The 892,113-nt window shown below is 67.4% G+C and carries 853 protein-coding genes, 8 tRNA genes, 2 other RNA genes, 18 pseudogenes, 3 riboswitches and 3 other annotated features; of the genes and pseudogenes, 430 read left to right on the top strand and 451 right to left on the bottom strand.

What is annotated here, in order from left to right; all coding sequences use genetic code 11:
* Positions 1-55 precede the first annotated feature (55 nt).
* From ALIDE2_RS13515 to ALIDE2_RS13485, 9 genes are all read right to left on the bottom strand, one after another.
* On the bottom strand, positions 56-1,318 hold the full coding sequence (locus ALIDE2_RS13515) for a hypothetical protein (RefSeq protein ID WP_005794599.1): 1,263 nt from the start codon (positions 1,316-1,318) through the stop codon (positions 56-58).
* A 105-nt stretch (positions 1,319-1,423) separates the two neighbouring features.
* Complete coding sequence (locus ALIDE2_RS13510; RefSeq protein ID WP_011805852.1) at positions 1,424-3,844, bottom strand: phosphoketolase family protein; 2,421 nt, start codon at positions 3,842-3,844, stop codon at positions 1,424-1,426.
* Between the two features lie 106 nt (positions 3,845-3,950).
* On the bottom strand, positions 3,951-4,349 hold the full coding sequence (locus ALIDE2_RS13505) for a hypothetical protein (RefSeq protein WP_013722286.1): 399 nt from the start codon (positions 4,347-4,349) through the stop codon (positions 3,951-3,953).
* Between the two features lie 239 nt (positions 4,350-4,588).
* Entirely contained in the window at positions 4,589-5,944 is a 1,356-nt protein-coding gene (locus ALIDE2_RS13500; protein WP_005794605.1) for an SAM-dependent methyltransferase, read from the bottom strand.
* Between the two features lie 152 nt (positions 5,945-6,096).
* Positions 6,097-6,549 (bottom strand): MerR family transcriptional regulator, encoded by a 453-nt coding sequence (locus ALIDE2_RS24475; protein ID WP_005794607.1) that lies wholly within the window; start codon positions 6,547-6,549, stop codon positions 6,097-6,099.
* Positions 6,550-6,762: 213 nt separating this feature from the next.
* Positions 6,763-7,908, bottom strand: a complete 1,146-nt coding sequence (locus ALIDE2_RS13490; protein ID WP_193353126.1) for an acetate/propionate family kinase — start codon at positions 7,906-7,908, stop codon at positions 6,763-6,765.
* 13 nt (positions 7,909-7,921) lie between these two features.
* The gene (locus tag ALIDE2_RS25225) at positions 7,922-8,170 is read right to left on the bottom strand and encodes a hypothetical protein (RefSeq protein ID WP_162470486.1); all 249 of its coding nucleotides are present in this window, start codon (positions 8,168-8,170) and stop codon (positions 7,922-7,924) included.
* A gap of 33 nt (positions 8,171-8,203) precedes the next feature.
* Positions 8,204-8,512, bottom strand: a complete 309-nt coding sequence (gene fliE / locus ALIDE2_RS24470; RefSeq protein ID WP_013722284.1) for a flagellar hook-basal body complex protein FliE — start codon at positions 8,510-8,512, stop codon at positions 8,204-8,206.
* A 256-nt stretch (positions 8,513-8,768) separates the two neighbouring features.
* On the bottom strand, positions 8,769-9,077 hold the full coding sequence (locus ALIDE2_RS13485; RefSeq protein WP_013722283.1) for a hypothetical protein: 309 nt from the start codon (positions 9,075-9,077) through the stop codon (positions 8,769-8,771).
* Between the two features lie 183 nt (positions 9,078-9,260).
* Between ALIDE2_RS13485 and ALIDE2_RS13480 the strand changes: the two genes are divergently transcribed.
* From ALIDE2_RS13480 to ALIDE2_RS13455, 6 genes are all read left to right on the top strand, one after another.
* On the top strand, positions 9,261-9,587 hold the full coding sequence (locus ALIDE2_RS13480; protein WP_013722282.1) for a hypothetical protein: 327 nt from the start codon (positions 9,261-9,263) through the stop codon (positions 9,585-9,587).
* Positions 9,584-11,014: a TolC family protein gene (locus ALIDE2_RS13475; RefSeq protein ID WP_013722281.1), complete on the top strand. Its 1,431-nt coding sequence runs from the start codon at positions 9,584-9,586 to the stop codon at positions 11,012-11,014. Before ALIDE2_RS13480 ends, ALIDE2_RS13475 begins: the two co-directional genes overlap by 4 nt.
* Positions 11,015-11,030: 16 nt before the next feature.
* Entirely contained in the window at positions 11,031-12,443 is a 1,413-nt protein-coding gene (locus tag ALIDE2_RS13470; RefSeq protein ID WP_005794621.1) for a multicopper oxidase family protein, read from the top strand.
* Positions 12,444-12,476: 33 nt separating this feature from the next.
* Positions 12,477-12,968, top strand: coding sequence for a cupredoxin domain-containing protein (locus ALIDE2_RS13465; RefSeq protein ID WP_005794622.1), 492 nt, complete (start codon positions 12,477-12,479; stop codon positions 12,966-12,968).
* Between the two features lie 79 nt (positions 12,969-13,047).
* Positions 13,048-13,395, top strand: coding sequence for a copper-binding protein (locus tag ALIDE2_RS13460; RefSeq protein WP_005794624.1), 348 nt, complete (start codon positions 13,048-13,050; stop codon positions 13,393-13,395).
* Positions 13,396-14,195: 800 nt separating this feature from the next.
* On the top strand, positions 14,196-14,816 hold the full coding sequence (locus ALIDE2_RS13455) for a class I SAM-dependent methyltransferase (RefSeq protein ID WP_013722280.1): 621 nt from the start codon (positions 14,196-14,198) through the stop codon (positions 14,814-14,816).
* Between the two features lie 77 nt (positions 14,817-14,893).
* On the opposite strand, the pseudogene ALIDE2_RS13450 reads toward ALIDE2_RS13455, so the two are convergent.
* Positions 14,894-15,136: pseudogene (locus tag ALIDE2_RS13450) on the bottom strand (efflux RND transporter permease subunit); the annotation flags it as partial.
* A gap of 715 nt (positions 15,137-15,851) precedes the next feature.
* Positions 15,852-16,981, bottom strand: a protein-coding gene (locus ALIDE2_RS13445) for an IS3 family transposase (protein WP_376738321.1) whose coding sequence is annotated in 2 segments (ribosomal slippage) — positions 15,852-16,726 and positions 16,726-16,981 — 1,131 coding nt in all. Because the reading frame shifts where the segments join, the coding sequence is not laid out codon by codon here.
* Between the two features lie 63 nt (positions 16,982-17,044).
* On the opposite strand from ALIDE2_RS13445, the pseudogene ALIDE2_RS25455 reads away from it, so the two are divergent.
* The 11 genes and pseudogenes from ALIDE2_RS25455 to ALIDE2_RS13395 all read left to right on the top strand — a co-directional run.
* Positions 17,045-17,224 (top strand): annotated as a pseudogene (locus tag ALIDE2_RS25455) (DNA/RNA non-specific endonuclease); the annotation flags it as partial.
* Between the two features lie 70 nt (positions 17,225-17,294).
* Positions 17,295-17,507: an HU family DNA-binding protein gene (locus tag ALIDE2_RS25775; protein WP_013722277.1), complete on the top strand. Its 213-nt coding sequence runs from the start codon at positions 17,295-17,297 to the stop codon at positions 17,505-17,507.
* Entirely contained in the window at positions 17,504-19,528 is a 2,025-nt protein-coding gene (locus tag ALIDE2_RS13435) for an ATP-dependent nuclease (RefSeq protein WP_013722276.1), read from the top strand. Before ALIDE2_RS25775 ends, ALIDE2_RS13435 begins: the two co-directional genes overlap by 4 nt.
* Positions 19,510-21,267 (top strand): UvrD-helicase domain-containing protein, encoded by a 1,758-nt coding sequence (locus ALIDE2_RS13430; protein ID WP_013722275.1) that lies wholly within the window; start codon positions 19,510-19,512, stop codon positions 21,265-21,267. Before ALIDE2_RS13435 ends, ALIDE2_RS13430 begins: the two co-directional genes overlap by 19 nt.
* Positions 21,268-21,830: 563 nt before the next feature.
* On the top strand, positions 21,831-22,064 hold the full coding sequence (locus tag ALIDE2_RS24455; RefSeq protein WP_013722274.1) for a helix-turn-helix transcriptional regulator: 234 nt from the start codon (positions 21,831-21,833) through the stop codon (positions 22,062-22,064).
* A gap of 24 nt (positions 22,065-22,088) precedes the next feature.
* A complete protein-coding gene (locus ALIDE2_RS25290) occupies positions 22,089-22,301 on the top strand; it encodes a hypothetical protein (protein WP_131798445.1) in 213 nt (70 codons plus the stop codon).
* 190 nt (positions 22,302-22,491) lie between these two features.
* Positions 22,492-23,988, top strand: a complete 1,497-nt coding sequence (locus tag ALIDE2_RS13415) for a PDDEXK family nuclease (protein WP_013722273.1) — start codon at positions 22,492-22,494, stop codon at positions 23,986-23,988.
* Positions 23,989-24,108: 120 nt separating this feature from the next.
* Positions 24,109-24,546, top strand: a complete 438-nt coding sequence (locus tag ALIDE2_RS13410) for a hypothetical protein (RefSeq protein WP_013722272.1) — start codon at positions 24,109-24,111, stop codon at positions 24,544-24,546.
* 134 nt (positions 24,547-24,680) lie between these two features.
* Positions 24,681-25,061: a hypothetical protein gene (locus ALIDE2_RS24995; RefSeq protein WP_131798444.1), complete on the top strand. Its 381-nt coding sequence runs from the start codon at positions 24,681-24,683 to the stop codon at positions 25,059-25,061.
* A gap of 8 nt (positions 25,062-25,069) precedes the next feature.
* Positions 25,070-26,053 (top strand): MvdC/MvdD family ATP grasp protein, encoded by a 984-nt coding sequence (locus ALIDE2_RS13400; protein WP_013722270.1) that lies wholly within the window; start codon positions 25,070-25,072, stop codon positions 26,051-26,053.
* Positions 26,016-26,786, top strand: coding sequence for a hypothetical protein (locus tag ALIDE2_RS13395; protein ID WP_227468462.1), 771 nt, complete (start codon positions 26,016-26,018; stop codon positions 26,784-26,786). Before ALIDE2_RS13400 ends, ALIDE2_RS13395 begins: the two co-directional genes overlap by 38 nt.
* A gap of 248 nt (positions 26,787-27,034) precedes the next feature.
* Here ALIDE2_RS13395 and ALIDE2_RS13390 read toward each other — a convergent pair whose 3' ends face one another.
* Positions 27,035-28,537, bottom strand: coding sequence for a tyrosine-type recombinase/integrase (locus ALIDE2_RS13390; protein WP_013722268.1), 1,503 nt, complete (start codon positions 28,535-28,537; stop codon positions 27,035-27,037).
* A 305-nt stretch (positions 28,538-28,842) separates the two neighbouring features.
* On the opposite strand from ALIDE2_RS13390, the gene ALIDE2_RS24990 reads away from it, so the two are divergent.
* On the top strand, positions 28,843-30,216 hold the full coding sequence (locus ALIDE2_RS24990; protein ID WP_013722267.1) for a hypothetical protein: 1,374 nt from the start codon (positions 28,843-28,845) through the stop codon (positions 30,214-30,216).
* Positions 30,217-30,250: 34 nt separating this feature from the next.
* Here ALIDE2_RS24990 and ALIDE2_RS13385 read toward each other — a convergent pair.
* The 3 genes and pseudogenes from ALIDE2_RS13385 to ALIDE2_RS13375 form a co-directional block, all read right to left on the bottom strand.
* Positions 30,251-31,486: pseudogene (locus ALIDE2_RS13385) on the bottom strand (IS3 family transposase).
* Positions 31,092-31,208: a sequence feature (AL1L pseudoknot), on the bottom strand. (Overlaps the previous pseudogene by 117 nt.)
* A 136-nt stretch (positions 31,487-31,622) precedes the next feature.
* Positions 31,623-31,868, bottom strand: coding sequence for a helix-turn-helix transcriptional regulator (locus ALIDE2_RS24985; protein WP_013722266.1), 246 nt, complete (start codon positions 31,866-31,868; stop codon positions 31,623-31,625).
* A 205-nt stretch (positions 31,869-32,073) separates the two neighbouring features.
* Complete coding sequence (locus ALIDE2_RS13375) at positions 32,074-33,495, bottom strand: tyrosine-type recombinase/integrase (RefSeq protein WP_013722265.1); 1,422 nt, start codon at positions 33,493-33,495, stop codon at positions 32,074-32,076.
* 499 nt (positions 33,496-33,994) lie between these two features.
* Here ALIDE2_RS13375 and carA point away from each other — a divergent pair, with 499 nt between their 5' ends.
* The 4 genes from carA to ALIDE2_RS13355 all read left to right on the top strand — a co-directional run bounded on the left by carA (position 33,995) and on the right by ALIDE2_RS13355 (position 39,437).
* A complete protein-coding gene (carA, locus tag ALIDE2_RS13370) occupies positions 33,995-35,173 on the top strand; it encodes a glutamine-hydrolyzing carbamoyl-phosphate synthase small subunit (protein ID WP_013722264.1) in 1,179 nt (392 codons plus the stop codon).
* Positions 35,173-38,424 (top strand): carbamoyl-phosphate synthase large subunit, encoded by a 3,252-nt coding sequence (carB, locus tag ALIDE2_RS13365; protein WP_013519328.1) that lies wholly within the window; start codon positions 35,173-35,175, stop codon positions 38,422-38,424. The genes carA and carB overlap by 1 nt, the downstream gene beginning before the upstream one ends.
* A gap of 126 nt (positions 38,425-38,550) precedes the next feature.
* Positions 38,551-39,027 carry a transcription elongation factor GreA gene (gene greA / locus ALIDE2_RS13360; RefSeq protein ID WP_013519327.1) on the top strand — a complete coding sequence of 159 codons (477 nt, stop codon included), beginning with the start codon at positions 38,551-38,553 and terminating at the stop codon, positions 39,025-39,027.
* A 2-nt stretch (positions 39,028-39,029) separates the two neighbouring features.
* Positions 39,030-39,437, top strand: coding sequence for a DUF4149 domain-containing protein (locus tag ALIDE2_RS13355; protein WP_013519326.1), 408 nt, complete (start codon positions 39,030-39,032; stop codon positions 39,435-39,437).
* Here the strand turns inward: ALIDE2_RS13355 and ALIDE2_RS13350 are convergent, their stop codons facing one another.
* Both ALIDE2_RS13350 and ALIDE2_RS13345 read right to left on the bottom strand, forming a co-directional pair.
* Positions 39,438-40,181: a hypothetical protein gene (locus tag ALIDE2_RS13350; protein WP_013519325.1), complete on the bottom strand. Its 744-nt coding sequence runs from the start codon at positions 40,179-40,181 to the stop codon at positions 39,438-39,440. It lies immediately after the preceding gene.
* Positions 40,181-40,651, bottom strand: a complete 471-nt coding sequence (locus ALIDE2_RS13345) for a YhbY family RNA-binding protein (protein WP_013519324.1) — start codon at positions 40,649-40,651, stop codon at positions 40,181-40,183. The genes ALIDE2_RS13350 and ALIDE2_RS13345 overlap by 1 nt, the downstream gene beginning before the upstream one ends.
* Positions 40,652-40,671: 20 nt before the next feature.
* On the opposite strand from ALIDE2_RS13345, the gene ALIDE2_RS13340 reads away from it, so the two are divergent.
* The 4 genes from ALIDE2_RS13340 to glmM all read left to right on the top strand — a co-directional run bounded on the left by ALIDE2_RS13340 (position 40,672) and on the right by glmM (position 45,682).
* Positions 40,672-41,334, top strand: coding sequence for an RlmE family RNA methyltransferase (locus tag ALIDE2_RS13340; protein ID WP_013519323.1), 663 nt, complete (start codon positions 40,672-40,674; stop codon positions 41,332-41,334).
* A 133-nt stretch (positions 41,335-41,467) separates the two neighbouring features.
* On the top strand, positions 41,468-43,393 hold the full coding sequence (gene ftsH, locus ALIDE2_RS13335) for an ATP-dependent zinc metalloprotease FtsH (protein WP_041701512.1): 1,926 nt from the start codon (positions 41,468-41,470) through the stop codon (positions 43,391-43,393).
* Positions 43,394-43,461: 68 nt separating this feature from the next.
* The gene (gene folP / locus ALIDE2_RS13330) at positions 43,462-44,358 is read left to right on the top strand and encodes a dihydropteroate synthase (RefSeq protein ID WP_013519321.1); all 897 of its coding nucleotides are present in this window, start codon (positions 43,462-43,464) and stop codon (positions 44,356-44,358) included.
* Positions 44,348-45,682, top strand: a complete 1,335-nt coding sequence (gene glmM, locus ALIDE2_RS13325; RefSeq protein ID WP_013519320.1) for a phosphoglucosamine mutase — start codon at positions 44,348-44,350, stop codon at positions 45,680-45,682. The genes folP and glmM overlap by 11 nt, the downstream gene beginning before the upstream one ends.
* A 91-nt stretch (positions 45,683-45,773) precedes the next feature.
* Here the strand turns inward: glmM and ALIDE2_RS13320 are convergent, their stop codons facing one another.
* The gene (locus tag ALIDE2_RS13320; RefSeq protein ID WP_013519319.1) at positions 45,774-47,567 is read right to left on the bottom strand and encodes a putative bifunctional diguanylate cyclase/phosphodiesterase; all 1,794 of its coding nucleotides are present in this window, start codon (positions 47,565-47,567) and stop codon (positions 45,774-45,776) included.
* 239 nt (positions 47,568-47,806) lie between these two features.
* On the opposite strand from ALIDE2_RS13320, the gene ALIDE2_RS13315 reads away from it, so the two are divergent.
* The 3 genes from ALIDE2_RS13315 to ALIDE2_RS13305 all read left to right on the top strand — a co-directional run bounded on the left by ALIDE2_RS13315 (position 47,807) and on the right by ALIDE2_RS13305 (position 51,523).
* Positions 47,807-48,625 (top strand): GNAT family N-acetyltransferase, encoded by an 819-nt coding sequence (locus tag ALIDE2_RS13315; protein ID WP_013722263.1) that lies wholly within the window; start codon positions 47,807-47,809, stop codon positions 48,623-48,625.
* Between the two features lie 262 nt (positions 48,626-48,887).
* A complete protein-coding gene (gene ppk1 / locus ALIDE2_RS13310) occupies positions 48,888-51,062 on the top strand; it encodes a polyphosphate kinase 1 (RefSeq protein WP_013722262.1) in 2,175 nt (724 codons plus the stop codon).
* Positions 51,062-51,523 (top strand): SixA phosphatase family protein, encoded by a 462-nt coding sequence (locus ALIDE2_RS13305; RefSeq protein WP_013519316.1) that lies wholly within the window; start codon positions 51,062-51,064, stop codon positions 51,521-51,523. Before ppk1 ends, ALIDE2_RS13305 begins: the two co-directional genes overlap by 1 nt.
* A 76-nt stretch (positions 51,524-51,599) precedes the next feature.
* Here the strand turns inward: ALIDE2_RS13305 and ALIDE2_RS13300 are convergent, their stop codons facing one another.
* Complete coding sequence (locus ALIDE2_RS13300; protein ID WP_013519315.1) at positions 51,600-53,081, bottom strand: Ppx/GppA phosphatase family protein; 1,482 nt, start codon at positions 53,079-53,081, stop codon at positions 51,600-51,602.
* 259 nt (positions 53,082-53,340) lie between these two features.
* On the opposite strand from ALIDE2_RS13300, the gene pstS reads away from it, so the two are divergent.
* The 7 genes from pstS to phoR all read left to right on the top strand — a co-directional run bounded on the left by pstS (position 53,341) and on the right by phoR (position 60,004).
* Positions 53,341-54,381, top strand: a complete 1,041-nt coding sequence (gene pstS / locus ALIDE2_RS13295) for a phosphate ABC transporter substrate-binding protein PstS (protein ID WP_013722261.1) — start codon at positions 53,341-53,343, stop codon at positions 54,379-54,381.
* 147 nt (positions 54,382-54,528) lie between these two features.
* Entirely contained in the window at positions 54,529-55,467 is a 939-nt protein-coding gene (gene pstC, locus ALIDE2_RS13290) for a phosphate ABC transporter permease PstC (RefSeq protein WP_041701508.1), read from the top strand.
* Positions 55,464-56,345 (top strand): phosphate ABC transporter permease PstA, encoded by an 882-nt coding sequence (gene pstA, locus ALIDE2_RS13285; RefSeq protein ID WP_013519312.1) that lies wholly within the window; start codon positions 55,464-55,466, stop codon positions 56,343-56,345. The genes pstC and pstA overlap by 4 nt, the downstream gene beginning before the upstream one ends.
* Before the next feature lie 30 nt (positions 56,346-56,375).
* Positions 56,376-57,164 (top strand): phosphate ABC transporter ATP-binding protein PstB, encoded by a 789-nt coding sequence (gene pstB / locus ALIDE2_RS13280; RefSeq protein WP_013519311.1) that lies wholly within the window; start codon positions 56,376-56,378, stop codon positions 57,162-57,164.
* Positions 57,161-57,862, top strand: a complete 702-nt coding sequence (phoU, locus tag ALIDE2_RS13275) for a phosphate signaling complex protein PhoU (RefSeq protein ID WP_013519310.1) — start codon at positions 57,161-57,163, stop codon at positions 57,860-57,862. The genes pstB and phoU overlap by 4 nt, the downstream gene beginning before the upstream one ends.
* Positions 57,859-58,560 carry a phosphate regulon transcriptional regulator PhoB gene (gene phoB, locus ALIDE2_RS13270; protein WP_013519309.1) on the top strand — a complete coding sequence of 234 codons (702 nt, stop codon included), beginning with the start codon at positions 57,859-57,861 and terminating at the stop codon, positions 58,558-58,560. The genes phoU and phoB overlap by 4 nt, the downstream gene beginning before the upstream one ends.
* Positions 58,561-58,627: 67 nt before the next feature.
* Positions 58,628-60,004 carry a phosphate regulon sensor histidine kinase PhoR gene (phoR, locus tag ALIDE2_RS13265; protein ID WP_013519308.1) on the top strand — a complete coding sequence of 459 codons (1,377 nt, stop codon included), beginning with the start codon at positions 58,628-58,630 and terminating at the stop codon, positions 60,002-60,004.
* On the opposite strand, the gene ALIDE2_RS13260 is transcribed toward phoR, so the two are convergent.
* The 5 genes from ALIDE2_RS13260 to trxA form a co-directional block, all read right to left on the bottom strand.
* On the bottom strand, positions 59,967-61,325 hold the full coding sequence (locus tag ALIDE2_RS13260; protein WP_013519307.1) for an MATE family efflux transporter: 1,359 nt from the start codon (positions 61,323-61,325) through the stop codon (positions 59,967-59,969). The genes phoR and ALIDE2_RS13260 overlap by 38 nt on opposite strands.
* Entirely contained in the window at positions 61,325-63,019 is a 1,695-nt protein-coding gene (locus ALIDE2_RS13255; protein ID WP_013519306.1) for a hypothetical protein, read from the bottom strand. Before ALIDE2_RS13255 ends, ALIDE2_RS13260 begins: the two co-directional genes overlap by 1 nt.
* 138 nt (positions 63,020-63,157) lie before the next feature.
* On the bottom strand, positions 63,158-63,412 hold the full coding sequence (locus ALIDE2_RS13250) for a type B 50S ribosomal protein L31 (RefSeq protein WP_013519305.1): 255 nt from the start codon (positions 63,410-63,412) through the stop codon (positions 63,158-63,160).
* 86 nt (positions 63,413-63,498) lie between these two features.
* Complete coding sequence (rho, locus tag ALIDE2_RS13245; RefSeq protein ID WP_013519304.1) at positions 63,499-64,761, bottom strand: transcription termination factor Rho; 1,263 nt, start codon at positions 64,759-64,761, stop codon at positions 63,499-63,501.
* A gap of 226 nt (positions 64,762-64,987) precedes the next feature.
* Positions 64,988-65,320: a thioredoxin TrxA gene (gene trxA, locus ALIDE2_RS13240; RefSeq protein WP_013519303.1), complete on the bottom strand. Its 333-nt coding sequence runs from the start codon at positions 65,318-65,320 to the stop codon at positions 64,988-64,990.
* A 102-nt stretch (positions 65,321-65,422) separates the two neighbouring features.
* Between trxA and ALIDE2_RS13235 the strand changes: the two genes are divergently transcribed.
* Together ALIDE2_RS13235 and ALIDE2_RS13230 are read left to right on the top strand one after the other, a co-directional pair.
* On the top strand, positions 65,423-67,990 hold the full coding sequence (locus tag ALIDE2_RS13235) for a PD-(D/E)XK nuclease family protein (RefSeq protein WP_013722259.1): 2,568 nt from the start codon (positions 65,423-65,425) through the stop codon (positions 67,988-67,990).
* A complete protein-coding gene (locus ALIDE2_RS13230; RefSeq protein ID WP_013722258.1) occupies positions 67,983-71,270 on the top strand; it encodes a UvrD-helicase domain-containing protein in 3,288 nt (1,095 codons plus the stop codon). The genes ALIDE2_RS13235 and ALIDE2_RS13230 overlap by 8 nt, the downstream gene beginning before the upstream one ends.
* Positions 71,271-71,276: 6 nt before the next feature.
* On the opposite strand, the gene ALIDE2_RS13225 is transcribed toward ALIDE2_RS13230, so the two are convergent.
* A complete protein-coding gene (locus ALIDE2_RS13225; RefSeq protein ID WP_013722257.1) occupies positions 71,277-72,158 on the bottom strand; it encodes a pirin family protein in 882 nt (293 codons plus the stop codon).
* 85 nt (positions 72,159-72,243) lie between these two features.
* Positions 72,244-73,128, bottom strand: coding sequence for a pirin family protein (locus tag ALIDE2_RS13220; protein WP_013519299.1), 885 nt, complete (start codon positions 73,126-73,128; stop codon positions 72,244-72,246).
* A 240-nt stretch (positions 73,129-73,368) separates the two neighbouring features.
* On the opposite strand from ALIDE2_RS13220, the gene ALIDE2_RS13215 reads away from it, so the two are divergent.
* Positions 73,369-74,745, top strand: a complete 1,377-nt coding sequence (locus tag ALIDE2_RS13215) for a TIGR03862 family flavoprotein (RefSeq protein WP_013722256.1) — start codon at positions 73,369-73,371, stop codon at positions 74,743-74,745.
* Here ALIDE2_RS13215 and ALIDE2_RS13210 read toward each other — a convergent pair.
* A complete protein-coding gene (locus ALIDE2_RS13210; protein ID WP_013722255.1) occupies positions 74,727-75,317 on the bottom strand; it encodes a hypothetical protein in 591 nt (196 codons plus the stop codon). The genes ALIDE2_RS13215 and ALIDE2_RS13210 overlap by 19 nt on opposite strands.
* A 288-nt stretch (positions 75,318-75,605) precedes the next feature.
* Here ALIDE2_RS13210 and ALIDE2_RS13205 point away from each other — a divergent pair, with 288 nt between their 5' ends.
* From ALIDE2_RS13205 to ALIDE2_RS13155, 11 genes are all read left to right on the top strand, one after another.
* Positions 75,606-77,585: a TonB-dependent receptor plug domain-containing protein gene (locus ALIDE2_RS13205; RefSeq protein WP_013722254.1), complete on the top strand. Its 1,980-nt coding sequence runs from the start codon at positions 75,606-75,608 to the stop codon at positions 77,583-77,585.
* 79 nt (positions 77,586-77,664) lie between these two features.
* The gene (locus ALIDE2_RS13200) at positions 77,665-78,204 is read left to right on the top strand and encodes a DUF2478 domain-containing protein (protein WP_013519295.1); all 540 of its coding nucleotides are present in this window, start codon (positions 77,665-77,667) and stop codon (positions 78,202-78,204) included.
* Positions 78,201-79,235 carry an ABC transporter substrate-binding protein gene (locus ALIDE2_RS13195; protein ID WP_013722253.1) on the top strand — a complete coding sequence of 345 codons (1,035 nt, stop codon included), beginning with the start codon at positions 78,201-78,203 and terminating at the stop codon, positions 79,233-79,235. Before ALIDE2_RS13200 ends, ALIDE2_RS13195 begins: the two co-directional genes overlap by 4 nt.
* 58 nt (positions 79,236-79,293) lie before the next feature.
* Entirely contained in the window at positions 79,294-80,292 is a 999-nt protein-coding gene (locus tag ALIDE2_RS13190; RefSeq protein WP_013722252.1) for a FecCD family ABC transporter permease, read from the top strand.
* Positions 80,289-81,050, top strand: a complete 762-nt coding sequence (locus ALIDE2_RS13185) for an ABC transporter ATP-binding protein (protein WP_013519292.1) — start codon at positions 80,289-80,291, stop codon at positions 81,048-81,050. The genes ALIDE2_RS13190 and ALIDE2_RS13185 overlap by 4 nt, the downstream gene beginning before the upstream one ends.
* The gene (locus tag ALIDE2_RS13180) at positions 81,047-81,841 is read left to right on the top strand and encodes a class I SAM-dependent methyltransferase (RefSeq protein WP_013519291.1); all 795 of its coding nucleotides are present in this window, start codon (positions 81,047-81,049) and stop codon (positions 81,839-81,841) included. The genes ALIDE2_RS13185 and ALIDE2_RS13180 overlap by 4 nt, the downstream gene beginning before the upstream one ends.
* Entirely contained in the window at positions 81,835-82,638 is an 804-nt protein-coding gene (locus ALIDE2_RS13175; protein WP_013722251.1) for a DUF364 domain-containing protein, read from the top strand. The genes ALIDE2_RS13180 and ALIDE2_RS13175 overlap by 7 nt, the downstream gene beginning before the upstream one ends.
* Positions 82,639-82,649: 11 nt before the next feature.
* A complete protein-coding gene (modA, locus tag ALIDE2_RS24865; protein WP_013519290.1) occupies positions 82,650-83,366 on the top strand; it encodes a molybdate ABC transporter substrate-binding protein in 717 nt (238 codons plus the stop codon).
* Complete coding sequence (gene modB, locus ALIDE2_RS24860; protein ID WP_013519289.1) at positions 83,367-84,029, top strand: molybdate ABC transporter permease subunit; 663 nt, start codon at positions 83,367-83,369, stop codon at positions 84,027-84,029.
* Positions 84,026-84,877: a ModD protein gene (gene modD, locus ALIDE2_RS13160; RefSeq protein WP_013519288.1), complete on the top strand. Its 852-nt coding sequence runs from the start codon at positions 84,026-84,028 to the stop codon at positions 84,875-84,877. The genes modB and modD overlap by 4 nt, the downstream gene beginning before the upstream one ends.
* 36 nt (positions 84,878-84,913) lie before the next feature.
* A complete protein-coding gene (locus ALIDE2_RS13155) occupies positions 84,914-85,741 on the top strand; it encodes a TOBE domain-containing protein (RefSeq protein WP_013519287.1) in 828 nt (275 codons plus the stop codon).
* A 24-nt stretch (positions 85,742-85,765) separates the two neighbouring features.
* Here ALIDE2_RS13155 and ffs read toward each other — a convergent pair.
* Positions 85,766-85,862, bottom strand: an RNA gene (ffs, locus tag ALIDE2_RS24445) — signal recognition particle sRNA small type.
* A 61-nt stretch (positions 85,863-85,923) separates the two neighbouring features.
* Between ffs and dnaX the strand changes: the two genes are divergently transcribed.
* The 8 genes from dnaX (at position 85,924) to ALIDE2_RS13115 (ending at position 92,520) form a co-directional block, all read left to right on the top strand.
* Entirely contained in the window at positions 85,924-87,780 is a 1,857-nt protein-coding gene (gene dnaX, locus ALIDE2_RS13150; RefSeq protein ID WP_013519286.1) for a DNA polymerase III subunit gamma/tau, read from the top strand.
* A 31-nt stretch (positions 87,781-87,811) separates the two neighbouring features.
* Positions 87,812-88,144, top strand: coding sequence for a YbaB/EbfC family nucleoid-associated protein (locus tag ALIDE2_RS13145; protein WP_013519285.1), 333 nt, complete (start codon positions 87,812-87,814; stop codon positions 88,142-88,144).
* Positions 88,145-88,163: 19 nt separating this feature from the next.
* A complete protein-coding gene (gene recR, locus ALIDE2_RS13140; protein ID WP_013519284.1) occupies positions 88,164-88,754 on the top strand; it encodes a recombination mediator RecR in 591 nt (196 codons plus the stop codon).
* Between the two features lie 10 nt (positions 88,755-88,764).
* The gene (locus tag ALIDE2_RS13135) at positions 88,765-89,154 is read left to right on the top strand and encodes an MAPEG family protein (protein WP_013519283.1); all 390 of its coding nucleotides are present in this window, start codon (positions 88,765-88,767) and stop codon (positions 89,152-89,154) included.
* A gap of 108 nt (positions 89,155-89,262) precedes the next feature.
* Positions 89,263-90,306 carry a methionine ABC transporter ATP-binding protein gene (locus ALIDE2_RS13130; protein WP_013519282.1) on the top strand — a complete coding sequence of 348 codons (1,044 nt, stop codon included), beginning with the start codon at positions 89,263-89,265 and terminating at the stop codon, positions 90,304-90,306.
* On the top strand, positions 90,306-90,971 hold the full coding sequence (locus ALIDE2_RS13125; protein WP_013519281.1) for a methionine ABC transporter permease: 666 nt from the start codon (positions 90,306-90,308) through the stop codon (positions 90,969-90,971). The genes ALIDE2_RS13130 and ALIDE2_RS13125 overlap by 1 nt, the downstream gene beginning before the upstream one ends.
* Before the next feature lie 105 nt (positions 90,972-91,076).
* A complete protein-coding gene (locus ALIDE2_RS13120; RefSeq protein ID WP_013519280.1) occupies positions 91,077-91,877 on the top strand; it encodes a MetQ/NlpA family ABC transporter substrate-binding protein in 801 nt (266 codons plus the stop codon).
* 91 nt (positions 91,878-91,968) lie between these two features.
* Positions 91,969-92,520: an NADPH-dependent FMN reductase gene (locus ALIDE2_RS13115; RefSeq protein ID WP_041701507.1), complete on the top strand. Its 552-nt coding sequence runs from the start codon at positions 91,969-91,971 to the stop codon at positions 92,518-92,520.
* Between the two features lie 57 nt (positions 92,521-92,577).
* Here the strand turns inward: ALIDE2_RS13115 and ALIDE2_RS13110 are convergent, their stop codons facing one another.
* Positions 92,578-93,228: an FMN-dependent NADH-azoreductase gene (locus ALIDE2_RS13110; RefSeq protein ID WP_013519278.1), complete on the bottom strand. Its 651-nt coding sequence runs from the start codon at positions 93,226-93,228 to the stop codon at positions 92,578-92,580.
* Positions 93,229-93,355: 127 nt separating this feature from the next.
* Here ALIDE2_RS13110 and ALIDE2_RS13105 point away from each other — a divergent pair, with 127 nt between their 5' ends.
* From ALIDE2_RS13105 to ALIDE2_RS13070, 8 genes are all read left to right on the top strand, one after another.
* Positions 93,356-94,273, top strand: a complete 918-nt coding sequence (locus tag ALIDE2_RS13105) for a LysR family transcriptional regulator (RefSeq protein ID WP_013519277.1) — start codon at positions 93,356-93,358, stop codon at positions 94,271-94,273.
* Between the two features lie 87 nt (positions 94,274-94,360).
* Positions 94,361-94,951 carry an RBBP9/YdeN family alpha/beta hydrolase gene (locus ALIDE2_RS13100; RefSeq protein WP_013519276.1) on the top strand — a complete coding sequence of 197 codons (591 nt, stop codon included), beginning with the start codon at positions 94,361-94,363 and terminating at the stop codon, positions 94,949-94,951.
* Between the two features lie 108 nt (positions 94,952-95,059).
* Positions 95,060-96,061: a sulfate ABC transporter substrate-binding protein gene (locus ALIDE2_RS13095; protein ID WP_013519275.1), complete on the top strand. Its 1,002-nt coding sequence runs from the start codon at positions 95,060-95,062 to the stop codon at positions 96,059-96,061.
* Positions 96,062-96,065: 4 nt separating this feature from the next.
* Positions 96,066-96,932, top strand: coding sequence for a sulfate ABC transporter permease subunit CysT (gene cysT / locus ALIDE2_RS13090; RefSeq protein ID WP_013519274.1), 867 nt, complete (start codon positions 96,066-96,068; stop codon positions 96,930-96,932).
* Positions 96,929-97,822 (top strand): sulfate ABC transporter permease subunit CysW, encoded by an 894-nt coding sequence (gene cysW / locus ALIDE2_RS13085; RefSeq protein ID WP_013519273.1) that lies wholly within the window; start codon positions 96,929-96,931, stop codon positions 97,820-97,822. The genes cysT and cysW overlap by 4 nt, the downstream gene beginning before the upstream one ends.
* A 34-nt stretch (positions 97,823-97,856) precedes the next feature.
* On the top strand, positions 97,857-98,984 hold the full coding sequence (locus tag ALIDE2_RS13080; RefSeq protein WP_013519272.1) for a sulfate/molybdate ABC transporter ATP-binding protein: 1,128 nt from the start codon (positions 97,857-97,859) through the stop codon (positions 98,982-98,984).
* A gap of 61 nt (positions 98,985-99,045) precedes the next feature.
* Complete coding sequence (locus tag ALIDE2_RS13075) at positions 99,046-99,555, top strand: disulfide bond formation protein B (RefSeq protein WP_013722250.1); 510 nt, start codon at positions 99,046-99,048, stop codon at positions 99,553-99,555.
* A gap of 115 nt (positions 99,556-99,670) precedes the next feature.
* The gene (locus tag ALIDE2_RS13070) at positions 99,671-101,296 is read left to right on the top strand and encodes an HD family phosphohydrolase (RefSeq protein WP_013519270.1); all 1,626 of its coding nucleotides are present in this window, start codon (positions 99,671-99,673) and stop codon (positions 101,294-101,296) included.
* A gap of 27 nt (positions 101,297-101,323) precedes the next feature.
* Here the strand turns inward: ALIDE2_RS13070 and ALIDE2_RS13065 are convergent, their stop codons facing one another.
* Positions 101,324-102,067, bottom strand: a complete 744-nt coding sequence (locus ALIDE2_RS13065; protein WP_238530013.1) for a GntR family transcriptional regulator — start codon at positions 102,065-102,067, stop codon at positions 101,324-101,326.
* A 255-nt stretch (positions 102,068-102,322) separates the two neighbouring features.
* Between ALIDE2_RS13065 and ALIDE2_RS13060 the strand changes: the two genes are divergently transcribed.
* Positions 102,323-105,769: an indolepyruvate ferredoxin oxidoreductase family protein gene (locus ALIDE2_RS13060; protein WP_013722249.1), complete on the top strand. Its 3,447-nt coding sequence runs from the start codon at positions 102,323-102,325 to the stop codon at positions 105,767-105,769.
* A 118-nt stretch (positions 105,770-105,887) separates the two neighbouring features.
* Positions 105,888-106,796, top strand: coding sequence for a 4-hydroxy-tetrahydrodipicolinate synthase (gene dapA, locus ALIDE2_RS13055; protein WP_013519267.1), 909 nt, complete (start codon positions 105,888-105,890; stop codon positions 106,794-106,796).
* Positions 106,797-106,860: 64 nt separating this feature from the next.
* On the opposite strand, the gene ALIDE2_RS13050 is transcribed toward dapA, so the two are convergent.
* The 12 genes from ALIDE2_RS13050 to ALIDE2_RS12995 all read right to left on the bottom strand — a co-directional run bounded on the left by ALIDE2_RS13050 (position 106,861) and on the right by ALIDE2_RS12995 (position 118,894).
* Positions 106,861-107,982 carry an ABC transporter substrate-binding protein gene (locus tag ALIDE2_RS13050; protein ID WP_013722248.1) on the bottom strand — a complete coding sequence of 374 codons (1,122 nt, stop codon included), beginning with the start codon at positions 107,980-107,982 and terminating at the stop codon, positions 106,861-106,863.
* A 23-nt stretch (positions 107,983-108,005) separates the two neighbouring features.
* On the bottom strand, positions 108,006-108,725 hold the full coding sequence (locus ALIDE2_RS13045; RefSeq protein ID WP_013519265.1) for an ABC transporter ATP-binding protein: 720 nt from the start codon (positions 108,723-108,725) through the stop codon (positions 108,006-108,008).
* A complete protein-coding gene (locus ALIDE2_RS13040) occupies positions 108,725-109,507 on the bottom strand; it encodes an ABC transporter ATP-binding protein (protein WP_013519264.1) in 783 nt (260 codons plus the stop codon). The genes ALIDE2_RS13045 and ALIDE2_RS13040 overlap by 1 nt, the downstream gene beginning before the upstream one ends.
* Positions 109,504-110,391, bottom strand: a complete 888-nt coding sequence (locus ALIDE2_RS13035; RefSeq protein WP_013519263.1) for a branched-chain amino acid ABC transporter permease — start codon at positions 110,389-110,391, stop codon at positions 109,504-109,506. The genes ALIDE2_RS13040 and ALIDE2_RS13035 overlap by 4 nt, the downstream gene beginning before the upstream one ends.
* The gene (locus ALIDE2_RS13030; protein WP_013722247.1) at positions 110,384-111,277 is read right to left on the bottom strand and encodes a branched-chain amino acid ABC transporter permease; all 894 of its coding nucleotides are present in this window, start codon (positions 111,275-111,277) and stop codon (positions 110,384-110,386) included. Before ALIDE2_RS13030 ends, ALIDE2_RS13035 begins: the two co-directional genes overlap by 8 nt.
* Before the next feature lie 55 nt (positions 111,278-111,332).
* A complete protein-coding gene (locus tag ALIDE2_RS13025) occupies positions 111,333-112,466 on the bottom strand; it encodes an ABC transporter substrate-binding protein (protein ID WP_013519261.1) in 1,134 nt (377 codons plus the stop codon).
* A gap of 61 nt (positions 112,467-112,527) precedes the next feature.
* Positions 112,528-113,304 carry a maleate cis-trans isomerase family protein gene (locus ALIDE2_RS13020; RefSeq protein ID WP_013722246.1) on the bottom strand — a complete coding sequence of 259 codons (777 nt, stop codon included), beginning with the start codon at positions 113,302-113,304 and terminating at the stop codon, positions 112,528-112,530.
* Positions 113,301-114,545 (bottom strand): D-amino acid dehydrogenase, encoded by a 1,245-nt coding sequence (locus ALIDE2_RS13015; RefSeq protein WP_013519259.1) that lies wholly within the window; start codon positions 114,543-114,545, stop codon positions 113,301-113,303. Before ALIDE2_RS13015 ends, ALIDE2_RS13020 begins: the two co-directional genes overlap by 4 nt.
* A 26-nt stretch (positions 114,546-114,571) precedes the next feature.
* Positions 114,572-114,919, bottom strand: a complete 348-nt coding sequence (locus ALIDE2_RS13010; protein WP_013519258.1) for a RidA family protein — start codon at positions 114,917-114,919, stop codon at positions 114,572-114,574.
* A gap of 477 nt (positions 114,920-115,396) precedes the next feature.
* Positions 115,397-116,743 carry an amino-acid N-acetyltransferase gene (gene argA / locus ALIDE2_RS13005; RefSeq protein ID WP_013519257.1) on the bottom strand — a complete coding sequence of 449 codons (1,347 nt, stop codon included), beginning with the start codon at positions 116,741-116,743 and terminating at the stop codon, positions 115,397-115,399.
* A 226-nt stretch (positions 116,744-116,969) separates the two neighbouring features.
* Positions 116,970-118,211, bottom strand: coding sequence for an acyltransferase family protein (locus ALIDE2_RS13000; RefSeq protein ID WP_013519256.1), 1,242 nt, complete (start codon positions 118,209-118,211; stop codon positions 116,970-116,972).
* Between the two features lie 137 nt (positions 118,212-118,348).
* Positions 118,349-118,894 (bottom strand): PAS and helix-turn-helix domain-containing protein, encoded by a 546-nt coding sequence (locus ALIDE2_RS12995; protein WP_013519255.1) that lies wholly within the window; start codon positions 118,892-118,894, stop codon positions 118,349-118,351.
* An 83-nt stretch (positions 118,895-118,977) separates the two neighbouring features.
* Between ALIDE2_RS12995 and ALIDE2_RS12990 the strand changes: the two genes are divergently transcribed.
* The 3 genes from ALIDE2_RS12990 to ALIDE2_RS12980 all read left to right on the top strand — a co-directional run bounded on the left by ALIDE2_RS12990 (position 118,978) and on the right by ALIDE2_RS12980 (position 121,869).
* The gene (locus ALIDE2_RS12990; RefSeq protein ID WP_013519254.1) at positions 118,978-119,685 is read left to right on the top strand and encodes a CoA transferase subunit A; all 708 of its coding nucleotides are present in this window, start codon (positions 118,978-118,980) and stop codon (positions 119,683-119,685) included.
* Between the two features lie 3 nt (positions 119,686-119,688).
* Positions 119,689-120,327, top strand: a complete 639-nt coding sequence (locus ALIDE2_RS12985) for a CoA transferase subunit B (RefSeq protein WP_013519253.1) — start codon at positions 119,689-119,691, stop codon at positions 120,325-120,327.
* 150 nt (positions 120,328-120,477) lie between these two features.
* Positions 120,478-121,869: an HD-GYP domain-containing protein gene (locus ALIDE2_RS12980; RefSeq protein ID WP_013519252.1), complete on the top strand. Its 1,392-nt coding sequence runs from the start codon at positions 120,478-120,480 to the stop codon at positions 121,867-121,869.
* A 13-nt stretch (positions 121,870-121,882) separates the two neighbouring features.
* Here the strand turns inward: ALIDE2_RS12980 and ALIDE2_RS12975 are convergent, their stop codons facing one another.
* On the bottom strand, positions 121,883-122,329 hold the full coding sequence (locus tag ALIDE2_RS12975; RefSeq protein ID WP_013519251.1) for a GatB/YqeY domain-containing protein: 447 nt from the start codon (positions 122,327-122,329) through the stop codon (positions 121,883-121,885).
* A gap of 85 nt (positions 122,330-122,414) precedes the next feature.
* Complete coding sequence (gene rpsU / locus ALIDE2_RS12970; RefSeq protein ID WP_007833691.1) at positions 122,415-122,627, bottom strand: 30S ribosomal protein S21; 213 nt, start codon at positions 122,625-122,627, stop codon at positions 122,415-122,417.
* Between the two features lie 278 nt (positions 122,628-122,905).
* Here rpsU and sufB point away from each other — a divergent pair, with 278 nt between their 5' ends.
* The 6 genes from sufB (at position 122,906) to sufT (ending at position 128,777) form a co-directional block, all read left to right on the top strand.
* Complete coding sequence (gene sufB / locus ALIDE2_RS12965) at positions 122,906-124,408, top strand: Fe-S cluster assembly protein SufB (protein ID WP_013519250.1); 1,503 nt, start codon at positions 122,906-122,908, stop codon at positions 124,406-124,408.
* A 70-nt stretch (positions 124,409-124,478) separates the two neighbouring features.
* Entirely contained in the window at positions 124,479-125,252 is a 774-nt protein-coding gene (gene sufC / locus ALIDE2_RS12960; protein ID WP_013722245.1) for a Fe-S cluster assembly ATPase SufC, read from the top strand.
* Between the two features lie 4 nt (positions 125,253-125,256).
* The gene (locus tag ALIDE2_RS12955) at positions 125,257-126,492 is read left to right on the top strand and encodes a SufD family Fe-S cluster assembly protein (protein WP_013722244.1); all 1,236 of its coding nucleotides are present in this window, start codon (positions 125,257-125,259) and stop codon (positions 126,490-126,492) included.
* Positions 126,485-127,765 carry an aminotransferase class V-fold PLP-dependent enzyme gene (locus ALIDE2_RS12950; RefSeq protein WP_013722243.1) on the top strand — a complete coding sequence of 427 codons (1,281 nt, stop codon included), beginning with the start codon at positions 126,485-126,487 and terminating at the stop codon, positions 127,763-127,765. Before ALIDE2_RS12955 ends, ALIDE2_RS12950 begins: the two co-directional genes overlap by 8 nt.
* Positions 127,762-128,226: a Fe-S cluster assembly sulfur transfer protein SufU gene (gene sufU, locus ALIDE2_RS12945; protein WP_013519246.1), complete on the top strand. Its 465-nt coding sequence runs from the start codon at positions 127,762-127,764 to the stop codon at positions 128,224-128,226. Before ALIDE2_RS12950 ends, sufU begins: the two co-directional genes overlap by 4 nt.
* A complete protein-coding gene (gene sufT, locus ALIDE2_RS12940; protein ID WP_013722242.1) occupies positions 128,223-128,777 on the top strand; it encodes a putative Fe-S cluster assembly protein SufT in 555 nt (184 codons plus the stop codon). Before sufU ends, sufT begins: the two co-directional genes overlap by 4 nt.
* Positions 128,778-128,846: 69 nt before the next feature.
* Here the strand turns inward: sufT and ALIDE2_RS12935 are convergent, their stop codons facing one another.
* The 3 genes from ALIDE2_RS12935 to ALIDE2_RS12925 all read right to left on the bottom strand — a co-directional run bounded on the left by ALIDE2_RS12935 (position 128,847) and on the right by ALIDE2_RS12925 (position 131,747).
* Positions 128,847-129,131: a DUF2249 domain-containing protein gene (locus tag ALIDE2_RS12935; RefSeq protein WP_013722241.1), complete on the bottom strand. Its 285-nt coding sequence runs from the start codon at positions 129,129-129,131 to the stop codon at positions 128,847-128,849.
* A gap of 52 nt (positions 129,132-129,183) precedes the next feature.
* Positions 129,184-130,395, bottom strand: a complete 1,212-nt coding sequence (locus ALIDE2_RS12930; RefSeq protein ID WP_013722240.1) for an NnrS family protein — start codon at positions 130,393-130,395, stop codon at positions 129,184-129,186.
* A 110-nt stretch (positions 130,396-130,505) separates the two neighbouring features.
* The gene (locus ALIDE2_RS12925) at positions 130,506-131,747 is read right to left on the bottom strand and encodes a BaiN/RdsA family NAD(P)/FAD-dependent oxidoreductase (protein WP_013722239.1); all 1,242 of its coding nucleotides are present in this window, start codon (positions 131,745-131,747) and stop codon (positions 130,506-130,508) included.
* Positions 131,748-131,820: 73 nt separating this feature from the next.
* Here ALIDE2_RS12925 and ALIDE2_RS12920 point away from each other — a divergent pair, with 73 nt between their 5' ends.
* Complete coding sequence (locus tag ALIDE2_RS12920; RefSeq protein ID WP_041700883.1) at positions 131,821-132,321, top strand: acyl-CoA thioesterase; 501 nt, start codon at positions 131,821-131,823, stop codon at positions 132,319-132,321.
* Here the strand turns inward: ALIDE2_RS12920 and cobA (ALIDE2_RS12915) are convergent, their stop codons facing one another.
* Complete coding sequence (gene cobA, locus ALIDE2_RS12915) at positions 132,322-133,083, bottom strand: uroporphyrinogen-III C-methyltransferase (protein ID WP_013722237.1); 762 nt, start codon at positions 133,081-133,083, stop codon at positions 132,322-132,324.
* The gene (gene ybiB / locus ALIDE2_RS12910) at positions 133,080-134,009 is read right to left on the bottom strand and encodes a DNA-binding protein YbiB (RefSeq protein ID WP_041701502.1); all 930 of its coding nucleotides are present in this window, start codon (positions 134,007-134,009) and stop codon (positions 133,080-133,082) included. The genes cobA (ALIDE2_RS12915) and ybiB overlap by 4 nt, the downstream gene beginning before the upstream one ends.
* Positions 134,010-134,168: 159 nt before the next feature.
* On the opposite strand from ybiB, the gene ALIDE2_RS12905 reads away from it, so the two are divergent.
* Positions 134,169-134,759: a DedA family protein gene (locus ALIDE2_RS12905; RefSeq protein ID WP_238530012.1), complete on the top strand. Its 591-nt coding sequence runs from the start codon at positions 134,169-134,171 to the stop codon at positions 134,757-134,759.
* Between the two features lie 39 nt (positions 134,760-134,798).
* Here ALIDE2_RS12905 and ALIDE2_RS12900 read toward each other — a convergent pair whose 3' ends face one another.
* The 7 genes from ALIDE2_RS12900 to ALIDE2_RS12870 all read right to left on the bottom strand — a co-directional run bounded on the left by ALIDE2_RS12900 (position 134,799) and on the right by ALIDE2_RS12870 (position 147,912).
* Positions 134,799-136,022: a nitrate/nitrite transporter gene (locus ALIDE2_RS12900; protein ID WP_013519221.1), complete on the bottom strand. Its 1,224-nt coding sequence runs from the start codon at positions 136,020-136,022 to the stop codon at positions 134,799-134,801.
* Between the two features lie 50 nt (positions 136,023-136,072).
* A complete protein-coding gene (locus tag ALIDE2_RS12895) occupies positions 136,073-138,865 on the bottom strand; it encodes a nitrate reductase (protein WP_013722235.1) in 2,793 nt (930 codons plus the stop codon).
* A complete protein-coding gene (nirD, locus tag ALIDE2_RS12890) occupies positions 138,862-139,239 on the bottom strand; it encodes a nitrite reductase small subunit NirD (protein ID WP_013519219.1) in 378 nt (125 codons plus the stop codon). The genes ALIDE2_RS12895 and nirD overlap by 4 nt, the downstream gene beginning before the upstream one ends.
* A gap of 72 nt (positions 139,240-139,311) precedes the next feature.
* On the bottom strand, positions 139,312-141,762 hold the full coding sequence (gene nirB / locus ALIDE2_RS12885; protein ID WP_013722234.1) for a nitrite reductase large subunit NirB: 2,451 nt from the start codon (positions 141,760-141,762) through the stop codon (positions 139,312-139,314).
* Between the two features lie 253 nt (positions 141,763-142,015).
* Positions 142,016-143,524, bottom strand: coding sequence for an efflux transporter outer membrane subunit (locus tag ALIDE2_RS12880; RefSeq protein WP_013519217.1), 1,509 nt, complete (start codon positions 143,522-143,524; stop codon positions 142,016-142,018).
* Positions 143,521-146,664, bottom strand: a complete 3,144-nt coding sequence (locus tag ALIDE2_RS12875) for an efflux RND transporter permease subunit (protein ID WP_013722233.1) — start codon at positions 146,662-146,664, stop codon at positions 143,521-143,523. Before ALIDE2_RS12875 ends, ALIDE2_RS12880 begins: the two co-directional genes overlap by 4 nt.
* Before the next feature lie 9 nt (positions 146,665-146,673).
* The gene (locus tag ALIDE2_RS12870; RefSeq protein ID WP_013722232.1) at positions 146,674-147,912 is read right to left on the bottom strand and encodes an efflux RND transporter periplasmic adaptor subunit; all 1,239 of its coding nucleotides are present in this window, start codon (positions 147,910-147,912) and stop codon (positions 146,674-146,676) included.
* A gap of 402 nt (positions 147,913-148,314) precedes the next feature.
* Here ALIDE2_RS12870 and ALIDE2_RS12865 point away from each other — a divergent pair, with 402 nt between their 5' ends.
* From ALIDE2_RS12865 to ALIDE2_RS12825, 9 genes are all read left to right on the top strand, one after another.
* Positions 148,315-148,956, top strand: a complete 642-nt coding sequence (locus tag ALIDE2_RS12865; protein WP_013722231.1) for a DUF937 domain-containing protein — start codon at positions 148,315-148,317, stop codon at positions 148,954-148,956.
* An 84-nt stretch (positions 148,957-149,040) separates the two neighbouring features.
* Positions 149,041-149,478 carry a CBS domain-containing protein gene (locus ALIDE2_RS12860; protein WP_013519213.1) on the top strand — a complete coding sequence of 146 codons (438 nt, stop codon included), beginning with the start codon at positions 149,041-149,043 and terminating at the stop codon, positions 149,476-149,478.
* Positions 149,479-149,500: 22 nt separating this feature from the next.
* The gene (tsaD, locus tag ALIDE2_RS12855) at positions 149,501-150,544 is read left to right on the top strand and encodes a tRNA (adenosine(37)-N6)-threonylcarbamoyltransferase complex transferase subunit TsaD (RefSeq protein WP_013519212.1); all 1,044 of its coding nucleotides are present in this window, start codon (positions 149,501-149,503) and stop codon (positions 150,542-150,544) included.
* A gap of 122 nt (positions 150,545-150,666) precedes the next feature.
* On the top strand, positions 150,667-152,073 hold the full coding sequence (locus ALIDE2_RS12850) for an efflux transporter outer membrane subunit (protein ID WP_013722230.1): 1,407 nt from the start codon (positions 150,667-150,669) through the stop codon (positions 152,071-152,073).
* Positions 152,070-153,419 (top strand): efflux RND transporter periplasmic adaptor subunit, encoded by a 1,350-nt coding sequence (locus ALIDE2_RS12845; protein ID WP_013722229.1) that lies wholly within the window; start codon positions 152,070-152,072, stop codon positions 153,417-153,419. The genes ALIDE2_RS12850 and ALIDE2_RS12845 overlap by 4 nt, the downstream gene beginning before the upstream one ends.
* Entirely contained in the window at positions 153,416-154,171 is a 756-nt protein-coding gene (locus ALIDE2_RS12840) for an ABC transporter ATP-binding protein (protein ID WP_013519209.1), read from the top strand. The genes ALIDE2_RS12845 and ALIDE2_RS12840 overlap by 4 nt, the downstream gene beginning before the upstream one ends.
* Positions 154,171-155,379: an ABC transporter permease gene (locus ALIDE2_RS12835; RefSeq protein ID WP_174764549.1), complete on the top strand. Its 1,209-nt coding sequence runs from the start codon at positions 154,171-154,173 to the stop codon at positions 155,377-155,379. Before ALIDE2_RS12840 ends, ALIDE2_RS12835 begins: the two co-directional genes overlap by 1 nt.
* Before the next feature lie 118 nt (positions 155,380-155,497).
* Positions 155,498-156,310: a DUF2242 domain-containing protein gene (locus ALIDE2_RS12830; RefSeq protein WP_013722228.1), complete on the top strand. Its 813-nt coding sequence runs from the start codon at positions 155,498-155,500 to the stop codon at positions 156,308-156,310.
* Positions 156,311-156,342: 32 nt separating this feature from the next.
* A complete protein-coding gene (locus ALIDE2_RS12825; RefSeq protein ID WP_013722227.1) occupies positions 156,343-157,620 on the top strand; it encodes a branched-chain amino acid ABC transporter substrate-binding protein in 1,278 nt (425 codons plus the stop codon).
* A gap of 1 nt (position 157,621) precedes the next feature.
* On the opposite strand, the gene ALIDE2_RS12820 is transcribed toward ALIDE2_RS12825, so the two are convergent.
* Positions 157,622-158,713 (bottom strand): YeiH family protein, encoded by a 1,092-nt coding sequence (locus tag ALIDE2_RS12820; RefSeq protein WP_013722226.1) that lies wholly within the window; start codon positions 158,711-158,713, stop codon positions 157,622-157,624.
* A 114-nt stretch (positions 158,714-158,827) separates the two neighbouring features.
* Here ALIDE2_RS12820 and ALIDE2_RS12815 point away from each other — a divergent pair, with 114 nt between their 5' ends.
* Positions 158,828-159,742: a LysR family transcriptional regulator gene (locus tag ALIDE2_RS12815; protein WP_013519204.1), complete on the top strand. Its 915-nt coding sequence runs from the start codon at positions 158,828-158,830 to the stop codon at positions 159,740-159,742.
* Between the two features lie 19 nt (positions 159,743-159,761).
* Here ALIDE2_RS12815 and ALIDE2_RS12810 read toward each other — a convergent pair whose 3' ends face one another.
* From ALIDE2_RS12810 to ALIDE2_RS12800, 3 genes are all read right to left on the bottom strand, one after another.
* The gene (locus ALIDE2_RS12810) at positions 159,762-160,724 is read right to left on the bottom strand and encodes a D-2-hydroxyacid dehydrogenase (protein ID WP_013722225.1); all 963 of its coding nucleotides are present in this window, start codon (positions 160,722-160,724) and stop codon (positions 159,762-159,764) included.
* A 14-nt stretch (positions 160,725-160,738) separates the two neighbouring features.
* Positions 160,739-162,721 carry a transketolase gene (tkt, locus tag ALIDE2_RS12805; RefSeq protein WP_013722224.1) on the bottom strand — a complete coding sequence of 661 codons (1,983 nt, stop codon included), beginning with the start codon at positions 162,719-162,721 and terminating at the stop codon, positions 160,739-160,741.
* A gap of 152 nt (positions 162,722-162,873) precedes the next feature.
* A complete protein-coding gene (locus ALIDE2_RS12800; protein WP_013519201.1) occupies positions 162,874-163,752 on the bottom strand; it encodes a LysR substrate-binding domain-containing protein in 879 nt (292 codons plus the stop codon).
* A 140-nt stretch (positions 163,753-163,892) separates the two neighbouring features.
* On the opposite strand from ALIDE2_RS12800, the gene ALIDE2_RS12795 reads away from it, so the two are divergent.
* The 6 genes from ALIDE2_RS12795 to ALIDE2_RS12770 are packed head-to-tail and all read left to right on the top strand — an operon-like array spanning position 163,893 to position 169,342.
* Complete coding sequence (locus tag ALIDE2_RS12795) at positions 163,893-164,642, top strand: SDR family NAD(P)-dependent oxidoreductase (RefSeq protein ID WP_013722223.1); 750 nt, start codon at positions 163,893-163,895, stop codon at positions 164,640-164,642.
* Positions 164,643-164,678: 36 nt separating this feature from the next.
* Positions 164,679-165,662, top strand: coding sequence for a TRAP transporter substrate-binding protein (locus ALIDE2_RS12790; protein WP_013722222.1), 984 nt, complete (start codon positions 164,679-164,681; stop codon positions 165,660-165,662).
* Between the two features lie 54 nt (positions 165,663-165,716).
* On the top strand, positions 165,717-166,217 hold the full coding sequence (locus ALIDE2_RS12785) for a TRAP transporter small permease (RefSeq protein ID WP_013519198.1): 501 nt from the start codon (positions 165,717-165,719) through the stop codon (positions 166,215-166,217).
* On the top strand, positions 166,214-167,473 hold the full coding sequence (locus tag ALIDE2_RS12780) for a TRAP transporter large permease (RefSeq protein ID WP_013722221.1): 1,260 nt from the start codon (positions 166,214-166,216) through the stop codon (positions 167,471-167,473). The genes ALIDE2_RS12785 and ALIDE2_RS12780 overlap by 4 nt, the downstream gene beginning before the upstream one ends.
* Positions 167,474-167,495: 22 nt before the next feature.
* The gene (locus ALIDE2_RS12775; protein ID WP_013519196.1) at positions 167,496-168,323 is read left to right on the top strand and encodes a transketolase; all 828 of its coding nucleotides are present in this window, start codon (positions 167,496-167,498) and stop codon (positions 168,321-168,323) included.
* A 14-nt stretch (positions 168,324-168,337) separates the two neighbouring features.
* Complete coding sequence (locus ALIDE2_RS12770) at positions 168,338-169,342, top strand: transketolase family protein (RefSeq protein WP_013519195.1); 1,005 nt, start codon at positions 168,338-168,340, stop codon at positions 169,340-169,342.
* Between the two features lie 9 nt (positions 169,343-169,351).
* On the opposite strand, the gene mltB is transcribed toward ALIDE2_RS12770, so the two are convergent.
* From mltB to ALIDE2_RS12750, 4 genes and pseudogenes are all read right to left on the bottom strand, one after another.
* Positions 169,352-170,422 carry a lytic murein transglycosylase B gene (gene mltB / locus ALIDE2_RS12765; protein WP_013722220.1) on the bottom strand — a complete coding sequence of 357 codons (1,071 nt, stop codon included), beginning with the start codon at positions 170,420-170,422 and terminating at the stop codon, positions 169,352-169,354.
* A pseudogene (locus ALIDE2_RS12760) lies at positions 170,419-172,523 on the bottom strand (transglutaminase TgpA family protein). Before ALIDE2_RS12760 ends, mltB begins: the two are co-directional and overlap by 4 nt.
* A 32-nt stretch (positions 172,524-172,555) precedes the next feature.
* Positions 172,556-173,574 (bottom strand): annotated as a pseudogene (locus ALIDE2_RS12755) (DUF58 domain-containing protein).
* Positions 173,574-174,494 carry an AAA family ATPase gene (locus ALIDE2_RS12750; RefSeq protein ID WP_013519191.1) on the bottom strand — a complete coding sequence of 307 codons (921 nt, stop codon included), beginning with the start codon at positions 174,492-174,494 and terminating at the stop codon, positions 173,574-173,576. The pseudogene ALIDE2_RS12755 and the gene ALIDE2_RS12750 overlap by 1 nt, the downstream one beginning before the upstream one ends.
* A 38-nt stretch (positions 174,495-174,532) precedes the next feature.
* On the opposite strand from ALIDE2_RS12750, the gene ALIDE2_RS12745 reads away from it, so the two are divergent.
* From ALIDE2_RS12745 to ALIDE2_RS12715, 7 genes are all read left to right on the top strand, one after another.
* A complete protein-coding gene (locus ALIDE2_RS12745) occupies positions 174,533-175,492 on the top strand; it encodes a histone deacetylase family protein (RefSeq protein ID WP_013519190.1) in 960 nt (319 codons plus the stop codon).
* Between the two features lie 14 nt (positions 175,493-175,506).
* Positions 175,507-176,286: an enoyl-CoA hydratase gene (locus ALIDE2_RS12740; RefSeq protein ID WP_013722219.1), complete on the top strand. Its 780-nt coding sequence runs from the start codon at positions 175,507-175,509 to the stop codon at positions 176,284-176,286.
* Positions 176,287-176,457: 171 nt separating this feature from the next.
* A complete protein-coding gene (locus tag ALIDE2_RS12735; protein WP_013519188.1) occupies positions 176,458-177,207 on the top strand; it encodes an electron transfer flavoprotein subunit beta/FixA family protein in 750 nt (249 codons plus the stop codon).
* 17 nt (positions 177,208-177,224) lie between these two features.
* Complete coding sequence (locus tag ALIDE2_RS12730) at positions 177,225-178,157, top strand: electron transfer flavoprotein subunit alpha/FixB family protein (protein ID WP_013722218.1); 933 nt, start codon at positions 177,225-177,227, stop codon at positions 178,155-178,157.
* Positions 178,158-178,240: 83 nt separating this feature from the next.
* The gene (locus ALIDE2_RS12725; RefSeq protein ID WP_013519186.1) at positions 178,241-180,031 is read left to right on the top strand and encodes an acyl-CoA dehydrogenase; all 1,791 of its coding nucleotides are present in this window, start codon (positions 178,241-178,243) and stop codon (positions 180,029-180,031) included.
* A 78-nt stretch (positions 180,032-180,109) separates the two neighbouring features.
* Positions 180,110-181,066 carry an NAD(P)H-dependent flavin oxidoreductase gene (locus ALIDE2_RS12720; RefSeq protein ID WP_013519185.1) on the top strand — a complete coding sequence of 319 codons (957 nt, stop codon included), beginning with the start codon at positions 180,110-180,112 and terminating at the stop codon, positions 181,064-181,066.
* 66 nt (positions 181,067-181,132) lie between these two features.
* Complete coding sequence (locus ALIDE2_RS12715; RefSeq protein ID WP_013722217.1) at positions 181,133-182,290, top strand: acyltransferase family protein; 1,158 nt, start codon at positions 181,133-181,135, stop codon at positions 182,288-182,290.
* A 46-nt stretch (positions 182,291-182,336) separates the two neighbouring features.
* On the opposite strand, the gene rnk is transcribed toward ALIDE2_RS12715, so the two are convergent.
* A complete protein-coding gene (gene rnk / locus ALIDE2_RS12710; protein WP_013519183.1) occupies positions 182,337-182,744 on the bottom strand; it encodes a nucleoside diphosphate kinase regulator in 408 nt (135 codons plus the stop codon).
* A 275-nt stretch (positions 182,745-183,019) separates the two neighbouring features.
* Between rnk and ALIDE2_RS12705 the strand changes: the two genes are divergently transcribed.
* The gene (locus ALIDE2_RS12705) at positions 183,020-184,138 is read left to right on the top strand and encodes a PA0069 family radical SAM protein (RefSeq protein ID WP_013519182.1); all 1,119 of its coding nucleotides are present in this window, start codon (positions 183,020-183,022) and stop codon (positions 184,136-184,138) included.
* Here ALIDE2_RS12705 and ALIDE2_RS12700 read toward each other — a convergent pair.
* The gene (locus ALIDE2_RS12700) at positions 184,135-185,022 is read right to left on the bottom strand and encodes a LysR family transcriptional regulator (RefSeq protein ID WP_013722216.1); all 888 of its coding nucleotides are present in this window, start codon (positions 185,020-185,022) and stop codon (positions 184,135-184,137) included. The genes ALIDE2_RS12705 and ALIDE2_RS12700 overlap by 4 nt on opposite strands.
* A 73-nt stretch (positions 185,023-185,095) precedes the next feature.
* Between ALIDE2_RS12700 and ALIDE2_RS12695 the strand changes: the two genes are divergently transcribed.
* The gene (locus ALIDE2_RS12695; RefSeq protein ID WP_013519180.1) at positions 185,096-185,275 is read left to right on the top strand and encodes a hypothetical protein; all 180 of its coding nucleotides are present in this window, start codon (positions 185,096-185,098) and stop codon (positions 185,273-185,275) included.
* Between the two features lie 10 nt (positions 185,276-185,285).
* On the opposite strand, the gene fghA is transcribed toward ALIDE2_RS12695, so the two are convergent.
* From fghA to gcvT, 6 genes are all read right to left on the bottom strand, one after another.
* Positions 185,286-186,146, bottom strand: coding sequence for an S-formylglutathione hydrolase (gene fghA, locus ALIDE2_RS12690; protein ID WP_013722215.1), 861 nt, complete (start codon positions 186,144-186,146; stop codon positions 185,286-185,288).
* 109 nt (positions 186,147-186,255) lie between these two features.
* A complete protein-coding gene (locus ALIDE2_RS12685) occupies positions 186,256-187,371 on the bottom strand; it encodes an S-(hydroxymethyl)glutathione dehydrogenase/class III alcohol dehydrogenase (RefSeq protein WP_013519178.1) in 1,116 nt (371 codons plus the stop codon).
* 23 nt (positions 187,372-187,394) lie between these two features.
* Entirely contained in the window at positions 187,395-187,655 is a 261-nt protein-coding gene (locus ALIDE2_RS12680) for a metal/formaldehyde-sensitive transcriptional repressor (RefSeq protein WP_013519177.1), read from the bottom strand.
* A 158-nt stretch (positions 187,656-187,813) separates the two neighbouring features.
* Positions 187,814-190,702, bottom strand: coding sequence for an aminomethyl-transferring glycine dehydrogenase (gcvP, locus tag ALIDE2_RS12675; protein WP_013722214.1), 2,889 nt, complete (start codon positions 190,700-190,702; stop codon positions 187,814-187,816).
* A 128-nt stretch (positions 190,703-190,830) separates the two neighbouring features.
* Positions 190,831-191,205, bottom strand: coding sequence for a glycine cleavage system protein GcvH (gene gcvH, locus ALIDE2_RS12670; RefSeq protein ID WP_013519175.1), 375 nt, complete (start codon positions 191,203-191,205; stop codon positions 190,831-190,833).
* A gap of 86 nt (positions 191,206-191,291) precedes the next feature.
* On the bottom strand, positions 191,292-192,455 hold the full coding sequence (gcvT, locus tag ALIDE2_RS12665) for a glycine cleavage system aminomethyltransferase GcvT (protein WP_013722213.1): 1,164 nt from the start codon (positions 192,453-192,455) through the stop codon (positions 191,292-191,294).
* 15 nt (positions 192,456-192,470) lie between these two features.
* Positions 192,471-192,573, bottom strand: a riboswitch (glycine riboswitch).
* A gap of 14 nt (positions 192,574-192,587) precedes the next feature.
* Positions 192,588-192,684: riboswitch (glycine riboswitch) on the bottom strand.
* 71 nt (positions 192,685-192,755) lie between these two features.
* Between gcvT and ALIDE2_RS12660 the strand changes: the two genes are divergently transcribed.
* Complete coding sequence (locus ALIDE2_RS12660; protein ID WP_013722212.1) at positions 192,756-193,823, top strand: MBL fold metallo-hydrolase; 1,068 nt, start codon at positions 192,756-192,758, stop codon at positions 193,821-193,823.
* 18 nt (positions 193,824-193,841) lie between these two features.
* On the opposite strand, the gene ALIDE2_RS12655 is transcribed toward ALIDE2_RS12660, so the two are convergent.
* The 3 genes from ALIDE2_RS12655 to ALIDE2_RS12645 form a co-directional block, all read right to left on the bottom strand.
* A complete protein-coding gene (locus ALIDE2_RS12655; RefSeq protein ID WP_013519172.1) occupies positions 193,842-195,119 on the bottom strand; it encodes a TRAP transporter large permease in 1,278 nt (425 codons plus the stop codon).
* A complete protein-coding gene (locus ALIDE2_RS12650; RefSeq protein ID WP_013519171.1) occupies positions 195,116-195,610 on the bottom strand; it encodes a TRAP transporter small permease in 495 nt (164 codons plus the stop codon). The genes ALIDE2_RS12655 and ALIDE2_RS12650 overlap by 4 nt, the downstream gene beginning before the upstream one ends.
* 75 nt (positions 195,611-195,685) lie before the next feature.
* On the bottom strand, positions 195,686-196,657 hold the full coding sequence (locus ALIDE2_RS12645; protein ID WP_013519170.1) for a TRAP transporter substrate-binding protein: 972 nt from the start codon (positions 196,655-196,657) through the stop codon (positions 195,686-195,688).
* 285 nt (positions 196,658-196,942) lie between these two features.
* Here ALIDE2_RS12645 and ALIDE2_RS12640 point away from each other — a divergent pair, with 285 nt between their 5' ends.
* The 10 genes from ALIDE2_RS12640 (at position 196,943) to ALIDE2_RS12595 (ending at position 206,649) form a co-directional block, all read left to right on the top strand.
* Positions 196,943-197,404 carry an Lrp/AsnC family transcriptional regulator gene (locus tag ALIDE2_RS12640; protein ID WP_013519169.1) on the top strand — a complete coding sequence of 154 codons (462 nt, stop codon included), beginning with the start codon at positions 196,943-196,945 and terminating at the stop codon, positions 197,402-197,404.
* 335 nt (positions 197,405-197,739) lie between these two features.
* The gene (locus ALIDE2_RS12635; RefSeq protein ID WP_013519168.1) at positions 197,740-198,747 is read left to right on the top strand and encodes a thiamine pyrophosphate-dependent dehydrogenase E1 component subunit alpha; all 1,008 of its coding nucleotides are present in this window, start codon (positions 197,740-197,742) and stop codon (positions 198,745-198,747) included.
* A 25-nt stretch (positions 198,748-198,772) separates the two neighbouring features.
* Positions 198,773-199,810: an alpha-ketoacid dehydrogenase subunit beta gene (locus tag ALIDE2_RS12630; protein WP_013519167.1), complete on the top strand. Its 1,038-nt coding sequence runs from the start codon at positions 198,773-198,775 to the stop codon at positions 199,808-199,810.
* The gene (locus ALIDE2_RS12625; protein ID WP_013519166.1) at positions 199,807-200,052 is read left to right on the top strand and encodes a biotin/lipoyl-containing protein; all 246 of its coding nucleotides are present in this window, start codon (positions 199,807-199,809) and stop codon (positions 200,050-200,052) included. Before ALIDE2_RS12630 ends, ALIDE2_RS12625 begins: the two co-directional genes overlap by 4 nt.
* Complete coding sequence (locus ALIDE2_RS12620) at positions 200,049-200,762, top strand: 2-oxo acid dehydrogenase subunit E2 (RefSeq protein ID WP_013519165.1); 714 nt, start codon at positions 200,049-200,051, stop codon at positions 200,760-200,762. Before ALIDE2_RS12625 ends, ALIDE2_RS12620 begins: the two co-directional genes overlap by 4 nt.
* Complete coding sequence (locus ALIDE2_RS12615) at positions 200,759-201,472, top strand: lipoate--protein ligase family protein (RefSeq protein ID WP_013519164.1); 714 nt, start codon at positions 200,759-200,761, stop codon at positions 201,470-201,472. The genes ALIDE2_RS12620 and ALIDE2_RS12615 overlap by 4 nt, the downstream gene beginning before the upstream one ends.
* Positions 201,473-201,528: 56 nt before the next feature.
* Positions 201,529-202,110 (top strand): hypothetical protein, encoded by a 582-nt coding sequence (locus tag ALIDE2_RS12610; protein WP_013722211.1) that lies wholly within the window; start codon positions 201,529-201,531, stop codon positions 202,108-202,110.
* A gap of 32 nt (positions 202,111-202,142) precedes the next feature.
* The gene (locus ALIDE2_RS12605; protein ID WP_013519162.1) at positions 202,143-203,723 is read left to right on the top strand and encodes a GMC family oxidoreductase; all 1,581 of its coding nucleotides are present in this window, start codon (positions 202,143-202,145) and stop codon (positions 203,721-203,723) included.
* Positions 203,724-203,736: 13 nt separating this feature from the next.
* Positions 203,737-204,612 carry an alpha/beta fold hydrolase gene (locus ALIDE2_RS12600; RefSeq protein ID WP_013519161.1) on the top strand — a complete coding sequence of 292 codons (876 nt, stop codon included), beginning with the start codon at positions 203,737-203,739 and terminating at the stop codon, positions 204,610-204,612.
* Positions 204,613-204,723: 111 nt separating this feature from the next.
* Positions 204,724-206,649, top strand: a complete 1,926-nt coding sequence (locus ALIDE2_RS12595) for a sigma-54-dependent Fis family transcriptional regulator (protein WP_013519160.1) — start codon at positions 204,724-204,726, stop codon at positions 206,647-206,649.
* A gap of 174 nt (positions 206,650-206,823) precedes the next feature.
* On the opposite strand, the gene ALIDE2_RS12590 is transcribed toward ALIDE2_RS12595, so the two are convergent.
* The 8 genes from ALIDE2_RS12590 to ALIDE2_RS12555 form a co-directional block, all read right to left on the bottom strand.
* Positions 206,824-207,618: an ABC transporter ATP-binding protein gene (locus tag ALIDE2_RS12590; protein WP_013519159.1), complete on the bottom strand. Its 795-nt coding sequence runs from the start codon at positions 207,616-207,618 to the stop codon at positions 206,824-206,826.
* Between the two features lie 12 nt (positions 207,619-207,630).
* Entirely contained in the window at positions 207,631-208,518 is an 888-nt protein-coding gene (locus tag ALIDE2_RS12585) for an ABC transporter permease (protein ID WP_013519158.1), read from the bottom strand.
* 81 nt (positions 208,519-208,599) lie between these two features.
* Entirely contained in the window at positions 208,600-209,568 is a 969-nt protein-coding gene (locus ALIDE2_RS12580; RefSeq protein WP_013519157.1) for an ABC transporter substrate-binding protein, read from the bottom strand.
* A 238-nt stretch (positions 209,569-209,806) separates the two neighbouring features.
* Positions 209,807-211,522: an electron transfer flavoprotein-ubiquinone oxidoreductase gene (locus ALIDE2_RS12575; protein WP_013722210.1), complete on the bottom strand. Its 1,716-nt coding sequence runs from the start codon at positions 211,520-211,522 to the stop codon at positions 209,807-209,809.
* 149 nt (positions 211,523-211,671) lie between these two features.
* Positions 211,672-212,313, bottom strand: coding sequence for a TetR/AcrR family transcriptional regulator (locus tag ALIDE2_RS12570; RefSeq protein WP_013519155.1), 642 nt, complete (start codon positions 212,311-212,313; stop codon positions 211,672-211,674).
* Positions 212,314-212,464: 151 nt separating this feature from the next.
* The gene (locus tag ALIDE2_RS12565) at positions 212,465-213,601 is read right to left on the bottom strand and encodes a CaiB/BaiF CoA transferase family protein (protein WP_013722209.1); all 1,137 of its coding nucleotides are present in this window, start codon (positions 213,599-213,601) and stop codon (positions 212,465-212,467) included.
* 17 nt (positions 213,602-213,618) lie between these two features.
* Positions 213,619-214,674, bottom strand: coding sequence for a hypothetical protein (locus ALIDE2_RS12560; RefSeq protein WP_013519153.1), 1,056 nt, complete (start codon positions 214,672-214,674; stop codon positions 213,619-213,621).
* 16 nt (positions 214,675-214,690) lie between these two features.
* The gene (locus ALIDE2_RS12555) at positions 214,691-215,860 is read right to left on the bottom strand and encodes an acyl-CoA dehydrogenase family protein (RefSeq protein ID WP_013519152.1); all 1,170 of its coding nucleotides are present in this window, start codon (positions 215,858-215,860) and stop codon (positions 214,691-214,693) included.
* Positions 215,861-215,997: 137 nt separating this feature from the next.
* On the opposite strand from ALIDE2_RS12555, the gene ALIDE2_RS12550 reads away from it, so the two are divergent.
* The 4 genes from ALIDE2_RS12550 to ALIDE2_RS12535 are packed head-to-tail and all read left to right on the top strand — an operon-like array spanning position 215,998 to position 220,001.
* Positions 215,998-217,215, top strand: coding sequence for a CaiB/BaiF CoA transferase family protein (locus ALIDE2_RS12550; protein ID WP_013519151.1), 1,218 nt, complete (start codon positions 215,998-216,000; stop codon positions 217,213-217,215).
* Positions 217,215-218,222, top strand: coding sequence for an NADPH:quinone oxidoreductase family protein (locus ALIDE2_RS12545; RefSeq protein WP_013519150.1), 1,008 nt, complete (start codon positions 217,215-217,217; stop codon positions 218,220-218,222). Before ALIDE2_RS12550 ends, ALIDE2_RS12545 begins: the two co-directional genes overlap by 1 nt.
* Before the next feature lie 41 nt (positions 218,223-218,263).
* The gene (locus tag ALIDE2_RS12540) at positions 218,264-219,226 is read left to right on the top strand and encodes a Bug family tripartite tricarboxylate transporter substrate binding protein (protein ID WP_013519149.1); all 963 of its coding nucleotides are present in this window, start codon (positions 218,264-218,266) and stop codon (positions 219,224-219,226) included.
* Between the two features lie 4 nt (positions 219,227-219,230).
* Positions 219,231-220,001, top strand: coding sequence for an enoyl-CoA hydratase/isomerase family protein (locus ALIDE2_RS12535; protein WP_013519148.1), 771 nt, complete (start codon positions 219,231-219,233; stop codon positions 219,999-220,001).
* 15 nt (positions 220,002-220,016) lie between these two features.
* Here ALIDE2_RS12535 and ALIDE2_RS12530 read toward each other — a convergent pair whose 3' ends face one another.
* Together ALIDE2_RS12530 and ALIDE2_RS12525 are read right to left on the bottom strand one after the other, a co-directional pair.
* Complete coding sequence (locus tag ALIDE2_RS12530) at positions 220,017-221,384, bottom strand: sensor histidine kinase (protein ID WP_013519147.1); 1,368 nt, start codon at positions 221,382-221,384, stop codon at positions 220,017-220,019.
* Between the two features lie 3 nt (positions 221,385-221,387).
* Positions 221,388-222,062, bottom strand: coding sequence for a response regulator (locus ALIDE2_RS12525; protein WP_013519146.1), 675 nt, complete (start codon positions 222,060-222,062; stop codon positions 221,388-221,390).
* Positions 222,063-222,195: 133 nt separating this feature from the next.
* Here ALIDE2_RS12525 and ALIDE2_RS12520 point away from each other — a divergent pair, with 133 nt between their 5' ends.
* Positions 222,196-222,924 carry a phosphatase PAP2 family protein gene (locus ALIDE2_RS12520; RefSeq protein WP_013519145.1) on the top strand — a complete coding sequence of 243 codons (729 nt, stop codon included), beginning with the start codon at positions 222,196-222,198 and terminating at the stop codon, positions 222,922-222,924.
* 4 nt (positions 222,925-222,928) lie between these two features.
* Entirely contained in the window at positions 222,929-224,665 is a 1,737-nt protein-coding gene (locus ALIDE2_RS12515; RefSeq protein WP_013722208.1) for a phosphoethanolamine transferase, read from the top strand.
* Positions 224,666-224,729: 64 nt separating this feature from the next.
* Here ALIDE2_RS12515 and ALIDE2_RS12510 read toward each other — a convergent pair whose 3' ends face one another.
* Genes ALIDE2_RS12510 through ALIDE2_RS12500 form a run of 3 tightly spaced genes read right to left on the bottom strand, consistent with a single transcriptional unit; the run spans position 224,730 to position 226,612 of the window.
* A complete protein-coding gene (locus ALIDE2_RS12510) occupies positions 224,730-225,311 on the bottom strand; it encodes a peroxidase-related enzyme (RefSeq protein WP_013519143.1) in 582 nt (193 codons plus the stop codon).
* A 16-nt stretch (positions 225,312-225,327) separates the two neighbouring features.
* Entirely contained in the window at positions 225,328-225,996 is a 669-nt protein-coding gene (locus ALIDE2_RS12505) for a tRNA-uridine aminocarboxypropyltransferase (RefSeq protein WP_013722207.1), read from the bottom strand.
* Between the two features lie 10 nt (positions 225,997-226,006).
* Positions 226,007-226,612: a class I SAM-dependent methyltransferase gene (locus ALIDE2_RS12500; RefSeq protein ID WP_013519141.1), complete on the bottom strand. Its 606-nt coding sequence runs from the start codon at positions 226,610-226,612 to the stop codon at positions 226,007-226,009.
* A 226-nt stretch (positions 226,613-226,838) separates the two neighbouring features.
* Here ALIDE2_RS12500 and hisD point away from each other — a divergent pair, with 226 nt between their 5' ends.
* Genes hisD through ALIDE2_RS12465 form a run of 7 tightly spaced genes read left to right on the top strand, consistent with a single transcriptional unit; the run spans position 226,839 to position 233,536 of the window.
* Positions 226,839-228,158, top strand: a complete 1,320-nt coding sequence (gene hisD / locus ALIDE2_RS12495; RefSeq protein ID WP_013722206.1) for a histidinol dehydrogenase — start codon at positions 226,839-226,841, stop codon at positions 228,156-228,158.
* 2 nt (positions 228,159-228,160) lie between these two features.
* Positions 228,161-228,922: an SDR family NAD(P)-dependent oxidoreductase gene (locus ALIDE2_RS12490; protein ID WP_013722205.1), complete on the top strand. Its 762-nt coding sequence runs from the start codon at positions 228,161-228,163 to the stop codon at positions 228,920-228,922.
* Entirely contained in the window at positions 228,919-229,959 is a 1,041-nt protein-coding gene (locus tag ALIDE2_RS12485) for a LacI family DNA-binding transcriptional regulator (RefSeq protein WP_013519138.1), read from the top strand. Before ALIDE2_RS12490 ends, ALIDE2_RS12485 begins: the two co-directional genes overlap by 4 nt.
* A 14-nt stretch (positions 229,960-229,973) precedes the next feature.
* A complete protein-coding gene (locus ALIDE2_RS12480) occupies positions 229,974-230,966 on the top strand; it encodes a Bug family tripartite tricarboxylate transporter substrate binding protein (protein WP_013519137.1) in 993 nt (330 codons plus the stop codon).
* Positions 230,967-230,990: 24 nt separating this feature from the next.
* Positions 230,991-232,007 (top strand): Bug family tripartite tricarboxylate transporter substrate binding protein, encoded by a 1,017-nt coding sequence (locus tag ALIDE2_RS12475; protein WP_013519136.1) that lies wholly within the window; start codon positions 230,991-230,993, stop codon positions 232,005-232,007.
* Between the two features lie 9 nt (positions 232,008-232,016).
* Positions 232,017-232,715, top strand: a complete 699-nt coding sequence (locus tag ALIDE2_RS12470) for an RraA family protein (protein ID WP_013519135.1) — start codon at positions 232,017-232,019, stop codon at positions 232,713-232,715.
* Positions 232,716-232,750: 35 nt separating this feature from the next.
* Positions 232,751-233,536 carry an HpcH/HpaI aldolase family protein gene (locus ALIDE2_RS12465; RefSeq protein ID WP_013519134.1) on the top strand — a complete coding sequence of 262 codons (786 nt, stop codon included), beginning with the start codon at positions 232,751-232,753 and terminating at the stop codon, positions 233,534-233,536.
* Between the two features lie 401 nt (positions 233,537-233,937).
* Here ALIDE2_RS12465 and ALIDE2_RS12455 read toward each other — a convergent pair whose 3' ends face one another.
* Positions 233,938-234,276 (bottom strand): ArsR/SmtB family transcription factor, encoded by a 339-nt coding sequence (locus tag ALIDE2_RS12455; RefSeq protein ID WP_013519133.1) that lies wholly within the window; start codon positions 234,274-234,276, stop codon positions 233,938-233,940.
* Positions 234,277-234,375: 99 nt separating this feature from the next.
* Between ALIDE2_RS12455 and ALIDE2_RS12450 the strand changes: the two genes are divergently transcribed.
* From ALIDE2_RS12450 to ALIDE2_RS12415, 8 genes are all read left to right on the top strand, one after another.
* A complete protein-coding gene (locus tag ALIDE2_RS12450) occupies positions 234,376-235,416 on the top strand; it encodes an efflux RND transporter periplasmic adaptor subunit (protein ID WP_013722204.1) in 1,041 nt (346 codons plus the stop codon).
* 1 nt (position 235,417) lies between these two features.
* Positions 235,418-238,651, top strand: a complete 3,234-nt coding sequence (locus ALIDE2_RS12445) for an efflux RND transporter permease subunit (protein WP_013519131.1) — start codon at positions 235,418-235,420, stop codon at positions 238,649-238,651.
* 53 nt (positions 238,652-238,704) lie between these two features.
* Positions 238,705-240,069 (top strand): TolC family protein, encoded by a 1,365-nt coding sequence (locus ALIDE2_RS12440; RefSeq protein WP_308411486.1) that lies wholly within the window; start codon positions 238,705-238,707, stop codon positions 240,067-240,069.
* 42 nt (positions 240,070-240,111) lie between these two features.
* A complete protein-coding gene (locus ALIDE2_RS12435) occupies positions 240,112-241,404 on the top strand; it encodes an NAD(P)/FAD-dependent oxidoreductase (RefSeq protein ID WP_013722203.1) in 1,293 nt (430 codons plus the stop codon).
* Positions 241,401-242,537 (top strand): NAD(P)/FAD-dependent oxidoreductase, encoded by a 1,137-nt coding sequence (locus tag ALIDE2_RS12430; RefSeq protein ID WP_013722202.1) that lies wholly within the window; start codon positions 241,401-241,403, stop codon positions 242,535-242,537. Before ALIDE2_RS12435 ends, ALIDE2_RS12430 begins: the two co-directional genes overlap by 4 nt.
* 33 nt (positions 242,538-242,570) lie before the next feature.
* Positions 242,571-242,780: a YgaP family membrane protein gene (locus tag ALIDE2_RS12425; protein ID WP_013722201.1), complete on the top strand. Its 210-nt coding sequence runs from the start codon at positions 242,571-242,573 to the stop codon at positions 242,778-242,780.
* 97 nt (positions 242,781-242,877) lie between these two features.
* A complete protein-coding gene (locus tag ALIDE2_RS12420) occupies positions 242,878-243,171 on the top strand; it encodes a rhodanese-like domain-containing protein (protein ID WP_013722200.1) in 294 nt (97 codons plus the stop codon).
* Positions 243,168-243,614, top strand: coding sequence for an OsmC family protein (locus ALIDE2_RS12415; RefSeq protein WP_013722199.1), 447 nt, complete (start codon positions 243,168-243,170; stop codon positions 243,612-243,614). Before ALIDE2_RS12420 ends, ALIDE2_RS12415 begins: the two co-directional genes overlap by 4 nt.
* A gap of 3 nt (positions 243,615-243,617) precedes the next feature.
* On the opposite strand, the gene ALIDE2_RS12410 is transcribed toward ALIDE2_RS12415, so the two are convergent.
* From ALIDE2_RS12410 to ALIDE2_RS12400, 3 genes are read right to left on the bottom strand one after another with little or no spacing between them, the layout of a single operon-like run.
* Positions 243,618-244,589, bottom strand: a complete 972-nt coding sequence (locus tag ALIDE2_RS12410) for a tripartite tricarboxylate transporter substrate binding protein (RefSeq protein ID WP_013519124.1) — start codon at positions 244,587-244,589, stop codon at positions 243,618-243,620.
* Positions 244,586-245,974 (bottom strand): sensor histidine kinase, encoded by a 1,389-nt coding sequence (locus ALIDE2_RS12405; RefSeq protein ID WP_013519123.1) that lies wholly within the window; start codon positions 245,972-245,974, stop codon positions 244,586-244,588. The genes ALIDE2_RS12410 and ALIDE2_RS12405 overlap by 4 nt, the downstream gene beginning before the upstream one ends.
* Positions 245,940-246,620, bottom strand: a complete 681-nt coding sequence (locus ALIDE2_RS12400; RefSeq protein WP_013519122.1) for a response regulator — start codon at positions 246,618-246,620, stop codon at positions 245,940-245,942. Before ALIDE2_RS12400 ends, ALIDE2_RS12405 begins: the two co-directional genes overlap by 35 nt.
* Positions 246,621-246,741: 121 nt before the next feature.
* On the opposite strand from ALIDE2_RS12400, the gene ALIDE2_RS12395 reads away from it, so the two are divergent.
* Entirely contained in the window at positions 246,742-247,749 is a 1,008-nt protein-coding gene (locus ALIDE2_RS12395; protein ID WP_013722198.1) for a Bug family tripartite tricarboxylate transporter substrate binding protein, read from the top strand.
* An 83-nt stretch (positions 247,750-247,832) separates the two neighbouring features.
* Here the strand turns inward: ALIDE2_RS12395 and bioB are convergent, their stop codons facing one another.
* The 6 genes from bioB to scpA all read right to left on the bottom strand — a co-directional run bounded on the left by bioB (position 247,833) and on the right by scpA (position 256,753).
* Complete coding sequence (gene bioB, locus ALIDE2_RS12390) at positions 247,833-248,906, bottom strand: biotin synthase BioB (RefSeq protein WP_013722197.1); 1,074 nt, start codon at positions 248,904-248,906, stop codon at positions 247,833-247,835.
* A 366-nt stretch (positions 248,907-249,272) separates the two neighbouring features.
* Complete coding sequence (locus ALIDE2_RS12385; RefSeq protein WP_013519119.1) at positions 249,273-249,734, bottom strand: VOC family protein; 462 nt, start codon at positions 249,732-249,734, stop codon at positions 249,273-249,275.
* 58 nt (positions 249,735-249,792) lie between these two features.
* On the bottom strand, positions 249,793-251,841 hold the full coding sequence (locus tag ALIDE2_RS12380; RefSeq protein WP_013722196.1) for an acetyl-CoA carboxylase biotin carboxylase subunit: 2,049 nt from the start codon (positions 251,839-251,841) through the stop codon (positions 249,793-249,795).
* A 157-nt stretch (positions 251,842-251,998) separates the two neighbouring features.
* The gene (locus ALIDE2_RS12375) at positions 251,999-253,531 is read right to left on the bottom strand and encodes an acyl-CoA carboxylase subunit beta (protein ID WP_013519117.1); all 1,533 of its coding nucleotides are present in this window, start codon (positions 253,529-253,531) and stop codon (positions 251,999-252,001) included.
* Positions 253,532-253,587: 56 nt separating this feature from the next.
* Positions 253,588-254,595 carry a methylmalonyl Co-A mutase-associated GTPase MeaB gene (gene meaB, locus ALIDE2_RS12370; protein ID WP_013519116.1) on the bottom strand — a complete coding sequence of 336 codons (1,008 nt, stop codon included), beginning with the start codon at positions 254,593-254,595 and terminating at the stop codon, positions 253,588-253,590.
* Positions 254,596-254,611: 16 nt separating this feature from the next.
* Positions 254,612-256,753: a methylmalonyl-CoA mutase gene (gene scpA / locus ALIDE2_RS12365; RefSeq protein ID WP_013519115.1), complete on the bottom strand. Its 2,142-nt coding sequence runs from the start codon at positions 256,751-256,753 to the stop codon at positions 254,612-254,614.
* Positions 256,754-256,868: 115 nt separating this feature from the next.
* Between scpA and ALIDE2_RS12360 the strand changes: the two genes are divergently transcribed.
* The 6 genes from ALIDE2_RS12360 (at position 256,869) to ALIDE2_RS12335 (ending at position 264,196) form a co-directional block, all read left to right on the top strand.
* A complete protein-coding gene (locus ALIDE2_RS12360) occupies positions 256,869-258,320 on the top strand; it encodes a short-chain fatty acyl-CoA regulator family protein (RefSeq protein WP_041700867.1) in 1,452 nt (483 codons plus the stop codon).
* A gap of 103 nt (positions 258,321-258,423) precedes the next feature.
* Entirely contained in the window at positions 258,424-259,647 is a 1,224-nt protein-coding gene (locus tag ALIDE2_RS12355) for a CaiB/BaiF CoA transferase family protein (RefSeq protein WP_013722195.1), read from the top strand.
* Between the two features lie 37 nt (positions 259,648-259,684).
* On the top strand, positions 259,685-260,650 hold the full coding sequence (locus ALIDE2_RS12350) for a Bug family tripartite tricarboxylate transporter substrate binding protein (RefSeq protein WP_013722194.1): 966 nt from the start codon (positions 259,685-259,687) through the stop codon (positions 260,648-260,650).
* A gap of 2 nt (positions 260,651-260,652) precedes the next feature.
* The gene (locus ALIDE2_RS12345) at positions 260,653-261,585 is read left to right on the top strand and encodes a hydroxymethylglutaryl-CoA lyase (RefSeq protein ID WP_013519111.1); all 933 of its coding nucleotides are present in this window, start codon (positions 260,653-260,655) and stop codon (positions 261,583-261,585) included.
* A gap of 13 nt (positions 261,586-261,598) precedes the next feature.
* Positions 261,599-262,234, top strand: a complete 636-nt coding sequence (locus ALIDE2_RS12340) for a GntR family transcriptional regulator (RefSeq protein WP_013519110.1) — start codon at positions 261,599-261,601, stop codon at positions 262,232-262,234.
* 135 nt (positions 262,235-262,369) lie between these two features.
* Positions 262,370-264,196, top strand: coding sequence for an AMP-dependent synthetase/ligase (locus ALIDE2_RS12335; RefSeq protein ID WP_420796261.1), 1,827 nt, complete (start codon positions 262,370-262,372; stop codon positions 264,194-264,196).
* Here the strand turns inward: ALIDE2_RS12335 and ALIDE2_RS12330 are convergent.
* The 3 genes from ALIDE2_RS12330 to ALIDE2_RS12320 form a co-directional block, all read right to left on the bottom strand.
* Complete coding sequence (locus tag ALIDE2_RS12330; RefSeq protein WP_013519108.1) at positions 264,193-265,317, bottom strand: saccharopine dehydrogenase family protein; 1,125 nt, start codon at positions 265,315-265,317, stop codon at positions 264,193-264,195. The genes ALIDE2_RS12335 and ALIDE2_RS12330 overlap by 4 nt on opposite strands.
* 188 nt (positions 265,318-265,505) lie before the next feature.
* Positions 265,506-266,114 (bottom strand): TetR/AcrR family transcriptional regulator, encoded by a 609-nt coding sequence (locus tag ALIDE2_RS12325; protein WP_013519107.1) that lies wholly within the window; start codon positions 266,112-266,114, stop codon positions 265,506-265,508.
* A 3-nt stretch (positions 266,115-266,117) separates the two neighbouring features.
* Entirely contained in the window at positions 266,118-266,579 is a 462-nt protein-coding gene (locus ALIDE2_RS12320; RefSeq protein ID WP_013519106.1) for a MaoC family dehydratase, read from the bottom strand.
* A 233-nt stretch (positions 266,580-266,812) separates the two neighbouring features.
* Between ALIDE2_RS12320 and dusA the strand changes: the two genes are divergently transcribed.
* The 14 genes from dusA (at position 266,813) to ALIDE2_RS12250 (ending at position 283,554) form a co-directional block, all read left to right on the top strand.
* Positions 266,813-267,814 carry a tRNA dihydrouridine(20/20a) synthase DusA gene (dusA, locus tag ALIDE2_RS12315; RefSeq protein WP_081471086.1) on the top strand — a complete coding sequence of 334 codons (1,002 nt, stop codon included), beginning with the start codon at positions 266,813-266,815 and terminating at the stop codon, positions 267,812-267,814.
* Positions 267,815-267,880: 66 nt separating this feature from the next.
* The gene (locus ALIDE2_RS12310; protein WP_013519104.1) at positions 267,881-268,939 is read left to right on the top strand and encodes a GTP pyrophosphokinase; all 1,059 of its coding nucleotides are present in this window, start codon (positions 267,881-267,883) and stop codon (positions 268,937-268,939) included.
* Between the two features lie 175 nt (positions 268,940-269,114).
* Complete coding sequence (locus tag ALIDE2_RS12305) at positions 269,115-270,431, top strand: polyhydroxyalkanoate depolymerase (protein WP_013519103.1); 1,317 nt, start codon at positions 269,115-269,117, stop codon at positions 270,429-270,431.
* Positions 270,432-270,446: 15 nt separating this feature from the next.
* Positions 270,447-271,130, top strand: coding sequence for an electron transport complex subunit RsxB (gene rsxB, locus ALIDE2_RS12300; RefSeq protein WP_013519102.1), 684 nt, complete (start codon positions 270,447-270,449; stop codon positions 271,128-271,130).
* 91 nt (positions 271,131-271,221) lie between these two features.
* Complete coding sequence (gene dapC / locus ALIDE2_RS12295; RefSeq protein ID WP_013722191.1) at positions 271,222-272,424, top strand: succinyldiaminopimelate transaminase; 1,203 nt, start codon at positions 271,222-271,224, stop codon at positions 272,422-272,424.
* Between the two features lie 7 nt (positions 272,425-272,431).
* Complete coding sequence (gene dapD, locus ALIDE2_RS12290; RefSeq protein ID WP_013519100.1) at positions 272,432-273,256, top strand: 2,3,4,5-tetrahydropyridine-2,6-dicarboxylate N-succinyltransferase; 825 nt, start codon at positions 272,432-272,434, stop codon at positions 273,254-273,256.
* A gap of 62 nt (positions 273,257-273,318) precedes the next feature.
* Complete coding sequence (locus ALIDE2_RS12285) at positions 273,319-274,482, top strand: PilT/PilU family type 4a pilus ATPase (protein WP_013519099.1); 1,164 nt, start codon at positions 273,319-273,321, stop codon at positions 274,480-274,482.
* Positions 274,483-274,505: 23 nt separating this feature from the next.
* Complete coding sequence (gene dapE, locus ALIDE2_RS12280; protein ID WP_013519098.1) at positions 274,506-275,684, top strand: succinyl-diaminopimelate desuccinylase; 1,179 nt, start codon at positions 274,506-274,508, stop codon at positions 275,682-275,684.
* Positions 275,681-276,604 (top strand): 50S ribosomal protein L3 N(5)-glutamine methyltransferase, encoded by a 924-nt coding sequence (gene prmB / locus ALIDE2_RS12275; RefSeq protein WP_013519097.1) that lies wholly within the window; start codon positions 275,681-275,683, stop codon positions 276,602-276,604. Before dapE ends, prmB begins: the two co-directional genes overlap by 4 nt.
* A gap of 1 nt (position 276,605) precedes the next feature.
* Positions 276,606-277,610, top strand: coding sequence for a LysR family transcriptional regulator (locus ALIDE2_RS12270; protein WP_013519096.1), 1,005 nt, complete (start codon positions 276,606-276,608; stop codon positions 277,608-277,610).
* 104 nt (positions 277,611-277,714) lie between these two features.
* The gene (locus ALIDE2_RS12265; protein WP_013722190.1) at positions 277,715-279,295 is read left to right on the top strand and encodes an AMP-binding protein; all 1,581 of its coding nucleotides are present in this window, start codon (positions 277,715-277,717) and stop codon (positions 279,293-279,295) included.
* A gap of 1 nt (position 279,296) precedes the next feature.
* Positions 279,297-280,526 (top strand): acyl-CoA dehydrogenase family protein, encoded by a 1,230-nt coding sequence (locus tag ALIDE2_RS12260; protein WP_013519094.1) that lies wholly within the window; start codon positions 279,297-279,299, stop codon positions 280,524-280,526.
* 57 nt (positions 280,527-280,583) lie between these two features.
* Positions 280,584-281,570, top strand: coding sequence for a Bug family tripartite tricarboxylate transporter substrate binding protein (locus ALIDE2_RS12255; protein ID WP_013722189.1), 987 nt, complete (start codon positions 280,584-280,586; stop codon positions 281,568-281,570).
* 55 nt (positions 281,571-281,625) lie between these two features.
* Positions 281,626-283,554: an ABC-F family ATP-binding cassette domain-containing protein gene (locus tag ALIDE2_RS12250; RefSeq protein WP_013722188.1), complete on the top strand. Its 1,929-nt coding sequence runs from the start codon at positions 281,626-281,628 to the stop codon at positions 283,552-283,554.
* A gap of 428 nt (positions 283,555-283,982) precedes the next feature.
* Here the strand turns inward: ALIDE2_RS12250 and phbB are convergent, their stop codons facing one another.
* The 3 genes from phbB to ALIDE2_RS12235 form a co-directional block, all read right to left on the bottom strand.
* Positions 283,983-284,720, bottom strand: a complete 738-nt coding sequence (gene phbB / locus ALIDE2_RS12245) for an acetoacetyl-CoA reductase (protein WP_013519091.1) — start codon at positions 284,718-284,720, stop codon at positions 283,983-283,985.
* 159 nt (positions 284,721-284,879) lie between these two features.
* Entirely contained in the window at positions 284,880-286,058 is a 1,179-nt protein-coding gene (locus ALIDE2_RS12240) for an acetyl-CoA C-acetyltransferase (protein ID WP_013722187.1), read from the bottom strand.
* 79 nt (positions 286,059-286,137) lie between these two features.
* On the bottom strand, positions 286,138-287,847 hold the full coding sequence (locus tag ALIDE2_RS12235) for a PHA/PHB synthase family protein (protein ID WP_013722186.1): 1,710 nt from the start codon (positions 287,845-287,847) through the stop codon (positions 286,138-286,140).
* Positions 287,848-287,997: 150 nt separating this feature from the next.
* Between ALIDE2_RS12235 and ALIDE2_RS12230 the strand changes: the two genes are divergently transcribed.
* On the top strand, positions 287,998-288,288 hold the full coding sequence (locus ALIDE2_RS12230; protein WP_013519088.1) for a hypothetical protein: 291 nt from the start codon (positions 287,998-288,000) through the stop codon (positions 288,286-288,288).
* Here the strand turns inward: ALIDE2_RS12230 and pgeF are convergent.
* Positions 288,208-289,056 (bottom strand): peptidoglycan editing factor PgeF, encoded by an 849-nt coding sequence (pgeF, locus tag ALIDE2_RS12225; RefSeq protein ID WP_013519087.1) that lies wholly within the window; start codon positions 289,054-289,056, stop codon positions 288,208-288,210. The two genes, ALIDE2_RS12230 and pgeF, sit on opposite strands and share 81 nt — an antisense overlap.
* Positions 289,049-289,714, bottom strand: a complete 666-nt coding sequence (gene maiA, locus ALIDE2_RS12220; RefSeq protein WP_013722185.1) for a maleylacetoacetate isomerase — start codon at positions 289,712-289,714, stop codon at positions 289,049-289,051. Before maiA ends, pgeF begins: the two co-directional genes overlap by 8 nt.
* 113 nt (positions 289,715-289,827) lie before the next feature.
* Here maiA and ALIDE2_RS12215 point away from each other — a divergent pair, with 113 nt between their 5' ends.
* Together ALIDE2_RS12215 and ALIDE2_RS12210 are read left to right on the top strand one after the other, a co-directional pair.
* Positions 289,828-290,523, top strand: coding sequence for a fumarylacetoacetate hydrolase family protein (locus ALIDE2_RS12215; RefSeq protein ID WP_013519085.1), 696 nt, complete (start codon positions 289,828-289,830; stop codon positions 290,521-290,523).
* Positions 290,524-290,590: 67 nt separating this feature from the next.
* Positions 290,591-291,139: an NUDIX hydrolase gene (locus ALIDE2_RS12210; RefSeq protein WP_013519084.1), complete on the top strand. Its 549-nt coding sequence runs from the start codon at positions 290,591-290,593 to the stop codon at positions 291,137-291,139.
* Here ALIDE2_RS12210 and ALIDE2_RS12205 read toward each other — a convergent pair.
* The 6 genes from ALIDE2_RS12205 to smc all read right to left on the bottom strand — a co-directional run bounded on the left by ALIDE2_RS12205 (position 291,132) and on the right by smc (position 302,743).
* Entirely contained in the window at positions 291,132-292,328 is a 1,197-nt protein-coding gene (locus ALIDE2_RS12205) for an MFS transporter (protein WP_013519083.1), read from the bottom strand. The genes ALIDE2_RS12210 and ALIDE2_RS12205 overlap by 8 nt on opposite strands.
* A 10-nt stretch (positions 292,329-292,338) precedes the next feature.
* Positions 292,339-294,822 (bottom strand): penicillin-binding protein 1A, encoded by a 2,484-nt coding sequence (locus ALIDE2_RS12200; protein WP_013722184.1) that lies wholly within the window; start codon positions 294,820-294,822, stop codon positions 292,339-292,341.
* Between the two features lie 187 nt (positions 294,823-295,009).
* Positions 295,010-295,945 (bottom strand): patatin-like phospholipase family protein, encoded by a 936-nt coding sequence (locus ALIDE2_RS12195; RefSeq protein ID WP_013519081.1) that lies wholly within the window; start codon positions 295,943-295,945, stop codon positions 295,010-295,012.
* A 3-nt stretch (positions 295,946-295,948) separates the two neighbouring features.
* Entirely contained in the window at positions 295,949-298,102 is a 2,154-nt protein-coding gene (gene ligA / locus ALIDE2_RS12190) for an NAD-dependent DNA ligase LigA (protein WP_013519080.1), read from the bottom strand.
* A gap of 11 nt (positions 298,103-298,113) precedes the next feature.
* Positions 298,114-299,208 carry a cell division protein FtsZ gene (locus ALIDE2_RS12185; protein WP_013519079.1) on the bottom strand — a complete coding sequence of 365 codons (1,095 nt, stop codon included), beginning with the start codon at positions 299,206-299,208 and terminating at the stop codon, positions 298,114-298,116.
* 10 nt (positions 299,209-299,218) lie between these two features.
* A complete protein-coding gene (smc, locus tag ALIDE2_RS12180; RefSeq protein ID WP_013519078.1) occupies positions 299,219-302,743 on the bottom strand; it encodes a chromosome segregation protein SMC in 3,525 nt (1,174 codons plus the stop codon).
* Positions 302,744-303,011: 268 nt separating this feature from the next.
* On the opposite strand from smc, the gene ALIDE2_RS12175 reads away from it, so the two are divergent.
* On the top strand, positions 303,012-303,671 hold the full coding sequence (locus ALIDE2_RS12175) for a cistern family PEP-CTERM protein (protein ID WP_013722183.1): 660 nt from the start codon (positions 303,012-303,014) through the stop codon (positions 303,669-303,671).
* Between the two features lie 154 nt (positions 303,672-303,825).
* Here ALIDE2_RS12175 and ALIDE2_RS12170 read toward each other — a convergent pair whose 3' ends face one another.
* From ALIDE2_RS12170 to cycA, 4 genes are all read right to left on the bottom strand, one after another.
* Positions 303,826-304,155 (bottom strand): YnfA family protein, encoded by a 330-nt coding sequence (locus ALIDE2_RS12170; RefSeq protein WP_013519076.1) that lies wholly within the window; start codon positions 304,153-304,155, stop codon positions 303,826-303,828.
* A 14-nt stretch (positions 304,156-304,169) separates the two neighbouring features.
* Positions 304,170-307,334, bottom strand: coding sequence for a bifunctional diguanylate cyclase/phosphodiesterase (locus tag ALIDE2_RS12165; protein ID WP_013722182.1), 3,165 nt, complete (start codon positions 307,332-307,334; stop codon positions 304,170-304,172).
* Positions 307,335-307,530: 196 nt separating this feature from the next.
* Complete coding sequence (gene mdtD, locus ALIDE2_RS12160; RefSeq protein WP_013519074.1) at positions 307,531-308,949, bottom strand: multidrug transporter subunit MdtD; 1,419 nt, start codon at positions 308,947-308,949, stop codon at positions 307,531-307,533.
* A 100-nt stretch (positions 308,950-309,049) separates the two neighbouring features.
* Complete coding sequence (gene cycA, locus ALIDE2_RS12155) at positions 309,050-310,474, bottom strand: D-serine/D-alanine/glycine transporter (RefSeq protein WP_013722181.1); 1,425 nt, start codon at positions 310,472-310,474, stop codon at positions 309,050-309,052.
* 313 nt (positions 310,475-310,787) lie between these two features.
* Between cycA and ALIDE2_RS12150 the strand changes: the two genes are divergently transcribed.
* The 4 genes from ALIDE2_RS12150 to ALIDE2_RS24980 all read left to right on the top strand — a co-directional run bounded on the left by ALIDE2_RS12150 (position 310,788) and on the right by ALIDE2_RS24980 (position 312,966).
* A complete protein-coding gene (locus ALIDE2_RS12150) occupies positions 310,788-311,342 on the top strand; it encodes a C40 family peptidase (protein ID WP_013519071.1) in 555 nt (184 codons plus the stop codon).
* A 175-nt stretch (positions 311,343-311,517) separates the two neighbouring features.
* Positions 311,518-311,769: a GlsB/YeaQ/YmgE family stress response membrane protein gene (locus ALIDE2_RS12145; protein WP_013519070.1), complete on the top strand. Its 252-nt coding sequence runs from the start codon at positions 311,518-311,520 to the stop codon at positions 311,767-311,769.
* Positions 311,766-312,272 carry an EVE domain-containing protein gene (locus ALIDE2_RS12140; RefSeq protein ID WP_013722179.1) on the top strand — a complete coding sequence of 169 codons (507 nt, stop codon included), beginning with the start codon at positions 311,766-311,768 and terminating at the stop codon, positions 312,270-312,272. The genes ALIDE2_RS12145 and ALIDE2_RS12140 overlap by 4 nt, the downstream gene beginning before the upstream one ends.
* Positions 312,273-312,582: 310 nt before the next feature.
* Complete coding sequence (locus ALIDE2_RS24980; RefSeq protein ID WP_041700863.1) at positions 312,583-312,966, top strand: hypothetical protein; 384 nt, start codon at positions 312,583-312,585, stop codon at positions 312,964-312,966.
* Here the strand turns inward: ALIDE2_RS24980 and ALIDE2_RS12130 are convergent.
* Positions 312,963-313,847, bottom strand: coding sequence for an NAD(P)-dependent oxidoreductase (locus ALIDE2_RS12130; protein WP_013519067.1), 885 nt, complete (start codon positions 313,845-313,847; stop codon positions 312,963-312,965). The genes ALIDE2_RS24980 and ALIDE2_RS12130 overlap by 4 nt on opposite strands.
* Positions 313,848-313,871: 24 nt before the next feature.
* Here ALIDE2_RS12130 and ALIDE2_RS12125 point away from each other — a divergent pair.
* Positions 313,872-314,479, top strand: a pseudogene (locus ALIDE2_RS12125) (hypothetical protein); the annotation flags it as partial.
* Positions 314,480-314,506: 27 nt separating this feature from the next.
* Here ALIDE2_RS12125 and ALIDE2_RS12120 read toward each other — a convergent pair.
* The 3 genes from ALIDE2_RS12120 to ALIDE2_RS25215 all read right to left on the bottom strand — a co-directional run bounded on the left by ALIDE2_RS12120 (position 314,507) and on the right by ALIDE2_RS25215 (position 316,947).
* Positions 314,507-315,448 (bottom strand): class I SAM-dependent methyltransferase, encoded by a 942-nt coding sequence (locus ALIDE2_RS12120; RefSeq protein WP_013519066.1) that lies wholly within the window; start codon positions 315,446-315,448, stop codon positions 314,507-314,509.
* Positions 315,449-315,565: 117 nt separating this feature from the next.
* Positions 315,566-316,543: a tripartite tricarboxylate transporter substrate-binding protein gene (locus ALIDE2_RS12115; RefSeq protein WP_238530005.1), complete on the bottom strand. Its 978-nt coding sequence runs from the start codon at positions 316,541-316,543 to the stop codon at positions 315,566-315,568.
* Positions 316,544-316,572: 29 nt separating this feature from the next.
* Complete coding sequence (locus ALIDE2_RS25215; RefSeq protein ID WP_162470485.1) at positions 316,573-316,947, bottom strand: MmgE/PrpD family protein; 375 nt, start codon at positions 316,945-316,947, stop codon at positions 316,573-316,575.
* Here ALIDE2_RS25215 and ALIDE2_RS12110 point away from each other — a divergent pair.
* Both ALIDE2_RS12110 and ALIDE2_RS24975 read left to right on the top strand, forming a co-directional pair.
* Positions 316,912-317,121, top strand: coding sequence for a transposase (locus ALIDE2_RS12110; RefSeq protein WP_238530151.1), 210 nt, complete (start codon positions 316,912-316,914; stop codon positions 317,119-317,121). The genes ALIDE2_RS25215 and ALIDE2_RS12110 overlap by 36 nt on opposite strands.
* A gap of 50 nt (positions 317,122-317,171) precedes the next feature.
* Positions 317,172-317,669, top strand: coding sequence for a hypothetical protein (locus tag ALIDE2_RS24975; protein ID WP_158307693.1), 498 nt, complete (start codon positions 317,172-317,174; stop codon positions 317,667-317,669).
* On the opposite strand, the gene tnpC is transcribed toward ALIDE2_RS24975, so the two are convergent.
* The 3 genes from tnpC to ALIDE2_RS12095 all read right to left on the bottom strand — a co-directional run bounded on the left by tnpC (position 317,581) and on the right by ALIDE2_RS12095 (position 319,934).
* On the bottom strand, positions 317,581-319,095 hold the full coding sequence (tnpC, locus tag ALIDE2_RS12105) for an IS66 family transposase (protein ID WP_013516299.1): 1,515 nt from the start codon (positions 319,093-319,095) through the stop codon (positions 317,581-317,583). The genes ALIDE2_RS24975 and tnpC overlap by 89 nt on opposite strands.
* A complete protein-coding gene (gene tnpB / locus ALIDE2_RS12100; protein WP_013722176.1) occupies positions 319,089-319,511 on the bottom strand; it encodes an IS66 family insertion sequence element accessory protein TnpB in 423 nt (140 codons plus the stop codon). Before tnpB ends, tnpC begins: the two co-directional genes overlap by 7 nt.
* Positions 319,512-319,646: 135 nt before the next feature.
* The gene (locus tag ALIDE2_RS12095; protein WP_148262966.1) at positions 319,647-319,934 is read right to left on the bottom strand and encodes a transposase; all 288 of its coding nucleotides are present in this window, start codon (positions 319,932-319,934) and stop codon (positions 319,647-319,649) included.
* Positions 319,935-320,007: 73 nt separating this feature from the next.
* On the opposite strand from ALIDE2_RS12095, the pseudogene ALIDE2_RS12090 reads away from it, so the two are divergent.
* Positions 320,008-320,445, top strand: a pseudogene (locus ALIDE2_RS12090) (integrase core domain-containing protein); the annotation flags it as partial.
* A gap of 5 nt (positions 320,446-320,450) precedes the next feature.
* Here ALIDE2_RS12090 and ALIDE2_RS24970 read toward each other — a convergent pair.
* The 9 genes from ALIDE2_RS24970 to aceE all read right to left on the bottom strand — a co-directional run bounded on the left by ALIDE2_RS24970 (position 320,451) and on the right by aceE (position 331,397).
* Complete coding sequence (locus ALIDE2_RS24970) at positions 320,451-320,630, bottom strand: hypothetical protein (RefSeq protein WP_013722175.1); 180 nt, start codon at positions 320,628-320,630, stop codon at positions 320,451-320,453.
* 39 nt (positions 320,631-320,669) lie between these two features.
* Positions 320,670-321,368, bottom strand: coding sequence for a LysR family transcriptional regulator (locus tag ALIDE2_RS12085; RefSeq protein ID WP_013722174.1), 699 nt, complete (start codon positions 321,366-321,368; stop codon positions 320,670-320,672).
* Between the two features lie 58 nt (positions 321,369-321,426).
* Positions 321,427-322,857, bottom strand: a complete 1,431-nt coding sequence (locus tag ALIDE2_RS12080; protein WP_013722173.1) for a Fic family protein — start codon at positions 322,855-322,857, stop codon at positions 321,427-321,429.
* A gap of 66 nt (positions 322,858-322,923) precedes the next feature.
* Positions 322,924-323,892, bottom strand: a complete 969-nt coding sequence (locus ALIDE2_RS12075) for a Bug family tripartite tricarboxylate transporter substrate binding protein (protein WP_013519060.1) — start codon at positions 323,890-323,892, stop codon at positions 322,924-322,926.
* Between the two features lie 500 nt (positions 323,893-324,392).
* The gene (locus ALIDE2_RS12065; protein WP_013519059.1) at positions 324,393-324,767 is read right to left on the bottom strand and encodes a hypothetical protein; all 375 of its coding nucleotides are present in this window, start codon (positions 324,765-324,767) and stop codon (positions 324,393-324,395) included.
* Positions 324,757-325,038 (bottom strand): hypothetical protein, encoded by a 282-nt coding sequence (locus ALIDE2_RS12060; RefSeq protein WP_013519058.1) that lies wholly within the window; start codon positions 325,036-325,038, stop codon positions 324,757-324,759. The genes ALIDE2_RS12065 and ALIDE2_RS12060 overlap by 11 nt, the downstream gene beginning before the upstream one ends.
* A gap of 151 nt (positions 325,039-325,189) precedes the next feature.
* Entirely contained in the window at positions 325,190-327,019 is a 1,830-nt protein-coding gene (gene lpdA / locus ALIDE2_RS12055; RefSeq protein ID WP_013722172.1) for a dihydrolipoyl dehydrogenase, read from the bottom strand.
* A gap of 13 nt (positions 327,020-327,032) precedes the next feature.
* Positions 327,033-328,682: a dihydrolipoyllysine-residue acetyltransferase gene (gene aceF, locus ALIDE2_RS12050; protein WP_013722171.1), complete on the bottom strand. Its 1,650-nt coding sequence runs from the start codon at positions 328,680-328,682 to the stop codon at positions 327,033-327,035.
* A gap of 18 nt (positions 328,683-328,700) precedes the next feature.
* A complete protein-coding gene (gene aceE / locus ALIDE2_RS12045; protein ID WP_013519055.1) occupies positions 328,701-331,397 on the bottom strand; it encodes a pyruvate dehydrogenase (acetyl-transferring), homodimeric type in 2,697 nt (898 codons plus the stop codon).
* Between the two features lie 196 nt (positions 331,398-331,593).
* Between aceE and ALIDE2_RS12040 the strand changes: the two genes are divergently transcribed.
* From ALIDE2_RS12040 to ALIDE2_RS12020, 5 genes are all read left to right on the top strand, one after another.
* Positions 331,594-334,146: a PAS domain S-box protein gene (locus ALIDE2_RS12040; protein WP_013722170.1), complete on the top strand. Its 2,553-nt coding sequence runs from the start codon at positions 331,594-331,596 to the stop codon at positions 334,144-334,146.
* Positions 334,143-334,769 carry a response regulator transcription factor gene (locus tag ALIDE2_RS12035; RefSeq protein ID WP_013519053.1) on the top strand — a complete coding sequence of 209 codons (627 nt, stop codon included), beginning with the start codon at positions 334,143-334,145 and terminating at the stop codon, positions 334,767-334,769. The genes ALIDE2_RS12040 and ALIDE2_RS12035 overlap by 4 nt, the downstream gene beginning before the upstream one ends.
* 82 nt (positions 334,770-334,851) lie before the next feature.
* Positions 334,852-335,700, top strand: coding sequence for a bifunctional methylenetetrahydrofolate dehydrogenase/methenyltetrahydrofolate cyclohydrolase FolD (gene folD / locus ALIDE2_RS12030; RefSeq protein ID WP_013519052.1), 849 nt, complete (start codon positions 334,852-334,854; stop codon positions 335,698-335,700).
* A 37-nt stretch (positions 335,701-335,737) separates the two neighbouring features.
* The gene (locus ALIDE2_RS12025) at positions 335,738-337,771 is read left to right on the top strand and encodes a M3 family metallopeptidase (RefSeq protein ID WP_013722169.1); all 2,034 of its coding nucleotides are present in this window, start codon (positions 335,738-335,740) and stop codon (positions 337,769-337,771) included.
* Positions 337,772-337,892: 121 nt separating this feature from the next.
* Entirely contained in the window at positions 337,893-338,534 is a 642-nt protein-coding gene (locus ALIDE2_RS12020; protein ID WP_013519050.1) for a glutaredoxin family protein, read from the top strand.
* On the opposite strand, the gene rpiA is transcribed toward ALIDE2_RS12020, so the two are convergent.
* Complete coding sequence (gene rpiA, locus ALIDE2_RS12015; protein WP_013519049.1) at positions 338,531-339,220, bottom strand: ribose-5-phosphate isomerase RpiA; 690 nt, start codon at positions 339,218-339,220, stop codon at positions 338,531-338,533. The two genes, ALIDE2_RS12020 and rpiA, sit on opposite strands and share 4 nt — an antisense overlap.
* Before the next feature lie 35 nt (positions 339,221-339,255).
* On the opposite strand from rpiA, the gene ALIDE2_RS12010 reads away from it, so the two are divergent.
* Positions 339,256-340,302 (top strand): quinone-dependent dihydroorotate dehydrogenase, encoded by a 1,047-nt coding sequence (locus ALIDE2_RS12010; protein WP_013519048.1) that lies wholly within the window; start codon positions 339,256-339,258, stop codon positions 340,300-340,302.
* Positions 340,303-340,354: 52 nt separating this feature from the next.
* On the opposite strand, the gene ALIDE2_RS12005 is transcribed toward ALIDE2_RS12010, so the two are convergent.
* The 15 genes from ALIDE2_RS12005 to uvrB all read right to left on the bottom strand — a co-directional run bounded on the left by ALIDE2_RS12005 (position 340,355) and on the right by uvrB (position 351,440).
* Complete coding sequence (locus ALIDE2_RS12005; protein ID WP_013519047.1) at positions 340,355-340,654, bottom strand: hypothetical protein; 300 nt, start codon at positions 340,652-340,654, stop codon at positions 340,355-340,357.
* Position 340,655: 1 nt separating this feature from the next.
* Positions 340,656-341,051 carry a phage holin family protein gene (locus tag ALIDE2_RS12000; protein ID WP_041701490.1) on the bottom strand — a complete coding sequence of 132 codons (396 nt, stop codon included), beginning with the start codon at positions 341,049-341,051 and terminating at the stop codon, positions 340,656-340,658.
* Between the two features lie 33 nt (positions 341,052-341,084).
* Entirely contained in the window at positions 341,085-341,393 is a 309-nt protein-coding gene (locus ALIDE2_RS11995; RefSeq protein ID WP_013519045.1) for an ElaB/YgaM/YqjD family protein, read from the bottom strand.
* Between the two features lie 132 nt (positions 341,394-341,525).
* Entirely contained in the window at positions 341,526-342,638 is a 1,113-nt protein-coding gene (locus tag ALIDE2_RS11990) for an NAD(P)/FAD-dependent oxidoreductase (protein WP_013519044.1), read from the bottom strand.
* Positions 342,639-342,721: 83 nt separating this feature from the next.
* Positions 342,722-342,796: transfer RNA gene (locus ALIDE2_RS11985), tRNA-Val, on the bottom strand.
* 34 nt (positions 342,797-342,830) lie between these two features.
* Positions 342,831-342,905: transfer RNA gene (locus ALIDE2_RS11980), tRNA-Val, on the bottom strand.
* A 26-nt stretch (positions 342,906-342,931) separates the two neighbouring features.
* Positions 342,932-343,660 (bottom strand): DNA polymerase III subunit epsilon, encoded by a 729-nt coding sequence (gene dnaQ, locus ALIDE2_RS11975; protein ID WP_013519043.1) that lies wholly within the window; start codon positions 343,658-343,660, stop codon positions 342,932-342,934.
* On the bottom strand, positions 343,660-343,998 hold the full coding sequence (fdx, locus tag ALIDE2_RS11970) for an ISC system 2Fe-2S type ferredoxin (protein WP_013519042.1): 339 nt from the start codon (positions 343,996-343,998) through the stop codon (positions 343,660-343,662). The genes dnaQ and fdx overlap by 1 nt, the downstream gene beginning before the upstream one ends.
* A gap of 35 nt (positions 343,999-344,033) precedes the next feature.
* Complete coding sequence (hscA, locus tag ALIDE2_RS11965; protein WP_013519041.1) at positions 344,034-345,902, bottom strand: Fe-S protein assembly chaperone HscA; 1,869 nt, start codon at positions 345,900-345,902, stop codon at positions 344,034-344,036.
* Between the two features lie 36 nt (positions 345,903-345,938).
* A complete protein-coding gene (hscB, locus tag ALIDE2_RS11960) occupies positions 345,939-346,457 on the bottom strand; it encodes a Fe-S protein assembly co-chaperone HscB (RefSeq protein WP_013519040.1) in 519 nt (172 codons plus the stop codon).
* Positions 346,458-346,514: 57 nt separating this feature from the next.
* Positions 346,515-346,838 (bottom strand): iron-sulfur cluster assembly protein IscA, encoded by a 324-nt coding sequence (iscA, locus tag ALIDE2_RS11955; RefSeq protein ID WP_013519039.1) that lies wholly within the window; start codon positions 346,836-346,838, stop codon positions 346,515-346,517.
* Positions 346,839-346,845: 7 nt separating this feature from the next.
* On the bottom strand, positions 346,846-347,247 hold the full coding sequence (gene iscU, locus ALIDE2_RS11950; RefSeq protein WP_013519038.1) for a Fe-S cluster assembly scaffold IscU: 402 nt from the start codon (positions 347,245-347,247) through the stop codon (positions 346,846-346,848).
* A gap of 22 nt (positions 347,248-347,269) precedes the next feature.
* On the bottom strand, positions 347,270-348,490 hold the full coding sequence (locus tag ALIDE2_RS11945; protein ID WP_013519037.1) for an IscS subfamily cysteine desulfurase: 1,221 nt from the start codon (positions 348,488-348,490) through the stop codon (positions 347,270-347,272).
* A 75-nt stretch (positions 348,491-348,565) separates the two neighbouring features.
* Positions 348,566-349,102 carry a Fe-S cluster assembly transcriptional regulator IscR gene (gene iscR / locus ALIDE2_RS11940; RefSeq protein ID WP_013519036.1) on the bottom strand — a complete coding sequence of 179 codons (537 nt, stop codon included), beginning with the start codon at positions 349,100-349,102 and terminating at the stop codon, positions 348,566-348,568.
* Positions 349,103-349,352: 250 nt separating this feature from the next.
* Positions 349,353-351,440, bottom strand: a complete 2,088-nt coding sequence (uvrB, locus tag ALIDE2_RS11935; RefSeq protein WP_013519035.1) for an excinuclease ABC subunit UvrB — start codon at positions 351,438-351,440, stop codon at positions 349,353-349,355.
* A gap of 115 nt (positions 351,441-351,555) precedes the next feature.
* On the opposite strand from uvrB, the gene ALIDE2_RS11930 reads away from it, so the two are divergent.
* The gene (locus tag ALIDE2_RS11930; RefSeq protein WP_013519034.1) at positions 351,556-352,752 is read left to right on the top strand and encodes an amino acid aminotransferase; all 1,197 of its coding nucleotides are present in this window, start codon (positions 351,556-351,558) and stop codon (positions 352,750-352,752) included.
* Positions 352,753-352,861: 109 nt separating this feature from the next.
* Here ALIDE2_RS11930 and ALIDE2_RS11925 read toward each other — a convergent pair whose 3' ends face one another.
* Both ALIDE2_RS11925 and azu read right to left on the bottom strand, forming a co-directional pair.
* Positions 352,862-355,288, bottom strand: coding sequence for a YgiQ family radical SAM protein (locus tag ALIDE2_RS11925; RefSeq protein WP_013722168.1), 2,427 nt, complete (start codon positions 355,286-355,288; stop codon positions 352,862-352,864).
* A gap of 76 nt (positions 355,289-355,364) precedes the next feature.
* Positions 355,365-355,823 carry an azurin gene (azu, locus tag ALIDE2_RS11920; protein ID WP_013722167.1) on the bottom strand — a complete coding sequence of 153 codons (459 nt, stop codon included), beginning with the start codon at positions 355,821-355,823 and terminating at the stop codon, positions 355,365-355,367.
* A gap of 181 nt (positions 355,824-356,004) precedes the next feature.
* Between azu and ALIDE2_RS11915 the strand changes: the two genes are divergently transcribed.
* Entirely contained in the window at positions 356,005-356,595 is a 591-nt protein-coding gene (locus ALIDE2_RS11915; RefSeq protein WP_013519031.1) for an IMPACT family protein, read from the top strand.
* A gap of 15 nt (positions 356,596-356,610) precedes the next feature.
* On the opposite strand, the gene ALIDE2_RS11910 is transcribed toward ALIDE2_RS11915, so the two are convergent.
* From ALIDE2_RS11910 to ALIDE2_RS11900, 3 genes are read right to left on the bottom strand one after another with little or no spacing between them, the layout of a single operon-like run.
* A complete protein-coding gene (locus ALIDE2_RS11910) occupies positions 356,611-357,954 on the bottom strand; it encodes a D-serine ammonia-lyase (RefSeq protein WP_013722166.1) in 1,344 nt (447 codons plus the stop codon).
* Between the two features lie 11 nt (positions 357,955-357,965).
* Positions 357,966-359,417 (bottom strand): 23S rRNA (uracil(1939)-C(5))-methyltransferase RlmD, encoded by a 1,452-nt coding sequence (rlmD, locus tag ALIDE2_RS11905; protein WP_013722165.1) that lies wholly within the window; start codon positions 359,415-359,417, stop codon positions 357,966-357,968.
* 51 nt (positions 359,418-359,468) lie between these two features.
* Positions 359,469-359,789 (bottom strand): hypothetical protein, encoded by a 321-nt coding sequence (locus ALIDE2_RS11900; RefSeq protein WP_013519028.1) that lies wholly within the window; start codon positions 359,787-359,789, stop codon positions 359,469-359,471.
* Between the two features lie 102 nt (positions 359,790-359,891).
* Between ALIDE2_RS11900 and ALIDE2_RS11895 the strand changes: the two genes are divergently transcribed.
* From ALIDE2_RS11895 to ALIDE2_RS11880, 4 genes are all read left to right on the top strand, one after another.
* Positions 359,892-360,446 (top strand): sigma-70 family RNA polymerase sigma factor, encoded by a 555-nt coding sequence (locus ALIDE2_RS11895; protein WP_013519027.1) that lies wholly within the window; start codon positions 359,892-359,894, stop codon positions 360,444-360,446.
* Positions 360,447-360,461: 15 nt separating this feature from the next.
* Positions 360,462-360,905 (top strand): anti-sigma factor family protein, encoded by a 444-nt coding sequence (locus ALIDE2_RS11890; RefSeq protein ID WP_013519026.1) that lies wholly within the window; start codon positions 360,462-360,464, stop codon positions 360,903-360,905.
* Entirely contained in the window at positions 360,902-361,372 is a 471-nt protein-coding gene (locus tag ALIDE2_RS11885) for a Spy/CpxP family protein refolding chaperone (protein ID WP_013722164.1), read from the top strand. Before ALIDE2_RS11890 ends, ALIDE2_RS11885 begins: the two co-directional genes overlap by 4 nt.
* A 126-nt stretch (positions 361,373-361,498) precedes the next feature.
* A complete protein-coding gene (locus tag ALIDE2_RS11880) occupies positions 361,499-361,978 on the top strand; it encodes a hypothetical protein (RefSeq protein WP_013519024.1) in 480 nt (159 codons plus the stop codon).
* A 74-nt stretch (positions 361,979-362,052) separates the two neighbouring features.
* Here ALIDE2_RS11880 and ALIDE2_RS11875 read toward each other — a convergent pair whose 3' ends face one another.
* Entirely contained in the window at positions 362,053-362,676 is a 624-nt protein-coding gene (locus tag ALIDE2_RS11875; protein ID WP_013519023.1) for a 2'-5' RNA ligase family protein, read from the bottom strand.
* 226 nt (positions 362,677-362,902) lie between these two features.
* Here ALIDE2_RS11875 and ALIDE2_RS11870 point away from each other — a divergent pair, with 226 nt between their 5' ends.
* On the top strand, positions 362,903-363,733 hold the full coding sequence (locus ALIDE2_RS11870) for a TlpA family protein disulfide reductase (RefSeq protein ID WP_013519022.1): 831 nt from the start codon (positions 362,903-362,905) through the stop codon (positions 363,731-363,733).
* 7 nt (positions 363,734-363,740) lie between these two features.
* Here the strand turns inward: ALIDE2_RS11870 and ALIDE2_RS11865 are convergent, their stop codons facing one another.
* From ALIDE2_RS11865 to ALIDE2_RS11855, 3 genes are all read right to left on the bottom strand, one after another.
* Positions 363,741-364,328: a hypothetical protein gene (locus ALIDE2_RS11865; protein ID WP_013519021.1), complete on the bottom strand. Its 588-nt coding sequence runs from the start codon at positions 364,326-364,328 to the stop codon at positions 363,741-363,743.
* Between the two features lie 91 nt (positions 364,329-364,419).
* Positions 364,420-365,199 carry a sensor histidine kinase gene (locus tag ALIDE2_RS11860; protein WP_238530128.1) on the bottom strand — a complete coding sequence of 260 codons (780 nt, stop codon included), beginning with the start codon at positions 365,197-365,199 and terminating at the stop codon, positions 364,420-364,422.
* 118 nt (positions 365,200-365,317) lie between these two features.
* On the bottom strand, positions 365,318-366,010 hold the full coding sequence (locus tag ALIDE2_RS11855; protein WP_238530148.1) for a LuxR C-terminal-related transcriptional regulator: 693 nt from the start codon (positions 366,008-366,010) through the stop codon (positions 365,318-365,320).
* Between the two features lie 381 nt (positions 366,011-366,391).
* Between ALIDE2_RS11855 and ALIDE2_RS11850 the strand changes: the two genes are divergently transcribed.
* The 7 genes from ALIDE2_RS11850 to ALIDE2_RS11820 all read left to right on the top strand — a co-directional run bounded on the left by ALIDE2_RS11850 (position 366,392) and on the right by ALIDE2_RS11820 (position 373,511).
* Positions 366,392-366,790, top strand: coding sequence for an FKBP-type peptidyl-prolyl cis-trans isomerase (locus ALIDE2_RS11850; protein WP_013722163.1), 399 nt, complete (start codon positions 366,392-366,394; stop codon positions 366,788-366,790).
* A gap of 45 nt (positions 366,791-366,835) precedes the next feature.
* Entirely contained in the window at positions 366,836-369,004 is a 2,169-nt protein-coding gene (locus ALIDE2_RS11845) for a PAS domain-containing hybrid sensor histidine kinase/response regulator (protein WP_013722162.1), read from the top strand.
* Positions 368,994-369,671 (top strand): RluA family pseudouridine synthase, encoded by a 678-nt coding sequence (locus ALIDE2_RS11840; RefSeq protein ID WP_013519016.1) that lies wholly within the window; start codon positions 368,994-368,996, stop codon positions 369,669-369,671. Before ALIDE2_RS11845 ends, ALIDE2_RS11840 begins: the two co-directional genes overlap by 11 nt.
* Before the next feature lie 33 nt (positions 369,672-369,704).
* Entirely contained in the window at positions 369,705-370,475 is a 771-nt protein-coding gene (locus tag ALIDE2_RS11835; RefSeq protein ID WP_013722161.1) for an SDR family NAD(P)-dependent oxidoreductase, read from the top strand.
* Between the two features lie 108 nt (positions 370,476-370,583).
* A complete protein-coding gene (gene bktB, locus ALIDE2_RS11830) occupies positions 370,584-371,768 on the top strand; it encodes a beta-ketothiolase BktB (RefSeq protein ID WP_013519014.1) in 1,185 nt (394 codons plus the stop codon).
* A gap of 140 nt (positions 371,769-371,908) precedes the next feature.
* A complete protein-coding gene (locus tag ALIDE2_RS11825; protein ID WP_013519013.1) occupies positions 371,909-372,886 on the top strand; it encodes a Bug family tripartite tricarboxylate transporter substrate binding protein in 978 nt (325 codons plus the stop codon).
* A gap of 112 nt (positions 372,887-372,998) precedes the next feature.
* Positions 372,999-373,511: a bacteriohemerythrin gene (locus tag ALIDE2_RS11820; RefSeq protein WP_013722160.1), complete on the top strand. Its 513-nt coding sequence runs from the start codon at positions 372,999-373,001 to the stop codon at positions 373,509-373,511.
* 61 nt (positions 373,512-373,572) lie between these two features.
* Here the strand turns inward: ALIDE2_RS11820 and ALIDE2_RS11815 are convergent, their stop codons facing one another.
* The 3 genes from ALIDE2_RS11815 to ALIDE2_RS11805 all read right to left on the bottom strand — a co-directional run bounded on the left by ALIDE2_RS11815 (position 373,573) and on the right by ALIDE2_RS11805 (position 375,340).
* Complete coding sequence (locus ALIDE2_RS11815) at positions 373,573-374,013, bottom strand: universal stress protein (RefSeq protein WP_013519011.1); 441 nt, start codon at positions 374,011-374,013, stop codon at positions 373,573-373,575.
* 94 nt (positions 374,014-374,107) lie between these two features.
* Positions 374,108-374,857 carry a 2OG-Fe dioxygenase family protein gene (locus tag ALIDE2_RS11810; protein WP_013722159.1) on the bottom strand — a complete coding sequence of 250 codons (750 nt, stop codon included), beginning with the start codon at positions 374,855-374,857 and terminating at the stop codon, positions 374,108-374,110.
* A 24-nt stretch (positions 374,858-374,881) separates the two neighbouring features.
* Positions 374,882-375,340, bottom strand: a complete 459-nt coding sequence (locus ALIDE2_RS11805; RefSeq protein ID WP_013519009.1) for a hypothetical protein — start codon at positions 375,338-375,340, stop codon at positions 374,882-374,884.
* A 192-nt stretch (positions 375,341-375,532) separates the two neighbouring features.
* On the opposite strand from ALIDE2_RS11805, the gene ALIDE2_RS11800 reads away from it, so the two are divergent.
* The 4 genes and pseudogenes from ALIDE2_RS11800 to ALIDE2_RS25770 form a co-directional block, all read left to right on the top strand.
* On the top strand, positions 375,533-375,766 hold the full coding sequence (locus ALIDE2_RS11800; RefSeq protein WP_041700856.1) for a hypothetical protein: 234 nt from the start codon (positions 375,533-375,535) through the stop codon (positions 375,764-375,766).
* Positions 375,767-375,777: 11 nt separating this feature from the next.
* Positions 375,778-376,026 carry a M20/M25/M40 family metallo-hydrolase gene (locus ALIDE2_RS11795; RefSeq protein ID WP_041700855.1) on the top strand — a complete coding sequence of 83 codons (249 nt, stop codon included), beginning with the start codon at positions 375,778-375,780 and terminating at the stop codon, positions 376,024-376,026.
* An 87-nt stretch (positions 376,027-376,113) separates the two neighbouring features.
* Positions 376,114-376,449, top strand: coding sequence for a Bug family tripartite tricarboxylate transporter substrate binding protein (locus tag ALIDE2_RS24435; RefSeq protein WP_081471083.1), 336 nt, complete (start codon positions 376,114-376,116; stop codon positions 376,447-376,449).
* A 135-nt stretch (positions 376,450-376,584) separates the two neighbouring features.
* Positions 376,585-376,857: pseudogene (locus ALIDE2_RS25770) on the top strand (tripartite tricarboxylate transporter substrate-binding protein); the annotation flags it as partial.
* A 28-nt stretch (positions 376,858-376,885) separates the two neighbouring features.
* Here the strand turns inward: ALIDE2_RS25770 and ALIDE2_RS25765 are convergent.
* Positions 376,886-377,596, bottom strand: coding sequence for an integrase arm-type DNA-binding domain-containing protein (locus ALIDE2_RS25765; RefSeq protein ID WP_081471082.1), 711 nt, complete (start codon positions 377,594-377,596; stop codon positions 376,886-376,888).
* Positions 377,597-377,827: 231 nt separating this feature from the next.
* Between ALIDE2_RS25765 and ALIDE2_RS11785 the strand changes: the two genes are divergently transcribed.
* Complete coding sequence (locus ALIDE2_RS11785; RefSeq protein ID WP_013519007.1) at positions 377,828-378,835, top strand: D-2-hydroxyacid dehydrogenase family protein; 1,008 nt, start codon at positions 377,828-377,830, stop codon at positions 378,833-378,835.
* A 90-nt stretch (positions 378,836-378,925) separates the two neighbouring features.
* Here ALIDE2_RS11785 and ALIDE2_RS11780 read toward each other — a convergent pair whose 3' ends face one another.
* The 4 genes from ALIDE2_RS11780 to ALIDE2_RS11765 all read right to left on the bottom strand — a co-directional run bounded on the left by ALIDE2_RS11780 (position 378,926) and on the right by ALIDE2_RS11765 (position 382,546).
* Positions 378,926-380,059, bottom strand: a complete 1,134-nt coding sequence (locus tag ALIDE2_RS11780) for a branched-chain amino acid ABC transporter substrate-binding protein (RefSeq protein ID WP_013519006.1) — start codon at positions 380,057-380,059, stop codon at positions 378,926-378,928.
* A gap of 128 nt (positions 380,060-380,187) precedes the next feature.
* Positions 380,188-380,589, bottom strand: a complete 402-nt coding sequence (locus ALIDE2_RS11775; protein ID WP_013519005.1) for a hypothetical protein — start codon at positions 380,587-380,589, stop codon at positions 380,188-380,190.
* Positions 380,589-381,053, bottom strand: coding sequence for a DNA polymerase III subunit chi (locus ALIDE2_RS11770; protein WP_013722157.1), 465 nt, complete (start codon positions 381,051-381,053; stop codon positions 380,589-380,591). Before ALIDE2_RS11770 ends, ALIDE2_RS11775 begins: the two co-directional genes overlap by 1 nt.
* Positions 381,053-382,546, bottom strand: coding sequence for a leucyl aminopeptidase (locus tag ALIDE2_RS11765; protein WP_013519003.1), 1,494 nt, complete (start codon positions 382,544-382,546; stop codon positions 381,053-381,055). The genes ALIDE2_RS11770 and ALIDE2_RS11765 overlap by 1 nt, the downstream gene beginning before the upstream one ends.
* Positions 382,547-382,569: 23 nt before the next feature.
* Between ALIDE2_RS11765 and lptF the strand changes: the two genes are divergently transcribed.
* The 6 genes from lptF (at position 382,570) to ALIDE2_RS11735 (ending at position 388,295) form a co-directional block, all read left to right on the top strand.
* Positions 382,570-383,664 carry an LPS export ABC transporter permease LptF gene (lptF, locus tag ALIDE2_RS11760; protein WP_013519002.1) on the top strand — a complete coding sequence of 365 codons (1,095 nt, stop codon included), beginning with the start codon at positions 382,570-382,572 and terminating at the stop codon, positions 383,662-383,664.
* Complete coding sequence (lptG, locus tag ALIDE2_RS11755) at positions 383,661-384,761, top strand: LPS export ABC transporter permease LptG (RefSeq protein WP_013722156.1); 1,101 nt, start codon at positions 383,661-383,663, stop codon at positions 384,759-384,761. The genes lptF and lptG overlap by 4 nt, the downstream gene beginning before the upstream one ends.
* A 33-nt stretch (positions 384,762-384,794) precedes the next feature.
* Complete coding sequence (locus ALIDE2_RS11750) at positions 384,795-385,175, top strand: sirohydrochlorin chelatase (protein WP_013519000.1); 381 nt, start codon at positions 384,795-384,797, stop codon at positions 385,173-385,175.
* Positions 385,176-385,218: 43 nt separating this feature from the next.
* Positions 385,219-386,160 carry a CysB family HTH-type transcriptional regulator gene (locus ALIDE2_RS11745; RefSeq protein WP_013518999.1) on the top strand — a complete coding sequence of 314 codons (942 nt, stop codon included), beginning with the start codon at positions 385,219-385,221 and terminating at the stop codon, positions 386,158-386,160.
* A gap of 141 nt (positions 386,161-386,301) precedes the next feature.
* Entirely contained in the window at positions 386,302-387,453 is a 1,152-nt protein-coding gene (locus tag ALIDE2_RS11740) for a pyridoxal phosphate-dependent aminotransferase (RefSeq protein ID WP_013518998.1), read from the top strand.
* A 68-nt stretch (positions 387,454-387,521) separates the two neighbouring features.
* On the top strand, positions 387,522-388,295 hold the full coding sequence (locus ALIDE2_RS11735) for a LysR substrate-binding domain-containing protein (protein WP_013722155.1): 774 nt from the start codon (positions 387,522-387,524) through the stop codon (positions 388,293-388,295).
* On the opposite strand, the gene ALIDE2_RS11730 is transcribed toward ALIDE2_RS11735, so the two are convergent.
* From ALIDE2_RS11730 to cobA (ALIDE2_RS11720), 3 genes are all read right to left on the bottom strand, one after another.
* Complete coding sequence (locus tag ALIDE2_RS11730) at positions 388,229-389,914, bottom strand: sensor domain-containing diguanylate cyclase (protein ID WP_013722154.1); 1,686 nt, start codon at positions 389,912-389,914, stop codon at positions 388,229-388,231. The genes ALIDE2_RS11735 and ALIDE2_RS11730 overlap by 67 nt on opposite strands.
* A 175-nt stretch (positions 389,915-390,089) precedes the next feature.
* Complete coding sequence (rng, locus tag ALIDE2_RS11725) at positions 390,090-391,577, bottom strand: ribonuclease G (RefSeq protein ID WP_013518996.1); 1,488 nt, start codon at positions 391,575-391,577, stop codon at positions 390,090-390,092.
* An 81-nt stretch (positions 391,578-391,658) separates the two neighbouring features.
* Positions 391,659-392,486, bottom strand: coding sequence for a uroporphyrinogen-III C-methyltransferase (cobA, locus tag ALIDE2_RS11720; protein ID WP_013518995.1), 828 nt, complete (start codon positions 392,484-392,486; stop codon positions 391,659-391,661).
* Between the two features lie 211 nt (positions 392,487-392,697).
* Here cobA (ALIDE2_RS11720) and ALIDE2_RS11715 point away from each other — a divergent pair, with 211 nt between their 5' ends.
* The 9 genes and pseudogenes from ALIDE2_RS11715 (at position 392,698) to ALIDE2_RS11680 (ending at position 401,706) form a co-directional block, all read left to right on the top strand.
* On the top strand, positions 392,698-394,422 hold the full coding sequence (locus tag ALIDE2_RS11715; RefSeq protein WP_013518994.1) for a nitrite reductase: 1,725 nt from the start codon (positions 392,698-392,700) through the stop codon (positions 394,420-394,422).
* A gap of 22 nt (positions 394,423-394,444) precedes the next feature.
* The gene (locus tag ALIDE2_RS11710; protein ID WP_013518993.1) at positions 394,445-394,798 is read left to right on the top strand and encodes a c-type cytochrome; all 354 of its coding nucleotides are present in this window, start codon (positions 394,445-394,447) and stop codon (positions 394,796-394,798) included.
* Positions 394,795-396,003 (top strand): cytochrome D1 domain-containing protein, encoded by a 1,209-nt coding sequence (locus ALIDE2_RS11705; RefSeq protein ID WP_013722153.1) that lies wholly within the window; start codon positions 394,795-394,797, stop codon positions 396,001-396,003. Before ALIDE2_RS11710 ends, ALIDE2_RS11705 begins: the two co-directional genes overlap by 4 nt.
* Positions 396,004-396,006: 3 nt before the next feature.
* Positions 396,007-396,906, top strand: a pseudogene (ahbB, locus tag ALIDE2_RS25445) (siroheme decarboxylase subunit beta); the annotation flags it as partial.
* A gap of 117 nt (positions 396,907-397,023) precedes the next feature.
* Positions 397,024-397,509, top strand: a complete 486-nt coding sequence (locus tag ALIDE2_RS25440) for an Lrp/AsnC family transcriptional regulator (protein WP_238530146.1) — start codon at positions 397,024-397,026, stop codon at positions 397,507-397,509.
* A complete protein-coding gene (gene ahbB, locus ALIDE2_RS11695; protein WP_013518990.1) occupies positions 397,490-397,969 on the top strand; it encodes a siroheme decarboxylase subunit beta in 480 nt (159 codons plus the stop codon). The genes ALIDE2_RS25440 and ahbB (ALIDE2_RS11695) overlap by 20 nt, the downstream gene beginning before the upstream one ends.
* Before the next feature lie 2 nt (positions 397,970-397,971).
* Positions 397,972-399,192, top strand: a complete 1,221-nt coding sequence (nirJ, locus tag ALIDE2_RS11690; protein ID WP_013518989.1) for a heme d1 biosynthesis radical SAM protein NirJ — start codon at positions 397,972-397,974, stop codon at positions 399,190-399,192.
* Positions 399,185-400,780 (top strand): nitrite reductase, encoded by a 1,596-nt coding sequence (locus ALIDE2_RS11685; RefSeq protein WP_013722151.1) that lies wholly within the window; start codon positions 399,185-399,187, stop codon positions 400,778-400,780. The genes nirJ and ALIDE2_RS11685 overlap by 8 nt, the downstream gene beginning before the upstream one ends.
* A gap of 206 nt (positions 400,781-400,986) precedes the next feature.
* Positions 400,987-401,706, top strand: coding sequence for a Crp/Fnr family transcriptional regulator (locus ALIDE2_RS11680; RefSeq protein WP_013518987.1), 720 nt, complete (start codon positions 400,987-400,989; stop codon positions 401,704-401,706).
* A gap of 5 nt (positions 401,707-401,711) precedes the next feature.
* Here ALIDE2_RS11680 and ALIDE2_RS11675 read toward each other — a convergent pair whose 3' ends face one another.
* From ALIDE2_RS11675 to ALIDE2_RS11650, 6 genes are all read right to left on the bottom strand, one after another.
* On the bottom strand, positions 401,712-402,317 hold the full coding sequence (locus tag ALIDE2_RS11675; protein WP_013518986.1) for a Maf family protein: 606 nt from the start codon (positions 402,315-402,317) through the stop codon (positions 401,712-401,714).
* Between the two features lie 67 nt (positions 402,318-402,384).
* Positions 402,385-402,852 (bottom strand): 23S rRNA (pseudouridine(1915)-N(3))-methyltransferase RlmH, encoded by a 468-nt coding sequence (gene rlmH / locus ALIDE2_RS11670; protein WP_013722150.1) that lies wholly within the window; start codon positions 402,850-402,852, stop codon positions 402,385-402,387.
* Positions 402,852-403,532 carry a ribosome silencing factor gene (rsfS, locus tag ALIDE2_RS11665; RefSeq protein WP_013722149.1) on the bottom strand — a complete coding sequence of 227 codons (681 nt, stop codon included), beginning with the start codon at positions 403,530-403,532 and terminating at the stop codon, positions 402,852-402,854. Before rsfS ends, rlmH begins: the two co-directional genes overlap by 1 nt.
* An 83-nt stretch (positions 403,533-403,615) precedes the next feature.
* Complete coding sequence (gene hemF / locus ALIDE2_RS11660) at positions 403,616-404,542, bottom strand: oxygen-dependent coproporphyrinogen oxidase (protein ID WP_013722148.1); 927 nt, start codon at positions 404,540-404,542, stop codon at positions 403,616-403,618.
* Positions 404,542-405,828, bottom strand: coding sequence for a phosphoribosylamine--glycine ligase (gene purD, locus ALIDE2_RS11655; RefSeq protein WP_013518982.1), 1,287 nt, complete (start codon positions 405,826-405,828; stop codon positions 404,542-404,544). Before purD ends, hemF begins: the two co-directional genes overlap by 1 nt.
* A complete protein-coding gene (locus ALIDE2_RS11650; RefSeq protein ID WP_013518981.1) occupies positions 405,825-406,544 on the bottom strand; it encodes a YebC/PmpR family DNA-binding transcriptional regulator in 720 nt (239 codons plus the stop codon). The genes purD and ALIDE2_RS11650 overlap by 4 nt, the downstream gene beginning before the upstream one ends.
* 72 nt (positions 406,545-406,616) lie before the next feature.
* On the opposite strand from ALIDE2_RS11650, the gene ALIDE2_RS11645 reads away from it, so the two are divergent.
* Both ALIDE2_RS11645 and ALIDE2_RS11640 read left to right on the top strand, forming a co-directional pair.
* The gene (locus tag ALIDE2_RS11645; protein WP_013518980.1) at positions 406,617-408,122 is read left to right on the top strand and encodes a helicase HerA-like domain-containing protein; all 1,506 of its coding nucleotides are present in this window, start codon (positions 406,617-406,619) and stop codon (positions 408,120-408,122) included.
* 70 nt (positions 408,123-408,192) lie between these two features.
* Positions 408,193-408,894, top strand: coding sequence for a glutathione binding-like protein (locus ALIDE2_RS11640; protein ID WP_013518979.1), 702 nt, complete (start codon positions 408,193-408,195; stop codon positions 408,892-408,894).
* An 88-nt stretch (positions 408,895-408,982) separates the two neighbouring features.
* On the opposite strand, the gene ALIDE2_RS11635 is transcribed toward ALIDE2_RS11640, so the two are convergent.
* Entirely contained in the window at positions 408,983-410,410 is a 1,428-nt protein-coding gene (locus ALIDE2_RS11635) for an aminotransferase-like domain-containing protein (RefSeq protein WP_013518978.1), read from the bottom strand.
* 208 nt (positions 410,411-410,618) lie between these two features.
* Between ALIDE2_RS11635 and ALIDE2_RS11630 the strand changes: the two genes are divergently transcribed.
* The 3 genes from ALIDE2_RS11630 to ALIDE2_RS11620 are packed head-to-tail and all read left to right on the top strand — an operon-like array spanning position 410,619 to position 412,068.
* Positions 410,619-411,020 (top strand): CidA/LrgA family protein, encoded by a 402-nt coding sequence (locus tag ALIDE2_RS11630; RefSeq protein WP_013722147.1) that lies wholly within the window; start codon positions 410,619-410,621, stop codon positions 411,018-411,020.
* Positions 411,017-411,712, top strand: coding sequence for an LrgB family protein (locus ALIDE2_RS11625; protein ID WP_013722146.1), 696 nt, complete (start codon positions 411,017-411,019; stop codon positions 411,710-411,712). Before ALIDE2_RS11630 ends, ALIDE2_RS11625 begins: the two co-directional genes overlap by 4 nt.
* 8 nt (positions 411,713-411,720) lie before the next feature.
* Positions 411,721-412,068: a hypothetical protein gene (locus tag ALIDE2_RS11620; RefSeq protein WP_041700849.1), complete on the top strand. Its 348-nt coding sequence runs from the start codon at positions 411,721-411,723 to the stop codon at positions 412,066-412,068.
* A 58-nt stretch (positions 412,069-412,126) separates the two neighbouring features.
* On the opposite strand, the gene ALIDE2_RS24420 is transcribed toward ALIDE2_RS11620, so the two are convergent.
* The 6 genes from ALIDE2_RS24420 to ALIDE2_RS11595 all read right to left on the bottom strand — a co-directional run bounded on the left by ALIDE2_RS24420 (position 412,127) and on the right by ALIDE2_RS11595 (position 417,524).
* Positions 412,127-412,273 carry a DUF2474 domain-containing protein gene (locus ALIDE2_RS24420; protein WP_013518975.1) on the bottom strand — a complete coding sequence of 49 codons (147 nt, stop codon included), beginning with the start codon at positions 412,271-412,273 and terminating at the stop codon, positions 412,127-412,129.
* Positions 412,273-413,283, bottom strand: coding sequence for a cytochrome d ubiquinol oxidase subunit II (gene cydB, locus ALIDE2_RS11615; RefSeq protein ID WP_013518974.1), 1,011 nt, complete (start codon positions 413,281-413,283; stop codon positions 412,273-412,275). The genes ALIDE2_RS24420 and cydB overlap by 1 nt, the downstream gene beginning before the upstream one ends.
* A 3-nt stretch (positions 413,284-413,286) precedes the next feature.
* Positions 413,287-414,705: a cytochrome ubiquinol oxidase subunit I gene (locus ALIDE2_RS11610; protein WP_013722145.1), complete on the bottom strand. Its 1,419-nt coding sequence runs from the start codon at positions 414,703-414,705 to the stop codon at positions 413,287-413,289.
* Positions 414,706-414,731: 26 nt separating this feature from the next.
* Complete coding sequence (ccoG, locus tag ALIDE2_RS11605) at positions 414,732-416,144, bottom strand: cytochrome c oxidase accessory protein CcoG (protein WP_041700848.1); 1,413 nt, start codon at positions 416,142-416,144, stop codon at positions 414,732-414,734.
* Between the two features lie 326 nt (positions 416,145-416,470).
* On the bottom strand, positions 416,471-416,677 hold the full coding sequence (locus ALIDE2_RS25280) for a hypothetical protein (protein ID WP_041700847.1): 207 nt from the start codon (positions 416,675-416,677) through the stop codon (positions 416,471-416,473).
* Positions 416,678-416,819: 142 nt separating this feature from the next.
* A complete protein-coding gene (locus ALIDE2_RS11595; RefSeq protein WP_013518971.1) occupies positions 416,820-417,524 on the bottom strand; it encodes a YebC/PmpR family DNA-binding transcriptional regulator in 705 nt (234 codons plus the stop codon).
* A 250-nt stretch (positions 417,525-417,774) separates the two neighbouring features.
* Here ALIDE2_RS11595 and ALIDE2_RS11590 point away from each other — a divergent pair, with 250 nt between their 5' ends.
* The 3 genes from ALIDE2_RS11590 to ALIDE2_RS11580 all read left to right on the top strand — a co-directional run bounded on the left by ALIDE2_RS11590 (position 417,775) and on the right by ALIDE2_RS11580 (position 420,045).
* The gene (locus ALIDE2_RS11590) at positions 417,775-418,761 is read left to right on the top strand and encodes a threo-3-hydroxy-L-aspartate ammonia-lyase (protein WP_013518970.1); all 987 of its coding nucleotides are present in this window, start codon (positions 417,775-417,777) and stop codon (positions 418,759-418,761) included.
* 88 nt (positions 418,762-418,849) lie between these two features.
* A complete protein-coding gene (upp, locus tag ALIDE2_RS11585; RefSeq protein WP_013518969.1) occupies positions 418,850-419,479 on the top strand; it encodes a uracil phosphoribosyltransferase in 630 nt (209 codons plus the stop codon).
* Positions 419,476-420,045: a GNAT family N-acetyltransferase gene (locus tag ALIDE2_RS11580; protein ID WP_013722143.1), complete on the top strand. Its 570-nt coding sequence runs from the start codon at positions 419,476-419,478 to the stop codon at positions 420,043-420,045. The genes upp and ALIDE2_RS11580 overlap by 4 nt, the downstream gene beginning before the upstream one ends.
* Here the strand turns inward: ALIDE2_RS11580 and ALIDE2_RS11575 are convergent.
* The 3 genes from ALIDE2_RS11575 to sbcB form a co-directional block, all read right to left on the bottom strand.
* Positions 420,027-422,390 (bottom strand): AI-2E family transporter, encoded by a 2,364-nt coding sequence (locus tag ALIDE2_RS11575; RefSeq protein WP_013518967.1) that lies wholly within the window; start codon positions 422,388-422,390, stop codon positions 420,027-420,029. The genes ALIDE2_RS11580 and ALIDE2_RS11575 overlap by 19 nt on opposite strands.
* Positions 422,391-422,522: 132 nt before the next feature.
* Entirely contained in the window at positions 422,523-423,371 is an 849-nt protein-coding gene (locus ALIDE2_RS11570) for an NAD-dependent protein deacetylase (protein WP_013518966.1), read from the bottom strand.
* Positions 423,343-424,779 carry an exodeoxyribonuclease I gene (sbcB, locus tag ALIDE2_RS11565; RefSeq protein ID WP_013518965.1) on the bottom strand — a complete coding sequence of 479 codons (1,437 nt, stop codon included), beginning with the start codon at positions 424,777-424,779 and terminating at the stop codon, positions 423,343-423,345. The genes ALIDE2_RS11570 and sbcB overlap by 29 nt, the downstream gene beginning before the upstream one ends.
* 73 nt (positions 424,780-424,852) lie before the next feature.
* Between sbcB and ALIDE2_RS11560 the strand changes: the two genes are divergently transcribed.
* Positions 424,853-426,154: a lytic murein transglycosylase gene (locus ALIDE2_RS11560; protein WP_420796274.1), complete on the top strand. Its 1,302-nt coding sequence runs from the start codon at positions 424,853-424,855 to the stop codon at positions 426,152-426,154.
* A 70-nt stretch (positions 426,155-426,224) separates the two neighbouring features.
* Here ALIDE2_RS11560 and ALIDE2_RS11555 read toward each other — a convergent pair whose 3' ends face one another.
* The 5 genes from ALIDE2_RS11555 to ALIDE2_RS11535 form a co-directional block, all read right to left on the bottom strand.
* A complete protein-coding gene (locus ALIDE2_RS11555) occupies positions 426,225-426,935 on the bottom strand; it encodes an ABC transporter ATP-binding protein (protein WP_013518963.1) in 711 nt (236 codons plus the stop codon).
* A gap of 4 nt (positions 426,936-426,939) precedes the next feature.
* Entirely contained in the window at positions 426,940-428,139 is a 1,200-nt protein-coding gene (locus tag ALIDE2_RS11550) for an ABC transporter permease (RefSeq protein ID WP_013518962.1), read from the bottom strand.
* Entirely contained in the window at positions 428,136-429,287 is a 1,152-nt protein-coding gene (locus tag ALIDE2_RS11545) for an efflux RND transporter periplasmic adaptor subunit (protein WP_013518961.1), read from the bottom strand. The genes ALIDE2_RS11550 and ALIDE2_RS11545 overlap by 4 nt, the downstream gene beginning before the upstream one ends.
* Positions 429,284-429,892, bottom strand: a complete 609-nt coding sequence (locus ALIDE2_RS11540; RefSeq protein WP_013722141.1) for a TetR/AcrR family transcriptional regulator — start codon at positions 429,890-429,892, stop codon at positions 429,284-429,286. Before ALIDE2_RS11540 ends, ALIDE2_RS11545 begins: the two co-directional genes overlap by 4 nt.
* A gap of 282 nt (positions 429,893-430,174) precedes the next feature.
* Positions 430,175-430,267: transfer RNA gene (locus tag ALIDE2_RS11535), tRNA-Ser, on the bottom strand.
* Between the two features lie 75 nt (positions 430,268-430,342).
* On the opposite strand from ALIDE2_RS11535, the gene ALIDE2_RS11530 reads away from it, so the two are divergent.
* On the top strand, positions 430,343-431,698 hold the full coding sequence (locus ALIDE2_RS11530) for a chloride channel protein (protein WP_013722140.1): 1,356 nt from the start codon (positions 430,343-430,345) through the stop codon (positions 431,696-431,698).
* Positions 431,699-431,744: 46 nt separating this feature from the next.
* Here ALIDE2_RS11530 and ALIDE2_RS11525 read toward each other — a convergent pair whose 3' ends face one another.
* The 5 genes from ALIDE2_RS11525 to cysS all read right to left on the bottom strand — a co-directional run bounded on the left by ALIDE2_RS11525 (position 431,745) and on the right by cysS (position 437,226).
* Complete coding sequence (locus ALIDE2_RS11525) at positions 431,745-433,016, bottom strand: aspartate kinase (protein WP_013518959.1); 1,272 nt, start codon at positions 433,014-433,016, stop codon at positions 431,745-431,747.
* Positions 433,017-433,052: 36 nt separating this feature from the next.
* Positions 433,053-434,060: a tRNA lysidine(34) synthetase TilS gene (tilS, locus tag ALIDE2_RS11520; RefSeq protein ID WP_013518958.1), complete on the bottom strand. Its 1,008-nt coding sequence runs from the start codon at positions 434,058-434,060 to the stop codon at positions 433,053-433,055.
* A gap of 67 nt (positions 434,061-434,127) precedes the next feature.
* The gene (locus ALIDE2_RS11515; RefSeq protein ID WP_013518957.1) at positions 434,128-435,105 is read right to left on the bottom strand and encodes an acetyl-CoA carboxylase carboxyltransferase subunit alpha; all 978 of its coding nucleotides are present in this window, start codon (positions 435,103-435,105) and stop codon (positions 434,128-434,130) included.
* 51 nt (positions 435,106-435,156) lie between these two features.
* Positions 435,157-435,804, bottom strand: coding sequence for a DNA-3-methyladenine glycosylase family protein (locus ALIDE2_RS11510; protein WP_013518956.1), 648 nt, complete (start codon positions 435,802-435,804; stop codon positions 435,157-435,159).
* Between the two features lie 45 nt (positions 435,805-435,849).
* Positions 435,850-437,226, bottom strand: a complete 1,377-nt coding sequence (cysS, locus tag ALIDE2_RS11505; protein ID WP_013518955.1) for a cysteine--tRNA ligase — start codon at positions 437,224-437,226, stop codon at positions 435,850-435,852.
* 223 nt (positions 437,227-437,449) lie between these two features.
* Between cysS and ALIDE2_RS11500 the strand changes: the two genes are divergently transcribed.
* The 6 genes from ALIDE2_RS11500 to ALIDE2_RS11475 all read left to right on the top strand — a co-directional run bounded on the left by ALIDE2_RS11500 (position 437,450) and on the right by ALIDE2_RS11475 (position 442,727).
* A complete protein-coding gene (locus ALIDE2_RS11500; protein WP_013722139.1) occupies positions 437,450-438,520 on the top strand; it encodes a L,D-transpeptidase Cds6 family protein in 1,071 nt (356 codons plus the stop codon).
* A gap of 78 nt (positions 438,521-438,598) precedes the next feature.
* Positions 438,599-439,969 (top strand): L,D-transpeptidase family protein, encoded by a 1,371-nt coding sequence (locus ALIDE2_RS11495; RefSeq protein WP_013518953.1) that lies wholly within the window; start codon positions 438,599-438,601, stop codon positions 439,967-439,969.
* Positions 439,966-440,553, top strand: coding sequence for a peptidylprolyl isomerase (locus tag ALIDE2_RS11490; RefSeq protein ID WP_013518952.1), 588 nt, complete (start codon positions 439,966-439,968; stop codon positions 440,551-440,553). The genes ALIDE2_RS11495 and ALIDE2_RS11490 overlap by 4 nt, the downstream gene beginning before the upstream one ends.
* Positions 440,554-440,574: 21 nt before the next feature.
* The gene (locus ALIDE2_RS11485; RefSeq protein WP_013518951.1) at positions 440,575-441,102 is read left to right on the top strand and encodes a peptidylprolyl isomerase; all 528 of its coding nucleotides are present in this window, start codon (positions 440,575-440,577) and stop codon (positions 441,100-441,102) included.
* 4 nt (positions 441,103-441,106) lie between these two features.
* Positions 441,107-441,889, top strand: coding sequence for a UDP-2,3-diacylglucosamine diphosphatase (locus ALIDE2_RS11480; RefSeq protein ID WP_013722138.1), 783 nt, complete (start codon positions 441,107-441,109; stop codon positions 441,887-441,889).
* Between the two features lie 4 nt (positions 441,890-441,893).
* The gene (locus ALIDE2_RS11475) at positions 441,894-442,727 is read left to right on the top strand and encodes a M90 family metallopeptidase (protein WP_013518949.1); all 834 of its coding nucleotides are present in this window, start codon (positions 441,894-441,896) and stop codon (positions 442,725-442,727) included.
* 41 nt (positions 442,728-442,768) lie between these two features.
* On the opposite strand, the gene otnI is transcribed toward ALIDE2_RS11475, so the two are convergent.
* From otnI to ALIDE2_RS11445, 6 genes are all read right to left on the bottom strand, one after another.
* Positions 442,769-443,578, bottom strand: coding sequence for a 2-oxo-tetronate isomerase (gene otnI, locus ALIDE2_RS11470; RefSeq protein ID WP_013518948.1), 810 nt, complete (start codon positions 443,576-443,578; stop codon positions 442,769-442,771).
* Positions 443,579-443,587: 9 nt separating this feature from the next.
* Positions 443,588-444,253, bottom strand: coding sequence for a class II aldolase/adducin family protein (locus tag ALIDE2_RS11465; RefSeq protein WP_013518947.1), 666 nt, complete (start codon positions 444,251-444,253; stop codon positions 443,588-443,590).
* A complete protein-coding gene (gene otnK / locus ALIDE2_RS11460; protein ID WP_013518946.1) occupies positions 444,250-445,512 on the bottom strand; it encodes a 3-oxo-tetronate kinase in 1,263 nt (420 codons plus the stop codon). The genes ALIDE2_RS11465 and otnK overlap by 4 nt, the downstream gene beginning before the upstream one ends.
* 3 nt (positions 445,513-445,515) lie before the next feature.
* Positions 445,516-446,529, bottom strand: coding sequence for a D-erythronate dehydrogenase (denD, locus tag ALIDE2_RS11455; protein ID WP_013518945.1), 1,014 nt, complete (start codon positions 446,527-446,529; stop codon positions 445,516-445,518).
* Between the two features lie 70 nt (positions 446,530-446,599).
* Positions 446,600-447,490, bottom strand: a complete 891-nt coding sequence (ltnD, locus tag ALIDE2_RS11450; RefSeq protein ID WP_013518944.1) for an L-threonate dehydrogenase — start codon at positions 447,488-447,490, stop codon at positions 446,600-446,602.
* Positions 447,491-447,501: 11 nt separating this feature from the next.
* Complete coding sequence (locus tag ALIDE2_RS11445) at positions 447,502-448,824, bottom strand: MFS transporter (protein ID WP_013722137.1); 1,323 nt, start codon at positions 448,822-448,824, stop codon at positions 447,502-447,504.
* Between ALIDE2_RS11445 and ALIDE2_RS25175 the strand changes: the two genes are divergently transcribed.
* Entirely contained in the window at positions 448,823-448,960 is a 138-nt protein-coding gene (locus ALIDE2_RS25175; protein WP_158307692.1) for a hypothetical protein, read from the top strand. The genes ALIDE2_RS11445 and ALIDE2_RS25175 overlap by 2 nt on opposite strands.
* A gap of 16 nt (positions 448,961-448,976) precedes the next feature.
* Here ALIDE2_RS25175 and ALIDE2_RS11440 read toward each other — a convergent pair whose 3' ends face one another.
* Both ALIDE2_RS11440 and ALIDE2_RS11435 read right to left on the bottom strand, forming a co-directional pair.
* Positions 448,977-449,756 carry a FadR/GntR family transcriptional regulator gene (locus ALIDE2_RS11440; protein WP_013518942.1) on the bottom strand — a complete coding sequence of 260 codons (780 nt, stop codon included), beginning with the start codon at positions 449,754-449,756 and terminating at the stop codon, positions 448,977-448,979.
* A 34-nt stretch (positions 449,757-449,790) separates the two neighbouring features.
* Positions 449,791-450,708 (bottom strand): LysR family transcriptional regulator, encoded by a 918-nt coding sequence (locus ALIDE2_RS11435; protein WP_013518941.1) that lies wholly within the window; start codon positions 450,706-450,708, stop codon positions 449,791-449,793.
* A 110-nt stretch (positions 450,709-450,818) separates the two neighbouring features.
* On the opposite strand from ALIDE2_RS11435, the gene ALIDE2_RS11430 reads away from it, so the two are divergent.
* Together ALIDE2_RS11430 and ALIDE2_RS11425 are read left to right on the top strand one after the other, a co-directional pair.
* Positions 450,819-451,811: a Bug family tripartite tricarboxylate transporter substrate binding protein gene (locus tag ALIDE2_RS11430; protein WP_013722136.1), complete on the top strand. Its 993-nt coding sequence runs from the start codon at positions 450,819-450,821 to the stop codon at positions 451,809-451,811.
* 8 nt (positions 451,812-451,819) lie between these two features.
* Entirely contained in the window at positions 451,820-453,103 is a 1,284-nt protein-coding gene (locus ALIDE2_RS11425; RefSeq protein WP_013722135.1) for an amidase, read from the top strand.
* Positions 453,104-453,119: 16 nt separating this feature from the next.
* Here ALIDE2_RS11425 and mdeB read toward each other — a convergent pair whose 3' ends face one another.
* Complete coding sequence (mdeB, locus tag ALIDE2_RS11420; RefSeq protein WP_013722134.1) at positions 453,120-455,747, bottom strand: alpha-ketoglutarate dehydrogenase; 2,628 nt, start codon at positions 455,745-455,747, stop codon at positions 453,120-453,122.
* Between the two features lie 103 nt (positions 455,748-455,850).
* On the opposite strand from mdeB, the gene ALIDE2_RS11415 reads away from it, so the two are divergent.
* Entirely contained in the window at positions 455,851-456,321 is a 471-nt protein-coding gene (locus ALIDE2_RS11415) for an Lrp/AsnC family transcriptional regulator (protein WP_013518877.1), read from the top strand.
* Between the two features lie 18 nt (positions 456,322-456,339).
* Here ALIDE2_RS11415 and ALIDE2_RS11410 read toward each other — a convergent pair whose 3' ends face one another.
* The 7 genes from ALIDE2_RS11410 to ALIDE2_RS11380 form a co-directional block, all read right to left on the bottom strand.
* Positions 456,340-457,218, bottom strand: coding sequence for a DUF3014 domain-containing protein (locus ALIDE2_RS11410; RefSeq protein WP_013722133.1), 879 nt, complete (start codon positions 457,216-457,218; stop codon positions 456,340-456,342).
* Positions 457,219-457,398: 180 nt separating this feature from the next.
* Positions 457,399-458,061, bottom strand: coding sequence for an alpha/beta hydrolase (locus ALIDE2_RS11405; protein ID WP_041700841.1), 663 nt, complete (start codon positions 458,059-458,061; stop codon positions 457,399-457,401).
* Positions 458,062-458,090: 29 nt separating this feature from the next.
* On the bottom strand, positions 458,091-458,927 hold the full coding sequence (locus tag ALIDE2_RS11400; protein WP_013518874.1) for a DODA-type extradiol aromatic ring-opening family dioxygenase: 837 nt from the start codon (positions 458,925-458,927) through the stop codon (positions 458,091-458,093).
* Positions 458,928-459,028: 101 nt separating this feature from the next.
* The gene (arfB, locus tag ALIDE2_RS11395) at positions 459,029-459,454 is read right to left on the bottom strand and encodes an alternative ribosome rescue aminoacyl-tRNA hydrolase ArfB (RefSeq protein ID WP_013518873.1); all 426 of its coding nucleotides are present in this window, start codon (positions 459,452-459,454) and stop codon (positions 459,029-459,031) included.
* Positions 459,451-460,344, bottom strand: coding sequence for an alpha/beta fold hydrolase (locus ALIDE2_RS11390; protein WP_013518872.1), 894 nt, complete (start codon positions 460,342-460,344; stop codon positions 459,451-459,453). Before ALIDE2_RS11390 ends, arfB begins: the two co-directional genes overlap by 4 nt.
* Positions 460,338-460,787 (bottom strand): type II 3-dehydroquinate dehydratase, encoded by a 450-nt coding sequence (gene aroQ, locus ALIDE2_RS11385; RefSeq protein WP_013518871.1) that lies wholly within the window; start codon positions 460,785-460,787, stop codon positions 460,338-460,340. Before aroQ ends, ALIDE2_RS11390 begins: the two co-directional genes overlap by 7 nt.
* Before the next feature lie 108 nt (positions 460,788-460,895).
* The gene (locus tag ALIDE2_RS11380) at positions 460,896-461,234 is read right to left on the bottom strand and encodes a hypothetical protein (RefSeq protein WP_013518870.1); all 339 of its coding nucleotides are present in this window, start codon (positions 461,232-461,234) and stop codon (positions 460,896-460,898) included.
* 139 nt (positions 461,235-461,373) lie between these two features.
* On the opposite strand from ALIDE2_RS11380, the gene ALIDE2_RS11375 reads away from it, so the two are divergent.
* The 3 genes from ALIDE2_RS11375 to ALIDE2_RS11365 all read left to right on the top strand — a co-directional run bounded on the left by ALIDE2_RS11375 (position 461,374) and on the right by ALIDE2_RS11365 (position 464,614).
* On the top strand, positions 461,374-463,185 hold the full coding sequence (locus tag ALIDE2_RS11375; RefSeq protein WP_013518869.1) for a glutamine--tRNA ligase/YqeY domain fusion protein: 1,812 nt from the start codon (positions 461,374-461,376) through the stop codon (positions 463,183-463,185).
* 17 nt (positions 463,186-463,202) lie between these two features.
* Entirely contained in the window at positions 463,203-463,742 is a 540-nt protein-coding gene (locus tag ALIDE2_RS11370; protein WP_013518868.1) for a DUF924 family protein, read from the top strand.
* 65 nt (positions 463,743-463,807) lie between these two features.
* Positions 463,808-464,614 carry an META and DUF4377 domain-containing protein gene (locus tag ALIDE2_RS11365; RefSeq protein ID WP_013518867.1) on the top strand — a complete coding sequence of 269 codons (807 nt, stop codon included), beginning with the start codon at positions 463,808-463,810 and terminating at the stop codon, positions 464,612-464,614.
* Between the two features lie 72 nt (positions 464,615-464,686).
* On the opposite strand, the gene ALIDE2_RS11360 is transcribed toward ALIDE2_RS11365, so the two are convergent.
* Positions 464,687-466,090, bottom strand: coding sequence for an aspartate ammonia-lyase (locus ALIDE2_RS11360; protein WP_013518866.1), 1,404 nt, complete (start codon positions 466,088-466,090; stop codon positions 464,687-464,689).
* A 206-nt stretch (positions 466,091-466,296) separates the two neighbouring features.
* On the opposite strand from ALIDE2_RS11360, the gene ALIDE2_RS11355 reads away from it, so the two are divergent.
* The gene (locus ALIDE2_RS11355; RefSeq protein WP_476489888.1) at positions 466,297-467,193 is read left to right on the top strand and encodes a peptidoglycan DD-metalloendopeptidase family protein; all 897 of its coding nucleotides are present in this window, start codon (positions 466,297-466,299) and stop codon (positions 467,191-467,193) included.
* The gene (locus ALIDE2_RS11350) at positions 467,190-467,756 is read left to right on the top strand and encodes a pseudouridine synthase (protein WP_013722131.1); all 567 of its coding nucleotides are present in this window, start codon (positions 467,190-467,192) and stop codon (positions 467,754-467,756) included. Before ALIDE2_RS11355 ends, ALIDE2_RS11350 begins: the two co-directional genes overlap by 4 nt.
* A 33-nt stretch (positions 467,757-467,789) precedes the next feature.
* On the opposite strand, the gene rarD is transcribed toward ALIDE2_RS11350, so the two are convergent.
* Complete coding sequence (rarD, locus tag ALIDE2_RS11345) at positions 467,790-468,665, bottom strand: EamA family transporter RarD (RefSeq protein WP_013722130.1); 876 nt, start codon at positions 468,663-468,665, stop codon at positions 467,790-467,792.
* A 98-nt stretch (positions 468,666-468,763) separates the two neighbouring features.
* On the opposite strand from rarD, the gene ALIDE2_RS11340 reads away from it, so the two are divergent.
* Both ALIDE2_RS11340 and ALIDE2_RS11335 read left to right on the top strand, forming a co-directional pair.
* Positions 468,764-469,189: a thermonuclease family protein gene (locus ALIDE2_RS11340; protein ID WP_013518862.1), complete on the top strand. Its 426-nt coding sequence runs from the start codon at positions 468,764-468,766 to the stop codon at positions 469,187-469,189.
* A gap of 41 nt (positions 469,190-469,230) precedes the next feature.
* Positions 469,231-470,466 (top strand): MFS transporter, encoded by a 1,236-nt coding sequence (locus ALIDE2_RS11335; RefSeq protein WP_013518861.1) that lies wholly within the window; start codon positions 469,231-469,233, stop codon positions 470,464-470,466.
* 50 nt (positions 470,467-470,516) lie between these two features.
* On the opposite strand, the gene ALIDE2_RS11330 is transcribed toward ALIDE2_RS11335, so the two are convergent.
* Positions 470,517-471,443 carry a DHH family phosphoesterase gene (locus tag ALIDE2_RS11330; RefSeq protein ID WP_013518860.1) on the bottom strand — a complete coding sequence of 309 codons (927 nt, stop codon included), beginning with the start codon at positions 471,441-471,443 and terminating at the stop codon, positions 470,517-470,519.
* Positions 471,444-471,546: 103 nt separating this feature from the next.
* Between ALIDE2_RS11330 and ALIDE2_RS11325 the strand changes: the two genes are divergently transcribed.
* Genes ALIDE2_RS11325 through ALIDE2_RS11315 form a run of 3 tightly spaced genes read left to right on the top strand, consistent with a single transcriptional unit; the run spans position 471,547 to position 474,483 of the window.
* Entirely contained in the window at positions 471,547-471,840 is a 294-nt protein-coding gene (locus tag ALIDE2_RS11325; RefSeq protein WP_013518859.1) for a hypothetical protein, read from the top strand.
* A 47-nt stretch (positions 471,841-471,887) separates the two neighbouring features.
* Positions 471,888-472,607 carry a pseudouridine synthase gene (locus ALIDE2_RS11320; RefSeq protein ID WP_174764512.1) on the top strand — a complete coding sequence of 240 codons (720 nt, stop codon included), beginning with the start codon at positions 471,888-471,890 and terminating at the stop codon, positions 472,605-472,607.
* Positions 472,608-472,653: 46 nt separating this feature from the next.
* Positions 472,654-474,483 (top strand): hypothetical protein, encoded by a 1,830-nt coding sequence (locus tag ALIDE2_RS11315; protein ID WP_013518857.1) that lies wholly within the window; start codon positions 472,654-472,656, stop codon positions 474,481-474,483.
* 81 nt (positions 474,484-474,564) lie between these two features.
* Here the strand turns inward: ALIDE2_RS11315 and ylqF are convergent, their stop codons facing one another.
* Positions 474,565-475,524, bottom strand: coding sequence for a ribosome biogenesis GTPase YlqF (gene ylqF / locus ALIDE2_RS11310; protein WP_013518856.1), 960 nt, complete (start codon positions 475,522-475,524; stop codon positions 474,565-474,567).
* A gap of 172 nt (positions 475,525-475,696) precedes the next feature.
* Between ylqF and ALIDE2_RS11305 the strand changes: the two genes are divergently transcribed.
* The 7 genes from ALIDE2_RS11305 to ALIDE2_RS11275 all read left to right on the top strand — a co-directional run bounded on the left by ALIDE2_RS11305 (position 475,697) and on the right by ALIDE2_RS11275 (position 481,293).
* The gene (locus tag ALIDE2_RS11305; RefSeq protein ID WP_013518855.1) at positions 475,697-476,620 is read left to right on the top strand and encodes a LysR family transcriptional regulator; all 924 of its coding nucleotides are present in this window, start codon (positions 475,697-475,699) and stop codon (positions 476,618-476,620) included.
* Between the two features lie 74 nt (positions 476,621-476,694).
* Complete coding sequence (locus tag ALIDE2_RS11300; protein WP_013518854.1) at positions 476,695-477,678, top strand: Bug family tripartite tricarboxylate transporter substrate binding protein; 984 nt, start codon at positions 476,695-476,697, stop codon at positions 477,676-477,678.
* Positions 477,679-477,722: 44 nt separating this feature from the next.
* Entirely contained in the window at positions 477,723-478,859 is a 1,137-nt protein-coding gene (locus tag ALIDE2_RS11295; protein ID WP_013518853.1) for an NAD(P)/FAD-dependent oxidoreductase, read from the top strand.
* On the top strand, positions 478,849-479,193 hold the full coding sequence (locus tag ALIDE2_RS11290; RefSeq protein ID WP_013518852.1) for a (2Fe-2S)-binding protein: 345 nt from the start codon (positions 478,849-478,851) through the stop codon (positions 479,191-479,193). Before ALIDE2_RS11295 ends, ALIDE2_RS11290 begins: the two co-directional genes overlap by 11 nt.
* A gap of 1 nt (position 479,194) precedes the next feature.
* Positions 479,195-480,583 carry an NAD(P)/FAD-dependent oxidoreductase gene (locus ALIDE2_RS11285; RefSeq protein WP_013722128.1) on the top strand — a complete coding sequence of 463 codons (1,389 nt, stop codon included), beginning with the start codon at positions 479,195-479,197 and terminating at the stop codon, positions 480,581-480,583.
* 34 nt (positions 480,584-480,617) lie between these two features.
* Positions 480,618-480,983: a RidA family protein gene (locus ALIDE2_RS11280; RefSeq protein WP_013722127.1), complete on the top strand. Its 366-nt coding sequence runs from the start codon at positions 480,618-480,620 to the stop codon at positions 480,981-480,983.
* A 97-nt stretch (positions 480,984-481,080) separates the two neighbouring features.
* Positions 481,081-481,293 carry a hypothetical protein gene (locus tag ALIDE2_RS11275; protein WP_013518849.1) on the top strand — a complete coding sequence of 71 codons (213 nt, stop codon included), beginning with the start codon at positions 481,081-481,083 and terminating at the stop codon, positions 481,291-481,293.
* Here the strand turns inward: ALIDE2_RS11275 and ALIDE2_RS11270 are convergent.
* The 3 genes from ALIDE2_RS11270 to ALIDE2_RS11260 form a co-directional block, all read right to left on the bottom strand.
* The gene (locus ALIDE2_RS11270) at positions 481,290-483,473 is read right to left on the bottom strand and encodes an FUSC family protein (protein WP_013722126.1); all 2,184 of its coding nucleotides are present in this window, start codon (positions 483,471-483,473) and stop codon (positions 481,290-481,292) included. The genes ALIDE2_RS11275 and ALIDE2_RS11270 overlap by 4 nt on opposite strands.
* Before the next feature lie 42 nt (positions 483,474-483,515).
* A complete protein-coding gene (gene gshA, locus ALIDE2_RS11265; protein ID WP_013722125.1) occupies positions 483,516-485,048 on the bottom strand; it encodes a glutamate--cysteine ligase in 1,533 nt (510 codons plus the stop codon).
* Between the two features lie 107 nt (positions 485,049-485,155).
* The gene (locus ALIDE2_RS11260) at positions 485,156-486,064 is read right to left on the bottom strand and encodes an SDR family NAD(P)-dependent oxidoreductase (RefSeq protein ID WP_013518846.1); all 909 of its coding nucleotides are present in this window, start codon (positions 486,062-486,064) and stop codon (positions 485,156-485,158) included.
* Positions 486,065-486,194: 130 nt separating this feature from the next.
* Here ALIDE2_RS11260 and ALIDE2_RS11255 point away from each other — a divergent pair, with 130 nt between their 5' ends.
* The 10 genes from ALIDE2_RS11255 (at position 486,195) to tolA (ending at position 493,792) form a co-directional block, all read left to right on the top strand.
* Positions 486,195-487,076, top strand: coding sequence for an NUDIX hydrolase (locus ALIDE2_RS11255; protein ID WP_013722124.1), 882 nt, complete (start codon positions 486,195-486,197; stop codon positions 487,074-487,076).
* 357 nt (positions 487,077-487,433) lie between these two features.
* The gene (locus tag ALIDE2_RS11250; RefSeq protein ID WP_013518844.1) at positions 487,434-487,721 is read left to right on the top strand and encodes a 2Fe-2S iron-sulfur cluster-binding protein; all 288 of its coding nucleotides are present in this window, start codon (positions 487,434-487,436) and stop codon (positions 487,719-487,721) included.
* A gap of 137 nt (positions 487,722-487,858) precedes the next feature.
* Positions 487,859-488,980 (top strand): bifunctional 3,4-dihydroxy-2-butanone-4-phosphate synthase/GTP cyclohydrolase II, encoded by a 1,122-nt coding sequence (gene ribBA, locus ALIDE2_RS11245; RefSeq protein ID WP_013518843.1) that lies wholly within the window; start codon positions 487,859-487,861, stop codon positions 488,978-488,980.
* Between the two features lie 3 nt (positions 488,981-488,983).
* Entirely contained in the window at positions 488,984-489,448 is a 465-nt protein-coding gene (ribH, locus tag ALIDE2_RS11240; protein ID WP_013518842.1) for a 6,7-dimethyl-8-ribityllumazine synthase, read from the top strand.
* 26 nt (positions 489,449-489,474) lie between these two features.
* Positions 489,475-489,990 carry a transcription antitermination factor NusB gene (nusB, locus tag ALIDE2_RS11235; RefSeq protein ID WP_193353143.1) on the top strand — a complete coding sequence of 172 codons (516 nt, stop codon included), beginning with the start codon at positions 489,475-489,477 and terminating at the stop codon, positions 489,988-489,990.
* 71 nt (positions 489,991-490,061) lie between these two features.
* Positions 490,062-491,246 (top strand): pyridoxal phosphate-dependent aminotransferase, encoded by a 1,185-nt coding sequence (locus ALIDE2_RS11230; RefSeq protein ID WP_013722122.1) that lies wholly within the window; start codon positions 490,062-490,064, stop codon positions 491,244-491,246.
* A 2-nt stretch (positions 491,247-491,248) separates the two neighbouring features.
* Positions 491,249-491,671 (top strand): YbgC/FadM family acyl-CoA thioesterase, encoded by a 423-nt coding sequence (locus ALIDE2_RS11225; RefSeq protein ID WP_013722121.1) that lies wholly within the window; start codon positions 491,249-491,251, stop codon positions 491,669-491,671.
* Positions 491,668-492,369: a protein TolQ gene (gene tolQ, locus ALIDE2_RS11220; protein ID WP_013518838.1), complete on the top strand. Its 702-nt coding sequence runs from the start codon at positions 491,668-491,670 to the stop codon at positions 492,367-492,369. The genes ALIDE2_RS11225 and tolQ overlap by 4 nt, the downstream gene beginning before the upstream one ends.
* A 13-nt stretch (positions 492,370-492,382) precedes the next feature.
* Positions 492,383-492,808, top strand: a complete 426-nt coding sequence (locus tag ALIDE2_RS11215) for an ExbD/TolR family protein (protein WP_013722120.1) — start codon at positions 492,383-492,385, stop codon at positions 492,806-492,808.
* Positions 492,809-492,829: 21 nt separating this feature from the next.
* A complete protein-coding gene (gene tolA, locus ALIDE2_RS11210; RefSeq protein WP_013722119.1) occupies positions 492,830-493,792 on the top strand; it encodes a cell envelope integrity protein TolA in 963 nt (320 codons plus the stop codon).
* Positions 493,793-493,900: 108 nt separating this feature from the next.
* Here tolA and ALIDE2_RS11205 read toward each other — a convergent pair whose 3' ends face one another.
* Positions 493,901-495,232, bottom strand: a complete 1,332-nt coding sequence (locus ALIDE2_RS11205; RefSeq protein WP_013722118.1) for an MFS transporter — start codon at positions 495,230-495,232, stop codon at positions 493,901-493,903.
* Between the two features lie 301 nt (positions 495,233-495,533).
* Between ALIDE2_RS11205 and cyoA the strand changes: the two genes are divergently transcribed.
* Genes cyoA through ALIDE2_RS11170 form a run of 7 tightly spaced genes read left to right on the top strand, consistent with a single transcriptional unit; the run spans position 495,534 to position 502,207 of the window.
* Positions 495,534-496,523 carry a ubiquinol oxidase subunit II gene (gene cyoA, locus ALIDE2_RS11200; protein WP_013722117.1) on the top strand — a complete coding sequence of 330 codons (990 nt, stop codon included), beginning with the start codon at positions 495,534-495,536 and terminating at the stop codon, positions 496,521-496,523.
* Between the two features lie 24 nt (positions 496,524-496,547).
* Entirely contained in the window at positions 496,548-498,554 is a 2,007-nt protein-coding gene (gene cyoB / locus ALIDE2_RS11195; protein WP_013518833.1) for a cytochrome o ubiquinol oxidase subunit I, read from the top strand.
* Positions 498,547-499,179, top strand: a complete 633-nt coding sequence (cyoC, locus tag ALIDE2_RS11190; RefSeq protein WP_013722116.1) for a cytochrome o ubiquinol oxidase subunit III — start codon at positions 498,547-498,549, stop codon at positions 499,177-499,179. Before cyoB ends, cyoC begins: the two co-directional genes overlap by 8 nt.
* The gene (gene cyoD / locus ALIDE2_RS11185; RefSeq protein ID WP_013518831.1) at positions 499,180-499,554 is read left to right on the top strand and encodes a cytochrome o ubiquinol oxidase subunit IV; all 375 of its coding nucleotides are present in this window, start codon (positions 499,180-499,182) and stop codon (positions 499,552-499,554) included.
* Positions 499,551-500,360, top strand: a complete 810-nt coding sequence (locus ALIDE2_RS11180; RefSeq protein WP_013518830.1) for an SURF1 family protein — start codon at positions 499,551-499,553, stop codon at positions 500,358-500,360. The genes cyoD and ALIDE2_RS11180 overlap by 4 nt, the downstream gene beginning before the upstream one ends.
* Entirely contained in the window at positions 500,357-501,673 is a 1,317-nt protein-coding gene (locus tag ALIDE2_RS11175; RefSeq protein ID WP_013722115.1) for an ATP-binding protein, read from the top strand. The genes ALIDE2_RS11180 and ALIDE2_RS11175 overlap by 4 nt, the downstream gene beginning before the upstream one ends.
* Positions 501,674-502,207, top strand: coding sequence for a response regulator transcription factor (locus tag ALIDE2_RS11170; RefSeq protein ID WP_013722114.1), 534 nt, complete (start codon positions 501,674-501,676; stop codon positions 502,205-502,207). It begins immediately after the preceding gene.
* Between the two features lie 19 nt (positions 502,208-502,226).
* On the opposite strand, the gene ALIDE2_RS11165 is transcribed toward ALIDE2_RS11170, so the two are convergent.
* Positions 502,227-502,514: a TSUP family transporter gene (locus ALIDE2_RS11165; protein ID WP_238530127.1), complete on the bottom strand. Its 288-nt coding sequence runs from the start codon at positions 502,512-502,514 to the stop codon at positions 502,227-502,229.
* Positions 502,515-502,623: 109 nt separating this feature from the next.
* On the opposite strand from ALIDE2_RS11165, the gene ALIDE2_RS11160 reads away from it, so the two are divergent.
* The gene (locus ALIDE2_RS11160) at positions 502,624-503,979 is read left to right on the top strand and encodes an IS5 family transposase (protein ID WP_013722113.1); all 1,356 of its coding nucleotides are present in this window, start codon (positions 502,624-502,626) and stop codon (positions 503,977-503,979) included.
* A gap of 23 nt (positions 503,980-504,002) precedes the next feature.
* On the opposite strand, the pseudogene ALIDE2_RS11155 reads toward ALIDE2_RS11160, so the two are convergent.
* Positions 504,003-504,449 (bottom strand): annotated as a pseudogene (locus tag ALIDE2_RS11155) (TSUP family transporter); the annotation flags it as partial.
* A 143-nt stretch (positions 504,450-504,592) separates the two neighbouring features.
* Here ALIDE2_RS11155 and ALIDE2_RS11150 point away from each other — a divergent pair.
* The 8 genes from ALIDE2_RS11150 (at position 504,593) to ALIDE2_RS11115 (ending at position 514,722) form a co-directional block, all read left to right on the top strand.
* Positions 504,593-505,474, top strand: a complete 882-nt coding sequence (locus tag ALIDE2_RS11150) for a LysR family transcriptional regulator (protein WP_013518826.1) — start codon at positions 504,593-504,595, stop codon at positions 505,472-505,474.
* Positions 505,475-505,501: 27 nt separating this feature from the next.
* A complete protein-coding gene (locus ALIDE2_RS11145; RefSeq protein WP_013722112.1) occupies positions 505,502-506,872 on the top strand; it encodes a hypothetical protein in 1,371 nt (456 codons plus the stop codon).
* 48 nt (positions 506,873-506,920) lie between these two features.
* Complete coding sequence (trhP, locus tag ALIDE2_RS11140; RefSeq protein ID WP_013518824.1) at positions 506,921-508,294, top strand: prephenate-dependent tRNA uridine(34) hydroxylase TrhP; 1,374 nt, start codon at positions 506,921-506,923, stop codon at positions 508,292-508,294.
* Positions 508,295-508,392: 98 nt separating this feature from the next.
* Positions 508,393-509,406: a glycosyltransferase family 2 protein gene (locus tag ALIDE2_RS11135; RefSeq protein WP_013722111.1), complete on the top strand. Its 1,014-nt coding sequence runs from the start codon at positions 508,393-508,395 to the stop codon at positions 509,404-509,406.
* Entirely contained in the window at positions 509,403-510,368 is a 966-nt protein-coding gene (locus ALIDE2_RS11130) for a lysylphosphatidylglycerol synthase transmembrane domain-containing protein (RefSeq protein ID WP_013518822.1), read from the top strand. Before ALIDE2_RS11135 ends, ALIDE2_RS11130 begins: the two co-directional genes overlap by 4 nt.
* A gap of 5 nt (positions 510,369-510,373) precedes the next feature.
* Positions 510,374-511,705, top strand: a complete 1,332-nt coding sequence (locus ALIDE2_RS11125; protein ID WP_013722110.1) for an NAD(P)/FAD-dependent oxidoreductase — start codon at positions 510,374-510,376, stop codon at positions 511,703-511,705.
* A 14-nt stretch (positions 511,706-511,719) separates the two neighbouring features.
* Positions 511,720-513,744: a hypothetical protein gene (locus ALIDE2_RS11120; protein ID WP_013518820.1), complete on the top strand. Its 2,025-nt coding sequence runs from the start codon at positions 511,720-511,722 to the stop codon at positions 513,742-513,744.
* Positions 513,745-513,846: 102 nt separating this feature from the next.
* The gene (locus ALIDE2_RS11115) at positions 513,847-514,722 is read left to right on the top strand and encodes a hypothetical protein (RefSeq protein ID WP_013518819.1); all 876 of its coding nucleotides are present in this window, start codon (positions 513,847-513,849) and stop codon (positions 514,720-514,722) included.
* A 7-nt stretch (positions 514,723-514,729) separates the two neighbouring features.
* Here ALIDE2_RS11115 and ALIDE2_RS11110 read toward each other — a convergent pair whose 3' ends face one another.
* The 8 genes from ALIDE2_RS11110 to ALIDE2_RS11075 all read right to left on the bottom strand — a co-directional run bounded on the left by ALIDE2_RS11110 (position 514,730) and on the right by ALIDE2_RS11075 (position 522,958).
* Positions 514,730-515,377: a nucleotidyltransferase family protein gene (locus tag ALIDE2_RS11110; protein ID WP_013518818.1), complete on the bottom strand. Its 648-nt coding sequence runs from the start codon at positions 515,375-515,377 to the stop codon at positions 514,730-514,732.
* Positions 515,377-516,417, bottom strand: coding sequence for an XdhC family protein (locus ALIDE2_RS11105; protein ID WP_013518817.1), 1,041 nt, complete (start codon positions 516,415-516,417; stop codon positions 515,377-515,379). The genes ALIDE2_RS11110 and ALIDE2_RS11105 overlap by 1 nt, the downstream gene beginning before the upstream one ends.
* 9 nt (positions 516,418-516,426) lie before the next feature.
* Positions 516,427-516,978: an SRPBCC family protein gene (locus ALIDE2_RS11100; protein ID WP_013518816.1), complete on the bottom strand. Its 552-nt coding sequence runs from the start codon at positions 516,976-516,978 to the stop codon at positions 516,427-516,429.
* 13 nt (positions 516,979-516,991) lie between these two features.
* Complete coding sequence (locus tag ALIDE2_RS11095) at positions 516,992-518,233, bottom strand: vWA domain-containing protein (RefSeq protein WP_013518815.1); 1,242 nt, start codon at positions 518,231-518,233, stop codon at positions 516,992-516,994.
* Positions 518,234-518,235: 2 nt separating this feature from the next.
* A complete protein-coding gene (locus tag ALIDE2_RS11090) occupies positions 518,236-519,150 on the bottom strand; it encodes an AAA family ATPase (protein ID WP_013518814.1) in 915 nt (304 codons plus the stop codon).
* 129 nt (positions 519,151-519,279) lie between these two features.
* Entirely contained in the window at positions 519,280-520,071 is a 792-nt protein-coding gene (locus ALIDE2_RS11085; protein ID WP_013518813.1) for an FAD binding domain-containing protein, read from the bottom strand.
* Between the two features lie 13 nt (positions 520,072-520,084).
* Complete coding sequence (locus tag ALIDE2_RS11080; protein WP_013518812.1) at positions 520,085-522,457, bottom strand: xanthine dehydrogenase family protein molybdopterin-binding subunit; 2,373 nt, start codon at positions 522,455-522,457, stop codon at positions 520,085-520,087.
* A 33-nt stretch (positions 522,458-522,490) separates the two neighbouring features.
* Positions 522,491-522,958, bottom strand: a complete 468-nt coding sequence (locus ALIDE2_RS11075) for a (2Fe-2S)-binding protein (RefSeq protein ID WP_013518811.1) — start codon at positions 522,956-522,958, stop codon at positions 522,491-522,493.
* Between the two features lie 167 nt (positions 522,959-523,125).
* On the opposite strand from ALIDE2_RS11075, the gene gorA reads away from it, so the two are divergent.
* The gene (gorA, locus tag ALIDE2_RS11070) at positions 523,126-524,475 is read left to right on the top strand and encodes a glutathione-disulfide reductase (protein WP_013722109.1); all 1,350 of its coding nucleotides are present in this window, start codon (positions 523,126-523,128) and stop codon (positions 524,473-524,475) included.
* Between the two features lie 10 nt (positions 524,476-524,485).
* On the opposite strand, the gene ALIDE2_RS11065 is transcribed toward gorA, so the two are convergent.
* From ALIDE2_RS11065 to ALIDE2_RS11055, 3 genes are all read right to left on the bottom strand, one after another.
* Positions 524,486-525,646, bottom strand: coding sequence for a CaiB/BaiF CoA transferase family protein (locus ALIDE2_RS11065; RefSeq protein ID WP_013518809.1), 1,161 nt, complete (start codon positions 525,644-525,646; stop codon positions 524,486-524,488).
* Between the two features lie 6 nt (positions 525,647-525,652).
* Entirely contained in the window at positions 525,653-526,645 is a 993-nt protein-coding gene (locus ALIDE2_RS11060) for a Bug family tripartite tricarboxylate transporter substrate binding protein (RefSeq protein WP_013518808.1), read from the bottom strand.
* A gap of 106 nt (positions 526,646-526,751) precedes the next feature.
* Positions 526,752-528,458: an acyl-CoA dehydrogenase family protein gene (locus tag ALIDE2_RS11055; RefSeq protein ID WP_013518807.1), complete on the bottom strand. Its 1,707-nt coding sequence runs from the start codon at positions 528,456-528,458 to the stop codon at positions 526,752-526,754.
* Positions 528,459-528,564: 106 nt separating this feature from the next.
* Here ALIDE2_RS11055 and ALIDE2_RS11050 point away from each other — a divergent pair, with 106 nt between their 5' ends.
* Positions 528,565-529,458: a LysR family transcriptional regulator gene (locus tag ALIDE2_RS11050; protein WP_013518806.1), complete on the top strand. Its 894-nt coding sequence runs from the start codon at positions 528,565-528,567 to the stop codon at positions 529,456-529,458.
* Positions 529,459-529,496: 38 nt separating this feature from the next.
* On the opposite strand, the gene ALIDE2_RS11045 is transcribed toward ALIDE2_RS11050, so the two are convergent.
* From ALIDE2_RS11045 to ALIDE2_RS11025, 6 genes are all read right to left on the bottom strand, one after another.
* Positions 529,497-529,572 (bottom strand) — tRNA-Ala (locus ALIDE2_RS11045).
* Between the two features lie 105 nt (positions 529,573-529,677).
* A complete protein-coding gene (gene acnB, locus ALIDE2_RS11040; RefSeq protein ID WP_013518805.1) occupies positions 529,678-532,269 on the bottom strand; it encodes a bifunctional aconitate hydratase 2/2-methylisocitrate dehydratase in 2,592 nt (863 codons plus the stop codon).
* Between the two features lie 117 nt (positions 532,270-532,386).
* Positions 532,387-533,031 carry a hypothetical protein gene (locus tag ALIDE2_RS11035; RefSeq protein ID WP_013518804.1) on the bottom strand — a complete coding sequence of 215 codons (645 nt, stop codon included), beginning with the start codon at positions 533,029-533,031 and terminating at the stop codon, positions 532,387-532,389.
* A gap of 55 nt (positions 533,032-533,086) precedes the next feature.
* Positions 533,087-533,242 (bottom strand): hypothetical protein, encoded by a 156-nt coding sequence (locus tag ALIDE2_RS25170; protein ID WP_158306331.1) that lies wholly within the window; start codon positions 533,240-533,242, stop codon positions 533,087-533,089.
* Positions 533,239-534,030, bottom strand: a complete 792-nt coding sequence (tam, locus tag ALIDE2_RS11030) for a trans-aconitate 2-methyltransferase (RefSeq protein WP_013518803.1) — start codon at positions 534,028-534,030, stop codon at positions 533,239-533,241. The genes ALIDE2_RS25170 and tam overlap by 4 nt, the downstream gene beginning before the upstream one ends.
* 12 nt (positions 534,031-534,042) lie before the next feature.
* Complete coding sequence (locus ALIDE2_RS11025; RefSeq protein ID WP_013518802.1) at positions 534,043-535,029, bottom strand: malate dehydrogenase; 987 nt, start codon at positions 535,027-535,029, stop codon at positions 534,043-534,045.
* 182 nt (positions 535,030-535,211) lie between these two features.
* Between ALIDE2_RS11025 and ALIDE2_RS11020 the strand changes: the two genes are divergently transcribed.
* From ALIDE2_RS11020 to gltA, 7 genes are all read left to right on the top strand, one after another.
* Positions 535,212-536,003: a GntR family transcriptional regulator gene (locus ALIDE2_RS11020; RefSeq protein ID WP_013518801.1), complete on the top strand. Its 792-nt coding sequence runs from the start codon at positions 535,212-535,214 to the stop codon at positions 536,001-536,003.
* Positions 536,004-536,153: 150 nt separating this feature from the next.
* Positions 536,154-536,585: a succinate dehydrogenase, cytochrome b556 subunit gene (gene sdhC / locus ALIDE2_RS11015; protein WP_013518800.1), complete on the top strand. Its 432-nt coding sequence runs from the start codon at positions 536,154-536,156 to the stop codon at positions 536,583-536,585.
* Positions 536,586-536,609: 24 nt separating this feature from the next.
* A complete protein-coding gene (gene sdhD, locus ALIDE2_RS11010) occupies positions 536,610-536,975 on the top strand; it encodes a succinate dehydrogenase, hydrophobic membrane anchor protein (RefSeq protein ID WP_013518799.1) in 366 nt (121 codons plus the stop codon).
* Positions 536,976-537,025: 50 nt separating this feature from the next.
* Complete coding sequence (sdhA, locus tag ALIDE2_RS11005) at positions 537,026-538,831, top strand: succinate dehydrogenase flavoprotein subunit (RefSeq protein WP_013518798.1); 1,806 nt, start codon at positions 537,026-537,028, stop codon at positions 538,829-538,831.
* Positions 538,832-538,859: 28 nt separating this feature from the next.
* Entirely contained in the window at positions 538,860-539,564 is a 705-nt protein-coding gene (locus ALIDE2_RS11000) for a succinate dehydrogenase iron-sulfur subunit (protein ID WP_013722108.1), read from the top strand.
* Between the two features lie 20 nt (positions 539,565-539,584).
* Positions 539,585-539,857, top strand: coding sequence for an FAD assembly factor SdhE (locus tag ALIDE2_RS10995; protein WP_013518796.1), 273 nt, complete (start codon positions 539,585-539,587; stop codon positions 539,855-539,857).
* Positions 539,858-539,903: 46 nt separating this feature from the next.
* Positions 539,904-541,199, top strand: a complete 1,296-nt coding sequence (gene gltA / locus ALIDE2_RS10990; RefSeq protein ID WP_013518795.1) for a citrate synthase — start codon at positions 539,904-539,906, stop codon at positions 541,197-541,199.
* Between the two features lie 136 nt (positions 541,200-541,335).
* Here the strand turns inward: gltA and ALIDE2_RS10985 are convergent.
* Positions 541,336-542,190: pseudogene (locus ALIDE2_RS10985) on the bottom strand (tyrosine-type recombinase/integrase); the annotation flags it as partial.
* Positions 542,191-542,647: 457 nt separating this feature from the next.
* Positions 542,648-543,007, bottom strand: a complete 360-nt coding sequence (locus ALIDE2_RS10980; RefSeq protein WP_238530126.1) for a hypothetical protein — start codon at positions 543,005-543,007, stop codon at positions 542,648-542,650.
* Between the two features lie 95 nt (positions 543,008-543,102).
* On the opposite strand from ALIDE2_RS10980, the gene istA (ALIDE2_RS10975) reads away from it, so the two are divergent.
* A complete protein-coding gene (gene istA / locus ALIDE2_RS10975) occupies positions 543,103-544,629 on the top strand; it encodes an IS21 family transposase (RefSeq protein WP_013721393.1) in 1,527 nt (508 codons plus the stop codon).
* Positions 544,619-545,422, top strand: coding sequence for an IS21-like element ISThsp10 family helper ATPase IstB (gene istB, locus ALIDE2_RS10970; RefSeq protein ID WP_005800888.1), 804 nt, complete (start codon positions 544,619-544,621; stop codon positions 545,420-545,422). Before istA (ALIDE2_RS10975) ends, istB (ALIDE2_RS10970) begins: the two co-directional genes overlap by 11 nt.
* Positions 545,423-545,488: 66 nt before the next feature.
* Here istB (ALIDE2_RS10970) and ALIDE2_RS10965 read toward each other — a convergent pair.
* The 17 genes and pseudogenes from ALIDE2_RS10965 to ALIDE2_RS10890 form a co-directional block, all read right to left on the bottom strand.
* Positions 545,489-546,040: pseudogene (locus ALIDE2_RS10965) on the bottom strand (LysR family transcriptional regulator); the annotation flags it as partial.
* A gap of 25 nt (positions 546,041-546,065) precedes the next feature.
* Positions 546,066-549,185 (bottom strand): efflux RND transporter permease subunit, encoded by a 3,120-nt coding sequence (locus tag ALIDE2_RS10960; RefSeq protein WP_013722107.1) that lies wholly within the window; start codon positions 549,183-549,185, stop codon positions 546,066-546,068.
* Positions 549,182-550,696, bottom strand: coding sequence for an efflux RND transporter periplasmic adaptor subunit (locus ALIDE2_RS10955; RefSeq protein WP_013722106.1), 1,515 nt, complete (start codon positions 550,694-550,696; stop codon positions 549,182-549,184). The genes ALIDE2_RS10960 and ALIDE2_RS10955 overlap by 4 nt, the downstream gene beginning before the upstream one ends.
* Before the next feature lie 14 nt (positions 550,697-550,710).
* Positions 550,711-552,027, bottom strand: a complete 1,317-nt coding sequence (locus ALIDE2_RS10950; protein ID WP_013722105.1) for a TolC family protein — start codon at positions 552,025-552,027, stop codon at positions 550,711-550,713.
* Positions 552,028-552,102: 75 nt separating this feature from the next.
* Positions 552,103-552,561, bottom strand: a complete 459-nt coding sequence (locus ALIDE2_RS10945; RefSeq protein ID WP_013722104.1) for a hypothetical protein — start codon at positions 552,559-552,561, stop codon at positions 552,103-552,105.
* Between the two features lie 19 nt (positions 552,562-552,580).
* A complete protein-coding gene (locus ALIDE2_RS10940; protein ID WP_013722103.1) occupies positions 552,581-552,820 on the bottom strand; it encodes a hypothetical protein in 240 nt (79 codons plus the stop codon).
* Positions 552,817-555,285, bottom strand: a complete 2,469-nt coding sequence (locus tag ALIDE2_RS10935) for a copper-transporting P-type ATPase (RefSeq protein WP_013722102.1) — start codon at positions 555,283-555,285, stop codon at positions 552,817-552,819. The genes ALIDE2_RS10940 and ALIDE2_RS10935 overlap by 4 nt, the downstream gene beginning before the upstream one ends.
* A 117-nt stretch (positions 555,286-555,402) precedes the next feature.
* On the bottom strand, positions 555,403-555,906 hold the full coding sequence (locus ALIDE2_RS10930; RefSeq protein WP_013722101.1) for a c-type cytochrome: 504 nt from the start codon (positions 555,904-555,906) through the stop codon (positions 555,403-555,405).
* Between the two features lie 8 nt (positions 555,907-555,914).
* Entirely contained in the window at positions 555,915-557,579 is a 1,665-nt protein-coding gene (locus tag ALIDE2_RS10925) for a DUF3141 domain-containing protein (protein ID WP_013722100.1), read from the bottom strand.
* Between the two features lie 9 nt (positions 557,580-557,588).
* Positions 557,589-557,867 (bottom strand): heavy-metal-associated domain-containing protein, encoded by a 279-nt coding sequence (locus ALIDE2_RS24415; RefSeq protein WP_013722099.1) that lies wholly within the window; start codon positions 557,865-557,867, stop codon positions 557,589-557,591.
* Between the two features lie 255 nt (positions 557,868-558,122).
* A complete protein-coding gene (locus ALIDE2_RS10920; protein WP_013722097.1) occupies positions 558,123-558,764 on the bottom strand; it encodes a methyltransferase family protein in 642 nt (213 codons plus the stop codon).
* Positions 558,765-558,768: 4 nt separating this feature from the next.
* Positions 558,769-559,047 carry a DUF2933 domain-containing protein gene (locus ALIDE2_RS10915; RefSeq protein ID WP_013722096.1) on the bottom strand — a complete coding sequence of 93 codons (279 nt, stop codon included), beginning with the start codon at positions 559,045-559,047 and terminating at the stop codon, positions 558,769-558,771.
* A 10-nt stretch (positions 559,048-559,057) separates the two neighbouring features.
* Positions 559,058-559,537 (bottom strand): hypothetical protein, encoded by a 480-nt coding sequence (locus ALIDE2_RS10910; RefSeq protein ID WP_013722095.1) that lies wholly within the window; start codon positions 559,535-559,537, stop codon positions 559,058-559,060.
* A gap of 74 nt (positions 559,538-559,611) precedes the next feature.
* Positions 559,612-559,953 carry a copper-binding protein gene (locus tag ALIDE2_RS10905; RefSeq protein WP_013722094.1) on the bottom strand — a complete coding sequence of 114 codons (342 nt, stop codon included), beginning with the start codon at positions 559,951-559,953 and terminating at the stop codon, positions 559,612-559,614.
* Between the two features lie 54 nt (positions 559,954-560,007).
* Positions 560,008-560,514 (bottom strand): cupredoxin domain-containing protein, encoded by a 507-nt coding sequence (locus ALIDE2_RS10900; RefSeq protein WP_013722093.1) that lies wholly within the window; start codon positions 560,512-560,514, stop codon positions 560,008-560,010.
* 22 nt (positions 560,515-560,536) lie between these two features.
* Entirely contained in the window at positions 560,537-561,535 is a 999-nt protein-coding gene (locus tag ALIDE2_RS10895; RefSeq protein WP_013722092.1) for a copper resistance protein B, read from the bottom strand.
* 206 nt (positions 561,536-561,741) lie between these two features.
* A complete protein-coding gene (locus tag ALIDE2_RS10890) occupies positions 561,742-563,562 on the bottom strand; it encodes a copper resistance system multicopper oxidase (RefSeq protein ID WP_013722091.1) in 1,821 nt (606 codons plus the stop codon).
* Between the two features lie 124 nt (positions 563,563-563,686).
* On the opposite strand from ALIDE2_RS10890, the gene ALIDE2_RS10885 reads away from it, so the two are divergent.
* The 4 genes from ALIDE2_RS10885 to ALIDE2_RS10870 all read left to right on the top strand — a co-directional run bounded on the left by ALIDE2_RS10885 (position 563,687) and on the right by ALIDE2_RS10870 (position 568,376).
* Positions 563,687-564,370 (top strand): heavy metal response regulator transcription factor, encoded by a 684-nt coding sequence (locus ALIDE2_RS10885; RefSeq protein WP_013722090.1) that lies wholly within the window; start codon positions 563,687-563,689, stop codon positions 564,368-564,370.
* The gene (locus tag ALIDE2_RS10880; protein ID WP_013722089.1) at positions 564,371-565,780 is read left to right on the top strand and encodes a heavy metal sensor histidine kinase; all 1,410 of its coding nucleotides are present in this window, start codon (positions 564,371-564,373) and stop codon (positions 565,778-565,780) included. It begins immediately after the preceding gene.
* 125 nt (positions 565,781-565,905) lie between these two features.
* On the top strand, positions 565,906-566,253 hold the full coding sequence (locus tag ALIDE2_RS10875) for a DUF4148 domain-containing protein (RefSeq protein WP_013722088.1): 348 nt from the start codon (positions 565,906-565,908) through the stop codon (positions 566,251-566,253).
* Between the two features lie 443 nt (positions 566,254-566,696).
* Complete coding sequence (locus ALIDE2_RS10870; RefSeq protein WP_013722086.1) at positions 566,697-568,376, top strand: multicopper oxidase family protein; 1,680 nt, start codon at positions 566,697-566,699, stop codon at positions 568,374-568,376.
* A gap of 194 nt (positions 568,377-568,570) precedes the next feature.
* On the opposite strand, the gene ALIDE2_RS10865 is transcribed toward ALIDE2_RS10870, so the two are convergent.
* The 10 genes from ALIDE2_RS10865 to ALIDE2_RS10815 form a co-directional block, all read right to left on the bottom strand.
* Positions 568,571-570,568 carry a relaxase/mobilization nuclease and DUF3363 domain-containing protein gene (locus ALIDE2_RS10865; RefSeq protein ID WP_013722085.1) on the bottom strand — a complete coding sequence of 666 codons (1,998 nt, stop codon included), beginning with the start codon at positions 570,566-570,568 and terminating at the stop codon, positions 568,571-568,573.
* Positions 570,569-571,016: 448 nt separating this feature from the next.
* Positions 571,017-571,604, bottom strand: coding sequence for a S26 family signal peptidase (locus ALIDE2_RS10860; protein WP_013722084.1), 588 nt, complete (start codon positions 571,602-571,604; stop codon positions 571,017-571,019).
* Positions 571,601-572,146 (bottom strand): DUF2840 domain-containing protein, encoded by a 546-nt coding sequence (locus ALIDE2_RS10855; RefSeq protein ID WP_013721767.1) that lies wholly within the window; start codon positions 572,144-572,146, stop codon positions 571,601-571,603. The genes ALIDE2_RS10860 and ALIDE2_RS10855 overlap by 4 nt, the downstream gene beginning before the upstream one ends.
* Positions 572,143-572,427 (bottom strand): hypothetical protein, encoded by a 285-nt coding sequence (locus ALIDE2_RS10850; protein WP_013721768.1) that lies wholly within the window; start codon positions 572,425-572,427, stop codon positions 572,143-572,145. The genes ALIDE2_RS10855 and ALIDE2_RS10850 overlap by 4 nt, the downstream gene beginning before the upstream one ends.
* Positions 572,424-573,062 carry a ParA family partition ATPase gene (gene parA / locus ALIDE2_RS10845; protein ID WP_013722083.1) on the bottom strand — a complete coding sequence of 213 codons (639 nt, stop codon included), beginning with the start codon at positions 573,060-573,062 and terminating at the stop codon, positions 572,424-572,426. The genes ALIDE2_RS10850 and parA overlap by 4 nt, the downstream gene beginning before the upstream one ends.
* A 253-nt stretch (positions 573,063-573,315) precedes the next feature.
* Positions 573,316-574,089, bottom strand: a complete 774-nt coding sequence (locus ALIDE2_RS10840; RefSeq protein ID WP_476489889.1) for a replication initiator protein A — start codon at positions 574,087-574,089, stop codon at positions 573,316-573,318.
* An 86-nt stretch (positions 574,090-574,175) separates the two neighbouring features.
* Positions 574,176-574,457, bottom strand: coding sequence for a helix-turn-helix domain-containing protein (locus tag ALIDE2_RS10835; protein WP_013722081.1), 282 nt, complete (start codon positions 574,455-574,457; stop codon positions 574,176-574,178).
* A gap of 83 nt (positions 574,458-574,540) precedes the next feature.
* Positions 574,541-575,293: a DUF2285 domain-containing protein gene (locus ALIDE2_RS10830; RefSeq protein WP_013722080.1), complete on the bottom strand. Its 753-nt coding sequence runs from the start codon at positions 575,291-575,293 to the stop codon at positions 574,541-574,543.
* Between the two features lie 171 nt (positions 575,294-575,464).
* A protein-coding gene (locus tag ALIDE2_RS10825; protein ID WP_085945337.1) for an IS3 family transposase occupies positions 575,465-576,699 on the bottom strand; the annotation gives its coding sequence in 2 pieces (ribosomal slippage) (positions 575,465-576,411 and positions 576,411-576,699; 1,236 coding nt in all).
* Positions 576,305-576,421 (bottom strand) — a sequence feature (AL1L pseudoknot). (Overlaps the previous gene by 117 nt.)
* A gap of 256 nt (positions 576,700-576,955) precedes the next feature.
* Positions 576,956-577,303 carry a DUF2958 domain-containing protein gene (locus ALIDE2_RS10815; RefSeq protein ID WP_013722079.1) on the bottom strand — a complete coding sequence of 116 codons (348 nt, stop codon included), beginning with the start codon at positions 577,301-577,303 and terminating at the stop codon, positions 576,956-576,958.
* 225 nt (positions 577,304-577,528) lie between these two features.
* Here ALIDE2_RS10815 and ALIDE2_RS10810 point away from each other — a divergent pair, with 225 nt between their 5' ends.
* On the top strand, positions 577,529-577,822 hold the full coding sequence (locus tag ALIDE2_RS10810) for a helix-turn-helix domain-containing protein (RefSeq protein WP_013722078.1): 294 nt from the start codon (positions 577,529-577,531) through the stop codon (positions 577,820-577,822).
* Between the two features lie 155 nt (positions 577,823-577,977).
* On the opposite strand, the gene ALIDE2_RS10805 is transcribed toward ALIDE2_RS10810, so the two are convergent.
* Positions 577,978-578,292 (bottom strand): DUF736 domain-containing protein, encoded by a 315-nt coding sequence (locus ALIDE2_RS10805; RefSeq protein ID WP_013722077.1) that lies wholly within the window; start codon positions 578,290-578,292, stop codon positions 577,978-577,980.
* 879 nt (positions 578,293-579,171) lie between these two features.
* On the opposite strand from ALIDE2_RS10805, the gene ALIDE2_RS10800 reads away from it, so the two are divergent.
* Positions 579,172-580,221, top strand: coding sequence for a DMT family transporter (locus tag ALIDE2_RS10800; RefSeq protein WP_013722075.1), 1,050 nt, complete (start codon positions 579,172-579,174; stop codon positions 580,219-580,221).
* 261 nt (positions 580,222-580,482) lie between these two features.
* Here ALIDE2_RS10800 and merR (ALIDE2_RS10795) read toward each other — a convergent pair whose 3' ends face one another.
* Entirely contained in the window at positions 580,483-580,878 is a 396-nt protein-coding gene (gene merR, locus ALIDE2_RS10795; protein ID WP_013722074.1) for an Hg(II)-responsive transcriptional regulator, read from the bottom strand.
* Between the two features lie 73 nt (positions 580,879-580,951).
* Here merR (ALIDE2_RS10795) and ALIDE2_RS10790 point away from each other — a divergent pair, with 73 nt between their 5' ends.
* The 3 genes from ALIDE2_RS10790 to ALIDE2_RS25435 are packed head-to-tail and all read left to right on the top strand — an operon-like array spanning position 580,952 to position 581,812.
* A complete protein-coding gene (locus ALIDE2_RS10790; protein ID WP_013722073.1) occupies positions 580,952-581,299 on the top strand; it encodes a mercuric transporter MerT family protein in 348 nt (115 codons plus the stop codon).
* 10 nt (positions 581,300-581,309) lie between these two features.
* Entirely contained in the window at positions 581,310-581,588 is a 279-nt protein-coding gene (gene merP, locus ALIDE2_RS10785; protein WP_013722072.1) for a mercury resistance system periplasmic binding protein MerP, read from the top strand.
* The gene (locus ALIDE2_RS25435; RefSeq protein ID WP_013722071.1) at positions 581,585-581,812 is read left to right on the top strand and encodes a GDCCVxC domain-containing (seleno)protein; all 228 of its coding nucleotides are present in this window, start codon (positions 581,585-581,587) and stop codon (positions 581,810-581,812) included. The genes merP (ALIDE2_RS10785) and ALIDE2_RS25435 overlap by 4 nt, the downstream gene beginning before the upstream one ends.
* 204 nt (positions 581,813-582,016) lie before the next feature.
* On the opposite strand, the gene ALIDE2_RS10775 is transcribed toward ALIDE2_RS25435, so the two are convergent.
* The 5 genes and pseudogenes from ALIDE2_RS10775 to ALIDE2_RS24395 all read right to left on the bottom strand — a co-directional run.
* Entirely contained in the window at positions 582,017-582,226 is a 210-nt protein-coding gene (locus ALIDE2_RS10775; protein ID WP_013722070.1) for a hypothetical protein, read from the bottom strand.
* 62 nt (positions 582,227-582,288) lie between these two features.
* Entirely contained in the window at positions 582,289-584,355 is a 2,067-nt protein-coding gene (locus ALIDE2_RS10770; RefSeq protein WP_013722069.1) for a ParB/RepB/Spo0J family partition protein, read from the bottom strand.
* 80 nt (positions 584,356-584,435) lie between these two features.
* A complete protein-coding gene (locus tag ALIDE2_RS10765; protein ID WP_013722068.1) occupies positions 584,436-585,266 on the bottom strand; it encodes a DUF932 domain-containing protein in 831 nt (276 codons plus the stop codon).
* A 748-nt stretch (positions 585,267-586,014) separates the two neighbouring features.
* On the bottom strand, positions 586,015-586,365 hold the full coding sequence (locus ALIDE2_RS10760; protein WP_013722067.1) for a DUF2958 domain-containing protein: 351 nt from the start codon (positions 586,363-586,365) through the stop codon (positions 586,015-586,017).
* 282 nt (positions 586,366-586,647) lie between these two features.
* Positions 586,648-586,809, bottom strand: a pseudogene (locus ALIDE2_RS24395) (JAB domain-containing protein); the annotation flags it as partial.
* A gap of 139 nt (positions 586,810-586,948) precedes the next feature.
* Here ALIDE2_RS24395 and ALIDE2_RS10755 point away from each other — a divergent pair.
* Positions 586,949-588,208: a tyrosine-type recombinase/integrase gene (locus ALIDE2_RS10755; protein WP_013722066.1), complete on the top strand. Its 1,260-nt coding sequence runs from the start codon at positions 586,949-586,951 to the stop codon at positions 588,206-588,208.
* The gene (locus ALIDE2_RS10750; RefSeq protein WP_013722065.1) at positions 588,205-588,993 is read left to right on the top strand and encodes a tyrosine-type recombinase/integrase; all 789 of its coding nucleotides are present in this window, start codon (positions 588,205-588,207) and stop codon (positions 588,991-588,993) included. The genes ALIDE2_RS10755 and ALIDE2_RS10750 overlap by 4 nt, the downstream gene beginning before the upstream one ends.
* Before the next feature lie 50 nt (positions 588,994-589,043).
* Here ALIDE2_RS10750 and istB (ALIDE2_RS10745) read toward each other — a convergent pair whose 3' ends face one another.
* From istB (ALIDE2_RS10745) to guaB, 4 genes are all read right to left on the bottom strand, one after another.
* Complete coding sequence (gene istB / locus ALIDE2_RS10745) at positions 589,044-589,847, bottom strand: IS21-like element ISThsp10 family helper ATPase IstB (protein ID WP_005800888.1); 804 nt, start codon at positions 589,845-589,847, stop codon at positions 589,044-589,046.
* On the bottom strand, positions 589,837-591,363 hold the full coding sequence (gene istA, locus ALIDE2_RS10740) for an IS21 family transposase (RefSeq protein WP_013721393.1): 1,527 nt from the start codon (positions 591,361-591,363) through the stop codon (positions 589,837-589,839). Before istA (ALIDE2_RS10740) ends, istB (ALIDE2_RS10745) begins: the two co-directional genes overlap by 11 nt.
* Before the next feature lie 388 nt (positions 591,364-591,751).
* Positions 591,752-593,368 (bottom strand): glutamine-hydrolyzing GMP synthase, encoded by a 1,617-nt coding sequence (guaA, locus tag ALIDE2_RS10735; protein WP_013518793.1) that lies wholly within the window; start codon positions 593,366-593,368, stop codon positions 591,752-591,754.
* A gap of 73 nt (positions 593,369-593,441) precedes the next feature.
* Entirely contained in the window at positions 593,442-594,917 is a 1,476-nt protein-coding gene (guaB, locus tag ALIDE2_RS10730; protein ID WP_013722064.1) for an IMP dehydrogenase, read from the bottom strand.
* A gap of 93 nt (positions 594,918-595,010) precedes the next feature.
* Between guaB and ALIDE2_RS10725 the strand changes: the two genes are divergently transcribed.
* Positions 595,011-595,514 (top strand): DUF4124 domain-containing protein, encoded by a 504-nt coding sequence (locus ALIDE2_RS10725; protein ID WP_013518791.1) that lies wholly within the window; start codon positions 595,011-595,013, stop codon positions 595,512-595,514.
* 8 nt (positions 595,515-595,522) lie between these two features.
* Here ALIDE2_RS10725 and ALIDE2_RS10720 read toward each other — a convergent pair whose 3' ends face one another.
* On the bottom strand, positions 595,523-595,849 hold the full coding sequence (locus tag ALIDE2_RS10720) for an RnfH family protein (protein ID WP_013518790.1): 327 nt from the start codon (positions 595,847-595,849) through the stop codon (positions 595,523-595,525).
* A gap of 9 nt (positions 595,850-595,858) precedes the next feature.
* Positions 595,859-596,299: a type II toxin-antitoxin system RatA family toxin gene (locus ALIDE2_RS10715; RefSeq protein WP_013518789.1), complete on the bottom strand. Its 441-nt coding sequence runs from the start codon at positions 596,297-596,299 to the stop codon at positions 595,859-595,861.
* Positions 596,300-596,445: 146 nt separating this feature from the next.
* Between ALIDE2_RS10715 and smpB the strand changes: the two genes are divergently transcribed.
* The 4 genes from smpB to ALIDE2_RS10695 all read left to right on the top strand — a co-directional run bounded on the left by smpB (position 596,446) and on the right by ALIDE2_RS10695 (position 598,792).
* The gene (gene smpB / locus ALIDE2_RS10710; protein ID WP_013518788.1) at positions 596,446-596,919 is read left to right on the top strand and encodes an SsrA-binding protein SmpB; all 474 of its coding nucleotides are present in this window, start codon (positions 596,446-596,448) and stop codon (positions 596,917-596,919) included.
* A gap of 99 nt (positions 596,920-597,018) precedes the next feature.
* Positions 597,019-597,384, top strand: coding sequence for a COG4315 family predicted lipoprotein (locus tag ALIDE2_RS10705; protein WP_013722063.1), 366 nt, complete (start codon positions 597,019-597,021; stop codon positions 597,382-597,384).
* Between the two features lie 16 nt (positions 597,385-597,400).
* On the top strand, positions 597,401-597,925 hold the full coding sequence (locus ALIDE2_RS10700; protein ID WP_013518786.1) for an RNA polymerase sigma factor: 525 nt from the start codon (positions 597,401-597,403) through the stop codon (positions 597,923-597,925).
* Between the two features lie 24 nt (positions 597,926-597,949).
* Positions 597,950-598,792, top strand: a complete 843-nt coding sequence (locus ALIDE2_RS10695; RefSeq protein WP_013518785.1) for an anti-sigma factor family protein — start codon at positions 597,950-597,952, stop codon at positions 598,790-598,792.
* Here the strand turns inward: ALIDE2_RS10695 and ALIDE2_RS10690 are convergent.
* Positions 598,743-599,834 (bottom strand): enoyl-CoA hydratase/isomerase family protein, encoded by a 1,092-nt coding sequence (locus ALIDE2_RS10690; protein ID WP_013518784.1) that lies wholly within the window; start codon positions 599,832-599,834, stop codon positions 598,743-598,745. The two genes, ALIDE2_RS10695 and ALIDE2_RS10690, sit on opposite strands and share 50 nt — an antisense overlap.
* Positions 599,835-600,167: 333 nt before the next feature.
* Between ALIDE2_RS10690 and ALIDE2_RS10685 the strand changes: the two genes are divergently transcribed.
* Positions 600,168-601,046, top strand: a complete 879-nt coding sequence (locus ALIDE2_RS10685) for a class I SAM-dependent methyltransferase (protein WP_013722062.1) — start codon at positions 600,168-600,170, stop codon at positions 601,044-601,046.
* 67 nt (positions 601,047-601,113) lie between these two features.
* Here the strand turns inward: ALIDE2_RS10685 and typA are convergent, their stop codons facing one another.
* The 11 genes from typA to rnr all read right to left on the bottom strand — a co-directional run bounded on the left by typA (position 601,114) and on the right by rnr (position 615,021).
* Positions 601,114-602,943 carry a translational GTPase TypA gene (gene typA, locus ALIDE2_RS10680; RefSeq protein WP_013518782.1) on the bottom strand — a complete coding sequence of 610 codons (1,830 nt, stop codon included), beginning with the start codon at positions 602,941-602,943 and terminating at the stop codon, positions 601,114-601,116.
* On the bottom strand, positions 602,940-603,944 hold the full coding sequence (gene truB, locus ALIDE2_RS10675) for a tRNA pseudouridine(55) synthase TruB (RefSeq protein ID WP_013722061.1): 1,005 nt from the start codon (positions 603,942-603,944) through the stop codon (positions 602,940-602,942). The genes typA and truB overlap by 4 nt, the downstream gene beginning before the upstream one ends.
* A complete protein-coding gene (rbfA, locus tag ALIDE2_RS10670; RefSeq protein ID WP_013518780.1) occupies positions 603,937-604,317 on the bottom strand; it encodes a 30S ribosome-binding factor RbfA in 381 nt (126 codons plus the stop codon). Before rbfA ends, truB begins: the two co-directional genes overlap by 8 nt.
* Positions 604,318-604,320: 3 nt before the next feature.
* A complete protein-coding gene (gene infB / locus ALIDE2_RS10665) occupies positions 604,321-607,152 on the bottom strand; it encodes a translation initiation factor IF-2 (RefSeq protein ID WP_013518779.1) in 2,832 nt (943 codons plus the stop codon).
* Positions 607,153-607,176: 24 nt separating this feature from the next.
* A complete protein-coding gene (nusA, locus tag ALIDE2_RS10660; protein WP_013518778.1) occupies positions 607,177-608,661 on the bottom strand; it encodes a transcription termination factor NusA in 1,485 nt (494 codons plus the stop codon).
* Between the two features lie 68 nt (positions 608,662-608,729).
* Entirely contained in the window at positions 608,730-609,320 is a 591-nt protein-coding gene (rimP, locus tag ALIDE2_RS10655; RefSeq protein ID WP_013518777.1) for a ribosome maturation factor RimP, read from the bottom strand.
* A 200-nt stretch (positions 609,321-609,520) separates the two neighbouring features.
* Positions 609,521-609,904 (bottom strand): thioredoxin family protein, encoded by a 384-nt coding sequence (locus tag ALIDE2_RS10650; RefSeq protein WP_013518776.1) that lies wholly within the window; start codon positions 609,902-609,904, stop codon positions 609,521-609,523.
* A 20-nt stretch (positions 609,905-609,924) separates the two neighbouring features.
* Entirely contained in the window at positions 609,925-611,214 is a 1,290-nt protein-coding gene (locus tag ALIDE2_RS10645) for a cytochrome c (protein ID WP_013518775.1), read from the bottom strand.
* Positions 611,211-611,861, bottom strand: a complete 651-nt coding sequence (locus ALIDE2_RS10640; protein ID WP_013722060.1) for a c-type cytochrome — start codon at positions 611,859-611,861, stop codon at positions 611,211-611,213. Before ALIDE2_RS10640 ends, ALIDE2_RS10645 begins: the two co-directional genes overlap by 4 nt.
* Positions 611,862-611,951: 90 nt before the next feature.
* Positions 611,952-612,707 (bottom strand): SDR family oxidoreductase, encoded by a 756-nt coding sequence (locus ALIDE2_RS10635; RefSeq protein WP_013722059.1) that lies wholly within the window; start codon positions 612,705-612,707, stop codon positions 611,952-611,954.
* Positions 612,708-612,729: 22 nt separating this feature from the next.
* Positions 612,730-615,021: a ribonuclease R gene (rnr, locus tag ALIDE2_RS10630; RefSeq protein ID WP_013722058.1), complete on the bottom strand. Its 2,292-nt coding sequence runs from the start codon at positions 615,019-615,021 to the stop codon at positions 612,730-612,732.
* 19 nt (positions 615,022-615,040) lie between these two features.
* On the opposite strand from rnr, the gene ALIDE2_RS10625 reads away from it, so the two are divergent.
* Both ALIDE2_RS10625 and ALIDE2_RS10620 read left to right on the top strand, forming a co-directional pair.
* A tRNA-Leu gene (locus ALIDE2_RS10625) sits at positions 615,041-615,125 on the top strand.
* Between the two features lie 176 nt (positions 615,126-615,301).
* Positions 615,302-615,386, top strand: a tRNA-Leu gene (locus ALIDE2_RS10620).
* 112 nt (positions 615,387-615,498) lie between these two features.
* Here ALIDE2_RS10620 and ALIDE2_RS10615 read toward each other — a convergent pair.
* Both ALIDE2_RS10615 and ALIDE2_RS10610 read right to left on the bottom strand, forming a co-directional pair.
* Positions 615,499-618,096: a DUF349 domain-containing protein gene (locus ALIDE2_RS10615; RefSeq protein ID WP_013518771.1), complete on the bottom strand. Its 2,598-nt coding sequence runs from the start codon at positions 618,094-618,096 to the stop codon at positions 615,499-615,501.
* A 223-nt stretch (positions 618,097-618,319) separates the two neighbouring features.
* A complete protein-coding gene (locus ALIDE2_RS10610; protein ID WP_013518770.1) occupies positions 618,320-622,078 on the bottom strand; it encodes a DUF748 domain-containing protein in 3,759 nt (1,252 codons plus the stop codon).
* Between the two features lie 717 nt (positions 622,079-622,795).
* On the opposite strand from ALIDE2_RS10610, the gene ALIDE2_RS10605 reads away from it, so the two are divergent.
* From ALIDE2_RS10605 to nrdR, 3 genes are all read left to right on the top strand, one after another.
* Positions 622,796-623,608 carry a lytic transglycosylase domain-containing protein gene (locus ALIDE2_RS10605; protein ID WP_013722057.1) on the top strand — a complete coding sequence of 271 codons (813 nt, stop codon included), beginning with the start codon at positions 622,796-622,798 and terminating at the stop codon, positions 623,606-623,608.
* Positions 623,609-623,651: 43 nt separating this feature from the next.
* A riboswitch (ZMP/ZTP riboswitch) is annotated at positions 623,652-623,813 on the top strand.
* A 36-nt stretch (positions 623,814-623,849) separates the two neighbouring features.
* Positions 623,850-625,094, top strand: coding sequence for a serine hydroxymethyltransferase (glyA, locus tag ALIDE2_RS10600; protein WP_013518768.1), 1,245 nt, complete (start codon positions 623,850-623,852; stop codon positions 625,092-625,094).
* Positions 625,095-625,119: 25 nt separating this feature from the next.
* Complete coding sequence (gene nrdR / locus ALIDE2_RS10595; RefSeq protein ID WP_013518767.1) at positions 625,120-625,569, top strand: transcriptional regulator NrdR; 450 nt, start codon at positions 625,120-625,122, stop codon at positions 625,567-625,569.
* Positions 625,570-625,630: 61 nt separating this feature from the next.
* Here the strand turns inward: nrdR and aroC are convergent, their stop codons facing one another.
* Positions 625,631-626,725 carry a chorismate synthase gene (aroC, locus tag ALIDE2_RS10590; RefSeq protein ID WP_013518766.1) on the bottom strand — a complete coding sequence of 365 codons (1,095 nt, stop codon included), beginning with the start codon at positions 626,723-626,725 and terminating at the stop codon, positions 625,631-625,633.
* Between the two features lie 93 nt (positions 626,726-626,818).
* Positions 626,819-627,274 carry a CBS domain-containing protein gene (locus tag ALIDE2_RS10585; RefSeq protein ID WP_013518765.1) on the bottom strand — a complete coding sequence of 152 codons (456 nt, stop codon included), beginning with the start codon at positions 627,272-627,274 and terminating at the stop codon, positions 626,819-626,821.
* Between the two features lie 115 nt (positions 627,275-627,389).
* Between ALIDE2_RS10585 and ALIDE2_RS10580 the strand changes: the two genes are divergently transcribed.
* The 3 genes from ALIDE2_RS10580 (at position 627,390) to ALIDE2_RS10570 (ending at position 632,432) form a co-directional block, all read left to right on the top strand.
* Positions 627,390-628,691: an O-acetylhomoserine aminocarboxypropyltransferase gene (locus tag ALIDE2_RS10580; RefSeq protein ID WP_013518764.1), complete on the top strand. Its 1,302-nt coding sequence runs from the start codon at positions 627,390-627,392 to the stop codon at positions 628,689-628,691.
* Positions 628,691-629,497, top strand: coding sequence for an alpha/beta fold hydrolase (locus tag ALIDE2_RS10575; RefSeq protein ID WP_013518763.1), 807 nt, complete (start codon positions 628,691-628,693; stop codon positions 629,495-629,497). Before ALIDE2_RS10580 ends, ALIDE2_RS10575 begins: the two co-directional genes overlap by 1 nt.
* Positions 629,498-629,675: 178 nt before the next feature.
* The gene (locus ALIDE2_RS10570; protein ID WP_013722056.1) at positions 629,676-632,432 is read left to right on the top strand and encodes a cation-transporting P-type ATPase; all 2,757 of its coding nucleotides are present in this window, start codon (positions 629,676-629,678) and stop codon (positions 632,430-632,432) included.
* On the opposite strand, the gene ALIDE2_RS10565 is transcribed toward ALIDE2_RS10570, so the two are convergent.
* Positions 632,404-633,129: an HAD family hydrolase gene (locus tag ALIDE2_RS10565; RefSeq protein ID WP_013518761.1), complete on the bottom strand. Its 726-nt coding sequence runs from the start codon at positions 633,127-633,129 to the stop codon at positions 632,404-632,406. The two genes, ALIDE2_RS10570 and ALIDE2_RS10565, sit on opposite strands and share 29 nt — an antisense overlap.
* Before the next feature lie 18 nt (positions 633,130-633,147).
* Between ALIDE2_RS10565 and hemH the strand changes: the two genes are divergently transcribed.
* The 5 genes from hemH to ALIDE2_RS10545 all read left to right on the top strand — a co-directional run bounded on the left by hemH (position 633,148) and on the right by ALIDE2_RS10545 (position 637,347).
* Positions 633,148-634,143: a ferrochelatase gene (gene hemH / locus ALIDE2_RS10560; protein WP_013518760.1), complete on the top strand. Its 996-nt coding sequence runs from the start codon at positions 633,148-633,150 to the stop codon at positions 634,141-634,143.
* Positions 634,144-634,257: 114 nt separating this feature from the next.
* Positions 634,258-635,202: a sulfurtransferase gene (locus tag ALIDE2_RS10555; RefSeq protein ID WP_013518759.1), complete on the top strand. Its 945-nt coding sequence runs from the start codon at positions 634,258-634,260 to the stop codon at positions 635,200-635,202.
* 94 nt (positions 635,203-635,296) lie between these two features.
* Entirely contained in the window at positions 635,297-636,394 is a 1,098-nt protein-coding gene (locus ALIDE2_RS10550) for a YeeE/YedE thiosulfate transporter family protein (RefSeq protein WP_013518758.1), read from the top strand.
* Between the two features lie 13 nt (positions 636,395-636,407).
* The gene (locus ALIDE2_RS25275; protein ID WP_013518757.1) at positions 636,408-636,575 is read left to right on the top strand and encodes a hypothetical protein; all 168 of its coding nucleotides are present in this window, start codon (positions 636,408-636,410) and stop codon (positions 636,573-636,575) included.
* 184 nt (positions 636,576-636,759) lie between these two features.
* The gene (locus ALIDE2_RS10545; RefSeq protein WP_013518756.1) at positions 636,760-637,347 is read left to right on the top strand and encodes a BPSL1445 family SYLF domain-containing lipoprotein; all 588 of its coding nucleotides are present in this window, start codon (positions 636,760-636,762) and stop codon (positions 637,345-637,347) included.
* A 317-nt stretch (positions 637,348-637,664) separates the two neighbouring features.
* Here ALIDE2_RS10545 and ALIDE2_RS10540 read toward each other — a convergent pair whose 3' ends face one another.
* The 4 genes from ALIDE2_RS10540 to ALIDE2_RS10525 all read right to left on the bottom strand — a co-directional run bounded on the left by ALIDE2_RS10540 (position 637,665) and on the right by ALIDE2_RS10525 (position 643,099).
* Complete coding sequence (locus ALIDE2_RS10540; protein ID WP_013518755.1) at positions 637,665-639,854, bottom strand: 3-hydroxybutyrate oligomer hydrolase family protein; 2,190 nt, start codon at positions 639,852-639,854, stop codon at positions 637,665-637,667.
* A gap of 65 nt (positions 639,855-639,919) precedes the next feature.
* Entirely contained in the window at positions 639,920-641,449 is a 1,530-nt protein-coding gene (locus ALIDE2_RS10535) for a tripartite tricarboxylate transporter permease (RefSeq protein WP_013722055.1), read from the bottom strand.
* Positions 641,449-642,003 (bottom strand): tripartite tricarboxylate transporter TctB family protein, encoded by a 555-nt coding sequence (locus tag ALIDE2_RS10530; protein ID WP_013518753.1) that lies wholly within the window; start codon positions 642,001-642,003, stop codon positions 641,449-641,451. Before ALIDE2_RS10530 ends, ALIDE2_RS10535 begins: the two co-directional genes overlap by 1 nt.
* A gap of 136 nt (positions 642,004-642,139) precedes the next feature.
* Positions 642,140-643,099 carry a Bug family tripartite tricarboxylate transporter substrate binding protein gene (locus tag ALIDE2_RS10525; protein ID WP_013518752.1) on the bottom strand — a complete coding sequence of 320 codons (960 nt, stop codon included), beginning with the start codon at positions 643,097-643,099 and terminating at the stop codon, positions 642,140-642,142.
* Positions 643,100-643,241: 142 nt separating this feature from the next.
* Between ALIDE2_RS10525 and ALIDE2_RS10520 the strand changes: the two genes are divergently transcribed.
* Genes ALIDE2_RS10520 through ALIDE2_RS10510 form a run of 3 tightly spaced genes read left to right on the top strand, consistent with a single transcriptional unit; the run spans position 643,242 to position 645,794 of the window.
* A complete protein-coding gene (locus ALIDE2_RS10520; protein ID WP_013518751.1) occupies positions 643,242-643,925 on the top strand; it encodes a response regulator in 684 nt (227 codons plus the stop codon).
* The gene (locus tag ALIDE2_RS10515; RefSeq protein ID WP_013722054.1) at positions 643,922-645,325 is read left to right on the top strand and encodes a sensor histidine kinase; all 1,404 of its coding nucleotides are present in this window, start codon (positions 643,922-643,924) and stop codon (positions 645,323-645,325) included. Before ALIDE2_RS10520 ends, ALIDE2_RS10515 begins: the two co-directional genes overlap by 4 nt.
* Positions 645,326-645,347: 22 nt before the next feature.
* The gene (locus tag ALIDE2_RS10510) at positions 645,348-645,794 is read left to right on the top strand and encodes an RNA-binding S4 domain-containing protein (protein ID WP_013518749.1); all 447 of its coding nucleotides are present in this window, start codon (positions 645,348-645,350) and stop codon (positions 645,792-645,794) included.
* A gap of 6 nt (positions 645,795-645,800) precedes the next feature.
* Here ALIDE2_RS10510 and ALIDE2_RS10505 read toward each other — a convergent pair whose 3' ends face one another.
* Together ALIDE2_RS10505 and ALIDE2_RS10500 are read right to left on the bottom strand one after the other, a co-directional pair.
* Positions 645,801-646,868: an alpha/beta hydrolase gene (locus tag ALIDE2_RS10505; RefSeq protein WP_013722053.1), complete on the bottom strand. Its 1,068-nt coding sequence runs from the start codon at positions 646,866-646,868 to the stop codon at positions 645,801-645,803.
* A gap of 49 nt (positions 646,869-646,917) precedes the next feature.
* Positions 646,918-647,301: a VOC family protein gene (locus ALIDE2_RS10500; protein ID WP_013518747.1), complete on the bottom strand. Its 384-nt coding sequence runs from the start codon at positions 647,299-647,301 to the stop codon at positions 646,918-646,920.
* 129 nt (positions 647,302-647,430) lie between these two features.
* Here ALIDE2_RS10500 and ALIDE2_RS10495 point away from each other — a divergent pair, with 129 nt between their 5' ends.
* Positions 647,431-648,339 carry a LysR substrate-binding domain-containing protein gene (locus ALIDE2_RS10495; protein ID WP_013722052.1) on the top strand — a complete coding sequence of 303 codons (909 nt, stop codon included), beginning with the start codon at positions 647,431-647,433 and terminating at the stop codon, positions 648,337-648,339.
* Between the two features lie 111 nt (positions 648,340-648,450).
* Here the strand turns inward: ALIDE2_RS10495 and ALIDE2_RS10490 are convergent, their stop codons facing one another.
* Positions 648,451-649,911 carry a short-chain fatty acyl-CoA regulator family protein gene (locus ALIDE2_RS10490; protein WP_013518745.1) on the bottom strand — a complete coding sequence of 487 codons (1,461 nt, stop codon included), beginning with the start codon at positions 649,909-649,911 and terminating at the stop codon, positions 648,451-648,453.
* A 102-nt stretch (positions 649,912-650,013) separates the two neighbouring features.
* On the opposite strand from ALIDE2_RS10490, the gene ALIDE2_RS10485 reads away from it, so the two are divergent.
* The 6 genes from ALIDE2_RS10485 to ALIDE2_RS10460 all read left to right on the top strand — a co-directional run bounded on the left by ALIDE2_RS10485 (position 650,014) and on the right by ALIDE2_RS10460 (position 657,030).
* On the top strand, positions 650,014-650,409 hold the full coding sequence (locus tag ALIDE2_RS10485; protein WP_013518744.1) for an acyl-CoA thioesterase: 396 nt from the start codon (positions 650,014-650,016) through the stop codon (positions 650,407-650,409).
* Positions 650,406-651,566, top strand: a complete 1,161-nt coding sequence (gene prpC / locus ALIDE2_RS10480; protein ID WP_013518743.1) for a bifunctional 2-methylcitrate synthase/citrate synthase — start codon at positions 650,406-650,408, stop codon at positions 651,564-651,566. The genes ALIDE2_RS10485 and prpC overlap by 4 nt, the downstream gene beginning before the upstream one ends.
* 19 nt (positions 651,567-651,585) lie before the next feature.
* Positions 651,586-654,189: a Fe/S-dependent 2-methylisocitrate dehydratase AcnD gene (gene acnD, locus ALIDE2_RS10475; protein WP_013722051.1), complete on the top strand. Its 2,604-nt coding sequence runs from the start codon at positions 651,586-651,588 to the stop codon at positions 654,187-654,189.
* Positions 654,190-654,216: 27 nt separating this feature from the next.
* Positions 654,217-655,380, top strand: a complete 1,164-nt coding sequence (gene prpF, locus ALIDE2_RS10470) for a 2-methylaconitate cis-trans isomerase PrpF (RefSeq protein WP_013722050.1) — start codon at positions 654,217-654,219, stop codon at positions 655,378-655,380.
* Between the two features lie 161 nt (positions 655,381-655,541).
* On the top strand, positions 655,542-656,402 hold the full coding sequence (locus tag ALIDE2_RS10465; protein WP_013518740.1) for an isocitrate lyase/PEP mutase family protein: 861 nt from the start codon (positions 655,542-655,544) through the stop codon (positions 656,400-656,402).
* 106 nt (positions 656,403-656,508) lie between these two features.
* The gene (locus tag ALIDE2_RS10460; RefSeq protein ID WP_013518739.1) at positions 656,509-657,030 is read left to right on the top strand and encodes a DUF3016 domain-containing protein; all 522 of its coding nucleotides are present in this window, start codon (positions 656,509-656,511) and stop codon (positions 657,028-657,030) included.
* An 18-nt stretch (positions 657,031-657,048) separates the two neighbouring features.
* Here the strand turns inward: ALIDE2_RS10460 and ALIDE2_RS10455 are convergent, their stop codons facing one another.
* The 4 genes from ALIDE2_RS10455 to ALIDE2_RS10445 form a co-directional block, all read right to left on the bottom strand.
* Positions 657,049-657,375, bottom strand: coding sequence for a DUF3325 family protein (locus ALIDE2_RS10455; protein ID WP_013722049.1), 327 nt, complete (start codon positions 657,373-657,375; stop codon positions 657,049-657,051).
* Positions 657,368-658,912: a PepSY-associated TM helix domain-containing protein gene (locus ALIDE2_RS10450; RefSeq protein ID WP_158307701.1), complete on the bottom strand. Its 1,545-nt coding sequence runs from the start codon at positions 658,910-658,912 to the stop codon at positions 657,368-657,370. The genes ALIDE2_RS10455 and ALIDE2_RS10450 overlap by 8 nt, the downstream gene beginning before the upstream one ends.
* Before the next feature lie 141 nt (positions 658,913-659,053).
* Positions 659,054-659,221: a hypothetical protein gene (locus tag ALIDE2_RS25270; RefSeq protein ID WP_013722048.1), complete on the bottom strand. Its 168-nt coding sequence runs from the start codon at positions 659,219-659,221 to the stop codon at positions 659,054-659,056.
* Between the two features lie 115 nt (positions 659,222-659,336).
* On the bottom strand, positions 659,337-660,263 hold the full coding sequence (locus ALIDE2_RS10445; RefSeq protein WP_013722047.1) for a LysR family transcriptional regulator: 927 nt from the start codon (positions 660,261-660,263) through the stop codon (positions 659,337-659,339).
* 108 nt (positions 660,264-660,371) lie between these two features.
* Here ALIDE2_RS10445 and metE point away from each other — a divergent pair, with 108 nt between their 5' ends.
* Positions 660,372-662,732 carry a 5-methyltetrahydropteroyltriglutamate--homocysteine S-methyltransferase gene (gene metE / locus ALIDE2_RS10440; RefSeq protein ID WP_013722046.1) on the top strand — a complete coding sequence of 787 codons (2,361 nt, stop codon included), beginning with the start codon at positions 660,372-660,374 and terminating at the stop codon, positions 662,730-662,732.
* Positions 662,733-662,814: 82 nt separating this feature from the next.
* Complete coding sequence (locus tag ALIDE2_RS10435) at positions 662,815-663,273, top strand: CopD family protein (RefSeq protein WP_041700821.1); 459 nt, start codon at positions 662,815-662,817, stop codon at positions 663,271-663,273.
* Positions 663,274-663,277: 4 nt separating this feature from the next.
* Here the strand turns inward: ALIDE2_RS10435 and ALIDE2_RS10430 are convergent, their stop codons facing one another.
* Positions 663,278-664,753, bottom strand: coding sequence for a cryptochrome/photolyase family protein (locus ALIDE2_RS10430; RefSeq protein ID WP_013722044.1), 1,476 nt, complete (start codon positions 664,751-664,753; stop codon positions 663,278-663,280).
* Positions 664,753-666,087, bottom strand: a complete 1,335-nt coding sequence (locus tag ALIDE2_RS10425) for an MFS transporter (protein ID WP_238530142.1) — start codon at positions 666,085-666,087, stop codon at positions 664,753-664,755. Before ALIDE2_RS10425 ends, ALIDE2_RS10430 begins: the two co-directional genes overlap by 1 nt.
* Before the next feature lie 557 nt (positions 666,088-666,644).
* Here ALIDE2_RS10425 and ALIDE2_RS10420 point away from each other — a divergent pair.
* The gene (locus ALIDE2_RS10420) at positions 666,645-667,238 is read left to right on the top strand and encodes an Lcl C-terminal domain-containing protein (RefSeq protein ID WP_013518732.1); all 594 of its coding nucleotides are present in this window, start codon (positions 666,645-666,647) and stop codon (positions 667,236-667,238) included.
* A gap of 79 nt (positions 667,239-667,317) precedes the next feature.
* On the opposite strand, the gene ALIDE2_RS10415 is transcribed toward ALIDE2_RS10420, so the two are convergent.
* From ALIDE2_RS10415 to ALIDE2_RS10400, 4 genes are all read right to left on the bottom strand, one after another.
* On the bottom strand, positions 667,318-668,241 hold the full coding sequence (locus tag ALIDE2_RS10415; protein ID WP_013722043.1) for a glutathione S-transferase family protein: 924 nt from the start codon (positions 668,239-668,241) through the stop codon (positions 667,318-667,320).
* A gap of 76 nt (positions 668,242-668,317) precedes the next feature.
* A complete protein-coding gene (locus tag ALIDE2_RS10410; RefSeq protein ID WP_013722042.1) occupies positions 668,318-669,334 on the bottom strand; it encodes an NADP-dependent oxidoreductase in 1,017 nt (338 codons plus the stop codon).
* Between the two features lie 93 nt (positions 669,335-669,427).
* On the bottom strand, positions 669,428-669,853 hold the full coding sequence (locus tag ALIDE2_RS10405; RefSeq protein WP_013518729.1) for a PaaI family thioesterase: 426 nt from the start codon (positions 669,851-669,853) through the stop codon (positions 669,428-669,430).
* A gap of 63 nt (positions 669,854-669,916) precedes the next feature.
* Positions 669,917-670,708, bottom strand: a complete 792-nt coding sequence (locus ALIDE2_RS10400) for an SDR family oxidoreductase (protein WP_013518728.1) — start codon at positions 670,706-670,708, stop codon at positions 669,917-669,919.
* A gap of 183 nt (positions 670,709-670,891) precedes the next feature.
* Here ALIDE2_RS10400 and ALIDE2_RS10395 point away from each other — a divergent pair, with 183 nt between their 5' ends.
* The 3 genes from ALIDE2_RS10395 (at position 670,892) to ALIDE2_RS24390 (ending at position 673,136) form a co-directional block, all read left to right on the top strand.
* Positions 670,892-672,148 (top strand): MFS transporter, encoded by a 1,257-nt coding sequence (locus ALIDE2_RS10395; RefSeq protein WP_013518727.1) that lies wholly within the window; start codon positions 670,892-670,894, stop codon positions 672,146-672,148.
* A 230-nt stretch (positions 672,149-672,378) separates the two neighbouring features.
* The gene (locus tag ALIDE2_RS10390; protein WP_013518726.1) at positions 672,379-672,645 is read left to right on the top strand and encodes a type II toxin-antitoxin system TacA family antitoxin; all 267 of its coding nucleotides are present in this window, start codon (positions 672,379-672,381) and stop codon (positions 672,643-672,645) included.
* Entirely contained in the window at positions 672,642-673,136 is a 495-nt protein-coding gene (locus tag ALIDE2_RS24390; RefSeq protein ID WP_013518725.1) for a GNAT family N-acetyltransferase, read from the top strand. Before ALIDE2_RS10390 ends, ALIDE2_RS24390 begins: the two co-directional genes overlap by 4 nt.
* Here ALIDE2_RS24390 and ALIDE2_RS25760 read toward each other — a convergent pair.
* Positions 673,067-673,657, bottom strand: coding sequence for a hypothetical protein (locus ALIDE2_RS25760; protein ID WP_420796273.1), 591 nt, complete (start codon positions 673,655-673,657; stop codon positions 673,067-673,069). The two genes, ALIDE2_RS24390 and ALIDE2_RS25760, sit on opposite strands and share 70 nt — an antisense overlap.
* 140 nt (positions 673,658-673,797) lie before the next feature.
* Between ALIDE2_RS25760 and ALIDE2_RS24950 the strand changes: the two are divergent.
* Positions 673,798-674,007 (top strand): annotated as a pseudogene (locus ALIDE2_RS24950) (IS1595-like element ISAte2 family transposase); the annotation flags it as partial.
* Between the two features lie 129 nt (positions 674,008-674,136).
* Here ALIDE2_RS24950 and ALIDE2_RS10375 read toward each other — a convergent pair.
* Positions 674,137-675,039: a LysR family transcriptional regulator gene (locus ALIDE2_RS10375; RefSeq protein WP_013518723.1), complete on the bottom strand. Its 903-nt coding sequence runs from the start codon at positions 675,037-675,039 to the stop codon at positions 674,137-674,139.
* 126 nt (positions 675,040-675,165) lie between these two features.
* Between ALIDE2_RS10375 and ALIDE2_RS10370 the strand changes: the two genes are divergently transcribed.
* The 3 genes from ALIDE2_RS10370 to ALIDE2_RS10360 are packed head-to-tail and all read left to right on the top strand — an operon-like array spanning position 675,166 to position 678,661.
* Positions 675,166-676,506, top strand: a complete 1,341-nt coding sequence (locus ALIDE2_RS10370; protein WP_013518722.1) for an MFS transporter — start codon at positions 675,166-675,168, stop codon at positions 676,504-676,506.
* A 37-nt stretch (positions 676,507-676,543) separates the two neighbouring features.
* Positions 676,544-677,731, top strand: coding sequence for a M20 aminoacylase family protein (locus ALIDE2_RS10365; RefSeq protein WP_013518721.1), 1,188 nt, complete (start codon positions 676,544-676,546; stop codon positions 677,729-677,731).
* Positions 677,732-677,734: 3 nt separating this feature from the next.
* The gene (locus ALIDE2_RS10360) at positions 677,735-678,661 is read left to right on the top strand and encodes a glutaminase (protein ID WP_013722040.1); all 927 of its coding nucleotides are present in this window, start codon (positions 677,735-677,737) and stop codon (positions 678,659-678,661) included.
* Between the two features lie 62 nt (positions 678,662-678,723).
* On the opposite strand, the gene ALIDE2_RS10355 is transcribed toward ALIDE2_RS10360, so the two are convergent.
* Positions 678,724-679,958 (bottom strand): IS3 family transposase gene (locus tag ALIDE2_RS10355; RefSeq protein WP_085945337.1). Its coding sequence is split into 2 segments (ribosomal slippage): positions 678,724-679,670 and positions 679,670-679,958, totalling 1,236 coding nucleotides; the frame shifts between segments, so codons are not numbered across the junction.
* Positions 679,564-679,680, bottom strand: a sequence feature (AL1L pseudoknot). It overlaps the preceding gene by 117 nt.
* 52 nt (positions 679,959-680,010) lie before the next feature.
* Here ALIDE2_RS10355 and ALIDE2_RS25355 point away from each other — a divergent pair.
* Positions 680,011-680,121 (top strand): annotated as a pseudogene (locus ALIDE2_RS25355) (ATP-binding protein); the annotation flags it as partial.
* 9 nt (positions 680,122-680,130) lie between these two features.
* Here ALIDE2_RS25355 and ALIDE2_RS10345 read toward each other — a convergent pair.
* Together ALIDE2_RS10345 and ALIDE2_RS10340 are read right to left on the bottom strand one after the other, a co-directional pair.
* Complete coding sequence (locus tag ALIDE2_RS10345; protein WP_013518715.1) at positions 680,131-680,394, bottom strand: hypothetical protein; 264 nt, start codon at positions 680,392-680,394, stop codon at positions 680,131-680,133.
* On the bottom strand, positions 680,395-680,673 hold the full coding sequence (locus ALIDE2_RS10340; protein WP_013518714.1) for a helix-turn-helix domain-containing protein: 279 nt from the start codon (positions 680,671-680,673) through the stop codon (positions 680,395-680,397).
* 179 nt (positions 680,674-680,852) lie between these two features.
* On the opposite strand from ALIDE2_RS10340, the gene ALIDE2_RS10335 reads away from it, so the two are divergent.
* Genes ALIDE2_RS10335 through ALIDE2_RS10315 form a run of 5 tightly spaced genes read left to right on the top strand, consistent with a single transcriptional unit; the run spans position 680,853 to position 683,713 of the window.
* The gene (locus tag ALIDE2_RS10335) at positions 680,853-681,047 is read left to right on the top strand and encodes a hypothetical protein (protein WP_013518713.1); all 195 of its coding nucleotides are present in this window, start codon (positions 680,853-680,855) and stop codon (positions 681,045-681,047) included.
* Positions 681,044-681,490: a DUF2924 domain-containing protein gene (locus ALIDE2_RS10330; protein ID WP_013518712.1), complete on the top strand. Its 447-nt coding sequence runs from the start codon at positions 681,044-681,046 to the stop codon at positions 681,488-681,490. Before ALIDE2_RS10335 ends, ALIDE2_RS10330 begins: the two co-directional genes overlap by 4 nt.
* Complete coding sequence (locus tag ALIDE2_RS10325) at positions 681,490-682,869, top strand: recombinase family protein (RefSeq protein WP_013518711.1); 1,380 nt, start codon at positions 681,490-681,492, stop codon at positions 682,867-682,869. The genes ALIDE2_RS10330 and ALIDE2_RS10325 overlap by 1 nt, the downstream gene beginning before the upstream one ends.
* A gap of 29 nt (positions 682,870-682,898) precedes the next feature.
* On the top strand, positions 682,899-683,252 hold the full coding sequence (locus tag ALIDE2_RS10320; protein ID WP_041701437.1) for a hypothetical protein: 354 nt from the start codon (positions 682,899-682,901) through the stop codon (positions 683,250-683,252).
* Positions 683,249-683,713, top strand: coding sequence for a hypothetical protein (locus ALIDE2_RS10315; protein ID WP_013518709.1), 465 nt, complete (start codon positions 683,249-683,251; stop codon positions 683,711-683,713). Before ALIDE2_RS10320 ends, ALIDE2_RS10315 begins: the two co-directional genes overlap by 4 nt.
* Here the strand turns inward: ALIDE2_RS10315 and ALIDE2_RS10310 are convergent.
* Together ALIDE2_RS10310 and ALIDE2_RS10305 are read right to left on the bottom strand one after the other, a co-directional pair.
* A complete protein-coding gene (locus tag ALIDE2_RS10310; protein ID WP_013518708.1) occupies positions 683,710-684,996 on the bottom strand; it encodes a Y-family DNA polymerase in 1,287 nt (428 codons plus the stop codon). The two genes, ALIDE2_RS10315 and ALIDE2_RS10310, sit on opposite strands and share 4 nt — an antisense overlap.
* Positions 684,996-685,481 carry a LexA family protein gene (locus ALIDE2_RS10305; RefSeq protein WP_013518707.1) on the bottom strand — a complete coding sequence of 162 codons (486 nt, stop codon included), beginning with the start codon at positions 685,479-685,481 and terminating at the stop codon, positions 684,996-684,998. Before ALIDE2_RS10305 ends, ALIDE2_RS10310 begins: the two co-directional genes overlap by 1 nt.
* 55 nt (positions 685,482-685,536) lie before the next feature.
* Here ALIDE2_RS10305 and ALIDE2_RS10300 point away from each other — a divergent pair, with 55 nt between their 5' ends.
* The 10 genes from ALIDE2_RS10300 to ALIDE2_RS10255 all read left to right on the top strand — a co-directional run bounded on the left by ALIDE2_RS10300 (position 685,537) and on the right by ALIDE2_RS10255 (position 697,267).
* The gene (locus ALIDE2_RS10300; RefSeq protein WP_013518706.1) at positions 685,537-686,208 is read left to right on the top strand and encodes an SOS response-associated peptidase; all 672 of its coding nucleotides are present in this window, start codon (positions 685,537-685,539) and stop codon (positions 686,206-686,208) included.
* 739 nt (positions 686,209-686,947) lie between these two features.
* Positions 686,948-687,229, top strand: coding sequence for a methylation-associated defense system helix-turn-helix domain-containing protein MAD1 (gene mads1, locus ALIDE2_RS10295; RefSeq protein ID WP_003454941.1), 282 nt, complete (start codon positions 686,948-686,950; stop codon positions 687,227-687,229).
* 32 nt (positions 687,230-687,261) lie between these two features.
* Positions 687,262-687,831 carry an Hsp20/alpha crystallin family protein gene (locus ALIDE2_RS10290; RefSeq protein ID WP_009238725.1) on the top strand — a complete coding sequence of 190 codons (570 nt, stop codon included), beginning with the start codon at positions 687,262-687,264 and terminating at the stop codon, positions 687,829-687,831.
* Positions 687,832-687,924: 93 nt separating this feature from the next.
* On the top strand, positions 687,925-690,774 hold the full coding sequence (clpK, locus tag ALIDE2_RS10285) for a heat shock survival AAA family ATPase ClpK (protein ID WP_009238724.1): 2,850 nt from the start codon (positions 687,925-687,927) through the stop codon (positions 690,772-690,774).
* 17 nt (positions 690,775-690,791) lie between these two features.
* Positions 690,792-692,222, top strand: a complete 1,431-nt coding sequence (gene cls, locus ALIDE2_RS10280) for a cardiolipin synthase (protein WP_009238723.1) — start codon at positions 690,792-690,794, stop codon at positions 692,220-692,222.
* Between the two features lie 27 nt (positions 692,223-692,249).
* Positions 692,250-694,133, top strand: coding sequence for an ATP-dependent zinc metalloprotease FtsH (gene ftsH, locus ALIDE2_RS10275; RefSeq protein WP_009238722.1), 1,884 nt, complete (start codon positions 692,250-692,252; stop codon positions 694,131-694,133).
* Positions 694,130-694,570, top strand: a complete 441-nt coding sequence (trxC, locus tag ALIDE2_RS10270; protein ID WP_009238721.1) for a thioredoxin TrxC — start codon at positions 694,130-694,132, stop codon at positions 694,568-694,570. The genes ftsH (ALIDE2_RS10275) and trxC overlap by 4 nt, the downstream gene beginning before the upstream one ends.
* 75 nt (positions 694,571-694,645) lie before the next feature.
* Entirely contained in the window at positions 694,646-695,116 is a 471-nt protein-coding gene (locus ALIDE2_RS10265) for a phosphate-starvation-inducible PsiE family protein (protein WP_009238720.1), read from the top strand.
* Between the two features lie 7 nt (positions 695,117-695,123).
* Positions 695,124-696,089 carry a zinc metalloprotease HtpX gene (locus tag ALIDE2_RS10260; protein ID WP_009238719.1) on the top strand — a complete coding sequence of 322 codons (966 nt, stop codon included), beginning with the start codon at positions 695,124-695,126 and terminating at the stop codon, positions 696,087-696,089.
* A gap of 23 nt (positions 696,090-696,112) precedes the next feature.
* Entirely contained in the window at positions 696,113-697,267 is a 1,155-nt protein-coding gene (locus tag ALIDE2_RS10255) for a S1C family serine protease (RefSeq protein WP_009238718.1), read from the top strand.
* Between the two features lie 81 nt (positions 697,268-697,348).
* On the opposite strand, the gene ALIDE2_RS10250 is transcribed toward ALIDE2_RS10255, so the two are convergent.
* Entirely contained in the window at positions 697,349-697,753 is a 405-nt protein-coding gene (locus ALIDE2_RS10250; protein ID WP_009238717.1) for a lysozyme, read from the bottom strand.
* A gap of 208 nt (positions 697,754-697,961) precedes the next feature.
* Here ALIDE2_RS10250 and ALIDE2_RS10245 point away from each other — a divergent pair, with 208 nt between their 5' ends.
* The 8 genes from ALIDE2_RS10245 to ALIDE2_RS10215 are packed head-to-tail and all read left to right on the top strand — an operon-like array spanning position 697,962 to position 709,761.
* Positions 697,962-698,861: a WYL domain-containing transcriptional regulator gene (locus ALIDE2_RS10245; protein ID WP_009238716.1), complete on the top strand. Its 900-nt coding sequence runs from the start codon at positions 697,962-697,964 to the stop codon at positions 698,859-698,861.
* Between the two features lie 15 nt (positions 698,862-698,876).
* Positions 698,877-700,595 (top strand): DUF262 domain-containing protein, encoded by a 1,719-nt coding sequence (locus tag ALIDE2_RS10240; RefSeq protein ID WP_009238715.1) that lies wholly within the window; start codon positions 698,877-698,879, stop codon positions 700,593-700,595.
* Positions 700,596-700,606: 11 nt separating this feature from the next.
* Complete coding sequence (locus tag ALIDE2_RS10235; protein WP_009238714.1) at positions 700,607-702,991, top strand: type I restriction-modification system subunit M; 2,385 nt, start codon at positions 700,607-700,609, stop codon at positions 702,989-702,991.
* Positions 702,991-704,415, top strand: a complete 1,425-nt coding sequence (locus ALIDE2_RS10230) for a restriction endonuclease subunit S domain-containing protein (protein ID WP_009238713.1) — start codon at positions 702,991-702,993, stop codon at positions 704,413-704,415. Before ALIDE2_RS10235 ends, ALIDE2_RS10230 begins: the two co-directional genes overlap by 1 nt.
* Positions 704,402-707,473, top strand: coding sequence for a type I restriction endonuclease subunit R (locus ALIDE2_RS10225; protein WP_009238712.1), 3,072 nt, complete (start codon positions 704,402-704,404; stop codon positions 707,471-707,473). The genes ALIDE2_RS10230 and ALIDE2_RS10225 overlap by 14 nt, the downstream gene beginning before the upstream one ends.
* 25 nt (positions 707,474-707,498) lie before the next feature.
* On the top strand, positions 707,499-708,020 hold the full coding sequence (locus ALIDE2_RS24370) for an SLATT domain-containing protein (protein ID WP_009238711.1): 522 nt from the start codon (positions 707,499-707,501) through the stop codon (positions 708,018-708,020).
* Positions 708,021-708,024: 4 nt separating this feature from the next.
* Positions 708,025-708,801 carry an SMODS domain-containing nucleotidyltransferase gene (locus ALIDE2_RS10220; protein WP_009238710.1) on the top strand — a complete coding sequence of 259 codons (777 nt, stop codon included), beginning with the start codon at positions 708,025-708,027 and terminating at the stop codon, positions 708,799-708,801.
* Positions 708,802-708,813: 12 nt separating this feature from the next.
* Positions 708,814-709,761 (top strand): COG2958 family protein, encoded by a 948-nt coding sequence (locus ALIDE2_RS10215; protein ID WP_009238709.1) that lies wholly within the window; start codon positions 708,814-708,816, stop codon positions 709,759-709,761.
* A 4-nt stretch (positions 709,762-709,765) separates the two neighbouring features.
* Here ALIDE2_RS10215 and ALIDE2_RS10210 read toward each other — a convergent pair whose 3' ends face one another.
* The 29 genes from ALIDE2_RS10210 to ALIDE2_RS10070 form a co-directional block, all read right to left on the bottom strand.
* Positions 709,766-710,056 carry a hypothetical protein gene (locus tag ALIDE2_RS10210; protein WP_009238708.1) on the bottom strand — a complete coding sequence of 97 codons (291 nt, stop codon included), beginning with the start codon at positions 710,054-710,056 and terminating at the stop codon, positions 709,766-709,768.
* Positions 710,057-710,164: 108 nt separating this feature from the next.
* Complete coding sequence (locus ALIDE2_RS10205; protein WP_009238707.1) at positions 710,165-710,662, bottom strand: hypothetical protein; 498 nt, start codon at positions 710,660-710,662, stop codon at positions 710,165-710,167.
* Positions 710,659-711,159, bottom strand: coding sequence for a lysozyme (locus tag ALIDE2_RS10200; protein ID WP_009238706.1), 501 nt, complete (start codon positions 711,157-711,159; stop codon positions 710,659-710,661). The genes ALIDE2_RS10205 and ALIDE2_RS10200 overlap by 4 nt, the downstream gene beginning before the upstream one ends.
* A complete protein-coding gene (locus ALIDE2_RS10195) occupies positions 711,156-711,383 on the bottom strand; it encodes a DUF7940 domain-containing protein (protein ID WP_009238705.1) in 228 nt (75 codons plus the stop codon). Before ALIDE2_RS10195 ends, ALIDE2_RS10200 begins: the two co-directional genes overlap by 4 nt.
* Positions 711,380-711,685, bottom strand: a complete 306-nt coding sequence (locus tag ALIDE2_RS10190) for a DUF6127 family protein (protein WP_009238704.1) — start codon at positions 711,683-711,685, stop codon at positions 711,380-711,382. Before ALIDE2_RS10190 ends, ALIDE2_RS10195 begins: the two co-directional genes overlap by 4 nt.
* Positions 711,686-711,751: 66 nt before the next feature.
* Positions 711,752-711,973 carry a hypothetical protein gene (locus ALIDE2_RS10185; protein ID WP_009238703.1) on the bottom strand — a complete coding sequence of 74 codons (222 nt, stop codon included), beginning with the start codon at positions 711,971-711,973 and terminating at the stop codon, positions 711,752-711,754.
* Positions 711,966-713,984, bottom strand: coding sequence for a hypothetical protein (locus ALIDE2_RS10180; protein WP_009277334.1), 2,019 nt, complete (start codon positions 713,982-713,984; stop codon positions 711,966-711,968). Before ALIDE2_RS10180 ends, ALIDE2_RS10185 begins: the two co-directional genes overlap by 8 nt.
* Before the next feature lie 12 nt (positions 713,985-713,996).
* Positions 713,997-714,392: a hypothetical protein gene (locus ALIDE2_RS10175; protein ID WP_009238701.1), complete on the bottom strand. Its 396-nt coding sequence runs from the start codon at positions 714,390-714,392 to the stop codon at positions 713,997-713,999.
* Positions 714,389-715,474 carry a hypothetical protein gene (locus tag ALIDE2_RS10170; protein WP_009238700.1) on the bottom strand — a complete coding sequence of 362 codons (1,086 nt, stop codon included), beginning with the start codon at positions 715,472-715,474 and terminating at the stop codon, positions 714,389-714,391. The genes ALIDE2_RS10175 and ALIDE2_RS10170 overlap by 4 nt, the downstream gene beginning before the upstream one ends.
* A 3-nt stretch (positions 715,475-715,477) precedes the next feature.
* Positions 715,478-716,743 (bottom strand): hypothetical protein, encoded by a 1,266-nt coding sequence (locus tag ALIDE2_RS10165; RefSeq protein ID WP_009238699.1) that lies wholly within the window; start codon positions 716,741-716,743, stop codon positions 715,478-715,480.
* Between the two features lie 47 nt (positions 716,744-716,790).
* A complete protein-coding gene (locus ALIDE2_RS10160; RefSeq protein ID WP_009238698.1) occupies positions 716,791-720,399 on the bottom strand; it encodes a hypothetical protein in 3,609 nt (1,202 codons plus the stop codon).
* On the bottom strand, positions 720,399-720,809 hold the full coding sequence (locus ALIDE2_RS10155) for a hypothetical protein (protein WP_009238697.1): 411 nt from the start codon (positions 720,807-720,809) through the stop codon (positions 720,399-720,401). Before ALIDE2_RS10155 ends, ALIDE2_RS10160 begins: the two co-directional genes overlap by 1 nt.
* A 36-nt stretch (positions 720,810-720,845) precedes the next feature.
* Positions 720,846-724,883, bottom strand: a complete 4,038-nt coding sequence (locus ALIDE2_RS10150) for a tape measure protein (RefSeq protein WP_009238696.1) — start codon at positions 724,881-724,883, stop codon at positions 720,846-720,848.
* A 1-nt stretch (position 724,884) separates the two neighbouring features.
* Positions 724,885-725,529, bottom strand: a complete 645-nt coding sequence (locus ALIDE2_RS10145; protein WP_004629303.1) for a DUF6441 family protein — start codon at positions 725,527-725,529, stop codon at positions 724,885-724,887.
* On the bottom strand, positions 725,504-725,713 hold the full coding sequence (locus tag ALIDE2_RS10140; RefSeq protein WP_013722038.1) for a hypothetical protein: 210 nt from the start codon (positions 725,711-725,713) through the stop codon (positions 725,504-725,506). The genes ALIDE2_RS10145 and ALIDE2_RS10140 overlap by 26 nt, the downstream gene beginning before the upstream one ends.
* Positions 725,710-726,108 carry a hypothetical protein gene (locus ALIDE2_RS10135; RefSeq protein WP_009238695.1) on the bottom strand — a complete coding sequence of 133 codons (399 nt, stop codon included), beginning with the start codon at positions 726,106-726,108 and terminating at the stop codon, positions 725,710-725,712. Before ALIDE2_RS10135 ends, ALIDE2_RS10140 begins: the two co-directional genes overlap by 4 nt.
* Before the next feature lie 11 nt (positions 726,109-726,119).
* A complete protein-coding gene (locus ALIDE2_RS10130) occupies positions 726,120-726,872 on the bottom strand; it encodes a phage tail tube protein (RefSeq protein WP_004629300.1) in 753 nt (250 codons plus the stop codon).
* Entirely contained in the window at positions 726,869-727,090 is a 222-nt protein-coding gene (locus tag ALIDE2_RS10125) for a DUF7210 family protein (RefSeq protein ID WP_004629298.1), read from the bottom strand. The genes ALIDE2_RS10130 and ALIDE2_RS10125 overlap by 4 nt, the downstream gene beginning before the upstream one ends.
* Before the next feature lie 5 nt (positions 727,091-727,095).
* Positions 727,096-727,542 (bottom strand): hypothetical protein, encoded by a 447-nt coding sequence (locus ALIDE2_RS10120; protein WP_004629296.1) that lies wholly within the window; start codon positions 727,540-727,542, stop codon positions 727,096-727,098.
* 4 nt (positions 727,543-727,546) lie between these two features.
* Positions 727,547-727,849 (bottom strand): head-tail joining protein, encoded by a 303-nt coding sequence (locus ALIDE2_RS10115; protein WP_004629294.1) that lies wholly within the window; start codon positions 727,847-727,849, stop codon positions 727,547-727,549.
* The gene (locus ALIDE2_RS10110) at positions 727,849-728,853 is read right to left on the bottom strand and encodes a major capsid protein (protein ID WP_004629292.1); all 1,005 of its coding nucleotides are present in this window, start codon (positions 728,851-728,853) and stop codon (positions 727,849-727,851) included. The genes ALIDE2_RS10115 and ALIDE2_RS10110 overlap by 1 nt, the downstream gene beginning before the upstream one ends.
* Positions 728,854-728,855: 2 nt before the next feature.
* Positions 728,856-729,233, bottom strand: coding sequence for a head decoration protein (locus ALIDE2_RS10105; RefSeq protein WP_004629291.1), 378 nt, complete (start codon positions 729,231-729,233; stop codon positions 728,856-728,858).
* Between the two features lies 1 nt (position 729,234).
* The gene (locus tag ALIDE2_RS10100; RefSeq protein WP_009238694.1) at positions 729,235-730,476 is read right to left on the bottom strand and encodes a S49 family peptidase; all 1,242 of its coding nucleotides are present in this window, start codon (positions 730,474-730,476) and stop codon (positions 729,235-729,237) included.
* Positions 730,477-730,509: 33 nt separating this feature from the next.
* Positions 730,510-732,024, bottom strand: coding sequence for a phage portal protein (locus tag ALIDE2_RS10095; protein ID WP_004629287.1), 1,515 nt, complete (start codon positions 732,022-732,024; stop codon positions 730,510-730,512).
* A gap of 1 nt (position 732,025) precedes the next feature.
* Complete coding sequence (locus tag ALIDE2_RS10090; protein ID WP_004629285.1) at positions 732,026-732,247, bottom strand: phage head-tail joining protein; 222 nt, start codon at positions 732,245-732,247, stop codon at positions 732,026-732,028.
* Positions 732,247-732,639: a hypothetical protein gene (locus ALIDE2_RS10085; protein ID WP_004629284.1), complete on the bottom strand. Its 393-nt coding sequence runs from the start codon at positions 732,637-732,639 to the stop codon at positions 732,247-732,249. The genes ALIDE2_RS10090 and ALIDE2_RS10085 overlap by 1 nt, the downstream gene beginning before the upstream one ends.
* Positions 732,639-733,130 carry a hypothetical protein gene (locus ALIDE2_RS10080; RefSeq protein ID WP_004629282.1) on the bottom strand — a complete coding sequence of 164 codons (492 nt, stop codon included), beginning with the start codon at positions 733,128-733,130 and terminating at the stop codon, positions 732,639-732,641. Before ALIDE2_RS10080 ends, ALIDE2_RS10085 begins: the two co-directional genes overlap by 1 nt.
* Positions 733,131-733,159: 29 nt before the next feature.
* Positions 733,160-735,118: a phage terminase large subunit family protein gene (locus ALIDE2_RS10075; RefSeq protein ID WP_004629280.1), complete on the bottom strand. Its 1,959-nt coding sequence runs from the start codon at positions 735,116-735,118 to the stop codon at positions 733,160-733,162.
* Entirely contained in the window at positions 735,118-735,663 is a 546-nt protein-coding gene (locus ALIDE2_RS10070) for a hypothetical protein (RefSeq protein WP_004629278.1), read from the bottom strand. The genes ALIDE2_RS10075 and ALIDE2_RS10070 overlap by 1 nt, the downstream gene beginning before the upstream one ends.
* A 106-nt stretch (positions 735,664-735,769) precedes the next feature.
* Here ALIDE2_RS10070 and ALIDE2_RS10065 point away from each other — a divergent pair, with 106 nt between their 5' ends.
* From ALIDE2_RS10065 to ALIDE2_RS10055, 3 genes are all read left to right on the top strand, one after another.
* Positions 735,770-735,976, top strand: a complete 207-nt coding sequence (locus tag ALIDE2_RS10065; protein ID WP_004629275.1) for a DUF6900 domain-containing protein — start codon at positions 735,770-735,772, stop codon at positions 735,974-735,976.
* 95 nt (positions 735,977-736,071) lie between these two features.
* Positions 736,072-736,593: a DUF3489 domain-containing protein gene (locus tag ALIDE2_RS10060; RefSeq protein WP_004629273.1), complete on the top strand. Its 522-nt coding sequence runs from the start codon at positions 736,072-736,074 to the stop codon at positions 736,591-736,593.
* A 97-nt stretch (positions 736,594-736,690) separates the two neighbouring features.
* Complete coding sequence (locus tag ALIDE2_RS10055) at positions 736,691-737,059, top strand: hypothetical protein (protein ID WP_009238693.1); 369 nt, start codon at positions 736,691-736,693, stop codon at positions 737,057-737,059.
* Here ALIDE2_RS10055 and ALIDE2_RS10050 read toward each other — a convergent pair.
* The 18 genes from ALIDE2_RS10050 to ALIDE2_RS09965 all read right to left on the bottom strand — a co-directional run bounded on the left by ALIDE2_RS10050 (position 737,023) and on the right by ALIDE2_RS09965 (position 751,785).
* Positions 737,023-738,285 carry a site-specific DNA-methyltransferase gene (locus ALIDE2_RS10050; RefSeq protein ID WP_009238692.1) on the bottom strand — a complete coding sequence of 421 codons (1,263 nt, stop codon included), beginning with the start codon at positions 738,283-738,285 and terminating at the stop codon, positions 737,023-737,025. The two genes, ALIDE2_RS10055 and ALIDE2_RS10050, sit on opposite strands and share 37 nt — an antisense overlap.
* On the bottom strand, positions 738,282-739,697 hold the full coding sequence (locus ALIDE2_RS10045; RefSeq protein ID WP_009238691.1) for a site-specific DNA-methyltransferase: 1,416 nt from the start codon (positions 739,695-739,697) through the stop codon (positions 738,282-738,284). The genes ALIDE2_RS10050 and ALIDE2_RS10045 overlap by 4 nt, the downstream gene beginning before the upstream one ends.
* Before the next feature lie 345 nt (positions 739,698-740,042).
* A complete protein-coding gene (locus ALIDE2_RS10040) occupies positions 740,043-740,459 on the bottom strand; it encodes a DUF6362 family protein (protein WP_009238690.1) in 417 nt (138 codons plus the stop codon).
* Positions 740,452-740,655 carry a hypothetical protein gene (locus ALIDE2_RS10035; protein WP_009238689.1) on the bottom strand — a complete coding sequence of 68 codons (204 nt, stop codon included), beginning with the start codon at positions 740,653-740,655 and terminating at the stop codon, positions 740,452-740,454. Before ALIDE2_RS10035 ends, ALIDE2_RS10040 begins: the two co-directional genes overlap by 8 nt.
* A 1-nt stretch (position 740,656) precedes the next feature.
* Positions 740,657-741,133, bottom strand: coding sequence for a crossover junction endodeoxyribonuclease RuvC (locus ALIDE2_RS10030; RefSeq protein WP_009238688.1), 477 nt, complete (start codon positions 741,131-741,133; stop codon positions 740,657-740,659).
* A gap of 141 nt (positions 741,134-741,274) precedes the next feature.
* Positions 741,275-743,575, bottom strand: a complete 2,301-nt coding sequence (locus ALIDE2_RS10025; protein ID WP_009238687.1) for a phage/plasmid primase, P4 family — start codon at positions 743,573-743,575, stop codon at positions 741,275-741,277.
* A complete protein-coding gene (locus ALIDE2_RS10020) occupies positions 743,572-743,817 on the bottom strand; it encodes a hypothetical protein (protein WP_009238686.1) in 246 nt (81 codons plus the stop codon). Before ALIDE2_RS10020 ends, ALIDE2_RS10025 begins: the two co-directional genes overlap by 4 nt.
* A complete protein-coding gene (locus ALIDE2_RS10015; protein ID WP_009277338.1) occupies positions 743,814-744,548 on the bottom strand; it encodes a hypothetical protein in 735 nt (244 codons plus the stop codon). Before ALIDE2_RS10015 ends, ALIDE2_RS10020 begins: the two co-directional genes overlap by 4 nt.
* Positions 744,545-745,045 carry a DUF6511 domain-containing protein gene (locus ALIDE2_RS10010; RefSeq protein ID WP_009238684.1) on the bottom strand — a complete coding sequence of 167 codons (501 nt, stop codon included), beginning with the start codon at positions 745,043-745,045 and terminating at the stop codon, positions 744,545-744,547. Before ALIDE2_RS10010 ends, ALIDE2_RS10015 begins: the two co-directional genes overlap by 4 nt.
* Positions 745,042-745,896 carry a P63C domain-containing protein gene (locus tag ALIDE2_RS10005; protein WP_009238683.1) on the bottom strand — a complete coding sequence of 285 codons (855 nt, stop codon included), beginning with the start codon at positions 745,894-745,896 and terminating at the stop codon, positions 745,042-745,044. The genes ALIDE2_RS10010 and ALIDE2_RS10005 overlap by 4 nt, the downstream gene beginning before the upstream one ends.
* An 11-nt stretch (positions 745,897-745,907) precedes the next feature.
* Entirely contained in the window at positions 745,908-746,531 is a 624-nt protein-coding gene (locus ALIDE2_RS10000; RefSeq protein ID WP_009238682.1) for a hypothetical protein, read from the bottom strand.
* 5 nt (positions 746,532-746,536) lie between these two features.
* Entirely contained in the window at positions 746,537-747,385 is an 849-nt protein-coding gene (locus ALIDE2_RS09995) for an ATP-binding protein (protein WP_009238681.1), read from the bottom strand.
* Entirely contained in the window at positions 747,382-747,864 is a 483-nt protein-coding gene (locus tag ALIDE2_RS09990; RefSeq protein ID WP_009238680.1) for a hypothetical protein, read from the bottom strand. Before ALIDE2_RS09990 ends, ALIDE2_RS09995 begins: the two co-directional genes overlap by 4 nt.
* 11 nt (positions 747,865-747,875) lie before the next feature.
* Positions 747,876-748,133, bottom strand: a complete 258-nt coding sequence (locus tag ALIDE2_RS09985; protein ID WP_009238679.1) for a helix-turn-helix transcriptional regulator — start codon at positions 748,131-748,133, stop codon at positions 747,876-747,878.
* Positions 748,134-748,218: 85 nt separating this feature from the next.
* Entirely contained in the window at positions 748,219-749,157 is a 939-nt protein-coding gene (locus tag ALIDE2_RS09980; RefSeq protein WP_009238678.1) for a hypothetical protein, read from the bottom strand.
* An 11-nt stretch (positions 749,158-749,168) separates the two neighbouring features.
* Complete coding sequence (locus ALIDE2_RS09975) at positions 749,169-750,593, bottom strand: hypothetical protein (protein ID WP_009238677.1); 1,425 nt, start codon at positions 750,591-750,593, stop codon at positions 749,169-749,171.
* Positions 750,594-750,693: 100 nt separating this feature from the next.
* Positions 750,694-751,506 (bottom strand): hypothetical protein, encoded by an 813-nt coding sequence (locus ALIDE2_RS09970; RefSeq protein WP_009238676.1) that lies wholly within the window; start codon positions 751,504-751,506, stop codon positions 750,694-750,696.
* Positions 751,507-751,785, bottom strand: a complete 279-nt coding sequence (locus tag ALIDE2_RS09965) for a helix-turn-helix domain-containing protein (protein WP_009238675.1) — start codon at positions 751,783-751,785, stop codon at positions 751,507-751,509.
* A 180-nt stretch (positions 751,786-751,965) separates the two neighbouring features.
* On the opposite strand from ALIDE2_RS09965, the gene ALIDE2_RS09960 reads away from it, so the two are divergent.
* From ALIDE2_RS09960 to ALIDE2_RS09940, 5 genes are read left to right on the top strand one after another with little or no spacing between them, the layout of a single operon-like run.
* Positions 751,966-752,157, top strand: a complete 192-nt coding sequence (locus ALIDE2_RS09960) for a hypothetical protein (protein WP_009238674.1) — start codon at positions 751,966-751,968, stop codon at positions 752,155-752,157.
* Positions 752,157-752,606, top strand: a complete 450-nt coding sequence (locus ALIDE2_RS09955; protein WP_009238673.1) for a DUF2924 domain-containing protein — start codon at positions 752,157-752,159, stop codon at positions 752,604-752,606. Before ALIDE2_RS09960 ends, ALIDE2_RS09955 begins: the two co-directional genes overlap by 1 nt.
* Entirely contained in the window at positions 752,603-753,982 is a 1,380-nt protein-coding gene (locus ALIDE2_RS09950) for a recombinase family protein (RefSeq protein WP_009238672.1), read from the top strand. The genes ALIDE2_RS09955 and ALIDE2_RS09950 overlap by 4 nt, the downstream gene beginning before the upstream one ends.
* A complete protein-coding gene (locus tag ALIDE2_RS09945; RefSeq protein WP_004629235.1) occupies positions 753,982-754,353 on the top strand; it encodes a hypothetical protein in 372 nt (123 codons plus the stop codon). The genes ALIDE2_RS09950 and ALIDE2_RS09945 overlap by 1 nt, the downstream gene beginning before the upstream one ends.
* Positions 754,350-754,829 (top strand): hypothetical protein, encoded by a 480-nt coding sequence (locus ALIDE2_RS09940; RefSeq protein WP_004629233.1) that lies wholly within the window; start codon positions 754,350-754,352, stop codon positions 754,827-754,829. The genes ALIDE2_RS09945 and ALIDE2_RS09940 overlap by 4 nt, the downstream gene beginning before the upstream one ends.
* Positions 754,830-754,926: 97 nt before the next feature.
* Here the strand turns inward: ALIDE2_RS09940 and ALIDE2_RS09935 are convergent, their stop codons facing one another.
* Complete coding sequence (locus ALIDE2_RS09935) at positions 754,927-755,646, bottom strand: NYN domain-containing protein (RefSeq protein WP_009238671.1); 720 nt, start codon at positions 755,644-755,646, stop codon at positions 754,927-754,929.
* A 253-nt stretch (positions 755,647-755,899) separates the two neighbouring features.
* On the opposite strand from ALIDE2_RS09935, the gene phnC reads away from it, so the two are divergent.
* The 5 genes from phnC to ALIDE2_RS24360 are packed head-to-tail and all read left to right on the top strand — an operon-like array spanning position 755,900 to position 760,307.
* Positions 755,900-756,697: a phosphonate ABC transporter ATP-binding protein gene (gene phnC / locus ALIDE2_RS24365; RefSeq protein WP_013722037.1), complete on the top strand. Its 798-nt coding sequence runs from the start codon at positions 755,900-755,902 to the stop codon at positions 756,695-756,697.
* Between the two features lie 23 nt (positions 756,698-756,720).
* Positions 756,721-757,581, top strand: a complete 861-nt coding sequence (gene phnD, locus ALIDE2_RS09930; protein ID WP_013722036.1) for a phosphate/phosphite/phosphonate ABC transporter substrate-binding protein — start codon at positions 756,721-756,723, stop codon at positions 757,579-757,581.
* A 12-nt stretch (positions 757,582-757,593) separates the two neighbouring features.
* A complete protein-coding gene (gene phnE, locus ALIDE2_RS09925; RefSeq protein WP_009238668.1) occupies positions 757,594-758,391 on the top strand; it encodes a phosphonate ABC transporter, permease protein PhnE in 798 nt (265 codons plus the stop codon).
* Positions 758,392-758,415: 24 nt separating this feature from the next.
* The gene (locus ALIDE2_RS09920; protein ID WP_009238667.1) at positions 758,416-759,426 is read left to right on the top strand and encodes a phosphonate dehydrogenase; all 1,011 of its coding nucleotides are present in this window, start codon (positions 758,416-758,418) and stop codon (positions 759,424-759,426) included.
* The gene (locus ALIDE2_RS24360) at positions 759,423-760,307 is read left to right on the top strand and encodes a LysR family transcriptional regulator (protein WP_004629222.1); all 885 of its coding nucleotides are present in this window, start codon (positions 759,423-759,425) and stop codon (positions 760,305-760,307) included. Before ALIDE2_RS09920 ends, ALIDE2_RS24360 begins: the two co-directional genes overlap by 4 nt.
* A 309-nt stretch (positions 760,308-760,616) precedes the next feature.
* On the opposite strand, the gene ssrA is transcribed toward ALIDE2_RS24360, so the two are convergent.
* The 4 genes from ssrA to ompA all read right to left on the bottom strand — a co-directional run bounded on the left by ssrA (position 760,617) and on the right by ompA (position 763,133).
* Positions 760,617-760,994: a transfer-messenger RNA gene (ssrA, locus tag ALIDE2_RS24355) on the bottom strand.
* Between the two features lie 12 nt (positions 760,995-761,006).
* On the bottom strand, positions 761,007-761,684 hold the full coding sequence (locus tag ALIDE2_RS09915) for an HAD family hydrolase (RefSeq protein WP_013518705.1): 678 nt from the start codon (positions 761,682-761,684) through the stop codon (positions 761,007-761,009).
* Positions 761,681-762,394, bottom strand: a complete 714-nt coding sequence (gene ubiG / locus ALIDE2_RS09910) for a bifunctional 2-polyprenyl-6-hydroxyphenol methylase/3-demethylubiquinol 3-O-methyltransferase UbiG (RefSeq protein WP_013518704.1) — start codon at positions 762,392-762,394, stop codon at positions 761,681-761,683. The genes ALIDE2_RS09915 and ubiG overlap by 4 nt, the downstream gene beginning before the upstream one ends.
* A gap of 79 nt (positions 762,395-762,473) precedes the next feature.
* Positions 762,474-763,133 carry an outer membrane protein OmpA gene (ompA, locus tag ALIDE2_RS09905; protein WP_013722035.1) on the bottom strand — a complete coding sequence of 220 codons (660 nt, stop codon included), beginning with the start codon at positions 763,131-763,133 and terminating at the stop codon, positions 762,474-762,476.
* A gap of 227 nt (positions 763,134-763,360) precedes the next feature.
* Between ompA and gyrA the strand changes: the two genes are divergently transcribed.
* The 7 genes from gyrA (at position 763,361) to ALIDE2_RS09870 (ending at position 773,602) form a co-directional block, all read left to right on the top strand.
* The gene (gyrA, locus tag ALIDE2_RS09900; RefSeq protein ID WP_180987922.1) at positions 763,361-766,000 is read left to right on the top strand and encodes a DNA gyrase subunit A; all 2,640 of its coding nucleotides are present in this window, start codon (positions 763,361-763,363) and stop codon (positions 765,998-766,000) included.
* Positions 766,001-766,066: 66 nt separating this feature from the next.
* The gene (serC, locus tag ALIDE2_RS09895) at positions 766,067-767,176 is read left to right on the top strand and encodes a 3-phosphoserine/phosphohydroxythreonine transaminase (RefSeq protein WP_013722034.1); all 1,110 of its coding nucleotides are present in this window, start codon (positions 766,067-766,069) and stop codon (positions 767,174-767,176) included.
* A 118-nt stretch (positions 767,177-767,294) separates the two neighbouring features.
* Positions 767,295-768,395: a prephenate dehydratase gene (gene pheA, locus ALIDE2_RS09890; protein WP_013722033.1), complete on the top strand. Its 1,101-nt coding sequence runs from the start codon at positions 767,295-767,297 to the stop codon at positions 768,393-768,395.
* Between the two features lie 10 nt (positions 768,396-768,405).
* Positions 768,406-769,290, top strand: a complete 885-nt coding sequence (locus tag ALIDE2_RS09885; protein WP_013518699.1) for a prephenate dehydrogenase — start codon at positions 768,406-768,408, stop codon at positions 769,288-769,290.
* Positions 769,290-771,314: a bifunctional 3-phosphoshikimate 1-carboxyvinyltransferase/cytidylate kinase gene (locus ALIDE2_RS09880; protein ID WP_013722032.1), complete on the top strand. Its 2,025-nt coding sequence runs from the start codon at positions 769,290-769,292 to the stop codon at positions 771,312-771,314. Before ALIDE2_RS09885 ends, ALIDE2_RS09880 begins: the two co-directional genes overlap by 1 nt.
* A gap of 135 nt (positions 771,315-771,449) precedes the next feature.
* Positions 771,450-773,180, top strand: a complete 1,731-nt coding sequence (gene rpsA / locus ALIDE2_RS09875; RefSeq protein ID WP_373279467.1) for a 30S ribosomal protein S1 — start codon at positions 771,450-771,452, stop codon at positions 773,178-773,180.
* 119 nt (positions 773,181-773,299) lie between these two features.
* Positions 773,300-773,602, top strand: a complete 303-nt coding sequence (locus ALIDE2_RS09870) for an integration host factor subunit beta (protein WP_013518696.1) — start codon at positions 773,300-773,302, stop codon at positions 773,600-773,602.
* A gap of 11 nt (positions 773,603-773,613) precedes the next feature.
* On the opposite strand, the gene ALIDE2_RS09865 is transcribed toward ALIDE2_RS09870, so the two are convergent.
* The 5 genes from ALIDE2_RS09865 to ALIDE2_RS09845 form a co-directional block, all read right to left on the bottom strand.
* Positions 773,614-774,387: a heparan-alpha-glucosaminide N-acetyltransferase gene (locus ALIDE2_RS09865; protein WP_013722031.1), complete on the bottom strand. Its 774-nt coding sequence runs from the start codon at positions 774,385-774,387 to the stop codon at positions 773,614-773,616.
* A gap of 5 nt (positions 774,388-774,392) precedes the next feature.
* Positions 774,393-775,535 carry a GGDEF domain-containing protein gene (locus tag ALIDE2_RS09860; protein ID WP_238530124.1) on the bottom strand — a complete coding sequence of 381 codons (1,143 nt, stop codon included), beginning with the start codon at positions 775,533-775,535 and terminating at the stop codon, positions 774,393-774,395.
* 137 nt (positions 775,536-775,672) lie between these two features.
* A tRNA-Pro gene (locus tag ALIDE2_RS09855) sits at positions 775,673-775,749 on the bottom strand.
* A 63-nt stretch (positions 775,750-775,812) separates the two neighbouring features.
* Positions 775,813-776,073 carry a translation initiation factor IF-1 gene (infA, locus tag ALIDE2_RS09850; protein ID WP_013518693.1) on the bottom strand — a complete coding sequence of 87 codons (261 nt, stop codon included), beginning with the start codon at positions 776,071-776,073 and terminating at the stop codon, positions 775,813-775,815.
* A 247-nt stretch (positions 776,074-776,320) separates the two neighbouring features.
* Positions 776,321-777,505 (bottom strand): HPP family protein, encoded by a 1,185-nt coding sequence (locus ALIDE2_RS09845; protein WP_041700812.1) that lies wholly within the window; start codon positions 777,503-777,505, stop codon positions 776,321-776,323.
* Between the two features lie 201 nt (positions 777,506-777,706).
* Between ALIDE2_RS09845 and asd the strand changes: the two genes are divergently transcribed.
* Positions 777,707-778,582, top strand: coding sequence for an archaetidylserine decarboxylase (asd, locus tag ALIDE2_RS09840; RefSeq protein WP_013518691.1), 876 nt, complete (start codon positions 777,707-777,709; stop codon positions 778,580-778,582).
* Between the two features lie 11 nt (positions 778,583-778,593).
* On the opposite strand, the gene ALIDE2_RS09835 is transcribed toward asd, so the two are convergent.
* On the bottom strand, positions 778,594-778,854 hold the full coding sequence (locus ALIDE2_RS09835) for a hypothetical protein (protein WP_013518690.1): 261 nt from the start codon (positions 778,852-778,854) through the stop codon (positions 778,594-778,596).
* Between ALIDE2_RS09835 and ALIDE2_RS09830 the strand changes: the two genes are divergently transcribed.
* From ALIDE2_RS09830 to ALIDE2_RS09820, 3 genes are all read left to right on the top strand, one after another.
* Positions 778,853-779,311 (top strand): hypothetical protein, encoded by a 459-nt coding sequence (locus ALIDE2_RS09830; protein WP_049787086.1) that lies wholly within the window; start codon positions 778,853-778,855, stop codon positions 779,309-779,311. The two genes, ALIDE2_RS09835 and ALIDE2_RS09830, sit on opposite strands and share 2 nt — an antisense overlap.
* A 161-nt stretch (positions 779,312-779,472) precedes the next feature.
* Positions 779,473-780,015, top strand: a complete 543-nt coding sequence (locus ALIDE2_RS09825; RefSeq protein WP_013518688.1) for an Rrf2 family transcriptional regulator — start codon at positions 779,473-779,475, stop codon at positions 780,013-780,015.
* 116 nt (positions 780,016-780,131) lie between these two features.
* Positions 780,132-780,205 (top strand) — tRNA-Gly (locus tag ALIDE2_RS09820).
* Here the strand turns inward: ALIDE2_RS09820 and ALIDE2_RS24945 are convergent.
* On the bottom strand, positions 780,171-780,413 hold the full coding sequence (locus ALIDE2_RS24945; RefSeq protein ID WP_148262964.1) for a hypothetical protein: 243 nt from the start codon (positions 780,411-780,413) through the stop codon (positions 780,171-780,173). The genes ALIDE2_RS09820 and ALIDE2_RS24945 overlap by 35 nt on opposite strands.
* Positions 780,414-780,444: 31 nt before the next feature.
* On the opposite strand from ALIDE2_RS24945, the gene ALIDE2_RS09815 reads away from it, so the two are divergent.
* The gene (locus ALIDE2_RS09815) at positions 780,445-782,367 is read left to right on the top strand and encodes a tyrosine-type recombinase/integrase (RefSeq protein ID WP_013722028.1); all 1,923 of its coding nucleotides are present in this window, start codon (positions 780,445-780,447) and stop codon (positions 782,365-782,367) included.
* A gap of 12 nt (positions 782,368-782,379) precedes the next feature.
* On the opposite strand, the gene ALIDE2_RS09810 is transcribed toward ALIDE2_RS09815, so the two are convergent.
* On the bottom strand, positions 782,380-783,000 hold the full coding sequence (locus ALIDE2_RS09810; protein ID WP_013722027.1) for a substrate-binding domain-containing protein: 621 nt from the start codon (positions 782,998-783,000) through the stop codon (positions 782,380-782,382).
* Between the two features lie 118 nt (positions 783,001-783,118).
* Between ALIDE2_RS09810 and ALIDE2_RS09805 the strand changes: the two genes are divergently transcribed.
* Positions 783,119-783,424, top strand: a complete 306-nt coding sequence (locus ALIDE2_RS09805; RefSeq protein WP_009521874.1) for a helix-turn-helix domain-containing protein — start codon at positions 783,119-783,121, stop codon at positions 783,422-783,424.
* Positions 783,425-783,450: 26 nt separating this feature from the next.
* Here the strand turns inward: ALIDE2_RS09805 and mobH are convergent, their stop codons facing one another.
* Positions 783,451-785,316, bottom strand: coding sequence for a MobH family relaxase (gene mobH, locus ALIDE2_RS09800; RefSeq protein WP_013722026.1), 1,866 nt, complete (start codon positions 785,314-785,316; stop codon positions 783,451-783,453).
* A 313-nt stretch (positions 785,317-785,629) separates the two neighbouring features.
* On the opposite strand from mobH, the gene ALIDE2_RS09795 reads away from it, so the two are divergent.
* From ALIDE2_RS09795 to ALIDE2_RS09785, 3 genes are all read left to right on the top strand, one after another.
* Entirely contained in the window at positions 785,630-785,947 is a 318-nt protein-coding gene (locus ALIDE2_RS09795; protein ID WP_013722025.1) for a type II toxin-antitoxin system PrlF family antitoxin, read from the top strand.
* Positions 785,947-786,411, top strand: a complete 465-nt coding sequence (locus ALIDE2_RS09790; RefSeq protein WP_013722024.1) for a type II toxin-antitoxin system YhaV family toxin — start codon at positions 785,947-785,949, stop codon at positions 786,409-786,411. The genes ALIDE2_RS09795 and ALIDE2_RS09790 overlap by 1 nt, the downstream gene beginning before the upstream one ends.
* A 122-nt stretch (positions 786,412-786,533) precedes the next feature.
* Positions 786,534-786,905: a DUF3742 family protein gene (locus ALIDE2_RS09785; RefSeq protein WP_013722023.1), complete on the top strand. Its 372-nt coding sequence runs from the start codon at positions 786,534-786,536 to the stop codon at positions 786,903-786,905.
* Here the strand turns inward: ALIDE2_RS09785 and ALIDE2_RS09780 are convergent, their stop codons facing one another.
* The 8 genes and pseudogenes from ALIDE2_RS09780 to merR (ALIDE2_RS09745) all read right to left on the bottom strand — a co-directional run bounded on the left by ALIDE2_RS09780 (position 786,906) and on the right by merR (ALIDE2_RS09745) (position 795,741).
* Positions 786,906-788,423: a conjugal transfer protein TraG N-terminal domain-containing protein gene (locus tag ALIDE2_RS09780; RefSeq protein WP_013722022.1), complete on the bottom strand. Its 1,518-nt coding sequence runs from the start codon at positions 788,421-788,423 to the stop codon at positions 786,906-786,908. It lies immediately after the preceding gene.
* 23 nt (positions 788,424-788,446) lie between these two features.
* Positions 788,447-788,806 (bottom strand): hypothetical protein, encoded by a 360-nt coding sequence (locus ALIDE2_RS09775; protein ID WP_013722021.1) that lies wholly within the window; start codon positions 788,804-788,806, stop codon positions 788,447-788,449.
* Positions 788,806-790,206 carry an integrating conjugative element protein gene (locus ALIDE2_RS09770; RefSeq protein ID WP_013722020.1) on the bottom strand — a complete coding sequence of 467 codons (1,401 nt, stop codon included), beginning with the start codon at positions 790,204-790,206 and terminating at the stop codon, positions 788,806-788,808. The genes ALIDE2_RS09775 and ALIDE2_RS09770 overlap by 1 nt, the downstream gene beginning before the upstream one ends.
* A 10-nt stretch (positions 790,207-790,216) precedes the next feature.
* Positions 790,217-791,167 (bottom strand): TIGR03756 family integrating conjugative element protein, encoded by a 951-nt coding sequence (locus tag ALIDE2_RS09765; RefSeq protein ID WP_013722019.1) that lies wholly within the window; start codon positions 791,165-791,167, stop codon positions 790,217-790,219.
* A complete protein-coding gene (locus ALIDE2_RS09760) occupies positions 791,164-791,610 on the bottom strand; it encodes a TIGR03757 family integrating conjugative element protein (RefSeq protein ID WP_013722018.1) in 447 nt (148 codons plus the stop codon). Before ALIDE2_RS09760 ends, ALIDE2_RS09765 begins: the two co-directional genes overlap by 4 nt.
* A 147-nt stretch (positions 791,611-791,757) precedes the next feature.
* Positions 791,758-794,731, bottom strand: a pseudogene (locus ALIDE2_RS09755) (Tn3 family transposase).
* A 2-nt stretch (positions 794,732-794,733) separates the two neighbouring features.
* Positions 794,734-795,213, bottom strand: a complete 480-nt coding sequence (locus tag ALIDE2_RS09750) for a recombinase family protein (protein ID WP_041700810.1) — start codon at positions 795,211-795,213, stop codon at positions 794,734-794,736.
* A 93-nt stretch (positions 795,214-795,306) separates the two neighbouring features.
* Positions 795,307-795,741 (bottom strand): Hg(II)-responsive transcriptional regulator, encoded by a 435-nt coding sequence (merR, locus tag ALIDE2_RS09745; protein ID WP_005798840.1) that lies wholly within the window; start codon positions 795,739-795,741, stop codon positions 795,307-795,309.
* A gap of 71 nt (positions 795,742-795,812) precedes the next feature.
* Here merR (ALIDE2_RS09745) and merT point away from each other — a divergent pair, with 71 nt between their 5' ends.
* From merT to ALIDE2_RS25350, 7 genes are all read left to right on the top strand, one after another.
* Positions 795,813-796,163, top strand: a complete 351-nt coding sequence (gene merT, locus ALIDE2_RS09740; RefSeq protein WP_005798838.1) for a mercuric ion transporter MerT — start codon at positions 795,813-795,815, stop codon at positions 796,161-796,163.
* A gap of 13 nt (positions 796,164-796,176) precedes the next feature.
* Positions 796,177-796,452 carry a mercury resistance system periplasmic binding protein MerP gene (gene merP, locus ALIDE2_RS24850; RefSeq protein WP_004178136.1) on the top strand — a complete coding sequence of 92 codons (276 nt, stop codon included), beginning with the start codon at positions 796,177-796,179 and terminating at the stop codon, positions 796,450-796,452.
* 27 nt (positions 796,453-796,479) lie between these two features.
* Positions 796,480-796,905: an organomercurial transporter MerC gene (gene merC / locus ALIDE2_RS24845; protein ID WP_000522996.1), complete on the top strand. Its 426-nt coding sequence runs from the start codon at positions 796,480-796,482 to the stop codon at positions 796,903-796,905.
* A 38-nt stretch (positions 796,906-796,943) separates the two neighbouring features.
* Positions 796,944-798,629, top strand: a complete 1,686-nt coding sequence (merA, locus tag ALIDE2_RS09725) for a mercury(II) reductase (protein WP_005798829.1) — start codon at positions 796,944-796,946, stop codon at positions 798,627-798,629.
* A 17-nt stretch (positions 798,630-798,646) separates the two neighbouring features.
* Entirely contained in the window at positions 798,647-799,012 is a 366-nt protein-coding gene (merD, locus tag ALIDE2_RS09720; protein WP_005798827.1) for a mercury resistance co-regulator MerD, read from the top strand.
* On the top strand, positions 799,009-799,245 hold the full coding sequence (merE, locus tag ALIDE2_RS09715) for a broad-spectrum mercury transporter MerE (protein ID WP_005413392.1): 237 nt from the start codon (positions 799,009-799,011) through the stop codon (positions 799,243-799,245). Before merD ends, merE begins: the two co-directional genes overlap by 4 nt.
* Positions 799,246-799,377: 132 nt before the next feature.
* On the top strand, positions 799,378-799,581 hold the full coding sequence (locus ALIDE2_RS25350) for a DUF3330 domain-containing protein (RefSeq protein ID WP_005413391.1): 204 nt from the start codon (positions 799,378-799,380) through the stop codon (positions 799,579-799,581).
* A gap of 38 nt (positions 799,582-799,619) precedes the next feature.
* Here the strand turns inward: ALIDE2_RS25350 and ALIDE2_RS09705 are convergent, their stop codons facing one another.
* Positions 799,620-800,213: a recombinase family protein gene (locus ALIDE2_RS09705; protein WP_013722017.1), complete on the bottom strand. Its 594-nt coding sequence runs from the start codon at positions 800,211-800,213 to the stop codon at positions 799,620-799,622.
* Positions 800,214-801,374: 1,161 nt separating this feature from the next.
* On the opposite strand from ALIDE2_RS09705, the gene ALIDE2_RS09700 reads away from it, so the two are divergent.
* The 10 genes from ALIDE2_RS09700 (at position 801,375) to ALIDE2_RS09655 (ending at position 811,580) form a co-directional block, all read left to right on the top strand.
* On the top strand, positions 801,375-802,337 hold the full coding sequence (locus ALIDE2_RS09700) for a chromate resistance protein ChrB domain-containing protein (RefSeq protein WP_005797799.1): 963 nt from the start codon (positions 801,375-801,377) through the stop codon (positions 802,335-802,337).
* A gap of 56 nt (positions 802,338-802,393) precedes the next feature.
* Positions 802,394-803,590 (top strand): chromate transporter, encoded by a 1,197-nt coding sequence (locus ALIDE2_RS09695; RefSeq protein ID WP_013722016.1) that lies wholly within the window; start codon positions 802,394-802,396, stop codon positions 803,588-803,590.
* 61 nt (positions 803,591-803,651) lie between these two features.
* Positions 803,652-804,560 carry a Fe-Mn family superoxide dismutase gene (locus ALIDE2_RS09690; RefSeq protein ID WP_013722015.1) on the top strand — a complete coding sequence of 303 codons (909 nt, stop codon included), beginning with the start codon at positions 803,652-803,654 and terminating at the stop codon, positions 804,558-804,560.
* 4 nt (positions 804,561-804,564) lie between these two features.
* Positions 804,565-805,023, top strand: a complete 459-nt coding sequence (locus ALIDE2_RS09685) for a chromate resistance protein ChrB domain-containing protein (RefSeq protein ID WP_005797792.1) — start codon at positions 804,565-804,567, stop codon at positions 805,021-805,023.
* 24 nt (positions 805,024-805,047) lie between these two features.
* Positions 805,048-805,428: a hypothetical protein gene (locus ALIDE2_RS09680; RefSeq protein ID WP_013722014.1), complete on the top strand. Its 381-nt coding sequence runs from the start codon at positions 805,048-805,050 to the stop codon at positions 805,426-805,428.
* A 72-nt stretch (positions 805,429-805,500) separates the two neighbouring features.
* Entirely contained in the window at positions 805,501-806,403 is a 903-nt protein-coding gene (locus ALIDE2_RS09675) for a DUF1259 domain-containing protein (RefSeq protein ID WP_013722013.1), read from the top strand.
* A gap of 59 nt (positions 806,404-806,462) precedes the next feature.
* The gene (locus ALIDE2_RS09670) at positions 806,463-806,822 is read left to right on the top strand and encodes a hypothetical protein (protein WP_013722012.1); all 360 of its coding nucleotides are present in this window, start codon (positions 806,463-806,465) and stop codon (positions 806,820-806,822) included.
* A gap of 46 nt (positions 806,823-806,868) precedes the next feature.
* A complete protein-coding gene (locus ALIDE2_RS09665; protein WP_013722011.1) occupies positions 806,869-808,695 on the top strand; it encodes an ABC transporter ATP-binding protein in 1,827 nt (608 codons plus the stop codon).
* Positions 808,692-810,494 (top strand): ABC transporter ATP-binding protein, encoded by a 1,803-nt coding sequence (locus tag ALIDE2_RS09660; protein ID WP_013722010.1) that lies wholly within the window; start codon positions 808,692-808,694, stop codon positions 810,492-810,494. The genes ALIDE2_RS09665 and ALIDE2_RS09660 overlap by 4 nt, the downstream gene beginning before the upstream one ends.
* 15 nt (positions 810,495-810,509) lie before the next feature.
* Entirely contained in the window at positions 810,510-811,580 is a 1,071-nt protein-coding gene (locus ALIDE2_RS09655; protein ID WP_013722009.1) for a phosphotransferase family protein, read from the top strand.
* On the opposite strand, the gene ALIDE2_RS09650 is transcribed toward ALIDE2_RS09655, so the two are convergent.
* From ALIDE2_RS09650 to ALIDE2_RS09435, 45 genes are all read right to left on the bottom strand, one after another.
* Entirely contained in the window at positions 811,524-811,973 is a 450-nt protein-coding gene (locus tag ALIDE2_RS09650; RefSeq protein WP_013722008.1) for a TIGR02391 family protein, read from the bottom strand. The two genes, ALIDE2_RS09655 and ALIDE2_RS09650, sit on opposite strands and share 57 nt — an antisense overlap.
* Positions 811,940-812,131: a recombinase family protein gene (locus ALIDE2_RS24335; RefSeq protein WP_456152310.1), complete on the bottom strand. Its 192-nt coding sequence runs from the start codon at positions 812,129-812,131 to the stop codon at positions 811,940-811,942. The genes ALIDE2_RS09650 and ALIDE2_RS24335 overlap by 34 nt, the downstream gene beginning before the upstream one ends.
* 75 nt (positions 812,132-812,206) lie before the next feature.
* Positions 812,207-813,424, bottom strand: a complete 1,218-nt coding sequence (locus ALIDE2_RS09645) for a TniQ family protein (protein WP_013722007.1) — start codon at positions 813,422-813,424, stop codon at positions 812,207-812,209.
* Positions 813,421-814,329, bottom strand: coding sequence for a TniB family NTP-binding protein (locus tag ALIDE2_RS09640; RefSeq protein WP_013722006.1), 909 nt, complete (start codon positions 814,327-814,329; stop codon positions 813,421-813,423). Before ALIDE2_RS09640 ends, ALIDE2_RS09645 begins: the two co-directional genes overlap by 4 nt.
* A gap of 2 nt (positions 814,330-814,331) precedes the next feature.
* The gene (locus ALIDE2_RS09635) at positions 814,332-816,050 is read right to left on the bottom strand and encodes a Mu transposase C-terminal domain-containing protein (protein ID WP_041700799.1); all 1,719 of its coding nucleotides are present in this window, start codon (positions 816,048-816,050) and stop codon (positions 814,332-814,334) included.
* Positions 816,051-816,173: 123 nt separating this feature from the next.
* Positions 816,174-817,661, bottom strand: a complete 1,488-nt coding sequence (locus ALIDE2_RS09630; RefSeq protein ID WP_013722004.1) for an efflux transporter outer membrane subunit — start codon at positions 817,659-817,661, stop codon at positions 816,174-816,176.
* Positions 817,648-818,121: a cytochrome c gene (locus tag ALIDE2_RS09625; protein ID WP_013722003.1), complete on the bottom strand. Its 474-nt coding sequence runs from the start codon at positions 818,119-818,121 to the stop codon at positions 817,648-817,650. The genes ALIDE2_RS09630 and ALIDE2_RS09625 overlap by 14 nt, the downstream gene beginning before the upstream one ends.
* A 28-nt stretch (positions 818,122-818,149) precedes the next feature.
* Positions 818,150-818,860 (bottom strand): ABC transporter ATP-binding protein, encoded by a 711-nt coding sequence (locus tag ALIDE2_RS09620; protein WP_011733938.1) that lies wholly within the window; start codon positions 818,858-818,860, stop codon positions 818,150-818,152.
* A gap of 1 nt (position 818,861) precedes the next feature.
* Positions 818,862-820,067 (bottom strand): ABC transporter permease, encoded by a 1,206-nt coding sequence (locus ALIDE2_RS09615; protein WP_011733939.1) that lies wholly within the window; start codon positions 820,065-820,067, stop codon positions 818,862-818,864.
* Positions 820,064-821,215 carry an efflux RND transporter periplasmic adaptor subunit gene (locus ALIDE2_RS09610; protein ID WP_013722002.1) on the bottom strand — a complete coding sequence of 384 codons (1,152 nt, stop codon included), beginning with the start codon at positions 821,213-821,215 and terminating at the stop codon, positions 820,064-820,066. The genes ALIDE2_RS09615 and ALIDE2_RS09610 overlap by 4 nt, the downstream gene beginning before the upstream one ends.
* Positions 821,212-821,820, bottom strand: a complete 609-nt coding sequence (locus ALIDE2_RS09605) for a TetR/AcrR family transcriptional regulator (RefSeq protein WP_004393990.1) — start codon at positions 821,818-821,820, stop codon at positions 821,212-821,214. The genes ALIDE2_RS09610 and ALIDE2_RS09605 overlap by 4 nt, the downstream gene beginning before the upstream one ends.
* Positions 821,821-821,994: 174 nt before the next feature.
* Entirely contained in the window at positions 821,995-822,582 is a 588-nt protein-coding gene (locus ALIDE2_RS09600; protein WP_013722001.1) for a hypothetical protein, read from the bottom strand.
* A 193-nt stretch (positions 822,583-822,775) separates the two neighbouring features.
* Positions 822,776-823,531, bottom strand: a complete 756-nt coding sequence (locus ALIDE2_RS09595) for a DsbA family protein (protein ID WP_013722000.1) — start codon at positions 823,529-823,531, stop codon at positions 822,776-822,778.
* Positions 823,532-823,541: 10 nt separating this feature from the next.
* Positions 823,542-826,424 (bottom strand): conjugative transfer ATPase, encoded by a 2,883-nt coding sequence (locus ALIDE2_RS09590; RefSeq protein ID WP_013721999.1) that lies wholly within the window; start codon positions 826,422-826,424, stop codon positions 823,542-823,544.
* Positions 826,424-826,858, bottom strand: a complete 435-nt coding sequence (locus ALIDE2_RS09585; protein WP_013721998.1) for a TIGR03751 family conjugal transfer lipoprotein — start codon at positions 826,856-826,858, stop codon at positions 826,424-826,426. The genes ALIDE2_RS09590 and ALIDE2_RS09585 overlap by 1 nt, the downstream gene beginning before the upstream one ends.
* On the bottom strand, positions 826,839-828,308 hold the full coding sequence (locus ALIDE2_RS09580; RefSeq protein ID WP_013721997.1) for a TIGR03752 family integrating conjugative element protein: 1,470 nt from the start codon (positions 828,306-828,308) through the stop codon (positions 826,839-826,841). Before ALIDE2_RS09580 ends, ALIDE2_RS09585 begins: the two co-directional genes overlap by 20 nt.
* Entirely contained in the window at positions 828,298-829,227 is a 930-nt protein-coding gene (locus tag ALIDE2_RS09575; RefSeq protein ID WP_013721996.1) for a TIGR03749 family integrating conjugative element protein, read from the bottom strand. The genes ALIDE2_RS09580 and ALIDE2_RS09575 overlap by 11 nt, the downstream gene beginning before the upstream one ends.
* Positions 829,224-829,916 (bottom strand): PFL_4703 family integrating conjugative element protein, encoded by a 693-nt coding sequence (locus ALIDE2_RS09570; RefSeq protein WP_013721995.1) that lies wholly within the window; start codon positions 829,914-829,916, stop codon positions 829,224-829,226. Before ALIDE2_RS09570 ends, ALIDE2_RS09575 begins: the two co-directional genes overlap by 4 nt.
* The gene (locus ALIDE2_RS09565; protein ID WP_013721994.1) at positions 829,913-830,341 is read right to left on the bottom strand and encodes a TIGR03750 family conjugal transfer protein; all 429 of its coding nucleotides are present in this window, start codon (positions 830,339-830,341) and stop codon (positions 829,913-829,915) included. The genes ALIDE2_RS09570 and ALIDE2_RS09565 overlap by 4 nt, the downstream gene beginning before the upstream one ends.
* Positions 830,342-830,353: 12 nt before the next feature.
* Positions 830,354-830,731, bottom strand: a complete 378-nt coding sequence (locus ALIDE2_RS09560) for a TIGR03745 family integrating conjugative element membrane protein (protein WP_013721993.1) — start codon at positions 830,729-830,731, stop codon at positions 830,354-830,356.
* Positions 830,732-830,752: 21 nt separating this feature from the next.
* Positions 830,753-830,992, bottom strand: a complete 240-nt coding sequence (locus tag ALIDE2_RS09555) for a TIGR03758 family integrating conjugative element protein (RefSeq protein WP_013721992.1) — start codon at positions 830,990-830,992, stop codon at positions 830,753-830,755.
* Entirely contained in the window at positions 830,989-831,396 is a 408-nt protein-coding gene (locus ALIDE2_RS09550; protein WP_013721991.1) for an integrative conjugative element protein, RAQPRD family, read from the bottom strand. Before ALIDE2_RS09550 ends, ALIDE2_RS09555 begins: the two co-directional genes overlap by 4 nt.
* Positions 831,397-831,509: 113 nt before the next feature.
* Entirely contained in the window at positions 831,510-832,259 is a 750-nt protein-coding gene (locus ALIDE2_RS09545; protein ID WP_013721990.1) for a TIGR03747 family integrating conjugative element membrane protein, read from the bottom strand.
* Positions 832,256-834,415 carry a type IV conjugative transfer system coupling protein TraD gene (traD, locus tag ALIDE2_RS09540; RefSeq protein WP_013721989.1) on the bottom strand — a complete coding sequence of 720 codons (2,160 nt, stop codon included), beginning with the start codon at positions 834,413-834,415 and terminating at the stop codon, positions 832,256-832,258. Before traD ends, ALIDE2_RS09545 begins: the two co-directional genes overlap by 4 nt.
* 20 nt (positions 834,416-834,435) lie before the next feature.
* Positions 834,436-835,002: an integrating conjugative element protein gene (locus tag ALIDE2_RS09535; protein WP_013721988.1), complete on the bottom strand. Its 567-nt coding sequence runs from the start codon at positions 835,000-835,002 to the stop codon at positions 834,436-834,438.
* Positions 834,999-835,598 (bottom strand): lysozyme family protein, encoded by a 600-nt coding sequence (locus ALIDE2_RS09530; protein WP_013721987.1) that lies wholly within the window; start codon positions 835,596-835,598, stop codon positions 834,999-835,001. The genes ALIDE2_RS09535 and ALIDE2_RS09530 overlap by 4 nt, the downstream gene beginning before the upstream one ends.
* On the bottom strand, positions 835,583-836,314 hold the full coding sequence (locus ALIDE2_RS09525; RefSeq protein ID WP_013721986.1) for a TIGR03759 family integrating conjugative element protein: 732 nt from the start codon (positions 836,312-836,314) through the stop codon (positions 835,583-835,585). The genes ALIDE2_RS09530 and ALIDE2_RS09525 overlap by 16 nt, the downstream gene beginning before the upstream one ends.
* Before the next feature lie 9 nt (positions 836,315-836,323).
* Complete coding sequence (locus ALIDE2_RS09520; RefSeq protein ID WP_013721985.1) at positions 836,324-836,968, bottom strand: hypothetical protein; 645 nt, start codon at positions 836,966-836,968, stop codon at positions 836,324-836,326.
* Positions 836,965-837,576 (bottom strand): PFGI-1 class ICE element type IV pilus protein PilL2, encoded by a 612-nt coding sequence (gene pilL2 / locus ALIDE2_RS09515; RefSeq protein ID WP_013721984.1) that lies wholly within the window; start codon positions 837,574-837,576, stop codon positions 836,965-836,967. Before pilL2 ends, ALIDE2_RS09520 begins: the two co-directional genes overlap by 4 nt.
* A 159-nt stretch (positions 837,577-837,735) precedes the next feature.
* On the bottom strand, positions 837,736-840,018 hold the full coding sequence (locus ALIDE2_RS09510; RefSeq protein ID WP_013721983.1) for a helicase-related protein: 2,283 nt from the start codon (positions 840,016-840,018) through the stop codon (positions 837,736-837,738).
* Between the two features lie 102 nt (positions 840,019-840,120).
* On the bottom strand, positions 840,121-840,426 hold the full coding sequence (locus ALIDE2_RS09505) for a hypothetical protein (protein ID WP_013721982.1): 306 nt from the start codon (positions 840,424-840,426) through the stop codon (positions 840,121-840,123).
* A 111-nt stretch (positions 840,427-840,537) separates the two neighbouring features.
* Entirely contained in the window at positions 840,538-841,653 is a 1,116-nt protein-coding gene (locus ALIDE2_RS09500; protein WP_013721981.1) for a DUF6094 domain-containing protein, read from the bottom strand.
* A gap of 67 nt (positions 841,654-841,720) precedes the next feature.
* Positions 841,721-842,377 carry a hypothetical protein gene (locus ALIDE2_RS09495; RefSeq protein ID WP_004265557.1) on the bottom strand — a complete coding sequence of 219 codons (657 nt, stop codon included), beginning with the start codon at positions 842,375-842,377 and terminating at the stop codon, positions 841,721-841,723.
* 500 nt (positions 842,378-842,877) lie between these two features.
* On the bottom strand, positions 842,878-843,705 hold the full coding sequence (locus tag ALIDE2_RS09490) for a DUF932 domain-containing protein (protein WP_004265548.1): 828 nt from the start codon (positions 843,703-843,705) through the stop codon (positions 842,878-842,880).
* A gap of 137 nt (positions 843,706-843,842) precedes the next feature.
* Positions 843,843-844,112, bottom strand: coding sequence for a hypothetical protein (locus ALIDE2_RS09485; protein WP_013721980.1), 270 nt, complete (start codon positions 844,110-844,112; stop codon positions 843,843-843,845).
* 7 nt (positions 844,113-844,119) lie between these two features.
* Positions 844,120-844,512 (bottom strand): hypothetical protein, encoded by a 393-nt coding sequence (locus ALIDE2_RS09480; protein ID WP_013721979.1) that lies wholly within the window; start codon positions 844,510-844,512, stop codon positions 844,120-844,122.
* 101 nt (positions 844,513-844,613) lie between these two features.
* The gene (locus ALIDE2_RS09475) at positions 844,614-845,243 is read right to left on the bottom strand and encodes a DUF3275 family protein (protein ID WP_013721978.1); all 630 of its coding nucleotides are present in this window, start codon (positions 845,241-845,243) and stop codon (positions 844,614-844,616) included.
* Between the two features lie 120 nt (positions 845,244-845,363).
* Complete coding sequence (locus ALIDE2_RS09470; protein WP_013721977.1) at positions 845,364-845,918, bottom strand: STY4534 family ICE replication protein; 555 nt, start codon at positions 845,916-845,918, stop codon at positions 845,364-845,366.
* 318 nt (positions 845,919-846,236) lie between these two features.
* Entirely contained in the window at positions 846,237-847,079 is an 843-nt protein-coding gene (locus ALIDE2_RS09465; RefSeq protein WP_013721976.1) for a phosphoadenosine phosphosulfate reductase domain-containing protein, read from the bottom strand.
* Positions 847,080-847,221: 142 nt separating this feature from the next.
* On the bottom strand, positions 847,222-847,587 hold the full coding sequence (locus ALIDE2_RS09460; protein WP_013721975.1) for a DUF3085 domain-containing protein: 366 nt from the start codon (positions 847,585-847,587) through the stop codon (positions 847,222-847,224).
* A 74-nt stretch (positions 847,588-847,661) separates the two neighbouring features.
* Complete coding sequence (locus ALIDE2_RS09455) at positions 847,662-848,459, bottom strand: hypothetical protein (protein WP_013721974.1); 798 nt, start codon at positions 848,457-848,459, stop codon at positions 847,662-847,664.
* Between the two features lie 293 nt (positions 848,460-848,752).
* Positions 848,753-849,469 carry a DUF5983 family protein gene (locus ALIDE2_RS09450; RefSeq protein WP_013721973.1) on the bottom strand — a complete coding sequence of 239 codons (717 nt, stop codon included), beginning with the start codon at positions 849,467-849,469 and terminating at the stop codon, positions 848,753-848,755.
* 80 nt (positions 849,470-849,549) lie between these two features.
* Complete coding sequence (locus ALIDE2_RS09445; protein ID WP_013721972.1) at positions 849,550-850,014, bottom strand: hypothetical protein; 465 nt, start codon at positions 850,012-850,014, stop codon at positions 849,550-849,552.
* A 101-nt stretch (positions 850,015-850,115) separates the two neighbouring features.
* Positions 850,116-850,508, bottom strand: a complete 393-nt coding sequence (locus ALIDE2_RS09440; protein WP_013721971.1) for a hypothetical protein — start codon at positions 850,506-850,508, stop codon at positions 850,116-850,118.
* A gap of 25 nt (positions 850,509-850,533) precedes the next feature.
* Positions 850,534-850,785: a hypothetical protein gene (locus tag ALIDE2_RS09435; RefSeq protein ID WP_041701432.1), complete on the bottom strand. Its 252-nt coding sequence runs from the start codon at positions 850,783-850,785 to the stop codon at positions 850,534-850,536.
* A 326-nt stretch (positions 850,786-851,111) separates the two neighbouring features.
* Between ALIDE2_RS09435 and ALIDE2_RS09430 the strand changes: the two genes are divergently transcribed.
* From ALIDE2_RS09430 to arsN2, 5 genes are read left to right on the top strand one after another with little or no spacing between them, the layout of a single operon-like run.
* Entirely contained in the window at positions 851,112-851,441 is a 330-nt protein-coding gene (locus ALIDE2_RS09430; protein ID WP_013721969.1) for an ArsR/SmtB family transcription factor, read from the top strand.
* A gap of 12 nt (positions 851,442-851,453) precedes the next feature.
* Positions 851,454-851,918, top strand: a complete 465-nt coding sequence (locus tag ALIDE2_RS09425; RefSeq protein ID WP_013721968.1) for an ArsI/CadI family heavy metal resistance metalloenzyme — start codon at positions 851,454-851,456, stop codon at positions 851,916-851,918.
* 12 nt (positions 851,919-851,930) lie between these two features.
* The gene (locus ALIDE2_RS09420) at positions 851,931-852,428 is read left to right on the top strand and encodes an arsenate reductase ArsC (RefSeq protein ID WP_013721967.1); all 498 of its coding nucleotides are present in this window, start codon (positions 851,931-851,933) and stop codon (positions 852,426-852,428) included.
* 9 nt (positions 852,429-852,437) lie between these two features.
* Positions 852,438-853,529 (top strand): ACR3 family arsenite efflux transporter, encoded by a 1,092-nt coding sequence (gene arsB / locus ALIDE2_RS09415; protein ID WP_013721966.1) that lies wholly within the window; start codon positions 852,438-852,440, stop codon positions 853,527-853,529.
* Complete coding sequence (gene arsN2, locus ALIDE2_RS24330) at positions 853,526-854,356, top strand: arsenic resistance N-acetyltransferase ArsN2 (RefSeq protein WP_013721965.1); 831 nt, start codon at positions 853,526-853,528, stop codon at positions 854,354-854,356. Before arsB ends, arsN2 begins: the two co-directional genes overlap by 4 nt.
* A gap of 525 nt (positions 854,357-854,881) precedes the next feature.
* On the opposite strand, the gene ALIDE2_RS09405 is transcribed toward arsN2, so the two are convergent.
* The 4 genes and pseudogenes from ALIDE2_RS09405 to ALIDE2_RS24325 all read right to left on the bottom strand — a co-directional run.
* Complete coding sequence (locus ALIDE2_RS09405; protein ID WP_013721964.1) at positions 854,882-856,912, bottom strand: DNA topoisomerase III; 2,031 nt, start codon at positions 856,910-856,912, stop codon at positions 854,882-854,884.
* 294 nt (positions 856,913-857,206) lie between these two features.
* A complete protein-coding gene (locus ALIDE2_RS09400; RefSeq protein ID WP_013721963.1) occupies positions 857,207-857,590 on the bottom strand; it encodes a single-stranded DNA-binding protein in 384 nt (127 codons plus the stop codon).
* Positions 857,587-858,126 carry a DUF3158 family protein gene (locus tag ALIDE2_RS09395; RefSeq protein ID WP_013721962.1) on the bottom strand — a complete coding sequence of 180 codons (540 nt, stop codon included), beginning with the start codon at positions 858,124-858,126 and terminating at the stop codon, positions 857,587-857,589. Before ALIDE2_RS09395 ends, ALIDE2_RS09400 begins: the two co-directional genes overlap by 4 nt.
* Positions 858,123-858,359 (bottom strand): annotated as a pseudogene (locus ALIDE2_RS24325) (AcaB family transcriptional regulator); the annotation flags it as partial. The gene ALIDE2_RS09395 and the pseudogene ALIDE2_RS24325, both read right to left, overlap by 4 nt.
* Positions 858,360-858,470: 111 nt before the next feature.
* Here ALIDE2_RS24325 and istA (ALIDE2_RS09390) point away from each other — a divergent pair.
* Together istA (ALIDE2_RS09390) and istB (ALIDE2_RS09385) are read left to right on the top strand one after the other, a co-directional pair.
* Positions 858,471-859,997 (top strand): IS21 family transposase, encoded by a 1,527-nt coding sequence (gene istA / locus ALIDE2_RS09390; protein WP_013721961.1) that lies wholly within the window; start codon positions 858,471-858,473, stop codon positions 859,995-859,997.
* Complete coding sequence (gene istB / locus ALIDE2_RS09385; RefSeq protein WP_005800888.1) at positions 859,987-860,790, top strand: IS21-like element ISThsp10 family helper ATPase IstB; 804 nt, start codon at positions 859,987-859,989, stop codon at positions 860,788-860,790. The genes istA (ALIDE2_RS09390) and istB (ALIDE2_RS09385) overlap by 11 nt, the downstream gene beginning before the upstream one ends.
* A gap of 50 nt (positions 860,791-860,840) precedes the next feature.
* On the opposite strand, the gene ALIDE2_RS09380 is transcribed toward istB (ALIDE2_RS09385), so the two are convergent.
* On the bottom strand, positions 860,841-861,398 hold the full coding sequence (locus ALIDE2_RS09380) for a Bug family tripartite tricarboxylate transporter substrate binding protein (RefSeq protein ID WP_049791327.1): 558 nt from the start codon (positions 861,396-861,398) through the stop codon (positions 860,841-860,843).
* 47 nt (positions 861,399-861,445) lie between these two features.
* Between ALIDE2_RS09380 and ALIDE2_RS09375 the strand changes: the two are divergent.
* A pseudogene (locus ALIDE2_RS09375) lies at positions 861,446-862,177 on the top strand (acyl-CoA dehydrogenase family protein); the annotation flags it as partial.
* A gap of 29 nt (positions 862,178-862,206) precedes the next feature.
* Here the strand turns inward: ALIDE2_RS09375 and ALIDE2_RS09370 are convergent.
* Entirely contained in the window at positions 862,207-862,593 is a 387-nt protein-coding gene (locus ALIDE2_RS09370) for a PaaI family thioesterase (protein ID WP_013721960.1), read from the bottom strand.
* Positions 862,594-862,766: 173 nt separating this feature from the next.
* Between ALIDE2_RS09370 and ALIDE2_RS09365 the strand changes: the two genes are divergently transcribed.
* The 6 genes from ALIDE2_RS09365 to ALIDE2_RS09340 are packed head-to-tail and all read left to right on the top strand — an operon-like array spanning position 862,767 to position 869,703.
* On the top strand, positions 862,767-864,143 hold the full coding sequence (locus tag ALIDE2_RS09365; protein ID WP_013721959.1) for an acyclic terpene utilization AtuA family protein: 1,377 nt from the start codon (positions 862,767-862,769) through the stop codon (positions 864,141-864,143).
* Between the two features lie 10 nt (positions 864,144-864,153).
* The gene (locus ALIDE2_RS09360) at positions 864,154-864,465 is read left to right on the top strand and encodes an AtuA-related protein (RefSeq protein WP_013721958.1); all 312 of its coding nucleotides are present in this window, start codon (positions 864,154-864,156) and stop codon (positions 864,463-864,465) included.
* Positions 864,466-864,467: 2 nt separating this feature from the next.
* On the top strand, positions 864,468-866,072 hold the full coding sequence (locus tag ALIDE2_RS09355; protein WP_013721957.1) for a carboxyl transferase domain-containing protein: 1,605 nt from the start codon (positions 864,468-864,470) through the stop codon (positions 866,070-866,072).
* A gap of 2 nt (positions 866,073-866,074) precedes the next feature.
* The gene (locus ALIDE2_RS09350; protein WP_013721956.1) at positions 866,075-868,018 is read left to right on the top strand and encodes an acetyl/propionyl/methylcrotonyl-CoA carboxylase subunit alpha; all 1,944 of its coding nucleotides are present in this window, start codon (positions 866,075-866,077) and stop codon (positions 868,016-868,018) included.
* A 51-nt stretch (positions 868,019-868,069) separates the two neighbouring features.
* Positions 868,070-868,891, top strand: a complete 822-nt coding sequence (locus tag ALIDE2_RS09345; protein ID WP_013721955.1) for an IclR family transcriptional regulator — start codon at positions 868,070-868,072, stop codon at positions 868,889-868,891.
* Positions 868,891-869,703: an IclR family transcriptional regulator gene (locus ALIDE2_RS09340; protein ID WP_013721954.1), complete on the top strand. Its 813-nt coding sequence runs from the start codon at positions 868,891-868,893 to the stop codon at positions 869,701-869,703. The genes ALIDE2_RS09345 and ALIDE2_RS09340 overlap by 1 nt, the downstream gene beginning before the upstream one ends.
* On the opposite strand, the gene ALIDE2_RS09335 is transcribed toward ALIDE2_RS09340, so the two are convergent.
* From ALIDE2_RS09335 to ALIDE2_RS09320, 4 genes are read right to left on the bottom strand one after another with little or no spacing between them, the layout of a single operon-like run.
* Positions 869,700-870,536: an enoyl-CoA hydratase-related protein gene (locus tag ALIDE2_RS09335; RefSeq protein ID WP_013721953.1), complete on the bottom strand. Its 837-nt coding sequence runs from the start codon at positions 870,534-870,536 to the stop codon at positions 869,700-869,702. The genes ALIDE2_RS09340 and ALIDE2_RS09335 overlap by 4 nt on opposite strands.
* Entirely contained in the window at positions 870,533-871,351 is an 819-nt protein-coding gene (locus ALIDE2_RS09330) for an enoyl-CoA hydratase/isomerase family protein (protein ID WP_013721952.1), read from the bottom strand. Before ALIDE2_RS09330 ends, ALIDE2_RS09335 begins: the two co-directional genes overlap by 4 nt.
* A complete protein-coding gene (locus ALIDE2_RS09325; protein ID WP_013721951.1) occupies positions 871,348-872,319 on the bottom strand; it encodes a Bug family tripartite tricarboxylate transporter substrate binding protein in 972 nt (323 codons plus the stop codon). The genes ALIDE2_RS09330 and ALIDE2_RS09325 overlap by 4 nt, the downstream gene beginning before the upstream one ends.
* A 41-nt stretch (positions 872,320-872,360) precedes the next feature.
* Positions 872,361-872,855 (bottom strand): FAS1-like dehydratase domain-containing protein, encoded by a 495-nt coding sequence (locus ALIDE2_RS09320; RefSeq protein WP_013721950.1) that lies wholly within the window; start codon positions 872,853-872,855, stop codon positions 872,361-872,363.
* A 193-nt stretch (positions 872,856-873,048) separates the two neighbouring features.
* On the opposite strand from ALIDE2_RS09320, the gene ALIDE2_RS09315 reads away from it, so the two are divergent.
* From ALIDE2_RS09315 to ALIDE2_RS09280, 8 genes are all read left to right on the top strand, one after another.
* On the top strand, positions 873,049-873,495 hold the full coding sequence (locus ALIDE2_RS09315; RefSeq protein WP_013721949.1) for a MaoC/PaaZ C-terminal domain-containing protein: 447 nt from the start codon (positions 873,049-873,051) through the stop codon (positions 873,493-873,495).
* Between the two features lie 27 nt (positions 873,496-873,522).
* Entirely contained in the window at positions 873,523-874,662 is a 1,140-nt protein-coding gene (locus ALIDE2_RS09310; RefSeq protein WP_013721948.1) for an acyl-CoA dehydrogenase family protein, read from the top strand.
* Complete coding sequence (locus tag ALIDE2_RS09305; protein ID WP_013721947.1) at positions 874,659-875,924, top strand: CaiB/BaiF CoA transferase family protein; 1,266 nt, start codon at positions 874,659-874,661, stop codon at positions 875,922-875,924. Before ALIDE2_RS09310 ends, ALIDE2_RS09305 begins: the two co-directional genes overlap by 4 nt.
* A 70-nt stretch (positions 875,925-875,994) precedes the next feature.
* Positions 875,995-876,969 (top strand): Bug family tripartite tricarboxylate transporter substrate binding protein, encoded by a 975-nt coding sequence (locus tag ALIDE2_RS09300; RefSeq protein ID WP_013721946.1) that lies wholly within the window; start codon positions 875,995-875,997, stop codon positions 876,967-876,969.
* A 35-nt stretch (positions 876,970-877,004) separates the two neighbouring features.
* Complete coding sequence (locus tag ALIDE2_RS09295) at positions 877,005-878,459, top strand: MmgE/PrpD family protein (RefSeq protein WP_013721945.1); 1,455 nt, start codon at positions 877,005-877,007, stop codon at positions 878,457-878,459.
* Between the two features lie 22 nt (positions 878,460-878,481).
* Positions 878,482-879,777, top strand: coding sequence for an acetyl-CoA hydrolase/transferase family protein (locus tag ALIDE2_RS09290; RefSeq protein ID WP_013721944.1), 1,296 nt, complete (start codon positions 878,482-878,484; stop codon positions 879,775-879,777).
* Positions 879,768-880,940 (top strand): CaiB/BaiF CoA transferase family protein, encoded by a 1,173-nt coding sequence (locus tag ALIDE2_RS09285; RefSeq protein ID WP_013721943.1) that lies wholly within the window; start codon positions 879,768-879,770, stop codon positions 880,938-880,940. Before ALIDE2_RS09290 ends, ALIDE2_RS09285 begins: the two co-directional genes overlap by 10 nt.
* Before the next feature lie 22 nt (positions 880,941-880,962).
* Positions 880,963-881,865, top strand: a complete 903-nt coding sequence (locus ALIDE2_RS09280; protein WP_013721942.1) for an alpha/beta fold hydrolase — start codon at positions 880,963-880,965, stop codon at positions 881,863-881,865.
* Between the two features lie 123 nt (positions 881,866-881,988).
* Here ALIDE2_RS09280 and ALIDE2_RS09275 read toward each other — a convergent pair whose 3' ends face one another.
* The 5 genes from ALIDE2_RS09275 to ALIDE2_RS09255 form a co-directional block, all read right to left on the bottom strand.
* Positions 881,989-882,966, bottom strand: a complete 978-nt coding sequence (locus ALIDE2_RS09275; RefSeq protein WP_013721941.1) for a Bug family tripartite tricarboxylate transporter substrate binding protein — start codon at positions 882,964-882,966, stop codon at positions 881,989-881,991.
* Between the two features lie 135 nt (positions 882,967-883,101).
* Entirely contained in the window at positions 883,102-884,061 is a 960-nt protein-coding gene (locus ALIDE2_RS09270; protein ID WP_013721940.1) for an NAD(P)H-dependent flavin oxidoreductase, read from the bottom strand.
* Between the two features lie 119 nt (positions 884,062-884,180).
* Positions 884,181-884,951 (bottom strand): enoyl-CoA hydratase/isomerase family protein, encoded by a 771-nt coding sequence (locus tag ALIDE2_RS09265; RefSeq protein WP_013721939.1) that lies wholly within the window; start codon positions 884,949-884,951, stop codon positions 884,181-884,183.
* A 34-nt stretch (positions 884,952-884,985) separates the two neighbouring features.
* A complete protein-coding gene (locus ALIDE2_RS09260) occupies positions 884,986-885,927 on the bottom strand; it encodes an electron transfer flavoprotein subunit alpha/FixB family protein (RefSeq protein WP_013721938.1) in 942 nt (313 codons plus the stop codon).
* A complete protein-coding gene (locus ALIDE2_RS09255; protein ID WP_013721937.1) occupies positions 885,924-886,676 on the bottom strand; it encodes an electron transfer flavoprotein subunit beta/FixA family protein in 753 nt (250 codons plus the stop codon). Before ALIDE2_RS09255 ends, ALIDE2_RS09260 begins: the two co-directional genes overlap by 4 nt.
* 397 nt (positions 886,677-887,073) lie before the next feature.
* Between ALIDE2_RS09255 and ALIDE2_RS09250 the strand changes: the two genes are divergently transcribed.
* From ALIDE2_RS09250 to ALIDE2_RS09225, 5 genes are all read left to right on the top strand, one after another.
* Positions 887,074-887,499 carry a helix-turn-helix domain-containing protein gene (locus ALIDE2_RS09250; RefSeq protein ID WP_013721936.1) on the top strand — a complete coding sequence of 142 codons (426 nt, stop codon included), beginning with the start codon at positions 887,074-887,076 and terminating at the stop codon, positions 887,497-887,499.
* A 211-nt stretch (positions 887,500-887,710) separates the two neighbouring features.
* Complete coding sequence (locus ALIDE2_RS24060) at positions 887,711-888,568, top strand: MmgE/PrpD family protein (protein ID WP_013721935.1); 858 nt, start codon at positions 887,711-887,713, stop codon at positions 888,566-888,568.
* Positions 888,569-888,956: 388 nt separating this feature from the next.
* Positions 888,957-889,814 carry a MaoC/PaaZ C-terminal domain-containing protein gene (locus tag ALIDE2_RS09235; protein WP_013721933.1) on the top strand — a complete coding sequence of 286 codons (858 nt, stop codon included), beginning with the start codon at positions 888,957-888,959 and terminating at the stop codon, positions 889,812-889,814.
* A 197-nt stretch (positions 889,815-890,011) separates the two neighbouring features.
* Positions 890,012-890,986 (top strand): Bug family tripartite tricarboxylate transporter substrate binding protein, encoded by a 975-nt coding sequence (locus tag ALIDE2_RS09230; RefSeq protein ID WP_013721932.1) that lies wholly within the window; start codon positions 890,012-890,014, stop codon positions 890,984-890,986.
* Between the two features lie 44 nt (positions 890,987-891,030).
* Positions 891,031-892,002 carry a Bug family tripartite tricarboxylate transporter substrate binding protein gene (locus tag ALIDE2_RS09225; RefSeq protein WP_013721931.1) on the top strand — a complete coding sequence of 324 codons (972 nt, stop codon included), beginning with the start codon at positions 891,031-891,033 and terminating at the stop codon, positions 892,000-892,002.
* Positions 892,003-892,113: the final 111 nt, after the last annotated feature.

The raw sequence follows: 892,113 nt of genomic DNA, 5'->3' as shown, positions 1-892,113 counted from the left end.
ACGCTTGGGCGGTACATTCTGCCGCTGGTGCCGCTGGTGCCTCGACGACCGTGCATCACAGCAGGTGCGATATCTCGTTCAACGGCTTTAGGCCTGAGCCGAATCTGCCGATCGCATCGCGATGCGCGCCAAGCTCGCTGTAGGGGAGGTAGCGAATTCCCAGCTCCGCCACCCGCGTGAATGCCGGCCGACGCAACTGGCTGCGGACATCCTCGCGGCGAGCGTCCGGCGCCACCAGGAACATCGATACGCCCGCTCCCAGTTCCGTTCCCAAGGCCAGGTCGAGCATGCGCACGATGCCGGAATAGATCGAGGTCGAGTGCTCGACCTCGAAGGCAGCGGCGACCTTCGAGCCGTCGGCCTCCACCCAAATGACGTCGATCAGGCGAACAGAGTCCAGACCGGCCCGGGCCTGCGCGGGGAGCTGCGTCAGACAGCCGTCTCCAAGGCGACCTCCCTGATAACTGCGCCCCTGATCGTTGGACGCAATCCAGACACCGTAGCCGAGCGACTTGCCCAGGTCGCGCAGCCATCCCTGAATTTCGGTGTGGGTCGCGTCGCTCTCGCGCTCCGCGGCCCAGCGTTTGTGGGCCGCGGCCGATTCCTCGCGCACCTTTTCGAGATCGGCCTCCCAGCCCTGGAGGGCGGCCGCATCGTCATCGCGCGGTGGCGCCGCGTACCGGCCCGAGCCGATGTCGAACAGCAGCCCAGCCAGTGCCCCCATGTCGTTCGACAACGCGTTGCGGTGCTGGGCATTGAGGCGAAGGCCGCCTTCGCGCATCGAGAGGTAGTGCTCCCACTTGCCGAGCTTGACGCTGCTGCCCGTGACCGCGTTGTAGCCCTTCACGATCGCGGTGTTGAACGGCATCACGATCGTGGGGTGAACGAAGTACAGGAGATTCGCCACGGCGGGGCCCAGACCCTTGATCTGACGAGCGTCGATCCGCCGTATTGCTTCGATCACTTCCTCTGCGCTGTTGCAGCAGTCGCAGGTGTGCAACAACCGGGCAAAGGCCTGTTGGTTGGTCGCGTTCTCGTAGATGTCGGGAATGCGCAGCTTGGGCTTCCACAGGAATGCATGGTCTGCCCCCTTGAAGATCTGGCGCTGCTCTGCCACCGAGCCGACCACCGTTTCGAGCGAGGAACCGCGGAATGCGCTACCGAAGGTGCCCGCATCGATGTCCTTGACCACCTGCGCCAGGCCGCGGCGAATCGAGCGGAAGTTCTTCAGCCGTTCTTCCCAAAGGAACCAGGTGTTGTAGGTGCTCAGCGGATCGGCTTTCCAGTGACCGATGAGAGTTTCAAGCGCGTGGGACATGGTCTCGATAAATGGGCGGGCACAGGGTTCCAATTGGACCACGGCCTCGTACCGATCGGCGCCGGAAACGACGTTATTCTTGTCCCTATGGGGAGAACAGGGGAATCATGCCGAGACCATCACCGCCCGCGGGTCGCCGTGGCCTCCCACCGCGGCCAACTCCTCGGCGGTCAATATGCTCGCGGGATCGACGCCGAGCGCCTGCGCTGCCTCGGTCGCGACGTGCGCCCACGTGCAGCGGTTCGCGAACAGCATGCCGGCAACGTCGAGCGTCCCACCGCGCGCCTGGTAGCCCAGTGCACGGGTCTGCCGAGGCCCTGTATCGATGCGGCGCAACAGGCCCAGCGTCGGCTCCGGCCGCATGTGCGAGACGATGACGCGCACCGCAGCGGTGTCCGGGAACAGCGAGCGCAATGCCGCGTCGCCCGCCACGAAAGCCCGCTCGCGCTCGTCGCGTGGCAGCCGGAAGCGGCCCGGCTCGATGACGCAGGTGACTGCCGTCCGATGCCCGGCGTCGTCCAGCCGCCGCGCCGCGAGCAGCGCCTGCTGTAGCTGGTACGCACCGATGGCGACCAGCAAGACATCGGGTGCGTCGCAGGGCTTCACCACGCAGGCACCCTCATCGGCCAGACGCTGGGCCTGTTCGCCGCTCAGTTGGCTGGCCATGGCCCGCTTTGGAACGACCAGTGTCCAGAACTGGCCATGCGAGGTGTAGGCGGCTCGCAGCGCCGCGACGGCACTGTTGGCATCCACCGGGAACAACACACGTGCGGTGTCGGACATCTCGCCCAGCAGCGCTTCGGCCAGTGTCGGGTCCTGATGGGACTGCTCGTTTTTGCCGTTCTCCCAGGTGTGGGATGTCGCCACCGTCACTACCGACAGCCAGCCCGGAGGCATGCCGGCCTCCGCCTGGTGGCGCGCGAACAGGATTTCCTGCCGCAGTGCACCCAGCATCTTCACGGCAAAGGCCTCGTAAGAAACAACGAGGTTGATGCCGCCCTTGTTACCCAGCGCCGCACTGACCACAGCCTCTTCGTTGAGGGCCGTGATCACGGCACCATCCACGGCTTCAGCCAAGCCCGGTTCGGGCGTGAAGACGCGGTGTTTGAGCAGGTCCAAGGTCTGGCCCATGCGGTTGCTGCGCAGCTCGTCGGGATTGCCGACGCGCGGGCGCAGTTGAGTATTGGCCTTGATGATTGCGGCGAAGGCCCCGTCGAGCGCGCCCATCGGCGAGACATCGTTGTCGTGCCACTGCGGCTCCGGAAGCCTCGGCGCTGCGACCTGGCGATGCGCTAGGGCATGGTCCCGCTCAAGGGGACGGCGCTGCACCTCATGCCTGCAGAGCAGGGCCACCGCTTGGTCGATTTCACCCGGCGGTACAAACAACGCGCGCGCGCCCTCGTTGAACTGCTGCCGTGCTGACGGGTCGAGACGGGGATTGCCCGCCAGCGGCAGGTTGTGCGCGGCGTTGGTTCCGGCACCGGGAAAACCGAATCCTTTGGGCGCTTCGGCGATGGTGTAGTGAAGTGGCACCGGGTACTGAACGGTTCCACGCGAAACCCCCGTAGCGCAGGCCGCCAGCCGTTCCTCCATCGCGTGGATGGCCCAGGCGAATGCGGCGGGGTCGGTGCCGTCGATCTCCATAGGGTCGAAGCCGTTCAGGCGCAGATGCTGCTGGAACCATTCGAGGCCGCCCTGCTGCTGCATGGTGCTGCGCTGCTCAATGCGACGGCCGTTGAGGATCATGAACGGAGCCACGAATCCACTGTCCTCGGCGCGCCACCAGCGCGGCGCCCAGTCGCTGCCGCGCTGCTCCTCGAATGCACCGTCGCTGAGGAACACCACCAGCCGTTCGCCGGGCAGGGGCATGTGCACGTACTGCAGTTCGGCAAAGCCGAGATAGCCCCCCTCGGACAGGCCGCCTGCCGTGTTCGGGCCGACGTGGCTGCCCAGCGGCGAGGCCGGGCGCCCCTGCGCGTCGATCGCGTAGCTGTAGAAGTCCCGAGCGAAGCGCGTAAGGCCGTTCTCGCTTCGGTCGTACCGCTCGGCGTGGCGCGGCGTCATGTTGCCAACAAGCAGGTTGCAGGCGTCGATGCCCGCCACGCAATGGCCTTGACCCATCAGCCAGCCGCGTGTCAGGCCGCTGAGCGCGTTCGCGGCAAGGTAGCCGACATAGGCCGGCACGATGTTCAGTGATCCGCCGGTGTGGCCTTCAGGCGTCTCCTTGAAGTCCTCGGCCGCCATTTCCCGGCCGTCGGTATAGACCCGATCGGCATAGGTCATGTGAACCGTTAGCCACATCCCGGCCACGGCCAATCGGTCTGCGGCCCACAGCGTGCGGTAGATCGCGGATGTGTCGCTCGCCTTGCCTTCGGCGACCAGCACCTGTGCGAGGTCGTGGATTCGCAGCTGCGTGAGGTCGTTGTGGGCGATGGGGCCATGCCCGCGCGCCCAGCGCGCGAACTCGGGATCGAATTCGCGGAACAGTCGCACCCGCTCGGCGACCCAGGGGAGGTTGTGATTCATTTTGAAGGTCCTTGGAACCGACCCGCAATGACGAGCGTCGGTGGGGTTGGGAACGCCGGCGTCTCGGATCGCCGGCGCAGAAACGAATGGCATGGCGCTGGGCACGTCAGACCTGCCTCGCATATAGCACCGCGGCCACGGCCCACAGCAAGGCAGGCAGCAATAGCACCCAGCGGAAGTCCGAGTGGAGGACGAAGTCCATCGCACTCATCAGCCCGACCGTCACAAGCCCGGAGAACGCGACGGCCCAGCCGGTACCGCCTTGCCGCTCGCGCATGGCCATGCGCGCCAGGTGGACGATCAGTACGCACGCGCCCGTCATGAAGCCGCCCATCACCGTGAACACGATTCGCCGCCATGCCTCCAGACCGGGTGCCAATCCACGAAGCCGATCCAGCGGCACGCTGATGAAGCGCGGATCCTCGGGCAGCAGCGCCGGCCGCAGGAACACGAAGTAGGCGCCCAGCCCGACGAGCCAGACGCCGCAGGCCATGAACAGCGACATGGAGGTGCGCGGCGCCTGCGTGCGCAGAGGCGCCACGGCGCTGTGTCGGCGGGCGTCTCGGCGTGCTTGTCGGCGGCTCACGGCGTACCATCGCTGCGGCGACCGCTTCACTGCGACCACGCGAAGCCGAACTGCGGATAGGGCGAACGCGGGTCTGCTGACCGTCCACCTCCACGCCCTCACATTGACCTGCATCGGACAGAAGAATACAACTCGCGCAACCCGGTCAGCGGGCCTGCTCATTTTTCGCGCACCGTCATTGGCTTTGATGGGGTAGTACCCGAGTAAAGATCGCGGCGCGTCAAAGGAACGGGCCATCTTCCGTCGTCTCGTTTGGACGCTACGATCTGGTAGATCCCTGTGCCGCCCGCCTCGAATTCCAGCGCGCAAGCCGCCATGTACAGGCGCCAGACGCGGAAGGTCACCTCATCGACTTCCTGCAGGGCCTCCTCTCGGCGCGCTTCGAGTCGCTGAACCCAATGACGCAACGTCAGCGCGTAGTGTGATCGAAGACCTTCGACATCATGGATTTCGAAGCCGGACCGCTCCATCCCGAGCTGGATGTTGCTGACGCAGTCCAATTCGCCGTCAGGGAAGACATAGCGGTTGATGAAATCGGTCGCGACAGTTCGGTTCCAGCCCTCTTCGTCATGGGTGATTCCATGGTTGAGAAAGAGCCCGCCCGGCCGCAAAACACGCTGCACCACGGCGTAGTAGGCCGGCAGATGAGCGAGGCCCACATGCTCGAACATGCCGATGCTGGACACCTTGTCGAATACGGCAGTGCCATCGAGGTCGCGGTAGTCGCGCAGCTCAACCGTGACGAGGTCCTGCAAGCCTTCTGATCGGATGCGCTCGCGCGCGTATTCGAGCTGCTGCTGGCTGAGAGTGATGCCGTACGCGCGCACGCCATGTTCTCGTGCCGCCCAGCACACGAGTGCGCCCCAGCCGCAGCCGATGTCGAGCAGACGTTCGCCCGGCTGCAGCCGCAGCTTGCGGCAGATGTGCTCCAGCTTGTTGCGCTGCGCCTGGTCCAGCGTGTCGTCCGGCGTCTCGAAGTAGGCGCAGGAATAGACTCTCTCGGCATCGAGCCAGAGACCATAGAACACGTTTGAAACGTCGTAGTGGAATGAAATTGCTGCTCGGTCGGTTTGGCGCGAATGTCGATGGGAGAAGCGGCGCGCAACGCGCGAGGCCAGACTACGCGATGGTTTCAAACCATCCTGGTCAGACACGCGCAGTATCAGAGCGTCGCGCAACAGGGCCAGCTTGTCGCGCCAGGAGAGCGAGAACTTCTCGAAGTGCGCCTTGAGCCCAAGCGCGGTGTACAGGTCCCCTTCGATGTCGATGGTGCCGCGGAAGTAGGCCTCCGCCAGCAGCAGAGGATCCGGCCGCAGGACAAGGCGTCGAAGCAGACCCGGGTCGCGGATGATCAGGGTGTACTCTGGATGCGCCTCGAACTCGTGCAGGAGCACATCGCCCAGACGCAACGCCGGCTGGCGCTCGATGCCGGCCAGCAACCGGCGCAGGATGCGCAGCGCGGCGGCATTCATGTCTGGTGACGGGGATTGCGCAAGTGTCTTGGAATGGTTCATCTGGGGCACCTCAGTTGCTCGCGTGCAGCGCAAGCTGCGATGTAGCAGACGACTCTTTTTCGCGCCGGCACGATCGACATGACCAACGCCACTTTTTTGCATGTCCGTAGAGCCTCATGATGTCTGGGACTATCAAAATCGATCAAAGTCGGTCATGCGCGTACACGACTAGACTTCGCTCGCACAGATTTGCGCTGAACGTCCGCTGCCGCTCCTTCGATCAGACTGCAGACGGAATGGCCATCCGGTACTCCGTCAGGGAGTCGCGTCCAGTCGCGGTCTGCCTGCTGCATGCGCAGATGCAGCTCCGTCGCTTCCTTCAGTCGTCGAGCCTGTTCGTCAAGCCGCTCGCTCAGCAGCGCCCGAGCGCGCGGACAAGGAGATGTTCCGCGTTGACTCATCTCAACGAACTCCGCGGCGTCCTTGAGCGTGAAGCCGAGCGCCAATGCGTTGCGGATGAACCGCACCCGCGCCACGCTGCGCTCGGAGAACGCGCGATAGCCGTTCGCGCCGCGACCATCCGGCACCAGGAGGCCAACCCGCAGGTAATGGCGCAGCGTGTCTGGGGTCACACCTGCCTCCCGGGCGCATTCAATGAGTTGCATCACCGTTCTCCAGCGGGGTAGTCTCGCGTCGAAACGCATGGCAAGAGTTTGAACCCAGGTGCCGCACATAGGTCAAGAGCGTGGGTGTTTGAGCGGCTGTGATCCCATTGTCCGTGCGCTTTCGGAAGTACAACCGGCAGAACACGGTGACAGGGGTTGACCGGCTTGTGGGCGACGCTGAGAGCGGGGCTGTTGCTGACCACGGTGCTCTCCCTATTCATCGATTTCGTGTTCGGCACTTAGCGCACCATTCAAAACCCTGGCAGTCTCGTGCGCGATCACCCACTGTTCGCGCGCACGCACGGCCAGCACCGCGACCGAGGACCGTGACGCCTGAAGCTGGGCGACTTCGGATGCCGGACTGAAGGCACGATTGCGCTCCTCGTCCAGATGCAGGCCAAGGAATTCCAGGCCGTCCAGAATGCGGCAACGCAGCGTCGGGGAGTTTTCCCCAGCTCCGCCCGTGAAAGCCACAGCATCGCATCCGCCCATCGCCGCGGCGTAGGCACCGATGTACTTGCGCACGCGGTAGGCATGGACCTGCAACGCCATTTGGGCAGCAGCATGACCATCCCGCGCGCGACTCTCGATCTCGCGCAGGTCCGAGCCCAAACCCGACAACGCCTTCAGTCCACTGTCGCTGTAAAGCGCCGCTTCGATTTGCACCAGTGACAAGCCCAGGGTACGCGCGACATAGCCTGGCACGCCGGGGTCGAGGTCCCCGCTGCGTGTGCCCATCACCAGACCTTCCAGGGCCGTCATCCCCATCGAGGTGTCGACAGAGCGGCCACGGTCGATCGCGCAGACACTTGCCCCATTGCCGATGTGGCAGCTCACGATGCGCAGTTCGGATGGAGGCCGCATCAACGCGGAACTGACAGCCGCCAGCACGCTCTGGTGCGACAGGCCATGAAACCCGTATCGCCGCACCCCAACTGCGCGCCATGACTGCGGAACGGCATAGCATGAGGCGTGTTCTGGCATGCCGGCATGAAAAGCGGTGTCGAAGACCGCCACCTGGCGCACGCCTGGCCAACGCTCGCGCGCGATGCGGATGCCGGCCAGTGCAACGGGGTTGTGCTGCGGCGCCAGCGCAGCAGCCTGGTCGATCTCGTGCTCGACTTTCGCGTCCACGAAAGCCGCCTCGCGCAAGAAGGGGCCACCGTGTGCGACACGGTGGCCGATGGCATTGAGCGACGTCACGCCGGAACTTCGTACTTGCTGCTTGATCTCGTCAAACGCCGCGGCATCAACTGCGGGATGGTCGATCGTCGACTCGATCACGGGCATGGCCGATGCCGGGTCGAAAACCCCGAACTTGAGGGTCGCACTGCCGGCGTTGATGGCTAGGATGTGCATGTCTTGGTCGCCGTCAGTGCACATCGACGTCGCGACTTCCGGCCTCGGCAGTATGAGCCAGCCAGTACAACAGGACAACACACAGTGCGAGCAGCGCATGGAGCCACCAGCCCAGTTCATGGGCTCGGTGCTCCAACACCCCGGTACTAAAACGGCTCTTCAGGCGGTCAGCAGTTAAAGCTGGAGGGGCCTTTGTCAAAAAGGCTCCAACTCCAGCTTGTTCGCCACGTGAGCCGGCGATTTCAGCAGCGAGTGCGCTCATTACCTGCATTTTTACTGCTTCGCCTTCGGCGCATCAGACCTGCATGTTCATTACATCGGTGTAAGCCTGAACAATTCGGTTTCGGCTCTGCAGCGTGGCCTGAAATGCAATGTTCGACTTGACTCCTGCAAGCATCGTTTCTTCAAGACTGACAGTAGGGTTGCCGAACGTGACCTCGCGGCTCAGGCGCCCAGATTCACTTTGCAATTGGCTCGTGGTCGCTAACGCTTGCTTCATCGCGTCCAAAAATCCACCGTCCTGAACTATGGGTGCTTTGGACACCAACTTGCCCACCGGAATGACTGGCAGTAGTGCGCCAAGCGGGTTTGTGATGACGTTCATGGTGTGTCCATTGTCGAACTGACGGAGGTTATGAGGGGCCCTTTTTTGCGGGAGAAATAGACCAGCGATCGATACGAAATAGTAAGTTTCGCCAGCCGATCAAGAAGCCCTGCAACTGGTGCGTAAGCCGTTCAATTGCACGGCTATGGATAACAGAAACGTCATCTTGCCGACATTGCCGTGAGTTGCCGGTACGCGCAGTGGTGTGCACCGCAAAGCATGAAGGTTGGCAGGAACCACGCAAAGGGAGCGTGGTCTACGGCAGTTGCGAAATCTCGAACACCAGTTTGGTGCTGGAGCCATAGCGGCTCATGGACGCGTGGTTCTGCTCCAGTTGGCTGTCGGGCAGATAACGGATCGGCAGCTCTGACAACCGGGAGCGCAGTGGAAGCGGCCACGGACGCGAGAAGCGCAGATGCGACGCTACGGGCTTGATGCCCTGCGCGCATGGCGCTCCAGCGTCAACTGGCGCGGCCCCTTGTTGAACCTCGGCGCCAGGCACATGGTCGCCGCACTGCCGCCCAAATACTTCACAGGCGTGGGGCTTGTATCGGTAGTTGACCATCCACCAACACCTCCAGCGTTTCACTTGAACCGCCGTAGGCGGAACCGCACGTACGGTGGTGTAAGAGGGGTGAGGGGTTACCCCTCACCCCGCTCGATCATGACAAAGATGTAATGAAGCCGTTATGCCTTTGACAGCTAGTCGTTTGCACAATGACATAAGTCAAAAATGCATCACAAATCCATGAACAATCTCTGGCTTTCACGACCTACCTCAAGCCTCTGGCTGGGCGCCGCACTAATGGTGCCATCCCTGGCATTTGCACAGATGCCAGAGGTCGAAACCGCGAAGGTGGGCTACCTGCTCTCGTACCGATCAGCCCTCTCGGGTTACGAGGCCTACAAGGAGCAGTCCGTCCAGCCCTGGAAGGCGGCGAACGACAAGGTGGGTGAAATCGGCGGCTGGCGCGCCTATGCGAAAGAAATCAAGTCCGGCGAGCCCGGGTCCGCCAAGGACGCTGCTCCCGTCAGCGATCCGCATTCTGGCCATCACGGGGGAGAAAAACCATGATGCGTTTGCGTGCCACTCACGCCAAACTCGCTCTATCTGCACTCGGACTGGCGGTGCTGACCGGCTGTGCCAGCGTCAGCCTGGAGCAGAACATCGGCCGTGTCAACGAAGAAGCTGGTAGCTTCACCGATGGGAAACTCGCCCTGGCTCGTACCCAGGAGGAGCGCGACCAGCGAGCGCAGGCCGCTCAAACCTTGCTGGCGGAGACCCTAAATCAGAAAGATGCCGTCCAGTTGGCCTTGGTGAACAGTCCGTCCCTGCAGACCCTGCTGGCACAGGGTTGGGGAGAGTCAGCGGACGCCGCGCAGGTAGGCCGGATTGCCAATCCCATCTTCAGTTTTGAGCGCATGACGGCCGGCACCGAGCTGGACTTGGGGCGTGCGCTCTCCTTTGGCCTGTTGGATCTGCTGACCTTGCCGTCCCGCTACGGCGTTGCCACCCGGAGAATCGAGCAGTCTCAGCTGCGTTTGACCAGCGACGTGGTGGACCAGGTCACGCGCGTGCGCCAGGCCTGGGTGCGCGCCGTGGCGGCGCAGCAATCGCTCCAGTATGCCAAGCAGGTCTATGACAGTGCAGAGGCCGGAGCCGAACTGGCCAAACGCATGCAGAGCGTGGGGAACTTCAACCGCATCACCCGCGCACGCGAGCAGGCTTTTTATGCCGATGCCGCCACCCGCCTGAGCACGGCCCAGCACCAGGTCACGGCCAGCCGGGAAGAACTGGTACGTTTGCTGGGGCTGGATGAAAGCCAGGCGCAGGCGCTCAAGCTTCCGGAACGTCTACCCGATCTCCCCAAGCAAGCACTGGATCCGCAGGCGGTTGGCTCGCTCGCTACCAAGGCACGCCTGGACATCCGCCTGGCGCAGACCGCGCTGGATGGCGCGGCCAAGGCCCAAGGCCTGAACATGGTGAGCAGCTTCACCGATATCGAGCTCACTGGGCGTCGCAACACGACATTTGACAATGCCGAGGGCACCCGCTCCACCGCACGCGGCTGGGAAATCGATGTGCGCCTACCCCTCTTTGACTGGGGCGGAATGCAGCGCGATGCGATGAACGCTCGAACGCTGGCGGCCGCCAACCAGCTTGAAGGCACGGTGCGTTCCGCGGGCTCCAGCCTGCGCGAAAGCTATTCGGCCTATCGAACGGCCTACGACGTGGCGCGGCACTACCGCGACGAAGTGGTTCCGGTGCGCAAGGTGATCGCGGAGGAGAACCAGCTTCGCTACAACGGCATGCTGATCAGCGCGTTCGAACTGCTGGCCGATGCGCGCGACCAGGTCGGTGCCGTCACGGCGGCCTTGGACTCACAGCAGCAGTTCTGGCTGGCCGATGCCGCATTGCAGGCATCCGTAATCGGACGCCCCACCAACACCACCTTGTCGGTCACCACCAGCGCTTCCAGCGACGCGGGTGCCGGTCACTGATCCAGAGACGATTGCCATGACATCCAGAAGAGATTTTTTCAAGTTCGCCGGTATTGCTGGCGGCGCCGTTGCGGCCGGCGCGGTGAGCCGTGTCGCCATGGCGGCCTTGCCCGAGCCCGTCATTCAGACCAGCCCGAACACCATGGCCCCGCTGATGCCCAATTCGGGACGACCGTACAACCCAGTGGTGACGCTCAACGGCTGGACGCTGCCCTGGCGCATGAATCAGGGCATCAAGGAGTTCCACCTGGTCGCCGAACCGGTGGTTCGCGAAGTGGCACCAGGGATGAAGGCCCACCTGTGGGGCTACAACGGACAGAGCCCCGGCCCGACCATCGAGGTCGTCGAGGGCGACCGTGTGCGCATCTTCGTGACCAATAGGCTGCCCGAGCACACCAGTGTTCACTGGCACGGCCAGCGCCTGCCCAGCGGCATGGATGGAGTGACCGGTCTGACGCAGCCGGCGATTCCGTCCGGCAAGACCTTTGTCTACGAGTTCGTGGCGCGCCGCCCGGGCACCTTCATGTACCACCCGCACGGCGACGAGATGGTGCAAATGGCCATGGGCATGATGGGCTTCTGGGTCACGCACCCGAAAGCTAGGCACCCGCTGATCGACGAGGTGCAACGGGACTTTTGCTTCCTGCTCAGTGCATATGACATTGAGCCCGGGGCCGCTACACCCAAGGTCGCGGAGATGACGAACTTCAACCTGTGGACCTGGAACAGCCGTGTCTTTCCTGGTATCGACTCTCTGAACGTGCGTCTCAACGACAAGGTGCGCATCCGCATGGGCAACCTCACCATGACCAATCACCCGATGCACGTGCATGGCCACGAATTCGTGGTCACTGGCACCGATGGCGGCCCGACGCCCAAAAGCACGCGCTGGCATGAAGTAACCACCGACGTGGCCGTGGGGCAAATGCGCCAGATCGAATTCGTCGCCGACGAGGAGGGCGACTGGGCCTTCCACTGCCACAAGAGCCACCACACCATGAACGCAATGGGGCACGACATTCCCACCATGATTGGCGTGGATCACAGCGGCCTTGCCAAGAAAGTCAACAAGCTGATCCCGGACTACATGGTCATGGGCGAGCGCGGCATGGCCGACATGACGGAGATGGAAATGCCGATTCCCGACAACACCATCCCGATGATGACCGGGCAGGGGCCGTTCGGCTCGGTGGAGATGGGTGGCATGTTCAGCGTGCTCAAGGTGCGCCGCGACCAGAAGCCGGGCGACTACAAGGATCCGGGCTGGTACAAGCATCCCGCAGGCACGGTGGCGCATGAGTACACCGGCCCCATGGCCGAGCCCGCACGCTTCAGCGCCGAGGGCGGCCAGTCCATGCCGCGTGTGCGCAAGCCAGCAACGCCGACCGAAGTCAAGGTGCGCAAGCCCACTTCGCATGGCGAGCATTGAGGTTTCCCTTCAGTTATCAACGAGAGTCCATCCATGAAATTCACGCGATCCACTATTTCTCAATTCTTCGCTATGGCTGCACTGGCCACGTCGGGGGTAGCCTTCGCTAGCGGCACCCATGCAGGTGGTCACGGTGACGGGGGTGAAACAGCCATTGGCAAACCCGGCGTTGACGCCAAGGCCGGTCGCATCGTTACCATCGAAATGAGCGACAACATGCGTTACACGCCGTCGAACATTCAGGTCAAACAGGGCGAAACCGTGCGCTTCGTTGTCAAGAACGTCGGCCAGGTCAAGCACGAACTCAGCCTGGGCACCGAGAAGGAATTGCTCGAGCATCTGGAGCAGATGAAGAAGTTCCCGGACATGGAGCACGACGAACCCGGCAAGGTCACGCTCGCACCGGGCAAGCAGGGTGAAATCGTCTGGCAGTTCACCAAGGCGGGCGCCGTGAACTTTGCCTGCCTGATGCCTGGCCACTATGAGGCCGGCATGAAGGGCGCCATCCAGGTAGGCCGCAAGTGATGGTCTGAAGCGCCCACCACAGCTGGCCGAGCCATGGCCGGGCCTGACCATAGATCCATCCATTTACCCAGAGGTCACCATGAACACCATCCAACGTCTGCTCACCATCTCCGCTCTGGCCATGGGCGCTGCCCTGCCGCTGGCGGGCCATGCCCAGGTCAGTCCCAATTCAGGCCAGACTTCGGCGCCCGCGCCCGCACCCGCATCCATGACCGATGGCGAGGTCAAGAAGGTAGATCTGGACAACGGCAAGATCACCCTCAAGCATGGGGACATCAAGAACCTGGACATGCCCGGAATGACTATGGTCTTTGCCGTCCGCGACAAGGGCCAACTCACCAACCTCAAGCCCGGCGACAAGGTGCAATTCATGGTCGTCCAGGAAGGCGGGAAGATGATCGTCACCGACATCCAGCCCGTGCGCTGAGAAAATTCACAACCGCGGCATCTCGTCGGGCGCGGCAGCCCTAGTCAGCCCCTCCACCAAAAGGAGGATGCATCATGTTTCACATTCGCCATACCCTGATCGGCCTCTGTGTCGCCGCCGCCTCCGTGGGCGTGCTGGCGCACGGTTCCGACGAGCACAAGGACCAGGCTTGCTGAAACCGAAAGGGGTCACCACGCCAAGCTCCTGGAAGCCAATGCCGCCCAGACACGGTTGGCGGCGGAGCGGGACAGCGCACGCGCCGCTATGGCCGAAAGCGCCAGGGTCAACCAGGCGCAACGTGTTGAGCTGCAGCAAGCCCTTCAGGCGGTTGCGCAGCACAAGGCTGAAGCGGAAACTCTGCGCACGTTGATCGCGCAGTTCAGGCCACCGCAGAAGTCCGCTCGCCGAAAGCGGGCCAACGAGGCATCAGAAGGTCAATGAATAGCGCCAAGCCAGTGACAGTTGATGACGCTACGCAGGTCTTGGCGCTTAGCGTCATTCTGAAATTAAGGAATTATTCTTAATAAGAAAAGGCTTATGAATCAAGACTGGCCGTATCCTGGTTTGTCCTCTGGAGGGAAAAATTCTTCATTACCAAGTGATTTCGTGCGAAGTTTGACCACGCCTTTTTGACAACCCCGGTGGCGGACTTCACAGATTGCTCGCACGCCTGCGAGAGAAAAGTATCGACATCCCAAGGCATGCAAGCTTTTCTCGCCTCGCGAGGTAAGCTTCGCCTCCTGACCCATGGCAATCAATGCCGTTCGTAGTTTCACTACCTTGTCGGAGAGCAGCCCATCATGAGCACTCAAACCCATTGGGAATCGGTCTACGAAACCAAATCGCCGGAAACGGTGAGTTGGTACGCACCGCATCTCCTGCAGTCCCTGCAGTATGTCCGCACGGCTGCGGGCTCCAAGCAGGCGTCCATCATCGACGTGGGCGGAGGCGAGTCCACGCTGGTCGATGACCTCCTGGCCGATGGCTACGAGGACATCACGGTGCTGGATCTGTCCCACACGGCGCTGGAGGTCACGCAACAACGCCTGGGGCCCAAGGCCGCCGATGTAGCTTGGCTGGTGGCGGACATTCTGGAGGTGGAGTTGCCTGCGGCTTCGGTGGATGTGTGGCACGACCGTGCGGTGTTCCACTTTCTGACCACTGACGAGCAGCGTGAGCGCTACATGGCGCAGGTGGTTCATGCCCTGAGGCCTGGTGGCTTTGCCATTGTCGGCACCTTCGGGCCACAGGGGCCTGAAAAGTGTAGCGGCCTGGCCGTTTCCCGTTATGCGCCCGAGGAACTGCACGGCAAGTTCGGAGCACCATTCGAGCTGATCGAAAGCCATACCGAGATCCACACCACCCCTTGGGGCGCACCGCAGCAGTTTGTCTACTGCTTTTGCCGCCACCACGCGCAGTAGGCGCCATCAGGCCCTGAGATCGTCACGCATCCCGCGCCCCATTTGATCGTCCTCATGTCACTTGATATTGCCCCGGATATCAGGTATTGCTCGCCACTGCGCTCGATATAGCCTGCGCCCACGTTGGCGTTGTTGCGCTCCAATGCAGTGACCAGGTCTGCGATCGTCAGTCCGTGAGCCACCAGCTTGTCTGGCCACGGTGCCACCTGGAACTCCTTGGCATACCCGCCGATGGTGTTGATTTCGGTGACACCCGGAACGGTGCGCAGTTGCGGTTTGATGATCCAGTCCTGGATCTCCCTCAGATCCATGGGGGTGTATTTGCGAAAACCAGATGCACTTGACCACCGAGTCCACTGCAACGTGACCACACGCGCCACATCTACATGACCGACCGGACCAGGGCCCCGTGCCAATCTGAGTTGCTCGGCGTAGGAGCGACTCCCCCGCCGACAAACATCAGATCCCCACAAAGCTACCTTGCAGAACAGAAGTGCGCTAGGTCGCATGCTGTTCGTACTGCCATCTTCAGGTGGTAGGGGGCTTGGCTGATCATTGAGCCCGGCAAACTTGCCACAAATCCGTTCAATTGCCTATGAGATTGGGCGCACTCGACTGGCACGTATCAGGCAGGCATGTAGGGGGCTGCCATGCATTGGTTCTACCCGAGTCAAGTCAAAGCCCGAATCAGGCTGGTTACAGTCAATCGCCGGAATGAACAGCGTGGCAGCTTTGCCCGTGAAGCCGCCGCTTGCCGGATACCAAAATTCCTACGCACTCTTGAACAAGACATGCGACGGAAAACTGAGGCAACGTTCAATGCCTCAGTTATTCAAAACCATCTAGATTTCTATCCAGCATTCACGCGTTTGGCGTCTCCTCAGGATGTTCTCACTGCAGCGGAAATCGATTGATATCGAAGCTGCCCGAGCGGTGTTTTCTTTTCAAACATGCGGTGCCGCACGTTGGCGCCAACGTGACCTGCCCCCAATACCCGTACCAGTCGTTTTGAGAAAATCCGCTGGTTAAAGGAGATTACTCCTGGGTTTGAAGCGGCGCCGTTACGGCGCCGCCAGTTGATTGTCGATGTCGCGCTGCGAACTTTGCTGGGGGAATCCGGCCGCAGCTGCTGTGCGGTCTGATCTCGTTGTAGTCAGCCCGCCAGCGCGCAATCTCGGCACGGGCCTGTTTCAGGCTCTGGAACCAGTGCTCGTTCAGACACTCGTCGCGGAACTTGCCGTTGAAGCTCTCGATGTAGGCATTCTGCGTGGGCTTGCCGGGCTGGTTGAGGATATGGCGCACGCCCCTGGCCTGCGCCCACGCCATGAAGGCTCGGCTGGTGAATTCGGGCCCCTGGTCTGTGCGCACGGCCTGCGGGTAACCGCGAAACCGCGCCACCTGCTCCAGCACGCGCACTACGTACTCGCCGCCGATGCCGTGGTCGACGGCGATATCCACGCACTCGTGGCTGAAGTCATCGGTGATGGTCAGGCACTTGATGCGCCGGCCACTGGCCAAGCTGTCGCTGACGAAATCCATGCTCCAGACCTCGTTGACGCTCTGGCATTGGTGCAGCGGCACGCGTTCGAGCTTCAGGCGCTGCTTGCCGCGGCGCTTGCGCACCGACAGCTCAGCCAGCCTGTAGAGCCTATAGACGCGTTTGTCGTTGACCTTCGTGCCTTCAGCCCGCAGCAGGTCGGCAATGCGCCGGTAGCCGAAGCGACGCCGCTCGTGCGCGAGCTCGACGATGCGCTGACTCGTGGCCTGGTCGTGCTGTGCGCGCTGGGGCGGGTGCCGCCAGCTGTCGCGCGACAGTCCCACCAAAGCGCAGGCGCGCCGTTCACTGATCGAGGTCTCTTCCAACATCTTGCCCACCGCGCGTCGCTTCGCCGGTGGGCTCAGCGCTTTACGCCGAAGGCCACCTTCAGCGCCTCGTTGTCCAACACCGCTTCGGCCAGTAGCTTCTTGAGCCGGTTGTTCTCGGCTTCGAGGTCGCGCAGCCGTTTGGCGTCGCTGGCTTCCATGCCGCCGAACTTGGCTCGCCACTTGTAGAACGTGGCCGAGCTGAAACCCTCTCGGCGGCACAGGTCCGCAACGCTCATGCCAGCGTCGGCCTGCTTGATGAACCCAATGATCTGTTCGTCCGTGTACCTGCTCTTGCGCATCGCGCTTCCTCTCGGTTGCGCGGATTCTCTATTGCCTTGGTACGGGTGGCGGGTTGCAGGTCAAACGGGGTAAAGGTACCGACCTATCTGTACGAGCTCGTGCACGACGCGACCACTCAAAGAGCTTGGGCGCATTGGCAAGAGAACCGCGAGGGGGAGACGGTGGGTCGGCCGATCAGCTACCAGGAACTGGTCGAACGCACGGGAGTGGAGTTTTCGCCAGCAAGTGCACTGCAGCATTGAGTCGCAGCAAGGGCCGTGTCAGCGGCGGGGTTATAAATCGGCCCTTTCCAACGTCAACACGTGAGCATCCATGAACCGCGCAGAACTTGTTGAAATCCTAGCTTCCAGGAATGACCTGTCCAAGACTGCAGCCAATGCGGTGCTGGAAACGCTGATCGACACCATCAAGACCGCCGTCAAGAAGGGCGATGCCAAGCGTACGGCGCGCACCCGCCAATCAAGGCTTACTCGTGCAGGGGGGCGCAGCGCCCGCGACGATCAGAGAAAGCGAGAACGGACATGAAGCTGTGCGAGATAGGCATCAAAAACTTCCGTCTGCTGCAGGACGCGCGCATGCGGCTGGACACGACGGGCATCACGACGATCCTGGTGGGCCCCAACAACAGCGGCAAGACCTCGACCATCGAGGCCATGCTGGCGTTCCTACAAAGGCCGATAAAGCAGCTGTCGATCAACGACTTCTCCCTTGGCTGCCGTGACGCCTTCAAGAAGTTCGAGACACACGTCCTGACGCCACCAGCAGCGGCAGCCGCGGGTGCTCCAGCGACTGAGCCGCCGCCATTGCCTGCGCTGCCGGTCCTGTCGCTGCAACTGAAGTTCGACTACGACGACACCGGTCCGGATCTGGCACTCGCAGGCGAACTGCTGATGGACCTGGAGGATGCGTCCACGACCGTCACCGTCGAGATCCGATTCGGGCCTGCAAACCCCCAGCAACTGGCGGAGGCGTACATGAAAGATCGTGACGATGACCAGTCCTTCGCCGACTACCTTGCCGTCACGCTGCACGACCACTACAAGCTCGATCAGTTCAAGCTGAGCCCGGACGGCACCCAAGCCGAGAGGCTGCCCGACCGCGGCATCCTGCAGCGGCTGATTCGAATCGATGTCGTCAGTGCACAGCGCCACATTGACGATCGTGAGGAGGGCAGTAAGGCCACGCGGTTGTCTACGCTGCTCCACGCCCACTACGAGCGTCGGTACAAGGTCGACGCGCCCAGCGACTTCAAGGCGCTTGAGAAGACGCTGCGAGAGCAGTCCACAGCGCTCGGTCCCCAGTACGTCAAGGCCTTTGATGGCCTCATGAAGGGCCTCGCGAAGTTCGGCCACCCCGAGTCCCCCAAACTGACGGTCCGCGCCGAGCTCAGCGCCGATGGGCTCTTCAAGGACACGACGCGCGTCTACTACGCCGCCATCGCCGCTGCGGGATTGCCGGCCGACGGTGCCGCGGCGGCGATCGATCAAGCCTTCGAGCTGCCTGAACGCTACAACGGTCTCGGGTTCAAGAACCTGATCTACATCGTCCTGTGTTTGAAGTCGTTCCGTGAGGACGTCGAGTCAGACCCTGAGCACCGTCCGCGCGTGCACCTGGTGGTCGTCGAGGAGCCGGAAGTCCACATGCATCCCCAGATGCAGGCGGTGTTCGTCCAGAAGGTCAGCGAGTTCCTTGCACCCGCGGCCGGCGAGACTGGCGTGCAGCTGCTGCTCACCACGCACTCGTCGCACATGGCGGCCAACTGCGGCTTCGCGCCGATTCGCTACTTCCGGCGCAATAAGGGCACGGTCGAGATCAAGGACTTGCTGTCCTTCGAGGCTTCGGCGAAGACTGACCCTGAGAAGACCGCGATGGAGTTCCTTCGGAAGTACCTCACGACGACGCGATGCGACATGTTCTTTGCCGACAAGCTCGTGTTCATCGAAGGACAGGTCGAGCGCATGCTCTTGCCTCGGCTGATCGCGGCACTAGAAGCCGCACTTCGCGACAAGCTCACTTCGACCTATGTCTGTACGGTGGAGGTGGGTGGCGCGTATGCGCATCTCTTCCGAAAGCTGATCGAGTTCCTGCAGCTGCCAGCGCTCGTGATCACCGATCTGGACTCGATCGACGGCACCACCAAGAAGAAGACACCTGTCGCCAGCGGCCACGCGAGCAGCAATGCGACCCTGTCGAAGTGGCTGCCGGGCAGTGCCGACCTGCCCAAGCTGATGGCAGCTGGTGAAGCAGAGAAGACCTCCGGCCGCGTTCGAGTCGCCTACCAAGTCGCGGAGGCCGCTGGTCAACCTTGTGCACGGAGCTTCGAGGAAGCCTTCGTGTATGCGAATTCGGCATGGCTGCTCGCTAACAAGGCCAAGCTGCTCGCCACCGGCGACACCTTCACCCATGCGGACGCCGCGGCTCTGACCGCTGACGCCTATGCGATCAGCCTGCCGAAGGTCGACTTCGCGCTTGATCTTCTGGCCAACAGCGGCTGGGCAACACCTAAGTACATCCGAGAGGGGCTCGAATGGTTGGCGAAGCAGTAACCGCGGCACAGCCGGAGAAGACGGCGGACGAGCGCATCGCCGATTGCCTCACCAACGGCCGAAGCTTCGTGCTGGACGCCGGTGCTGGGGCGGGCAAGACTTACTCTCTGGTCGAGGGCCTCAAGAAGCTGTGCGCACCACCCATCGCGGACAGGCTGAAACGGGACGGGCAGCAGATCGCCTGCATCACCTATACCAACGTAGCCAAGGACCAAGTGATCGAGCGGATTCAAGGCAACAGCCTGGTGCGGGTCTCGACCATCCACGACTTCCTCTGGAGCACGCTGCAGCCCCATCAGCAGGCACTCCGACAAGCGCTGCTCGATTTCAACGGGGCGCTACCGCCGGCAAGCGCGCGTCGAGTCGATCAGGCTGAACTGCGGGCGAAGGTGGATGGCCGGCTCGAGGTGAAGTATTCGGACCGAGGCTCCAAGTTCCTCGACGGTCGGATCTTTCATGACGACCTGCTGTCGATCGCCTGTATTGCCTATGCCAGGTACGACAAGTTGGTGCGGATCGTGGCGAGCCGCTACCCCTACATCTTCGTCGATGAGTACCAGGACACCAGCGCGGCGGTTGTCGACATCCTGCTTCGCCGAATCCTGCCCTTGGTCGGTGGCAAGGTCGTGCTGGGATTCTTCGGCGACAAGATGCAGAACATTTATCACCACGGTGAGCACAAGGGGATCGGCACCTTGCCGGCGGATCTCGCCGCGCCGCTGGAAGTGATCGTCAAGCGTGAGAACCGCCGCTGCTCCCTCAGCGTCATCAACGTACTGAACAAGATCCGGACCGACATCACACAGATCCCGGGCAACATGAACGTACAAGGCGATGCCGCGTACATCCGAGTCGGGGGTGCGGCGGATGAAGCTGGCCTTCAGCGCGCACGAGAGCTGCTGACTGGCACCTTGGCCTGGAACCTGGTTGGCCACGGCAAGCGTGAGCTCTACCTCACCCACAGGCTGATTGCCCGCAAGGCCGGTTTCGCTGACCTTTTGCAGGCTTTTGCGGATCGAGGCGGCTTCGCCAAAGATGCCCTCACCGATGGTTCCGATCGGCGGATCGCCTTCTTTCTGGAGAAGGTGGAGCCGCTGGCGCAGGCTTGGGAGAAGGGACAAATCGGCGAGACGCTCGGCAGGCTTCATGGCGCGGGTCACCGGCTTGCCAGTCGCGCCGCGAAGTCAGGCGTCCGCGACGCGCTGAACACGCTGATCGACAAGCGCGGCGCGGGCACTGTCAGGGAGGTGCTGGAGACGATTCGAGATCGTCAGCTCTTCCCGCTGACCGATGACCTGAGCATCCGCCTCGAGAACAACCAACCCATCCTCACCGCGGAGATGGATGAAGCCGCGCAAGAGCGAGAGCAGGCGGACGCGAAGCTGTACGCGGCACTCTTGGCGCTTCCCTACGCGCAGGTCGCTGCATTCGCTCGGTTCTTCATGACCAACACGCCTTTCGCAACGAAGCATGGGGTGAAGGGTGACGAGTTCGAGACCGTGTTGGTGGTGCTGGACGATTCCGGCGCTGCGTGGAACTTCTACTCATTCGACAAGTACCTGTCCGGAGCCGACGACGCGGCGAACCCAGAACGTGCGAACCGCTCTCGCAATGTCTTCTACGTCTGCTGCTCTAGGGCGAGACAGAGGCTCGCTGTGATCGACATGGGCAAAGCATCCGCGGCGAAAACTGCGCGGATGCAGGCGCTGTTCGGCGCTGATCGTTGCTTTGAGGTGTAGCCTTCGGCGGTTGAATCTTCGACCCGTGACCCGATGACTGCTTCAGGTCCCAGTGCGTGAATCCGGCTTCAAGACGCGGAGGGCAGCAATCGCTGCGTTGCGGACTTGCAAGCAGGCCAATCGTGGGACGGCTTCGGGTCGATTCCAGCCGATCACGATGTCGGCTTAGGTGGTCACTTGAATGCCACCGAAATCTACCGGTAGACGCCTCCCTTTTCCGCGGGAGCGCTTTCGGTTGCGGATGCGGCAGGGGGAACTACCTGTTAGTCTTCCAATGTGCTGCCAGTCCCAAGGCGCATGTCATGTTTCCACCGATTATCGGTGGCGTCGCGGTCGTTACCCGCCTGTATAACTGAAGTGGTTCGGTTGCCCTGGCAATGATCTGGCCGGACAGGACATGCGGTGTAGCCGTCCGACTGTGACGGTGCTCGGCACCATCGCGCCAAATTCTTGCGGCGCAGATTACCTCCCCACGCTGGCATAGAGTCCAGCCCCCTCTCCAGTTCAGCCCATGCACACGCGTGAGCCAACTGGCCCTTCACATCTTCAGCACCGAGGTTCTTATGGAGCAACAGTTCTCCTCTTTTACATTGCTACGTCTGCCAAACGTCATGCGACTTACCGGTCTTGCCCGCTCGACGATCTACAAGCTCATTGCGGCTGGTGAGTTCCCTGCACCTAGAAAATTAACCCGCCGCGCCGTTGCCTGGCCGGCTTCTGAGGTCGAACAATGGGTGGTGGCCAGGGTACGAACGCTATCGGGCAGTTCCCATCGGTCGCACCAAAGCAAGAGATAAAAAGTTTCCTCAAGGACCAACCCATTGCGTGATCGACCTTCTCCGGAGGGCGTGCTGGATATCAAATCAAAGCAGCGTGAATCCCATAGCGGTATTCACCGATTCTTTTACAGCATCGAGCGCCGCATTGATTGCCGCCTGCCGCGCACGATCAAGACCGACAACGGCAGCGAGTTCATCTCCAAGGTGATGGACAAATGGGCCTATGAGCGCGGTGTCCCTCCCACGATGAAGTAAATGGTGTTGCCTGTGGCGTTTCGTTCGATTATGGGGCGGCCCATTCAGCAGCCGTGCGTATCGCTGGAACGACGGCCGACCGCACTGGCATCATGCGTATGCTCGCTGGCAAGGTCGGCGCAGCGTTCGGGCCATCGCGGGCCAGCGGCAGCGGGTCCGTCTCGTCCAACAACATGGGAGGCAGAGGTCTATGGCTAAACCACACATCACGCGAACGGTCGGACCGATTCACTTCGAAGACCTTGATCCTCACCGGTTCGAGGACCTAGTCCGCCAGTTGGCCTATGACTTCCGGCCGTGGAAGTCCATCGAGTCCACGGGGCGCGGCGGCGCCGACGACGGTTTCGATGTCCGCGCTTTCGAGGAGGCGAGGGTGCCGGCGACCGTGATGGACGACGAGGCGGACGCCGAGGACATCCCGCACCCGATGGAGGGCAACCTCTGGATGATCCAGTGCAAGCGCGAGAAGGAGGTCGGGCCCAAGAAGGTGGCCACCATCATTTCGGATGGGGTGGCGGCGCAGGCGCCGCCCTACGGCTACATCCTGGCGGCGCCAGTGCATTTCTCCAAGGCCGCGCACGACCGCTTCCGCGAGGAGCTCAGGTCCCGCGGAGTCATGGAGTTCTATCTGTGGGGCGCCGGCGAGCTGGAGGACATGCTCTTTCAGCCCAAGAACGACCACATCCTGTTCGCCTTTTTCGGCCTGTCACTGGCGACCAGGCGGCGGTCCCGGGCCGCCTCCGTTCGTTCCACGGTGCTGGCCAAGAACAAGCTGATGCGGGTGTTGGGCGACCGCCCTGTCCAGCGCGTGCTGGTCCGCGATCTGGACGACGAAAGCTATCCCTACGAGGGCGACTACCCGGACTTCGACAAAAATCCCCGGTGGAAAGAGTACAAAGCGCACTCCTTCGATCCATGTGGCCTGGTCGTGACGGAGGCCAGGCACTTCGCCTACCTCGACCGCGAAGGCGGCGAATGGGACAGCACGGAGTTGGTGGACGAAGACGTGTCCCTCGGAGACCAGCAGGAGGAACAGCAACAAGCGCAATGCCTCGCGGTCAAGGGCTTCTGGGAACTGCTACCCAGGGCCCGCCGCGCGATCTTGGTGCGCCGTGCGCTGCTTCGCTTTGACGCGATCGCGTACATCGATGACAAGGGCGACAGCGTGTTCGATATGCCCCATCTCTATGTGCCGTACGAGGCGAAGCACGGCCCCTTCGCCGGTTTCCACGAATACCTGGAAATCAATGAGCACACGCAGGTCCCGCTGGAGGGGCTGACCCGCAAGGCCGTCTTTCCCGACAGATTTTCCGCGCCCAGTTTTGGCACGGTCCACAGTGGCCCTGCCCTTACCCTTGATGCGGCCACGCATGCGCGGCTTCAGCACGGACGCCGGGAGGTCACGCTGTATGGGCTTGGCAGCCAGTATGGGCAACTGAAGCCGACTGATGTAGTGCCAGTGAGTCTACATGGCTCGCGGGCTGCGGAGAAGTTCTTCATCAAGGTCACAAACATCGGCGTGGTGAAAGGCGGGGTTCTGCTCAAGCAGGCCGAGCACAGCCTAGCCATGCAGCACGACATCGGGAGCCAGTTGGGGGGCACGTTAAAGGCTTCGGACAAGGTCCGGGTCGTCGAGGCGGCCGGGATCTATGAATGGCAGATCGATCAGAACCGTCCAGTGATCTAGCCCTGCGGCCGAGCCGTGGGGCCGCGCCGCTGGATGGAATGATCGGAATCCGCAAACCACGAAGGAAACGCTGTGGGCTGGAACATGCCATGGTCGCGCCGATCTGCAAAGCTAGATCCCATGCTGGACGACGACGTGATAAGGCAAGCGTTGGAGCACCGGTTTGTCCGATACGCCTGCCTCTATCAGCAGCACGAGGGAATCGGGTTACTGCAGAGCGCCAGAGCTTCCACCCCGGATCTGTACATAAGGATCAACGGGAGGCAGGGTGCCTATGTTCATCAGTGGCGCTTGCGCGACAGCAAGACCGCAGTGGTGGAGCACTTCGCGGTTGAAACCGAATTTGTGGGGAAGGGTTTTGGTCTTGCAATTGCGCGCGGCCTCGCAAGTGCCCTGAGGGATGAGTTTGAAACCGAGACCATTGTGTTCAGCGAGCGCGCGTACTCCGAGGCGCATGAACGCTTTTTCAAGCGCCTTGGCGCGGTGCCTAGCGACAGCAGCCAGTATCCTGGGAAGCCGGATTGGGCCTGGTCCCTGGCGACCGCAGCAGCGGACTGAGCGTTGCCACTGTCCGCGCGTAGCACCCGTGCGGCAGGAGTGGATGGCATCGCATAAGTGACCGCCCGATGGGCGTGGGAGACAGAGGAAACGATCCGGTCGATGTTTCTCCCTGCTACGAATAAGATAGAGGCTTGAGCCTTTTGCTGCATCGTTTCCGGGAAGAAAACATGACAGAGCCCCAATTGCAACCGCCGCCAAGGGGGCGGATTAGCCCGCTGCTCACCGCAGCGTCCATTGAGCGCACCGGTAACGCCCAGTTGCCGGGGGCCTATTGTGGACAACGGCATGTATGGCTTATGGAGGGGGCGCCAATCGTCGAAGCGCTGGCGAATTTGGCTGAGCTGACCACGAAAACCGAGGCACAGTTGGAGCGGGACGACAGTTCCGAGCCCTCCTTGCTGGAACTGCAAACTAAAACAAAGGCCGAGGCGGAGCAGGATGACCAGGACTGGAATGCGCACCTGCTGGGGCTCACTACGAAGACGTTTGCCAACATGGAACGCGACGACTGAATTAGGCCATGATTCTCATCGTCACCAGCCAAAGGGACCTAACGAGCGATTTCATCGTACTTGAGCTTCAACGCAAGGGGCTCGCCTACCTGAGGCTCAATACGGAAGAACTCCCGAAAGGTGCCTTCTACTGTCGGCCAGAAGTAGACGATGCTTGGCATTTCGATCTCCAAGGGGTGTCTTTCGACCTGTCTCGTGTCAAGGCTGCGTACTTTCGGAGGCCAGGCACCCCCGAGCCGCTTTCGGACATTCACGAGGCCGAACAGGCTTACGCTGCCGTAGAGTGGCAAGCGACATTGCAATCGCTCTATTGGGCGGTCGGGGATCGCTGGCTCAATGCCCCTCACGCGATAGCGCTTGCTGAGGACAAGATCAGGCAGTTAACTGTTGCCCGGAGGCTCGGGTTTCTGATACCCGAGACGCTGATCGGCAATTCTCCGGTTGCTGCACAGGCGTTTGCCGCGGAAAGAAGGGTTGTCGGCAAACCGCTGAGAAACGCTGTCGTGAAGGGGCAACGTACCGACAGGGTCGTCTTCACCTCCCGCGTCCACATCGATGCGCAAACCGACCCTCTCTCCATCAGGGTCTGCCCACTGATACTTCAACGGGAAATCAAGAAACGATATGACGTGCGCGCCACGGTTGTTGGGGATCGGGTGTTTGCCGTAACTATTGACTCCCAAGGCCACCCTGAAACGGAGGTGGACTGGCGCAAGACTTCGGCGCCGGACCTGGCGCACTCCGTTTACGTCCTTCCGTCCGAGATCGCCCGGAAATGCATAGCTATGACGCGTAGCCTGGGCCTGCGCTTCGGAGCGCTGGATTTCGTCTTGGACCCTGAAGGGCAGTTGTGGTTTCTTGAGATCAATCCGAATGGCCAGTGGGCATGGATAGAGACCCGGACGGGGCATCCCATCGCCGCCGCCATCGTGGCCGAGCTGGCGCAGATCGCGAATGAACAAGCTACTGCAGGCGATTTGGCCACGGCCTGAAATGTGCTCTCCTGCGGAGCTCGCTAAGCTTCAGCAGGACGGCCGCGAACTGGATGCGCGTATCCAGGACCTGCAGGGCATAGGTGACGCCGAGGCCTCCTTGTATCTCGAGGCGGCGAGGCGCATCACGGATGAAGAAGACAAACGAAAAGCTGGAGCCGAAGCCCGGGCGACGACCTACCTTGCTGCCGTCGCCGCGTTGATTCCATTGATGACATGGGCTATCGGCAACGCCGGGCCCTCGTTGACTTGTTCTCCGGGTTGGGGATGTTTCGCGTGGACAGGCATCTTTATCCTGGCGGTCATCTACTTCATTACCGCGGCCCACTGGGCCCTCAAAACCCTCGCAGTCGCCAATTATCACGTCATAGGCGTGGAGGACATTGTCCAAGTCAAGGAGCAGAAAAAGAACCTTCAAAAGATTCTGATCCAACAGTCGCTACTGCAAGGCAGGCGCAACCGCGACACCATTAACCTGAAGCTCACCTTCATCAAGGTGGCGCAGCGGCGCTTTTTCAATGGTCTTGTGATCCTGGGGTTGTTGCTGATGTTTGATCCTGCATCAAGGCTTGGCCTGATCGACGCGGCAAAAAGTCAGCTCGCTGCGGGGGCGAGCTACTTGAAAGTGGTGTCCAGCGTTCGTGCAAACAATTCCCAAGTGGGCAAGACTGAACCGAAAGATGAAACCTCTGAGCTTCTCTTGCGAATGACTCTGCAGTTACCGGCCCAATAGTTTCCCAAATACAAATACCCGCCGAGCAGCAAGCAGCGGCAACGCCGTCGCGCGCATCTCCTTGTCCAACATGCGTACCAGGTTATTGAGGTAGTGGTCAGGGCGCTTTGCGGGCTCGATGCCGGGCTGCTGCCGGGGCAGCTTGCGCGGGACATGAAGCGATCCTGCCGATTGCTCGCCGGACCTGCTGTGCTCACGTTCCAGGATTGACTGATCGGCATCGCCGGAATACGCACATTTTTAAGAGATCATGCCGGGGCCTCAAGAGCCGCCTCTTCTTTCAGCGATTGGATGAAAAGCGCCTCGATGTCGACTTCAGGCGCGCGGGTCGATTCATCCTCGTCCTTTCCTTCGAAGATTGCCGTGAGCCTTTCTCCAAGGAGCCGCCACGCTTCGCGCTTTTCCTTGCTGTATTTGTAGTGCAGATAGTGCCGTCGCACTTTGCTTCCCGCCAGCACATGGTTCTGGCATTGGTCGATGACCTCTGGTGTCACTTCCAGATGCTGCATCATCGTTGCGGCTGTCCTTCGCATGTCGTGAGGTGTCCACTTGCCGTTTTCACCCCCGGACAGGACCAGCGTATCGTCGTGAACCCGGTTCTTCAACGGCTTGCGGTCCTTGAAGCGGCACTGCCGGTCGCCCACTTGCTTGCTGACTGTCTTTTCGTTCACGTGGTTTTCCCCGTCGGCACACGGGAAGCACCATTTGGAGGCCTTCGTCAGCTCGTGGAGTGCCTTGAACTGCTTCAGCGCAAAAGCGGAGAGATAGACAACCTGGTCCTGCTTCTTGCCGCGCTTCCCTTTGGCATTCTTTTTGGGGATGAACCACGCCCCGATCTCCAAGTTCACGTGCTTCCATTCGGCCATGAGCAGTTCGCCGATGCGGCAGGCCGTGGACAGGCTGATCCAGAGGGCCAACTGCGTCTCCTTCAAGACAGGCCGCTTGGCCCGGCGCTTGTCGGGAGCCGCTTCGTAGGCCTGGTGCATGGCAGCGAAGATGTCACGCAGCTCCCTGATTTCCTTCGGAGAAAGGGTTCTGGTGCCCTCGTTGGAAAGATCGTAGTCGGCATCCACAAGGTTCTCGACTGCCACAAGGGCTGTCGGATTCCCTTCCTGCAGCAGGCGCCGCCATGGCTGCCGCTCCTCCGCCCAGACGAACATCTGCTTGAGATCATGGGAGGCGATGACGGCGAGCCGATTGACTCCTCGATCGACCATCGCTCGAAGCAGAGCCCGAATGTGGTGCTCCGTCACATCCTTCACAGGTAGGGTGCCGATGGCGGGCAGAACGTCCTTGTTGAAAGAACGCTTGATTTCCGCGTTGTTGTCCTCGCGCTTGACGCCATCGGTTACCCAGGCGTCGAACAGGGACTGCACAGTAATGTTGTCGGCGTCCCGTTTTTTCTGCTCTGCGATAACCCGTTCTACTTGAAGGCGGTTCTCGATGCGAACAGCTTTCCGCTGGTCATTGGGATTGATGCCGTCCCGTACAGCTTTCCGTGCGTTGTCTCGATTCGTCCGGATCTCGTCCAGCGTCGCGGTCGGCCACGCACCGCAGTAGTGCCATGTTTTCTTGCCATCCCATTTGAACCCGTAGCGGAACTTGATGGAAACGCTGCCGTCAGCGGCGGCCAGCACTTGGCCGCTGAGGCCGTCACCGTCGCTCAGGACCTCGCCCTTCCAGGATGGACCAATGGCTTTCAGCTCGATGACCGTCCACTTCCGGCCAATGCCAGATTTTGGGTAGCGCATAGTTTCTCCAGCTTCCAGGGGTCCACCCAGGGGTCCACCAGAAATGGGATGGTAGGGGATTTGTTGGGACTCCTTTTCTTTAATTTTATCGCTTAACCTATTGTTTTTAAAGGATTTTATTGATCCACGGAAATCCACCAAAATCTACCCAAAAATGAATGGGGTGCAAGGGGTAGCGAGTTCGAATCCCGCCACGCCGACCATTTATATCAAGGACTTAGCTTCGCAAGGGGCTAAGTCCTTTTTCTTTTCTGTGGAAATAGCCCAACAAATAGCCCAACAGTTTGATTTGCTAGGAGGGGATCATGAAGAGGTTCGTACGCTGGTTGCGATACGTGGGTCTCTGGGTGCGTAGGATGCCAGTCGCGCCGTACTACTGGTGGGCCGTTGCCGTGGTAGTGGTGTCCGTCGTCACCACATGGTTGTGTGGGTGGTCGGAGAGGGCTTTCCGTCTGACTGGGATGCTCCTGCAACTCGGTGGTGTGTTGACCGTGGTGTGGGGCATCCTGAAGACGCGGGCTGACTTTGGACAGCCGACCGTGAGGTCGCAGTTCCAACGATGGATCAAGGAGTTCCCCTCGTATCATCCGCGCGTCATCGAGGCTTCCATGAATGGGATGTTCCCCAGCATGGTTGGCGAGGCATACGGATACTCAACTCATGGCCCATCGGCTGATCAAACGGTTGAAGGTCGTTTGAAGCACTTGGAAAAGATCATCAAAGAGTTGGAGGAAGCCCAAGGGAAGACACACATTGCGGTTCTTCAAGCTGAGAAGAAGGCACAAAAAGCGCTGGATGTGCAGGCTAGACAGTTCGCCGGACTGCTTGCCGATGTCTCAAAGAAGATCGAGACAACCGCTACAGGTGGTGTCCATATATCCGCCGTAGGCGTTGTCCTGCTCTTTGTCGGCACTATATTTGGTGGTGCTGCACCTGAGCTTAGCGGCCTTCAGATACCATTTCCGATGACGCCTTTATGGAAGGGGTTATTAGTGCCCGTCGATGTGAATAAATATCTGACTGATTTTTTAGCACCGGCTTCCGCTGCGCTGGCTGCTTTAGTTGCTTATGTGGCTGTATACAAAAATTCTCAGCCGCAGATTGTTGCGTACTATCAGCCAAGTGAACGGCAACAATCAATCATAGAGCTGGTCATAGAAAATGTAGGCACAGGCAATGCCACCGACATAAAGTTCTCTAAACCGATACCTATCGGCTGGTATGGTATTGAAGCTCCATCTGGGCATGGAAGCTACATACCGACTTCAGGCATTCCTTTGCTTGCGCCGGGTCAACGTCTAGTATTTCATGGTGGGCAGTTTGGCGGTCTTGCAAAGGAACTCGGTGCAGGGGGGCTTCCGCTGGACATCACTTACAAGTTCAATCCCCCTATGTGGCGGAAGAAAACTGTAGTTGACACCTGTGTTCTATCTATCGAGCATTTCAGGGGTATGGCAACTATGAAAAGCATGGAACAAGCAGTAGTCGATGCCATAGAGGGGCGCAATTCGACCACGATCAAAGATATTCGTGGTTCGCTTCAGAAGATCGAACAACATCTAGCAGCAATTAGCAAAGCCAAACAGTTGCCTACGGTTCAGGATGAACCAAATGAGAGGGTCAACGAACCTTCAACTTGGTCAGTATTGCGCTGGATACGCAACATGCTGATTCGGTAGTGAACCGCCCCGGCTTTCAAGGAGGCCGATTGGTTTAAGTTGACACCTCTGTCGAGGTGTCGCTGACGGCGAGTTGCCTCCAGTAGTTTGCCTCAGCTTCTGCCGGAGGGATGCCCCCAATCGGCGTGAGCAGTCGGACGTGATTGAACCAGTGCACCCACTGCAGGGTGGCCAGCTCCACGGATTCCCTGGTCTTCCAGGGTCCCCGGCGGTGAATCAGCTCGGCCTTGTACAGCCCGTTGATGGTCTCGGCCAGTGCGTTGTCGTAGCTGTCACCCCGGCTGCCCACTGATGGCTGGATACCCGCCTGGTCCAAGCGTTCGGTGTAGCGTATGGAAACGTATTGACTGCCCCTGTCGGAATGGTGCGTCAAGGCATGGGCTGCTGGCTGGCGGTCATACAGCGCCTGCTCCAGCGCATCCAGCACGAAGTCCGTTTGCATGCTGCGGCTGACCCGCCAGCCCACGATGCGCCGGGCGTACACGTCCACCACGAAGGCCACGTACAACCAGCCCTGCCAGGTGGAGACGTAGGTGAAGTCCGACACCCACAGCTCGTTGGGCCGGCTGGCCTTGAATTGCCGGTTGACGTGGTCCAGCGGGCACGGTGCCGATGTGTCCGGCGTGGTGGTGCGCACTGTCTTGCCACGGCGTGCTCCTTGCAAGCCCATGGCACGCATCGAGGCGCTCGACCGTGCAGCGCGCCACTGCGATGCCCTCGCGGTTCATCTGCAGCCAGACCTTATCGGCCCCGTAGACCTGCCAGTTGGCGTGCCACACGCGCTGGATGTCGGCTTTCAAACCCTCGTCACGCTGGACGCGTTGACTGCGCAGTTGCGGGTTGCGTTGCCGGGCTGCGTGGCGCCAGTAACACGACGGGGCCATCTGCAGCACCCGGCAGATGGGCTCGACCCCGTAGTCATCACGGTGGCGGTCGATGTAGTTCTTCAAGACTTCAATCGGCGGTCGAGCTCCGCCTGCGCGAAAAACGCGCTGGCCGTCTTCAGGATGTCGTTGGCCCGGCGCAGCTCTTTGACCTCACGCTCCAGTTCCTTGATGCGCTGGGCGTCTGCCGTGGTGGTGCCGGGGCGCTGGCCGCTGTCGACCTCGGCCTTCTTGACCCAGTCATTCAAGGTCTGCGGCACGCAGCCAATCTTGGGCGCAATCGATTCAATGGCTGCCCACAGCGACGGGTAGTCGGCTCGGTGCTCCTGCACCATGCGAACGGCGCGCTCGCGGACTTCCGGGGAGAACTTCGGTGACTTGTTCATGGCTCCATCTTCTCAAGAGTTGGTGCCTCCTCGAAATCCGGGGCTGTTCAACTCGCCGTCAGCGACACCTCGACAGAGGTGTCAACTTAAACCAATCGGCCTCCTTGAAAGCCGGGGCGGTTCAGTTCGCCATGGGTCACCCCTTCGCCTGGGTGGCCTGGGTGCCCTTCGAGTCAATCCACGCCTGAACGGTGGACTTCTTCCACCTGGGCTTGCATCCTGCAATCAGGTCGTGCTTTGGAAACTGCCCCATCTTGATCCAGCGGTAAAAGCTGGGGCGGCTCGTTTTGAGCCAGCCTTGAATCTCTTTTGGGGATAGAAGTTCGTCAACACCAGCGGGAGGCGCTGGGGGTGCAGATTTTGATTTGACGGTGATCGCCATTTTCGTTGTCCTGAGCGCGGAAACAAAAAAGCCGTTGGAAGGTACGCTAGCCAGTCCAAAGACTTGTTGCTTGCGTCACTTCCAACGGCTTCTTTTGAAGTCGTCGCTGTACTCGGTATACAGCTTAGCGGCCCATGACTTGCCGACCAATGGGACAGGTCGGATGCCGTCATTATCTCATGTGCGGCGCTTACGGATCAACGTGTTATGCACTCAATTTCTGAGGGAGCGCCACCACGTTGGACTGCTTGCCGCTCAGCACCCAATCCAGATGCTGACCCAGCTTGTCCCATGCGACTTGCTGCTCTTGGAAGCGGCTGGCAGTCTGGTAAACGGCAATCAACGAGTTCGCCGGGGTGTGATTCAGTGCCTTCTCAATGATGTCCACCGACACGCCAAGATGGGCCATGATCGTGGCACCAGTGCGGCGGAGGTCGTGCGGTGTCCATTTACCACCGGGTAGGGCGAGGGTGCCAGTCGCCTTGGTGCGGCCACTCATGGGCGTGTCACGTTCTTGTCGGTCGCCAAACTGCTTCGCCAGGGACTTCGGGCATACGTGATCGGCTGGCGTGCCGTCCTTGCGTGTGTTCCTGCCAGGAAGAACCCATTGGCTGCTGCCGGTCAGTGTGTGGAGTTCACGGAAGTGTCGGAGTGCGAAGGCGCTCAGGTGGATGTGGTGCGCCTTGCCGTTTTTGGTCTCGGGCAGGAACCACACGCCCTTGGTCAAGTCCACATCCTTCCACTGTGCCTTGGCGATTTCGCCCACGCGGGCCATGGTGGACAACAGAATCCAAATGGTGAGTTCGCTTTCTCGTTGCAGGCGTGCAGATGGCAGTCGGGAGTGGAGTTCCTGTAGCTCGGCTTCTGGCTGGGTGGTGGTGGGCGACACGTCCCAAAGAACGCGGTCGCGTGGAGTCGCCTTGCCGCCCACATGCTTGCGGCGCACGTCCTCCAATGGGCTGGTGGTGATGTAGCCCATGACGCGGCACCAGTTGAAGAACTGGGTCAGGTCGTTCAGCAAGCGGTTTGCCATGCGGAGGGCTCCGCGTTCCTTGACGCTGTTCAGGATGTGGAGGCAGTCGGTTTTGGTGACGGCTTGCACTGGCTTGGAGCCGATGGCGGGAAACACGTCTTTGGTGAAGCTGCGGATCAACTCCACGCCGTTATCAAAGCGCCCCGTTTCTTGTTCGCCAGACACGCGCTTCGTCAACTCCACCGACTGCCACTTGAGGGCGAGGGCTTCCACGGTCTCCTTCTCATGGATGCGGATTTGCTCGGCCTGGGTCTGGGCTTCCTGCACCTTCGACAGTTGCCGGGTGGCGTTGGGGTTGCGGCCTGCCTTGACTTCGGACTGTGCCCACTCATGGGCTTGTCGGATGGTTGCCAGGGAGTCACCCGGCCAGGAGCCCGCTGTGAAGTCAACCAGCTTGCCACCGTGACGGAAGCGCCAGCGGAACCACACGGACGCGGAACCGTCCTTGAGGCGCTTCACCACGCCATACAGTCCACCGGCTTCGGTCACTCGGGTGATCGCCGGGCTCTTCAGGGTGGACTCCAACTCCTTGTGTTGCCAGCGGTCGCCTTTGGGCTTCGCCGTGGCGGTGGTGGGTTGGGTGGTGTCGGTCATTGTTCGCCCCTTGTGCGGCCTTCTGGTGGCCTTGCTGTACCTTGTTGGGCTGAGGCTATCGAAAAATAGCCCAACAAATAGCCCAACACCTTCATGAGCTACAGCGTAACACTTTGGCTAGTCAATGAGACACTTGAAGCGCCTAAGTATTTGACAAACCTAGTAAATTTGGTGGTCTGCCGTGCTCGGCTCATGGTGATGAAATTGTACTATCACCTAGATGGGGTGCAAGGGGTAGCGAGTTCGAATCCCGCCACGCCGACCATTCATGAGAAAAAGGGCCATCGCATCGCGGTGGCCCTTTTTGCTTTTTGGGCGATTGCGGCGGCCCTGCGGCAAAGGCCGAATGCGCCGGCAGGGTCGGGCTCTCGCACTATAATAAGAGGCTTTCCCGCAAAAACGTCGCCCGGCCGCATCCAAAGCAAATCCCCAACCAAGCAGCAGTCCGCAGAACGTTTTTTGCGGATTCCGGGCGACCCGACTCATTTCGGAGAACCCAGTGCTTTCGTCTCTCAAGGCAGCTTTCCCGCCAGCCATCCTGGCGCTCGCAGACGGCACGGTCTTTATTGGCAATTCCATCGGTAGCATCGGCACCACCGTCGGCGAAGTGGTGTTCAACACCGCCATGACCGGCTACCAGGAAATCCTCACAGACCCCAGCTACTGCCAGCAAATCGTCACCCTGACCTATCCGCACATTGGCAACTACGGTGTCAATGACGAGGACATGGAGTCCGCCAAGGTGCAGGCCGCCGGCCTGGTCATCCGCGACCTGCCGCTGGTGGCCAGCAATTTCCGCGCGCAGCAGACCCTGCCCGAGTTCCTGAACGCTCAGGGCACGGTGGCCATCGCCAACGTCGATACCCGCAAGCTCACGCGCCTGCTGCGCGAGAAGGGCGCGCAAAACGGCGCCATCGTCGGCCTGGCTGCCGGCGAGTCTGTCACGCCCGAGCGCATCGCGGCGGCCGTGGCTGCCGCGCAGAAGGCGCCCAGCATGAGCGGGCTGGACTTGGCCAAGGTGGTCAGCACCCCGAAGTCCTATGACTGGGACCAGACCGAGTGGGCGCTGGGCAAGGGCTTCGGCCGCGCCGAGGCGCCGCGCTTTCATGTCGTGGCCTACGACTTTGGCGTCAAGCGCAACATCCTGCGCATGCTGGCCGAGCGCGGCTGCAAGCTGACCGTGGTGCCCGCGCAGACCACGGCGCAGGAGGCGCTGGCGCTCAAGCCCGACGGCATCTTCCTGTCCAACGGCCCCGGCGACCCGGAGCCCTGCACCTACGCTATCGAGGCCACGCGCGCCTTCCTGGCGGCCGGCATTCCGCTCTTCGGCATCTGCCTGGGCCACCAGATCATGGCGCTGGCCCTGGGCGCGCAGACCTTCAAGATGCCCCATGGCCACCATGGCGGCAACCACCCCGTGAAGACCCTGGCCAGCGGCCACGTGTGCATCACCAGCCAGAACCACGGCTTCGCCGTCGAGGCGGCCACGCTGCCGGCCAGCGTGCGCGCCACCCACGTCAGCCTGTTCGACGGCACGCTGCAGGGCCTGGAGTGCACCGACAAACCCGCCTTCAGCTTCCAGGGCCACCCCGAGGCTGCCCCCGGCCCGAACGACATAGGCCACCTGTTCGACCGCTTCATCGCCTCCATGGCGGCAGCAGGCCAGGAGAAGAAATAATGCCCAAGCGCACAGACATCCAAAGCATCCTCATCATCGGCGCCGGCCCCATCATCATCGGCCAGGCCTGCGAATTCGACTACTCCGGCGTGCAGGCCTGCAAGGCTCTGCGCGAGGAGGGCTACCGCGTCATCCTGATCAACAGCAACCCCGCGACGATCATGACCGACCCGGCCACGGCCGACGTGACCTACATCGAGCCCATCACCTGGCAGACGGTCGAGAAGATCATCGCCAAGGAGCGGCCCGACGCCATCCTGCCCACCATGGGCGGCCAGACGGCGCTCAACTGCGCGCTGGACTTGTGGCGCAACGGCGTGCTGAACAAATACCGCGTCGAGCTCATCGGCGCCAAGCCCGAGGCCATCGACAAGGCAGAGGACCGCCTGAAGTTCAAGGATGCGATGACGCGCATCGGCCTCGAATCCGCGCGTTCGGGCATTGCCCACAGCATGGACGAGGCCTGGGCCGTGCAGAAGCACGTGGGCTTTCCCACGGTGATCCGCCCGAGCTTCACGCTCGGCGGCACGGGCGGCGGCATCGCCTACAACCCCGAGGAGTTCGAGACCATCTGCAAGCGCGGTCTGGAGGCATCGCCCACCAACGAGCTGCTGATCGAGGAGTCGCTGCTGGGCTGGAAAGAGTACGAGATGGAGGTGGTGCGCGACAAGGCGGACAACTGCATCATCGTCTGCTCGATCGAGAACCTCGACCCCATGGGCGTGCACACGGGCGACTCCATCACCGTGGCTCCGGCGCAGACGCTGACCGACCGCGAGTACCAGATCCTGCGCGACGCCAGCATCGCCGTGCTGCGCGAGATCGGGGTGGACACCGGCGGCTCCAATGTGCAGTTCTCGGTCAACCCCAAGGACGGGCGCATGATCGTGATCGAGATGAACCCGCGCGTGTCGCGCTCCTCGGCGCTGGCCTCCAAGGCCACGGGCTTCCCGATCGCCAAGGTGGCGGCCAAGCTGGCCGTGGGCTACACGCTCGACGAGCTGCGCAACGACATCACGGGCGGCGCTACGCCGGCCTCGTTCGAGCCCACCATCGACTACGTGGTCACCAAGATCCCGCGCTTCGCGTTCGAGAAATTCCCCACCGCCGACAGCCGCCTGACCACGCAGATGAAAAGCGTGGGCGAGGTCATGGCCATGGGCCGCACCTTCCAGGAATCCTTCCAGAAGGCGCTGCGCGGCCTGGAAGTGGGCGTGGACGGCATGAACGAGAAGACCCAGGATCGCGAGCTCCTGGAGAAGGAGCTCGGCGAGCCCGGCCCCGAGCGCATCTGGTACGTGGGCGATGCCTTCGCCCAGGGCATGTCGGTCGACGAGGTGTTCGAGCTCACGAAGATCGACCGCTGGTTCCTGGTGCAGATCGAGCAGATCGTGAAGATCGAGCTCGACCTGGACAAGCTCTACGCCGACAAGGGCGACGCCGCGCTGGCCGCGCTCGATGCCGCGACGCTGCGCGCGCTCAAGCAGAAGGGCTTTTCCGACCGGCGCCTGGCCAAGCTGCTGCACACCAGCGAGAAGGCAGTACGCGACGCGCGACGCGCGTTGAACGTGCGCCCGGTCTACAAGCGCGTGGACACCTGCGCGGCAGAGTTCCCGACCAACACCGCCTACATGTATTCCACCTACGATGAGGAATGCGAGGCGGCTCCCACCGACAAGAAGAAGATCATGGTGCTGGGCGGCGGCCCGAACCGCATCGGCCAGGGTATCGAGTTCGACTACTGCTGCGTGCATGCGGCCCTCGCCATGCGCGAGGACGGCTACGAGACCATCATGGTCAACTGCAACCCCGAGACCGTGTCCACCGACTACGACACGTCCGACCGCCTGTACTTCGAGCCGCTCACGCTCGAAGACGTGCTGGAGATTGTGGACAAGGAAAAGCCCGAGGGCGTGATCGTGCAGTACGGCGGCCAGACGCCGCTCAAGCTGGCCCTGGGCCTGGAGCGCGAGGGCGTGCCCATCATCGGCACCACGCCCGACATGATCGACGCGGCCGAGGACCGCGAGCGCTTCCAGAAGCTGCTGGGCGACCTGGGCCTGCGCCAGCCGCCCAACGCCACGGCCCGCACCGAGGCCGAGGCCATGGAGAAGGCGTCCGCCCTGGGCTACCCGCTGGTCGTGCGCCCGAGCTACGTGCTCGGCGGCCGCGCCATGGAGATCGTGCACGAGCAGCGCGACCTGGAGCGCTACATGCGCGAGGCCGTGAAGGTGAGCAACGAATCGCCCGTGCTGCTGGACCGCTTCCTCTCCAACGCCATCGAGTGCGACGTGGACTGCGTGCGCGACGCCACGGGCGCGGTGTTCATCGGCGGCGTGATGGAGCACATCGAGCAGGCTGGCGTGCATTCGGGCGACTCGGCCTGTTCGCTGCCGCCGTACTACCTCAAGGCCGAGACGGTGGCCGAGATCAAGCGCCAGACCACTGCCATGGCCCATGGGCTGAACGTCGTCGGCCTGATGAACGTGCAGTTCGCGATCCAGGAGACCGATGCGGGCGACGTGATCTACGTGCTCGAGGTGAACCCGCGCGCCAGCCGCACCGTGCCCTTCGTGAGCAAGGCCACGGGCATCCAACTGGCCAAGGTCGCGGCGCGTTGCATGGCCGGCCAGAGCCTGGTGAGCCAGGGCGTGACCCGCGAGGTCACGCCGCCGTACTTCAGTGTGAAGGAGGCCGTGTTCCCGTTCGTGAAGTTCCCCGGTGTGGACACCATCCTCGGCCCCGAGATGAAGTCCACCGGCGAGGTCATGGGCGTGGGCACGACCTTCGGCGAGGCCTTCGTCAAGAGCCAGCTCGGCGCCGGCACGCGCCTGCCGCGCTCGGGCAAGGTGTTTCTGACCGTGAAGAACGCGGACAAGCCGCGCGCCGTATCCATCGCCCGCGACCTGGCGGCCATGGGCTTCGAGCTGCTGGCCACCAAGGGCACGGCCGCCGCGATCGCCGAGGCCGGCGTGTCTGTGCAGGTGGTCAACAAGGTCACCGAGGGCCGGCCGCACATCGTGGACATGATCAAGAACGACGAGATCGCCATGGTCATCAACACTGTGGAGGAGCGCCGCAACGCGATTGCCGACTCGCGCGCCATCCGCACCAGCTCGCTGGCTGCGCGCGTGACCACGTTCACGACCATCTTCGGCGCCGAGGCGGCCGTCGAGGGCATGAAGCACCTCGACACGCTCGACGTGTACTCGGTGCAGGAACTGCACGCGCGTCTTACCGCCGCGGCCTGAGCCCCACGCCGGATTGCGATGGATGATTGCCGCGGCAAACGCGGCATAATCCATCCATCACTGAATACCGCCGCGCGGCAACGCGCGGCGGTTTGCTTTTTGCTTCTGGAATCCGGAGACTGACCCATGGCCACCATTCCCATCACCAAGCGCGGCGCCGAACAACTCAAGCAGGAGCTGCACCGGCTCAAGACCGTCGAACGGCCCGCCGTGATCAACGCCATCGCCGAGGCGCGCGCCCAGGGCGACCTGAGCGAGAACGCCGAGTACGAGGCCGCCAAGGATCGCCAGGGCTTCATCGAAGGCCGCATCCTCGAAATCGAGGGCAAGCTGTCGGCGGCCCAGATCATCGATCCCTCTGAGCTCGACGCCGGCGGCCGCGTGGTCTTCGGCGCCACCGTGGAGCTGGAGGACGAGGACTCGGGCGAGGCCGTCAGGTACCAGATCGTGGGCGAGGACGAGGCCGACCTCAAGCACGGCCTGATCAACGTGTCCAGCCCCATCGCCCGTGCCCTGATCGGCAAGGAGGAGGGCGATACCGCCGAGGTGCAGGCCCCGGGCGGCGTGCGCCGCTATGAAGTCGTGTCGGTGAGCTACGTCTGATCATGGGCGCGCGCTTGCCGGTCCTCGCGGCTGCGCTGTGGTGGGGCAGTCTGTCGGCCATTGGCTTCGTGGCCGTGCCGCTGCTGTTCGCCCACCTGCCCACGTCGGCGATGGCGGGGAACGTGGCGGCGCGCCTGTTCGAGGCGCAGACTTACATTTCCATAGCGTGCTGCGCGCTGCTGCTGGTCGTTTCCAAGAAAAAACATGCTGAAAAGCCCGAGGAGTGGGCGCAGGCAGCTATGGTTTTCGTGATCGCAGGCCTGCTGCTGGCCCTGCTGGTGCAGTATGGCGTGGCGCCGCGCATCGTCGCCCGCCAGAACCTGCGCCTGTGGCATGGCGCGGGCAGCGCCATGTATGCGCTGCAGTGGCTGTGCGCGCTGCGCGTGCTGTGGAGCACCGCGCGCTCCTAGTCATTCACGCCAGTGCTCGGCCACCCAGGTGGCGGGCTCGATGTGGCGAAAGCGCCGGTTGCGTCGGCCGGCCAGGGCGTCGGGCGGATTGCATTCCCCGTGGAAAATCACGACGCGCGCGCCCTGGGGCACGAAGGGCTGCTTCCAGTAGTTCGTGGGCCAGCGCGGGATGCAGTGGTACTTGAAGCTGGGGCACCAGTCCTGGGGCCAGTAGGCGAGCTTGCCCTGCCTGTGCAGCATGTCGGACAGGTAGGCCTGCTCGTTGCGGAACCGGTGGCGGATCTCCTCGAAGTGGCCGCGGAAGTACTCCAGCACGTCCGGGTGCGCCCCCAGTTCGAAGCGGTACACCGAGGAATTGCCGGTGATGCGCCAGGGCCGCTTGTAGTCGTGGATGATGAGGAACTCGCCGGGCTGGGTGAAGAAATCGTCGAGCGGCCCCACCACCACCACGTCCACGTCCAGGAACAGGGCCGTGCCCTTGAGGCCGTACAGGTCGGCGGCAAAGGTGGCCAGCTTGTTCCAGCCGCGCTCGGGAATGCCGGAGGGCAGCTTCAGCGGCGGAATCGGCAGGCACTGCACCTCGTTCCTGATGTCCATGGTGTCGTCCGTCAGGCAGACGAAGTTGAAGTCGCCGCAGAGGTGGCGGCGCACCATGGCATAGAGCCGGTTGACGTACTCGGGGCCGTACTTCGTGCCCCACTTCATGCAGATCACATGGCGCTGCGGCGCGGCGGGGGCTGCCATCAGTCCGCCTGGCCCTTCTTGACCGATTTCTGCTTGGGCTTGGCGCGCTTGACCTGCCCGCCGCTGGTCAGGCGCTGGTTGCCCAGCACGCGCAGCTGCTTGACCTCGGGGCGCTGGCCGGGGCGGCCGAACTTGAGCACCTTCACGTCGCGCGGGCCGGGCTTGCGGTCCTCGTCCGCGGCCTTCTGCTTCTGCGCGACGGGGCGCCACAGCACCAGCAGCTTGCCGATGTGCTGGATGGGCGCCGCGCCCAGGTCGTGGGCCAGCTGCTGGTACATCGCCTCGCGCGCCGCGCGGTCATCGTTGAACACGCGCACCTTGATCAGGCCATGGGCGGCGAGCGCGGCATCGACCTCCTTTTGCACGGCGGGCGTGAGGCCGTCCCCCCCGATCAGGACCACGGGGTCCAGGTGGTGGGCATTGGCGCGGTGTTCCCGGCGCTCGGCCGGGGTCAGTTGGATTTGGGGCATGGCCGTATTATCTCAACCGCATGAAAGTCAAGACAAAAAGCAAGAAGGTGAACAAGGCGTGGCTCAACGACCATGTCAACGACACCTACGTGAAGCTCGCCCAGAAGGAGGGCTATCGCGCCCGCGCGGCCTACAAGCTCAAGGAGATCGACGAGCAGTTCGGGCTCATCAAGCCGGGCCACGTGGTGGTGGACCTGGGGTCGTCCCCGGGCGCATGGAGCCAGTACGTCCGCAGGCGCTTGTCGCCGGGGGGCGCCGCCATGGGGCAGCTGGACGGCACCATCATCTCGCTGGACATCCTGCCCATGGAGCCCATCGAGGGCGTGACCTTCCTGCAGGGGGACTTCCGCGACGAAGAGGTGCTCGCGCGCCTGCAACAGGCGGTGCAGGGCCGCCCGGTGGACGTGGTGGTGTCGGACATGGCGCCCAATCTCTCGGGCGTGGAGTCGGTCGATGCGGTGCGCATCGCCCACCTGATCGAGCTGGCCGTCGATTTCGCGGTGCACCACCTCAAGCCCGACGGCGCGCTGGTCGTCAAGCTGTTCCACGGCAGCGGTTACACCCAGCTGGTGCAGCTGTTCAAGGACACCTTCCGCGTGGTCAAGCCGGTCAAGCCCAAGGCGTCGCGCGACAAGTCGTCGGAGACCTTCCTGGTGGGGATCGGGCTCAAGCATCCCGCGTAGAGCCCGGGTTGACCATGGGCTATTCCGGGGTTAATGGGGCCTGGGCCAGGGTTGAAACGCCTAAAATGAACCCCAGATGCGCCAGGACGTCCCCGTCATGGCCGTTCACCTCTTTCTGAATCTGGAGCCCCGCTTGAACAATCAGTGGTTTTCAAAAGTCGCCGTCTGGCTGGTCATAGCCATGGTGCTCTTTACGGTGTTCAAACAGTTCGACACCCGGGTGGGCGCTGGCGCGGGAGCCATAGGCTATTCCGACTTCCTGGAGGACGTGCGCAGCCACCGCATCAAGAGCGTCACGATCCAGGAAGGGCCTGGTGGCGCCACCGAGATCCTGGCCACGACCAACGATGACCGGCGCATCCGCACCACGGCCACCTACCTGGACCGCGGCCTCGTGGGCGACCTGATCAACAACAACGTCAAGTTCGACGTCAAGCCACGCGAGGAGGGCTCGCTCCTCATGACCCTGCTGGTCAGCTGGGGCCCCATGCTGCTGCTCATCGGGGTGTGGGTGTACTTCATGCGCCAGATGCAGGGCGGCGGCAAGGGCGGCGCGTTCAGCTTCGGCAAATCGAAGGCGCGCATGCTCGACGAGAACAACAACACCGTCACCTTCGCCGACGTTGCGGGCTGCGACGAGGCCAAGGAGGAGGTGAAGGAAGTCGTAGACTTCCTCAAGGATCCGCAGAAGTTCCAGAAGCTCGGCGGCCGCATTCCGCGCGGCCTGCTGCTGGTCGGCCCTCCGGGCACCGGCAAGACACTGCTCGCCAAGTCCATCGCGGGCGAGGCCAAGGTGCCGTTCTTCTCGATCTCGGGCTCCGACTTCGTCGAGATGTTCGTCGGCGTGGGCGCGGCGCGCGTGCGCGACATGTTCGAGAACGCCAAGAAGAACGCCCCCTGCATCATCTTCATCGACGAAATCGACGCCGTGGGCCGCCAGCGTGGCGCGGGCCTGGGCGGCGGCAACGACGAGCGCGAGCAGACGCTGAACCAGATGCTCGTGGAGATGGACGGTTTCGAGACCAACCTTGGCGTGATCGTGGTGGCCGCCACCAACCGCCCTGACATCCTCGACGCCGCCCTGCTGCGCCCCGGCCGCTTCGACCGCCAGGTCTACGTGACGCTGCCCGACATCCGCGGCCGCGAGCAGATCCTGAACGTGCATATGCGCAAGATCCCCGTGGGCCAGGACGTGAACCCGGCCATCATCGCGCGCGGCACGCCCGGCATGAGCGGCGCCGACCTGGCCAACCTGTGCAACGAGGCCGCCCTGATGGCCGCGCGCCGCAACGCGCGCACCGTGGAGATGCAGGACTTCGAGAAGGCCAAGGACAAGATCATCATGGGCCCCGAGAGGAAGAGCATGGTCATGCCCGAGGAGGAGCGGCGCAACACCGCCTACCACGAGGCCGGCCACGCCCTCATCGGCAAGCTGCTGCCCAAGTGCGACCCGGTGCACAAGGTCACCATCATCCCGCGTGGCCGCGCGCTGGGCGTGACCATGAGCCTGCCCGAGAAGGACCGCTACTCCTACGACAAGGAGTACATGCTGAACCAGATCGCCATGCTCTTCGGCGGCCGCATCGCCGAGGAAGTGTTCATGCACCAGATGACCACGGGTGCGAGCAACGACTTCGAGCGCGCCACCAACTTGGCGCGCGACATGGTCATGAAGTACGGCATGAGCGAGGCGCTGGGCCCCATGGTGTACGCCGAGAACGAGGGCGAGGTGTTCCTGGGCCGCTCGGTCACCAAGACCACCAACATCAGCGAAGAGACCATGCAGAAGGTGGACGCCGAGGTGCGCCGCATCATCGACGAGCAATACGCCCTGGCCCGCAAGCTGATCGAGGACAACCAGGACAAGATGCACGCCATGGCCAAGGCCATGCTCGAGTGGGAGACCATCGACGCCGAGCAGCTCGACGACATCATGGCCGGCCGCGCGCCCCGTCCCCCGAAGGACTGGACGCCGCGCACGCCCTCGTCGGGCGGCGATGGTTCCGCCGGCGGCGGCACTCCCGCGGTCAAGCCCGATCCCGCGCCGTCGGCGGCCTGACCGCCGCGCCTGCGTCCAACGGGGCCTTGTGCCCCGTTTTGCCGTCTACCGGCCTGCCTTTCCCCACCATGCTCTGGCAAACCTCCCGCTTCGACCTGGACCTGACGCGCCCGCGGGTCATGGGGATCGTCAACGTCACGCCCGACTCCTTCTCAGACGGCGGCCGGCACGCCGGCACGCAGGCCGCGCTGCGCCACTGCGAGCGGTTGCTGGAGGAGGGGGCCGACATCCTCGACATCGGCGGCGAGTCCACCCGCCCCGGCAGCCCGGCCGTGCCCCTGGCCGAGGAGCTCGAGCGCGTCGTGCCGCTGGTGCGCGAGGCCGTGCGCCTGGGGGCCCCCATTTCCGTCGATACTTACAAGCCCGAGGTCATGCAGGCCGTGCTGGACCTGGGGGCCGACATCGTCAACGACATCTGGGCCCTGCGCCAGCCCGGGGCGGCGCAGGTCGTCGCGCGCCATGCGCGCTGCGGCGTGTGCCTGATGCACATGCACCGCGACCCGCAGACCATGCAAAGCGCGCCCATGGAGGGCGACGTGGTGCTCCAAGTGTTCTCGTTCCTGGAGCGCGCGGCGCTGGACCTGCGGACCCTGGGGGTCGAAAAGTCCCGCATCGTGCTGGACTGCGGCATCGGCTTCGGCAAGACCGTGGAGCAGAACTTCACCCTGCTCGCGCGCCAGCAGGAACTGCTGGCACTGGGTCATCCGCTGCTGGCCGGCTGGTCGCGCAAGTCGTCGCTGGGCAGCGTCACGGGCCTGCCTGTGCAGGAGCGCCTGGTGCCTAGCGTCGCGGCCGCGGTGCTGGCCGTGGAGCGGGGGGCGCGCATCGTGCGCGTGCACGACGTGCGCGAGACCGTCGCGGCCCTGGCCGTCTGGCAGGCGGTGCGATCGCAGAGCCATGGCGCAGCCCCTGCGGATGCGCGACCAACACCCATCGACAAGGAAGAACCAGGCCATGACGCGTAAATATTTCGGCACCGACGGCATCCGCGGCACCGTGGGGCAGGCCCCCATCACTCCCGACTTCGTGCTGCGCCTGGCGCATGCCGTGGGGCGCGTGCTGCGCCGCTCCGAGGCGCGCCCCACGGTGCTGATCGGCAAGGACACGCGTATCTCGGGCTACATGCTCGAAGCGGCGCTGGAATCGGGCTTCAACTCGGCCGGGGTGGACGTGATCCTGCTCGGGCCGCTGCCCACGCCCGGCGTGGCTTACCTCACGCGCGCGCAGCGCGCCAGCCTGGGGGTGGTCATCAGCGCCAGCCACAACCCGTATCCCGACAACGGCATCAAGTTCTTCAGCGCCCAGGGCACGAAGCTGCCCGACGCATGGGAGCAGGAGGTGGAGGCCGCGCTGGACGAGCCGCCCATGTGGGCCGATTCTGCGACGCTCGGCAAGACGCGCAGGCTCGACGACGCGGCGGGTCGCTACATCGAGTTCTGCAAGAGCACCTTCGCGCACGACCTCACGCTGCGCGGCCTGAAGATCGTGGTGGACGCCGCCCATGGCGCGGCCTACCACATCGCGCCCAAGGTGTTCCATGAGCTGGGCGCCGACGTCGTCGCCATCGGCTGCGCGCCCGACGGCCTGAACATCAACCACGAGGTGGGCGCCACGCACCCGGACGCGCTGGTGCGCGCTGTGCGCGCCAACCGCGCGGACTTCGGCATCGGGCTCGATGGCGACGCCGACCGCCTGCAGATGGTGGACGCCGACGGGCGCCTGTACAACGGCGACGAGCTGCTCTACCTCATGGCTGCCGACCGGCTGGCCCGCGACGAGCATGTGCCCGGCGTGGTGGGCACGCTGATGACCAACATGGCCGTGGAGCAGGCCCTGGTGCGCCGCGGCGTGAAGTTCGTGCGCGCCAAGGTCGGCGACCGCTACGTGCTGGAGGAACTGCAGCGCCAGCACTGGCTGCTGGGCGGCGAGGGTTCGGGGCACCTGCTGGTGCTGGACCGCCACACTACGGGCGACGGCCTGGTCAGCGCGCTGCAGGTGCTGCAGACTTGCGTGCGCAGCCAGAGGACGCTGGCGCAGCTGCTGGCCGACGTGCCGCTGTTCCCGCAAGTGCTGCTCAACGTGCGGCTCAATACGGGGCAGGACTGGACGGTCAACGAGGCCCTGGAGCGCACGACCCGCGAGGTGCAGGCCGAGCTGGGCGACAACGGCCGCCTGCTGGTGCGCGCCAGCGGCACTGAGCCCCTGCTGCGCGTGATGGTCGAGGCGCGCGACGCGGAGCAGGCCAGCCGCTGCGCCCAGCGCCTGGCGGATGCGGCCCGCGCGGGATGAGGCCGGCCGCTGCGGCGGTGAAGGGATGGTTTTGCTCTTGAAATGAGAGCTTGTGGCGCTTGCTCCATGGGCGCTTAGGGCACTTTTTATCTCAGGCCGCCTGGCAGCCCAGCCGATGCCGCTCCAGCTCCGCGGCGGGCAGGGGGCGGCTGAAGTAGTAGCCCTGGGCCTCGTCGCAGCCCTGTTCGCGCAGAAAGGCCAGCTGGTCCGCCGTCTCCACGCCTTCGGCCGTTGTGCGCATGCCCAGGGCCTGGGCCATGCGGATGATGGCGCTGACGATGGCGCGGTCGTTGCCGTCGTGGTCCAGGTCGCGCACGAACGACTGGTCGATCTTCAGCCGGTAGATCTGGAAGCGCTTGAGCTGGCTGAGCGACGAATAGCCCGTGCCGAAGTCGTCCATGGACAGCCGCACCCCCATGGTGTGCAGCTGCTCCATGCTGGCGATGGCCGTGTGGGGGTCGTCCACGGCCACGTTCTCGGTCAGCTCCAGCTCCAGCATGTGCGCGGCGATGCGGTGCTCGTGGAGCAGGTGCTCCACCATCTGCGGCAGTTGCGGCTGGCGCAGCTGCGTGGCCGACAGGTTCACGGCCATGGTCAGCCGCGGCAGCCCCGCCGCATGCCAGGCCTGCAGCTGGGCGAGGGCTGTGCGCAGCACCCACTCGCCGATGGGCAGGATCAGGCCGCTGTCCTCGGCCACGGGGATGAATTCCGCCGGCGACACCGAGCCCAGCTCGGGATGGTTCCAGCGCAGCAGCGCCTCCACGCCGTGCACCCTGCCCGTGGGCAGCGCGACCTGCGGCTGGTAGTGCAGCGAGAGCTGGTTGCGCTCCAGCGCGCGGCGCAGGGCGTTGGTCAGCTGCAGGGCGCGCGCCGACTGCTCCTGCATCTGCGGCGTGAAGAAGCAATAGTTGTTGCGCCCGCCGGCCTTGGCGCGGTACATGGCCGTATCGGCGCACTGGATCAGCGTCTCGAAGTCGCTGCCGTGCTCGGGGAACAGGGCGATGCCCATGGACAGGGCGAGCGACAGCTCGTGGTGGCCCACCTGCACGGGCTGCATGGCGGCCTCCTGCATCTTGGCCGCCACGCGCTCAGCGCCCTGGGCGTTCGCGCGCGGCAGCAGCAGCACGAACTCGTCGCCGCCCAGGCGCGCCACGGTGTCGCGCTCGCGCACGGTGCCCTGCAGGCGCCGGGCGATCTCCACCAGCAGGGCATCGCCCACGCGGTGGCCCAGCGAATCGTTGACATGCTTGAAGTTGTCCAGGTCGAGGAACATCACGGCCAGCGGCGTGCCGTTCTCCTGCGCCAGGCGGATGGCCTCCTCGCCCCGTTCGGCCAGCAGCACGCGGTTGGGCAGCTGCGTCAGGGCGTCGTAGTGCGCCATGCGGTAGATGCGCTCCTGGTCGCTGCGGCGGTCCTCGATCTCGCGCTGCAGCCGGCTCACCATGGCGCTGTCGAGCAGGGCCCGGGCATGCCTTTGCGCGTCGATGTCGTCGATGATCCAGAGCGAGCCTTCGCCGCTGTCGTGCGGGTTGATCAGCCGCCCCGTCAGGTGCGCCCAGAATAGGCGGCCGTCGCTGCGCCTGAGCTGGCGCTTGGTGCGGTAGGCCAGCCCCCGGGAGAGGTCCGGAAACGCCGCGCGCCCGAGTTCGCGGAAAGCGTCGCGGCTGGGGTGCAGGCCTTCGCTGCTGCGCCCTACGACCTCTTCGGGCGAGGCCAGGCCGAAGATGTTGGCGCAGTGCTGGTTGCAGCGCAGCACCGTGCGGTTGCGGATGAAGGCGATGCCCACCCCGGCGCTGTCCAGCAGCGCCTGCTGCTCGCGCAGGATGCGTTGAAGCGCCGTGGAAGAGGCCAGCCCGGGCGCGAGGGCGGCGAGGGGGTGGGACATGGACGAGAGTCCAGAGGGTTGAGGGAGGTAAACCGCTATTTGTACCAAATTGTATAGAGTTCCGCCCCTATTCCTTCCAGCCTGAAAGGAATAGAGGCATCGGCGAAGCCGGCCGACACGGCGCCGACATGCGCTCGACACCGCGGTGTCACATGCGGCGGGCACAGTGGCATGCACAGGAGCGCACCGGGCCCTGACGGTCGGGGCCAGTCCGCTCCTTGAGCAACCAGGAGTGTCCGATGAGCGATTCGCCGAACCCCGCCATGCCCCTGAGCCTTGGGGCGCCGCTTCATCGCCCATCACAAACCGCGGGCGCCGGTGCGCCGGCACGCGGCGGGGTGGAGGTGGCGTGGGCGCGACATCTCGACGAGGTCCGCGAAGCGCAACGGCTGAGGTTCGAGGTCTTCGCGTCCGAAATGGGCGCGCGCCTGCAGACCGTGGTGCCCGGGCACGACGTGGACCTGTTCGACGACTACTGCGAGCACCTGCTGGTGCGGGACGCCGCGACCCGGCAGGTGGTGGGCACCTACCGCGTGCTCACGCCGGCCCAGGCCAGGCGCACGGGCGGCACCTACAGCGACACCGAGTTCGACCTGGAGCGTCTGCACGGCCTGCGCGAGCGCATGGTGGAGCTGGGCCGCAGCTGCGTGCACCCGGAGCACCGCCACGGCGGCGTGATCCTGGCCCTGTGGGGCGCGCTGGCTGGCTTCATGGCACGCAACCGGCTCGACACCATGATCGGCTGCGCCAGTATTCCCATGCAGCATGGCGGCATCGTGACCGGCGACGTGGCGGCTAGCATCTGGCACCAACTGCGCCGGACGCACCTGGCCCTGCCCGAATACCGCGTGCTGCCGCGCCTGGCCCTGCCATTGGAGCACCTGGACGGCAGCCTGGACGTGGAGCCGCCGGCCCTGATCCGGGGGTACCTGCGCCTGGGCACGAAAGTCCTCGGGGCGCCGGCCTGGGACCCGGACTTCAACACCGCGGACCTGCCCATGCTCATGCGCCTGGCCGACCTGCCGCCGCGCTACCGCAGGCACTTCCTGGGGGAGTAAACCTAGAAACGGCGGTTGGATGCACCCGCCAGCACCACTCTCGACGCACCATGCGGCGTTGCTTCTCCTTGCGGGCACGAGCCCGCCGCGTCGTTGCGCCTTGCCTGACACGCCAATAGCGGCACCGGCGGGCGCATCCAACTGCCGTCTCTAGGTTGAAAAGAACAGACATTGCCGATGTGACGGGGGCAGGGCCGCTGTCACGCGCCTGTCACCTGCAAGGCAAATACTGGACGGCAACGTTCGTTACCTGCTTGAAGCCATGCCTCCTTTCCAGTCTTCGCCCGCCCCAGTCGAATCCGTGGAGGAGCGGGACGCAGAAGAGGCGGCCGGACGCGCCGCGGACGAGGCGCCGGCGCCCGCGCACTCGTTCCATCCGCTCGACCGTGACCACAGCATCCTGGCGTTCAACGAGCGCGTGCTGGACTGGGCCGTCCGCGAGGACGTGCCGCTGCTCGAGCGCCTGCGCTACCTGTGCATCGTCTCGTCCAACCTCGACGAGTTCTTCGAGGTGCGGGCAGCGGCCCATTTGGCGGCGGCCGAGGGCGGGGACGCCAAGGAGGGCTACAGCCTGCACTCCTTCGAGATCCTGGCCATCAAGGCCCACGACCTGGTGGCGCGGCAGTATGCGCTGTACAACGGCTCGCTGATCCCCGCCTTCGCGGCACACGGCATACGCATCGTCTCGCATGGCGAGCGCACGGGCGCGCAGCGGCGCTGGGTGCGCGAGTACTTCCGGCGCGACGTGCGGCCGCTGCTGATCCCCGTGGGGCTGGACCCGGCCCATCCGTTTCCGCAGGTGGCGAACAAGTCGCTGAACTTCATCGTCCGCCTGCGCGGGAGCGACGCCTTCGGGCGCGAGAACGAGATCGCCATCGTCAAGGTACCGCGCGCGCTGCCGCGCATCATGCGCCTGCCGCAGCAGGTGGCCCCGACTGGCGTGCAGTTCGTCAGCCTCTCCAGCATCATCCGCACGCACCTGGCGGACCTGTTCCCGGGCCGGGAGGTGTGCGAGTTCTCGCAGTTCCGCGTGACGCGCCATTCGGACCTGGCGGTGGACGAGGAAGACGTGCGCAGCCTGCGCACCGTGCTGCGCCAGGGCCTGCAGCACCGCCACTTTGGGCAGGCCGTGCGGCTGGAGGTGTCGTCCGGCTGCTCGGGCTTCCTCTCGGACTTCCTGCAGTCGCAGTTCGGGCTGCCCGCCGCGGCCCTGTACCGGGTGCAGGGGCCGGTCAACCTGGTGCGGCTGGTGCAGATGGTGGACCTCGTCAACGACCCCGCGCTGCTGTTCCCGCCCTGGCGCCCGGCGTGGCCGGCGCGGCTGCCGCGGTCCGCGTCGATCATGGCCGAGATGCGCCGGCGCGACCTGCTCATCCACCAGCCGTTCGAGAGCTTCGAGGGCGTGGTGGCCTTTCTGCGCGAGGCGGTGAACGATCCCCAGGTGCTGGCGATCAAGCAGACCATCTACCGCACGGGCGCGGACTCCGAGCTCATGGAGCTGCTGCGCGAGGCGGTACGCCGCGGCAAGGAGGTGACGGCCGTGGTGGAGCTCAAGGCGCGCTTCGACGAAGAGGCCAACATCAACTGGGCCGAGGCCCTGGAGTCGATCGGCGCGCAGGTGGTCTACGGCGTCGTGGGCCTCAAGACCCACGCCAAGATGCTGCTGGTGACGCGGCGCGAAGGCAGCCGCCTGCGGCGCTACGGCCACCTGTCCACCGGCAACTACAACCCGCGCACCGCGCGCCTGTACACCGACATCAGCTATCTGACGGCCAACGCGGAACTCACGGCGGACATGGACGCGGTCTTCGACCACCTGGCCAACCAGAACCGCCTGCCCAGGCTGCGGCAGCTCGTGATCGCGCCGTTCGCGCTGCACGGCTTCCTGACCGGCATGATCGACGCCGTGGGCCTTGCCGCCGAGCGTGGCGAGGGCGGCCGCATCGTGGCCAAGATGAATGCGCTGACGGACGCCGCCCTGATGCAGGCGCTCATGCGCGCCGCGCAGCGCGGCGCGCGCGTGGACCTCATCGTGCGCGGCGCCTGCATGCTGCCCGCGGGCGTGCCCGGGGTGACCGACAACATACGCGTGCGCTCGGTCATAGGGCGGTTCCTGGAGCACACACGCGTGTTCTATTTCCGCGGCGGCGCGAAGGAGGACCTGTACCTGTCCAGCGCGGACTGGATGAACCGCAACATGCTGCGCCGCGTGGAACTGGCCTGGCCCGTGACCGACAGGAAGCTGCGCCAACGCATCATCGACGAGTGCCTGGTGGCCTATTTGCACGACGACCGGGACGCATGGCGCCTGGAGCCCGACGGCAGCTACCGCCGCGCGCCCCGCGCGCTGGACGGCCAGGGCGCCCAGAACGCGCTCATGGCGCGCTACGCGCCCATGGCGGCGGGCGCCGCCGCACACGGGAAGGGGGGTGCGTGATGGACCTCATACTCTGGCGCCACGCCGAGGCGGAAAGTCTTTCCGAACACGGGGATGACCCGGAGCGGCCCCTGACGCCGCGCGGCGAGAAGCAGGCGGCACGCATGGCCGTCTGGCTGGACCGCCAGCTGCCCGACGGCCTGCGCGTGCTGGCCAGCCCGGCGCGCCGCACCGAGCAGACGGTCCGCGCGCTGGGCCGCAAGTACAAGCTGCGGGCCGAGCTGCTGCCCGGCGGCAGCCCCGACGACCTACTGGAACTGGTCCAGTGGCCCCGCACGCGCGGCGCGGTGCTCGTCGTGGGCCACCAGCCCATGCTGGGCCAGGTGGTGGCGCGGCTGCTGGGCATGCAGACGCAGGAATGCTCCATGCGCAAGGGGGCGGTGTGGTGGCTGAGGCGCCGGCAGCGGCAGGAGAGTGTCGAAACCATCCTGCTCGCGGTGCAGTCGCCGGATCATCTCTAAGGCATTAGATATTTGGATGAAATTTGGCTTTGGCGCTTGCCAGACAAGCCTTAGAGCCAAATTCAGTCCAAAAGAATCACGAAAGATCAGCCACGAACTCCCAGGGCGTCTTCTGCCACGCGCAGCCCTCCTCGCGCAGCAGGTGCGCGGACTGGGGATAGCTGGCGGACCAGCCCTGGCGCGACCGCACGATGCAGCGGCGGCCCTCCAGGCGCAGGGTGATGCCTTGCACGTCGGGCGCGCGGCGCGCGTGGCACAGGGCCACGGCGGTGCGAAGGCACATGAGCTGCAGCGCGAACACCGGGTCGTCGAGGTCGGCGGCCTGCAGCTTGCGCAGCTTGCCACGGTGCCCCAGCACCAGCAGGCTCAGGCGGTGGAGCTCGGGCAGCGCGAACCCGGCCGCATCGGCATGGTCGAGGATGTAGGCGCCGTGGTGATGGTAGTCGCTGTGCGAGATGCGGCGGCCGATCTCGTGCAGGCGCGCGGCCCAGCCGAGCTTGCGCGCGGCGCGCTCGCTGCCGGGCGGGGCGGCATCCAGGAAGAGGCGGCAGGCCAGCTGCGCGACGCGCTCGGCGTGTCCGTTGTCCACGGCGAAGCGCTGCATGAGCGCGCGCACGCTGTCCGAGCGCAGGTCGGTCTCCGGCTGCTCGCGGTCGAGCAGGTCGTAGAGGGCTCCCTGGCGCAGCGCGCCCTGGGCCACGGCCATCTGGTCTATGTCGAGCAGCTCGAAGACGGCTCGCACGATGCTTACGCCGCCGCCGATCACGGGGCGGCGGTCGTCCTTGAGCCCGTCCAGGCGCAGGCGGTCGACATGGCGCGCGCGCAGCAGCTGCTCCCGCAGCCAGTCCAGGCCGTCGCGCCGTATCACTCCCTTCTCTCCCCCCGCGGCCGCGAGGATGGCGCCCACCGCGCCCACGGTCCCCGAGGCGCCGTAGGCCACGTCCCAGGCGCCGCGCTGGTAGCTGCCGATGGCCTCGTCCAGCACGGCTTTGGCCGCGGTCTCCGCGGATTCGAAGGCCTGCCGCGTGAGCGCGCCGTCGGTGAAATGGCGCGCCGACCAGGCGACGCTGCCCACGCGGCAGGACGCCACCGTGCTGGGGGTGAACTGCCGCCCCAGGATCAGCTCGGTCGAGCGCCCGCCGATGTCCACCACCAGCCGCCTTTCGTCCGATTGCGGCAGCAGCCGGGCGACGCCCTGGTAGATGAGCCGCGCCTCCTCGGGGCCGGAGACGATGTTGATGGGAAAGCCCAGGATCTTGCTGCCGCGCGTGATGAAGTCCTCGCGGTTGCGCGCCTCCCGCAGGGTCTGCGTGGCCACCGCGCGCACGTGGTGGCGCGGGAACCCGGCCAGGCGCTCAGCGAAGCGGGCAAGGCAGTCCCAGCCCCGCTGCATGGCGGCGGGCGTCAGGTTGCGGTCTTCGTCGAGGCCGCCGCCCTGGCGCACCGTTTCCTTGAGGTATTCGACGCGGTGGATCTGCCGATGGTCGAGGCGGCCGATTTCGAGACGAAAGCTGTTGGAGCCCAGGTCCACGGCCGCGAGCAATGTTCCGTCCTGCATGAGATGCGTGCTGTGCGCGGGTTTTCAAGCACCGCAGCATAGCGCCCCGCGGGGCGTGGGGGCGAGGGGCAGGGCGGCTTGGAGGGGCATGGTGGAGTGGGTGTTTCGTGACCGGCGGCGGGAGAGTACGCGGCGTTTGCGACAGCCGCGTGACATTCCCGTGGCAGGGCTCCGGCGATGGCGGACGGGTGTCACGGCGATGTCACAAACGACACCTAGAGTGGCGGCATCGAGTTTTTTCAACCAAGAGGTCTGTTTCATGAAACTCTCCGCGATTCGGGTTCTGGCGTCTGGTGTGGTGGCCATGGGTGCCTTCTCCAGCGCCTGGGCGCAGCAGGAAGCAACGGGCGCGGGCGCCAGCTTTCCCGCGCCGCTGTATGCCAAGTGGGCGGCCGACTACCACAAGGCGACCGGCGTGAAGATCAACTACCAGTCCGTGGGCTCGGGCGCCGGGCTGCGCCAGATCGAGGCCAAGACGGTGGATTTCGGCGCGTCCGACGCGCCGCTGAAGGACGACGAGCTCGCGAAGAAGGGCCTGGTGCAGTTCCCCACCGTGATCGGCGGCATCGTGCCCGTGGTCAACATCAAGGGCATGCAGCCCGGCCAGCTCAAGCTCAGCGGCCAGGTGCTCGGCGACATCTACCTGGGCAAGATCACCAAGTGGAACGACGAGGCCATCAAGGCCCTGAACCCCGGGCTGAATCTGCCCGACGCGACCATAGCCCCGGTGCGCCGCGCGGACGGCTCGGGCACCACCTTCGGCTTCACGAACTACCTGTCCAAGGTGAACGCCGAGTGGAAGGACAAGGTGGGCGAGGGCACGGCCGTGAACTGGCCCCTGGGCGCCGGCGGCAAGGGCAACGAGGGCGTGGCCGCCTTCGTGGGCCGTCTGCCCAACTCCATCGGCTACGTGGAGTACGCCTACGTCAAGCAGAACAGGCTGACGTTTGCGCAGCTGCAGAACAGTGCCGGCCAGTTCGTGTCCCCCGACGAGGCCACGTTCAAGGCGGCTGCCGCGGGCGCGGACTGGAGTAAGAGCTTCTACCAGATCCTCACGAACCAGCCCGGCAGGCAGGCCTGGCCCATCACCTCGGCCACCTTCATCCTGATGCACAAGGCGCAGGACAAGCCGGCGCAGGCCGCCACGGCGCTGAAGTTCTTCGCGTGGGCGTACAAAGAGGGCGACAAGACCGCCGCCGACCTGGACTACGTGAGCATGCCCGAGAGCGTCAAGGCCGTGATCATGAAGTCCTGGGCCGATATCAAGGACGGCGCGGGCCAGCCCATCGTCCTGAAGTAATCTGGCGGGCATTGCGGCCCCTCCGGGGGGCCGCCCTGCGCATCCTTTGACGAGGCAACCACCGTGTCCACTACGCTGACCACCCGCCAGGCGCCGCCGCAGGCGGCCGCCGACGCCTTCGGCGGCTCCCTGCCGCCGCGCGCCGGCATGTTCGCCGGCGCCCTGGCCGACCGCATCTTCGCCGCCCTGGCGCGCGGCGCGGCGCTGCTCACGCTGGCGCTGCTGCTGGGCATCCTGGCCTCGCTGGTGCATGGCGCCTGGCCGGCCATCGAGCGCTACGGCCTGGACTTCCTGGTGCGCAGCCAGTGGGACCCGGCGGGCAACGAATACGGCGGCCTGGTGATGATCTACGGCACGCTGGCCACGTCCTTCATCGCGCTGCTGATCGCCGTGCCGGTGAGCTTCGGCATCGCGCTGTTTCTCACCGAGCTCTCGCCCACCTGGCTCAAGCGCCCGCTGGGCACGGCCATCGAGCTGCTGGCGGCCGTGCCCTCCATCGTCTACGGCATGTGGGGCCTGATGGTGTTCGGCCCCATCCTCGCCACCTGGGTGCAGCAGCCGCTGCAGGCGCTGCTCTCCGGCGTGCCGTACCTGGGGGCGCTGGTGTCGGGGCCGCCCGTGGGCATAGGCATCCTGTCGGCGGGCATCATTCTGGCCATCATGATCATTCCCTTCATCGCCTCGGTGATGCGCGACGTGTTCGAGGTCACGCCGGCCCTGCTCAGGGAGTCGGCCTACGGCCTGGGCGCCACCACCTGGGAGGTGGTGTGGAAAGTGGTGCTGCCCTACACCAAGACCGGCGTGCTGGGCGGCATCATGCTCGGCCTGGGCCGCGCGCTGGGCGAGACCATGGCCGTCACCTTCGTGATCGGCAACATGAACCAGCTCAATTCGCTGTCGATGTTCGAGGCCGCCAACAGCATCACCTCGGCCCTGGCCAACGAGTTCGCCGAGGCCGGCGAGGGCCTGCACCAGGCGTCCCTCATCTACCTGGGGCTGGTGCTGTTCTTCATCACCTTCGTGGTGCTGTCCCTGTCCAAGCTGCTGCTGGCACGCCTGAAGAAGAACGAAGGAGCGCGCGCATGAGCACCTCGCGGAAGCTGATCGCAGGCGCCGACCTGGCGCAGGCGCGCCAGGCCCGCTACGCGGCGCGCAAGCGCATGAACCAGGTGGCGCTGGCCCTGTCGCTGCTGGCCATGGCGTTCGGCGTGTTCTGGCTCGTGTGGATACTGTGGGAGACCATGCGCCTGGGCCTGGGGGGGCTGAGCGCGTCCCTGTTCACGCAGACGACCCCGCCGCCCAACGAGGCGGGCGGGCTGGCCAACGCCATCTTCGGCTCCTTCGTCATGGTGCTGCTGGCCACCTTCGTGGGAACGCCCATAGGCATCATGGCTGGCGTGTACCTGGCCGAGTACGACCCGCGCGGCTGGCTCGCGGCCACCACGCGCTTCGTCAACGACATCCTGCTGTCCGCGCCCAGCATCGTCATCGGCCTGTTCGTGTACGCCGTGGTCGTGGCCCGCTTCAAGAGCTTCTCGGCCTGGGCGGGCATCATGGCGCTGGCGCTGATCGTGATTCCGGTGGTGATACGCACCACCGAGAACATGCTGGTGCTGGTGCCCGCCAGCCTGCGCGAGGCCGCCTACGCGCTGGGCGCGCCCAAGTGGAAGGTGATCCTCAAGGTGACGCTGCGCGCCGCCCGCGCAGGCGTCATCACGGGCGTGCTGCTGGCCGTGGCGCGCATCTCGGGCGAGACCGCGCCGCTGCTGTTCACGGCGCTCAACAACCAGTTCTGGAACTCGGACCTCTCCAAGCCCATGGCCAGCCTGCCGGTCACCATCTTCAAGTTCGCCATGAGCCCGTACGAGAACTGGCAGCAGCTGGCCTGGGCCGCGGTGTTCCTCATCACGCTGGCGGTGCTCGGGCTGAACATACTGGCCCGCGTGCTCACGCGCCAAAAGTAAAGAAGCAGATCGCTCCCCGGAAAGACGCACATGCCTTCCACCAAGAACACCGCCGCCGCCGCCGCGCGGCCCAAGCTCACGGTCCGCGACCTGAACTTCTACTACGGCAGGTTCCATGCCTTGAAGGGCATCAACCTCGACATTCCCGAGAACAAGGTCACGGCCTTCATCGGGCCATCGGGCTGCGGCAAGTCGACGCTGCTGCGCACCTTCAACCGCATGTTCGAGCTCTACCCCGAGCAGCGCGCCGAGGGGCAGATCCTGCTCGACGGCGACGACCTGCTCGCCAGCCGCCAGGACGTGGCGCTGATCCGCGCCAAGGTGGGCATGGTGTTCCAGAAGCCCACGCCGTTTCCCATGTCGATCCACGACAACATCGCCTTCGGCGTGAAGCTGTTCGAGAGCCTGAGCGCCAGCGACATGGACGAGCGCGTGGAATGGGCGCTGAGGAAGGCCGCGCTGTGGAACGAAGTAAAGGACAAGCTGCACCAGAGCGGCGCGGGCCTGTCGGGCGGGCAGCAGCAGCGCCTGTGCATCGCGCGCGGCATCGCCATCAAGCCCGAGGTGCTGCTGCTCGACGAGCCCTGCTCGGCGCTGGACCCCATCTCCACGGCCAAGATCGAGGAACTGATCGCCGAACTGAAGGACGAATACACGGTGGTCATCGTCACGCACAACATGCAGCAGGCTGCGCGCTGCAGCGACTACACGGCCTACATGTACCTGGGCGAGCTGATGGAGTTCGGCGCCACCGAGCAGATGTTCTTCAAGCCCCGGCGCAAGGAGACGGAAGACTACATCACAGGGAGATTCGGATGACCGACAAGCACCTTTCCTCGCAGTTCGACAGTGAGCTCAACCAGGTCTCGGGCCGCGTCATGGAGCTCGGCGGCCTGGTCGAGTCGCAGATCCGCCAGGCCATCGCCGCGCTGTCGCAGTTCAGCCTGGAGGCGGCCGCGCAGGTCGAGACGCTGGAGCAGCGCGTCAACCAGATGGAGGTGGAGATCGACCACGAGCTCACCACCATCATCGCGCGGCGCCAGCCCACGGCGCGCGACCTGCGCCTGCTGATGGCGTTCTCCAAGGCCACGGCCAACCTGGAGCGCATGGGCGACGAGGCCACGCGCATGGCGCGCATGGTGCGCTCCATCATCGAGAGCGGCGCGGCGCGCTCGCTGCCCAGCAGCGACTTGCGCGTGGCGGCCGACCTGGCTGCGGGCCTGCTGCGCAAGGCGCTGGACGCCTTCGCGCGCCTGGACACGCGCATGGCGCTGGCCATCCTCAAGGAGGACGACCTGATCGACCGCGAGTTCGACGGCTTCGTGCGCAAGCTCATCACCTACATGATGGAAGACCCGCGCACCATCTCGGCGAGCCTGGACCTGCTGTTCCTGGCCAAGGCCATCGAGCGCATCGGCGACCACTCCAAGAACGTGGCCGAGCTCATCATCTACCTGGTGGAGGGCAAGGACGTGCGCCACACCGCCCTGGAAGAAATCGAATCGGTCGTGCAATGAAACCCTTTCCCCATGTCCTCGTCGTCGAGGACGAGGCAGCCATCGCCGAACTCATCGCCGTGAACCTGCGCCACAACGGCTTCACGCCCATCTGGGCCGAGGACGCCGAGGCCGCCCAGCGCGAGCTGGACGCCGTGCTGCCCGACGTGATCCTGCTGGACTGGATGCTGCCCGGCATGAGCGGCCTGCAGCTGGCGCGCAAGTGGCGCTCCGCCGCGCGCACCAAGGGCGTGCCCATCCTGATGCTGACGGCGCGTGGCGACGAGCCCGACAAGGTGGCGGGGCTCGATGCCGGCGCCGACGACTACATCACCAAGCCCTTCTCCACCCAGGAGCTGCTCGCGCGCATACGCGCCGTGCTGCGCCGCCGGGCGCCGGAGCAGGTGGCCGACAGCGTCGCCATCGGCGCCCTGAGCCTGGACGCCGCTACGCACCGCGCGAGCTTCCAGGGTCAGCCCCTGAAGCTCGGACCGACGGAATTCAAGCTGCTGCACTACCTCATGAAGCACGCCGAGCGTGTGCACAGCCGCGCCCAACTGCTCGACAAGATCTGGGGCGACCACGTCTACATCGAGGAGCGCACGGTGGACGTGCACGTCAAGCGCCTGCGCGAGGCGCTGGGCGAGGCCAGCGCCATGTTGGAGACCGTGCGCGGCGCGGGCTACCGCCTCACGGCGCAGGGTGCGTTAGAAAAATGATAGCTGCAAGCGCTTGATGGTTCTGCGTTAGATCCATATTTCATTCAAACCTATCGGTAAATGCGGCATGCCTTGGCGCTTTGCGATCTTTCTGTGCGCCCAGGCGCTGGGCGCGGCGGCGGGCGGCTGGGCCGCCGGCCCCTGGGGGCTGGCCGCGGGCGTGGCGCTGGCGTCCTGGCTGTGCTGGGGCTGGGAGTCCTGGCAGGGCCTGCGCGTGCTGCGCTGGCTGCGCCAGGACGGCGAGCCGGCCCGGGCCCCGGCGCTGCGCGGCCCGTGGGGTGAAGCTTGCGACCGCATGCGCCGCCTGCTGCGCCAGCGCGAGCAGCGGGCGGCCGCCAGCGACGCGCGCCTGCAGGAATTCCTCGCGGCCCTGCAGGCCTCGCCCAACGGCGTCATCCTGCTCGACGCCCAGGGCCGCATCGAATGGTGCAACCAGACGGCGGCCCAGCATTTCGGCCTGCAGGCCGAGCGGGACCTCATGCAGTCCGTGGGCAACCTGTTGCGCGACCCCGCCTTCAGCAACTACCTGGCCGCGGGTGACTATGCCCAGGGCGTGCTGCTGCCGGGGCGCGAGAGCAGCGCCGCCCACCCCGTCACGCTGTCGGTGCAACTGCACCCCTATGGCGACGGGCGCCGCCTCATGCTATCGCGCGACGTCACCGCGCTGGAGCAGGCCGAGGCCATGCGGCGCGACTTCGTGGCCAACGTCTCGCACGAGATCCGCACGCCGCTCACGGTGCTGGTCGGCTTCGTCGAGACCCTGCAGACCCTGCCGCTGCAGGAGGACGAGCGCGCGCGCTACCTGGGCCTGATGGCGCAGCAGGCCGCGCGCATGCAGCACCTGGTGCAGGATCTGCTGACGCTGTCGCGCCTGGAGGGCAGCCCCCCGCCGGGCATGGCCGAGTGGGTGCCGGTCTGCGCACTGCTGCGCCACTGCGAGGACGAGGCGCGCGCTCTCTCGGCCACGCTCGCGCGCACGCCGGCGCAGCAGCACAGGTTCGTCTTTCCCACCCCCGGGCAGGCGCAGGCGGCAGGCCAGGTGGCGGGCATCGCCGCGGAACTGCAAAGTGCCCTGGCCAATCTGGTCAACAACGCCGTGCGCTACACGCCCGCGGGCGGCAGCATCACCGTGGCGTGGGAGCCGCTGGCCGACGGCGGCGCGCGCTTCACGGTGCGCGACACGGGCCCGGGCCTGGCGCCCGAGCACCTGCCGCGCATCACCGAGCGCTTCTACCGCGTGGACCGCAGCCGCTCGCGCGACACGGGCGGCACGGGCCTGGGCCTGGCCATCGTCAAGCACGTGGTGCAGCGCCATGGAGCCGCGCTGGAGATCTCCAGCGTGCTGGGGCAGGGCTCGGTGTTCGGCGTGCGCTTTCCGGCGGCGCGCGTGCGTGCGCAGGCCGGCGTCAGTCCCGCTGCGCGGAGTGGTGCCGCTGCAGGCTGAGCACGCCCAGCAGCAGCGCGCTGAAGACTAGCGCCGTCACGCCCAGGGCCGCGGCGCTGGCGGCCCAGAACGGGGCGGGGGAGTGCAGCGGCCCCCAGCCGGCCAGGCCGTGGTAGGCCAGCCGGTAGCCGCCATACAGGCCCACGCCCCACAGCAGCACGCCGTAGACCAGCAGCGGCGCGAGGGTGATGCGGTAGCTGCGCAGCACGAAGATGCACAGCGTCTGCAGCGCATCGGCCACGTGGTAGGCCGCCACCCACAGCAGCAGCGAAGTGGCCAGCGCCACCACCTCGGCGTTGGTTGAATACAGGCTGGCGATGGGTTGTCGTGCTATTGAAAGCGTAGCTGCAAGGGCGCACCCCATGAGCGCTGAAAGCCAAAAACCCTTCAAGGCCGTCGCGCCGGCGCGCTGCTCGTCGCCGGCCCCGCGCCAGTAGCTCACGCGCGCGCTGGTGGCGATGGCCAGTGACAGCGGCACCATGTAGAGCACGGCGGCCAGGTTGGATGCGATCTGGTGCGCGGCCGAGGCCAGCGCGCCCTGGCGCGCGATGAACAGCGCCATGAGCGTGAACGAGGTGACCTCCACCAGGATCGACAGCCCGGCTGGAAGCCCCAGGCGCATGAAGCGCCCCAGCTGCGCCCCGTCGGGCCGCTCCATGGGGTGCCACAGCGCGAGCGGCGCGTACATGGGGTGGCCGCGCAGCATCTTCCAGCCCACCAGCAGCAGGCCGTAGTTCACCGCCAGCGTGGCCCAGGCGCAGCCCGCCGCGCCCTGGGGGGCGAGCCCCGCGCCGCCGAAGGTGAACCAGATCGACAGCGGCACCTTGAGCGCCAGCGACCCCACCTGCAGCCAGGTCACGAGCTGCGGGTGGCCCAGGGCCTGGTTTAGCGTGCTGTAGATGCGAAACAGCAGCGCCGGCGGCAGGCCGAAGGCCAGGATCGCGAGGTAGGCGCGCACCTCGGCGCGCAGCTGCGGCGGCACCTCGGTCCATTGCAGGATGGGGCCGGGCGAGAGCAGCACCGCCATGCCCAGCACGCAGGCCACGGCCCACAGGTACAGCGACTGGCGCACGCTCGCGCCTATGGCGCCCTGCGCGCCCGCGCCGCGCTGCTCGGCCCAGACGGGCAGCAGCGCCTGCAGCACGCCCATCAGCGCCACGTACACGCTGATGAACACGGCCGAGCCTATGGACAGCGCGGCCAGCGACTCCTGCGCATGCCGGCCGGCGACGATGGTGTCGGTCACGCCGAAGGCCATCACGGCCAGCTGCCCGGCCAGCACGGTGAACGCGTGGCGCGAGATGATGGACAGCTCGGACATCAGCGCTCCACGCGGTGCAGCACCAGTATCCTGTCGTTGCGGTCCGTGGGGCGGCCGATGCTGGCCACCGCGTGCCACTCAGCGGGCGGCAGCAGCGTCGCCACGGCCGGGCCCATGGCTGCGTCGGCCACGGCCCAGTTGCACAGCGGCAACTCGGAGACCGGCTCCACGCGCAACTGGCCGTGGTACACGAGGGCCGCGATCTGGGCACGGTTCAGACCATAGCTGGCCACGCAGCCCTGCCTGTCGGTGATGGCGGCGGCCACGCCCGCCACCTGCGCCTCCATGCTGCGGCCATAGTTCAGTAGCGGCAGCCACAGCGTCATCATCAGCAGCCAGCCCAGCGTGGCGCCGCTGGCGGGCAGCACCAGGCTCTTCCAGATGGCCGGGCGGTTGCGCGCCGTGCGCCAGGCCACCAGCGCGCACCAGGCGGCCGTGGCCGCCAGGGCCACGCCGAAGGCCAGGGCCGAGAACGCGGGCTCGTAGCCCGGCGCCAGCCTGGCCACGTTGGCCGCGGGCTTGGCGGGCACGCCGGTCTGCACCGACAGCCAGATGACCCAGATGGCGATGGCCGACGCACTGAAGAACAGCAGCGTGAACCAGTCGATCAGCGCCGAGATGCTGCGGCGCAGCGTGGGCAGGGCAAAGGCCGCCAGCGTCGCCAGCGCCGGCAGGCCCAGCAGCAGCGCGCGGTCAGAGGGCCGCGTGGTCAGCGTGGCGCCCACGGCCACCAGCACAAACCACAGCGGCAGCAGCAGGTGGCGGTGCCATTGCCGGCTGGCGATCAGATGGCGCCAGCGCCACAGCGTCCATAGGGCCAGCGGCCAGGCCGGCCAGCTGAACCAGATGAACAGGCGCAGCAGGCTGTACCACCACTCCTTGCCGTCGTCGAAGCCCTCGATGCGCCAGGCCCACAGGCCCAGCTGCCAGGCCAGCAGGGCGGCACCCAGCGTCGATGCCAGCAGCACCGCCGACGCGGCGCCGCGCCTGGGCATGGGCGCCTCCTTGCCGCACCACACCAGCCAGGCGCAGCCCAGCCCCAGCAGCACGGACAGCGTCGGCGCGCCGCTGAGCACCAGGCCCAGCAGGCCGGCCACGGCGGCGGCCACCGGCCATGCCATGCGCCAGGGCATGGCGGCGCCGGCGGCGAACAGCAGCGCCGTGCCGCACAACTGGGTCAGGTAGCCGGTGGTTTCGTGCGACAGCTGGGCCAGCCCCAGGCTCGCGATGAGGGCCAGGAGGCCGGCATCGGCGATGGCGCGGGCGTAGTCGGCGGGCTTGGCCTCGCCGCCGAAGGCAAAGGCCACGGGCTGAGCGCCGGGGCCGCGCGCCAGGTAGTACACGCCGTACCAAGTGGCGGACAGGGTCAGGAGCAGTAGCGCGATGAACGGCAGCCGGGCCGCCATCGCGGGCGACAGCCACCCTTGCAGCGCGTCGATGGCCCATGCGCCCAGCCAGTAGGGCAGCAGGCCATCCCCATCGGGCGGCATGCCGGCCAGCAAGGGGTTCATCCAGTCCGTGCGGCCCAGGGCCAGCTCGTGCATGTAGCCGAACGAGGCCACGTCGGCATAGCGCCAGGGCGCGCGCCCGACGAAGCCGGGTATGGCATAGGCCAGGCACAGCAGCAGCAGAGCCCAGCGGGGCAGGGGCCGCACGGCACTCTGGGCAACGATGGCGGGCGTGGGATGGATCACTCGGGCTGCGCGGCGTTGTGGTTGGACGGGACGGGCGGGGCAGCATACCCGCCAAGAAAAAAGGCAGCGCGGTGAAGCCGGGCTGCCTTGGGGCGTGCTGCAACGGGCCCACGCGCCGGTGGGCGGGGGCTGCGTTGCTTACTTCGCTGCGGTCTTGCCGAAGCGGTTGCGGAAGCGTTCCACGCGGCCGCCCATGTTGTCCACGGATTTTTGCGTGCCGGTGTAGAAGGGGTGGGATTCGGACGAGGTATCCAGCTTGAACAGCGGGTATTCCTTGCCTTCGAAGGTATCGGTTTCTTTCGTGTTCACGCACGAGCGGGTCACGAACTTGAAGCCGTTGGACAGGTCCACGAACAGCACTTCGCGGTAGTTGGGGTGAATGCCTTCTTTCATGATTTCTCTTTCAAGTCAGCGGGAGCCGCGCCAGCCAGCCTGACGTACTTTCCGCAAAAAGCTCTTGATTATGGCATAGGCCGGGCTCAGCCGCCCCGGCGCATCATGTCGAAGAAGTCCACGTTGGTCTTGGTGGCCTTCATGTTCTTGATCATGAGCTCCATCGCCTCGATCTCGTCCATGTTGTACATGAACTGGCGCAGGATGCGGGTCTTCTGCAGGATCTCGGGCGCGAGCAGCAGTTCCTCGCGGCGCGTGCCGCTCTTGTTGAGCTCGATGGCGGGGAACACGCGCTTCTCGTACAGGCGCCGGCTCAGATGGATTTCGCAGTTGCCCGTGCCCTTGAACTCTTCGAAGATCACCTCGTCCATGCGGCTGCCGGTATCGACCAGGGCCGTGGCGATGATGGTCAGGCTTCCACCTTCCTCGACCTTGCGCGCCGCGCCGAAGAAGCGTTTGGGGCGCTGCAGCGCGTTGGAGTCCACGCCGCCCGAGAGCACCTTGCCCGACGAGGGCACGACGTTGTTGTAGGCGCGCGCCAGGCGGGTGATGGAGTCGAGCAGGATCACCACGTCCTTCTTCAGCTCCACGAGGCGCTTGGCGCGCTCGATCACCATCTCGGCCACGTGCACGTGGCGCGCGGCGGGCTCGTCGAAGGTGGAGGCGATGATCTCGCCCTTGACCGAGCGCTGCATCTCGGTCACTTCCTCGGGGCGCTCGTCCACGAGCAGCACCATGAGGTGCACGTCGGGGTGGTTGGCCGTGATGGCGTGGGCGATGTGCTGCATCATCATCGTCTTGCCGCTCTTTGGGGGCGCGACGATGAGCGCGCGCTGGCCGCGGCCGATGGGGGCGATGATGTCGATGATGCGGCCGGTGATGTTCTCGTCGCTCTTGATGTCGCGCTCCAGCCGCATCTGCTCCTTGGGGAACAGCGGCGTGAGGTTCTCGAACATCACCTTGTGCTTGTTCTGCTCGGGCGGGCCGCCGTTGACGGAGTCGAGCTTGGTCAGCGCGAAGTAGCGCTCGCCGTCCTTGGGCGTGCGCACCTCGCCCTCGATCATGTCGCCGGTGTGCAGGTTGAAGCGCCGCACCTGGCTGGGGCTGATGTAGATGTCGTCGGTGCTGGCGGTGTAGCTGGAATCGGGACTGCGCAGGAAGCCGAATCCATCGGGCAGGATCTCGAGCACGCCGTCGGCAAACACCTGCTCGCCGGCCTTGGCGCGCTTCTTGATGATGGCGAACATGAGCTCCTGCTTGCGCATGCGGCCGCCGTTTTCGATCTCAAGCGCTTCGGCCTGCTTGAGGACTTCAGACACGTGCAGTGCCTTGAGTTCATTAAGGTGCATGAAATGACTCCTGCGGCGGAGTAGGTATTTCTTGTGACTGGAGAGGAGGTGGCTGCATGCCGGGCGGGACTTGTAGAGTGCCCTGGCGAGCCTGTGATCTGGAGCCGGCCGCTGAAGATGTGTGCTGACCGTGGGGGATCGGCGCGAATTATGACAGGAAAATTCCCGCGCGCCCTCGGGATGCGCGCTGCCGGCCTCGCGCTGGGCCGGCCGGCGCGCGGGGCCTTCAGCCCAGTTGCTGGTCGATGAAGGCGGTGAGCTGCGCCTTGCTCATGGCGCCGACCTTGGTGGCGGCCAGCTGGCCGTCCTTGAACAGCATCAGCGTGGGAATGCCGCGGATGCCGAACTTGGCCGGGATCTCGCGGTTGTCGTCCACGTTCATCTTGGCCACCTGCAGCTTGCCCTGGTAGGCGCTGGCCACTTCGTCGAGGATGGGGGCGATCATCTTGCAGGGGCCGCACCACTCGGCCCAGTAGTCCACCAGCACGGGCGTGGAGGACTTGAGCACGTCGGCTTCGAAGCTGGCGTCAGACAGTTGCTTGATGAGGTCGCTTGCCATGGGGTGTTCCTTGGATTTGGCGGGTGGGACAGAGGTTAAATTCGAATCATTGTGACAGAAACCAATCCCCCATCCGACGGTATGCCCGGCCCGCCAGACGCTATGACAGTCATAGCGAAAAGCGATGCCCGCGCCGCCGCGCCCATGTGGCGCAGCGCCCTGCAGGCAGTGCAGGAGCACGTCCGTTGCCGCGGCGTGCACCCGGCGCGCGCCGTGGTGCTCGTGCCCTATGCCCAGCTCATGGCCGAGGCGCAGCGCCAGTGGACGCGCTGGCAGGGCGACGGCTTCGCGCCGCGCTTCGAGACCACGCGCAACTGGGCGCGGCAGCTGGCGGGCTTCGTGCCCCAGGGCCTGGACTTCGCGCACGACGTGGCGCGCGACCGCTTCACCGGCGCCGCGCTGCTGGAGCGCGCGGGCCTCGCCGCGCAGCGCGAGATGCTGCTCGCCCCGCTGCTGGAGGCGGCCGGCCAGCTCGCCCCCGTGGCCGCCGCCGTGGCGCCGGGGAGGCGCGCCGAGTGGCTTGAGCGCCAGCGCGGCGTGCTGGGCCTGGCGGGCGAGGGCAGCGCCCTGCGCTACGAGGCCGCCGTGGCGCGCGTGGCGCTGGAATGGGTGGCCGCCTCGCGCCATGCGACCGACGTGCTGTTCGAGCCCGGCGTGCGCACCGCCGTGGATGCGCTGGTGCTGCTGCAGGGCTTTCAGCCCGACGCGCTGGCCCAGGCCTTGTGCGCGGCCTGGGGCGACAGTGCCCTGGCCCTGCCGCTGTGGCAGGCGCCCACGGGCCAGGGGCGGATCCGCCTGCGCCGCGCGCTGGACGCCGAGGACGAGGCCCAGCGCGCCGCCGCCTGCGCCATTGCCCACGTGCAGGCCGGCCGCGTGCCCGTGGCCCTGGCCGGCACCGACCGCGCGCTGGTGCGGCGCATCACCGCGCTGCTACAGGGCGCGGGGCTCGCGGCCAGGGACGAGAACGGCTGGACCCTGTCCACCACCCGCGCCGCCGCCCAGGTTATGGCGGCGCTGCGCGCCTGCGCCTGGGACGCGGGTAGCGATGCGGTACTCGACTGGCTCAAGGCCGTGCCCGTGATCGAGGAACCGGCCCTGCGCGCCCTGGAGCAATGGCTGCGCCGCAACGCCGTGCGCCGTTGGAGCGGCGCCCCGGGCCGCGCCCAGGGCCGGCCCGCCATTGCCGCCACCATCGCGCAGGTTGAAGCCCTGCGCGCGCCGATGCGCGCCGCGCGCCCCCTGGCCGAGTGGCTGCGCGGCCTGCGCCAGCTTTTGCAGGCCAGCGGCCAGTGGGATGCATTGCAGCAGGACGACGCGGGCGAGCGCGTGCTGCTGGAACTGCACCTGGCCGAGGGCCTGGAGGGCAGCCTGGCGGATGCCGAAGGGGCGGGGCGCAGGCTCTCGCCGGGCGACTTCGGCCACTGGGCCGACCAGGTGCTCGAAGCCACCCGCTTCAAGCCCGACTGGGAGCAGGACGCGGCCGCCGACCTCGTGGTGCTGCCCCTGCCGCAGCTGCTGGCCCGCCCCTTCGCCGCGCTGGTGCTGGCCGGCTGCGACGAAAAGCGCCTGCAGGCCGCCCCAGAGCCTCCCGGGCCATGGACCCAGGCCCAGCGCCAGGCCCTGGGCCTGCCCACGCGCGAGGCGCTGGAGGCCGCCCAGCGCGCCGCCTGGGCCGACGCCCTGCAGATTCCCTGGGTAGACGTGCTGTGGCGCGCCAGCGAGGGCGGCGAGCCGCTGCTGGCCAGCCCCCTGGTGCTGGCGCTGCCGCCCGCCCTGCATGCGCAGGCGCCGCAGGACACCCGCCTGCCGCGCGCCGTTGCGCCCGGCGCCACGCCGCGCCCCTGGCCCGTGGGCGCGCGCCTGCCCGTGGCGCAGCTGTCGGCATCAGCTTATGCCGACCTGCGTCACTGCCCCTATCGCTTCTATGCGCTGCGCCAGCTCGGCCTGCAGGAGCAGGACGAGCTGGAGGCCGAGCTGGACAAGCGCGACTTCGGCACCTGGCTGCACGCGGTGCTGCAGCGTTTCCACGAAGGCCTGCGCGACGCGCCCACGCGGGACGCGGCCGAGCGCAGCGCGCGCCTGGACGCCGCGGCCAGCCAGGCGCGCGAGCAGCTGGGCCTGGCCGGCAGCGACTTTCTGCCCTATGCGAGCGGCTGGCCGCAGCTGTGCGACGGCTACCTGCGCTGGCTGGACGAGCACGAGGCCGCAGGCGCGCGATTCGCCCGGGCCGAGGTCGAGGCACAGCGGCACCTGGCGCTGAAAGGAGGCAGCCTGGAGCTGGTGGGCAAGCTCGACCGCATCGACGAGGCCAAAGACGCAGAAGGCCGCGCCGGCACCTTGGTCATCGACTACAAGACCGAAGGCAGCCAGACCACCAGGGCGCGCGTGCAGGCGGGCACCGAAGACACCCAGCTCGCCTTCTACGCCGCCCTCATGCCCGAAGGGCGCGGCCCCCTGCGCGCCGCCTACGTGAACGTGGGCGAGCGCGGCGAGACCAGGACCTTCGAGGCGCCCGACGTGGAGCAGCTGCGCGACGCGCTGCTGGCCGGCATACGCGACGACTTCGACCGCATCGCGCAGGGCGCGGGCCTGCCCGCGCTGGGCGAGGGCAGCGTGTGCGACTGGTGCGCCGCGCGCGGCCTGTGCCGCAAGGATTTCTGGAATGAATAGAGCTGCCTACGAACACAACGGCCGGCCGGTCTCGCGCGAAGCCTTCTACGCCATCGCCTGCGATCCCGCGCGCAGCGTGGCGGTGGAGGCCTGCGCCGGCGCGGGCAAGACCTGGATGCTGGTCTCGCGCATGCTGCGCGCGCTGCTCGACGGCAGCGCGCCGCACGAGATCCTGGCCATCACCTTCACCAAGAAGGCCGCCGGCGAGATGCGCCAGCGCCTGCAGGAATGGCTGGAGCAGTTCGCCCACGCCGCGCCCGAGGATCTCGAAAAGGAGTTGATTGCACGCGGAATCGGCCTCGAAGCCGCGCGGGGAAAGCGCGAGCAGCTACGAAATTTGTACCAGCAGCTGTTGGCCAGCGGCCGCCCGCTGCAGATCCGCACCTTCCACAGCTGGTTTGCCGCGCTGCTTTCCACGGCCCCGCTGGCGCTGCTGCAGGAGCGGGGCCTGCCCACGCACTACGAGCTGCTCGAAGACGACGCGCAGGCCAAGGCCGAGGTTTGGCGGCCATTCCTGGAGGCCGTGGCCGGCGACGACGCGCTGCGCGCCGACTACGAGGCCATCGTCGCCGTGCATGGCCGCTCGCAGACGCACAAGGCGCTGGAGGCGGCGCTGGACAAGCGCGTGGAGTTCCTGCTGTCGGACGAGGCGGGCATCGTCGATACGTCGGTGCCGCCGTTCGGCGAGGTCTATGAACGCCTGGCCGGCGTGGAGCACCCGGGCGACTGGCTGCTGCGCCGCGCCGCCGGGCGGGCCATGCTCGAAGACGCGGCGCGCGCGCTCATGCCCCTCGCGCCGAGCTTCGCGGCCAAGGGAGAGGAGCTGATGGCGGCCCTGCAGGCCGGCGACTGGCAAGGCGTGCTGGCCGCGCTGTTCACCAAGGACGGCGAGGGCACGCCGCGCGCCTTCGGCAAATCGTGCCCCCAGGCCGTCACCGTCGCGCAGGACGAGGCGCAGACGCTGCGCGACGCCTGCCGCCAGCACGCCGCATGGCTGCACCAGCAGCGCATGGCGCGCCTGTCGCGCCGCCTGATCGAATGCTTCGGGGCCGTCAAGCGCGAGCATGGCTGGGTGGACATGAACGACGTGGAGCGCACCGCGCTCACGCTGCTGTCCGACCCCGTGCTCTCCGGCTGGGTGCAGGAGCGGCTGGACGCGCGCGTGCGCCACCTGCTCGTGGACGAGTTCCAGGACACCAACCCGCTGCAGTGGCAGGCGCTGCACGCCTGGCTGGCGGGCTATGCGGGCGCGGGCGGGGGGCAGCACCCGCCCAGCGTGTTCATCGTGGGCGACCCCAAGCAGAGCATCTACCGCTTTCGCCGCGCAGAGCCCCAGGTGTTCAAGGCCGCGCAGGCCTTCGTGCGCGAGGCGCTCGGCGGCGACCTGCTGGCCTGCGACCACACCCGGCGCAATGCGCAGGGCGTGATCGGCGTGGTCAACGCTGCCATGCAGGCCGCGCAGGCGCAGCAGGAATACGAAGGCTTTCGCGCGCACACGACCGAATCGCAGGACGCGGGCCGGCTGCTGCGCCTGCCGCCTATCGCCCGGACGGACGCGCGGGTCGGGGGGGGCGGCGCGGCCGACCCGCTCGCCTGGCGCGACAGCCTGAACGAGCCGCGCCACGAGGCCGAGGAAACCCTGCGCATGGCCGAGAGCGCCCAGGCCGCGCAATGGGTGGCGGCGCAGCTGGCCGCCGGCCTGCCCGCCAGCGAGATCATGGTGCTGGCGCGACAGCGCGAACGCCTGGCGCGCATGGAAGAGGCGCTGCGCGCCCTGCACATCCCCTGCGTGCAGCCCGAGAAGGCCGACCTGGCCCAGGCTCCCGAAGTGCAGGACCTCGTCGCGCTGCTGGACGCGCTGGTCTCGCCCGCGCACGACCTGTCGCTGGCGCGCGTGCTCAAGTCGCCGCTGTTCGGCGCCGACGACGCGCTGCTCACCGAACTGGCCCTGCTGCGCCGCCAGGAACGGCACGTGCACCTGAGCTGGTTCGATCTGCTGCAAAAACAAGAGCTGCTGGCGCTTGACTGCAGGGCGATAGCGGCCAATTTGTCTCTATACAAGGAGTGGGTGGACAGCCTCCCCCCGCACGACGCGCTGCAGGCCATCTACGCGCATGGCGACGTGCTCGCGCGCTTTGCCGCCAGCGCGCCCGCGCCGCAGCGTGCCGGCGTGCTGGCCAACCTGCGCGCGCTGCTGGGCGCCGCGCTGCAGCAGGACGGCGGGCGCTACCTCACGCCCTACGCCTTCGTGCGTGCGCTCAGGAAGGGCGGCATCGCGGCGCCCGCGCGCGCCGACGCCCAGGCCGTGCGCCTGCTCACCGTGCACGGCGCCAAGGGGCTCGAAGCCCACAGCGTGCTGCTGCTGGACACCGACGCGCGCCCCAAGAGCGCCGAGACCATGGCCGTGCTCGTCGACTGGCCTGGCGAGGAGCCGCTGCCCCGGCGCTTCATCTTCCTGGCCAGCGAATCGAGCCCGCCGCCCAGCGCCGAGGGCGCCATGGCGGCGGAACGGGCCGAGCGCCAGCGCGAGGCGCTGAACACCCTGTACGTCGCCGTCACGCGCGCCAAGCGGTGCCTGGCGCTGTCCTGCGTGCAATCGGGCAGCGCCAACCCCGGCAGCTGGTGGGCGCGCCTGGCGCCGCTCATGCAGCAGGACGCGGACCCGCAGGCCGGCGCCATGGGCGCGCAGGATGCGGGCGACGGCGCCTTCACCCTGCTGGAGCTGCCGCGCCTGCCCGCGGCGCCCGGCCTGCCCGTGGCTGCGCCACGGCAGCCGGCGCAGGACAGCCTGGCATCCCGCCAGGGCCAGGCCATGCACGCGCTGCTGGAGCAGGTCGGCGTGGCCGGCCTGCCGCTGGCCGAGGCCCGCGCCCGGGGCTGGGGCCAGGAGCGCCTGGCGCAGCTTGCGCGCGAATTCGCCCTGCCGCTGCCCGCCGCCCGGGCCGCCGCCCGCATGGCCCAGGCCATCCTCAACGGCGCGGGCGCCTGGGCCTGGGACGAGGCGCAGCTGGAGCTGGCCGTGAACGAGGCTCCGCTCACCCACCAGGGTCAGGGCCTGCGTCTGGATCGCCTGGTCTGCCTGCGCGAGCGGCGCGGCGGCGCGCGCTGGTGGGTGCTGGACTACAAGAGCGCCGCGCAGCCCGAGCGCCAGGGCGATCTCGTCGCCCAGCTCCAGCGCTACCGCGAGGCCGTGCGGGCGCAGGTGCCCGGCGAAGCGGTAGGCGCCGCGTTCCTGAGCGGGGACGGGCGCCTGGTGGAACTGGGGCTGGAGGAGGGCTGATTCGTCCTATGGCGCCCAGGGCACGGGCGGCGCTTCGATGCGCGGGCCGTCGAAGCCGCGCACTTCGCCGAAGCGTTCGCTGTGCGCCTGCCAGTCGCGCTGTGCCTGCGTGATGTAGGGCTTGCCGTGGCCGACGAAGTTCCACCAGATGGTGATGTCCTCGCCGAATGGGGCGCCGCCGATGAGCAGCGCGCGCGTGCCGGCGGGCAGCTCCAGGCGCAGCGTATCGGCGCCGGGCGGCAGGTACAGCAGCTCGTCGGCCGCCAGGGCCTGCCCCTGCGCGGAGGCGGAGCCGGTGAGCGGCACCAGGCCGTATTCGAACGCGGGGTCGAGCGCCAGCGTGAGCGCCGCGTCCCGCGGCGCATGCCAGTCCACGCCCACCAGCGGCGTGTGCACCAGCACGGGCGATTGCCGGCCCATGAACGCGCCGGCCAGCAGCACGGCCTCGGCGCCGCCCTCGTTCCAGCGCGGCAGGTCGGGGTAATGGTCGAAGCGCGGCGCCATGTCGGCCACGCGCGCGGGCAGCGCGATCCACAGCTGCGCCGTGTGCAGCCGCGTCTCGCCGGCCACCGACTCCTCGGTGTGCGCGATGCCGCGGCCGGCGGTCATCAGGTTGACCTGGTCGGCGCGTATGACCTGCTCGTTGCCCAGGCTGTCGCGGTGCAGCACCTCGCCCTCCAGCATCCAGGTGAAGGTCTGCAGCCCGGTGTGGGGGTGCGGGCCTACGCGCAGGCCCTGTCCCGCCGCGAAGCGGGCCGGCCCGGCGTGGTCGAGGAAGCACCAGGCGCCGATGGTGCGCCTGTGCCGCGAGGGCAGCATACGCGCCACCGGCACGCCGCCGCCGATCTCGGCGGTGCGGGCGGGGATGCGGGTGAAGGTGTCGGTCATGGGGGTCTCCGTTCGATGGGGTATTTCACAGCACGGCGCCTTGCGCCGGCAAGAGGGGGTGGGAGCAGCGCCGCGCCCCCGCCCGCTATCGGCCCATGCTGCCGAAGCGCCCGCTGTTGAAGTCGTTGACCGCCTGGACGATCTCCTGCCGGCTGTTCATCACGAACGGGCCGTAGCCGACCACCGGTTCGGCGATGGGCTCGCCGGCCAGCACGAGCAGCTTGGCATCGTCCCGGGCCTCGATGGTCACGCCCGTGCCGGCGTTCGACAGCGTGGCCATCTCGGCGGCGTGCAGCGCGGTGGCGCCATTGACCGCCACCGTGCCGTCCAGCACCACGACCAGCGTGCTCCAGCCCTCGGGCTGGCGCAGGTCGGCCAAGTTGCCGGCGGCCAGGCGCACGTCCCATACGTTCAGGGGCGAGTAGGTCCGTGCCGGGCCCTGCGCCCCCCCGAACGCGCCGGCGATCACGCGCACGCTGCCCGCATCGCCGGGCAGGGCGACGGACGGGATCTGCGCGTCCGTGATGCCCTGGTAGTGCGCTGGCGTCATCTTGTCCTTGGCGGGCAGGTTGACCCACAGCTGCACCATCTCGAACGGGCCGCCACTGCGGCTGTAGGCCTGCGAATGGAATTCCTCGTGGAGGATGCCGCCGCCCGCGGTCATCCACTGCACGTCGCCCTTGCCGATGACGCCGCCGGCGCCGGTGGAGTCGCGATGCTCCACTTCGCCGTCGTAGACGATGGTCACGGTCTCGAAGCCGCGGTGCGGGTGCTGGCCCACGCCGCGCCGGTAGCCGGTGTTGGGGCCGAACCGGGTGGGCGCCGCGTAGTCCAGCAGCAGGAAGGGGCTGCGCTCGGCCACGCCCTCGCCGTCGTAGCCGAACATGCCGTGGACCGGAAAACCGTCGCCCACCCAGTGGCGGTCGGGCGCACTGCGGGTGGACAGGACTTGCTTGAGGGGGATGCTCATGGTCTCTCCAGGCTTGCGTGGCGCGCCGGCCCTGTGCCGGCGCATGATTGAATGGTATGGGCGCGCCAATCGGAAATAAATAGCCTGTTTTTCACCAGATCGTCCTGGAAATGGAGCGATTTGCTGAATTTGAAGTGAAATTGGCCTGCAGGCCAGTCTGGGTAATCGCTGGCAGCTATCAAATGAAAAGCAACTGGGGCTTTCCGGCGGAAGGCCCGGACGATCTGGGATGATCGGCGCATGTCTTCCGTTCCGGCCGATTCCTCCGATCCTTCCCCCCGCGCGCCGCACTGCGATGTCGCCATCGTCGGCGCCGGCCCGGCCGGCCTGATGGCCGCCGAGGCCGTGGCCGCCGCGGGCCTGCGCGCGCATGTGTTCGACGCCATGCCCTCCGTGGGGCGCAAGTTCCTGCTGGCGGGCAAGGGCGGGCTGAACCTCACGCACTCCGAACCCCTGGAGCAGTTCCTGTCGCGCTACGGCGCGCGCCAGGCGCAGCTCGCGCCCTGGCTGCGGGCCTTCGGCCCGGAGCAGCTGCGCGCCTGGGCCGATGCGCTGGGGGCGCAGACCTTCGTCGGCACCTCGGGCCGCGTGTTCCCGCGGGACATGAAGGCCGCGCCGCTGCTGCGCGCCTGGCTGCACCGCCTGCGCGGCCAGGGCGTGCAGCTGCACATGCGCCACCGCTGGCTGGGCTGGGCCGATGGCGCTGCCGACGATGGCGTGCAGCGGCTGCGTTTCGCCACGCCCGCGGGCGTGGCGCTGGCAGATGCGCGTGCCGTGGTGCTGGCGCTGGGCGGCGCCAGCTGGCCGCGCCTGGGCTCCGACGCGGCCTGGGTGCCGTTGCTGGAGCAGCGTGGCGTGGCCATAGCGCCGCTGCGCCCGGCCAACTGCGGCTTCGACGTGCCGCGCGTGGATGCGCCCGCGGGCGAGACGCGGCGCGACTTCCTGCGCGAGCTGGTCGGGCGCGGCCCCACGCCCGCCGTGGGCTGGACGCCGTTCTTCGCCGAGCGCTTCGCGGGCCAGCCGTTCAAGTCGGTGGCGCTGTCGTTCACCGACAGCCAGGGCCGCCGGTTCGAGCGCCGCGGCGAGTTCGTGGCCACGGCCACGGGCGTGGAGGGCAGCCTGGTCTACGCGGTATCCAGCCTGCTGCGCGACGAGATCGCGGCGCACGGCCACGCCACTTTCCACCTGGACCTGCTGCCCGACCATACGCCCGGGCGCGTGCTGGCCGAGGTGCGCCACCCGCGTGGCTCGCGCAGCCTGCCGAGCCACCTCAAGGGCCGCCTGGGGCTGGACGGCATCAAGACCGCCATCCTCTACGAGCAGCTGGGCAAGGCCGGCATGGCCGACCCGGCGGCGCTGGCGCGCGCCATCAAGGCCCTGCCCATCACCGTGGTGGCCGCGCGCCCGCTGCAGGAGACCATCAGCACCGCCGGCGGCGTGCCCTTCGAGGCGCTGGATGCGCACCTGATGCTGCGCGCCGTGCCCGGCGTGTTCTGCGCGGGCGAGATGCTGGACTGGGAGGCGCCCACGGGCGGCTACCTGCTCACCGCCTGCTGGGCCACGGGCCGCGCGGCGGGCGAGGGCGCGGCGCATTTGCTTCAGAACCTGGTGCGGTAGTACAGCATGGGCCCGCCGCGCTTGGCGCGCAGCAGCAGGCGCGAGTCGCCCTGCAGCTGCACGCCGATGGCGCCGAACTCGGGCACCAGGCCGCGGGTGCGCGAGCTGGTCCACTGCACCTCCAGCCGCGTGCCGTAGCTGCCTTGCTCGCGGTGCCAGATCATGCCCATGGCGTCGGCCTCCTGGCCGGATCGGGCCGTGCGGGCCCAGACGGCCATGTCCAGGTGGTGGCCGCTGCCCAGCGGCGCGCGCCAGCGCAGCCCCACGTCGCTGCTCCACGGGGCCACGGCCGTGGTGTACGGCCGCAGGTCGGCCTGGGTGGGCAGCATCAGGCCGAGCGAGAACCCGAGGCTGCCGGCGCGCCCGGGCGGCATCCAGCGCGTGACGTCCAGACGCAGGGATTCGCCCCGCGTATCCAGGGGGGCGCTGCTCCCGGAGATTTCGACGGGCGCCATGGCGGGGGAAGGGGGGACGAAGCTGGTCTGGCCCATCGCCGGGCACACGGGGCTGCCGGCCAGCAGCCACGCCAACAGGCGGCAAGTGCGTGTCCGTGCTGTCGCAAGCGATGGCATGGCGTCACTCCAAGCGTGAAGGGCGATCGTCGGACTCCAGTATGGGAGCGCGCGTCTTCCGCGCAGCTCCGCAAGGGCGCTTTGCCGTGTAGGACGAGGTCTCGCGGCAGCCGTCTCCCCCGGATGGACGGCCGGGATTGATCCATCTCAGAGTTGCTGGCATGGATCGTTGAGATTCGCTATATATAAATATATATTGCGGTGCAGAAATCACGTGGCGCCACAGCATGGCGCTTGTTTTTGTCTAGCGCTATATAAAAATTTCTATAGCGAATCGAGGAAGTGGGAATGGCAGCGAGGGAATCGGCGAAACGGGGGCGCAGGCGGAGCGGGGCCGGCCCGGTGCTGCTGGCGCTGGGACTTTCCGCGGGGGCGGTGCAGGCGGCGGACGGGGTCTTCGAGCTGGGCACGGTGACCGTGGTGGGCGCGCCGGTGAAGAGCCAGGCGGCCGGCGAGGCCGTGCTGGGCCAGGAGGAGATCGCGCGCTACAACGCCGACACCGTGTCCGATGCGGCGCGGCTGCTGCCCGGCGTGAGCATTTCGCGCGTTGGCGCCCGCAATGAGGAGATGATCTACGTGCGCGGCTTCGACTCGCGCCAGGTGCCAGTGTTCGTCGATGGCGTACCGCTGTACGTGCCCTACGACGGCTACGTGGACTTCGGCCGCTTCACCACGTTCGACCTGGCCGAGATTCGCGTCGCCAAGGCCGATGCCTCGCTGCTCTACGGCCCCAACACGCTGGGCGGGGCGATCAACCTCGTCACGCGCAAGCCGGTCAAGTCGTTCGAGGGCGATGCGCGCCTGGGCTTTGGTTCGGGGCAGACGCGCAAGGCAGCGGTCAACCTGGGCGGCAACCAGGACAGTTGGTACTACCAGATCGGCGCCTCGTATCTGGACGCCGACAGCTTTCCGCTGCCCAGCGGGTTCAAGGACTACAAGAAACAGCCCACCGACACCGGCAGCAGCCGCGAGAACGCCTACCGCACCGACAAGCGCCTGTCGTTCAAGCTCGGCCTCACGCCCAATGCCACCGATGAATACGCGCTGGGCTACGTGCGCCAGGAGGGCGGGAAGGGCAACCCGGTCTACACCGGCACCTCCACGCAGAAGAGCGCCGTGCGCTACTGGCGCTGGCCGTACTGGGACAAGGACAGCCTGTACTTCCTGAGCAGCACGCGCATCGGCAGCGACAGCGTGCTCAAGGCCCGGCTGTACCACGACACCTACAAGAACGGCCTGGACATGTACAAGGACGCGAGCTTCACCCAGCACGATCCGACCAGCGCCTACAAGGACACGAGCAAGGGCGCCACCATTGAGTGGGCCAACTACGGCCTGGCCGGGCATGAGCTGCGCTTTGCTGCGCACTACAAGGTGGACGAGCACGACGACACCGGCAAGTTCTACCGCGACGTGACCACCTCGCTGGTGGCCGAGGACACCATCGCCCTGTCCGACCGCTGGCGCCTGACCCTGGGCGCGAGCCGCGAGAAGCGCGACGCCAAGGAGGTCTACCACTGGCCCAAGGGCTCGACCAACGCCACCAACGGCCTGGCCCGGCTGGGCTACGCGCTCACGCAGCAGGGCGACGAGGTGTACGCCGTGCTCTCGCACAAGACGCGCTTTCCCACCATCAAGGACCGCTACTCCGCGCGCATGGGCCGGGCGCTGCCCAACCCCGACCTCAGGCCCGAGGCCGCCAACCACTTCGAGCTGGGCGTGAGCGGCCAGCCCTGGGCGGGCGGCAAGGGCCAGGCGGCCGTGTTCCACAGCCGCGTCAGCGACCAGATCCAGACCGTGGTGGTGCCCTCGGGCGCCTGCGGCGGCACCACCTGCGGCCAGGCGCAGAACGTGGGCCGCACGCGCAACCAGGGGCTGGAGCTGTCGCTGGCGCAGCAGTTCTCGGCCCGGTGGAGCGCGAACGCCAGCTACACCTACCTGCAGCGTACCAACCTGAGCAACCCCAGCGTGACGCTGGTCGACACGCCGCGCCACCGCCTGTTCGCGGCCGTGCGCTGGCTGCCCGGCGCGCAGTGGGAACTGCATGCCACGCTGGAGGCCGAGCAGGGCCGCCGCGTGAACTTCGACGGCGCCTACCGGCAGCTCGGCGGTTTCGGCACCGCCGGGGTCAAGGCGATCTACAAGCCCGCGAAGGATTTCGCGCTCGACTTCGGCGTGGACAACCTGGGCGACAAGTGGTACGAACTGGCCGACGGCCACCCCATGCCCGGGCGGTTCTGGTACGTCAATGGAACCTATCGATTCTGACCGTCTCCCCGAGCGGCGGGACGGCCCTTGCGCGTCGGCGGCCGGCCCGGGCCGCGCCGGTTGCGTGCGGAGAGCGGACATGGCGACACATCCTTTGGCGGCCCTGGTGTATGGCGGCGACATGGACGGCGGCGACGCGGCCGACGCGCTGGTGCTGGAGTTCTGCCAGGACCTGCAGCGCGCGGGCTGGCGCGTGGGCGGCCTGGCGCAGCAGTGCGTGCCGGCCGAGGGCGGCGGCAAGCCGCGCCTGCAGCTCGTGGACATGCGCACGGGTCGGGTGTTCTCCATCTCGCAGGACCTCGGGCCGCTCTCGCGCGCGTGCTGCCTCGACCCGGACGGCGTCGCGCAGGCCGGCGGCGTGCTGCGCCAGGCACTGGCCGACCGGGTGCACCTGGCCGTCGGCAACCGCTTCGGCGCGCTGGAGGCCACGGGCGGCGGCCATGCGGCCGAGCTGGCGGCGCTGGTGGGCGAGGACATTCCCGTGCTCACCGTGGTCGCGGCCAAGCACCTCGATGCCTGGCGCCGGTTCACGGGCGGCATGGGCGAGGAGCTGCCCCCGCGCATGGCCGCGCTGCGGTCCTGGTTCACGCTGGCCGTGGGCCGCAGGGTGCCGGCATGATGCGCCGGCGCCTGCTGCTGCAACTGCCGCTGGCGCTCACGGCCGCGCGCGTCCGTGCACAGAGTGCGGAGGGCGTGGTCGTGGCGCGCTTCGGCACGCCGCCCGGGCACGTGCGCAAGGTGTTCGCGGCGGGCCCGCCCGCGGGCGTGCTGGTGGCGGCGCTCGCGCCCGAGAAGCTCATCGGCTGGCCGCTCACGCTCGGCGACGAGGCGCGCGCGCTGCTCGGCCCGCAGCTGCGCGCGCTGCCGCACACGGGGCGCCTGTCGGGGCGCGGCAGCACGGTGCCGCTCGAATCGCTGCTGCTGCTGGCGCCCGACCTGGTGCTGGACGCGGGCACGGCGGACGCCACCTACGTCTCCGGCGTGCGCCGCGTGAGCGAGCAGACGGGCCTGCCCACGGTGCTGGTGCAGGGGCGCATCGCCGACCACGCCGCGCAGCTGCGCGCGGTGGGCCGCCTGCTGGGCGCGGCCGAACGCGGCGAGCGGCTGGCCCTGGAAGCCGAAGCCGCAATCGCCCTGGCCGCTCGGGTGCGCGCCAGCGTGCCGCCGGCCGGGCGCCCGCGCGTGTACTACGGGCGCGGCGCGGACGGGCTGGAGACGGGACGCGCCGGCTCCATCAACGTGGAGCTGCTGGATTTCTGCGCCGGCCGCAACGTGGCGGCCGAGGCGGGCCAGGGCGCGCTCACGCGCGTGTCGCTGGAGCAACTGCTGCAGTGGGACCCCGAGGTCATCGTCACGCAGGACGCGGCCTTCGCGCGCCGCGTGCTCGCCGACCCGCAGTGGCGCGGCATCGCCGCCGTGCGCGCGGGGCGGGTGCACTGCGCGCCCGCGCTGCCCTTCGGCTGGCTGGACGGGCCGCCCGGCGTGAACCGCCTGATCGGCGTGCGCTGGCTGCTCGAGCGCCTGCACCCCGGCCACCCGGCGCTGCGCGCGCTGGAGCCGCTGCCTGAGGCGGTGCGGCGCTTCTACCAGTCGTTCTACGGCGCCGCGCTGTCGGCGCAGGACGTGCAAAGGCTGCTGGATGGAATATGAGTCGAATCGGGCTTCAGCGCCCATCCATCAAGCGCTAGAAGCTCCTGTATCAATAGCAATGCCGCTGCGCTGGCTGCTGGCCGTGGCGCTGCTCGCGGCCGTGGTGCTGGCGGCCTTCGCCTCGGGCAAGTTCTCCGTCGCGCCGGGCGACCTGTGGCGCGCCGTGGCCGCGCGCCTCACGGGCGCGGAGTCGGGCCTGCCGGCTGCCGTGGAGACGGTGGTGTGGAGCATCCGCCTGCCGCGCGTGGCCGCCGGGCTGCTCGTGGGCATGGCGCTGGCGGCGGCGGGCGCGGCCTACCAGGGCATGTTCCGCAACCCGCTGGTCTCGCCCGACATCCTGGGCGTGTCGGCCGGCGCGGGGTTGGGCGCGGTGGCGGCCATCTACCTGGGCCTGCCGATCGCGGCGGTGCAGGCGCTGGCCTTCGCGGGCGGGCTGCTGGCCGTGGGGGCGGTGCTCGCGGTGGCGGGCCTGGTGCGGCGGCACGACCCGGTGCTGGTGCTGGTGCTCGCGGGCGTGGCCGTGGGCGCGCTGCTGGGCGCGGGCATCGCGCTCGTGAAGATTCTGGCCGACCCCGCCACGCAGTTGCCCACCATCACCTTCTGGCTGCTGGGCGGGCTGAACGCGGTCACGCCCGCGGACCTGAAAGCCACCGCGCCCGCGCTGCTCGCGGGCCTGGTGCCGCTGGCGCTGCTGCGCTGGCGCATCAACCTGCTGTCCCTGCCCGACGAGGAGGCGCAGGCGCTGGGCGTGGCCGTGCGGCGCCTGCGCCTGGCGCTGGTGGCCGCGGCCACGCTGGCCACGGCGGCGGCGGTGTCGCTCGCGGGCATCGTGGGCTGGGTGGGCCTGGTGGTGCCGCACGTGGCGCGGCTACTGGTGGGGCCGGAGTTCTCGCGGCTGCTGCCCGCGTCGCTGCTGCTGGGCGGGGGCTTCCTGGTGGCGGCGGACACGCTGGCGCGCACCGCGGCGCCGATCGAGCTGCCGCTGGGCATCCTCACCGCGCTGGTGGGCGCGCCGTTCTTCCTGCTCCTGCTGGCCCGCTCGGGAGGGCGCGAATGAGCGTGGTGCTGCAGGCGCAGAGCCTGTCCATCGGCCACGGCCGGCGCTGCGTGGCGCAGGGGCTGGCCTTCGCGCTTGCGCCCGGCGAGGTGCTGTGCCTGCTGGGCGCCAACGGCAGCGGCAAGACCACGCTTTTGCGCACGCTGCTCGGCCTGCTGCCGCCGCTGGCGGGCGAGGTGCGCTGCCGCGGCCAGAACGTGGTCGCATGGCCGCGCGCGGCCTTCGCGCGCCACGTGGGCTACGTGCCGCAGGCGCACGCGGGCCTGTTCCCCTTCACCGTGGAGGACGTGGTGCTCATGGGCCGCGCGGCGCGCGTGGGACGCTTCTCCGCGCCGGGCGCGGCGGACCGGCAGGTGGCGCGGCACTGCCTGGAGCTGCTCGGCATCGCCCGCCTGCGCGCGAGTGTCTACACGGCCATCAGCGGCGGCGAGCGCCAGCTCGCGCTCATCGCCCGCGCCCTGGCGCAGGAACCCTCGCTGTTGGTGATGGACGAGCCCACGGCGAGCCTGGACTTCGGCAACCAGATCCGCGTGCTGGAGCACATCGGGCGCCTGCGCGCAGGTGGCATGGCCGTGCTCATGAGCACGCACCAGCCCGAGCACGCGCTGCGCATCGCTGACCGCGTCGCGCTGCTGGGCGGCGGGCGGCTGCAAGCCATCGGCGCGCCGCGCGCCACCGCCACCCCGGCGGCACTCGCCGCGCTCTACGGTGTGAGCGAAAGCGCCGTCGCCGCCTCCTTGAACTGGACCACCGCATGACCATAGACGCCATCGACTTCGGCCGCCTGTACCGCGACCACCTCGCCATCGCCGCGCGCACGCGCAAGACCGCCAGCGCCTGGGACTCCCGCGCCGCGGGCATGGCCGCCAAGGCACTGCGCAGCGGCTACACGCGGGACTTCGTGGCGCGCATGGACCTCGCGGGCGCCGAATCGCTGCTCGACGTGGGCTGCGGCCCCGGCACCATTGCGCTGGCCGTGGCGCCCCGCTTGCGGCGCGTGGTGGGGCTGGACTACAGCGCCGCCATGCTGGACGCCCTGCGCGCGCTGGCCGCAGAGCAGGGCCTCCAGCACGTCGAGACGCTGCACCGCGCTTGGGAGGACGACTGGAGCGACGTGCCCGTGTGCGACGTCGCCGTCGCCTCGCGCGCCACGCTGGTGGACGACATCGCCGCCGCGCTCGCCAAGCTGGACGCCAAGGCGCGGCGGCGCGTGTACCTCACGCACCCCGCGGGCGGGCATTTCATCGACCCGGCCATCCAGCGCGTGATCGGCCGCAGCGTGCCCACCGTGCCGGACTACATCTACCTCGTCAACATCCTGCACCGCATGGGCATCCACCCCTGCCTGTCCTACCTTACGCAGGAAAGCCGCCTGGCCGACGCGCAGGACTTCGACGACTACGCGCGCCGCGTGGCCTGGTCGCTGGGCGAGCTGAGCGTGGCGGAAACCACGCGCCTGTGCGCCTGGTACGGGCAGGCAACGCCCGCCGAGCGCGCGGGCCCGCCCATGCGCTGGGCCTTCATCTCCTGGGAGAAACCACGATGCTGAACGCCGCAACCGACGGCCTGCTGGCCGAACTGCATGCCGACGTGGCGGGCGCCCTGGGCGCGCAGGCCCTGGAGCGCCTGCGCATCGCGCGCGCCGTGCTGGGCATCTTCTTCACGGGCGTGCAGCTCGACAACGGCGTGGGCGGCCTGTGCGCCACGCCCGTCAAGAGCGTGCCCGAGGCCGTGTGCTGCCCCAGCTCCGCGCTGGCCATGCCCGTGCCGGGCCGCATCGCCGGGCGCAGCGCGGCCGAAGTGCTGCAGGATCTGTACCGCCCGCAGGACCTGCGCCGCGCGCTCGCCATCGCCACGCTTAACGCGCTGGCCGAGACGCTGTGGCAGCGGGACGGCCCGCCGCCCGGCGCGCGCGTGGAGGAGGGCGATGCGTTCGACGCGCTCGCCATCGCGCCCGGCCAGCGCGCGCTGCGGCGCAGCGGCCAGCCCTTTCACGTGCTCGAACTCGGCCCCTCCACGCTCAAGCCCGAGGAGCTGCCGTTCTACGCACCCGCCGAGCGCGCCCCGGAGATCGTGGGCGGGGCCGACGTGCTCATCACCACCGGCACCACCCTGGTCAACGGCACGCTGGACGACCTGCTGCGCCACCTGCGCCCCGGCGCGCAGGCCGCCGTGGTGGGGCCCACGGCCACGCTGCGCGCGGCGCCGTTCGCGCGCCGGGGCGCCACCGTGGTGGGCGGCACGCGCGTGCGCGCGCCCGCCGAACTGCTCGACCTGCTCGCCGAAGGGGGCTCGGGCTACCACTTCTTCGGCAAGTCGGTGGAACGCATTTGTCTTTGCCTGTGAAAGGAGTTTTCATGCAACGTTTCTTCCTGGCCTGCGCGGCCTTCCTCCTGGCCGCGAACGCCTGGGCCGCCGATGCGCTGCTGGTCGCCGCGGGCGCCGGCTACCGCAAGCCCGTCATGGAATTGCTGGAGGACTTCTCGAAGTCCAGCGGCATGCGCACCGAGGCGAGCTTCGGCAACATGAGGCAGGTGGAAACGCAGGCCAGGCAGAACCCCGACATCGCGCTGATGATCGGCGACCGCGCTTTCCTGGAGCCCATGGGGCTGGCCGAGCGCTTCCAGCCCCTGGGCACGGGCAGGCTGGTGCTGGTGACGGCGCGCGGGCAGGCCATCGCCTCCCTGGCCGACCTGCGCGAGCCGCGCTTTAGGCGCATCGCGCTGCCCGACCGCGCCAAGGCGGTCTATGGCAACGCGGCAGCCACCTGCCTGGCGCGCCTGGGCCTGGCGCAGCCGCTGGCCGGGCGGCTCGTGGAGGTCGCCACCGTGCCCCAGGTGAGCGCCTATGTCGCCACGGGCGAGGTGGATGCGGGCTTCCTCAACCGCACCGAGGCGCTGGCGCTGCAGGGGCGCGCGGGAGCGGCCATCGACGCGCCGCAGGACTGCTACGACCCCATCGAGCTGAGCGTGGGCGTGCTCAAGGGGCGCGCCGGCGGGGCCGCCGCGCGGGCCTTCCTCAACTACCTGGCATCGCCCGCCGCGCGGCAGGTGCTCGAACGCCACGGCATGTAAATGCTGGACGGCTGTCCGGGTGCGCCCCTGCTGCTGACCTTCGGCGTGGTGGCGTGGAGCATGGGCCTGCAGCTCGTGCTGGGCACGGCGCTGGCGTGGCTGCTCGCGCGCAGGCGCTTCGCGGGGCGTGGGCTGCTCGACGCGCTCGTCACGCTGCCGCTGGTGTTTCCGCCCATCGTGCTGGGCTACGGCCTGCTGTTGCTGCTCGGGCGCCAGGGCTGGCTCACGCAGTGGCTGCCGCCGCCGCTGCGGCCCGAGATCGTGTTCACGCAGACGGGGTTGGTGATCGCGGCCTTCGTCGCCGGGCTGCCGCTCATGGTCAAGCCCGCGCAGGCGGCATTCGCGGGCATACCGCCGCGCCTGCGCGAGGCCGCGGCCTTGCTCGGGCACCGGCCCTGGAGCGTGTTCTGGCGCATCGACGTGCCGCTGGCGCGCCGGGGCGTGGCGGCAGGGCTGGTGCTGGCCGGCGGGCGCGCTCTGGGCGAGGTGGGGCTGTCGCTCATGCTGGGCGGCAACATCGCCGGGCGCACCGAGACGCTGTCGCTGGCCATCTACAACCACGTCATGGACGGCAACCTGGCCTGCGCCAACACGCTGTCGCTGCTGCTGGCGGGCATCGCCGCGCTGGCTTTCTTCGTACTACGCCGATGGGGAGCGCTATGAATTCCGTGTTTTTCGACCACGCCACGATCGACGCCTGGATCGCCGAGGACGCGCCGCTCGTGGACCTGACCACCCACCTGCTCGCCGTGGGCGGCCAGCCCGCGCGCATGCGCTTCACGGTGCGCGGCGAATCGGTGGCCGCCTGCACCGAGGAGGCCGCGCGCATCGTGCGGCACTGCGGCGGGCGCGTAGAGGATCTGCTGGCGAGCGGCACGCCCGTGGCCGCGGGCGACGTGCTGCTGGCCGCCACCGGCGACGCGGCCGGCCTGCTGCGCGCCTGGAAGGTGGCGCAGAACCTGCTGGAGTACGCCTGCGGCGTGGCCGGCGCCACCGCGCGCATGGTGCGCGCCGTGCAGGCCGCCGCGCCCGGCGTGGCCGTGCTCACCACGCGCAAGCATGCGCCGGGGCTGCGCCGCATCGCGCTCAAGGCCACCTTGAGCGGCGGCGCGTTCCCGCATCGGCTGGGCGTGGGCGAGACGGTGCTGGTCTTCCCCCAGCACCGCGCGCTGCTCGGCGGCTGGGACGGCGTGGCCGAGCGCCTGGCCGCCGTGGCGCACGCGCTGGCCGAGAAGAAATGCGTGATCGAGGCGCATTCGCTCGACGAGGCGCTGCGCGCGGCCGCCGCAGGCGCGGACGTGGTGCAGTTCGACAAGGCCGCGCCGCAGGACCTGCGCGCCTGGTGCCCGCCGCTGCGCGCGCGCCACCCGCGGCTGCGGCTGCTGGCCGCCGGCGGCATCAACGCCGGCAACGCGGCGGATTACGCGGCCAGCGGCGTGGATGCGCTGGTCACCAGCAGCCTGCACTACGCCCCGCCCGCCGACGTGGGCGTGAGCGTGGCGCCGCTGTAGCCTCTCTACACTGGCGCCTTCAATGAAAGGACGGCCATGACGGCAGCAGCGCAGCAGGACGGCGCGCGCATCGAATTGCGCGGATCGGTGTGGATGACGGTGGGCGGCCGCAGCCTGGGCGGGCCGGGCCGGGTGGAGCTGCTGGCGTACATCGCCACGCATGGCTCCATCAGCCAGGCGGCCAAGGCCATGGGCATGAGCTACAAGGCGGCGTGGGACGCCATCGACGCCATGAACCAGCTCGCGGGCGAGCCGCTCGTGGAGCGGCTCGTGGGCGGCAAAGGCGGCGGGGGCACGAAGCTCACTGAAAGAGGGATGCGCCTGGTGCGCAGTTTCGGCGTCATCGAGCGCGCGCACCGCCGGTTCGTGGACCAGCTCAGCACGCAGGCGCAGGGCGTGGCCGATGACTTCCTTTTGATACGGAGAATGGGCATGAGAACGAGTGCACGCAACCAATTCTTCGGCACGGTGACCCGCGTGACGCCCGGGGCCGTGAACGACGAGATCGAACTGGACGTGCCCGGCATGGGCCAGAAGCTCGTCGCCATCGTCACGCACGAGAGCGCCCAGAGCCTGGGCCTCGTTCTGGGGGCCGAGGCGTTCGCGCTGGTCAAGGCCTCGTCGGTCATCGTGGTGACGGACGACCAGGGCGCCAGGTTCTCGGCGCGCAACCGCCTGCGGGGCACCGTGTCGCGCGTACAGAAGGGCGCCGTGAACACCGAGGTGGTGATCGGCCTGCCCGGAGGCGCGGCGGTGGCCGCCATCATCACCAACGAGAGCTGCGACGCGCTGGGCCTGGCGCCGGGCACGGCGGCATCGGCGCTGTTCAAGGCGTCGAGCGTGATCGTGGGGGTTCCCGCGTAAGGCGAGGGGAAAAAGAGAGGGGAGGGTGACGAGCCTTACCCCCGGCACTGGCTCCACAGTTAGGGCTGCTTGGTTCCCCACCTGACCCGGTTGGCCGCTTCACCATGCGGGGAGGCCCGTCAAGGCGAGATTGTACGCCGGGAAACCGGGGCGAGCGGCCACGCACCATAGAATCACGCCCCATGTCCTATCTCGTGCTCGCCCGCAAATACCGTCCCAAGACCTTCTCGGAGATGGTGGGCCAGGAGCACGTGGTGCAGGCCTTGACGAACGCGCTCACGCAGCAGCGCCTGCACCATGCCTACCTGTTCACCGGCACGCGCGGCGTGGGCAAGACCACGGTCTCGCGCATCCTGGCCAAGTCGCTCAACTGCCAGGGGCCAGACGGCCAGGGCGGCATCACGGCCACGCCCTGCGGCGTGTGCCCGGCCTGCCAGGACATCGACAGAGGGCGCTTTCCCGACTACACCGAGCTCGACGCCGCCTCCAACCGCGGCGTGGACGAGGTGCAGGGCCTGCTGGAGCAGGCCGTCTACAAGCCGGTGCAGGGGCGCTTCAAGGTCTTCATGATCGACGAAGTGCACATGCTCACGAACACGGCGTTCAACGCCATGCTCAAGACGCTGGAGGAGCCCCCGGAATACCTCAAGTTCGTGCTCGCCACGACCGACCCGCAGAAAGTGCCGGTCACGGTGCTCAGCCGCTGCCTGCAGTTCAACCTGCGGCCCATGGCGCCCGAGACGGTGCTCGAGCACCTCGCGCGCGTGCTGGCGCAGGAGGGCGTGGCCGCCGAGCCCCAGGCGCTGCGCCTGCTCGCGCGCGCGGCGCGCGGCTCCATGCGCGACGCGCTGAGCCTGACCGACCAGGCCATTGCCTTCGGCAGTGGCCAGCTGCAGGAAGCCGCCGTGCGCCAGATGCTGGGCAGCGTGGACCGCGGCCATGTGTTCCGCCTGATCGATGCGCTGGCGCAGGGCGACGGCCGGACCGTGGTGGAGACGGCGGACACCTTGCGCACCCATGGCCTGTCGGCCGCAAGCACGCTGGAGGAGATGAGCGCCGTGCTGCAGCGCATGGCCGTGCTGCAGGCCGTGCCGCAGATGGCTGCCGCCGTGGACGCGACCGACCCCGAGGCCGCCGAGATCGCCCGCCTGGCCGCGCTGATGCCGGCCGACGAGACACAGCTGCTCTACAGCATCTGCCTGCACGGCCGCACCGAGCTGGGCCTGGCGCCCGACGAATACGCCGCCCTGACCATGGTGCTGCTGCGCCTGCTGGCCTTCAAGCCCGCTCCGGCCGATGCGGCCATGGCGGAAAAAAAAACTCTGACGCGGCCTGAACCCGCCGCCGCGCCGCCCGCGCGGGCCCATGAGGCGCCGCCGCAGCCCACGCCGGACGATGTGAACCGGGCGGTGCACGAGGCGATCGGCGCGGCGGAGCCCTCGGCGCCAAGTGGCCCGGCCCCAGCGCCCGCCGTGCGCCTGCCCGTGCGGGCGCCCGAGGAATTCCGACAAAATAAGCCTCAACCGCCCGCCAGCCAAGCGCAGACAGCTCCTGAAACGGTAGCAATACCTGTGCGCACCGTGCCCGAGCCCGGCGCGCGCCTGCAGCCCATGGCACCGGGCGGCGCCGCGCCCGCGCCGGCGCGGCTCGTGCCCACGGAGGAGGGCGACGCCTGGTACGCCGTGGTGCAGCAGCTCATCGCGCAGGAGACTATCACTGCCCTGGTGCGCGAGCTCGCACTGCAGTCGCAGCTCGTGGCGCGCGACGAAGGCCACTGGCTGCTGCGCGTGGAGCGCGAGTCGCTGAACCAGCCCACGGCGCGCGAACGCCTGCGCGCGGCCCTTGAGGCCGCGGGCCACGCGCGCCAGATCAGCGTGGAGGTGGGCGTGGTCATCGACAGCCCCGCGCGCCGCAACGCCCAGGCCGCGGCCGAGCGCCAGCGCGCGGCCGAGGACATCGTCCACAACGACCCCTACGTGCAGCAGCTGATGCGCGAGTTCGGCGCGAAAATCGTGCCCGGCAGCATCAAGCCCGCATAAGCATCTTTTTTATAAGCAAAGGAAACCACCCATGTTCAACAAGGGACAGCTCGCCGGCCTCATGAAGCAGGCCCAGGCCATGCAGGACAACCTCAAGAAGGCCCAGGAAGAGCTTGCCAGCATCGAGGTCGAGGGCGAATCCGGCGCCGGCCTGGTCAAGGTGCTGATGACCTGCAAGCACGACGTCAAGCGCGTGACCATCGACCCCAGCCTGCTGGCGGACGACAAGGACATGCTGGAGGACCTGGTGGCCGCAGCCTTCAACGCCGCCGTGCGCAAGGCCGAAGAGACCTCGCAGGAAAAGATGGGCAAGATCACGGCCGGCATGCCGGGCTTGCCCGGCGGGATGAAGTTCCCGTTCTGACGGCGCCGCCGCCCCGCGCATGTCCGACACCGGCTCCCTCGACGCGCTGATCCAGGCCCTGCGGCGCCTGCCGGGCGTGGGCGTGAAGTCGGCCCAGCGCATGGCCTTCCACCTGCTGCAGCACGACCGCGGCGGGGCGCAGCAGCTGTCGCAGGCGCTGGCCCGGGCGTGCGAGCAGGTGCGCCACTGCGAGCGCTGCCACACCTTCACCGAGGGCGCGGTGTGCGACACCTGCCTGGACCCGGCGCGCGATGCCACGCGCCTGTGCGTGGTGGAGACGCCGGCCGATCAGTCCGCCCTGGAGCGCACGGCCGCCTTCAAGGGCCTGTACTTCGTGCTCATGGGCCGGCTGTCGCCGCTGGACGGCGTGGGGCCGCGCGACATCGGCGTGCACAAGCTGCTGGAGCGCGCCGGCGACGGCGTGGTGCAGGAGGTGATCCTGGCCACCAGCTTCACCGCCGAGGGCGAGGCCACGGCCCACGCCATCGCCGAGGCGCTCAAGCGCCGCGGCATCCACGTCACGCGGCTGGCGCGCGGCGTGCCCGTGGGCAGCGAGCTGGAGTACGTGGACTTGGGCACCATCGCCCACGCGCTTGCGGACCGGCGTTGAGGCACCCAAAATGACCCGCTTCACCGTGGCCTACTGGTGCGTGCTGGCCGCGGCGCTGCTGCCCATACTGTGCGCGCTGCTGGCCAAGCGCGGGAGCTTCCGCGGCGCCGACAACCACGACCCGCGCGCCTGGCTGGCGCGCCAGAGCGGCTGGCGCGCACGCGCCAACGCGGCCCAGGCCAACAGCTTCGAGGCGCTGCCGTTCTTCATCGGCGCGGTCGTCATCGCGCACCAGATCGGCGCGCCGCAGGCGGCGCTAGACCTGCTGGCTTGCGTGTTCATCCTGCTGCGTGTGTCCTACATCGCGCTGTACGTGGGGGACAGTCCCACGGCGCGCAGCGTGGTCTGGGGGCTGGCCTTCCTGGTGAACATCGCCATCCTGCTGCTGGGTTGGCGCTGAACGGTAAAATGGGCGCCTTCGGCCTGCCCATTCAGCGCAGGCCGCTGCTTTTTTCATAGCTTCGCGGGCGTGCCCTGGCTGGCCCGCGCGGCGTTTCTCTTTGTTTCCATGATCGATCTTCGGGGCATCACCCAGATTTACCAGGGCCCGCAGGGCCCGGTCGAGGCCTTGCGCGGCATTGACCTGCACGTCACCCCGGGCGAGGTGTTCGGCATCATCGGGCGGTCGGGCGCGGGCAAGAGCTCGCTGGTGCGCGTGATCAACCTGCTCAACCGCCCAACGAAGGGGCAGGTGATCGTGGACGGGCGCGACCTCACCCGGCTCAAGGACGCCGAGCTGCGCGCCGCGCGGCGCGAGATCGGCATGGTGTTCCAGCACTTCAACCTGCTGTCCTCGCGCACGGTGTGGGACAACGTCGCGCTGCCGCTGGAGCTGGCGGGCATGGACAAGGCCGAGATCCACGCGCGCGTGCAGCCCTTGCTGGATCTCGTGGGCCTGTCGCACCTGGCCGACCGCTACCCGGCGCAGATCTCGGGCGGGCAGAAGCAGCGCGTGGGTATCGCCCGGGCGCTGGCCAGCCGGCCCAAGGTGCTGCTGTCCGACGAGGCCACGAGCGCGCTCGACCCCGAGACCACGCGCTCCATCCTGGACCTGCTGCGCCAGGTGAACCGCGAGCTCGGCGTGACGGTGGTCCTGATCACGCACCAGATGCAAGTCATCAAGCAGATCGCCGACCGCGTGGCCGTGATCGAGGCCGGGCGCATCGTGGAAATGGGCCCGGTGATCGAGGTGTTCACGCGCCCGCGCGAGGACATCACCAAGAGCCTGATCGACGAGATCGTGCCGCAGGAGCTGCCCGCGGGCGTGCTCGCGCGCGTGCGCAGCCTGGCGGCGCGCCTGGCGCCGCAGGCCAGCGGCCAGCTGCTGCGCCTGTCGTACGCGGGCGAGCAGGCCTACGAGCCCATCCTGTCGCACCTGATCCGCGAGCTGGGGTTGGACCTGTCCATCCTGCACGGGCAGATCGACGAGATCCAGGAGCAGACCTTCGGCTCGCTGGCCGTGTACGCCAGTGGTCCCATGGCGCGCATAGGCGCGGCCATCGATTACCTGCGCGCGCAGGGCGTCGTGGTCAAGACGGTTGAGGTGAACTGATGTTCGAGAATTTTTCCGAAATGATGCTGGAGCTTTTCGCCACCTCGCTGTGGGAGACGGTGATCATGGTCGGCGTCTCCGGCGTCGTGGGCGGCCTGGTGGGCATTCCGCTCGGGGTGTTCCTGCGCCTGACCGACAAGGGCGGCATCCTGCAGAACGCGCCGCTCAACACCGTGGTGGGCGGCATCGTCAACGCCGTGCGCTCCACGCCCTTCATCATCCTGCTGGTGGCTATCATCCCGTTCACGCGCCTGGTCACGGGCACGTCCATCGGCACCTGGGCCGCCGTGGTGCCGCTCACGCTGGCGGCCGCGCCCTTCATCGCGCGCCTGGTGGAGACCGCGCTGCGCGAGGTGGACTCCGGCCTGGTCGAGGCCGCGCAGTCCATGGGCGCGACCACCTGGCAGATCGTCTGGAAGGTGCTGCTGCCCGAGGCGCTGCCGGGCATCGTCGCCGGGCTGACCATCAGCTTCGTGAGCCTCACGGGTTACTCGGCCATGGCCGGCGCCGTGGGCGGCGGCGGCCTGGGCGACCTGGGCATCCGCTACGGCTACCAGCGCTTCCTGCCGGACGTGATGCTGGCCGTGGTGCTGATCCTCATCGTCTTCGTGCAGGCCATTCAGAGCCTGGGCGACTGGGCCGTGCGCCGCATGTCGCACCGCTGAGATGCCATCCGGTTGTTTGGATATGGCAAACAATTCGTTCTGACGGCGCCGCGGCGGGCCTACGATAGCGGGCTGTTTCCACACTATCCGCAAAAAGGCTCCAACATGCTTTCCAAGCGCTCCCTGATCCGATCCACCCTGGCCCTGGCGCTTGCCGTCGGCTTTGCCGGCGCCGCGCCGGCGCAGGACAAGCCGCTCAAGATCGGCGTCACGGCCGGCCCGCACGCGCAGATCATGGAGCAGGTCAAGAAGGTGGCCGAGCAGCAGGGCCTGAAGATCCAGGTGGTGGAGTTCAGCGACTACGTGCAGCCCAACGCGGCCCTGGCCGCGGGCGACCTGGACGCCAACAGCTACCAGCACAAGCCCTATCTGGATGCGCAGATCAAGGACCGCGGCTACGCGTTCGCCGTGGCGGCCAATACGGTCAACTTCCCCATCGGCATCTATTCCAAGAAGATCAGGAAGCTGGCTGATCTCAAGGAGGGTGCGCGCTTCGGCATTCCCAACGACCCCACGAACGGCGGCCGCGTGCTGCTGCTCCTGCAGGCCCAGGGGCTGATCAAGCTCAAGGACGGCGCGGGCCTGAAGGCCACGCCGCTGGACGTGGTGGGCAACCCCAAGAAACTCAAGTTCGTGGAGCTCGACGCCGCGCAGCTGCCGCGCTCGCTCGACGACCTGGACGCATCGGCCATCAACACCAACTTCGCCATCTCGGCCGGGCTCAACCCCAAGACCGACGCCATCGCCCAGGAAAACCCCGACGGTCCCTACGTGAACATCCTCGTGGTGCGCGCGGCCGACAAGGACAAGCCCTGGGTGGCCAGGCTCGTGAAGGCCTACCACAGCGAAGAGATACGCCGCTTCATCGACACGCAGTTCAAGGGCTCGGTGCTGGCCGGCTGGTGATCGACAGCCTCTCGTCCGACAGCCCCGCGCATGGGGCTGCCGTACGATGCAGCGGCCGCGCCCCGGCGGCTTCTTCCAGAAAGGCTTCCGTATGAGCAAGTACCGCATCGCTGTCGTCGTGGGCAGCCTCCGCAAGGATTCCTTCAACCGCAAGCTCGCGAACGCGCTGGCGCGCCTGGCGCCGCCGGACTTCGAGTTCGAACAGGTGCGCATCGACGACCTGCCGCTGTACAACCAGGACGACGACGGCCACCAGGCCGCGCCGGTGCTGCGGCTCAAGAAAGAGATCGCTGCAGCGCAGGGCGTGCTGTTCGTGACGGCGGAGTACAACCGCTCCATCCCCGGCGTGCTCAAGAACGCCATCGACAACGCCTCGCGCCCCTACGGCCAGAGCGCCTGGGCGGGCAAGCCGGCGGGGGTGATCGGCATCTCCATCGGCACCATCGGCACGGCCATGGCGCAGCAGCACCTGCGCAACGTGCTGGCCTACCTGGACATGCCCACGCTGGGCCAGCCCGAGGCCTTCCTGCAGGCCAAGGAGGGCCTGTTCGACGCCGACGGCAACATAGGCGAGGCCAGCCGCGCTTTTTTGCAGGGGTGGGTGGACAAATACGTGGCGTGGGTCAAGCGGCACAACGCCTGAAGTAAACCATGCGCCCGAGCCCCTCCCTGGCGAGGGAGGGATTGGGGAGAGGGGGCGTCAGGCGGCCTGCGAGATGCGCTCCTGGTTGGCGGCGCCGGCCTGCACATGGGCCTCGATGGCCTGGTTGGCGGCGGCCAGGGCCTGTGTCTTGGCCTCCTCGCCCAGGGCCATGCCCTCGGCGCGCACGAAGCGCACGTCGGTCACGCCGAAGAAGCCCAGCACGGTCTGCAGGTAGCTTTCCTGGTGCTCCATGGCGCGGCCGGCCTCGCTGGTGGAATACACGCCGCCGCGGCTGGAGGCCACGATCACCGTCTTGCCCTTGGCCAGGCCTTCCGGGCCGTTCGCCGTGTAGCGGAAGGTGCGGCCCGGCTGGGCGATGCGGTCGATCCAGGCCTTGAGCTGGGTAGGAATGGCGAAGTTGTAGAACGGCGCACCGATCACCACCACGTCGGCCGCGAGAAACTGGCGCACCAGGCGCTCGGATACGGCGTTCTCGCGCTGCTGCGCCTCGCTCAGCCCTTCGGTCTGGCCCGTGCGCGGGGCCATGGCCTCCATGGTGAAGTGTGCGGGGGCCTCGGCCACCAGGTCCAGGTAGCTGACCTGGGTGGCGGGGTGGCTGGCCTGCCACGCCTGGACGATGCGGGCCGTGAGCTGGCGCGAGACGGACTGGTCGCCGGTGATGGCGGAATCGATGTGCAGCAGTTGCATGGAGTTTCCTGTCTAAGTGCAAACCCTAGGTGTGGGCGATAGGCAAATTGTAGTTTTGCGATCAATCTTTGATTAGGTGGCGGAATTACGATAAATTGTCCTGAATTCGTCATCAATCCACGCTGCCATGCAAGACCTGAACGACATGCTGTATTTCGCCGAGGTGGCCGAGCGCGGCGGCTTTGCCGCTGCCGGGCGGGCGCTGGGCATTCCGAAGTCTCGCCTGTCGCGGCGCGTGGCCGAGCTGGAGGCGCACCTGGGCGTGCGCCTGCTGCAGCGCACCACGCGCACGCTGTCGCTGACCGAGGTGGGCGAGGCGTACCTGCGCCACTGCTTGACGATGCGCGAGTCGGCCCAGGCCGCGGCGGATGCGGTGGCCCAGGTGCGTTCCGAGCCGCGTGGCACCGTGCGCGTGACCTGCCCGGTGACGCTGGCGCAGACGGTGCTGGCCGAGCTGATGCCGCAGTTCCTCGAACGCCACCCGCTGGTGCGCATGGAGATGCAGGTGACGAACCGCGTGGTCAACGTGGTGGAGGAGGGCGTGGACGTGGCCCTGCGCGTGCGCGCCACGCTGGACGAGAGCGGCAGCATGGTGGTCAAGCGCCTGGGCGAGGGCTGCCAGCTGCTGGTGGCCAGCCCCGCGCAGATCGCGCGCCAGGGCATGCCCGGCACGCTGCGGGATCTGGCGCGCATGGACACGCTCGCCATGTCCGCGTCCGAGGGGCGGGCCAGCCTGCGCCTGATCGGGCCGGATGGCCGCGAGGAAACGGTGCAGTTCACCCCGCGCTACGTGGCCGACGACCTGCTCACCCTCAAGCACGCGGCGCTCGCGGGCACGGGCCTGTGCTGGCTGCCCGACTACCTGTGCCTCGCAGAGCTGGAGGCCGGGCAGTTCGTGCGCGTGCTGCCCCAGTGGTCGCAGCCCAAGGGCATCGTGCACGCGGTGTTCGCCTCGCGCCGGGGGCTGTCGCCCGCGGTGCGCGGCTTCCTTGACTTCCTGGGCGAGACCATGCCCGGCAACATGCGGGCGGGCGTCGATAGATGATTTCCGTATAAAGTCAGAAGAATCTATTCGTTGGGGTTTGAAGCCGGGGGCGCAAGAATCCGCCCCATTATGCAAAGGAGCAATGGCATGCCCCCGGTGGCTCTACCCGAAACGCACGCAGGCGCGCGCGCCGTGGTCATCGTGCCGGGCTGGCGCGATTCCGGCCCCGGCCACTGGCAGAGCTTGTGGGCCGAGCGCGTGCCTGGCGCGCGGCGCGTGCTGCAGGCGGACTGGTTCTCGCCCGAGCGCGAGGCCTGGGTGGGCGCGCTGGAGCAGGTCGTGCTGGCCGCGCCGCAGCCGGTGGTGCTCGTCGCGCACAGCCTGGGCTGCATCGCCGCCGTGCACATGCGCCCCGAGGCCGCCGCGCGCGTGAGCGGCGCCCTGCTGGTGGCGCCCGCCGATCCCGAGCGGCGCGCGGTGCTCAGCGATTTCGCGCCCGTGCCCTATGCGCGGCTACCGTACCGCAACATCCTCGTCGCCAGCGACAACGACCCGTACTGCCCCATCCGCCTGGCGGGCGCCTATGCGCGTGCCTGGGGCAGCGAGTTCGTGCGCCTGCCGCAGGCGGGCCATATCAACGTGGAGTCGGGCCACGGGGAATGGCCGCTGGGCTGGGCGCTCCTGCGGTCGCTGCTGCAGGACGCCCTGGCGACGGCCCCTTGCCTGGCTGCGGCCTGATCCTTTCTTTATTCCTCAATCAGATTAATTTAAAAGAATATATTCTTTTGAGTTTTAAGTCGTCCTCTCCACAATCCGTTCACATCTCGCAACGTGGAGAACAACGCAATGAACACTCGGATCAAGACCCTCATCGCTTCCCTGGCCCTGGCGGCCAGCGGGCTCGCATCGGCGCAGGCCAATTCGCTGCTCAACGTCTCCTACGACGTGGCGCGCGAGTTCTACAAGGACTACAACCAGGCCTTCATCGCCCATTACAAGAAGACCAAGGGCGTTGACGTGAAGGTGGACCAGGCCCATGGCGGCTCCAGCGCCCAGGCGCGCGCCGTGAACGATGGCCTGGCTGCCGATGTGGTGACCTTCAACACCACGACCGACGTGCAGTTCCTGGCCGACAACGGCGTGGTGGCCAAGGATTGGGCCAAGAAGTTTCCGAACGACGCATCGCCTACCACGTCCACCATGCTGTTCCTGGTGCGCCACGGCAATCCCAAGAACATCAAGGACTGGAACGATCTGACCCGCCCCGATGTGAAGGTCATCGTGGTTAATCCCAAGACCGGTGGCAACGGCCGCTACGCCTACCTGGGCGCCTGGGGGTCGGTGCGCGAGAAGGGCGGCACCGACGCGCAGGCGGCAGAGTTCGTCGCCAAGCTCTACAAGAACGTGCCCGTGCTGGCCAAGGGCGGGCGCGATGCTACGGCCACCTTCCTGCAGCGCAACATCGGCGACGTGCTGATCACCTTCGAGTCGGAGGTGGTGTCGGTGGAGCGCGAGTTCGGAAAGGGCAAGGTCGATGCGGTCTACCCCTCGGTGAGCATCACGGCCGAGAACCCGGTGGCCGTGGTCGAGCGCACCGTGGCCAAGAAGGGCACGGCGGAACTCGCCAAGGCCTACCTGGACTACCTGTACTCGGACGAGGCGCAGGAGATCGCGGCGCGGCACGCCATCCGCCCGCGCTCCGAGGCGGTGCTCAAAAGGCATGCCGACCAGTTCAAGCCCATCCAGCAGTTCACCGTGGCCAAGTACTTCGGCTCCCTGAGCGATGCGCAGAAGGTGCACTTCAACGACGGCGGCCAGTTCGACAAGCTTTACCAGAGCGGCAAGTAATTTCATGACCACGCTAGCGCTGGGCGCCGCCCAGCCCCGAAAGCGCGCGCCCAGGCGCGTGCTGCCCGGCTTCGGGCTCACGCTGGGCTACACGCTGTTCTACCTGAGCCTCATCGTGCTGATCCCGCTGCTGGCCCTGCTGTTCAAGAGCTTTTCCATGACCTGGCCGCAGTTCTGGGAGGCCGTGGCCGCGCCGCGCGTGCTGGCCTCGTACCGGCTCACGTTCGGCGCCTCGTTCATCGCCGCCTGCGTGAATCTGGTGTTCGGCCTGCTGATCGCCTGGGTGCTGGTGCGCTACCAGTTCCCGGGCAAGAAGGTCGTGGACGCGCTGGTGGATCTGCCGTTCGCCCTGCCCACGGCCGTGGCTGGCATCTCGCTCACCGCGCTGCTGGCGGGCAACGGCTGGGTGGGCCAGTATTTCGAGCCGCTGGGCATACAGCTGGCGTTCAACCCCAATGGCGTGGTGATCGCGCTGATCTTCATCGGCCTGCCCTTCGTGGTGCGCACGGTGCAGCCGGTGCTGGAGGACAGTGAGAAGGAACTGGAGGAGGCCGCGACCAGCCTGGGCGCGACGCGCTGGCAGATCTTCCGCCACGTGATCCTGCCGGGCATCATGCCGGCGCTGCTCACGGGCTTCGCCATGGCCTTCGCGCGCGCCATCGGCGAGTACGGCTCGGTCATCTTCATCGCGGGCAACATGCCCATGGTGTCGGAGATCACGCCGCTCATCATCATCGGCAAGCTGGAGCAGTACGACTACGCGGGCGCCACGGCCGTGGCCGTGGTGATGCTGCTGATCTCCTTCGTCATGCTGCTGGTCATCAACGCGCTGCAGGCCTGGCAGCGGCGCCACGCGGGGATGCCGGCATGAGCGCCGCCGCCCGTACCGCCCCGCGCGCTCGCGCGGGTACGACCGAGGCGCCGTGGGTCCGGTGGCTGCTCACCGGTATCGCCATGGCGTTCCTGCTGCTGTTCCTGGTGCTGCCGCTGGCGGCCGTGTTCACCGAGGCGCTGCGCAAGGGCGTCGATGCCTACCTGGCGGGACTGTCGGAGCCCGATGCCTGGTCCGCCATCCGGCTGACCCTGCTGACCGCGGCCATCGCCGTGCCCCTGAACCTGGTGTTCGGCGTGGCGGGAGCCTGGTGCATCGCCAAGTACGAGTTCAAGGGCAAGGCCTTCCTGACTACGCTGATCGATCTGCCGTTCTCCATCTCGCCCGTGGTGGCGGGCCTGATGTACGTGCTGGTGTTCGGAGCCAACGGCTGGTTCGGCCCCTGGCTGGCCGCGCACGACATCAAGATCATCTTCGCCGTGCCCGGCATCGTGCTGGCCACCGTGTTCGTCACCTTCCCCTTCATCGCGCGCGAGCTGATCCCGCTGATGCAGGCCCAGGGCAACGATGAGGAGCAGGCCGCCATCGTGCTGGGCGCGAGCGGCTGGCAGACCTTCTGGCACGTGACGCTGCCCAACATCAAGTGGGGACTGCTGTACGGCGTGATCCTGTGCAACGCGCGCGCCATGGGCGAGTTCGGCGCGGTGTCGGTGGTCTCGGGCCACATCCGCGGCCAGACCAACACCATCCCGCTGCACGTGGAGATCCTCTACAACGAATACCAGTCGGTCGCGGCGTTCGCCGCTGCCTCGCTGCTGGCGCTGCTGGCCCTGGTCACGCTGGTGATCAAGACGGTGGCCGAGTGGCAGAACGAGCAGCAGCGCAAGGCCGCCACGGAATTGCCGCCTGAGCGTCCGGCTGGCCGCTAAGGCGCATGGGTAAAGCGCAAAAAGCTATTGATTTATGAGCATAGAAATCCGCAACGTCAGCAAGCAGTTCGGCAGCTTCCAGGCCTTGCGCGACGTGAGCCTGGACATCCAGTCGGGCGAGCTGATCGCGCTGCTCGGCCCCTCGGGCTGCGGCAAGACCACGCTCCTGCGCATCATCGCCGGGCTGGAGACGCCCGACACGGGCAGCATCCACTTCAGCGGCGAGAACCAGACCGACGTGCACGTGCGCGAGCGCGGCGTGGGTTTCGTGTTCCAGCACTACGCGCTGTTCCGCCACATGACGGTGCTCGACAACGTGGCCTTCGGCCTGCGCATGAAGCCGCGCAGGGAGCGGCCCAGCGAAGCGCAGATCCGCCAGAAGGTCATGGACCTGCTCAAGCTGGTGCAGCTCGACTGGATCGCCGACCGCTACCCCTCGCAGCTCTCGGGCGGTCAGCGCCAGCGCATCGCCCTGGCGCGCGCGCTGGCGGTGGAGCCCAAGGTGCTGCTGCTCGACGAGCCCTTCGGCGCGCTGGACGCCAAGGTGCGCAAGGAACTGCGCCGCTGGCTGCGCCGCCTGCACGACGAACTGCACGTCACGTCGATCTTCGTGACGCACGACCAGGAGGAGGCGCTGGAGGTGGCCGACCGCGTGGTCGTCATCAACCAGGGCCGCATCGAGCAGCAGGGCACGCCCCAGCAGGTGTGGGACAACCCGGCCAGCCCCTTCGTCTACGGGTTCCTGGGCGACGTGAACCTGTTCAAGGGCCGCGCCAACGACGGCCGCATCCACCTGGACGAGGGCATGCAGCTCGACAGCCCCGAGGCCCGGCATGCCGACGGCGCTCCGGCCTTCGCCTACGTGCGCCCGCACGATCTGGACGTGGAGCGCTACTCCCCGGGCCAGGCGCTCGACGCGCACGGCCGCCCGCGCGGCATCGTGGTGCAGCTGGTGCGCTCCATCGTCGTGGGGCCGATCGCGCGGCTGGAACTAATTCCCGAAGGCAGCACCCAATCGGCGGACAATGCGGCCCCGGATATGCTGATCGAGGCGCAGATCCCGGCGCAGCAGTTCCACGACATGGGGCTGCGCGACGGCGAGATGCTGGTGGTCACGCCACGGCGCGCCAAGGTGTTTCTGGACGAAGCCGCCGGCATCTGAGCCCCGCCTGCTCCTGTGGAGCGGCGCGGCGCCCGGGCCGGCTCTATAGGAAAAAAGAAAAGTGTTGCTGAACTGGATAACGATCGCCCCGCGCCGCACCCTGGCGCTGATAAGCGCCGCCTGCCTGGGGCTGCTGGCCTTTGGCATGTACCTGCAGCATGTGGTGGGCCTGGAGCCATGCCCCATGTGCATCGTGCAGCGCTATGCTCTCATTAGCATAGCTGTCTTCGCAGGCTTGGCAAGCCTTAATGGCAAAAAAGCCTGGTGGATGGGCTGGAGCGTGGCGGCCCTGGCGATGGCGGGCTTCGGCGCCTTCACAGCCGCGCGCCAGAGCTGGCTGCAGTGGTACCCGCCCGAGGTGGCGGTCTGCGGGCGCGACTTCTACGGCATGATCGAGAACTACCCCATCAGCCGCGCGGTCCCGATGATCTTCCGCGGCTCGGGCGACTGCTCGGCGGTGGACTGGACATTCCTGGGCGGCTCCATCGCCAACTGGTCCTTCGTCTGCTTCGTGGTGTTCGCCATGCTGCTGCTGGTGCTGCTGGGCAGCCCGCGGGCCCGGCGCGCATAGCGCCTTGCGCCACCAGCCAGGCAAATACAATTGACAATTGGTGTTCAGGTTGCGCCGGTGCGGCGTGATCCACCGTCACATTGATTCATGGCTTGGCCGAAGGGGGAGCGCCTGCATGCCCGATGCATTGCAGAAATTGCTGGGGCGTCTGCAGGAGCTCAACGAAGTGGGCGCGGCCCTGTCGCGCGAGCGGGACATCGACCTCCTGCTCGAACGCATCCTGGATGCGGCGCAGATGCTCACCCATGCCGACGCCGGCACTCTGTACCGCGTGACCGATGACGGCAGCGCGCTGCGCTTCGCGCTCGTGCGCACCCATTCGCTGGGGCTGCACCAGGGCGGAAGGTCGGGGCAGGCGGTCGATTTCCCGGATTTGCCGCTCTACCTGCCCGACGGGCGAGCGAACGATTCGCTGGTGGCCGTGCACGCCGCCGTGCACGACTGCACGGTGAGCATTGCCGACGCCTGTGGCAGTGCGGACTTCGACTTCGCCGGCTCGCGGGCCTTCGACCAGCGTACGGGCTACCGCTCGTGCTCCTTCCTCACGGTGCCCTTGCGGAACCACGACCACGAGCTGGTCGGCGTGCTGCAGCTCATCAACGCCATCGACCCGGCCACGGGCGCGGTGCAGGCGTTCTCGCAGGAGGACTGCAGCATTGCCGAGTCGCTGGCCTCGCAGGCTGCGATCGCGGTGACGAACCGCCTGCTCATCACGCAGCACGAGCGCCTGTTCGAATCCTTCGTGAGCCTCATCAACCTGGCGATCGACGAGAAGTCGCCCTACACGGGCGGGCACTGCCAGCGCGTTCCGGCCCTGACCATGATGCTGGCCGAGGCCGCCGACGCCACCACCGAGGGGCCGCTTGCGGCGTTCACCATGACCGAGCGCGACCGCTACGAGCTCAAGATGGCGGGCCTGCTGCACGACTGCGGCAAGATCACCACGCCGGTGCACGTGGTGGACAAGGCGACCAAGCTGCAGACCCTCTACGACCGCATCGGCCTCGTGGACACGCGCTTCGAGGTGCTTAAGCGCGACGCCGAGATCGACATGCTGCGCCGCCAGCTCGCGCTGCGCCCGCAGGCCGATGCCGCGGCGGAGGAGCAGCTGCAGCGCGGCCTGCAGTGCCAGCTGCAGGAGCTCGACGGCGAGCGCGCCTTCCTGCGCCACTGCAACCTGGGCAGCGAGGCCATGCTCCCCCACGAGCAGCAGCGGGTGCGCGACATAGGCACGGGGCGCGGCTGGCGCGATCCGCAGGGGCGGCAGGCGAACTTCCTCACGCCGGACGAAATCGAGAACCTGAGCATCCGCTCGGGAACGCTCACGCTGGCCGAGCGCAGCATCGTCAACCACCACATCGTGGCCACGATCAGGATGCTCGAAAGCCTGCCCTGGCCCAAGCACCTGCGCAACGTGCCGGAATACGCGGGCGGCCACCACGAGCGCATGGACGGCAAGGGCTACCCGCGCGGGCTCGTGCGCGAGCAGCTGTCATGGCAGGCGCGCATGCTGGGCCTGGCCGACATCTTCGAGGCGCTCACCGCAGCCGACCGGCCCTACAAGCGGCCCATGACGCTGCCGCAGGCGCTGACCATCATGCGCAAGATGCGCGACAACGGCCACATCGACCCCGACCTGTTCGACGTCTTCGTGCGCGAACGCGTCTACCTGCGCTACGCCCGGCAGTTCCTGGAGCCAGAGCAGGTCGACCTGGACGCGGTGCACGCGCCGGCGCCGTAGCGCCCCGCGGCCAGGGCTTCCCGGCCATCACCTGGCTTTTGCGGTCCCGTTTGGGCCGGAGGACTCCGCGGCTGCCTGCCCGGATGACCAGGTCTGGTCTTGCAGAAAGAACTTGGCGACCATTTCCTTGGTGATCTGCACGGCGCGCTTGAGGCTCAGGTCGATGTGCTCGCTCAGCGCCAGCAGCGCGGGTTCGAGCTTGCGGGCCTGCAGCAGGTCCAGCAGTTGCGCGTGGGCATTGAAGGCGCGCGCGTTCCAGTCGGATTGCTCCAAGTCGATGTGCCGCGCCACGTGGATGCGGCGGGTCACCTGCTCCAGGAACTGGCTCAGCTCCTTGTTGTGCGACATGGCGGTGAGGCGGCGGTGGAATTCCTCGTCGGCCAGCAGCAGGTCGCCAATGGACATGCCGGACGCATGGGCCATCACGCCGTCCCAGTAGGCGCGCAGGCTCTCGATCTCCGCGTCGGTGGCGTTCTGCACCGCCAGGAACAGCGCGCGGCGCTCCAGCGCGATGCGGACCTGGTAGAGGTTGTAGAGCTCCTCCACGCTGATGGCCTTGCGGAAGAACCCCTTGTTCATCACGAAGTCGAGGAAGCCTTCGGCCACCAGGCGGTTCAGGGCTTCGCGCAGCGGCGGGCGGCTCACGCCGAACTCCCGGCCCAGCGCCTGCTCGTTGATGCGCGCGCCGGGACGGAAGTCGTAGCGCATGGCGCGTTCGCGCAGTTCGAGGTACAGGCGCTCGACACTGCTGGCATCGCGTGTCTGTGGCACGTGCGCGCTTTCCTTGTTGGATTTTTTTTTGACAGGCATGGTGCTCTATGGCGATGGGTGACAGCAAGCATTTTAGGCCTGGCGCCCGCCGGACCGGCCGCCCCGGGAGCCGCGCACCATGGGGGATTCCCTATTTTATTGACTTATGTCTTCATAAGTGTCTACACTTTATTGAGAGACTGGTTCTAATGCATTGAAACACCCTCTGGTGGCACATGGATCCAGGCCGGCAAACAGAGACAGGGGAAACTGGGGATGAGCGATCTGAGCGTTGGCAGCCGCCTGCGGGCCGTGGGCCTGGACGACAAGTACACGGCCACCGAGGGCACGGTCTACCTGACCGGCGTGCAGGCCCTGGTGCGCCTGCCCATGATGCAAAAGCGCCGCGACCGCGCGGCGGGCCTGGACACGGCAGGCTACATCACGGGCTACCGGGGCTCGCCCCTGGGCACGTTCGACGACCAACTCGTGAAGGCGCGCAAGCACCTGCAGGCGCACGACGTGGTCTTCGTGCCCGGCGTGAACGAGGACCTGGCCGCCACGGCGGTCTGGGGCAGCCAGATGGCCGAGATTGGCGGGGAAGGGCGCTTCGACGGCGTGTTTTCCATCTGGTACGGCAAGGGGCCGGGCGTGGACCGCTCGGGCGACGCCTTCCGCCACGGCAACCTGGCGGGCAGCTCGAAGAACGGCGGCGTGCTGGTGCTCATGGGCGACGACCACACCTGCGAGTCGTCCACCACCTGCCACCAGAGCGAGTTCGCGCTGGTGGACGCGCAGATGCCCATCCTCTCGCCCGCGGGCGTGCCGGAGCTGATCGAATACGGGCTCTACGGCTGGGCGCTGTCGCGCTACTCGGGCTGCTGGGTGGGCATGAAGTGCATCAAGGACACGGCCGATGCCTCGGGCTCGGTGGAAGTGCACGAGGCCGGCTCGTCCTTCACGTGCCCCGAGCTGCCGGACATGCCGCCGGACGGCCTCAACATCCGCCTGCCGGACACGCCGCACGCGCAGGAATACCGGCTGGTCAACCACAAGCTCGATGCCGTGCGCGCCTTCGCGCGCGCCAACCGCATCGACCGCGTGGCCTTCGGGCGGCGCGAGGGCGCGCGCATCGGCATCGTCACCTCGGGCAAGAGCTGGCTCGACCTGCGCCAGGCGCTGGCCGATCTGGGCATCGACGAGGTGCGCGCGCAGGCGCTGGGCCTGGCGGTCTACAAGGCCGGCCTGGTCTGGCCGCTGGAGCCCGAGGGCATCGCCGAATTCGCGCTGGGGCTGGACAAGGTCATCGTCATCGAGGAAAAGCGCGCGCTGCTGGAGGCGCAGCTCAAGGACATCCTCTACGGCCGCCCTGGCGCGCCGCAGGTCATCGGCAAGAAGGACGAGCGCGGCGCCAAGCTGTTCCGCACCGAACTGGCGCTGGATGCCGCGATGATCGCCCAGGTGCTGGGCCACCGCCTGGCCGAGATCGACCCGGCGCTGCTGGAGGCGACCCACGCGCTCGCGCGCCGCAAGCCCGTGCTGGGCGCGGTGGACGTGATGGCGCGCAGTTTTTACTTCTGCGCGGGCTGCCCGCACAACACCTCCACGCGCATTCCCGAGGGCAGCCGCGGCTACGCGGGCATCGGTTGCTCGTGGATGGCGCAGAGCATGGACCGCGGCACGCTGGGCTACACGCAGATGGGCGCCGAGGGCATGGCCTGGGTGGGCGAGGCGCCGTTCTCCAGGCGCACGCACATGTTCCAGAACATGGGCGACGGCACCTATTTCCACTCGGGCCTGCTCGCCATCCGGGCTGCCGTGGCGGCCAGGACCAACATCACCTTCAAGCTGCTCTACAACGACGCCGTCGCCATGACCGGCGGCCAGCGCCACGACGGCCCGCTGGACCCCGTGCGCATGACCCAGCAGGTGCATGCCGAGGGCGTGGCGCGCATTGCCGTGGTGGTGGACGACCCCGGCAAATACGGCGGCGTGACCGGCTGGGCGCCGGGCGTGACTATCCACCACCGCGATGAGCTGGACGCCGTGCAGCGCGCGCTGCGCGAGGTGCCCGGCACCAGCGTGCTGGTCTACGACCAGACCTGCGCGGCCGAGAAGCGCCGCCGCCGCAAGCGCGGCGAGTTCCCCGATCCCGACATGCGCCTGGTCATCAACGAGGCCGTGTGCGAGGGCTGCGGCGACTGCGGCGCGCAATCCAACTGCGTGGCCGTGGTGCCGGTGGAAACCGAGTTCGGCCGCAAGCGCGCCATCGACCAGTCGGCCTGCAACAAGGACTTCTCGTGCCTCAAGGGCTTTTGCCCCAGCTTTGTCACCGTGCGCGGCGGCAAGCTGAGGAAGGGCAGCGGCACGGGGAGCGACAGTCTCGCATCACCCCTGCCCGAGCCGGCGCTGCCCGACCTGGCGCAGGGCGTCTACAGCCTCGTCATCACCGGCGTGGGCGGCACGGGCGTGGTTACCATCGGCGCGCTGCTGGGCATGGCCGCGCACCTGGAAGGCAAGGGCGTGGGCGTGCTCGACATGGCGGGCCTGGCGCAAAAGGGTGGCTCGGTGTGGACGCACATGCGCTTCGGCGCCAGCCCCCAGGCGATCGCCGCCGTGCGCGTGGCGCCGGGCGGGGCCGACGCGCTGATCGGCTGCGACCTCGTCGTGGCCGCCGCGGGCAACACGCTGACCATGACGCGCAAGGGCGCCACGCGCGCCATCGTCAACACGCAGGAGGTGATGCCCGGCGCCTTCACGCAGAACCCGGACATGCAGTTCCCCGCCAACCCGCTGGTCAAGACCATCGCGCGCGCCATCGGCGAGGGCAACCTGGAGCTGGTGGACGCGGGGCGCCTCGCGCTGGCCCTCTGCGGCGACGCCATCGCCACCAACCTGTTCATGCTCGGCGCCGCGTACCAGCGCGGCCTGGTGCCGGTGAGCGCGCAAGCCATCGAGCGCGCCATCGAACTCAACGGCGCCGCCGTGAAGATGAACCTCGCCGCCTTCCGCTGGGGCCGCCGCCACGCGGTGGATCCGCAAGCCGTGGCGGCCAGCGCGGGCGCCGTGCAGCGCAAGCAGGCCCCCAGCCTGGATGAGGCCGTGCAGCGCCGTGTGGAGTTCCTCACCGGCTACCAGAACGCGGCCTACGCCGCGCGCTTCAAGGCGCTGGTGGATGCGGTGCGCGCGCACGAGTCGCGCGTGTGGCCCGGCCAGGAGCAGTTGACCAGTGCCGTGGCGCAGAGCTTCTTCAAGCTCATGGCCTACAAGGATGAGTACGAGGTGGCGCGCCTCTATGCCGCGCCCGCGTTCCGCGCGCAGATCGATGCGCAGTTCGAGGGCGCGCCGCGCCTGGCCTTCAACCTTGCGCCGCCGCTGCTGGGCCAGAAGAAGCGCGAGTTCGGCGCCTGGATGCTGCCCGCCTTTGGAGTGCTGGCGCGCCTGAAGTTTCTGCGCGGTACGGCGCTCGACCCCTTCGGCCGCACCGAGGAGCGCCGCCACGAGCGCGCCATGATCGACCAGTTCGAAGCCCTGGTGCAGCGCCTGCTGAAGGAGGCGCGGCCCGACCAGCACGAGCTGGCCGTGCAGATCGCCCAGGCGCCCATGAAGGTGCGCGGCTACGGCCATGTGAAGGAAGCCGCCCGCCAGGCCTACGAGGCCGAGCTGGCGCAACTGCTGCAGCGCTGGCAGGAGCCCCAGGTGGTACGCCGCCGCGCCGCGTGATTCTCAAATTTCATAGCTGCCGGCGCTTGCCATGCAATGGTTTCAAGTGATTTTTCATTCAAATCATTGCGCAGCAAGCGCTGGCAGCTCCTGTTTTCATAGTTCCGTGGATTCCCCCATGCCCTCATCGCCCGCTTCCCGCGCGCCCGCCCGCCTGCCTCGCGGCAGCCTGGTGGCGCTGCTCACGCCGTTCACCGACGACCTGCGCATCGACCTGCCGGCGCTGCGCCGCCTGATCGACTGGCACATCGACTCGGGCACGGCGGGCATCGTCATCGCCGGCACCACGGGCGAATGCGCCACGCTCTCGCACACCGAGCACCGCGACCTGCTCGCCGCCGCCGTGGAGCATGCGGCGGGCCGCACGCACGTCATGGCCGGCGTGGGCGCCAATTCCACCGTCGAGGCCGTGGCGCTGGCGCGCTTCGCCGAGGAATGCGGCGCGGATTCGCTGCTCAGCGTGGTGCCGTACTACAACAAGCCCACGCAGCGGGGCCTGGTGGCGCACTTCAGCGCGCAGGCCGACGCCACCGCGCTGCCGCTGGTGCTCTACAACGTGCCGGGCCGCACGGTGGTCGACCTGCAGGTGGCCACCGTGGCCGAACTGGCACGCCACCCTCGCATCGCGGGCATCAAGGATGCGACGGGCGACATGGCCCGCGCGGCCGACATCGCGCTGGCCGTGCCGCCGGGCTTCGCGCAGTACAGCGGCGACGACTTCACCAGCCTGCCCTACCTCGCGCTGGGCGGGCAGGGTGTGATCTCGGTGGTCGCCAACATACTGCCCGCCGAGGTGGCCGCCCTGTGCCGCGCTATGGACGAGGGCGATTGGGCCGGCGCGCGGGCGCGGTTCCTGCGGCTGATGCCGCTCACCTGCGCGCTGTTCGCCGAAAGCAGCCCCGGCCCGGCCAAGCTCGCGGCGCAACTGCGCGGGCTGTGTGCTGGCGCGTTGCGGCTGCCGATGTGCGAGGTGTCGCCCGCCACGGTGGCGGCCGTGCGCACGGCGCTGGAGGCGTGGCCGGCCTGAACGTCAAAAAAGAGAGCTGCCAGCGCTTTATGGACAAGCGCTGACAGCCGTTTTTACTTGAAATTCAGCGCGGCTGCACCCGGCCGCGGTACACCGTCTTCTGGTAGGGCTGGTCGGCGCGCTGCCCGTCCGCCGCGAAGGTGAGCGTGCCCGTCGCGCCCTCGTAGCCGTTGGCGATGGAGCGCAGGGCCTGCTTCACCGCGTCGGGCCGGGTCGTGCCCGCCTGCTGCACCGCGGCGGCCAGCAGGCGCACGCTGTCGTAGGCATAGCCGGTGTACGACGACTTGAAGGGGTGGCCGTACTTCGCCTCGTAGGCCGCCTTGAAGCCCTGGCCCTGCGGGCCCACCGAGCGCACGTCGATGCCGCGCTGGCCCGCTACATGCTCGGGCGCGCTGTCGGTCGTGCACATGGTGTGGTAGATCGCGTACCAGGGCTGGCCCTGGTGCAGGCCCAGCTCGAAGGCCTCACGGTTGATGACGGCGGCCTCCTGGCCGTAGGCGCTGTATACGTAGACGTCGGGCTTGGCGCGCTCCATCTGCTGCAGCTCGCGCCGGTAGGTGGACTGGCCGGCCGTATAGAGCACCTGCGACGCGACCGTGCCGCCCAGCTTTTCGAAGTTCTTCCTGAACTCCGCCGCCACGCCCTGGCCGTAGGCATTGTTGGGGGCGATGAAGGCCACCTTGCGGTGGCCCAGCTCCCACAGGTCCTGCGCGGAAAAGCGCGCCGAGGCGTCGTCCAGCCCGATCACGCTGAAGGCGCCCTCGCCGATGGTGCGCACCGCCGGGCTGGAGCTGCCGTGGTTGACGAAGGGCAGTCCCTCGCGCACCACGTACTGGCCCACGGGAATGGTCAGGCTGGAGGAGTATTCGCCCAGCACCGCCGCCACCTTGTCCACCGACACGAGCTTCTTGGCCGCGTCCAGCGCGGAGACGGCGCGCCCGCCCGTGTCCTCGATCACGAGCTGCAGGGGCTGGCCCAGCACGCCGCCGCGCGCATTGATTTCCTCCAGCGCGATCAGCATGCCGCGGCGCTGGTCCTCGCCGACGCTGGCGCTGGCGCCGGTGAGCGACAGCGTGGCACCGAACTTCACGGGGGCCTGGGCCGTCTGCGCGTGGCTGGCGGCGGGCAGGGCGAGCAGCGCGCAGGTGGCCAGGGCCACGGCGCGGCGGGTCGTGCGATGGGTCATCGGGGGTTCTCCTTGGGGTTGAATCAGGCGGCCCGGCCGCCCATGTAGAGCTCGCGCACCTGCGGGTCGTGCAGCAGCTTGCGCGTGGTGCCGGTGAGCGCGACGGTGCCCATCGAGAGGATGTAGGCGCGGTCGGACATGCGCATGGCCTCCATGGCGTTCTGCTCCACCATGAGGATGGACACGCGCTCCTTGTCGCGCACCTCCACGATGGCGGCGAACACCTCCTGCAGCACCTTGGGCGAGAGGCCGGCCGAGGGCTCGTCCAGCAGCAGCAGGCTGGGGCTGGGCATGAGCGCGCGCGCCAACGCCAGGATCTGCCGCTCGCCGCCCGAGAGCGACGCCGCACGCGCCTCGATCTTGCGACCCAGCACGGGGTACAGATCGCACAGCTGGTCCATGCGCCGCTGGCACGCATCGGGTGGCAGGTAGTGCCCGCCCACCTGCATGTTCTCGCGCACGGTGAGGTTGGCGAACACGTTTTCGGTCTGCGGCACGAAGCCCAGGCTGCAGTGGCGGATCTTGCGGTGCACAGGCATCTGCGAGCGGTCCTGCCCCTCCAGCGTGACGGTGCCGCTGCGCGGCAGCAGCACGCCGGCGATGGTCTTGAGCAGCGTGCTCTTGCCGCAGCCGTTGGGGCCGAGCAGGGTCACGATCTCGGCGCGGTCCACGTGCAGCGAGATGCCCTTGAGGATGTCCACCTCGGGCGTGTAGCCCGCGACGATGTTGTCGATCCTGATCATCAGAGGGTTTCCTCCACGGCTTTCGGTTCCACGCTTCCCAGGTAGGCCCGCACCACGTGCTCGTTCGATGCCAGTTCGTCGGGCCGGCAGCTGGCCACGATGCGGCCGCGGTCCAGCACGATGCAGCGCGTGCACACCTCGCGGATGAAATGCATGTCGTGCTCCACGATCACCAGCGTCATTCCTTGCGCATTGAGGCGCTGCAGCGCGGCCACGATGTCGCGGCGCAGGTTGGGGTGCACGCCGGCCGTGGGCTCGTCGAGCATCAGCAGGCGCGGGTCGCCCATCAGCGCGCAGACGATGCCCAGCAGCTTCTTCTGCCCGCCCGAGAGGGCCGCAGCGGGCAGGTCGCGCACGTGGGTGAGCAGCAGCTGCTCCAGCAGCGCCGTGGCCTTGGCGTGCGCCGCGGCCTCGGCCTGGCGGCTCGCTGCGGTGCCCAGCAGCGTGCCCCACACGCCGTGGTGCGCGGTGGAGGCGGCCATGGCCACCTCCATGACCGACATCTTGCGCGGCATGGAGGGCAGCTGGAACGTGCGCCCCACGCCGGCGGCGACGATGCGGTGCGCGGGCATTTGGTCGATGCGCCGGCCCTCGAACGCGATCTGGCCGCGGTCTATGGCCTCGAAGCCCGTGATGGTGTTGAGCAGCGTGCTCTTGCCCGAGCCGTTGGGCCCCAGCAGGCCGACGATCTCGCCGGGGGCGATGTCGAACTCCACGCCGTGGAGCACCTGGTTGCCGCCGAATGCCTTGGCGACGTCATTGACGCGAAGCAGGGGGGTCATGGGATCTTCCGCAGTTTTTCAGGAACCAGGCCCTCGCTGCGCCACAGCAGGCAGGCCAGCAGGATGGCGCCGATCAGCCCCAGGCGCAGCGCGCCGGCCACGTCGGAGTCGAAGCCGATCCAGTCCTTGGCGAAGGGCACGAGCACGTGAGCGGCCTGCACGGTGGCCACGCCCACCAGCACGCCCAGCGTGTTGCCCAGGCCGCCGATCATCACCATGGTCCACAGCAGGAAGGTCTCGGAGGCGAGCATGTACTCGGGCCCCGCGAAGCTCATGTAGTGCGCGTAGAGAAAGCCGCCCAGCGCGGTGACGGCGGCGCTGGCCATGATGGCGCGGGTCTTGAGCGTGCGCAGGTTGTAGCCCAGGCAGGTGGCCAGCTGCGGCTCCTCGCGCATCAGCCGCAGCGCGCGGCCGAAGCGGCCGTTGCCCAGGCGCGCGCACAGCCACGCGGCGGCGGCCAGCACGGCCAGCACCAGCGCCAGGAAGGCCACGGCGTTCCAGGGGCGCGGCAGGCTGTCGAACAGCGCGGGGATGGCGCTGATGCCGTTGGCCCCGCCGGTGAGCCAGCCCTCGTTGGTGGCGATGGTGCGCAGGATCTCGGCGATGGCCAGCGTGGCGATGCCCCAGTAATCGGAGGCCAGCTTGCGCCCCAGGCCCGCCATGAAGGCGCCCAGCAGCATGGCCAGGCCCACGCCCAGCGCCAGGCTGGGCAGCGGCGCCCAGCCCAGGCCGAAGCCGATGCCCGCCGCGTAGGCGCCCAGGCCCGCGAAGGCGATGTGGCCGAAGTTCAGCAGGCCCGCGTAGCCCGCCTGCAGGTTCAGGCCCAGGGCCATCAGCGCGTAGATGCCCGCGATGGTGGCGGTGGAGACGGCGAAGTCAAACACGGCGGACCTCCCGGTCGAACAGCCCGTAGGGCTTGAAGAGCAGCGCCAGCAGCAGGATCAGGAAGGAGCCGGCCGAGATGTAGCCCACGGGCATGAACGCCAGTTCGCGCCCGAGCAAGGGGCCGAAGTTGAGGTTGGTGACAGCGGTCTCGGTCAGCGCGATCAGCAGCGCGCCGAACACCGCGCCGATGGGGTTGCCCAGCCCGCCGAGGATGGCCGCCGCGAACACGGGCAGCAGCAGGTCGTTGCCCAGATTGATGTGCGCGCCGGTGGACAGGGCCAGCATGCTGCCCCCCAGCCCGGCGATGGCGCCGCTGGCGAAGCTCACGAAGTAGGTGATGCGCTCGGCATTGAGCCCCGACGCGTTGGCGAGCATGGGGTTGCTCGACAGTGCGCGCATCGAGCGCCCCAGCCGCGTGCGGAACAGCACCAGCATGAAGAGCACGAGCAGCACGATGGTGGTGCCCATCAGGTAGAGCTGCGTCCAGGCGATGCGGGCGCCGCCGATCACCAGCGGCTCCACGCGCGGCAGGTTGAACATGCGCGGGAACGACCCGGCCAGCCCCTGCATGATGGCGATGACCAGCATGGCCACGGCCAGCGAGCCGATCATGGCGATGGCCGGCCCGCCGCGCAGCAGCCGCTGGAACACGAGCACCTGCAGCCCCAGCGTGAGCAGTCCGGCCGCCACGCTGCCGGCCAGCAGCGCGACGACCAGCGGAAAGCCGCCGGACTGCAGGGCGTAGGTCACGTAGGCGCCGAACATGGCGTACTGCATGTGCGCCACGTTGGGGAACTTCACCAGTCCGTAGAGCATGCTCAGGCCCAGCGCGATGAGCGCCAGGTCGGAGGCACGCAGGACCGTGTCGACGACGAATTGAAACATCTCGGGATCTCGGAAAAAAGCACAGGCCCTGCGGCCTGCGCGACAGGGACGGGCGTCAGCGCGGTACGAGCTGGCCGCCTTCGAACTTGTGCTTGTCGTAGGGCGGATCGATGCGCTGGCGGTCCTGGTCGAAGCGGATCGTGCCCGTCGCGCCGATGTAGCCCGCGCCGCTGCCCAGTTCCTTGAGCGCGGCCTGGATGGCGGCGGGCGTGGTGGCCTTGGCCTTCTCGATGGCCGCGGCGGAGATGAGCACGCCGTCGTAGCCGTAGCCGGTGTAGGAGGTCTTGAAGCCTTCCTTGTACTTGGCCTTGAACGCATCGGCATAGGCTTTGCCCGCCGCGCCCTGCACGGAGCCCAGTTCCATGCCGAGCTGGCCGTTGGCGATGGCGGGCGGCGTGTCCGACAGGCTCATGGTCATCAGGATGGCGTACCACGGCACCTTGCGCAGGCCCAGTTCTTCGGCCTCGCGGTTGATCACCGCGGACTCCTGCCCGTAGGCGGTGTAGACGTAGGCGTCGGGATTGCTGCGCGCCATCTGCTGCAGCTCGCGGCGGTAGGTGGACTGGCCCGCGGTGTAGAGCACCTCGGTCACCACCTTGCCGCCGAGCTTCTCGAATTCGGCCTTGTACCCTTCGAACACGCCCTGGCCGTAGGCGTTGTTGGGCGCGATCATGGCCACGCGGCGAAAACCCAGCGCGTAGGTGTCGGCGGCGGCGAACTTGTTGCTGAAGTTCTCCAGGCCCACCAGGCTGAACGAGGTGGCGCCCAATTGGCGGATCTTGGTGCTGCTGCTGTTGATGTTCAGGTGCGTCACGCCTTCCTTGACCAGGTATTGCGCCATGGGCAGCGTGATGCCGGAAGAATATTCGCCCATCACCACGGGCACCTTGTCCACGGTGGCCAGCTTGCGCGCGGCGTTGAGCGCCGTGGTGGGGTTGCCGCCCGAGTCCTCGACGATGACGTTGATTTTCTTGCCCAGCACGCCGCCCTTGGCGTTGACGTGCTCCACGCCCAGCATGATCCCGCGGCGCACGTCTTCGCCTACGGTGGCGTTGGCTCCGGTGAGCGACAGCACGGCGCCGATGTTGATGCTGTCCTGGGCCCAGGCGGCGGTGGCGCCGCCCAGGGCGAGCAGAGACGCGGCAGCCACATTGCGCAAGCGGCGGCCCGAGGGAAAGTTGGAACGCATGGTGGTATCTCCTGTAGTGGTTGTGGTGAGGGAACGGAAACAGGGGCGTATGCGGCAGGCTTCAGATCTCGAACAGGCGGCCGAATTGCGGTAGCGCGTCGTGCACGCCCGCCAGGCGCAGCGCGTGCCAGGCCATGGCGGAATTGCTGGCGATGACGGGCTTGCCCAGCTCCTGCTCCACGCCGCGGATCAGCGTGGCCATGCGCAGGCTGGTGCACGAGACGAAGACGGCATCCACGTCGCCATGGCCGCCCGTGGCCAGGATGGCGGCGCGCAGCGAGGCGGCGTCGATGCGCGCCACCTCGTTGTCGTTGGCATGGTTGAAAGTGCCTACGCGGCTGACCTGCAGGCCGCAGGCCTGCAGGTGCGTCTGGAAGAGCTGGTTCACGCTCTGCACGTAGGGGGTGATCAGGGCCACGCGCTGCGCGCCCAGCGCCTTGAGGCCCGCCACGGCGCCCGTGATGGGCGTGGTGACGGCTGCGCCGGGGCGTGCCTCGCGGATGCGCCGGGCCACCTGCTCCTCACCGATCACGATGGAGCCCGAGGTGCAGCCGAAGGCCACGACCTGCAGCGGCACGTCGGGCACGATCAGCTCCACTGCGGCCGTGATGTCCTTCTCCATCTCCGCCAGGTTGGCGGGCGTGATGTCGGGTGAGTTGTACAGGCGCGCCTCGAAGAAGGCCACGCCGGGCAGGTCGATGATCTGGCGCCACTCGTGCTCCAGCGTCTGGTCGGTGGCCAGCACCACCAAGCCTATGGCGGCGCGGGCCATCACGCCCTCGTCCATGGTGAAGGTCAGCACCGTGTAGGCGCCCTCGGGGGTTGCGGTGTCGTTCATGCGAGGGTCATTCCGGTGATGTCGATGGCCGGCTTGCGGCCGTTCATGAGGTCGGCCAGGATCTGCGCCGTGCCGCAGGCCATGGTCCAGCCCATGTGGCCGTGGCCCGTGTTCAGGAACAGGTTGCCGTGCCGGCTCGCGCCCAGGATGGGCGTGTTCTCGGGCGTCATCGGCCGCAGCCCGGCCCAGTGGTCCGGCTGGCTCCAGTCCGCGCCGTTCGGGAACAGCTGGCGTGCCGCGCGCAGCATGGGCTCGAAGTCGCGCGGGCTGTGGCGCGTGTCGTAGCCGCTGAACTCGGCCGTGGCCGTGAAGCGCAGCCGGTCGCCGAAGCGCGCCCAGGCGACGAGGTTGTTCTCGTCCACGCCCGCGAGCGTGGGCGGCTGGTGCCCATCGCCGATGGGGAAGGTGACCGAGTAGCCCTTGACCGGGTAGATGGGCAGGCTGTAGCCCAGCGGCCGCGCCAGGATGGGCGAGTAGCTGCCCAGCGACAGCACATATTCGTCTGCCGTGACGGGGCCCGCGCTGGTGTGCACCGCGGCGATGCGGTCGCCCCGGGCCTCGATGCGGTCGATGGACGTGTCCATCAGGAAGCGCACGCCCGCCGCACGGCAGCGCTCGGCCAGCGCGCGGGTGAACATGCGCGCGTCGCCGCTCTCGTCGCTGGGGCAGTAGATCGCGCCGGCGATGTGCTCGCGGGCCGAGGCCAGCGCGGGTTCGCGGGTGATCACGCCGTCGGCGTCCAGCACGTCGAGCCGCATGCCGCCGTCCGAGAGGATACGCATGTTTGCCTGGCCGCGCTGGAACGATGCGGCGTCGCGGTACATGTACAGCGCACCCTGGCTGATGCGCTCGTATTCCAGGCCCAGGGTCGCCGTCAGCTCCTGCAGCCGCTCCTGCGAATAGCGGCACAGCACCAGCTTGCGGCTGGTGTTGATGCGCGAGCGCTCGGCCGTGCAGTTCTGCAGGAACTTCCACAGCCAGACCCACATGTACGGGTCGGCGTTGAGCTTCAGGCGCAGCGCCTGGGTGCTGTCGCGCAGCGAGCGCCACAGGATGCCGGGCGCGCGCGGCGACGCCCAGGTGTACGAATGGCCCGGCGCGACCATGCCGGCATTGGCGTAGCTGGTCTCGGAGGCGGCCAGCGGCTGCCGGTCGATCACCGTCACCTGGCGGCCTTGCGAGGCCAGATACCAGGCGGAGGTGATGCCCGCGACGCCGGCACCCAGAACGACGGTATGCATGGATGGGGCTCCCTTGCGGCCGCGTGTCAGAGGGCGGCCACCACGCCGATTTCCACCGTGTAGGGCGGGAAGGCCAGGGCCGACTCCACGCAGGCGCGCGCCGGCGCGTGGCCCGGGGGCACCCAGGCGTCCCACACCTCGTTCATCTCGGCGAAGGTCTTGTGGTCCGCGAGCCAGATGGTGGCCTGCACGATCCTGGCCTTGTCGCAGCCCGTCTCGGCCAGCAGCGTGTCGATCTTGTCCAGGATCTGGCGGGTCTGGCCGGCCACGCTGGCCGAGGTGTCGTCCGCCACCTGGCCCGCCAGGAAAACGAAGCCGTTGGCCACCACGGCCTGGCTCATGCGGTTGTTGGTCTTGAAGCGCTGGATCGTCATGCGAATCTCCGGGTCGATGAAAAAAGGCTGCTCCCCGGGTGGAGGGAAGACAGGCATGGAGTCACTGGTATCCATCCCGTGCAACTGGCTGGCGGAAAAGGGAAAATTTCCAATCCCGGGACCATAGCTGCGTACGGAAAGCTGAAATACTGGCGATGAACATCAGTGTCTAATCAAGTGTAGACACTTGTGACTTTTGCAGTCAATGAAGTGGACTAGTGGTTTTCACCGACACGGTGCGGACGCGGTGCGCGCAGGGGCAGGCCTGCCCTGCGATGGGGGGCATGCATGGGGGAGAGTCCGTCGCGCCGCCATGCTTCGTGGCCAGGACGGGCGAGGAACCGAAGGCAGTTCAACGAATCAGGGTGGTCCCGAGGCGCGCCTGGACCGCATCGGGCCCGCGCTCCACGGCGTGCCGCCCGGCACGGCACTGCCACGCCGCAGCAGGCCCTCGTGCCGGGCGAGGGGGCGCGCGGCCTAGAGCTTCTTGACCAGCACCTGGCTCTTGCGGTCCCAGTTGTACTTGCGCTTGCGCGCCTCGGGCAGCCAGTCGGGGTCCACGGGCGAAAAGCCCCGCTTGATGAACCAGTGCATGGTGCGCGTGGTCAGCACGAAGATGCTCGTGAGGCCCAGCATGCGCGCGCGCTGCTCTATGCGCTTGAGCAGCTTCTCGCCGTCGCCCGTGCCCTGGCTGTTGGGCGAGACGGTCACCGCGGCCATCTCGGCCGTGCCGGCCTCGGGGTAGGGGTAGAGCGCGGCGCAGCCGAAGATCACGCCGTCGTGCTCGATCACGGTGTAGGCGGCGATGTCGCGCTCGATCTCGGTGCGGTCGCGCTTGACCAGGGTGCCGTCCTTCTCGAAGGGCTCGATGAGCTGCAGGATGCCGCCCACGTCGTCGGCCGTGGCCTCGCGCAGCTCTTCGAGCTTCTCGTCGACCACCATGGTGCCGATGCCGTCGTGCACGTAGATCTCCAGCAGCAGCGCGCCGTCCACGGCGAAGGGGATGATGTGGCTGCGCTCCACGCCATGTTCGCAGGCGCGCACGCAGTGCTGCAGGTAGAAGGCCGCGTCCGTGGGGCGCTGGGCCGCGGGCAGCCTGGACAGCAGCTGGCGCGCCTGGGCCAGCGGCAGCTCGGTGTCGATGGGGTTGTCCTCGCCCGCGGGGTCGTCGGGGCGCGTGCGTATGCCGGGCACTTCCGACAGGAACAGCAGCTTGTCGGCCTTGAGCTCGCTGGCCACGCGCGTGGCCACTTCCTCCATGGCCAGGTTGAAGGCCTCGCCCGTGGGCGAGAAGCCGAAGGGCGAGATGAGCACCATCGCTTCCGATTCGAGCGAGCGGCGTATGCCCGCCACGTCCACCTTGCGCACCAGGCCCGTGTGCTGGAAATCCACGCCGTCGACGATGCCCACGGGCCGCGCCGTGAGGAAGTTGCCCGAGATCACGCGCACGCGCGCGCCGGCCATGGGCGTGTTGGGCAGGCCCTGGCTGAAGGCGGCCTCGATCTCGTAGCGCAGCTGGCCGGCGGCCTCCTGCGCGCAGTCCAGCGCCACCGGGTCGGTGATGCGCATGCCGTGCGAGTACCTGGCGGCATGCCCCTTGGCCGCGAGCTGCTCGTTCACCTGCGGGCGAAAGCCGTGCACCAGCACGATCTTCACGCCCATGGCCTGGATCATGGCCAGGTCCTGCACGATGCTCTGCAGCTTGCCCGCGGCGATGGCCTCGCCCGTCAGCCCCACCACGAAGGTCTGGTGCCGGAACTTGTGGATGTACGGCGCCACGGAGCGGAACCAGGGGACGAAGGTGAAGTTGAAGACCGTGGACATGGGCGGTTATGGACGGAGGGCGGGCGAAGAAAAAACGCCTGCGGCCCCATGCCACCGGCGGCGGTGGCAGCGGCGCCTGCAAGCGCAGAGCGCAGTGTAGCGGCTGCAGGCCCGTGCGTGCTGGCGAGGGGCCTTGCTTTCAATCCGATAGCTGCCAGCGCTTGCCAGTCGCGGAGAATCAATGGATTTCCATCTGAAAGTACCTTGAGTCAAGCGCTGGCAGCTATCACTGCGATAGCGGCCGTTGCATGCCCTCGGCGCCCGCGGGGCGCGGCCTCGCTGCCCTGGGCGCGGGCCGCGCGTCGCGCCTGCGCAGCGCCCAGCGCTCGATGGTGTAGTACGACAGGGCAGCCAGCGCCGCCGAGATGGCCAGCCCCAGCAGCACCACGGCGGGCCAGGGCAGGTCGGCGCGCAGGTAGCGCACGACCGGGTAGTGCCACAGGTAGATGCCGTAGGACAGCCTGCCCGTCATGGTCAGCACCGGGGCGCTCAGCATCTCGTAGACCGCGCCGCGGCGCTGCAGTATGGCCAGCAGCACGACCACGGCCGCGCATTCGACCACCGTCATGCCCCAGACCATGGCGTTCATGTCGTCCCAGGCCTGGGCCATGAGCAGCGGCACGGCCAGCACCACCCACATGAAGTGGGTCAGCCGCTGGCGCAGCGCCTCGAACCAGGCCGGCTGCTCCAGCACCAGCGCCGCCAGCAGGCTGCCGGCCAGCAGGCCCGTGGCGCGGGTGTCGAAGCGGAAGAAGATTTCGTAGAACTGCTGGCCCTGCGCCACCCACGCCACGCGCCAGGCCCAGGCCAGCAGCAGCAGGCCCGCTATCCGGCGCCACAGCCCGCCGCGCGGCGCGGTGCGCGCCAGCACCGCGAGCAGCGGCGGCCAGACGAGGTAGAAATGCTCCTCCACCGACAGCGACCACATGTGCAGCAGCGTGCCCGGGCTGTCGAAGAAGGCGATGCCGTAGTCCGCCAGGTACAGCAGCGACACCAGGGCGTCGGAATACACGTCCGTGAGATCGGGCCACAGCATGGGCGCGAACACGCAGTAGGCCAGCAGCAGCAACGCCAGCGCCGGCATCAGCCGCCAGAGGCGCCGGCGGTAGAAGCGCCAGTAGTCCAGGCGCCCGTTGCGCTGCAGCTCCTGCAGCAAGAGCGTGGTGATCAGGAAGCCGCTGAGCACGAAGAACAGGTCCACCCCGTAGAACGCCCCGTCGAACAGCGGCGCATGCGCGTGCGAGAGGATGACGAGGAGGATGGCCACGCCGCGCAATCCGTCCAGGGCGGGGTTGTAGGCCAGGGCGAAGGGGTGGCTGCTTTGGGTGGTGGCGCCGTTGCGCCGGGTGTCGTGGATCTTGTGGGGCAAAACGGGAGAGCGGGTGGCGCGTGCCACCGCAGAATCAGTGTCCGGTGCGGAAAATTCTAGGAAGCGGGGGTGGTGCAAGACGTAGTCAAATGTCAGCATTCATCAGGAATGATGACTTTCATGCGGCCGTTTGGTTCCAGGGGGCCACTCGGGGGCCGGCCCGGGCGGCTAGGTGTCGCACTGTTACATTTCGGGGCCGCGGCCATTGCGCGCCAAGCGCCGGCTGCTCACTTTTCTCAAGCGGCCAGGAGCTTTTGCACCAGGTCGGCCGCCGTGGACGCGCCGTACTTGCGCATCAGCCGCGCGCGGTAGATCTCCACCGTGCGGTGGCTGATGTCGAGCGCGCGGCCGATCTCCTTGGAGGTCATGCCGTCGAGCACGCGCGCCGCCACCTCGCGCTCGCGCGCCGTGAGCTCGGCCCGCACGGGCCGCTGGGCGGACAGGTCCTCGAAGCTCCAGATGCCCGAGGCGTGCGGGTCTTCGCGGTTCAGGGCGCGGCCCGACACATGGCACCAGAACGTCTCGCCGCAGGCGCGCTTCATGATGCGGTTGTCTGCGTAGTAGCCCCGGGCGTTGAGGATGGGCTCCATGCGCCTGCCCAGGCGCTCATACTCGTCGGCGCTGGGGTAGAGCACCCGGAAGGACTGGCCGATGAGCAGCTCGCGCGAGGCGCCGAACATCTCGCACACGTGGCGGTTGCAGTCCACCATGGTGCGGTTGCGCGAGATCACCAGGCCCACGGGCGCCATCTCGAATGCCAGGCGGTAGTCGGCGACGTCCATGGTGGTGCAAGTCTTTAGGGAATACTACTTAATTAGATACGTAGTATCGTAGCGCATCGACCCAGCACATCAGGAGACCAATAGTGAAAAAGCTTTACCCCTCTGCGGCCGAGGCGCTCAAGGGCGTCGTGGCGGACGGCCAGTTGCTGGCCGTCGGCGGTTTTGGCCTGTGCGGCATCCCCGAGGCGCTGATCGACGCGCTGCGCGATTCGGGCGTGAAGAACCTGACGGCGATTTCCAACAACGCGGGCGTGGACGGCTTCGGCCTGGGCAAGCTGCTGGAGACGCGCCAGATCAAGAAGATGATCAGCTCCTACGTGGGCGAGAACAAGGAGTTCGAGCGCCAGTACCTCGCGGGCGAGCTGGAGCTCGAGTTCACGCCCCAGGGCACGCTGGCCGAGAAGCTGCGCGCCGGCGGCGCAGGCATCCCCGCCTTCTTCACCAAGACCGGTGTGGGCACCATGGTGGCCGAGGGCAAGGAGCTGCGCGAGTTCGATGGCGAGACCTACGTGATGGAGCGCTCGCTGGTGCCCGACGTGTCGCTGGTCAAGGCGCACCGCGCCGACAAGAGCGGCAACCTGCAGTTCCGCCTGACGGCGCGCAACTTCAACCCGGCAGCGGCCATGGCCGGCAAGATCTGCATCGTGGAGGTGGAGGAAATCGTGGAGACGGGCGCCATGGACCCCGACCAGATTCACCTGCCGGGCATCTACGTGCACCGCATCGTGCACAACCCCCATCCCGAAAAGCGCATCGAGAAGCGCACCATCACAGAGAAAACAGGAGATTGAGCCATGCCGTGGACCCAAGACCAGATGGCCGCCCGAGCGGCGCAGGAACTCGAGGACGGCTTCTACGTGAACCTCGGCATCGGCATCCCCACGCTGGTGGCCAACTACACCGGTGACAAGGAAGTGTGGCTGCAGTCCGAGAACGGCATGCTGGGCATCGGCCCGTTCCCGACCGAGGATAAGGTCGATGCCGACCTGATCAACGCGGGCAAGCAGACGGTGACGACCATCCCCGGCTCGTCCATCTTCGGCAGCCACGAGAGCTTCGCCATGATCCGCGGCGGCAAGATCAACCTGTCCATCCTGGGGGCCATGCAGGTGTCCGAAAAGGGCGACCTGGCCAACTGGATGATCCCCGGCAAGATGGTCAAGGGCATGGGCGGCGCCATGGACCTGGTGGCTGGCGTCAAGCGCGTGATCGTGCTCATGGAGCACGTGGCCAGGAAGAAGGACGGTACGACCGACCTGAAGATTCTGCCCCAGTGCACGCTGCCGCTGACCGGCGTGGGCGTGGTCAACCGCATCATCACCGACCTGGGCGTGATGGACGTCACGCCCGAGGGGCTGAAGCTGGTGGAACTGGCCCCGGGCGTGAGCTTCGAGGACATCCAGTCCAAGACGGGCGTGACGCTGTTGCGCTGATCCGCCGAAGGCCGGCTCCGCCATGCGCAGCGGAGCCCGCCCATACGCCAGGCCGGGATGCATTCCCGGCTTTTCTTTTGTTCATGTGCACGGGAGCAAAGCGCCGTATAGTCGCCGTTGACATTTTGTGAACATTTCCAGCTCCACCGCATGAATGCACCCGACACAAGCCCGGTAGCGGCTGCCGATGCAGCGGGCGACAACCGCCACTACCTGCGCGCCCTCACCGACATGGCCGACCGCCGCAACGTGGTCACGCAGGAGGCCCTCTACACCGAGCGGGGCATGAAGCTGCTGGACAAGGGCGTGCGCGTGGACAGCCGGCTCTACGACCGGCTCGTCATGCACAAGCTGCGCGGCAAGATCGAGGAGCACCTGGCCATGGAGGACATGGTCAGCGTGCATTCCCTGGTGCAGGTGGCCAGCGCGCAATGCGAAAGCGACACCCTGGCCTACCTGCTGGTCCATACGCTGGAGGGCATGACCGCCGACAGGCTGCTCGCGCCCCTGCGCTCCGTGCTGCTGCCGTCCGCGGTCGCCTTCAAGCTCACGGTGATGCGCGAGCAGCATCCGGCACTGTTCGCGCACAGCGTGCGCATGATGCTGGTGGCCGTGTACCTGGCCACCAAGAGCGGGTGGACCGAGCGCGAATGCGTGCCCCTGGCCACGGCGGCACTGCTGCACGACGTGGGCGTCATGCATATGGACCCCGTCTGGCACGATCCGGCCAACAGGGTGACCGGGGCGGGGCGCAAGCAGCTCCTGGTGCACCCGGTCATGGCCATGCTGATCACTCGGGAGCAGAGCATCTACCCCCGCTCGGTGGAGCAGGCGGTGCTTGAACACCATGAATGCATGGACGGCAGCGGCTACCCGCGGGGCCTGCGGGGCGAGGAGATTTCGCCCATGGGCCAGGTGCTGCTGCTCTCCGAGGTGGTGGCCGCGTTCTTCGAGAAATACGCCAAGGAAGCGGCCGCCCAGCGCCTGACATTGATGCTGAAGCTGAACCACCGCAAGTTCCCCGCGGAACTGGTGGCCCACATCCTGCCGGTACTGCAGATCCGGACCTTGCAGTCCGACGTGCCGGTCACGCAGGAGGATGTGGAGCGCACCGTCGAGCTGTTGTCCAGTGCGTTCGGCGATTGGGAGAGGCATTGCGCCGACCTGCCGCCGCAGGCGCTGCAGCATCCGTCCGAGCAAGCCTCTGCCCTCGTGGCGCAGCGGCTGGCGGCATTGCAGAAAACGCTGTTCGAGGCCGGTTCGCACCCCCTGCAGCTGGCCGAGGTGCTGCAGCATCTGCAGGGCGACGAGGAAGGCATGGTGGAAGTGGCCCTGCTGGGGCGCGAGGCGCTGTGGCAGCTGCAGAGCATCGTGGACTTCATCCATGGGCGCTGGCCGCAGCTGCAGGACGGCACGGACGCCGGCGACGTCGCCGTCGCGCAGTGGCGCGATGCCTGCGCGGCGCGGCTCGAGGCCATTTCCTCGTCCTGCGGCCACATCGTCGCGGGGCCGGGCCTGGAGGACGCAGCCGTCCTGGAGTGATGCGCGGGGGCGCTCAGCCCGCGAGCGCGGACTTGACCGCCGCCGACACCTGGCCCATGTCGGCCTTGCCGGCCAGGCGGGTCTTGACCACGCCCATCACCTTGCCCATGTCGCCGGGCCCCTTGGCGCCCACCTCGGCCACGATGGCCTGCACGGCCTGGGTGATCTCGGCCTCGGACATGCGCGCGGGCAGGTAGGCCTGCAGCACCGCCATCTCGGCCTTTTCCTTGTCGGCCAGGTCCTGGCGGCCGGCGCCCTCGAACGCGGCGATGCTGTCCTTGCGCTGCTTGATGAGCTTGTCCACGATGGCGATGACGGCCGCGTCGTCCAGCGTGACGCGCTCGTCCACCTCCTTCTGCTTCATGGCGGCCTGCAGCAGGCGGATCGTGCCCAGGCGCCCGGCATCTTTGGCGCGCATGGCGTTCTTCATGTCTTCGGTGATCTGTTCCTTCAGGCTCATGGTGTGCTTCCCCGGCAAAAAACAAAAACCCGCGCTTGGCGTCCCTAGCGCGGGTTGGGCAGGCGTCAGGCTACGCTGGCCGTGCTCAGTACAGCTTCTTGGGCAGTTGCATGCTGCGCACGCGCTTGTAGTGGCGCTTGACGGCGGCGGCCTTCTTGCGCTTGCGCTCAGCGGTGGGCTTCTCGTAGAACTCGCGGGCGCGCAGGTCGGTCAGCAGGCCCAGCTTCTCGATGGTGCGCTTGAAGCGGCGCAGGGCCACGTCGAAGGGTTCGTTCTCTTTTACACGGATGGTCGTCATTAGCTAATGTGTTCCAAATGTGCCCGCAGAGGGTTTGCCAGGAAGATCGGGCCCGGCAAGCCGTGCGTGGCGGGTTCGCCCGTCTGTAACTAGTATCCGGCCGACGGGGCATTGCCAGCAAAGCCAAGTATTATAGCCATGCGGATAGCCGTGGCAAGGATCCCGGCGTTCGCGGAAGGCGCGGGGATACCCCTGGCACGAATGCAGGGACAGAGGGCGCGTTTGCTGAAAACACAAAAGATTCATACCATATGAATATTTAAACCGGTGCTTCAGCCATGTCCTCACAACCCGTCAACTTCGGCGCACCAGTGGCCAGCCAGGATGCGCCGCCCGTCCAGCAGGCGCCCGCCCTGGAGCAGGCGCTCGCGCGTCCCTACCAGCATGGCTTCGTCACCGATATCGAGTCCGACAGCCTGCCGCCGGGGCTGGACGAGGACGTCATACGCGCGATCTCGCGCAAGAAAAAAGAGCCTGAGTTCCTGCTGAACTGGCGCCTGGCGGCCTTCGAGCGCTGGCGCGCGATGGAACTGCCCGACTGGGCGCACCTGAGGATCGAGCCCATCGACTTCCAGGCCCTGTCGTACTACTCGGCGCCGAAGTCGCTGAAGAACGCGCCCAAGAGCCTGGACGAGGTCGATCCCAAGCTGCTGGAGACCTACGAAAAGCTCGGCGTGCCGCTGCACGAGCGTGCGCGCCTGGCGGGGGTGGCGGTGGACGCGGTGTTCGACTCGGTCTCGGTGGGCACGACGTTCCGCAAGCAGCTCGCCGACGTGGGCGTGATCTTCTGCTCCTTCTCGCACGCGGTGCAGAACCACCCGGAGCTGGTCGAGCGCTACCTGGGCAGCGTCGTGCCCCAGGGCGACAACTTCTACGCGGCGCTCAATTCAGCGGTGTTCTCCGACGGTTCGTTCGTCTACATCCCCAAGGGCGTCAAGTGCCCGATGGAGTTGTCGTCCTACTTCCGCATCAACGCGCAGAACACCGGCCAGTTCGAGCGCACGCTCATCATCGCCGAGGAGGGCAGCTCGGTGAGCTACCTGGAGGGCTGCACCGCGCCGCAGCGCGACGAGAACCAGCTGCACGCCGCCGTGGTCGAGCTCATCGCCCACGACGACGCCTTCATCAAGTATTCGACGGTGCAGAACTGGTACCCGGGCGACGAGAACGGCGTGGGCGGCATCTACAACTTCGTCACCAAGCGGGGCCTGGCGGCGGGCAGGCGCTCGCGCATCGCCTGGACGCAGATCGAGACCGGCTCGGCCATCACCTGGAAGTACCCGAGCGTGGTGCTGCGCGGCGAGGAATCGAACGGCGAGTTCCACTCGATCGCCGTGTCCAACCACTTCCAGCAGGCGGACACCGGCACCAAGATGATCCACCTGGGCAAGAACACCACCAGCCGCATCGTCTCCAAGGGCATCAGCGCGGGCCATGCGCAGAACAGCTACCGCGGGCTGGTGCGGGTCAATGCCGGAGCGGCAGGCGCGCGCAACCATACGCAGTGCGACTCGCTGCTCATAGGCTCCGATTGCGGCGCCCACACCTTCCCCTACGTAGACACCGCGCGCGGCGACGCCGTGGTGGAGCACGAGGCGACGACCACGCGCATCTCCGAGGAGCGGCTGTTTTACTGCCAGCAGCGCGGTATCGACCCGCAGGAGGCCACGGCCCTCATCGTCGGCGGCTTCTGCCAGGCCGTGCTGGAGGAGCTGCCCATGGAGTTCGCCCTGGAGGCCAAGGCGCTGCTGGCCGTGTCGCTCGAAGGCGCCGTAGGCTGATATTCATAGAAAACACGCTCTAACGCTTATCTGTAAAGCGCTTATAGCTATCAAAACAATAGGAACCCACATGAACCACACCCCACCCCTGCTGCAAGTGCGCGACCTGCGCGTTCAAGTTGGCGAGCGCACCGTCCTGCGCTCCGTCTCGCTGGACGTGCCCGCCGGCCACCTCGTGGTGCTGATGGGCGCCAACGGCAGCGGCAAGAGCACGCTGGGCATGGCGCTGGCCGGGCATCCCAGCTATGCCGTGCAGGGTGGGCAGGCGCTGCTGGACGGGCAGGACCTGCTGCAGATGCCCGCGCACGAGCGCGCCCGCGCAGGGCTCTTCGTCTCCTTCCAGTCGCCGCCCGACGTACCGGGGGTGAAGAACAATCTCTTCATCCGCACGGCCCTGAACGCCATGCACGAGGCGCGCGGCCAGGAGCCGCTGGATGCGTTCGACTTTCTCGCGAGCGCCAAGAAGGCCGCCAAGGAGCTGGGCCTGCCCGAGGCCATGCTGGGCCGCCCGGTGAACGAGGGCTTTTCCGGCGGCGAGCGCAAGCGCAATGAGCTTTTGCAGCTGTCGCTGCTCAGGCCGCGCCTGGCGCTGCTCGACGAGATCGACTCCGGCATGGACGTGGACGGCGTGCGCGCCGTCGTGGCCCTGGTGCAGAAGCTGCGGCGAGAGGGCACGGCCTTCATCGTCGTATCGCACTACCTGCAAATGATCGAGCAGCTCGAACCCGACGCCGTGCTGCGCCTGGACCAGGGCTGCATCGCCGAGACGGGCGACCTGGAGCTGGCGCGCGGCATCGCCCGCACCGGATTCGCGCGCACTCGTGCCCAAGCGGTGGAGGCCTGAGGCCATGGACAGCGCAAGAGCCGACATCCTCGCCGCGCGCGCCCACTTGCAGCAGCAGGGCTGGGTCGCGCGGCACAGCGAAGCCTTCCACCACCTGCCGCCGCCGCAACTGGCGCACTGGCTGGGCAGCGCCCAGGAGGACGCCTGCGCGGCGCCCGTCCTGGGCGGGTCGGGCTGGACGCTGCACCCGCTCGGAAGCCACGCGGCCAGCGGCATCCAGGCGCGCTGGCTCGACGCCCAGGACGCCGCCGAGCGCGCGGAGCTCTTCGCGGGCCTGCCCCAGCCCGGCGACGGGGAGGCCGCGCCCTTTGCCTGGGCGCACCGCGCGCTGTGCCGCCTGGGGCTGCGCCTGCGCATAGGCGCCACGCCCGGCAAGGAGCGCGAACCCGTCTGGCTGGAGCTGCGCCACCAGCCGCGCGCGCAGGCCGAGGCGCCCCTGCTGGTGCTGGACGTGGACCCCGGCGTGCGCTGCGTGCTCATCGAGACCCACGAGCGCGCCGAGGGCGACTGCCTGCACCCCGTGGCGCAGAACCTGCAGGCCCACGTGCTCCTGGGCGCGGGTGCGCAGTTGCAGCACCTGCGCATCGTCAGCCCCGGCGCCGCCGACAGCGTGGCGCACCATATCCACGCCAGCCTGGCCGCGGGCGCGCAGTACGCGCAGGCCCTGGTGGCTACCTGCGGCAGCTACCACCTGCAGCGCAACAGCATCGCGCTGCAGGGCCAGGGCGCGCAGGCGCACAGCGCCGCCCTGGCCCTGGCGGGCTCGCAGCAGATCGACCTGCAGACCTACACCCAGGTGCAGGCCGCGCACACCGTCAGCCAGGCCGAGGCCCTGGTGCTGGCTCAGGGCAGGGCGCACGCCGTGGCCAACGCGCACACGCGCATCGCGCCCGGCTGCGACGAGGCCGGCGTGCGCCAGCGTCTCATGGGCGTGCCGCTGGCGGGCAGCCCTCGCCTGATCCTGCGCCCGCACCTGGAGATCCTGCACGACAACGTGCAGGCGGCGCACGGCGCCACCTGGGGCGCGCTGCCCGAGGACGCGCTGTTCTACGCGCGCCAGCGCGGGCTCGACGAGGCCAGCGCCCGCGCCCTCATCATCGAGGGCATGGCGCGCGCGCTGCTCGAACGCTGCCTGGGCAGCGAGGAGGAGGGCCTTCTTGCGCAATGGCTGCAGGGCGGCTGGCTTTCGCGCACCATCGGCACGCAACTGCAAGCAAGCGCGGAGGTGCAGCATGGGTGACAAATTGCCTGAACATGTGCTGGCGGGCGCCGCCGGCAGCGGCCTGCCCGTGCAGGAGCTGCGCGCGCAGTTCCCCGTGCTGCACCAGAAGGTCCACGGCCATCCGCTGGCCTACCTGGACAACGCCGCGACCACGCAGACGCCGCTGGCCGTGCAGCAGGCCGTGCAGCGCTTCGAGCAGCACGACCGCGCCAACATCCACCGCGGCGTGCACAGCCTGAGCCAGCGCGCCACCGACGCCTTCGAGGCGGCGCGCGCCACGCTCAAGCGCTTCATCGGCGCGGGCGCGGAGCATGAACTGGTGTTCACCAGCGGCACCACCGAGGCGCTCAACCTCGTCGCCCAGGGCCTGTGGGCCGCCGGTCCGGCCAAGGCCTGGCTGCGCGCGGGCGACCGCATCGTCGTGAGCGGCCTGGAGCACCACGCCAACCTCGTGCCCTGGCAGCACGCCGCGCGCATGAGCGGGGCGGAGCTCGCCATCCTGCGGCCCGATGCGCAGGGCCGCGTGCACGTGGACGACCTGCGCGCACTGCTCACGCCGCGCACCCGCGTCCTGGCGCTCACCGCCGGGGCCAACGCCACGGGCGAGCGCCCGCCCTACGAGGAGATGCTGGCCATGGCGCGCGCGGCCGGGGCGCTCACGGTGCTCGATGCCGCCCAGGCCGTGGGCCATGCCATGCCCGGCCTGGCGCAGCTCGAATGCGACTTCATGGCCTTCTCGGGCCACAAGATGTACGGCCCCATGGGCACGGGCGCGCTGGCGGGCCGGCGCGCGGCGCTGGAGTTGCTCCATCCCCTGCGCCTGGGCGGCGACATGGTGGAATGGGTCAGCTACGAATCGGCCGGCTGGGCCGCTCTGCCCGCGCGCCTGGAGGGCGGCACGCCCAACGTGGCCGGGGCCGTGGGCCTGGCGGCGGCGGCGCGGTTCATCGACGGCGTTGGGCGCGGCGCCATCGACCGGCACCTGCACGCCCTGCGCGCGCAGGCGGTGGCGGGGCTCTCGGCCATCCCGGGCGTGACCGTGCTCGCGCCGCATGCCACGCAGGCATCGCTGGTGTCCTTCGTGGCCAGGGACGTGCATCCGCACGACATCGGCACCCTGCTCGACGAGCGCGGCATTGCCGTGCGCACCGGCCACCACTGCGCCCAGCCGCTGCTCGACCACCTGGGCCTGGGGCCGACCACGCGCGCCTCGTTCGCCTTGTACAACACCAGCGAGGAGGTGGACCGTCTCGTCGCCGCAGTGGCCCGCGCCATCGAGGTCTTCCAATGAGCAACGCGGAAAACGACCTCTACCAGGAAGTGGTGCTGGAGCACAAGCGCGCGCCGCGCAACTTCGGCCACCTGCAGCAGCCCACGCACCAGGCGCAGGGCACCAACCCGTCGTGCGGCGACCGCATTGCCGTCGAGCTGCAGCTGGCGGGCGACAAGGTGCAGGACATACGCTTCACGGGCCAGGGCTGCGCCATCTGCATGGCCTCCACGTCCATGATGACCGAGGCCGTCAAGGGCCGCGACCTGGCCCATGCCCAGGCGCTGCAGCAGCATTTCCGCGCCGTGCTCACGGGCGAGGAAGACCCGGAGGAAGCCCCCCTGGGCAAGCTCGTGAGCCTGGCGGGCGTGCGCCAGTACCCGAGCCGCATCAAGTGCGCGCTGCTGGGCTGGCATGCCCTCATGCACGCGATCGCGGGCAGCGGCAGCGACCCGGTATCGACCGAGGAGGGCCGGCCATGATGCACCGCCGCCACCGCGAAGACGTGCTGGTGCGCCGCAACGTGATGGTGGAGACCATCCCCAGCGGCCACCCCGTGGAACTGGAGGCCGGGATGCTCGCGCAGATCACCCAGGCGCTGGGCTCGTCCTTCACGCTCCTGGTCGAAGGCCAGCTCATGCGCCTGAAGGGCGCGGACGCCGATGCCATCGGCAAGCAGCCGCCCGAGGCCATCGCCGTGCCCGAGGACCTGCACATCGACGACCTGGAACCCCTGATCTGGGAGACCCTTCGCACCTGCTACGACCCCGAGATCCCGGTCAACATCGTCGACCTGGGCCTGGTCTACCGCCTGGACTTCGAGCCGCACGACGAGCCCGACAAGGTGCGCGTGGTCATCGACATGACCCTCACCGCCCCCGGTTGCGGCATGGGCGAGGCGATCGCCAACGAGGTCTGCGACAAGGTACTGGCCCTGCCGCGCGTGGGCGACATCACGGTGAACCTGGTGTTCGACCCGCAATGGGACCGGTCCATGATGAGCGAGGAGGCGCAGCTGGCGCTGGGCCTGTAGCCTGGGCGGACCCAAAGCAAAAGGGGCAGGTGAAAACCTGCCCCTTGCCGTTTGGCCTGGCGTCCGGGGTCAGCCGCAGCAGGCGCCGCCGGAGCAGCAGGAGTCTTCCGCCTGCGCGGTGGCCTTCTTGGTGATCTCGATCTGCCACAGGTCGGGGCCCGACCGCAGGTAGGTCCATTGGAACTGGCCGGGCGCGCGGCCCTCGAGCTGCATGTGCAGCGGCACGGGGTCGTGGTCGTTGACGATCTGCAGGGACTGGCCGGCGGCGAGCGCGTCCAGTTGGCCGAAGATGCGTGCGTGGCGCTCGAAGGGGGCGATGGTGCGCACGTCGATCACGGAAGCTGCGTTACTCATGGGGTTCAACCTTTCAAGGGGGTAGGGGAAAAACGGGGGGAGCAGGGGGTGTTCAGCCGTCCTTGCCGTCCAGGCGCGTGCGCGTGAGCCAGGGGGTGTAAATGAACAGGTAGATGGCGAAGGCGACGGCCCACAGACAGGCCGCGCCCTCCAGGGCGTAGGCGTACCAGCCCGGCTGCACGGCAGGCACCAGCACGCGCAGCACGGCGGCCAGCATCACCAGGGCGTAGGCCGCGACCTCGCCGCGCGAGGCCTGCAGCGGCCGGCCGGTGTGGCCGCGCGCCGTGCGCGTGACCATGCCGATGATCAGGCCGCCGATCACGCCCACGGCGAGGGCATGCACCGCCAGCGACGGGTTGGCCCAGCCCAGCTGCGCGAGCGCCAGCAGGGCGAAGCCGACCGGCAGCCAGGCGTAGGAGGCATGCAGGATCCACAGGATGGGCCGCTTGAGCGTGACCCGCGGGTGCCACATCCACAGCCGCGCGGCGTGCAGCACGGCGGCGGCCAGGCTGGCCACCAGCACCAGGGGCGCGGGCGTGGGCAGCACCCACAGCGCCAGGGCGATGGCCGTGACGGCCAGCAGCGTGAGCTCGAACTTGCGCGGCACGTTGATCACCAGGCCGGGCGTCACGTTCTTGGTGAACATGGGCACGACGCGGCCGGTCATCACGCACACCACCATGATGATGAGCGCCAGCTCGGCATGCAGGGCCGCGACGGCGGGCACGGCGATGGCGCCCAGCACCGACAGGTGGAACACCAGGTTGGCGGCCGCCATGAGCACCAGCAGCGAGATCAGCGGGATGTTGCGCTTGTTGCCGGCCTTGAGCAGCACGCGCAGCAGGATGGCCGCCGCCGCCGGCAGCAAGGCCATGTCCAGCGCCGCGAAGACGGGGTAGGGCGCCACGAGCGCCGCCACGCGCGCCGCCAGCCAGAGCAGGATCAGAGAGCCCAGCAGCGGGCCGCGCGCGGTCTCCAACCCCGTCCAGGCCTTGACGGCCGTGAGCAGGAAGCCCACCACCACGCCCGCGGCGAAGCCGAACAGCATCTCATGGCCGTGCCACAGCAGCGGCGGCATTTCCAGCTGCATCTGGATGCGGCCCAGGAAGATGGCGATCCACAGCGGCACCGACAGGCAGGCCAGCAGGGCCGTGCCCAGGTAGAAGGGCCGGAAGCCCAGGCGCAATAGCGGCCAGCCCTTGAGCGGGGCAGCGGGCTGGGCCTTGTCGGAGATGGACATGAGCGGGGGCAGTGGCTGGGGCATGGCCTTTGGATTCGAGTGGGGCGCATCGCCCGATAAGATTCATTTTATATGAACATTATTGCGAAGGCAGCAGCACTCCGGCCGAAAGGCAGGTTTTTCGCCTGTATCGATCAATCCATCGGCAGGGCCTGGGCGCACGCATGGGCGCTGGACCAGGCCCACTGGAAGTTGTAGCCGCCGAGCCAGCCGGTGATGTCCACAACCTCGCCGATGAAGTACAGGCCCGGCTGGGCTCTGCACTCCATGGTCTGCTGCGACAGGGCGTGCGTGTCCACGCCGCCCAGCGTGACCTCGGCCTTCCGGTAGCCCTCGGTGCCGGTGGGCGTGAGCCGCCAGCGCGCGAGCTGCGCGGCCAGGCGCGCCAGGGCCTTGTCGCTGGCCTCGTTGATGGGGCGCTGCCAGTCGGCGTCGGTGCCGGCCCAGGCGTCGGCCAGGCGGGCGGGCACCAGGGTGGCGAGTTCGTTGGCGACGCGCTTCCTGGAGCGCGCCTTGGCCTGCGCCAGCGCGGCGGGCAGGTCGATGCCCGGCGCCAGGTCGATGTCCAGCGGCGCGCCGTCTTGCCAGTAGCTCGATATCTGCAGCACCGCCGGCCCCGACAGGCCACGGTGGGTGAACAGCAGGTCTTCGTGGAAGACCATGCGCTCCTTCCCGGCGCCGGTGCCTATCTCCACCGGCAGGGCCAGGCCCGCCAGCCGCGCGTAGGGTGCCCAGTCCGCGCCGTCGAAGGTCAGCGGCACCAGGCCGGGGCGCTGCTGCACCAGCGGCAGGCCGAACTGTCGGGCGATCCGGTAGCCGAAGTCGCTCGCGCCGATCTTGGGGATGGACAGCCCGCCCGTGGCGACGACCAGGCTGCGCGCCTGCGCGGGGCCGCGATCGGTATCGATTTGATAGCTACTGGAGCCTGTCCCTTGGGCGTCAGGTGCCGAAAAGACTATCTTTTTCACGCCGCAGGGCTGCCAGCGCTGCACTCGGCCGTCGGCGCATTCGGCCAGCAGCATGGAGATGATGCCCTCGGCAGAGCGGTCGGCGAACAGCTGGCCCTTGTGCTTCTCATGGAACGCGATGCCGTGCCGCTGCACCAGCGCGATGAAGTCCTGCGGGGTGTAGCGCGACAGGGCGGAGCGGCAGAACTGCGGGTTCTGCCCCAGGAAGTGGCGCTGCGGCGCGCGCGGGTCCAGGTCGCGGTTGGTGAAGTTGCAGCGCCCGCCGCCCGAGATGCGGATCTTCTCGGCCACCTTCTCCGCATGGTCGACGAGCAGCACCTTGAGCCCGCGTTGGCCCGCCTGCGCGGCGCAGAACAGGCCGGCGGCGCCGGCGCCGATGATGACGGCGTCAAAGAACGGTGTGGACACGGGGCGGCTATCCTGGCGGGCAAAGCCTGCGATTGTCGCGCAGCCGCGGGCGCGGCTTTCTACAATGCCGCGCATGAACCTGCCCGCCCACCAGCTCAGCATGACCGTGCTCATGTCGCCCGACATGGCCAACTTCTCCGGCAACGTCCACGGCGGCGCCATCCTCAAGCTGCTCGACCAGGTGGCGTATGCCTGCGCCAGCCGCTATTCGGGCCGCTACGTGGTCACGCTCAGCGTGGACCAGGTGACGTTCCTGCAGCCCATCCACGTGGGCGAGCTCGTGACCTTCCTGGCCAGCGTCAACCACACGGGCAAGTCGTCGATGGAGATCGGCATCAAGGTGGTGGCCGAGGACATACGCACCCAGGTCGTGCGGCACGTGAACAGCTGCTTCTTCTCGATGGTGGCGGTGGACGATGCGGGCAAGCCCACGCCCGTGCCGCCGCTTACGCCCACGGGCCACGACGGGCGCCGCCGCTGGGAGGCCGCGCTGCTGCGCAAGGCGCTGCGCCGGGAGCAGGCCCAGCGCTTCGAGGAGATCCGCCAGGCGGGGCAGGCCGGCGCGGGCGGCTGATCAGGCCCCGGCGCGCACGGCGTGGATGCCGCGCACCACGTCGCCGATCACGATCACCGAGGGACTCGCGAGCCCCTCGCGCGCTATCGTTTCCTGCAGCGCGCCCAGCGTGGTGACCGCGTGGCGCTGCTGCGGCAGGCTCACGTGCTGGATCACGGCCGCCGGCGTGTGCGCGGGCAGGGCGTCGAGCAGCTCGCGCTGGATGCGGGCGCAGCTGGCGATGCCCATGTAGATCACGAGCGTGAGGCGCGCATCGCGCGCCGTGGCGCCGAGCCGGCGCCAGTCGGTGCCGGCTTCTCCGGGATGGTTGTGGCCGGTGATGAAGACCACGCCATGAGCGTGTCGGCGGTGCGTGAGCGGCGCGCCCAGCAGCGTCATGCCGGCCAGGCCCGCCGTGATGCCGTTGACCACCTGCACGGCGATGCCCGCGCCGGCCAGGTGCTGCACCTCCTCGCCGCCGCGGCCGAAGATGAAGGGGTCGCCCCCCTTGAGGCGCACCACGGTCTCGCCCTCGCGCACGGCCGCGACCATGAGCGCCTCGATGTGCGCCTGGGGCGTGCTCTTGCAGCCGCCGCGCTTGCCCACGTACACGATGCGCGCGCCGGGCGGGGCCAGAGCCAGGATGGCGTCGCTCACCAGGTCGTCCACCAGCAGCACGGTGGCCGCCTGGATGGCCTTGAGCGCCTTGAGGGTGAGCAGCTCCGGGTCGCCCGGGCCGGCGCCCACCAGGGTGCAGCTGCCGTTTGCGGACGGGGCCGTCATGGGCGGCCCCGCGCCGTGATCTGGCAGGCGAGGTGCACGATGTGCCGCACCTGCTGCTGCAGCGGCGCCGGCACGGGCGCCTGGCCCGCGAGCACGCGGCGCGTGTAGGCCGCGGTGCTGGCCACGTCGATCTCGGCCGGAAGGCCCGGCACCTCGTCGGCCGTGCCGGGCTGCTGCTCCTGCAGCAGCTGGTGCGTGCCGGCCACGAAGGCGTCGTAGCGCGGCTGGCGGCGCGGGTCGGCCGCCACCTCGCCTTCCAGTCCGCGCGAGAGCAGCGCATGCGCGCCCAGCGCGCCGAAGGTGGCGCCCAGCAGCTCGAAATACTCCGGGTGGGTGTAGCTGGCCACCACCAGCGCCGGGCCCGCGCAGGGGGCGACCAGCTTGGCCACGCTGTGGGCGGGGGTGCGCAGGCCGATCGCCTCGCGCACCGACAAAAGGCGCGCCAGGCCCGGCAGCAGCGCCGCGGTGGATATGTGCGCCACGCTGCCGGGTGCTATTTCTTCGGGAGCTGCCAGCGCAGGTATGTCGAGCGCTTCGAGCACATCGGACGCCAGAACCCGGCGCGCCTCGGTGCGCATGCCGTGCAGCAGCACGCTCTGGCCCTCGCGCGCCAGCAGCAGGGCCAGCAGCGGCGTGAGCACGGGCAGCCTGCGCGCCCCGTTGTAGCTGGGCAGCACGATGAGCGGCTGCCCATCCGCGCAGGCGGGGAAGGCGGCGATGCGCGTGTGCACCGCATCCAGGAAGCCGCACATCTCGTCCACGGTCTCGCCCTTAATGCGCATGGCCACGCAGAAGGCGCCGACCTCCAGATCGGTCACCCGGCCGTCGAGCACCTGGCCGAACAGGTCGGCGGCCTGGGTGCGGTCCAGGGCCTTGGCGCCGCGCGCGCCGCGGCCTATTTCCTTGATGTAGTGGCTGATGCCCATGGTGGTGTGTGCAGGAACGATGCGCATATTCTCCGGCATGCAAGACAACTGGCTGCTATATGCACCGATGGCTTGCCGCTGGCTCCGAGTCGCTATAGTGCTTCGGCGGTGCCGGTCGTCTTCATCGCCGGCTCCATTGTGCTGCGACGGCAGCTGACCATGAGCAACGCATATATGACGGTTGTCGAGCTGATCCAGTCCTATGGCTACCTGGCCGTGGCCGCCGGCACTTTTCTGGAGGGCGAGACCGTGCTTCTTGTGGCCGGTGCCGCGGCGAGCCGCGGCCATTTGTGGCTGCCCGCCGTGGTGGCCGTGGCGGCCCTGGCGGGTTTTGCCGGCGACCAGCTGTACTTCTTTCTGGGGCGCCGCCATGGCGCGCGGCTGCTGGAGCGCTTTCCTTCCCTGCAGGCACGCACGGCGCACGCACGCGCCCTGCTGGAGCGCCACGACCTTCCGGTGATTCTGTCCATTCGCTTTCTGTACGGCCTGCGCATTGCAGGACCTTTGGCCATGGGCATGAGCGGCGTGCCGTGGCTGCGCTTCTTCCTGCTCAACGGGGCCGGGGCACTGGTCTGGGCGCTGGCCGTGGCGAGCGTCGGCTATGGCTTTGGCCACGCCCTGGCACATTGGCTCGCGGCCATCGACGCCGACGAATTGTGGGCGCTGGCAGCAGCGCTGCTGCTCGGGCTGGCGTGGTGGCTTGTCACACGCCGCAGGCATGGCGCCATCGCATCCAGGCAGAGGGATTGAGGGCCATGCGCGCATTGCCGGGCAAAGGGGTCGCAGGGCTCAGGCGGCCGGGACGGGTGCCGGGGCGCGCCCGCCGGGGCGGCTCCAGGTGCGGGTCCAGCGCGGCTGCATGAGGCGCAGCACGGCCAGCATGGCCAGGGCCAGCAGGGCCAGGGCGATGAAGCCCCACAGGTAGCTGCCCAGGTACTGCCTGGACAGGCCCATGGCGTTGGGCACCAGGCCGCCGCCCAGGGCGCCGATCTCGCCGATCATGGAGCCGGCCACGGCGGTGGTCAGCGGCCAGCGCAGCGGCACGAGCTGGAACAGCGCGCCGTTGCCCGCCCCCAGGGCGGCGAAGCACAGCATGAACAGCAGCGTGGTGGCCGTCAGCTGGCCCTCGGCCAGGCCGCAGGCCACGAGCGTGGCGGCCACCAGGATCAGCACGCCCGTGAGGGTGTGGATGCCGCCCAGGCGGTCGGCCAGGTAGCCGCCCGCCACGCGCAGGCCCGAGCCCATGACCGCGGCCAGCATGGTCAGCTGCCCGGCCTGCACCTTGCTCACGCCGAACTGGTCGTGGAAGTAGGTGGGCAGGAAGCTCGCCAGGCCGATGAAGCCGCCGAAGGTCACCACGTACAGCAGGCTGAAGGTCCAGCCGTCCTTCTCGAACAGGCAGGCGACATGCTGGCGCAGGCTTTGCTTCTCATGGTCCGGCGGCTCCTTGGCGAACACGGCCATCACCGTGAAGGGCAGCAGCATGCACAGCCCGGCCAGGCCGTACACCGTCTGCCAGCCGTAGGCCTGGGCCAGCGGAGGGGCCAGCAGCACGGCGAGCACCGTGCCCGAGTTGCCGGCGCCCGCGATGCCCATGGCCAGGCCCTTGTGCTGGGGCGGGTACCAGCCGCTGCCCAGGCTCAGCGCCACGCCGAAGCTGGCCCCGGCGATGCCCAGCAGCACGCCCATGGCGATCACGTGGTCGTAGCCGCGGATGAAGAAGAAGCCCAGGGCCAGCGCGGCCATGATGAGCCCCATCTCGACCATGGCGGCGTTCTTGCGGCCTATGTACTGGGCCAGCACGCCCAGCGGAAAGCGCATGAGCGCCCCGGCCAGTATGGGCACCGAGATCATGAAGCCCTTTTGCGCGGCGCTGAGCTGGTAGGCCTCGGAGATGAAGGGGGCCATGGCGCCGTTGAGCACCCAGACCGCGAAGCAGAAGTCGAAGTACAGGAAGGAGGCCAGCAGCGTGGGCAGGTGGCCGGACTTGAGGAAGGAGCGCGGTGGCGCCATGGTGCTTCTCCTGGTGGGATGGTGGATGGATGGGGGGAGGTGCTTCGGGTTCATGCCAGGCTGGCCTGCACCATGCGCTGCAGCTGCGGCACGCAGGAGCCGCATTGCGTGCCGCAGCGCAGCTCGTTCTTGAGCCGCTGCAGGCGCTGGGCGGCGTCGCCCGTGCAGGAGCGCAGCAGGTCGGCGATGGCGTTCTCGGCCACGCCCTCGCAGGCGCAGACGGTGGCGCCGCGCGTGGCCAGGGCCTGCGGGGCTTTGGCGCCGGGCTGCAGCAGGGCGCGGCGCAGCGGCTGGGCGTCGTGGCGCTCTTGCAGCAGGGGGGCGATCCAGGCCTGGGCGCTCGCGTCGCCGGCCAGCAGCACGGCCTGCAGCCGCTGCGCGCCGTCCGCGTCCTGCAGGCGGGCGCGGCGCCATTGCCCGCGGCGCGCGTCGCGGTAGCTGAGCAGGCCCGCGCCCTGCAGGTCCAGCAGGCCGGCGATGCGCTCGACGAGCGCCTCGTCCGGCGCGTGGTGCGCGCCCGCGCGCAGCTGCAGCCCCGTGCCGGTGCCGGGGCGGCCGAACAGGCTGCAGCTGGCGAAGGGGAAGGCGTCCATGAGCGACTGGAGTGCCTCGCGCGCGCGGTGCACCTGCGCGAGCGGCAGCCAAGCCTGGGCCCACAGGCTCCAGGGCAGCTCGGCCTTGAGCACCTTGATGGCCGCGTGCTTGAGCTCGGGCTGCAGCGACTGCGGGCAGCGCGCCGCCGTGGTCAGCGCGTTCACCCCCGCCAGGCGCCGGCCCGTGCTGCTGGCGCCGCCCAGCACCTCGTCGCCCCAGTGCATGGGCAGGAACACCTGGCCGCTCGCCAGCTCGTCGCTGGCCCGCGCGGGGGCGACGATGCTGCCGCGGCGGCTGGTGAGGTAGGCCAGGTCACCGTCCCGCAGGCCCAGGCGCGCCATGTCGGCAGCGTGCATCTGCGCCACGGGCTCGCCGGCGTGGGCCCACAGGCTCTCCACCGTGCCGCTGCGGCTCATGCCGTGCCACTGGTCGCGCAGGCGGCCGGTGAGCAGGGCCAGCGGGTAGCGCGCGTCGGTGGGCTCGGCCACGCCGCCGGGCTGCTGGGGCACGAAGCGCGCGCGCGCGTCCGCCGTGGCGAAGCGGCCGTCGGCGTACAGGCGGGCCGTGCCTTCGGCCTGGCCCGTGGGGCAGGGCCATTGGCGCGGCGCGGCCTCCAGCAGCGCCCAGTCCAGGCCGGTGATGTCCAGGTCGCGCCCGCGCGTGCTCTCGCGGTGCTCGTTCCAGATGGCCTCGGGGCCTTCGTAGGGGAACAGGCCGGGCAGGGCGGCGCGCTGGGGCAGCAGCGGCTGCAGGCGCCGCGCCACCTGCGTGACGATGCGCCAGTCGGCCCAGGCCTGGCCCGGCGCGGGCACGGCGGCGCGCACGCGGCTGATGCGCCGCTCGCTGTTGGTGACCGTACCTTCCTTCTCGCCCCAGGTGGCGGCGGGCAGCAGCAGGTCGGCGAAGCGGGCCGTGGCCACGCCGGCGTAGGCGTCCTGCACCACCACGAATTCGGCGCGCTGCAGGGCGCGGCGCACCAGGGCCTGGTCGGGCAGGCTGTGCGCGGGGTTGGTGCAGGCGATCCACAGGAGCTTGATGTGCCCCTCGGCGGCGGCCTCGAACATCTCGACGGCGGCCTTGCCCGGCGCGGCCGGCACCTCGGGCACGCCCCACAGGGCGGCGACCTCGGCGCGGTGCCGCGGGTCGGCCAGGTTGCGGTGCGCGCTCAGCTGGTTGGCCAGCGCACCCACCTCGCGCCCGCCCATGGCGTTGGGCTGGCCGGTGAGCGAGAACGGCCCCGCGCCGGGCTTGCCGATCTGGCCGCAGGCCAGGTGCAGGTGGATCAGGGCGGCGTTGTTGTCGGTACCGCGCGCCGACTGGTTCAGGCCCTGGCAATACAGGCTGAGCGTGGGGCGGCGCGGGTCGCTGCCGCTCTCCACCCCGGCGAACCAGCGCGCGGCCTGCAGCAGGTCGGCGGGGGCGATGCCGCAGTGCTGCCACACGGCTTCGGGCGTAGCCTGCGCCACCTGGGCCTGCAGCGCGGTCCAGCCGCTGGTGTGGGCAGCGATGTAGGCCGGGTCGGTCCAGCCCTGCTCCACCATGCAGCGCAGCATGCCATGCAGCAGCCACAGGTCGGAGCCGGGGCGCAGCGCCAGGTGCAGGTCGGCCAGGGCGGCGCTGTCGGTGCGCCGGGGGTCGCAGACGATGATCTTCAGCGCCGGGTTGGCGCGCCTGGCGTCCTCGATGCGCCTGAACAGGATGGGGTGCGCCCAGGCCGGGTTGGCCCCGGCGATGAACAGGGTGGATGCCTGGGCGATATCCTCGTAGCAGGCGGGCGGGGCGTCCGCGCCCAGCGTGGCCTTGTAGCCGGCCACGGCGCTGCTCATGCACAGGCGTGAGTTGGTGTCGATGTTGTTCGTGCCCAGCAGGCCCTTGGCGAACTTGTTGAAGGCGTAGTAGTCCTCGGTCAGCAGCTGGCCCGAGACGTACAGGCCCACGGCGTCGGGGCCGTGCTGGCGTACGGTGGCGGCGATGCGCTGCGCCAGGGTGTCCAGCGCCGTGTCCCAGGCTATGGGCTGGGCCGCTGCGCCGCGCGCAGCGCGGCGCAGCGGCTGCAGCAGGCGCACCTGCTCCTGCACCTCGGGGCGGGCGGTGAGGTGCAGGGTGGCGCCCTTGGAGCACAGGCGCCCGAGGTTGGCCGGGTGCGCGGGATCGCCGCGCACGCCGGTGATGCGGCCGGCCTCGCTTTCGATCAGCACGCCGCAGCCAACGCCGCAGTAGGGGCAGGTGGAGCGGGTGTGTTGTGTCATGCGCAGTGCAGTGCGGGGCCGGCCAGCGGGCGGGTTTCGTGCAGGGCGCGGCCTGCCAGCTCATCGGCGTCCAGGAACACCGCGCCGCCCTCCACCTTCACCTGGAAGGCGGGCGTGCAGCCCTCGTCGGGCGCGGCGGCCTGGCCGTTGCACAGGCCTATCGTCCAGTTGTGCAGCGGGCAGGCCACGCTCTTGCCGAACACCGTGCCCTGGCTCAGGGGGCCGCCCTTGTGCGGGCAGCGGTCGAGCAGGGCGAACACCTCGTCTCCGGCGGTGCGAAACAGCGCCACCTCCAGCCCCCGGGGCCGCGCCACGCGGCGCGCACCCTGGCGCGGGATGTCCTGCACCTGGCAGATGTATTTCCAGTTCGTCATTACTATTCCTTTAATAGCTGCTGGCGCTTGTTGGATAAGCGCTGGATGCGGTTTTTTCTTGGAATTCGGGAATCAGGCGACGGCGATAGGGATGAACTGGCGCGCGTCCACGCGGGCCTTCCCGCCCTCGAACCAGGGGTCGGGCTCGCCCTCCAGGGCGGACTGCAGCCGCGTCCACAGGGCCTGGCGGCCGGCCGCGTCGTCGAGCACCCTTTTCTTCACGTAGTCCAGGCCCACCCGGCCGACGTAGTGCACTGTGCGCTCCAGGTACCAGCCTTCCTCGCGGTACAGCTGCAGGAAGGCGCCGCTGACTTCGAGCACTTCCCCGGCCGTCTTCACCTTGGTGAAGAACTGCGCCACCTCGGTCTTGATGCCGCCGTTGCCGGCCACGTAGATCTCCCAGCCCGAGTCGACGCCGATGACCCCCACGTCCTTGATGCCGCTCTCGGCGCAGTTGCGCGGGCAGCCGCTGACGGCGAGCTTGACCTTGTGCGGCGCGTACATGCGCCACAGCGCGCGCTCCAGGTCGCGCCCCAGGGCGCTGCTGTCCTGCGTGCCGAAACGGCACCATTCGCTGCCCACGCAGGTCTTCACGGTGCGCAGGCTCTTGCCGTAGGCGTGGCCGCAGGGCATGCCTATGTCGCGCCACACGGCCTGCAGGTCTTCCTTCTTCACGCCCAGCAGGTCGATGCGCTGGCCGCCCGTGACCTTGACGGTGGGGATCCCGTACTTGTCCACCACGTCGGCGATGCGGCGCAGCTCGGCGGCAGAGGTCTCGCCGCCCCACATGCGCGGCACCACGCTGTAGGTGCCGTCCTTCTGGATGTTGGCGTGGCTGCGCTCGTTGATGGCGCGGCTCTGCGGGTCGTCCAGCGCCTCCTTGGGCCAGGTGCTGATCAGGTAGTAGTTGACGGCCGGGCGGCAGCTCGGGCAGCCGTCGGGCGTCTTCCACTCCATGAAGGCGAAGACCTCCTCCTTGCTCAGCAGATGATTGGTGCGGATCGCGTCGCGCACGGCCTGGTGGCCGTGCTCGGTGCAGGCGCACAGGGGCTTCGTCTTCGGCGTGGCGGAGTAGTCGCCGCCTGCGGTGGCCATGAGGATCTGCTCCACCAGGCCGGTGCACGAGCCGCAGCTGGCGCTGGCCTTGGTGTGCTTGCGCACCTCGTCCAGGGTGAACAGGCCCTTTTCCTTGATGGCCTTGCAGATGGCGCCCTTGGTCACGCCGTTGCAGCCGCAGACCTCGGCCTCGTCGGGCATGGCGGCGGCCTGGCTCTGGCCGGCGTGGCCGCCCTCGCCGATGTTGCTCTCGCCGAACATGAGCCTGTCGCGGATGTCGGCCACGGCCCGGCCGTCGCGCAGCAGCTTGAAGTACCAGCCGCCGTCCACGGTGTTGCCGTACAGGCAGGCGCCCACCAGCCTGTCGTCCTTGAGCACCAGCTTCTTATAGTGCCCGGCGCCGGGGTCGCTCATGACGATCTCCTCGGTGCCTTCGCCGCCCTGGAAGTTGCCCGCCGAGAACAGGTCGATGCCCGTGACCTTGAGCTTGGTCGAGGTCTGCGAGCCCAGGTAGCGGCCGATGCCGAATTCCGCCAGGTGGTTGGCCAGCACTTTCGCCTGCTCGAACAGCGGCGCCACCAGGCCGTAGGCCACGCCCCGGTGCGCGGCGCATTCGCCCACGGCGTAGATGCGCGCGTCGGTGGTGGTCTGCAGCGTGTCGTGGACCACGATGCCGCGCTCCACGTGCAGGCGCATGGACTCGGCCAGCGCGGTGTTGGGGCGTATGCCCACGGCCATCACCACCAGGTCGGCGGGCGCTTCGCTGCCGTCCTTGAAGCGCACGGCGCGCACCCGTCCGTCGCCGTCGCCCAGCAGCTCCTGCGTCTGGGCCTGCATGAGAAAGCGCATGCCGCGCTCCTGCAGCGCCTTCTGCAGCATGCGCCCGGCCACGGGGTCGAGCTGGCGCTCCATCAGCCATTCGCCGGCGTGCACCACGGTTACCTGCATGCCGCGCTTCATCAGGCCGTTGGCCGCCTCCAGCCCCAGCAGGCCGCCGCCGATGACCACCGCGCTGCGGTATTTCGCGGCGGCGTCGATCATGGCCTGGGTGTCGGCGATGTCGCGGTAGGCCAGCACGCCTGCCAGGTCCTTGCCGGGGATCGGCAGCATGAAGGGGTTGGAGCCGGTGGCCAGGATCAGCCGGTCATAGGGCGCGCTGACCGCCTCGCCGCCGGGGCCGCGCGCATGCACCAGGCGGCGCGCGCGGTCGACGGCGGTCACGGTATGGCCCGCGTGCAGCGCGATGCCGTGCTCCTGATACCAGGACCAGTCGTTGAGGACGATTTCGTCCACCGTCTGCTCACCCGCCAGCACGGGCGAGAGCAGGATGCGGTTGTAGTTCGGGTGCGGCTCGGCGCCGAACACCGTGATGTCGTACAGATCGGGGGCGATCTTGAGCAGCTCTTCCAGCGTGCGCACGCCCGCCATTCCATTGCCCACCATCACCAGTCTGGATTGCTTCACCATCGTCTCCCTGGGGCCATGCCCCGCATCGGCAACAACGCGGCCCACAGCGGCCGCATGAGGGTCAATGCAATAGGTGTGCCAGCCCGCAGGTCGGCGATGGTTCTTGTCAGGAGTGGCCTGAGAGGCGCATCAGGTAAGCGCAATAAGCTATTTATTTAATAGCATTTGGGCGTGGCGGGCATGCCGCTGGCGTATGGTGGTGCGCGCAGGTGGCCGCCATGCCCCGCCGTGGTGCGGCGGGTGCAGGCGGGGCTCAGGAGCTGTCAGGAGGCGCGGCGTCGCCCGCCCACTGCCCGCCCAGCACCTTGTAGAGCGTGACGCGGTTGACCTGCTCGGCCAGCTGCAGCGCGATCTGCGCCTGCTGCGCCGCGTACAGCGAGCGCTGCGCGTCGAGCACCGCGAGGTAGTTGTCGGCCCCGAGGCGAAAGCGCGCGTCGGACAGTTCCAGCGCGCGCTGGCTGGCCTGCACCAGCGAGCGCTGGGCATCCAGGCGCTCGTCCAGCGTGGCGCGTTCGGCCAGCGTGTCGGCAACCTCGCGGAAGGCCGTCTGTATGGCCTTCTCGTACTGGGCCAGCGCGGTGTCGCGCGCGACCTCGGCCACGCGCAGGTTGGCCTGGTTGCGCCCGGCGTCGAAGATCGGCAGGCGGATCTGGGGCGCGAACGTCCAGGTGCCGTTGCCCGCGCCGAACAGGCCCGACAGCGCGTTGCTGGCCGTGCCCACCGATGCCGTGAGCGTGATGGACGGGAAGAAAGCCGCGCGCGCCGCGCCGATGCTGGCGTAGCTGCCGCGCAGCGCATGCTCGGCCGCGCGCAGGTCCGGGCGGTGCAGCAGCACGCTGGAGGGCAGGTCTGCCGCGACGCCCAGCAGCGCCGTGGCAGGCGCCGGGGGCGGGAGCAGCTCGGGGACCTTGCCCGCGCCGGGCAGGACGGACGCCACGCTGGCGGGCAGCAGCGCATCGGGCACGCTCGTGCCCGCCAGCAGCGCGAGAACGTTGCGGTCGCGCGCGACCTGCGATGCGAAGGCGGCCGCGTCCACGCGCGCGGTATCGGCGCTCGTCTGGGCCTGCGCCAGGGCCAGGGCCGACGTGGCGCCCAGCTCGAAGCTGCGGCGCGTGAGGTCCAGCGCCTGCTGGCGCGTGCGCAGGGTCTCGCGCGCCAGCTGCAGGCGGCGGGCGTCGGCATCGAGCATGAGCCAGGCGTTCATGACCTCGGCCACCAGGCTCAGCTGCACGCTGCGGCGGTTCTCGGCCACGCGGAAGAACTCCTGCAGCGCGGCGTCGTTCAGGCTGCGCACGCGCCCGAAGAAGTCGAGCTCGTAGCTGCTGAAGCCGAGCTGGGCGCTGTACTGGCCCGTGGTGTTGGGGCGCCCGGCGGTGGTCAGGTCGTCGGCCGTGCGGCTGCGGGCGCCGGCGCCCGTGGCGTTCACGGCGGGAAAGAGGGCGGAGCGCTCTATGCCGTACTGCGCGCGCGCGCGCTCGATGGCCAGCGCCGCCATGCGCAGGTCGCGGTTGTGGGCCAGCGCGAGGGCCACCACCTCGCGCAGGCGCGGCTCCTGCACGAAGTCGCTCCAGGGCAGGGGCCCGGCCTCGGTCACGTGCAGCGTGGCTTCGTGCGCCGGGTCCGGCGCCTGTGCGGCAATCGGCGGCTGCGCGGCGCCCATGGTGGGCGGCACGGGCAGGGCGGGGGCCTGGTAGTCGGGCGCGAGCGAGGTGCAGGCCGCCAGCGCCAGCGGCGCGGCCAGCAGGGCGCGGCGGGGGATCATGGCGCGGCCTCCGGCTGGGGGGTGTGCGCGGGCGCGCCGCGCGAGGTGAACAGGCGCCGCACGATCAGGAAGAACACGGGCACGAAGAAGATGCCCAGCAGCGTGGAAAACACCATGCCGCCGAGCACGGCGGTGCCGATGGCCCGGCGCCCGCCCGCACCGGCGCCGGTGCCGATGGCCAGCGGCAGCACGCCGAAGCCGAAGGCCAGCGAGGTCATGAGGATGGGCCGCAGGCGCAGGCGCACGGCCTCGACGGTGGCGTCGATCAGGCTGCGCCCGCGCTCCTGCAGCTGCACGGCGAACTCCACGATCAGGATGGCGTTCTTCGAGGCCAGGCCCACGGTGGTCAGCAGCCCGACCTGGAAGTACACGTCGTTGGCCAGGCCGCGCCCGTAGGTGGCGGCCAGCGCCCCGATCACGCCCAGCGGTACGGCCAGCATGACCGAGAAGGGTACGCTCCAGCTCTCGTACAGCGCGGCCAGGCACAGGAACACGAACAGGATGGAGACGGCGTACAGCATGGGCGCCTGCGAGCCCGACTGGCGCTCCTGCAGCGAGGCGCCCGTCCACTCGAAGCCGATGCCGGGCGGCATGGTGGCCATGATGCGCTCCACGGCGGCCATGGCGTCGCCCGAGCTCGCGCCGGGCGGCGTGTTGGCCTGCATCTCCAGCGCCGGGCTGCCGTTGTAGCGCATGAGCTGCGGCGAGCCGTTGCCCCAGCTGGTGGTGGCGAAGGCCGAGAAGCGCACCATCTGCCCGTCGCGGTTGCGCACCGACCATTGGGCGATGTCCTGCGGCAGCATGCGCGAGGGCGCGTCGCCCTGGATGTAGACGCGCTTGACGCGGCCGTAGTGCACGAAGTCGTTCACGTAGGTGCCGCCCAGCGCGCTGGAGAGCACGCCGTTGATGTCGGCCACCGACACGCCGAGCGCGGCGGCCTTGCGGTCGTCGATCTCCACCTTCAGCTCGGACGTGTCGTCGAAGCCCGTGGTGCGCATGTTGATGATGGCTGGCTCCTTGCGCGAGGCGGCGATCACGTCGTTCATGGCCTTCATCAGCGCATCGTGGCCCAGGCCGTTCAGGTCCTTGAGCACGAAGTTGATGCCCGCGCTGGACCCCAGGCCGCGCACGGCCGGCGGCAGCGTGACGAAGACGCGCGCGTCGCGGATGCTGGCCAGATCCTTGGTGGCCTGGTTGGCGATGGCCTCGGCCGACTGGCTGGGCAGCGGCCGCTTGTCCCAGGGCGTGAGGCGTATCCACATGTTGCCCGAGCTCTGGTTGCCGTTGTTGCCCAGGATGGCATTGGTGCTGAAGACCTCGGGCTTGTCCTTGAAGTACAGGCGTATCTGGTCCATCACCTCCATCAGTCGCGCGTCGGTCGCGCCCGAGGGCAGCGTGACGGTGGCCCCGACGAAGCCCTGGTCCTCGTTGGGCAGGAACGAGGTGGGCAGGCGGTGGAACATGAAGGCCACCGCCGCCAGCACCGCGCCGAACAGCACCATCATGCGGCCCGTGCGGCGCAGCAGCCGCGCCACCGTGCCCTGGTAGCGCGTGGCGCTGCGGTCGAAGTGGTGGTTGAACCAGATGAAGAAGCGGTCGACCCAGCCCAGCGGGCCGCGCCGCACCGTGCGCTCGTGCGCCATGGGCTTGAGCAGCGACGCGCACAGCGCGGGCGTGAGCGTGAGCGCCACGAACACCGACAGCCCCATGGCAGCGACGATGGTGATCGAGAACTGCCGGTAGATCACGCCCACCGAGCCCGCGAAGAACGCCATGGGCACGAACACGGCCGACAGCGTGAGGCCGATGCCCACGAGCGCGGGCGTGATCTCCTTCATGGACTTGCGCGTGGCCTCCTTCGGGGGCAGGCCCTGCTCGCTCATCACGCGCTCGACGTTCTCGACCACCACGATGGCGTCGTCCACCAGCAGGCCGATGGCCAGCACCAGCGCGAACATGGTCAGCATGTTGATGGAGTAGCCCATGGCCGAGAGCACGCCCAGCGTGCCCAGCAGTACCACGGGCACGGCGATCGCCGGGATCAGCGTGGCGCGGAAGTTCTGCAGGAAGAGGAACATCACCAGCGTCACGAGCACCATGGCCTCGCCCAGCGTCTTGATCACCTCCTTGATCGAGGCGCGCACGAAGGGCGTGGTGTCCGAGCTCACGAAGCCCGTGATGCCGTCAGGGAAGTAGGGTGCGAGCTCGGCGATCTTCCTGGCCACCGCGTCGGCCACCTGCATGGCGTTGGCGCCATCGGCCAGCACGATGCCGAGGCCCGCGCCGGGCTGGCCGTTGAGGATGGAGCGCACCGTGAGCGAGTCGGCCGCGAGCTCCACGCGCGCCACGTCGGCCATGGTGACCACCGAACCGTCGGGCGCGGACTTGAGCACGATGTCCTTGAACTCCTGCACGCTCGTGAGCTTGGAGCGCGCGGTGACCGTGGCGTTGAGCATCTGCCCCGGCACCGCGGGCAATGTCCCAAGCTGCCCGGCCGAGACCTGCGCGTTCTGCGCGTTGAGCGCGTTCACGAGGTCGGACGGCATGAGCGCGTACTTCTCCATGAGCGCAGGGTTCATCCAGATGCGCATGGCGTAGTTGGTGCCGAACACGGTCACGTCGCCCACGCCGTCCACGCGCGCGATCACGTCCACCACGTTGCTGGTCAGGTAGTCGCCTATGGTCACCTGCGACACGTTCGGGTCGGGCGAGGTGAACACGTAGGTCACGAGGTAGTCCTGCCCGCCCTTGTTCACGAAAACGCCGCGGCTCTTCACGGCGTCGGGCAGGCGGTTCATCGCGCCCTGCAGCTTGTTCTGCGCCTGCACCTGGGCCACGTCGATGTTGGCGCCGGGCGCGAAGGTGAGCGTGGTGCGCGAGCGGCCCGCCGAGTCGCTCGTGGAGCTCATGTAGAGCAGCCTGTCCAGGCCCTTGAGCTGCTGCTCGATCACCTGGGTGACGGAGTTCTCCACCGTCTCGGCCGAGGCGCCGGTGTAGGTGGTGTTGAGGGTCACGCGCGGCGGCGCGATCTCGGGGTACATCTCCAGCGGCAGCGTGAAGATGGACAGCCCGCCCGCGAGCATGATGACGATGGACAGCACCCACGCGAAGACGGGGCGGTTGATGAAGAACTGCGCCATGGCCGTTCCTCAGGGCTGGGGAGCGGGCTGGGAGGCCTGGGCCGACGTGCCCTGCCGCGCCTTGGGCGCCCAGGGCACGGGGCGCACCGTGTCGCCGGGGCGCGCGCGCTGTGCGCCATCCACCAGGACCCGCTCGCCAGCGGCCAGGCCCGAGAGCACCTCCCAGCGGTTGCCCACGGCCGCGCCGGTCGCGATGCGGCGGCGCTCGACCTTGTTCTCGGGCGTGACGACCAGCACGCTCGGGTTGCCCGCGGGGTCGCGCGTCACGGCCTGCTGCGGCGCGAGCAGGGTCTGCTCGTTCACTCCCGCCTCCAGCACGGCGCGCACGTACATGCCGGGCATCAGCAGCCCGTTGGGGTTGGGCACCACGGCGCGCAGCGTGATCGCGCCCGTGGCGGGGTTCACCTGTACGCCGCTGAAGCGCAGCACGGCCTCCTGCGCGTAGGTGCTGCCGTCGTCGAGCTTGATGGCCACGCGCGCGTCGCCCTTGCCCTCGCGCTTGAAGCGGCCGGCGGCCAGATCGCCCTTGAGGCGCAGCACCTCGCTGCTCGACTGTGTCACGTCCACGTAGAGCGGATCGATCTGCGACACCGTGGTCAGCGCCGCCGCCTGGTTGGCCGTGACCAGCGCGCCCGGCGTGACCGCCGACGTGGTGGTCAGCCCCGCGATGGGCGACTTGATGCGCGTGTAGCCCAGGTTGATGCGCGCCGCCTCCACGGCGGCGGCGGCCACGCCCGCGTCGGCTTGCGCCTGCGCCACCGCGGCCTGGCTGTCGTCGTACACCTGCCGGCTGACGGCGTCGATCTTCACCAGCTCGGCATTGCGCCGGGCGTTGGTCCGGGCCGTGTTCAGCGTGGCGCGAGCCCGGGCGAGCTGCGCCTCGGCACTGGCCAGCGCCACCTCGTAGGGCGCAGGATCGAGCTGGTAGAGCACCTGGCCGGCCGCCACGCGCGCGCCTTCGGTGAAGAGGCGCTTTTGCACAATGCCGCCGACCTGAGGGCGGATCTCGGCCGAGAGGAAAGCCGTGGTGCGGCCCGGCAGCTCGGTGGTCACCACCCGGCGCTCGGGCTGCAGCGTGACCACGCCGACCTCGGGCGGCTGCTCTGCGGCGGCGGGTTTGGCGTTCTTGTCGCCGCAGGCGGCGAGCAGCAGGGACAGCGCCAGGATGCAGGCCAGGCCGGGAAAGGGAACGGTGCGCGGAGGGGAGGCGGGGACCAGTGCAGGGCTGTCGCAGATCGCGGAGGTCATGGGTGCGGAACGCAGTGGGTCTCGGTGAGGCCGACGGGGGCGGAACGTCGAGCGGGCCGGGGGCAGGCCCCGGCCGAACACAGAATGTCGCACATCGGTGCCAGGACTGCTCCCCGGGAGGTATCTCTTCATTTTTCTTTACATTCTCCAGGGTATGCGCCTCAGGCCGCAGGGGTGCGCCGCGCCATGCAAGGCTGCGCGCGGTACGCGCCGGAAATTTAAAGGGAAAATGCGCGTAGTGCTTATGGGGTAAGCGCTAATAGCTATCAAAGTTGAAGAATAGCCGACCGCGATTGTCAACTTCGGTCGCGGGCGGCGGCATGTCCCGCACGGCCGGCGCGGGCCGGCATACCATGTGGGCGTGCGGCCCGTGCGCGCCGCTTCTATGGAAGGAACGCCACCATGAATACCCCCGACTCCACGCCGCTGCTGGCCGAACAGCTGATGCAGCAACTGCAGGGTGCGCCCCTGCAGGACATCTCCCGGCAACTGGGCACCGGCCACGCTGAAACGCAAAGCGCCGTGGCCATGGCGCTGCCGATGCTGCTGGGCGCCCTGGGCCGCAACGCGCAGGATGCGCAGGGCGCCGAATCCCTGTTCGGTGCGCTGCAGCGCGACCACATGCCCGCCGCGCCCCAGCCGGCCATGGACCTGGGCGGGCTGCTGGGCTCCCTGCTCGGCGGCGGCGGCGCGGCCCTGGGCGGCGATGCCGGCGCGGCCATCCTGGGCCATATCTTCGGCGGCAGCCGCGAGCGGGCCGAGTCCGCCCTGGGCCAGAGCACGGGCCAGGGGGTGGATGCCGGCCGGCTGCTGCAGATGCTGGCGCCCATCGTCATGTCCTTCCTCGCGCAGCGCGTGAGCTCCAGCGGCATGGATGCGGGCGGCCTCGGGCAGATGCTCGGCCAGGAGCGCGCCCGCGCCCAGCGCACGGGCACGCCGGGCGGCGACCTGCTGGGCAGCCTGCTGGACCAGGACGGCGACGGCCAGGTGGGTCTGGGGGATTTGGTCAAGATCGGTGCCAACCTGCTGGGCGGGCGGCGCTGAGCGGTATCCGTTTGCATCTCGGCATCGGTTCGGCGGGCACTTTCGGCTAAGCTTTCGCTTCACTTCACAGCCTGGGAGGCCGCCATGACAACCGTTGCAGAAATTCTCAAGTCCAAGCCCGACGCGCAGGTGCACTGCGTCGCGCCATCGGACACTGTGCTCGCCGCCCTGCGGCTCATGGCCGAGAAGCACATCGGCGCGCTGCTGGTCATGGAGGGCGAGCAGATCGCGGGCATCTTTACCGAGCGCGACTACGCCCGCAAGGTGGTGCTGCTCGGCCGCGCCTCGGTCGACACGCCCGTGCGCGAGGTCATGACGCGCGCGGTGCGCTTCGTGCACCCCTCGCACAGCGCCGAGCAATGCATGGCCCTGATGACGGAAAACCGCCTGCGTCACCTGCCCGTGGTGGACGAGGGGCGCGTGGTGGGGCTGGTGTCCATCGGCGACCTGGTCAAGAGCGTGATCTCCGAGCAGCAGTTCATCATCACCGAGATGGAGCGCTACATCACGGGTGCACGCTGAGCCCCGGACTACACTCGCAGGCATGAGTCTGCTGATCCTGGGCATCGAATCCTCCTGCGACGAAACCGGCGTGGCCCTTGTGCGTGGGCGGGGCGGCGATGCCGTTCCCACGCTGCTCGCGCATGCGCTGCACAGCCAGATAGCGATGCACCAGGACTACGGCGGCGTGGTGCCCGAGCTGGCCAGCCGCGACCACATCCGTCGCGTGCTGCCGCTGACCGAAGCGGTCCTGGCAGAGGCGGGCCAGCGCCTGGCCGACGTGGACGTTGTGGCCTACACGCGCGGGCCGGGCCTGGCGGGCGCGCTGCTGGTGGGCGCGGGCGTGGCCTGCGCCCTGGGAGCCGCGCTCGACAGGCCCGTGTTGGGCGTGCATCACCTCGAAGGGCATCTGCTGTCGCCGTTCCTGAGCAGCGATCCGCCCGAGTTCCCCTTCGTCGCGCTGCTGGTCTCGGGCGGGCACACCCAACTCATGCGCGTGGACGGCGTGGGCCGTTATGAGATCCTGGGCGAGACCATAGACGACGCGGCCGGCGAGGCCTTCGACAAGTCGGCCAAGCTCCTGGGCCTGGGCTACCCCGGCGGGCCGGCGCTGTCGCGCCTGGCAGAGCAGGGCGACGCCAAGGCCTTCAAGCTGCCGCGGCCGCTGCTGCACAGCGGCGACCTGGATTTCTCCTTCGCCGGGCTCAAGACCGCCGTGCTCACGCAGGCGAAGAAGCTGGGCGATGAACTGGCGGCGCGCAAGGCCGACCTGGCCGCGAGCACGCAGGCCGCCATCGTCGAGGTGCTGGTCAGGAAGACCCTGGCGGCCATCGACCAGACCGGCATGCGGCGCGTGGTGGTGGCCGGCGGCGTGGGCGCCAACCGGCTGCTGCGCGAGCAACTCGACGCCGCCTGCGCGGCGCGCCGGGTGCGCGTGCACTACCCCGAGCTGCACCTGTGCACCGACAACGGCGCCATGATCGCCATGGCCGCGGCCATGCGGCTGCAGTCGGGCCAGCAGCAGGCCAATCGCAACTACGCATTCGACGTGAAGCCGCGCTGGCCGCTGGACGCGATCGCGTCCTGACCTTTACAAAAGTTCATCCCGCGCTGGCGGGGGCTACAAACTGTGTTGTAACAATGCGCAGCATGCTGCCTGCCCCGCCTTCCGATCCTTCCGACTCTTCCCGCCCATGGCCCGCGCCGCGCATGTGCGCGCCGCTGCTCGCGGCCCTGGTGCTGGCCGGCTGCGCCACGCGCCTGCCGCCGGCGCCGGACGGCAGCGTGCCGGTACCCGGCGCCTGGGCCGGCCAGGGCGCGGTGCAGGCGCCTGCCGCGCGGCCCGCGGACGACCTCACCCAATGGTGGCAGCAGCTGGGCGATGCGCAGCTCACGGGCCTGGTCACCCAGGCGCTGCAGGCCCACACCAGCGTGCGCAGCGCCCGTGCGGCCGTGGAGCAGACACGCGCCCAGCGCGACGTGCAGGCGGCGGGGATGCTGCCGTCGCTGGACGCCTCGGGCTCGGCGCAGCGCAGCCGCAGCAACGGCGCCACGGGCAACAGCTTCCAGCTGGGGCTGGACGCGAGCTGGGAGCCCGACCTGTTCGGCCGCATCGCGAGCGGCGTGCGCGCCGGCGAAGCCGACCTGCTGGCGGCCGAGGCGGGCGTGGCCGCCGCCCAGGTGGCGCTGGCGGCCGAGGTGGCCGTGAATTACATCAGCCTGCGCAGCCAGCAGCAGCGCCTGCAGATCGCCGAGAGCAACCTGGCGGCGCAGCGTGAGACGGCGCAGATCACCGGGTGGCGCGTGCAGGCAGGCCTGGCCAGCGCGGTGGCCGAGCAGCAGGCGCGCACTATCGTCGAGCAGACGGCTGCCCAGCTGCCCGCGCTGCAGGCGGGTATGGCCCAGGCGCGCCATGCGCTGGCGGTGCTCACCGGCCAGCCGCCCGCGGCGCTGGACCAGGCCCTGGCCGCCAGCGCGCCCGTGCCGCAGGCCCCCGCCGAACTGGCGCTGGCCTTCCCCGCCGACACGCTGCGCCAGCGCCCCGACGTGCGTCAGGCAGAGCTGGGCGTGCGCGCCGCCTGGGAACGCGTGGCCCAGGCCGAGGCCCAGCGCCTGCCCAGCCTGCGCCTGGGCGGAACGCTGGGCCTGAAGGCGCTTTCGCTGGGCGCGCTCACGGGCGGCGGCGCTACGGCGGCCTCGCTGCTGGCCAGCGTGTCGCTGCCGGTGTTCGACGGCGGCGCGCTGCGCGCCCAGGTGCGCGCGCAGGAGGCGGCGCTGGAGCAGGCGCGCGTGGGCTACGAGGCCGCGGTGCTGGGTGCGCTCAAGGACGTGGAGGACGCCCTGGTGGCGCTGCAGGGTGACCGCGAGCGGCTCGCGCGCCTGGAGGCCGCCGCCGAGGCGGCGGGCAACGCGGCGCTGCTGGCGCAGCACCAGTACGCCAGCGGCCTGGTGGATTTCCAGACGGTGCTGGACACGCAGCGCACGCTGCTGACGGCGCAGGACGGCGTGGCCGGCACGGTGGCCAGCGCGAGCACCAACCACGTGCGCCTGTACAAGGCGCTGGGCGGCGGCTGGCAGGCCCCCAGGGAGGCAGGGCCCCAAGGACAGGAACCATGACAGAGAAACGAACGACCAACCCCGCCGCGCCCGCCGCGCAGGACCTGCAGTCCCTCCTGGGCGACGGCCTGGGCCGGCGCTGGTGGCAGAGCATCACCCTCTGGCTCGCCGTGCTGGCGCTGGCGGCCGCGGCCGGCGGCTGGTGGTACTGGCAGGCCGGCAAGCGCGCCAAGGCCGCGCCGCGCTACGTCACGCAGCCGGTGCAGCGCGGCCAGGTCAAGCTGACCGTGGCCGCCAACGGCACGCTGCAGCCCACGCGCTCGGTGAACATCGGCAGCGAGCTCTCGGGTACGGTGCGCCGCGTGCTGGTGGACGTGAACGACGCCGTCAAGAAGGGCCAGGTGCTGGTGGAGCTGGACACCACCAAGCTCGAAGCGCAGGTGCTGCGCTCGCGCGCCTCCGTGGCGTCGGCGCAGGCGCGGCTGGCGCAGGCCGCGGCCACCGTCAAGGAGGCGCGCGCGAGCCTCGCGCGGCTCGAAGAGGTGGCGCGCCTGTCGGGCGGCAAGGTGCCTTCGGCCGCGGAGCTCGACACAGGCCGTGCCGCCTACGACCGCGCCTTGGCCGACGAGGCCGCCGCGCACGCCAGCGTGCAGGACGCCAGGGCCGCCCTGGCCACCGACGAGACCAACGTCACCAAGGCCTCGATCCGCTCGCCCATCGATGGCGTGGTGCTGTCGCGCGCGGTGGAGCCGGGCAACGCCGTGGCCGCGTCGCTGCAGGCGGTGACGCTGCTCACGCTGGCCGAGGACCTGTCCCGGCTGCGCCTGGAGGTGAGCGTGGACGAGGCCGACGTGGGCGCCGTGCAACCGGGCCAGCAGGCCAGCTTCACCGTCAGCGCCTACCCTTCGCGGCCCTATCCGGCGCGCACCACGCGCGTGGCCTTCGGCTCCATCAAGACCGACAACGTGGTGACCTATATCACCTACCTGGAGGTGGACAACGCCGACCTGAGCCTGCGCCCCGGCATGACGGCCGCGGCCACCATCACCTCCACCGAGAGGAACGACGTGCTCACCGTGCCCAACACGGCCCTGCGCTTCACGCCCGTGGCCGCGGTCGGCGCCGCCGTGCCGGGGCCGGCGGCCAGCGGCGACAAGGCCGGCGGCGGCATCATGGGCCAGCTCATGCCGCGCATGCCGCGCTCGGCGGGCCAGCGCAGAGGGGAGGGCGGCGCCAAGGGCGGCGCCGCGCTGCGCCAGATCTGGGTGCTGGAGGACGGCGCGCCCAGGGCCATCCACGTCAAGGTGGGCATCAGCGACGGGCGCGTGACCGAGGTCGAGAGCGACGCGCTGCAGCCGGGCATGCAGGTCATCACCGACCAGCTCGCCGCGGGGGCGCGCTCATGAATGCGCCCATGGGTGCGCTGGCCGATGCGCAGCCGCTGATCCGCCTGCGTGGCATCACCAAGGTCTATGGCGAGGGCGCGCTGGCCTTCCAGGCGCTCAAGGGCGTGGACCTGGACATCGCCGGCGGCGAGTTCGTGGCCATCATGGGCCCGAGCGGCTCGGGCAAGTCCACGGCCATGAACGTGATCGGCTGCCTGGACCGGCCCAGCGTGGGCAGCTACCTGTTCCGCGGCGTGCCCGTGCAGTCGCTGTCGCGCGACGACCGCGCGCGGCTGCGCCGGCGCTTCATGGGCTTCGTGTTCCAGGGCTTCAACCTGCTGGCGCGCACCTCGGCGCAGGAGAACGTGGAGCTGCCGCTGCTCTACCGCGGCGAGAGCGCGGCGGCGCGCCATGCGGCCGCTGCGCGCGCGCTGGAGTCGGTGGGCCTCAAGGGCTGGGAGCACCACACGCCCGCCGAGCTGTCGGGCGGGCAGCAGCAGCGCGTGGCGATCGCGCGCGCCATCGTCAGCGAGCCCGCCGTGCTGCTGGCCGACGAGCCCACGGGCAACCTGGATACGCAGCGCAGCCGCGAGATCATGGAACTGCTATGGCGCCTCAATGCCGAGCAGGGCATCACCGTGCTCATGGTCACGCACGAACCGGAGATGGCGCAGTACGCGAGGCGCATCGTGCGCTTCGTCGATGGCCGCATCGACAGCGACACGCGCAACCCGCGCCCCTATGCGCTGGCGCAGGAGGCGATGGCGCCATGATGCTGCTCAACTCCCTGCTGCTCGCGCTGCGCTCCATAAGGCGCAACCTGATGCGCTCCTTCCTCACCGTGCTGGGCATCGTGATCGGCGTGAGCGCGGTGATCACCATGGTCACGCTGGGCAACGGCGCCACGCTGGCCGTGCAGGCCCAGATCGCCAGCCTGGGCACCAACCTGCTGCAGGTGCGCCCGGGCCAGCGCATGGGGCCGGGCGGCGGCAGCGGCGCGCCCGCGTTCAAGGACGTGGATGCCGACGCCATCGCGCAGCAGATTGGCGGCATCCTGGCCGTCGCGCCCGAGGCGCGCACCAGCGCCACCGCCGTGGCGGGCGGGCGCAACTGGACCACCAGCGTGCTGGGCAGCACCAACGCCTGGCTGCAGACGGGCAGCTGGACGCTCGCGAGCGGGCGCGAATTCACCAGCGACGAGCAGCGCGTGGGCGCGGCCGTGTGCCTCATAGGCCAGACAGTGCGCCGCGAGCTGTTCGGCGCCGGCGCCGACGTGCTGGGCGAGCGCGTGCGCGTGCGCCAGTTCTCGTGCGAGGTGGTGGGCGTGCTCGCTTCCAAGGGGCAGGGCGCGTTCGGCAACGATCAGGACGACCTGGTGCTGCTGCCGCTCAAGACGCTGCAGCGCCGCGTGATCGGCAGCACGCGCGTGCCCACGCTGCTGGTGTCGATGCAGGACGGCAGCGACCCCGAGCGCGTGAAGTCCAGCCTGACCGAGCTGCTGCGCGAGCGGCGCAAGCTCTCGGAGTCCGACGACGACAACTTCAACGTGCTCGACACCAAGCAGCTGGCCGACACCTTCTCGGGCACCACGCGCGTCATGACCACGCTGCTGGGCGCCGTGGCCGCCGTGAGCCTGCTGGTGGGCGGCATAGGCATCATGAACATCATGCTGGTGAGCGTGACCGAGCGCACGCGCGAGATCGGCCTGCGCCTGGCCATAGGCGCGCTCGAGCGCGAGGTGCTCATGCAGTTCCTCATCGAGGCCGTGGTACTGGCGGCGCTGGGCGGGCTCATCGGCATCGTGCTGGCCGCGGGGGCGTCCGTGGCGCTGTCCAAGGCCATGGGCATACCCTACGTGTTCCACCCGGGCGTGAACCTGCTGTCCTTCGTGTTCTCGGCGGGCATAGGCGTGCTGTTCGGCTTCTTCCCCGCGCGGCGCGCGGCGCGGCTCGATCCCATCGAGGCACTGCGCCATGAATAGGGTTATTCGTAAAATATGCCCTCTGCGCTTTGTGGAAAAGCGCTTCTAGCTCATTATTCGATAGTAAAAAAGAGGCTGTCCGGGCGCTTGCCCGGCGCCTGTGCGACGGGCATTCACAATGCGGCCCTGCTGCGGATTTTTTTGCTTGGCTCCCGTGATTCGATTCCTGCCCCTTCCTTCCACGCCCCTGGGCCGGCGCCCGGGCCTGCTGGCCTGCGCCCTTCTACTGGCGGGCTGCGCGCGGCTGCCCGAGGCCATGCCTGGGCTGGAGCGCAACCTGCAATTCACCCCCAACGACTTCGACAGTACCAGCATGCACACGCGCCATGTCCTGGCCTCGCAGGCGCGCACCTGCGAGGCCGCGCGCCGCGCGTTGCTGAGCCAGGGCTACCTGGTGAACACGGCCAGCGCCGAGATGGTGGCCGGGCGCAAGTACTACCAGCCCCAGGCCGACGTGCACTACGAGGTGGAAATGCGCGTGGTCTGCGCCCCCGAGGGGCAGGGGGACGTGCGCACCTCGGCCTTCGCCAGCGCGCTGCAGGATCGCTACGTGATCAAGAAGGTCAACAACTCGGCCTCGCTGGGCGTGGGCGGCATAGGCTCGGTGTCGCTGCCCGTCTCCGCCACTGACGACACCCTGGTCAAGGTGGGCAGCGAGACCATCACCGACGTGCAATTCTACGAACGCTTCTTCCAGCTCTTCGAGCGCTACGTGCCCATGGCGCCCGCCGGCACCGCCAGCGTACAGTTGCCGGTGCCAGTGGCCACTGCCCCCGCGCCGGCGCCGGCGCCGGCGCCGGCCACCACGGCCGCCGTGCCGGAGCCCGCCGCCAGCGCCAGCCAGTTGCCCCAGCAGGAGCGCGCGGCGGCGGCCGATGCGCCAGCGGAGCAGCCGGCGCCGCAGTCCATCGAGCAGCTCATGGCCCAGTAGTGGGCCTCCTTTTCTTCTCCTTGAGTCTTCCCATGCCCCTTCCGTCACGCCGCCAGGCCATCCGCGCCTGTGCTCTGGCGCTGCTGCCCCTGGCTGTCGGCGCCCAGCCCCGGTCCGCCACCGGCGCGCCCATCAGGGTCGCGCTCATCGAAAGCCTGTCCGGCAGCTTTGCCAACACTGGCGAGGCGGTATTCCGCAACATCGTCTGGGCCATGGAGCGCGTGAACGCGCGCGGCGGCGTGCCGCTGCCGGGCGGCGCCAAGCCGCTGCAGCTGGCGCGCTACGACAGCAAGGGCACGAACGAGGAGGCGCTGTCGGCCCTGCGCGCGGCCATTGACGATGGGGCGCACTTCGTGCTGCAGGGCAATTCCTCGGCCACGGCCGCCGCGCTCATCGAGGCCATCAACAAGCACAACCAGCGCGAGCCGGGCAGGCGCGTGGTGTTCCTCAACTACTCGGCGGTCGATCCCGCGCTCACGAACGACAAGTGCAGCTTCTGGCACTTCCGCTTCGACGCCCATGCCGACATGCGAATGGCCGCGCTCATGGACGTGATGCGCGAGGACCGGGCGCTCAAGAGCGTCTACCTGATCGGCCAGGACTACAGCTTCGGCCAGGCCGTGCTGCGCGAGGCCCGCCGGCAGCTGGCCGCCCAGCGCCCCGACGTCGCGGTCGTCGGCGACGAACTACACCCTGTGGGCCGCGTGAAGGACTTCGCGCCCTATGCCGTCAAGATCAAGGCCAGCGGCGCGCAGGCCGTTATCACCGGCAACTGGGGCAACGACCTCACGCTGCTCGTCAAGGCCGCGCGCGAGGTGGGCTACGACGGCATGTTCTACACCTTCTACGGCAACGCCCTGGGCGCGCCCGCCGCCCTGGGCGACGCCGGCGTTGGCAAGGTGGTGGCCGTGGCCGACTGGCTGCCCAACCTGCCCACGAAGGGCAGCGAGGACTTCTACCGGGCCTTCCGCGCACGCTTCCCGCAGCCGCAGGACGACTACGTGCACATGCGCATGCAGCTCATGGTCGAGGCCCTGGCCCAGGCCATGCAGCAGGCCGGCAGCACCGACGCGCTGCCAGTGGCGCGCGCGCTGGAGCACGCCAGCGTGACCCTGTACGGCCAGGCGGGCCGCATGCGCGCGCAGGACCACCAGTTCCAGCAACCCCTCGTCGTGGGCGTGATGGACCGGCTGGATGCGCCGGGCGTGAAGTTCGACGTGGAGGGCTCGGGCTACGGCTTCCGCGTGGTGCGGCAGATCCCGGCGGACAAGGCGCAGATGCCCAGCACCTGCCGCATGCAGCGGCCCTGATTCAAGGCCACTGCGGCAGGTAACGGCTCAGCAGCAGCCCCGCCCCCAGCAGCCAGGCAAACAGCGCGGCGGCCAGTAGCAGCGGCCTGAGTCCCGCGGCGCGCACTGCGCGCACATGGGTGGTGAGGCCCAGGGCCGCCATGGCCATGGCCAGCAGCAGGTCGTCCAGGCGCACGCCGGCCCGCACCACCGCATCGGGCAGCATGTCCAGCGAGTTCACGCCGGCCATGGCCACGAAGCCCAGGGCAAACCAGGGAATGGTGATGGCCCGGCTGCCGCCTGCATCCTTCTGGCCTGCAGCCGCGCCGTGCCGTGCGCGCGCCAGGAAGAAGGACAGGACGAGCAGGAAGGGCGCCAGCATCATCACGCGCGTCATCTTGGCGATCACGGCGGTGGCGGCGGCTTCGGGGCCGATGGCTGCGCCCGCGGCCACCACCTGCGCTACCTCGTGTACCGTGGCGCCCACGTAGAGGCCGTATTGCTGCGCATTCATGTCTATCCAGTCCCAGGAGGCGTTCCAGTGGTACAGCGCGGGATACAGGAACATGCCCAGCGTGCCGAACACCACCACGGTGGCCACGGCGACGGCCACATCCTGGGCGCGTCCCTTGACCACGGGCGCCGTCGCCAGCACGGCGGCCGCGCCGCAGATGGAGCTGCCCGCGCCGACGAGCAGCGTGGTGCGCCGGTCCAGCCCCAGGACGCGCTGGCCCAGCCAACTGGCCAGCCCGAAGGTGCTGGCCAGCACCAGGGCGTCCACGGCGACGCCGCCCCAGCCCATGACGGCGATGTCCTGGAAGGTCAAGCGCAGGCCATACAGCACGATGCCCGCGCGCAGCAACTGCTGCTTGGCCAGGCCCACGCCGGGGCCGCAGGCCTGGTCCAGGCGCGGGTACACGGTATTGCCCAGTAGAAGGCCGAGCACGATGGCCAGCGTCAGCATGCCCAGGCCATGCCGGGCGAAGAAGGGCTGCCCTGCCAGCCACAGCGCGGCGGCCGCCATGGCGCCGATCAGCAGCAGCCCCGGCAGCCAGCGTACCGGACTGCCGGTTAAGGAGGCAAGGGTGGAGGAGGGGTGTGAGGCAAGGGTCATGGTGGCAGCCGCGGCGCAATGGGCCGGTACGGCTGGTGCCGACTCTAGAAAAAATAGTTATATTTGTATAACTAATAATTTATGTAAAACCTACCTGTAAAACCGGTTGATACCATGCTCCATCTAAGCTTGCGCCAGATCGAGATCTTCAACGCCGTGGCGCAAAGCGGCTCCACGGTGGCCGCGGCCCAGGTGGTGGCCTTGTCGCAGTCGGCCACGAGCGCGGCGCTGCAGCAGCTGGAGCAGTGCCTGGGCGCGCCCCTGTTCGAGCGCGTGGGCCGCGGCCTGGTGCTCAACGACGCCGGGCGTGCGCTGCTGCCCCAGGCGCTGGCGCTGCTGGAGCAGGCGCGCGCCATCGAGCAAGCCTTTGGCGCGCAGGGCGCGGGCCTGTCGGTGCGCCTGCGCGTGGCGGCCAGCACCACCATCGGCAGCTATGTGCTGCCGCATGTGCTGGCGGCATTTGCGCGCAGCCACCCGCAGGTGAGCGTAGACCTGCAGATCGGCAACACGCGCGAGGTGGCCCAGGCCGTTCAGGCGCTCGATGCCGACCTGGGACTGATCGAGGGCGCCAGCCACTGGCAGGGGCTGCAGGTGCGGCCCTGGCGGCGCGACGAACTGGTCATCGTCGCGGCGCCGCACGATCCGCTGGCGCAGGCTGCGCGGGCCCGGCCGCTGGGGCCGGCCGCATTGCGCGGCGCGCGCTGGCTGCTGCGCGAGCAGGGATCGGGCACGCGCGAGATGGTCGAGCATGCGCTGCTGCCGCGCCTGCACCAGCTGCCCTCGGCCGCCACGCTGGGCAGCTCCGAGGCCATCGCGCGCTGCGTGGCCCAGGGCCTGGGCATCAGCTGCCTGTCGCGCGTGTTGGTGCAGCCGCTGCTCGACGCTGGCGAACTGGTGCTGCTGCCCACGCTGCTGCCGCGCATATGGCGTCATTTTTCGCTGCTGCAGCGCATGGGGCAGCAGCATTCGCCCGCGCTGGCGGCATTCGTGCAGGCCTGCCAGACGCACGCACAGGGCGAACCCGCTTGATCCGGGCAGCAGGCCAATGTCAGGCCCTGGGCTCCACCACGTTCGTCGGCCTGCTGGCGACGAACGCCTCGATGTTGTCGATCAACTGATCTGCGAGTGCCTGGATGGCCTCGGCGCTGGCCCAGGCCACGTGGGGCGTCAGGATGAAGTTGGGGCGGTCCAGCAGTGCCATGAACGGGTGGTCGGCCGGCGGAGGCTCCACGCTGGTCACGTCGAACGCTGCGCCGGAGATCTGCCCGGCATCCAGCGCGGGGCCCACGGCCGATTCGTCCACCAGCCCGCCGCGCGCCGTGTTGACCAGCAGGGGGCTGCGCTCCATCTGCGCGAACTCGGGCGCCGCGATCATGTTGCGCGTGCGATCGTTCAGCGGGCAGTGCAGCGTGAGGACGTCGGCCTGCCGCAGCGTCTCCTCGAACGGGGTGTAGAGCCGGCCCTGGCCGGTGCGGCCCTTGTGGCCCGAGATCAGCACGCGCATGCCCAGCGCCCGGCCCATGGCGGCCACCGATTGGCCCAGCGCGCCATCGCCGACAACGCCCAGCGTGGAGCCCGCCAGGTCGCGGATCGGGTGGTCGAAGAAGCAGAACTGATCCGCCTGCTGCCAGCGGCCCGCGCGCACGGCGTCGCGGTAGGCGCAGATGCTGCGCCGCAGCGCGAAGATCAGCGCGAACGTGTGCTCCGGCACCGTGTGCGTGGCGTAGCCGCGGATGTTGCTGACCACGATGCCCCGGGCCTGGCAGGCGGCCAGGTCGATGTTGTCGGTGCCCGTCGCGGCCACGGCGATCAGGCGCAGGCGCGGTGCCTGGGCGAGCACGTCCGCCGTCAGCCTGACCTTGTTGACGATGGCTACGTCGGCGTCGCGCAGGCGCTCGGCCGCCTCGGCGGGGCCGGTGCGGGGGTATTCCACCCACTCGTGGTCGAACGCGGGTCGGCGCACGTGGGTCCGGGGGGAAATGGTTTCGCGGTCGAGGAAGACGATCTTCATGGCGGGGCCTTCTTTCAAGCGGCCAGCAGGCGGCGCGCCTCGCGGGCGACGGCTTCGGGCGTGATGTCGAAAAGCTTGTATAGCGCATCCGCCGGGCCCGAGGCGCCGAAGCCCGTCATGCCCACGAACCCGCCCCTGTCTCCCAGGTAGGCGTCCCAGCCGAGGCGGCAGGCCGCCTCGACGCCGACGCGCACGCCGCTGCCCAGTACCTCGCGGCGGTAGGCGGCGTCCTGCTGGTCGAACAGTTCCCAGCAGGGCAGGGAGACGACGGCCGTGGCGATGCCGGCCTGCTCCAGCGCCTCGCGCGCGGCCAGCGCCAGGGTCACTTCGGAGCCCGTGGCCAGCAGCGTGACCTGCCGCGCGCCGCACGCCGCCTCGCGCAGCACGTAGCCGCCGCGCGCGCTGAGGTTTTCGGGCGCATGGGCCGTGCGCACCAGGGGCAGGTTCTGCCGCGCGAAGACCAGGCTCACGGGGCCGGTGGCGTGGGCCATGGCGGCTTCCCAGCACTCGGCTGCCTCGACCGCATCGGCGGGGCGCATCACCAGCATGTTGGGCATGGCGCGCAGCGAGGCCAGGATCTCCACGGGCTGGTGCGTGGGGCCGTTCTTGCCGATGCCGATGGAGTCGTGGCTGAACACGAACTTGACTGGCAGCCCCATGAGCGCGGCCATGCGCATGGCGGGGCGCTCGTAGTCCGAGAACGCGAGGTAGGTCACGGTCAGCGGCACGATGCCGCCGTGCGCGGCCATGCCGTTGGCCATGGCGCCCATGACATGCTCGCGCACGCCGCAGTGCACGTAGGCGCCCGAGCGGTCCGTGGCGGTGAACGCGGCCAGGCTGCGCTTGTGGCTCGTCGGCGCCTCCAGGTCGGCGCAGCCGACCATGCGCTCGGGGATCACGGGCGCGAGCAGTTCGTTGATCTCGGCCGAGATGAGGATGCCGCCGGTCTCCTGGGGCGCTGCCACGGCGCGCTGCTTGTAGTCCCGCAGCACCTGCTGCCAGCCCGCGGGCAGTTCGCCGTTCATGACGCGGCAGAACTCCCGGCGCTCGGCATCGGGCAGGGCATCCAGGCGCTGCCGCCATGCGACACGCGCCCCGGCGCCGCGCCGTCCGGCCGCGCGCCAGGCGTCGAGCACGGGGGCGGGTACCTCGAACGGGCCGTGGGGCCAGCCGAGCAGCGCGCGGGCCTCCTGGGCGTCCTGCTCGTAGAGGCGGGCGCTGTGCCCGCCGCGCTGGCCTTCCAGGCGCGGAATGCCCTTGGCGATGGTGGTGCGGCAGGCGATGAAGGAGGGGCGTTCGTCCTTGCGCGCCAACGCCAGCGCCGCGGACACCGCGTCGATGTCGTGGCCGTCCACCTCGGCGACATGCCAGCCGGCGACCCGGAACCGGGCGGCCACGTCCTCGCTGATGGACAGCTGCGTGCTGCCGTCATCGGTGATGCGGTTGTCGTCCCACAGCAGGACGAGCTTGCCCAGGCGCAGGTGGCCGGCCAGGGAGATCATCTCCTGGCCCACGCCTTCCTGCAGGCAGCCGTCGCCGACGAAGGCGTAGGTGAAGTGGTCCACCAGGCCGCTGCCGAAGCGGGCGCTCAGGTAGGCCTCGGCCACCGCCATGCCGAAGGCGTTGGCGATGCCCTGGCCCAGCGGCCCCGTGGTCACCTCGATGCCGTGGGCCGGATTGCGCTCGGGGTGGCCCTCGCAGCGCGAGCCCAGCTCGCGAAAGCGCTGTATCTGGTCGAGCCCGATCTGCTCGTAGCCGGTCAGGTGGAGCAGGGCGTACAGCAGCATCGAGCCGTGGCCGTTGGAGAGCACCACGCGGTCGCGGTCCCACCACGCCGGGTCGGCAGGGTCGAACTTCAGGTGCCCGGTGTAGAGGGCGGTCGCGATCTCGGCCATGCCCAGCGGCACGCCCTGGTGCCCCTCGGCGGCGCGCACGATGGCGTCGATGGAAAGAAAGCGGATGGCATGCGCCAAGGGCTGCAGCGGATGTGCGCTCATGGTGGCGGCGCGCCGCCCGTGGCGGGCGGGCGCCTGTCTCCTGTGGGTTGAAAGAACAGGCGCGATTCTTTGGTGCCCACAGGTTGAATACAAGCGATGAATATTCAGCGGTGGATGAACGCCATTCATCCACACCGACCCCTTCCGCAGTGTCAACAGGCCCTGGCTTCCTCGCGGATCCAGTCGAGGAACATCCTCACCTCCGGCCGCGCGGCATGGCGCGCCGGGTACACGAGGAAATGGGCCTGCACCTCCAGGCTCATCTCGTCGCCGAACACGGGCTGCAGCCGGCCGCTGGCGATGTGTGCCTGTCCCAGGCAGGCGCTCTCCAGCGCTACGCCCAGCGACTGGACGGCCGCGTCCAGGCTCATCATGGCCCGGTCGAACTTCAGGGCGATGCGCTCCGGCCGGTGCGCGGGCTCGAAGCGGGCGAACCATTCCGGCCATTGCGCGACGTTGATCATGGACTGGATCAGCGGCACCTGCAGCAGGTCCTGCGGCGTGTGCAGGGCGTGGCGGCGGATGAACTCGGGGCTCGCGAGCGGCAGCACCTTCTCGGAGAAGATGGGCTCGACCTCCAGGTGCGGCCAGGTGGGCAGCCCGTAGCGGATGTCCAGGTCCACGAGGCCGAGCTGGAAGTCCGAATGCACGTGCGAGGCCGACAGCACCAGCGAGATCCCCGGGTTGCGCTGAGCGAAGCGCGCGATGCGCGGCATGAGCCACAGGCTCGCGAAACTCGGGCTGCAGTGCAGGTACAGCGAGTCCTGCACGCCGTGCCGCAGAGCGTCGGTCGCCGTGCTGATGGCCCCCAGCGCATTGCCCACGCGCTGCAGGTAGCTGTGGCCCGCGGGCGTCAGGTCCACGCCCCGCGACGAGCGCTCGAACAGCCGCACGCCGAGCAGGTTTTCCAGCTTGGCCAGCTGGTGGCTGATGGCCGAGGGGGTCAGGTGCAGTTCGGTGGCCGCCAGGGAAAAGCTGCGGCGGCGGGCGACGGCCTCGAAGGCCTGGAGGGCGCTGAGCGGTGGGATCACGATGGATGAGGCACGTTCATTTATTGCGCTGCAACATGAACGAAATTGAATCGACCATGAGTTTATATCGTTTGTGCTCAAGGGAGGCCCCACCCAGAATCCGCCCACTCGCAACGCAGTTCACGCACAAGGAGACACGCATGCTGCTCAAGGACAAAGTGGCCGTCATTACCGGCGGCGCAGGGATCAATGGACTGGGCTTCGCCACCGCCCGCATGATGGGGGAGCAGGGCGCCAGGGTGGCCATCCTCGACCTGGCCGCGGCCGACCCGCAGGCCGCCGCCGCGCGCCTGGGCGAAGGCCACATGGGCGTGGTGGCCAACGTGACCGACAAGGCCTCGTGCGAGGCCGCCGCGGCCGCCGTCCAGGCCCGCTATGGCCGCATCGACATCCTGGTGAACAACGCGGGCGTGACCCAGCCGGCCAAATTCCTCGACATCACGGGCGCTGACTACGACCGCATCCTGGACGTGAGCCTGCGCGGCACGCTGTATGCGTCGCAGGCCGTGCTGCCCGCCATGCTGGCACAGCAGAGCGGCGCCATCGTCTGCATCTCGTCCGTCTCGGCCCAGCGTGGCGGCGGCATCCTGGGCGGGCCGCACTACTCGGCGGCCAAGGCCGGCGTGCTCGGCCTGGCGCGCGCCATGGCGCGCGAATACGGGGGCAGCAACATCCGCGTCAACTGCGTGACGCCGGGCCTCATCGCCACGGACATCAACAAGGGAAAGATCCCCGACGACAAGCGCCAGGGCATCCTGGACGGCATACCGCTGGCGCGCATCGGCGAGCCCGCCGATGTGGCCGGCTGCGTCGTGTTTCTGGCGAGCGATCTGGCCAAGTACTGCACGGGCGTCACGCTGGACGTGAACGGCGGCATGCTGATCCATTGAACGAATCCATACATAGCAACGACAAGGAGACAAACCATGCAACGCACCCCCCTTCTTCGCCGCACCCTGCTGGCCGCCATTCTCGCGGCCGGCGCGCCGCTGGCCTCGGCCCAGGCCGTCAAGCTCACGCTGGCGCACGGCAACCCGCCGGACAACCCGCGCCACGTGGCGGCCGTGAAGTTCGCCGAGGCGGTGAAGGCCAAGACCCAGGGCCGCATCGAGATCCAGGTGGCCCACTCCGCGCAGCTCGGCGACGATGCGGCTATGGTGACGGCATTGCGCTCGGGCACGCTGGACTTCTCGGCCAACAGCCAGGGAGCCGTGGCCGCCGTGGTGCCCGAGTACGCCGCGCTGGGCATGCCCTTCCTCTTCGCCGACGTGCAGAAGGCCTGGAGCGTGATGGACGGCCCCATCGGCAAGGAGCTGGCGGACAAGTCGGCCGCCAAGGGCATGGTGCTGCTGGGCCTGTGGGACAACGGCGTGCGCCAGATGTCCAACAGCAAGCGGCCGATCAAGGCGCCCGCCGACATGAAGGGCCTGAAGATGCGCACGCCGCCCGATGCTGTGACCGTGGACATCATGCATGCCATGGGGGCCGATGCGCAGCAGATCAAATTCTCCGAACTGTACGTGGCGCTGCAGCAAGGCGTGGTCGACGGGCAGGAGAACCCGCTGACCAACATCGTTTCGGCCAAGCTCTACGAAGTGCAGAAATACATCTCGCTCACGGGGCACAAGTACGAGAGCACGCCCTTCCTGATGAGCAAGCGCACCTGGGACCGCATGGCGCCGGCCGACAGGCAGGCCGTCACGGAGGCCGCCGCCGAGGCGACGCAGTTGCAGCGCCAGCTCAACAAGGAGATCGACGACAAGCTGGTCGCCGAGCTCAAGGCCAAGGGCGTGCAGGTCGATGCGGTGGACCGCGCGGCCTTCGTGGAGGCCACCAAGCCGGTCTACACGAAGTGGCTGGCAAGCCCCATCGGCGCCTTTGTGGGCCGTGTGCAGCAGGCCAGCCGCTGATCCCCCTCGTAGCGTGCCGGGCGCGCCAGCCGGCGCTCCCGCAAGGAGACCCTTATGAACTCTCTTCTGAGAGCGGTGGACGCCGTCATCGCCTGGTGGTGCCACGCCGTGCTGTACGTGACCATGTCGGTGGTGTTCGTGATCCTGAGCGTCAACGTCGTGCTGCGCTACGTGGCCGGCACCAGCCTGGCCTGGGCTTCGGAGCTGCCGGAGCTGATGTTCCCCTGGATGATCATGGCCGGCGTGGTGCTGGCGGCGCAGCACGGCTCGCACATCGCCGTCGTGCTGCTCACGCAGAGGCTGGGCGCTGCGCGCCGCTGGGTGCTCACGGCCGGTGCCCTGGTGGTGGTGGCGCTGTACCTGGGCCTGTCCTGGGCGGCGTGGCCGGTGTTCGAGATCGCGGCCGACGAGCTCACCCCCATCATGCAGGTGCCGGGCTCCGTCAGCGTGGGCTGCCTGCTGCTGGGCTTCGTGATGCTGACCATCGTGACGCTGTGCCGGCTGCCCCAGATCTGGAGCGGCCAGGCGCATGACGAGATAGGAGCCGACGCATGACCATCCTCATCATCGGTCTGTTCGTCGTGGCCGCGCTGGCCTCGATACCCATCGCGCATGCGCTCGTTCTGGCCTCGGTCGGCGGCCTGCTCATCATCGACCGCGTGCCCGTGCACCTGGCGGTGGAGCAGATGATCACGCAGACGCAGAGCTTCCCGCTGATCGCGATCCCGTTCTTCATGATGACGGGTGCGCTGATGGTCAGCGGCCGCCTGGGCCAGAGCCTGGTCAACCTGCTCTCCATGATGATCGGCCGCGTGCACGGCGGCCCGGCCCAGGTGGGCGTGCTGTCGTCCACCATCTTTGGCGGCGTGTCCGGCTCGGCCGTGGCCGATGCCTCGGCCATCGGCTCCATGCTGATCCCGTGGCTCAAGAGGCTGGGCTACCCCGCGCCGTTCGCGGCGGGCACGCTGGCGGCGGCGGCCACCATCGACATCCTGATCCCGCCGTCGATCCCGATGATCGTCTACGCGCTGGTGTCGGGCGCGTCGATCGGCGCGCTGTTCGTCGCGGGCATCCTGCCGGGCCTGCTGATGTGCGGCGGCTTCATGGCCGTGTGCTACGTGCAGGGGCGCCGCCGCGGCTTCCCGCGCGACACCACGCCGTTCGTATGGCCCGCCTTCCGGCAGCAACTGCTGCATGCGGGCCCGGCCCTGGCGATGCCGGTGCTGATCGTCATCTTCCTGCGCTTCGGCATCGCCACGCCGACCGAGGTGAGCGTGATGTCCACGCTGTATGCGCTGGTGGTGTCGGGTCTCGTCTACCGCGACCTGACGGTGGCCAAGCTCAAGGCCGCGGCCGTGGAGGCCGGCATCTCCACCGGCGTGGTGCTGCTCATCATCATGGCCTCCAGCGTCGTGGGCTGGATCGTGACCTACGAGCAGCTGCCCGCCGCCTTCACGCAGTACGCCAAGGAGACGCTGCAGTCGCCCTGGCTGATCATCCTGGCAATGAACCTGATCATGCTCGCCACGGGCATGTTCATCGACCTGCCCGCGGCCGTGCTGCTGCTCACACCCATGTTCGTGCCGCTGGCCTCGGCCGTGGGCATGGACACCGTGCAGCTCGGGATCATGATGATCGTGAACCTGTCCATCGGGCTGTACCACCCGCCCATAGGCACCACCTTGTTCATCACGAGCTCGATCGCCAAGGTGCGCATCGGCGACGTGGTCAAGGAGCTGATTCCCTTCTACGTGGTCGCGCTGGCGCTGCTGCTGGGCTTTGCCTACCTGCCGTGGCTGACCCTGCATTGACCCCTCCAACCGGAGACATTCCATGAGCAACCTCCAACACATTGCCCAGGCCGCGTGGCGGATCCGCCGCCATGCCGTCCGCATGGGCGAAGTCCAGGGGCAGGGCTACGTCGGCCAGGCCCTGGGCTATGCCGACGTGCTGGCCACGGCCTATGCGCACGCCCTCGACTTCCGGCCCGACGACCCCGAGTGGGACGGGCGCGACCGCTTCCTGCTCTCGCACGGCCACTACGCCATCGCCCATTACGCCGCGCTGATCGAGGCCGGGATCATTGCCGAGTCCGAGCTGGAGACCTACGGCAGCGACGACAGCCGCCTGCCCATGTCGGGCATGGCCAGCTACACGCCGGGCATGGAGATGTCGGGCGGCTCGCTGGGCCAGGGGCTGCCGATCGCCGTGGGCATGGCGCTGGGGCTGCGCCACCGGGGCAACCCGGCGTTCGTCTACAACTCCATGTCCGACGGCGAGCTGGACGAGGGCTCGACCTGGGAGGCCGCCCTGTCCGCCGCCCACCATGGGCTGGGCAACCTGGTCTGCATCGTGGACATCAACAACCAGCAGGCCGACGGCCCTTCCTCCAGGGTGATGGGCTTCGAGCCGCTGGCGGACAAGTGGGCGGCCTTCGGCTGGCACGTGCAGCGCGTGGACGGCAACCACCTGCCCGCCGTGGTGCGCGCCTTCGACACCGCGCGCAACCTGGCCGAATCCAGGCCGCGCGTCATCCTCTGCGACACGCTGATGGGCAAGGGCGTGCCCTTCCTGGAGGCGCGCGACAAGAACCACTTCATCCGCGTGGAACCCTCCGAATGGCAGCAGGCGCTCGACGCGCTGGACGCTAACCGCCCCTGAGACCGGGAGAGAGCATGAACACCGCAACGCAAAAGAAGCCGCGCCTGACCACCTCGGCCATGATCGCCTCCATCGCCGACGAGGGCCAGCGCGTCAAGGCCGCGCCCTTCGGCAAGGCGCTGGTGGAATACGCGGCCACGCGGCCCGAGGTCGTCGGCATGACCGCCGATCTGGCCAAGTACACCGACCTGCACCTGTTCGCCCAGGCCTACCCCGAGCGCTTCTTCCAGATGGGCATGGCCGAGCAGCTCCTGATGGGGGCGGCCGGCGGCATGGCCAAGACGGGCCTGGTGCCGTTCGCCACCACCTATGCCGTGTTCGGCACGCGGCGCGCCTACGACTTCATCCACCAGGTGATCGCCGAGGAGAACCTCAACGTCAAGATCTGCTGCGCGCTGCCCGGCCTCACCACGGGCTACGGCCCGAGCCACCAGGCCACCGAGGACCTGGCCATGATGCGCGCCATTCCCGGCCTGACCGTGGTCGATCCCTGCGACGCGCTGGACATCGAGCAGGCCGTGCCCCAGATCGCAGAGCATGCCGGCCCCGTCTACATGCGCCTGCTGCGCGGCAACGTGCCCCTGGTGCTGGACGAGTACGACTACCGCTTCGAGCTCGGCAAGGCCAAGCTGCTGCGCGACGGCGCGGACGTGCTCGTGATCTCCAGCGGCCTGCTGACCATGCGCGCGCTGGAGGCGGCCCGGCAGCTTGCCGGCGACAAGGTCGGCGTGGCGGTGCTGCACTGCCCCACGATCAAGCCGCTGGATGCCGCGACCATCCTGGCCGAGGCGCGGCGCCCGGGGCGCCTCGTGGTGGTGGCGGAGAACCACTCCGCCGTGGGCGGCCTGGGCGAGGCCGTGGCCAGCCTGCTCCTGCAGGAAGGCGTGACGCCCGCGCGCTTTCGCATGCTGGCGCTGCCGGACACCTTCCTCGATGCGGGCGCTCTGCCCACGCTGCACGACCGTTACGGCATCTCCACCGCGAAGGTGGCGGAATCGCTCAAGGCCTGGCTGGCCTGAACTGATGCATCAGGGAACCGCCCGCTGCGCCGCCACGGCCCGCCCCAGCTCGATTACCGCCATGGCGTAGTAGCTCGACCAGTTGTAGCGCGTGACGGCGTAGAAGTTCTCGGTGCCGGCCACGTAGCTGGGTGCGTCGGCGCCGTTCTGCAGCTCCACCAGGGCCAGGGGGCCGGCGTGGTGCGCGCCTTCGCCCTGCACCTGAGCGCCCTTGGCCGCCATGCCGGCGGCGCTGAAGGTGGGCAGGATGTCGGGGGCGAGCAGTTCGTCCAGCTGCAGGCCGGCGGTGTCGAACCGCACGGCGTAGTGCGTGGGCATGCCGGCCGTCCAGCCATGGCCCACGAAGTAGTTGGCCACCGAGCCTATGGCGTCCTGCGCGCTGCGCCACAGGTCGATGCGGCCGTCGCCGTCGAAGTCCACGGCCCAGCGCGTCCAGCTCGACGGCATGAACTGGCCCATGCCCATGGCGCCGGCGTAGCTGCCGCGCGGGTCGTGCGGGTCGATGCCGGTGCGGTCCATGAGGGTCAGGAACTGCTCCAGCTCGCGCTGGAAGAAGGCGCGCCGCTCGGCCGCGCGCGGGTGGGCGTCGGGGAAGTCGAAGCTCAGCGTGGCCAGCGCGTCGATCACGCGGTAGCCGCCCATGTGCTGGCCGTAGAGGGTCTCCACGCCGATGATGCCGACGATGATCTCGGCCGGCACACCATATTCGCGCTCGGCCCGCGCCAAGGCCTCGGCGTTGTCCTGCCAGAAGCGCAGGCCGGCGCGTATGCGCACAGGCTCGACGAAGCGCGCGCGGTAGGCGGCCCAGTTCTTCGGCACGCCCCTGGGCGGCGGCAGCACCAGGCGCGGCACCTCGCGCAGCAGCCGGGCCTGGCCTATGGCCTGGCGCACCCATTCGCGGTCCAGGCCGCGGCGCTCGGCCAGGTCGTCGGCGAACCGCATGGCCTCCGCGCGCTGGGCATAGTGCTGGGCGGGCGCCGCCTTGGCGACGTGTTTCTTGTGGTCGTTTTTGGCTGTAGCGCTCACTGATAAAGCGCTTGTAGCTATCAAAAAAATAGTTTTTACGATCAGGGATGTCATGGCGTGTCTGTGCCGCGCGATTGTGCCGCGGGCCAGCGCAGGCGGGCGAGTTCGCGCCGCAGCCGGGGCAGGGCGGCGGCGGGGCGCGGGGCGTAGCGGGCCTGCTCCAGGCGCAGCAGCCACTGCGCGGCGTCCTCGGCGCTCGGACCCAGCCGGGCGCGCGCCTGCGCGGCCATGCTGCGCGGCGGCAGGTGGGGCGGTAGAGGCAGGCCGGCGCGCGCAAGGCGTTGGCGCGCCTGCTGCAGCAGGCGCTGCCAGGGGTCCTGGCGGCGGCGTTCCCACAGCGCCCAGCCCAGGCCGATGACGGCGGCCGCGCAGACCAGCAGGCCCATCAGGCGCACCAGGTCCTGCCAGCCGGGCGACTGCAGGCCCAGCGACCTGAGCAGGTCGAGCTGGCGCCCCTGGGTGTAGTTGAGCACCCATTGGTTCCAGCCATTGTTCACCGCCTCCCAGACGGCGCGCAGGTCCTGCAGCAGCATGGGGCTGACGACCGCGCCCACGGCCGTGCCGAACACGCCGCGCCGTGCCTGCAGGCGCTGCAGCTGGCCGATGCGGCCCGGGGAGACGGCGCCCGTGGGGTCCACGCGCACCCAGCCGCGGCCTTCCATCCAGACTTCGGTCCAGGCGTGGGCGTCGCTCTGGCGCACCGTCCAGTAGCCGTCGATGGCGTTGAGCTCGCCCCCCTGGTAGCCGGTGACGATGCGCGCAGGCACGTCCATGGCGCGCATCAGCACCACGAAGGCCGAGGCGATGTGCTCGCAGAAGCCCTCCTTGCGGTCGAACCAGAACTCGTCGGCCGTGTGCTCGTCCCCGTACACGCCGGGATCCAGCGTGTAGTGGTAGCCGCCGCTGCGCAGCCGCTGCAGGGCGGCGTCCACGAGGGCCTGGGTGCCGCCGCCGGCCAGCTGCCGGTCGGCCTGCATCTGCCGCGCCAGGGCCAGGGTGCGCGGGTTCAGGCCTGCTGGCAGCTGCACGTAGGCGCGCATCTCGGGCGTGCGCCGCAGCGGGCCGTGGGTGAAGCGCAGGTGGCTCTCGGCGCGGTAGCGCAGCACGCCGGTGACGGGGCGGCTGGCGTTCCACTGCAGCTCGGGCGACATCTGGGCCCACTGGCCCGGCGGCAGCGCGGGCGCGGCCTTGGCCGCGTCCAGCGTGAGCAGCCAGGGGCGCTGGTGCGGCTCCAGCGTGAGTTCGTAGCGCAGCGGCGGGCCCTGCACGCGCAGCTGGGCCGGGCTGGGCCGGGCCCAGGTGATGGCCTGCGCCTCGGGCTGGGAGAGGGCGAACCAGTCGCGCCCGTCGAAGGCCGTGAGCACCGGGCCGCGGAAGTACAGCTGGCCCGGCGGCGGGGGCTCGCCCCCGGGCGTGTCGAAGCGCACGCGCAGGGCCACGGAATCGTCCAGCACCAGCGATGCCATGCTGCCGATGCGCATCTGCCCCGACAGGCCGCTGCGCGCGCCGGGCTTGTCCGCGGGCATGCCCCACAGCGGCGCCATGCGCGGGAACAGCACGAACAGCAGCACCATGATGGGCGCGCCCAGCAGCGCCATACGCCCGGCCGTGCGCATGGCGAGGGCGAGCGGCGGCCGGCCCACGGGCATGTGGGCGTTGACCAGGGCGGTGAGCAGCCCCAGCAGCGCCACCAGCATGGCGGCGGCCGTGGGCAGGGACTGCGAGAAGAAGAAGTTGGCCAGTAGCGTGAAGAAGCCCAGGAAGAACACCACCATGGCGTCGCGCCGCGCACGCAGCTCCAGCGTCTTGAGCGCCAGCAGCATGACGATGAGCGTCACGCCCGCGTCGCGCCCCACGATGGTCCGGTGCGACACCAGCGTGAGCAGCACTGCCAGCACCAGCAGCACGGCCATGATCCAGCGTGCGGGCAGGGGCCGCCCGCTGCCGGCCAGCCAGCCGCGCCAGGCCAGCAGCGTGGCCGCCATGGCGCTGGCCCAGGGCGGTATGTGGGCGGCCAGCGGCGCGATGCAGCAGGCTACGACGGCCAGCAGGAACAGCGTGTCGCGCGCCTCGCGCGGCAGGCGGGCGAGGCGGCCTGCCAGGTTCATGGCTGGCCCCCGCTATTCGATATGTAGCTGCTGGCGCTTGCTGGCATTGGGCTTGAGGCCTATTTGGTTGAAAAACGGGTCAGCACAGCGCCAGTGCTTCCAGGCAGCGGCGCCGGTGCGCGGCCCCGCTGTCCGGTGCGATCTGCCGGCCGGGCAGGCGCAGGCCGTAGGCCACGCCCAGGCGGTCGGCCTGCAGCACCCAGGCGGTCAGGCGCGACAGGCGCGTCTCGGGCGCGGCGAGCCCGGTGGCGCTCCAGTCCAGCCACAGCGCGGGCGCCGCGCCTCCTGGGTGTCGCGGCTGACCAGGCCGTGCGTGCCCGTGGCCATCGACCGGGCGGCTTTCTTCCAGAGCACGAGCCTGAGCGGGTCGCCGCGCCGGTAGGCGCGCGCGCCGTCGTATTCGCCCATGCCATGCGCCGGGGCCTGGCCCGCGCCCGCGAGCGGCTCGCCGGGCGGCAGCGGCGGCGCGGGGGTCTCGGGCCGGGGGTAGACCAGCACCTGGGCCGCGGGCCGCCACAGCGCCCAGACGCGGAAGGTGCCCAGCGGGTAGCGCGTTTCCAGCATCAGCGTGGGCACGCCATGCAGGCCGCGCCGCTCGGGCCGGAAGGCCACCTGCACCGTGGCGCTGCCCTGGGCCGGCACGTCGGTCCAGGCCCATTCCCGGGCGCCCGCGCGCACGGCCACGCCTATGCCGTAGCGCGTCGTGCGCGCGCCGCTGTTCAGCTGCACCTGCAGCGGCGCCGCCGCGCCGAGGAACTGCGGCTCGGGGGCGAGCAGGCGCAGCGTCAGGCCGCGCAGCGTGGCGTGGCACAGGTGCACGCCGACCACGGCGCTGCCGGCCAGCAGGAAGGTCAGCAGGTAGCCCAGGTTGAGCTGGAAGTTGATGGAGGCCACCAGCAGCACGAACAGCGTGAGCGCCAGCATCCAGCCCGCGGCCGTGGGCAGGATGTAGATGTTGCGCTGGGTCAGCGCGAGCGTGTCGGTGCGCGGCAGGCGCGCGCTCCACCAGCGCCGCCAGCGCTCCTTCGCCCCCGCCCAGGGCGCTGGCTGCCGCGCGTGGGCCGCAGGGGATGCGGCCTGGTCGAATGTGGAACGCATCAGGGCAGGGGGATGGACTCGACCATGGCTCGCACCTGCTCCACGCTGCCGCGCCCGGCCTCGCCCACGGGTTGCAGGCGGTGGGCGATGGTCTGCGGCAGGACGGCCTGCACATCGTCGGGCGCCACGTAGTCGCGCCCCTCGATGAGCGCCTGGGCCTTGGCCGCGCGCACCAGGGCGATGCCCGCGCGCGGCGACAGGCCCTGCGCGAACCAGCGGCCCGAGCGCGTGGCGGCCACCAGGTCCTGCACGTAGTCCAGCAGCGGCCCGGCCGTGTGCACGGCCAGCACCTGCTGCTGCAGCGCGGCCAGCTCGTCCGCCGACAGCAGCGGCGGCAGGGCCGCCAGCATGTCGCGGCGGTCGCCGCCGGCCAGCAGCAGGCGCTCGGAGGCGCGGTCGGGGTAGCCCAGCGAGATGCGCATCAGGAAGCGGTCGAGCTGGCTCTCGGGCAGCAGGAAGGTGCCCAACTGGTCGTACGGGTTCTGCGTGGCGATGACGAAGAAGGGCTGGGGCAGGGGGCGCGTGGCGCCCTCCACCGAGACCTGCTTTTCCTCCATGGCCTCGAGCAGCGCGCTCTGCGTCTTGGGGCTGGCGCGGTTGATCTCGTCGGCCAGCAGCACCTGGGTGAACACGGGGCCGGGGTGGAAGCGGAAGTCCTCCGTGCCGCGCTCGTACACCGACACGCCCGTGAGGTCGCTGGGCATCAGGTCGGACGTGAACTGCACGCGCGTGAACGACAGCCCGAAGGTGCGCGCCAGCGCATGGGCCAGAGTGGTCTTGCCCACGCCGGGAACGTCCTCGATGAGCAGGTGGCCACCCGCGAGCAGGCAGGTCACGCAGTCCTGGATTTGTAAGCTTTTCCCGGTGATCACCGTGTTAAGCTGGTCTAAGAGCGACCGGATCTTGTGCTGTGCGTGCATGGCCTGACGTTATCCGAAAACAAACGAGACACAGGGGAATGACTGTGAGCAAGACGGGCTATTACACCCATCGCGATTGCCGCAAGCACGAAATGGGGCCGGGGCACCCCGAGTGCCCGGCGCGGCTGGACGCCATCGAGGACCGTCTGCTGGTGAGCGGCGTTGCCGACGCGCTCGAACACCGCGAAGCCCCGCTGGCCTCGCTGGCCGACATAGAGTTGGCCCACGACCGCATGCACATAGCCGCGCTGCGCGGCCTGTCCGACATGCTCATCGAGGAGGAGGACGCCGGCGGCTCCCCCCTCACGCAGCTCGATACCGACACCGCCATGAACCGCTACACCTGGACGGCGGCCCTGCGCGCCGCCGGCGCGGCCCTGGAGGCCACCGACGCGGTGCTGGCCGGCGAGCTGGAGAACGCCTTCTGCTGCGTGCGCCCGCCGGGCCACCACGCCACGCGCTCCAAGGCCATGGGCTTCTGCTTCTTCAACAACGTGGCCATCGCCGCCAAGTACGCGCTGCAGCGCCACAACCTCAAGCGCGTGGCCGTGGTGGACTTCGACGTGCACCACGGCAACGGCACGGAGGACATCCTGGCGGGCGACCCGCGCGCGCTCATGGTCAGTATCTTCCAGCACCCGTTCTACCCGTACTGCGGCGACCAGGATCCCGCGCCCAACATGCTCAACGTGCCCGTGCCCGCCTACACCAAGGGCATGGACGTGCGCGACATCGTCGAGATGATGTGGATCCCGCGCCTGGAGGAGTTCAAGCCCGAGATGATCTTCATCAGCGCGGGCTTCGACGCGCACCGCGAGGACGACATGGGCCAGCTGGGCCTGACCGAGCAGGACTACGCTTGGATCACCATGCGCATCAAGGACGTGGCGCGGCGCTTTTCCAGCAAGCGCATCGTCTCCTGCCTGGAGGGCGGCTACGTGATGGGGCCGCTGGCGCGCAGCGTGGAGGCGCACGTGCGCGTGCTCGCGGACCTGTGATGGAGGAATCTGCCATGTCGGATCTGTTGCACGTGGCGCGCGACGCGCGCGGCGTGGTCACGCTCACGCTCAATGATCCCGCGCGCTTCAACGCGCTGGGCCACGAAATGCTCGCCGCCCTGCACCAGGCGCTCGACGAGGTGGCGCGGGACGAGCGCGCGCGCGTGGTGGTGCTGGCCGCCGCCGGCAAGGCCTTCTGCGCGGGCCATAACCTCAAGGACATGGCGCAGCACCCCGACCTGGCCTGGTACCAGGACCTGTTCGCTCGCTGCAGCCGCGTGATGCTCGCGATCCACAAGCTGCCCGTGCCGGTCATCGCGCGCGTGCACGGCATGGCCACGGCGGCAGGCTGCCAGCTCGTGGCGCAGTGCGATCTGGCCGTGGCCAGCGAGGCGGCCAGCTTCGCCACCAGCGGCATCCACTACGGCCTGTTCTGCGCCACGCCCAGCGTGCCGCTGGTGCGCAACGTGCCAGCCAAGCGGGCTATGGAGATGCTGCTCACGGGCGACTTCATCGACGCGCGCACCGCCCTCGCCGAGGGGCTGGTCAACCGCGTGGCGCCGCCCGAGGCGCTGGACGCCGAGGTGCAAGCGCTGGTGCGCTCCATCCTGCAGAAGCCCCGCACGGCCGTGGCCATGGGCAAGGCCCTGGTGTACCAGCAGCGCGAGCTGGGCATCGACGCCGCCTACCAGATCGCCGGGCAGGCCATGGCCACCAACATGATGGACGAGGCCGCGCAGGAGGGCGCCCGCGCATTCGCCGAAAAGCGCCAGCCGGCCTGGAAGCAGTCCTGACCAGTGGGCCCGGACCCATGGGCATGCTGGCATAATCGCTAAAAAGCACGATCGTTCGTTTCTGGCTTCCTGCGCCGCGGGCACCGCGAATGCCCGGCATGCTGCGGCGCGCAATAGAATCGGCCGGTTTACGTACACGTCAATCAATCAACCATCAAAGGAGCCGCAGCAATGAAGGTCTTGGTCCCCGTCAAACGCGTGGTGGACTACAACGTGAAAGTCCGGGTGAAATCGGACGGCACGGGCGTAGACATCGCCAACGTGAAGATGAGCATGAACCCGTTCGACGAAATCGCCGTCGAGGAAGCCGTACGCCTGAAGGAAAAAGGCGCGGCCACCGAAGTCATCGCCGTCAGCTGCGGCGTGGCGCAATGCCAGGAAACCCTGCGCACCGCCATGGCCATCGGCGCCGACCGCGCCATCCTCGTGGAAACCGACGCCGAACTGCAGCCGCTGGCCGTGGCCAAGCTCCTGAAGGCCCTGGTGGACAAGGAACAGCCCGGCCTCATCATCCTGGGCAAACAGGCCATCGACGACGACGCCAACCAGACCGGCCAGATGCTCGCCGCCCTGGCCGACCTGCCCCAGGCCACCTTCGCCAGCAAAGTCGAAATCGCCGGCGACAAAGCCAACGTCACGCGCGAAATCGACGGCGGCCTCGAAACCCTGGCGCTCAGCTTGCCCGCCGTGGTGACCACCGACCTGCGCCTCAATGAACCGCGCTACGTCACCCTGCCCAACATCATGAAGGCCAAGAAAAAGCCGCTGGAGAGCGTCAAGCCCGAAGACCTGGGCGTTCAAGTTGCCCCGCGCCTGAAAACCCTCAAAGTGGCCGAACCCCCGAAACGCGGCGCCGGCATCAAAGTCCCCGACGTCGCCACCCTCGTGGCCAAACTCCGGAACGAAGCCAAAGTGATCTGAGGCAAAGGAAACAGACCATGACCGCACTCGTCATCGCAGAACACGACAACGCGACCATCAAGGCCGCCACCCTCAACACCGTCACCGCAGCGGCCGCCTGCGGCGCCGACGTGCACGTACTCGTTGCCGGAGAAAACGCCCAGGCCGCGGCCCAGGCAGCAGCCCAGATCGCCGGCGTCGCCAAAGTCATCCACGCCGACGGCGCCAGCCTCAAGGACGGCCTGGCCGAGAACCTCGCCGCCCAGGTACTGCAGATCGCCGGCAACTACAGCCACATCCTGTTCCCGGCCACCGCCGGCGGCAAGAACGTGGCCCCGCGCGTGGCCGCCAAGCTCGACGTCGCGCAAATCAGCGACATCACCAAAGTCATCTCCGCCGACACCTACGAGCGCCCCATCTACGCGGGCAACGCCATTGCCACCGTGCAAAGCGGCGACAGCGTCAAAGTCATCACCGTGCGCACCACGGGCTTCGACGCAGCGCCCGCCACGGGCGGCGCGGCACAGGTCGAAACCGCGGCCGCCGTGGCCGACAGCGGCAAAAGCCGCTTCGTGGGCAGCGAAATCGCCAAGAGCGACCGACCCGAACTCACCGCCGCCAAGATCATCGTCAGCGGCGGCCGCGCCCTGGGCAGCGCCGAGAAATTCAACGAAGTCATCACCCCGCTGGCCGACAAGCTGGGCGCGGCCATCGGCGCGAGCCGCGCGGCCGTGGACGCGGGCTACGCGCCCAACGACCTGCAGGTGGGGCAGACGGGCAAGATCGTGGCGCCGCAGCTGTACATCGCGTGCGGCATCTCGGGGGCCATCCAGCACCTGGCGGGCATGAAGGACAGCAAGGTCATCGTGGCCATCAACAAGGACCCCGAGGCGCCGATCTTCAGCGTGGCCGACTACGGGCTGGAGGCGGACTTGTTCCAGGCCGTGCCGGAACTGGTCAAGGCGCTGTAGGCCGCCATGCCGGCATGAGGGCATCGCTTGCGATGCCCTTTTTTTCACCCCGTTAGTACCGTATTCGAGTTGGAGTCGATCCTATGAGCTACACCGCCCCCGTCAAGGACATGCTGTTCGCCATCGAGCACCTGGCGCGCATCGACCAGGTTGCGCAGATCCCTGGCTTCGAGGACGCCGGCCTGGAAACGGCCGCCGCCGTGCTGGAGGAATGCGCGAAGTTCAACGAGGGCGTGGTGGCGCCCTTGAGCGTGGCGGGCGACCGCGATCCGTCGTCCTTCAAGGACGGCGTCGTCACCACCACGCTGGGCTTCAAGGAAGCCTTCCGCCAGTTCGCCGAGGGCGGCTGGCAGGGCCTGCAGCACCCGGCCGACTTCGGCGGCCAGGGCCTGCCCAAGACCATAGGCGCGGCCTGCGGCGAAATGCTCAACAGCGCCAACCTGAGCTTCGCGCTGTGCCCGCTGCTCACCGACGGCGCCATCGAGGCGCTGCTCACCGCAGGCAGCGACGCGCTCAAGGCCACCTACCTGGAAAAGCTCATCAGCGGCCAGTGGACCGGCACCATGAACCTCACCGAGCCCCAGGCGGGCTCGGACCTGGCCCTGGTGCGCACCAGGGCCGAACCCCAGGCGGACGGCACGTACAAGCTCTTCGGCACCAAGATCTTCATCACCTACGGCGAGCACGACATGGCCGAGAACATCGTGCACCTGGTGCTCGCGCGCGTGGCGGGCGCGCCCGAGGGGGTGAAGGGCATCAGCCTGTTCGTGGTGCCCAAGTTCATGGTGCATGCCGACGGCAGCCTGGGCGCGCGCAACGACGTGCACTGCGTGAGCATCGAGCACAAGCTCGGCATCAAGGCATCGCCCACGGCGGTGCTGCAGTTCGGCGACCATGGCGGCGCCGTCGGCTACCTGGTGGGCGAGGAGAACCGCGGCCTCGAATACATGTTCATCATGATGAACGCCGCGCGCTACGCCGTGGGCGTGCAGGGCATCGCGGTGGCCGAGCGCGCCTACCAGAAGGCCGTGCAGTACGCCAAGGACCGCGTGCAGAGCCGGCCGGTGGATGGCAGCGTCGCGGGCAGCGCGGCCATCATCCACCACCCCGACGTGCGCCGCATGCTCATGACCATGCGCGCCTATACCGAGGGCTGCCGCGGCATGGCGAGCGTGGCCGCCGCAGCCTACGATGCCGCGCACCACCACCCCGACGCACAGGTTCGCAAGGACAACGCCGCGTTCTACGAATTCATGGTGCCGCTCGTGAAGGGCTACAGCACCGAGATGAGCCTGGAGGTCACGTCGCTCGGCGTGCAGGTGCATGGCGGCATGGGTTTCATCGAGGAAACCGGCGCCGCCCAGTACTACCGCGACGCGCGTATCCTGACCATCTACGAGGGCACGACCGCCATCCAGGCCAACGACCTGGTGGGCCGCAAGACCGCGCGCGACGGTGGCCAGATGGCCAGGGCCGTCGCCGCGCAGATCGAGAAGACGGAAGGCGAACTGATCGCTAGCGGCACGGCCGACGCCCAGGCCGTGGCGCGGCGCCTGGGCGCGGCGCGCCAGGCGTTCCTCGATGCGGTGGACTTCATCGCCGGTGGCGCCAAGGCGCACCCCAACGACGTGTACGCGGGCAGCGTGCCCTACCTGATGCTGGCAGGCAACCTAGTGGCCGGCTGGCAACTGGCGCGCGCGCTGCTGGTGGCGCAGGATCTGTCGTCCAAGGGACAGGACGCGGCCTTCATGCAGGCCAAGATCGCCACCGCGCGTTTCTATGCCGAGCACATCCTGGTGAAGGCGCCAGGACAGCGCGACGCCATCGTCGAGGGCGCGGCCAGCGTCATGGCGCTGCCCCTGGATACGTTCTAACAATTCACATTTCGATAGCTGCCAGCGCTTGATGCACAAGTACTGGAGGCCGATTCATTACTCAAGGAGACCATCCGTATGTCCAAGCTGCCGCTGGCGTTGCAAAAGCTCTCGCTGCCCGTGATCGGCTCGCCCCTGTTCATCATCAGCAACCCCCGGCTCGTGATCGAGCAGTGCAAGGCCGGTATCGTGGGCTCCATGCCGGCGCTGAATGCGCGCCCGGCGGCGCAGCTCGAAGACTGGCTCGCGGAAATCACCGAAACCCTGGCCGCCTGGGACCGGGCGCATCCAGACCAGCCCTCGGCGCCGTTCGCCATCAACCAGATCGTGCACAAGAGCAACGACCGGCTGGAGCACGACATGCAGGTGTGCGCCAAGTACAAGGTGCCCATCGTTATCACCAGCCTGGGCGCGCGCGAGGACGTGAACCAGGCCGTGCACGGCTGGGGCGGCATCGTGCTGCACGACATCATCAACAACAAGTTCGCGCGCAAGGCCATCGAGAAGGGCGCCGACGGCCTGATCGCCGTGGCCGCTGGCGCCGGCGGCCACGCGGGCGTGAAGAGCCCGTTTGCGCTGGTGCAGGAGATTCGCCAATGGTTCGACGGCCCGCTCGCGCTGTCGGGCTCCATCGCCTCGGGCGGCGCCATCCTGGCGGCGCAGGCGGCAGGGGCGGACTTCGCCTACATCGGCTCGGCCTTCATCGCCACGCACGAGGCGCGCGCGGTGGACGCCTACAAGCAGGCCATCGTCGAGGGCACCAGCGACGACATCGTCTACAGCAACTTGTTCACGGGCGTGCACGGCAATTACCTCGCCCCTTCGATCCGCGCGGCGGGGCTGGATCCGGACAAGCTGCCCGAGTCCGACCCGAGCAAGATGAACTTCGGTGGCGACGCCAAGAAGGCCTGGAAGGACATCTGGGGCTGCGGGCAGGGCATCGGCAGCATCACCGCGGTGGTGCCGGCGGCCGAGCTCATCGCGCGCCTGCGCCGCGAATACCAGGAGGCGCGTCAACGCCTGGCGCTGGGCTGACGTTGACTATGGAGGGCCGGGCATCGCCGGCCCCGCATTCCGATTGCATCGGACCCCCACCGCCCCATGACCCAGGTTCACCGCAGCGCCCTGATCGATTGCACCAAGGGGCTGGCCTGCGCCGCCATCGTCTGGCACCACCTGGCGTTCTACGGCCCCATGTCCGACGTGGCGCGCCAAGCCATGCCGGAGGTGATCGACTGGCTCGGCGAATACGCGCGCATGGCCGTGCAGGTGTTCCTGGTGCTCGGCGGCTTCCTGGCTGCGGCCAGCCTGGCGCCCCGGGGGCATGCGCGCTTCGATGACCCCTGGCCCCGCAACGCGCGGCGCTTCGTGCGCCTCGTGGTGCCCTACACCGTGGCGCTGGTGGTGGCCATCGTGGTGCAGGCGGCCGTGCGGCCGTGGTTCGACCATCCATCGGTCTCGGAAGACCCCACCCTGTGGCAGCTGCTGGCCCATGCCCTGCTGCTGCACGGCGTGCTCGGCGAGGAGTCGCTCTCGGCCGGCGTGTGGTACGTCGCCATCGACTTCCAGCTGTTCGCGTTGACCACCCTGCTGCTGGCCGGCGTGACCAGGCTGGCCGCGACGCTGCGCATGCGCTGGGGCGGCCGCGCGTTGGCGCGCTGCTGGCCCTGGGCGATGAGCGGTGGGCAGGCCCTGGTGCTGGCCGGCGTGGCGGCGTCGCTGCTGCACTTCAACCTGGACGCGCAGTGGGACGTGTGGGCCGTGTACTTCTTCGGCGCCTACGGGCTCGGCATGCTGGCCTGCTGGGCCGTGCAATCGCCCCGGGCCGTGGGCGCCTGGAGCTGGGCAATGCTCATGGCGGCCCTGGTGCTGGCGGCGCTCACGCTGGAATGGCGGCCGCGCATAGCCCTGGCCGGCGCCACGGCGCTGGCGTTGGTGGCGACCATGCGCACGCCCGCCCTGGCGCGCTGGACGGGCTGGGCGCCGCTCAACCGGCTGGGGCGGATCTCGTACTCGGTCTTCCTCGTGCACTTCTCGGTGTGCCTGCTCGTCAACGCCGTGGAAAGCCATTTCTGGCCGCAGTCCATTGCAGCGGCCGAGGCGGGCATGGTGCTGGCGTTCGCCCTGTCCATTGCCGCGGGCCATCTGCTGTATGAGCGCGTGGAGCGCCATGTGCCCACCTGGCAGGCGGCGCTGCGCTGGCAGGCAGGGCTCGTGGGCACGGGCCTGCTGGCGGCCCTGCTGGCCGGCCTCAAGTAAAAAGGCAGCCGCGCGGGCTGCCTTGGCGGCCGGGTGGGAGTGTTGCTCAGCGGTGCAGTTCGCCCGCGTTCTCGGGCTGGAATTCGATGCCGTCCACGCGCACCGTGACCTGCCCCGTGGGGCTGGGCATCTGGAACTCGTCGCCCACGGCGAGGCCCAGCAGCGCGATACCCACCGGCGCGAAGATCGACACCTTGTCGCCGGAGCCGTCCATCTCCTTGGGGTAGACCAGCGTCAGCGTATTGGTCTTGCCGGACTCCAGCATGGTGAAGCGCACGGTGGAGTTCATGGTCACCACGTTGGGCGGCATGTCTTTGGGGTCGAACACGTCGGCGCGGTCGAGCTCCGCCTCCAGCGCGTCGCGGCCGGGAAACGGCGCCGTCTGCTTCTCCAGCAGGGCTTCTATGCGCTCCATGTCCAGGGACGACAGGATGATGTGGGGTTTGCGCTGCATGGTAGGACTCCCTTGGCTAGGTGGTGGCCGCCTGCGGTGCGGCGGCGATGCTCAAACGGACAAAAGCCCGGGCAACGGGGTTGTCCGGGCCAAGGCATGTTTCTGGAGCACCATCTTGGTGCGATGCAGCATTGTGCGGCGCGGACCAGGCTTTGCCAAGTGATCTCGCACGCGACCGGTGTGAATTACGCGGCATTTGCCAGAAGGGCGGAAATCGCTTAGGGCCTATTCTTGCAAATATAGCTGTATAGCTGTATATTTGTACAGTTATCAACATGCATGAAGACGGCATCCTTACGCTTCCCCTGCAGGCCATCAAGGGGCGCGGCGCGGCGAGCCGCATGGTGCACCGGTTCGCCCGCGACGCGCGTGATGCCTTCGACGACGGCTGGGATGCCCAGGCCGACGGCGCCGGGCCCGCGGCCGCGCCGCGCACACAGGTGATCTGGGAGGACGCGCGCAGCGCCCTGTGCTCCAACGACTCGCCCGACATCTTCTTCGAGCAGTCCGTGAACCCCTACCGCGGCTGCGAGCATGGCTGCGTGTACTGCTATGCGCGGCCCACGCACAGCTATCTCGGCCTCTCGCCGGGGCTGGACTTCGAGACCCGCATCATCGCCAAGCGCAACATTGCCGCGCTGCTGCGCGCCGAGCTGGCGCGTGCGGGCCACCGGCCGTCCGTCGTCAACATCGGCTCGGCCACCGACTGCTACCAGCCCGTGGAGCGCGAGCTGCTTCTGACGCGCGCGGTGATCGAGGTGATGCGCGATGCGCGCCACCCGTTCGCGCTGGTCACCAAGAGCAGCGGCGTGGAGCGCGACCTGGACCTGCTGGCCCCGCTGGCGCGCGAGCGGCTCGCCATGGCCTGCGTGACCATCACCACGCTGGACGCGGCCCTGGCGCGCGTGCTGGAGCCGCGCGCCGCCGCGCCGCACCGGCGGCTGCGCACCATACGGACCCTGGCCGAAGCCGGCGTGCCCGTGGGCGTGAGCGTGGCGCCGCAGATCCCGTTCATCACCGAGGACATGGAGCAGGTGCTGGCTGCCGCGCGCGACGCGGGCGCCACCTCGGCCTTCTACACCGTGATTCGCCTGCCGTGGGAGCTCAACCCGCTGATGCGCGAATGGCTGCAACTGCACTACCCACAGCGCGCCGAGCGCGTGCTGGCGCGCATACAGGATCTGCACGGCATCGCCGAGGCCGACCGGCGCGCCGGCAAGGCCTACGACAGCCGCCGCGGCACCCGCATGAAAGGCACGGGCCTGTGGGCCGACCTGCTGCGCCAGCGCTTCGAGAAGGCCTGCGCGCGCCTGGGCCTGAACCGCCAGCGCACCGCGCTGGACCTGTCGCAGTACCGCCCGGCGCTGGCGCGCGGCCAGGGCGTGCTGTTCTAGCCGGCGAAGTCGGCCAGCACCTGCAGCACGCTGGATACGGCCCGGCCGGGTTCCGGCGAATACCGGTGCGCCACGGCCATGGGCCGCATCAGCGGGGGGTGCAGATGGCGTATCTGCACGTCTGGCGAGTGCTGCTCGTCCTTGACCTCCTCCAGCGGCAGGATGGCGGCGCTCTGGCTGGCCGCGGCCAGGCTCTTGAGCGCGCCGGGGTAGCTCAGGGCCAGATAGGGGCGCGGATTGAACCCGGCCTGGCCGAACCACGCGGCGATGAGGCCGTGCATCTGCGTCGCGGGGGCGAAGGACGCCCAGCGGCGCCCCGCAAGCCATTCGGGCGTCACCAGTTCCGGCGCGCCCCAGGACGCGGGGAGGAGCGCAACCATCAAGTCGTTGCGCCAGGGTGTCAGGCGGATTCCCGCGACCGCCGGCTGGGGGCTGGCGACGATGCCGATGTCGAGCGTGTCGGCTTTCAGGCGCAGCATGGCGTCGGCCGATCCCACAGCCTCCAGCCTGACCTCCACCCCCGGGCTTTGCCGGCTCAGCGCTTCGAGCATCATGGGTAGCAGCCGGGTGCTGACGCCGGCCGAGACGCCCACCTTCACGAGGCCATCGAGCCCCGTGGCGCGGCGCCGGACCAGCTCGACCAGATCGTCGCTGGCCGCCAGCAGCTTGCGTCCTTCCTCCACCAGCGCCTTACCGGCCTGCGTCAGTTCAGCCTGCCGCCTGCCGCGCACGACGAGATCTGCCTGCAGGCGCGACTCCAGCTCCTTGATGTGCAGGCTGACGGTGGGCGGCGCGAGGTGCAGCGCCTGCGCGGCGGCGGCGAAGGTGCCCAGGTCCGCGATGGCGATCAGCGTCTGCAACTGGTCGAGGTTGAGGTTGCGCATCAGGATTTATGAATCCTCAATTCATTCAATTCAACTTTACAGATGGTACGGCAGGCGTGAGCATCGCCCTGCCATGCCTGATGAAACCAAGCCCACGACGACACAGGACGGCCCGCCGCAGGGCGTGCCCGCAGCAGCGCGCTCGCGGGAGGGCGGCCGGATCCGGCAATGGCTGGAGAGAGTGGGCCTGGCCCTGGAGCGGGCCGAGAAGCGCATCATGGACGGCTTCAGGGTGCCGCCCCATGGCGGGTGAAGGCGAAGCTCTACGCCGCCAGCTGCCGGGCGTGGTGGCGCAGGTGGTCGTCCACGAAGCTCTGGATGAAGTAGTAGCCGTGGTCGTAGCCCGCGTGGCGGCGCAGCGTGAGCGGCTGGCCCACGGACGCGCAGGCGGCCTCGAACAGGTGCGGGTGCAGCTGCTCGGCCAGGAATTTGTCGGCCAGGCCCTGGTCGATGAGGATGCCCGCGGGGTAGGGTGCGGCGGCCTGGCTGTGCATGAGCGCGGTGGCGTCGTGCGCGGCCCAGGCCGCGCGGTCGGCGCCCAGGTAGCCGCCGAAGGCCTTCTCGCCCCAGGGGCAGCGCGTGGGCGCGCAGATGGGGGCGAAGGCCGACAGGCTCCTGAATCGGCCCGGGTGGCGTAGCGCCAGCGTGAGCGCGCCGTGGCCACCCATGCTGTGGCCGAAGATGCCCAGCCGCACGGCGTCCACGGGCAGGGTGGCGGCAACGAGCGGCAGCAGCTCCCGCAGCAGCCAGCTTTCCATGCGCCAGTGCGCGGCCCAGGGGGCCTGCGTGGCGTCCAGGTAGAAGCCCGCGCCCTCGCCGAAGTCCCAGGCGTCGGCCTCGCCCGCCACGCCCGCGCCGCGCGGGCTGGTGTCGGGCGCGATCAGCGCCAGGCCCAGCTCGGCCGCCAGGCGCTGGGCGCCGGCCTTGACCATGAAGGTTTCCTCGGTGCAGGTCAGGCCTGCCAGGTAGAGCAGGGCGGGCGCGGCGTCGCCCGCCAGGGCGCGGGGCGGCAGGTAGACGGAGAACTGCATGGGCAGGCCGATCTCGCGCGACGCGTGGCGGTAGAAGCGCTGCTCGCCGCCGAAGCAGGCGTGGCTCGACAGCAGTTCGATGGCAGTGGACATGGGGTTCAAGCTCCTGTTTCGATAGTTGCCGACGCAATATGGCAAACGGCTTCAGGCAGGAAAGTGCCTGGAGCCATTGGCTGGCAAGCGCCGGGCGCTCCTGTTTTCGTCAGTCCGCGTAGTGGACCACCGAGCGGATGGACTTGCCCTCGTGCATCAGGTCAAAGGCTAGGTTGATGTCCGTGAGGCCCATGGTGTGCGTCACGAAGGGCTTGAGCTGGATCTTGCCGGCCATGGCGTCCTCGACCATGTCGGGCAACTCGCTGCGGCCCTTGACGCCGCCGAAGGCCGTGCCCAGCCAGCGACGGCCGGTGACGAGCTGGAACGGGCGGGTACTGATCTCCTGGCCCGCGCCGGCCACGCCGATGATGACGCTCTGGCCCCAGCCGCGGTGCGCGCATTCGAGCGCCGCGCGCATGACCTGGACGTTGCCTATGCACTCGAAGCTGTGGTCCACGCCCCAGCCGGTCATCTCCACGATCACCTGCTGGATGGGCTTGTCGAAGTCCTTGGGGTTCACGCAATCGGTGGCGCCGAAGGTGCGCGCAAGGTCGAACTTGGCCCGATTGGTGTCGACGGCGATGATGCGCCCGGCCTTGGCCAGCTTCGCGCCCTGGATCACGGCCAGGCCTATGCCGCCCAGGCCGAAGACGGCCACGGTGTCGCCCTCCTGCACCTTGGCGGTGTTCTTCACGGCGCCCAGGCCCGTGGTCACGCCGCAGCCCAGCAGGCACACCTGCTCGGGGTTGGCCTGGGGGTTGACCTTGGCGAGCGACACCTCGGCTACCACGGTGTATTCGCTGAAGGTGCTGCAGCCCATGTAGTGGTAGACGGGCTGGCCGTTGTACGAGAAGCGCGTGGTGCCGTCGGGCATCACGCCCTTGCCCTGGGTGGCGCGCACGGCCACGCACAGGTTGGTCTTGCCGCTCTTGCAGAACAGACATTCGCCGCACTCGGCGGTGTACAGCGGGATCACGTGGTCGCCGGGCTTCACGCTGGTCACGCCTTCGCCGCACTCGACGACGATGCCGGCGCCCTCATGGCCCAGCACGGCGGGGAAGATGCCTTCGGGGTCGTCGCCGCTCAGGGTGAAGGCGTCGGTGTGGCACACGCCCGTGTGGGTGATCCGGATGAGCACCTCGCCCTTCTTCGGCGGGGCGACGTCGATCTCGACGATCGTGAGGGGTTCTCCGGCTTTGAAGGCAACGGCGGCGCGGGATTTCATGGCAGGGCTCCTTTGGGGACGGGTTATTTCAGGTACGAGCGCAGCAGGGCCCGCATCTCCTCGACGGCCTGGGGCGAGGGCTGCTGCGCCAGCGTCTCGCGCACGTGGCTGTCGAGCAGGTCGGCCATCAGCCCGTGCACGGCGCCGCGCATGGCGGCCAGCTGCTGCAGGATGGGCGCACAGTCGCTGCCCGCCTCCACGGCGCGCTCCAGCGCCTCGGCCTGGCCGCGGATGCGGCGCAGGCGGGTGATGGCGCGCTGCTTGTCTTCGGCGGTGTGGGGCATACGGGATGTGACTTGGTGTACTGGGGGCTAGTATAAAAGCACAGCCCCCAATATAACTGCGGTGGACTGCATAAAAATCATTCTACTGGGGGGTAGTATATTGCTCGCCCGAAAAAAAGGCCCGTTTCCGGGCCTTCGTCGCGGGGTGCGCGCGGTGTTCAGGCCGGCTCGCCCACGGGCACGCAGCTGCAGAACAGGTTGCGGTCGCCGTACACGTTATCCACGCGGCCCACGGGGGCCCAGTACTTGCCCTGGCGCAGACTGGCCACGGGGTAGGCGGCGGCTTCGCGCGCGTAGGGGTGGGGCCAATCGGCCTTGAGCAGGCTCTCGGCCGTGTGCGGGGCGTTCTTGAGCGGGTTGTCGTCCTGCGGCCAGGTGCCGTTCTCGACGTGGCGGATCTCCTCGCGGATGGCGATCATCGCGTCGATGAAGCGGTCGATCTCGGCCAGGGTCTCGCTCTCGGTGGGCTCGACCATGAGTGTGTTGGCCACGGGGAAGGACAGCGTGGGCGCGTGAAAGCCGTAGTCGATCAGGCGCTTGGCCACGTCCTCGGCCATCACGCCGCTGGTTTCCTTGAGCTGGCGCAGGTCCAGGATGCACTCGTGCGCCACGTGGCCGTTGGCCGACGCGTACAGCGTGGGGTAGTGGTCCTTCAGGCGCGCGCTGATGTAGTTGGCGCTCAGGATCGCGGCCTCGGTCGCGGCCGTCAGGCCCTCGGCGCCCATCATGCGGATGTACATCCAGCTGATGGGCAGCACGGCCGCGTTGCCCAGGGGCGCCGCGCTGACCGCGCCCGTCCCGCCGGCGATGCCCGCGGTGGCGTGGCCGGGCAGGTAGGGTGCGAGATCCTCCACCACGCACACCGGGCCCACGCCGGGGCCGCCGCCGCCGTGCGGGATGCAGAAGGTCTTGTGCAGGTTCAGGTGGCTTACGTCGCCGCCGAACTCGCCGGGCGCCGCCACGCCGACCAGGGCGTTCATGTTGGCGCCGTCCACGTACACGCGGCCGCCGTGCTGGTGCACGATCTGGCACAGCTCCTTGACCTGCGTCTCGAACACGCCGTGCGTGCTCGGGTAGGTGATCATCACGCAGGCCAGGTCCTGACTGTGCTGCTCGCACTTGGCGCGCAGGTCCGCCATGTCCACGTTGCCGCTCTCGTCGCACTTGGTCACCACCACCTGCATGCCTACCATCTGCGCGCTGGCGGGGTTGGTGCCGTGGGCGCTGGACGGGATCAAGCAGACGTTGCGATGCGCGTGGCCCTGGGCCTCGTGGTAGGCCTTGATGGCTAGCAAGCCCGCGTATTCGCCCTGGCTGCCCGCGTTGGGCTGCAGGCTCACGCCGGCGTAGCCGGTGGCCTGGCACAGCCAGCGCCGCAGCAGGGCGTCGAGCTCGGCATAGCCCGCGAGCTGGTCGGCCGGGGCGAAGGGGTGCACGTCGGCGAACTCGGGCCAGGTGATGGGGATCATCTCGCTGGTGGCGTTGAGCTTCATGGTGCAGGAGCCCAGCGGGATCATGGTGCGGTCCAGCGCAAGGTCCTTGTCGGACAGCTGGCGGATGTAGCGCAGCATGCCCGTCTCGCTGTGGTGCGTGTTGAACACCGGGTGCGTGAGGAAGGCGCTGGTGCGCCGCAGGCCCTCGGGGATGAGCGACGGCGCGCCGTCGTCCATGGACTCGATGGTGGGGAGCTGCTGGCCGTCCTTGGCGAAGATCTTCCACAGCAGCTCGATGTCGGCGCGGGTGGTGGTCTCGTCCAGCGAGATGCACAGATAGTCTTTCCAGGCTTTTCGCAGGTTGGCGCCCATGGATACTGCCCTGGCAGCTATCGCATCGGTAGCGTCTCCGGTTTTCAGGCACAGCGTGTCGAAGGCCGTGCCGTGGTGGCGCGCGGTGTAGCCCAGCCGATCCAGGCCGCGGCTCAGGATGGCCGTGAAGCGCGCCACGCGCCGCGCGATGCGCGTCAGGCCCTCGGGGCCGTGGTACACGGCGTACATGCTGGCGATGACGGCGGGCAGCACCTGCGCGGTGCAGATGTTGGAGGTGGCCTTCTCGCGGCGGATGTGCTGCTCGCGCGTCTGCAGCGCGAGGCGGTAGGCCGGCCGGCCGTGCGCGTCCACGCTCACGCCGACGAGGCGCCCGGGCATGGAGCGCTTGAACTCGTCGCGGCAGGCCATGTAGGCGGCGTGCGGGCCGCCCGCGCCCATGGGCATGCCGAAGCGCTGCGTGGTACCGACGACGATGTCGGCGCCCATCTCGCCCGGTGCCTTGAGCAGCGTGAGCGCGAGCAGGTCGGCGGCCAGGATCAGCGCGGCGTTCTTCGCGTGGATGGCCTCGGCGCTTTGCGTCCAGTCGGCCAGCCAGCCGCTGCTGGCGGGGTACTGGTTGAGCGCGGCGAAGTAGTCGTCACCGTTGATGGCGGCGACCCATTCCTCGGCGGAGCGGACGATCCTGACCGCGAGGCCCAGCGGCGCGGCGCGGGTCTGGATCACCTCGATGGTCTGCGGGTGGCAGTCGCCCGAGACGATGAACACGTTGCCCTTGGCCTTGACCGAGCGCCTCGCCAGCGTCATCGCCTCGGCCGCTGCCGTGGCCTCGTCGAGCATCGAGGCATTGGCGATCGGCATCGCAGTCAGGTCGCATACCATGGTCTGGAAGTTGACCAGCGCCTCCATGCGGCCCTGGCTGATCTCGGCCTGGTAGGGCGTGTAGGCCGTGTACCAGGCGGGGTTCTCCAGGATGTTGCGCAGGATCACGCCCGGCGTGTGCGTGCCGTAGTAGCCCTGGCCGATGAAGCTCTTGAGCAGCCGGTTCCTGCCGGCGATGGTCTTGAGTTCGGCCAGCGCGTCGGCCTCGGTGCAGGGCGCGGGCAGATCCATGGCGGCCGCGCGGGCGATGGAGCGCGGCACGATGGAATCGACCAGCGCGCGGCGCGAGGCCTCGCCGATGGCGGACAGCATGTGCGCCTCGTCCTGCGCGTCGATGCCGATGTGGCGGGGCAGGAATTCGGTGGCGTTTTCGAGTGCGGACAGGGGCAGGGCGGCAGTCATGGGGCCAATCTCGGGAGTGCTATTAAAAATTAAGCTGCTGGCGCCTGTTGGTAATGGGTTTCAGTTTTTTCGTTCCTGAAACCCATGTGCAGCAAGCGCTAGCAGCTATGGTTTTTGTGGCGAACTGATCAGGCGCTGGCGGCAAAGGCGCCGTAGGCGGTCTCGTCCATCAGGCCGTCGAGCTCGCCGGGGTTGCTGATCTTGACCTTGAAGAACCAGCCCGCGGCCAGCGGGTCGCTGTTGGCCAGCGACGGGTCGGCGCGCAGGGCCTCGTTGACCTCCACGATCTCGCCCGAGACGGGCATGTACACGTCGGCCGCGGCCTTCACCGACTCGACCACGCCGGCCACGTCGCCCTGAGCGAGGGTGGCGCCGACTTCGGGCAGGTCGACGAAAACCACGTCGCCCAGCGCGTCCTGCGCGTGCACGGTGATGCCGACCACGGCGGCGTTGGCGTCTGCGGCGTCGACCCATTCATGGTCTTTGGAGAATTTGAGGCTCATGGAAGGCTCCGGAAAAAGAAAAGGGGTTTGCGAGAAGGCCCAGGGCGCAATGTATCCGCCCCGGGGCCGGCAGGAATCGGGGGAAATCAGCCCCGGTGGTAGCGCGGCGGCAGGAAGGGCGTGGACGCCACCACCATGGGCACGGGCTTGCCGCGCACCATGGCGAACAGCTCGGTGCCTGCTTCAGCGTAGTCGGGCTGCACGTAGGCCAGGGCGATGGGCTGGTTGAGCGAGGGGCTCAGCAGCCCGCTGGTGACCTGGCCGATGTGCTGGCCGTCCAGGTTCTCCAGCGTCGCCGGCTCGCGCACGGGCACGCGCTCCTTGGCGATCAGGCCCACGCGCTTGCGCGCGAGGCTGGCCGGGTCGTCGATCTGCGCCAGCACCTTGTCCGCGCCGGGAAAGCCGCCCGCGCGCGCGCCGCCCGTGCGGCGCACCTTCTGGATGGCCCAGTTCAGCGCTGCCTCGGGCGGGGTGGTTGTGGCGTCGATGTCGTTGCCGTACAGGCACAGGCCCGCTTCCAGGCGCAGCGAATTGCGCGCGCCCAGGCCGATGGGCTTGACCTCGGGCTGCGCGAGCAGCGCGCGGGCGAACTGCTCGGCCTGCGCGCCGGGCACGGAGATCTCGAAGCCGTCCTCTCCGGTGTAGCCGCTGCGGGTGATGAACAGCGACGCGCCGTTCCAGTCGAAGCCGCCGCCGCTCATGAACACCAGCTGGCTGGCGCCGGGCACCAGCCGCTCCAGCGCCGCGGCCGCCTGCGGCCCCTGCAGCGCCAGCAGGCCCTGGTCGGGCATGGTCACCACCTGGCAGCGCTGGCCGATGCGCGCCTGGATGTGGGCGATGTCGCCCGCCTTGCACGCGCCGTTGACGATCAGGAACAGGGTGTCGTCGCCCTGGTTGAAGAACATCAGGTCGTCGATGACCCCGCCCTCGTCGTTCAGCAGCAGGCCGTAGCGCTGCTTGCCCACGGGCAGGCCGATCACGTCCACGGGCATGAGCGACTCCAGCGCCGCCGCCGCAGCGGGGCCGACGAGCTTGAGCTGACCCATGTGCGACACGTCGAACAGGCCCGCCTTCTCGCGCGTGTGCAGGTGCTCGGCCATCAGGCCCGTGGGGTACTGCACGGGCATGGAGTAGCCCGCGAAGGGCACCATGCGGGCGCCGAGCTCTAGGTGCAGGGCGTTGAGCGGGGTGGTGAGCAGGGCGTCGGCAGAGGCGGTCACGGTGGTTTCTCCAGGGCAAATGCGGGCCATGGCCGAGGCCACGGAATCTGCCCTGCTGTCCTCTTTACCTGAGAGATTCGCCCTGCCGCGGCGGCGGGGGTTGCTCCTTCGGTGGGCGCCGGCGGCGCCTCTCTCCAGCAAGGAAACGCCCGCATCGCTGCGGGCGTGCCGTCAGTCCTTTTGCCTGAGCGTTAAGGCTTTGCGCCTGCGCCTTCGGCGGCCCGCGCATGGCGCGCGGGCTCTCTCCTGACAGCCGTGGATTCTAACCGCAGAGAGCGGCGAAAGGCGCGCTCCGTTAAGCTGCGGTTTTGGCAAAGAAGAAGGACGACGATGGAAAAGAACACCGAGGATACAGTGGTCGACAAACACGGCTTGGTTCTTCCCTGCGGCCCGGTGCCGCAGGGGGGAGGCGCCAAGGAGATAGCCCCGGGCGTGTGGTGGATACGCATGTCCCTGCCTTTCTCGCTCGACCACATCAACCTGTGGGCCATCCGCGACGGCGAAGGCTGGGCGCTGGTGGATACCGGCATCTGGTCCACCGAGACGGCGGCCGCGTGGCGCCAGTTGTTCGCCACGGTGCTGCCGCAAGGGGTGACGCGCGTCTTCGTCACCCACATGCACCCGGACCACATCGGCATGGCCGGCTGGCTCACGCGCAAGTTTGGCTGCCGCCTGTGGATCAGCCGGCTGGAGTATCTGAGCTGCCGCGCCCTGGGCGCCGACACCGGCCGCGAGGCGCCCGATGACGCGATCCGCTTCCTGCAGCGCGCGGGCTGGGGCGAGGAGGCCATAGAGACCTACCGAACCCGCTTCGGCAGCTTCGGCAAGATGGTCTACGCGCTGCCCGACAGCTACCGGCGTCTGCAGGGCGGCGAGGAGATCACGATAGGCGGGCAGGCCTGGCGCGTGGTGGTGGGCTCCGGCCACTCGCCCGAGCATGTCTGCCTGTACTGCCCCGAGCGCAAGCTGTTCATTTCCGGCGACCAGGTGCTGCCGGGCATCTCGTCCAACGTATCGGTGTTCCCCACCGAGCCCGACGCCAACCCGCTGGCCGACTGGCTGGCCTCGCTGGACAAGATCGAGCGCGAGGTGCCGGACGACGTGCTGGTGCTGCCGGCGCACAACCAGCCGTTTTGCGGGCTGCATCGCCGCATCGCCGCGCTCAGGGACAGCCAGCACCGCGCGCTCGACCGCCTGCGCGAGGCGCTGCAGGAGCCTCGGCGCGCCGTCGACGTCTATGGCGCGCTGTTTTCCCGCCCCGTCACTGCCGACAACATGCAGATGAGCCTGGCCACGGGCGAGAGCCTGGCCCACCTGAACTACCTGGTGGCGCGCGCCGAAGCCACGGTGACGCTGGGGGAGGATGGCTGCGCCTGGTACCAGAAGGTGCCGGGCTGAGCGGCACCTGCCCGGTCGCTACCTGGCGTACACCAGGTCGCGCAGGAACAGCGACAGCGACGGCACGTAGGTGATGACCATCAGGCACGCCAGGATCACGCACACGAAGGGCAGCAGGTGGCCGACGATGCGGTCCAGCGAGATGCGCGCCACCGTGCAGGCCGCGAACAGGTTCACGCCGAAGGGCGGCGTGATCATGCCCAGCGCCAAGTTCACCACCATGATCAGGCCGAAGTGCACCGGGTCGATGCCGAAATGCGTCGCCACGGGCGCCAGGATGGGGCCGAGCACGATGATGGCGGCGCTGGTCTCGATGAACATGCCGATCACGAACAGTGCCGCGTTCACGCCCAGCAGGAAGTACGCCGGGGACTTGAGCACCTCCTGCAGCCAGTGCCCGATCGCGTCGGGCACGCCCGCGCGCGTGATGAGGAAGGCGAACAGCCCTGCGTTGGCGATGATGAACATGATCACCGCCGACGATAGCGCCGACTTGCGCAGCACGGCGTACAGGTCCTTGAGGCCGATCTCGCGGTAGATCAGCATGCCCACGACGAGCGCGTAGAACACGGCCACGGCCGAGGCCTCGGTGGGCGTGAAGATGCCGCCGTAGATGCCGCCCAGGATGATCACCGGCATGAGCAGCGCCCAGCCCGCCTTCAGCAGCGCGCGGCCGAAAGGCATGCGGCCGTCGCCGTCGTGCTTGCCCCAGCCCTTGTACTTGCAATAGGCCCACACGAAGAGCATCAGCGCGCCGCTGATCAGGATGCCCGGGCCGAAGCCGGCGATGAACAGCTCGCCGATCGACACCTCGGCGGAGACGCCGTAGAGGATCATGGGGATGGACGGCGGGATGATCACGCCCAGCTCGGCGCTCGTGGCCTGCAGCGCGGCGGCGTAGCTCGTGGGGTAGCCGTGCTTGATCAGCGCCGGGATCAGGATAGAGCCGATGGCGAACGTGGTGGCCACCGACGAGCCCGACACGGCGGCGAAGATCATGCAGGTGAGCACGCAGGTCATGGGCAGGCCGCCCTGCACGCCGCCCACGATGCTCTTGGCGAAGTCGACCAGGCGGCGCGATATGCCGCCCGTCTCCATCAGGTTGCCCGCCAGGATGAAGAAGGGGATGGCGGCCAGCGGAAACTTGTTGATGGCGCCGAACATCTCCTTCACGGAGATCAGCATGTTGGCGTTGGACGCCTGTATGCCCAGCACCGAGGCCAGCCCGATGGACACGGCCACGGAAATGGTGAGTGCGAAGCACAGCACCATGGTGGAGATCATCACGGCGGTCATTGTGCGGTCTCCAGTTCATGGCGCTGCGGGTCGATCAGGTTGCCCACGATGCCCAGCACGCTGAACAGCCCGCCCACGGGCATGGCCAGGTAGGCCCAGAACATGGACACCGACTCCAGTCCCGCCATGCTCTGCACGCCGCCGCGGCGCGCATAGTCCCAGCCCCACCAGACGATGATCGCGATGAGCGCCAGGGCCGCCAGGCACACCACCCAGTCGAGCACGCGGCGCAGCCGCGGCGGGCTCCAGCGGTAGAGCACGTCCACGCTGACCATGGCGCCCTGGCGGAACGCCATGGGAATGGCCAGGAACACCATCCAGATCAGGCTGAAGCGGATCAGCACCTCGGTCCACTCGGCCGGCTCCTCGAAGACGAAGCGCATCAGGATCTGGAACATGCCGAGCGTCGCGGCCAGGGCCAGCATGGCGCAGGCGCCGCCCATGGCGATGGCGCTGCTCCAGCGCTCGCAGGTAAGGAAAAGGGATTTCATGCGTCAGGCAAAAAAGGATCAAAAAAGCCCGCAGCGCATGATCTGCGGGCACTAGCAGCTATCAAGACGAGAGCATTACTTGTAGTTGCGGATCCTGTCCAGATTGGCCTTGCCGAACTCCTTCTCGAACTGCGCATTCACCGGGGTGAGCGCGGCGACGAACTTGGACTTGTCCACGTTGTCGATCACCGTCATGCCCTTGGCGCGCAGGTCGGCCACGCCCTTGGCGTCGTCCTCGTCGACGCGGGCGCGGTTGACTTTGGCGCCCTCCTTGGCGGCGTCGAGAAAAGCCTGCTTGTCGGCCGACGAGAGCTTGTCGAACGCGGCCTTGTTCATCAGGAAAATGCAGGGCGAGTACACGTGACCGGTGAGCGAGAGATGCTTCTGCACCTGGTCGAACTTGGCCGAGATGATGACAGGCAGCGGGTTCTCCTGCCCGTCCACCGTGCCCTGCTGCAGCGCGGTGAACACCTCGGGGAAGGCCATGGGCGTGGTGATGATGCCGAAGGCCTTGTAGGCGGCGATGTGCACCGGGTTCTCCATGGTGCGCATCTTCAGGCCCTTGAGGTCGTCGGGCGAGCGCACGTCGCGCTTGCTGTTGGTCATGTGGCGAAAGCCGTTCTCGGCCCAGGCCAGGGCCTTGAAGCCCTTGGCGTCGAACTTGCCGAGCAGCTCCTGGCCGATCGGGCCGTCGAGCACGGCGCGCGCATGCGCCTTGTCGCGGAACAGGAAGGGCACGTCGAGGATCTTGGCCTCGGGCACGAAGTTGGGCACGGGGCCGGTGGAGCTGAACGCCAGCTCCTGCGTGCCGAGCTGCACGGCCTCGATGGACTCGCGCTCGCCGCCCAGTGCGCCGTTGTAGAAGGTCTGGATCTTGTAGCGCCCGCCCGTGCGCTTCTCGACCTCCTTGGCGAAGGTGTCGATCGCCACGCCCTGGTGCGAGTTCTGCGCCACCGAGATGCTGATGCGCATCGTCGTCTGTGCAAACGCCGTTGCGGTGATGCCCAGTGCCAAGCCCAGGCCCAGCGCAAGTTTGGTCAGTTGCATGTCGTCTCCTGTAGTGTCTGCGGTTATGCCACTGGAAAATTATGGCAACGCAGCATAACCCGGGGCATCGGGGTTTTCGGGGAGAGCAGGGGATTCGTTCTTGCCAAGCCCCCGCCCGGCGGTAACCAGGCGGGGCCTCGTCAGTTTCATGCGCTCCGGTAAGAGCGCCTTGATGGGATGAAGTATGCGCGCCATGCGCCGGATGGATTTGCTGAATTTCTCTTTATTTCGGTAGTTTGCAGAAAATTATTCTGTACATTTTTGATTTATTGAATAATTGGCCGAATGGATCGCCTCGACAGAAAAATTCTCTCCGTGCTGCAGGCCAATGCGCGCGCCAGCCTGCAGGAAATCGGTGCCGCCGTGGGCCTGAGCCCATCGCCGTGCTGGGGCCGCATCAAGAAAATGGAAGAGGCCGGCGTGATCGAGGGCTACACCGTGCGCCTCAATCCCCAGGCGCTCGACCTTGCCGACACGGTGCTCGTGCAGGTGACGCTGGACAGCCACTCCGACAACACGCTGGAGAAGTTCGGCGAGGTGCTGGCCAGCATCCCCGAGGTGGTGGAGGCGCACCTCGTCTCGGGCGATTACGACTACCTGCTGCGCGTGGTGGTCAGAGACACGCGCGACTACGAGCGCCTGCTGCGCGAGAAGCTCTACAAGATCAAGGGCATACGCCACAGCCGCTCCAGCTTCGTGCTGCGCACGCTCAAGAAGGCCGACCTGCCGCTGCTCGTGGATAGGTAGGCCCTGCGGCAAGGTACCGAAGCCCGCTGAAAACCGCCCTGCGACATCTGTCGCCGCGTGGACATGCCGATGCGACGACTGTCGCATCCGGTTGCTGCACCTGTCGCATGCGCCGCGGCGCGGCAACCCCGGCCTGCGGGCCGCGCGGAAGGCCGCGCCTCTGGAATCCGGGCTTGCATGCCGGTATTTCCTGGGATTTACCCGTATTCGTTGGAGTTCGAGCGCCGGCTGGCACACCGCTTGCGCTGAGACAGGCGTGAGCGCGGTCGCGTTCATCCATGGCCTGGCCGGCGCATCCGGCGGGCAGGTACCCAACGACAGACGGAGACATCACCATGAATCCAAGCACCGAGCGCAAGCTGTGGATGTACGAGAAGATGATCGAGATCCGGGAATACGAAGAGACCATGGCCCGGGTCTACATGGAAGGCAAGCTGCCGCCGCATATCCAGAAAGGCCTGGCCTTCGACATCGGCTCCGGCCCCGTGCCGGGCGAGATGCACCTGGCGGCCGGGCAGGAGCCCGTGGCAGTCGGCGTGTGCGCCCATCTGCACGACGACGACACCGTGGTCGGCTCGCACCGCCCGCACCACTTCGCCATCGCCAAGGGCGTGCCGCTCAATTCCATGACGGCCGAGATGTTCGGCAAGGACACGGGCCTGGGCCGCGGCAAGGGCGGGCACATGCATTTGTTCGACCCGGCGCACAAGTTCAGCTGCAGCGGCATCATCGGCGCCAGCATGCCGCCGGCCTGCGGCGCCGCGCTGGCTGCCAAGAAGCGCGGCAAGGACTGGGTGGCCGTGGCCTTCTTCGGCGAGGGGGCGACCAACCAGGGCGCTTTCCACGAGTCGATGAACCTCGCGGCGCTGTGGAAGCTGCCCGTGCTCTTCGTCTGCGAGGACAACAAGTACGCGATCTCGGTGGAGAAGAGCGAGTCCACCTCGGTGGCCTGGAACGCCGACCGCGCCGCCGCCTACGGCATGCCCGGCGTGCTGGTGGACCAGAACGATGCGCTCGCGGTCTACGAGGCTGCCGGCGTGGCCGTCGAGCGCGCGCGGCGCGGCGAGGGGCCGACGCTGATCGAGGTCAAGACCGACCGCTACCTGGGCCACTTCCAGGGCGACCCGGAGACCTACCGCCCCAAGGGCGAGGCGGCCGAGCTGCGCAAGAACGACCCGATACCGCGCCTCGCCGAGCACCTGCGCCGCTCCGGCCTGCTCGACGACGCGGCAGATCAGGCGCTGCGCCAGCGCGTCAGCGCCCGCATCGCCGAGGCCTATGAGTACGGCCGCAGCAGCCCGTACCCCAAGCCCGAGGACGCGCTGCTGCACGTCTTCTGCTAACGCCCCCAGAACTTCGGAGACCAGCATGACAACCCGCAAATTGACCATGGCCCAGGCCGTGTCGGAAGCCATCGGCCAGGAAATCGAACGCAATCCCGATGTATTCGTGATGGGCGAGGACATCGGCAAGTACGGCGGCATCTTCGGCGCCACCGGCGGCCTGCTGGCCAGGCACGGCAAGGACCGCATCATGGACACGCCGATCTCGGAGACTGCCTTCATCGGCACGGCCATAGGCGCGGCGGCCGAGGGCATGCGGCCCATCGCGGAGCTGATGTTCGTGGACTTCTTCGGCGTGTGCATGGACATGATCTACAACCACATGGCCAAGAACATCTACATGGCCGGCGGCAACATCAAGCTGCCCATGGTGCTGATGTCGGCCATCGGCGGCGGCTACAACGACGCGGCCCAGCACTCGCAGTGCCTGTACGCGACCTTCGCCCACATGCCGGGCATGAAGGTGGTGGTGCCGTCCAACGCCTACGACGCCAAGGGCCTGATGACCCAGGCCATCCGCGACGACAACCCCGTGGTCTTCCTCTATCACAAGGGCATCATGGGCCTGCCGTGGATGTCGTACTTCGAGGGCAGCACCAACGAGGTGCCCGAGGAGCAGTACGCCATCCCCTTCGGCCAGGCCAAGGTGGTGCGCGAGGGCGGCGACGTGACCATCGTCACGCTGAGCCAGATGGTGCAGAAGTCGCTGCTCGCGGCCGAACAACTGGCCCAGGCCGGCATCCAGGCCGAGGTGATCGACCTGCGCACCATCGTGCCGCTGGACCGCGAGGCGGTGCTCAAGTCCGTGCGCAAGACCGGCCGCCTGCTGGTGGCCGACGAGGATTACCTGAGCTTCGGCCTGTCGGGCGAAATTGCCGCGCTGGTGGCCGAGAACCTCGACAGCGTGCGCCTCAAGGCCCCGGTCAGGCGCCTGGCCGTGCCCGACGTGCCCATTCCCTACAGCCGCCCGCTGGAGCAGTTCGTCATTCCCCAGGTCGATGCCATCGCCGCCGCCGCGCGGCAGCTGGTGGCCGCGCCGCAGCTCGAAGGAGCCCTCGCATGAGCACCGACATCATCCTTTCGCAAGACGCCTGGCAGGACGTGGAGCCCGGCACCGAGGCCCTGGTCGAGGACTGGCTGGTGAAGGTGGGCGACAGCGTCAAGGCCGGGCAGCCGGTGGCCAGCGTGGTGGTGGTCAAGTCCAGCCACGAGGTGCTGGCGCCCGCCGACGGCGTGATCGAGGCCATCCTGGTGCCGGCCGAAGGCACCTTCAAGCCCGGCCAGAGCCTGGGCACGCTGGCATGAGCGCCGCCGTGGCAGAGGCGGGCGCCGGCAGCGCCAGCATTGCCCTCAAGGGCCTGCGCGGCGCCATCGCGCGCAACATGGCCCTGGGCTGGCAGGCGCCGCGCGTGGCCATGGGCGCCGAGGCCGATGTCTCGGCCTGCCGGGCCTGGCTACGTGCGCAGTCCGTGGGGGAGGGCGATGCGAAGCCCACCATCACTGCCTGCGTGCTGCGCGCCACGGCGCTGGCGCTGGCAGCGCACCCGCGCATGAACGCGCTGCTCAAGGACAACGTGGTCGAGTGCCAGGGCGCCGTGCACCTGGGCCTGGCCGTGGCGCTGGACGAGGGGCTGATGGTGCCGGTGATCCGCGATGCCGAAACCAAGCCGGTGGCGCAGCTGGCACAGGAAACGCGCGCGCTGGCGGCCGGCACCCGCGCCGGCCAGCTGCCGCCCAAGGCCTACCAGGGCGCGACCTTCACGGTCACCAACCTGGGCATGACGGGCATCGACTGGTTCACGCCGGTGCTGAACCCGCCGCAGGTGGGGATCCTGGGCGTGAGCAGCGTGCGTGAATGTGCCGTGGTGCGGGACGGCCAGGTGCGTGTGGCCGCGATGACGACGCTGACCCTGGTGTTCGACCACCGGGCCATCGACGGCTATCCGGCCGCGCAGTTCCTGCAGGCCGTCAAGGCCCACCTCGAAGCCCCCGATTCGCTGTCGGGCAGGCCATGACTGCGGCGCTTCCATCGTTGACGCCGCCCGAGGCCGTGCGCGAACAGCTGTGGAACGAGCAGCAGCTTGCGCAGCCGGTGGCTGTGCCCGGTTTCCGGCTCTGGCGCTACGAGGCGCCGGCCATCGTGCTCGGCTGCTCGCAGCGCCGGCTACTGGCGCAGGCCGATGGCGAGGTGCCGGTGCTGCTGCGCCAGTCCGGCGGCGGCGCGGTGCTGGCCGGGCCGTGGATGCTGGGCCTGTCGGTGGCGCTGCCGGCCGGCCATCCGCTGGCCCGCCAGGGCCTGGTGGCCAGCTACCGCTGGCTGGGCGAGGCCATTGCCCGGGTGCTGCAGCAGGGCGGCGTGGACGCGCAGGCCTTGGCCCCGGAGGCGCTGCGGGCCCTGCCGGCGGCGCAGCGCACGGCGGTGGACTGGGCCTGCTTTGGCGGCCTGTCGCCCTGGGAGGTGCTGGCCCAGGGCCGCAAGATCGCTGGCCTGGCCCAGGTGCGCCGCGCCAGCGGCGTGCTCTTGGTTGGCGGCGTGCTGCTGCAGCCGTCGCCGTGGCAGCTGATGTGCGATGCCCTGGGTCGCGGTGGGGCCGATGCCCGGACCCTGGCCGCCACCACCGTCAGCGCTGCCGAACTGGCTGCGCACTTCGATGGCCAGGCATGCGCGCAGCGGTTGGGGCTTGCGCTGCAGGCCGCGCTGGAACAGGAGGCCTGCCCCATGTGAGCCGCTGAACGCCCCGACTGAGATTTCACAACCCATAAAGCGACGGAGACACGACGATGAAAAACCTGAACGACAACCTTGCCCCCGGCACCATGCGGATGCTGGACAGACGGTCCACGCTGCAGCGCCGCAGCTTTCTGCGCGGCGGCGGCCTCGGGGCCATCGGCATCGCGGTCATTCCCGCGGCCGGCATCGCGGCCGCCAAGGATGTGGCGGCCCAGCAGAGCTTTCGCCACCTGGGCGCAGCCACCGGCAAGACCCTGCTGCGCATGGCGCGCGACCTCTATCCGCACGACAAGCTGGCCGAGAGCTTCTACGTCGAGGCCGTGGCGCCGTACGACGCCGCGGCCGCGAAGGACAAGGGCGTGAAGACGCTGCTGACCGAGGGCGTCAAGGACCTGGACCAGCGCGCCAGGCAGCGCTACGGCGTGCCCTATGCCGAGGTGAAGACCGAGGACGAGCGCGTGGCGCTTCTGAAGGACATCGAGGCCACGCCGTTCTTCAGGAAGGTGCAGGGCGGCCTGGTCACCGGCCTCTACAACAACAAGAAGCTGTGGCCGCTGTTCGGCTACGAGGGCTCGTCGTGGCAGAAGGGCGGCTATGTGAACCGCGGTTTCGACGACATCGACTGGCTGTGAAGGCTCAGGCAGCAGCGAAGGAGACATCCATCATGGCAGACCAAACCCAATTCTCCCTCCATGACGACAGCGTCGTCGTGATCGTCGGCTCGGGCGCCGGCGGCGGCACGCTGGCCAACGAACTGGCGCAGCGCGGCGTCAAGTGCGTGGTGCTGGAGGCCGGCAAGCACTACACGCCCGATGACTTCGAGAACGACGAGTGGGCGATGTTCAACAAGATCTCGTGGCTGGACAAGCGCATCTCGGCCGGCGGCTGGCACCACACCCAGACCTATCCGAACCTGCCGGCCTGGATCGTCAAGGGCGTGGGCGGCTCCACGGTGCACTGGTCCGGCGTGGCCCTGCGCTTCCAGGAGCACGACTTCCGCACCAGGACGACCTACGGCGCCATCGAAGGCGCCAATGTGCTCGACTGGCCGATCACGCTGGCCGAGCTGGAGCCGTACTACGACCTGGCCGAGAAGAAGATGGGCGTGGCGGGCTCCAAGGCCAGCGGCCTGCCGCCCATGCCGCCCAACAACCATTACAAGGTGATCGAGGCCGGCGCGCGGAAGGTGGGCTACAGAAATATCGTGCGGCCCGCCGCGTCCAACAGCAAGGTCTACGACGGGCGGCCCGCCTGCCAGCAGATCGGCTTTTGCATGCAGGGCTGCAAGATCGGCGCCAAGTGGTCCACGCTCTACACCGAGGTGCCGCGCGCCCAGGCCACCGGCCATGTCGAGCTGCGGCCCGAGTCCATGGTGCTGCAGATCCAGCACGACAAGGACGGCCGCGCCAACGGCGTGCTCTATGTGGACGGCAAGGGCCGCAGGCAGCTGCAGAAGGCGCGCGTGGTCTGCGTGGCGGGCAACTCCATCGAGTCGCCGCGGCTGCTGCTGAACTCGGCCTCGGGCCTGTTCCCGAACGGCCTGGCCAACTCCTCGGGCCAGGTGGGCAGGAACTACATGAACCACGCCACGGCGGCGGCAGTGTCCATCCACAAGGGGCCTGTCTACATGTACCGGGGCTTCGACATCGCGGCCGTGGTGGCCGACGAGGTGCCGCTCGATACCAGGCGCGGCTTCGTCGGCGGCTACTACCTCGAGGGCTTGGCCCTGCACCTGCCGTATACGGCGGCGTTCATGAAGCCCGGCGGCTGGGGGCGCGACTTCGCCTCGGCCCTGGAGATGTACGACCACATGAGCTGCGTCTGGGTCTGCGGCGAGGACCTGGCGCGCGAGCAGAACTCCATCACGCTGCACCCCACGGAAAAGGACCAGTACGGCCTGCCCGTGCCCATCGTGACCAAGACCTACCACGAGAACGACGACAGGATCACCGCCCACGGCCTGGTGCAGTGGCGCAAGCTGTCGGAGGCCGTGGGGGCTACGCGCGTGATCGACATGCCAGCCTATCCGGCCAGCCACAACATGGGCACCAACCGCATGAGCGCCAAGGCCGGCGACGGCGTGGTCAACAAGTGGGGCCAGGCGCACGACGTGAAGAACCTGTTCATCTCGGACGGCAGCCAGTTCACCTCCAGCGCCGCGGCCAATCCCACGCTGACCATCGTGGCGCTGGCGATCCGGCAGGCGGAGCACATCGCAGGGGCCATGCAGCGGCGCGAGCTGTGAAGGAGGACAGGGCGTGAAGCTGTCCTGCCGCGACTACCCCGGCGGCGGAGACGCCGGGGCGCCGCTGGTGCTGCTGCACGGCCTGTTCGGCAGCGCCGCGCAGTGGCACCACATCGCGGCGCCGCTGTCGGCACGCGCACGCGTGCTGGCGGTGGACCTGCGCAACCACGGCCTGTCGCCGCATGCCGATGCCATGGACTACTCCGAAATGGCGGAGGACCTGCGCGAGCTGCTCGACGCCCAGGGCATCGCGCGCGCCCGCATCGCCGGCCACAGCATGGGCGGCAAGGTGGCCATGGCATTCGCGCTGCTGCACCCGCGGCGCACCGAGGCGCTGGCCGTGCTCGACATGGCGCCGGCAACCTACCACGACCATTTCTCGGCGCTGGTCTGCGCCGCGCTGCGGCTGGACCTGGCCGCAGCCCGTTCGCGGGAGGACGCCGGCCGGCAGCTCGAACGCTTCGTGCCTTCGGCCCGGCTGCGGGCCATGCTGCTGCAGAACCTGGCCTGGCGGGACGGGCATCTGGCCTGGCGCATTCACTGGCTGGGCATAGGCGGCTCCATGCCGCAGCTGCTGGGCTTTGCGCCCGGGGTGCTGCGGTCGTCGAGTGCCGTGGAGGCCTTGTTCGTGCGCGGCGGGACTTCGAACTATGTGCTGCCGCGGCATGAAAACACGATACGAAGGCTGTTTCCGCGCTCGCGCATCGTGGAGCTGGCGCAAGCCGGCCACTGGCTGCATGCGGACCAGCCCGCCGCGCTGGTGCAGCTGCTGGCCGAGTGGATGGAGGGGCCGGCAACGGGCGTGCCGCCTGCCTGCCTTGTCTCTTCAATCCCCGGACCGGCACAGGCAGCCTCCGGGTCGATGTTTGAACCCCGTGCGGGCGCCTGAGGTCTATCATGTGCGGGCGTGAAACGGGTGCCGTGGCCAGCCTGCGGCAGCCGTCTCACCCCATGCAGGTCCGACCTCGGCCGATGAGCGCGAGGCGAATGGAGACAGACGATGCCATGGAACACCTCGAAGCCTTCTGACAGCGTCCCGGCCGACGTCGCGCTGATCGAACGCTCGCTGCTGCGCTCTTTCGAGCTGCACCGGCTGGATCCGGGGCGCGGCGAACCTCCGCGCGTGCTGACCACCACCGCGCTCAAGGACCATCGCGAACCCATGGAGCGCTTCATGCGCATCGCCCGCGGCGGCATGGAGGCGCTGTTCGGCCAGGTCCGCGACGCGGGCTATGTGGTGTTGCTGGCCGACACGCATGGCGTGGCGGTGGATTTCATCGGCAATCCGCTGTTCGACCAGGACTGGCGGCGCGCCGGGCTGTGGCTGGGCAGCTGCTGGACCGAGGAGAAGGAGGGCACCTGCGCAGTGGCGCTGGCGAACCTGGAACAGCGGGCCATCACCGTGCACCATGCGGAGCATTTCCGCGCGCCCAACAAGACGCTGACCTGCAGCGCCGTGCCCATCTTCGCGCCCGACGGGCGGCCGCTGGCGGTGCTCGATGCCTCGGCGATGGAGTCGCCCGACGACCGGCGCAGCCAGCACCTGGTGCTGCAGATGGTGCAGTCCGCGGCCCGCATGGCCGAGGATGCGAACTTCCTGCACGAGTTCGAGCACCACCATGTGCTCAAGCTCGCGCGGCGGCGCGATTTTCTCGAAGTCTCGGCCGACGGCATGGTCGTGCTCGACGAAACGGGGCGGATTGTGGCGATCAGCCAGTCGCTGCGCGAGCAGGGCGCGCTGGTCGCGGCCCTGGGCCGCAGCGTCGAAGAGGTGTTCGACTACCGTTTCGAGCAGGTGGCCGACGCGGCGCGGCAGGGCGGCTATCCGCTGGCGATGCGCCACCTGCCGACCGGAACGCAGTGCTTTGCGCTCGTGCGGCCACCGCGCCGGCGGCCGTCCGCGGCACCGGCGCAGGCATCGTCCGCCATGGCGGGCGCGGATGCTCTGCAGGCCATTGCCGGCCACGACCCGCAGATGCAGACCAATGTGCGGCAGGCGCTGCGCGTGCTCGACAAGGGGCTGGCGATCCTGCTGCATGGCGAATCCGGCTCGGGCAAGGAGGCTTTTGCCAAGGCCATGCACGAGGCCAGCGCGCGCAGGGCCCGGCCCTTCGTGGCGGTCAACTGCGCGGCGATTCCCGAGACCCTGATCGAGAGCGAATTGTTCGGCTACCGCGAGGGCGCGTTCACCGGTGCCCGGACCAAGGGCGCGCGCGGCAAGATCGCGCAGGCCCATGGCGGCACGCTCTTCCTCGACGAGATCGGCGACATGCCGCAGGCCATGCAGACGAGGCTGCTGCGCGTGCTGGCCGAGCGCGAGGTGACGCCGCTGGGCGCGGAGCAGCCCGTCGCCGTCGACGTGCAGCTGATCTGCGCCACGCACCGCGACCTGCGCGGGATGGTGGCCCAGGGGCAGTTCCGGCTGGACTTGTACTACCGCCTCAACAGTGTGACGCTGGAGCTGCCGGCGCTGCGCGATCGCGCCGACAAGGGGCTGCTCATCGAGCGCCTGCTGCGCGAGGACGGCCAGCAGCTCTACGGCCGCGCCGTGGCCATCACCGAGGCCGCGCGCCAGCTGCTGCTGCGCCACGACTGGCCGGGCAATATCCGGCAGCTGAAGAACGTGCTGCGCACGGCGATGGCGCTGAGCGGCGGCGAGGCCGTGGGCCCGGAGCATCTGCCGGCCGAAATCCGGGGCGGCCAGCCGGCCATGCTGCCGCCCGAGCGGATGCTGTCGCTGGGCGGGGTGGATGCGGAGACCGCCGTCCCGGGGGCGCCGGGCGGGCGCGACGCGCTGCTGCAGGCGCTGAAGGCCCACCAGTGGAACGTGACCGAGACGGCGCGCAGCCTGGGGCTATGCCGCGCCACGGTGTACCGGCACATGCAGAGGTGGGAGATCGTCAGCCCCAACCGGCTGGGGCATTGAGGCGCGGCGTCTGTTGGAAGCTGTCAATTTCGATAGCTGCTCGCGCTTGGTTTATCTTGCTTTCCAGAGTGAAAACGCTTGAAATCAAGGACTGGCGCGCGCCAGCTGCTATCAAAAAAGAAAGTCCGCCAGTGGCAGACTTCCTGCGGGGTGAAAACGGCGGGCTGCCTGGCCTCAGCCCAGCAGCAGCGCGTCGTCCGCCAGCTTCTCGCCGCGCACCTTCTCGAACATCTTCAGCAGGTCGGGCACGTCCAGGCGCGCGCGTTCCTCGCCGGACACGTCCAGCACCACCTGGCCCTGGTGCAGCATCACCGTGCGCTCGCCCACGTCGAGCGCCTGGCGCATGCTGTGCGTGACCATCATGGTGGTGAGCTTGTTCTCCTGCACGATGCGCGCCGTGAGTTGCAGCACGAAGTCGGCCGTGCGCGGGTCGAGCGCCGCGGTGTGCTCGTCCAGCAGCAGGATGCGCGATGGCTGCAGCGCCGCCATGAGCAGGCTCACGGCCTGGCGCTGGCCGCCCGAGAGCAGGCCGATGCGGTCGGTGAGGCGGTTCTCCAGTCCCAGGCCCAGCGTGGACAGGCGCTCGCGGTACATGGCGCGCTCGGCCTGCTTGACGGCGCCGCGCAGGCCGCGGCGCGTGCCACGCTGCTGGGCCAGGGCCATGTTCTCCTCGATGGTCAGGTCCTCGCAGGTGCCCGCCATGGGGTCCTGGAACACGCGCGAGACGCGCTCGGCGCGCTCCCACACGGGGCTGCGCGTCACGTCCAGGCCGTCGATGGCGATGCGGCCGGTGTCCACGCCGATGTCGCCCGAGATCGCGTTGAGGAAGGTGGACTTGCCCGCGCCGTTGGAGCCGATGACGGTGACGAACTGCCCTGCCGGGATCTCCAGCGACATGCCGCGCAGCGCGCGCGTCTCTATGGGCGTGCCCGGGTTGAAGGTAATGAAAAGGTCTTGTGCGCTCAGCATGGCGTTCTCTCCTTAGGCCTTGCGGCTGCCGAGCTTGCGCTTGAGCTGCGGAATCACCAGCGCCACGGTGACCAGCACGGCGGTGACCAGGTTCAGGTCCTGCGCCTTGAGGCCGATGAAGTCGCTGTTGAGCGCCGCAGCGATGAAGAAGCGGTAGACGATGGCGCCCACGACGACGGCCAGCGTCGCGTAGACGATGCGCCGCGACGGCAGGATGGACTCGCCCACGATCACCGCGGCCAGGCCGATGACGATGGTGCCTATGCCCATGGAAATGTCGGAGCCGCCCTGCGTCTGCGCGAACAGCGCGCCCGCCAGGCCCACCAGCGCGTTGGAGATGGCCATGCCCAGCAGCACCATGGCCCCGGTGTTGATGCCCTGGGCGCGCGCCATGCGGGCGTTGGAGCCGGTGGCGCGGATCGCCAGGCCACGCTCCGTGGCGAAGAACCAGTCGAGCGCCACCTTGGCGAGCACCACGATCACGAACAGGACCATGGGGCGCGCCACGTAGTCGGGGATGCTTTCGGGTTGCAGCAGAGTGAAGAGGGTGGTGTCGTTGATCAGCGGCACGTTGGGCCCGCCCATGATGCGCAGGTTCACCGAGTACAGGGCGATCATCATCAGGATGCTGGCCAGCAGGTCCATGATCTTGAGCCTGACGTTGAGCCAGCCCGTGAGCAGCCCCGCCACCGCGCCGGCCGCCGTGGCCGCGAGCGTCGCGAGCCAGGGATTGGTGCCCGTGGAGATCAGGATGGCGCAGACCGCGCCGCCCAGCGGAAAGCTGCCGTCCACCGTGAGGTCAGGAAAGCGCAGCAGCCGGAAGGAGATGTAGACCCCCAGCGCCACCAGGCTGAAAATCAGGCCGATTTCAACGGCGCCGAGCAGGGAAAAGAGGGACATGGGGCGGGGCTTGGGGCTTGGGGCAAAAACAAAGCAGGAGCCCGGAGGGGCTCCTGCGCGCGAGGGCCGAACGGCCTGTCGTTACTGAACGACCTGCGCGGCCGACTTGATCAGCGCGTCGGAGAGCTTCACGCCCTGCTTCTCGGCCGCGCCGGGGTTCACGAACAGCTCCATCTTGGTGCTCAGCTCGGGCCTGATGTCGCCGGGCTTCTCGCCCTTGAGGATGCGCACCACCATGCGGCCGGTCTGCTCGCCCAGGTCGCGGTAGTTGATGCCCAGGGCGGCGATGGCGCCGCGCTTGACGCTGTCGGTGTCCGATGCCACGAGCGGGATCTTGGCGTCCTGGCCCACCTTGACCAGCGACTCGTAGGCCGAGACCACGTTGTTGTCGGTGTTGGTGTAGATCACGTCCACCTTGCCGATGAGGCTGCGCGCGGCGCTGCTCACGTCCACCGAGCGGGGGGCCGCGGCCTCGACCAGGGTCATGCCGAGCTTGGGCAGGAGCTTTTCGAGCTCCTTGACAACGACCACCGAGTTGGCCTCGCCGGGGTTGTAGACCATGCCCACGCGCTTGGCATTGGGCACCACCTGCTTGACCAGGTCCATCTGCTTGTCCAGCGCCAGCAGGTCGGACACGCCGGTCACGTTGGTCTTGCTGGGCTCCCAGTTGGGCACGAGCTTGGCGGCCACGGGGTCGGTCACGGCGGAGAACACCACGGGCACGGTCTTGGTGGCGGCCACCACGGCCTGTGCCGAGGGCGTGGCGATGGCGACGATGGCGTCGGGCTTGTCGCCCACGAACTTGCGCGCGATCTGGGCGGCCGTGCCGGTGTTGCCCTGGGCGCTCTGGTACTGCCACTTGAGGTTCTTGCCCGATTCGTAGCCCGCTTCCTTGAGCGCCGCCTGCACGCCGTCGCGCACCGAGTCGAGGGCAGGGTGCTCCACGATGGCCGTGACGGCCACGGACTTCTGCTGGGCGTGGGCCACGGGGGCGAGGGCGGCCATGGCCAGGGCGAATGCGCCCAGGGGCGCCCAAGACAAGCTCTTCATACGGTTCACTCTCCAATTGAACGTGCGGTGTTTCCTGCGCTCTTCTTCGTGGCCGGGCCGCCGCAGGAACGACGTGCGGCCCGGGGCAGCAAGTCTAGCGCCTGCGCCGCGCCGATGCGCGGGCGAAAGCGCTGGAACATGCGCATGGCGCGATGCCCGGAAATTCCATTAAAACAGCCTGAAATACTTGATGGACAAGCGCTTCAAGCTATCAAAAACATAGGGGATGGCGATCTACTTACATACCCGAATAGTTGGGCCCGCCGCCGCCCTCGGGCGTGACCCAGACGATGTTCTGCGTCGGGTCCTTGATGTCGCAGGTCTTGCAGTGCACGCAGTTCTGCGCGTTGATCTGCAGCCGCTGCTGGCCCGCATGGGCCTCGTCGGGAACGAACTCGTACACCCCGGCCGGGCAGTAGCGCGCCTCGGGCCCCGCGTATGTGGCCAGGTTCACGTTCACGGGCACCGAGGCGTCCTTGAGCGTGAGGTGCGCGGGCTGGTTCTCTTCGTGGTTGGTGTTGCTGATGAAGACGCTGGAGAGCCGGTCGAAGGTGAGCTTGCCGTCGGGCTTGGGGTAGACGATGGGCTTGCACTCGGCCGCGGGCTTGAGGTACGCGTGGTCGGGCTTTTCGCGGTGCAGCGTCCAGGGGATGTGTCCGCGCAGCACGAATTGTTCGAAGCCGTTCATCAGCGTGGCGGTGGCCAGGCCGTACTTGAACCAGTTCTTGAAGTTGCGGTCTTTGTTGAGTTCGGTGTAGAGCCAGCTTGCCTCGAAGGCCTTGGGGTAGGCCGTGAGTTCGTCGTGCTGGCGGCCCGCTTGGATGGCCTCGTAGGCGGCCTCGGCCGCGAGCATGCCGGTCTTGATGGCCGAGTGGCTGCCCTTGATGCGGCTGACGTTCAGGTAGCCCGCGTCGCAGCCCACGAGCGCGCCGCCGGGGAAGATGGTCTTGGGCAGGGAGTTGATGCCGCTGGCGTTGATGGCGCGCGCGCCGTATGAGAGGCGCTTGGCGGTGATTTCGCCTTTGTCGTTCTCGAAGTACCAGCGCACGTTGGGGTGGGTCTTCCAGCGCTGGAATTCCTCGAAGGGGCTCAGGTACGGGTTGGTGTAGCCCAGGCCGGTGACGAAGCCCAGGGCCACCTTGTTGTCTTCCAGGTGGTACAGGAAGGCGCCGCCGTAGGTCTTGCTGTCCATGGGCCAGCCGGCGGTGTGCATGACGAAGCCGGGCTGGTGTTTCTTGGGGTCGATTTCCCACAGTTCCTTGACGCCGATGCCGAAGCTTTGCGGGTCGCGGTTGTCGTCGAGCTTGTAGCGGGCGATGAGCTGCTTGCCCAGGTGGCCGCGCGCGCCTTCGGCGAAGATGGTGTACTTGCCCAGCAGTTCCATGCCGAGCTGGAAGTTCTCGGTGGGTTCGCCGTCCTTGCCCAGCCCCATGTTGCCGGTGGCCACGCCCCGTACCGCAGGTACGCCCCCATTCTCGGAGCCGTCCGTGTAGAGCACTTCGGCGGCGGGGAAGCCGGGGAAGATTTCCACGCCCAGGCTTTCGGCCTGTTCGGCCAGCCATTTGGTCACGTCGCCCAGGCGCACGATGTAGTTGCCGTGGTTGTGCGCGAACGGCGGCAGGAAGGCGTTGGGCACGCGTAAGGCCGAGGTTTCGGACAGGAAGATGTAGGCGTCGTCGGTGACGGGCTGGTTCAGGGGCGCGCCGCGTTCCTTCCAGTCGGGGATGAGTTCGGTGAGCGCGCGCGGGTCCATGATGGCGCCCGAGAGGATGTGCGCGCCGGGCTCGGAGCCTTTTTCCAGCACGACGACGGAGACGTCCGTGCCGCGCTCGGCCGCCAGTTGTTTCAGGCGGATGGCCGTGGACAGGCCCGCCGGGCCTCCGCCGACGATCACCACGTCGTATTCCATGGCTTCGCGCGGGCCGTATGCGCTGAGGATTTCTTCGTTCGTCATCGTGCGGTCTCTTCGTATTGGATCGTTGGAAAATGGCCGAGCGGCGCAGCCATGGGCTGGGCTCTACTGGCGGCGATTGTATTCACGCCGGCGCAGTGCAATCGCACGGTCGTGCGAAAGCGGATGCAGGCAGGGCGATGCGTGCCCGTTCACGCGGGCAGACGGGCCGCGGCGGTGGGGACCCTGGACCTGGATTTCGCCGCGACGATGCCGCAGACGGCTTGCAGGGCCAATTGATCCGCGATCCGGAGTTTGGCCGCTGCCGACTCGCCCTCGCGCGGCCGGTACCAGACGGTCGTCCAGTTGAGCGAACCCAGGATGCTCTTCGATGCGATCGAAGGGTCGAGCGCAGCGAACACGCCTTCGGACATCCCCTGCTCGAGCACATGCTCGAACAGCTCTTCGTAGGCGTCGCGCATGGCGACCACTTCCTGCAGGGCTTCCCGCTCCAGCGGCGTGGTGCTGATGGACTGGTGGAGCTCCACGCCTTGCACCGTGACGCGCTGGTAGTAGAGGGAATCCATCATGGCCATCGCATGCCGGTGGCACATGTTGAAGAGCTTCTCGATGGTGCTCAAGGATTTGTCCTGGAGCACCGGCATCTGGACCCTGAGGTTGATCACCATGGCACGCTTGTGCACGGCGAAGAACAATTCGGACTTGCTGCGGTAGTGGTAGTAGACGCTGCCTTTGGTGGCGCCTATCTGGCTTGCGATCACATCGATGGACGCTGCGGCAAAACCGAAGATCGTGAACGCTTTGGCCGCGGCGTCGAGAAGCGCCAGCTGCATGGGCGGCATCGCTTCATAGTCGGTATTGATCCACGCTTGAATTTCCTGGGTCCTGATCACGATGGCAGATGAGCGGGTGGCCGAAAGCCGATACTTTACATACTACCTGGCACCTCCTCGGTTGTCCTGCGGTTTGATCGGCAACCGGCCCTCACGCCCGGGCGTCGTCAGGAGAAAGGTTTCCAAGCACCGGCGGCGGCCGGCGGATGCTCGCGGGCGTGTCCGAGAGCTTGATGGGGATGCCTGGCCCGACGTAGCCATCCTGGCGCACGACCATTTGCCGGAACTTCGCATGCTCCGAGCTGGCGACGGCCTTGATGTCCAGGATGGGGGCCGCGGGTACGCCGTCCGCCAGCAGCCGCTCGCCAAGCGCCTCGCCTTCGAGCCGCGCAAAAACCTCGCAGAGGCGGACTTCCAGGGCATCCCGGTTCTCGACCCGTGCCCGGTTCGTCGCGAATCGCGGGTCCCTGGGGAGGTCCGGGGCGCCGAGGTGGCCGCACAGCTTGCCGAACAGCCGGTCATTGGCCACGGCGATGAACAGAGGCACCGTGGCCGTGTTGTATACGTTGTACGGAACGATGTTCGCATGGCGGTTCCCCGTCGGCCTCGGCACCTTGCCGGAGTGCAGGAAGTTCGTGAGGAAGGGGTGCGCCACCGACACCGCGCTGTCGTACAGGCTCACGTCCGCCAACTGTCCGCGGCCGGTCCTGGTGCGCGCCTGCAGCGCCAGCAGCGCCGCCATCGCGGCGTTCATCCCCGTGGTGAGGTCCACCACCGGGACCCCCAGCCGGACAGGCTCGCCATCGGCGTCGCCGTTGAAGGACAGGAGGCCTGCCATGGCCTGCACCGCGGCGTCGTACCCCGGCAGACCGCCATAGGGGCCTTCGTCGCCGTACCCCGTGATCCGGCAGTGGACCAGGCGAGGGAAGGTCTGCGTGAACCATCTCGCATCCGGAATGCCCCAGGACTGCAGCGTGCTGAGCTTGAAGTTCTCGATCAGCACGTCTGCCGTCGCCAGCAGGTCCATCAGGCGCTGGCGCTCTTGCTCCTTCCCCAGGTCGAGCACGACGCTTTGCTTGTTGCGGTTCACCGCGTTGAAATAGGCGGAGCTGCCGTTCACGAACGGGGGGCCGAACCCGCGGCATTCATCGCCCTCGGGGCTTTCGATCTTGATGACGTCCGCCCCGTGGTCGCCCAGGATCTGGCCTGCGAACGGACCGGCAAGCACGCGGGACGCGTCCACCACCTTGATGCCCTCGAGCGCTCCGGGCCGAAGTTCTGTGCTCATCGACATGGTCCTCGATTTCAGTTGTCGCGAATGGTCCAGGACAGTTCGAGCCTGCCGGAGCCGCTGCCGTCCACGAATTGCATGCCGAGCCGCCGGTTGTGCGCCTGAAGCGCGCCTTCGAGCAATCCATTCCAGGCCTGCGACAGCAGGGGAGACCACTCGTCCAGGCCCTCCCTGAAGGCCCATCCTTCCTGGCGCACCTCGAATGCGCCGCCTGCCTCCACGACGGAGGTCCTGTCGCCATGCGCGGCGCCGAGGTCCGCCAGGAACCCTGCGAACCCGCGTGCGTCGGGGGCGTAGTTGCCTCTCAGGCCTCTCGCGGTCTCGTGATAGAACTGCATCCCCACCATGCGGCCCGCCATCCGCAGCCTGTGCGCGGCTTCGTCGGGCCCCCACAGCTGGAGAGCTGTGGGAAAAGCCGAACGCACGTATTCCATCGCGTAGTTGCGGTGCGCCTTGGCGAGCCGCGCCGCGGGCCAGGTATCGATGGGCAGCTTCGGCGCCTTGGCGGCGTCGAAATCGGGCGCGTCCTCCTGGCGGGCGAAGCGAAGCCGCTCGTGCGGCTGCAGGTCGCGGTCGTACTCGCAGTAATAGCCTTCGAGACCGGATTGCCCGTCGACCGTCTGCTTGGTGCAGACGAAGCCCAGGCGCGGATTCCCGAGCATCGTGCCGTTCTGCGCGTGCCAGCCGAGCAGCATCGCGCGGGAGACCTCAGGGGGGATGCCACACAGCGCAGTCCCGGCCCAGATCCAGCGGGGCGCGGCATACCGGATCCACGCCTTGCGCTCGGACTCGTACATGTACTCGACGGAAACCCCACCGATGTGGTTCGACAGGTAGTGGTACTGCGCCGCAGCCACGGCGGGGGGCAGGGTGTCGATGCCCAGCTTCTTGAGGCCGCACAGGAAGCGCTCGCGGCGCTGGCGGCAGAAGATTTCGTAGACCAGTTCCTCGGCCTTTGCCGGCCCCATTCTGGAAACGGTGTACAGCACGATGCCGGTGAAGTACGCGTGGTACCACTCGGCAACGGCCTTCCATGCGCCGACGGGCTCGTTCTTGATGTCTGTGTTCACGGTGTCGTCTCTCAAATCAGTGGTTCAGAGGGCGTGCCGCCGAGCGCTTCACCGCGCGCGCGATGACGAGGCGCTGGATCTCCGAGGTCCCCTCGTAGATTTCGGTGATGCGCTGGTCCCGGTAGCAGCGCTCCACGGCGCTGGGCTTGACGTAGCCACGGCCGCCGAGGATCTGCATGGCGTCGTCGCAGACCTTGTGGGCCGCTTCGCTGGCGAACAGCTTGGCCATGGCACCGAGCGTGCTGACGTCGCGCCCCTCGTCGTAGGCTTTTGCCGCCTCGTAGACCATCATCCGCGCGGCGGAAAGGCTGGTGGCCGCATCGGCGAGCATGAAGCCGACGCCCTGGTGGTCGATGATGGCCTGCCCGAATGTCTGGCGCTGCGTGGCGAATTCCGCCGCCGCGCGATAGCTGCACAGCGCGATGCCCAGGGCCTGGGCGGCAACGACGATGCGCCCAATGTTGAGCGTCGACAGGGCCAGCTTCAGGCCATGCCCTTCGCTTCCGACCATGCTCGACCGGGGCACCCACACGTCCACCTTGAAGTTGGTGGTCGTGGTGCCGCGGATGCCCATCTTGTCTTCGTAGAAGTCCACGGCTGCGCCGGGCGTGGACCGGGGGACCCAGAAGGCGCTGATGTTGTTCCTGGCGCCAGGCTCGCCCGTCAAGGCGAAGACGATGAAATGCTCCGAGTGGCCGCCGTTGCCCAGCCAGCATTTCTCGCCGCGGATCCGCCATCCGTCGCCCTCGCGAACCGCCGTGGCGGTGATGGCGGCGGCATCCGAGCCCGCTCCGCGCTCGCTCAGCGCGAAGTTCACGGCCTCGCCCCGGCGCGCGAGCCCTCCCAGCAAGGCCTGCTTCTGCTCTTCATTGCCGCCCAGGAGAACGGGGAACGCGCCAAGGGACAGCGCGGCCATGATGGCCGCCGTGGAGCCGCATCCGGCGGCAATTGTCTCCACCACGGTGGCAAGCGCGACCAGCGAAGCGCCGCCGCCGCCATAGGCCTTCGGCAGGAACATCCCGGAAATGCCGGATTCGAGCAGCGGCCGGAGATGCTCGACGGGGTAGCGCTGCTCCCGGTCAATGGCGTCGGCCAATGGCGCGAAGTTGCTTTCCGTCAACCTGGCTGCCAGCTCCTGCCATCTCCTTGCCTCGGCGTCCAGCGGCATCTCCCAAAGTGCATCCATACGAATCTCCAGTGAAAACGAGTGTGCTTAAAAAATACTACTTGGTATCCTAGCTTCGGCAGGAACCGATGGCAACTGGGGTAAGCAAGGCTTGTGTTGAAAAAAATACTTGGTAGTATTTATACCAAGTAGTATGTATGGAGGTCTGCTTGAGCAATCCATCGAACGGCGGCCCCCTCTCCGGGGTACGCGTACTCGACATCACCGCGGCCCTGTCCGGGCCCGTCGCGACACAAATCCTCGGGGACATGGGCGCGGACGTCATCAAGGTGGAGCCGCCGGAAGGCGACAGCATCCGCGGCATGGGGCCGGCCCGCCACCACGGCATGGGGGCCATGTTCCTGCACACGAACCGGAGCAAGCGCAGCGTGGTGCTGGACCTCAAGCTCGAAAGCGCCCGCGAAGCCTTCAGACGGCTCGCAAGGACGGCCGACGTGCTGATCTGCAACACGCGGCCCAAGGCAATGGCGCGCCTCGGCCTGGACTACGCGCGGCTCGCCCCGGCGAATCCCGGGCTCGTCTACGTCAACATCGTCGGCTACGGCAGCGGCGGGATGGCTGCGGACAAGCCCGCCTATGACGACTTGATCCAGGCGGCGGCCGGCATTCCATCGCTTTGCCCGAGCGGCGGGCCCGCGCGGTACGCACCCATTGCGGTCGCCGATCGGGTCACCGGCATCTGCGCGGCGAACGCGGCGTTGGGCGCGCTGTTCCACAGGGCCAGGACCGGCGAGGGGCAGCACGTGGAGGTGCCCATGATGGAAACCATCGCGGCTCTGGTGCTGGCCGACCACATGGCGGGTCTCACGTTCGAGCCGCCCATCGGCCCCCCCGTGTACCAGCGCTACGTATCCATCCGCCGCCCGCTCCCGACGCTGGACGGGCATCTGAGCATGATGGTGCTGACCGACAGGCAGTGGCGGACCTTCTTCGATGCAGTCGGCCACCCCGAGGTCATGGACGACCCGCGGTTCCAGGCGATGGCGCAACGCACCCAGAACCTGGAGGCCTTGTACGCCAGGGTCGAAAGCATTCTGAAGACCAGGACCACGGCCGAGTGGGTGGAGTGCCTGGAGGCCGCCGACATCCCGGTCGCGAGCATCGAGACCATGGAGTCGCTGATCACGAACGGGCACCTTGCGGGCTCGGGCTTCTATCAGCAGATCGACCACCCGTCGGAGGGACTGATCCGGGCCATAGCCAAGACGAGCAACTGGTCGAGAACCCAGCCGCGGCCCACCCGCCCGACGCCCCGGCTTGGCGAGCACAGCGCGGAGGTATTGGCCGAGGCTGGTTATTCCGCGCCGGAGATCGCGCAGATGTTCGCCAGCGGCGCATCGAAGGGAGAGGACTGATGAAAGCGGTTGTATGCAGGGAATACGGCGGACTGGACATCGCCCGCCTGGAGGACGTGGCGCCGCCGCCGATGCGGCCGGGATGCGTGCGGGTGCGTGTCGAAGCCGCAAGCGCGAGCTTCGCCAGTCTTTTGGTGATGGCCGGGAAGCACCAGAACAAGGCACCTCTGCCCTTGATTCCGGGGACGGAGGTGGCCGGCGTCGTCACCGAGGTCGCGGGCGACGTCTCGCGGTTCAGGCCCGGCGACCGCGTCATCGCCGGCGTGCAATCCGGCGGCTATGCGCAGGAAGTCGTCGCGCCGCAGCAGACGGTGTTCGATCTTCCCGATTCCGTCGGCTTCGAGGATGGCGCCCAGTTCCCCACCATCTATGGAACGGCATACGGTGCACTGAAATGGCGCGCGCAGCTTGCCCCGTCTGAATTCGTGCTGGTGCATGGCGCCGGCGGCGGAAGCGGGCTGGCGGCCGTTGAGGTGGCCAAGGCGCTGGGAGGGCGGGTGATTGCGACCGCAGGCTCGGATGAGAAGCTCGAAATCGCTCGCAGCCGCGGGGCGGAGCACGCCATCAACTACCGGGAGCAGGACTGGCGCGAAGCCGTGCTGGAAATCACGCGGAAGCGCGGCGCCGACGTGGTCTACGACCCGGTGGGCGGCTTGACCTTCGACACGTCGCTGCGCTGCATCGCGCCCGAGGGCCGGATCATCCCCATGGGATTCGCCGGGGGGACCATTCCGACCGTGCCGGCCAATATCGTGCTGGTCAAGAACATCACCGTCCTGGGCATCTACTGGGGCTACTACTTCGGCTGGGGCCGCCAGCCGGTGCTCCCCTCCAACGACGCGCGGATGCGCGCTGCCTATGCGGAGCTTTTCGAGTGGGTGATCCAGGGAAAGCTCAAGCCGTTTGTCCACGCAGTCCTGCCTCTTTCCGACTTCCGCACGGCCCTCGAAATGATCGCCTCTCGCGCGGTCGTCGGCCGGGTGATCTTGCGGCCGCAGGCCGGCTAGCGGCCACTGCCCTCATTTTTTCAACCCCCAAGGAGACACCCATGCTCACTCGCCGAATCGCACTTGCCGCCTCTCTCGCGGCGCTCGCGGTCCCGTCCTTCGCCCAGGACAAATACCCGTCGCGGCCTATCACGCTGATTTCGCCGTACCAGGCGGGCGGCACCACGGAGACTTTCGCCCGTCTCCTGTCGGAGGAGTTCTCGTCCATTTTGGGTCAGCCGCTGGTCATCGAGCAGAAGCCCGGCGCATCCGGAACGATCGGCGCGAAATTCGTCGCCGGCGCCAAGCCCGATGGCTATACCTTGCTCGCCAACACGTCCCAGCACGTGATGTACGACGGCATGTACCAGAAGTTGCCCTTCGACTCGATGAAGGATTTCAAGCCGGTCGGCATCCTGGGGTCCGCGCCGATCCTGGTCGTCGTCGCCGAGAACTCTCCCTATCGGAGCTTCAAGGAAGTCCTGGAGGCCGCGAAGACCAAGAACCTCACGTTTGCTTCCGGGGCGCAGGGGTCGCTTCCCCACCTGACGGGCGAGCGTGTGGCCATGCAGGCCAAGGTCAAGATGACCCACATCGCCTTCAGCGGCACGGCGCCTGCGCTCACCAACGTGCTGGGCGGGCACGTGGACCTGCTGTATTCCACCGCGGCAAGCGTGATGGCGCAGATCAAGGGAGGGCGGCTGCGCGCGTTGGCGGTGTCGACCAAGGACCGCATGCCGGAGCTGCCCGATGTACCCACCATCGCCGAGTCGGGCATGCCCGGCTTCGACGTCACCGCCTGGTACGGCGTCTGGGCTCCCAAGGGTACCAGCCCTTCCGTGGTGAAGATCCTGAACGACGCGCTGCGCGCCGCGTCCGACAAGCCGGCAGTGCGCAAGCGCATGGCGGACAACAGCGTGACGCCCAGCCACCTGACGGCCGAGCAGTTTGCCGCCTTCGCCGAGCAGGAGCGCCAGGTCTGGCTCGGCGTGATGAAGAATGCAGGCCTGCAGCCGGAGAACTGAGCCCATGAGCGGCGGCGGAGTGACAACCGAAGTCAGGGGCCATGTCGGCTGGGTGACCATCGACCGTCCCGACCGCATGAACGCGCTGGCGAAGGCGACGTTCGCGGCGCTGGTCGATGCGTCTCTCGAACTGGATGCGAATCCCGAGGTTCGGGTCGTGGTCTACACGGGTGCCGGCGAGCGCGCGTTCTCGGCAGGCGTGGACCTCAAGGAGCTCGACGCCTCGGGCCCGATGATCCACCCGATGGGCGGCGCGGGGCGCAACCCCAACGAGGTGATCCTGGAGCTGGGCAAGCCGACCATCGCGGCAATCAACGGCGTTGCCGCGGGTGGAGGCTGCGAGCTCGCGCTGGCGTGCGATATCCGGGTGGCGTCATCCACCGCGCGGCTGGGCCTGCCCGAGGCGCGCGTCGGGATGGGGGCGAACTTCGGCAGCGTCGTGCTGCCCCAGCTGATTCCCAGAGGCCTCGCGCTGGAGCTGCTCTACACGGGCGACCTCATCGACATGGCGGCTGCCAGCCGGCTGGGCCTCGTCAACCATGTGGTGGAGCCATCCGAGCTGCTGCGATTCACGGAGCACCTCGCCGCCAGGATCGCCGGCAACGCGCCTCTTTCCGTGCAGCGTATGAAGGCCGTAGCGCTCAAGAGCGCCGGCCTGCCGACGGCCGCCGCGTTGCGCCTGAACACCGGCCCAAATCCGTACACGAGCGAGGACCGCATCGAAGGCAATCGTGCTTTCGTCGAGAAGCGCAAACCGCAATTCCGCGGCCGCTGAAGACTTCCCGCGTCGTCAGGCCGGCGTGAATTCCAGCCGGGCCTCGAAGCCACCGCGCTCGCCCGCCAGCGGCGAGCACAGCGTGAACCGCGCATCGTGCTTCTCGGCAATGGTGGCCACGATGGACAGGCCCAGCCCGTAGCCCGTGCGCTCCGCGCTGTGGCGCACGTGGCGCCGCTTCAGGGCCTGCAGGCGGTCGCCGCTCACGCCGGGGCCATGGTCGCGCACGGCCAGTGCGCAGCCCGGTCCGACGATGAGTTCCACGGGGCTGTCGCCGGCATAGGCAAGCGCGTTCTCCACCAGGTTGCGCAGCGCGATGGCGAGGGCGTCGAAGTCGCCCAGCGCCACGGGGGCGGGCCCTTCGTAGGCCTGCACCAGATCGAGACGGTCCACCGCGTGCTCTTCCTGCCAGAACTCCTGGGCCACGGTGGTGGCCAGTTGCTCCAGGTCCACGGGATGGCGGGTGAAGGGGGCGCTGGATTCAGCGCGCGAGAGCTGCAGCAGTTTTTCGGTGCGCTGGCTCAGCGTCTGCAGCGCGGTGACGGCCGCCTGCACGTCGGCGGGGCTCAGGCCGTGTTCCAGCGCGGTCTGCAGCCGCAGGCGGGCCGCGGTGAGCGGTGTGCGCAATTCGTGCGCGGCGTTGGCCGCCAGGGCACGCTCCACGTCGAGCGCCAGCGCCAGGCGCTCCAGCAGGCGGTTCACGTGGTCTTCCACGCTGCGCAGCTCGCGCGGCAGGCCGGGCAGGTCGATGGGGGTCAGCAGCAGCTCGTTGCGCAGGCTGATTTCGTGCTTGAGCGTGTCCAGCACCCGCAGCTCACGGCGGGCGATGCGCTGCAGCAGCAGTGCCAGCAGCGGCAGCATGGCCACCATGGCGATGATGAGTCCGAACAGGGTGCGGTTCACGGCCTCGCGGCGTTCCCGAAGGGGATCGGCGACCTGCATGTAGATCGGGCGGGTGGGGTGGCGCAGGGTGTATACGCGCCAGGCGTGGGTGCTTTCGAAGCCCGGGGCCAGCGGCACGTCGAACTGCTCGGCACTGGCCTCGGCGGAGCGGGCCAGCACGCGATGGGTGTCGGGCTCGACGAGCTGGTAGAGCAGGTCGGCGTCGGCGAAGGAGCCCGGCGCGGGCAGGATCAGCGGGCCATCGGCGTCGCCGCGCGGCCCCTCCGCGTCCAGATGCTCCAGCGCGATGTCGAACATGCGGTGCGAGACTTCGACCAGTTCGTCATCGAAGTTGAAATTGATCTCCCTGTCGGTGTACCAGGTCACGCCCAGCGCGCACAGCAGCCACACGCCCCCGACCCAGAGGATGAGGGCGCGGGTAAGCCGCACGGCCAGGCTTTGCGCGCGCTCGGAGGGCAGCGGCGGGGCTGGTGCGCTCATGTCCTATGCGCTTGGCGCGGAGCTGCGCACCAGCCGGTAGCCCAGGCCGCGCAGCGTTTCGATGTGCTCGCGCCCCAGCTTGCGGCGCAGGCGGCTGACGAAGACCTCCAGCGTGTTGCTGTCGGTCTCGTCGTCGAAGCCGTACAGCGCGTCCTGCAGGCTCTCGCGAGTGTGTAGGCGCTCGGGGTGCGTCGCCATGACGCGCAGCAGCGCCCATTCCTTCTGGGTCAGTGCTATGGGAACGCCGGCGCGGCGCACCTGCTCGCGCGACAGGTCTATCTGCAGGTCGCCCAGGGCCAGCACCGGCACGTGGGCGGCGTTGCGTCGCCGCTCCACGGCGCGCAGGCGGGCGAGCAGCTCGCCGGGGTCGTACGGCTTGACGAGGTAGTCGTCCGCGCCGGCATCCAGGCCGTGGATGCGGTCGCTGACCTGGTCGCGCGCGGTGAGCACGATGACGATGGGCCGCTGTTTGAGCGAGCGCACCTGCGGCAGCAGGCCGAGCCCGTCGCCGTCGGGCAGGTGCAGGTCCAGCAGCACGGCGGCGTACTGGGCGGCGTGCAGCGCGGCGCTCGCCTGGGCTAGGCTGGGCACGGCGTCCACCACGAAGGCCTTGGCGCGCAGGTAGCCGCACACGGCCTCGGACAGGGCCGCATCATCTTCCACCAGTAGCACTCGCATGCATTTCCCCGATTGCTTGTCAGGAGGGAAAGTGTAGGTCCGCGCCGTCGTTCATGAAACGTTCAGGCCGGTGGGCTAATCTACGCCTCCGTTTTTGTAATCTCCGTGGCTCGCACGCCTTTCTCTTGCCTCCATGCTTGTCTGGACTCGGCACCGTCTGTGGGTGCTGACGCTGTTTCTGTTTTCACTGCTTGTCCTGTGGGATGCCATGGGGTTCGATTTGCCGCTGGCGCGCCTGTTCGGCTCGGCCCAGGGCTTCGCCTGGCGCAACCAGCACACCGTCGTACTGCTGATGCATGAGTTGCCGCGCTACGCCAGCGGCATGCTGCTCGCGCTGCTGGTGCTTGGCGTATTCAGGCCCTGGGGTTTTCTGCGTCGCATGGTGGTCGCGCAGCGCTGGCAGCTGGTGCTGTCCATCGCAGCGGGGCTGCTGGCGGTTTCTGCGCTCAAGCGCCTGAGCGCCACCAGCTGCCCCTGGAGCCTGGCCGAGTTCGGCGGCGTTGCGCAGTACGTTTCACATTGGGCGTGGGGCATGCACGACCAGGGGCCTGGGCACTGCTTTCCCGCAGGCCACGCATCATCGGCGTTTGCCTATGTGGCGGGCTGGTTCGTGCTGCGCCGCGCGGCGCCCGGCGTGGCGGGGGCGTGGCTGGCGACGGCGTTGCTGATCGGTACGGTGCTGGGCGTGGTGCAGCAGGTGCGCGGTGCGCACTACATGAGCCATACACTGTGGACGGCCTGGGTCTGCTGGGCCGTGGGCCTGGCGGCGGACATGCTGGCGCATGCGCGGCACTATTCTCTGGCCGCAGACACAAAGCTGAGCGAAGCCTTCCGTTTTTCCCAGAACCGCAGACCACGATAACCCCATGCTCCAGACACCCTCCAGCGCTTGCACTTCGCCACTGTCTCCCGGGCCCTTGCGCCGCATCCTGCGACAGGTGGACGGCTGGTTTTCCACGCCCCTGTCAGCCCAGCAGGTGGTGCTGCGCCTGTCGGTCTATCTGGTGCTTGCGGCCAACTGGCCGCTGTGGCTGCAGCTCGCGCGCATCGGCGGAGCGCCCAGCCTGTACATGCGCTCGGTGGCGGCGCTGGCGGTTCTGATCGCCTGCGGCATGGTGGCCATCTTCGCGTTCCTTGCCTGGACGCGTGGCATGAAGCTGCTGTGGTGGCTGGTGGTGCTGGTGGCAGCGCTGTCGCAGTACTACATGCTCACCTACAGCGTGGTCATGGACCCCGGTATGGCCGCCAACGTGCTGCAGACCGATGCGCACGAGGTGGCCGACCTGCTGAGCCTGCGTATGTTGCTGGCCGTGCTGGCCGTGCTGCTGCTCCCCACGTGGTGGCTGCTGCGCGTGCGCATCCCCGCCATGCGGCCGCTGCGTCAGGTGTGGCGCAATCTGGCCATGCTGGCGCTGGCATTGGGCGTGGCCGCGGGCACGGTGGCCGCCACTTCGCGCGACCTGGCGCCGCTCATGCGCAACCATTCGCAGTTGCGCTACCTGATGAACCCGCTGGCGAGCCTGTACTCGACCACCGTGTCCGCCATGCAGCCGGTATTCGCGCGCAGCCGTACGCTGGTGCCCATGACGCAGGGGGCCGCGCTGGGCGATTCCTATGCCGCGGCGGCCAGGCCCCTGCTTTTCGTCCTGGTGGTGGGCGAGACGGCTCGGGCCGACCATTTCGGCATCAACGGCTATGGCCGGGATACCACGCCGGAACTGGCCAGGCGGGGCGTGATGAGCTGGCGCAATGTGCACTCATGCGGCACGAGCACGCTGGCCTCGCTGCCGTGCATGTTCTCGCCGCTGGGCAAGAGCGGGTTCGAGTCGCGCGACGCCGAGTATGAAAACCTGCTCGACGTGGTGCAGGCCGCAGGCCTGGCCGTGCTGTGGCTCGACAACCAGTCAGGCTGCAAGGGCGTGTGCGACCGGGTACCGCACGCCGTGGCCTCCGAGGGGCTGGACGAACGGGCGCGCGCGGGCCTGTGCGACGGTGGCGAATGCCGTGACGAGGCCATGCTGCATGGCCTGGATGCGCGGCTGGCCGCCATGCCCGCGGCGCAGCGCGAGCGCGGCGTGCTGCTGGTGCTGCACCAGATGGGCAGCCATGGACCGGCGTACTACAAGCGCTCGGCCGGCGCGGCCAAGCGCTTCATGCCCGAATGCCGCACCGAGGTGCTGGCCGACTGCGCCCACGGCGAGCTGGTGAACGCATACGACAACTCCATCGTCGCGACGGACATCTTCCTGGGAAAAACCATCGACTGGCTGCGCGAGAAGGGCGCCAGGTACGACACGGGCATGCTGTACCTGAGCGACCATGGCGAGTCGCTGGGCGAGTACGGCCTGTTCCTGCACGGCATGCCCTACGGCATGGCGCCCGACGTGCAGAAGCACGTGCCCATGGTGGCGTGGCTGGACGACGCCCTGCTGCGCCGCGAGCGCCTGTCAGCCGCCTGCCTGCGCGCCGGCGCAGACGCCCGGCTCACGCACGACAACCTGTACCACACCATGCTGGGCCTGCTGGACGTGCGCTCGCCCTCGTACCGGCACCCGCTAGACGCCTTCGACGGTTGCCGCGACACGGCGCTGGCTTTCAAATGAAAGGTGCCTGAAAGGCTTGATTGGCAAGCGCAATCAGCTATTTATTCAATAGCGCTTGATCGGCTCAGGCCTTCTTCTCGCGCGGCATCCGGCCCATCAGGTAGAACTCAGGATTGGGCTGCATGCCGGCGAAATTGGCCATGCGGTTGGACAGGCCGAAGAAGGCCGTGATGGCGGCGATGTCCCAGATGTCCTCGTCGTCGAAGCCATGGGGGTAGAGCGCCTCGAAGTCGGCCTCCTCGATCTCGTGCGCGCGCTGGCTGACCTTCATGGCGAAGTCCAGCATGGCGCGCTGGCGCGGGCTGATGGCGGCCTTGCGGTGGTTCACGGCCACCTGGTCGGCCATCAGGGGGTTCTTTTCGTAGATGCGCAGGATGGCGCCATGGGCCACCACGCAGTACAGGCACTGGTTGGCGGCGCTCGTGGCAGTGACGATCATTTCGCGCTCGCCCTTGGTCAGGCTGCCGTCCTCCTTGAGCATGAGCGCGTCGTGGTAGGCGAAGAAGGCGCGCCACTCGGCCGGCCGGCGCGCGAAGGCCAGGAACACGTTGGGGATGAAGCCCGCCTTGTCCTGCACCTCCAGGATGCGCGCGCGGATGTCCTCGGGCAGGGCGTTCAGGTCGGGGAAGGGATAGCGCTGGGCCACAGGGGTCTCCTCGGATTCATGGATCGGGCGGGTCGAGCATAGCCGAGCGCGCGGCGGGCCAGTGCACCCGCTGTTGGGCGATGAAGGCCTCCATGGCGGCGCCCAACGCGGCGATGTCCGGGTTGGAGGGCTCCAGCTGCAGCAGCGCCTGCTGCGCGGCCTCCAGCGTGGACCGCTGGTGCGGCGCATGCGCCTTGCGGATGGCGTAGCGCGAGGCAGGCGGCGCGTGCAGCGCCAGTCGTGGCAGGGCCTGCAGCAGGGGATTGCCCCACAGCATCCTGCGGCTTTTGCGCCAGGTGCCGTCCAGCAGCACCAGCCGCAGCAGATCGGGCGCGTCCAGCCAATGCGGCGGCGGCGCCTGCATGGGGTGCTGCGGGTCGGGAGGCGAGGGCGGGTACAGCAGCACGGCCCGGCGGGGCGCCAGGCGGTCCGCATCGCTCCACGGCGCCGCCAGCGCCTGAGCCAGCGCATCGGGGTCGAACGTCTCCCCCACGACCACGCGGCTGTGCTGCAGGCACAGGTGCAGCAGCCGTGCCGTGCCCTTGGCCTGGTGCAGCTCCAGCGGGTGCATGAGGATCAGCACCTGCACCCGGTGCGACACGGGCCGCACGGCGGCGCACAGGCAGGCCGCGCCGGGGCGCATGCAGCGCGCGCAGGTGCTGCGGCGGAAAGGGGGCGCGGCCATGGGCTTGGCGCTACTGGCCCGGAGACTCCAGCGCGAACAGCGGCACCTGCGCCTGCCGGCTCAGCCACAGGCCGCCGCCCATGTCGATGAAATGCGGCTCCAGGCCCCGGCGGTACAGCGTCGCGCGGTGGCGGTACAGGCGCGGGTCGGTCAGGTCCTCGTCGATGATGTCGCGCTCGTAGTCCTCGCGCGCCACGGCCTCTAGGTACAGCGCGCCGCGGCACAGCCGGCCCAGGTTGTCGAGCGCACGCCGCAGGTCCTGCGTGCCCAGGTAGGGCAGCACGCCCTGGCAGATCACGAAGTCGAAGGGCTCGCCGGCCTGGTAGTCCACCACCGAGCCGCGCTCCCAGCCGAAGCGCTCGCACAGATAGGCGCTGTACTCCACGCCGTGATAGCGGGCACCTGGCAGATGCCGCGCCACCATGTCCCGCCACAGGCCGATGCCGCAGCCCATGTCCAGTACCCGCGTCACGGGCACCCGCAGGTAGTGCAGGTAGCTGCAGACGAAGGCCCCCAGCCGCTCGGCATGGGCCGGGTCCACCACGCTGGTTTTCTTGTCGAAGTAGTAGCGCTGGTAATACGCCTCGTCAAACCACAGCTCGCTCGCCGATTGCACGCATGCTCCTGGGAAACAGGCGCCGGGATGGCGCCGCGAGCGGGGAGTATGGCGCACGCGGGTTTGCGGCGGCGGGCGGCGATCGCAGGCTTCCCCGTCGAGTGGATTGCCGGACTCGCCCGGTGCGCTGGTCGCACTCCTGGGGAAAACCCCTATTTGCATACGATTGCAACACCTCAAAAGTACGTTGCATTCGTATGCAACTCAACCCCTGGAAGAGATCCACATGATCAGATATCTCAAGCGTGGCAAGGCCATGCAAGTCCGTGCAGAAGAAGATGCCAAGGTGCGCGCAACGGTGGAATGCATCATCAAGGACATCGAGCTCCGCGGCGACGAGGCCGTGCGGGAATACAGCCGCAAGTTCGATCAATGGGATCCTGCGGACTTTCGTTTGTCCCAGGCTGAAATCGACGCGGCGCGCAAGAGCCTGTCCGCGCGGGAGATCGAGGACATCGCATTCGCCCAGAAGCAGGTGCGCAACTTCGCGCAGATCCAGCGCGACTCGATGAAGGACGTGGAGGTGCAGACGCACCCGGGCGTCATCCTCGGCCACAAGCACCTTCCGGTGAATGCCGTCGGGTGCTACATCCCCGGCGGCAAGTATCCCTTGCTCGCGTCGGCGCACATGAGCGTGCTGACGGCCAAGGTGGCGGGTGTCAGGCGCGTGGTATCCACCGCTCCGCCGTTCCAGGGCAAGCCTCATCCGGCCATCGTCACGGCCATGCACATGGCGGGGGCGGACGAGATCCTCGTGCTCGGCGGCGTGCAGGCGGTCGTGGCGATGGCGGTGGGAACGCAGAGCATTGCGCCGGTGGACATGCTGGTCGGACCGGGCAACATGTTCGTCGCCGAAGCCAAGCGGCAGTTGTTCGGCCGCGTCGGCATCGACCTGTTCGCGGGGCCTACGGAGACGCTGGTGATCGCGGACGAATCGGTGGATGCCGAGATGTGCGCCGTGGACCTGCTGGGCCAGGCGGAGCATGGGCCGACCTCGCCCGCCGTGCTGCTGACGACCAGTGAGAAACTCGCCAAGGAGACCATGGCCGAGGTGGAGCGCCAGCTCAGGATCTTGCCGACGGCCGCGATCGCGGCGCAGAGCTGGGCGGAATATGGCGAGGTGATCGTCTGCGACAGCGACGCGGAAATGCTCGAAAAGGCCGACGCGTTGGCGTCCGAGCACGTCCAGGTGATGACGCGCGATCCGGACTATTTCCTCAACCGCCTGAGCAACTACGGGGCGCTGTTCCTCGGGCCGCGCACGAACGTCAGCTTCGGGGACAAGGTCATCGGCACCAACCACACCCTTCCCACGAACAAGGCGGCCCGCTATACGGGCGGCCTGTGGGTGGGCAAGTTCCTCAAGACCTGCACATACCAGAAAGTGCTGACGGACGAGGCCAGCGCGCTGATGGGCGAATACTGCTCGCGCCTGTGCCACATGGAGAACTTCGTGGGGCATGGCGAGCAGGCCAACCTGCGCGTGCGCCGCTATGGCACACGGGCCGACGTGCCCTGGTACCGGCCCGTGCCGGCCGAGGCCTGAGCATGCTGCCGCGCACTCCCAGTTTCAGGCTGGACGGCAAGCGCGCCCTGGTCACAGGCGCGGGCCGCGGCATTGGCCTGGCGGCAGCAGCGGCTCTGGCGCAGGCGGGGGCCGCCGTCACCCTGGCCGCGCGCTCGGAAAACGAACTGCGCGATGCCTGCGGCCGCCTGCGCGGCGAAGGCGGCCAGTGCGACTACATGGTCCTGGACGTGACCGATTCGCGGGCCGTGGATGAACAGCTGGCGGGGCAGGGGGCGTTCCACGTCCTGGTCAACAACGCGGGCATGAACCGGCCCAAGCCCTTGGCGCAGTTGCAAGACGAGGACATCGACGCGGTGCTCGACCTCAACGTGAAGGCCGCGTTCTACGTCACGCGCGCGGTGACGCGGCGCATGGCCGCCGAGGGCATCCGCGGCAGCGTGATCAACGTGTCTTCGCAGATGGGGCATGTGGGCAGCCTGCGGCGCACCCTGTACTGCGCGAGCAAGCATGCCGTCGAGGGCATGAGCAAGGCGCTGGCGTGGGAGCTTGGCGCGGCGGGCATCCGCGTGAACACGGTGTGCCCGACGTTCATCGAGACCGACATGACCGCCGCCATGTTCCAGGAGCCGGGGTTCCGCCAATGGGTCACGGAGCGTATCGCGCTGGGGCGCCTGGGGCGCATGGAGGAACTGATGGGGGCCTTCGTCTTCCTCGCCAGCGATGCCTCCAGCCTGATGACCGGCAGCGCGCTGCTGCTCGATGGCGGCTGGACCGCAGCATGAAGCTCAACGTCACGGCGCAGGATGTCGCGCGCCTCGCGCGGGTTTCGCAGTCGGCGGTCAGCCGCACGTTCACGCCCGGCGCCAGCGTTTCGGAGGAAACGCGCAACAAGGTCATGCTGGCGGCCCAGACCCTGGGGTACCGGCCGAACGCGCTGGCGCGCAGCCTCATCACCCGGCGCAGCCGGATCATCGCACTCGTGATGAGCTACCTCGAAAACCAGTTCTACCCACTGGTGATCGAGAAACTGTCTCAGAAACTGCAGAAGCAGGGCTATCACGTCCTCATGTTCATCAGCGACCTCGACGAAGCGGATGCCGTGCTCACCGAGATCCTGCAATACCAGGTGGACGGCATCGTGATGGCGTCCACCACGCTATCGACCGCATTGGCGAAAACCTGTGCCGATGCCGGCGTGCCCGTGGTGTTGTTCAACCGCGTGCCGGATACGAGCGCGCTGGCTCGCCATAGCACCAGTTCCGTGACGTCGAACAATTATCTCGGCGGCCGCATGGTCGCCGAGCTATTGCTGGAGCGGGGATACCGGCGCCTGGCTTTCCTGGCGGGCCTGGAGAACTCCTCGACGAACCAGGAGCGTGAACGAGGCTTCAACGATGTGCTGGAGGAGGCGGGCCTTGCGCCGTACCGCCGGGAAGTTGGCCACTACAGCTTTTCCGGTGCGCAGGAAGCCACGCGCAAATTGTTCTGCAGCGGCCCATACCCCGATGCTGTGTTCGTGGCCAACGACCACATGGCCATCGCCGCCATGGACGTGCTGCGGCTGGAGTTGGGTCTACGGGTTCCCGAGGATGTCGGGGTGGTCGGTTTTGACGACGTGCCCCAGGCAGCGTGGGGTTCCTATCGTCTTACTACCGTGGTCCAAAGCGTAGAGGACATGGTTTCCGCCACGGTGGACCTGCTGCATGAACAGATGCAGGGCGAAGTGAATTCCCGCAACGTGATCGTTCCTTGCCGGATTGTCGAACGCGATTCGGTCCGACTCCACCCATCTCCCGATACCGCGAAATCCCATCAATGAAAGGAATTACTTCCGTGTCTATCAATCAACTGCGCCGCCGCTCCATTGGCCTGGCCCTGGCAATGGTTTCCACGATCGGATGGCAGTCTGCCTCGGCGCAGACGGAGGCCTGGCCGAGCAAGCCCGTCAGGTACATCGTGCCTTTTTCCACGGGTGGGGTTTCGGACGGCGTCGCGCGCCTGATCGCGCAGAAGCTGGGCGAACGCCTGGGGCAGCCGGTCGTGGTCGAGAACCGTCCGGGAGTCTCGGGCATCGTCGGCACGCAGGCGGCCGCGCGTTCTCCGGCCGACGGCTACACCATCATGGGCGGCACCATCACCACGCATGCGGTCAACCCGTTCTTCAACGAGAACCTGGGCTATGACCCGGTCAAGGATTTCGCGCCCGTCAATCTGGTCGGCATGGTCAGCAATGTCCTGGTCGTGCCCGCCGGCAGCCGCTTCAATTCGGTAGCGGAAATCACGGCGGAGCTCAAGGCCAGGCCGGAAAGCCTGACCTATGGGACTGCCGGCGCCGGAACTTCCCAGCATCTCTCCGGGCAGCTCTACCAGAGCCTCACGGGGACCAAGTTGCGTCAGATCTCCTACAAGGGGGGATCGCAGGCCATGGTCGATCTCGTAGGCGGGCAGATCGACATGGTGTTCGAAACCGTGGCCGCCGCCAGGCCCATGATCGACGGCAAGCGCGTCAAGGTGCTGGGCGTCACATCGAAGAAAGCGCTGCGCAGCCTGCCGGGCGTGCCTTCCCTTGACGAGGCCGGGGTCACGGGCTTCGAGATGCAGTCCTGGCAGGGCGTGTTCGCCCCGGCGGGCACGCCCAAACCGATCGTGGAACGCCTTGGCAAGGAAATAGCCGCCATCGTCGCCAGCCCGGACATGCAGGAGAGACTGCGCAACCTGGGGGTCGAGCCCGACGGGCGCACCGCCGAGCCGTTCGCCGCCTTTCAGCGCTCCGAGATCGCCAAGTGGGAAAAGGTCATCCGCGACGCGCGGATCAAGGCCGAGTAAACCGCAACCCTGAAGGAGACATCCATGTTCGATTCGTTCAAGTTCAAGCGCCGCCGCGTGCTGTCGGCCTTGAAGGCCGCCGTGCTGGGCGCATCCCTGGGCAGTGTGGCTGCTTTTGCGCAGACCGCCGGCCCGCAGGGCTATCCCCATACGGGCCGTGTCGTGATCGTGGTCCCGTTCGCTCCCGGCGGCGCTACCGACATCATCGGCCGGCTCATCGCGGATGAACTCGGCAAGCGCTGGGGAACCGCCGTGGTGGTCGAAAACAAGGCAGGAGCGGGCGGTGGTATCGGTACCGAATATGTCGCGCGCGCCAAGCCCGACGGCTATACCTTGTTGCTGGGCACGCAGACTGCCCTGGCGGTGAATCCTCATCTGCTCAAGAAAATCAGTTACGACGTCGAGAAGGACTTCGCCCCGATCACCGAATTGGCCGACACCCCCCTGGTGCTGCTGGCAAGCAAAAAGTCCGGCGCGCGCAATGTGCAGGAACTGGTTGCCGCCATCAAGGCCAAGCCGGATGCGGTTTCCTATGGCACCAGCGGCAACGGCACCTCGCAGCACCTGACCACGTTGATGATGCTGGAGCGCATCGGCGCAAAGGCCGTGCACGTGCCATACAAGGGCAGCAGCCAATCGCTGGTCGATCTGGCAGGCAACCAGATCGACATGCAGTTCGACAACATGGCTACGGCGCTGGCATTCGCGAAGAACGGGCAGGCGACAGCGCTGGCCGTGACCAGCCGCAAGCGAACGCCCCTCCAGCCTGACCTGCCCACCCTGGACGAAGCCGGTGTGCCAGGGTTTGAGGCCGTCACGTGGCTGGGCTTGCTGGCACCGGCGGGTACTCCGGCACCCGTCGTTTCCTTCCTCAACAAGGAAGTGGTCGCGGTTCTGAAGAGCGAAGGGGTGAAGGAGCGCATGGCCGCGCAGGGTTTCTCGCCACGGCCCATGACGGCGGATGCCTTCCGCCAATTCATCCGCGAGGAGACGGTCAAGTTTTCGAACCTGATCAAGGCCAACAACCTTGCCATCGATTGAGGCATCCGCATGCTGACGCCCGAACTCATCCAGACACTGCGTGCGGTGGATACGCCGACCATCTGCAACGCCCTCGAAATCGCGATGGGAAGCCGCGTGGCGCATGGCTTCACCTACGGCGCCCTCGTTGCCGCGCCGAAGCCGCTGCCGGCTATGGTGGGCATCGCCCGGACGGCCCGCATCCGCGCCAGCACGCCGTCCCAGCTTGACGCCGCCACGATGCGTGGCACGCGCCTGGCGTACTACCGGCATGTGGCGAGCCATCCGCAGGGGCCCGTCATCGTCGTCATGCAGGACATGGACGATCGGCCAGGAACGGGTTCGTTCTGGGGCGAGGTCAATTCCGCCGTGCACGAGGGGCTGGGCGTCGGCGGCGTCCTGACCAATGGCTCCGTGCGCGACATCGGGGACCTTTCGCCCACCTTCCCGATCCTTGCCGGCAGCGTGGGGCCGTCGCACGCGCACGTGCACATCGTCGATTTCGGGCAACCCGTGGAGGTGTTCGGTCTCCAGGTGAACGATGGCGACCTGATTCATGCCGATCGGCATGGCGCCGTGATCATCGCGCCTCGGTACCTGAAGCAGATGCCGGAGTGCATCGACCTGGTCAAGCGCAAGGAGGCGCCCTTGCTGGAGGCCGCACGCAGCGGCAAGTTCGACCTGGGCATGCTCGAAGAAGCGATGCTTCATGCCGATGAAATCCACTGACCTCCTTTATCTATTCCTTCATACCTGTTGAGCCCATGGAAATCCGTCATCCCTTGGATACCCGTCTGTCCGGATTGCTGCGCGGTAATAGCCGTTTAAGGGGGGTCTTCAGTGGCCTGCCCAGTCCTGCCATCGTCGAAATGTGCGCCTACGCCGGATTCGAATTCATCATCATCGACAACGAGCATGGATGCGCAGACCTCGAAACCACCGAGAACATGCTCAGGGCGGCAAGGGCCAGCGGAATCATTGCCGTAGTCCGCTGCCTGCCCCATGATCTATCGCGTGTGCTCGACATGGGAGCGGGGGCGGTGCAAATCCCCATGGTCAGCACGGCCACGCAAGCACGCGAACTTGTCGAACAGGTGCGCTATCCGAGGGTGGGGCGTCGTGGCAGCGCCTTCAGTTCGCGTGCCGCGGGATATGGCGCTTTTGGCGGAATGGAGCACACCACCCGCAGCAACGAAGGCATAGCGCTCATCCCCATGATCGAGACGCCCGAGGGTGTAGAGAACGCCCAGGTCATCGCCTCCGTGGAGGGCGTTGACGCGGTATTCGTTGGCCCGAACGATCTTGCGCATGCGATGGGATACGACAACAACTGGACTTCGCAACCGGTGGAGGCAGCCATAGAAAAGGCGCTGCGTGCGATCGCCTCGACCGGTAAGTGCGCCGGGACGGTTGCTCTGACACCCGAGGCCGAAGACAAGTACGCCGCCTGGGGGGCACGCTACTTTGCCAACGTGGCGACCAGCATCATCACCCAGGCCCTGCGTAAAGCCGCTAGTCGTGGACAGGATGGCATCTCCATCCAGTATTGATGCAGCCCGGCGCCCTTGAACAGGGGGGCGCATGACATGGCACCCGAGCTGCAGACGTTATATTTACTATATACGATGTATATTATGTTAAATTAAATTAGCTGGACGAGTCCGCCGCTCTTGCGACTGCCGAGTACACAAGTGAGATAGCCCCCTGAATCTCCGGACACGGTCCATCGCGTATCTACCGGGTCATGGCGCGGCATCAACTGCTGCTGCCCAAGGCGCCCAAGCGTCGGCATTCGAGCCGGGTTCACGACGGCAAGGTCACTGTGACCGTCGCTGGGGCTCAAGCCGATCAACACACCGGTGTGCAGCCCGCAGAGCAACGGCCTGGCCGAGAGCTTCGTCAACACCTTCAAGCGCGACTACATGAGCCGCGAGGATCTGCGTCTCCTGCTTCACAGCCTCGCCCGGAAGGCGCTGTTCGTCTCCGAGGCCTGTTCCAGCCGCCGCGCGATGTTGCCGCAGACAAGGTCGCACAGGGCATCGACCGATTCGTCCGTGAGGCGGTAGTAGACGCTGGTGCCGCGCCCCTCGCGGGCGACGATGCCCTGCTTGGTCATCAGTGACAGGTGCCGAGAGATATTGGCCGCCGTGTAGCCGCAGGCCTGGGCCAGCTCGCCCACGTTGTGTTCGCCCTGGCGCAGCAGGTTGAGGATACGCAGGCGCGTGGGCTCGGCCAGCACCTGGAAATAGGCGGCGACCTGCTCCAGAGCTTCGGGGGGCAATTCCTTCATCACGTGCTCCAAGTGTTCGGTGCTTGCCCATCATGATACATTATTGACTAATTAGCTGATTGATTAAATAATTAACGAAACATTGCAGGAGAGGATTTCATGCGCCACCGCCTTTGGCTGCTTCCCGTGCTTGCCGCTCTCTCGGGGCTGCCGTTCGTGCAGGCCACCGAGCCCGCCCCGCTGACCTATCACGCGGTCCAGCCGACCCAGGCCGGCTGGCTCAGCAGCGACGCCAAGGTGGAGGCCGTGCGCGACACCCTGCTGTCGGCGCAGGTGGCGGGGGCGGTCATCGCCCTGCATGTCAAGGCCGGCGACCGGGTGCGGGCGGGCCAGGAGTTGCTGCGCATCGACGCGCGCATGGCCAGCCAGGGCGCGGCCGCCAGCCAGGCGCAGGTGGCGGCGGCGCAGGCGAGCCTGCAGGTCGCGGGCAAGGAATACGAGCGCCAGAAGCAGCTGTTCGCCAAGCGCTACATCAGCCAGGCGGCGCTCGATGCCGCCGAGGCGCAGTGGCGGGCGGCCCAGGCGCAGGTGCAGGCGCTGCAGGCGCAGGCCGGCGTGGCGGCGACCCAGTCGGGCCTGCACGTGCTTAGGGCGCCCTATGCCGGCGTGGTGGCCGGCGTGCCCGTTGCGCTGGGCGACATGGCCATGCCGGGCAGACCGCTGGTGTCGGTGTACGACCCCGCGCTGCTTCGCGTGACGGCGTCCCTCGCACAGGAGCAGGCCCAGCGCCTGCGTTCCGGCGGCGGCGTGCAGGTGGAGCTTCCCGGCCTGATGGACAAGCGCCTGGATATTGCTGCCGCACAGGTTCAGGTCCTGCCCACGGCCGACCCGCTGAGCCACACCGTGCCGGTGCGCGTGCAACTGCCTGCCGACCTGCCGGGCGCCCTGCCCGGCTCGTTCGCGCGCCTGTGGTGGCAGGGCGGCGAGGCGGATGCCGGCGCGCGCGTGCTGGTGCCCGCCAAGGCGGTGGTGCGCCGCGCCGAGATGACGGGCGTGTACGTGCGCGGCGGCAACGGGCAGCCGCAGCTGCGCCAGGTGCGCCTGGGCTTGCCCCAGGGCGAGATGGTGGAGGTCCTGAGCGGGTTGCGTGCGGGCGACCAGGTGGCGCTCGAGCCCCAGGCTGCGGCGAAGGTGCGCTGACATGGACGACCGCAAGCATTCCCTGGGGATCTCGGGCCGCATCGCCCAGGCCTTCCAGGCGGCGCAGATCACGCCGCTGCTGGCGTTGCTGGCGCTGCTGCTGGGCCTGTTCGCCGTGCTGGTCACGCCGCGCGAGGAGGAGCCGCAGATCGACGTGACCATGGCCAATGTCATCGTGCCCTTCCCCGGCGCGTCGGTGGCGGACGTGGAGCAGATGATCGCCACGCCGGCCGAGCAGGTGCTGTCGCAGATGCTGGGCGTGGAGCACGTGACCTCGGTCTCGCGTCCCGGCGTGGCGGTGCTCACGGTGCAGTTCAAGGTGGGCGTGCACCGCAACGACGCGCTGGTGCGCCTGCACGACACGCTGCGCAGCAACGCCGACTGGTTGCCGCGCGGCCTAGGCGCGATGGAGCCCATCATCCGCCCCAAGGGCATCGATGACGTGCCCGTGGTCACGCTGACGCTGTACAGCCACGACCAGGACACGGGCGCCTTTGCGCTGGAACGCGTGGCGCACAGCATGGAGGCCGAGCTGATGCGCGTGCCCGGCACGCGCACTGTGGCGACCGTGGGCGGCCCCGGCCGCGCCGTGCGCGTGGAGCTGGACGCGGCGCGCATGGCCGGCAGCGGCGTGACCGTGGACGCGCTGCGCCAGGCCCTGCAGTCGGCCAACCAGGGGCTGCCCGTGGGCGAGCTGCTCTCGGGCGACCGGTCGGTGTCCATCGAGGCCGGGCCCTTCCTCGCGCACGCGCAGGAGGTGGCCGACATCGTCGTCGGCAACCGCGGCGGCAAGCCGGTGTTCCTGAAGGACGTGGCCCGGGTGGAGGACGGCCCGCTGCCCGCGACGCGCTACGTCTGGCATGCGCAGGTCGAGGACGGCAAGGCCAGCGAATACCCGGCGGTGACGCTGGCGGTCACCAAGAAGGCGGGCGCCAACGCGATCGACGTGGCGCGCGCGGTGATGCAGCGCGCGGCCGAGCTGCGCGGCACGGTCATCCCCGCCGACGTGCAGGTGGCCGAGACGCGCGACTACGGCGCCACGGCCAACGACAAGGCGCAAAAGCTCATCCAGAAGTTGCTGTTCGCCACCGCCTCCGTGGTCGCGCTGGTGTTCGTCGCCCTGGGCCGGCGCGAGGCGCTGATCGTCGGCGTGGCCGTGGGCCTGACGCTGACGGCCACGCTGTTCGCCTCCTGGGCCTGGGGCTTCACGCTCAACCGCGTGTCGCTGTTCGCGCTGATCTTCTCCATCGGCATCCTGGTGGACGACGCCATCGTGGTGGTCGAGAACATCCACCGCCACCAGGCGCTGCACCCCGAGAAGACGCTGCTGCAGCTCATACCCGGCGCGGTGGACGAGGTCGGCGGGCCGACCATCCTGGCCACCTTTACCGTGATCGCGGCGCTGCTGCCCATGGCCTTCGTCACCGGGCTCATGGGGCCGTACATGGCGCCCATCCCCATCAACGCCAGCATGGGCATGCTGCTGTCGCTGGCCGTGGCCTTCACCGTCACGCCCTGGCTGGCGCGGCTGTGGATGAAAGGCCATGGCGGCCAGGCGCAGGCGCACACGGGATTGGCCGCCAGGCTCGCGCCGGTGTTCACGCGCATCTTCCGCCCGCTGCTGGACGACCGGCACGGCCGGCGCAACCGCAGCCTGCTGGGCTTGGCAGTGGCGGGGCTGATCGCCGTATCGCTGGTGCTGCCCGTGCTGGGCTGGGTGCAGCTCAAGATGCTGCCGTTCGACAACAAGAGCGAGTTCCAGGTCATCGTGGACATGCCCGCGGGCACGCCGCCCGAGAGGACCGCCGCCGTGCTGCACGAGCTGGGCGCCTATCTCGCCACCGTGCCCGAGGTGACCGACTACCAGGCCTACGCGGGCACGGCCGGCCCCATCAACTTCAACGGCCTGGTGCGCCAGTACGACCTGAGGAGCGGCGGCGAGGTGGGCGACCTGCAGGTCAACCTGCTGGACAAGCACGAGCGCAAGGACCAGAGCCACGCGATCGCCATGCGCGTGCGCCCTGCCCTGCAGGACATCGGCCGCAGGCTGGGCGCCAATGTGAAGGTGGTGGAAGTGCCGCCCGGCCCGCCCGTGCTCTCCCCCATCGTTGCCGAAATCTACGGCCCCGACGCCGCAGGCCGCCGCCAGGTGGCCAAAGAAGTGCGAGCAGTGCTGCAAGAAACCGGGGGCATCGTGGATCTGGACGACAGCGCCATCGCCGATGCGCCAAGGAAGCTCGTGCTGGTGGACCGGCGCAAGGCCGCGCTGATGGGCGTGCCGCAGGGATCGATAGTCTCCGCCCTGCACGCGGGCCTGGCCGGAGAAAGCGTGACCTGGCTGCGCGATGCGAGCAAGTACCCCACGCCCGTGGTGCTGCGGCTGCCCGCCGAGCAGCAGGGCAGCCTGGACCAGCTGCTGCAGCTGCCCGTACGCACCAGCCAGGGAGGCACGGTGCCGATCCGCGAGCTGGTCACCGTCACCGACACCCTGCGCGAGCAGCCCGTCTACCACAAGGACCTGCTGCCGGTGAACCTGGTGGTCGCCGACATGGCGGGCAAGGTGGACAGCCCGCTCTACGGCATGTTCGCCGCGCGCGCGGCGATCGCGGACATCACCGCGCCCGACGGCGGCAGGATCGAGGAGTATTTCATCAGCCTGCCCAGCGACCCCTACCGCGGCTACGGCCTCAAGTGGGACGGCGAATGGCAGATCACCTACGAGACCTTCCGCGACATGGGCGCGGCCTATGGCGTGGGGCTGATCCTGATCTACCTGCTGGTGGTGGCGCACTTCGGCTCCTACCTCACGCCGCTGATCATCATGGCGCCGATTCCGCTCACCATCATCGGCGTCATGCCCGGCCACGCCCTGCTGGGCGCGCAGTACACCGCCACCAGCATGATCGGCATGATCGCCCTGGCCGGCATCATCGTGCGCAACTCCATCCTGCTGGTGGACTTCATACGCCTGCAGGTGCGCTCCGGCATGGAGTTCAAGCAAGCCATCGTGCAGTCGGCCATCACGCGCGCCCAGCCCATCATGCTCACCGGGCTGGCGGCCATGCTGGGGGCCTTCTTCATCCTCGACGACCCCATCTTCAACGGCCTGGCGATCTCGCTGATCTTCGGCATCGCCGTCTCCACCGTGCTCACGCTGGTGGTCATCCCCATCCTGTATTTCATGGCCTACCGCCACCACGTGGACCGGGTGCGCGGCCAGGGAGCGGCGCAATGATGACTATCAAAAAAATAGCTGCTAGCGCTTGGCACAAGGGCGCAAGAGCCCATTTGGGGTTATATGTCGCCCTGGGCTTGTGCATCGCCCCCGCCGCCCGGGCGACCGACCTGATCGAGGCCTGGCAGGCCGCCTGGCAGAACGACCGCGAGCTGGCCGTGGCGCGCGCCGCCCACGGCGCGGCCCAGCCCCGGCGCGACCAGGCCGCCGCGCTGTGGCGTCCCGGCGTGGCCATGACGGCATCGGCCGGCGTGGCCAGCAGCGACACCGAAATGCGCGGCGCGCAGTTCTCCGCGCCCGGCATGGGGCAGAGCAACGGCGTGGACTTCGGCACCTCGGTGCACGGCGGCACGGCCACGCGCATCGCGCTGCAGGCCAGCCAGCCGCTCTACAACCCCGAGCGCCGCGCCCAGCAGCAGCAGCTCGCGCTGCAGGCCGACATGGACGACTGGCAGTGGCGGGCCGCGCAGCAGGCCGCCATGCTGCGCACCGCGCAGCGCTACCTCGACCTGGCCGTGGCGCAGGAAGCGCTGCGCGTGCTCGACGGGCAGCTCGACGCCGTACAGAAGGCCGCCACCGAGGCGCAGGACCGCTTCGACATGGGCGCCGCCCCCATCACCGCGGTGCACGAGGCGCGCGCGCAGCGCGCGAACCTGGAGGCCCAGCGCCTGGCCGCGCAGGCCGACCTGGACGTCAAGCGCCGCCAGCTCGCCGACGCCACGGGCCTGCCCGCGGCCAGCCTGGATGCCCGCCTGCCCGCCGCCGCATGGGCAGGCGCCGCGCAGGCGCTGGCCGTCTGGCAGGAACAGGCCGATGCCGGCAACCCCGGCATACGCCTGCAGCAGCTCGCCGCCGACGTCGCCCGCGCCGAGGCCGACAAACACCGCGCCGCCGCCAGCGCCCGGGTGGAACTGGTCGCGCAGGCCGCGCAGGACCGCCTCTCGGGTAGTGGCGACTTCGGCGGCGGCGCGCGCAACAAGGACACACGCGCCATGCTGGGCGTGCAGCTCACCGTGCCGCTGTACACCGGCGGATACCGCTCGGCCAAGGAAGAGGAAAGCCTGGCGCAGTGGAACCAGGCCCAGGCGCAGCTGGACGCCACGCGCGAGCAGGTAGGCCGCCAGGTGCACGCCGCCTGGCTGGGCCTGCAGGCCGGTGCCCAGCGCGTGCAGGCGCTGCAGGAGGCGCTGGCCGCCTCACTGGCGCGCCAGGACGCCACGCGCACCGGCTACGAAGTGGGCCACCGCACGCTGCTCGACGTGCTGCACGCCGACAACGACACCGCCGCCACGCGCCTGGCGCTGGCCCAGGCGCGCAGCGCGCTGCTGCTGCACAGGCTGCAACTGGCGCAGCTGGCCGGGCAGCTCGACGAAGCCGTGCTGCGCCAGGCCAGCCAGGCGCTGGCCGGCGCGCCTTGAGGCGCACTACCGATTCACCACCCCCGAGACGAGGAGACAACCATGGCCCATATCGTGATTCTTGGCGCAGGCACCGGCGGCATGCCCGCCGCCTACGAGCTGCGCGCGACGCTGGGCGCGTCGCACCGCATCACCGTGGTGAACGCGGTGGAGTACTTCCAGTTCGTGCCCTCCAACCCCTGGGTGGCGGTGGGCTGGCGCGAGCGCAAGGACACCACCCTGCCCATCGCCCCCAGCCTGGAGAAAAAGGGCATAGCCTTCATCGCCCAGCGGGTCGAGCGCATCGACGCCGCGGGCAACGCGCTGGAGCTGGCGAACGGCGAGCGCCTGGCCTACGACTACCTCGTCATCACCACCGGCCCTAAGCTGGCCTTCGACGAAGTGCCCGGCGCCGGCCCCGTGGACGGGCACACGCAGTCCATCTGCACCGTGGACCACGCCGAAAAGGCCTGGGCCGACTACCAGGCGTTCCTGCAGGACCCGGGCCCCGCCGTCATCGGCGCCATGCCGGGCGCGTCGTGCTTCGGGCCGGCGTACGAATTCGCCTTCATCTTCAACAAGGACCTGCAGCGCCGCAAGCTGCGCCACAAGGTGCCGCTGACCTTCGTCACCAGCGAGCCCTACATCGGCCACATGGGCCTGGGCGGCGTGGGCGACTCCAAGAGCCTGCTGGAGAGCGAGCTGCGCGGCTTCGACATCAAGTGGATCACCAACGCCAAGACCACGCGCGTGGAGGCCGGCAAGATGTTCGTCACCGAGATGGACGAGGCCGGCCAGCCGAAGAAGGAGCACGAGCTGCCCTTCAAGTTCAGCATGATGCTGCCGGCCTTCAAGGGCGTGGACGCGGTGGCCGCCGTGGAGGGCCTGTGCAACCCGCGCGGCTTCGTGCTCATCGACGAATACCAGCGCAGCAAGAAGTACCGCAACATCTTCTCGGCCGGCGTGTGCGTGGCCATTCCGCCGGTGGAGGCCACGCCCGTGCCCACGGGCGCGCCCAAGACCGGCTACATGATCGAGACCATGGTCTCGGCCATCGTGCACAACATCGCCGCCGAGCTCGCCGGCAAGCCCGAGCAGGCCACGGCCCGCGCCACCTGGAACGCCATCTGCCTGGCCGACATGGGCGACACCGGCGCGGCCTTCGTCGCCCTGCCGCAGATCCCGCCGCGCAACGTCAACTGGTTCAAGAAGGGCAAGTGGGTGCACCTGGCCAAGGTCGGCTTCGAGAAGTACTTCATGTACAAGATGAAGCACGGCACGGCCGAGCCGATCTACGAAAAGCACGTCCTCAAAGCCCTGGGCATCGAGCGCCTGGAAAAGCACACGCACCCATGACCGGCCCGGCGCGCATCACCATCCTGGGGGCCGGCTTCGGCGCCCTGTCCTGCGTGCGCGAGCTGCGCCGGCGCGACGCCCGGGCGCAGATCACCGTGGTCGCGCCGCGTGCCGAGCTGCACTACCTGCCCAGCATCATCTGGATACCCGGCGGCCTGCGCCGGCGCGAAGACCTGATCGTGCCGCTGGCGCCGTTCTTCGAGCGCATGCGCGTGCGCCACGTGGCCGCCGAGGTGACGGGGCTGGACGACGGCGGCCGCACCGTGCACACCACCGGCGGCGCGGTCGAGAACGACGCGCTGGTGATCGCCACCGGCGGGCGCTTCATCAAGAAGCTGCCGGGCATCGAGCACGCCATCACGCCCTGCGAGGGCATCGCCGCGGCGGAGCAAATCCGCGACCGCCTGCGCGCCATGCAGGGCGGCACCATCGCCGTCGGCTTTGCCGCCAACCCGCAGGAGCAGCAGGCGGTGCGCGGCGGGCCGATGTTCGAGTTCCTGTTCGGCATCGACGCACAGCTGCGCCGCGAGGGCCGGCGCGAGCGCTTCGAGCTGGTGTTCTTCAACCCCAGCCGGGAGCCCGGCGCGCGCCTGGGCGCCAAGACCGTGCAGGGCCTGCTGGCCGAGATGGCACGCCGCGGCATCACCACCCACCTGGGCCACAAGATGGTGCGCCTGGAGGCCGGCAAGGTCGTCACCGAGGGCGGCGAGATCCGCGCCGACCTGATCCTGTTCATGCCCGGCATGACCGGCAACGCCTGGTTCGACGCCACCACCCTGCCCCGCTCCCCCGGCGGCCTGGTGCGCGCCGACGCGCAATGCCGCGTCGAGGGCTGGCAGCACTGCTACGTGGTCGGCGACTCGGGCAGCTTTCCCGGCCCCGACTGGGCGCCCAAGCAGGCGCACATGGCCGACCTGCACGCGCGCGCCGCGGCGCAGAACCTGCTCGACGGCCTGGCCGGCCGGCCGCAGCAGGCCGGCTTCGTGCCCGAGCTGGCCTGCATCATCGACACCGGCACCCACGGCACCCTGGTGCTGCGCAACCCGCAGCGCACCCTGGTGCTGCCGCCGCTGCGCCTGATGCACTGGGCCAAACGGGCCTTCGAACGGCGCTACCTGCGCCAGTACCGCTGATTCCGCTTTACCACCTCGATTAGGAGAACCACCATGACCTCTTGGCGCGTCGTACGCATCTTTGCCGGCACCTTCATCCTGCTGTCCCTGGCGCTGGGCATTCCCGGCAGCCCCATCTTCGTCAGCCAGTGGTGGCTGGCCTTCACCGCCTTCATTGGCGTCAACCTGCTGCAAAGCGGCCTGACCAAGTGGTGCATGCTGGAGACCATGCTGCGCAAGCTGGGCATTCAGCCCGGCTGCTGAAATTCAAGTAAAAACAGGCTCCAGTGCTTGTGTGACAAGCGCCGGAAGCTATTTATTCAAGAGCAACCATGCCGCACCCGCGGTGCGTACACCTTCCATGACCACGCCCTCCGCCCGCCCCCTCGTGGTGGACGTCCGCTCGCCCGGCGAATTCGCCGCAGGCCATGTGGCCGGCTCCATCAACCTGCCCCTGGACACGCTGCCCGCCGCCGCCAGCCGGCTGCTGCCCGAGCGCGATGCGCCCATCGTCCTGTGCTGCGTCTCGGGCGCGCGCTCGGACGTGGCCGCGCAGTGGCTGCGCGCCCAGGGCTACACCCAGGTGAGCAACGGCGGCAGCGTCGGGGCCGTGGCCCTGCGGCTGGGAAACGTCATTCACAAGGAAAACGCATGAGCAACGAACTCGTCACCGTGGAACTGGCCCAGGTGGCCGACTACCGCTATGAGAACCGCTTCGGCGGCAACGTGCCGGCGCTGTTCTCCGACGAGCCCGCGCCGCTGGGCTCGGGCCAGGGGCCGTCGCCGGTGCAGCTGCTGTGCGCGGCCGTGGGCAACTGCCTGAGCGACTCGCTGCTGTTCGCGCTGCGCAAGTTCAAGCAGCAGCCCGAGCCCCTGCACACCACCGTGCAGGCCGAGGTGGGCCGCAACGCCGAGGGCCGCCTGCGCATCCTGCAGATGACCGCCACGCTGCGCCTGGGCGTGCCGGCGCAGCAGCTGCAGCACCTGGACCGGGTGCTGGGCCAGTTCGAGTCCTTCTGCACCGTCACGCAAAGCGTGGGCCAGGGTATCCCCATTGCCGTGAAGGTGGTGGATGCCGAGGGCAGCGTGCTCAAGTAGGCTTCAACGCATCACGCCGAAGTCGCGCGCCATGCGTCGGTAGCCATCCATCTGGCTGCGCACTGCGGCATCCAGCGCCGCGCCCGTGAGCGCCACGGGCTGCAGGCCGAACTGCTCCAGCTCCCGCGCCGCCGCGGGATGCTGCATGGCCCGCTCCAGCACGCCCGCCCAGTGGCGGAAGGCCTGCTCGCTCACGCCGGGCCCCAGGTACACGCCGCGCAGGATGGGCCATTCGATGTCCAGGCCTTGTTCCCTGGCCGTGGGCGTGCGCGCCCAGCGGCCTGGCAGGCGCTGCGCGGCCAGCACCGCCAGGATGCGGATGGGTGCGCCCTGCTCCACCAGCCGCGCCACCTCGGCCGCGTCGCCCGGCACCACCTGCACATGGCCACCGATGAGGGCCGTGAAGGCCTCGCCGCCGCCCTCGAAGGCGACGAAGCGCATGACCTTGTGGCTCACGCCGGCCGCGCGCGCCAGCAGCGCGGCCTTCATCCAGTCCTGGCTGCCTATGGAGCCGCCTGCGCCGAACACCACGCGAGCGGGCTGCGCGCGCAGCGCCTCCACCAAGGCGGGCAGCGTGCGGTAGGGCGCGTCCTGGCGCACGGCGATCACGCCGTAGTCCATGCCCATGCCGGCCAGCCAGCGCACGCTGCGCTCGTCGTAGGGGCCGAAGCGCCCCTGCGCCAGGTTGAGCAGCGAGCCCGACGAGAACGCCACCAGCGCCCCGCCATCGCCCGGCCGCTGGGTGACGCTGCTCTTGAATGCCAGCGCGCCGATGCCGCCGGGCTGGTAGACCGTGGGCAGCGGCTGCGCGAGCTGGCCCGAGGCGTGCAGCAGCCGGCCCAGCGCCTGGCAGGTCAGGTCGAACCCGCCGCCGGGCTTGGCCGGCGCGATGCAGCGCGGGCCGGTCTGCGCCGCGGCGCCGCAGGCCAGCAGCAGCCAGGCCAGCAGCGCCCGCAGCAGCAGCCCGGCCTTCATGCGAGCGGCCACCATAAAGTGACGCAGGCGCCCTGCCCGAGCGGCGCCGTCTCCAGGCGCAGCGTGCCGCCGTGGCGCCCGATGACCGAGCGCGCGATGGCCAGGCCCAGGCCCGAGCCGCGGCTCTCGCGCCCCTTGGCGAAGCGCTGGCCAGCCCTGCCCGCCAGCTCGGGCGGCATGCCGGGCCCGTCGTCCACCACGCACAGCCAGTAGCCCTGCGCGTCGGCGCCGGCCGTGAGGGTCACCACGCCATGCCCGCGCCCGTGCTCGATGGCGTTGTGGGTGATGTTGAGCAGCGCCTGGCGCAGCAGCTCGCGGTCGCCCCGGGCCCAGGCCTGGCCGGCGTCGCCTTCCACGCCCAGGTCCACGCCGCGCGTGCGCGCCAGGGGCAGCAGCTCCACGGCCACGTCGCGCGCGAGTTGCGCCAGGTCCACGGGCTCCAGCAGTGCCTGGGCCGTGTCGCTGCGCGCCAGCGCCAGCAGCTGGTTGGCGGCGCGGATGGCATCGGACAGCGCCGCCGACAGCGCCTGCAGCGCGAGCCGCTGGCGCCCCGCGTCGGGCTCGCGCAGGGCGTAGTCGAGCTGCGCGCGCAGCGTGGCCAGGGGCGTGCGCAGCTGGTGCGAGGCGTCGTCCACGAAGCTCTGGCGCGCGTCCATGAGCTGGCGCGTGCGCTCCATCTGCTGGTTCACGGCGGCCACCAGGGGTTGGATATCGCGCGGCAGGCCGTCGGCCTCGATGGGGCGCAGATCGTCGGGCGCGCGCGAGCGGGTCTGGGCGGCCAGCCGCGTGATGGGCCGCAGCGCCACACCCAGCACGGCCACCACGCTGGCCAGCAGCACGGCCAGCAGCGCCCCGTCGCGCAGCGCGGCGCGGCGCACGAAGCCGGCGGTGAACTGCTCGCGCGAGGCCGTGCCCTCGGCCACCTGGATCACGAGGTAGCGGCTGTCGCTGCCCTCGGGCGCATCGTCGAGCGCGCGCATGAACGCGCCCACGCGCACGTTCTCGCCGAAGTAGCTCGCGTCGTAGAACACCGGGCGGCCCGGCTGCAGCGCCGTGGGGGGCGCGGGCAGGTCGGGGTTGCCCAGCTCCACCAGCCCGTCGGCCGTGGCCACGCGGAAGTACACGCTGCCCTTGGCGGTGAGCTGGAAGAACTCGAACAGCCGGTAGGGCAGCTCCACCGCGAGGCCGCCCGAGGCGGTGGACACGTTCAGGTCCAGCGCCCTGATGGCGCCGAGCAGCGAGCGGTCGTAGGCCGCGTTGGTGGAGGCGATGGCGTCCTCGCGCGTGAACCACAGGCCCACGGCGGCCATGAGCGTCATGGCCGGCAGCAGCAGCGCGAGCAGGCGCTGCCTAGTGCTGGCCTGGCGTATCCAGCTCCAGGACATAGCCGAGCCCCCGGTAGGTGTGGATGCGCACGCCGCTGCCCTCCAGGCGCTTGCGCAGGCGGTGCAGCAGCACGTCGATCACCGATGGCTGCACGTCCTCGTCGTCGCCGAACACGCGGTCCATGGCCTGCTGGCGCGTGAGCGGCTCGCCGCTGCGCTGCACCAGCGCCTTGAGCAGCGCATGCTCGCGCGGCGACAGCTGCAGCGGCTCGGCCGAGAGTGTGAACTGGCGGGTCACCGTGTCGAACTGCAGCGGGCCGCAGGCCAGGCGCGGGTGCTCGCTGCCACGCGCGCGGCGCACCAGGGCGGTCAGGCGCGCTTCCAGCTCGGCCAGCTCGAAGGGCTTGGCCAGGAAGTCGTCCGCGCCCTCGTTGAGGCTGCGCACCCGCTCGCCCAGCGTGTCGCGCGCGGTCAGCACCAGCACGGGGATGCGCTCGTCGCGCGCGCGCAGCCGGCGCAGGATGGTGCCGCCGTCGCGCCCGGGCAGGCCCAGGTCGAGCACCAGCGCGTCGTAGTCGCGCTCGGCCAGCGCGCGCTCCACCAGGCGGCCGTCGTCGCACCAGTCCACGCGGCAGCCGCCCTGTTCGAGGGCCTTGGCCAGCCACTCGCCCAGGGGCCGCTCGTCTTCGGCCAACAGGATGCGCATGGCGCGGATTATCTGCGGCGGCCGCCGGCACCCCTGAAAGGCAATTGATAGGTTGCCCCGTGCACCATCCGCGGCGTGCCCGGGCGACCGGCGCCGGGCCCCACCCACAGGAGACACGTACATGCCCCATTCCTCGACGACCTTCCTCAACCGCCGCCAGCTGCTCGCGGGCGGCGCGGCGGCAGCCACCGCGCCGTGGCTGCCCCAGGCGCGCGCCCAGGCCGCCTGGCCCACCAAGCCGCTGCGCCTGGTGGTGCCGTTCGCGCCCGGCGGTAGCTCGGAAATCGTGGCCCGCGCCGCGGCGGCCGAGATCTCCAAGACCATCGGCCAGAACATGTTCGTGGACAACAAGCCCGGCGCGGCCGGCAACATCGCCATGCAGGAGGTGGCGAACAGCACCGACGAGCACACGCTGATCCTGGGCCACATCGGCACGCTGGCCGTCAACCCCTTCATCTTCCCCAGGCTGCCCTACGACGCCAACCGCGACTTCGCGCCGATCACGCTGCTGTCCAAGGTGCCCAGCCTCTACGTGGTGCACCCGGACCTGCCGGTGAAGAACCTCAAGGATTTCATCGCCTACGTGAAGGGCAAGCCCGGCCAGCTCAACTACGGCAGCGCGGGCAACGGCAGCGCGGGGCACCTGGCGTTCGAGTACCTCAAGATGGCCAGCGGCATCTTCATGCTGCACGTGCCCTACCGCGGCACGGGCCCCATGCTCACCGACCTGATGGCGGGCCGCCTGCAGGCCGCCGCGGTGGGCGCACCCGCGCTGCTGCCCTTCATCAAGGCCGGCAAGCTGCGCTGCATTGCCACCGGCACGGCGCAGCGCCTGGCCCAGATGCCCGACGTGCCCACGGTGGCTGAGCAGGGCTTCAAGGGCTTCGAGATGACGCAGTGGTACGGCCTGATCGCCCCGAGCAAGTGGCCCAAGGCGCACCTGGCCAGGCTGGAGGCCGAGGCCGTCAAGGCCGCGCGCAGCACCCTGGTCAAGGAAAAGCTGGCGCAGGAGACGGCCCTGGCCGTGGGCAACAGCAGCGCCGAGTTCGACGCCTTCATCAAGGCCGAGCAGGCGCGCTGGAAGCCGGTGATCGAGCGCGCGCAGATCAAGCCCGAGGGCATGGGCTGATCAAGACCTTGAACACGCTCTAAGTCCAATCGACATCCAGCGCCCGTCCGGCAAGCGCTTGCAGCTATGAATCAGATAGCGTCTCAGCAGGCACCCTCCTGCGCGCCCTGCGCGCGCGTGCCGCGCAGGCCCAGCCGGGCCAGCAGCCTGTTGTCGGCCTCCACATCGGGGTTGCCCGTCACGAGCAGCTTGTCGCCGTAGAAGATGGAGTTGGCACCGGCCAGGAAGCACAGCGCCTGCACCGCGTCGCCCAGCTGCTGGCGCCCGGCGGACAGGCGCACGCGCGCCCTGGGCATGGTGATGCGCGCCACGGCGATCACGCGCACGAAGTCCAGCGGGTCCACGGGCGCGCTGTCCGCCAGCGGCGTGCCGGGCACGCGCACCAGGCTGTTGATGGGCACGGACTCGGGGTACGGGTCCAGGTTCGCCAGCTGCGCGATCAGCCCCGCGCGGTGCACCGGCGCCTCGCCCATGCCTACGATGCCGCCGCAGCACACGCCGATGCCCGCCGTGCGCACATGGCGCAGCGTGTCCAGCCGCTCCTGGTACTGGCGCGTGCTGACCACGTCCTGGTAGTACTCGGGCGCGGTGTCCAGGTTGTGGTTGTAGTAGTCCAGCCCGGCATCGCGCAACGCCCGGGCCTGGTGCTGCTGCAGCATGCCCAGCGTGGCGCAGGTCTGCAGGCCCAGGCCTTTCACGGCAGCGATCAGCGCGGCCATCTTCTCGATGTCGCGGTCCTTGGGCGCGCGCCAGGCCGCGCCCATGCAAAAGCGCGTGGCGCCCGCGTCCTTGGCGGCTTGGGCGGCGCGCACGACCTCCTCCGCCTCCATGAGCTTTTGCCCCTTCACACCGGTGTCAAACGCGGCCGACTGCGGGCAGTAGCCGCAGTTTTCGGGGCAGCCGCCGGTCTTGACCGACAGCAGTGTGGCCAGCTCCACGTCGCCCTCGGGCCAGTGCGCGCGGTGCGCGGCCTGGGCGCGCCACAGCAGCTCCATGAACGGCAGATCGAGCAGGTCCTGCACGGCCTGCACGCTCCAGCCCTGCCCTTCGGCCGCCATGGCCGAGGGCGCGGGCCCGCGCGGGTGGAAGTGCAGCGGCTGGTTTGCGCCCGCGTCTTGGGCACAGGCGGTGGGGGCGGTCGTCGTGGCAAGGGTCATCGCGTTTCTCTCCAGGGTGGCCGCGGCACTCGGCTGCCGCAAGGCCGGCCGATTGTGCGAGGAGCCGCCGGGCCTGTGAAGCGGGCATGGTGCAAAAAACCGGAAGAAAAAAGATGCCCCCAAAAGAGGCAAATTTCGTCCATTTTTGAATACAGATGATGATTTTTTGGCGCTTTTTTGGACGAGAGGACGCACGCCGGGATGGGTCCCCGCATCGAATGCCGTATGAGCGCCAAAATCACTCAACTGCCGCTAAATCCGGGCGCGCCGATCCGGGGATGCGCGCATTTCGCACGAACCGGCGGGCAACGAAAAAGGCCCTGGTCTTTCGACCAGGGCCTTGGCGGATGGATGGATCGAGGGCTTTCAGCCCAGGGCCGCGATCACCTCGGGCGGCGCCTGCACCAGCTCGATCAGCACGCCCTCGCCCGCGATCGGGAACTCGTCGTTGCCCTTGGGGTGCAGGAAGGTGATGTCATAGCCCGCGGCGCCCTTGCGGATGCCGCCCGGCGCGAAGCGCACGCCCTTGGCCGTGAGCCATTCGACGGCGCGCGGCAGGTCGTCGATCCACAGGCCGATGTGGTTGAGCGGCGTGGCGTGCACCGCCGGCTTCTTGTCGATGTCCAGCGGCTGCATGATGTCCACCTCCACCTTGTAGGGCCCCTGGCCCATGGCGAGGATGTCCTCGTCCACGTTCTCGCGCTCGCTCTGGAAGGTGCCGGTCTGGGCCAGGCCCAGCATGTCCACCCACAGGGTTTTCATGCGCGCCTTATCGGTGCCACCTATGGCCACCTGCTGGATGCCCAGGACTTTGAACGGACGGGTCATTGGATGCTCCTTTTTCAATAGCTCATGGCGCTTGCATGGCAAGCGCCATGGCCGGTTTTCATGCGAATTCCAGGATCACCTGGTCCACCGCCAGGGATTCGCCCTTGCCCGCAACGATCTTGCTCACCACCCCGTCCTGCGCGGCGAAGAGGATGTTCTCCATCTTCATGGCCTCGATGACGGCGAGCTTTTCGCCCGCCTGCACCTTCTGGCCCGGCTGCACGGCCACGTCCACCAGCAGGCCCGGCATGGGCGAGAGCAGGAACCTGGACAGGTCCGGCGGCGCCTTGTAGGGCATGAGCTTGAGCAGCTCGGCTCGGCGCGGCGTGAGCACGATGGCGTCGATCTGCGCGCCGTTGTGCACGATGCGCAGGCCCAGCGGGTTCTTGGGCCGGTTGCGCTCGATCTGCGCCGTGAAGCCCTGGCCGTTGCACGCGCCCTGGATGCGGATGCTGCCCAGGTGCGCGGTGCTGCTGATGCGGTAGTCCTTGCCGCGGATGTGCACCACGCTGGAGCCCGAGTCGTTCTCGAAGTCGGTCACGCTCACGTCGTGGTACTGGTTCTTGCCCTCCGTGCCCAGGACGACGACGACGAACTCCTCGCCCACCTGCACCTCGTGGCCCGCCAGCTGTCCGCTGATGCCGCTGGCGCGTGCGCGGGAGCGGCGGTACATGTAGGCGGCCAGGGCGACGAGGAAGTCCGGGTCTTCGTGCTGCACGTCCTCGGCCACGAAGCCGTGGGCATAGTGCTCGGCGATGAAGCCGGTGTTGAACTGGCCCGCGACGAACTTCGGGTGCGCCAGCAGCGCGGCCTGGAAGGGGATGTTGCTGTTGATGCCGCGGATGGCGAAGCCGTTGAGCGCGGCGCGCATCTTGGCGATGGCGTCGTCGCGGTCGGTGCCGTGCACGATGAGCTTGGCGATCATCGAGTCGTAGTACATGGGGATCTCGCCGCCCTCGTACACGCCGGTATCCACGCGCACGCCGTACTTCCTGCCGGTGTCGGCCTGGAACATGGTCTCCTGCGGCGGCGTGAAGCGCACCAGGCGGCCGGTGGAGGGCAGGAAGTTGCGGAACGGGTCCTCGGCGTTGATGCGGCACTCGATGGCCCAGCCGTCGCGCTTCACGTCGGCCTGGGTCAGGGGCAGCTTTTCGCCCGCGGCGACGCGGATCATGAGCTCCACCAGGTCCAGGCCGGTGATGCATTCCGTCACCGGGTGCTCCACCTGCAGGCGCGTGTTCATCTCCAGGAAGTAGAAGTCCTGGTCCTTGCCGACCACGAACTCCACCGTGCCCGCGCTCTGGTACTTCACGGCCTTGGCCAGGGCCACGGCCTGCTCGCCCATGGCCTTGCGCGTGGCATCGCTGATGAAGGGCGACGGCGCTTCCTCGATGACCTTCTGGTGGCGGCGCTGGATGGAGCATTCGCGCTCGTTCAGGTAGACCACGTTGCCGTGGGCGTCGCCCAGCACCTGGATTTCGATGTGGCGCGGCTCCTGCACGAACTTTTCCATGAACACGCGGTCGTCGCCGAAGCTGTTGCGCGCCTCGTTGCGGCAGGAGGTGAAGCCCTCGAAGCATTCCTTGTCGTTGAACGCCACGCGCAGGCCCTTGCCGCCGCCGCCCGCACTGGCCTTGATCATCACGGGGTAGCCGATCTTCTGGGCGATCTGCACCGCCTCCTCGGGCGACTCGATGGGCTCGTTGTGGCCGGGGATGGTGCTGACCTTGGCCTCGCCCGCGAGCTTCTTGGACGCGATCTTGTCGCCCATGGCGGCGATGGAGTAGTGCTTGGGACCGATGAAGACGATGCCCTCTTCCTCCACGCGCCGGGCGAAGTCCTCGTTCTCGCTCAGGAAGCCGTAGCCCGGGTGCACGGCCTGCGCGCCGGTCTGCTTGGCCGCGGCGATGATCTTGTCGGCCTGCAGGTAGGACTCGCGGCTGGGCGCGGCGCCGATGTGCACGGCCTCGTCGGCGAGCTTGACGTGGCGCGCCTCCTTGTCGGCGTCGGAGTAGACGGCGACGGTGGCGATGCCCATTTTCTTTGCCGTGGCAATCACCCTACACGCAATCTCGCCCCGGTTCGCGATCAGGATTTTGGTAAACATTCTCTGGCTCCTTAAGCGATGGGGTGGCGTGTAGTAGCCCGCTGCGCGGGCTGCGGCAGGCAATCTGTCGAAACGTCCGCTGCGCGGCCGTTTTCGCCCCGGTTGGCAATCAGAATTTTCGTAAACATGGTGTTCTTTTCTCCTTGGGCGGCAGCCATCACAGCGGAATGTTTCCGTGCTTGCGCCACGGGTTCTCGAGCTTCTTCTCGCGCAGCATGACCAGCGAACGGCAGATGCGCTTCCTGGTCTCGTGCGGCAGGATCACGTCGTCGATAAAGCCGCGCGCGCCCGCCACGAAGGGGTTGGCGAAGCGCTCCTTGTATTCGGCCTCGCGCGCGGCGAGCTTCACGGGGTCGTTCTTGTCCTCGCGGAAGATGATCTCCACCGCGCCCTTGGCGCCCATCACAGCGATCTCGGCGTTGGGCCAGGCCAGGTTCACGTCGCCGCGCAGGTGCTTGGAGGCCATCACGTCGTAGGCGCCGCCGTAGGCCTTGCGCGTGATGACGGTGACCTTGGGCACCGTGCACTCGGCGTAGGCGAACAGCAGCTTGGCGCCGTGCTTGATGATGCCGCCGTACTCCTGCGCCGTGCCGGGCATGAAGCCGGGCACGTCCACGAAGGTGATCACGGGGATGTTGAACGCGTCGCAGAAGCGCACGAAGCGCGCGGCCTTGATGCTCGACTTGATGTCCAGGCAGCCCGCCAGCACGAGAGGCTGGTTGGCCACGATGCCCACGGTCTGCCCCTCCATGCGCGCGAAACCGATGATGATGTTCTTGGCGTACTCGGGCTGCAGCTCGAAGAAGTCGCCGTCGTCCACGGTCTTGAGGATCAGCTCCTTCATGTCGTAGGGCTGGTTGGGGTTGGCCGGCACCAGGGTGTCCAGGCTGCGGTCCATGCGGTCGGCCGGGTCCTTGCTCGGGCGCACCGGGGGCTTCTCGCGGTTGTTGAGCGGCAGGTAGTTGTACAGGCGGCGCAGCATCAGCAGCGCCTCGACGTCGTTCTCGAACGCCATGTCGGCCACGCCGCTCTTGGTGGTGTGGGTGAGCGCGCCGCCCAGCTCCTCGGAGGTGACCTCCTCGTGCGTCACGGTCTTGACCACCTCGGGGCCGGTCACGAACATGTAGCTCGAATCCTTGACCATGAAGATGAAGTCGGTCATGGCGGGCGAGTACACCGCGCCGCCCGCGCAGGGGCCCATGATCATGCTGATCTGCGGCACCACGCCGCTGGCCATGACGTTGCGCTGAAACACGTCGGCATAGCCGCCGAGCGACGCCACGCCTTCCTGGATGCGCGCGCCGCCCGAATCGTTGAGGCCGATCACGGGCGCGCCCACCTTCATGGCCTGGTCCATGACCTTGCAGATCTTCTCGGCGTGCGCCTCCGACAGCGCGCCGCCGAACACCGTGAAGTCCTGGCTGAAGACGAACACCAGGCGGCCGTTGATCATGCCGTAGCCCGTGACCACGCCGTCGCCGGGGATCTTGTTGTCCTGCATGCCGAAGTCGGCGCAGCGGTGCTCGACGAACATGTCCCACTCTTCGAAGGTGCCTTCGTCGAGCAGCAGCTCGATGCGCTCGCGCGCCGTGAGCTTGCCCTTGCCGTGCTGCGCGTCGATGCGCTTCTGCCCCCCGCCCAGGCGGGCGAGTTCGCGCTTCTTCTCCAATTGGTCGAGGATGGTTTGCATGAGGTTCGTTCCTTCGTTGGTATCCAGTTTGCTCTTTGTTCGATAGCTTCAAGCGCTTATCCAGACTGCGCTGCAAGCAGATTTCTTGCCGCAGTGCTGGCGGCTATGCGGCCCGCGGCCACGTCGGCCTGCATCTGCGGCAGCAGCGCGCGCACCTGCGGGTGGGCGCGGAACGCCTGCTTGAGGCCGAAGTCGATGCGCTCCCACATCCAGGCCAGGGCCTGCTTCTCGCGCCGCGCCGCCAGGCGGCCGTTGGCGGTCTGCATCTGGCGGAATTCGCACACCACGGCCCAGAAGTCTTCCATGCCCTGGTGCTGCAGGGCGCTGGTTTGGATGACCCTGGGGCGCCACTGCGCGGCGTTGTGCGGATCATGCTCCGGATTGCCGTGAAAGCCCAGCAGGCGCAGGCTCGACGTGATCTGCGCCTGGGCGCGCGTGGCCGCCGCCGCGTCGATGTCAGCCTTGTTGATGACCACCAGATCGGCCAGCTCCATCACGCCCTTCTTGATGGCCTGCAGGTCGTCGCCCGCGTTGGGCAGCTGCAGCACGCAGAACATGTCGGTCATGCCGTGCACGGCCGTCTCGCTCTGGCCCACGCCCACGGTCTCCACGATCACCACGTCGTAGCCCGCGGCCTCGCAGACCAGCAGGCTCTCGCGCGTCTTCTCGGCCACGCCGCCCAGCGTGCCGCCGCTGGGGCTGGGGCGGATGTAGGCGTTCTCCTGCATGGAAAGCCGCTCCATGCGCGTCTTGTCGCCCAGGATGGAGCCGCCCGAAACGGAGGAAGACGGGTCGATGGCCAGCACCGCGACCTTCAGGCCCTGGCCTATCAAGTAGATGCCCAGCGCCTCGATGAAGGTGGACTTGCCCACGCCGGGCACGCCGCTGATCCCCAGGCGCAATGCCCGGCCCGTGTGCGGCAGCAGTTCGGTGAGGAGCGCGTCGGCCTGGGCGCGGTGGTCGGGGCGCGTCGATTCCAGCAGCGTGATGGCCTTGGCCATGGCGCGGCGGCGAACCAGGGGCGCGCCGCGGGTGATGGCTTCGAGCAGGGGATGGGATGTCATCCTGGAGCGTCGGGCTTCAGGCAATAGCCTTCTTGATCTGCTCCAGCACGTCCTTGGCGCTGGCCGGGACCGGCGTGCCGGGGCCGTAGATGCCCTTGACGCCCGCGTTGTACAGGTATTCGTAGTCCTGCTGCGGGATCACGCCGCCCACGAAGACGATGATGTCGTCCGCGCCCTGCTCCTTGAGCGCCTGGATGATGGCGGGCACAAGCGTCTTGTGGCCCGCAGCCAGCGTGGAGACGCCCACGGCGTGCACGTCGTTCTCAATGGCCTGGCGCGCGCATTCCTCGGGCGTCTGGAACAGCGGGCCGATGTCCACGTCGAATCCTAAGTCTGCGAACGCCGTGGACACCACCTTTGCGCCGCGGTCGTGGCCGTCCTGGCCCAGCTTGGCGATCATCACGCGCGGGCGGCGGCCTTGGCTTTCGGCGAAGGCGTCTATCTCGCCCTTGAGTTTTTCCCAGCCCTCGGCTGAGTCGTAAGCGGCAGCGTACACACCGGTCACCTTTTGCGTATCGGCGCGGTGGCGCCCGAAAGACTTTTCGAGCGCATCCGACACCTCGCCCACCGTGGCGCGCAGGCGGATGGCCTTGATCGACAGATCGAGCAGGTTGCCTTGGCCGGACTCTGCTGCGGAAGTGAGAGCGGCCAGCGCTTGATCCACGGCGCTCTGGTCGCGTTTTGCCTTGATGGCGTTCAGGCGCGCGATCTGGCTCTCGCGCACCTTCACGTTGTCCACCTCCAGGATGTCCACGGGGTCTTCCTTGGCGAGCTTGTACTTGTTCACGCCGACGATGACCTCCTTGCCCGAGTCGATGCGCGCCTGCTTCTCGGCGGCGGCGGCCTCGATCTTGAGCTTGGCCCAGCCGCTGTCCACGGCTGCGGTCATGCCGCCCATGGCCTCGACCTCCTCGATGATCTTCCAGGCGGCGTCCGCCATGTCCTGGGTCAGCTTCTCCATCATGTAGCTGCCGGCCCAGGGGTCGATCACGTTGGTGATGTGGGTTTCCTCCTGGATGATGAGCTGCGTGTTGCGCGCGATGCGGGCGCTGAACTCGGTGGGCAGCGCGATGGCTTCGTCCAGCGCGTTGGTGTGCAGCGACTGCGTGCCGCCGAACACGGCCGCCATGGCCTCGATGGTGGTGCGCACCACGTTGTTGTACGGGTCCTGCTCGGTCAGGCTCCAGCCGCTGGTCTGGCAGTGCGTGCGCAGCATCAGGCTCTTGGGGTTCCTGGCGTCGAAGCCCTTCATGATGCGGCACCACAAGAGGCGCGCGGCGCGCATCTTGGCGATCTCCAGGTAGAAGTTCATGCCGATCGCCCAGAAGAACGACAGGCGCCCGGCGAACTCGTCCACGTCCATGCCCTTGGCGATGGCCGTCTTCACGTACTCCTTGCCGTCGGCCAGCGTGAAGGCCAGCTCCAGCGCCTGGTTCGCGCCGGCTTCCTGCATGTGGTAGCCCGAGATCGAGATCGAGTTGAACTTGGGCATGTTCTTGCTCGTGTACTCGATGATGTCGCCGATGATGCGCATCGACGGCTTCGGGGGGTAGATGTAGGTGTTGCGCACCATGAACTCTTTCAGAATGTCGTTCTGAATGGTTCCGGAGAGCTTGTCCTGCGACACGCCCTGCTCCTCCGCCGCCACCACGTAGCCCGCCAGCACCGGCAGCACCGCGCCGTTCATGGTCATGGACACGCTCACTTTGTCGAGCGGGATCTGGTCGAAGAGGATCTTCATGTCCTCCACGCTGTCGATGGCCACGCCCGCCTTGCCCACGTCGCCCGTCACGCGCGGGTGGTCGCTGTCGTAGCCGCGGTGCGTAGCCAGGTCGAACGCCACGGAAACGCCCTGCCCGCCCGCGGCCAGGGCCTTGCGGTAGAAGGCGTTCGATTCTTCTGCGGTGGAGAAGCCCGCGTACTGGCGGATCGTCCAGGGCCGCACCGCGTACATGGTGGCCTGGGGGCCGCGCAGGTAGGGCTCGAAGCCCGGCAGCGTGTTGGTGTAGGGCAAGCCCTCCAGATCGGCCGCGGTGTACAGCGGCTTGACGGTGATGCCGTCGGGCGTGGTCCAGTTCAAGTTCTCCGCATCGCCCTGAGGGGCCGACTTGCTGGCCGCCTTGTTCCAGCGCTGCAGATCTCCAAAATCGAAAACCATGGTGGTGTCCTTGTAATATCTATATTTACAATCTTCGCAAAAAGAGCGAGGATTAGCAATAATTAGGAGAACAATTTATGCGAATTGCGAATGTAAATTTGCGATGTTTGCAAACATGAGCAAGGCTTTCATGGGGGCGCACCTGAAGACGCTGCGCGAGCAGCGCGGCTTGACCCAGGCGGCGCTGGCGCAGGCGCTGAAGGTGTCGCCCAGCTATCTGAACCAGATCGAGAACAACCAGCGGCCGCTCACCGTGAACGTGCTGCTGCGGCTGCAGGCGGCCTTCGGCATCGACCTGCAACAGTTCTCGGAGGACTCGCAGGCGCGGCAGCTGGGCCAGCTGCGCAGCGCCCTGGCCGACATGCCGGGCGGCGACCAGGTGCCGCTGGCGGAAACCCGCATCCTGGCCGAGCAATTGCCGGCGGCCACGCGCGTGCTGCTGGGCTTGCACAAGCGCATCCGCGCGGCGGAGGAGCGACTGTCAGTGATCGCGGAAAACACGGACAGCGGCCACGCCGCGCATGCCACCTCCGCCCCCGTGCAGCCGTACGAGGAGGTGCGCGAGTTCTTCTACGCGGGCCATCAGCACCTGGCCCTGCTGGACGAGCAGGCCGAGCAGCTCTACCTGCAACTGCACCCCGAGAACACTGACCCCCATGCGCCGCACGCGGCCCGGCTCGTGGCGGCGCTGGAGCAGCGTCTGCGCAGCCTCCACGGCATCACCGTGCTGCGCGCGGCGGGCTCGCCCGCGGTCGAGCAACCGGTGCGCATGCTGGAGCGCGCCAGCCACCAGCTGCGGCTGGGGGCTGGCCTGAGCGCCGGCCAGCAGGCATTCCAATTGGGCATACAGCTCGCGTTGCTGGAATCGGGGCCGACGATCGACGGATTCACCAACGCGGCCAACTTCGGCAGCGACGAGGCGCGCGCCCTGGCCCGCATCGGCTTCGCCAACCATTTCGCGGCGGCGCTGCTGCTGCCCAACCGGCTGTTCCAGAAGACCGCCGACGAATTGCGCTACGACATCGATCTGCTCGGCGAGCGCTTCGGCGTGGGCTTCGAGACGGTGGGCCACCGCCTCTCGACGATGCGCCACGCCTCGCCGCACAGCATCCCGTTCTTCTTCGTGCGCGTGGACCGGGCGGGCAACATGTCCAAGCGCCAGTCGTCGGTCGACTTCCACTTCTCGCGCACCGGCGGCACCTGCCCGCTCTGGAACGTGTACGACGCGTTCTCGCAGCCGGGCAAAATCCTCACGCAACTGGCCCGCATGCCCGACGAGCGCACCTACCTGTGGATTGCCCGCACGGTGGAGCACCGGCGCGGCGGTTACGGCACGCCCGGGCGCATCTTTTCGGTGGCGCTGGGCTGCGATGCGCGCCACGCCCATCGGCTGGTCTACGGCGACGGGCTGGGGTTGGACGCGCCCGAGCGCGCCGTGCCGATCGGCTCGGGCTGCAAGGTGTGCGACCGCGAGAGCTGCGTGCAGCGCGCCTTCCCCGCGCTGGGGCGGCCGCTCTCCATCGACCCGAACGCGCGGCGGTTCGCGCCCTACGCGCCCGCGTCCTGAAGGTCCTAGGGTTTCATCGGATGCGGAGCGCCCGTGAAGTGCGCCAAGATCGCGCGCCAAGTTATTTGTAATTATTAATTCAGAATAATTAATTCTGCCCAGCATGACCAGTCCATCTGCTTCCGCGCCTTCTCCCTACCTCGCCCCTGACGACCTGCCGCTCAAGGGCGTGCGCGTGCTGGAGATCTCGCACATGATCATGGGCCCCGCCACCGGCATGACGCTGGCCGACCTGGGCGCCGAGGTGATCAAGGTGGAGCCCGTGGAGGGCGACCGCACGCGCCGCCTCAAGAGCGCCGGCATTGGCTACTTCCCCGTGTTCAACCGCAACAAGCAAAGCTTCGCGGTCGATCTGAAGTCGGCGGAGGGCCGCAAGCTCGTCCAGGACCTGGCCGACAAGGCCGACATCGTGCTGGAGAACTTCCGCGACGACAGCCTGCTGCAGTACGGGCTGGACCACGCATCGGTGCGCGCGCGCAACCCGCGCGCCATCTACGTCTCGCTCAAGGGCTTCCTGAGCGGCCCCTACCAGGAGCGCACGGCCCTGGACGAGGTCGTCCAGATGATGGGCGGCATGGCCTACATCAACGGCAGCGACGACCGCCCGCAGCGCGCCGCGCCTTCCGTCAACGACATCCTGGGCGGCCAGTTCGGCGTGATCGGCGCCCTGAGCGCGCTGCACGAGCGCGAGCGCACGGGCGTGGGCAAGTACGTGCGCGCGGGCCTGTTCGAGACCAACCTGCTGCTGGTGGCGCAATTCATCACGCAGTTCGAGCTGACCGGCACTCCCGCCCTGCCCTTCGGCAGCAAGCGCGAGCCGCCCTGGGGGGTCTACGACCTGTTCACGACCAAGGACGGCGCGCGCGTCTTTGTCGCCGTGGTCAGCGACGCCCAATGGCGCACTTTCGCCGCCACCTTCATGCCCGCGGGCTGGGCCGAGGACGCGCGCCTGTTCTCCGCCATCGACCGCGAGGCCGCGCGCCCGTGGGTCGTGCCCGCCGTGGCCGAAGTGCTCAAGAACTGGAACAGCGCCGACCTGTGCGAGGCCCTCGAAAAGGCCAAGCTGTCGTACGCGCCGGTGAACCAGCCCCATGATCTGCTGAAAGACCCGCACCTCACGCAGGGCGGCGCCTTGATGCCGACGCTGCTCCCGACCGGGGAGCATGTTTCCACGCCCGCCCTGCCCCTCGAATTCGATGGACTCAAGGTGGGCAAGCGCGCCGACCCGCCCCAGGTGGGCGAGCACACCGTGGCGATCCTGAAAGACCTCGGCCTGGACGACGAGGCCATCGCGCTGCTGCGCCAGCACGGAAAGATCGGCGGCTGACATCCGCCACACCCCATTCCCCGGAGACATCCTCACCATGCAACGACGAATCCTCATCGCGGGGCTGATGGCCACTGCGGCCTTTGCCCACGCCCAGCCCCCCGCCCCCTTCCCCGCGAAGCCGATCCGCGTGATCATCCCTTCCACGCCCGGCGGCGGCACCGACTTCATCGGCCGCAACCTGGCCACCCACCTGGCCGAAGCCAAGGGCTGGGTGATGGTGCCCGACAACCGCCCCGGCGCCGGCACGGCGCTGGGCCTGGCCGAGCTGGCACGCGCGGCGCCCACGGGCTACGACATCGTGATCGGCCAATCGGACAACGTGTCGCTGATCCCGCTCTTGATGAAGACGTCCTACGACCCGATCAAGGACCTGCAGCCGGTCTCGCTGCTCGCCACCACGCCCATGGTGCTGCTGGTCACCGCCGATTCGCCCTACAAGACCCTGGCGCAGCTCATCGACGCCGCGCGCAAGGAGCCCGGCAAGATCAGCTACGGCACCTCCGGCACGGGCGGCTCGGTGCACATTTCTGTGGAAATGCTGCAGGCGGCGGCCGGCTTCAAGATGCAGCACGTGCCGTACAAGGGGTCGAGCCCGGCGCTAGCGGACCTGATGGGCGGCCACCTGCAGGTCGCCGGCGCCTCGATCTCGTCGGCCACCAACATCATCCAGAGCGGCAAGGTGCGCGCGCTGGCCGTCACCTCCGCCGCGCGCAACGCATCCCTGCCCGACGTGCCGACCGTGGCCGAGTCGGGCTACAAGGACTACAGCTTCGTCACCTACTACGGTGTCTTCGCGCCCGCCGGCACGCCTGCCGACGTGGTGAAAACCTTGAACGACGCCGTGGTGCAGGTCATGGCGCGCCCCGACGTGCGCGCCGCCTATGCCAAGCAGGGCCTGGAGGCCAGCTCCACCACGCCGCAGGAATTCTCCCGGCTCATCGAGAAGGACATCGCCAAGGCGAAGGCGACGATCCAGGCGGCGCACATCCAGGTGCAATAGGCATGCTCAGGAGTGTCACCGTCACCGAAGTCGGTCCCCGCGACGGGCTGCAGCTGATCGCCAAGCCCGTCTCCACTGAGGCGAAGATCGCCTGGATCAAGGCGCTGCACGCGGCCGGCCTGCGGGACATCGAGGTGGGCAGCTTCGTCTCGCCGCGCCTCGTGCCGCAGATGGCCGACTCCGCGGCGGTGGTGGCGCAGGCGCTGCGGATCGAAGGGCTGAAGGTCTACGCCCTCGCCGCCAACCTCAAGGGCGCCATGGCCGCCTACGAGGCGGGCGCGCACATCATCGTGATTCCGCTCTCGGCCAGTGACCGGCACAGCCGCGCCAACGTGAACAAGGGCACGCTGGAGCACATCGCCGCCATCGGCGACATCATCGAATGGCTGCGCGCGCAGCCGCGGCCTGTGCGCATCGATTGCGTGACCGCCTCGGCATTCGGCTGCTCGGTGGCCGGCACCGTGCCATTGGGCGACGTGGTGGCCGCCGCCAAGGCGCTGGCGCTGGCCGGCGCCGACCGCATCACCCTGGCCGACACGGTGGGCCATGCCCATCCGGCCCTGGTGCGCGATACCGTGCGCGCCGTGCAGGACGCGGTCGGCCCGCTGCTGCAAAAGCTGCACCTGCACGACACCATGGGCCTAGGGCTTGCCAACGCGCTGATGGGCCTGCAGGAGGGCATCCGCGAGTTCGACGCGTGCATGGGCGGGCTGGGCGGCTGCCCCTTCGCGCCCGGCGCGTCGGGCAACATCGTCACCGAGGACCTGGTCTTCATGCTGGAGAGCATGGGCTTCGCCACGCACGTCGACCTCCCGGCGCTCCTGGCGGCCCGCGCCGCCATCGCGCCGCACCTGCCCGCACAGGCGCTGCGCGGCGGCGTTCCCGTGGCGGGCATCCCGTCCACGTACCAGCCGGCCAGCGGTTGCATGCACTGATATTCTCGGGCGCATGAAGACCGTCCCGCTGCCCCGCCAAGCCCTGTACGAAGAAGTGGCCGAACTGCTGCGCCAGCGCATCTTCCGCCAGGAGCTGGAGCCAGGCAGCTGGATCGACGAGCTGAAGATCGCCGAGGAAATCGGCATCAGCCGCACGCCGCTGCGCGAGGCGCTGAAGGTGCTCGCGGCCGAAGGCCTTGTCACGATGAAGGTGCGGCGCGGTGCCTACGTGACGGAGATGTCGGAGAAGGACCTGCGCGACGTCTACCACCTGCTCGCGCTGCTGGAGAGCGACGCGGCCGGCGTGGTGGCGGCCGCGGCCACGCCGCAGCAGCTGGGCGAGCTGGAGGCGCTGCACGCCGAGCTGGGCGCCGCCGCGGGCGACCGCGAGCGCTTCTTCACCCTCAACGAGCGCTTCCACCTGCGCCTGCTGGAGCTGGCCGACAACCGCTGGCGCGGGCAGATGGTGGCCGATCTGCGCAAGGTCATGAAGCTCAGCCGCCACCACTCCCTGTTCAAGCAGGGGCGCATCGAGGATTCGCTGGCCGAGCACGAGGCCCTCATGGCGGCGCTGCGCGCGCGCGACGCGCAAGGCGCCGCGCAGGCCATGCGCGCGCATTTCGCCCACGGGCTGGAAGCCGCAGGCTGATGCGCTGGCTGCGATAATCCGCAGCACGGTCGTGCGGAAATTTGCACGAAATCCGCTTCAAAGCCTCGCCAGACAAGCGCTGGCAGCTCCTGTTTTGGACGTTTTCAAGGCCGGGACAGCCGGCCGATGGCGCGCATGACCTCCACCCTTCCCGACCTGCACGCCGTGCAGACCCTGCCCGAGCTGCTGGCTTTTCGCGCAGCCCTCACCCCCGACCGCGAGGCCTACCGCCAATGCGACTCCGCCACCGGCCACTGGACCAGCCTGAGCTGGTCTCAGGCGCAGGAGCGCGTGCGGCAGTGGAGCCGCGCCATAGCCGCCTCGGGCCTGCCGCAGGGCGCGCGTATCGCCGTGCTGCTGCCCAACGGGCTGGACGCCATGAGCATCGACCAGGCCGCCATGGCCACGGGCTGCGTGCCCGTGCCGCTGCACGCCATCGACAACCCGGGCAGCATCGCCTACATCCTGCAGGATGCGGAAGTCTCGCTGCTCGTCGTACAGGATGCCGCGCAGTGGGAGCGCGTGCGCGGCGTGGGCCTGCCGCTGCCGCACCTGATGGGCGTGGTGGCGACGGCCAAGGCGCCGGCGCAGGACGCCGGACCGGACGCAGTTCCCGTCGCGCCCCTGTCCGCTTGGCTGCAGCATGCCGCGGCGGACACCCCGCTGCCCCCGCCGCCCGGCCCCGAGGACCTGGCGGCCATCGTCTACACCAGCGGCACCACGGGCAAGCCCAAGGGCGTGATGCTCACGCACGCCAACGTGATCGCCGACGTGAAGGCCGTGCTCCAGCGCATCGTCCCCACGCCGGACGACGTGTTCCTGTCCTTCCTGCCGCTGTCGCACACCTTCGAGCGCACGGGCGGCTACTACCTGCCCGTGGCCTCGGGCAGCTGCGTGGCCTATGCGCGCTCGGTGGCGCAGCTGGCCGACGACATGCTGACCGTGCGCCCGACGGTACTGGTGTCGGTGCCGCGCATCTACGAGCGCGTGCACGCCAAGCTGATCGAGACCCTCTCGTCCTCGCCGTGGAAGATGCAGCTGTTCCAGGCTGCGCAGGCCGTGGGCTGGAGGCGCTTTTGCGCCGCCCAGCGTCTGCCCGCGCCGCAGGACGACGGCGCCGGCAGCTGGATGCGCGCCCTGCCCTGGCCACTGCTGCGCGCCCTGGTCGCCAGGCCGCTGCTGGCCCGTTTCGGCGGCCGCGTGCGCGTTGCGGTGAGCGGCGGCGCGCCGCTGCCGCCCGCCATCGCGCAGTGCTTCCTGGGCCTGGGCCTGCCGCTAGTGCAGGGCTATGGCATGACCGAGACCACGCCCGTGGTCAGCGTGAACGCGCTGGACGACAACGACCCGTCCACCGTGGGCCGCGCCCTGCCCGGGGTGGAGGTGCGCATCGGCGAGAACCGCGAGCTGCAGGTGCGCGGCCCCATCGTCATGAAGGGCTACTGGAAGCGCCCCGAGGACACGGCCCGCGCCATCGGCGAGGGCGGCTGGCTGGGCACGGGCGACCAGGCCGAGATCGTCGATGGCCGCATCCGCATCCTGGGCCGCATCAAGGAGATCATCGTCACCTCCACCGGCGAGAAGGTGCCGCCGGCCGACCTGGAGCTGGCCATCACGGCCGATCCGCTGTTCGAGCAGGCCTTCGTCGTGGGCGAGCAGCGTCCCTTCATCGCCTGCGTGGCCGCGGTGCAGGCCGAGGAATGGCGCCAACTCGCCGGCCAGTTGGGGCTGGACCCCGACGACCCGGCCAGCCTGGCACACCCCAGCGCCACGCGTGCGGCGCTGGCGCGCATCGAGAAGCTCGCCGCGGGCTTCCCGCGCTATGCCGTGCCGCGCGCCGTGCACCTGGTGCGCGAGCCCTGGACCATAGAAAACGCCCTCATGACGCCCACGCTCAAGCTCAAGCGCAACAGCCTCATGGCGCACTACGCGGACGCCATCGAGGCCATGTACCAGCGGCGCTAGGCCTGCGTGCCCTCCACGTCGTAGACGCTGCCGAAGCGGTTCGCCAGGAAGTCTGCCAGCGCGATCTGCTCCTGCCGCACGAAGCCCGCCTGCGGCAGCCGCCCGCTGCTCACCAGGTCCAGCGCGGCGCAGATGGCCGCGGCCGTGGTGTGCTGGATGGCACTGAGCGCCTGCCCGCGCAGCCGCCGGCCCAGGATGCGGGCCGCGTAGCTCTCCTGCACCAGCCGCCCGCCGCGCAGGCCGCTGGCAACGGCCAGGATCACGACTACGTCCTGCCGCGTCGCGGCAATGGCGCCCTCCAGCAGCTCGCGCAGCAGCTCGCGCCGCTCGCGCAGGCGCAGCTCGTGCAGCAGCAGCCGCACGGCGGCGTGGTGGCCGGGGTAGCGGATGGTCTTGTAGTCGAGCTGCTGCAGCCGTCCCTCCCAAGTCCGGGTCAGCGTGCCCAGGCCGCCCGAGGTGCTGAAGGCCTCGTACTCCACGCCGTCGATGAGCAGCGTCTCCAGGCCGTCCAGCGCCGGCACGCTGGTGCGCTGGCCGTCCACGATGGCCTCGCAGGGGTTGCAGTACTCGTTGATCAAGCCCTCGGTGCTCCAGGTCAGGCTGTAGCGCAATGCCCCCTGCGGGTAGCGCGGCAGCGCCCCCACGCGCAGGCGCAGCGCCTGCGCGCCGCCGTCCAGGCGCCCGGCCAGGTCGTTGCCCACGATGCCGATGAAACCCGGCGCCAGCCCGCACTGCGGCATGAGCACGCTGCGCGCGCCGGCCGCCAGCGCGCGGATCGCCCGGGTGCTGGCCACGTCCTCGGTCAGGTCGAAGTAATGCACGCCGTGCCGGGCGCACAGCGTGGCCACGGCCGCCGCCTGGTGGAACGGCAGGGCGTTGAGCACCGCATGGCAGCCGGCGACGGCCGCCTCCAGCGCCGCCGCATCGGGCACGTGCACGGTGGCCACGCCCGCCAGAGCCTGCACCCGCTGCAGCGAGGAGAGGTTGCGGTCGGCCACCTGCAGCGCGTAGCCACCGGCGTCGGACAGCAGCAGCGCGATGGCATGGCCGATATGGCCTGCCCCCAGGACCAGCACGGAGCGGCCCCCTGTCGGGGCGGCATGGGGTTGAGGTGTGGCCATGGCGCGCCTCCTTCCAAGCGACCTGTGTGATAGGCCATGCTAGTACACCGCCACGGAGATGCGCCAGGCGTATTTGCCGGCAGTGCGCAGTTCCGGCCGGCGCGACGCGCGTCCCTGGTTGCTCATGTATCAATAGCTGCCAGCGATCTCCCCGTAAGCGTTAGAGGGCAAAAATACCTCAAAGGGGCCTAAGGTTTCTCGTTCTTCGGGGAGAGTGAAGCCGCCGCGGCAATGACCGCGTCTTCGATATCGCGGACCCAGCCTGCATTGCCCGCCGCCTGGTTCAGGACCCGCGCGCCAACCATGGCAGCAAAAAGCGCCATGGCTTCGCGGGACGCGGCAGGCACGGGGGGCTCTCCCTCCGTGCCCGCCCCTTCGACGAACTTTTCGAAGAGCTCATGGATGCCGGCCTGGTAGGCACGGACGGCCGGTCCGGCCGCATCGCCGGTCGCGACGTGGGGAGCGAACGCCAGAATGGGGCATCGGCGTTCTGGAGACCGGTTGTTGATGTAGCGGCGCACCAACTCCAGATTCCGTTCTCTGGCATTTGTGTCCGCATTCTCGTAGACCTCGTCCCAGGCCTTCAGCGCCTGCGTGAACGCGAGGCCGCAGGCCTGCGCGACCAGCGCATCCTTGGAATCAAAATGCTTGTAGAAGCCGCCCACGGTCATTCCGCAGGCGCCCATCACGTCCGACACGGACACGTTGTCGACGCCGCGCTGGCGAAACAGCGCATTGGCGCGGTCCACGATCCTTGCGCGGTTCTCCAGGGCCTTCTCCTGCGTCGAGCGTCCCATGGACTACGCCGTCCTTTTGAAGGCAACGACCTTGCTGACCAGCTTCTGCAGAGGAGCACCGTGCTGGTTGGAGGTCACGCTTTCGAGCACCACGATGGCCCGGTCGGGCTTTGATCGAGAAGGCGCAATGTCCTTGATGGTGCTGGTCACGCGAAGTACGTCACCCGGCCGCGTGGGCTGCGACCAGCTGAGTTCGGCTCCAGCGCCAATCACGCCCCTGGCCAGAGGAAAGCTCTGCACCAGCAAGCGCATGGTGATCGCCACGGTATGCCATCCGCTCGCGGCCAGCCCCTCGAAGAACGAGCCCTTGGCAGCCTGCTCATCGAGGTGGAACGGCTGCGGGTCAAACTGGGACGCGAATTCGACGATCTGCTGTGCGTCGAGCGCATGCGGAGGGCTCACGAACACATCCCCCACCGCCAAATCCTCCAGGTACAGCGGCTTGGCCGCTTGCGCGTCTTTCATCGGTCGTACTCCAAGTGTTTATCGTCGCCGCCGTAAGGTAACGGAAAATAGATTACGATAATAATCTTATTTACTCAACGGGCATCTTCCCGACGTTTGGGCCTGAAGCCCATCGGCGTGGCGCGGCTCAGGGAAAATCACGGCCCCGCCTTGCTTGATGCAGACCTGCACCAGGAATTTTTCACCCCCTGCCAATCCGCCCACACGCAACGACGTGACGCGGCGCGAAATCCATGGAAACCGAAGAGAACCAACAACTTGGCTCAGGACTGAGCCCCTGGCGCATGAGCGTGGCGCCGATGATGGACTGGACCGACAGGCACTGCCGCCACCTGCACCGCCTGCTGTCGCGCCACGCCCTGCTCTACACCGAAATGGTGACCACCGGCGCGTTGCTGCATGGCGATGTGCCACGCCACCTGCGCTTCGGCGAGGCCGAGCACCCCGTGGCGCTGCAGCTGGGCGGCAGCGAACCTGCCGACTTGGCGCACAGCGCCCGCCTGGGCGCGCAGTGGGGCTACGACGAGATCAACCTCAACTGCGGCTGCCCCAGCGAGCGCGTGCAGCGCGGCGCCTTCGGCGCCTGCCTGATGAACGAGCCGCGGCTGGTAGCCGACTGCGTGAAGGCCATGGTGGACGTGGTCGACATGCCCGTCACCGTCAAGCACCGCATCGGCATCGACCAGACGGAGGACTACGGCTTCGTGCGCGACTTCGTGGGCACGGTGGCCGACGCGGGCTGCCGCGTGTTCATCGTGCATGCGCGCAATGCCTGGCTCAAGGGACTCTCGCCCAAGGAGAACCGCGAGATTCCGCCGCTGCGCTACGAGGTGGCGGCGCGGCTGAAATCGGACTTCCCGCAGCTGACCATCGCCATCAACGGGAGCTTGCAGACCGACGCGGCCGTGCTGGAACAGCTGGCGCTGGTCGATGGCGTGATGGTGGGCCGCGAGGCCTACCACAACCCCTGGTGGCTGACGCGCTGGGACGAGCTGTTCTTCGGCGCCAAGCCCGGCACGCTCACGCGCGAGCAGGTCGAGGAGGAGATGGTGGCCTACATGGAGCGCGAGGCCGCCGCGCACGGCACGCACTGGTACGCCGTGGCGCGCCACATGCTGGGCCTGCGCAACGGACTGCCCGGCGCGCGCCGCTGGCGCCAGGTGTGGAGCGACCACCGCCTGAAGCACCTGCCCGCGCGCGAGGTGATGGCGCTGGCGCGCATCAGGCCAGCCTAGGATTGACGGGGGGCTCCGGCCCGTCCTGCCCTACCATTGCCAAGCTCTCCTTCCCCCCGCCGCCCCATGTCTTCCGCGATCCAGCCCGCACACGAGGAATCCGTCTTCCACGCCTTCTACGCGCGGGAGCTGCCGGCGCTGCAGCAGGCCTGCGCGTTCTTCATGGCGCTGCTGCAGTCCATCCTGTCCCAGGCCCGCCACATCGACATCGCCAAGATCGAGGGCCGCGTGAAGGACCGCGACGAGTGCCTGCGCAAGTTCTCGCGCAAGTACCGCACGGCGCTGGAGGAAAGCGGCACGCCCTACGAGATCCACCACTACATCACCGACCTGATTGGCGTGCGCGTGGTCTGCCTCTACGAGGACGAGCTGGAAAAGGTGGCGCAGATCGTGCAGTCGCACTTCGACGTGATCGACGTGACCGACAAAGTCAGCGCCATGGAGGGCACCGAGGCCTCGTTCGGCTACAAGGGCCTGCACCTGGACTTGCGGCTCAATGCCGAGCAGGCGGCGCTGCCCCAGAACGCGGCCTACGCCAACCAGCCGTTCGAGCTGCAGGTGCGCACCATCATCCAGGACGCCTGGAGCGTGCTGGACCACAAGATCAAGTACAAGAAATCGATCCCCGCGCAGCTCAAGCGCCGCATCAACGTGCTGTCGGCGCTGTTCGAGCTGGCCGACCGCGAGTTCCGCCAGATCCGCGACGCCACCGCCGCCGAGCTGCAGCGCGCGTCCGACGAAACCGCCGAGCCTGAACCCGGCACCGCGCGGGCGCCGGCGCCCGGCAGCGAGCTCGATGCCTTCACCTTCCTGAAGATCGCCAACCATTTCTTCAAGGACGCCGAGTTCGACGCCCGGAAGGTGGACCAGTTCGTGGACGACATCCGGGCCTGGTCGCCGGGCATCACCCGCTCGCGCTTCAATGCGCTGATGCGCGAGACCCTGGCCACGGTCAAGCGCTACAAGCAGTTCTACGAGGAACACAACCCCGAGGGCAGCTTCACCCCCTTCACCGTGATCCGCCACTGCCTGTACCTGGGCGACAAGCAGCTGTTCCGGCGTGCTTTACGCAACAGTTCGCGCGAGGCCTTCGAGGCATGGTTGCAGGGAGCTCCGTACGTCTAGATACAGGTCAAAAACGGCGGAAATGCCCACCGGCAAAGCGACATTCGCTATCATAAAATTGTGAAGACAAGTTGAAAACTTGTCGCGCGCGAGACGTTGGCCAAGTGTTTTCCCCTACGCGCCGGGCTGTGCAAGGACTAACATATTGCACTGCAACATAAAATGCGCAAGCCCCATGCTGTACACCCTCTACGAAACCCAGCGTACCCTGATGGAGCCCTTCGCCGACCTGGCGCAAGCGGCTGCCAAGTTCTACAGCAACCCGCTGTCTCCCTTCAGTGAAACCCAGCTGGCGCACCGCATGTCGGCCGGCTACGAGCTGCTGTTCCGGCTGGGCAAGGACTACGAGAAGCCCCAGTTCGGCATCCGCACCGTCGACGTGGACGGCGTGAGCTGCGCCATCCACGAGCGCGTGGAAATCGACAAGCCGTTCTGCGAGCTGCGCCGCTTCAAGCGCTTCTCCGACGACCCCGACACCTTGCTCAAGCTCAAGGAACAACCCGTGGTGCTCGTCGTCGCGCCCCTGTCCGGGCACTACGCCACGCTGCTGCGCGACACCGTGCGCTCCATGCTCGCAGACCACAAGGTCTACATCACCGACTGGAAGAACGCGCGCCTCGTGCCTCTGTCCGAGGGGGACTTCCACCTCGACGACTACGTCAACTACGTGCAGGAATTCATCCGCCACCTGCAGCAGAAGTACGGCAACTGCCATGTGATGAGCGTGTGCCAGCCCACGGTGCCCGTGCTGGCCGCCGTCTCGCTCATGGCCAGCCGCGGCGAGACCACGCCGCTGTCCATGACCATGATGGGCGGCCCCATCGACGCGCGCCGCTCGCCCACGGCGGTCAACAACCTCGCCACGCAGCGCAGCTTCAAGTGGTTCGAGACCAACGTCATCTACCGCGTGCCCAGCAACTTCCCCGGCGCAGGGCGCCGCGTCTACCCGGGCTTCATGCAGCACATGGGCTTCGTGGCCATGAACCCTGACCGCCACGCAACCAGCCACTACGACTATTTCAAGAACCTGATCCAGGGCGACGACGCGAGCGCCGAGGCCCACCGCAAGTTCTACGACGAGTACAACGCCGTGCTCGACATGGACGCCAACTATTACCTCGAAACCATCAAGACCGTGTTCCAGGACTACAGCCTGGTCAACGGCACCTGGGACGTGCGCTCGCCCGACGGCAAGCTCGAACGCGTGCGCCCGCAGGACATCGCCGACACGGCCCTGCTGACCATCGAGGGCGAGCTCGACGACATCTCCGGCAGCGGCCAGACGGAGGCCGCCCAGGGCCTGTGCTCCGGCATCGCGCCCGAGCGCCGCATGCACTACGAGGTCAAGGGCGCGGGCCACTATGGCATCTTCAGCGGCCGCCGCTGGCGCAAGCATGTGTATGCCAAGGTGCGCGACTTCATCCGTGCCAACCAGCCCGGGCAGCCGGCCGGGGCCGTGCGCGTGCGCCGCGTGCGCACCGCCGCCGCCTGAACGGAGCGCACAGCCATGGCCCTGGCGCAGGCCTCGTCGTTACCGGCTGCAGCACTGCAGGCCCTGGCCGAGCGCATCGACGCTGCCCTGCCCCAGACCCAGTGCACACGCTGCGGCTACCCCGACTGCGCGGCCTACGCGCACGCGGTGGCCAGCGGCGAGGCCGGCATCAACCAGTGCCCCCCGGGCGGAGCCCAGGGCGTGGCGCGCCTGGCGGCGATCACCGGCCGGCCCGAACTGCCGCTGAGCGCGGCCCATGGCCAGGAGACGCCGCGTGCCGTGGCCGTCATTGACGAAAACTGGTGCATTGGCTGCACGCTGTGCATCAAGGCCTGCCCCACGGATGCCATCCTGGGCCTGAACAAGCGCATGCACACCGTGATCGCTCCGCATTGCACGGGCTGCGAGTTGTGCCTGCCCGCCTGCCCCGTGGACTGCATCCGCATGGAGAACGCCAGCGGCCAGGCCACCGGCTGGGCCGCTTGGTCCGCGCCGCAGGCCGAGCAGGCGCGCACGCGCTACAGGGCGCGGCGGGAGCGCCTGGAGCGCGAAGAGCAGCAGGCGCTAGTGGCGCCCCCGGCAGCTGGCGCCATGCCGCGCGCCGATCGGCCCGACGCGAAGGCACCCGCCGACCCCAAGCATGCGGCGATCGCCGCCGCGCTGGCACGGGCCCGCGCGCAGCGCGCCGTGCACGGCTGACCGTCCAAGGCGGAGCGCCCAGCAGGCGCAGCAGGCGGGATTCGATGGCGCCAAGCAGCCCGGTGCCTCCTTCCCCGATAATCCTCCCCCTATGAATCCCCTGCTCTCCTTATTGCAGCCCTACCCGTTCGAGCGGCTGCGACAGCTTTTCGCGGGGGTCACGCCCTCGGCCGAACACAGTCCCATCAGCCTGGGCATAGGCGAGCCGCGCCACGCCACGCCGCAGTTCATCAAGGATGCGCTGGCCGAAGGGTTGGCGGGCCTGGCGAGCTACCCGTCCACCCTGGGCGAGCCGCGCCTGCGCGAGGCCTGCGCGGGCTGGATGCAGCGGCGCTACGGCGTCGTCGTAGACCCGGCCACGCAGGTGCTGCCCGTCAACGGCTCGCGCGAGGCGCTGTTCGCCTTCGCCCAGACGGTGGTGGATGCGTCCCGCCCCGGCGCGACCGTGGTTTGCCCCAACCCCTTCTACCAGATCTACGAGGGCGCCACGCTGCTGGCGGGCGCCACGCCCCACTACGCGCCCAGCGACCCGGCGCGCAACTTCGCCGTGGACTGGGACAGCGTGCCCGAGGACGTGTGGCAGCGCACGCAGCTGCTGTTCACCTGCTCGCCGGGCAACCCCACGGGCGCCGTGATGCCGCTCACGGAGTGGGAAAAGCTGTTCGCGCTGAGCGACCGCTACGGCTTCGTGATCGCCTCGGACGAGTGCTACAGCGAGATCTATTTCCGCGACGAGCCCCCGCTCGGCGGCCTGGAGGCCGCGCACCGCCTGGGCCGCACGGACTACCGCAACCTGCTCGCCTTCACCAGCCTGTCCAAGCGCAGCAACGTGCCGGGCCTGCGCAGCGGCTTCGTGGCCGGCGATGCCGCGCTCGTCAAGGCCTTCCTGCTCTACCGCACCTACCACGGCAGCGCCATGGGGCCGGCCGTGCAGGCCGCGAGCATCGCCGCCTGGAACGACGAGACGCACGTGCAGGAAAACCGCGCGCTGTACCGCCGCAAGTTCGCCCAGGTCACGCCCATGCTGGCACAGGTCATGCAGGTGGGCCTCCCCGACGCGGGCTTCTACCTCTGGGCCAGGGTGCCGGACGCCCTGGGCATGAGCGACACCGAGTTCGCCCGGGCGCTGCTGACTCAATACAATGTGACGGTACTGCCGGGCAGTTATCTGGCGCGCGACGTGAACGGCGCCAACCCCGGCGCCCAGCGTGTGCGCATGGCCCTTGTAGCCGAGGCCGAGGAATGCGAGCAGGCCGCCCGGCGCATCGTGCAATTCATCCAATCCCGTATCTGAGCTCACCATGAGTCAACAACTGCAGACCCTGATCGACAACGCCTGGGACAACCGCGCAAGCCTTTCCCCCGCCTCCGCACCGAAGGAGGTCGTGGACGCCGTGGAACACGTAATCTCCGAGCTCAACAATGGCCAGCTGCGCGTAGCCACGCGCGAAGGCGTGGGCCGCTGGACCGTGCACCAGTGGATCAAGAAGGCCGTGCTGCTGTCCTTCCGCCTGAAGGACAACGCCATCATGAAGGCCGGCGACCTGGCCTTCTTCGACAAGGTGCCGACGAAGTTCTCCCACCTCACGCCCGACGAGATGGCCGCCACCGGCGTGCGCGTGGTGCCTCCGGCCGTGGCCCGCCGCGGCAGCTTCATCGCCAAGGGCGCGATCCTGATGCCGAGCTACGTGAACATCGGCGCCTATGTGGACGAGGGCACCATGGTCGATACCTGGGCCACCGTCGGCTCGTGCGCCCAGGTGGGCAAGAACGTGCACCTGTCGGGCGGCGTGGGCCTGGGCGGAGTGCTGGAGCCGCTGCAGGCCGGCCCCACCATCATCGAGGACAACTGCTTCATCGGCGCGCGCTCCGAGATCGTCGAGGGCGTGGTCGTCGAGGAGAACTCCGTCATCTCCATGGGCGTGTACATCGGCCAGAGCACCCCCATCTACGACCGCGCCACGGGCGAGACGATCTACGGCCGCGTGCCCGCGGGCTCTGTGGTGGTCAGCGGCAACCTGCCCAAGGACGGCGGCCGCTACAGCATGTACGCCGCCATCATCGTCAAGAAGGTGGACGCCAAGACGCGCTCCACCACCAGCCTCAACGACCTGCTGCGCGACTGACGCGCACCGGCCGGCCGATCGGCGCCCGCGCAACGACAACGACCACGAGAGAGGGAGCGAGCATGAGCACGATGGAGCGGATCTTGCGCCTCATGGGTGAGAAAAAGGCCTCCGACGTCTACCTGTCGGCCAACGCGCCGGCGCTGATCAAGATCAACGGCGAGTGCGTGCCCATCAACAGCCAGATCCTGCCGCCCGACGCGCCCAGGAACCTGCTGGCCGAAATCGTGCCGCCCGAGCGTATCGAGGAGCTGGAGGAGACGGGCGAGCTCAACATGGGCGTGCCGCTCACGGGCGTGGGGCGCTTCCGTATCAGCGCCATGCGCCAGCGCGGCACCTACGCGGTGGTGATCCGCTTCATCGCGCAGGAGATCCCGAAGCTGTCCACGCTGAACCTGCCCCCGGTTCTCGGCGCACTCATCATGGAAAAGCGCGGCCTGATCCTGGTCGTGGGCGCCACGGGCTCGGGCAAGAGCACGACGCTCGCCGCCATGCTCGATGAGCGCAACGAGGCCATGACCGGCCACATCCTCACCGTGGAGGACCCGGTCGAGTACCAGTTCAAAAACAAGCGCTCCATCGTCAACCAACGCGAGATCGGCGGCGACACGCAGTCGCTGCAGACGGCGCTGAAGAACGCGCTGCGCCAGGCGCCCGACGTGATCCTGATTGGCGAGATCCGCGACCGCGAGACCATGTCGGCCGCCATCGCCTACGCCCAGTCGGGCCACCTGTGCCTGGCCACGCTGCACGGCAACAACAGCTACCACGCGCTCAACCGCATCCTGTCGTTCTACCCCGTGGAGGTGCGCCCCACCATGCTGGGCGACCTGGCCTCGGCGCTCAAGGCCATCGTTTCGCAGCGCCTGGTGCGCACCAAGGCGGGCGAGCGCCTGCCGGCCGTAGAGGTCATGCTCAACACCAAGCTGGTGGCCGACCTGGTCGAGCAGGGCAACTTCTCCGGCGTGCGCGACGCCATGGAAAAATCCATGGCCGAAGGCTCGCAGACCTTCGAGGAGGCCCTGGCGCACCTGATCCTCAGCGACAGGATCGACCGCAAGGAAGGCCTGGCCTACGCCGACTCGCCCACCAACCTCATGTGGCGCCTGCAGAACGACTTCTCCATCGCCGCCAAGGCCGCGCAGGCCCAGCAGGAGGAGAGCCAGCCGCCCGAAGACGACGAACCCTCGTTCACCGAGATCGTGCTGGACGTCAAGCCCGTTTGAAGCGCCACCCATTTGCCTGCCCGATGCCCTCTCCTACCCTGCTGCTGACCGAACAGCTCATCGCCCGCCCCTCCGTCACGCCCGAAGACGCCGGCTGCCTCGACCTGCTGGCCGAGCGCCTTGCGCCCCTGGGCTTCGCCTGCGAGCGGCTGGACAGCGGCCCGTCCTCCTTCCGCGTCTGCAACCTATGGGCAAAAAGGGCTGCAACGCCCACCAGTCAATCGCAGGCAGCTATCAAAACAGTAGTATTCGCCGGCCACACCGACGTCGTGCCCACGGGCCCCGTGGAGCAGTGGAGCAGCGCGCCGTTCACGCCCACGCAGCGCGACGGCCGCCTGTACGGGCGCGGCGCCAGCGACATGAAGACCTCCATCGCCGCCTTCGTCGTGGCCGTGGAGGAGTTCCTAGCCGCCACGCCCGCGCCGGCCATCGCCATCGCCTTCCTGCTCACCAGCGACGAGGAAGGCCCGTCGGTAGACGGCACCAAGGTGGTCGTCGAGCAGCTGCGCGCGCGCGGCGAGCGCCTGGACTGGTGCATCGTGGGCGAGCCCACCTCCGTGCAGAGCACGGGCGACATGATCAAGAACGGCCGCCGCGGCACGCTGTCGGGCAGGCTCACCGTACGCGGCGTGCAGGGCCACATCGCCTACCCGCATCTCGCGCGCAACCCCATCCACCAGGCCGTGCCCGCGCTGGCCGAGCTGGCCGCCACCGTCTGGGACCGAGGCAACGACTTCTTCCCGCCGACCAGCTGGCAGATGAGCAACATCCACGGCGGCACGGGCGCGACCAACGTGATCCCGGGCGAGGTGGCCATCGACTTCAACTTCCGCTTCTGCACCGAATCCACGGCCGAGAGCCTGAAGGAGCGCGTGCATGCGGTGCTGGACCACCACGGCCTCGAATACGACCTGGCCTGGACGCTGGGCGGCCAACCCTTCCTGACCACGCCGGGCGAGCTGGTCGGCGCCGTGCAGCAGGCCATCCATGCCGAGACGGGCCTGACGACCGAGCTGTCCACCACCGGCGGCACCAGCGACGGGCGCTTCATCGCGCAGATCTGCCCGCAGGTGGTCGAGCTCGGCCCGCCCAACGACAGCATCCACAAGATCGACGAGAACATCCGCCTGACGGACATCGAGCCGCTCAAGAACATCTACCGCCGCACGCTCGAAAACCTCAACGCGCAGGCCGCGGCATGACGCCGGCCGTACACGGCGCCACCGTGGGCGCGCTGATCGCCAGCGGCGCGCAGCAGCTGGCCCGGGCCGGCGTGGCCTTCGGCCACGGCACCGCCAATGCGCGCGACGAGGCCGTCTGGCTGGTGCTGTGGCGCCTGGGCCTGCCACTCGACAGCGTGCTCGACGAGGACGCGCCGGATTCAGTGGCGAATCAGCCCGTAACGCCCGCCAGCCAAGCGCTGGTAGCTACGCTTTTCGAAGAACGCATCGCCACGCGCAAGCCCGCCGCCTACCTCACGCGAGAGGCCTGGCTGGTGGGCGTGCCGTTCTACGTGGACGAGCGCGCCATCGTGCCGCGCAGCTTCATCGCCGAGATCCTGGCCAACGGCAGCATCGACGACTGGCTCACCGACCGCACGACGAACGTGCTGGACCTGTGCACCGGCAACGGCAGTCTGGCCGTGCTCGCGGCGATGGCCTGGCCCGAGGTGCGGGTCACGGGCGCCGACCTCTCGCCCGACGCGCTCGCCGTGGCACGCATCAACGTCGAGCGGCACGGCCTGCAGGAACGCATCCGCCTCGTGCAATCCGACGGCCTGGCCGCCGTGCCCGGCCCCTGGGACCTGATCCTGTGCAACCCGCCCTACGTGAACGCGCAGAGCATGTCCGAGCTGCCCGCCGAATACCGCGCCGAGCCCGAGCTGGCGCTGGCCGGCGGCGGCGACGGCATGGACTTCATCCACCGCCTGCTGCGCGAGGCCCCCGCCTGCATGACGGAGGACGCCGTGCTGGTGCTGGAGATCGGCAACGAGCGCGCGCACTTCGAAGCCGCCTTTCCGCAACTGCCCGTGTTCTGGCTGCAGACCAGCGCCGGCGAGGACCAGGTGCTGCTGGTCACGCGCGCCGCGCTGCTGGCCGCAGGCACCGCGGCCCCGGGCTGAAATGGACCTGCGGGCGCTGCGCTACTTCATCGCCGTCGTCGAGGTCGGCAGCCTCTCGCGCGCAGCGCATTCACTGTATGTGGCCCAGCCGGCGCTGACGGCGCAGATCAAGAAGCTGGAGGCCGAACTGGGCGCCCAGCTGCTCGAACGCAGCCACGCCGGCGTGACGCCGACGCCGGCCGGCACCCAGCTGTACCAGGACGCCCGCCGCCTGCTCAGCGACGCCGAGGCCATGGGTGAGCGCATCCGGCGCCTGCCCCAGGGCCCGGAGGGCTCGGTCACGATCGCCGTGCCCTTCCTGCTGACCACGTTGCTGCTCGGGCCGGTCATCGCGCAGCTGTCGCAAACGCACCCGCGCATCCGCGTCTTCGTGCTCGACGGCCTGAGCCTGACGGTGCAAAAGGCCGTACTGGAGCGCCGCGCCGACATCGGCATCGTCGTCGACACCCCGGCGCTGCCCGGCCTGGACTGCCAGCCCATGGCGCAGGAGGACATCTTGCTGACGGGCCTGGACCGCGGCGCCGCAGTGGTGCCGCTGCTGCAAAGCGACCCCGGCGGCGGCCTGCCCAGCCTGGCCTTCGCCCACGCCAGCCGGCTGCCCCTGGTGCTGCAGTCGCGGCGCTTCGCCATCCGCCAGAGCGTAGAGGCGGCGGCCGAGCAGCGCGGGCTGCGCCTGAACATCGTGCACGAGCACGACTCGGCGCGCGTCATCCGCTCGCTCTACCACTGCGGCGCCGGCTTCACCTTCTCACCCGCCTGCACCCTGGCCGAGGTGTCGCTGGCCCAGCGTCAGCAGTCCGCCGCTCCGGGGCACTGGATCGTCGCCCGCGTCACCGATCCGGCATTGCAGCGGCGCTACTTCGTGACCACCCAGGCCAGCCGCGCGGACGACGCCGCCACCGCCGTGGTGCGCGAGTGCCTGCTGGCCCATGCGCGCAGCCTGATCGACGGCGGCCAGTGGCAGGCCTGCTGGCTGCTGGACGCGTCGCCGCAGGCCATCAATTAAATCGATGGCATCGAATCAATAAACAGTATTTCCTCTAACCCGCCCGGTTCTGGGACAGTCCCTGCAACGCCGCGCAAGCCGCGCGGCGCTTCGCAAGGACCGCCATGACCAGCACTTCCACTCCTCCACCGGGCTCCCCCATCCCCAACGTCGGCGCACTGGTGGCGCGCAGCTGCCGGGCCCATGCCCGCCTGCCCGCAGTCACCAGCGCGGCGCGCAGCATCACCTATGGCGAGCTGGAGCAGCGCTCCAGCCGCCTGGCCAACGCGCTGCTGTCCGGCGGCCTCGCGCGCGGCGACCGCGTGGGCATCTACCTGCACAACTGCGTCGAGATCGTCGAGATCGAAATCGCCTGCTACAAGGCCGGTCTGGTCAAGGCGCCGTTCAACGCCCGCCTGTCGCCGCGCGAGGTGGGCGAGATCGCCGCCAACAGCGAGGCGCGGATCATCGTCACCACGGCCGCGCGCGCCGAGGCCTTCCGCCCCCACCTGGGCGACCCCGGCGTACAGCTGCTGCTGCTCGACGGCCCCGCGGGCAGCGACTACGAGAGCCGCCTGGCCCGGGCCAGCGCGCATTTCGAGCCGGTGGCCGTGCGCGAGCACGAGCTGGCCGTGCTGCACTACACCTCGGGCTCGTCGGGCGTGCTCAAGGCGGCGATGCAGACCTTCGGCAACCGCCTGGCCCAGCTGCGCAAGTTCCTGATGCGCGGCGAGGGCATGCAGGCGGGCCACGTGCTGGGCCTGGTCGGCCCCATCACCCACGCCTCGGGCATGCAACTGGTGCCCGCGCTGTGCACCGGGGCCTGCATCCACCTGTTCGCGCAGTTCGAGCCCGCCGGCTTCATCGCCGAGATGCAGCAGCGGCGCGTGACCCACACCTTCATGGTGCCGACCATGATCAACATGCTGCTGGCCGAGGTGCAGGGCCGCTACCGCCCGCTGCCCGACCTGCTGCGCCTGGGCTATGGCGCGGCCCCGATGGCGCCGACGCGCATTCTGCAAGCCATGGACGTGTTCGGCCCTGTCCTCAGCCAGGGCTATGGCGCGGGCGAGACCACCTCGGGCGTGTGCGGCCTGTCGGCGCTGGACCACCTCCAGGCGCGCGCCGCGCGGCCCGAGCGGCTGGCCTCGTGCGGGCGCCCCTTCCTGGAGTCCATCGTCGAGGTGGTCGATGGCGACGGCAACCCGCTGCCCCAGGGCGAGGTGGGCGAGATCGTCGTGAGCGGCCCCGACGTGTTCGCCGGCTACTGGCGCGCGCCCGACCTCACGGCCGAGGTGCTCAGGAACGGCCGCTACCACACGGGCGACCTGGCGCGCATGGACGAGGAAGGCTTCGTCTACATCGTGGACCGCAAGAAGGACATGGTCATCAGCGGCGGCTTCAACGTCTACCCGTCGGAGGTGGAGGCCGTGCTCTACCGCCACCAGGCGGTGCAGGACGCCTGCGTGTTCGCCATTCCCGACGACAAATGGGGAGAGGCCGTCGCGGCGCACATCGTGCTCAAGCCCGGCGCGCAGCCCGACCCCGGCGCGCTGGACCGGTTCTGCGCCGAGCACCTGGGCGGCTTCAAGCGCCCGCGCCACATCGAGTTCGTGGAGCAGCTGCCCAAGAACCCCAACGGCAAGGTGATGCGCAAGACCGTACAGGCGCCGTACTGGAGCAACCTCAGCCGCAAGGTGAACTGACATGAACGCCAGCACTCCTACCACACGGCTGGCCGCCGCCGGCCCCGCACTGCCCGAAATGCCCTTCGAAGGCTCGCCCCTGGCGGCGCAGCTGATCGCGGCGCTGCGGGACTTCCTGCACGGCGAGCTGGTCGACCTGGCCCGCAGCCACGGCATAGACCACGAGCATTCGCCCGACAAGGCCCTGCTGCGCCAGGTCTGGCGGCGCTCGCACGCGCTCGGCTTCTACGGCATGTCCCTGCCACCGTCCATGGGCGGCAAGGAGCTTTCGGTGCTCGACCAAGTGCTGATCAAGGAAGCCATCTACGCTACCGGCTCGCCCTTCGCGCCCCACGTGCTGGGCGAGCTGAGCGGCCCGCCGCGCATCGGCGCGCTGGTGCGCAAGGCCACGCCGTGGCAGATGGAGCAGTTCATCGCACCGGTGGCGCGCGCCGACAAGGCCATCTGCTTCGCGCTGACCGAGGCCGGCGCGGGCTCCGACGCCGGCGCGCTGCAGACCCGCGCCACGCAGGACGGCGACCACTACGTGCTCCATGGCCGCAAGCGCTTCATCTCGGGCTCGCCCTTCGCCGACTGCGCCGTGCTGCTGGCCTCGACCGCCCCCGAGGGCGCCGCCGAGCGCGAGATCAGCGCCTTCTTCGTCGACCTGCACGCGCCGGGCGTCGAGGTGGTTAGCGGCTACAAGACCATGGCCGGCCAGTCCCACACCGGCGACATCGTGCTGGACGGCGCCCGCGTCCCAGCGGCCCAGCTGATCGGCGAGCGCGGCCGCGGCTTGGCGCTGGCGCTGGGGCGCATCACCGTCAACCGGCTGATGCACTGCCCCGCCATGCTTGGCCTGGCACAGGTGGCGCTGCGCGACGCGCGCGACTATGCGCTGGAGCGCCGGCAGTTCGGCCGCAGCATCGCCCAGTTCCAGGCCATACAGCACATGCTGGCCGACATGGCCACGCAATGGGCCGCCGCCCGCGCCCTGATGGTGCAGACGGCGCGCGCCATCGACGCCGGCATCGACGCCCGCGCCCAGGCGTCAATGAGCAAGCTGTTCTGCTCCGAGGCTGCCTTCGGCATCGCCGACCGCGCGGTGCAGATCCACGGCGGCGAGGGCATCGTCCAGGGCCGGCGCGTGGAATTCCTGTTCCGCATGCTGCGCATGTACCGCGTGCTGACCGGCACCAGCGAGATCCAGCGCAACACCATCGCCAGGGAACTGCTCGCCACGCCCGCATAGGCGGCGTGAGGCGGCAGCTCCCACATCGCACACAGCTATAGAAGCAAGGAGACGAACATGACCCCTCTGTCACGCCGCCGGATGCTGGCCCATGCGCTTGGCGCGGCCCTGCTCCCCCTGGCGGGCATGCCGGCCCGGGCCCAGGGCCGCTATCCCAGCCGCCCCGTCAAATGGCTGGTGCCCTACCTGCCGGCCACGGGGCCCGACATGGTGGCGCGCATCCTGGCCGAGGCCGTGGGCCCCTTCCTGGGCCAACCCATCGTCATCGAGAACCGTCCGGGCGCCGCGGGGAACATCGGCACGCGCGCCGTGGCCAAGTCGCCGGCCGATGGCTACACCCTGCTCTACACGGGCTCGCCGCTGGCCGCCAACATGCACATCTACAAGAACCCCGGCTACGACGCGCTCAAGGACTTCCGGCACGTCATGCGCCTGAGCAGCTCCACCGTGGGGCTGGTAGTGAACGCGGACTCCGACATCCACAGCCTGGACGACCTGCTGGCCCGGCTCAAGGCCCGCCCCGGCCAGGTGGACTACGCCTCCGGGGGCGTCGGCACGCCCTCCCACCTGGGCGTGGAGCTGTTCCTGAGCGTCACGCGCACCAAGGCCATGCACGTGCCCTACAAGGGCGCCTCCGAGCTCGTGAATGCGCTGCTGGGCAACCAAGTGACCTTCGGGATGCCGATCTTCTCGGCGGCCAACCCCATGATCAAGGCCGGCAAGCTGCGCGCGCTCGCCATCGCCGGGGCCAGGCGCAACCCGGTCGAGCCGCAGGTACCCACGCTCGCGGAGCTCGGCATCCCAGGCGTGGAGCTGACCTCGTTCGGCGGCATCTCCGTCCCCGCGGGAACGCCGGATGCGGTGGTGGAGACCATCTACAAGGCCTTCTCCGAAGCGCTCAGGCAGCCCAAGGTGGTCGCCGCGCTGCAGGAAAACGGGGGCCAGGTGGACGTGCGCGACGGAGCGGCCTTCGTGCAGAACATCCAGCAGGAAATGCAGCTGACCGCGGCCATGATGAAGCAGCTGGGGCTGAAGCCCGTCTGACCACGGCCCGCCGAGGGGCAGGCCGCGGGCTTTCGCTGGGATAATCCGCGGCCTCATGATCAGCCTCCGCAACCTCACCCTGCGCCGCGGCACGCGCGTGCTGCTCGACAGTGCTTCCGTTTCCATCAATCCCGGCGAGAAAGTCGGCCTGGTGGGGCGCAACGGCGCCGGCAAGTCCACCCTCTTCGCGCTCCTCAACGGCACGTTGCACGAGGACGGCGGCGACTTCCTCATGCCCCCGCAGTGGCGCATGGCGCAGGTGGCGCAGCACATGCCCGAGACCGCCCAGCCAGCCACGGATTTCGTGCTCGATGGCGATACGCGCTTGTCTCACCTGCGCGAGCAGCTACGAAAAGCAGAGCAATTGGGCGACGGCATGGCCATTGCCCAGGCGCACGCCGACCTGGCGGACGCCGGCGCGCACGATGCGCCGGCGCGCGCCCAGGCGCTGATCCTGGGCCTGGGCTTCCAGGTGGCCGAGCTCGACAGACCCGTCAACAGCTTCTCCGGCGGCTGGCGCATGCGCCTGCAGCTGGCGCGCGCGCTCATGTGCCCCAGCGACCTGCTGCTGCTCGACGAGCCCACCAACCACCTGGACCTGGACGCGCTGGTCTGGCTCGAAGCCTGGCTCAAGCGCTACGAGGGCACGCTCATCGTCATCAGCCACGACCGCGAATTCCTCGACGCCGTGACCCAGGTCACGCTGCACATCGACAACGCCCAGCTCACACGCTACGGCGGCAACTACAGCCAGTTCGAGGAACTGCGCGCGCAGCAGCTCACGCTGCAGCAGGCCGCGTTCGAGCGCCAGCAGGCCAAGATCGCCCACCTGCAAAAGTTCATCGACCGCTTCAAGGCCAAGGCCACCAAGGCGCGCCAGGCGCAAAGCCGCGTGAAGGCGCTGGAGCGCATGGAAAGAATCGCCCCCGTGCTGGCGAGCGCCGAATTCACCTTCGAATTCCAGGAGCCCGCCAACCTGCCCAATCCCATGCTGGCGCTGACCGACGCCTCCTTCGGCTACCGCGCCGAGGACGGCAGCGAGAAAGCCGTCCTGAGCGGCGTCAGCCGCACCGTGCTGGCGGGCCAGCGCATAGGCATCCTGGGCGCCAACGGCCAGGGCAAGTCCACCCTGGTCAAGACCATCGCCCGCACCATGGCACCCCTGGGCGGCAAGGTCACCGAGGGCAAGGGCCTCGCCATTGGCTACTTCGCCCAGCAGGAGCTGGACGTGCTGCGCCCGGACGACCACCCGCTCGCGCACATGGTGCGCCTGGCGCGCGAGCTGGGCGTGGACGCGCGTGAGCAGGACCTGCGCAACTTCCTGGGCAGCTTCAACTTCAGCGGCGACATGGTGCTGCAGAGCGTGGGCAGCATGAGCGGCGGCGAGAAGGCGCGCCTGGTGCTGGCCATGATCGTCTGGCAGCGCCCCAACCTGCTGCTGCTCGACGAGCCCACCAACCACCTGGACTTGGCCACGCGCGAGGCGCTGGCCATGGCGCTCAACGAATTCGAGGGCACCGTAATGCTGGTCAGCCACGACCGCGCCCTGCTGCGCTCCGTGTGCGACGAATTCTGGCTCGTGGGCCGCGGGCAGGTCGGGCCGTTCGACGGCGACCTGGACGACTACCAGCGCTACCTGCTCGACGAATCCAGGCGCCTGCGCGAGCAGGCCCGCGCCGCCGCCCCGGCGCCCGCGGCCGTGCCCGCCCCCGACGCGCGCGAACAGCGCCGCCTGGAGGCCCAGGCGCGGCAGCAACTGGCCGAAAAGACCCGCCCCCTGAAGCGCGAGCTGGAGACCATAGACCAGCGTCTAGCGCTGCTGGCCCAGGAGAAGGCGCAGCTGGAAGAGCGTCTGATGCAGGAGCTGCCCCCCGCCGAGATCGCGGAATCCGGCCGGCGCCTGAAAACCTGCACCGAAGAGGTCGAACGGCTCGAGGAAAAGTGGCTGGATGTGTCCGCCGCGCTGGAAGAACTGGGGCGGTGAACAGTCTGCGCGCCTTTTGATATCAGGCAAAACCGCCTATAAGGCTTGACCATAATGCGCTTGCAGCTCTCATATCAGGAGCATTTTCATCCATCCTCCAGGGGTTGCATTTTTTTGCGAGCGGCATGTCAACGTTGCACCGGGAGGCTGCGTTGTGAATACATCTAAGGAGTTATCCCTATGACCATGACCGCAATGCTCTCTGCCTGGCCCGAAGACGAACGCGACCGCAAGCGCGCCCCGAGCTGCCTGTAAGGGCGTGGGCAAGGCCCGCCGGCGGGCTTATTCGACTTCCCTTCTTCGATAGGTATCATTCAAGACCCCGAACCAGCGCCCCACGCCTCGGTTCTCCATAAAAAAAGGAACGTGCCGGCACGTTCCTTTTTGCTTTTCGACATGCCCGCCAAAGCAGCGGACATGTCGGGCCGTCAGCGCATGTGCAGGCCGCCGTTGACAGAGAAGTCGGCGCCGGTGGCATAGCCGCCCTCCTCCGAGGCCAGCCAGGCGACGATGGAGGCGATCTCGCTGGGCTCCCCGAGGCGCTTGACGGGCACGGTGTTGACGATCTTCTCCAGCACGTCGGGGCGGATGGCCTTGACCATATCCGTGCCGATGTAGCCCGGGCTCACGGTGTTCACCGTCACGCCCTTGGTGGCGAGCTCCTGCGCCAGCGCCATGGAGAAGCCGTGCATGCCGGCCTTGGCGGCCGAGTAATTGGTCTGGCCGGCCTGGCCCTTTTCGCCGTTCACGCTGCTGATGTTGATGATGCGGCCCCAGCCCTTTTCCACCATGTCGGCCACGACCTGCTTGGTCACGTTGAACATGCTGTTGAGGTTGGTCTCGATGACGGCGTCCCAGTCTTCCCGCGTCATCTTCACGAACATGCGGTCGCGCGTGATGCCGGCGTTGTTGACCAGCACGTCGATGGTGCCGTGTTCGGCCTTGGCGTTGGCGAAGGCCTGCACCGTGGAGTCCCAGTCGCCCACGTTGCCGACCGAAGCGTAGAAGGTGTAGCCCAGCGCCTTTTGTTCGTTCAGCCACTTTTCATAGTCGCGAGTGGGGCCGCAGCCCGCGATGACCTTCATCCCTTCCCGGTGCAGGCGTTGACAAATGGCAGTGCCAATTCCACCCATGCCTCCCGTGACGTATGCGACTTTCTGACTCATTGCGTGCTCCTGTTTTGTGGATGAAACGGTTACCACTCTACCCAAAAAACAAACCGGTTCCTAAAAGGAAAACACGCACGGCGGAATTGCCACCGGAGCCCAAGGATCGGGCATGATGTGTGGCTTGGCGCGGGCCGCGCGCCAAGCCACTGCGGGTGCTCAACGCTCCAGAGCCATGGAGACGCCCATGCCGCCGCCGATGCACAGCGCGGCCAGCCCCTTGGCCGCGCTGCGGCGCTGCATCTCGTGCAGCAGGGTGACCAGCACGCGGCAACCCGAGGCCCCGATGGGGTGGCCGATGGCGATCGCGCCGCCGTTGACGTTGACGCGCGCCGGGTCGATCGCCAGTTCCTTGTTCACCGCGCATGCCTGGGCGGCAAAGGCCTCGTTGAGCTCGAACAGGTCCACGTCGGCCGCGTTCCAGCCGGCGCGCTGCAGGGCCTTGCGCGACGCGGGCACGGGCCCCATGCCCATGGTGGCGGGGTCCAGGCCCGCCGTGCCGTAGGCGGCGATGCGCGCCAGCGGCTTGAGGCCCAGGGCCGCGGCCTTCTTGGCGCTCATCACCACCACGGCAGCGGCGCCGTCGTTGATGCCCGAGGCGTTGCCCGCCGTGACCGAGCCGGCCTTGTCGAATGCCGGGCGCAGGCCCGCCAGCGCCTCGGCGTTGGTCTTGCGGTTCAGGTACTCGTCGGCGTTGAACAGGACGGGATCGCCCTTTTTCTGCGGCAGCGAGACGCCGACGATCTCGTCGGCGAAGCGGCCGGCATCCTGGGCGGCCGCGGCCTTCTGCTGGCTGGCCAGGGCCAGCGCGTCCTGCATCTCGCGCGTGATCCCGTAGGCCTTGGCCACGTTCTCGGCCGTGATGCCCATGTGGTACTGGTTGTAGACGTCCCACAGGCCGTCCACGATCATGGTGTCGGTCAGCTTCCAGTCGCCCATGCGCTGGCCCTCGCGCGAGCCATTGAGCACGTGGGGCGCCAGGCTCATGTTCTCCTGGCCGCCGGCCACCACGATCTCGCTGTCGCCCGTGGCGACGGCCTGCGCGGCGAGCATGACAGCCTTCAGGCCCGAGCCGCACACGGCGTTGATCGTGAGCGCGGGGGTTTCCTTGGCCACGCCGGCCTTCATCATGGCCTGGCGCGCGGGGTTCTGGCCACAGCCGGCTGCGAGCACCTGGCCCATGATGACCTCGCCCACCTGGTCCGGCGCGACGCGCGCGCGCGCCAGGGCCTCGCGGATCACAAGGGCGCCCAGGTCCGTGGCCGGGGTCTTGGCGAGTGCGCCGCCAAACTTGCCCACGGGCGTGCGCACGGCGGAAACGATGACGATGTCTTCCATGGTGAATCCTCTTTGCTGTGATGCCTGCCGGCGCCATGCCGCAGGCGAATGAATCTTATCGGAGTGGGGGGAGCCGCCTTCAGGCCTTCTGCTTGACGTAGCGCCCCGGCGCCGGCTCTATGTCCTTGAAGTGCGGCGCCTTGCCGTAGCTCTTGGGCGCGGCGACCTGCTTGCCCGCGTGGCCCGCGAGCCAGGCGCACCAATCGTCCCACCAGCTGCCGGGCAACTCGGTCGCGCCGGCCAGCCATTCGTCCAGCGTGGGGGGCAGCTTGCCGTCCTCGCGCACCCAGTGGCTGCGCTTTTTCTTCGCCGGCGGGTTGATCACGCCCGCGATGTGGCCCGAGGCGCCCATGACGAAGCGTTTCTTGCCGGGCAGCACCTGGGTCGAAGCGTAGGCCGCGGCGGCGGGCACGATGTGGTCTTCGCGCGAGCCGTAGATGTACACGGGCAGCTTGACCTTGGAGAGGTCCAGCTTCTCGCCGCACACGGTGAGGGCGCCCGGCTCGATGAGCCTGTTCTCCAGGTAGAAGTTGCGCAGGTACCAGGCGTAGTACGGCCCGGGCAGGTTGGTGCTGTCGCTGTTCCAGTACAGCAGGTCGAAGGGCGGCGGCGTCTGGCCCTTGAGGTAGTTGTCCACCACGTAGTTCCACACCAGCTCGTTGGGGCGCAGGAAGCTGAAGGTGGAGGCGAGGTCCTGCCCCTTCATGAGCCCGCCCTGCCCCATCTGCATCTCGCGCAGGCGCACGAAGGACTCGTCGATGAACACGTCGAGGATGCCGGTGTCGCCGAAGTCGATGAGTGTGGTGAGGAAGGTGGCGCTGGCGACGCTGTCCTGCCCGCGCGCGGCCAGCACCGCCAGCGCATTGGCCAGCATGGTGCCGCCCACGCAGAAGCCCAGGGCGTTGATCTGCTTGGTCCCGGCGATCTTCTGCACGGTGGCGACGGCGGTGAGCACGGCGTCCTCGATGTAGTCGTCCCAGGTCTTGTGCGCGAGCGACGCGTCGGGGTTGCGCCAGCTCACCACGAAGGTGCGGTGGCCCTGGGCCACGGCGTGGCGGATCAGCGAGTTCTCGGGCTGCAGGTCGAGGATGTAGTACTTGTTGATGCACGGCGGCACCATGAGGAAGGGCCGCTCGTATACCTTGGGCGTGAGCGGCTTGTATTCGAGGAGCTGGAACAGCTCGTTCTCGAACACCACCGCGCCTTCGGTGGTGGCCACGTTGCGGCCCACCTCGAAGCGGCTCTCGTCGGTCATGGAGATGTGGCCCTGGCGCATGTCGTGCAGCAGGTTGGCCACGCCCTTGGCAATGCTCTCGCCGTGGGTTTCCAGCGCTTTCTTCTGCGCCTCGGCATTGAGGGCCAGGAAGTTGCTGGGCGCCATGGCGGCCAGCCACTGCTCCACGCTGAAGCGGATGCGCGCGCGGGTCTTCTCGTCGGCCTCCACGGCATCGGCCAGCCCCATGAGGGCGCGGGCCTGCAGCTGGTAGGCTGCCACGGAGAAGGCCGACAGCGGGTTGTTCGCCCAGCTCTCGCCGGCAAAGCGCCGGTCGCCGGTCTTCGACGCCTGGGCATGCAGGCCCTGGCCCCACAGCGCGCGCGCATCCTCCATGTATTGCTGCTGTAGCGCGGCGAGCTTGTCGGGCGCGAAGCTCAGCGGGGCGGAGGGCGGCATGGACATGGCCTTGCCCAGTTCCCCTGGCTGCAGCATCTGCAGCGCCTTGCCCCAGCTCTCGCCGAGTATCTGCTGGAACTGCCGAGCGCTTTCGGTCCAGTCTGTCGTCTCATCCATACTGCCTCCATGAATAGGCCCGATGCGGGCAAGGCTCTCGATTGTTGCCGAGCCGGCATCGGCTCGGCAATCCACGGCGCAGCCGCGGGGCTTTTGGTTCACGGCGCGGCCGCCTGCCGGCCACAATCCATGTTTTATCGGGATCCGAACATGTACCTGGTGCTTATCGGGTGGTTGTACGTGACGGTGCTGATGGCCCTGGCCGAAGGCCTGTCCGAGCAGGGCACGGTGCTGGGCGCCATCATCACCTTCGTGCTCTACGGGCTGCTGCCCATGTCCATCGTGCTCTACATTCTGGGCACGCCGGCGCGCAAGCGCGCCATCCGGGCGCGCGAGCGGGCCGAGGCCGAGGCGGCCGCGTCAGGTCAGCCAGACGCAGGCGGCCATGCGCCCGCTGGTGCCGAGCACGGGGCTGTCGCGCCGGTGCGAAAAGAACCGTGAAGGGTTGCCCACGGTGCACCAGGCGGGCGAGCCGTCGTTGCCGTAGAGCGCCGTCACGCCCCGCTCACGCAGGCGCTGGCGCGCCAGTCCCGCCAGGTCGGCCAGCAGCTTGCCCGCGCCGCCGTGGGGCCTGAAATGCCGGGCGGCCTGCGGGTCCTGCGCGCAGAAGGCATCGCGCACCTCGGGGCCGACCTCGAAGGCCTGCGGGCCTATGCAGGGGCCCAGCCAGGCGATCACGTCGCCGGGCGATCGCGGCGCTTCATCTTCGATAGCTGCCGGCGCTTGCCTCGCATGGCCTGGAGCCAGAAATTGCTTCAATGTCTCTTCCAGCACCCCCGTGGCCAGGCCGCGCCAGCCCGCATGGGCGGCCGCCACGCGCGTGCCCGCGCGGTCGGTGAAGAGCACGGGCAGGCAGTCCGCCGCCATGACGACGCAGGCCACGCCCCGCGCCCGGGTGGTGCAGGCGTCGGCGTCGGCGCCCTCGGGCGTGTCCTTGTCGAGCGGCAGAACGTCCGTGCCGTGCACCTGGCGCAGGTACACCGGCCGCACGGGCCGCCCCCCGGCACCCAGGGCCGCCTGCAGCGCGGCCCAGTTGGCCTGCACGGCCTCGGGGGCGTCGCCCACGTAGCGGCCCAGGTTGAAGCTGTCGTACGGCGGCGTGCTCACGCCGCCGTTGCGCGTGGTGCACAGCGCGCGCACGTGGGCGGGGGCCGGCCAGTCGGGCTGCAGCCAGTCGTGGGGAACGGGGTGCGCCACGGGCTCACTCATGGTCCGGGCAGGCGCTGGGCTGGGCGCGCTGGAAGGCCGGCAGCTGCATGCAGGCCTCGAACGCGGCCATGGTGCGCGACAGGCCGCCCAGGTCCACGCCGAAGCGCTGGCCGTTGAAGATCTGCGGCACCAGGCAGCAGTCGGCCAGCGTGGGCGCGTCGCCCCAGCACAGGCGCGAGGGCGCCAGGCCCGCGGCGGCGCGCTCCCGGTCCAGCAGCGCCAGCTGGCGCTCGAAGGCCTCCAGGCCCTGGCGCACCCAGTGGTGGTACCAGTCGTCCTTGGCCGCGTCCGGCACCTTCAGCTGGTGCTTGAGGTACTTGAGCACGCGCAGGTTGTTCAGCGGGTGGATCTCGCAGGCCACCATCTGCGCCAGCGCCCGCACGTGGGCACGCGCCAGGGCACCGCCGGGCAGCAGCGGCGGCTCGGGGTGGGTTTCGTCCAGGTATTCGATGATGGCCATGGACTGCGCGAGCAGGTGCCCGTCATCGGTCTGCAGCGCCGGCACCAGCGCGTCGCCCAGGCGGCTGGCATAGGCCGGGGCCCGCTGCTCGCCCTTCTGCAGGTGCACGGGCACATAGTCATAGGGCAGGCCCTTGAGCTCCAGCGCGATGCGCACGCGAAACGATGCCGAGGAGCGGAAGTAGTTGTAGAGCTTCATGCTGCCGCAGCATAAGCCAGCAGGGCGAAATGCGCCCAGCCGCCCATGGGAAGGCCCGCGCCGTGGCACACTGCATCCGTCCTCCACCCGTCCCTAAAAAGCGTCAAAAAACCATGAGCTATGTGATTCCCGCCCCCGTCCAGGCCAGCGTTCCCGTGCTGGGATCGGCCGATCGCTTTCCCGTGCACCGCATCTACTGCGTGGGCCGCAACTACGCCGAGCATGCCAAGGAGATGGGCTTCACCGGCCGCGAGCCGCCCTTCTTCTTCATGAAGCCGGCCGACGCCGTGCTGCCCGTGAGCGCGGGCGAGACGGGCAGCATGCCCTACCCCTCGCTCACCAAGGACCTGCACCACGAGATCGAGCTGGTGGTGGCCATCGGCAAGGGCGGCAGGAACATCGCGGCGGCCGATGCGCGCCAACACATCTGGGGCTACGCCGTGGGCCTGGACATGACGCGCCGCGACCTGCAGGGCGAGATGAAGAAGCAGGGCCGCCCCTGGTGCATCGGCAAGGGCTTCGATGCCGGCGCGCCCATCGGCCCCATCACGCCCGCCGCGCAGGCAGGCGACGTGGAGCGCGCCGCGATCTGGCTGCAGGTCAACGGCGCCGACCGCCAGCGCAGCACGGTCGATCAGCTGATCTGGAACATTGCCGAGACCATCGAGCACCTGTCGGCCGCCTGGGAGCTGCAGCCCGGCGACCTGATCTTCACGGGCACACCCGAGGGCGTGGGCGCCGTGGTGCGCGGCGACGTGCTGGAGGGCGGCATCGATGGCCTGGGCCGGCTGCGCGTGGCGCTGGTCTGATTCAACAAGAATAGCTGCAGGCGCTTGTCACACAAGCGCTTGGAGGCATTTTGATCATAGAAATCCAATGATTTTCCGCCGCCCCATCAAGCACTGCCGCGAATGCGGCGCGGCCGTGGCCTACCGCCTGCCCGGCGACGGCGACACGCGCGAGCGCGCCGTCTGCCCGGTCTGCGGCACCATCCACTACGAGAACCCGCTGATGGTGGTGGGCACGGTGCCGGTGCTGGGCGAGCGCGTGCTGCTGTGCAAGCGCAACATCGAGCCGCGCTGGGGCAAGTGGACGCTGCCCGCCGGCTTCATGGAGCTCGACGAGACCACGGAGCAAGGCGCAGCGCGCGAGACCGACGAGGAGGCCGGCGCCCAGATCGAGCTGGGCCCGCTGTTCTCGCTGCTGAACGTGCCGCAGGTGGGCCAGGTCCACATCTTCTACCTGGCCACGCTGTTGAGCGACCGATTCGACCCCGGCCACGAGACCATCGAGGCGCGCCTGTTCACCGAGGACGAGATCCCCTGGGACGAGATCTCGTTCCGCACGGTCAAGAAGACGCTGGAGCGCTTCTTCGCCGACCGCCGCGCGGGGCGCTTCGGCGTGCACTGCGTGGACATCACCTGAGAGCGCCGCTGCCGCGCCGGCGGCCCAGCCCGGCCAGGCACAGCGCCGCGAACGCGCCGCCGGCCCAGAAGGTCGCAGCCGGCCCCACCGTCTCCCACAGCAGTCCGGCGATCACGCTGGCCGCCAGCATGGCCAGGCCGCTGGCCAGGTTGAACACGCCATAGGCCGTGCCGCGCAGGTCCGCCGGCGCCGCGTTCGCCACCATGGTGGCCAGCAGGCCCTGCGTCATGCCCATGTGGATGCCCCACACCGCCACGCCCACGATCACCATGCTCCAATGCTGGGCCGTGGCCAGAAGCGCGTCCGCCGCGATCAGTACGACCAGGCCCCAGGCCAGCAGGCGCGTGTGGCCGACGCGGTCCGACAGCCAGCCGAACGGATAGGCCGCGGCCGCGTAGACCAGGTTCATGGCCGCCATCACCAGCGGCACCAGCGCCATGGCAATGCCGGCCTGCTGCGCACGCAGCACCAGAAAGGCCTCGCTGAACCGCGCCAGCGTGAACAGGGCCCCCACGGCCACCACCCACCAATAGGCGGGCCCCAGACGGCGCATGTTCTCGCGCCGTATCGGGTTGGTGCGGCGCGCGCCCTCGTGCCGTTCGGGCTCGCGCACGCCCAGCGCCAGCACGGCCACCGCCAGCAGGCCCGGCACCACCGCCACCCAGAACACGGCGCGGAAGTCGTCCGCCCACAGCAGCATCAGGCCGGCGGCCAGCAGCGGGCCGACGAAGGCGCCCACCGTGTCCAGCGACTGGCGCAGGCCAAAGGCCGCGCCGCGGATCTCGGGCGGCGTGATGTCGGCCACCAGCGCGTCGCGCGGCGCGCCGCGCACGCCCTTGCCTACGCGGTCGATCAGGCGCGCGGCCAGGATCAGGCCCGCGCCCGAGGCCATGGCGAACAGCGGCTTGGTGAAGGCGCCCAGGGCGTAGCCCAGCAGCGCCAGGCTCTTGCGTCGTCCGAAATAGTCGCTGAGCGCGCCCGAGAACACCTTGACCATCAGCGCCGTGGCCTCTGCCAGGCCCTCGACGAGGCCGACCGCGAGGGCAGACATGCCAAGCGTGCCCACCATGAACATGGGCAACAGGCTGTGGATCATCTCGGAGGAGATGTCCATCAGCATGCTGACCAGGCCCAGCGCCCACACGGCGGCGGGGATGCGTGCGCGCGGGGCTTGCCGTGGTGGCTGCATGGGCAAAGGCTCAGCGTGTTTCGGCGAGGAGCGGCGCCGCGCCCTGCGGCCGCGGCACCACCGGCACGATAACCACGCCGGGCGCTGCCGAGGGGGCGGCCGGCTGCGGCGCCTCGGGCGCGGGCTGCTCCACCCATACGGGCGGTTCGGCCGGCGCGTTGGCGCGCGGAGCGACTTCCTGCAGCGGAATGAGCGGCGCTTCGATGATCTCGGGGCGCTCCTCCTGCGGCGGGGCGCTGGCCGCGGGCGCAGGTGCGCGCGGCAGGTCGGGCTGCGGCGCGGGCGGCGCCCCTGCCGGGCCAGCCTGCTCGCCCGTGGGCCGGCCGAACAGGTCGTAGACCCAGTTGCGCAGCGTGCCCGTGGCCGTGGCGATCCAGGAGCTTTCCTCCTCGTCGATGAAGCGCTCGCGCGCGTCGATGATCTTGGCGCGCAGGGCCTGGCGGAACACGTCGCCCACGATGGGCAGCGCACTGTGCGCGCCCTGCCCCCAATAGTCGCTGCGCAGGGTGATGCGCCCGTCGTTGAAGCCGGCCCAAGCGCCGGCCACGAGCTGCGGGTGCATGAGGATGAACCAGCCGTCGGTGTTGTCCTGCGTGGTGCCGGTCTTGCCGGCCACGTCGGCCGTGATGCCGTAGCGGCTGCGTATCGCCACGCCCGTGCCCTTGTCCACCACGCCGCGCATGGCGTCGCGCAGTTCCTGCGCGGCGGCGAGGCCCAGGGCACGTTCGGGCGATGCGGGCTTGAACGCTTCGAGCAGCCTGCCGTTCTTGTCCTCGATGCGCGTGATCACCTGGGGCGCCATGTAGCGCCCGCCATTGGCGATGGTGCCGTAGGCGGCCACCATTTCCTTGAGGGTGACCGAGCTCGTGCCCAGCGCCAGCGCGGGCACGGCCTCCAGCTTGGATTCGCGCACGCCCATGGCGCGCGCGAGCTGCGCCACGCGCTCGGGCCCCACCTGCTGCATGAGCTGGGCGGTGATGGTGTTCTTGGAGTACGCGAGGCCGTCGCGCAGCTGCATGGGTTCCTCGCTGGGCGGCGTGCGGCCGTCCGTGGGGCGCCAGACCCGCTTGCCGCCGAGGGGGATTTCCACGGTCGTGTCCATGAGCTCGTCCGTGGGCAGCATGCCCTTGGCGAAGGCCGCGCCATAGACGAAGGGCTTGAAGGTGGAGCCGGGCTGGCGCCTAGCGGCCTGCACGTGGTCGAACGGGTCCACGCCGTAGTCGCGGCTGCCCACCCAGGCCAGCACCGCGCCGTTCCTGGGGTCCAGCGCCATGAAGCCGGCCTGCACGCGGGTCTTGGCCTGGCGCAGGCTGCGCAGGAAGCCGGCGTCGTCGAGCAGGCGCTTGGCCGCCTCCTCGGGCGCGGTGCCGGCGGCCACGGCCTTTTCGTACTGGGGCGATTCGCGCACCAGCTGCTGCACCAGGGGGCTCTTGGCGCCCCATGCGCTGCGCGGCGCCCAGGCGGCGTCGGCCACGCCCTGCAGCTGCCGGCCCTGGCGCTGCACGGCCTGGTTGGCGATCTCCTGCAGGCGGCCGTCGATGATGGTGTGGATCACCAGCCCGTCGGAATACAGGCTGTAGCCATTGCGGTCCGCCCAGTCGATGAGCTGGCGCCGCAGCTGCTGCGCCAAATGCGGCGCCAGGCCCGCCACCTCGTTCTGGCGCTCGAAGCGGATGCGCAGCGGGCGCTTGACCAGCTTGTCGTACTCTGCCGCGGAGAGCTTGCCGCGCTTCTTCATCTGCGCGAGCACCGTGTTGCGCCGGGCCTGGGCGCGCTCGGGGTTGAGCACGGGGTTGTAGTAGGCCGTGCCCTTGAGCATGCCGATGAGCGTGGCGCTCTCCAGCACCGTGAGCTTGTCGGCGGATTTGTTGAAGTAGGTGCGCGCCGCCATCTCGATGCCGTAGGCGTTGTAGAGGAAGGGCACGGTGTTCAGGTAGGTCTCCAGGATCTCGTCCTTGGAGTACAGCCACTCGATCTTGAGCGCGGTGATCGCCTCCTTGATCTTGCGCGTGAGCGTGGGCGCGCGGCCGATGTCCTCGGGGTAGAGGTTGCGCGCGAGCTGCTGGGTGATGGTGGAGCCGCCCTGCTTGTCGCCGCCCAGCGTGCGCACCAGCGCCGACGCCGTGCGCCGCCAGTCCAGGCCGAAGTGGTCGTAGAAGCGGTGGTCCTCGGTGGCGATCAGGGCATCGACCACCGGCCTGGCGATCGTGTCGAGCGGCACCCACTCGCGGTTCACCCAGCGGTATTCGGCCAGCAGGCGCCCGTCGGCGGACAGCAGCTGCGCGGGCTGGTCGCTCTTGGCCTTGCGGATGTCGCTGATGGCGGGCGTGAACGGGATCAGCGCCAGCACGTACAGGAAGACGGCCAGCGCCAGCGCGGCCAGCAGCCACAGCAGGCCATGCGCGGATGCCCAGCGCTCGGGCCGGCGCGCCAGGCGTGCCAGGCGCGGCCACAGCAGGGCCCAGCGCGCGCGCAGGGAGGCGGGAAACGTCATGAATTTTTACAATAAAAATGGCCTTCAGCGCTTGTGCAGCAAGCGCTGGCAGCTATGGAATTGGAAGCTTTCATCCCTTGAGGCCGGACGGCATGGGCCATGGGCGGCGCCAGGGGCCGGGCGGAGGAAAGGCCTGCTTTATACCGCCAATCATTTGAAATCAATGGCTTACCGGTTTTTCCAGGCTTCAGCCCATGAACTGCCGCAGCTGCGGCAGGCTGGCATGGGCGGCGCGGCGGCCCTCTTCGATGGCCTCTTTGGCGCGGTGGAAGTCCAGCTGGCCCAGGTGGGCCAGGCGCGGCGCGACCACCACCTCGGGCGGATCACCCGCCATGCGGCTGCGCGTGATGCGCATCTGCATGATGTTCACGCTGGTCATCATCACGTCCAGCATGGAGGGCTGCCTGGGCGCGGGCGCCTTGCCGTCTGCCCAGAACTTCAGGCGGCGCATCCAGTCGCCGTTGCGCGCCGGCTCGGGTTCGGGCGGCGCCACGCCGTCCTCCGGCGCATCGGCATCGGGTGCGCGCACCACGGCCAGCGGGTGCATGTGGCGGTGCAGTATGTCGGCGTTCAGGTCCACGCCGATGACGATGTCGGCCCCCATGGCGCGCGCGAGCGACGCAGGCACGGGATTGACGAGGCCGCCATCGACCAGCAGCCGGCCGCCTTCGCGCACCACGGGCGTGAACAGGCCCGGCAGCGCGATGGAGGCGCGCACCGCGTCGGCGATCGAGCCCTCGCGCAGCCAGACCTCGGCGCCCGAGTGCAGGTCGGTGGCCACGGCGCCGAAGGGCAGCGGAGAGTCCTCGATGGTGAAGTCGGCGAAGTTGCGGCGCCAGAAGGCGATGAGCTTCTCGCCCTTGAGCATGCCGCCCGCGAGGTTGAAGTCCATGAAGCCGAACACGTCGCGCATGCCCAGGCCCAGCACCCATTCGCCGAAGCGCTCCAGCTCGCCCGCCGCGTAGGCCGCGCCCACGAGCGCGCCGATGGAGGAGCCGCACACCACGTCGGGCCGGATGCCCTCCTCCTGCAGCACCTGCAGCACGCCGATGTGCGCCCAGCCGCGCGCCGAGCCGCTGCCCAGCGCCAAGCCGAGGCGGGGTGCGCGGCGCGCCAGTGCCATGCCTCAGCCCTCGCCCCGCAGCAGCGCGCGCAGGCCGTCTTCGTCGAGCACGGGGATGCCCAGCGCCTGGGCCTTCTCCAGCTTGCTGCCCGCCTCGGCCCCGGCGACCACGTAGTGGGTCTTTTTGCTGACCGAGCCCGCCACCTTGGCGCCTGCGGCTTCGAGCATGTCCTTGGCCTCGTCGCGGCTCAGCGTGGGGAGCGTGCCGGTCAGCACGATGGTCTTGCCCGCCAGCGGCAGCGTGGCGCCCGCCGTGGGCTCGCCCTCTTCCCAGGCGACGCCGCATTCGCGCAGCTGCCCGACCACCTCGCGGTTGTGCGGCTGGGCGAAAAAGGTGTGGATGCTTTCCGCCACCACGGGGCCCACGTCGTTGACCTGCAGCAGCTGATCGACGCCCGCGTCCATGATGGCGTCGAGCGCGCCGAAGTGCCGCGCGAGGTCCTTGGCCGTGGCCTCGCCCACGTGGCGTATCCCCAAGCCGAACAGGAAGCGCGGCAGCGTGGTCTGCTTCGACTTCTGTAGCGCGTCGAGCACGTTCTGCGCGGACTTTTCGGCCATGCGGTCCAGACCCGCCAGGGTGGGCAGGTCCAGCCGGAACAGGTCGGGCAGCGTGCGGATCACGTGGCCGTCGACGAGCTGGTCCACGAGCTTCTCGCCCAGGCCCTCGATGTCCATCGCGCGGCGCTGGGCGAAGTGCAGCACGGCCTGCTTGCGCTGCGCGGGGCAGAACAGGCCGCCCGAGCAGCGGTGGTTGACCTCGCCCGGCTCGCGCACCACGGTGCTTGCGCAGATCGGGCACTGGCGCGGCATGCGGAAGTTGGGCACGTAGGATGCACGCGGCGCGGGCACCACGCCCACCACCTCGGGAATCACGTCGCCCGCGCGGCGCACGATGACCTGGTCGCCCACGCGCACGCGCTTGCGGCGCAGCTCGAACAGGTTGTGCAGCGTGGCGTTGGTGACGGTGACGCCGCCCACGAACACGGGCGCCAGGCGCGCCACGGGCGTGAGCTTGCCCGTGCGGCCCACCTGCACGTCGATGCCCTCCACGCGCGTCATCATCTCCTGCGCCGGGTACTTGTGCGCCACGGCCCAGCGCGGCTCGCGCGTCACGAAGCCGAGCTGCCTTTGCAGCGCCAGGCTGTTGACCTTGTAGACCACGCCGTCGATGTCGTAGGGCAGCTGGTCGCGCTCTGCGCCGATCTGCTGGTGGAATGCGATGAGTCCGGGAGCGCCCAGCGCGATCCGCACCTGCGCCGCGACCGGAAAACCCCATGCCTTCAGGCGCTGCAGCAGCGCGTAGTGCGTGGCGAACTCGGGCCCGCCCTCCACCTCGCCCAGGCCGTAGGCGAAGAACGAGAGCGGGCGCTGCGCGGCGATGCCCGAATCGAGCTGGCGCACGGCGCCGGCCGCGGCGTTGCGCGGGTTCACGAAGGTCTTGTCGCCCTTCTCGCGCTGGCGCTCGTTGAGCTGCTCGAAGTCCGCGCGGCGCATGTAGACCTCGCCGCGCACCTCCAGCACGGGCGGCGCGGTTTCGCCGCCGGGCCGCCCCAAGGCGAAACGCGCCCCCTCGGGGGGCAGTGAGGACGCGTCAGCGCCGAGCGTGGGGGCGCTCAACTGCAGCGTGAGGGGGATCTGGCGGATGGTGCGGATGTTGTGCGTCACGTCCTCGCCCACCTCGCCGTCGCCGCGCGTGGCGGCCTGCACGAGGCGGCCGTGTTCGTAGCGCAGGCTCATCGCCAGGCCGTCGAACTTGGGCTCGGCCACGTATTCGACGGGCGGGTCCTCGGGGGCGAGCTTGAGCTCGCGGCGGATGCGCGCGTCGAACGCCTCGGCGCCGCTGGCCTCGGTGTCGGTCTCGGTGCGGATCGAGAGCATGGCCACGCGGTGCCGCACGGGCGCGAGGCCGTTCATCACCGCGCCGATCACGCGCTGCGTGGGCGAGTCGGGCGTGACGAGGGCGGGGTACGCGCCCTCCAGCGCCTGCAGCTGCTGGAACACGCGGTCGTACTCGGCATCGGGCACGCTGGGCTCGTCCAGCACGTAGTACTCGTGCGCCCACTGGTTGAGTTGGGCGCGCAGTGCTTCTACTTTGCTAGCTACCAGCGCAGGCACAGCGGGCGCTGGAGCCGAAAAAAGCTCGGATTTTTCCGTCATGCGGCTAGGGCCTAACTGAACAGGCGCCGCGCGAGCGCCGAGCCGGCCGAGAGCTCGCGGCTGTCGAGCTTGTCGTAGAGCAGTTCCAGGTCGGCGGCGATGGGCTCCATGGTCATGGCGGGCAGCGGCGTGCCGTTCTGGTCGCACAGCACGCCGTCCATGGCCTGGCACAGCGCGGCGGCGACCTCGCGCAGGCGCTTGAAGGGCTGCTCGCCGCGGTGCACCTGGGCCACGTCCAGGCTCAGCAGGATGTCGCGCACGGCGGACTGCTCGGGGTCGTCGGACATGGCGGCCTGCGCGTCGTAGGTCAGCGTCAGCATGGGCGGCAGCCCGGCGCCGCTGGCCGGCAGCACCAGGCGCCCCGGTATGGCGCCGGCCACCAGCCCCAGGCGCGCGGCGTTTTGCTGCACGTAGCCGGGGCTCCATGCCGCCTGGCGCGCGCGCAGCATGAAGGCGAGCTGCGCGTCATGGTCGCTGGCGAACTGGTCGAGCTCGCGCGCGCGCGCCACCTCCTGCAGCATGTCGGGGAAGTCGGGCGTGGCGTTGATGGCGTCCGCGAAGCCCTGGGTCTTCATCACGAACTCGGAAAACTCGATCTCGTTGAGCGCGCCCAGGCGGTTGGCCAGCTGCACCCCGGCCTGGAAGTGCAGGTAGCGCTGGCCCGGCTGGGGCGTTTCCCACTGCTGGGCGGCCTCGCTGAAGCCCTCGATGGCGAAGGGCTTGCTGCCGGCGCGGCGCGTGGGCGGCATGGCGGCGAGGGCCGCGTCACCCGAGACCTGCTGCTCGGCCACGATGGGGGCGATGGCGTCGATCAGCGGGTCCAGCCCGCTGCGGCGCTCGGCGGGCGGCACGGGCAGGTCGATCGCGTCGCCCGGGTCCACGGCATGGCCTTCGAAATGGGGCTCGGGGCCGGCCGTGGCGGGGTTGCCCAGGCCCGCGCCGTCGAATGCGGGCTCCTGGCGCACCGCAGGCTCCTGCGCGCCTTCGCCCTCGGGCGGGCGGGCGCGCTTGGGCGCGTTGCGGTAGGTGGTCCAGGCGTTGTAGGCGACGACGGCGGCGAGTACCAGCGCGCCGGCGAGGATGAGTCCGAGTTGGAAGTTGCTCATGATGGGATTTTCAAGCCTCTGCCATCGACAGGGCGGACTCCATGTCCACCGCCACGATGCGCGAGACGCCCTGCTCCTGCATGGTCACGCCGATCAGTTGCTCGGCCATTTCCATGGCGATCTTGTTGTGGCTGATGAACAGGAACTGGGTGCCCTTGGACATGCTGGTGACCAGCTTGGCGTAGCGCTCGGTGTTGGCGTCGTCCAGCGGCGCGTCCACCTCATCGAGCAGGCAGAACGGCGCGGGGTTGAGCTGGAAGATGGCGAACACGAGGGCGATGGCCGTGAGCGCCTTCTCGCCGCCCGACAGCAGGTGGATGGTCTGGTTCTTCTTGCCCGGCGGCTGGGCCATGACCTGCACGCCGGAGTCGAGGATCTCGTCGCCCGTCATGATCAGGCGCGCCTGGCCGCCGCCGAACAGCTCGGGGAACATGCGCCCGAAATGGCCGTTGACGGTCTCGAAGGTGCCCGACAGCAGGGTGCGTGTCTCGCCGTCGATCTTGCGGATAGCGTCCTCCAGCGTGGTCATGGCGAGCTGCAGGTCCTCGGTCTGCGCGTCGAGGAAGGTCTTGCGCTCGCGCGCGAGGGTCAGCTCGTCGAGCGCGGCCAGGTTCACGGCGCCCAGGGCGGCGATCTCGCGGTGCAGGCGGTCGATCTCGCCCGAGAGGCCCGCGGCGCGCACGCCGCCCTCCTCGATCGAGCGGGCCACCGCCGCGAGGTCGGCCTGTGCGTCTTGCAGCAGCTGGCTGTACTGCTCCAGCCCCAGGCGCGCGGCCTGCTCCTTGAGCTGGAATTCCGTGATGCGCGCGCGCAGCGGATCGAGCTGGCGTTCGTGCTGCATGCGCCGCTCGTCGCTGGCGCGCAGCCGGGCCGTGAGCTCGTCGTACTGGCTGCGCTGCGCCGCGAGCTGCTTCTCGCGCTCCATCTTCAGCTCCAGCGCCTGCTGCAGCCCGCCCTGCGCGGCGGCGTCGGACAGGCGGGCGAGCTCGTCCTGCGCGCGCTGGCGCTCGTCGTGCAGCGTGCGGGCCTGCGTGGCCGCCGTGTCCACGGTGCGCGCGAGCTCGGCGCGGCGCGCCTGCAGGCTGCGGTGGGAGAACTGGGCCTCCTGCACGCGCCGCTCCAGCTGGCGCTGCTGCTCGCGGCACTCGGCCAGGCGCCGCTCGGCCTCGATCACGCGGTCGCCCAGCTGGGCGTGGCGCTCCTGGCTGTCGGCGAGCTGCATGTCCAGCTCCTCGAAGCGCGCCTCGGATGCCGCACGGCGCTCCTGCAGGTCGGCGAGCTGCGCCTCGACCTCGGCCAGGTCGGCGCCGATCTGCTCGCTGCGCGCGCGGGTCTGCTCGGCCAGTTGGGTCAGGCGCAGCGTCTCCACCTGCAGCTCGTGCGCGCGGCCCTGAGCCTCGGTGGCCTCGCGGCGCGCGGCGACGAGGCGCTGCGAGGCGTCGGCGTACGCGGCCTCGGCGCGCACCAGGGCCGTACGCGCCTCCTCGGCGATCAGGGCCTGGGCGCGCAGCTCTTTCTCCAGGTGCTCGATCTCCTGCGCGCGCGCGAGCAACCCCGACTGCTCCGAGTCCTGCGCGTAGAAGCTCAGGCTGTGTGCGCCCACGGCGTGGCCGCTGGCCACGTAGAAGGCCTCGCCCGGCTGCAGCTGCGCGCGCTGGGCCAGCGCCTCGTCAAGCGACGGCGCGGTGTAGCAGCCCTGCAGCCAGTCCACGAGCACGGCGCGCAGGCCCGCGTCGTGCACGCGCAGCAGGTCGGACAGGCGCGGCTGGCGCGTGCTCGCGTCGGGCGCGGGAGCGGCCGGCGCGCTGTAGAAGGCCAGGCGCGCGGGCGGCGCGTCCTGCCCGCCCGCGCCGAGGAAGCCGCGCACCATGTCCAGCCGGCCCACGGGCAGCGCGGACAGGCGCTCGCGCAGCGCGGCCTCCAGCGCGTTCTCCCAGCCGGGCTCGATGTGGATGCGGCTCCACAGGCCCTGCAGCCCGTCCAGCCCATGCCTGGCGAGCCAGGGCTGGAGCTTGGCCGAAACCTTCACTTTGTCCTGCAGCGCCTTGAGCGCCTCCAGGCGCGCCGACAGGTCGGCCTGGCGCGCAGTCTCCTGGTTCACGGCCTGCTGGCGCGCGCGGCGCTCCTCGTCGAGCTGGGGCACGCTGTCCTGCAGCTCGGCCAGGCGCGCCTCGGCCATCTCGGCCGCTTCCTGCGCCTCGTCCAGTTGCTGGCGCATCTGGGCCAGGCGCGCCTCGTCGGGCGCGGCCAGGGCGCTCCTGTCGGCGCGCAGGCGCTCGAAGCGCGCGTCGAGCTGGCGGCTTTGCTCATCCAGGCTGCGCTGCTCGGCGGCCAGCACCTGGATCTGCTGCTGGATCTGCACCACGGCGGCGCGCTGCTCCTCGCTGCGCTGCTGGCTCTGGCGCAGGGCGTCCTCCAGCTCAGGGATCTGGGCGGCCTGCTCCTCCACCTGGGCGGCAAGCAGCTCGGCCTGCTCCTCGGCGTCCATGCCCGCGCCTTCGAGAGTCTCCAGCTCGGCCTCGGCCTCCTCCTTGCGCGCGGACCAGTCCTGGATCTGCGCGGCCAGCTGCACCAGGCGCTGCTCCACGCGCTGGCGGCCCTCGACCACGTAGCGGATCTCGGCCTCCAGCTTGCCGACCTCGGCCGTGGCCTCGTACAGCTTGCCCTGGGCCTGGTTGACCTGATCGCCGGCTTCGTAGTGCGCCTGGCGTATGGCCTCCAGGTCCGCCTCCACGCTGCGCAGGTCGGCCATGCGCGATTCCAGGTCGTTCACGGCCTGCAGGCCCTCGGTGCGCACGCGGGCCTGCTCGGCCTCGGCGTCGGCGCGCTTCAGGTACCACAGCTGATGCTGCTTGAGCGTCACGTCCTGCTGCAGGGCGTTGTATTTGGCCGCCACCTCGGCCTGCTTCTCCAGCTTCTCGAGGTTGGCGTTGAGCTCGCGCAGTATGTCCTCCACGCGCGTGAGGTTCTCGCGCGTGTCGGCCAGGCGGTTCTCGGTCTCGCGCCGACGCTCCTTGTACTTGGAAACGCCCGCGGCTTCCTCCAGGAACAGGCGCAGCTCCTCGGGGCGGCTCTCGATGATGCGGCTGATCGTGCCCTGGCCGATGATGGCGTAGGCGCGCGGGCCCAGGCCCGTGCCGAGGAACACGTCCTGCACGTCGCGCCGGCGCACGGGCTGGTTGTTGATGTAGTAGCTGCTCGTGCCGTCGCGCGTGAGCACGCGCTTGACGGCGATCTCGGTGAACTGGTTCCACTGGCCGCCGGCGCGGTGGTCGGCGTTGTCGAAGATCAGCTCCACGCTGGCGCGACTGGCGGGCTTGCGGCTCGTGGTGCCGTTGAAGATCACGTCCTGCATGGACTCGCCGCGCAGCTCGCTGGCCTTGGACTCGCCCAGCACCCAGCGCACGGCGTCCATGATGTTGGACTTGCCGCAGCCGTTGGGGCCCACCACGCCCACCAGCTGGCCCGGGAGCTGGAAGTTGGTGGGCTCGGCGAACGACTTGAAGCCGGCGAGTTTGATCGAGTTGAGACGCACGAATTACCTGTAACACCGCGCCGCTGGCGTACCCGGCGGTTCAAAGGGTGGATGTTAACTGAGCCGATGGCGCCGCTGCGCCGCATGCGCATGCCTGCCCGGCCGTTCCCCGCGGCGATCCTGCCCATGACTGTCGGTTTTCTTTACACCACGGCGGCCATCACGCTTGCCACCCGGGCCAAGCCATTGAATCGAATACGGTTTTTTATTTTGGCATGGATCATGCTTATAACTGCATATACATACATGAATCTCGGAGGGCCCCACCATGAAACTCAAGAAAACTCTGCAAGCCATCGCGCTGTGCTGTGGCTTGGCGGGAGTCGGCAGCGCCAATGCTTCGGTCATGCTTTTCGACGATGCAGGGGATGTCAGCTCCATCCTGTATTCGGCGACCTACCAGGGCGCCACGCTGTCCGCGACGGTGCAGTTCACGCTCAACTCGCTGACCGCCACGCAAGCGGTCTTCGGGGTGCAGATCTCGAACGACTCCACCGGCCCGGGGAATAACCGGCTGACGTCGTTCGGGATCGATATCGTGAGCCCCACGTTGATATCCGCCGTGTCCAACGGAGGCTGGGGGGCTTCGCGGAACGTCAACTTCCCATCCTTCAATTCCGTGGACCTTTGCCTCTGGGATGGGAACAACTGCTCCGGTGGTGGCAACCAGGGCGTTGGCGAGGGGATGACCGAATCCTTCACCCTGACGCTGGGCACCTCGGGGAACTTCCTCACGAACGGGCTCGAGTTCACGAGCCCCTACAGCGTGAAGTTCCAAAGCGTCGGCAGCGGCGGCGGGTCGCTTGAATTCGCGGGCTGCATCGTGGGCACGGCCGGCTGCGGTTCGCAGGTTCCCGAGCCCGCCTCGCTCGCGCTGGTGGGCCTGGGCCTGCTCGGCGCCGGGCTGGCACGCCGCCGCAAGGCCTGAAACAGCGGGCGATTCGCTCGCCCTGCCCCCTCCTGCAAGAAGCGCCCGCCAAGCGCTTCTTCGTTTTTGGGCAGTCCGCCGTGCATTCATAAAAGAAATGCCTCCAGCACCCGTCCAGCAAGCGGGAACAGCTATGGATTGAAGAGCGCGTCGCTCAGCTGCGCGGCGCGAACGCGATGATGGCCATGCCGCACAGCGTGACGGCCACGCCCAGCCAGTCCCAGGGTCCGGGGCGTATGCCGTCCACGGCCCACAGCCAGAGCAGCGCCACGGCCACGTAGACGCCGCCGTAGGCCGCGTACACGCGGCCCGCCGCCGCCGGGTGCAGCGTGAGCAGCCAGGCGAACAGCGCCAGGCTGGCGGCGGCCGGCAGCAGCAGCCAGGCGCTGCGCCCCTGGCGCAGCCACAGCCAGGGCAGGTAGCAGCCGACGATTTCCGCCAGGGCCGTGGCAAGGAAAAGGCCGAGGGTCGCGAGCGCCTGCATGTGCCAGGGGGTATTCAGGCCGTGGCGCCGGCGCTGGCGGCATGTTCGAGCACCAGGTCCTCGAAGGCCAGCCCGGGCAGAGGCCGGCTCAGCAGATAGCCCTGCCAGGCGTGGCAGCCGCTGCGCTCCAGGAAGACGCGCTGGGCCTCGGTCTCTACGCCCTCGGCCACGACCTGCAGGCCCAGGCTGGTGCCCAGCGCGACGATGGTGCGCGCGATGGCGGCGTCGTTGGGATCGGTGAGCACGTCGCGCACGAAGCTCTGGTCGATCTTGAGTTCATGCAGCGGCAGGCGCTTCAAATAGGCCAGCGAGGAATAGCCCGTGCCGAAGTCGTCCAGCGAGAAGCCCACGCCGTAGCCGCGCAGTTGCACCATCTTGGCGACGGTGTCCTCCACGTCCTGCAGCAGCAGGCCCTCGGTCAGCTCCAGCCGCAGCCGGCGCGCGTCGGCACCGGTGCCGGCCAGCGCCTCCAGCACCTCGGGCACGAAGCCCGCCTCGTGGAACTGGCGCGGGCTCACGTTGACGGCCACCGACAGCTGGCCCAGCACCGGATGGCTGCTCCACAGGGCCAGCCGCTCGCAGGCCGTGCGCAGCACCCATTGCCCCATGCGCAGAATGAGCCCGGACTGCTCGGCCAGGGGTATGAATTCCGACGGCGGGATGTAGCCCTTGACCGGATGCTTCCAGCGCAGCAGGGCCTCGGCGCCCGTGATGCGCCCGTGGACCATCTTGGGCTGGTAGAAGAGCTCGAACTCGCCGGCCTCCAGGCCGGAGCGCATGTCCGCCTCCAGCGCCACGCGCGCCGTCATCTGGGCCTGCACCTGCGGGTCGAAGAAGCGCAGGGCGTCGCGGCCTGCGGCCTTGGCCTCGTACATGGCCATGTCGCTGCGCTTGAGCAGTTCGTCAGCGGACTCGTGCAGGCCCTGGAAGATGACGATACCCACGCTCAGCGTGGTGTGGCGCGGCTCGCCGCCGCCGAGCGCGAAGGGCTCGCGCATGGCGTCCAGGATCTGCAGGCCCATGGCCTCGGCGCGGGTCGCGGCCTCCTGCGGGCTGGCCCCCAGATCCTTGAGCACGACGACGAACTCGTCGCCGCCATGGCGCGCCAGCGTGTCGTCCTCGGGTATGCAGGCGCGCAGCCGCAGGGCCACGGCGTGCAGTAGGCGGTCGCCCATGTCGTGGCCCTGGGTCTCGTTGATGTGCTTGAAGTTGTCCAGGTCCAGCATCAGCACCGCGCCGCACAGCTGGTGGCGCGCGCTCATCGCCAGGGCCTGCTGCAGGCGGTCGAGCAGCAGGCGCCGGTTGGGCAGGCCGGTGAGCGGGTCGTTGTAGGCCAGGTAGCGCACCTCTTCCTCGGCCTGCCTGCGCTGGCTCTGGTCCACCATGGTCACGATGTGGCTGTCTTCGAGCATCACGCCCGATATCTCCACGGTGCGCAGCAGCCCCGCCTTGGAGGTGATGTGGCACTCCACCGGGCGGATGGCGCCGTCCGCGGCATGCCGCGCCGCCATGCAGGCGGCCTTCCATGCCTCGCGCGCCTGGTGGCGCTCGGCGGCGTCGGGCATGACCAGGCGCCACCAGCTGTCCACATCGGGCGCCTCCTGCTCGCCATAGCCGCAGATCTGCACGTGGCGGTCGTTGCGGAACGCGATGGCCCTGCCCCGCACCAGGTTCACCCCCACGGGCATGTGGTTCAGGATGCCGAGCAAGTGCTGCTCGCTGTCGCTCAGGGCCTGCTCCATCTGCTTGCGCTCGCCGATGTCCTGCACCACGGCCAGGTGGCTTTCGGGCCTGCCCTCCAGGCACAGGCGCGAGACCATGAGCTCCGCCCACACGATCTCCCCGTCCTTGCGGCAGTAGCGCTTTTCCATGCGGAATTCACTGATCTTGCCCGAGCGCATACGCTCCATGAAGGCCAGGTCCGCGTCCAGGTCGCGCGGGTCGCTGATGTCCTGGAAGCGCAGCTGCTGCAGCTCTGCCTCGGTGTAGCCCAGCAGGTCGCAGAGCTTGCGGTTCACGCGCACCATGCGGTCGCTGTGCAGGTCGACCTGCGCCATGCCCACGGCGGCCTGGCTGAACACGGCGCGAAAACGCTCCTCGCTCTCGCGCAGCGCCACGCCCGCCTGCTGCACGTCGCCGAGGGCCCGGACACGGCGCAGCACCAGCATGCTGACCATGGCCGTGAGCAGCGCCGTGATCAGCATGCCGCCCAGGCCCAGCAGCCCGGGCAGGCGCGCCTCCTGGGCCGACAGGAAGGTGCCTGCCGATTGGAACTGCAAGCGCCAGCGCCGCCCGCCCACCTGCACTTCCTGCACGCGCTCCATGTCGGCGGCTTGGGCGGGCTTGGACGTGGAGTCGAACAGCAGGGCGGCGGAGCCCGTCTCCGCGCCAGACGGGCCGATGTCGGACATGACCAGCGTCAGCCCCTTGAGGTAGCCTTCGGCGCGCAGCATCTGAATGACATCGTCTATGCGAATGCTCACGCCCACGGCGCCCAGGAAACGCGCGGCCTCGCGCTGGCCCGGCGGCGTGCCATGGGCAAACACCGGGATGCGGATGATGATGCCGGTTCGGCGCTCGGTCTCCTGGTGCAGGTCGAAGGGCGCCGACGCCACCAGTTCGCCACCGGCGCGCGTGCGCATCATGGCCTCCAGGTTGTCTGGCTGCGAATGGATTTCCAGTCCCTGGACGTCGGCATTGCCCTCCCGTGGCCAGAGGAAATCGACGACGAAATATTCCGGCCGCTCCTGCTCGGGGTGAATGGCGAAGTCCCTGGGCAGGCTGCCGTCCATGTGGGCGTCGCCGCGGGCCTGCGCCTCGAAGGCGGTGCGCTGCGCCCCGGGCACGTAGCGGGTGAAGTTGATGTTCTTCACGCCGGGGTGGCTGCGCTCCAGCGCCAGTTCGCTGGCCACGCGCTCGAACTCGGCGCGCCGCAGCTGCGGGTCCACGGTGAGCAGGCCGCGCATGCCCTGCAGCAGATCGGTATGCGACTCCATGCGCCGCTGCAGCGCACCGGCGAACAGGCGCGTCTCCTGCTCGAAGCGCAGGTGCGCGATGGCGTCCATGGACGTCTGCTGCTGCCGCCACAGCGCATAGCTCGCTACGCAGCCTGCGAGTGCCACTGCCATGCCCGGTAGCCAGAGCCGGGGCGAAAAGCGCACAGCGGTGAAGAAGGACATGGTCAAGGCAGACAATGGTGGCAGCACGCGGGCCGCGCATGCGCCGGGCAGCATAGCGGCATTTGTCGGCGATTTTTGCTGGCGAGGTTCCACGGCGCGCAAAATCCCGGCGCGGCCCATGCCCCGCGGCAGCAAAGCAACATCCGGGAAAGCACGGTTTGACTCGTGACCAAAATCAAGGTTTTACAAGGCAATGTCAGACCTGCTCCTCCGGCACCGGGGGATGCGCGCGCGGCGGTTCGTGGGCCGGCAGCTGCAGGAACAGCGCCGTGGCCGCGAGCGTCAGCAGCCCCATGCAGGCGAAGGTGGCGCGGAAGGCGTTGAGCGCATGCTGGGCCTGGCCGAAGTAGCCCTCGAAGCTCGCCAGCACCGCGCCCGCCGCCGCCACGCCCATGCCCAGTGCCAGCATCTGCACCATGGACAGCAGGCTGTTGCCGCTGCTCGCGTCCTGCCCTTCCAGATCCTTGAGCGTGACCGTGTTCATGGCAGAGAACTGCATGGAATTCACCGCGCCGAACAAGGCCAGCTGCACGAGCAGCAGCGCGAACGGCGGGCTGGGCGACAGCAGGGAGAAGCTGGCGATCAGCAGCGCTAGCGCGCAGGTGTTGGTCACCAGCACCTCGCGGTAGCCCCAGCGCCGCACGATGTGGGTGACCAGGGGCTTGGCGGCCATGCTGCCCAGCACCGTGGGCAGCATCATCATGCCGGCCTGCATGGGGGTGTAGCCCAGGCTGACCTGCAGCACCAGCGGAATCATGAAGGGCATGCAGGAGCTGCCCAGGCGCGAGAACAAATTGCCCAGCAGGCCCACGCGCAGCGTGCGCACCTCAAACAGTCCGGGCACGAACAGCGGGTTCGGGCTGCGCAGCGCATGCAGCCAATAGGCAGCCAGGCTGGCCAGGCCGAAGACCATCATCACCAGCGCCGACGCGCCGCGCACGCCGCCGCCGGCCATCCCCTCCACCGCCAGCGAAACGGCTGCCATGCCGAAAGCCAGCAGGCCGTAGCCCACGGCGTCGAACTCCCGGCTGGACTGCGCCTCCCCGCCCGCCATGAAGCGCCGAGCGGCCACCAGGCCCACCAGGCCTACGGGCACGTTGACCCAGAAGATCCAGTGCCACGAGGCGTACTCCACGATCCAGCCGCCCAGCGTGGGCCCGATCAGCGGCCCCACCAGGCCGGGAATGGCCACCAAGCTCATGGCGCTGATGAACTCCTCGCGCGGGAAGGCGCGCAGCACCGCCAGCCTTCCCACGGGCAGCAGCAACGCGCCGCCCAGGCCCTGCACCACGCGCGCGAGCGACAGCATGGCCAGCGTGGGCGCCAGCGCGCACAGCACCGAGCCCGCCACGAACAGCGCGATGGCCGACATGAACACGCGCCGCGTGCCGAAGCGGTCCGCCAGCCAGCCCGAGGCGGGAATCAGGACCGCCATGGCCAGCGAATACGCCACGATCACCGAGTGCATCTGCAGCGGGCTCTCGTTCAGGTCGCGCGCCATGGCCGGCAGGGCCGTGTTGACGATGGTGGCGTCCAGCGTCTGCATGAAAAAGCCCAATGCCACCAGCCACAGCAGGGCCGGACGCGAGGCAGAGGCGACGGGGGCAGGCATCATGGATTGCGGGGTGTGCAGGAGTTGAAGGCGTCAGAGTGTGCCACCGGCCCGTTCGCGGGCCGGGCGGGCGCGGAGCCTCCGGTCAAGGCGAAGAAGGGCATCAGGTTTGCGCCGGGACCGTACCCGCCGCCCCACCCTGCCGGCGCAGCATGGCCCGGTACGCCAGACCCAGCAGCACGAACCACAGCGGCGTGACGGCGAGCGCCTGGCGCGTATCCGACTCCAGGCACAGCAGGACCAGGATGGCGGCGAAGAACGCCAGGCAGGCCCAGCACATGGCCACGCCGCCCGGCATCCGGTACCTGGAGGCCACGTGCAGCCCCGGGCGCCGGCGCCGGTAGGCGATGTAGGACAGCAGGATCAGCGACCACACGAACATGAACAAGATAGCCGACACCGTGGTCACCAGCGTGAAGGCCTGCACCAGGTCGGGAACGACCCACATCAGGAACGCGCCGGCGAGCAGGCACGAGCAGGAGAACAGCAGGCCGCGCGCAGGCACGCCGGCGCGCGACAGCCGGTGGAATGCCCGCGGCGCGTCGCCCTTGAGCGCCAGCCCGTAGAGCATGCGGCTGGTGGAGAACACGCCGCCGTTGGCCGACGACGCGGCCGACGTCAGCACCACGAAGTTGACCACCCCGGCCGCGGCGGGCAGGCCTGCCAGCACGAACAGCTCGACGAAGGGGCTCTTGCCCGGCACCACGTCGCGCCAGGGCGTCACGGCCATGATCGCGATCAGCGCGCAGACGTAGAACACGATGATGCGCACCGGGATCGAGTTGATCGCGCGCGGCAGCGTGCGCTCGGGGTCCTCGGCCTCGGCCGCCGTGGTGCCCACCAGCTCTATGCCCACAAAGGCGAAGACCGCGATCTGGAAGCCCGCGAAGAAGCCCATGGCCCCGTGCGGGAACATGCCGCCGTCGTTCCACAGGTTGGCCAGGCTGGCGGCGCGCCCTGCGGGCGAGACGAAGCCGCCGGCCACCATGGCCAGGCCCGTGCCCACCAGCGCGACGATGGCCACGATCTTGATCATGGCGAACCAGAACTCGATCTCGCCGAACAGCTTCACCGTCAGCAGGTTCAGGCCCAGCAGCAGGCCCACGCACATCAGGGCCGGCGCCCATTGCGGCAGGCCGGGTAGCCAGAACTGGGCATAGGACGAGATGGCGATCACGTCGGCGATGCCGGTGACGATCCAGCAGAACCAGTAGGTCCACCCCGTGAAGAAGCCGGCCCAGGGCCCCAGCAGGTCGGACGCGAAGTCGATGAACGACTTGTAGCGCAGGTTGGACAGCAGCAGTTCCCCCATCGCGCGCATCACGAAGAACAGCATCGTGCCGATGATCGCGTACACGAACACGATGGACGGCCCCGCCAGGCTGATCGTCTTGCCCGAGCCCATGAACAGGCCCGTGCCTATGGCGCCGCCAATGGCGATGAGCTGGATGTGGCGATGGGTGAGACTGCGCTGCAGGCCATCGTGGCCGTGCTGGTCCTGGCCTGATGGTGGGGGCTCGTGGTTCATTGGGAAGCAGTTCCGCGGCGGGGGCGCAAGACGCATGGAAAACAACCATGCGCACGACACTCCAGCACATTTCATTTATTGCCGTGAAATCGTAAAAACAGCAATTAAACACCGATATAGGCTACCAAAAGGAGAAGGCACTCCATCGCCAGGAAACGCCTTCCACGCCACCTGCGGCCGTTTCACCACGATCCGGCAGCGCCCGTAGGCAATGCCTATGGCGTGACGCATTTCATTGAAATTCAAACAAATCAACGATTTGCGACATTCCGGGGGGGTGCCGCCGGCCATTCCCGTGGTACCCTCGCGCTCCATGTTCCGCCGGTTCTTCTTTTTGTTACTGTTTTGTGCGAATGCTTACGCAGCTCCCGCAGACGAAATGGAACGCATGCTGGCCGAACGCGGCCTGATCGTGCAGCTGCAGGAAATGCGCCACAGCGTCGCCGACCGCACATCCGACCTGATCTCCACCGCCATGGGCTTCATCGGCGTGCCCTACCGCCGTGGCGGCAGCAGCGCGGAAACGGGGTTCGACTGCAGCGGCTTCGTGCGCACCATCTTCGAGCAGGCTAAGGGCATGGTGCTGCCGCGCCGCGCCAACGAGCAGGCCGCGGCCACCGAGGTCATCGATAAGAAGGACCTGCAGCCGGGCGACCTGGTGTTCTTCAACACCATGCGCCGGGCCTTCAGCCACGTCGGCATCTACGTGGGCGACGGCAAGTTCATCCATGCCCCGCGCTCGGGCGCCAAGGTGCGCGTGGAGGACATGGGGGCGTCCTACTGGCAGCGCCGCTTCAATGGCGCCCGCCGGGTCACGCAGGACGATGTCGACACGGCTGCCGCCATCACGGCCTCGGTGCCGCGCTGACGGGCGGCAAGCATCCCCCAGCCACCGGCCGCCCTTTCGCGGCCGGTTTGCATTGGAGGACTCCATCCAGACGTCCGCTTGTCCGACATGCAGGCGCCGCGGCCGGGCCTAGAGTGGGGCCTTCCGCCGCCCCTGCCAGGGTTTGCCCATTCCTCCTGCGAAAGCCTCTACCACCATGATGAGTTTTCTCGGCATCGTGCTGATCGGACTGGTCGTCGGCCTGCTGGCCCGCGCCATCAAGCCTGGCGACGACAAGCTCGGCTGGCTCACGACCATACTGCTGGGCATCGCCGGCTCCTTCGTCGCCACCTACGTGGGCGTCGCCATGCACTGGTACCAGCAGGGCGAGACCGCCGGCTGGATCGCCTCCGTCGTCGGCGCGATCGTGCTGCTGGTGCTCTACGACCTGCTGCGCCGCAAACCATGACGTTGCCCGAACGGCCGGCCCGCTACTGGCTCATGAAGTCCGAGCCCGACGAGTGCTCCATCGACGACGCCCTGGCCGCCCCCGGCGCCACCGTGCCCTGGACCGGCGTGCGCAACTACCAGGCGCGCAACTTCATGCGCGACGAGATGCGGATCGGCGACGGCGTGCTGTTCTACCACTCGGGCTGCCCCGAGCCCGGCATCGCCGGCATCGCGCGCGTGGCCTCGGGGGTGCGCGCGGACCCTGCGCAGTTCGACCCCGCATCGCACTACTACGACCCCAAGGCCACGCCCGACAAGCCGCGCTGGCTGCTGCTGGACGTGCAGGCGATCCGCAAGACGCGGCTCGTCAGGCTGGCCGAGCTGCGCGCGCACCCGGCGCTCGCGGAAATGCGCGTGCTGCAGCGCGGCAACCGCCTGTCGATCACGCCGGTGCAGGAGCAGGAATGGGCGGCGATCCTGCGCGACTGCCTCGGCGGGAAGGCGGCGGGCCAATCCAACTGAAGACGCGAGCAACGCCGGCGGCCTATGGTGGCGGTGCAGGAGCAGCACCGTGCGCCCCCTCCGCCCGGCGGCGCCCGTACCGGGAGCGCGGCCATGACGATGGTCGATCCGGTCAGCCTTGCCAATGAGCCGCTGCTGGCGGCCATCGCCTGGAGCTACTTGGCGATAAATTCCACGCGCATCGTCACCTACGTGCCGCAGATCGTGGCCGGCCGCCTGGCGCTGCACCGACGGCGCGCGAGCGATCTCGCTGCTGACCTGGGGCTCCTGGGCGGTTTCGCACTTCAGCGGCCTGGCCTACGGCACGCTGGTGCTGCACGACGCGTTCTTCGTCGCGATCACGACGATCAGCCTGCTGGGCTGCTGCAGCGTCACCGCCATCGTGGCCGCGCACCGCTGGCGCCTGCGCCGCCGCCAGCCAGTTGCGCAGACGGCCCCGGCCGGGCGCAGCACGCCGCGCCATCCGCCCGCCTGGACGGGCACGGCACGCCTGCTCGTGACGGCCCGCGCGGGCGCGCTGGGAGCCCGCCCCCGCCAAGGCCACGACCGCGCCGCCGATGGCCTCGCTGTCGACGGCCGCCCTGCTCCCGCCGGATGCGCTGCGCGCCGACGCGACCCTGGGCCTGCCCTACACCAGCCCGAGGTGCTGCGCTCGGGCCTGATCCAGCACCAGCGCTTTCTGGATAAGCGCTAGAGCGTGTTTTTACCCAGAATCGCAACCAGCTCGGGCACCAGCCGCTGCGGCCCGCCCTCGGCCACGGCGCTGGCGAAGGTGTCGTGCACGGCCTGGGCGATGCCATGCGCGGCGGCGCCGTCCTGCGCCATGGTGGTGTAGTAGCCCATGTCCTTGAGCGCGTTGGACATGAAGAAGCGCAGCCCGGACGGGTCCTGCTGCAGCAGGTAGGGCCGCAGGCGCTCCAGCGCCACGCCGCCGCCGCCGCCCTTGGCGAGCACGTCCACGAACACCTGCGGCGAGACCTGCGCGGCCAGCGCGCAGGCGGCGGCCTCGGCGATCAGCGCCACGCTGCCCAGCGACACGTAGTTGTGCAGCAGCTTCATGCGGTGGCCGCTGCCCACGGCGCCAGTGTGGGTGATGTTCTCGGCAAAGCACTGCAGCAGGGGCAGGCATTCCTGCAGCAGCTGAGCGTCGCCGCCCACGAGCAGGTTCAGGCGGCCCTCGGCGGCCTCCCGGGGCGTGCGCGTCATGGGCGCATCCAGGAAGCGCCCCCCAGCCGCCGTCACGGCCCTGGCCACCGATTCGGTGGACGCGGGAATGGCCGTGGAGCAGTCGATCACCACCGTGCCCGGCTGCAGCGTGGCCAGCGCGCCCTGCTCTCCCAGCAGCACTGCCTCGACCTGCGGCGAGCCGGTCACGCACAGGATCAGCACCTGCACCTGCCGCGCAAGGTCCTGCACCGTTGCGGCGCTGGCCACGCCCAGGGCGCGCAGCTCGTCCAGCGGCTGGTTGCCGGGGTGCTCCAGCACCGTCAGGGCATGGCCCTTGCGCGCGATGTTCAGTGCGATGCCGTGGCCCATCAGGCCCACGCCGACCAGGCCGATGCGGGGAGTGTTCATGTGTTGCTCTCTCGAGGACAGGGAATGCCCGATTGTGGCCCGGCCGGCCCATGGCGCGCCGCCACCCTGCTCGGGCTGCTGCTGGCCACGCTGCTGATGGTGGGCATCCGGCAGCTGTTCATGCAGACCATGCAAAAGCGCCGCGAGCGCGAGAACCGGCAGATCAACGAGCGCCTGAAGACGCTGATCGCGGCCTACAAGACGCTGGGCGGCTCGTTCACCGGGTCGCTGCACGTGCGCCCCACGCACCTGCGCGAGCTGCGGCAGGCCGGGCCCGAAGAGGCCGCCGCCAGCTCCGGGCGCCAGCGCCGCACGCGCGACGCGGTGAAGGCCGCTCTGTCCGACGTGATCCTTCTGGGCACGCCCGAGCAGGTGGCGCTGGCCGCCACCGCCGCGCGCGGCCTGGCGGCGGGCCGCAGCATGGAGACGGCAGCGCTCGTCGTGTCGCTGCGCCAATTCATCCGCGAGGCGCCGGACCTGGAGCCCATCGCACCGGCACCGAGATTCCCCCGCAAGGCCCGCTGCGCCCCGGCTCCGGCCAGGGCGGCGGGGAAGAAGGCGGCGGCGCGGGCATGGGCGGCATGGCCGTGGGCGCCGGCCTGCACCGGGCCACGAGCGGGCGACCCGGACGATCCCGCCGCATCCGCCCGAGAGCGTGTTCAGGCCCTGAACACCAGCACCTTCAGCGCGCGCCCCCCGTCCACGTCGGCGAACGCGGCCGGGTTCGGCACGCGCCCCGCGAAAGCCAGCGGCGGCGCCAGGTCGTCCACCAGGCCGCGCACGAAACCCTCGCCCAGCTCGGGCGCGTTCAGGCACAGCAGCGCATGGCCGCCGGGCGCCAGCAGGCCGGGCAGGCGGCGCACCACGCGCGCATAGTCCTTGGCGGCGACGAAGCTGCCCTTCTGGTAGCTGGGCGGGTCGGCGATCACCAGGTCGTAAGGCCCGCCGCGCGCGATCCTGCCCCACGACGCGAAGATGTCGTGCGCCAGGAAGCTCGCGCCGTCCAGGCCGTTGAGCCGGTGGTTCTGCTGCCCCGTGGCGATCGCACCGCGCCCCATGTCCACGTTCACCACCTGGGCCGCGCCGCCCGCCAGCGCGGCGACCGAAAAGGCGCAGGTGTAGGCGAACAGGTTGAGCACGCGCGCGCCCCGCCCTTCGCGCGCCTTGAAGTCAGTGGCCCATTCGCGCACCCAGCGGCGCCCCTCGGCCATATCGAGGAACAGCCCGTGGTTCTGCCCACTCAGCACGTGCACGCGAAAGCGCAGCCCGCCCTCGGTGACGACGTGCGGGTCGGGCACGCCGCCCGCCATCAGCCGCGTATCGCTGCGCCCCTGCAGGCGCAGCGCCTCGCCCCGATGCTGGAACACCCAGTGAAGCAGCTCGCCCGGCGCCAGCTGCGCCCAGCGCGCCCGCAGCGCATCGCCGACCGCAGCCAGCTGCCCTTCGTCCACCGGCGCGAAGCTGGTGAGCACGAAGACGGGCGGGTAGGCGTCGAGCGTCCACTGCTCGCAGCCCGGGTGGAGCCCGCCCCGGCCGTGGAAGATGCGCCGCGCATCGCCCGGCGGGGGCATGGCGGCAATGGCGTCGAGCAGGGCTTGCATGGGAGGCGGGAAGTTGAATGCGGCCCGATTCTGGCATGCGCCAGGCCGCCGGACGATCCCGCATGAAAATGGCCTCCGACGCTTTGCCGGCAAGTGCCTGCAGCTATCGAATCAGGATCAGAGAGCGATGCCCGTCTCGCGGATCACCTTGTCCCAGGTGGCCACTTCCCTGGCGATGCGCTCGCGCGCATGGTCGGCGCTTTCGGTGACCACTTCCACGCCCAGGCCCGAGAACCGGGCGTTCACCTCCGGCTCGCGCAGCACGGCGTTCAGGTCGGCGTTGAGCTTTTCGACCATTGGCGCGGGCGTGGCCGCCGGCGCGGCGATGCCGAAGATGGACACCACGTCGTTGCTCATCTTCACGCCCTGCTCGGCCAGCGTGGGCACGCCGGGCAGCGCCGCCACGCGGCTGGGGCCGGCGATGGCCAGCGCCTTGATGCGGCCGGTCTTGAGGTTGTTGATGGCCGTGGTGGTGTTGACGAACATAGCCTGGATCTGCCCGCCGATCAGGTCCGTCACGCCGGGCGTGGAGCCCTTGTAGGGCACGGCCAGCATGTCGGTGCCGGTGGCGCGCTTGAACATCTCGCCGGCGATGTGCTCCAGCGAACCGTTGCCGGTGGTGGCGATGGAGAGGCCGCCCGGCCTGGCCTTGGCCGCCTTGATGAAGTCCTGCAGGGTGTTCACGCCCAGGACGGTCGGCACGATGAGCACGTTGGGCAGATAGCCCACGATGGCCACGTGCTGGAAGTCCTTGAGCAGGTCGTAGCCCATGCTGGGGCCCATCAGCTTCTGGTTGATGGCGTAGGTGGTCAGCGCCGTCATCAGCAGCGTGCTGCCGTCGGGCCTGGACTTGGCCACGAACTGCGCGCCGATGTTGCCCGAGAAGCCCGGCTTGTTGTCCACGATGACGGGCTGGCCGCGCAGCGCGCCCAGGCGCTGCGCGAGCACGCGGGCCATGGCGTCCAGCGAGCCGCCGGGCGGGTAGCCGACGATGATGGTCGTCTCCTTGCCCTGCGCCTGCGCAAGGCCGGCATGGGCAGCCAGGGGCGCCGCCGCGGCGGCGAGCAGGAGCCGGCGGCGGGAAATGGAAGGCATGGCGGAAAACATGGCAGCGGTTCCTTTCTTCAAGCGCAGGGAAGGGCAAGTGCTCGCGCCAGTTCGCGCGCCGAGCAGGGTTGGGGTGAGTGAAGCGCCTGCAGCAGGCGCCGCGCCTTCGCGGTGCCGAGCACCGGCGCGGCGCAGGCCATGAACTTGGCCTCGTGCTGCGCGGGCGACAGCGGCATGCTGGGGTGGCCGCAGGGCTTGGCCTGGCGCCGGCGCAGGACTTCCCGCCCGTCCCGCAGTGAAGTCCCCTCGAAAACCTGAACCACCCGGAAGTAGAGAATTCCCCCGGCAGGAGTCTCTACGTGAAAAAATCCAGATTCAGCGAAGCCCAGATAGTGGGCATCCTCAAAGAAGTCGAGATGGGTGCCAAGGTCGGTGAGACGTGCAGAAAGCACGGCATCAGCGAGCCGACGTACTACAAGTGGAAGAGTCAGTTCTCGGGCATGACGGTCTCTCACCTGGCGCAGCTTCGCCAACTGCAGGACGAGAACGCCAAGCTCAAGCGTATGTACGCCGACCTGGCGCTGATGCACCACGCGCTCAAGGATGTCGTTGATCGAAAGCTCTGACCCCGGAGCGTCGCAAGATGGTCGTTCAAACCCTCGTGGACGAGCACGGCATGAGCGAGCGACGTGCCTGCCAGGCCAGCGGCATCGCCCGCTCCACCCTGCGCTACCGAGCCGTTGCGCGCGACGACTCCGGGGTCATCGCCTTCATCCAGACGCACATGGCGCTCAACCCGCGTCACGGCTTTGGCCTGCTGTACGACAGTGCCCGTCACCAAGGCAAGCCCTGGGGCAAGACGGTGCTCTGGCGTGTGTACTGCGAACTGCGGCTGAACCTGCCACGGCGCGGCAAGAAGCGGCTGCCCGCGCGCATCAAACAGCCACTACAGGCCGCTGGCCAACCCAACCAGGGCTGGAGCTGCGACTTCATGGCCGATGCGCTGTGGTCCGGCAGGCGGTTTAGGACCTTCGTAAGCGCACGGCAAACCCATGTTGACCGCCGCTGGCGGCCATGGCTGATGATCAGATATCGATGGGTTGCCAGCGATGCGGCAGCAGTTCTTCAATCCGGCTGGCCTTGTGCGTGGGCAGCCGGGTCAGCACATCCTTGAGATAGGCATATGGGTCGTGCCCGTTCATGCGCGCTGACTGGATCAGGCTCATCACGGCGGCCGCCCGCTGGCCCGCGCGCAAGCTGCCGGCGAACAACCAGTTCGAGCGCCCCAGGGCCACAGGCCTGATCTGGTTTTCGATCCAATTGTTGTCCGGCGGCAGCTGCGGGTCATCGACGAAGCGCGTGAGCGCTGCCCAGCGCTTGAGGCTGTAGTCCAGCGCCTTGGCCGTCGCCGAGTTGCCCGCCACCTGCTGGCGTTGCAGCACCATCCACTGGTGCAACGCGTCCAGAATGGGCCGACTGTGCTGCTGGCGCACCTGCAACCGCTCTGGTGCCGCCAGGGGCTGAACTTGCCGTTCGATCTCATAGACCCGGGCGAACTGCATCAGGGCCAATTCGGCGATCTGGCTCTTGCCCGCTGCGTGCAGGTCGAAGAACTTGCGCCGGGCGTGTGCCAGGCAACCGGCTTCGGTCACGCCCTGGCTAAAGCTGGCCTTGTAGCCGGCATAGTCGTCACAGATCAGGCTGCCGCGCCAGTCCCCCAGAAAGGCGCGGGCGTGTTCTCCGGCGCGGGACTCGCAGAAGTCATAGACCACGGCCCGCGTGGCTTCAAACGCTCCCGGGGCATAGGCCCACAGGTAGGCCCGGTGCGTTTTACCGCTGCCCGGCTTGAGCATGGCCACCGGGGTCTCATCACCGTGCAACACCCGGTGGCCGAGCACCTCGGCCTTCAGGGCATCGACCAGCGGTTGCAGCCGCGCACCGCAGGTGCCTACCCACTGCGCCAGGGTGGATCTTGGAATCGCCAGGCCGGCGCGACCAAAGATGTTCTCCTGCCGGTACAAGGGCTGGTGATCCTGGTACTTGGCCACCAGCACTTGGGCCAGCAGGCCGGCAGTCGGGATGCCTTTATCGATCACATGGGCCTCGACCGGCGCCTGGGTGATAGTTTCGCACTGGGTGCACGCCCACTTGCCACGGATGTAGCGCTCCACGGTAAACACGCCGGGCACGTAGTCCAGCTTCTCGGCCACGTCTTCGCCGATGCGCTGCATCCGGCAGCCACAGGCGCAGGTGGTCGACTCAGGCTCGTGGCGGATTTCGCGGCGCGGCAGGTGGGCCGGCAGCGGCTGGCGTTTGGGCTGTTGCTTGGCTTCGGGCGCAGCCGCAGGCGGCTGGAGTTGCTCAATCTCGACAGCGACCGCCGCCAGGTCGGCATCGATCTCGTCTTCCAGCAGGCTCTTCTGATCGGCGCTGTGCCGCTCGGATTGGGCGGCGAACTTCAGCCGCTTGAGCAGCGCGCACTCATAGGTGAGCTTCTCGTTGAGCGCGCGCTGGTGACGCAGTTCGGCCAGCAGGCGCTGGGTCACTTCGCGCAGTTGCTCTGCGTCCAGTTCGCTCAGGGCTTGCTCGTCGATCACCATGGCTGGCAGTGTGCCCGCTCACCCTGGGTCCAGCCATTGACGCATCTCCCGATTGCCACGGCCACGCCCTTGCGCCGACGATTCAGACCACGCTGATGGCACCTTGCGAGCCCACACGCTGCCAGGGCAGGCCCAGGCACCAGGGCGTTGAGCTGGGCGTGTTCCAACGCCACGTTCGGACTGCCCGCAGGTGCCCAGACAAACTTGCCCTGGTGCAGCCGGCGCGCGGCCAGCCACAGCCCCACACCGTCATGTACCAGGACCTTCAGGCGATTGGCTCTCTGGTTGGCGAAGACGTAGGCATGGTGCGGGTGGGCCGCGCCGAAGGTGGCGATCACCCGCGCCAGGGCCGTGTCCGTGCCCGCGCGCATGTCCAGCGGGGTGGTGGCCAGCCAGGCCTCATCGATACGGATCACCGCAACAACTCCCGCAGCATCTGGGCGCACTCGGCGGCGCCAGACAAGGGCCAGTGCACGGTCACGGACATGCCGGGGCGCTGGCATTCGATGCGGATGCCGTCCGCTGGCGTTGGCAAGGACGCGGATGGCAGCTCACCAGCAGACGCCGGCGGTACTGCGCTCAGGTCGATGGGGATAAAGGCCGGGGTGGGAAGCAACGACTGCAGTGCTGACGCCAGCTTCAAGACGGTGAAATCCCTGCGCCCATTCCTTGAGCCAGCGGTGTAGCACGTTGGCGTTCATGCCATGTTGCAGGGCCACCGCCGCGACCGATGCGCCTGGCTGTCGGCAGGCAGCCACCAGCTCGGCCTTGAATTGCGGGGTGTAGGTGCGGTGCGTGCGCCGCTGCGCATAGCGCGGGGTCTGAGGGTCTTTGAGCATCGTGTCCACGCCAATGTTGCGTGCACACGATCTTGCTCAGCCTTACCACCTCATTCAAGATGGGTTCGCCAGCCGCATACGGACCTTCAACGTCATCGACGAGTTCAACCGCGAAGGCTTGCGCATCGAGGTCGACACCAGCCTGCCGGCTGCTCGCGTCATCCGGGCCTTGAACGAACTGGTGGAAGTACGCGGTGCACCGCTGTCGATTCGCTTGGACAACGGCCCGGAGTTCATCGCCCATGCTTTAGCGCAATGGGCGCAGAGCAAGGGCATTGCTCTCAATCACATCCAGCCCGGAAAGCCCACGCAGAACGCCTATGTCGAACGATTCAACAAGACCTACCGTACCGAGGTGCTCGATTGCTACGTCTTCGACAGCCTGCAGGAGGTGCGTGACATGACGGCCGACTGGCTGCACCGATACAACCACCATCGACCCCACGAAGCCCTCGGCCGAATCCCACCGGTCGAATACCGTGTCAAACTGTTCCCCAACCTCTACTTCTGATTGGCTCAGAAATTCGAGGGGACTTCAAGGACGGCCAGCCCCAAGTGATAGCGCTTGTCATAGTTGCTATCACGAATCTCCTTGACCAGCCGGTCAGGTAGGCGGCAGTGCAGTTGCACGTCATCAGCGTTCAGGCCCGAAGGAAGTTTCTCGTAGCCGACGAATCTGTACCGGTAGCTCGACATCAGCGTCCTCCCCAATGCAGAAGACACTATAAAACGCTGCTAAGTTGTTGTCGCTAAGGAGTTTTTTGACTCAGGATTCCGATTTTGCAACGAAACCGAGATCACCCCGGCCTGCACGTGGGCGAACCAGTCCTGCCACGCGGAGGGGCGGGTGAACTGCTGCAGGAGCGTGGCGCGCGCAAGGTCGGCGGGCGTGCGCAGGTCCAGCAGGCGCCGGTAGTGCGCGCTGCACACGGGGCGCATGTCCTCCTCGAACAGAGGCGTGCACACGGCGCCGGGCCACGAAGGCTCACCGTAGTGGATGGCGGCGTCGAACGGCTCCGCGTCGAAGTTGAACGGCGCGCTGCGCGACACGAGGTTCAGGCTGACATGCCCGTGCGCCGCGAAGAACCCGGGCAGGCGCGGCACCAGCCACTTCACCGCGAAGGTGGGCACGGCGGCGAGGTTGAGCAGTTCCTTGTCGCCGCTGGCCATGGCCTGGTGCGTCACCTCGCCCAGCTCGCGCAGGATGCGGCGCACCTCGCGCAGGTAGCGCTCGCCCGCGCTGGTCAGCAGCACGCGCTGGCGCACGCGTGCGAACAGGGCCACGCCAAGCTGCGCCTCCAGCAGGCGCACCTGCTGGCTCACGGCGCCCTGCGTCAGGTGCAGCTCGTCGGCCGCGCGGCGGAAGTTCAGGTGCCGCGCGGCGCACTCGAAGGCCGCGAGCGTGGCGGTGGATGGCAGGCGGGTGCGTTTCATCGTCTTTTATATGAAAATGCCTCCAGCACCCATAAAAAAAGCGCTTGAAGCTACCAAATCAATAGCATCCCTGCGCCGCGATCCAATCCCGCCACTGCCCGGGCCGCAGGCGGTAGCGGGCCAGCACGCCTTCGTGCAGGCGGCGCAGCTCGTCGAGGATGAGGGCCTGCACAGCGGCGCGCTCGGGCCCGGGCACGTGGGCGGCCACGGCCTGCTTCACCAACCCCACGGCGTCGGCGCCGGGCCGGGTGACGACGGCGTGCACCGTGTCCTTGATGAGCTGGCGCCACGCCAGGCGCAGCGGGTCGGGCTCGGCCAGGGTCTGGCGGATGGCGACGTATTCCTGCGTGCTGCGCTCGTAGGCCCAGACGAGCAGGTCGCGCAGCAGCTCCACCCGGCCCATCTCGCACACGCCCAGCATGGCGCGCGCGTAGAGCTCGGGCGGCACGTCCACGAAGGTCAGCGGGCACAGGTTGGCGCGGAACAGCGGCAGATTGGCCGCCAGGCGCGAGGTGCGCTTGTTGATGTCGGCGAAGGGCTGCAGGTACGGCAGGTGCACCATCATGAAGAACGCCTGCTCGAACGGGTCGGCGATGGCGTTGGCCTTGGCGATGAGCACGTCGACCAGTTCGTCGAGCACCTGCGGCGCGTCGAGCGGGCGGAACACGCTCTGGCCGATGTCTACCGCATGCTGGCGCACCCTGCCCTCGTCGGCCGGGTTGGGCAGCAGGTTCTCGGCCAGGGTGGCGTGCAGGTTCATCAGCAGGTAGCGGCTGAACGGCGGGCCGGGCTGGGCCGATGCGTCCACCAGCAGCTCGATCGCGGCCTTGTGGTTCAGGATCATCTGCGTCTCGATGCGCGCCTTGCCCTCGGCCGCAGTGCCATGGCGGATCAGCTCGCGCGTGTCCAGGCGCGAATAGGTGTTGCCCTCCAGGTGGCTCGACGCCCAGGACAGGTCGATCAGCAGCCGGTCGAGGACCGCGCGGCTGTACGTGCCCGCAGGGGCCTGCTCGTCGGGCGTGCGCCCCATGGCGTGCAGCTGGCGCCGCACGGGCTCGGGCAGGTAGAAGATGCGCCCGGGCACGTAGCCGTCGATCCAGTCGCGCTGGTAGCCCACGGGCGCGCGGGCCGTGAGCGGCTGGCTCACGTAGGCCCAGACCTCGCGCCCCTCGGGCGAGAGCGCGAGGCCGCTGGGCAGGTCGTCGGTGCTCCAGGAAGACTCGGCACTCTCGCGCACCTGGTGCACGGCGGCGGGCGGCGGCATGGCGCGCACGGCCACGTAGCGCCGCCCCCGCCCCGCCCCGATGGCGCGGGCCTGCCCCGCCTCCACGCATTGCGCCAGCCAGCGCTGGGCCGTGCGGCGCGGTACGCCGGGTAATTGCGCCAATAATTGCGCCACGGAGGCACCCTGCGGACCCGCGCCGCGCAATGCCCGCAGCAGGAGATGCGGCGAAGCAGGCGGATTGGCGGTATCAGCGGGAGGACTCATGATGGCGCGATTATGGCGCAATTACAGAAATGCGCCACGACCCGCCATGTCCCAGAAGATTCGCGCTCAGTCCACCGAAGCCCCGGACTGCTTCACCGCCTTGCCCCACTCCGCGATCTCGCTGGCGACGAACTGGTCCATCTCCTGCGGCGTGGTGGGCGTGGGCTCGGAGCCGCGGTCACGGATGAACTTCTGCATCTCCGCGCTGCGCAGAATGCCCACCGCCTCGCGGTTGAGGGTGTCGATGATGGCCTGCGGCGTGCCCTTGGGCGCCATCAGGCCCAGCCAGCCGACGGCCTCGAAGCCCTTGAACTCGGGCAAGCCCGATTCGGCGATGGTGGGCACGTCAGGCAGCTGGGACGAGCGCGTGCTGGAGGTGACGCCCAGCGGCACGGCCTTGCCCGCCTGGATGTTGGCGAGCCCCGCCGTGACCGAATCCACCATCAGTGGCACCTGCCCGCCGATGAAATCGGCCTGCGCCGGGCCGCTGCCTTTGTAGGGAATGTGTTCGATCTCGATCTTCGCGCGGGCCTTAACCATCTCGGCGCTCAGGTGCTGCGTGCCGCCGATGCCGGCGCTCGCGTAGCTCAGCTTGCCGGGTTCGGCGCGGGCCCTGGCCACAAGGTCGCGCATGGATTTGATGCCGCTGCCCGGATGTGCCAGGAACACCAGCGGCACCTTGGCGACGAGCGTGATGCCCTGCAGGTCCTTGCGCGGATCGAAGTTCACCTTGCGGTAGAGCGTCTGGTTCACCGCCATGGCGCTGCCGGCCACCAGCAGCGTGTAGCCGTCCGGCTTGGCGCGCACCACCTGCTCGGAGCCGATGTTGCTGCCCGCGCCCGCCTTGTTCTCCACCACGATGGCCTGCCCCAGCCGGGGCCCCAGCCTTTCCGCCAGCGCGCGGGCGAAGATGTCCGTGGCCTGCCCCGGAGGGAACGGCACGACGAGCGTGACGGGCCGCTCGGGCCATGCCGCGAACGCGGCGCCCGAAAAAGCCAGAGCGGCGGTCATCGCCACGGCGATCTTCTTGAACATGGGTCCATCTCCTTGTGTTTTTTAGATAAAAAGCCGCACAGCCCTTTCTGAAACTGCGTGGGGTGCTATTGATTTGACAGCGCCGCCAAGATTGTAGACCCGCTCCGCCTGCCTGAAATGGGTAGGGAGTTAGTCACTTGGAACAAGCCCTGCTTCCCGCATGACTCGCTGCTCGTCGTCATGCGAGATCCAGAATGCCGCCTTTGGCCCGTCCCCCGGGTCATAGAGGAAATACGTTATGAAGAACTTGAAGTCGAGTGGATGGCCAGCCTGCTTCTCGAATGTCATATGCCGATGGACTTTGGCCATGGTGTATTTGTCGTCGAGGGGCGTTGCCTCCACATGCAGATACGCCGTTAGGGTCGCCGGCCATGAACTCGGCCGTATATAGCGAGGACATAAGGTCTGGATCAAAGGAATCCGCCCCTTCCTCATAACGGGCAAAGAACTCATCGACATTCACCATTGCCGTCCTTTGAGGCGGGGCCGCAGCGATGAATTCAGACCTTGGTGCTTCCCGACCCACTCGGCTTGGCATCCTTTCCCAATAGATAACCTGCAATGGCGCCAAAAAGACCCACTATTGGCGTGAGCTGTTCGTTGCTGAAGCCGGTTATCAATAGCAAGGCCGAAAGCCCTACGATACTCAGGATTCCGAATATCCTCAGGATTTCCGACGCCTCCGCATTTCGCCTCCACAGCAAGGTGGTGCAAAGAATCAGCGAGATCATCATAAAACCCAGCACCGATATCGAAAGGTATTTCACCAAGGACTCGGACCAAGGCTGGACTGACGATCCAGATGCCGATGCAACGGTCTGGTTGAAGGCGTTCTGGGCCTTGTCCATTGCGGCTAGCGCGTCTTCAATGGCCATTTGATGCCCCCTTGTCTTCCAGTTTCTTGACTCTCTGCTCGAGCAGCTTCAATTGCTGCGCCAGTTCCTTGATGGCGTCTGTCTGGCTGTTTATCAGCAACCTCTGCTGCATGAGTGCCTCTTGGTCCGACCCGGGATTTCTGGGAATATCGGGTCTTTGTGCGCTAGGGCCAGGGTCTCTGGGAAGCCCTCCCGGTATCGCGGGCACCTGCTGCGCATTGCACAAGGCGGGCAGGCCCGCCAGCAGAATCAGTGCAAGGTTTGATTTCATCGAGCCTGCCTCCTTGGTTTTCAATGTTTAGACAATGAATCGCACGCAAACTGCTGAAATCAACGGCAGTTTAAACCTGTAGGCAGGAATGGAATAAAAAAGCCGCGCAGCCCTTGCGGAGCCTGCGCGGCCAGCTACGAGAAAAGTAGCGTTACTTGCGCTGCGGCGGCACGTCCGTGCAGCTGCCGTGGGCGATCTCGGCGGCCATGCCCATGCTCTCACCCAGCGTGGGGTGCGGGTGGATGGTCTTGCCGATGTCCACGGCGTCCGCGCCCATCTCGATCGCCAGGGCGATCTCGCCGATCATGTCGCCCGCATGCGTGCCGACGATGCCGCCGCCAAGGATGCGGCCGTGGCCATGCGCCTCGGGGCTGTCGTCGAACAGCAGCTTGGTGTAGCCCTCGTCGCGGCCGTTGGCAATCGCGCGGCCCGAAGCCGTCCAGGGGAACAGGCCCTTCTTCACCTTGATGCCCTGGGCCTTGGCCTGGTCTTCGGTCAGGCCCACCCAGGCGACCTCGGGGTCGGTGTAGGCCACGCTCGGGATCACGCGGGCGTTGAACGCGGCGGATGCCAGCGCCTTGTCGCCCTGCAGCTCGCCGGCGATGACCTCCGCCGCCACATGCGCCTCGTGCACCGCCTTGTGCGCCAGCATGGGCTGGCCCACGATGTCGCCGATGGCGAAGATGTGCGGCACGTTGGTGCGCATCTGGATGTCCACGTTGATGAAGCCGCGGTCCGTCACCGCCACGCCGGCCTTCTCGGCGCCTATCTTCCTGCCGTTGGGCGTGCGGCCCACGGCCTGCAACACGAGGTCGTAGGTCTGCGGCTCGGGGGCGGTACCGCCCTCCTCGGCCGGGGCGAACGTGACCTTGATGCCCTCGGGCGTGGCCTCGGCGCCCACGGTCTTCGTCTTCAACATGATGTTGTCGAAGCGGTGGGCATTCATCTTCTGCCAGACCTTGACGAGGTCGCGGTCGGCGCCCTGCATCAGGCCATCCAGCATCTCCACCACGTCCAGACGCGCGCCCAGCGTGGAGTACACCGTGCCCATCTCCAGGCCGATGATGCCGCCGCCGAGGATGAGCATTCGCTTCGGCACGCCCGCCAGCGCGAGCGCGCCGGTGGAATCGACCACGCGCGGGTCGTCGGGCATGAAGGGCAGGCGCACGGCTTGCGAGCCCGCGGCGATGATGGCGCGCTGGAAGGCCACGACCTTCTTGCCGCCGGTCTTGTCCTGACCACCGCCGGTAGTTTCTTCCACCTCCACATGGTTCGCGCCGACGAAGCTGCCGTAGCCGCGCACCACGGTCACCTTGCGCATCTTGGCCATGGCGGCCAGGCCGCCGGTCAACTTGCCAATGACTTTTTCCTTGTGGCCGCGCAAGCTGTCCACGTTGACCTGCGGCGCGCCGAAGTCGATGCCAGCGCTCTTCAGGTGGCTCACCTCGTCCATCACGGCCGCGACGTGCAGCAGCGCCTTGGACGGGATGCAGCCCACGTTGAGGCACACGCCGCCCAGCGTGGCGTAGCGTTCCACGATCACGACCTTCAGGCCCAGGTCGGCCGCGCGGAACGCGGCGGAGTAGCCGCCGGGGCCGCCGCCCAGGACGAGCACGTCGCACTCCACGTCCGCCGTTCCGCCGAAGCTGCTTGCTATCGCGACAGGAGCTGCCGGCGCTTGGCTGGCCGGCGCTGGAGCCGGTTTTTCCTGTACAGGTGCAGCCGCGGGCGCGGCCGCGCCCTCGGCCACCTCCAGCGTCAGCAGCACCGAGCCCTCGGCCACCTTGTCGCCCAGCTTGACCTTGAGCTCCTTGACCACCCCGGCATGGCTGCTGGGGATTTCCATGGAGGCCTTGTCGCTCTCCACCGTGACCAGGCTTTGCTCGGCCTTGATGGTGTCGCCCACCTGCACCAGCACTTCGATCACGCCGACCTCGGCAAAGTCGCCGATGTCCGGCACCTTGATGTCAATCACTGCCATGACGATGTCTCCTTCACAGCAGGATGCGGCGGTAGTCCGCCAGCACTTGGCCGAGGTAGGCGTTGAAGCGCGCGGCCGCAGCGCCGTCGATCACGCGGTGGTCGTACGACAGCGACAGCGGCAGCGTGAGGCGCGGCACGAACTGCTTGCCGTCCCACACGGGCTTCATCTGGCCCTTGGACAGGCCCAGGATCGCCACCTCGGGCGCGTTGATGATGGGCGTGAAGTGCGTGCCGCCGATGCCGCCGAGCGACGAGATGGACATGCATCCGCCCTGCATGTCGGCCGCGCCCAGCTTGCCGTCGCGCGCCTTCTTGGCCAGTTCGCTCATCTCCTGGCTGATTTGCAGGATGCCCTTCTTGTCGGCGTCCTTGAGCACGGGAACCACCAGGCCGTTGGGCGTGTCGGCCGCGAAGCCGATGTGGTAGTAGCTCTTGTAGACCAGGGTGTCGCCGTCCAGGCTGGTGTTGAACTCGGGGAATTTCTTGAGCGCGGCGACGACGGCCTTGATGACGAACGCCAGCATGGTGACCTTGACGCCGCTCTTCTCGTTCTCCTTGTTGGTGGAGACGCGGAAGGCTTCGAGCTCGGTGATGTCGGCCTCGTCGTTGTTGGTGACGTGCGGGATCATCACCCAGTTGCGGTGCAGGTTGGCGCCGCTGATCTTCTTGATGCGCGAAAGATCCTTGCGCTCGATCACGCCGAACTTGCTGAAGTCCACCTTGGGCCAGGGCAGCAGGTCCATGCCCACCCCGCTGCCGCCGCCGGCCGGGGCCTTGGCGGCCTGGGCCTGGGTCTGCACGGCGCCGCTCATGACGGCGCGGGTGAAGGACTGCACGTCCTCTGCCGTGATGCGGCCCTTGGGGCCCGTGCCCTTGAGCTCGGCCAGCGGCACGCCCAGTTCGCGGGCGAACTTGCGCACCGAGGGGCTGGCGTGCGGCAGCCGGCCCGATGGCGTCGCCGTGGGGTCGTGCGCGGGCGCGGACTGCGCGGACGCCGGTGCTGCAGCCGCGGCAGCCACGGGCGCGGCCGGTGCCGCCGCGGGGGCGGGGGCAGGCGCCGGCGCGGCGGGCGCTGCCGGGGCGGCGCCTTCGAGCACCGCCACCAAGTCCCCGATGTTGACCTTGTCGCCCAGCTGGACCTTGAGCTCCTTGAGCACGCCGGCCGCGGGCGACGGGATCTCCATCGAGGCCTTGTCGGATTCGACGGTGAACAGCGACTGCTCGACGCGGATGTTGTCGCCGGGCTTGACCAGCAGCTCGATCACGGCCACATCCTTGAAGTCGCCGATGTCGGGCACGCGCACCTCGATGCGGCCGCCTGCCGCGGGCGCTGCGGGCGCCGCCGCGGGCGCTATGGATTCCGCAGCTGCCAGCGCTTGGCTGGCGGGCGCCGGAGCCGGTTTTGGCTCAGAAGCCGCCGCGTCGGCCGTTTCCAGCTCGGCGATCACGCTGCCCTGCTTGACCTTGTCGCCCAGCTTCACTGTGAGCGCCTTCACGACGCCCGCGTGGCTGGACGGGATCTCCATCGAAGCCTTGTCGGACTCGACGGTGATCAGCGACTGCTCGGCCGCGACCTGATCGCCGGGCTTGACCAGCAGCTCGATCACGCCCACCTCGTCAAAGTCCCCGATGTCGGGTACCTGGATCTGAATCAATGCCATGGTTCTCTCCCTCGGTCCTCAAGCGTGCAGCGGGTTGATCTTGTCGGCGTCGATGCCGTACTTGGCAATGGCCTCGGCCACCTTGGCGGCGGGCAGCCGGCCCTCGTCGGCCAGCGACTTCAGCGCGGCCACGGCGATGTAGTGGCGGTTGACCTCGAAATGCTCGCGCAGGCGATAGCGGAAGTCCGAGCGGCCGAAGCCGTCCGTGCCCAGCACGGTGTAGGAGCGGCCGGCCGGGATGAAGGCGCGGATCTGCTCGGCGAAGGCCTTCATGTAGTCGGTCGATGCGACGACCGGGCCGCCGTGGTCCGCGAGCTGCTGGGACACGAAGGACGGGCGCGGAGCCTCCAGCGGGTGCAGCAGGTTCCAGCGCGCCGTGTCCTGGCCCTCGCGGGCGAGTTCGGTGAAGCTCGTGCAGCTCCACACGTCGGCCTGCACGCCCCAGTCGGTGGCCAGGAGCTTCTGCGCCTCCAGCGACTCGCGCAGGATGGAGCCCGAGCCCAGCAGCTGCACGCGCAGCTCGCCCTGCGCGCCGGCCTTGCACAGGTACATGCCCTTGAGGATCTGCTCCTCGGTGCCGGCGGCGAGGCCCGGCATGGGATAGTTCTCGTTGAGCAGCGTGATGTAGTAGAAGACGTTCTCCTGCTTCTCCACCATGCGCTTGAGGCCATGCTGCATGATCACCCCCACCTCGTGCGCGAAGGTCGGGTCGTAGCTCACGCAGTTGGGAATGGTGGACGACAGGATGTGGCTGTGCCCGTCCTCGTGCTGCAGGCCCTCGCCGTTGAGCGTGGTGCGCCCGCTGGTGCCGCCCAGGATGAAGCCGCGCGCCTGCATGTCGCCCGCGGCCCAGGCGAAGTCGCCGAAGCGCTGGAAGCCGAACATCGAGTAGTACACGAAGAACGGGATCATGATGCGGTTGTTCGTCGAGTACGACGTGGCCGCCGCGATCCACGAGCACATGCCGCCCGCCTCGTTGATGCCTTCCTGCAGGATCTGGCCGGCAACGTCTTCCTTGTAGTACATCACCTGGTCGCGGTCCACCGGGGTGTAGCGCTGACCCAGGGGGTTGTAGATGCCAATCTGGCGGAACAGCCCTTCCATGCCGAAGGTGCGCGCCTCGTCCACCAGGATGGGCACGACGCGTGGCCCCAGCGCCTTGTCGCGCAAGAGCTGCGTGAGGAAGCGCACGTAGGCCTGCGTGGTGCTGATCTCGCGGCCCTCGGCCGTGGGCTCCAGGATGGCCTTGAAGGTGTCGAGCGCGGGCACCGTGAAGCTCTCGTCCGCATGGGTGCGGCGGTGCGGCAGGTAGCCGCCCAGGGCCTGGCGGCGCTCGTGCAGGTACTTCATCTCCGGCGTGTCGTCGGCCGGCTTGTAGTAGGGCAGCTTGTCGAGCTCGCTGTCGGGGATCGGGATGTTGAAGCGGTCGCGGATGTAGCGGATGTCCTCGTCGTCCAGCTTCTTGGTCTGGTGCACCGTGTTCTTGGCCTCGCCGGCCTTGCCCATGCCATAGCCCTTCACGGTCTTGACCAGCAGCACCGTGGGCTGGCCCTGGTGCGCGTTGGCGGCGTGGAAGGCGGCGTACACCTTCTCGGGCTCATGCCCGCCGCGGCGCAGCTCCCAGATCTCGTCGTCGGACAGGTGCTCTACGAGCTTGAGCGTCTCAGGGTACTTGCCGAAGAAATGCTTGCGGATGTAGGCGCCGTCCATGGCGCGGTAGGTCTGGTAGTCGCCGTCGAGCGTCTCCATCATCACCTGCTTGAGCTTGCCGCTCTTGTCGCGCGCCAGCAGCTCGTCCCAGCCCTTGCCCCACAGCAGCTTGATCACGTGCCAGCCCGCGCCGCGGAAGTCGCCCTCGAGCTCCTGGATGATCTTGCCGTTGCCGCGCACCGGGCCGTCCAGGCGCTGCAGGTTGCAGTTGATGACGAAGATCAGGTTGTCCAGGTTCTCGCGCGCGGCCAGGCTGATCGCGCCCTTGCTCTCGGGCTCGTCCATCTCGCCGTCGCCCAGGAACACCCAGACCTTGCGGTTGTCCGTCTTGGCGATGCCGCGCGCGTGCAGGTACTTGAGGAAGCGCGCCTGGTAGATCGCCATCATCGGGCCCAGGCCCATGCTCACGGTGGGGAACTGCCAGAAGCCCGGCATGAGCTTGGGGTGGGGGTAGCTCGACAGGCCCTTGCCGCCGACTTCCTGGCGGAAGTTCTCCAGCTGCTCCTCGGTGATGCGTCCCTCCAGGTAGGCGCGCGCGTAGATGCCCGGCGCGCTGTGGCCCTGGAAGTAGATGCAGTCGCCGCCGTGACCCTCGCTCTCGGCGTGCCAGAAATGGTTGAAGCCCGCGCCCCACATGGAAGCGAGCGATGCGAACGATCCGATGTGCCCCCCCAGGTCGCCACCGTCGTGCGGGTGCAGACGGTTGGCGCGCACCACCATGGCCATGGCGTTCCAGCGCATGTAGGCGCGCAGGCGCTTCTCGATGGCGATGTTGCCGGGGCAACGCGCCTCCTGGTCCGGCTCGATAGTGTTCACGTAGCCCGTGTTGGCCGAAAACGGCAGGTCGATGCTGCTCTGGCGCGCCTGTTCGAGCAGCTGCTCCAGCAGGAAGTGGGCGCGCTCCGGCCCCTCTTTCTCGATCACCGCAGAGAGCGCTTCCAGCCACTCGCGTGTTTCTTGTTGGTCGATGTCGCTTGCGCCTAGGCCTTTGGTTGGGTCGGACATAGCCGGTGTCTCCTTGTCAAATCGGTGGTGATGGGAGGGATAGTGCCCGAAGTTTCGCACAGTTTTTTAAAATTTCAAATGGTGCTCGTTGATTTCTTAATATGAAATATTGCTGCGAACGCACATTATTTCTTCAGATGAAATGGCACCCGGCCCAGCCCGCGAAAATACGGGGCTCGCTCTAAACTCGACTCCCATGGACCCCGCCGAAACATCTGCCCCCCCCGCCGCCGCCGCCGTGAAAGCGCCGGCCCGCTGGTGGCGTTCCTGGTGGCGCAGCCTCTCGCCCGGGCGCCAGGACCGTTTCGCCGCGCTGGCGCCGCTGGCGTCCGTGCTGATGTTCATGGCCGCCATCGCGGTGTCCTTCTGGTATTTGCGCACGGAAGAGATCGAGCGCGAGAAAGAGGCCCTCAAACGCGACGTGGAATATGCCCAGCAGCGCGTGCGCCTGCGCCTGCTCGAACGCCAGGAGCAGGTCATGCGCATCGCGCGCGACCTCTCCAACGGGGACCTCACGCGCAGCGACTTCGTGGGCCGCGCCGAGGCGCTCATCAGCCAGTACCCCGAGCTGCAGGCCATCACCTGGATCGACGAACGCCGGCGCATCCGCGCGAGCCACGCCGCCCCCACGGTGACGAGCAACCAGCTGCGCGTGAGCGGCGAAGTGCTCAAGACGGGCGAGGCGGCAGACCTCTTCAGGCTCGCGCGCGACATGCAGCAGCCGGTGTACTCCCAGCCCGAGGCTGGCAGCGACGACGCCGCGCCCCTGCTGCAGTTGCAGGTGCCGCTGTCGCCGCAGGGCAAGTTCGGCGGCGTGGTGCTGGCGGAATACTCGATCGACAGCCTGCTGCGCTACGCCACCCCCACGGAGGTGCTGGCGCGCTACGCCGTCACGCTCATCGACGGCCAGGGGCGCACACTGGCCGGCACGCCGCTGGCGCCCCGGCACAACGCCCTGCTGCCCTGGACCACCAGGGCCAACGAGTACGAGATCCCGGTCTCCCCCGTGGGCAACGGTCTGGTGCTGCGCGCCCAGGCCTACCGCACCTCGCTGGGCATGGTGGGCAGCGGCCTGTTCTGGCTCGTAGGCACGCTGAGCGCCATGACCACGTGGATGCTGATCGCCACCTGGCGCCATACGCGCCGGCGCATGCAGGCCCAGCAGGCGCTGGTGGCGGAGACCAATTTCCGCCGCGCCATGGAAAACTCCATCCTCACCGGCATGCGCGCGCTGGACCTGGAGGGCCGCATCACCTACGTGAACGCCGCCTTCTGCCAGATGACAGGGTGGACCCAGGAAGAGCTGATCGGCCAGACCCCGCCCTACAGCTACTGGCCCGAGGCCGAGTACGAGAAGCTGCACGCCAACCTGCGCGAGGAACTCTCGGGCAAGACCGTGCCCGGGGGGTTCCAGGTGCGCGTGCGGCGCAAGAGCGGCACGCTGTTCGACGCGCGCCTGTACGTCTCGCCGCTGATCGACGCCCGCGGCCAGCAGACGGGCTGGATGACGTCGATGACCGACATCACCGAGCCCAACCGCGTGCGCGAGCAGCTCACGGCCTCGCACGAGCGCTTCACCATCGTGCTCGAGGCGCTGGACGCCTCGGTGTCCGTCGCACCGCTGGGCAGCCAGGAGCTGCTGTTCGCCAACCGCCTGTACCGCCAGTGGTTCGGCTCGCAGACCAGCGGCCACCTGGAGATGGTCGCGCAGGCGGGCGTGCTGCCCGCGCACGGCGGCGGCGTGGACGGGCACGAGGACGACAGCCTCATGGGCCTGCTGGCCTCCGATCCCCTGGCCCATGCCCACTCGGAGAACGCCGAGATCTACCGGCCCGACCTGGGCAAGTGGCTGGAGGTGCGCTCGCGCTACCTGAACTGGGTGGACGGGCGCCTGGCGCAAATGGTGATCGCCACCGACATCACGCCGCGCCGCCAGGCCGAGGAACTGGCCGCGCGCCAGGCCGAGCGCGCCGAGTCGGTGAGCCGCCTCATTACCATGGGCGAGATGGCCTCGAGCGTGGCGCACGAGCTCAACCAGCCGCTCACCGCCATCAGCAACTACTGCAGCGGCATGGTCTCGCGCATCCAGGGCGGCCAGCTCAGCGAAGAGGCCCTGCTCGCCGCGCTGAAGAAGACCGCCCACCAGGCCCAGCGCGCGGGCCAGATCATCCAGCGCATCCGCGCCTTCGTGAAGAAGAGCGAGCCCAACCGCACGCTGGCCGACGTGCACGAGATGGTCAGCGAGGCGCTGGAGCTGGCCAGCATCGAACTGCGCCGCCACAACGTGCGCCTGACGCATTACGTGGCGGCCCGCCTGCCCCAAGTCATGGCCGACACCATTCTGATCGAGCAAGTGCTGATCAACCTGATGAAGAACGGCGCCGAATCTATCGCCCAGGCCCAGCGCCCGCCGGCGCTGCGCAGCGTGGAGCTGCGCGTGGTGCCGCGCCAGGTGGACGGCTGCGACGTGATCGAGTTCTCGGTGCAGGACACCGGCAGGGGTTTGGCGCCCGAGGTACTGGCCCATCTGTTCGAGGCCTTCTTCTCCACCAAGAGCGAGGGCATGGGCATCGGCCTGAACCTGTGCCGCAGCATCGTCGAATCGCACCACGGACGCATGCACGCCGAGAACCTCTACAATGCCGACGAGGTCACCGGTTGCCGGTTCTCTTTCTGGCTGCCGCTCGCCAACACGGCCGAGACCACTATCAATTCCGCAGCAACGTCAACCCCTGGGACTATTGCATGAGCTTGATTCCGAAAAAAGGCACCGTCTATGTCGTCGATGACGACGAAGCCGTCCGCGATTCACTTCAGTGGCTGCTCGAAGGCAAGGACTACCGCGTACGCTGCTTTGATTCGGCCGAGTCCTTTCTCACCCGCTACGACCCGCGCGAGGTGGCCTGCCTGATCGTGGATATCCGCATGGGCGGCATGACCGGCCTGGAGCTGCAGGACCGGCTGGTGGAGCGCAAGTCGCCCCTGCCCATCGTGTTCATTACCGGCCATGGCGACGTGCCCATGGCCGTCAACACCATGAAGAAGGGCGCGCTCGACTTCATCCAGAAACCCTTCGACGAGGAAGAACTGCTCGGCCTGGTCGAGCGCATGCTGGACCGCGCCCGCGAGGCTTTCGCCGGCCACCAGCAGGCCGCCAGCCGAGACGCGCTGCTGTCCAAGCTCACCGGCCGCGAGGCCCAGGTGCTCGAGCGCATCGTCGCCGGCCGCCTGAACAAGCAGATCGCCGACGACCTGGGGATCAGCATCAAGACCGTTGAGGCGCACCGCGCCAACATCATGGAAAAGCTCAACGCCAACACCGTGGCGGACCTGCTCAAGATCGCCCTGGGGCAGCAAGCAGCCAAGGCCTGAACGCTATCATTTCCGCAGCTGCCGGCGCATACCTGTCAAGCGCTAGGCAGCTTTTTCATTTGTATCTCTCGAAAATCCAGACATGACTGCCCAACTGATTGACGGCAACGCCCTCTCGCGCCAGCTGCGCGCGCAAGTCGCCCAGCGCACCCAAGCACTGAAGGCGCGCGGCATCACCCCGGGCCTGGCCGTCGTGCTGGTGGGCGACAACCCGGCCAGCCAGGTCTACGTGCGCAACAAGGTCAAGGCCTGCGAGGACGTGGGCTTCCACTCGGTGCTGGAGAAGTACGACGCCAGCATGACCGAGGCCGAGCTGTTGGCGCGCGTCGAGGCGCTGAACAACGACCCGGCCATCCACGGCATCCTGGTGCAGTTGCCATTGCCCAAGCACATAGACGACCACAAGGTCATCGAGGCCATCTCGCCCCTGAAGGACGTGGACGGCTTCCACGTCGCGAGCGCCGGCGCGCTCATGGTGGGCGAGGTCGGCTTCAAGGCCTGCACGCCCTATGGCTGCATGAAGATGCTCGAATCCATCGGCATGAAGGACCTGCGCGGCAAGCACGCGGTCGTCATCGGCCGCAGCAACATCGTCGGCAAGCCCATGGCCATGATGCTGCTGGCGGCCAACGCCACGGTCACCATCTGCCACAGCGGCACGGCGGATCTCGCCGCCATGACACGCCAGGCCGACATCGTGGTCGCCGCCGTGGGCAAGCGGGGCGTGCTCACGGCCGACATGGTCAAGCCCGGCGCCGTGGTCATCGACGTGGGCATGAACCGCAACGACGAGGGCAAGCTCTGTGGCGACGTGGATTTCGACGGCGTGAAGGAAGTGGCTGGCTACATCACCCCCGTGCCCGGCGGCGTCGGCCCCATGACCATCACCATGCTGCTGGTCAACACGCTCGAAGCGGCGGAGCGCCTCTGAGCTTGAACCCCTGTACGGCGACGCCATCTAAACCCGCATGAACAACCCCCTCCTCGACTTCTCCGGCCACATCCCGTTCGATCGCATCACGCCGGCCGACGTGGCTCCGGCCGTGGACCGGCTGCTCGAACGCGCCAACGCCGCGCTGGAAACCGTCACCCAGCCGGACTTCCCGGCGCGCTGGGACTCGATAGCCCGCGTGCTCGACGTGGCCACCGAGGAACTGGGCCGCTCCTTCGGCGCCGTGAGCCACCTGAGCAGCGTGGCCGACACACCCGAGCTGCGCGCCGCCTACAACGCCGCCCTGCCCCGGGTCACCGAGTTCTGGACCCGCCTGGGCGCCGACGAGCGCCTGTACGCCAAGTACAAGGCCATCGACCCTGCCACGCTCAACGCCGAGCAGCGCCAGGCCCTCGGCAACGCCATGCGCAACTTCCGCCTCTCGGGCGCCGAGCTGCAGGGCGCGGCCAAGCAGCGCTTCGCGGCCATCCAGGAACGCCAGGCCGAGCTGCAGCAGAAATTCAGCGAGAACGTGCTCGACGCCACCGACGCCTTCGCCTACTACGCGAGCGCCGATGAGCTCGAAGGCGTGCCCGCCGACGTCGTCCAGGCCGCGCGCGCCGCGGCTGAAGGAGAGGGCAAGGAGGGCTACAAGCTCACGCTGAAGATGCCCTGCTACCTGCCGGTGATGCAGTTCGCCAGGAGCAGCGCGCTGCGCGAGACGCTCTACCACGCCTACGTCACGCGCGCCTCCGACCAGGCCGCGGGCGACGCCGTGCGCTTCGACAACAGCGCCGTCATGGCCGAGATCCTGGCGCTGCGCCAGGAAGAGGCGCGGCTGCTGGGCTACGACAACTTCGGCCAGGTATCGCTGGTGCCCAAGATGGCCCACACGCCGGAGCAGGTCACGCACTTCCTGCGCGACCTCGCGCGCCGCGCGCGCCCCTTCGCGGAGAAGGACGTGGCCGACTTGCGCGCCTTCGCCGCCGAACAGCTGAACCTGCCCGACCCGCAGCCCTGGGACTGGCCCTACGTCTCCGAAAAGCTCAAGGAGGCGCGCTATGCCTTCAGCGAACAAGAGGTCAAGCAGTACTTCCCGGCGCCCAAGGTGTTGGCCGGGCTGTTCAAGATCGTCGAGACGCTGTTCGAGGTCGCCATTCGCCCCGACCAGGCCCCCGTGTGGAACCCCGCCGTGGAGTTCTACCGCATCGAGCGCGGCGGCCAGCTCGTCGGCCAGTTCTACCTGGACCAGCCCGCCCGCAACGCCAAGCGCGGCGGCGCCTGGATGGACGACGCCCGCGCGCGCTGGCTGCGCCCCGACACGGGCCAGCTGCAGACCCCCGTGGCGCACCTCGTGTGCAACTTCGCCGAGGGCGTGCAGGGCCGCCCGCCGCTGCTCACGCACGACGACGTGATCACCCTGTTCCACGAGTTCGGCCACGGCCTGCACCACATGCTCACGCAGGTGAACGAACGCGACGTCTCGGGCATCAGCGGCGTGGAATGGGATGCCGTGGAGCTGCCCAGCCAGTTCATGGAGAACTTCTGCTGGGAGTGGGAGGTGCTCAGGCACATGACCGCCCACGTGGAGACGGGCGAGCCCCTGCCGCGCGCGCTCTACGACAAGATGATCGCGGCCAAGAACTTCCAGGCCGGCATGCAGACGCTGCGCCAGATCGAGTTCGCGCTGTTCGACATGCTGCTGCACACCGGGCACGACCCGAAGGACGACCCGCTGCCCCTGCTCGAGAGCGTGCGCGACGAGGTCGCGGTGCTCAGGCCCCCGGCCTTCAGCCGCACGCCCCACAGCTTCAGCCACATCTTCGCGGGCGGCTACGCGGCCGGCTACTACAGCTACAAGTGGGCCGAGGTGCTCTCGGCCGACGCCTACGCCGCCTTCGAGGAAACCGCCGGCGAGGACGGCATGCCCGACATCGGGACCGGCCGGCGCTACCGCCAGAGCATCCTGGAGGCCGGCGGCAGCCGCCCCGCGATGGAGTCCTTCAAGGCCTTCCGTGGCCGCGAGCCCACGCTGGACGCGCTGCTGCGCCACCAGGGCATGGCATCATGAAAAAATGAGCTGCCAGCGCTTGCCAGCCAATGGATTCAGGCTAATTTCTACCTGAAAACCTTGTATACCAAGCGCCAGCAGCTATGATTTTTAAATCAGGCAAGACATGAGGAGCACCTGCATGACCTTCATCCGCCATGCCGCCGCGGCGGCGGCCTGCACGCTGCTGGCCCTGGCCGCGCAGGCCCAGCAGGTCTACCGCATCGTGGGGCCGGATGGCAGGGTCACGTTCTCCGACCGACCGCCCGCCGCCGGCGCCGAAGCTGCGCCGGTCGGCGCCGGAGCGCAAGGCAGCGGCGGCAGCGAAGCCCTGCCCTACCAGCTGCGCCAGATCGCCGCGCGCTTTCCCGTGACGCTGTACACCGGCAGCGACTGCGCGCCCTGCGACAGTGCGCGCAACCTGCTCGTCAGCCGCGGCGTCCCGTTCACGGAGCGCACCGTGGGCAGCAACGAGGACATCGAGGCGCTCAGGCGGCTCAGCGGCGAATCCAGCCTGCCGTTCGGCACCATAGGCGGGCAGCAGCTCAAGGGCTTTTCCGACAGCGAGTGGAGCCAGTACCTGGACGCGGCCGGCTATCCCCGCCAGTCGCAGCTGCCCCCCGGCTACCGCCGCCCCCCGGCAACCCCGCTCGTCGCCGTGCAGGCCAGGCCTGCGGTACCGGAGGCAGAGAGCGCGCCTGCGGCCCCCGCAGCACGCCCCGCGGCGCCCGCCACGCCACCCACCGGCCGCACGCCCGCCAACCCGGCGGGCATCGTCTTTTAGAACTTCAGCGTGCGCACGCCCTGCGCCGTGCCCAGCAGGCACACATGGGCCTTCTGGCGCGCGAACACGCCCACGGTGACCACGCCGGGCCACTGGTTCACCTCGCTCTCGAACGCCAGCGGGTCGCCGATCGCCAGGCCCCGAACGTCAAGGATGTGCTGGCCGTTGTCGGTCACGAGCGGCCGGCCGTCCCTGAGGCGCAGCGTGGCCTGCCCACCCAGCGACTCGAAACGCCGCGCGATCTGCGACGCGGCCATGGGAATCACCTCGACCGGCAGCGGGAAAGCGCCCAGCACGCTGACCAGCTTGGACTCGTCCGCGATGCAGACGAAGCGCTGCGCCAGCGCCGCCACGATCTTCTCGCGCGTGAGCGCCGCGCCGCCGCCCTTGACCATGTAGCCGCGGCCGTCGATCTCGTCGGCGCCGTCGATGTAGACCGACAGCGAGGCCACCTCGTTGGCGTCGAGCACCGGGATGCCCAGCGCCTTGAGCCGCGCGGTGCTGGCCTCCGAGCTCGATACCGCGCCGCCGATGCGCTCCTTGACCGTCGCCAGCGCATCGATGAACTTGTTGACCGTGGAGCCCGTGCCCACGCCCACGATCTCGCCGGGCACCACGTAGTCCAGCGCGGCCCGGCCGACCAGGGTCTTGAGTTCGTCTTGGGAGAGGGATGTGGGTGCAGTCATGGGGGAAAATCGCGAGTGAATCCGCAATTATCCCCATGTCCCTACTTCCCTACGCCTTCGCCCGCCCTTTTCTCTTCGGCATGGACGCCGAAGCCGCCCACGAACTGACCATGGACATGCTGGCGCGCGGCCAGCGCACGCCCCTGCAATGGGCCTGGTGCAATGAAACGGTGAGTGATCCCGTGCAGCTGGCCGGGCTGACCTTTCCCAACCGCGTGGGCCTGGCCGCGGGGCTGGACAAGAACGCGCGCTGCATCGACGCCCTGGCCGCCATGGGCTTCGGCTTCGTCGAGGTGGGCACGGTCACCCCAAAGGCGCAGCCCGGCAACCCCAAGCCGCGCATGTTCCGCCTGCCCGAGGCGCGCGCGCTCATCAACCGTCTGGGCTTCAACAACGAGGGGCTGGACGCCTTCATCGCCAACGTGCGCCGCTCGCAGGTGCGCGCCCAGGGCAAGCCCCTGCTGCTGGGCCTGAACATCGGCAAGAACGCCGCCACGCCCATCGAGCAGGCCACGGGCGACTACCTAGCCTGCCTGGAGGGCGTGTACCCCCACGCGGACTACGTGACGGTGAACATCAGCTCGCCCAACACCCAGAACCTGCGCGCACTGCAGAGCGACGAGGCGCTGGACGCGCTGCTGGGCGCGATTGCCGACCACCGCGAGAAGCTGGCCGCCGCCCAGGGCCGGCGCGTGCCCATCTTCGTGAAGATCGCCCCCGACCTGAACGAGGCGCAGGTCGCCGTGATCGCCGCCACGCTCACGCGCCACGGCATGGACGGCGTGGTCGCCACCAACACCACCATCGCCCGTGACGCCGTACAGGGCCTGCCCCACGCGGGCGAGGCCGGCGGCCTGAGCGGCGCGCCCGTGCGCGAAGCCAGCAACGCCGTCATCCGCCAGCTGCGCGCCGCGCTGGGCCCGGCCTTCCCCATCGTCGGCGTGGGCGGCGTCATGAGCGCCGAAGACGCCGTCGGCAAGATCCGCGCGGGCGCCGACGTGGTACAGATCTACACCGGCCTGATCTACGAGGGCCCCGCCCTCGTGAGCCGCGCCGCGCGCGCCATCCGGGCCATGCGCTGAAGCCAAAGGCAAGGGCCGCGCATGGCGGCCCTTGGCGATGGATGGGCAGCTGTCAGCCGCGCCGCATGCGCAGGATGGCGGGCAACACCACGCCCGCCCAGCGCACCACGCGGCCGGGACCCGCCAGCGCGGCAACGCCCAGCACGGCCGCGACCGCCAGGGGATGCAGGCGGGCAAAGCTGACGAACCGCGCGATCAGCGGGTCCCCGGGGTTCACGCGCCCCTGCGGGGCCGCCGCGGCGCGCGCCTGGCGCATGGCGTCGCGGCGCGCGCGCAGGCGCTCGCGCTGCGCCAGGATGCGGTCGAGCACCTGTTGCTGCTCGGGCGTAGGTTGGCGTGGAGACATCGGCATATCAGAGCTGCTCCTTGATCACGTGCCAATCCTGCGCCAGCTCCCGGCGCGTGAGCGCGAAGGCGTTGCGGGAGCGGCGCGCCAGCGACACCAGGGCCACCAGCACGCCGCCGCAGGCCGCGCACCACACGCCCGCCAGAATCCAGGCCACCAGCGCACGCTGGGGCGTATCCCAGAATTGCACCAGCACAGCCGCCGACAGGAGCAGCAAAGCCACCACGGCCAGCGTACCGAAGACGACCAGCAGCAGCGCCAGCAGCGCCATGCGGCGTCTGTGCTCGGCCCACTCCAGGCGCGCAAGCTCCATGCGGTCTTCCACCGCGGTCGCACCCTCGGAAATGGCGGTGCGCCAGCGCGCCGCCAGGCCCTGCAGGTTCAGCAGCGAGATCCAGTTCATGCGCCCCATCGGTCGACTGCCGGCAGGTAGCGCTCAGCGGCGCGCCAGCAGAAAGCCCACCAGCGCGCCCACGGCCAGCGCCGCGCTGGCCACGCGCCAGGGCTCGTCGTGGGCGTAGCGGTCTGCCGCACGGGCGGCGTCCTTGGCCTGGTCGGCAGCCTGCTGGGCGGCGCGCACGGCGGCATCGCGCACGGTCTGGACGCCATCGTCGAGGCGCTGGCGCAGCTGCTTGATCTCAGGAATCCCGTCCAGATCCCTGTTGGCCAGCAGGCCGCGCAGGTCGCCGACCAGCTTCTCGAGCTCGCCCTGGGTCGTGGAGATGGTTTCGGATACGGAGGTCATAGACAAGCCTTTCATAGCAGGAAACAACGGCAAGACGCCATCCATGGCAAACATGTAGGCGGATGCTTCATCTTAGCCCAGCCAGCCCGTTTCAAGAATGGCACATCGCCAGGGCGTGCTTTTCGACAGGAATCAAGCGCTTCGATCAGAGAACATGTCCGACACATATGCGCCGATGGCCAGCGCGCTGGTCAGCCCCGGCGACTCGATGCCGAACAGGTTGACCAGCCCGGCCACGCCATGCTGGCGCGGCCCCTGGATCACGAAATCGGCTGCGGGCTCCTGCGGCTCGTGGATCTTCGGGCGGATGCCCGCATAGCCCGCAGCCAGCGCCCCATCGCGCAGGCCCGGCCAGTACTTGCGCACCTCGGCATAGAAGCCCTGTGCGCGGCCGGCGTCCACCACCAGGTCGTCCGGGCCGTCCACCCACTGCACGTCGGGCCCGAACTTGGCCTGACCGCCCAGGTCCAGCGTCAGGTGCACGCCCAGCCCGGCGGCCTCGGGCACCGGGTAGATCAGTCGACTGAACGGCGCGCGGCCCGACAGCGTGAAGTAGTTGCCCTTGGCATACGCCGCCCGCGGCACGTGGGCGGGATCGAGCCCCGCGAAGCGGCGCGCCAGGTCCGGCGCATGCAGGCCGGCCGCGTTCACCACCGTGCGCGCACTGATGCGGGTGCCGTCCCTTGCTTCTAGATGAATAGCATCTGGCGAACACTGGGCGCGCTCGAGAGGCGAGTTCAATGCCAGAAGACCGCCGGCGTTCTCCAAGTCGCCGAGCAGCGCCAGCATGAGCGCGTGGCTGTCAACGATACCCGTGCTGGGCGACAGCAGCGCGGCCACGCATTCGAGCTCGGGCTCCAGCGCCCTGGCCTCGTCGCGCGTGAGCCACTGCAGGTCATCCACGCCATTGGCGGCCGCGCGCTGCCTGATGCCATCGAGCTGCGCCTGCTGCTGGGGCGAGGTGGCCACGATGAGCTTGCCGCAGCGGCGATGCGGCAGGCCGCGCTGCGCGCAGTAGTCGTACAGCATGGCCTTGCCCTGCACGCACAGCCGCGCCTTGAGCGAGCCCTGGGGGTAGTAGATGCCGGCGTGTATCACCTCGCTGTTGCGCGAGCTGGTTTCCGTGCCGATGGCGTTGGCCGCCTCCAGCACCATCACCTCACGCCCGGCCAGGGCCAGCGCACGCGCCACGGCCAGTCCCACCACTCCCGCGCCGACGACGACGCAATCCACCCTATCGCTCATTGCTTATCTCCTTCGAGGCTTTATACGGGCTGGCGATCGAAAAAGAAAACCCCTTGAAGGCATGCTTTGCAAGGGGTTTGATGTGGTGGGCGATACATGGATCGAACATGTGACCCCTGCCGTGTGAAGGCAGTGCTCTACCGCTGAGCTAATCGCCCAAGGCTTCGGCCCGATGGGCCGGAGCTTGAAAACTGGTGGGTGATACATGGATCGAACATGTGACCCCTGCCGTGTGAAGGCAGTGCTCTACCGCTGAGCTAATCACCCGTTGCCGCTGTGGCGACAGCCAACAATTATGGCATAGCTTTTTGCGCCTCGGCGCGAGTACGCCAAATTGTTTTGCCTGCGCTCGACTTGTCGATCTGCGCGAGCAGGTCCTCGTGCTCGGCCAGTTCCTGGTCGCTGGCGAGCAGCACCGGCAGCACCAGGCGGCTCAGGTCGACGGCCGCCACCTTCACGCCGCCCTCGCCATTGGCCGTCTCGTCCATGATCAGCAGCGCATCCTGGCCGCGGGTCATGTTGATGTAGACGTCGGCCAGCAGTTCGGCGTCGAGCAATGCGCCGTGCAGCGTGCGGCCCGAGTTGTCCACCTCCAGGCGGTCGCACAGCGCGTCCAGCGAATTGCGCTTGCCCGGGAACATCTCCTTGGCCATGGCCAGGGTGTCGATGACGCCGTCCACGTGCGCGGCCAGCGGCGGCAGGCCTGCGAGCTCCAGTTCCTTGTCCAGGAAGCCGACGTCGAAGCTCGCGTTGTGGATGATGAGCTCGGCGCCCCGCAGGTATTCCAGGATGTCGTGCACCACCTCGGCGAACTTGGGCTTGTCGCGCAGGAACTCGTTGCTGATGCCGTGCACCTTCAGCGCATCCTCGTGGCTGTCGCGCTCGGGGTTCAGGTACAGGTGCAGGTTGTTGCCCGTGAGCTTGCGGCTCAGCAGCTCCACGCAGCCCAGTTCGATGATGCGGTCGCCGTTCTCGGCGGACAGGCCGGTGGTTTCCGTGTCCAGGACGATCTGCCGCGGCATCAGTGGTTCTCCTTGGCGTGGTTGATGGAGTACTTGGGAATCTCCACCGTCACGTCGCTCTGCGCGAGGATGGCCTGGCACGACAGGCGCGACTGCGGCTCCAGGCCCCAGGCGCGGTCGAGCAGGTCTTCCTCCTCCTCCTCGGCATCGTTGAGCGACTCGTAGCCCTGGCGCACGATGACGTGGCAGGTGGTGCAGGCGCAGCTCATGTCGCAGGCATGCTCGATCTTGATGTTGTTGTCCAGCAGCGCCTCGCAGATCGAGGTGCCGGCGGGCGCGGTGATCTCGGCCCCCTCGGGGCAGTATTCGTGGTGGGGCAGGATTCTGATGACGGGCATGGCAGCCTAGGTTCCGGTGTCGATGATGGGGTGCGTCAAAGCGTGTCCACGTTCCTGCCGGCCAGCGCCTCGCGGATGCCGCGGTTCATGCGCCGGGCCGCGAAGGCCTCGGTGCCCTTGGCCAGGGCGCTCGTCGCGGCCTCGATGGCGGCCGCATCCCGGCCCGCCTCCAGCGCCGTGCGCAGCGCCTGCATCAAGGCATCGATGGCCTCGCGCTCGTCGGGCGCGAGCATGTCGCCGTCGGCGTCCAGGGCGCTTTGCGTGGCAACCAGCAGGCGGTCGGCATCGACGCGCGCCTCGACCAGGGCGCGCGCCCGCATGTCCTGCTGCGCCGTGGCGAAGCCGTCCTGCAGCATGCGGGCGATCTGCTCGTCGGAGAGGCCGTACGAGGGCTTGACGTCGATGCGCGCCTCCACGCCGCTGGTCTGCTCGCGCGCGCTCACGCTGAGCAGGCCGTCGGCATCGACGGTGAAGGTCACGCGTATGCGCGCCGCGCCGGCAGCCATGGGCGGGATGCCGCGCAGCTCGAAGCGCGCGAGGCTGCGGCAGTCCTGCACCAGGTCGCGCTCGCCCTGCACCACGTGGAGCGCGAGCGCGGTCTGGCCGTCCTTGTAGGTGGTGAAGTCCTGCGCCTTGGCCGTGGGGATGGTCTCGTTGCGGTTCACGATGCGCTCGACCAGGCCGCCCATGGTCTCCAGCCCCAGGGACAGGGGGATCACGTCGAGCAGCAGCAGGTCGCCCGCGGCGTCGTTGCCGGCGAGCTGGTTGGCCTGGATGGCCGCGCCTATGGCGACCACCTCGTCGGGGTTGAGGTTGGTCAGCGGCTCGCGGCCGAAGAACCCGGCCACTGCCTCGCGCACCTGCGGCATGCGGGTGGAGCCACCCACCAGCACCACGCCCTGCACGTCATCCCGCCCGATCTGCGCGTCGCGCAGCGCGCGGCGCACGGCCGCGAGCGAACGCTGGGTGAGCGCGGCGGTGACCGCATCAAAATCCGAACGCTTTACGTCAAAATGGACCCTCTGGCCCGCCACGTCTGCGCTGAACGCTGCGGTTTCGGTAGCAGTGAGAGCCTCCTTGCAGGCCCGCGCCGCCAGGCGCACGGCGGCCTTGTCCTCGGGCGTGCGCGCCCGCAGGCCCAGCCGCTGCAGCACCCAGTCGGCGAGGAACGCGTCGTAGTCGTCGCCCCCCAGGGCCGAGTCGCCCCCCGTGGCGATGACCTCGAACACGCCCTTGGTGAGGCGTAGTACGGAGATGTCGAAGGTGCCGCCGCCCAGGTCGTACACGGCATAGACACCCTCTGCGGCATTGTCCAGGCCGTAGGCGATGGCGGCCGCCGTGGGTTCGTTGATCAGGCGCAGCAGGTTCAAGCCGGCCAGGCGCGCCGCGTCCTTGGTGGCCTGGCGCTGCGCGTCGTCGAAGTAAGCCGGCACGGTGATCACGGCGCCGTAGATGTCGCTGTCGAAGCTGTCCTCGGCGCGAAAGCGCAGCGTGGCCAGGATCTCGGCACTGACCTCGACGGGCGACTTCATGCCCGCGGCCGTGGACAGGCGCAGCATGCCGCCCGCGTCTTGCGAGGAAACGAAGTCGTAGGGCAGTGCCTCGTGCCCGGCGATGTCGGCGAGGCCCCGCCCCATGAAGCGCTTGACGGACGCCACCGTGTTCGACGGGTCCAGGGTCTGCGCCGCGGCGGCCTCATGCCCGATGTGGCGGGCGCCGCCCGCCAGGTAGCGCACGACCGAGGGCAGCAGCACCCTGCCTTGCGCGTCCGGCAGGCATTCGGCCACGCCGCTCTTCATCGCGGCCACCAGCGAATGCGTGGTGCCCAGGTCTATGCCTATGGCGATGCGGCGCTGGTGCGGGTCGGGGGACTGGCCGGGTTCGGATATCTGCAGAAGCGCCATGGAGTGAGTCGAAGGCAAAGGTGTGGAGGCAACCCGCTATTGTCCCAGTTGCTCGCGCCGCGAATCGATGTCCTGCGCAAATCGCGCAATGAACATGAGGGCTCTGACCTCGCGCGCCGCGCCGGCGTAGTCCTGCCGCGCGTCGATCAGCTCGCCGCAGCGCGCGATGGCGGCGCCGCGCGCGGCCTGGGTCTCGTCATCGAGGGCGTCGAGCTCGGCCATGCTGGCGGCCTCTTCGAGCGCCTCGCGCCACTGCATCTGCTGCATCAGGAAGGCCGCGGGCATGGCCGTGTTGTCCTCGGCGCGTATCGGCGCGCCGTGGAGCTCGCACAGGTAGGCGGCGCGCCTGAGCGGATCCTTCAGGCGCTGGTAGGCCTCGTTGATGCGCACCGACCACTGCATGGCCACGCGCTGCGCGGCCGCCCCCTGCGCGGCGAAGCGGTCGGGATGGGCCTCGCGCTGCAGGTCCTTCCAGCGGGCATCGAGCGTGGCCCGCTCCTGCGCGAAGCTGCGCGGCACGCCGAAGAGTTCGAAATCGTCGGATTGAAGATTCATAAAAAAAACCGCCAGCGCAGCGGGCGATGGCGGTTGCGGCGCTGACTCACGGCACGGTCACACGCGGAAGCTCTCTCCGCAGCCGCAGCGATCGCGCTCGTTGGGGTTGATGAAGCGAAAACCCTCGTTGAGGCCCTCGCGCACGAAGTCGAGCTCCGTCCCGTCGATATAGGCCAGGCTCTTGGGGTCGATCAGCACCTTGACGCCATGGTTTTCGAAAACGATGTCCTCTGGAGCCTGCTCGTCCACGTATTCGAGCTTGTAGGCCAGGCCCGAGCAGCCCGTGGTCTTGACGCCAAGACGCACGCCAAGCCCTTTGCCCCTGCGGGCAAGGTAGCGGGTCACATGCCGGGCAGCGGCTTCGGTCAACGTGATGGCCATGGTCGTATCAGGCGGCTTCCACGGCCGCTTCGTGCTTGGCCTTGTAGTCGTTCACGGCCGCCTTGATCGCGTCCTCGGCCAGGATGGAGCAGTGGATCTTCACGGGCGGCAGCGCCAGTTCCTCGGCGATCTGGCTGTTCTTGAGCGCAGCCGCCTCGTCCAGCGTCTTGCCCTTGACCCATTCGGTCACCAGCGACGACGACGCGATGGCCGAGCCGCAGCCGTAAGTCTTGAAGCGCGCGTCCTCGATCACGCCGGTCTCGGGGTTCACCTTGATCTGCAGCTTCATCACGTCGCCGCAGGCGGGCGCGCCCACCATGCCGGTGCCCACGGTGTCGTCGCCCTTGTCGAACGAACCGACGTTGCGGGGGTTTTCGTAATGGTCGATCACTTTGTCGGAATAAGCCATGGTGTGTGTTCCTCCTAGTCTGTCAGTGGGCCGCCCACTGGATGGTGCTCAGGTCGACGCCATCCTGGTACATCTCCCACAGGGGGCTCAGTTCGCGCAGCTTGGCCACGTTGTGGCGGATGGTGCTGATCGCGTAGTCGATTTCTTCCTCGGTCGTGAAGCGGCCGATGGTCATGCGCAGGCTGCTGTGCGCCAGCTCGTCGCTGCGCCCCAGCGCGCGCAGCACGTAGCTGGGCTCCAGGCTGGCCGAGGTGCAGGCCGAACCGCTCGACACCGCCAGGCCCTTGATGCCCATGATCAGCGATTCACCCTCCACGTAGTTGAAGCTTATGTTCAGGTTGTGGGGCACGCGCTGCCGCAGGTCGCCGTTGATGAACACCTGCTCGATGTCCTTCAGGCCATTGAGCAGGCGCTCGTGCAGCGCGCGCACCTTGGCCAGGTCCTGCACCATCTCCAGCCTGGCGAGGCGGAAGGCCTCGCCCATGCCCACGATCTGGTGCGTGGGCAGCGTGCCCGAGCGCATGCCGCGCTCGTGGCCGCCGCCGTGCATCTGCGCCTCGATGCGCACGCGCGGCTTGCGGCGCACGTACAGCGCGCCTATGCCCTTGGGGCCGTAGGTCTTGTGCGATGCCAGACTCATCAGGTCCACGGGCAGCCGGCCCAGGTCGATCTCGACCTTGCCGGTGGCCTGGGCGGCGTCCACATGGAAAATCACGCCCTTCTCGCGGCACAGGGCGCCGATGGCCGGGATGTCCTGGACCACGCCGATCTCGTTGTTCACGAACATGACGCTGGCGAGGATGGTGTCGGGGCGCAGCGCGGCCTTGAACTTCTCGATGTCGAGCAGGCCGTTCTCCTGCACGTCGAGGTAGGTGACCTCGAAGCCCTGGCGTTCAAGCTCGCGCATCACGTCCAGCACGGCCTTGTGCTCGGTCTTGACGGTGATGAGGTGCTTGCCCTTGCCCTTGTAGAAATGGGCCGCGCCCTTGATGGCGAGGTTGTTCGACTCGGTCGCGCCGCTGGTCCAGACGATCTCGCGCGGGTCGGCGCCGATGAGATCGGCCACATGGCCGCGGGCCTTCTCCACGGCCTCTTCCGCCTCCCAGCCCCAGGCATGGCTGCGCGACGCCGGATTGCCGAAGTGCTCGCGCAGCCAGGGAATCATCGCGTCGACGACCCGGCCGTCCACGGGAGTCGTGGCGCCGTAGTCAAGGTAAATGGGGAAATGCGGAGTCATGTCCATGGCTGGCTCGAATGGAAGGCGCTGGCTGGCGAAAGTCTGGAATCAAACGAATGGTGCGGCATCGGCCTGCAAGGCTCAGGACTTGGCGAAGGCGTTGCCCAGGGCGAACACCGAGTTGGGCGCATTCACGCGGATGGGCTTGACCACCGGCGTGGTCGAGATGGCGCGGCGCGTGACGGGCTTGTCCTCGATCTGCACGCCCTTGGCGAGCTGGTCGTCCACCAGTTTCTGCAGCGTCACGGAATCGAGGAACTCCACCATACGCTGGTTCAGCGTGGCCCAGAGGTCGTGCGTCATGCAGCGGCCCGCCTCGCCCAGGCAGTTCTCCTTGCCGCCGCATTGCGTGGCGTCGATGGGCTCGTCCACGGAGACGATGATGTCGGCTACGGTAATATCGCCCGCCTTGCGGGCCAGCGTGTAGCCGCCGCCGGGGCCACGCGTGGACTCCACCAGTTCGTGACGACGCAGCTTGCCGAACAGCTGCTCCAGGTAGGACAGCGAAATCTGCTGGCGCTGGCTGATGGCCGCCAGGGTGACGGGGCCATTGTTCTGGCGCAGGGCCAGGTCGATCATGGCGGTGACCGCAAAACGGCCTTTGGTAGTGAGACGCATCGCAAGCTCCTTTGTCTAGGCTTGATCGTTATCAAAACGCCCGGACATGGCTTGATCCACGCCCTGGCACCGTCTCCGCCCTTTCCACGGAGCTGGCAGCCCGTAACCGCTGCCCCGAGGCCCTTGTCTTCGCTAGGCTCTATTAGTTGAGTAGTTGGTGGGAGTATAGCACAAACCCTATCAATTTTGTCGGGTAACTAGACTGCACAGTCGCATTTCCCCCCGCCCGGTCACACACCCGGTGCCGCGCTCAGGCCGGGACATGGTCGCCGCCATGGGCGCCAAAGACCCGGTCCTTCAGGCGGGCTAGCTCGTCGCGCACACGCGCGGCCTGTTCGAATTCCAGGTTGCGCGCATGTTCCAGCATGCGTTTCTCCAACCGCTTGATCTCGCGCGCGATGTCCTTTTCGGACATCTCCTCGAGCTCGGCGTGGCGCGCCGCCTCCTGCTCCAGGCGCAACGCCTCCTGGCCGGCCTTTTCGCTGTAGACGCCGTCAATCAGGTCTCTTACCTGCTTGACAATGCTGCGCGGCGTGATCCCCAGCGCCTCGTTGTGTGCGATCTGTTTGGCACGCCGGCGTTCCGTCTCGCCGATGGCTTTTTTCATCGAGTCGGTCACACGGTCGGCGTACAAAATGGCCTTGCCGTTGACGTTGCGCGCCGCGCGGCCAATGGTCTGGATCAGGCTGCGCTCGGCACGCAGAAAGCCTTCTTTGTCGGCGTCCAGAATGGCGACCAGCGACACCTCGGGGATGTCCAAACCCTCGCGCAGCAGGTTGATGCCCACCAGCACGTCGAAGGCGCCCAGGCGCAGGTCGCGGATGATTTCCACGCGCTCCACGGTGTCCACGTCGGAGTGCAGGTAGCGCACCTTCACGCCGTTGTCGGCGAGGTAGTCGGTCAGCTGCTCGGCCATGCGCTTGGTCAGCGTGGTGATGAGCACGCGCTCGTTCTTCTCCACGCGCAGGCGGATTTCCTGCAGCACGTCGTCGACCTGGGTGCTGGCCGGGCGCACCTCCACCTCGGGATCGACCAGGCCCGTGGGGCGCACCACCTGGTCCACGATCTGGCCCGAGTGCTCCTTCTCGTAGTCCGCCGGCGTGGCCGAGACGAAGACCACCTGGCGCATGCGCTGCTCGAACTCCTCGAACTTGAGCGGGCGGTTGTCCAGCGCCGAAGGCAGGCGAAAGCCGTATTCGACCAGCGTGGTCTTGCGCGAGCGGTCGCCGTTGTACATGGCGTTGAGCTGGCCGATCATCTGGTGGCTCTCGTCGAGGAACATCAGCGCATCGGGCGGCAGGTAGTCGGTGAGCGTGCTCGGCGGCTCGCCCGGGGCGGCGCCCGAGAGGTGGCGCGTGTAGTTCTCGATGCCCTTGCAGTGCCCCACCTCGGACAGCATCTCCAGGTCGAAGCGCGTGCGCTGCTCCAGGCGCTGGGCCTCGACCAGCTTGCCCTCCCTGGCGAAGAACTCCAGGCGCTCGCGCAGTTCCTCCTTGATGGTCTCCACGGCGCCCAGCACCACGTCGCGCGGCGTCACGTAGTGGCTGCTGGGGTAGACGGTGAAGCGCGGGATTTTCTGCTGCACGCGCCCGGTGAGCGGGTCGAACAGCTGCAGGCTCTCGACCTCGTCGTCGAAGAGCTCGATGCGCACCGCGAGCTCGGAATGCTCGGCCGGGAACACGTCGATGGTGTCGCCGCGCACGCGGAACTTGCCGCGCGAGAAGTCCTGGTCGTTGCGCTGGTACTGCATGCGGATCAGCTGGGCGATCACCTCGCGCTGGCCCATCCTGTCGCCGGCGCGCAGCGTCATCACCATGCGGTGGTAGCTCTCGGGGTTGCCGATGCCGTAGATGGCCGACACGGTGGCGACGATGACCACATCACGGCGCTCCAGCAGGCTCTTGGTGCAAGACAGGCGCATCTGCTCGATGTGCTCGTTGATGGCGCTGTCCTTCTCGATGAACAGGTCGCGCTGCGGCACGTAGGCCTCGGGCTGGTAGTAGTCGTAGTAGCTGACGAAATACTCCACCGCGTTCTTGGGGAAGAACTCGCGGAACTCGCTGTAGAGCTGCGCCGCCAGCGTCTTGTTGGGCGCGAACACGATGGCCGGACGGCCCAGGCGGGCGATCACGTTGGCCATGGTGAAGGTCTTGCCCGAACCCGTCACGCCCAGCAGGGTCTGGAACACCTCGCCGTCGCGCACGCCCTCCACCAGCTTGGCGATGGCCTCGGGCTGGTCGCCCGCCGGCGGATAGGGCTGGAACAGCTCGAACGGCGAGTCGGGAAAGTGGACGAACTGCCCGGCGGGTGCGGGCGCGGCAGTGGCGGCTGGTTGCATGGCGGCGGTCAACGACACCCGGACGCGCGTCGTTCATTAAAATTGCGGGCTGACCCGAAAGCCTACTGCACCTGGGGTCACGCGCGAGAAATTCCACCCCCCTCAAGGATTCTTCATGTCTCTGTTTTCTGCCGTCGAAATGGCACCCCGCGACCCCATCCTGGGTCTGAACGAACAATTCGCCGCCGACACCAACCCCGCCAAGGTCAACCTGGGCGTGGGCGTGTACTTCGACGACAACGGCAAGCTGCCCCTGCTGCAGTGTGTGCAGGCGGCCGAAAAGGCCATGATGGACAAGCCCACGGCGCGCGGCTATCTGCCGATCGACGGCATCGCCGCCTACGACAACGCCGTCAAGGCGCTGGTGTTCGGCGCCGACTCCGACGTGGTCAAGTCCGGCCGCGTGGCCACGGTGCAGGCCATCGGCGGCACGGGCGGCCTGAAGATCGGCGCCGACTTCCTGAAAAAGGTCAGCCCGGATGCCAAGGTGCTGATCTCCGACCCGAGCTGGGAGAACCACCGCGCCATCTTCACCAACGCGGGCTTCGAGGTGGGCAGCTACCGCTACTACGACGCCGCCACGCGCTCGGTGGACTTCGACGGCATGCTGGCCGACCTGCAGGCCGCCGCGCCCGGCACCATCGCCGTGCTGCACGCCTGCTGCCACAACCCCACGGGCTACGACATCACGCCCGCGCAGTGGGACAAGGTGATCGAGGTGGTCAAGGCCAAGGGCCTCGTGGCCTTCCTCGACATGGCCTACCAGGGCTTCGGCCACGGCATCGCCGAGGACGGCGCCGTCATCGGCAAGTTCGTCGCCGCGGGCCTGAACATCTTCGTCTCCACGTCCTTCAGCAAGAGCTTCAGCCTGTACGGCGAGCGCGTGGGCGCGCTGTCGGTGGTGGCCAACGACAAGGACGAGGCCGCGCGCGTGCTCAGCCAGCTCAAGATCGTCATCCGCACCAACTACAGCAACCCGCCCACGCACGGCGGCGCCGTGGTGGCCGCGGTGCTGAACGACCCCGCGCTGCGCGCCCTGTGGGAAAAGGAACTGGGCGAGATGCGCGTGCGCATCAAGGCCATGCGCCAGAAGCTGGTGGACGGCCTGAAAGCCGCCGGCGTGAAGCAGGACATGGGCTTCATCACCACGCAGATCGGCATGTTCAGCTACTCGGGCCTGTCCAAGGACCAGATGGTGCGCCTGAGGAGCGAGTTCGGCGTCTACGGCACCGACACGGGCCGCATGTGCGTGGCCGCGCTCAACAGCAAGAATATCGACTACGTATGCCAGTCGATCGCCAAGGTGATCTGAGCCTCTTCGGCCACCCGCCAATGAGAAACCGCCCTCGGGCGGTTTTTTCATGGTCTTTTTGGGCTTTAGCACCTACCTAGCAAGCGCTTGCAGCTATCGATATAGGAGCTTAGCGCCGCTTGCGCGGCGGCAGGCCCGTGTGCTGGGACAGCATCTGCCCCGGCCGGGGCTGGGCCGTGCGGAAGCGCACGTCGCCCTGGGGCTCCTGCTGCTCCTGCGGGCGGCGGCGCAGCGCGACGGCCTTGCCGTCCTTGTTGATGGCGTAGCCCACGCCGGGCGCGCCGCCCTTGGGCGCGGTGCTGTTCTTCCTGCGCGCGCTCTGGTAGCCGCCATCGACCAGCGGCTGGAACGTGGGGATCAGGTGGTGCTTGCCGTTGCCGATCAGGTCGGCGCGGCCCATGCTCTTCAGGGCCTCGCGCAGCAGCGGCCAGTTGTTCGGGTCGTGGTAGCGCAGGAAGGCCTTGTGCAGGCGGCGGCGCTTCTCGCCGCGCACGGTGTCCACCTGCTCCTCGGCGGCGTCGCGCATCTGGCGGCGCACGCGGGTCAGGGTGTTGCGGCCCGTGTGGTACATGGCCGTGGCGCTGGCCATGGGGCTGGGGTAGAAGGCCTGCACCTGGTCGGCGCGAAAGCCGTTCTTCTTGAGCCAGAGGGCCAGGTTCAGCATGTCCTCGTCGGTGGTGCCGGGGTGGGCGGCGATGAAGTACGGGATCAGGTACTGCTTCTTGCCCGCCTCGGCCGTGTACTGCTCGAACATCTGCTTGAAGCGGTCGTAGTTGCCTATGCCGGGCTTCATCATCTTCGACAGCGGCCCTGCCTCGGTGTGCTCGGGCGCGATCTTGAGGTACCCGCCCACGTGGTGCTGCACCAGTTCCTTCACGTACTCGGGCGACTGCACCGCCAGGTCGTAGCGCAGGCCCGAGCCGATCAGGATCTTCTTGATGCCCGGCAACCTGCGCGCGCGGCGGTAGATGTTGATGAGCGGGCCGTGGTCGGTGTGCAGGTTCTGGCAGATGCCGGGGAACACGCAGCTGGGCTTGCGGCAGGCGGCCTCGATCTCGGGGCTGCGGCAGCCCAGGCGGTACATGTTGGCCGTGGGGCCGCCCAGGTCGGAGATGGTGCCGGTGAAGCCCTTGACCTTGTCGCGAATGTCTTCCACCTCGGCAAGGATGGAGTCCTCGGAGCGGCTCTGGATGATGCGCCCCTCGTGCTCGGTGATGGAGCAGAAGGTGCAGCCGCCGAAGCAGCCGCGCATGATGTTGATGGAGGCGCGGATCATCTCCCACGCGGGGATCTTGGTGGCCCCCTCGAAGCCGCCCTTCTCGTCGGCATAGCCCGGGTGGGGGTTGCGCGCATAGGGCAAGCCGAAGATCCAGTCCATCTCGGCCGTGGTCAGGGGGATGGGCGGCGGGTTCAGCCACACGTCGCGCGCCGCCCTGCCCTCGCCATGCGCCTGCACCAGCGCGCGGGCGTTGCCGGGGTTGGTCTCCAGGTGCAGCACGCGGTTGGCGTGGGCGTAGAGCACGGGGTCGGCCTTGACCTGCTCGTAGCCGGGCAGGCGGATCACCGTCCTGCCGCGCGGCGGCAGGGCGCGGCCGCTGCGCCCCCGGGCCGGCAGCGCCGGGTTGGGGATGAATTGCACGGGCTTCAGGTCTTTTTTGCCTCCAGCGCTTTCCTGGCAAGCGCTTGCAGCTATGGAAGAAGGAGCATCCTCCTGCGCGCAAGCCTGGCCCTGGGCCGCGGCCTGCTCGCTCGTGGTCATGTAGGGGTTGATGAGCTCGTCGACGCGGCCGGGCTCGTCCACCTCGGTGGAGTCGATCTCGAACCAGCCGGGCTCCGACGCGCGGCGCACGAAGGCCGTGCCGCGCACGTCGGTGATGCTCTCCACCGGCTGGCGCTGGGCGATGCGGTGCGCCACCTCGACCAGGGCGCGCTCGGCGTTGCCGAACAGCAGGATGTCGCACTTGCTGTCCACCACGATGGAGCGGCGCACCTTGTCGCTCCAGTAGTCGTAGTGGGCGATGCGGCGCAGGCTCCCCTCGATGCCGCCGAGCACGATGGGCACGTCCTTGTACGCCTCGCGGCAGCGCTGGCTGTAGACGACGGCCGCGCGGTCGGGGCGCTTGCCGCCCACGTCGCCGGGGGTGTAGGCGTCGTCGCTGCGGATCTTGCGGTCCGCCGTGTAGCGGTTGATCATGGAATCCATGTTGCCCGCCGTCACGCCCCAAAACAGGTTGGGCTTGCCCAGCGCCTTGAAGGCGTCGGCGCTGTGCCAGTCGGGCTGGGCGATGATGCCCACGCGAAAGCCCTGCGCCTCCAGCACGCGGCCGATCACGGCCATGCCGAAGCTCGGGTGGTCCACGTAGGCGTCGCCCGTCACCAGCACGACGTCGCAGCTGTCCCAGCCGAGCCGCTCCATCTCGGCGCGGCTCATCGGCAGATAGGGCGCCGGGCCGAAGCGCTTGGCCCAGTACGGGCGGTAGCTGGTCAGGGGCTTGGCGTGGCGCGGAAAGAAGGAGACATCGATAGGGGCGTTCATCGGCGGGCCTGCGGGACGGGGCCGGGCATTTTAGGTGCCGCGTGCCGTTTCCGCCATGGCCCGCCCACCCCCACCCTCACTTGGCCAGCGCCAGCGAGCCCTTCATGACGACCGAATGCCCCGGGAACGAGCAGAAATAGCTGTACGGCCCGCCGGCCTTGAGCGCGCTGGTGGCAAAGGTCACCGCGTCGGACTCGCCGCCGCCCACGACCTTGGTGTGGGCCAGCACGCGCGTGTCGCCGTCCTTGACGTAGTTCTTGCCCAGGCCGGCCGCCACGCCGTCGGCCACCACGCCCTGCATGTCGGCCGTCTTGGCCAGCACCCAGTTGTGGCCCATGGTCGCCTTGGGCAGCTTGCCCGTGTGCTTGAGCGTGACGGTGAACTGCTTGCAGCTGGCGGGCACGCTGATGCTCGTCTTGTCGTACTGCATGGCGTCATTGCCATTGATCTCGGTGGCGCAGTCGGCGGCCCATGCCGCGTGCGCGCCGGCGCCGACCACGAGGGCCATCGCCAGGGGCTTCCAGAGTGTGTGCATGCTGATTCCTCCTTGATGCAAGCCACGCCCGGCTGGCCGGATGCATCGGGCAGACATGTGCCCTGGCCGGCCGCAGGCGGGACGTGGCATTCCTGCATTTCGCAGCGGCGGCCGGGGAAATCAAGCCTGCGAAATGTCACGAAATGGCAGAAAACGTGGCTGGGGTAAGCTCGCGGCCCCCATGCCATACACCCTGAGCGCCCCCGTCCACAGCGAACTCGTCATCAAGAAGAGCCGCTTCATCGGCTGCGTGCAGCCCATGGCGGACCGCGCCGGCGCCCAGGCGGTGGTGGACGGGCTGTGGCGCCAGCACCCGGGCGCGGCCCATGTCTGCTGGGCGCTGCTGGCGGGCGGCCAGTCGGCCGCGGTGGACGACGGCGAGCCCGGCGGCACGGCCGGCCGGCCCATGCTGGACGTGCTGCGCCACCAGGACCTGGAGGGCGTCCTGGCCACCGTGGTGCGCTACTTCGGCGGCGTGAAGCTGGGCGCGGGCGGCCTGGTGCGGGCCTACACCGACACCGTGGCCCAGGCCCTGCTGCAGGCCGAGAAGACACCGCTGCAGCGCATGAGCACCCTGCGGTGCAGCGTGCCCTATGCGCTGGAGGGGCTGCTGCGCCGCGAGGTCGAGGCCGCCGGCGCCGAGCTGCTGGACGTGGCCCACGGCTCGCAGGTGCTGCTGCGGCTGCGCCTGCCCCAGGCCCGGGCCGAGGCCTTCATGGAGCGCATGGGCGACCTGGGGCACGGCCGCGTGGCCTGGCTGGCGCCCGAGTGACGCCCCGCGCCGGCTTCAGCCCGCCGCCCGCCCGCGCTCCACGAAGCGCGCGTAGGCCTCGGGGGGCACGAATAGCCCGCCCGTGGTCCACACCAGGTGCGTGGCCTGCGGCAGGTGGGGCAGCAGGCCCTGCGCGGCCAGCCAGGCTCGGCCGCCATCCGTGCCCGCCAGCAGCCCGGGGCCGCCCAGCCCCGCGGCGGCCGATGGCTCGATGCGCTCGCCCGTGGCGTCCAGCACCTGCACCAGCTGGCGGAAAAGCGTCTCGTCGCGCACCGTGAAGCAGCCCGAGAGCAGCGGCGCCATGAGCTCGGCCGCGGGCAGCGAGGCGCGCGGCACGGCCAGGCCGTCGGCCTCGGTTTTGTTGGTCAGGCCCCAGTCGTACACCGAGGGGTGGGCGCCCTGCCCGGCCATCATCTGCACCATGAAGCAGGGCGACTGCACCGGCTCCGCGAAGAAACAGTGCACATGCGGCCCCAGCACCTGCCGCAGGCCGAAGGTGATGCCCGCTGGCGCGCCGCCCACGCCGCAGGGCAGGTACACGAACAGCGGGTGCCGCGCATCCACGGCGATGCCCGCGTCCCGCAGCTGCCGGCGCAGGTACGGCGCGGCGGCGCTGTAGCCCAGCAGCAGGGACAGCGAGCGCTCGTCGTCCACGAAATGGCTGAACGGGTCCTGCGCGGCCTGCGCGCGCCCCGCGGCCACGGCGCCCTCGTAGTCGCCCGCGTGCTCCACCACCTGCACGCCGCGCAGGCGCAGGCGCTCTTTCTTCCATTCCTTGGCGTCGGCCGACATGTGCACCACCGCGCGAAAGCCCAGCGCCGATGCGGCCACGCCGATGCCCAGCCCCAGGTTGCCCGTGGAGCCCACGGCCACGGTGTGGCGCGCGAACACGGCGCGCGCGGCCGGGCCGGCCAGGGCGCGGTAGTCGCCGGGGCCGGATTGCGGGGTGAGCAGGCCGTGCCGCAGGGCCAGGCGCTCGGCCAGCTCCAGCACCTCGTGGATGCCGCCGCGGGCCTTGACCGAGCCGGCCACGGGCAGCCCATGGTCGGCCTTGATCCACAAGGCGCCCTGCCCCGGCGCCAGGCCGGCGGCCGGGTGCAGGCCCGGCGCCCGCAGCAGGGGCGATTCGATCACGCCGCCCACGGCCCGCAGCTCGGGGAACACCTGCGCGAGCAGCGGCGCGCAGCGCGCGAAGCGGGCGGCGGCGGCCTCCATGTCATCCAGGCCGATCTGCGTGCCGGCCACGGGCAGCCGCGCCGCCGTGTCCCGGCGCCGCGGGTTGAACCACAGGCAGGGCTCGGCCCGGCGCAGCCGCGCGGCCACCGGGTCTTCGTGCGAGGGCGGAGGGGAAGAGCGCATGGAGGGCAATTTCAAGCCGCCCGCTCGAACACCGCCATGCTCTCCACATGGGCCGTGTGCGGGAACATGTTGACCACGCCCGCCGCCGCGCAGCGGTAGCCCGCCTGGTGCACCAGCAGGCCCGCGTCGCGCGCCAGCGTGGCGGGGTTGCAGCTCACGTAGACGATGCGCCGGGGCGGCTGCCAGCGCTCGTGCCCCGCGGGCAGCGGCGGCGCCTCCGCGGCGCCCAGGCGCGCCTGGTGGATGTCGGCCAGCGCCTTGGACAGGGCGAATGCGCCCTCGCGCGGCGGATCGACCAGCCATTTGTCGGCCGCGCCGTCGGCGATCAGCACCTCGGGCGTCATCTCGAACAGGTTGCGCGCAACAAAATTGGTAGCTGCCAGCGCTTTACCAGCCTGCCTTTGGGCCTGATTCTTCTGATAATTCTCGCGCGAGCGGGCGACCAGAGCCTCGCTGCCCTCCACGCCCAGCACCTCGCGCGAGCGGGTGGCGATGGGCAGCGTGAAGTTGCCCAGGCCGCAGAACCAGTCGATCACGCGCTCGTCCTCGCGCGCATCCAGCAGACGCAGCGCGCGCGTGACCAGCACGCGGTTGATGTGCGGGTTGACCTGGGTGAAGTCCGTGGGCTTGAAGGGCATGGTGATGCCGAAGTCCGGCAGCCCGTAGGCGAGCTGCTCGCCGCCCTCGTCGAGCAGGTGCACGGTGTCCGGCCCCTTGGGCTGCAGCCACCATTGCACGCCATGCTCGGCCGCGAAGGCGCGCAGCCTGTCCTTGTCGGCGTCCGACAGCGGCTCCAGGTGGCGCAGCACCAGGGCCGTGACCGCGTCGCCGCAGGCCAGCTCGATCTGCGGGCAGGTGTCGCGCGCCTGCATGCCGGCGATCAGGGCGCGCAGCGGCATGAGCATGGCGTCCACGTGCGGCGGCAGGATCTTGCAGGTCTGCATGTCGGCGATGTAGCGGCTCTTGCGCTCGTGAAAGCCCACCAGCACCGTGCCCTTCTTGGGCACGTAGCGCACCGACAGGCGCGCGCGGTAGCGGTAGCCCCAGGCCGGCCCCTCGATGGGGCGCAGGATGGTCTCGGCCTTCACCTTGGCCAGGTGCCAGAGGTTGTCCTCCAGCACGCGCTGCTTCATGGCCACCTGCGCGCCGGCATCCAGGTGCTGCATCTTGCAGCCGCCGCAGGCGCCCGCGTGCAGGCCGAAGTGCGGGCAGCCGGGCCGCACGCGCAGGCTGGATTCGCGGTGGATCTCGGTGAGGCTGGCCTGCTCCCAGTTGTTCTTCTTGCGATGGGTGTTGGCGCTGACCAGTTCGGTGGGCAGGGCGCCGTCGATGAACACGACCTTGCCGTCGCTCTTGCGCGCCACGCCCTGGGCGTCCATGTCCATGGACGTGACTTCGAGCCAGCCGGGCGGCAGAGGGTGCTGGGGTTCGGGTGGTAGATGGGTTGCAGTGGGGTCGCTCATGGCCCCGATTGTCTCAGGCCGCCGCCGCCCCGGCGGGCCATGGACGCCGTTTCAGCGCCGCTCGGCAGGCGGCACGCGCGCGGGGGGCGCGGCGTCCGCGGCGCCGGAGCGGGGGGCGCCCACGCTGGGCAGGTGGTTGATCTCGAGCTCGCAGCCGTGGTTGTCCAGCGAGAACACCAGCGTGCCGCCCGGGGCGATCTGCGCCACGGTCTCGTGCAGGGGGCGCGACAGGTCCACCGGCGGCGTCTGCGAGCGGTAGATGAGCTGCTTGTCTGCCCCATAGACCACGTAGCACGCGGCGCTGGCGCTCTGCGCAAGCAGGCCGGCAGACAAGGCGGCCGCGCAGGCAGCGGCAAGGCGAATGGCGGACATGGTTCCCTTCCTCCTGATGATGTGGATGCGCGGCATTATTGCGTGGCGCCAGGGTCCGCACGGCGATGGAACTTTTGCCGGCCCCGTGCGTTGATACCTGCCATGCGCCCCTTGAGCCCGCTTGACGAGACCGACCGCATCGCCCGTGCCCGGCGCGGGGAGATTGCGGCGTTCTCGGAGCTGGTGGCGCACTACCAGGACCGCATCTACCGCTTCCTGGTGCGCATGACCCGGTCACAGGAGGATGCGCGCGAATTGACCCAGGAAACCTTTCTGAGCGCCTACGAGGCACTGCCCCGCTGGCGCCCGGATGCGCGCCTGTCCACCTGGTTGTTCCGCATCGCGCGCAACCAGGCGGTGGACCGGCTGCGCCGCGCGCAGCGCGTGGAGTTCGTGGCGCTGGACGAGGCGCTGCACGAGCAGGTGCCGGCGGACACGCCCACGCCCGAAGCCGCGTTGCAGGCGCGCCAGCGCATCGCGGCGCTGGAGCGCGCGCTGGCGCGGCTGCCGGTGGAGCACCGCGAGATCCTGCTGCTGCGCGACATCGAGGACATGCCCTACGAAGACATTGCCGAGGTGCTGGGCATAAGCCTGGGCACCGTCAAATCCCGCATCGCCCGCGCGCGCGCCGGGCTGCTGCGCCACATGCCACGCTGACCGCAAGGAGCCGCCATGACCTGCCCTCGCACCGAAGACCTTTCCGCCTTTGCCGACCAGGCCCTGCCTGCGCGCCGGCAAGCCGCGCTGCGGCGGCATCTGCTGGCCTGCCCGGTGTGCCGCCAGCAGCTGGATGCGCTGCAAGCGCTGCGCCGGCAACTGCACGCCCTGCCCTCGCCCACGCTGGGCTTCGATCTGGCGGCGCAGCTGCAGGACCGGCTGCCGCGGCGCGCCCCAAGGCCCCGGCGTGCCGGCTGGAGCCTGCCGGGCTGGATGCCCACGGGCCTGGCGGCCGGCGCGGCTCTGGTCTGCGGCCTGTGGCTGGGCGGGCTGCTGCTGGGCACGGGCGCGTCCATACCGGCTGCCAGCCCTGCCATGGCGCGCGTCTTCGATCCCGTGCCGCCCGGCGGGCTCTGCGCCGCCGCCGAGATTTGCCGACTGCCGAGGACCCTGCAATGAAATACCCCGCCTGGACCCGCGCCCTGCTGGCCGTCTCGCTGGCGCTCAACCTGGGCGTTATCGCGGCGCTGGTACTGCGCCCCGCCCTCGTGGCCCCTCCCCAAGGCACGGCGGCGCCGGCCGTGCACCTGCCCGACTATCTTGCGCTCACGCCCGAGCAGCGCGCGCGCTGGGACGGGCTGGAGGCGCCCTTCCTGCACGACCTGTCGGCCAACTGGGGTGACATACGCCGCCACCGCGAGGCCCTGGTGCGCCACATCTTCGCGGCCACGCCGGACCGCGCGGCCATCGACGCCGAGCAGGCCGCCATTGCCCACCTGCAGGCCGCGCAGCAGCAGCGCGTGATCGCCCAGCTGCTGGCCGAGCGCGCGCTGCTTCATGAGGAGCAGCGCGAGCGGCTGCTGCAGCTGCTGCTGGGCCGCTACGCCGGGGAGGCGACCGAGGAGGAACTGCTGCACCGCAAATGAGGTGCCCGCACCGAAGATGCGAAGCAGACGGAACATTTCTGCGCGCCCTTCGTTGAAGACTGCAAGGCAGCCACGCCACCCGCGCACGGCCGCCTTGCATGGTTCGATCTTCAACGGAGCTTTCTCGTGAACACCTTCACCGCACTGCTGCTGGCCGCCGCCCTGGCCTCTCCCCTGGCCGCCACGGCCGCCACCGCGCACGACCACGGCGGCGGCGCCGAGACCCACCAATTGCAGCTCAATGCCGGCAGGAAATGGGGCACCGACGCGCCGCTGCGCAAGGCCATGACGGCCATTCACGGATCGGTCACGCAGATCCTGCCCGCGGCCCACGCGGGCAAGGCCACGCAGGCCGACTACGACGCCTTCGTCAACGCCATCAACCAGCAGGTCGCCTACATGGTGGAAAACTGCAAGCTGCCCCCCGAAGCCGACGCCCAGCTGCACATCATCGTGGCCGACCTGATGGCCGGCGCCGAGGCAGCCCAGGGCAAGCAGGGCGAGAACAAGCGTGCCGCGGGCGTGGTTCAAGTGGCCAAGGCCTCCAACGCCTACGGCAGGTACTTCGACCACAGCGGCTGGAAGGCCGTCAAGCTGCCCCACTGACGGGCATGGCCGCAGGCGCGGCGCGAAATTCTCATCAAAATGGGCTCAACCGCCCATGCATGAAGCGTTGGCAGCTATGTTTCAAATAGCGTCGTCGGGCCCAGGGGCCACTCGCCCAGCACCTCGTAAGGCCCACTCGATCCGCGTACGTTGTGCAGCAGCACGAAGCGGTCCACCGTCCAGGCCAGGGGCGGCACGGCCTGCTCGGGCACGGCCTGGCGGCTGTAGCACAGCGTCATGTGCGGCGTGATGCGCGGCGCCTGCGGCACGCCCTGCAGCCCCGGCACCTGGGACCACAGCTGCGCGTGCAGCGCCTCGTACAGGTGCAGGAAGCCCGGGTGCCCATCGGCAGGCCCGCACAGCACGCAGGGGCGCTTGGCCCGCGGCGCACGCGCAAAGCTCAGCACGCGGTCGAAGCGCAGCTGGAACGACGGCGCCCGCACCCGCGCCGCCGCGGCGCGCGCCCATGCCAGGTGGCGCTCGGACAGTGCGGCCTCCCAGCCCAGCGACAGCAGAGTGGCGTGCAGGCGCTGCGCCCGCACCTGCGCCTGCAGGTCGTGGCGCGCGATGAGCGACTGCGCCAGATCGGCCGCCGCGTGCGCCGCCGCGGCGTCGGGCAGCACGGCGAAGAACAGATGGTGCTGAAGGAGGGGCGCCGCAGGCTCCACGCCTGCGGGCGACTGTTGCGGTGCTTGCATACGCTCCACTGTAGCGCCTCGGTTTCGCCCTGCCGGCAACAGTCCTTATCCATGCCGCGCATGGCCCGCTTGCCCTGGAAGCTCCCCATATGCCACGGCAGGGGCCGGATTCTTAGAATCGGCCGTTTCAATTGACGCCCATGCACATCCTCATCGCAAAAGGCAACGCCCTGGCGGCCAGCGCTGGCGCAAGTGCGTCGGCGCAGCCGGCCCCCGGTTGATGCCCATGGAACGCATGCTGCAGCTCGGCCCCCTGGCGCTGCCCTGGACGCTGCTCATCCTGCTGGCCGCCTGGCAGCTGGGCAACCTGGTGCATGAGCGCCTGTCGGCGCGCAGCGGACTTGCACCCGGCCCGCATGGCTGGCGGCTCACGCTGGCCGCGCTGCTGGCCGCGCGCCTGGGCTTCGTGCTGGGCTACCCGGCCGAATATGCCGCGGCCCCCTGGTCGGTGCCCGACATCCGCGACGGCGGCTGGCAGCCCTGGGCCGGCCTGGGGGCCGCCCTGCTCTACGTGGCCGTTCTGTGGCTGTGGCGCAGCCCCTGGCGCCGGCCGCTGGCGTCGGGCCTGGCCATGTTCGTTGCGGCATGGCTCACGGGCCTGGCACTGCTGCGAGCCACGGCCGCGCCCGGCGCGGCAGACCTGCCCACCTGGCGCGGCGTGGCGCTGGACGCGGGCAGCGTCGCACCGGCAGACCTGCGCGGGCAACCCGTGGTCGTCAACCTCTGGGCCAGCTGGTGCCCGCCGTGCCGGCGCGAAATGCCGGTGCTGCTGCAGGCCCGCCAGGCGCACGGGCAGGTGCGCTTCCTGTGGGTCAACCAGGGGGAGCCGCCCGAAACCGTGGCGCGCTTTGCTGCGCGGCAGGGCCTGCCCGCCGCCGATGTGCTGCTGGACACGCCCGCGCAGCTGGGCCGGACGCTGGGATACAAGGCCCTGCCCACCACGCTGTTCTATGACGGCCGGGGCCGGCTGGTCGCCGTGCGCGCGGGCGAGCTGTCGGCCGCCACGCTGGCCCACCACCTGGCGCAGATCACCGGCCCGGCACGCCCCGCCCCATGACCGGGGCCTACTTGTTGCCCCCGCCCAGGCGCTCCAGCAGGCCGCCGCGGTTGCCTTCGACGTCGATCGCCTTGCCGCTGGCGGACTCCACGGCGGCGAGGAAGTAGCTCATCGCCTCCACGGCCCTGCCGCGTTGATCGCCGCTGTTGAGCGTCTCGTCCACGCTGCGCCCGTCGGCCGTGTGCACGCGCACCCAGCTGCGCGGCGCATAGGCGATCTGGCCGATCAGGCCCAGGGGCACGTCGAAAGCGGTGGCGGGAAAGCCCAGGGCCGGGGCATCGGCACGCGAGCGCGAGCGCACGTGCACCGTCTGGCTGCCGCCGAAGTGGAAGTCCGCTCCCGTCACCTCGGCCTTCTGGTAGGGCAGACCCACGGTCAGCACCGCCTGGCCGGCCTTGGCGCTGGTCCATGCGGCCGCCAGCACGGGGCACTGCGGCCGCGAGCAGGCCACGCTTTCGGATGCCACCGTCACCGTCTTGGCCCCGCCTTCCGCCTGCCCCTGCTCGACCTTGGGAACCAGCCGTTGCGAGCCCGCGCAACCCGCAAGAACCGCTGCGAGCAGCGCGCCCGAGAGCCACAAGAATCTCATCTGCATCCCTTCATTCCGTCTTCGATGGACCGCCACCGGCGGATCCAGCGGGCCGCAGGCCCGCCTGGGCAGCAATTTTCCTACACGCCGCACCGGCTCAACGGCGCACGGGCAGCGTGACCTGCACGCACAGGCCCTGCTCGGCGGAAGGCAGTAGTTCCAGCACCCCCCCGGCCCTGGATGCGCGCAGCCGCATGCCCGCGATGCCATGGCCCGCCTCATGCCCCGTGGGCTCGGGGGTCGCAAGGCCCTTGCCGTTGTCCGCGACCCGCAGCCGCCAGGCATCGCCCTCGGCCGTCCGGACAGGCTCCAGGCTGATCGACACGGCCGTGGCCGACGCATGCTGCAGCACGTTGCTCAGCGCCTCCTGGACGATGGCGGTGAGCTCCCGCGCGGGCAGGCCCACGGGCATGGGCACCTCGCCGGCCGGCATCACGTTCCAATCGAGCGCGATGCCGCGGTGGTCCAGCACCGGCTGGATGCGGTGGCGCAGGCGTGCCAGACGGTCGGACAGCGCGTCGTCGTCGCCATCCATGGAATCGACCAGCAGCCGCAGGTCCAGCAGGCAATGCTCCAGCGCCTGCAGCAGCGGCCGCATGGCCGGCGAGCCGCCGTCCACCAGGGCCATGGCATGCACGAGCTGCGAGCCGACCTGGTCGTGCAGGTCGCGCGCGATGCGCTGGCGCTCTATCTTGAGCTCGCGGCTCGGGCGGATGCTGCGCCGCGGGCGCCACTGCAGCGCCCGCGGCACCTGCAGCAGGATCAAGACCCCCAGCACGAAAGTGATGGCCAGGCTGAAGATCTGCCAGCGCAGGGCGGTCTCGGGCACGAACCGGCCGGCATAGGCCACCAGCAGCACATTCACCACCAGTTGCATGAGACACAGGGCTGCACAGGCCAATGCATACGCCGGTGGACGCGTGCGAAACATGGTTTCCTTTTTTGTTATCCGCGGCATGCAGGGCCTCCCGCCCTGCGCGCTCCAGAGATTCCGGTCAGAACAGGCCCCGCAGCGACGCGAAGCGCACCGCCTGGGCGCGCGTGCGCACCTGGAGCTTGCGGTAGATGTTCTTGATGTGCGTATTCACCGTGAGGCTGCTAATGAGCAGGCGGGTGCCGATCTCGGCGCTGGTGTAGCCGCTGGCGACCATGCGCAGCACCTCCTTCTCGCGCTGCGACAGTCGCTCCGTCTCCCGTTCGTCCTGCTGTTGCTCATGGGTGGCCGGGGCCGCGGCGCGGTCGAACCGCTGCAGCAGCCGCCGGGCCAGATGGGGCGTGATGGACGCGCCGCCGTTGGCCACCTGCAACACGGCCTGCGGATAGCTGCCGAACCAGGAGTTCTTGACGAGGTAACCCGTCGCGCCCAGCTCGAATGCATGCAGCACCTGATCGTCGTTCTCCATGATGGAGATGATCACGGCTTCGGCCGCGGGCCGGATGGACTTCATGTAGTCGATGAGCTGAAAGCCCTCTCCATCGCCCAGGTTCAGGTCCACCAGCATGACGTCGAACTCGTGCTGCTTGATCGCCTTGCGGCCCTCGCGCACGCTCGCGGCCTGCGCCACCAGCAGGGTGCGCTGGTCCGCCATCAGTTCCTGGGCGATCACGCGGCGCATGTGCGCGTCGTCATCCACGAGCAGCACGCGCACCGGCTTCTCGACCTGCCCGGTCATGAAGTCCGGCCACATGGATGGCGGGTTCTGGAGCACCGCGAACTGCCCCGAGACCGGTGGCGGATCACCTTCCGGGGCCGAAGGGCTGGTGCCGTTGGCTTCTTTCGAATTCAGCATGCGGACCTCCTTCAGACTGTCGTGTGTGCTGGCACACATTCAAAAACGTAAGGTCCGTAAAGACCTGCCATACACGGTAAGCAAATTACACCGGAACGCCCGAATGCAGCATAGTGGACCCCTCCGTGTTACCGAGCTGACTTTTGGAAACTACCACAAATAAGAGGCGAAATCCACGAAGCTCCGCAGCCTCGGCGCCTGGAACATGAGCCGTGCTTCCCCGGGAGCCGGCCCCGAAGGCCCTACCATCGTGCCCTCGTTCCATTTGCAGAGCCTCCCATGCGCTTTCTCTTCCCCGTGCTCGCCAGCCTCGCCCTGGCCCCCGCTGCCTTTGCCCAGGCAGCCCCGGTCACCACCAGCAGCGGCCTCATCTACGAATCACTCAAGGAAGGCAGCGGCACGGCGCCCAAGGCCACCGACACGGTCAGGGTGCACTACCGCGGCACGTTCGCCGACGGCAAGGAGTTCGACAGTTCGTACAAGCGCGGCCAAGCCACGGAGTTTCCACTGAACCGCGTGATCCCCTGCTGGACCGAGGGGCTGCAGCGCATGAAGCCCGGCGGCAAGGCGCGCCTGACCTGCCCCGCCTCCATCGCCTATGGCGAGCGCGGCGCAGGCGGCGTGATCCCGCCCAACGCGACCCTGCATTTCGAGGTGGAGCTGCTCTCGGTGCGCTGACCGTACACTGGCAGGCGGCCTGCCGTCCACTCCATCACCGCCGTCATGAGCCACCCCGACCTGTCCTTCCTCCTGCGCGACGAACAGCCGGCATCCGACCCGTCGCCGGCTCCCGCGGAGCCGTCCGAGCGCCGCGGCCCTGGACGCGCCAGCGGCGCCATTGCCGAGCTCATCGCCGAGCTGCGCGCCTCGCAGGCCGAGCTGGAGGCGCAGAACAAGGTTCTGCGCTACAGCCAGGCGGCGGCCGAAAGCGCTTCTGAGCGCTTCGAGGCGCTGTTCTCCAACGTGCCGCTGTCGCTCATGGTGCTCGACGAGCACGACGTGGTGGTGCAGGCCAACTCCATGGCGCAGCGCTCGTTCCAGCCCAGCGAGCGCGACCGGCCGCTGACCGCACTGATGCCCTTCGTCAGCCCCAGGCACGCGGCGCGCGTGCGCGCCACGTTCGCGGCGGCGCTGGAGAGCGGCACGGCCGAGGCCAACGAGGTCGTCTTCGAGATCGACGAGCACAGGCACATCACCGGCGACCTGCATATCGCCCGCATCGAGGCACACACCGACGACGAGACGCCGCTCACGCAGTTTCTCTGCGCCGTGATCGACCAGGGTCCGCTGCTGGCCGAGCGCCAGGCCCTGCAGCGCAGCGCCCAGGAGCTGCAGGAGCGCAACGCGCAGCTGCACGCGAGCGAGCGCCGGCTGGAGGCCGTGATCAACTCGGCGCTCGACGCCATCATCTGCGTGGACCAGCGCGAGCGCATCACCGTCTTCAACCCCACGGCCGCCATGCTGTTCCAGTGCGCCACGAGCGACGCCCTGGGCAGCCCCCTGAGCCGCTTTCTGCCCCAGGCCCAGCAGGTCATGGCATTCGCCCAGCTCACCACCCAGGCGGCGCTCGGGGAGATGACGGCGCTCACGGCCTCGGGGCGCGAACTGGCGGTGGAGATCAGCGTCTCCTTCGAGCGCCATGCCGAAGGCGAGACCACCACCGTGTTCGCGCGCGACCTCACGGGCAGGAAGCGAGAGGAGGCGCGCCGCAGCGCGCTGGAGGCGCAACTGCGCGAATCCCACAAGATGCAGGCCGTGGGTACCATGGCCGGCGGCATCGCGCACGACTTCAACAACATCCTGCATGCCATCCTGGGCAACGTGGAGCTGGCCAAGGCCGACGGCACGCCCGGCACGCCGCTGCACGAAAGCCTGCTGGAGATCGACAAGGCCGGGCGCCGCGCGCGCGACCTGGTGCGCCAGATCCTCACCTTCAGCCGCAACGAGGCGCCCCAGCGCTCGGCCGTCGCGCTGGCCGAGGTGGCGCACGACACGGAGCGCCTGCTGCGCGTCACGCTGCCGCCGGAGATCGAGCTGAGCATGCATCTGCCCCAGGACCTGCCGCCGCTCCTGGCCGACCCCACGCAGGTGGAGCAAGCACTGCTGAACCTGTGCACCAATGCCATGCACGCCATAGGCAGCGCGCGCGGACGCATCCAGGTGGATGCGGCCCTGGTGCAGCCCGAGCAGCGCCTGCGCGAGAGCCTGGGCATAGCCGCGGGCGACTATGTCGCGCTGCGCGTACAGGACAACGGCCCCGGCATGGACGAGGCCACGCTGTCGCGCATCTTCGAGCCCTTCTTCACCACCAAGCCCGTGGGCCAGGGCACGGGGCTGGGCCTGGCCGTCGTGCACGGCGTGATGCGCACCCACGGCGGCGGCGTCGACGTGCACAGCACGCCGGGCCAGGGCAGCCGCTTCACGCTGTACTTCCCCGTGGCGACCCAGGCGGCGCATGCGCCCCCGGCGGCGGCCGCGCCCAGGACCGCCCCCAAGGCGCCGGCACCGTCCGCGGGCGACCGCCAGCGGCATGTCATGTACGTGGACGACGACGCGGCCCTGGTCTTCCTGGTGCAGCGCCTGCTGCGCCGCAGGGGCTACGAGGTCAGCGGCTTCACCGACCCGCACGAGGCTACGGACGCGCTGCGCGCCGCGCCCGGGCGCTACGACCTGCTGGTCACCGACTACAACATGCCCGGCTACTCGGGCCTGGACCTGGTGCGCGCCGCGCGCGCCATCCGGCCCGACCTGCCCGTGGCCCTGGCCTCGGGCTATGTCACCGCGGAGATCGAGCAGGCGGCCCTCGCCGAAGGCGCGCGCGCCCTGATCCACAAGCCCAACGATGTGGAGGAGCTGTGCGCCACCGTGGACCGCCTGGCCCATGAGCGCTGACCCGCCCCGCGCCGCGCACGCCGGCGTCGATCATGTGCATGCCGACGACACGCTGCTGGTGCTGGACAAGCCGGCCGGCCTGCTGTGCGTGCCCGGGCGCGGGCCGGACAAGCAGGACTCCTTAAGCACGCGCGCGCAGGCCCTGTGGCCCGACGCGCTCATCGTGCACCGGCTGGACCAGCCCACCTCGGGCCTGGTGCTCATGGCCCGGGGCGGCGCGATGCAGCGCGCGCTCAGCCATGCCTTCGCACAGCGCCTCGTGCACAAGCGCTACCAAGCCGTGGTGGCGGGCCTGCTGCGCCCCGCCCGCGGCAGCGCCGGCGAATGGAGCGAAATTGCCCTGCCCATCGCCGCCGACTGGGAGCGCCGCCCGCTGCGCGTGGTAGACGCCGGACGCGGCCAGGCCAGCCTCACGCGCTGGCGCGTGCTGGCGCACGACGAGGCCGGCGGCACGACGCGCGTGGAGCTCGAACCCGTGACCGGCCGCACGCATCAGTTGCGCGTGCACCTGGCGGCCCTGGGCCATCCGATACTGGGAGACGCGCTGTACGCCGACGCGGCCACCCAGGCCCGCGCGCCGCGCCTGCTGCTGCATGCCTGCGCGCTCGGGTTTGGGCATCCGCTGCACGGCGGCTGGTGCGCCTTCGCCTCGCAGCCGCCGTTTTGAAAGTCGGCCGCCCCGGGCGGCTACCATGGCGCCATGACGCAACAGCTTTACATCCTCACCGGTGCCTCGCGCGGCATGGGCTTGGCTATGGCCCGGCAACTGCTGCAGCCGGGCCACACCCTGGTCTGCATGGCGCGCCACACCCAGCCGGAACTGACCACCGGCGCACCCGCTGGTGCCGTGCTGGAGCAATGGACGGTGGACCTGTCGCAGGCGACGCAGGCAGCGCAGCAGCTGCATGCTTGGCTGGCCGCGCAGCCCGCCGGGCGCTATGCCGGCGCCACGCTGATCAACAACGCGGGCGTGATTCCGCGCATCGCGCCGCTGTCTGCCTGCACCAGCGCGCAGGACATGGCCGGCCTGGCCAACGCCCTGCGCGTGGGGCTGGAGGCGCCGATGCTGCTCACGGCCGCCTTCCTGGGCGCGACCGAGGCCTGGGGCGCCATCCCGCGCAAGGTGCTCAACATTTCCTCGGGCCTGGGCCGGCGCGCCATGGCCTCGCAGGCCAGCTACTGCGCGGCCAAGGCGGGCATGGACCACTTCACGCGCTGCCTGGCGCTGGACGAGGCCTCCAAGCCCCATGGCGCCAAGGTATGCTCGCTGGCACCCGGTGTGATCGACACCGACATGCAGGTCCAGCTGCGCGGCGCCAACCCGGCCGACTTTCCGGACGTGCAGAACTTTGCCTCCCTCAAGACGGGCGGCATGCTCACCGCGCCGGCCGCTGCCGCAGCCCGCGTGCTCGCATGGCTGCAGCGCCCGGACTTCGGCAGCAACCCCGTGGCCGACGTGCGCGATGCCTGAGCCGCAGGGCCATCGACGCATTCACTATCCATTTAATAGCTGTCAGCGCTTACCCATAGGGCGTTAGAGCCCGATTTCACTTCAAACCAACCACCGCAGGAGAAAACCATGTCCCGAGAAGTCGTCGTCGTCAGCGCCGTGCGCACCGCCATCGGCACCTTTGGTGGCAGCCTCAAGGATGTCCCCCCCACCGAACTCGGCGCCACCGTGGTGCGCGAATCGCTGGCTCGCGCCAGCGTGCAGGGCCAGGACGTGGGCCACGTGGTCTTCGGCCATGTGGTAAACACCGAGCCCAAGGACATGTACCTCTCGCGCGTTGCTGCCATCAACGGCGGCTGCGCAGAGGGCACGCCCGCCTTCAATGTGAACCGCCTGTGCGGCTCGGGCCTGCAGGCCATCGTCAGCGCTAGCCAGTCCATCCTGCTGGGCGACGCAGACATCGCCATCGGCGCGGGCGCTGAGAACATGAGCCGCGCGCCCTACGCCAGCCTTGCCACGCGCTTTGGCGCGCGCATGGGCGACACCAAGATGGTCGACATGATGGTCGGCGCCTTGCACGATCCCTTCCACATCGTTCACATGGGCGTGACGGCCGAGAACATCGCGGCCAAGTGGGGCATCACGCGCGAGGAGCAGGACCGCCTGGCAGTGGAGAGCCACAACCGTGCCGAGCGTGCCATCCAGGCGGGCTACTTCAAGGACCAGATCGTTCCCGTGATGCTCAAAAGCCGCAAGGGCGAGGTGGCCTACGCCACGGACGAGCATTTCCGCGCGGGCGCCACCATGGAGGACATGGCCAAGCTCAAACCCGTGTTCGTGAAGGAAAATGGCACGGTGACAGCGGGCAACGCCTCGGGCATCAACGACGCGGCAGCGGCCGTGGTGCTGATGGAGGCCAAGACCGCCCAGGCGCGCGGCGCCAAGCCCATGGCGCGCCTGGTGGCCTACGCCCACGCGGGCGTGGACCCGAAGTACATGGGCATCGGCCCCGTGCCCGCCACGCAGCTGGCGCTCAAGAAGGCGGGCCTCACGGTGAAGGACCTGGACGTGATCGAGGCCAACGAGGCCTTCGCGGCCCAGGCCTGCGCCGTCACGCGCGACCTGGGCCTGGACCCGGCCAAGGTCAACCCCAACGGTTCGGGCATCTCGCTGGGCCACCCCATCGGCGCCACGGGCGCGCTGATCACCGTGAAGGCCCTGCACGAGTTGCAGCGCATCCAGGGCCGCTACGCGCTCGTGACCATGTGCATCGGCGGCGGCCAGGGCATCGCCGCCATCTTCGAGCGCATGTAATTCTCTGCGCCATCATCGCCATCGCCATCGCCATCGCCATCGGCGATGGCCTCGCCATGCTTGGGTATGGGCGCACCAGCCCATGGCTGGGCCATCATCGGCGCCTTGTTTTTCGATACAACCCTCAGGAGAGTTTTCTGATGCTTCTTCGCCGCCACATCCTCTCGCTCGCCGCCCTCACCTGCGCACTGGGCGCGCCTGCGGTCCAGGCCCAGGGCGCCTACCCCTCCAAGCCCATCCGCATGATCGTTCCCTTCCCGCCCGGGGGCGGCACCGACATCCTGGCACGGCTGGTGTCCTCCAAGCTCACCGAGGTCAACAAATGGACCGTCGTGGCCGACAACAAGCCCGGCGCCGGCGGCACCATCGGCATCACGGAGGCCGTGAAGGCCGCGCCCACGGGCTATGACCTCGTCATGGGCCAGAAGGACAACCTGGTCATCGGCCCCTGGCTGTACAAGAACCTGCCCTGGGATCCGACCAAGGACCTGACCGCGGTGGCCCACGTGGCCTACACGCCCGTGGTGATCGCCACCAGCGCCAGCTCCAGATTCAAGACCCTGGCGGACGTGGTGGCCGCCGCCAAGGCTGCGCCCGGCACCATCACCTATGGCTCGCCGGGCAACGGCACCTCCATCCACCTCGCGGGCGACCTGTTCGAAAAGGCCGCGGGCGTCAAACTCAGCCACGTTCCCTACAAGGGCTCGAACCCGGCGCTCATGGACGCGCTGGCCGGCAACGTCGACCTGCTGGTATCGTCCCTGCCATCGGCCATGGGGCAGATCAAGGCCGGTAAGCTGCACCCGCTGGCCGTCACGTCCGCCAAGCGCAGCTCCTCGCTGCCCGACGTGCCCACGGTGGCCGAATCCGGCTTTAAGGGCTTCGACGTGAGCACCTGGTACGGCGTCTTCGCCCCGGCCGGCACGCCCGCGGCCGTGGTCAAGACACTGAACACCGAAGTCAACAAGCTGCTGGCCATGGCCGAGGTGAAGGCCGCCATCAATGCCCAGGGCGCAGAGCCCCAGGCCATGACGCCGGAGCAGTTCTCCACACTGCTGAAGACTGAGTACCAGCAGTGGAAGGGCATCGTCGAGGCATCCGGCGCCAAGATCGAGTAAGTGCGCCCCGCGTGCCGGCGCATGCCGCCGGCACGTGCGCATGACTTGTATCAAGGAGTAATTTCCTTGATTCATTGATACTGCAACGCAGCAATCTGGACTGGAGAGTGTCATGGCGTTGTTGGTGTGGGTCCCCGAACTGGATACTGGTATCCCCGAAATCGACCGGCAGCACCGCCGCATCGTCGACTACATCAACAGGCTCTACGAGCTGCGCTCCACGCACGACCGCGAGGCCCTGGGCGACGTGATCGGCGAGATGGTGGACTACACCCTCTCGCACTTCGTCTTCGAGGAGAGCCTGATGGAAAGCTCGGGCTATCTGTTCTCCGGCCCGCACAAGAAGGTGCACGAATTGTTCACCCGCAAGGTGGCCGAGATGCAGTCGCGCTTCGACGCCGGCGAGGACGTGACCGACGAGCTGCACGGCATGCTGTCGCGCTGGCTGTTCAACCACATCCGCAACGAGGACCACGGCTACGTGGACACGGCCAAGGCCTACCTGCGCATGGCGCAGCAGGGCGGCCCGGCTGCCGAGAAGGAGCGGCTCAAGGCCGAGCTGCTGCAGGAGCTGGAGCAGCGCCAGAAGAAAAAAGGCCTGCTGGCCCGCCTGTTCGGCGGCTGACGGCGCGCCAATGAAAACGGCTCCCGCGGGAGCCGTTTTCATTGTTACTTCTCAGGTGCCATCACTCGCGCACCACCAGCACAGGCACGCGAGACACGCCCAGCACCTTCTGGGTGACACTGCCCAGCACGAGCTTTTCGAGGCCGCGCCGGCCATGCGAGCCGATGACGATGAGGTCGGCCCCCGTGCTCTCGACCGCACGCTGGATGCCGTCATGCACGGCATGGCCCTCGCCCACCATGGTGTTCACCGCGGTCACGCCGGCCTGGGTGACGGCGGACTTCGCCGCATCGAGCGCGGCATTGGCCTCGGCCGTGGCGGCGCTCAGGTATTGCGCCTGGCCATATGCGAAATCGGCGCCGACCCCCGTGAACGGGTACGGATCGATCACGTACAGCGCCGTCACCGCGCTGCCAAAGGCCTTGGCCAGCCCCGACGCCTTGGCAACCGCCTTCATGGATGTTTCCGAGCCATCCACGGGAACCAGAATATGTTTGAACATGGAACCTCCTGCTGAGTTACTGCCTGGCCTTCTGTCAGGGAGCGAGGCAAGTGTGGCACCAGGCTGCACCACAATGCTTGATGCTTATCAATTATTAATTCTGCTCTGCCTGGAAGCCACCCCGGCGGCAGGTCAGCACCAGAGTGTCGCGCCAGCCGCCCTCGCCCTCCGGCTGGATGGGCGTGGTTTCATGGATCATGCGCGCGTCATCCAGCAGCATCACGGACCAGGGCTCGCTCAGCGTGAAGCGCTGCCCATTGGGGCCGGCGGCCTCGAAGATGCGGGTCTCGCCGCCCTTCACGCCCTCGCGGCCCACCAGGAAGACGGCCACGAGGTCCACGCCGTCGCGATGCGCTCCTTCGGGCGTGGGACGCCCGATGCCGCCTGCGGTGTCGATGCGGAACTGGTGCGCCTCGATGAACCAGCGCACGGGCCGCGTGGCCAGCGCCGCCTGTGCGAGGGTCGCCACGCTACGCATCAGCCGCCCCCACACGGGCACCGCCACGGTCGCATCGCGCATGGGCGCAAACCAGCGCTCCATGCCGCCGTGCAGGGCGTTGTACTCCACGGGCTGCCAGTGCGCGCGGTGCGGCGTCTGGCTTACCGCCATGCCGTCCACGATGAAACAGGAATGCCGCCTGCGCCGGTAGCGGCCCCCGTCCTTCAGGAACTCGTCGGGAGGCAGGTCTGCCCAGTCCGAAGACAGGGCCTTCAGATCGGCCAGCTCGCAGCCCAGCCAGTCCGCCGTATCGCGCGGCTGGAGCACGGCATACCCCCGGTCGCGCAATTGCTGCACGATCTGGCCTGGCGGGACATAGGGAGGAGAGAAACTGACGTGCGCCATGAGTTTCAAGCCAGGCGGCGCCGATCAGCGATCATGGCGGCCATGCCCGCGGTGGCCATGGTCCCTGCGGTCATCGTCACGACGATGGCCGCGCCAATGGTCGCGCCCGTCATGGCGGTCGCGATAGCCATGGAAGTGGCCGGGGCGCCGTGGCGGCTCCTTCACGAAGTACACCGGCTGGCCGCAGGCCGCATAGCGCGCGCAGTGCTTGGACCAGTGCCTGGCATGGCCCGGCGGCACGTACATGTAGATCGGCGACCGCGGCACGTAGACGGCCGGGGGCGCAACCACCACGGGCTGCGGGAACAGCAGCACGGGCGCCGGCCCATTGCCGATATCGACCCTGCCATAGACACCGGGTGCAATCTGCCCACTCACCGTGGCGTTCACGTAAGCCTGCGCATGGGCCTGGCCGCCTACCATGGCAGCGGCCAGGCCAAGGCCCGCCACGAAAAAATGACGAAGAAAGTTCCAAGCAGTCATGCGCGGCATTCTAAAAGTGCGTTGTCGCGGAAGGATCCGACCCAGGAATGATGGCGCCGCCAGCAGGTTCATGAAAGTGACATCCCCGCAAAGTTGTCACTGGCATCGCATCTAACACCTTGACCACGTGCCGCTCCGACCACAGGATACCAGGCAGTATTTTCGATTGAACTGATCGATCAGGAGATTTCGATGTCGTTGACGAGGCGCATCGCCGTAGATGCAGAAGCGCTGCGCGGGCAGCGCATGGCTTCGCGGCTGATATCGATCGGTGGTGCGCTTGTGCTTCGCTGGCGACTGATCGGAGGCAGCGCCATGCGCGTGACCTGCGACGTCAGCACCACGCGGCGGCTCGGGATCGTTGTTCGTCAGGCCCGGATGGGAAATGCCCCCCGAAGGAACCTGATCCCGTCACGGCTTGCCTAACCACCCTACCCATGCCACTGGTCAACACACCCCGGGAAACACAGTTCGCGCGCGAGACGGCGCTGGCACTGCTCGGCCCCGACGAGGTGATCAAACAGGAGGCGGGCCGGGCCGGCAGCGAGGACTTCGCCTACATGCTCGAGGAATGCCCAGGCTGCTATCTGTTCATCGGCAACGGCACAGGCAACAACACCCCGATGCTGCACAACCCGCGCTATGACTTCAACAATGAGGTGCTGGTGCGTGGTGCGGCTTACTGAGCCTGCCTGACCGAGCGATTCCTGGCCTGAATACAGCCGCCCCTCCCCCTTTTCGATTCGCAGATTCTGGAACTCAGAAGGACCCTTATGCTGCGCCTCTACAAACCCAAGCATCTCCTTTGTTGCATGTCCGGTTCGACCTTGGCCTGTGCAGCGTTCGGAGCCGATACGTATCCGAGCAAACCTGTGACGATACTGGTGCCCTACCCGGCAGGGGGGCTCTCCGACGTTGTGGCGCGAATCGTAGCCAAGCCCCTGGGCGACCGACTGGGGCAACCGGTGGTGGTGGAGAACAGCGGCGGGGCCGCAGGCGCCATTGGCGTGCAGAAAGTGCTGGCCTCGCCAGCGGACGGCTACTGCGTGCTGCGGGGCTCGCCGAGCTCGCTGGTGCGTCAATCCGGCAATCAAGTACAAGAGCGATGACCTGCGCATGCTGCAGGTTGTCGTTGAGTCGGACTTCCTGCTCGTCGCGCTCCAGGACCTGCCCGTCACGACGGCGGACGATCTCGCTGCACTGGCACGCGCCAACGGGGGAAGCAGCCACTCAGCTACGGCAGCATCGGGACGGGCTCGTTCCATCACCTGATCGGCAACTGCTTCTCCAAGGTCATCGACGCCCAGACGGTTCACGTGCCCTACAAGGGCATCACGCCGCTCATGCAGGATTTGATCGGCCAGCGCGTGGACTTTGCCATGCTGCCGGACAGCAAGAGCCTGGCAGAGTTCGCGGCGCAGCGGCAGGTGAAGATTCTCGGGTCCCTGTCCAAGGAGCGCATCCCGGCGCTACAGCCGATCCCAAGCGTCAGCGAAGGAAAGGTCCTCAAGGATTTCAACTTCTCGATCTGGAGCGCCTGCTTCGTCAGGAAGAACACGCCGGAGCCGGTCGTGAAAAACTCCATCTGGCGATCTCCGAAGCCCTGCATGCGCCCAGCGCCCGTGAAAACCTCGAGGCGCAGGGACGGGACAGAAGGTGCCCAGGCTGCTGTCGAGTGCGGAGGCCGAAAAGTTCTACCAAGAGAGTTTTGTGCAGTTCCGTGCGTTGGCCAAGGAAATTGCGCTGAAGGAATAGGTCCGGCCCAGACTGCAGGGCCTTCCCGCGGCCGTTCAACAACGCCATGGCCGGCAACCGAGCCCGGCCAAGAACGCCTCGGATGAGCGCGCCCCACGGATGAAGCACACCAAGAAGGGCAACAAGCACCCCGCTGCCAAGGAGGGCGTGCGCTCGACGCGCTGTCCAACCTGTGGGTGGCGCGAGAGCATTGGATGCAACAGGCATGAGTGCGCCTGCAAACGGCCAAAGGGCCGGGAAACCGGCCCGCAACGGCTGAATGCCGCTGTACAGCGGGTCGGCCGACGGTGCAGCCGCTGACCCCGCCCGTTTCAGCTTCCTTGCCAGCGCCGGATCGCCTCCCTTCTGGCAGTCATCGATCAACTGCTGCCATTGGTTGCATGCCTCGCGCTCGCTGACGGCCGACCAGCGCCCCTGCCTGACCTGCCGAACCTTTTGGCCGATCGGGCTACGATACCGATAAATCCAAGTCTTGGTCTGTGCCGAGGCTGTGAGGCGCAGCCCTGGGCAGTGGCCTTAACGGCCCTTGGATCAAGTACAGATCTCAACCTGATGACCGCAGCAACCTTCCGTACCGCTGAAAAACTACACTAAAACCTGTACCAGCCACGAGGTGCAGATAAAGGCAGATAAGAAGTTCCGCCTTCCAGGCCAGCCTGGAAATTCTAGTGAAATCAATAGCTTGCAAAAAATACACCACAAAATCAACGGCTTAGACGCGGAGCTGAACCAATGAACATAGTGATTCTCGACGATTACCAGGATGCGGTGCGCAAGCTCCACTGCGCGGAGCGGCTCGACCCCTACTCCGCAAAGGTCTACACCAACACCGTCAAAGGCCTGGGGCAACTGTCGGTGCGCCTGCGAGATGCGGACGTCATCGTCCTGATCCGCGACCGCACGCAGATCACGCGGCAGTTGGTGGAGAAGCTGCCGCGGCTCAAGCTCATCGCGCAGACGGGGCGGGTAGGCTCGCACATCGACCTCGCCGCCTGCACCGAGCACGGCATCGCCGTGGCCGAGGGCGTGAGCTCGCCCGTGGCGCCCGCGGAGCTGACCTGGGCGCTCATCATGGCCGCCATGCGCCGCCTGCCCCAGTACATCTCCAACCTCAAGCATGGCGCCTGGCAGCAATCGGGACTGCGCACCGCCTCGATGCCGCCCAACTTCGGGCTGGGCTGCATACTGCGCGGTAAGACCCTGGGCATCTGGGGCTATGGCCGCATCGGGCAGATCGTCGCCGGATACGGCCGCGCGTTCGGCATGAACGTCCGCGTCTGGGGCCGGGAGGCGTCGCGTGCACAGGCGCTCAGCGACGGGCTGCAGGTGGCCGCGACGCGGGCGGAGTTCTTTTCGCAATGCGACGTGGTGTCGCTGCACATCCGGCTCACGGACGAGACGCGCGGCCTCGTGACGCTCGACGACCTGTCGTGTATGAAGCCGACGGCGCTGCTCGTGAACACCTCGCGCGCGGAGCTCATAGAACCCGACGCGCTGATCGCCGGGCTCAACCGCGGGCGCCCCGGCATGGCCGCCGTGGATGTCTTCGAGAGCGAGCCCATCCTGCAAGGGCACGCCCTCCTGCGGCTGGAAAACTGCATCTGCACCCCCCATATCGGCTATGTGGAGCAGGACAGCTACGAGCTTTATTTCGGTTCCGCCTTCGACAATGTCGTGAATTACATTAAGGGAACGCCCACCAACATCGTCAATCCGGGAGCCCTGCAGGTACGCCGCTGAAAGCGTGCGTGCAGGCATGCAAAAGGGGCTTCATCGAAGCCCCTTTTGCATCCAGGCAGCACCGCATGTGCCGCCTGGCGGATACGCCGGTCAGTTCAGCGGCGCCTTCTTGCCATCCTTGTACACGTACAGCGTGATGGCGGGGTTCACGAGCTCGCCATTCGGCTCGAACTTGATGTTGGCCGTCACGCCCTTGTAGTTGGACTTGAGCAGTTCGGGGATGTACACCTTCGGGTCCCACGAGCCAGCGCGCTTCATGGCATCGACGAGCAGCATGGTGGCGTCGTACTTGTAGGGGCTGTAGAGCACGTACTGGCCGGGGTACTTGGCGTCATAGCGCTTCTTCCACTCCAGGCCGCCAGGCATCTTGGCGAGCGACGCGCCGCCCTCGGCACAGATGACGTTGCCGATCGTCTTGGCGCCCGCCGCGAGTCTGGGCAGCTCGGTGGTGCAGATGCCGTCGCCGCCGAAGTACTTGACGTTGGCCATGCCAAGCTGCTCCATCTGGCGCAGCATGGGACCTGCCTGCGGGTCCATGCCGCCGAAGAAGACGCCGTCGGGGTTCTTGGCCTTGATGGCCGTGAGGATGGCCATGAAGTCTGTGGCCTTGTCCGTGGTGAACTGCTCGTCGACCACCTTGATGCCCTTCTCGGCGGCCGCGCGCTTGAACACGTTGGCGACGCCCTGGCCATAGGCCGTACGGTCGTCGATCACGGCCACGCTCTTGAGCTTGAGCGTTTCCGCCGCATACATCGCAAGGCCCACGCCCAGCGCGTTGTCGTTGGCGATGATGCGGAACGTGGTCTTGTAGCCGGGCTTGGTCAGGCTGGGGTTGGTGGCCGCGCCCGTGACGTGGGGAATGCCGCAGTCGTTGTAGACCTTGGAGGCGGGAATGGTGGTGCCGGAATTCAGGTGGCCCACGACGCCTGCGACCTTGGCGTCGCACAGCTTCTGCGCGGCCGCGGTGCCCTGCTTGGGGTCGGACGCATCGTCCTCGTTGACCAGTTCCAGCTTGACTTTCTTGCCGCCGATGACCACGCCCTGGGCGTTCATGTCGTCGATCGCCATGCGCACGCCGTTTTCGATGTCCTTGCCATAGTGCGCCTGCGGACCGGACATCGGGGCGACGTTGCCGATCTTCACCACCGTCACGCCCTGGGCGGCGGCCATGCTGGCAACCGCTGCGATCGTGGCAGCTACGGTCAGCTTCAACTTCAGTTGCATGTAAGACTCCAATTCAGAAAGTACGCTGGAAATATGGTTGCGGACCAGCGCTGAGAAACATAGCGCAATTCATGCCCCTCTCCACTAGGGAACACGAGAGGTCTCCCGAAGAAACGACACCCATCGGTTCACCGTGCGCCGCGCTCGTCGGCCAGCTCCTGCGCCACCGCCTCGTACACGGCGTGCCGCACCACCGACTCCACCTCGTCGCGCAAGCGGGGGACCAGGAAACGGGTCTGCTCCTGCACGACCTGCGCAATGGCCTCGCGCAGGCGCTGGTCCAGCGCGACGTCCACGCGCTGCATGACGCGGTGCACCACGTATTCCTCGAAGTCGCGCGGCAGGCCACCACTGGCCGCCACGCCATCCTGCGGGGAAGGAGTCTGGGACGGCGCCTGGGGAGCCGGCGCCTGCGCCTGGGGCTGCACGGGCGCCGCCTGCGCCGCCATGGGCGGCCGCCCGTCGCCGGGCACATGCACCACGTCGGTGAGCGTGGGCACAAACCTGGGAGGCGTCTTCGCTCCAGCCATCACGCACCCTCCCGCAGCACCAGGTCGTGCCGCACGATGCCGTAGCCGCGCGCGGCATAGTGGCGCCAGCGCTCGCGGGCCCGGCTGCGGTCTGCCTGGTCGGACTGGCTCACCACCTCCACCAGCCTGGCGAACTGCGCGAACCCTTCGGGCACCGTGTCGCCCACGTTGACCAGCATGTCGCGATGGCTGCAGACGCACGCATCGCGGGCGAGCACGACGGGCGACAGCTGCAGCATCTCCTCGCCCGCATCTTCGAGGCAGTGGGCGACGAAGTCGGTGGTCCCCAGGGCCCAGAGCATGCGGTCGAGCTGCTGCAGATCCTGCGCGGCGCCCGTGATCACCACGCGTGCGTCGTGGCGCATCGCCTTGCGCGCCAGGCGGCAGACGTAGGCCAGCTTGTCCGGCGCATTGAAATGGAATGCCACCTCGGTCATGCCCGCGGCGCCTGCCGGCGTATGCATCAGGCCGCCCGTGCGCGCCTTGGCGCAGCCGCCCTGCGCTTCGCGGCAGGCGCGGATGCACTGGCCAGCAGATAGTGCAGCAGCAGCCCCACGGGCCGGCCCGTCGCACCCTTGGCGGCCCCGCTCTTCCAGGCGGTGCCGGCAATGTCCAGGTGGGCCCAGGGAACGTCGCCCACGAAGCTCTGGAGGAACTTGGCCGCCGTGATGGCGCCGCCGGCGCGGCCGGCCACGTTGGCCAGGTCTGCGAAGTTGCTCTTAAGCCCCTCGGCATATTCGTCATCGAGGGGCATGCGCCAGCAGGGGTCCTGCGCCGCGTCGCCCGCGGCCATGAGTTGGCCGGCCAACTCGTCGTCCGAGGCGAACAGGCCGCTGCGCAGGCCACCCAGCGCCACGACGCAGGCCCCGGTAAGGGTCGCGATGTCGATCACGGCGGCCGGCTTGAACCGGGCGGCGTAGGTCAGCGCATCGCACAGCACCAGCCGCCCCTCGGCATCGGTATTCAGGATCTCTATGGTCTGCCCGCTCATGCTGGTCACCACGTCGCCCGGCTTCACGGCCCTGCCGTCGGGCATGTTCTCGCAGGCCGGGATGAGCCCGACGACGTTGATGGCCGGCCTGAGTTCCGCCAGCGCCCGGAACACCCCCAGCACGCTGGCGGCGCCGCCCATGTCGAACTTCATCTCGTCCATCTCGGCGGCGGGCTTGAGCGAAATGCCGCCCGTGTCGAAGGTGATGCCCTTGCCGACCAGCACCACGGGGGCCTGCGAGCGCGCCGCGCCGTCATAGCGCAGCTCGACGAAGCGCAACGGCTGCTCCGAGCCCTGGGCCACGGCCAGGAAGGCGCCCATGCCCAGCTTGGCCACCTGCGCCGGCCCATGCAGCTTGCACTGAATGCCCGCATGCTTGGCGAGCGCCTTGGCCGCGTCCCCCACCAGCGTGGGGGTGGCGTGGTTGGCCGGGCGGTTGGCCCATTCGCGCGCGTATTCGATGCCCGCGACGAGCGCCACGCTGATGGAGAACTCCGGCCGCGCGGTCTCAAGCCCGCCGGGCACACCCACCGTCACGCGCGACAGGGCGCGCGCATCGGCCTTGGGCTTGGTGGTGGTGTAAACGTAGCTGGCATCGGCCAGGGCGCGCACCGCGGCGCCCACGCAACCTGCCTCGGCGTCCCTGGCGAACACCAGCGCCACGCGCCTGACCGACGGCGCTTTCAGCGTGGCGCCGAGCGCCTGCACCGCCTGTCGCACGGCCTGCGCGTTGCCCTTGCCGCAGCCCAGCAGCACGAGCCTGCGCGCCGCGATGCCCGGCACGCCATAGAGCGGCAAGAGCTTGCCGGGCTTGAGTTCCAGGTCTCCGTCCTTGATCGCCCTCCCGGCCAGTACGGACAGGGCATCGGCTTGCGGCTTGAACCCGTCCGGCACCAGCAGCACCAGCAGATCACATTTGTGCGCGGCAGCGTCGGGCAGCGAAAGCGTCTTCAGTTCGAAGTTCATAATCCATGTTTTCCTTCGAGCCAATGTTATTCGATTCATCCATCCGCAAGGAGCTGGCCCGCAGCTTCGGCGCGACCCTGGTGGTGCTGATCACCGTGGTCATGACCATGATGCTGATCCGCGTGCTGGGGCAGGCGTCCCGCGGCAGCGTGGCTCCTTCCGACGTGATGCTCGTCATGGGCTTCACCGTGCTGGGCCAGCTGTCCACCATCCTCAGCCTGAGCCTGTTCGTCACCGTGGTGGGCACCCTCTCGCGCATGTACCGCGACAGCGAGATGGTCATCTGGTTCTCCGCGGGGCGCGGCCTTCTGAGCCTGCTGGCGCCCCTGCTGCGCTTTTCCTGGCCCATCATGCTGGCCATCGCCGCGCTGTCGCTCGTCGTCTGGCCCTGGGCCAACCGGCAGATCCAGGAGCTCAAGACCCAGTATGAACAGCGCAGCGACGTGGACCGCGTCGCACCGGGCCAGTTCCAGGAATCCTCCAATGGCTCGCGCGTGTTCTTCATCGACAAGGACACGCCGGACGCCAACGCTGCCAGCAACGTGTTCATCGCGACCAACGAGGCGCACCGCGAAACCATCACCTCGGCCCAGAGCGCCCGCATCGAGATACGCAATGGCGAACGCCTTGCGCTGCTGCACAACGGCCAGCGGCTCGAGACCATGCTCGACAAGCCGGGGCTGCGGATCAGCGAGTTCACCGAATACGGCACCCTCATCGACAGCGGCTCCCAGAGCGACCCGGAAGCGGGCGCCATCAAGACACGCGACACCTGGGATCTGGCCCGCGACCCTTCGCCCAGGCACCAGGCGGAGCTGGGCTGGCGCCTGGGGCTGGCCTTCGCCGCGCTCAACTTCGTCGTGCTCGGCCTGGCCGTGGCCATCGTCAACCCACGCGCCGGCCGCAGCACCAGCCTGGCGTTCGCGCTGTTCGCCTTCATGGTGTACTACAACCTCATGACAGTGGGGCAGGCATGGATAGGCGCAGGGCGGTTCGGCCTAGTGCCCTTCATGCTGGCGTTGCACGGTGGCACGCTGCTGGCCGGGCTGCTGCTGCTGGCCGCGCGCCACAACCGCTGGTCGCTGCGCACCCTTCTGTCACGCGGGGCCCGTGCATGAAGACCATCCGCCGCCTCATCTACCGCGAGGTCATTGTCGGCGTGGCTTTCGTCACCCTGGCCTTCCTCGCCTTGTTCTTCTTCTTCGACCTGGTGGACGAACTGCGCTGGGTTGGCAGCAACGGCTACCGCATGTCGCACGCGCTGCTGTTCGTGGCGCTGAGCCTGCCGCAGCACCTGTACGAACTGCTGCCCATCACCGTGCTGATCGGCACCATCTTCGTCATGGCCCGCCTGGCGCAGAGTTCGGAGTTCACCATCATGCGCACCAGCGGCCTGGGGCCATGGCGGGCGCTGAGCACGCTGCTGGCGCTGGGCTGCGCATTCGTGGCCCTCACCTTCGCGGTGGGCGACTACCTGGCGCCCATCAGCGAGCGTGCGGCAGCCCTGGTGCGGGCGCAGCAGCTGGGCCAGATCAGCACCGGGGCCACCGGGGCCTGGCTCAAGGAACGCCAGGGCGATCACTCCTTCGCCGTGAACGTGCGCGCCCTCACCCCCGACGGCCACATGCGCGACGTGCGGGTGTTCGAGTTCGATGCCCGGGGCCGCGTGGCCTCCACCACCGTCGCCGCGCAGGCCACGTTCGACGACAGCGGCGACGCCTGGAACCTGGAGCAGGTCAAGCGCAGCGTCTTCGAACAGCGGCCCAATGGAGACATCCGGGTCACCCGCCGGCAGGAGCCCACCCTGCTGCTGCATACGCGCATCAGCCCGGACATGGTCGCGGCATCGCTGCTCAAGCCCGACAAGATGGCGACCATCGGCCTGTTCCACTACATCCGCCACCTGGAGGCCAACGGACAGTCGGCCCAGCGCTACGAGATCGAGTTCTGGCGCAAGGTCTTCTACCCCCTCTCCTGCCTGGTGATGGTGGTGCTCTCCCTGCCCTTCGCGTACCTGCACTTCCGCTCGGGCGGCATCGCGGGCTACGTGTTCGGTGGCGTCATGGCGGGCATCAGCTTCTTCCTGCTTAACAACGTATTCGGCTTTGCCGGCAACCTGCAGAACTGGTCGCCATGGCTCACGGCGGCGGCGCCGGGGCTGATCTATTCGCTGCTGTCGCTCGCGGCCTTCGGCTGGCTGGTGCTCAGGCGCTAGCCAGGCTTCAAGTATTTTCACCCTCCAACGCTTATGCAGCAAGCACGAGCAGCTATCATCCTGCTAGCACACGGATCGCGCGACCCGCTGTGGCGCCAGCCCATCGAGGCCGTGGCCGCGCACATCCGGGCCAGCCAGCCGCTGCTGGCCGTACGCTGCGCCTACATGGAGCTGTGCGAGCCGGGCCTGCCCGCCGCGCTGGCCGAGCTGGCCGCGCAGGGCGCGGCGCGCATCAGCATAGTGCCCCTGTTCCTGGGCGCCGGCCGCCACGTGCGCGACGACCTGCCGCGCCAGGTGCAGGCGCTGGCCCAGGCGCATCCGCACATCGACCTGCGCCTGCAGCCCCCCATCGGCGAGGACGATCGCGTGATGGCCCTGATGGCGGAAATCGCCGCAAGCACCGCCATTTATTAGACGAATGCAGCATAATGACGCGACTTCTTAGCCGCGTTTCAGTATGAACCTGCACCAGTTCCGCTTCGTCCAGGAGGCCGCCCGCCGCAACCTCAACCTGACCGAGGCCGCCAAGGCGCTGCACACCTCGCAGCCGGGGGTCTCCAAGGCCATCATCGAGCTGGAGGACGAGCTGGGCGTGGACATCTTCGCGCGCCACGGCAAGCGCCTCAAGCGCGTGACCGAGCCCGGCCAGCACGTGCTCAGGAGCATCGAGCTCATCATGCGCGAAGTGGGCAACCTCAAGCGCATCGGCGAGCAGTACAGCGCGCAGGACAGCGGCACGCTGGCCATCGCCACCACCCACACCCAGGCGCGCTACGTGCTGCCCGTGCCCGTGGCTAAGCTGCGCGAGGCCTACCCGAAGGTCAACATCAGCCTGCACCAGGCCACGCCGCACGAGGTGGCGCGCATGGTGATTGACGAAGTGGCCGAGATCGGCATGGCCACGGAGTCGCTGGCCGACTACCCCGACCTCGTCACCCTGCCCTGCTACGAATGGCAGCACGTGCTGGTGCTGCCGCCCAGCCACCCGCTGGCGCAGAAGGAACGCGTGGGCCTGGACGACATCGCGCACGAGGCGCTCATCACCTACCACCCCTCGTTCACCGGCCGCGGCAAGATTGACCAGGCCTTCGCCACGCGCAAGCTGCAGCCGCGCATCGTGCTGGAGGCCATCGACTCCGACGTGATCAAGACCTACGTGCGCCTGGGCCTGGGCATAGGCATCGTGGCCGAGATGGCCGTGCGCGACGACCCGCTGGGCGATCTCGTCGTGCGCCCCATGGGCCACCTGTTCGGCCAGAGCGTGGCGCGCGTGGCGTTCAAGCGCGGAGCCTACCTGCGCAACTTCGTCTACAAATTCGCCGAACTGCTGAGCGACCGTCTGAGCCGCGACCTGATCGCCCGTGCCATGACCGGGCACGTGCACGACTATGAGCTGTGACTCCCCCCTGAGCTGCTTCGCGTCTTCCCCCAGGGGGACGACGCCCGTGGCCGGGCGAACCCCGCTCCACGGCGTCCGCGCGCATGGCCTGCTCCGCGGCCTTCGGATTGTTGAGCGTCGCTCACGCTTCACTCGCACCCTATGACCACTCCCACCTTCCCCAGCCGCCTGCCCAACGTGGGCACCACCATCTTCACCGTCATGTCGGCCCTGGCCGCCGAGCACAAGGCCGTCAACCTGGGACAGGGCTTCCCCGACTTCGCCTGCGACCCGGCCCTGGTGGACGCCGTCACCCGCGCCATGCAGACCGGCCACAACCAGTACCCGCCCATGGTCGGCGTGCCGGCGCTGCGCGAAGCCGTTGCTTCGAAAATAGAAACGCTTCACGCGCGCCGGTATTGCCCGAACAGCGAAATCACCATCACCGCCGGCGCCACCCAGGCGATCCTCACCGCCATCCTGGCCTGCGTGCAGCCGGGCGACGAGGTCATCGTGCTGGAGCCCTGCTACGACAGCTACGTGCCCAACATCGAGCTCGCGGGCGGCGTGGTCGTGCGCGTGCCGCTCACGCCCGGGAGCTTCCGCCCCGACTTCGCCAGGATTTCCGCCGCCATCACGCCGCGCACGCGCCTCATCATCGCCAATACGCCGCACAACCCCAGCGCCACCGTCTGGACGGCCGAGGACATGCGCGCCCTGGAAGAGCTGCTCGCCCCCACCGGCATCCTGCTCATCAGCGACGAGGTGTACGAGCACATGGTCTTCGACGGCGCCGAGCACCAGAGCGCCGCGCGCTTTCCCGGCCTGGCCGATCGCGCGTTCATCGTCTCCAGCTTCGGCAAGACCTTCCACGTCACCGGCTGGAAGATAGGTACCGTGGCCGCGCCCGCGCCTCTCACGGCCGAGTTCCGCAAGGTGCACCAGTTCAACGTGTTCACCGTCAACACGCCCATGCAGTACGGGCTGGCCGACTACCTGGGCAACCCCGCGCCCTACCTGCAGCTGCCCGCCTTCTACCAGGCCAAGCGCGACCTGTTCCGCCAGGGGCTCGAAGGCTCGCGCCTGAGGCTTTTGCCCAGCACGGGCAGCTACTTCCAGTGCGTTGACATCTCGGCCGTGAGCGACCTCGGCGAAGCCGACTTCTGCCAGTGGCTCACGCGCGAGATCGGCGTGGCGGCCATCCCGCTGTCGGCCTTCTACGGCGACGGCTTCGACCAGCGCGTGGTGCGCTTTTGCTTCGCCAAGAAGGACGAGACGCTGCGCGAGGCGCTTACGCGGCTGCGCCGCCTGTAGGCCGTGCCGGTCCGCGAAGAGGCAGGTTGCACCTGATTCGATAGCTGCAAGCGCCCTTCAGACAAGTGATGGAGGCCGATTTCATACATGAGAACGCCGTCTCGGCCGCCCAGGCCGCCGCGAAGGGCTACCACGGCGTACTGCGCATCGGGTACACGGCGGCGGCGGCGTATGAGGCGGTCCCCCGGGTGATCGCCGCCTACCGGCAGCGCTACCCCCTCGTGGAACTGGAGCTTCTGGAAATGGTCTCCACGGAGCAGATCGTGGCGCTGCGCCAGCAAAGGCTCGACCTGGGCGTGCTCAGGCCCGTGCCCATCAAGGCACCTCTGCGCTCGCACTGCCTCCTGCGCGAATCCCTGGTGGTGGCCGTGCCGCAATCGCACCCGCTGGCGCTGTGCGACCGCATTGCGCTGTCCGATTGCGACGGCGTGCCCTTCATCGGCTTCGATTTGCGCAATGCGCCCTACTTCAACTCCATGGTGGAGGAGATCCTGCACCACGCGCACGTCGCCCCGCGGTTCGTGCAGCGCGCCACGCAGACGCATGCCGTGGTGGCCATGGTGGCGGCCGGCCTGGGCCTGGCCCTGGTGCCCGAGACATGCACGCGCATCCGCATGGAAAACCTGGCGTTCAAGCCTTTGCGCGAGCCCCCTGCGGTGGGGCCCGAGGTGCACCTGTGCTGGAACCGGGAATCGGACTCCCCCGCTGATCAGCCATTTCGTGGAAACCGCCAGGCACGCGCTGCAGGCGCCTGGCCCGGACGCACACCGCTGAGTCAGGCTGCCACGCACTGCGCGGCAGCGGCGCGCACGCAGTTGCGCCCCGCGCGCTTGGCGCGGTAGAGCGCCTCATCGGCCAGCGATATCAGCTGCGCCGGCGAGCGGCTGCCGTCCGGCACCAGTGCCGACAGGCCGATGCTGACGGAGACGTGGACGGCATCCACGCCATCGACGGAGACGGGGTGGTTCTCGACGTCCTGCCGGATCAGCTCGGCGATGTGGAGCGCGCCCTCCAGATCCATGCTGGTGATGACGGCGAACTCCTCGCCGCCGAAACGCGCCGCGGTGTCGCTGCCGCGCAGCAGGCGCTGCTTCAGTATCTGGGCCACCTGGCGCAGGCAGTCGTCGCCCGCGAGATGGCCGTAGGTGTCGTTGAACTGCTTGAAATGGTCGACGTCGATCATGAGCAGCGCCAGCGGATGGCGGAGGCGGCGCGCGCGCTGCCACTCCTTGGCGAGGATGTCGTCGAAATGGCGGCGGTTGGCCAGGCCCGTCAGGCTGTCCGTGGTGGACAGCTCCTCCAAGCGCTGGTTCGCGAGCGTGAGAGCCTCAGTGCGCTCCGCCACGCGTTTGTCCAGGGTGGCCGTGAGCTCGCGGGCCGTCTTCAGGGCCGTCGCGAGCTGGCTGGCCAGCGTGCCGCCCATGACCACGATGGTGCTGGGTATCACATAGGTGACGAAGTAGGTGCCCTCGAAAGCCGAGCGGCCGGTGAGCCGGAACCAATCGATGAAGCTGACCGCCACCACCGAGAAGAACGACAGCGCCATCCACAGGTCGGCCTTGCGGTGGGAGCGCCATGCCCAGCGGATGGCGGCCACGGCCAGCAGCGGCCCGAACAGCACGAAAGGCACGTACAACAGTGCGACGACGGTGCGGTTGCTGCCGCTGAGCCACACGACCGCGGGCCCCAGCAGCATGAACGCGATAAGCCCGCGCCGCGCCCAGGGCCAGTCGCGGCGGAAGAAGGACAGCACCGTGAGCATCAAGAGAGGCACCATAGCCTGGTTGACGCTGAACACGAACCAGCTGAAGAACTGCGGCGGCACGGGCGGCGCGGTGAGCGTGTAGTTGAGGTTGCTCAGCGCGATGGCCAGGGCCGTGGCGCCGAACCATCCATAAAGGCACTCCCCGCGCAGCGCCAGCGACACGCACAGCGCGATGCCTCCCATGCAGAACGCCGCCCAGGCCAGGCCATTGGCCACGGTCACCTGCTCGAACCGGCGCCACCCGTACGGGCCGTCGCCAAACAGGCGCGCCGGCCCTATGCTGACGCTCGACAGGCCGTTCATCTGGCGACTGGTGGCGAAGATCTCGAACTCCAGCGTGTTGGCCCCGGCCCGCCATTGACTGGCGGGCAGCACGAACAGGTAGGGGCGGTGCAGGCAGCGCAGCTGCTCCAGCGCGCCGAGGTCGCAGGCGCCGACACGTTCGCCGTTGAGCATGAGCCGGCCCGCCAGGCTCATCTTGGGTACGTAGACGCCCAGCGGCTCGTCCTCCGCGGCCGCGACGGCCGCCGCCGGCAGCTCGAAGTCCAGGCGGTAGCGCACGCGGCTGCCCTCGGGGGCGAAGTCGGCGGGGCCGAGCACGTGCGGAAGGGTGACCTCCTGCGTGCCCGCCAGCGAAGTGAGCACCGCCGCGCGGAGCACCTGGGGCTGCGCCGCCAGGGCGCCGGCGCACGGCATGCCCCAGAGCCAGCACAGCAGGACCGGCCACCATCCGCGCCGGACAAGGGAAAGGCAGAAGAACCGTTGCATGCGTGGGAAGGCGCCAAGTACCCCGCAGTTCCGGGGGGTTCGCCGGTATCGGCAGGTAAAACGGCGGATTATCCTACGCGCCGCCCCTGCGGCCCTCCCGGAATTAAAGGAGCACGATGTCGTACTCCTCCGGGCCCACGGCCGTCTCGGCCTGCAGCGAGATCGGCTTGCCGATGAAGTCCGACAGGCCGGCCAAGTGTTGGCTCTCCTCATCCAGGAACAGCTCCACCACCTTCGGGGAGGCGATCACGCGGAATTCGCGCGGGTTGAACTGGCGCGCCTCGCGCAGCACCTCGCGCAGGATGTCGTAGCACACGGTGCGCGCGGTCTTGACCTCGCCCACGCCATGGCACGTGGGGCATGGCTCGCAGAGCATGTGCGCGAGCGACTCGCGCGTGCGCTTGCGCGTCATCTCCACCAGGCCCAGCTGCGAAAAGCCGCCCACCATGGTCTTGACCCGGTCGCGCGCGAGCTGCTTCTTGAACTCGGCGAGCACGGCCGCCTGGTGGTCCTCGCGCAGCATGTCGATGAAGTCCGCGATCACGATGCCGCCCAGGTTGCGCAGGCGCAGCTGGCGCGCGATGGCGCCGGCGGCCTCCAGGTTGGTCTTGAAAATGGTGTCGTCGAAGTTGCGCGCCCCCACGTAGCCGCCGGTGTTCACGTCGATGGTGGTGAGCGCCTCGGTCTGGTCCACGATGAGGTAGCCGCCGGACTTCAGGTCCACGCGCCGGCCCAGCGCGCGGGCGATTTCCTCGTCGATCGCGTAGAGGTCGAAGATCGGCCGCTCGCCCTTGTACAGCTGCAGCTTGGCCACCGCCGCCGGCATGAAGTCGCGCCCGAACTTCTGCAGCGCTGCGAACTGCTCGCGCGAGTCCAGGCGTATGCTCTGCGTCTCCTCGCCCACTAGGTCGCGCAGCACGCGCTGCAGCAGGTTCAGGTCCTGGTACAGCAGCGAGGTCGGCGGACGACTCAGCGCCGCCTGGCGGATGCCGGCCCAGGTCTTGCGCAGATAGGCGATGTCCTCGGCGAGCTCCGCGTCGCTGGCGTCCTCGCCGTTGGTGCGCAGGATGAAGCCTCCGCCGCCGCCCGTGGACTTGTCGCCCGCCAGCGCCTGCAGCCGCGCGCGCAGCGCGTCGCGCTCCTCCTGGGGAATCTTCTGCGAGATGCCGATGTGGTCGTCCTGCGGCAGGAACACCAGCAGCCGCCCGGCGATGCTGATCTGGGTGGAAAGCCGCGCGCCCTTGCTGCCGATCGGATCCTTGATGACCTGGACCATCAGCGACTGGCCCTCGAAGACCTGCTTCTCGATCGGCACGGGCGGCTCGTTCTTGCGTGCGAACATGGGCGCTTCGCCCCCCTCCTGGCGCTGCCATACGTCGGCCACGTGCAGGAATGCGGCGCGCTCCAGTCCTATGTCGATGAAGGCCGACTGCATGCCGGGCAACACGCGCGAGACCTTGCCCAGGTACACGTTGCCGACCAGGCCGCGCTCAAGGGCGCGCTCCACGTGCAGCTCCTGCACGGCGCCGTTTTCGACCACCGCCACGCGCGTTTCCTGTGGCGACCAGTTGATGAGAATGTCTTGTTGCATGGGCTTTGCGGGATGAGGCGCCCATGATGCCCGAAACCAGCCCGCGCCACGGGCCGGATGACTATCCCCAAGCGGGCTGTTTCACAGCATCGTTGCCGCCTGCATGCCCCGCATCAGCTGCGGCTGCAGCGCCACCACCTCGCCCACTACGATGAGCGCCGGCGGCCGCACCCGGTGCTGCTGCGCCAGGGCGGGCAATTCCTGCAGCGTGCCGGTGATGCAGCGCTGGCCGGGCAGCGACGCCTGCTCCACCAGGGCCGCAGGCATGCTGGCGGGCAGGCCGTGGCGCACGAGCTGCTCGCAGATCACGGGCAGCGTGCCCATGCCCATGTAGATCACCACGGTCTGGCGCGGGCGGGCCAGCGCCTCCCAGTCCAGCGCCACCTCGTTGTCGCCGCGCAGATGGCCGGTGGCGAACACCAGCGTGGCCGCGTGGTCACGGTGCGTCAGGGGGATGCCGGCGCAGGCACCCGCCCCCTGGGCGGCCGTGATGCCGGGCACCACGTCGAAGGCGATGCCGGCCTCGGCCAGGGCCTGAGCCTCCTCACCGCCGCGTCCGAAGATGAAGCCATCGCCGCCCTTGAGGCGCACCAAGTTGCGCCCGCTGCGCGCCAGGCGCACCATGAGGTCGATGATGGACTCCTGGGGCAGCGTGTGGTGCGAGGACTCCTTGCCCACGTAGATCAGGTCGGCATCCTCGGCCACGTAGCGCAGCACCTCCTTGCCGACCAGATGGTCGTAGAGCACCAGGCGGGCGCCGCGCAAGGCCTTGACCGCGCGCAAGGTGAGCAGTTCCGGATCGCCCGGTCCGGCGCCTACCAGGGTCACGCGCCCCGGGGGAGTGGGCATGCCAGGCGCGCCCGCGGCGGGTGCGGCGGTGAACCAGCGTGCATCTTCTATGAAGCTCATGTCGGCCTTTCTTGGCTGATCGTGGGGTGGGCTCTATTGTTCAAAGACCACACCACGCCCGTCCTTGAACCAGTTCAAGGACAGTTTGCAATGTCCGCGGCGACGATATGGTCACTCGCACAAAGAGGGGAATGGACAGCGACCTCGCGAGATGGTCCCTTGCATCCGCAGGGGCCACCCAAGCGCTGATCCGCGACGCAGAGGACCCACAATGACAGCAAAGAGGATTGCCAGGCTGGTTGCGCTTGCGGCCGCCACCCTGGTGTCGGCCACAGCAATGGCGCAAGGCAGCAAGCCCGTATCCGAGGCCGAAAAGAACTACCAGGCAGGCAGTTCGCCCTTGGTCAACGAGCCCATGTACCAGAGCATGAACCCCAAGGCCCCGCCGATGACGCAGGCGGAGTTCGACCTGGCTCGCAAGATCTACTTCGAGCGCTGCGCGGGCTGCCACGGCGTGCTGCGCAAGGGTGCCACCGGCAAGCCGCTGACTCCCGACATCACTCTGGCCAAGGGCACGGATTACCTCAAGGTCTTCATCGCCTACGGCTCGCCCGCCGGTATGCCCAACTGGCTGACCTCCGGCGAAATGGATGAGAAGCAGGTCGACCTGATGGCCCGCTACATCCAGCAGGACCCTCCCACACCGCCCGAGTGGAGCCTTGCCGACGCCAAGAACACCTGGAAGGTCATCATCCCGCCGGAGAAGCGTCCGACGAAGAAGATGAACAAGTACAACATCGACAACCTCTTCTCCACCACGCTGCGCGACACGGGCGAGGTGGCGCTGATCGACGGCGACACCAAGGAGATCATCAACATCGTCAAGACCGGCTACGCGGTGCACATCTCGCGCATGTCGGCCTCGGGGCGCTACCTGTTCGTGATCGGCCGCGACGCCAAGATCAACATGATCGACCTGTGGATGGAAAAGCCCGACAACGTGGCCGAGATCCGCGTAGGCCTGGAGGCACGCTCGGTCGACACCTCCAAGTTCAAGGGCTACGAGGACAAGCTGGCCATCGCCGGCTCCTACTGGCCGCCACAGTTCACCATCATGGACGGCAACACGCTGGAGCCGCTGAAGATCGTCTCCACGCGCGGCATGGTCGTGGGCACGCAGGAATACCACCCCGAGCCGCGCGTGGCCTCCATCGTGGCCTCGCACTACAAGCCCGAGTTCGTTGTGAACGTCAAGGAGACGGGCAAGACGATGATGGTTGACTACTCCAACCTGAATGCGCTCAAGATGACCGAGATCGGCTCGGCGCCATTCCTGCACGACGGTGGCTGGGACTCGTCCAAGCGCTACTTCATGGTGGCGGCCAACAACAGCAACAAGGTTGCTGCGATCGACGCCAAGGACGGCAAGCTCGCGGGCCTGACCGAAGTGGGCAAGATTCCCCACCCCGGCCGCGGCGCCAACTTCATCCATCCGAAGTACGGTCCGGTGTGGGCCACGGGCCACCTGGGCGACGAGACCATCTCGCTCATCGGCACCGACCCCAAGAAGAACAAGCAGTACGCCTTCAAGGAAGTGGCCAAGCTCACCGGCCCTGGCGGCGGCGCCCTGTTCATCAAGACCCACCCCAAGTCCAAGAACCTGTGGTCCGACGCACCGCTGAACCCCGATCCGAAGGTCTCGCAGGCGGTGGTGGTGTTCGACATCAACAACCTGGACAAGGGCTACAAGACGCTGCCCATCGCCGAATGGGCCGATCTGCCCAACGACGGCGGCGCCAAGCGCGTGACCCAGCCCGAGTACAACAAGGCAGGTGACGAAGTGTGGTTCGCCGTGTGGTCCGCCAAGGACAAGGCCAGCGCCCTGGTCGTCGTGGACGACAAGACGCTCAAGCTCAAGAAGGTGATCAAGGACCCGCGCCTGATCACGCCGACCGGCCACTTCAACGTGTACAACACGCAGCACGACGTCTATTGATGCCGTAACCCGGGACTTCGCCATGGCACGCAACGCATTCCTCTCCCTCACTCTGGCGCTCGCAGCGGCGGCGGCGGGCGCGCAAACGCTCGCCGCCGCCCCCGCGCCCGAGCGCGCCGCACAGCTGGTGCGCATGGTGCGGCAGGACTGCGGCTCGTGCCATGGCATGCGTCTCACCGGAGGCCTGGGCCCGGCGCTCACGCGCCAGGCCCTGGCCGCCAAGCCTCCCGAATACCTGGCCGCCGTCATCATCCACGGCATCCCCGGCACGCCCATGCCGCCCTGGAGCGCACTGCTCAGCGGCACGGAGGCCCTGTGGATCGCTCAGCAGCTGGCCAGCGGTTTCCCCGAAGAAATGAGGAGCCAAGCCCCATGAAAAGGCGCTCCCTGCTGTCGTTCGCCGCCGCGGCCCCGCTGCTGGCAGGCGGCTGCGCAGCCACCTCCGCATCCTCCGCCACGTCCAAGGCCCCCGCCCTGCTGGGCACTGGCGACCTGGGCGTGGTCATAGAGCGCGCACAAGGCGCGCTCACCCTCGTCAACACCAGCCGGCGCGAGGCCATGGGCCGCGTCGAGGGCCTGGGCGACCTCTCCCACGCCTCGGTGGTGTTCTCGCGCGACGAGCGCTTCGCCTACGTCTTCGGCCGCGACGGGGCCCTGACCCGCGTGGACATCCTGGAGCAGCGCATCACCCACCGCGTGATGCAGGCGGGCAACTCGATCGGCGGCGCCATCAGCGCCGACGGCAGCCTGGTCGTGGCGCAGAACTACACGCCCGGCGGCATCAAGGTGTTCGACGCGGCCACGCTGGAGCTGCTCTCCGACATCCCCGCCCTCATGCCCAATGGCGAGCGCTCGCGCGTCGTGGGCCTGGCCGACCTGCCCCAGCGCCGCTTCATCTACAGCCTGTTCGACGCCGAGGCCATCTGCATCGCCGACTGCAGCAACCCGAGGAAGCCTCAGGTCACCACGCTGGCAGGCATCGGCCGCCAGCCCTACGACGCCCTGCTCTCGCCCAACGGACGCCACTACATCGCCGGCCTGTTCGGCGAAGACGGCCTGGCCATGGTAGATCTGTGGGATGCCACGCCGCGCGCGCGCCGCATCCTGGCGGGCTACGGGCGCGGCGAAAAGCCCCTGCCCGTCTACAAGATGCCCCACCTGCGCGGCTGGGCCATGGCCGGGGGGCGTGCCTACCTACCCGCCATCGGCCGCCATGAGGTGCTGGTCGTCGATACCGCCACCTGGGCCGAGGTCGGCCGCATTCCCGTCGCCGGCCAGCCCGTGTTCGTCATGGCGCGCCCCGATGGCCGCCAGGTGTGGGTCAACTTCTCGGTGCCGGACTACAACCGCGTGCAGGTCATCGACACGCCCAGCGGGCAGGTGATCGACACCATTGCCCCCGGCAAGGCCGTGCTGCATATGGAGTTCACGCCGCGCGGCGAGTCGGTGTGGATCAGCTGCCGCGACGACGACCGCGTGCAGGTGTACGACACGCACACCCGGCAGCTGCAGGCCAGCCTGGCCGTGGATGCGCCCAGCGGCATCTTCTTCACCGCACGTGCCCAGCGCATGGGGTTCTGAGCCGTGCACACCGCGCAGCACCACCTCGACCTGGCCCTGCTCAACCCCTGGCAGCGCGGCTTTCCCCTGTGCCGCGAGCCCTTTGCCGTGATCGGCGAGCGCCTGTGCATGGACGCCGAGGACGTCCTGTCCCGCTACCAGCGCCTGCAGCGCCAGGGCAGCCTGAGCCGCATCGGGGCGGTGTTTGCCCCCGGTGCGGGCGGCACGTCGCTGCTGGCCGCCATGGCCGTGCCGCCCGAGCGGCTCGAGGCCGTCGCCGCCATCGTCTCCAGCCACGCCGGCGTCAACCACAACTACGAGCGCGAGCACACCACCAACCTGTGGTTCGTGGCCACCGGGCCCGACGCCGCGCAGGTCGAAGAACTGCTGCGCGGCATCGAGATGGATACCGGCCTGCCCGTGCAGCGCCTGCCCATGCTGCGGCCCTACCGCATCGACACCGGCTTCGACCTGCGCGCCAGCCAGTCGCCCTCAAGCGGCGCCACCCACTGGGCGCAAACGCCGCTGCAGGCGCACGACCAGCCCCTGGCGGCCCTGGCCGAGCGGGGCCTGCCCTTGGTGCAGCGGCCCTACGACCATTGGGCCGAGCAACTGCAGCAGCCCGTGGAGGCCGTGCTGCACACCCTGCAGCGCTGGCTCGACGAGCGCACCGTGAGCCGCTTCGGCGTGGTGGTGCGCCACCATGAACTCGGCTTCACGGCCAACGCCATGACGGTGTTCGACGTGCCCAAGGGCGAGGTGGACGCCTGCGGCGAGGCCCTGGCCAGGGTGCCGGGCGTGACCCTGGCCTACCAGCGCGCGCGCACCCGCGACTGGCCCTACAACCTGTACTGCATGGTGCACGGGCGCGACCGCGACAGCGTGCGCGCCACCGTCGCGCGCGCCGTGGCCCAGGCCGGCCTGGCGGACAAGCCCCAGGCCATGCTGTTTTCGCTGCGCCGCTTCAAGCAGACCGGCGCACGCCGCTTCACCCCGCCTGCCATGCCCCGCACCCTGCCCATCCACCAGAAGGAGCGCTGCATGCTCACGCCCGAAGACGCCCGCCTGATCGACCATCTGCATGGCGGTTTCCCGCTCGTGGACCGGCCTTTCGCCGCCGTGGGCGAGCAGCTCGGCTGGAGCGAGGAGCGCGTCATCGAGCGCCTGCACCAGCTGCTGGCCCAGGGCGTGCTCACGCGCTTTGGCCCGCTCTTCCAGATCGAGCGCGCCGGCGGCCAGTTCGTGCTCGCGGCGCTCGCCGTGCCCGAGGAGCGCTTCGACGTGGTGAACGCCGTGGTGAACAGCTTTCCCGAGGTGGCGCACAACTACCGGCGCACGCACCGGCTGAACATGTGGTTCGTCGTCGCCGCCGAATCGCCCGCGCTGGCCCAGGACGCCATCGCCCGCATCCAGGACGCGGTGGGACTCGAAGTCTTCGCCTTCCCCAAGGAAGAGGAGTATTTCGTCGAGCTGCGCCTGCCCGCCCTGCCCCAGACCGGAGAACGCCATGGCGCTGGATGCCTTTGACCGCGCGCTGATCGCCGCCACCCAGGGCGGCCTGCCCCTGGTGGCCCGCCCCTACGAGGCCGTGGGCGCCATGCTCGGCGTGCCCGGCGAGCAGGTGCGCGAACGCCTGGCGCAGATGCTGGCGCAGGGGCTGATCCGCCGCATCGGCGCTGTGCCCAACCACTACCGCCTGGGCTACACCGCCAACGGCATGAGCGTGTGGGACGTGGCCGACGAGCGCGTCTCCGAACTCGGCCCGCTGGTGGCACAGTTGCCTGGCGTATCGCACTGCTACCGCCGTCCGCGCCACCTGCCCGGCTGGCCCTACAACCTTTTCGCCATGCTGCACGGCACCAGCCGCGAGGCCGTGGAGCACCAGGCACAGGACATTGTGGCCCTGCTGGGCGACGCCTGCCGCGGGCACGATATCCTGTACTCCACGGCCATCCTGAAAAAGACCGGCCTGCGTTTGAAGGACTGACCATGTTTCGCATCAGCCAATACATGCGCGAACTCGCGCAGGCGCAAGCCACAGGCGAATACCCTATCACCAAGGACCGCAAGGCGCGCGGCCCGGTCGTCATCTGGAACCTGATCCGCCGCTGCAACCTGACCTGCAAGCATTGCTACGCCTTGTCCGCCGACCACGACTACGCGGGCGAGCTGTCGCTTTCGGAGGTGTTCACGGTGATGGACGACCTCAAGGCCTTCGGCGTGCCGGCGCTCATCCTCTCGGGGGGCGAGCCGCTGCTGCGCGCCGACATCTTCGAGATCTCCGCGCGCGCGCGGCAGATGGGCTTCTACACCGGCCTGTCGACCAACGGCACGCTGATCGACGCGCCCATGGCGCGGCGCATCGCCGATGCCGGCTTCGACTACGTGGGCATCAGCCTCGACGGCCTGAAGGCCACGCACGACAAGTTCCGCCGCCTCGAAGGCGCGTTCGACCGCAGCCTGGCCGCCATCGGCCACCTCGACGAGGTGGGCGTGAAAGTAGGCCTGCGCTACACGATGACGGCCATGAACGGCCACGACCTGCCCGCCCTGCTCGACCTGATGCAGGAGGTGGGCGCGCACAAGTTCTACTTCTCGCACCTGAACTACGCCGGGCGCGGCAACATCCACCGCGACAAGGACGCCCGGCACCAGGCCACGCGCGCGGCCATGGACATGCTGTTCGACCGCGCCTGGGCCGCCGCGCAGGCCGGCAGCATGGACGACTACGTGAGCGGCAACAACGACGCCGACGGCCCCTACCTGCTGCAATGGGTGCGCCAGCACCTGCCGCAGTGGGAAGAGCCGCTGCGCCAGCGCCTCGTGGCCTGGGGCGGCAACGCCAGCGGCCAGCAGATCGCCAACATCGATAACCTGGGCCACGTGCACCCCGACACCATGTGGTGGCACCACGACCTGGGCTGCGTGCGCGACCGCCCCTTCTCCGAGATCTGGAACGACGTCAGCGACCCGCTGATGGCCGGCCTCAAGCAGCGCCCGCGCCCGGTGCAGGGCCGCTGCGGCGGCTGCAGGCACCTGGCCATCTGCAACGGCAACACGCGCGTGCGCGCCCAGCAGCTTACGGGCGACTTCTGGTTCGAAGACCCGGGCTGCTACCTGACCGACGCCGAAGTCGGCGCCGCCTCCACGCCGTTCGAACCCGTTGCCAAGCGCCGCACCGGCCGCACGATCGAAATCGCCCATGCCTGACCTGCCCTGCCCTGCCCTGCGCGCTGCCGCCATCCTCGCCCTGGCCCTCGCCGGCCCCCTGCACACTGCCGCTCGCGCCCAGGCCCCGGATGCCCCCGCCCTGTACCAGCAGCATTGCGCCAGCTGCCATGGCGCGCAGCGCACCGGCCTGATGGGCCCGGCGCTGCTGCCCGAAAGCCTGGAGCGCACCCGCCCCGCCGAGGTGCTGCGCGTCATTCGCGAGGGCCGCCAGGCCACGCAGATGGCGGGCTATGCCGGCCAGCTCTCGGGCGCCGAGATCCAGGCCCTGGCGGACTGGGTGCGCACCCCGGTGGTGCCCGCGCCGCGCTGGGGCGAGGCCGACATCCGCGCCTCGCGCATCGCCACCCCGCTGCCGGCGGACGAGCCCGTGAAACCCAAGTGGGACGCCGACCCGATGAACCTGTTCGTGGTCGTCGAGGGCGGCGACCACCATGTCTCGCTGCTCGACGGCGACCGCTTCACCGTCATCACGCGCTTCGCCAGCCGCTACGCGCTGCACGGCGGGCCGAAGTTCACGCCCGACGGGCGCTACGTGTTCTTCGGCTCGCGCGACGGCTGGATCACCAAGTACGACCTGTGGCGCCTGCAGGTGGTGGCCGAGGTGCGCGCCGGCCTGAACATGCGCAACGTGGCCGTCAGCGGCGACGGACGCTGGGTCATGGCGGCCAACTACCTGCCGCACAGCCTGGCGCTGTTCGACGCCGACCTCAACCTGGTCAAGACCTACGAGGCCGCCACGCTCGACGGCAAGGCGAGCTCGCGCGTCTCCGCCGTCTACGACGCCGCGCCCAGGAACAGCTTCGTCGTGGCGCTCAAGGACATCCCGGAGCTCTGGGAGATCTCCTACGACAAGCAGGCCGCACCCATCTACGACGGCCTGGTGCACGACTACAAGATGGGCGAGGCGATCGCCAAGCCCGGCTACCTGGGCGTGCGCCGCACGCCGCTGTCCGAGCCGCTGGACGACTTCTTCTTCGACCAGGGCTACCGCCACGTGCTGGGCGCCACCCGCCCCCAGGCCGGCAAGTCCGAGGCCGCCAGCGCCCAGGTGGTGAACCTGGACGTGCGCCGCAAGATCGCCGACCTGCCCATCGCCGGCATGCCGCACCTGGGCTCGGGCATCACCTTCGCGTGGCGCGGCACCACCGTGCTCGCCAGCCCGAACCTGGGCGGTACGGGCGTGGACGTGATCGACATGCGCAGCTGGAAGAACCTGCGCACCATCCCCACGCCCGGCGCCGGCTTCTTCATGCGCAGCCACGAAAACACGCCCTACGCCTGGACCGACTCGATGATGAGCAAGGACGCCAAGGACCGACTCACCATCATCGACAAGCGCACCCTGGAGCCCGTGGCCGAGGTACGCGAGCCGGGCAAGACGCTCGCCCACATCGAGTTCACGCGCGACGGCCGCTACGCGCTGGCCAGCGTCTGGGAAATGGACGGCGCCCTCATCGTCTACGACGCTGCCACCTTCCGGGAAGTCAAGCGCCTGCCCATGGCCAAGCCGGTGGGCAAATACAACGTGTGGAACAAGATCACCCGCAGCGAAGGTACGTCGCACTGACGGCCGCCCACCGGCTCGCGCCCCGGGGTGGACCGGCATTCAGACACCGCAGTCCGGCGCCCATGCCGGACTGACGCCCTGCCGGCACGCATGCCGGCTCCTGCGGCCATGCCCTGGGTGCAAATCGCCGCCTGATTGACAGGTGTCATGGAAATGCACAAATATTTCCCACCAATACGGGTTATTACCAACAATAATCTCGCGCCATGGACATCCAGCAATTCGACATCCCGCGTTATCTTGCCGCCCTGCCGCTGTTCCAGGAAATGACGCCTGCCGAGCTGCAGCGGCTGGCCACGGGCTGCCGTCTGCGCCGCTATGCGCGCGGGGACACCGTCTTTCGCGTGGGCATGCCCTGTGAGGAATTCCATGTCACCGTGACCGGGCAGATCAAGCTGTTCGCCATCTCGCCCACGGGCCAGGAGAAGGTGATCGAGCTCGCCGGCCCCGGCGTGAGCTTCGCCGAGGCGCTGATGTTCACCGACAAGCCCTACATCATCAACGCCCAGGCGCTGGCCGACGCGCTGGTGCTCAGCGTGGGCAAGGCGGCCGTGGTGCGCGAGATCGAGGACGACCCGCGCTTTGCCATGCACATGCTCGCGGGCATCTCGCGCCGCCTGCACGGCCTGGTGCACGACGTGCAGGCCTACTCGCTGCACAGCGGCATGCAGCGCGTGATCGGCTACCTGCTGCACTCGCTGCCCGAGGACGGGTCCAGCAGCGGCCACGCCGATTGCAGGGAAGCCGTCGCGCTCAACGTGTCCCTGCCCGTGAGCAAGGCCACCATCGCCTCGCGCCTGTCCATCACGCCCGAATATTTCTCGCGCGTGCTGCACGAGCTCGAAGAGGCTGGCCTGATACGCATCGACAAGCGCGACATCCACATCCCCAACGCAGCGCGGCTGGCCAGCCACACGCTGCAATAGGCATATCAGTCGCGCAGCACCCCGGCCTCGCGCAACAGGCCGGCCGTCTCGAACAGGGGCAGCCCCATGATGCCGGTGTAGCTGCCGTCCATGTTCTCCACGTATTGCGCCGCCGGCCCCTGGATGGCATAGGCGCCGGCCTTGCCAATGGGCTCGCCGCTGGCCACGTAGGCGGCGATCTGTGCCGGCGTCATTGCGGCGAAGCGCACGCGCGAGACCGACAGCGCCGCCAGGCGCCGCGCGCCCGCTTGCAGCGCCACGGCGGTGAGCACCTGGTGCTCGCGGCCCGCCAGCTCGGACAGCATGCGCGCGGCGTCCTGCGCGCCCTCGGGCTTGCCGTAGATGCGGCCGTCCAGCGCCACCGTGGTGTCCGAGCACAGGATGGGCGCTGGCGCCAGGCCGCGGCGCGCATGGCGCAGGACGGCGGCGTCGAGCTTGAGCGCGGTCACGCGCTGCACGTAGACGGCCGGGGACTCGCCGGGCTGCACGGCCTCCAGGCCTTCCGCATCCTCGTCGGGGCCGGGCAACAGCAGTTCGTGGCGTACGCCCAACTGCTCCAGCAGCTGGCGCCGGCGCGGGCTTTGCGAGGCGAGGTAGATGAAATCGGCCATTGCAGCTATTTTGGGAAAATCGGGCCTTGATGCCCGTCCGGCAAGCGTCGGCAGCTATCAAAAAATATCATTCCCGGTGATAGGGATGGCCCGCGTTCACCGACCAGGCGCGGTACAGCTGCTCTATGAGCAGCACGCGCACCATGGCGTGCGGCAGCGTCAGGTCCGACAGGCGTATGCGCTCGTGCGCGGCCTGGCGGAACGCGGGGTCGAGCCCGTCGGGCCCGCCGATGACCAGGGCCACGTCGTCGCCGGCCAGCTGCCAGCCCTTGAGGCGCTCGGCCAGTGCCTTGGTGGTCAGGCTGGTGCCGCGTTCGTCCAGCGCCACCACGCGCGCGCCGCGCGGGATGGCGGCCTCGATGCGCTCGCGCTCGGCGGCATACAGCGTCTCCAGGGTCTTGGAGCCGCGCGGCTCGGTCTTGACCGCCTTGAACTCGACCTTGAGCTCGGGCGGAAAGCGCTTGGCATAGTCCTCGTAGGCGCTCGCGGCCCAGTCGGGCACGCGCTGGCCCACGGCGACGATGAGCAGCTTCATCAGCCCTTGCGCGCCGGGGCCTTGCGCGCGGGCGCTTTCGCGGCTGCCTTCTTCGCGGGCGCCTTGGCCGTAGCCTTCTTCGCCACGGGCTTGTTGACAACCACGGTCTTCACGGCTGCCTTCTTGGCGGCCGGCTTCTTCGCAGCCGGCTTCTTTGCGGCGGGTGCGGCCTTCTTGGCTGCAGGGGCCTTGGCCGCCGCCTTGGCAGGCGCCGTCTTTGCGGGCGCCTTTTTCGCGGCGGCCTTCTTTGCCGGGGCGGCGCTCGCGTCCTCCGACGCCGTGATCTTGCGCGGCTTGGCCGCGCCGAGCTTCATGCGCACGGGCTTCTCGCCCCAGATCTCCTCCAGGCGGTAGTACTGGCGGATGGCGGGCTGCATGATGTGGGCCACGGCCTGGCCGCAGTCCACGATGATCCACTCGCCATTGTCCTCGCCCTCGGTGCGCGGCTTGGGGAAGCCCGCCTCGCGCACGGCGTCGCGCACGCTGGAAGCCAGCGCCTTGGTCTGGCGGTTGGAGCCGCCGGTGGCGACGATCACGCGCTCGAACAGCGGCGAGAGGTACTCGGTGTTGAAGACCTGGATGTCTTGCGCCTTGACGTCCTCCAGTCCATCGACGATGGCGCGCTGGAGCTTGGTGACGTCTTTCTTGGCGGCGGATTCCGATTTGCTGGTGGTGGTCATCGGGCGGTCTTCAGTGTGTATGTGAATGAAATTGGGCTCTGGCGCTTACAGGATAAGCGCTGGCAGCTATCGAAACAAGAGTATCAAACCCAGTCGCGGCGCTGCAGGAAGCGCGCGGTGAGCTCGGCCTCGGGCGAGCCGGGCTCGCTCTCGCGCTGGTAGCTCCACGCGGCCAGCGGCGGCATAGACAGCAGGATGGACTCGGTGCGCCCGCCCGACTGCAGGCCGAAGTGCGTGCCCCGGTCCCAGACGAGGTTGAATTCCACGTAGCGCCCGCGGCGGTAGAGCTGGAAGTCGCGCTCGCGCTCGCCCCAGGGCATGTCCATGCGCCGCTGCACGATGGGCAGGTAGGCGCCGAGGAAGGCGTCGCCCACGCTCTGCGTCATGGCCAGGCTCTGCTCGAAGCCGAGCTCGGAGAAGTCGTCGAAGAAGATGCCGCCCACGCCACGCTGCTCGCCCCGGTGCTTGAGGAAGAAGTATTCGTCGCACCAGGTCTTGAAGCGCGGGTACTGGCCTTCGCCGAAGGGTGCCAGGGCGTCGCGGCAGGCGCGGTGGAAGTGCACCGCGTCCTCCTCGAACCCGTAGTACGGCGTCAGGTCCATGCCGCCGCCGAACCAGCAGGCATCCCCCGCGGCGATCATGCGCACGTTCATGTGCACGGTGGGCACGTAGGGGTTGCGCGGGTGGAAGACGAGCGACACGCCCATGGCCTCGAACGGCGCACCGGCCAGTTCGGGCCGGTGCTGCGTGGCCGAGGGCGGCAGCTGCGGGCCGCTCACGTGGCTGAAGCCGCAGCCGGCGCGCTCGAACACGCGCCCGCCCTCCAGGATGCGCGTGATGCCGTCGCCCTGCAGGGGCGAGCCGGCCTCGCGCCGCCAGGCGTCGGATCGAAAACGCGCGCCGCCCTCGCCTTCGACCTCTTCCAGCGCGCCGGTGATGCGCGCCTGCAGGCCTTCGAGATAGCCGCGCACCCGGGCCGCGGTGGCGGCGGGGTTGAGTGCCTGCGCCATCAGCCGCCCTTCACGGCGCGGTGGCCGATGTCGCGGCGGTACTGCGCGCCGTCGAAGTAGATGCCGCGCGCCACGTCGTACACGCGCTGTTGCGCCTGTTTCACGTTGTCGGCCAGGGCCGTCACGCACAGCACGCGCCCGCCGCTGGTGCGCACCACGCCGTCATCGCCGAGCTGCGTGCCGGCATGGAACACCATGGCGTCGTCCTCGTCCTGGGGCAGGCCGGTGATCGCATCGCCCTTGCGCGGGCTGTCGGGGTAGCCGTGCGCGGCCATGACCACGCCCAGCGCCGTGCGGCGGTCCCATTGCAGCTCGACCTGGTCGAGCCTGCCGTCCACGGCCGCGCCCAGCACCTCGACGAGGTCGCTTTTCAGGCGCATCAGGATGGGCTGGGTCTCGGGGTCGCCCATGCGGCAGTTGAACTCCAGCGTCTTGGGGTGGCCCGTGGCGTCGATCATCAGGCCGGCGTACAGGAAACCCGTGTAGGGGATGCCGTCCTTCTCCATGCCGCGCACGGTGGGCAGGATGACCTCGCGCATGGCGCGCGCGTGCACGTCGGCCGTGACCACCGGCGCGGGCGAGTAGGCGCCCATGCCACCCGTGTTCGGGCCCTGGTCGCCGTCCTTCAGGCGCTTGTGGTCCTGGCTGGTGGCCAGGGCCAGCACGTTCTTGCCGTCGCACAGCACGATGAAGGAGGCTTCCTCGCCCTCGAGGAACTCCTCGATCACCACGCGCGCGCCGCCTTCGTTGTGCGTCACGCCGTACTTGTTGTCCACCAACATGAAGTCCACGGCATCGTGGGCCTCCTGCAGCGTCATCGCCACCACCACGCCCTTACCGGCGGCCAGGCCGTCGGCCTTGACGACGATGGGCGCGCCCAGGCGGTCCACGAAGGCATGGGCCGCGGCCGGGTCGGTGAAGGTGTCGTAGTCCGCCGTGGGGATGCCATGGCGGCGCATGAAGGCCTTGGAGAAGGCCTTGGAGCTCTCCAGCTGCGCGGCGGCCTTCGTGGGGCCGAAGATGCGCAGGCCGTGCGCGCGGAACTCGTCCACCACGCCCGCGGCCAGCGGTGCCTCGGGGCCGACCACGGTCAAGCCGATCTTGTTGGCCTGCGCCCATTCGCGCAGCGCCACCACGTCGGTGATGGGCAGGTTCTCGTACCTGGGCGACAGGGCCGTGCCGCCGTTGCCCGGCGCCACGTAGACCTTGGTGGTCCGGGGGGACTGGCTGAGCTTCCAGGCCAGTGCGTGTTCCCGGCCGCCGCCGCCAATGACCAGGATCTTCATAGTTCTGCGTTGTGATAGACCTCTTGCACGTCGTCGAGGTCCTCGATCACGTCCAGGAGCTTCTGCATGCGCGCGGCGTCATCGCCTTCGAGGGCGACGGTGTTCTCGGGGCGCATGGTCACCTCGGCCACCTCGGCCTTCAGGCCCCGGGCCTCCAGCGCGTTCTTCACGGCCTCGAAGTCGCCGGGGGCGGTCAGCACCTCGATGGCGCCGTCGTCGTCGGTGACCACGTCCTCGGCGCCGGCTTCCAGCGCCACCTCCATCACCTTGTCCTCGCTGGTGCCGGGGGCGAAGATGAGCTGGCCCGCGTGCTTGAACTGGAAGGCCACCGAGCCCTCGGTGCCCATGTTGCCGCCGTACTTGCTGAAGGCGTGGCGCACCTCGGCCACGGTGCGCACGCGGTTGTCGGTCATGGTGTCCACGATGATCGCGGCGCCGCCGATGCCGTAGCCTTCGTAGCGGATTTCCTCGTAGTTGATGCCTTCGAGGGTGCCCGAGGCCTTGTCGATGTTGTACTTGATCCGGTCAGCCGGCATGTTGGCGGCCTTGGCCTTGTCGATGGCCAGGCGCAGGCGCGGGTTGGCCGCCGGGTCGCCCCCGCCCTGGCGGGCGGCAACCGTGATTTCACGAATGATGCGGGTCCAGATTTTTCCGCGCTTTTCATCCTGGCGCCCCTTGCGGTGCTGGATGTTGGCCCATTTGCTGTGTCCTGCCACTGCAGAGTCCTTTGATTGATTTAATCTTGCGGCCGGGATTTTACTTTTGACTCACCCATCCACAGGATTGCCATGGCCGAACCACTCCTGATCGCACAGCGCGACTCCACCCAATGCCACCTGCTGCCGGGCCTGGCCAACCGCCATGGCCTGATCACCGGCGCCACCGGCACGGGCAAGACGGTGACGCTGCAGACCCTGGCCGAGCAGTTCTCTCGCATCGGCGTGCCCGTGTTCATGGCCGACGTGAAGGGCGACCTCACCGGCATCAGCCAGAAGGGCAGCATAGGCGACAAGCTCGCCAAGACGCTGGCCGACCGCGGCTTGGCGACGCCCGAGCCCGTGGCCTGCCCCACCACGCTATGGGACGTGTTCGGCGAGCAGGGCCACCCCGTGCGCGCCACCGTCTCCGACATGGGGCCGCTGCTGCTCGGGCGCATGCTGAACCTGAACGAGACGCAGCTGGGCGTGCTCAACCTGGTGTTCAAGATCGCCGACGACAATGGCCTGCTGCTGCTGGACCTGAAGGACCTGCGCGCCATGCTCCAGCACGTGGGCGACAACGCCAAGGACTTCACCACCGAGTACGGCAACATCAGCAGCGCCAGCGTGGGCGCCATACAGCGCGGCCTGCTGCAGATCGAGACGCAGGGCGGCGACAGGTTCTTCGGCGAGCCCATGCTCAACATCCAGGACTTCATGCAGACCGTGGACGGCAAGGGCGTGGTCAACATCTTGGCGGCCGACAAGCTCATGAACTCGCCCCGCCTATACGCCACCTTCCTGCTGTGGATGCTGTCGGACCTGTTCGAGCAGCTGCCCGAGATCGGCGACCCCGAGCAGCCGAAGCTGGTGTTCTTCTTCGACGAGGCCCACCTGCTGTTCAACGAGGCGCCCAAGGTGCTCGTCGAGCGCATCGAGCTCGTGGTGCGCCTGGTGCGCTCCAAGGGCGTGGGCGTGTACTTCGTGACGCAGAACCCGCTGGACATTCCCGACAGCGTTCTGGGCCAGTTGGGCAACCGCGTGCAGCACGCGCTGCGCGCCTTCACCCCGCGCGACCAGAAGGCCGTGAAGGCCACGGCCACCACCATGCGCCCCAAGGCGGGCCTGGACATCGAGGCCGCCATCACCGAGCTGGCCGTGGGCGAGGCGCTCGTGAGCTTCCTGGACCCCAAGGGCCGCCCCAGCGAGACCGAGCGCGTCTACGTGCTGCCGCCGGGCAGCCAGATCGGCCCCATCACCGACGGCCAGCGGCGCGCGCTGATCGCGGGCTCGCTCGTCGCTGGCGCCTACGACCAGGCCGTGGACCGCGAATCGGCCTACGAGAAGCTGCGCGGCCGCGCCGATGCCGCGGCCACCAACGCGGCCGCTGCCCAGGGCAATGCCGGCGCACAGAACGGTGGGCTGATGGACGGCCTCAATGACGTACTGTTCGGCAGCACCGGCCCGCGCGGCGGCAAGAAGGACGGCCTGGTGCAGACCATGGCCAAGTCCGCCGTGCGCACCATGGGCACCAGCCTGGGCAGGGAGATCCTGCGCGGCGTGCTGGGCGGCATCCTGGGCGGCAGGAAGCGGTAGATTTTCAAGCCAAATCGGCATTCAGTGCCTGTCAGACAAGCGCTGGCAGCTATTTTTTCGTGAGCACCCCATGATCGACCTGTACTACTGGACCACGCCCAACGGCCACAAGATCACGCTGTTCCTGGAGGAAGCGGGCCTGCCCTACCGCATCCACCCGGTGAACATCGGCCGCGGCGAGCAGTTCGCGCCCGAGTTCCTGCGCATCGCGCCCAACAACCGCATCCCCGCCATAGTGGATCAGGCGCCGGCCGACGGCGGCGCGCCGCTGTCAATCTTCGAATCGGGCGCCATCCTGCTGTACCTGGCCGACAAGACCGGCCGCTTCATCCCGCAGGACCTGCGCGGGCGCAACGAGGCGCTGCAGTGGCTGTTCTGGCAGATGGGGGGCCTGGGCCCCATGGCCGGGCAGAACCACCACTTTGGCCAGTACGCGCCCGAGCAGATCCCCTACGCCATCGACCGCTACGTGAAGGAAACCGCGCGCCTGTACGGCGTGCTCGACAAACACCTGGCGGGCGGCCGCGACTACATCGCGGGCGAATACTCCATCGCCGACATGGCCTGCTACCCCTGGATCGTGCCGCACGAGCGCCAGCGCCAGGACCTGACGGACTTCCCCCACCTCCAGGCCTGGTTCGAGCGCATCCGCGCGCGCCCCGCCACCGAACGCGCCTACGCGCTCGCGCAGACCATCAACACCGCGCCCACGGTGGACGAGGCGGCGAAGAAGGTGCTGTTCGGACAGGACGCCGGTACCATGCGCCGGTAGCAGCGCGCCACCGTCACAAAAATACCTTCTGCGCCAGGCGCGTAACTTTGCCAAATCCGATCGAACACTCGAATCGCCAGGGCCAGACTCAGGAGCGCGGTGTGCGCTGCACCAGCGATCCTGCGAGCTTCCCCAGGAGTTTGAGGGCCATCTCGAGTTCCGAAGAGTCGGCCTGTCCGAAGTTGATGCGCAGATGGCGGCGGAACCGATGATCCGCAGAAAAAAGATGGCCCGGCGCACTGCTGACGTGGTTCGCTAGGGCCAGCCAGTGCAACGCCAGAGCATCGACGCCCAACGGCAGCTCGATCCACAGAAAGTACCCTCCTTCAGGTGGCGAGGCCCGCGTTCCTGCGGGAAAGTGCTTGGCGATGGATCGCAGCGCGGCGGCCCGATTGCCCAGCAAGGTGAGCCGCAGTCGCCGCAGATGCCGGTCGTAGCCGCCTTGCTGAAGATAGCGCGACAGCGCTTCTTGCGAAGGCACGGCGGCAGCGAGCGAACTCATCAGTTTGCGGCGGGCAATGGCCTCGGCAAAGCGGCCGGCCGCCACCCAGCCAATGCGGTAGCCGGGCGCCAGCGTTTTGGAAAACGAGCTGCAATGCAGCACCAGTCCCTGGGTATCCCACGCCTTGGCGGGCCGGGGTTTGTGCGTCCCGAAATACAGGTCGCCGTATACGTCATCCTCGATCAACGGGATCTGCCGCTCTGCCAGCAACTGCACCAGCGCCTGCTTGGCCTCATCGGGCATCAGGCTGCCCAGCGGGTTCTGGAAATTGGGCATGAACCAGCATGCCTTCACGAGATGCCTCTCCAGTATGGTCGCCAGCACAGGCACGTCCACGCCGGTGCGGGGATGGGTGGGCACTTCGATGGCACGCAAGTTGAGCCGCTCCAGAGCCTGCAAGGCACCGTAGAATGTCGGGGACTCGACCGCCACCAGGTCGCCAGGCCGGGTCGTCACTTCGAGGCTCAGGTTCAGCGCCTCCATGGCCCCATTGGTGACGATCAGTTCGTTCGAGTCGATGGCGAAGGCCGTGGCCAGATAGCGCAGCGTGATCTGGCGGCGCAATTCAGGATTGCCCGGCGACAGATGCTCGACCGTGCGCCACGGATCAAGTCCACGCATGGCCTTGCTTTGCGCCATCGCCAATTTATCGAGCGGAAACAGCGAAGGATCGGGAAAGGCGGATCCCAGCGGAATCAGATCGCGGTCACGCATGTGCTCCAAAACCTGGAAGACCAGTTCGGAAACTTCCACGTCCTGCTGCTCGCCGCTGGGCCGAGAAGGCTCCGGCTCTGACACGCCGGCGGCGCCGGAAGCCACGTAGTAGCCCGAGCGCGGCCTGGCCTGAATCAGGCCGCGAGCTTCAAGCAGGTAGTAGGCCTGGAATACGGTGGAAGGACTGACCCCTCGGTTGGCTGTTGTCTGGCGCACGGATGGCAGCCGGGCCCCCGGCGGCAGTGTGCCGTTGGCAATGGATTCCGCAATGTCGCCCGCCAATTGTTCGTAGCGCTTCACTTCCTGTTGATCCTCCAACGAAACGCCGTGGCAGAACGGGTCTGGTCAAGCGCCACACGATATCCGCAGCAGTATATTGACACCGTCTGATATGGTCTTCTCTGGCGATTCTGGTCATTGATACGCACTGTTTGCGCGGGCACACTGCAAGTTTGGTGTTATGCGGCCAAGGGGGCACCCTCGGCCAGCGCGAGGAGTTGACTGAGATATGAGCAGGACAGAGTTACGCATAGGCGCGATGGCTTCCAGAACATTGCAGTTCTCGCTGGGCTTCGTCGTCCTGGCGGCGCTGCTGTCTGCAGGCGGCAGGCTCGTCCGATGGCTGCACTTGCCGATACCTCCAGCCATTGTGGGCATGGTGCTTCTGCTCGCGGTGCTGGCCTGCTTCGGCCGCTTGGTGGCCGCCGTTGAAGCGGCAAGCACGCCGCTCCTGAAGCACATGATGCTGTTCTTCATTCCTACGGTGGCTGGCGTCATGGAGCAGTTCCAGACGTTGAGAACGGGCTGGCTGCCGTTTGTCGTCGCCTGTGTGGCTGGCGCGGCACTGACCTTGGCGGTCACGGCCCTCACCCTGCAGAAGCTATTGAAGCGCCAGGGAGCTGCAGGATGATCGCTCCGTCGGCCTTCGCGATCGCCCTGGCCGCAACGCTGCTGACGGTGGCGGCATATGCCGTGGCGCTGTGGGCATATCAGCGCAGCGGCTGGGGCCTGCTGCTACCCGTTCTGACGGGTGCCGCTACCGTGGTGGCCCTGCTAGTGGCGATGGACGTCCCGTATGGCGTGTACCGGGAGGGAACCGGACTGCTCTCCTGGCTCGCTGGACCGGCGACCGTCGCGCTGGCTTTTCCGCTCTACCGCCAGTGGGGACGCTTGCGAGGCATCTGGTGGCCGGTCATGGGTGCCCTGCTCGCGGGGTCGGTCACAGCCGTGGTTTCGGCGATCGGGATTGCCTGGCTGCTGGACGCCGACTGGCCCCTGATGATGTCGCTGGCCCCCAAGTCGGCCACTATGCCGGTGGCCATGCCAGTCGCTGAAAGCACGGGGGGCGCCGCGTCGCTCAGTGCCGTGGCCGTTGCATTGACGGGGATCGCGGCGGCAGTGCTTTCAGGCGGACTGTTCGGCCTGCTCGGCGTCCGCAGCGGCATGGTGCGCGGCTTCGCGCTGGGAGCCGCCGCCCACGCGATCGGCACGGCCCGGGCCTTCCAAATCGGCGAGACAGCGATTGGCTTCGCAGCGTTGGCCATGAGCCTCAATGCGATTGCCACCAGCCTTCTGGTTCCGCTGATCGTGGGCCTGCTATGAAACCCTCAGTGATCTGCCTGAACCTGCTTCCTGGAATCATTGCGCATACCCTGAAGGTTCTGGGGTCGGTATTTCCTTCCGGTGAAATTCGGTTCTCCGTACGCGCATTTGATGCACGCTCGGCAGCAGAAGTCACGAAGGTCGCTTTCGATCAGTCGGTGTTCTGCGTGGATGGAAGGCGCCTATGCCTTGAAGGGCTGGCGACGATCCAGGACACCATGCAAGCCGGGACACTGGTCGTACGTAGCAAGTTCACCGTTTTGGATGGCTTGCGGCTTCCCTGTATCCTGCTTCGGCTTCGGCTTAGCTCCGCCATGCAAATGTCCATTTCCTTGAGCATTTCCGACGTAATGTAGAAAGAGTCGATGGCCGCAGGCGGTTCAGTGAGTCTCTGCAAGGGATGCTGTTCGCCGTTCAGCTGCTCATTCCCGCAAGGCGCATGAGTACACGAAAAAACAGGGCCATGACGGCGAGTGCCGCCACGCTGGCCGCCCAGATCAACACAAGCCAGCCCACGCGCCGCCACCAGGACACAGTGCGGCGGGAGGTGGAGGACGCCATCAGTGGTAGCCCTCCCCTTGCCTCACCTTGCCCCGAAACACATAGTAGGACCAGGCCGTGTAGGTCAGGATGACCGGGATGATCAGCAAGGCACCGACGAGCGCGAATCCCATGCTCTGTGGCGGTGCCGCAGCCTCATGGATGGTGATATCTGGCGGAATGATGTGGGGCCACACGCTGATGCCCAGCCCGGTGTACCCCAGGAACAGCAGGCACAGCGTGAGCATGAAGGGTGTAACACTGGGATCGCCTCCACGCAGGCTGCGCAGAAGGCCATAGCCCGTGAGCAAGACAAGCACCGGCACCGGCGCAAAGAGCGCGATGTTGGGCCAATCGAACCAGCGCTGTGCAATGCCCGGATGGGTCAGTGGTGTCCACAGGCTCACGATGCCAATGGCCACCAGCAGCGCCAACGTGACGGGACGCGCCAGGGACACCATGCGGTCGTGGAGGCTGCCCTCGGTCTTGATGATGAGCCAGGTGGCGCCGAGCAGCGCATAGGCCACGACCAGCCCCAGCCCCGCGAACAGGCTGAACGGGCTGAGCCAGTCGAAGGCGCCGCCGATGTAGTTGCCGTTGTGTACCTCGAAGCCATTGAGAAATGCGCCCAGGGCCACGCCCTGGAAAAAGGTGGCCATGTAGGAGCCGGCCGTAAAGGCCACGTCCCAGAAGTGCCGGTGGCTCTCGTCCGCCTTGAAGCGGAACTCGAATGCCACGCCACGCCAGATCAGCCCCAGCAGCATGAGCAGCAGCGGGAGATAGAGCGCACTGAGCACCACTGCATAGGCCAGCGGAAACGCGGCCATGAGGCTCGCGCCGCCGAGCACGAGCCAGGTCTCGTTGCCGTCCCACACGGGGGCCACGGTATTGACCATGACATCCCGGCTCTCGCGGTTGCGCACGAACGGGAACAGGATGCCTATGCCTAGGTCGAACCCGTCCATGATGACGTACATCATCAGGCCGAAAACGATGATGACAAACCAGATGACCGGCAGATCGATACCCATGGATCAGCCCTCCTGATGGTGTGTTCGCGAAGCCGCACCCGGTGCCGCCGACAACGGGCGCGCGGGGCGGTGGCCTGGCGCCTCGGCATCGCTCGCACCTTCGTGGGCCTGCGGCCCCTGGCTCACCAACTTGAGCATGTAGCGCACCCCTATGCCGAATACCGCGAAGTAGGCGACGATGAAAACGATCAGCGTGGCGCCCATAACCTGGGCCGAGTGGTTGGACACGGCATCCTGCGTGCGCAGGACGCCATAGACGATCCAGGGCTGGCGGCCGACTTCGGTGGTGAACCAGCCTGCAAGCAGGGCGATCAGCCCCGCTGGCCCCATCCAGGCGGTGAAGCGCAGGAATGCCTGCGAGCCATAGAGCCGGCCGCGCCAGCGCAGCCACGCCCCCCAGAGTGCCAGCAGCAGTATGAGCATGCCCAGCCCCACCATCACGCGAAAGCTCCAGAACACGAGGAGAACGTTGGGCCTGTCCTGGGGCGCAAACTCCTTGAGCGCACGGTACTGGCCGTCCCAAGAGCGCGTGAGGATCAGGCTGCCCAACCGAGGCACCTCGACGGCGTAGCGTGTGGCCTCCGCCTGCATGTCCGGCCAGCCGAACAACAAGAGCGGCGCGCCTTCACCAGGCTTGTTCTCCCAGTGCCCCTCCATCGCGGCAAGCTTGGCAGGCTGGTGCTCAAGCGTATTCAGCCCGTGCATGTCGCCAATGGCAATTTGCAACGGGGCCGCGGCGATCAGCATCCATAGCGCCATCGAGAGCATGGTGCGAACGCACGGGTTGTCGTTGCCACGCAGCAGGTGCCAGGCGCCCGACGCGCCGACGAAGAGCGCGGTGGAGATGAACGCCGCCATCGTCATGTGCGCCAGCCGGTAGGAAAACGATGGGTTGAAGATGACCTCGAACCAGTTCACCGGCACGACCACGTTGTCGACGATCTCGAAGCCCTGCGGCGTCTGCATCCAGCTGTTGGAGGCCAGAATCCAGGTAGCCGACACCAGCGTGCCCAGCGCTACCATCACGGTCGAGAAGAAATGCAGGCCAGAGCCGACCTTATTCCAGCCAAAGAGCATCACGCCCAGAAACCCCGCTTCCAGGAAGAACGCGGTCAACACCTCGTAGGCCAGCAGAGGACCCGTGATGCTGCCGGCAAAGGACGAGTAGTGACTCCAGTTCGTGCCGAACTGGTAGGCCATGACGAGCCCCGAAACGACCCCCATCGCGAAATTGACGGCAAAGATGCGCGACCAGAAGTGGTAAAGGTCGCGGTACACCGGGTCCTTGCGCCACAGCCACAGGCCTTCGAGCACGGCAAGGTAGCTTGCCAGACCAATAGTGATCGCTGGAAAGACGATGTGAAACGATATGGTGAAGCCGAACTGAATGCGTGCCAGCTCAAGCGCGGTGAATCCCAACATGGAATGATTCCTTCACAGCATGCCGATCATCGCGGCACCAGGAACGAGGCCTTTTCGGATACGCGAGCCAGTGCAGGACCAAGCGACTCCACCTCGAAGTACACGGGGTGCGCCCCTTCGGGCGCCGCTCCGTAGGGAATGCGCAGCCGCACGGCTACCCACTGCGATTCAGTGGCGCCAACCGCAATCTCAGGCTCGGATGCAACCTCAATGCCGTCGATGCCGCGCGCGCCGATGCGGTAACGCTGCGGCGCCTCGGTCGCGTTCATGACCTGCAGGCGATACACGTTTTCGAGCTTTCCCCCGGGCACGATGCGTGACAGGGCGGCCCGATCGCGCACCACGTTCACCTTGAGCGGGGTGCGAGCAGCCAAGCTGACGATCATTGCAGCGCTCAGTGCCACGAGCACGGCGGTGTACATCACCACACGCGGCCGAACCACACGGCGCAGCATGCGCGCGGAACTCCACCGGCCCGCCATGCCATTGGTCGTCGCCAAGCGGATCAGCCCGAGCGGAAGGCCCACCTTGTCCATCACGCTGTTGCATGCGTCGATGCACAGACCACAGCCGATGCATTCGTATTGCAGGCCATCACGGATATCGATCCCCACCGGGCAAACCTGTACGCACAGCGTGCAGTCGATGCAATCCCCCTGCCCCGCTGGAGCTCCATTCTTGCCTCGGGCACCGCGCGGCTCCCCCCGCTGCGCGTCGTAGGTGACGATCAGCGTGTCCTTGTCGAACATTGCGCTCTGGAAACGCGCATAGGGACACATGTACTTGCATACCTGTTCGCGCAGGAAACCCGCGTTGCCGTAGGTAGCCAAGCCATAGAACAAGGTCCAGAAAATCTGCCAGCCCCGCAACGCCAGCAATTCTCCGCCAAGCTGGCGGATCGGCACGAAGTAGCCCACGAAAGTGAAGCCCGTCCACAGCGAGACAAAGATCCACGCGCCATGCTTGGCAGTTCTCTTCCAGAGTTTCTCGAAGGTCCAGCCACTCGCATCAAGGCGCAGGCGAGCGCTTCGCTCGCCTTCAATCCTGCGCTCAAGCCACAGGAAGATTTCGGTATAGACCGTCTGCGGGCACGCGAAACCGCACCATAGCCGCCCGGCCGTTGCCGTGAAGAGAAACAACGCCAGCGCCGAGATGACCAGCAACCCTGTGAGGTAGATGAAATCCTGCGGATACAGCACCAGACCAAAAAGATAGAAACGCAGGCCCCCCAGGTCGAATAGGACTGTTTGGCGCTGGCCCCACTCCAGCCACGGCAGCCCGTAAAAGACGAGCTGCGTGACCCATACCATGATCCAGCGCCAGGAAGTGAACTTCCCGCTGATGGAGCGCGGCTGGATCTTCTTGCGCGCCTCGTAAAGCGAAACGGATTCCGGGACGATCGGTATGACCTTCTTCGGCTGTCTATCGTTGGAATGCATGGGATCAGGCATAGGAATCTCGTGGTAGCGGTGCTGGTGCTACCCCTGGGTACCGCTCGAATAATGGAACTATGGCCTTGCCCCCCGCAAAAAAACAGCGGCAGAAATAAGCCAATTTTGCATATCAGATACCCCCCAAAAGGCGGGAAGGAGGACTCGAATCCGCCGTACTCAATACCCTCGCCGGGGGGCGTGCAGCCGCAAGCCACGCGGCGGCATGGGCCGCTCCTCAAGCGGCCAGGCCTCCGTATCAAAGGCGCTGAACTGGCTGCCGGAAGGCAGCTTGGCGTTGTCGTAATTGCGGGCGTAGTCCGCATAGACCTTGATTAGCGCCTCGGTGGAGGGCTTCGTTGCGTCAGCAAGTCGCCCAGGGCCTGCGTAGCGGCGCGAGCGCTGGCGCACTTGGGGCTCGTAGATACGAGCTGTCCGATCATCAGCTCGTCGGCGCCGGTCTGGGCCACGAGTTGGCGCAGCCAGGCACCCACTTTGGCCTGGTCGCCGGCCACTGTGCAGGCCATGACCTGGTCGAGCACGGCGCGCTCAGCGCAGCTGCCATGCGCGCCGACTCGCTGGGCGAGTGTCCACACTATTCAGGATGGGGCTGCACAGTAAAACCCGCCAGGCGATAAAAAAGCCGCTGTGACTCAGCGGCTTAGTCGTTAGAAGGCCGGTGCATCAATCCACCAGCCCCACGAACACGTTCTGCACGTCGTCGTTGTTCTCTATGCCGGCCAGAAAGGCCTGCACCTCCTCCTGCGCCTCGGGCGGCAGGCTGGCCATGCTCACCGGGTTCCTGGCCTTGTAGCCCAGCTTGGCCGACAGCACCTTGAAGCCGAACTCGGGCAGCGCCTTGGCGACCGCGTCCAGGTCCGTGGGGTCGGTCAGGAACAGCGTCTGGCCGTCTTCCTCGCCAGGCTCGAAGTCCTGCGCGCCGGCCTCGATGGCGGCCAGTTCCGCGTCGGCGCCGGGCTGCGCGGGTTCGCCCTCGATCATGCCCACGTGGTCGAAGTCCCAGGCCACGGCGCTCATCTGGCCCTTGCGGAAGCACACGCGCATCTCCGGCGCCGTGCGGTTCACGTTGTCGGTCAGGCATTCCACCATCACCGGCACCTGGTGCGGCGCGAAGCCCTCGTAGATCACGCGCTCGTAGTTCACGGCGTCGCCGCCCACGCCCGAGCCTTTCTTGACCGCTCGCTCCAGCGTGTCCTTGGGCATGGACGCCTTGCGCGCCGCCTCGATGGCCAGGCGCAGGCGCGAATTGCCGGCCGGGTCCGCCCCCGCGCGTGCGGCAACGATGATTTCCTTGACCAGCTTGCCAAAAAGCCTGCCCTTGGCATCGGCGACCAGCGCCTTGCCCTTTGCCTTCCATTGCGCACCCATGGCTGCGAATCCTTTGCGTGGAGCCAACAAAAAATGCGGCCCGGAGCCGCGTCGGCGAAGTGTATACCCCGCCACCGGCGCGCACGCGGGGGGCGCCCTGGCGCTGATCCAGCCGGAAACATCAAACTTGATAGCTGCCAGCGCTTGCCACAAGGGCGCTTAGCCGTATTTCCACTGAAAAAACCGGGCAGGCCGGCTATGATGCGCTGGCCTGTCTGCGCATTCCTTCCACGAGCATTCGCCCACCGCCATGGACCTGCCCCGCCCGCCCCTGCCCACCTACGAAGACGTTGCCGAAGCCGCCCACCGCCTCAAGGGCATGGCGCACCACACACCCGTGCTCCGCTCCAGCACCGCCGACGCGCTGCTGGGCGCCGAGCTGTTCTTCAAGTGCGAGAACCTGCAGCGCATGGGCGCGTTCAAGTTCCGCGGCGCCTTCAACGCGCTGGTGCAGTTCAGCGACGCGCAGCGCGCGCGCGGCGTGCTCGCGTTCTCCTCGGGCAACCACGCGCAGGCCATCGCCCTGTCGGCGCGCCTGCTGCAGATGCCGGCCGTTATCGTCATGCCCGAGGATGCGCCCGCCGCAAAAATAGCCGCCACGCGCGGCTACGGCGCCGAGGTGGTGACCTACGACCGTTTCACCGAGGACCGCGAGGCCATCAGCCAGCGCCTGGCCAGCGAGCGCGGCATGACGCTGATCCCGCCCTTCGACCACGCCCACGTGATCGCCGGCCAGGGCACGGTGGCCAAGGAGCTGTTCGAGGAAGTGCCGCACCTGGACTACCTGTTCGTGCCCCTGGGCGGCGGCGGCCTGCTGTCGGGCAGCCTGCTGGCCGCGCAGCGGCTGGCGCCGCAGTGCCGCGTGATCGGCGTGGAGCCCGAGGCCGGCAACGACGCGCAGCAGTCGCTGCGCGCGGGGAAGATCGTGCGCATAGGCACCCCCCGCACCATCGCCGATGGCGCGCAGTCCCAGGCGCTGGGTTCGCTCACCTTCCCCATCATCCACGCGGGCGTGTCCGACATCGTGACCGCCACCGACGCCCAGCTGATCGAGGCCATGCACTTCTTCGCCGAGCGCATGAAGATCGTGGTCGAGCCCACGGGCGCGCTGGGCCTGGCGGGCGCGCGCCATGGCGGCGTGGCGCTGCGCGGCAGGCGCGTGGGTGTCGTCATCAGCGGCGGCAACGTGGACATGGCGCGCTACGCGCAGCTGCTGGGCACGGCGCTGGCAGGCTGAATCCCGCCGCGCGCGGGCGGCCGGCGTGCAAGAATTCCGCCTCTGCCAACCATTTCATTTCCCTCTACACCACGAGAGGCCACCGCCCATGAGCAACGTCCACGTCATCGACCACCCCCTGGTGCAGCACAAGCTGACCCTGATGCGCAAGAAGGACGCCAGCACCAACAGCTTCCGCCGCCTGCTGGGCGAGCTCTCCACGCTGATGGCCTACGAGGTCACGCGCGACATGCCGCTGCAGGACGTGCGGATCGAGACGCCGCTGGAGACCATGACCGCCAGGATGATCGACGGCAAGAAGCTCGTGCTGGTGTCCATACTGCGCGCGGGCAACGGCTTCCTGGACGGCATGCTCAACGTGGTGCCCGGCGCGCGCGTAGGCCACATCGGCCTGTACCGCGACCCGGCCACGCTGCAGCCCGTGGAGTACTACTTCAAGATGCCCTCGGAGATGGCCGAGCGCGACGTGATCGTGGTGGACCCGATGCTGGCCACCGGCAACTCGGCCGCCGCGGCCGTCGATCGGCTCAAGAAGCTCCAGCCCCGCTCGATCAAGTTCGTCTGCCTGCTGGCTGCGCCCGAGGGCGTGGCCACCATGCAGAAGGCCCATCCCGACGTGCCCATCTTCACCGCCGCCATCGACCGCGAGCTCAACGACCACGGCTACATACTGCCGGGCCTGGGCGACGCGGGCGACCGCATCTTCGGTACCAAGTGATCGAGTCCAACCGGCTTTCCACGCCCCGGCTTCGCCTGCGCCAGTGGACCGCGGCCGACCGCGAACCCTTCGCGGCGCTGAACGCAGACCCCGAAGTGATGCGCCATTTCCCTGCCCCGCTCACGCGCACGCAAAGCGACGCGATGGCCGTGCGCATCGAGGCACTAATCGCCGAGCGCGGCTGGGGCTTCTGGGCCGCGGACAGCCTGGAAGACGGGTTGCCGCGCTTCATGGGCTTCGTGGGCCTGCACACGCCCGCGCCCGATCTGCCCTTCTCGCCCTGCGTGGAAATCGGCTGGCGCCTGGCGCGGCCTTTCTGGGGCCGGGGCCTCGCGACCGAAGCCGCCCGGCTCGCGCTGCGCACGGGCTTCGAGGGGCTGGGGCTGGAGGAAATCGTCTCGTTCACCGCCGTGGGCAACCAGCGCTCGCGCGCGGTGATGCGGCGGCTGGGCATGCGCGAATGCCCGCATGAGGCGTTCGACCACCCAGCGCTGCCGGCAGGCCACCCGCTGCGCGCGCATTGCCTCTACCGGCTGGCGCGCGCGGACTACTGGGGCACGGGCTGACCGACGGTGGCCGAGGGCGGCGGCGCATCCGTGCCGCCCTGGCCCGGCGCGCGTTCGCCGCGCCAGCTCGCCATGAGGTCGTCGGCCATGGCCTGCAGCAGCCGGGCCTCGCGCTCGTCGAAGCTGCGCGGCTCGGCATCCATGAGGCACAGCGTGCCGAGCACGTGGCCTTCGCCGTCGCGCAGCGGCACGCCCGCGTAGAAGCGCAGCGCGCGCTCGCGCAGCAGAGGGTTGCCGGCGAAGCGCGCGTCGCGCGCGAGGTCGGGCACCACCAGCGGCCCGCCGCCGGCCACCACATGGCCGCAGAGCGAGAGAGCGCGCGGCATGGCCCCGCCACCGTGCACGCCATGCACGCAGCGCACGTGCTGCGTCCCGGCATCGACCAGCGAGATCATGGCCGTGGGCACGTCGAAGATGTCCGCCGCGCGCTGGGCCGCGCCCTGGCACAGCGCGGCCAGCGCGTCGCTGTGCAGCGCGCCGCTGGCATGCAGCGCGGCCACGCGCGCGGCGTCGCCCTCGGGCACGGGGGCGTTCTCGTAGTGGTTGCTGGCGGATGCACCCTGAATGCGGGTGATGCACAGCAGCGTCTCCTCGAACGAGGTGACGACGGCATCGGCGCCGAATTGCCCGAGCACCCCTTCGTCCGGCAGGCCCTCGGTCCCGTTCAGCAACGCCAGCACCACCTGCACGTGCGGCCAGCGGCGCTTGACGCGCCGGCACAGGTGGCGCGCAGAAGCGGACACAGCGGCCGGGTCGGGCGCGAGCCAGGCAAGGCAGACCACCTGCGCGCCGTCCAGCGCGGGGCCGGCCTCGTGCTGCGCGCCGCGCGAGTGCGCCTGCGCCGGGCAGCCCTGCAGCTGCAGCGCGTGCGCCAGCATGCGCGCGGCGAGCTGGTCCACCTCCCACTTGCCGCCGATACAGGCCACGCCGGGCCGCGCGGCGGCAATGGCGGGCGGCGGCGGGTACTGCTCGGCCAGTTCGTCCAGCAGTTCGTCCATGCCCTCCACCACGCGCAGCCGGTGGTGCGGCGTGGCCGCGCGCGCGTGGTCGCCCACGGCCATGCGCAGCACGGACAGGCCCGTGCCCGCATAGAACTCGCGCACCCCGCCCTGCGCGGCGTCGATCTGCTGCGCGCTCAGCTCGATGGCCTCGTCCGCGTCGCCGGCCAGCAGGCGCTGGTACACGCGCGTGGGCCCGTCGAGCGCAGGCTGGCTGCCCAGCAGCACGTCCAGGAAGGCGAGCTGCGGCAGATAGCGCCCCACGACCAGCAGGCACACGGTGAGCGGCGTGGACATGACCAGCCCCACCGGCCCCCACAGCGCCGTCCAGAACGTGGCGGAGACGATCAGCGACATGACCGACAGCCCCGTGCTCGCGCCGTAGAGCCAGGGCTCGACGACGTTGTTGCTGATGAGCTCCAGCACCGCGATCAGCCCGATGGTCCACAGCACAAGGCTCCAGCCCGGATCGACCGCGAACGCCAGCGCCACGGGGAAGGCGCTGGAGATCAGCGGCCCCACGTAGGGCACGAAGCGCATCACCGCCGCCAGCACGCCCCAGAGCAGCGCGCCCGGCACGCCGATGAACCACAGCCCCGCGGCCAGCGGAATGCCGTAGGTCGCGTTCACCAGCAGCTGCATGGTGAGGTAGCGCGTGATGCGGCCGCCCGCCTCGTCCATCGCGTCGGTGGCGCGGTGCAGGTCGCGCCCCCACAGGCGCAGCAGGCGGTCGCGCAGGTCCACGCGGTCGAGCAGAATGAAGACCACGAACACCAGCACCAGCGCGGCATCGGCCAGCGGCCCGCTCACGGAGCCCAGCGCCGCCATCGCCTGCTGCGCGGGCGAGACGGGCGGGGGCAGCACCTGCACCTTCTGCACGGCGGCGGGCGTGGCGGGGGTGGCCGCGTCCACCTCGCGCTGCACGATGTCCAGCGTGCGCTTGGCGCCGTCGAACATGCCGGGCGCGCGCATCTGCTTGCGCAGGTTGCGCAGCTTGCCGCGGATGGTGCTCTGGTAGGAGGGCAGCTCGGCGCTCAGCGCGCGCGCCTCGTTGGCCACCAGCGTGGCGCCCGCGCCCAGCACCAGCAGCGTGGCCAGCACCACCGCGAGCACGGCGGCCACGTCCGGCACGCGCAGGCGCCTGAGCCGGTCCACGAGCGGCGCGAGCACGAAGCTCAGCAGGAAAGCCAGCACCAGCGGCACGAGGATGGTGCGCCCGAAATACAGCCCCGCGATGATGAGCGCCGCGATGACGAGGCCGACCATCAGCCGCAGGCTGGGCACGAGCGATTCGAGCGCCAAGGCCCTGTGCGGGGGCAAGGAGGGATCCGGTTCGCCACGGTTCATGGTCTGGTCTTCTGGAACGTATCGGCCTAGGGCCTGCCATTGTCCCTATGCCCCGGCGGCGCCCGTGTAGGCCAAACGGCCAATTTGGGTCAAATAGCCACTCAAATCCCGCCCATCAAGCATCAGCAGCTATCAATACGATAGTTGCTCCAGCGTCTGCCCCACGTCCGCCTCCAGCTTGAGCGCCAGCAGGCCGTCGGCGCGCGTGCGGCCGCGGTTGATGGCGGCCACGGGCAGGCCCCGCTGCGCCGCCGCCTGCACGAAGCGATAGCCCGAATACACCATGAGCGATGAGCCCGCGACCAGCACCGCGTCGGCGCGGGCCAGGGCGGCGTGGGCCGCATCGACGCGCCCGCGCGGCACGCTCTCGCCGAAGAACACCACGTCGGGCTTGAGCAGGCCGGTGCCGCAGCGCGGGCACGGCGGCACGTCGAAGGATTGGAAGTCACGCCCCTCCAGGTCGGCGTCGCCGTCGGGCGCGGCGCTGGCCTGCAATGCGGCCCAGGCGGGGTTGCGCCGCAGCAGCTCGCGCTGCAGTTCGGCGCGGGGCGTGCGCGCCTCGCAGTCCATGCAGCGCACGGTGTCGATGCGGCCATGCAGGTCGATCACGCGCCGGCTGCCGGCGGCATGGTGCAGGCCGTCCACGTTCTGGGTCAGCAGCAGCTCGATGCGGCCCTGCCGCTCCAGCCGCGCGAGCGCATGGTGCGCCGCGCCGGGCCGCGCACCGCCCATCACGGGCCAGCCGGCGAGGCTGCGCGCCCAGTAGCGCCGGCGCGTGGCCGCGTCGCCCATGAAGGCCTGGTAGGTGACGGGCTGGGGGCGCTTCCAGTCGCCGTTCTCGTCGCGGTAGTCGGGAATGCCGGCCCCGGTGCTGCAGCCCGCGCCAGTGACCACGAACAGGCGCGGGTGGAGGCGCAGCCAGTCCCGCAGCGGCCCGATGGCAAGCCCCGGGTCACATGCCGGGGGCGATGCCTTCGGCATAGTCGTAGATGGCGCCCAGGATGGCCTCGGTGCGCTCGTCGTCGGCTTGTTCGCCCAGCTCGTCCAGGCGCTCGAACAGGGCGTCGAAGGTCAGGCCGCCGCCCTCGCCCTCCACCAGCATGGCGACGCGGTGCGCCTCCCAGCGCTCGTGCTCCTCGGGCGAGAGCGTCTGCGGGAAGTTGCGCGCGCGGTAGCGCCAGACCAGCTCGGCCAGGCGCTCGTCGTCAAACCCGGGGCGCTCGCGCGCGAGCTCTTCGGGCGAGAGCGCGCGCAGGCGGTTCAGGCGCCGGCGGTCCTCGTTGCCGAGGAAGCCGCCGTACAGGTCCTGGTCCACGTCCACGGGCCCCTCCTGCGGCCTTTGGAACACCTGGGCCCAGATGGCGCTCATGTCGGGCAGCCGGCGCGCGGCCTCGGCGTGCCGCGCGGCCTGCGCCATGTCCAGGCCCCAGCGCTGGGCCACGGCGGGCGTGAGCGTGTTCACGTTGCCCACCACCATGGGCGACTTGTTCAGGTGCACGCTCTTGAGCGGCAGGCGCGTGACGCCCTCGGGCAGGTCGGCCGCGCGCGTGAACAGGCGCTGGCGGATCTCGTCGGCGGAAAGCGTGGCCAGCTCGGCCGGGTCGTGCGCTAGGTCCCAGGCCAGCAGCTCGTTCTTGTTCGTGGGGTGGCTGGCCAGCGGCCACATCACGGCCAGGCACCCGCGCTCGGCGCCGAACATGCCCGAGACATGCAGGAACGGCCGGGCCGTCTGCGCGGTGGCGGGCAGGCGCAGCTCGGCCGCCACGCGGTCCTTCTTGCGCAGGCCGAGCGCGAAGTCGAACAGCCGGGGATTGCGCGCGCGCACGAGCCGCGCCAGCGCTATCGTCGCGCGCACGTCCGACAGCGCGTCGTGCGCGGCCTCGTGCGCCAGGCCGTTGGCCTTCGTCAGGTTCTCCAGCCTGAAGCTGGTCTTGCCATCGGCCACGGGCCACTCGATGCCGTCCGGGCGCAGCGCGTAGGCCAGGCGCACGACGTCCAGCAGGTCCCAGCGGCCGCACTGGTTCTGCCACTCGCGCGCGTAGGGGTCCATGAGGTTGCGCCAGAACATGAAGCGCGTGATCTCGTCGTCGAAGCGGATGGTGTTGTAGCCCACGCCGATGGTGCCGGGCAGCGCCAGCTCGGCCTCGATGCGCGCGGCGAACTGATGCTCGGGCACGCCCTTCTCCAGGCACAGCTGCGGCGTGATGCCAGTGATGAGGCATGACTGCGGGTCCGGCAGGTAGTCGTTGGCCGGCCGGCAGTACAGCATCAGCGGCTCGCCGATCTCGTTCAGCTGCGCATCGGTGCGTATGGCCGCGAACTGCGCCGGCCGGTCGCGGCGCGTGTCGGTTCCGAAGGTTTCGTAGTCGTGCCAGAGGAAGGTGTGCATGGGCAGGGAAAGTTGCAGCCGGAAACAAGGCAAGGCCCGAGTATGCATGGCCCGTGCCGTCACAATGGGCGCCATGCGTTCTCTGCTTCTGCCCACCGCCATAGGCCTGGCGGTCCTCGCGGGCTGCGCCAGCCAGCCCACCCCACCCGCCGCTCCCGCCCCCATTCCCGCTACGCCGCCACCGGCAGCCGCCACGCCCGCGCCGCTCCCCGCGCCCGAACCAGAACCCGCCGCCAGTGGCACGGCGGACACCATCGCGGGCTTCCACGCCTGGCTGGAGGCCTTCGCCCGGGAGGCGCTGGCGGCCGGCATCCACACGCAGACCGTGGACGCCATGCTGGCCCGCGCCCAGTGGCAGCCCCGGGTGGTGGAGCTCGACCGCGCCCAGCCCGAATTCACGCGAACGCCCTGGGCCTACCTGGACAGCGCCGTCTCGCCCCAGCGCGTGGCCCAGGGGCGCGAGCAGCGCCGCCTGCATGCCGCCGCTCTGGAAGCGGCCGAGCAGCGCTACGGCGTGCCGGCCAGCATCATCACGGCCATCTGGGGCATGGAGAGCAACTACGGCCGCAACTTCGGCAGCTTCTCCACCATCGACGCCCTAGCCACGCTGGCCTACGACGGCCGGCGCCGCGACTGGGCGCGCGGCGAGCTGCTGGCGACGCTGCGCATCGTGGACCAGGGCGACATGGCGGCCGACGCGCTCGTGGGCTCCTGGGCCGGGGCCATGGGCCACACGCAGTTCCTGCCCTCGGTGTTCCTGCGCTTCGCGGTGGACGCCGACGGCGACGGCCGCCGCGACATCTGGGGCAGCGTGCCCGACGTGGCCGCCTCCACGGCGAACTTCCTGGCCCACTCGGGCTGGAAGAGCGGCCAGCCCTGGGGCGTGGAGGTGCGGCTGCCGCCCGGCTTCGACTACGCGCGCGCTGAGCTGGGCGTGCGCCAGACGAGCGACGCCTGGGCCGCCGAGGGCGTGCGCGGCATCGACGGCGCCGCCCTGCCGCAGCTGCCGGACGCCTCCATCCTCACGCCCGCGGGCGCGCGCGGCCCGGCCATCCTGGTCGGCCCCAACTTCCGCGCCCTGCTGCGCTACAACAATTCGGTGAACTACGCCCTGGCCGTGGGCCTGCTGGCGCGCCGGATCGACGGCGGCGCGGGCCTGTCCACCCCCTGGCCGCGCGACCTGCAGCCCCTGTCGCGCAGCGACGTCAAGACATTGCAGGAACTGCTCAACGCCCGCGGCCTGGACGCCGGCACGCCTGACGGCGTGGCCGGCCCGGCCACGCGCGCCGGCGTGCGCCGCTACCAGCAGAGCCTGGGCCTGCCGGCCGACGGCTACGCCACGCGCGAGCTGCTGCAGCAGCTGCAGGAGCCATGAGGCTCAAGCTCTTTCATTGATAGCTGACAGCGCTTGATGGACGGGCGCTGGAGCCTGTTTTGACTGAAAATCACTCGAACCCGCGCCCCTCGCCCGCCTCCTCGTGGGTCACGCCGTCGCGTATGTGGTAAATGCGCTTGAAGGTGGGGATGATCTTCTCGTCGTGCGTGACGACGATGACGGCAGTCTGCAGGCGCCGCGCCATGTCGTTGAGGATGCGTATCACTGCCATCGCGCGCTGCGAATCGAGCGGCGCCGTGGGCTCGTCGGCCAGGATCACCGGCGGGCGGTTGACCAGGCCGCGAGCGATGGCCACGCGCTGCTGCTCGCCGCCCGACAGCTGCGAGGGCATGGCCTTGGCGCGGTGCTGCACGTCCAGCGCGGTGAGCAGCTCCAGCGCGCGCCGGCGCGCCTCGTCGTTGGGGACGCCGGCCAGCATGGGCAGCAGGGCCACGTTGTCGGTCGCGTCCAGGAACGGGATCAGGTAAGGCGCCTGGAACACGAAGCCGATCTGGTCGCGGCGCAGGGCGCCCAGGTCGCGGACCTTCCAGCCGTCGTCGTAGATGACCCGGTCGTCCAGCGTCATGCGCCCGGACGTGGGATCGATCACCGCGCCCAGGCACTTGAGCAGCGTGCTCTTGCCCGAGCCCGAGGGGCCGATCAGGCCCACCACCTCGCCGGGCGCAACCTGCATGTTCACGTCCTTGAGCGCCAGGAACGCCGTGTCGCCCGCGCCGTAGCGCTTGCTCAGGCGCTCTATGCGTATGCCTTGCCGTTTCACGGCATCACCCTATCGCCTGCGCGGGATCGACCCGCAGCGCCACGCGTATGGCCACCACGCTGGAGAGCACGCAGATCGCCATCACGGCGGCAAAGCCCGCCACGGTGTCGAACGGCACCAGCAGCACGTACTTCGGGAACAGCGGCGCGGCGAAGGTGGCCGTGATCTTGCCGACGACGAAGCCGATCAGGCCCAGCACCAGGGCCTGCTGCACGATCATGGCGGCAATCGTGCGGTTGCGCGTGCCTATGAGCTTGAGCACGGCGATTTCGCGGATCTTGTCCATGGTCAACGTGTAGATCAGGAACGCGACGATGGCCGCGCTGACCAGCGCCAGGATCACCAGGAACATGCCGATCTGTTTGGCAGAGGTGGCAATGAGCTTGCCCACGAGGATGCCTTCCATCTGCGCGCGGTCGTAGACCGTCAGGCGCAGCCAAAGGCGGATCGGATCGGCCACCTCCTGCGGCGTGAAGCCGGGCCGCAGGCGCACCAGCACGGCGTTCACCTGGCCGTTGCTGGTCTGCGAGGCGATCACCGCATCGAGCAGGTCGGGCACGGCCGGGCGGTTGAAGGCCGGGTTGGCCTCGGTGCGGCGACGCTGCATGAGGACGGCGTCGTTGTCCTTGAGGAACTGCGCCGCCTGCGCATCCTTGAGCGGTATGAACACCATGGGATCGCCGGCGGACGACACCATGCGCCGCGTGAGACCCACCACGGTGTAGCGGTTGCGGCGGATCTTCAGCACGTCGCCCAGGCGCACGCCGGCGGCGGCGTCGGCAACGGCCTCGTAATGCCCGCGCGTGATCTGGCGCCCCGCCACCAGCTGCGGCGGCCAGCCCGGCACGCCGGGCCCGCCCGCGGCGACGCCTACCACCATCGCGCGCACGTCCTTGTCGCCGTGGCCCACCTGCATGGTCAGGTAGGTGACGTTGGCCGCCTGCGCCACGCCGGGCATGGCGCGCAGGCTGCGCCACAGGTCATCGGGCACGCTGGACGATTCGGCATAGGGGCCCAGCGTGTCCCTCTGCACCACCCACAGATCGGCGCCGCTGTTATCCAGCAGCACCCTGCCGTCGTCCACCATGCCGCGGTACACGCCAGCCATGGTCAGCGTCACGCCGATCAGCAGGCCCAGGCCTATGCCGGTGAAGACGAACTTGCCCCAGGCATGCAGGATGTCGCGCCCGGCCAGGCTGATCATGGAGACACCCCAGCGATGCGCTCGACCACGTGCACGCGGCTCTTGGGGCCCAGGGTCCTTTCGCTGTAGACCACGATGGCGTCGCCCACGGCCAGGCCCTCCCGCACCTGCACCTGGCCGTCCAAGTCTGCGCGGCCCAGGCGCAGCGGCGCGAAGGCCAGCTCGCCATCCTTGAACTTCCACACACCGCGCTGGCCGTCCACGGTACGCAAGGCGGCGTTGGGAATGGTCGGCGCCTCGGGCAGCGGTGGCAGATGCACGGTGACCTCGGCCAGCTCCCCGATCGGGGGCAGCGGCCGGGGCAGCGCATCGAAGATGACTTTGGCCAGCAGTTCCTCGGTCACCGCGTCGGCCAGCGGCTCGGTGCGCAGCACGCGCGCGGCCAGCGGCTGGCCGTGGCGCGAGCGCAGCACCACCTCGGCCGGCAGGCCGGCCGCCAGTCCCTGGGCGCTGATCTGGTCGAAGCGCGCATCCACCCACAGGCTGGCGGGGTCCATGAGCCTGATCACCGCCTGTCCCGCCACGACGGTGGTGCCGGGGTCGGCGTCGCGCGCGGCCACCAGCCCGGCCACGGGGGCTACCAGGCGCAGGTTGCCGCGCTGCGCGCGCAGCGCCTGCAGCTCCGAGCGCAGGCGGCTCGCGTCCTCGCGCGCGGCCGCCAGCGCGGCATCGGCCACGGCCAGCTCCTGCTGCCGGGTGGCGAGGTTTTCCTCGCTGGTCGCACGCACGGACACCAGTTGCCCGTAGCGCCGCGCCTGATCCAGAGCGTAGCTCTGCCGGGCCTCTGCCTGGCGCAGGCCAGCCTCGGCACTCTTGATCGCGGCCTGCTGGGCGCGTATGCGCTCGTCCAGGTCCACGGGGTCCATCTCGCCCAGCACCTGGCCCGCCCGCACCATGTCCCCCACATGTACGTCCAGGCGTTGCACGCGGCCAGCGGCAGTGGGGCCGATCTTGTAGATGTAGCGTGCCTGCACCGTGCCGATGCCCGCCAGCGCCGGGGCCACTGCGCGCGACTGCACCGTGCCCAGCGTCACGGCCACCGGCGCCAGCGGCCCCGAGCGCAGCACGACATAGACGAACAAGGCCGCCAGTGGCACGATGGCGGCGATCAGCGCCAGCGTGCGACGCTGCAGGTGCGGCACCTTCATCGCGCCCTCCCGATGCCGCGGCGATAGATGGCGAACACCTGCGCCGCATCGCGGCGCATGCGCGCCACGTCGCCTGCCAGCAGGGACTGCATCACCAAACCCTGCACCGTGCCAATGAACAGCACGGCGGCGGCCTGCACGTCGAGCCCCTCATCCAGCTCGCCCCGCGCCTTGCCGGCCTCAAGCAGGCCGCGCAGCCGCTCGCCGTAGTGGACGAGCAATGTCTGCACCAGTTGCTTCGGGACGGTCTGCTCCTGCCGCTGCAGCTCGCCAAAAATGAGACGCGGAACGCCCGGATGCTCGGACACGAAGTCGATGTGTGCCATGAACACCGCCTCCAGTGCCGCGGCCGGCGACGCCGCTGCCTGCGCCGCCCGGTCCACTCGAGACAGCAGGCGCTGCGCGACCCAGGACATGACCGCCTGCAGGATGGCGTCCTTGCTCGGAAAGTGGCGAAACAGCGCTCCCTGGGTCACCCCCATCTTCTGAGCGATGGCGGTGGTCGTGATGTCGACCGGATTCTGCTGCGCCGCCAGGGCGATCACCGCCTCCACCGTGGCATTGCGCCGCTCGTCGGCCGGTAGATACCTGGAATGTTCGGTCATGGTCATGGCCGCCAAAAGAAAGTAATTTATTACTATCTTATGGAGACCATGATGGAATGCAAGCGCCGGCGCGTGAAAGCCCCAGCAAGTCAAAGCCCTACAGGCAACAGGTGATGGAACTGCGGCCAACGGGCGCCTCTGCCCAGAAGATGATTTTCGTTTCTTGGACCGCACCGGCGTACAGGCTTCAGCTGCGGTGGAGACAGCCAGAAAGCAAAAAAGCCGCAACCTGGAAGGGTTGCAGCTTTTGCTTTTGCGGGCTTTCAGCGGGAGAAAGCCACCTGGCGGAGACGGAGGGATTCGAACCCTCGATGAGGCTCTACACCCCATACTCCCTTAGCAGGGGAGCACCTTCGGCCACTCGGTCACGTCTCCGCAATCCCGCCATTATGCCTCAATTCGAGGCCGCTCCAGCGGAAGTAGACTCTACGGCAAGAAAGTGGCCGAAGGATGCACCAGGAACCCGATTTCTTCCACAACCTGCGCCAGGAGTTCGCAGACGGCTGGCGCTGGGTGGAGCGCAGCATCGTGCTGGCTTATGCGGCAGCGGCGGGCCTATGCGTGGTGGCCTTCACGCTGCTGTCGAACCTGGCGTTCGAATGGTTTATGCGCCTGTACCACTGGCATGGCGGCTGGGCCGTTCTGCTGTGGACGCCCGCGCTCACGGCCGCCATCGTCTGGGCCACGCGGCGCTGGGCGCCGGGCGCGGCGGGCTCTGGCATTCCCCAGGTGATGGCGGCGCAGGAGGCGGCGCTGACCGGCGCCCAGCGCAGCGGCCTCGTCTCGCTGCGGCTCTCCATCGCCAAGATCGTGCTCGCGGGCTTCGGGTTTCTTGCGGGACTGTCGATCGGACGCGAGGGGCCTTCGGTGCAAGTGGCCGCAGGCGTGATGCACCATGCGCGGCGCTGGTTCGGTCCGCGCACGGGCATCACCGGGCATGCACTGCTGGTGGCGGGCGGAGCGGCGGGGATCGCGGCGGCCTTCAACGCTCCGCTGGCCGGGGTTCTGTTCGCCATCGAGGAGCTTGCGCGCAAGCTCGAATCGCGCGCCAGCGGCCTCATTCTTTCGGCCATCGTGCTGGCGGGCCTGATGGGGGTGTCGGCGTTTGGCAACCTGACCTACTTCGGCCGCATCCAGGTGACCGCGCTGGGCTGGGATGCGCTGCTGCCGGGCCTGTGCGTGGCGCTGGCCTGCGGCGTGCTGGGCGGGCTGTTCGCCAAGGTGATGGCGGCCTCGCTCACGGGCGCGCCGAACCGCTTCAACCGGCTGCGCGAGCGCTTTCCGATCCGCTTTGCGGCGGCGGGCGGACTGGTCCTTGCGGCGATCGGCCTGGTGACGGAGGGCGCCACCTTTGGCGCGGGCTCCGAGGCGGTGAAGCACATGCTGGCGGGCCATGCCGAAGTGCCGGCCTTCTTCGTCACGCTCAAGTTCATCGCCACCTGGCTTTCGGCCTGGGTGGGCGCGCCCGGGGGCATCTTCGCGCCCTCGCTGTCCATCGGCGCAGGCATCGGGCACAACGTGTCGCTGTTCGCTGGCGCGGCCATCGCGCCCGCGCTCATCGCCATGGGCATGGCGGCCTTTCTCGCGGCGGTGACGCAGGCGCCGCTCACGGCGTTCATCATCGTCATGGAGATGGTGGACGGCCACGCCATGGTGCTCAGCCTGATGGCGGCGGCGATGCTGGCCAGCCTGGTCTCGCGCATGCTGGCGCGGCCCTTGTACGGGGCGCTGGCCCAGCACATGCTGAAGATGGCCCTGCCCGCGCCCGAGGAGGCGCAAGGCGGCCCCGCCAGGCAGCGCCAATAAAAAACGGGCCGCCAGGGCCCGTTCTCCATTGCGATGCCGCCGGGAATCAGGCGGCTGCCGGCTGATCCAGGTCGAAGGCCTTGTGCAGGGCGCGCACGGCCAGTTCCAGGTACTTGTCCTCGATCACGACCGAGGTCTTGATTTCGGAGGTGGAGATCATCTGGATGTTGATGCCCTCCTCGCTCAGCACGCGGAACATCTTGGCGGCCACGCCCACGTGGCTGCGCATGCCAATACCGACGATGCTGACCTTGCAGATGGCGGTATCGCCCACCACTTCCTGCGCGCCCAGGGCGGGCACCACCTTTTCCCTGAGCAGTTCCAGCGTGCGCGCGTGGTCGTTGTGGTTGACGGTGAAGCTGAAGTCGGTGCGGCCATCCTTGCTGATGTTCTGGATGATCACGTCCACTTCGATGTTGGCGTCGGCCACGGGGCCCAGGATCTGGTAGGCGATGCCGGGCTTGTCGGGCACGCCGAGCACGGAGATCTTGGTTTCGTCGCGGTTGAAAGCGATGCCGGAAACGACGGCTTGTTCCATTTGTTCGTCTTCCTCAAAGGTGATCAGGGTGCCGGATTTGGCCTCTTCGTTGATGTCGATGTCCCAGGGCGTGAAGCTGGAGAGCACGCGCATGGGCACCTTGTACTTGCCGGCAAACTCCACCGAGCGGATCTGCAGCACCTTGCTGCCCAGGCTGGCCATTTCCAGCATCTCCTCGAAGCTCACGCTCTTGAGGCGCCTGGCCTGCGACACGACGCGCGGGTCGGTGGTGTAGACGCCGTCCACGTCGGTGTAGATCAGGCATTCGTCGGCCTTCATGGCTGCGGCCACGGCCACGGCCGAGGTGTCGGAGCCGCCGCGGCCCAGCGTGGTGATGTTGCCCTCGTCGTCGATGCCCTGGAAGCCCGTGATGATGACCACCCTGCCCGCGTCCAGGTCGGCGCGCACGCGCTTGTCGTCTATGGATTCGATGCGCGCCTTGGTGTAGCTGCTGTCGGTGCGGATCGGCACCTGCCAGCCGGCGTAGCTCACCGCCTCCATGCCTTCGGCCTGCAGCGCGATGGCCAGCAGGGCCGACGATGCCTGCTCGCCGGTGGCGGCCAGCATATCCTGCTCGCGGTGGAAGGCCGCGCTCGCGCGCGCGGGGGCGAGGTCTTTGGCCAGGGCCAGCAGGCGGTTGGTTTCGCCACTCATGGCGCTGGGCACCACCACGACCTGGTGGCCGGCCCGTGCCCACTTGGCTACGCGCTTGGCGACGTTGCGGATGCGCTCGGTCGAGCCCATCGAGGTGCCGCCGTATTTATGAACGAACAGTGCCATGGAATATCTGCGATGACGGAACGCTGATGGGCGGCGCTATTGCGAAGGTTGTTTTGGTGCGCCGCCGTCCCGTGCGGAAATAAGGTCCAAAACCGGTCGATTGTACCAACCGAGCGCGCCTGCTTCGCGCACCACGTGGCCGCTGCCCACCTTGAGGTGGATGCGGTGTCCGCGCGTGGCGCAGGCGGCGATCTGGTCGAGCAGAGCATCGAGCTGCGCGCTCGCCGGCGTGGTGCCGTGCGCGCTGCGCAGCCAGTGGCGCAGCACGTTGGCCTGGCGCGCGCGGCTCAGGAGCCGCAGCGCCGCGATGCGCGGCGGCTGGCCGACGGCGGCCAGGTCTGCCCGGGCCAGTTCCTGCAACAGTTCGCTGGCCTGCGCCGCGTGCGCGCAGCTGCGCGCAAAGGTATCGCGGAAATGCGGGAAGGCCTGCTGCAGCGCGGGCAGCAGCCGGCGGCGGATACGGTTGCGCGTGTAGCGCTCGTCGGCATTGGTGGGGTCTTCCACCCAGTGCTCGCCCTGCTGCTGCAGCCAGGCGCGCACGTCGGCGCCGGCCACGCGCAACAGCGGCCGGCTCCAGTGCAGACCGCCGCGCTCCCACTGCGCGGGCATGGCGGCCAGGCCGGCCACGCCGGCGCCGCGCGACAGGGCCAGCAGCAGGGTCTCGACCTGGTCGTCGGCATGCTGCGCCAGCGCTATTGTTCCGATAGCTGCCCGCGCTTGATTGTCGAGCGCCAGGGCCTCGAAAGCCTTGTAGCGCGCCTGGCGCGCCGCATCTTCGGGGCTCTGGCCACTGGCGTGGCGCGCATCCACGCGACGCACGGACAGCGGCACCTGCAGGCGCGCGCACAGTGCCACGCAATGCTGCTCGAACCCGTCCGCCGCGGCCTGCAGGCCGTGGTGCACGTGGAAGGCGTGCACCTGCCCGGGCCAGCGCCCGGCGCAAGCGAGCAGGAGCGCCGTCGAGTCCGCGCCGCCGCTCAGACCCACGGCCAGGGGCAGCCGGGGCGCGAAGGCATGCATGGCGGCGTCGAAGGACTGGGTCATGGGCGCGATGGTCGCACACAAGGCGCGACGACCCCGAGGGGCCGTCGTCGTCAAGACCGGGGGAGGTTCAGCGACTGTCGGCCTTGGTGTCGGTGAAGCGGCCGTAGCTTTGCAGGCGCTCGTAGCGGCGCTCCAGCAGTTCCTTGGGCTTCAAGTCCGACAGCTGGCGATAGGCGTCGCCCAGCGCGCGCTTGAGGAAGGCGGCCATCTGCTTGTGGTCGCGGTGCGCGCCGCCCACGGGTTCGTTGACGATCTTGTCCACCAGGCCCAGGGCTTTGAGGCGGTGCGCCGTGATGCCCATGGCGTCGGCCGCGTCCTGCGCCTTGTCGCTGGTCTTCCAGAGGATGGAGGCGCAGCCCTCGGGACTGATGACGGAGTAGATCGAGTACTGCAGCATGATGACTTGGTCGGCCACGCTGATGGCCAGCGCGCCGCCGGAGCCGCCCTCGCCGATCACGGTGGTAACGATGGGCACCTCGAGCTGCGCCATCTCGTAGATGTTGCGGCCGATGGCCTCGGACTGGCCGCGCTCCTCGGCGTCGATGCCGGGGAAGGCGCCGGGCGTGTCCACGAAGGTGAACACGGGCAGCCTGAACTTCTCGGCCGTCTTCATGAGGCGCAGGGCCTTGCGGTAGCCCTCGGGCTTGCTCATGCCGAAGTTGCGCGCGGCGCGCTCCTTGGTGTCGCGCCCCTTCTGGTGGCCCAGCACCATGCAGGCGTGGCCGTTGAAGCGCGCGAGGCCCCCGACGATGGACTGGTCGTCAGCGAAGTGGCGGTCGCCGTGCAGCTCCACGAAGTCCGTGAAGATCTCCCTCACGTAGTCCATGGTGTAGGGGCGCTCGGGGTGGCGCGCGATCTTCGTGATCTGCCAGGGGGTCAGGTCGCTGTAGATGTCCTTGGTGAGCTGGTGGCTTTTCTTGCTGAGCTGATCGATCTCCTCGGAGATATCGACCGCGCTCTCGTTTTGGACATACCGCAGTTCTTCGATCTTGGATTCCAGCTCGGCAATGGGCTGCTCGAAGTCCAGAAAGGTCTTTTTTGCCAACTTGTTTCTCCTCGGGGCGTGCCCGAAACCGGCCGCCCTGCTCCCGTGTTATCAATAGTCAACCGGCAGGGGGGCGAGCGACCGCCAAATATACCAACTCGCCACGCTGCACCAGGGCTTCCAGGCCTCGGCGACCTCGCGCGCGTCGCTGCGGCTCACGGGGTCGCCCGAAAAATAATGCCGGCTGATGCCCTGGATCAGGGTGGTGTCGTCCAGCGGCAGCACGTTGGGCCGCGCCAGGTGGAAGATCAGGAACATGTCGGCCGTCCAGCGGCTGATGCCGCGGATGGCCACCAGCTCGGCGACGATGGCCGCATCGTCCATCTGGCCCCACTGCTTCACGTGCAGCTGGCCGCTGTCGAAGTGCAGCGCCAGGTCGACCAGGTATTCCACCTTGCGCGCCGAAAGGCCGGCCGCGCGCATGTCGTCCACCTTGAGCTTGAGCACGCTGCGCGGCGTCATGCTGCGCGGCAGCGCGGCGAACTGGTCCCACACGCGCTGCGCCGATGCCACGGACACCTGCTGGCCCACGATGGAGCGCGCCAGCGTGCTGAACGCGTCCCCGCGCGGGTACGGCGCCACGTCGCCCACCTGGGGGATCAGGCGGCGCATCACGCGATCCCGCTTGGTCAGGTGCTTGCAGGCCTCGGCCCAATAGTCGGGAGGGGTTGCTTCTGCTGTTTTTTTTATAGCTGCCACAGCTTACCCCGCCTGCATCAGAGGCATATTTGAGTCTGAATACATTTACTGCGCCGCCTCCCAGGTCGTGCCCGCGGCGGAGTCCTTGAGCACGATACCCTGGGCCAGCAGGTCGGCGCGGATGCGGTCGGCCTCGGCGAAGTTCTTCGCGGCCTTGGCGGCCGCGCGCGCGGCGATCCGGGCCTGGATGGCCGGTTCGTCGAGCCCCGCGCCGGCCTTCAGGAAGGCCTGCGGGTCGCCCTGCAGCAGGCCCAAGTGGCCGCCCAGTGCCTTGAGCAGCCCGGCCGCCCCGGGCGACTTGCTGCGGTTGACCTCGCCCGCGAGGTCGAACAGCACGGCCACGGCCTCGGGCGTGCCGAAGTCCTCATCCATGGCCGCCTTGAAACGCGCGGCGTGCGGCTCCGCCCAATCGATCGCCACGGGCGCGGGCGCGACCAGGCTCAGCGCGGTGTACAGGCGCTTCAGGGCGGCGCGCGCGTCGTCCAGGTGCACGTCGCTGTAGTTCAGCGGGCTGCGGTAGTGGCTGCGCACGACGAAGAAGCGCACGGTTTCGGCGTCGTACTCCTTGAGCACGTCGCGGATGGTGAAGAAGTTGCCCAGGCTCTTGGACATCTTCTCGTTGTCCACGTTGATGAAGCCGTTGTGCATCCACACCCGGGCGAAGGGCTTGCCCGTGGCGCCCTCGCTCTGGGCGATCTCGTTCTCGTGGTGGGGGAAGGCCAGGTCGGCGCCGCCGCCGTGGATGTCGAAGCTCTCGCCCAGCAGCGTGCAGCCCATGGCCGAGCATTCGATGTGCCAGCCCGGGCGGCCCTCGCCGTAGGCGCTTTGCCACTTGACCTCGGCGGGCTCCTCGGGCTTGGCGCCCTTCCAGAGCACGAAGTCCAGCGGGTCGAGCTTGCCGTCCTGCACGGCCACGCGCTCGCCGGCGTTGAGCTCGTCGAGCGACTTGCCCGAGAGCCTGCCGTAGCCCGGGAACTTGCGCACCGCGTAGTTCACGTCGCCGTTGGCCGCCTGGTAGGCCAAGCCCCTGCTCTGCAGCGTGCCGATCATGGAGAGCATCTGCGGCACGTACTCGGTGGCGCGCGGCTCGTGCGTGGGGCGCTCGATGCCCAGGGCGTCGGCGTCCTCGTGCAGTGCGTCGATCATGCGGTCCGTCAGGCTGCGGATGGTTTCGCCGTTCTCCACGGCGCGGCGGATGATCTTGTCGTCGATGTCGGTGATGTTGCGCACGTAGGTGACGGCCAGGCCCGAGGCGCGCAGCCAGCGCTGCACCACGTCGAAGGCGATCATGGAGCGCGCATGGCCCAGGTGGCACAGGTCGTACACCGTCATGCCACACACGTACATGCGTACATGGCCGGCCTCGAGCGGGGAAAAGTCTTCCAATGCACGCGACAGCGTGTTGTAGATGCGCAAACTCATGGGACAACAGTGAGAAACAGTGGCAATTGCAGCCGGCGTGCCGCGTGGCCGGCCAGGCGATACCCGGCAGCCAGCGCGGTATCCAAAGACGGCTGCAGGCCTGGCGCGCACCGTAGCCAAGGCCGGCGGCGGAGCGGCGCCGTCATGACACCCCCTCAGCTACAATCGTCGCAGTATAAGCGCCTCTCTCTGCCACCTCGGCATTCCCACCCAGCCCTCGCCAATGAAGCACGCAAGCTGCCCCCTTTCCCGACTCCTGCGCATTGCCACCCTGTCGGCGCTGTTGGGGATGCCACTGGCCCATGCGGCGGACGACTACTCCGAGATCACGCAGCTGCTGCGCACCGGCAAGGCGCAGGAGGCCCTCGTCAAGGCCGACCAGCGCATCGCCGCCAACCCGCGCGACCCCCAGCTGCGCTTTCTGCGCGGCGTGGCGCAGGCCGACACTGGCAAGCAGGCCGACGCCATCGCCACGTTCACCAAGCTCACGGAAGACTATCCCGAACTGCCCGAGCCCTACAACAACCTGGCGGTGCTCTACGCCAACCAGAACCAGCTCGACAAGGCGCGCGCCGCCCTGGAGATGGCCATCCGCACCAACCCCAGCTACGCCACGGCGCATGAGAACCTCGGCGACATCTATGCCAAGCTGGCGGGCCAGGCCTACAACAAGGCCCTGCAGCTGGACGCCACCCAGGCCAACTCGCTGCGCCCCAAGCTTGCCCTGATCCGCGAGCTGTTCTCCGCCGACGCCAAGGCGACCGTCTCCAAGGTGGCCTCCTCCGCGCGCGCGCCTGCGCCTGCGCCCGCTCCGGCTGCCGCTCCCACACCGGCACCCGCCGCCGCACCGGCGCCGGCGCCCACTCCTGCCCCCGCTGCCGCGCCCCAGGCCGCGCCGGCAGCGCCCGCCGATGCCCCGGCACCGGCGGCGCCCAAGGCCGCCGCCTCCAGCAGCGCCGAGAAGGACGTGGCGAAGGCCGTCCACGCCTGGGCGGCCGCATGGGAGAGCCAGGACATGAACGCCTACCTGGGCGCCTACGCCAAGAACTTCCGGCCCCAGAACCAGTCGAGCCGCGCGGCCTGGGAGAAGGAGCGCCGCGAACGCATCGTCGGCCGCGCCAAGATCACCGTGGACATCAGCGACCTGCGCGTCCATGTGGACGGCGACAAGGCCCAGGCGCGTTTCCGCCAGCAATACAGCTCGGGCAGCATGAACGTCTCGAGCCGCAAAACGCTGGACATGGTGAACCAAAGTGGCCACTGGTCCATCGTCCGTGAATCCACGGGCGGCTGAGTTCCCAGCGCGCGCCCTGCCCCTGGCTGGATGCGGCGCGGGCGCCGCCGCAAGCCGTTTTCACGACGCACACCACGCATGCCCCTGAGCCCCTTCCCCTTCGGCCATGCCCTGGCCACGGCCGTCATGGCCGGGTTGCTGGCTGCGCCCGCCGCGGCGGCACAAGGTGAGAAGAAGGCCCGCCAGCCATCGGGCAAGAAGGCGCAGCAGCGCAAGCCCGTGCGCGCCGCGGCCCCCGCCCCCCTGCGCGACGGCGACGCGGAGCGGCGCCTGCTCGAAATCTACCGCCTGACGGCCGAGGGGCACGCCCGCCAGGCCCTGCCCCTGGCCGAGCGCCTGGTGCGCGACCACCCCAACTTCCAGCTCGCCCAGCTGGCGCTTGGAGACCTGCTGGCCGCCAGGGCGCGCCCCGTGGGCCGGGTGGGCGACGTGGCCATGCCGCCGCCCGCGGCCGCCGCCAGGCCCATGCCGGCGCAGATTCCGGGCATCTCGCTGGCCTCGGCTGCTGCGGCGCCGACGCCGCAGGCGCTGCCGCCCGCGGCGATCGACACGCTGTCGGACCTGCGCGCCGAATCGCGCCTGCGCGTGGATGCTCTCAAGGCCCGCCCCCCGCAGGGCAGCATCCCGGCCCAGTTCCTGGAGCTGTCTGCGCGCACGCGCCACGCCATCGCCATGGACGCCTCGCGCTCGCGGCTGTACCTGTTCGAGAACACCGACAAGGGGCTGGTGCTGGTGGCCGACTACTACGCCTCTGTCGGCAAGCTGGGGACCGAAAAGCAGGCCGAGGGCGATCAGCGCACGCCGCTGGGCGTGTACTACATCACCAGCCGGCTCGATCCCGCGACGCTCAAGGACTTCTACGGCGCGGGCGCCCTGCCCATCAACTACCCCAATCCGCTGGACCTGCGCAGGGGCAAGACCGGTAGCGGCATCTGGCTGCACGGCACGCCCCCCAGCCAGTTCTCGCGCGCCCCGCTGGCCACCGACGGCTGCCTGGTCCTGGCCAACCCGGACCTGGAGCGCCTGCTGAAGACGGTGGAGCCGCGCACCACGCCCGTGGTGATCGCCAGGGAACTGCGCTGGGTCAAGCCCCAGGCGCTGCAGGCCGAGCGCCAGTCGTTCCACGACGTGCTTGAAGCCTGGCGCAGCGCCAAGTCCCAGGGCGACACGCAGCGTCTGCTGGGCTTTTATGCTCCCGAATTCCAGAGCCACCGGAACCAGGATCTGCAGCAGTGGTCACAAGCCCTGCAGGCCGAGGCCCAGGCACTGCAGGGCCGCGCCGTAGCACTCAAGGACAAGAGCGTGCTGCGCTGGACCGACAGCAGCGACACCATGGTGGTGACCTTCGGCGAAGTGACCGAAGGCACCCGCACGGGCCCCGTCAAGCGCCAGTACTGGACCCGCAAGGGGGCCCGCTGGCAGATCTTTTTCGAAGGAGTGATCGGATGATTTCCAGAAGAACCTCGGCACTGGCACTGGCCGGCGCCATGCTTGGCACGCTGCTGGGCACGCCCCCCGCGCTGGCCCAGACCGCGGCGGCTCCCCAGGTGAAGCTCGCCACGTCCATGGGGGACATCGTGCTGCAGCTCGATGCGGCCAAGGCGCCCAGGACCGTGGAGAACTTCCTCTCCTACGTGCGGGACAAGCACTACGACGGCACCATCTTCCACCGCGTGATCGACGGCTTCATGATCCAGGGCGGCGGCTTCACGCCCGACATGCAGCAAAAGCCCACCAAGGCCCCCATCCAGAACGAGGCCGCCAATGGCCTGAAGAACGACAGGTACACCATCGCCATGGCGCGCACGGCCGATCCCAACTCGGCCACGGCGCAGTTCTTCATCAACGTGAAGGACAACGCCATGCTCAACGCCCCCAGCCCCGATGGCCACGGCTATGCCGTGTTCGGCAAGGTGGTGAGCGGCACCGAGGTGGTGGACAAGATCAAGGCCGTGGCCACGGGCAACCGCGGGCCCTACCAGAACGTGCCCACCACGCCCGTGATCATCCAATCCGCAACCCTGGTCAAGTAGACAACCGAAAGGACACCCGCCATGAGCAACCCGCAAGTCGAACTGCACGTCACCATCAACGTGGCCGAGACGGCCACCCCCGGCGTCATCACGCTGGAGCTGGACTCCGCCAACGCGCCCAAGTCCACCGAGAACTTCCTGGCCTACGTGAACAAGGGCCACTACGACGGCACCATCTTCCACCGCGTGATCAAGGGCTTCATGATCCAGGGCGGCGGCTTCACGCCCGACATGAAGCAAAAGCCCACCGACACGCCCATCGAGAACGAGGCCGCCAACGGCCTGAAGAACGACCAGTACACCATCGCCATGGCCCGCACCGGCGACCCGCACAGCGCCACGGCCCAGTTCTTCATCAACGTGGTGGACAACGGCTTCCTGAACCACACCGCGCCCACGCCCCAGGGCTGGGGCTACGCCGTGTTCGGCAAGGTGGTCAAGGGCCAGGACGTGGTGGACGCGATCAAGAAGGTGCGCACCACGCGCAAGGGCTTCCACGACGACGTGCCGTTCGACGCCGTGGTGATCGACAAGGCCGTGGCGCTGTAAGCCCATGGCCGCGACCGTGCCGCCCATCGCCGAGCTGGCAGCGCCGGCCGCGTGGCGCACGGTCGATTTCGTTTCCGATCTGCACCTGGAGGGCAGCCACCCAGCCACGGTGCAGGCATTCGCGCGCTACCTTGCCGCGACGCCCGCCGACGCGGTGTTCCTGCTCGGCGACCTGTTCGAGGTCTGGGTGGGCGACGACGCGATCGACGAGCGCGGCAGCTTCGAGAGCGAATGCTGCGAGCTGCTCGCGCAGGCCGCGCGCCGACGTCCCCTGTTCTTCATGCACGGCAACCGCGACTTCCTCGTGGGCGTGGGCTTCACGCGGCGCACGGACATTCCCGTGCTGGCCGACCCCACGGCGCTCACGTTCGCGGGCCGGCACTGGCTGCTCTCGCACGGCGACGCGCTGTGCCTGCAGGATGTGGAGTACCAGCGCTTTCGCGCCCTCGCGCGCGACCCGCAATGGCAGGCGCAGCTGCTCGCGCGCCCGCTGCATGAGCGCCGCGCCCAGGGCCGCAGCGCGCGCAGCGAGAGCGAGGCGCGCAAGCAGGCCGGCACGGCCCCCTATGCCGACGTGGACAACGCCGCCGCCATCGAATGGCTGCGCGCCGCGCGCGCCGGTGCGCTGATCCACGGCCACACGCACCTGCCGGCGAACCACGTGCTCGCGCCCGGCCTCGCGCGCCACGTGCTCACCGACTGGGACCTGGAGGCCACGCCGCCGCGCGCCGGCGTGCTGCGGCTCACGGACGCGGGCTTGCAGCGCATCCCGCTCGCCCCCACGTAGCGGCATGCCCCGCTTCCTCTCCCGCCTGGCCCGGCGCGTGCGCTCTGCCGTGGCCCCGATCCCCGACATCGGCGCCGACCTGTGGCTGCAGACGCTGAACCGCTACCCCTTCCTCGCCGCGCTGCCTCTGGCCGACCAGGCCAAGCTGCGCGCATTGAGCGCCCTCTTCCTGCACCGCAAGGAATTCTCGGGCGCGCACGGCCTCGTGGTGACCGACGCCATGGCCGTGGCCATCGCCGCGCAGGCCTGCCTGCCGCTACTGCACTGGGGCGAGCCCGGCAAGGCGCTCGCGTGGTACGACGACTTCGTGGGCATCGTCGTGCACCCGGCCGAGGCCCTGGCGCGCCGCAAGGCCGTCGATGAGGCCGGCGTGGTGCACCACTACGACGAGGTGCTGCTGGGCGAAGCCATGGAGAACGGCCCCGTGATGCTCTCCTGGCCCGCCGTCCAAGGCGCGGGCCGCGAGGGCCACGCCACCAGCGTGGTGATCCACGAGTTCGTGCACAAGATCGACATGAAGAACGGCGGCGCCGACGGCTGCCCGCCCCTGCCGCCGGGCTTTCTGGGCACCGCGAACGCCCGCGCCGCGCACGCCGCCTGGCGCGCGGCCTGGGAGCCGGCCTACGAGCAGTTCCGAGAACGGGTCATCATCGCCGAGCGCTTCGGCGGCGAGTGGCCCTGGCTCGACGCCTATGGCGCCACGGCCCCGGCGGAGTTCTTCGCCGTGGCCTGCGAGGCCTACTTCGTGCACCGCGAGCGCTTCGCACAGGAGTTTCCTGCGCTGCTGCCGGTGCTGGATGCGCTGTTCCGCCCCACGCAGGAGCTACAAGCCAAATAGGCCCCTAGCGCTTACCCGGCAAGCGCCATAAGCTACTTTATTCAGAGCAAACCGCGCACCCAGCCCAGGCCCGCCGTGGTGCCGCCGGGCACGGCGCCGCGCGCGGGCAGGTACTCGCAGCCCACCCAGCCCTGCCAGCCGCACTGCGCGGCCACCTCGTCGATGACCGAGAACAGGTAGGGGTGGTTGAGCTCGCCGATGTCGGGCTCGTGCCGCTCGGGCACGCCCGCGATCTGGAAGTGGCCGACGCGGCCCGTGGGCAGGTACTGGCGGATCTTCATGGCCACGTCGCCCTCGACGATCTGGCAGTGGTACAGGTCGAACTGCACCTGCAGGTTGGGCGCGCCCACGGCCTGGACGATGGCGTGCGCGTCGTCCTGGCGGTTGAGGAAGAAGCCGGGGATGTTGCGCGTGTTGATGGGCTCGATGAGCACGTTGCGCCCGGCCTGCGCGGCCTGCTCCGCCGCCCAGCGCAGGTTGTCGATGTAGAGCGGGCGCAAAGCCTCGCGCGTCTGGCCCGCGGGCACGAGGCCGGCCATCACGTGGATGCGCGGGCAGTCGAGCGCGGCGGCGTAGTCCAGCGCGCGCGCGAAGCCTTCGCGGAACTCGGCCTCGCGCCCGGGCAGGCAGGCCAGGCCGCGCTCGCCCGCGGCCCAGTCGCCGGGGGGCGCGTTGAACAGCACCTGCGCGAGGCCGTTGTCCTTCAGGCGCCGGGCGATCTCGGCGGCGGGGAATTCGTAGGGGAACAGGTATTCGACACCCTTGAAACCGTCCGCGGCGGCGGCGGCGAAGCGGTCGAGGAAGGCATGCTCGCCATAGAGCATGGAGAGGTTGGCGGCAAAGCGGGGCATGTGGGTTCCTTACCAGCGCGCGCCGAAGGCGGCGCGCAGTTCGTCGATCTGCGCCGCGTCCAGCGCGGCGGGCTTGGGGGAAGACAGCAGCCACAGGCGCGCCGTTTCCTCCAGTTCCTCCAGCGTCGCCATCGCGGCGGCGGGGGTGTCATGCCAGACGTTGGGGCCCAGGCGCTCCAGCATCACGGCGCGCAGCGGCGTGCCTTGCGCGCCGTAGCGCGCGATGGCCTGGGCCACGGCCTCGGCCGCCCCGGGCGCGCCGGGGCGGTGGTAGGGGATCACGGGCACGTGGCCGACTTTCATCACGAAGTACGGCGTGATGGCGGGCAGCAGTTCGCCCTCCGCAGGCTGCAGCGTGAGGGCCACACAGTGCGTGCTGTGCGTGTGGATGACGCAGGCGGTCTGCGCGTCGAACGCGCGCGCGGCGGCGTAGATGCGGGTGTGCAGCGCGATGGTCTTGCTCGCGCGGTCGCCGCTCACCTGCCGGCCCTGCGCGTCCAGCCGTGCGAGGCGCGCGGGGTCGAGGAAGCCCAGGCAGGCGTCGGTGGGCGTGATGAGGAAGCCACCGTCGTCGAGCCGCACGCTGATGTTGCCCGCCGTGGCGTGCGCGTATCCGCGCTCGAACAGGCTGCGGCCCACGCGGCAGATCTCCTCGCGCGCCTGTGCCTCGGTCATGCGAGCACCTCGAACGCGCGCGTGAAGAAATCGTCGCCGCCGAAGTTGCCGGATTTGAGCGTGATGTGCAGGCCGGCGCCGAGCGCCTGCGCATGACACCACGGCACCCCCGGGTCGATCTGCGGGCCGATCTGCATCTGCGTGATGCCCAGCGCCTGCACGCAGGCGCCCGATGTCTCACCGCCCGCCACCACGAGCTGGCGCACGCCGCGCTCGACCAGGCCGCGCGCTATCGATGCAATGGTGCGCTCCACCATCGCGCCCGCCTCTTCCGCGCCCAGGCGCGACTGCACGGACTTGACCGCGCCGCTGTCGGCCGTGGAATAGACGAGCACGGGGCCGCGCGCGAGCAGCGGCGTGGCCCAGGCGAGCGCCTCGGCCGCCACGTCGGCGCCATCCGCGATGCGCAGCGGGTCGATGGCGAGCGCCGCGCCGCCGCGCGCGATGAAGTCCTGCACCTGCCGGTTGGTCGCCAGCGAGCAGCTGCCCGACACCACGGCGCGCAGACCACTCCCGAAGGGCAGCACGCTCGCCGCGGGCGACGGCGCGAAGCCGAAGTTAGCCGGCAGCGCCATCGCCACGCCCGAGCCCGCCGTGACCAGCGGCAGCGCCGCGAGCGCGGGACCCATGCGCAGCAGGTCGTCGTTGGAGACGGCATCGACGATGGCGATGGCAACGCCCTCGGCCTTGAGCTGCGCGATGCGCTCGGTGACGGCTGCGGCGCCGCGCGCGACCACCGCGTGGTCGATCAGGCCCACCTTGCGCCGGCACTGCGACTGCATCACGCGCACGAGGTTGGGGTCCGCCATGGGCGTGAGCGGGTGGTTCTGCATGCCGCTCTCGCTCAGCAGCACGTCGCCCACGAACAGGTAGCCCTTGAACACGGTGCGCTTGTTGTCGGGGAAGGCCGGGGTGGCGATGGTGAATTCGGTGCCCAGCGCATCCATCAGCGCCTCGGTCACGGGGCCGATGTTGCCGGCCGGGGTGCTGTCGAAGGTGGAGCAGTACTTGAAGTAGATCTGGTGCGCGCCCTGTCCCTGCAGCCAGCGCAGCGCGGCAAGCGACTGCGCCACGGCCTCGTCAACGGGGTTGGTGCGCGACTTGAGCGCGACGACGACGGCATCCACGTCCGCCGCCAGCGGGCCATCCGGCACGCCGATGGCCTGCACCACGCGCATGCCCGCGCGCACGAGGTTGTTGGCGAGGTCGGTGGCGCCCGTGAAGTCGTCGGCGATGCAGCCCAGCAGCAGCTTGCCCATGGCTCAGCCCTTCACCGCGAGCTTGACGGCCTGCGGGTTCTCGCGCACGTAGTCGCGCAGGATGGCCTCGAAGCTCTCGTCTGCCGCCAAGCCCAGGGCCTGGGCGCGCTTCGGTGCGAAGCGGCTGGGCCAACCCGTGATGATCCTGGCGATCTGCGCATCGGGCTCCCAGTCGATCAGTGCCGTGGCCTCCTTGCCGGCCACGCGCTCCAGTGCCTGGGCCATCTCGCCCACGGTGGTGGTGAGCGCGGGCAGGTTGACGGCGGTGCGCGCACCCCACTCGGCAGCGCTTGCGGTCGATGCACGGATGATGCCGCGCACCGTGTTGCCGGGCGACGAGAGCGCCACGGCCGTCCCGGGCGCCACGGGGCAGCGCGCGCGCTCGCCCGCCAGCGGCTCGCGCAGCATGCCCGAGAGGAAGCTGGACGCCGCGCCGTTCGGGCGGCCGGGGCGCACGCTCACCGTCATCAGGCGCACGTTGCGGCCCTGCACGAAGCCCTTGCGCGTGCAGTCGGCCACGAGCTGCTCGCCGATGAACTTCTGGATGCCGTAGCTGTTCTGCGGCGTGGGCAGCGTGGTGTCCTCGATCACGGCGGGCAGCGGCTGCTCGGGCGAATCGCCGAACACCGCGACCGAGCTGGAGAACACGAACACGGGCGCGTGGCCGGCGCGGCGGCAGCCTTCGAGCAGCTGGCGCGTGGCGTCGAGGTTGCTGCGCATGCCAAGGTCGAAGTCGGCCTCGCACTCGCCGCTGACCGCCGCCGCCAGGTGGAACACGGCCTGCACCTCGGCCAGCGGCAGCGCGCCCGCGGCAAGCTGCTCGACCAGGTCGCCCAGCAGCGGCTGCACGCGCGCGTCGGCGGCCAGGTCGGCCGGCGGCGCCACGCGATCGACCAGCACCACGCGCTCGATGGGCTGCGCGGGCGCGCCGGCCAGCGCCAGGCTGCCCTGTGCCAGCAGGGTGCGCGCGAGGCGCGCGCCCAGGAAGCCGCTGCCGCCGGTGATGAGGATGTTCATGGGATGGTTCCTTGTGTATGGAGTTACAAGCCAGATCTGGCTCTAGCGCTTGTGTATCAAGCGCAAGCAGCTAAGGTAACGTGATGCCGGGGAAGATCTTGATGACGGCACTGTCGTCCTCGCGCGCGAAGCCCGCGGTGGAGGCCTGCATGAACATCTGGTGCGCGGTGGACGAGAGCGGCAGCGGGAACTTGCTCGCGCGCGCCACGTCCAGCACCAGGCCCAGGTCCTTCACGAAGATGTCCACGGCCGACAGCGGCGTGTAGTCCCCGGCCAGCACGTGGGCCATGCGGTTCTCGAACATCCAGCTGTTGCCCGCGCTGTGCGTGATCACCTCGTAGAGGGCCGCGGGGTCCACGCCCTCGCGCAGGCCCAGCGCCATGGCCTCGGCCGCGGCGGCGATGTGCACGCCGGCCAGCAGCTGGTTGATGATCTTGACCTTGCTGCCCGCGCCCGCCTTGTCGCCCAGGCGGTAGACCTTGGCGGCCATGGCGTCGAGCACGCCGCCCGCGCGCGTATAGGCCTCGGGCGTGCCGGCGGTCATCATGGTGATCTGGCCGCTCGCGGCCTTGGCGGCGCCGCCGGAGATCGGCGCGTCCAGGTACAGGATGCCCTGCTTTGCCAGGCGCGATTCCAGCGCCACCGACCAGTTCGGATCGACCGTGGAGCACATCACGAACAGGCTGCCGGGCCGCATGGTGGCGGCCACGCCGTCGTCGCCGAACAGCACGCTTTCGGTCTGCGCGGCGTTGACGACCACCGAGACCACCACGTCGCAGCGCGCGCCCAGCTCGGCCAGCGTCTCGCAGGCCGTGCCGCCGTCCCTGGCGAAGTCCTGGGCCACCTCGCGCCGCAGGTCGAACACATGGGGCGCGTGGCCCGCGCGGCGCAGCGACTGCGCCATGCCCAGGCCCATGGCGCCCAGGCCCACGAGGCCGACGGTAGGTTGCGATGCACTCATACGGGATTCCTTCAGCGGTTGACGAGTTTTCTGGGCACCAGCCAGACCCCGATGGCGCCGAGCACCAGCACGGCCGAGAGCACGTACATGCCGATCTGCGTGCTGCCGGTCAGGTCCTTGAGGTAGCCGATCAGGTAGGGGCTCACGAACCCCGCAAGATTACCCACGGAATTGATGGCCGCAATGCCCGCCGCCGCGGCCGTGCCCGACAGGAAGGCCGTGGGCAGCGACCAGAACAGCGGCGCGCAAGTCAGCACGCCGGCGGCCGCCAGCGACAGGAAGGCCAGCGCCACCACCGTGTTCTGCGTGTACGAGGCCGCCACCGTGAAGCCAACCGCGCCCATCAGCGAGGGCACGATCAGGTGCCAGCGGCGCTCGCGGCGCGTGTCGGCGCTGCGGCCGAAGAGGTTCATGGCGACGATGGCGCAGAGGAAGGGAATCGCGCTCAAGAGCCCGATGTGGAAGTTGCCCTGCACGCCCGTGGCCTTGACCAGCGTGGGCATCCAGAAGGTCAGCGCGTACTGGCCCATGACGAAGGCGAAGTAGATCAGCGCCATCCACCACACGCGCATGTCGCGGAACACGCCCGCCACCGAATGCGGGCCCTGCGCTCCGCCCTGGGCGTGGTCGGCCTCGATCTCGCGCTCCAGCAGCGCCTTTTCCTCGGCAGTGAGCCAGCGGGCCTTCTGGATGCCGTTGTCCAGGTACAGCAGCACCATGATGCCGACCAGCACCGCGGGCACGGCCTCGATCAGGAACATCCACTGCCAGCCCTGCAGCGAGGACGCGCCATGGAACGCGTCCATGATCCAGCCCGACAGCGGGTTGCCGAAGATGCCCGCCACGGGGATGGCCGACATGAACACGGCGATGATGCGCGCGCGCCGGTGCGCCGGGTACCAGTAGGTCAGGTAGAGGATCACGCCGGGGTAGAAGCCCGCCTCGGCCACGCCCAGCAGGAAGCGCAGGACATAGAAGCCGGTGGGCGACTCCACGAACATGAAGCAGCCCGACAGGATGCCCCAGGTGATCATGATGCGCGCGATCCACATGCGCGCGCCCACGCGGTGCAGCAGCAGGTTGCTGGGCACCTCGAACAGGAAATAGCCCAGGAAGAAGATGCCGGCGCCCAGGCCGAACACCGTTTCGCTGAAGCCCAGGTCCTGCGCCATCTGGAGCTTGGCGAAGCCCACGTTGACGCGGTCGAGGTACGCGACCACGTAGCACAGCATGAGGAAGGGCACGAGGCGCCAGAACACCTTGCCGTAGGCCCGCTTTTCGAGCGCGCCCTCGGCGCCGGCCGCCGGAAGTACGGCGGAAACAGAAGAAGACATGAGCGTTGATTCCCGGATCGAAATGACGGTGCAGGAGCACGAAAGGCCCTGCCCGCGGGTGCCATCCTTGCTGGGCGAAGGATTAATTCATCAGGTCATCATACAAATCAAGGGATTTCATGCCGATACGGGTTAACCCTAGATACCAGGAGTCAGCGCTGGCGCGTGGCGCGCCCTTCGACCAGCGGCTGCGCGAGCCGCGCGCCCTCCTGCCGCCAGAACGCAGGGTCGGCCTGCCCGATGCGGCGGATGGCGTTGTCCATGTGCGTCTTGGCCGCCTCGCGCGCGGCCACGGGGTCGCCCGCCTCGATGGCCTGGGCGATGCGCTCATGCTCGCGCGCGACCTCGCGTGCGAAATCGTCGCGCCGCGCCTCGTTGGCCCGCGTGACGCGGATCGCGCCCTGCAGCAAGCCGTGCAGGTACTGCAGCGTGCCGATCAGGAAAGGGTTGTGGGCCGCCTCGGCCACCGCGAGGTGGAAGGCCAGATCCTGCTCGGCCCCGCCCTGCCCCGCGGCCACGGCCTCGTCCAGCGCGCCGATGGCCGCGCGGATGCGCGCCAGGTCCTGCGGCGTACGCCGCTCGGCGGCCAGCGCAGCGACTTCGGATTCGAGCGGCCGGCGCAGCTCGGCCATCTGGACCACCGCATCGCGCGAGGCCAGGTGCGCCGCCTCGAAGCGCAGCGGCTCGGCGCCGGCCGCGCGCACGTACACGCCGCTGCCCTGCCGCGAATCCACCATGCCCAGCGACTTGAGCCGCGACACCGCCTCGCGCACCACCGTGCGGCTCACGGCGAACTGCGTGGCCAGCACCGCCTCGGTCGGCAGCCGCGCGCCGGGCGCCAGCCGGCCGCCGCGGATCTCGGCCTCCAGGGCATCGGCCACCTGGTCGGCAAGGCGGGCGCCGGAGGCTACGGGCTGGAACTGCAGGGTCATCGTGTGGTTCGTTCGAGTGGCGAGGCCCGCCACTCTAACCTGCCCCTTCGTCCTGCAGCACTGCATCGGACAGGCAGTCCAGGAACCGCTGCACCACCGGGTTGCAGTTGTCCGCGGCCCAGACGCAGGAAAGCACCGCATCGAGGGGCGCACAGCCCTCGGGCAGCGACAGCTCCCGCCACTCGATACGCCCCGCCCCCCCTTGCGCGGCAGACGCGGGGGCGAGCGCCGCGCCCATACCCGCCTCCACCAGGGCAAGCAGGGTCGGCAGCAGGCTGCGGTGCTGCACGCTGGGGCGCACCCGCGCGCCAGCAAGCACCTTTTCCTCCAGTTCATGGAAGTAGCGCGCGCCCTCTATCTCATAGCCCACCCAGGGCAGCCCCTGCAGGAGCCGGACCGGCACGCGCCGATGCGCCGCGAGCGGGTGCCCCAGCGGCAGGACCAGCACCATCGGGTCGTGGGTGATCACCCGCGACATCAGGTCGGCGCTCTCCATGGAGGAGGAAAACCGCAGCATCGCCACGTCCAGGCGGCCGCTGCGCACCTCCTGCACCAGCAGGTCGGACGTGAGCTGCCGCAGCTCCAGTACCACGTTGGGGCATGCCTGCCGAAAGGCGTGCAGCACCTTGGGCAGCACGCGGTAGACCGTGCTGTGGGTGAACCCCAGCGTGAGCACGCCCTCGTCGCCCACGGCATGGCGCCGGACGGAGTGCAGCGCGGCGCCCGCCTCGGCCAGCAGCAGGTGGGCGCGCTCCAGCATCAGGCGCCCCGCGGGGGTGAGCTGCACCGAGCGCGTGGTGCGCACCAGCAGCGGCGCCCCGACCTCTTCCTCGAACTGGCGGATCTGCTGGCTCAGCGGCGGCTGGCTGATGTGCAGGCGCTGCGCGGCGCGGCCGAAATGCAGTTCCTCGGCCACTGCGATGAATGCCAGCAGGTTGCGGGAGAGCAACATTATTTCAAATTACGTCCTAATAATTATTGAATTTTATATTGGACATATTAGTTGCACGACCATAGCCTTCGGAAAGCAACGTCGCCCATCCACTCATCCCTCACACAGCCATGCCCCTGCCCCACTCCACCCATCGCCGCGCCCTGCTCGCGTCCGCCATCCTCGCCCTGGCCGCCACGGTACACGCGCAGGCGCCTGCGCCGGCGGACTACCCCGTCAAGCCCGTCACCATGGTGGTGCCCTTCGCCGCCGGCAGCGTGACCGACCTGCTGGCGCGCATCGTGGCCCAGCGCCTGGGCGATGCGCTGGGGCAGCCCGTCGTCGTGGACAACAGGGCCGGCGCCGACGGCAACATCGGCGCCGCGTACGCGGCGGCGGCGGCCCCCGACGGCTACACCCTGATGATGGGCGCGGCCAGCACCAACGCCATCAACCCCAGCCTGCACAAGAACCTGAAGTTCAACGCCATCAAGGACTTCGCGCCCATCACCAACGTCGCGTCCATGCCCAACGTGCTGGTCGTGGGACCGCAGGTGACGGCGCGCAGCGTCCGGGATTTCATCCAGGCCGCGAAGACGGAGAAATACAGCTTCGCCTCCAGCGGCGCGGGCGGCAGCATGCATCTGTCGGGCGAGCTGTTCAAGAGCATGGCCCAGATTCCCGACTTCCTGCACATCCCCTACAAGGGCGGCAGCGCCCCGGTCACCGACGTGATGGGCGGCCGGGTCAGCGCTATGTTCTGCAACCTGCCGCTGTGCCTGCAGCACATCCGCGCGGGCAAGCTCCAGGCGCTCGGCGTGACGTCCTCCAGGCGCACGCCGCTGCTGCCCGAGGTGCCGACCATCGCGGAGAGTGGCGTGCCCGGCTACGAGGTGGAAGGCTGGTTCGGCCTCTTCGCCCCCACGGGCGTGCCGCGGCCCATCATCCAGCGGCTGAACCACGAGGTGGTGCGCATCCTGCAGGATCCCAAGGTCAAGGAATCGCTGCTGGCCCAGGGGGCCGAGCCCATCGGCGACAGCCCCGAGGCGTTCGCGGCCTTCGTGAAGAAAGAGCACGACCGCTGGGCCAGGACCATCCGCGAAGCAGGCATCGCCCCGCAATGAGCGCGCCCATGGAGTCGCCAAACCGCCTGTCGGTCCTGCAGGCCCTGCGCGCCATGGCGGAAGGCAGCCTCACGAGCGAGGCGCTCACGCAGGCATGCCTGGAACGCATCGAGGAACGCAACGGCCAGGTGCTGGCCTTCACCGCCGTGGACGCCGGTTGGGCGCTGGCGCAGGCCCGCGCCGCGGACCGCGGCGGCGGCGCGCCGCTGCGGGGCATACCGTTCGCCGTGAAGGACGTGCTGGACACCCGGCACCTGGCCACCGCCTACGGATCGCCCATCTACGCCGGCCACCGGCCCGTGGCCGATGCGGCCTGCGTGGCGCGGGTGCGGGAGTTCGGCGGGCTGGTCCTCGGCAAGGCGGCCACGAGCGAGTTCGCCACGCAGACGCCGAGCCGCACGCGCAACCCGCTCAACCTGGAACACACGCCCGGCGGCTCGTCCAGCGGCTCGGCCGCGGCCGTGGCCGACTTCATGGCGCCCGTGGCCTTCGGCACGCAGACCACGGCCTCCACGGTGCGGCCCGCGTCCTATTGCGGCATCGTGGGCTACAAGCCGACCTTCGGCTTTCTCAACACGGCCGGCCTCAAGCCCTTGAGCCCGTCGCAGGACACCATCACGCTGCTCGCTAGAACGGTGCAGGACGCGGCGCTGTGCGCCTTCGGCCTGCACGGCATGCGCGTGCAGGCCGGCCCGCTGGAGCGCCCCCGGCTCGCCGTCTGCCTGTCGTCGCAGTGGGATGCCGTCCGCCCCGAGATGGCCGAAGCCATCGAGCGCATCGCCGCCGCGGCGCAGCGCGCGGGCGCCACCGTCCGGCGCATGCGGCTGCCGGCCGCGCTGGAGCCGCTGATCGGGATGCAGGGCCGCCTCTTCGCCTTCGAGGCGCGCCAGTCCCTGGCGTACGAGCGGCAGAACCATGCGGCGCAGTTCAGCCCGCGGCTGCAGGCGCGCCTGGCGGGTGGCGAAGGCATCGACGCCGCGCAATACCTCGCCATGCGCCAGCGCGCCCTGGCCGGGCGCCAAGCCCTGGCGGACCTGTTCGGCGACGTGGACGCGATCCTGTACCCGCCCGCGCAGGGCGAGGCGGACGAAGGCATCGCCGATTCGGGCTCCGCGCAGTTCGGCGCGCTCTGGAGCCTGATGCACGTGCCCTGCGTCTGCGTGCCCATCGCCCGGGGGCCGCGCGGGCTGCCCATGGGGGTGCAGGCGATCGGCGCCTACGGTGACGATCTGCGCACCCTGCAGGCGGCGGCCTTCATCCACCACGTGGCACAGCAGGCCGAGCTGGCGTGACGGCTCCCGCCGGCGATCAGGATGCGAGCGCCTCTCGCGCCGCCTGCGCAATGCGCGCCGCATCCACGCCGAAGAAGCCGCGCAGCGCGGCGCGCGTGTCGCTGCGCCCGAACCCGTCGGTACCCAGGGTGCGGTAGCGCCGGCCCTCGGGCAGGTAGGCGCGCACGCTCTCGGGCACGGCGCGCACGTAGTCGGTGGCGGCGACGATGGGACCGCGCGTGCCGGCCAGCACCCGGGCGATCCAGGGCGTGCCGCCGCCCTGCTCGCAGGCCATGCCGTCGCGCGCCAGCTCGCTCCAGCTCGTGACGCTGACCACGGTGGCGGCGATGCCCTCGGCGGCCAGCAGCGCGGCGGCCCGGGCCGCCTCGGTGAGGATGGCGCCGGAGCCCAGCAGGGTCACATGCTTTTCACATGAAATCGGGCTTTCGGGCTTGTCCAGCAAGCGCTGGCAGCTATTCAGGACATAGCATCCGCGCAGCACGCCCTCGTGCGCTGCGGCGGGCAGGTCGGGCTGGGCGTAGTTCTCGTTCATGAGCGTGACGTAATAGAACACGTCCTTCTGCTCGACCATCATCTCGCGCATGCCCGCGTCCAGGATCACGGACAGCTCGCCCGCATGGGCCGGGTCGTAGGCCTTGCAGTTGGGGATGGTGGCCGCCACCAGGTGGCTGCTGCCGTCCTGGTGCTGCAAGCCCTCGCCGCCCAGCGTGGTGCGCCCCGACGTGGCGCCCAGCAGGAAGCCCCGCGCGCGCTGGTCGGCGGCGGCCCAGATGGCGTCGCCCACGCGCTGGAAGCCGAACATGGAGTAGTAGATGTAGAACGGCAGCATGGCCAGCCCGTGCACGCTGTAGCTCGTCGCCGCCGCCGTCCAGCTTGCGATGGCGCCTGCCTCGCTGATGCCCTCCTCCAGGATCTGGCCGTCCAGCGCCTCGCGGTACGAGAGCACCGAACCGATGTCCTCCGGCGCGTACCGCTGGCCCACGCTGCTGTAGATGCCGACCTGCTTGAACAGGTTGGCCATGCCGAAGGTGCGCGCCTCGTCGGCCACGATGGGCACGATGCGCGGGCCCAGCGTGGCGTCCTTGAGCAGCGCGCCCAGCATGCGCACGAAGGCCATGGTGGTGCTCATCTCCTTGCCATCAGCCGCCAGGGCGAACTGGGCGTATTGCTCCAGCGGCGGCACGGGCAGCGCGTCGCACGCCGTCTCGCGCCGGGGCAGCCAGCCGCCGAGGCGCCGGCGGTGGCTGCGCAGGTACTGCATCTCGGGGCTGTCATCCAAGGGCTTGTAGAAGGCCAGGCCCGTGGCCTGCTCGTCGGTGAGCGGCAGGTTGAAGCGGTTGCGGAATTCGATGAGGTCCGCGTCGTCCAGCTTCTTCTGGCTGTGCGTGGTCATCTTGCCCTGGCCGGCCTGGCCCATGCCGTAGCCCTTCTTGGTGTGGGCCAGAATCACCGTGGGCTGTCCCCGGTGAGCGGCGGCCGCGGCGTAGGCGGCGTGGATCTTCACCAGGTCGTGGCCGCCGCGCTTCAAGCGGTCGATCTGCTCGTCGGTCAGGCCCTGGGCCAGTGCGGCGAGTTCGGGGTTCTGGCCGAAGAAGTGGTCGCGGTTGAAGCGGCCGTCCTTGGCGGCGAAGGTCTGCATCTGCCCGTCCACCGTGGTGCCCAGCGTGCGCGCGAGCGTGCCGGTGAGGTCGCGCGCGAACAGGCCGTCCCAGTCGCTACCCCACAGCAGCTTGACCACGTTCCAGCCCGCGCCGGCGAACAGGCGCTCCAGCTCGTCCACGATGCGGCCGTTGCCGCGCACGGGGCCATCGAGGCGCTGGAGGTTGCAGTTGACCACCCAGACGAGGTTGTCCAGGCCTTCCCGCGCGGCGAGCGTGAGGGCGCTCATGCTCTCGGGCTCGTCCATCTCGCCGTCGCCGAACACGCCCCACACCTTGCGCCCCGTGCAGTCCAGCAGATTGCGGTGCGTGAGGTAACGCATGAAGCGCGCGTGGTAGATGCTGCTGATGGGGCCTATGCCCATCGAGCCCGTGGGGAACTGCCAGAAGTCCGGCATGAGCCAGGGGTGCGGGTAGCTGGAGAGCCCGCGCGCGCGCGCCTGGGGCGCGGTGATCTCCTGGCGGTAGTGCATCAGGTCCTGCTCGCTCAAGCGCCCTTCGAGGAAGGCGCGCGCGTACACGCCGGGCGCGCTGTGCGGCTGGAAGAACACCAGGTCGCCGCGGTGCTGGCCCGCGCCCAGCCCCTCGCGGGCGTGGAAGAAGTGGTTGAAGCCCGTCTCGAACAGGTCCGCCGCGCTCGCGTAGCTGGCGATGTGGCCGCCAAGCTCGCCATAGGCCTGGTTGGCGCGCACCACCATGGCCAGCGCGTTCCAGCGCATGATGGACGCGAGCCGCTCCTCGATGGCCAGGTCGCCCGGGAACGCGGGCTGGTCCTGCGCGGCCACGGTGTTGACGTAGGGCGTGTTGAGGTCGGGCCGCCAGCCCACGCGCTGGGCGCGCGCCAGGCGCGCGAGCTCGTCGAGCACGAAGCGCGCGCGCCCGGGCCCCTCGGCGGCCACCAGGGCCAGGAAGGCGTCGCGCCATTCGGCGGTTTCCTGCGGGTCGGCGTCGTCGCGCAGGGCAAAGGGGGGATGTGGGGCGTTCATGCCGCATGACTCTACGGCCAGCCCGCCCGAATGAGATGCCGTTTACGGCGCCAATCGCTATCGAAGCAGTATTTAATTCCGCATTTGATTGAAAATACAGCACATGAAACTGGATGCACTGGATCTGCGCATACTCGCCGAACTGCAGGCCGACGGCTCGCTCTCGAACGTGGAGCTCGCGCGGCGCGTGCATCTGTCGCCCTCGCCCTGCCTGGCGCGCGTGAAGGCGCTGGAGGCGGCGGGCGTCATCCAGCGCTACGTGGCGCTGGCCAACCCGGCGGCGCTGGGACTGGGGCTCAACGTGTTCATCAGCATCAGCCTCAAGAGCCAGAGCAAGGAGGCGCTGGCCGCTTTCGAGCAGCGCATCGCCGAGCACGACCCGGTGATGGAGTGCTACCTGATGACGGGCGACAGCGACTACCTGATCCGCGTGGCGCTGCCCGACATCGCCGCGCTGGAGCGCTTCATCCTGGAGCAGCTCACGCCCATCCCGGGCATAGAGAAGATCCGCACCAGCTTCACGCTCAAGCAGGTGCGCTACAAGACCGCCCTGCCGCTGCCCGCGGCGCGCTGAGCGCGCGGGCGGCCGGGCTCACTCAGCCGGGCGGCGCGCCACCTCGCCCGTCACCACGCGGCGGCGCAGCTCGGCCAGCACGGCCTTCAGGCGCCGGGCGTTGTCGGGGCCCATGCGCACCAGCATCTTCTGGCCGCTGGAGAGCGCCTCCAGCTGCGGGTCCGCGAACTCGTAGCGCACCCAGGGCCGCGTGGACGGCACCTCGCCACGCACCTGCGTGAGCTGCACGGCCAGCGGCCCCTGCGGCGCGGGCGCTGCCAGCAGGTGGTCCAGCACGGCCACCAGGCGGTCGTTGAAGTACTTGCCGGGGTAGCCCAGCTCCTCGTAGGCGGCCTGGAACAGCGGGTAGAGCCGTGCGTACAGCGCCACGGCGGCGTCCGGTGGCACGGCCTCGGCGAACGCGACGAAGGCCTGGTAGCGCGCCGCATTGGCGGGCGCGATGGCCTGCGCGCCGGGCGGACCCTCGACCAGGAAGCGCTGCGGCGCCGGCTGCACCGGCCACAGCCGCGCGGGGGCCTGGGCGCGCGGCAGGTTGTCCACGGTGGCCACCGCGCGGCGCACGAAGCCGTCCGTCAGCAGGAAGCGGCCCACGCGCTCGGCGCCCAGCAGCTCGCCCAGCGCCTTGGCCACCCATGCGTCGGACTCGGCCAGCGGCGGCAGCGGCCCGGCATCGGCCTGCGCCGCGATGGGGTGCTGCGGGCCGGACGCCTCGGCCATCGGCGCCGAAGCCGCGGCGTCGGGTGGCGGCGCCACGACCGGCGCGGGCGCCTGCGCGAGCCGCCACCAGAACCACCACGCGGCGCCCGCCGCGACGGCTGCGGCCACCACGGCGGCCACGGCCCAGGAGGTGGAGGATTCCGGCCGGGGCCGGTACTCGGCGGGGTCGCGCTCGGGCATGGGAGTTCCTTTCACGGGCGGGCGGTGCGCCACAGGGGTGCGAGCCGAAAAAGCGCCGCGCGTTCCTTTTGCTTCGCAATTGATAGCGTCTTGCGCACGATGGGCCTATGCTACAGCCCGATTCGTCTTTCAGCCGGCAGGGCTACACGGCGTTACGGCGCTTACCCCCTGCCGGGCGCCTCAGGCCGCGCCGGACAGCCCTTGCAGCCAGGCCACCGTGTGCGCCAGCTCGGCCTGGCGGATTTCATGGGCACCGGCGAATTCCTCGTAGCTCAGGTGCAGCGGCAGCGCCTGCACCTGGCGGCGGATGGCCTGCGCATGGGCCAGCGGGATCACGTTGTCGTGCGTGCCGTGGCTCACCCGCAGATGCTTGCCGTGGAAGGCGTCGGCCGACGCGATGTATGGCACGGCCTGCGCGAGCAGCCGGCCGTGCCATACCAGCCCCGCGTGCATCAGACCGGGGCGCGTGAGCAGCAACGACAGCGCCATGATGCCGCCCTGGCTGAAGCCGCCCACCACCGTGCGCCCGGGCTCCACGCCGAGCTGGCGCGCGGCCGAGGGCACGGCTTGTTCCAGCAGCGCGCGGCTGTGCGCCTCCTGCGCCTCGTCGATGGTGCGCTCGCCGCCCGGCTCGATGGAGAAATCGAACCATGCGAATGCGCCCGGCCCCATGCGGAACGGCGCGCGCAGGCTCAGCACGTGAAAGTGCTCGGGAATCTGCGGCGTGAGGCCGAACAGGTCGTGCTCGTTGCTGCCCACGCCGTGCATCAGCACGAGCAGCCACGGGTGGCGCACCGCCGAGTTGGCCGGACGGTGCAGGCAGGTGAAGGGCAGGTCCAGCATGGCAGGGGTGTCTCGGTGCAATGGGGCGATCATGCCGCAGCCGGCGCATGCAGTGCGAAGGCATCCATGGCGAGCATGCCGTACATCACCTCGCGGCTGAGGTATTCGGCGCCCCAGCCCTCGCCGGCCACGCCCAGCGCGAAGAACAGCGGCAGGAAGTGGTCCTCCGTGGGGTGGGCGCGCTGCGCGTGCGGCGCCTGGCGGCGGTAATCCAGCAGGGCGGGCAGGTCGCCGCGCTCCACGGCGGCCTCGATCCAGCGGCTGAACTCCAGCACGTAGGGCGCGCGCTCATGCCCGCCGCCGAAGAACTCGCGCAGGTTGTGCGTCATGCTGCCCGAGCCCACGACCAGCACGCCCTGCGCGCGCAGGCCGTGCAGGGCCGCCCCCATGGCATGCACCTCGGCCGGGCCTGCGCCCACGGGCAGCGCCACCTGCACGACCGGCAGGTCGGCCTGCGGAAACAGGTGCATGAGCGGCACCCAGGCGCCATGATCGAAGGGGCGCTCCGCGTCGCCCTGCGCGGCGATGCCGGCCTGCCGCAGCAGGTCCAGCACCTGCCCGGCCAGTGCCGGGTCGCCCGCGGCCGGGTATTGCAGCGCGTAGAGCGCGGGCGGAAAGCCGCCGAAATCGTGCCAGGTGGCGGGCCGCGCGCCGGTCATGACGGTGGCGCCGCGCTCCATCCAGTGCGGCGACATGATGACCACGCCGCGCAGGCCGGGGTGGCTGCGCCTGAGCCCGGCGGCCCAGCGCGCGAGCGCCGGGCCGGTGCTGCCGGGTTCGAGCGCGAACAGCGGTGCGCCGTGCGAAACGAACAGCGCCGGCAGCGCGCCGGGGCCGGTGGAGGGGGAGACGGTATCTGTGGTCATGGTCTAGCCCTCATGTGGGTGTGGAAGGAGCAATGCCAAGGACCATACATGGGATGCTGCGTTCCATCCAGCGCACCCATGCGAGCGCGGCAAGGCGAGATTCAGTCCGGCGCGGCCGTGCGGCCGCGCAGCGCCTTGATGCCCGCGCGCCGGCTCTTGGCCTCCAGCCGCCGCTGCTGCGACCCCAGGGTGGGCCGCGTGGCGCGGCGCACGCGCGGCGGCCGGGCCACGCTGTCCACCAGGGCCTGCAGGCGGGCCAGCGCGTCCAGGCGGTTGGCCTCCTGCGTGCGGTACTGCTGGGCCTTGATGACGAGCACGCCCTGCTGCGTGATGCGGCTGTCGCGCAGGGCCAGCAGGCGCTGCTTCACGTCGCCGGGCAGCGACGAGGCTACGATATCGAAGCGAAGGTGCACGGCGCTCGACACCTTGTTCACATTCTGCCCGCCCGCGCCCTGGGCGCGCATGGCGGTCAGTTCCACCTCGGCGGGGTCCACCCGCAGGGCCGGGGGGCAATGGCGTTCGGTCACTTGCCGGCGCCCGCGCGCAGCGCCGCCAACAGCGCCTGCATGAAGGCCTGCGGGCGCTCGAACTGCACCCAGTGGCCAGCGTCATCGATGAGCGCCAGGCCGCGGAAATCGGGCGCGGCGGCGGCGTAGGCGCCCTCCAGCGCGCCTATCCACTCCTTGTAGAGCGCGTCGCTGCGGCCATAGATGGCATGCACGGGGCAATCGACCCGCGACAGCGCGCGCGCCAGCGCATCGGTGTGCGCCAGGCGGCGGCGCGGCATGCGGTCGCGCACCACGTTGGCCACGTGCAGGCCCAGCGCCAAGCCGTCCAGGGCGTCGATCAGGGCCTCGTCCTTGAGCATGAGCGCAGCCAGGTTGTAGCGGTGCGCCGCGATCTGGGCGGCCTCGGGCAGGTGGCGCCAGGCCTTGAGTGCGACCTGCCGCTGCGGCACCACGCCCATGGCGGGAGCGCCCACCACCACCAGCTGGCGCGCCACCTCGGGGTGGGCCGCCAGCAGCAGGCCGGCCGTCAGGCCGCCGAACGAGAAGCCCACCAGGTCGCACTGGCGCGGGCCGAACAGCGTGCGCAGGCCCTCGGCCATCGGCCCGGCCAGAGCATCGGCGTCCCCGCCCGAGGCGGGCGAGGCCGAATCTCCGAAACCCGGCAGGTCGGGAATCCACAGCTCGCGCCCCGCGTCCATCAGGTCGGCGATGTTGCGCACCCAGTGCGTCCAGCTGCCGCTGCCGCCATGCAGCAGCACCAGCGGCGGCACGCCATCGCGCGGCGTGCCCCAGGCGTGCCAGACCATGTCGCCGGCACCGCAGGGCGTGGTCTCGCGCCTGGCCTGCCGCTCCAGGGCCAGCACCTGGGCGGGCACGGGCAGCGTGGCCAGCGCCCGCGCCGTCACCATTGCGCCACCCCGGCGATGGCCAACGCGTAGCCCTGCACGCCGAAGCCGCACATCACGGCGCGCGCGGCGCCGGCCAGGTAGGAGCGGTGGCGGAAGCTCTCGCGCGCGTGCACGTTGCTGATGTGCAGCTCCACCAGCGGCACGCCCGTGCCCTTGACGGCATCGAGCAGCGCCACGCTGGTGTGCGTATAGGCCGCGGCGTTGAGCACCACGCCGGCCAGCTTGCCCTCGGCGTGCAGCCGGCCCGCCTCGTGGATCCAGTCCACGAGGGCGCCCTCGTGGTTGCTCTGGCGGAACACCAGCGCCAGGCCATGGCGCGTGCAGGCCGCCGCGCAGATCTGCTCCACGTCGGCAAGGGTCTGGGAGCCATAGACCTGCGGCTCGCGCGTGCCCAGCAGGTTGAGATTGGGGCCGTTGAGAACGTAAACGGTTTTGGTGGTCATGAAGTGCAATCCGGGCGGGAGCCTACCCGCAGCCCTTCATTATGCTGGGCGGCCACCATGCAAAAGCGGCCCCGCGGGGCCGCCTGCCTCAGCAATCCGCCAAGTACCTCAGCGCCAATCGCGACGGCCGTGGTGATGGTGGTGGTGGCCGCCCCACCCCCGCTGGTAGTAGCCCACGGGCGGCACATACACCACGGGAGGCGGCGGCGCGTAGTACACGGGGCGCGGCGGCGCATACACCACCGGAGGGGGCGCGTAGTACACGGGCGGGGGCGGCGCGTAGTACACCGGGGCTGCGTTGCCTACCCCCAGGGCCACGCCGGGGGCGCCTACGCCGACGGACCAGTACACGTCACTGCGCGCCTGCGCAGCGCCAGCGCCCGCCATCAAGGCCAGGGCCACGCCGGCCGATGCGGCGACGGCAAACCAAGAGCGACGTTGGGTCATGATGAAAATCTCCTTTGACTGCGAGGCCTGCTCTCAACGCGCCAGACCGGCGACAGGTTGGCATGGATTGGCATTCATGTTGTTTCCGAACGTTGCCGCCAGGGCCTGCCCAGGCCCTGGCGCGGCCTAGAATCCAGGCATGAGCACCCCAGTCCACAACGACAGCACGGATACCGTCAAACCCAGCAACTTCCTGCGCCAGATCATAGAAGCCGACCTGGCCCAGGGCACGCATGCACGCAACCGCTGGGCCGGCAGCCCCGGCGACGCGGCCCACCAGGGCGCCGGCCCGGCAGACCCCGCGAAAATCCGCACGCGCTTCCCGCCCGAGCCCAACGGCTACCTGCACGTGGGCCACGCCAAGAGCATCTGCCTGAACTTCGGCCTGGCACGCGATTACGGCGGCGTGTGCCACCTGCGCTTCGACGACACCAACCCCGAGAAGGAAGACCAGGAATACGTGGACGGCATCATCGACGCCGTGCACTGGCTCGGCTTCGACTGGAAGGACCCGGACGGCCACGAGAACCTGTACTACGCCAGCAACTACTTCGGCTTCATGTACCGCGCGGCCGAGTACCTCATCGAGGCCGGCCACGCCTACGTGGACGAGCAGACGCCCGAGGAGATGCGCGCGAACCGCGGCGACTTCGGCAGGCCCGGCGTGGACAGCCCCTACCGCAGCCGCACGCCGGCCGAGAACCTGGCACGCTTTCGCGATATGAAGGACGGCAAGCTGCCCGACGGCGCCGCCGTGCTGCGCGCGAAGATCGACATGGCATCGCCCAACATCAACCTGCGCGACCCGGCCATCTACCGCATCAAGCACGCCGAGCACCACAACACCGGCAATGCGTGGTGCATCTATCCCATGTACACCTTCGCGCACCCGGTCGAGGACGCGCTCGAGTGCATCACCCACAGCATCTGCACGCTGGAGTTCGAGGACCAGCGCCCGTTCTATGACTGGCTGCTCGACCGCCTGGCCGAGGGCGGCCTGATCGCCACGCCGCAGCCGCGCCAGTACGAGTTCGCGCGGCTGAACCTCACCTACGTGGTCACCAGCAAGCGCAAGCTCAAGCACCTGGTGGACAACGGCATCGTGAGCGGCTGGGACGACCCGCGCATGCCCACCATCGTGGGCCTGCGCCGGCGCGGCTACACGCCCGAGTCCATACAGATGTTCTGCGAGCGCATCGGCGTGACCAAGGACTACAGCTGGATCGACTACGCCACGCTGGAAGGCTGCCTGCGCGAGGACCTGGAGGCCAAGGCGCACCGCGCCATGGTGGCGCTCGACCCGCTCAGGCTGGAGCTGACCAACTGGGCCGAGGTGTTCGGCAGCGCGGACCACCTGGAGCACTGCAGCCTGCCCGCCCTGCCGCATTCCCACGATGGGGCGCACGAAGGCGCGCCCGAGCGCCGCTTCACGCTGGGCCGCGAGGTCTGGATCGAGCGCGAGGACTTCGAGGAGGTGCCGCCCAAGGGCTACAAGCGCCTGTTCCCAGGCAACAGGGTGCGCCTCAAGGGCGGCTACGTGATCGAATGCACGGGCTGCGAGAAGGATGCCGAAGGCCGCGTGGCCAAGGTGCTGGCCACCGTGGTGCCGGACACCAAGAGCGGCACGCCCGGCGCCGACAGCGTCAAGGTCAAGGCCGCCATCACCTGGGTGGGCGTGCAGGACGGCCTGCAGGCCGAGGTGCGCCTGTACGACCGCCTGTTCACCGATGCCCAGCCCGACGCGGGCGGCAAGGACTTCCTGGCGCTGCTCAACCCGGACAGCCTCAAGGTGGTAAACGCCTACGTGGAGCCCTCGCTGGCCGCCGCCCGGCCCGACGGGAAATTCCAGTTCGAACGCTTCGGCTACTTCGTGGCCGACCGCAAGGACCACGCGCCCGGCAGGCCCGTGTTCAACCGCATCACGGGGCTCAAGGACAGCTGGGGCAAGTAGACCCACGGCCTGCGCGCATGACGCCCGAATCCATCCTGCACTTCTGGTTCGAGGAGCTGAGCGCCCCGCAGCACTTCGCCAAGGACGCCGCGCTGGACGCCGCCATCGCCCGGCGCTTCGGCGCCACGCTGCAGGCCGCCGCGAGCGGCGAGCTGTCCGGCTGGCGCCAAAGCGCTCGGGGGCGCCTGGCGGAGATCGTGGTGCTGGACCAGTTCTCCCGCAACGTATACCGCGACACGCCGCGCGCCTTCGCGCAGGACGGCATGGCGCTGGTGCTGGCGCAGGAGCTGGTGGCCAGCGGGCAGGCAGGCGCCCTGCCGCCCGCGCAGCGCGCCTTTGCCTACATGCCCTACATGCACAGCGAATCCCGCGTGGTGCAGGCGCAGTCGGTGCGGCTTTTCGCCGAGCCGGGGCTGGAGGGCAACCTGCCGTTCGCGCTGCAGCACCGGGCCATCATCGAGCGCTTTGGCCGCTACCCGCACCGCAACGCCATCCTGGGGCGCGAGTCCAGCGGCGAGGAGCTGGCGTTCCTGCGCGAGCCCGGCTCCTCGTTCTAACTTGTTCACAATTCCTGGGCGCCCGGGGGTGAACCTTTGCCGCCCCGCGCGCGTCCAATTCCGCCATGAACGACAAGCAAGCCCTCAAGACCCTGGCCGCGCTGGCCCTGGCCGCCCTGGTGGGCGCCTGCGCCAGCGCCCCGCCGCAGACCCCGGCCCCCATGCCCTCCACCACCGCGCAAAACGGCGCCCCCAGCCTCGCCTCCCACGACTGGAACCTGACGGCCGCCTTCGACGCGCAGGGCCGAAGCGACGGAAGCTGGCTCCTGGCCGGGCACACGCCGATGCAGCTGCATTTCGAGGGCCAGCGCCTGAGCGTGCGCAACCTGTGCAACATGCTGGGCGCCAGCTTCGGCACGCAGGGCGGCGACATGCAGCTCGGCCGCCCCGTGTCCACCATGCGCGCCTGCGCCGACAAGGATCTGATGCGGCTGGAGCAGCGCGTGGGCGCGCAGCTGCCGACCGTCACGCGCTACCAGCTCAATGCCGGCGGCACGCCGCAGCTGCAGCTGTTCTTTGCCGACGGCAGCCGCTGGGAGCTGGCCGGCCAGCCCACGCCGCAGACGCAGTATGGCGGCCCCGGCGAGCGCATGTTCCTGGAAGTGGCGCCCGAGCGGGTGGCCTGCAGCCATGGCGTGATGAAGAACGCCCAGTGCCTGCGCGTGCGCGAGATCCGCTACGGCGACAACGGCGCCAAGACCCACGTGGGGCAATGGCAGGTGTTCTATGACGAGGTGCAGGGCTACACCCACGAGCCCGGCATGCGCAACGTGCTGCGCATCAACCGCTTCAAGCGCCAGAACCCGCCGGCCGACGCATCGGCCTATGTCTACATGCTGGACATGGTGGTCGAGTCCGAGCGCATGAAGTAGGCGCCCGGAATTACGCAAAAAACGGCTGCAGCGCTTACATAGCAAGCGCCTGCAGCTATTTTTTTGATAGCTTCAGTGGACGGCCTTGATCGCCCCGGCCTGGGTCAGCCGCTCGGCCACCAGGAGCTTCTGCATCTCGGCCCGTCCCATGATGCCCAGGTCCTCGGCCACCTCGGCGATGGGCTTGCCCGTGGCGATGGCGGCCTTGGCGATGGCCGCGGCCTTCTCGTAGCCGATCACCGGGTTCAGGGCCGTCACCAGCGTCACCGACGCGGCGATGCGCTCGTCCAGCAGGCCCTGGTTGGCGGCTATGCCCTCCACGCAGTTGACCTGCAGCGTACGGCAGGCGCGGGCAAGGTGGTGCAGGCTCTTGTGCAGCGCCCAGGCGACCAGCGGCTCGAAGGCGTTGAGCTGCAGCTGCCCGGCCTCGCAGGCCATGGTGATGGCCGCGTCGTTGCCTATCACCTCGAAGCACACCTGGTTCATCGCCTCGGGGATCACCGGGTTGACCTTGCCCGGCATGATGGACGAGCCCGCCTGGCGCGCCGGCAGCCGGATGTCGGCCACGCCCGCCTGCGGGCCCGAGGACAGCAGGCGCAGGTCATTGCTGATCTTGGAAAGCTTGGCGGCGATGCGCTTGAGCACGCCGGAAATGTCGACGAAGGCGCCCGTGTCGGACGTGGCGGCGATCAGGTTGGCGGCGGCCCTGACCGGCACGCCCGAGAGCTCGGCCAGCTTCGGTACCACCGCGTCGACGTAGCCCAGCGGCGCGTTGATGCCCGTGCCGATGGCCGTGCCGCCCATGTTCACCTCGGCCATCAGGTAGGCCGACTCGCGCAGGCGGCGCTCGTCGTCGGCGATCATGGAGGCGAAGGCCGCGAACTCCTGGCCCAGCGTCATGGGCACGGCGTCCTGCAGCTGGGTGCGGCCGATCTTGAGGATGCCGGCGAATTCCAGCGCCTTGGCCTCGAAGGCGCCGCGCAGGGCGGCCAGGGCGCCGAGCAGCTCCTGGATGCCGAAATAGGTGGCGATCTTGACCGCCGTGGGATAGGTGTCGTTCGTGCTCTGCGATGCGTTGACGTGGTCGTTCGGGTGGATCACGTCGTAGCTGCCCTTGGGCAATCCCAGGTGCTCCAGGGCACGGTTGGCGATCACCTCGTTGGCGTTCATGTTCGTGGAAGTGCCGGCGCCGCCCTGGATCACGTCGGTGACGAACTGCTCGTGCAGCTGCCCGGCAATCAGGTCGTCGCAGGCCTTGGCAATGGCGTCTGCCTGGGTGGTGCTGATCGCGCCCAGCTGCAGGTTGGCGTGGGCGGCGGCCTTCTTGACGAAGGCGAAGGCCCGGATCAGCGCGGGCATCTGGGCCACGGTGTGGCCGGTGATGGGAAAGTTCTCCACGGCACGGGCGGTGTGCACGCCCCAGTACGCATCGGGAGGGATGGTCTTGATGCCGATGAAGTCATGTTCTTGACGCATGGTCGATCTGCTTTCTGATGGGTTGGAAAAAGTGAGGGAGCGCGGCCCGCGCCGCGCCAGACGTGGCAATGCCCTGGCCGCCAGGGCGGCCAGGGCATTGGGCGCGGATTATGGCCCACCGCGCCTGCCGTGCATGAGGACAATCGCTTTGCGCATAACCATGGCGCCGCATTGGGCACCGGGGCGCAGCCACTACACTGCCCGCCGTGAAATCCCTGCGTGACGACTCTCCCCTCCATCCCCTGCCCTGGCCCGGCGCGCGACGCCGCGCCGTGCTGCGGGGCCTGGGCCTGGCGCTGCTGCCCGGCCCCGCCGTGCTGGCCCGTGCCGCCACGGCGCCCGATGCCTGGCCCCAGGCGCTGCAGGTGCCCGGCGGCGTGGCCCGGCTGCAGCTGGGCCCGGCGCCCGAGCGGCCCGTGGTGCACGCGGGCGACGTTCCCGTGCTGGTGCTGGGCGACAGCATCGCGTGGATGGCCCTGGTCGGCATACCGCTCTCCGCGCCCGTGGGCCAGGCCCACGTGACGGTGCAGGCCGCAGCCGGCGCGCCCGGGCGCCGCATCGCCTACCGCGTGGCGCCCAAGCAATACCGCGAGCAGCGCCTGACGGTGGCGCCGCGCACCGTGGACCTCGCGCCCGAAGACCTGGCCCGTCACGAGCGCGAGCGCGCCCACCAGCAGCAGATCATGGCGACCTTCTCCACCCCGCTGCCGGACGAGCTGCAGATGCGCCAGCCCGTGCCGGGGCCGCGCTCCAGCAGCTTCGGCCTGCGCCGCGTGTTCAACGGCCAGGCGCGCAACCCGCACAGCGGCATGGACATCGCCGCCGCCACGGGCACGCCCATCGTGGCGCCGCTGCCGGGCCGGGTGATCGACGTGGGCGACTATTTCTTCAACGGCGGCACCGTCTGGCTCGACCATGGCGGCGGCCTGCTCACCATGTACTGCCACCTGAGCCGCGTGGACTGCCAGGTGGGCGACCGGCTGCGCACGGGCGACGCCTTCTGCAAGGTGGGCGCCACCGGCCGCGTGACCGGCCCGCACCTGCACTGGGGCGTGATGCTCAACCGCACGATGGTGGACCCCGCCCTGTTCCTGCCCGCATGAAGGCCCGCGCTCGGCTGATCCGCTTCAACAAGCCCTACGGCGTGCTGAGCCAGTTCACGCCCGAGGGGCGCTGGCGCGGGCTCAAGGACTTCATCGACCTGCCCGGCGTCTACGTGGCCGGGCGCCTGGACGCGGACAGCGAGGGCCTGCTGCTGCTGACCGACAGCGGGCCGCTGCAGGCGCGCATCAGCGACCCGCGCCACAAGATGGAGAAGACCTATTGGGTACAGGTCGAGGGCATTCCCGACGACGCGGCCCTGGCCGCGCTGCAGCGCGGCATTACGCTGAACGACGGCCCCACCCGGCCCGCGCGCGTGCACCGCCTGGAGCCGCCGCCCGCCCTGTGTCCGCGCGACCCGCCGATCCGCGTGCGCCGGAACATCCCCGACAGCTGGATCGAACTCGTCATCCGCGAGGGCCGCAACCGCCAGGTGCGCCGCATGACGGCGGCCGTGGGCCACCCCACGCTGCGCCTGGTGCGCACGGCCATCGGCCCGTACACGCTGGACGGCCTGGCGCCCGGCGCGTGGGATGATATCGAAACGATAGCTGCTGGCGCTTGATGGGCGGGCGCTGGAGCCCGATTTGGCTTGCGATCAACCGCGCTGGCGCAGCCGCAGCGCGCCATCGACCACCAGCACCGCCACCGCCGCGAAGATGGGCCCGTAGGTCGGCCACTGCGCCGCGCCGATGCTCTCGCCCAGCAGCAGCGCCACCAGCGCCAGCAGCACCGGCTCCACGTAGCTCAAGAGGCCGAACAGCCCCAGCGGCAGCAGGCGGCTGGCCGCCATGTACAACGCCAGCGCCACGGCGCTCACCACGCCCAGTACCGGCACCAGCGCCCACAGGTGCGCGTTGTCCGCCACCAGCGGCAGCGACGAGGGCGCGCGCAGCACGAACCACAGCGCCGCGGGCACGAGCAGCAGCATGTCCAGCCAGTGCCCGCCCAGATGGTCGGTGCGCATGCGCCGACGCGCCACGAAGTACACGGTGTAGCCCAGCGCGACGAGCCACGTCTCCCACGACATGCCGCCGGCGCGCAGCACCTCGTGCGCCACGCCCGCGGCCGCGAGCAGCGTGGCCAGCCACTGCAGGCGCGACAGGCGCTCGCGGTACAGCACGCGCCCGGCCAGCACCATCACCAGCGGCAGCAGGAAGTAGCCCAGCGACACCGGCAGCGCCCGCCCGTGCAACGGCGCCCAGAGGAACAGCCAGAGCTGCACCCCCAGCATGGCCGCGCTGCCCGCGAGCCCCAGGGCCAGGAGCGGCTCGCGCCAGGCACGCAGCGCCAGCAGCCGCACGCGCGGCCACTGCCCCTGCGCGAGCAGCAGCACGGTGGTGAACGGCAGCGTGCACAGCACGCGCCAGCCGAAGATCTGCTCGCCGTCCAGCGGCGCCAGCAGCGGCGCCAGGTAGTAGAGCGCGCCGAACAGCACGGAAGCGGCGACGGAAGCGGCGAGACCCTTGAACACGATGCGAGGCGAATGGAAGCGGCGAACGCGCGATTGTCCGCGAATGCGCGCACCGGCCCGGCATGTGTCCGGTATAGTGCGGCGCCTTTTCGCCGCCCATGCCCGCCGCCGCCTCCGCCCTGCTCTGCCTCGTGATCGCCATCGGCGACGGCGATTCGCTTACCGTGCGCTGCGGCGAGCACCGCCCCATGCGCGTGCGCGTGGCCGCCATCGACGCGCCCGAGCGCAGGCAGGCCTTCGGCCAGCGCGCGCGGCAGAACCTCGCGCTGCTGTGCTTTCGCCAGCAGGCACGGCTGCACACGCTGGGGCACGACGCGTATGGCCGCACGCTGGCCCACGTGCGCTGCAGCGGGCAGGACGTGGCCGCCGCGCAGGTGCGCGCGGGGCTGGCCTGGGTGTACCGCGCGGGCAACCGCGACCTGGAGCAGTTGGAACGGCACGCACGCGAGAGCCGCGCGGGCCTGTGGTCGCAGAAGCGCCCGATGGCGCCGTGGGACTACCGGCGCCGCCATCAGCGCGATTGAGCCGGCGGGGGTAGGATCGCCCGCTTTGCGCCCCTCGCACCGTGACCGATTCCCCCGCCGATTCCAACGTTTACCGCCACGCGGGGTTCATCGCATTTCTCACGGCGCGCCTGGTGGCGGTGTTCGCCACGCAGGTGCAGGCCGTGGTGGTGGCCTGGCAGGTGTACGACCTGACGCGCGCGCCCATGGCGCTGGCCTACGTGGGGCTGGCGCAGTTCCTGCCCATGCTGGTCCTGCTGCTGCCCGCGGGCGATCTGATCGACCGCTTCAGCCGCAAGCCCATCCTGGCGGCCAGCTGGGCGGCGGGCACGGTGTGCAGCGCGTTGCTGTGGTGGCTCGCCGGGCATGGCGCGGCGGGGGTCGATGGCATCTACGCGGTGCTGGTGCTGTTTGGCTGCTCGCGCGCGTTCTCGGCGCCGGCGCTCTCCAGCCTGCTGCCGCAGATCGTGCCGCGCGGGCAGCTCGCGCAGGCGGTGGCGGCCAACGGGATGATCATGCGCATGGCGACCATCGGCGGGCCGTTCCTCGGCGGCGTGCTCTACGCGGTGGGCGGCGCGCGGCTGGCCTACGCGGTGTGCATGGCCTGCTTCGCGCTGGGCACGCTGCTGCTGGCGCGCGTGGCGGTGGACCACGCGGCGCCCATCGGGCCCGCGCTGGGCAGCATGTTCCAGCGCTTCGGGGCGGGCATACGCTTCATCCGCTCGCGGCCCATCATCCTGGGAACCATCTCGCTGGACCTGTTCGCGGTGCTGCTCGGCGGCGTGGTGGCGCTGCTGCCCATCTACGCGCAGGAGGTGCTGCACGTGGGCCCGCAGGGCCTGGGCGCGCTGCGCAGCGCGATGGCGATCGGCGAGGTGGGCGCGGGCCTGTACCTGAGCATGCGGCCCTTCGACCACCGCGTGGGGCGCACGATGTTCGCCGCCGTGGCGGTGTTCGGGCTGGCCAACCTGGTGTTCTCGCTCTCCACGGTGTTCGCGCTGTCGTTCGCGGCGCTGATGGTGGCGGGCGCGGCGGACATGGTCAGCGTCTACATCCGCGGCGCGCTGGTGCAGTTCTCCACGCCCGACGAGATGCGCGGGCGCGTGAACGCGGTGAACATGCTGTTCATCGGTTCGTCCAACGAGCTCGGCGAATTCCGCGCGGGCACCAGCGCCGCATGGGTGGGCGCGGTGCCGGCTGCCGTGCTCGGGGGCCTGTGCACGCTGGGCGTGGTGGGGCTGTGGGCGCGCCTGTTTCCCACGCTGCGGCGCGTGGACAAGTTCGAGGAAGCCGCTTGAACTTTGATAGCTGCCAGCGCTTGCCAGACAAGCGCCAAAGCCCGATTTGGCTATGAATCGAAGCTGCCGCTCAGCAGCTCGGCCAGCCGCTCGGCCGGCATGCGGAAGCCGCACGCCTGCGCGTGCCCGCCGCCGCCCATGCTGACGGCCAGCGGCGAGCAGTCGTAGCCGCGCTGCGAGCGCAGGCCCACCTTGACCTGCCCGTCGCCGCCCACGGCCCACATCAGCGCGTAGGTGCCGCTCTGCCTTGAAAGCAGCTCGCCCACCAGGCTGTGGAAGGCGCCCGGAGCGTTCACCATCAGCCCGGCCTCGCCGTTGAATGCCAGCGGCCGGGCACCGCCGGCCACGTCCTGCGCCAGGTGGCGGAACTTCTCGTCCATGGCCTGGCCGCGCGCGACGAAGGCCGCCGTCTCGGCGGGCGAGAAGTCGGCGATGGCGCTCCAGCGCGCGAAGTCGAAGGGCTCCATGTCGAGCGCGGCCACGAAGCCCGCCGTCTCGGGGTACTGCCAGGTCCACAGGTCGCGGTCCTCCACATGGCGCACCAGGTCAGGCAGCGGCGCATCGGGGTGGAAGAACTCCCAGGCCAGGCGCGCGCCGGACTTGGCCATGTCGAAATGCACCGCGCCGCAGCGGCAGGCAAAGCCCGCGAGCTGCTCGGCCGCGCTCTTGTGGTGGTCCAGCAACACCAGCCTGGCGGCGCGCGCGTCGATCTCGGCCAGCAGCGCGGGCGCGAAGGAGAAGTCCAGCACGTAGACGGCGCGGCCCTCCAGCGGCGGCAGGTCATCCACCGTGGCCGCCTGGCCGTGCGACAGGCCCAGGCACTGCACCTGCCCGCCATAGAAGCGCCAGGCCGCAAGGGCCGCGGCAAAGCCGTCGGCGCAGCGGCCGTGGTAGAGGACCAGGGGCCGGGGGTCGTCGGCACGGGGCGCGGCCAGCAGGGGCAGCGGCAAAATGGCGGAGCGCGGAGACATCATCATGGCGGCGCATTGTGCTGCAGGCAGGCAGCCGGGCAGGCTGCTATCATGCTGTACAAACATCCAGCACGCATTTCCTACACACCACCCGACAGGCCACCGCACCATGGGACTCGACCAGATCGCCATTGCCCTGCTGGGCGCCACCGCCGCATGGTTGTCGCAGACGCGCAGCGCACTCCTGCGCCGCTGGGCCTGCATCTTCGGGCTGCTGGGGCAGCCGTTCTGGTTCTACGCCTCGTGGAAGGCCGGGCAATGGGGCATTTTTGCCCTGTCCATCGTCTACCTGGGCGCCTGGCTGCACGGCCTGAAGGTGTACTGGCTCACGCCGCGCCGCAACCGGGATGCGCCCGACACGGGCCTGAGCACCATCCAGTTCACGCCGGGGCGCGACTCCTGACACCCGACGCCACGCCCCCGCTGCACCTGCTGTGGCAGGACGAGCACATGGTGGCGCTCTACAAGCCCGCCGGCTGGCTGGTGCACCGCACGGGGCTCGACGCCGGCGAGACGCGCTTCGTGGTGCAGGCCCTGCGCGACCAGATCGGCCGCCACGTCTACCCCGTGCACCGGCTCGACAAGGGCACCTGCGGCGTGCTCGTCATGGGCCTGCACCCCGCGGCCGCGCGCGCCCTGGCCGGCTCCTTCGCGCGCCACGCGGTGCACAAGCGCTACCTGGCGCTGGTGCGCGGCTGGGCCCCGCCGCTGGCCGACGTGGACCACCCGCTGCGCCCCGACGACGCGCCCCAGGACGCCCCCGCCCAGCCCGCGCACACGCTTCTTACCCGTCTTGCGCGGCTGGAGCTGCCCGAATCCAGCGACCCGCGCTTCGCCACCACGCGCGCATCGCTGGTGCTGGCCGAGCCCACGACCGGGCGGCGCCACCAGATCCGCCGCCACCTCAAGCACGCCGCCCACCCCATCCTGGGCGACGCCACGCACGGCAAGGGCCCGCTCAACCGCTGGTGGGCCGAACGCCTGGGCCTGCAGCGGCTGTGGCTGCACGCCTGGCGCCTGCGCCTGCCGCACCCGCAGGACGGGCGCATGGTCACGATCGACAGCGGCCTGCCCTGGCCACCCGCCGCGGCGCCCCTGCCCTGCGCGCCCGACGCCCCCTGGCGCGACTGGCAGGCGCGCGTGCTCGCGCTGCCGTGGATGGCCGCATAGCGCCGCGCCGCGCTACCATGCGCTGCACGCCAACCCGCCGCACGCCATGCCAGCCACACCGCCCATCGACTCCGCCGAGCCCGGCACGGACGCACTGTGCGAGGACGGCCTGCCCGAAGACGCCACGCTGTGCCCCGGCGAGGCCATGGACGCCACCGCCCTGCGCCAGTTGCTCAAGGCCGCCCTGCCCGACAGCAGCCGCCACAAGGCCGCGGGCTGGTTCGGGCAGACGGACTTCCTGTTCACGCGCAGCCATGTCGACGAGGACCAGGACACCTACCACAACGGCCTGTTCATCACCATCTGGAAGCGCTGGGACTTCTGGCTCGCGCTGCCGCACGACGACCCCGCCGCCCATGCCAGCCTGTTCACCCAGGCCTGGGCGCTGCTGCGCCAGCCCGCGGCGCCCACGGTGACCGACGGACTGGTGCGCCAGTACCGCGGCTACGGCGCCACGGGCGGGCCCGGCCCCTGGCAGGGCCTGCACGACGCGCCGCCCGAGGCGCTGCAGGCCTGTGCCGAGGCTTGGCGCGGCGTCATCGGCTACTGGCGCCGCGCCGAAGCCCAGCGCCGCGCGGGCCGGCCGCTGCGCGCGCGCCTGCACGCCGCCCTGACGCCCGAGCGCGTGCGCGCGCTGACCCTGCTGCCCGTCTTCACCGGCCGCTACAACGACTGGTGGAACCCCGAGCGCAACGGCTGGTGGGAGGGCGACGTGTGGATAGGCGCGCGCCAGCCCGGCCAGCAGAGCGGCCGCAGCTGGGGCCGCGCGCTCAAGCTCAGCTGGCGCAACGGCAGCGAGGCGCCGGGCGACGCGGAGGACGACGCCCATGCCTGCTACCAGATCGACCTGGTCGATGACGACGCGCCGCACGAGGGCACGTCCCACCCGCCGGGCCTGCGCCTGAGCTACGCCCAGCGCCAGAGCGACGCGCGCCAGAGCCTGCCCAACGACGCCGTGGACCACATGGCGCGCCTGCTGCGCCTGTTCACCACGCTGGAGCAGCGCCTGTACGCGGAGCACGCGTGCGCGCAGCAGGCGCCACCGCCGGACGACCAGCCCGCCCCGCCATTGCCGCGCACGCCCCCGTTCGCGCCCGACGAGCCCGACGCCGAGGTGTTCGGCGCGCAGATCATGGCCCTGTCCAACGACTGGCAGCGCGCCGGCCGCGCCCACGCCGCCCTGGTGCGCGAGCGCTGGGCGCTGCAGGCCGAGCGCATGGCGGAACCACCCGCGCAGGACGACGGCGGCGCCGCAGCCATGCCCGCCATCGTCGACCCGCGCGGCGCCCAGGCCGGCGCCGTGCTGCAGCTGGCGCGCGCCGTGCACGCCTGGGCCGACGCAGACCTCTCGGCGCGCTTTCACCGCCGCTTCGCGTTCGCGCCCGGCGCCCTCGCCTACCGCGCGGCGCATGTCGGCCGGGCCGTGGGCCCCGTGCTGTGGCAGGCGGACGGCCGGCTGCTGGCGCATGTCTCGGCCGCGCACGGCGCGCAGGCCGGCGCCTGGTGGGAGGTCGGCGCCGACGGGCTGCACATCGCCCCCGCGCCGCAGGCGGCGCCCGCCGCGCACGGGAACGAGGCGCAGGACGCCGTCACGGCAGCCGCCCACGGCCTCACAGTGCGCGGCGACGCCGACGGCGACCTGCACGGTCTGGCCGAAGACGGCCGCACGCTGTGGCGCCACCACATCGGCGGAGCCATACGCAGCATCGCCATGGCCCCGGACGGCCATGCGCTGGCCGTGGGCACCGCCGGCGGCTACCTGGTGCTGCTGCGCAAGGGCAGCGGCATCGACCCCTATCTACCGGGCACCTCGCGCTACGCGGAAGTGCGGCGCTTCATCTTCTGGGACGACGCGCCCGCGCCGCTGGCGTGGTAGCGGCAGCGGTGGAAAGCTCTGCTATTGATAGCTATCAGCGCTTGATGGACGGGCGCTGAAGCCATTTTTCATCAATAAAAACTATCCATCGTCCCGCGGCGCATTGCGCGCGCGGCGCTCGTCGCGCTTGCGCTGCTCGGCCTTGCGCTCGGCGCGCTCCTTCTCCTTCAGCCGGGCGGCGGCCAGCCAGGACTCGAACTCCTCGGGAATCTCCAGCGTCACGCGGCCCAGGGCGGCACTGCGCAGGTCGGTGAGCACGATTTCGGCGGCCTTCTGCAGGTTCAGCCGCCCGCCGCTCATCACCGCGCCGCGCTTTTTCGCGATCAGCGCCAGCAGTTCGTCGTCGTGGCTGGCGCCGATGGCCTGCGCGTCCAGGCCCAGCTTGTAGCGTGCGTCGAGCAGCGACGCGTAGTGGCGCTTCACGTAGGCCAGCAGCTCCAGCGCCACCTCCTCCTCGTCGTAGGCGTTGCGCCCCACCGCGCCGCTGGCGGCAAGGCGGTAGCCGCTCTCGGGCACGATGATGCGCGGCCACAGCATGCCCGGCGTGTCCCAGAGGTAGAAGTCATCGTCGAGCACGATGCGCTGCTCCTGCTTGGTGACGCCGGCCTCGTCGCCGGTTTTGGCCTCGCGCTTGGCCGACAGCGTGTTGATCAGCGTGGACTTGCCCACGTTGGGAATGCCGCAGATCAGCACCCGCATGGGCCGCGAGAGGCCGCGCCGGTTGGGCGCGAGCTGGCGACAGGCCTCGACGAGCCGGCGCGCGGGCGCGGCGTCCGAGGCATCGAGCGCGATGGCGCGCGTGCCGGGCCGCGCGTTGTACCAGTCCAGCCACGCAGGCGTGCGCGCGGGGTCGGCCACGTCCTGCTTGTTGAGCACCTTGAGCGTGGGCTTGTGCCCCGTGAGCTCGGCCAGCAGCGGGTTGCCGCTGGAGCCCGGCAGGCGCGCGTCCAGCAGCTCTATCACCACGTCGATGTCCTTGATGCGCTCGCCGATCGCCTTGCGCGTCAGGTGCATGTGACCGGGGAACCACTGGATGGACATGGGGGTGCTGCTTTCACGAATGAGGATGGGCGGAACCGCCAAGGATAATCGCCGCCATGCCTTCCTCCCCTGCCGGGCACCGCCAGAATTCCGAACTGCCGTTCAAGGGCGTACTCGTCCCGACCGCCCTTCCAGGCGGCCCGCTCGCCCGGCATGCGCCGGGCTCAAACCCATGACCAGTCGGAACGTCACCTATCGGATGATCGAGGCCTTCCGGGCTGCGATGCTGCACAACGGGATCAGTGCCGGGGCCGATTCCCTGGGAATCACCCAGCCGGCCATGAGCCGGCTCATAGCCGATCTTCAGAAATCGACCGGCATTCTGCTATTCGCAAAGAGCGGACGCACCATCAAACCCACGGAAGAAGCCCATGCCTTGATGGCGAAGGTGCAGCAGTCTTTTCTGGGGCTGGAGCAGATAATCGATTTCTCCGACCAGCTGCGGAAACAAAAGCTTGGTCAGCTCTCGATCAGCGCAATACCTTCCATCGGGCACTCCATCATTCCTGCCGTGGTCCGCCAATTGAGGGAGAAATTCCCCGACGTATTGATCAGCCTTCGCGTCGCCTCGTATATCGACGTGGCGAGGCACGTCAAAACCCGGCAGGCCGATATCGGGCTCACGGCAGATACTCTTTCGCTGGGAGATCTTGAAACGGTCGCCGAATTCTCTTCGGAATGCGTATGCATCGGCACCGGGAAGTGGCTCGACCCGAAGGCCAGCCACATACATGTGAGCGAGTTCGCAGGCAAGCCGTTCATTGCTTCAACCGGAACGTTCCAGACACGCTTGGACGCATGGCTCGGCGCCAACGGGGTGCAGGTCGACGCCATGGTCGAAGCATCGCTGTTCCAGTCCATCAGCGACCTGTGCCTCGAAGGGCTGGGCATCGCCGTGGTCGACCCCATGACGGCGGCGAAACACCAGAGGCGGGGCGGAGTGGCGCTGCCCCTGCGTCCATCGATAGGCTACACGGTCTACGCCACGGCCATGAGCGACGCAAGGCTGTCCGCTCCGGCCAAGGAACTCATCCGCCTGGTCGCGGCGGCTTCGAGCGGGAAACACATAACACCGATGCATGAATCGATGATCTGACATCCATGGATGCCGGCGGGGCAACTGCCTACCATGGGCACTCATTCGTTATTCATGTCAAACGGGGAGTTTCCATGTCGTCTCGAATTGCGCGCCGGCCCTTTCTCGCCTCCGCGATTTTCACCCTCCTGTTTTCACTGGGTTCTGCCGCACAGGCGGAATGGCCGGAAAAACCGATACGGTTTATCGTGAACGCGGCAGCAGGGGGCGCTGCGGACGGCACTGCGCGCGTTTTGGCAGACGGCCTAAGCAAACGGCTGGGACAGCCCATCATCATCGACAACAAACCCGGAGCATCCGGTGTCATCGGGCTTGATACGGTAGCCAAGGCCGCGCCGGATGGATATACGATTGGAAACTCCAATCTCGCGACCTATATCGTTACGGCACTCACCGCAAAATCGCTGCCGTACGATCCCGCCAAGAGTTTCACGCCCATCGCGAAACAGTGGACGCAGCCCAACCTGCTGGGCGTGAGCCCGACGATTCCCGTCAAAAGCGTCGCGGACCTGGTGAATTACGCCAAAACCCATCCCGGCGAGATTTTCTATGGGTCCACCGGCAACGGCACCGCGCTGCATGTGCTTGGCGCATTGTTCGCCAATCTCACCGGGGCCCAGATCACCCATGTCCCCTACAAGAGCGCCCCGGCGGCGGAACTGGATCTGGCGGCGGGTCAGATCCAGATGATGTTCAGCAATTTCACGTCGATGGAGCCCCAGGTGAAAGCGGGCCGCATCAACGCACTGGCGATCACGGGGCCCAACCGCTCCCCCATGCTGCCCAACGTCCCCACCATCCGGGAGGCCGGCTACCCGGATCTGGAAATGGAAACCTGGGGAGGCGTCGTGGGGCCGGCCAATATGCCGCCGGCAATCGTTGAAAAGCTGCACCGGGAAATCAACGCCGTGCTCTCGGACCCCGAGGTCATCAAGAAGCACGAAAAGCTCGGCGCGAAAGTGGCCCCTGTTTCGATCGCCGATTACCGGCAAATGCTCAATGCCGATAGCGCCCGCTGGGGCGAGGTGGTGAGGCGGAACAACATCACGCTCAATTGAGCACGGCCATTCCCCGGAGAAACCTTTTCCCGGCAAATCTGCTTATGTCTTCAAATGGAATAATCGTCGTCGGCGGAGGACTGGTGGGTGCCGCCATCGCGTATGGCGCGGCCAAATCCGGCAGCGCAGTTACGCTCCTCGACCAGGGCGACGTGGCTTACCGGGCCTCGCGCGGCAATTTCGGCCTCGTCTGGCTCCAGAGCAAGGGCGCGGGATTTCCCCGCTACGCCCGCTGGAGCCGGGATGCCGTCGACCATTGGGGCCCGCTGGCCAGCGAGCTCCGGGAGCTGACCGGGGTCGATGTGGACCTTCAGCAAAACGGCGGCTTCTGGATAGGCTTCAGCGAAAAGGAGGTCGCCGAGCGGGAGGCGATGCTGGCGAAAATCAATGCCGCCGACGGCCGGACCCCGTTCGAGATGCTCGACCACCGCGAGCTGAAGGCCCGGCTGCCCGCCATCGGGCCCAAAGTGGCCGGAGGCAGCTGGTGCTCTCTCGACGGCCACGCCAATCCGCTGAAGCTGCTGCATGCACTGCATGCGGGAATCCAGGCGCTCGGCGGCCGTATCTGCAACGGTGCCGACGTGGCCGAGGTCTGCCCGCTTGGTGAAGGCCAGGGTTTCCGGGCGAGAAGCAGCGACGGCCGTCAATGGATAGGCGAGAAGATCGTGCTCGCCGCGGGCCTGAGCAACAGCGTCCTGGCCCCCCAGCTGGGTCTTCACGCACCGGTGGTGCCCAATCGGGGGCAGGTTCTCATCACCGAGCGGCTGAAGAAATTCCTTCCACACCCCACCAACAAGGCCCGTCAAACGGCCGAGGGAACCGTTCAGCTCGGGTTCTCGGTCGAGGACGTCGGTTTGGATGACGGGACGACGGTGGCGGCAATCGAGTGGATTGCGAAGCGCGCAGTCGCGACGTTCCCGATCCTGTCGTCGGTCAAGCTCGTTCGGGCATGGGGCGCACTTCGCGTGATGACTCCCGATGGCTCTCCGATATACCAGGAATCCGCCAGATATCCCGGCGCATTCACCGCCACCAGCCACAGCGGAGTTTCCCTGGCCGGCTCCCATGCCTACGAGATCGGCCCCTGGATCACGGGAGTGAAATCAGCGCCGGAGGGCATCGAGGAATTTGCCGGAGAGCGATTCCTGGACCCGGATAGGAAATTCAGCAATGCACACTAAAACCCAAGAATCACGGATTTCCCTGTTCATGCCTGAAGAAAATGCAGGCGGCAGGAAGATTCGCATTTATTTCGATGACCAGCAGCTGACTGTCCCGGAAGGCGTGAGCGTGGCGTCGGCGCTGCTCATGTCGGGCGTACGCACATTCCGGGCTACGCCTGTCTCCGGATCTCCGCGCGCCCCCTATTGCATGATGGGCGTTTGCTTCGAATGCCTCGTGGAAATAGACGGGCGTCCCAGCCGCCAATCGTGTCTCACGCAAGTACAGGAAGGCATGGTCATCAAACGCCAGGATGGCGCGTCCGGGCTGAATATCCCAAGTGCGGAAGGCTGACATGGCAACAGGTGTCGAAGTTTTTGACCTGGTGGTCATTGGTGCGGGCCCGGCGGGACTTTCAGCGGCCATAGAGGCAAGGCGCTTCGGGCTTTCAGCCGTCGTGCTCGACGAGCAGCGGCGAGTTGGCGGCCAGATTTACCGGGCCATCGAAGAATCGAGCCCCCGGCGCCGCGAGGTGCTTGGCGCGGACTACGCCGCCGGCGCGAAGCTCGCGCAGGACTTCGCGTCTTGCGGCGCCGTGCACGTGGGTGGCGCAGCCGTCTGGAACGTCGATAGGGACAAGACGGTGTCATACCTTCTCGACGGCGGCAGCAGAAAGGTCCGGGGGCGGAGCCTGGTGCTCGCCAGCGGCGCAATGGAGCGGCCCTTTCCCGTTCCCGGATGGACCCTGCCCGGAGTCATGGGCGCGGGTGCCGCCCAGATTCTGTACAAGTCCTCCGGCGCCGTTCCAACCGAGCCCGTCGTGCTGGCGGGTGGCGGCCCCTTGCTGTTTCTCCTGGCGCAGCAGTATCTGGAAGCCGGCGTCAAGATCAAAGCCTTGATCCATACCACGGGGGCTGACGACTATCTGCGCGCGGCGCCCCATGTCCTGGGCGCGCTGCGTGGCTGGAAAGACCTCTCCAAGGGAACCCGGATGCTGAAGAAAATCCGGAGCCATGGCGTTCAGACGTTCGCAGGGGCAAGTTCGTTTGCCATCGAGGGCTCGGAGAAAGCCGAATCCATAGCGTTCACGCACAACGGCCAAAGAAAGCGCGTCGAGACTTCCCTGGTGCTGCTCCACCAGGGCGTGGTTCCGAACACGCAACTCAGCTGGTCGCTGAGAGCCGAGCATCGTTGGGATGAGCGGCAGCTGTGCTGGATTCCGATCACCGATGCCTATGGGCAAATCGAGGAAACCGGCATTTACATCGCCGGCGACAGCCGTGGCATCGTCGGCGCGAAAGCGTCTGCCTGCCAGGGCCGCCTGGCCGCACTGTCCATTGCCAACCGGCTCCAGCCCATCGCACCCGGGGCGTTCAAGCAGCGCGAGCAGGCCATCCTGGATGAAATCAGGGCCCATGTGCAGATCCGCCCGTTTCTCGATGCCTTGTACAGGCCGCAGAACGAGCACCGCATTCCTGAACATGACGAAGTCATGGTGTGCCGCTGCGAGGAAGTGAAGGCGGGGCAAATCAGGAAATATGTGGAAGTGGGCTGCCTCGGCCCCAACCAGACGAAGGCCTTCGGCCGTTGCGGCATGGGGCCGTGCCAAGGGCGGCTGTGTGGATTGACCGTGACCGAGATCATCGCAAGCGAGCGGAAGGTCAGCCCCCAGGATGTGGGCTATTACCGGATCCGCCCGCCCATCAAGCCCATAACCCTCGGTGAGCTTGCCTCATCCGAATGACGCATTCCTACCCCATCAGCCAAGGAGCTTCTTCATGGAAATCAAGCGCATCGCGACGGACAACCGCCGCTCTCGTGCCGTGGTCTACAACAACATGGTCTTCGTCGGCGGCCAGACCGCCGACGACAGGAGCCAGGACATCCGCGGCCAGACCGCTCAAACACTCGCGAAAATCGAGAAATTCCTGGCGGAGGCCGGAACCGACAAGAGCCGCCTTCTCACGGCCCAGATATGGATCAAGGATCTGGAACGCGATTTCGCCGGCATGAATGAAGTCTGGGATGCGTGGACTGCGCCCAATGCCGCCCCCACGCGCGCCACCGCCCAGTGCGAGATGGGTGCGCAGGACATCCTGGTAGAGATCGTCGTCACGGCCGCCGTCGATCAACCCATGGCTTGATGGCCGGGCGCGGCAGGCTGCCGCCATCGGCGGGGTCCGACGCCGCGGGATAATCGCGTCCCGCCTTCACAGCCCCGGCCTTCGCGCCGCTTCCGCCATGCCCGCCACGCCGCCCCACAAGCAAAACGCCGAAATGCTCTTCAAGGGGGTGGTGTGCGCGCTGATCGGCGCCGTGATCCTGCTCGCTCCCTACATCGCGCGCTCGCCCAGTGTGCAGGAGCTCATGCGCCAAGCCGCGCTCGTGGGCTGGTTCTCCCTCGTGCTCGGCGTCGCGTTCATCGTGCGCGCGCTGTGGCAGCGCTGGCGTTAAGCAGCTTCCGATAGCGGGGCGACCACCTGCCCCGCCTCGGCGCGCATCTGCCGCGCCAGGCCCTCGGCCAGGCGCAGGCGGCGCAGCAGCCAGGGGGTGAGGTCGGTCTCCACCAGGGCCGGCAGCGGCTCGGCGGCCAAGCCGTCGTCGGCCCCGTGCTCCGGCGGCGCGGGCATGTCCTGGCCGCTCAGGATGGCCTCGATGCGCTGCGCGGCCGCCTGCAGGGGGGCGTGCACGTCCTCGCCGCGCAGATGCCCCCGGCGCAACAGCAGCATGGACTTGACCGCCGTGAGCTGCGCCAGCAACTGGTAGCAGTGCGCCTGCATGCGCTCCAGCGGCGCAAGCGGCGGGCGGACGGCGCGCGGCTCCTTCCAGGCACGCGCCGTGGCCTGCACCAGTGCGCCCAGGCTGTCGTAGGCCTCGCGCCGCGCCAGGCGCCAGGCGAGCTCGGGGTGGTTGTCCACGGCCTGCAGCTGGCCCAGGGCCAGGGCCTCGCGCGCGTGGCGCATCTGCGCCGCCAGCGTGCGCGCCACCAGGGCGGGTATCTGCTGGCGCTCCCACGAGGGCAGCACGTAGGCAAAGGCCCAGGCCAGGCCCGCACCGATCAGGGTATCGGCCATGCGTTCGAGCAGCACGAAGCCGGTGCTGCCCCCCGCGCCCAGCAGGTGCGCCTGCACCAGCCCCAGCACCGTGGCCGCCACGGCGGTGAACAGGTAGCGCCGCAGGGTGAAGGAGTGGGCCACGGCCTGCGCCAGCGTCACGCAGGCGAGCAGCGCCCAGTGCGGCATGTCGGCGGCCAGCAGCGCCGACGCGATCAGGCAGCCCAGCAGGGTGCCGGCGACGCGCTCGTTGCGCCGCTCCAGCGTCTGCGCCAGGCTGCCGCGCAGCACGACGATGATGGTCAGCACGATCCAGTAGGCATGCTCGCGCCAGGGCAGCAGCTGCGACACGGCGTAGCCCACGCCGATGGCCAGCGCCGCGCGCATGGCGTGGCGCAGCGGCGCGGCGCGCCAGCGCCACAGGCCCCAGAAGGGTTTCCAGCCCCAGCCCGTGGAGCTGACGAACATCTGCCAGTACACGCGCACCAGGGCCAGGTCGGGCTCGCGCTCGCCGCGCGCCAGGGCGACGAGCTGGCCCACCTCGTCCTGGACATGGCCGATGCGGTACGCCAGGCCGCGCACCAGCCGCGCGGGGGTGAACCCCGCATGGGCCGGCTCCTCCAGCGCGCCCAGGTCCAGGCGCGGCCGCGCCTGCGATTCGGGCTTGCGCCCCAGCAGCAGCGCATCGGCCAGCCGTTCGAGCACGCCGGCCTGCGCCAGCAGCTCGTCGCGCAGTCGCTCCAGCGCCCCGGCCTGCTCGGGCTGGCGGCGCAGCTGCTCCAGGTCGAGCGCGCTTGCGAGCAGGTGGTCGCGCATCTCCAGCGCGCACAGCAGCATGCCGGCCAGCCGCTGCTGGCGCGCGCTGGTGGGCGATTCGAGCACGATGTCGCGCGCCGACTGCAGCTGGTCGGCAAGCGTGGCCTGGCGCAGCAGGAGCGCGCCCATGAGCGGGTTGTCGCGCTCGCCCAGCGCCAGCACGGGCGTGAACTGCAGGGCCTGCAGCCGCATCAGGTCCGCCAGCGACAGCAGCACGTCGGCGATCAGCTGCACGCGGTAGCGGCCGTTGAGCAGGCGGTTGCTCAGCACCGCCCAGGGCTGGTACAGCAGCGCGCCCAGGCCGAAGTGGAAGGTGGTGGCGAGGGCCGCGCGCCAGCCCTCCCCTTCGGCCGGCGCGGGCACGGCCATGGAGAACACCAGCGCCAGCACGGCGGCGATGGCCACCGGCGCGCCGCGCTTGCCCCAGGCCATGGCCAGGAAGGCCAGGAAGCTCGCGGGCACGATGAGCAGGCCCAGCATCCAGGGCGCGTCATGCAGGCGCTGCACCACCAGGAACAGCGGCAGCGCCAGCAGGGGCGCCGGCAGCATGTGCAGCAGCTTGCCGCGCCGCGGCGCGGGCATGTCCGGCGGGATGGCGACGATGGCGCCCACGGTCGCGGCCGATGCGGCGGCGCTGCCCAGCCACAGGTGCACCAGGGCCGAGATCAGCAGCAGTCCCAGCGCCCCCGCCGTACCGTTGGCGACGTAGTGGGACAGCAGCACGCGCCGGGCGGTGCGCAAGCGGAATGCGAGGGGGATGGACATGGTCGGGCGATGCGCGCCCGCCCGGGCGCGCGGCTCTTCAGTTCAGGCCTGGAGCTGGCGCGGGTCCATGTACTGCTGGCGCCATTCCTCGAAGGGCAGCTGGTCCTGCGCCTCGATGTCCTTCTGCTCGGCCAGGGAGCGGGCGGCGAGCGCCTCGTAGTGCGCCTGCTGCCGGGCGCTCCAGGGCAGCGCCAGGAGCCGGTCGCGCGCCTTGGCGGACTGGGCGAACGAGAACGCCTCGAAGCCGCAGCCCGGCTGCGCCTGCATGGCCGCGAGCACGCGCGCCGACGGGGCCAGCGCGCTGTCGGCCAGCACGGCCCGGGCCTGGCGCAGCGCGGCGGCGTAGTCCTGCCCCGGCTGCGCCTGGTCCAGGGCGGCGGCGATGGGCGCGCATTCATCCAGCACCTGCGCGGCCCAGTCGGCCAGCGCCACGGACTGGCCGCGCCGCTGCAGCAGCAGGCCCGGCTCGCGCCCGCGCTCGGCCGTCTGGTGCTGGTTGTGCTTGCACTCGGCGATCTCCTGCGGCGTGTCGGGCGGGCTGTCGGTGAGCAGGCAGTGCAGCAGGAACACGTCCAGCAGGCGCATGGTCGCGGCGGTGATGCCCACGCTCTCGAACGGGTCCAGGTCCATGAGGCGCACCTCGACGTATTCCACGCCGCGCTCGCGCAGCGCGTGCAGCGGGCGCTCGCCGCGGCGCACGGTGCGCTTGGGGCGGATGGTGCCGTAGAACTCGTTCTCGATCTGCAGCAGGCTGGTGCCCAGCTGGTTGTAGTCGCCGCCGATGTTGCGTATGCCGATGGCCTCGTAGGCCGGGTACGGCCGGGTCAGCGCCTCGTGGAGCGAATCGGCGTAACCCGACAGGCCGTTGTAGCTCACGTTCAGGCTGGCCTGGGCGTCGCTCTGGTAGCCCAGCCGCCCCATGCGCAGCGATGTGGCGTGCGGCAGGTACAGTGCCTCCCTGCCGTCGCCCATGGGCTGCAGGCCGTGCGTGCGCCCCTGCACGAAGCAGGGGCACAGCGCGGGCGAGGCGCCGAACAGATACAGCAGCACGAAGGCGTGGCGGCGGAAGTTGCGGATCAGAGCGAAGTACTCCTCGCTCGTCACTCCGGGCAGCGACCAGTTGTAGTGGATGCCCGAGATGGTCTGCATGCGCCGCCCGTAGCGGTGCGCCAGGCCCATGCGGTAGATGCTCTTGGCGCGGCCTATGTGCGAGTTGCCGTAGCGCCCGATCGGGATGGTCTCGTCGGTGGGCAGGCCGCAGGGCATGCTGGAGACCCACAGCATCTCGCCGCCCGCATCGCGCAGGGTGCGCAGCACGTACTGGTGGATCTGCGTCAGCTCATCGAGGCAGTCCTCCACGCCCACGTGCGCGCCGGTGATGAGCTCGATCTGCGACTCGCTGTAGTCGGTGGTGATGCAGGGGTGAGTGAGTGCCGAGCCCAGCGCCAGCGGGTGCGGCGTGAGCGCCAGGCCGCCCGCGGGCAGCACGCGCAGCCCTTCCTTCTCTATGCCCCGGCGCATGCCGGCCAGGCGCTCGGCCGGCAGCGCGGCGATTCTCTGTTGCAGAGTGCTCATCTTGTTGTTCCATCTTTGGCGTGGGGCCGGAACTTAGCACGCCGCGCCAGCGACTGCCTGAAGCCGCGTCAATGCCCGGGAACTGCGACGCCGCTCCGCCCGCCGCGCTACGCCGCCACGGCCATGGCCAGGCGCAGCTCGTTCGCGCCCTGGTCGGACCCGTTCTGCGGCACCTGCTCGCCCGCGCGGTCGCACACCTCGGCCAGGCGCGCGGCCAGCTGTTCGGGCACGTCCGGGCCCTGCCCCAGGTGTATGCCCCGGGTGAGCGTGATGTGCGCGGCCTCGAAGCTGCCGGCGCCCGCGCACAGGATGGTGCGCGTGGGCGCGCTCTCGTGCGCCAGCGCCAGCATGGCGGGCACCACGGCCTCGGGCGCGAGCCGCGCCAGCACCTCGTCGGGCATCAGCCCGGCGGTCATGCGCGTGGCGGCCGTGGGCGCGAGGGCGTTCACGTGGATGCCGTACTTGGCGCCCTCGATGGCCAGCGTCTGCATCAGGCCCACTTGCGCCAGCTTGGCAGCGCCGTAGTTGGCCTGGCCGAAGTTGCCGTACAGGCCCGTGGACGAGGTCGTCATGACGATGCGCCCGTATTTCTGCGCCTGCATGTGCGGCCACACAGCCTTGCAGCAATGAGCCGCGCCCATGAGATGGACCTGCACCACCAGCTGGAAGTCCGCCATGTCCATCTTGGCGAACGACTTGTCGCGCAGGATGCCGGCGTTGTTCACCAGGACGTCCACGCGGCCCCAGGCGTCGATGGCCTGCTGGACCATGGCCTGCACGGCCGCGAAGTCGGTCACCGAGGCGCCATTGGCCAGCGCCTGGCCGCCCGCGGCGCGGATCTCGTCGACCACGGCCTGCGCCGCGCCGGCAGAACCGCCGCTGCCGTCCACCGCCCCGCCCAGGTCGTTGACCAGCACACTGGCGCCGCGCGCGGCCAGCGCCAGCGCATGCTGGCGGCCCAGGCCGCCGCCGGCGCCCGTCACGATGGCCACGCGGCCCTTGAAGTCCAGTTCCATGCTGCATTCACTCCTCTGATAAGGTGCAGACGGAACGCCCGCCTGCGACGGCGTCACTCTACGCCAGAAGCACAATGCGGCAGGACGCCCCCGAGACTCCGACCACCTTCACCACCAACCGAACCACGCCATGCAACCCGTACCCCACCCGAGCACCCCCGAGATCCCGCGCGACGCCGCCTCCGTGGTGCTGCTGCGCGACACCCCCGCGGGGATCGAGACCCTGCTGCTGCGCCGTCACGCGCAGATGGCCAACATGGGGGGCCTCTATGTGTTCCCGGGCGGCAAGCTCGACGCCGCCGACCGCGACGGCGCCGCCCTGCTGGACCAGCCGGCACAAACGCTGCACGAAGGCCTGGGCGAGAGCGCCCTGGACCCCGCCACCGCCGCCGGCCTGCATGTGGCGGCGCTGCGCGAGGCCCTGGAGGAATGCGGCCTGCTGCTGGCCGAGCCCGCGCAGGCCCAGGCCCCGGTGGACGCCCCGCGCGCCCGCGCCATGCTGCGCGAAGGCCAGCCGCTGGCCCAGGTGCTGGCGGCGCTGCAGCTGCGCCTGTCCACGCGCCGCATGTGCGCCTGGTCGCGCTGGATCACCCCGGAGACGCCGGCCATGGCGACGCGCCGCTTCGACACCCGCTTCTTCGTGGCCCAGGCGCCCGACGGCCAGGAGGCCGGGCACGACGACGAAGAAACCACCGCCAGCGTCTGGATCGCGCCGCGCACCGCCCTTGAGCAGTACCGCGACGGCCAGATCGACCTGGCGCCGCCGCAGATCATGGGCCTGGCGCACCTGGCGCGCCACGCCAGCGTGCGCAGCGTGATGGAGCAAGCGCGGCTGCGGCGTCCGCCCACCGTGCTGCCCGAGGCCTTCGAGCACGAGGGCGCGCGCGTCATCTGCTACCCCGGCGATCCCCTGCACTCGGTGCGCGACAGGGCCCTGCCCGGCCCCACGCGGCTGTACCAGCGCGAGCAGCGCTTCTTTCCAGGAGATGGCTTCGAATCCCTGTTTGCCTGATGCACCGCGGGTTATCCCTTGCCGCGCTGGATAATCATGTGGATAACCGCGGACAAGCACTGTACGGCACATGCAAGCCATTGATTTGCAAAGGCCTCCTTCAAATTGCCTGTTTTTTAGGCAAGGCGGGCCGGCTTATCCCGGCCCGGGCTGGACAATCGTGTGGATAACTTTTGACAAGTCCTGTATGGCGCTCGCAAGTGCTTGATTTGCATGGACCGCCACTGTTTTGCCTAAAAAACAGGCAATCCGCGGTTGGTCCGACGTGCTTTCCAGATACTATGCTTTCAGTAGCTGCCTGCGCTTAATCAGCAAGGGATGGGCCCACTTTTCATTCAAAATCCACTCCCGCAATCCATGAGCACCCCACCCTTCTTCACCGCCCGCGTGGGCGACGACGGCACGCAGTGCGACGCCTGGCCCGACCAGCCCCTGCTGGTCTCGCTGGAGCAAGGCGGCATCGACTGGCCCAGCTCCTGCCGCAACGGTACCTGCCGCACCTGCATCTGCCTGCTGGTGCAGGGCCAGGTGCGCTACGAGGTGGAATGGCCCGGCCTGTCGGCCGAGGAAAAGGCCGAGGGTTGGGTGCTGCCCTGCGTGGCCCGCCCGGTCAGCGACGTGACGCTGGAGGCACCGGCGGTATAGCCACGCGCTAAAATCCCCCGCTTCGGGATCCCTGCATCCCCCACCCGTGCGGCCCGTGGCCGCTGCGCATGTTCTTTGGGCCCTACCCGCCAGGGAATTTGCTGCCACGCCCGCGCACGGTTTCCTGAAAGCCCCGCATGAACACCCCCCTGACGCCCGCGCCCATCTCGCCCGTGCAAGACATCGTGGCCGAGCTCGCCGCCGGCCGCATCGTCATCCTGGTCGACGAGGAAGACCGCGAGAACGAAGGCGATCTGGTCATCGCCGCCGACCACGTGACGCCCGAGGCCATCAACTTCATGGCGCGCTTCGGCCGCGGCCTGGTGTGCCTGACCCTCACGCGCGAGCGCTGCGAGCGCCTGCAACTGCCGCCCATGGTGGCGCGCAACGGCACCAAGATGGGCACGGCCTTCACCGTCTCGATCGAGGCGGCCGAGGGCGTGACCACCGGCATCTCCGCCGCCGACCGCGCGCGCACCGTGCAGGCGGCCGTGGCGCCGCACGCCCAGGCGAGCGACCTGGTGCAGCCTGGCCACATCTTCCCGCTGCAGGCCGTGGACGGCGGCGTGCTCATGCGCGCCGGCCACACCGAGGCCGGCTGCGACCTGGCCGCCATGGCCGGCTGCAGCCCCGCCGCCGTGATCTGCGAGGTGATGAAGGACGACGGCACCATGGCGCGCCTGCCCGACCTGCAGCTGTTCGCGGCCGAGCACGGCCTCAAGATCGGCACCATCGCCGACCTGATCGAGCACCGCAGCCGCACCGAGTCGCTGGTGCACAAGGCTGGCTCGCGCCCCATGCAGACCGCGTTCGGCGAGTTCACCGCCCATGCCTTCCGCGACGAGCCCAGCCAGGGCGTGCACCTGGCGCTGGTCAAGGGCCAGTGGGACGCGCAGGAGAGCGTGCCCGTGCGCGTGCACGAGCCGCTGTCGGTGCTCGACACGCTGGAGTCGAGCCGCGCCATGCACTCCTGGAGCCTGGACGCGAGCCTGCGCTACATCGCCGCCCAGGGCCGGGGCGTGGCCGTGCTGCTCAACTGCGGCGAGACGGGCGAACAGCTGCTCGCGCAGTTCGAAGGCCGCGCCCGCGCCGCCCAGGCGCCCGAGCGCGGCCGCATGGACCTGCGCACCTACGGCGTGGGCGCGCAGATCCTGCGTGAAGTGGGCGTGGCACGCATGCAGCTCATGGGCCAGCCGCGGCGCATGCCCAGCATGGCCGGCTACGGCCTGGAAATCACCGGCTACATCCCCAAGGAATAAATCATGTTTGGCGCAGACAAAGGAACGGCGGACCGGCTGGATGGCCGGAAGCTGCACATCGGCATCGTGCAGGCCCGCTTCAACGAGAACATCACCAACGCCCTGGCGGCCGCCTGCCGCGCCGAGCTGCTCAGGCTCGGCGTGCAGGAGCAGCACATCCGCCACGTGCTCGTGCCCGGCGCGCTGGAGGTGCCGCTGGCGCTGCAGGCCATGGCCGAGCGCGGCGGCTACGACGCGCTCATCGCGCTGGGCTGCATCATCCGCGGCGAGACCTACCACTTCGAGCTGGTGGCCAACGAATCGGGCGCCGGCGTCACGCGCATCGGCCTCGACTACCAGATCCCGATCGCCAACGCCATCCTGACCACCGAGAACCTGGAGCAGGCCATCGCCCGCCAGAGCGAGAAGGGCGTGGACGCCGCCCGCGTGGCCGTGGAGATGGCCAACCTGCAGGAGGAGCTGTCGTGAGCGAGGCCTCCACGCCCGGGCAACCGATGCCATCGAAGCGCCCGCCGCGCCAGCCGCGCACCGGCCTGACCGCCACCGGCGCACGCAAGGCGGGCTCCAAGTCGGGGCGCTCGCGCGCGCGCGAATTCGCGCTGCAGGCGCTCTACCAGCACCTGGTGGGCGGCAACGACGCCACCGCCATCGACCTGTTCACGCGCGACCTGTCGGGCTTTCACAAGGCCGACGCCGCGCACTACGACGCGCTCCTGCACGGCTGCATCGAGACGGCCCAGCACATGGACGCGCTGATCGCGCCGCTGCTCGACCGCAAGATGGCCGAGATCTCGCCCATCGAGCATGCGGTGATGTGGATCGGCGTGTACGAGTTCCAGCACTGCCCCGACGTGCCCTGGCGCGTGGTCATCAACGAGTGCATCGAGCTGGCCAAGGAGTTCGGCGGCACCGACGGCCACAAGTACGTCAACGGCATCCTCAACGGCCTGGCGCCGCAGCTGCGCGCCGCCGAGGTCGCCGCCGACAAGGCCGCGGGCAAGGCCGGCTGACCCTTCGTTTCTTAGAGCGTGTTTACGATCTTACGCCCGCGCGCCGCCGGCCGCGGGCAGGCTGCTTCGCCATGAAATTCTCCACCCGCGCCGAGCGCATAGAACCCTTTTACGTGATGGAAGTGGCCAAGGCCGCGCAAGGCCTGGCGCGCGAGGTGGCCGGCACGCGCGAGCCCATGATCTTCCTGAACATCGGCGAGCCCGACTTCACCGCGCCGCCGCTGGTACGGCAGGCCGCCGACCGCGCCGTGCGGGACGGCCTCACGCAATACACCAACGCCCTGGGCCTGGACGAGCTGCGCGAGCGCATCAGCGGCTGGTATGCGGCGCGCTTCGGCGTGAATGTGCCGGCGCGGCGCATCGTGGTCACGGCGGGCGCCTCGGCCGCGCTGCAGCTCGCGTGCCTGGCGCTCATCGACGCGGGCGACGAGATCCTGATGCCCGACCCGAGCTACCCCTGCAACCGCCACTTCGTGAGCGCGGCCGACGGCCGGGCGGTGCTCGTCCCGACCACGGCAGAGGAGCGCTTCCAGCTGAGCGCCGCCAAGGTCGAGGCCGCCTGGGGCGCGCGCACGCGCGGCGTGCTGCTGGCCTCGCCCTCCAACCCCACGGGCACCTCCATCGCGCCGGACGAGCTGCGCCGCATCCACGAGGCGGTGCGCGCGCGCGGCGGCATCACGGTCATCGACGAGATCTACCTGGGCCTGTCCTACGAAGAGGCTTTCGGCCACACGGCCCTGGCCCTGGGCGAGGACGTCATCAGCATCAACAGCTTCAGCAAGTACTTCAACATGACGGGCTGGCGCCTGGGCTGGATGGTGGTGCCCGAAGCCATGGTGAGCGTGGTCGAGCGCCTGGCGCAGAACCTGTTCATCTGCGCCAGCACCATCTCGCAGCACGCGGCCCTGGCCTGTTTCGAAGCCGAGAGCATCGCCGAGTACGAACGCCGCCGCGCCGAGTTCAAGGCGCGGCGCGACTTCTTCATCCCGGCGCTGAACCGGCTCGGGCTGACCGTGCCCGTTCCGCCCGACGGCGCCTTCTACGCCTGGGCCGACTGCGGCGAGGCAGCGCGCAGGCTCGGCGTGCAGGGCAGCTGGGACTTCGCCTTCGAGCTCATGCGCCGCGCCCACCTGGCGATCACGCCGGGGCGCGACTTCGGCACGGCGGACACCGCGCGCTTCGTGCGCTTCTCCACGGCCAACTCCATGGCGCAGCTGCAGGAGGCGGTAGCGCGCATGCAGGCCCTGATCGGCTGACGATGTTCGAGTGGCCCGTGCGCATCTACTGGGAGGACACGGATGCCGGCGGCATCGTGTTCTACGCCAACTACCTCAAGTTCTTCGAGCGCGCGCGCACCGAGTGGCTGCGCTCGCTGGACCTGGGGCAGCAGCGCCTGCGGGAACTCACGGGCGGCATGTTTGTCGTAACCGACGCGCGCCTGCGCTACCTGCGCCCGGCGCGCCTGGACGACGAACTGATTGTTACCGCCAGGCTGCAGGAATGCGGCCGGGCTTCGCTCACAATCGAGCAGCAGGCGCTCTTGAAACCAGAGCAGATGAATCCCGAATTCCCTCCCGCGCTGCTGTGCGAAGGCAGCATCCGCATCGGCTGGGTGGAGGCCGCCACCCTGCGCCCGGCGCGCATCCCGGGCCCTCTTTTGGAACGACTCTCCTCATCATGAATTCCCAAGACATGTCGATACTGAGCCTGGTGCTCAATGCCAGCTGGGTGGTGCAGCTGGTCATGCTGCTGCTGCTGGCCGTCTCCGTGGCGAGCTGGGCCGCCATCTTCCGCAAGCTGTTCGCCCTGAAGCGCGTGAAGGCGCTCAACGAGGACTTCGAGCGCGACTTCTGGTCGGGCACCAGCCTCAATGAGCTGTTCGCGGCCGCCGCGCACAACGCAAAGAGCGCCGGCCCCATGGAGCGCATCTTCGCCAGCGGCATGCGCGAATACCAGAAGCTGCGCGAGCGCCGCATCACCGACCCCGGCACGCTGCTCGACGGCGCGCGCCGCGCCATGCGCGCGAGCTTCCAGCGCGAGATGGACGTGATCGAATCGAGCCTCTCCTTCCTCGGCTCGGTCGCCTCGGTCAGCCCCTACGTGGGCCTGTTCGGCACCGTGTGGGGCATCATGCACGCCTTCACGGGCTTCGCCGGCATGGAGCAGGTCACGCTGGCCACCGTGGCGCCGGGCATCGCCGAGGCGCTGGTGGCCACGGCCATCGGCCTGTTCGCCGCCATTCCCGCCGTGATCGCCTATAACCGCTTCGCGCGCGACATCGACCGCGTGGCCATCCACCAGGAGACCTTCATCGAGGAGTTCTCCAACATCCTGCAGCGCAACCTGGGCGCGCACCCCGCGTCGCCCTCGGGCCACTGAAGGGAGGTACGGCATGCCCGCAATGGCCTCGCGCAGCGGCACGCGCCGCCGCTCCATGAACGAGATCAACATGGTGCCGTTCATCGACGTGATGCTGGTGCTGCTCATCATCTTCATGGTGACCGCGCCCATGCTCACGCCCAGCTCGGTGAACCTGCCCTCCGTGGGCAAGGGCACCAAGATGCCCAAGACGCGCGCGGACGTCATCGTCGACAAGGACGGCGGCATACGCTTCAAGGCCGACGGCAACGAGCGCACCGTGCCGCTGCAGAACCTGGGCAGCACGGCCAGGAACTGGCTCAAGGACCAGCCGGAGGACACGCCCGTGCTCATCAGCGCGGACAAGAACGTCTCCTACGACTCCGTCATGAAGGCCATGTCGGCCCTGCAGGCCGCGGGCATTCCCCGCGTCGCCCTGGCCGTCAAGAGCGGCGGCTGACCACAAGGAGCCCCCACCCGCATGCACGCCACCAACGACCGCGACCAGTTCGCCCCACCGCGCCCGCCCGGGCGCATGCGGGCCATCGCGCTGGCGGTGCTGGCCCACGCCATCCTGATCGGCGCGCTGACCTGGGGCGTGAACTGGAAGAGCAGCGCCGACCAGCCGGCCGTCGAGGCCGAGCTCTGGGCCGCCGTGCCCCAGCAGGCCGCGCCGCGCGCGGCCGAGCCCCCTCCGCCGCCCGAACCCGAGCCCGAGCCGCAGCCCACCCCGGCTCCGCCGCCGCCTCCCCCGCCACCGCCACCGCCGCGCCAGGCCGAGCCTGACACGCACGAGGCCGACATCGCCCTGCAAAAACAGAAAAAACGCGAGGAAGAGCTGAAGAAAAAGCGCGAGCAGCAGCTGGAGCAGGAAAAGAAGGACAAGGAACGCCGCGAGCGCCTGGAGCAGGAGAAAAAGGAACGCCAACTGGCGCAGCAGAAGGCCGAGCACGAGAAAGCCGAGCGCGCGAAGAAGCTTGCCGAACAGAAACGGCTGGAGCAGCAAAAAGCCGAGCAGGAAAAGCAGAAGAAACTGGCCGAGGAGAAACGCAAGGCCGAACTCGAAGCCAAGCGGGCCGAGGAATTCCGCAAGGACCAGATGCGCCGCATCGCGGGCCTGGCCGGCGCCACGGGCGGCGAAACGGCCACGGGCACCGCGCAGCGCAGCGCCGGCCCCTCGGGCGGCTACGCCGGCAAGGTGGCGGCCAAGGTCAAGCCCAACATCGTCTATCCCGACCTGGTGGAAGGCAACCCGCGCGCCGAGGTCGAGGTGCGCGCCGCGCCCGACGGCACCATCGTCGGCACGCGCATCCTGCACTCCAGCGGCAACAAGGCCTGGGACGACGCGGTGATCCGCGCGCTGCAGCGCACCGAGACCTTGCCGCGCGACGTGGACGGGCGCGTGCCCTCCTCGCTGGTGATCGGCTTCCGCCCGAAAGATTGAGCTAGCAAAAAGAGAGCTGCCAGCGCTTGCCCTGCCTATATTTCAGGTAGTTTCATACCTAAAACAAAGGAGGGACAAGCGCTGGCAGCTATGTTTTTTGAAGAACCTTCAGGAACGCTGCTCGATCATGCGGTTGATGCGCAGCGCCGCCAGGGTGCACGCCACGCCCGACAGCAGGTACAGCGTGACGGCCCCCAGGCCGAAGCGGGCCGACAGCCCCAGCGCCACCAGCGGCGCGAACGCCGCGCCGATGAGCCAGGCCAGGTCGGCCGACAGCGCCGCGCCCGTGTAGCGGTAGCGGGCGGAGAAGTTGGCCGTGACGGTGCCCGATGCCTGTCCGTACGACAGCCCCAGCAGCACGAAGCCCGCCAGCAGGAACACGTTGCCGCCAAGCTCGCCCCCGCCCAGCAGCCAGGGCGTGGCCAGGCTGAACAGGCCGATCAGCACCGCCATGCTGCCCAGCAGGTTGCGCCGCCCCACGCGATCGGCCAGCCGGCCCGAGAGCGCGACGGCCGCGATCGCCAGCAAGGCCCCCACGATCTGCACGCCCAGCACCCCGGTCATGGAGCGGCCCGAGTACAGCGACATCCAGGACAGCGGGAACACCGTCACCACGTGGAACAGCGCGAAGCTGGCCAGCGCGGCGAAGGCGCCCAGCACCACGTTGCCGCCCTCGTCCTGCATCAGCCGCGCCACGCCCACGGGCTCCAGCTCCTTTTCCTCCAGCAGCTCGGCATAGGACTGCCCCACCACCAGCCGCAGGCGCGCGAACAGCGCCACCACGTTGATGGCGAAGGCCACGCAGAACGGATAGCGCCAGCCCCAGTCCAGGAACTCGGCCAGCGAGAGGCTGCCGTACAGGTAGGCAAACAGGCTGGCGGCCAGCACGAAGCCCAGCGGCGCGCCCAGCTGGCCCACCATGGCGTACCAGCCGCGCCGCTCGGGCGGCGCCGCCATGGCCAGCAGCGACGGCAGCCCGTCCCACGAGCCGCCCAGGGCCAGCCCCTGGCCGAAGCGCAGCGCGGCAAGGGCCACGATGGCCGCGGCGCCCGCCGTCCGGTAGCCGGGCAGGAAGGCCATGCCCACCGTGCACACGCCCAGCACGAACAGCGCCAGCGTGAGCTTGGTGCCCCGCCCCCAGCGCCGCTGCACGGCCATGGAGATGGCGGTGCCGAACGGCCGCGCGACGAAGGCGATGGCGAAAATGGCGAAGGCGGCCAAGGTGCCGTCCAGGTGCGACAGGAACGGGAACAGCAGCGACGGGAAGACCAGCACGCAGGCGATGCCGAACACGAAAAAGTCGAAATACTCCGACGCGCGCCCGATGACGACGCCCACGGCGATTTCGCCGGGGGTGACGTCCTCGTCCGTGTGGGCGCGCGACAGGGAGGCCGCATCCTCGTGGCCATAGACGGGGTATGCGATGGAAGCGCTACTCATATATTCCCAAGCTCCTTTTTGGCAGACACGAACCCGTTCTACACGCAAGCCCAACGATCAACAAGTGCGCTTTCACCAGGGCCCACACTGGGAAAACCCCTAACTACGCTCGGGTATAGCGCGGCAGCCCGAACGCCAAAAACCCATGCCTGACGCGCGGTTACCGTCATTTGTTTGATCCTGGACAAAATGTCCAGCCAGGAAAAACGCTAGCCGCATTACATTTGCGCCCGTCCGTAATTCGCGTTTACCCCTAGGCGTGCCCAGGCGCGGCCGTAGACGCATTCGCCACGTTCCTCGCATGATCCACATGAAGAAACTCCGCGGGCCTGCCTGGCTCGCCGCGGCCGCGGCCGTTGCCGGCCTGGCCGGCTGCGGCAAGACCGTCGTGCTCAATCCCGCGGGCGACATCGCCGCCCAGCAGGGCGACCTGGTCGTCACCGCCACCCTGCTGATGCTCATCGTCATCGTGCCGGTGATCCTGCTCACGCTGCTGTTCGCCTGGAAATACCGCCAGGGCAACGCCGACGCCAAGTACGACCCCGACTGGCACCACTCCACGGTGCTGGAGCTGGTGATCTGGACCGTTCCGCTGATGATCATCATCGCGCTGGGCGCCCTGACCTGGATCGCCACGCACAAGCTCGACCCCTACCGCCCGCTGGACCGCATCGACGCCCAGCGCGCCCTGGCCGCGGACGCCAGGCCGCTGGAGGTGGAGGTGGTGGCCATGGACTGGAAATGGCTGTTCTTCTACCCCGAGCAGGGCATCGCCACCGTCAACGAGCTGGCCGCGCCGGTGGACCGGCCTATCCGGTTCAAGCTCACCGCCACCTCGACCATGAACGCGTTCTACGTGCCCGACCTGGCCGGCATGATCTACGCCATGCCCGGCATGCAGACCGAGCTGAACGCCGTGATCAACAAGCCTGGCGTGTTCCAGGGCCTTGCCTCGCACTACAGCGGCAAGGGTTTCTCGGGCATGACGTTCAAGTTCCACGGCCTGTCGGACGCAGAGTTCGCCCAATGGATCGACAAGGCCAAGGCCGAGGGCAAGCCGCTGGACAAAGCCGCCTACCTGCAGCTGGCCAGGCCCAGCGAGCGCGACCCCGTGCAGCGCTTCTCCAGCGTGGAGCCCGACCTGTACCACCGGGTGCTGAACCGCTGCGTGGAAGACGGCCAGCCGTGCATGCACGAGACCATGGCCAAGGACGCGCGCCGCGGCGCCGCGGCCGCCCCCGCAGAGGCCCCGGCGCACGCCCAGCACGGGGCGGGCGGCCACCACCAGTGAATTCGACGAGCCGAGAGATCCGATATGCCTGAACACACCATCCCTCCGGCCCACTGGCTGCTGGGCCGCATCACCTGGGACTCGATCCCCATGGCGCACGAGCCCATCGTGCTCTGGACCTTCATCGCCGTCGTGCTGGGCGGCCTCGTGGTGGTCGCCGCCCTCTTCAAATTCCGCCTCTGGGGCCCGCTGTGGCGCGACTGGTTCTGCAGCATCGACCACAAGAAGATCGGCATCATGTACATGGTGCTGGGCCTCGTCATGTTCCTGCGCGGCTTCGCCGACGCGGCGATGATGCGGCTGCAGCAGTCCATGGCCTTCGGCGAGAACATGGGCTACCTGCCGCCGCACCACTACGACCAGATCTTCACGGCCCACGGCGTGATCATGATCTTCTTCGTGGCCATGCCCTTCGTCACGGGCCTGATGAACTACCTCGTGCCGCTGCAGATCGGCGCGCGCGACGTGTCCTTCCCGTTCCTGAACAACTTCAGCTTCTGGATGACCACGGGCGGCGCCGTGCTGGTCATGCTGTCGCTGTTCCTGGGCGAGTTTTCCACCGCTGGCTGGCTGGCCCTGTCCAACCTGGGCGCGCAGGACCCGGGCGTGGGGCTGGACTACTACATCTGGGGGCTGCAGGTGGCGGGCGTGGGCACCACCCTGTCGGGCATCAACCTGATCGTTACCATCATCAAGATGCGCGCGCCGGGCATGCAGCTCATGAAGATGCCCGTGTTCAGCTGGACCGCACTGTGCACCAACGCGCTCATCGTGGCCACCTTCCCCATCCTGACGGCCGCGCTGGTGCTGATGTCGCTGGACCGCTACGCCGGCACGAACTTCTTCACGAACGACCTGGGCGGCAACTCCATGCTGTACGTGAACCTGATCTGGATCTGGGGCCACCCCGAGGTCTACATCCTCGTGCTGCCCGCGTTCGGCGTGTTCTCCGAGGTGGTGGCCACGTTCAGCAGGAAGCGCCTGTTCGGCTACACCTCCATGGTCTACGCCACGGTCTGCATCACGGTGCTGTCGTACCTGGTGTGGCTGCACCACTTCTTCACCATGGGCTCGGGCGCCACGGTGAACACCTTCTTCGGCATCACGACGATGATCATCTCGATCCCGACGGGCGCCAAGATCTTCAACTGGCTGTTCACCATGTACAAGGGCCGCATCCGCTTCGAGCTGCCCATGCTGTGGACGGTGGGCTTCATGGTGACGTTCGCCATCGGCGGCATGACCGGCGTGCTGCTGGCCGTGCCCCCGGCCGACTTCGTGCTGCACAACTCGCTGTTCCTGATCGCGCACTTCCACAACGTCATCATCGGCGGCGTGGTGTTCGCGGTGTTCGCCGGCATCAACTACTGGTTCCCCAAGGCCTTCGGCTACAAGCTCGACGAGTTCTGGGGCAGGTGCTCGTTCTGGTTCTGGCTCGTGGGCTTCTGGGTGGCATTCACGCCGCTCTACATCCTGGGGCTGATGGGCGCGACGCGCCGCGTGAACCACTTCGAGGACCCCTCGCTGCAGATCTGGTTCGTCATCGCCGCCTGCGGCGCGGCGCTGATCGCGCTGGGCATCGCCAGCTTCCTGATCCAGCTGGCCGTGAGCTACGCGCGCCGCGAGCAGCTGCGCGACGTGACGGGCGACCCCTGGGACGCCCGCACGCTGGAGTGGGCCACCTCCTCGCCCCCGCCGCAGTACAACTTCGCCTTCACCCCCGTGGCGCACGAGATCGACGCCTGGTGGGACATGAAGAAGCACGGCTACCAGCGTCCGCTGGCGGGCTTCCAGCCCATCCACATGCCCGCCAACACCGGCGCCGGCGTGGTGATCGCGGGCCTGTCCACGCTGTTCGGCTTCGCCATGATCTGGCACATGTGGCCGCTGGCCATCGCCTCGTTCGCCGCCACCGTGCTGGCCTCGATCATCCACACCTTCAACTACCAGCGCGACTACCACATCCCGGCCGCCGAAGTGGCGGCCACGGAAGAAGCGCGCACCCAGCAGCTTGCAGCAGCCCATGTCTGATACGCACACCCTCCCCGCGAGCGCCGCCGCCCAGGCCGAGCGCCAGTACCACCTCGCGCACGAGCCCCATCCAGAGAACGGCACATCCCTGGGCTTCTGGCTCTACCTGATGAGCGACTGCCTCATCTTCGCCGTGCTGTTCGCCACCTACGGCGTGCTGGGCCGCAACTACGCGGGCGGCCCCACGGGCGCCGAGCTGTTCGACCTGAAGCTCGTGGCCATCAACACGGCCTTCCTGCTGCTGTCGTCCATCACCTTCGGCTTCGCCATGCTGCAGAAACAGCAGCGCGACGTGCGCGGCACGCTGGCGTGGCTGGCCGTCACGGGTCTGCTAGGCCTGGCCTTCCTCGCCGTGGAGCTGTACGAGTTTGCGCACCTGCTCCACGAGGGCGCGGGCCCGCAGCGCAGCGCCTTCCTGTCGTCCTTCTTCACGCTGGTGGGCACGCACGGCCTGCACGTGACCTTCGGCACGATCTGGCTCGTCACGCTGATGATCCAGATCGGCAAACACGGCCTGATCCCCGAGAACGCCCGCCGCCTGAATTGCCTGTCGATGTTCTGGCACTTCCTGGACGTGGTCTGGATCGGCGTCTTCACCTTTGTGTACCTGATGGGGGTGCTTTGAATGAGCGCACATGAACTCCACGCCGGCCACGGCGGCCACCACCAAGACGATCACCACCACGACGACATCCACGTCACCAGGGGCGACTACGTCAAGGGCTTCGTCCTCGCCGTGATCCTGACGGCCATCCCGTTCTGGCTGGTCATGAACGGCGCGATCCAAGACCGCACCACGGGCGCTCTGGTGCTGGGCCTGTTCGCCGCGGTGCAGATCGTCGTGCACATGGTGTACTTCCTGCACATGAACGGCAAGATCCAGGGCGGCTGGACCATGCTGTCCACCCTCTTCACCATCGTGTTCCTGGCCGTCACCATCGCCGGTACCCTGTGGGTCATGTTCCACATGAACGCGGCCATGATGCCTTCGCATCCTTGACCTTGAGAGCGCCGGCCGCAGACCAACCGAATGCGCCGCGCTCCGGGCGCACGCTGGCGCTGCTTGCCCTGGCAGGCGTCGCCCTGGCCCTCGCGTTCGCCGCGCTGGGCGCCTGGCAGGTGGAGCGGCGCGTCTGGAAGCTCGCTCTGATGCAGCGCGTGGAGCAGCGCCTGCACGCCGAGCCCGTGCCCCTGCCGCCGCGCGCCGACTGGCCGCGCGTGGACGCTGCCGGCCACGAGTACCTGCCCGTGTTGGCCCAGGGCCGCTGGCTCGCAGGCAAGACCGTGCTGACACAGGCCGCCACGGAGCTCGGCGCGGGCTTCTGGGTGCTCACGGCGCTGCAGCTCGATGCGGGTGGACAGGTGCTGGTCAACCGCGGCTTCATCCCAGAGGCGCAGCGCGGCGCGTGGGCCGCGGGCACGGCCTTCCCGCTGGCGCGGGAAGGCGCCGCGGCGCAAGTCCGGGGCCTGCTGCGCATGACCGAGCCCGGCGGCGGCTTTCTGCGCAGCAACGACCCCGCACGCCAGCGCTGGCATTCGCGCGACGTGGCCGCCATCGCCCGGGCGCTGGGCCTGGAGGACGCCGCCCCGTTCTTCATCGACGCTGGCATTCCCGACCCGCGCGCGGGCAATGCCAGCCCCGGCGCAGGCCCCTGGCCCAGGCCCGGCATGACGGTGGTGCGCTTCCACAACAGCCACCTCGTCTACGCCATCACCTGGTTCGGCCTGGCGGCCATGGCCGCCGCGGCAACGGTCTTCGTTACGCGCCACGAACTGCGGCTGCGCGCCGCCGCTTCCGCCCGATGACGCCTGGCACGCCAGCGACCCTCAAGGCGCGCTCGGCCGATGCCGCGGCGGGGCTGAAGAACCTGCAGCAGCTCATACAGCTGCGCTGGATCGCCGTCGTGGGCCAGATCTTCACCATCGAGGTCGCGCACTACGGCCTGCAGCTGCCCCTGCCGCTGCGCGAGATGCTCATGGTGGTGGGGTGCCTGGCCCTGTACAACGTGACGAGCCTGCTGCGCTGGCGCACCGGGCGCGGCGTGCGCAACGTGGAGCTGTTCCTGGCCCTGCTGGTGGACGTGGCCGTGCTCACCGTGCAGCTGTACCTGAGCGGCGGCACCGGCAACCCCTTCGCCCTGCTGTTCCTGCTGCAGATCGCGCTGGGCGCGGCCCTGCTGCGCAGCGGCTACATCTGGGCCATGGTGTGCATCACGGCGCTGTGCCTGGCGCTGCTGGCGCACTACCGCGTGCCGCTGCAGCTCTCGCCCGATTTCTCGCGCGGGCTGGCCAGCCCCTATGTGCTGGGCCTGCTGGTGTGCTTCATGCTCAACGCGGCGCTGGTGGTGATCTTCATCAGCCGCATCAACCACAACCTGCGCGAGCGCGACGCGCGCCTGGCCGCCGCGCGCCAGCGCGCGGCCGAGCAGCAGCACGTGCTGCGCATGGGCCTGCTGGCCTCGGGCGCGGCGCACGAGCTGGGCACGCCGCTGTCCACCATGGCCGTGATCCTGGGCGACTGGCGCCGCGACCCCGCATTGGCCGACAATGCCGCGCTGCAGCAGGACGTGGCCGAGATGCAGGTGCAGCTGCAGCGCTGCAAGACCATCGTCAGCGGCATCCTTCTGTCGGCCGGCGAGGCGCGCGCCGAAGCCTCGGCGCAGACCACGGTGCGCCAGTTCCTCGACGCGCTGGCGCGCGAGTGGCGCGCCACGCGGGCCGTGGACCGCTTCGACTACGACAACCGCTTCGGCCAGGACGGCCCCATGGTGTCCGATGTCACGCTGCAGCAGATGGTTTTCAATGTGCTCGACAATGCGCGCGACGCATCGCCCCACTGGGTCGGCCTCGTGGCCGAGCGCGAGCAGGACATGCTGCGCATCGCCATCTCGGACGACGGGCCCGGCTTCGCGCCCACCATGCTCGCGCGGCTGGGCGCCCCCTACCAGTCGAGCAAGGGACAGCCCGGCGGCGGGCTCGGACTGTTCCTGTCACTGAACGTGGCGCGCACCCTGGGCGGCAGCGTGCACGCCGAGAACCTTCCCGGCGGCGGCGCGCGGGTCACCATCACGCTGCCGCTGGCCGCAATTGCGCTGGACACTGGACACGAGACTTTCTGAATGGACGCCGAACGCCTGCTGCTGCTCGTGGAGGACGACGAGGCCTTTGCCCGCACGCTGGCGCGCTCGTTCGAGCGGCGCGGCTACCGCGTGCTGCGGGCGGACAGCCTGGCGCGGGTCCGGGAGCTACTCGGTGCGCACAGCCCCGGCTACGCCGTGGTGGACCTCAAGCTCAAGGGCGAGGCCACGGGCCTGGCCTGCGTGCGCGAGCTGCACGCGCACGACGAGGGCATGCTCATCGTCGTGCTCACGGGCTACGCCAGCATCGCCACGGCCGTGGAGGCCGTGAAGCTCGGCGCCTGCCACTACCTGGCCAAGCCGTCCAACACCGACGACATCGAGGCCGCCTTCGGCCTCACCGAAGGCAACGCCGACGTGGAGCTCACCAACCGATGCAGCTCCATCAAGACGCTGGAGTGGGAGCGCATCCACGAGGTGCTGGCCGAGACCGGCTTCAACATCACCGAGGCCGCGCGGCGCCTGGGAATGCACCGGCGCACGCTCGCGCGCAAGCTGGACAAGCGGCGGGTGTGAGGGCGGGCCGCGCGGGGCGCTATCCCGCCAGCACCATGTGCCCGCCAAGCGCCAGCAGCCCCGCCATCAGGCAACGCCGGAACCACAGCGGCGACAGGCGCCGTCGCAGCCAGCCGCCCAGCGCCATGCCCAGCAGCGCGGGCGCCAGCATCAGCACGGACCAGCCCAGCATCGCGCCGGGCAGGCTCGCATTGCCCGCCAGCCCCACGGCCAGGGCCAGCGTGGAGACGGAAAAGCTCAGCCCCATGGCCTGCACGAAAGCGTCGCGCTGCAGGCCCAGCGACTGCAGGTAGTCCGACCTGAACAACTCGCAAGCCGTTGATCTGGTTCGCAGTTCTTCGTATTGATGGGCGCTGGATTTGCAAGGTATGGTTTTGCCATTACCTGTTGTCTTGCAAATTGCTCCGAGGAGTCAGATGGGTCCGAAGCCTTCGCAGCCGCAAACGGCCGAGCTGTTCCGTCCAAGGCTGGACGAGCAGATCAACATGAAGCACCCGCTGGTCAAGCTGGCAGCGCTGATCGACTGGGCCGAGATCGAGCGCACGTTCGCGGTGTCGTTCACTTCGGGGCGCGGCCGGCCCGCCTTGGCGCCGCGCCTGGTTGCCGGGCTGCTGTACCTGCAGCACACCTTCGATGCCTCCGATGAAGCCGTGGTCAACACCTGGGTGGAGAACCCTTACTGGCAGTTCTTCTGCGGCGAGACCTACCTGCAGACCGAACTGCCCATCGACCCGTCCAGCCTGACGCGCTGGAGAAAGCGCGTCGGAGAAGAAGGCGTGGAGACGCTGCTGGCGGCCAGCATCGATGCGGCCCGGCGTGGCGGTGTGATCCACAAGGCCAGCACGCAGCAGGTGATCGTGGACACCACCGTCATGCCCAAGGCCATCGCCCATCCGACGGACAGCCGGCTGCTGGACAAGAGCCGCCAGCACTTGGTCAAGGCGGCTGAGGACAACGGACTTCGGCTGCGCCAGAACTACAACCGGGTGGCCCCGCGGCTGGCCGCACAGATCGGGCGCTACGCACACGCCAAGCAATTCAAGCGCATGCGCAAGGCCGTGCGCACGCTGCGCACCCGCGTCGGGCGGGTGCATCGCGAGGTGCAGCGCCAACTGCACGTACTGCCCGAAGCGGCCAAGGCCAAGATCCAGGACCTGCTGCAACGCACCGGCCGCATCCTGACCCAACGGACGAAAGACAAGAACAAGCTGTACGCCCTGCACGCGCCCGAGGTGGAGTGCATCAGCAAGGGCAAGGCCAGAACACCGTATGAGTTCGGTGTGAAGGTCAGCATCGCCACCACGCTGAAAGAAGGCCTGGTGGTGGGCATGCGCTCCATGCCGGGCAACCCCTACGACGGCCACACGCTGGGCGAGACACTGGAACAGGTGGGCATCCTCACCGGCACGGACAGGCCACCGGCCACGGCCATCGTGGACAAGGCCTATCGGGGTGTGGAGATCGAAGGCGTGCGCATCCTGCGCTCGGGACAACGACGCGGCGTCACCAGGACGCTCAAGGCCATGATCAAGCGGCGCAGCGCCATCGAGCCAGCGATTGGGCACATGAAGATGGACGGACGACTGGGCCGCAATCCGCTCAAGGGCGCGCTGGGCGATGCGCTGCACGCGGTGATGTGCGGCGCCGGGCACAACCTGCGAATGATCCTGGCCGCGCTGCGGCTTTATTGCGCCCGCTTCGGGCTGTCGATGCAGGCGGTCATCGCAGCACTGCTCGCCGCTCCGGTCGAGAACCGACCCGCCTGCGGCTGAAAGCGGAATTGTTCAGGGCGGACCAGGTAGGGCACGGCCGGAACCACGAACACGCCCGTGGCCGCCGTCACGAAGCCTGTGAGCGCGCCCGCCAGCAGCCCCAGCCAGCGTTCCATGCGCCGCGGCACATGCGGCGAAGCCCCCGCCAGCGACCACAGCGCGTAGCCGATCAGCGCCATGCCCAGGGCCACGCGCGCCCAGGCGCCGGCTGGCGCGCCCAGCAGCCAGGCCCCCGCCCACATGCCCGCGCACACGCCCAGCAGCAGGCCGGCCAGGCGTTTGCCCAATGGCCCCAGCGTGCCCCAGGGCCGCGTCTGCCAGACGTTGGTGGCCAGCGACGGCACGACCAGCAGCGCCGCCGCCTCGGCCGGCACCAGGCGCAGGGCCAGCAGCGCCATGGCCCCCGTGGGCAGGCCCAGGCCCACCACGCCCTTGACCACGCCGGCCAGCAGGAACACCACGGCAGCCATGGCCAGCCAGAGCGGAAGAAGGGACAGCAGCTCGGTCGATGGCATGGCGCGATTGTTCCGCCCCGCCGGCCCGCCGCCAATGCGGAAGTGGCGTACCCGGCCTGCGGCTCCGCCGAAGCCTGGAGTGTGGTATCCATGGCGCCATGCCTTTCGACCTGACCGACCTGCGGCTCTTCGTGCACGTGCACGAGGCCGGCTCCATCACCGGCGGCGCCGCGCGCAGCCACCTGGCGCTGCCCTCCGCCAGCGAGCGCATACGCGGCATGGAAAGCGCCCTGGGCGCCGCGCTGCTCGTGCGCGGCCAGCGCGGCGTGCGGCTTACGGCGGCGGGGCACACGCTGCTGCACCATGCGCGGCTGGTGCTGCGGCAGATGGAGCACCTGCGCGGCGACCTGGCCGACCACGGCGCGGGCCTGGCCGGCCATGTGCACCTGCTGTGCAACACCTCGGCCCTCGGCGAGCACCTGCCGCCGCTGCTGCCGGCCTTCCTGGCCGCGCACCCGCGCGTATCGGTGGAGCTGGAGGAGCGCACCAGCCAGGACATCGCCGACACCGTGCGCGCCGGGCTGGCCGACCTGGGCGTGGTCTCGGACGCCACCGACCTGCAGGGCCTGTCCACCCTGCCCTTCCGCCCCGACCCGCTGGCGCTGGCCGTACCCGTGGGGCATGCGCTGGCCGCGCAGCGCTGCGTCGCGCTGGCGCAACTGCAGGACCAGGACTTCGTCGGGTTGCCGCATGGCAGTGCGCTGCAGGCGCTGGTCAGCCGCCACCTGGGGCCGCGCGCCCGCTACCGCGCACGGCTGCAGCACCTGGAGGCCGTGTGCCGCCTGGTGGGCCTGGGCGCCGGCGTGGCCGTGGTGCCCCTGGCCGCCGCGCGGCGCCATGCCCGGGCGCTGCGCATCCGGCCCGTGCCGCTGAGCGACGCCTGGGCCCGGCGCTCCCTGGTGCTGTGCCTGCGCGACGCGCATGCGCTGCCGCCCTTCACGCAGCAGCTGGTGCACCATCTGCGCGCTGAAGCACACTGACGTCCACGAACGACGAAGGAGAAACCCATGCGCCACGCATCCCGCCTCGGCGGCCTTTCGCTCGCCGCCCTGCTCGGCGTCACGGGCTGCGGCACGGGGCCCGCGGCCCTGCGCGGGCCGGCCGCATCGGCCGAGGTGGCGCCCCGGGCCACCGCCTGCCCAGCCGCCCTGCCCACCGGCACCACCTGCCTGTCGGGCAGGGACTCGCAGGGCGCCTACTACCTGATCGCCCGGCCCGCCGACTGGAACGGCGTGCTGGTACTGCATGCGCATGGCGGCCCGCTGCTGTCCGCGCCCTCGCCGCAGCGCGCCGTGGAAGACCTGGAGCGCTGGGCCATCATGGTCAGGGCCGGCTATGCCTGGGCCGGCTCCACCTTCCGCCAGGGCGGCGTGGCCGTGCGCGCGGCCGCCGAGGACACCGAGCGCCTGCGCGGCATCTTCCGCAGCCATGTGGGCCAGCCCCGGCGCACCCTCCTGCACGGCCAGTCCTGGGGCGCGGGCGTGGCAGCCAAGGCGGCCGAGATGTTCACCGCGCAGACCGTGGGCGAGCAGCCGTACGACGGCGTGCTGCTCACCAGCGGCGTGCTGGGCGGGGGCACGCACGCCTACGACTTCCGCCTGGACCTGCGCGTGGTCTACCAGTACCTGTGCGGCAACCACCCGCGCCTCACCGAGCCGCAGTACGCGCTGAACCTGGGCCTGCCCGCGGGCGCGCACATGACGGCGGCCGACGTCGCGGGCCGCGTGAACGAGTGCCTGGCGCTGGACAGGCCCGCGGCCGGGCGCAGCACGCAGCAGCGGGCCAAGGCACGGACCATCAGCCAGGTCATCAGGATTCCCGAGAGCAGCATCACCTCGCACCTCGCCTGGGGCACGCTGCACTTCCAGGACATCAGCAGCAGGCGCACGGGCGGCCGCAGCCCCTTCGGCAACGAGGGCGCGGTCTATACCGGCTCGGCCGACGACGCGGCGCTCAACGCCGGCGTGCTGCGCTACCGCGCCGACCCCGCCGCGTACCGCCAGTTCGCCGACGACACGGACCCCACGGGCAGGATTCCCGTGCCCGTGCTCAGCACCAAGTGGATCTCCGACCCCACGGCCTTCGTCGAGCTGGACGCGCGCTTTCGCAGCGTGATGCGGCAGGGCGGCAGCGGCCGCCGCCTGGTGCAGACCTTCACCACCCGGGGCACGCACAGCTACATCAGCGACGCCACCTATGCCACATTGGCGAGTGCCCTGCTGCGCTGGGTGGAGACCGGCGCCAAGCCCACGCCCGCCGGCATCGCCGCCGCCTGCCCGGCGTTCGAGGCCCGCCTCGGCGCCGGCTGCAGCTTCGACCCCGCGTACCAGCCCGCGCCGCTGCAGACGCGCGTGCCGCCGCGCCAGCGCCCCGAATGAACGCGGCCATCCCGTAGGGTCAGTGGCGCATCGGCGAAAATCGCGCCCATGACCCCCAAAGCACCCGAACTGCTGCTGCCCGCCGGCTCGCTCGACAAGATGCGCGCGGCCTACGACTTCGGCGCCGACGCCGTCTACGCCGGCCAGCCGCGCTACTCCTTGCGTGCGCGCAACAACGAGTTCCGCCTGGAGCAGATCGCCCAGGGCATACAGGAGGCGCACGCGCGCGGCAAGAAGTTCTTCGTCACCAGCAACCTCATCGCGCACAACGACAAGGTGCGCACCTACCTGCGCGACATCGAGCCCGTGATCGACTGCAAGCCCGACGCGCTCATCATGGCCGACCCCGGCCTCATCATGATGGTCAAGGAAAAGTGGCCCGAGACCGAGGTGCACCTCTCCGTGCAGGCCAACACCACCAACTGGGCCACGGTGAAGTTCTGGCAGAAGGCGGGCGTGTCGCGCATCATCCTCTCGCGCGAACTCTCCCTCGACGAGATTGAGAAGATCCGCCAGGAATGCCCCGACATGGAGATCGAGGTCTTCGTGCACGGCGCGCTGTGCATCGCCTACTCGGGCCGCTGCCTGCTCAGTGGCTACTTCAACCACCGCGACCCGAACCAGGGCACCTGCACCAACGCCTGCCGCTGGGAATACAAGACGCACGACGCGGCCGTGGACCCGAACACCGGCGAGGCCCTGGCCACCGGCATGGACAAGGGCTTCAACTTCGAGCAGGCGCGCGAGGCGGCCGACGCGCAGTTCAGCAGCACCTGCGGCAGCGGCCAGCGGCATCCGAAGGCGGACCAGGTCTACCTGATCGAGGAAATCGGCCGCCCCGGCGAGTTGATGCCGATCATGGAGGACGAGCACGGCACCTACATCATGAACTCCAAGGACCTGCGCGCCGTGGAGCATGTGGAGCGGCTGGTGAAGATCGGCGTCGATTCGCTGAAGATCGAGGGCCGCACCAAGAGCCTGTACTACGTGGCGCGCACCGCGCAGGTCTACCGCCGCGCCATCGACGACGCAGTGGCCGGCCGCCCGTTCAACCCTCACCTCATCACCGAGCTGGAGGGCCTGGCCAACCGCGGCTACACCGGCGGCCTGCTGGAGCGCCGCCCCGCCAACGACTACCAGAACTACGAAACCGGCAACAGCGTGCTGCAGCGCGCCCACTTCGTCGGCGAGGTGCGCGGCTGGGCCGATGGCTTGGCCGAGGTGGAAACGAAGAACCGCTTCCAGGTCGGCGACATGCTGGAGATCATCCACCCCCAGGGCAACCGCCAAGTGCGGCTGGAGAAGATGTTCAACCTCGACGGCGAGCCCGTGCAGGTCGCCCAGGGCAGCCCGGTGCGCGTGTGCATACCGCTCGACGGACCTGTGGAGGGTGCCCTGATCGCTCGCCTGCTGCAGATTTGAATCTGCCATGCAGTTACCTGAAGTTCAAGTGTTTCACTTCAGGCCCGGACTACCCATTGAGACCCTATCAAGCATTAAATTCACCCCAAAGAATATCAATGACTGCCATACCAAAAGCCGAAAAGAAACAAGAATTAATTTCAATAATAGTCCCCTGCTACAATGAAGAAGAAGTAATCTCCGAAACACTAAAGCGACTTAAAATATTCTGCTCCGAGCTTACAGAACTGGATGTCGAGTTAATATTTGTCGATGATGGGAGCCGGGATAGAACTCGCGAACTTCTGAGAAATTACGCATCCGAAGACACCAGAATCAAGGTAATTTGTTTCGCGCGCAATTTTGGCCACCAAATCGCGGTTACCGCTGGAATCGATGCAGCGGTCGGCAATGCAGTTGTTCTGATCGATGCCGATTTACAAGACCCCCCTGAAGTCGTCCATGAGATGATTGCCAAGTGGAAGGAGGGGTATGACGTCGTATACGGGACTCGCACAGAAAGGCCAGGCGAATCAGCCTTCAAACTTGCCACAGCCCGTGGATTTTACAGATTGCTAAATAAGCTTTCGGACGTCCCCATACCACTGGACACTGGCGACTTCCGCCTGATGAGCCGTGCTGTCGTCGATACTTTGAGAGCCATGCCAGAGAGAGACCGCTTTGTCCGAGGAATGGTCAGCTGGGTAGGATTCAAGCAAGTAGCACTTCCCTATAAGCGCGCAGAGCGCTTTGCAGGCGAGAGCAAATATCCGTTAAGAAAAATGCTCCGCTTTGCCACCGACGGCATTCTTTCATTTTCAACCAAGCCCTTGCAACTATCGGTCGCCCTAGGAATGGCGTCTGCAGCGTTGTCACTGATTGGCATCGCCTATGCGTTATTCCTGAGGATATTCACCAACACATGGGTTGAAGGATGGACAGCCCTAATGATCGCGGTCCTGTTCATAGGCGGCGTTCAATTGGTCAGCATAGGAATACTTGGCGAATATGTTGGGCGAATTTACAGCGAAATCAAAAAAAGACCGCTATATGTCGTTCAGGAATATCTAGGATTCTCCAACGAAGGCCCGAAGATGTCGCGCAGCCCGGTAGTAAACATAACCAACACATGAATAGAATCTTTCGGATTATTATTGGCCCTGGATTGGCCATATTCTTCATATGGCTTGCACTCAAGGACATCAATACTCGAGAGCTGATCGAGTCGATTCACCAGACGGAAATCTCATACATAGTCATAGCCATATTCGTCTTTTTTGCCGGCTATTCATGCAGAATAGAACGATGGCGCTTGATGCTCATCAATGAAAACACAAAGCTCAATTGGAAAGAATGCGCCGGCCCATTGATGGCGAGTGTGGCTGCAAATAATGTTCTCCCTTTCCGAGCTGGCGACATTTTCCGAGCAATCAAATTCAACAAGCAGTTGCGCATAAGCGCTGCCACATCGATCACCACGCTCTTTGTTGAGCGTTTATTGGATCTGCTTATGGTAGTGTTGTTCCTTGGAATCGCGCTCGCCTACTTCGGGATGGACTCTTCAAGATTGATAGGCATTGGTGGAAGCGCGCTACTTTCCGGAGGAGCAATAATTTTATTTTTGCTGATTTTTCCATCTATTTTCAAACCATTTGCTCACTGGCTTAGCAAGGTCATATCGAAAGCCTTTCCAAAATTTGGCCAAAAGCTAGATGCAGAATTTACGAAGATATTCACTGCCCTGGAGCATACGTCCAAGGGCTCGACAATGATCAAGTTGATTTGCTGGTCTTTTGCTGCATGGCTTTCTGAAGGTCTTGTTTTCTGGTTCATTGCATTATCAATTCCTACAATTTCCTATGACCTCGCGGCCTGGCTTGCCTTGCCGGTCGGTACACTTGCGACAATAATACCAAGCACCCCGGGCTATGTTGGCACATTCGACTATTTCACAAGTCAAGCCATGATTGCTCTCGGCAACAGAGAAGAGAGTTCGATTGCATTTGCCTTCATAGTACATGCCGTGCTGTGGCTTCCTCCCACGGTTGTAGGAGGATTATACTTTCTGATCAACCCCATGAAGAAAACCAAATAACTCTTATGGCGAATAATTTTCAACAGACTGAAATAACGATCATTGGCGGAGGGTTCACTGGGCTGACAGCTGCCTACGAGTTAGTTAAAAGCGGTATAAAGGTCACAGTTCTTGAGTCGGAACCGGAGATTGGAGGGCTCGCAGCCGCATTTGATGTTGGTGGTGAAAAGCTCGACCGCTTCTACCATCATTGGTTTACCAATGATCTAGAAGTAATGACCTTGATAGAAGAACTCGGCCTCCAGAACAAGGTTGAAATCAATCCAACCAATACTGGCGTCTACTACGCCAACAATTTCTTCAAGCTATCAACGCCATGGGATCTTTTGAACTTCACACCTTTGGCGTTTCTTGATCGTATCCGTCTTGGCCTGCTCGCTTTACGTGCAAGACGTGTCAAAAACTGGAAGAATCTAGAAGCCAAGACGGCTCATGAGTGGCTTAAGAGTTTGGGCGGCGAAAATGTTTATCGCGTGGTTTGGCAACCTCTTCTGAAGGGGAAGTTTGGCCCATATGCGGAAGATGTTTCCGCCGTCTGGTTCTGGAATAAATTAAAGCTTCGTGGTGGAAGCCGAGGAAAAGGTGGCGAGGAGCGTTTAGCCTATTTCAAGGGTGGCTTCGTCGCGCTCGCAGAAGCCTTAGCCCAAAGAATTCGCGATCTGGGCGGAATCATTGCCGTAAACACCCCAGTTTCCTCGGTAACAAAAGAGGGGGGTGACTGGATTGTCAAAACAACCGATGGCACTATTTCTTCGAAACGCATCATTTTCACTACAGCTCTGCCAATCATATCAGAGATGATTAAAAGCTGGGCGCCTTCCGAGTACTTGGACTCCTTGAATCGCATCCAATATATCGGTAATGTATGTTTGGTTCTTGAGCTTGATAGACCTCTATCTGAAACTTACTGGCTCAATGTCAACGACCCCAGCTTTCCATTTGTGGGCGTAATCGAGCACACGAACTTCGAGCGACCGGAAACCTACGGAGGTCGCCACATAGTGTATTTGTCAAAATACCTACCCCATACTGATCGACTTTATTCGATGACGGCGGACGAGTTTCTTGATTACGCTATACCCTTTATTCAGAAGATGTTCCCCCGATTCGACAGAACATGGATCCAGAAGCATCATCTTTGGCGAGCACGCTGGTCACAACCAGTTGTCGAGAAGTACTACAGTACATTGATACCCGATGAAGACGGGCCTGCTGAAGGCCTCCACATATGCACTATGGCCCAGATCTACCCGGAGGACCGCGGAACAAACTACGCCATCAGGGAGGGGCGGCGTATAGGCAGAAAAATATCGAGATCTCCTAGTGTTGTGAATTAATAAATTAAGGCGATATGGAAAGAATATCAAACAATTATCAAGACGCTTCGGGCAAGCCATATATCAGAACCTTTGCGATAGTTCTTGCCATTTTTGGTGTGCTAATATTTTTAGCCCGTGCAAAGGCAAGCTTGAATATGTTTGAATTCGGCGATGAAACCGAGAAACTGGTCGCCGCCCAGATGATAAAAGCCGGAATGCGCCTATATCACGATATTTTTGCGCACCACGGGCCTGTCGCCTACATCATCTCTCACGCCTACGTCAATCTAGTAGACCCTACTAACTTCTCGCATATCCGATGGTTCATGGTAGGACTGGCCCTGCTTGCCAGTCTCTCCATATATACCTCGCCCATATTCAAAAATACGACAAGTCGACTGATTGCTACTGGCGCATTCCTGGTGCTCTTATCCTCGATATGGGCAGTACAGGGCATACACATGATGCTTTACCACCAAATCGGTGGATTCCTATTCATCATTCCAATAACACAAGTCTTTCTTCCGCTGCTTTACGGCCATAAGCCAACAGCATTCGGTTTCGCGTCCGCAGGCTTTTCATGCGCCATCATCTGCTTCACTGCATATGCCTTCGGCCCCTCTGTTATACTAATATCGACATCATCCATCATATTAATCATAACAAACCGCCATTACACCGAGATATTTAAACAAATCATCCCGGTTTTTTGGGGTGCACTTTTCGCGACTTCAATCGTCGCCATTTGGATCGCTTTGAATGCAGACTTCGAAGGATATTTCATCTATCATTTCTACTTCAATCAAGCGGTTTACTCCAAATTCATAGAGTTCAACTTGGGTGCAATAAAGAATTTATTCTTCATTGATTTTTCGCGCCCAGCGATAGTACACACCTTCATTCTATTTGGACTCATAGCATCACTGTTTTTTCTCGCAAAAACAGAGAAGCCCCAAATTTTCAAGAAAAATAATAAACTGACCGCATTCTCGGTTGTTTTATTTTTTCTATCCTTAATCATGTTGAATCCGAGGGGCAGCACTGGATTCCATGATGCGGGGCTTGATGTTGCCGGATTGGCCGTTTTTTCAGTGCTAGGCAGTTATTATATTGACGAAATAAATGGAAAACTTTCCACAAAAAAAATTGCACTCATCATTCTGGGCATTCTTTGCACAATTCTTCTCTTTGAACTGGCTAGCAGAAAAGCCATTTCTTCGCCATACGGAGTGAGGAAGTCTGATTTCAAATCATACTCAAACACGAGGAACGCCACCGCAGATTATGGCCTTATCACAGAACTCGTCGAAAACGATAAGGATCTACTGGCATTGATATTTAGACCATCAATCTACATCGACACCGGAAAATCACCCACATCAGGACACTACTACTATCTACCATGGCAGGCTGCATATAATAAAAATCCTGTGGATGGGTATAAAATTGATATATGCAAAGATCTTGAATTGCACCGTCCATCTGTAATATGGTTCGATAACTGGAAGGTCTGGGAAAGATACAGCATCCAAGACTACGAGCCTTGCGTCATGGAAATCATAAATTCCAGCTATCGTGCAATCACTAAGGGCAGCTATTTTTATATCAAATCAGATCGGCTCATGCAAGATCATGCAGCGCTGAATGTTGACGAAGGAAAAATATCAGCAACTCGGCCACTCGACGAATCGACCCCAATCGCACTAAAGATATTTTCACCAAAGAATGATGACAATGGCACCTTGAAGCGTATTGGAATTAAATTTGAAACTCATACCCGGGATAACCCTGGCGATGCTCAATTGGAGCTCTCAGCCAGCGATGGGAAAGTATTTCGTCAGAATTTCCCTTTATCCGAATTGAAAAACAATCACTACAAATATTTTGATGTACCCAATGATATTGGCGCTAATTTCGCGTCCGGCAAGATCCTTTCAGGCTCAGGAAGCGGGATTAGCACCTTGGAAATCCAGTCAACTGACGGAAATTCACTAACCTGTATCAACTATATTTATTCGGATAATAAAATCGCAGTTACTCCTGGCTGCCCGCAATGATGAGGGTCGGATCCCAAAATGAAATCCGGCATCTGCCCGCCAGTAAGGTACGCAGATGCACGGTAATCCCAAAAGCACCGTCAGTTCCAATCCGAAGCCTCCATGAATCCTGAAGACATCGTCGTCCTGCCTGAACTCAAAGCCTACATCGACCCCCTCACGCCCGACGAGCATGACGCGCTGGAGCGCAGCATCCTGGAGGAAGGCTGCCGCGACGCGCTGGTGCTGTGGGGCAACGTCCTCGTGGACGGCCACAACCGCTACGGCATCTGCAGGAAGCACGGCCTGCCGTTCAAGACCGTGCAGAACACGCGCTTTCAGAACATGGAGGACGTGCACCTGTGGATGATCGACCAGCACCTGGGCCGGCGCAGCGTGTCGGAGTTCCAGCGCGGCGTGCTGGCGCTGCGCAAGCGCGAGATCATTGCCGAGCGCCGCGCGGCCGCCGCTGCGGCCGTGGTGGCCGCCAAGGCCGAGGCCGGGCAATCGCCCGAGGCGCAGGCCCCCTGGGAGGGCGACACCGACCCCGTCGTGGCCAAGGCCCTGGCGAGCGTACCCAAGGTGCCCGAGGACGCGCTGGACACGCGCGAGGCACTGGCCCGCGCCGCGCGGCTGACGGCCGCCCAGGTGAAGATGATCGAGGCCATACACCAGAACGCCGCGCCCGAGGTGGTGGCCGCCGTGAAGTCGGGCGAGCTGTCCCTGAACGCCGCCGCCGTGGTCGCCACCCTGCCCGTGGACGAGCAGAAGAGCGTGGCCGCGGGCGGCGCGCAGGAGCTCAAGCAGGCCGCGCGCCGCGTGCGCGATGCCAAGAAGAAGCCCAAGGCCGAGGCCCCCGCCGCCACCGCGCAGGAGGGCGGCGGCCCCGCCGCATCGCCCGACGAACTGCGCCAGCGCGTGGCCGAGCTGGAGGCCGAGAACGAGCGCCTGCGCCAGCAGGTCAAGGCCCTGCAGGACCTGCTGGCCGAGCAGGGCTGACCTGCCACTACTCCAGCCACACGCCGAAATCCCGGCCCAGCCGCTGCACGTCGTCCGGCGTATCCACGTCGGTGGTGCAGCGCGCATGCGAGAGCGGCACGAGCAGCACTTGATCGCCATGGGCGCGCCGCCATTCGCGCACGCCCGCGCCGCCCTGCGCCCGCAGCACCTGGCCGCGCACCAGCGGGCCGAACACGATGGGGTGGCCTGGCTGGCCCGCGTGCTGGGGCACGGCCAGCTCCACGCCCGCGGCGCGCGCGCGCCACGCGGCCAGCATGGCCTGCACATCCTGAAGCTCCAGCAGCGGCTGGTCGGCCAGCATCACCAGCAGCGTCGTCAGGCCGTCGGGCAGCGCGGCCAGGCCGCAGCGCAGGGACGCGCCCGGGCCCTCGTCGGGCGCGGGGTTGGCGACCCAGCGCAGCGCCATGCCCCGCGGCGCAGAGCCCGCCTGCCGCAGCACCGGCTCCAGCCGCTCCGCGTGGTGACCCAGCACGACCACGGCCTCGTCCACGCCGGCCTCGGCCAGCAGGCGGATCTGGCGCAGCAGCAGCGGCTCGCCGCCGCGGCGCAGCAGGCCCTTAGGAACGTGGCCCATGCGCCGCCCCGCCCCCGCGGCCATGACCACCGCGCCGATGCGCTGTTGGCTCTCCCGCATCAGTCGGCCAGGCATGCCGAGCCCGGCCCCGCCAGGCCCTGGCTGTCCTTGACGTGCGCCACGTCCACGCCGGGCGGCAGCGCCACGCCGTTCTTCACCGCCAGCACCTCGGCCATGATGCTCACCGCGATCTCGGGCGGCGTCTTGCTGCCGATGTAGATGCCGACGGGCCCGCGCAGGCGCGCCAGGCTTTCCCCGGTCTGCCCCAGGTGCTCGATCATGCGCTGGCGGCGCGCCTGGTTGTTGCGCCGGCTGCCGATGGCACCGATGTAGAACGCGGGCGTCTCCAGCGCCTGCAGGAGCGCCAGGTCGTCGAGCTTGGGGTCGTGCGTGAGCGCCACGACGCACGAGCGCGCATCGGGGGCGAACGCGGCGACCGTGTCGTCGGGCATGGTGGCAAGCAGGCGCGCGCCGGGCACGGCGAAGCCGCTGCGGTATTCCTCGCGCGGGTCGCAGACGGTAACGGCGAAGCCGCAGAACAGCGCCATCGTGGCCAGGTACTCGCTCATCTGCCCGGCGCCGATGATGAGCATGCGGTACTCGGGACCGAAGGTGTTGACCAGTTGCTGCGCGTCCAGCACCAGCTCGGCCGGCGCCTGCGCGGGCGTCAGCGCGACGCCGCCGTCGGCCAGGCGGACGCTGCGCTGCACCAGCTGCCCGGCATCGAGCCGATCCACCAGCGCCGCAAGGCTCGCGGCGTCGGGGTCGAACTCGATCAGCAGCTCCAGCGTGCCGCCGCAGGGCAGGCCGAAGCGGTGCGCCTCGTCGGCCGTGACGCCGTACTTGGCGAACTGCGGCGGCCCGGCGTGCGGCAGCGCGTCGGCCACGCCCGGCTGGGTGTAACGGGCGATCATGTCGTCCTCGATGCAGCCGCCCGAGACCGAGCCCGTCACGGCGCCGTCGGCCCGCAGCGCCATGATGGAGCCCACCGGCCGGGGCGACGAGCCCCAGGTGCGCACCACCGTGACCAGGATGGCGCCGTGGCCCGCCTGCCGCCAGTCGCGCAGCGCGCGCAGCACGGTGACGTCGATGTTTTCCATGGCGGCCTCTCAATCCCCGTCGGCGGCGGGCTTGTCGCCGCCCTTGAGCCGGGACCACATCTTCTTGAGCGCGCCGGGCTTTTCCCCGGCCTCCGCGGCCTCTTCGGGCGGCGGGCCGTGGCGGCGCTGCATCTCCTCGTCGAAACGCTTGAAGAAACTCTCGGCCATGGACCTGGCCACGCCGTCTATCAGGCGCTGGCCCACCTGGGCGATCTTGCCGCCCACGGTGGCGTGCACCGTGTAGGCAAGCTCGCAGCCCTCGTCCTGGGGCGTGAGCGTGACCCGGGCGCTGCCCTTGCCGAAGCCGGCCACCCCGCCGTTGCCCTCGAAGTTGAGCGTGTAGCCGTGCGGGGCGTTCACGTCGGCCAGATGGATGGCGCCCTTGAACTTGGCGGCCACGGGGCCGACCTTGATCGCGTTGACGAGGGCGTAGGCGCCCTCGCCCGTGGCCTCGATGCTGTCGCAGCCGGGGATGCAGATCTTCAGCACCCCGGGGTCGTTCAATGCGTCCCAGGCCTGTTGCTGGCCGATGGCAAGCTGGCGTGCGCCTTGCATGTCCATGGTGCGGTCTCCTTCATCGTTCGAGCAGGGCGGCGATGGCGCCCGCCAGCTCCTGCAGTTTGCTCACGTTGTGGACGGCCAGCATGCCGTCGCAGGCGCGATGCAGCTGCGCCGCGCCGCGCGCGCTGGGCGCGTAGCCATCGAAGCGCAGCAGCGGGTTGAGCCACAGCATGCGGCGGCAGCGGCGCCCGAGCCATGCGAGCTCCTCGGCCAGCGCGCCGGGTTCGCCGGTGTCGAGCCCGTCGCTGACGATCAGCACCAGCGTGCGCCGGCCCACCAGGCGGCGCCCGTGCCGCTGGCGCAGTTGCGCCAGGCTGTCGCCCAGCCGCGTGCCGCCGGCGAAGTCGTGGATGGCGCGGCCCGCGTCCGCCAGCATGGCGTCGGTGTCGGCCTGCGCGAACGCGGGCGTGAGGTCGGTCAGAGCGGTGCCGAAGGCGAACACGTCGCGGCGCACGCGCAGGTTCGCGCCGTCCAGGCGCGTGCGCGCCGTGGCGGCGTGCAGGAAGGCGAGCAGGAGCCGCGCGTAGCGCTCCATGGAGCCCGACACGTCCACCAGCAGCAAGAGCGGCAGCGGCTGGCGCCTGCGCCGCAGGCGAGCGAGCGAGACCAGATCCCCGCCGCTGCGCGCCGCCCGGCGCAGCGTGCGCGCCCAGTGGACGCGCGCGCCGCGCGCGCCGCCGCGCGTGCGCCGCGATGCGACGCTGGGCAGCGGCAGCGGGATGTCCCGCACCAGGCGTTCGACCAGGCGGTATTCGCTGGCGCTGAGCAGGTTGAAGTCGGCATGCCGCAGCCGCTGGGCGGCGCTGGCGGTCATGGCGGCGTCCAGGTCCACCGCCTGGTCGGGGCCCGCGGCCTGCTGTGCCTGGGGTTTCGGGGGCGCCAGCGCTTCGCGCACGCGGGGGCGCTGGCGCGGCGGCTCGGCGTGGCCCTCGGCACGCGGCAGCATCTGCGCGAGCAGCTTGTGCGCGAGCTCGGGGTCGCGGAAGAAGGCGTCGAACAGCTCGGCGAACACCGCGCGGTCCTGCGCGCGGCTGAGCAGCACCGCCTCCAGCGCGGCGGCCATGTCCTCGCGGCGCGCCACGCCCACGGCCTCGATGGCCTGCTGGGCCAGGGCGATGCGCGCGCCGTCGACGGGCACGCCGGCGCGGCGCAGCGCCCGGCCGAAGGCCACCAGGTTGGCCGCGAGCTTGCCGCTGCGCGCATCGCCCAGCTGCGAGGCGCGCCGCGGCGTGGCGGGACTGGTGGATATTGTCATGCTCAGTCCTGCGCGGCCTGCAGCACATCGCGCGCCAGCGCCGCATCGAGCGCCGCCACGTCGTCGCGCTGCTTGAACAGGATGCCGGCGGTGTCCGCCACCACCTCGGGGTCGAGCACCAGGGTATCGAGCGCGACCAGCGCGCGCGCCCACTCCACCGTCTCGGCGATGCCCGGGGCGCGCTGGAAGCGGTCGGCGTAGGGGCTGCTGCGCAGCTGCTGCACGAACGCCGCCACCTGCGCGGCAAGCCGCTGCCCCGCCTGCGGCACGAGGGCGTGCACGATGGCCAGTTCGCGCTCGCGCCCGGGGTAGTCCAGCCAGTGGTACAGGCAGCGGCGCTTGACCGCGTCGTTGAGCTCGCGCGTGCGGTTGCTCGTCAGTATGGTCACCGGCGGCACGGCCGCGCGTATCGTGCCCAGCTCGGGAATGCTGACCTGGTATTCGCCCAGGTATTCGAGCAGGAAGGCCTCGAAGGGCTCGTCGGCGCGGTCCACCTCGTCGATCAGCAGCAGCGCGCCGGGCTCCAGCGCCTCCAGCGCCTGCAGCAGCGGGCGGCGCACCAGGTAGCGCGGCTGGTAGACCTCCTGCTCCAGCGCGCTGGCGCTGGCCGTGCCCTCGTTGGCCCGCAGGTGCAGCAGCTGCGCGGCGTAGTTCCATTCGTACAGCGCCTCGCGCTGCTCCATGCCGTCGAAGCACTGCAGGCGCAGCAGCTGGCGCCCCAAGGCCTGGGCCAGGGCCTTGGCCAGCTCGGTCTTGCCCACGCCGGGCTCGCCTTCGAGCAGCAGCGGGCGCTGGAGCTTGAGCGCCAGGAACACCGCCGTGGCCAGGCGCCGGTCGGCGAAGTAGCCCACGGCCTGCAGCGCCGCGGCCAGTTCGTCGATGGAGTTGCAGACGCAGGGGGGCGTGGATGCGTTCATGGACTCTTCTTTTGATAGCTGCCAGCGCTTTCTACACAAGCGTTACAGCCCGAAAATGCTCTGATAAGGCAGCAGGCCTCCACCCCTGCCCTCTCCCGGAGGGAGCGGGGGTGAAGGCCGGCACGGCCCTCAGGCCAGCGCCCGCGCCACGGCGCGCTGCGCCATCACGCCGACCAGATGGGCGCGGTAGGCGCTGCTCGCATGCAGGTCGCTGGACATGCCGGCCTCTTCGGTCGGAACGCCGGCGATCGCCTCGGGCGCGAAGCGCGCGTCGAGTGCCTTTTCCATCGCCTGGTGGCGGAACACGCCGTTACCCCCGCCCGTCACGGCCACGCGCACGCCCTGGGCCGTCTGCGCGACGAACACGCCGATCAGCGCGAACAGCGAGGCCGGCTGCGCGAACTTGACGTAGGCTGCCTTCGCCGCAATGGGAAAGCGCACGGCGGTGATGAGCTCGCCCTCCTCCAGCGCCGTGGCGAACAGGCCCTGGAAGAAGTCGTCGGCGGCGATCGCGCGCGCCGTGGTGTGCACGGTGGCGCCCAGCGCGAGCAGCGCGGCGGGGTAGTCGGCGGCGGGGTCGTTGTTGGCCACCGATCCGCCGATGGTGCCGCGCGCGCGCACCTGCTTGTCGCCGATGCCGCCGGCCAATGCGGCCAGCGCGGGAATGGCGGCGCGCGCCTCGGCGCTCTCGGCCACGTCGCAGTGGCGCGTCATGGCGCCGATGACCAGGGCGTCGCCATCGCGGCGTATGCCCTTCAGTTCGGGCACGGCGCCCAGGTCCACGATCTGCTCGGGCGCGGCCAGGCGCAGCTTCATCGATGCCAGAAGGGTCTGGCCGCCGGCCAGCGGCCTGGCGCCGGCCTGGGCGAGCCTCAGCGCGTCGGCCTCGGAGGTGGGGCGCTCATAGGTGAATGCGTACATGAGAGTGCTCCTTTCAGGCTGCGGCGCTTTGGATGGCCTGCCAGACGCGGTGCGGCGTGGCGGGCATGTCGATGTCGGTCACGCCCAGGGGCCTGAGCGCGTCGAGCACGGCGTTGATCACCGCCGGGGGCGAGCCTATGGCCCCGGCCTCGCCGCAGCCCTTGCTGCCTATGGGGTTGTGCGTGCAGGGCGTGCACACGTGGCCGAGCTTGAACTCGGGGAAGTCGGCCGCGCGCGGCATGGTGTAGTCCATGTAGCTGCCGGTGAGTAGCTGGCCCGAATCGGGGTCGTACACGCCATGCTCCATCAGCGCCTGGCCCATGCCCTGCACCACGCCGCCGTGCACCTGGCCCTCGACGATCATGGGGTTGACGATGACGCCGAAGTCGTCCACCGCGGTGAAGCGGTCCACGCGCACCACGCCCGTCTGCGGGTCCACCTCGACCTCGCAGATGTAGGTGCCCGCGGGGTAGGTGAAGTTGGTCGGGTCGTAGAAGGCGGTCTCGTTCAGGCCCGGCTCCAGCTTGTCGAGCGGGTAGTTGTGCGGCACGTAGGCGGTGAGCGCCACCTGGGCGAAGGGGACCTTCTTGTCCGTGCCCTTGACGGTGAACTCGCCACCCGCGAACTCGATGTCGGCGTCGCTCGCCTCCATCAGGTGGGCCGCGATCTTCTTGGCCTTGGCCTCGATCTTGTCCAGCGCCTTCATGATGGCCGTGCCGCCCACCGACAGCGACCGGCTGCCGTAGGTGCCCATGCCGAAGGGCACGCGGCCGGTGTCGCCGTGCACGATGTCCACCTGGCCCGGGTCCAGCCCCAGGCGCGCCGCCACCAGTTGTGCAAAGGTCGTTTCGTGCCCCTGGCCGTGGCTGTGCGAGCCGGTGAACACCGTCACGCTGCCCGTGGGGTGCACGCGCACCTCGCCGGCCTCGAACAGGCCGGCGCGCGCGCCCAGGGCGCCGGCGATGTTGCTGGGCGCCAGGCCGCAGGCCTCGATGTAGCAGCTGTAGCCCATGCCGCGCCGTAGGCCCCTGGCCTCGCTGGCCTTGCGCCGGGCCTCGAAGCCGGCCACGTCGGCGAGCTTCTGCGACTCGTTCATGCAGGCGTGGAAGTCCCCCGTGTCGTACTGGAGCGCCACCGGCGTCTGGTAGGGGAAGCTGGCGATGAAGTTGCGCTTGCGGATCTCGTCCTGCGGCAGCCCCAGCTCCCAGGCACAGCGCGTGACCAGGCGCTCGACCAGGTAGGCGGCCTCGGGGCGGCCCGCGCCGCGGTAGGCGTCCACGGGCGCGGTGCTGGTGAACCAGCCGTCGACCTCGACGTAGATCTGCGGCGTGGCGTACTGGCCCGCCAGCAGCGTGCCGTACAGGATGGTGGGAATGGCCGAGGCGAAGGTGGACAGGTACGCGCCCAGGTTGGCGTGGGTGTGCACGCGCATGGCCAGGAACTTGCCGTCCTTGTCCATGGCCATCTCTGCGTGGCTGATGTGGTCGCGCCCGTGCGCGTCGCTCACGAAGGACTCGCTGCGCTCGGCCGTCCACTTGATGGGGCAATTAAGCTGCCTGGCGGCCCAGGTCAGCGCCACGTCCTCGGCGTACAGGAAGATCTTGGAGCCGAAGCCGCCGCCCACGTCGGGCGCGATCACGCGCACCTTGTGCTCGGGCAGGCCGAGCACGAAGGCGGTCATGAGCAGGCGCTCCACGTGCGGGTTCTGGTTGGCCACGTAGAGCTGGTATTCGTCGGTGGCGCGGTTGTAGCTGGCGTTGGCCGCGCGCGGCTCCATGGCGTTGGGGATGAGGCGATTGTTCGTCAGGTCGATCGCGGTGACGTGGGCCGCGCCGGCAAAGGCGGCATCCACGGCCGCCTTGTCGCCCAGCGTCCACTTGTAGCAGTGGTTGTCGGGCGCCTCGGCGTGCAGCGCGGGGCCCTGGCTGGCCGTGCGCATGTCGATCACGGGCGCGAGCTCCTCGTAGTCGACGGCAACAGCCTCGGCCGCGTTCTTCGCCTGCTCCAGCGTGTCGGCCACGACCATGGCGACATGGTCGCCCACGTAGCGCACCTTGGTGCTGGCCAGCACCGGGTGGGGCGGCTCCTTCATCGGGCTGCCGTCGGGGTTGGAGATCAGCCAGCCGCAGGGCAGGCCGTTCACCTTGCCCTCGATGTCCTTGCCGGTGAAGACGGCGGCCACGCCAGGCATGGCGGCCGCCGCGGCCGTGTCCACGCTCTTGATGTTCGCGTGCGCGTAGGGCGAGCGCACGAAGACGGCGTATTTCTGGCCCGGCTGCACGATGTCGTCGGTGTAGTTGCCCGCGCCGGTCAGGAAGCGCAGGTCCTCCTTGCGCTTCACGGATTCGCCGATGTGCGGCAGCTTGGCAAATTCAGTGGCACCCATGGTATGTCTCCTTGTGCGTGTTGCCCGGGGCCGTTAGGCGGCCAGGGCCTTCTGGGCGGTCTGCACCGCGTGCACGATGTTCTGGTAGCCGGTGCAGCGGCAGATGTTGCCCTCCAGCTGCTCGCGGATCTCGGCCTCGCTGGCCCGGGGGTTGTGCGCCAGCAGGTCCACGGCGCTCATGACCATGCCCGGCGTGCAGAAGCCGCACTGCAGGCCGTGGCATTCCTTGAAGGCCGCCTGCATGGGGTGCAGCGTGCCGTCGGCCGCGGCCAGGCCCTCGATGGTGGTGATGTCCGCCCCCTGCATCTGCACCGCCAGTGCGTTGCAGGCCTTGATGGAGCGGCCGTCGGCGATCACCGTGCAGGCGCCGCACTGCGCGGTGTCGCAGCCCTGGTGCGTGCCGGTCAGGCGCAGGTGCTCGCGCAGAAACTGCACCAGCAGGGTGTTGGGCGGCACGTCGGCCGTGATGGCGCGGCCATTGACCTTGAGTTGGATTTGCATCGCGGGCGTCTCCTGTTGTAGTGGGGGAAAAGGTGGGTGGGGCAGCCAAGCTTCCCATTCTTGAAACCTGCGGGCGCAGCGCACCTGGGTAAAACCCTTGTGCCCGAGTACAAATAGACTCCGGGCAAGGCGCCCGCGCAGCAGGCGCGAAAGGTCGGAAAAGCTCCATGAAACACTACGACTACATCGTCATCGGCGGCGGCAGCGGCGGCATCGCCTCGGCCAACCGTGCGGCCATGCACGGCAGGCGCTGCGCCCTGATCGAGGCCGGCGAACTCGGCGGCACCTGCGTCAACGTGGGCTGCGTCCCCAAGAAAGTCATGTGGCATGCCGCGCAGATCGCGGACGCGATCCGGCAATACGGCCCGGACTACGGGTTCGACGCCACCATCAACCGCTTCGACTGGGACACCCTGGTGCGCAACCGCGGCGCCTACATCGGGCGCATCCACGCCTCGTACGCGGTGGGGCTGGAGAAGAACAAGGTGGACGTGATCCGGGGCTTCGCCCGGTTCGTCGATGCGCGCACCATCGAGGTCGGCGGCGAGCGGCTGACGGCCGGCCACATCCTCATCGCCACGGGCGGCCACCCCGTCCGCCCAGACATCCCCGGCGCGGAGCACGGGCTGGATTCGGACGGCTTCTTCGCCCTGCCCGCCCTGCCCCGGCGCACGGCCGTCGTGGGCGCGGGCTACATCGCCGTGGAGCTGGCCGGCGTGCTGAACGCGCTGGGCTCGCAGACGCACCTGTTCGTGCGCAAGCATGCGCCGCTGCGCAACTTCGATCCGCTGCTGAGCGACACGCTGGTGGAAGCGATGCGGGCCGAAGGCCCCCAGCTGCACACCCACGCCAGCCCGACGGCCTTGCGCAAGAACGCCGACGGCAGCCTGACGCTCGAACTGGGCAACGGCGAACGCCACACGACGGACTGCGTCATCTGGGCCATAGGCCGCGCGCCGCACACGGCCGGCCTGCGGCCGGAGGCCGCCGGCGTCATGCTCGACGAGCGCGGCTACGTGCGCGTGGACAAGTACCAGGACACCAACGTGCCCGGCATCCATGCCGTGGGCGACGTCACCGGGCAAGTCGAGCTGACGCCGGTGGCCGTGGCCGCGGGGCGGCGTCTGGCGGAGCGCCTGTTCAACGGCAGGCCCGACGCGCACCTGGACTACGGCAACATCCCCTCCGTGGTGTTCAGCCACCCGCCCATAGGCACGGTCGGCCTCACCGAGCCCGAGGCCCGGGAGCAGTACGGCGACGACGCCGTGCGGGTGTACCAGTCCGCCTTCACCGCCATGTACTCGGCGGTGACGCGGCACCGCCAGAGCGCCCGCATGAAGCTCGTGTGCGTGGGGCCGGACGAGCGGATCGTCGGCATCCACGGCATAGGCCACGGCATGGACGAGATCCTCCAGGGCTTCGCCGTCGCGCTGAAGATGGGCGCGACCAAGCGCGACTTCGACGACACGGTGGCGATCCACCCCACTGCGGCGGAGGAGTTCGTGACGATGCGCTGAGAGCGCCTTCTCAGTCGTGCAGGAAGTCCTGGCCCTCGCTCAGAGGCGCAAGGCGGTAGCTGGCCGGCGTGCGGCTCAGCTTGACCGGCGCGCCCAGGCCCTGGTAGCCCCCGTCCATGGCCACCACCATCTCGCGGTGCGCCGTGTGCGGGTGCCGCAGGGCCTGCGCCACGTCGAGCACCGGCGCCGCCGGCACGCCTATGGCCATCAGCGCGTCGGCCAGCTCCTGGCCGTCGCGGTCGGCGAACGCCTGCGTGAGCAGCGGCTTGAGCTCATGGCGGTTGACCGACCGCTGCCCCGCCGTGGCAAAGCGCTCGTCCTGCGCCAGCGCGCCCTGGCCGATGTAGTCGCACAGCAGCGCGAACTGGCGGTCGTTGCCCACGGCCAGGAAGATGGGCGCGCCGCCCGTGTGGACCACGTCGTACGGATAGATGTTGGGGTGGGCGTTGCCGGTGCGCCCGGGCACCTTGCCGCTCATGAACCAGTTGGCCGCGTGCGGGTGCAAGAGCGACAGACCCGAGTCGTACAGCGCCGCATCGACCAGCTGGCCCTGGCCGCTGCGGGCGCGCTCGTGCAGCGCCAGCAGCACGCCGATGGCGGCGTTCATGCCGGTGACCATGTCCACCACCGGCAGGCCCACGCGCAGCGGGTCGCCTTGGGCGTCGCCGTTGATGCTCATGAGCCCGGCCATGGCCTGGATGGCGGCGTCGTAGCCCGGCAGCGCGCCCAGCGGGCCGTCGGTGCCGAAGCCTGTCACGCGGCACCAGACCAGGTGCGGAAACTCGTGGCGCACCTGCTCGTAGCCTATGCCCCACTTCTCCATGGTGCCGGCCTTGAAGTTCTCCACTACCACGTCGGCCCGGGCCATGAGCTCGCGCACGCGCTGCTGGCCATCCGGGGCGGACAGGTCCAGGAACTGGATGCGCTTGTTGCGGTTCAGGCCGAAGTAGTACGACGCCACGCCATCCTTGTTGAACGGCGGTCCCCAGGCGCGCGTGTCGTCGCCCTGCGGCGGCTCCACCTTGAGCACGTCGGCGCCGTGGTCGCCCAGGATCTGGCCGCACAGCGGCCCGCCCAGGATGCGCGACAGGTCCAGCACCTTGATGCCCGCGAGCGCGCCCGCCTTGCTCGCTGCCTGCCGCGGGTCTTGTCCCTGTGTCATGAAGTTCATTCCAGCTCAGTCCAGTTGAACGCCTGATTGCTGCACCACCTTGGCCCATTTGTCGACCTCGGCCTTGATGAAGCGCCCCAGGTAGGCGGGCGAATGGTCGGGCGAGGCCTCTAGCCCCTGGGCCGCGAAGGTCTGCCTGACCTTGTCCGTGGCCAGCGCGCGCGTGAACGCCTGGTTGAGCAGCTTGACGCGGTCGGCCGGCGTGCCCTTGGGGGCGACCACGCCAAAGAATACGCTCACGTCGTAGCCCTTCAACTCCTTGCCCCCCTGCTCGGCGATGGTGGGAATGTCGGGCATGGCGCTGGAGCGCTTGGCCGTCGCCACGCCCAGGGCCTTGACCTTGTCGCTCTTGATGTAGGGCATGGCGGTCAGGATGTCGGTGAAGGTCATGTCCACCTGGCCCGCCAGCAGGTCGTTGAGCGCCGGGCCCGTGCCCTTGTAGGGCACGTGCACCAGCTGCGTGCCCGCCATGCCGTTGAACAGCACGCCCGCCAGGTGCGACGAGGCGCCGTTGCCCGAGGAGGCGTAATTGAGCGTGCCGGGCTTGGCCTTCTCCTTGGCGATCAGCTCCTGCACGCTGTTCACGCCCAGGCCAGGGCGCACCACCAGGACGTTGGGCAGGTAGCCCACGTAGATGACGGGCTCGAAGCTGATGCGCGGGTCGTACTTGAGCCCCTTGTACAGGCTGTGGTTGATGGCCAGCGGCCCCGAGGTGCCGAACATGATGGTGTAGCCGTCAGGGTTGGCGCGCGCCACGAAGTCGGCCCCGATGTTGCCGCCCGCGCCGGCACGGTTTTCCACCACCACGGCCTGGCCCAGCTCGCGGGTCAGCTCGGTGGCCAGGATGCGCGCCATGGCGTCCGTGGGCCCGCCGGGCGGGAACGGCACCACGAACATGATCGGGCGGTCGGGGAATTTGTCCTGCGCCTGGACGGGCAGGGCCGCCAGCATGGCGGCACCGGCAATCAGGCCGAGCAGGCTGCGCTTGGTCATGGTCATGGTATGTCTCCTGTTGTTGATTTGATAGCTTGCAGCGCTTTATCCATGGGCGCTGCGGATTGTTTTCCCTTACCCCTCCCCCGGCGAGGAAGGGGGCCGGGACTGGTTACTGCCGCCAGTCGGCCGGCACGGCCGCCTCGGCCAGCGGGTCGCGCGGCAGCACGCGGTGCGCCAGCACCAGCTGCGACAGGCGCAGGCGTTCGCTGCTCCCGGTCTTGCCCGCCTCCCAGGCCATGGCGATGGCCGTAGTGCAGTGATACAGGCCGCTGGCCGCCTGGCGTGCCAGCTTCTCGCCGCCCTCGGCCGCCGCGCGCTCGGCCAGCTTGGCGGCGCGCGCCAGCGCATCCCCCAGCGCCTGGCGGTAGGCCGGGGTGATGGCGGCCGTATCGGCCAGCAGGCCGTGCAGGTAGTCGTTGAGCACCGGGAGCGATCCCTCGCGCTTGATGGCGCGCACCACGTCCAGCGCCACGATGTTGCTCGTGCCCTCCCAGATCGAGCCCAGGTGGGCGTCGCGCACCAGGCGCGGGTCGGCCCACTCCTCGATGTAGCCGCAGCCGCCGCGCACCTCCATGGCGTCGCCCGCCACCTTGCGCGCGTCGCGGCAGGCGCGGAACTTGATCATGGGCGTGAGGATGCGCAGCAGCGCGTAGGCCGACTTGTCCCCCGCGTCCGAGCGCGCCAGCGTGGCGGCAGTCTGGAACACCATGGTGCGCGCCTGCTCGGCGGGCACGCGCAGCTTGTCCAGTTGCACGCGCATCAGCGGCAGGTCCTGCAGGCGGCGGCCGAAGGCCCAGCGCTCGCGGGCGATGAACTCGGCCTCGGCCACGGCGCGGCGCATCATGCCGGCCGAGCGCATGCCGTTGGACAGGCGCGAGTTGTTCACCATGTCGGCGATCTGCACGAAACCCCTGCCCTGCTCTCCCACCAGGTAGGCCACGGCGCCCTCCATGCGGATCTCGCCGCTGGCCATGGAGCGCGTGCCCATCTTGTCCTTCAGGCGCACGATGTGGTAGTGGTTGGTGCTGCCGTCGTCCTTGATGCGCGGCAGCAGGAACAGCGAGATGCCCTTCATGCCGGGCGGCCCGCCGTCGACGCGCGCCAGCACCATCGAGAAGCCCGCGTCGGGGTTAGAGCAGAACCACTTCTCGCCATAAAGGCGCCAACTGCCGTCCTCCTGCGGGTAGGCCATGGTCAGCGTGTTGGCGATGTCCGAGCCCGCGGCCTGCTCGGTCATGAACATCGAGCCCTGGACGCTGGAGTCGAAATCCATGGCCAGCAGCCTGGGCAGGTACTTGTTCACCAGCTCGGGCGCCCCGTATTTCTTGAGCGTGCGCGTGAGCGAGTCCGTCATCGACAGCGGGCAGCACAGGCCGAACTCCGACTGCACGAACAGATAGGTCAGCGCGTACTTGACGATGGGCGGCATCTTGCCCTTCCAGCCCAGCATGTCCTCGCGGTGCGAGATCGCGGCCAGGCCGAACTGCTGGAAGGCGACCTTCTCCATCTCCACGTAGGCCGGGTGCTTGACGATGCGCTGCTGCTCCTTGCCGGCGCGCGAGCGCATCTCCAGCGTCGGCGGGTTGCGATCGGCCTCCTGCGCCCAATCGTCCACCGCGCCGCCGGCCAGTTCGCCCATGCGCTCGAAATAGGGCTGCAGATGGGCATGCAGATCGGCCGGCAGGTACAGCGCCAGCAGCGACTGCAGCTCGCCGTCGCCGGTGTAATAGTTCACATGGCCGCGGTCGGGCACGGGGTGGGCTGCGGCGCTGGCCTGGGCCAGAGCGGTCATCTGGGTCTGGTCGTTGGCGGACATGGCGGATCTCCTGTGTGTGGTGCTGGGCGTGATTGCAGCATGCAGACCCATTCGAGTCCAATATCATTAAAATCTTTTTCCATAGTTTGTTTGTATTATTGAGACCATGGAACTGCGCCTGCTGCACTATTTCGCAACCCTGGCCGAGGAACTGCACTTCGGCCGCGCGGCCCAGCGGCTGTGCATCTCCCAACCGCCCCTGAGCGTGGCCATCAAGCAGCTGGAGCAGGAACTGCAGGCCCAGCTGTTCGAGCGCAGCAGCAAGGGCGTGCGGCTCACGGCCGCTGGCGAGCACCTGCTGGGCAAGGCCCGCCAGCTGCTGGCGCTGAGCCACCAGGCGGCGCAGGAAACGCGCGACGTGGCCCAGGGCACGCGCGGCCACCTGCGCCTGGGCTTCGTGGGCTCCAGCCTGTACCGCGGCCTGCCCCAGGCGCTGGCGCAACTGCAGCTGTCCCACCCCCAGGTGCGCGTGGACATGCTCGAAGCCAACAGCGCCGAGCAGATCCTGGGCCTGCAGCAGATGCGGCTGGACGTGGCGCTGGTGCACTCCATCCAGCCGCCCGAGGGCATCTCCAGCCAGCTTATCGTGGAGGAGCCCTTCGTCGTCTGCCTGCCCGACCACCACCCGCTGTGCGACGGCGAGAGCATCGACCTGGCCGAGCTGCGCGACGACCGGCTGATCCTGTTCTCCAACCTGGTCTCGCCCACCTACCACCAGCGCATCTACGAGATGTGCCTGGCCCACGGCTTCGCACCCGAAGTGCGCCACGAGGTGCGCCACTGGCTGTCGGTGATCTCGCTGGTCTCGCTGGGCCAGGGCGTCGCCCTGGTGCCCGCGGCGCTGGAACGCGTGGGCCTGCCGCGCCTGGTGTTCCGCCCCCTGCTGGGCGAACACCCCCGCTCGGAAATGCTTGCCATGTGGCGCAGCGCGCCGGCCAATCCGCTGGTGCAGACGCTGCTTGCGCATTTGCAGCAGGCCGCGCAAATGCTGGACATATAAACGACAAGGGCCCGGAAAATATCCAGGCCCTTGCAGATTGGTGGACCGAAGGAGGATCGAACTCCCGACCTCTGCATTGCGAACGCAGCGCTCTCCCAGCTGAGCTATCGGCCCGTCGCCCGAAGTGTACCGCGCTACGCCCGCAGGCGATGCCCTGCTCCTTTAAAAATGCAACAGGCCCGCGCAAGGCGGGCCCGTCTCAGCAACGCCTTGCGCGCGTCAGGCCGTCACGCCCTTGGCTACCTCGGCATATTCCTCGATCTGGTCGAAGTTCATGTAGCGGTACACGCTGGCCTTGTCCGCGTCGATGACGCCCATTTCCTTGAGGTACTCCTCGCGGGTGGGCAGCTTGCCCAGGCGCGAGGCGATGGCGGCCAGCTCCGCCGAACCCAGGAACACGTTGGTGTTCTTGCCCAGGCGGTTGGGGAAGTTACGCGTGCTGGTGGAGATCACCGTCGCGCCTTCGCGCACCTGCGCCTGGTTGCCCATGCACAGCGAGCAACCGGGCATCTCGGTGCGCGCACCGGCCGTGCCGAATGCGGCATAGTGGCCTTCCTTGATGAGCTCGTTCTGGTCCATCTTGGTCGGCGGCGCCACCCAGAGCTTGACCGGGATGTCGCGCTGGCCGCCCAGCAGCTTGGCCGCGGCGCGGAAGTGGCCGATGTTGGTCATGCACGAACCGATGAAGGCCTCGTCGATCTTGGTGCCGGCCACTTCGGACAGGAACTTGGCGTCGTCCGGGTCGTTCGGGCAGCATACGATGGGCTCCTTGATCTCGTTCATGTCGATCTCGATCACGGCGGCGTACTCGGCGTCCTTGTCGGCCTCGAGCAGTTCGGGCTTGGCGAGCCACGCCTCAACCTTCTCGATGCGGCGCTGCAGGGTCTTGGCGTCCTGGTAGCCATCGGCGATCATGTTCTTCATCAGAACGATGTTCGAGCGCAGATATTCCTTGATCGGCTCGGGGTTGAGCTTGATCGTGCAGCCGGCGGCGGAGCGCTCGGCCGATGCGTCGGACAGCTCGAAGGCTTGCTCCACCTTCAGGTCGGGCAGGCCTTCGATTTCCAGGATCTTGCCCGAGAAGATGTTCTTCTTGCCGGCCTTGGCCACGGTCAGCAGGCCCGCCTTGATGGCGTACAGCGGGATCGCATGCACCAGATCGCGCAACGTCACGCCGGGCTGCAGTTCGCCCTTGAAGCGCACCAGCACCGATTCGGGCATGTCCAGCGGCATCACGCCCGTGGCGGCGCCGAAGGCCACCAGGCCCGAGCCCGCAGGGAAGCTGATGCCGATGGGGAAGCGCGTATGCGAGTCGCCGCCGGTGCCCACGGTGTCGGGCAGCAGCAGGCGGTTGAGCCAGCTGTGGATCACGCCATCGCCCGGGCGCAGCGCCACGCCGCCGCGGTTGCTGATGAAGGCGGGCAGCTCGCGGTGGGTCTTCACGTCCACGGGCTTGGGATACGCGGCGGTGTGGCAGAAGGACTGCATCACCATGTCGGCCGAGAAGCCCAGGCATGCCAGGTCCTTGAGCTCGTCGCGCGTCATGGGGCCGGTGGTGTCCTGGCTGCCCACGGTGGTCATCTTGGGCTCGCAGTAGGTGCCGGGGCGGATGCCCTGGCCTTCAGGCAGGCCGCAGGCACGGCCGACCATCTTCTGCGCCAGCGTGAAGCCGGCCTTGGACTCGGCGGGCGCCTGGGGCAGGCGGAAAGCCGTCGATGCAGGCAGGCCCAGGGTCTCGCGCGCCTTGGCCGTGAGCGAGCGGCCGATGATGAGGTTGATGCGGCCGCCGGCGCGCACCTCGTCGAGCAGCACGTCGCTCTTGAGTTGGAAGTCGGCGATCTTCTCGCCGTTCTTCTCGATCCTGCCCTCGTAGGGGAAGATGTCGACCACGTCGCCCATCTCCATCTTCGACACGTCCACCTCGATCGGCAGCGCGCCCGAGTCTTCCTGCGTGTTGAAGAAGATCGGGGCGATCTTGCCGCCCAGCGTGACGCCGCCGAAGCGCTTGTTCGGCACGTAGGGGATGTCCTGGCCCGTGGCCCAGATCACCGAGTTGGTGGCCGACTTGCGGCTCGAGCCCGTGCCCACCACGTCGCCCACGTAGGCAACCAGGTGGCCCTTCTTCTTCAGGTCCTCGATGAACTGCATGGGGCCGCGCACGCCATCCTGCTCGGGCTTGAAGGCCGCGTCGGGACGGGTGTTCTTGAGCATCGCCAGGTAGTGCAGCGGAATATCCGGGCGCGTGGTGGCATCGGGCGCGGGCGACAGGTCGTCGGTGTTGGTCTCGCCGGGCACCTTGAACACGGTGACGGTGATCTTCTTCTCGACTTCGGGGCGGCTGGTGAACCACTCGGCGTCGGCCCAGCTCTGCATCACTTCCTGGGCCTTGGCGTTGCCGGCCTTGGCCCTGGCCGCTACGTCATTGAAGTAGTCGAACATGAGCAGCGTCTTCTTGAGCGCCTCTGCGGCCACGCCCGCCACTTCGGCGTCGTCCAGCAGTTCGATCAGGGGGTGCACGTTGTAGCCGCCCACCATGGTGCCCAGCAGTTCGGTGGCGCGGGCCTTGCTGATCAGGCCCACCTGGATGTCGCCGTGCGCCACGGCGGCCAGGAAGCTGGCCTTGACCTTGGCTGCGTCATCCACGCCCGGAGGCACGCGGTGGGTCAGCAGGTCCAGCAGGAATTCGGCCTCGCCGGCGGGCGGGTTCTTGATCAGCTCGATGAGCTCGGCCACCTGCTTGGCATCGAGCGGCAGCGGCGGGATGCCCAGGGCGGCGCGCTCGGCCACATGGTCGCGGTAGGCTTGCAGCATGTCTTCTTTCTCCGGAATGGTCTAGGTTTTCAAAGTGGGGGCGATCGCCAGCCAGCCATGAACACACCCGCCGTGCTGGCGGCCGTGCCCATGGCCCGGACGGCGGGCGCTACGGGTTTACTTGGCAGCCGGGGTCTCGAGCAGGCTCGGCGGCGGGTTCTTCCTGATGGCCTCGGCCACCGTCACCTGCTGCGGGCTCATGCACTCGTCGGCCATGCGCTGGCCCAGCTTCTGGTTCATGAGCATGGACTTGTTGGCGATCTGGATCCACACGGCGCCGGCACGCTGGTCCTCCAGGCGCACGGCGCTGGTGACTGAGACCACGGGGGACATGTGGTATCTGAAGCCCTTGCCATGCACGTAGAAGCGCCCGGGCGATTGCGCATCTGCCTCGACCTCGACGAAAGCGCCGAGCTCGCAAGCCATGCGGCCGGTATATACGTTCTCGGCAATCGCCAGTTCCTGCGGCGTGAGCGCGGTCTCGGCCGCGCTGATGCCGGCAGCCACCTGCATGGCGCCGCTGTGCAGTTGGGTGCGGCTGCTGGTGGGCGACGCCTTGGCCACCGCGCGGTGCGCCTCACCCGCAGCCTTGTTCGACTTGGCGGCGGCAGACTTGGCGGCCGCCGGCTTGGTGCTGGCCTTGCTGGCGCTCTTCTTGGCCTCCGCCTGAGCGGCCGGCTTGCCGGCTGGCTGTGGCGCGGTCTGTGCCAAGGCCCATGCAGGGGCAGCCAGCAGGAGTGCGGAGGCGATGAGAGTCTTCATGATGGTTCCAACGAAAAAGGACGGCGGGACTGCGGTAGCGGCAAGAATACCCGGATCAGAGTTCGGCGTTGTCAGTCTTTACAAACCAGGCCTGGGCCTGTGGCAGCAGCGTGCGGCCGGTCTGTAGTGGTCGCACACGGTGATGCGCCAGGCGGCCGGCCCGGACACCCAGCAGCACCTGGGCAAGATGGGCGGTGGAGGATGTAGTCATGACTGGCGCTGGGCGACGATGAAAAGACGGGGAAAGGCCAGCAGGCGCCGGCCATCGGCGCGCATGCCATAGGCGGCATCTACGCGCCGCTTGTATTCGGCCAGGAAGCCGTCCCGCAGCGCGGGCTCAAGCCCCTCCACGAAGGGCTTGAGCCCCGTGCCCTGCAGCCACTGCACGATGGCGCCGGCCGAGTCCATGGGGTGCTGGTAGACGGTGTGCCAGATATCCACCGACGCGGCACCGGCCTCAGGCGCCGCCAGCAGGTCGTAGTAGCTACCGACGGGCAGGATGCCGGTGCGCACGCGAGCGGCGTCGCCGATGTGGCAGGCAAACCGCGGCAGGCCCGCCACCTCGCGCATCAGGCGGTGCGTGGGCTCGTCGAGGTTGTCCGGCATCTGGACCGCCAGCACGCCGCCTGGCGCCAGTAGGGCGAACAGGCGGGGAAGCAGCGTCTCGTGCGCGCCGACCCATTGCAACGCGGCATTGGCGTAGATCAGGTCCGGGGCATCGCCGGAATTGGGGGTCCAGGTGGCGATGTCGGCCAGCGCGAAGCCGGCCTGCGGCAGGCGCTGGCGCGCGGCGGCCAGCATGGCCTGGGAGTTGTCGATGCCGGTGATGCACGCTTCGGGAAAGCGCTGCGCCAGCAGCTCGGTGGAATTGCCCGGCCCGCAGCCCAGGTCCACCACATGGCGGGCCTGGGCCAGGGGAACGCGCGCCAGCAGCTCGGCTGCAGGGCGCGTGCGCTCAGCGGCAAAGCGCAGGTAGAGCGCGGGGTTCCAGTCGAGCATGGAAGCGCCGGATTACAGCAGGTGCTTGACGCCGTCCTGCTCGCCCTGCAGCTCGGCCAGGGTCTTGTTGATGCACTCTTGCGAGAAGGCGTCGATGGGCAGGCCTTCGACGATCTTGTACTTGCCGCCCTCGGTGGTAACGGGGTAGCCGAACATGACATCCTTGGGAATGCCGTATTCGCCATTGGACGGGATGCCCATGGTGACCCACTTGCCGTTGGTGCCCAGAGCCCAGTCGCGCATGTGGTCGATGGCGGCGTTGGCGGCCGAGGCGGCCGACGACAAGCCGCGCGCGGCGATGATGGCCGCGCCGCGCTTGCCCACGGTGGGCAGGAACACGTTGGCGTTCCAGTCATGGTCGTTGATGGCGTCCTTGACGGACTTGCCATCCACCGTGGCGAAGCGGTAGTCGGCGTACATGGTGGGCGAGTGGTTGCCCCAGACGCATAGCTTCTCGATGTCGCCCACGGAGCAGCCGATCTTGGCGGCGATCTGGCTGGCGGCGCGGTTGTGGTCCAGGCGCAGCATGGCGGTAAAGTTCTCGCGCGGCAGATCGGGGGCCGACTTCATGGCGATGTAGGCGTTGGTGTTGGCGGGGTTGCCCACGACCAGCACCTTGACGTTGCGCGAGGCCACGGCGTTCAGCGCCTTGCCCTGGGCCGTGAAGATCTGCGCGTTGGCTGCCAGCAGGTCGGCGCGCTCCATGCCGGGGCCACGCGGACGGGCGCCGACCAGCAGGGCGTAGTCGGTGTCCTTGAACGCAGTCATGGGGTCGCTGTGGGCCTCGATGCCGGCCAGCAGCGGGAAGGCGCAGTCTTCGAGCTCCATGATCACGCCCTTGAGGGCGTTCTGTGCCTTCTCGTCGGGGATTTCCAGCAACTGCAGGATGACGGGTTGGTCCTTGCCCAGCATTTCGCCGGAGGCGATGCGAAACAGCAGGGCGTAGCCGATTTGGCCGGCGGCGCCGGTAACTGCGACGCGAACGGGCTTCTTGCTCATGAAAAGACTCCAGAAGGAAGTGACAAAAAAGGTGTTGGTGCAAGGTGGCACCAGCGCCAGTCATCAGCAGCCCGTGCCCCGCAAAACAAGGGGCAAGTTTACTGCTGATTCATGCAGAGGGTCAATTTGTCTTATGTCTTATATAAGATATGATCAGCCTCCATAGTACCGCCCGCACCGCCATGCCGCCCCCTCCCCCGCCCAGCACCGAAGACCCGCCCTCCATGAGCGGCAGCGTGGGGTCCGTCACGCCGGCCTTCAGCCCGCTGTATCAGCAGATCAAGGGCCTCATCCTGCACAGCCTGCAGCATGGCGAATGGAAGCCCGGCGAGGCCATCCCGAGCGAAATCGAACTGGCGGCACGCTTTCGCGTGAGCCAGGGGACCGTGCGAAAGGCCATCGACGAGCTTGCCGCCGAAAACCTCGTCACCCGCCGTCAGGGCAAGGGCACCTTCGTGTCCACCCATACCGAACGCCAGGTACAGTACCGTTTCCTCAAGCTGCTGCCCGACGAGGGGGACGCCAGCGTCGAAGGCCCTGCTCAGCGCACCATCCTGGAATGCCGCCGGGCACGCGCCAGCGTGGAGGTTGCGCGCATACTCGCCTTGCGCGCCGGTGATCCGGTGATCCAGATCAAGCGCATCCTCTCGTTCACGGGCGTGCCCACCATCCTTGAGGACATCTGGCTGCCCGGCCAGGCGTTCAAGGGGCTGACAGCCGAGCAGATGGCCCATTACCAGGGCCCCACCTATGCCATGTTCGAGATCGACTTCGGCGTTCGCATGGTGCGCGCCGAAGAAAAGATACGCGCCGTGCTACCGGACGAGACCCAGGCGCAGTGGTTGAATGTGACCTGCAGCACGCCGCTGCTGAGCGTGGAGCGGCTGGCATACACCTACAACGACGCCCCCATGGAACTGCGCCGGGGCCTGTACCGAACCGATACACACCACTATTACAACGAATTGAGTTGACTCCTTACTGATCCAGCGCAGCCGCATCGCGGCGCAATGCGGGCCAGAATACGCAGTTGCCGCAACAGCACCATGGTGCATTGCAATAGAATTTTGGGTTGTCCGCACCGACACGATTACAACGCAGTTACATCCACGAAAGCACTTGCCATGACCCAGCTAGCCAAAAAAAGGCCTGAATTCCGCAACATCCACGCCTTCAAGGACCTGCCGAGCTACCGTTGGCCACTGGCCGCGCTCGTCTCCGGCATGCACCGCATCAGCGGCCTGATCCTGTTCCTGTTGCTGCCTTTCATCATCTGGCTGTTCGACAAATCGGTGTCTTCCGAAATTTCGTTCGGCAGCTTCACCGCTGCTTTCACCACCGGGATCGGCTTCGTGCCCGCCTGGTTCGTCAAGCTGGTCGTGCTGGCGCTGATCTGGTCCTACCTGCACCACCTGGCCGCAGGCGTGCGCCACCTGGTACTGGACGTGACACACAAGACGACCAAGGACTTTGGCCGCCACTCCGCCGCGGCCACGCTGGTCTTCAGCATCATGCTGACTGTGATTCTGGGCGCCAAGCTGTTTGGCCTGTACTGACTCGAGAAACCAAGGAGAAAAACAATGTCTGCAACCTACGGCTACAAGCGCACCGTCGTCGGCGCCCATTACGGTTGGCGCGACTTCCTGGTGCAACGCATCACCGCCGTGCTGATCGGCGTGTTCACCCTGCTGGTGCTGTGCAAGCTGCTGTTCACCTCGGGCCCCATCGGCTACGACACCTGGGCCGGCATCTTCGCGCCGCAGTGGATGAAGGCGCTCACGTTCTCCGTCATCGTCGCGGTGATCTGGCATGCCTGGGTGGGCGTGTGCAGCGTCTGGTACGACTACGCCAAGCCGGCCGGTCTGCGCCTCGTGCTGCAAGCCCTGTCGATCATCTGGCTGGTCAGCTGCGGCGGCTGGGCCGTGCAGGTGCTGTGGCGCCTGTGAACCATAGCACCGCCCATTGCATCCCCCTTTAGCCCCCATTCCCCACGACCATGAGTTACACCAAAAAAGACATTGCCGTTCGCAAATTCGATGTCGTCATCGTCGGCGCCGGCGGCTCCGGCATGCGCGCCTCGCTCGAACTCTCGCGCGCCGGCCTCTCCGTGGCCTGCCTGTCCAAGGTCTTCCCCACCCGCTCGCACACCGTAGCCGCCCAGGGCGGCGTATCCGCATCGCTCGGCAATATGAGCGAGGACAACTGGCACTACCACTTCTACGACACCATCAAGGGCGGTGACTGGCTGTCCGACCAGGACGCGGTGGAATTCATGTGCCGCGAGGCACCCAACGTGGTGATCGAGCTGGAACACTTCGGCATGCCGTTCGACCGCAACCCCGACGGCACCATCTACCAGCGCCCCTTCGGCGGCCACACCGCCAACTACGGCGAGAAGCCCGTGCAGCGCGCCTGCGCCGCCGCCGACCGCACCGGCCACGCCATGCTGCACACGCTGTACCAGAAGAACGTCGAGTCCAAGACCAACTTCTTCGTGGAATGGATGGCACTGGACCTGATCCGCAACAGCGCCGGCGACGTGGTCGGCGTGACCGCGCTGGAACTGGAAACCGGCGACCTGTACGAGCTGCACGCCAAGGCCGTGCTGCTGGCCACGGGCGGCGCGGGCCGCATCTTCGCCGCATCGACCAACGCCTTCATCAACACCGGCGACGGCCTCGGCATGGCCGCACGCGCAGGCATTCCGCTGCAGGACCTGGAGTTCTGGCAGTTCCATCCCACCGGCGTGGCCGGCGCGGGCGTACTGCTGACCGAGGGCTGCCGCGGCGAAGGCGCCATCCTGCTCAACAGCAACGGCGAGCGCTTCATGGAGCGCTACGCCCCCACCTTGAAGGACCTGGCCCCGCGCGACTTCGTCTCGCGCTCCATGGACCAGGAGATCAAGGAAGGCCGCGGCTGCGGCCCGAACAAGGACTACATCCTGATGAAGCTCGACCACCTGGGCGCGGACACCATCAGGAAGCGCCTGCCCTCGGTGGAGGAGATCGGCCACAACTTCGCCAACGTGGACATCACCAAGGAGCCGATCCCCGTGGTGCCCACCATTCACTACCAGATGGGCGGCATCCCGACCAACGTCCACGGCCAGGTCGTGGTGTGGGACGGCGAGAAGAACAACGTCGTCAATGGCCTGTACGCCGTGGGCGAATGTGCCGCAGTGTCGGTGCATGGCGCCAACCGCCTGGGCACCAACTCGCTGCTGGACCTGCTGGTGTTCGGCAAATCCGCAGGCAAGCACATCGTCGAATTCGTGAAGGGCTTTGGCGACCACCATGCCGTTCCGGCCGATGCCAGCGACCGCACGCTGGCGCGCCTGAACCAGTTGGAAGACTCCAAGGACGGTGTCTACGCACAGGATCTGGCCAACGATATCCGCCAGACCATGCAGTCCCACGCCGGCGTGTTCCGCACGCAAAAGGGCATGGACGAAGGCGTGGAGAAGATCGCCGCCATCCGCGAGCGCGTCTCCTCGATCGGGCTCAAGGACAAGTCCAAGGTCTGGAACACCGCCCGCATGGAAGCGCTGGAGGTAGACAACCTGATCGAGGTGGCGCAGGCCACCATGGTCTCGGCCGCTGCGCGCAAGGAATGCCGCGGCGCCCACACGGTGGACGATTACGAACACCCCGCCGACCACCCCACCGCGCCGCTGGGCCGCGACGACGTCAACTGGCTCAAGCACACGCTGTGGCACAGCCAGACCAACAGCCTGACCTACAAGCCGGTGAACATGAAGCCGCTGACAGTGGACAGCATCCCTCCGAAGGTTCGCACGTTCTAAGCCTGCGCAGTCCCACGAAAGAAATACCATGCAACGCACTTTCAAGATCTATCGCTACGACCCGGACAAGGACGCCAAGCCCTACATGCAGACGCTGCAGGTGGAGCTCGACGGCCATGAGCGCATGCTGCTGGACGCGCTGCTCAAGCTCAAGAAGCAGGACCCTTCGCTGTCGTTCCGCCGCTCCTGCCGCGAGGGCGTGTGCGGTTCGGACGCAATGAACATCAACGGCAAGAACGGCCTGGCGTGCCTCACCAACATGAAGACGCTGCAGGGCGACATCGTCCTCAAGCCCCTGCCCGGCCTGCCCGTGATCCGCGACCTGATCGTGGACATGACGCAGTTCTTTAACCAGTACCACTCGATCAAGCCCTATCTGCAGAACGACGAGCCGACGTCGCCCTCCAAGGAGCGCCTGCAGTCGCCTGAGGAGCGCGAGGAACTCGACGGCCTGTACGAGTGCATTCTGTGCGCGAGCTGCTCCACCTCCTGCCCCAGCTTCTGGTGGAATCCGGACAAGTTCGTCGGCCCGGCAGGCCTCCTGCAAGCCTACCGCTTCATCGCCGACAGCCGCGACAAGGTCACCGGCGAGCGCCTGGACAACCTGGAGGACCCCTACCGGCTGTTCCGCTGCCACACCATCATGAACTGTGTGGATGTATGCCCCAAGGGTCTCAAGCCTGCGGCCGCGATCAGCAAGATCAAGGAACTGATGGTGCGCCGCGCCATCTGATCACCATGGAAAGCGCCAGCATGACCGACGACGCACTGCTCGATGCACGCGATGTTGCCGTTCTGCGCTGGCGCAGCCGGCGCGGCCTGGTCGAGAACGATCTGTTCATCGAGCGCTTTTTTGAGCGCCATGGCGCGAACCTGACAGTCGGCCAGGGGCGTGCGGTAACGATGCTGATGAATCTGCCCGACAACGATCTGCTGGACCTGCTGCTGCGGCGCAAGGAACCGGAAGGCGAAATCGACACCGACCAGGTCAGGGCCGTATTGGAGCAAATGCGCCAGCGTGCATGAGGCAGACCCTCCCTCCCACCGAGCAACCAACCCAAGGAAACTGGAAATGAAACTGGCAGACAACAAAGCGACGCTCTCGTTCAGCAACGGCAGCCCGAGCGTCGAGCTTCCCGTGTACCAGGGCAGCATCGGCCCGGATGTGATCGACATCCGCAAGCTGTACGGCCAGACGGGCATGTTCACCTATGACCCGGGCTTTCTGTCCACCGCCTCCTGCCAGTCGGCCATCACGTACATCGACGGCGACAAGGGCGAGCTGCTGTACCGCGGCTACCCCATCGAGCAGTTGGCCACCAAGTGCGACTACCTGGACACGTGCTACCTGTTGCTCAACGGCGAGCTGCCCAACGCCGGCCAGCGCGACGACTTCCACAAGCTGGTGCTCAAGCACACCATGGTGCACGAGCAGATGCAGTTCTTCCTGCGCGGCTTCCGTCGTGATGCTCACCCGATGGCCGTGCTCACGGGCCTGATCGGCGCGCTGTCGGCCTTCTATCACGACAGCACCGACATCAACAACCCCGAGCACCGCCACATCTCGGCCATCCGCCTGATCTCCAAGTTGCCCACGCTGGTGGCCATGGCCTACAAGTACGGCGTCGGCCAACCCTTCATGTACCCGCGCAACGAGCTGTCCTACGCCGGCAACTTCCTGCGCATGATGTTCGGCACGCCTTGCGAGGACTACAAGGTCAACCCGGTGATCGAGCGTGCAATGGATCGCATCTTCATCCTACATGCCGACCACGAGCAGAACGCCTCCACCTCCACCGTGCGCCTGTGCGGCTCCTCGGGCACGAACCCGTTTGCCGCCATTGCCGCCGGCGTGGCCTGCCTGTGGGGCCCGGCACACGGCGGCGCCAACGAGGCCTGCCTGAACATGCTCGAGCACCTGCAGGCCAACGGCGGCGTGGCAAAGGTGGGCGAGTTCATGGAACAGGTCAAGGACAAGAACTCCGGCGTCAAGCTCATGGGCTTCGGCCACCGCGTGTACAAAAACTACGACCCGCGTGCCAAGCTCATGCAAGAGACCTGCAACGAGGTACTGGCCGAGCTGGGCCTGGAGAAGGACCCGCTGTTCGCGCTGGCCAAGCAGCTCGAGAAGATCGCGCTGGAAGACGACTACTTTGTGCAGCGCAAGCTCTACCCGAACGTGGACTTCTACTCCGGCATCGTACAGCGCGCCATCGGCATCCCGGTGAACCTGTTCACCGGCATCTTCGCACTGGCCCGCACCGTGGGCTGGATCGCCCAGCTCAACGAGATGATCGGCGACCCCGAGTACAAGATCGGCCGCCCGCGCCAGCTCTTCACCGGCTCGCCGCGCCGCGACGTGCCCTGATCCTGCCAGCGCCTGCCTTCGCGCAGGCCGCTTGGAGAGGATTTAGGCGCTTACAAGCCCGCAAGCACCAGTTGCCTGCGGGCTTTTTCGTCTGCGTCACAACGTGGATCGGCAAGTGCTGCAGCCCAGCAGGGCCGGCGCAGTTGTGCATGTCCAGGGCCTGCCGCGACAGATAGACCACGTGCGGGTTGCGCCCCTTCATGCGCTGCTTCGGAATCGTCCAGGTGGCATTCTCGAAGTCGATCTCGCTCCAGGTGGCCTCGATCAGTTCGCTCTTGCGCACCAGGGTCAGCAAGACCATGCGCAGCGCCAGGCGGATCGTCGGATAGGTCGCGATGGACTCCAGTTGATGGAATGCCAGCCGGATCTCGGTCGGCGAAAGCGCCCGGTCTTTCGGGACAAAGGTCGCGATCGAAGCCGCAGCCACATCGTTGGCCGGGTTGTCCACCTTCTCGCCATGCAGGATGGCGAAGGCATAGATCTGCTTCACGATGTCGCGGACATGCACCGCCGTCGCAGGTGCCCCTCGCGCCTTCACCCTGTTGCACAAGGCCCGCAGGTCATCTGCGGTGATTTCGTTGAGCAGCCGGTTCTGGAACACCGGCAGGATGTCGCGATCAACGACGTGCTTGCGCATCGCACGCGTGCTGTCGGCCATCTTGGCGTCCGCCAGCCATTTGAGGGCCAGGTCGCCGAAATTCTTGGCCGCAGTCAGCCGGCGCTTTTCGCGCTGTTTCTCCAGCGCGGGGGAGCGGCCGGCCATGACGGCCTTCTTGGCGTCGAGCAGCTTTTCACGGGCCAGCGCCAGCGAAATGCCCAGAGCGCCATAGCGGCCAATGGTCAGGGTCTCGCGACGCCCGTGGAGACGGTAATCGTAGCGGAAGGTGATGGTACCGGCGGGCGATACCGTCACGTACATCCCATCCCGGTCAGAAACCTTATAAGTCAACGACTTAGGCTTCAGATTGCGCAGTGCTGTGTCGGTCAACATCGAGGTTTTTGCTCCTGTTCGCGACGGCTTTTACCGTCAGGGGCCAGGAGACCCGTCGATGCCCGGAAAGCCGCATGAAATAAGCTTTCCAGGGGAGCGTTTTACCGTCAAAGACCGATTTGGTCTCAATAGTAAACGGGAGGGTCTTAATCAAGCCTTCGACGCTTACCGCCAGTTCTACCGACAACCGTTTTTGCTGGCCGGCGATAGCCACCGATAGCCACCGAGAAGAAAATTCTTATAAATCAACTACTTACGGCGATTTTTCGATAACTGGCGATAGTCCCCGAAGGACCTGATTTCACTCCCACTCGATCATCAACAGCTCACGCAAGTCCGCGTGGTTAAAGGGATTTGCTTTGATCGACATAGGCCGTTACCGTCGCTTTTACCGTCAGAAAAACAGGTCCTTTGCTGGCGCGGGTTTACGCGGCATCGGCTCATCATCAATCAGCGCTCAGGATACCGCAGCCAGTCGCGTGGCGAGCAAGTCGGCCTGCTCGGCAAACTTCTTCGCATCGGTCTTCCGCAACCGCGCCAGGTTGTGCAGCTTCCAGCGGATGCCCGGCAGGTGTTCGAGGTGCGCGATGTCCAGCAATGACCACTCCGGCGTGCCAACGGCCAGCGACAGCAGGAAGCGCCGCTCATCGCTATCCAAACCCTGCTGGATTTCGCGCACCATGCGTTCTCGCGCGGCGAGCAGCGCATCAAGCGGCACCGGCTCGGTCGTCATGCCTTGGAAGTTGTGCTCGTAGTCGTGCCGGATGTCCCGCAGCGTCGTGAACAGCACTTCATGGATCGGCTTGTTGATTTCCACGCAGAAGTGACCCACTAACCCCCGGGATTTCCATCCAAACCTGACCCACGTACTAACCCTAACCTGCTGCTTTGCTGAGCAGCAGGAGACCAGGAGTGATAGACGTGGCAACACTGAGTGTCATCAGGCGCTGGGCCCTGCGAGAGCAGCTGTCCATCCGGGAGATAGCCCGCCGCACGGGCCTCTCGCGCAACACCATCCGCAAGTACCTGCGCGTAGGCGAGGCCGAGCCGCACTATGCCAAGCGGGTCAGTCCATCCAAGCTCGATCCCTTCGCCTTGAAGCTCGCTGGCTGGCTCAAGACGGAAGCTGGCCGATCCCGCAAGCAGCGCCGCACCGTCAAGCAGATGTACGTGGATCTGCAGGCGCTCGGTTATGGCGGCTCCTACAACCGCGTAGCGGCCTTTGCCCGCCTCTGGCACGAGCAGCGCCTTGTGGCCCAGCAGACCACTGGCCGCGGCACCTTCGTTCCCCTGGCCTTCGGTCCGGGTGAGGCCTTCCAGTTCGACTGGAGCGAGGACTGGGCTGTTCTCGCCGGCGTGCGCACCAAGCTGCAGGTAGCCCACTTCAAGCTCAGCCACAGCCGAGCGTTCTACCTGCGCGCCTATCCGCTGCAAACGCACGAGATGCTGTTCGATGCCCACAACCATGCATTCGCAGTCCTGGGCGGTGTGCCCCGCCGTGGCATCTACGACAACATGCGCACCGCCGTAGACCGGGTGCGCCGTGGCAAGGAGCGCGACGTCAATGCGCGCTTTGCGGCCATGGTCAGCCACTTCCTGTTCGAGGCCGAGTTCTGCAATCCTGCTTCGGGCTGGGAGAAGGGCCAGGTGGAGAAGAACGTGCGCGATGCCCGCCATCGCCTGTGGCAGGTAGTGCCGCCATTCCCAAGCCTGCCCGATCTCAATGCATGGCTTGAAGAGCGCTGCGTGGCGCTGTGGCACGAGATCGAGCACGGCAAGCTGCCGGGCACCGTCGCGGACATCTGGACCGAGGAGAAGAACGACTTGATGCCAATGCCCCGGCCCTTCGATGGCTTTGTGGAGCACACCAAACGCGTCTCACCCACCTGCCTCGTCCACTTCGAGCGCAACCGCTACAGCGTGCCGGCGCCTTATGCCAATCGGCCGGTGAGCCTGCGGGTCTACGCCGATCGCCTGGTGGTCGCCGCCGAAGGCCAGATCGTGTGCGAGCATCAGCGCCTGATCGAGCGTAACCACCATGGTGCGGGACAGACCGTGTACGACTGGCGCCACTACCTGGCAGTGCTGCAGCGCAAGCCCGGGGCCTTGCGCAATGGTGCTCCATTCCTGGAACTGCCAGCAGCCTTCAAGCGCCTGCAGGCCGCCCTCTTGAAGCAGCCAGGCGGCGACCGAGAGATGGTGGAGGTTCTGGCTCTGGTGCTGCACCACGATGAACAAGCTGTGCTCGCTGCAGTGGAGTTGGCACTGGAGTCAGGGGCTGCCAGCAAGACCCACATCCTGAACGTGCTGCACCGCCTGCTGGACGGTAAGCCCGCCCCAGCACCGGTCACCTCGCCCCAGGCCCTCAAGCTGTCTGTGGAACCCCAGGCCAACGTGCTGCGCTATGACCAATTGAGGGAGGTGCGCTATGCGTCATGACCCTGCCATCGCTTCCATCGTGATCATGCTGCGCGAGCTCAAGATGCACGGCATGGCCCAGGCGGTTGCGGAACTGGCTGAGCAAGGTGCGCCGGCCTTCGACGCAGCGCAGCCCATCCTGTCCCAACTGCTCAAGGCCGAGACCGCCGAGCGGGAGGTGCGCTCTGTGGCCTACCAACTCAAGGTGGCCAGGTTCCCTGCGTACCGGGACCTGGCTGGGTTTGACTTCAGCCACAGCGAGGTGAACGAGGCATTGGTACGCCAGTTGCACCGCTGCGAATTCTTGGAGAACGCCAACAACGTGGTGCTGGTGGGTGGACCGGGTACGGGCAAGACCCACATCGCCACAGCCCTCGGGGTGCAAGCCATTGAGCACCATCACCGCAGGGTGCGGTTCTTCTCCACGGTGGAGCTGGTCAATGCACTGGAAGAGGAGAAGGCCCAGGGCAAGCCGGGGCAGATCGCGCACCGCCTAGCCTATGCCGATCTGGTGATCCTGGATGAACTGGGCTACCTGCCATTCAGCACGTCAGGAGGAGCCTTGCTGTTCCACCTGCTGTCCAAGCTGTACGAGCGCACGAGCGTCGTGATCACCACCAACCTGAGCTTTAGCGAGTGGGCCAATGTGTTCGGAGATGCCAAGATGACCACGGCGCTGCTGGACCGGCTCACGCATCACTGCCATATTCTTGAGACCGGCAATGACAGCTACCGGTTCAAGAATAGCTCCGCACAGCAACCACCACAGACCACCAAGAAGGAGAAGGCGACCAAGAACTTATCCACAACGTGAGCGTGAAGCTCACGAACCAGGGTGGGTCAAGATTCGATGGAAATGGTGGGTCAGCTTTGCGTGGAAATCAACAGGAATGCGTTTGAAGGCCAATACGGGGTGGCGTGCCGGCACCGCCACCATCAGCTGATCGTCCCAGGCTGGTTCTACAAGGATGCCATCGCCCGCGTCCTCGGCCATCGAGAATCCGGCGTCGTACAGATCGTCATGCAGCCCCTTGATCTGCTGGGCCAGCGGAACCTCGAACAGCCGAACTTCAACTTCTGGGTCTTCTTCGCGGCTGCGCGCGAGCAAGGCCGGAAGACGTGAGGGAGTGATGCCGTCGGACAAGGCGATACGCAACTGACCGTCGAACCCGTTGGCTGCGGCTTGCACACTGTCGCGCGCCTGCTCCAAAGCCGTGAAGACACGCTGCACATGCTCCAGGAACAACTTACCGGCGCGAGTCAGCCGGGTGCTGCGCGTGGTGCGGGCGAACAGCATCACGCCCAGTTCTTCTTCCAGCTCTTTGATCGCGCGCGACAACGGCGATTGCTCGATATGCAATTTCTCGGCTGCGCGAGCAAAGTGAAGTTCCTCTGCGACTGCGATAAAGTAGCGAAGGTGGCGTAGTTCCATGAGTCAACCCGGCTGGTATTCCAAGCTAGCGCGGCCTGCGCATCAAGACGAAAGCCGCAGGAATCACGAACAGCGACAGCAACGGCGCAGTCACCATCCCCCCCAGCATCGGCGCCGCAATACGGCTCATGACCTCCGAACCCGTGCCACTGCCCCAGACGATCGGCACCAGGCCTGCCAGGATGACCGCTACAGTCATCGCCTTGGGCCGCACGCGCAGCACGGCGCCTTCCCGGATCGCATCCAGCAGTTCTTCCTGCGTTGGCCGTCGGCCGTCGGGGCAACGCTCATCCAAAGCGTGCTTCAAATAGATGAGCATGACCACGCCGAACTCTGCTGCAACGCCCGCCAGGGCGATGAAGCCGACGCCCGTGGCGATGGAGAGGTTGTAGTTCATCAGGTACAGGAACCAAATGCCCCCCGTGAGGGCGAACGGCAAGGTGGCCATGATCAAGCCGGCCTCATCGACGCGCCCAAAGGTCAGGTACAGCAGGACGAAGATGATCAACAAGGTGGCCGGCACCACGACCTTCAGGCGTGCATTGGCCCGCTCCATGTACTCGAACTGTCCCGAGTACGCAATGCTCACTCCCGGCTCCAGCTTGACCTGACGGCCGATCGCATCGCGAAGCTCGTTGGCCACCGAGGCCAGATCGCGCCCGCGCACATCCACGTACACCCAGCCGGAAGGGCGGGCGTTCTCGCTCTTGAGCATGGGCGGGCCATCGGTGATGGCGATGTGCGCGACCGTGCCCAGCGTGATCTGCTGCCCCATGGGGGTGGAGATGGGCAGTTGGGCCAAACGCTGCGGCGAATCCCGCCATTCGCGCGGATAGCGCAGATTGATCGGGAAGCGCGCCAGGCCCTCTACGGTTTCCGAGACGGTTTCCCCACCGATGGCGCCTGCTACGACGGCCTGGACATCGGCCACGTTCAGCCCATAGCGCCCCGCCGCCACTCGGTCGATCTGCACGTCCACATAGCGACCGCCGGTCAGCCGCTCCGCCAGGGACGAAGTCACGCCTGGAACATTCTTGGCGACCTGTTCCACTTCGGCCGCGATGCGGTCGATCACATGCAGGTCGTTACCCGTCACCTTGACGCCGATCGGGCTCTTAATGCCGGTGGCCAGCATGTCGATGCGGTTACGGATGGGCGGAATCCAGATGTTGGACAGGCCCGGGATCTTCACCGCGTGGTCCAGTTCCTCGACCAGCTTCTCGGGCGTCATGCCGGCACGCCATTGTTCCCGGGGCTTGAGCTTCACCGTGGTCTCGAACATCTCCAGCGGCGCCGGGTCGGTGGCCGTTTCCGCGCGCCCGGCCTTGCCGAACACGCGTTCGACCTCGGGCACGGTCTTGATCATGCGGTTGCTGAGCTGCAGCAGCTCCGTGGCCCGCTGCGCCGACAGCCCCGGCAGGGCCGAGGGCATGTAGAGCAGGTCGCCCTCGTCGAGCCGGGGTAGGAATTCGCCGCCTAGCCGGGCCAGCGGCCAGGCCGTGGTCGCCAGCGCCAACACCGCGATCAGCAGCGTGGCCCTGGGCCGGCGCAGCACCCATTCCAGGACGGGCCGGTACACCGCGATCAGCATGCGGGTGATGGGGTTCTTCTGCTCATCCGGAATACGACCGCGAATCCAGTAGCCCATGAGCACCGGGATCAGCGTCACCGACAGGCCCGCCGCCGCCGCCATGGCGTAGGTCTTGGTGAACGCCAGCGGCCCGAACAGGCGGCCCTCCTGGGCTTCGAGGGTGAACACGGGAATGAACGACAGCGTGATGATGAGCAGCGAGAAGAACAGCGCTGGGCCGACTTCCTGGGCGGCGTGCGTGATGACCTCCCAGCGCTCCTTGCCCTGCAGCCGCTTGTCCGGATGCGCGTGCTGCCAAGCCTCCAGCTTCTTGTGCGCGTTTTCTATCATGACCACGGCCGCATCCACCATCGCACCCACGGCGATGGCAATGCCGCCCAGCGACATGATGTTGGCGTTGATGCCCTGGTAGCGCATGACGAGGAAGGCCGTCATCACGCCCAGCGGCAGGGAAATGATGGCCACCAGCGCCGAGCGCAGATGCCACAGGAATAGCGCGCAGACCAGGGCCACGACCAGGAACTCCTCGCCCAGCTTGGTCGTGAGGTTGCGGATGGCGCGCTCGATCAGCGCGCTGCGGTCGTAGGTGGTGACGATCTCCACCCCCTGGGGCAGGCTGGCCTGCAATTGCGCCAACTTGGCCTTGACGGCAGCGATCGTTTCCTGGGCGTTCTTGCCCGAGCGCAGGATGACCACGCCCCCAGCGACCTCGCCCTCGCCATCGAGCTCGGCGATGCCGCGGCGCATTTCCGGCCCGACCTGCAGCGTGGCCACGTCGCCCAGGCGTATCGGCACGCCGCCACGCGCCACCAGCGGCACAGCGCGGAAATCGTCCAGGCTTTTCAGGTAGCCGCTGGCGCGCACCATGTATTCGGCGCCCGACAGCTCCAGCACGGAGCCGCCGGTTTCCTGGTTGGCGTTCACCAGGGCATCACGCACCTGCCCTTGGCTGAGCCCATGGGATGCCAGCCTGATCGGATCGAGCACGACCTGGTACTGCCGGACCATGCCGCCCACCGAGGCCACCTCCGCCACGTTCGGCAGGCTCTTGAGCTCGAACTTCAGGAACCAGTCCTGCAGCGCGCGCAGCTGCGCCAGATCGTTCTTGCCCGTGCGGTCCAGCAACGCGTACTGGAAGATCCAGCCCACCCCCGTGGCATCGGGCCCCAGGGCCGGCTTGGCCGTGGCCGGCAGGCGTCCCTGAACCTGGTTCAGGTACTCGAGCACGCGCGAGCGCGCCCAGTACAGGTCGGTGCCGTCCTCGAACAGCACATAGACGAATGAGTCCCCGAAGAACGAGAAACCGCGCACCGTCTTGGCTCCCGGCACCGACAGCATGGTGGTGGCCAATGGATAGGTGACCTGGTTCTCGACGATCTGCGGCGCCTGGCCGGGGTAGCTGGTGCGGATGATGACCTGCACGTCGGACAGGTCCGGCAGGGCGTCCACGGGCGTGCTGCGCACGCCCCACATGCCCCAGGCCGCGAGCATGGCGGTAGCCAGCAGCACCAGAAAGCGGTTCGCCACCGACCAGCGGATCAGCTTGGCGATCATGGCTTGGCCCTTTCGATGGCGGTGATCACGTAGTCCTCGCCCTGCTTGGCGAAGGTGAAGCGCACGGCCTGCTTGGGTGCCAGGCCCACAGCCAGTTTCGGATCGGCCAGCCTGAAGCCCATGGTCATGGCCGGCCACTTGAGGGCCGGCACGGCGTCGTGGGCCAGCGTCAGCTCGGTGGCGGAAACCTCCTCTATCACGCCGCGCACCGTGAAGGCGTTGGCCGCCGCGGCCGGGGGTGCGGAGACGCCATGCTCGCCGTGTCCCTGTACTGGTGTGGAGGCGCTCGGCTGTGCAGGCAGCACCCCGCGCAGGCTGGCCTCCGAGTCGATCAGGAACTGCGCCGAAGCCACCACTTGCTGCCCCGCCTCCAGCCCGCCTTGCACCACGAGTTGGTCACCGATCTCTGCACCCAGCTGCACGTCCACGGGGTGGAACTTACCCGGGCCATGGACCACATAGGCCAGGGCGCGCCTGCCGGTGCGGATGACGGCCTCGCTGGGAACCAGCAGTGCGGGCTGCTCGCGGCCCTTGAGCGTGATCTGGCCGGACATGCCGGCCTTCAGGCGCTGGCCGGGATTGCCCAGCTCCAACCGGACACGCACCGTGCGGGTGTCGCTGTTGGCCTGCGGCAGGATGCTCACGATGCGCGCCTTCAGGACTTCGCCGGGAAACGCCGCCAGGCGCACCTGGGCCTCATGACCCAGTTGCAGCGGGCCGCTTTGCGCCTCGGGTACGGCGGCTTCGATCCAGACGGTGGCCAGGCCATTCACGCGCGCCAGGCTTGCGCCCGCGGAAACGGTCATGCCCTGGCGTACCATGAGTTCGGCCAACAGGCCACCCCGGGGCGTGGTCACGGTATAGATGCCCCTGGGTTCGCCCGTGCGCTCCACCTGGACCACCAGGGCCTGTGGCATGCCCAGCAGCAGCAGCCTTTGCCGGGCCGCCATGGTCAGCGACTCGTCCCTGAGTCCGCGCACGGCCAGGAATTCGCGCTGCGCCGCCACCCATTCGGGCAGCAGCAGGTCCGCCAGCGGCGCGCCGGCGGCGATCACGTCGCCCGGCGCCCGCGCATAGACCCGCTCCACGAATCCCGCGGAGCGGGCCTGCACGATGCTCACATCGCGGTCGTTGAGCAGTACCGTGCCCACCACGTCCACGTCGGCGGCGATGGCGCGCCGCACCACCTCGGCCGTGCGCAGGCCCAGCGCCTGCACGGTCTGGGAGGAGACGCTCAGACCCTTGCCGTCCTTATCGTCCTCGTCCGCGTACTTGGGCACCAGGTCCATGTCCATGAAGGGGGACTTGCCGGCCTTGTCGAACTTCTGCGTCGGCGACATGGGGTCGTACCAGTACAGCACCTTGCGCTCGGTGGTCGCTGCGGCGTGGGAATCCGCGCCATCCGCGGCATGCGTGGTGCCGGCACGCCATTGGGACAAGCCCCAGCCCGCGGCCACGCCCAGGGCGATCAGAGTCAGGCCCGCGACGGATTTCTTCAAAGAGGTATGCATGGTGTTGGTCTCCGCTAGTCGGCGATCAGGCTGTTCAGGCGCGTGGTCACGCCATCGCGCTGGGCTTGCAGGTCGATCAGGCGCAGGCGCGCCTCCAGCACCTGGACACGTGCACTGAGCACGGCGCCCAGGTCGCCCTTGGCGGCCCGGTAGTTGCTCAGCGCAAGGTCCGCTCGCCCCTGCGCCAATTGCAAGCCGGTGGACTTGAGGCGCTCGATCTGGCTGTCCAGGGCCTGCAGTTCGGCTGCGCTGTCGTCGAGCTCCTGCAGATGCTTGCGCGCCACGTCTTCCTGCTCGGCTTCCAGGCGCTCCAGCTCGCGCTGTTTGGCCTGGATCATCGGCGTCTGGCGCCGTTCCTTCTGCCATGGCAGATCGAAGGTCACCTGGAAGGACACCATGTCGCCCCAGCGTCGATCACGTCGGGTGTAGGCGACCTCCCAGGACCAATCACCGCGCGATTCCGATTGCGCCTCATGGGACTCCGCCCGCGCCATGCTTTGCATCGCCGGGTACAGCGCCAGCTCGGCGTGGCTGGAAAGATCGGTGCGCAGCTGCGCCACGGGACGGATGAGCGGGCCGGTATCGCCCCGCAGTGTCTCGTCGGCACGCGGACCCACCCAGCGCCGCAACATGGCCCGGGCCTTGGCACGGTCCCGTTGCAAGTCGTCGCGCCGATCCGACAGCGCCAGCGCCTCCTGCTGCGCGGCGAGCAGGTCGCCCGCCTGGGCCGACCCGCCCGCCACCCGCGCGGGGAGACTGTCCTGCAGGCGCTGGTTTTCCGCCAGCAGTTCCACGAGCAGCCGGTCACGCTGCTCCACGGCCTGCGCGGCAATCCAGGCCAGGCCGAGTTCCTGGCGTATCTGCAGGCGCTGCAAGACCAACGCCGCGCGCTCGCGCTCCACGCGGGCCTGGGCGCTGGCGACCTTGGCCTCGCGTTTGGCCTGGTTCGGAACTTCCTGCATGAGGGCCAGGCGCTGCCCGGTCATGGATTCCCGCGTCAGGCTCCAGCGGTCCATGCCGCTGACGGGGAAGTTTTCGAGGCCGACTGAAAGCTTGGGGTCCGGCAGCGTGCCGGCGGCCTTCTCCGCCGACGCGGCCGCATCGATCTGCAATCGCTGCGCGGAAACGCGCGGGCTTTGCTGCTCGGCGATTTCCCTCGCTTCGGCAAAGCTGAGCGCGTAGGCCCCGCTGGAGGCGAGCATGCTGCCAGTAACGGCGATGCTCAAGATGCTCAGCCGATGTATCCATGCGCGGTACGAGATCGCACGCACAACGACACGGCCAAGCGCGGGGCGACGCTCGCCGGGAGCGCCAGAGGAAAAAACAAGCATGATGGTCCTCGAAATTGATAGCCACGAAGTCACGTGTGCTGCCGTGTCAATGCACGGCGGGCACGACCTGGGGTGTCAATTGCGCAGGACTTGGAAAGTGAGATAGAGGGGAAGAGAACCCGTTCGGTGGTCGAGCCACGCTGGGTCAGCCCTGGCGCCGGTCGAGGACTGCGGGTCGAACACCCCGGGAAGCAGGTAGGCAATCCAGACCGCATGGGCCGCCGCAGTAGATGGGACGTCCAGTCCTTGCGGAGACGGTGCGGGCTTGGCGTCACCGCTGCAATGGACACGGCACAACTGCGGGGACTCGTCGTCCATCGTCCCTGGCATGGCATGACAACCCGGCATGGCGGACATGCCGGCGGCTTCGTCCATGGCCATGCCCGCCATCTGCATCGATGCCGCGTGCGCGTCCGCATCCGGCGTGGGGCAGGCATACATCGCCAGCGCCATCTGCGAGAACAGCAGGGCCGCGACCAAGCCGCCGACGATCCGGCGGCCCCAGTGCGTGACGATACTTCGGATGCAAGCCATGGTCGGATGTGCGCTGCTCTTACCGAGGGCCCGGCAGCGTTTCGGCGGCAGCGCGCCTGGACCCCGGCCACTCCGAGAACGCCAGCACGTACAACGCGATCAGGTTGACCAGGGGCACGACCATGAGCAGGCCGAACCAGCCCGGAAATCCGGCCTTGGCGAAGATCTTCCAGAACGGCAGCACAATCAGCACCGCGCCCAGCAGCATCGTCAGCCAATGCAGGCCAAACCACCCGTTCCATTCGATTCCGTACATCATGATGCGTCCTCCTTGCTTGGAATTTTTGCTGTCTGCGGCTCGCCCCGTAGCCGCAGTGCGTTGAAGATCACCGAGGCCGAGCTCAGACTCATGGCCAGGGCTGCAATCAATGGGGACAGCAACCAGCCCGTGATGGGATAAAGCACGCCGGCGGCGATCGGCACGCCGATGCCGTTGTAGACGAAGGCAAACAGCAGGTTCTGGCGCATGTTGCGCACCGTGCTCGTGGAGATCTCGCGCGCCGCCGCGATGCCGCGCAGGTCGCCCTTGACGAGCGTCACCTGGCCGCTGTTCATCGCCACGTCGGTACCGGTGCCCATGGCCACGCCCACGTCGGCCCGGGCCAGCGCCGGTGCGTCGTTGATGCCATCGCCGGCCATGGCCACCACATGGCCGTCGTGCTGCAGCCGCTCGACCAGGGCCAGCTTGTCGGCCGGCTTGACTTCGCCATGCACCTCGTCGATGCCCAGGCGGGTGCCCACGGCGCGCGCGGTGGTCAGGCCGTCGCCCGTGGCCATGACGATGCGCAGGCCACTGGCGTGCAGCGTGCGGATGGCCTCGGGCGTGCTCGGCTTGACGGGATCGGTCACGGCCAGCAGGCCGGCCAGGTGCCCATCGACGGCCAGGTGCATGACGCTCGCGCCCTCGCCGCGCAGCCGCTCGGCGTCAAGCTTCAGGGGCGCCACGTCGACGCCCTCCTGCTCCATGAGCGCGCTATTGCCCAGCGCCAGGCGCCGGCCCTCGACCGTGCCGCGCACGCCGATGCCGCTGCCCGATTCGAAGTCGGTCGGCTTGGCAAGATCCAGGCCCTTGGCGCGCGCCGCGGAGACGATGGCATCGGCCAGCGGGTGCTCGCTGCCCTGGTCTAGGCTGGCGGCCAGCCGCAGCACTTCGTCCGACGCGAAGCCCGGGGCGGCAATGACCGTGTCAAAGGCAGGCCGGCCTTCCGTGAGCGTGCCGGTCTTATCGACGATCAGCGTGTTCACCTCGCGCAGCTTCTCAATCGCGCCGGCATCGCGGAACAGCACGCCCTGCGTGGCCGCGCGGCCCGTGGCCACCATCACCGACATCGGCGTGGCCAGCCCCAGTGCGCAGGGGCAGGCAATGATCAGCACCGCCACCGCGTTGATCAGGCCGAACACCCAACTGGGCTCGGGCCCGAACAGGCCCCAGACGAAGAAAGTGGCGACGGCGATCGCTACGACGACCAGCACGAACTTGCCAGCCACCACGTCGGCCATGCGCTGCATCGGCGCCTTGGAGCGCTGGGCATTGGCCACCATCTGCACAATCTGTGACAGCATGGTGGCCGCACCGACCTTCTCGGCGCGCATGACCAGTGCACCGCTGGTGTTGAGCGTGGCGCCGATCAGCTTGTCGCCCGCGCGCTTGGTCACGGGAATGGGTTCTCCGGTGAGCATGGATTCATCCACCGCGCTGTGACCTTCGGTCACCAGGCCATCGACGGGCACCTTCTCGCCGGGGCGCACGCGCAGTACATCGCCGACATGGACATGGCTAAGCGGCACATCTTCCTCGCTGCCGTCGGCGTTGATACGCCGTGCGGTTTTCGGCGCCAGGCCCAGCAGGGACTTGATGGCCGCCGAGGTCTGCGAGCGCGCCTTCAGCTCCAGGATCTGGCCCAGCATGGTCAGGGAGATGATGACCACGGCCGCCTCGAAGTACACGGCCACGCGGCCCATGGCGACAAACGACTCGGGGAACACGCCCGGCGCGATGGTGGCGACGACGCTGTAGACAAAGGCCGCCGCCGTGCCCAGGCCGATCAGCGTCCACATATTCGGGCTGCGTTTCATGACAGACTGCCAGCCGCGTACGAAGAAGGGCCAACCGGTCCACAGCACCACGGGCAGCGAGAGCACCAGCTCGATCCAGCTCTGCGTTGCCATGGCGAACCAACCCAGGCGATGGCCGAACATGGCCAGGACGGTGACGCTCACTGAGAGCGGCAGCGTCCACCAGAAGCGGCGCTGGAAATCGACGAGTTCACTGTTGTCTTCCTCGTCCAACGGAATCAAGGGCTCCAACGTCATGCCGCAGATCGGGCAGTTGCCGGGGTGGTCCTGCCGGATCTCGGGGTGCATGGGGCAGGTGTAGATGGTGCCGGTCGGGGTCTCCTGGGGCGCCGCGCCAGAAGCCGCCGGGGCCTGCCCGGCTGCGGGGTGGCCGTGTTGATGGTGATGGTGATGGTGATGGTGATGGTGATGGGCGTGGGGGTGACTCTGCGCCGCCTCACCATCGGGTACCAGCAGCATCTGACACTTTGGACAGCGCCCCGGGCGGTCCTGCCGCACCTCGGGGTGCATGGGGCAGACATAGGAAATGGCGGCATCTGGCGCCCCGGGCTTAGCGCCATCGATGGCATGGGCAGCGCCTGGCGCCGTTGGGATCGCGTTCAAGGCGGCCCTGTCCGTCTTGCCGTGCGGATGGTTGTGGTCGTTCATGCCAGATCCTTGGTAGGTTTGCTGCGATTCTCAGGCTTGCCATCATGGCAAGGTCAAGCGTCGTTCTTCTGCCGCGCGGGTACGTCGCGTGTACCCGGGCGCGGGCGTTGTGAGCCGCTATCTGGCCAACGACTTTCGATACTCATTGTTGATTTCGTCATGGCGACGCCTTACCTCTGGCGGCCATTGCGCCTTGATCCATGACAGCGTGGTCACGATCTCGTCGTCGCTCAACATTCCGTCGTAGATGGGCATGGCCGTGCGGTAGTCGGGTTGTTTGATCAGCTTGGCCAGTCCGTACTTGGTGATGGCGAACAGTTGCTCGTCCGGGTGGTGCCAGGTGTGGCCGCTCGCGTCGTGCGGCGGCGCAGGCAGCAGGCCATCGGGCCCGCGCTCGCGCCAGTTCGGCTGCCCTTCGCCCTTGGCACCATGGCAGGCTGTACATTGCTGCGCATAGATGCGGGCGCCGGTGCGCAGCACCTGGGGATCGTCGGGGCGCAGGCTGTGCAGCAGCGGCGGCGCCTGCCAGCCGCCGGCACGCAGGGAGAAATAGCCCGCCCCAGTCACCAGCAGCAGGGTCAGCAGACCTGCGGCTCCCAGGTGCAAGTTTCTCAATGCCATGACATCTCCTAGCTGGCATAGGCCTGCTCGAACACAAGCTCAGCCCACAAATCGCGGCCCTTGCGCCACGATTCCATCGCCTGTTCAACCGCGTCTGCGCCGGCACGCTCCAGCTGGTACCACGGATTGACGACCCGATGAGGGCCCTGTGCACCGCATTGCTCAAGCCATCGCTGCATCCATGGCAACAGCGCGAGGGTGGGCGTCACCTGCTCGGACCAGACCTTGCGGCTGACGCGCATTGGGTGCAGCGCCCGAAGCTCACGAGCCGATTCGAGGGTGACGGCGAAGCGGACCCACGGTGACACCCACTGCGCATAGAACCGCTCAGTAGCCTCCGAAAGCACCTCGACCTTGTCGAACCCGGCTGGATTGGCATCGAAGGGCAGGTCTTCCAGTCGCCGCGGCTCGAACCGCGCGCCTGCGGCCAAGTCCGCAGAGGTACTGTCGTCCAGAACCATCTCGTAGAGACCAGGATCGAGCGCCTGGATCGATTCGGCATGATGCAAGATGGCACGGTGCTCCCGTCGCGCCACTCCAGCGGAAACGAATATCCCGAGGTGGCCCACGTGCTGGTGCATCAGGTAGACGACGCGCTGACCTGCGGCGACCAGGTCCGCGGTCGTCGGGTATACCGCCTTGAGCCAGCCGAGCGCCTGGTGGGGCGGCGTGATGTTGTCGCCGTTGGAGCAGAAGATCATCAGGGGCGCGCCAACGCGTCTGAGGTCCGCTCGGCAGTGGTCGTCAACGACGACCTCGCCGTCCTCCAGATGGTTGCCGACAAACAGATCACCCGCAATCGACAGCATTTCCTCGCGGGCGATCTGATAGAAGCCGTTCCACCAGCGTTCGAACTCCAGGAAACGGTCGCGCTCGCTCTCCGGTTGCGCGAACAAGGTGTCGTACTTCTTAAATACGCCTTCCGGCCGCAATGCCTCGAAGTTCTGGACAAGCCAGGCGCCGTCGAAGCGTCCGGCACCGAGGTCGGAGACCCAGTGCGCCGGCCAGATGCCACCAGTGAACCCGCCCAGGAGACGCATCGGGTTGATGCCCCTCTCACCGGCCCAGTACGACAACGGTGAACCGTTCAGCACCGCCAAAGCGGCGCGATGCTCGCAATGCGAAAGCGCAAGCGTGATCGCCCAACCGCCTTGGCAGTTGCCATAAACGATCGGGGCCTTGCCTCGGTGGCGCTTGGCCACGATGTCAATGAATGCGGCCAGCGTCTGCACGACCGCACCCATCGTCTGTCCCTCGACCGGCTCTGGATCGAAGACCACGAAGTACACCGGATGGCCTTCGAGCAGGGCCATGCCGACTTCGGAATCGCGCTTGAAGCCGCCGATGCCTGGGCCGTGGCCGGCGCGCGGATCGACCACCAGCACTGGTGACGCCCCCTTGCGTACGTGCTTCTCCAAGGCGTCAGTGCCGCAGCGCGTAACCCGAAGCAGCCGGTAGTTGCTCGCCGGCTGCATGTCGTGGCCGTCGACCACCTGCTCTGACTCGAAGTGAAGCAGCACCGGCATCCCTGCCGCTTCGTGTTCGGTCATGTTGTTCGCCCGCTGTCTCAGCACTTCGCCGGTCGCGACGGCGCGCCACAGCATGTCACCCCAGTACGCAGCGAACAGCGCAGCTGGTGCAGCGATACGCTGCGAGTCTGTCGTTGTGTCCATCGCTGAGCCTCAGCGGCAGCAGCCGCCGCCGTGTCCCTTCGGGCCGGCACCGTGACCGGATGCGCTGGCCGGCGGCGAAGAGGCGGATGCCTCGTAGCCCGCAACAGATAACGCAGTGATCAGCGCTGGCGTGCTCTGTGACGTCTGGCCGCCGGTGACACTCGCAGTGCCGCGAGCCAGATCGACATGCACGTCATCCACGCCAGGCACGCGCTTGAGCGCCTTGCTGACCGAAATCGCGCAGGAAGCGCAGGTCATGCCGGCGACCTTGAGTTCTATGGTTTCCATGGTGTCTCTCCGTGAGTCTTGATGGTGGTGCCCCGATTAGCCTCAGCTTGATGTTGATCGGTTTCGATCTTCGTCTGATCGGCGCCCGGGCGAATCGTCCTCATCGAACTTCGATAGCCTTGATGTCCGCACCCAATTGCTTGGTACGCTGCACTTGCTCGCGCAGGCTGTCGGCCACGTACTGCGGGATGTCATCCATTACATCTCCCTGTTTTCAGCATTGCAGCCACCTTCGGGTCACCGGATATGCATGGCTCATGCCCCGCCACCCAAGCGCGGGATGAAACGCGGCACACGGCACGCATAGTCCAGCCAGGCCTGGCCAAAACGGCGTGCGCTTTCCTGCTCCTCGCTGCGTGCCAGCCGGGCATACATCAGTACCAGCACCGGGAACATCAGCAGCGTTAACAGGGTCGGCCACTGCAGGAGAAAGCCGAACATGATCAGCACAAAGGCGATGTACTGCGGATGCCGCACCCGGGCGTAGACACCCGTGTGCGCCAGCCGCTTCTGCCTCTGGGCTTCATAGAGTACGGGCCAGGCCGCGGCCAGCAGCCAGAAGCCGCCGCCAATGAACAGGTAGCTGAGAATGTGGAAGGGCCCAAGGTGCGGGTCGCCGCCCCAGCCGAACAACAGTTCCAGCAGGTGGCCGGCGTTGTGGTTCAGCAGATCCACGCCCGGCACCTTCTGGCCCAGCCAGCCCGACAGGAAGTAGATGGTCAGCGGGAAACCGTACATCTCCACGAACAACGCAACGATGAAGGCCGTGAACGCCCCGAAACTGCGCCAGTCGCGCGCACTGGCCGGCTTGAAGAAGCTGAAGGCGAACATGACGAAGATCGCCACGTTGAGCACCACCAGGGTCCAGAGACCATACGACGATCCCGTGTGCTCCATGGCCTCAGCTCCTGTCGGAGTTTTGTCCAGTGCCCTGGCCAGTGGCTCCGGAGCCACCACCGTGGCCGCCATGATCACCATGGCCCTTGTGCATGAAGACATGCATCAGCGGGCAGGCCAGCAGGAAGGCATAGGGCCACCATTGCGCCAAGTGGGCACGGTGCTCGGTCCATAGGAAGTACCCGGCGACGGCGCCGAACACGAGCAGACCCAGGGCGTAGCGCGAGCGCCAGAACCCGCCGGACTGCACGCTCTGCGGATGGGATGCATGGTCATGGGTCATGATGGACTCCTCACTTTGCTGATGGCATGGAAGGAGTGGAAGCCGGTGGCGTGGACATTCGATCCATCATCATCTGCATCATCGACTCCATCATGGCCATGCGCCGTTCCATCATTTGCGGGTCGTGCTGCATGCCAGCCATACCGGCACGCGGGTTGCGCGATGCCATTTGGCTGTGCATCGACTCCATCATGCGCATGCCGTCCTGCATGGTCTTCATGTGTTCCGCCATCAACGCCTGGCGCTCCTGGGGCGTCTTGGCGGCAGCCATCTTTTCGTGCATGGCCCGCATGCGTTGTTCCATCGCGGCCATCATGTCCGGGCTCATGGCCTGCGATGGCGGTGCTGCAGCCGACGCCGGAGCTGCCGCCGCAGGGGCGGTCGTTTCCACCGGGTGGTGGCCCTTGTGCTCGTCGGAGCCTTGCGCCAGCACGCCCACGGAGGCGGCAGCGACACAGAGACCGATCAGAGCATGACGAATGTGAACCATGATGCTTCCTTCTTACGGTGGAGGGGTTGGCTAGGGCTGCCGCGCCCGGCGGCACGGCGCGGTTGTGACTCTGCTCAGCGCGCAGGTTGGATGTCGGTGACAACCATCTTTCCGCCTTCCTGGACGACCATGAATTGCACCTTGTCGCCGAGCTTGAGCTTGGTGAGCTGGCCCTTGTCACGAACGGTGAAGACCATGGTCATTCCGGGCATGTCCAGATTCTTGATGTCTCCATGCTTGAGGGTGACCTTGCCGTTGTCCGGATCGATCTTCTTGACCTCGCCATCGGTCATGGAGTCCGACGCAGGCGCCGCCACCTGACCTGGACTGGGGCTGACTTGGGCATGGCCCGCCATCGGCAGGGCAAGGCCCATGGCCAGGGCGGAGATGGTGAGCAGACGTTGGATGGTGGTCACGATGATCTCTGAAGGAATAATCGATGAGGGTTCAAAAAGACTTGCAAGATCAGTTCAGTGAGCAACCTCGACTTGCCCGGCCATGCCGGCTTCAAGGTGTCCCGGTTCGGTGCAAGCAAAATCGACCTTGCCCGGCTGGGTGAACTGCCACACCATCGTGCCGCGCTGGCCGGGTTTGAGGTTCACCTGGTTAGGCTCGCTGTGCACCATGCCGGGATTGGCGCGCATTTTCTTGGCGTGCTCCTTCAATTCGTCCAGCGAGCCGAGCACCATTTCGTGCCTTGTCTTGCCAGCATTGCGCACCATGAAGCGCACGGTCTCGCCTTCTTTCACGTCGATCGTGGAGGGCTCAAAGCGCATGTTGTCGTTCATCACCACGTCGATCGTGCGCGTGACCTTGGCCGGATCGCCGGGCTGGCCGAACATGGCACTGTGCTCCGACATGCTCATGTTGCCGTGCGAGGCGGGCATGTCGTGGCCACCCGCGTGCGTGCCGGCAGCCAGCGCAGCGAGCGGAAACGCCGCAGCGGCAAACAGGGAAATGAGGATGCTTTTCTTCATTCAAACGACTCCTTGGGAAAGATCAGAACCAGAAACTCAAGCCCGCCAACCAGCGCGTCTGGGTGGCACTGCCACCCGAGGCGCGCACGAAGTCTCCCGTGCGGCCAAAGCTGTGTTGCCATTCGACGCCGATGTAGGGTGCGATCTGGCGCGTGATTTCGTAGCGCATGCGCAAACCCGCACTGGCGTTGGCAAGGCCGCTGCCGATGGCGTTGGCCGGATCGCTCTTGCCGTAGAAATTCCATTCGGTGCGCGGTTGCAGAATTAGCTTTTGCGTGAGAAGCCAGTCATAGCTCCCTTCGAGCCGCAGCGCGGTGCGGCCGCCACTGCCCAGATAGGCCGTGGCATCGAGCTCAAACCAGTAGGGCGCGAGGCCCTGCACGCCAGCCGCGAGCCACTGGCGATCCTTGCCTGTGCCGTGGTCGAAGCGCACGCCGAGCTGACTGTCCCAGAAGGCGGCGATGGCGTGGCCCCAGAGCAGTTCGGTGCGCGAATCCTGTAGCTTGCCCTGGGCGACGTCGCCCTCGGCCTTGATGACCAGGTGATTGAAGTCGCGGCCTATGCGCGCTTGCAGGTCATACGTCGTGGCGTTATCGCCGTGGCGCGCCCAGGCGCGCTCCAAGCGGTTGACCTTCAGGGTGGCAAAACTCATTTGGTCGCCCAGTTGCAGGCGCGGCACGCCCGTGAGCGAATACTTGCCGCTGCCGCGCTCGAAGCCGTCGGAATAGCCGTTGGGGTCGCGCGCATCGGCGGGCGGGCTGCCGCCTTGCATTTGCATGGCACCGTCGTCCATGCCCGCCATCGAGCCGCCGGACGCCGGCGCCGCGCCGTGCTCCATCGCGGAAGCGGGGCCGCTGTCGGCACCTTGGGATGGCGCGGGGCCGTGATCCATGCCCGGCATGACGCCATGATCCATGGTTGGCGCTCCAGGATTTGCAGCCGGGACGCTGCCTCGCATGGGCATGCTGCCGTGATTCATGGCAGACGCTTCATCCGCTGTCGGCGCACTGCCCGCCGGCATCGGCATGCCCTCATGATTCATGCCAGCCATGGACCCGGCCGCAGGCGCGGTGCTGGACTGTGCCGCAGCATCGTGTGCGCCATGCGCATCGTGATCCTGAGCCAGGGCGGACGTGGCAGTGGCCGTGAGGATCAGGGCCGTGGCCACCGGCACCAGCCGCAGGGCCACAGTGTGCGGGGCGAGTCGGTTCATTTTCAGGTTCTTTTTCATGCCACCACCACTTCGCGGAACATGCCCATTTCCATGTGGAACATCAGGTGGCAGTGCCAGACCCAGCGGCCGAGTGCGTCGGCACTGACGAGAAAGCTCACGCGCTGCGCCGATTGCACGGGGATGGTGTGCAGCCGCGCGACGAATTCGCCCGAGGCGTTTTCCAGCTCCTGCCACATGCCGTGCAGGTGCATGGGGTGGGTCATCATGGTGTCGTTTTGCAGGATTACGCGCAGGCGCTCGCCGTAGCGGAAATGCACGGGGCGGCTGTCGGTGAAGTCCAGGCCGTCGAACGACCAGGTGTAGCGCTCCATGTTGCCCGTCAGATGCAACTCGATTTCGCGCTCGGGCCCGCCGGCATAGAGCGATCCGCCGACGGTCTTGAGATCGGCCAGCGTGAGCACGCGCCGGCCGTTGTCGCGCAGACCGACGCCGGGGTCATCCAGGTTGGTGCGCGGCATGTCCACGCGCATGTCGGCGCCGGGGCCCCACTCGGTGCGAGCGTGGCGCACGGTGGTGCCGGGCTTTTGCAACGGATTGGACGCCATGCCGGGCATGCCGCCCATGCCCTGCATGCTGGCCATACCAGCATGGTTCATCCCGACCATGGAGCCGTGGCCCATCGCCGCCATGTCGTGGCCACCGCCTTGCGCCATGCCGCCCATCATGTCGGCCATGGTGAGCCACTGCACCGCATCCAGCGCGGGCACCGGCGCGCTCAGGCCCGGGCGTACCGCCAGTGTGGCGCGCGCGTAGCCGGTGCGATCCATCGATTGCGCAAAGAGCGTGTAGGCATCGTCCTTGGGCTGCACGATCACGTCGTAGGTCTGGCCGGGGCCGAAGCGGAACTCATCCACCGTCACTGGCTCCACGTCTTGCCCGTCGGCCTGCACCACGGTGAGCTTGAGGCCCGGAATGCGCACGTCATAGAACGTATTGCCGCTGCCGTTGATGCAGCGCAGGCGCACGCGCTCGCCGGGATTGAACAGGGCCGTCCAGTTGGCGCCCGGCGTGCGGCCGTTGACCAGGTAGCTGAGCACGGTGGATGACAGGTCGGCCAGGTCACTCGGGCTCATGCGCATGGCGTTCCACATGTCGCGCTCCGCCATGGCCGCATGCATGCCCTTGGCGCGCACGTCCTGCATGAATTTGACGAAGGTCGGACGATGCTGATTGAACACGTCGCCCTGGGCCTTGAGTTTGGCCAGGGCGCGCATCGGGTCGCTGCCGGTCCAGTCCGACAGCAGCACCACATGTTCGCGCTCGGCGCGTATGGCTTCGCCCCCGCGCGGCTCGACGATGAGCGCGCCATACAGGCCGGTCACCTCCTGCATGCCGCTGTGCGAGTGGTACCAGTAGGTGCCGCTTTGCTCCAGCGTGAAGCGGTAGGTGAAGGTCTCGCCCGGGGCGATGCCGGCAAAGCTGACGCCCGGCACGCCGTCCATCTGGAATGGCAGGATGATGCCGTGCCAGTGGATCGAAGCCGTCTCGCGCAGGCGGTTGGTGACGCGAATCGTCACCGTCTCGCCTTCACGCATGCGCAGCGTCGGGGCGGGCAGACTGCCGTTGACGGTGGTGGCGATGCCCGTTCGGCCGTCGAAATCGACGCGGGTCTCGGTCAACGTCAGGTCGAAAACGGGCCCACGCAACTCGGGCGGTGTTCCCGTATGGGCTACCGGCAGGTCTTGCCGGGCCCAGGCGGGCAGTGCGGCATCGAGCGTGCCCAATGCGGTACCCGCCGCCAGCGCCCTCAGAAAGCGCCGGCGCTGGATTGCCTGGCCTGGGGAGACGGAAAAGGAAGGGGTTTTGAATCGCATGTCGCGGATTCTGAAGAGCCCGCCCTTTCAGCAAGATGGTCGCAACATTACATTCCTGTTAGCTTCATGTCGGCAGGCCTTACACGGGGCACACTTGCGCCAGAACCGCAAAGGAGCCGAACCGGTGAAGATATTGATCGTCGAAGACGAGCCCAAGACTGGCGAATATTTGCGCCAAGGCTTGAGCGAGGCCGGGTATGTCGCGGACCTGGTGCCCCATGGCACCGATGGGCTGCACATGGCCTTGCACGGTGCCTACGACCTCGTGATCCTGGATGTCATGCTGCCCGGGCTGAACGGCTGGCAGGTGCTGCAATCGCTGCGCGAGCGCGGCCTGCAAATGCCCGTGCTGTTCCTGACCGCCCGCGACCAGGTCGAAGACCGCGTCAAGGGGCTGGAGCTTGGCGCCGACGACTATTTGGTCAAGCCGTTCTCGTTTGCGGAACTGCTGGCCCGCGTGCGCATCATCTTGCGCCGCGCGCCTGCCGGCAACGAGGCCATGGTGTTGCGCGTGGCCGACCTGGAACTGGACCTGCTGCGCCGCCGGGTCTCGCGCAATGGCCGGCGCGTGGACCTGACGGCCAAGGAGTTCGGCCTGCTGGAACTGCTGATGCGTCGCCACGGCGAGGTCTTGCCACGTTCCCTGATCGCATCGCAAGTGTGGGACATGAATTTCGACAGCGACACCAACGTCATCGAAGTGGCGATGCGACGACTGCGCATGAAGATCGACGAGGGCCACCCGATCAAGCTCATCCAGACCGTGCGCGGCATGGGTTATGTGCTCGACGTACCGCAGGAGGAATAGGTGTTGTTTCGGATTCGTTGGGGTCGGTTGCCGCTGACGCAGCGCTTGACCCTGCTCTTCACTGCGGTGGCGGCCTCGGTGGTGCTGGGGCTGGGCGCTTTGTTTCTAGTCGAGACTGAGCGGCATTTCGTCGAGCTTGATCGGATGGCGCTGCAAGACAAGCAACACCTGATCGAGGAAATTCTGCGCAATACCAACTCGGCGGACGACGCTCGCCGGCGACTGGGCGAGGCGCTGAGCTATCACCATGATCTCCACGCCCAGGTCCAGGATGGACAAGGAGCGCTGATCTTTCAATCCCGCGGGTTCATCCCCACCATGCGCGGCGATAAGACCCCGCAGGTCGGTGAAAACCACGTGTTTGGGGTGTTGCGGCACGGCGATACCCGGTTCCATACACTGGTCTTCAAGGCCGCCCCTGCCTACTCCAGCACCCCCCTGACGGTCTGGATCGCGGCGGATACGGATCACCACACGCAGTTTCTCGACGGCCTGCGGCGCAGCTTGGCCCTGTATGTGTTCGCCGCCATCGCCATCTGCGGCCTGCTCTCGTGGTTCGCCGCGCGCCAGGGGCTGGCGCCCTTGCGCGACATGAAGTCACGGGCTGCCAAGGTAACGGGCCAGAAGCTCGGCGAGCGCATGCCCGTGCAGGCCGTGCCGGTGGAAATGGCCGACCTTGCGCAAGAGCTGAACCGCATGCTGGATCGGCTGCAGGAGGATTTCCAGCGCCTGACCGATTTCGCGTCCGACCTGGCGCATGAGCTGCGCACCCCCATCAGCAATCTGTTGACGCAAACCCAGGTGGCGCTGGCGACCAAGCGCGATGCAGCAAGCTACCGTGACATCCTGGCTTCCAATGCCGAGGAATTTCAGCGGCTGGCGCGCATGGTGTCCGACATGCTGTTCCTGGCCAAGACCGAGCGGGGCGTGGATCTGCCGCACAAGGAGCGGTTTTCCGCCCGCCAGGACGGGCTGGCGTTGCTCGACTTCTACGAGGCCGTGGCCGAGGAAAAGCGCATCCGGCTGCGGGTGGAAGGCGATGGAGAAATCGAAGGCGACCGCCTGATGTTCCGCCGCGCTGTGAGCAACTTGTTGTCCAATGCCTTGCGTTACACACCCGAGGCCGGCGACGTCACCATCCGCATCGCCACCACCGTACAGGCCACGACGGTGACCGTGGAGAACACCGGCGCCGACATCGACGCAAAGATTCTGCCCCGGCTGTTCGACCGCTTCTACCGCGCCGATGCCTCCAGGACCCATCTGGACACCGACGGATCGGGCTTGGGCCTGGCCATCACGCGCGCCATCGCCGAGGCTCACGGCGGCGGCGTCACGGCAAGCTCGGATCAGGGACGCACCTGTTTCACCCTGGTGTTTCCACATCACATTGCAAAGCCTTCAAGCTGACAACAAACTCATCGGGCTGTCCAGATTCTGTTGGGGTGCGCTCCCTACGATGAACACATCTCCTCAGCGCCTAACCAAGGCATGGGAGATGCAAGTTTCATCCACCCTCGTTAGGAGCTTCAACCATGACCCAACAACGCCTCTCCCTTTCTTCGATGATCGCCGCCGCGGCCGCAGTGGCTGCCCTGGGCCTTCCAGGGATGGCCTCGGCAGCGTACGAGCATCCCGCTAACAACGAACAGGGCGTCATCGTTCATCCAGAACACTTCAAGAGCGAGAAAACGCGAGAGCAGGTCATCGCGGAGACCAAGGCTGCTATGCAGCAAGGCCGTCTTTCCTACGGCGAGAGCAACTACCCGATCCGCACGCCCGATGCAGGTCCTGGCAAGACGCGTGAGCAAGTGATCAACGAACTGCGCAGCGAGTCGCCTGCCGAACGCGACGCGCGTCTGCGCCTTTACTCCGCAGGTTGATTCTCCTGCTGCTACGTCGGCATCATTGGGCGGCCATTCAAGGGACATGCGAGGACGATATCCGATGTCTCTTGAAACAGTGCTGCTTGTGACCATGCCCGGCAAGCGACCTCAAGCGCCACCTGCGCCAGAAACCGTAAAGCAGGAGCCTTGCCATGCCCTGCATACCCGTTGGTTCGCCTGGCATGGACGCCTTCGCCGATAGCTGCCGGCGCGCACCCAACGGCGCACTGCGGGTGCTGATGGATCAAAGCAGCCCGGGCATATGATGGTCGAATCGACGGGCCGGCTGGCGTCGCGGCTGACGGCGGTTCCAAACGAATCAGGCACAGACCGCAGCGAACCGTCTCGGTTGGAACAGGATGACGGTCGATTCTTGGGGCGCGCCCAGATTGTGTGCATGCACCCGCGAGAAATCACCATTGAACTCTAGAGACCGTCACATGACGAACCACGAATCCCTCACCCGCCGCGACTTCATGAACGGCGTCGGCATGGGCACTGCGGCACTGCTGGCTGGATTACCGCAAGCCGAAGCCGCGCCCGCAATGCAAAGCGCAAGCGATACCTTTGAACCGGACGTTGCTCTGGAGTTGATCGCCCTACCGCGCAGTGTTTCGCTGCGACCGGGGCGAGCGACATCCTTGTGGTCCTACCAGTCGCGCGTGCTGAAAGGGGATCCGGCAAGCGTGCAGGCGCTGCCCGACAGCTATCTGGGGCCGATCCTGCGCCTGCGGCGCGGCCAAAAAGTCCGCATCGATTTCATCAACCGGCTGGACCAGCCGAGCACCGTGCACTGGCACGGCCTGCACGTCCCCGACACCATGGATGGGCATCCGCGCTTTGCGATCGGGCCGGGCGAGCTCTACCGCTACGAGTTCGAAGTGCGCAACCGCGCCGGCACCTACTGGTATCACCCCCACCCCCACGGCCATACGGGCGAGCAGGTGTATTTCGGCCTTGCCGGCCTGCTCCTGGTGAGCGATGAGGAGGAGCAGGCGCTGCCGCTGCCACGCGGCCAATACGATCTGCCGATCGTCATTCAGGATCGCAGCTTCGACGACGGCAACCAGCTCCGCTACCTCAGCGGCACCGGGCCGACTGCGCGCGGCGACGCATCCGGCGCGCCGTCTGCACCGGGCAACACGATGGGTGGTCGGGGAATGATGGGCGGCATGATGAGCCGCGGGGCCATGATGTCGGGCGGCATGGGCGACATGATGACGCGCATGATGGGATTCCTTGGCGACACCATTCTGGTCAACGGCCGCCCGGAGTCATTGATCGAGGTCGCCACGCACCCCTATCGGCTGCGTATCCTGAACGGCTCCAACTCGCGCATCTACAAGCTGGCGTGGCAGGACGGCCGGCCACTCACCGTGATCGGCACCGATGGCGGGCTGCTGGAGCGGCCGGTGCACAAGGACTACGTGATGCTGGCCCCCGCCGAGCGCGTTGAACTGTGGGCCGACTTCAGCAAGGACGATCTGGGCACGCAGCTCACGATGATGAGTCTTGCGTTTGAAGGCGCCATGGGGCGCATGATGGACATGATGGGTGGCAGCTTCATGGGGGGCGCGATGGGCGGCTCGTCGCTGGCCGCTGGTGTACGGTTTCCGATATTCACGGTCAAGGTTGCGCGCAAGGCGAACGGGTCGCTCGAACTGCCCGACCGGCTGTCTGCGATCTCCTGGCCGCGCCTGCAGGATGCCGTCAACCGTGCCAAGCCAAGAACGTTCCGCATCACGATGGCGCAGATGCAATGGGGCTTCAACGGCCGCAGCTTCGAGATGACGGCCGTGGCGCCCAATGAAGTCGTGAAGCTGAGAACCACGGAGGTTTGGGAGTTCGCCAACGACAGCGGCATGATGACGATGGCCCATGCGATCCATGTGCACGATCAGCAATTTCAGGTGCCGGAGCGACGTCACGGCATGGGCAACAACAGAGTGCGCGATGGCTACGTCGATCAAGGCTGGAAAGACACCGTGCTGGTGATGCCGGGTGATCGCGTGAAACTCTTGATGCGTTTCGCCGACTATCCAGGGCTCTATCTCTACCACTGCCACATGCTGGAGCATGAGGATCTGGGCCTGATGCGCAATTACCGCATCGAGGCTTGAACGCCGGCAAATGGTTCCGGCGCGATCTTCTGCTCATGGTCTGTTCTCCTCTCAAGCCCGCTCCGCGGGCTCGGTCGTGGGACAGAACTTTCACTCATCGCCGTGTGCAGATTTCCAGCACCACCTGCTATTCCAGATGAGGTTGCAGAGGACTACGTTGAATCCATTCTGTAGGATCGTTGACGTTGGCCTGGCTAACCTCGGGACAGCCCAGGCCGCCGTCCAATTTCCCATGACACCCCGCCGCCGCGCACCGTCGCGGCGATCTGCTGCCCCAGTCGCTGCTCAATCACCGGCCGCCACGGCACCAAGCAGAAACTCAAGCTGTCATCAATCATCGCATAGGGTCCGCTGGCGAGCATGACCGAGCGCCGGTAGATGCCCGCCACGCGCTGCCCGTCAGCCACGGGCCGATGCTCCAGGCCGGTATCGGCGGCGATGTCCTTGCCGGCCTGCGCCACTTCCCGGCTGCGCAGCGTACCCAGCAGGTTGCGCGCCAGGATCACGCGCTGGCCGCGTTTCTCGGCCAGTCCCTGTTCTGCCAAGAAGTCGGCGCGCTTCTGGAGTGCCTCCTTGGCTTCGCCGCCAAAGCCCAGGTCGCCCAATCCTCGGCCGCCGCCGATCAATTGCTGATCCAGCCAGGTGGCGCCGATGACACGGGCCTGCCGCTCGATGGGCAGATGCGATTTCAGCTCCACGGCCACGCCGCCCAGGCGCTGCGCGTCGTAGCGGCGGCCCTGTTCGGGCAGATCGCCAGGCACCTTCCATAAACCTTCGGCCACACGCTCCACGATACCGGCCCGGCGCAAGGCCTCCAGCCGGCGGACGTGGGTTGCTACCACCTCTTGCGGATCGCGGCCGGGCACGGCCTGGCCCTGGGCGATGGCAAGGTGATGGTCGGCGCGGTACAGGCCACCGCTCGCCAGCGCGGCGATGTTGCGGTCGGCCGCACGCACGTCGGCCGACCCCTTCACTTCCACCACGGCGCCGGCCGGATAGTTCGCCAGCTCGTCGCGGGCGTTGAGCGCGACGTAGTGGGCCTTGCCGTCCACCCCGTCGATGACCAGATAGCCCCGGTCGCGCAACTCGTCCGCCAGCCCCTTGGCGGCCACGCGGCCGAGAATGGTTCGGCCATCGTCGCTCGGCTCGAACACCGCCAGCTCGCGCGGCTGGCCGCGCATGGCCCGCTGCATGGTGCGGATGATGTCGCCGCGCTCGCCCAGGGCGCGCAGCGTCTTCTCCGCATCGGCATGGACAGCCCACGTGCCCGGCTGCACTTCATCGGCCAGGCCCAGGCGCTGCAAATGTTGCAGGCGGTCGATCAGCAGCAGCCGCTGGCGTTGCAGCCGCGGTTCGTTGAAGCGTTCGATCTGCACTCGGCCACCCTCGCCGACCTCGCGTTGCAGGATGCGATCCAGGCTCGTCCACCGCTCCTGCTCAACCTCGCGCTGCAAGGCCTGCTGGATCTCCAGCTCGGTGCGCGGCCCCAGCCATTCGGTCGCCAGCTCGGCGGCGCAGTGGCGGAATCCATCGGCGATGTAGTCGCCCGCGATGATGAGGTCTTTGCCGGTATCGTCGCGCCCGCGCACGACGATGTGAGTGTGCGGGTTGTCGGTGTTCCAGTGGTTGACGGCCACCCAATCGAGGCCCGTACCCAGGTCGGCCTCCATGCGGCCCATGAGGTGCCGGGTATAGGTGCGCAGGTCTTCCAGCTCGGCGCCGTCCTCCGGCGAGAGGATGAAGCGGAAATGGTGCCGGTCATCGGCGCAGCGTTCCTTGAAGGCGTCGAGGTCGACGGCATCGGTCTGCGGCCCGTAGGCTTGGCCCGGCTCGCCATCGCGGCCCACGCCATCGCGCTCGATGTAGCGCAGGTGCTTGGCGAGCGACTGCGGGCTGACCCGTTGCTGGTTGACCAGCAGCGTCTTGATGGTCACGCGCCGCGACATGGGCGTGAGCTTTGCGCCTGCGAAGCGGGCCGCTGTATGACCGCGCCCCAGGCGCGAGCCGGGGCGTTGGCCTGCTCGCTGGCCCTGGCCGCCGGACGCGGTGGAATGGCGCATCGAAGACTTGCCGCCGCTGGCCTTGCCGGTCTGCTTGAGCACCTTCGACACGAAGCTCTGGCCCTGGCCTTTGCCCCGGTTCTTCGGGGCGCTGGGGCGGATGCGGAAATCGTCGTCGCGGCGGTCGGTCATGGCCGCTCTCCCTGCAAGCTATGGCGTGTCCGGTCGTGCGAAGCACGCGGACATGCCTGCATCGGCGCGGGCCTCGCTTCCTGCGCGGCACGACGGCGAAGCCGCTGCGTGCCGCGCCACCCACACGTGCAGACTGGCTTTCGACGCGGCCCGGTGCCGCGTCCTTTTGTCTTGCCTTCCGCCTTTGCCCCTCGCTGGCGCTCCGGGCAGCGGCGGCCCGGCGGCGCTGCTGCGCGAGCAGCCAGCGCGCCGGCGAACGCGGACACGGCCGCAGGCCAGGCGCGTTCGAGGCAAGACGCCTGCACATGGAACGGCTGCGCCGGAGGCAGCGCGAAGTGCGGTGCCCAATGCGAAGTATTGGCACCCGCACTGCACGCGCGACGACACGGCGACGGCCAGCAGAACGACACGCCCGATAGCACGATGATGCGCAGCGAATCGGCGGAGATCATGGGCGTGACTCCAGCCAGACCGGACGTGCAACGCCGATCACGGAGGATGCGCTGACCGGCCCGAAATACCGGCTGTCGAACGACGCCGAATTGGTCACACTGAGCAGGAACAGTTCACCGGGTTCTAGGCGACGGCACTGCTGCCAGGATGGCAGCGGCCGGCCCCAACGGTCGGCAGGCAGCGCGGCGGCCGAAGGCACGCCGTCGATGCGGACGATGCGGCCAGTGATGCACACCTCCTGCGGTGCGACGGCGCCCACGCGCTTGAGCAGCGGCACGCGCGTCGGCAAGTAGCCGCGCTGCGCGGCCAGCGCGGAAGCGTCTGGCGGCAGCGTGGTCAGCACGATGCTGCCCACGGACAACGGGCGTGGCGGCGAGCTGGTGCCGCGGCCCAGCGTTTCGACACGATACCAGCCGACCGCCACGCTGACGGACGGGTTGTAGATCAGGCGCGGCAGCGGCTGCACGAAGGACGCCCAGGCCAGCGCAGCGAGGCCGCAGGCGGACAGGCTCGCCAGCACCAAACGAGCGCGCAGGCGCGATCGAGAACGCGGTGCGGTGCCGGAATTGGAAACGGCGGTCATGGCAGCGCCCTCCCGGCCAGCCAGGCGGCATGCCGCTCGGCAGTGTATTCGGGCAGCGGCAGGCGCGCAGCGAGCCGGTTGGCGAGCGTGCGCCAGTACGCAGGCGAGACAGCGGCGGGCGCGATGCGCAGCACCTCGATGGCGTCGATGCGCTCCAGCACGGTGCGAACCTGGTTCTCGCCCTCGGCGTGCAGCAGCAGGCGCGCGCCCGGCTGCACGCCGGGAATGCGCTGCGCCGCATCGAGCGGCGTGCAAGTCTGCATCACCATGAGCTGCCAGCGGATCGTGCCGTAGTCGTTGGCCTGCCAGCGGATGCGGCAGAACATGGCGCCCGGCAGAAACACCGCGCAGCGCCGCCAACGGTCGAGCTGGTGCGTGCGCGCGGGTTCGCCAAAGCGCAGGTAGAGATTGAAACGCGGTTCGATGTAGGCCAACGCCACGCGCGTCAGCGGCGCGCTGGCAGGCTGTGCGGAAGGCGCTGCGAGCGCTGCCGTGGCCGCGAAGGCAACAGGCGCGGGGGCAAGAGAAGCGGATGCGGTCATGGGGTGTTCTCCCTGCGGTGTTCTGGAAACTCCCGCTCCAACAGGCCGCGCAGCAGGTCGGCCACGGTCACGCCCTGCGTGAAGGCTGACACCTTGATGCGCGCCCGCATGGCGGGCGTGATGTCGAGGGTCAGCCGAGCCGTGTAGAGGTCGCCCTTGCCCAGCGCATCGGCATCGCCTTGGCGAATCCACGCCTCGGCGTGCGGATTCACGGGCGGACGCGCGCCGATGCCGACGCGCTTTGCCGTGCGTTTGCTGTTCGGCAGCGGTTTCTCGGTCATGTCGGCCACCGCAGCAGTTCGTCCACCAGCGCAGTGATTTCGCGTGCGGCGGCGCTGTCCGGTGCCGTCTCGCGTGCGAGCCGGCCAGTGGCCACGCTGTCGGCGAATACGATGCGTTGATGCACTTCCGCGCGTAGCGCAGGAAGCGGCTGGTGAGCGAGCGCCTGGCGCGCTTCGCGCCCGATCACGGTGGTACTGACGCGCCGGTTGATGACGAAGGCCGCGCGCAGCGCAGGCCGAAACACCTGCGCCTCGCGGATCAGCGCCACCATCTCGGCGCTGGCCCAGAGATCGTAGGGGCTGGGCTGCACGGGGATCAGCACGCGCTCGGCCGCCAGCAGCGCGGAGCGCGCCAAGGCGGCGATGCGCGGCGGGCCATCGATGACGACGTGATCGGCCCGCCTGGCGAGTTCTGGCGCCTCCTGGTGCAGCGTTTCGCGGGCGAGGCCCGCCGCGCTGAACAGCCGTGGCAAGCTCAGCTGGCTTCTGCGCTGCGTCCAGTCCAGCGATGAGCCTTGCGGGTCGGCATCCAGCAGCACGACGTGCTGGCCGCGCATCGCCAACTCTCCAGCGATGTGCGTGGCGAGCGTGGTCTTGCCCACGCCGCCTTTCTGGTTGAGCAGAGCAACGATCATGGCGCGGCCCTCCGTGTTGGAAAGCCGGGCTGTTGCCGCTGCGCTTCGTGCCGCGTGGCGGTTGTCCACCGTGGCGCGGCGCTTCTACTACCAGTTAGAGGTTTTAAGTTAGGGAAGTTAGAGGGGCCGCAAACCCGCGCCGTTATTGGCTTTGCGGCCGATTCGTACTCCTGATAGCACGATAGCCGTACTCCCGATAGCACGATACCTGGCACGCCTGATAGCACGACACCATTCACAGGCTGTCCCGGAGTTATTCCCGTGCCGTCTGCGGCACGGGCCGGAACGTCAGCAGCTCCATGCCGTTGTCGGGCATCCGCTCGATGCCCAGTACGTAGCCCGGCAGCGACTGCCGCGCGACCAGCACGCGCAGGTCGTAGGCGAAGTCCGAGAAGCGCGTGGCACTGCCCGATTTCCGATACAGGTGTCGGAAATCGAATTGCCAGCCGTGTTGCTGCCGCCCGCCGTGCTTGCGCACCAGGCGGTACAGCCACCGCTCGATGCCGCCCGTGAGCCGGAAATACGCCGGGTCGATGGTCAGCACCAGGGCGGCGTCGAGCACGCCCGCATAGAACCAGTCCGGCAGGATCAGCTCCAGACCCAAGGGCGTGCCCTTGGCATCGGCCAGTTCCTTCCACTCGTTGATCCACGAGAAGCGATGCAGCCGTCTTCCCGTGGTCTCGCGGATCGACGTGGCCACCGTGGTGGATTGCAGGCGATCCAAGGCCGCCTTGAGGCGCTGGTAGTCGCGCAGCGACTTGCCGCGCCCGATGAAGCGCAGGATCTCGTAGGGCGTCGCACGCATCAGCCGCGACGGGCGCAGGCCCGCGTCCTTCGCTTCCACGATTTGCGAGGCCGCCCATATCAGCACGTCCGCATCCCAAATCGTGGCGATGCCGTGCTCGGCCGTGCCTTCGACGCGGATCGCTACGTTGCCTGCCCGGAAGTCGATAGGCTTGACTCGCTTGGACTTGCCGAGCGAGAAGAACGGATAGGCCATCAAGTCCTGGCTGTCGCGCGGCGCCATGTCGCCCGGCAAGGCGCGGAACAGGTCGAGCTGTTCGCGCTCCTGCGACGGTTTGGACACGGCGGAGGCCACCCGCGCGCCGCCGATCAGCGCGCACGGCTGTCGGCCGAGTGGTGCTCGGCGTATTCGGGATCGGAAGTCGTCTCGAAGCTGCGGTCGGTGGCCCAGGCATCGAGGTCGGCCACGGCGTACATGACACGGCGGCCGAACTTGCGAAAGCGCGGGCCACCACCGATCACGCGCTGCTTTTCCAGCGTGCGCGGCGACAGGCGCAGGTAGTCGGCGGCTTCATCGTTGGTGAGATAGCGTTGGGGCTGCGCGGCAGCGGTCGAGACAGCGGCGGCAGGCCGCAAGGGAGCGGGACGCATGGTGTGAACCTCCATCGGCTGAAAACGCCCGGCCACACAGCGCAACCGGATGGAGGCAGTCTCAGAAAACGATGCCCTTCTGCTCAGGGTCGTTTTGCGTTGGATTCAAAACGACCCTTCTCAAGTGGCGCAAGCTGTGCTAGGCGGCGATAGCCGCTGCGCATCAGCGCATCGCCGCGCCGCACCAGGCGGCGCACCTTGGAGCGCAGACCTCCGTCGCTGTACCAATCGGCCACGGCGTCGACACCGAACAGCCCTTCGCCGACCTCGCGCAACGACGCACCCGCCAGGGTCGCGTCGAGTGCCTGCAAGGTGTGCAGTTCGAGCAGTGCGGCGGGGGGCGGCCTGGACCGGGCCATTGGCGCCGGCGTGTCGGGTGCATGCATGACGCCGCCACGACCGTGATAGGCATAGGCCACGGCCATGCCGTCTTCCAAGCCGGACGCCAGCACGAAGCGCTGCCAATGGCCGGCGCTTCGTGCGATCAGCACCAGTCCCTTGCCGTCGTGCAGCAGTTGCTTGTGGCCAGGGATGCGCCAGAAGGAAAAAAGCTCTGCATCCACGGGCGGATCGGCGTCCGGGTAGAGCTGCACCACGGCAGCATGCCCCGGCTGCCAGGCCGGTTGCGCGTCACGCGCATCCAGGGCTGGGTCTTCCAGCAGGCGCAAGCCCCAGCGCTGCGCAGCATCGGGGCGGCGCGCACGGCGCCGCCAGTCGAGCCGGTAATCGGGATGCCTGCGCAGGTACTCCCAGGCCAGCGCGAGTGCATCCAGGCCCAGGATGTAGAGGTAGGCAGCGGTCGGATACCAGTGCGCGAGATGGTGAGGGTTGCCCATGAACGCCAAGCTCCTGTCGAAGATCAGGAACGTCGTCACGGGCGTTCAACACAGGGCTATCGCCGACGGTCAGCGGCCATCACAATTGGGTTGGGCTGTAACATTGAATGTCAAGACCGATCGACTCAGATGCATTGTGAACCGCCCCGGCTTTCAAGGAGGCCGATTGGTTTAAGTTGACACCTCTGTCGAGGTGTCGCTGACGGCGAGTTGCCTCCAGTAGTTTGCCTCAGCTTCTGCCGGAGGGATGCCCCCAATCGGCGTGAGCAGTCGGACGTGATTGAACCAGTGCACCCACTGCAGGGTGGCCAGCTCCACGGATTCCCTGGTCTTCCAGGGTCCCCGGCGGTGAATCAGCTCGGCCTTGTACAGCCCGTTGATGGTCTCGGCCAGTGCGTTGTCGTAGCTGTCACCCCGGCTGCCCACTGATGGCTGGATACCCGCCTGGTCCAAGCGTTCGGTGTAGCGTATGGAAACGTATTGACTGCCCCTGTCGGAATGGTGCGTCAAGGCATGGGCTGCTGGCTGGCGGTCATACAGCGCCTGCTCCAGCGCATCCAGCACGAAGTCCGTTTGCATGCTGCGGCTGACCCGCCAGCCCACGATGCGCCGGGCGTACACGTCCACCACGAAGGCCACGTACAACCAGCCCTGCCAGGTGGAGACGTAGGTGAAGTCCGACACCCACAGCTCGTTGGGCCGGCTGGCCTTGAATTGCCGGTTGACGTGGTCCAGCGGGCACGGTGCCGATGTGTCCGGCGTGGTGGTGCGCACTGTCTTGCCACGGCGTGCTCCTTGCAAGCCCATGGCACGCATCAGGCGCTCGACCGTGCAGCGCGCCACTGCGATGCCCTCGCGGTTCATCTGCAGCCAGACCTTATCGGCCCCGTAGACCTGCCAGTTGGCGTGCCACACGCGCTGGATGTCGGCTTTCAAACCCTCGTCACGCTGGACGCGTTGACTGCGCAGTTGCGGGTTGCGTTGCCGGGCTGCGTGGCGCCAGTAACACGACGGGGCCATCTGCAGCACCCGGCAGATGGGCTCGACCCCGTAGTCATCACGGTGGCGGTCGATGTAGTTCTTCAAGACTTCAATCGGCGGTCGAGCTCCGCCTGCGCGAAAAACGCGCTGGCCGTCTTCAGGATGTCGTTGGCCCGGCGCAGCTCTTTGACCTCACGCTCCAGTTCCTTGATGCGCTGGGCGTCTGCCGTGGTGGTGCCGGGGCGCTGGCCGCTGTCGACCTCGGCCTTCTTGACCCAGTCATTCAAGGTCTGCGGCACGCAGCCAATCTTGGGCGCAATCGATTCAATGGCTGCCCACAGCGACGGGTAGTCGGCTCGGTGCTCCTGCACCATGCGAACGGCGCGCTCGCGGACTTCCGGGGAGAACTTCGGTGACTTGTTCATGGCTCCATCTTCTCAAGAGTTGGTGCCTCCTCGAAATCCGGGGCTGTTCATTGCGAAATTCGTCCGAATACGACGACCACGCAATTCCAAAACATCACGCGGTATCAGACACCGTGCCGCGAGCCGCATGAAAGATCGTGACTGTTTCCAGCACAAGTACAGGGCCCGCGCGCAAGAGTGCCAATTGAGACTTGGTGAGTCTGGAGCCAGACTGAAATAGTCTGAATGCGCCCCACTTGGCTGAGGCGCGAACGTTTCAATCGACGACGGAACCGTTCTCCTGCGCCAGCCGCAGGTATTCCGACAGAGGCCGCACCGCCTGGAAATACCGATCCCTCATCACCGGCTGCTGGCGGGGCCCGACGATGGCAGCGAGGTCGGAGAGCTTCACCGTCCCCAGCTCGGGCATGCTGATCCCGAGGTCGATCAGGCCTTGGGCCGTATCGCCATCGGCCGGGTCAAGCGCAGCCAGCAACCAGGTGGCATGGGCATCCGGCGTGAACAGCCGCACCACGGGCAGCGGGTCGATGGCCTGACCAGCGGACCGAGCCTGACCGTGGGCCAGCAACTGCCTGCGCTCGTCTTCGGTGATAAGTGGGTTCATGGCGATCCCCTTCTTGCTGCACGAATCCGCCAAAGCGTGGAAGCGTGGAACCGGATCGACGGGTTTGAGGAAAACCACGGATGCGGTTTTGCGCTTGCGTCGAAAGCCGTCGACACGGATTGCCGTAAAAGTACAAGAGCGGCAATTCGCTAGTAATGAACACTATAGATTGTAGCTCTATAAGGCGCAATCGACTGTCATCTTGGATTTCGGGGAGATCCAAGGTTGGCAGCGAAACACACATTGTCGGAGGCGTTGAAAACCATCAGGAAGGCCCGTGGACTGAGCCAGGAAGCCTTCTCGGATGTGTCCAGCCGCACCTACATGAGTTCGCTGGAGCGCGACCTGAAAAGTCCCACCCTGAACAAGCTGGCCGAGCTGTGTGAGGTCATGGAGGTTCACCCGCTCACGCTGCTGACGCTGGCCTATGCCGGCGACGACGCGCAGCGGGCTGAGCAGCTTCTGGCACAAGTGCGGCAGGAAATGGACGCCGTGCTGAAGAAAGACGATGCGCGGTAGTCTGCATTGGCGTTGGCCTAGCCGATCCGGCGCGAGCCGGTTCGACAGTATCGTGGGGTGCCAAGCGCCGCGCGGCGGGGATAGCCGCAAGGCTTTCCCCGGGAGAAAAGCGAAACGCGCAGCGCCCCGCCGCGTGGGCGGGGCGCTGGCGGCCGTCAGGCCACCTGGGGCTTGCTGCGCGACCAGATCAGGTTGTGCGTGCCGCCTTCCTCCTCGATCAGCCGGGCATAGACCGTTGCCGGGAACGAAGGATCATCCAGGGTCACGGAGATGTAGAGCCGCTCGGCCTTGCTGACCTTGCGCCACGCCGCGCCGATGTCATAGCCAGCCGCCTGCACGCGGAAGTCGGGGGCGTGTTCGTTGTCCCCCTTGTCGTTGGGAACCAGCTTGGCCTTGACGTTGAGGGTCAGGGTACGCAGCGTGCCAGTGAAACCGTCTTTGTCCGCGGTGAAGGTGCCGATGGTTGCCATGATGAATCTCCTTACGGTTGAACAAGGTTCGCGCCCATCGCGTCCTTGTTGTGATCCGACCGGCGGGGGACGGGCTGGCTGCACCGCTTGTGGGCGCAACGCAGTGGAGCACCGGGAGGCGAAAAGAATTTGGCCCGCGAGGAATGCGCGCAGCGCAGGGGAAATTGTTTTCGCCGGACGGTTGCAGCCATGAAGTCCGAGGCGCAGCCGTGCCCCCGCCAGGATTCACAACAACACAAGGACGCCTTGGGCCGAACCCATACCCCGAAAGGAGACATCGCCAGCTCGGCATCCCCACACGACGGTTTCAGCGGCACGCCCCCTGACTCGGCAAGGCCATTCCCCAACGACCAGCAGGAACACGTCCCTTCCCACGCAGGCAGCCATGCTTGCAGTGCGGTGTGGAGCCCCAAGGAGGGCCGGGTGGCATATCTGTTAACCGTCATTCGTGACACATAGGCAACGAACTGCCAAAGCGTCGGGGACGGCACGCATTCGCACAACCCGCCGCAGCAAGCCACGGCGCACCCACCGAGCACCGCCCATACGGCGGGGCGCTGGCCCTGGCCGATCCGGCGTCGCCGGTTCGGCGGTATCGCAGGAGCGCCAAGCCTGCGCGGCGGGGATGGGCCTTGCGCCGATCCCCCGGAGGCAAGCGTGGCGCGCAGCGCCGCAGGCGCGTAGGCGTGAGGGATAGACGCCCGAATGGCCGTGACTCGGAACGAGGCACGGGGCGCAGCCCAATAGCCCGGCGGCGCTTTGCGTCGACACGCCATGCCGCATCAAAAGCTCCAATCAACCGAAGCGCCCCGTATCACCGACGAGTTACGGAATCGGTGTAAGGTGATAGGTGCCCCTCGATTCGCAGGTTCTCGCTCTATGACCGGACGCTCGTCCATCCTCGCCGCCCTGGCGGCCGCACTGCTGTTCGGCGCCAGCACGCCCTTTGCCAAGCAGATGGTCGGTGACGTTTCACCCATCATGCTGGCCGGACTGCTGTACCTGGGCAGCGGCATCGGCCTGTGGACAGTTCGCCTCATCAGGGATCGCGGCTTTGCCGCGCCCAGCCTGCCCGCATGGGAATGGCCCTGGCTGCTCGGCGCCATCGCCAGCGGCGGCGTGCTTGGCCCTTTGCTGTTGATGATCGGGCTGACGCACACCACGGCCGCCGATGCCTCGCTAATGCTCAACATGGAAGCGGTGCTGACGGCCGTGCTGGCATGGGTCGTCTTCCACGAAAACGCCGACCGGCGTATCGTGCTGGGCATGGCCTTCATCGTGGCGGGCGGCCTGCTGCTGGCCTGGCCACAACACGATGGCATGGGACACAGCAGCACGCTGGGCAGTCTGGCCGTGGTCGGCGCCTGCCTGTGCTGGGCGGTGGACAACAACCTGACACGCAAGGTGTCGGCCTCCGATGCCGTATTCATCGCCGGCACCAAAGGGCTGGTGGCGGGCGTCACGAACCTCGCGCTGGCCCTGGCGCTCGGCGCCACGCTGCCGGCGTGGCCGCGCGTGGCGCAGGCCATGAGCGTCGGGTTGGCCGGCTACGGCGTCAGCCTGGTGCTGTTCGTGCTGGCCTTGCGCGGCCTCGGTTCGGCGCGCGCGGGCGCGTATTTCTCGACAGCCCCCTTCATCGGCGCTGCCATCGCCATCGTGTCCCTGGGTGAGCCGACCTCGGGGGTGTTCTGGCTGGCGGCGGCGCTGATGGGAATAGGTGTCTGGCTGCACCTGACCGAGCGGCACGAGCACGAACACACGCATAAACCGATGGCCCATGCCCATCGGCATGTGCATGACCAACACCACCGCCACACCCATGATTTCCCGTGGGATGGCGTCGAGCCGCACGCCCACCCGCATCGGCATGAGCCCCTCTTGCACAGCCATCCGCATTTCCCGGACGTGCATCACCAGCACAGCCATTAGCGCATGTGACGTGCGCTTGACCGAGCCGGCATAGCCGGTTCGGCGATATTCGAGGGGCGCCAAGTAGAGCGCGCAGTGCCGCAGGCGCGAAGGCGCGGGATTGAGGCCGAATGGCCGTGACGGCGAAGTCGGCATGGGGCGCAGCCCGCAAAGCCCGGCGGCGCATCGCGCCGACACGCTCCAGTCAGTCTGCACTCAGCAAAAACCCGGATGCAGGGTGACGGCAGAAGTAAGGGTGTGGAAATCGAAGCTTCGCGGGCATCAGTCCGCACCCAGGGCGTGGATGATGGGGCAGTTACCCTTCATCGCGCCCGCATCGCACTGGCGCAGCAGAGTCATGAGCGCCCTGCGCATCGCCGCCAAGTCGGCCAGCTTGGTTTCGATAGCCTCCAGCTTGTGCGAGGCCAGTTCGCGCGTTTCGGCACAGGCATGGGCCTCGTCGAGTTCGAGCAAGCCGCCGATCTCTTCCAGCGTGAAGCCGAGTGCCTGTGCCCGCTTGATGAAGCGCACGCGCTTGACCGTGGTGGCGTCGTAGCGGCGATACCCGTGAGCCGGCTTGTCCGGCTCCGGCATCAGCCCGCGCCGCTGGTAGTAGCGGATGGTCTCGACGTTTACGCCAGCCTCGTCAGCCAGACCCCCTATCGTCAGCGCGCTCACTGGTCGCCCCCTTGACTCCGTAGCATGGTACGGAGTTTAGAGTGGCACGTGTCGAAGACGTTCACGCACGCTCATGTCCACCTTCAACTTCAAGAACTCGCTCGTCGCCGGGACGCTGGCTGCCATCGGCGCCTCGGTGTGCTGTGTGGTGCCGCTGGTGCTGCTGATGATGGGCATCGGTGGTGCCTGGATCGCCAGTCTCACCGCGCTGGAGCCGCTGCGGCCTTGGTTCATTGCAGCAACGTTTCTGTTCGTGGGTTTGGCGTTTCAGCGTCTGTACTTTCAACAGCCGGCCTGCGAGCCCGGCGCCGCCTGCGCCCAATCGAGCGTCCTCAAGCGCCAGCGGCTGATCTTCTGGGCCGTTGCGCTGGTGCTTCTCGCCTTGTTGTCGGTGCCCTGGCTGGCACCCTTGTTTTTCTGAAGGAGCTTTCATGCGCAAATCAGTCGTATCGCTGCTCGTCGCGCTGTCGCCGTTCGCTGCCCTGGCCGCAACGCCCCAGACGGCGACGCTCAATGTACAGAACATGACCTGCGAGCTGTGCCCGGTCACGGTGAAGAAGTCTCTGGAGAAGGTGCCTGGCGTTAGCCAGGTCAGGATCGACTTCGCCAAGAAGACGGCGACCGTCACGTTCGATGCAGAACAGGCCCAAGTCTCGACGCTCGTGAAGGCGACCACCGACGCGGGCTACCCTACGACGGTGCACAAATGATAGCAGGCACGCCCACACTGGAGTCGGTGCTGACCTGCCCGCACTGCGGGCATGTCAGGCGTGAGACCATGCCGACCGATGCCTGCCAGTTCTTCTACGAGTGCGAACGGTGCAAGACGTTGCTGCTGCCGAAGGCGGGCGACTGCTGCGTTTTCTGCTCCTACGGATCGGTCAAGTGCCCGCCCATGCAAATGCAGCAGAGTTGCTCAAGTTGCAGCACGTGATGGACGCCACGGCTGCAATCTGACTGACGCGCTGCGTGGGCAGGAGGCTCGCGCTTTCGACGCCGCAGCTTGAACCTCTACGAAAGCGGCGGCGTTCTGATTTGGTTGTTGGCCTTGAACACCGGGCGCGGCCACTGCCGCGCCCGGATTTTTGAAGTTCACCGCGCCCAGGGCGGAACGGCCTGGGCGCGGTGCTGAACGCGGTTATTCCTTCGTCTCGATGATCCACCACACGGCTCGCGGCAAGGCGTGGCCCGTGATGGGATGAATGTCGGTGAGGTCTGCGCGAGCCGTCCAGCCCGAGGGCGGGCGGTAGCCGCGCACATCGCCATCGCCGTGCCAGCGGCGGGCACGTACCGTGCCGGGCGCGTAGCTCGCCGCCATGCGCGGGCGGCTGGTAGTGGTGCGGGTCATGGGGGCTTCTCCTTCCAGCGAAGCGCCCCGGTCGAAGCCGGGGCGCTCGCCTTCTGCACGGGTCAAGCGGCCAGCGCCTCGGTGGGTTCATCCGCCATTGCCTCGGCATCCTCCGGGGCGTCCTGCTCCGGGCCTGCCTCCTGCGCGGCATCCTGCGGGCCTTCGGCCTTGAAGATGGCAGGCATCCAGCCCGTGCCATCGGCCAGCCGTTCGGCCTCGCTGGCAATGTCGGCCTTCTTCAACTTCGCCAGCCGGGAAACCTGATCGGGCGCGTACTCGCCCACGGCTTGCAGAACTGCCGCCTTCGGAACGTGCTTGAAATACCCCTCGGCGGTCGGCTGCCACCATGCGGTCATGTCGAGGCCCACGGCCTGCGCCAGTTCCACGCCGGGTTGGCGCGGCGTGGCGCGAGGCGTCACCACGTCCACCGTGGAAGCCACGCACACGGCCAGCAGCCGCACCAGTTCGTCTTGCGGCTTCGCCAGCAGCGCGGCGAACAGTTCGGCGCTGTCCTCCGGCAAGGCTTCGCCGGCTACCTGTTGCAGTTCGCGCAGTGCCACGGCGGCGGTGGAGTGAGGCCAGTCCGGGGCCATGCCTTCCAGCCGGTCTTGCACTTTCAGGCTCACGCCCAGCGGCAAGGAATCGCGCTTGAAGCCATAGCGGCTTTCCTGCAAGACGGTCTGCACCATGCTATGCACCACGGCGGCCAGCGCCGCTTGCGGGTGCCGGGCGACTTCGATTTGCAGCGCGGCGGTGCGGTGCGCGCTTAGGCGCTGCGCCAGCCGGTCGGACATGGCAGCGATCTTGGGCTGCCTTTCGTCGTCTCCGTCCTCGCCTTCGTCGTCGTTCTCGGCTTCGCTTTCGCTGCTGAAACCTTGGCGCAGCCGTTCCAGCGTGCGCAGCGCCTTGGCCTCGGCTTCGCGCAGCAGCCCGCGATGAATCACGGCTTCACCGTTGCGGTCGATGGTGACGATGGCACCGGCTGCGGCCTTCACGTTCGCGCCGTAGTCCTGCAAGCCATCTTCCAGCGCCTGCAACTGTTCACCCAGGGTTTCGCCTTCCTCCTGCAAGGCGTCGGCCTTGTCCTCGTCGTCGGCGTCCATCGCGGCGTCCACGGCTTCGGCCAGTTCGTGCATCTTGGTTTGCAGCTTCTCGATGCGTGCGGCTTCGCGCTTGTTCGGCTCGCGCCGTTCCCTCGGCGCAGGCTGGAAGGCGTGCAGGTCCGCATGGGTCACGCCCGGCGTGGCATCCACCCACGCCCAGCCCTCGGCGCGGACAGTGGCGGCGATGCCTGCCAGCTTGTCTTGCGCCAGCCGCTCCAGCAGCGCGGCATCGGTCAGATACACGCCCGCGTCATCTTCCGCGAACAGGTCACGGCGGATGCCGCCGCCTGCGGCTTCGTAGGTGTCCAGCCCGACGAAGCGCACCAGCGGATGCCGGTAGGCGTCGACTTCCCTTTCGGTCAGGCGTTCGCGCAAGTGCGAGGGATGCCGCTGCCACTGCGGCGCGTGGTAGAACGCGGCTTCCTGCATGGTGTGGTCATCGGTGATGGCAAGCGCCATCAACTGGTCAAGGCTCACGGCATCGGCCCGATAGTCGGCCATCAATCGCGGCGACACGTTCGCCAGCTTCAAGCGGCGCTGCACCACCAGCGGCGTGACGCTGAAATCTGCCGCAATGTCCTCGATGGGTCGCCCTTCGGCCACCAGTGCCGCGAAGGCTTCAAACTGGTCTGCCGGGTGCATGGCTTCGCGCTGCACGTTCTCGGTGAGGCTGGCCGTGCGGGCGGTGCCATCGGCCACCAGCAGGCAAGGCACCTCCCATTCCTTGCCGATGCGGTGCTTCTTCGCCAGCAGCTTCAACGCGGCCAGCCTGCGGCCACCGGCCACGACTTCGTAATGCTCGCCATCGGCGGATGCAATCACGATTAGGTTTTGCAGCAGGCCCACGCGCTGAATACTCGCGGCCAGCTCGGAGATGGACATGCGCGGGGTTTTGCGCACGTTGCGGCCCGTGGGGCGCAGCACCAGCCGCGACAGCGGAACCAGAATCAGGTTTTTCGTGGGGTCGGCAGCTTCCAGCTCGGGGGCTTGGATGGCGCGGGCTTCGGTTTGGGTGATGGCGTTCATGGTGATAACTCCTTGCGGTTAGGGAATGCAGCAGAGAAGAAAGCGGCAAGGGCTGCTGCCTGCCCCCGCCGCGTGGGGATTCAGGCTTTCAACTGGCGCAGGCCATCGGCCAGCATCCAGAGGGCGCGGTTCAGGCGCACATCGGAATCAATGCCCTGCACAGGTCGGGTTTGCTGGCGGCGTCCGTTGGCGCTGCGGCCATGCAATCCGCCCTTGGTCAAGTTCTCCTGCGTGCGGTTGAACACACTCCACAGGTCGGGGCGGCGGTCGTCGAACCGGCGCGGCATCAGGATTTGCGATTCGGTGATGGGCGCGGGCTTGTTGTCGGTGGGGTCGTACTTGAGGGCCAGCGCGGAACGGGCGAACACTTCGGCTTCGCTTTCATCCAGCGTGATCGCGCGCATGGCATCGCGGGATTCCTTCACCCGGTTGAAGCCGCGCAAGACTTCGTAAGCGCCTTCGATGACATGCCCGGAAACATCGCCTTTGTGGGGCACGCGCACATCGGCCACGGTGTCGCCGCAGACAAGGCCATTGCTGCAAACGAAGCGGAACATTCCGGCCAGCATCTGATAGCTGCTGGTGCCGTCGTGCGAGTTCAGCAGCACGATTTCGTTAGCCTCCTCGCCGTTGATCTGGCTGGCGTGGCGCAGGCGCAGCATGTGTTTCGTGTGCTCGCGCTTGCCTTCATCGCGCACACGGGTCTGCGTCACCATGAAGGGCTGGAAGCCTTCTTTGCGAAGCTCGGTCAGAACGGCGGCGGTGGGGATGTAGCTGTATCGTTCGGAACGGCTCTCATGCGGGGCGTCCGCGAAAATGGACGGGGCCACCCTGCGAATCTGGTCATCGGACAGCGGGTAGTCGCTGCGCAGCGACGGGGAGCGGGAAGCGAAACGGGATGCGATTTGCATGTCTTTCTCCTGAACAAAAAGGCTGTTGAAGAAAACCGCACACCGGATTCCTAGATTCGGAGCCCAGCCTTTCGGCTGTTCGGTGCGGTCGGCACGAGGAACCCGGTTGGCCCTCTTGGCCTGGTTCTCACCGTCTTTCCTGAGTTCATCGCCCGCGACGGTCAGGAGCGCGCGAACGGGCGCCGTCAAGGAGACAAGCGCAGGGTTGGTGCGGCCCGCAGGCGCAGCCGAGGACACGGCCCTGCGCGCCTTGACGGCACACGGGCGCGGGCTACAGTCGCGGACAAGGTGATGAATTCAGGGGAGACGGCTGGACATGGCAATGGCCATCCCACACGCCGACCGCACGGCAAGCGAAGCGCGCAGGCCCGAAGCTGGAAGCCGGGCCGAAGGCGTCAGCCGAGCGGAGCGAGGGAACGATGGAAGCCCGTCAGGGGCGAAACCCCGCAGGCGGCTCGATGCGCAGCACGACAGCGCGACCGGCCATCTCCCAGGGGGCCGGGGACGCCCAGCCTTCAATGCCGAAGAAACAGCAAGATCAGGGCGAGCACACCCAAGGCATTGTGGATCTGCTGCAAATGCGGTCTGACCGATCCGGCGTAGCCGGGTCGGCGGTGCTCAGGGGCGCCAAGCCTGCGCGGCGGGGATAGCCCGCAGGGCTTTCCCCTGGAGAACAAGCCGAAGGCGCGCAGGCATCGCGCCGCGTGGGCGCGATGCGAAGGGCGTCCCGCGACGCCCCAAGGCCGGGTCAGACGTCAACCCGCCCGGCCAGCCGCGCATCGCGCGCATAGGCGCTCAACCGCTTCTCGGCGCGAAACGACAGGTCGCGCTCGATCGGCAGGCCCAGCCCGCCGCGCACAGTCGCCAGCTCGCCCAGGCTGACCCAGCCGATTTCCGGCATCCCCAGGCCCAGGTCGCAAAGACCGAAGGCATGGTCGTGGTCATCGGGATCAATCTCGGTCAGCAGCCAGGTCGCGCCGGCGTCCGGCGTGAACAGCTTGATTACGGGCGCCGGATCGAAGTCCGGGTTGTCCAAGGATTCGCGGCCATTGGCCAGCAGCACGATGCGCTGCTCGTCGGTGATGAGTGCGTTGTTCATGGTGAACTCCCGAAAGGTTGCCGGGCGGAATTGCCCGCCCCTTCCGGGGCACGGCGCAGCGCAAGCAGTCAGGGGTCAGCGACGGCCGCCAGGCCGCAAGCGTGCAAGCACGCGCCGCCCTTGACGGCGAGAACGCCGTGGCACGATGAAAGGAACAGCAAGACCGCCTCCCTCGCACCTCAACGCACCCCGGCTTCCTGGCAAGTGCGCAACACGCGCAGGCCCGCGCGGGCCGGAGTTGCACCACCGGGCGCAGCAAAAAGGGAGCCGAAGCCCCCTCGGTCAAACCAGGCCGCGTTCGGCAAACGATGTGATGCTGCTGCCCGCCACGATGATGTGATCCAACGTGCGAACATCCACCAGCGCCAGCGCCTCCTTGAGCCGCTGGGTCAGTACCTCGTCGGCCCTGCTAGGCTCTGGATTGCCGCTCGGATGGTTGTGCGAATTTTGTGCCCTGTTTTCTTATGTGCCGTGCTTGGAGGCCAGGAGCGCACCTCCTGGGCCTCTGGTCAGAATCGGGGCACATAACAGCAGCCGCAGCGCAACATGACGTCCCCTTCATTTTCTCGGAGAGGTGATTGTCATGTTGGAACGTCATTTCCGGTCGCTCAAGGCGATCGACCGCATCAAGGCCCAGTGGCTGGGGCCGCAGATTGAGCGCTATGCACAGTTTCTGGACGAGTTGCACACGAGCAACTCCACGGTTCGGCAGCATGTTCGCGCTCTCGGGCACTTCAACGACTTCGTGATTGGCCGAGGTGCCACCTGTCTGGACGATCTACCCGACCATGTGGATGCCTTCGTGGAGCACTGGCAGGCCGGGCACGGACGCTGGTGCAAGAGCGCGCAAGATCGGGCCGCCGTCGTTGCACAAAGCCGTGTCCCAGTGGAACGGATGCTCAGCCTGGCCGTGCCTGGCTACACGCGGCCAAGCAACCGGCCGGCCATGCCGTTCTCCACCAGCGTTCCTGGCTTCTTTCCCTTCCTTCTCAAGGAGAAGGGTCTGCGCCAGACCTCGATACACAACTACACCTTCACGTTGCGTCCATTCGATTCATATTTGGCACAAGCAGGTATTTCCCTGGACAAGCTGACTCCAGCCTGCATCACCGAGTTCATCAATGACCGGGCGAAGACGTTGCACAAGTCCGGCATGCTCAATACGGCGGAGGCCTTGCGTGTCTTCCTTCGCTATCTGCACCGTGAAGGCATCATCGCCAACGATCTGGTTCGCAGTGTGCCGCGCGGCCGTGTCTACCGCCAGGCATCCATTCCGCGCGCCATCGGCTGGGCGGACGTCGAGCGATTGCTGGCCAGCATCGACCGCCGCAGCGACCTGGGTAAACGCGACTATGCCATCCTGACGTTGCTGACCAGCTACGGATTGCGTGCCAGGGAGATCGTAGCCTTGTGTCTGGACGATCTGGATTGGGCCCATGGGCAGATCGGCATTCCCATGCGCAAAGGCGGCCATTCGACCCGTTATCCGCTTTCGGCGGCGGTGGGCGAAGCGATCATCGCCTATTTGCATGTCCGAAGAACCGATATAGACGACCGCCGAATCTTTCTCACGGTCCGCTCGCCCTATACCCCGATGAACCACTGGACGGTTTCATCCATGGTGGCTGGCCATCTGCGCAGCATCGGCATTCAGGTAGCACGCGCCGGTTCCCACACCTTGCGTCACTCCTGCGTTCAGCACTTGGTGGAAGCCGACTTGCCATTCAAGGTCATTGGCGACTACGTTGGCCATCGCCATCCTGCATCCACACTGGTCTATGGCAAGGTGGCGGTGCACAAACTGCGAGAGATGGTCATTGGCCACGGGGAGGACGTGCTATGACCGCCCTCTGGAACGGCTTTCACAGCGCCTTGGCTCCTCACATCGAACAGTACCTGCGCGCCAAGCGCGCCATGGGATGCAAGTTCGCCTGCGAGGATCGTCAATTGCGACTGCTCGACCGATTTCTCGATGACCGCGGTGTCGAATGCATCGAGGCGATCGATGGAGAGTGCTTGCAGGCATTTCTGGATTCCCGCCATCGCACCAACCCTCGCAGCTACAACAACCTGCTCGGAGATGTCCGACGGCTGTTCGAGTGGATGGTCGGTCAGCAGGTTCTGGTGGGCTCCCCGTTGACGGCCAGGGCTCAACCTCAGACAGCTCGCCGGCTTCCCTTCCTGTTTTCAGACGACACCATCCGGCGCTTGCTGATCTCGGCCAGAGCGTTGCCAGACAACTCACGCGCTCAACTGCGGGGTGCCAGCTACGAGATGATCCTTGCACTGCTCGCGGGTCTTGGCCTGCGGGTGGGTGAAGTCGCTCGCCTCCAATGGGGTGACGTGGACCTGGTGCGAGAAGTGCTGGAGATCCGCAACACCAAGTTCGGCAAGGATCGGCTGGTGCCCTTTGGCCCCAAGCTGGCGGCCAGGCTGCGTGGCTACCAAGCCCAACGCGAGCAACGAGGCTACGCCTGCGCGGGCGCCCACTACCTGTTTTCCTGGAACGGCCGCACGCCGATCAGCACGAACAGCATCCGCAACACCTTCCGCGATGACTTGCTGCCTCAGCTCGCCCTGGTGACCCCGCCCGGTGTCTTTGGTCTGTTGATTTCCACGCAAAGCTGACCCACCATTTCCATCGAATCTTGACCCACCCTGGTTCGTGAGCTTCACGCTCACGTTGTGGATAAGTTCTTGGTCGCCTTCTCCTTCTTGGTGGTCTGTGGTGGTTGCTGTGCGGAGCTATTCTTGAACCGGTAGCTGTCATTGCCGGTCTCAAGAATATGGCAGTGATGCGTGAGCCGGTCCAGCAGCGCCGTGGTCATCTTGGCATCTCCGAACACATTGGCCCACTCGCTAAAGCTCAGGTTGGTGGTGATCACGACGCTCGTGCGCTCGTACAGCTTGGACAGCAGGTGGAACAGCAAGGCTCCTCCTGACGTGCTGAATGGCAGGTAGCCCAGTTCATCCAGGATCACCAGATCGGCATAGGCTAGGCGGTGCGCGATCTGCCCCGGCTTGCCCTGGGCCTTCTCCTCTTCCAGTGCATTGACCAGCTCCACCGTGGAGAAGAACCGCACCCTGCGGTGATGGTGCTCAATGGCTTGCACCCCGAGGGCTGTGGCGATGTGGGTCTTGCCCGTACCCGGTCCACCCACCAGCACCACGTTGTTGGCGTTCTCCAAGAATTCGCAGCGGTGCAACTGGCGTACCAATGCCTCGTTCACCTCGCTGTGGCTGAAGTCAAACCCAGCCAGGTCCCGGTACGCAGGGAACCTGGCCACCTTGAGTTGGTAGGCCACAGAGCGCACCTCCCGCTCGGCGGTCTCGGCCTTGAGCAGTTGGGACAGGATGGGCTGCGCTGCGTCGAAGGCCGGCGCACCTTGCTCAGCCAGTTCCGCAACCGCCTGGGCCATGCCGTGCATCTTGAGCTCGCGCAGCATGATCACGATGGAAGCGATGGCAGGGTCATGACGCATAGCGCACCTCCCTCAATTGGTCATAGCGCAGCACGTTGGCCTGGGGTTCCACAGACAGCTTGAGGGCCTGGGGCGAGGTGACCGGTGCTGGGGCGGGCTTACCGTCCAGCAGGCGGTGCAGCACGTTCAGGATGTGGGTCTTGCTGGCAGCCCCTGACTCCAGTGCCAACTCCACTGCAGCGAGCACAGCTTGTTCATCGTGGTGCAGCACCAGAGCCAGAACCTCCACCATCTCTCGGTCGCCGCCTGGCTGCTTCAAGAGGGCGGCCTGCAGGCGCTTGAAGGCTGCTGGCAGTTCCAGGAATGGAGCACCATTGCGCAAGGCCCCGGGCTTGCGCTGCAGCACTGCCAGGTAGTGGCGCCAGTCGTACACGGTCTGTCCCGCACCATGGTGGTTACGCTCGATCAGGCGCTGATGCTCGCACACGATCTGGCCTTCGGCGGCGACCACCAGGCGATCGGCGTAGACCCGCAGGCTCACCGGCCGATTGGCATAAGGCGCCGGCACGCTGTAGCGGTTGCGCTCGAAGTGGACGAGGCAGGTGGGTGAGACGCGTTTGGTGTGCTCCACAAAGCCATCGAAGGGCCGGGGCATTGGCATCAAGTCGTTCTTCTCCTCGGTCCAGATGTCCGCGACGGTGCCCGGCAGCTTGCCGTGCTCGATCTCGTGCCACAGCGCCACGCAGCGCTCTTCAAGCCATGCATTGAGATCGGGCAGGCTTGGGAATGGCGGCACTACCTGCCACAGGCGATGGCGGGCATCGCGCACGTTCTTCTCCACCTGGCCCTTCTCCCAGCCCGAAGCAGGATTGCAGAACTCGGCCTCGAACAGGAAGTGGCTGACCATGGCCGCAAAGCGCGCATTGACGTCGCGCTCCTTGCCACGGCGCACCCGGTCTACGGCGGTGCGCATGTTGTCGTAGATGCCACGGCGGGGCACACCGCCCAGGACTGCGAATGCATGGTTGTGGGCATCGAACAGCATCTCGTGCGTTTGCAGCGGATAGGCGCGCAGGTAGAACGCTCGGCTGTGGCTGAGCTTGAAGTGGGCTACCTGCAGCTTGGTGCGCACGCCGGCGAGAACAGCCCAGTCCTCGCTCCAGTCGAACTGGAAGGCCTCACCCGGACCGAAGGCCAGGGGAACGAAGGTGCCGCGGCCAGTGGTCTGCTGGGCCACAAGGCGCTGCTCGTGCCAGAGGCGGGCAAAGGCCGCTACGCGGTTGTAGGAGCCGCCATAACCGAGCGCCTGCAGATCCACGTACATCTGCTTGACGGTGCGGCGCTGCTTGCGGGATCGGCCAGCTTCCGTCTTGAGCCAGCCAGCGAGCTTCAAGGCGAAGGGATCGAGCTTGGATGGACTGACCCGCTTGGCATAGTGCGGCTCGGCCTCGCCTACGCGCAGGTACTTGCGGATGGTGTTGCGCGAGAGGCCCGTGCGGCGGGCTATCTCCCGGATGGACAGCTGCTCTCGCAGGGCCCAGCGCCTGATGACACTCAGTGTTGCCACGTCTATCACTCCTGGTCTCCTGCTGCTCAGCAAAGCAGCAGGTTAGGGTTAGTACGTGGGTCAGGTTTGGATGGAAATCCCGGGGGTTAGTGGGTCACTTCTGCGTGGAAATCAACACCGTCAGGTTTTACCGTCAGGGACCTGGAGACCTGCTGATGCCCGGAAAGCCCCATGAAACAAGCTTTCCCGAGAAGGCTTTTACCGTCAAAGACGGTAAAAGTCTGAATAGTGAACGAGAGTGTCTTAATCCGGCTTCGATTTTTACCGTCAGCTCTACCGTCAACTTTTTCTGCTGGCCGGCGATAGCTACCGATAGCTGCCGTGACGTATCTCTTTCAATATCAACACGTTACGTCGGATTCTCGATAGCTGGCGATAGTCCTCGAAGGACGTAAATTCACTCCCACTCGATCGTCGCCGGCGGCTTGCTGCTTACGTCATAGGTCACGCGATTGATACCACGCACCTCGTTGATGATGCGCCCAGAGACCTTCTTCAGCAGCTCGTAGGGCAGCTCAGCCCAGTCCGCCGTCATGAAATCCGAGGTCTGCACGGCGCGCAGCGCGACCACGTAGTCGTAGGTGCGGCCGTCGCCCATCACGCCCACGCTCTTCACGGGCAGGAAGACGGTGAAGGCCTGGCTGGTCAGGTCGTACCAGCTCTTGCCGCTGGCTGGATCGATGCAGGCACGCAGTTCTGCGATGAAGATCGCGTCGGCACGGCGCAGCAGGTCGGCGTATTCCTTCTTCACCTCGCCCAGGATGCGCACGCCAAGACCTGGGCCGGGGAAGGGGTGGCGATAAACCATCTCGCGCGGCAGGCCTAGCGCCACGCCCAGTTCGCGCACCTCGTCCTTGAACAGGTCGCGCAGGGGTTCGAGCAGCTTCAAGCCCAGTTGCTCAGGCAAGCCGCCGACGTTGTGGTGGCTCTTGATGGTGACGGCCTTTTTGCTCTTGGCGCCACCCGACTCGATCACGTCCGGATAGATGGTGCCCTGTGCCAGGAAGGTCGCGCCCTTGTGGCCGCCTCCTGCAGCCTTGAGCTTGGCGGCCTCGGCCTTGAAAACATCCACGAACAGGCCGCCGATGATCTTGCGCTTTTGCTCGGGTTCGGAGACGCCCGCGAGCTTGGAGAGGAACAGCTCGCTCGCATCCACGCGAATCACCTTCGCATGCAGCTTGCCTTCGAACATGTCCATGACCATGTCGCCCTCGTTGAGGCGTAGCAGACCGTGGTCGACGAACACGCAGGTCAGCTGATCGCCGATGGCACGGTGGATCAGCGCGGCAGCCACGCTCGAATCCACGCCGCCGGACAGGCCCAGGATTACCTCCTCGTCGCCCACCTGGGCGCGGATGGCCTCGACGGCCTCGGCGATATGGTCCTTCATGACCCAATCAGGCCTGGCTGCGCAAATGCCGAGAACGAAGCGCTCCAGCAGCGCCCGGCCCTGCACCGTGTGCGTGACCTCGGGGTGGAACTGCACGGCGTAAAAGCGCCGTGCCTCGTCCGCCATGCCCGCAATGGGGCAGGACGGTGTGGATGCCATGAGCTTGAACCCCGGCGGCAGCCCGGTGACCTTGTCGCCGTGGCTCATCCAGACCTTCAGCATGCCGTAGCCCTCGGGCGTAGCGAAGTCCTCGATGCCCTTGAGCAGTTCGGTATGGCCATGGGCGCGCACTTCGGCGTAGCCGAATTCGCGCGTGTGCGAGCCCTCGACTTTGCCGCCGAGCTGGTTGGCCATGGTCTGCATGCCGTAGCAGATGCCGAGTACCGGGACGCCCAGCTCGAACACCGCCTCCGGCGCCTTGTCGTCCACCTCGTACACGCTGGCGTGGCTGCCCGAGAGAATCACGCCCTTGAGCCTGCCATCTGCCGCAAAAGAGCGCACCCATTCGCTGCTGACATCGCACGGATGAACCTCGCAGTACACATGGGCCTCGCGCACGCGCCGCGCGATGAGCTGTGTGACCTGGGAGCCGAAGTCGAGGATGAGGATCTTGTCGTGTTGCATAGTGGAGCGACAGGGTCGGGAAAAGACAAAGGCCCGAACGCCTGCTCGGGTTCGGGCCTGGGGCGCGCGGATTTTAGTCGGCGCGGTAGTTGGGAGCTTCCTTGGTGATCTGCACATCGTGCACGTGCGATTCGCGGATGCCGGCGGCGGTGATCTCGACGAACTCGGCCTTGTCGTTCATCTCGGCAATGGTGGCGCAGCCGCAATAGCCCATGGCCGCACGCACGCCGCCTGCCATCTGGAACACGATTGACACCATCGAGCCCTTGTACGGCACACGGCCTTCGATGCCCTCGGGCACCAGCTTGTCGGCGTTGGGGTTGCCGGTGGTCGCTTCCTGGAAGTAGCGGTCGGCGCTGCCCTGCTGCATGGCGCCGATGGAGCCCATGCCGCGGTAGCTCTTGTAGGAGCGGCCCTGGTAGAGGATGACCTCGCCCGGCGCTTCTTCCGTGCCCGCGAACATGCCGCCCATCATGATGGTGGACGCGCCCGCGGCGATGGCCTTGGCGATGTCGCCCGAGAAGCGGATGCCGCCGTCGGCGATCAGAGGCACGCCCGTGCCCTTGAGGGCCGTGGCCACGTTGTCGATGGCCATGATCTGCGGCACGCCCACGCCGGCCACGATGCGCGTGGTGCAGATCGAGCCCGGGCCGATGCCGACCTTGACCGCGTCCGCGCCCGCCTCGACCAGCGCCAGCGCCGCTGCGCCGGTGGCGATGTTGCCACCGATCACGTCGACCTGTGGATAGTTCTGCTTGACCCAGCGCACGCGCTCAATCACACCCTTGCTGTGGCCGTGGGCCGTGTCCACCACGATGGCGTCCACTCCGGCCTTGACCAGGGCCGCCACGCGCTCTTCCGTGCCCTCACCCACGCCCACGGCGGCGGCCACGCGCAGGCGGCCCTCGCTGTCGCGCGCGGCGTTGGGGAAGGTGGTCTGCTTGTTGATGTCCTTGACGGTGATCAAGCCTTTGAGCTCGAAGCCATCGTTGACCACCAGCAGGCGTTCGAGCTTGTGCTTGTTCAGGAGCGCCTTGGCCTGCGCCGGGCTGGTGTGGTCTTTTTCGTTGACGGTGATGAGCTTTTCGCGCGGCGTCATGATCTGGCTGACCTTGACGTCGTAGCGCGTCTCGAAGCGCACGTCGCGGCTAGTGACGATGCCCACCACCTTGCCACCGTCGCACACCGGAAAGCCCGAGATGCCCAGGTTCTCCGACAATTCGAGCACCTGCAGCACCGTATGCTCGGGCGTGATGACCACCGGATCGTGCACCACGCCGGATTCGTGGCGCTTGACCCTGGACACCTCGGCCGCCTGCTGCTGGGCCGTCATGTTCTTGTGGATGACGCCGATGCCCCCCTCCTGCGCGATGGCGATGGCCAGGCGCGCTTCCGTGACGGTGTCCATGGCGGCGGACACGAGAGGCAGGTTGAGCTGGATGTTGCGCGTGAAGCGCGTGGAAAGGGAGGTGTCCTTGGGCAGGACCTGGGAGTACGCTGGCACCAGCAACACATCGTCGAAGGTGAGCGCTTTTCCGAGAAGGCGCATGTGAAAGCTCCAAAAAACGGATTGTACTCGCCGCGACACAAGCCACGCCCGCGCCCTGGCAGCCGGCCCATGGCCCCAGCTACACTCGCACGCATGAAACCATACAAGCTTGTTCTGCTGGCGCTGGCCTGTACCTGGGCCATCGGGGCCTTTGCGCAATGGCAGTGGGTGGACAAGGATGGGCGCAAGGTTTTCAGCGACCGACCTCCACCGCAGGACGTTCCCGAGAAGAACATCCTCAAGCAGCCCCACACAGGCAGCCCGTCGCGCCCGGCGGCCGCGCCTCAAGCCACGGCCGGCTCTGACGCCTCGTCCCCCGCGCAGGCCGCGCCCGGCACGGGCAAGGACAAGCAGCTGGAGGAGAACAAGGCCAAGGCCGAAGCCGCCGAGGCCGCCAAGAAGAAGGCCGAGCAGGAGCGCCAAGCCAAGGTGCGCGCCGACAACTGCGCGCGCGCCAAGCTGGTCAAGGCCCAGCTGGCTCCAGGCCGCTTGGTAAGCCACACCAACGCCAACGGCGAACGCAGCTTCATGGACGATGCGACGCGGGCGGCAGAGCTGAGCCGCGCAGATGCGGTGATCGCCTCCGACTGCCAGTAGGAGCCTGTTCAATATCCGGACTTGGAGCCGGCGCGGCGCTTGGCGAACAGGCCCGCCGCGCGCGCGCCCTGGCTCGCGAAGCGCTGGCGGCGCGCCAGCTTGGGGTCCACGGTCAGCGGGCGGCAGCACTCCACCCGGTCCCCGTCGCGCAGCCGCTCGTGCAGCTCGACCGCCCTGCCCCATATGCCGCACGCCAGGCGGCCATGCTGTACGTCGATATTGCACGCCAGCACCGCATCCGCCACGCTGGCGCCGGCGGGCAGCCGCAGCTGCCACTCGCGCACCTCGGACGCCTGCAGCGAGGCAGCCACCGTGACGCGCAGCATGTCGGCCATGCCCACTCCTCAGCCGTAGACCTGCTCGGCCCGCTTGATGAAGGCGTCGACGAAGGTGGCGGCAATGCGGTCGAACACGGGCCCGACCAGGGCGGCCAGCGCCTTGCTGTCAAAGCCATAGTGCAGCTGCAGCTCGACCTTGCAGGCACGCTGCGAGCCATCGCCCACGGGGTGGAAGTGCCAGTCCCCATCGAGCTTGGAGAACGGCCCCTCGACCAGCTCCATCTTCACGCGGCGGCCCTCTTCGTGGGTGTTGCGCGTCACGAAGGACTTGTGCAGCCCGCCAAGGGAGATGCCCACCTCCGCCTTCATTCCGTGCTCGCTGCGCTCCAGCACGGTGGCGTGGTCGCACCAGGGCAGGAACTGCGGGTACTTGGCCACGTCCGTCACGAGGGCGAACATTTCTTCGGGGCTGTACCAGATGAGAACGGACTTGTTGACGGTTTTCATGAAGACTGCGGGAACCGGGCTCGGGCCGTGCCGGCCGTCACCCCTCCAGGTAGGGATGCCGTGGATGCGCCCTAGAATCGTGGGGCGAGACGACAACAATTGTAGGGAGAGCTTGGATCTTCCGGTTTGCGCCGCATTTATTCACCATGGCCAAGAAACCCGAAACATCGTCACGCATCGCCGACAACAAGAAAGCGGCATACAACTACTTCTTCGAAGAGCGCCACGAGGCCGGCATGGTGCTGCACGGCTGGGAGGTCAAGGCGCTGCGCGAGGGCAAGGTGCAGCTCACCGACGGCTACGTGGTCATCAAGGATGGCGAGCTCTTCCTGATCGGCTGCCAGATCAATCCGCTGAAGACCGCGTCCACCCACGTCAATCCCGACGCCACACGTATCAAGAAGCTGCTGCTGCACAAGGACGAGATCCGCCGCCTCATCGGCAAGGTGGAACAGAAGGGCTACACCCTGGTGCCGCTGAACCTGCACTGGAAGGACGGTCGTGCCAAGTGCGACATCGCCCTGGCCAAGGGCAAGGCAGAACACGACAAGCGCGACACCATCAAGGAACGCGAGGGCAAGCGCGAGGTGGAGCGCGCCATGAAGAGCCGCCACCGCTGAACATTTTTTGCGCGGGCATGGAATAAATGTCCATCCGGCGGTGTTCATCCCTGCGTCAGGCCGCAATTTCGCCCGGCCGGCACCCCAACGGAGAACACCATGACCAAACTCGGTTCCTTGCTCGTCGCGCTGGCCCTGGCCGGCGGCTATTCCATGTCCCATGCGCAGGTGAGCGCCCAGGATGGCGTCCTCGTCGGGCCCAATGGCATGACGCTCTATGTCTTCGACAAGGACATGGCCGGCAGCGGCAAATCCGTCTGCAATGGCCCCTGTGCCACCAACTGGCCGCCCCTGGCCGCCACGGCGGCACCCAGCGGGGACGGCTATAGCCTGATTCAGCGCGACGACGGCACCAAGCAGGTGGCCTACAAGGGCAAGCCGCTGTACTACTGGAGCAAGGACAGCAAGCCCGGGGACAAGACGGGCGACGGTGTGAACAACGTCTGGCACACCGCCACGCCATGAGCACGGCAATGCGCCCATGAACCGCGCCCAGATCGTGGAACAGCTGCCCGGGCTGCGCCGCTATGCGCGCGCTCTCACCGGCGACGCCTGGGCGGCCGACGATCTGGTGCAGGACACGCTGGAGCGCGCCTGCCGCAAGTGGCTGCTGTGGCGCAGCGGCAGCGATCTGCGCGCCTGGCTGTTCACGCTGATGCACAACCTGTACCTGAACCAGCGCCGCGGCCTGTTGGCGGTGCAGGCGCTGGACGCGGAGAGCCTTGCCGCGCTGCCGGGCGCGGACGGCGCGGCGAGCGACGTCGCCATCGACCTCGACCGCTGCCTGCAGCGCCTGCCGGCGGAGCAGCGCGCCGTGCTCCTGCTGGTGACGCTGGAGGACATGGCCTACGCCGACGTGGCGCGCGTGCTGGACATTCCCGTGGGCACCGTGATGTCGCGCCTGTCGCGCGCACGCAGCCGCATGCGCGAGCTGCTGGAACAGGCCCCGGCCCATGCGCCCGCCTTCCCACGCGACCCGTCCACCCCTTTGCGCCGCATGAAATGAAGCGCCACCGCGCCAACACCTGCCATGAACTCCCCTCGCCCGCCCCTCCCCCCGAATGGCGCCGAACTGCATGCCCTGGTGGACGGGCGCCTGCCGCCGGAGCATGCCGAGCGGCTGCGCGCCAGCCTCGACGCCCGAACGCGCGAGGAGGCCGATGACTGGGAGCGGCAGCGCGCGTTGCTGCGGACATTGCACGCGGACTGGCTGGAGCGCCCCGTGCCCGACGCCCTGCGCCAGGCGGCCGACCAGCTGCAGGACACGCACGACGGGCGCAGCCGCTGGGCCCTCTGGGGCGGCATCGCCGCGAGCTGGGTACTGGCCTTCGGCCTGGGTTGGGGCCTGCACGGGCCCTGGGGCGGTGGCGCCACGCTGGCAGTGGCCCCCTCCTCGCCGCCCCTGCGGTTTGCGCAGCAGGCCGCCGTGGCCCATGCGGTCTACCAACCGGAACAGCGCCATCCCGTGGAGGTGACAGCGGCACAGCAGGATCACCTGGTGCAATGGCTGTCCAAGCGCCTGGCACGCCCGCTCACGGTGCCGCACCTGCAGGCGCAAGGCTTCGATCTGGTGGGCGGCCGCCTGTTGCCCGGTGGCAGCGGCGCACGCGCCCAGTTCATGTACCAGGATACCGCGGGCAAGCGCATCACCCTGTACCTGGGAGCGCTGGAGGATGCGCAGGCCGAGGCCTTCCATTTCTACAGCCAGGGGCCGGTGTCGGGCTTCTACTGGGTGGAGCACGGCTTTGGCTATGCGCTCAGCGGCGAGCTGCCGCGGCCCGCGCTGCAAGCGCTGGCCACGGCCGTGTACCAGCAGCTGCAGCTCAGCGCAGCGCCGCCAGAGGGTGAGCGTGCGCCGGCCAGGGGCTCTTGAAGAAGGCCTGCACCAGCTCGGGGCTCACGTCCTCGATGCGTGCGGGGCGCCAGGCGGGGTTCTGGTCCTTGTCCACGGCCAGGGCGCGGATGCCTTCCAGGGTCTCGCTCTCGCCTGGGCGCAGGTAGAAGCAGTGGCGCACCATATCGCGCTCCATGCGCAGGTCGTCGGCCAGGCCCATGGCGCGCGCGCGGCGGATCTGCTCCAGCACCACGTGCAGCATCAGCGGCGAGCGCTTGCGCAGCGTGGCGGCCGTGGCGCGTGCCCAATCGTCATTGGCACGCTCCAGCGCGGCCACGATGGCGGACACGCCGTCCAGCGCGAAATATTGGTCAATTTGGGTTCTAGCGCTTATCTGGCAAGCGCCAGCAGCTACGAACTTTGAGGCAACCCACTGCTGCGCCGCCGCGCCGTCGGCAAACGCCTGCGTGCCCAGGCCCTCCCACACGGCCGCCTGCTGGTCGGCGGGGAGGAAGCCGTCCGCAAGACCGAAGGCGATCGCGTCGGCCGCGCCTATGGTGTCGCCCGTCAGGGCCAGCCACTCGCCCACGCGGCCGGGGCAGCGCGAGAGGAAGTAGCCGCCGCCCACGTCCGGGAACAGGCCGATCGCCGTCTCGGGCATGGCCATCTTGGTACGCTCGGTCACGATGCGCAGGCTACCGCCCTGGCTGATGCCCATGCCGCCGCCCATGACGATGCCGTCCATGAAGGCGATGTAGGGCTTGCCGTAGTTGTGGATCAGGTGGTTGAGGGCGTATTCCTCGGTGAAGAAATCTTCGAGCTGCGGATTGCCCACGCTGCCCGCGGCGTGCAGGAAGCGGATATCGCCGCCCGCGCAGAAGGCGCCGAACGGGCCCTCGCGGCCATTGCCGCGGATCGCCACGGCCAGCACCTTGTCATCGTGCTGCCAGGCCAGCAGCGTGGCCATCAGGTCGCGCACCATGCCCAGCGACAAGGCGTTGAGCGCCTTCGGGCGGTTCAGCGTGATGCAGCCCACCCGGCCGCGCACCTCGGCCACGACTTCCGTTGCCATCTCCGTCATTGTTGTTCCTTCCATCCAAGTAGTTGTTGTGCCGCCGCCCGGCGGCAAGCCGGGCCCGTCATGTGAACCGCGCATGTTAGCGGCTGCAGGCCCGTCCATGGCGCAGCGGGATGCTCGGCAGGGCGGGATCGAGTGAAAGCACAATGTTTTCACACTTGTTTCTTGCACTTTCAACTTCCAGGGTATTGCGCCGCGCCCGCCTGGCATGGCCCTTTTGCGCGGGCGCGGTCGACTTGATGCAGCGCAAAGACGCACCCCCCCATGCTTGCCCTTCCCCACCCGGGCACGTAGATTGGGGAGCGCTGCCACACCCCTAGCATTGAGGCGCACGCCATGCAATCCAGGCCAACCCAAAAGGCTCTGCCGCCCACCTCCCCGGCGCCTGCCCCGGCCGTGGCGCCGCGCACCCTGCCCCTGCATGCCGTGCCCAGCACGCTGCTCATTCCCCTGGCGGCACGCGCCGCAGGCGATGCCTGCTTCCCCCACCTGGCCTGCGGCGACGCCGAGGCCTCCCGCCAGCTGCGCCACCTCGGCGTGGACGTCAGCACCTACCTGGCGGACCGCCCCACGGTCCTGAACGTCCTGTGGCGCACCCGGCGCATCCGGGCAGCGGGCCGTGCCTTCTTCGCCCGGCACCCGCACGCCTGGGGCATCAACCTGGGGTGCGGCCTGTCGCATTATTTCCAGTGGCTGGACAACGGCCGCAACACCTGGGTCGATGCCGACCTGCCCGAGGTCATGGCGCTGCGCCGCGCGCTGGATCCGCCGCTGTCGCCCCGGCTGCGCCGCGCCATACTCGACATCACGCATCCCCAATGGTGGCAGGCGCTGCACCTGCCGCGGCGCGCGCTGGCCCAGCCGCTGTTCGTGGTGTGCGAAGGCGTTCTCATGTACCTGCGGCCCGCGCAGGCGCGGCAGGTGCTGGCGCAGTTCGCCACCCATGCGCCCGCCGGCTCGCGCCTGTGGGTCGACGTGCTGCCCCAGTGCGCCGTCGGCCATGCCCGCTGGCATTCCAGCGTGGGCCGCACGGGGGCCGAGTTCCAATGGGGCATCCGCCACCCGGATGAGCTGTGCGCCAGCCACCCCCGCCTGCGCCTGCTGCAACTGCACAGCGTGGCCGAATGCTATGGCTGGCTGGGCCGGGGGCTCGATGCGCTGTGGAATCCCTGGATCGGCATGCCGCTGTACGGCCTTGCGGAGCTTGGGGTGTAGACGGCACCCGCATCCGCAAAAAAGGGAGCCCTCGAGGCTCCCTTTCTGCTGATGCGGCAGGCACTGGTCATGCGCCCTCGCGGCTGGCGCGCTTGCGCTCGTGCTCCTTCAGGTGGCGCTTGCGCAGGCGGATGCTCTTGGGCGTGATCTCCACCAGCTCGTCTTCCTCGATGAACTCCACGCCATATTCGAGCGACAGCTCGATGGGCGGGGTGACCTTGATGGCATCTTCCTTGCCGCTCACGCGGAAGTTGGTGAGCTGCTTGGTGCGCGTGGCGTTCACCACGAGGTCGTTGTCGCGGTTGTGCACGCCGACAATCATGCCCTCGTACACCGGGTCGCCCGCGCGCACGAACATGCGGCCGCGGTCGTCGAGCTTGCCCAGGGCATAGGTGAAGATCTCGCCGTCGTCCATGCTGATCAGCACGCCGTTCTTGCGCCCGCCGATCTCGCCCTTGTGCGGCTCGTAGCTGTCGAAGATGTTGCTGATGAGGCCCGAGCCGCGCGTGAGATTCAGGAACTCGTTGGTGAAGCCGATCAGCCCGCGCGCCGGGATGCGGTACTCCAGCCGCACGCGGCCGCGCCCGTCCGGCTCCATGTTCACGAGCTCGCCCTTGCGCTCGCCCAGCGCCTGCATCACGCCACCCTGGTGGCCTTCCTCGATGTCGGCCGTCACCAGCTCGATGGGCTCGCAGCGCACGCCGTCGATGTCCTTGAACACCACGCGCGGCTTGCTGACGGCCAGCTCGTAGCCCTCGCGGCGCATCTCTTCGAGCAGGATGGTCAGGTGCAGCTCGCCGCGGCCCGAGACCTCGAAGATGCCGTCCTCGTCGGTCTCCTTCACGCGCAGCGCCACGTTGGAGCGCAGCTCCCTTTGCAGGCGGTCCCAGATCTGGCGGCTGGTCACGAACTTGCCCTCGCGCCCGGCCAGCGGGCTGGTGTTGACGCAGAAGTTCATGGTCAGCGTCGGCTCGTCGATCTTGAGCATGGGCAGCGGCTGCGGATTGGCGGGGTCGGTGATGGTCTCGCCGATGCCCACGTTCTCGATGCCGTTGATGAGCACGATCTCGCTCGGGCCGGCCTCGCTCACCTGCACGCGGTCCAGGCCCTGGAACTGGTGGATCTGGTTGATGCGGCCCTTGTAGCTGGCGCCATCGGGCCCGGCCATGACCAGCACGTCCTGGCCTGCCTTAAGCGTGCCCTGGGTGATGCGGCCCACGCCGATGCGGCCCACGAAGGTGGAGTAATCCAACGCCGAGACTTGCATCTGCACCGGCGCCGCCGGGTCGCCCTTGACCGAGGGCACGTGCTTGAGGATGGTGTTGAACAGGGCCGACATGTCGGGGCCCCACTGCTCGCCGGGCGCGCCCTGCTCCAGCGAGCTCCAGCCGTTGATGCCCGAGGCATAGACCACGGGGAAGTCGAGCTGCTCGTCGGTGGCGCCCAGCTTGTCGAACAGGTCGAACGCGGCGTTGACCACGTAGTCGGGGCGCGCGCCGGGCTTGTCCACCTTGTTCACGACGACGATGGGCTTGAGCCCCAGCGCCAGCGCCTTCTTGGTCACGAAGCGCGTCTGCGGCATGGGACCTTCCTGCGCGTCGATCAGCAGCACCACGCCGTCCACCATGGACAGGGCGCGCTCCACCTCGCCGCCGAAGTCCGCGTGGCCGGGCGTGTCGAGGATGTTGATGTGCGTGCCCTCCCAGGACACGGCGCAGTTCTTGGCCAGGATGGTGATGCCGCGCTCGCGTTCGATGGCGTTGCTGTCCATCACGGTGTCCACGACCTTCTCGTGGGCGGCAAAGGTGCCGGACTGGCGCAGCAGCTGGTCCACCATGGTGGTCTTGCCATGGTCGACGTGGGCAATGATGGCGATGTTGCGGATTTGTTTGCTCATAGCGTTGTTTCCAATGTGCCGCGTTCTATGTGGGCGCGCGGCGCGCCTTGCAGAATCTGTTGGATCTCCAGGGGGCTCAGAAGCCGGTCGGGGATCAGCTCCCCCTGCAGCACGTGCCCCACGCCCAGCAGCGCGTGCGGGCGCTCGCCGTAGACGGCCACGGCGCCGGCATCGGGCCAGGGGCCGCGGCGGCGCATGCCCGAGAGGAAGCGCCCGGCATCCTGCTCCCCCAGGGTGACGACCACATGACCGGCCAGCAGCGTCTGCACCGGCTGCAGCAGGCCCAGGCGCGCGTCCTCGTCAAGCGCCTCGATCTGCGCCAGCGTGACGCAGCGCTCCACACCCAGGCCACCGGTATCCAGGCGGCGCAGAAAGGTGAGGTGCGCGCCGCAGCCAAGGGCCCCGCCTATGTCCTCCCCCAGGGTGCGGATGTAGGTGCCCTTGCTACAGGTCACTGTTATTTTGATAGCTGCTTGCGCTTGTCCAGCAAGCGTTAGAGCCAGATTCAATGCATGAATCGTGACATCGCGCGCGGGACGCTCGACCTCGACCCCGGCACGCGCGTATTCGTACAGCGCCTTGCCGTCCTTCTTCAGGGCGCTGTGCATGGGCGGCACCTGGCGGATGGGGCCGGTGAACTGCCGCTGCACCTCGGCCAGGCGCTCGGGCGTGAGCTGGGCGGGATCGACGGCGCGCCGCTCCAGCACCTCGCCCTCGGCGTCGCCAGTGGTGGTGGTGGTGCCCAGCAGGGCGATGGCCTCATAGGTCTTGGGCGCGTCCAGCTGCAACGCGCTGAACTTGGTCGCCGCGCCAAAGCACAGCGGCAGCACGCCGGTCGCCAGCGGGTCGAGCGTGCCGGTGTGGCCAGCCTTTTCGGCGCGCAGCAGCCACTTCACCTTTTGCAAGGCGTCGTTGCTGGAAAAGCCCAGGGGTTTGTCGAGCAGCAGCACTCCGTGCACCGGGCGCCGCTGCACCCGGACACGGGGAGCGCGCTCAGTCATTGACGTCGTCGTCCTTGGAACGCGATGCCACAGCACGCGCGATCAGCGCGTTCATGTCGGAGGCGCGCTCGGTGGTGCGGTCAAACACGAAGTGCAGTGTGGGCACGGTATGGATGGACAGGCGCTTGAACAAGCCGTTGCGCAGGAATCCCGCGGCCTGGTTCAGCGCCTCCTGCGTGGCCTGGCCGTCGCCTACCAGCACGCTGAAGAACACCTTGGCGTGCGCGTAGTCGGGCGTGACCTCCACGGCCTGCAGCGTGCACATACCGATGCGCGGATCCTTGAGGTCGCGGATCAGCTCGGCCAGGTCGCGCTGGATCTGGTCCGCGACCTTGAAGCCGCGGTTGGGCGTGGAAGACTTCTTGGCGGCCATGGCTTACAGCGTCCGGGCGATTTCCTTGATCTCGAAGAGCTCGAGCTGATCGCCTTCCTTGATGTCCGTGTAGTTGCGCAGCTTGATACCGCACTCGAAGCCTTCCTTGACTTCCTTGACATCGTCCTTCAGGCGGCGCACCGATTCCACTTCACCCGTGTAGATGACCACGTTGTCGCGCAGCAGGCGGAACCTGCAGCCACGCGTGACCTGGCCCGAGGTGATGTAGGAACCGGCAATGGTGCCGATCTTGGTCGCCACGAACACGGTGCGGATCTCGGCCGTGCCGATGACCTCTTCGCGCTGCTCGGGCGCCAGCATGCCGGACATGGCCGCCTTCAGCTCATCCACGGCGTCGTAGATGATGTTGTAGTAATGCAGCTGCACGCCGTTGGCTTCCGCCGTCTTGCGGGCACCCGCGTCGGCGCGCACGTTGAAGCCGATCACGATGGCCTTGGAGGCGATCGCCAGGTTCACGTCGCTCTCGCTGATGCCGCCCACGCCGGCGTACACAAGTTGGACCTTGATCTCGTCGGTGGAGAGCTTGAGCAGCGACGCTGCCAGCGCCTCCTGCGAGCCCTGCACGTCGGCCTTGATGATGATGGGCAGGTGCTGCACCTCGCCCGCCGTCATCTCGGAGAACACGCTCTCCAGCTTAGCCGCCTGCTGCTTGGCCAGCTTGGTGTTGCGGAACTTGCCGGCGCGGTAGGTGGCGATCTCGCGGGCACGGCGCTCATCGGAGAGCACCATGAACTCGTCGCCGGCCTGCGGCACCTCGGACAGGCCCTGGATCTCCACGGGGATCGACGGGCCGGCGTCCTTGGTGGTGCGGCCGTTTTCATCGGTCATGGCGCGCACGCGGCCGAAGGTCTGGCCGGCGAGCACCACGTCGCCCACCTTGAGCGTGCCCGACTGCACCAGCACCGTGGCCACAGGGCCGCGGCCCTTGTCGAGCTGCGCCTCGATCACCAGGCCCTTGGCCATGGCGTCCACCGGGGCCTTGAGCTCCAGCACCTCGGCCTGCAGGAGCACCTGCTCCAGCAGTTCGTCGATGCCCATGCCGGTCTTGGACGACACGGCCACGAAAGGCGAATCGCCGCCGTACTCTTCGGGCACCACTTCTTCAGCCACCAGCTCCTGCTTGACCTTCTCCGGGTTAGCCTCGTGCTTGTCGGCCTTGGTGATGGCCACGACAATGGGCACCCCCGCCGCCTTGGCGTGCTTAATGGCTTCGCGCGTCTGCGGCATGACGCCGTCATCGGCCGCGCACACCAGGATCACGATGTCGGTGGCCTGCGCACCGCGGGCGCGCATGGCCGTGAAGGCCTCGTGGCCGGGCGTATCGAGGAAGGTGACGATGCCGCGCGGCGTCTTCACATGGTAGGCACCGATGTGCTGCGTGATGCCGCCGGCCTCGCCCGGCGCCACCTTGGCGCGGCGGATGTAGTCCAGCAGCGAGGTCTTGCCATGGTCCACGTGGCCCATGACGGTGACCACGGGCGCGCGCGGCAGGGCCTCGGCCTGGTGGCTGGAGACTTCCTCGGCCGTGAAGGCCTCGGGATCGTCCAGCGCCGCCACGACGGCCTTGTGACCCATTTCCTCGACCACGATCATGGCCGTATCCTGATCGAGCGGCTGGTTGATGGTGACCATCTGGCCCATCTTCATGAGCGCCTTGATCACCTCGGACGCCTTGATGGCCATCTTGTGCGCCAGCTCGGCCACGGTGATCGTCTCGGGCACGTGCACCTCGATCGCGCGGAACTCGGCCGCGACCTGCGGCTGGTGCTGCTCGTTGCGGTCATTGCCGCGGCGCCCGCGCGGACCGGAGCGCCAGTTGTTGCGCCCCACGCCGCCGCTGCTGTCGCCGCGGGTCTTGATTTCCTTCTTCTTGGTCGCGTCGTTGGCCCAGCTCGACGAGAGCTTGGCGGACTTGACCTCCTTGCCGCTGCCGGGCGCCGCGGGCGCGCCCGCGCGCGCACCGCCGCCCGCCGTAGCGGCCGGCTTGTGCAGCGTGCCCTTCTTGGCATCCGCCCCGGCGGCCGTCTTCGCGGCGGCGGGCTTGACCTCCTCGGGCTTCTTGGCCACGAGCACCTTCTTGGGCGCGGCCATCATCGCGCGGATGGCCTCGGCCTCGGCCAGGGCCTTGCGGCGGCGTTCATCCAGGTCTGCGGCGCGCGCGGCCTCCTCGGCAGCACGGGCCTTGGATTCCGCCTCGGCCTTGGCGCGGGCCTCGGCCTGGGCGTTCGCGCGGGCTTCGGCCTCGGCTGCAGCCTCGCGCTGCGCTTCCTGCTTCTCTGCCGATTCCTGGGCCTTCTTCTCGGCCTGCTGGGCCGCATAGGCGGCGGCACGTTCCTCGGCCTCGCGCTCGCGCTGCTCGCGCGCTTCGCGCTCGCGCCGCGCCGCGGCCAGCTCTTCTTCCTGGCGGCTGATCAGCTCGGCCTGACGGCGCGCCTCTTCCTCGCGGCGGGCCAGCTCTAGGTCTTCCACCGAACGGGACGGCACCGCGGACTCGGACGCCGCGCCGGCGTCGTCCTCGCGCTTGATGAACGTGCGCTTCTTGCGCACTTCCACCTGGATGGTGCGTGCCTTGCCCGTGGCATCGGCCTGCTTGATCTCGCTGGTGGACTTCTTGACCAGCGTGATCTTCTTGCGATCGCCAGCGGCCGTGCCGTGGCTGGCCTGCAGGTAGGCCAGCAGCTTCTGCTTGTCGGTCTCGTTCAGCAAATCGGTGGCCGTCGACTTGGCGACACCGGCGGATTTGAGTTGATCCAGCAGGGTTTCCGGCGATTTCTTGAGCTCTGCAGCGAACTCGGCGACAGTGTTACTCGACATATTCGGTACGTACCTCCCTGACCTTTACTCTTGCCCCGTGAACCAATGCTCGCGCGCCTTCATGATCAAGGCCTTCGCATCCTCGGCAGACTGCCCGGTCAGTTCGGTCAGTTCGTCAATGGCCAGATCGGCCAGGTCATCACGCGTATTCACTCCCGCATCAGCCAGCTTGGCGATCAGCTCGGGCGTCAGGCCCTCGAGATCGCGCAGGTCCTGCGACACGCTGCCCATGCTTTCCTCGCGGGCGATCTCCATGGTCAGCAGCGCGTCCTTGGCGCGTACGCGCAACTCGTTGACCGTATCCTCGTCGAAGCTCTCGATCTCCAGCATTTCCTGCAGCGGCACGTAGGCCACCTCTTCCAGGCTCTCGAAGCCCTCGGCGATCAGGATGTCGGCGATCTCCTCGTCCACATCGAGCTTTTCCATGAAGAGGCGGCGTGCCGCATCGGTCTCGTCGGCCTGCTTCTGCGCCGACTCGGCGGCGTCCATGATGTTGATCTTCCAGCCCGTGAGCTCCGAGGCCAGGCGCACGTTCTGGCCGCCGCGGCCGATGGCGATGGCCAGGTTCTCCTCGTCCACCACCACGTCCATGGCGTGCTTTTCCTCGTCGACGACGATGGACTGCACATTGGCCGGAGCCAGCGCGCCGATCACGAACTGCGCCGGGTCGTCGGACCAGAGCACGATGTCCACGCGCTCGCCCGCCAGTTCGTTGGTCACGGCATTGACGCGCGTGCCACGCACGCCCACGCAGGTGCCGATCGGGTCCACGCGCTTGTCGTGCGAGAGCACGGCGATCTTGGCGCGGCTGCCCGGATCGCGCGCACAGCTCTTGATCTCCAGCAGGCCCTGCTCGATCTCGGGCACCTCGTTGCGGAACAGCTCGATCATGAACTCTGGCGCCGAGCGCGAGAGGATGATGGGCGCGCCGCGCAACGTGAGGTCCACCTCCATGATCATGGCGCGCACGCGGTCGCCGTTGCGCAGGTTCTCCTTGGGGATCATCTCGCTGCGGCGCAGGCGCCCTTCCACACGGCCCGATTCGATGATGAGGTCGCCCTTGTCCATGCGCTTGACGGTGCCGGTGAAGATCTTCTCGCCGCGGCTCATGAAGTCGTTGAGCAGCATCTCGCGCTCGGCGTCGCGGATCTTCTGCAGGATGACCTGCTTGGCAGCCATGGCGCCGATGCGCCCGATGGGCACGGACTCCACCGGCTCCTCGATGTACTCGCCCACCTCGATGTCCGGAACCCGCTCGCGGGCATCCATGAGCAGCTCCTCGGCGTCGGGGTTCTGCAGCCCGGCATCGTCGGGCACCACCAGCCAGCGGCGGAAGGTCTCGTAGTCGCCGCTGTCGCGGTCGATGGACACGCGCAGGTCCACATCTCCCTGGTACAGCTTCTTCGTAGCCTGGGCCAGCGCCGACTCCACGGCGCCCAAGACCACATCGCGCTCGACGTTCTTTTCACGCGAAATAGCCTCTACCAACATCAACAATTCGCGATTCATGCGACGACTCTCCTGTTTCTCAATCCCTGGCGGACCGGCCCGCGATGACCGCCCCCCGCATTCCAATCTCAGCCTGCAGCGCCGGGCCTGGCGCCCCGCCCCTTGAAGTCCACGATGGGGGCCAGCCGCGCCTCGCGCAACTCGTCCAGCGTGAACCCCAGCGCCTGCAGCGGCGCCGGCACGCGCTTCTTGCTCACGCGCTGCCCGGGCTTGACCGGCGGCTCATCACTCCAGACGATCTGCCAGCCGCCAGCGGGTACGCGCTCGAGCGTGCCACGGAACTTCTTGCGGTTGGCGGCCACCTGCCCGCCTGCGGCCGCGCCCAGGGGCTCCTTCAGGGTGATGTCGATCACCTCGCCCTCGAAGCGCGTGAAATCCTGCTCGTTGCGCAGCAACCGGTCGATGCCCGGCGAGGACACCTCCAGGCGCTTGTAGTCCACCCCTTCGACCTCGAGGGCAAATTGCAGCTGGCGCGTGACCTTCTCGCAATCCTCGACGGTGACGAACTGCCCGGTGGCCTGCACCTCGCCGCCGTCGGCCGGAGGGGCCCACATCAGATCGATGGTGATGCGCAGCAAGCCCCCTGCGGAGCGCTCGATCTCCACCAGGTCATAGCCCAACCCGGCCACGGTCTGTTCAACGATTTGCTGCAATGCCACAGGTGTGCGCTCTGTCCAGTTCCAATCAAAAGGCCCGGCCAGCCGCGAAACCACGGGCCGGCAGAAGGCCAAAAAGCAAACGCCCAAAAAAAACGGGCGGTGAGTACCCGCCCGTCTTGGTCGTGAAGCGAGTATTGTATCCGTTAAAACACCGATATGCAAAGATCAAGGGCACGCATCTTGCATTCCGCAGGAAACGGTCACCGGCTCGCGGCAATCCGCCGGAAAAGGGCCTGTGCCTGCGCATCGGCGGCCGGCGCGCCGGGGTCGCCCCGCATGCCCTGCAACATGCGGCCCAGCACCTGCGCCTGCGGCAGTACCGGCCCGAGGAACCGCGCCACCTGGCCATCCGCGATCAGGATCGTGGGAAAGGTCTCCACGTCGACCTCGCCGACGACGTTCTCCTCGTCCTCCACGTCCACCCATTCGAAGCGGACCTGCGGCCAATCGCCCGCCAGTTCCTCGAACACGCCACGGTACTCGCGGCAGGCGCCGCACCATTGGGCGCAAAGGCACACCACCCACCATGGCCCCGATGAAGGCAAATGTGCCGACGATGGCGCCGCCGCGCTCCCCATGCCCATGCGATCCGTCCTTTGTTTTTTCAAGAACCGCGCCGCTCGCGGGCGCGGTAGACGTCTATCGTATCGACCTTTGCGGCCTCGTTGCCCCAGGCATTGCGAATGTAGGACAGCACGCTGGCGATCTCCTCGTCCCGCAGGCTCTGCGTGAAGGGAGGCATGCCATGGGGGCGCGGGTTGCCCGCCGTCGCCGGCAGGTATCCGCCCCGCAGAACCACCTGCACCAGGTTGGTGGTATCGGCCAGCAGCACGGCGCGGTTGCCCGCCAACGTGGGGAACGCGCCACGGCGCCCCTCCCCCTGCTCGCCGTGACATTGGACGCACTGCTGCCGGTAGATGTCCCGCCCCTTCTCCATCACCGCGCCGGACGGCCTGGCCGTGGGCGGGGCGGGCCCGTCTTCCTGAGGCAGGCTGCGCAGGTAGAGGACGATGGCCCGCAGATCGGCATCGTCCAGGTACTGGAGACTGCGGAATACCACCTCTGCCATGGGCCCCGATACCGTGGCCTGGGGCGATACACCGGTCTTGAGCAGCGCGACCGCCTCCTCCACGGGCCAGGCGCCCACCGCTGCCTCATGCGGCGAGGTGAGCGCCGGCGCATACCAGTTCTGGACGGGAATCAGCCCGCCACGGAATGCCGCGTCCGCGCGCGGTGCACCCAGGGCGTTGCGCGGCGTATGGCATGCGGCGCAATGCCCCAGACCCAGCACCAGATAAGCGCCCCGATTCCACTCGGCCGACCGGGCCGGCTGCTCCAGCAGCACGCCAGGCCGGAAAAACAATGCGCGCCATGCGGCCAGGGCTACCTGGGTATTGAAGGGAAAGCGCAGCGCATGCGGCCGGTTCGGCTGCTCCACGGGCGGCAGGCTCCGCAGGTAGGCGTAGATGGCGTCCGAGTCCGCGCGCGTGATGTGGGTGTAGCTCGGGTAGGGGAAGGCGGGATAGAGCAGGCGCCCATCGCGCGACCGGCCGTTGTGCAAAGCGCGCCAGAACTCGCCCGCGGACCAAAGGCCTATGCCCGTGGCGTCATCGGGTGTGAGGTTGGACGCATGGACCGCGCCGAACGGCGTATCGATCGCCCGGCCGCCGGCGTATGCCGGCCCTCCCTGGCGCGTATGGCAGGACATGCAGTTGCCCGCGCGCGCCAGGTATTCGCCCCGCGCGATCGCCTCGGACGTTGCGGGCAGGGGCGCATCATCTGCCGGCAACGCGGCCTCGTCCAGCCTGTTGAGCGCCACCACGCCGCCCCCGACTGCCACCGCCAGCACTACGCAGCCCACGGCCCAGCCCAGCAGGACACGCGCGACGCTCATCGCGCCCCCCGCCCGGTCGCGGGTGCGGATGCGTGCGGCGGCCGGACGCTGCCGCAGGGCATGGTCAACTCCCCCTTGAACGACATGGCCGGCTTGCCCTGGCCGGGAACGGCCTGGGCCGCGAGCCATGCCGACACCGCGCCGACGTCCTCCACGGTCAGCTGGCGCGCGATCTCCGCCATGCAGTCGGGCGCCTGGGCGCGCCGCTGCCCCGTCTGCCACGCGCCCAGCTGGCTGCCCACGTATTCCCGCGACAGCCCCAGCAGGCCGGGAACGAAGGGCGCGACCCCGGTCATGGCGTCGCCATGGCATTGGACGCAGGCCGGGATTTTCCTGCCCTCGTCGCCATGACGAACCAGTTGCCGGCCTCGCTCGATCAAGGCCCGCGACGCCGGCACGGGCGCGGCAGACACATAGGGCAGATCCAGGGCGGAGAAGTACCCGGCGATCTCGCGCAGATAATCGTCCGTCAGGTGCTCCAGAAGACGGGACATCTGCGGATAGCTGCGCCGCCCGTCACGGAAGTTGAGAAGCTGGTTGTACAGATACCCCGCAGGCTTGCCCGCAATGCGCGGGAAATAGCCGCCGGGCGTCGCGCGCCCCTCCTTGCCGTGGCAGGCGGTGCAGGCCAGCACGCGGGGCCGCATGTCGTCCGCCGCGCGATCGGCCTGCGCCGCAGGCCACGCCAGGCATGCACAAAGAACCAGCGCGACGCGCGTCCAGGGATGCACCTGCGCTCATCCCCGCCCGGCAAACGGCATCTTCGTCGCCATCACGGTGTGGAACATGACGTTGGCCTCGAGCGGCAGATTCGCCATGTACAGCACGGACTGCCCCACGATGGCCACGTCCATCAACGGCTCTGCGGCGATCTGACCATTGGCCTGCTGCACGCCTTGCGTCATGCGCTGCGCCAGCTCGGTCTGCGCATTACCCACGTCGATCTGCCCCACGGCGATGTCGTACTTGCGCCCATCGAGGGACGCCGTCTTCGTCATGCCCATCACCGCGTGCTTGGTGGCCGTGTAGGCAATGGAATTGGGGCGCGGCGTGTGCGCCGAGATGGAGCCGTTGTTGATGATGCGCCCGCCGCGCGGCGACTGCGCCTTCATCACGCGAAAGGCGTTCTGGATGCAGAAGAACATGCCGTTCAGGTTGATGTCCACCACGGTCTTCCACTGCTGCACCGACAGGTCTTCGAGCGGTATGGCAGGCGCGCCCACGCCGGCGTTGTTGAACAGCAGGTCCACTCGCCCGAACCGCTCGACCGTGCGGTCGAACAGATGGCGCACGGCCTCGGGGTCGGCCACGTCCGTCGGGACGGGCAGCGCCCGCTCTCCCGCCCGGGCCTGCTGCGCCACGTCCAGCAGCGGCTGTTCGCGCCTGCCCGCCAGGGCCACGCTCCAGCCATCCCTCAGCAAGGCCAGGGCCGCCGCCTTGCCGATGCCCGTGCCCGCGCCCGTGACGATGGCGATCTTCGTCGTGTCGCTCATGTTCATGTCCCTTCGCTGTGATTCAACCGCGCGACCTGCGCCCCTTGTGCCCACTCTTGCCGGAGCCCTGCTTCTTGCCGCCGGACGGCGGGGCCTGGTCCTTGCTCCGGCGCAAGCCGCCCGCCTTGTCGAACGGGCGCGCATCGGCCATCCGCTGGTCGCGTCCCTTCTCGTGCGGCTGGTGCTTGCCCGGCTCCCGCGCCTTGGACGATTTGCCCGGCACCACGTCCCCGGCCTCGTCCACCAGCCGGAAATCGATCCTGCGGCCGTCCAGGTCCACGCGGCTGACCTGCACGCGTACGCGCGCACCGATCGCATAGCGGATGCCGGTGCGCTCGCCGCGCAGCTCCTGGCGCGCCTCGTCGAACTTGAAGTACTCGCCGCCCAGTTCCGTGATGTGCACGAGCCCTTCGACGTACAGGGCATCCAAGGTCACGAAGATGCCGAAGCTGGTCACGGCGCTGACGACGCCGCTGTATTCCTCTCCCAGATGCTCGCGCATGTACTGGCACTTGAGCCATGCCTCCACGTCGCGGCTGGCCTCGTCGGCCCGGCGCTCGTTGGCGCTGCAGTGCAGCCCCGCAGCCTCCCAGGCCTGGGTTTCGCGCACGCTGGCGGCTCCTGCCTTCGCGGGCCTGATGGTGGGCTCGGCGGCCTTAGACGCCAGGCGCTTGGCGAGCTTGAATTGCGCCTCGCCCGGGGTCGGCAGGGCCGGCAGCATGTACTTCGTGCCAGCCAGGATGGACTTGATGACACGGTGCACCAGCAGGTCGGGATAGCGCCGTATGGGGCTCGTGAAATGCGTGTAGGCCTCGAACGCCAAGCCGAAGTGGCCGCTGTTGATGGGCGTGTAGATCGCCTGCTGCATGGAGCGCAGCAGCATGGTGTGGATCTGCTGTGCGTCGGGCCTGTCCTTGGTCGCCTCGGCGATGGCCTGGAACTCCTGCGGCCGCGGCTCGTCCCCGATCGACATGCCCACGCCCATGGCTTTCAGGTAGGCCCGCAGGATCTCCTGCTTTTCCGGCGTGGGGCCTTCATGCACGCGGTACAGCGCGGGGCGGCCCGCCTGCGCGATGAAGTCCGCGCTGCAGACGTTGGCCGCGAGCATGGCCTCCTCGATCAGCCTGTGGGCCTCGGTGCGCACGCGCGGCTCGATCTTCTCGATGCGGCCGTTGTCGTCGCAGACGATCTGCGTCTCCGTCGTCTCGAAGTCCACGGCTCCGCGCGCCTGCCGCGCAGCCAGAAGCGCGCGATAGACGTCGTGCAGGTTGAGCAGGTCCTCCACGCGCTCCTCGTGCCTGGCCGCCTCCGGCCCCCGCGTATTGGCCAGCACGGCCGCCACCTCGTTGTAGGTGAAGCGGGCATGGCTGAGCATCACGGCGGGATAGAACTGGTAGGCATGGACCTCGCCCTTGGCGGTGACCAGCATGTCGCACACCATGCACAGGCGCTCGACATGCGGATTGAGCGAGCACAGGCCGTTGGAGAGCTTCTCCGGCAGCATGGGGATGACCCGCCGCGGGAAGTAGACGCTGGTGGCGCGGTCGTAGGCATCCACGTCGATGGCGCTGCCCGTCTCCACGTAGTGGCTGACGTCGGCAATGGCCACCAGCAGGCGCCAGCCCTTGGCCCGCCCGATCTTCGCGGGCTCGCAGTACACGGCGTCGTCGAAATCGCGTGCGTCCTCGCCGTCGATGGTGACGAGCGGAATGTCCGTGAGGTCCACCCGGTGACGCTTGTCCTGCGCGCGCACCTTGTCTGGCAACGCCTTGGCCTGCGCGAGGCAGGCCTCGGAAAACTCATGCGGCACGCCGTACTTGCGCACGGCGATCTCGACCTCCATGCCCGGGTCGTCCACCTCGCCGAGCACCTCGACCACGCGCCCCACGGGCTGGCCGAACAGTGCCGGCGGCTCCGTCAGCTCCACAACCACCACCTGCCCCGTTGCCGCTGCTCCCGTAGCGCCCTTGGGAATCAAAACGTCCTGCCCGTAGCGCTTGTCCTCGGGCGCGACCAGCCACACGCCGCTTTCCTGCAGCAGCCGGCCGATGATGGGCTGGGGCGGCCGCTCCACGATCTCGACCACGCGGCCCTCGGGCCTCCCGCGCCTGTCCTGGCGCACGATGCGCACACGCACGCGGTCCTTGTGCAGCACCGCGCGCATCTCGTTGGGGGGTATGTAGATGTCGGGCTCGCCATCGTCACGGACGACGAACCCATGACCATCGCGGTGGCCCTGCACCGTGCCCTCAATCTCGTCGGAAGAGGAAATTTGCGTCGCGGAAGCGCCAGCGTATTTTTTTTTGCTATACAATCTATGTCTTTCCTGAAATGCCCAGGTGGCGGAATTGGTAGACGCACTAGTTTCAGGTACTAGCGAGTAACATCGTGGAGGTTCGAGTCCTCTCCTGGGCACCAAGTTTAACGAGAACCCGCAAGGGTTCTGACAATGAAGGCCGCTTTTCATGAAGCGGCCTTTTTTGTTTCGCAAGCAGCACCTGCCCGTGTGAAACGAGAGCGTTGCGGATCAAAAAAATGAAGCCTCTTCCATGAGAGGCGCGAAAAGCAGGCTACAATCTACTCTTTCCTGAAATGCCCAGGTGGCGGAATTGGTAGACGCACTAGTTTCAGGTACTAGCGAGTAACATCGTGGAGGTTCGAGTCCTCTCCTGGGCACCAAGATCGACGAAAGCCGCTGACATGCGTCAGTGGCTTTTTCATTTCTAGCGCCGCATGAAAGCTCCCGCACGGCGGCGGCGGAGGCAAAAGCGCCGCCGCACGGGATGCAGGCCTACTTCCTGAGCAAGACCTTCAGCACGCCCTGCAGGCGGCGCGCACTGGCTTCGTCGCTGGCGCCGGCGAAGACCAGCGCCGCGTCCTGACCCCAGGTCTCGGCGGGCGCGGGCTCGTTGCGGCGCGTGAGCATTTGCAGCTGCATGGCCCGGCGTGCGGCCAGCTGCTCTGCCGGCGTGGGCAGTTCGGCCGCGATTTCGAGGCGCAGCAGGGCCTGCTCCGCCGCCGCACCAGCCGGGGCGCCAATGGCCTGCGCCCAGGAAGAACGCACGCCGGCCGATACCTTGCCGCCCAGTTCCTGCACGCTGGGCACCTGCGCGGCATCCCGACTCTTCCAGGCAGTCATGAGCCGCGTGAGCGCCTCGCCATGCGCCTGCGCCGCCAATTTGCGCAGGGCGAGCTGCGCATGCTCCATGGCATCGCGCTGGGCCCGGAATGCGGTATCGCCCAGGCGCGGGCCGCGCGGGGCGGCATCGCGCGGGGCGCGGCCATCCCGCCCTTCGCGCCGGTCACCGGCGGCCCTGCCGGCTCGCGCCTGAGGCGCGGGCTCCGACCTGCGCATGCCGGGGCGGTCATCCCCCCGCACCGCCACCACGGGACGTGCAGCGGCCGCAGGCACCGGCTTGGCATTGGCCTCGTTCACTCCTGAATCCATAGCTTCCTGCGCTTGTCCCTCCTGCGTTACAGGCTGTTTTTGGCCCAAGGCACCAGCGCCCTCCTGGTCCTTGAGGGCGGCCTCCAGGGCTGCCACGGCCTCACGGATCCGCTGCGCATCGTTCGAGGCGTTGGCGGCTTCCAGTGCCTTGGACGCATCCAGCACGGCGCGGTCGCGCGCGCTCAGTTCCGCGGCGCTGCGTTCACGCTCGGCCGACTTGCGGTTGAAGGCCTCGTCGAGGGGCTTGCGGAAGGCGTCCCAGAGCTTTTGCTCCTGCTTGCGGTCCAGGGGCACCGACTGCGCCTCCGCCTGCCAGCGCTGCTGCAGCGCCTTGATGGCATCGATGCGCAGCGAGGCGGCAGCACCGAGCGACGCGGCCTCCTCGATCATGGCCTGGCGCCGCTCCAGGCTGGCCTTCTGCGCGGACTCCAGCGGCGCCGCGGCCAATGCCATGGCCTGCTTCCACAGCGGTTGCAGCTCGGCAAACACCTTCTCGCTGACATGGCCGCCGGCGCGCCAGCGTTCGGCGAACTGGTACAGGGCGCGGTTCACCGCCCTCCAGTCGGCGGCGGCCGCGCCGGCCTGCTCCTGCGCCCAAGCCTTCACCTCTTCGACCAGCGCCATGCGCTGGGCACGGTGCTCGGCGCCCTCGGCGCGCACCCTCTCCAGCCAAGCCTCGACCACTTTGTGGGCCGCGTTGCAGGCATCGTCGAACCGCTTCCACAGGGCGTGATTGGCGGGCGCGCCCTGGTCTGCCTGCTTCCACTGCTCGCGCAGCTGCCGCAGCGACTCCTGCATCTTGCGCCCGCCCAGCGCCTGCCCTTCGGGGCGCTGCAGCAAGGCTTCGGCGCGGGCGACCAAGTCTTCGCGCAACTGGTCCGCGCTCCAGCGCTGCCAGCCTTCGAGCTCGCCGGCCGCAACCAACGCCGCATGCACCTTGCGTTCGAGTTCGGCATCGATCAGCTTGCCGTGCACCTTCAGCACGGCGCGCAGCGCGGTGGCGGCGCCGACGCTGGCCTTGCCGTGCCCCTGGGCGGTTTCCTCCTCCAGTTTGGACAGCGCCTCGCGCACGGCCTGCATGGCCTTCTCGCGCACCTCGGGATCCACCTTGGGCTTGGCCGCTGCGCGGGGGGCGGCCTTGGCAGCGGCCGCCTCTGCGGGCAGCCCGCGCGCAAGGCGCAGTTCGTCGGCCCACACCGGGACCGGCGGCAAGGGGGCGTTCTCGTCCTCGGCCGCTGCCGCGGTCTGGGCCAGGGCGGACTGGAACGCCTCCCATACCACCAGCAGCTGCGTGCGCGAGGACTCCAGCTGCGCCGGGAAGCGCACGTCCACGCTGGGCCAGGCGGCATCGCCCGTCAGCTCCTGCGCCTGTTCCTGCCAATGGCCCACGTCGGCGCTCAGCAGCTCCAGGGCCGCCTGCGCGTCCTTCCACGGCTTGGTGGACAGCACCTCGATACGCTGCGCGAGCAGCACCGCGGCCTCGCGCTGCACCTGCACGCGGTGCTGCAGGTCCTCGATGGTCTTCACGCGCTCGCTCAGTTGCGCCTTGAGCGTGGACAGCGGCTCGCGCGAGAGCGGGGCGCCGGCCTTGGCCGCGTCGCGCTGCCAGGCAAGGGCGTCGGCGATGTTCAGCTGCGCCGTGGCCAGCAGCGCCTCGGCCTTCGCCGTCCACTCCGCGGCCACGGCCGCCTGCCCCTGTGCGCGCCGGATCTCGTCGAGGCGCTCGCGCACGGCACGTGCGGCGCCCTTGTCGCGGGCGCTCAACTCCTTGAACACCTCCTGCAACTTGTCGGTCGCCGGCTGTGTGGCAAGCCATTCGCGGATGCGCGCCGACCGCTCTCCAGACGTGGCAGCCGAGAAGGCGCCGCCCGTCAGCGCATCCAGGGGATGCGGCTCGCTGGTTTTGTTCTGGACCGGGGTCGCTTCGGGTGCGTCGGACATTTTGCTGCGAGAAGAAAAGGGAAACATGGATGCAATGGGATAAGAGGCGGGCAGCCTGCGGCGCCAGCGCCACGCCCGGGCATGGGGTCTGGGCCCAGTTCCGGCGAAACCATTATTCTCGCCCGGATTTGGCGCAGGACCTCAGCACGCCCGGGCGAATTGCAAGGGCTACTGTATCGAAGCGGGCCCAGCCCAGCCGCGCGATGGCGTTCGCGGCCTGCCGTCAGCGCGCAGCCAGCGTCAGCTCCGCCTTGGGTGTCCAGCCGCCCTCGCCCGCCGGCTGCAGCTTGCTGGCACCCACGAACAGCCGGTCCAGCGCCACCTGCCGACTCGCCAGGTAGTCGCGCACGGCGACGCCGCGCGCCAGGGCCAGGTCCTGCATGGCGTTGCCGGGAACCTCGATGCTCTTGAGCAGCAGCGCCTCCATCTCGCCCTGGGGCAGGTCCTTGGCCAGGCCGACCAGGTTGCGCGGCTTCTTCATATCCGCGCGCCGGTAGGCCTCCTTGAGCAGGGCGGGATACTCCGCGTCGCTCACGGGCGCCACGTCGGCCGCCGACTCCCCGGCCCTGACGGCCGCGCGGCGCTTCTGCGCCTGTACCAGATCCCGCAGGCGCAGGCGCTTCCAGGCTTCCTCCTCGGCCTGCGGCTGGGCCCAGCCGGCCACGGTCACCTTGAGTGCCGGCCGGTTGTTCAACTCCTGCGCGATCTTGTCGAGCTGCTGGCGCGCCTTGTCGTCGAGCGCGGCGCTGCCCGGCGCGAAGGCGATGCTGCCCTGCTCGTCCGCGCCGGAAAACACCCCCGCCAGCAGTGAGAAGGGTGCGGTGATGGCCTTCATGACGAGGTTGCCGATGACCTTGAGGATGACGCCGCCGAGGCTGAATTGCGGGTCGTTCAGAGAGCCGCTGATGGGCAGGTCCACGTCTATCACGCCATTGCGGTCGGCCAGCAGCGCCACGGCCAGCCGCACCGGCAGGCTGGCGGGCGCGCCCTCCACGGGGTCGCCGAAGGCCAGCTGGTGGAGCACCAGCTTGTTGGTGGCCGTGAGCTGCCCGTCGGGCTGCACCTTGTAGGCCACATCCATGCTGAGCTTGCCGCGCTCGATGCCATGGCCAGCGTATTTGATGCTATAGGGCGACAGGGGCGGCAGCTCCAGGTCGCGCATGCGGGCCTGTATGTCGAGCGCCAGGGGCTTGGCCAGGGGGTTGAGCTTGCCGCTGACCTCCAGGGATGCCGTGCCCTGCGCGCGGCCGCGCAGCTCCAGCTCGGCCATCTGCGGCTCACCACCCGCCTCGGAGGGCACGGAAGAAAACGCGCTGAGCCTGCCGGTCAACTCGCTGAGATCCGCCGAATAGTTGGGCTTGATGAAGTAGTCGGAGAAATGCACCGACCCGTTCGTCAATGCCACCGGGCCGAACCGGATCACCGGCGCCATGGGGTCGGCCGGCTGCGCCGCTGCCTGCGCCGTACCGGTGACTGCGGCGGCGGCTGCGTCCTTCGGTGGCGCGGCGGCCACCTCCTCGGTCGCGGCCCCCTTGCGGATATCCTGCAGGTTGATGCGTCCGTTCTCGTGCACGATGATGCGCGCGAAGAAGTCGCTGAGCGCCGTCTCCCTCACGTCCAGTGCCAGCGGCCGGCCCGGCTTCAGGTTCACCGCCACGCCGCGCAGCCCCAGCGACTTCCAGCGCAGCAGTTCCTCGCCGCGATCGGCGATTCGCCTGCCGCCCTTGCCCTCGTCATCCGCGGCCACGTCGTCCTTGGCGCGCACGCGCACCTCGTCCAGGGACATGTCACCCGCTACCGATACCGCCGGGCCGGCCGTCTCCTGAACGTAGCGCAGGTCGCCGGCGAAGCTGCCCTCGGCGCGCAGGATGTCCACGTTCAGGTCCGACGTGACATAGGGCTCGAAAGCGTGCACCGGCACATGCTGCGCGCGCACCCTGCCCTGCACGGCCAGCGCAGGCGCCATGGCCACGGTGCCCTCGTAGCTCAATCGCCCCGGCTCCGCCCGGCCGGCGGCCACCCGGGCGTCCAGGTGCACCTCCACCGGGGTGATCCGGCCATCGTCATAGGAGAAGTTTCGCGCGCGCAGCTGCAGCCCGGATGCATTGAGCGCCACCGGCCTGGCTGCCGCGTCGTCGCGAAAGGCCAGGCTGGCGCCTTCGACCTCCAGGGCCGCCAGCTTCAGCTTCCACGGGGCCGGCGCCGCCGCAGCCGGCTTGCCCTTGGAGGCGGCCTCGGGCGCGTCCGGCAGCCACTCCTCGAACATCCAGCCGCCCTTGGCGGCACGCGATACCAGGACGCGGGGCTGCTTCACGAGCACCCGGCCCAGCGTCACGCTGCGCTGCGGCAGCTGCACCAGGACATCGCTCACCTCCAGGCGCCCGGCCTCGGCCAGCGAGGTCTTGGCGGCATCCGCGATCCCGGCAGTGCGCAGGGTGCGGCATTTCTTCTCCGCAGCCGCGCAATCGAGCGCCAGCTTGCCCAGGGACAGCGTGGCCACCTTGGCGGCCATGGCATCGCCGTTCCTGGCCAGCCCCAGGTCTGCATCGAGCATGCCCGCCAGCGAGGGTTTGAGCACCCCCGCCAGATACGGCGCCGCCATGGCCATGGAGAGCCCGCGAACGGAAACCGCGGCCTGCGCCTGCACGTCCGTGGCCTGCCCCTGCACCGCAAGCCGCGCCGCATCGCCCTTGGCGGCCCCGCCGGACAACTGCGTGCTCAGGCGGAACTGCAGCGGCTGCTGGAACGGCAGCGCAACTGCCCAGGCTTCGGCCTGCAGGTTTTCCGCCTTCCACGCAGCCTTTCCACCCGGCAGGCTGGCGTCGGTCCAGTCGACGACGCCGTCGTGCAGCCCCACCCGTCCAAGCCGCACCTGCCATGCGGCATCCTGCGGCGCCGGCGTGGGCTTGGCCGTGGCGTCCGCGCCATCGGCCGGCTGCGCCAGCCCGGGAAGCGCCACGGCACCCGCCACATCCCTGCGCAGATGCACGTGGACGCCATGCCAGTCGATGGCGTCGACGTCCACGATGCGCTGCAACGGCCGCACATCCTTGAGAGCCACCTGCAGCGCATCGAAGTCCAGCAGGGGCTCGCCCGCCGCATCGGTGGTCCGGACGCCATGCAGCCGGACACCCCCGCTGATCGTGAGCCGCGGCGTGGCGTCCTCCTGCTCGAAGCCCAGCTTCAGGTCGGCGTCGAGCACGCCGGATTTAAGGCGCACCGGCACACGGCTTGGTATATAGCCGCTGAAGGGCCCGAGATCGAAGCCATCGACATGCAGGTTGACCTCGGTCTGCCGGTTCTGGGCGAACGGAGTCGTCTGGGCGGCGGTGTCGAAGGCGCTGCCGTTCAGCTCGAAGGCCAGCCTGGGCGTGACCTTGACCTCGCGGTCCGCAGAGAAATTGCTCAGGAACGGAACATCGATGCGGAGGCCGCGCAGCATATGGACCTTGCCCACCGTCCGATCGTCGAAATCCAGGGCTCCGCCGCGCAGCGCGAGGTTGTAGAGCGCAAAGCGCAGCGGCCGGGCCTCGCCGTCCCGGGTCTTCGGCTGCTGCGCAAGGCGATCCAGCACGTCATCGAAGTCGTAGTGTCCCGGAGCGGTCTGCGTGACGTGGATCACCGGCTCGTCCACCTGCACCGCATCGATCACCGGCGCGAGCCGCCACAGCGACTGCAGTTCTGCATCTATATAGATACGCGCTATCTGGACCTGGGACGCCTTGCCGTCCTCGGATGCAATGGACAGCCCATGGACCGTGGCCTCCAGCGTCCATGGCAGGAACTCCACCTTGGAGACCGTCACCTTGCGCCCCAGGGCCTCCGAGGCGTGCCGCTCAATCTGCGACCGCGCAACGGGTGGAACGACAAGCCAGGCCAGCAGCCACAACCCCAGCAGGCAGGCCAGAAGCCACGCCGCCCGCCTTGCCCACCGATGATGCTTGATAGTTTGTATGACTTGCGACACGCGGTACCCGATCATTTGAGCTTCGGACGCTATTGAATCAGCGAACGTCGGCGTGCCAGTGTAAATAAGTGCAAAAAGAAAGCCCGGTGGACGGAGTCTTTCCGTGCACCGGGCTTGACGGCAGACGCAACGGTCTTTTGCCATCGTTTGCACCGCGGAGAGGATCGTCCCCGGTGCAGGAGGCAAGGTATTGCCTCCAGGGTTTGCCTTGGAAGCGAGGAACCTGTTGCTCGATGCAGCACTGCGTGCCGTTCATCCAGATGGTTTCGCCTCTTCCGGCGGACGCCTGAATCGCTCAGGCACCTCTAAGGTAGCAAATCTCCGCGCGCTCTCCAACAGCTTTCATCAATGGCGACGGTGCGTCGATTGCAAGTTTCATTTCGCGGTGTTTGCTGCGTTCGATTACAGCGCCTCCTTTGCGCCCGAAATGCCTGTTTTCGCACTTATGCACAGTGTTGTAATTATTTTTTTGTATTAAAAATATGTTTATTAGTGTTGACTATGCATTTAGTGAACTCCTAGAATCCGCCAGCCTTCAAAACACAGGTCCGTAATAACCCTAACCGGCTCCCGACGCCGGCTACGACAGTCCGCAAGTTCCCATGGCATAGCCGGCCATGGCACGGGCTGGATGGCATACCAGCCCAGGCAAAGAGACCTGGCAAAACCGAGTCCGCCCGAGCGCCTCTGCAGGCGCCGCGCCTTCCGGGACTCGACTCAGAAAGGAAAGCTATGACAGCGTCAGGAAAAGTCATTGCCGGCGTGCGCACAGTCATCGCCGATGTGGTCAATGGTCTTCTTGAAGTGACCCATAACGGCTTCGCCCTGCTCGGGTTGGTCGTCGTCTTCGCGGCCGTCACGCTGACGGCGCGCCCGGACCTGCGCCAGATCGGCGAGGACGAGCTGCGCGGCTGGCTGCATGCACGCCAGGTCGCCGAGGACGGCTTCCCGCTGGAGCCGGCCGCAAGCGACCGCGCAATGGCCATCAATCCCAGCGAGCTGCCGCGCGAGCAGGCGGCCGTGGCCTACTGGCTCAGCAAGAAATACCGCGTGGCGCCCGAGCCCCTGGCGGCCCTGGTGACCGAGGCCTACGAGATCGGCTCGCGCACCAAGCTCGATCCGACGCTGATCCTGGCCATCATCGCCGTGGAGTCGAGCTTCAACCCGTTCGCGCAAAGCGCTGTCGGCGCGCAGGGCCTGATGCAGGTGATGACCCGCGTGCACACCGATAAGTACGAGGGCTTCGGCGGCCAGCTCGCCGCGTTCGACCCCGTGGCCAACCTGCGCGTGGGCGTGAAGGTGCTGCAGGAATGCATAGCGCGTGCTGGCTCGCTCGAAGGCGGCCTGCGCTACTACGTGGGTGCCGCCAACCTCCCGGACGACGGCGGCTACGTGGCCAAGGTGCTGGCCGAGCATTTCCGCCTGCGCCAGGTGGCGGGCGAGCGCAAGGCCGCGAAGCCGGTGCTGTCCACCAAGGCCCCGGCGGCGCCCGAGACCGCGCAGCCCGCGGGCGAGAAAGTGGCCCTGCTCGACGGCGGAGTCTGAGGCCGCGCCGGCGCCATAGGGGACGGGCGCCGTCAGCTACACTAGCGGGGTACGCAACTGGCGATAGGCGCGCAAGGCCCATGGGCCCCGCCGCTGACGTGGAGACCGGCAGAAAGCCCTGTTTTTCTGCAAACCACTGGGGAGCGTGCCGCGCGGATGAGCAGCCAAGCCCCGCAGCGATCCGTCGTTCGCCTGGGCAGCCCTTGATTGCCAAGGGACACTGAGAGTTCATAGGACTGCCATGTATCAACGCAATATTCTTGTCGAACAAACCGATCCCGAGGTGTGGGCCGCCATCCAGGCCGAGAACCGCCGCCAGGAAGAGCACATCGAGCTGATTGCCAGCGAGAACTACGCCTCCCCCGCCGTCATGGCCGCGCAGGGTTCGCAACTGACCAACAAGTACGCCGAGGGCTACCCGGGCAAGCGCTACTACGGCGGCTGCGAGAACGTGGACGTGATCGAGCAGTTGGCCATCGACCGCATCAAGCAGCTCTTCGGCGCCGAGGCCGCCAACGTGCAGCCCAACTCGGGCTCGCAGGCCAACCAGGCCGTGCTGATGGCCTTCCTCAAGCCCGGCGACACCATCCTGGGCATGAGCCTGGCCGAGGGCGGCCACCTCACGCACGGCATGGCGCTGAACATGAGCGGCAAGTGGTTCAACGTGGTCTCCTACGGCCTCAACGAGAAGGAAGAGATCGACTACGACGCGTTCGAGGCCAAGGCCCGCGAGCATCGCCCCAAGCTCATCATCGGCGGCGCATCGGCCTACGCGCTGCGCATCGACTTCGAGCGCATGGCGCGCGTCGCGAAGGAAGTCGGCGCCATCTTCTGGGTGGACATCGCCCACTACGCGGGCCTGGTGGTCGCAGGCGAGTACCCCAACCCCGTGCCGCATGCCGACGTGGTGACCTCCACCACGCACAAGAGCCTGCGCGGCCCGCGCGGCGGCATCATCCTCATGAAGGCCGAGCACGAGAAGGCCATCAACTCCGCGATCTTCCCCGGCCTGCAGGGCGGCCCGCTGGAGCACGTGATCGCCGCGAAGGCCGTGGCCTTCAAGGAGGCGCTGTCGCCCGAGTTCAAGGCGTACCAGCAGCAGGTGGCGAAGAACGCCAAGGTGTTCGCCGAGACGCTGACCCAGCGCGGCCTGCGCATCGTCAGCGGCCGCACCGAGAGCCACGTGATGCTGGTGGACCTGCGCGCCAAGGGCATCACCGGCAAGGCCGCCGAGGCGGCGCTGGGCAAGGCCCACATCACCATCAACAAGAACGCCATCCCCAACGACCCCGAGAAGCCCATGGTGACCAGCGGCATCCGCGTGGGCACGCCCGCCATCACCACGCGCGGCTTCAAGGAGGAGGAAACCCGCATCACCGCCAACCTGCTGGCGGACGTGCTGGAGAACCCCGACGACGAGGCGCATCTGGCCGCCGTGCGCGCCAAGGTCAACGCGCTGACCAGCCGCTTCCCGGTCTACCGCTGATCGCGCGAGCGCAGGCGCTGCCGCGATGAAGTGCCCCTTCTGCAGCCACCAGGACACCCAGGTCATCGAGACCCGGGTGTCCGAGGACGGGGACTGCATCCGCCGCAGGCGCCAGTGCGGCGCCTGCGAAAAGCGCTTCACCACCTATGAGCGGCCGGAAGTCAACTTCCCCGCCGTTGTCAAGAAGGACGGCCGCCGCGTCGAATACGACCGCCACAAGCTGCTCGGCTCCTTCAAGCTGGCGCTGCGCAAGCGCCCGGTGAGCACGGTGCAGATCGATTCGGCCATCGAGCGCATCGAGGAGAAGCTGCTGCACTTGGGCCAGCGCGAGGTGATCTCCAGCCGCATCGGCGAGCTGGTCATGCGCGAGCTCAAGAAGCTCGACAAGGTGGCCTACATACGCTACGCCAGCGTGTACCGCAGCTTCGAGGACATCGACGAGTTCCGCGCGCTCGTCGACGAAGTACGCAAGTAAAGACGCTATTCTTCAGATAGCTGCCAGCGCTTGTCCATCAAGCGCTGGAGCCTTTTTTCATTCAAATACTGGCGGGAATGGGCGGCACCGCCTGCCGCACGTCGCCGCACTGCGCGCGCTGGCGCAGCGCGTGGTCCATGAGCACCAGCGCGAGCAGCGCCTCGGCGATCGGGGCGGCGCGTATGCCGACGCAGGGATCGTGGCGGCCGCGGGTCACGACCTCGGTGCTCCGGCCGTGGACGTCGATGGATTCGCGCGGGCTGATGATGGAGCTCGTCGGCTTGATGGCGAGCTGCACCTCGATGTCCTGCCCCGTGCTGATGCCGCCCAGCACCCCGCCCGCGTTGTTGCCGGCGAAGCCCTGGGGCGTAAGCGAGTCGCCGTGCGTGGTGCCGCGCTGGGCCACGCTGGCGAAGCCGGCGCCGATCTCCACGCCCTTGACTGCGTTCAGGCCCATCATCGCGTGGGCGATGTCCGCGTCGAGCTTGTCGTAGAGCGGCTCGCCCAGCCCCACGGGCACGCCGGTGGCCTGCACGCGGAGGCGCGCGCCGCAGGAGTCGCCGCTCTTGCGCAGCGCGTCCATGTAGTCCTCGTAGGCCTGCACGTCGGCCACGGGGGCGAAGAAGGGGTTGTTCGGCACATGCTCCCAGTTCTCGAACGGGATGGGCAGTTCGCCCAGCTGCGCCATGCAGGCGCGAAAGCGCGTGCCGTACGTCTCGGCCAGCCACTTTTTGGCAACGGCGCCGGCCGCCACGGTGGGCGCCGTCAGGCGCGCGGACGAGCGCCCGCCGCCGCGCGGGTCGCGCAGGCCGTACTTGTGCCAGTAGGCGTAGTCGGCATGGCCCGGGCGGAAGCTCTGGGCGATGTCGCCGTAGTCCTTGCTGCGCTGGTCCTGGTTGCGGATCAGGAGCGCGATCGGCGTGCCAGTGGTCCTGCCCTCGTAGACGCCCGAGAGGATCTCCACCGCGTCGGGCTCGTTCCGCTGCGTGACGTGGCGGCTGGTGCCGGGGCGGCGCCGGTCCAGGTCGGCCTGGATGTCGGCCTCGCAAAGCGCCATGCCGGGCGGGCAGCCGTCGATCACGCAGCCGATCGCCGGGCCATGGGATTCACCGAAGTTGGTGACGCAGAAAAGGGTGCCAAGTGTGTTGCCGCTCATAGGGGCGTGATTATCCCAGAGCGGTTGCAGCTATGAAATAAATAGCTGCCAGCACTTGCTAAACAAGCGCTGACGGCCAATCCGGCGTGAAAGTCAATTCGCGGGGGGCGATTCTTCCTGCGGCCAGTCACGGATGTAGGCCTTGAGCAGCTTGTTCTCGAAGTTCTGGCTGTCCACCACGGCCTTGGCCACGTCGTAGAAGCTCACCACACCCATGAGCATGCGCTTGTCCATCACCGGCATGTAGCGCGCGTGCTGGCCCAGCATCATGCGGCGCACCTCGTCCATGTCGGTCTCCAGCGTGCAGGTCAGCGGCGCGTCGTCCATCGCCGAGCGCACCAGCATCGTGCCCACGGAGCCGCCGTTCTTCACCAGCACCTGGATCACCTCGCGGAAGGTCAGCATGCCCACGAGGTCGCCGTGCTCCATGACCACCAGCGAGCCTATGTCCCTCTCGGCCATGGTCTGCACCGCGCAGGCGAGTGGCTCGTCGGGGTGCACGGTGTAGAGGGTGTTGCCTTTGAGGCGCAGGATGTCGCTGACTTTCATGCTGGGGTATCTCCGAATGGTTCTGCAGGCGCTGCGTGCAGCCCCCTATCCGCGGGGAAATATAGCCCACAAATAGCCCACAATGGCGCGCAGGTTCACCACTTTGGAGATATGGATGCCCGGATACACCGACCCCGGCTTCGACACACTCGCGCTGCACGCGGGCGCGCGGCCCGATCCCGCCACGGGGGCGCGTGCCGTGCCCATCCACCTGACGACCTCGTTCGTCTTCGATTCGAGCGACCATGCCGCTGCCCTGTTCAACATGGAGCGTCCCGGCCATGTGTACAGCCGCATCAGCAACCCCACGAATGCCGTGCTGGAGCAGCGCGTGGCCGCGCTCGAAGGTGGCGTGGGCGCGATCGCCACGGCCAGCGGCCAGGCGGCGCTGCACCTGGCGGTCTGCACGCTGATGGGCGCGGGCGGGCACATCGTGGCCAGCACGGCCCTCTACGGCGGGTCGCAGAACCTGCTCAACTACACGCTGCGGCGCTTCGGCATAGAGACCAGCTTCGTCAAGCCCGGCGACCTCGCCGGCTGGCGCGCAGCCGTGCGGCCCAACACGCGCCTCTTCTTCGGAGAGACCGTGGGCAACCCAGGGCTGGAGGTGCTGGACATTCCCGCCGTGTCGCAGATCGCCCACGAGGCCGGCGTGCCGCTGCTGGTGGACTCCACCCTCACCTCGCCCTGGCTCATCAGGCCCCTGGAGCATGGCGCGGACCTGGTCTACCACTCGGCCACCAAGTTCCTCTCGGGCCACGGCACGGTGATCGGCGGCGTGCTGGTCGATGGCGGCAGCTTCGACTGGGAGGCCTCGGGACGCTTTCCCGAGCTGACGCAGGCCTACGACGGTTTCCACGGCATGGTGTTCGCCGAGGAGAGCACCGTGGGCGCCTTCCTGCTGCGCGCGCGCCGCGAGGGCCTGCGCGACTTCGGCGCCTGCATGAGCCCGCACACGGCCTGGCTGATCCTGCAGGGCATAGAGACCCTGCCGCTGCGCATGGAGCGCCACATGCGCAACACCGAGCGCGTGGTGCAGTTCCTGGCCAGCCATCCGTTCGTGGCGCGCGTGGGCCACCCGCTGCTCGAATCGCACCCCGGCCACCAGCTTGCGCAGCGGCTTCTGCCGCGCGGCGCAGGCTCGGTGTTCAGCTTCGACCTCAAGGGCAGCCGCGGGCAGGGCAAGAAGTTCATCGAGGCGCTCAAGCTCTTCTCCCACCTGGCCAACGTGGGCGACTGTCGCAGCCTGGTGATCCACCCGGCCAGTACCACGCACCACCGCCTGGACGACGAGGCGCTGGCCGCAGCCGGCATAGGCCAGGGCACGATACGCCTGTCGATCGGGCTGGAGGACGCCGGCGACCTGATCGACGACCTGCAGCGCGCGCTCAAGGCCGCAGAAAAAGCGGGGGCGTGATGTACGTCGACGTCAACGGCGCACGGACCTACTGCTACACCGGCGGCAAGCCCCTGGAGCCGGGCAGGCCGACGGTGGTGTTCATCCACGGCGTGCTCAACGACCACAGCGTCTGGGCGCTGCAAAGCCGCTACCTGGCCCACAATGGCTGGAACGTGCTGGCCGTGGACCTGCCCGGCCACAGCAAGAGCGCGGGCGAGGCGCCCGCCAGCGTGGAGCAGGCGGCCGGCTTCGTCGTCGCCCTGCTCGACGCGCTAGGCATCCAGCGGGCGGCGCTGGTGGGCCACAGCTGGGGCTCGCTGATCGCGCTGGAAGCCGCCGCCCGCCTGGGCGCGCGTGCGAGCCACCTGGCGCTGGTGGGCACGGCCTACCCGATGAAAGTCTCGCCGGCGCTCATCGAGTCCTCTCTGCACGAGCCCGAGAAGGCGCTGCGCATGGTCAACACGTTCTCGCGCAGCACCCTCGCCCCGCCGCTAGGGGCGGGCTTCTGGGTCTATGGCGCGGGCATGGCCCTGGGCCGGCGCGTGCTGCGCAGCAACCCGCAGGTCAACGTGTTCCACCGCGGCTTCGTGGCCTGCGACAGCTATGCGGGCGGCGAGCAGGCCATCGCGGCCATCCAATGCCCGGTGCTGTTCGTGCTGGGCACGCTGGACCAGATGACGCACCCGAAGGCCGCGCAGGGACTGATCCAGGCCGCGCGCGCCGCGGGCAGGCAGGTGCAGGTCGCGCAGCTGCCCGTGGGGCACCACCAGATGAGCGAGGCGCCGGACGAGACGCTGCTTGCATTGCGCGATTTTCTGACATGAATCAAAATGGGCTGTAACGCCCGTCCAGCAAGCGCTGACAGCTACTCATTCGATAGTATCCGCCCTTTGATGGCGGCCGTTTCCCGCCCCATATGCCGGGGCATTGCCGCGCCACGCATGCCCGCGCCCTAGACTGGGCCGCAACCATCCGCGTGGCCCGGCGTGCGCAGCGCCGGGCATGCGCTCCCGCATGCCGACGACGACGCCCACCGAACACCGCGACACGCCCTGGCACGCCCTGCCCGCAAGCGCCATCGCGGAGCGCCTGGCCACCGACGCGCGGTACGGCCTGCCCCACGCCGAGACCGCCCTCCGCCTGGCCCGGCACGGCCCCAACCGCCTGCCCGCGCCGCCGCGCCGGCCCGCGTGGCGGCGGCTGCTGGCGCAGTTCCACAACATGCTGATCTACGTGATGCTGGCCTCGGCCGCCATCACCGGCGCGCTGGGCCACTGGATCGACACGGGCGTGCTGCTGGGCGCGGTAGTCATCAACGCCGTCCTCGGCTTCGTGCAGGAGGGCAAGGCCGAGTCGGCGCTCGACGCGATCCGGCGCATGCTCTCGCCGCAGGCCACGGTGCTGCGCGGGGGCGAGCGGCAGCTGGTCGCGGCCGAGCAGCTCGTGCCAGGCGACATCGTGCTGCTCGCCTCGGGCGACAAGGTGCCGGCCGACCTGCGGATCCTCTCGGCCAAGAGCCTGCGCGCCGACGAGGCGGCGCTCACGGGCGAATCGGTGCCCAGCGACAAGAGCGAAGCCGCAGTGGCCGAGGACGCGCCGCTGGGCGACCGCCACTGCATGCTCTATTCGGGCACGCTGGTGGCCGCGGGCACGGCCGTGGGCGCGGTGGCCGCCACGGGCACGCGCACCGAACTGGGACGCATCGGCGCGCTGCTGGCGCAGGTGGAGCCGGGCACCACGCCGCTCCTGAGCCAGATCGCGCGGTTCAGCCGCTGGCTGGCGGCGGCCATCCTGCTGTTCGTGGCCGTGACCTTCGTCATCGGTGTGCTCTGGCGCGGGCAGGCGCCCTCCGACATGTTCATGATGGCCGTGGCGCTCGCCGCATCGGCCATCCCCGAGGGGCTTCCCGCCATCATGACCATCACGCTGGCCCTCGGCGTGCGCCGCATGGCGCACCACCACGCGATCATCCGGCACCTGCCGGCGGTGGAGACGCTGGGCTCGGTCACCGTGATCTGCTCGGACAAGACCGGCACCCTCACCTGCAACGAGATGACGGTGCAGCGCGCGGTGACGGCCGACCGCGTGTACGAGGTGACGGGCAGCGGCTACGCGCCGCAGGGCGGCTTCCAGGTGGGCGGCATGAACGCGTCGCCCGCCGCCGACCCCGTGCTGCAGTCCATGGCCCGCGTGGCGCTGCTGTGCAACGACTCCGCGCTGAACCACGGCGCCGAGGGCTGGACGCTGACGGGCGACCCGACCGAGGGCGCACTGCTCGCCTTCGCCCTCAAGGCGGGGCTGGACGGCGCCGCCACCCACGCGGCGCTGCCGCGCATCGACGCGATCCCGTTCGAGTCCGAGCACCGCTTCATGGCCACGCTGCACCACGACCACGCGGGCCACGCGCTCATCCTGGTCAAGGGCGCGCCCGAGCGCGTACTCGACATGTGCAGCACGCAAAGCGCCCTGCAGCACGGCGAGCAGGGCTGCGCACCGCTCGACCACGACTACTGGCGCCGCGCCGCCAACGACTGCGCCGCGCGCGCCCTGCGCGTGCTGGCCATCGCCGCCAAGCGCGTGCCCGCGCAGCAGCACGCGCTCTCGTGGGACGACATGGAAGGCGGCTTCACCCTGCTGGGCATCCTGGGCAGCATGGACCCGCCGCGCCCCGAGGCCATGGCCGCCGTGGCCGAATGCCACGCGGCGGGCGTGCGCGTGAAGATGATCACCGGCGACCACGGCGAGACGGCGCGCGCCATCGGCGCGCAGCTGGGCATCGGCCTGGGGCGCCCCGCGCTCACGGGAGCCGAGATCGAGCTCATGGACGACAGCGCGCTGCGCGAGGTGGTGGACAGCGTTCATGTCTTCGCCCGCGCCAGCCCCGAGCACAAGATCCGCCTGGTGCAGGCCCTGCAGGCGCGCGGCGAGGTCGTCGCCATGACGGGCGACGGCGTGAACGACGCCCCGGCCTTGAAGCGCGCCGACGTGGGCGTGGCCATGGGCAGGAACGGCACCGAGGCCGCCAAGGACGCTGCCGCCATGGTGCTGGCCGACGACAACTTCGCCACCCTGGGCGCGGCCGTGCGCGAGGGCCGCGGCGTCTACGACAACGTGCGCAAGTTCATCCTGTTCATGCTGCCCACCAACGGCGGCGAGGCGCTCGTGGTGTTCTTCGCCATCGCATTCGCGCTGCAGCTGCCGCTCACCGCCGCGCAGGTGCTGTGGATCAACCTCGTCACCTCGGGCACGCTGGGCCTGGCGCTGGCTTTCGAGCCGACCGAGAGCGACGTGATGCGCCGCCCGCCGCGCGACCCGCGCGAATCGCTGCTTTCGGGCCCGTTCATATGGCGCGTGGTCATGGTGTCGCTGCTCATGGCCGGCGCCTCGCTCGGGCTGTTCCTGTGGGAGCTCTCGCGCGGCTCCAGCCTGGAGACCGCGCGCACCATGGCCGTCTGCGCCGTGGTCGCGGCCGAGATGTTCTACCTGTTCAACAGCCGCCACATCCTGCGCAGCGCGCTCACGCGCGAAGGGCTGCTGGGCAACCCGCAGGTGCTCATGGCGATCGCCGCGTGCGCGCTGCTGCAGCTGGCCTTCGTGCACGCGCCCTGGCTGCAGGCCGTGTTCGGCTCCACTGACCTGTCCCCTGGCGAATGGCTGCGCGTGCTGCTCTCGGGCGCGGTGGTGTTCGCGGCGGCGGAGCTGGAGAAGTGGGCGATGCGCCGCTCGCGCTCTACGCCAGCAGCCGACACAGCGCGCTGAGGCTGGGCACCGTGGCGTGCGGCGGCGCGCCCTCGTGCGGCCAGTCGGCGCCGACCGTGTTCAGCCACGCGGCCTGCATGCCGGCATCCAGCGCGCCGCGGGCGTCCAGCAGCGCATCGTCGCCCACGTGCAGCACCTGCCCGGGGGCCACCCCTGCGGCCTGCGCGCCCGCGTGGAAGATGCGCGCATCGGGCTTGGCCACGCCCAGCTGCGTGGCGCTCAGGCTGGCCTTGAAATAGCGCCCGATGCCGATGCGGTGCACGTCGGCATTGCCGTTGGAGACGGCCACTACCGGCCAGCGCGTGGCCATGAAGTCGAGCGCCGCGAGCGCATCGTCGAACAGGTCCACGCGCTGGCGCTCGGCGAAGAAGAACTCGAACGCGGGCTCAGCGAGCAGCGGGTCGTCGCCCGCCTGCGCGAGCGCCATGCGGATCGACTCGCGCCGCAGCGCGCTCAGGTCGTGCCGCAGGTCGGGCCGCAGCGTCTCCATGCGCTGGCGGATGGCGCGCAGCGCCTGAGCGTCGGAGAACAGCGCCGCCGTGGCGGGCGCGTGCGCGGCCAGCCAGCCGGCCAGCGCGGCCTCGGCCCGGGAGATGGCGGGCCACACAGGCCAGAGCGTGTCGTCCAGATCGAGGGTGATGGCGCGGATGCGCGGCAGATCGAGGGTGTGTGCATTCGTCATCAGGCGGTGAAGCATAGGCCACAATCGCCCCCCATGCCTTCTCCCGCCACCGCCATCCTGCTGTGCAACCTGGGTACGCCCGACGCCCCCACCGCGCCCGCGCTGCGCCGCTACCTGGCCCAGTTCCTGAGCGACCCGCGCGTGGTGGAGATTCCGCGCGCGGCATGGCTGCCCATCCTGCACGGCATCATCCTGCGCACGCGGCCCGCCCAATCCGCCGCCAAGTACCAGACGATCTGGACGCCCGATGGCTCTCCCCTGGCCGTGTGGACAAACAAGCAGGCCGTGATGCTGCGCGGCTGGCTCGGCGAAGCCGGCGCACAGGTACAAGTGCTGCCCGCCATGCGCTACGGCCGGCCCGCCATCGGCGCACAGCTGCAGGCCCTGCAGGCCGAGGGCGTCAAGCGCGTGCTGGTGCTGCCGCTGTACCCGCAGTACTCGGGCACCACCACCGCCAGCGTGGTGGACGACGTGGCCGCCTGGACGCGCCGCCAACGCCACTTCCCCGAACTGCGCTTCGTGAACGACTACCACGATGACCCCGGCTATGTCGCCTCGCTGGCCGCCAGCGTGCGCGCCCATTGGCAGCGCGAGGGCGGCCCGGCCGACAAGCTGGTGATGAGCTTTCACGGCATACCCGAGCGCAACGTGCGCCTGGGTGACCCCTATGCCGACCAGTGCCGCACCACCGCGCGCCTGCTGGCCGAGGCGCTGGGCCTGGCGCCCGAGCAGTACCAGCTCACGTTCCAGTCGCGCTTCGGCAAGGCCCGCTGGCTGGAGCCCTATACCGAGCCCACGCTGGTGGCGCTGGCCCAGGCCGGCACGCGCCGCGTGGACGTGATGTGCCCCGGCTTCACCGGCGACTGCCTGGAGACGCTGGAAGAGATCAACCAGGAGGCGCGCCACGCCTTCCTGCAGGCGGGCGGGCAGGAGTTCCGCTACATCCCCTGCCTGAACGACAGCCACGCCTGGATCACGGCACTCAGCCGTATCGCGCAGCGGCACCTGGCAGGCTGGCCGGACATGTAGCGGCGCGCCCTTATCACCATCACGCATAAGAACAATCCGATTCTGTCGTTGATCTGCGGCAAGGGCGCAAAGACAATCGCGGACAGTCTCTCTATTTGCCGTCCAGGATCCGCCATGAAAAAACTATTCGCCATCGCCGTATTCGCCGCGGCCGCCCATGCCGGCTGGGCCGCCCAGCCGCTGCTGACGCCGGCCGAGCTCAGCGCCCAGACGGCGCAGCCCACGCCGCCGCGCGTGATCGACATCCGCGACCCCGCCAGCTACGGCGCCCAGCACATCCCCGGCGCCGTGAACGCCCCCTACGGCAAGTGGCGCGGCCCGGCCAGCAACCCTGGCGAGCTGCCGGACACGCCCAAGCTCACCGAGCTGGTGCAGTCGCTGGGCCTGACGCCCGGCACCCATGCAGTCGTCGTCTCGACCGGCTCCGACACCACCGACTTCGGCGCCGCGGCGCGCGTGTACTGGACGCTGAAGCTGCTGGGGCTCAAGGAGCTGTCCATCCTTAACGGCGGCATGAAGGCCTGGAGCGACGCCAAGCTCGCGCAGGACGCGGCCGTGCCCCAGGTGGCGCGCAGCGCCTACCAGCCCCAGATCGACGCCAGCCTGCTGGCCACGCGCGACGACGTGGGCCAGCACGTGCAGCTGAACAACGCCGCGCTCGTGGACTCGCGCCCCGACGCGTTCTACCAGGGCAAGGTGCGCGCGCCCGCGGCCAAGCTCGCCGGCACCCTGCCCGGCGCGCAGCAGCTCGACTTCAACCAGTGGTTCGTGCCCGGCACCACCACCTTCGTGGACAAGGCCACGGCCCAGAAGATCGCCGCCAAGGTCAAGCGCGAGCAGGGCCAGGACATGGTGGCCTTCTGCAACACCGGCCACTGGGCCGCGACCGACTGGTTCGGCCTGTCCGAGATCGCGGGCCTGCCCGGCGTGAAGCTGTACGCTGGCTCCATGGTGGACTGGACCCAGTCCAAGGATGCGCCGCCCATGGCCAACCAGCCCAGCCGCTTCGAGGCACTGGCCTACGACGCCAAGCAGTGGTGGGAGCGCAAGACCAAGTAAGCCAGCCGCTAAAAGCAGCATCGTTTATAGTCAAAACGGCTGCCAGCGCTTGATGGTCAAGCGCTGGCAGCTCTCTTTTTTATAGACCATTCACATGAAACGACTCCCCCTCGCGGCCGTACTGGCCGTTTTCACGGGCTGGCTGCTGTGGAGCGTGTCCGCGCGCCAGGCCGCGCTGTTCGTCGTGGGCCTGGGCCTGGGCGCGGTGCTGGCCGGCCAGCGCTTCGGCTTCACCACCGGCTGGCGCATGCTCATCGAGGACAAGGACGCCAGCGGCGTCATGGGCCAGCTCCTGCTGCTGGCGCTGGCCGCGGCCCTGGCCATGCCGCTGCTGGGCCATTACCCCGAGCTCACGGCCGCGCTCGGCCCGCCCAGCGTCAGCCTGCTGGTGGGTGCGTTCGTGTTCGGCCTGTGCATGCAGATAGCAGACGGCTGCGGCAGCGGCACGCTGTACAAGGCCGGCCTGGGCATTCCCATGAACGCCGCCATCCTGCCGCTGTTCGCGCTGGGCAGCTTCCTGGGCTCGCTGCACCTGGGCTTCTGGCTCGACCTGGGGCGCTCCCAGCCGGTGGGCCTGGTCGGCCAGTTCGGCTGGGAGCGGGCGCTGCTCATCACCCTGGCGGCGCTGGCCGCCGTGGCCGTGGCCGTGGGCTGGTACGTGCGCCGCGCCAGCGCCGCGGCAGGCCAGGCGCCCAGGCCGCTGGTGGTGCGCAAATGGATGGTGGGCGCGGTGCTGCTGGCAGTGCTGGCCACGCTGAACCTGGTCATCGCCGGCCAGCCCTGGGGCGTGGTCTACGGCTTCGGCCTGTGGGCAGCCAAGCTGGCCCAGGCCAGCGGCGCGGCCGACCTGGCGCACAACTGGTTCTGGAGCCAGCCGGGCAACGCCGCGCGGCTGCACGAAACGGTGCTCATGGACGTGACCAGCATCACCAACATCGGCATCCTCGGCGGCGCGCTGTGGGTGTCCGCCGGCAAGCCCGCGAACGCCCGGCCCCTGAACGGCACGCAATGGGCCGTGGCCCTCATCGCCGGGCTGGCTCTGGGCTACAGCTCGCGCCTGGCCTTCGGCTGCAACGTGGGCGCCATGCTGTCGGGCATTTCCACGGGCAGTATCCACGGCTGGATCTGGGTGCCGCTGGCCTTCGCGGGCACCATCTTCGGGCTGCGCATCCGCCGCCATTTCGGCTTCTGACCAGGACCACCCCATGACGAGACACACCACACTGCGCCTGGTCTTCTGGGCCGCGCTCGCCGCCTTCCTGGCCTGGGACTGGTCCAGCTCCAAGCCCGTGGACCTGCGCCTGGAGCCGCCGCTGATAGCCGCCGGATCGGGCCAGGCCGCGGCGGGCGGGCATTGCTCCATGCCCGACTGACTGTTCCCGCCCCCACATGCGAGAAGGCCTCCCTGCGGAGGCCTTTTTCGTTTGGTCTGGCAGAGTGGCCCGAAGGTGAGAGGAATGTAGGCCGAAAGCGCGACTTGCGCCCTCCGCGTCCCCGGAGCAGGCACCGCGCACTATCCTGCGGACACCGACGACACACTCGAAAAGGAAGGTCCGTATGAACCAGAAGATCTCGCTGCGCACAGCCGCGACCGCCGCCATGGTGGCGGCCGCCAGCCTGTCCATGATGGCCTGCACGGCCACCAAGCCCGACACCCAGGCCGCGCCGCGCGCGGATTCCACATCGCTCGATACGCGCGTCAATGCGGCGCTGGAGCGCCTGTACCAGACCGCGCCCGGATCGCGCGATCAGGTGCGCCGCGCCAAGGGCGTGCTGGTGTTCCCATCGGTGATCGGCGGCAGCTTCATCGTGGGCGTGGAGCATGGCCGTGGCGTGCTGCGCGTGCAGGGCCGGGACCGGGGCCAGTACAGCACCACGGCGGCATCGGTGGGCTGGCAGGCCGGCGGCCAGTCGCGCGCCGTGATCTACGTGTTCAACACGCAGGAGGCTTTGGACAAGTTCCTTGCCAGCGACGGCTGGTCCGCGGGCGTGGACGCCACCGTCGCCGTCGGCCGCGTGGGCGCCAGCGGCAGCGTGGACACCAACACGGCCGAAACCCCGGTGACCGGCTACGTGCTCAACAACCTGGGGCTCGAGGCGGGCATATCCCTGCAGGGCTCCAAGATCACCCGCATCCGCGACTGACGGGCTGGCTGCGCGGCAGCCGGCCCCATCCCGATCCGGCACGCCGGCCCTTCGTGGCCCGTGCCGGTTTCTCTTTCAGCCTAGAAACGGCAGTTGTACGCGCCCGCCAATGCCGTGATCGGCGTGCCAGGCAAGGCGCAAACCGCAGCAATGGCTTTGCCATTGCGAGGATTTGCAACGCCGCATCGCGCGCCAAGCGCGGTGCTGGCGGGTGCGTAGCGCTGTTCACCTCACAGGCGAGAGTCAGCGAAGCAGCAAAACTCAGTGTTCATGCGGCTCTCGTGAAGATGGCAAGCGGTCAACTACCGTTTCTAGGTTCAGCGCGGCACGGTGATGGAGGTGCCGCTGAAGCCGATCTGGTCGGCCGCTGCGGGCGTGGCCACGAAGGGCGGCACGTTGGCCGCCGTGATGGCGGGCGCCGCGCCCGGCGCGCCGCCGCGCGGCGTGGTGCGCACCACCTGGCTGGCTGGGAGCTGCGCGCCGCTCTTGAGGTGCGCCCACATCGCGTCCATGGCCTGGTTGAAGTACGGGTGCAGCGGCACGAAGCGCGTGTCGAAGCCCGGAAGCGGCAGGAAGGCGTCGAAGTGCTGGCCATTCACGACCTCGATGTAGCGCAGCTTGCTGGCTGCGCCTTCGATGGTGCGGTTGAGCGCCGCATAGGCGCGCGCGTTGTTGTTCACGGGCACCAGCGCGTCGCTGCGGCCCGCGACGATGATGGCCGGCTTGCCGCGCAGGTTGGCGCTGTGCAGCACCTCGGCGATACCGGCGCGCACCTTGTCGCTGTCGGCCTTGGTGGGCGTGCTCGCGGCAGTGAGCGCGGCGCCCGTCACCGGGTTCCTGCCGCTGACCAGCGCGTGCTGGCACAGTGCGTTGTCCAGCCCGAAGTCAGCCACGCCCGTCGATGCCGACACCGCGAACTGCCAGGCCTTGGCCCCGCCCTGCGAGTCGTTGTAGATCACCGTGGCCGGCGCGCCATTGGCCGTGCCGTTGGCCGTGGCGAAGCTCTGCGCCAGCGCGGCGGGCGCGGCGGCGGCCACGTCGCCGGTGAGGGGGCTGGCCGCCGCGAAGCTGGTGTTGCACAGGTTGGCATCGGCGCCAAAGCGGCCATAGGCCATGGGGTACATGGCCGACAGGATGGGGCCGTTGCCCAGGCCGTAGTGGGCGTTGTGCATGGTGTCGTTGTCCTCCGTCCAGCCGTAGGCGCGCAGCTTGGCCAGCGCATCTGCGGCGCGCTCGGCCGTGGTGGCGCCGCTGACCAGGCCCTTGGCCGCCAGGCCGTCGCAGCGTGCCGTGGCGCGCGCGGTCATGCCGGCCAGGCCGATGAAGTTGTAGTACGACACCTCCGTCAGCGCTGCGGCGGACGCCAGCGCCGCGCAGGGCTGGTAGATGTTGCCCCAGGTGGTGTATTCGGCCAGGGTCCTGCCGTAGCCCGTGACCGACGCACCGCCGAACCGGATGCCATAGCCCGCGGTGGCCGGCATCTCGGTCACGGGCTCGGAGGCCACCACGCCGTCGATCAGGCCGTCGCCGTCCTGCTCGGCCGCGCGCAGCGATGCCGCGCCGCCATTGGAGGCCGAGCCCGCGATCACCAGCGTGTTGGCCTTGGTGAACGGCACGGGATTGGCGACCGTGCCGTAGCGTGCATTCAGCACATAGAGCGCATAGCGGCCCGCGGCCAGCGTGTCGCTGCCCCAGTCCTTCTCGGGGTTCTGCTGCGAATGCGCGTGCTTGATGGCGATGCGGTTGGGAAAGGCAGCGTCGTAGGCGGCGCGCGCCGCGTCGCTCAGGGCGGCGGCAAAGAAGCCCAGGGCACCTGCGGCTGTGCGCGTGGCGCGCGTGCCGTCGATCTTGTTGACCGTGTCGTCGGCCAGGTTGTGCAGGCCCACGCCCTTGCCCGCGTCGGTCAGCGCCACGGCGCAGCCCTTCTTGAGGCCCCATTCGCCCGCCGTGCCAATGGCGCCATACACGCCGCGCGAGCCCGACGAGGCGCCGAGCACGATGCAGGGGTTGCTGGCGCTGAAACTGTCGGGCACCTGCACGGCGATCACGGTCTGCTTGCGGCCGGAGCCGTCGTCGAGCACGGCCACGTATTCGCGGCCCGGGATCAAGCCCTCGCCGGCAGTCACCCGGCCGTCGGCCGTGACGTTGGGGCCGTAGAGCAGGCCGTAGCCGCCGCCCGGCATGGGGTCCAGGATGCCGCGGTAGTTGGAATACAGCGCATTGCGGCGCAGCTCGGCCGCGGTGGGGTTGGCCGGGTCGGCATAGGCCGGCGCGGCAGCGGCGCCCAGGCCCGTCTTGCCTATGCCGCCCGTCAGCAGGTCCTGCGTTTGCGCCGTCGCGCCCGTGCCTGCGACAGTGGCAGGGTACACGGTGGCGCTGATTTCCTTGATGCCCTGTGGCAAGTCGTTGGAGGGCCGCGAAGAGCCCCCGCCGCAGGCCGCCAGGGCAACCCCCGCGAGGGCCGCCATGGCCCAGCGCGCCAATCCCATCCGTTCGTTCGATCGCATGCCGTCTCCTTGGTTTGCGTGATGGAGCGCCAAGGATAAGCGGGCGCAACGGCGGCGGGAACCCGTCAGACGATGTCGTCGGCCGACTGGTGGTGCCGCGCCAGGTTGCGCTCGGCCCAGCGGCGCAGCACGCGCGGCACGATGAGCACGGCCAGCACGATGACGATCAGTGCCAGCGACATGGGACGCTGCAGGAAGATCCACCAGCTGCCCTCGCCGATGGAGACGGCGTTGCGCATCTGCGCCTCGGCCAGGGGCCCCAGGATCATGCCCACCACCACCGGCGCGGTGGGGAAGTCGAAGCGCCGCATGAGCACGCCCAGCAGGCCAATGGCGTAGAGCAGGAACAGGTCGAACGTGCTCTGGCGCATGCCGTAGGCGCCCACGGTGGCAAAGATCAGGATGCCCGCGTACAGCTGCGGGCGCGGGATCTTCAGGAGCTTCACCCACAGGCCCACCATGGGCAGGTTCAGCACCAGCAGCATGATGTTGCCGATGTACAGCGACGCGATCAGCGCCCACACCAGCGCCGCCGAGCTGGAGAACAGCTGCGGCCCGGGGTTGATGCCGTAGTTCTGGAACGCGCCCAGCAGCACGGCCGTGGTGTTGCTGGTGGGAATGCCCAACGTGAGCAGCGGGATCAGCGCCGCCGTCACCGTGGCGTTGTTCGCGGCCTCGGGGCCGGCCACGCCCTCGATCGCGCCCTTGGTGCCGAACTCGGCCTTGTCCTCGCCCTTGGCGAGCTTCTTCTCGGTGGCGTAGCTCAGGAAGGTCGGGATCTCGGTGCCCCCGGCGGGTATGCAGCCGAACGGCGTGCCGATGAGGGTGCCGCGCAGCCAGGCGGGCACCGAGCGCTTCCAGTCGCGCGCCGTCATGTACACGCGCGTGAGCTTGTTCTGCGACTCCTCCACCCTGCCCTCGTAGAGCGCGGCGTAGAGCACCTCGGCCACGGCGAACAGGCCCACGGCCACGAGCACGATGTCGATGCCGTCGAGCAGCTCCATCTTGCCCCCGGTGTAGCGCGCCGCGCCCGAGATCTGGTCCATGCCCACGCAGCCCAGGGCCAGGCCGATGAACAGCGCCGTCATGCCGCGCAGGCTGCTCTGGCCGAGCACGGCGCTGACGGTGGTGAAGGCCAGCACCATGAGCATGAAGTACTCGGGCGGGCCGAGCTTGACCGCGAACTCGGCCACCGAGGGCGCGAACAGCGTCACCACCACGGTGGCCACGGTGCCGGCCACGAACGAGCCGATGGCCGCCGTGGCCAGCGCCGCGCCCGCGCGGCCGCTCTTGGCCATCTTGTTGCCCTCCATGGCCGTGACCATGCTGGCCGTCTCGCCCGGGGTGTTGAGCAGGATGGAGGTGGTGGAGCCCCCGTACATGGCGCCGTAGTAGATGCCCGCGAAGAAGATCATCGAGGCCGTCATGTCCACCTTGGAGGTGATGGGCAGCAGCATGGCCACGGCCACGGCCGGGCCGATGCCCGGCAGCACGCCCACGGCCGTGCCCAGGGCGCAGCCCACCAGAGCCCACAGCAGGTTGGCCGGCGAGATCGCCGTGGCGAAGCCCGCCATCAATGCGTCGAAGATCTCCATTACAGCCACCCTGTATTAGTGAGCCCCGGCAGGTTGATGGCCAGGAATTGCGTGAACAGCCAGAACACCGGCGCCGAGATCGCCAGGCCCGTGAGCACGTCCACAGCCAGCGCACGCGGCGCCAGCCGCCCCGTCTGCCCGTTGGCGCGGCGCAGGCCCTGCACGGCCAGCGCGTAGCACAGCGTGCAGCCTAGGATGAAGCCCAGATCGACGATGAGGGCCGCGTTCAGCAGCAGCCCGGCCGTGACCCAGGCGAACGGCCCGAGCGCGGCGCGCGGCGCACCGCCCGGGTCAGCCGCCTGGCGGTAGCCGCCCGTGAGCGCCTCGCGGATCAGCAGCACGCCGCACAGGCCCAGCACCGCGGCGCACACCCAGGGCAGGAAGTTGGGGCCCACGCCGCCGTAGCCGGCGTCGCCCGGAATCTGCAACGCGCCAAAGGCCATGCCGGCGGCCACCAGCACCACGGCCGCGCCCACGGCGGCCTGCCAGAACGGGGACGGCACGCTGCCCGCGTCGGCGGCAGCAGGATCGGAAGAAGGGGCAAGCTCTGACATGGCTGCAGCCTCCAGGGAAAGAAGCGGCGCCGCATCCGGGCGCCGGAGAATTAAAAAAACGCAGGAAACGCCCGCCGGTCGGACGCCAGCAGCTATCGAAGCCGCAGCAACCCGGCCCGCGGGCGGCGCCGGACGGTCAGACCATGCCGGACTTGACCATGGTGGCGCGCAGGCTCGCGAACTCCTGGTCCACGAAGTTGGCGAACTCGTCGCCGGCCAGCCAGGCGGGCGTCCAGTCGTTCTTCTGGATCGCCTCGGCCCAGGCCTTGCTCTTGACGGCCTTCTCCACCATGGCGGTCAGAGCCTTGCGCTGCTCGGCCGTGATGCCGGGCGCGCCGTACACGCCGCGCCAGTTGCCGATCTCCACGTTGATGCCCTGCTCCTTGAGCGTGGGGATGTTCAGGCCCTTGAGGCGCTGGGGCGAGGTCACGCCGATGGGCTTCATCTTGCCCGCGGTGATGTACTCGGCGAACTCGCTGTAGCCGCTGCCGCCCACGGTCACGTTGCCGCCCAGGATGGCGGCCGTGGCCTCTCCGCCCCCGCGGAAGGCCACGTAGTTGATCTTGGCCGGGTCCACGCCCACCTCGCGCGCGATCATGGCCGCGGCGATGTGCTCGGTGGAGCCGCGCGAGCCGCCGCCCCACTTCACGCTGCCCGGGTCCTTCTTGAGCTGGGCCACCACGTCGGCCATGGTCTTGAAGGGCGAGTTGGCGGGCAGCACGAAGACGTTGTACTCGCTCGTCAGGCGCGCGATCGGCGTGGCCTGGCTCAGGTTCACCGGCGGCTTGCCGGTGATGATGCCGCCCAGCATCACTGCGCCCATCACCATCAGCGCGTTCGGGTCGCCCTTGCTTCCGTTGATGAACTGCGCCAAGCCAATGGCGCCGGCCGCGCCGCCCTTGTTGTCGTAGGTGACGCTGGAGGCCACGCCCGCGTCCTGCAGCGCCTTGCCCAGGGCGCGGCCCGTGGTGTCCCAGCCGCCGCCGGGGTTGGCGGGCAGCATCATCTTGATGGCCACTGCGGCCTGTGCCGACAGCGGCAGGCTGCCCGCGGCGGCCAGGGCCGCCAGGGATTTCAGGAAGGTGTCGCGACGCATACCGGTCTCCTTGCTTGTAAGAAAAGAACGATGAACGGCGCGATGATGCGCGGGCAAGCTGTCAAACGGCTGTCCGGGACACTAGGGATTACGCGCATTCCCGCAGCCCTTGCGCTCCTGCAAAACGGTTCTAATCGGGGCCATGCAACTGCTCCTGGTCGAAGACGACGCCACCATGCAGGCCACGCTGCAGCGCTCGCTCGCGCGCCGCGGCATGGCCGTGACGGCACTCGCGGACGGGCGCGCCGCGCTCGCCGAATGGCGCGCGCACCCACCCGACGCCGTGGTGCTGGACCTCACCCTGCCCGGCCTGGACGGCCTGCAGGTGCTGGAGCAGGCGCGCGCGGGCGGCCTGCGCACGCCCGTGCTGCTGCTCACCGCGCGCGGCACCGTGGGCGACCGCGTGCTGGGCCTGAACGCCGGCGCCGACGACTACCTGCCCAAGCCCTTCGACCTGGACGAGCTGGAGGCGCGCCTGCGCGCCCTGGTGCGCCGCAGCGGCGACGCCATGGAAGCCAAATCGGCCGCCAGCGCCCTGGCCATGGGCGCCATAAGCTATGAAAAAGAAAGCGGCATCATCTACGCGCACGGCGCGCCCATGGACCTCACGCCGCGCGAGCTGGCGCTGCTGCGCGCCCTGCTCGCCCAGCCCGGGCATGCCGTGACCAAGGAGCGGCTGTACGAACTCGTCTTCCCGGGCCAGAGCGAGGTGCAGTACGAGGCCATCGAGGTCGTGGCCTACCGCCTGCGCAAGAAGCTCGCCGGCACGGGCGTGGTCCTGATGACGCTGCGCGGCCTGGGCTACCTGCTCAAACCCGAGGCATGACCCGCCAGAGATCGCTGCGCCGCCAGTTGCTGCTGGGCATCCTGCTGCCCACGCTGCTGTTCATCGGCCTCAACACCTACAGCCTGTACCGCCAGACGCTGGGGGCCCTGAACACGGCCTACGACCGCACGCTGCTGGCCTCGGCCAAGACCATCAGCGAGCAGATCGACGTGCGCGGCTACGACGAGCGGGCCGAGCTGCGCGTCATCGTGCCCTACGCGGCGCTGGAGGCCTTCGAGGCCGACAACCAGAGCCGCATGTACTACCGCGTCTCCAACCTGCGCGGCGAGCTCGTCTCCGGCTTTGGCGAGCTGCCCATGTGGCGCGGCAGCATCGCCCCGCGCCCGCCCTACGCGGCGCTGGTGGACTTCTACGACGCCAGCTTCCGCGGCCGCCCCGTGCGCGTGGCGGCGCTGCTGCAGCCCGTGGCCAGCCCCCAGGGCCGCGGCATGGCCGTGATCCAGGTGGCCGAGACGCTGGAGCTGCGCCACGCCGCGGCGCTGCAGATCCTGCGGGACACGCTGGCGCGCCAGGCCCTGCTGGTGGCGCTGGTCGCCGCCATCGTGGTGCTGGTAGTGCAGCGCGCCACGCGGCCGGTGCGCCAGCTGAGCGCCGACCTGCAGGCCCGCGCCGAGGGCGACCTGTCGCCCATCGCCGCCCCCGCGGCCCCGCGCGAGCTGCAGCCGCTGATCGACGCCACCAACGCCGTCATGCGGCGCCTGTCGCACCTGCTGGAGCACCAGAAGCGCTTCGTGCGCGACGCCTCGCACCAGCTGCGCACGCCGCTGGCCGTGCTCAAGACCCAGGTGCAGTCCGCCCTGCGCGGCGACATGCCGCCCGGGCAGGCGCTGCACGAGATCGGCGACACCGTGGAGCGCGCCACGCAGTTGGCCAACCAGATGCTGGCGCTGGCCAAGGTGGAGCAGCTGCGCCAGCAGGGCGAGCTGCCCACGACGCGGCTCGACGAAGTGCTGCGCGAGGTGGCGCTGGATCTCTCGCCCCTGATCGCGCAGGGCGACCTGGACTTCGGCATCGCCACCGACGCCGCGCCCATCCGCGCGCACGCATGGATGCTGCGCGAGCTGTGCCGCAACCTGCTGCACAACGCCATACGCCACGCCACGCCCGCCACCGAGCTGGCCGTGACGCTGCGCGCGCAGGGCACCCACGCCGAACTCACCATCGCCGACGCCGGCCCCGGCATCGACGACGAGCTGGCCGCGCGGCTGTTCGAGCCGTTCTCGGCCGGCGACGTGCGCAAGGGCTCGGGCCTGGGCTTGGCTATCTGCCAGGAAATCGTGCAGGCCCTGGGCGGCAGCATCGCCCTCTCCAACCGCCGCCAGGGCGCGCGCGTGCTGGGGCTGGACGCCGTGGTACGCCTGCCGCTGGCGCCGGCCTGATTCCCAAGGGAAAATCGCCGCGATGACGACTCCCCCCGACTCCATGCGCCTGGACAAGTGGCTGTGGTGCGCGCGCTTCTACAAGACCCGCAGCCTGGCCGTGGAAGAGATTGGCAAGGGCCGCGTCACCGTCAACGGCCAGGCCGCCAAGGCCGCGCGCGAGTTGCGCGCGGGCGACACCGTGGCCCTGCGCCAGGGCCAGGTGCCGCGCACGGTGGTGGTGCGGGGCCTGAGCAACTTCCGCGGTCCCGCGCCCGTGGCGCAGCAGCTCTACGAGGAAACGCCCGAGAGCATCGCCGAGCGCGCCCGGGCCGCCGAGGCCCGGCGCCTGGCCCCCGAGCCCGCCGCCAGCCTGCGCGAGGGCCGGCCCACCAAGCGCGACCGGCGCAGCATGGACGACCTGCGCCACGGCTGGGGCGACCGCTGGAGCGCGTCGCTCGACGACGACGGCCCGCCCGGGAAGTCCTAGCGTTCCTCAGCGCGTGGCCAGTCCGCGCCGCACCAGCCAGTCCTGCACCAGGGCGGCGACCTGGTCGGAGTTGCGGTCCATCATGATCATGTGGCTGTTGCCGCGTATGCCCTGCGCCGGCAGGTCGATCTCGTCCACCTGGCCGCCCCTGGCCTTGACGGCGGCAATCATCTTCTTCATCGGCGCCTGGATGCCCTGCCAGCGCGGGGTCTCGCGGATCTTGTCGCCCCAGACGAATAGCAGAGGCACCCTGGCGAGCGGCGCCACGTCCACCTTGTCGGGATCGAGCGCGCCGGAAGGCTCGACGCCGACCACCGCCTTGATCTTGTCCGGATACCGGCTGGCCAGCGTGTACGCGAAGGTGCTGCCCTGGCTGTGCACGGTGATGACGCAAGGGCAGACCTTGTTCACCAGCGCGTCGTAGGCGCGCAGGGTAGGCTCGTCGTTGGTGACCCAGCGCGGCACGCCCTGCTTCATGAACTGGTCGAACGCTGCGATGGGGAACTGCGTGTCGGGATAGGCGTGCCGGCTGGCGGCGCTGTCGTAGCTGTCGGCCGGGCCGATGCGAAACAGCTCCCACCCCTCCTTCTTGGTGCGGAACACCGGCTCGCTCTTGAAGATCTCCGGATAGCGCGCCCACGAGGCGCGGCCGCGCTCCACCGCGTCGGAGACGTAGACATCGTGGCCGGCGGCGACGAAGTACATCTGCCAGCCCGGCTGGCCGTCGGGCTTGGTCTCCCAGGTAACGCCCGTCAGACCACCGCCGTGCCACATCAGCATCGGATAGCGCGCACGCCGGGACTGCGGGGCGAGCTTGACGTACTGCGTGTACATCTGCTCGACCTCGAACTCGCCATTGGGATCGAGCAGCGTGGGTGGCGAGGTGGGCGTGAAGCGCACCTCCTTCTTCGGCAGCCCGCTCAGCGTGACCGAGCGCCCGCCGGTGTGGAAGCTGCCGATCTCGGCCACCGCCACCGGCCCCTGGCCCGCCACCGGGGCGATGGGCGCGCCGGCGCAGCCGAGCAACGCCAAGAGGCTTGCGGCCATGGCCGCGGACTTCATGGACCTGTTCATCTTCGTCTCCTTTCGCTGTTTGATCATTCGGCTCGGCACGCCCGCACCGTCACGCCTCGGCCCTCTCCGAGATCTCTATGAGGTTGAGGTCCGGGTCGCGCAGGTAGATGGAACGCAGCGGGTAGCTGGCGCCGGTGCGCCGCACCGGGCCCTCGACGATCCGCACGCCGCGCTCGCGGATGCGCGCGATGACCTCGTCGAGCGGCCGCGCCGCGATGAAGCACAGGTCCAGCGCCCCCGGCACGGGCAGATGCGCCTTGGGCTCGAATTCGCTGCCCTTGACGTGCAAGTTGATCTTCTGCCCGCCGAACTTGAACGCCTTGCGGCCCTGGCCGAAGGTCTCCAGCGTCATGCCCAGCAGCCCGACGTAGAAGTCGATGCAGGCCTGCTCGTCGGCGGTGGTCAGCACCAGATGGTCCAGGTGGTGAATCATGGGTCGGTGGGAAATGGTTGGATTGCCGTTCTGCGAACGGTTGTATATTGATCATTCGGATTTCCTTCAGGAATTCCTCATTTCGCATGAAAGCTTCGCAAAACGCGAAGGCGAAATCCAAGAGCACCGATGGCAGGCAACCCGATCAACCCCGCGCGCATCGACTTCACGACGCTGCGCCTCTTCTGCGCGGTGGCCCAGACGGGCAGCATCACCAAGGGCGCGGAACGCTGCCATCTCGCGCTGTCGGCGGCCAGCCGGCGGATGGCGGACTTCGAGGCCGCCTCGAAGGCGTGCCTGATGGAGCGCACCGCGCAGGGCATCCGCCTCACGCCGGCGGGGCATGTGGCGCTCCAGCACGCCATGCGCCTGTTCCAGGGGTTCGAGCTGTTCAGCAACGAATTGAGCGAATATTCCAGCGGCTCGCGGGGCCACGTGCGGCTGTGGGCCAACATGTCCGCGCTGGTCGAGTTCCTGCCCGCCGCGCTGGCCGGGTTCCTGCAGCGCTACCCGGAAACGCGCGTGGAGGTCGAAGAGCAATTGACCGGCGACATCGTGCGCGCGGTGGTCGAGGGCATGGCCGACGTCGGCATCTTCGTCGCCGGCGCGCCCACCCACGGGCTGAACGTGCGGCCCTATCGGGTGGACGAGCTGGTGGTGCTCTGCTCGCAGGCCCACCCGCTGGCCGCGCACGACAGGATCGGCTTCAGGCACTGCCTCGCCCACGACTTCGTGGGGCTGAACCGCGGCAGTTCGCTGCTGAACACGATCACGACCGCGGCGCAGGAGGCCGGCTTTCCCCTGCGGCTGCGCGTGCAGGTGCGCAGCTTCGACGCGATGTGCGAGATGATCGCCGCGAACCTCGGCATCGGGGTCCTGCCCCTGGGCACCTGCGCGCGCAAGCTCGGGCCCTGGGGGCTCAAGGTGGTGCATCTCGACGATGCCTGGGCACGGCGGCAGCTCCTGATCGCCACCAGCGCCAACCGCACGCTCTCGGGCTCGGCGAGCCTGCTGGTGGAACACCTGGCCAAGGCCTGAGCCTTGCCCGCGGCCGCTCGAACGCCGCCCCGTTCGAGCCTCGCCGGTCATGCATATTTTTTGCTTCCAGCGCTTGTCCAGCAAGCGCTGGAAGCTACTCTTTCCGCAGCATCACGCCACTCGGTACGGCACCAGGCTGCTGCGATTCTCGTTGACCTCCAGCGCCCGCCCCATGGGCGGGAACGCGCGCTGCGGGCAGGCCGTGCGCTCGCACACCTTGCAGCCCATGCCGATGGGCACGGGCGCATCGGGGTCGGCAAGGTCGAGGCCGCGCGCGTAGACGAGCTGCGGCGCGTGCTGCACGTCGCAGCCCAGGGCCACCGAAAAGGTCTTGCCCGGCGCGCCCCAGCCGCCCGTGCTGCGGGCGACGGTGCGCGCGACCCATAGGTAGGCGCGGCCGTCGGGCATGCGCGCGAGCTGGCGCACGATGCGCCCGGGCTGCGCGAAGGCCTCGTACACGTTCCACAGCGGGCAGGTGCCGCCGATCTTGCTGAAGTGGAAGTGCGTGGCCGACTGGCGCTTGCTGATGTTGCCCGCGCGGTCCACGCGGATGAAGAAGAACGGCACGCCGCGCGCGCCCGGGCGTTGCAGCGTGGACAGGCGGTGGCACACGGTCTCGAAGCCCACGCCCCAGCGCTGCCCCAGGCGCTCGATGTCGTAGTGCAGCGCCTCGGCCGACTGCAGGAAGGGCGCGTAGGGCAGCAGCAGCGCGCCCGCGAAGTAGTTGGCCAGGCCGATGCGCGCGAGCGCGCGCGCCGCATCGCCCGAGAGCTGCGCCGCGTCCACGATGCGCTGCAGTTCCTGCGGCACCTCCAGGAACGCGAGCTGCGTGGCCATCTGGAACGCGCGCTGCGCGGGCCGAAGCGCGGGCGACAGGTACAGCACGCGCGCGGCCGCGTCGAAGCTGCGCTGCATGGCCTCGCCCGCGCCGTCCTGCCCGTGCCCGGGCAGGCCCTCGGCCGGCAGCGACACGCGCACGCCATGGGCGCGCTCCAGGCGCTGGCGCAGCCCCGCCTCGGACGCGCCGGGCGCGAGGCGCCACTGGCCGGCCAGACGCTCGGCCGCGTCGTCCAGCTCGGCGATGTGGTTGTGCCGCGCGAAGAAGAAATCGCGCACCTCCTCGTAGGCCATGGGCGGCGCGTGCGCGGCGCCGGCCGCGCCGCCACGCTCGTCGCCGTAATGGGCCGACAGCGCCTCCAGGCGCTCATGCGCCTCGCGCTGGCCACGGTGCAGCGCCAGCAGCGCGCGCGCCACGGCGGGCATGCTGGCGGCCAGCTCGCGGATCTCGGCCAGCGACACGGCATCGGCCGCCGCGCCCGCGGGCATGTCGGCCAGCACGTCGCGCAGGCCCGCGATCAGGCGCGCCTCGTCGTCGTCGGAGAAGCGCTGCACGTCCACGCCGAACACCGCGTTGATCTTGAGCAGCACGGGCACGGTGAGCGGGCGCTGGTTCTGCTCGATCTGGTTGAGGTAGCTCGCCGAGATATCGAGCGCGCGCGCCAGCGCCACCTGGGTCAGGCCCCGCTCCTCGCGCAGGCGCCGCAGGCGCACGCCCATGAAGGTCTTTCGCATCTCCGATCTTTCACAAAATTCACAAAACCCCTACCCCGCCTTCGCATTCATTCGCCAATTCAGGCCTTCCGGGGGGCGCCTATTGTGCGTAGATTGCGAATCATGACAAGACCCCCAGGCACCGTCGAGACGAAGGACATGGTCTTTCCCCAGGACGCCAACCACCACGGAACGCTGTTCGCGGGCCAGGGCCTGCAGCGCCTGGCGCGCGCGGCCCTCGTCGCCGCGCGCGAGGCCGCCGGTTGCGAGGTGGTGATGGCCGCCGTGACCGGCGTGCAGTTCCTCGCCCCCGTTCCCGTGGGCCGGGCGCTGGTGCTGCGCGCCTGGATCGGCCGCATGGGCAGCAGCTCGCTCACCGTCTGCGTGCACGGCCTGGCCGAGGCCCCCGGCTGCGCGCCCGAGCTGGTGCTGCAGGGCGTCTTCGAACTGGTGGCCGTGGACGCCAAGGGCCGCCCACGCGCCATCGCCGCCGCTTACCTGAAACCGGAGACCACATGACCGCCACCACGACCCTCACCCCGCCCCCGAAGGCCAAGAAATCCGTCGCCCTCTCGGGCGTCACGGCCGGCAACACCGCCCTGTGCACCGTGGGCCGCACGGGCAATGACCTGCACTACCGCGGCTACGACATCCTGGACATCGCCGAGGTCTGCGAGTTCGAGGAGATCGCCCACCTGCTGGTGCATGGCAAGCTGCCCACGCGCGCCGAACTCAAAACCTACAAGGCCAAGCTCAAGGCCCTGCGCGGCCTGCCCGGCAGCGTGAAGACGGCCCTGGAGCAACTGCCCGCCGCCAGCCACCCCATGGACGTGATGCGCACGGGCGTCTCGGCCCTGGGCTGCGCGCTGCCCGAGAAGGACGACCACAACATCCCCGGCGCGCGCGACATCGCCGACCGGCTGATGGCGTCGCTCGGCAGCATGCTGCTGTACTGGTACCACTTCAGCAACTCGGGCCGCCGCATCGAGGTGGAGACCCAAGATGACTCCATCGGCGCGCACTTCCTGAACCTGCTGCATGGCGACAAGCCCGGCGCGGGCTGGGAGCGCGCCATGCACACCTCGCTGAACCTCTATGCCGAGCACGAGTTCAATGCGTCCACCTTCACCGCGCGCGTGATCGCCGGCACGGGCAGCGACATGTACTCGGCCATCTCCGGCGCCATCGGCGCGCTGCGCGGCCCCAAGCACGGCGGCGCGAACGAGGTGGCGTTCGAGGTGCAGAAGCGCTATGACACACCCGACGAGGCCGAGGCCGACATCCGCCGCCGCGTGGAGGCCAAGGAGGTCGTGATCGGCTTCGGCCACCCCGTCTACACGGTAAGCGACCCGCGCAACGTCATCATCAAGGGCGTGGCCAGGCGCCTGTCCATTGATGCCGGCAGCACCAAGATGTACGACATCGCCGAGCGGCTGGAGTCCGTCATGTGGGAGGTGAAGAAAATGTTCCCCAACCTCGACTGGTTCAGCGCCGTGAGCTACCACATGATGCAGGTGCCCACCGCCATGTTCACGCCGCTGTTCGTCATCGCGCGCACCAGCGGCTGGGCTGCGCACATCATCGAGCAGCGGCAGGACAACAAGATCATCCGCCCCAGCGCGAACTACGTCGGCCCCGAGGACCAGGCCTTCGTGCCCATCGAGCAACGCCGCTGACCCCGCCCGCCTTCCCACGATGACGATGAATATCCGCTACCGCAAGCGCCTGCCCGGCACGGCGCTGGACTACTTCGACGCGCGCGAGGCCGTCGAAGCCCTCGCGCCCGGCGCCTGGGCACGCCTGCCCTACACCACCCGCGTGCACGCCGAGAACCTCGTGCGCCGCGCCGACCCTGCCCAGTTGAACGACTACCTGCGCCAACTCATCGGGCGCAAGCGTGAGATCGACTTTCCCTGGTACCCCGTGCGCGTGGTATGCCACGACATCCTGGGCCAGACCGCCCTGGTGGACCTGGCCGGCCTGCGCGACGCCATCGCCAAGGAGGGCGGCGACCCGGCCGCCGTGAACCCCGTCGTGCCCGTGCAGCTCATCGTGGACCACTCGCTGGCCGTGGAGTGCGGCGGCTTCGACCCCGATGCGTTTGCCAAGAACCGCGCCATCGAAGACCGCCGCAACGAGGATCGCTTCCATTTCATCGAGTGGACGAAGAAGGCGTTCGCCAACGTGGATGTGATCCCGGCGGGGAACGGGATCATGCACCAGATCAACCTGGAAAAAATGTCGCCCGTGGTCTACGTGCAGGACGGCGTGGCCTTCCCCGACACCTGCGTGGGCACCGACAGCCACACGCCGCACGTCGATGCGCTGGGCGTCATCGCCGTGGGCGTGGGCGGCCTGGAGGCCGAGAACGTGATGCTGGGCCGCGCCTCGTGGATGCGGCTGCCCGAGATCGTGGGCATCAAGCTCACCGGCCGGCGCCAGCCGGGCATCACCGCCACAGACATGGCCCTCGCGCTCACCGAGTTCCTGCGCCAGGAGAAGGTCGTGGGCGCCTACGTCGAGTTCTTCGGCGAGGGCGCGGACAGCCTCTCGATCGGCGACCGCGCCACGATCTCCAACATGTGCCCCGAGTACGGCGCCACGGCAGCGCTGTTCACCATCGACCCGCAGACCATCGAGTACCTGCGGCTCACCGACCGCAGCCCCGAACAGGTGAGACTGGTCGAGACCTACGCCCGCCAGGCCGGCTTCTGGCACACCGACCTGCAGACCGCGCAGTACGAGCGCGTGCTGGCGTTCGACCTGTCCACGGTCGTGCGCAACATGGCCGGCCCATCGAACCCACACCGCCGCCTGCCCACCGCGGCCCTGGCGGAGCGCGGCATCGCCGCCCCGTGGACCGAGGAGCCCGGCCGCATGCCCGATGGCGCGGTCATCATCGCCGCCATCACGAGCTGCACCAACACCAGCAACCCGCGCAACGTGATCGCCGCCGCGCTGCTGGCGCGCAACGCGAGCCGCCTCGGCTTGAGCCGCAAGCCCTGGGTCAAGACATCGCTCGCGCCCGGCTCCAAGGCCGTGGAGCTGTACCTCAAGGAAGCAGGGCTGCTGGGCGCGCTGGAGAAGCTGGGCTTCGGCATCGTCGCCTTCGCCTGCACCACCTGCAACGGCATGAGCGGCGCGCTTGATCCTGCGATCCAGCAGGAGATCATCGAGCGCGACCTGTACGCCACGGCCGTGCTCTCGGGCAACCGCAATTTCGACGGGCGCATCCATCCCTATGCCAGGCAGGCGTTCCTGGCCTCGCCGCCGCTGGTGGTGGCCTACGCCATCGCGGGCACGGTGCGCTTCGATATCGAGCGGGACGTGTTCGCGGTGGTGGACGGCAAGGAGATCCGCCTGAAAGACCTCTGGCCCAGCGACGAGGAGATCGACGCCATCGTCGCCCGGGCCGTCAAGCCCGAGCAGTTCCGCAAGGTCTACGAACCCATGTTCGCTATTCCAGCACGGGACGATGGCGCGCGCGTCTCGCCGCAGTACGGCTGGCGCCCCCAATCCACCTACATCCGCCGCCCGCCCTACTGGGACACCGAAGGCGTGGGCGCGCTGGCCGCCAACCCGCGCACGCTGAAAGGCATGCGCCCGCTGGCCATCCTGCCGGACAACATCACCACCGACCACCTCTCGCCCTCCAACGCCATCCTGCCGGACAGCGCGGCGGGCGAATACCTCGCGCGGATGGGCCTGCCCGAAGAGGACTTCAACTCCTACGCCACGCACCGCGGCGACCACCTGACCGCGATGCGCGCCACCTTCGCCAACCCGCAGCTCGTCAACGAGATGGCGGGCAGGAAAGGCTCGCTCGCCCGCATCGAGCCCGAAGGCCAGGTGGTGCGCATGTGGGAGGCCATCGAGACCTACCTGAACCGCCGCCAGCCGCTCATCATCATCGCGGGCGCCGACTACGGCCAGGGATCGAGCCGCGACTGGGCTGCCAAGGGCGTGCGCCTCGCGGGCGTGGAAGTCGTGGTGGCCGAGGGCTTCGAGCGCATCCACCGCACCAACCTGATCGGCATGGGCGTGCTGCCGCTGGAGTTCCAAAGCGGTACGAACCGCCTGACGCTGCAGCTCGACGGCACCGAGACCTACGACGTGGAAGGCGCATTGACGCCGCGCGCGACCCTCACCCTCGTCATCCGCCGCAAGAATGGCGAGCTGGCATGCGTGCCCATGATCTGCCGCCTGGACACGGCCGAGGAAGTCTCTGTCTACGAAGCGGGCGGCGTGCTGCAGCGCTTCGCCCAGGATTTTTTAGCCAAATCGGCCTCTAGCGCTTGATACAAAAGCGCCACCAGCTATTGAAAAATGAGCAATTCACCACAGACCAGGATCCCCGCCACCTACATGCGCGGCGGCACCAGCAAGGGCGTGTTCTTCAATGCGAAAGACCTGCCCCCGCCCGGCCCGCAGCGCGACGCCATCCTGCTGCGCGTGCTGGGCAGCCCCGACCCCTACGGCAAGCAGATCGACGGCCTGGGCAATGCCTCGTCCAGCACCAGCAAGGCCGTCATCCTGAGCCGCAGCACGCGGCCCGGACACGACGTGGACTATCTGTTCGGGCAGGTCAGCATCGACCAGCCCTTCGTGGACTGGAGCGGCAACTGCGGCAACCTCTCCGCCGCCGTGGGGCCCTGCGCCATCCACCTGGGGCTGATCGACCCGGCGCGCATCCCCATCCACGGCAGCGTGACGGTGCGCATCTGGCAAGCCAACATCGGCAAGACCATCGTCGCGCACGTGCCCATCGCGGGCGGACAAGTGCAGGAGACGGGCGATTTCGAACTGGACGGCGTGGCCTTCCCCGCCGCCGAGGTGCCGCTGGAGTTCATCGAGCCTTCCGACGACAGCGGCGCGATGTTCCCGACCGGCAACGTGATGGACACGCTGGAGGTGCCGGGTGTCGGCACCTTCCAGGCCACGCTGATCAACGCGGGCATCCCCACCATCTTCCTGAACGCGAAGGACGTCGGCTGCACCGGCACCGAGCTGCAGGGCGACATCAACGAGGACAAGGCCGCGCTCGCGCGCTTCGAGGCCATCCGCGCGCACGGCGCCGTCAGGATGGGCCTGATCCACGACGTGGCCGAAGCCGCCCAGCGCCAGCACACGCCAAAAATAGTCTTCATCGCCCCGCCCGCCAGCTACACCGCATCGAGCGGCAAGCGCATCGCGGCCGGCGACATCGACCTGCTCGCGCGCGCTCTCTCCATGGGCAAGCTGCACCACGCCATGATGGGCACGGCGGCCGTGGCCATCGGCACGGCGGCCGCGATTCCCGGCACGCTGGTCCACCTGGCGGCGGGCGGCGGCACGCGCAACGCGGTCCGCTTCGGCCACCCCTCGGGCACCCTGCGCGTGGGCGCCGAGGCCGCGCAGGCCAATGGCCAGTGGCAGGTCACCAAGGCCCTCATGAGCCGCAGCGCCCGCATCCTCATGGAAGGCTGGGTAAGAGTACCAACACCCCCCTGAGCGACTTCGTCGCTTCCCCCTTCTCTCACGCTTCGCGTGGGAAAGGGGACGCCGCCAGCGCGGCGGGGCGGCCCTTGCACGGCGGCCCTCGCCTGGGTGGCGCCGGTTTCACGCCATATGCACACTCCAGCACCTGCGCTACGATCAACAAGGAAAAAGTGATGAACACCAAGCAACGGCTCAAGCAACTCGTCGAGGCCCGCAACGGCCTCATCGTGCCCGGCGCGTTCAACGCGCTGTCGGCCAGGGTGATCGCCGACCTCGGCTTCCAGGCCATCTACGTCACCGGCGCGGGCGTCACCAACATGTGGTTCGGCATGCCCGACCAGGGCTTCATGGGCCTGCACGAGATTGCCGAGCACACCGCGCGCATCCGCGACGCGGTGGACGTGCCGCTGATCGTGGACGCCGACACGGGCTTCGGCAACGCGCTCAACGTGGTCCATACCGTGCGCACGCTGGAGCGCGCCGGGGCCGACTGCATCCAGCTCGAAGACCAGGTGACGCCCAAGCGCTGCGGCCACTTCGCGGGCAAGGAGGTCATCTCCGCCGAGGAGGCCGTGGGCAAGATCAAGGCCGCCGCCGATGCGCGCCGCGACCCCGGCTTCCTCATCATGGCGCGCACCGACGCCGCCGCCACGCACGGCTTCGAGGCCGCCGTGGAGCGCGCGCAGAAGTTCGCCGAGGCGGGCGCCGACATCCTGTTCGTCGAGGCCGTGACCCGGGCCGAGGAAGTGCGCGCCCTGCCGCAGCGGCTGGCCAAGCCCCAGCTCATGAACATGGTGATCGGCGGCAAGACGCCCATCTTCAACGCCGAGCAGCTCGGCGAACTGGGCTACGGCATCGTGCTCTATGCCAACGCCGCGCTGCAGGGCGCCGTGGCCGGTATGCAGAAGGCCCTCACGGTGCTACGCGACGAGAAGGAGGTGCAGGAGTCGAGCGGCCTCGTCACCCCGTTCGCCGAGCGCCAGCTCCTCGTAGGCAAGCCCGCGTGGGATGCGCTGGAGAAGCGCTACGGCTGATTGCCATCGCCGGCGTGGATACCGGCGCGAGCACCACTACGCACGGCCCGGTTTCTGCCGGCGCGCACAAGGCTGGACGTACCATCCGGAGAAGAAGGGATCCGCAATGATGATGCTCCGCCACCACACCCTTGCGCTGGCCCTGGTCCTTGCCCTGGCCGGCTGCGCATCCCACCCGCCCGCGAACCCGCCGTCCGGCACCGTCAGCGTCACCCACGCCGACCCGGCCGGGTTCAGCGAGGCGCGCAACGCCCCTCAGGAAAGTGAACGCGCGCGCCAGGCGTGGATCGATGCCCTGAGCCAGCACCTGGCCGAGCGCGCCGCGCGCGCCCTGCCCGAAGGCGAGCGGCTCGAAGTGCACATCACCAACATCCAGCGCGCAGGCGGCTTCGAGCCCTGGCGCGGGCCGCAGGCGACGCAGCTGCGCATGGCGCGCGACATCTACCCGCCGCGCATCGCGCTGGAGTTCAAGCGCCTCGCGCCCGACGGCCACGTGCTGGAGACAGGCAGCCGCACGCTGCGCGACACAGCGTTCATGATGCGGCCGGACATGTACCCGAGCGACCCGTTGCGCCATGAGAAGGCGCTGCTGGACGACTGGGTGAGGAAGGAACTGGGCGGGCGCTGACCGGGCTGCGCCGGCGGCTCACTTCACGGATCGAACAAGACCCCGCCACACCACCAGCGGCCCGAGCCAGCGCGGCCGCCAGGTGAGCGTGAAGGCCACCGCCAGCGCGGCGGCGGCCAGGGCCATCACCCACACCAGCGACGCCATCGAGGCATGGTCCACCGTCAGGCACAGCGCCAGCGATGCGGCCAGCCCCAGCGCGCCCAGCGCGTGCAGCAGGCGCGCCGTGGAAGGCGCGAGGGGATCTGCGCCGCGCACCTGTTCCCAGTGCACGTCCAGGGCCAGCCAGCCCATGCCGGCCGTGGCGGCAAGCATGGCGGCGGCGAGCAGCAGCGCGTCACGCATGGGCCGCCTCCGCGATGCGCGCGGCAGGCACCACCCGGGCGCGCCGCCCCAGCTTGCGCGCGGCCACCACAGCCAGCGCGGCGCCGGTGAGGATGAACAGGTCCACCCCCGCAACGGGCCAGTAGCCCGCGCCCAGGGTCTTGAGCAGGTGGTCGCCCGTGGTCACCCAGTTGAGCACCGCCGCCACCGCCATCGCGGCGATGGCCCAGCTCTGCTCGCGCCACGCGGGCGCCATGCGGCACTGGGCCACGGGCGTGCTGCGCCAGAAGGCGTGCGCCATGGCCAGCACCCAGGCGGCCCAGAAGGCATACTGCTCCAGGTCGCCGCGCGGCCGCCAGCCGGCGGGCAGCGCCTCGGGCGGCAGGCGGTTGGCGATGAGGATGCCCAGGGCCGCGATGAGCATGCCCGTCACCGTGGTCACGGCCAGCGCATCGACCACGCGCGCACCCTGGCTGCCGGCCCTGGCGTGCTGCTTCTTGCGCTTTTCCACGAAGAACAGGAAGCCCGTGGCGATGCACACGCAGCCGGCCAGCCCGCCCAGCACGTACAGCCAGCGCAGCAGCCAGTGGCGGAAGTGCTGCAGGTGCAGGCCGGTGAGGAATTCGTTGACGCCGTCCACCGCCGACTTGGCCGGGTCTTCGCGCAGCAGCTCCCCGGTGCTGGCCTTGAAGTGGATGCCGTTGCCCACGAGCGCGATGCGGTCGGTGCCCGCGCGGTAGATGCTCACGTAGCCGTTGGTGTCGCCCACATGCTGCAGCGCGAGGAAGCCCACCTCGCCCGCCATGCCCTGCGCGGCCCAGCGGCGCTGCGCCTCGGCCACCATGGCATCGACGGAGGCCAGCGGCGCGGCCACGCCCGTGCGGTCGTGCGGAAGGCCCGTCTCCTGCGCCTCGACCTTCTCGTGCAGTTCGTGCAGCGGCTCCAGCTGTGTGTGCGAGACGGGGAAGTAGATGCCTGCGAAGATCACCAGCCCCGGGAACGCGAAAAAGAAGTGGAACGGCAGCGCCTCCACGCCCGTCATGTTGTGCAGATCCAGCGCGCTGCGCTGCGTGGTCTTTTGGGGGCGGAAGGTGAAGAACTCGCGGAAGATCTTGCGGTGCATGACCACGCCGCTCGCCAGCGCCACCGGCATCATCAGCGCGGCGAAGCCCACGATCCACGTGCCCAGGTTCTTCCAGTGGAAGTTCAGGCTGTAGTGCAGTGGGTAGAAGAAGCGGCTCCCACCTTGAGCCGGTCGTCGGGCAGCGCCGCGCCCGTGCGCGGGTCTATGGTGCGGTTGCCCCACACGCCGTCTTCCGGGTCCTTGGCGTTGGGCATCACGTAGCCCGCGAACAGGCCCAGCACCGGGTCGCGGTGCGTGGTGTAGGCGCCCCAGCGGCGCACGGTGTCGAAGCGCTCGGGCATGGGGCCGTCCACCTTGCCGCGCATGCGCTCGATGCTCTCCCTGGTGGGCTGCATGCTCTCGAACACGGGCCTGAGCACCTTGCCGAACGAGGGCATGGGCTGCGGCGCGAAGCGCGACTGCGGGATGGCCCAGCGGTCGGCCTCACGGTCGAACACCGACTAGCGTGCCGAAGAAGAAAACGACCATGAGCACGAAGCAGAGCGCGAGCCCGAACCAAGTGTGCAGCCAGGTCATGGCAAGGCGGAAATTTTGGAACATGCGTGTATCTCCCCGTCAGGCCAGGCCCATCTGCACGAGCGATGCCGCGCCCGCCAGCACCAGCCACACGCGCGGCAGGCTGCGCGCGACGAAGCCCCAGCAGAAGGCGTAGCCGCCCAGCACGGCGGCGGCAATGCGCAACGCGACGTGCAGGCGGGAGTGGATGGCAAGACTGGCGGCCATGGGCGCATAAATTGATTGAGAATGATTCGCGTTATCTAAGTTCTGCAGTCCCTCTGGGAATTTGGATGAAAACTGCCTACAGCGCTTTCTCAGAGAGCGCCTGCAGCTATCAAAATCATAGAAGCTCCACCCCCTTGAGCGTGACGAAGCTCGTCTCGCGCGTCACGCGCACGAAGTCCTGCAGGAAGGGCCTGGACGAGAGTTGCGGCAGGCAGGCCGCGTGCAGTTCGCCGCGCAGCCCCTGCGTGCCGATGGGTCGCGCCGCCACGTAGCCCCGGTCCAGGTAGCCCTGCACGGCCCACAGCGGCAGGGCGGCCACGCCGCGGCCGCTGGCCACGAGCTGCAGCATGGCCACGGTGAGTTCGGTGGTGCGCCGCGGCGGGCGCACGCCGGCGGGCTCCAGCACCTGGCGCACCAGGTCCAGCATCTCGTCGGGCACGGGGTAGGTGATGACGGTCTGGTCGGCGAAGTCCTGCGCCACCAGGTAGGGCTTGGCCAGCAGCGCGTGCGTGTTGGCCAGCAGCGCCCGGATCTCGAAGCCGAACAGCGGGTGGTAGTCCACGCCCTGCTCCTGCGCGTCCACCTCGGAGACGATGGCCAGGTCCGCCCGCCCCTGGTGCAGCAGGCCCACGGGGTCTGCGTGGAAGCCGCTCACGATGTCCAGCTCCACCTCGGGCCAGCGCGCGCGGAAGGCGTCCATGGCCGGCATCAGCCAGTCAAAGCAGGTGTGGCACTCCACGGCGATGCGCAGTTGTCCGCCCTGCCCCTGCGACAGGCGCGCCACGTCGCGCTCGGCCGCCTCCACCTGGGGCAGCACGGCGTCGGCCAGCTGCAGCAGGCGCGTGCCCGTGGCGCTGAACTGCGGCGGCACGGACTTGCGCTCGAACAGCGGCGTGCCGTAGCGGTCCTCCAGCAGCTTGATCTGGTGCGAGAGCGCCGACTGCGTGAGATTGAGCAGTTGCGCCGCCCGCACCAGGCTGCCGCTGTCGCGCAGCGCCTGCAGCGTGCGCAGGTGCCGAATCTCCAGGATCGACTGAATCATTAGAAATTCTCAAGATGAATTGACAAAACTTTCGTTTGAATCATAAACACCCTTGGCGGACCATTGCGGCCAGGCATCAACGACTGCAAGCAAAGGAACCACTACGCCATGGCCGCCACCCCCGTCCTCACGCACACCCTGGGCTTTCCGCGCATGGGCGCGCAGCGCGAGCTCAAGTTCGCGCTGGAGCGCCACTGGCGCGGCGAGATCGACGCCGCCGCCCTCGAAGCCGTGGGCGCCGAACTGCGCACGCGCCACTGGCAGGCCCAGCGCGACGCGGGCCTGGCCTTCGTCACGGTGGGCGACTTCGCCTTCTACGACCACGTGGCCAACCACATCCAGCTGCTGGGCTGCGAGAGCGCGCGCTTCGGCTTCGCGCCGGACACGCCGGAGCTGGCGCGCTACTTCGCGATGGCGCGCGGCGTGCAGGCGCAGGCCCACGGCGCGCCCGGCTGCGGCGCCGGCTGCACGCACGCGGCGCATGAGGGCGCGGGCCAGAGCGCGCTGGAGATGACCAAGTGGTTCGACACCAACTACCACTACCTCGTGCCCGAGCTGCACGCCGGCACGGCCTTCTCCCTCGCCAGCGAGCGCCTGTTCGGCGAGGTTGCCCAGGCCCAGGCGCTGGGTCACCGCGTGAAGGCCGTGCTGGTGGGGCCGCTCACCTTCCTGTGGCTGTCCAAGGAGAAGGGCGACACCCCCTTCGACCGCCTGGCCCTGCTCGACCGCCTGCTGCCCGTGTACGCGCAGATCCTCGCGCGGCTCAAGGCGCAGGGCGTGGAGTGGGTGCAGATCGACGAGCCCATCCTGGGCCTGGATCTGCCCGCCGCCTGGAGCCAGGCGTTCGAGCCCGCCTACTGGCAGCTCGGCAAGGCCGGGCCGCAGGTGCTGCTGGCCACCTACTTCTCGCCGCTCGAAGACCACCTGCGCCTGGCCTGCCAGCTGCCCGTGGCCGGCCTGCACGTGGACGCCGTGCGCGCGCCGCACGAGCTCACGGGCGTGGCCGACTGGCTGCCGGGCTACAAGGTGCTGTCGGTGGGCGTGGTGGACGGCCGCAACATCTGGCGCACCGACCCCGACGCCGCCCTGGCCCTGCTGCGCCCCGTGGCCGACAAGCATCAGGGGCCACTGTGGATCGCGCCCTCGTGCTCGCTGCTGCACGTGCCCGTCTCGCTCGCGGGCGAGGACGCGCTCGACGCCGAGCTGCGCTCCTGGCTCACCTTCGCCACCGAGAAGCTCGGCGAGCTCGGCCTGCTGGCCGCGCTGCTGGACGGCCGCGCAGGCGACGGCGATCCCCGGCTGGCCGATGCCCGCGCCGCCGCCGCCAGCCGCCGCGCCAGCGCGCGCGTGCATCGCCCCGAGGTGACCCGCCGCCTGGCCGGGGCGCCCGAGGGCGCCGACCGGCGCCGCGCCCCCTTCCCCGCGCGCCAGGCGGTGCAGCGCACGCGCCTGCGCCTGCCGCTGCTGCCCACCACCACGATAGGCTCGTTCCCGCAGACCCCCGCCATCCGCGCGGCGCGCGCCGCCCACCGCCGCGGCGCGCTGGACGACGCCGAGTACCAGGCCCGCATGCGCGCCGAGATCGCGCACGCCGTGCGCACGCAGGAGGCGCTGGGCCTGGACGTGCTCGTGCACGGCGAGGCCGAGCGCAACGACATGGTGGAGTACTTCGGCGAGCAGCTCGACGGCTTCGCGTTCACGCAAAACGGCTGGGTGCAGAGCTACGGCTCGCGCTGCGTCAAGCCGCCCGTGCTCTACGGCGACGTGGCCCGCCCGCGCCCCATGACGGTGGACTGGACGGTATACGCCCAGAGCCTCACGCCCCGGCCCATGAAGGGCATGCTCACCGGGCCCGTGACCATCCTGCAATGGTCCTTCGTGCGCGACGACCAGCCGCGCAGCCGCACCTGCGAGCAGATCGCCTGGGCCATCCGCGACGAGGTGGCAGACCTGGAGCGCGCCGGCATCGGCATCGTGCAGATCGACGAGCCCGCCATCCGCGAGGGCCTGCCGCTGCGCCGCGCGCACTGGAAGCCCTACCTGGACTGGGCCACGCGTGCCTTCCGCATCGCCGCGTGCGGCGTGGGCGACGCCACGCAGATCCACACCCACATGTGCTACAGCGAGTTCAACGACATCCTGCCCGGGATCGCCGCCATGGACGCCGACGTGATCACCATCGAGACCAGCCGCTCCGGCATGGAGCTGCTGCAGGGCTTCGGCACCTTCAAATACCCCAACGAGATCGGCCCCGGCGTGTACGACATCCACTCGCCGCGCGTGCCCGGCGTGGACGAGATGCTGCGCCTGCTGCGCAGGGCCGCCGAGGTGGTGCCGCCCGGCAACCTCTGGGTCAACCCCGACTGCGGCCTCAAGACCCGCGCCTGGCCCGAGACCGAGGCCGCGCTGCGCAACATGGTGCAGGCCGCGGGGGCGCTGCGGGCGGAGCATGCCGGCGCCGGCACGTGACACCCTTTACGCGGGCGAGGAATACCACCGGGGCGGCACCCGCACCGCTGCACAATTGCGGGTTTCGCACCTGGCCCCGCTCATGCTCTACAACGCCCTCAAGCTCACCCACGTCCTGTCCATCATCGTGTGGATCGGCGGCATGGTCTTCGCCCATCTCTTCCTGCGGCCCGCGGCGCAGCGGCTCGAACCGCCGCAGCGCGTGCAGCTGATGCACGACGTGCTGCAGCGCTTCCTGGGCGCGGTGGCCGTGGCCATCGTCGTCGTGCTGACCAGCGGGCTGGGCATGATCGGCGCGGTGAGCGTGGGATCGGGCGGCGCATTCTCCATGCCGCTGGACTGGACCATCATGGCCACGCTGGGCATCGTGATGATGGGCATCTTCGCCTACATCTACTTCGCGCTGCTCAGCCGTCTGGAGCAGGCCGTGGCCACCTCGGACTGGAGCGCCGGGGGCCAGGCGCTGGGCAGGATCCGCGCCTGGGTGGGCGTGAACCTGCTCATCGGCGTGGTGGTCGTGGCGCAGACCGTGCTGATGTAGGGGCTCAGCCGCCCTCGCTCGCGCCCAGGAAGTGAAAGCGCATCAAGGTGCGCTCGCGCGCCCGGGCATGGTCCACGACGGGCAAAGGATAGTCCACCCCCAGGCGCAGGCCGCAGGCCGCCAACTCCAGCGGCCCCATGGCGGCGGGAAAGTGGATGTGCGCGTCCGGCACGCGCGCGAGCTCGGGCAGGTAGCAGCGGATGAAGCGGCCCTGCGGGTCGAATCTTTGCGACTGCGTGACGGGGTTGAAGATGCGGAACCATGGCTGCGCGTCGCAGCCGGTCGAGGCGGCCCACTGCCAGCCGCCGTTGTTGGCCGCCAGGTCGTAGTCGTTCAGGTGCGCAGCGAAATGGCGCTCGCCCCGGCGCCAGTCCAGCCCTAAGTCCTTGGTCAGAAAGCTCGCCACCACCATGCGCAGGCGGTTGTGCATGTAGCCCGTCTGGTGCAGCTGGCGCATGGCGGCATCGACCAGCGGGTAGCCGGTGCGCGCCCCGCACCAGGCCTGCCAGAGCTCGGGCGCGTCGTCCCACTGCACGCGGTCGTACACGGGCTTGAACGACTGCGTGGCCACTTGTGGGTGGTGCCACAGGATCATGAAGTAGAAGTCGCGCCAGGCCAGCTCAGACAGCCAGGCCTGCGCGCCCTCGCAGCCCTGGGCCGCCTGCGCGGCCGCCAGCGCCGCCAGTTGGCGGATGGACACGGTGCCGAAGCGCAGGTGCACCGACAGGTAGGACACGCCCTTGCGCCCGGGGTAGTCGCGCGCCTCGTGGTACGCCGCCATGCGCGGCATGAAGTCCTGCAGCAGCAGCTGCGCGCCGCGCATGCCGGTGGGCAGGGGCAGCTCGTGCAGGTTGGTGCGCGCAAAGCCCAGTTCCTGCAGCGTGGGCAGGCACTCGCCCGCGGGCGGCGCGGCCAGGTGCCGGGCGTGGCTCGCCACCGGGTATGGCGTGAGCTGGAAGGCGTCGAGCCTTTGCAGCCACGCGCGCCTGTAGGGCGTGAACACGCCGTAGGGTCGGCCCTGCCGGGTCAGCACCTCGTCGCGGTCGAGCAGCGCCTGGTCCTTGTAGTCGCTGAAGGCGATGCCCGCGGCCTGCAGGGCCCGGGCCACGCGCCGGTCGCGCTCGATGGCCTGGGGCTCGTAGTCGCGGTTGGCCAGCACCTCCTGCACGCCCAGGCTGCGCGCCAGCCGCACGATGCACTCCGGAGCCGGGCCATGGCGCACGATCAGCCCGCCGCCCGGGGCGCCGCTTCGGGCGGCAAGCTCGGCCAGTCCCTGGTGCAGCTCCAGCACGCTGGCGTGGATGAACTCCACGCGCCGGTCGCTGCGCGTGGGCAGCGCGTCCAGGATGTCGGTATCGAACACGAAGGCACAATACACCCGCCCAAAGCGGCGTAGCGCGTGATACAGCGCGGCATGGTCGTCGCAGCGCAGGTCGCGGCGCAGCCATACCAGGGCAGAAGCTGTGGCCCCCTGCTGCATCAGGCACGCACGCGCAGCGAGCTGCACACCCCGGCCGCGAACGCGCAGCCCGCGGCCAGCAGCAAGGCCAGGGACTCGGCGCTGCCGTCATGCCCCGGCCGCAGCGCGAAGATGGCCGCCAGCACCACCGCGCCCAGCGTCTGGCCCGTCAGGCGCGCTGTACCCAGCATGCCGCTGGCCGCGCCGCTGCGGTGCAGCGGGGCCGAGCTGACGATGGTGTGGTTGTTAGGCGACTGGAACAACGCGAAGCCCGCGCCGCACAGCGCCATGCGCCAGACCACGTTCCAGTCGGCCGGCTGCGCCGGCAGCAGGCCCAGCGACAGCAGGCCGGCCGCGAACACGGCCATGCCTATGCCGCCCAGCAGGCCGTCGGGGTAGCGGCCGATCATGCGCCCCGCCAGCGGCGCCACCAGGGCCGTGGCCAGAGGCCAGGCGGTGATGAGCAGGCCGGCCTCCAGGTGGCTGCGGCCCTGCGCCTCCAGCAGCAGGAACGGCAGTGCCAGGAAACCCAGCATCTGCGCGCAGAACGCCCCCACGGACGAGCCCATGGACAGCGCGAACACGGGTATGCGCAGCAGGTCCACCGGGAACAGCGGCGCCGCCAGGCGCCACTGGCGCCGCAGGAACACGGCCCCCACGGCCAAGCCGGCGGCCAGCAGCCACCCACCCGCGACGCCGCCCGCGCCCTGCGCCTGCCCGCGCACGCCCAGTTGCGCGCCGCCCAGGAAGATCAGCGTGAACATGGTGCCGTTGAGCAGCACGTCGATGGCGGAAAAGCGCGGCCCGTCGTGCTCCGACGGCGGGTTGGCCGGCAACGCGCGCCGCCCCAGCCACCAGATGCCCAGGCCCAGCGGCAGGTTCATGGCGAACAGCCAGGGCCAAGACGCCACCGACAGGATCGCCGCCGCCACCGACGGCCCGGCCATGGACGCCGTGGCCACCACCAGCGAATTGATGGCCATGCCCTGGCCCAGCTGCGCACGCGGATAGATCAGGCGCACCAGGGCCGCGTTCACGGCCATCACGCCGGCCGCGCCCAGGCCCTGCAGGGCGCGCGCAACGATCAGCGCCAGCATGGATGAGGCCAGCATGGCGCCTACCGACGCCGCGGAAAACAGCGCGATGCCCACCAGATACACGCGCCGGTAGCCCATGCGCTCGCCCAGGGCCGCGAGCGGCAGCAGCACGATCAGCGTGGCGAGCTGGTAGGCATTGACCACCCAGATCGACTGCGCCGCATTGGACTGCAGCTGGCGCGCGATGTCGGGCAGCGCCAGGTTGACGAGGCTGGTGTCGAGCACGGCCAGCGTCAGCCCCAGAATGATGACCAGCATGGCCTGGCGGCGCGCGGACGGCGCCAGGCCGTCGTCGATGACCGGGCCGATGCCCGGGCGTGCGCTCACCGCCGGCCTCCGGGCCAAGGGCAGAGCGGCAAGGTGTGGAGTGGCCCTGGCGGCGGGGCCATGCGCGGCAAGACGGACATGGGCATCCGCCCGATTGTCTCCAGACTCGCCGCATCCTGCCCGGCGGCCGCATAAAGGCCTGCAAGCGCCCTCTGATCGGGCCATTGGCTTCGCGCGGGCGCGCCGACAATGGCGCTGCCATGCCCGCATCCGCCATCATCCCCCGCCTTCCTGGCCATGCCGCCCTAGGGCGAATCGACATTCAAACACCCCCGTCGTTGCCCATAGCGGCCCGCCAGGCTAGGCGCGAGGAGGACGCTGGTAGGCACCAACAACCGAGGAGCAACGACGCATGGCGGGCCGCTATGGGCAACCCTTCGGGCCAAGGTCCTGGGCAGCCCCCGGCGTCGTTGCTCGCCGCTGGTGTATCGCGATACACGGCGCAGCTCGCGCCTAGCCGTCGACTGCCCAGGACCTTGGCGACGGGGGTGTTTGAATGTCGATTCGCCCTAGTCCTGTGCGCCGCGCTGGCCCTGCCGGCCGCCGCCGCGCCGCGCGGCGACGCCGGCGCAGCCGCGCCCGCACAAGCCGCACAACCGCCCGCGTTGAGCGTGTCACCCGACGGCACGCTGGTCATCGACCAGCGCGCACGCCTTGCCTGGCCGCGCTGCGTGGAGGGCATGCGCTGGACGGGCAGCCATTGCGCCGGCCTGGCCCGGCTGCTGACCTACGGCGAGGCCCAGGCGCTGGCGCGCCAGCGCTGGAAGGACAGCGGCGTGGCCTGGCGCCTGCCGCGCGTGAACGAGCTGCGCCGCCTGGTGAACCGCAGCGCGCAGCCGCCATCGGTGGACCAGCGGCTGTTCCCGGCCACGCCGCGCGACTGGCACTGGACGGGCACGGCCAGCGTCAACACCGGCTCCGTCAACCCCTATGCATACGGCAACGTGATGCGCGGCGGCGCGGGCGAGAGCAGCATGACGGTGCAGCAGAGCTGGGCCGTGGACATGGCCAGCGGCCAGGCCCGCGGCGACGTGGGCCGCGGCACGCGGCTGGTGGTGCGGCTGGTGCGGCCGGCGCCATAAGAGCCATTCCTTTTGCTCTCGACCGAATTGGGCTTTGGGGCTTTTCTGGCAAGCGCTAGAGCCAGCTCACACCCCAGATTCAGGCAGGACGCAACACATAGCCGATACGCGGAAAGTGCACATGCAGGTCTCCCGCGCGCGGGTCGGTGCGCGCCAGCGTGTAGCGCGTGCGCGTGGCGGCGACCAGCAGGCCCACGGTGGGCTCGGTGCCGAAGCTCTCGGCAGCGATGCTCACGTGGCTGCCCAGGGCGATGCCGTGCTCGTCTTGGAAGACCTCGGGCAGCAGCGGCTGCGGCACGGCGCCCGCGGCCACGGTGATGGCGTCCTGGGCGCTGAGCTTCTCGGCCCGGCCCTGGCCCAGCGCCGCCAGGCGGTCCATCCATTCAAGCACGGCCGGGGTGGCGGACAGGATGTCCGCCATCACCGGCACGCACTGGCGCGTGAACCACAGCGGGTGGTAGGCAGCAAAGTCGGCCACGCAGGGCTCGCTGCCGAACAGGAAGTCATGCTCCTCGACCATGTTGGCGATGCGCCGCAGGTAGGAGCGGTAGGCCGCCGCCGCGTCCTGCGGGTGCGGGTGCGCCATGCCCATGGCGCGCCGGTCGGCGCTGAAGGCCTGGGCCGCGCCCTCGGGGAAGCCGGCGAACAGCGCCTCGGCCGCGCGCGGCTGCAGGTTGTAGGCCATGGCGGCGGTGAACAGCATGGTGTCGGCCCACTGCGCGAACACGCGCGAGACGCCCTTGAGGTGCGGCGGGTACAGCGTGGGCTCGGGCCGCAGGTGCTCCAGCACGTCGCAGATCAGCGCCGTGTCGCAATAGATGTCGGCGCCTATCTGCAGGAACGGCGTGCGCCGGTAGCCACCCGTCAGCGCCACCACGTCGGGCTTGGGCATGACGCTGGGCACGATGACGGACCGCCACGCCAGCCGCTTGAAGCCGAGCACGCAGCGCGCCTTGTGCGCGAACGGCGATGCGGGGTAGTGGTGCAGGATGAGTTCGGTCACGGTGCGACTCCGGCGGGCGCTGCGTACAGCCAGGCTCACATCATGCTACCGCGGGCCCGGCCCCGGTGCCGGTGCGTCAAATCAGCTTGACCAGCTGCTTGCCGAAGTTGCGCCCCTGCAGCAGGTCCAGGAAGGCCTGGGGCGCGGCGGCCAGGCCCTGGGCGATGGTCTCGCGCGGGCGCAGCCTGCCGCTGGCCACCAGGCCGCCGAGCTCCGCGAGCGCCTCGGGCCAGACCTCCATGTGCTCGCTGACGATGAAGCCCTCGATCCTCATGCGGTTGATGAGGATGAGCGCCGGGTTCGCGAGCGGCAGCGGCTGGCCGTCGTAGCCGGCGATCATGCCGCACAGGGCCACGCGCGCGAACGCGTTGGCGCGCAGCAGCACGGCGTCGAGGATGTATCCGCCCACGTTCTCGAAATGGCCGTCGATGCCGTCGTGGCAGGCCTGCTTGAGGGCCTTGGACATGGAGGCGAGGTCGCCATGCGCGCGGTGGTCTATGCAGGCGTCGAAGCCCAGCTCCTCGGTCACGTAGCGGCACTTGTCTGGCCCGCCGGCAATGCCCACCACGCGGCAGCCGCGCGCCTTGGCCAGCGCGCCGAAGGCGCTGCCCACGGCGCCGCTGGCGGCGCTCACGACCAGGGTCTGGCCAGGCCTGGGGTCGATGATCCTGACCAGGCCGTACCAGGCGGTCACGCCGGGCATGCCCACGGCGCCCAGGTAGTACGACAGGGGTACGTGGCGGGTATCGACCTTGCGCAGCATGCCCGGCGCATCGCCATCGACCACGCTCCACTCCTGCCAGCCGCCCATACCCACCACCTTGTCGCCCACGGCGTAGGCCGGGTGGTGGCTCTCGGCCACCTCGCCCACGGTGCCGCCGATCATCACCTCGCCCAGCGGCTGGCAGGCGGCGTAGCTCTTGCCCTCGTTCATGCGCCCGCGCATGTACGGGTCCAGGCTCAGGTAGTGGTGGCGCACCAGCACCTGGCCGTCCCGCAGTGCCGGGGTGTCGCCGACAACCAGGCGGAAGTTGTCCGGCGAGGCCTGGCCCCGGGGACGGTTGTCGAGCAGGATTTGCGTGTTGCGTGGCATGGCGTCTTGCCTCCTCGGATGCCGGGTTGATCACATTTCGATAGCTGCCAGCGCTTGCCATACAAGCGCCAGAGATCTATTTGGCTCAAAACATCAATCGGTGGAGATGGCGCCCCCGCCCTGCCCCGCCGCCGGCTGGGCCCTGGGCACGTACTTGAAGGTGCCCGTGGACTGGCTGCACAGGCGGCCCTCGGCGTCGTACACCCAGGCCTCGGCAAAGGCCATGGAGCGCGTACGCTGGATCAGCTTGCCCCGGGCCACCATGGGGCCGCGCGCCGGGCGCATGAAGCTGGTCTTCATCTCGATGGTGACCACGCCCGTGTCCAGTGTGTCGCTGCGCGCGGCCGTGGCCATGGCCACGTCCAGCAGCGTCATGACGGCGCCGCCGTGCATCACGCCGAAAGAATTCGTGTGCTCGGGGCGGGCCTGGTAGTGCAGTTCGGACTCCCCTCCATGCATGCGCCGTAGGGTGAAACCCAGCTCTTTGACGAAGGGAATGTCGGCTCCGAAGTCCAGCACTGTCTGCTCCTGAAAAAATGAAGGGGGCAAGAATAGCCGCCAACGCCCATCCGTGCAGGCCGGTCACCCGCCGAGGATGGCGCTCACGCCCCCGTCCACGGCCAGCCACTGGCCCGTGATGTGCTTGCCGGCCTCGCTCGCATACAGCAGCGTGATGCCCTTCAGGTCCTCGTCGTCGCCCAGGCGGCGCAGCGGCGCGTGCGTAGCCATCTTCTCCTCGCTCAGGGTCTCTATGAGCACGGTGGTCATCTTGGTCTTGAAGAAGCCCGGGCAGATGGCGTTCACGCAGATGCCGTACACGCCCCACTCGCCCGCCAGCGCGCGCGTGAAGTTGAGTACCGCGCCCTTGGATGTGTTGTAGGCAATGGTCTTCATCTCGAAGGGATTGCCGGCCAGCCCCGCGATGGAAGCCACGTTGATGATGCGTCCGCCGCGGCGCGGGATCATGCTGTGCTTGGCGATGGCCTGCGACAGCAGGAAATAGCCGCGCACGTTGAGGTTCATCACTTTGTCCCAGGCGGCCAGGGGATGGTCTTCGGCCGGCGCGCCCCAGGTGGCGCCGGCGTTGTTGACCAGGATGTCCACGTCGCCCATGCGCTGCAGCGTCTCGCTGGCCAGGCGCTGGATGTCGTCCTCACGCGCGCAGTCGGCGGCGATCCAGCGCGCGTCGATGCCGGCGGCCTGCAGTTCGGCGACGGCCTGCTCCAGGTCCTCGGCCTTGCGCGAGCTGAGCATGATGCGCGCGCCCGCCTCGCCCAGCGCCTGCGCCATCTGCAGGCCCAGGCCGCGCGAGCCGCCGGTGACGAGAGCGGTCTTGCCCGAAAGATCGAAAAGCTGCTGTACGGTGCGCGCCATGGATTCGTCTCCGTTATTGAGAATGCAAACGGCTATTGTGGCGAACCGGCACTTCAGCGCGTGTCGCCTACGCGATGACATCCACGTCACGCGACCGGTCCCCGCGCCATCCACGATGCCAAGGGCGTGACGATGCGCCGCAAGATCGCGTACAACCTACCGTTTTGCTGATCGCCGCAGGACATGACCTCTCCCGACACCCCCCGCTGGTACTTTGGCTGGAACATCGTGGCCGCAGCCACCGTACTCACGACCCTCACCGTGGGCCTGCGCCTGGGCCTGGGCCCGCTGTTCCTGCCCATGGCCGAAGACCTGGGCTTCTCGCGCAGCATGCTCTCGTCCATCGTGGCCGTGGGCATGCTGTGCTATGGCGCAGCCACGCCGCTGGCTGGCTGGCTGGTGGCGCGCCGGGGCACGCGCTTCGTGCTGCTGGCCGGCACGGTCATGCTGGTGGGATCCACGCTGTGGGCGGTGACCGCCCGCACGCCGCTGCAGCTGCTGCTGAGCTTCGGCATCCTCATGTCGATCGGGGCCGGCTTCACCAGCCCGGTGGCGCTCACGCCCGTGATCAGCCGCTGGTTCAACCGCCGCCGTGGCATGGCGCTGTTCTTCCTGTCCACGGGCTCCATGGCCGGCATCGCGATCATGACGCCCGCGCTGGGCCTGGCGCTGCAGCACGCGAGTTGGCAGGCCACGCTGCTGGGCTTCGCCGTGCTGTTTGCGGCCATCACCGTACCCGCGGCGCTGTTCCTGATACGCGACGAGGCACCGCTCGATGGCGACGCACCGCTGCCCGGCGCGCACCGCGCCGCCAACCCCGTGGTCCCCGTGGGCCAGCACTACACGGTGCTGCAGGCCATGCGCACCAGCACCTTCCTGAAGATCACGCTGGGCATGTTCGCCTGCGGCTTCAGCATGAACCTGCTGGGCACGCACGGCATGCCCATGCTGATGGACCACGGCTTCGACGCCACCACCAGCGCCCTGGGCATAGGCCTGATCGGGCTGGTGGCCATTCCCAGCACCCTGGTGCTGGGCCGCCTGGCCGACCGCCTGCCGCGGCGCAAGCTGCTGGCCGCCATCTACTGCGTGCGCGGCGTGGGCTTCTTCTCGCTGCTGCTCGCGGGCAGCACGCTGGAGCTGTACGGCACCTCGGTCATCGGCGGCATCGCCTGGGCCGGCAGCATTGCGCTGTCGTCGGCCATCCTGGCGGACGTCTACGGGGTGCGCCTGGTGGGAGTGCTCTACGGCTGGACCTACGTGGGGCACCAGGTGGGGGCCATGATCAGTTCCTGGCTGGGCGGCTGGGGCTACGAGCATTTCGGCACGCACTGGCTCGCCTTCGGCCTGTCGGGCGCGCTGCTGATGATGGCGGCCGGCGTGGCGCTGCTGCTTCCGGGGCGGCGCCCGCCATTGCCTGCGGCCCGGGCGACGGCATAGCGGCTTTGCCAAAGAAAAAGGGCGTTCGCCGGATGTTGGCGAACGCCCTTGGACGTTGATGTGGTGGCGGAACACGGAACTGAACCCGCGTCCCGCTTCCAACGCGGAGAGGCAAGCGCTGCACTTTACTCCTTGGTTTAGACGATTCGGCCAGTTTTGATTGTATTGACAACAGCTACACGCATCACTACCATTTGTGTATCTGTTGTATTTACACGAGGAGCTTCGTCATGCGTGCTGCCGCCATCAATCTGCGTGCTCTGCCCGAGCAGCGTGACCTCATCGATCACGCCGCCAACCTGCTGGGAAAGAACCGTTCGGACTTTATGCTGGAGGCCGCCTGCGAGCGTGCCCAGTCTGTTGTGCTTGATCAGGTTCACTTCACGCTGGATGCTGACAAATTCCAGCAGTTTGTCGATCTACTCGATGCGCCACCCCAGCCCAACACCGGGCTGGAACGCCTGTTTGCACTGAAGCCTGTCTGGAACAAGGTATGAGCCTTGATCTTGTCGCGCCGCAGCCGCTGACGTCAGATCATCACTGCATCGATTTTTCCTGCGGCGAACCGGTGCTGGATGAATGGCTCAAGCGTCGGGCGATGGCCAATCAGATCAGCGGAGCCAGTCGCACTTTTGTTGCGGCGGATAAAGAGCACCGTGTTTATGGCTACTACGCAATGGCGGCTGGTGCTGTGTCCCATCAGCTCGCCACAGGCAGTGTGCGCAGAAACATGCCTGATCCGGTGCCCGTCATGGTATTGGCCAGGCTTGCCGTCGACACCCAGGCCCAGGGCATCAAGCTGGGTGGCTCCCTACTGCAGGATGCCGTCAACCGGGCGGTGAACGTGGCGCAGAACACGGGCGTTCGTGCCTTGCTGGTTCATGCCCTGCACGAGCGTGCGAAGTTGTTTTACGAGTATTACGGCTTCCAAGCATCTCCGGCTGATCCGCTGGTACTGATGCTGCGCCTGAGCCAGGCCAAGCCGTAATTCCTGTGGCCTACATTGTTCCGTACGTTCGTCACTTGGTTGATAAGGACGACAAAACGGAACATCAAGCGTTTGAACTTGGCTTCTACGGCGAACAGCGTTGTCATGGGGCATCTGTCTTGGAGAAGAAAAAGATGCGCTACCCCGTGATGACTGAAAAACACGTCGCCGACCGCTGGCAGGTCAGTCTCAAGACGCTGCGCCGCTGGCGACTCGATGGCCAAGGGCCGATCTGGCACAAGCTGTTTCGCCACGTCCGCTACCACGAAGTCGATATTCTCGAATTCGAGCGCCGCAGTGCGCAATTCCTGATGACCCTGCTCGGCATCGACCGGGAGTTCAAGCCTGCCGATGAGGATGTCGGCGCAGCGTTTGATGCACAAGGTAGCCGCTACCTCACAGCCAAAGACACCGCTGAAGCAGCATCGCTGCCCCTCCACATTTTCCAAGATCGCGCCGAACGCGAGCGCAAACAAATCCCGCATCTGATGCTGGGTGGCAATCTGCGCTTTTCGCTGCAAGCAATTCTGGAACCCGTCCCCGTAGTCCGCCATCAGCCGGGCAGACAAAGACGCCAGCAGCGCCTTGCCATACCACTGCAGCCGAGCTCAGCGCAGCGCTGGCGGCTGCGGCCCACCTGCTGGGCGTGCAATACCACAGCGTCAACGTCAACGCTGGCGTTCGGGTCGGGCCTTGGCATGTGCAGAACGTCAACGCCTACGTCAGCCGCCTGCGCAGCTGGATGCGGCGCTTCAAGGGCGTGGCCACCAAGTACCTGGCGTCTTACCTGGGCTGGTTTCGCATGCTGGATCGCGCGCCCGGATCTGCCCCGGAGCCCGCGTCAGTGCTGGTTTTGGCTATCAGGGCTTGAGCTGATCCGTACGTTTCGCGAAAAGAGCCTAACTTTTCTGCTCCTTTTGTCCAAACGGTAAGGTGTCCGTGAAAAAGGGGCAACTTCAAGTCCAAGCTTTGGAAACTCAGCGTAGTCCCCAAGAGACTCTCAGTCATGCAGATGTTCGGCCACAAACTGGCGGAAAATTCCCATGGCAGGCGCTTCAGTGCGGTCGGCCAGGGTAACGAACGCAAAGCGTGCGCCCTCATTCAACGCCGGAGTGATGGGCAACTCCACCAAGCTACCATTGGCGATGGCTTCACGCGCGGGGCTGATGAGGCCGAGGAACACCGCGTCACTGCCGTGTACCGCGTGTAGCAAACTGTTGATATCGTTGCAGCGCAGGGTCACCGCGACCTGGGGGTCAGCTGCGGGCCCATAGCGGGTGATCAGAAGACGTGCCAACTCCGGATTGAGTGAAGTCGACGCTAACGGATAGCGTTGGAGGTGTGCAAATGTAATGGGGGTGTTGAATTTGGTAAGGGGGTGACCCACGCGACAGATGAAACCACCGCGCATTTGGCCCAAATCTTCGATCAACAGGTCATCAGCAGGCGTGACGCTGCGTAGATCCACGACCAGGGCGTCGAATCCACGTTCGCGCAAGCGCCTGGTCTGCAACTCGGGGGGGCCTGATTCGAGGCTGACCTGCACTCCCGGATGCATGCAGGCCATATAACGCAGAAACGGCTGCATCAGCAGTGCAGTAGGCCCCGCGCCGAGCCCAATGCGAATGACCCCCAAGTAGCCATCTTGCAATAGCTGTGCGCTGCGCTTTAGCTCAACGGCATCCAGCACCATGCGGCGCGCCCGGCTTGCAACGGTCTGGCCGAACGGCGTCAACTCGTTGCGCTTGCCCATTCGGTCGATCAGACGTGCTCCGAAATCGTCTTCGAGGGTCTGGATGCTGCGACTTAGGGCGGACTGGGTGATGTGGCAACGTTCCGCGGCGCGGCTGAACGAACCGGTGTCCGCCACGGCCAGCAGGTACTCCAGATGGCGCAGGTTCATTTCCTTCGTCGCATGAGTTCTTTGAATGCATTCAGAATAAATTATGCATTAGACGCATTTGATCATGATTCATATGATTTCGCGCACTGTCTTCCAGGGCAGCAGCAATCATCCGGAGACGAATTCATGGGCATTCAAAATTCCAGTATGGGCGACGTTGCGTTGTCGCCCACATCCCAGGGCGCATCGAACATTTCAACTGCCGCGACGAGTAAGGTGCAGCCCCGCGTCGTGGCTGCAACAGTGGCTGGCAACGCGCTTGAGTTCTTCGATTTCACCACCTACGCGTTCTTCGCCGTTTATATCGGCCAGACCTTCTTTCCCGCTGACGAACCGCTGGTCACGGTGATGCTGTCGGTAGCGGTCTTTGGCGTTGGCTTCATCACGCGCCCTTTGGGCGGGCTGCTGATCGGCGCTTTTGCCGATCGTGCAGGACGCAAGCCGGCCATGCTGTTGACCATTGCGCTCATCACGGTCGGCACGATCGGCATGGCGCTCACCCCCTCGTACGCAAGCATCGGATTGGCGGCACCCATCATCGTCATTGCCTGTCGGCTGGTGCAGGGGCTGGCCCTGGGCGGCGAGGTCGGGCCGTCTACCACGTATCTGATCGAGATCGCACCCCAGGGCCGGCGCGGCCTGTATGGCAGCTGGCAGCTTGCCAGCCAGGGCATAGCCTCGCTGGCGGCTGGCATCGTCGGCATTGTGCTCACGCTGGCGCTAAGCAAGGAGCAGATGCTGGCGTGGGGTTGGCGTATCCCTTTCTTGCTCGGTCTGGCATTGATCCCCATTGCCGTCTTTCTGCGCCGCCACATGCCCGAGAGCCTCGAGCAGCCCACGCATAGCGGACCCATCAAGAGCCCGCTGGCCGATATCCGGCACCATCTGCGACCGATCATGCTGGCGCTCATGGTCATCCTGGGTGTGACGATCTCGACCTATGCGGCGATCTACATGACCACCTATGCCGTGACCACGCTCAAGCTCTCCGCGACGATCGCCATGTCGGCGACCATCGTATTCGGCGTGGCGACCTGGGCGGGTGCGCTGCTTGGGGGCTGGCTGTCAGATCTGTATGGGCGCAAACCCGTGATGCTCTGGGCTCGCGTGGCATTGTTCGTGCTGGTCTATCCGGCTTACATGCTGCTCATCGAGCACACCAGCGTTGCCACTCTGGCACTGGCGACTGCGCTGCTGGCATTGCTCACGGGCATTGGCGGCGCGCCAACGCTGGTGGCCATCCCGGAGCTGTTCCCCGGCCATGTACGCGCGCTCGGGCTGTCGATTGCCTATGCCTTTGGCGTGGCGCTGTTTGGTGGCACCGCGCAACTGGTGATCACCTGGCTCATCAAGGTGACCGACAACCCGGCGGCGCCAGCGCTCTACGTCCTTATCACCAGCTTGATCGCCATCGTAGGCATTCTGCTCATGCGCGAAACCGGCGGTGACAAGGAACTACAGAAATGATTACTAGGCGAATTTTGCCAGACTGTGAGTTCATAGCATGACTGTTCAAGACACCTTGCAGGCGGTACGCGCACACGAAGACGAATTCATTGCTTTGCGCCGTGATATCCATCAGCACCCCGAGCTGCCATTCGAAGAGCTGCGCACCAGTGATTTAGTGGCTGCGCGACTGCGGGACTGGGGTTACCACGTTGAGCGCGGCCTGGGCGGAACCGGTGTGGTCGGGCAACTCAAGCGTGGCGACGGCACGCGCACGCTGGGTCTGCGCGCGGACATGGACGCACTGCCGATCCAGGAAACCACGGGGCTGCAGTACGCAAGTCGCAACCAGGGCGTCATGCACGCCTGCGGCCACGACGGACATACGGCCATGCTGCTGGCGGCAGCAAAGGTGCTGGCAGAGCAGGGTGACTTCTCAGGGACACTCAACCTGATCTTCCAGCCGGCGGAGGAATACGGCACCAGCGACTGTGGCGCCGTACGCATGATGAACGACGGCCTGTTCGACAAATACCCATGCGACGCTATCTTCAGCATGCACAACATGCCCGGCTGGCCACAGGGGCACTTGATCTTTCGCGAAGGCCCAATGATGGCCTCCTCTGACAAGGTCTACATTACGCTGGTAGGTCATGGTGGTCACGGCGCTGTGCCGCACAAGGCAGCAGATCCGGTAGTGGCAGCAGCCAGCCTGGTGATGGCGTTGCAGACAGTAGTCTCGCGCAACGTCGATCCACTTCAAGCTGCAGTGGTTACCGTGGGGGTGCTGCAGTCCGGGCGCGCCAATAACGTCATCCCCGACAGCGCACATCTCGAGCTGAGCGTGCGCGCTCTCGACCCCGAAGTGCGCAGCCTGCTGCAGCAGCGCATTACCGAAATCGTTCACGCACAGGCGCAGTGCTTTGGCGTCAAGGCCGAAATCGACTATCGGCGCGGCTACGCGGCACTGATCAACAGCAAGGATGAAACCGACTTCGCCCGTCAGATTGGCACCGAATTGGTTGGCGCCGAGCGCGTCGTGCCGCAGGCCCCGCCACTCACCGGCAGCGAAGACTTCGCCTTCATGCTGGAGAAGCGCCCCGGCTGCTACCTGTTGATCGGAAACGGGGATGGCGACAAGCTGGGCGCCTGCATGGTGCACAACCCGGGTTACGACTTCAACGACGCCAACCTGGCCATTGGCGCTGCATACTGGGCGCTGCTGGCGCGGCGTTACTTGGCCTGAACGATGGGCCACGCCGCTTTGGAAACGCTCCAGGGCTTTCTGGTAGGGCTCGACGCGCGCATGAAGCGCGCACACAAGCGCGGCCGGGTGGCGCACTACATTCCGCAACTGGCCAGCGTTGATGTGCATCAGTTCGGGATCAGTGTGTGCCTGGCCAGCGGAGAGCGGCTGAGCGCGGGCGACGCTGCGACGCCGTTTTCGATCCAGAGCATCTCAAAGGTCTTCTCACTGGCGATCGCATTGGGCCGTCACGGCGACCGGCTCTGGAAGCGGGTGGGCAAGGAACCATCTAACTACACCTTCAACTCGGTCATCGAGCTTGAGCAGGAAGGCGGCAAACCGCGCAATCCTTTCGTCAATGCGGGCGCACTGGTCACCACCGACGCCATGCTCGATGCGCCTGACGCAGGCTGCGGACTCGACGAACTGATGGATTTCGTTCGCACGGCGGCTGGAGATGACCGGATCTCGATTGATGAACAGGTTGCCGCCTCGGAATACCGGACGGCCTACCGCAACTTCTCTCTGGCGTACTTTCTACGCTCGTGCGGCAATCTGCACATGGAATGCGAACGTCTGCTGCAGATTTACTGTCGCCAATGCGCGATCACGATGAACTGCGAGCAATTGGCCAGCGCCGGCCGGTTCCTGGCCGGCTTCGACTCCGCAGCCCACCTGCTGAACCCAGCTCAGGCACGCAGCATCAACGCCTTGATGTTGCTCGCGGGGCACTATGATGGTTCAGGCGACTTTGCCTATTCGGTCGGCTTCCCCGGCAAGAGTGGCGTCGGAGGCGGCATTCTGGCGGTCGTTCCGGGACATGCATCGATCGCGGTCTGGTCTCCTGGCCTGAATGCGTTTGGCAATTCACTGCTCGGCACGCGCGCGCTGCAGGAGTTATCGGAGTTCACCGGCTGGTCGGTGTTCTGATGTGTAGGCTTTATCGTTTGCCTCGACATGAACCGCCCCGGCTTTCAAGGAGGCCGATTGGTTTAAGTTGACACCTCTGTCGAGGTGTCGCTGACGGCGAGTTGCCTCCAGTAGTTTGCCTCAGCTTCTGCCGGAGGGATGCCCCCAATCGGCGTGAGCAGTCGGACGTGATTGAACCAGTGCACCCACTGCAGGGTGGCCAGCTCCACGGATTCCCTGGTCTTCCAGGGTCCCCGGCGGTGAATCAGCTCGGCCTTGTACAGCCCGTTGATGGTCTCGGCCAGTGCGTTGTCGTAGCTGTCACCCCGGCTGCCCACTGATGGCTGGATACCCGCCTGGTCCAAGCGTTCGGTGTAGCGTATGGAAACGTATTGACTGCCCCTGTCGGAATGGTGCGTCAAGGCATGGGCTGCTGGCTGGCGGTCATACAGCGCCTGCTCCAGCGCATCCAGCACGAAGTCCGTTTGCATGCTGCGGCTGACCCGCCAGCCCACGATGCGCCGGGCGTACACGTCCACCACGAAGGCCACGTACAACCAGCCCTGCCAGGTGGAGACGTAGGTGAAGTCCGACACCCACAGCTCGTTGGGCCGGCTGGCCTTGAATTGCCGGTTGACGTGGTCCAGCGGGCACGGTGCCGATGTGTCCGGCGTGGTGGTGCGCACTGTCTTGCCACGGCGTGCTCCTTGCAAGCCCATGGCACGCATCAGGCGCTCGACCGTGCAGCGCGCCACTGCGATGCCCTCGCGGTTCATCTGCAGCCAGACCTTATCGGCCCCGTAGACCTGCCAGTTGGCGTGCCACACGCGCTGGATGTCGGCTTTCAAACCCTCGTCACGCTGGACGCGTTGACTGCGCAGTTGCGGGTTGCGTTGCCGGGCTGCGTGGCGCCAGTAACACGACGGGGCCATCTGCAGCACCCGGCAGATGGGCTCGACCCCGTAGTCATCACGGTGGCGGTCGATGTAGTTCTTCAAGACTTCAATCGGCGGTCGAGCTCCGCCTGCGCGAAAAACGCGCTGGCCGTCTTCAGGATGTCGTTGGCCCGGCGCAGCTCTTTGACCTCACGCTCCAGTTCCTTGATGCGCTGGGCGTCTGCCGTGGTGGTGCCGGGGCGCTGGCCGCTGTCGACCTCGGCCTTCTTGACCCAGTCATTCAAGGTCTGCGGCACGCAGCCAATCTTGGGCGCAATCGATTCAATGGCTGCCCACAGCGACGGGTAGTCGGCTCGGTGCTCCTGCACCATGCGAACGGCGCGCTCGCGGACTTCCGGGGAGAACTTCGGTGACTTGTTCATGGCTCCATCTTCTCAAGAGTTGGTGCCTCCTCGAAATCCGGGGCTGTTCAGCCATATTCTTGAGACCGGCAATGACAGCTACCGGTTCAAGAATAGCTCCGCACAGCAACCACCACAGACCACCAAGAAGGAGAAGGCGACCAAGAACTTATCCACAACGTGAGCGTGAAGCTCACGAACCAGGGTGGGTCAAGATTCGATGGAAATGGTGGGTCAGCTTTGCGTGGAAATCAACAGTGCTGACCTCCAGGGCAAAGTCGATGCCGTTGATCTTCAGGCCGGAGATCTGACGCAGCGCGTCGAATGAAACGGAATCGATGCTGTCCACGACCAGTTGCTGGCGTGCGGTCGCGGCGATGCGCTCGACCTCAGCGTGCTTGATGTACAAGGGGAGCTTCCGGTTGCAGCACCGGTAGTCGAGAGTCAGTACCGCCATTCACTTCTTCTCCGTCACATTCCGGCGGTACATCCGAACCAAATTGCCAACATCGTCGCGGATGTCGGGCGGCAGACGGCTGGCTTCGACGAAGGCGTCGTCAGCACTGATGCCGAGAATCTCGGCCGCCTTGCGGATCAGCTCGTCCTTGGGCGGTTTTTCCATGTCGCGCTCAATGCGCGACCAGTAGGCTGGCGATATCTCCAGCTGCCGCGCGAAGTCATTCATCTGAATTTCTTTCGCCTCGCGCGTCTTGCGGATGAATTGTCCGAAGGACATGGTTGTGACCTGGTTGCGTGATTGGTTAACGATCAAATTCTAGGTGTCGCAAGCTGCGCTGTCAATCGTTTCGTAAACGCGCAACAGATTTAATGCCGATGGCTCGGATTGCCCTACGTTGCCATCCCTTTCGGACGTTCCGGCCGACGATCTCAGGCATTGCAATTCCCGGAACTGCCATGACGACCATCGAACTGCCATCCCCATCCGAAATGACCCCGGCCGCCCGCGCGGCGGAGGTCTCCTCCATCCTCGCGGCGGCCATCGTCCGCACCCTCGTTGCGCCGGAAGCGACAGAGGGTGCGGTTCGCCTTGGCTTCCTGCCCGACCAGCGCGTTCATGCAACCCCCTCTCAACCGGAGAAGTTGTCATGAACGAAAACCCATCATCCATCGCGGCGCAGATCTCCGATCTGGGCCATCTGCCGATGGCCGAACTCTGGACGCTGTGGGATCGCTACTTCGAGCGCCGCCCACCGCACCCGAACCGCACCCATGTCGAATCACGCTTTGCCTACAAGCTGCAGGAGCAGGCCTTCGGCGGCCTCGCGGCGGAGACCCGCCAGCGTTTGGAGGCCATCGGAGCCAAGCATTCCCGGATCAAGCTGCGCGCCAAACCGCGCGCCCTCAACTTCGCGCCGGGCACGGTGCTGCTGCGCGAATGGGCAACGCGCGATCACCGCGTAACCGTGACCGCCGAAGGTCTGTTTGAGTACGAGGGCCGCTGCTTCAAGAGCCTGACCGCCGTGGCCCGCCAGATCACCGGGCAGCACCGCAGCGGGCCGGAATTCTTCGGCCTGCTGAAGGGAGGCAACTGATGGCCGAGACTGCCTCACCCAAGGCGCGCAAACGCTGCGCCGTCTACTGCCGCGTGTCCTCAGACGAGCGTCTCGATCAGGAATTCAACTCCATCGACGCGCAGAAGGAAGCGGGCCACGCCTACATCGTCAGTCAGCGCGCCGAGGGCTGGATTCCGGTCGCCGACGACTACGACGACCCCGGCTTCTCCGGCGGCAACACCGAGCGCCCGGCCTTGAAGCGGCTGCTGGCCGACATCCAGGACGGGCGCATCGACATCGTGGTCGTCTACAAGATCGACCGCCTGACGCGCAGCCTCACCGACTTCTCCAAGATGGTCGACGTGTTCGAGCGCCAGTCGGTGTCCTTCGTCTCGGTCACGCAGCAGTTCAACACCACTACATCGATGGGGCGGCTGACGCTCAACATCCTGCTGTCCTTCGCGCAGTTCGAGCGCGAGGTCACCGGCGAGCGCATCCGCGACAAGATCGCCGCCGCCAAGAAGAAGGGAATGTGGATGGGCGGCGTGCCCACCATCGGCTACGACGTGGTCAACCGCCTACTGGTGATCAACAAGGACGAGGCCGCCGTGGTGCGGCGAATGTTCGAAGAGATGCTGACCATCGGCTCGCCGACGCAGATCGCCGCGCGCCTGTCCGACGAAGGCGTCACCACCAAGGCGTGGACAACGCAGGACGGGCGCGTGCGTACCGGAACGCGCATCGACAAGAAGTACATCCACAAGGTGCTGCGCAACCGCATCTACCTTGGCGAGCTATCGAACCGGGGCACGTGGTATCCGGGCGCGCACCAGCCGATCATCGAGCAAGAGCTATGGGACAAGGTTCACGCAGTGCTGGCGCGCAACAGCCACGAGCGCGGCGTGGACACCAAGATCAGGTCGCGCAACGACGCACTGCTGCGCGGCTTGCTCTACGCGCCCTCGGGCGAACGGATGTACCCGACCTACTCGCGCAAGAACGGGCGCAAGTACCAGTACTACGTCTCCAAGTCGGAGAGCCGGTTCGGCGCGCCGGGCAAGAGCTACGAACGTCTGCCTGCTGCTGAGATCGAGGCGGCCGTCGTGGCGCAGATCCGCACCGTGCTGACCAGCCCCGAATCCATCGCCTCGGTGGTGCGCCACATCCAGAACAACGGCGGGCAGGTCGACGAGGCTAGCACGGTGATGGCGATGGCGCGGCTCAACGATGTGTGGGATCAGTTGTTCCCGGTCGAACGCCATCGCGTAGCCAACCTGATGATCGAACGCGTCGATCTCGTCCACACCGACGAGATGCAGGGCATCCGGGTGAGGTGGCGTGAACTGGGTTGGGACACCTTGATCGGCGAGTTCGCGCCACGCGGTGTCGGCGCGGAACTGCTGGAGGTGGAAGCGTGAAGGACGGCCAACTGGAAACCTTCGTGCCGATGACGCTGCGCCGCCGGGGCGTACAACGCCTCGTCCAGCACCCGGTGGTTGAAGAACGCGAGGCTCACGACAGCGCCCTGATCGAAGGCGTGGGGCGCGCCTTCCACTGGCAGCGCCTGCTCGATACCGGGGAGATGGAAAGCGGCTCGGCCATCGCACGCTCGGAAGGGCTGCATCAGTCGGTGATCAACGAGCTGCTGCGCCTGACCTTGCTCGCGCCGGACATCATCGAGCAACTGATGGCTGGGCGACAGCCGCGCCGGATGAGCCTGATCTGGTTCCAGCGTCACCCGCTTCCGGTGGACTGGGAGGCGCAGCGAGCCATCGTGCGCGGCTTCGAGGGCCCGGCATGAGCAAGAAACACCGAGGTCGCTTTGAGGGCGAATCCATCGTTCGGCACCTGCCGTCGCCTGCGGGCGGCGTGAAGCTGGAAACTTTCGTGCCGTGGCGGCTGGTGCAGCGCGGCGTAAAGAAGGAAGTCATCACGCCGCTGGACGCGCCGCAGGCTTTCAGGGAGCAGGCCGAAGCGGAACGGCAGACGCGCGCCGCCGCGCGGGACACTCCGATGATGCGCGCCCTGGGGCTGGCGCATCACTGGCAGCGCTTGCTGGACGAGCAGCGCGCGGCATCCGTGGCCGAGATCGCCGAGGCCGAAGGCATCGACAGCTCGCAGGTGCATCGGTTGATGCGCCTGACGCTGCTGGCTCCTGACGTCGTCGAGAAGCTGGTCGGTCAACCCGGCCTCACCGTCGAGAAAGTGCTCGGCCGCCCGTGGCCGTATGGCTGGCGTGAGCAGGTGCGCCTGCTGCCTTAACAATGCGCGCGCGGCAGGTCGCGCAATGACGTGGTGAAGTGCAGCGAGAGGTTTGCCTGCCGCATACCCCACTGTGGACGTTCCCGCCAGCCGGTTGCACCCAAGCCCACGGTGCCGCGCCCGTAGCGTCGGTTGATCGCGTCCATCGCGGACATCAGCTTGTCGTTGCCGATGGTGCTCGGCGCGAAGAGATCAGGCTGAATCTGTTCGGGGCGGCCCAAATCCATCAACCACACACCGGCCTTCTTGTACGCGAATCCGTCCTTGAGGAAGCCCCGCTGCATCCGACGCAGGGTGTCGAGCACTACGCGGGTATCGCTGGTGGCGCGCGGTAGATCGGTCGTGCGTTGCGGATGGTGCTGGCGCAGCTCGAGGCGGAAGTGGTCGGTGTTGGCGAAGATGCCGATAGCGCCGGTCACGAGGCCACGAGCGCGCAACTTCTCGCAGGCGCGCACGGCGAATGTGGCGAAGGCCTCGCTGATGGACTGGTGATTCTCGACGCGCTCGCCGAAGGATCGACTGACCATGATTTGTTGGCGGTCGGGTTCTACTTCCTCCAACGCAAGGCAAGGATCGCCCGACAGCTCACGCTGGGTGCGCGAGAGCACCACGCCGAACCTCTCTAGAATCAGGTCGCGCTGCGCATCACGCAGTTGCAGCGCCGTCGCTATGCCCAGTTCACGCAGCCGTGCCGACCAGCGCGGCCCAACGCCCCACAGTTCGCCCACGGGCGTGGCGGTGAGCACCTCGGCCAGGGCCTGCGGCGACAGCGCCGCCAGATCGGCCACGCCGCTGAGCGACGCCGGATAACTGCCAGGTTTGCGGACTGAGCTCTTGGCCACGAAATTGCCGAGCTTGGCCAGCGTCTTGGTCGCGCCGATGCCAACGCAGTTGGGGATACCCGTCCAGCGATGCACGCGCTCGTGCAGCTCGCGGGCAAACGCTTCACGATCCCGCATGCCGGTCAGGTCGAGAAACGACTCGTCGATGCTGTACGGCTCCACACGCGGCGCCGCGTCGCGCAGGATGGCCAGCACCCGCGCGCTCATGTCGCCGTACAGCGCAAAATTGGCCGACCGGACGGCCAGTTGCTTGCGCACGTCTGGCGCCACCTGGTGGATGGCCTGGCCCATCTTCACGCCCAGGGCCTTGGCTTCGTCACTGCGGGCGATGGCACAGCCGTCGTTGTTGGATAGCACGACAAGGGGCCGCCCGCGCAGCTCGGGCTGGAAAACCCGCTCGCAGCTCGCATAAAAGTTGTTGCCGTCGATCAGCGCAAACATCACCGCCCCACGCGCCCGTGCTCGCGCCGCATCTGCCGGGCCACGCCCACCACCGCAAAAATCTCGACCTCGGTGTCGGGCGGCAGCACGATCGATGCGATGGCCGGGTTGCGCCCGTGCAGCTCCACGTGATCGCCGCACACGTGCAGCACTTTGCACACGGGGGCGTTGCCGTCCCACATCGCAATCACCACGTCGCCGTGCTGCGGCCGGACGCTCCGGTCCACGACCAGCACGTCGCCGTCGCAGATGCCGGCCTGGATCATTGACCAGCCCTCGGCTCGATACAAAAACGTCGCGGGCGGATTGCGCACCAGCATCTCGTTCAGATCGACCCGGTCATCCTCAAAGTCTTCTGCGGGCGACGGAAAGCCCAGCGCAACGTGCACCGCACCCACGGGCAGCCGCAGCACATGGGCGTCGATCTGCGCCGGCCCCAGCAGGCGGGCACGGGTGTCGGTGGGGTGGGCTTTGATACTGTGCATAACAACAGTATTTGACCACGACCGCCAGACGCCTGCCAGGTCCCACAATCCGCCCATGTGCAACCGCTACGTCGCCCCCGACCCGGCCGCCATCGAGCGCCACTGGCAAGCCAGGGCCAGCCAGCCCAGCGTGTGGGCGGCCAGCATCCACCCGCGCGCGCCCGGCCCCTTCATCCGCGCCGAGGGCGGCGCGCGGGCGCTGGTCGTCGGCCAATGGGGCCTGATCCCGTTCTTTGCCAAGATGGCCAAGCTGCCGTATTCGACAAACAACGCCCGGTCCGAAGAGCTGGCCGCCAAGCCCACCTTCCGCGACCCGTGGAAGCGCGGGCAGCGCTGCATCATTCCCGCCGTGTCTTTCGATGAACCGTGTTGGGAGACGGGCAAGAACGTCTGGTGGCGGTTCCGCCGCGTCGACGGCGCACCCTGGGGTCTGGCGGGTCTTTGGAACACCTGGGCGGACAAGGCGACGGGCGAACTGGTCGAGAGCTACACGATGCTCACCCTCAACGCCGACGCACACCCGCTGATGCGCCGGATGCACAAACCCGAGCCCGACCTGCTACCGGATGCGCAGGACAAGCGGTCGGTGATCCCCATCGATGCGGACGACGTCGAGCAGTGGCTGCGCGGCACGGTGGACGAGGCACAGAGCCTGCTGCGGCTCGCACCTGTGGAAACGTTCGATACGGGGCCCGTTTCGGCGGCGTCGCATTCCTCGCTGCTGTAGCAGTCTCCAACCACAACCAACCGTCTCCAAACCCTTGTGGCGCAAGGAAGTCGCCTTTGGCGCACTCCACGGACACCAGAGAAAAACAGAGAAGAGAGAGGCGTCAGAGAGCCTGACGGCGCGAACCGGCCGCGTCCGCGTCCGAAGGGTGATGCCCCAAAACACAGCAAACACGCGGGGAACGGCCAAGAAAAAACCCCAACCGAGAACGGTTGGGGCTTCAATAATGGTGGTGGAACACGGAACCGAACCCGCGTCCGTAATCCGAACTAAATAGTAACGCCTTGGCCTTGAGGACGTGGATTCGATGATTTGGCCAAAATCGTCCTGCGCTGCCACTGGGCTTCTTGGGTAACGCGATCCGCAGCGACGACTGGGCCATTCCGCACATTGGCCTGAGCAGTCTCGGGGAAATCGTCGGCTGGGCGCGCCCAGACGAGTTTCCGCCAAGGAACATGCGCACGAGCAAGGGGCTGCGGGCGCTCGGTTACAACGTGAGGATCGGTGTTTGATCTGCGGCCGTGGGCGGCGCCCGCAAGGTCCCGATCAACCCACCGTCCCCTGCGCCGGACCGGCCCGCCCTGGCATACCGTCCTTGAAGATTTGAGTCACATCAATCGGCCAGCAGGTCGCTGGATGTTGACTCTTGACTTTCGGCATGTTAGGCGCAATATCTTGCAAAGTCTTGCAAGAATTTCCTCGAGCGAGGCCGCGTGACGACGGAACTTGTGGGGGTGGTATGACAGCGCGCCAGCAGGCGATCTTCACACTCGACGAGTTGGCTACCTACTTAAAGGTCGGCAAGCGGACGCTTTACCGGCTCGCCGCGCACGGGGAAATTCCGGCCTTCAAGGTCGGCGGGACGTGGCGGTTTCGTCAAAGTGAAATCGATCAATGGATCAATGATCAGATCCAAGCAGGCAGAAAGAAGGAGGTGATACGCACAGATGAGCAGCCGAAGTCAGCGAAACATCCCGTGTTGCCTGGGCGCGCTATCCATAGCCGCAGGCAAGCGGATTGAGTGAGTCTTCAATTGATTTCTGGAGGTATGACATGGACATTGATTTCAAGAAATTGGCTCCCTGGAACTGGTTCAAAAAGGAGCAGGAAGAACAACAGAGCACTGCCTCGCTGCCGGTGCAGCGCAATGACCTGCCTGTGGCGGGTGGGCCCGTCAGTCCCATCCTGCAATTGCATCGCGAGATCGACCGCCTGTTCGACGACGCGTTTCGAGGCTTCGGTTTCCCGACGCTGGCCATGCCACGCTGGCCGTCGGACTGGCCGGGCATGCTGAAGCCGGCGCTGGACATCCAGGAGACCGACAAGCAGTACAAGATCGCCCTGGAAGTACCCGGCATCGAGGAAAAAGACATCCAGATCACGCTCGACAACGACGTGCTGCTGGTGCGCGGTGAAAAGCGTCAGGAGCAGGAAACGAAAGACGGCGGTTTCCACCGGGTGGAGCGCTCCTACGGCAGCTTTCAGCGCGCTCTGAACCTGCCGGCCGATGCCAACCAGGACACGATCAAGGCCGCTTTCAAGAACGGCGTGCTCACGATCACGATGGACAAGCGCGAGGCCAGTACGCCCAAGCAGGGGCGCTCGATCCCGATCAACGGCTGACGCGGGGCAGCGCGTTTTTCTCAAAAACCACAAAGAGATGAGGCACCGCGATCGGCGGTGCCTCGTCAGATCAATCTTTACAGGAGCATCAGCATGGCCAGAAAACAATGCCAAGTCTGCGGCCAGCCCGCCACGGTGCGGGTGGAAGCCAATCTCAATGGTCGCCACAGCACCATGCTGTTGTGTGACGATCACTATCGCCAACTGGTGCGCCAGCAAAAGCGCACCGTCTCACCGCTGGAAGCCTTGTTCGGCTCGCGCAGCGGGCTGTTCGAAGACTTCCTTGGCAGCGACTTCTTCCGCATCGGTGACGACGCACCGTCCATGGCGGCCGATACCGACGAGGTCGTCGATGCCTCGTTCGGCGAACCCGCCCCGGCCGGTACGGGCACCGCGCGCCGTCGCGGCAGTGGGCTCGCCAGCCGTATCAGCGAACAGTCCGAGGCCCTATTGCAGGAGGCCGCCCGACACGCTGCAGAGTTCGGGCGCGCCGAAGTCGATACCGAACACCTGCTGCTGGCGCTATCCGACAGCGACGTGGTCAAGACCATCCTGGGGCAGTTCAAGATCAAGGTCGATGACCTCAAGCGCCAGATCGAATCCGAAGCCAAGCGCGGCGATAAGCCGTTCGAGGGCGAGATCGGCGTGTCGCCCCGGGTCAAGGACGCGCTCAGCCGTGCTTTCGTGGCCTCCAACGAACTCGGCCACTCTTATGTCGGGCCGGAGCATTTCCTGATCGGGCTCGCCGAGGAAGGCGAAGGTTTGGCGGCCAACCTGCTGCGCCGTTACGGCCTCACGCCGCAAGCGCTGCGCCAGCAGGTAAGCAAGGTGGTCGGCAAAGGGGCCGAGGATGGCCGCGCCGAGACGCCGACCAACACGCCGGAACTCGACAAGTATTCGCGCGACCTCACCAAGATGGCGCGCGAGGGCAAGCTCGATCCGGTCATCGGCCGCGCGCAGGAGATCGAGACGACCATCGAAGTGCTGGCCCGGCGCAAGAAGAACAACCCGGTGCTGATCGGCGAGCCCGGCGTCGGCAAGACCGCCATCGTCGAAGGGTTGGCGCAGCGCATGGTGGCCGGTGAAGTGCCTGAGACGCTGCGCGACAAGCGCCTGGTGGAACTCAACATCAATGCCATGGTGGCTGGCGCCAAGTACCGGGGCGAGTTCGAGGAGCGCGTGCAGAAGGTGCTCAAGGAAGTGACCGAGCACCAGGGCGAGCTGATTCTCTTCATCGACGAGGTGCACACCATCGTCGGTGCAGGCCAGGGTGGCGGCGAAGGCGGGCTGGACGTGGCCAACGTGTTCAAGCCGATGATGGCGCGCGGCGAACTGAACCTGATCGGCGCCACCACGCTCAACGAGTACCAGAAGTACATCGAGAAGGACGCCGCGCTGGAGCGTCGCTTCCAGCCGGTGATGGTGCCCGAGCCGACGGTAGCGCAGACCATGATGATCCTGCGCGGCCTGCGCGACACCTTCGAGGCACACCACAAGGTCAGCATCACCGAGGATGCGATCATCGCCGCCGCCGAGTTGTCGGACCGCTACATCACCGCGCGCTTTTTGCCTGACAAGGCCATCGACCTGCTCGACCAGGCGGCCGCACGCGTGAAGCTGTCGGCCACGGCCCGCCCGGTGGCGGTGCAAGAGCTGGAGTCCGAACTGCACCAGCTGCGGCGTGAGCAGGACTATGTGGCCTCGCGCAAGCAGTACGACAAGGCCGCCGAGCTGGGCAAGCACATCGAGGCCAAAGAGGCCGAACTCAAGAAGCTTGTCGAGGAATGGGAACGCGAGCGCGCCTCGGGCAGCGCCGAAGTCAAGGCCGAGCATGTCGCGCAGATCGTCTCGCGCCTGACCGGCATTCCGGTCAACGAGCTGACGGTGGAAGAACGCGAGAAGCTGCTGCATCTGGAGCAGCGGCTGCACGAGCGCCTGGTGGGCCAGGACGAAGCAGTGCGCGCGGTGGCCGATGCCGTGCGGTTGTCGCGCGCGGGCCTGCGCGAAGGCAGCAAGCCGGTGGCGACTTTTCTGTTCCTCGGGCCGACCGGCGTGGGCAAGACCGAGCTCGCCAAGGCGCTGGCCGAGTCCATCTATGGCGATGAAGGTGCTCTGCTGCGCATCGACATGTCCGAGTACGGTGAACGCCATACCGTGGCACGCCTGGTGGGGGCGCCTCCGGGTTACGTCGGCTACGACGAGGGTGGCCAGCTCACCGAGAAGGTGCGGCGCAAACCCTACAGCGTGTTGCTGCTGGACGAGATCGAGAAGGCTCACCCCGACGTCTACAACATCCTGCTGCAGGTGTTCGACGACGGGCGGCTCACCGACGGCAAGGGCCGGGTGGTGGATTTCACCAATACCATCATCATCGCCACCTCGAACTTGGGCTCGGACATCATCCAGCGTCGGCTGAAGGCCCGTGGCGCCGCCGGCGAGGAATACGAGAAGACCAAGGGCGAGGTGATGGACGTGCTGCGCGGACACTTCCGCCCCGAGTTCCTCAACCGCATCGACGAGATCATCGTCTTCCATGCGCTGGGCAAGGAGGAGATCCGCCATATCGTCGGCCTGCAGCTCGATCGTGTGGCCCGCAACGCCGCCAGCCAGGGCGTGACGCTCGCCTTCGATCAGACCTTGATCGATCACTTCGCGGAGGAAGGCTACAAGCCCGAGTTCGGCGCGCGTGAGCTCAAGCGGCTGATCCGCAGCGAGCTGGAAACTGCTCTGGCGCGCGAGATGCTGGGTGGCGGTATCGGCAAGGCCGATCACGCCAGCGCCCGCTGGGACGACAAGGCCGAACGGGTGGTCTTCGAGCGCCAGGAGCCACCCGCGAAGCCGGCCGAGCCTGAGAAGCCCGATGCCGCGAACGTGGCCGAGACGCCGCCGAGCGACGCGAGCAAGCCTGCGCGCAAGAAGAAGTCAGCGGGCGGCGAATCTTGAGTCATGGGGAGGCTGTCGTGTCCGACCCCAACGGGCTGACATGGGCAGCCACCCTCGTGTCGCTGGCGGTCGCTATCCCCACAGCGGGGCACGCGATCATCTACAAGCGTGACCCGCGATCGGCCACGCTGTGGGTACTGCTGATCGCCTTGTTGCCGCTTGCCGGTTCGCTGCTGTATGGGCTGTTCGGCATCAACCGTTACCAGCGGCGGGCGCGGCGGCTGTTTCCGGGGGCAGATCCTGCTGTTCGGCAGGACCTCGTGCCTACGATGCCCCAGGCCGTATCGGCGCCGTTTGCCGGCCTGGCGCACCTGGTGGGACGTGCCACCGGCCAGTCGCTGACCAGCGGCAACCGCATCGAGCCGCTCGTCGATGGCGAGCAGGCCTACCCGGCCATGCTCGCTGCCATCGAGTCGGCGCGGCACAGCGTCGCGCTGGCTTCGTACATCTTCGACAGCCAAGGCATCGGGGCGCAGTTCGTCGATGCGCTGCGCCGGGCTCATGAGCGCGGCGTGCAAGTGCGGGTGCTGATCGACGACGTCTATGCCCGCTGGTCGCCCCGCAGCGCCTACCGCGCCTTGCAACGCGCCGGCGTTCCGGCAGCTACGTTCAACCCGACGTTGATTCCCGCGCGCCTGCATGCCGCGCATCTGCGCAATCACCGCAAGCTGCTGGTGATCGATGGCGAGACAGGTTTCACCGGTGGCATGAACATCTGCAGCCCGTATTGGCGGCCCGATGCGCCGGAGCAGGCCTGTCACGATTTGCACTTTCGTCTGCGCGGGCCGGTGGTTGCGCATCTGATGCGGTGCTTCACCGATGATTGGTGCGATACCACGGGCGAGCGGCTCAGCAAGGGTTTCTGGGGCGAACCGCCCGCAACGGCTGATGAGCAAGGAACCTCTTGGGCGCGCGGCATCGAGGCCGGTCCCGATGAGGCCCTGGACAGGATGCGCTGGACCTTCATGGGCGCTTTGAGCGCGGCGAAGCATTCGGTGCGCATCTGGACACCTTACTTCGTGCCCGATCAGCCGATGATCGCGGCGCTGAGCACGGCCGCGTTGCGCGGCGTGCGCGTCGAGGTGCTGACGCCCGCAAACGGCGACCATCCCACGGTGCAATGGGCCGCGCGCGCCCACTACTGGCAGGTGCTGGAGCACGGTGTACGCATCTTCGAACGGCCTGGCCCGTTCGACCACAGCAAGCTGATGCTGATAGACGGCCAGTGGTGCTGCCTGGGTTCGGCCAATTGGGATGCGCGCAGCCTGCGCCTCAACTTCGAGTTCAATGTGGAGGTGTACGACACCGCGCTGTCTACGCGGCTGGAATCCCTTTTTGATGCCGCCCGTGATGCATCGAACGAGATATCGGCCATGGCGTTGCGCGCCCGCCCGCTGGCCATCCGCTTGCGCGACGGGGTGGCCCGTCTGTTCACCCCCATTCTCTAGCGGCACGACTTGCGAGGAACATTGCCCATGGAAAAGAAAGATCAATGGAACATTGGCTACTGGATCGTCGCCGGCCTGTTGCTGCTGACGCTGCAGAACTACTGGCAGGCGGCCAAGACCGTCGAGCCCGTGCCCTACAGCGAATTCGAGAAGGCGCTGGCCGAGGGGCGCGTCGCCGAAGTGCTGGTGTCGGACCGCACGGTCACCGGGCGCCTGAAATCGCCGGACAGCCGGGGCAAGACCACCATCGTGGCCACTCGCGTCGAACCCGACCTGGCCGAGCGGCTGTCCAAGTACGACGTGCCTTACGCGCGGGTGGTGGAAAGCACCTGGCTACGTGATGTGCTCTCCTGGATTCTGCCGGCGGTGGCCTTCTTCGGCGTCTGGTTCTTCCTGTTCCGCCGCTTCGCCGAGAAGCAGGGCATGGGCGGCTTCCTGAGCATCGGCAAGAGCCGTGCCAAGGTATTCATGGAGAAGAACACTGGCGTGACCTTTGCCGATGTCGCTGGTGTCGATGAGGCCAAGGCGGAGTTGGTTGAGATCGTCGATTTCCTCAAGAATCCGCAGGAGTATGGACGGCTCGGGGCGCGCATCCCGAAAGGTGTGTTGCTGGTTGGCCCGCCCGGCACGGGCAAGACCCTGCTGACCAAGGCCGTGGCGGGCGAGGCCGGGGTACCGTTCTTTTCCATCTCAGGCTCGGAGTTCGTCGAGATGTTCGTCGGCGTGGGTGCAGCGCGCGTGCGCGACCTGTTCGAGCAGGCCCGCGGGCAGGCGCCGGCCATCATCTTCATCGACGAGCTCGATGCGCTGGGCCGCGCGCGCGGCGTCGGCGGCCCCATCGGCGGCCACGACGAGCGCGAGCAGACCCTCAACCAGCTGCTCACGGAGATGGACGGCTTCGACAGCTCGGTCGGGCTGATCATCCTCGCCGCCACCAACCGCCCCGAAATCCTCGACCAGGCGCTGCTGCGCGCCGGTCGCTTCGACCGTCAGGTGCTGGTGGACCGGCCCGACAAGAAGGGACGGCTGGACATCCTGAAAGTCCACGTCAAGAAGGTGACGCTGGCTCAGGATATCGATCTCGAACAGGTGGCTGCGCTGACCACGGGCTTTTCGGGTGCAGACCTCGCGAACCTGGTCAACGAGGCCGCGCTGGCCGCGACCCGGCGCAAAGCGTCCGCCGTGGAGTTGCAGGATTTCACCGCCGCCATCGAGCGCATCGTGGCGGGCCTGGAGAAGAAGAACCGAGTGCTCAATCCCAAGGAGCGGGAAACCGTGGCCTATCACGAGATGGGGCATGCGCTGGTGGCGCTGGCGCTGCCCGGCACCGATCCGGTACACAAGATTTCAATCGTTCCGCGTGGCATCGGTGCACTCGGCTACACCCTGCAGCGGCCCACCGAAGACCGATTTCTGATGACACGTGCCGACCTGGAGCACAAGATCGCCGTGCTCCTGGGAGGGCGCGCGGCTGAGAAGCTCGTGTTTGGCGAGCTGTCCACAGGGGCTTCAGACGATCTCGCGCGGGCCACCGACATCGCCCGCGATATGATTACGCGCTTCGGCATGGATGAGGGCTTGGGGTACGTTGCTTTTGAGGCACAGAGGCCGCGTTTTCTTGATGCGCCTGAACTGGTACAGGGTGGCTGCCGGGTAGCCGAATCGACACAGACACGCATCGACCAAGCCATCCGTGACATCGTGATGGGTGTGTTTGATCGTGCATACCGAATTCTCGAAATTAACCGAGAAGTGCTGGAGCGGTGCGCGCGCGAACTGCTCGCACGGGAAACGCTGGATGAATACAGCATCCGGCAACTGACGCAAGGGCTACAGCTCGAATCCCCATGTCACAGCGGCCCAACTGCCGGAGCCATTACTTCCTCTGTGTCCCAAGGAGCCCCCTCATGAGTGACAGCATTCATATCGTCTGCCCACACTGCCAATCCATCAATCGCGTGCCAGCCAACAAGTTGGCAGAGAAGCCCAATTGCGGGCGGTGCCAGCACCCGCTGTTCACCGGAGAACCCATTGATCTGACCACAGCGACCTTCGCCCGTCATCTGGAGCGCAGTGACCTGCCGCTGCTGGTTGACTTTTGGGCGCCGTGGTGTGGACCGTGCAAGATGATGGCGCCGCAGTTCGAGCAGGCAGCCTCCCTGCTTGAACCCAAGGTGAGGTTGGCCAAGGTAAATACCGAGGCCGAGCCTCACCTGGCCGCCCAGTTCGGTATTCGCAGCATTCCAACCCTGATTTTGTTCCGGGGGGGACATGAGGTTGCACGTCAGGCGGGCGCCATGGGCGCGCAGGACATTATGCGCTGGGTGGCTTCGCAATTGCCCCGGTGATTCAGGTGTGATCGAGTCGTCTTCTCGGACTCTCCGTTCCATTAACGTTTCATTGAAAGAGAGAGCGCAACGCTTATGAATAAAGAATCTGGCCACACGGCCCTTGACGAGATACGCTCCCAGTGGCGGTTGATGACGGTTTACGAGCGCTTCGAGCAGTTCGTTGCCATCACGCTTTCGGGCGTCATCGCGTTGGTAATTGTGATTTCGCTGATTCAGTTGATTCGGCTGGTGTTCACACTGCTCGTCATGGATGCGCTGAATCCACTGGATCATAAGGTTTTCCAGCTGGTGTTCGGTGCCACCATGACGCTGCTGATCGCCATGGAATTCAAGCATTCGATCGTCAAAGTGGCTCTGCGCAAGGAAAGCATCATCCAGGTCAAGACCGTCATTCTGATCGCGATCCTGGCACTGGCCCGCAAGTTCATCATCCTAGAACCCGACGTTGATCCTGCCAAAGTGGCCGCGCTGGCGGGGACGGTACTGGCCTTGGGTCTGACCTATTGGCTCATGCGTGAACGCGATGACCGCAAGAGCGAGTAATGGAGGCATGACCCCCTATGGTCTAGTCGGCCGACACGATGCCAGGTCGAGGCACCGCTGGCTCAATCGCTTTCAAACCGCGCTGCTGGTTTTGACCCTGGTGGGGATCGCAGCTGCCGCTGGCAGTCTGCTGTTCGGCGAGATTGGCCTTTGGCTGGCACTGGCAACATGCGCATTGACCCTGCTGATCGAACCTGTCGCCGCCTCCGCGATGACCTTGCGTCTGTATGGCGCCCGTCCCTTGCGCCCTGATGAAGCCCCCGCAATCTGGTCGTTGCTGCGAGCGCTCGCAGCTCGCGCAGGATTGCCGAACACGCCGGTTCCGTACTATGTGCCCAGCGACATCGTCAATGCCTTTGCCACCGGCTCCAGGCGCCTTGCCTCCATTGCCCTCACCGATGGCCTGCTCCGCAGCCTGAGTATGCGCGAACTGCAAGCCGTGCTGGCGCATGAAGTCGCGCACATCGCTCAAGAAGATCTTCGTGTCATGGGCTTGGCCGATTCGATCAGCCGGCTCACGAACCTGCTGGCGTTGTTGGGTCAGGTCGCGCTCCTGATCAGCATGCCAGCCTTGCTGGTCGGTGCAGCAGAAATTAACTGGATTGGCTTACTGTTGTTGGCCGCTTCGCCGCAACTTGCACTGCTCGCACAGTTGGGTCTGTCACGTGTGCGAGAGTTCGATGCCGACCGGATGGCAGTAGAGCTGACGGGAGATCCGCACGGGCTCGCCTCGGCGCTGGCGAAGATCGAGCGGGTGAGCCGCTCGTGGCGAGCCTGGTTGTTGCCCGGCTGGGGGAATCCCGAACCGTCCTGGTTGCGCACGCATCCGGCGACAGAGGATCGTATCGCGCGCCTGATGGCGTTGGCGCCTCAGCCATCGCAGGCCCTGCCGTACCAAACGGAATATCTCGCGCCAAGGTCGTTCGCCCCGATGCGCCCGCCACGCCGGGGCCTGAGCGGCCTTTGGCGCTAAATCACTCGAAAGGAACCCCCGCCATGGCTTACCACGATCCTTACCCACAACGCCCAGCTCCGGATCATTTCGTCCGGCGGTGGCTCTTCATCACTGCGTGCGTTGCCGCACTCATGCTGTTCTGGCAGTTCCTGCCCGCCATCGAGGCCTGGTTCAGCCCGCGCCAAGCCGCTGAGCGCACCGTCACGCCGCGTGGCGATCTGGCCGCTGACGAACAGGCCACCATCGAACTGTTCGAGAAATCCCGGGGATCGGTGGTCTACATCACGACGTCCCAACTGGTACGAGATGTCTGGACGCGCAACGTCTTTTCCGTGCCGCGCGGGACGGGTTCGGGTTTCATCTGGGATGACGCCGGTCATGTCGTTACCAACTTTCATGTGATTCAGGGGGCGTCGGAGGCCACGGTCAAACTGGCCGACGGCCGCGATTACCAAGCCGCGCTGGTCGGAGTGAGTCCGGCACACGATATCGCGGTGCTCAAAATCGGCGTCGGCTTCCAGCGCCCGCCCGCCGTTCCGGTCGGCACCAGCGCAGACCTCAAGGTGGGACAAAAGGTGTTCGCCATCGGCAACCCCTTCGGCCTGGATTGGACACTCACCAACGGCATCGTGTCCGCGCTAGATCGATCGCTGCCCGGAGAATCTGGCGGAGTGACCATCGAACACCTGATTCAAACCGATGCCGCTATCAACCCCGGCAACTCGGGTGGGCCGTTGCTCGATTCCGCCGGCCGTCTGATCGGCATCAACACAGCGATCTACAGCCCTTCCGGTGCATCGGCTGGGATTGGCTTCGCCGTACCGGTGGACACGGTCATGCGTGTGGTGCCACAACTTATCAAGACCGGCAAATACATCCGTCCGGCGCTTGGGATCGAGGTAGACGAGCAGCTCAACCGCCGATTGCAGGCACTGACCAGTACCCAAGGCGTGTTTGTGCTCCGTGTCGCCCCTGGCTCAGCGGCGCAAAAGGCGGGGCTGAGCGGTATCACCGTTGGCCCCGAAGGCATCGTGCCGGGAGACCGTATCACAGGCATAGACGGCGCTCCCGTCGACGATGTCGCCAAACTGCTCGCACGGCTTGACGACCAAAAGGTAGGAGATGTTGTGGTCTTGTCAGTCGAGCGGGCCGGTAAGCCACGGGAAGTGCGCGTGGAGTTGCAACCTGGCGCCTGATCTGGAGTTGATGACTTCTGGGGATCGGCAAAGAATAACGATGGGATGCATGAAGTATTCGCGCCGCAGAAACTCGATGCCCTACACTTTGGTGTCCAGTAAGGAAATTTCAGCCTCTCGTCGCGCGAAGAGTCCCGGCAGCACTTTGCCGCCACCATAGACCCATCGACGCAGCTCTGTTGCGGCTGCACTCCAGTCTCGTTGGTTGATCCGCCGTCGCAGCGTCGAGGTCTGCAGCCGCCCCGCCCCGAGGTTGAACGTGAAGTCCACGATGGTCGCGATCCGGCTCTCGGGCTCGGTGGCCAGCACAGGGCAGTAGCGCAGCGTCGCCGCCAGAGCCGTCTGCAGATCTCGCGCCAGATAGGCCTCGGCTTCTGCCTCCGTGATCGGCGGATGCTTCGGATCGCAGAAGTGGCCGTAACCAATCGTCCAGAAGCCTGCGGGGCAGATGTAGGGAATGGCAGTGATCTCGATTCCACGCTTCACCTTACGACAAGCGAAATCCTGGACGGCGAGGAGCGCAAACCGATCAACTTCACACTACCCCGGCATTCACTCGCCATACCTCATTGCCCCAGCTTCCGTCGCAGAGTATTATGTCATCAATTTGATGATGTAAACTGCCTAGAAATGAGCAATCGAACAACCAATTTCGGTCTAACCGTCATCTTCCGTGGGTGAGGATCACCTGACCATGCATCCCCAGCGCGTTGAGAGCTTGAGCCACGCCCAGCGCGAGCGGCTGGCCTACATCGACTTCCGGCTCTACTTCTTCGGTGAGATTGGCCGCCCCGACCTGATCGACCGTTTTGGCGTTGCTCCGGCAGGGGCGACACGCGATTTGGCGCTGTACCGGGAAATCGCGCCGCAGAACATCACCTTCGACGGCAGCAACAAGATCTACCGCATCGGGCAGGCGTTCTCCCCGCTGTTCGACCACGCATCGCAGCGCGTGCTGTCGGCGCTGGCTCTGGGCTTCGGCGATGGCGTGACCGGCGCAACGCAGCCGCTGCTGCCGTGCGAGTCGCCTACCGCTCTGAGCAACCCCAGGATGGATGTGTTGGCCCCGGTCTGCCGGGCGATCCACGCCAAGCGACCCGTCGCCATCCGCTACCACTCGATGAGCAGCGGAGAGTCCGAGCGGGTCATCGTGCCCTTTGCCCTGGTGGACACCGGTCTGCGTTGGCACGTCCGAGCCTTTGATCGCAAGAGCGGAGAGTTTCGGGACTTCGTCGTTACCCGTATCGAAGCGCCAACGCTGCTCGACGAGGAGCCACAGGCCTTTGAGCGGCCGGACAACGACATCCAGTGGACGCGCATCGTCGAGCTGGACTTCGTGCCCCACCCGCGCCTTGAGCGCCCCGAGGTCATCAAGATGGACTACGGGATGACCGACGGCTCGATCAGGATGCGCGTTCGCGCCGCCGTCGCGGGCTACATGCTGCTGCGCTGGAGCGTGGACTGCTCGCCCGACCATCGTCTCAAGGAAGAACAGTACCGCCTGTGGCTCAGCGATCCGCTTGCGCTGTACGGCGTCGAGAACGCCAAGCTGGCTCCGGGCTACCAAGCCCCAAGCAGCCCAAAGAAAAGATAGGAAAGAAGAAAACCAATGGCCAAGACACTTGAAGCCCACGACAAACTGATCCGGGAGATCTTCGAAGGCAGCTACCAGTTCGAAATTCCGGACTACCAGCGCCCCTACGCCTGGACAATCGAGCAGGCCACGGAGCTGTTCGATGATCTGTACGCGGCGATGCAGGACGCGCGTATCTCGGGGGCCAGCAGCCAATACTTCCTGGGCAGCATCGTTCTGATCAAGAACGACCGGGACCCGAAGTCATCGGTGGTCGACGGCCAGCAACGCCTGTCTACGCTCACGATGCTGTTCGCCGTGTTGCGCACCGTGATGCCGGATGCGGCAGAAGACATCACCGACTTCCTCTACAAAAAAGGCAAGGTCAGTCTTGGCGAGAAAAACGAGTATCGCCTGACCGCCCGCGAGGAAGATGCTGACTTCTTCCGCACCAATATCCAGGAGCCGGGTGGCATCGCACAGTTGGTCGCCAGTACGGACAAATTGAAAGACAGCCGCCTTCGTTACCGTGAAAACGCCACGCTGCTGCTCGAAAAGGCCAAGGCGCTTCCGCCCGCCGAACTGATTGCTCTGTGGCAGTTCCTCGCCAACGACTGCTCGCTGGTCGTCATCTCCACGCCCGATCTTGAAGCCGCGTACCGCATTTTCTCCGTGCTCAACAACCGGGGACTCGACCTCGCGCCTATCGACATCATCAAGGCGCAGGTGCTAGGCCTGATCCGCACCACGGCAGGCGACGTCAAGAGCCGAGCCTACGCAAAAGAGTGGAGCCGAATCGAAAGCTCTCTGGGCCGTGACGCCTTCGGCGACCTGTTTGGCCACATCCGCAGCATCTACGCCAAGAAGAAGCAGAAGTACATCCTGGTCAAGGAGTTCCAGGAGCACGTCACCGAGTACAAGACCCCTGTCGACCTCGTCGACAAGGTCATAAAGCCTTACGCCGAGGTGTGGGACTTCGTGCGCGACGCCGACTTCGAGGCCACCGAACATGCCGAGACGATCAATGAACACCTGTCTTGGCTCAACCGCGTGGACTTCAAGGACTGGGTGCCCCCGGCACTGGTCTACTTCAAGCGTTTCCGGCAGCAACCCAAACTGCTCGCAGAGTTTTTCCAGTCACTGGAACGGCTGACCTATTTCCTGCTGGTCACCAAGGTGGGCATCAACGAGCGCATCGAAACCTACGCCGCGCTCACCAAGGAAGTCGAACCGGAGACCTTCAAGGGGGATCTGGCTGCGCTCACCACGCTGGCACTGACAGACGCGCAAAAGCGCAAGTTCGTCGCGGCACTCGATGGAGACGTGTACGACGATCTGCCCAAGGCCCGGATGGCGCTGGTTTTGCGTCTTGAGTCCTTGGTGCGCGCCCCCGGCGTGCAGCTTCAAGATGCCGTCTCGCTGGAGCACGTCCTGCCGCAAACACCGCCTGACGGTTCGGACTGGATCAAATGGTTTCCGGATGAAGACGAGCGCGATGGCTGGACGCACCGTTTGGCCAATCTGGTTCCGCTGGACAGAAACAAGAACTCGTCTGCCAGCAACTACGACTTTGCCAAGAAGAAGGACGCCTACTTCAGGGGCAAAGGCAAGGCGTCGCCCTTCGTGTTGACGCAGGAAGTCAGAGCAGAAAACGAGTGGACGCCCACGCTTCTGGCCGAACGCCAGAAACGCCTAGTGGGGGTCCTCAAAGATCATTGGAATCTCGCCGTCTCCACAGGCACGGCGCCGAGCTGAGGAAGGTATCGATGCAGAAGAAACAACAACAAGACCAAAGCCAGATCAAGTGGATTTCCGACTTCATCTGGAACATCGCTGACGACCGTCTGCGCGACGTTTACGTGCGCGGCAAGTACCGTGACGTGATCCTGCCTTTCACCGTGCTGCGACGGCTCGACGCCGTGCTCGAAGCCACCAAGGACGCGGTGCTGGAGCGCAAGAAGTTCCTGGACACCCACAAGGTGGCCGAGCAGGACGGCGCGCTGCGCATGGCGGCAGGCCAGGCGTTCTACAACGTCTCGGAGTTCACGCTGGCCAAGCTGAAGGCCAGCGCGGCGGGGCAGCGGCTGCGCGATGACTTCATTGCGTACCTGGACGGCTTCTCGCCCAACGTGCAGGAAATCCTCACCAAGTTCAACTTCCGCAACCAGATCCAGAAGCTGGTGGATTCCCACGTCCTTGGCTACCTGATCGATGACTTCCTCGACCCCGAGGTCAATCTCGCGCCGCTGCCGGTGAAGGATGCCGACGGCCGCATCAAGCTGCCCGCGCTGGACAACCACGGCATGGGCACGGTGTTCGAGGAGTTAATCCGCCGCTTCAACGAAGACAACAATGAAGAGGCAGGCGAACACTTCACCCCGCGCGACGTGGTGCAGCTTATGGCCAAACTGCTGTTCCTGCCGGTGGCCGACCGGATCGATTCCAGCACCTATTCGCTCTACGACGGCTCCTGCGGTACAGGCGGCATGCTCACCGTGGCCGAGGAAGCCTTGCATGAACTGGCAGAGGAACACGGCAAGGAAGTATCGATCCACCTGTTCGGGCAGGAGATCAGCGACGAGACCTACGCCATCTGCAAGGCCGACCTGCTCTTGAAGGGCGAAGGCGCAGAGGCCGAGAACATCGTCGGCGGCGCGGACAAGTCCACCCTGTCCGCCGACCAGTTCCGCAGCCGCGAATTCGATTTCATGATCTCCAACCCGCCCTACGGCAAGAGTTGGAAGACCGATCTGGAGCGCATGGGAGGCAAGAAGGAATTCAACGACCCGCGCTTCATCGTCAGCCACGCGGGCAACGCCGAGTTCAAGCTCCTCACCCGTTCCAGCGACGGGCAGCTCATGTTCCAGGTGAACAAGCTGCAAAAGATGAAGCACAACACGCCGCTGGGCAGCCGCATCGCGCTGGTGCATAACGGCTCGGCGCTATTCACCGGCGACGCAGGCCAGGGCGAGAGCAACATCCGCCGCTGGGTGCTGGAGAACGACTGGCTCGAAGCCATCATCGCCCTGCCGCTCAACATCTTCTACAACACCGGCATCGCCACCTACATCTGGGTGCTGGCCAACAAGAAGGCCGAAGCGCGCCGTGGCAAGGTGCAGTTGATCGACGCCAGCGGCTGGTTCCAGCCGCTGCGCCGCAACCTCGGCAAGAAGAACTGCGAACTGGCTGACGCCGACATTGCCCGCATCCTCGACCTGTATCTGGGCGAGGCGCAGGAAACCGCCCAGTCCAAATGGTTCGACACCCAGGACTTCGGCTACTGGAAGATCACCGTCGAACGCCCGCTGCGCCTGAAAAGCCAGCTCTCCGACGAACGCATCGAGCCCCTGCGTTTTGCCACCGGCGACGAGGCGCTGCGCGCCGAGATCTACGCCACCCATGGCGACGCGCTCTACACCGAGTTTGCCAAGCGCAAACCGGCCATCGAGGCGTGGCTGAAAGGCGAGGACGAGAACGAAGACGACGACAGCGAAGACAGCGACAGCGGCGATGACAGTGAGGCCCCCGCAGCCCGCAAGGCCGTGCCCGCCAAGCGGCGCAAGAAGCTGCTAGACGCAACGACGTGGCAGCGCGACAAGGGGCTGATGGAAGTGGCGCAACGGGCGCAGCAGGCATTGGGCAGCGCCGTGTTCGACGACCACAATGAGTTCCGCACCCGCTTCGATGCTGCACTGAAGGCGCGGGGCGAAAAGCTCGGTGCGCCGGAGAAGAAGGCCATCTACAAGGCGGTGAGCTGGCGCGACGAAGCAGCGCCGCCGGTCATCGCCAAGCGCAGCAAGCTCAAGGCGGGCGAACACTTTGAGCCCGGCTTCGATGGTGCGTACTTGGAGACCGTGGGCAAGGATCGCTTCATGGTCGAGTACGAGCCCGACAGCGAGCTGCGCGACACCGAGCAGGTGCCATTGAAGGAACCGGGCGGCATCGACGCCTTCTTTGCCCGCGAAGTATTGCCGCACGCGCCGGACGCCTGGATCGCCACGGATAAGACCCAGATCGGCTACGAGATTTCGTTTGCCCGCTATTTCTACAAGCCCGCGCCGCTGCGCACGCTGGCAGAAATCCGCGCCGACATCCTCGCGCTGGAGCAGCAAAGCGAAGGTTTGCTGCACAAGATCGTGGGGGGCGCGTGATGGCGGTGGCGAGTCCCTATCCGAACTACCAGCCGCTTCGTTCGCGCTGGGTACCGCGTGTGCCGGAGCACTGGTCGCTGCTGCGTGCCAAAAATTTCTTGCGGGAGATTGACGATCGGTCGAAAGCCGGCGAGGAGACGCTGCTGTCAATGCGTATGCAGCGGGGCTTGGTGCCGCATAACGATGTCTCGGTAAAGCGCATCGCCCCAGAGAACCTCATTGGCTACAAGAAGGCACAACCGGACGAGCTTGTATTGAACCGGATGCAGGCGGGCAACGCCATGTTCTTCCGCAACCGCCAGCCCGGTTTAGTCAGCCCGGACTACGCCGTATTCCGCTTGCTCCGCGACGACAACCCAGAATATCTCGGCCACCTGTTCCGTTCGTGGCCAATGCGCGGGTTGTTCCGTTCGGAATCGAAGGGGCTTGGGACAGGCACTTCAGGCTTCTTGCGCCTCTACTCGGATCGCTTCACGGCGCTGGAGATTCCGCTGCCTCCGCGCCCCGAGCAAGACCAGATCGTTGCCTATCTCCGTGCACAAGATGCCCACATCGCCCGCTTCATCCAGGTCAAGCGCGATCTCATCAAGCTGCTCACCGAACAGAAGCTACGCATCATCGACCACGCCGTAACACACGGCCTAGATGCATCGGTGACGCTGAAGCCGTCCGGCATCGAATGGCTGGGTGAGGTGCCGGAGCATTGGGAAGTCGCCTTCATTAAGCACATTGCGGACGTGCGCTTCAGCGGCGTAGACAAACACTCGCACGACCACGAAACACCGGTGCGCCTGTGCAATTACACCGACGTCTACAAAAACGACCGCATCACCGGCGATATGGACTTGATGCGCGCCACAGCGACGGAGGCGGAGATCGCCCGCCTGACGCTGAAAGCGGGTGATGTCATTCTGACCAAGGATTCCGAAACACCGGACGACATTGGCGTGCCCGCGTGGGTGCCGGAGGACCTGCCCGGCGTGGTTTGCGCATATCACCTCGGCCTGCTGCGCCCCGTACCGAATCGGGTGTTGGGCGAGTTCCTGTTTCGCGCCATCGGCTCGGCGCGTACGGCGCAGCAGTTCCACGTTCTTGCCACCGGCGTCACACGCTTTGCACTTGGCAAGCACGACGTGAAAAACGCTGTCGTTGCCTTGCCGCCGGTCGAAGAACAGCAATCCATCTGTCGCTGGATCACCAATGAGTGCCAACCGCTGGACGACGCCATCGCCCGCACGGAAGAGGAAATCAAGCTGATCCGCGAGTACCGCGACCGCCTGATTGCCGATGTGGTCACCGGCCAAGTGGACGTACGCGGCTGGCAGCCTGACCCGGACGACGTGGTAGACGACGCGGCGCTGGCTGCGCTCGGCGATGACCAAGAGGATGTGACCGAAGAGGAGGATGGCGATGGCGAAGACTGATACCAGCGAGCGCTGGTTCGAGGCGCGCGTGGTACGCGGCTTGACCGGTGTGCCACAGCCCGAGTACAGCCACGCGCTGGCTCCTACGGACTTCGCCGCCACCCACAACGGCTACGTGCAGGGCAAGCCCACCGACTACAACCGCGACGTGGCGCTGGATGTGGCGCAGTTGCTGGCCTTCTTGCAGGCCACCCAGCCCAAGGCGGTGGAGACACTGGAGCTGGCGGCGGACGGCATTAAGCGCACCCAATTCCTGCACCGGCTACAGGGCGAGATCACCAAGCGTGGCGTTGTGGACGTGCTGCGCAAGGGAGTTAGCCACGGACCGGTACACGTCGATCTGTACAAGCTGCTGCCCACGCCGGGCAACGCTGCCGCAGCGGATGCCTTCGGCAAGAACATTTTTAGCGTCACCCGGCAGGTGCGCTACAGCAACGATTCCGGCAACGAACTGGACTTGGCGATCTTCATCAATGGCCTGCCGGTGCTGACCTTCGAGCTGAAGAACTCGCTGACCAAGCAGACCCTTGCCGACGCCATCGTCCAATACCAGACCACGCGCAGCCCGCAGGAGCTGCTGTTCCAGCTGGGTCGTTGCGTCGCGCACGTCGCGGTCGATGACGCGGAGGCCGCGTTCTGCACCGAGCTCAAGGGGAAGGCATCGTGGTTCCTGCCATTCAACCAGGGCTGGAACAGCGGTGCAGGCAATCCGCCCAACCCGGATGGTCTGAAGACCGATTACCTGTGGAAGCAGGTGCTGAACCGCGAGTCGCTGGCCAACATCATCGAGAGTTACGCGCAGGTGGTGGAGGAGGAAGAAGCAGACGCCAGCGGCAAGAAACGCAAGAAGCGCAAGCAGATCTTCCCGCGCTTCCATCAGTTGCGCACGGTGCGTGCCCTGCTGCGCCGTGCCCATACCGATGGGGTGGGCAAACGTTATCTGATCCAGCATTCGGCAGGCAGCGGCAAGAGCAACACCATTGCCTGGCTGGCGCACCAGTTGGTGGAATTGCGCCGCAAGGACGACCCGATGACGGCGCAGTTTGACTCCATCGTCGTCATCACTGACCGGCGCGCGCTGGACACGCAGATCGCCCGCACCATCAAGGGTTACGACCACGTCGCGGCAATTTTCGGCCACTCCGACAACGCGCAGGAGCTGCGCGAGTACCTGCGCCGGGGCAAGAAGATCATCGTCACCACGGTGCAGAAATTCCCGTTCATCCTCGATGAGCTGGGCGACCTCTCCGGCAAGAGCTTCGCGCTTTTGATCGACGAGGCGCATTCCAGCCAAGGCGGCAAGACCACGGCGCGGATGCACGAAGCCCTCGGCGGCAAGGTGGCCGAGGAGGAGTTCGAGGAGGACAGCACGCAGGATGCGGTGAACGCGGAAATCGAGAAGCGCATCGCCTCGCGCAAGCTGCTCGCCAACGCGAGCTACTTCGCCTTCACTGCCACGCCCAAGAACAAGACGCTGGAGTTGTTCGGTGAGAAGACTCTGGTCGGCGACAAGGTGCAGTTCCGCTCGCCCGAAGAACTGACCTACACCACCAAGCAGGCCATCCAGGAGAAGTTCATCCTCGACGTGGTGGAGAACTACACCCCCTACGACAGCTTCTACCAAGTGGCCAAGACGGTGGCGGACGACCCGGAATTCGACAAGGTGAAGGCGCTGAAGAAAATCCGCCACTACGTCGAATCGCACGACAAGGCCATCCGCCGCAAGGCCGAGATCATGGTCGATCACTTCATCGCACAGGTCGCGGGCAAGCAGAAGATCGGCGGCAAGGCGCGGGCGATGATCGTGTGCAACGGCATCGCGCGGGCCATCGACTACTGGCGCGAGGTGTCGGACTACCTCACGCAGATCAAGAGCCCGTACAAGGCCATCGTGGCGTACTCGGGCGACTTCGAGATCGGTGGCCAGAAAAAGACCGAGGCCGATCTGAACGGGTTTCCGAGCAAGGACATTCCGGCCAACCTCAAGCAAGACCCGTATCGCTTCCTGATCGTCGCCAACAAGTTCGTCACCGGCTTCGATGAGCCCTTGCTGCACACGATGTACGTGGACAAGCCGTTGGCGGGCGTGCTGGCAGTGCAGACCCTGTCACGCCTGAACCGCGCGCATCCGCAGAAGCACGACACCTTTGTGCTCGACTTCGCCGACAACGCCGAGGCGGTGAAGGCGGCGTTCCAGGACTACTACCGCGCGACCATCCAGACCGGCGAAACCGACGCCAACAAACTGCACGACCTGAAGGCCGAACTCGACGGGCAGCAGGTGTACAGCTGGCAACAGGTGGAAGACTTGGTGGCGCTGTACTTGAGCGGCGCAGACCGGGACAAACTCGACCCCATCCTCGATGCTTGCGTGGTCGAATACACCGACAAGCTCGGCGAGGACGATCAGGTCAAGTTCAAGGGGAAGGCGAAGGCCTTCGTGCGCAGTTACGGTTTCCTCGCCGCGATCCTGAGCTACGGCCACCCGACGTGGGAGAAGCTGTCGATCTTCCTGAACTTCCTCATTCCCAAATTGCCCGCGCCCAAGGAGGAAGACCTATCCAAGGGGGTGCTGGAGACTATCGACATGGACAGCTACCGTGTGGAGGCCAAAGCGGCGCTGAAGATGGCGATGGCCGACGCCGACGCCACGGTCGAGCCAGTACCGCCGGGCGGCGGTGGCGGCAAGGGCGAGGCAGACATCGACAAACTCTCCGCGATCATCAAGACCTTCAACGACCTATTCGGCAACATCGAGTGGAAGGACGAGGACAAGATCCGCAAGGTCATCGCCGAGGAGATCCCGGCGCGAGTGGCGCAGGACAAGGCTTACCAGAATGCGCAGGCGAACTCCGACAAGCAGAACGCCAAGTTGGAGCACGATAAGGCGCTCAACCGCGTGGTGCTGGAGCTGCTGTCCGACCACACCGAACTGTTCAAGCAGTTCAGCGACAACCCCAACTTCAAGCGCTGGCTGACGGACACCGTTTTCGATGCGACCTATCAGCAGGGGACGGTTCCGCCGAAGGCTCCGCCACAGGCTGGAGCGTCAGCATGAGAACGAATTGGTGCGGGAGTACGTGATGGCCGGTGCATCGCCACAGGATCAAGCCAAGATTTCTGCCCTTTGCAGAGAGGCCGAGCGACTGGAAGAAGACGCCCTGTATTCGAGCAAGGGGCATTTCAATGCCGAAGACACATGGGTTCGGCGCAACTACTGGCTCGGTGTGCCAGCGACCGCACTTGGTGCGATTGCAGGTGCCGCTCTGATTAAAAGCCAACCCGAGTGGGCCAGTGCCTTCACCTTGCTGGCTTCGCTGCTGACGGGGTTGATGACCTTTCTCAAGCCCAACGAGCGCGCTGCAATGCACCGGGCAGCTGCCGGACAGTTCTTGGCTCTTCGGAATGAAGCCCGTTTTTTTCGCGAGATCGAATTGCTTGAGACCGATCGGCTGGGAGAGCTTCCTGAGAGATTGAAGGCACTTTCCTCTGCACGAAATGAGCTGAACCAGAAGAGCCCGAGCATTCCACGGCGCGCATTTGTGGCCGCACGCAAAGGCATAGAAGAAGGCGAAGCCACCCACAAAGTGGACAAGGAGAAATGACAGGATGTCGGTATTGAGTTTTCTGACGGACACGGCCAGCAGTGCCGTGCTCTCCACAACTGAGCAGTCGTCGATCACGACTTCGATCATCACACTTCAATCGCGGATGGCGCTGCACTTTGACAGCGGCGTAATTGCGCAGCATTTCCGATTCGGCTCTTCAACGCGAGGCACGATCCTGCCGCGCTCAATGGACGAACAGTCCGATATTGATTACATGGTGGTCTTCAGCGATGGCAGCGCCACGCCGCAGACTTACCTGAATAGGTTGAAGACTTTTGTCGAAAAACGGTACGGCTCATCGGAAATCTATCAGTCCAGCCCGACCATTGTTCTCGAGTTGAACCACATCAAGTTCGATCTGGTGCCCGCGACAAAAACGTGGCTCGGCGAGCTTCAGATTCCCAACGGGTCAGGCGGTTGGATGACCACGAATCCGAACGACTTCAACGCCACTCTTGAAGCAAAGAACAAGGACAACAACTCTTTGATCAAGCCAACTATTCGTCTGATGAAATATTGGAATGCGGCCAGCGGATTTCCATTCGATTCATTTGCGATGGAGAAGTGGATTTGTGGTCAGGGCTTTTGGTTCCAGTCGAATCAAAAGGACTACCTGTTTTCGGTAATCGACAATCTGAGCACCGACTCGTCTTACTCGCAACGAGTCAATAATGAAATCACGCGTGCAAAAACTATTGTGGCCAAGGTCAGGCAATGCGAGAAAGACCAGATGCCGGTAACGGCTGAGAATGAGGTCAAGAAGTTGTTCAGGCTCTGAGGGGGTATTGAAATGGCATTAAATCTCGCAAAGGCCGTCATCGGCTACCTGAAGGAACGCCCCGAGGAAAAATTCACTGCTCGGCAAATTGCAGAATGGGTATTTGCCACCTATCCGGATGAGTGCCAGGAAAAGCGGGCCAACAGCCGTGGGGACTACATCAAGTCTGATGCGGATCTGGTGCAGCAGCTCGTCGCAGAAATCAGTTCGCAGCGCCCGCGCATGCAAACGAAGCACCCAGAGCTGAAAACGACAGAGGGACGGCCGCGCAAGTACTACTACTCGGAGCGCTCGGACAGCGCCGAAGTGGCGGCGGTGGAAAGCGAAGGTACGTCGGCGGCTGCAGATGCCAGTGCGTTAAAGATTGACGAACACGCGCTGTACCCATTGTTGTCGCAATACCTGTGGGAGGAGTTCGGCGTCTTCTCCAAACGCATCGACGAGAAGCGCTCGTCGAACAAGCGCGGCCCCAACGGCAACCGCTGGCTGTACCCGGACGTCGTCGGAATGGAGGATTTGGGCAAGGAGTGGCACCGGGAGGTGCGCGACTGTGTGACGCAGTATTCCGACAAGCGCACCAAGTTGTGGTCGTTCGAGGTCAAGTTGCTGATCAACCGTTCGAACGTGCGCGAGTGCTTTTTCCAGGCGGTGTCGAATTCGTCGTGGGCCAATTTCGGCTATCTGGTTGCGGCAGAACTTGGCGGTACTGACACGCTGAAGGAACTGCGGATGCTGTTCGCCGCCCACGGCATCGGCTTCATCAAGCTGGACGTGGACAACCCTGCCGACAGTCAGGTGCTGATTCCGGCGCGCGAGCGAGACGAGATCGATTGGGACATGGCCAATCGGTTGGCCACGGAGAACCGGGATTTTCTGGAATACGTGAAGCTGGTCAAGCAGTTCTACCAGACCGGCGAGGCGCGCCCGGCGGACTGGGATGTTCCCGAGACGGGGGACTGACGGTTTATTCCAGATGGCCGATCACGTCGAGGCGTTCATCGCCACGCTGAAACGCCCCGAACCAGCCATCGCGCGAGTCGGCGCGCGTGCGGCTCACCAGCAACGTGAACCCCTCGCAGCCGCGCCCCTTGGCGGTGGCGAAGTCGGTGGTGTCGAATTTGGCCTCGCGCACCAGCGTCGTGGCCACCGACTTCATGGCCGATTCGAACAGGTCGAGCAGATGTTCTTGCAGGCTGGCGTCGATGTTGCGCGAGGTCACGTCGTCAATGACGGCGTGCTTGAATCGGTTACTCATGGTCAATGCTCCGTGGTGGGTACGGATGTCATGAACGCGCTGTTCGGGCTGAAAGCCAAGCGCATTCGGGATGGAACGATCAGATGTTGCGAAGTCGTCAAGCGCTGACTACTTGGTGGTGGATGCCATCTCGCTGACCCAAGCCTGCAACGCCCTCAGTTGCTCGGCGTTTTCGTGGCAGGTTTGGTAGTTGGCGGCAAGGGTTCCGGCGACGGCAGAGAGCGCAATGCCTGCGGCGGCCGCATCAGCATCTCGGGCGGGCTCGGGCAGGTCACCTGCGGCGGCAGCGTCGTGCAGGCGCACAAAGCCACGGTTGATAGTGCAAGCAGCATCGGCTTGAACGGGCACATAGACGGGAACCTCCTTGATGATGGTGTCGCCCTTCTCGCGGACGACGCGGACGCGGTCGACGTACTGCGTAACGACCTTGACGGTGGCTTGCGCCTGCCGTTCGCGGACGGCGGCGGCTTGCAGGGCTTGTTGCTGGATGGCGGCATCCCATTGCGCTTGAACGTGGCTCGCACCCTTGATCCAGCCGAAGCCGACCAGGGCGACGCTGAGCGCCGCGAGGGTCAGCAGCCGGTACGGCCACGGAATCAAGTTCATGGCGCTTCTCCGACGCACTGGCGGTATTCGGACTGCCGACGCGTGGCCAGCCCGCCGCACAGGCGTACATTGGCAGGCAGCGCGCAGTCCTTGCCCTGGAAGAAGCGCCAGCGCAGCAGCTCGGAACAGGCTCCGGCGTAGTCCTCGGCGTTGAGTTTCCTCACCAGCGTGGATTGGCAGAACGCGCGGCTGCCGACGTTGTAGGAGAAACTCACCAGCGCGTCGTACTCGTGCTGGGCCAGCGGCACGGTCACGCACGTTTTCAATGCGCCCTCGAACTGCTGCACGTCGGTGAGCGCGCGGGCCAGCGCCTTCGGCGGCGTGGTGGTGTCGCCCAGCTTCACGTCCGTGGTGGTGCCGAAGCCGATGGTCGGCACATCACCCTTGACCGGGATCACTGCGCGGTCGGTGTAGCCCTCGTGCAGCACGATGCCGACCAGGGCGGCGGCAGACAGCGTCAGCGCGGTCACGGTGCGTCGTTGCGGTGGCCGGATCATCGGTGCATCTCCGGCTGCGCCACGATGCGGGCCACGGTCGCACCGATGCTGGCGGCGAAGGCCAGCAGCACGAATGCGCCACGCGGCAGCACATCCCCGAACAGCGGCACCACCACTTCCGCCGCCGTGAAGGCAGCGGCCAGCAGCGAAAAGCGAATGCTCCAGGCCCGTCGCATTACGCGCCGCCAGTCGTCCAAAAGGCAGATCTTCGGCTTGGCGGTCATTGCACGCCTCCCATCAACTTCAACTTGATGGCGGCCCCCACCAGCAGCGCGGCCAGAATGCCGGTGGTCACGACCTTGATGGTGGTCTGCCACGCCGTGCGGCGGGCATCGCGCCACGCTTCCAGCAAATCGCGCAGTTCGCGGATGTCCTTAGCGGCACTGCCGTTCTCCAGCCCGATATGGGCAAGGCAGCGCTCGGCTCCGCGTTCGGCGGCACGGTCGAGCAGTTCGTCGAAGTCCTCGCGTCGCAAGAGGAGCATGTTCTCGATGAGCGCAGGCTGTTGGTGTTCGGGTTCGGTCATTGCGGTCTCCAGAAATACGAAACCCGCCTCGTGGGCGGGTTCAGGGGTTGATCGGAAAGTTGGGTTTCAGATTTCGATGATTTCCAGCGTCAGGCTGGGCGCGACGCCTTCGATGACGTCGTCGCGCACGAACACCTTCTGGCCGATGGGGGCGCTGCCGCGTGCGCGGATCAAGCCGCCGCCAGGCAAGGCGACGGTCACGACGCCGGAGCCGACGCCCACCACCGTGCCCGCCTGCAATGGCGGATCAGGGATAAGTTGGCGGAACTGCTCGTAGAGGTTATGCATGGCTCTGCACTCCCAAGGTCTGCCAGACCTCCGGCATTCCTGCCTCGACTTGCGTCGAGCGCACGATGCCCAGCCTCGTCACGCTGCCGTCCTGGTACTCGACGAACGCACCCGGCTCGATGATCCCTGTCTCGGCCAGCACCGGCAGTCGCAGACTCACCTCGATCTGTTGCCCGGTATCGGCCAGAACCGAGATGCCCCGCTGGCGCGCTGCAGCGGCTTCGGTGATCAGCGCATCGACCACCATCGGGGCCAGCACATCCCCGGCAGTCCCAGCCCGGCTCACTTGCCCAAGCACACCGACATCCTGGCCGGACACGAACACGCGGTTGTAGCCGGGCTTCTCTACCCAGCGCAGCGACTCGCGGGCCACCGCATCGACGGGCAGCACGAAGTCTGGCGTGACGGTGTTCCACTCCCACGGCGCGACCGGATACCGGTGGCGCACGCGGATGCTCTGGTCAGACGGGTGCGGGATCAGGTACCCCCCGGCCGCACTGGCAATGGCGACCAGGGCTTCCATCCACGTGCCCTGCTGGGTGAATACCCCGGCAGGGACGTTCCAGTCCGTCAGGCCCCAATCGATGCTCCAGCCCAACGGGATGCCGTTGAGCGTAAGGGCATCGTCCATCAACTGCCGCGCCGTGCGCGCCTGCGGTTGCTGAAAGTTCATCACCGGCGCGTAGGGCGCGGCCAGCACTGCGTTACGCCCTCTTCCTGAGATGCGGATGCTCGCGTCGCCGAACACCCGTTCGCGGCTGATGCTCTCGGCCAGTACGCGGAACTGCGTGCCGTTGACGCTGGCCACCAGTTCGACCGGGCCACCGTTGCCGCCGGGGGCGACGAGGCTTGTAGCGGCGGCGGGCAGCAGCGCATCGAAGCCCCACGTCCAGGAGGCGGCGTCGAGCGACAGCGAGAGGTTGAACACCGGCACCGGCAATCCATCGGGAAGCCGGTGCAGCGTCACGTTGTTGATCACGAAATACACCCTCCGAACGGGAACGACCACCGGCTCCCCATCGGGAGGTGGCGGGTCGATGTGGTTTTCACAAACGAACAGCAAGTGGCTGTCCGCAGGGGCCAATGTCGCGAACAGCAGGTGGGTGCTCGGCGTGTAGCAAGGTTGTGGCGCGGGCGGCTCTGGGATCACCCAGAAGCTGATCCCAGGTGGTGGCGGCACGGCATCCTGATACCGGCCACGCCAACCCCACACGAAGGCACTCGCGCTCTGAAAATCACTCCCTTGGCGCTGGGTGAGCTGCCGCGCGGTTTGCCAAAGGCTCACCCGTCCCGCGCGCTTGGTGCGGTCGCCGTCTTGATGACGAAACCTCGTCGCATCGCGCAGGCGAGACGCGTTCTGAAACAAGCTCAGTCGAGCCAATTCGAGATACGTGCCATCCTGATGCGCGAACCACGTCAAGTCGTGGAAGGGCCGAGCCTGTTGCTGGCCCGTTCGATGCTGCGTAGGCAGCGAGGCCAAGACCGGGGGTAACCGATGATCGACGCCTTGAGGCGCGGCAATCGTGCGCCGCCAGAACGTCTTCCAGCCTGCGGGCGTTGCAGCCGCATCCTGCTGGCCCTGCTTCGCGCCGTCCTCCGTCTGCTTCGCCACCTGCCAGAGGTGCGAAGTCCGACCCACCGTGGGACGCTGCGTGTGCGACTCGTACCTGACCTCTCCGGTGAACACGATGCCGGGCAGGTTTGCGCCAGCACCAGCCTCCACATTCAAGGGCACGCTCGGGCGCAAGACCAGTGACTGCACCGTCAGGCCCGGGAGCTGGGCTAACAACTCGGCCCGTGCCGGTGGGATGAACTTGATCGTGACGACCGGCAGCGGCAGTGTGGCCCACAACGTCACATCGTCGCGCGGGGCGATGTAGTTGGCCCCGAACACCAAATTGGCGTCGGTGGCAGCGGGTTGATCGAAGAGCAGATCGACCAAGGGCGGACCGACGACTACGGTGACGGCGGGCGCGGGCAACGTGGCGACCAAGGTCACCTCGTTGGTCACGGCAGGCACGGCTTACCCCAGGATGGCCGACACCATCCGGGCGTCACCGCCCAGATAGAGGTTGGTGCTGGCCAGTTTCACATCGCCATCGCCGTCGGTACCGCTGCAATCCAGATCCAAAGCCGTGACTTCGTTGCCGTTGACCAGCCGCGCCCACGTGGCGATGCCGGTGCTGGTGATCAAGCCGTCCTCCTGTTGCGTCAGGGTGAGGAGTCCCCCCGCAATCGTGCCTGCGGGCTTGGTGAGCCTGATCTCGACCAGCATCGCGCTCGCGGGCGTCGTCGCCGGGGTGGCGGGACGCGTACCGCCGTAAATGCGCAGGCGCGCCGGGTTGGTGCCTGCGTCGAGGAAGGCCAAGGTGCCTGCCAGCCGCGCCTCGTTGTGTTCGACAGTGATGGCAACGGTCACGGCATCATCTCCGGGCGTAGGTTGTCCGCGATCACGGCGCGGTACATCTGCTTGTGGTCGTAGCTGACCACCGTGTATCGCTGCGCCGGGTCCAGTAGTTCGAATTGGTAGTTGCCTCCGGTGTCTGACCAGGTTTCGGCGACCAGGACGCGGGTGTTCTCGCTGATGAGCTGCACCCGCCGCGCCAGCGGTTGGTCGGGTTGTCCCTTCTCCTTGACCGTTCCGACGATGAATCCGTGGCCGCTGAAGTGGATGTTCTTGCGACCGTTCGGAATCGAATGGAATTGCCAGTCGTAGCCACCACCTCGGTTCCAGTGATTGCTCGACGGGCTGTTGAGGCGCGACAAGTCGACCTGGGCATTGACACCGATGTTGGCGGCGGGATTGGGCGGCACCGAGGTCGAGCCCCCGGCCAGGGGCAGGAGATCGTCGTCGGCGTTCACGCCCACCGTCGTCGGAAAAGCGGGCAAACCGGACGGGGTGTCTCCTGCGATAGCGTGGACGCGTGCCGTGGCTCCGTATAGAAAGACGCCAGGAATCAGCTTGCCCCGGTAGGCGGCATCGCCAACCTGGAACATCAGCACGCCATCCGCTTTGAACTGGATCAACCGCGCCCAGGGCACGCCGTTGGCATCCAAGGCACCGACGATGACCTCGCAGCGCAGGGTCGACCGCTGGCCGACGTTGAAGGTCGGAGCCACGTCGGCCAACCCAGCAATAGGTCTCGCCCCATCATTCACCCCACCTGTCACCCCGGCCCCGTCACCGAAACCACTGTTCCAGCGGGAAACGCTCCAACCGCCATCGAGATGGGCGAACCGGTAGCCCTCGGAACCATTGCCGGTCGTCATCCACAGCCCGATGTGCTTGCGGGCGCTTGGGTCGGTCAGCAACTCGATGTCGGCTTCGAACCAGAAATCGCCGTGGGCGGCTTCATTGAAGCGCAGGATGGACTGGCTGTTGGGAGCCGAGATGTCGATGGATTGCTGCGCACTGTTGTGCGTCGCGGACATTCCGCCAAGGACTGCGGTGTAGCCAGTGGCAGGCGCAGTGGCGAAGGACTCGCTCAGCGGGTAGCTCATGGCTTACCTCCACGGCCCGGTGATGTCGAACGCGATCTGCGCGCCTTCGGTTTCCGAGCTGTACTGCGTCCTGACCAACAGGAACCTTCTGCCTTCCTGGCCGACGACGTTGTCGACGATGGTCTGGTCGCTGTACGGACGATCCTGGGGCATCCACAGCATTCCAGGCAGGATGCCGCGCATGTGGCCATCCTCCTGCCGCACGTAGGTGGGCAGCAGCCACAAGCTGTAGTCGGCTCCGTTCGGGAACGGCGTCGGGCCCCGGCCACAGATCTGCTGGCCGTTGTTCGTGTTCAGGGACGTGAGCCCAAACCGCACCGGGTTGCCGAGTTGGGTGTGGTTGCGCAGCAGCACCTTGCCCGTGAAGTCCAGGGACGAAACCAGCCCGTAGCCGCTGAACTGGCCGGGATAGCTCCAGTAGTTGCTCATCCCCGAGTAGTTGTCATCGGCAGCCAGCACCGTGGCGTAGTTGTCACCCGGCTTGAAGCTGATGAGGTCGCCAAAGCAGTAGCTGTTGCGGCCATACCAGCCGTAGCCCGCTGCGTTGGTGCAGAACAGGAAGAACAGGCGGTCGTCACCGATCAGCACCCAGTTGCGCCCACCGCCGCCGCTGTCGCCATTGCTCTCGTACTGGGGGCCGCGCGCGTGGAACCACTTGTACCAACCCCACTGGCTGGCGGTGACCTGTTTCCAGTTCTGCGTCGGGTTGTTCGGGTCATAGGGAGCCTGCGCGCCGACGATGGTGTCGATGTCCGACAGGTCTTCGACGATGCCGACGTTGGCCCACTTGGCCCAGCCCGTCGTGTAGTTGGGCGTCTTGAGGCTGTTGTCGATCAGCAGAATGTTTTGCGGGGACTGCGGGTTCTTGCTGCGGTAGGCGGCCTTGTGAGTCGACGAGAACGGCTTCTCCCACCCCAGCGGGGCGACCTTGGCCGAGAGACTCGTCGCCGTCGTGGCGGGTGAGACGGGCGTGCCGGTCACCGCATAGGTGAACGTGGTCATCGTCGCCGTCAGCACACGGAACTGTCCGTTGTACTCAGTCTGCTCAGCGCCAGCGATCTCGACCACTTGAAATGGCCGATAGGCGTGGCCCGAGGAAATGGTCGCCGTGGCGATGCCGTCGGCGAAGGTCAACGTGTCGATGGCCTTCAGGGCGAAGCCGTTGATCAGGCACGCATCGAGCATCGTCACCAGATCGCCCCAGTTGTTGGCGATCTGGGGCGCGCCGGTCATGCCGCTGGTGAAGTATTTGACGCTCAGGTCGGTCATAGGAATTCCTGCGAGAAGGGTTCAAAGATCAGGGGGCACCCACACCATCAGGGCGTGTCTACGTCGCCGCGAATCAGCAACGTGAAGTGGTCGTCGGGCACGGATTCGGGCCCCTGCTGGACGGTGCGCACCACCCACACCGGGAACTGGCTGCCGATGGTGTTGAAGCGCAGCACGTTGCCGGTGGCCCAGCCGTTGCCCCAGCCAAGCGCGGGCAGACGGAAGTACGGCACGCCGGTCGCCGGGTTGTTGGGGGCGCAGTCGGCGCTGGTGTTGCCGGTGGCGATCACGCCGACGTTCTCGCCGATGACCTCGAACGAGGTGCTGTTGGTCATCCGCACCACCCAGCGCTCGGTGAGCGCCCCGCGATTGGTGACCGTGATCGGGTACTGGGTGTGGTTGAAGGTGGCGGTGGCAGCGCTGCCAACGAGTTCATCCGACCAGCTGCCGTTCCAGGTGCTCTGATCGAACACGAGGTTCACGCGGGCGAACAGGTCACCGGCCACCAGCGCACTGGAGACGAAACTGCCGGAGACCGGATCGCCGGGACTAGCCAGCGGATAGGCGTGCGTCAGCGGGCGCGTGAAGCTGATCTCGCCGTTGATCTGTACGTCGCGCACCACGGCCATGTCCTCGATGCGGTGCTCGATGGTCACGGGCTGGCTGTAGCCGGTCACGTCGGTGAAGGTGACCGTGCCTGCTTCCAGATCGGTGACGTAGCCGGTGTGGATCACCACGCCGTCGTTGCCAACCACGCGCACGCGCGACAGACGCACGCGGGCACAGTCGATGGTCTGGCCGTTGCTTACCGACGCGGTGATGCGCCCGGTGTGGCCGACGACGGCGAAGCCGCCCGGACGGAAGATCGGCACTCGCCCGTCGCTGGGCAGGCGCACCGGGTCGATACCCAGCAGCGCCGCGTCCAGGGGCAGATAGCTGTAGGCCACGGCGCTGTAGCGCAGGCTGGATGCCGCCACTGGCTCGGGCCGGAAGATCTTGGCATCCGGTCGCACGTTCTCGGCGTCGAACCACGGCTCGCTCTCGTTGCCCGCCGCCGTGACCACGGTGCCAAAGCGCACGCGCACGAGGCCGGTGTCGTAGTCGACATTGCCGCTAACGCCGGACGCGCTGATCGCGCCGTCGATGCCTGCCGTCACGGTCTGCGTGCCACCCACGGCACGGGCGAACTGGATGGACAGCGATCCCGGGCGCAGCGGCGCGGCACCGGTGCGGAACACGTACTCGCTGGAGATGTTCTCGCCGACCGTGGTCACGCAGCTGGCGCGCGTGATGCTGTTGGTCGCGCCCGCCGACCACGATATGAGGGTCACCGCGCCCGAGAGATAGTTGATGCTGCCGCGCGTGACCCAGCCGCTGGGCGTGAATTCACGGAGCGTTCCCTGACCGTTGTCGCCCCAGGGCTGGCTGCCCGCAATGGCCAGCAATACCGTTCCGGTCACCACCTGCGCGTTGACGCCGGGCACCAGCCGAAACGACGGGCTGAACGCGAACGTCTCGCTGTGGTTGCTGGTCGAGCCCGCGCTGTTGTAGCGCAGCTTGACGTAGCCGGACTCGTCGTTCGGGTACATCGACGGCGCGTCCACGTAGCTGATGCCGCCGTAGTTGAGGCGGAACATCTGGCCCACGCCCGATGCCCAGCCAAGGCGCTGCGCCCCGTAGACAGGACTTGGAATCTTTACAGTGACGTCGGGCTGGAACTGCACCGCCCCGGTGGCGTAGTTGACGCTACCGATGACTTGACCTGCGCGCAGCACATTGCCCGCACCATCGTCGCGGGCGTATTGCGTGGGATCGACCCCGTTCCACAGGCCTAGCCCCATCGCCTGAATCTGCTGCAGCGTGTAGACCCCGAGTACGGCGGTGTCCGTCAGGGTGTTCCACTCGATCTCCAATGAACCCGGCTCGATGGAGCCAAGGGTTGCAGTCACGGGCACCTTGCCCTGGCCGTCCCGCGAGGGGTGCGCGAAGCTGTCTTCCTGCTTGGGGCCCGCAACGTAGTCCACCGTCAGCAGCGCGCCGACCGGCGGCAAGACGTTCGGTGCGAAGCTCAAGAGGTTCTGCGCGACGTTCAGGTTGCCGGTGGCGGCCCCACTGAGCGTGCCGGAGGTGGCGGCGGACGCCGTGCGCGTGCCGGTGCCGCTCTCGTGCGGCCAGGTGATGGTGAGCGTCCCCGGCTGAACGCTTTTGCCTTCGGGCGGGGCAAGCTGCAAGGCCTGCGACGCCTTCAGGGCGGCGGTTGGCTGCTGCGTTTCCTGGGTCGGCACGTTCCACGTCAGGATCAGCGATGAGCCCACGTCGGGCAGTGCCCCCAAGGTCACGACGAATGCCCCGGTGTTCTTGTTGAAAGTACCCGCGCCGTAGCTGGCATCCAGCCCTTTGAGGGAGCCATTGCCGCCATCCGAAAGCACGTACCAACGGCCCTGCGCCATGTAGCTGATGGCAAGCGTGGCGGGTTGCGGCACCGGGTTCACGGAGCCGACGTAGGACTGGCTGCGCGATTCCGGCGTGACCGCGATCTCCGCGCTTTGCGGCGCGCGCTGCAGTTGTGCAGCAGGTGTGTAGGTGATGGCCTTGCTGTTGGACATCGAGCCGGAGTTCAGGCTCAGAATGCCGTTGGCGTAATCGATGGTGCCCAGCGTGCCGCTGGCGGTCTTGAGCAGGCCCGCGTCGTCGAAGATCGTGACGCCGTCGGTGACGATGGACAGCGATCCGGGCAGGCAGCCGCCCGGCAGGTTGAATTTGATGCTGGTGTTCCAGGCATGGCTGGCCGTGTAGCTCACGGGTGCAGCGCCCGGTACCGGCAAACCTGCTGCGGCGTAGGGGGGCACGAAGGAGATCGGCGTCTCGGTCTGGGCGCTGGGCACGAGCTGCGTGTAGATGGACGCGCCCTTGATGGTGAAGTCGCCCACATTGGCAGCCTGCGTCAGCGGCACGACACCGACGTAGGTGCCCGCGTCGGCCACCACCGTGTCGCGAGTTTTCGTGCTGTTGGTTGCCCGCGTGAACGTTCGGCTGGCGGGCGAGCCCGTGAAGTCGAAGCGCAGCGCGTCGCTGATGGCGACGGTGACGACCGCCGCCTTGTAGTCCTGGTCGGTGTTGTAGGTGAAGCTGCGCTCGACCACCGACACGGCGGTGGCGCGGATGTACTGCTCCTTCTGCGTGGGCAGACCTTCGTTCTCGATCAGGACGAGGGTCTGGCCGACGTTGGGCACGGCATCGCTGAGGCGCTGGAAGAGCTGGATCACCCGCTGGCCCGCAATGTGGTTCTCGAACAGGTAGCCCGCCCACTCCGGCCCTTTGTTGAGGTAGGCCTCGATGCGGGTCTGCGCCTGCTCACGGGTGTCGAAGGTCTTGCGGGTGGAAAACAGCGTGACGCTGACGCGCTCGTCCTGCGGCGGCTCGGCCACGATGACGTTGGCCCCGAAGTAGGTGTCGGTGTCATCCGTGGCCACTTGCACGAAGCTCTTGCGCAAGTTGACACGGCCTCCGGCGCGATCCAGCTCGGAGATGTCGGGGAAGATGGCGTTCGATACGCCATCGGCAATCACGAGGCCCGTGGGCGCGCCGCCGCCTTCGGGCACGTCCGCCATCACGGCGGACTTGAGCAGCTTCACGTCGCCAGATTGAATCGGCATCAGGCAATCTCCAGGAATCGAAGGGTCAGGCGGTAGAAGTCGTTGCCGGATCGCGCCGGGATGCCCAGCACAGGTTCGGCCTCGATGGCGGTTTCCGCGTGGCGGAAGGCGACCGTGAAGACACGGCCATCAGCGAAAGTGAGTTCGAAGCGGCCTGTGCTGCCGCCCACCGGAATCGCCGCCCACGCGCGCAACTGCTCGACGGCGGCACGCGTCACCCAGGCCATATCGGGTGCTCCCACTAGGGTGATCGGCCGACCTGCCTGCCGGGTGGCCGACTGGATCAGCAAGGCACCGGTGATCAGGTAGGACGCATTGGCGACCGCAGGCGACCACGCGTGCTCGTCGCTCCAGAGCAAGTCGTCCGGCAATGGCAGAGCCACCCCGGTGTCGAGGTTCTTCAGTTGCATCGGGAAACCCTCAGGCAGAGAAACAGGAGCGCACGGTCAGGCCGTGCGGGCGCGGGCGGCGTCCAGCAGTTGCAGCAGTCGCGCTTCGTCGCGCGCATCGACGGTGGCGTTGACCTTCTGTTGCCCCGAGGACAGTTCCACGCGCACGGTGCGGGTGGGCGTGCTTTCGGACAACGAGGGACGTGGCAGGCTGCGGCTTGCGGGCTGCACCAGACCGCCCGAGGCAAAGCCCTGGATGCCCGCCAGCGCACGCCCGGCCAGTGCCTGCGCCGGAGCGCTCAGATTGTTGATGGCTTCGAAGAAGCCCGCGCCGTAGCGGGCGACTGCCTGCCGGTTCACGACGAACTCGCCCGGGGTGAGCATCGCCGGGACGGTGTCGGATTTCGCCAAGCCACCGCGCCGGTAAAACTCGCCCTGGTTTTGCTCCATGTAGTCGATCAGCTCGCGCTCCAGGTCTTTACCCCAGAGCAGCGGCTGGGCCATCGCCTGCCGCCACGTCTGCTTGATGCGTTCGAGGTTCTGGCGCTCGTTGCCGGTCAGCGTCTTGCGGCCGATGAAGTCTTCCAGCGTGCGGCGATCCTGCTGCGCCTGCTTGCCGTAGTTGTCCATCGTCTTGCTGCGCATATCCAGACTGACCGATGCGCCGTAGTTCCACTGCAGCCAGCTCGTGTACTCGTTCATCCCCTGCAGGCCCAGGTCGATCATCTTGAGCGCCTCGAACGCTTCGCGGTTCTTCTTGGGCCTGCTCGGCTTGTCGTTGGGATCGGAGCCTGTGGAGCCGGTACCGCCCAACGAGGCAACGCGCCCACCGACCGCGAAGTGGGCGACGCCATTGGCCAGACGCGAGAGCGCGCCGCTGCCGTACTTCTGCACCGCCGCCTTGCGGATCACGAAGGCCCCGGCATCCAGGGTGCGCGGCACGGTGTCGTGGTGGCCGGAGCCGGGCACCGAGCCACCGCTCATCCGGGGAAAGGCCGGAGCCACCGCACCGCCGTCGGCAAACCGCCGCACGCCACCCACCAGACCGCCAGTGGCATTGGTTTCCACCTTGGTCACGTAGATGGTGTGGGTGCTGGAAGTGTTGCGCCCGTTGAGGCTGTCGATTTCCGCGCGTACCGCACCGACGTTGCTGGCCACCTGATGCTGCGACTCGGTCTGGATGCGATCCAGCGCCTTGATCATCCCCTCGACATTGGTGATAGCCGCCTGCGCCTTCTCGGTCGCCACCTTCAGCTCGAACTGCGCGTTTTGGTCGGCGTAGGTCTTGAGCTTATCCAGTGCCTCCTTAGCCTTGGACACATCGGCATCGACCGGCAGCGTCTTGCCTTCCTTGAGCAACTGCTCGTATTCCTTGAGCTTCTTCTCCGCTTCCTGCAGATCAGCCTGGATCTGGAGCAGGTATTCCTTTTCGGCCAGCGCCTTGTCCAGATCAGCGATGGCCTTGTCGAAGCGCGTGGTGTCGGCGTCGAGCGTGACCTTCAGCCCGTCCTTGAGCTTGGCCGTGATGTCGTCGATCTGGCGCGTGGTCTCGGTCAGCGTCCGCTGAATCTCATCGCGTGCGGTGATCGCCGAGCGTGCCGCCGTCTGGTGGGCCTTCGCTTCGGCGTCCAGCGTCTGGTTGAGGATTTCCTCGGACTGGCGGATGCGGTCGATGGCCTCACGCACGCCCTGTTTGCCCTGCGCGGCCTGCGCATCGGCGTCCTTGGCCTTCTGCGCCAGTTCGGCGCGCAGCTGATCGGCCTGCCGCATCAAATCGGTGGCCTGCTGGTACTCCTGTCTGCGGTAGGCCTCGCGAGACTGCGCTTCGAGCTGCGTGACCTGCGACACCGCCTGCTCGGACTGCTTGCGCGCTTCCTCGCCGCGCTTGGCCTCGTTGGTCTGGCTGGTGGCCACCTGCGCGGCCATGTCCATCGCCTTCTGCGCAAGCTGGCGGGCAAGCTCCAATTCACCGTTGGCCAGCGCCCGGCGCGCCTGCTCCTGCATCTCGGCAATCTGGCGCTTACGATCCTCAGTCGCCTCATACTCCGTCATGCCCTGGCGGCGGATGTCGCGGATGCGCTCCTCCGTGGACATCGACAACTGGCGCTTGGCTTCCTCGATGCGCTGCACTTCCGCGAGATGCCGGTTGGCTTCGGCGTTGAGCGCGTCGATGTGCTGGCGGTACTCGGAGAGCGCCTGCGTCAGCGTCTGGCGCTTGGTGGCGAGGATGTCGTTCTCGACCCGCTGCACGTTGGCGCGGCGCTCCTCCTCGGTCTGGCCTTGCCGGGCGGCGGCGTCCTTGCGCGCCTGCGTTTCCTGATCGATCAGGCCGAGCGTCTCGGTCGTGGCCTGACGGCGCAGGGTCGCCTGCTGCGTCAGCGCCTCGGTGAGCAGCTGCGTGGACTTGGTGATCCTGGCGGTTTCGGATTGCTGGGTGCGATCCAGTTCCGCCTTCTCCTGGTCGTAGCGGTTCTTCACCGCCTGCACCTGCTGGGCGAGGCTGGCCTCGACGATGGACGTCAGCCCCTTGTAGGCCTCGGCCATCTTGGCGGTGGCATCGTTGACCACGCCTTGGGCCTTGCCGACGGCCTGTTCGACCTCGCCCAGCCGGGACTTGAGCTTCTCCAGCGCGGCGTGCACGGCCTCAATGCCGCGTCCGACCGCTTCCTGCGTGCCCTGGCGCACGGCTTCGAGCCGCTTGGCGATCTCCTCGGCAGCGGTCGCGGCGGTGTTCATCGCCCCCTTGGCGGCGTTCGCGCCTTCGGTGGCGTCCGCGTACATCTCGGCGAAGATGCGATTCATCTCCGCGAGCCGCTGCTCGTGGCGCTTGGTGGCTTCGGCGATGGTGTCGGATGTGAAGATGGCGGCGAACACCTCCCACTGGAAGCGCAGGTGCTCGATGCCCTTCATCAGCACCTCGACCATGAAGATGCCCGCCTTGCGGACGATCTCGAACTTCTCTGACAGCCACGTCCCAATCTCCCAGCCGATGATGGCCGCGCCCAGCACGCCGAAGGCCACGCGCAGCTTGCCGACCGTGGCGATGGCGTTCGACAACGACAGGTTGGCCGTTGCCCACGCCGCCGCCGTGGTGCTGGCGGATGTCACCGCTGCCGCCCCCGCCGTCTGCCACGCGATGATCAGCGCCGGGATCAGGCGGTAGACCAGCACCGCGAGGCCGACCTCGGCGATGCGCCCCAGCCACTTCATCACCGTGTCCAGGTTCTCCGACAGCCACGTCAGCGCCTCGGCGAGCTTCTTGGTGAAGCCGGTCGATTCGTCAAGTTTGCTGATCCACTGGCCGAAGGCGTTCGACAGGCGCGTGAACGCCTGACTGACGGTCACCGGCAACTGCGCGTACTCGGCGGCCAGCTTGTCCTTCTGACTCATCAGCGCGTTGACCACAACGTCGGCGGTGAGCCGCCCTTCTTCGGCGAGCTTCCTCAGCCGTCCGATGGGCACGTTCAGACCATCGGCGAGCGCCTTGGCCAGACGCGGGCTGTTCTCGACGACGGAGTTGAATTCCTCGCCGCGCAGCACGCCCGAGGCCAGCGCCTGCCCGAACTGCAGCAGGGAGGACTGCGCCTCGGTGGCCGATGCGCCCGAGATGCGCAGCGCCTGCGAGATGCTCTCGGTGAGCGAAAGCGCGTCCTTCTGCTCGCCACCCAGCATCCGCACGGCCTGCTGGAGCTTGCCGTAGAGCGTGGCGGTTTCCTGGATCGGCACGCCGATGCGCTGCGCGATGGCGAACAACTCCTTCTGCGCGACCGTGTATTCGCGCTGGCCGGCGGTGGCGAGCTTCAGGCGCGCGGACATCATGTTCCAGGCGTCGGCGATCTGGACGATCTCCTGCACCTTGCCCGCCGCCCAGTTGAGGGTGAGGAAGGCCAGCAACTGCGTCTTGGCCTTGGCGACCTGATCGCCGAAGGCGTTCATCCCCGCCTTGACTTCGGCCACCCCGGCGGCGGCCTTGTCGCTGGCGCTCTTGGCACTGATGCCGAAGCCGCCGAGGCTGCGCTCGGCATTGTTGATGGCGCGTTTGAGCCCCTCGTCGGCTCCTTCGAGCGCGACGAGGATGGAAATGCGGTTCGCCATCTCAGTCCACCAGCCGCAACTGCTTCTCGATGCGCGCGGAGAGGCGCGGGATGCGAGCGGCGACGATGCGTTCGACGTTCAGGCGCTTCTTGAGCTGCACCCGGGGCACCAACACGGCGATGGGCACGTCCGCGCCGCGCTTGAGGCGCTTGACGCCCTCGGCCTTGCGATAGCGGCGCTTGAAGCCCGACAGTGGCCGGTCGTGTTCCTTGATGTTTTCGGCCATCAGCACGATGTTCCCCTTGGCGTTCTTGATGAAATAGGCATTGCCACCGCGCATCAGCTCAGCGATCTGCGCCTTGAAGCGTTTGCGGCCCACGCGCCCGTGCAGCGGGATCAGCATCCGGCCACCAATGACGCCGCCACGCTCGTGGATGCCCGACCACGGGATGCGCGAGCCGACGTAGAGCGCGGGCAGCCGACTCCGATCCTTGTCGAGCACCTTGGCGGTGAAACCCTTAACGAAGGATTTCTTGACCACCGCCATCTGGCCTGCGACGTGGCTGCGCACGTCCTCTTTGAGTTCGGCGGCCTCACCGGCGATGCCGCGCGCGACCGCCTTCTGCACCTTCTCGCGGAACTCGCCGCCCCAGCGGCGCAACTGCGCCTGCGCGGCCTTGCTATCGATGCGAACCGAGATGCGCATGGTCTTGGAGCCTGTCGAGGGTCTGGTCGATGTGGCGGGCGTCACCGCGTGCGCCGATGGCGATCAACGACAGAAGCCGTGCATCGCGTGCGACGTCCTCCCGCGCGGTTGCGGCGGCGAAGCCGCGCACCTGCGCCAGGGTGTAGTCGAGGATGTCCGGCAACCGGTGGCCGTGGGCGATCAGGTGCTGGACGGTGTCGAACCACCCGTGGCGATTGCTGCCGTCGCGCCCGTCCGCGCGATCAGCCCGTCGAGCCGAGGCATCACCGTCCGGGTAAAAAAATCGGCGTTGACCTCGATCACCTTGGCCGCCAGCAGGATGGCCTCGTCGGCGGCCAGCTCATCGACCCACGCGCGCGGCTTGCCGACGGCAATCGACACCGCCGTCAGCAAGTCGTCGCCGCGCTCGCCGAACAGCGCCAGCCAGTCAATGCCATCGCCGCCGATCTGCTGCATCACCGGGGTGATGGCGCGCAGGAAGGCGGGCATCTGGCCGACCTTGAGTGGCTTGATCGCCAGCGGCTCGCCATCGATGACCAGCTCCGCCGCCTGCGGGATGAGGGTTTCCAGATCGCTCATGGCAGTCCCCATCACAGTTGCACGATGCGGCCAAACTGGCCGAGCACCGCGTCGTAGGGCTTGGTGGTGTCGGCCAGGAGCGAGCCTTCCAGCTCGAACTTGTTGTATTCGTCCGAGATGAAGGAGATCTCCTTCAAGGGGTCGAAGGCCACGCGGTACAGCTCCACCAGCACCTTGGCGTTGCCCTGCGCGGTGTTGACGCCTTCCAGGCGCAGGAACCGCTCGGGCAGTGCCTGCGTGAAGATGCCGATCTCGGTGGCGACGCCGTAGCTGTAGGCCGCCTTGAACGGCGCGGTGAAGCCGGTGGTATCCAGAAACTGGAGGGCACCGAAGTCGGTGTCTGCTGTGAAGTGCGTGCCTGCGGTCAGCGTCGCGGGCGTGCCCGCCGAGTCGGTCACCACCAGCGCCGAGACCTTGGGATGGGCGAAGAAGTAGCGGTCGCCGACCACCGGAGCCGCGCCGCCGATGGTTTCGGCGGTCACCGAGCCCGTGCTGCCGGTGACGTGGTTGCCGTACAGCGCCAGGGCGAGGTTTTCCTTGGTGAATTCCTCAATGGTGAGATTCACGGTGGCCGACTTTTGCTTGACCATCCGGTGGTCGAGCGAGCGCTGGCCGGTCTGGCTCTCGTAATGCTCCAGCACGTCGGTCTTGAGCGAGAGCTTGAGCTCGGCGACGTTGCCGGGCGAGCGCACTTCGATGGGTAGGCCGGATTCGTCGCGCTTGCCGAGGAATACGCGGCCCTGAAAACTGGCGTAGGTGCTCATGATTTGGATTCCTTGCGTTGGGTGGTGATGGGTCGGATGGGCTCAATGGGTGTGCCGTCGCCTTGCGGCTGGGGCTCGGGTACGGGCTGGCGGTCGTGGCGGGCGGTGCCGTTGGCGATGAGCCAGTCGGCGGTGCTGCCATCCACATCGAGCCGTTCGCCCGCCTTGTGGGCTTGGCCCGCGTGGGTGTGCGGCTGAGTCAGAACGATGGAAGTCATGGGGGTCATCCTTTGGCTGAAAGATCGGTGTCGAGCGTCCGGTAAGTGATCGCATAGCGCGCCGGAATCGTGGCGGCCACCGCATCGGCGTCCTCGACGTCCCACTCGCATTCCTGCTCGCGGATACCCAAGGCAAGGCCACCCAGATTCCGGTCGACCAGCAGCGCAGCATGGGCGGCAGTGAGCAGCCGGTCAGCCTCGGTTTCCGGAATGGCGGGAGGTACCGCGCGGGCCAGCGCGACGATGCGCACCGTGAGCTCGCGTGTGACGCGGTCGTTGGCGCGCTCGGTGATCGATTCGGACTCGGGGAACACCACCAGTGCCGGGCATTGCTCCCGGCTGATGGCCACCGTGGGCGAGCGGTGTAGCGTCGCACCGAGCGATTCCACCGGCGTTCGGACAGCCGCCATCACCGCGAGCAGGATCTGTTCGCGGATCGAGTTGCCGGACACGGCGCTACACCCTGGTGAGCTGTGCGCGCATCTCCGAGCCGTCGCCCACGGCCCGGGTGCTACGCACCTGATAGATCACGCCATCGATCTCGACCGTGTCGCGCGGAGCCAGCCCCAGGAACACCGAGGCCGGATACGACATCTGATAGTCGGTGGTCGAGGCCAGGCCGTCGAACACGGTGTCGTCCGGAGCGGCGAAGCCAACCGGGTGGCGCTGCGCTGTCGTGCCGTCCGAAGGACACCAGAGGCAGTCCTTCAAGAGCCCGGCATTGGCGGCCGATTCGTAGATCTGCTCGACGAGACTCATCACGCCACCGTCAACTTCACCAGCACACCCGGACGATGGCACATCGGCAGCGGGTTGGACTGCGTGTGCAGATCGGTGCCCCGGTCGAACTTGCGCGGCTCCTGCTTGGCGTACAGCGGCTGGCCGACCGTGTTGACGGTTTCGTTGAAATCCGCCGGTGCGAAGTAGGTGCTGAAGGTGTCGATGGTGCCCAGCGGGAAGGCATGAGCCTCGCCAGCGGCGATGAAACGGCGTGCGGTTCCGCTGGCATCGGTGGCCTGACCCCGGTACTCCTCGAAGGTGATACCGCCGTAGGTGAAGCCGCGACGCACGTCGTTGATGAGGATTGCCCCGTTCTGCCAGTTCTCGAAGGCCTTCTCGACCTTGGCGTGGCCGGTGAGCGCGGCGAAGAACTCCGGCGAGCACAGGCAATGGACACCATTCATGAACTCGCCTTTGAGGTTCTCCTCGATGGTTGCCAGCACCGTGGTGCACTTGGCTTTCACATTGGTGCCCGCCGTGCCCAGCTCGAAGGCCACCGCCTGCTGGGTGATATCGAAGGCATCGAACAGGTCGTAGAGAACCGAGCCGTCCGCGTCGAGGATCACGCCCTTGAGCGCACCCATGCGCAGGTGCTCCAGCGTGATCGCATGCTTGTTGCGCATCGTCTCCAGATGGCGCGCGATCACGCCTGCCACCGTCTCGGTTTCGGTTTCCGAGCCGAAGGCACGGATGCCTTGGACTTCCTCCGGCAGCACCACGTCGTCGTGCGGGATGTGCGGCACCACGAAGGAGCGCAGCTTGCGTTTTCCACGCACGCCAACCGTGCCGGGTGAACCCGGTGGCAGCGTAGGCAGCAAGTTGAGCACGCCGTTCATTTCCTCGACGACGATCTGGCGCTGCCGTACCGGCTTGGACGGCATCAGGTTCAGTTCTTCCAGACGCCCGTAGCGGTTGGGCAGGATGTTGATGGCGGCGGTCAGCGCCGTCATCGAGAAGGCGGGGTTGCTGAAGGGGTTGTTCATGGTCAGGCTCCTTGGCGAACGAGCACGCCCAGCGCCTTAAGCTGCGCAATGGCGGTGAGTTTTTCGGCGGTGGTGATGGCGTCGGGCCACGCGAGCGCATGGTGGGCGACGATGGCGTGGCGCGCGACGACGAGACCGTCGTCACGGTCGATCAAGGTGGCGTCGCAGGCCTGTAGCAGCACGCCAGCGGCGACCTGCGTGCCGTCTTCTGCGGACGGATCGAGCTGTTTGAACTTGGCCGTTGCGGTGACGATGCCGACCACCGTGCCCAGCGGCAGGTTCTGGCCCGAAGCGACCGTGACGCGGTCGCGCGAGTAAAGGTTGGGGGCTTCGTACTTGAGCAGGTCGCCCAGGTTCAGAGGTTCGGCGAGAGCGGGCATCTCAGATCTCCTTCTTGGTGGATTGCGCTGCGATCTGCTTGGCGGCGTCGATCAGCGGATTGCTGGCCACAGGGCGCGCGGCATCGGGGGCGATGCGGCTGGTGATTTCGGGACTGGCTTCGGCCTGCGCCGCAAGCAGTTGGCTGCGCACCTTGGCGGGCGAGGACTGGGCGTCGAGGAAGCCCGCAATCAGGTCGGTTCGCCCGGCCAACGTGCAGGTCTGGGCGATTTCGACGGCGTCGGCCACGCTCAGCGCGGTGGCGGTGGAGGCGGCGGACGGTTGAGGAGGACTGCCAGCAGGATCAGCAAGAGGCCGATCAGGAGCAGCGGGGTCGGTTCGATCATTCATGGAAGACTCCGTCTGGTGGTTGCGAAGAAAGCCCGCTTGGCTGGCCGGAGCCACCTGAGTCGGGAGTGGGGAAAGCGATTGCGTGAGTTGCGTGAGCGCGTCGTCGAGGCTGCCGACGGCATCGGCAAGACCGGTGGCAACGGCGTCCGGTCCGAAGAACAGGCCCGCTTCGGTGGCGCGCACGGCGTCCGCATCGAGGCCGCGATGTCGAGCGACCGTCTCGACGAACAGCTCGTAGACGCGATCCACCTCGGCCTTGAGAACCGCGTGCGCGGCGTCGGAGAGCGGCTCGTGCGGGTTGAGGTCGTTCTTGCGCTCGCCCGCGAACACGGCGGTGTAACGAACACCGTCTTTGGCGTCCTTGACGGATTGATCGATGTGCATGGCGATGACGCCAATCGAGCCGACACCGCCGGTGCGCGCGACGAACACGCGGGTGGCGGCGGACGCCAGCGCATAGGCCGCCGAGAACGCCATGTCGTTGGCCACGGCCCAGACGGGCTTCACTTGCGACGCCACGCGGATACGGTCGGCCAGATCGAACACGCCGCCCGACTCGCCACCCGGCGAGTCGATGTCGAGCAGGATCGCAGCGACCTCGGGGCTGGTGAGCGCGGCGTCCAGTTGCGCGGCGATACCGGTGTAGCTGGCGAGACCCGATTCGGCCTCGAGGCCCGAGGTTCGGCGCACCAGCGTGCCGTGGATCGGGATGACGGCAACCTTGCCGCTCGGAGGCCCAGGCGCGCGGGCCGCAGGCGTGTAACCCACGGACGCGGCGAGGTCGGCGAGGCCGATGCGCGCACCGAGCACGGAGAGGATGATGTCGAGTTTCGGCCGATGAATCGCCAGCGGCACGCCGAACAGGCGCGCAGCCAGATGAGGTAGCAAAGTCATGGGAATCCTTCGGGAAAGCGGTCAGGCAGCGAATCAGGGAAGCGATTGGCTACCGGTGATGTCCGGCGCGTTGGCGCTGCGGTTGGGTTCCGAGCCGCCGCCGTCCTTCGACGTGTAGCGAGGATCTGAGTCGAAGATCAGGCCGAGGTCGTCGGCGCGCTGGTTGTCGGCGGCGATCTCACGGTCGACGTCTTCGGCGTCGTAGCCGTTGGCCGAGATGGCTTCCGAGCGGCTCATCAGGCCGGCGCGGATAGCCAGCAACATCGCTTTGAATTCCTTCTCCGGGTCAACCCACTGCCAGCCCTGGGGAATCCACTTCACCGCGAGGTACTGGCGGCGACGGGCTGGCCCGCCTCGAGTGAAGCCCGGGGCATCCAGGGCCCCGGCGAGCACCGCCTGCTTCATCCAGGCCGCCCAGACCGGGCGGCACATCTGATGCACCAGCACGCCGTGCTGCACCATCTCGCAGCGACGCCGGAACTCCAGCAGCCCGGCACGGATAGACGAGTAGTTCACGCCGGTCAGATCGCCGGTCAACTGCTCGTAGGTGATACCAATGGCGGCGGCGACCGCGCGGAACTGGGTGCGCAGGAATTCGGAGTACGAACCACCAACATCAGCCGGATCGGAGAACTTGATGTCCTCGCCCGGCTCCAGGATCTGCAGCGTGCCCGGCTCCAGTCCGGCAAGCGCAATCCCGTCGGCGTCCGCTGCACCTTCGCCCAACAGGTTGTCCTCAGGGTTGGCGCGCGTGACGAAACCCGCGAACATCGCGGCGGTCTTCTTGCGCACCAGCTCGGCGTCGTCGTACTGGTCGAGCTCGTTGAGCTTGACCAGGGCCCGCGACAACCATGGCTCGCCCCGGATCTGCCCCGGGCGCAGCACGCGGAACAGGTGAATGATCTCCTTGGCGTCGATGCGCACCGTGTCCATCCCGCCCTGGCCCGACATCGGAGCCAGTCGCCCGTCCTCCGGGTGCGAGCGGTACAGGTGGTAGGCCACGCGCCGCCCAAGGTTGTCGAACTCGATGCCGGAGCGCACGACGTTGCCGGACGGCAGATCGGTGTTCAGGTTGATGGGCAGGTGCTCGGGCTCCAGCAACTGGAGTTGCAGGGGCACCGACAGGCCATCCTCCGGACGGCGTGGCCGCAGGCGAATCAGGCATTCGCCACCTTCGAGCATCGCCCGACACGCCAGGGCCTGCAGGCCATAGAAGTCGGTCTGTCCCGCCGCGTCTGCTTCCTCAACCCAATCGCGCCACAGTGCTTGCACCTCGGCCTTGAACCGTTCGTCGCCAGACAGGCTCTGCGGCTTGATGCCGGTGCCGACCGCGTTGGCCACGAAGGCTTCGATACCGGCCTGCGCCCAAGCATTGCGGCGGACGAGGTCACGGCTCTTGCCGCGCAACTCGGCGTTGGTTGTCAACATCGCCGCGACCGCGCCCGGGTTGCCGGGCATCCAAGCCAGCGAGCGACGGCCACGACCTGCGGCTTCGTGTACTGGCGAGGCACCGAACAACCGGCGCACCGTTTGGGAGAACCACGCCATCTCAGAACCCCTTGCGCGTGGTGACGCGGATCTGGCGCGGCGCACCGGGCAGCAGCCCGGTTTCAGCCGCCTGCTGCAGCATTCCGCGCCTAACCTCGCGGATCGCGGCCATCAGTTCGTCGACCGAGCGGTACTCGACCGTCTTGTCGGCAAAGGTCACGCGCCGTTCGCCCTTGGCGAGCGCGCTCTCCAAGGCCTGGAGTTGGATTTCTGTGTAGGCCATCAGCGGTACACCACGAGGTTGATTTCGGACGAGTCGTCGAACGACGTTGCTGTCGTCGCGCAGGAGATGTCGACGTACTGGGCCGTTTTCAGGTCGGAGCTGGCGCGAACGACAGCCACACGCTGCTGGCCGCTGTTGCTGCTGCTGCGTGCGAGCGCCGTCCAGCAGTAGTTCGCATCCGGCATCGCCAGCGCAAAATGCACGCGGTAGCGGCCCGCCGCTGTACGCACGACGCTGGCCACGTTGTGCGCGCTGCCGATCACGATCTGACCGCCCACGTAGCCAAAGCTCACCCACACCCGAGCAAGTCCAGGGTGCGTGGCGTCGATCTTGGTCTTGACCTCGAAGCCGATGCGCGCAGCCAGGGCGGCGATGCTGGACGCGAGGCTCATCAGGCCAGCGCCCCGTCGAAGATCACGACGAAGTCCGTGTCGGTGTTGCCAACATCGACGGCCGCAACCGCGCCAATGTTGGTGCGCGCCTGAAGTTGCTCGGCAACGGTCAGGGTTTGCGCCGCGTCGTACCGCACCCGCAGATTGACGGCAGCGAGGAGCGCGTCCAGGCCCGTAGTGCCGTTCTGCAGCAACTGCTGGATCTCCACCAGGGTGTCGTAGGCGGCGTCTGCTCCACCGAGGATGTCGGCCTTGAGCGCGTCGAGCAGCGACACGATCTTGTTCGACGAGTAGGTGGTTGAGGTGGCGATCTGGTTGTCGTCGATGGCGGTTGCGGAGAGCACCGCCGCCTTCAGTTCGTTTATCGCCGCGACCAGACTCGACTTGTCGGTGGTGGACAGGCTGGCTAGGTTTCCCGCCGTCGCCCGGACGTCGTTGAACTCCTGGGCGACCCGGATGACCAGGCTCTCGATACGGGTGGCAAGACTCATGTGTTCTCCTTGGTTTGAAGCGGCCGCCGTCAACGAAGCCAACGGCTTCGGATGACGCGCCGACCGGAATTGCGGGTTCCAGAAGCAGCGAGGCCACCGCTGGGGGTGGCCTCGTTCAATTCGATGTTGTGAATGGGCGGTGGCGCATCCGGTGGGGGCGCTACCCCAAGTTGACGCTCCAACTCCCGCCAGTGGCGATCCTCGAAGCGGTCCAGTCCCGCCGCCGATGCGGCGGCGCGGGCGTAGACGTAGCAGTCGAGCGCTTCGTTGCGCTCTCGCATCTTTTGCCATTCGCGCACCGGGAATCCGTTGCGGTCGCGGCGCGTGATCAGTTGCTCGGCGCAGAGCTGCTGGATGAACTCGGCGTCGATCTTGGGCAAATGGACGAACCCGGCTGGAAACACCGGGGTCGAGCCGTCCTCGCCCACATCCGCGCTCTTGCGCAGGTTGTTGTAGAACTCCAGCTTGGCGATCCCAACCGCCACCGTAAACACCTTGATGCCTCGGCGCAGTTTCTTGCCACCCTGCGACACATCGATGGCTGTCGGTGTGCCGATCAGTGCGGCACCGCGCGGCACGCCCTTGACCGCCATCACGCGCGGATCGTGGCAGGCTCGCACGAAGGCGTAAGCCTCCTGCGTGGCAAAGCCGGTGTCCAGCGCGAAGCGCGCCAGTGGCATCGCCACCCCCGAGGCGTGCGTCCAGTTCTCGGCCAGCATCGCGGCCAGCGCCTTCCACACCGCGTCCCGTGCGGTATCGCCCATCAGGACTCGGTGCTCGATGAGCCAGGACTCCTTCCCGCGCCCAAAGGCCCAGATCGAGGCCTCGATGCGATCCTTCTGGACGTCGGCCGCACCCACCAACAGCAGGCCGCCCAGTGGCACGGTGCCCACGGAATAGTCCTCGCGGCGCTCGACCAGCCGTTGCCAGTCGGGCGCTTCGCCTTCCTCGACCCAGGTCTCGCCCAGCTCGGTGTTCTTGAAAGTCTTGATCGCGGCGGCCGATCCCGACTCCTTGTTGACGGCGGCTTCCCACGCCGCAGCGATGTCACGCCAGGATCGCCAGCCAACGGGGCTGTAGAGCGACGACAGGTGAAAGCCAGCCGTCTTGCCCTGTGCCATCGAACGCCATTCGCCACGCTCCAGCATCCACGTCTTGTGATGCTCGGAAATCGCGGTGTCGCAGGACTCGCAGATGTATGCGGCGGTTTCCGGTTGCCCCCTGTCCCAGCGCAGTTGCTCGAAGCGCAACCATTGCGGGTGGTTGCAGTGTGGGCACGGCACGAAGTAGCGGCGCTGGTCGCTGGCCTCGTATTCGCGTTCGATGGCCGAGGCCCCCGAGATCGTCGGCGTCGACACGATAAAGATCTTGCGCCGGGCAAAGGTGCGCGTGCGCGCCTCGGCCAGCGAGATCGCGTCGCCTTCGCCCTCGACGTCCAGGGGGTATCCGTCCACCTCGTCGAGGAACAGGTAGCGCACCGGCATCGAGCGCAAGCCCACCGCACTGTTAGCACCGGTCATCACCAGCACGCCGCCCCGGAACTCCTTGGCCAGGATCGTGTTGCCCGAGTCGCGGCTGCGCGCCGGTGCGATCAGTTCGGCCAACGCGGCTGACTCCTCGATCAGCGGATCGATCCGCTGCTTGGAGTTGCGCTTGGCCATCTCCACCGTCGGCCAGACCGCCATCATCGGCCCCGGCGCGTGGTGGATGACATAGCCGATCCAGTTCGACCCCATCTCGGTCGCACCGAGCTGCGCTGCCTTCATGAACACCACACGCTCGACCGGCGAGGTCGGCGACAGGCAATCCATGATGGCCTTGAGGTACGGCGTGCGGCTGGTACGCCAGCGCCCCGGCTCCGCAGACGCCTTGCTGGAGAGCATCCGGTGGCGATCTGACCATTCCGATACCGTGAGCAGCGGGTCGGGAGTAAGCCCGTCGCGCCACGCCCGTTCGATCTCCTGCGCGCCTTCGTAGTCCATCGTCATCAATCCACGCGCGGGCGCAGCTCGCCCAGCTCAATCAGGTGCTCGCGCACGGCAGCCTCCAGGGCCACGTGCATCTGGTGCGCATCGACACCGAGCGTGGACGCCATCTGCCCCGAGATACGCGCGGGCCAGTTCAACCACGCGTCGCGCTCGATGCGCGCAAGTTTGAACACGTGGGCCACGGCCTGCGCCCGATCCACCAGTTCCTTCTTGCGGTGCGCCAGCTCCACCTTATTGAGCTGGGCTTTGAGCACTTCGTTGACGGTGCGTGCCTGTAGCAGCGATGTCCCGCCCGTCGACAACGGTGGGGTGCCGGGTTCGGGCACCTCACGCTCGGGCAGTACGCGCGCCTTCGAGGGACTGACCTTCTCCGGCGCTGCCGCCTTGCGGGGTTGCAATGTGTTTTGTGCCCACTGCGCGTCGGCGGTATCCGGATCAATCGTGCCGTCTGGCAGCGGTGTGATCCGCCCGGTGTCGATGGCCTTCTTCACGGCCACGTGCGACACGCCACGGTGGCGCGCGTAGGCGCGAATGGAAAGTCCCATCGTCACCTTCAATCATTTGTTCGTAATGTCCGCAGATTGAGCTTGGCTTCCATCGAGAACAGCGCGTTCATCACGTCACGCCAACCAACCCCGAAAGGAAAACGCCATGAGCCAGATCGACACCATCCTCACACTCATCGCCCAGAAGCATCTCGGCATCGAAACCCTGCAAACCCGCAACGCCGACAGCCTCGACTTCCACGACACGGCGGTGTGGTGCCTCAAGGACGCGTTGGAAGCGGCCTTCAAGGCGGGCGTCGAATTTGGCGCATCGAGCCCGAAGGCCACGGAAGGGGAAATCGCCAAGGACTGACGGGAAAGCCGCCAAGCCAAGCAGAAAGCGCTTGGCTTCAGTCCCGGACAGCGCGTTCATCACATCGTCATCCACCACCCCCGAAGGAGCAGCCCATGACCACCACCAACCTGACCCCGGCCCAGCACGCCATCCTGGCCAAGGCCATCAACACCAGCAGCGGCAAGATCGACTGGTTCCCCGACAACATCAAAGGCGGCGCGCGCAAGAAGGTCCTCGACGGGATGTTCAACCGTGCCCTGATCACCAACGACGGCACCGACTGGTTCGTCGCCGCCGAGGGCTACGACGCACTGGGCATGAAACGCCCGGACGTCACCCCGCCGATACCGGAAGTCGATGCCGAACTGGAGCACGCTGTGGCCACCGCCGAAGCGACGTGGACGCCAGCACCGGCGCAGGCCAAGCCGCGCACCCGCGACAACAGCAAGCAAGCCGAAGTGATCCGGATGCTGCAACGCCCCGAAGGCGCAACCATCGGCCAGATCTGCACCGCCACCGGCTGGCAGGCGCACACGGTGCGCGGCACCTTCGCCGGGACTTTCAAGAAGAAGCTGGGCCTGACCATCGTGTCGGACAAACCGCAGGGCGGCGAGCGGGTGTACCGCATCGCCTGATCAGAAAGATCGAGAAAGAGGCCAAGCGGCGCTTGGCTTCTCAATCGAACAGCGCGTTACTACGGGTGTCGCAACGATCATCCCGAAGGAGCCAGAGATGAACACCACCACGCAGATCCCCGCCACCCAGAACGAAGCCTGGGGCTTTTGGGGCACGATGAACGAACACGCCAGCGCCGCATGGCCCCAGGCGATGACCGCCATCTCGGACGCCACCAGCCAGCCGCTCGAATCGGTTCGGGCCTTCCTCGACAGCCGCCACGGACGCCACTTTGCCGACGACGTCCAGAACGGGCGTTACGAGGGCAAGGCCCTGGCGGACGCGATCAACGCAGCCACCCAACGCTGGATGGGCTGGACGATTGGCCGCCAGACCAGCAAGCAATACGGCATCCCGCGCGGCCTGCCTTACCTGACGGGCTTCGTGATTCACTGCGAGATCGTCGACGAGTCGCTCGCCGCCTGATCAAGCAACGCGCCATCCGCCTCGCGGGTGGCCTGCTTCCCGGTGAACTCTTCCCACCGACGCACGATCACATCCACGTACTTCGGATCGAGTTCGATCAGCCGCGCAACGCGCCCTGACTTTTCCGCTGCGATCAGCGTCGTGCCAGAGCCACCGAAGGGATCGAGCACCACGTTGCCAGGGCGGCTCGAATTGCGGATCGCGCGCTCGACCAACTCCACCGGCTTCATCGTCGGGTGCAAGTCGTTCTTCTGCGGCTTCTTGATGTTCCAGACATCCCCCTGGTCGCGGTCACCACACCAGTGGCGTGTCGCCCCCTCGGGCCATCCGTAGAGGATCGGCTCGTACTGGCGCTGGTAGTCGGCGCGCCCCAGGGTGAAGGTGTTCTTCGCCCAGATGATGAAGGTAGACCATTTGCCACCGGCGGCACGGAAGGCAGCCTGCAGCACATCCAGCTCGCTGGAGGACATCGCCACGTAAATGCCGCCCCGGCAATGCGCCACCGTGGGCGTCAGCGCTGCCAGCAGGAAGTCGTAGAAGGCATCCCCCAGGTTGTCGTTCAGGATCGCGCGATCCTTACCGCGCATCTTGTCCTTGGCGCTGTTGGCGTAGTTCACGTTGTACGGCGGGTCGGTGAAGACCATGTCCGCCACCGCGCCTTGCATCAGGTGGTCGTAGCTCTCGGCCACGGTCGAGTCGCCGCACAGCAGCCGGTGCTGGCCCATGATCCAGATATCGCCCGGACGCGAGATGGGTGTCTCGCTGACCTCGGGCACCGCATCCTCGTCCGTCTGACCCTCGTTGTCCGGCTCGTCGCCCGCGATCAGTTCAGCCAGCGCGTCGGCGTCGAAGCCGGTGATGTCTAGATCGAAGCCTTCGAGTTGTAATGCTTCCAGTTCGATCCTTAGCATCGCATCGTCCCAGCCTGCGTTCTCTGCGATGCGGTTGTCGGCAATGACCAGGGCCCGGCGCTGGGTCGGCGTCAGGTGATCGAGCACGACCACCGGTACCCGTTCCAGACCCAGCTTCTGGGCGGCAGCGAGACGACCGTGGCCAGCGACGATGATGCCGTCGCTGCCCGCCAGGATCGGATTGGTGAATCCGAACTCCGCGATGCTGGCGGCGATCTGCGCCACCTGCTCCTCGGAATGGGTGCGCGCGTTGCGGGCGTAGGGCAGCAACTTGGCGGTCGGCCACTGTTCGATCTTGTCGGCCAGCCAGTTCATGCCACCACCTCGGCATCCGGGGTGGTGGCGCGCTCAACGGCGACCTGCTCGAAGGACTGACCGGTGGCGATCAAGGTGACCGGTATGCCGGGGTGGTTCTGCTGGAACCGCTTGATGGCCACGTCCACGTACTGCGGGGCGATCTCCACGCTGCAGCAGATCCGACCGGTGCGCTCGGCGGCCAGCATCGTCGTGCCGCTGCCGCCGAAGGGCTCAAACACGATGTCGCCCGCGTCCGTGTAAGCCTCGATCACGAATTCCGGCAGCGCCACCGGGAACACGGCCGGGTGGTCAATGTCCTGGCCGATCTTGCCCTTGTGGCGCATCACGCGGATCACCGAGTCGGGGATACGGGTGTCTTGCGTCGGCAGCCCCTTGTGCGTCCAGCCGCCCACCTCGCCATCCTTGCCGCGCATCGCGGTGGACGACCCGTCGGCGCGCAGGTGGGATTCCTGGCCTGCGTGCTTGCAGGGGACGATCTTGTTCGGCTTACGGCTCTCCCGGTTGAAGTGAAAGACGAACTCGAAGCTCGGCGCGAAGCGGCCTGCCCAGTCGCCGGGCATCCCCGGCCCCTGATCCCAGACGTACCACGCAAAGCGCCGCCAGCCCTGCTGGCGCATCCAACCCAGCCAAGCGTCCCAGTACGGGATCACTTCGTTATCGCGGTGGATGAGGCCCAGGTTGACCAGCACCTGACCGTCGCCTGCCATCGGCAGGTGCGCGAACACGCCGCGCATCAGGCCGTCCCAGTCGGCGATGCCGCCAGAGGTGTAGTCGCGCTGGTTGCCGTAGGGCGGCGATGTGAAGCACAGCCGCGCGGCATCGCCTTGCATCAGCGCTGCGACCACGTCCCGGTCGGTGGCGTCACCACAGATCAGGCGGTGCGGGCCAATCGCCCAGACATCGCCGGGGCGGGATACCGCCATGACGGGTACTTCCGGCACGTCGTCGGCCGCGTCAGACTCGTCGGCTTCAGACTCTGATTCATCATCCGCGACGGCCACCGCGCCGGTGAGCAGTGCCTCGATCTCGGCTTCCTCGAAGCCGGTCAGAGCGAGGTCGTATCCCGCGTCGGACAACTCGGCCAGCTCCAAGGCCAGCATCTCTTCGTCCCAGCCTGCATCCAGTGCCAGTCGGTTGTCGGCAATCACCAGTGCCCGCTTTTGCGCGACAGTCAGGTGGGCCAGTTCGATCACCGGCACCTGATCCAGGCCGAGCTTGCGCGCAGCGGCCAAACGCCCGTGCCCGGCGATGATGCCGTTGTCGCCGTCGACCAGGATCGGATTCGTCCAGCCGTACTCGACGATGCTGGCCGCGATCTTGGCGATCTGGCTTTCGGCGTGCGTGCGCGGATTGCGGGCGTAGGGAATCAGCGCCTCGACCTTGCGGTACTCGACGTTGAGCGTGTTCAAAGTGGGAATCCCAAAAGCAAAACCCGCCGAGCGTTGCAGCCGGGCGGGTTGGTTGAATGAAGATTCTGGTGGGGCGGTAACTGCGCCTGGGGGTGGTAACCGGAGCCGGTAACCTGGCCGACTGGTAACCTTGTCCGCGACCTGACGCTAAAAAAGCGTCGCGCTCGCGCCCCCCGCATGGCAATTCGGGAAGGAAGGACCCCTGTTGCCTCGGGCCGCTCGCCGAACTGTCACCGCTGTCCAGAAGATAGCTGAAATACTACCCCCGACCGGGGTGATTTGTTGCGGCCTCGGCGAGCGTCAAAAGGGACAAACGCAGGAAACGAAGGACAAACGCGGCAAGCATTACCCTGCTTGGCCTACGATTTTGGAAGGCGCACGGATGTCTTCGCTGTTGAGCTTCTCGGCCACGATCTCCAGCGCCCGCTGCCAGCGACGCCACGCCGTCGTGCGGTCGCAGGCAAAGCGGATCGTGATGTCTCGCCAGCCATAGCGCTTAGCGCGCATCCACACCAGATGGCGCTGCTCGATCTCCAGCCATTGCACCCAGCGCATCGTCTCCAGCATTCGGTCGATGGCATCGGGGGTGGGTGGGAATGGTCGGTAGACGTGCTCATCGGCTGCGAACGTCTCCCACTCCTTGCGCACGATGACGGGCCATGTGTTGAAGTAGCCCTGCACACGCACAGGGGGCAGGCGTCGTCCGGTGCTGGCGGCCTCCTCGAAGCGGGCCGCCACATCCTCAATCGTCCACTCAGCCATGACGAGCCCCTCCGTACAAGCGTTCGCCAATGCGGCGCACGATCTCTCGCTCGATAAAGTCCAGACGTTCATCGGATGCGTTGACCACCAGGATGTGCTGATCCCGCCAGCCACGTTCCTTGATGGCGTCCAGATCGGTGGCCTGGGGTTGCAGTCGCCCGAGGGGGCAGCGGTACTGGGGTGTGGGAACTTTCATTTCACACCTCCTGGCCATCGTCGTGATGCTGGATGGCCCAGTGCAGCAGCGCCAGGGCATCGGCCTCGTTGTCGTCGACCGGCGCGTGCCCGCGCGCGGTGACGGAGGCGATGACATCTTCCTTCCCAGCGTTGCCTTTGCCCGTGGCGTGCTTCTTGATCGTGCCGACAGGCACGCCTTGGTACGGGATCTGGTGGTGCTCACACCACGCCGTGAGCGTGGCAAGGAAACCGCCGTAGGCGTGCGCAGCGTCGGTCGAGACGTGGCGACGCACCTCTTCGAAGTGCAAACAGTCGATGCCGTCGCAGGATTGCTTGATCTCGCTGAGCCAGCGTTTGAAGCGCAGGAAGCGCATTCCGCCGCCTTCGAAGCGCTGCGGCCGGAATCTCTCGGAACCGCTGGTGATGTGGCCGTCGCTGCCGCGCAGCGCCCAACCGGTGGTAGTGCCCAGATCAAGGGCGAGGATGGTTGTGATCATGGTGTCAGTCCTTATCCGGTGCAGATCTGACGCAGCTGACACTTCGTGACGAAACTCTCCATGAGGCGCGCGCACACGCGCACGCGTAGGGGTTACGACAAACTGCGTCAGCTGCGTCAGACTGCTTGGTTTTCATAGGGGTCAGTTGTCCGCGTAGGGGGTGTAGGCAGGGGTCGGCGGATGCTTGAGGCCAATACCCTGAAACCCGCGCACGCCCATCCCGTTGCGCCATTTGTCCAACCCACGCGTGATGAGCAGATCGGAAAAGCGGCGTTGTGCGCCGACAAACTCGCCAGAGGCTTCAGCCCACTGCTTCCAGTCGTTGAACAACTCGGCGGTCAATGACTTGGCGTTGGGCTCGCGCACGCAGCGCTCATCGAGCCAGCGACCCAAGGCGTCCTCGGCTTCGAAATATTCCTCGGTGGCGTCCACCACGCGCTGCGGTGGAGAGAGTCGTCCGTGGCGCTGCCAGTCGAGACAGCCCTGCACGGCCCACGCGAGGATGCCGTCACGTTCGGCCAAGAGCTTCTGTTGCAGGTTCTTGTCGCGGCGCTCGGGCGGCACGGTGATCGTGAAAGGGATCAGGTGCAGCCTGCGTTTCATCGCCTCGTCGATATTGCGAATGGCGGGCTTGTGGTTGCCCGCCACGAACAACTTGAACTGCGGGAAGAACTCGAAGAAGTCCTGGCGCATGAAGCGCGCCGAGATCTTGTCGCCACCGGTGAGGTTCTTGAGCTTGGACTCGGCCCAGCGTTTGCCCTGTTCAGTTTCGATGGCCGCCACGAAGCGCGCGCCGCGCAGTCCCGCCATATCGGTCGGGTGCCGGTCGGTGCGCGTTTCCATGAACGTGTCCATCGGCGCGTTGGTCGCGTAATCACGCAGGATGGTGGCCAGCGTGTTGACGAACACCGACTTGCCGTTCGCGCCTGTGCCGTACAGGAAAAACAGCGCGTGCTCTTGCGTCGACCCGGTCAGCGCGTAACCGACCATCCGTTGCAGGTAGGACTGAAGTTCCTGGTCGCCACCCGTGACCTCATCGATGAACTGCCTCCAGGTCGGGCAGTCGCCACTGGGCGTGGCTGTGGTGATCTTGGTCATCCGGTCGGCGCGCTCGTGCGTGCGCATCCGGCCTGTCTTGAGATCGACCACACCGCCCGGCGTGTTGAGAAGCCACGGATCTGCATCCCATTCGTCGGTGGTGGCCGCGTGCCTGCGATCAGCGCGCGCCAGGCGCTCCACACCGCCGACCGTTCCTGCGCTGGCCAATTTGGCGGCGACCTTGGGGTTGTCGGCGCGCACAGCCGTCTGGCGGCAGACGCTGCGGATCAAGTCCGTGGCCGCCAGCGTGTCCTCGGTGCGCCAGCGTTGCCCGTCCCACACCAGCCACTTGCCCCAGCCAGCCACGTAGCGCCAGTCGCGGTGGTAGCGGCGCGTGAAGGACAGCGCCAGCGCGTCCTCCGTACCCCAGACGGACTCGTCGCTGCTGACGACTGGATCAACGTCATCGGCCACGTCGTGCATCTGAAGGCGCGGCCCGTGGGTGAGGAAGGTGGCGACATCAAAGCCCTCGGCGATGGCATCGGCCACGTCCCAGCCCTCTGCAGCCTCTTCGGGCGGATAGAGGACGTGGCAGGATTTGGCCCCCGCCGACAAGATGGCCTGTGCCGCCTGCGTGGCGTACTCCCAGCCCGGCTTGTCGCGGTCGGGCCAGATCAGCACGGCCTTTCCAGACAGCGGCGACCAGTCGGTCTTTTCAACCGGAGCGTTCGCGCCGTGCATCGCCGTGGTGGCCACGATGCCCGCGTCGATCAGGGCCTGCGCGCACTTCTCGCCTTCGACCAGCACCACCTGCGCGGTACTGGTCATTCCTGACTGGTTGTAGAGCGGACGCGGGTCGGGCGGTGCCATCTTGCGCCGCTTCGCATCCCAGGGCCGGAACTGCTTCTTCTGTCCGGGCGGGTCGTAGCGGTAGACGACGGCGATGAGATGGCCTTGGGCGTCGAGATAGTCCCACTTCGCGGTGGCGGGGCCGAGTTCGTCGACCGGCACGTCCTTCTTGTTGGCCTTGCGTACTGGTGCGGAACGCGAGCGTCCGATCAGATCGGCGGCGGCGTCGAGCACGCGCGGGAAGTCGCCCGGCACGTCGATGCCGAGGTGCGCCGCAATCAGTGCATAGATGTCGCCACCGTCGCCGGTGGCGCGATCTGTCCACAGTCCAGCCTTCTCGCCATCGAGCACCACCTCGAGGCTGTCGCCTGGACTACCCAGCACGTCGCCGATCAGGAACTTGCCACGGCGCTTCTTGCCCGCCGGGAACAAGGTGATCAGAACGGATTCAAGACGCGCGAGCAGTTCGGCACGCAGTTCTTCGCGTTCGGCATCGCCGAGGCTGCGGCGGGTGGGGTCGGGCAGTGGCGCGATGTCGTTGAAGTCGAGCGTCATTCGGCCTCCTCAACATCGGCGTCTCCGTTGCGCCCCTGCGCGGCGGTGCTGCGCGCGGCCCACGCGGACAGTTCTGATGGTCGATAGCGCACCAGACCGCCCATCAGGTAGTGGGGAATCTTGTATTTGCTGCGCATCTGCGGATCAGCGAACCAGTAGTACGGCAGTCGCAGTGCGGCAGCGGCCTGCTTGGCGTCGATCATCGGTTCGACCCCACCGATGAATTGCGTGTCGTTGCTCATGTTGTCCTCCAGCAGCGGTCTTGCCACGCACACATCCGGCATTCGAAGTGGGTCGGGTCAACGAAGGCGCGTGGCAGAAGCTCGCCAGCCTCGGTCGCCGTGATGACCTTCACTGCCCGATCCGACATGCGTTGGGCCAGCGCCGCGTCAAAGGGCACGAGCTCGGTGTAGATCCCCATCGTGTCGGCGTTGAGCGCCGTGAAGATCGCCGGGTGCTCGTGCAGTTCGAGATAGGCTTGGTAAATCGCCACTTGCGCGGCGTAGATGGGCTTGGAGATGGCCAAGCCCTTTTTCTCCAGGTCGCTCCAGGACTTGTTGCCCAGGCACTTGCACTCCCATAGCGCGGGATAGGCGAAGCCCTCGGGGCCTCCAACGACGACGCCGTCGACGTGTCCCTGCAGGCGACCATCGGCCACCGAAAAGCCGAACTGCTCGCCGTCGGCCTTTCGGGTGCGCAAGTCAAAACCCGCGTCCCGCAGCCACGCGACCATGCAGTCCTCCATGACATGGCCACGCTCGAAGATGCGCAGCATCCGGCCCGGGGTGTCCCGCCCGTGGTCGATGGGAGCCTTGGCGTACTCAAACTGCAGCGCACGCTCGCAGGCCACCCCAAGGCGCGAGGCCCCGAGGTACTGGCGCTCAGACTGGCGGGCGCGGGCCTGCTGCAAACCGGCGTCGACCAGGGCGGAGACCTGGCCCGCGATGCTCGATGAGGAATTGAAGTCCATCATGGCTTCTTCCCCTTCGGTTCTTCCCAAGGCAGGTCGTCCTCCAGATCCGCGAACGGATTGGCGGCATTGGGTGCCAGCGGATCGGGCGTGGGCGGCAAGCCCCGAACGGGCGGAAACTTGCTGGACTCGTGGTGCGCGACCATTGCGTCCGACCAGCAAGTGACGATGGCGTCGATCACCCGCAGGGCCTCGGCTTCGGAGTAATCGCCCAGCGGCTTGGTGAAGCCGATCTCGCCCGCTGCCTCGCCGAAGGCCTTGAGGCAATGACGCATTGCGGCCAGTTCGACATCAGACGGATCAATCATGGCGACCTCCGTCTTGTCGATGCGACCTTCCTTGGCCCGCTGCCAGTTGCCGTACAGCGCGTGAAATGCGTCCTGGCAGCGACGCGAGCAGAACACCCAGTCGATGGGATAGCGCCGGGGATCGCCCACACCGTGGCGGTTGTCGGTGTGGCCGTAGCCCCGGGCCTGTCGTTTGCAGGCCCAGCATTTCACGCCCCCTCCTCGAGTTCATCGAGCAGCAGGCCCAACTGCAGGGCAGCACCAGCGAAAGCGGCTTCGCAGCGGCGCTTGAAGTCGGGGTAGCTCATCGAGCTGCGCGCAATCGCCGTGACGGCGTGAATCTGCGATTCCAGATGCGCAAGTCCCTGATCGGACAGCCACTGGTGGTGCTTCTGCGAGATGCCCTTGCGATTGCGGATCTCGCCCAGCAAGTCTTCTGGCAGCACCGGCCCGTAGACCCAGCGCAGCGTGATCTGGCCGACGACGTGCGGAGGGTTCTGGTCGTGGCCCTGGTACTTCCAGCCGAACAACCGATAGATGGCGCGGTAGTAGTCCGGATGGAAGCGGCGCTCCCACGATGCGCAGGACTGGCGCAGCAACTTGGAGATCAGCTCCTGCAGCGCATCCGGTGCGCGGTGGTGCTGGTAGCCAGTGGCCTCGTCGATCAGCGCGACCTCGCCAGTGGTGGCAAGAGCGCGCATGATCGTCAGGCAGTTACCGACGATGCCCTGGCGTGCGCGGTGCAGCGTGCCTGCAATGGCTGCGTCCACCACGGAGGTGGCCACGTCCGCGATGATGCCTGCAGGGAAGAACTGGGTCTGGCGTCCCGATGGCAGCAAAATCGGCCCGGATGATTTTTCCAATAGAGACAATGAGTTAGGTGCAATGTCGGCCAGAAAACGGGCGAAACGGCCACCCTTGTGCGATTCGTGAAAACCGAGGAGCTTGGCCAGTTCCTTGCGGACGTAGCCGCGCTCGCCGGTGGTGAGCACGACCGCCTCGCAGTCGAGATCGCCGAAATGCACGACGCCGTAGTGGCTGGCAGTGAGGATGGATGCGTTCATGGCCACCTCCCTCACTGCGCCCACGCCGGTTTGCCCGTCACGGGTGCGCGTTGCGGAGCCGGTGCTTGGTACGCGGGTGCTGCCTGCGCCGGAGCCCCGGAAGATCCGCCGCCCGAAGCCTTGGTCGGCACACCCATCAACTTGGCGTAGTCGGGGTGATCGGGTTCGACCGCCACTTTGACCACGTTGCGGTCCTGGCCCTTGCCGTCCTTCTCGATGTCGACGCGGGCGAGGAACTCCAGGCCATCCAGTTCATGGAAGCCCTGGATGCGGCGCGCAGAAGAAGCCTGTGGGCTGTTGTCCTGCGGATGAACGTTGCGGGCGCTGTTGAGCGCCGCGCGAATGAAGCTGCGCCCCATCTGGCCCCAGGTCGGCCCCTTCTTGGAGTGCAGGCCAATGTTCGACCACATCTTGCGTTTGGCGTGGTCACCAGCGGTGACCACGAATTCGGCGGCAAGGTAGATCGAGCCGGTCTCGAAAGATTCGGTGGCGTAGCCGCCGGCCCAGCCCTGCGACGGGTCGTCATAGCCACCGGGCTTGAGGGTCATGCGCACCGGGACAACGGTGCCCTTGGGGATCAGATCAAAGCCGGATTGCTGGGCGTCGGCGTCGTTGAAGTCATTCCATGCGGTCATTGCGATTACTCCTGAGATTCGATGTGTGCGGAGGTGGCGGCGCTGGCAGGCACGGCGGAAGCGCCTGCGCACTTGGCGATCAGCGCGCCGAGATGCGGCGGCTCCAGCAGGTCGAGGCGACCGCTGCGGTCTTTGGCCGGAAAGCCGTAGGGATTGACGGTGTGGGTGACGAAGGCGCGGTAGGTGCTGCCGTCCTCGGCCTTGATCTCGGCCAGCGTCACAACCTCGTCGACGATGCCGGGCAGCTCCAGGCTGGTTTTGCTGCCTTCGATCTGCGGGACGAACACCTTGCGGTTGTAGTCATCGAGCCGCTCGTCGAGGATCGCCACGAACACCACGTTCTTGCCGCGTGCGTGCTGCAAGTGGGTCAATGCGCTGATCATTTCCTGGCCGAGCAGGCCATAGGCCGCGCGCAGGTCAGGCTTACCCGAGCGGTCGCTGACGGCACCCGGCTGCGTCTTGCACCACGCGAAGCACTGGCGGGACAGCTGCGTGATCGAGTCGAGGAAGAAGGTCTGGTAGCGCTCGAGCTGTGTCGGATCACCAAACTTTTCGATGACGTGGTCGTAATGAGCCTGCGAGAAGGCGCTCTCAGGCGGCAGCGACTTGTCCGGGCCCGCGAGGAACACGAAGAAGTCGCGGCTCTCCGGCCACGAAGCCGGACGGATGGTGTCGCCCGGCCAGTCGGCCACCGCCAAGTCACCGGCCTCGATGTCGAGGAACAGCGTGGTGGCCGGGTCGAGGTCCTTGAGCCGCGTGGTTTTGCCGATGCCGGACTTGCCCAGCATCAGCAGCTTCACGCCCTTGCGCTCGGCCATCCGCTCGATTGCGGACACGATGGGGAGCTTCTTCATGCGGCACCCCCATCGAGCGTCAGGGTGATGCTCGGCTTGCCTTCCTCGACAGTGCGCGCAGCCGCAAATTGCTCCTGCAGCGCCGTGGGCCAGTTGGTGTAGCGGGACTCGGACACCGACAACTTGATGTCGATGTAGTCCTCGACCTTGTCGCCTGAGGCGGCAATACGCTCGGCCATCTCCTTGAGGATGGTCTGGCTCCAGGTCACCTTTTTGGGGAGCTCGTACTTCACGTGCAGCGCACCGTCGCTGACGTGGGCGGTTCCGAAGTCGCGGCCGGAATCCCGCAGCGCGCTACGGGCCTGCTCGCCGTAGCGCTGGAGCTTGGCGGCATCCAGCTTGGCACGCAGCTGCTTGAGGTAAGCAGTGGCCTCGTCTACATTGCGCTCGGCAGCGACGAAATCGGTGATCGGCAGCGCCACCAACTGGGCGGTGCTCATGGCAGCGAGGTCGGCGGGAAAGATGGTCAGATCGCTCATGGCCGCTCTCCTCACTGGTATGCACGAGTGAAGGTCGAGTGCCGCGAAACGCGACGCTCGAAGGCTTCGACCTCGGAGATCAGGTAGGTGACGCGGGCACCGAGCTTGCAGAAAACCGGGCCGAGTTGTTCCTGCCGCCAGCGGCGCAGGGTCTTGACGGAAAGCCCCCAGCGGATGGCCAGCTCGTTTTCGTCAAGGGCGATGCGCTGTGGCGCACCGGGTTTGGCCGGGATCAGGCCAGATGTTGCGTTGGTGAAGTGAGTTTGCATTTCGATGTGCCTCCTGTATGAAATGGGCACATCGCAGTCTCCGCACGGGTTTATGGGCCGTGTCTGGTTCGATTTATGGGTGCGTTTATGTGTTGCGCCTCACCCGGTATTTCCCGCGCGAAACCAGCTCAATCACCTCCTCACGCGCTACTTTGTCGCCGAAGGCATCGTCGAAGGATTGGAAGCCGGTGTTGACGGTGACGGAACCATTCACCTCTTTCCACGACATCACGGGCGGGGCACTTCCTTCGGTCCCCCACATCAGCTTGATGATCTTGGCGCGCGCTTCAGTGAGTTCGATGGACGACGCCATGTGCGGGAGCTTGAGCCGCTTGCCATTGAAGAACTGCACCGGTTCCGGCTCACCCACGTTGGTTGCGTAGCCTCGCAGGACACGATCAAAGGCATCGGTGTCGAACGCATCTGCGCCATCGGTCAAGCGGACGAACTCATCGAAGCCGCGCAGCGTGTGGTCACGTGGCAGCGAGGCATTGGTTCGCCTTGGGCACAGAACAACGCCACCACGCGGCCACACGGTGTCGGCAAGGACTGCGGTGATCTTGTCCTGCGGCGCGCGTGACCATGCTCGGGCAACGAACACAGGTGCGAAATCGTGCGTGCCAACGATTCGCTGCTCACCGAGGTGCCACAGGTGATTCGGTGTCCGGCAGATCTGGCTAGAGCGTCGCCGCTCCTCAATGCCGATCAGCGCCGCCAGATCTGCGAGCCAGCAATCCATCTGGATGGAATAGAGGGCAATCCCCGCCAGCGGTTGGACGATGGTTCTGCCGTTCAGCGGACTGCAGTAGCTGTAGCGACCGGCGTCCTCATCGACATCGATTTCGACTTCCTGTTCAGAATCGAGAAACGGCACCATCACATGGGTGAGATGGCCTGCGGGCACGACCCAGCGCCTCTGAAGAAACTGCTGGTAGTCGCGCCCGAGCCTGTCAGCCAGCACTGATGCATCGAGCCGTGGAAGGTTGTCTAGCGCGAGGAAGAAGCTCAAATACGGCGACGTCATCGGCGTCCTCCTCAGAACTGGCTCAGCACGCCGATCTTGATGAGCTGTTCCTGCACGCGCTTGCGGTCATCGTCCGTCCTGCTCTTGTCGTTCAGCCCGTTCGGTGCGGTGATCTGGACCGCGACGTTGTGCGCCTTGCGGTGCGGCGTCTTGGACATCCTCATGACCAACTTCACCTGCACGAGCGCGTACTGGCTCAGGTCTTCGGCGCAGTAATCCTCATAAGCAACCTGATAGATGTTGCGGCCGTCGCGCCGGTCGCGGGTGATTTGCATCTTGCTGGAGAGTTGCCGCACCACATCACGTCCGCCGTACTCTGAGGTCTGCTCGAACGGCTTGGCCACCGTGATCTGCAGGATCGAGATATCGTCGATGCCTGCGACCCGGTCACGTTTGAGGCGGTCGAGCATCTTGGAGGTCGCAAAGCCGAGCAGGTCGAACTGCCGCATGGGCATGTCCTCGATCTGGCCTTCATGCGCCAGCGCGACATCACGGAAGACGGTGGCCAGCTCGCGGCGCGCCTCCCGTTCTTCACAGAACACGCTGAGCGAGCCAGTCTCCGGCTCCCACGAGAAGCGGGCCGACATCGCAGCGGGTTCCTCGTGGTCGACGACATGCCCGTTCGCCACTTGCTGGAACGTGGCCGTCTTGCCATTGAAGGTCGCCGTCAGCGTGTGCAACAGCGCCGACTGACCGGCTTCGCAATCATCGTCATCACCCTGTTCGCATGACAGATCGCGGCGCGTGAATTGCTCGATCAGGATTTGATCCTTCGGCACCTTCGGGAACAGTTCGGCAATGCGTGTGCGCAACACCTCTTGAACGTCGACCCCAGTCTTCGGCACGACGCCCTTGGGGCCCAGGTAGTGGCTGGAGTAGTGGTCGCTTTTCCACTGACGATGCATCACTTGCAGATGCTCAGCCTGATCGAAGCGTTCGTCGCGGCGGGCGCCTTGCGCCGGAAAGTCCTGCAAGAGGTGCAGATACAAGGCGCGGCTGTAGCGGTCGCTGGGCGCAGCCAGCACGGCAGCATCGTCGGCACGCTCTTCGTTAAGCAGGGACAAGACCGCCTGGGCCCCGTAGTCATCGTCAAGGAGCATCACTCGCTCAGCGGCACACTCGATGCTGTACTGAGCGGTTCCTGCCAATTTGCCGACCGCATGAAAGAACGCCTGACGCGACTCGACTGGCAACTTGCCCTTGGCCGCTTCTGCCAATGCCTTCAACTCCGGCAGTGCCGTCGCGCTGGCGCGTTCGAGCAGATCCACCAGCAGCCCGGGGCGCGCGACCTTGCGCACGAGGCTGACGAAGTTCTCTGCGTTCGGCAGGATGTTTGCGCCCTCATCGGATCGATGCTCACGCGCACGTTTTGCTGCAGGCTGGCTCGTCGCCAACTTGGTGCTTTTCTTTGTTGTTGAGGCTTGGTCAGCTGGCATAGGCAAGTTCCTTTGACAAAGTGCGCGATTGCGCGAACGGTTAATCCGATGATTCAAAAAACGCCGACGCGAGGTCGGCTCCACAGGCGGTAGATCCTGGTCAGCGCATCGTGGCCTCCTGAGTGGTCAGGCCATATCGGTTCAGACGTACTTGGATGAACCGTGGATTGACACCGAAGCGCGTCGCCAAGGCTTTCTCGAAGCGATCCATCTCCAAGACTCCCAGGTCGCCGTTCGCCTTGATGCGCAGGGCCGTGCCGGGGTGGTCGGGATCGGTTGAAGGATGGCGATGGATGGTGATGTCGTGCTGGAGCGCAAGCTCTTCGACGGCGGCGATGATGCGTTGGCGAGGCACCAGCAAGGAGCCCATGAACTCGTTGGCGCGCAGTTCGGCGAAGTGTTCTTCCGTCGCTGGCTTCGCAGATAGTGACTTGGACAGATGGTCGCTGTCCGGCGTCGTGGTGCGGTAGGCGCGTTGCATCGTCGGTTCGATGTCATCGAACAATCCGGGGCCCTTACTGCCCTGAACAACCCAGCCGGGGGCGTCGAACACGGCGTGGCCCAGCTCGTGGGCCAAGGTGCTGAGGGCCAGCAGTTCGCTGAGACTCTCACCCACGGGCGAGATGGACACCATCGCAGCGTCGGGCATAGCGGGGTCGAATTCACAGACGCCGAAGACGTGGTTGCCTTGCTCGTCATGCACGGCGTAGTCGGTGCTGACCTCCAGCGCGAAGTCAATGCCGTTGATCTTCATGCCGGAGATCTGCCGCAGCGCGTCGAAAGAAACGGCATCGATGCTGTCCGCGACCAGTTGCTGGCGCGCGGTCGCGGCGATGCGTTCGACCTCAATATGCTTGATGTACAGGGGGCGCTTCCGGTCGCAGCAACGGTAGTCGAGAGTCAGTACCGCCATTCACTTCTTCTCCGTCACGTTCCGGCGGTACATCCGAACCAGGCTGCCAACATCATCGCGGATGTCGGGCGGCAGACGACTGGCCTCGACGAAAGCGTCGTCGGCGCTGATACCAAGGATCTCGGCCGCCTTACGGATCAGCTCGTCCTTGGGCGGTTTTTCCATGTCGCGCTCGATGCGCGACCAGTAGGCGGGTGATATCTCCAGCTGGCGCGCAAAGTCATTCATCTGAATGCCTTTCTCTTCGCGCTTCTTGCGGATGAATGCTCCAAAGGGCATGGTTGTGACCTGATTGCGTGATTAGTTAACGGCAGATGGTAGAGGCCAAGAGGCACCCTGTCAACTGTTTCGTTAACGCGCAATGGATTCATGGCTGGCGGGCACGATTACCCTGCGTTGCCATCCGCTTCGGAAGATCAGGCTCACTATCCCTGACGGTTGCAATTCCTCGGAGCCGTCATGAAGAACCTCGAACTCGCATCTCCCTCGGAGATGAGCGCCAGCGCCCGTGCTGGCGAAATCGCCGCCATCCTTGCGGCCGCCATCGTCCGGACCCTCGTCGCGGATGAGCCAAAACAGAGAGCAGTTGGCCTTGGCTTCCTGCCCGACCAGCGCGTTCATACAACCCCCTATCAAGAGGAGAAGTTGTGATGAACGAGAAACAAGCATCCGTCGCGGCACGGATCGCGGAACTGGCCTGCCTGCCGATGTCCGAGCTCTGGACGGTGTGGGATCGGTATTTCCCGCGCCGCCCGGACTACCCCAACCGCACGCACGTCGAGTCCCGTCTCGCCTACAAGCTGCAGGAGGAAGCCTTCGGTGGCCTTGCGCCCGAGACCAAGCAGCGTCTGGAAGCCATCGGCGCGAAACACTCCAAGATCAAGTTGCGGGCCAAGCCGCGCGAGTTCGATTTCGCGCCGGGCACGATCCTGCTGCGCGAATGGGGCGAGCGCGAACATCGGGTGACAGTCACCGCCGAGGGGCTGTTTGAGTACCAGGGGCGCAACTTCAAGAGCCTGACGGCGGTGGCCCGCCACATCACGGGCGCGCACTGGTCGGGGCCGCTGTTCTTTGGCCTGAGCAAGGGAGGTGCGCGATGAGCGAGATTGCCAGCACCAAGGCCCGCAAGCGCTGCGCCGTCTACTGCCGGGTGTCCTCGGATGAACGGCTTGACCAGGAGTTCAACTCCATCGACGCGCAGAAGGAGGCGGGCCACGCCTACGTTGCCAGCCAGCGATCCGAGGGTTGGATTCCGGTGGCCGACGACTACGATGACCCCGGCTTCTCCGGAGGCAACACGGAACGGCCCGGGCTGAAACGCCTGATGGCGGATATCGAGCGCGGCCAGATCGACATCGTGGTGGTCTACAAGATCGACCGCCTGACGCGCAGCTTGGCCGATTTCTCCAAGATGGTCGAAGTGTTCGAACGCCACGGGGTGTCCTTTGTGTCGGTCACCCAGCAGTTCAACACCACCACTTCGATGGGTCGGTTGATGCTCAACGTCCTGCTGTCCTTCGCCCAGTTTGAGCGCGAGGTCACCGGCGAGCGCATCCGCGACAAGATCGCCGCCGCCAAGCGCAAGGGGATGTGGATGGGTGGCGTCCCGCCCCTGGGTTACGACGTCGACAACCGCCTGTTGATCATCAACGAGGCCGAGGCGACAGTGGTGCGTCGCATCTTCGAGGAGATGCTGACCATTGGTTCTCCAACCCAGATCGCCGTCAATCTGACAGCCGACGGCATCACAACCAAGGCCTGGACGACGCAGGAGGGCCAGACCCGCAGCGGCACGCGCATTGACAAGAAGTACCTGCACAAGCTGCTGCGCAACCGCATCTACCTGGGGGAGTTGTCGCACAAGGGGAACTGGTACCCCGGCGCGCACCCGCCGATCATCGAACTGGAACTTTGGGACAAGGTTCACGCGGTGCTGGCCAGGGATGGGCACGCCCGGTCGGTGGAAACCAAGATCCGTTCGCGCACCGACGCTTTGCTGCGCGGCCTGCTGTATGCCCCGTCGGGCGAACGGATGTACCCGACCTACTCGCGCAAGAACGGGCGCAAGTACCACTACTACGTATCCAAGTCGGAAAGCCGATTCGGAGCGCCGGGCAAGAGCTACGAGCGCCTGCCCGCGCCGGAGATTGAGGCGGCGGTGGTGGCCCAGATCCGCACCGTGCTGACCAGCCCGGAATCCATCGCATCGGTGGTGCGTCATATCCAGCGCAATGGCGGACAAGTCGATGAAGCCACCACGGTGATGGCGATGGGACGGCTCAACGACGTGTGGGATCAACTGTTCCCGGTCGAGCGCCACCGCATCGCCAACCTGATGATCGAGCGCATCGACCTCGTCCACATCGGCGAGGTTCAGGGCATCAAGGTGAAGTGGCGGGAACTGGGCTGGGACGCCCTGATCGGCGAGTTCGCCCCAAGGGGCATCGGCGCGGAACTGGTGGAGGTCGAAGCCTGATGAACGACACACTGGAAACCTTCGTGCCACTGACATTCCGCCGCCGGGGCGCGCGGCGCGTGGCCGCCGACGACCGCCATGTTCACGATGTGACGTTGCTGGAGGGGGTGGCACGCGGTTTCTACTGGCAGCACCTCGTGGACACCGGCGAGATGAAGAGTGGCTCGGAGATCGCCCGGGCCGAAGGCTTACACCCATCGGTCACCAACGAACTGATGCGCCTGAGCCTGCTCGCGCCCGACATCCTCGAACTGCTGATGGCCGGGCGGCAGCCTCGCCGGATGAACCTGATCTGGTTCCAGCGCAACCCGCTGCCGGTGGATTGGGAGGCGCAACGCCAGATCGTGAAGCGCTTTGAGGAGGACGCATGAGCAAGAAGCACCGGGGCCGGTTCAAGGGTGATCCGGTCACCTATCAACTGCCGAGTCCAGCAGGCGGCGTGCAACTGGAAACCTTCGTGCCCTGGACGCTGGTGAAGCGGGGGCTGAAGAAGCAGGTCATCACGCCCCTGGACGCTCCACAGGAATTCCTGTCCGAGGCCACCCGGGAGCGGGAAGCCCGGTCGGCCGCGCAGGACACCGCGTTGATGCGGGCGCTCGGACTGGCGCACCACTGGCAACGCCTTCTGGATGAGCAGCGGGCGGCATCAGTAGCCGAGATCGCCGAGGCCGAAGGCATGGACGTGACGCAGGTGCGCCGGGTCATGCGGCTGACGCTCCTGGCCCCGGAGGTCGTGGAACGGCTGGTGGGCTCGCCCGATGCCGTGCTGGAGAAGGTGATGCGCCGCCCCTTGCCCAACGGCTGGGCTGCCCAGAAACTAGTACTGCACGATACTGTCCAAAGTTGAACTAACACTTTCGACCCAATGCCGCCAGCGAGTTGCGTGATTTGACCTCCCGGAAGCACTCACGCGCGCATGAGGAGGCTGGGTCATCCAAATGGGACTACTTCAGCTTGATGTGCAAGTGATTGAAGCCTGCAGCATCTGTGGTCTCCTTGACTTCCAGGTAGTGGTGTTGCTTGCGCACCAGGTCGCTGAGCTTGCTGAAGCCGTAGTTCCGCGGATCAAATGATGCGTGGTTTTTGCTGATGAAGGAGCCTACGGCTGAGAGCGACGACCAGCCCGTGTCACGCTGTGTCTCTTTCACTGCGTGCGACAGCAGACCGTGAAGGGGCGGAACGTCTTTCACCTGTACGGGTAACCCAGGGTCTACGCCTGTGGCAGGTTGTTTCAACACCTCAACGAAGACGAACTTGTCGCAAGCCGCGATGAAAGCGTCTGGAGTCTTGCGTTCCCCGAACCCATAAACGACCTTGCCGGCCTCCCGTAGGCGAGTGGCAAGTCGAGTGAAATCGCTGTCGCTGCTGACGAGACAGAAGCCATCTACATTGCCTCCGTACAACAAGTCCATGGCGTCGATGATGCAGGCGCTGTCCGTGCTGTTCTTGCCCTTGGTGTAGGCGAACTGCTGCATCGGTTGGATTGCATGGCGGTGGAGGTGATCCTTCCAACCCACCAGGTTTTGCGTAGTCCAGTCACCGTAGGAGCGCTTCACAGTCGCGACCCCGTACTTCGCGACCTCCTCCAGCAGCTCCTTGATAACCGCTGCGCTGGCGTTGTCCGCGTCGATGAGTACAGCGAGCCGAAGTGCGTCTTGTGCCATTGTCTTGTTTTCTCCTTCCGACAGCCTACCCGATAGCTGTCGTAAGCAAACGACCGGTCGTGGCCGATAGCAGACGTCTATATTTGGCATAGATAGCACAACTTATTTCCCTCACAGGCACCCGCGACCATGTCACAAAAATGACATCAACGATGTCATCAGGGTGTCATATCACGACATTACCATCGCTGCAATTCAGATTCGTAATCAATTCATCATTTTTGATTACGAATTCAAATCTGCCGGAGGTGTCATGATCGAACTACAGAATGTCTCAGTCAGTTATGGTGATGCGATTGCACTGTATCCCACCACTCTCAAACTCCATCAGGGACAGTTCACCGTATTGCTCGGATCTTCCGGCGCTGGAAAATCCACGCTACTTCGCTGTATTAATTCGCTGCATGCGTCGCAGCGCGGCGCCACCATTGTCGCCGGCTTAGGAAATTTGGCGAACTCGCGTGCATTGCGCATGCATCGCCGACAGACTGGCATGGTGTTTCAACAGCATCAATTGATTGGCCGACTGACGGCTTTGCAAAACGTTTCGATGGGCCGAATGGGCTACCACACGGCATTACGCAGTCTATTCCCCCTCCCGGCGAAGGATCAATCCATATGCCTGCAAAGTCTGGACCGAGTCGGCTTATTGCACAAAGCCTTAAGCCGTGTCGACGCATTGAGCGGCGGCCAGCAGCAACGCATCGGTATTGCCCGGGCTCTGGCTCAGCAACCTAAACTGGTGTTGGCTGATGAACCGGTAGCCAGCCTCGATCCTGCTACTGCAGAGCGAGTGCTAAGTCTGCTGCACCGCATTTGTAAAGAGGACGGGATTTCGGCGGTCGTCAGCCTGCATCAGGTAGACCTCGCTCAACGTTATGCCGACCGTATTATTGGCCTGTCCCATGGCCGAGTCATTTTTGATGCCGCCCCGCAGACTTTGGATCAAGCCAGTTACGACACGCTGTATGAACAAGTACCCCGTTCTTCTTTGAGCGTTCCACAAGACGCTCGAGAGGAACGGCTTATCGATACTTCATTTCCCATGTAACTTGCTACCGTAAAGGATTGATTATGAAAAAACTCGCATCCGCATTAATGTCTGTCTTGCTTGCCGCCGTCTGCAGCATTGGCCATGCATCATCCAATCCCGATCCAGAAACGCTCAAAGTTGCGCTGCTGCCGGACGAAAACGCATCGACCGTAATTAAATACAACAAGCCGCTCGAAATCTATCTGGAAAAAGAGCTGGGAAAGAAAATTGAGCTGGTGGTTACCACTGATTACTCGTCAATGATCGAAGCCATGCGTCACGGCCGTATCGACATGGCATATTTTGGCCCCTTGTCGTATGTGCTGGCTAAGCAAAAGAGCGACATCGAGCCATTCGCAGCGATGAAGCAAAAGGGTGGCACTACCTACCAGTCCGTATTGATCGCCAATACTGGCGCCGGCATCGCCAAAATCAGTGATATCGTCAACAAGAATGTCGCTTACGGTGATAAGGCATCCACCTCCAGCCATTTGATTCCGAAGTCGATATTGGCGGAAAACGGTTTGAAAGCCGGCGAAAACTATCGCGAACACTTTGCCGGTGCGCATGACGCGGTGGCCATGGCCGTGCAAAACGGTCACGCGCAGGCTGGCGGCTTGAGTAAGCCGATTTTTGAATCCCTGGTTCAGCGCGGACTGGTCGATCCCAACAAAGTAAAAGTTCTTGCCGAATCGAAGCCATATCCGCAATACCCGTGGACCATGCGCAGCAATCTGAAGCCGGAACTGAAGGAAAAGATCCGTGCAGCCTTCTTGAATCTCAAAGATCCGGAAGTCCTGAAACCTTTCAAAGCCGATGGTTTCGGCCCGATCAGCGACAAAGACTATGACGTGGTGCGCAGCCTTGGCACACTGCTCAAGCTCGATCTGTCGAAGTTCTAAGTGAGCGACAGCATGCAAGCTGATTTTGGTTTGATTCTGGCCGAGCGCCAGCGCGTATGGAACCGCACGATACTGCAGTTTGCCGTTGTGCTGGCGATTGTGATCGGTTGCTGGTATTACGTCGGCCTATTTGATGCCGAGCGATTGAAGGATGGCATGCCAAGCCTGGTAAAAATTGCCGGCGAGATGTTCCCACCGAACTTCTCGCAGGCTGGCACCTGGGTCAAACCTGTACTGGATACCTTGGCCATGAGTATCGCCGGCACGGCAATCGCGGTATTGCTATCCATTCCCTTAGGAGTGCTCGCCGCGCGGAATACTAGCCCTCATCCACTCGTGTATCAAGCCACACGCGGCCTGTTAAACGCTTTGCGATCGATACCCGAACTGATCATGGGCATCCTGTTCGTGGCAGCCGTTGGCTTCGGCGCATTGCCGGGTGTTTTAGCCCTAGGCTTACATTCGGTTGGCATGATCGCCAAATTTTTTTCGGAATCGATCGAACATGCCGATCCGGCACCGGTAGAAGCCGCGCATGCAGCGGGCTGCACGCCATTGCAGGTGATTTTTCATGGGATCTTTCCCCAAGTGCTTCCGCAAATGGCCGATACCGCGATCTATCGATGGGAATACAACTTCCGTGCTTCGACCGTGATGGGCATGGTCGGCGCCGGTGGAATCGGGTTCGAGCTGATGGGCTCTCTGCGCATCATGCAATACCAGGATGTCTCGGCTATTTTGCTGGTTATTTTAGGCATGGTTACCCTCGTCGACGCCTTCAGCTCCTTCCTGCGTCGCAAGTTCAAATAACTCCCAAAGCTTACAAAGGTTTTTATGAAGCCCAAAGTCGTCCTCACCCACTGGGTGCACCCGGAAATCATCGAATTGTTGTCCGCTAGCGCCGATGTTATCCCCAACACCACACGGGAAACCTTGCCGCGTTCTGAGGTAATTGCGCGAGCCAAAGATGCGGATGCACTCATGGCTTTCATGCCGGACAGCATCGACAGCGCGTTTCTCGAGGAATGTCCAAAGCTGCGTGTCATCGGCGCCGCGCTTAAAGGCTATGATAACTTCGATGTCAACGCCTGCACACGCCACGGTGTATGGCTTACGATTGTGCCGGATTTGCTTACGATCCCGACCGCTGAACTGACTATCGGCCTTCTTCTCGGTTTGACAAGGCATATGCTGGAAGGCGATAGGCAAATCCGTAGCGGACACTTCCAAGGCTGGCGGCCGACACTATATGGCTCTGGTTTGACAGGAAAAACGCTTGGCATCATTGGTATGGGGGCGGTCGGCCGTGCAATCGCCCAGCGCTTGGCTGGCTTTGAAATGAATCTCTTGTATTGCGATCCGATTCCGCTCAATGCCGAACAAGAAAAGGCTTGGCACGTACAGCGCGTCACGCTCGATGAACTGCTCGAAAAATGTGATTATGTCGTGCCGATGGTTCCGATGGCCGCAGAGACACTGCATCTGATCGATGCCACCGCGTTGGCCAAGATGAAAACCGGTAGCTACCTGATCAATGCATGTCGCGGCTCGGTCGTGGATGAGAATGCGGTGATAGCAGCACTGGCGTCTGGAAAACTAGCTGGATATGCAGCCGATGTCTTCGAGATGGAAGAATGGATACGCGCTGATCGCCCGCAGGCTATCCCCAAGGCGCTGCTCGACAATACGGCACAAACGTTTTTTACGCCGCATTTGGGATCGGCGGTCAAGGAAGTTCGGCTTGAAATCGAGCGGCAGGCAGCGATGAACATCATCCAGGCACTCGCTGGTGAAAAACCGATGGGCGCGATTAATCAGCCGTATCCGGGAGTAAAGGCGGCGTGATAGATCTGGAGCGTGTGGCGACGTTCATTGCCGTCGTCAAATGCGGGGGCTTTCGCGAAGCGGCGAAGCAAACTGGATTGTCCCAGCCAACAGTAACGCAGCATATCAAGCGGCTGGAGCAGTCTTTGCAGGCCCGGCTGATTGACCGCGCAACAATGCCGCAAAGCCTGACATTGGAGGGAAAGATTTTTTTCCCCTATGCGGAACAATTGCTCCGTACTAGCCATAAGGCTACGGCAGCCCTCCACAATAAAAGCCTGGTCGTTGGTGCAAGCTCCAATATCGGCATTTATCTTTTACAACCCTATATCAAGGCGCTCCAAGATAAATTAGCAAACAAGATCGATGTGAGGATCGGCAAAAATATCGAGATTGCCGCTTTGCTGGAAACGCTTGAAGTGGATGTAGCGGTAATGGAGTGGTGGGACTCACGTCCTGGGTTCGTCTCAACAGTATGGCGGCGCGAGAGGATGGTTGTCATTGTTCGCCCCGGCCATCCTTGGGCTGCCGAGTCGACCATTCCACTTAAGTGGTTAAAATCCCAGAACTTGCTTGGAGGCGAAGCGGCTACCGGAACTGGGCGCCTACTACAACAATATGCCGGTGCCGACTCGGCAGAGTTCACAGTGGGTATGCAGTTAGGTAGCACCGAGGCGGTCAAACACGCGGTCCACGCAGGGCTAGGAATCTCGCTTGTGATGGAAAGCGCGGTCAAGCATGAACAGGCAAGCGGATGGTTACATGCAATTCCGATTGAAGAAGATGTTTACAAAGATCTTTATCTCGTACATCGCTCAGAAACTTCGTTAAGCGGTCCGGTGGCAAGCCTTGCAGATTTGATTCTCCATTCTCCGGATTTAGGCTCAATAGAATATAAATAGCAAAACGAATGCCTGCTTCTGGCCGGGAGTAGCCTACCGCGTAGCGGTGCATATCGTCACCCTCAGTCGCCACCCCTACAGGAGTTGCCGACTACAACCGACCGCATCTAAACCCGCGCCAGCAAAGGAAATGACCTCGAGAACGCTCGCGTGGCCACCAGAGAAAACGGAGAACAGAGATGCGTCGGCGGGGGCGGAAAGGCCGCCTTTGCAGAGGTGGCGCTCGTGAGACCAGGCCTGGAAACCACGCCAACACTGGGGGGAACAGACGAAAAAAAACCAACCGAGAACGGTTGGTTTTTCAAATAGTGGTGGAGCTGGCGGGAATTGAACCCGCGTCCGCAAGCCTTCCTTGGACAGATCTACATGCTTAGCGCTCTGTTTTGAGTCTCGCCACCGGTATCGCGCAGGCGCACGCTATACAGGCAGCCAGTACCCTTGGATCTCGCCCCATGCCAAGGTACCCGGCAGGAGGCCAGCTGGTAAAAATTCCCTTGCAGCCGGGAGGTATTGCTACCCCCTTGCCCAGCCCACCAACATGCTGTTGCAAGGCTCACCGGATTTAAGCGGCGAGTGCGAAACGTTCGTCGTTTGCAGTTACTTTGGTGAATGGAGATTTACGAGCGTCACTCAAGCTCGACATGCACCGCACCAATTCCGAACCCACGTCGAAACCGGGACAGCCCCTTGGTATGCATTTTAGTCCAATCCCAGCAAATTCAAGAGGTCCATGGGGGTTTCTATCATCGCGTCAGCACCCCACTGCTGAGGTAGCGCACCGGAGCCCAGGTAGCCGTAGAGCGCGGCCACGGTGCTCATGCCGGCTGCGCGGCCGGCCACGATGTCCCGCGCGTCGTCGCCCACGTAGATGCACTCGTGCGCCGCCAGGCCCAGCCGGAACACCGCCTCCAGCAACGGCGCGGGATGGGGTTTCGAGTACGGCGTGCTGTCTCCGCTGACGATGACGCCGGCGCTGTCGAACAGCGCCACGCGCTGCGCGATGAGCGAGGTGAAGCGCGTCACCTTGTTGGTCACGACGCCCCATTTCAGCGAGCGCTGTGTCAGCGCATCCACCAGTTCCGGTACGCCATCGAACACACTGGTCCGGTCGTGGATGCAGCGTTCGTAGTTGGCCAGGAACTCATCCTTCAGGCCAGGGAAGTCCGGATGGTCGGGGGCGATCCCGAAAGCCACTTCCAGCATCCCGCGGGCGCCTGCGCCAGCCATGGGGCGGTAGGCCTGCAGAGGCAGCGGCTGCAGGCCCCGGTCGGTGCGAAGCCTGTCGGCGGCGGCTCCAAGGTCGGGGGCGCTGTCGATGAGGGTCCCATCCAGATCGAACAGGACCGCGCGCGCAGCGCGAAACGGGTTCGTCTTCATGTGGACAGGCGGCGCGCGGCAAACATATAGTTCACGCTGGTGTCCCCGCTCAGCCAGTAGCGCCCCGTAAGTGGGTTGTACTGCATGCCGCGCACCTGCAGCACGTCGAGGCCGGCATTGCGGCATGCCCCTGCCAGTTCGCTGGGTCGAATGAATTTCGCATATTCGTGCGTGCCCTGCGGCAGCATTTTCAGCAGGTATTCGGCCCCGACGATCGCCAGTGCAAATGCCTTGGCATTGCGATTGATGGTGGAGAAGAATACCCAGCCGCCAGGCTTGACGAGATGGGCACAGGCCGTGACCACGGACTGGGGGTCGGGCACGTGCTCGAGCATTTCCATGCAGGTGACGGTATCGAATGACCCAGGCGATTCCTGCGCCAATTCCTCAACGCTGATTTCACGGTATTGGACACGCGGAGTCTGTGCCTCCAAGGCATGCAGGCGCGCCACGCGCAATGCCTTGCTCGCCAAGTCTATGCCCGTCACCTCGGCCCCTTTGCGGGCCATGGAGTCCGACAGGATCCCTCCGCCACATCCTACGTCGAGGGCTTTCTGCCCCTCAAGCGGGGACAGTTGATTGATCCATTCGAGCCGCAATGGATTGATTTGGTGCAGGGGACGAAATTCGCTATCGGGATCCCACCAGCGATGCGCCAGCTCTGAAAATTTGGCCAATTCTGCCGGGTCGGCATTGACGAACTCATTCATGCGCTCATTGTCCCACTGGAGATGCTTCAGCCATAAAAAAAGCCCCGTTGCCGGGGCTTTTTGATTGACCGATCGAGGATCAGTTGGTGCGGGTACCGACCACTTCGATTTCCACGCGGCGGTTCTTGGCGCGGCCTTCCTTGGTCTTGTTGTCGGCGATGGGCTGCTTCTCGCCCTTGCCTTCGGTGTACACGCGGTTCTTCTCGATGCCCTTGGACACCAAGTAGGCCTTCACGGCCTCGGCGCGACGCACCGACAGCTTCTGGTTGTAGGCGTCAGTACCGATGGAGTCGGTGTGGCCCACGGCGATGATCACTTCGAGGTTGATGCCCTTGACCTTGGAGACCAGGTCGTCCAGCTTGGCCTTGCCTTCGGGCTTCAGCACGGATTTGTCGAAGTCGAAGAACGCGTCGGCAGCGTAGGTGACCTTGCTAGCGACGGCAGGAGCGGGCTTGGGTGCTGCGGGAGGAGCGGCCACAGGGGCGGGTGCGGGTGCGGGTGCGGGTGCCGCGGCGGCCTTCACCAGGGCGCCATCGCAGCCTTCTGCGGCGGTGGCGGGTGTCCAGTTGGCATCGCGCCAGCACAGTTCGTTCGTGCCGTTCTTCCAGACCAGTTCACCGGAACCGTTTTGCCAGTTGTCGATGACCTTACCGCCGTCTGCCGCCTTTACTTGGGCGCCAGCCGAGGTTGCAATCACGGCAGAGGCCAACAACATCGCCAATTTGTTCAGTTTCTTCATGGTTCTCCTCTTGGGGAAAAAGCCGCAGCCGTGCTGCGAATCGGGGACGTCGTCAGTGACCATCACCAAAAACGTTGAAATGATTGTGCCATACGTAACAACGCAAAGGCGTCTTTGACGGAGCATCAACAGTAGGACAAAAGCGCAATCCCCGGGATGTGTTGCTCAGCCGCGACATGGTCTTGCACCTAAAATGGTTGTTTCCCGCCGTCTCCACCGCCGTCGTCATGACCCAGTTCGCCAAAGAAACCCTGCCCATCAGCCTAGAAGAGGAGATGCGGCGCAGCTACCTGGATTACGCCATGAGTGTGATCGTGGGCCGCGCCCTGCCCGATGCCCGCGATGGTCTGAAGCCGGTGCACAGGCGCGTGCTGTATGCCATGCACGAGCTCAACAACGACTGGAACCGGCCTTACAAGAAGTCCGCTCGCATCGTGGGTGATGTGATCGGTAAATACCACCCGCACGGCGACAGCGCGGTGTACGACACCATCGTGCGCATGGCGCAGGACTTCTCGCTGCGCCACATGCTGGTGGACGGCCAGGGCAACTTCGGCTCGGTCGATGGCGACAACGCGGCGGCCATGCGCTACACCGAGATCCGCCTGGCGAAGATCGCGCACGAGATGCTGGCCGACATCGACAAGGAGACCGTCGATTTCGGCCCCAACTACGACGGCAGCGAGAAGGAGCCGCTGGTGCTGCCGAGCCGCCTGCCCAACCTGCTGGTGAACGGCTCCGCAGGCATTGCCGTGGGCATGGCGACGAATATTCCGCCACACAACCTCAACGAGGTGGTGGACGCTTGCTTGCATTTGCTGCGCAACCCCGAATCGTCGATCGACGAGTTGATGGAGATCATCCCCGCGCCGGATTTCCCCACGGCCGGCATCATCTACGGCATCCAAGGCGTGAAGGACGGCTACCGCACCGGGCGCGGCAAGGTGGTGATGCGCGCCAAGGTGCACTTCGAGGACATCGACCGCGGCCAGCGTCAGGCGATCATCGTCGATGAGCTGCCCTACCAGGTCAACAAGAAGACGCTGCAGGAGCGCATGGCCGAGCTGGTGCACGAGAAGAAGCTCGAAGGCATCAGCCACATCCAGGACGAGTCGGACAAGTCCGGCATGCGCCTGGTGATCGAGCTCAAGCGCGGCGAAGTGCCCGAGGTGGTGCTCAACAACCTGTACAAGCAGACGCAGCTGCAGGACACCTTCGGCATGAACATGGTGGCGCTGGTGGACGGCCAGCCCAAGCTGTGCAACCTCAAGGAGCTGATCGAGGTCTTCCTGCAGCACCGCCGCGAGGTGGTGACGCGGCGCACGGTGTTCGAGCTGCGCAAGGCGCGCGAGCGCGGCCACGTGCTCGAGGGCCTGGCCGTGGCGCTGGCGAACATCGACGAGTTCATCCGCATCATCCGCGAGTCGCCCACGCCGCCCGTGGCCAAGGCCGAGCTGATGGCGCGCTCGTGGGACAGCCAGCTGGTACGCGAGATGCTGACGCGCACGCGCGAGGACGGCGGCGTGGTGAACGCCGACGACTACCGCCCCGAGGGACTGGAGCGCGAATTCGGCATGCAGGAAAGCGGCCTGTACCGCCTGTCGGACACGCAGGCGCAGGAGATACTGCAGATGCGCCTGCAGCGCCTCACGGGCCTGGAGCAGGACAAGATCGTGGCTGAGTACAAGGACGTCATGGCGGTCATCGAGAACCTGCTGGACATCCTGGCCAAGCCCGCGCGCGTCTCGACGATCATCGGCGAGGAGCTCTCCGCCCTGCGCCAGGAGTTCGGCCAGACCAGGCTGGGCGCGCGCCGCTCCACCATCGAGCACAGCGCGCAGGATCTCTCGACCGAGGACCTGATCACGCCCACCGACATGGTGGTGACGCTGAGCCACACGGGCTACATCAAGAGCCAGCCCCTTTCCGAATACCGCGCGCAGAAGCGCGGCGGGCGCGGCAAACAGGCCACGGCGACCAAGGAAGACGACTGGATCGACCAGCTCTTCATCGCCAACACGCACGACTACATCCTGTGCTTCTCCAACCGCGGCCGGTTGTACTGGCTCAAGGTCTGGGAAGTGCCCGCTGGTTCGCGCAATTCGCGCGGGCGGCCCATCGTCAACATGTTCCCCCTGCAGGAGGGCGAGAAGATCAACGTGGTGCTGCCCCTCACGGGCGAGATGCGCAGCTTCCCCGCCGACCGCTACGTGTTCATGGCGACCAGCATGGGCACGGTGAAGAAGACGGCGCTCGACGAATTCTCCAACCCGCGCAAGGCCGGCATCATCGCCGTGGGCCTGGACGAGGGCGACTACCTCATCGGCGCGGCGCTGACCGACGGCGAGCACGACGTGATGCTCTTTTCCGACAGCGGCAAGGCCGTGCGCTTCGACGAGAACGACGTGCGCCCCATGGGCCGCAACGCGCGCGGCGTCAAGGGCATGCAGCTCGAGGACGGCCAGAGCGTGATCGCCATGCTGGTCGCCGAGGACGAGAACCAGAGCGTGCTCACCGCCACCGAGAACGGCTACGGTAAGCGCACCAGCATCACCGAGTACACGCGCCACGGCCGCGGCACCAAGGGCATGATCGCCATCCAGCAGAGCGAGCGCAACGGCCGCGTCGTGGCCGCCACGCTGGTGCACGCCGACGACGAGATCATGCTGATCACCGACACCGGCGTGCTGGTGCGCACGCGCGTGTCGGAGATCCGCGAGCTCGGCCGCGCCACGCAGGGCGTGACGCTGATCTCGCTGGACGAGGGCGCCAAGCTCAGTGGCCTGCAGCGCATCGTGGAGAACGACGCCAATACCGCCGAGGCCGATGGCGCGGACACGGCTCCTGCCGCGGACGACCCGCATTGACTATCGAAAACAATAGCTGCCAGCGCTTTCCGCAAAAGCGCTGGAGGCATATTTGACTGAAACACCATGAACCGCCCCTACAACTTCTCGGCCGGCCCGGCCGCCATCCCTGAAGAAGTGCTGCAGCAGGCTGCCGCCGAGATGCTCGACTGGCACGGCAGCGGCATGGGCGTGATGGAGATGAGCCACCGCGGCAAGGAGTTCATCGCCATCTACGAGCAGGCCGAGGCCGACCTGCGCGAGCTGCTCGCCATTCCGCCCGGGTTCAGGATCCTGTTCATGCAGGGCGGCGGCATCGCCGAGAACGCCATCGTGCCGCTGAACCTCTCGCGCGCGGCCACGGTGGACTTCGTGGTCACGGGCTCGTGGAGCCAGAAGTCGCGCAAGGAGGCGCAGAAGTACGCCGCCGAGGTGCGCACCGCCGCATCGAGCGAGGAAGGCGGCTTCACCACCCTGCCCGACCCGGCCACGTGGCAGCTCTCGCGCGGCGCGAGCTACGTGCACGTCTGCAGCAACGAGACCATCCACGGCATAGAGTTCCAGGAACTGCCCGACCTGCGCGCGCTGGGCTGCGACGCGCCGCTGGTGGTCGATTTCTCGTCGCACGTCGCCTCGCGCCCCGTGGACTGGAGCCGCGTGGGCCTGGCCTTCGGCGGCGCGCAGAAGAACATCGGCCCCGCGGGCCTGACGCTGGTCGTGGTGCGCGAGGACCTGCTGGGCCACGCGCTGCCCATCTGCCCGAGCGCCTTCGATTACAAGATCGTGGCCGACAACCAGTCCATGTACAACACGCCGCCCACCTGGGGCATCTACATGGCGGGCCTCACGTTCCAGTGGCTCAAGCGCCAGCGCGAGGGCGACGCCACGGGCGTGGCCGCGATGGAGCGGCGCAACATCGCCAAGGCGAAGCTGTTCTACGACTACATCGACGGCTCGCAGTTCTACGTAAACAAGGTGGCGGCCAACTGCCGCTCGCGCATGAACGTGCCCTTCTTCCTGCGCGACGAATCGCGCAACGAGGCGTTCCTGGCCGGTGCCAAGGAACGCGGCCTGCTGCAGCTCAAGGGCCACAAGTCCGTGGGCGGCATGCGCGCCAGCCTCTACAACGCCATGCCGCTCGCGGGCGTGCAGGCGCTGGTGGACTACATGCGCGACTTCGAGCGCGCCGCCACCTGAATCCACTCATAAAAAACGAGCTGGCAGCGCTTGATATTCAAGGCTTTCAAATAGGTTTCATGCTGAAAACCCACAGGGACAAGCGCCAGCAGCTATCAAAACCATGGCAGACAAACCAATGAGCACCACCCCGCAGGCCAGCCCCGCGCTGGCCGATCTGCGCGTGCAGATCGACTCGCTGGACCACCAGCTGCTCCAGCTCGTCAACCAGCGCGCCCGCGTGGCCGAGCAGGTGGGCGAGCTCAAGAAGCGCGAGGGCACGCCCTTCTTCCGCCCCGACCGCGTGGCGCAGGTGATCGAGAAGATCCAGGGGGCCAACCCCGGCCCGCTCAAGAACGCGCACGTGGCCGCCATCTGGCGCGAGATCATGTCCGCGTGCCTGGCGCTCGAATCGCCCCAGCGCGTGGCCGTGCTGGGCCCCGAGGGCACGTTCTGCGAGCAGGCGGCCATCGAGTACTTCGGCGGCGCGGCCGACCTGATGTACTGCAACAGCTTCGACGAGGTGTTCCACGCCACGGCCGCGGGCAGCGCGCAGTACGGCGTGGTGGGCGTCGAGAATTCGAACGAGGGCGTGGTCACGCGCTCGCTCGACATGTTCCTGCACACGCCCTGCCACGTGGTCGGCGAGGTGAGCCTGCTGATCCGCCACAACCTGCTGCGCAGCGTCAACTCGGCCGAGGGCATCGAGGCCGTGCTGGCCCACCCGCAGGCACTGGCGCAGTGCCACGCGTGGCTCGCCAAGCACCTGCCGCATGCCGAGCGCCGCCCGGTGTCGAGCAACGCCGAGGGCGCGCGCCTGGCCGCCACCAACCCGGCCTGGGCCGGCATATCGAGCGAGCGCGCGGCCCAGCAGTACGGCCTGCACGTGGTGGCACACGCCATCCAGGACGACGCCTACAACCGCACGCGCTTCGCCATCATCTGCCTGCCGCACACGCTGGCCACGCCCGCGCCCACGGGCCGCGACTGCACCAGCCTCATCATCTCCGTGCCCAACCGCCCCGGCGCGGTGCACGACCTGCTGGTGCCGCTGAAAAAACACGGCGTGTCCATGACCCGCTTCGAGTCGCGCCCCGCGCGCACCGGCCAGTGGGAGTACTACTTCTACATCGACCTCGAAGGCCACCCCGCAGAGGCCAACGTGGCCGCCGCGCTGGCCGAGCTGCAGCAGCTGTGTGCCTTCTACAAGCTGCTCGGCACCTACCCCGTCGCTGCGTGAGGAGCGGGCCATGTTTGAACAACTCGGCCTGATCGGCTGCGGCCTCATGGGAGGCTCGTTCGCGCTGGCCATGAAGAAGGCCGGCCTGGTGCAGCGCGTGGTGGGCTACAGCAAGTCACCCTCGACCACCGAGCGGGCGCGCCAGCTCGGCGTGATCGACGTGGAGGCGCCCTCGGCCCTGCTGGCCGCCGCCGGCGCCGACATCGTGCTGCTGGCCGTGCCCGTGGCCGCCACCGAGGCCACGCTCAAGGCCATCAAACACCTGGTCACGCCGCAGATGCTGGTGATGGACGTAGGCTCCACCAAGGCCGACGTGGTGAAGGCCGCGCGCAGCGCGCTGCAGGGCCAGCTCGGCAGCTTCGTGCCCGCGCACCCGATCACGGGGCGCGAGGTCTCGGGCGTGGAGCATGCCGATGCCGGCCTGTACCACGGCCGCCAGGTCATCCTCACGCCCACCGAGCGCACGCTCACGGCCCAGCTGCGCCGAGCCGAGGATCTGTGGACGCAGCTCGGCGCCCGCGTGAGCAGCATGTCGCCCGAGTCGCACGACGCCGCCTTCGCCGCCGTGAGCCACCTGCCCCACATGCTGGCGTTCGCCATGCTCTCGAGCATCAACGCCCAGCCCAACGCCAACGAACTGCTGGCGCTGGCCGGCCCGGGCTTTCGCGACTTCACGCGCATCGCCGCCAGCGACCCGAAGATGTGGCGCGACATCTTGCGCGCCAACCGCGACGAGGTGCTGGCCCAGTCGCGCCTGTTCAAGCAGGCGCTGCAAGGGCTGGAGGACGCCATGCAGGCCGACAGCGACCAGCCCCTGGAAGACCTCATCACCCTGGCCAGCCACACCCGCGCCCACTGGCGCATGGGCGCGCAGCGCGGCCACAAGGACGCCTGATGTTCAGCACCGCCTTCCTCGACCTGCCCCCCCTCGCCAGCGCCGGCGGCACCGTGCAGTTGCCGGGCTCCAAGAGCATCTCCAACCGCGTGCTGCTGCTGGCCGCCCTGAGCCAGGGCACGACCGAGGTGCACGACCTGCTCTCCTCGGACGACACGCGCGTGATGCTCGACGCGCTGCGCGCCATCGGCTGCACGGTGGATGAGGCCGGCGGCGGCCGGGTGCGCATCACCGGCCTGGGCGGCCCGGATGGAACTCTGCCGCGCTCGCCCACCAAATTGTTCATGGGCAACGCGGGCACGGCCATGCGTCCCCTGACCGCGGCGCTGGCGCTACTGGGCGGCGAGTTCGAGCTGTCGGGCGTGCCGCGCATGCACGAGCGCCCCATCGGCGACCTCGTCGACGCGCTGCGCCAGCTCGGCTGCCGCATCGACTTTCTTGGCAACGAGGGCTACCCGCCCCTGTCCATCCGGCACGCCGCCGGCCTGCCCGCGCTGCGGCTGCACGAGCCGATCCGCGTGCGCGGCGACGTGTCCAGCCAGTTCCTCACCGCGCTGCTGATGGCGCTGCCGCTGGTCGCCAAAGAGCAGGACGTGGTGATCGAGGTGGTGGGCGAGCTGATCTCCAGGCCCTACATCCACATCACGCTGGAGCTGCTCGCGCGTTTCGGCATCGCCGTGCGCCACGAGGAGTGGCAGCGCTTCACCATCCCCGCCGGCAGCCGCTATCGCTCGCCCGGCCAGATCCACGTGGAGGCCGACGCCTCTTCCGCTAGCTATTTCATAGCTCTTGGCGCAATAGCAGAAAGCCCTAAAGGCCAAAAAGGCATAAAAATACTGGGCGTGGGGCAGGACTCCATCCAGGGCGACATCCGCTTCGTGGAAGCCGCGCGCGCCATGGGCGCGCAGATCACCGGCGGCCCCAACTGGCTGCAGATCGAGCGCGGCAGCTGGCCCCTGCGGGCCATAGACCTCGACTGCAACCACATCCCCGATGCGGCTATGACGCTGGCCGTGATGGCGCTGTACGCCCAGGGCACGACGACGCTGCGCAACATCGCCAGCTGGCGCGTCAAGGAGACCGACCGCCTGGCCGCCATGGCCTGCGAGCTCGCCAAGCTCGGCGCCAGCGTGGAGGAAGGCGCGGACTACCTGCGCATCACGCCTCCCGCCCGCCCGGCCGACTGGAAGAGCGCCAGCATCCACACCTACGACGACCACCGCGTGGCCATGTGCTTCTCGCTGGCGGCCTTCAACCCCGCCGGCCTGCCCGTGCGCATCGAAGACCCCAAGTGCGTGGCCAAGACCTTCCCCGACTACTTCGAGGCGCTGTTCTTGGTCGCCCGGGCCGACACAGCCCTCATCCCGGTCATCTGCATCGACGGCCCCACGGCCTCGGGCAAGGGCACGGTGGCAGCAAGCGTGGCTCGACAACTGGGCTACCACTTCCTGGACTCGGGGGCGCTCTACCGCATCACGGCGCTGGCCGCCACGCGCGCCGGCATCGCCATCGACCAGGCCGGCGAGCAGCGCATCGCCGATCTAGCGCGCGGCCTGCCCGTGCGCTTCGAGGGCGAGCGCATCTGGCTGGGCCAGGACGACGTCACCGAGGCCATCCGCACCGAGGAAGCGGGCATGAACGCCTCACGCGTCTCCGCCCTGCCCGCCGTGCGCATGGCCCTGGTCGCGCTGCAGCACGGCTTTCGCCGCCTGCCGGGCCTGGTGGCCGACGGGCGCGACATGGGCACGGTGATCTTCCCCGCCGCGCCGCTCAAGGTGTTCCTGACGGCCAGCGTCGAATGCCGCGCCGAGCGGCGCCATAAACAATTGATTTCCAAGGGAATTTCCGCTAATATCTTCGACCTTCGCGCTCAGCTCGAAGCGCGCGATGCACGGGACCAGTCCCGCGCCGTCGCACCGCTCAAGCCGGCGCAGGACGCCCTGCTGCTCGAGAGCTCGGCGCTCACGGTGGAACAAGCCGTGGCGCAGGTGCTCGACTGGTGGCAGGCACGCCAGCCCTTCTGACCAGAAATTGACCGAAGGGCCGGTACAGGCCCCGCAAGGCTCCCTCCGCGCCCCGACAGCGCACCGGCCTTGCGGTTGTTGCAACCCGAACCGCGGCCTCAAACCGCACCCCCTCCGCAGGCAGTCTTAGAAACGGTGGCAATGGTGCTGCTGGAAACCTGTTTGCGGGCAAGGAAATACATGTCTGAATCTTTTGCCGCCCTGTTTGAAGAATCGCTGCAGCGCACCGAAATGCGCCCGGGCGAGGTCATCACCGCCGAAGTCGTGCGCGTTGAGCACAACTTCGTCGTCGTGAACGCTGGCCTGAAGTCCGAAGCCTACGTGCCGATCGACGAATTCAAGAACGACCAGGGCGAGATCGAAGTCCAGGTGGGCGACTTCGTGTCCGTGGCCATCGGCTCCATCGAGAACGGCTACGGCGACACCATCCTCTCGCGCGACACCGCCAAGCGCCTGGCCTCCTGGCTGTCGCTGGAGAAGGCCCTGGAGTCCGGCGAGTTCGTCACCGGCACCACCAGCGGCAAGGTCAAGGGCGGCCTCACCGTGCTCGTCAACGGCATCCGCGCCTTCCTGCCCGGCTCGCTGATCGACACCCGTCCCGTTAAGGACCTGACTCCGTACGAAAACAAGACGATGGAGTTCAAGGTCATCAAGCTCGACCGCAAGCGCAACAACGTGGTGCTGAGCCGCCGCGCCGTGGTCGAGGCCTCGATGGGCGAAGAGCGCGCCAAGCTCATGGAAACGCTCAAGGAAGGCGCCATCGTCAACGGCGTGGTCAAGAACATCACCGAATACGGTGCGTTCGTGGACCTGGGCGGCATCGACGGCCTGCTGCACATCACCGACATGGCCTGGCGCCGCGTGCGCCACCCGTCCGAGGTGGTGCAGGCCGGCCAGGAGATCACGGCCAAGATCCTCAAGTTCGACACCGAGAAGAACCGCGTCTCGCTGGGCCTCAAGCAGATGGGCGACGACCCCTGGATGGGCGTGTCGCGCCGCTACCCCTCGGGCACGCGCCTGTTCGGCAAGGTCACGAACATCGCCGACTACGGCGCGTTCGTCGAGCTGGAGCCCGGCATCGAAGGCCTGGTGCACGTCTCCGAAATGGACTGGACCAACAAGAACGTGGCCCCCAACAAGCTCGTGTCGCTGGGCGACGAGGTCGAGGTCATGGTTCTCGAGATCGACGAAGACAAGCGCCGCATCAGCCTGGGCATGAAGCAGTGCCGCGCCAACCCCTGGCAGGAATTCGCGCAGAACACCAAGCGCGGCGACCGCGTCAAGGGCCCCATCAAGTCCATCACCGACTTCGGCGTGTTCGTGGGCCTGGCTGCCGGCATCGACGGCCTGGTGCACCTGTCCGACCTGTCCTGGAACGAGCCCGGCGAATCCGCCGTGCGCAACTACAAGAAGGGCCAGGAAGTCGAGGCCATCGTGCTGGCCGTGGACGTGGACCGCGAGCGCATCTCCCTGGGCATCAAGCAGCTCGACGGCGACCCGTTCACCACCTTCGTGACGGTGAACGACAAGGGCCAGACGGTGTCCGGCAAGGTCAAGACCGTGGACGCCCGCGGCGCCGAGATCGACCTGGGCAACGACATCGTGGGCTACCTGCGCGCCTCGGAAATCTCCCGCGACCGCGTGGAAGACGCCCGCAACGTGCTCAAGGAAGGCGACGAGGTCACGGCCGTGGTGGTCAACGTCGATCGCAAGACCCGCAACATCCAGCTGTCGATCAAGGCCAAGGACCAAGCCGACCAGCAGGAAGCCATGGCCCACCTGTCGGCCCAGTCCGCCAAGGAAAATGCCGGTACGACCAGCCTGGGCGCCCTGCTGCGCGCCAAGCTGGACAACTCCGACAAGTAATCGCCGGGGCCTGCAAAGGCATCGACCCGGTTGCCGCTGCCCCCAGGGTGGCGGCTCACAACGGCGGGCGCCCTGGGCGCCCGCCGTCACATCACCCACCGCATATTTGTTGCTGACCCATGACCCGATCTGACCTCGTCGAAGAACTGGCCGCACGCTTTGGCCAGCTCACGCAGCGCGATGCCGAATATGCCGTCAAGACCATCCTGGATGCCGTGAGCGACGCCCTGGTGCGCGGGCACCGCATCGAGATCCGTGGCTTTGGCAGTTTCTCGGTCAGCCATCGCCCCCCCCGCATGGGCCGCAACCCGCGCAGCGGCGAGGCCGTGCACATCCCCGAAAAACGCGTGCCGCACTTCAAGCCCGGCAAGGCCCTACGCGAAGCCGTGGACCAGCGATCCGCAAAAACCGCGGCGCAATAACGCATCAGGGCCTATGGCCGCCCAAGCCAGCCCCAGAGCATCAAGGCGCCGATCATGACCGGCTGATGCAGCATGTAGTAGCCCAGGCTGTAACGCCCCAGGGCCGCCAGCGGCGCCGCAGCGCGCGGCAGGGGCCCGGCAATCCAGGGTGCGCGCCGAGCCAGCAGCCACTGCCCGCAGGCCATGCCCCACCACATCACGCCGATCCAGGGGAACACGGGCACGTAGTCCTCGGTGAAGGGCTTGCGGGACACCCAGCCCAGCCAGTTCAGGGCGTGGCCATTGAAATACCTTGCCCACCCCGCCAGCGGCCCCTCCAGCGCCCACGCCGCGAGCCAGGGCGAGGCCACGGCCAGCAGGCCCGCGAGCCAGAGCCAGCGCCCCCAGCCCGCCGTCAGGCGAACCACGAGCAGCATGAGCGCCATACCATGCAGCACCCCGAAATAAATGAAGCTGCGTGGGAACATGGCGTAGGAGCCCGCCGTCACCAGCAGCGCGCAGCCGACGATCCGGCCCCAGCGCCGGAAGAAACGCCCCCAGCCCACCCCTTGCTGCCATGCCACCGCCTGGCCCAGGCCCGCGCACAGCAGAAACAGGCTGACGATCAGCGTGCGCTGCACCGTCCAGAAAGGGTCGGCGCGGAAATCCTGCGGCCAATAGTTAAAGTGGCTGAGGTCGAAGCAGAAATGGAATACCGTCATCCACAGCATGGCGAGGCCGCGCCACGCGTCCAACAGGTCGTAGCGTGCCGCCCCGCGTTCGCCATGACGAGAAGATGCCGGCATCAGGATCAAGCCTCGATCAGATCATCAGCCCACGCCACGCGGTTGCGCTCCTGGGCCTTGGCAGCGTAGAGGGCCGCATCTGCCCGGCGCAGCAATCCGACGGGCATCTCCTGGGGCGCCTGCAGCCGTGCCGCACCGACAGAGACGGTCAGGTGTATGGCCGCACCGCTCGCCAGAACGACCGGCGATGCCTGCACCGCCGCCCGCACGCGCTCCAGCAGGCGCTCGCCATTCTCTACGGTGGTGTTGGCCATCAACAGAACAAACTCTTCACCGCCCCAGCGGGCCAAGGTATCGGTCGGCCGTATGCACTCGGTCACAGTGCGGACAAAAGCGCACAGCGCCTGGTCCCCGACCGCATGACCGTGCGTGTCGTTGATGACCTTGAAGTGGTCCAGGTCCAGCTGCGCCACCAGCAGAGGTTGCTGACTGCGCTGTGCCCGCGCGCCCTCGATATGCATCACCTCCAGCATGAAGCGGCGGTTGTACAGGCCTGTAAGCTCGTCACGAATGGCACGCTCGTGCTCGCTGGCAACCGCCTGGGTCAACTCGTTCCTTTTCTTGCGCGCGGCAAGCACTCGCAAATTGAGAAACGTACAGCTGATCAGTACCACGATGATCATCACCATGTAAGCCACCGTCAGCGCCAGTGGCTGGCCTCCGTACTCAGGAGACCACTGCGCGATCGCCAGGGCAATGCCGAACACCATCGAGCCGTAGAACAGCACGGCCAGCATCTGCCGCGGCGTGAGGCCGAACATCCCGAAGAACAGAATGACCGCCAGAATCGGCAGCACGATGCCGCGCGCCGCGCCCATGATCACATAGGCCACGGCGGTGCAGAGAATGGAGGAACTGATCTGGAACAGCGTGAGCGCAGGGTCTTCCCAGCGTTGGCTGTAACCGCTGCGGATCAGCACATACACGACGACCAGGCCCGCAGCGCTGACCAGGGACAACCAATGCACGGGACCGGCCTTCGTCAGGCCCGCGGCCGCCACCAGCTGCATTGCGGCGATGCAGCACAGCATCAGCAGCGCCGCCATGACCGTCATTGTCAGGCGGATGCGCTGATGCCGCTCGGTGGTTAACAGCGCGTCAAGTGCGCGCCTCACCAGATCATGCGACGCTGGCGATTCCTGGTGCAACAGTGGCCTCCCCTCCTCCTACCGTGCGCGTAGTATGGCAGGCAATTCAGGCGGAAGGCTGTGGTACCGGCGCGACGTGACGGGATGCGAACGCAAAAAAGGGGTTGCACCCAACAGTACAACCCCTTCGATTCGTTTGGTCGGAGCGGCGGGATTCGAACTCGCGACCCTCTGCTCCCAAAGCAGATGCGCTACCAGGCTGCGCTACGCTCCGACGGCCGGAATTCTAACCTGCCAAACAACACCGCCCGGGCGAACGGCGCGTTATTTGTGCCGCTCAGCGGTTGCCCGAAGATGTGCCCGGCCCCGGGCCGCGGCCGGCAAGATGGCGGAAGGTGATGCGGCCCTTGGTCAGGTCGTAGGGCGACATCTCCAGCGACACCTTGTCACCCGCGAGGATACGGATGTGGTGCTTGCGCATCTTGCCACCGGTATAGGCAATGAGCTGGTGCCCGTTGTCCAGGGTTACACGAAAACGAGAATCCGGCAGGACTTCGGTGACGCTACCCTGCATCTCGATCAGTTCTTCTTTGGCCATGTGTGGTCGTCTCTAGATAACAAATGTCTGTAGCGGCGTCGGTGAAGCCCACGCGTCCACCACCGAGGACCGCATCGGCTCCCTTGCGGACTCGAAGCACGGAGCAATGCAGGAAAGCGACTCGCTGCACCCGGGACGCAGAAAGATCAACAGACCGGGGAAGGCGGCTTCAATGGCCAGGCGTGGCGCTGCGCATGAAACCCTTAATTATACTGCGGCGTCGATCCGTCGCGCGAGCCGCGGATCACTAAGACCGCGCCACCGCCGCCGCCAGCGCTTTCACCAGATCCGACTGCGTGATGATGCCAACCAGCTGCCTTGCCTCGTCCACCACGGGAATATGGTGGTGGCCCGCCTCGGAAAACAACGGCACAAGGTCCATGACATGCTGGTCCGCCTGCACCTGCAGCACCGGCGACGACATCAAGCCCTGCACCTGATCGGGCCGTTTGGGCCGGCCCATGATGAGGGAGCGCAGACGCTGGCCCATACCCTCGTGCACCTCCAGGTTGGCCAGGCGCATGAAGTCCGCCATGGTGACGATGCCCACCACCACGCGCTGCGCGTCCACCACGGGCAGCGCCTTGATCGCATGCTTGCGCATGAGCGCCCAGGCCTCCTGCAGCGGCGTATTGGCCGCCACTGCATGCACGGGCATCGACATGATCTGCCTGCAGCGCAGGCCGCCCAGCGTGCGTTGGAATGCGGCCTTGCCCGCCAGGTGCAGCAGGCCCTCCAGATCGTTGCGGCTCACGTCCAGCACCTGGTTGTAGTGCGACAGCGCCGCGTCCAGGTCGGCCGACGTGAAAGCGCCGGAATCGGAATCCTTGGGCTGCGTGAGCTTGCGCAACTGCGCATGGGGGTAGCCGCGGCCCGTCAGGTGGTTGAAGGCCATGCCCGCCAATACCAGCACCAGCACATTGAACGACACTGGCACCACCGCCATGAGCGTGGCCTCCTGCGGATGCAGCACGGCAAACAGGGCCATGGCACCTCCGGGTGGATGCAGGCAGCGCAGCGCCAGCATCAGCATCACCGCCAATCCCACGCCAAGGCCGCAGGCCAACGGCAGGTTGGGCACCAGCGCCGCGCAGGCCACGCCCACCAGATACGACAGCGCACTGCCCGCCAGCACCGGCCATGGCTGCGCCAGGGGACTGGAAGGCAAGGAGATGATGAGTACGGCGCTCGACCCCAAGGACGCCATCATCCATGGCATTGGAGAGGCCGCGCCAAGCCAATGGGCGAAAACCGCCACAACGGCCACGCTCAGGACGATGCCCGAGACCATGCGCAGGCGCTCGCGCTGGTTGATGCGCACGCGTGCCGGCATGAAAAGGCGCAGCCACGCCAGGGCACGCCGGGTCAATGGCCCTGGCGCCTCGGCCTCATGGGGCCCAGGGCTGGGATTGGGGGTGGTGAGCAAGGACATGAAGACACGACGACAGGTGCCGGCACGGCTGGAACGGCTGGTCCGTGTCCGGGCAAAAGGCCGCAAATTATCCGCGCGACACATCCGCCATGGGCGCACATGGTTATTGCCCCATGCATGCCTTTGCTCGAACGACAAAGGAAATCGCCCATTCGCTCTATATATAGAATGGCCCGGCCTTTTTGCCTGGATTGCCGCCACGTGTCTGACCGTCTCGCCGTACTGCCCCAGTATCTGCTCCCCAAGCAGTTGCTCACCTCTCTCGCCGGACGGTTTGCGTCGGCCCGCGCAGGAGGGTTGACAACGGCCGCCATCCGCCGCTTCGTGGCACGCTACCAGGTAGACATGAGCGAGGCGGCCGAGCCGGACATTGCCGGCTACTCCAGCTTCAACGACTTCTTCACGCGTGCGCTGCGCCCCGGCATGCGTCCGCTGGCCGACGCGGCCGCCACCTGCCCCGTGGATGGCGCCGTGAGCCAGCTGGGTCCCATAGAACGCGACCAGATCCTCCAGGCCAAGGGACACCGCTATTCCACGACCGCCCTGCTCGGCGGAGACGCACAGCTGGCCGCGCAGTTCCAGGACGGGCAATTCGCCACCATCTACCTGAGCCCGCGCGACTACCACCGCATCCACATGCCCTGCGACGGCCGCCTGCTGCGCATGGAACATGTGCCGGGCGCCCTATTCTCGGTGAATCCCACGACGGCCCGCGGCGTGCCCGGGCTGTTTGCGCGCAACGAGCGCGTGGTATGCCTGTTCGAAACCCTGCTGGGCCTCATGGGGCTGGTGCTGGTGGGCGCCACCATCGTGGGCAGCGTGGCTACCGTATGGCACGGCCAAGTCAACCCGCCACGCACGAGACAGCCGCGCCGCTGGGACTACCAAAGCCAGCAGATCACCCTGCGCCAGGGCGAGGAAATGGGACGCTTCCTGCTCGGCTCCACCGTCGTGCTGCTGTTTCAGAACGGGGCGGTGGAGTTCAACCCGGACTGGGCGGCTGCGCACCCGGTGCGCCTGGGTGAAGCCATGGCCCAGCGGCCCGGAGCGTGGACGAACAGCTCTGCGCCAGGGTAGCAGGAGTGTCGTCAATACCGCTCGGGCACGCGCACGGTGGTGAACACCGTGGGTTCGAGCTCCAGGTCCATGGGATCGACAGGCTCTGCGTAGCCGACAAGAAAGACCGCGAGATCGTTGCGGCGCAGCGATACGTGACTCACCGTTTCCCAACTGCCGGCCCGCCTGACGCGGGTGCCCGGCTTGTAGACCGGCATGCGAAAGTACTTGGCCCAGCCCCAGGGTGCCTGGGGCTGTTCCTGGGTTACAGGATGAGCTGGGCTGGCTTGCATGGTGCGCCATCTTAGCGGCTTTACGAACGGCAACGAACCCCGGCAAAGACCCGGCCTTTATAATTTGCCCATCATGCCGAGATGGTTGATTGCGGTTCTCACCCTCCACATCCTGTTGGGCCTGGGTGCGTCCGCTTTCGGCAAGACACCCACGGCGCCGCTCTCTGCGCAGGCAAGCGCACGGTCGATCCAGACCGCTTTGATGCATCAGCACACCACCGCCCCTCAGGCCCAGCAGACAGCCACCGCGGATCAGGCCTCCACCGACGGGTATGAGTGCAGCCTTGCCGACACCAATCCGGATCTGCCGGACGACCAGAGCATCGGGCTCTTTGACGCAGGTGCCGGCCATGCTCCGTGCCATTGCCCCATGGCGATGACCACGGCACTGTCGTCTCCCTGGCTGAAAAAGCAGCCCAAACGGCCACGAGCGGGCCGCATGCTGCACCGAGCCTGAGTTGCTCTGCGCACTCTGGCGTCCGGCTGGAGTCGCTGGGATCGATCACCGCATCCCATAGCATCCGCCACAGGGGCAGCCCGGCGCATCCGCAACACCGCTTTCTCCGCCCTGGCGCATCTCGTCCAGGGCAATCGACCGATTTCACCAGGAGCATCCCCATGCGTTTAACCACCCGAGGCAAGCTCGCCGTCACCGCCATCACCGACGTGGCGCTGCACTCCCATGGCCACCCCGTGGCCCTCCCCGGCATCAGTGTCCGGCAGGGTATTTCCTTGTCCTACCTGGAAGACATTTTCAGCGCGCTGCGCCGCGCGGGGCTCGTCCACAGCGTTCGCGGGCCCGGCGGCGGCTATATGCTGACACGCCCACCGCAAAGCCTGTCGGTCGCGGAGATCGTCATGGCCTCCGAGAAATACATGGCCCACGCCAATGACAAGGCCGGCAATGCCGCTCCCTCCCCATCTTCCGACGACATGACCGCGGACCTGTGGGCCAGCTTCCATTCACGCATCCTGGAGTACCTGCAATCCATTACCGTCGCCGACTTGCTTGCACAGCACAGGACCGGCGCCGACAACGCTGGCTCTCCTGCCGCGACGGCGCAACCCTCCCAGGCACGCCCCCACCACGCCCGGGAGTCCCAGCTTCCATCGCGCAACGTACCGAACTCAGTGTTTGCCTTGGGCCTGAGGGCAGGTTGATCTGGCGTTCTGATCGACCTTCAACTTGCGTGGCAGGCACGGAAGTTACGCTAGAATTCCCAGGCTACAGAAGCACTTAGTGTGAAAATTCCAAGTAATTCAATGACTTGGAAAATGCGGGCGTCGTTCAATGGTAGGACCTGAGCTTCCCAAGCTCAAGACGTGGGTTCGATTCCCATCGCCCGCTCCACTTCGACTTTCCAGGGACTTCCAGAAAAGACCGTGGAACGTCGCAAGTGATTGTCACCATTCAGCTTTTTCGCCATCGCTGAATCCAGTGACGTCCAGCGAAAACCACTGACTGCCGGTACAAAACGGTACATCAAGTGGTACATCGGAAAGCGGAGCTTCCCGCTTCCGCATAGTTGCTGGAGCAGCGCGGGGTCGGACAGGACCATGCAGCCAACTCGATTCTCAGGAGTTGGGCTCATGCTCTCAGACCTCATGGTTCGCCAAGCCAAGGCGACCGGCAATACGTACACGCTGGCCGATTCGGACGGCCTCTCCCTCTTCGTCTCCGCCAACGGCGCCAAGGCCTGGCACTTCCGCTTCACCTGGGGCGGCAAGCGCGATCGCATGTCCTTCGGCAGCTACCCGGCGCTCTCCCTGAAGGAGGCGCGCGAGCTTCGCGATGAAGCCCGCAACCTGCTCGCCAAGGGCGTCAATCCGCACAGCGAACGCAAGCGCAAGCGCCATGCCATCGTGCTGGCGGGCGAACACACGTTCCAGGCGGTCTACGACCAGTGGCTGGCACATCGCAGGCTGTCGCTGGAGGAAGGACGGCAGACCAGCCTGGAGCAGATCGCCCGCGTCTTCAAGAAAGATGTGTTCCCGGTGCTGCGTCACCTGACCATCTACGACATCACGCGCGCGCACCTGCTGGACATCATCGGCAAGGTGGAAAAACGCGGCTCGCTGTCGGTGGCCGAGAAGCTCAGGACGTGGTTCACGCAGCTGTTCACCTATGCCACGGTGGCGATCCCGAACATGCACGACAACCCGTCCAAGGACTTGGAGGTCGTCGCGTTGCCGCTGCCGCCGGTCGATCACAACCCGTTCCTGCGCATGCCCGAGCTGCCGATCATGCTGCAGACGCTGCGCAAGTACCGCGGCCGCCTGAACACGCAGTTGGGCTTGCGGCTATTGATGCTCACTGGCGTGCGCACCGGCGAGTTGCGCTTCGCCACGCCCGACCAGTTCGACCTCGAACAAGGCCTGTGGATCATCCCGGTGGCCAGGCTCAAGCAGCGCGCATTGCTCACCAAGAAGAAACGCAAGCGCCTGGTAGACATCCCGCCCTACATCGTGCCGCTGCCGGTGCAGGCCCAGGAGATCGTTCGCCATCTGCTGGACCAGTGCAAGCCGGCGCAGGTCTACCTCATTCCGGGCGACTGGTGCCTAAAGCATCCCGTCAGCGAGAACACATTCAACGGGGCGCTTAAGCGCATGGGCTACGAGGACCAGCTCACGGGGCACGGCATCCGCGCCACAATTTCGACCGCGCTCAACGAACTCGGCTACCCGAAGAAGTGGGTGGATGCCCAGCTCTCGCACGCCGACCCGGACAAGATCAGCGCGACCTACAACCATGCCGAGTACGTTGAGCAGCGCCGCGTGATGATGCAGGATTGGGCCGATCGCCTGGACCTGTTCGAGCAGAACCAGGTCGAGGTCGCCAGCCGGCACCTGACCATCACGCTGCAAGGCCTGCCCACAATCGCCGGCCAGGCGGCCGTGCAGCCGCCGGTGGTCGACCTCACGGCGCCACAGTTGATCGTGACCGCGCCGACGCCCGACATGCCCGCAGCGCCGGCATCGGTGCAGCGGTTGTCGGCCGTGCGGATGCCCGAGTACGCGCGGCCGCGGCTGTCGGAGGTGCAGCGCGAACGCCTGCGGGTGCTGGAGACCTTCGAAGCGCCGCACAACCTTTCGGTGGCGGACTACGCCAAGCTCGCGGGCAAGTCGCGCCGCTGGATCACCTACGAGATCCAAGCCGGCAACCTGCTGTCGATCCACATGGGCAACCGTGGGCAGCGGATGCCGGACTGGCAGCTCGATCCGCTCAAGCGCAGGCTCGTGCAGTTCGTGCTCAAGCAGGTGCCGCGCGGGCTCGACACCTGGGCGATCTACCACGCGCTGCTGCAGCCCTATGACGCGCTCGGTGGGCGCTCTGCCATCGAGGCAGTCAACCCGAAGAACCTGCACCTGGCTGCGCGGCTGGTCGCGGCGCAGAGTATCGCGGCGGATGATCCCGAGGACTCCGACATTCCGGTGCAAGTGCGGCGCAGCGTGCAGCGCCTAGTGCAGGACGCCATCACGTTCGATGCCGCCGAAGACCTGATGGAGCCTTGACGCGGCTGGCCTTCAGGTCACGGAGCGGACGCGGCGCGCGAACCGCTCCTGGGGTTCGGTCAAGGCCTCACACGTGTGCAGCAAGTAGGCCATGACGATCGGCGGTGCACCGGCCAGCGGTCGCACCGCGATGCCTCGGCACTGGTATCCCGCCAGCCGCGCGGCGGGCGCGATGGCGATGCCGTACCCCGCGGCGACCAGCGTCATCGTCATGTCGAAGGTGCTCACGACTTGCTCGTGTGGCGCGTCGCCGATCAGAAGATGCACCAGGGCCTGCCACGGCTCGTCCGCGGTAGATTGCGCACAGATGAGGGGCTGCTTTTGCAGTTCATGGCACGGTACGTCGCGATGGACCAGCAGGTGCGAACGCTTGGCGACGGCGACAGCCAGCGTGTCGTGCCACAACGGCTCGCACACCCAACCAGGCCAGTCCACATCGGCGGTCGAGAGCGCGAAGTCGAAGCCGCCTCTCGACACCTCACCTGCCGGCGTGCTACCCGCACATTCGACCAGGGTGGCCGTGGTCTCGGGTTCTTCGGCCCGTTGCAGCGCCAGCACGTCGGCGAGCTGCGAGGGCACCCACCCACCGAGCACGGCCACGCGGATCGCGGTGCAGGCGTCGCTTGATGTCACGGTACTGCTTCCTCCCAAGGGCAGAAACTCGTGGGGGCGAAAGCATCAGACGTGCTATCGCGCTTTTGAGTTAAGTTTAACGTGGTTTATCTACGGGCAATGCTCGACGCTTTTGCTAATGCAGAAGCGCCCGATTCAGAGAGGCCGACCCACCGGCACGACCACCTACGAAGCAGAACCAGCCATCGCGTTTGGGGCCGCCGTTCGCGATGAGAGAACCAGCCAGGGCATCGCCCAGGAAACGCTGGCTCACCTGGCAGGCATCGAGCGCTCGCACGTAGGCAAGATCGAGCGCGGCGAGCACACACCCACGCTCCCCTTGATCCTCAAGATTGCCCGTGCGCTGAAATGCAGTTCTGCCCACCTGATGGCCCTGACCGAAGCCAAGCTGGCCGAACCGGCTCCCTCCAAGTCAGAGGACTGAAGCCGGCCGGGGCTTGGGCCGCCTACTTATCCCTGCTCGTCGTTATCGTTTTGAACTGCGGGATTTTCGCGCTTTGGGGGCTTGGTGGCGAGACGCAGGTAAGGGTTATCGGGCGGCACGTCCCCGAATAGCGCCTCGGGCCGCGCCAGCAGGTAGCCGTGCAGCCGCCGCGATTTGCGCGGGCCGGTCACGTCGCAGGTCCAGATATTCAGACCGCTGGCCTGCTTGCGGTGCGCCCCCAACTTCTCGAAGCGCTTCTGCACCCACTGCCACTCCTCCAGCTTCTCCTGCTTGGCGACGGCCGCGACCTGCGGGTGTTCCTGCGCGTAGCGCTGGAACACGCCGGGGCTGACCAGGTAGGCCGTGCCGGCGACGGTATGCACCAGGGCCTTGGCGTCGTTGACGATGAGCCTGCGCGATCCCACGCCCTGGGTCAGCCAGGCCATGAAGTCTTCGCCGGAGGGCTCGGCCTGTGGGCGGGGTGCCAAAGCTGGTGGTGCCGGCGGCGGCGCCGCCGCGCTGGCCAAGGAATCTCCTTCGGCATCTGCCCGCGCGTCGGCGACGGGCTCGGGCGGCATCGGGGGCGGCGCCGACGCGGCAGGTGCCATGTCCAGCAGATCGAGCAGCGCACCAACGCCGTTGTCCGCAGCCGTGGACAGGACCGGCGGCGCAGCGCTCGGCGCAGGCCCCGGCTGAGCCGCACCAGGCGCAGCGGGTTCTGGCTGCGCTGCGTCCTCCTGCTCGACCCGCACCTGGCCGGCGAACGGCGCGGGCCGTTCGGCCGCCTCCCAGATCAGTGCGGGCGAGAGCTTCAGGAACGTGAAGCTGTGCGACCAGCCGGCATCGCTCGCGACGGTGGCCTTCCAGATCGCCTTGCCGTCCGGCGTGGGCAAGGCGATGCCGTGGTCCTGCAGCACGTTGAACACTGCTGTGTTGCTGGCCGGGATGCCGTCGATGCCTTGCTGCAGCAGATGGGCGCGCAGCTTGTCCGAGACGGTCTTGCTTACCAGCCAGAGTGCGTCCTGGGTCAGCCAGCCGTCCGAGGCCTGGGGCTGGTTCAGCTTGAATTCCTCCCGCAGCAGGAAGCGCAGGCCATCGAGCAGCTTGCGCTGCAGGGCGTGCTTGGGCGCGGCCAGTGCCTTGCTGGGATCGCCGCCGAGTTCCTGGGCCACCGAGGCCTGGTCGGCCTGCACGACCAGTTCGCCGAGCGTGCCAGCGTGCTCGTACTGGCCGGCCAGCACGTACAGGAGCGCGGCCCACAGGTCGGGGTAGTCGGCGAGCCAGTCGAAGATGCCTGGATCGAGCAGCCGGGCGTAGAGCAGTCCGGTGGCGGCGCTGTGCAGCCGGTATTCGCGCTCCTTGCGATAGCGGAAGCGATACGGCCGCCGTAGCGGGCCGTGCCAGGGATGCCAGACCGTGCCGTCCGCATACTCCACGTGCAGATCGACCGCGACCTTGCCGACATCGTGCAACAGCGCCGCATAGGCGGTGCCGGCCGTCCAGGCTTCGGCCTGGGCGGCTTGCGCCTCCGGCGTGGTGCCGGCGGGCAGCAGGTGCGACTGCCGCAGCTTGAGGGCGTAGGCGACGATCTCCAGGCCGTGGTCCAGCATGCCGCCCGGGTAGGCATGGTGATGGGATTCCGAGGCGGGGAACTGCTGGACCAGTTCGGCGTAGCGCTCCAGGGGTGCCAGATACAGCGTGGCGAACTGGCAGCGTGACAGCGAGGTGCGCTGCCAGATATGTTCCAGCAACCGCTGCCGGCGTGGTGTCGCCAGCAGCGATGCGGCCGGCTCCGGCCGCATCAGCCCTTTGCCGGGATCGGCGGGAGGTGTGGGTATCGGCGCCGCGCCAGAGGCAGGCGGCGGCCGTTTGCGTTGGAACAGCGAGAGCATGGCGAACCCCGGACGGTTGGCGGATCGGGGGAGCCTTTTGGCCTTTTCGGGTAGGGCCATTCCCCTTGGCCCCATTCCCTTGCCCCTTCCCCAGCCCTTTGGCCTTTAGGAAGCCTTTGGATATAGGGCAAGCGAGGCGAGCCAGCCACAACCAATGCGGGTCTGGCCCAGGGCGCATTGATGCGGGAAGGCCGGCTGTGCCGTCCCTACGATGGCGCCGATTCATCCACCCGGAAACAGCACCATGCGCCCTCACATTGACAGTGTAAGGAAACTTCCTTACCATCCAGGCATTGCCATCAGGAGTGCCGCCATGCCCGAAATCCACGAAGTCGCGACGCTGACCTCCAAGGGTCAGATCACGCTGCCCAAGTCCATCCGGCAGGTGCTGGGCCTGGACACCGGCGGCAAGGTGGCGTTCGACCTGCGCGGCGGCGAAGTGGTCGTGACCCGTGCCGATGCCGAGCATGAAGACCCGGCCATCGGTGCGTTCCTGACCCTGCTGGCTCGCGACATCGAGGCCGGCCGGAACATCCGCGGTCTGCCGGAGGATCTGGCTCGCACGATGCTGGAGCATGCAGGCCACAAGGTTTTCCTGGGCGATGACTTCGATGAGGACGTGGAAATCTGATGCAGCAGCATGGTTGGACGCTGCTGTTCCACGACAACCTGATCGAGCAGTTGACGAAGCTGCGCGCGGCCGTGCTACGTGCGCAAGAGAACGACCCGGAGGGCTTTGCGTCCAACGCCAACGTCAAGTTCTTCCGGGCCTTGGTCCAGTTGATGCAGGACGTGGTGCCGAGCGATCCGGCGCGAGACGAATACCGTCAGGGCAACACCATGGGGCCGGCCTATCGCCACTGGCGCCGTGCCAAGCTCGGACGACGGTATCGGCTGTTCTTCCGCTACGACTCGAAGGCGAAGGTCATCGTGTATGCCTGGGTCAACGACGAGCAGACCTTGCGATCGGCGGGCAGCAAGTCCGACCCCTATGCCGTGTTCGAGAAGATGTTGGGACGTGGCAACCCGCCGGACGATTGGGCCGCGTTGGTAACAGCGAGCAAAGCCGACTGGCAGGGGGAACGCAAAGGCTGATGTGCTGCATGCCTTCGTGTTTGGCGTGATTAGATATTGCACTGAATTTCCACCATGAGTTGAAAATTTATGCAGGATTCAATCAAACAAGCAGCACACAGGACGACCATGAGGTAGCCGCCATGAAGACCGCCGCACAGACCACTTTCGCAGAACGCCTCGGCCGAGCGCTGGGCCGGGCCTGGCGAGGCTGTGCGCGTCTGGATCGGCAGGCACAGGGCTGGTTGCGTGCGCAGGGTTTGGCGCCTGGCGCTGCTCGGGCAGCGTCGTTGGGCGTCAAGCTCGCCGTGATCGGCATCCTGCTCTACACCGCGTTCTGGCTGGCGCTGCTACTTGCATTTGCGCTGGCAGGTGCCTGGCTACTTCGCAACGATGATGGCAGCTACGACGAAGAGGAGCAGACCGAGTGGCGGCACGGCCCTGCCGGATTTGGCCTCTACACGTCCAACGATCAGCGGATTGACCCACACGATCCCGACGACGATCAGACGTAGCTATTTCACAGCTTTCAGTGCTACCCCAGCGCCTTTGCCTCCCGCGGCTTGTGCATCGCGTGTTCCGGCGGCCAGTCCCTGAATCGCGTTTCCGGCACGCACACCAACCCAGCCGAGCGAGGCCACCCAAAACGTCGGCAGCACGATGAACATCGTCGCCATGACAAAGTTGAGCAGCATGTCGCCGAAGGCGTTGTTCAGCCCGATCAGCGGATCGAAGTTGCTGTGCGGTCGGTTCGCCCCGAACCCCCATCCGTAGAGTGCATCCAGGATCGTGGAGTCAAGCCAGCGAGCCAACTGAAACCAGAAGTCCACAAAGAACAGCGCGAACTGCACACAGCTCACCGCGACCAGCGCCTTCAGCTCGTAGGTGCCGAAAACCAGCACCAGCGGGATGCAGACCACCAGCGCCATCTTGAGCAGCGACAGCACCATCGGCAATGCCTGCCGCACCACATCCATCGCCGGGAAGAAGCCGAGCGAGCCCATCGTCATGCCCAGGTCGCCGGCGCCGCGCGTCACGATGTTGGGCAGCGTCTTCTCGATCTGCCCGCCGTAGTCGGTGTAGACCGAGCCCTGATTCATCTTCTGCTGCCTTGGCGAGACCACGGCCCGGATCACCGAGTCGTTCACCTCGCCCTGCGACAGGAAGCCCGCCCAGCGGCCGATGCGCGTCAGCAGGTCGGGATCGACCTGAGCCTGCAGCCGAGCGCGCAGGCCGCTGTTGCCGTCGGACCACCACTGCCGACACGTGGGGTAGCCCCCGCCGCTGTCCACCTGGGCCAGCCCCGCATCGCGCGTCGCGTCGTAGGGCCAGGCCGTGCGGGGCGTGTTGGAGTGGTAGGTGTCGTAGAAGCCTGCGTTGTCCAGGAAGTAGCTCGACCCGATCCAGGTCACGTCGTTCATGTCGTCGTCGGAGAGCGTGGGCCGGCTCATGAACAGCTTGGCCCGCGACGGGCCGTAGCAGTCGTGCACGAAGTCACCCACCTCCTGGGCCAGCACCGGGTCGTCGATGCGCGTCGCATCCACGTCCATGCGCATCTGCCGCAGGTCCGTGCCGCAGGGAATCGCCGCCACCGCGCCGCCCGTGACCGCCTTCGAGATGGCGTGCATGAAGAACCACCACACCGGCACCAGCGCGCTCTGGTTGTTGAGGGTGGTGTAGGCGGTGGACCAGCCCGTGTCGTTGGGCTGCGGGACGCTGACCTGGCACTGCGCGGAGCGCGTCGTGTCGAACCGGATCGTGCTGAGGTCGACCGGGATGAAGGGCACGCCCGCGAACAGGATGACGACGATCGCCACCCACACGCGGTTCTCGATGCGCATCGAGGACAGCACGCCCTTGTTGCCCTCGTCGGCGCCCTCGGCGCGTGCGCGCAGCCACTCCTGCACGACGATCACCACGAAGGGCAGCGCGAAGACGCCGCTGGCCACGAGAATGTTCCAGATGCCGTTGTTGACGATCCACCCGACGAGCGTCAGGTAATACTCCAGGTAGTCGGTCGTGTAGAGGGTCATGGCGTGCTCCTCGCCTCAGTCGTTCAGCCGCCGCGCAGCAGTTGGCTGCCTTCGAGCAGCACGAGGGTGACGACGGCCGCGATCTCGACGCGCAGCAGGCGCTGGTGCGCCTCGGGTGAAGGCTCGCGCTCGCGCAGGCGCCGACGCATCCACCACCAGCCGTAAGCCGTTGCCGCGTAGACCAGCAGCCGCCACGCCAGGAAGTGGACCGAGTGCTCGCGCAGCCACCGCTCCCAGCCGTCGATGCTGCCGACGACATGCAGGCCGACGACGTTGACACCCGCCGCGATGCCGGCGACCGCCAGCACCCACAGCAGCGCAAGGGCCACGCGCCGGTTGAACAACCAGGTAGGCCGCAGCCAGGTCCAGGCGCGCGCGGCCATCAGTTGTTCCTCGGCTTCTGCACTTCCTTGAGCCGGTCGCGCGTGGTGTCGCCCTCGAAGATGCCGCGCGAGCCGGCGGCGCGGGTGCCGTGCCGCTGCACGATCGCCATCGCCGAATTGCCGGCCAGCGTGCGCCGCAGCTCCAGCTCGGTCTTGAGGTTGTTGATCTCCTGCTCCAGCGCAGTGTTCTCCTGATCGACCGCCTTCACGGCCAGCTCGTTGGCGGCGACGTTGGGCTCCTTCTTGCCGGTCAGCAGCGTGCGCTGCAACAGCAAGGCCTTCTCCAGCACGCTCGACAGCGCGGCCTCGGACGCCAGGCGCTTGCCGAGCAGGTCTTGATCGGGTTCGTCGCGCAGCGCCTCGATCACGCCGCGCGTGATCGGCAGGGAGTTGCTGCCGGCGGTTTCGAGGTTCGCTACCGTCATCGGCGTCGAGCCGGTCACGAGTCCCTGCAGCGCCTGCAGCTTGGTCTCGTACTCTTCCTGGATCACCGGCGTCAGGCCGACACCGGGCGTCGTCTGCGTCTTGGTGCAGGTCTCGCAGGTGCGTTGCTCGCGCTCACCAAGGACGCGGGTCGCGAAGTCCGCGGCGGCCTGCGGCGAGGACCAGGTTTGGCAGGTCAGCCGGTTGCCGCAGGATGCGCGCGGGATGGACGAGGTGTCCGTGACGCCGCGGCTGTTGAGCAGGTTGTAGCCGGCGCGGGTCACGTCGCCGACCACCTTGATCGAGCCCTGGCCCGAACCGCCCGCGTTGCCGCCTCCGACCCAGGGCACGCCGTTGTTGCCCTTGTTGGATTCGGCCTGCTCGACGGCGGACACCGCATCGGTGCTGCTCACCGCATCGCGCAGCGCGAAGCCTTCGGCGAGCTGATCCCATCCGGCTTGGCCGCCGGCCATGTCCGCCATCCGGTTGGCCATCGCCTTGCACGTCAGCTTGCTGCGGTCGAAGTCGAGCCGGGCCTGCAGCACGCCGTTGGTCAGCAGGTTGTAGAGGCCCGGATCGGCGCGCTGGATGATCAGCGCTGGCAGCGAGGCGACCGCGCTGGTCGCGCTCTGGATCACGTTGCTCATGATCTGCTGGAAGCCGTTGGTGATGCCGTTCAATTGGTTCTGCAGCGTCGTCGTGATGCTCATGTCGCCGCAGATGAGATTGCTGTTCCAGCCGATGCCCACACCGATGCTCTGCATGTTCCCGGCGCCACCCATGGACACGGCGCGGCCGCCGCCGATGCTGTAGAGCACGTCGTCGCCGATCACGCTGCCGCTCACGCCGACGCCGGTCGGGTTGATGCGGGTCTGCGCCCACGCGACGCCGGCCCCGGCGGTGACGGCGCAGGCGAGCGCGACGCTGAGCGTGTAGGGCTTGGCGCGTTGCGCGCAACGGGAGATAGACGTTTTCATAGGGCGCACCTCAGTTGAAATCGACGCTGCCGAGGAAGACCTGTCCGCGGCGCTGGCAACAGGCATAGGGACGCCACAGCGCCCAGGCGTAGTCGCCCTGCTGGGCCTGCGTGAGGCTTCCGCTGTGCGGGAAGACCACGCAACTGTTCGAGAGCGTGGGCGTGAGCGGCTGCCACTTGCCCGTGGAGGCGTCCGTTTCCATCAGCGCACCGGCCGGCCAGTAGCCGTCGCGGCTGTTGGCAAGCAGCGGTTGGTACACGTGGATCTGGTTGCGCCGCGTCACGACGTCGCCCGCGCGCTGCGCGACCACGGCACCGCTCTTGTGGTCATCGGTCTGGTGCAGAAAGCCCCCGCGTGCGTACACGTTGCCCCACAGGTTCAGGCCGGTACGCGTGCCGATCTCGCGCCGGCCCGGAATGAGCGCTTCGGGGTAGAAGGCTTCCGGGATGTTGTAGCGCCAGGCGATGGTGTCCAGGGTGCTGAGCAGGTACGGCATGAAGGCCGTGCCCGCACCCTCGCACGAGTAGCCGAAGGAACTCGCGAACTGGCTGAACACGTAGCCGCCGGGGTGGCCGATGACGTCGGCGTTCTTGAACTTGGCGAGGTTGTTCTCGTTGTCGTGGTTCGTCGTGCCGTCGCCGCCAGCCTGCGCAGTCGGGTTCGGCGTGCTCATCGCGCGCACCTCGACCCAGGGGTTCTCGCCGGTGTTGCTGTAGCTCGATACCACCGCGTCCGGCACGTAGTGCCGCACCTTCACCGACGTGCGCACGGTGCAGCCCGTCCAAGTGCAGAACAGCCAGTAGCAGATGCCGACGACGCGGTACTCGATGCAGTCCGGCGACAGGGCCGAGGACACGATGGTGGCCGTGTTCAGCGCGAAGCTCGATGCCGCGCCGCCCAGCAGCACCGAGGCGATGGCGAGGCGAGCGCGGCGCGACGATGCCGACAGCAGGCGCTTCATGGCTGCGTCCTCCGATGGGCTTCGATGCGGGCCAGGGCGCGCGCCACGTCGGGCTCGCCGTAGACCACGTAGCGGCGATCGACCACCACGGCGGGCACCTTGGCGATGCCCAGCCCCCAGGCATCGGCCACACCCTGGTAGGCGCTACCGATGCGGCGCTGCAATGCCGGTCCGCCATCGCGCAACCGCTGCTGCACGAGCGTGGCTGCACGGCTGGCGTCATTGGGCAGACCGGCCGCCAGCTCGGCCTCGATGCGCTCGGGCAGGTCCAGCTCGATCACGCGCACGCCGGCCGTGGACTGCACCGGATTGCGGCTGTCGGTCACGACCAGCACGTCGGCGGCAGAAGCGACCTGGCCGCACAGGGCAAGCAGCACCCCTCCCGCGCACGCGATGCGCGTGGCCCGCAGCCGCGGGATGGAATTGAACAAGGGAGCCGTCATGGCGGGCGTCCTGGGAATGAGAGCAAGGCCCCTAGTCGAACGCCGAAGGCATGTCCGCTGCGACAAGGAATGCGCACCACGCACACCCGCTTTCGCAAGCGCCACAAGGAAGAAGGGGTCGTCTCAGAAAACGGAAAATAAAGCACGCTAAGCCGGTGGCAGCGGTCGCAATGGCCTGAACTTCCCCGCACCGACCTTGGCACTGCTGCGCCATAGGTAATCGCCGGTCAGGTTGATATGCTCCCACCCCAGCGGGGACAGATATTGCAGCAACGTGTCGTCCAGCGCCTTGCCGTGGGCACGCAAAGCACTGGTGGCACGCTCCAGATAGACCGTGTTCCACAACACGATGGCCGCCGTCACCAGATTGAGGCCGCTGGCCCGGTAGCGCTGCTGCTCAAAACTGCGGTCGCGGATTTCACCCAATCGGTAGAAGAAGACCGCCCTGGCCAGCGCGTTGCGCGCCTCGCCCTTATTCAGCCCCGCATGGACGCGGCGGCGCAGCTCCACGCTTTGCAGCCAATCCAGAATGAACAGCGTGCGCTCGATGCGCCCCAGCTCGCGCAGGGCGACGGCCAAGCCGTTTTGGCGCGGATAGCTGCCGAGCTTGCGCAGCATCAGCGAGGCCGTCACCGTGCCCTGCTTGATCGAAGTGGCCAGCCGTAGGATTTCATCCCAATGAGCGCGAATAGCCTTGATGTTCAGCCTGTCGCTGCTAATCATCGGCTTGAGTGCATCGTAGGCAGTATGGCCCTTGGGAATGAACAGCTTGGTGTCGCCCAGGTCGCGGATGCGCGGCGCGAACCGGAATCCCAGAAAGTGCATCAGGCCGAACACATGATCGGTGAAGCCCGCCGTGTCGGTGTAGTGTATCCTCGATACGCAAGTCAGACTCGTGGTACAGCAGGCCATCGAGCACATAGGTCGAGTCGCGCAAGCCGACGTTGACCACCTTGGCGCTGAAGGGCGCGTATTGGTCGGAGATATGGGTATAGAACGTCCGCCCAGGGCTACTTCCATACTTCGGATTGATATGCCCGGTGCTCTCTGCCTTGCTGCCGGTTCGGAAGTTCTGGCCGTCCGACGATGACGTGGTGCCGTCGCCCCAGTTTCCGGCGAAGGGTTGTCGAAACTGTGCGTTCACCAGCTCGGCCAGCGCCGTCGAATAGGTTTCGTCGCGAACGTGCCAGGCTTGCAGCCAAGACAGCCTGGCGTAGGTGGTGCCAGGGCAGGACTCGGCCATCTTGGTGAGCCCAAGATTGATACCATCAGCCAGAATCGTCGTCATCAGCAAGGTTTTGTCCTTGGCCGTGTCGCCGGTCTTCAGGTGTGTGAAGTGGCGCGTGAAGCCCGTCCATTCATCGACCTCCATCAGCAACTCGGTGATCTTGAGGTGCGGCAGCAACATCGCCGACTGGTCAATCAAGGCTTGCGCGGCGTCTGGCACCGCTGCGTCCAGCGGCGTGATCTTCAGGCCCGATGCAGTGGTGATGATGGCGTCCGGCAAGTCGTTGGTCGCCGCCATGCGGTTGACTGTGGCGAGTTGCGCCTCCAATAATTCCAGTCGGTCATGCAGATATTGGTCGCAGTCGGTGGCCACGGCCAGTGGCAATTCGCTGGCCAGCTTCAGGGTGGCGAACTTCTCGATCGGCACCAGGTATTCGTCGAAGTCCTTGAACTGGCGCGAACCCTGCACCCAAACATCACCAGAGCGCAGTGCGTTCTTCAGCTCCGACAGGGCGCATAACTCGTAGTAACGCCGGTCAATACCCTCGTCGGTCAGAACCAGCTTTGCCCAGCGCGGCTTGATGAATGCGGTTGGCGCATCGGCGGGCACCTTGCGCGCGCTGTCGCTGTTCATGCCGCGCAGCACGTCGATGGCATCGAGCACACCCTTGGCGGTGGGCGCGGCGCGCAGTTTGAGCACGTCCAGGAACTGCGGCGCATAGCGGCGCAGCGTGGCGTAACTCTCGCCGATATGGTGCAGGAAATCAAAATCGGCAGGCCGCGCCAGCGTTTGCGCCTCGGTGACGCTGGCGGCGAAGGTATCCCACGGCATTACGGCCTCGATGGCGGCGAACGGATCGCCGCCGCTCTGTTTGGCTTCCAGCAAGGCTTGGCCGATGCGGCCATACATCCGCACCTTGTCATTGATCGCCTTGCCGGAAGCCTGAAACTGCTGCTGATGCTTGTTCTTGGCGGCGTTGAATAGTTTGCCAATGATGCGGTCGTGCAGGTCGATGATTTCGTCGGTGACGGTGGCCATACCTTCAATGGCCAGCGAAACCAGAGTGGCATAGCGTCGTTGCATCTCGAACTTTGCCAGATCGGCAGGCGTCATCTGCCCACCCTCACGGGCGATCTTGAGCAGGCGGTTCTGGTGAACTTGTCGCTCGATGCCTGCGGGAAGGTCAAGCGCCTGCCAAGCCTTGAGGCGCTCGATGTGTTCAAGCATATGCCGAGAGTTCGGCTTGACGGGCGACTGGCGCAGCCATGCCAGCCACGTCAATTTGCTGCCGTCCTTGCGCTTGAGAAGTTCGTCCAGGCGCTGACGGTGGAGCGATAACAAAGAATCGGTCAACGCCGCGTAAATACGCCGGTTGGCACGGGTGATGGCCTCGGCGCTCGCGCGCTCGATGGCATTCATGGCGGGCAGGATGATGCTCTGCCGCCGCAGGTTTTCGACAAGGGTGCTGGCCAGCACAATCCCTTTATCGGTCTGCAAGGCCAGCTCGGTCAATGTATGCACGGCTTGCCGGTAGTGACTCATGGTGAAGGGCTTGAACCCGAACACCGTTTGCAGCTCGACCAAGTGCTCCCGCCGCGTCTGCTCGCGCTGGCCGTAATCGTTCCAACTTTCCACCGGCACCTTGAGTTGTGCGGCCACCATGCGCAACAGGGGCGGAAACGGAGGCTCATCGATGCCCAAGAAGATGCCAGGGAATCGCAAGTAGCAAAGCTGCACGGCGAAGCCCAATCGATTCGCAGCGCCGCGACGCTGGCGGATCACCGATAGGTCGGTTTCGTTGAACGTGTAGTGCCGTATCAGTTCGTCTTTGGCATCTGGTAGTGCCAGCAGGCTTTCGCGCTCGGTGGCGGACAGGATTGAGCGGCGCGGCATGATCAGTCTTCCCGCAGGTACTGGTACAAGGTTTCGCGACTGATGCCGAAGTCACGGGCCACCAAGGTTTTTTGATCGCCTGCCGCGACTCGCTGTTTCAACTTGGCAATTTGTTCGCTGTTCAGCGATTTCTTTCGTCCCCGGTAGGCACCGCGCTGCTTGGCCAGCACGATTCCCTCGCGCTGGCGTTCGCGGATCAGTGCGCGCTCGAACTCCGCAAAAGCCCCCATGACCGACAGCATCAAATTGGCCATCGGTGAGTCATCGCCGGTGAACGCCAGCCCTTCTTTGACAAACTCCATCCGCACGCCCCGTTGTGTCAGCCCCTGAACGATGCGGCGCAGGTCATCGAGATTGCGTGCCAACCTGTCCATGCTGTGCACCACCACGGTGTCGCCCTCGCGCACAAAGGCCAGCAGCCTTTCAAGTTCGGGACGTTGTGTGTCCTTGCCTGAAGTGTCATTTTCAGAAGGCGATAGCACGAATTATCAAAAGTCGGCCGCACGGTTTTTTCTGACGGTTGACGTCACCTCAGAAAACGGAAAATAAAGCACGCTTAGGCGTAGTTCCCTTGGCTACACCGCGTCGGTACTGCGCGGTTCTTTCTTCCCTTGCAGTGAAGCAATCAGCGGGCAAGAAACATTCCCCTGCCGCAGGTGGCAGGCACACACAAGTTCGGAAAGCACCGACTCCATACGCGCCAAGTCAGTCATTTTTTCGCGCACGTCCTTGAGCTTGTGCTCGGCCAGACTACTGGCTTCCTCGCAATGGGTGCCATCCTCCAGCCGCAGCAGTTCGGCTATTTCATCCAGACTGAAGCCCAGCCGCTGGGCTGATTTCACGAACCGCACCCGCGTTACATCCGCCTCGCCATAGCGGCGGATGCTGCCGTAAGGCTTGTCCGGCTCCGGCAACAAGCCCTTGCGCTGATAGAACCGGATGGTCTCTACGTTGACCCCGGCCGCCTTGGCGAAAACGCCGATGGTCAGATTTTCCAAATTGTTTTCCATATTGCTTGACTCCGTACATGACTACGGAAGTAAGGTTACGCTATCCAATTTAAATTCGAAAGGACACGCGCATGTCTGAACCACAAAACGGGCGCGGGGCGCTCTTCGCCGGCGGGCTGGCTGCCATCCTCGCCTCGGCCTGCTGCCTGGGGCCGCTGGTTCTGGTCACCTTGGGGTTCAGCGGCGCTTGGATCGGCAACCTGACGGTATTGGAGCCGTATCGGCCGATCTTCATCGGCGCGGCGCTGGTTGCACTGTTCTTTGCCTGGCGGCGCATCGTCCGACCGACCGCAGCCTGCAAGCCGGGCGAGGTGTGCGCGATTCCGCAAGTGCGCACCACCTACAAGCTCATTTTCTGGTTCGTCGCCGTGTTGGTCTTGGTCGCGCTTGGTTTTCCCTACGTCATGCCATTTTTCTACTAATCAGGAGTTCATCATGAAAAAGCTGTTTGCCTCCCTCGCTCTCGCCGCTTTCGTTGCCCCCGTGTTCGCCGCCACTCAGACCGTCACGCTGTCCGTGCCTGGCATGACCTGCGCCTCTTGCCCGATCACTGTCAAGCACGCGCTTTCCAAGGTTGAGGGCGTGAGCAAGACCGACGTAAGTTTCGACAAGCGCCAGGCCGTCGTCACCTTCGACGATGCCAAGACCAACGTCCAGAAGTTGACCAAGGCGACCGAGGACGCGGGCTATCCGTCCAGCCTCAAACGCTGATCCGTTAACCGAACTCGGGAGCGACACATGGGACTCATCACGCGCATCGCTGGCAAAACCGGCGCGCTCGGCAGCGTCGTTTCCGCGATGGGCTGCGCCGCCTGTTTTCCTGCCATCGCCAGCTTTGGCGCGGCCATCGGACTGGGCTTCTTGAGCCAGTACGAGGGGCTATTCATTGGCATCCTGCTGCCGATGTTCGCCGGCATCGCGTTACTCGCCAATGCTATCGCTTGGCTCAATCATCGACAGTGGCGACGCACGGCGCTCGGCACGATAGGCCCGATCTTGGTGCTGGCAGCGGTGTTTTTAATGCGGGCTTACGGCTGGCAGAGCGGTGGACTGCTCTATGTCGGCCTGGCCTTGATGGTTGGGGTGTCGGTCTGGGATTTCATCTCGCCAGCACATCGCCGCTGCGGGCCGGACAGCTGTGAATTGCCAGAACAACGTGGCTGACGGCAACAGCCGTAGCCACCACAGAAAAGGAAAAATACATGACCACCCTGAAAATCACCGGGATGACCTGCGACTCGTGCGCGGCTCACGTCAAGGAAGCCTTGGAGAAAGTGCCCGGCGTGCAATCGGCGCTGGTGTCCTATCCGAAGGGCACAGCGCAACTCGCCATTGAGGCGGGCACGTCATCGGATGCGCTGACTACCGCCGTGGCCGGACTGGGCTACGAGGCAACGCTTGCCGATGCGCCACCGACGGACAACCGCGCCGGCCTGCTCGACAAGATGCGCGGCTGGATAGGGGCCGCTGATAAGCCCAGTGGCAACGAACGCCCGTTGCAGGTCGTCGTCATTGGTAGCGGTGGCGCGGCAATGGCGGCAGCACTGAAGGCCGTCGAGCAAGGCGCGCACGTCTCGCTGATCGAGCGCGGCACCATCGGCGGCACCTGCGTCAACGTCGGCTGCGTGCCGTCCAAGATCATGATTCGCGCCGCCCACATCGCCCATTTACGTCGGGAAAGTCCGTTCGACGGCGGTATCGCGGCGACTGTGCCTGCGATTGACCGCAGCAAACTACTGGCCCAGCAGCAGGCGCGCGTCGAAGAACTGCGCCATGCCAAGTACGAAGGCATTCTGGACGGCAACCCGGCCATCACCGTTGTACATGGTGAGGCGCGTTTCAAGGATGAGCAGAGCCTGGTCGTCCGTTTAAACGATGGTGGCGAGCGCGTGGTAGCTTTCGACCGCTGCTTAGTCGCCACGGGTGCCAGCCCGGCCGTGCCGCCGATTCCGGGCCTGAAAGAGTCACCCTACTGGACTTCGACCGAGGCCCTGGTCAGCGACACCCTTCCCGAACGCCTAGCCGTGATCGGCTCGTCGGTGGTCGCGCTGGAACTGGCGCAAGCCTTCGCCCGGCTGGGCAGCCAGGTCACGATCCTAGCTCGCAACACGCTGTTCTTCCGCGACGACCCGTCCATCGGCGAGGCCGTCACAGCGGCCTTCCGTGCCGAAGGGATCAAGGTACTGGAACACACGCAAGCCAGCCAGGTCGCGCATGTGAACGGCGAATTCGTGCTGACCACGGGACACGGTGAAGTACGTGCCGACAAGCTGCTGGTCGCTACCGGACGGACACCGAACACGCGCAGCCTGGCACTCGACGCGGCGGGAGTCACCGTCAATGCGCAGGGTGCCATCGTCATCGACAAGGGCATGCGCACCAGCACGCCACACATTTACGCGGCCGGCGACTGCACGGACCAGCCACAATTCGTCTATGTGGCGGCAGCGGCCGGCACCCGTGCCGCGATCAACATGACCGGAGGGGATGCTGCCATCAATCTAACCGCGATGCCGGCCGTGGTGTTCACCGATCCGCAAGTAGCAACCGTGGGCTACAGCGAAGCGGAAGCGCATCACGACGGGATCGAAACCGACAGTCGCACGCTCACGCTCGACAACGTGCCGCGTGCGCTTGCCAACTTCGACACACGCGGCTTTATCAAGCTGGTCATCGAGGAAGGTAGCGGACGGCTCATCGGCGTGCAGGTCGTCGCCCCGGAAGCCGGCGAATTGATCCAGACGGCTGTTCTCGCCATTCGCAACCGCATGACGGTGCAGGAACTGGCCGACCAGTTGTTCCCCTACCTGACGATGGTCGAGGGGTTGAAGCTCGCGGCGCAGACCTTCAGCAAGGACGTGAAGCAGCTTTCGTGTTGTGCCGGATGAGGAAAAGGAGGTGTTCGATGAACGCCTACACGGTGTCCCGGTTGGCCTTTGATGCCGGGGTGAGTGTGCATATCGTGCGCGATTACCTGCTGCGTGGATTGCTGCGGCCAGTCGCCTGCACCACGGGTGGCTACGGCCTGTTCGATGACGCCGCCTTGCAGCGACTGTGCTTCGTGCGGGCCGCCTTCGAGGCGGGCATCGGCCTCGGCGCATTGGCGCGGCTGTGCCGGGCGCTGGATGCGGCGAACTGCGATGAAACTGCCGCGCAGCTTGCTGTGCTGCGTCAGTTCGTCGAACGCCGGCGCGAAGCGTTGGCCAATCTGGAAGTGCAGTTGGCCGCCATGCCGACCGCGCCGGCACAGCATGCGGAGAGTTTGCCATGAACAGCCCCGAGCGCATGCCGGCCGAGACGCACAAACCGTTCACCGGCTACCTGTGGGGCACGCTGGCCGTGCTGACTTGCCCCTGCCACCTGTCCATCCTCGCTGCCGTGCTGGCCGGCACAACCGCCGGTGCATTCCTTGTCGAGTATTGGGTCATCACGGCGCTCGGTTTGACCGGCCTGTTTCTTCTGTCACTGGCGCGGGCGTTGCGGGCATTCAGGGAAAGATCATGAGCGCTTCCCGGCCGGATGGATGGACTACGGCGGAGGGCCCAAGCGTTCGAGCGCGGGCAAGGCTTTCTGTTCGCAAAGCCGATGCCGGCGGCGGCATTCGCCGTCTTCGTCAGTCAATGGAGGGGTGCCACCATGAATGCAAATGATCCGACCGCCACCAGTTGCTGCGTGTGCTGCAAGGAAATTCCGCTCGATGCCGCCTTCACACCGGAAGGCGCGGAGTACGTCGAGCACTTCTGCGGGCTGGAGTGTTATCAACGTTTCCAGGCGCGGGCCAGCACTGCGACCGAAACGAGCGGCGAACCGAACGCTTGCGGTTCGCCGCCGTCAAATTGAGACAAACCACGCTTTCGCTACGTCGCCTCATGTCGGCATCAAATTCGGCTGAGTAGCTTCTCGCCATCTGGACGTAGCTCGCCCTTGGGTGAAATATGCCGATACAGGGTCTGCCGCGTGATGCCAAGTTCCTGGCACAGGTCGCCGACCTTGGTCTCTGACTGCCCCATTGCCGCCATCGCCAGCCGCAGCTTGGCGGCGGTCATCTTGAACGGCCGGCCGCCTTTCCGGCCGCGTGCCCGTGCTGAGGCCAGGCCCGCCACGGTGCGCTCGGCGATCAACTCGCGCTCGAACTCGGCCAGCGCGGCGAAGATACCGAAGACCAGCTTGCCGGCGGCGGTCGTGGTGTCAATGGCCGCGCCGTGCCCGGTCAGCACCTTGAGGCCGATGCCGCGTCCGGTCAGGTCATGGACGGTATTGATCAGATGGCGCAGGTCGCGCCCGAGCCGATCCAGTTTCCAAACGACCAACGTGTCGCCTGGCCGTAGTGCCATGTAGCTGTACCGCTCGGAACGGCTCTCATGCGGGGCATCCGCAAAGATGGACGGGGCCACGCGCCGGATTTGGTCATCCGACAAGGGGTAATCGGAACGCAGCGCCGGGGAATGGGAAGCAAAACGGGATGCAAGCATGTCTTTCTCCTGACTTGGTTGTTGAAGAAAACCGCACACCGGATTCCTAGATTCGGAGCCCAGCCTTTCGGCTGTTCGGTGCGGTCGGCACGAGGAACCTGGTTGGCCCTGTTGCCACCGTCTTTCCTGAGTTCATCGCCCGCGACGGTCAGGAGCGCGCGGACGGGGGCCGTCAAGGAGGCAAGCGCAGGGTTGGTGCGGCCCGCAGCGCAGCGAGGACACGGCCCTGCGCGCCTTGACGGCGCACGGGAGCGGGCTACAGTCGCGGACAAGGTGATGAAGTCAGGGGAGACGGCTGGACAAGGCAACGGCCTTCCCCATGCGCCGACCGCACGGCAAGCGAAGCGCGCAGGCCCGAAGCTGGAAGCCGGGCCGGAGGCGTCAGCCGATCAGCGCGAGGGAATGATGGAAGCCCGACAGGGGCGAAACCCCGCAGGGGGTTCGATGCGCAGCACGACAGCGCGACCGGCCATGTTTCCTGGCCGGGGACGCCCGGACTTCAAGGCTCGATGCACAAGCTCATGCTCCAGGCATCGGGAAGCCGGCTCGGCGGCCTTTGAGGGGCGCCAAGCTCGCGCGGCGGGGATAGCCCGCAGGGCTTTCCCCTGGAGACAAGCAAAGCGCGCAACGCCCCGTTAGGGGCGCGAAGGCATCACGCCGAGTCGTCAGAGCGCAGGCTGGATTCCGACAGCAGCACGATGCGCTGCTCGTCAGTGATGAGTGCGTTGTTCATGGTGAGCTCCTGAAAGGTTGCCGGGCGGAATTGCCCGACCCTTTCGGGGCACTGCGCAGCGCAAGCAGTCAAGGGTCAACGACGGCCGCAGGCCGCAAGAGTGCGAGCACGCGCCGCCCTTGCACGGCGAGAACGCCGTGGCACGATGGAGAAGCAACAAGCCGCCACACCGCGCCACCCAGGCACAGCCGGTATTAGCAAGCGCAGCGCGCAGGCCCGGATCTGCGATCAGGGCCGCAGTTGCGTGAAGGATCGACGCCGCATGGCCGTGATTCGGCACGAAGCACGGGGCAACGCCCGAGAGCCTGACGGCGCCGCGCGCCGACACGCCCCAGGGCGGGGTGCAAATCTTCTGAACCCAGTAGTTACTGTTTTGTAGAGATCGCTACATCATTGCAACGACCGTGACAGGGATTTAAGCTGTTGCCATGACTCTCACCTCCGACTCTTGGCTGACCCTCATCGTCAGCCTCCCCTCCGCGAGCGCCACGGCACGCATGCGGATTTGGCGCGCCGTCAAGGCGCTCGGCTGTGCCGCCTTGCGCGACGGCGCCTACCTACTGCCCGCTCAGGCCGAACAGGCTGCGCAGCTACAAATGCTGGCCGATGAAGCGCTGCAGGAAGGTGGCCAAGCCTGGCTGCTGCAGGTACAAGCCCTTGACCTGGCTGAGCAGGCCACCTTTCAGGCGCTGTTCGACCGGACGGCCGATTACACCCCCTGGCTGGAGGAACTGGCGCAAGCACGCCAGACGCTTTCCGCCCTGAGCGCAGCCGAACTCCAGCGTACACAGCGCAAGCATGCGCGTGCCTATGAGGTCATCCGCAAAATCGACTTCTTTCCCGGCGAGACGTCGATCCGCGCCGACGCCCAGTGGCGCGATTTCGCCAACGCCCTCGAATCTATGCAGTCACCCGGCGAGCCGCAGCCTATGGCCGGCCGCATTGCTCGGCGTGATCGCATGCAGTACCAGGGGCGAGTCTGGGCCACACGCCGCCATCTCTGGGTGGACCGCGTGGCGAGTGCCTGGCTGATCCAGCGTTTTATCGACCCTCACGCGCGCTTCCTGTGGCTGAACACCGCAGCAGACTGCCCGTCCGATGCGCTGGGTTTCGATTTCGACGGCGCGACTTTCTCGCACGTGGGCGAGCGGGTGACGTTCGAGGTACTGCTGGCGAGCTTCGGCCTGGAGGACGATCGGGGTCTCTCGCGCCTGGGAGCCATGGTGCATGCGCTCGACGTGGGTGGCGCGACCACACCCGAGGCCAGCGGCTTCGAGGCCGTGCTGGCCGGCGCACGCAAGCGCTGGCCGGACGACGACGCGCTGCTGGTCGACATCGGCGGCGTGCTGGATTCGCTCCATGCCCATTTCTCCAGTAGTCGCAAAACGTGACGACCCACCTCAGATCACTTCTTTAACTCAGATCACTTTTTTAGGAACGAATCTTCATGAACGAGACCACTTCAGCTGCAGCCATCAGCAGTGCGGCGCCTCGCAGCTATACGCTGTGGCAATTGATTGCTTATTTCTTACGGCTCGGAGCACTGGGCTTCGGCGGACCCGTAGCCCTGGCCGGCTACATGGATCGCGACTTGGTGGAACGGCGCCAATGGTTCACCGAGGCAGACTACAAGGAAGGGCTGGCCTTGGCGCAGCTCGCGCCAGGACCGTTAGCCGCGCAGTTGGCCATCTACCTGGGCTTTGTTCACTACAGCTTCCTAGGGGCCACCCTGGTGGGCCTCGCTTTTGTGCTGCCCTCGTTTCTGATGGTGATCGGACTGGGTTGGGCCTATACGCATTTCGGCGGCCTGGGTTGGATGCAGGCCGTGTTTTATGGCGTGAGTTCCGCTGTCATTGGGATCATTGCTATCAGCACCTGGAAGCTCTCTACCAAGAACATCGGCAAAGACAAACTGCAATGGGCCATCTTTGCAGTAGCGGCGGCGGTGACGATCATCACCCAATCCGAGGAACTGTGGCTGTTCCTGGGCGCAGGCGTTCTCGTGTGGTTGTTGCGCGCGCCGCCGAAATTTATTAAGCCGTCCAGCACGCTGCACAGCAGTGCTATTCCTTTGCTGGCCTTGCTTGGCTTGTCCAACGTCGACTGGACCAAGCTGTGGCAGATCACCAAGTATTTCTTCTACGCGGGCAGTTTTGTTTTTGGTAGCGGCCTAGCTATCGTCCCGTTTCTGTATAGCGGAGTAGTCAAAGAGTACGGATGGTTGACCGATCACCAGTTCCTAGACGCTGTCGCAGTCGCCATGATCACTCCCGGTCCTGTCGTCGTCACTACCGGGTTCATCGGCTTTCTGGTCGCGGACTTCTGGGGCGCGGTTGCTGCGGCGCTGGCAACCTTCCTGCCGTGCTATCTCCTCACAGTCCTGCCAGCCCCGTACTTCAAGAAATATGGAAAGAAACCGGGAATCGTGGCATTCGTCGATGGCGTGACGGCAGCCGCCATCGGATCGTTGGCCGGAGCCGTGGTAGTTATCGGGGTGCGCTCGATCAAGGACGTTCCCACGGCGCTACTCGCCCTGGGGACTGCTGCCTTGCTTTGGAAATTCAAGAAGTTGCCGGAGCCGATCGTTGTCGCTGCCGCGGCACTGATTGGGCTGGTCGTCTACCCGCTGGTGACCCGCAGCTGAATAGAAGCGAGAGGAGTCCACGCCTTAACCCATGACTTGCCACATTTCTAGGAACACTCCAATGGATTTACAACTACGCCCCCTTACCATCAACCTCGCTGCCCTCAACGGGCTGTCCGAGGAACTCATCCTCAGCCATCACGCGAACAACTACACCGGTGCAGTCAAGCGCCTGGATGCTATTCGCCAGCAACTGGCGCACCTGGATTGGCCGACCGCTCCGGTCTTCATGATCAATGGCCTGAAGCGCGAAGAGCTGATCGCCGCCAATTCCGCTTGGCTCCACGAGCTGTACTTCGACACGCTGGGAGGCGACGGTGCATTGCCGGACTCCGGCCTGGCAGTTGCCTTGGCCCGCGACTTTGGCAGCGTTGACCGCTGGCGCACGGAATTCTCCGCACTGGCCAAGGCCATGGGCGGCGGCTCGGGGTGGGCGCTGCTGTCATGGTCCACACGCGAGGCGCGGCTGATCAACCATTGGGCGGCTGACCATACGAACCTGCTGGCCGGCGCCACACCGCTGCTGGCACTGGACATGTACGAGCACGCCTACCACATGGATTTCGGTGCCAAGGCGGCCGCGTATGTTGACGCCTTCATGCAAAACATCCGCTGGAATGCCGTGATGCAGCGCTACGCTGCCGCCGTCGAGGCTGATGCACTGCCCTGGTCGGCCGCACCAGAGGAAGTCGGCGGTGACCTCCAACTGATCGACGTGCGACGCACGGCAGGCTACGCACAAGCGCCTGATCGCATCGCCGGGGCCATTCGGCGCGATCCCGTGCAGTTGGCAAATTGGAGCCGTGAAATCGATACCTCTAAACCCGTCCTTGTGTATTGCGTGCACGGCCATGAAGTCAGCCAGTCGGTGGCGCTCGCGCTACGAGCGCATGGCCTCGACGCACGCTTCGTGGCCGGAGGCATCGAAGCCTGTCGCGCTGCTGGCGTGACATTTGAAGCAAAGGAGTAGCACCATGAAGTGGATTACACGCGAACGCCCCAAGATCGACCGCATCGCCTGTCCCTGGCTGGTTGCGCGCTTCATCGACCAGCAGGCGGAATTTCTCTATGTGCCGGCCAGCGAGGTGCTGAAAACCGCCAACGCTACCGGCGCCATCCCCTACGACATCCCGAATGTCGAACTAAGCCATGTGGGCGAGCTGTGCAGTTTCGATTCCTTCCTGTCGAAGTACCACCTGGACGACCCAGCGCTGCGCCAGTTGGCCGAGATCGTGCGCGGCGCCGACACCTCCCGGCTCGACCTGACGCCGCAATCAGCAGGGCTCTATGCGCTCTCGCTCGGGCTGTCGCACAACTTTAGCGACGACCACGAAATGCTCCAGCACGGCATGGTGATGTACGACGCCCTCTATGCGTGGTGCCGCGCATGCCAGGCCGAGACACACAACTGGCCGCCGGTCATGCCAGCCTGATCCGCCCAACTGAAAATGCACCAAATGTCCGCAATCCCCCGTCTTGCCTTCGCCACACTCATTCAGTCCCTGAGCCTGGTGGCGGCATCGGCAGCGCCCGGCCCCAGCGAACTCACCGGCGCGCAGATCAAGACAGTCTTCGTCGGCAATGTCATATCCGAAGGCGCGCACTGGTCCGCTTACCTCCTTCCCGATGGACGCACGAAGTCCATTGAACTGGGGCGGCCGCACCAGGGGCATTGGAAGATCGTGGGCAAGGAATTGTGCGTAAGCATCAGCACGGGTGTAGAGCCCGAATGCTGGACGGTACTGCGCAAAGGCAAGGCCTATCTGCTGCGCGCCCACGGCCAAGACCTCTACGAGGTCACTCCGGAACCTCTGTCGTCGAAATACCCGTTCGATTGACCGGCACCTGCCTCGATTACCCGCTCCGGCCAGCCCCCGGAGCTGCATCCCGCCAACTACCAAGGAAACTCCATGCTGCGTCTAACCCTCTCCACACTGGCCCTGGCCGCGGGCCTGCTCACTACAGGCGCCCCGGCCATGGCCCAGGCCATCGACACCGCTGCCATCGAAACGGCCACCGGCCTCAAGGGCAGCTACAACCAGGCGGAAAACGTCTTCAAGGTCAGCAAGCCACGCGACGACGTGAAGATCAATGTCGATCGCTGGACCATGCCACCGTTCATGGGGCTCACCTCCTGGGCCGCGTTCACGCCAATGGGCTCGTCCACCATGATGATGGGCGATACGGTGCTGTTCGAGGATGAAGTCAACCCGGCGATGAGCGCCGCGCTGGACAACGGCCTGGAAGTGACTGCGCTGCACAACCACTTCTTCTTCGACCAACCCAAGGTCTTCTTCATGCACATCGGCGGCATGGGGGATGCACGCAAGCTCGCCACAGGCGTGAAGGCGGTGTACGACCGCATCGCGCAGGTGCGCGCCGCCCAAGGCACGCCGGCCAGCAGCTTCGCGGGCGACATCGCATCGCCAAGCCATGTCACTGCTGCGCCCATCGAGGAGATTCTGGGCAGCAAGGCGCAGGTCAAGGATGGCATGGTGAAAGTAACCCTTGGCCGCACAGCCAAGATGCATGGAACCACCGTCGGCAATGAAATGGGCATCAATACCTGGGCGGCCTTTGCTGGCGACGATGAGCATGCGGTAGTCGATGGCGACTTCGCCATGCATGAAAACGAACTGCAGACGGTCCTGAAAACCATGCGTGGCCAGAGCATCAACATCGTGGCAATCCACCAGCACATGACCTACGAGGAACCGCGCTACGTCTTTCTGCACTACTGGGGAAAGGGCAAGGCCGTGGATCTGGCTCAGTCAGTGAAGAAGGCGCTGGATGCGCAGAAGGCGGCGAAGTGACAAAGAAGACCTTCAGCTCGGTTACGCAACGCCTCTCAACAAGCTCTACCCGGCACCTCATGCGCTTCATCATCGCCGGGGCCATGTTTCCCGCACTTGCCGCAACCGCCAGGGAGGTGCCGCTGACCGGCCCGCAGATTCGTGCGACCATCAGCGGCAAGTATGTGACCGATGAACGCCATTGGGGGCACAAGTATTTCGCGGACGGGCGCGTCGAGCGATCGGAGAACGGCCGCCAGCGGTCTGCGCGCTGGTCCGTCAAAGGCAATCAGCTATGCCTGCTGCAGCCGGAAATCAGCAAGGACGAACCGATCTGCTACAGCGTCCTGCGCGACGGACAGGAGCTGCAGTACAAGGACGATGCGCAGTTCGTGGTGTATAGGGGGCTGGTGCGGCCCATGCCCAAACGAGAGCCGTGAACGGGGGCGCGAATGGCTAGGGATTGCATGCACGCAGGCGACTGACATGGCGCACTACCTCTGGAAACTGCGTCCCTACTATCGGCAGACCGCCGGGCAGCTTGTCCTCGGCTCCCTGGCAGGCGTCGTCATGAACACGGCCGTGGTCCTGCCCGCCGTGTGCCTCGGGCGCGCGATCGACGCCGCGACGCACTTCGCGCAGGGCCAGGCGACGCGCGCGACGCTACTGCAGGCCGTCGCGCTGTTCGCCGCCGCAACCCTGGCCACAGAACTGCCGCGACTGGGCAAGCGCTGGTGGTTGATGACGGCCAACGCGCGCATCCGCGCCAATCTGCGCGCGGATGCCCTGCGCGGGGTGCTCGCCTGGCCGATGGCAAAGCTGACTGCCACGCCTGTTGGCGACACCATGGCGCGCGTCATCGGTGACGTCGAAGTGCTGGGCGTCGGTATCCGCGAGGTGATCGTCGAGACCTGGGACACGCTCCTGTTCTTGGTGTCGTTCTTCGTCGCCATGCTGGTGCTGGACTGGTCGTTGACCCTGCAGGCGCTGATTCCCGTGCCCTTCGCGATGGTGCTGGCCTGGGCCGCCGGACGCTTTATTCACCAACGTACGACGGCGGCTCGACAAGCCAACGGCGCGTTGACCGCGGGACTGCAGGAGCAACTGTCCGGCATCCGCGTCGCGAGGCTACTGGGGATGAAGCAGGCCGCACAGACGCGGATCGAGCGGCTCGCAGATGCACAGGCGCACACCAATCTCGCGGTGGCGCGGCCCCGCGCCGGCCTGCCCGCGGTCTACACCACGCTGATGGCGGCCGGCATCGTGCTGGTGTTGTGGCAAGGCGGCGAAAAAGTCATCGCAGGCGCGTGGACGCTGGGGGCGTTCGTGACCTATCTGGACCTTTTTCTGCGCTTCACCGGGCGCGGATTTCGGGTGCCGCAGCTCGTGAACTCGGTGCAAGCAGGCGGCGCAGCCTACGCGCGGCTCGCCCCCTTGCTCGCTGCGGCCCTGCCTGCTCGCGGCGAGCATCGGTTCGCTTCGTTTCGCGCCGGCTACCTGGCCGGAACGACTCCGCGCTCGACTCTCACCGAGCCGGCGTCACGAGTTGAACGCGGGCTCGCCGTATCCCTGCACAACGTGAGCTTCTCTCACGGCAACGCCGACGCCGCCGTCACGGCGCTGAACCAGGTCTCGCTCGAGATTTCGGCAGGCGCGTTCGTAGCAGTGACCGGGCCGGTCGGCTCGGGCAAGAGTGCGCTGGCGAAGGCTCTGCTGGGCCTGTACCCGCTCGCCGGCGGTACCGTTTCCCTGGACGGCGACGCGCCCGCACGACATCGCGGTGACATCGGTTACCTGCCGCAGGAGCCCTTCCTGTTCTCGGGTACGGTGCGCGAGAACATCACCATGGGACGTGAGCAGGCCGACCTCGCCACGATGAGCGCCCTGGAAATCGCCGCGCTTGCGAAGGACGTAGCGGGCTTCGAGCACGGCGTCGATGCCGAGATCGGCGAGCGCGGCATTCGCATTTCCGGCGGTCAGCGGCAGCGCGTCGCACTGGCACGCGCGGCGGCGGCGGGGCCCCGGCTGCTGGTGCTGGACGATCCGTTCTCGGCGGTCGACGTCGCGACGGAGGCTCAGATCATTGCCAGCCTGCGCGCGGAGTTCGGCCGCGGGGCGCCGGCCGCGCGACAGGCCACCATCGTCCTGTGCTCGCACCGGCTGGCGGCCTTCCCGCAGGCGGATCTCGTCGTCGTGTTGGATGGAGGACGCATAGTCGAACGAGGCTCTCATGAACAGCTGATGCTGGCGGGCGGCCTGTATGCACGGATCTACGCGGCGCAGGTCGCGATGGCACAGCCGGAGGACGCATGACCGCAACACAGTCACAGCCGGCACCGACAACACGCCGAGGACTCACGACCGCCCAGGTGGGCTCGCTACTGGCGCCGCAGAGACGCCTGCTCGTGGCCATCGCAGCCTGCGTGCTTGCCGGTGCGGCGCTGGAGGTGCTGCCGCCGCTCCTCGTGCGGCAGGCCGTGGACGCCCACTTGGCCGTGGGCCGTGGCGACGGCCTGATGCTGCTGGGCGTGCTCTACCTGCTGGTCGTGGCCGGGCAGCAGGCGTTGGGCTTCGCGTCTGCGTACGGCACCGCGATCGCAGCCCAACGGGCGTTGCGCGACCTGCGCGCGCGCCTGTTTGGCCATCTGCAACGGCTGCCTGCGCGCTACTTCGACACGACCCCGTTGGGTGACACCGTCAGTCGCTGCACCGCAGACATCGACACCATCGACCGCCTGTTCTCGTCGGGCATCGCGAGCCTTGTCGCCGACCTCGTGCGACTGGTCACGATCACGGTGACGATGCTCGTGCTCAGTCCCTCGCTGACGCTGCTCTGCGGACTGGCCGTGCCGCCCCTGCTGTGGTTCACGCGCTGGTTCCAGCTGCGGGTATTGGCCGCTGAACGGGCCAGCCGGGAGGCCGTGGGAAGCGTCAACACGGCACTCGTGGAGACCCTCGGTGGCGCGGAGGTCATTCGTGCTTTCGGACGAACGGAATTCTTCGAGCACCGCTTTCGTGGCGCTCTGCAGGCCACGCAACACGCCTATCTCGCGGCCACACGCTATTCAACGATCTACACGCCGCTGATGGCCATCCTGGCGTCGCTGATCGTCTGCGGCCTGCTGTGGGCAGGCGCCGAGGGCGCGCTGGCGGGCTGGGGTGTTTCTATCGGCACGCTCACGGCCTTCGTGCTGCTGTTTCGCCGCTTCTTCGCGCCGATAACGACGCTGGGCGAGGAATGGCAGACCGTGCAGAGCGCGCTGTCCGGGGCGGAGCGCGTGTTCCAGGTCTTGGCGCTGCCGGTCGAGGAAACACCGGTCGCCCATTCCGTGCAACAGGCAAGGAGCGAACCGGAGCCGTTGATCCAGTTGAAGGATGTGATCTTCGGCTACGTCGCCGATCGCCTCGTGCTGAACGGCGTCTCCTTGAGCGTTCGCGCAGGCGAGCACGTCGCGCTGGTCGGGCGCACCGGTGCCGGCAAGAGCAGCCTGATGCACCTCGCCGGTGGCCTGTATGCGCCCTGGTCCGGCGAAATTCGCGTGGCGGGCGCGGATCCACGCGCCATGACGGACGAGGAACGCCGTCAGCGCCTGGGCGTCGTGCCGCAGACGCTGCAACTGTTCAGCGGCAGCGTGCTCGACAACCTCACGATGGGCGACGTCCTCGTGACCCGGACTGCTTGCGAAGCCGCGGCCAAGGCAACGGGCGCGCATGCGTTCATCCGGGCACTGCCGCAGGGCTACGACACGCCCCTGGACGCGGGTGAGGCCGGCGCCGCGTTGTCCGCGGGCCAACGGCAATTGCTCGCGCTCACGCGCGCGCTGGTGCGCCAGCCTCGCGTGCTGCTGCTCGACGAAGCGACAGCCGCGATCGACCACGCCAGCGACGCTGCGTTCCGCGCCGCTCTTCGCCGCGACGCGCACGACTCGAGCCGTGCCGTTCTGATCGTGGCGCATCGGCTGTCAACGGCGCTGGAGGCCGATCGCGTCATCGTGATCGAGGACGGTCGCATCCTCGAACAAGGCGCGCCGGACGAGTTGATTCGGTGCCGGGGTCGCTTCGCCGCGCTGCTGGCCATGGAGACGGCAGGCTGGGATTGGCATCAACGTTGACGTTGGAGGACAGACATGGGCAAGGACTTCTACATACAACCCGACGCGGCCGACCCGGTGCTCGATCCCGACGCGGTGCTCGCGATCGTGCGCTTGCATGCGGCGGGCGCGAAGGCCGTCAGGGCCGTCGACGAGAGCGGCGGCGAAGCGCGCGCCTATGCCATCGACAACGGCCTGATCCTGAAGGTTCAGCGACCACAACAGCTGCGCGCGCGAACGAGCCTGGACAAGGAGCGTTTCCTGTTGGAGCAGCTGGCAGGCCTGGAGGGCGTACGCGTTCCACGAGTCCTTGGTGGGGGCGTCGCCGAACCCGGGATCGAGTACACCTTGATGACGCGCATGCCCGGCGTGCCGATGCACTCGGCAAGGTTCGACGGTGACCTCCGCCGGCGTACGCTGGTTGACCTGGGGCGCATGCTGCGTCGCATTCACGCAATCCCTCAGCAACCCCTGTTCGAGGCGCGCCTGATCCCCGGCGACCACACGGCGGCCGACGTTCGCACACGGTTCGGCGGCCTCTTCGACGACGCCGTCACAGCCGTGGCGCGGGCGGCCCAGCCCTGGCCGTTCGCGCTCGACCCGTTGCAGTTGGCGCGCCTCGCGATGCGCGCCTTGCCGGACGCAGACGCCTGGGTGGCCTTGCACAGCAACCCCGGCCCCGAACACGTCTTCGTCGATCCGCAGACTAGGCAGTTGACTGGCCTCATCGACTTCGGCGATGCGTATTTCAGCCACCCGGCGCTCGATCTGCGCCGATGGCCTCGGCCCATCGATCGGGGCCGCGGTTCACGCCGGGTACTGCAGCGAGGAGAAAACGAGCGAGAGGTTCAACCAGACATGGCGCGTGGCCTGTGTGCTCACCGACATGCTCGCCATCGCACAGAGTCCGGAATGCCGCACTGCAGGGCTCGTCGAGTTGGAAGAACTTGTCGAGCGGTTGCGCTTACGGCTTACGTGATGGCTGTCTTGGCGCCGACCGATCACCCGCGAAAGGGTAGTACCCCCATCCTCTGGAGACACGGGGAGCCGCTACAACGCCGCGGTATTCGCTTTCAGCGTGCGATCCAGCTTGCGGTGAATGAGTGATACCAGTGTCAGGATGTCCAGGGCATCTTGTTCGGACATCGGCCAGTTTGTCTTGGGGGCATGGGCGAGTGGGTTGCGCACGGCGCCGAAGAGGCCCACCAGCAGATGGGCGAAGCCTTTTTGCTCGCTCTTCTCAGATTCGGTGGCGAGCGAACCGAAAACCAGGATCGGGTTTTGCGTCGAAAACGTCCGGCTCACTAACTCGGCGCCATCCATGGTCAGGCCAGACATGGAACGGATGCGCTCGGCGACACCTTTGGTCGACTCGAAGACGGCATGGAAATAGTTTTCATCCAGCAGTTCGGCGCGACAGTAGTTGAGTACTTCAGCATGGACTTTGCGGCTTTCAAGTGCCGACTTCAGCCGGCAGGCGCGCGAGCGCGCGGCGTCCAATGTCGTAGTGCCTTCAGACAGCTCGCCAGACCGGGACGATCCTCGCGTTTTCCGGACGCTTGGTCTTCATAGAGATGCGCCGGATCAACACCGGCCGCGACCAGCGCATCGCGCTGCAAGTCCGTCGCCTGGGAGCCATCCGCCTTCGATACTCGCATGTAGCCAATCAGCATCTTGTACCTGTCACATATACGTTCGATTATGTGACAGTTTGCATCGGGAAGCTCTGCACGTCAAAATTTGTCACTTAACCCGTCATTCTGTCTAAGGCATGCAAAGGGTAGGCTAGGCTCATAATGTGACAGAAATTCCGGGGGGATGCCTTCCTTCGCGAAGGTGGCGCGCAACTGTTCCAAGGAAGCGGGGTCGCGCCGACCATAGGAAGCCAACGCGAACAGCGAGCGTGCCGTCTCGGGGTTGTGTCGTGCTTCAATGATGGCCTCATCAATGGCCTGGATTGCACGCTGCCAGTGATCGACGGGTTCGAGCTTCGGCGCTTTCGCCGGCAGGCCACTGGTGAACCCGGTTTGGGGCTCGGACCAGAATAGCTTTGCGTGCTCGCCTGGCGGGCTTATATCCCTCACCTCAATCAAGCTGATTGCCGTTGCCGCCGCCTCCAGCATCTGCAACCGTACTGCCGGGTTCAGGGTTTCATACGGTCGCCACAGACTTTGCCCAGCACGCAGCGGATGCCCGCAGCATTCCCAGATTTGGCGGAGATACCCCGCGTAGGTGCCGCACGTCGAAAGCGGGGTGTTCAGCTCATCGAGCAGCGTGCGTAGCAGTCGAAACCACAAACCAGCGTGGATGCGTCGGCGCGGCAGTTCCACATGGCCGGTCGTCAGTGCCTGCCAGGTACGCCGGTCCATCACTGCAATCGCGTCGCTGGCGGTGCGCGGTTCGGCGTCGGCGTTCTCCCAGCCGAGAAACCGCCCTGGCACGCCCCAATAGGATTCCAGCCAGCAGCCATGCAGTGGGCAGCTCAGCATCAGGGGCAGCTTCCACGCGAGCAGTACGGCTTGGTTCTCCGGATCGTTCAGGCAGAGCGGACAGGCGCGGTGTATCGGTTGGGTGGGCAGCCAGGCACGCCAGCTCGTGATGGATCGCGTCTTACGGCGGAGTCTCGGCAGCAGTACCGAGAGCTGGAACGCATAGGTTTCCAATGCGGCTGGAATCTGATCATCAAGGCTGTCCAGTAGCCAAGGCACCCAGCCGGCGAAACTCATGCAGCGCAGCCGATCCAGCTCGATACCGCTCCGCTGGGAGAGCATCGCCAGCAGCGCCAGTGGTGGCGCGGTGTCCAGGTCATCAACCTGGCCGTGACCAAGATCGTGCTCCAGCAGCTCGGACACTTCCATGTGATAGCAAAGGGCCACGCGGTTGAGCCACGAAGACAGGGCTTCGGCTTCCCTGGGTGCCGGATGCAGTGGCCAGCGTGGCGCTGGCTTCACATCAGTTCCCGCTCGAATTGCCGCCGCCGCTCGCTGGGGCCGGTGTAGTCGGCCATGCTGAGCGTGCGGTGGTTGATCGCTTCCTCTCCGCTCTCCACGGCGACGATGGCCGCCGCCATCAGCAAGTGCGCCAGTTCGCCTATGGCGCCCTCGCTGCGTGTGAGCAGGTAGCGGGCCATGTCCAGCGTGGCAATCGACGAGGGTCGCCGCAGTGGAAGCGAAGCGGCGAAACTGGCCAGCAGTGAGCAGCAATCGTGATTGGCCTCCCATACCGGCAGCATCATCGGCTCGAAGCGATTTTCCAACTGGTCATCGGAGCGGATGGCCAGGTAGGCGTCGCGTGTGCCCACACCAACCAGCGGGATGCGCAATTCGTTGCCGAGGAAGCGCAGCAGGTTGAGGAATTCCCGGCGGTTGACGCTGTTGCCGGCCAGGACGTTGTGCAGCTCGTCGATCACCAGCAAACGCACACCGAGCTTGCGCAGCAGTGTCAGCGCCAGTTGCTCTATTTCCGGCAGCCGTGGGCGCGGTCGCAATGGTGCTCCCATCGCCGCGAGCAGCGCGACGTAGAAGCGGATCACCGATGGCTCGGACGGCATCTGCACGACCAATACCGGGATGTGCTCCTGGTCGGCGTCGGAGCTGGCCGGGTGGGCGCGGCGGAACTTCTCGACGATCATCGACTTGCCGTTGTTGGTTGGACCGACCAACAGCAGGTTGGGCATGCGTTGTTTGTTTGGCCACGTATACAGGGCTTCCAGCCGGTTCAACGCCTCGACTGCTCGCGGATAGCCGATCCAGCGGTCGGCGCGAAGGCGATGGATGCGCTCGTCCGCCGGGAGACGGGCCAAGCCCTGGGCCGCCGGCAGCAGGTGGGACAGGTCGATGATGGGATATTCGTCCACGGCTACCACTCCTCAATCTGGTCGAACGGTTTGGCAGGTGGCTGGTTGTCCGCCTGCGGGTCTGCCATGTCCGTGTCCGCTGGTGGCGTGGTTTTGACAGGTTGTTCCGTTGACTTGAGATGCTGGCGTCGATCCGCGTCGCGCCGCGCCTTGCGCGTGGCTTTCTGCGCAGTGGTCACGATTTCGCGCATCTGCCCGATCATGCGGAACAGCGCCGACTCATCCACCTGTTCGCGCCCTTGCTGCCGCAATTTCGCCAGCGCCTGCCGTTGTTCCCAGAGGGTGACAGCCGGGTGCGACAAGGTACGGTATGGAATTTCCAGATAGTGCTGCCCCTCCGGCTCCAGCACCCAAATGCGGCTGATGTCGCGCGGGTCGCGCCGGATCAGGAACGCAGGCAGGCGGTCGCGCCGAGCTATCCACGGCTTGAGCGCATCGGCGTAGTAGTGGATGTGGTCGATGACGAAGCCAGTGCGGGTCAGCGTGCGGCGGATGATGGGCAGAAAATCGACCAGAAAAGCCGTAGCGCGAGTGATGACGGTTGGCACGCCGGTCCGCGTGATAGCTTCGGCCCAGCGCGCGGCCGGCGGTTGGAGCAGGCCGTTGTGCACAGAGCCGTGATAGGTGCCGACCGCCAATGTGAGCCAGCGCTCCAGCTCGCGCAGTGTCAGGGCGGCCATCTTCTCGGAGGCGTATTCCCCGCGCTGGTCAGGATTGGAGAAGGTCGTCCCCGGCAATTCGTCGTGGATCATCTGCATCGCCGTGCCGATGATCCGTTCCACGATGCCGCCATAGTGCGGCTGCCCGAGAGGCCGATAGTCCAACCGGATGCCATGCTGCTCGCAGCCACGGCGTAGCGCCTCGCTCTTGAATTCGGCCGCGTTGTCCAGGTAGAGCAGCGCGGGCTTGCCGCTCATCGGCCAGTCCATTTCCACGTCCAACCTTTCCAACCAAGGGCGCTTGTCGCAACCGGCGTGTGCGAGGCACAGGCCGACCGAGACGGCAGATGGCGCTTCTAACGTGACCACCATGCCAACCACGCAGCGGGTGAACACGTCGATGGCGAGGGTCAGGTACGGACGGCCAATCGGTTGCCGGTCGCGCTCGTCCACCACGATCAGGTCGATGACTGTGTGGTCGATCTGTACCTGCTCCAGCGGTGCGGAGACTGGCGGAGGAACACCGCCAACACCTTGCAGGATGCGGGACGCATCCTGGCCTTCCCGAAGTCGAGTGGTCTTGAGTGGATCAAGGCTGGCGATCCGCAACGCGACCGTGTTGCGCGCCGGCATCCGCAGCTTTTGCAGCTTGCACACCCGCGCAACTTCACGGTGGAACGCCGCCAAGCTGCGCTTCTGCTTGGTCAGGAAGCGCTTTTGCAGTAGCTCGCGGATGATTCGTTCGACCGACTCCGGCAAGCGGCCTTTACCTTTGCCACCGCTCGACTGTCCAAGAGCCAAATCAGTGACCAGCCCCGAACCTAGCCGGGCACGGCGGATCAGGACGTAGACCTGCCGCCGGGACAGCCCCAATGCCTGGGCTGCCGCGTCGGCCGCTTCATGCCCAACCGTCTCCGACTGCGCCAACGGCCCAATGATCTCCGCACGACGACGCGCACGCTCCCATGCCTGTTCTGGCAGGGTGGCCACGCCGTGCTCGGTAATCGGTGCGGTATCGGTCGCCATGCTCACCTCGCTTTGGTGCACACGAGTATTGAGCATAGACGAGTTTTGTGCAGAGGAATCCTGATATCGGGTTATCAGGAGCCGTATGCACAACAGGCTTCAAACCGCGCTGAATGGTGCAGTCGTCTTCTGAAAATGACATCAGGTTAGGGTATAGTCTTAACTGACACCACCTCCCAGGGCCTGATATAAAGCAACACTATCGACTAGGCGTTGTGCCTGGACCGCAACCATATTGATCCGGATTGACTGTGCCTGTTGCTGCGCGATGAGCAGTTGCAGGTAGCTGGCCGCGCCCAGCCGGTATTGCCGCTCGACCGACTGCAAGGAGGCCTGTGCAGCCTTATCAGCGGCAGCGAGGGCAGTCAAAGTTTGTGCGTCGCTTTCCACCGCGCGCAGGGTGTCGGCGACGTTACGCAAAGACTCCAATACGACGCTCTGGTAATTGGCTACAGCGGCATCAAAAGCGGCGAGCGCCGCTCTTTTTTCAGCGGGTAGCCCTGGATTAAAAAGAGGCTGGGTGAGCTGCGCAACCAGGCCCCACACTGCCGAGCCACCACCGAACAGGGCACCGGTGGTCAGCGCCTGAGAACCAAGGTTGGCGCTCAGGTTGATCTGTGGGTAGAGCTTGGCGACAGCCACACCATAGTCTGCATTGGCCGCATGCAACAGCGCCTCTGACGCCTGGATATCCGGTCGGCGGCGCACCAGTTCTGAGGGCACGACGAGCGGCATCTCGACGGGTAGAGTGAAATCGGCCAGAGTGAAGGCCGGGATGCCACCCGTGCCTGGGGCACGACCGGCTAGCACCGCCAGTAGATGTTCGGTTTGTTGCAGTTGTTTACGCAGCGCAGGCAGTTCTGCCCGCGTTTGCTCCGCCTGAGCTTGTAGGCTCAACGCTTCATCAGGTGAGGCCTGACCGATACGCACGCGTTCATGGGCTAGGCGCAGTTGCTCATCCTGCACGCGCAAAATGGCAGTAGTGGCTTCTAGTTGCGCGGCGAGGCGTGCTCGGGTAATGGCAGCGGTTGCCATGTTGCCGGCAAGGGCCAGGCGCGCAGCATTCAGTTCGAAGCGACGGTAGTCGGCGCGAGCAGCCAAGGCTTCGAGTGCGCGCCGGTTGCCGCCAGCCAGATCGAGGTTGTAATGCACGCCAACGCTGGCGTTGTAGAGGCTGAATTGACGTGCGTCTCCGCTCAACCCTTGGCTACTGGGACTCATTTGCTGGCGCTGAGATCCCAGTGCGACATCTACCTGTGGATATTGCGTCGAGCCCGCCTGTGCGGCAAGAAGCTCCTGCGCGTGTCGCAAATTGGCGCTGATGCTCGCCAGCGTCGGGCTGACATGGAAAGCTTCGTTTATCAGTCCGTCGAGTGCGGATGAACCCAAGCTTTGCCACCATTGCGTTTCGATCGGAAGCCCTTCGACTAGACGTTGTGTTTCGCCGAACTGCGTGGGAGCGGACGCGGTTCTATCAGCCACTGGTATTGCAGTGTAGCGAGCCACATCGGGTGCGGTGGGACGCTTAAAATCAGGGCCAGCGGCGCAGCCGGCCAGACCGGCGGTGACCAGACCAGCTACTAGGTAAGTTGCCGCAAGCCGTCTTTCGAGGCTGATGGGGCGCTGGCATGTTTTAGCGTGCTCCATAAAAATGCTCCACGAAAGGTTTACGGAAAGCTTGGTGGCAGCCCAAGCAGCTTTCCTGCACGTGGGCGAATGATTGGATCACCGCCTTGCCGTCGCTGCTCGCAGCAGCCAGCTTCATGGCCAGCGCCGCCTCGTGAGTCTGCGCGTCAAAGTTTCTGAACTTGGTCGCATCAGCGCCGAGGTAAGCAAGGATGCGCATTTTTTTAGTAAGCGGTGGCTCGGGGTGTGCAGCAACTTTTGGGGCGAGCTGAACGACCTGAACCCATTCCTCCTGCGAAATCGCACCGGTAATAGCCTGCATGTTGCGCCCGAGTTCCTGCATGATCTTGCGTAGCGCCAGTGGCTCAATCTGGGTAGCGTCACCAGCCCAAGCGGGCAACTGAAAACCCCATAAAAGCAGGCAGGCCGTAACGGTCAGGGTGATAGTTCCAAATGCGTGGCTGTGTTTGCGGTGGGTCATGAAATTCTCCTGTAATTCAATCGTTCTCTCATTCGAACTCCCGCCCTTCGCCAGCTTCCTCATGGGTCACACCGTCGCGGATGTGGTAGATGCGCTTGAAAGTGGGGATGATCTTTTCGTCATGGGTGACGACGATGATGGCGGTCTCGAACTTCCGAGCCATGTCATTGAGGATGCGGATCACAGCCATGGCGCGCTCGGAATCCAGCGGCGCAGTGGGTTCATCGGCCAGGATCACCGGGGGACGATTGACCAATCCGCGCGCGATGGCAACCCGTTGCTGCTCGCCACCGGAGAGTTGCGAGGGCATCGCGCGAGCTCGGTGTTGCACATCAAGCGCCGTGAGCAATTCCAGTGCCTTCGCGCGCGACTCTCCATTCGCGACGCCTGCAAGCATCGGCAGCAGCGCCACGTTGTCGGTGACATCGAGAAACGGAATCAGGTATGGTGCTTGGAAAACGAAACCGATCTTGTCGCGCCGCAAGGCGCGCAAGTCGCGGACTTTCCAGCCATCGTCGTAGATCACTTCATCACCCAGCGTCATGCGCCCGGCGGTCGGATCAATCACTGCGCCCAGACATTTGAGCAGCGTGCTCTTGCCGGACCCGGAAGGGCCAATCAGGCCAACCACCTCGCCGGGTGCCACCTGCATGTCCACGCCTTTCAAGGCATCGACCGCGGTATCCCCCTCGCCATAACGTTTTCTCAAACCTTCGATGCGAATGCCTTTGCCACTCATCTCAACCTCCAATGGCTTCGGCCGGATCGACCTTGAGTGCCATGCGAATGGCGACGATGCTGGCTAGAACGCAGATCACGAGCACGGCGAAAAAACCGGCGATGGAGTCGAACGGCATCAACAGTACGTACTTGGGAAACAGGGGCGCTGAGAAAGTGGCTGTGATCTTGCCGACCACGAAACCAATCACGCCCAGGGCGAGCGCCTGCTGCATGATCATCGCGGCGATGGTTCGGTTGCGTGTGCCGATGAGCTTCAAAACCGCGATCTCGCGGATTTTGTCCATCGTCAGCGAATAGATGATGAAGGCAACGATGGCCGCGCTAACGATGGCCAGAATCACTAAGAACATGCCGATCTGCTTGGCCGAGGTGGCGATCAACTTGCCGACGAGGATGTCTTCCATCTGTGCCCGGGTGTAGACCGTCAAACGCTTCCAGCGCCGGATGGATTCGGCAACCTCGTCCGGCGTATGGCCAGGTTTCAGTGTGACCAGTACTGCATTGACGAACGCGTTGGTGCTCTGTGAAGCAATCACGGCATCCAGCAAACCTGGAACACCGGGTCGATTGAAAGCCGGGTTGGCTTCGGTGCGACGCCGGCTTTGCCAAATGGCGTCGTTGTCCTTGAGGAACTGAGCCTCTTGGGCATCCTTGAGCGGAATGAATACCATCGGGTCGCCGCTGGACGACACCATGCGCCGTGTAAGCCCAACGACGGTGTAATGATTTCGGCGAATGGCAAGACGATCTCCCAGTTTGAAGCCGGTGGCGATGTCGGCCACCGCCTCGTAGTGACCGCGCGTGATCTGGCGTCCAGCGACGAGATAAGGAGGCCATCCGGGTGTAGCCCCCAACGCGCCGGGCGCGATGCCGACCACCATGGTGCGTACATCACTCTCGCCCTTGCGTACCTGCATGGTCAGGTAGGTCACGTTCGCTGCCTGGGCGACTCCCGGCATGGCGAGGATGGCGCGATACACGTCATCGTTGAGGCTGGACGACTCCGCATAAGGACCCAGAGTGTCCTTTTGCACCACCCAAAGGTCGGCGCCACTGTTGTCGAGCAGCGCCTTGCCGTCGTCCACCATGCCCCGGTACACCCCGGCCATGACCAGGGTGACGCCGATCAGCAGACCCAGACCGATGCCAGTGAAGACGAACTTTCCCCAGGCATGGAGAATGTCGCGGCCGGCCAGGCTGATCATCGTGACACTCCTGGGATGTGGTCGACCACATGGATGCGGCTGCGCGCCGTCAGTGCCTTTTCGCTATAGGTCACAACCTGGTCCCCATTCTTGAGCCCTTCGCGCACCTGCACGTAACCATTGAGGTCGGAAGTGCCGAGCTTGACCGGGGAGAAACGCAGATCACCATCCACGATTTGCCAGACCCCGACTTTGTCGCCCTCACGCTGGACGGCAGAGTTGGGGATCAGTGGAGCGGCCGGGAGCGCCGGCAAGTCAACCGTGACTTCGCCCAGTTCACCCACCGGTGGCAAAGGTTCTGGTTTGTTATCGAATGTCACCTTGGCGAGCGTTTCCTCGGTTACCGCGTCGGCCTTGGGTTCCACCCGCAGCACGCGACCATTCAACGTCTGGCCGCCACGCGAACGCAGGACGATACGAGCCGGCAGCCCCCCAGCCAGCCCCGATGCGCTGATCTGGTCGAAGCGCACATTGATCCAAAAACTCTTGGGGTCGATCACTTCCACCACGGCCTGGCCTGCGACGATGGTCGTGCCGGGATCGGCATCGCGCACGGCGACTACACCGTCGACCGGCGCGATCAGGCGCAGATTGCTCCGCTGCGCGACGAGTCCTTCTCGGTCGGAGCGTGCCCGGGCAATATCTTCCCGAGCGGCGGATAGGGCGGCATCGGCGATCTGCAGTTCCTGCCGCTTGGTGGTGACGATTTCCTCGCTGGTCGAGCGCACCGCAAACAATTGCTCATAGCGGCGCGCCTGGGTTTGCGCGTAGGCTTGCCGGGCTTCTGCCTCGCGCAAAGCCGCTTCCGCACGCTTGAATGCCGACTCCTGTGAGCGCACCCGATCATCGAGGTCGACCGGATCCATCTCGCCGAGCACCTGTCCGGCCTTGACCTGGTCGCCTACATGCACCTCCAGGCGTTTGACGCGCCCGGCAAACGTCGGCCCGATCTTATAAGTGTAGCGCGCCTCCACCGTACCGATGCCGAACAGCGCCGGTGTGATAGCCCGTGATTCCACACTTGCCACCGTCACAGCGACCGGGGCGAGCGGCCCTGATCGCAGACCGACATAAATAAAAAGCACCAACAAAGGAATGATGACGGCAAGCAGCGCCAGGGTGCGGCCTTGCAAGGGTAACTTTTTCATTGCGCACTCCTTATGCCACGCCGATAAATTGCAAAGACGCGCGGCGCATCGCGGTGCATACGTCCCACATCACCCGCCAACAGCGATTGCATGACCAAGCCCTGGATCGTGCCAATGAACAGCGTTGCCGCCGCCTCGTTGTCAAGCGAGGGAGACAACTCGCCGCTGGCCTTGCCTTTCTCGATGAGACGATGCAAACGTTCGCCGTAGCGCTGAATCAAGGTTTGCACCATGCGCTTGGCCGGTGTCGATTCGGCACGCTGAAGCTCACCAAACATCATTCTTGGCACGCCTGGGTGCTCAGCTACGAATTCGATATGACTCATGAACATCGCCTCCATGGCTGCCAAGGGCGACTCGATTCCTTGTGCGGATCGATCGATTCTGGCTAATAGGCGCTCTGCTACCCACTCCATGACCGCCTGCCAAATGGCTTCCTTGTTCGGGAAGTGCCGAAACAGCGCACCCTGGGTCAAGTTCATGTGTTTAGCGATAGCCGCAGTGGTTATCTCGCTTGGGTTTTGTGAACCGGCAAGCGCCACGACGGACTCGACAGTTACGGCACGACGTTCATCGGCCGGCAGATGCTTTGGATGGGTGTCCACGAGCACTCCTTGTAAGATAGTAATTGATTACCATCCTACCACAAGAGGCAACTCAAACAAGAGAAAACCCGACGTACTCGTCAATATCTAGAGTCTGCAATGGGCTTAACGTGCTTTATTTTCCGTTTTCTGAGACGTCCCCAAGAAGAACGGGAGCCGAAGCTCCCGTGGGGATCAGGCGACCGCAGCCCTAGCCGCCGAGGCTTGAACGGCGCGGCGGGCATGGGCCTGCCAGAACGGATCGACCACCCGGCCGGCCAGTACGCGGGCGCGCAGGCGCAGGCGCTCGGCCGTGCTGTGGTTGTCCCAGCCAGCTTCGTAGGAAGCCTCGCCGCGCAGGTCATCAACCTGCTTCGCGACGTCGGCGGCTTCCGCATCTGAGGCGGTGGGTTCGCACCAGCGGATGCGGCCGCCGCACTGCACCTCGCCGGAGACAACCAGCCGATCGAGCGAATCGCGGATCAGGACCAGCTCCGGCCGAAAGTCCAGCGCCTCGATCTCCGACCTCAGATCGAACTCGTCTTTTGACAGTTCGTCCGCTGCGAGGGCCAAGGCATCCTCGATCAGGCCGTGTTGGCCCAGCTCAAGGATGTGAGGTGTCCACCAGGTCCCGAAAACGGGATCGTCCTCGGGGTACTCGATGTAGCCTTGGCAGGTGATGGTGAACTGGCACCAGAACACGTCCTCGCGGATGAAGGTTCCGGCGCGGTAAGGCGTGGCCACGAAGGTCACGCCATCGACAACATGGGTCTTGGGTTGCATGGCAGTCTCCAAAGAAGGTGCGGAAGCGCCATGCCGCCCCTGCGGGCGTAGGCGACCGGCGTGGGATGAACAACAAGCGAAGGAAGAACAGGCATCCGCCACCGCGGCGCGGCGGCTGTCCGCGTCGACGGATGCGAAGCGAACGGGGTCGATCAGCGCGGCCGGGGCCGCGGCGTAGCCTTGAAGATCGTGGCTACTTGGGCATGTCGCCGAGGGACTCGGCAGGCATTTCCTTCGATGCGGTCTCGTTGGTGCCACCGGCCGCCAGCAGGTCGATGGCCGACAGCAGCGCATCGCCGTCGACCGGGCCATGCAGCAGCAGCGTCTTGCCGGACTGGCGATCCTGCAGGCGCAGCGTGGGCGTGACCTTGATGCCCTCCTGCGCGGCGCTCGCCGACTGCGCGCGGATCAGTGTGTCGGGGCGGTCGCTGTCAAGGCACTGCTGGGCAGCCGTCGTGATGCCGGGATAGCCCAGGCCCTCGGGCAGGCCCTGGCCGTCGCCGCGGGTGTGCGCGTAGACCCATTCGACCGCCTGCCAGAACGCGGTCGGACCGCCGGCCTCGCCGACGCACTCGACCAGGCGCGCATTGGCCGTCGCGGCCGGCTCGTGCGTCGTCAGCGGCAGGTGGTGCCACTGCCAGTTCACCTCTGGGTGCGAGTTGATCCACTGCTTGAGCACCGCGAAGTAGGCGCGGCAGAACGGACATTCGAGGTCGGCGTACTCCTCTACCGTGAAGCGCGCATCGTCGCGGCCATAGCGCCAAGGTGGGCCGGCCGTGGCGGCGGGTGCCGGTGCAGGTGCTGCGGTCGCTTCGGCCGAGAGGGAGGCGGGCTCAGCGGTCGGCGTCTGTGGCTGCAAGCCCAGCCAGGCCGCCGCGATCAGCGCAACGACAAGCAGCACAGCGACCAATGCAACGGAGCGGAATGGAATGAAGCGAGCGACCTGCATGGTGTTTTCCTCACGCCAGCGCATCGAGCGCCAGCGATTCGATGCCGCGAGCGAGGTCGATCTTCTCGGCGATCCTGAAAGCCGCATCCAACTCGCCGATGCCGTACTGCTGCATCAACTGGAAGCGTTCCGCCTTCTCTTCCGGCTCGGTTTGAGCCAGTGCCAGGTACAGGCTGGGCGGCACCGCACGGAACAGCACCTCCATGCTCTTGGAGAGGATCACGCCCTCGGTGAACTTGCCTGCCTCCTTGCGCGCGGAAAGCATCAGCGCCTTCTGCGCCGGGTTCAGCTCGCGGAAGCGCGCAATCTTCTCCACCTCGTCCGGCGGCATGGAGAGGCAGATCCACCACTCGATCATCGACAGCATGGGCTCGGCGGCCTTGGGCAGGTCGTCGATGTTCTGCGTCGCCAGCCAGTACCAGGCGCCGAGCTTGCGCCACATCTTCGTGATCTTCACGACGTAGGGCGCGAGCAGCGGGTTCTTGGTGATGATGTGGCCCTCGTCCGTCACGTTGATGATCGGTCGACCCAGGAACTGGTCGCGCTCGGCGATGTTGTTGACCGTGTTGATCAGCGAGATGTAGGCGATCGAGAGCTGCGCGTTGTAGCCCTCGCGCGCAAAGGTGGCGAGGTCCACGATGGTGATGTCGGCCTCGGGCCACGGCGTGCCGGGCCGGTCGAACATCTCGCCGTCCACGCCCTGACAGAACATATCCATCGCGTCCGCCATCTCCAGTAGCCGCGCGCGCCGCACCTCGGGCAGCGACGTATCGCGGGCACGCTCGCGCAACGCATCGCGCACGTCGCGCGTGAGCACCGTGCGCTGCTCGGCCACGCAGTGCTGCGCCGCGTCGAGGATGCACTGGCGGATCAGGCTGCGGTCGGCGCGCGTCATGCGCGCTTCTTCCTTGTCCTCGCCGCCAGTGATCATCAGCCGCGCGGTGATTTCCAGTTCGCCCAGCACGTCACGCTGCTCGTCGGCATCCGCTGCCTGTACCGCCTCGTCGCGGTCCTCGTCCAGCGCGTCGGCATCCAGCGTCTGCACCTGGCTGGGCGTTTCGACAAGCCGGTGGGCGTCGGCGAACGGAGCGAGGCTCACCCCGGCGCCGGGGGCCAGCTTGACGCGATGCACCTTCATACCCAGCCGCGCCGCGAAGTCGCCGAACAAGCCGAAGCTGTTGCCCGCCTCGACGATGAACAGCCGCGGCCGGTAGATCGCCGTCACCTGGTTCAGGATGTTGTTGAGCGTGGCGCTCTTGCCCGAGCCGGTGGGACCGAACAGGAACAGGTGGGCGTTCATCTGCCGGTCGAGCCGGTTCAGCGGGTCGAAGGTGATCGGCCCGCCGCCGCGGTTGAAGAACGTGATGCCCGGATGGCCGGTGCCCTGGCTGCGGCCCCACACCGGCGCGAGGTTCGCGGCGTGCTGCGCGAACATCAGTTGCGTGTACCACTGGCGCTTGTCGGTGGCCGGATCGAACACGCACGGGAGCCAGCGCAGGTAGCTGTTGAGCGGCGCCACCTCGTCTTCCTCGCGCACCGGCTGCAGGCCGGCGTTGAGCATGACGTTGATCAGTTGCAGGCCGCGCGCGTCGAGCTGCGGCAGGTCGCGTCCGCGCAGATAGAAGGCCAGCGCGCCGCGGTAGAGCTTGTGCGCGCTGCCGATCAGCCCGCGCGCTTCCTGCACGTCGCGGCGCGTCTGCTCCGAGGCCAGCGTCTCGCCGACCGACTTCTTGCTCAGGTGGTTCAGGTGCCCTTCGAGCACGTCCTGCGGCGTCGCGACGACGGTCAGGCACATCACCGTGTCCTCGGGCATCTGGTCGAACAGCGCGTTGACCGCATCGCCGCCCTTGCGCGTCTCGCCGGTGACGTGTCCGGTCGCGGGGGGCATGCGCAGCCGGTCCATCACGATGACCCGGTGCGGCATGCCGTCGAGCAGCCACGTGCCGTTCGCCACGTCCGAGCGCGGCTGGCCGAAGAACAGGCGCTGCGCGAAGTCTCCGCTGGCCAGCTCGATCTCGCCGTCTTCGACTGCCTCGGGGTAGCGCGTGAGCGCATAGAAGCGCTCGCGGTCGTCGGCGCTGGGGCCGAGCAGCGTCGGGTGCGGGTTGAACCAGCGCAGCAGCCAGTCGTGGATGTCGGCCGCCTCCATGCGGCGGGATTTCACGCCCGCGTTGGCGAGGCCGCCCACGAGCCGGTCGCAGATCGTCGTCAACGCCTGCTCGGGGGACTGGCCGCGCCGCGATGCGGTCGCAGCGTTCGCGCGCCGGTAGACCACCATTCGCACGCGCCGGACCTGGCCGCGCCACGGCAGCCGCGTCACCGTGGTGTCCTCGAACAGCCCGCCGGGCTTGGCAATGGCGCGCAGGTGGTGCCCAAAGAAACGCAGGTAGAAGTCCGTGAAGGCGCTGCCCTGGGCGCGCGGCCGCACATAGTCGGCCAGCCCGCGCAGGTAGGTGTCCCAGGTCGATTCGTCCTGGGCGTAGAGCTGCACCACCCACGGGTTCTCGTCGAGTTCGTCGAACGAGTCCTGCAGCGCGTTCTCCAGTGCATCGCGTGCCTGCCACAGCCAGGCCATCTCACGGCCTTCGGTGCCGACCGGGGCCAGTTCGAAGAAGCCCGCAACCGACTGGCCGTCTTCAAGCAACATGCTCTTGGAGCCGGGCAGGTACTCCACCCACGGCAACAGGTCGGCGAAGGACGGTGCCACGCCGTAGAGCGCCTGCAGGTCCGCTTCGGTGGCCGGCGGGCGCGGCTGGCTCCCCACCGCGCTGCCGGGCTCGGGAATGCCGTGCGCGACCAGCGTGGAGACATGCTGCGCCCAGGCGTCATCGGCATCCAGGTCGGGGCCGGCGGGCGTGACGGCCTTGCGTGCCCAGGGCAACGACCAGGCCATCAGTAGTCCTCCAGGCGCTCGCCAGGCATCGCGTACTGCACGCGCTGGTAGAGCGGGAACACGGTGGTGTAGCCGGGCACGGGCACCGGGTCGGTGCCGGCTAGGTGCGGGAACACGTACATCACCAGGTCCGGGTTCGGCAGGCGCCGGAACTGGCGGTAAATCTCGTTGGCCGCGGTGCGCGTGTAGGCGGCAGCGGCGGCGGGCGCCGCCTGCACGTCGGCCTCGGTCAGCGGCCGGCGCAAGTCCTGGCGTGCATCGAGCAGTTGCCGCGCTGCCTGCCCACCACCGGCGCTGCCGCCCGTCTCCTGATTCCACACGTCGAGCATGGTGCGATCGCCGTGCGGCAGCAATTTGTCCTTGCTGGTGGCGCAGCCGCCCAGCACCAGGACCGCGCACAGGATCGCGGCCGATTCAATCCAAATCCGACGCATGCTTGCCTCCGATGCGGTGATTGACCCGGCGCCCCTTGGCGTCGTAGTCGATGTTGAGCGGCTGCTCCAAATGCACCGCGACCTTGGCGCCGGGCCGCACGTAGACGGCGGCGAAGGCTTGGCCGTAGAGCTTGTTGACCCAATCGGCCATGTCGCGGACGCCCCCGGCCAGGATGCGGCCCATCGCCTCGTTGCCGCTGATGCCTACCGTGCCAAGCGAGCCGTTGCTGTTGGCGACCACGGCCACGCTGCCGTTGTCCGACTTGATCAGCGAAGCGGCGCCGGCGCCGGCCGCGGTGATGAGGGCTTGCGAACCCAGGTACTGCTGCGCGTTGCTGCGCCGTTCGCCGCTGACGCAGGGGATGCCGTAGGGATCGCTGATCCAGCCCAGGCCGCCTTGCGTCGTGCTGTTTGCACCATTGCCCTGGCCGCCGCCGCTCTGGTTGCGGTTGCCGTCCTCCGGCATCGTGCGCACCGTGCCGTCGTTGAAGACGAACGTCACCGAGCGAATCTGGCCGCGCACGCAGGAAAGCGCCCAGTCGCCCGAGGCCGTGCCGCTGACCACCGCGCCGGCCACGTCGGGAATGTCGATGCCGTTGGCGGTCAGGTTGTCCGGGCCGATCAGCACCTTGAACGGGTACGGGTCGTTGACCGTGCCGTCGATCGGCACGCGGCCGATCAGCGCCGTCATCGCGATCGAGCCCATCAGCGTCGAGTTCGACGGCACCGTGTAGACCGGCTTTGACGACGCACCCACCGCGCGGTTGCCGGCGTTCGCCACGGTGCTTGCCACGCTGTCGGCCGTGTCGGAAAGCGTCTTCTGCGCCGGCCCGAAGCTGGTCGGGAAGTTCAGGCCGCCGCTGCTGCCGTTCTTCGCCGAGGGCTTCGCGTCGTCCGGCTCCACCCAGCGCGTGCCGCTGGTACTGCGCGCGGCGCCGCCCTGGGTTCCGCCGAAGCCCTTACCGTCGCCTTCCTCCAGGCCGAGGCCCACGGGCAGTTCGGCCTGGCCGCCCTTGCCGGAGAGACCGTCCAGGCGCCGCTGCAAGTCTTGCAGCAGGCCCTGGGTCTGCTGGCGGTCGCCGGCCAATTGCTCGCGGTCCTGCTGCAGGCGGCCGCGCTCGCCGTCGAGCGCGGACTGGATGCGCTGGTCGATCGCGCTCTCCCGTGCGCGCATGCGCTCGTTCTCGGTCTTCTGGTTCTTGTTGTCGTTGAGCGCCGTCTGCAGCTCGTTGCGCAACTGCTTGACCTGCGCCACCAGCGTGGCGACGGTATCGCGCGGCGTGTCGCCCTCGATGCCCAGCGCCTTCATCTCCTCGGGCGTGAGCGGCTTGGCGGTGCCGGCCGGCGCCGGCCTGGCGCCGCGATCACCGGAGAACATCTTGAGGCCCACGAACAGCAGCACCAGCGCCATCGGGATCAGCAGCCACTTCAGGAGAGGGTTACTTTTCATGGCGGGTACCTCCTTCGGCCTGGCCGGCCGCCGCGGCCGGCGGCAGGTTCACCGTCGCGTCGATCGGTGAGAGCTTGGGCAGCAGCGACTCGGCCAGGCCGTGGCCACGGGTAACGAGGTAGACCACCGTGGTGTCGGCAGCGCGGCCGGCCGGCGCCAGGTTCGGGTGCTGGAAGGTCGCGGCGAGCAAGTCGCCTTGCAACGCGCGCGGGTCCAGATCAAGCAAGCGTGCCGAGACATTGGTGAGCTTCACCGCAGTCACCCACTGGTCTTCGAGCCGCCAGGCGGCCAGCGCTTGCGCACGCACCGGCAGCGTGGGCAGCAAGGTGGAAAGCTCCAGGCCGCGCCGCAGGTTGACCCGGCCGATGCCGGGGACAGGTTCCACGGTGCGCAGCGGCGCATAGAGGTTCTGCGCCGCATAGCGCGTGAGCACGACGGCCACCGGCGTGGCGCGCTTCACCGTGGTGACGGTGCGCTCCGCATCGTCGTCCGCCGTCACCGTAGGCTTGACCAGCTCGCCATAGCGAGTGGACGGCACGTCGCCTTCGACGATGCGCACGGGTTCGAGCGCGGGCTGGCCCGCCTTCGCCGGCTCGGCCGCGATGTCCAGCAGGATCAGCGCGCCCGACTCCACGTCCTGCAGTTGCAGCCGTGTGGGTGGAATCGGCGCGTTGGCGCGCAGGTAGATCGCCCCCCCGGCGCTCTGCACGCGCAACTGCTCGCCGATGCCGGCCGGCACGCCGATGCGCACGTTGCGCTCGATGAACACCACGCGCTCCTGGCCGACCACCAGCGGCACGGCCAGCGGCAGCCGTTCCCAGCGCAGGATTTCGACGGCATGGACCGCAGGCACGAAAGCCAGGCACAGCAGCAGACCGGCCAGGGCCGCAGCGAACGGGCGCATCACAAAGGGCTTCATGGGGTGTCTCCCTGCAGGTTGGAGCCGGCGCTCGCGGCCCTGCCGGGCGGCGCCGCAGGCGGCGGGGTTTCGATGCGTTCCGGCGCGCGTGCATGGCAGTCCAGCGCCAGGCCGAACGGATTGCGCTCGGGGTCCACGTCCATGCGCACGACCTTGAGCGCGTAGCGCACGAGCGCGCGCTTGACCTGCTCGGCGCCCAGGTACTCGTCAGCGCTCACGTCCAGCGTGACGATCCAGTTGTTGGCGGACACGGTGCGCACGCGCATGGCCGGGTCGTCGCCGTAGCCGCGGCCGGGTATCTCGTAGATGCCGCGCACGCGCTGACGCAGCTCGCCGTTGCTGCGCCGAAACTCGAAGTCCTGTTGCAGAAAGGCGCGGCAGCTCGGCGTGAAGTAGGCCGACAGCGCATGCAGGTTGCGCGGGTAGTCCTGCTCGCCGTTGGTCGGCCAGCGCTGGGCCTGCTGCCAAATGTAGAAGGTGAAGGCGTAGACGCTCTCCGGCGGCACGTCCCACCACTTGCGCGTGCTGCCCGAGCGCAGGTCGGGTGGCACGTGGATGGTCAGGCTCTTGGGTGCGCTCCACCAGCCGAAGCCGAGCAGCAGCGCCACCACGAACAGTGCGGCGCCAGCCAGGCGCAAGGTCTTCACATGCGCCTGCAGGTGCGCGACCTCGTTCTTGAATCGGCTCATGGTCTACCTCGACGCAGGGACGGATCGGGCCGCAGGCGCCGCGTGGACCACCAGCCCGACCGGGTGATGAGCTGGCCCCGGCCCGCATGCGCAGCCAGCGCGGGGTAGCGCAGCGCGAGGCGCCACTGGAGCTGGCGGTACAGCCAGGTGTCGGGCCGGCCGCGCTTCCACCGCCGCAGCAGGCCGCCGCCCACGAAGACACCGACACCGATGCCGGCGACGATCAGCGTGGGCACCATCGCGATGCTGTGCGTCAGCCAGGCCAGCGGCACGCCGGCCACGAGACCGGCCGCGCCGGACAGCCCGGCGCAGACCCACAGCTCGTCGGCCGTGAGCCCGCGCACGACCACCGGGTGGCGGTTGAGGCGGTGCGGCAGGAAGGTCACGAGCCCGTCGCGCGACGGACTCTCCAGGGCGCCGGCCATCGTTTCCGGGCCTTACAGGACGCCGGTGGCCTTGGTCAGCAGCCAGATGCCGACGACCAGCAGGATCGCGCCCACCGCCACCGTCAGGCCAAACTGGCCCCAGGTCGCGCGGCCGGTGTGGATCTCGGCGTAGCGCGTGTAGGCGTGGTAGCAGACACCGACGAACATCGAGGCGACGACGAGCAGCGCGATCAGCAGCACGATGTCGTAGCCGTAGTTTTGCAGCGTCTGCATGATGCCGCTGCCGGTGCCGCGCGACGGGTCTTCCAGCGTGGGAAGGTCGGCGAACGACGGCAGCGGCGTGGCGGCGATGCCCAGCGGGATCAGCAGCGCGGCGAGGCGCGCGGCGGGCCGCGACGTGGGGCGGCGAGAAGTAGCGGGAGCGTTCATGGCGATACACCTTTCATGGGGTCAGGACAGGAGGAAAAAGCCCAGCACCAGGTACATCGCGACGAAGCGCGCGATGACGCCGAGGAACTGGCGTTGGGTCAGGTGGTGCTCGGCCCAGCCGACATAGGCCGTGCGCATCGCCCACACGCCCCACAGCAGCAGGACGGCGAAGACGAAACCGAGCACGACGGTGGAGACGGCCCCGGGCGAAAAGCCGCCGTTGGCCGAGAAGGCGGCGACCTGATCGGCGGAAGGCGTCATGGCGACGTAGCCTCCTTGCCAGGGGTTGCCGTGGTTGCGTTGCTGCGCGTGTAGTCGCCGGCCGGCGGCACAGGATCGCGCGGCTGGGCGCGTTGTGGAACGAGGTAGTCGCGCACCCCGGCGCGCACGCGCTCCAGGTCGGCACGCAGGCGCACGTAGTCGAAGTGGTAGCGGGCGCGCTCCTGCGGCGCTGTGGTGGCGGCGTGCTCGGCGAGGCGGTCCAGCAGTTCGAGCTGGCGCGTCACCGCGGCGAGCATCTCGCGCTCCGCGGCGTTGTCGGAGCCATCGGCAGCGATGGCGGGCTGCAATCCGGCAGCGGCAAGCAGCAGCGCCGCGAGACGCACAGCCCGGAGCGCTGCCGCGGCATAGCAGCGGACCTGCGCAGGGTTTCGAGTGGTTTCCATCGAGCCGTTCTCCGAGGCATGCGGATGGCTCGATGCTCAAACGGCCGGTCTTCCAGTGCCGCAATCAATCGGAACCGGCCCGCCACCGCTTTCCGCGGCGGCGGCCGATGCGGCTACAGGTACTTCTTGAACGTCGCCGACGCGATGCACACCGCGACGCCGAGCAGCGCCGCGCTGGGCAGCAGGATCAGCAGCGGATGCACGCTGACCGGCAGCGCGAGGTAAGTGACCCAGGGCAGCACCGCCAGCGGCATCAGGCTGGCTCTCGCCCGGTGGTAGACGAAGCCCGATTCGCGCCCGGCGCCGAAGCCGCGCACGTCGCGGCGCACGAGCCCGTCCACCAGGCCGGTGAAGGCCGCCATCAGGAACAGCGGCAAGGTCAGGACCAGCACCAGCAGCCGCACGAGGAACACCAGCACCGTATAGGCCGAGGCGATCAGGTAGCTCTCGACGTGCACGTAGAGCTGCCCGATGTAGTACCGGAAATCCTGCGCCTGGCTGCGCGCGCCGGCACGCGATTGCGCCGCGGCGTCGCGTATCCAGTCCAGCAGGCCCGTCTTCACAAACAGCCCTTGGTAGGCCCACTCTACGAGCTGGCGCGCGCTGCGCCCCGGTTCCTGTACCAGCACGCTTTGCGTGAAGTGCTCCGAGACCTGCGACAGCTCATAGTTCAGCATGCCCTGGGCATGGCGCCAGCCCTGCTCGGGCCAGAGGAAGTGCATGCCAATGCACTCGATCACGATGCACAGCAGGAGCGAACCGATCAACACACCGAACAGCCGGAACGGCAGCGTCACCAGCCCCGCGATCAGGCCCTGCTGGCGAACCTGTTGGCGCTGGACGGCGACGGCGGGGTCGCTCATGCCGTGGCCTCTTCATCCGCGCCCGCCATCTGCTTGAAGTCGGCCAGCAGATCGTCGGGCAGCGCCTGGTCCTGCAGGCCGGGAAGCCCCTTGTTGTCCCACCACTCGCCGGCCTCGACGTAGTGCTGCCGCATGTAGCCGGCCAGCTCCTGCAGATCCTTGGGCATGGCCTCGTCGGGGTCCAGTGCCGGCAACGGCATGCGCACCTTCCACAGGTGCCCGCCCTCGATCAGCGCGAAGCATTGGCCTTTGGGCAGGCCCACCACGTGCGCCGGCTCGATCAGCGGCACGCTGTTGCTGCTGATGCGGTCCTGCGTGTTCGACGTGAAGGCGGTGTTGCCGGTCGGGTCGGAGCTGTCGGTGGCGCCGCTCATCACTGTCGTCGTGTAGACCTCGACCTTGGGCAGTTGGCGCGTCAGCAGTTCGGCCGTGGCGGTCTCGCGCACGCGCAGCATGAACAGGTTGTTGAAGTTGCCCACGACCTGGCCCGCCTTCGCGCGGTTGCCGATGCGGGCCTCGATGTCCGAGAGGGTCTGCGTGTAGGCCGTGACCTGGACGGCTGCGCCGCCGCCCTTGTTGACCATCGGGATGAACTCATCGCCCATGAGTTCGTTGAACTCGTCGGCATGGACGTTGATGGGCACCTTGATGCCCGTCGCGGCATCCGGCAGGCCGTCGTCGATGCCGAACTTGTAGATGTGACCCGCGACGGATACGAGGTCGGAGAACATCGAGTTGCCGACCGCCGCCGCGACTTCCGCGTCCGACAGCGCATCGAGCCCGACGTAGACCACGGCCCGCTTCCTGATGATCTGCATCCAGTCGAAGATCGGGCGTGGGTCGGCGAGGTCCGAATAGTTCGGCGCCAGCAACTGCGCGATCTTGCCGGTGGTCAGCTTCTCCAGCAGCGGCAGCAGCGATGCGACGATCTTGTCGAAGTACGTCCTGTCGTAGCGCACCGCGCTGCGCAGGCCGTCGAGCACCGGGTCGTAGATGCGCACCTGCGACAGGTACTGCTCCAGCGCGACGACGCGCTTTTCGCGGCCGATCATGTTGCGCGGGATGTTCTTGTCGTTCAGCTTGGCTTCGAGCTGGACGATGACCTCCCAGGCCTTCGGCTCGTTCTTGGCGAAGTAGTGCTGCGCGTACTCGATGAACAGCGCATCGATGTTGATGACGTGGCGCTGGATCAGCAGGTAATCGGGCCGCTGCCCCAGCTCCACCAGGGCACGCGCGATGATGTTGACGAAGCGCCAGGCAAACTCGCGGAAAGCCGCGCTGTTGCCTTCACCGGAGAGCTGGCCAGCGATGCGCGTGGCGACTTCGCTGATGCGCCCGAAGCGGCCCACCGCGTTGTAGCGCGCCGAGATGTCCGGCCAGCCCAGGTGGAAGACGTAGAACTCGCCTTCGCGCCCGGCGCGCTTGGCCTCCACATACATGCGCTTCAAGAGGTCCGCATCGCCCTTGGGGTCGAAGACGATTACGACCTCGTGCTGCCCATTGACCTTGCGCCGGATGTCCTGCGTGATGAACAACTCGGCCAGGCGGGTCTTGCCGACACGCGTCGTGCCGAGCACCAACGAATGGCCGACCCGTTCGGCCAACGGCAGCGTGACGTCGACCTCGTGCGGCTCGATGCCGTGCAGCCGCGGCAGGCCTCCCACCGGCGGCAGCGGCCGTGCCGGGTTGAGCGGACTGTCCCAGGCCAGGGCCTTCGCCATCTTGGACAGCGGGTACGGCGCGAACTCCAGGCGCTCTTCCATGCGCCGCGCTGCCCGGTAGATCGCCGTCGGCTCGACGTAGCGGCGGAACTCCGGCCGGTAGGTCTGCATCAGCCGGTGCGTGTGCCGCTGGTCCCAGCGGAAGCCCCGGCCGACGAAGAGCCGCTGCTGGCTGACCGGCACGTCGCGGCTGGTCATCACATAGCGCGGCAGGCGCCGGATGTTGCGCCGGTAGCGCAGGATGGCCCAGGCGTCGTGCAAGCGCAGCGCACCGAAGGTCAGGAAGGCTAGCGCGCTGCCCAGGCCCAGCAAGGGGCTCAGCGCGAGCGACCACGGGGCCACCAGGCACAGAAACGCGGCGCCCGCACAGACCGCGACGGTGTATAGCTCCACCGCTGGCCGCAGCAAGACTTCGACGGCTTGGGACTGGGCCATGGCTGGTGCTTCACGTCACGTCAGGGCTCGATGCCCGTAGCGGTGATCAGCACCGGGTAGTGCTTGAGCCCCAAGCGCTGCGCCAGCTCGTCGCCCGAGGCCGGCGAGAGCATCAAGCCCGGTGCCAGGCGGCGCAGCGTGGCCAGGGCTTCGGGCGTCGCCACATTGACCACCAACCCCACGGCGTGCAGCGCCTGCAAGTCCTTGCCTCGCTGTTTGAGCCAGGCTCGTGAGCGGTCGTCGTCGCCGATCAGGAACAGCGGCGTCAGGCCCGGTGTGCGGATCACGCGGCGCGGCTCGTCGCCCGGCGTGAGCCGCACCGAGCGCACCGGCAGCATGGCCGCCTCGGCTTCGGCAGGACTGCCAATTCGCGGCTTGGATTGGGGCGCGGGTTGCGGTGTGACCGGTTGGCCTGGCTGCGCATCCTGCGGGTTCAAGGCCCGGTAGTACGGCAGCGCCGAGGTGCCGCCCTTGTCCTCGACCACGATCAGCGGCGGCGACGCCGGCTTGGTATAGGGGCTGCGGCCCTGTGCGTGGGCCGTGGCGGCGAGCAGTGCCGCCATGGCGGCAAGGAGGATGCGGTTCATGGCATGGGGCTCCGGGCAGTGGGAAGTGCAGCGCCCGGCCCGAGCACGCGGGTCAGGTGCTGATGGACGCTGCGGCGATAGCGGGCGGCCGGCGCCCCGCCTGCGGGGCGGTGGTAGCGGCCGATGGCGACCAGCCAGTTGTCGCCCGGCGTGTGCTGCTCCTGCAGGATTTCCGCGGCGATGGCGAGGTTGCGGTACGGGTCGAGCAGCTCGCAGGGATGCGCGTAGCGGTGCGCGTGGTAGCCGAGGTTGACCTGGCCGAGGCCGGCGTCGATGCGGTTGGCCGGCGTGCGGGCGAGCGCCCGGCGGATGCCGGCGCAGGCCTCGGCCCGTGTGGCGTAGCGTTCGGCGCGGCCGGCGACGTTGAGCGTCCACGGCCACGGGATCAGCCGGCCGCGCAGCCGGGCGCCGCTCTCCTGCAGCGCCACCGCGTACAGCACCGGCGACGGCACGCCCGCCTGCTGGGCCGCGAGCTGGTAGGCGGGTGGCGGCACTTCCTGGCCGAAGGCGATGGCCGTGCAGGCGCAGAGCACCAGGACCAATGCCGCGCGGTCGGCGCGGCGAGCCAAGCTCGTTGCCGTTATTGCCGCTGCCATTGGCCGTTGACCTCGCGCACCACGGCGGGCAGGTCGCCGGGCAGGCCGAGCGACAGCCAGCGCCCGGCGTCATGGTTGAGCGTGATGGTGCGCGAGCGCACGCGGCCGGCGTCGATGCCGGCCTGCGTCGCCCATTGGCGGATGCGGGCGTCCTCCTGGCGGCTGCCGACCATGTAGAGGTCGAAGGCGGTGCCGGCCGCTTGTAACTGGCGCACGCGCTGCTCGCACGGGGGGCACTCGGCTTTCACGAAAACCGCCAGCCGGCCCGAGCCCCGGTTGCCAGCGCCCGGTGCCTTCGCACCCGGCATGTTCACGCGCTGCTGTCCCGGATACAGCCGCTTCCAGGCCGCGTCGTAGGCCCGCTGGTAGGCCAGCGTCTTGCCCACGCGCTTCGATTCCGCCTGCACCTGCAGCTCCGCATAGCGGCTGCGTTCCTCGTCGCTGCGCGCCTCGATGCCCAGCGCCGTGAGCGGATCGAGGTTCGGGGAATAGATGCCCAGCGGCCCCTGCATCAGTTGCCGGTAGCGCGCCCACTCCTCGGGGCGCAGGCCCCAATCGCGCGCCAGCCGTTCGTCCAGTGCGGCGTCGGTGCTGTTGTGCACCTGGGCGGGAACGGTGCGCGAGGACGCGACCGGCGCCGACTGCGCCGAGGCCGTGCCTGCGGTGCCTACGACAGCGGCGAGGATGGCGGCGAGGTAGATCGCGGCGTGCTTCATGGCCGGCCCCTACGGCAGCGCGATGCGCTGGGTCTGGCCGTCCACGCGGAACACGGCGGCGCGCGCCTCGATCGCCAGCAGATGCCACGCGCCCACGGCATCGCCTTCGCGCAGCAGCCACACGTCCAGCACCGACGAGGCCTGGGGCGCCGACACTGACAGGAAGCGCTCGCCGCCGCGCAGCTCCACACCCACGACGTTGAACGGCGGTTCGGGCACCTTGGGCTTGGCCGGCTCGGCGGTACGCCGGGGTGCCGCGGCAGGCGCGGCGGTTCGCTTCATGCGAGCTTCGAGGTCGCCCATGCGCGCCTGCAGCGCCTGCAAGTCGCCGGCATGGGCGTCTGCGCCCTGGGTGTGCTCCACCTGTGCCAGGCGTTCGTCCAGCAACTTGCGGGCGGCCTCCAAGTCGGGTTGGGTGACGGGCTTGGGCTGGTTCTTCGAGGCCGCCGCCTGCTGTTCGAGTTCGGCGACGCGCGTGTTGAGCGCCTGCACGTGGGCATCCTGGGCGCTGGCCTGGCTTTGCTCGCTCAGGCGCGACAGGCCCACGCTGTTGACCACGGCCAGGATGCTCACGAGCAGCAGCCATGCGGCCGCTGTGATCTTCAACCAGCGCGCGCGGCCGGCGTTCTCGTCGGGAAGCTGCGGGATGGTCATGGTTGGGCCTCCTGGGGCACGTGGGAATCGGCGGGTTCGGCGGCCGGCGCGCTCGATGCCGGAGCCGCGGGAATCGGGCTTGCGCTCGGCGCACGCGCAGTCGTCACGCGCGTGAAGCACACCGCGCGCGAAGCGTCATCGACGGACAGTTCCCAGGCCGGGCCGGCGAGTGCCAGCAAGGCATCGCGCAGCGGTAGCGGCCCGAGCCGCAGGTGCGCCGCCGGCAGCGGCAACGCGTGCAGCGCGGTCGCCTCCGTCGCGTCGCAGAGCCGATAGCCGGTGCGCAGCAGCACGTGCCGAAGGGCATCGCCGACGCTCGCGTCCAAGATCGGCGGAATCGAAATCTCGATCACCTGTCGCAGCAGGTCGCGCTGTGCCGGTTCCGGCACCATCTCGACCAGCGTGTAGCGCCCGTAGCGGGCCACCGGGATCAGGCCCGGCTCGGGCTCCGGGGCGATGGTCCTGACCAACACCGCAGGCTCGGGGAGCGAGTCATGGACAGTGGGAGGGCTCGTCGTGCCCGTGGCGGCGCAGCCGGTGATGAGCACGCAGCCGGCCAGCACGGCAGGCACAGCCAGGCGGTGAGCGACGCAGGTGAGTGGTTGCATGGGGCAATTCCCTGGAACACGGAGCCCTCACCATCGCCGCCGCGAAGCGTTCGGGCAGCAAACAAAGGGAACTGGCAGGCGCCCGACTTCATCGCGCGCCATCGATGCACGGAAAAAAGAAGCCGGCGCCCCGAAGGGCAGCCGGCGTGGGTGGGTGGATCAGGCCGCGACGAGTTGCCGGGCCAGTGCCACCTCGACGGAATCACCGTCCTGGTTCAGCACGTCCAATCCCGACTCGGGCACGTCTCCCGACGTGCTCTGCGAGACCATGATCTTTCGCGCCATCAGCCCCAGGCAGGTCATCTGCGAGGAAGCCGTGTAGCCGAGGTAGATCACGCGAACCGGCAGCTTCTGGCCGATGCGCCATGAGCGCCGGGCCGCCTGCTGCAGGCTGTAGACGTTGTAGCCCGACTGCATGAACACGATCGTCGGAAACTCCAACAGGTCCAGGCCGGTTTTCACCAGCTCGGGGTTCGTGATCAGCACGTCGATGCCGCGGTCCAACTGCTCGGCGATCCAGTCCTCGCGGCGGGAGGCATCCACGCTTGCGCGCAGCACCGCCACCTTGAAGCCTTCCTGCTCCAGCAGCACCTTCAAGCGCGACGTGGTGTCGCGCGTGCCGGTGTAGACCGAATAGACCAGCGTCTTGCGACCCGCAGCCTTCTCCTGCTTGCAGATCTCGATCAGCTCGCGCTCCTTGGGCATCACCTCCAGCTCGTTGAACTGAGCCGGAACGAAGGCCAAGGTCTGGCGTGTGCGCGGGTGCACCACCGTCTCCGACCGGAAGCAGCAATCCGGCCAGGCCAGCAGCACGTTGAGGACCACACCGAGCAGCGTCGTGTCGCGCTTGGCCAGCGCCTGTTTCAGCGCCGAGGTCAGACGAAACGACAGATCGCGATAAGCCGCGGCTTGCGCCGTGTCCATCGCCACCTCGCGGAACTCCTCGTCGTAGGACGGCAGCACGTTGCCGCCGATGTCCTTCAACTTGAGGAATACCGTGAACGGCAGGACGCAACGCAGCACGCCCTTCGGGCCGAAGCCCGGCGCCTTGACCGTGCGCACCGAGACCTTGGTGCCCTTGGCCGTCTTGTGCGCCGTGCCCGTGCTCTCGGAATAGATGTCCTTGAGGATGCCGTGATCCCTCATGAACGCCATCGCGGCCGAGGTCATGCTGCCGCTCTTGGTCGGGCGGTAGCCGTCTTCGATCATTCGCCCAGGCAGGGCTCGGAACAGCAGGTGGAACAGGTCGTCGCCGTAGCCGCCCATCAGCGTGCCGGTGAGCAGCAGCGTCTTGCGTGCCTTGGCTGCCAACACCCCCATCGCTTGGCCCTGTGCGGAGCCGCCATTCTTGTACTCGTGCGCCTCGTCGGCGATGAGCAAATCGAACGTGCCTTGCGGCAGGTAGCGTTTGACGAACTCGGACGGCTGGTAGCCGCCTTCGCCGAAGCTGAACTCCATGTTCGCCATCGCCCGCTCCATGCGGTGCGCCTGACGATCCGAGAAGACCAGCTCGCCCTTGGCATCCATGAGGTTGATGAACTCGTGGATGTTGTCGCCCAGCATCGAGGCCAGGAAGCCGTCGCCGAACTTCTTCATCAGCTTCTGCGCGGTGACTTCCCCGATGGTCGGGATGCGCTGCAAGGCTTTGAAGACGGCCGTGGACTGGTCGCTGGCGGATAGGCTCCGCGGTCGCATCAGCGTCCACAGCGGTGCGGCGCAATGGCTGCACCGGCGGCGGTAGTCCTCGGCTTCGAGTTCGACCGGGTTGATCGGCTCGCCGTCGAGGTTGGTGATGACCTGGCCGCAATCCGGGCATGCGCCGACTTCGCCGTGCTTCGTGTGCCGCACGTTGAAGACGGGCTTCCAGTGGAAACCCATGCGCATCCGCACGCGCCCGAGCACGTAGAACTCCTGGCCGCGTACCGGCACGCCCAACTGCTCGCGCAGCTTGATGAGCTTGACCAGCGTGTCCGGGCCATTGAGCACCCAGACCTTCGCGCCGGCCACGGTCTCCTGGATTTCCCGGCGCCACTTGTAGACCAGGTGAGGCGGTGAGAGGACCAGCGTGCGGCGGTAACCTTCGGCGTGCAGCACGGCCGCCGTGGCGATGCCAACGGTCGTCTTGCCGCAGCCCATCTCGCCATTGACGATCGCGGCGCGTTCGCCGCGGTCGGCCAGCAACTCGGTGACGGCATGCACCACCTCGGCTTGCGCGCCGAACAGCTTGCGCTTGAGACTGGCCAGCACGAGCTGCCGATGCGGCCGGGCCTGGCCGGTGTAGACGGGAGGGTTGGCGCGGTTGAGCGAATCCAGCAGCTCGTCGCCGAACTCGGCAACGAAATCCTGAAGGCTCATCGCCAGGGGAGAAGCAGCCGCTTCGAGCAGGTCGCCCTGGATGGGCGTGCCATGGGCGGCGGGAACAACGTCGGTATCGAGAGACATGGTGATGCTCCAAAGAAGATGGGGCATGCACCCCCCCTGCGGGGCGATGGCATGCCCCGTGGTGGGAAGAAAGAAGCGGCGCGCGGCCGCGGTGGATGAAGATCAGTATTCGCTGGGCAGCAGCAGCGTGGTCACGCTGCGATCCCATTCGGTGATGATCCAGAGCTTCAGGTCAGGCGCGACCTGGTAGGACGAGAACAGCCGATCCTCGCCGGAGCGCAACGCGGCATCGTTCTGCCGCCGGTCGCTGTCGTCGAGATCTCCCCAATCGCCATTGAGATGGCGGCAGAGGTACGGGGTCGGGTTGAGCCGGCCCTGCCGGACCAGCGCGTCGATGCCGCAGGTCATGACCAGGTGCCCGGGGGCAAAGCGTGCTTGCGACGCCACGTTGAGAACTGCGAGTGCCATGGTGTTACTCCTTCGGATGAAAGAGGGGCCACGACACCCGGCGGGGTGAGATGGCCCCGTTGGGTGGATGAGTGGTGGATGAAACGACGGCGAACCGTCAGGGAACAGCGATCAGCGGATGGTCAGCACCTCACCGCAGGTCGGCGAGCCCGGTGTCATGTCCCAGGCGCGGATGACCGGCACGAACTTGTCGGTCAGGATGCGCGTCTCGGCCACGGAACCGTCGTCGCGCTCGGTGTACTCCGTGTGCAAGGTCTTCTCCTTGTGGGTGTCGCCTTTGACGACGAGCACGCGGCCCGTCTTGGACTTCACCACTCCGGAGATCGCACCTGCGGCGAGTGCCAAGGCGAGATGCCAATGCGATAAACCCCGCGCCGGGGACCGCAGCGACTGCTGCGCGGCGCCCAGGTGCGTGTCGAGCGTCGGCCAGAGCCCTTGCAGTCGGCCGACTTCCTCGGCGAACTGCTCGGGCTCCATCGTCACGCGGTAGAAGTGCTCCGGCTCGGCCGTGGCAGGCACCGTGTAGGGCAGGAACGGCCATTCGACTGGCAGCTCTTCCGCTTCGGCGTCGCCAAGACCTATCTGCAGCAGCAGCGCGCGCGTGGCCTTGACAGAGTCCGATGCCTGGTCGCGCTGGCGAACCTTGCGACCGAAGATCACGACCTGCTTGAACTGCGTGTCCACCGCGCGGTAGATGCGCAACTCGGCGAAGTGCCGGGTCAGCCATCCGACCAGCTCGGCGTCGAGCACGTAGTGCGGGACGATGTAGATCAGCACGCCGCCGTACTGCAACAGCGGCAGCGCCTTCTGATAGAACAGCTTTTCCAGCCGAGCGCGGCCCTGGCCCTGGTAGCCGACGTTGCCGTTGGTGTCCTTGGACAGGTCGCCATACGGCGGGTTGAGCCACAGCAGGCCGAAGCTCTGCCGGCTGATCAGTGTGTCCATCAGGTCGCCGTGGATGCAGCGATCGACCAGTTGCCGGGCATGGCGTGCGCGCTCGGCCTCGTACTCGACGGCGAAGGCCCGGACCTGCTCGCGCCCGAGGGCGTGCGCGGCTTCGGCGATCGCCACGCCTTCGCCGGCGCAGGGATCGAGGATGCACAGCGGCCCGGCCGAGGCCTCGGCGGGCGCCAGTGCGGTGAGTGCTCTTTCGAGCGTGGGTTCATCCGTGGGGAAGTACCCGTTCTTGACGAAGTTGCGGGCGAGCCGCGGGAACATAAGGGCCATGGGAATCTCCTGGCATTGAAGATGAAGGGATGCGGACATGCGCGCGTGCATGTCCGGTGAAGGAACCTCAAGCCACCGCTTCGAGCGGTTGCGCCGAGGGGGTGCGGCTGGCGGGTGCGCCGCCGACGAGCGCGCCGCTGCGGATCAGGCCGCCCAGCACCTCGGTCAGCGTCGGCACGTCAATGGCGAGCCGATGGCCTTCCAGAGGCCCGAGGGCGAACGGCAGGCGCGTCAGCATCGACTTCGCCTGCAGCAGTTCCAGCACGCTGTCGCGCCAGGGATCGAGAAGCGGCAGCGGGCACGTGTCCCGCACCAGCGTCCACAGCCGGTCGAGCCGGTGCGTGGAATCGCGAGGCAGGAGCGCCAGTGCGCTGGCGTTGGCCTTGTCGGGTTTGACGCAGCGCCGATCGAACAGCCAGATGTTGGTCAGCGAGCCGAACAGCGTGCGCCGGTAGGCGCGTGCGCTGCGTTTCTCCAGGTTCTCGACGTTGCCGACGAAGACCGGGATGCTGGCGCCCTGCTCGGTGATGACGTGGAACTGATCCAGTCCCTGTTCGTCCCGGCCCAGGGTGAGGCGGGCCAGGAATTCCTGGACGGCGGTGTCGCGCGCCCAGAGGGAGATGAAGACCAGGTTGCCGTTCTCGTCACCGACGACGCCATCGGCCATCAGGTCGGGGCATTCGTCGATGCGATAGAGCGTCTTGGGGGAAGAAGGTGCAGGCATGGTGATGTCCTCGAAGTGAGCGGAGACAGCATCACCCGCGAGGGCAGTCACTGCCCCAGGGGGATGGAAGAAGACGCGGTGAGCGTCGTGGTGAAGAATCAGACCGTGCGTCGCAACGCACCGTAGCCTTGAAGGTCTGGACTACCTGGGCATGTTGTCGGCAACGCCGACGGACATGGGACATAGCCTGCGCCAAGGTGCGCCTACAGCGGGAGCGGAAAACCGACCCAGCGTCCAACCCTGTTTGCGCTGGCGCATCGCCCGCGGCCTGGAAGGACGGCCACAAAAGAAAACCGCCCCGGGAACACCGAGGCTGCAAAAATGACTGCTTGGCTCAGGGAGGAAAAGCCAGGGAGGTATGCAGTCGAACCACAATTGTCACGTGGGTAACGGGTTAGCGCATCAGGGTTAGACCGAGCCGAATGGTGCGCCGTGCGCTGGCAGCACAGCGCCGCCAAAGAAAAAGCGGACCATGCCGCGAGGCACGATCCGCTTGTGGGTCAGGCTTTGAGCTGACGCAGGCCATCCGCGAGCAGCCAAAGCGCCCGGTTGAGCCGGACGTTCTGGTCGATGCCCTGAACGGGTCGCGTGCGCTGCTGGCGCCCGTTGGCGGCACGGCCAGTCAGGCCGCCCTTGACCAGGTTCTCCTGAACCCGGTTGAAGACCGACCAAAGATCGGCACGGTTGTCGTCGAAACGACGAGGCCGCAGGATCTGCGTCTCCGTGATGGGCAAGGCCTTGCCCGACTCGTCGTACTTCAAGGTCAGCGCCGACCTGGCGAAGACTTCGGCCTCGCCGTCGTCGAGGGTGATGACGCGCATGGCGTCGCGCGAGTCCTGCACGCGCTCGAAGCCGTGCAGCACCTCGTAGGCGCCTTCGATCACGTGATCGGTGACGTTGCCCTTGTGGGGCACGCGCACGTCGGCGAAGGTGTCGCCGCACACCAGGCCGTTGTGGCAGACGAATCTGAACATGCCCGCGAGCATCTGGTAGCTGCTGGTGCCGTCGTGCGAGTTGAGCAGGATGATCTCGTTCGCCTCGGCGCCGTTGATCTGGCTGGCGTGGCGAAGGCGCAGCATGTGCTTGGTGTAGTCGCGGCGATCCTCGTGTCGCACGCGGGTCTGGCACACCATGAACGGCTGGAAACCTTCTCTGCGCAGTTCGGTCAGCACAGCCGCCGTGGGGATGTAACTGTACCGTTCGGAGCGGCTTTCGTGCGGGGTGTCCGCGAAGATGGATGGGGCCACGGTGCGAATCTGATCGTCCGACAACGGATGGTCGGCGCGCAGCACCGGGGAACGAGGGGCGAAGCGAGATGCGAGTTGCATGATGATCTCCTTGCGGAATGGAGCAATCGGCATCCAGCGGCCGAGGCCGGATGCGCGCGATTGCGTAGGACGAAGAAAAGCCCTGCTGAACAGGGCCTGATGAAAGGGATGAAGAAGTGCGCCGCGTGAAGGCCGGCCTATGGGTTCGGAACCGGCTCCCAGCCGCGGCTGTGCGGGTTGAAGCAAAGCGCTTCCTGGCCTTTGAGGATCGGCGTGAAGCCGTCGAGGAAGACGTGTCGCAGGTACAGCGCGCGGTAGGTCAGTGCCTGCCACGCCTGTTCTTCGCTCAGGCCGTTGGCGATGAAGTGCTCGCGCAGTTCGTCGTCGTCGGAAACCTCGTTGTTGGCCAACTGGTCTTCGACGAAGCGAAGCAGCTTGGGCGGCAAGGACGACAGGAGGGTATCCATGTGCGCCTCACTCGGTGGCTGCATCGCCGGCCGCTTTGCGCGTCGGCTGCTGGTGGAAGGCATGCACCCTTGCGCGCCAGGTGGCGCAGCGCTGCGGCGCCATGTCGAGATAGCGCAGCGGGCACGAGTAGTAGTACGGGTGCTCGGCCTCGACCAGGAACTTGTAGCCCCATTCGCGGCCCTCGCTTTCCAGCAGATGGCAGCCGATCAAGGTGGCCGACTCGCCGGGTGCGAGACCCAGGACACCGGCCTGCTTGGCGGTGACGCGCACCACCGTCCACAGTACGTTGCCGACCAGCGTGTGGTCGATGACCTCACTGCACGACCGCTCGGTTTCCTCGGTTGCGGTCAGCTCGCGGATCAACTGATCGCGCGTCAATCGAACGAATGTCCAGCCCATGGAATGACTCCTGTGAGAAAGGGCCGGAGTCCTCCCGCCGGGGAAGGATCCCCGGCGGGTGGTGGAAAGCCGCAGGCATGCGGCGTGAAATGGCGATGGGATCAGACCCTGGCGAGGTGCCAGTCCTGGGACAGCGGAGCGAACTCGTAGCCCAGGTCGCCGAGGCGGTCGCGCTGCTGGCGCAGCACGCGCCGATCCACGGTGGCATCGAGCTTGACGACATCGCCCAGCGGCCAGAGTGTGCCGAACAGCGCCGCGTCGCCGTCGTCGTCCGCATGGGCCGTAGCCTCGGCAGACGCAGCAGCCGGCTCGCTGCCGAACGGCGTGGTATCGACCAGCGGGTCGCGCGAGCTGCGCGCCTTCTTCCGGCCGGCCGCCTTGGGGGCGGTCGTCGGCGTCGGCGTGGCGGTCTGCGCTTCCTCGTCGATCGGATCGACTTCCTGCGGACTCAGCCGGCGGGCGTCGTCACGGCTCAGGGCGTCGATGTTGGACAAAGTCATCCCACCCAGGAGGGCGCGGATCTCGATGACCATGCGGCCGTTGGCGCTGTACGTGGACGGGCGAATCTCCGCGATGGCGAAATCGCCCTCGTACTTGCCTTCGGCGTACTGGTCGAGCTCGGCGTTCTTCACGACGAACTCGCCGATGGAGGTCGCAAGGCGCCCGACGTTGAAGTCGCCGTTGCGGCCGTGGATGGTCTTGATGGCCAATTGGCCGGGAATGGTGATCATGAAGAACTCCTGCGGACGAAGCTGCGATCACGCACACGGCCGTCATGGCGACGGTCGCATGCGCACGCGAGTGGGAGAAGACAAGGCCCCGGACTCAATTCAGAGTCGGGGCCTTGCGGATCAGAACGACTCGGCAACTTCCAATGCGGGGGCATCGGCAGTGGCTTCGTCGGCAGCTTCGGCGGCGGGCCTGGCGGGCTCGGACGCAGCGGCTTGCGGCTCGGCGGAAGTCGCAGGGACATCCGTGTTGCGCACGTCGCGGTCGTCGGCGTCGGTCGGCTTGGGCTCGGCCTTGTAGACGAGCTTGCCGTCGACCTTGATCCAACTGACGAACAGCAGGCGGGCCTTGAAGCTCACCCCCTGCTCGCCGGCACGCTTGCCCTTGGAGTAGGTGAAGGTGTCGGCCCACAGGTCGCCCAGGCGGAAGCCGATCATCACCTTCTTCTCGGCATCGACCGCTTGGATGCAGCGGCGCACCAGGTGCTGCGCTTCGGAGCCCGAGACGCGCGTGTCGAAACGCACGTAGGCCACGTCATCGCTGGGGCCGTTGAGCGCTGCGATGTCGCAGGCCAGGAACGCATCGCCTTTCTTGGGCTTCACTTCGCGGATGCGATTGAGATACCCGAGTCCGGTGATGTGCAGGTCGAAGTAGGACTTGTCGGTGGAAGTGGTCATGGTGAATCTCCTGAGAACAAAGAGGCGGAGACACACCCGACCCAAGGCGGGGAAGGTGTGGAACCCCCGCGTGGGTTGAAGGAACAGCTTGGGTGGCATCACCATCGGGAGAACCGATGGCCATTCGCGCTGGGATGCCGGAGCGAACTGGTTGATCAACGCGGTCGGAACCGCGTCGCAGTCTTGAAGATCGAGACTGCCTGGGCATGCTGCTGACGGGCGTCAGCGGAACATGGCGGCAGCGTGGCGCCAAGCGCGCGCCCGCGCGAGCGGCAATCGGCACCGGCGGTTGTCCGCATTGGTGGCGCTGCCTGCGCTTCAATCGCCGCAGAAGCAGGCGATGGACTCTTCGGCTGCATCGAACAGGTCGCGCTGGTCGGCCGCGAAGCGCGCCAGGTCGGCGTAGCTCGGGCCGTCATTGCGGAAGCGCGCGCCGCTCGGGCGGCTGGCGAGGTTCAGCGACTCCATGCGAATCCACCACACCGCCGCCTCCGGCCTGGCCTTGATGAGCGCCAGGCGCTGGCCGCGGGGTTTGAGGAAGCAGAGATCACAGTTGCCTTCGGGCGTGCGGCCATTGACCGTCAGCAGTTCCAGGTCGAAGGGCTGCGCCTGCCAGAAGGCGGACACGTCGCGCACGGTCACGCTGGCCTCGGCCAGCGGCATGCACATGGTCTCATGGGTGGATTCGGTGGAGTGGCCGCGCGCCCTGATCTTGAAGACGCGGCGCTGCTCGTCGGCGCGGATGCCGATGAACTGGTCCCAATCGGTCCAGCCTTGCCGGCGCAGGAAACGGTGCATCGACCTGATCTTCAGCGGGGTGGTGCACCCCCTCGCCACGGGGTTGGGCAGGTACTGCCGCTTGCGGATCAACGCCTCGAAGGGCTCGCCCGCACGGCTGGCGGTATCGAAGTCCACCACCACGAAGCCCGGTTCTGAAGGCCGGTATTCCAGCCAGTGAATGGGCACCTGCCAGTGCTCGGCGCAGTCGCGCACGAAGCGCAAGGTGGCTTCCACTTCCTTTCCGGTGTTGGCGAAGCAGACGACGGTATCCGCGGGCAGGCCGCCGTTGGCCTGCAGCACGCGCCAGAGCATGTACGCGCTGGTGCGGCCGCCGCTGAAACTGATGCAGGTCGGTTGCTCGATCTTGAAGGGGTCTCGCATGCGGGCGTCTCCAGGCGGTTGCGCCAGCAGGTGCCGGCGTGAGCGGCCCGAGCCGGGCTGGAGACGAGCGCGTGCATGCGGCCATGGGCCGCGGCACCAGGAAAAGAGAAGCCCCCCGTCAGGGGGGCGAGAAGTAGGACGATCAGTGGCCGGCCGGCGCAGCGGATACAGGCTGCATCGACAGGTGTGTGGCCGTGGCCGACACTTCGAGGTCGTCCTCGCTGTGCAGGATGCGGGTGAAGACCCGTTCCTGCAGGTCGAAGAACTCACCGAAGTCGTCGCCGCCGAACTCGGTGCGCGCCAGCTCCCACCAATCGTCAAACGCATCGACATCGGGGTTGCAGCCCACGGCGTAGGCGATGGTCTTGCGCCGCCCATCGGGCCGGCTCTCGCCGCGCTCGGCCATGAAATACACGCCCTGGTCCTTGACCAGGATGACGCGGCACTGGTTGGCAGCCGCCTCGGCAAGCACGGGCCGAAGCTCGGTGCCTTTGAATCGAACAGTCATGGAAGTGGTCTCCAACGGTGAAGGAAGAAGGCTTCCCGCCGCGAGGACGGGAAGCCGCTTGGGGACGTGAGGGCTCAGTGCTGGACGGGCTTGCGACCGGACAGACGCTGCACGCGGATGAGGCGCCAGCTCCCGTCGTCGATCAGCAGTTCCAGCACCTGGCCCAAGGTGTCGAAGAACACTTCATCGACCCGCTCGACCAGTTCGCCGTCGCGGTGAAGTTCCACCGCGTAGGTGTCGAGGCCGCGCTCGTAGAGCACGGTGACGCACCCGTAGAACTTCGCCGAGGCGACGGTGAAGCCGATGGCCGGCGGCGTGGCGATGATGTTGCGGGGGCTCGGATCGACCACCGTGAAGTCCCGCGCGCCGGCATCCACCAGCAGGTGCGTGATGCGGCGGAAGCCATCGGGCGCGGGCAACTGCTCCAGTTGGTGGATCAGCTCCTGCAACTCGGGGCACTGCGGCTCGGCGATCGGCAGCTTGGCAGGCGCCGAACCCAGGATGAACCGCTTCACCGTGTACGGCTGGCCGTTGGCGGTGAACTCGGTGCTCTCCTCGGGCGTGTCCGCGCGCAGTCCGTCGAAGCGGCGCCGTGCATAGGGCTCGACCTGCACCTTGGCGCCTTCGTCGGGCACGTCGGTGACGAGTGCCTTGTCGAGCACCGCGAACTCGGCCCGCCCCGTCTTGACGACGATGGCCTCGTCGGTGGTGGCAATGACCTTGCCCTCGAAGGGCTTGGGATCGATGTGGAAGCCCAGCGTCGAAATCTTGGGCTGGCCGTCGAAGATGTTGAACTTGAAGCTGCGGACGTTGGAAGGCACGTGGCCGCGAACCAGCGTCGGCATCTGTGCGCGGATGGCTTGGGTATCCATTGGGAGGCTCCTTGTGGCAATCCAAGGAACTCCCGCCCGCAAGGGAGGTGTGTCCCTTGGGGGTGAGGTGGATGGACGCGCATGCGCCCGTGGAAGGAAAAGCAACCAGCACGGCGAACCGCGCCGCAGCCTCGAAGGTCTCGACTGCCTGGGCATGCTTGCCGGCAACGCCAGCGAACATGCAAGCAGCGTGCGTCAGGCGTGGGCCAGCGTCGCGGGGGAATCGGCACTGCGCGGCCACCGGCTTCGTCCAGAAATGAAACGAGCCCCGCGTGGGGGCTCGAAAGGTGGTGTCAGTCGTCGTAGATCGGCAGGCCGTCCAGCACCTGCGCATCGGCATCGAAGACCAGCATGCGCACGTCGGCGAGCGCGGCCAGGTGCAGTACGTGCACGAGGGATTCCGGCATGCCCTTCTTGCGATGCTCCTGCATCAGCCGCTTGGCCGTGATGCCTTCGACCGCGCGCAGGTTCTCGTCGGTCCAGGGCGTGGCGATCAGCTTCAGCCCAATGGCCGGGCTGTAAGGGATGCGGAAGGCGACGAACAGGAACAGCGTCGGCGTGGCGATGTCCGCCAGTTCGGCGAGGAAGCGATGTGCGTCGGCGTCGAGGTGCGCGCTGCTGATTTCCCAGCACCGGCTGTAGTAGCCGGTTGCATAGCGCAGGCGCCGCACGACTTCCCGCGCCGCTTCCTCGGAGTAGGTATCGCCCACGTGCAGCGGCTTGCCATCGTCCTCGGCCATCACGGCGTAGACCACGTTGCGGGCGAGCCCGTGGCCGCGGCATTGCGCTTGCAGCTCGTCGGGGACCGCCTGGTCCTCGGTGATCAGCACGAAGCCGTCCGAGAAGATGCAGGGCCGCCGTTCGACCTGGCTGTCCGGCAGATTCGACTGCGAGGGATGCAGCGGCAGGTAGGTCAGCGGGCAATCGTCGTCGTAGGAGATGGCGATCAGCCGCTGCACGGACAGGCCGTCGTAACCACGGACAAAGGGATTGTTGTTTGAGTAGGACATGGGATTTCTCCAGCAGAGGATGGCCGAGGCAATCCCCTGCTGGGGATTGAACCCCAGCGGGTGGATCAAGTGGCAGCCGGTCAGCCGGCAGCGGGTGTGGACGGATCGCCCAGCGACTTCAACAGGTCGATCAAGCCGCCATGGGCGAGCTGGTACAGGCGGTTGTAGTCGTCGCCGGTCGGCACCAGTTCAAGGCGATCGAGCCGTGCATCCAATTCGAGGATGCTCTGGTGCACGCCGCGGGCGATGCTCAATGCCGAAGGTTTCTCGGCCGGCTTGCGTGCATCGAGTACCGAGAGGATTTCGGCGGGCGATGGGTAGCGGCAATCGGGTCCGTACTCGACCGGAAACACCTCACGCCCGGTCAATCCGGCATTCGGGGCTCCGGTACTGACGCGCAGCACGTATTCATCGAGCACGTCGTTGCCTGCGTAGTCGAACACCACCATGCGCGGCTTGGGCACACCGGCCGGCCAGCCTTCGAGGATGACCGCATCGATGTCATCGTCGGTCACGAGCAGACCGATGGAAAAGCCTGGGGACATGATTCACTCCTATGAAGAAGAGGAGGGACATGGCCCCGAACAGGGACGCATGTCCCTCGTGGGGTGGGAAGAAAAGAAGAACGTCGGCAGGCCGAAGCGCCTCACCAGCCGTTGTAGTTCAGCGTCAGGTCGGCGATGACCTTGCGCCGTTCGAGATCGAGGCCGCCCAGGTCGGACAGACCCTCGAAGCCGCAACGCTTGAACATCGCGCCGCCCTCGCGGGCGTTGTAGAAGCTCACCATCGCGGACAGGAACATCCGCTGGCCGCTGCTCAGGACGCCCAGGGCATCGTTGAGCATCAGCAGGTTCGGCCGCAGATCCCACTTGGTGGTGGCACGCTGCAGGCCTTCGCGGGTGCCGTCGCCGAACCATTCGGCGCCAGCGATGCGTGCACCGCGCTTCCAGGCCTCGAAGAAGGCTTGGGGCGCGGCGGCGAAGTGCTGGTGTTCTAGCTCGATCTGATCAAGTACCTCTTGAGGCAGGGCACGGTTCATGACATGGGCTCCTGGTGGTTGGACATCACGGGTGGAGGCGCTGCTGCCAGCGGCCCGTTTGCAGGGCGTGCTCGGCGGCGTGGTGCGAGCGGAAGTAGCTGACCGACTCGCGCGAGACCGGGCCGTCCGCATCGGCGGTGCCGATGTAGTGGCCGGCCGCGCTGCACAGCACCTGCAGGGGCAGGCGCTTGCCGACGTAGGCCAGGGCCTGGTAGCCGATGGATTCCGCGCGGGCCTGTTCAGCACTCAAAGGTGCCGATGCGAACGCAAGGGACATGGGCATCTCCTGGTGGTTGAAGACCGGGAGCACCACGCCCTGACGGGAGCGGAAGACTCCCGAAGGGTTGAACATGAACGGCATCGGCGTCGTGAAACGCCCGTCCGCGGTGGGTCGATGCGAAGCGGACTGGTGGGTCGCACGAGGGGATTCCCGCGGCAGCCGAAAGACCCTGGCTGCTGGCATGTGCTGATCAGGTCAGCAACGCGTGCCGCAAAGCATCACGCTGGGGCACGGTCTGCGTCACGGGGGAATCGGTTCCCGCCTCGCCCCTGATTGCTGCTGGGTGTTGTCCAATGATTCGACAGATGTTGTATCACTGAACCATGAACGAGACCCAAGCCATTTCCGCCCTGGGCGCCCTGGCTCACACCCAGCGCCTCCGCGTGTTCCGCGCCCTGGTCGTCGCCGGCCCCGAAGGGCTCACGCCCAGCGTCCTGGCCGACCAGCTCGACGTGGCCCGCAACACGCTGTCCTTCCACCTGAAGGAGCTGGCCCATGCCGGGCTGGTCAGCATCGAACAGCAGGGCCGCAACCTGATCTACCGCGCTGACTTTGCCCACATGAACGGGCTGCTCGGCTACCTAACCGAGCACTGCTGCCAAGGCGGCGTGTGCGAGGCCAATGAACCCTCCCGCGCCTGTACCACTTGCTGAAAGGACCGTCCCATGAAGCGTTTCCACGTCCACCTGCACGTCGATGACCTGAACCGCAGCATCGGCTTCTATTCCCAACTGTTCGCCGCGCAACCAGCGCGTACCGAAAGCGACTACGCCAAGTGGATGCTCGAAGATCCGCCGGTCAATTTCGCCATCTCCACACGGGGCAGCAAGCCGGGCATTGACCACCTGGGCATCCAGACCGACGACGCCGAGGAACTGGCCGCCCTGAAGGCCCGTGCGCAGGCCGCCGACATGGCGCTGCTCGACGAAGGCACCACGACCTGCTGCTATGCGCGCAGCGAGAAGCACTGGATAACCGACCCGCAGGGCGTGGCCTGGGAGCACTTCCACACGCTGGACAACATCCCCGTATTCAACGAAGCGCCGCAGCCCGCGCCGGACGCCGCTCCGGCCTGCTGCGCGCCGAGGGATAGCCGGGCTACCGCGAAGCAGGCTTCTTCCTGCTGCTGACGCGAGGCGCGCATGACGACTGAAAAAACCTACAACGCGCTGTTCATCTGCACCGGCAATTCGGCGCGTTCCATCCTGGCGGAAGGCATCCTCGACGAACTGGGCCAAGGGCGGTTCCACGCCTATTCGGCAGGTAGCCACCCCAAGGGCGAAGTCCAACTGCTGGCGCTCGCCACGCTGGAGCGCCTGCACCTGCCGACGACCGGCTACCGCAGCAAGAGCTGGGACGAATTCGTGGCGCCCGGTGCGCCTGTTTTCGATTTCATCTTCACCGTCTGCGACAACGCCGCCGGCGAGGTGTGCCCCGTCTGGCCGGGCAAGCCGGTCTCGGCCCACTGGGGCGTGCCCGATCCGGCGGCCGTCGAAGGCAGCGAGGAACAGCAGCGCAAGGCGTTCATGGACGCCGCGTTGACGCTCAAGCGCCGCATCGAGTTGTTCCTGTCGCTGCCGCTCCAACGGCTTGATGCCATGTCGCTGCAGCACGAGCTGCGCGACATCGGCAAGCAGTGAGGTAGCGCGATGGCCGTACAGACCGAAGCTGTAGTTGCCGCACCGTCGCTCTCGATGAGCGTCTTCGAGCGCTACTTGACCGTGTGGGTGCTTCTTTGCATCGTCGCTGGCATCGCCCTCGGCCAGGCCGCGCCCGGCGCCTTCCAGACCGTCGGTCGCATGGAAGTGGCCCGGGTCAACCTGCCGGTCGGCCTGCTGATCTGGGTCATGGTGATCCCTATGCTGCTCAAGGTGGACTTCGGAGCGCTCGGCCAGGTGCGCCAGCACTGGCGCGGCATCGGCGTCACGCTTTTCGTCAACTGGGCCGTCAAGCCGTTTTCGATGGCGCTGCTGGCCTGGCTGTTCATCCGCCAGGTCTTCGCCGACTGGCTGCCGGCCGACCAGCTCGACAGCTACGTGGCCGGCCTGATCTTGCTGGCCGCCGCGCCCTGCACGGCGATGGTGTTCGTCTGGAGCCGCCTGACCGGCGGCGATCCGGTGTTCACGCTGTCGCAGGTGGCGCTGAACGACACCATCATGGTGTTCGCGTTCGCGCCCATCGTCGCGCTGCTGCTGGGCCTGTCGGCGATCACCGTGCCGTGGGACACGCTGCTGACCTCGGTGGCGCTCTACATCGTCATCCCGGTCATCCTTGCGCAGGTATGGCGCCGCGCGCTGCTGCGTCGCGGCCAGGCCGCCTTCGATGGCGCACTGGCGCGCATCGGCCCGCTGTCCATCGCCGCTCTGCTGCTGACCCTGGTGCTGCTGTTCGCCTTCCAGGGTCAGGCCATCCTGCAGCAGCCGCTGGTGATCGCCATGCTGGCGGTGCCCATCCTGATCCAGGTGTTCTTCAACTCCGGCCTGGCCTACTGGCTCAACCACCGTGTCGGCGAGAAGCACAACATCGCCGGCCCCTCGGCGCTGATCGGCGCGTCCAACTTCTTCGAGCTGGCTGTGGCGGCCGCCATCAGCCTGTTCGGCTTCCATTCCGGCGCCGCGCTGGCCACCGTGGTCGGCGTGCTGATCGAGGTGCCGGTGATGCTCTTGGTGGTGCGCGTGGTCAACCGTTCCCGCGGCTGGTACGAGCAGGCCCCGCGCAATGTGATGAGACATCCGGCATGAGCAGCGTCATGATCTACCACAACCCGGATTGCGGCACGTCGCGCAATACGCTGGCGCTGATCCGCGCCAGCGGCATCGAGCCTACGGTCATCGAGTATCTGAAAGCGCCGCCTGACCGCGAGACCCTGAATGCGCTGATCGCACGAATGGGCATGCGCGTGCGAGATGTTCTGCGTGTCAAGGGCACGCCCCACAAGGAACTGGGCCTGGACGCAGCGCACTGGAACGATGACCAGTTGATCGACCAGATGCTGGCGCACCCGATCCTCATCAATCGGCCCATCGTGGTATCTCCCTTGGGCGTGCGGCTGTGTCGCCCTTCGGACATGGTGGTCGAGTTGCTGCCGAAGCGACCAGCGGAAGAGATACGCAAAGAGGACGGCACGTCGCTCCTAGTGGACACGCCGATCGCCGGCAGCGACCCGGACCTTGCGCTGGCGCTGCATGAGGCCAGTCTTCCCACCGACGACCTGACCGAGCCGGGGCGTCGCTTCTTCGCCTATGCCACCGTGTCAGGTGAGCGCGTCGGCTTCGGCGGCTTCGAGCACATGGGCCGGGACGTACTGGGGCGCTCCCTGGTGGTGCTGCCACAAGCACGCCATCGCGGCATCGGCAGCGGCATGCTCGCGCTGTTGCTGCGCCGCGCCTTCGATGAAGGCGGACGCGAAGCCTGGTTGCTGACGACGACGGCAGCGCCGTTCTTCGAGCGCGCGGGCTTCAATCCCGCGGAACGCGCTGCCACGCCAGCGGCGATCCTTGCCACACGGCAGGCCGCGAGCCTGTGCCGTTCGAGTGCTGCGCTGCTTAGCCGCCGCATGATGTTGTGATGCAGTCTCGCAAGACTGTGCCGGAGCGGGAATGAATCCGCAGATGGAACAAGCGCCGAAGGTCACTCAGACCTTCGGCTGGAGAGGAATCAATCCACCTGTGGGCTGCAAGCAGGCCAGGCCGTCGTCAAAGCCATTCGCTGCGTCAGCAATCTCACCCGGCCCGTTTCGTGGCTGGGGCCGGCATCCTCTGGCGTGCATCCACACACAAAGGGAACCCGTTGTTCCGCCGGCGGGCACCGGCACCGAATACCGTCGACCGCAAGCGGTCTCCTGGCACCTCGCAGCCTTGCGGGCCGAGGCGTCAGGAGACCGCTCGCGGATGGACGGAAGCACGTCGATCAGCGGAATCGCGGCGAGCGCGATTCGACGGAGCAATGACCTTCTCGCCCTGCAAGCCGTGATTGGCCTGTGCAGGACGCGCGCACCGTTGCAGAAGGGAACGCGCGCTGGGGAGTCCCGCGGGGCGCGGGAGGTTTGCCCCGCCGTCCGCAAGAGCCGGCGTGGCAGAGGGAGACGTGGGCGTCAGTTCGCCTGGAGGCGCCGGCGCGGTGCCCTGTAGGTGCGGCTGGATGCGCCGCGCTTGCCTGCCGCGGCATCTTCGACCGGCTGCGTACCCTTGCAGTCCGGGTAGCGGCTGCACGACCAGAACACGCCGCTCTTGCTGCTACGCTGGCGCATCGGGGCGCCGCACTGCGGGCAGTCCGGCGCGGGCGGCAGCTTGAGGTCCAGCGTGGCGCCGCGGTACTGCTGCACGAGCCGGGCGACCCAGCTCGATTGCTTGGCGATGAAGGTGTCCAGTGCCATCTGGCCGGCCTCGATCATGTCCAGTGCATGCTCCCACACCGCCGTGGTCCCCGGGTCGGCGATGGCCGCCGGCACGGCGTCGATCAACGTGAAGGCCGCATCCGATGCACGGATGGCGCGGCCTTTCTTCAAGAGATAGCCGCGGGCCAGCAGCCCGCTGATGATGTTGGCGCGCGTCGCCTCGGTGCCGATGCCCGTGGTGTCCTTCAGCTTCTGCTTCAGGCGCGGGTCGGTCACGAGCTTGGCGACGCCCTTCATGGCCTTGACCAGTTCTCCCTGCGTGTAGGGCTTGGGCGGCAGCGTCTTCAATGCCTTCAGCTCGACCTGACTGACTTGACAGGCATCGCCAGCCTTCAACGCTGGCAATACTTGGCCGCGCCGTGCATCCTCTCCGTCCGTGTCGTCAAGGGCCGGCGCCGCCAGCACCTGGCGCCATCCGGCCGTCGCGATCTGCTTGCCGACCGCCACCAGCGACTGCCCGCCGCACGTGAGCTGCGCCACCGTCCGGTCAAACTCGTGATGCGGCAGGAACTGCGCGAGGTAGTGGGCACGGATCAGCCGGTAGACGGCCAACTCCTTTTCGGTCATCGCCGAGAGATTGGCCGGCTCCAGCGTGGGGATGATCCCGTGATGCGCCGTGACCTTGCCGTCGTTCCAGGCCCGCGAACGCTGCTGGCGGTCCAGGCGGTCGATCAGCGGCCGCAGGCTGGGATCGGTCTTGACCAGGCTGTCGAGCACGGCCGGCACCTCGGCCAGCATGCTCTCAGGCAGGTGGCCCGAATCCGAGCGCGGATACGTCGTCGCCTTGTGCGTCTCGTACAGCGCCTGGGCAATGTCCAGCGTCTCCTGCACGTCGAGGCCCAACTGCTTGGAACACACTTCCTGCAAGGTGCCCAGGTCGAACGGCAGCGGCGGGCCTTCGCGCACGCGCTCGGTCTCCACCGACAGCACCTGGGCGGTGCCGGCCGCGCGCAGGCGTTCGGCGGCCTGCTGCGCCACCGGCTGCCGCAGGCAACGGCCGGCTTCGTCGGTGCTGCCCTGGGGTGGCGTCCAGCTTGCGACAAAGGTCTGGCCTGCATGCGACAGTGCGACCTCGGTCGCCCAGAACGGCACCGAAACGAAGCGCGCGATCTCGCGATCACGGTCCACGACCAGCTTGAGCGTCGGCGTCTGCACGCGCCCGACCGATAGCACGCCGTTGTAGCCGGCCTGGCGCCCGAGCAACGTGAACAGGCGGCTCAGGTTCATCCCGATCAGCCAGTCGGCACGCGATCGGGCGAGCGCGGAGAAGTACAGCGGCATCGTCTCGGCGGACGGCTTGAGCGCACCCAGCGCCTTGCGGATCGACGCATCGTTGAGCGCCGACAGCCACAGGCGCTGAATCGGCCCGCGGTATCCGCATAGGTCGATGATCTCGCGGGCGATCATCTCGCCCTCGCGGTCGGCGTCGGTCGCGATCACGAGTTCGCCCGCCTTGGCGACGAGTTGCTGCACGACCTTGAACTGCGCCACAGTCGCCGCCTTGGGCTCGACACGCCAACGCTCAGGAACAATGGGTAGTTGCTCGATGGCCCAGCGCTTGTATTGCTCGCCGTAGCCTTCGGGTGGAACTGCCTCCACCAGATGACCGATGCACCAGGTCACGACGACACTCGCACCGCTGTAGCAGCCGTTGCCGCGTTGGCCAGCGCCCAGCACACGGGCGATGTCCTTGCCCTGGGACGGCTTCTCGCAGAGGAACACGCGCATGAAGCCTCCTTGAAAAAGTGCGGTTCATTGGATGGGCGCCAGCTTGGCAGGGCCAGGAGATGCCGGCAGCAAGGAAGCCGATTGATGCAGGCGCCGCTTTGTGATCGGCAGGCAGTCCGTTGCCGCAGCGGTGCGCATAGACCGCAGGAGCTGGCACAGCAAGGACGTCGTTTCGGGAGGGGCGGCTGGAACTCTTTGGACGACCTTGGAGCTATCCCCTGGGGATAGCTGCTGGTGCATCGCGGGCGCATGACAGTTGCTACAACCGCCCGCGGGGGAACGGCGATGGGCGAACTACTGTCCGCCGGCCGGCTTGGCGCTGAGCGCCACCGACTCGATGCGGTACGGCAGGATGCCCACGCGCCGGGCCTCGACCTTGAACGTGACGCGCTCGTTCTCGTCGGCGTCCTCCCATTCGTCGCGCACGGTGCGGCCCTCGACCAGCACCCGCATACCCTTCTGATACAGCGTCTTCCAATGATCGGCGTCGCGGTGCCACAGCTCCACCGGCGCCCAGAAGCCGCCGCGATCTTCGTACTCGCCGTCCTTCTTCGGGATCGGGTTGTCGAAGTAGACGTTCAAGCGAAGCAGCCGGCGCGGCTCGTCGTTGCCGTTCGGGAATTCGCGGTAGTCCGGCGCAGAACCGATGTTGCCCTCGCCGACGAAGTGCGTGCTCATGGTGACTCCTTGGTGGTGGGTGGAACGGACGCGGTACGCCCGTGGACGCGCCGCAGGTAAGCCGCTTCGGCCTGCGCGGCCTTGTTGGCGCATTCCAGGGCTTGGCGAGCGATGCTGTGGGTCAGGCTGATCTGCATGTTCAGTACGATGCGCTGCAGTTCGATCGCGTACAGCTCGTCGATCAGCGAGCCCGGCGTCGCGGGGTTGGCCAGCAGGGCCTCCCACAACGCCACGCCCATGGAGGAACGGTCGAGGTTGCGCCAACGCAGGAAGGTCGTCCCTGCGCCAGTGGCCTGCTGGGCCAGTTGCACGTCGAGCAGGCTGAAGGGGTAGGCGCGTGCCTGGGGCAGCACACGCCGCTGCGCCAGGCCAATCAGGTCGTCGCGCAGCGCTGCGCACTGGCTGGCCCAGGTCTCCAGACTCCCCTTACCCTTAAAGGGCTGTAAAAGGCCTTTTAGGTAGGCCGCATGTTCCAGCCGCCGGAAGTCCGTCTGTTCCAGCGGAACGAAGTGCGCGGAAGGGGTCAATGCCGTCATGTCGTGGCATCCTCGTCTGGTGCCCCATCGGGTGCGCCATCTTTCGGTGCAAGCTTCACCGCATCGGCGGCAGGCGCCGCAGCCGGCGCACCGGGCCGGTTCGCCCGCCGTGCGATGGGTGGCGCGAAGCGCGAGCGGCGCGTGCCTTCCAGCACGTCCTGCGGCAACTCGCCGAACTTCTCCAGCGCCGCTCGCGCCGCGGCGTTCTTCGCAGCGAAGTCGTCGCGCGTCGTGCATGTTGATTTCCACGCAGAAGTGACCCACTAACCCCCGGGATTTCCATCCAAACCTGACCCACGTACTAACCCTAACCTGCTGCTTTGCTGAGCAGCAGGAGACCAGGAGTGATAGACGTGGCAACACTGAGTGTCATCAGGCGCTGGGCCCTGCGAGAGCAGCTGTCCATCCGGGAGATAGCCCGCCGCACGGGCCTCTCGCGCAACACCATCCGCAAGTACCTGCGCGTAGGCGAGGCCGAGCCGCACTATGCCAAGCGGGTCAGTCCATCCAAGCTCGATCCCTTCGCCTTGAAGCTCGCTGGCTGGCTCAAGACGGAAGCTGGCCGATCCCGCAAGCAGCGCCGCACCGTCAAGCAGATGTACGTGGATCTGCAGGCGCTCGGTTATGGCGGCTCCTACAACCGCGTAGCGGCCTTTGCCCGCCTCTGGCACGAGCAGCGCCTTGTGGCCCAGCAGACCACTGGCCGCGGCACCTTCGTTCCCCTGGCCTTCGGTCCGGGTGAGGCCTTCCAGTTCGACTGGAGCGAGGACTGGGCTGTTCTCGCCGGCGTGCGCACCAAGCTGCAGGTAGCCCACTTCAAGCTCAGCCACAGCCGAGCGTTCTACCTGCGCGCCTATCCGCTGCAAACGCACGAGATGCTGTTCGATGCCCACAACCATGCATTCGCAGTCCTGGGCGGTGTGCCCCGCCGTGGCATCTACGACAACATGCGCACCGCCGTAGACCGGGTGCGCCGTGGCAAGGAGCGCGACGTCAATGCGCGCTTTGCGGCCATGGTCAGCCACTTCCTGTTCGAGGCCGAGTTCTGCAATCCTGCTTCGGGCTGGGAGAAGGGCCAGGTGGAGAAGAACGTGCGCGATGCCCGCCATCGCCTGTGGCAGGTGGTGCCGCCATTCCTAAGCCTGTCCGATCTCAATGCCTGGCTTGAAGAGCGCTGCGTGGCGCTGTGGCACGAGATCGAGCACGGCAAGCTGCCGGGCACCGTCGCGGATGTCTGGGCTCAAGAGAAGGCAACCTTGATGCCGATGCCCCGGCCCTTCGATGGCTTTGTGGAGCACACCAAGCGCGTCTCACCCACCTGCTTGGTCCACTTCGAGCGCAATCGCTACAGCGTGCCGGCGCCGTATGCCAATCGACCGGTGAGCCTGCGGGTCTATGCCGATCGCCTGGTGGTCGCTGCCGAAGGCCAGATCGTGTGCGAGCATCAGCGCCTGATCGAGCGTAACCACCATGGTGCGGGACAGACCGTGTACGACTGGCGCCACTACCTGGCAGTGCTGCAGCGCAAGCCCGGGGCCTTGCGCAATGGTGCTCCATTCCTGGAACTGCCAGCAGCCTTCAAGCGCCTGCAGGCCGCCCTCTTGAAGCAGCCAGGCGGCGACCGAGAGATGGTGGAGGTTCTGGCTCTGGTGCTGCACCACGATGAACAAGCTGTGCTCGCTGCAGTGGAGTTGGCACTGGAGTCAGGGGCTGCCAGCAAGACCCACATCCTGAACGTGCTGCACCGCCTGCTGGACGGTAAGCCCGCCCCAGCACCGGTCACCTCGCCCCAGGCCCTCAAGCTGTCTGTGGAACCCCAGGCCAACGTGCTGCGCTATGACCAATTGAGGGAGGTGCGCTATGCGTCATGACCCTGCCATCGCTTCCATCGTGATCATGCTGCGCGAGCTCAAGATGCACGGCATGGCCCAGGCGGTTGCGGAACTGGCTGAGCAAGGTGCGCCGGCCTTCGACGCAGCGCAGCCCATCCTGTCCCAACTGCTCAAGGCCGAGACCGCCGAGCGGGAGGTGCGCTCTGTGGCCTACCAACTCAAGGTGGCCAGGTTCCCTGCGTACCGGGACCTGGCTGGGTTTGACTTCAGCCACAGCGAGGTGAACGAGGCATTGGTACGCCAGTTGCACCGCTGCGAATTCTTGGAGAACGCCAACAACGTGGTGCTGGTGGGTGGACCGGGTACGGGCAAGACCCACATCGCCACAGCCCTCGGGGTGCAAGCCATTGAGCACCATCACCGCAGGGTGCGGTTCTTCTCCACGGTGGAGCTGGTCAATGCACTGGAAGAGGAGAAGGCCCAGGGCAAGCCGGGGCAGATCGCGCACCGCCTAGCCTATGCCGATCTGGTGATCCTGGATGAACTGGGCTACCTGCCATTCAGCACGTCAGGAGGAGCCTTGCTGTTCCACCTGCTGTCCAAGCTGTACGAGCGCACGAGCGTCGTGATCACCACCAACCTGAGCTTTAGCGAGTGGGCCAATGTGTTCGGAGATGCCAAGATGACCACGGCGCTGCTGGACCGGCTCACGCATCACTGCCATATTCTTGAGACCGGCAATGACAGCTACCGGTTCAAGAATAGCTCCGCACAGCAACCACCACAGACCACCAAGAAGGAGAAGGCGACCAAGAACTTATCCACAACGTGAGCGTGAAGCTCACGAACCAGGGTGGGTCAAGATTCGATGGAAATGGTGGGTCAGCTTTGCATGGAAATCAACACCTTGGGAGCCCACAGGCCATACCAGGTGTAGAACTCCAACCCCTTCAGTCCGGTCTCCTCGGTGGTGGGGATCTCCGGCGCGGAGGCCAGTCGCGTGCGGCCGGTGACCGCGAGCGCCTTGACCTTCCCGCCCTTGACCAGCGGCACCGCCGTGACGGCCGGGTCGAACATCGCGGACACCTGGCCGCCCATGAGATCGTTCAGCGCCGGCGCGTTGCCCTTGTAGGGGACGATCAGGATGTTGACGCCGGCGGCGCGATTGAAGAGCTCTTCGGCAATGTGACTGGCCGAGCCAATGACCGAAGTGGCAAAGGTGATCGAATCGGGCTTGGCCTTGGCCAGCTGTGCCAGTTCGAGCGGAGTTCGGGCGGGCAGCGAAGGCGTGACCATCAGGACCAGCGGCCCCTTGGCGACCTGGGAAATCGGCGTGAAGTCTTCCAGGGCCCGGTATGGGCTCTTGTCCATGATCTCCGGGTTGATAACGTGCGCCGAAGGGTTCAACAGGATCGTGTAGCCATCCGGCTTGGCGCGCATCACGTCCACGGTCCCGATGTTCCCTGACGCCCCGCGGCGTCCGGGAGGGCGACGAATACGTCCTGAACGGGACCAAGCGCTTCATCACGAATGCGCCGCGCGCGGGAGCGTTCACGCTGATGGCGCGCACCGAGGGCCCGGGCGCGGGCGGAATCACCGCGTTCATCGTTCCTGCCGGTTTGCCGGGGCTGACGCTCGGGAAGCCCGATCGGAAGATGGGCCAGCGGGGCACCAGGACCTGCGACGTGAACCTGGACAACGTCCGCGTCCCGGCGCACAACATCATCGGCGGGCAACCCGGTAAGGGCTTCAAGACCGCCATGAAGGTGCTGGACCGGGGCCGCCTCCACATCTCCGCCATTGCCTGCGGCATGGCGCGCCGCATCCTGCAGGAGAGCGTCGTCTACGCGCAGCAGCGCAAGCAGTTCGGACAGAGGATCGGCGACTTCCAACTGGTGCAGGCCATGCTCGCCGACAGCCAGGCCGAACTTCTCGCCGGCTGGGCGCTGGTGCAGCAGGTGGCGCGCCGCTACGACGCCAAGCCGTTCGGCGTGCCGGACCCGGACGTGAGCATGCAGGCTTCGTGCGCCAAGATGTTCACCACCGAAATGGTCGGCAGGGTCGCCGACCGCGGCGTCCAGGTTCACGGTGGCGCCGGTTACATAAACGAATACAAGGTCGAACGCTTCTACCGCGACGTGCGCCTGCTGCGGCTGTACGAGGGCACCACCCAGATCCAGCAGGTGGTCATCGGCAAGCACCTGATGCGGCAGGCGTGAGCGCACGGGCGCTTGCGGTGTTCGCCCGCTCACTCCGGCGCGCGGTAAACCTTCACGGCGCAATGTGAAGCGGCGATGAGGTCTCCCTCCGGCCCGAGCAGTCTTCCACTGCAAAACGTGATGCCACGGCCGCGGCGCTCCACCAGCGCCTCCACCCGGATCCGCGTACCGCTTTGCGCTTCGCTGGTGAAGTTGACGGAGAGCATCACCGTCGCGCCGCCGGCAAGAGCGGACTCGTCGTTCAAGGTGATCGCTGCATAGACGCACCCGGCGTCCAGGAGGGCCGAGATCATTCCGCCGTGCAGAGTCCCGCGCCGGTTGCAGTGCCGCGGGTGAACCTCCAGCTCCAGCACGCACCAGTCCTGGCGCAGTTCGACCAGTTCGACGCCCAGCATCCCGAGGAAGGGGCTGTCCATAGTCCTTGTCCTTGTGTTCATCGCGCTGCTCCAGGATGGTTGCGACCAGTTTGCCTGTGTACTCCACGCGCATCGACTCGTCGGGCGATCCGGTTGACTCGGGCTGACGCCTCCATCATAATGAAATTACAGCATACAAAATGAAATTGCCAGACAGATTGCAAGGAGCGCTTATGAAGAAAGTCGTCCGCCTGGGTGCGGGTTCCGGGTTCTGGGGCGATGCGATGGATCCGGCCGTGGAGTTGCTCGAGCGCGGTGAGCTCGACTACCTGTGTTTCGATTTCCTGGCCGAACTGACCATGGCGCTGCTGCAGCGGCAGAAGCTCAAGAACCCGCAAATGGGTTACGTGCCCGACGCGGTCACGTACATGAACGCCATGCTGAAGACGGCGCGGGATCGCGGCACGAAGCTGATCTCCAACGGCGGCGGCGTGAATCCCCGGGCCGCCGCGGAGCGGATCGCCGAAGGAGCGCGCGCGGCCGGCCTGCAGGGCACGCGGATCGCGCTGGTCGAAGGCGACGACCTGCTGCACAAGCTCGACGATCTCATCGCGCAACGCGTTCCCATGGTCAACATGGATACCGGCGACAGCGACTTCGCCGCCATCCGCTCCCGCGTGGTGTCGGCGAACGTCTACACGGACAGCACCGGCATCGTCGAGGGTCTCGCGGGTGGCGCCGACGTGGTGATCGCGGGCCGGGTGTCCGACAACGCGGTCTACGTCGGGCCGCTGGCCCACGAATTCGGCTGGGCGCGCGATGCCGCGCACGTGAACCGCTTCGCTTCCGCCGTGACGCTGGGACACATCGTCGAATGCGCGGCCGCCTGCACCGGCGGCATGTCCTCCCGCTTCGCCGAAATGCCCAACATGGGCCGCGTCGGCTTCCCCATCGTGGAGTTTTCCGCCGACGGCAGCGCGGAGGTCACGAAGCTCGCGGGCACCGGTGGCCGGGTCGACCTGTTCACGATCAAGGAGCACCTGGTCTACGAGATCGCCGACCCGCGCAGCTACCTGATGCCGGATGCCGTGGCGGACTTCACCTCGCTCAAGCTGGAACAGGCCGGCGAGGACCGGGTGCGCGTGAGCGGCATCACCGGCCGCCCGGCCCCCGACATGCTGAAGCTGGTGGTCGGTTACCAGGACGGCTGGATCGGCGAGAGCATGGCCTTCTTCCCCTGGCCCAATGCCTTCGACCGCGCCGTGAAAGCCAGGCAGACCATGCTGGAGCGTTTCGAGCGCATGGGCCTCGAGGCCTCGCAAGTGCATTTCGACTTCATCGGCGTGAACATGCTGCACGGTCCCGGGGCACCGAAGCCCGACCCGGCGGTGGCCAACCAGTTGCCGGAAGTGGGGCTGCGCTGCGCCGTGCGTACCCGCACGGCGGAAGAGGCGGACAAGGTGCGGCGCGCCGGTTCGCACCTGTGGATCATGGGCCCCGGGGGCACCTCGTTCGGCACACCCATGAAGCCGCGGCCGGTGATCTCGCTCTGGCCGACGTTGATCCCGCGGTCCTTCGTCGAGCAGAAGACCGAAATCCTGGTGAGCTGAGGAGAAGAACATGGCGAAGATCGTTCGAGACATCGCTTACGTCCGCTCCGGCGACAAGGGCGACGTGTGCACGGCCGGCGTGATCGCGCGCACGCCGGCGGACTATGCAGTCCTGAAGGCCAGCGTGACGCCGGCCGCGGTGAAATCGCTGTACGGGGACTGGGTGCGCGGCGACGTCCATTGCTATCCGATGGACAACATCGAAGCGGTGGTCGTGGTGATGGAGCGCGCCCTCGGCGGCGGGGCGACGAAGACCCTGCGCCTGGACCAGACCGGCAAGTCACTCGGCTACGCCCTGCTGCGCCTGCCGGTGCTCGACTGACGATGGCCGTCCTGCGTTCCTCGCTGCGCACGGCGGATCCCGCGTACGCAGCCAACAGCGCGGCCTACGCCAGGCTGCAGGAGCAGGTCGCGGCGGCCCGCACCGCCGCCGTCGCCGGCGGTGGCAGCCAGGCGAGCCAGGCCCACCTCAAGCGCGACAAGCTGCTGCCGCGCCACCGCATCAACGTCCTGCTCGACCCCGGCACTCCGTTCCTGGAGATCGGGCAGCTGGCGGCGCACGGCCTGTACGAAGGTGCCGTGCCGAGCGCCGGCATCATCACCGGCATCGGCATCGTGGAAGGCCGGCCGTGCATGGTCATGGCCAACGACGCCACGGTGAAGGGTGGAACCTACTATCCGCTCACGATCAAGAAGCAGGTCCGGGCGCAGGCCATCGCGCGCGAGAACGGCCTGCCTTGCATCTACCTGGTGGACTCGGGCGGGGCCTTCCTGCCGCTGCAGGAAGACATCTTCCCGGACGAGAACCACTTCGGCCGCATCTTCCGCAACATCGCCGAGATGTCCTCCATGGGCCTCAAGCAGATCGCAGCGGTCATGGGGCAATGCACGGCGGGTGGTGCGTACATCCCCGCCATGTGCGATGAAACGATCATCGTCCAGGGGAACGGCACCATCTACTTGGGCGGGCCGCAGCTGGTCCAGGCCGCCACGGGCGAGGTCGTCGACCACCAGACGCTCGGTGGAGCCGACGTCCACACACGGATGTCCGGTGTGGCGGACCACCTGGCCCGCGACGAGCTCCACGCCCTCTCCACGGTACGCGAGATCGTGGCCCGCCCCGGTCCCGGCCGGATCGCCAGCCCGCCGCTGGCGCCGGCCGAACCCCTGTACGCGCCATCGGAGCTTCCCGGCCTCATCCCGGAAAATCCGAAGCAGCCGATCCCCGCCCGCGAGATCCTGGCGCGCATCCTGGACGGCAGCGAACTGAACGAGTACCGGGAGCGCTATGGCAGCACCCTGATCTGCGGCACCGGGGCCATCGGGGGCTATCCCGTGGGTGTCCTGATCAACGACGGTGTCCTGTTCAGCGAAAGCGCCCAGAAGGCCGCGAACTTCATCGAGCTTTGCAGCCAGAGCGCCATTCCGCTGGTGTTCCTGCACAACATCAGCGGCTTCATGGTGGGCGTGAGCTACGAGCAGGGCGGCATCGCCAAGGACGGGGCGAAGATGGTCAACGCGGTGTCGACGTCGCGCGTGCCCAAGTTCAGCGTCATCGTGGGCGGCAGCTACGGTGCCGGCGCATATGCCATGTGCGGCCGGGCGTTCGGGCCGCGGCTGATGGCCGCGTGGCCGAACGCGCGCACCTCGGTGATGGGCGGCGAACAGGCAGCGACCGTCCTGGCGCTGGTGCGCGAAGAGCAGCTGGCCCGCAAAGGCCAGCGGTTCACGCCCGAGGACGCCGAGGCGTACAAGCAACCGATCCGCGAGCGCTATGCCGCCGAGAGCACCGCGGTCAACGCCGCTTCCAAGCTTTGGGTGGATGCGGTGATCGACCCGGCCGACACGCGGGCGTGGCTGGCCATGGGCCTTTCGCTCGCCGCGGCTTCCCCGCAGCAGGACACGCGTTTCGGCGTGTTCAGGATGTGAGCATGTTCAAGCGAGTCCTGATTGCCAACCGTGGCGAGATCGCCTGCCGCATCGCCCGCACCTGCCGCGCGATGGGCATCGAGTATGTAGGTCTCTATACCGACGTGGACGCAGCGGCCCCCCACCTCGAGGGAACCGCTGCGCGAGTCCGGATCGGCACCGGTCCGGCGGCGCAAAGCTACCTGGACATCGAGCGCATCGTCGCGGCGGCGCGCGAGACCGGCTGTGATGCCGTGCATCCGGGCTACGGGTTCCTGTCGGAAAACAGCAGGTTCGCAGCCGCCGTCGCCGCGGCCGGACTGACCTTCGTCGGCCCGAAGCCGGAGACGATAGCCACCCTGGGGGACAAGGCGCGTGCGAAGGCGCTCATGGAAGCGGCGCGCGTCCCCGTGGTGCCCGGTGGCGGCGACGCCAGCGATGACCCGGAAACCGTGGAGGCGATGGTGCGCAGGGTCGGCTTCCCGGTGCTGCTGAAACCCAGTGCCGGCGGCGGCGGCAAAGGCATGCGCGTGATCGCCGATGCCGCGGAAGTGCGTGAGGCGGTCGCCTCCGCGATCCGGGTGGCACGCAGCAGTTTCGGCGATGGCCGCCTGATCGTCGAACGGTTCATCGAACAGCCGCGCCACATCGAGGTGCAGGTTTTCGGTGACAGCCACGGGAACGTGGCGCACCTGTTCGAGCGCGAGTGTTCGCTGCAGCGTCGCCACCAGAAGGTGGTGGAGGAGGCGCCGGCCCCGAACTTGCCGGAGGCGGTGCGCAGCCGCCTCGTCGAGGCCGCGGTGCGCGGCGCCCGCAGCGTGGGTTACCTGAATGCCGGCACCTTCGAATTCATCGTCGCCCGGGACTTCCAGTTCTACTTCCTGGAGGTGAATACGCGCTTGCAGGTGGAGCACCCCGTGACCGAGAGCGTCACCGGGCTGGACCTCGTCGAATGGCAGCTGCGCGTGGCCGCCGGCGAGTCCTTGCCGCTGGCCCAGGAAAGGATCCGCTGTGACGGCCATGCCGTGGAATGCCGGATCTATGCGGAAGATCCGGCCCACGATTTCCGTCCGTCGCCGGGCGAGGTGGGCGCGGTACGCTGGCCGCGGCACGTCCGCGTGGAGGCCGGGATCGCTGCCGGCGGCGTCGTGCCGCCTTTCTACGACCCCATGGTGGCAAAGCTGGTGACGCATGCGCCGTCACGCGAGACCGCGCTGGCACGGATGGTCGAGGCGCTGGACGAAACCGCCCTGATGGGGCTCACCACCAACATCGGCTATTTGCGGCGCGTCCTGGTGGACGCCGGCGTGCGCGCGGCGCAGGTGCACACCCGCTATCTCGACGAGCACGGCAGCCGGTTCGCCACCCACGGCGGGACCGCCCGGGCGGCAGCGTGTGCAGCGACCATCGGGCCACGGTCCGCCACCGCCAGGCACCCCTGGGCTTGCGCGCACGTGGCGGATCGCGCCAGCCTGGATCCGCAGGCGCCGCTGGGCCGCGTGCACCTGTGGGCGGGCGAACAGCAGTTGGCGGCCGCCCTGCAGGCGCGCACCGCGGATGGATTTCGCGTCGGTGTGGATGACGCGTCGTGGGACGTGGCTGCCGCGCAGGAAAGCGACGGCTTGCACCGGGGCCGCATCGGGGCGGGCACCTGGTTCGCGCAATGGCGACAGGGCCTTTGGGAACTGCAGGTCCATGGCGACCGCTTCCCGCTCCAGCCGGCGCGGACTCGCCGCTTCGACGAAGCTGCCACCGCGGGATTGGCAGTGGCGCCCATGTCGGGGACCATTGCCGCGTTGCCCGTGGCAGCGGGCGAACGCGTGGCCGAAGGGGCCACCGTGGCCGTGGTGGAAGCCATGAAGATGGAGCACAGGGTGGTCGCGGCGCGCGAGGGGATCGTGCGCGCCCTTGCCTTCCGGGTCGGCGACACGGTGAAGGCCGGCGAGCTGATCGTCGACATCGAGTGAGCGTGCGGGAGGCGTGCCGCTGCTAGACTTGCTGCTAATTTCATTCTGACGATGGCAGTGAATCTTCCGGCCCCTCCCGCCGACGCGCCCGCGCGTCCCTCGGAAGTCCGTGTGCTTGCGCGCGGCCTGGCCATCCTGCGCGCGTTCGAGCCCGCCAACGAGTGGCGGACGAACACGGAACTCGCCACCCTGACCGAATTGCCGAAACCGACGGTGTCCCGGCTCACGGCCAATCTGACGGAATCCGGCTACCTGATCTACTCGGCCGAACGCGCCGCCTACCGCCTGAGCACTTCGGTGCTCGCGCTCGGTTACGTTGCGGCATCGAACCGCAATCTGGTCGTGATCGCCCGCCCCCTCATGCAGGAGTTCGCCGATCAGCACAACCTCTCCGTCGTCCTGGGCTCGCCGGACGGGGGCAGCATGGTGTGCAATGAAGTGGCCCACAGCCGGAGCCTGCTGTTCACGCTGCGCGTTCGCGTCGGCTCCCGCCTGCGCATGGGACAGTCGGCCCTCGGTCGTGCCCTGATCGGATCGATGGGCGATGCGGAGCGCGATCGCGTGCTCGCGAGGCTCGAGGAAACGGACCACGAAACCTGGTCCGTGCTGCACGGGCAGCTCAAGACCGTGGTGTCCCAGATGCAGCGGCGCGGGTATGTCATCGCCGCGGGCACGCTGGAACGCGGGACCAACGGCGTGGCCGTGGTGATCGATACGCCGGACGGGCCGCATGGCTTTGCACTGGGCTGCGCGGCGCCCTCCGGGATCCTGAGCGTGTCGCGGATCGAGAGCGAGGTTGCCCCGGACCTGCTCGCGCTCAAGCGTAGGCTGGAAGCGGATCTGAGCGTGACGGCCGACGGCCCGGACAGCTGATGGTCCGCAAGCGCGACACCAAGGCCTTCGCCCAGCACTCCGACCGCGCGCACGATCCGGGCGCCGAAGTCGACTCGCTGCGCCGCGGCCTGGAACTGCTGCGACTGTTCGACGCCCGGCATCGATCCCTCCAGGCCGCCGACATCGCGGCCAAGCTCGGCCTGTCGCGCGTTACGGCCGCCAAGCTGATCGCCACGCTCGAGAGCCAGAATTTCCTGCGCCCGTCCAGCCATGGCGACGGTGGCTTCGAACCCCACGTGGCCTGCCTGGCGCTCGGACGCGCAGTGAAGCGCAGCCTGCCGATCGTGCCGGTGGCGAAACCGAGGATGCTGGCCCTGTCGCAGCGTTTCGGCGTGCACGTGACGCTTTCGACCCGCGATCGCCTCCACATGCTGGTGGTGGAGCACGTGGTGCCCAGCGGCCAAGTGCGCATGGGCCTGGACGCGGGCGCGCGGCTGCCCCTGCTCAGTTCCGCGTCGGGGCGTGCTTATCTGGCCGCCCAGCCGGAGCCGGCACGGAGCAAGTTGGTCAAGTTGATCAAGGCCGACGAGACCCAAGGCGCATTCCGCCAGGCCACGGTGGACGCAGCCGTCCACGAACTCGAGAAGCGAGGGTGGTGCTTCCTCGCGTCGCCCGTCACGAGCCAGACGAATTCGATCGCCACGCCGATCCGCGCCGGCGCCAGCGCCGATTACGTCCTGACGGCCATGGCGGTCGGCCCGGACGTGAAGCACGACCTGCGGGACGAGGTCGCCCCCGATCTGCTCAATCAGGCGCGGCAGATCGCTTTCGAACTCGGCGCCGCCGGTTAATCCGCTCCTTCGGCTCGCGCAGCGGGCAAGCCCCGTGCCTGCAGCCGCGCCAGCACAGCCTCAACCGCGGTCAGGTGTTCCGGCGTGAGATGGGCAATGGCCTGGAACGCGGCTGCCAGGTCCAGATGCTTGGCCAGCGTGGTGTGCTCCGCATCGCGCAGCAATCTCTTGGTCATCCGCACCGCGCGCGCAGGATGCTGCGCGATCCGGTTGGCGATCGCATGCGCGCGGTCCAGCAGTTGACTCCCGTCCACCACCTGCGACACCAGGCCGATGCGCAGCGCCGTCTCGGCGTCGACGGGATCGGCGGTGAAGGCCATTTCCATGGCGTTGGACCTGCCGATCAGGCGCGGGAGCATCCAGGCACCGCCGTCACCGGGGACGATGCCGAGTTGCACGAAGCTGAACGAGAAGCTCGCGTTGCGGGCGGCCAGCCGGATGTCGCAGAAGCACGCCAGGTCGCAGCCGGCTCCATAGGCCGGGCCGTTCACCGCGGCGATCGTCGGGATGTCGATCTCGCTCAGCGCGCGTGGCACCTGGTGCACCGAACGCCGATACCGCTCCTCGATGTCGGCCGCCGTCCCGGCCGAAAAGCCTTCGCGCGCCGCCATGTTGCGGATGTCGCCGCCGGCGCAAAACGCCGCCCCCTGGCCCGTGATGACGAGGGCGCGCACGCTGGTGTCCGCCGCGACCGAGCGGATCTGGCCGGCCAGTTCCAGGAACTGCGCCTCGGACGCCAGCCGGTTCAAGGTCTCCGGATGATCGAGCCGCAGGGTGACGACGTCACCCTGCCGGCTCGCTTGCACGAACGGGCGGGCGGCCGGGCCGCTCATGCGCCGATCCAGCGTGGCGCCCGTTTTTCGGCGAAGGCGCGCGGTCCTTCGATCGCGTCCTGGCTGGCGTACACGCGCTCGTGAAAGCGCTTGGCCGCCTGCAGCCCTTGCTCGCAGCCGAGGTCCATCGCCGCGCCCACGCTCTTCTTCGCCGCCCAGATCGTCAGCGGCGCGTTGGCCGCGATGGCGCGGGCGAGTTCCCGTGCGCGCGCGCGCACCGCGTCGGGATCGGCCTCGACGTAGTTGACGAAGCCGAGCTGGTGGAAGCGCTCGATCGGGATCATCTCGCCGGTGAACATCAGTTCCAGGAGGAAGGGCTGCGGCAGCATCCACAGCATCGGCACGCCCCAGGGCGAGCCGCGCCCCACCTTGGACTCCGAGATCCCGCCGCGGGTGCCTTGCATGCCCACGCGCAGGTCGCTGTTGGCCGCCAGCACCATGCCGCCCGCGGTGAAATGGCCCGTCATCGCGGCGATGATCGGCTTGGACACGCGCCGCATGCGTTCGTGGAACGGATCGCGCAGCAGCTGCAGCATGTCCTTGCCGGTCTCCGCGCGCACCTTCGCGGCTTCCTTCAGGTCCATGCCGGCGGAGAAGGTGCCGCAGTCCGACGACGTGATGATGGCCACGCGAACCGCGTCGTTGCTCTCGACGTCGTCCCAGATCTCGAGCAGCCGCTCGCAGACCGCGAGCGACAGCGCATTGCGCTGGGCGGGACGGTCGATGCAGACCGTCGCCACTCCGTCTTCGACGTCGTAGCGGACCGGCGCCTCCGAGGTGCCCGGGATCACGGATGCTGCTCGGCCGCCGTTCATTCCGCCTCCACGCCCGCGGCCTTGACCAGCTTGCCCCAATGCACGCTCTCGGCGGCGATGAACTTGCCGAATTCCGCCGGCGACATCTGGCGCAGCAGTTCGTAGCCGGTCGCATCGATCTGCTTCTGCACCTCCGGGATCGCCAGCACCGCGGCCATTTCACGGTTCAGGCGGTCGACCACGGCCTTGGGCGTACCCGCCGGAGCGAACAGGCCGTTCCAGTTGCCGATCTCGAAACCGGGCAGCACTTCCTTCATCGCGGGCACGCCGGGCAACTTCGCCGAGCGCTCGGGCGTGACGCCCAGCGCCTTCAGCTTGCCTGCGCGGATGTGCTCGAGGCCGGTGGTGAAATCGATGAACATCATCTGCGTCTGGCCGCCGAGAAGGTCGGTGACCGCCTGGCCGTAGGCCTTGTACGGGATCTCCACCAGGTTGGTCTTCGTCATGACGCGGAACGTGCTGCCCGTGATGCGGGTGGTGCTGTTGGCGTACGGGAACGAGATCTTTCCGGGATGGGAGCGCGCATAGGCGATCAGCTCGGGCACGCTGTTGACCGGCAGCGAGGGATTGACCACCAGCACGTGCGGCACGCCGCCGACGATCGCCACCGGGGTGAAGTCCTTTTCACCGTCGTAAGGCAGCTTCTTGAAGAAGTACTGGTTGGCGACCTGCGTCGTGTTGGTTCCGAACAGGAGCGTGTACCCGTCCGGCGCGGCCCGGGCCGCGAACTCGGTGCCGATCAGGCCGGTTGCGCCCGGCTTGTTGTCGACGACGACGCTTTGGCCGAGACGCTTGCCGAGCGGGCCCGCGATCACCCGCAGGATCGCGTCCGTGGGGCTCCCGGCCGCAAAGGGCAGGACGATCTTGATCGGCTGGGTCGGATAGGCGGCCTGGGCGGAGGCGTTGCCGCCGATGCCCAGCATCGCGGCAAAGGACAGGGCGAGGGCGGCGAGGGTTCTGGATTGCATGGATTTGACTTCTTGGAGTTCTGGGTGGCGTGGCGAGCGGCTCAGGCGGCGGGGCGCGTCTTCACCATGCGCAGCGGGTTGTACGTGAGCACCACTTCGCCGCGCTGATTGACGACCTTGTTGGAGGTGCGCAGCAGGCCGCGGTCCGCCTTGCTGGTCGCCCGCGCCTCGACGACTTCGCATTCCACGTGGATGGTGTCGCCCGCGGTGGTCGGCTTGTGGACCTTCACGTCGGCTTCGAGGAAGGCCATGCCGGTGCGCTGCATGGTGCTTTGCATCAGCAGCCCTTCGGCGGTGCAGAACACCAGGGAGCCGGGCACGGGCCGCGAGCCGATCACCGACACCTCCTTGATGTATTCGACGTTGGTGAACATCTCTTCCACCATGCCGACGGCGGCCACGTACATGGCGATGTCTGCTTCCGTGATGGTCTTGCCCAGCGTGCGGAAGCGGTCGCCGACCTCGACGTCGTTCCAGTGGAGGCCGACCCCCATGATCTGGAGCCCGTTCTTGTCCTTCAGGATGGGTGTCTTCATTGAATCCGCCGTGTGTTCAGAATGAAATTAGCAAGTGCCAAGTGAAATTACAGCGCGCATGGATGCAGTTGTCAAGGCAGCGACGCCACGGCCACAGCTCGGAGCACTAGCGGAACCGAGCTTGACAGTGCCTGGCGGCGTTGCTCTAATTCCACTTCGTTGGCCTATATTTCGTTCTGAAGGAACAGCGAAGATGATGAATCTCCCCTACGGGGAACTCGCGATCGGGCAGCGGGCCCGATCCCGCGGCCGCACGATCACCGAGACCGATGTGGTCAATTTCTGCGGGCTGACCGGGAACTGGCTGGAGATCCACGCCAATGCCGAATTCGCCAAGAAGTCGATGTTCGGCCAGCGGGTGGTGCAGGGAGGACTGGTGTTCGTCATCAGCAACGCGCTGTTCGGCTTCGACTCCGCCGTCGTCGAAGCGTTCTACGGCGTCGACAAGCTGCGCTTCCTCAAGCCCACCTTCATCGGCGACACCCTGCACGCGGAAAGCGAAATCATCGCCATGCGCGACAAGGGCGACAAGCACGGCGTGGTGACCGCCCAGCTGTGGGCGGTGAACCAGCGCTCGGAACGGGTCTTGAGCTGCGAGTTCACGCTGCTGATCCGCCGCGAGCGCCTCATCGTCGACTGACACCCCATCCTGGAGACAAGCGAAGCCATGAATTTCCTGAGCCCGGAACAGCAACTGTGGAAGGACACCGTCGACCGCGTGATGCAGGACGAGATCACGCGCGAGTACGTGCGCGAGTGCGACGTCAATCGCAACTACCCCTACGAAGCGTATGAGAAGGTGGCCCGCATGGGCTGGCTGCGGCTGCTGGTGCCGGAGGAGAACGGCGGCGACGGCGGCAGCATCTTCGACTACGCGCTGATGTGCGAAGGCCTGGCGCGCTACGGCTTCGACTTCGCCACCGCCTTCATGGTGTCGACGTTCACCGCCATGAACATCTGCAAGTTCGGCACGCGCGAACAGCAGGAACGCTTCCTGCCCGCCTTCATGAAGGGCGACATCCGCTTCTCGATCTCCATCTCCGAGCCGTCCGCCGGCTCCGACGCGGCCAACACCCGCACCCGCTCGGAGGAGACGCCCGAGGGCTGGCGCATCACGGGCCAGAAGCTGTGGTGCTCCGGCGCCGCCGCCCGCAACACGGTGATCGCGATGCTCACGCGCAGCGACAAGGCCGCAGCCAAGCACAAGGGCCTCACCGTGCTGCTCGTGCCCAACGACACGCCGGGGCTGGACATCCGCCGCCTGCCCACGATGGCGCGCCGCGCCACCGGCACGACCGAGATCTTCGCCGATGGCGCTGTGGTGCCGCCGGCCAACCTGCTGGGCCAGCCGGGCGACGGGTGGAAGATCATCACCGATCACCTGGAGCTCGAACGCATCGCCGTCTCCGCCGCTTACGTGGGCAACGCGCAGCAGGCCGTGAGCGATGCGCTGAAATACGCGCACGAACGCATCCAGTTCGACAAGCCGATCTACGACTTCCAGGTGATCCGCCACATGCTGGCGGACATGCAGACCGCGGTGGACGCCGCGCGCCTGATGGTGTATCGCGCCGCCGACATGGCCTCCCGCGGCGAGCCCTGCCAGCGCGAGGTCTCGATGGCCAAGCTGATCGCCTCCGAGACGCTGCAGACGGTCACCCGCAACGGCATGCAGATCCTGGGCGGCCACAGCATGCTGCCCGAAGCGGACATGGAGCGTTACTTCCGCGAAGGCATGCAGTCCACCATCGGCGGCGGCACCTCGCAGATCCAACGTACCCTGATCGCCAAGTCGCTGAGCCTGTGACCACGCCGACCGCTTCCCCGACGACCCCCGCCGCCCCGCTGGCCGGCTTGCGCGTGCTGGACCTCACGCGTATCCTGGCGGGCCCCTGGGCCACCCAGAACCTGGCCGACCTCGGCGCCGAGGTCATCAAGATCGAGCACCCGAACGGCGGCGACGACACCCGCCAGATGGGCCCGCCCTTCGTGCGCGACCAGCACTCCGGCGAGCCCGTCGACGCCGCCTACTTCCTGGCGGCCAACCGCGGCAAGCAGTCGGTGGCCATCGACATCGCCACGCCCGAGGGCCAGAAGCTGGTGCGGGCGCTCGCCGCGCGCTGCGACATCCTGGTGGAGAACTTCAAGGTCGGCGGCCTGGCGCGCTATGGCCTGGACTACGCCACGCTGCATGCCGAACTGCCGCGGCTCGTGTACTGCTCGATCACCGGCTTCGGCCAGACCGGGCCCTACAAGCAGCGCGCCGGCTACGACTACCTGATCCAGGGCATGGGCGGCCTCATGAGCGTCACCGGCGAGCCCGACGACAAGCCGGGCGGCGGGCCGCAGCGCGCGGGCGTCGCCCTGGCCGACGTGATGTCCGGCATGTATGCCGCCCTCGGCATCCTCGCGGCGATGCGACATCGCGACCTCACCGGCATCGGCCAGCACCTGGACATCGGCATGCTCGACGTGCAGGTGGCGGTGCTCGTGAACCAGTCAATGAACTACCTCACGACCGGCAAGGCACCCACCCGCATGGGCAACGGCCACCCCAACATCGTGCCGTACCAGTACTTCCCGGCGAGCGACGGCCAGTTCATCCTGGCCGTCGGCAACGACGCCCAGTTCCGCCGCGCCATGCAGGTGCTGGGGCTCGAAGCCGAGGCGGCCGACCCGCGCTTCACCACCATCGCGCTGCGGGTGGCCAACCGCGACGCCCTGCTGCCGCTGATGGCCGAGCGCACCCGCACCCGCACCGTCGACGAATGGGTGGCGGCCATGGAGTCGGTGGACGTCCCCTGCGGTCCGATCAACACGATCGACCGCGTATTCGCCGACCCGCAGGTCAAGGCCCGCGGCATGCAGCTGACGCTGGCGCACAAACGCGCCGGCGAGATCCCCTCGGTGGCCAACCCGATGCGCTTCTCGGAAACGCCGATCCGCTACGAGAACGCGCCGCCGCTGCTCGGACAGCACACCCGCGACGTCCTGCGCCGCGTGCTGGGGGCGAGCGACGCCGAGATCGCGGAATGGATCGCGCAAGGCTTCGTCAAGGAAACACCGTGAGCAAGGCCCCATCGGAAACTGGCCAGCAGAGGACTTAAGCCCCGGCCACATAAACTTCAGGAGACAAACCGTGAACCTCCGCTCCTCCCTGCGCGGCCTGCTGGCAGGCGCCGCGCTGTTCGGCGCCGCTTGCGCGGCCTTCGCGCAGACCGCCGCCACCTTTCCCAGCCGGCCGATGCGCATCATCGTTCCTTTCGCCGCCGGCACCACCACCGATCAGGCCGCGCGTTACATCGCCCAGAAGATCACCGACCATTACAAGCAGCCCGTGGTGGTGGATAACAGGGCAGGCGCCAACGGCTTCATCGCACTGCAGTACCTGCTGAGCCAGCCGGCCGACGGCTACACCTTCACCATCGGCACCAACACCACGCACGCGGCCAACAGCGCGCTGTTCAAGAAGCTGCCCTACGACCCTGTGGCCGATTTCGTGCCGCTGTCGGGCGTGACCATCGGCGGCGTGGTGCTGGTCGTGGCGCCGAGCACCCCCGCGAACAACGTGCAGGAGCTGCTCGCCCTGGCGAAGACCAGGAAGATGACTTTCGGCAGCGGCAACTCCTCCTCGCGCGCGGGCGGCGAGGTGCTGCGCGAACTGGCCGGCGTCGACCTGCTGCACGTACCGTACAAGGCGCTTCCCGCGGCCATCACCGACGTGATCGGCGGCCAGATCGACATGGTGTTCGGCGATGCCCCCGCCGTGATGCCGCTGGTGAAGGCCGGCAAGCTCAAGGCACTCGGCGTCTCCACGAAGGAGCGCATGCCCGGCTACGAGGAGATCCCCACCATCGCCGAACAGGGCGTGAAGGGCTACGAGACCAACGGCTGGCTGGCTGCCTTCGCCCCGAAGGGCACGCCGCCCGACATCGCGGACAAGCTGAGCAAGATGATCGCCGACATCATGCGCACGCCGGAGGCGGCCAAGTACTTCGGCGCCAACGCCTGGAAGCCCATTCCCTCGACCCGCGAAGAACTCGCGGCCTTCCAGAAGGCGGAGCTCGCGCGCTGGGCGCGCCTGGTGAAGAACGCCGGCATCGAGCCGGAGTGATCCGGCAGCGCCCCGCACTGCGCCTGAGGACAAGCATGGCGACTCTCGTCGAACAACTGGCCGCGTTCACGCAGGTGCGCCATGCGGACCTGCCGCCGGCCGTGGTGGCCGAATGCAAGCGGCTGCTGCTGGACTCGATCGGGGCGGCGCTTGCCGCCACCGACTCGCCCAAGGGCCGCATCGGCATCGACTACGGCCGCCTGCAGGGTGCCACCGGCCGCGCGACGATCATCGGCACCGGCGACCGGCTCAACATCTTCGGCGCGGCGTTCGCCAACGCCGAACTGATCAACGCGCTGGACATGGATGCCATCCTGCCCCCGGGCCATGTGACGCCCTACGTGCTGCCCGGCGCGCTGGCGGTCGCCGAGGAGCGCGGCCTGGGCGGGCAGGACGTGCTGCGCGCGATCGCGGTCGCGCACGAGATGTCGTGGCGCCTCGGCAAGGCCATGGACTACCTGCGCGACACGCAGGACGGCAAGGTGGCGACGCCGCCGGTGTACGGCTACAGCAGCACCGTCTTCGGCGCCACCGCCGCTATCGGGATGCTGCAAGGTCTCTCGACCGAGGTGATGGCGCACGCGCTGGGCATCGCCGGCTCCATCTCGCCGGTGAATGCGCAGATGGCCTGGTTCGACCATGCGCCGAGTTCGACCATCAAGTACCTGCTGGGCGGCGCGCTCACGCAGGCCGCCCTCACCGCCGCCCACATGGCGGCGCTGGGCCACCGGGGCGACCGCATGCTCCTGGATGACCGCGAGGTCGGCTATGCGCGCTTCATGGGCACGCGGCGCTGGGAGCCCGAGGTGATCACCGCCGGACTGGGCCGCGAATGGCACTTCCCGGGCGAGACCTCGTACAAGCCTTATGCGCACTGCCGCGTGCTGCATGCCCTGGCCGACGTGCTGATCGACATCGTGCGCACGCAGGCCTTGCGGCGCGAGGAAATCGACGGCATCAAGGTGTGGGTCGAGGGGATGGTCGAACGGCCGATCTGGCTCAATCGCGAGATCCACGACGTGATGGATGCGCAGTTCAGCATCGCGCACGGCATCGCGCTGGCCGCGCACTGCCCACCGACGGCGAGGGCCTGGCAGGACCCGGCCCTCGTATTCCAGCCCTCCGTCCTGGCGCTGATGGAGAAGGTGACGCACGAGGTCCATCCCGACTACGTCAAGCTGCTCACCGGCCACGGGGGCAGCCGCCCCGCCAGGGTGGAGGTACGCGCGCGCGGCACCACCTTCACGGGCGAGAAGCGCTTCCCTAAGGGCAGCCCGTCACCCGACCCGTCGACCGCGATGACGGACGCCGAGCTGATCGCCAAGTTCCGCGACAACGCCGAGGGCCGCCTCGCCCCCGCACAGGCCGATGCGCTCGTCGACGCGGTGTTCGGGCTGGAGGCGGTGCGGGACTTCGGCACGCTGATGGCCCTCACCGCGCCGGCGCCACGCCACCCGCCCGCGACGGCCCCGTCCGCCGCGCTCGCGTGAACCGCGCAGCCGCGCGTTGCGCATGACCCAGCCCGGCCCCCTCGTCGCCGCCGCCGGATTCAGTTTCCACGGGCTGCTCAGGCCCGGCGACCACATCGTGTGCGGCCAGGCCGCGGCGGAGCCGCTCACGCTCACCCGCAAGCTGGTGGCGGAGGGTCCGGGCGTGGCCGAGGCCACGGTGTTCCTGGGCGCGACCATGACGCGCACCTTCGACGGCCCGCTGCCGGCGAGCCTGCGCTTCCTCTCCTACGGCACCCTCGGCCACAACGCCTCGCTGGCCGATCGCGGCTTGCTGGAGGTGCTGCCGGATCGCTACAGCCGCATCGCGCCCCTGTTCCGGTCCGGCCAGCTGCGAGCGGACGTGGTCCTGTTGCAGCTCGCGCCCGGCCCCGCCGGCCGACGGCCCAGCCTGGGCCTGGCGCACGATTACTGCGTCGATGCTGCGCGGCGGGCCCGCCTGGTGGTCGCCGAACTCAACCCCGACGTGCCCTGGACGCATGGCGCGGAACTGCCCCCAGACCTTCGCATCGACCACTGGGTGCAGGCCGAAGCGGGGCCGCTGGCCCTGCCGGCTGCCGCCGGCAGCGAGGTGGAGCTCGCGATCGGCCGGCACGTCGCCGGCCTGGTGCCCGATGGCGCCACGCTGCAGGCCGGCTTCGGCAGCCTGCCCGATGCGCTGTTCCTGCAGCTGCGGCAGCACCGCGACCTGGGCCTGCACTCCGGCGTGTTCGGCGATGCCGCCGCCCTGCTGGTGCAGCAGGGAGCGCTGACCAATGCCCGCAAGGGCATGGACGCCGGCGTGTCGGTGACCAACACGGTCATCGGCACCGCGGATCTCTATCGCTGGGTCCACGACAACCCGGGAGTGCAAGTGCGCCCCGGCACGTCCACCCATGCGCCCGAAGTGCTGGCGCGCATGCACTGCCTGCACGCCGTCAACGGCGCCCTGCAGGTCGACCTCACGGGCCAGGTGAACAGCGAAGCGGTCGGCGGGCGCCAGCGCGGCGGCATCGGCGGACTGCTGGATTTCTGCCAGGCGGCGCGCCAGTCGGACAGCGGCGGCCGCGCCATCACCGTGCTGCCGGCCACCGCCGAGGGCGGCAGGCGCAGCCGCATCGTCGTCGACCTGGACGGCCCGGCCACCGTGGGCCGTGCCGATGTGGACGTCGTGGTGACGGAGTTCGGCGTGGCCGACCTGCGCCACGCCACGCTGGGACAACGCGCCGAGCGCCTGATCGCGATCGCGGCGCCGGCATTTCGCAACAGCTTGCGCCACGCATGGCGACTATCGACATGGGGACAGAGGGCATGGCATTGAAGGGTGGGCCGCTCGCCGGCGTACGGGTGGTGGAACTGGCCGGTATCGGGCCCGGTCCGATGTGCGGCATGCTGCTGGCCGACATGGGCGCGCAGGTACTGCTGGTGGAGAGGCTGGAGCCGGCCAACATCGGCATCGCGCGGCCGCGCCGCTTCGAACTGCCGCATCGCGGCAAGCGATCACTGGCCGTCGACCTGAAGCAGGCGGACGGCGTCGCGCTGGTGAGCGACCTGGCGGCCGCCGCCGACGTGCTGATCGAGGGCTTCCGTCCGGGCACCATGGAGCGGCTCGGCCTGGGGCCGCAGGCCTGCATGGCCCGCCATCCCGGCCTGGTGTACGGGCGCATGACGGGCTATGGCCAGGACGGCCCCTTGCACGAGCTGGCTGGCCACGACCTGAACTACCTCGCCCTGTCGGGCGCATTGCACGCGCTCGGGCCGGCGGATGGGAAGCCGGCCGCACCGCTCAACCTGCTGGCCGACTATGCGGGCGGTGCCCTGAACCTCGCCTTCGGGATCGCCTGCGCGCTGGTGGAGCGCAACCGCTCGGGTCTGGGCCAGGTGATCGACGCCTCGATGGTCGAAGGCACGGCCGTGCTCATGACCTCGATGTTCGGCATGTACGCGGCGGGGCTGCATGCCGCCCCACGCGGCCACAACCTGCTGGATGGCGGCGCGCCCCATTACGCCACCTATGCGTGCGCGGACGGGGCGTACATCGCCTTCGCCGCCATCGAACCCAAGTTCCGCGCCGTCTTCGCCGAACGCACCGGGCTGCCGCCCGAAGCGCTGGCGCGGCTGGACGATCCCTCCACCTGGCAGGAGGGCCGCGCCATGCTGGCGGAACTCTTCGCCACCCGCACGCGGGGCGAATGGTGCGAGCTGCTGGAGGACAGCGACGCCTGCGTGACGCCGGTGCTGGACCGCGACGAGGCGCCGCGGCACCCGCACAACGCAGCGCGCGGCAGCTTCGTCTTGCAGGACGGCGTGACGCAGCCCGCCCCTGCGCCGCGCTTCTCGCGCACGCCAGGCGCGGTGGGGGCGGCGCCGCCGAAGCGCGGCGCGGGCGGCGAGGCCACGGCGGCCGCCTGGGGCATTCCCGCAGCACGGCTGCAAGCGCTGCGCGCCGCCGGCGTGATCGGCCCCGATGCCACCACCTCCTGACCCGATGAGAGAAGATCAAGCAATGCTTGCCGCGGACGCGGCCACCGAACCAAGCGCGCTGCCCGAGTGGGCCGAAGCAGCGCGGGCCATGCCCAACCGCGAGGGCTTCCTGGAAGTGGACGGCAGCTCCATCCACTACCTCGCCTGGGGCGATGCGGCCTTGCCCCCGCTGGTCCTGGTGCACGGCAACGCGGCGAGCGCGGAGTGGTGGCGCTTCGTCGCTCCGCTGCTGGCGGACGACCACCACGTGATCGCGCCGGACCTGGGCGGCATGGGCGACAGCAGCCATTGCGGCCGCTACGCGCGCGAGCGTTATGCCGAGCACGTGATGGCGGTCGCCGACGCGCTGGCCCCGGGCCGGCCGCCCGTGGTGGTCGGCCACAGCCTGGGCGGCTATGTGGCGATCATGGCCGGCTGTGCGCACGGCGAGCGCATGGCGGGGCTCGTGGTGCTCGACTCGCCGCCGCGCGAGAAGGACGGTGCCACCTTCGCCTCCTACGTGCAGTCCAGCCCCGTGCCGCGCATCTACCCGGACCGCGCGACCGCGCTGCGCCGCTTCCGGGTGCTGCCCGACCAGCCGGTCACTTGCGACTTCTATCTCGAGCACATCGCGCAGACGGCGATCAAGCCGGAGGCCGGCGGCTGGCGCTGGAAATTCGATCCTGCGGCGCTCACGCACCCGCGCCGCCTGGATTACGTCGACGACCTGCTGCGCATGCGCTGCCCGGTGGCCCTGATGTGGGGCGCGCTGAGCGCGCGCTTCGGCGCGTGGGAACGCCAGGTGAGCCGTGAACAGTTCGACGGTCGGCTGCCGCTGGTGGAGATCCCCAACGCGCGCCACCACGTCATGTTGGACGAACCGCTCGCCCTGGTCACGGCCTTGCGAGCGCAACTGGCCAACTGGAAGGCCGCCCGTACGCGCTGATCGGCGCCGACCTCGATTTCCAGGAAGCAGGACGAACGACGGTGTGCAACATCGCCGAGAAGGTGCTCGGGCTGCCGAAGTCCTGCTGAGGACGCCGGCCCCGCCGTGCGGGGCCGCGGCGCGTCACTCCAGGGTGGCGCCCGATGCCTTGATGATCGGCTCCCACTTCTCGCGCTCCTTCTTCAGCAGACGCGTGAAGTCGGCGGCCGTTCCGCCGATGGGAATCAGGCCTGCCTCGGTGAACTGCTGCTGCAAGGCCGGTGCCTTCATCGCGGCGACCACGGCGCGCTGCAGTTTCTCGATGACCGGCGTGGGCGTGTGCGCCGGCGCCAGCAGGCCGCCGTAGATCTCGACCTCGTAGCCGGGCACGCCGGCTTCCGCGATCGTCGGCAGCTCGGGGAACATCCGGGAACGGTAGGGGTTGGCCGCGGCGATCGCCCGCACCTTGCCGCCCTTGACCAGTTGCGCGGCCACGGCGGTCGACACGATCGCCGCGTCCACGCGCTCACCCACCAGGTCCAGCATGGCGGGACTCTCGCCCTTGTAGGGGACGTGCGTCATGTCCGTGCGCGTCATGGACTTGAACAGCTCCATCGCCAGGTGCTGCGGCCCGCCCGAACCGGAGGATCCGTAGCTCAGCTTGCGGTCCTTGGCCAGTTGCACGAACTCCTGGACGTTGCGCGCCGGCAGGCCGTTGCGCACCACCAGCAGGTGGTCGTAGGTGACCACGTGGCTGATCGCCTGCAGGTCCTTGTCCACCTTGTACGAGAGCTTCGGATCCATGATCGGCCGCAGCGTGAGGTTGCCCGCGCCGCCGAACACCAGCGTGTAGCCGTCCGCCGGCGACTTGGCCACGAGGTCCGTGCCGATCACGCCAGCCACTCCGGGCTTGTTCTCCACGATCACGCTCTGGCCCAGCAGCTTCCCCATCTCGCCGGCCAGCAATCGGGCGGACAGGTCGGTGGCGCCGCCTGGCGGGTACGGCACGACGATGCGCACCGTCTTGTCGGGATAGCCCGCCTGGGCCACGACGGTCAGCGGGCCGCTCAATACGCAGCCGGCGGCGAGTGCGATCAACGCCGAGAAAGGACGTCGCTTCATTGCAGTCTCCTGTGGGGGTGTCCGCTCCGCGGGCGGAACCGCCCCCGGGCCTGTGCTGTCTGCCAAAACATCATACCGAGCGAATTTCGTTATGAATACCCAAATTTCACTATGAGAGGAACGCCAACCGACCGTCTACGCTCCCTCGTACGAGCGCAGCAGCTTGTCCCTGGCCGCCTGGTATTCCGCCTCCATGCGCGCTACGAGGGTCGCCACATCGGGGATGTCGGCAATCGAGCCAATCCCCTGGCCCACGCCCCACACGTCCTTCCAGGCGCTGGTGCGCAGCAGCGGCCGCTGGCCCGAAGAGGTCGGCAGGTTCTCGGGGTCGAGGCCCGCGGCGACGATGCTGGCGCGCAGGTAGTTGGCGTGCACCCCCGAGAAGTAGTCGGTGTAGATCACGTCCTCGGCGTTGCCCTGCAGGACCCCCTGCTTGTAGGGCTCGCTGGCATTCGATTCGGTGGTGGCGATGAAGCGGGTGCCGATGTAGGCGTAGTCGGCGCCCATCGCCTGCGCCGCCAGGATGCCGGCCCCATTCGAGATCGTGCCCGACAGCGCGATCGGCCCGTCGTAGTGCTTGCGGACCTCGTTGACGAATGCGATGGGATTGAGGCGCCCGGCATGCCCGCCGGCACCGGCGGCGACCAGGATCAGCCCGTCGACGCCGCCTTCGAGTGCCTTCATCGCGTGCCGCAGGTTGACGACATCATGCAGGATCACGCCGCCGTAGCCGTGGATCTCCTGCACCAGTTCGTTGGGTGCACGCAGGCTGGTGATGGTGATCGGCACCTGGTGCTTCGCGCACACCGCCAGATCGTGCTCGAGCCGCGTGTTGTCCTTCTTGATGATCTGGTTGACGGCAAAGGGAGCCACCTTCTGGTGAGGGTTGGCGGCCGCATGGGCGGCGAGCTCGGCCTTCAGCTCGGTCAGCCAGCGCCCCAGCTCCGGTTCGGGGCGTGCGTTGAGCGCCGGGAACGAGCCGACGACACCGGCCTTGCACTGCGCGGCGACCAATGCCGGATACGACACGGTGAACATCGGCGAGCAGATCACGGGCAGCCGCAGCTTGCCGTCGAGAATTTTCAGCGTGCCCATCTTCTGTCGGTCTCCTTGTTGTTCTCGCGGGCGCCGGGCAGGCAGCAGGGGCCGCGAACATCGCTTGCAATCGGCTGGCTGGACATGGGGATCGGTCGGAACACCGCGCGCCCCGGTTCTCAGCGACCTTCGAACTTCGGTGGGCGCTTTGCGACGAAGGCGGCGGCGCCTTCCTTGTGGTCGCGGCTCGCGAGCAGCTGGTTCTGCACGTGCGACTCGAGCTCGAGGAAGGCATCGATGCCGACTCCCGCAGTGCCCACGAACAGGCGCTTGGCCATGCCGAGCGCCAGGCCCGCCGACGCCGCGAGGTCGGTCGCAATCGCGCTTGCGCGCTGGTCGAGCTGGTCTTCGGCGACCAGCTCCGTCAGCAGGTTCAGGCGCATCGCCTCCTCGCCGGTCACGATGCGTGCCGACATCACCAGCTCCTTGGCGCGCAGCACGCCGACGTACTGCGCGAGCAAAAAGGCGGCGCCACCGTCGGGCGCGAGGCCGACGTTCCTGAAGAGCTGCCCGAACTTCGCGGTGGGCGTCGCGAGGATGTAGTCGCTGGCCAGCGCAAGACTCCAGCCGATGCCGACAGCCGGCCCGCGCACCGCGGCGATGATGGGCTTCTCCAGGTGGACCATCGCGCGGATCAGGGCGTGGGCGGAGGCCAGCCGGCGGCGCCCGCCGCGGATGTCCGACGCTCCGAAGGACGTCACATCCGCGCCCGAGCAGAAGGCGTTGTTGGCGCCGGTGAGGATGACGGCCCGCACGCGGTCATCCTCCGCGAACCCTTGGAACGTGGCGATCAGCCGGTCCTTCATCTCGGCGCTCAACGCATTGCGGCGCGCGGGGGCGTCCAGGGTGACCCGGGCAATGCCGGCGTCGATTTCCACTCGAACCGTCACGATGTTCTCCTTTTTCGACGGACCTCATCTCTCATCAAAGGGCCGTCACGAGCTCCGGCACGGCGGTGAACAGATCCGCCGCGAGGCCGTAGTCGGCCACCTGGAAGATCGGCGCTTCGGGGTCCTTGTTGATCGCGACGATGACCTTGCTGTCCTTCATCCCGGCGAGGTGCTGTATCGCCCCGGAGATGGCCACCGCCACGTACAGTGTCGGCGCGACGATCTTGCCGGTCTGCCCGACCTGGAAGTCGTTGGGCGCGTAGCCGGCGTCGACCGCCGCGCGCGACGCGCCAAGCGCGGCGCCGAGCTTGTCCGCCAGCGGCTCAAGCACCGCGTTGAAGTTCTCCGCGGAGCCCATGCCGCGGCCGCCCGACACGACGATCGAGGCCGCCGCGAGCGCCGGCCGCTCCGACTTCACCACCTCGCGCCCCACGAGACGCGTGTGGGGATGGGCCCGCGGCGTCGACGCCACGTTCTCGATGGTCGCGCCGCCACCCGCCAAGGCGGCGTCGAAGGCCGTCGTGCGGATGCTCAGCACCTTGATCCGGTCGCTGGACTGGACCCGCGCCAGCGCATTGCCCGCATAGAACGGACGCACGAAGGTGTCGGGCGTTTCGATGGCGACGACGTCGGAGACCTGCGACACGTCGAGGAGCGCGGCGATGCGCGGCAGCACATTCTTGCCGAAGGACGTGCTGGGCGCCAGCACGTGAGTGCAATCGGCGTCGGCACGCACCACCTCGACGACCAGCTCCGCCAGCGTCTCGGCGAGTTGGGACTGGTGGTGCTCGGCGTCGGCCAGCAGCACCTTGGCGACCCCGGCGATGCCGGCCGCCGACCGCGCGACCGCGCTGCAGCCGCTGCCGGCCACCAGCAGCCGCACGTCGCCACCCAGGCGGGTGGCAGCGCTCAGCGTATTCAGGGTCGACGGGTTGAGCGCCGCGTTGTCATGTTCGGCTATGACCAGGATGCTCATGCAATCACCTTCGCTTCTTCCTTCAGCTTCTTGACCAGTCCGTTCACGTCGGCGACCTGCACGCCGGCCTTGCGCGCCGCGGGCTCCATCACCTTGAGCGTTTTCAGGCGCGGCGCGATGTCGATGCCCAGCGCGGCGGCTTCGAGCACTTCCATCGGCTTCTTCTTCGCCTTCATGATGCTGGGCAGGGTGATAAAGCGCGGCTCGTTCAGGCGCAGGTCGGTCGTGACCACCGCCGGCAGCTCGAGCTGCAGCGTCTCGAGCCCACCGTCGATCTCGCGGGTAACGGCGAGCCCGCCGTCGGCGGCCTCCACCTTGGAAGCGAAGGTCGCCTGCGGCCATCCCATCAGCGCGGCGAACATCTGGCCGGTCTGGCCGGCGTCGCCGTCGATCGCCTGCTTGCCGAAGATCGCGAGCGTCACCCCTTCCTTCTGCGCGACATGGCGCATCAGCTTGGCGACCGCGAGCGGCTCCAGCGCCTCGGAAGTCTCGACCAGCACGGCGCGATCGGCCCCCATCGCCATCGCGCTGCGCAGCGTCTCCTGACAGGCGGCAGGCCCGCACGAGACCGCGATGACCTCGCTCGCGACACCGGCCTCCCTCAGCCGCACCGCCTCCTCACAGGCGATCTCGTCGAAGGGGTTCATCGACATCTTCTGATTTGCCAGGTCGACCCCGGAACCGTCGGACTTCACGCGGGCCCTCACGTTGTAGTCCAGCACCCGCTTCACAGCCACCAATACCTTCACTGCTTCTCCAATGCTCGCAAGGGCCGCCAGTCTAACAAGCGTTAGGCAAACGGCGCAATGGCAGGAGCGCAGCGACGCGCGACGTCGGCCTCCGGATCGCCGAGGGGGAGTCGCGTGCGGACCATGCGCGTTCACGCTCAGATCGACAGCGCACACGTCCTGCAGCGGTCTCGCCCCGTCCGCTTTGTCGTCAGCGTTGTTCGCATATTCGAACTTCGTTCGTGGGTGCCGCATCGCGACGCCATGCGACGTCCGAGTGGACCGCCCTCTGGGTGGCTGCCTGCCAGAGGGATGCAAGGGAAAGCCTGTTTGACCGTGGCGCAGGTCCCGGAGTATTCTTTAAATCACCATACCGTTCGTAGATTCGAACGCAACAAGAAAAAGGAGCATGTGCAGCATGGACCTCAACAGTGGCGCAAACCCGCAGCGGAACACCCTGGGCGAGGACCGTGCGCCGATGGCGCTGACGCGCGTCTTGCACCTGCTTCGTCTGCTAGCGGATCGGCCGGGCGGCCTCTCGCTCGCGCAGCTCAGCGCGGCGCTGGAGGCGCCCAAGACCAGCGTGCTCTCGCTGCTGCGCGGTCTCACCGCGCATTGCTACCTGCAGCGCAAGGACGGCTTGTACCGGCTGGGCCCGGAGTCGCTCGCGATGGGCGCGCAACTGGTCGCCGCGCGCCAGAGCGAGGCGGCCGAGCGCCGCGCGCCGCGGGCGCCGCAGTCCAGCTCCAGCGCCTGTTTCGACGCCATGTGCCAGCAGGTGCTGCAGGGTCGGCCGCACCGCACCGTCCGCCGGGATCACCACATGGAAGCCGCGCGGCAATGACCGGCGCCCTCCTCCTTGCGGTGAACAACGGCGTGCGCGCAGCGAAGAAGACGGTGCGTCCGTGCGCCGGGATGGGGCGCAGCGCGGCGCTGCGCGCGCCATATCGCGCCTGCGCCCCGGTGGACCTGGGCGAACACGCGCTCGAGGGCCATGCCAGGAGTGCGAGAAACGCACGCCGGCGTGGGGGGAACGTTGAGATAAGGAGTGTGTGATGCAAGGCAGCGCCGTAACGCTCACACTCGCGCAGCACAGCGCCGCCTGGCGCTTCAGCGATCTCGGCCCCATCCGCCGACTGCAGTTGCGGCAGGCCCTGTTCGCATGGATGGCCGTCACGCTGTCCGGCGCGCAGGATCCGCTGGTGCACCTGCTCGCAGAGGACGCGCTGGAGCAGGGCGGCCACGGGCAGGCCACCGTCGTCGGCCACGGGTTCGCCACCTCGACGCGGCAGGCAGCGCTGGTCAACGCGGCGGCGTCCCAAGCAGCGGAGGGCAATGGCGCGATGTCGATCGGGTCGGCTGTGCTGGTCGCCTCGCTGCTGGCTCTGGCCGAGTCGCGCGGAGACAGCGGCCGCGCGTTCCTGACCGCGTTCGCCGCTGGCCAGGACCTGCTCGACCGCATCGCGACCGGCAGCCCCGGCGCGGCGGCGCTGGCCGCAGCCGCGGGCGGCGCCCACCTGCTGCAGCTCAATGCGGCCGACACCGCCGCCGCGTTCGCATTGGCCGGCGCAACGGCCCTTGGGGCTGCGGGCCTGAGCCGGCCAATGCAGGCCGGCAAAGCCGCGGCGGACGGCCTGCTCGCCGTCCATCTCGCCGCACGCGGCTACGGCCACGGGGCTGAGACGCTGTCGGGGCCATGGCCCGCCGTCCTGCCGCAGCTGGACCAGCCCATGCCGCAGGACACCACTGAGCAACAGCGGAACCTGGAGGTGCGTTTCCGCCACCAGTCCCTGCCCGTGCTCGACGAGGCCGACGCGCGCAGCTTGCTGCGGCTGGTCGACCAGCTCGACGACTTGCCCGACTTGTCGCCCCTGGCGGGCGTGCTGGCGGCGCGGCCGGCCCGCCGGCACTGAGGCGCGCGGGCGTGCAACGCTCCCCATCGCCGCTGTGGAACCTTACCTAACGATTGTTAGCTAGAACGAGGCATCGCACGGATGGGCATCAGCAGCAAGCGGCACGACAAAGTCGTTGCGCTCACAGGCGCGGGACGCGGCATCGGCCACGACATCGCGCTGCTGGTGGCCGCCGAGGGCGCCAGCGTGGGCAACGACGCCTTCGCGGTGCGCACCGACGAAATATTTCAGATGAGTCTGCCGCGTCCCATACGCGGCATGCACGCCTGCCACCGCTGGACCCGCAGAGCATCGCCGCGCGCTCGCCGCCAGGGATCCGGCCCGATTTCATTCCGCTCGGGAGCACGTCCGCCGTGTTCTCGTGGGACCCCATTTGAGGAGCAACAAGATGGCGATTGACTATGACAGGCTGATGGCCTGGCCTTTCGAGGACGTGCACCAGCGCTACACCGAGCGCGACACGATGCTGTACGCGCTGGGCATCGGCCTCGGCACCGACCCGCTGGACGAGACCGAGCTGCGCTTCGTCTACGAGAAGAATCTGCTGGTGCTGCCGACGATGGCGGTCGTGCTGGGCCACCCCGGGATGTGGATGAAGGACCCGCGCAGCGGCATCGACTGGGTGCGGCTGGTGCACGGTGAACAGGGGCTGACGCTGCACAAGCCGCTGCCACCGGCCGGCGAGATCATCGGCCGCACGCGCATCACCGGCATCGTCGACAAGGGTCCCGGCAAGGGCATGCTCGTCTACTCGGAACGCACGGTGCGCGACGCCGCCACGGGCGAGCCGCTCGCGACGATGACATCGACCACGTTCTGCCGGGCCGACGGGGGCTTCGGCGGACCGGCCGGCCCGGTGAAGCCCGTGCACGAGCTGCCCACGCGCGCCCCAGACCGCAGCCTGGACTTCGCGACGCAGCCGCGCGCGGCGTTGATCTACCGCCTCTCGGGCGACTACAACCCCCTGCACGCCGAGCCGGCGATAGGCCACGCCGCCGGCTTCGAGCGGCCCATCCTGCACGGGCTCGCGAGCTACGGCATCGCCGCCTGGGCGGTGACCCGGGCGCTCTGCGACGGCGACCCGCACCGCCTCGCCAGCTTCGACGTGCGCTTCTCCTCGCCCGTGTACCCCGGCGAGACCATCCGCACGGAGATGTGGGTCGACGACAAGGTGGTGTCGTTCCGCGCCCGCGTCCTCGAACGCGACACCGTCGTGCTGAACAACGGTCGCGCGACCCTGCGCTGAGACGGCGCCCTTTCCATCCTCGGAAAGTTGGCGATGACCGACGAGGGGCTTGAACCGTTCGGCGGTGCACCACCCTGAAGCCGACCGCCGACCCGGCACCGACCGCCTCCTGCGCCGACCACCTGCTCGGCGCGCCATCGGGCGAGCTGCACCAGGGCGACCACTGAATCACAACCAAGAAATCGAAGGAGACAAGCATGCGACCGATCCTCAAGACCTTGCTGGCCTGCGTGGCGGCCAGTGCCCCCTTTCTCGCCTCCGCCCAGGTCGAGAACTATCCGACCAAGCCGATCCGCTTCATCGTGCCGTACAGCCCCGGAGGCAGCACCAGCACCGTCGCCCGCCTCGTCGGGACGAAGCTGACCGAGGCCTGGAAGCAGCAGGTGCTGGTCGACAACCGGCCCGGCGGCAGCACCGTCATCGGGACCCACGCGTTGGCCAAGTCGCCGCCGGACGGCTACACGATCATGCTGGTCGTCAACTCGCATCTCGCCAACGGGCACCTGCTGAAGAACCTGCCGTACGACACGATGAAGGACTTCACGCCGGTGGCGACGCTGGTGAAGACGGAGCTGCTGCTGGACGTCAACCCGACGGTGCCAGCCTCGACCCTCCCGGAGTTCATCGCGCTGCTGAAGGACAAGCCGGGGCAGTTGAATGTCGCCACCATCGGCAGCGGCAGCGTGACGCGCCTGATCTCGGAACTGTTCCTGATGGAGACCGGCACCAAGGCGGTCCAAGTCTCGTACCAGGGCACGCCGCAGATGCTGCAGGACCTGATGGGCGGCCAGGTGCACTTCATCTTCGACACGCCGGCGACCACGCTGCCCTTTGCCAAGGACAAGCGCCTGAAGCCGCTGGCGGTGACCGGGCCGAAGCGGCTCGCGGCCTTTCCCGAGGTGCCGACCTTCGCCGAGATGGGCCTGCCGGAGATCGACATGAGCGTCTGGTTCATGGCCATCGCGCCAGCCGGCACGCCCAAGCCGATCATCGCCAAGCTGAACGCCGAGATCAACCGCATCCTCGCGCTGCCCGAGGTCAGGAACGCGCTGGCATTGCAGGTCATGGAACCCTACATCTCGACGCCTGAAGAGGCGGCCAGGATGCTGCGCGCCGTGTACGACCAGTACGGCAGGATCATCGCCAGGGCCGGCATCAAGCTCGAACAGTGAACGCCTTCCGATCCCGCAACAACCAACACCAGAGGCACCCTCCCATGTTAGGCATTCGCACTCTCGCCCGTATCGCGGGCCTCCTCACGTTCGCTGCAGCGGCCGCCACCGCATCGGCGCAGACCTACCCCAGCAAGCCGATCAAGCTGATCGTCCCGTATGCCACCGGCGGCTTCTCGGATGCGCTCGCGCGCCAGCTGGCGCAGAAGTTCACGGAAAGCATGGGCCAGGCGGTGGTCGTCGAAAACAAGCCCGGCGCGAGCACCATCATCGGCGTCGCCGCCGCGGCGAAGGCGCCGGCCGATGGCTACACGCTGCTGCTGGCCACCGGTGCACTGACCATCAACCCGCACCTGTTTCCCAAGCTGCCCTATGACGCGGAGCGCGACTTCAGCCCGATCGGCCGCGTCGCCGACCTGCCCTACGTCCTGGTGTCGCACCCCTCGTTGCCTGTCAACTCGTTCAAGGAGTTTCTCGCCTACGTCAAGGCGAACCCGGAGAAGGTGAACTTCGGCACGCCGGGCAACGGCACCGCGCCGCACCTCGCGATGCAGCTGCTGGAAGACGCGGCCGGCATCTCGGTGCACAAGCTCCACTACAAGGGCAACGGCCCGGCGCTCACCGACCTCGTGGGCGGGCAGATCAACCTGCTGCTGGACGGGCTGCAGCAGCCGCTGCCATTCATCACCAGCGGCAAGCTCAAGCTGCTGGCCACCGCATCGCTCAAGCGCCTGCCCAACCTGCCGGACGTGCCGGCCATTGCGGAGAGCTTCCCCGGCTTCGAAGCCTCCACGTGGTATCAGCTGCTCGCCCCCGCTGGCACGCCGGCACCCATCATCGCGCGGCTCAACGCCGAGATCGAGAAGTTCACCAAGGACCCGGCCATCCGTGACCGGTTGCTCTCGCAAGGCGCGATCATGCACAGCAGTTCGCCGCAAGAGCTCGCCGCCTACTCGAAGGCCGAGACCAAGCGTTGGGGCGAGATCATCTCCAAGGCCGGCATCAAGCTGGAGTGAGGGGCGCTCCCATGATGCAACGACGACGCTTTCTGCTGGCGGGCGCAACCGCCGCCCTCGCACCGCTGCCCGCCTGGAGCGACAGCTGGCCCAGCAAACCGATCCGCATGG

The organism is Alicycliphilus denitrificans K601, assembly GCF_000204645.1.
Classification (GTDB): domain Bacteria; phylum Pseudomonadota; class Gammaproteobacteria; order Burkholderiales; family Burkholderiaceae_C; genus Alicycliphilus; species Alicycliphilus denitrificans.
The sequence above is the reverse complement of the archived record's forward strand: the minus strand, read 5'-3'. Positions and strand labels throughout refer to the sequence as shown.

Bases quoted from the DNA above. Each gene is read 5' to 3' on its own strand.
- recR (WP_013519284.1), top strand. From the start codon at position 88,164: ATGTCCGACACCGGCTCCCTCGACGCGCTGATCCAGGCCCTGCGGCGC.
- ALIDE2_RS11570 (WP_013518966.1), bottom strand. From the start codon at position 423,371: ATGCCGAAGGCATCGCCCCCGGCATGTGACCCGGGGCTTGCCATCGGG.
- ALIDE2_RS10490 (WP_013518745.1), bottom strand. From the start codon at position 649,911: ATGCGAAAGACCTTCATGGGCGTGCGCCTGCGGCGCCTGCGCGAGGAG.
- ALIDE2_RS13060 (WP_013722249.1), top strand. From the start codon at position 102,323: ATGAGCGATCTGAGCGTTGGCAGCCGCCTGCGGGCCGTGGGCCTGGAC.
- ALIDE2_RS24985 (WP_013722266.1), bottom strand. From the start codon at position 31,868: ATGGCGATCACCGTCAAATCAAAATCTGCACCCCCAGCGCCTCCCGCT.
- ALIDE2_RS11390 (WP_013518872.1), bottom strand. From the start codon at position 460,344: ATGGTGACGGCGCGGGCGCTGGCCACGCTGCCCGTGCCCGCCCAGGTG.
- cysW (WP_013519273.1), top strand. From the start codon at position 96,929: ATGAGCGCCGCCGCCCGTACCGCCCCGCGCGCTCGCGCGGGTACGACC.
- ALIDE2_RS11110 (WP_013518818.1), bottom strand. From the start codon at position 515,377: ATGCGGGAGAGCCAACAGCGCATCGGCGCGGTGGTCATGGCCGCGGGG.
- ALIDE2_RS11295 (WP_013518853.1), top strand. From the start codon at position 477,723: ATGTCTTCAAATGGAATAATCGTCGTCGGCGGAGGACTGGTGGGTGCC.
- ALIDE2_RS12325 (WP_013519107.1), bottom strand. From the start codon at position 266,114: ATGGGACGCTCGACGCAGGAGAAGGCCCTGGAGAACCGCGCAAGGATC.
- ALIDE2_RS11780 (WP_013519006.1), bottom strand. From the start codon at position 380,059: ATGCAACTGAAGTTGAAGCTGACCGTAGCTGCCACGATCGCAGCGGTT.
- serC (WP_013722034.1), top strand. From the start codon at position 766,067: ATGAACCGCCCCTACAACTTCTCGGCCGGCCCGGCCGCCATCCCTGAA.
- ALIDE2_RS12655 (WP_013519172.1), bottom strand. From the start codon at position 195,119: ATGACCGCCGTGATGATCTCCACCATGGTGCTGTGCTTCGCACTCACC.
- ALIDE2_RS11545 (WP_013518961.1), bottom strand. From the start codon at position 429,287: ATGAAGGTGCCGCACCTGCAGCGTCGCACGCTGGCGCTGATCGCCGCC.
- ALIDE2_RS24475 (WP_005794607.1), bottom strand. From the start codon at position 6,549: ATGCAACTCATTGAATGCGCCCGGGAGGCAGGTGTGACCCCAGACACG.
- ALIDE2_RS09235 (WP_013721933.1), top strand. From the start codon at position 888,957: ATGGCGATTGACTATGACAGGCTGATGGCCTGGCCTTTCGAGGACGTG.
- ALIDE2_RS12230 (WP_013519088.1), top strand. From the start codon at position 287,998: ATGTACCTGGTGCTTATCGGGTGGTTGTACGTGACGGTGCTGATGGCC.
- ribBA (WP_013518843.1), top strand. From the start codon at position 487,859: ATGAACACCCCCCTGACGCCCGCGCCCATCTCGCCCGTGCAAGACATC.
- hscB (WP_013519040.1), bottom strand. From the start codon at position 346,457: ATGAATCTTCAATCCGACGATTTCGAACTCTTCGGCGTGCCGCGCAGC.
- ALIDE2_RS12635 (WP_013519168.1), top strand. From the start codon at position 197,740: ATGAATCCAAGCACCGAGCGCAAGCTGTGGATGTACGAGAAGATGATC.
- ALIDE2_RS25775 (WP_013722277.1), top strand. From the start codon at position 17,295: ATGAACCGCGCAGAACTTGTTGAAATCCTAGCTTCCAGGAATGACCTG.
- ALIDE2_RS11095 (WP_013518815.1), bottom strand. From the start codon at position 518,233: ATGACAATATCCACCAGTCCCGCCACGCCGCGGCGCGCCTCGCAGCTG.
- ALIDE2_RS10155 (WP_009238697.1), bottom strand. From the start codon at position 720,809: ATGCAACTGAAGAACCTCGACACCGGGGTGGCTCTGCCATTGCCGGAC.
- sdhC (WP_013518800.1), top strand. From the start codon at position 536,154: ATGACCCAGCTAGCCAAAAAAAGGCCTGAATTCCGCAACATCCACGCC.
- ALIDE2_RS10050 (WP_009238692.1), bottom strand. From the start codon at position 738,285: ATGAACTGGCTGGCCGACAAGATCGAACAGTGGCCGACCGCCAAGTTG.
- ALIDE2_RS11290 (WP_013518852.1), top strand. From the start codon at position 478,849: ATGCACACTAAAACCCAAGAATCACGGATTTCCCTGTTCATGCCTGAA.
- ALIDE2_RS11825 (WP_013519013.1), top strand. From the start codon at position 371,909: ATGCTTCTTCGCCGCCACATCCTCTCGCTCGCCGCCCTCACCTGCGCA.
- ALIDE2_RS09600 (WP_013722001.1), bottom strand. From the start codon at position 822,582: ATGCAACCCAAGACCCATGTTGTCGATGGCGTGACCTTCGTGGCCACG.
- ALIDE2_RS10095 (WP_004629287.1), bottom strand. From the start codon at position 732,024: ATGGCGTGGTTCTCCCAAACGGTGCGCCGGTTGTTCGGTGCCTCGCCA.
- merE (WP_005413392.1), top strand. From the start codon at position 799,009: ATGAACAGCCCCGAGCGCATGCCGGCCGAGACGCACAAACCGTTCACC.
- ALIDE2_RS09965 (WP_009238675.1), bottom strand. From the start codon at position 751,785: ATGCCCTTTGGAGCATTCATCCGCAAGAAGCGCGAAGAGAAAGGCATT.
- ALIDE2_RS09425 (WP_013721968.1), top strand. From the start codon at position 851,454: ATGAAGCGTTTCCACGTCCACCTGCACGTCGATGACCTGAACCGCAGC.
- ALIDE2_RS10215 (WP_009238709.1), top strand. From the start codon at position 708,814: ATGGCATTAAATCTCGCAAAGGCCGTCATCGGCTACCTGAAGGAACGC.
- ALIDE2_RS11135 (WP_013722111.1), top strand. From the start codon at position 508,393: ATGACTGCCATACCAAAAGCCGAAAAGAAACAAGAATTAATTTCAATA.
- ALIDE2_RS12335 (WP_420796261.1), top strand. From the start codon at position 262,370: ATGACCTCCACCCTTCCCGACCTGCACGCCGTGCAGACCCTGCCCGAG.
- ALIDE2_RS09530 (WP_013721987.1), bottom strand. From the start codon at position 835,598: ATGGCAGCGGCAATAACGGCAACGAGCTTGGCTCGCCGCGCCGACCGC.
- lptF (WP_013519002.1), top strand. From the start codon at position 382,570: ATGTTATTCGATTCATCCATCCGCAAGGAGCTGGCCCGCAGCTTCGGC.
- ALIDE2_RS12405 (WP_013519123.1), bottom strand. From the start codon at position 245,974: ATGTCCTGGAGCTGGATACGCCAGGCCAGCACTAGGCAGCGCCTGCTC.
- ALIDE2_RS11810 (WP_013722159.1), bottom strand. From the start codon at position 374,857: ATGGCGCACGTCAGTTTCTCTCCTCCCTATGTCCCGCCAGGCCAGATC.
- ALIDE2_RS11270 (WP_013722126.1), bottom strand. From the start codon at position 483,473: ATGTCCATCCCCCTCGCATTCCGCTTGCGCACCGCCCGGCGCGTGCTG.
- ALIDE2_RS11170 (WP_013722114.1), top strand. From the start codon at position 501,674: ATGGACGCCGAACGCCTGCTGCTGCTCGTGGAGGACGACGAGGCCTTT.
- ALIDE2_RS12920 (WP_041700883.1), top strand. From the start codon at position 131,821: ATGAACCTGCCCGCCCACCAGCTCAGCATGACCGTGCTCATGTCGCCC.
- aroQ (WP_013518871.1), bottom strand. From the start codon at position 460,787: ATGACCACCAAAACCGTTTACGTTCTCAACGGCCCCAATCTCAACCTG.
- ALIDE2_RS12530 (WP_013519147.1), bottom strand. From the start codon at position 221,384: ATGAGCGCACCAGCCCCGCCGCTGCCCTCCGAGCGCGCGCAAAGCCTG.
- ALIDE2_RS12270 (WP_013519096.1), top strand. From the start codon at position 276,606: ATGGACCTGCGGGCGCTGCGCTACTTCATCGCCGTCGTCGAGGTCGGC.
- ALIDE2_RS12195 (WP_013519081.1), bottom strand. From the start codon at position 295,945: ATGGCACTGGCGCGCCGCGCACCCCGCCTCGGCTTGGCGCTGGGCAGC.
- phbB (WP_013519091.1), bottom strand. From the start codon at position 284,720: ATGAGTCAGAAAGTCGCATACGTCACGGGAGGCATGGGTGGAATTGGC.
- ALIDE2_RS12515 (WP_013722208.1), top strand. From the start codon at position 222,929: ATGCTCCAGACACCCTCCAGCGCTTGCACTTCGCCACTGTCTCCCGGG.
- ALIDE2_RS09660 (WP_013722010.1), top strand. From the start codon at position 808,692: ATGACCGCAACACAGTCACAGCCGGCACCGACAACACGCCGAGGACTC.
- ALIDE2_RS10580 (WP_013518764.1), top strand. From the start codon at position 627,390: ATGCCCGGATACACCGACCCCGGCTTCGACACACTCGCGCTGCACGCG.
- ALIDE2_RS24970 (WP_013722175.1), bottom strand. From the start codon at position 320,630: ATGTCGAGCTACCGGTACAGATTCGTCGGCTACGAGAAACTTCCTTCG.
- merA (WP_005798829.1), top strand. From the start codon at position 796,944: ATGACCACCCTGAAAATCACCGGGATGACCTGCGACTCGTGCGCGGCT.
- rpiA (WP_013519049.1), bottom strand. From the start codon at position 339,220: ATGACTGCACCCACATCCCTCTCCCAAGACGAACTCAAGACCCTGGTC.
- ALIDE2_RS12555 (WP_013519152.1), bottom strand. From the start codon at position 215,860: ATGGATGCACTTTGGGAGATGCCGCTGGACGCCGAGGCAAGGAGATGG.
- argA (WP_013519257.1), bottom strand. From the start codon at position 116,743: ATGTCCACGGTCTTCAACTTCACCTTCGTCCCCTGGTTCCGCTCCGTG.
- ALIDE2_RS11000 (WP_013722108.1), top strand. From the start codon at position 538,860: ATGCAACGCACTTTCAAGATCTATCGCTACGACCCGGACAAGGACGCC.
- ALIDE2_RS12580 (WP_013519157.1), bottom strand. From the start codon at position 209,568: ATGAAGAGCTTGTCTTGGGCGCCCCTGGGCGCATTCGCCCTGGCCATG.
- rnk (WP_013519183.1), bottom strand. From the start codon at position 182,744: ATGCAGCGCAAACCCCACATCATCCTGTCGTCCCTGGACATGGAGCGC.
- ALIDE2_RS12790 (WP_013722222.1), top strand. From the start codon at position 164,679: ATGCAACGCACCCCCCTTCTTCGCCGCACCCTGCTGGCCGCCATTCTC.
- ALIDE2_RS10055 (WP_009238693.1), top strand. From the start codon at position 736,691: ATGAACACCACCACGCAGATCCCCGCCACCCAGAACGAAGCCTGGGGC.
- prmB (WP_013519097.1), top strand. From the start codon at position 275,681: ATGACGCCGGCCGTACACGGCGCCACCGTGGGCGCGCTGATCGCCAGC.
- ALIDE2_RS13155 (WP_013519287.1), top strand. From the start codon at position 84,914: ATGACGGCAGCAGCGCAGCAGGACGGCGCGCGCATCGAATTGCGCGGA.
- ALIDE2_RS11055 (WP_013518807.1), bottom strand. From the start codon at position 528,458: ATGTCCGCCAACGACCAGACCCAGATGACCGCTCTGGCCCAGGCCAGC.
- ALIDE2_RS13510 (WP_011805852.1), bottom strand. From the start codon at position 3,844: ATGAATCACAACCTCCCCTGGGTCGCCGAGCGGGTGCGACTGTTCCGC.
- ALIDE2_RS09495 (WP_004265557.1), bottom strand. From the start codon at position 842,377: ATGCCTGCACCTTCTTCCCCCAAGACGCTCTATCGCATCGACGAATGC.
- ALIDE2_RS13415 (WP_013722273.1), top strand. From the start codon at position 22,492: ATGGCTAAACCACACATCACGCGAACGGTCGGACCGATTCACTTCGAA.
- nusA (WP_013518778.1), bottom strand. From the start codon at position 608,661: ATGAATCGCGAATTGTTGATGTTGGTAGAGGCTATTTCGCGTGAAAAG.
- hemH (WP_013518760.1), top strand. From the start codon at position 633,148: ATGCCTTCTCCCGCCACCGCCATCCTGCTGTGCAACCTGGGTACGCCC.
- ALIDE2_RS25170 (WP_158306331.1), bottom strand. From the start codon at position 533,242: ATGACTACATCCTCCACCGCCCATCTTGCCCAGGTGCTGCTGGGTGTC.
- ALIDE2_RS11065 (WP_013518809.1), bottom strand. From the start codon at position 525,646: ATGAACTTCATGACACAGGGACAAGACCCGCGGCAGGCAGCGAGCAAG.
- cobA (WP_013518995.1), bottom strand. From the start codon at position 392,486: ATGAGCTTCATAGAAGATGCACGCTGGTTCACCGCCGCACCCGCCGCG.
- ahbB (WP_013518990.1), top strand. From the start codon at position 397,490: ATGGCGCTGGATGCCTTTGACCGCGCGCTGATCGCCGCCACCCAGGGC.
- ALIDE2_RS11370 (WP_013518868.1), top strand. From the start codon at position 463,203: ATGACGCCCGAATCCATCCTGCACTTCTGGTTCGAGGAGCTGAGCGCC.
- ALIDE2_RS12375 (WP_013519117.1), bottom strand. From the start codon at position 253,531: ATGCAAACCATCCTCGACCAATTGGAGAAGAAGCGCGAACTCGCCCGC.
- merP (WP_013722072.1), top strand. From the start codon at position 581,310: ATGCGCAAATCAGTCGTATCGCTGCTCGTCGCGCTGTCGCCGTTCGCT.
- ALIDE2_RS11765 (WP_013519003.1), bottom strand. From the start codon at position 382,546: ATGAACTTCGAACTGAAGACGCTTTCGCTGCCCGACGCTGCCGCGCAC.
- ALIDE2_RS10235 (WP_009238714.1), top strand. From the start codon at position 700,607: ATGCAGAAGAAACAACAACAAGACCAAAGCCAGATCAAGTGGATTTCC.
- cyoC (WP_013722116.1), top strand. From the start codon at position 498,547: ATGTCTGATACGCACACCCTCCCCGCGAGCGCCGCCGCCCAGGCCGAG.
- ALIDE2_RS09790 (WP_013722024.1), top strand. From the start codon at position 785,947: ATGCAGCAGCATGGTTGGACGCTGCTGTTCCACGACAACCTGATCGAG.
- ALIDE2_RS09285 (WP_013721943.1), top strand. From the start codon at position 879,768: ATGGCATTGAAGGGTGGGCCGCTCGCCGGCGTACGGGTGGTGGAACTG.
- ALIDE2_RS12905 (WP_238530012.1), top strand. From the start codon at position 134,169: ATGAGCAACGCATATATGACGGTTGTCGAGCTGATCCAGTCCTATGGC.
- ALIDE2_RS09500 (WP_013721981.1), bottom strand. From the start codon at position 841,653: ATGGCCCTTATGTTCCCGCGGCTCGCCCGCAACTTCGTCAAGAACGGG.
- ALIDE2_RS12830 (WP_013722228.1), top strand. From the start codon at position 155,498: ATGCGGCCCTGCTGCGGATTTTTTTGCTTGGCTCCCGTGATTCGATTC.
- ALIDE2_RS12605 (WP_013519162.1), top strand. From the start codon at position 202,143: ATGGCAGACCAAACCCAATTCTCCCTCCATGACGACAGCGTCGTCGTG.
- gcvT (WP_013722213.1), bottom strand. From the start codon at position 192,455: ATGGCCCGCATTTGCCCTGGAGAAACCACCGTGACCGCCTCTGCCGAC.
- ALIDE2_RS10060 (WP_004629273.1), top strand. From the start codon at position 736,072: ATGACCACCACCAACCTGACCCCGGCCCAGCACGCCATCCTGGCCAAG.
- ALIDE2_RS10875 (WP_013722088.1), top strand. From the start codon at position 565,906: ATGACCCAACAACGCCTCTCCCTTTCTTCGATGATCGCCGCCGCGGCC.
- ALIDE2_RS10085 (WP_004629284.1), bottom strand. From the start codon at position 732,639: ATGAGCCTCGCGTCCAGCATCGCCGCCCTGGCTGCGCGCATCGGCTTC.
- ALIDE2_RS09440 (WP_013721971.1), bottom strand. From the start codon at position 850,508: ATGAACCGTGCCCTGCCTCAAGAGGTACTTGATCAGATCGAGCTAGAA.
- ALIDE2_RS10230 (WP_009238713.1), top strand. From the start codon at position 702,991: ATGGCGGTGGCGAGTCCCTATCCGAACTACCAGCCGCTTCGTTCGCGC.
- ALIDE2_RS12170 (WP_013519076.1), bottom strand. From the start codon at position 304,155: ATGCAGGCGCTCGCGACCCTCGGCCTTTTCCTTGCCACGGCCCTGGCG.
- ALIDE2_RS11365 (WP_013518867.1), top strand. From the start codon at position 463,808: ATGAACGACAAGCAAGCCCTCAAGACCCTGGCCGCGCTGGCCCTGGCC.
- ALIDE2_RS09880 (WP_013722032.1), top strand. From the start codon at position 769,290: ATGTTCAGCACCGCCTTCCTCGACCTGCCCCCCCTCGCCAGCGCCGGC.
- hemF (WP_013722148.1), bottom strand. From the start codon at position 404,542: ATGGCGCAGGCACTCAACCCCGCCGCCACCGCGGCCCGGGTGCGCGGC.
- ALIDE2_RS10245 (WP_009238716.1), top strand. From the start codon at position 697,962: ATGCATCCCCAGCGCGTTGAGAGCTTGAGCCACGCCCAGCGCGAGCGG.
- gcvP (WP_013722214.1), bottom strand. From the start codon at position 190,702: ATGACTGCCGCCCTGCCCCTGTCCGCACTCGAAAACGCCACCGAATTC.
- ALIDE2_RS13475 (WP_013722281.1), top strand. From the start codon at position 9,584: ATGATGCGTTTGCGTGCCACTCACGCCAAACTCGCTCTATCTGCACTC.
- ALIDE2_RS11085 (WP_013518813.1), bottom strand. From the start codon at position 520,071: ATGTACGCATTCACCTATGAGCGCCCCACCTCCGAGGCCGACGCGCTG.
- ALIDE2_RS11060 (WP_013518808.1), bottom strand. From the start codon at position 526,645: ATGACCATGACCAAGCGCAGCCTGCTCGGCCTGATTGCCGGTGCCGCC.
- ALIDE2_RS09765 (WP_013722019.1), bottom strand. From the start codon at position 791,167: ATGAAGCGCCTGCTGTCGGCATCGTCGCGCCGCGCTCGCCTCGCCATC.
- ALIDE2_RS11035 (WP_013518804.1), bottom strand. From the start codon at position 533,031: ATGAAGACTCTCATCGCCTCCGCACTCCTGCTGGCTGCCCCTGCATGG.
- meaB (WP_013519116.1), bottom strand. From the start codon at position 254,595: ATGACATCCCATCCCCTGCTCGAAGCCATCACCCGCGGCGCGCCCCTG.
- clpK (WP_009238724.1), top strand. From the start codon at position 687,925: ATGGCCAGAAAACAATGCCAAGTCTGCGGCCAGCCCGCCACGGTGCGG.
- ALIDE2_RS13100 (WP_013519276.1), top strand. From the start codon at position 94,361: ATGCCCCCGGTGGCTCTACCCGAAACGCACGCAGGCGCGCGCGCCGTG.
- trhP (WP_013518824.1), top strand. From the start codon at position 506,921: ATGACCCCCAAAGCACCCGAACTGCTGCTGCCCGCCGGCTCGCTCGAC.
- ALIDE2_RS12875 (WP_013722233.1), bottom strand. From the start codon at position 146,664: ATGGCGCAGTTCTTCATCAACCGCCCCGTCTTCGCGTGGGTGCTGTCC.
- rlmD (WP_013722165.1), bottom strand. From the start codon at position 359,417: ATGAGCGACCCCACTGCAACCCATCTACCACCCGAACCCCAGCACCCT.
- ALIDE2_RS13490 (WP_193353126.1), bottom strand. From the start codon at position 7,908: ATGCACATCCTAGCCATCAACGCCGGCAGTGCGACCCTCAAGTTCGGG.
- ALIDE2_RS25270 (WP_013722048.1), bottom strand. From the start codon at position 659,221: ATGGCCGCCAGTCTTGCCATCCACTCCCGCCTGCACGTCGCGTTGCGC.
- ALIDE2_RS12110 (WP_238530151.1), top strand. From the start codon at position 316,912: ATGGGTGCCAAGGTCGGTGAGACGTGCAGAAAGCACGGCATCAGCGAG.
- ALIDE2_RS11250 (WP_013518844.1), top strand. From the start codon at position 487,434: ATGAGCACCCCACCCTTCTTCACCGCCCGCGTGGGCGACGACGGCACG.
- ALIDE2_RS10310 (WP_013518708.1), bottom strand. From the start codon at position 684,996: ATGTTTGCGCTGATCGACGGCAACAACTTTTATGCGAGCTGCGAGCGG.
- ALIDE2_RS09970 (WP_009238676.1), bottom strand. From the start codon at position 751,506: ATGGCGGTACTGACTCTCGACTACCGTTGCTGCGACCGGAAGCGCCCC.
- ALIDE2_RS11800 (WP_041700856.1), top strand. From the start codon at position 375,533: ATGTCGTTGACGAGGCGCATCGCCGTAGATGCAGAAGCGCTGCGCGGG.
- ALIDE2_RS12020 (WP_013519050.1), top strand. From the start codon at position 337,893: ATGACCTTCATCCGCCATGCCGCCGCGGCGGCGGCCTGCACGCTGCTG.
- ALIDE2_RS09770 (WP_013722020.1), bottom strand. From the start codon at position 790,206: ATGAAAACGTCTATCTCCCGTTGCGCGCAACGCGCCAAGCCCTACACG.
- pheA (WP_013722033.1), top strand. From the start codon at position 767,295: ATGAGCACCACCCCGCAGGCCAGCCCCGCGCTGGCCGATCTGCGCGTG.
- ALIDE2_RS13045 (WP_013519265.1), bottom strand. From the start codon at position 108,725: ATGATCAGGATCGACAACATCGTCGCGGGCTACACGCCCGAGGTGGAC.
- ALIDE2_RS11440 (WP_013518942.1), bottom strand. From the start codon at position 449,756: ATGACCCTGCAGTTCCAGCCCGTAGCCTCCGGCGCCCGCCTTGCCGAC.
- ALIDE2_RS10075 (WP_004629280.1), bottom strand. From the start codon at position 735,118: ATGACGATGGACTACGAAGGCGCGCAGGAGATCGAACGGGCGTGGCGC.
- ALIDE2_RS11020 (WP_013518801.1), top strand. From the start codon at position 535,212: ATGCCGCCCCCTCCCCCGCCCAGCACCGAAGACCCGCCCTCCATGAGC.
- ALIDE2_RS11410 (WP_013722133.1), bottom strand. From the start codon at position 457,218: ATGCCCGAGCGCGACCCCGCCGAGTACCGGCCCCGGCCGGAATCCTCC.
- ALIDE2_RS11490 (WP_013518952.1), top strand. From the start codon at position 439,966: ATGATTTCCAGAAGAACCTCGGCACTGGCACTGGCCGGCGCCATGCTT.
- ALIDE2_RS11645 (WP_013518980.1), top strand. From the start codon at position 406,617: ATGGCCGAACCACTCCTGATCGCACAGCGCGACTCCACCCAATGCCAC.
- ALIDE2_RS10725 (WP_013518791.1), top strand. From the start codon at position 595,011: ATGAAACCATACAAGCTTGTTCTGCTGGCGCTGGCCTGTACCTGGGCC.
- ALIDE2_RS09405 (WP_013721964.1), bottom strand. From the start codon at position 856,912: ATGCGCGTGTTCCTCTGCGAGAAGCCGTCCCAGGGCAAGGACATCGCC.
- ALIDE2_RS12770 (WP_013519195.1), top strand. From the start codon at position 168,338: ATGAACACCGCAACGCAAAAGAAGCCGCGCCTGACCACCTCGGCCATG.
- ALIDE2_RS09675 (WP_013722013.1), top strand. From the start codon at position 805,501: ATGCTGCGTCTAACCCTCTCCACACTGGCCCTGGCCGCGGGCCTGCTC.
- ALIDE2_RS10390 (WP_013518726.1), top strand. From the start codon at position 672,379: ATGCGTGCTGCCGCCATCAATCTGCGTGCTCTGCCCGAGCAGCGTGAC.
- tolA (WP_013722119.1), top strand. From the start codon at position 492,830: ATGCACGCCACCAACGACCGCGACCAGTTCGCCCCACCGCGCCCGCCC.
- merR (WP_005798840.1), bottom strand. From the start codon at position 795,741: ATGGAAAACAATTTGGAAAATCTGACCATCGGCGTTTTCGCCAAGGCG.
- ALIDE2_RS09775 (WP_013722021.1), bottom strand. From the start codon at position 788,806: ATGGCCGCGCGCGCCTGGACCTGGCTGCGGCCTACCTGGTTGTTCAAC.
- ALIDE2_RS13215 (WP_013722256.1), top strand. From the start codon at position 73,369: ATGTCTTCCGTTCCGGCCGATTCCTCCGATCCTTCCCCCCGCGCGCCG.
- ALIDE2_RS09940 (WP_004629233.1), top strand. From the start codon at position 754,350: ATGAGCAAGAAGCACCGGGGCCGGTTCAAGGGTGATCCGGTCACCTAT.
- ALIDE2_RS12585 (WP_013519158.1), bottom strand. From the start codon at position 208,518: ATGTCCCTCTTTTCCCTGCTCGGCGCCGTTGAAATCGGCCTGATTTTC.
- ALIDE2_RS11350 (WP_013722131.1), top strand. From the start codon at position 467,190: ATGAAGGCCCGCGCTCGGCTGATCCGCTTCAACAAGCCCTACGGCGTG.
- ALIDE2_RS09430 (WP_013721969.1), top strand. From the start codon at position 851,112: ATGAACGAGACCCAAGCCATTTCCGCCCTGGGCGCCCTGGCTCACACC.
- ALIDE2_RS09625 (WP_013722003.1), bottom strand. From the start codon at position 818,121: ATGACCCACCGCAAACACAGCCACGCATTTGGAACTATCACCCTGACC.
- ALIDE2_RS12565 (WP_013722209.1), bottom strand. From the start codon at position 213,601: ATGAGCACAGAACTTCGGCCCGGAGCGCTCGAGGGCATCAAGGTGGTG.
- sufU (WP_013519246.1), top strand. From the start codon at position 127,762: ATGAGCAACGCGGAAAACGACCTCTACCAGGAAGTGGTGCTGGAGCAC.
- rlmH (WP_013722150.1), bottom strand. From the start codon at position 402,852: ATGAAGCTGCTCATCGTCGCCGTGGGCCAGCGCGTGCCCGACTGGGCC.
- aceE (WP_013519055.1), bottom strand. From the start codon at position 331,397: ATGTCCGACCCAACCAAAGGCCTAGGCGCAAGCGACATCGACCAACAA.
- ALIDE2_RS13485 (WP_013722283.1), bottom strand. From the start codon at position 9,077: ATGGTCAACTACCGATACAAGCCCCACGCCTGTGAAGTATTTGGGCGG.
- ALIDE2_RS10505 (WP_013722053.1), bottom strand. From the start codon at position 646,868: ATGAACAGGTCCATGAAGTCCGCGGCCATGGCCGCAAGCCTCTTGGCG.
- carB (WP_013519328.1), top strand. From the start codon at position 35,173: ATGCCCAAGCGCACAGACATCCAAAGCATCCTCATCATCGGCGCCGGC.
- ALIDE2_RS10695 (WP_013518785.1), top strand. From the start codon at position 597,950: ATGAACTCCCCTCGCCCGCCCCTCCCCCCGAATGGCGCCGAACTGCAT.
- ALIDE2_RS09510 (WP_013721983.1), bottom strand. From the start codon at position 840,018: ATGTCTCTCGATACCGACGTTGTTCCCGCCGCCCATGGCACGCCCATC.
- ALIDE2_RS09295 (WP_013721945.1), top strand. From the start codon at position 877,005: ATGGCGACTCTCGTCGAACAACTGGCCGCGTTCACGCAGGTGCGCCAT.
- ALIDE2_RS12410 (WP_013519124.1), bottom strand. From the start codon at position 244,589: ATGAAGGCCGGGCTGCTGCTGCGGGCGCTGCTGGCCTGGCTGCTGCTG.
- ALIDE2_RS10530 (WP_013518753.1), bottom strand. From the start codon at position 642,003: ATGTCAGAGCTTGCCCCTTCTTCCGATCCTGCTGCCGCCGACGCGGGC.
- ALIDE2_RS11685 (WP_013722151.1), top strand. From the start codon at position 399,185: ATGCCTGACCTGCCCTGCCCTGCCCTGCGCGCTGCCGCCATCCTCGCC.
- ALIDE2_RS24370 (WP_009238711.1), top strand. From the start codon at position 707,499: ATGGCCGGTGCATCGCCACAGGATCAAGCCAAGATTTCTGCCCTTTGC.
- ALIDE2_RS11495 (WP_013518953.1), top strand. From the start codon at position 438,599: ATGCCCCTGAGCCCCTTCCCCTTCGGCCATGCCCTGGCCACGGCCGTC.
- ALIDE2_RS12820 (WP_013722226.1), bottom strand. From the start codon at position 158,713: ATGACCCTTGCCTCACACCCCTCCTCCACCCTTGCCTCCTTAACCGGC.
- ALIDE2_RS10765 (WP_013722068.1), bottom strand. From the start codon at position 585,266: ATGCAAATCGCATCCCGTTTCGCTTCCCGCTCCCCGTCGCTGCGCAGC.
- ALIDE2_RS10290 (WP_009238725.1), top strand. From the start codon at position 687,262: ATGGACATTGATTTCAAGAAATTGGCTCCCTGGAACTGGTTCAAAAAG.
- ALIDE2_RS11145 (WP_013722112.1), top strand. From the start codon at position 505,502: ATGCGCCACGCATCCCGCCTCGGCGGCCTTTCGCTCGCCGCCCTGCTC.
- arsB (WP_013721966.1), top strand. From the start codon at position 852,438: ATGGCCGTACAGACCGAAGCTGTAGTTGCCGCACCGTCGCTCTCGATG.
- ALIDE2_RS13070 (WP_013519270.1), top strand. From the start codon at position 99,671: ATGCCCGATGCATTGCAGAAATTGCTGGGGCGTCTGCAGGAGCTCAAC.
- acnD (WP_013722051.1), top strand. From the start codon at position 651,586: ATGACGATGAATATCCGCTACCGCAAGCGCCTGCCCGGCACGGCGCTG.
- ALIDE2_RS11715 (WP_013518994.1), top strand. From the start codon at position 392,698: ATGACAGCAAAGAGGATTGCCAGGCTGGTTGCGCTTGCGGCCGCCACC.
- pstA (WP_013519312.1), top strand. From the start codon at position 55,464: ATGAGCACCTCGCGGAAGCTGATCGCAGGCGCCGACCTGGCGCAGGCG.
- ALIDE2_RS11285 (WP_013722128.1), top strand. From the start codon at position 479,195: ATGGCAACAGGTGTCGAAGTTTTTGACCTGGTGGTCATTGGTGCGGGC.
- sdhD (WP_013518799.1), top strand. From the start codon at position 536,610: ATGTCTGCAACCTACGGCTACAAGCGCACCGTCGTCGGCGCCCATTAC.
- ALIDE2_RS12200 (WP_013722184.1), bottom strand. From the start codon at position 294,822: ATGACGTTTCCCGCCTCCCTGCGCGCGCGCTGGGCCCTGCTGTGGCCG.
- tkt (WP_013722224.1), bottom strand. From the start codon at position 162,721: ATGAGCGCACATCCGCTGCAGCCCTTGGCGCATGCCATCCGCTTTCTT.
- ALIDE2_RS10690 (WP_013518784.1), bottom strand. From the start codon at position 599,834: ATGACGGAGATGGCAACGGAAGTCGTGGCCGAGGTGCGCGGCCGGGTG.
- ALIDE2_RS12725 (WP_013519186.1), top strand. From the start codon at position 178,241: ATGAGCTACACCGCCCCCGTCAAGGACATGCTGTTCGCCATCGAGCAC.
- ALIDE2_RS13400 (WP_013722270.1), top strand. From the start codon at position 25,070: ATGATTCTCATCGTCACCAGCCAAAGGGACCTAACGAGCGATTTCATC.
- ALIDE2_RS12835 (WP_174764549.1), top strand. From the start codon at position 154,171: ATGCTGCTCAACTCCCTGCTGCTCGCGCTGCGCTCCATAAGGCGCAAC.
- ALIDE2_RS10760 (WP_013722067.1), bottom strand. From the start codon at position 586,365: ATGAACAACGCACTCATCACCGACGAGCAGCGCATCGTGCTGCTGGCC.
- ALIDE2_RS11640 (WP_013518979.1), top strand. From the start codon at position 408,193: ATGATCGACCTGTACTACTGGACCACGCCCAACGGCCACAAGATCACG.
- ALIDE2_RS09700 (WP_005797799.1), top strand. From the start codon at position 801,375: ATGACTCTCACCTCCGACTCTTGGCTGACCCTCATCGTCAGCCTCCCC.
- ALIDE2_RS13115 (WP_041701507.1), top strand. From the start codon at position 91,969: ATGAGCAAGTACCGCATCGCTGTCGTCGTGGGCAGCCTCCGCAAGGAT.
- ALIDE2_RS11550 (WP_013518962.1), bottom strand. From the start codon at position 428,139: ATGATCAGCCTGGCCGGGCGCGACATCCTGCATGCCTGGGGCAAGTTC.
- ALIDE2_RS13190 (WP_013722252.1), top strand. From the start codon at position 79,294: ATGCCGCTGCGCTGGCTGCTGGCCGTGGCGCTGCTCGCGGCCGTGGTG.
- ALIDE2_RS12150 (WP_013519071.1), top strand. From the start codon at position 310,788: ATGTTCCGCCGGTTCTTCTTTTTGTTACTGTTTTGTGCGAATGCTTAC.
- fghA (WP_013722215.1), bottom strand. From the start codon at position 186,146: ATGTCCACTGCCATCGAACTGCTGTCGAGCCACGCCTGCTTCGGCGGC.
- dapE (WP_013519098.1), top strand. From the start codon at position 274,506: ATGCCCTCTCCTACCCTGCTGCTGACCGAACAGCTCATCGCCCGCCCC.
- ALIDE2_RS11120 (WP_013518820.1), top strand. From the start codon at position 511,720: ATGGAAAGAATATCAAACAATTATCAAGACGCTTCGGGCAAGCCATAT.
- ALIDE2_RS13205 (WP_013722254.1), top strand. From the start codon at position 75,606: ATGGCAGCGAGGGAATCGGCGAAACGGGGGCGCAGGCGGAGCGGGGCC.
- ALIDE2_RS09835 (WP_013518690.1), bottom strand. From the start codon at position 778,854: ATGCAAGCCAGCCCAGCTCATCCTGTAACCCAGGAACAGCCCCAGGCA.
- ALIDE2_RS13375 (WP_013722265.1), bottom strand. From the start codon at position 33,495: ATGACCGACACCACCCAACCCACCACCGCCACGGCGAAGCCCAAAGGC.
- ALIDE2_RS09580 (WP_013721997.1), bottom strand. From the start codon at position 828,308: ATGAAAAGTAACCCTCTCCTGAAGTGGCTGCTGATCCCGATGGCGCTG.
- ALIDE2_RS11680 (WP_013518987.1), top strand. From the start codon at position 400,987: ATGGACATCCAGCAATTCGACATCCCGCGTTATCTTGCCGCCCTGCCG.
- modD (WP_013519288.1), top strand. From the start codon at position 84,026: ATGAATTCCGTGTTTTTCGACCACGCCACGATCGACGCCTGGATCGCC.
- ALIDE2_RS10955 (WP_013722106.1), bottom strand. From the start codon at position 550,696: ATGCATACCTCTTTGAAGAAATCCGTCGCGGGCCTGACTCTGATCGCC.
- ALIDE2_RS09360 (WP_013721958.1), top strand. From the start codon at position 864,154: ATGGCGAAGATCGTTCGAGACATCGCTTACGTCCGCTCCGGCGACAAG.
- ALIDE2_RS12260 (WP_013519094.1), top strand. From the start codon at position 279,297: ATGAACGCCAGCACTCCTACCACACGGCTGGCCGCCGCCGGCCCCGCA.
- ALIDE2_RS11630 (WP_013722147.1), top strand. From the start codon at position 410,619: ATGAGCAGGACAGAGTTACGCATAGGCGCGATGGCTTCCAGAACATTG.
- ALIDE2_RS10940 (WP_013722103.1), bottom strand. From the start codon at position 552,820: ATGATGTACGGAATCGAATGGAACGGGTGGTTTGGCCTGCATTGGCTG.
- prpF (WP_013722050.1), top strand. From the start codon at position 654,217: ATGAGCAATTCACCACAGACCAGGATCCCCGCCACCTACATGCGCGGC.
- ALIDE2_RS10090 (WP_004629285.1), bottom strand. From the start codon at position 732,247: ATGGCCTACACAGAAATCCAACTCCAGGCCTTGGAGAGCGCGCTCGCC.
- ALIDE2_RS10105 (WP_004629291.1), bottom strand. From the start codon at position 729,233: ATGCCCGCTCTCGCCGAACCTCTGAACCTGGGCGACCTGCTCAAGTAC.
- ALIDE2_RS13220 (WP_013519299.1), bottom strand. From the start codon at position 73,128: ATGAGCATCCCCCTCAAGCAAGTCCTGTCCACCCGCAGTGCGCCCGAC.
- ALIDE2_RS12320 (WP_013519106.1), bottom strand. From the start codon at position 266,579: ATGAAAGACGCGCAAGCGGCCAAGCCGCTGTACCTGGAGGATTTGGCG.
- ALIDE2_RS12075 (WP_013519060.1), bottom strand. From the start codon at position 323,892: ATGTTCAAGAAGATCGCCGTGGCGATGACCGCCGCTCTGGCTTTTTCG.
- ALIDE2_RS12435 (WP_013722203.1), top strand. From the start codon at position 240,112: ATGGCCCATATCGTGATTCTTGGCGCAGGCACCGGCGGCATGCCCGCC.
- ALIDE2_RS10705 (WP_013722063.1), top strand. From the start codon at position 597,019: ATGACCAAACTCGGTTCCTTGCTCGTCGCGCTGGCCCTGGCCGGCGGC.
- smpB (WP_013518788.1), top strand. From the start codon at position 596,446: ATGGCCAAGAAACCCGAAACATCGTCACGCATCGCCGACAACAAGAAA.
- ALIDE2_RS11990 (WP_013519044.1), bottom strand. From the start codon at position 342,638: ATGAGCGATAGGGTGGATTGCGTCGTCGTCGGCGCGGGAGTGGTGGGA.
- sufC (WP_013722245.1), top strand. From the start codon at position 124,479: ATGAACCACACCCCACCCCTGCTGCAAGTGCGCGACCTGCGCGTTCAA.
- ALIDE2_RS09350 (WP_013721956.1), top strand. From the start codon at position 866,075: ATGTTCAAGCGAGTCCTGATTGCCAACCGTGGCGAGATCGCCTGCCGC.
- ALIDE2_RS12980 (WP_013519252.1), top strand. From the start codon at position 120,478: ATGAATGCACCCGACACAAGCCCGGTAGCGGCTGCCGATGCAGCGGGC.
- pgeF (WP_013519087.1), bottom strand. From the start codon at position 289,056: ATGAGTGAGCCCGTGGCGCACCCCGTTCCCCACGACTGGCTGCAGCCC.
- ALIDE2_RS12620 (WP_013519165.1), top strand. From the start codon at position 200,049: ATGAGCGCCGCCGTGGCAGAGGCGGGCGCCGGCAGCGCCAGCATTGCC.
- ALIDE2_RS12750 (WP_013519191.1), bottom strand. From the start codon at position 174,494: ATGCACGCACAGCACAAGATCCGGTCGCTCTTAGACCAGCTTAACACG.
- ALIDE2_RS25435 (WP_013722071.1), top strand. From the start codon at position 581,585: ATGATAGCAGGCACGCCCACACTGGAGTCGGTGCTGACCTGCCCGCAC.
- ALIDE2_RS10525 (WP_013518752.1), bottom strand. From the start codon at position 643,099: ATGCGTCGCGACACCTTCCTGAAATCCCTGGCGGCCCTGGCCGCCGCG.
- ALIDE2_RS11860 (WP_238530128.1), bottom strand. From the start codon at position 365,199: ATGCAACTGGTGGTGAATGTGCTGCTGGTGGCCTATGCCGGCCGGTTC.
- ALIDE2_RS10545 (WP_013518756.1), top strand. From the start codon at position 636,760: ATGAACCAGAAGATCTCGCTGCGCACAGCCGCGACCGCCGCCATGGTG.
- ALIDE2_RS09760 (WP_013722018.1), bottom strand. From the start codon at position 791,610: ATGACGGCTCCCTTGTTCAATTCCATCCCGCGGCTGCGGGCCACGCGC.
- nusB (WP_193353143.1), top strand. From the start codon at position 489,475: ATGCCATCGAAGCGCCCGCCGCGCCAGCCGCGCACCGGCCTGACCGCC.
- ALIDE2_RS12840 (WP_013519209.1), top strand. From the start codon at position 153,416: ATGAATGCGCCCATGGGTGCGCTGGCCGATGCGCAGCCGCTGATCCGC.
- ALIDE2_RS11890 (WP_013519026.1), top strand. From the start codon at position 360,462: ATGACCTGCCCTCGCACCGAAGACCTTTCCGCCTTTGCCGACCAGGCC.
- ALIDE2_RS10950 (WP_013722105.1), bottom strand. From the start codon at position 552,027: ATGCTTGTTTTTTCCTCTGGCGCTCCCGGCGAGCGTCGCCCCGCGCTT.
- ALIDE2_RS12895 (WP_013722235.1), bottom strand. From the start codon at position 138,865: ATGACACAACACACCCGCTCCACCTGCCCCTACTGCGGCGTTGGCTGC.
- merP (WP_004178136.1), top strand. From the start codon at position 796,177: ATGAAAAAGCTGTTTGCCTCCCTCGCTCTCGCCGCTTTCGTTGCCCCC.
- ALIDE2_RS13340 (WP_013519323.1), top strand. From the start codon at position 40,672: ATGAAAGTCAAGACAAAAAGCAAGAAGGTGAACAAGGCGTGGCTCAAC.
- ALIDE2_RS10800 (WP_013722075.1), top strand. From the start codon at position 579,172: ATGACCGGACGCTCGTCCATCCTCGCCGCCCTGGCGGCCGCACTGCTG.
- acnB (WP_013518805.1), bottom strand. From the start codon at position 532,269: ATGCTGCAAGCCTACCGCGACCATGTGGCCGAGCGCGCCGCCCTGGGC.
- rho (WP_013519304.1), bottom strand. From the start codon at position 64,761: ATGCACCTTAATGAACTCAAGGCACTGCACGTGTCTGAAGTCCTCAAG.
- trxC (WP_009238721.1), top strand. From the start codon at position 694,130: ATGAGTGACAGCATTCATATCGTCTGCCCACACTGCCAATCCATCAAT.
- ALIDE2_RS13300 (WP_013519315.1), bottom strand. From the start codon at position 53,081: ATGCAGGACGGAACATTGCTCGCGGCCGTGGACCTGGGCTCCAACAGC.
- ALIDE2_RS09535 (WP_013721988.1), bottom strand. From the start codon at position 835,002: ATGAACCGCATCCTCCTTGCCGCCATGGCGGCACTGCTCGCCGCCACG.
- ALIDE2_RS12265 (WP_013722190.1), top strand. From the start codon at position 277,715: ATGACCAGCACTTCCACTCCTCCACCGGGCTCCCCCATCCCCAACGTC.
- ALIDE2_RS12730 (WP_013722218.1), top strand. From the start codon at position 177,225: ATGACCGCACTCGTCATCGCAGAACACGACAACGCGACCATCAAGGCC.
- ALIDE2_RS11500 (WP_013722139.1), top strand. From the start codon at position 437,450: ATGAAGCACGCAAGCTGCCCCCTTTCCCGACTCCTGCGCATTGCCACC.
- ALIDE2_RS10240 (WP_009238715.1), top strand. From the start codon at position 698,877: ATGGCCAAGACACTTGAAGCCCACGACAAACTGATCCGGGAGATCTTC.
- ALIDE2_RS13000 (WP_013519256.1), bottom strand. From the start codon at position 118,211: ATGCTGACATTTGACTACGTCTTGCACCACCCCCGCTTCCTAGAATTT.
- ALIDE2_RS11805 (WP_013519009.1), bottom strand. From the start codon at position 375,340: ATGACTGCTTGGAACTTTCTTCGTCATTTTTTCGTGGCGGGCCTTGGC.
- ALIDE2_RS13105 (WP_013519277.1), top strand. From the start codon at position 93,356: ATGCAAGACCTGAACGACATGCTGTATTTCGCCGAGGTGGCCGAGCGC.
- ALIDE2_RS11775 (WP_013519005.1), bottom strand. From the start codon at position 380,589: ATGGCTGGAGCGAAGACGCCTCCCAGGTTTGTGCCCACGCTCACCGAC.
- ylqF (WP_013518856.1), bottom strand. From the start codon at position 475,524: ATGTCCATCCAGTGGTTCCCCGGTCACATGCACCTGACGCGCAAGGCG.
- ALIDE2_RS12625 (WP_013519166.1), top strand. From the start codon at position 199,807: ATGAGCACCGACATCATCCTTTCGCAAGACGCCTGGCAGGACGTGGAG.
- ALIDE2_RS10790 (WP_013722073.1), top strand. From the start codon at position 580,952: ATGTCCACCTTCAACTTCAAGAACTCGCTCGTCGCCGGGACGCTGGCT.
- ALIDE2_RS11590 (WP_013518970.1), top strand. From the start codon at position 417,775: ATGGACCTGCCCCGCCCGCCCCTGCCCACCTACGAAGACGTTGCCGAA.
- ALIDE2_RS11530 (WP_013722140.1), top strand. From the start codon at position 430,343: ATGCACCAGGAACCCGATTTCTTCCACAACCTGCGCCAGGAGTTCGCA.
- ALIDE2_RS12035 (WP_013519053.1), top strand. From the start codon at position 334,143: ATGAGCTTGATTCCGAAAAAAGGCACCGTCTATGTCGTCGATGACGAC.
- ALIDE2_RS12995 (WP_013519255.1), bottom strand. From the start codon at position 118,894: ATGGACGTCGCCGACTACCGCCTGGCATTCGAGATGGCGCCCGTGGGC.
- ALIDE2_RS12120 (WP_013519066.1), bottom strand. From the start codon at position 315,448: ATGCAAGCCCTGCTCGACGCCATTGCCGCCATGCCCCCGCCGGGCGAT.
- modA (WP_013519290.1), top strand. From the start codon at position 82,650: ATGCAACGTTTCTTCCTGGCCTGCGCGGCCTTCCTCCTGGCCGCGAAC.
- ALIDE2_RS12000 (WP_041701490.1), bottom strand. From the start codon at position 341,051: ATGAACTGGATCTCGCTGCTGAACCTGCAGGGCCTGGCGGCGCGCTGG.
- ALIDE2_RS09275 (WP_013721941.1), bottom strand. From the start codon at position 882,966: ATGAAGCGACGTCCTTTCTCGGCGTTGATCGCACTCGCCGCCGGCTGC.
- ALIDE2_RS24420 (WP_013518975.1), bottom strand. From the start codon at position 412,273: ATGGCGTCCTCCACCTCCCGCCGCACTGTGTCCTGGTGGCGGCGCGTG.
- ALIDE2_RS12340 (WP_013519110.1), top strand. From the start codon at position 261,599: ATGAAGACCGTCCCGCTGCCCCGCCAAGCCCTGTACGAAGAAGTGGCC.
- ALIDE2_RS12420 (WP_013722200.1), top strand. From the start codon at position 242,878: ATGACCACGCCCTCCGCCCGCCCCCTCGTGGTGGACGTCCGCTCGCCC.
- ALIDE2_RS10935 (WP_013722102.1), bottom strand. From the start codon at position 555,285: ATGAACGACCACAACCATCCGCACGGCAAGACGGACAGGGCCGCCTTG.
- ALIDE2_RS13435 (WP_013722276.1), top strand. From the start codon at position 17,504: ATGAAGCTGTGCGAGATAGGCATCAAAAACTTCCGTCTGCTGCAGGAC.
- ALIDE2_RS09845 (WP_041700812.1), bottom strand. From the start codon at position 777,505: ATGTCCTTGCTCACCACCCCCAATCCCAGCCCTGGGCCCCATGAGGCC.
- ALIDE2_RS13355 (WP_013519326.1), top strand. From the start codon at position 39,030: ATGGGCGCGCGCTTGCCGGTCCTCGCGGCTGCGCTGTGGTGGGGCAGT.
- ALIDE2_RS11380 (WP_013518870.1), bottom strand. From the start codon at position 461,234: ATGACCCAACGTCGCTCTTGGTTTGCCGTCGCCGCATCGGCCGGCGTG.
- ALIDE2_RS12010 (WP_013519048.1), top strand. From the start codon at position 339,256: ATGTCCCTACTTCCCTACGCCTTCGCCCGCCCTTTTCTCTTCGGCATG.
- ALIDE2_RS12085 (WP_013722174.1), bottom strand. From the start codon at position 321,368: ATGAAACGCACCCGCCTGCCATCCACCGCCACGCTCGCGGCCTTCGAG.
- traD (WP_013721989.1), bottom strand. From the start codon at position 834,415: ATGGCCCAGTCCCAAGCCGTCGAAGTCTTGCTGCGGCCAGCGGTGGAG.
- ALIDE2_RS12255 (WP_013722189.1), top strand. From the start codon at position 280,584: ATGACCCCTCTGTCACGCCGCCGGATGCTGGCCCATGCGCTTGGCGCG.
- ALIDE2_RS10700 (WP_013518786.1), top strand. From the start codon at position 597,401: ATGAACCGCGCCCAGATCGTGGAACAGCTGCCCGGGCTGCGCCGCTAT.
- folP (WP_013519321.1), top strand. From the start codon at position 43,462: ATGCTCTGGCAAACCTCCCGCTTCGACCTGGACCTGACGCGCCCGCGG.
- ALIDE2_RS11300 (WP_013518854.1), top strand. From the start codon at position 476,695: ATGTCGTCTCGAATTGCGCGCCGGCCCTTTCTCGCCTCCGCGATTTTC.
- cyoA (WP_013722117.1), top strand. From the start codon at position 495,534: ATGATCCACATGAAGAAACTCCGCGGGCCTGCCTGGCTCGCCGCGGCC.
- uvrB (WP_013519035.1), bottom strand. From the start codon at position 351,440: ATGCAACCAGCCGCCACTGCCGCGCCCGCACCCGCCGGGCAGTTCGTC.
- dapD (WP_013519100.1), top strand. From the start codon at position 272,432: ATGAGTCAACAACTGCAGACCCTGATCGACAACGCCTGGGACAACCGC.
- ALIDE2_RS10320 (WP_041701437.1), top strand. From the start codon at position 682,899: ATGACGCTGCGCCGCCGGGGCGTACAACGCCTCGTCCAGCACCCGGTG.
- ALIDE2_RS09935 (WP_009238671.1), bottom strand. From the start codon at position 755,646: ATGGCACAAGACGCACTTCGGCTCGCTGTACTCATCGACGCGGACAAC.
- ALIDE2_RS10400 (WP_013518728.1), bottom strand. From the start codon at position 670,708: ATGGCGCGCACCGTACAGCAGCTTTTCGATCTTTCGGGCAAGACCGCT.
- ALIDE2_RS10755 (WP_013722066.1), top strand. From the start codon at position 586,949: ATGTTGGAACGTCATTTCCGGTCGCTCAAGGCGATCGACCGCATCAAG.
- ALIDE2_RS10850 (WP_013721768.1), bottom strand. From the start codon at position 572,427: ATGACCGAGAAACCGCTGCCGAACAGCAAACGCACGGCAAAGCGCGTC.
- ALIDE2_RS12985 (WP_013519253.1), top strand. From the start codon at position 119,689: ATGCCGTGGACCCAAGACCAGATGGCCGCCCGAGCGGCGCAGGAACTC.
- ALIDE2_RS11560 (WP_420796274.1), top strand. From the start codon at position 424,853: ATGCGTTCTCTGCTTCTGCCCACCGCCATAGGCCTGGCGGTCCTCGCG.
- dnaQ (WP_013519043.1), bottom strand. From the start codon at position 343,660: ATGCCGCGGCAGATCGTCCTGGACACGGAAACCACCGGCCTGTCCGCC.
- infB (WP_013518779.1), bottom strand. From the start codon at position 607,152: ATGTCGAGTAACACTGTCGCCGAGTTCGCTGCAGAGCTCAAGAAATCG.
- nrdR (WP_013518767.1), top strand. From the start codon at position 625,120: ATGAAGTGCCCCTTCTGCAGCCACCAGGACACCCAGGTCATCGAGACC.
- ALIDE2_RS09465 (WP_013721976.1), bottom strand. From the start codon at position 847,079: ATGCGAGACCCCTTCAAGATCGAGCAACCGACCTGCATCAGTTTCAGC.
- phoR (WP_013519308.1), top strand. From the start codon at position 58,628: ATGCCTTGGCGCTTTGCGATCTTTCTGTGCGCCCAGGCGCTGGGCGCG.
- ALIDE2_RS11795 (WP_041700855.1), top strand. From the start codon at position 375,778: ATGCCACTGGTCAACACACCCCGGGAAACACAGTTCGCGCGCGAGACG.
- ALIDE2_RS13430 (WP_013722275.1), top strand. From the start codon at position 19,510: ATGGTTGGCGAAGCAGTAACCGCGGCACAGCCGGAGAAGACGGCGGAC.
- ALIDE2_RS09335 (WP_013721953.1), bottom strand. From the start codon at position 870,536: ATGAGCGGCCCGGCCGCCCGCCCGTTCGTGCAAGCGAGCCGGCAGGGT.
- ALIDE2_RS10830 (WP_013722080.1), bottom strand. From the start codon at position 575,293: ATGGGCAACCCTCACCATCTCGCGCACTGGTATCCGACCGCTGCCTAC.
- ALIDE2_RS12005 (WP_013519047.1), bottom strand. From the start codon at position 340,654: ATGCCGATGTCTCCACGCCAACCTACGCCCGAGCAGCAACAGGTGCTC.
- ALIDE2_RS11305 (WP_013518855.1), top strand. From the start codon at position 475,697: ATGACCAGTCGGAACGTCACCTATCGGATGATCGAGGCCTTCCGGGCT.
- ALIDE2_RS10610 (WP_013518770.1), bottom strand. From the start codon at position 622,078: ATGATCGGGTACCGCGTGTCGCAAGTCATACAAACTATCAAGCATCAT.
- ALIDE2_RS10065 (WP_004629275.1), top strand. From the start codon at position 735,770: ATGAGCCAGATCGACACCATCCTCACACTCATCGCCCAGAAGCATCTC.
- ALIDE2_RS12525 (WP_013519146.1), bottom strand. From the start codon at position 222,062: ATGCGAGTGCTACTGGTGGAAGATGATGCGGCCCTGTCCGAGGCCGTG.
- ALIDE2_RS11320 (WP_174764512.1), top strand. From the start codon at position 471,888: ATGGTGGCGCTCTACAAGCCCGCCGGCTGGCTGGTGCACCGCACGGGG.
- ALIDE2_RS10945 (WP_013722104.1), bottom strand. From the start codon at position 552,561: ATGGCTTGCATCCGAAGTATCGTCACGCACTGGGGCCGCCGGATCGTC.
- ALIDE2_RS09355 (WP_013721957.1), top strand. From the start codon at position 864,468: ATGGCCGTCCTGCGTTCCTCGCTGCGCACGGCGGATCCCGCGTACGCA.
- ALIDE2_RS12355 (WP_013722195.1), top strand. From the start codon at position 258,424: ATGACCAGTCCATCTGCTTCCGCGCCTTCTCCCTACCTCGCCCCTGAC.
- ALIDE2_RS10265 (WP_009238720.1), top strand. From the start codon at position 694,646: ATGAATAAAGAATCTGGCCACACGGCCCTTGACGAGATACGCTCCCAG.
- parA (WP_013722083.1), bottom strand. From the start codon at position 573,062: ATGATCGTTGCTCTGCTCAACCAGAAAGGCGGCGTGGGCAAGACCACG.
- dapA (WP_013519267.1), top strand. From the start codon at position 105,888: ATGCCCTCATCGCCCGCTTCCCGCGCGCCCGCCCGCCTGCCTCGCGGC.
- ALIDE2_RS09980 (WP_009238678.1), bottom strand. From the start codon at position 749,157: ATGACGTCGCCGTATTTGAGCTTCTTCCTCGCGCTAGACAACCTTCCA.
- ALIDE2_RS12900 (WP_013519221.1), bottom strand. From the start codon at position 136,022: ATGGCGCCACCGCGCTCCTTCCTCAAGTCCGGCCACCTGCCCACGCTG.
- pstB (WP_013519311.1), top strand. From the start codon at position 56,376: ATGCCTTCCACCAAGAACACCGCCGCCGCCGCCGCGCGGCCCAAGCTC.
- ALIDE2_RS09885 (WP_013518699.1), top strand. From the start codon at position 768,406: ATGTTTGAACAACTCGGCCTGATCGGCTGCGGCCTCATGGGAGGCTCG.
- ALIDE2_RS10995 (WP_013518796.1), top strand. From the start codon at position 539,585: ATGACCGACGACGCACTGCTCGATGCACGCGATGTTGCCGTTCTGCGC.
- ALIDE2_RS09400 (WP_013721963.1), bottom strand. From the start codon at position 857,590: ATGAGCACGCACTTCGTCGGCGAGGGCAACATCGGTTCTGCGCCGGAC.
- ALIDE2_RS09945 (WP_004629235.1), top strand. From the start codon at position 753,982: ATGAACGACACACTGGAAACCTTCGTGCCACTGACATTCCGCCGCCGG.
- ALIDE2_RS11885 (WP_013722164.1), top strand. From the start codon at position 360,902: ATGAAATACCCCGCCTGGACCCGCGCCCTGCTGGCCGTCTCGCTGGCG.
- ALIDE2_RS12095 (WP_148262966.1), bottom strand. From the start codon at position 319,934: ATGCTCAAAGACCCTCAGACCCCGCGCTATGCGCAGCGGCGCACGCAC.
- ALIDE2_RS10540 (WP_013518755.1), bottom strand. From the start codon at position 639,854: ATGCGATCGAACGAACGGATGGGATTGGCGCGCTGGGCCATGGCGGCC.
- trxA (WP_013519303.1), bottom strand. From the start codon at position 65,320: ATGGCAAGCGACCTCATCAAGCAACTGTCTGACGCCAGCTTCGAAGCC.
- ALIDE2_RS12165 (WP_013722182.1), bottom strand. From the start codon at position 307,334: ATGTCCTTCTTCACCGCTGTGCGCTTTTCGCCCCGGCTCTGGCTACCG.
- ftsH (WP_009238722.1), top strand. From the start codon at position 692,250: ATGGAAAAGAAAGATCAATGGAACATTGGCTACTGGATCGTCGCCGGC.
- ALIDE2_RS09630 (WP_013722004.1), bottom strand. From the start codon at position 817,661: ATGGAGCACGCTAAAACATGCCAGCGCCCCATCAGCCTCGAAAGACGG.
- pilL2 (WP_013721984.1), bottom strand. From the start codon at position 837,576: ATGCAACCACTCACCTGCGTCGCTCACCGCCTGGCTGTGCCTGCCGTG.
- ALIDE2_RS09985 (WP_009238679.1), bottom strand. From the start codon at position 748,133: ATGCAAACTCACTTCACCAACGCAACATCTGGCCTGATCCCGGCCAAA.
- ALIDE2_RS12520 (WP_013519145.1), top strand. From the start codon at position 222,196: ATGCTTGTCTGGACTCGGCACCGTCTGTGGGTGCTGACGCTGTTTCTG.
- ALIDE2_RS10650 (WP_013518776.1), bottom strand. From the start codon at position 609,904: ATGGGCATGGGGAGCGCGGCGGCGCCATCGTCGGCACATTTGCCTTCA.
- mdeB (WP_013722134.1), bottom strand. From the start codon at position 455,747: ATGAACGCCCCACATCCCCCCTTTGCCCTGCGCGACGACGCCGACCCG.
- mltB (WP_013722220.1), bottom strand. From the start codon at position 170,422: ATGACATCCCTGATCGTAAAAACTATTTTTTTGATAGCTACAAGCGCT.
- ALIDE2_RS11315 (WP_013518857.1), top strand. From the start codon at position 472,654: ATGCCAGCCACACCGCCCATCGACTCCGCCGAGCCCGGCACGGACGCA.
- ALIDE2_RS09230 (WP_013721932.1), top strand. From the start codon at position 890,012: ATGCGACCGATCCTCAAGACCTTGCTGGCCTGCGTGGCGGCCAGTGCC.
- pstS (WP_013722261.1), top strand. From the start codon at position 53,341: ATGAAACTCTCCGCGATTCGGGTTCTGGCGTCTGGTGTGGTGGCCATG.
- ALIDE2_RS12395 (WP_013722198.1), top strand. From the start codon at position 246,742: ATGCCCCATTCCTCGACGACCTTCCTCAACCGCCGCCAGCTGCTCGCG.
- ALIDE2_RS12485 (WP_013519138.1), top strand. From the start codon at position 228,919: ATGAAGCTCAACGTCACGGCGCAGGATGTCGCGCGCCTCGCGCGGGTT.
- ALIDE2_RS13110 (WP_013519278.1), bottom strand. From the start codon at position 93,228: ATGCAACTGCTGCACATCGATTCCGCCATCACCGGCGACCAGTCCGTC.
- otnK (WP_013518946.1), bottom strand. From the start codon at position 445,512: ATGGGCAAGCTGCTGCTGGGCTGCATCGCCGACGACTTCACGGGCGCC.
- ALIDE2_RS11910 (WP_013722166.1), bottom strand. From the start codon at position 357,954: ATGCGCTCTTCCCCTCCGCCCTCGCACGAAGACCCGGTGGCCGCGCGG.
- ALIDE2_RS10495 (WP_013722052.1), top strand. From the start codon at position 647,431: ATGGCAGGCAACCCGATCAACCCCGCGCGCATCGACTTCACGACGCTG.
- ppk1 (WP_013722262.1), top strand. From the start codon at position 48,888: ATGCCTCCTTTCCAGTCTTCGCCCGCCCCAGTCGAATCCGTGGAGGAG.
- ALIDE2_RS12240 (WP_013722187.1), bottom strand. From the start codon at position 286,058: ATGGAAGACATCGTCATCGTTTCCGCCGTGCGCACGCCCGTGGGCAAG.
- ALIDE2_RS10645 (WP_013518775.1), bottom strand. From the start codon at position 611,214: ATGAGCGTCGCGCGTGTCCTGCTGGGCTGGGCCGTGGGCTGCGTAGTG.
- maiA (WP_013722185.1), bottom strand. From the start codon at position 289,714: ATGAAGCTCTACAACTACTTCCGCTCCTCGGCATCGTTTCGCGTGCGC.
- ALIDE2_RS10015 (WP_009277338.1), bottom strand. From the start codon at position 744,548: ATGATGGACTTCAATTCCTCATCGAGCATCGCGGGCCAGGTCTCCGCC.
- ALIDE2_RS09955 (WP_009238673.1), top strand. From the start codon at position 752,157: ATGAACGAGAAACAAGCATCCGTCGCGGCACGGATCGCGGAACTGGCC.
- istB (WP_005800888.1), top strand. From the start codon at position 859,987: ATGCGTCATGACCCTGCCATCGCTTCCATCGTGATCATGCTGCGCGAG.
- ALIDE2_RS12745 (WP_013519190.1), top strand. From the start codon at position 174,533: ATGACTGTGAGCAAGACGGGCTATTACACCCATCGCGATTGCCGCAAG.
- ALIDE2_RS12235 (WP_013722186.1), bottom strand. From the start codon at position 287,847: ATGGATGAGACGACAGACTGGACCGAAAGCGCTCGGCAGTTCCAGCAG.
- ALIDE2_RS11325 (WP_013518859.1), top strand. From the start codon at position 471,547: ATGGGACTCGACCAGATCGCCATTGCCCTGCTGGGCGCCACCGCCGCA.
- ALIDE2_RS11740 (WP_013518998.1), top strand. From the start codon at position 386,302: ATGACCACTCCCACCTTCCCCAGCCGCCTGCCCAACGTGGGCACCACC.
- ALIDE2_RS10865 (WP_013722085.1), bottom strand. From the start codon at position 570,568: ATGACCGACCGCCGCGACGACGATTTCCGCATCCGCCCCAGCGCCCCG.
- ALIDE2_RS13195 (WP_013722253.1), top strand. From the start codon at position 78,201: ATGATGCGCCGGCGCCTGCTGCTGCAACTGCCGCTGGCGCTCACGGCC.
- dnaX (WP_013519286.1), top strand. From the start codon at position 85,924: ATGTCCTATCTCGTGCTCGCCCGCAAATACCGTCCCAAGACCTTCTCG.
- gyrA (WP_180987922.1), top strand. From the start codon at position 763,361: ATGACCCAGTTCGCCAAAGAAACCCTGCCCATCAGCCTAGAAGAGGAG.
- ALIDE2_RS12780 (WP_013722221.1), top strand. From the start codon at position 166,214: ATGACCATCCTCATCATCGGTCTGTTCGTCGTGGCCGCGCTGGCCTCG.
- cyoB (WP_013518833.1), top strand. From the start codon at position 496,548: ATGCCTGAACACACCATCCCTCCGGCCCACTGGCTGCTGGGCCGCATC.
- ALIDE2_RS13305 (WP_013519316.1), top strand. From the start codon at position 51,062: ATGGACCTCATACTCTGGCGCCACGCCGAGGCGGAAAGTCTTTCCGAA.
- ALIDE2_RS10855 (WP_013721767.1), bottom strand. From the start codon at position 572,146: ATGACCGCATCCGCTTCTCTTGCCCCCGCGCCTGTTGCCTTCGCGGCC.
- ALIDE2_RS12430 (WP_013722202.1), top strand. From the start codon at position 241,401: ATGACCGGCCCGGCGCGCATCACCATCCTGGGGGCCGGCTTCGGCGCC.
- ALIDE2_RS12505 (WP_013722207.1), bottom strand. From the start codon at position 225,996: ATGGCCGCGCCCCCTTTCCGCCGCAGCACCTGCGCGCGCTGCATGCGC.
- ALIDE2_RS13500 (WP_005794605.1), bottom strand. From the start codon at position 5,944: ATGAACCATTCCAAGACACTTGCGCAATCCCCGTCACCAGACATGAAT.
- ALIDE2_RS09705 (WP_013722017.1), bottom strand. From the start codon at position 800,213: ATGCTTGCATCCCGTTTTGCTTCCCATTCCCCGGCGCTGCGTTCCGAT.
- sdhA (WP_013518798.1), top strand. From the start codon at position 537,026: ATGAGTTACACCAAAAAAGACATTGCCGTTCGCAAATTCGATGTCGTC.
- ALIDE2_RS12590 (WP_013519159.1), bottom strand. From the start codon at position 207,618: ATGCTGAGCGCACAAGACCTTTTCATTACCTTCAACCCGGGCACGCCC.
- ALIDE2_RS10635 (WP_013722059.1), bottom strand. From the start codon at position 612,707: ATGAGCGACACGACGAAGATCGCCATCGTCACGGGCGCGGGCACGGGC.
- ALIDE2_RS10315 (WP_013518709.1), top strand. From the start codon at position 683,249: ATGAGCAAGAAACACCGAGGTCGCTTTGAGGGCGAATCCATCGTTCGG.
- ALIDE2_RS10260 (WP_009238719.1), top strand. From the start codon at position 695,124: ATGACCCCCTATGGTCTAGTCGGCCGACACGATGCCAGGTCGAGGCAC.
- ALIDE2_RS11575 (WP_013518967.1), bottom strand. From the start codon at position 422,390: ATGAACCGTGGCGAACCGGATCCCTCCTTGCCCCCGCACAGGGCCTTG.
- mdtD (WP_013519074.1), bottom strand. From the start codon at position 308,949: ATGATGCCTGCCCCCGTCGCCTCTGCCTCGCGTCCGGCCCTGCTGTGG.
- ALIDE2_RS10640 (WP_013722060.1), bottom strand. From the start codon at position 611,861: ATGCGGCCCCGCGTGCTGGCCTGCACCGCCTGCCACGGCAAGGAGGGG.
- tsaD (WP_013519212.1), top strand. From the start codon at position 149,501: ATGAGTCTGCTGATCCTGGGCATCGAATCCTCCTGCGACGAAACCGGC.
- folD (WP_013519052.1), top strand. From the start codon at position 334,852: ATGACTGCCCAACTGATTGACGGCAACGCCCTCTCGCGCCAGCTGCGC.
- iscR (WP_013519036.1), bottom strand. From the start codon at position 349,102: ATGCGTCTCACTACCAAAGGCCGTTTTGCGGTCACCGCCATGATCGAC.
- ALIDE2_RS11845 (WP_013722162.1), top strand. From the start codon at position 366,836: ATGAGCCACCCCGACCTGTCCTTCCTCCTGCGCGACGAACAGCCGGCA.
- rsfS (WP_013722149.1), bottom strand. From the start codon at position 403,532: ATGACCACCACCAGCAAATCGGAATCCGCCGCCAAGAAAGACGTCACC.
- ALIDE2_RS09825 (WP_013518688.1), top strand. From the start codon at position 779,473: ATGCGTTTAACCACCCGAGGCAAGCTCGCCGTCACCGCCATCACCGAC.
- ALIDE2_RS09290 (WP_013721944.1), top strand. From the start codon at position 878,482: ATGACCCAGCCCGGCCCCCTCGTCGCCGCCGCCGGATTCAGTTTCCAC.
- ALIDE2_RS10960 (WP_013722107.1), bottom strand. From the start codon at position 549,185: ATGATCGCCAAGCTGATCCGCTGGTCGGTGGCGAACCGCTTTCTGGTG.
- ALIDE2_RS09340 (WP_013721954.1), top strand. From the start codon at position 868,891: ATGGTCCGCAAGCGCGACACCAAGGCCTTCGCCCAGCACTCCGACCGC.
- ALIDE2_RS10770 (WP_013722069.1), bottom strand. From the start codon at position 584,355: ATGAACGCCATCACCCAAACCGAAGCCCGCGCCATCCAAGCCCCCGAG.
- ALIDE2_RS09805 (WP_009521874.1), top strand. From the start codon at position 783,119: ATGCAGAAGCGCCCGATTCAGAGAGGCCGACCCACCGGCACGACCACC.
- ALIDE2_RS10040 (WP_009238690.1), bottom strand. From the start codon at position 740,459: ATGGCTGAGTGGACGATTGAGGATGTGGCGGCCCGCTTCGAGGAGGCC.
- ALIDE2_RS09610 (WP_013722002.1), bottom strand. From the start codon at position 821,215: ATGAAAAAGTTACCCTTGCAAGGCCGCACCCTGGCGCTGCTTGCCGTC.
- ALIDE2_RS13025 (WP_013519261.1), bottom strand. From the start codon at position 112,466: ATGCGTTCCAACTTTCCCTCGGGCCGCCGCTTGCGCAATGTGGCTGCC.
- denD (WP_013518945.1), bottom strand. From the start codon at position 446,529: ATGAACATCCTCATCACCGGCGGCAGCGGCTTCCTGGGCGCGCGCCTC.
- ALIDE2_RS13010 (WP_013519258.1), bottom strand. From the start codon at position 114,919: ATGACGATCCAGCGCTTCAAGACCAACAACCGCATGAGCCAGGCCGTG.
- ALIDE2_RS12595 (WP_013519160.1), top strand. From the start codon at position 204,724: ATGCCATGGAACACCTCGAAGCCTTCTGACAGCGTCCCGGCCGACGTC.
- ALIDE2_RS10895 (WP_013722092.1), bottom strand. From the start codon at position 561,535: ATGCCGGCGGGCAGTGCGCCGACAGCGGATGAAGCGTCTGCCATGAAT.
- ALIDE2_RS09575 (WP_013721996.1), bottom strand. From the start codon at position 829,227: ATGAAGCCCTTTGTGATGCGCCCGTTCGCTGCGGCCCTGGCCGGTCTG.
- ALIDE2_RS09595 (WP_013722000.1), bottom strand. From the start codon at position 823,531: ATGCAGGTCGCTCGCTTCATTCCATTCCGCTCCGTTGCATTGGTCGCT.
- cycA (WP_013722181.1), bottom strand. From the start codon at position 310,474: ATGAACCACGAGCCCCCACCATCAGGCCAGGACCAGCACGGCCACGAT.
- upp (WP_013518969.1), top strand. From the start codon at position 418,850: ATGAGCAACGTCCACGTCATCGACCACCCCCTGGTGCAGCACAAGCTG.
- ALIDE2_RS13135 (WP_013519283.1), top strand. From the start codon at position 88,765: ATGACCCGCTTCACCGTGGCCTACTGGTGCGTGCTGGCCGCGGCGCTG.
- lptG (WP_013722156.1), top strand. From the start codon at position 383,661: ATGAAGACCATCCGCCGCCTCATCTACCGCGAGGTCATTGTCGGCGTG.
- ALIDE2_RS11130 (WP_013518822.1), top strand. From the start codon at position 509,403: ATGAATAGAATCTTTCGGATTATTATTGGCCCTGGATTGGCCATATTC.
- ALIDE2_RS10130 (WP_004629300.1), bottom strand. From the start codon at position 726,872: ATGAGCACCTACGCCAGTTTTCAGGGCCGCGTATTCCTCGGCAAGCGC.
- ALIDE2_RS12865 (WP_013722231.1), top strand. From the start codon at position 148,315: ATGAATACCCCCGACTCCACGCCGCTGCTGGCCGAACAGCTGATGCAG.
- ALIDE2_RS12815 (WP_013519204.1), top strand. From the start codon at position 158,828: ATGCTCCATCTAAGCTTGCGCCAGATCGAGATCTTCAACGCCGTGGCG.
- ALIDE2_RS09870 (WP_013518696.1), top strand. From the start codon at position 773,300: ATGACCCGATCTGACCTCGTCGAAGAACTGGCCGCACGCTTTGGCCAG.
- ALIDE2_RS09225 (WP_013721931.1), top strand. From the start codon at position 891,031: ATGTTAGGCATTCGCACTCTCGCCCGTATCGCGGGCCTCCTCACGTTC.
- ALIDE2_RS10300 (WP_013518706.1), top strand. From the start codon at position 685,537: ATGTGCAACCGCTACGTCGCCCCCGACCCGGCCGCCATCGAGCGCCAC.
- ALIDE2_RS12720 (WP_013519185.1), top strand. From the start codon at position 180,110: ATGTCCAAGCTGCCGCTGGCGTTGCAAAAGCTCTCGCTGCCCGTGATC.
- ALIDE2_RS09485 (WP_013721980.1), bottom strand. From the start codon at position 844,112: ATGGATACCCTCCTGTCGTCCTTGCCGCCCAAGCTGCTTCGCTTCGTC.
- ALIDE2_RS09995 (WP_009238681.1), bottom strand. From the start codon at position 747,385: ATGAAGAAGCTCCCCATCGTGTCCGCAATCGAGCGGATGGCCGAGCGC.
- ALIDE2_RS11160 (WP_013722113.1), top strand. From the start codon at position 502,624: ATGGGTCCGAAGCCTTCGCAGCCGCAAACGGCCGAGCTGTTCCGTCCA.
- ALIDE2_RS11895 (WP_013519027.1), top strand. From the start codon at position 359,892: ATGCGCCCCTTGAGCCCGCTTGACGAGACCGACCGCATCGCCCGTGCC.
- ALIDE2_RS10360 (WP_013722040.1), top strand. From the start codon at position 677,735: ATGGGCCACGCCGCTTTGGAAACGCTCCAGGGCTTTCTGGTAGGGCTC.
- ALIDE2_RS10345 (WP_013518715.1), bottom strand. From the start codon at position 680,394: ATGGCGGTACTGACTCTCGACTACCGGTGCTGCAACCGGAAGCTCCCC.
- ALIDE2_RS24435 (WP_081471083.1), top strand. From the start codon at position 376,114: ATGCTGCGCCTCTACAAACCCAAGCATCTCCTTTGTTGCATGTCCGGT.
- ALIDE2_RS12930 (WP_013722240.1), bottom strand. From the start codon at position 130,395: ATGCCCCAGCCACTGCCCCCGCTCATGTCCATCTCCGACAAGGCCCAG.
- bktB (WP_013519014.1), top strand. From the start codon at position 370,584: ATGTCCCGAGAAGTCGTCGTCGTCAGCGCCGTGCGCACCGCCATCGGC.
- ALIDE2_RS09365 (WP_013721959.1), top strand. From the start codon at position 862,767: ATGAAGAAAGTCGTCCGCCTGGGTGCGGGTTCCGGGTTCTGGGGCGAT.
- ALIDE2_RS09445 (WP_013721972.1), bottom strand. From the start codon at position 850,014: ATGTCCCCAGGCTTTTCCATCGGTCTGCTCGTGACCGACGATGACATC.
- ALIDE2_RS11415 (WP_013518877.1), top strand. From the start codon at position 455,851: ATGAAACTGGATGCACTGGATCTGCGCATACTCGCCGAACTGCAGGCC.
- ALIDE2_RS10080 (WP_004629282.1), bottom strand. From the start codon at position 733,130: ATGAGTCTTGCCACCCGTATCGAGAGCCTGGTCATCCGGGTCGCCCAG.
- ALIDE2_RS12640 (WP_013519169.1), top strand. From the start codon at position 196,943: ATGGATCGCCTCGACAGAAAAATTCTCTCCGTGCTGCAGGCCAATGCG.
- ALIDE2_RS11595 (WP_013518971.1), bottom strand. From the start codon at position 417,524: ATGGGTGCGCAATGGAAGGCAAAGGGCAAGGCGCTGGTCGCCGATGCC.
- istB (WP_005800888.1), bottom strand. From the start codon at position 589,847: ATGCGTCATGACCCTGCCATCGCTTCCATCGTGATCATGCTGCGCGAG.
- ALIDE2_RS12810 (WP_013722225.1), bottom strand. From the start codon at position 160,724: ATGAAGATCGTCTTCCTCGACCGCGAAACCATTTCCCCCCGGACCCAC.
- ALIDE2_RS13230 (WP_013722258.1), top strand. From the start codon at position 67,983: ATGAATAGAGCTGCCTACGAACACAACGGCCGGCCGGTCTCGCGCGAA.
- modB (WP_013519289.1), top strand. From the start codon at position 83,367: ATGCTGGACGGCTGTCCGGGTGCGCCCCTGCTGCTGACCTTCGGCGTG.
- ALIDE2_RS10395 (WP_013518727.1), top strand. From the start codon at position 670,892: ATGACCTCTCCCGACACCCCCCGCTGGTACTTTGGCTGGAACATCGTG.
- ALIDE2_RS12250 (WP_013722188.1), top strand. From the start codon at position 281,626: ATGATCAGCCTCCGCAACCTCACCCTGCGCCGCGGCACGCGCGTGCTG.
- ALIDE2_RS11730 (WP_013722154.1), bottom strand. From the start codon at position 389,914: ATGCCGTGCGCCGGCGCCCTGGCGGCGCAGCCCCAGGTGCTCCGCGCG.
- ALIDE2_RS12215 (WP_013519085.1), top strand. From the start codon at position 289,828: ATGAGCTATGTGATTCCCGCCCCCGTCCAGGCCAGCGTTCCCGTGCTG.
- ALIDE2_RS12700 (WP_013722216.1), bottom strand. From the start codon at position 185,022: ATGCGCAACCTCAACCTCGACCAGTTGCAGACGCTGATCGCCATCGCG.
- rpsU (WP_007833691.1), bottom strand. From the start codon at position 122,627: ATGACGACCATCCGTGTAAAAGAGAACGAACCCTTCGACGTGGCCCTG.
- ALIDE2_RS11125 (WP_013722110.1), top strand. From the start codon at position 510,374: ATGGCGAATAATTTTCAACAGACTGAAATAACGATCATTGGCGGAGGG.
- ALIDE2_RS10165 (WP_009238699.1), bottom strand. From the start codon at position 716,743: ATGACCGACCTGAGCGTCAAATACTTCACCAGCGGCATGACCGGCGCG.
- ALIDE2_RS09830 (WP_049787086.1), top strand. From the start codon at position 778,853: ATGGTGCGCCATCTTAGCGGCTTTACGAACGGCAACGAACCCCGGCAA.
- ALIDE2_RS09615 (WP_011733939.1), bottom strand. From the start codon at position 820,067: ATGATCAGCCTGGCCGGCCGCGACATTCTCCATGCCTGGGGAAAGTTC.
- ALIDE2_RS11175 (WP_013722115.1), top strand. From the start codon at position 500,357: ATGACGCCTGGCACGCCAGCGACCCTCAAGGCGCGCTCGGCCGATGCC.
- ALIDE2_RS10125 (WP_004629298.1), bottom strand. From the start codon at position 727,090: ATGACTTCCATCGTTCTGACTCAGCCGCACACCCACGCGGGCCAAGCC.
- ALIDE2_RS11025 (WP_013518802.1), bottom strand. From the start codon at position 535,029: ATGAGCAAGAAGCCCGTTCGCGTCGCAGTTACCGGCGCCGCCGGCCAA.
- ALIDE2_RS12080 (WP_013722173.1), bottom strand. From the start codon at position 322,857: ATGAGTCCTCCCGCTGATACCGCCAATCCGCCTGCTTCGCCGCATCTC.
- ALIDE2_RS12740 (WP_013722219.1), top strand. From the start codon at position 175,507: ATGTCGGATCTGTTGCACGTGGCGCGCGACGCGCGCGGCGTGGTCACG.
- cydB (WP_013518974.1), bottom strand. From the start codon at position 413,283: ATGGGTATCGATCTGCCGGTCATCTGGTTTGTCATCATCGTTTTCGGC.
- tnpC (WP_013516299.1), bottom strand. From the start codon at position 319,095: ATGGTGATCGACGAGCAAGCCCTGAGCGAACTGGACGCAGAGCAACTG.
- glyA (WP_013518768.1), top strand. From the start codon at position 623,850: ATGTATCAACGCAATATTCTTGTCGAACAAACCGATCCCGAGGTGTGG.
- ALIDE2_RS11915 (WP_013519031.1), top strand. From the start codon at position 356,005: ATGCCATACACCCTGAGCGCCCCCGTCCACAGCGAACTCGTCATCAAG.
- ALIDE2_RS10070 (WP_004629278.1), bottom strand. From the start codon at position 735,663: ATGGGACTTTCCATTCGCGCCTACGCGCGCCACCGTGGCGTGTCGCAC.
- ALIDE2_RS13145 (WP_013519285.1), top strand. From the start codon at position 87,812: ATGTTCAACAAGGGACAGCTCGCCGGCCTCATGAAGCAGGCCCAGGCC.
- ALIDE2_RS11400 (WP_013518874.1), bottom strand. From the start codon at position 458,927: ATGACCACAGATACCGTCTCCCCCTCCACCGGCCCCGGCGCGCTGCCG.
- ALIDE2_RS11675 (WP_013518986.1), bottom strand. From the start codon at position 402,317: ATGGCCGATTTCATCTACCTCGCCTCGCAAAGCCCGCGCCGGCGCCAG.
- ALIDE2_RS11850 (WP_013722163.1), top strand. From the start codon at position 366,392: ATGCGCTTTCTCTTCCCCGTGCTCGCCAGCCTCGCCCTGGCCCCCGCT.
- rbfA (WP_013518780.1), bottom strand. From the start codon at position 604,317: ATGGCCGCCAAGAAGTCTTCCACGCCCAACCGCGGCTTCAAGGTCGCG.
- ALIDE2_RS10170 (WP_009238700.1), bottom strand. From the start codon at position 715,474: ATGAGCTACCCGCTGAGCGAGTCCTTCGCCACTGCGCCTGCCACTGGC.
- ALIDE2_RS12305 (WP_013519103.1), top strand. From the start codon at position 269,115: ATGCTGTACACCCTCTACGAAACCCAGCGTACCCTGATGGAGCCCTTC.
- ALIDE2_RS12470 (WP_013519135.1), top strand. From the start codon at position 232,017: ATGCTGACGCCCGAACTCATCCAGACACTGCGTGCGGTGGATACGCCG.
- ALIDE2_RS11485 (WP_013518951.1), top strand. From the start codon at position 440,575: ATGAGCAACCCGCAAGTCGAACTGCACGTCACCATCAACGTGGCCGAG.
- phnE (WP_009238668.1), top strand. From the start codon at position 757,594: ATGCAAGCTGATTTTGGTTTGATTCTGGCCGAGCGCCAGCGCGTATGG.
- ALIDE2_RS12870 (WP_013722232.1), bottom strand. From the start codon at position 147,912: ATGACCTCCGCGATCTGCGACAGCCCTGCACTGGTCCCCGCCTCCCCT.
- fliE (WP_013722284.1), bottom strand. From the start codon at position 8,512: ATGAACGTCATCACAAACCCGCTTGGCGCACTACTGCCAGTCATTCCG.
- ALIDE2_RS12490 (WP_013722205.1), top strand. From the start codon at position 228,161: ATGCTGCCGCGCACTCCCAGTTTCAGGCTGGACGGCAAGCGCGCCCTG.
- ALIDE2_RS09460 (WP_013721975.1), bottom strand. From the start codon at position 847,587: ATGACTGTTCGATTCAAAGGCACCGAGCTTCGGCCCGTGCTTGCCGAG.
- tolQ (WP_013518838.1), top strand. From the start codon at position 491,668: ATGAATTCCCAAGACATGTCGATACTGAGCCTGGTGCTCAATGCCAGC.
- ALIDE2_RS13120 (WP_013519280.1), top strand. From the start codon at position 91,077: ATGCTTTCCAAGCGCTCCCTGATCCGATCCACCCTGGCCCTGGCGCTT.
- ALIDE2_RS11215 (WP_013722120.1), top strand. From the start codon at position 492,383: ATGCCCGCAATGGCCTCGCGCAGCGGCACGCGCCGCCGCTCCATGAAC.
- ALIDE2_RS25225 (WP_162470486.1), bottom strand. From the start codon at position 8,170: ATGAGCGCACTCGCTGCTGAAATCGCCGGCTCACGTGGCGAACAAGCT.
- ALIDE2_RS24415 (WP_013722099.1), bottom strand. From the start codon at position 557,867: ATGGAAACCATAGAACTCAAGGTCGCCGGCATGACCTGCGCTTCCTGC.
- ALIDE2_RS12450 (WP_013722204.1), top strand. From the start codon at position 234,376: ATGCGCCACCGCCTTTGGCTGCTTCCCGTGCTTGCCGCTCTCTCGGGG.
- ALIDE2_RS09380 (WP_049791327.1), bottom strand. From the start codon at position 861,398: ATGCGCGCCAAGCCGGATGGCTACACGATCCTGTTGAACCCTTCGGCG.
- gorA (WP_013722109.1), top strand. From the start codon at position 523,126: ATGAAACACTACGACTACATCGTCATCGGCGGCGGCAGCGGCGGCATC.
- ALIDE2_RS09315 (WP_013721949.1), top strand. From the start codon at position 873,049: ATGATGAATCTCCCCTACGGGGAACTCGCGATCGGGCAGCGGGCCCGA.
- ALIDE2_RS12650 (WP_013519171.1), bottom strand. From the start codon at position 195,610: ATGAAATCCCTTTTCCTTACCTGCGAGCGCTGGAGCAGCGCCATCGCC.
- ALIDE2_RS10255 (WP_009238718.1), top strand. From the start codon at position 696,113: ATGGCTTACCACGATCCTTACCCACAACGCCCAGCTCCGGATCATTTC.
- ALIDE2_RS10370 (WP_013518722.1), top strand. From the start codon at position 675,166: ATGGGCATTCAAAATTCCAGTATGGGCGACGTTGCGTTGTCGCCCACA.
- ALIDE2_RS24975 (WP_158307693.1), top strand. From the start codon at position 317,172: ATGAGCGAGCGACGTGCCTGCCAGGCCAGCGGCATCGCCCGCTCCACC.
- ALIDE2_RS10410 (WP_013722042.1), bottom strand. From the start codon at position 669,334: ATGCCACGCAACACGCAAATCCTGCTCGACAACCGTCCCCGGGGCCAG.
- bioB (WP_013722197.1), bottom strand. From the start codon at position 248,906: ATGACCCTTGCCACGACGACCGCCCCCACCGCCTGTGCCCAAGACGCG.
- ALIDE2_RS09785 (WP_013722023.1), top strand. From the start codon at position 786,534: ATGAAGACCGCCGCACAGACCACTTTCGCAGAACGCCTCGGCCGAGCG.
- ALIDE2_RS09990 (WP_009238680.1), bottom strand. From the start codon at position 747,864: ATGAGCGATCTGACCATCTTTCCCGCCGACCTCGCTGCCATGAGCACC.
- ybiB (WP_041701502.1), bottom strand. From the start codon at position 134,009: ATGGGCATCAGCCACTACATCAAGGAAATAGGCCGCGGCGCGCGCGGC.
- ALIDE2_RS11540 (WP_013722141.1), bottom strand. From the start codon at position 429,892: ATGACCGAACATTCCAGGTATCTACCGGCCGACGAGCGGCGCAATGCC.
- ALIDE2_RS13250 (WP_013519305.1), bottom strand. From the start codon at position 63,412: ATGAAAGAAGGCATTCACCCCAACTACCGCGAAGTGCTGTTCGTGGAC.
- ALIDE2_RS10910 (WP_013722095.1), bottom strand. From the start codon at position 559,537: ATGGTTCACATTCGTCATGCTCTGATCGGTCTCTGTGTCGCTGCCGCC.
- metE (WP_013722046.1), top strand. From the start codon at position 660,372: ATGGCCGCCACCCCCGTCCTCACGCACACCCTGGGCTTTCCGCGCATG.
- ALIDE2_RS10465 (WP_013518740.1), top strand. From the start codon at position 655,542: ATGAACACCAAGCAACGGCTCAAGCAACTCGTCGAGGCCCGCAACGGC.
- cysT (WP_013519274.1), top strand. From the start codon at position 96,066: ATGACCACGCTAGCGCTGGGCGCCGCCCAGCCCCGAAAGCGCGCGCCC.
- ALIDE2_RS12550 (WP_013519151.1), top strand. From the start codon at position 215,998: ATGGAGGTCTGCTTGAGCAATCCATCGAACGGCGGCCCCCTCTCCGGG.
- ALIDE2_RS11050 (WP_013518806.1), top strand. From the start codon at position 528,565: ATGGAACTGCGCCTGCTGCACTATTTCGCAACCCTGGCCGAGGAACTG.
- ALIDE2_RS10605 (WP_013722057.1), top strand. From the start codon at position 622,796: ATGACAGCGTCAGGAAAAGTCATTGCCGGCGTGCGCACAGTCATCGCC.
- ALIDE2_RS09690 (WP_013722015.1), top strand. From the start codon at position 803,652: ATGGATTTACAACTACGCCCCCTTACCATCAACCTCGCTGCCCTCAAC.
- ALIDE2_RS12860 (WP_013519213.1), top strand. From the start codon at position 149,041: ATGACAACCGTTGCAGAAATTCTCAAGTCCAAGCCCGACGCGCAGGTG.
- ALIDE2_RS12475 (WP_013519136.1), top strand. From the start codon at position 230,991: ATGTTCGATTCGTTCAAGTTCAAGCGCCGCCGCGTGCTGTCGGCCTTG.
- ALIDE2_RS10335 (WP_013518713.1), top strand. From the start codon at position 680,853: ATGACGACCATCGAACTGCCATCCCCATCCGAAATGACCCCGGCCGCC.
- ALIDE2_RS13460 (WP_005794624.1), top strand. From the start codon at position 13,048: ATGAACACCATCCAACGTCTGCTCACCATCTCCGCTCTGGCCATGGGC.
- ALIDE2_RS09920 (WP_009238667.1), top strand. From the start codon at position 758,416: ATGAAGCCCAAAGTCGTCCTCACCCACTGGGTGCACCCGGAAATCATC.
- guaA (WP_013518793.1), bottom strand. From the start codon at position 593,368: ATGCAACACGACAAGATCCTCATCCTCGACTTCGGCTCCCAGGTCACA.
- ALIDE2_RS09320 (WP_013721950.1), bottom strand. From the start codon at position 872,855: ATGAAGACACCCATCCTGAAGGACAAGAACGGGCTCCAGATCATGGGG.
- ALIDE2_RS09450 (WP_013721973.1), bottom strand. From the start codon at position 849,469: ATGTCCTACTCAAACAACAATCCCTTTGTCCGTGGTTACGACGGCCTG.
- glmM (WP_013519320.1), top strand. From the start codon at position 44,348: ATGACGCGTAAATATTTCGGCACCGACGGCATCCGCGGCACCGTGGGG.
- ALIDE2_RS12845 (WP_013722229.1), top strand. From the start codon at position 152,070: ATGACAGAGAAACGAACGACCAACCCCGCCGCGCCCGCCGCGCAGGAC.
- ALIDE2_RS11435 (WP_013518941.1), bottom strand. From the start codon at position 450,708: ATGTTGCTCTCCCGCAACCTGCTGGCATTCATCGCAGTGGCCGAGGAA.
- ALIDE2_RS12425 (WP_013722201.1), top strand. From the start codon at position 242,571: ATGACCTCTTGGCGCGTCGTACGCATCTTTGCCGGCACCTTCATCCTG.
- ALIDE2_RS11230 (WP_013722122.1), top strand. From the start codon at position 490,062: ATGAAATTCTCCACCCGCGCCGAGCGCATAGAACCCTTTTACGTGATG.
- ALIDE2_RS10445 (WP_013722047.1), bottom strand. From the start codon at position 660,263: ATGATTCAGTCGATCCTGGAGATTCGGCACCTGCGCACGCTGCAGGCG.
- ALIDE2_RS13015 (WP_013519259.1), bottom strand. From the start codon at position 114,545: ATGCATACCGTCGTTCTGGGTGCCGGCGTCGCGGGCATCACCTCCGCC.
- ALIDE2_RS09325 (WP_013721951.1), bottom strand. From the start codon at position 872,319: ATGCAATCCAGAACCCTCGCCGCCCTCGCCCTGTCCTTTGCCGCGATG.
- ALIDE2_RS13470 (WP_005794621.1), top strand. From the start codon at position 11,031: ATGACATCCAGAAGAGATTTTTTCAAGTTCGCCGGTATTGCTGGCGGC.
- ALIDE2_RS24455 (WP_013722274.1), top strand. From the start codon at position 21,831: ATGGAGCAACAGTTCTCCTCTTTTACATTGCTACGTCTGCCAAACGTC.
- purD (WP_013518982.1), bottom strand. From the start codon at position 405,828: ATGAAGATCCTGGTCATTGGCGGCGGCGGCCGGGAACACGCACTGGCC.
- fdx (WP_013519042.1), bottom strand. From the start codon at position 343,998: ATGCCCGTCATCAGAATCCTGCCCCACCACGAATACTGCCCCGAGGGG.
- ALIDE2_RS13350 (WP_013519325.1), bottom strand. From the start codon at position 40,181: ATGGCAGCCCCCGCCGCGCCGCAGCGCCATGTGATCTGCATGAAGTGG.
- ALIDE2_RS10025 (WP_009238687.1), bottom strand. From the start codon at position 743,575: ATGACGCTCGACTTCAACGACATCGCGCCACTGCCCGACCCCACCCGC.
- ALIDE2_RS24945 (WP_148262964.1), bottom strand. From the start codon at position 780,413: ATGGTCCTGTCCGACCCCGCGCTGCTCCAGCAACTATGCGGAAGCGGG.
- ALIDE2_RS10305 (WP_013518707.1), bottom strand. From the start codon at position 685,481: ATGCACAGTATCAAAGCCCACCCCACCGACACCCGTGCCCGCCTGCTG.
- ALIDE2_RS13125 (WP_013519281.1), top strand. From the start codon at position 90,306: ATGTTCGAGAATTTTTCCGAAATGATGCTGGAGCTTTTCGCCACCTCG.
- ALIDE2_RS12040 (WP_013722170.1), top strand. From the start codon at position 331,594: ATGGACCCCGCCGAAACATCTGCCCCCCCCGCCGCCGCCGCCGTGAAA.
- dusA (WP_081471086.1), top strand. From the start codon at position 266,813: ATGGAAACCGAAGAGAACCAACAACTTGGCTCAGGACTGAGCCCCTGG.
- rng (WP_013518996.1), bottom strand. From the start codon at position 391,577: ATGCAACAAGACATTCTCATCAACTGGTCGCCACAGGAAACGCGCGTG.
- ALIDE2_RS12445 (WP_013519131.1), top strand. From the start codon at position 235,418: ATGGACGACCGCAAGCATTCCCTGGGGATCTCGGGCCGCATCGCCCAG.
- ALIDE2_RS12350 (WP_013722194.1), top strand. From the start codon at position 259,685: ATGCAACGACGAATCCTCATCGCGGGGCTGATGGCCACTGCGGCCTTT.
- ALIDE2_RS11375 (WP_013518869.1), top strand. From the start codon at position 461,374: ATGAGCACCCCAGTCCACAACGACAGCACGGATACCGTCAAACCCAGC.
- ALIDE2_RS11840 (WP_013519016.1), top strand. From the start codon at position 368,994: ATGAGCGCTGACCCGCCCCGCGCCGCGCACGCCGGCGTCGATCATGTG.
- ALIDE2_RS11710 (WP_013518993.1), top strand. From the start codon at position 394,445: ATGGCACGCAACGCATTCCTCTCCCTCACTCTGGCGCTCGCAGCGGCG.
- ALIDE2_RS13180 (WP_013519291.1), top strand. From the start codon at position 81,047: ATGACCATAGACGCCATCGACTTCGGCCGCCTGTACCGCGACCACCTC.
- ALIDE2_RS24990 (WP_013722267.1), top strand. From the start codon at position 28,843: ATGAAGAGGTTCGTACGCTGGTTGCGATACGTGGGTCTCTGGGTGCGT.
- typA (WP_013518782.1), bottom strand. From the start codon at position 602,943: ATGAGCAAACAAATCCGCAACATCGCCATCATTGCCCACGTCGACCAT.
- ALIDE2_RS11735 (WP_013722155.1), top strand. From the start codon at position 387,522: ATGGAGGCCGATTTCATACATGAGAACGCCGTCTCGGCCGCCCAGGCC.
- ALIDE2_RS10100 (WP_009238694.1), bottom strand. From the start codon at position 730,476: ATGACTTTGCTACCTCATCTGGCTGCGCGCCTGTTCGGCGTGCCGCTG.
- ALIDE2_RS09865 (WP_013722031.1), bottom strand. From the start codon at position 774,387: ATGCCGGCATCTTCTCGTCATGGCGAACGCGGGGCGGCACGCTACGAC.
- ALIDE2_RS11855 (WP_238530148.1), bottom strand. From the start codon at position 366,010: ATGTGGCCGGACTTCATGACCGGGCAGGTCGAGAAGCCGGTGCGCGTG.
- ALIDE2_RS11255 (WP_013722124.1), top strand. From the start codon at position 486,195: ATGCAACCCGTACCCCACCCGAGCACCCCCGAGATCCCGCGCGACGCC.
- ALIDE2_RS10115 (WP_004629294.1), bottom strand. From the start codon at position 727,849: ATGAGTCTCGTCGAGCAGATCTACGAATCGGCCGCCAATGCCGGGCTC.
- ALIDE2_RS13315 (WP_013722263.1), top strand. From the start codon at position 47,807: ATGAGCGATTCGCCGAACCCCGCCATGCCCCTGAGCCTTGGGGCGCCG.
- ALIDE2_RS12785 (WP_013519198.1), top strand. From the start codon at position 165,717: ATGAACTCTCTTCTGAGAGCGGTGGACGCCGTCATCGCCTGGTGGTGC.
- ALIDE2_RS09310 (WP_013721948.1), top strand. From the start codon at position 873,523: ATGAATTTCCTGAGCCCGGAACAGCAACTGTGGAAGGACACCGTCGAC.
- ALIDE2_RS09435 (WP_041701432.1), bottom strand. From the start codon at position 850,785: ATGTCCCTTGCGTTCGCATCGGCACCTTTGAGTGCTGAACAGGCCCGC.
- ALIDE2_RS09480 (WP_013721979.1), bottom strand. From the start codon at position 844,512: ATGGGCTGGACATTCGTTCGATTGACGCGCGATCAGTTGATCCGCGAG.
- ALIDE2_RS12715 (WP_013722217.1), top strand. From the start codon at position 181,133: ATGACCCAGGTTCACCGCAGCGCCCTGATCGATTGCACCAAGGGGCTG.
- ALIDE2_RS12935 (WP_013722241.1), bottom strand. From the start codon at position 129,131: ATGAGTAACGCAGCTTCCGTGATCGACGTGCGCACCATCGCCCCCTTC.
- ALIDE2_RS09420 (WP_013721967.1), top strand. From the start codon at position 851,931: ATGACGACTGAAAAAACCTACAACGCGCTGTTCATCTGCACCGGCAAT.
- ALIDE2_RS10145 (WP_004629303.1), bottom strand. From the start codon at position 725,529: ATGCGCATCTCGGTTCGCATCGATAGCAAGGCCGCGCAGGCGCAGTTG.
- ALIDE2_RS09620 (WP_011733938.1), bottom strand. From the start codon at position 818,860: ATGAGTGGCAAAGGCATTCGCATCGAAGGTTTGAGAAAACGTTATGGC.
- ALIDE2_RS11100 (WP_013518816.1), bottom strand. From the start codon at position 516,978: ATGGACATGCAAGGCGCACGCCAGCTTGCCATCGGCCAGCAACAGGCC.
- pstC (WP_041701508.1), top strand. From the start codon at position 54,529: ATGTTCGCCGGCGCCCTGGCCGACCGCATCTTCGCCGCCCTGGCGCGC.
- ALIDE2_RS12465 (WP_013519134.1), top strand. From the start codon at position 232,751: ATGGAAATCCGTCATCCCTTGGATACCCGTCTGTCCGGATTGCTGCGC.
- ALIDE2_RS12175 (WP_013722183.1), top strand. From the start codon at position 303,012: ATGAAACTCAAGAAAACTCTGCAAGCCATCGCGCTGTGCTGTGGCTTG.
- ALIDE2_RS11205 (WP_013722118.1), bottom strand. From the start codon at position 495,232: ATGAGTAGCGCTTCCATCGCATACCCCGTCTATGGCCACGAGGATGCG.
- ALIDE2_RS10925 (WP_013722100.1), bottom strand. From the start codon at position 557,579: ATGGACACAACGACAGACTCGCAGCGTATCGCTGCACCAGCTGCGCTG.
- prpC (WP_013518743.1), top strand. From the start codon at position 650,406: ATGACCGCCACCACGACCCTCACCCCGCCCCCGAAGGCCAAGAAATCC.
- ALIDE2_RS25275 (WP_013518757.1), top strand. From the start codon at position 636,408: ATGACGAGACACACCACACTGCGCCTGGTCTTCTGGGCCGCGCTCGCC.
- ALIDE2_RS13320 (WP_013519319.1), bottom strand. From the start codon at position 47,567: ATGTCCCACCCCCTCGCCGCCCTCGCGCCCGGGCTGGCCTCTTCCACG.
- ALIDE2_RS13050 (WP_013722248.1), bottom strand. From the start codon at position 107,982: ATGACCCATCGCACGACCCGCCGCGCCGTGGCCCTGGCCACCTGCGCG.
- nirD (WP_013519219.1), bottom strand. From the start codon at position 139,239: ATGACGAACTGGAAATACATCTGCCAGGTGCAGGACATCCCGCGCCAG.
- ALIDE2_RS12130 (WP_013519067.1), bottom strand. From the start codon at position 313,847: ATGAACACTCCCCGCATCGGCCTGGTCGGCGTGGGCCTGATGGGCCAC.
- ALIDE2_RS11260 (WP_013518846.1), bottom strand. From the start codon at position 486,064: ATGGAACTGGACTTCAAGGGCCGCGTGGCCATCGTGACGGGCGCCGGC.
- ALIDE2_RS10510 (WP_013518749.1), top strand. From the start codon at position 645,348: ATGACGACTCCCCCCGACTCCATGCGCCTGGACAAGTGGCTGTGGTGC.
- ALIDE2_RS13040 (WP_013519264.1), bottom strand. From the start codon at position 109,507: ATGACCCCCCTGCTTCGCGTCAATGACGTCGCCAAGGCATTCGGCGGC.
- istB (WP_005800888.1), top strand. From the start codon at position 544,619: ATGCGTCATGACCCTGCCATCGCTTCCATCGTGATCATGCTGCGCGAG.
- ALIDE2_RS12145 (WP_013519070.1), top strand. From the start codon at position 311,518: ATGATGAGTTTTCTCGGCATCGTGCTGATCGGACTGGTCGTCGGCCTG.
- ALIDE2_RS09570 (WP_013721995.1), bottom strand. From the start codon at position 829,916: ATGAGCCGATTCAAGAACGAGGTCGCGCACCTGCAGGCGCATGTGAAG.
- ALIDE2_RS09370 (WP_013721960.1), bottom strand. From the start codon at position 862,593: ATGGACAGCCCCTTCCTCGGGATGCTGGGCGTCGAACTGGTCGAACTG.
- ALIDE2_RS10430 (WP_013722044.1), bottom strand. From the start codon at position 664,753: ATGCAGCAGGGGGCCACAGCTTCTGCCCTGGTATGGCTGCGCCGCGAC.
- ALIDE2_RS09545 (WP_013721990.1), bottom strand. From the start codon at position 832,259: ATGAGCGACCCCGCCGTCGCCGTCCAGCGCCAACAGGTTCGCCAGCAG.
- ALIDE2_RS10375 (WP_013518723.1), bottom strand. From the start codon at position 675,039: ATGAACCTGCGCCATCTGGAGTACCTGCTGGCCGTGGCGGACACCGGT.
- ALIDE2_RS12285 (WP_013519099.1), top strand. From the start codon at position 273,319: ATGAGCACGATGGAGCGGATCTTGCGCCTCATGGGTGAGAAAAAGGCC.
- ALIDE2_RS12630 (WP_013519167.1), top strand. From the start codon at position 198,773: ATGACAACCCGCAAATTGACCATGGCCCAGGCCGTGTCGGAAGCCATC.
- ALIDE2_RS10535 (WP_013722055.1), bottom strand. From the start codon at position 641,449: ATGGAGATCTTCGACGCATTGATGGCGGGCTTCGCCACGGCGATCTCG.
- ALIDE2_RS10775 (WP_013722070.1), bottom strand. From the start codon at position 582,226: ATGACCCGCACCACTACCAGCCGCCCGCGCATGGCGGCGAGCTACGCG.
- ALIDE2_RS12415 (WP_013722199.1), top strand. From the start codon at position 243,168: ATGAGCAACGAACTCGTCACCGTGGAACTGGCCCAGGTGGCCGACTAC.
- truB (WP_013722061.1), bottom strand. From the start codon at position 603,944: ATGACTGAGCGCGCTCCCCGTGTCCGGGTGCAGCGGCGCCCGGTGCAC.
- ALIDE2_RS11475 (WP_013518949.1), top strand. From the start codon at position 441,894: ATGCCCCGCTTCCTCTCCCGCCTGGCCCGGCGCGTGCGCTCTGCCGTG.
- sufB (WP_013519250.1), top strand. From the start codon at position 122,906: ATGTCCTCACAACCCGTCAACTTCGGCGCACCAGTGGCCAGCCAGGAT.
- ALIDE2_RS11705 (WP_013722153.1), top strand. From the start codon at position 394,795: ATGAAAAGGCGCTCCCTGCTGTCGTTCGCCGCCGCGGCCCCGCTGCTG.
- ALIDE2_RS12575 (WP_013722210.1), bottom strand. From the start codon at position 211,522: ATGACGAACGAAGAAATCCTCAGCGCATACGGCCCGCGCGAAGCCATG.
- ALIDE2_RS10550 (WP_013518758.1), top strand. From the start codon at position 635,297: ATGAAACGACTCCCCCTCGCGGCCGTACTGGCCGTTTTCACGGGCTGG.
- ALIDE2_RS11275 (WP_013518849.1), top strand. From the start codon at position 481,081: ATGCCCGCCACGCCGCCCCACAAGCAAAACGCCGAAATGCTCTTCAAG.
- aceF (WP_013722171.1), bottom strand. From the start codon at position 328,682: ATGGCATTGATTCAGATCCAGGTACCCGACATCGGGGACTTTGACGAG.
- ALIDE2_RS13480 (WP_013722282.1), top strand. From the start codon at position 9,261: ATGAACAATCTCTGGCTTTCACGACCTACCTCAAGCCTCTGGCTGGGC.
- ALIDE2_RS12850 (WP_013722230.1), top strand. From the start codon at position 150,667: ATGTGCGCGCCGCTGCTCGCGGCCCTGGTGCTGGCCGGCTGCGCCACG.
- ALIDE2_RS12570 (WP_013519155.1), bottom strand. From the start codon at position 212,313: ATGCAGCTGGCGCTTCTCGACGCCGCGGCCAAAGCGTTCACGATCTTC.
- ALIDE2_RS12775 (WP_013519196.1), top strand. From the start codon at position 167,496: ATGAGCAACCTCCAACACATTGCCCAGGCCGCGTGGCGGATCCGCCGC.
- ALIDE2_RS10210 (WP_009238708.1), bottom strand. From the start codon at position 710,056: ATGAGTAACCGATTCAAGCACGCCGTCATTGACGACGTGACCTCGCGC.
- ALIDE2_RS10715 (WP_013518789.1), bottom strand. From the start codon at position 596,299: ATGAAAACCGTCAACAAGTCCGTTCTCATCTGGTACAGCCCCGAAGAA.
- ALIDE2_RS12680 (WP_013519177.1), bottom strand. From the start codon at position 187,655: ATGCCCCACACCGCCGAAGACAAGCAGCGCGCCATCACCCGCCTGCGC.
- ALIDE2_RS09490 (WP_004265548.1), bottom strand. From the start codon at position 843,705: ATGCAACTCGCATCTCGCTTCGCCCCTCGTTCCCCGGTGCTGCGCGCC.
- ALIDE2_RS10035 (WP_009238689.1), bottom strand. From the start codon at position 740,655: ATGAAAGTTCCCACACCCCAGTACCGCTGCCCCCTCGGGCGACTGCAA.
- cobA (WP_013722237.1), bottom strand. From the start codon at position 133,083: ATGACGGCCCCGTCCGCAAACGGCAGCTGCACCCTGGTGGGCGCCGGC.
- ALIDE2_RS11820 (WP_013722160.1), top strand. From the start codon at position 372,999: ATGGCGTTGTTGGTGTGGGTCCCCGAACTGGATACTGGTATCCCCGAA.
- ALIDE2_RS10190 (WP_009238704.1), bottom strand. From the start codon at position 711,685: ATGACCGAACCCGAACACCAACAGCCTGCGCTCATCGAGAACATGCTC.
- ALIDE2_RS12115 (WP_238530005.1), bottom strand. From the start codon at position 316,543: ATGCCTTCCATTTCCCGCCGCCGGCTCCTGCTCGCCGCCGCGGCGGCG.
- ALIDE2_RS10160 (WP_009238698.1), bottom strand. From the start codon at position 720,399: ATGCCGATTCAATCTGGCGACGTGAAGCTGCTCAAGTCCGCCGTGATG.
- ALIDE2_RS09250 (WP_013721936.1), top strand. From the start codon at position 887,074: ATGGACCTCAACAGTGGCGCAAACCCGCAGCGGAACACCCTGGGCGAG.
- ALIDE2_RS11445 (WP_013722137.1), bottom strand. From the start codon at position 448,824: ATGTCTTCTTCTGTTTCCGCCGTACTTCCGGCGGCCGGCGCCGAGGGC.
- ALIDE2_RS10110 (WP_004629292.1), bottom strand. From the start codon at position 728,853: ATGAACAACCCCTTCAGCAACCCCGCCTTCTCGATGACGGCGCTGACC.
- ALIDE2_RS10435 (WP_041700821.1), top strand. From the start codon at position 662,815: ATGCTCTACAACGCCCTCAAGCTCACCCACGTCCTGTCCATCATCGTG.
- ALIDE2_RS09695 (WP_013722016.1), top strand. From the start codon at position 802,394: ATGAACGAGACCACTTCAGCTGCAGCCATCAGCAGTGCGGCGCCTCGC.
- ALIDE2_RS13260 (WP_013519307.1), bottom strand. From the start codon at position 61,325: ATGTCCGAGCTGTCCATCATCTCGCGCCACGCGTTCACCGTGCTGGCC.
- ALIDE2_RS09470 (WP_013721977.1), bottom strand. From the start codon at position 845,918: ATGACCACTTCCACCGACAAGTCCTACTTCGACCTGCACATCACCGGA.
- gltA (WP_013518795.1), top strand. From the start codon at position 539,904: ATGAAACTGGCAGACAACAAAGCGACGCTCTCGTTCAGCAACGGCAGC.
- ALIDE2_RS10565 (WP_013518761.1), bottom strand. From the start codon at position 633,129: ATGCTTCACCGCCTGATGACGAATGCACACACCCTCGATCTGCCGCGC.
- ALIDE2_RS09550 (WP_013721991.1), bottom strand. From the start codon at position 831,396: ATGGAAACCACTCGAAACCCTGCGCAGGTCCGCTGCTATGCCGCGGCA.
- ALIDE2_RS11090 (WP_013518814.1), bottom strand. From the start codon at position 519,150: ATGAACGCATCCACGCCCCCCTGCGTCTGCAACTCCATCGACGAACTG.
- merD (WP_005798827.1), top strand. From the start codon at position 798,647: ATGAACGCCTACACGGTGTCCCGGTTGGCCTTTGATGCCGGGGTGAGT.
- ALIDE2_RS25175 (WP_158307692.1), top strand. From the start codon at position 448,823: ATGAGCGTTGATTCCCGGATCGAAATGACGGTGCAGGAGCACGAAAGG.
- ALIDE2_RS09560 (WP_013721993.1), bottom strand. From the start codon at position 830,731: ATGAACGCTCCCGCTACTTCTCGCCGCCCCACGTCGCGGCCCGCCGCG.
- ALIDE2_RS11115 (WP_013518819.1), top strand. From the start codon at position 513,847: ATGAATCCTGAAGACATCGTCGTCCTGCCTGAACTCAAAGCCTACATC.
- ALIDE2_RS10585 (WP_013518765.1), bottom strand. From the start codon at position 627,274: ATGAAAGTCAGCGACATCCTGCGCCTCAAAGGCAACACCCTCTACACC.
- ALIDE2_RS10720 (WP_013518790.1), bottom strand. From the start codon at position 595,849: ATGGCCGACATGCTGCGCGTCACGGTGGCTGCCTCGCTGCAGGCGTCC.
- ALIDE2_RS12695 (WP_013519180.1), top strand. From the start codon at position 185,096: ATGCCTGATGAAACCAAGCCCACGACGACACAGGACGGCCCGCCGCAG.
- ALIDE2_RS12880 (WP_013519217.1), bottom strand. From the start codon at position 143,524: ATGATCCCCCGCCGCGCCCTGCTGGCCGCGCCGCTGGCGCTGGCGGCC.
- ALIDE2_RS09915 (WP_013518705.1), bottom strand. From the start codon at position 761,684: ATGAAGACGAACCCGTTTCGCGCTGCGCGCGCGGTCCTGTTCGATCTG.
- ALIDE2_RS12330 (WP_013519108.1), bottom strand. From the start codon at position 265,317: ATGGCCACACCTCAACCCCATGCCGCCCCGACAGGGGGCCGCTCCGTG.
- ALIDE2_RS09565 (WP_013721994.1), bottom strand. From the start codon at position 830,341: ATGGCCGGCGCCCTGGAGAGTCCGTCGCGCGACGGGCTCGTGACCTTC.
- ALIDE2_RS10890 (WP_013722091.1), bottom strand. From the start codon at position 563,562: ATGCGATTCAAAACCCCTTCCTTTTCCGTCTCCCCAGGCCAGGCAATC.
- ALIDE2_RS09665 (WP_013722011.1), top strand. From the start codon at position 806,869: ATGGCGCACTACCTCTGGAAACTGCGTCCCTACTATCGGCAGACCGCC.
- ALIDE2_RS11150 (WP_013518826.1), top strand. From the start codon at position 504,593: ATGCCTTTCGACCTGACCGACCTGCGGCTCTTCGTGCACGTGCACGAG.
- ALIDE2_RS12025 (WP_013722169.1), top strand. From the start codon at position 335,738: ATGAACAACCCCCTCCTCGACTTCTCCGGCCACATCCCGTTCGATCGC.
- ALIDE2_RS13185 (WP_013519292.1), top strand. From the start codon at position 80,289: ATGAGCGTGGTGCTGCAGGCGCAGAGCCTGTCCATCGGCCACGGCCGG.
- ALIDE2_RS10615 (WP_013518771.1), bottom strand. From the start codon at position 618,096: ATGTCCGACGCACCCGAAGCGACCCCGGTCCAGAACAAAACCAGCGAG.
- ALIDE2_RS12210 (WP_013519084.1), top strand. From the start codon at position 290,591: ATGATTTTCCGCCGCCCCATCAAGCACTGCCGCGAATGCGGCGCGGCC.
- ALIDE2_RS09815 (WP_013722028.1), top strand. From the start codon at position 780,445: ATGCTCTCAGACCTCATGGTTCGCCAAGCCAAGGCGACCGGCAATACG.
- ALIDE2_RS11330 (WP_013518860.1), bottom strand. From the start codon at position 471,443: ATGATGATGTCTCCGCGCTCCGCCATTTTGCCGCTGCCCCTGCTGGCC.
- ALIDE2_RS12455 (WP_013519133.1), bottom strand. From the start codon at position 234,276: ATGAAGGAATTGCCCCCCGAAGCTCTGGAGCAGGTCGCCGCCTATTTC.
- ubiG (WP_013518704.1), bottom strand. From the start codon at position 762,394: ATGAATGAGTTCGTCAATGCCGACCCGGCAGAATTGGCCAAATTTTCA.
- ALIDE2_RS13395 (WP_227468462.1), top strand. From the start codon at position 26,016: ATGAACAAGCTACTGCAGGCGATTTGGCCACGGCCTGAAATGTGCTCT.
- ALIDE2_RS10135 (WP_009238695.1), bottom strand. From the start codon at position 726,108: ATGAGCGATCTGGAAACCCTCATCCCGCAGGCGGCGGAGCTGGTCATC.
- ALIDE2_RS11785 (WP_013519007.1), top strand. From the start codon at position 377,828: ATGAACATAGTGATTCTCGACGATTACCAGGATGCGGTGCGCAAGCTC.
- ALIDE2_RS09555 (WP_013721992.1), bottom strand. From the start codon at position 830,992: ATGACGCCTTCCGCCGATCAGGTCGCCGCCTTCTCGGCCAACGGCGGC.
- ALIDE2_RS10220 (WP_009238710.1), top strand. From the start codon at position 708,025: ATGTCGGTATTGAGTTTTCTGACGGACACGGCCAGCAGTGCCGTGCTC.
- ALIDE2_RS09345 (WP_013721955.1), top strand. From the start codon at position 868,070: ATGGCAGTGAATCTTCCGGCCCCTCCCGCCGACGCGCCCGCGCGTCCC.
- ALIDE2_RS10750 (WP_013722065.1), top strand. From the start codon at position 588,205: ATGACCGCCCTCTGGAACGGCTTTCACAGCGCCTTGGCTCCTCACATC.
- ALIDE2_RS11900 (WP_013519028.1), bottom strand. From the start codon at position 359,789: ATGTCCGCCATTCGCCTTGCCGCTGCCTGCGCGGCCGCCTTGTCTGCC.
- ALIDE2_RS10860 (WP_013722084.1), bottom strand. From the start codon at position 571,604: ATGACCGCCGTTTCCAATTCCGGCACCGCACCGCGTTCTCGATCGCGC.
- ribH (WP_013518842.1), top strand. From the start codon at position 488,984: ATGTTTGGCGCAGACAAAGGAACGGCGGACCGGCTGGATGGCCGGAAG.
- ltnD (WP_013518944.1), bottom strand. From the start codon at position 447,490: ATGAGTGCATCGCAACCTACCGTCGGCCTCGTGGGCCTGGGCGCCATG.
- ALIDE2_RS12545 (WP_013519150.1), top strand. From the start codon at position 217,215: ATGAAAGCGGTTGTATGCAGGGAATACGGCGGACTGGACATCGCCCGC.
- scpA (WP_013519115.1), bottom strand. From the start codon at position 256,753: ATGGTTTTCGATTTTGGAGATCTGCAGCGCTGGAACAAGGCGGCCAGC.
- ALIDE2_RS09475 (WP_013721978.1), bottom strand. From the start codon at position 845,243: ATGATCACCATTCCCGGCCAATTGGCCATCAAGACCATCCACGGCCGC.
- ALIDE2_RS10835 (WP_013722081.1), bottom strand. From the start codon at position 574,457: ATGCGTCCCGCTCCCTTGCGGCCTGCCGCCGCTGTCTCGACCGCTGCC.
- ALIDE2_RS09520 (WP_013721985.1), bottom strand. From the start codon at position 836,968: ATGACCATCCCGCAGCTTCCCGACGAGAACGCCGGCCGCGCGCGCTGG.
- ALIDE2_RS10685 (WP_013722062.1), top strand. From the start codon at position 600,168: ATGCAATCCAGGCCAACCCAAAAGGCTCTGCCGCCCACCTCCCCGGCG.
- ALIDE2_RS11480 (WP_013722138.1), top strand. From the start codon at position 441,107: ATGGCCGCGACCGTGCCGCCCATCGCCGAGCTGGCAGCGCCGGCCGCG.
- phoB (WP_013519309.1), top strand. From the start codon at position 57,859: ATGAAACCCTTTCCCCATGTCCTCGTCGTCGAGGACGAGGCAGCCATC.
- ALIDE2_RS12535 (WP_013519148.1), top strand. From the start codon at position 219,231: ATGAGCGGCGGCGGAGTGACAACCGAAGTCAGGGGCCATGTCGGCTGG.
- ALIDE2_RS12345 (WP_013519111.1), top strand. From the start codon at position 260,653: ATGCTCAGGAGTGTCACCGTCACCGAAGTCGGTCCCCGCGACGGGCTG.
- guaB (WP_013722064.1), bottom strand. From the start codon at position 594,917: ATGCGCCTTCTCGGAAAAGCGCTCACCTTCGACGATGTGTTGCTGGTG.
- ALIDE2_RS10575 (WP_013518763.1), top strand. From the start codon at position 628,691: ATGTACGTCGACGTCAACGGCGCACGGACCTACTGCTACACCGGCGGC.
- ALIDE2_RS10330 (WP_013518712.1), top strand. From the start codon at position 681,044: ATGAACGAAAACCCATCATCCATCGCGGCGCAGATCTCCGATCTGGGC.
- ALIDE2_RS09260 (WP_013721938.1), bottom strand. From the start codon at position 885,927: ATGAGCATCCTGGTCATAGCCGAACATGACAACGCGGCGCTCAACCCG.
- ALIDE2_RS09270 (WP_013721940.1), bottom strand. From the start codon at position 884,061: ATGGGCACGCTGAAAATTCTCGACGGCAAGCTGCGGCTGCCCGTGATC.
- mads1 (WP_003454941.1), top strand. From the start codon at position 686,948: ATGACAGCGCGCCAGCAGGCGATCTTCACACTCGACGAGTTGGCTACC.
- hisD (WP_013722206.1), top strand. From the start codon at position 226,839: ATGATCAGATATCTCAAGCGTGGCAAGGCCATGCAAGTCCGTGCAGAA.
- phoU (WP_013519310.1), top strand. From the start codon at position 57,161: ATGACCGACAAGCACCTTTCCTCGCAGTTCGACAGTGAGCTCAACCAG.
- ALIDE2_RS11925 (WP_013722168.1), bottom strand. From the start codon at position 355,288: ATGAACGCCCCTATCGATGTCTCCTTCTTTCCGCGCCACGCCAAGCCC.
- ALIDE2_RS11105 (WP_013518817.1), bottom strand. From the start codon at position 516,417: ATGGAAAACATCGACGTCACCGTGCTGCGCGCGCTGCGCGACTGGCGG.
- ALIDE2_RS09685 (WP_005797792.1), top strand. From the start codon at position 804,565: ATGAAGTGGATTACACGCGAACGCCCCAAGATCGACCGCATCGCCTGT.
- cyoD (WP_013518831.1), top strand. From the start codon at position 499,180: ATGAGCGCACATGAACTCCACGCCGGCCACGGCGGCCACCACCAAGAC.
- ALIDE2_RS10005 (WP_009238683.1), bottom strand. From the start codon at position 745,896: ATGAACGCATCCATCCTCACTGCCAGCCACTACGGCGTCGTGCATTTC.
- mobH (WP_013722026.1), bottom strand. From the start codon at position 785,316: ATGCTCTCGCTGTTCCAACGCAAACGGCCGCCGCCTGCCTCTGGCGCG.
- ALIDE2_RS10425 (WP_238530142.1), bottom strand. From the start codon at position 666,087: ATGCTGGTCATCATTCTGGGGCTGACGCTGGCCGTGCTCGACACCAGC.
- ALIDE2_RS24335 (WP_456152310.1), bottom strand. From the start codon at position 812,131: ATGCGAGTATCGAAGGCGGATGGCTCCCAGGCGACGGACTTGCAGCGC.
- gshA (WP_013722125.1), bottom strand. From the start codon at position 485,048: ATGAGCACTCTGCAACAGAGAATCGCCGCGCTGCCGGCCGAGCGCCTG.
- ALIDE2_RS10340 (WP_013518714.1), bottom strand. From the start codon at position 680,673: ATGTCCTTCGGACAATTCATCCGCAAGACGCGCGAGGCGAAAGAAATT.
- greA (WP_013519327.1), top strand. From the start codon at position 38,551: ATGGCCACCATTCCCATCACCAAGCGCGGCGCCGAACAACTCAAGCAG.
- ALIDE2_RS25350 (WP_005413391.1), top strand. From the start codon at position 799,378: ATGAATGCAAATGATCCGACCGCCACCAGTTGCTGCGTGTGCTGCAAG.
- ompA (WP_013722035.1), bottom strand. From the start codon at position 763,133: ATGAAGAAACTGAACAAATTGGCGATGTTGTTGGCCTCTGCCGTGATT.
- ALIDE2_RS11875 (WP_013519023.1), bottom strand. From the start codon at position 362,676: ATGCAAGCACCGCAACAGTCGCCCGCAGGCGTGGAGCCTGCGGCGCCC.
- ALIDE2_RS12950 (WP_013722243.1), top strand. From the start codon at position 126,485: ATGGGTGACAAATTGCCTGAACATGTGCTGGCGGGCGCCGCCGGCAGC.
- ALIDE2_RS09590 (WP_013721999.1), bottom strand. From the start codon at position 826,424: ATGGCCTGGTCGTTGCCCTGGGCACGCAAGGCCGTCACGCCCGCCGGC.
- ALIDE2_RS10500 (WP_013518747.1), bottom strand. From the start codon at position 647,301: ATGATTCACCACCTGGACCATCTGGTGCTGACCACCGCCGACGAGCAG.
- ALIDE2_RS10000 (WP_009238682.1), bottom strand. From the start codon at position 746,531: ATGACCGCATGGAATGACTTCAACGACGCCGACGCCCAGCAATCCGGC.
- ALIDE2_RS12610 (WP_013722211.1), top strand. From the start codon at position 201,529: ATGAAAAACCTGAACGACAACCTTGCCCCCGGCACCATGCGGATGCTG.
- azu (WP_013722167.1), bottom strand. From the start codon at position 355,823: ATGCACACACTCTGGAAGCCCCTGGCGATGGCCCTCGTGGTCGGCGCC.
- ALIDE2_RS13030 (WP_013722247.1), bottom strand. From the start codon at position 111,277: ATGTTTCAATTCGTCGTCGACACGGTCCTGCGTGCCTCCGACCTGGCG.
- ALIDE2_RS12140 (WP_013722179.1), top strand. From the start codon at position 311,766: ATGACGTTGCCCGAACGGCCGGCCCGCTACTGGCTCATGAAGTCCGAG.
- ALIDE2_RS10485 (WP_013518744.1), top strand. From the start codon at position 650,014: ATGACAAGACCCCCAGGCACCGTCGAGACGAAGGACATGGTCTTTCCC.
- ALIDE2_RS10805 (WP_013722077.1), bottom strand. From the start codon at position 578,292: ATGGCAACCATCGGCACCTTCACCGCGGACAAAGACGGTTTCACTGGC.
- cysS (WP_013518955.1), bottom strand. From the start codon at position 437,226: ATGAGTTTGCGCATCTACAACACGCTGTCGCGTGCATTGGAAGACTTT.
- ALIDE2_RS12660 (WP_013722212.1), top strand. From the start codon at position 192,756: ATGGAAAAGAACACCGAGGATACAGTGGTCGACAAACACGGCTTGGTT.
- ALIDE2_RS10915 (WP_013722096.1), bottom strand. From the start codon at position 559,047: ATGACCCATGACCATGCATCCCATCCGCAGAGCGTGCAGTCCGGCGGG.
- ALIDE2_RS12975 (WP_013519251.1), bottom strand. From the start codon at position 122,329: ATGAGCCTGAAGGAACAGATCACCGAAGACATGAAGAACGCCATGCGC.
- ALIDE2_RS10455 (WP_013722049.1), bottom strand. From the start codon at position 657,375: ATGCGTGACGCGCTGCTGCTCGCCGCCGCCATGCTTGCCGCCACGGCC.
- ALIDE2_RS11280 (WP_013722127.1), top strand. From the start codon at position 480,618: ATGGAAATCAAGCGCATCGCGACGGACAACCGCCGCTCTCGTGCCGTG.
- ALIDE2_RS11080 (WP_013518812.1), bottom strand. From the start codon at position 522,457: ATGGGTGCCACTGAATTTGCCAAGCTGCCGCACATCGGCGAATCCGTG.
- ALIDE2_RS12205 (WP_013519083.1), bottom strand. From the start codon at position 292,328: ATGCAGCCACCACGGCAAGCCCCGCGCGCACGCATCCCCGCCGCCGTG.
- ALIDE2_RS11870 (WP_013519022.1), top strand. From the start codon at position 362,903: ATGGAACGCATGCTGCAGCTCGGCCCCCTGGCGCTGCCCTGGACGCTG.
- ALIDE2_RS10900 (WP_013722093.1), bottom strand. From the start codon at position 560,514: ATGAAGAAAAGCATCCTCATTTCCCTGTTTGCCGCTGCGGCGTTTCCG.
- ALIDE2_RS24060 (WP_013721935.1), top strand. From the start codon at position 887,711: ATGCAAGGCAGCGCCGTAACGCTCACACTCGCGCAGCACAGCGCCGCC.
- ALIDE2_RS11360 (WP_013518866.1), bottom strand. From the start codon at position 466,090: ATGCGTCAAGAACATGACTTCATCGGCATCAAGACCATCCCTCCCGAT.
- ALIDE2_RS09395 (WP_013721962.1), bottom strand. From the start codon at position 858,126: ATGACGGCATTGACCCCTTCCGCGCACTTCGTTCCGCTGGAACAGACG.
- ALIDE2_RS12065 (WP_013519059.1), bottom strand. From the start codon at position 324,767: ATGGCCATTGAAGACGCGCTAGCCGCAATGGACAAGGCCCAGAACGCC.
- ALIDE2_RS13095 (WP_013519275.1), top strand. From the start codon at position 95,060: ATGAACACTCGGATCAAGACCCTCATCGCTTCCCTGGCCCTGGCGGCC.
- ALIDE2_RS11770 (WP_013722157.1), bottom strand. From the start codon at position 381,053: ATGCATACGCCGGCAGGCGCCGCGGGCATGACCGAGGTGGCATTCCAT.
- arsN2 (WP_013721965.1), top strand. From the start codon at position 853,526: ATGAGCAGCGTCATGATCTACCACAACCCGGATTGCGGCACGTCGCGC.
- ALIDE2_RS10030 (WP_009238688.1), bottom strand. From the start codon at position 741,133: ATGATCACAACCATCCTCGCCCTTGATCTGGGCACTACCACCGGTTGG.
- ALIDE2_RS09280 (WP_013721942.1), top strand. From the start codon at position 880,963: ATGCTTGCCGCGGACGCGGCCACCGAACCAAGCGCGCTGCCCGAGTGG.
- ALIDE2_RS10870 (WP_013722086.1), top strand. From the start codon at position 566,697: ATGACGAACCACGAATCCCTCACCCGCCGCGACTTCATGAACGGCGTC.
- otnI (WP_013518948.1), bottom strand. From the start codon at position 443,578: ATGCCCCGCTTTGCCGCCAACCTCTCCATGCTCTATGGCGAGCATGCC.
- ALIDE2_RS12825 (WP_013722227.1), top strand. From the start codon at position 156,343: ATGCCCCTTCCGTCACGCCGCCAGGCCATCCGCGCCTGTGCTCTGGCG.
- ALIDE2_RS10555 (WP_013518759.1), top strand. From the start codon at position 634,258: ATGAAAAAACTATTCGCCATCGCCGTATTCGCCGCGGCCGCCCATGCC.
- ALIDE2_RS10520 (WP_013518751.1), top strand. From the start codon at position 643,242: ATGCAACTGCTCCTGGTCGAAGACGACGCCACCATGCAGGCCACGCTG.
- ALIDE2_RS12955 (WP_013722244.1), top strand. From the start codon at position 125,257: ATGGACAGCGCAAGAGCCGACATCCTCGCCGCGCGCGCCCACTTGCAG.
- ALIDE2_RS11075 (WP_013518811.1), bottom strand. From the start codon at position 522,958: ATGCAAATCCAACTCAAGGTCAATGGCCGCGCCATCACGGCCGACGTG.
- ALIDE2_RS11835 (WP_013722161.1), top strand. From the start codon at position 369,705: ATGACGCAACAGCTTTACATCCTCACCGGTGCCTCGCGCGGCATGGGC.
- ALIDE2_RS11430 (WP_013722136.1), top strand. From the start codon at position 450,819: ATGCCCCTGCCCCACTCCACCCATCGCCGCGCCCTGCTCGCGTCCGCC.
- ALIDE2_RS12795 (WP_013722223.1), top strand. From the start codon at position 163,893: ATGCTGCTCAAGGACAAAGTGGCCGTCATTACCGGCGGCGCAGGGATC.
- sufT (WP_013722242.1), top strand. From the start codon at position 128,223: ATGATGCACCGCCGCCACCGCGAAGACGTGCTGGTGCGCCGCAACGTG.
- ALIDE2_RS11525 (WP_013518959.1), bottom strand. From the start codon at position 433,016: ATGGCACTGTTCGTTCATAAATACGGCGGCACCTCGATGGGCTCGACC.
- ALIDE2_RS13080 (WP_013519272.1), top strand. From the start codon at position 97,857: ATGAGCATAGAAATCCGCAACGTCAGCAAGCAGTTCGGCAGCTTCCAG.
- ALIDE2_RS10815 (WP_013722079.1), bottom strand. From the start codon at position 577,303: ATGAACCCACTTATCACCGAAGACGAGCGCAGGCAGTTGCTGGCCCAC.
- ALIDE2_RS09950 (WP_009238672.1), top strand. From the start codon at position 752,603: ATGAGCGAGATTGCCAGCACCAAGGCCCGCAAGCGCTGCGCCGTCTAC.
- ALIDE2_RS10195 (WP_009238705.1), bottom strand. From the start codon at position 711,383: ATGACCGCCAAGCCGAAGATCTGCCTTTTGGACGACTGGCGGCGCGTA.
- ALIDE2_RS12540 (WP_013519149.1), top strand. From the start codon at position 218,264: ATGCTCACTCGCCGAATCGCACTTGCCGCCTCTCTCGCGGCGCTCGCG.
- tilS (WP_013518958.1), bottom strand. From the start codon at position 434,060: ATGACCCAGTCCTTCGACGCCGCCATGCATGCCTTCGCGCCCCGGCTG.
- ALIDE2_RS09635 (WP_041700799.1), bottom strand. From the start codon at position 816,050: ATGCTCAATACTCGTGTGCACCAAAGCGAGGTGAGCATGGCGACCGAT.
- ligA (WP_013519080.1), bottom strand. From the start codon at position 298,102: ATGACGGAAAAATCCGAGCTTTTTTCGGCTCCAGCGCCCGCTGTGCCT.
- ALIDE2_RS13410 (WP_013722272.1), top strand. From the start codon at position 24,109: ATGCTGGACGACGACGTGATAAGGCAAGCGTTGGAGCACCGGTTTGTC.
- ALIDE2_RS11995 (WP_013519045.1), bottom strand. From the start codon at position 341,393: ATGACCTCCGTATCCGAAACCATCTCCACGACCCAGGGCGAGCTCGAG.
- ALIDE2_RS11610 (WP_013722145.1), bottom strand. From the start codon at position 414,705: ATGTTGGGATTCACCGCGCTTGAGCTGGCACGCATTCAGTTCGGCTTC.
- aroC (WP_013518766.1), bottom strand. From the start codon at position 626,725: ATGAGCGGCAACACACTTGGCACCCTTTTCTGCGTCACCAACTTCGGT.
- ALIDE2_RS13020 (WP_013722246.1), bottom strand. From the start codon at position 113,304: ATGAACGACACCGCAACCCCCGAGGGCGCCTACACGGTGCTGACCTTC.
- ALIDE2_RS12400 (WP_013519122.1), bottom strand. From the start codon at position 246,620: ATGCGCATCCTGTTGGCCGAAGACGAGCGGCCCCTGGGCGAGTGGCTG.
- iscU (WP_013519038.1), bottom strand. From the start codon at position 347,247: ATGGCTTATTCCGACAAAGTGATCGACCATTACGAAAACCCCCGCAAC.
- ALIDE2_RS11815 (WP_013519011.1), bottom strand. From the start codon at position 374,013: ATGTTCAAACATATTCTGGTTCCCGTGGATGGCTCGGAAACATCCATG.
- ALIDE2_RS10930 (WP_013722101.1), bottom strand. From the start codon at position 555,906: ATGGCATTGAGAAACTTGCACCTGGGAGCCGCAGGTCTGCTGACCCTG.
- nirB (WP_013722234.1), bottom strand. From the start codon at position 141,762: ATGGTGAAGCAATCCAGACTGGTGATGGTGGGCAATGGAATGGCGGGC.
- ALIDE2_RS09975 (WP_009238677.1), bottom strand. From the start codon at position 750,593: ATGCCAGCTGACCAAGCCTCAACAACAAAGAAAAGCACCAAGTTGGCG.
- ALIDE2_RS11625 (WP_013722146.1), top strand. From the start codon at position 411,017: ATGATCGCTCCGTCGGCCTTCGCGATCGCCCTGGCCGCAACGCTGCTG.
- ALIDE2_RS13345 (WP_013519324.1), bottom strand. From the start codon at position 40,651: ATGCCCCAAATCCAACTGACCCCGGCCGAGCGCCGGGAACACCGCGCC.
- ALIDE2_RS09670 (WP_013722012.1), top strand. From the start codon at position 806,463: ATGCGCTTCATCATCGCCGGGGCCATGTTTCCCGCACTTGCCGCAACC.
- ALIDE2_RS10365 (WP_013518721.1), top strand. From the start codon at position 676,544: ATGACTGTTCAAGACACCTTGCAGGCGGTACGCGCACACGAAGACGAA.
- ALIDE2_RS10205 (WP_009238707.1), bottom strand. From the start codon at position 710,662: ATGAACTTGATTCCGTGGCCGTACCGGCTGCTGACCCTCGCGGCGCTC.
- ALIDE2_RS10460 (WP_013518739.1), top strand. From the start codon at position 656,509: ATGATGATGCTCCGCCACCACACCCTTGCGCTGGCCCTGGTCCTTGCC.
- rsxB (WP_013519102.1), top strand. From the start codon at position 270,447: ATGGCCCTGGCGCAGGCCTCGTCGTTACCGGCTGCAGCACTGCAGGCC.
- ALIDE2_RS12310 (WP_013519104.1), top strand. From the start codon at position 267,881: ATGTCTTCCGCGATCCAGCCCGCACACGAGGAATCCGTCTTCCACGCC.
- nirJ (WP_013518989.1), top strand. From the start codon at position 397,972: ATGTTTCGCATCAGCCAATACATGCGCGAACTCGCGCAGGCGCAAGCC.
- ALIDE2_RS11465 (WP_013518947.1), bottom strand. From the start codon at position 444,253: ATGACCGAGGCACAGGCGCGCGAGGAGATCTGCCGCGTGGGCCGCAGC.
- ALIDE2_RS13210 (WP_013722255.1), bottom strand. From the start codon at position 75,317: ATGCCATCGCTTGCGACAGCACGGACACGCACTTGCCGCCTGTTGGCG.
- ALIDE2_RS13505 (WP_013722286.1), bottom strand. From the start codon at position 4,349: ATGTCGCTGTTCATGGCCTGCGGCGTCTGGCTCGTCGGGCTGGGCGCC.
- ALIDE2_RS11945 (WP_013519037.1), bottom strand. From the start codon at position 348,490: ATGGACATGACTCCGCATTTCCCCATTTACCTTGACTACGGCGCCACG.
- ALIDE2_RS11745 (WP_013518999.1), top strand. From the start codon at position 385,219: ATGAACCTGCACCAGTTCCGCTTCGTCCAGGAGGCCGCCCGCCGCAAC.
- ALIDE2_RS10840 (WP_476489889.1), bottom strand. From the start codon at position 574,089: ATGGCGCCGCGCGACAGCCAGGACTTGATGGCCTATCCGTTCTTCTCG.
- ALIDE2_RS12645 (WP_013519170.1), bottom strand. From the start codon at position 196,657: ATGCAACTGACCAAACTTGCGCTGGGCCTGGGCTTGGCACTGGGCATC.
- phnC (WP_013722037.1), top strand. From the start codon at position 755,900: ATGATCGAACTACAGAATGTCTCAGTCAGTTATGGTGATGCGATTGCA.
- ccoG (WP_041700848.1), bottom strand. From the start codon at position 416,144: ATGCATTCCAACGATAGACAGCCGAAGAAGGTCATACCGATCGTCCCG.
- ALIDE2_RS11405 (WP_041700841.1), bottom strand. From the start codon at position 458,061: ATGCTGGACCTGCCCTTCACCTGCCTGCACCGTCCGGCCAACTCGGCG.
- lpdA (WP_013722172.1), bottom strand. From the start codon at position 327,019: ATGGCAGTGATTGACATCAAGGTGCCGGACATCGGCGACTTTGCCGAG.
- tam (WP_013518803.1), bottom strand. From the start codon at position 534,030: ATGCTCGACTGGAACCCCGCGCTCTACCTGCGCTTTGCCGCTGAGCGC.
- ALIDE2_RS09780 (WP_013722022.1), bottom strand. From the start codon at position 788,423: ATGACCCTCTACACGACCGACTACCTGGAGTATTACCTGACGCTCGTC.
- ALIDE2_RS10185 (WP_009238703.1), bottom strand. From the start codon at position 711,973: ATGCATAACCTCTACGAGCAGTTCCGCCAACTTATCCCTGATCCGCCA.
- ALIDE2_RS10225 (WP_009238712.1), top strand. From the start codon at position 704,402: ATGGCGAAGACTGATACCAGCGAGCGCTGGTTCGAGGCGCGCGTGGTA.
- ALIDE2_RS24390 (WP_013518725.1), top strand. From the start codon at position 672,642: ATGAGCCTTGATCTTGTCGCGCCGCAGCCGCTGACGTCAGATCATCAC.
- ALIDE2_RS11425 (WP_013722135.1), top strand. From the start codon at position 451,820: ATGGAGTCGCCAAACCGCCTGTCGGTCCTGCAGGCCCTGCGCGCCATG.
- ALIDE2_RS13200 (WP_013519295.1), top strand. From the start codon at position 77,665: ATGGCGACACATCCTTTGGCGGCCCTGGTGTATGGCGGCGACATGGAC.
- ALIDE2_RS10200 (WP_009238706.1), bottom strand. From the start codon at position 711,159: ATGATCCGGCCACCGCAACGACGCACCGTGACCGCGCTGACGCTGTCT.
- gcvH (WP_013519175.1), bottom strand. From the start codon at position 191,205: ATGAGCCTCAAATTCTCCAAAGACCATGAATGGGTCGACGCCGCAGAC.
- ALIDE2_RS10570 (WP_013722056.1), top strand. From the start codon at position 629,676: ATGCGCTCCCGCATGCCGACGACGACGCCCACCGAACACCGCGACACG.
- iscA (WP_013519039.1), bottom strand. From the start codon at position 346,838: ATGGCCATCACGTTGACCGAAGCCGCTGCCCGGCATGTGACCCGCTAC.
- ALIDE2_RS09505 (WP_013721982.1), bottom strand. From the start codon at position 840,426: ATGGCACTCGCAGTTCTCAACGTGGCGTCGCAAGCACGCTTTGCCCCC.
- ALIDE2_RS12360 (WP_041700867.1), top strand. From the start codon at position 256,869: ATGAGCAAGGCTTTCATGGGGGCGCACCTGAAGACGCTGCGCGAGCAG.
- ALIDE2_RS10515 (WP_013722054.1), top strand. From the start codon at position 643,922: ATGACCCGCCAGAGATCGCTGCGCCGCCAGTTGCTGCTGGGCATCCTG.
- ALIDE2_RS09795 (WP_013722025.1), top strand. From the start codon at position 785,630: ATGCCCGAAATCCACGAAGTCGCGACGCTGACCTCCAAGGGTCAGATC.
- infA (WP_013518693.1), bottom strand. From the start codon at position 776,073: ATGGCCAAAGAAGAACTGATCGAGATGCAGGGTAGCGTCACCGAAGTC.
- ALIDE2_RS10920 (WP_013722097.1), bottom strand. From the start codon at position 558,764: ATGGAGCACACGGGATCGTCGTATGGTCTCTGGACCCTGGTGGTGCTC.
- ALIDE2_RS09680 (WP_013722014.1), top strand. From the start codon at position 805,048: ATGTCCGCAATCCCCCGTCTTGCCTTCGCCACACTCATTCAGTCCCTG.
- ALIDE2_RS13390 (WP_013722268.1), bottom strand. From the start codon at position 28,537: ATGCGCTACCCAAAATCTGGCATTGGCCGGAAGTGGACGGTCATCGAG.
- ALIDE2_RS12380 (WP_013722196.1), bottom strand. From the start codon at position 251,841: ATGTTTACCAAAATCCTGATCGCGAACCGGGGCGAGATTGCGTGTAGG.
- ALIDE2_RS12185 (WP_013519079.1), bottom strand. From the start codon at position 299,208: ATGAGCAACTTCCAACTCGGACTCATCCTCGCCGGCGCGCTGGTACTC.
- ALIDE2_RS13175 (WP_013722251.1), top strand. From the start codon at position 81,835: ATGCTGAACGCCGCAACCGACGGCCTGCTGGCCGAACTGCATGCCGAC.
- merC (WP_000522996.1), top strand. From the start codon at position 796,480: ATGGGACTCATCACGCGCATCGCTGGCAAAACCGGCGCGCTCGGCAGC.
- ALIDE2_RS12060 (WP_013519058.1), bottom strand. From the start codon at position 325,038: ATGAAATCAAACCTTGCACTGATTCTGCTGGCGGGCCTGCCCGCCTTG.
- ALIDE2_RS12385 (WP_013519119.1), bottom strand. From the start codon at position 249,734: ATGACCCGTCCGTTCAAAGTCCTGGGCATCCAGCAGGTGGCCATAGGT.
- sbcB (WP_013518965.1), bottom strand. From the start codon at position 424,779: ATGCACACCTTCCTCTGGCACGACTACGAAACCTTCGGAACCGACACG.
- ALIDE2_RS13455 (WP_013722280.1), top strand. From the start codon at position 14,196: ATGAGCACTCAAACCCATTGGGAATCGGTCTACGAAACCAAATCGCCG.
- ALIDE2_RS10150 (WP_009238696.1), bottom strand. From the start codon at position 724,883: ATGGCGAACCGCATTTCCATCCTCGTCGCGCTCGAAGGAGCCGACGAG.
- phnD (WP_013722036.1), top strand. From the start codon at position 756,721: ATGAAAAAACTCGCATCCGCATTAATGTCTGTCTTGCTTGCCGCCGTC.
- merT (WP_005798838.1), top strand. From the start codon at position 795,813: ATGTCTGAACCACAAAACGGGCGCGGGGCGCTCTTCGCCGGCGGGCTG.
- ALIDE2_RS13225 (WP_013722257.1), bottom strand. From the start codon at position 72,158: ATGACCGACACCTTCACCCGCATCCCCGCCCGCACCGCCGAGATCGGC.
- ALIDE2_RS13235 (WP_013722259.1), top strand. From the start codon at position 65,423: ATGACAGTCATAGCGAAAAGCGATGCCCGCGCCGCCGCGCCCATGTGG.
- ALIDE2_RS13515 (WP_005794599.1), bottom strand. From the start codon at position 1,318: ATGTCCCACGCGCTTGAAACTCTCATCGGTCACTGGAAAGCCGATCCG.
- ALIDE2_RS12705 (WP_013519182.1), top strand. From the start codon at position 183,020: ATGCATGAAGACGGCATCCTTACGCTTCCCCTGCAGGCCATCAAGGGG.
- ALIDE2_RS11340 (WP_013518862.1), top strand. From the start codon at position 468,764: ATGCCCGCCGCCGCCTCCGCCCTGCTCTGCCTCGTGATCGCCATCGGC.
- ALIDE2_RS10325 (WP_013518711.1), top strand. From the start codon at position 681,490: ATGGCCGAGACTGCCTCACCCAAGGCGCGCAAACGCTGCGCCGTCTAC.
- ALIDE2_RS11865 (WP_013519021.1), bottom strand. From the start codon at position 364,328: ATGCAGATGAGATTCTTGTGGCTCTCGGGCGCGCTGCTCGCAGCGGTT.
- ALIDE2_RS10020 (WP_009238686.1), bottom strand. From the start codon at position 743,817: ATGAGCAACGACACGCAATTCATCGGTGGGGTCGAACCGATGATCGAC.
- ALIDE2_RS12685 (WP_013519178.1), bottom strand. From the start codon at position 187,371: ATGAAATCCCGCGCCGCCGTTGCCTTCAAAGCCGGAGAACCCCTCACG.
- ALIDE2_RS13465 (WP_005794622.1), top strand. From the start codon at position 12,477: ATGAAATTCACGCGATCCACTATTTCTCAATTCTTCGCTATGGCTGCA.
- ALIDE2_RS09655 (WP_013722009.1), top strand. From the start codon at position 810,510: ATGGGCAAGGACTTCTACATACAACCCGACGCGGCCGACCCGGTGCTC.
- ALIDE2_RS25440 (WP_238530146.1), top strand. From the start codon at position 397,024: ATGCTCACGCCCGAAGACGCCCGCCTGATCGACCATCTGCATGGCGGT.
- ALIDE2_RS13130 (WP_013519282.1), top strand. From the start codon at position 89,263: ATGATCGATCTTCGGGGCATCACCCAGATTTACCAGGGCCCGCAGGGC.
- ALIDE2_RS09960 (WP_009238674.1), top strand. From the start codon at position 751,966: ATGAAGAACCTCGAACTCGCATCTCCCTCGGAGATGAGCGCCAGCGCC.
- hscA (WP_013519041.1), bottom strand. From the start codon at position 345,902: ATGGCGCTTCTGCAGATATCCGAACCCGGCCAGTCCCCCGACCCGCAC.
- ALIDE2_RS12615 (WP_013519164.1), top strand. From the start codon at position 200,759: ATGACTGCGGCGCTTCCATCGTTGACGCCGCCCGAGGCCGTGCGCGAA.
- ALIDE2_RS11750 (WP_013519000.1), top strand. From the start codon at position 384,795: ATGCAGCAAGCACGAGCAGCTATCATCCTGCTAGCACACGGATCGCGC.
- ALIDE2_RS11930 (WP_013519034.1), top strand. From the start codon at position 351,556: ATGTCTCTGTTTTCTGCCGTCGAAATGGCACCCCGCGACCCCATCCTG.
- ALIDE2_RS09455 (WP_013721974.1), bottom strand. From the start codon at position 848,459: ATGGATACCCAAGCCATCCGCGCACAGATGCCGACGCTGGTTCGCGGC.
- dapC (WP_013722191.1), top strand. From the start codon at position 271,222: ATGAATCCCCTGCTCTCCTTATTGCAGCCCTACCCGTTCGAGCGGCTG.
- ALIDE2_RS09585 (WP_013721998.1), bottom strand. From the start codon at position 826,858: ATGCGTCGGATTTGGATTGAATCGGCCGCGATCCTGTGCGCGGTCCTG.
- ALIDE2_RS09525 (WP_013721986.1), bottom strand. From the start codon at position 836,314: ATGAAGCACGCCGCGATCTACCTCGCCGCCATCCTCGCCGCTGTCGTA.
- ALIDE2_RS11225 (WP_013722121.1), top strand. From the start codon at position 491,249: ATGTTCGAGTGGCCCGTGCGCATCTACTGGGAGGACACGGATGCCGGC.
- ALIDE2_RS09330 (WP_013721952.1), bottom strand. From the start codon at position 871,351: ATGAACGGCGGCCGAGCAGCATCCGTGATCCCGGGCACCTCGGAGGCG.
- ALIDE2_RS12735 (WP_013519188.1), top strand. From the start codon at position 176,458: ATGAAGGTCTTGGTCCCCGTCAAACGCGTGGTGGACTACAACGTGAAA.